The organism is Lewinellaceae bacterium (genome assembly GCA_020636135.1).
Lineage (GTDB): Bacteria > Bacteroidota > Bacteroidia > Chitinophagales > Saprospiraceae > JAGQXC01.
Window position 1 is genome coordinate 2,962,374 of the sequence record JACJYK010000001.1, and the last position, 922,746, is coordinate 3,885,119.

730 protein-coding genes, 9 tRNA genes and 5 pseudogenes (2 of these 744 running past the window's edge) are annotated in these 922,746 nt (G+C 48.5%); 423 read left to right on the top strand and 321 right to left on the bottom strand.

Annotation, left to right across the window (positions count from 1 at the left end):
- The 5 genes from H6570_11320 to H6570_11340 form a co-directional block, all read left to right on the top strand.
- On the top strand, nt 1–1,276 hold the 3' portion of the coding sequence (locus tag H6570_11320; GenBank protein MCB9319866.1) for a flotillin family protein. 176 nt of this gene lie to the left of the window's left edge; 1,276 of the gene's 1,452 nt are visible here — the last part of the coding sequence; its start codon lies off the left edge, out of view; it ends in the stop codon at nt 1,274–1,276.
- Nucleotides 1,277–1,390: 114 nt separating this feature from the next.
- On the top strand, nt 1,391–2,275 hold the full coding sequence (locus H6570_11325) for a DMT family transporter (protein ID MCB9319867.1): 885 nt from the start codon (nt 1,391–1,393) through the stop codon (nt 2,273–2,275).
- Between the two features lie 177 nt (nt 2,276–2,452).
- Entirely contained in the window at nt 2,453–3,325 is an 873-nt protein-coding gene (locus H6570_11330; protein ID MCB9319868.1) for a hypothetical protein, read from the top strand.
- A 297-nt stretch (nt 3,326–3,622) separates the two neighbouring features.
- A complete protein-coding gene (locus H6570_11335; GenBank protein ID MCB9319869.1) occupies nt 3,623–4,396 on the top strand; it encodes a phytanoyl-CoA dioxygenase in 774 nt (257 codons plus the stop codon).
- 152 nt (nt 4,397–4,548) lie between these two features.
- Nucleotides 4,549–6,069, top strand: coding sequence for a glycosyltransferase family 39 protein (locus tag H6570_11340; protein ID MCB9319870.1), 1,521 nt, complete (start codon nt 4,549–4,551; stop codon nt 6,067–6,069).
- Nucleotides 6,070–6,215: 146 nt separating this feature from the next.
- Here H6570_11340 and H6570_11345 read toward each other — a convergent pair whose 3' ends face one another.
- Genes H6570_11345 through rlmB form a run of 3 tightly spaced genes read right to left on the bottom strand, consistent with a single transcriptional unit; the run spans nt 6,216 to nt 8,489 of the window.
- Nucleotides 6,216–6,737, bottom strand: coding sequence for a gamma carbonic anhydrase family protein (locus H6570_11345; protein ID MCB9319871.1), 522 nt, complete (start codon nt 6,735–6,737; stop codon nt 6,216–6,218).
- 2 nt (nt 6,738–6,739) lie between these two features.
- Complete coding sequence (locus H6570_11350) at nt 6,740–7,708, bottom strand: TraB/GumN family protein (GenBank protein ID MCB9319872.1); 969 nt, start codon at nt 7,706–7,708, stop codon at nt 6,740–6,742.
- Between the two features lie 10 nt (nt 7,709–7,718).
- Nucleotides 7,719–8,489 carry a 23S rRNA (guanosine(2251)-2'-O)-methyltransferase RlmB gene (rlmB, locus tag H6570_11355; protein MCB9319873.1) on the bottom strand — a complete coding sequence of 257 codons (771 nt, stop codon included), beginning with the start codon at nt 8,487–8,489 and terminating at the stop codon, nt 7,719–7,721.
- A 126-nt stretch (nt 8,490–8,615) separates the two neighbouring features.
- On the opposite strand from rlmB, the gene H6570_11360 reads away from it, so the two are divergent.
- Complete coding sequence (locus H6570_11360) at nt 8,616–12,098, top strand: M36 family metallopeptidase (GenBank protein MCB9319874.1); 3,483 nt, start codon at nt 8,616–8,618, stop codon at nt 12,096–12,098.
- Between the two features lie 6 nt (nt 12,099–12,104).
- Here H6570_11360 and H6570_11365 read toward each other — a convergent pair whose 3' ends face one another.
- The 4 genes from H6570_11365 to H6570_11380 form a co-directional block, all read right to left on the bottom strand.
- On the bottom strand, nt 12,105–12,776 hold the full coding sequence (locus tag H6570_11365; protein MCB9319875.1) for an acetyltransferase: 672 nt from the start codon (nt 12,774–12,776) through the stop codon (nt 12,105–12,107).
- Nucleotides 12,766–13,626, bottom strand: coding sequence for a 3-keto-5-aminohexanoate cleavage protein (locus tag H6570_11370; GenBank protein ID MCB9319876.1), 861 nt, complete (start codon nt 13,624–13,626; stop codon nt 12,766–12,768). Before H6570_11370 ends, H6570_11365 begins: the two co-directional genes overlap by 11 nt.
- A gap of 157 nt (nt 13,627–13,783) precedes the next feature.
- Nucleotides 13,784–15,289, bottom strand: a complete 1,506-nt coding sequence (locus tag H6570_11375) for a hypothetical protein (protein ID MCB9319877.1) — start codon at nt 15,287–15,289, stop codon at nt 13,784–13,786.
- An 81-nt stretch (nt 15,290–15,370) separates the two neighbouring features.
- Nucleotides 15,371–16,384 (bottom strand): aspartate-semialdehyde dehydrogenase, encoded by a 1,014-nt coding sequence (locus tag H6570_11380; GenBank protein ID MCB9319878.1) that lies wholly within the window; start codon nt 16,382–16,384, stop codon nt 15,371–15,373.
- 74 nt (nt 16,385–16,458) lie between these two features.
- Here H6570_11380 and H6570_11385 point away from each other — a divergent pair, with 74 nt between their 5' ends.
- The 5 genes from H6570_11385 to H6570_11405 all read left to right on the top strand — a co-directional run bounded on the left by H6570_11385 (nt 16,459) and on the right by H6570_11405 (nt 23,098).
- Nucleotides 16,459–19,035 carry a lamin tail domain-containing protein gene (locus H6570_11385; protein ID MCB9319879.1) on the top strand — a complete coding sequence of 859 codons (2,577 nt, stop codon included), beginning with the start codon at nt 16,459–16,461 and terminating at the stop codon, nt 19,033–19,035.
- Entirely contained in the window at nt 19,032–19,985 is a 954-nt protein-coding gene (locus H6570_11390; protein ID MCB9319880.1) for an endonuclease/exonuclease/phosphatase family protein, read from the top strand. The genes H6570_11385 and H6570_11390 overlap by 4 nt, the downstream gene beginning before the upstream one ends.
- Nucleotides 19,985–20,338, top strand: a complete 354-nt coding sequence (locus H6570_11395; protein MCB9319881.1) for a diacylglycerol kinase family protein — start codon at nt 19,985–19,987, stop codon at nt 20,336–20,338. The genes H6570_11390 and H6570_11395 overlap by 1 nt, the downstream gene beginning before the upstream one ends.
- Nucleotides 20,329–22,134, top strand: a complete 1,806-nt coding sequence (locus H6570_11400) for a hypothetical protein (protein ID MCB9319882.1) — start codon at nt 20,329–20,331, stop codon at nt 22,132–22,134. The genes H6570_11395 and H6570_11400 overlap by 10 nt, the downstream gene beginning before the upstream one ends.
- A gap of 97 nt (nt 22,135–22,231) precedes the next feature.
- A complete protein-coding gene (locus H6570_11405) occupies nt 22,232–23,098 on the top strand; it encodes an NAD(P)-dependent oxidoreductase (protein ID MCB9319883.1) in 867 nt (288 codons plus the stop codon).
- Nucleotides 23,099–23,282: 184 nt separating this feature from the next.
- Here H6570_11405 and H6570_11410 read toward each other — a convergent pair whose 3' ends face one another.
- Complete coding sequence (locus H6570_11410; GenBank protein ID MCB9319884.1) at nt 23,283–24,575, bottom strand: beta-lactamase family protein; 1,293 nt, start codon at nt 24,573–24,575, stop codon at nt 23,283–23,285.
- Between the two features lie 164 nt (nt 24,576–24,739).
- On the opposite strand from H6570_11410, the gene H6570_11415 reads away from it, so the two are divergent.
- Complete coding sequence (locus tag H6570_11415) at nt 24,740–25,210, top strand: GNAT family N-acetyltransferase (GenBank protein MCB9319885.1); 471 nt, start codon at nt 24,740–24,742, stop codon at nt 25,208–25,210.
- Here H6570_11415 and H6570_11420 read toward each other — a convergent pair.
- Nucleotides 25,185–26,390 carry a CotH kinase family protein gene (locus H6570_11420; GenBank protein ID MCB9319886.1) on the bottom strand — a complete coding sequence of 402 codons (1,206 nt, stop codon included), beginning with the start codon at nt 26,388–26,390 and terminating at the stop codon, nt 25,185–25,187. The genes H6570_11415 and H6570_11420 overlap by 26 nt on opposite strands.
- A 201-nt stretch (nt 26,391–26,591) precedes the next feature.
- Between H6570_11420 and H6570_11425 the strand changes: the two genes are divergently transcribed.
- Both H6570_11425 and H6570_11430 read left to right on the top strand, forming a co-directional pair.
- Nucleotides 26,592–27,935: a gliding motility-associated C-terminal domain-containing protein gene (locus tag H6570_11425; protein ID MCB9319887.1), complete on the top strand. Its 1,344-nt coding sequence runs from the start codon at nt 26,592–26,594 to the stop codon at nt 27,933–27,935.
- Nucleotides 27,936–28,048: 113 nt separating this feature from the next.
- On the top strand, nt 28,049–29,380 hold the full coding sequence (locus H6570_11430; protein ID MCB9319888.1) for a gliding motility-associated C-terminal domain-containing protein: 1,332 nt from the start codon (nt 28,049–28,051) through the stop codon (nt 29,378–29,380).
- 6 nt (nt 29,381–29,386) lie between these two features.
- On the opposite strand, the gene H6570_11435 is transcribed toward H6570_11430, so the two are convergent.
- The 4 genes from H6570_11435 to H6570_11450 all read right to left on the bottom strand — a co-directional run bounded on the left by H6570_11435 (nt 29,387) and on the right by H6570_11450 (nt 33,728).
- The gene (locus H6570_11435) at nt 29,387–30,691 is read right to left on the bottom strand and encodes a TRAP transporter large permease (GenBank protein MCB9319889.1); all 1,305 of its coding nucleotides are present in this window, start codon (nt 30,689–30,691) and stop codon (nt 29,387–29,389) included.
- A gap of 10 nt (nt 30,692–30,701) precedes the next feature.
- Nucleotides 30,702–31,193 (bottom strand): TRAP transporter small permease, encoded by a 492-nt coding sequence (locus tag H6570_11440; GenBank protein MCB9319890.1) that lies wholly within the window; start codon nt 31,191–31,193, stop codon nt 30,702–30,704.
- 4 nt (nt 31,194–31,197) lie between these two features.
- The gene (locus tag H6570_11445) at nt 31,198–32,211 is read right to left on the bottom strand and encodes a TRAP transporter substrate-binding protein (GenBank protein MCB9319891.1); all 1,014 of its coding nucleotides are present in this window, start codon (nt 32,209–32,211) and stop codon (nt 31,198–31,200) included.
- A 116-nt stretch (nt 32,212–32,327) separates the two neighbouring features.
- Nucleotides 32,328–33,728 (bottom strand): phosphoglucomutase/phosphomannomutase family protein, encoded by a 1,401-nt coding sequence (locus tag H6570_11450; protein MCB9319892.1) that lies wholly within the window; start codon nt 33,726–33,728, stop codon nt 32,328–32,330.
- Nucleotides 33,729–33,803: 75 nt separating this feature from the next.
- Here H6570_11450 and H6570_11455 point away from each other — a divergent pair, with 75 nt between their 5' ends.
- The 6 genes from H6570_11455 (at nt 33,804) to H6570_11480 (ending at nt 42,988) form a co-directional block, all read left to right on the top strand.
- A complete protein-coding gene (locus H6570_11455; protein MCB9319893.1) occupies nt 33,804–34,457 on the top strand; it encodes a protein-L-isoaspartate(D-aspartate) O-methyltransferase in 654 nt (217 codons plus the stop codon).
- Between the two features lie 7 nt (nt 34,458–34,464).
- A complete protein-coding gene (locus H6570_11460) occupies nt 34,465–35,910 on the top strand; it encodes an ATP-binding cassette domain-containing protein (protein ID MCB9319894.1) in 1,446 nt (481 codons plus the stop codon).
- A gap of 245 nt (nt 35,911–36,155) precedes the next feature.
- Complete coding sequence (locus H6570_11465) at nt 36,156–40,481, top strand: response regulator (protein MCB9319895.1); 4,326 nt, start codon at nt 36,156–36,158, stop codon at nt 40,479–40,481.
- A gap of 51 nt (nt 40,482–40,532) precedes the next feature.
- Nucleotides 40,533–40,910 (top strand): response regulator, encoded by a 378-nt coding sequence (locus H6570_11470; protein MCB9319896.1) that lies wholly within the window; start codon nt 40,533–40,535, stop codon nt 40,908–40,910.
- 9 nt (nt 40,911–40,919) lie between these two features.
- Nucleotides 40,920–41,297, top strand: a complete 378-nt coding sequence (locus tag H6570_11475) for a response regulator (GenBank protein ID MCB9319897.1) — start codon at nt 40,920–40,922, stop codon at nt 41,295–41,297.
- 8 nt (nt 41,298–41,305) lie between these two features.
- Nucleotides 41,306–42,988, top strand: a complete 1,683-nt coding sequence (locus H6570_11480) for a GAF domain-containing protein (GenBank protein MCB9319898.1) — start codon at nt 41,306–41,308, stop codon at nt 42,986–42,988.
- 109 nt (nt 42,989–43,097) lie between these two features.
- On the opposite strand, the gene H6570_11485 is transcribed toward H6570_11480, so the two are convergent.
- Complete coding sequence (locus tag H6570_11485; GenBank protein ID MCB9319899.1) at nt 43,098–43,640, bottom strand: hypothetical protein; 543 nt, start codon at nt 43,638–43,640, stop codon at nt 43,098–43,100.
- A 238-nt stretch (nt 43,641–43,878) separates the two neighbouring features.
- Here H6570_11485 and H6570_11490 point away from each other — a divergent pair, with 238 nt between their 5' ends.
- Nucleotides 43,879–44,247 (top strand): DMT family protein, encoded by a 369-nt coding sequence (locus tag H6570_11490; GenBank protein MCB9319900.1) that lies wholly within the window; start codon nt 43,879–43,881, stop codon nt 44,245–44,247.
- 1,755 nt (nt 44,248–46,002) lie between these two features.
- On the opposite strand, the gene H6570_11495 is transcribed toward H6570_11490, so the two are convergent.
- From H6570_11495 to H6570_11505, 3 genes are all read right to left on the bottom strand, one after another.
- Complete coding sequence (locus H6570_11495; protein ID MCB9319901.1) at nt 46,003–46,467, bottom strand: nucleoside deaminase; 465 nt, start codon at nt 46,465–46,467, stop codon at nt 46,003–46,005.
- Between the two features lie 352 nt (nt 46,468–46,819).
- Nucleotides 46,820–47,602, bottom strand: coding sequence for an IS3 family transposase (locus H6570_11500; GenBank protein MCB9319902.1), 783 nt, complete (start codon nt 47,600–47,602; stop codon nt 46,820–46,822).
- 65 nt (nt 47,603–47,667) lie between these two features.
- Nucleotides 47,668–48,063: a transposase gene (locus tag H6570_11505; GenBank protein MCB9319903.1), complete on the bottom strand. Its 396-nt coding sequence runs from the start codon at nt 48,061–48,063 to the stop codon at nt 47,668–47,670.
- 274 nt (nt 48,064–48,337) lie between these two features.
- Between H6570_11505 and guaB the strand changes: the two genes are divergently transcribed.
- The gene (gene guaB / locus H6570_11510; GenBank protein ID MCB9319904.1) at nt 48,338–49,819 is read left to right on the top strand and encodes an IMP dehydrogenase; all 1,482 of its coding nucleotides are present in this window, start codon (nt 48,338–48,340) and stop codon (nt 49,817–49,819) included.
- A complete protein-coding gene (locus tag H6570_11515) occupies nt 49,819–50,424 on the top strand; it encodes a DNA-3-methyladenine glycosylase (protein MCB9319905.1) in 606 nt (201 codons plus the stop codon). Before guaB ends, H6570_11515 begins: the two co-directional genes overlap by 1 nt.
- A 10-nt stretch (nt 50,425–50,434) precedes the next feature.
- Here the strand turns inward: H6570_11515 and H6570_11520 are convergent, their stop codons facing one another.
- Nucleotides 50,435–51,127 (bottom strand): NUDIX hydrolase, encoded by a 693-nt coding sequence (locus tag H6570_11520; GenBank protein ID MCB9319906.1) that lies wholly within the window; start codon nt 51,125–51,127, stop codon nt 50,435–50,437.
- 111 nt (nt 51,128–51,238) lie between these two features.
- On the opposite strand from H6570_11520, the gene H6570_11525 reads away from it, so the two are divergent.
- From H6570_11525 to H6570_11550, 6 genes are all read left to right on the top strand, one after another.
- Nucleotides 51,239–52,870 carry a carboxylesterase family protein gene (locus tag H6570_11525; GenBank protein ID MCB9319907.1) on the top strand — a complete coding sequence of 544 codons (1,632 nt, stop codon included), beginning with the start codon at nt 51,239–51,241 and terminating at the stop codon, nt 52,868–52,870.
- Between the two features lie 102 nt (nt 52,871–52,972).
- On the top strand, nt 52,973–53,683 hold the full coding sequence (locus H6570_11530; GenBank protein MCB9319908.1) for an HAD family hydrolase: 711 nt from the start codon (nt 52,973–52,975) through the stop codon (nt 53,681–53,683).
- Nucleotides 53,667–54,290, top strand: a complete 624-nt coding sequence (locus H6570_11535; protein MCB9319909.1) for a chloramphenicol acetyltransferase — start codon at nt 53,667–53,669, stop codon at nt 54,288–54,290. The genes H6570_11530 and H6570_11535 overlap by 17 nt, the downstream gene beginning before the upstream one ends.
- A gap of 114 nt (nt 54,291–54,404) precedes the next feature.
- Nucleotides 54,405–54,764 (top strand): septal ring lytic transglycosylase RlpA family protein, encoded by a 360-nt coding sequence (locus tag H6570_11540; protein ID MCB9319910.1) that lies wholly within the window; start codon nt 54,405–54,407, stop codon nt 54,762–54,764.
- 138 nt (nt 54,765–54,902) lie between these two features.
- Nucleotides 54,903–57,581, top strand: a complete 2,679-nt coding sequence (locus H6570_11545) for a 4-alpha-glucanotransferase (protein MCB9319911.1) — start codon at nt 54,903–54,905, stop codon at nt 57,579–57,581.
- Nucleotides 57,582–57,702: 121 nt separating this feature from the next.
- Nucleotides 57,703–59,064, top strand: coding sequence for a DUF5103 domain-containing protein (locus H6570_11550; GenBank protein MCB9319912.1), 1,362 nt, complete (start codon nt 57,703–57,705; stop codon nt 59,062–59,064).
- Between the two features lie 27 nt (nt 59,065–59,091).
- Here the strand turns inward: H6570_11550 and H6570_11555 are convergent, their stop codons facing one another.
- From H6570_11555 to H6570_11575, 5 genes are all read right to left on the bottom strand, one after another.
- Entirely contained in the window at nt 59,092–60,510 is a 1,419-nt protein-coding gene (locus H6570_11555) for an efflux RND transporter periplasmic adaptor subunit (GenBank protein ID MCB9319913.1), read from the bottom strand.
- 6 nt (nt 60,511–60,516) lie between these two features.
- On the bottom strand, nt 60,517–61,941 hold the full coding sequence (locus H6570_11560; GenBank protein ID MCB9319914.1) for a TolC family protein: 1,425 nt from the start codon (nt 61,939–61,941) through the stop codon (nt 60,517–60,519).
- A gap of 235 nt (nt 61,942–62,176) precedes the next feature.
- Nucleotides 62,177–63,202 carry a c-type cytochrome gene (locus H6570_11565; protein ID MCB9319915.1) on the bottom strand — a complete coding sequence of 342 codons (1,026 nt, stop codon included), beginning with the start codon at nt 63,200–63,202 and terminating at the stop codon, nt 62,177–62,179.
- 4 nt (nt 63,203–63,206) lie between these two features.
- Nucleotides 63,207–64,058 (bottom strand): hypothetical protein, encoded by an 852-nt coding sequence (locus H6570_11570; protein MCB9319916.1) that lies wholly within the window; start codon nt 64,056–64,058, stop codon nt 63,207–63,209.
- A 1-nt stretch (nt 64,059) separates the two neighbouring features.
- On the bottom strand, nt 64,060–64,452 hold the full coding sequence (locus H6570_11575) for a hypothetical protein (GenBank protein MCB9319917.1): 393 nt from the start codon (nt 64,450–64,452) through the stop codon (nt 64,060–64,062).
- A gap of 110 nt (nt 64,453–64,562) precedes the next feature.
- Between H6570_11575 and H6570_11580 the strand changes: the two genes are divergently transcribed.
- The gene (locus H6570_11580) at nt 64,563–64,976 is read left to right on the top strand and encodes a BrxA/BrxB family bacilliredoxin (protein ID MCB9319918.1); all 414 of its coding nucleotides are present in this window, start codon (nt 64,563–64,565) and stop codon (nt 64,974–64,976) included.
- 77 nt (nt 64,977–65,053) lie between these two features.
- Here the strand turns inward: H6570_11580 and H6570_11585 are convergent, their stop codons facing one another.
- Nucleotides 65,054–66,643 carry an amidohydrolase gene (locus tag H6570_11585; protein MCB9319919.1) on the bottom strand — a complete coding sequence of 530 codons (1,590 nt, stop codon included), beginning with the start codon at nt 66,641–66,643 and terminating at the stop codon, nt 65,054–65,056.
- Between the two features lie 215 nt (nt 66,644–66,858).
- On the opposite strand from H6570_11585, the gene priA reads away from it, so the two are divergent.
- Nucleotides 66,859–69,333, top strand: a complete 2,475-nt coding sequence (gene priA / locus H6570_11590; protein MCB9319920.1) for a primosomal protein N' — start codon at nt 66,859–66,861, stop codon at nt 69,331–69,333.
- Between the two features lie 101 nt (nt 69,334–69,434).
- Here the strand turns inward: priA and H6570_11595 are convergent.
- Both H6570_11595 and H6570_11600 read right to left on the bottom strand, forming a co-directional pair.
- Nucleotides 69,435–69,508: transfer RNA gene (locus H6570_11595), tRNA-Ala, on the bottom strand.
- A 118-nt stretch (nt 69,509–69,626) separates the two neighbouring features.
- Nucleotides 69,627–70,295, bottom strand: a complete 669-nt coding sequence (locus H6570_11600; protein MCB9319921.1) for an OmpA family protein — start codon at nt 70,293–70,295, stop codon at nt 69,627–69,629.
- A gap of 165 nt (nt 70,296–70,460) precedes the next feature.
- Here H6570_11600 and H6570_11605 point away from each other — a divergent pair, with 165 nt between their 5' ends.
- Nucleotides 70,461–70,718, top strand: coding sequence for a hypothetical protein (locus H6570_11605; GenBank protein MCB9319922.1), 258 nt, complete (start codon nt 70,461–70,463; stop codon nt 70,716–70,718).
- 85 nt (nt 70,719–70,803) lie between these two features.
- On the opposite strand, the gene H6570_11610 is transcribed toward H6570_11605, so the two are convergent.
- The 7 genes from H6570_11610 to H6570_11640 form a co-directional block, all read right to left on the bottom strand.
- A complete protein-coding gene (locus tag H6570_11610; protein ID MCB9319923.1) occupies nt 70,804–71,556 on the bottom strand; it encodes an EI24 domain-containing protein in 753 nt (250 codons plus the stop codon).
- A 117-nt stretch (nt 71,557–71,673) separates the two neighbouring features.
- Complete coding sequence (locus H6570_11615; GenBank protein MCB9319924.1) at nt 71,674–73,059, bottom strand: hypothetical protein; 1,386 nt, start codon at nt 73,057–73,059, stop codon at nt 71,674–71,676.
- A gap of 202 nt (nt 73,060–73,261) precedes the next feature.
- A complete protein-coding gene (locus H6570_11620) occupies nt 73,262–73,921 on the bottom strand; it encodes a 30S ribosomal protein S16 (GenBank protein MCB9319925.1) in 660 nt (219 codons plus the stop codon).
- A gap of 218 nt (nt 73,922–74,139) precedes the next feature.
- Nucleotides 74,140–74,865: a membrane or secreted protein gene (locus H6570_11625; GenBank protein ID MCB9319926.1), complete on the bottom strand. Its 726-nt coding sequence runs from the start codon at nt 74,863–74,865 to the stop codon at nt 74,140–74,142.
- Nucleotides 74,866–74,988: 123 nt separating this feature from the next.
- Nucleotides 74,989–77,511, bottom strand: a complete 2,523-nt coding sequence (locus H6570_11630) for a TonB-dependent receptor (protein MCB9319927.1) — start codon at nt 77,509–77,511, stop codon at nt 74,989–74,991.
- Nucleotides 77,495–78,166, bottom strand: coding sequence for a ribulose-phosphate 3-epimerase (locus H6570_11635; GenBank protein ID MCB9319928.1), 672 nt, complete (start codon nt 78,164–78,166; stop codon nt 77,495–77,497). The genes H6570_11630 and H6570_11635 overlap by 17 nt, the downstream gene beginning before the upstream one ends.
- Entirely contained in the window at nt 78,163–78,909 is a 747-nt protein-coding gene (locus H6570_11640; protein MCB9319929.1) for a ribonuclease H-like domain-containing protein, read from the bottom strand. Before H6570_11640 ends, H6570_11635 begins: the two co-directional genes overlap by 4 nt.
- A gap of 102 nt (nt 78,910–79,011) precedes the next feature.
- On the opposite strand from H6570_11640, the gene H6570_11645 reads away from it, so the two are divergent.
- The 3 genes from H6570_11645 (at nt 79,012) to H6570_11655 (ending at nt 85,546) form a co-directional block, all read left to right on the top strand.
- Nucleotides 79,012–79,989, top strand: a complete 978-nt coding sequence (locus tag H6570_11645) for a hypothetical protein (protein ID MCB9319930.1) — start codon at nt 79,012–79,014, stop codon at nt 79,987–79,989.
- A 223-nt stretch (nt 79,990–80,212) separates the two neighbouring features.
- On the top strand, nt 80,213–83,161 hold the full coding sequence (locus tag H6570_11650; GenBank protein MCB9319931.1) for an SNF2 helicase associated domain-containing protein: 2,949 nt from the start codon (nt 80,213–80,215) through the stop codon (nt 83,159–83,161).
- A gap of 864 nt (nt 83,162–84,025) precedes the next feature.
- Nucleotides 84,026–85,546, top strand: coding sequence for an aminotransferase class V-fold PLP-dependent enzyme (locus H6570_11655; GenBank protein MCB9319932.1), 1,521 nt, complete (start codon nt 84,026–84,028; stop codon nt 85,544–85,546).
- 60 nt (nt 85,547–85,606) lie between these two features.
- Here the strand turns inward: H6570_11655 and H6570_11660 are convergent, their stop codons facing one another.
- On the bottom strand, nt 85,607–85,990 hold the full coding sequence (locus H6570_11660) for a hypothetical protein (protein ID MCB9319933.1): 384 nt from the start codon (nt 85,988–85,990) through the stop codon (nt 85,607–85,609).
- Between the two features lie 532 nt (nt 85,991–86,522).
- Here H6570_11660 and H6570_11665 point away from each other — a divergent pair.
- Nucleotides 86,523–87,113 carry a class I SAM-dependent methyltransferase gene (locus H6570_11665; GenBank protein MCB9319934.1) on the top strand — a complete coding sequence of 197 codons (591 nt, stop codon included), beginning with the start codon at nt 86,523–86,525 and terminating at the stop codon, nt 87,111–87,113.
- A gap of 75 nt (nt 87,114–87,188) precedes the next feature.
- On the opposite strand, the gene H6570_11670 is transcribed toward H6570_11665, so the two are convergent.
- Nucleotides 87,189–89,834 carry a peptidase M14 gene (locus H6570_11670; protein MCB9319935.1) on the bottom strand — a complete coding sequence of 882 codons (2,646 nt, stop codon included), beginning with the start codon at nt 89,832–89,834 and terminating at the stop codon, nt 87,189–87,191.
- A 242-nt stretch (nt 89,835–90,076) separates the two neighbouring features.
- On the opposite strand from H6570_11670, the gene H6570_11675 reads away from it, so the two are divergent.
- Entirely contained in the window at nt 90,077–91,030 is a 954-nt protein-coding gene (locus H6570_11675) for a PIG-L family deacetylase (GenBank protein ID MCB9319936.1), read from the top strand.
- A gap of 80 nt (nt 91,031–91,110) precedes the next feature.
- On the opposite strand, the gene H6570_11680 is transcribed toward H6570_11675, so the two are convergent.
- From H6570_11680 to H6570_11705, 6 genes are all read right to left on the bottom strand, one after another.
- The gene (locus H6570_11680; protein ID MCB9319937.1) at nt 91,111–91,917 is read right to left on the bottom strand and encodes an ABC transporter ATP-binding protein; all 807 of its coding nucleotides are present in this window, start codon (nt 91,915–91,917) and stop codon (nt 91,111–91,113) included.
- Between the two features lie 3 nt (nt 91,918–91,920).
- Nucleotides 91,921–93,006 carry an ABC transporter permease subunit gene (locus H6570_11685; protein ID MCB9319938.1) on the bottom strand — a complete coding sequence of 362 codons (1,086 nt, stop codon included), beginning with the start codon at nt 93,004–93,006 and terminating at the stop codon, nt 91,921–91,923.
- Between the two features lie 66 nt (nt 93,007–93,072).
- Nucleotides 93,073–93,708: a carbonic anhydrase gene (locus H6570_11690; GenBank protein MCB9319939.1), complete on the bottom strand. Its 636-nt coding sequence runs from the start codon at nt 93,706–93,708 to the stop codon at nt 93,073–93,075.
- A 186-nt stretch (nt 93,709–93,894) separates the two neighbouring features.
- The gene (locus tag H6570_11695) at nt 93,895–95,499 is read right to left on the bottom strand and encodes an OmpA family protein (protein ID MCB9319940.1); all 1,605 of its coding nucleotides are present in this window, start codon (nt 95,497–95,499) and stop codon (nt 93,895–93,897) included.
- A gap of 24 nt (nt 95,500–95,523) precedes the next feature.
- Nucleotides 95,524–96,543, bottom strand: a complete 1,020-nt coding sequence (locus H6570_11700; protein ID MCB9319941.1) for a hypothetical protein — start codon at nt 96,541–96,543, stop codon at nt 95,524–95,526.
- Nucleotides 96,544–96,588: 45 nt separating this feature from the next.
- A complete protein-coding gene (locus H6570_11705) occupies nt 96,589–97,278 on the bottom strand; it encodes a hypothetical protein (protein MCB9319942.1) in 690 nt (229 codons plus the stop codon).
- Between the two features lie 255 nt (nt 97,279–97,533).
- Between H6570_11705 and H6570_11710 the strand changes: the two genes are divergently transcribed.
- From H6570_11710 to H6570_11720, 3 genes are read left to right on the top strand one after another with little or no spacing between them, the layout of a single operon-like run.
- Nucleotides 97,534–98,793 carry an arginine deiminase gene (locus H6570_11710; GenBank protein MCB9319943.1) on the top strand — a complete coding sequence of 420 codons (1,260 nt, stop codon included), beginning with the start codon at nt 97,534–97,536 and terminating at the stop codon, nt 98,791–98,793.
- A gap of 10 nt (nt 98,794–98,803) precedes the next feature.
- The gene (locus tag H6570_11715; GenBank protein MCB9319944.1) at nt 98,804–99,250 is read left to right on the top strand and encodes an acyl-CoA thioesterase; all 447 of its coding nucleotides are present in this window, start codon (nt 98,804–98,806) and stop codon (nt 99,248–99,250) included.
- Complete coding sequence (locus H6570_11720) at nt 99,231–100,229, top strand: YihY/virulence factor BrkB family protein (GenBank protein ID MCB9319945.1); 999 nt, start codon at nt 99,231–99,233, stop codon at nt 100,227–100,229. The genes H6570_11715 and H6570_11720 overlap by 20 nt, the downstream gene beginning before the upstream one ends.
- Here H6570_11720 and H6570_11725 read toward each other — a convergent pair.
- Nucleotides 100,162–100,737 carry a UbiX family flavin prenyltransferase gene (locus tag H6570_11725; protein MCB9319946.1) on the bottom strand — a complete coding sequence of 192 codons (576 nt, stop codon included), beginning with the start codon at nt 100,735–100,737 and terminating at the stop codon, nt 100,162–100,164. The genes H6570_11720 and H6570_11725 overlap by 68 nt on opposite strands.
- A 191-nt stretch (nt 100,738–100,928) precedes the next feature.
- Between H6570_11725 and H6570_11730 the strand changes: the two genes are divergently transcribed.
- On the top strand, nt 100,929–101,279 hold the full coding sequence (locus H6570_11730; GenBank protein ID MCB9319947.1) for a hypothetical protein: 351 nt from the start codon (nt 100,929–100,931) through the stop codon (nt 101,277–101,279).
- Between the two features lie 47 nt (nt 101,280–101,326).
- On the opposite strand, the gene H6570_11735 is transcribed toward H6570_11730, so the two are convergent.
- The 5 genes from H6570_11735 to H6570_11755 form a co-directional block, all read right to left on the bottom strand.
- Nucleotides 101,327–102,625: a bifunctional folylpolyglutamate synthase/dihydrofolate synthase gene (locus tag H6570_11735; GenBank protein ID MCB9319948.1), complete on the bottom strand. Its 1,299-nt coding sequence runs from the start codon at nt 102,623–102,625 to the stop codon at nt 101,327–101,329.
- A gap of 299 nt (nt 102,626–102,924) precedes the next feature.
- Nucleotides 102,925–104,442 carry an L-arabinose isomerase gene (gene araA, locus H6570_11740; protein ID MCB9319949.1) on the bottom strand — a complete coding sequence of 506 codons (1,518 nt, stop codon included), beginning with the start codon at nt 104,440–104,442 and terminating at the stop codon, nt 102,925–102,927.
- Complete coding sequence (locus H6570_11745; GenBank protein MCB9319950.1) at nt 104,435–106,054, bottom strand: sodium/solute symporter; 1,620 nt, start codon at nt 106,052–106,054, stop codon at nt 104,435–104,437. Before H6570_11745 ends, araA begins: the two co-directional genes overlap by 8 nt.
- 31 nt (nt 106,055–106,085) lie before the next feature.
- Nucleotides 106,086–106,784 carry an L-ribulose-5-phosphate 4-epimerase gene (locus tag H6570_11750; GenBank protein MCB9319951.1) on the bottom strand — a complete coding sequence of 233 codons (699 nt, stop codon included), beginning with the start codon at nt 106,782–106,784 and terminating at the stop codon, nt 106,086–106,088.
- The gene (locus H6570_11755; GenBank protein MCB9319952.1) at nt 106,781–108,484 is read right to left on the bottom strand and encodes a ribulokinase; all 1,704 of its coding nucleotides are present in this window, start codon (nt 108,482–108,484) and stop codon (nt 106,781–106,783) included. The genes H6570_11750 and H6570_11755 overlap by 4 nt, the downstream gene beginning before the upstream one ends.
- Before the next feature lie 301 nt (nt 108,485–108,785).
- Here H6570_11755 and H6570_11760 point away from each other — a divergent pair, with 301 nt between their 5' ends.
- On the top strand, nt 108,786–109,583 hold the full coding sequence (locus H6570_11760; GenBank protein MCB9319953.1) for a hypothetical protein: 798 nt from the start codon (nt 108,786–108,788) through the stop codon (nt 109,581–109,583).
- 166 nt (nt 109,584–109,749) lie between these two features.
- Here H6570_11760 and H6570_11765 read toward each other — a convergent pair whose 3' ends face one another.
- From H6570_11765 to H6570_11775, 3 genes are all read right to left on the bottom strand, one after another.
- Nucleotides 109,750–110,634 carry a hypothetical protein gene (locus tag H6570_11765; GenBank protein MCB9319954.1) on the bottom strand — a complete coding sequence of 295 codons (885 nt, stop codon included), beginning with the start codon at nt 110,632–110,634 and terminating at the stop codon, nt 109,750–109,752.
- A 78-nt stretch (nt 110,635–110,712) separates the two neighbouring features.
- On the bottom strand, nt 110,713–111,111 hold the full coding sequence (locus tag H6570_11770) for a biopolymer transporter ExbD (GenBank protein MCB9319955.1): 399 nt from the start codon (nt 111,109–111,111) through the stop codon (nt 110,713–110,715).
- A 47-nt stretch (nt 111,112–111,158) separates the two neighbouring features.
- The gene (locus H6570_11775; protein ID MCB9319956.1) at nt 111,159–111,836 is read right to left on the bottom strand and encodes a MotA/TolQ/ExbB proton channel family protein; all 678 of its coding nucleotides are present in this window, start codon (nt 111,834–111,836) and stop codon (nt 111,159–111,161) included.
- A 298-nt stretch (nt 111,837–112,134) separates the two neighbouring features.
- On the opposite strand from H6570_11775, the gene H6570_11780 reads away from it, so the two are divergent.
- From H6570_11780 to H6570_11790, 3 genes are all read left to right on the top strand, one after another.
- Entirely contained in the window at nt 112,135–114,519 is a 2,385-nt protein-coding gene (locus tag H6570_11780) for a 3-hydroxyacyl-CoA dehydrogenase/enoyl-CoA hydratase family protein (protein ID MCB9319957.1), read from the top strand.
- A gap of 123 nt (nt 114,520–114,642) precedes the next feature.
- Nucleotides 114,643–115,152, top strand: coding sequence for a four helix bundle protein (locus H6570_11785; GenBank protein MCB9319958.1), 510 nt, complete (start codon nt 114,643–114,645; stop codon nt 115,150–115,152).
- On the top strand, nt 115,050–116,222 hold the full coding sequence (locus H6570_11790) for an acetyl-CoA C-acyltransferase (protein MCB9319959.1): 1,173 nt from the start codon (nt 115,050–115,052) through the stop codon (nt 116,220–116,222). The genes H6570_11785 and H6570_11790 overlap by 103 nt, the downstream gene beginning before the upstream one ends.
- 47 nt (nt 116,223–116,269) lie before the next feature.
- Here the strand turns inward: H6570_11790 and H6570_11795 are convergent, their stop codons facing one another.
- Entirely contained in the window at nt 116,270–117,403 is a 1,134-nt protein-coding gene (locus H6570_11795; GenBank protein ID MCB9319960.1) for a glycoside hydrolase family 43 protein, read from the bottom strand.
- A gap of 445 nt (nt 117,404–117,848) precedes the next feature.
- On the opposite strand from H6570_11795, the gene H6570_11800 reads away from it, so the two are divergent.
- The 5 genes from H6570_11800 to H6570_11820 all read left to right on the top strand — a co-directional run bounded on the left by H6570_11800 (nt 117,849) and on the right by H6570_11820 (nt 120,457).
- A complete protein-coding gene (locus H6570_11800; protein ID MCB9319961.1) occupies nt 117,849–118,634 on the top strand; it encodes a T9SS type A sorting domain-containing protein in 786 nt (261 codons plus the stop codon).
- Entirely contained in the window at nt 118,631–119,032 is a 402-nt protein-coding gene (locus H6570_11805) for a hypothetical protein (protein ID MCB9319962.1), read from the top strand. Before H6570_11800 ends, H6570_11805 begins: the two co-directional genes overlap by 4 nt.
- A 314-nt stretch (nt 119,033–119,346) precedes the next feature.
- Nucleotides 119,347–119,508 (top strand): hypothetical protein, encoded by a 162-nt coding sequence (locus tag H6570_11810; protein ID MCB9319963.1) that lies wholly within the window; start codon nt 119,347–119,349, stop codon nt 119,506–119,508.
- 74 nt (nt 119,509–119,582) lie between these two features.
- A complete protein-coding gene (locus H6570_11815) occupies nt 119,583–119,981 on the top strand; it encodes a hypothetical protein (GenBank protein MCB9319964.1) in 399 nt (132 codons plus the stop codon).
- A gap of 197 nt (nt 119,982–120,178) precedes the next feature.
- A complete protein-coding gene (locus tag H6570_11820) occupies nt 120,179–120,457 on the top strand; it encodes a hypothetical protein (GenBank protein MCB9319965.1) in 279 nt (92 codons plus the stop codon).
- A gap of 622 nt (nt 120,458–121,079) precedes the next feature.
- Here H6570_11820 and H6570_11825 read toward each other — a convergent pair.
- Nucleotides 121,080–123,566: a glycoside hydrolase family 2 protein gene (locus tag H6570_11825; protein ID MCB9319966.1), complete on the bottom strand. Its 2,487-nt coding sequence runs from the start codon at nt 123,564–123,566 to the stop codon at nt 121,080–121,082.
- 203 nt (nt 123,567–123,769) lie between these two features.
- Here H6570_11825 and H6570_11830 point away from each other — a divergent pair, with 203 nt between their 5' ends.
- The 3 genes from H6570_11830 (at nt 123,770) to H6570_11840 (ending at nt 127,112) form a co-directional block, all read left to right on the top strand.
- Complete coding sequence (locus H6570_11830) at nt 123,770–124,162, top strand: CoA-binding protein (protein ID MCB9319967.1); 393 nt, start codon at nt 123,770–123,772, stop codon at nt 124,160–124,162.
- Between the two features lie 102 nt (nt 124,163–124,264).
- A complete protein-coding gene (locus H6570_11835; GenBank protein ID MCB9319968.1) occupies nt 124,265–125,743 on the top strand; it encodes a T9SS type B sorting domain-containing protein in 1,479 nt (492 codons plus the stop codon).
- Between the two features lie 67 nt (nt 125,744–125,810).
- Nucleotides 125,811–127,112 (top strand): dienelactone hydrolase, encoded by a 1,302-nt coding sequence (locus H6570_11840; protein MCB9319969.1) that lies wholly within the window; start codon nt 125,811–125,813, stop codon nt 127,110–127,112.
- Nucleotides 127,113–127,134: 22 nt separating this feature from the next.
- Here H6570_11840 and H6570_11845 read toward each other — a convergent pair whose 3' ends face one another.
- On the bottom strand, nt 127,135–128,511 hold the full coding sequence (locus tag H6570_11845; GenBank protein ID MCB9319970.1) for a right-handed parallel beta-helix repeat-containing protein: 1,377 nt from the start codon (nt 128,509–128,511) through the stop codon (nt 127,135–127,137).
- Nucleotides 128,512–128,528: 17 nt separating this feature from the next.
- Entirely contained in the window at nt 128,529–130,337 is a 1,809-nt protein-coding gene (locus H6570_11850; GenBank protein ID MCB9319971.1) for a hypothetical protein, read from the bottom strand.
- Nucleotides 130,338–130,507: 170 nt separating this feature from the next.
- Between H6570_11850 and H6570_11855 the strand changes: the two genes are divergently transcribed.
- The 5 genes from H6570_11855 to H6570_11875 all read left to right on the top strand — a co-directional run bounded on the left by H6570_11855 (nt 130,508) and on the right by H6570_11875 (nt 138,987).
- Complete coding sequence (locus tag H6570_11855; protein MCB9319972.1) at nt 130,508–133,711, top strand: PD40 domain-containing protein; 3,204 nt, start codon at nt 130,508–130,510, stop codon at nt 133,709–133,711.
- Nucleotides 133,712–134,232: 521 nt separating this feature from the next.
- A complete protein-coding gene (locus H6570_11860; protein ID MCB9319973.1) occupies nt 134,233–134,448 on the top strand; it encodes a hypothetical protein in 216 nt (71 codons plus the stop codon).
- 73 nt (nt 134,449–134,521) lie between these two features.
- A complete protein-coding gene (locus H6570_11865; GenBank protein MCB9319974.1) occupies nt 134,522–136,789 on the top strand; it encodes a TonB-dependent receptor in 2,268 nt (755 codons plus the stop codon).
- Between the two features lie 92 nt (nt 136,790–136,881).
- The gene (locus H6570_11870; GenBank protein MCB9319975.1) at nt 136,882–138,141 is read left to right on the top strand and encodes an aminotransferase class V-fold PLP-dependent enzyme; all 1,260 of its coding nucleotides are present in this window, start codon (nt 136,882–136,884) and stop codon (nt 138,139–138,141) included.
- 369 nt (nt 138,142–138,510) lie between these two features.
- Nucleotides 138,511–138,987: a CBS domain-containing protein gene (locus H6570_11875; protein MCB9319976.1), complete on the top strand. Its 477-nt coding sequence runs from the start codon at nt 138,511–138,513 to the stop codon at nt 138,985–138,987.
- A 34-nt stretch (nt 138,988–139,021) separates the two neighbouring features.
- Here the strand turns inward: H6570_11875 and H6570_11880 are convergent, their stop codons facing one another.
- From H6570_11880 to H6570_11895, 4 genes are all read right to left on the bottom strand, one after another.
- The gene (locus H6570_11880) at nt 139,022–140,137 is read right to left on the bottom strand and encodes a DNA alkylation repair protein (protein MCB9319977.1); all 1,116 of its coding nucleotides are present in this window, start codon (nt 140,135–140,137) and stop codon (nt 139,022–139,024) included.
- Nucleotides 140,138–140,259: 122 nt separating this feature from the next.
- Nucleotides 140,260–141,567 carry a serine hydrolase gene (locus tag H6570_11885; GenBank protein MCB9319978.1) on the bottom strand — a complete coding sequence of 436 codons (1,308 nt, stop codon included), beginning with the start codon at nt 141,565–141,567 and terminating at the stop codon, nt 140,260–140,262.
- A 105-nt stretch (nt 141,568–141,672) separates the two neighbouring features.
- A complete protein-coding gene (locus H6570_11890) occupies nt 141,673–142,857 on the bottom strand; it encodes a proline dehydrogenase family protein (protein MCB9319979.1) in 1,185 nt (394 codons plus the stop codon).
- Nucleotides 142,858–142,875: 18 nt separating this feature from the next.
- A complete protein-coding gene (locus H6570_11895) occupies nt 142,876–143,634 on the bottom strand; it encodes a shikimate dehydrogenase (GenBank protein ID MCB9319980.1) in 759 nt (252 codons plus the stop codon).
- Between the two features lie 95 nt (nt 143,635–143,729).
- On the opposite strand from H6570_11895, the gene miaB reads away from it, so the two are divergent.
- The 18 genes from miaB (at nt 143,730) to H6570_11985 (ending at nt 161,771) form a co-directional block, all read left to right on the top strand.
- Nucleotides 143,730–145,163 carry a tRNA (N6-isopentenyl adenosine(37)-C2)-methylthiotransferase MiaB gene (gene miaB / locus H6570_11900; protein ID MCB9319981.1) on the top strand — a complete coding sequence of 478 codons (1,434 nt, stop codon included), beginning with the start codon at nt 143,730–143,732 and terminating at the stop codon, nt 145,161–145,163.
- A gap of 1 nt (nt 145,164) precedes the next feature.
- Nucleotides 145,165–146,397 carry a sigma-54-dependent Fis family transcriptional regulator gene (locus H6570_11905; protein MCB9319982.1) on the top strand — a complete coding sequence of 411 codons (1,233 nt, stop codon included), beginning with the start codon at nt 145,165–145,167 and terminating at the stop codon, nt 146,395–146,397.
- The gene (locus tag H6570_11910) at nt 146,390–146,917 is read left to right on the top strand and encodes an LptE family protein (GenBank protein MCB9319983.1); all 528 of its coding nucleotides are present in this window, start codon (nt 146,390–146,392) and stop codon (nt 146,915–146,917) included. Before H6570_11905 ends, H6570_11910 begins: the two co-directional genes overlap by 8 nt.
- Nucleotides 146,917–148,053 (top strand): hypothetical protein, encoded by a 1,137-nt coding sequence (locus H6570_11915; GenBank protein ID MCB9319984.1) that lies wholly within the window; start codon nt 146,917–146,919, stop codon nt 148,051–148,053. Before H6570_11910 ends, H6570_11915 begins: the two co-directional genes overlap by 1 nt.
- Before the next feature lie 2 nt (nt 148,054–148,055).
- On the top strand, nt 148,056–148,313 hold the full coding sequence (secG, locus tag H6570_11920) for a preprotein translocase subunit SecG (protein ID MCB9319985.1): 258 nt from the start codon (nt 148,056–148,058) through the stop codon (nt 148,311–148,313).
- 426 nt (nt 148,314–148,739) lie between these two features.
- On the top strand, nt 148,740–149,003 hold the full coding sequence (locus H6570_11925; GenBank protein MCB9319986.1) for a co-chaperone GroES: 264 nt from the start codon (nt 148,740–148,742) through the stop codon (nt 149,001–149,003).
- A gap of 52 nt (nt 149,004–149,055) precedes the next feature.
- Nucleotides 149,056–150,684 carry a chaperonin GroEL gene (groL, locus tag H6570_11930; protein ID MCB9319987.1) on the top strand — a complete coding sequence of 543 codons (1,629 nt, stop codon included), beginning with the start codon at nt 149,056–149,058 and terminating at the stop codon, nt 150,682–150,684.
- Nucleotides 150,685–151,039: 355 nt separating this feature from the next.
- Nucleotides 151,040–151,918, top strand: coding sequence for a polyphosphate kinase 2 family protein (locus H6570_11935; GenBank protein ID MCB9319988.1), 879 nt, complete (start codon nt 151,040–151,042; stop codon nt 151,916–151,918).
- 151 nt (nt 151,919–152,069) lie between these two features.
- Complete coding sequence (locus tag H6570_11940) at nt 152,070–154,994, top strand: hypothetical protein (GenBank protein ID MCB9319989.1); 2,925 nt, start codon at nt 152,070–152,072, stop codon at nt 154,992–154,994.
- Nucleotides 154,995–155,145: 151 nt separating this feature from the next.
- Nucleotides 155,146–156,561: a F0F1 ATP synthase subunit beta gene (locus H6570_11945; GenBank protein ID MCB9319990.1), complete on the top strand. Its 1,416-nt coding sequence runs from the start codon at nt 155,146–155,148 to the stop codon at nt 156,559–156,561.
- 4 nt (nt 156,562–156,565) lie between these two features.
- Complete coding sequence (locus H6570_11950) at nt 156,566–156,958, top strand: F0F1 ATP synthase subunit epsilon (GenBank protein MCB9319991.1); 393 nt, start codon at nt 156,566–156,568, stop codon at nt 156,956–156,958.
- Nucleotides 156,955–157,284 (top strand): AtpZ/AtpI family protein, encoded by a 330-nt coding sequence (locus tag H6570_11955; GenBank protein MCB9319992.1) that lies wholly within the window; start codon nt 156,955–156,957, stop codon nt 157,282–157,284. The genes H6570_11950 and H6570_11955 overlap by 4 nt, the downstream gene beginning before the upstream one ends.
- Nucleotides 157,277–157,588, top strand: coding sequence for a hypothetical protein (locus H6570_11960; GenBank protein ID MCB9319993.1), 312 nt, complete (start codon nt 157,277–157,279; stop codon nt 157,586–157,588). Before H6570_11955 ends, H6570_11960 begins: the two co-directional genes overlap by 8 nt.
- Nucleotides 157,572–158,270, top strand: a complete 699-nt coding sequence (locus H6570_11965) for a F0F1 ATP synthase subunit A (GenBank protein ID MCB9319994.1) — start codon at nt 157,572–157,574, stop codon at nt 158,268–158,270. Before H6570_11960 ends, H6570_11965 begins: the two co-directional genes overlap by 17 nt.
- Nucleotides 158,263–158,532, top strand: a complete 270-nt coding sequence (locus H6570_11970) for a F0F1 ATP synthase subunit C (protein ID MCB9319995.1) — start codon at nt 158,263–158,265, stop codon at nt 158,530–158,532. Before H6570_11965 ends, H6570_11970 begins: the two co-directional genes overlap by 8 nt.
- 11 nt (nt 158,533–158,543) lie before the next feature.
- Nucleotides 158,544–159,365 (top strand): F0F1 ATP synthase subunit B, encoded by an 822-nt coding sequence (locus tag H6570_11975; GenBank protein ID MCB9319996.1) that lies wholly within the window; start codon nt 158,544–158,546, stop codon nt 159,363–159,365.
- Nucleotides 159,346–160,878, top strand: a complete 1,533-nt coding sequence (locus H6570_11980; GenBank protein ID MCB9319997.1) for an alternate F1F0 ATPase, F1 subunit alpha — start codon at nt 159,346–159,348, stop codon at nt 160,876–160,878. Before H6570_11975 ends, H6570_11980 begins: the two co-directional genes overlap by 20 nt.
- Nucleotides 160,875–161,771, top strand: coding sequence for a F0F1 ATP synthase subunit gamma (locus H6570_11985; protein MCB9319998.1), 897 nt, complete (start codon nt 160,875–160,877; stop codon nt 161,769–161,771). The genes H6570_11980 and H6570_11985 overlap by 4 nt, the downstream gene beginning before the upstream one ends.
- On the opposite strand, the gene H6570_11990 is transcribed toward H6570_11985, so the two are convergent.
- The 4 genes from H6570_11990 to H6570_12005 form a co-directional block, all read right to left on the bottom strand.
- Nucleotides 161,757–162,644, bottom strand: a complete 888-nt coding sequence (locus H6570_11990; GenBank protein MCB9319999.1) for a ribose-phosphate diphosphokinase — start codon at nt 162,642–162,644, stop codon at nt 161,757–161,759. The genes H6570_11985 and H6570_11990 overlap by 15 nt on opposite strands.
- Nucleotides 162,645–162,649: 5 nt before the next feature.
- Nucleotides 162,650–164,155, bottom strand: a complete 1,506-nt coding sequence (locus tag H6570_11995) for a thymidine phosphorylase family protein (GenBank protein MCB9320000.1) — start codon at nt 164,153–164,155, stop codon at nt 162,650–162,652.
- A gap of 2 nt (nt 164,156–164,157) precedes the next feature.
- Complete coding sequence (locus H6570_12000) at nt 164,158–165,522, bottom strand: MBL fold metallo-hydrolase (GenBank protein ID MCB9320001.1); 1,365 nt, start codon at nt 165,520–165,522, stop codon at nt 164,158–164,160.
- 140 nt (nt 165,523–165,662) lie between these two features.
- Nucleotides 165,663–166,799 carry a PQQ-dependent sugar dehydrogenase gene (locus tag H6570_12005; protein ID MCB9320002.1) on the bottom strand — a complete coding sequence of 379 codons (1,137 nt, stop codon included), beginning with the start codon at nt 166,797–166,799 and terminating at the stop codon, nt 165,663–165,665.
- A gap of 157 nt (nt 166,800–166,956) precedes the next feature.
- Here H6570_12005 and H6570_12010 point away from each other — a divergent pair, with 157 nt between their 5' ends.
- Together H6570_12010 and H6570_12015 are read left to right on the top strand one after the other, a co-directional pair.
- Complete coding sequence (locus tag H6570_12010; GenBank protein MCB9320003.1) at nt 166,957–167,616, top strand: Crp/Fnr family transcriptional regulator; 660 nt, start codon at nt 166,957–166,959, stop codon at nt 167,614–167,616.
- A 269-nt stretch (nt 167,617–167,885) separates the two neighbouring features.
- Nucleotides 167,886–168,095, top strand: coding sequence for a DUF2892 domain-containing protein (locus H6570_12015; GenBank protein ID MCB9320004.1), 210 nt, complete (start codon nt 167,886–167,888; stop codon nt 168,093–168,095).
- A 60-nt stretch (nt 168,096–168,155) separates the two neighbouring features.
- On the opposite strand, the gene H6570_12020 is transcribed toward H6570_12015, so the two are convergent.
- From H6570_12020 to H6570_12040, 5 genes are all read right to left on the bottom strand, one after another.
- Complete coding sequence (locus H6570_12020) at nt 168,156–168,767, bottom strand: short chain dehydrogenase (protein MCB9320005.1); 612 nt, start codon at nt 168,765–168,767, stop codon at nt 168,156–168,158.
- 2 nt (nt 168,768–168,769) lie between these two features.
- A complete protein-coding gene (locus tag H6570_12025; protein MCB9320006.1) occupies nt 168,770–170,308 on the bottom strand; it encodes an arylsulfatase in 1,539 nt (512 codons plus the stop codon).
- 86 nt (nt 170,309–170,394) lie between these two features.
- Nucleotides 170,395–171,270, bottom strand: a complete 876-nt coding sequence (locus H6570_12030) for an alpha/beta hydrolase (GenBank protein ID MCB9320007.1) — start codon at nt 171,268–171,270, stop codon at nt 170,395–170,397.
- Nucleotides 171,271–171,534: 264 nt separating this feature from the next.
- Nucleotides 171,535–173,943 (bottom strand): TonB-dependent receptor, encoded by a 2,409-nt coding sequence (locus H6570_12035; GenBank protein ID MCB9320008.1) that lies wholly within the window; start codon nt 173,941–173,943, stop codon nt 171,535–171,537.
- Between the two features lie 71 nt (nt 173,944–174,014).
- On the bottom strand, nt 174,015–174,542 hold the full coding sequence (locus H6570_12040; GenBank protein MCB9320009.1) for a hypothetical protein: 528 nt from the start codon (nt 174,540–174,542) through the stop codon (nt 174,015–174,017).
- 245 nt (nt 174,543–174,787) lie between these two features.
- On the opposite strand from H6570_12040, the gene H6570_12045 reads away from it, so the two are divergent.
- Nucleotides 174,788–176,203 carry a peptidase M14 gene (locus tag H6570_12045; protein ID MCB9320010.1) on the top strand — a complete coding sequence of 472 codons (1,416 nt, stop codon included), beginning with the start codon at nt 174,788–174,790 and terminating at the stop codon, nt 176,201–176,203.
- Nucleotides 176,200–178,185, top strand: coding sequence for an acetoacetate--CoA ligase (locus tag H6570_12050; protein MCB9320011.1), 1,986 nt, complete (start codon nt 176,200–176,202; stop codon nt 178,183–178,185). The genes H6570_12045 and H6570_12050 overlap by 4 nt, the downstream gene beginning before the upstream one ends.
- Before the next feature lie 336 nt (nt 178,186–178,521).
- On the opposite strand, the gene tnpA (H6570_12055) is transcribed toward H6570_12050, so the two are convergent.
- The 3 genes from tnpA (H6570_12055) to H6570_12065 form a co-directional block, all read right to left on the bottom strand.
- Nucleotides 178,522–178,974: an IS200/IS605 family transposase gene (gene tnpA / locus H6570_12055; GenBank protein ID MCB9320012.1), complete on the bottom strand. Its 453-nt coding sequence runs from the start codon at nt 178,972–178,974 to the stop codon at nt 178,522–178,524.
- A 706-nt stretch (nt 178,975–179,680) separates the two neighbouring features.
- Nucleotides 179,681–180,658, bottom strand: coding sequence for a glycosylase (locus H6570_12060; GenBank protein ID MCB9320013.1), 978 nt, complete (start codon nt 180,656–180,658; stop codon nt 179,681–179,683).
- 44 nt (nt 180,659–180,702) lie between these two features.
- Entirely contained in the window at nt 180,703–182,169 is a 1,467-nt protein-coding gene (locus H6570_12065; GenBank protein ID MCB9320014.1) for a Gfo/Idh/MocA family oxidoreductase, read from the bottom strand.
- A gap of 276 nt (nt 182,170–182,445) precedes the next feature.
- Here H6570_12065 and H6570_12070 point away from each other — a divergent pair, with 276 nt between their 5' ends.
- The gene (locus H6570_12070) at nt 182,446–184,338 is read left to right on the top strand and encodes an acetylxylan esterase (GenBank protein ID MCB9320015.1); all 1,893 of its coding nucleotides are present in this window, start codon (nt 182,446–182,448) and stop codon (nt 184,336–184,338) included.
- Nucleotides 184,339–184,543: 205 nt separating this feature from the next.
- A complete protein-coding gene (locus tag H6570_12075) occupies nt 184,544–184,978 on the top strand; it encodes a hypothetical protein (protein MCB9320016.1) in 435 nt (144 codons plus the stop codon).
- Nucleotides 184,979–185,042: 64 nt separating this feature from the next.
- On the opposite strand, the gene H6570_12080 is transcribed toward H6570_12075, so the two are convergent.
- From H6570_12080 to H6570_12100, 5 genes are read right to left on the bottom strand one after another with little or no spacing between them, the layout of a single operon-like run.
- Nucleotides 185,043–185,771 carry a carbon-nitrogen hydrolase family protein gene (locus H6570_12080; protein MCB9320017.1) on the bottom strand — a complete coding sequence of 243 codons (729 nt, stop codon included), beginning with the start codon at nt 185,769–185,771 and terminating at the stop codon, nt 185,043–185,045.
- A gap of 34 nt (nt 185,772–185,805) precedes the next feature.
- On the bottom strand, nt 185,806–186,552 hold the full coding sequence (locus tag H6570_12085; protein MCB9320018.1) for a phosphatase PAP2 family protein: 747 nt from the start codon (nt 186,550–186,552) through the stop codon (nt 185,806–185,808).
- Nucleotides 186,553–186,565: 13 nt separating this feature from the next.
- Nucleotides 186,566–187,330, bottom strand: a complete 765-nt coding sequence (locus H6570_12090) for a sulfite exporter TauE/SafE family protein (GenBank protein MCB9320019.1) — start codon at nt 187,328–187,330, stop codon at nt 186,566–186,568.
- A gap of 54 nt (nt 187,331–187,384) precedes the next feature.
- Nucleotides 187,385–187,792 carry a DUF1801 domain-containing protein gene (locus tag H6570_12095; GenBank protein ID MCB9320020.1) on the bottom strand — a complete coding sequence of 136 codons (408 nt, stop codon included), beginning with the start codon at nt 187,790–187,792 and terminating at the stop codon, nt 187,385–187,387.
- A 34-nt stretch (nt 187,793–187,826) separates the two neighbouring features.
- The gene (locus H6570_12100) at nt 187,827–189,008 is read right to left on the bottom strand and encodes a beta-lactamase family protein (protein MCB9320021.1); all 1,182 of its coding nucleotides are present in this window, start codon (nt 189,006–189,008) and stop codon (nt 187,827–187,829) included.
- A 264-nt stretch (nt 189,009–189,272) separates the two neighbouring features.
- Here H6570_12100 and H6570_12105 point away from each other — a divergent pair, with 264 nt between their 5' ends.
- On the top strand, nt 189,273–190,205 hold the full coding sequence (locus tag H6570_12105) for a hypothetical protein (GenBank protein ID MCB9320022.1): 933 nt from the start codon (nt 189,273–189,275) through the stop codon (nt 190,203–190,205).
- A gap of 438 nt (nt 190,206–190,643) precedes the next feature.
- Here the strand turns inward: H6570_12105 and H6570_12110 are convergent, their stop codons facing one another.
- The 3 genes from H6570_12110 to H6570_12120 all read right to left on the bottom strand — a co-directional run bounded on the left by H6570_12110 (nt 190,644) and on the right by H6570_12120 (nt 195,780).
- Entirely contained in the window at nt 190,644–192,806 is a 2,163-nt protein-coding gene (locus H6570_12110) for a carbohydrate binding family 9 domain-containing protein (protein ID MCB9320023.1), read from the bottom strand.
- A 73-nt stretch (nt 192,807–192,879) separates the two neighbouring features.
- Nucleotides 192,880–194,451: a beta-lactamase family protein gene (locus H6570_12115; protein MCB9320024.1), complete on the bottom strand. Its 1,572-nt coding sequence runs from the start codon at nt 194,449–194,451 to the stop codon at nt 192,880–192,882.
- 186 nt (nt 194,452–194,637) lie between these two features.
- Nucleotides 194,638–195,780, bottom strand: coding sequence for a DUF4407 domain-containing protein (locus tag H6570_12120; protein ID MCB9320025.1), 1,143 nt, complete (start codon nt 195,778–195,780; stop codon nt 194,638–194,640).
- Between the two features lie 172 nt (nt 195,781–195,952).
- Between H6570_12120 and H6570_12125 the strand changes: the two genes are divergently transcribed.
- Nucleotides 195,953–196,558, top strand: a complete 606-nt coding sequence (locus H6570_12125; protein MCB9320026.1) for a hypothetical protein — start codon at nt 195,953–195,955, stop codon at nt 196,556–196,558.
- Nucleotides 196,559–196,607: 49 nt separating this feature from the next.
- On the opposite strand, the gene H6570_12130 is transcribed toward H6570_12125, so the two are convergent.
- Entirely contained in the window at nt 196,608–197,744 is a 1,137-nt protein-coding gene (locus tag H6570_12130; GenBank protein ID MCB9320027.1) for an aminotransferase class I/II-fold pyridoxal phosphate-dependent enzyme, read from the bottom strand.
- A 130-nt stretch (nt 197,745–197,874) separates the two neighbouring features.
- On the opposite strand from H6570_12130, the gene H6570_12135 reads away from it, so the two are divergent.
- The 4 genes from H6570_12135 (at nt 197,875) to H6570_12150 (ending at nt 204,141) form a co-directional block, all read left to right on the top strand.
- Entirely contained in the window at nt 197,875–199,437 is a 1,563-nt protein-coding gene (locus tag H6570_12135; protein MCB9320028.1) for a GMC family oxidoreductase, read from the top strand.
- Between the two features lie 92 nt (nt 199,438–199,529).
- Entirely contained in the window at nt 199,530–200,318 is a 789-nt protein-coding gene (locus tag H6570_12140; GenBank protein MCB9320029.1) for a polysaccharide deacetylase family protein, read from the top strand.
- 147 nt (nt 200,319–200,465) lie between these two features.
- Nucleotides 200,466–202,850: a glycoside hydrolase family 92 protein gene (locus H6570_12145; protein ID MCB9320030.1), complete on the top strand. Its 2,385-nt coding sequence runs from the start codon at nt 200,466–200,468 to the stop codon at nt 202,848–202,850.
- A gap of 10 nt (nt 202,851–202,860) precedes the next feature.
- On the top strand, nt 202,861–204,141 hold the full coding sequence (locus H6570_12150) for a hypothetical protein (protein ID MCB9320031.1): 1,281 nt from the start codon (nt 202,861–202,863) through the stop codon (nt 204,139–204,141).
- Between the two features lie 280 nt (nt 204,142–204,421).
- Here H6570_12150 and H6570_12155 read toward each other — a convergent pair whose 3' ends face one another.
- On the bottom strand, nt 204,422–206,689 hold the full coding sequence (locus H6570_12155) for a tail fiber domain-containing protein (protein ID MCB9320032.1): 2,268 nt from the start codon (nt 206,687–206,689) through the stop codon (nt 204,422–204,424).
- Nucleotides 206,690–206,749: 60 nt separating this feature from the next.
- Entirely contained in the window at nt 206,750–207,223 is a 474-nt protein-coding gene (locus tag H6570_12160) for a T9SS type A sorting domain-containing protein (protein ID MCB9320033.1), read from the bottom strand.
- Between the two features lie 339 nt (nt 207,224–207,562).
- Here H6570_12160 and H6570_12165 point away from each other — a divergent pair, with 339 nt between their 5' ends.
- From H6570_12165 to H6570_12180, 4 genes are all read left to right on the top strand, one after another.
- Nucleotides 207,563–210,541, top strand: coding sequence for a histidine kinase (locus H6570_12165; GenBank protein ID MCB9320034.1), 2,979 nt, complete (start codon nt 207,563–207,565; stop codon nt 210,539–210,541).
- A gap of 6 nt (nt 210,542–210,547) precedes the next feature.
- The gene (locus tag H6570_12170; GenBank protein ID MCB9320035.1) at nt 210,548–211,303 is read left to right on the top strand and encodes a response regulator transcription factor; all 756 of its coding nucleotides are present in this window, start codon (nt 210,548–210,550) and stop codon (nt 211,301–211,303) included.
- A 77-nt stretch (nt 211,304–211,380) separates the two neighbouring features.
- On the top strand, nt 211,381–213,960 hold the full coding sequence (locus H6570_12175) for an alkaline phosphatase D family protein (GenBank protein ID MCB9320036.1): 2,580 nt from the start codon (nt 211,381–211,383) through the stop codon (nt 213,958–213,960).
- A 92-nt stretch (nt 213,961–214,052) separates the two neighbouring features.
- Nucleotides 214,053–214,505 carry a doxx family protein gene (locus H6570_12180; GenBank protein MCB9320037.1) on the top strand — a complete coding sequence of 151 codons (453 nt, stop codon included), beginning with the start codon at nt 214,053–214,055 and terminating at the stop codon, nt 214,503–214,505.
- A 4-nt stretch (nt 214,506–214,509) separates the two neighbouring features.
- Here the strand turns inward: H6570_12180 and H6570_12185 are convergent, their stop codons facing one another.
- Nucleotides 214,510–214,926: a hypothetical protein gene (locus H6570_12185; GenBank protein ID MCB9320038.1), complete on the bottom strand. Its 417-nt coding sequence runs from the start codon at nt 214,924–214,926 to the stop codon at nt 214,510–214,512.
- Nucleotides 214,927–215,094: 168 nt separating this feature from the next.
- On the opposite strand from H6570_12185, the gene H6570_12190 reads away from it, so the two are divergent.
- Nucleotides 215,095–215,697 carry an N-acetyltransferase gene (locus H6570_12190; protein ID MCB9320039.1) on the top strand — a complete coding sequence of 201 codons (603 nt, stop codon included), beginning with the start codon at nt 215,095–215,097 and terminating at the stop codon, nt 215,695–215,697.
- 704 nt (nt 215,698–216,401) lie between these two features.
- On the opposite strand, the gene H6570_12195 is transcribed toward H6570_12190, so the two are convergent.
- The 4 genes from H6570_12195 to H6570_12210 all read right to left on the bottom strand — a co-directional run bounded on the left by H6570_12195 (nt 216,402) and on the right by H6570_12210 (nt 219,825).
- Nucleotides 216,402–217,349 carry a hypothetical protein gene (locus H6570_12195; GenBank protein MCB9320040.1) on the bottom strand — a complete coding sequence of 316 codons (948 nt, stop codon included), beginning with the start codon at nt 217,347–217,349 and terminating at the stop codon, nt 216,402–216,404.
- A gap of 140 nt (nt 217,350–217,489) precedes the next feature.
- A complete protein-coding gene (locus tag H6570_12200; protein MCB9320041.1) occupies nt 217,490–218,245 on the bottom strand; it encodes a hypothetical protein in 756 nt (251 codons plus the stop codon).
- A 275-nt stretch (nt 218,246–218,520) separates the two neighbouring features.
- Nucleotides 218,521–219,468 carry a DDE-type integrase/transposase/recombinase gene (locus tag H6570_12205; GenBank protein MCB9320042.1) on the bottom strand — a complete coding sequence of 316 codons (948 nt, stop codon included), beginning with the start codon at nt 219,466–219,468 and terminating at the stop codon, nt 218,521–218,523.
- A gap of 45 nt (nt 219,469–219,513) precedes the next feature.
- Complete coding sequence (locus H6570_12210) at nt 219,514–219,825, bottom strand: transposase (GenBank protein ID MCB9320043.1); 312 nt, start codon at nt 219,823–219,825, stop codon at nt 219,514–219,516.
- Nucleotides 219,826–221,414: 1,589 nt separating this feature from the next.
- Here H6570_12210 and H6570_12215 point away from each other — a divergent pair.
- From H6570_12215 to H6570_12230, 4 genes are read left to right on the top strand one after another with little or no spacing between them, the layout of a single operon-like run.
- Entirely contained in the window at nt 221,415–221,705 is a 291-nt protein-coding gene (locus tag H6570_12215; GenBank protein MCB9320044.1) for a transposase, read from the top strand.
- 30 nt (nt 221,706–221,735) lie between these two features.
- The gene (locus H6570_12220) at nt 221,736–222,014 is read left to right on the top strand and encodes a hypothetical protein (GenBank protein ID MCB9320045.1); all 279 of its coding nucleotides are present in this window, start codon (nt 221,736–221,738) and stop codon (nt 222,012–222,014) included.
- On the top strand, nt 222,011–222,478 hold the full coding sequence (locus H6570_12225) for a transposase family protein (protein MCB9320046.1): 468 nt from the start codon (nt 222,011–222,013) through the stop codon (nt 222,476–222,478). The genes H6570_12220 and H6570_12225 overlap by 4 nt, the downstream gene beginning before the upstream one ends.
- Complete coding sequence (locus H6570_12230; GenBank protein MCB9320047.1) at nt 222,451–222,720, top strand: transposase; 270 nt, start codon at nt 222,451–222,453, stop codon at nt 222,718–222,720. The genes H6570_12225 and H6570_12230 overlap by 28 nt, the downstream gene beginning before the upstream one ends.
- 265 nt (nt 222,721–222,985) lie before the next feature.
- On the opposite strand, the gene H6570_12235 is transcribed toward H6570_12230, so the two are convergent.
- The 5 genes from H6570_12235 to H6570_12255 are packed head-to-tail and all read right to left on the bottom strand — an operon-like array spanning nt 222,986 to nt 226,818.
- On the bottom strand, nt 222,986–223,693 hold the full coding sequence (locus tag H6570_12235; protein MCB9320048.1) for a hypothetical protein: 708 nt from the start codon (nt 223,691–223,693) through the stop codon (nt 222,986–222,988).
- 25 nt (nt 223,694–223,718) lie between these two features.
- On the bottom strand, nt 223,719–224,540 hold the full coding sequence (locus H6570_12240) for a 3'-5' exonuclease (protein MCB9320049.1): 822 nt from the start codon (nt 224,538–224,540) through the stop codon (nt 223,719–223,721).
- Entirely contained in the window at nt 224,537–225,571 is a 1,035-nt protein-coding gene (locus H6570_12245) for an FAD:protein FMN transferase (GenBank protein ID MCB9320050.1), read from the bottom strand. The genes H6570_12240 and H6570_12245 overlap by 4 nt, the downstream gene beginning before the upstream one ends.
- Nucleotides 225,572–225,575: 4 nt before the next feature.
- Nucleotides 225,576–225,989, bottom strand: coding sequence for a DoxX family protein (locus H6570_12250; GenBank protein MCB9320051.1), 414 nt, complete (start codon nt 225,987–225,989; stop codon nt 225,576–225,578).
- Nucleotides 225,979–226,818 carry a TerC family protein gene (locus H6570_12255; GenBank protein MCB9320052.1) on the bottom strand — a complete coding sequence of 280 codons (840 nt, stop codon included), beginning with the start codon at nt 226,816–226,818 and terminating at the stop codon, nt 225,979–225,981. Before H6570_12255 ends, H6570_12250 begins: the two co-directional genes overlap by 11 nt.
- A 288-nt stretch (nt 226,819–227,106) precedes the next feature.
- Between H6570_12255 and H6570_12260 the strand changes: the two genes are divergently transcribed.
- The 3 genes from H6570_12260 (at nt 227,107) to H6570_12270 (ending at nt 229,545) form a co-directional block, all read left to right on the top strand.
- On the top strand, nt 227,107–228,093 hold the full coding sequence (locus H6570_12260; GenBank protein MCB9320053.1) for a T9SS type A sorting domain-containing protein: 987 nt from the start codon (nt 227,107–227,109) through the stop codon (nt 228,091–228,093).
- A 241-nt stretch (nt 228,094–228,334) separates the two neighbouring features.
- Complete coding sequence (locus H6570_12265) at nt 228,335–228,760, top strand: Hsp20/alpha crystallin family protein (GenBank protein MCB9320054.1); 426 nt, start codon at nt 228,335–228,337, stop codon at nt 228,758–228,760.
- 56 nt (nt 228,761–228,816) lie between these two features.
- Nucleotides 228,817–229,545: a TIGR00730 family Rossman fold protein gene (locus H6570_12270; protein ID MCB9320055.1), complete on the top strand. Its 729-nt coding sequence runs from the start codon at nt 228,817–228,819 to the stop codon at nt 229,543–229,545.
- Between the two features lie 351 nt (nt 229,546–229,896).
- Here H6570_12270 and H6570_12275 read toward each other — a convergent pair whose 3' ends face one another.
- Complete coding sequence (locus H6570_12275) at nt 229,897–231,207, bottom strand: aspartate kinase (GenBank protein MCB9320056.1); 1,311 nt, start codon at nt 231,205–231,207, stop codon at nt 229,897–229,899.
- A gap of 113 nt (nt 231,208–231,320) precedes the next feature.
- Between H6570_12275 and H6570_12280 the strand changes: the two genes are divergently transcribed.
- Complete coding sequence (locus H6570_12280; GenBank protein MCB9320057.1) at nt 231,321–231,989, top strand: hypothetical protein; 669 nt, start codon at nt 231,321–231,323, stop codon at nt 231,987–231,989.
- A 52-nt stretch (nt 231,990–232,041) separates the two neighbouring features.
- A tRNA-Pro gene (locus H6570_12285) sits at nt 232,042–232,115 on the top strand.
- Nucleotides 232,116–232,615: 500 nt separating this feature from the next.
- On the opposite strand, the gene H6570_12290 is transcribed toward H6570_12285, so the two are convergent.
- Nucleotides 232,616–234,319 carry an FAD-dependent oxidoreductase gene (locus tag H6570_12290; GenBank protein MCB9320058.1) on the bottom strand — a complete coding sequence of 568 codons (1,704 nt, stop codon included), beginning with the start codon at nt 234,317–234,319 and terminating at the stop codon, nt 232,616–232,618.
- Between the two features lie 661 nt (nt 234,320–234,980).
- On the opposite strand from H6570_12290, the gene H6570_12295 reads away from it, so the two are divergent.
- The 4 genes from H6570_12295 (at nt 234,981) to H6570_12310 (ending at nt 243,909) form a co-directional block, all read left to right on the top strand.
- Nucleotides 234,981–237,341 (top strand): hypothetical protein, encoded by a 2,361-nt coding sequence (locus tag H6570_12295; GenBank protein MCB9320059.1) that lies wholly within the window; start codon nt 234,981–234,983, stop codon nt 237,339–237,341.
- Between the two features lie 1,179 nt (nt 237,342–238,520).
- Entirely contained in the window at nt 238,521–239,954 is a 1,434-nt protein-coding gene (locus tag H6570_12300) for an alpha-L-fucosidase (GenBank protein MCB9320060.1), read from the top strand.
- A 286-nt stretch (nt 239,955–240,240) separates the two neighbouring features.
- Nucleotides 240,241–241,308 (top strand): magnesium/cobalt transporter CorA, encoded by a 1,068-nt coding sequence (gene corA / locus H6570_12305; protein ID MCB9320061.1) that lies wholly within the window; start codon nt 240,241–240,243, stop codon nt 241,306–241,308.
- A gap of 195 nt (nt 241,309–241,503) precedes the next feature.
- On the top strand, nt 241,504–243,909 hold the full coding sequence (locus tag H6570_12310) for a bifunctional YncE family protein/alkaline phosphatase family protein (protein MCB9320062.1): 2,406 nt from the start codon (nt 241,504–241,506) through the stop codon (nt 243,907–243,909).
- Nucleotides 243,910–244,212: 303 nt separating this feature from the next.
- On the opposite strand, the gene H6570_12315 is transcribed toward H6570_12310, so the two are convergent.
- The 3 genes from H6570_12315 to H6570_12325 all read right to left on the bottom strand — a co-directional run bounded on the left by H6570_12315 (nt 244,213) and on the right by H6570_12325 (nt 248,926).
- Entirely contained in the window at nt 244,213–245,595 is a 1,383-nt protein-coding gene (locus tag H6570_12315; GenBank protein ID MCB9320063.1) for an aminopeptidase P family protein, read from the bottom strand.
- 35 nt (nt 245,596–245,630) lie between these two features.
- Complete coding sequence (locus tag H6570_12320; GenBank protein MCB9320064.1) at nt 245,631–248,057, bottom strand: family 78 glycoside hydrolase catalytic domain; 2,427 nt, start codon at nt 248,055–248,057, stop codon at nt 245,631–245,633.
- A 134-nt stretch (nt 248,058–248,191) separates the two neighbouring features.
- On the bottom strand, nt 248,192–248,926 hold the full coding sequence (locus H6570_12325) for a response regulator transcription factor (protein ID MCB9320065.1): 735 nt from the start codon (nt 248,924–248,926) through the stop codon (nt 248,192–248,194).
- 121 nt (nt 248,927–249,047) lie between these two features.
- On the opposite strand from H6570_12325, the gene H6570_12330 reads away from it, so the two are divergent.
- From H6570_12330 to H6570_12375, 10 genes are all read left to right on the top strand, one after another.
- A complete protein-coding gene (locus H6570_12330) occupies nt 249,048–251,717 on the top strand; it encodes a response regulator (GenBank protein MCB9320066.1) in 2,670 nt (889 codons plus the stop codon).
- Nucleotides 251,704–252,090 (top strand): response regulator, encoded by a 387-nt coding sequence (locus H6570_12335; GenBank protein ID MCB9320067.1) that lies wholly within the window; start codon nt 251,704–251,706, stop codon nt 252,088–252,090. Before H6570_12330 ends, H6570_12335 begins: the two co-directional genes overlap by 14 nt.
- Nucleotides 252,087–252,425, top strand: a complete 339-nt coding sequence (locus H6570_12340) for an Hpt domain-containing protein (GenBank protein MCB9320068.1) — start codon at nt 252,087–252,089, stop codon at nt 252,423–252,425. The genes H6570_12335 and H6570_12340 overlap by 4 nt, the downstream gene beginning before the upstream one ends.
- 91 nt (nt 252,426–252,516) lie before the next feature.
- Nucleotides 252,517–252,966, top strand: a complete 450-nt coding sequence (locus tag H6570_12345) for a GNAT family N-acetyltransferase (protein MCB9320069.1) — start codon at nt 252,517–252,519, stop codon at nt 252,964–252,966.
- 4 nt (nt 252,967–252,970) lie between these two features.
- On the top strand, nt 252,971–253,714 hold the full coding sequence (gene arr, locus H6570_12350; GenBank protein MCB9320070.1) for an NAD(+)--rifampin ADP-ribosyltransferase: 744 nt from the start codon (nt 252,971–252,973) through the stop codon (nt 253,712–253,714).
- A 260-nt stretch (nt 253,715–253,974) separates the two neighbouring features.
- Nucleotides 253,975–256,287: a gliding motility-associated C-terminal domain-containing protein gene (locus H6570_12355; GenBank protein MCB9320071.1), complete on the top strand. Its 2,313-nt coding sequence runs from the start codon at nt 253,975–253,977 to the stop codon at nt 256,285–256,287.
- 695 nt (nt 256,288–256,982) lie between these two features.
- Nucleotides 256,983–257,420, top strand: coding sequence for a MarR family transcriptional regulator (locus H6570_12360; protein MCB9320072.1), 438 nt, complete (start codon nt 256,983–256,985; stop codon nt 257,418–257,420).
- Between the two features lie 64 nt (nt 257,421–257,484).
- Nucleotides 257,485–258,825 (top strand): S41 family peptidase, encoded by a 1,341-nt coding sequence (locus H6570_12365; GenBank protein ID MCB9320073.1) that lies wholly within the window; start codon nt 257,485–257,487, stop codon nt 258,823–258,825.
- Nucleotides 258,826–258,980: 155 nt separating this feature from the next.
- Nucleotides 258,981–259,556, top strand: coding sequence for a hypothetical protein (locus H6570_12370; protein ID MCB9320074.1), 576 nt, complete (start codon nt 258,981–258,983; stop codon nt 259,554–259,556).
- A 366-nt stretch (nt 259,557–259,922) separates the two neighbouring features.
- Complete coding sequence (locus H6570_12375; protein MCB9320075.1) at nt 259,923–260,762, top strand: alpha/beta hydrolase; 840 nt, start codon at nt 259,923–259,925, stop codon at nt 260,760–260,762.
- Between the two features lie 161 nt (nt 260,763–260,923).
- On the opposite strand, the gene H6570_12380 is transcribed toward H6570_12375, so the two are convergent.
- From H6570_12380 to H6570_12420, 9 genes are all read right to left on the bottom strand, one after another.
- Nucleotides 260,924–262,048 carry a hypothetical protein gene (locus H6570_12380; GenBank protein ID MCB9320076.1) on the bottom strand — a complete coding sequence of 375 codons (1,125 nt, stop codon included), beginning with the start codon at nt 262,046–262,048 and terminating at the stop codon, nt 260,924–260,926.
- A complete protein-coding gene (locus H6570_12385) occupies nt 262,048–262,932 on the bottom strand; it encodes a phosphatase PAP2 family protein (protein MCB9320077.1) in 885 nt (294 codons plus the stop codon). Before H6570_12385 ends, H6570_12380 begins: the two co-directional genes overlap by 1 nt.
- A 163-nt stretch (nt 262,933–263,095) precedes the next feature.
- Nucleotides 263,096–263,338, bottom strand: a complete 243-nt coding sequence (locus H6570_12390; GenBank protein MCB9320078.1) for a DUF1059 domain-containing protein — start codon at nt 263,336–263,338, stop codon at nt 263,096–263,098.
- Nucleotides 263,339–263,402: 64 nt separating this feature from the next.
- Nucleotides 263,403–264,845, bottom strand: coding sequence for a tagaturonate reductase (locus H6570_12395; protein MCB9320079.1), 1,443 nt, complete (start codon nt 264,843–264,845; stop codon nt 263,403–263,405).
- A gap of 273 nt (nt 264,846–265,118) precedes the next feature.
- Nucleotides 265,119–266,771, bottom strand: a complete 1,653-nt coding sequence (locus tag H6570_12400; protein ID MCB9320080.1) for an altronate dehydratase — start codon at nt 266,769–266,771, stop codon at nt 265,119–265,121.
- A gap of 27 nt (nt 266,772–266,798) precedes the next feature.
- Nucleotides 266,799–267,467, bottom strand: coding sequence for a bifunctional 4-hydroxy-2-oxoglutarate aldolase/2-dehydro-3-deoxy-phosphogluconate aldolase (locus H6570_12405; GenBank protein MCB9320081.1), 669 nt, complete (start codon nt 267,465–267,467; stop codon nt 266,799–266,801).
- 47 nt (nt 267,468–267,514) lie between these two features.
- A complete protein-coding gene (locus H6570_12410; GenBank protein ID MCB9320082.1) occupies nt 267,515–268,549 on the bottom strand; it encodes a sugar kinase in 1,035 nt (344 codons plus the stop codon).
- A gap of 12 nt (nt 268,550–268,561) precedes the next feature.
- A complete protein-coding gene (uxaC, locus tag H6570_12415; GenBank protein ID MCB9320083.1) occupies nt 268,562–269,962 on the bottom strand; it encodes a glucuronate isomerase in 1,401 nt (466 codons plus the stop codon).
- A 42-nt stretch (nt 269,963–270,004) separates the two neighbouring features.
- Nucleotides 270,005–270,769, bottom strand: coding sequence for a rhamnogalacturonan acetylesterase (locus tag H6570_12420; protein MCB9320084.1), 765 nt, complete (start codon nt 270,767–270,769; stop codon nt 270,005–270,007).
- Nucleotides 270,770–270,915: 146 nt separating this feature from the next.
- On the opposite strand from H6570_12420, the gene H6570_12425 reads away from it, so the two are divergent.
- The 6 genes from H6570_12425 to H6570_12450 all read left to right on the top strand — a co-directional run bounded on the left by H6570_12425 (nt 270,916) and on the right by H6570_12450 (nt 277,753).
- Nucleotides 270,916–271,302: an ACT domain-containing protein gene (locus tag H6570_12425; protein MCB9320085.1), complete on the top strand. Its 387-nt coding sequence runs from the start codon at nt 270,916–270,918 to the stop codon at nt 271,300–271,302.
- Nucleotides 271,303–271,353: 51 nt separating this feature from the next.
- Complete coding sequence (locus H6570_12430; protein ID MCB9320086.1) at nt 271,354–271,929, top strand: 5-formyltetrahydrofolate cyclo-ligase; 576 nt, start codon at nt 271,354–271,356, stop codon at nt 271,927–271,929.
- Nucleotides 271,930–272,034: 105 nt separating this feature from the next.
- Complete coding sequence (locus H6570_12435) at nt 272,035–273,525, top strand: right-handed parallel beta-helix repeat-containing protein (GenBank protein MCB9320087.1); 1,491 nt, start codon at nt 272,035–272,037, stop codon at nt 273,523–273,525.
- A 179-nt stretch (nt 273,526–273,704) separates the two neighbouring features.
- Complete coding sequence (locus H6570_12440; protein ID MCB9320088.1) at nt 273,705–275,864, top strand: carbohydrate binding family 9 domain-containing protein; 2,160 nt, start codon at nt 273,705–273,707, stop codon at nt 275,862–275,864.
- A gap of 72 nt (nt 275,865–275,936) precedes the next feature.
- The gene (locus H6570_12445; GenBank protein MCB9320089.1) at nt 275,937–277,007 is read left to right on the top strand and encodes a histidine kinase; all 1,071 of its coding nucleotides are present in this window, start codon (nt 275,937–275,939) and stop codon (nt 277,005–277,007) included.
- The gene (locus H6570_12450) at nt 277,004–277,753 is read left to right on the top strand and encodes a response regulator transcription factor (GenBank protein ID MCB9320090.1); all 750 of its coding nucleotides are present in this window, start codon (nt 277,004–277,006) and stop codon (nt 277,751–277,753) included. The genes H6570_12445 and H6570_12450 overlap by 4 nt, the downstream gene beginning before the upstream one ends.
- Nucleotides 277,754–277,755: 2 nt before the next feature.
- Here H6570_12450 and H6570_12455 read toward each other — a convergent pair whose 3' ends face one another.
- From H6570_12455 to H6570_12490, 8 genes are all read right to left on the bottom strand, one after another.
- Nucleotides 277,756–279,516 (bottom strand): ABC transporter ATP-binding protein, encoded by a 1,761-nt coding sequence (locus H6570_12455; GenBank protein MCB9320091.1) that lies wholly within the window; start codon nt 279,514–279,516, stop codon nt 277,756–277,758.
- On the bottom strand, nt 279,497–281,248 hold the full coding sequence (locus tag H6570_12460) for an ABC transporter ATP-binding protein (GenBank protein MCB9320092.1): 1,752 nt from the start codon (nt 281,246–281,248) through the stop codon (nt 279,497–279,499). The genes H6570_12455 and H6570_12460 overlap by 20 nt, the downstream gene beginning before the upstream one ends.
- Before the next feature lie 286 nt (nt 281,249–281,534).
- Nucleotides 281,535–282,506 carry a T9SS type A sorting domain-containing protein gene (locus H6570_12465; protein ID MCB9320093.1) on the bottom strand — a complete coding sequence of 324 codons (972 nt, stop codon included), beginning with the start codon at nt 282,504–282,506 and terminating at the stop codon, nt 281,535–281,537.
- Nucleotides 282,464–282,652, bottom strand: coding sequence for a hypothetical protein (locus H6570_12470; protein ID MCB9320094.1), 189 nt, complete (start codon nt 282,650–282,652; stop codon nt 282,464–282,466). The genes H6570_12465 and H6570_12470 overlap by 43 nt, the downstream gene beginning before the upstream one ends.
- 317 nt (nt 282,653–282,969) lie before the next feature.
- The gene (locus tag H6570_12475) at nt 282,970–284,502 is read right to left on the bottom strand and encodes a serine hydrolase (protein MCB9320095.1); all 1,533 of its coding nucleotides are present in this window, start codon (nt 284,500–284,502) and stop codon (nt 282,970–282,972) included.
- Between the two features lie 964 nt (nt 284,503–285,466).
- Nucleotides 285,467–285,619 (bottom strand): hypothetical protein, encoded by a 153-nt coding sequence (locus H6570_12480; GenBank protein ID MCB9320096.1) that lies wholly within the window; start codon nt 285,617–285,619, stop codon nt 285,467–285,469.
- A gap of 45 nt (nt 285,620–285,664) precedes the next feature.
- Nucleotides 285,665–288,439 (bottom strand): glycoside hydrolase family 2, encoded by a 2,775-nt coding sequence (locus tag H6570_12485; protein MCB9320097.1) that lies wholly within the window; start codon nt 288,437–288,439, stop codon nt 285,665–285,667.
- On the bottom strand, nt 288,439–288,894 hold the full coding sequence (locus tag H6570_12490) for an MgtC/SapB family protein (protein ID MCB9320098.1): 456 nt from the start codon (nt 288,892–288,894) through the stop codon (nt 288,439–288,441). Before H6570_12490 ends, H6570_12485 begins: the two co-directional genes overlap by 1 nt.
- A 3-nt stretch (nt 288,895–288,897) precedes the next feature.
- On the opposite strand from H6570_12490, the gene H6570_12495 reads away from it, so the two are divergent.
- The 4 genes from H6570_12495 to H6570_12510 all read left to right on the top strand — a co-directional run bounded on the left by H6570_12495 (nt 288,898) and on the right by H6570_12510 (nt 292,500).
- Complete coding sequence (locus tag H6570_12495) at nt 288,898–290,079, top strand: hypothetical protein (protein ID MCB9320099.1); 1,182 nt, start codon at nt 288,898–288,900, stop codon at nt 290,077–290,079.
- Between the two features lie 106 nt (nt 290,080–290,185).
- A complete protein-coding gene (locus H6570_12500; protein MCB9320100.1) occupies nt 290,186–290,722 on the top strand; it encodes a hypothetical protein in 537 nt (178 codons plus the stop codon).
- Between the two features lie 225 nt (nt 290,723–290,947).
- Nucleotides 290,948–291,463 (top strand): DUF2911 domain-containing protein, encoded by a 516-nt coding sequence (locus H6570_12505; GenBank protein ID MCB9320101.1) that lies wholly within the window; start codon nt 290,948–290,950, stop codon nt 291,461–291,463.
- A gap of 71 nt (nt 291,464–291,534) precedes the next feature.
- The gene (locus H6570_12510) at nt 291,535–292,500 is read left to right on the top strand and encodes a D-glycerate dehydrogenase (protein MCB9320102.1); all 966 of its coding nucleotides are present in this window, start codon (nt 291,535–291,537) and stop codon (nt 292,498–292,500) included.
- Between the two features lie 43 nt (nt 292,501–292,543).
- Here the strand turns inward: H6570_12510 and H6570_12515 are convergent, their stop codons facing one another.
- From H6570_12515 to H6570_12525, 3 genes are all read right to left on the bottom strand, one after another.
- Nucleotides 292,544–294,304 (bottom strand): c-type cytochrome, encoded by a 1,761-nt coding sequence (locus H6570_12515; GenBank protein MCB9320103.1) that lies wholly within the window; start codon nt 294,302–294,304, stop codon nt 292,544–292,546.
- A gap of 126 nt (nt 294,305–294,430) precedes the next feature.
- Nucleotides 294,431–295,666, bottom strand: coding sequence for an aminotransferase class V-fold PLP-dependent enzyme (locus H6570_12520; GenBank protein ID MCB9320104.1), 1,236 nt, complete (start codon nt 295,664–295,666; stop codon nt 294,431–294,433).
- Between the two features lie 171 nt (nt 295,667–295,837).
- A complete protein-coding gene (locus tag H6570_12525; GenBank protein MCB9320105.1) occupies nt 295,838–296,839 on the bottom strand; it encodes a hypothetical protein in 1,002 nt (333 codons plus the stop codon).
- A 147-nt stretch (nt 296,840–296,986) separates the two neighbouring features.
- Between H6570_12525 and H6570_12530 the strand changes: the two genes are divergently transcribed.
- Complete coding sequence (locus H6570_12530; GenBank protein ID MCB9320106.1) at nt 296,987–298,033, top strand: membrane dipeptidase; 1,047 nt, start codon at nt 296,987–296,989, stop codon at nt 298,031–298,033.
- A gap of 160 nt (nt 298,034–298,193) precedes the next feature.
- Here the strand turns inward: H6570_12530 and H6570_12535 are convergent, their stop codons facing one another.
- On the bottom strand, nt 298,194–299,099 hold the full coding sequence (locus tag H6570_12535) for a hypothetical protein (GenBank protein ID MCB9320107.1): 906 nt from the start codon (nt 299,097–299,099) through the stop codon (nt 298,194–298,196).
- A 195-nt stretch (nt 299,100–299,294) separates the two neighbouring features.
- Between H6570_12535 and H6570_12540 the strand changes: the two genes are divergently transcribed.
- The gene (locus tag H6570_12540) at nt 299,295–302,003 is read left to right on the top strand and encodes a DUF4832 domain-containing protein (GenBank protein ID MCB9320108.1); all 2,709 of its coding nucleotides are present in this window, start codon (nt 299,295–299,297) and stop codon (nt 302,001–302,003) included.
- Between the two features lie 29 nt (nt 302,004–302,032).
- Here H6570_12540 and H6570_12545 read toward each other — a convergent pair whose 3' ends face one another.
- The gene (locus tag H6570_12545) at nt 302,033–302,890 is read right to left on the bottom strand and encodes a hypothetical protein (protein MCB9320109.1); all 858 of its coding nucleotides are present in this window, start codon (nt 302,888–302,890) and stop codon (nt 302,033–302,035) included.
- A 200-nt stretch (nt 302,891–303,090) separates the two neighbouring features.
- Here H6570_12545 and H6570_12550 point away from each other — a divergent pair, with 200 nt between their 5' ends.
- From H6570_12550 to H6570_12580, 7 genes are all read left to right on the top strand, one after another.
- Nucleotides 303,091–304,494 carry a gliding motility-associated C-terminal domain-containing protein gene (locus H6570_12550; protein ID MCB9320110.1) on the top strand — a complete coding sequence of 468 codons (1,404 nt, stop codon included), beginning with the start codon at nt 303,091–303,093 and terminating at the stop codon, nt 304,492–304,494.
- A gap of 103 nt (nt 304,495–304,597) precedes the next feature.
- A complete protein-coding gene (locus H6570_12555; protein ID MCB9320111.1) occupies nt 304,598–305,443 on the top strand; it encodes a helix-turn-helix transcriptional regulator in 846 nt (281 codons plus the stop codon).
- Nucleotides 305,444–305,627: 184 nt separating this feature from the next.
- Entirely contained in the window at nt 305,628–306,407 is a 780-nt protein-coding gene (locus tag H6570_12560; GenBank protein ID MCB9320112.1) for a hypothetical protein, read from the top strand.
- A 130-nt stretch (nt 306,408–306,537) separates the two neighbouring features.
- Nucleotides 306,538–307,863 (top strand): alpha-L-fucosidase, encoded by a 1,326-nt coding sequence (locus tag H6570_12565; GenBank protein ID MCB9320113.1) that lies wholly within the window; start codon nt 306,538–306,540, stop codon nt 307,861–307,863.
- A 72-nt stretch (nt 307,864–307,935) separates the two neighbouring features.
- A complete protein-coding gene (locus tag H6570_12570) occupies nt 307,936–308,415 on the top strand; it encodes a hypothetical protein (GenBank protein MCB9320114.1) in 480 nt (159 codons plus the stop codon).
- A 47-nt stretch (nt 308,416–308,462) separates the two neighbouring features.
- Nucleotides 308,463–308,912 carry an SRPBCC domain-containing protein gene (locus H6570_12575; protein MCB9320115.1) on the top strand — a complete coding sequence of 150 codons (450 nt, stop codon included), beginning with the start codon at nt 308,463–308,465 and terminating at the stop codon, nt 308,910–308,912.
- Nucleotides 308,913–308,957: 45 nt separating this feature from the next.
- Nucleotides 308,958–310,502: a hypothetical protein gene (locus H6570_12580; protein MCB9320116.1), complete on the top strand. Its 1,545-nt coding sequence runs from the start codon at nt 308,958–308,960 to the stop codon at nt 310,500–310,502.
- A gap of 46 nt (nt 310,503–310,548) precedes the next feature.
- Here the strand turns inward: H6570_12580 and H6570_12585 are convergent, their stop codons facing one another.
- Nucleotides 310,549–314,142 carry a discoidin domain-containing protein gene (locus H6570_12585; GenBank protein ID MCB9320117.1) on the bottom strand — a complete coding sequence of 1,198 codons (3,594 nt, stop codon included), beginning with the start codon at nt 314,140–314,142 and terminating at the stop codon, nt 310,549–310,551.
- Nucleotides 314,143–314,388: 246 nt separating this feature from the next.
- Between H6570_12585 and H6570_12590 the strand changes: the two genes are divergently transcribed.
- The 3 genes from H6570_12590 to H6570_12600 are packed head-to-tail and all read left to right on the top strand — an operon-like array spanning nt 314,389 to nt 316,574.
- Nucleotides 314,389–314,991, top strand: a complete 603-nt coding sequence (locus tag H6570_12590) for a CDP-alcohol phosphatidyltransferase family protein (GenBank protein ID MCB9320118.1) — start codon at nt 314,389–314,391, stop codon at nt 314,989–314,991.
- A gap of 3 nt (nt 314,992–314,994) precedes the next feature.
- The gene (locus H6570_12595) at nt 314,995–316,221 is read left to right on the top strand and encodes a metallophosphoesterase (GenBank protein ID MCB9320119.1); all 1,227 of its coding nucleotides are present in this window, start codon (nt 314,995–314,997) and stop codon (nt 316,219–316,221) included.
- Between the two features lie 53 nt (nt 316,222–316,274).
- Nucleotides 316,275–316,574, top strand: a complete 300-nt coding sequence (locus H6570_12600) for a hypothetical protein (protein MCB9320120.1) — start codon at nt 316,275–316,277, stop codon at nt 316,572–316,574.
- Nucleotides 316,575–316,586: 12 nt separating this feature from the next.
- On the opposite strand, the gene H6570_12605 is transcribed toward H6570_12600, so the two are convergent.
- Nucleotides 316,587–317,078, bottom strand: a complete 492-nt coding sequence (locus tag H6570_12605) for an isoprenylcysteine carboxylmethyltransferase family protein (GenBank protein MCB9320121.1) — start codon at nt 317,076–317,078, stop codon at nt 316,587–316,589.
- A gap of 93 nt (nt 317,079–317,171) precedes the next feature.
- Entirely contained in the window at nt 317,172–317,999 is an 828-nt protein-coding gene (locus H6570_12610) for an AraC family transcriptional regulator (GenBank protein MCB9320122.1), read from the bottom strand.
- 206 nt (nt 318,000–318,205) lie between these two features.
- On the opposite strand from H6570_12610, the gene H6570_12615 reads away from it, so the two are divergent.
- The 17 genes from H6570_12615 to H6570_12695 all read left to right on the top strand — a co-directional run bounded on the left by H6570_12615 (nt 318,206) and on the right by H6570_12695 (nt 338,905).
- Nucleotides 318,206–320,521, top strand: coding sequence for a glycoside hydrolase family 3 C-terminal domain-containing protein (locus tag H6570_12615; GenBank protein ID MCB9320123.1), 2,316 nt, complete (start codon nt 318,206–318,208; stop codon nt 320,519–320,521).
- Between the two features lie 345 nt (nt 320,522–320,866).
- The gene (locus tag H6570_12620; protein MCB9320124.1) at nt 320,867–323,299 is read left to right on the top strand and encodes a TonB-dependent receptor; all 2,433 of its coding nucleotides are present in this window, start codon (nt 320,867–320,869) and stop codon (nt 323,297–323,299) included.
- 47 nt (nt 323,300–323,346) lie between these two features.
- On the top strand, nt 323,347–325,746 hold the full coding sequence (locus tag H6570_12625; GenBank protein MCB9320125.1) for a family 20 glycosylhydrolase: 2,400 nt from the start codon (nt 323,347–323,349) through the stop codon (nt 325,744–325,746).
- An 80-nt stretch (nt 325,747–325,826) separates the two neighbouring features.
- Nucleotides 325,827–326,297 (top strand): EVE domain-containing protein, encoded by a 471-nt coding sequence (locus H6570_12630; protein ID MCB9320126.1) that lies wholly within the window; start codon nt 325,827–325,829, stop codon nt 326,295–326,297.
- Nucleotides 326,269–326,718 (top strand): MarR family transcriptional regulator, encoded by a 450-nt coding sequence (locus tag H6570_12635; GenBank protein MCB9320127.1) that lies wholly within the window; start codon nt 326,269–326,271, stop codon nt 326,716–326,718. The genes H6570_12630 and H6570_12635 overlap by 29 nt, the downstream gene beginning before the upstream one ends.
- Nucleotides 326,719–326,766: 48 nt before the next feature.
- Nucleotides 326,767–327,717, top strand: a complete 951-nt coding sequence (locus tag H6570_12640; protein MCB9320128.1) for a glycoside hydrolase family 43 protein — start codon at nt 326,767–326,769, stop codon at nt 327,715–327,717.
- Nucleotides 327,718–327,723: 6 nt separating this feature from the next.
- Entirely contained in the window at nt 327,724–328,089 is a 366-nt protein-coding gene (locus H6570_12645; protein ID MCB9320129.1) for a VOC family protein, read from the top strand.
- Between the two features lie 410 nt (nt 328,090–328,499).
- Nucleotides 328,500–329,933, top strand: coding sequence for a beta-N-acetylhexosaminidase (locus tag H6570_12650; GenBank protein ID MCB9320130.1), 1,434 nt, complete (start codon nt 328,500–328,502; stop codon nt 329,931–329,933).
- 175 nt (nt 329,934–330,108) lie between these two features.
- Nucleotides 330,109–330,660 (top strand): gluconate 2-dehydrogenase subunit 3 family protein, encoded by a 552-nt coding sequence (locus tag H6570_12655; protein ID MCB9320131.1) that lies wholly within the window; start codon nt 330,109–330,111, stop codon nt 330,658–330,660.
- An 11-nt stretch (nt 330,661–330,671) separates the two neighbouring features.
- Complete coding sequence (locus H6570_12660; protein ID MCB9320132.1) at nt 330,672–332,378, top strand: GMC family oxidoreductase; 1,707 nt, start codon at nt 330,672–330,674, stop codon at nt 332,376–332,378.
- Between the two features lie 62 nt (nt 332,379–332,440).
- Nucleotides 332,441–333,940: a sulfatase gene (locus H6570_12665; GenBank protein ID MCB9320133.1), complete on the top strand. Its 1,500-nt coding sequence runs from the start codon at nt 332,441–332,443 to the stop codon at nt 333,938–333,940.
- 18 nt (nt 333,941–333,958) lie between these two features.
- The gene (locus tag H6570_12670) at nt 333,959–334,318 is read left to right on the top strand and encodes a cupin (GenBank protein ID MCB9320134.1); all 360 of its coding nucleotides are present in this window, start codon (nt 333,959–333,961) and stop codon (nt 334,316–334,318) included.
- 97 nt (nt 334,319–334,415) lie between these two features.
- The gene (locus H6570_12675; protein MCB9320135.1) at nt 334,416–334,907 is read left to right on the top strand and encodes a DinB family protein; all 492 of its coding nucleotides are present in this window, start codon (nt 334,416–334,418) and stop codon (nt 334,905–334,907) included.
- A gap of 97 nt (nt 334,908–335,004) precedes the next feature.
- A complete protein-coding gene (locus tag H6570_12680) occupies nt 335,005–335,427 on the top strand; it encodes an SRPBCC domain-containing protein (protein ID MCB9320136.1) in 423 nt (140 codons plus the stop codon).
- Nucleotides 335,428–335,617: 190 nt separating this feature from the next.
- Nucleotides 335,618–336,616, top strand: coding sequence for a multidrug DMT transporter permease (locus H6570_12685; protein ID MCB9320137.1), 999 nt, complete (start codon nt 335,618–335,620; stop codon nt 336,614–336,616).
- Between the two features lie 10 nt (nt 336,617–336,626).
- Complete coding sequence (rbsK, locus tag H6570_12690) at nt 336,627–337,532, top strand: ribokinase (GenBank protein ID MCB9320138.1); 906 nt, start codon at nt 336,627–336,629, stop codon at nt 337,530–337,532.
- Nucleotides 337,533–337,552: 20 nt separating this feature from the next.
- A complete protein-coding gene (locus tag H6570_12695; protein MCB9320139.1) occupies nt 337,553–338,905 on the top strand; it encodes an ADP-ribosylglycohydrolase family protein in 1,353 nt (450 codons plus the stop codon).
- Nucleotides 338,906–338,938: 33 nt separating this feature from the next.
- On the opposite strand, the gene H6570_12700 is transcribed toward H6570_12695, so the two are convergent.
- Nucleotides 338,939–339,352: a hypothetical protein gene (locus H6570_12700; GenBank protein MCB9320140.1), complete on the bottom strand. Its 414-nt coding sequence runs from the start codon at nt 339,350–339,352 to the stop codon at nt 338,939–338,941.
- A 134-nt stretch (nt 339,353–339,486) separates the two neighbouring features.
- Here H6570_12700 and H6570_12705 point away from each other — a divergent pair, with 134 nt between their 5' ends.
- Nucleotides 339,487–340,386, top strand: a complete 900-nt coding sequence (locus H6570_12705; protein ID MCB9320141.1) for a winged-helix domain-containing protein — start codon at nt 339,487–339,489, stop codon at nt 340,384–340,386.
- Between the two features lie 111 nt (nt 340,387–340,497).
- On the opposite strand, the gene H6570_12710 is transcribed toward H6570_12705, so the two are convergent.
- Nucleotides 340,498–342,732: a carbohydrate-binding domain-containing protein gene (locus tag H6570_12710; protein MCB9320142.1), complete on the bottom strand. Its 2,235-nt coding sequence runs from the start codon at nt 342,730–342,732 to the stop codon at nt 340,498–340,500.
- Complete coding sequence (locus H6570_12715; protein MCB9320143.1) at nt 342,729–343,214, bottom strand: T9SS type A sorting domain-containing protein; 486 nt, start codon at nt 343,212–343,214, stop codon at nt 342,729–342,731. Before H6570_12715 ends, H6570_12710 begins: the two co-directional genes overlap by 4 nt.
- Nucleotides 343,215–343,441: 227 nt before the next feature.
- On the opposite strand from H6570_12715, the gene H6570_12720 reads away from it, so the two are divergent.
- Complete coding sequence (locus H6570_12720) at nt 343,442–344,662, top strand: DUF2961 domain-containing protein (protein ID MCB9320144.1); 1,221 nt, start codon at nt 343,442–343,444, stop codon at nt 344,660–344,662.
- Here H6570_12720 and H6570_12725 read toward each other — a convergent pair whose 3' ends face one another.
- Nucleotides 344,663–346,750 (bottom strand): CocE/NonD family hydrolase, encoded by a 2,088-nt coding sequence (locus tag H6570_12725; GenBank protein ID MCB9320145.1) that lies wholly within the window; start codon nt 346,748–346,750, stop codon nt 344,663–344,665. It abuts the gene before it with no gap.
- A 36-nt stretch (nt 346,751–346,786) separates the two neighbouring features.
- Here H6570_12725 and H6570_12730 point away from each other — a divergent pair, with 36 nt between their 5' ends.
- The gene (locus H6570_12730) at nt 346,787–347,488 is read left to right on the top strand and encodes a hypothetical protein (protein MCB9320146.1); all 702 of its coding nucleotides are present in this window, start codon (nt 346,787–346,789) and stop codon (nt 347,486–347,488) included.
- Here the strand turns inward: H6570_12730 and H6570_12735 are convergent.
- From H6570_12735 to H6570_12750, 4 genes are all read right to left on the bottom strand, one after another.
- Nucleotides 347,466–350,129 carry an ABC transporter permease gene (locus H6570_12735; GenBank protein ID MCB9320147.1) on the bottom strand — a complete coding sequence of 888 codons (2,664 nt, stop codon included), beginning with the start codon at nt 350,127–350,129 and terminating at the stop codon, nt 347,466–347,468. The two genes, H6570_12730 and H6570_12735, sit on opposite strands and share 23 nt — an antisense overlap.
- Before the next feature lie 3 nt (nt 350,130–350,132).
- Nucleotides 350,133–350,462: a helix-turn-helix transcriptional regulator gene (locus tag H6570_12740; GenBank protein MCB9320148.1), complete on the bottom strand. Its 330-nt coding sequence runs from the start codon at nt 350,460–350,462 to the stop codon at nt 350,133–350,135.
- 145 nt (nt 350,463–350,607) lie between these two features.
- On the bottom strand, nt 350,608–352,125 hold the full coding sequence (locus H6570_12745; GenBank protein ID MCB9320149.1) for a DUF1593 domain-containing protein: 1,518 nt from the start codon (nt 352,123–352,125) through the stop codon (nt 350,608–350,610).
- Nucleotides 352,126–352,169: 44 nt separating this feature from the next.
- Nucleotides 352,170–354,752 (bottom strand): lysylphosphatidylglycerol synthetase family protein, encoded by a 2,583-nt coding sequence (locus H6570_12750; GenBank protein ID MCB9320150.1) that lies wholly within the window; start codon nt 354,750–354,752, stop codon nt 352,170–352,172.
- A gap of 91 nt (nt 354,753–354,843) precedes the next feature.
- On the opposite strand from H6570_12750, the gene H6570_12755 reads away from it, so the two are divergent.
- The 3 genes from H6570_12755 to H6570_12765 all read left to right on the top strand — a co-directional run bounded on the left by H6570_12755 (nt 354,844) and on the right by H6570_12765 (nt 358,799).
- A tRNA-Lys gene (locus H6570_12755) sits at nt 354,844–354,917 on the top strand.
- A 133-nt stretch (nt 354,918–355,050) separates the two neighbouring features.
- Entirely contained in the window at nt 355,051–357,993 is a 2,943-nt protein-coding gene (locus H6570_12760) for a T9SS type A sorting domain-containing protein (GenBank protein ID MCB9320151.1), read from the top strand.
- A 113-nt stretch (nt 357,994–358,106) separates the two neighbouring features.
- Nucleotides 358,107–358,799, top strand: coding sequence for a hypothetical protein (locus H6570_12765; GenBank protein ID MCB9320152.1), 693 nt, complete (start codon nt 358,107–358,109; stop codon nt 358,797–358,799).
- A gap of 38 nt (nt 358,800–358,837) precedes the next feature.
- Here the strand turns inward: H6570_12765 and H6570_12770 are convergent, their stop codons facing one another.
- A complete protein-coding gene (locus tag H6570_12770) occupies nt 358,838–360,604 on the bottom strand; it encodes a tetratricopeptide repeat protein (GenBank protein MCB9320153.1) in 1,767 nt (588 codons plus the stop codon).
- A 292-nt stretch (nt 360,605–360,896) separates the two neighbouring features.
- Here H6570_12770 and H6570_12775 point away from each other — a divergent pair, with 292 nt between their 5' ends.
- Nucleotides 360,897–361,784, top strand: coding sequence for a glycoside hydrolase family 16 protein (locus H6570_12775; GenBank protein ID MCB9320154.1), 888 nt, complete (start codon nt 360,897–360,899; stop codon nt 361,782–361,784).
- Nucleotides 361,785–361,803: 19 nt separating this feature from the next.
- On the opposite strand, the gene H6570_12780 is transcribed toward H6570_12775, so the two are convergent.
- The 4 genes from H6570_12780 to H6570_12795 form a co-directional block, all read right to left on the bottom strand.
- A complete protein-coding gene (locus H6570_12780; GenBank protein ID MCB9320155.1) occupies nt 361,804–362,367 on the bottom strand; it encodes a hypothetical protein in 564 nt (187 codons plus the stop codon).
- Nucleotides 362,368–362,892: 525 nt separating this feature from the next.
- A complete protein-coding gene (locus H6570_12785) occupies nt 362,893–365,145 on the bottom strand; it encodes a glycoside hydrolase family 3 C-terminal domain-containing protein (GenBank protein MCB9320156.1) in 2,253 nt (750 codons plus the stop codon).
- A gap of 575 nt (nt 365,146–365,720) precedes the next feature.
- Nucleotides 365,721–365,795, bottom strand: a tRNA-Pro gene (locus H6570_12790).
- Between the two features lie 83 nt (nt 365,796–365,878).
- Nucleotides 365,879–365,953, bottom strand: a tRNA-Val gene (locus tag H6570_12795).
- A gap of 152 nt (nt 365,954–366,105) precedes the next feature.
- Here H6570_12795 and H6570_12800 point away from each other — a divergent pair.
- Nucleotides 366,106–367,506, top strand: a complete 1,401-nt coding sequence (locus tag H6570_12800) for an aminopeptidase P family protein (protein ID MCB9320157.1) — start codon at nt 366,106–366,108, stop codon at nt 367,504–367,506.
- 71 nt (nt 367,507–367,577) lie between these two features.
- Here the strand turns inward: H6570_12800 and H6570_12805 are convergent, their stop codons facing one another.
- From H6570_12805 to H6570_12815, 3 genes are all read right to left on the bottom strand, one after another.
- Nucleotides 367,578–368,387: a hypothetical protein gene (locus H6570_12805; GenBank protein ID MCB9320158.1), complete on the bottom strand. Its 810-nt coding sequence runs from the start codon at nt 368,385–368,387 to the stop codon at nt 367,578–367,580.
- Nucleotides 368,300–368,803, bottom strand: coding sequence for a biopolymer transporter ExbD (locus H6570_12810; GenBank protein ID MCB9320159.1), 504 nt, complete (start codon nt 368,801–368,803; stop codon nt 368,300–368,302). Before H6570_12810 ends, H6570_12805 begins: the two co-directional genes overlap by 88 nt.
- A gap of 144 nt (nt 368,804–368,947) precedes the next feature.
- A complete protein-coding gene (locus H6570_12815) occupies nt 368,948–370,153 on the bottom strand; it encodes an RsmB/NOP family class I SAM-dependent RNA methyltransferase (GenBank protein ID MCB9320160.1) in 1,206 nt (401 codons plus the stop codon).
- A 204-nt stretch (nt 370,154–370,357) separates the two neighbouring features.
- Between H6570_12815 and H6570_12820 the strand changes: the two genes are divergently transcribed.
- Nucleotides 370,358–371,947 carry an amidohydrolase gene (locus H6570_12820; protein ID MCB9320161.1) on the top strand — a complete coding sequence of 530 codons (1,590 nt, stop codon included), beginning with the start codon at nt 370,358–370,360 and terminating at the stop codon, nt 371,945–371,947.
- Between the two features lie 253 nt (nt 371,948–372,200).
- Here H6570_12820 and H6570_12825 read toward each other — a convergent pair whose 3' ends face one another.
- Entirely contained in the window at nt 372,201–372,992 is a 792-nt protein-coding gene (locus H6570_12825; GenBank protein ID MCB9320162.1) for a mechanosensitive ion channel family protein, read from the bottom strand.
- 220 nt (nt 372,993–373,212) lie between these two features.
- On the opposite strand from H6570_12825, the gene H6570_12830 reads away from it, so the two are divergent.
- Nucleotides 373,213–373,614 carry a 2TM domain-containing protein gene (locus H6570_12830; protein ID MCB9320163.1) on the top strand — a complete coding sequence of 134 codons (402 nt, stop codon included), beginning with the start codon at nt 373,213–373,215 and terminating at the stop codon, nt 373,612–373,614.
- Nucleotides 373,615–373,697: 83 nt separating this feature from the next.
- Entirely contained in the window at nt 373,698–375,143 is a 1,446-nt protein-coding gene (locus H6570_12835; protein ID MCB9320164.1) for a hypothetical protein, read from the top strand.
- 135 nt (nt 375,144–375,278) lie between these two features.
- On the opposite strand, the gene H6570_12840 is transcribed toward H6570_12835, so the two are convergent.
- Complete coding sequence (locus H6570_12840) at nt 375,279–376,757, bottom strand: CRTAC1 family protein (protein ID MCB9320165.1); 1,479 nt, start codon at nt 376,755–376,757, stop codon at nt 375,279–375,281.
- A gap of 124 nt (nt 376,758–376,881) precedes the next feature.
- Nucleotides 376,882–378,030: an AraC family transcriptional regulator gene (locus tag H6570_12845; GenBank protein MCB9320166.1), complete on the bottom strand. Its 1,149-nt coding sequence runs from the start codon at nt 378,028–378,030 to the stop codon at nt 376,882–376,884.
- Nucleotides 378,031–378,362: 332 nt separating this feature from the next.
- Here H6570_12845 and H6570_12850 point away from each other — a divergent pair, with 332 nt between their 5' ends.
- Together H6570_12850 and H6570_12855 are read left to right on the top strand one after the other, a co-directional pair.
- A complete protein-coding gene (locus tag H6570_12850) occupies nt 378,363–378,971 on the top strand; it encodes an HAD-IA family hydrolase (GenBank protein MCB9320167.1) in 609 nt (202 codons plus the stop codon).
- An 11-nt stretch (nt 378,972–378,982) separates the two neighbouring features.
- Nucleotides 378,983–379,900 carry a tetratricopeptide repeat protein gene (locus H6570_12855; protein ID MCB9320168.1) on the top strand — a complete coding sequence of 306 codons (918 nt, stop codon included), beginning with the start codon at nt 378,983–378,985 and terminating at the stop codon, nt 379,898–379,900.
- 50 nt (nt 379,901–379,950) lie between these two features.
- On the opposite strand, the gene H6570_12860 is transcribed toward H6570_12855, so the two are convergent.
- Entirely contained in the window at nt 379,951–384,240 is a 4,290-nt protein-coding gene (locus H6570_12860; GenBank protein MCB9320169.1) for a T9SS type A sorting domain-containing protein, read from the bottom strand.
- Nucleotides 384,241–384,633: 393 nt separating this feature from the next.
- Between H6570_12860 and H6570_12865 the strand changes: the two genes are divergently transcribed.
- Nucleotides 384,634–385,365 (top strand): glycoside hydrolase family 13, encoded by a 732-nt coding sequence (locus tag H6570_12865; protein ID MCB9320170.1) that lies wholly within the window; start codon nt 384,634–384,636, stop codon nt 385,363–385,365.
- Between the two features lie 167 nt (nt 385,366–385,532).
- Here the strand turns inward: H6570_12865 and H6570_12870 are convergent.
- The 3 genes from H6570_12870 to H6570_12880 all read right to left on the bottom strand — a co-directional run bounded on the left by H6570_12870 (nt 385,533) and on the right by H6570_12880 (nt 386,777).
- Nucleotides 385,533–385,616 (bottom strand) — tRNA-Leu (locus H6570_12870).
- Between the two features lie 188 nt (nt 385,617–385,804).
- Nucleotides 385,805–386,191 (bottom strand): DUF2541 family protein, encoded by a 387-nt coding sequence (locus tag H6570_12875; GenBank protein ID MCB9320171.1) that lies wholly within the window; start codon nt 386,189–386,191, stop codon nt 385,805–385,807.
- A 136-nt stretch (nt 386,192–386,327) separates the two neighbouring features.
- Nucleotides 386,328–386,777, bottom strand: coding sequence for a hypothetical protein (locus tag H6570_12880; protein MCB9320172.1), 450 nt, complete (start codon nt 386,775–386,777; stop codon nt 386,328–386,330).
- Nucleotides 386,778–386,956: 179 nt separating this feature from the next.
- Between H6570_12880 and H6570_12885 the strand changes: the two genes are divergently transcribed.
- A tRNA-Leu gene (locus H6570_12885) sits at nt 386,957–387,040 on the top strand.
- Nucleotides 387,041–387,783: 743 nt separating this feature from the next.
- On the opposite strand, the gene H6570_12890 is transcribed toward H6570_12885, so the two are convergent.
- On the bottom strand, nt 387,784–388,098 hold the full coding sequence (locus H6570_12890; protein ID MCB9320173.1) for a type II toxin-antitoxin system HicB family antitoxin: 315 nt from the start codon (nt 388,096–388,098) through the stop codon (nt 387,784–387,786).
- A 435-nt stretch (nt 388,099–388,533) separates the two neighbouring features.
- Here H6570_12890 and H6570_12895 point away from each other — a divergent pair, with 435 nt between their 5' ends.
- Nucleotides 388,534–388,830, top strand: a complete 297-nt coding sequence (locus H6570_12895; GenBank protein ID MCB9320174.1) for a hypothetical protein — start codon at nt 388,534–388,536, stop codon at nt 388,828–388,830.
- Between the two features lie 54 nt (nt 388,831–388,884).
- Here H6570_12895 and rseP read toward each other — a convergent pair whose 3' ends face one another.
- Nucleotides 388,885–390,225: an RIP metalloprotease RseP gene (gene rseP / locus H6570_12900; protein ID MCB9320175.1), complete on the bottom strand. Its 1,341-nt coding sequence runs from the start codon at nt 390,223–390,225 to the stop codon at nt 388,885–388,887.
- Nucleotides 390,226–390,361: 136 nt separating this feature from the next.
- Between rseP and H6570_12905 the strand changes: the two genes are divergently transcribed.
- From H6570_12905 to H6570_12935, 7 genes are all read left to right on the top strand, one after another.
- Nucleotides 390,362–391,048 (top strand): 16S rRNA (uracil(1498)-N(3))-methyltransferase, encoded by a 687-nt coding sequence (locus H6570_12905; GenBank protein MCB9320176.1) that lies wholly within the window; start codon nt 390,362–390,364, stop codon nt 391,046–391,048.
- Nucleotides 391,049–391,174: 126 nt separating this feature from the next.
- Nucleotides 391,175–391,840 (top strand): DUF4159 domain-containing protein, encoded by a 666-nt coding sequence (locus H6570_12910; protein MCB9320177.1) that lies wholly within the window; start codon nt 391,175–391,177, stop codon nt 391,838–391,840.
- 114 nt (nt 391,841–391,954) lie between these two features.
- Nucleotides 391,955–393,394, top strand: coding sequence for a pyruvate kinase (locus tag H6570_12915; GenBank protein ID MCB9320178.1), 1,440 nt, complete (start codon nt 391,955–391,957; stop codon nt 393,392–393,394).
- A 148-nt stretch (nt 393,395–393,542) separates the two neighbouring features.
- Nucleotides 393,543–393,881 (top strand): VOC family protein, encoded by a 339-nt coding sequence (locus H6570_12920; GenBank protein ID MCB9320179.1) that lies wholly within the window; start codon nt 393,543–393,545, stop codon nt 393,879–393,881.
- 23 nt (nt 393,882–393,904) lie between these two features.
- Complete coding sequence (locus H6570_12925) at nt 393,905–394,231, top strand: TfoX/Sxy family protein (GenBank protein ID MCB9320180.1); 327 nt, start codon at nt 393,905–393,907, stop codon at nt 394,229–394,231.
- Between the two features lie 60 nt (nt 394,232–394,291).
- Nucleotides 394,292–395,509 (top strand): low temperature requirement protein A, encoded by a 1,218-nt coding sequence (locus H6570_12930; GenBank protein MCB9320181.1) that lies wholly within the window; start codon nt 394,292–394,294, stop codon nt 395,507–395,509.
- A gap of 154 nt (nt 395,510–395,663) precedes the next feature.
- The gene (locus H6570_12935; GenBank protein ID MCB9320182.1) at nt 395,664–396,149 is read left to right on the top strand and encodes a hypothetical protein; all 486 of its coding nucleotides are present in this window, start codon (nt 395,664–395,666) and stop codon (nt 396,147–396,149) included.
- Nucleotides 396,150–396,193: 44 nt separating this feature from the next.
- On the opposite strand, the gene H6570_12940 is transcribed toward H6570_12935, so the two are convergent.
- Nucleotides 396,194–398,563 carry a S9 family peptidase gene (locus tag H6570_12940; protein MCB9320183.1) on the bottom strand — a complete coding sequence of 790 codons (2,370 nt, stop codon included), beginning with the start codon at nt 398,561–398,563 and terminating at the stop codon, nt 396,194–396,196.
- A gap of 414 nt (nt 398,564–398,977) precedes the next feature.
- Between H6570_12940 and H6570_12945 the strand changes: the two genes are divergently transcribed.
- Nucleotides 398,978–399,418: a hypothetical protein gene (locus H6570_12945; protein ID MCB9320184.1), complete on the top strand. Its 441-nt coding sequence runs from the start codon at nt 398,978–398,980 to the stop codon at nt 399,416–399,418.
- Nucleotides 399,419–399,803: 385 nt separating this feature from the next.
- Complete coding sequence (locus tag H6570_12950; protein MCB9320185.1) at nt 399,804–400,169, top strand: DUF559 domain-containing protein; 366 nt, start codon at nt 399,804–399,806, stop codon at nt 400,167–400,169.
- 549 nt (nt 400,170–400,718) lie between these two features.
- Here the strand turns inward: H6570_12950 and H6570_12955 are convergent.
- The 3 genes from H6570_12955 to H6570_12965 form a co-directional block, all read right to left on the bottom strand.
- Nucleotides 400,719–401,516 (bottom strand): universal stress protein, encoded by a 798-nt coding sequence (locus tag H6570_12955; protein MCB9320186.1) that lies wholly within the window; start codon nt 401,514–401,516, stop codon nt 400,719–400,721.
- Nucleotides 401,517–401,643: 127 nt separating this feature from the next.
- Nucleotides 401,644–404,265, bottom strand: a complete 2,622-nt coding sequence (gene clpB / locus H6570_12960; GenBank protein ID MCB9320187.1) for an ATP-dependent chaperone ClpB — start codon at nt 404,263–404,265, stop codon at nt 401,644–401,646.
- Nucleotides 404,266–404,393: 128 nt separating this feature from the next.
- Entirely contained in the window at nt 404,394–404,693 is a 300-nt protein-coding gene (locus H6570_12965) for an HPF/RaiA family ribosome-associated protein (protein ID MCB9320188.1), read from the bottom strand.
- 282 nt (nt 404,694–404,975) lie between these two features.
- Here H6570_12965 and H6570_12970 point away from each other — a divergent pair, with 282 nt between their 5' ends.
- From H6570_12970 to H6570_12990, 5 genes are all read left to right on the top strand, one after another.
- Nucleotides 404,976–405,932 carry a histone deacetylase gene (locus tag H6570_12970; protein MCB9320189.1) on the top strand — a complete coding sequence of 319 codons (957 nt, stop codon included), beginning with the start codon at nt 404,976–404,978 and terminating at the stop codon, nt 405,930–405,932.
- A gap of 10 nt (nt 405,933–405,942) precedes the next feature.
- Nucleotides 405,943–408,621, top strand: a complete 2,679-nt coding sequence (locus H6570_12975) for a bifunctional acetate--CoA ligase family protein/GNAT family N-acetyltransferase (GenBank protein MCB9320190.1) — start codon at nt 405,943–405,945, stop codon at nt 408,619–408,621.
- A gap of 34 nt (nt 408,622–408,655) precedes the next feature.
- A complete protein-coding gene (locus H6570_12980; GenBank protein ID MCB9320191.1) occupies nt 408,656–411,124 on the top strand; it encodes a glycosyl hydrolase in 2,469 nt (822 codons plus the stop codon).
- A gap of 136 nt (nt 411,125–411,260) precedes the next feature.
- The gene (gap, locus tag H6570_12985) at nt 411,261–412,256 is read left to right on the top strand and encodes a type I glyceraldehyde-3-phosphate dehydrogenase (protein MCB9320192.1); all 996 of its coding nucleotides are present in this window, start codon (nt 411,261–411,263) and stop codon (nt 412,254–412,256) included.
- 89 nt (nt 412,257–412,345) lie between these two features.
- Nucleotides 412,346–413,548: a phosphoglycerate kinase gene (locus H6570_12990; GenBank protein MCB9320193.1), complete on the top strand. Its 1,203-nt coding sequence runs from the start codon at nt 412,346–412,348 to the stop codon at nt 413,546–413,548.
- Nucleotides 413,549–413,727: 179 nt separating this feature from the next.
- Here the strand turns inward: H6570_12990 and H6570_12995 are convergent, their stop codons facing one another.
- On the bottom strand, nt 413,728–414,249 hold the full coding sequence (locus H6570_12995; protein ID MCB9320194.1) for an SRPBCC family protein: 522 nt from the start codon (nt 414,247–414,249) through the stop codon (nt 413,728–413,730).
- A gap of 169 nt (nt 414,250–414,418) precedes the next feature.
- Here H6570_12995 and H6570_13000 point away from each other — a divergent pair, with 169 nt between their 5' ends.
- A complete protein-coding gene (locus tag H6570_13000) occupies nt 414,419–414,820 on the top strand; it encodes a lipocalin family protein (protein ID MCB9320195.1) in 402 nt (133 codons plus the stop codon).
- A 197-nt stretch (nt 414,821–415,017) separates the two neighbouring features.
- Entirely contained in the window at nt 415,018–415,416 is a 399-nt protein-coding gene (locus tag H6570_13005; protein MCB9320196.1) for a lipocalin family protein, read from the top strand.
- Between the two features lie 77 nt (nt 415,417–415,493).
- Here the strand turns inward: H6570_13005 and rfbB are convergent, their stop codons facing one another.
- Nucleotides 415,494–416,543, bottom strand: a complete 1,050-nt coding sequence (gene rfbB, locus H6570_13010) for a dTDP-glucose 4,6-dehydratase (GenBank protein ID MCB9320197.1) — start codon at nt 416,541–416,543, stop codon at nt 415,494–415,496.
- 58 nt (nt 416,544–416,601) lie between these two features.
- On the bottom strand, nt 416,602–417,552 hold the full coding sequence (locus H6570_13015) for an SDR family oxidoreductase (GenBank protein MCB9320198.1): 951 nt from the start codon (nt 417,550–417,552) through the stop codon (nt 416,602–416,604).
- A gap of 164 nt (nt 417,553–417,716) precedes the next feature.
- On the opposite strand from H6570_13015, the gene H6570_13020 reads away from it, so the two are divergent.
- Nucleotides 417,717–418,040: a hypothetical protein gene (locus H6570_13020; protein ID MCB9320199.1), complete on the top strand. Its 324-nt coding sequence runs from the start codon at nt 417,717–417,719 to the stop codon at nt 418,038–418,040.
- Between the two features lie 739 nt (nt 418,041–418,779).
- Here the strand turns inward: H6570_13020 and H6570_13025 are convergent.
- Together H6570_13025 and H6570_13030 are read right to left on the bottom strand one after the other, a co-directional pair.
- Entirely contained in the window at nt 418,780–419,562 is a 783-nt protein-coding gene (locus H6570_13025; GenBank protein ID MCB9320200.1) for an IS3 family transposase, read from the bottom strand.
- Between the two features lie 65 nt (nt 419,563–419,627).
- Nucleotides 419,628–420,023 carry a transposase gene (locus tag H6570_13030; GenBank protein MCB9320201.1) on the bottom strand — a complete coding sequence of 132 codons (396 nt, stop codon included), beginning with the start codon at nt 420,021–420,023 and terminating at the stop codon, nt 419,628–419,630.
- A 91-nt stretch (nt 420,024–420,114) separates the two neighbouring features.
- Here H6570_13030 and H6570_13035 point away from each other — a divergent pair, with 91 nt between their 5' ends.
- From H6570_13035 to H6570_13050, 4 genes are all read left to right on the top strand, one after another.
- Nucleotides 420,115–420,861 (top strand): hypothetical protein, encoded by a 747-nt coding sequence (locus H6570_13035; GenBank protein ID MCB9320202.1) that lies wholly within the window; start codon nt 420,115–420,117, stop codon nt 420,859–420,861.
- Entirely contained in the window at nt 420,861–422,099 is a 1,239-nt protein-coding gene (locus tag H6570_13040) for a 3-deoxy-D-manno-octulosonic acid transferase (GenBank protein ID MCB9320203.1), read from the top strand. Before H6570_13035 ends, H6570_13040 begins: the two co-directional genes overlap by 1 nt.
- On the top strand, nt 422,072–423,037 hold the full coding sequence (locus H6570_13045) for a hypothetical protein (protein MCB9320204.1): 966 nt from the start codon (nt 422,072–422,074) through the stop codon (nt 423,035–423,037). Before H6570_13040 ends, H6570_13045 begins: the two co-directional genes overlap by 28 nt.
- A 225-nt stretch (nt 423,038–423,262) precedes the next feature.
- Complete coding sequence (locus tag H6570_13050) at nt 423,263–425,227, top strand: T9SS type A sorting domain-containing protein (protein MCB9320205.1); 1,965 nt, start codon at nt 423,263–423,265, stop codon at nt 425,225–425,227.
- A gap of 300 nt (nt 425,228–425,527) precedes the next feature.
- Here H6570_13050 and H6570_13055 read toward each other — a convergent pair whose 3' ends face one another.
- The 3 genes from H6570_13055 to H6570_13065 form a co-directional block, all read right to left on the bottom strand.
- A complete protein-coding gene (locus H6570_13055; GenBank protein MCB9320206.1) occupies nt 425,528–426,172 on the bottom strand; it encodes a hypothetical protein in 645 nt (214 codons plus the stop codon).
- 96 nt (nt 426,173–426,268) lie between these two features.
- Nucleotides 426,269–427,489 carry a T9SS type A sorting domain-containing protein gene (locus H6570_13060; protein MCB9320207.1) on the bottom strand — a complete coding sequence of 407 codons (1,221 nt, stop codon included), beginning with the start codon at nt 427,487–427,489 and terminating at the stop codon, nt 426,269–426,271.
- On the bottom strand, nt 427,482–428,459 hold the full coding sequence (locus H6570_13065; GenBank protein ID MCB9320208.1) for an OmpA family protein: 978 nt from the start codon (nt 428,457–428,459) through the stop codon (nt 427,482–427,484). Before H6570_13065 ends, H6570_13060 begins: the two co-directional genes overlap by 8 nt.
- 273 nt (nt 428,460–428,732) lie before the next feature.
- Here H6570_13065 and H6570_13070 point away from each other — a divergent pair, with 273 nt between their 5' ends.
- Together H6570_13070 and H6570_13075 are read left to right on the top strand one after the other, a co-directional pair.
- Nucleotides 428,733–429,344 (top strand): hypothetical protein, encoded by a 612-nt coding sequence (locus H6570_13070; GenBank protein ID MCB9320209.1) that lies wholly within the window; start codon nt 428,733–428,735, stop codon nt 429,342–429,344.
- A gap of 2 nt (nt 429,345–429,346) precedes the next feature.
- Nucleotides 429,347–430,573, top strand: coding sequence for an N-acetyltransferase (locus H6570_13075; protein ID MCB9320210.1), 1,227 nt, complete (start codon nt 429,347–429,349; stop codon nt 430,571–430,573).
- 27 nt (nt 430,574–430,600) lie between these two features.
- Here H6570_13075 and H6570_13080 read toward each other — a convergent pair whose 3' ends face one another.
- Nucleotides 430,601–431,302 carry a hypothetical protein gene (locus H6570_13080; GenBank protein ID MCB9320211.1) on the bottom strand — a complete coding sequence of 234 codons (702 nt, stop codon included), beginning with the start codon at nt 431,300–431,302 and terminating at the stop codon, nt 430,601–430,603.
- Between the two features lie 39 nt (nt 431,303–431,341).
- On the bottom strand, nt 431,342–431,893 hold the full coding sequence (locus H6570_13085; protein ID MCB9320212.1) for an RNA polymerase sigma factor: 552 nt from the start codon (nt 431,891–431,893) through the stop codon (nt 431,342–431,344).
- Nucleotides 431,894–432,066: 173 nt separating this feature from the next.
- On the opposite strand from H6570_13085, the gene H6570_13090 reads away from it, so the two are divergent.
- Together H6570_13090 and H6570_13095 are read left to right on the top strand one after the other, a co-directional pair.
- A complete protein-coding gene (locus H6570_13090) occupies nt 432,067–432,672 on the top strand; it encodes a peroxidase-related enzyme (protein ID MCB9320213.1) in 606 nt (201 codons plus the stop codon).
- Between the two features lie 204 nt (nt 432,673–432,876).
- Complete coding sequence (locus tag H6570_13095) at nt 432,877–433,401, top strand: hypothetical protein (GenBank protein ID MCB9320214.1); 525 nt, start codon at nt 432,877–432,879, stop codon at nt 433,399–433,401.
- A gap of 70 nt (nt 433,402–433,471) precedes the next feature.
- On the opposite strand, the gene glk is transcribed toward H6570_13095, so the two are convergent.
- Entirely contained in the window at nt 433,472–434,488 is a 1,017-nt protein-coding gene (gene glk, locus H6570_13100) for a glucokinase (GenBank protein MCB9320215.1), read from the bottom strand.
- A 251-nt stretch (nt 434,489–434,739) separates the two neighbouring features.
- Between glk and H6570_13105 the strand changes: the two are divergent.
- Nucleotides 434,740–436,061 (top strand): annotated as a pseudogene (locus H6570_13105) (lysine 2,3-aminomutase).
- An 8-nt stretch (nt 436,062–436,069) separates the two neighbouring features.
- On the opposite strand, the gene H6570_13110 reads toward H6570_13105, so the two are convergent.
- Both H6570_13110 and H6570_13115 read right to left on the bottom strand, forming a co-directional pair.
- Entirely contained in the window at nt 436,070–436,999 is a 930-nt protein-coding gene (locus tag H6570_13110) for a universal stress protein (GenBank protein MCB9320216.1), read from the bottom strand.
- Nucleotides 437,000–437,109: 110 nt separating this feature from the next.
- Nucleotides 437,110–439,761 carry a cation-transporting P-type ATPase gene (locus H6570_13115; protein MCB9320217.1) on the bottom strand — a complete coding sequence of 884 codons (2,652 nt, stop codon included), beginning with the start codon at nt 439,759–439,761 and terminating at the stop codon, nt 437,110–437,112.
- Between the two features lie 154 nt (nt 439,762–439,915).
- Here H6570_13115 and H6570_13120 point away from each other — a divergent pair, with 154 nt between their 5' ends.
- From H6570_13120 to H6570_13145, 6 genes and pseudogenes are all read left to right on the top strand, one after another.
- A complete protein-coding gene (locus H6570_13120) occupies nt 439,916–441,865 on the top strand; it encodes an ATP-dependent metallopeptidase FtsH/Yme1/Tma family protein (protein MCB9320218.1) in 1,950 nt (649 codons plus the stop codon).
- Nucleotides 441,847–443,616: an HAD family phosphatase gene (locus tag H6570_13125; protein ID MCB9320219.1), complete on the top strand. Its 1,770-nt coding sequence runs from the start codon at nt 441,847–441,849 to the stop codon at nt 443,614–443,616. The genes H6570_13120 and H6570_13125 overlap by 19 nt, the downstream gene beginning before the upstream one ends.
- Nucleotides 443,617–443,841: 225 nt before the next feature.
- Nucleotides 443,842–444,366: a hypothetical protein gene (locus tag H6570_13130; protein ID MCB9320220.1), complete on the top strand. Its 525-nt coding sequence runs from the start codon at nt 443,842–443,844 to the stop codon at nt 444,364–444,366.
- Nucleotides 444,367–444,410: 44 nt separating this feature from the next.
- Nucleotides 444,411–445,682, top strand: coding sequence for a T9SS type A sorting domain-containing protein (locus H6570_13135; GenBank protein MCB9320221.1), 1,272 nt, complete (start codon nt 444,411–444,413; stop codon nt 445,680–445,682).
- A 412-nt stretch (nt 445,683–446,094) separates the two neighbouring features.
- Nucleotides 446,095–447,432 (top strand): annotated as a pseudogene (gene gdhA / locus H6570_13140) (NADP-specific glutamate dehydrogenase).
- Nucleotides 447,433–447,573: 141 nt separating this feature from the next.
- Nucleotides 447,574–448,332, top strand: a complete 759-nt coding sequence (locus tag H6570_13145; GenBank protein MCB9320222.1) for a DUF1080 domain-containing protein — start codon at nt 447,574–447,576, stop codon at nt 448,330–448,332.
- Here H6570_13145 and H6570_13150 read toward each other — a convergent pair.
- Nucleotides 448,329–448,925 (bottom strand): acetate uptake transporter, encoded by a 597-nt coding sequence (locus tag H6570_13150; protein ID MCB9320223.1) that lies wholly within the window; start codon nt 448,923–448,925, stop codon nt 448,329–448,331. The genes H6570_13145 and H6570_13150 overlap by 4 nt on opposite strands.
- Before the next feature lie 262 nt (nt 448,926–449,187).
- Between H6570_13150 and H6570_13155 the strand changes: the two genes are divergently transcribed.
- Nucleotides 449,188–449,592, top strand: coding sequence for an SRPBCC family protein (locus tag H6570_13155; GenBank protein MCB9320224.1), 405 nt, complete (start codon nt 449,188–449,190; stop codon nt 449,590–449,592).
- A 133-nt stretch (nt 449,593–449,725) separates the two neighbouring features.
- Nucleotides 449,726–450,133, top strand: a complete 408-nt coding sequence (locus tag H6570_13160) for a hypothetical protein (protein MCB9320225.1) — start codon at nt 449,726–449,728, stop codon at nt 450,131–450,133.
- A gap of 83 nt (nt 450,134–450,216) precedes the next feature.
- Here H6570_13160 and H6570_13165 read toward each other — a convergent pair whose 3' ends face one another.
- On the bottom strand, nt 450,217–453,075 hold the full coding sequence (locus tag H6570_13165; protein MCB9320226.1) for a hypothetical protein: 2,859 nt from the start codon (nt 453,073–453,075) through the stop codon (nt 450,217–450,219).
- A gap of 229 nt (nt 453,076–453,304) precedes the next feature.
- On the opposite strand from H6570_13165, the gene H6570_13170 reads away from it, so the two are divergent.
- From H6570_13170 to H6570_13195, 6 genes are all read left to right on the top strand, one after another.
- Nucleotides 453,305–453,853 carry an RNA polymerase sigma factor gene (locus tag H6570_13170; GenBank protein ID MCB9320227.1) on the top strand — a complete coding sequence of 183 codons (549 nt, stop codon included), beginning with the start codon at nt 453,305–453,307 and terminating at the stop codon, nt 453,851–453,853.
- A 10-nt stretch (nt 453,854–453,863) separates the two neighbouring features.
- Nucleotides 453,864–454,208: a hypothetical protein gene (locus tag H6570_13175; protein MCB9320228.1), complete on the top strand. Its 345-nt coding sequence runs from the start codon at nt 453,864–453,866 to the stop codon at nt 454,206–454,208.
- 508 nt (nt 454,209–454,716) lie between these two features.
- Nucleotides 454,717–455,058 carry a hypothetical protein gene (locus tag H6570_13180; protein ID MCB9320229.1) on the top strand — a complete coding sequence of 114 codons (342 nt, stop codon included), beginning with the start codon at nt 454,717–454,719 and terminating at the stop codon, nt 455,056–455,058.
- Nucleotides 455,059–455,137: 79 nt separating this feature from the next.
- Nucleotides 455,138–455,557: an Hsp20/alpha crystallin family protein gene (locus H6570_13185; GenBank protein MCB9320230.1), complete on the top strand. Its 420-nt coding sequence runs from the start codon at nt 455,138–455,140 to the stop codon at nt 455,555–455,557.
- Nucleotides 455,558–455,954: 397 nt separating this feature from the next.
- A complete protein-coding gene (locus tag H6570_13190; GenBank protein ID MCB9320231.1) occupies nt 455,955–457,487 on the top strand; it encodes an SDR family oxidoreductase in 1,533 nt (510 codons plus the stop codon).
- 108 nt (nt 457,488–457,595) lie between these two features.
- Nucleotides 457,596–459,509 carry a tetratricopeptide repeat protein gene (locus H6570_13195; GenBank protein ID MCB9320232.1) on the top strand — a complete coding sequence of 638 codons (1,914 nt, stop codon included), beginning with the start codon at nt 457,596–457,598 and terminating at the stop codon, nt 459,507–459,509.
- A gap of 175 nt (nt 459,510–459,684) precedes the next feature.
- On the opposite strand, the gene H6570_13200 is transcribed toward H6570_13195, so the two are convergent.
- On the bottom strand, nt 459,685–461,202 hold the full coding sequence (locus H6570_13200) for an arylsulfatase (GenBank protein MCB9320233.1): 1,518 nt from the start codon (nt 461,200–461,202) through the stop codon (nt 459,685–459,687).
- Nucleotides 461,203–461,302: 100 nt separating this feature from the next.
- Between H6570_13200 and H6570_13205 the strand changes: the two genes are divergently transcribed.
- From H6570_13205 to H6570_13215, 3 genes are all read left to right on the top strand, one after another.
- Nucleotides 461,303–462,832, top strand: a complete 1,530-nt coding sequence (locus H6570_13205; protein MCB9320234.1) for a hypothetical protein — start codon at nt 461,303–461,305, stop codon at nt 462,830–462,832.
- Nucleotides 462,833–462,904: 72 nt separating this feature from the next.
- Entirely contained in the window at nt 462,905–463,444 is a 540-nt protein-coding gene (locus H6570_13210) for a histidine phosphatase family protein (protein MCB9320235.1), read from the top strand.
- Between the two features lie 130 nt (nt 463,445–463,574).
- The gene (locus tag H6570_13215; GenBank protein ID MCB9320236.1) at nt 463,575–466,220 is read left to right on the top strand and encodes a valine--tRNA ligase; all 2,646 of its coding nucleotides are present in this window, start codon (nt 463,575–463,577) and stop codon (nt 466,218–466,220) included.
- A gap of 57 nt (nt 466,221–466,277) precedes the next feature.
- Here the strand turns inward: H6570_13215 and H6570_13220 are convergent, their stop codons facing one another.
- Nucleotides 466,278–466,571: a hypothetical protein gene (locus H6570_13220; GenBank protein MCB9320237.1), complete on the bottom strand. Its 294-nt coding sequence runs from the start codon at nt 466,569–466,571 to the stop codon at nt 466,278–466,280.
- A gap of 14 nt (nt 466,572–466,585) precedes the next feature.
- On the opposite strand from H6570_13220, the gene H6570_13225 reads away from it, so the two are divergent.
- The 16 genes from H6570_13225 (at nt 466,586) to H6570_13300 (ending at nt 485,477) form a co-directional block, all read left to right on the top strand.
- A complete protein-coding gene (locus H6570_13225; protein ID MCB9320238.1) occupies nt 466,586–467,272 on the top strand; it encodes a hypothetical protein in 687 nt (228 codons plus the stop codon).
- A 601-nt stretch (nt 467,273–467,873) separates the two neighbouring features.
- On the top strand, nt 467,874–469,151 hold the full coding sequence (locus H6570_13230) for an aminotransferase class V-fold PLP-dependent enzyme (protein MCB9320239.1): 1,278 nt from the start codon (nt 467,874–467,876) through the stop codon (nt 469,149–469,151).
- Nucleotides 469,152–469,268: 117 nt separating this feature from the next.
- Entirely contained in the window at nt 469,269–469,646 is a 378-nt protein-coding gene (locus tag H6570_13235; protein ID MCB9320240.1) for a VOC family protein, read from the top strand.
- Nucleotides 469,647–470,024: 378 nt separating this feature from the next.
- Complete coding sequence (locus H6570_13240; GenBank protein ID MCB9320241.1) at nt 470,025–471,518, top strand: peptide MFS transporter; 1,494 nt, start codon at nt 470,025–470,027, stop codon at nt 471,516–471,518.
- 134 nt (nt 471,519–471,652) lie between these two features.
- Nucleotides 471,653–473,149: a TolB family protein gene (locus tag H6570_13245; GenBank protein MCB9320242.1), complete on the top strand. Its 1,497-nt coding sequence runs from the start codon at nt 471,653–471,655 to the stop codon at nt 473,147–473,149.
- A gap of 207 nt (nt 473,150–473,356) precedes the next feature.
- Nucleotides 473,357–473,992: a carbohydrate-binding family 9-like protein gene (locus H6570_13250; protein ID MCB9320243.1), complete on the top strand. Its 636-nt coding sequence runs from the start codon at nt 473,357–473,359 to the stop codon at nt 473,990–473,992.
- 248 nt (nt 473,993–474,240) lie between these two features.
- Nucleotides 474,241–475,899, top strand: coding sequence for a trypsin-like peptidase domain-containing protein (locus tag H6570_13255; GenBank protein MCB9320244.1), 1,659 nt, complete (start codon nt 474,241–474,243; stop codon nt 475,897–475,899).
- A gap of 49 nt (nt 475,900–475,948) precedes the next feature.
- Nucleotides 475,949–476,791, top strand: coding sequence for a serine/threonine protein kinase (locus H6570_13260; GenBank protein MCB9320245.1), 843 nt, complete (start codon nt 475,949–475,951; stop codon nt 476,789–476,791).
- Nucleotides 476,792–476,812: 21 nt separating this feature from the next.
- Nucleotides 476,813–477,658, top strand: a complete 846-nt coding sequence (locus tag H6570_13265; GenBank protein MCB9320246.1) for a Stp1/IreP family PP2C-type Ser/Thr phosphatase — start codon at nt 476,813–476,815, stop codon at nt 477,656–477,658.
- Entirely contained in the window at nt 477,655–479,466 is a 1,812-nt protein-coding gene (locus H6570_13270; GenBank protein MCB9320247.1) for a protein kinase, read from the top strand. The genes H6570_13265 and H6570_13270 overlap by 4 nt, the downstream gene beginning before the upstream one ends.
- Before the next feature lie 39 nt (nt 479,467–479,505).
- Complete coding sequence (locus tag H6570_13275; protein MCB9320248.1) at nt 479,506–480,153, top strand: outer membrane beta-barrel protein; 648 nt, start codon at nt 479,506–479,508, stop codon at nt 480,151–480,153.
- A 27-nt stretch (nt 480,154–480,180) separates the two neighbouring features.
- Nucleotides 480,181–481,032 carry a hypothetical protein gene (locus H6570_13280; GenBank protein ID MCB9320249.1) on the top strand — a complete coding sequence of 284 codons (852 nt, stop codon included), beginning with the start codon at nt 480,181–480,183 and terminating at the stop codon, nt 481,030–481,032.
- A gap of 149 nt (nt 481,033–481,181) precedes the next feature.
- The gene (locus tag H6570_13285) at nt 481,182–481,496 is read left to right on the top strand and encodes a hypothetical protein (protein ID MCB9320250.1); all 315 of its coding nucleotides are present in this window, start codon (nt 481,182–481,184) and stop codon (nt 481,494–481,496) included.
- A gap of 44 nt (nt 481,497–481,540) precedes the next feature.
- Nucleotides 481,541–482,695: a GRRM system radical SAM/SPASM domain protein gene (gene grrM / locus H6570_13290; GenBank protein ID MCB9320251.1), complete on the top strand. Its 1,155-nt coding sequence runs from the start codon at nt 481,541–481,543 to the stop codon at nt 482,693–482,695.
- A 303-nt stretch (nt 482,696–482,998) separates the two neighbouring features.
- A complete protein-coding gene (locus H6570_13295) occupies nt 482,999–483,652 on the top strand; it encodes a response regulator transcription factor (GenBank protein ID MCB9320252.1) in 654 nt (217 codons plus the stop codon).
- Entirely contained in the window at nt 483,639–485,477 is a 1,839-nt protein-coding gene (locus tag H6570_13300) for a hypothetical protein (protein MCB9320253.1), read from the top strand. Before H6570_13295 ends, H6570_13300 begins: the two co-directional genes overlap by 14 nt.
- Here H6570_13300 and H6570_13305 read toward each other — a convergent pair.
- Both H6570_13305 and H6570_13310 read right to left on the bottom strand, forming a co-directional pair.
- Entirely contained in the window at nt 485,474–485,746 is a 273-nt protein-coding gene (locus H6570_13305; protein ID MCB9320254.1) for a zinc ribbon domain-containing protein, read from the bottom strand. The genes H6570_13300 and H6570_13305 overlap by 4 nt on opposite strands.
- A gap of 72 nt (nt 485,747–485,818) precedes the next feature.
- Nucleotides 485,819–487,306, bottom strand: coding sequence for a sulfatase (locus H6570_13310; protein ID MCB9320255.1), 1,488 nt, complete (start codon nt 487,304–487,306; stop codon nt 485,819–485,821).
- Between the two features lie 239 nt (nt 487,307–487,545).
- Here H6570_13310 and H6570_13315 point away from each other — a divergent pair, with 239 nt between their 5' ends.
- The 7 genes from H6570_13315 to H6570_13345 all read left to right on the top strand — a co-directional run bounded on the left by H6570_13315 (nt 487,546) and on the right by H6570_13345 (nt 496,442).
- Nucleotides 487,546–489,342: an FAD-dependent oxidoreductase gene (locus tag H6570_13315; protein MCB9320256.1), complete on the top strand. Its 1,797-nt coding sequence runs from the start codon at nt 487,546–487,548 to the stop codon at nt 489,340–489,342.
- Nucleotides 489,318–491,150 (top strand): 2-oxoacid:acceptor oxidoreductase subunit alpha, encoded by a 1,833-nt coding sequence (locus tag H6570_13320; protein MCB9320257.1) that lies wholly within the window; start codon nt 489,318–489,320, stop codon nt 491,148–491,150. Before H6570_13315 ends, H6570_13320 begins: the two co-directional genes overlap by 25 nt.
- Nucleotides 491,147–492,199, top strand: coding sequence for a 2-oxoacid:ferredoxin oxidoreductase subunit beta (locus H6570_13325; GenBank protein ID MCB9320258.1), 1,053 nt, complete (start codon nt 491,147–491,149; stop codon nt 492,197–492,199). Before H6570_13320 ends, H6570_13325 begins: the two co-directional genes overlap by 4 nt.
- 126 nt (nt 492,200–492,325) lie before the next feature.
- Nucleotides 492,326–492,838: a DinB family protein gene (locus H6570_13330; GenBank protein MCB9320259.1), complete on the top strand. Its 513-nt coding sequence runs from the start codon at nt 492,326–492,328 to the stop codon at nt 492,836–492,838.
- A gap of 257 nt (nt 492,839–493,095) precedes the next feature.
- Nucleotides 493,096–493,560 (top strand): T9SS type A sorting domain-containing protein, encoded by a 465-nt coding sequence (locus H6570_13335; protein MCB9320260.1) that lies wholly within the window; start codon nt 493,096–493,098, stop codon nt 493,558–493,560.
- Nucleotides 493,557–495,614, top strand: coding sequence for a hypothetical protein (locus tag H6570_13340; GenBank protein ID MCB9320261.1), 2,058 nt, complete (start codon nt 493,557–493,559; stop codon nt 495,612–495,614). Before H6570_13335 ends, H6570_13340 begins: the two co-directional genes overlap by 4 nt.
- A 69-nt stretch (nt 495,615–495,683) precedes the next feature.
- On the top strand, nt 495,684–496,442 hold the full coding sequence (locus H6570_13345; GenBank protein ID MCB9320262.1) for a DUF481 domain-containing protein: 759 nt from the start codon (nt 495,684–495,686) through the stop codon (nt 496,440–496,442).
- Between the two features lie 35 nt (nt 496,443–496,477).
- Here H6570_13345 and H6570_13350 read toward each other — a convergent pair whose 3' ends face one another.
- On the bottom strand, nt 496,478–499,687 hold the full coding sequence (locus H6570_13350) for a sialidase (GenBank protein ID MCB9320263.1): 3,210 nt from the start codon (nt 499,685–499,687) through the stop codon (nt 496,478–496,480).
- Nucleotides 499,688–499,912: 225 nt separating this feature from the next.
- Here H6570_13350 and H6570_13355 point away from each other — a divergent pair, with 225 nt between their 5' ends.
- Complete coding sequence (locus tag H6570_13355; protein ID MCB9320264.1) at nt 499,913–500,308, top strand: hypothetical protein; 396 nt, start codon at nt 499,913–499,915, stop codon at nt 500,306–500,308.
- A gap of 100 nt (nt 500,309–500,408) precedes the next feature.
- Here H6570_13355 and H6570_13360 read toward each other — a convergent pair whose 3' ends face one another.
- Both H6570_13360 and H6570_13365 read right to left on the bottom strand, forming a co-directional pair.
- On the bottom strand, nt 500,409–500,966 hold the full coding sequence (locus H6570_13360) for a DUF2202 domain-containing protein (protein ID MCB9320265.1): 558 nt from the start codon (nt 500,964–500,966) through the stop codon (nt 500,409–500,411).
- A 460-nt stretch (nt 500,967–501,426) separates the two neighbouring features.
- On the bottom strand, nt 501,427–501,690 hold the full coding sequence (locus H6570_13365) for a hypothetical protein (protein ID MCB9320266.1): 264 nt from the start codon (nt 501,688–501,690) through the stop codon (nt 501,427–501,429).
- Between the two features lie 173 nt (nt 501,691–501,863).
- Here H6570_13365 and tnpA (H6570_13370) point away from each other — a divergent pair, with 173 nt between their 5' ends.
- Nucleotides 501,864–502,325: an IS200/IS605 family transposase gene (gene tnpA, locus H6570_13370; protein ID MCB9320267.1), complete on the top strand. Its 462-nt coding sequence runs from the start codon at nt 501,864–501,866 to the stop codon at nt 502,323–502,325.
- A 60-nt stretch (nt 502,326–502,385) separates the two neighbouring features.
- Here the strand turns inward: tnpA (H6570_13370) and H6570_13375 are convergent, their stop codons facing one another.
- Nucleotides 502,386–503,753 (bottom strand): serine hydrolase, encoded by a 1,368-nt coding sequence (locus tag H6570_13375; GenBank protein MCB9320268.1) that lies wholly within the window; start codon nt 503,751–503,753, stop codon nt 502,386–502,388.
- 93 nt (nt 503,754–503,846) lie between these two features.
- Between H6570_13375 and H6570_13380 the strand changes: the two genes are divergently transcribed.
- The 5 genes from H6570_13380 to H6570_13400 all read left to right on the top strand — a co-directional run bounded on the left by H6570_13380 (nt 503,847) and on the right by H6570_13400 (nt 511,609).
- A complete protein-coding gene (locus H6570_13380) occupies nt 503,847–504,365 on the top strand; it encodes a class I SAM-dependent methyltransferase (GenBank protein MCB9320269.1) in 519 nt (172 codons plus the stop codon).
- 1,068 nt (nt 504,366–505,433) lie between these two features.
- A complete protein-coding gene (locus H6570_13385) occupies nt 505,434–506,045 on the top strand; it encodes a TetR/AcrR family transcriptional regulator (GenBank protein ID MCB9320270.1) in 612 nt (203 codons plus the stop codon).
- A 34-nt stretch (nt 506,046–506,079) separates the two neighbouring features.
- A complete protein-coding gene (locus tag H6570_13390) occupies nt 506,080–507,408 on the top strand; it encodes a TolC family protein (protein MCB9320271.1) in 1,329 nt (442 codons plus the stop codon).
- A gap of 38 nt (nt 507,409–507,446) precedes the next feature.
- Nucleotides 507,447–508,505, top strand: a complete 1,059-nt coding sequence (locus H6570_13395; protein MCB9320272.1) for an efflux RND transporter periplasmic adaptor subunit — start codon at nt 507,447–507,449, stop codon at nt 508,503–508,505.
- Nucleotides 508,506–508,525: 20 nt separating this feature from the next.
- Nucleotides 508,526–511,609 (top strand): efflux RND transporter permease subunit, encoded by a 3,084-nt coding sequence (locus tag H6570_13400; GenBank protein MCB9320273.1) that lies wholly within the window; start codon nt 508,526–508,528, stop codon nt 511,607–511,609.
- A gap of 39 nt (nt 511,610–511,648) precedes the next feature.
- On the opposite strand, the gene H6570_13405 is transcribed toward H6570_13400, so the two are convergent.
- Nucleotides 511,649–513,583 (bottom strand): alpha-L-arabinofuranosidase, encoded by a 1,935-nt coding sequence (locus H6570_13405; GenBank protein ID MCB9320274.1) that lies wholly within the window; start codon nt 513,581–513,583, stop codon nt 511,649–511,651.
- 286 nt (nt 513,584–513,869) lie between these two features.
- Between H6570_13405 and H6570_13410 the strand changes: the two genes are divergently transcribed.
- Nucleotides 513,870–518,330: a helix-turn-helix domain-containing protein gene (locus H6570_13410; GenBank protein MCB9320275.1), complete on the top strand. Its 4,461-nt coding sequence runs from the start codon at nt 513,870–513,872 to the stop codon at nt 518,328–518,330.
- A gap of 519 nt (nt 518,331–518,849) precedes the next feature.
- On the opposite strand, the gene H6570_13415 is transcribed toward H6570_13410, so the two are convergent.
- A complete protein-coding gene (locus H6570_13415; GenBank protein ID MCB9320276.1) occupies nt 518,850–521,225 on the bottom strand; it encodes a glycoside hydrolase family 3 C-terminal domain-containing protein in 2,376 nt (791 codons plus the stop codon).
- A gap of 77 nt (nt 521,226–521,302) precedes the next feature.
- On the opposite strand from H6570_13415, the gene H6570_13420 reads away from it, so the two are divergent.
- Entirely contained in the window at nt 521,303–522,055 is a 753-nt protein-coding gene (locus H6570_13420; protein MCB9320277.1) for an NUDIX hydrolase, read from the top strand.
- A gap of 49 nt (nt 522,056–522,104) precedes the next feature.
- On the opposite strand, the gene H6570_13425 is transcribed toward H6570_13420, so the two are convergent.
- On the bottom strand, nt 522,105–523,232 hold the full coding sequence (locus tag H6570_13425) for an AhpC/TSA family protein (GenBank protein ID MCB9320278.1): 1,128 nt from the start codon (nt 523,230–523,232) through the stop codon (nt 522,105–522,107).
- A gap of 266 nt (nt 523,233–523,498) precedes the next feature.
- Between H6570_13425 and H6570_13430 the strand changes: the two genes are divergently transcribed.
- Together H6570_13430 and H6570_13435 are read left to right on the top strand one after the other, a co-directional pair.
- The gene (locus H6570_13430) at nt 523,499–523,789 is read left to right on the top strand and encodes a hypothetical protein (GenBank protein ID MCB9320279.1); all 291 of its coding nucleotides are present in this window, start codon (nt 523,499–523,501) and stop codon (nt 523,787–523,789) included.
- A gap of 316 nt (nt 523,790–524,105) precedes the next feature.
- On the top strand, nt 524,106–525,365 hold the full coding sequence (locus H6570_13435; protein ID MCB9320280.1) for an IPT/TIG domain-containing protein: 1,260 nt from the start codon (nt 524,106–524,108) through the stop codon (nt 525,363–525,365).
- Nucleotides 525,366–525,423: 58 nt separating this feature from the next.
- Here the strand turns inward: H6570_13435 and H6570_13440 are convergent, their stop codons facing one another.
- Nucleotides 525,424–526,929: a T9SS type A sorting domain-containing protein gene (locus H6570_13440; protein MCB9320281.1), complete on the bottom strand. Its 1,506-nt coding sequence runs from the start codon at nt 526,927–526,929 to the stop codon at nt 525,424–525,426.
- Between the two features lie 217 nt (nt 526,930–527,146).
- Between H6570_13440 and H6570_13445 the strand changes: the two genes are divergently transcribed.
- The 3 genes from H6570_13445 to H6570_13455 all read left to right on the top strand — a co-directional run bounded on the left by H6570_13445 (nt 527,147) and on the right by H6570_13455 (nt 530,009).
- Nucleotides 527,147–527,845: a response regulator transcription factor gene (locus H6570_13445; protein MCB9320282.1), complete on the top strand. Its 699-nt coding sequence runs from the start codon at nt 527,147–527,149 to the stop codon at nt 527,843–527,845.
- Nucleotides 527,846–528,019: 174 nt separating this feature from the next.
- The gene (locus H6570_13450) at nt 528,020–529,204 is read left to right on the top strand and encodes a hypothetical protein (GenBank protein ID MCB9320283.1); all 1,185 of its coding nucleotides are present in this window, start codon (nt 528,020–528,022) and stop codon (nt 529,202–529,204) included.
- A gap of 19 nt (nt 529,205–529,223) precedes the next feature.
- On the top strand, nt 529,224–530,009 hold the full coding sequence (locus tag H6570_13455) for a hypothetical protein (protein ID MCB9320284.1): 786 nt from the start codon (nt 529,224–529,226) through the stop codon (nt 530,007–530,009).
- Between the two features lie 67 nt (nt 530,010–530,076).
- Here H6570_13455 and H6570_13460 read toward each other — a convergent pair whose 3' ends face one another.
- Complete coding sequence (locus H6570_13460) at nt 530,077–532,182, bottom strand: glycoside hydrolase family 127 protein (protein ID MCB9320285.1); 2,106 nt, start codon at nt 532,180–532,182, stop codon at nt 530,077–530,079.
- A 143-nt stretch (nt 532,183–532,325) separates the two neighbouring features.
- Here H6570_13460 and H6570_13465 point away from each other — a divergent pair, with 143 nt between their 5' ends.
- Both H6570_13465 and purL read left to right on the top strand, forming a co-directional pair.
- Entirely contained in the window at nt 532,326–533,240 is a 915-nt protein-coding gene (locus H6570_13465) for an alpha/beta hydrolase (protein MCB9320286.1), read from the top strand.
- A gap of 589 nt (nt 533,241–533,829) precedes the next feature.
- Entirely contained in the window at nt 533,830–537,489 is a 3,660-nt protein-coding gene (purL, locus tag H6570_13470; protein ID MCB9320287.1) for a phosphoribosylformylglycinamidine synthase, read from the top strand.
- Between the two features lie 9 nt (nt 537,490–537,498).
- Here purL and H6570_13475 read toward each other — a convergent pair whose 3' ends face one another.
- The 7 genes from H6570_13475 to H6570_13505 all read right to left on the bottom strand — a co-directional run bounded on the left by H6570_13475 (nt 537,499) and on the right by H6570_13505 (nt 547,400).
- Entirely contained in the window at nt 537,499–538,095 is a 597-nt protein-coding gene (locus H6570_13475) for a hypothetical protein (GenBank protein MCB9320288.1), read from the bottom strand.
- Between the two features lie 92 nt (nt 538,096–538,187).
- Nucleotides 538,188–540,614 carry a glycoside hydrolase family 95 protein gene (locus H6570_13480; protein MCB9320289.1) on the bottom strand — a complete coding sequence of 809 codons (2,427 nt, stop codon included), beginning with the start codon at nt 540,612–540,614 and terminating at the stop codon, nt 538,188–538,190.
- Nucleotides 540,615–540,795: 181 nt separating this feature from the next.
- Nucleotides 540,796–541,926 (bottom strand): alpha/beta hydrolase, encoded by a 1,131-nt coding sequence (locus tag H6570_13485; GenBank protein ID MCB9320290.1) that lies wholly within the window; start codon nt 541,924–541,926, stop codon nt 540,796–540,798.
- A gap of 7 nt (nt 541,927–541,933) precedes the next feature.
- Nucleotides 541,934–542,461 carry a PepSY domain-containing protein gene (locus H6570_13490; protein MCB9320291.1) on the bottom strand — a complete coding sequence of 176 codons (528 nt, stop codon included), beginning with the start codon at nt 542,459–542,461 and terminating at the stop codon, nt 541,934–541,936.
- A 265-nt stretch (nt 542,462–542,726) separates the two neighbouring features.
- Complete coding sequence (locus tag H6570_13495) at nt 542,727–543,098, bottom strand: VOC family protein (GenBank protein MCB9320292.1); 372 nt, start codon at nt 543,096–543,098, stop codon at nt 542,727–542,729.
- A 92-nt stretch (nt 543,099–543,190) separates the two neighbouring features.
- Complete coding sequence (locus tag H6570_13500) at nt 543,191–545,830, bottom strand: hypothetical protein (GenBank protein MCB9320293.1); 2,640 nt, start codon at nt 545,828–545,830, stop codon at nt 543,191–543,193.
- 121 nt (nt 545,831–545,951) lie between these two features.
- Complete coding sequence (locus H6570_13505) at nt 545,952–547,400, bottom strand: glucosylceramidase (protein ID MCB9320294.1); 1,449 nt, start codon at nt 547,398–547,400, stop codon at nt 545,952–545,954.
- 335 nt (nt 547,401–547,735) lie between these two features.
- Here H6570_13505 and H6570_13510 point away from each other — a divergent pair, with 335 nt between their 5' ends.
- The gene (locus H6570_13510; GenBank protein ID MCB9320295.1) at nt 547,736–548,521 is read left to right on the top strand and encodes an SDR family oxidoreductase; all 786 of its coding nucleotides are present in this window, start codon (nt 547,736–547,738) and stop codon (nt 548,519–548,521) included.
- Between the two features lie 185 nt (nt 548,522–548,706).
- Here H6570_13510 and H6570_13515 read toward each other — a convergent pair whose 3' ends face one another.
- Nucleotides 548,707–549,732 (bottom strand): hypothetical protein, encoded by a 1,026-nt coding sequence (locus H6570_13515; protein MCB9320296.1) that lies wholly within the window; start codon nt 549,730–549,732, stop codon nt 548,707–548,709.
- 141 nt (nt 549,733–549,873) lie between these two features.
- Nucleotides 549,874–551,634, bottom strand: a complete 1,761-nt coding sequence (locus H6570_13520) for an amidohydrolase family protein (protein ID MCB9320297.1) — start codon at nt 551,632–551,634, stop codon at nt 549,874–549,876.
- A gap of 73 nt (nt 551,635–551,707) precedes the next feature.
- Between H6570_13520 and H6570_13525 the strand changes: the two genes are divergently transcribed.
- The 5 genes from H6570_13525 to H6570_13545 all read left to right on the top strand — a co-directional run bounded on the left by H6570_13525 (nt 551,708) and on the right by H6570_13545 (nt 556,508).
- A tRNA-Ser gene (locus tag H6570_13525) sits at nt 551,708–551,794 on the top strand.
- A gap of 782 nt (nt 551,795–552,576) precedes the next feature.
- Nucleotides 552,577–552,861 (top strand): GIY-YIG nuclease family protein, encoded by a 285-nt coding sequence (locus H6570_13530; protein ID MCB9320298.1) that lies wholly within the window; start codon nt 552,577–552,579, stop codon nt 552,859–552,861.
- An 88-nt stretch (nt 552,862–552,949) separates the two neighbouring features.
- Nucleotides 552,950–554,137: an aminotransferase class V-fold PLP-dependent enzyme gene (locus H6570_13535; protein MCB9320299.1), complete on the top strand. Its 1,188-nt coding sequence runs from the start codon at nt 552,950–552,952 to the stop codon at nt 554,135–554,137.
- A 154-nt stretch (nt 554,138–554,291) separates the two neighbouring features.
- Complete coding sequence (locus tag H6570_13540; protein ID MCB9320300.1) at nt 554,292–554,690, top strand: heme-binding domain-containing protein; 399 nt, start codon at nt 554,292–554,294, stop codon at nt 554,688–554,690.
- A gap of 132 nt (nt 554,691–554,822) precedes the next feature.
- Nucleotides 554,823–556,508, top strand: a complete 1,686-nt coding sequence (locus H6570_13545; GenBank protein MCB9320301.1) for an aryl-sulfate sulfotransferase — start codon at nt 554,823–554,825, stop codon at nt 556,506–556,508.
- 135 nt (nt 556,509–556,643) lie between these two features.
- Here H6570_13545 and H6570_13550 read toward each other — a convergent pair whose 3' ends face one another.
- Nucleotides 556,644–558,074, bottom strand: coding sequence for an amidohydrolase (locus tag H6570_13550; GenBank protein MCB9320302.1), 1,431 nt, complete (start codon nt 558,072–558,074; stop codon nt 556,644–556,646).
- Between the two features lie 248 nt (nt 558,075–558,322).
- On the opposite strand from H6570_13550, the gene H6570_13555 reads away from it, so the two are divergent.
- Both H6570_13555 and H6570_13560 read left to right on the top strand, forming a co-directional pair.
- On the top strand, nt 558,323–559,486 hold the full coding sequence (locus tag H6570_13555; protein MCB9320303.1) for a hypothetical protein: 1,164 nt from the start codon (nt 558,323–558,325) through the stop codon (nt 559,484–559,486).
- Nucleotides 559,487–559,490: 4 nt separating this feature from the next.
- Nucleotides 559,491–560,375 carry a hypothetical protein gene (locus H6570_13560; GenBank protein MCB9320304.1) on the top strand — a complete coding sequence of 295 codons (885 nt, stop codon included), beginning with the start codon at nt 559,491–559,493 and terminating at the stop codon, nt 560,373–560,375.
- Between the two features lie 77 nt (nt 560,376–560,452).
- Here H6570_13560 and H6570_13565 read toward each other — a convergent pair whose 3' ends face one another.
- Nucleotides 560,453–561,100 carry a DUF4386 domain-containing protein gene (locus H6570_13565; GenBank protein MCB9320305.1) on the bottom strand — a complete coding sequence of 216 codons (648 nt, stop codon included), beginning with the start codon at nt 561,098–561,100 and terminating at the stop codon, nt 560,453–560,455.
- A 330-nt stretch (nt 561,101–561,430) separates the two neighbouring features.
- Between H6570_13565 and H6570_13570 the strand changes: the two genes are divergently transcribed.
- The 3 genes from H6570_13570 to H6570_13580 all read left to right on the top strand — a co-directional run bounded on the left by H6570_13570 (nt 561,431) and on the right by H6570_13580 (nt 565,366).
- Nucleotides 561,431–562,171, top strand: coding sequence for a hypothetical protein (locus tag H6570_13570; GenBank protein ID MCB9320306.1), 741 nt, complete (start codon nt 561,431–561,433; stop codon nt 562,169–562,171).
- A gap of 91 nt (nt 562,172–562,262) precedes the next feature.
- Nucleotides 562,263–562,841 carry a DUF998 domain-containing protein gene (locus H6570_13575; protein ID MCB9320307.1) on the top strand — a complete coding sequence of 193 codons (579 nt, stop codon included), beginning with the start codon at nt 562,263–562,265 and terminating at the stop codon, nt 562,839–562,841.
- A gap of 26 nt (nt 562,842–562,867) precedes the next feature.
- On the top strand, nt 562,868–565,366 hold the full coding sequence (locus H6570_13580; GenBank protein MCB9320308.1) for a hypothetical protein: 2,499 nt from the start codon (nt 562,868–562,870) through the stop codon (nt 565,364–565,366).
- Between the two features lie 97 nt (nt 565,367–565,463).
- Here the strand turns inward: H6570_13580 and H6570_13585 are convergent, their stop codons facing one another.
- The gene (locus tag H6570_13585) at nt 565,464–566,420 is read right to left on the bottom strand and encodes a hypothetical protein (protein MCB9320309.1); all 957 of its coding nucleotides are present in this window, start codon (nt 566,418–566,420) and stop codon (nt 565,464–565,466) included.
- Between the two features lie 30 nt (nt 566,421–566,450).
- Nucleotides 566,451–567,551, bottom strand: coding sequence for a toll/interleukin-1 receptor domain-containing protein (locus H6570_13590; GenBank protein MCB9320310.1), 1,101 nt, complete (start codon nt 567,549–567,551; stop codon nt 566,451–566,453).
- A 208-nt stretch (nt 567,552–567,759) separates the two neighbouring features.
- On the opposite strand from H6570_13590, the gene H6570_13595 reads away from it, so the two are divergent.
- Together H6570_13595 and H6570_13600 are read left to right on the top strand one after the other, a co-directional pair.
- Nucleotides 567,760–569,079 carry an amino acid permease gene (locus H6570_13595; GenBank protein MCB9320311.1) on the top strand — a complete coding sequence of 440 codons (1,320 nt, stop codon included), beginning with the start codon at nt 567,760–567,762 and terminating at the stop codon, nt 569,077–569,079.
- Nucleotides 569,080–569,772: 693 nt separating this feature from the next.
- Nucleotides 569,773–570,282 carry a hypothetical protein gene (locus H6570_13600; protein MCB9320312.1) on the top strand — a complete coding sequence of 170 codons (510 nt, stop codon included), beginning with the start codon at nt 569,773–569,775 and terminating at the stop codon, nt 570,280–570,282.
- A gap of 35 nt (nt 570,283–570,317) precedes the next feature.
- On the opposite strand, the gene H6570_13605 is transcribed toward H6570_13600, so the two are convergent.
- Together H6570_13605 and H6570_13610 are read right to left on the bottom strand one after the other, a co-directional pair.
- On the bottom strand, nt 570,318–570,869 hold the full coding sequence (locus H6570_13605; protein ID MCB9320313.1) for a gluconate 2-dehydrogenase subunit 3 family protein: 552 nt from the start codon (nt 570,867–570,869) through the stop codon (nt 570,318–570,320).
- Nucleotides 570,870–570,993: 124 nt separating this feature from the next.
- Complete coding sequence (locus H6570_13610; GenBank protein MCB9320314.1) at nt 570,994–572,715, bottom strand: GMC family oxidoreductase; 1,722 nt, start codon at nt 572,713–572,715, stop codon at nt 570,994–570,996.
- A gap of 169 nt (nt 572,716–572,884) precedes the next feature.
- Between H6570_13610 and H6570_13615 the strand changes: the two genes are divergently transcribed.
- The 10 genes from H6570_13615 to H6570_13660 all read left to right on the top strand — a co-directional run bounded on the left by H6570_13615 (nt 572,885) and on the right by H6570_13660 (nt 583,607).
- A complete protein-coding gene (locus H6570_13615) occupies nt 572,885–573,916 on the top strand; it encodes a prolyl oligopeptidase family serine peptidase (protein ID MCB9320315.1) in 1,032 nt (343 codons plus the stop codon).
- 208 nt (nt 573,917–574,124) lie between these two features.
- Entirely contained in the window at nt 574,125–576,593 is a 2,469-nt protein-coding gene (locus H6570_13620) for a heavy metal translocating P-type ATPase metal-binding domain-containing protein (GenBank protein ID MCB9320316.1), read from the top strand.
- 55 nt (nt 576,594–576,648) lie between these two features.
- Entirely contained in the window at nt 576,649–576,843 is a 195-nt protein-coding gene (gene ccoS, locus H6570_13625) for a cbb3-type cytochrome oxidase assembly protein CcoS (protein MCB9320317.1), read from the top strand.
- A gap of 3 nt (nt 576,844–576,846) precedes the next feature.
- The gene (gene ccoN / locus H6570_13630; protein ID MCB9320318.1) at nt 576,847–578,985 is read left to right on the top strand and encodes a cytochrome-c oxidase, cbb3-type subunit I; all 2,139 of its coding nucleotides are present in this window, start codon (nt 576,847–576,849) and stop codon (nt 578,983–578,985) included.
- Between the two features lie 22 nt (nt 578,986–579,007).
- The gene (locus tag H6570_13635) at nt 579,008–579,202 is read left to right on the top strand and encodes a hypothetical protein (GenBank protein ID MCB9320319.1); all 195 of its coding nucleotides are present in this window, start codon (nt 579,008–579,010) and stop codon (nt 579,200–579,202) included.
- Between the two features lie 90 nt (nt 579,203–579,292).
- Nucleotides 579,293–580,159: a c-type cytochrome gene (locus tag H6570_13640; GenBank protein MCB9320320.1), complete on the top strand. Its 867-nt coding sequence runs from the start codon at nt 579,293–579,295 to the stop codon at nt 580,157–580,159.
- A 12-nt stretch (nt 580,160–580,171) separates the two neighbouring features.
- The gene (ccoG, locus tag H6570_13645; GenBank protein MCB9320321.1) at nt 580,172–581,608 is read left to right on the top strand and encodes a cytochrome c oxidase accessory protein CcoG; all 1,437 of its coding nucleotides are present in this window, start codon (nt 580,172–580,174) and stop codon (nt 581,606–581,608) included.
- Nucleotides 581,609–581,618: 10 nt separating this feature from the next.
- Nucleotides 581,619–582,053 carry a FixH family protein gene (locus tag H6570_13650; GenBank protein ID MCB9320322.1) on the top strand — a complete coding sequence of 145 codons (435 nt, stop codon included), beginning with the start codon at nt 581,619–581,621 and terminating at the stop codon, nt 582,051–582,053.
- Nucleotides 582,053–582,745 carry a sulfite exporter TauE/SafE family protein gene (locus tag H6570_13655; GenBank protein MCB9320323.1) on the top strand — a complete coding sequence of 231 codons (693 nt, stop codon included), beginning with the start codon at nt 582,053–582,055 and terminating at the stop codon, nt 582,743–582,745. The genes H6570_13650 and H6570_13655 overlap by 1 nt, the downstream gene beginning before the upstream one ends.
- A gap of 70 nt (nt 582,746–582,815) precedes the next feature.
- Nucleotides 582,816–583,607: an NIPSNAP family protein gene (locus H6570_13660; GenBank protein ID MCB9320324.1), complete on the top strand. Its 792-nt coding sequence runs from the start codon at nt 582,816–582,818 to the stop codon at nt 583,605–583,607.
- A gap of 27 nt (nt 583,608–583,634) precedes the next feature.
- On the opposite strand, the gene H6570_13665 is transcribed toward H6570_13660, so the two are convergent.
- From H6570_13665 to ggt, 3 genes are all read right to left on the bottom strand, one after another.
- Nucleotides 583,635–584,546: a hypothetical protein gene (locus H6570_13665; GenBank protein MCB9320325.1), complete on the bottom strand. Its 912-nt coding sequence runs from the start codon at nt 584,544–584,546 to the stop codon at nt 583,635–583,637.
- A 185-nt stretch (nt 584,547–584,731) separates the two neighbouring features.
- Nucleotides 584,732–588,793 carry a response regulator gene (locus H6570_13670; protein MCB9320326.1) on the bottom strand — a complete coding sequence of 1,354 codons (4,062 nt, stop codon included), beginning with the start codon at nt 588,791–588,793 and terminating at the stop codon, nt 584,732–584,734.
- A 436-nt stretch (nt 588,794–589,229) separates the two neighbouring features.
- Entirely contained in the window at nt 589,230–590,942 is a 1,713-nt protein-coding gene (gene ggt / locus H6570_13675) for a gamma-glutamyltransferase (protein MCB9320327.1), read from the bottom strand.
- 233 nt (nt 590,943–591,175) lie between these two features.
- On the opposite strand from ggt, the gene H6570_13680 reads away from it, so the two are divergent.
- The gene (locus H6570_13680; GenBank protein ID MCB9320328.1) at nt 591,176–596,671 is read left to right on the top strand and encodes a hypothetical protein; all 5,496 of its coding nucleotides are present in this window, start codon (nt 591,176–591,178) and stop codon (nt 596,669–596,671) included.
- Between the two features lie 7 nt (nt 596,672–596,678).
- On the opposite strand, the gene topA is transcribed toward H6570_13680, so the two are convergent.
- Nucleotides 596,679–599,177 carry a type I DNA topoisomerase gene (gene topA / locus H6570_13685; GenBank protein MCB9320329.1) on the bottom strand — a complete coding sequence of 833 codons (2,499 nt, stop codon included), beginning with the start codon at nt 599,175–599,177 and terminating at the stop codon, nt 596,679–596,681.
- A 49-nt stretch (nt 599,178–599,226) separates the two neighbouring features.
- Between topA and H6570_13690 the strand changes: the two genes are divergently transcribed.
- Entirely contained in the window at nt 599,227–599,583 is a 357-nt protein-coding gene (locus H6570_13690; protein ID MCB9320330.1) for a hypothetical protein, read from the top strand.
- Here the strand turns inward: H6570_13690 and H6570_13695 are convergent.
- Both H6570_13695 and H6570_13700 read right to left on the bottom strand, forming a co-directional pair.
- Nucleotides 599,580–599,960, bottom strand: coding sequence for a hypothetical protein (locus tag H6570_13695; GenBank protein ID MCB9320331.1), 381 nt, complete (start codon nt 599,958–599,960; stop codon nt 599,580–599,582). The two genes, H6570_13690 and H6570_13695, sit on opposite strands and share 4 nt — an antisense overlap.
- A gap of 46 nt (nt 599,961–600,006) precedes the next feature.
- On the bottom strand, nt 600,007–601,230 hold the full coding sequence (locus H6570_13700; GenBank protein MCB9320332.1) for a metallophosphoesterase: 1,224 nt from the start codon (nt 601,228–601,230) through the stop codon (nt 600,007–600,009).
- A 216-nt stretch (nt 601,231–601,446) separates the two neighbouring features.
- On the opposite strand from H6570_13700, the gene H6570_13705 reads away from it, so the two are divergent.
- On the top strand, nt 601,447–604,500 hold the full coding sequence (locus H6570_13705) for a T9SS type A sorting domain-containing protein (GenBank protein ID MCB9320333.1): 3,054 nt from the start codon (nt 601,447–601,449) through the stop codon (nt 604,498–604,500).
- 157 nt (nt 604,501–604,657) lie between these two features.
- Here the strand turns inward: H6570_13705 and rplS are convergent, their stop codons facing one another.
- Both rplS and H6570_13715 read right to left on the bottom strand, forming a co-directional pair.
- The gene (rplS, locus tag H6570_13710) at nt 604,658–605,023 is read right to left on the bottom strand and encodes a 50S ribosomal protein L19 (protein ID MCB9320334.1); all 366 of its coding nucleotides are present in this window, start codon (nt 605,021–605,023) and stop codon (nt 604,658–604,660) included.
- Nucleotides 605,024–605,094: 71 nt separating this feature from the next.
- On the bottom strand, nt 605,095–607,377 hold the full coding sequence (locus H6570_13715; GenBank protein ID MCB9320335.1) for a PKD domain-containing protein: 2,283 nt from the start codon (nt 607,375–607,377) through the stop codon (nt 605,095–605,097).
- A gap of 111 nt (nt 607,378–607,488) precedes the next feature.
- On the opposite strand from H6570_13715, the gene H6570_13720 reads away from it, so the two are divergent.
- Complete coding sequence (locus H6570_13720) at nt 607,489–608,055, top strand: Sua5/YciO/YrdC/YwlC family protein (GenBank protein MCB9320336.1); 567 nt, start codon at nt 607,489–607,491, stop codon at nt 608,053–608,055.
- Nucleotides 608,056–608,060: 5 nt separating this feature from the next.
- Here H6570_13720 and H6570_13725 read toward each other — a convergent pair whose 3' ends face one another.
- Entirely contained in the window at nt 608,061–609,656 is a 1,596-nt protein-coding gene (locus H6570_13725; GenBank protein MCB9320337.1) for a S41 family peptidase, read from the bottom strand.
- A gap of 158 nt (nt 609,657–609,814) precedes the next feature.
- Between H6570_13725 and H6570_13730 the strand changes: the two genes are divergently transcribed.
- Nucleotides 609,815–610,279, top strand: coding sequence for an Lrp/AsnC ligand binding domain-containing protein (locus H6570_13730; GenBank protein ID MCB9320338.1), 465 nt, complete (start codon nt 609,815–609,817; stop codon nt 610,277–610,279).
- A 272-nt stretch (nt 610,280–610,551) separates the two neighbouring features.
- Here the strand turns inward: H6570_13730 and H6570_13735 are convergent, their stop codons facing one another.
- On the bottom strand, nt 610,552–611,421 hold the full coding sequence (locus H6570_13735; protein MCB9320339.1) for an RNA polymerase sigma factor RpoD/SigA: 870 nt from the start codon (nt 611,419–611,421) through the stop codon (nt 610,552–610,554).
- A gap of 320 nt (nt 611,422–611,741) precedes the next feature.
- Between H6570_13735 and H6570_13740 the strand changes: the two genes are divergently transcribed.
- The gene (locus H6570_13740) at nt 611,742–612,122 is read left to right on the top strand and encodes an activator of HSP90 ATPase 1 family protein (protein MCB9320340.1); all 381 of its coding nucleotides are present in this window, start codon (nt 611,742–611,744) and stop codon (nt 612,120–612,122) included.
- 132 nt (nt 612,123–612,254) lie between these two features.
- Here the strand turns inward: H6570_13740 and H6570_13745 are convergent, their stop codons facing one another.
- The 3 genes and pseudogenes from H6570_13745 to H6570_13755 all read right to left on the bottom strand — a co-directional run bounded on the left by H6570_13745 (nt 612,255) and on the right by H6570_13755 (nt 614,713).
- Complete coding sequence (locus H6570_13745; GenBank protein ID MCB9320341.1) at nt 612,255–613,298, bottom strand: NAD(P)/FAD-dependent oxidoreductase; 1,044 nt, start codon at nt 613,296–613,298, stop codon at nt 612,255–612,257.
- A gap of 84 nt (nt 613,299–613,382) precedes the next feature.
- Nucleotides 613,383–614,188: pseudogene (locus H6570_13750) on the bottom strand (class I SAM-dependent methyltransferase).
- A gap of 36 nt (nt 614,189–614,224) precedes the next feature.
- The gene (locus tag H6570_13755) at nt 614,225–614,713 is read right to left on the bottom strand and encodes an FKBP-type peptidyl-prolyl cis-trans isomerase (protein MCB9320342.1); all 489 of its coding nucleotides are present in this window, start codon (nt 614,711–614,713) and stop codon (nt 614,225–614,227) included.
- Between the two features lie 182 nt (nt 614,714–614,895).
- On the opposite strand from H6570_13755, the gene H6570_13760 reads away from it, so the two are divergent.
- Nucleotides 614,896–615,219 (top strand): transposase, encoded by a 324-nt coding sequence (locus H6570_13760; protein MCB9320343.1) that lies wholly within the window; start codon nt 614,896–614,898, stop codon nt 615,217–615,219.
- Nucleotides 615,219–616,202: a DDE-type integrase/transposase/recombinase gene (locus H6570_13765; GenBank protein MCB9320344.1), complete on the top strand. Its 984-nt coding sequence runs from the start codon at nt 615,219–615,221 to the stop codon at nt 616,200–616,202. The genes H6570_13760 and H6570_13765 overlap by 1 nt, the downstream gene beginning before the upstream one ends.
- Before the next feature lie 197 nt (nt 616,203–616,399).
- On the opposite strand, the gene H6570_13770 is transcribed toward H6570_13765, so the two are convergent.
- Nucleotides 616,400–617,179: an enoyl-CoA hydratase/isomerase family protein gene (locus tag H6570_13770; GenBank protein MCB9320345.1), complete on the bottom strand. Its 780-nt coding sequence runs from the start codon at nt 617,177–617,179 to the stop codon at nt 616,400–616,402.
- A gap of 108 nt (nt 617,180–617,287) precedes the next feature.
- On the opposite strand from H6570_13770, the gene H6570_13775 reads away from it, so the two are divergent.
- The 3 genes from H6570_13775 (at nt 617,288) to H6570_13785 (ending at nt 619,974) form a co-directional block, all read left to right on the top strand.
- Entirely contained in the window at nt 617,288–618,055 is a 768-nt protein-coding gene (locus H6570_13775; protein MCB9320346.1) for a class I SAM-dependent methyltransferase, read from the top strand.
- A 52-nt stretch (nt 618,056–618,107) separates the two neighbouring features.
- A complete protein-coding gene (locus H6570_13780; GenBank protein MCB9320347.1) occupies nt 618,108–619,013 on the top strand; it encodes a glycosyltransferase family 2 protein in 906 nt (301 codons plus the stop codon).
- 325 nt (nt 619,014–619,338) lie between these two features.
- Nucleotides 619,339–619,974, top strand: coding sequence for a PIG-L family deacetylase (locus H6570_13785; protein MCB9320348.1), 636 nt, complete (start codon nt 619,339–619,341; stop codon nt 619,972–619,974).
- Here the strand turns inward: H6570_13785 and H6570_13790 are convergent.
- The gene (locus tag H6570_13790; protein MCB9320349.1) at nt 619,964–621,046 is read right to left on the bottom strand and encodes a hypothetical protein; all 1,083 of its coding nucleotides are present in this window, start codon (nt 621,044–621,046) and stop codon (nt 619,964–619,966) included. The two genes, H6570_13785 and H6570_13790, sit on opposite strands and share 11 nt — an antisense overlap.
- Nucleotides 621,043–622,359, bottom strand: coding sequence for a glycosyltransferase (locus H6570_13795; protein MCB9320350.1), 1,317 nt, complete (start codon nt 622,357–622,359; stop codon nt 621,043–621,045). Before H6570_13795 ends, H6570_13790 begins: the two co-directional genes overlap by 4 nt.
- Nucleotides 622,360–622,621: 262 nt before the next feature.
- On the opposite strand from H6570_13795, the gene H6570_13800 reads away from it, so the two are divergent.
- The 3 genes from H6570_13800 (at nt 622,622) to H6570_13810 (ending at nt 625,329) form a co-directional block, all read left to right on the top strand.
- A complete protein-coding gene (locus H6570_13800) occupies nt 622,622–623,395 on the top strand; it encodes an FkbM family methyltransferase (GenBank protein MCB9320351.1) in 774 nt (257 codons plus the stop codon).
- Between the two features lie 120 nt (nt 623,396–623,515).
- A complete protein-coding gene (locus H6570_13805; protein MCB9320352.1) occupies nt 623,516–624,745 on the top strand; it encodes a glycosyltransferase family 4 protein in 1,230 nt (409 codons plus the stop codon).
- A 56-nt stretch (nt 624,746–624,801) separates the two neighbouring features.
- A complete protein-coding gene (locus tag H6570_13810; protein MCB9320353.1) occupies nt 624,802–625,329 on the top strand; it encodes a methyltransferase in 528 nt (175 codons plus the stop codon).
- A gap of 47 nt (nt 625,330–625,376) precedes the next feature.
- Here the strand turns inward: H6570_13810 and H6570_13815 are convergent, their stop codons facing one another.
- Entirely contained in the window at nt 625,377–627,812 is a 2,436-nt protein-coding gene (locus H6570_13815; protein MCB9320354.1) for a YfhO family protein, read from the bottom strand.
- 452 nt (nt 627,813–628,264) lie between these two features.
- On the opposite strand from H6570_13815, the gene H6570_13820 reads away from it, so the two are divergent.
- The 10 genes from H6570_13820 (at nt 628,265) to H6570_13865 (ending at nt 638,300) form a co-directional block, all read left to right on the top strand.
- A complete protein-coding gene (locus H6570_13820) occupies nt 628,265–629,674 on the top strand; it encodes an anthranilate synthase component I family protein (GenBank protein ID MCB9320355.1) in 1,410 nt (469 codons plus the stop codon).
- Nucleotides 629,671–630,276 carry an aminodeoxychorismate/anthranilate synthase component II gene (locus H6570_13825; GenBank protein MCB9320356.1) on the top strand — a complete coding sequence of 202 codons (606 nt, stop codon included), beginning with the start codon at nt 629,671–629,673 and terminating at the stop codon, nt 630,274–630,276. The genes H6570_13820 and H6570_13825 overlap by 4 nt, the downstream gene beginning before the upstream one ends.
- Before the next feature lie 10 nt (nt 630,277–630,286).
- Nucleotides 630,287–631,285, top strand: coding sequence for an anthranilate phosphoribosyltransferase (trpD, locus tag H6570_13830; GenBank protein MCB9320357.1), 999 nt, complete (start codon nt 630,287–630,289; stop codon nt 631,283–631,285).
- The gene (gene trpC / locus H6570_13835; GenBank protein ID MCB9320358.1) at nt 631,282–632,082 is read left to right on the top strand and encodes an indole-3-glycerol phosphate synthase TrpC; all 801 of its coding nucleotides are present in this window, start codon (nt 631,282–631,284) and stop codon (nt 632,080–632,082) included. Before trpD ends, trpC begins: the two co-directional genes overlap by 4 nt.
- Nucleotides 632,083–632,090: 8 nt before the next feature.
- Complete coding sequence (locus H6570_13840; protein MCB9320359.1) at nt 632,091–632,705, top strand: phosphoribosylanthranilate isomerase; 615 nt, start codon at nt 632,091–632,093, stop codon at nt 632,703–632,705.
- Nucleotides 632,689–633,876, top strand: a complete 1,188-nt coding sequence (gene trpB, locus H6570_13845) for a tryptophan synthase subunit beta (protein MCB9320360.1) — start codon at nt 632,689–632,691, stop codon at nt 633,874–633,876. Before H6570_13840 ends, trpB begins: the two co-directional genes overlap by 17 nt.
- The gene (locus H6570_13850; protein MCB9320361.1) at nt 633,869–634,660 is read left to right on the top strand and encodes a tryptophan synthase subunit alpha; all 792 of its coding nucleotides are present in this window, start codon (nt 633,869–633,871) and stop codon (nt 634,658–634,660) included. The genes trpB and H6570_13850 overlap by 8 nt, the downstream gene beginning before the upstream one ends.
- Nucleotides 634,657–635,667, top strand: coding sequence for a 3-deoxy-7-phosphoheptulonate synthase (gene aroF / locus H6570_13855; GenBank protein MCB9320362.1), 1,011 nt, complete (start codon nt 634,657–634,659; stop codon nt 635,665–635,667). Before H6570_13850 ends, aroF begins: the two co-directional genes overlap by 4 nt.
- A 511-nt stretch (nt 635,668–636,178) precedes the next feature.
- Entirely contained in the window at nt 636,179–636,652 is a 474-nt protein-coding gene (locus H6570_13860; protein MCB9320363.1) for a DoxX family membrane protein, read from the top strand.
- Between the two features lie 31 nt (nt 636,653–636,683).
- Complete coding sequence (locus tag H6570_13865) at nt 636,684–638,300, top strand: Gfo/Idh/MocA family oxidoreductase (GenBank protein ID MCB9320364.1); 1,617 nt, start codon at nt 636,684–636,686, stop codon at nt 638,298–638,300.
- Nucleotides 638,301–638,384: 84 nt separating this feature from the next.
- Here H6570_13865 and H6570_13870 read toward each other — a convergent pair whose 3' ends face one another.
- Nucleotides 638,385–643,367 (bottom strand): gliding motility-associated C-terminal domain-containing protein, encoded by a 4,983-nt coding sequence (locus H6570_13870; protein MCB9320365.1) that lies wholly within the window; start codon nt 643,365–643,367, stop codon nt 638,385–638,387.
- Between the two features lie 237 nt (nt 643,368–643,604).
- On the opposite strand from H6570_13870, the gene H6570_13875 reads away from it, so the two are divergent.
- Nucleotides 643,605–645,035 (top strand): M20/M25/M40 family metallo-hydrolase, encoded by a 1,431-nt coding sequence (locus H6570_13875; GenBank protein MCB9320366.1) that lies wholly within the window; start codon nt 643,605–643,607, stop codon nt 645,033–645,035.
- A 105-nt stretch (nt 645,036–645,140) separates the two neighbouring features.
- On the opposite strand, the gene H6570_13880 is transcribed toward H6570_13875, so the two are convergent.
- Nucleotides 645,141–645,521: a MotA/TolQ/ExbB proton channel family protein gene (locus H6570_13880; protein MCB9320367.1), complete on the bottom strand. Its 381-nt coding sequence runs from the start codon at nt 645,519–645,521 to the stop codon at nt 645,141–645,143.
- A gap of 156 nt (nt 645,522–645,677) precedes the next feature.
- Between H6570_13880 and H6570_13885 the strand changes: the two genes are divergently transcribed.
- Nucleotides 645,678–646,451, top strand: coding sequence for a LytTR family transcriptional regulator DNA-binding domain-containing protein (locus tag H6570_13885; protein MCB9320368.1), 774 nt, complete (start codon nt 645,678–645,680; stop codon nt 646,449–646,451).
- Nucleotide 646,452: 1 nt separating this feature from the next.
- Here the strand turns inward: H6570_13885 and H6570_13890 are convergent, their stop codons facing one another.
- The gene (locus H6570_13890) at nt 646,453–648,165 is read right to left on the bottom strand and encodes a hypothetical protein (protein MCB9320369.1); all 1,713 of its coding nucleotides are present in this window, start codon (nt 648,163–648,165) and stop codon (nt 646,453–646,455) included.
- A 290-nt stretch (nt 648,166–648,455) separates the two neighbouring features.
- A complete protein-coding gene (gene fumC / locus H6570_13895; protein MCB9320370.1) occupies nt 648,456–649,838 on the bottom strand; it encodes a class II fumarate hydratase in 1,383 nt (460 codons plus the stop codon).
- A gap of 286 nt (nt 649,839–650,124) precedes the next feature.
- Between fumC and H6570_13900 the strand changes: the two genes are divergently transcribed.
- From H6570_13900 to nhaA, 6 genes are all read left to right on the top strand, one after another.
- Nucleotides 650,125–650,445 carry a winged helix-turn-helix transcriptional regulator gene (locus H6570_13900; protein ID MCB9320371.1) on the top strand — a complete coding sequence of 107 codons (321 nt, stop codon included), beginning with the start codon at nt 650,125–650,127 and terminating at the stop codon, nt 650,443–650,445.
- Nucleotides 650,445–651,239, top strand: coding sequence for an arsenite methyltransferase (gene arsM, locus H6570_13905; protein MCB9320372.1), 795 nt, complete (start codon nt 650,445–650,447; stop codon nt 651,237–651,239). The genes H6570_13900 and arsM overlap by 1 nt, the downstream gene beginning before the upstream one ends.
- A gap of 192 nt (nt 651,240–651,431) precedes the next feature.
- Complete coding sequence (locus H6570_13910; GenBank protein ID MCB9320373.1) at nt 651,432–652,043, top strand: superoxide dismutase; 612 nt, start codon at nt 651,432–651,434, stop codon at nt 652,041–652,043.
- Nucleotides 652,044–652,155: 112 nt separating this feature from the next.
- Nucleotides 652,156–654,942, top strand: a complete 2,787-nt coding sequence (locus H6570_13915; GenBank protein MCB9320374.1) for a S9 family peptidase — start codon at nt 652,156–652,158, stop codon at nt 654,940–654,942.
- Between the two features lie 17 nt (nt 654,943–654,959).
- A complete protein-coding gene (locus H6570_13920; protein MCB9320375.1) occupies nt 654,960–656,390 on the top strand; it encodes a DUF839 domain-containing protein in 1,431 nt (476 codons plus the stop codon).
- A 160-nt stretch (nt 656,391–656,550) separates the two neighbouring features.
- Complete coding sequence (gene nhaA / locus H6570_13925) at nt 656,551–657,693, top strand: Na+/H+ antiporter NhaA (protein ID MCB9320376.1); 1,143 nt, start codon at nt 656,551–656,553, stop codon at nt 657,691–657,693.
- A 111-nt stretch (nt 657,694–657,804) separates the two neighbouring features.
- Here the strand turns inward: nhaA and H6570_13930 are convergent, their stop codons facing one another.
- Nucleotides 657,805–658,680, bottom strand: a complete 876-nt coding sequence (locus tag H6570_13930; GenBank protein ID MCB9320377.1) for a UDP-2,3-diacylglucosamine diphosphatase — start codon at nt 658,678–658,680, stop codon at nt 657,805–657,807.
- A 408-nt stretch (nt 658,681–659,088) separates the two neighbouring features.
- On the opposite strand from H6570_13930, the gene H6570_13935 reads away from it, so the two are divergent.
- Nucleotides 659,089–663,537: an Ig-like domain-containing protein gene (locus H6570_13935; GenBank protein MCB9320378.1), complete on the top strand. Its 4,449-nt coding sequence runs from the start codon at nt 659,089–659,091 to the stop codon at nt 663,535–663,537.
- 433 nt (nt 663,538–663,970) lie between these two features.
- Here H6570_13935 and H6570_13940 read toward each other — a convergent pair whose 3' ends face one another.
- The 6 genes from H6570_13940 to H6570_13965 form a co-directional block, all read right to left on the bottom strand.
- A complete protein-coding gene (locus H6570_13940; GenBank protein MCB9320379.1) occupies nt 663,971–667,279 on the bottom strand; it encodes a glycosyl hydrolase in 3,309 nt (1,102 codons plus the stop codon).
- Nucleotides 667,280–667,446: 167 nt separating this feature from the next.
- Nucleotides 667,447–667,956 (bottom strand): heme-binding domain-containing protein, encoded by a 510-nt coding sequence (locus H6570_13945; GenBank protein MCB9320380.1) that lies wholly within the window; start codon nt 667,954–667,956, stop codon nt 667,447–667,449.
- A gap of 61 nt (nt 667,957–668,017) precedes the next feature.
- Nucleotides 668,018–668,548 (bottom strand): GNAT family N-acetyltransferase, encoded by a 531-nt coding sequence (locus H6570_13950; protein MCB9320381.1) that lies wholly within the window; start codon nt 668,546–668,548, stop codon nt 668,018–668,020.
- Between the two features lie 47 nt (nt 668,549–668,595).
- Nucleotides 668,596–668,979 carry a VOC family protein gene (locus tag H6570_13955; GenBank protein ID MCB9320382.1) on the bottom strand — a complete coding sequence of 128 codons (384 nt, stop codon included), beginning with the start codon at nt 668,977–668,979 and terminating at the stop codon, nt 668,596–668,598.
- A gap of 9 nt (nt 668,980–668,988) precedes the next feature.
- On the bottom strand, nt 668,989–669,753 hold the full coding sequence (locus H6570_13960) for a hypothetical protein (GenBank protein MCB9320383.1): 765 nt from the start codon (nt 669,751–669,753) through the stop codon (nt 668,989–668,991).
- Between the two features lie 33 nt (nt 669,754–669,786).
- Nucleotides 669,787–670,404 (bottom strand): GyrI-like domain-containing protein, encoded by a 618-nt coding sequence (locus H6570_13965; protein ID MCB9320384.1) that lies wholly within the window; start codon nt 670,402–670,404, stop codon nt 669,787–669,789.
- Between the two features lie 197 nt (nt 670,405–670,601).
- Between H6570_13965 and H6570_13970 the strand changes: the two genes are divergently transcribed.
- From H6570_13970 to H6570_14000, 7 genes are all read left to right on the top strand, one after another.
- Nucleotides 670,602–671,042 carry a VOC family protein gene (locus tag H6570_13970; GenBank protein MCB9320385.1) on the top strand — a complete coding sequence of 147 codons (441 nt, stop codon included), beginning with the start codon at nt 670,602–670,604 and terminating at the stop codon, nt 671,040–671,042.
- Nucleotides 671,043–671,171: 129 nt separating this feature from the next.
- A complete protein-coding gene (locus H6570_13975; GenBank protein MCB9320386.1) occupies nt 671,172–671,726 on the top strand; it encodes a LemA family protein in 555 nt (184 codons plus the stop codon).
- A gap of 69 nt (nt 671,727–671,795) precedes the next feature.
- Nucleotides 671,796–673,529, top strand: a complete 1,734-nt coding sequence (locus H6570_13980; GenBank protein MCB9320387.1) for a DUF2207 domain-containing protein — start codon at nt 671,796–671,798, stop codon at nt 673,527–673,529.
- A gap of 69 nt (nt 673,530–673,598) precedes the next feature.
- Nucleotides 673,599–674,066, top strand: a complete 468-nt coding sequence (locus H6570_13985; protein MCB9320388.1) for a nuclear transport factor 2 family protein — start codon at nt 673,599–673,601, stop codon at nt 674,064–674,066.
- Between the two features lie 14 nt (nt 674,067–674,080).
- On the top strand, nt 674,081–674,563 hold the full coding sequence (locus H6570_13990) for a YdeI/OmpD-associated family protein (protein ID MCB9320389.1): 483 nt from the start codon (nt 674,081–674,083) through the stop codon (nt 674,561–674,563).
- A gap of 155 nt (nt 674,564–674,718) precedes the next feature.
- Nucleotides 674,719–675,684, top strand: a complete 966-nt coding sequence (locus H6570_13995) for a dienelactone hydrolase family protein (GenBank protein MCB9320390.1) — start codon at nt 674,719–674,721, stop codon at nt 675,682–675,684.
- Nucleotides 675,685–675,909: 225 nt separating this feature from the next.
- Entirely contained in the window at nt 675,910–677,862 is a 1,953-nt protein-coding gene (locus H6570_14000) for a tetratricopeptide repeat protein (GenBank protein MCB9320391.1), read from the top strand.
- A gap of 54 nt (nt 677,863–677,916) precedes the next feature.
- On the opposite strand, the gene H6570_14005 is transcribed toward H6570_14000, so the two are convergent.
- Genes H6570_14005 through H6570_14015 form a run of 3 tightly spaced genes read right to left on the bottom strand, consistent with a single transcriptional unit; the run spans nt 677,917 to nt 680,889 of the window.
- Nucleotides 677,917–678,228 carry a hypothetical protein gene (locus tag H6570_14005; protein ID MCB9320392.1) on the bottom strand — a complete coding sequence of 104 codons (312 nt, stop codon included), beginning with the start codon at nt 678,226–678,228 and terminating at the stop codon, nt 677,917–677,919.
- A gap of 2 nt (nt 678,229–678,230) precedes the next feature.
- A complete protein-coding gene (locus H6570_14010; protein MCB9320393.1) occupies nt 678,231–679,577 on the bottom strand; it encodes a DUF1446 domain-containing protein in 1,347 nt (448 codons plus the stop codon).
- 10 nt (nt 679,578–679,587) lie between these two features.
- Nucleotides 679,588–680,889 (bottom strand): citrate transporter, encoded by a 1,302-nt coding sequence (locus H6570_14015; GenBank protein ID MCB9320394.1) that lies wholly within the window; start codon nt 680,887–680,889, stop codon nt 679,588–679,590.
- Between the two features lie 127 nt (nt 680,890–681,016).
- On the opposite strand from H6570_14015, the gene H6570_14020 reads away from it, so the two are divergent.
- The 5 genes from H6570_14020 (at nt 681,017) to H6570_14040 (ending at nt 685,660) form a co-directional block, all read left to right on the top strand.
- Nucleotides 681,017–681,835: a ThuA domain-containing protein gene (locus H6570_14020; protein ID MCB9320395.1), complete on the top strand. Its 819-nt coding sequence runs from the start codon at nt 681,017–681,019 to the stop codon at nt 681,833–681,835.
- Between the two features lie 41 nt (nt 681,836–681,876).
- Nucleotides 681,877–682,224 (top strand): DUF3303 family protein, encoded by a 348-nt coding sequence (locus tag H6570_14025; GenBank protein ID MCB9320396.1) that lies wholly within the window; start codon nt 681,877–681,879, stop codon nt 682,222–682,224.
- Between the two features lie 146 nt (nt 682,225–682,370).
- Nucleotides 682,371–683,432: a metal-dependent transcriptional regulator gene (locus tag H6570_14030; GenBank protein ID MCB9320397.1), complete on the top strand. Its 1,062-nt coding sequence runs from the start codon at nt 682,371–682,373 to the stop codon at nt 683,430–683,432.
- Nucleotides 683,429–684,223, top strand: coding sequence for a 50S ribosome-binding GTPase (locus H6570_14035; protein MCB9320398.1), 795 nt, complete (start codon nt 683,429–683,431; stop codon nt 684,221–684,223). Before H6570_14030 ends, H6570_14035 begins: the two co-directional genes overlap by 4 nt.
- A 3-nt stretch (nt 684,224–684,226) precedes the next feature.
- Nucleotides 684,227–685,660 (top strand): ferrous iron transporter B, encoded by a 1,434-nt coding sequence (locus tag H6570_14040; protein MCB9320399.1) that lies wholly within the window; start codon nt 684,227–684,229, stop codon nt 685,658–685,660.
- A 3-nt stretch (nt 685,661–685,663) separates the two neighbouring features.
- Here the strand turns inward: H6570_14040 and H6570_14045 are convergent, their stop codons facing one another.
- The 3 genes from H6570_14045 to H6570_14055 all read right to left on the bottom strand — a co-directional run bounded on the left by H6570_14045 (nt 685,664) and on the right by H6570_14055 (nt 689,987).
- On the bottom strand, nt 685,664–686,137 hold the full coding sequence (locus H6570_14045) for a hypothetical protein (GenBank protein MCB9320400.1): 474 nt from the start codon (nt 686,135–686,137) through the stop codon (nt 685,664–685,666).
- Between the two features lie 144 nt (nt 686,138–686,281).
- On the bottom strand, nt 686,282–686,554 hold the full coding sequence (locus H6570_14050) for a rhodanese-like domain-containing protein (protein MCB9320401.1): 273 nt from the start codon (nt 686,552–686,554) through the stop codon (nt 686,282–686,284).
- 43 nt (nt 686,555–686,597) lie between these two features.
- Nucleotides 686,598–689,987, bottom strand: a complete 3,390-nt coding sequence (locus H6570_14055) for an AAA family ATPase (GenBank protein MCB9320402.1) — start codon at nt 689,985–689,987, stop codon at nt 686,598–686,600.
- A gap of 341 nt (nt 689,988–690,328) precedes the next feature.
- Here H6570_14055 and H6570_14060 point away from each other — a divergent pair, with 341 nt between their 5' ends.
- Both H6570_14060 and H6570_14065 read left to right on the top strand, forming a co-directional pair.
- Complete coding sequence (locus H6570_14060) at nt 690,329–692,908, top strand: T9SS type A sorting domain-containing protein (GenBank protein MCB9320403.1); 2,580 nt, start codon at nt 690,329–690,331, stop codon at nt 692,906–692,908.
- 3 nt (nt 692,909–692,911) lie between these two features.
- Nucleotides 692,912–693,736, top strand: coding sequence for a GNAT family N-acetyltransferase (locus tag H6570_14065; protein ID MCB9320404.1), 825 nt, complete (start codon nt 692,912–692,914; stop codon nt 693,734–693,736).
- 487 nt (nt 693,737–694,223) lie between these two features.
- Here H6570_14065 and H6570_14070 read toward each other — a convergent pair whose 3' ends face one another.
- From H6570_14070 to H6570_14100, 7 genes are all read right to left on the bottom strand, one after another.
- Entirely contained in the window at nt 694,224–694,964 is a 741-nt protein-coding gene (locus H6570_14070) for a hypothetical protein (protein ID MCB9320405.1), read from the bottom strand.
- Between the two features lie 5 nt (nt 694,965–694,969).
- Nucleotides 694,970–695,722 (bottom strand): hypothetical protein, encoded by a 753-nt coding sequence (locus tag H6570_14075; GenBank protein MCB9320406.1) that lies wholly within the window; start codon nt 695,720–695,722, stop codon nt 694,970–694,972.
- An 89-nt stretch (nt 695,723–695,811) separates the two neighbouring features.
- Nucleotides 695,812–697,122, bottom strand: a complete 1,311-nt coding sequence (locus H6570_14080; protein MCB9320407.1) for a T9SS type A sorting domain-containing protein — start codon at nt 697,120–697,122, stop codon at nt 695,812–695,814.
- 155 nt (nt 697,123–697,277) lie between these two features.
- Nucleotides 697,278–697,925 carry a hypothetical protein gene (locus H6570_14085; protein ID MCB9320408.1) on the bottom strand — a complete coding sequence of 216 codons (648 nt, stop codon included), beginning with the start codon at nt 697,923–697,925 and terminating at the stop codon, nt 697,278–697,280.
- A gap of 319 nt (nt 697,926–698,244) precedes the next feature.
- Nucleotides 698,245–699,702 (bottom strand): tripartite tricarboxylate transporter permease, encoded by a 1,458-nt coding sequence (locus H6570_14090; GenBank protein MCB9320409.1) that lies wholly within the window; start codon nt 699,700–699,702, stop codon nt 698,245–698,247.
- Nucleotides 699,699–700,124 (bottom strand): tripartite tricarboxylate transporter TctB family protein, encoded by a 426-nt coding sequence (locus H6570_14095; GenBank protein ID MCB9320410.1) that lies wholly within the window; start codon nt 700,122–700,124, stop codon nt 699,699–699,701. The genes H6570_14090 and H6570_14095 overlap by 4 nt, the downstream gene beginning before the upstream one ends.
- Nucleotides 700,121–701,125 (bottom strand): tripartite tricarboxylate transporter substrate binding protein, encoded by a 1,005-nt coding sequence (locus tag H6570_14100; protein ID MCB9320411.1) that lies wholly within the window; start codon nt 701,123–701,125, stop codon nt 700,121–700,123. Before H6570_14100 ends, H6570_14095 begins: the two co-directional genes overlap by 4 nt.
- 157 nt (nt 701,126–701,282) lie before the next feature.
- Between H6570_14100 and H6570_14105 the strand changes: the two genes are divergently transcribed.
- Together H6570_14105 and H6570_14110 are read left to right on the top strand one after the other, a co-directional pair.
- Nucleotides 701,283–702,530, top strand: a complete 1,248-nt coding sequence (locus tag H6570_14105) for a flavin-dependent oxidoreductase (GenBank protein ID MCB9320412.1) — start codon at nt 701,283–701,285, stop codon at nt 702,528–702,530.
- Nucleotides 702,531–702,541: 11 nt separating this feature from the next.
- A complete protein-coding gene (locus tag H6570_14110) occupies nt 702,542–703,009 on the top strand; it encodes a DUF3237 domain-containing protein (GenBank protein ID MCB9320413.1) in 468 nt (155 codons plus the stop codon).
- 214 nt (nt 703,010–703,223) lie between these two features.
- Here the strand turns inward: H6570_14110 and H6570_14115 are convergent, their stop codons facing one another.
- From H6570_14115 to H6570_14135, 5 genes are all read right to left on the bottom strand, one after another.
- Entirely contained in the window at nt 703,224–704,027 is an 804-nt protein-coding gene (locus tag H6570_14115; protein MCB9320414.1) for a hypothetical protein, read from the bottom strand.
- Between the two features lie 218 nt (nt 704,028–704,245).
- Complete coding sequence (madM, locus tag H6570_14120) at nt 704,246–705,004, bottom strand: malonate transporter subunit MadM (GenBank protein ID MCB9320415.1); 759 nt, start codon at nt 705,002–705,004, stop codon at nt 704,246–704,248.
- Nucleotides 705,001–705,378, bottom strand: coding sequence for a malonate transporter subunit MadL (gene madL, locus H6570_14125; GenBank protein MCB9320416.1), 378 nt, complete (start codon nt 705,376–705,378; stop codon nt 705,001–705,003). Before madL ends, madM begins: the two co-directional genes overlap by 4 nt.
- Before the next feature lie 141 nt (nt 705,379–705,519).
- Nucleotides 705,520–705,897 carry a GxxExxY protein gene (locus tag H6570_14130; GenBank protein ID MCB9320417.1) on the bottom strand — a complete coding sequence of 126 codons (378 nt, stop codon included), beginning with the start codon at nt 705,895–705,897 and terminating at the stop codon, nt 705,520–705,522.
- 119 nt (nt 705,898–706,016) lie between these two features.
- Complete coding sequence (locus H6570_14135) at nt 706,017–707,495, bottom strand: AMP-binding protein (GenBank protein MCB9320418.1); 1,479 nt, start codon at nt 707,493–707,495, stop codon at nt 706,017–706,019.
- Between the two features lie 105 nt (nt 707,496–707,600).
- Here H6570_14135 and H6570_14140 point away from each other — a divergent pair, with 105 nt between their 5' ends.
- On the top strand, nt 707,601–709,031 hold the full coding sequence (locus tag H6570_14140) for an alpha-L-fucosidase (GenBank protein ID MCB9320419.1): 1,431 nt from the start codon (nt 707,601–707,603) through the stop codon (nt 709,029–709,031).
- 46 nt (nt 709,032–709,077) lie between these two features.
- Here the strand turns inward: H6570_14140 and H6570_14145 are convergent.
- The 8 genes and pseudogenes from H6570_14145 to H6570_14180 all read right to left on the bottom strand — a co-directional run bounded on the left by H6570_14145 (nt 709,078) and on the right by H6570_14180 (nt 720,231).
- Nucleotides 709,078–709,212, bottom strand: a pseudogene (locus tag H6570_14145) (hypothetical protein).
- A gap of 34 nt (nt 709,213–709,246) precedes the next feature.
- Complete coding sequence (locus H6570_14150; protein ID MCB9320420.1) at nt 709,247–711,406, bottom strand: TonB-dependent receptor; 2,160 nt, start codon at nt 711,404–711,406, stop codon at nt 709,247–709,249.
- Between the two features lie 27 nt (nt 711,407–711,433).
- Nucleotides 711,434–711,898, bottom strand: coding sequence for a PepSY-like domain-containing protein (locus H6570_14155; GenBank protein ID MCB9320421.1), 465 nt, complete (start codon nt 711,896–711,898; stop codon nt 711,434–711,436).
- Nucleotides 711,899–711,960: 62 nt separating this feature from the next.
- The gene (locus H6570_14160) at nt 711,961–713,211 is read right to left on the bottom strand and encodes a HAMP domain-containing histidine kinase (protein MCB9320422.1); all 1,251 of its coding nucleotides are present in this window, start codon (nt 713,209–713,211) and stop codon (nt 711,961–711,963) included.
- Nucleotides 713,208–713,885: a response regulator transcription factor gene (locus tag H6570_14165; protein MCB9320423.1), complete on the bottom strand. Its 678-nt coding sequence runs from the start codon at nt 713,883–713,885 to the stop codon at nt 713,208–713,210. Before H6570_14165 ends, H6570_14160 begins: the two co-directional genes overlap by 4 nt.
- A gap of 69 nt (nt 713,886–713,954) precedes the next feature.
- Nucleotides 713,955–716,150 (bottom strand): hypothetical protein, encoded by a 2,196-nt coding sequence (locus H6570_14170; GenBank protein MCB9320424.1) that lies wholly within the window; start codon nt 716,148–716,150, stop codon nt 713,955–713,957.
- Nucleotides 716,151–716,197: 47 nt separating this feature from the next.
- A complete protein-coding gene (locus H6570_14175) occupies nt 716,198–719,101 on the bottom strand; it encodes a glycoside hydrolase family 2 protein (GenBank protein MCB9320425.1) in 2,904 nt (967 codons plus the stop codon).
- A 95-nt stretch (nt 719,102–719,196) separates the two neighbouring features.
- Nucleotides 719,197–720,231, bottom strand: coding sequence for a GntR family transcriptional regulator (locus tag H6570_14180; protein MCB9320426.1), 1,035 nt, complete (start codon nt 720,229–720,231; stop codon nt 719,197–719,199).
- Nucleotides 720,232–720,364: 133 nt separating this feature from the next.
- Between H6570_14180 and H6570_14185 the strand changes: the two genes are divergently transcribed.
- The 9 genes from H6570_14185 (at nt 720,365) to H6570_14225 (ending at nt 729,257) form a co-directional block, all read left to right on the top strand.
- Nucleotides 720,365–722,464, top strand: a complete 2,100-nt coding sequence (locus H6570_14185; GenBank protein ID MCB9320427.1) for a bifunctional aldolase/short-chain dehydrogenase — start codon at nt 720,365–720,367, stop codon at nt 722,462–722,464.
- A gap of 51 nt (nt 722,465–722,515) precedes the next feature.
- A complete protein-coding gene (locus tag H6570_14190) occupies nt 722,516–723,799 on the top strand; it encodes a sugar isomerase (protein MCB9320428.1) in 1,284 nt (427 codons plus the stop codon).
- Between the two features lies 1 nt (nt 723,800).
- Nucleotides 723,801–725,180, top strand: a complete 1,380-nt coding sequence (locus tag H6570_14195; GenBank protein ID MCB9320429.1) for a carbohydrate kinase — start codon at nt 723,801–723,803, stop codon at nt 725,178–725,180.
- A 7-nt stretch (nt 725,181–725,187) separates the two neighbouring features.
- Complete coding sequence (locus tag H6570_14200; GenBank protein ID MCB9320430.1) at nt 725,188–726,585, top strand: hypothetical protein; 1,398 nt, start codon at nt 725,188–725,190, stop codon at nt 726,583–726,585.
- Nucleotides 726,586–726,596: 11 nt separating this feature from the next.
- Complete coding sequence (locus H6570_14205) at nt 726,597–726,773, top strand: hypothetical protein (GenBank protein MCB9320431.1); 177 nt, start codon at nt 726,597–726,599, stop codon at nt 726,771–726,773.
- A gap of 87 nt (nt 726,774–726,860) precedes the next feature.
- Nucleotides 726,861–727,094, top strand: a complete 234-nt coding sequence (locus tag H6570_14210; protein ID MCB9320432.1) for a hypothetical protein — start codon at nt 726,861–726,863, stop codon at nt 727,092–727,094.
- A 50-nt stretch (nt 727,095–727,144) separates the two neighbouring features.
- Nucleotides 727,145–727,747 carry a calcium-binding EGF-like domain-containing protein gene (locus H6570_14215; GenBank protein MCB9320433.1) on the top strand — a complete coding sequence of 201 codons (603 nt, stop codon included), beginning with the start codon at nt 727,145–727,147 and terminating at the stop codon, nt 727,745–727,747.
- Between the two features lie 279 nt (nt 727,748–728,026).
- The gene (locus tag H6570_14220; GenBank protein ID MCB9320434.1) at nt 728,027–728,221 is read left to right on the top strand and encodes a hypothetical protein; all 195 of its coding nucleotides are present in this window, start codon (nt 728,027–728,029) and stop codon (nt 728,219–728,221) included.
- On the top strand, nt 728,214–729,257 hold the full coding sequence (locus H6570_14225; protein ID MCB9320435.1) for a ferric reductase-like transmembrane domain-containing protein: 1,044 nt from the start codon (nt 728,214–728,216) through the stop codon (nt 729,255–729,257). Before H6570_14220 ends, H6570_14225 begins: the two co-directional genes overlap by 8 nt.
- Nucleotides 729,258–729,300: 43 nt before the next feature.
- Here the strand turns inward: H6570_14225 and H6570_14230 are convergent, their stop codons facing one another.
- Both H6570_14230 and H6570_14235 read right to left on the bottom strand, forming a co-directional pair.
- A complete protein-coding gene (locus tag H6570_14230; GenBank protein ID MCB9320436.1) occupies nt 729,301–730,242 on the bottom strand; it encodes a DUF1080 domain-containing protein in 942 nt (313 codons plus the stop codon).
- Nucleotides 730,243–730,289: 47 nt separating this feature from the next.
- Nucleotides 730,290–733,175 carry a family 78 glycoside hydrolase catalytic domain gene (locus H6570_14235; GenBank protein MCB9320437.1) on the bottom strand — a complete coding sequence of 962 codons (2,886 nt, stop codon included), beginning with the start codon at nt 733,173–733,175 and terminating at the stop codon, nt 730,290–730,292.
- 227 nt (nt 733,176–733,402) lie between these two features.
- On the opposite strand from H6570_14235, the gene H6570_14240 reads away from it, so the two are divergent.
- From H6570_14240 to H6570_14250, 3 genes are all read left to right on the top strand, one after another.
- Nucleotides 733,403–734,416 carry a YncE family protein gene (locus H6570_14240; protein ID MCB9320438.1) on the top strand — a complete coding sequence of 338 codons (1,014 nt, stop codon included), beginning with the start codon at nt 733,403–733,405 and terminating at the stop codon, nt 734,414–734,416.
- A 182-nt stretch (nt 734,417–734,598) separates the two neighbouring features.
- Entirely contained in the window at nt 734,599–735,057 is a 459-nt protein-coding gene (locus tag H6570_14245; protein MCB9320439.1) for a PepSY-like domain-containing protein, read from the top strand.
- Nucleotides 735,058–735,123: 66 nt separating this feature from the next.
- Nucleotides 735,124–735,471 carry a hypothetical protein gene (locus H6570_14250; GenBank protein MCB9320440.1) on the top strand — a complete coding sequence of 116 codons (348 nt, stop codon included), beginning with the start codon at nt 735,124–735,126 and terminating at the stop codon, nt 735,469–735,471.
- A gap of 55 nt (nt 735,472–735,526) precedes the next feature.
- Here the strand turns inward: H6570_14250 and H6570_14255 are convergent, their stop codons facing one another.
- The 3 genes from H6570_14255 to H6570_14265 form a co-directional block, all read right to left on the bottom strand.
- Entirely contained in the window at nt 735,527–736,645 is a 1,119-nt protein-coding gene (locus H6570_14255) for a DUF5009 domain-containing protein (protein ID MCB9320441.1), read from the bottom strand.
- Between the two features lie 79 nt (nt 736,646–736,724).
- Nucleotides 736,725–737,492, bottom strand: coding sequence for an SDR family oxidoreductase (locus tag H6570_14260; protein ID MCB9320442.1), 768 nt, complete (start codon nt 737,490–737,492; stop codon nt 736,725–736,727).
- 32 nt (nt 737,493–737,524) lie between these two features.
- On the bottom strand, nt 737,525–738,502 hold the full coding sequence (locus H6570_14265) for an SDR family NAD(P)-dependent oxidoreductase (protein ID MCB9320443.1): 978 nt from the start codon (nt 738,500–738,502) through the stop codon (nt 737,525–737,527).
- A gap of 160 nt (nt 738,503–738,662) precedes the next feature.
- Between H6570_14265 and H6570_14270 the strand changes: the two genes are divergently transcribed.
- From H6570_14270 to H6570_14285, 4 genes are all read left to right on the top strand, one after another.
- A complete protein-coding gene (locus H6570_14270) occupies nt 738,663–739,085 on the top strand; it encodes a hypothetical protein (GenBank protein MCB9320444.1) in 423 nt (140 codons plus the stop codon).
- An 87-nt stretch (nt 739,086–739,172) separates the two neighbouring features.
- On the top strand, nt 739,173–739,613 hold the full coding sequence (locus tag H6570_14275) for a hypothetical protein (GenBank protein ID MCB9320445.1): 441 nt from the start codon (nt 739,173–739,175) through the stop codon (nt 739,611–739,613).
- Between the two features lie 224 nt (nt 739,614–739,837).
- A complete protein-coding gene (locus tag H6570_14280; GenBank protein ID MCB9320446.1) occupies nt 739,838–740,959 on the top strand; it encodes a T9SS type A sorting domain-containing protein in 1,122 nt (373 codons plus the stop codon).
- Nucleotides 740,960–741,068: 109 nt separating this feature from the next.
- Nucleotides 741,069–743,483 (top strand): TonB-dependent receptor, encoded by a 2,415-nt coding sequence (locus H6570_14285; protein ID MCB9320447.1) that lies wholly within the window; start codon nt 741,069–741,071, stop codon nt 743,481–743,483.
- A gap of 327 nt (nt 743,484–743,810) precedes the next feature.
- Here the strand turns inward: H6570_14285 and H6570_14290 are convergent, their stop codons facing one another.
- Complete coding sequence (locus H6570_14290) at nt 743,811–745,472, bottom strand: sulfatase (GenBank protein ID MCB9320448.1); 1,662 nt, start codon at nt 745,470–745,472, stop codon at nt 743,811–743,813.
- Nucleotides 745,473–745,711: 239 nt separating this feature from the next.
- Between H6570_14290 and H6570_14295 the strand changes: the two genes are divergently transcribed.
- On the top strand, nt 745,712–746,932 hold the full coding sequence (locus H6570_14295) for a VCBS repeat-containing protein (protein ID MCB9320449.1): 1,221 nt from the start codon (nt 745,712–745,714) through the stop codon (nt 746,930–746,932).
- 100 nt (nt 746,933–747,032) lie between these two features.
- Here H6570_14295 and msrA (H6570_14300) read toward each other — a convergent pair whose 3' ends face one another.
- Together msrA (H6570_14300) and msrA (H6570_14305) are read right to left on the bottom strand one after the other, a co-directional pair.
- Complete coding sequence (gene msrA, locus H6570_14300; protein ID MCB9320450.1) at nt 747,033–747,572, bottom strand: peptide-methionine (S)-S-oxide reductase MsrA; 540 nt, start codon at nt 747,570–747,572, stop codon at nt 747,033–747,035.
- A 284-nt stretch (nt 747,573–747,856) separates the two neighbouring features.
- Complete coding sequence (gene msrA / locus H6570_14305) at nt 747,857–748,525, bottom strand: peptide-methionine (S)-S-oxide reductase MsrA (GenBank protein MCB9320451.1); 669 nt, start codon at nt 748,523–748,525, stop codon at nt 747,857–747,859.
- A gap of 446 nt (nt 748,526–748,971) precedes the next feature.
- On the opposite strand from msrA (H6570_14305), the gene H6570_14310 reads away from it, so the two are divergent.
- The 4 genes from H6570_14310 (at nt 748,972) to H6570_14325 (ending at nt 752,838) form a co-directional block, all read left to right on the top strand.
- Nucleotides 748,972–749,661 (top strand): DUF1295 domain-containing protein, encoded by a 690-nt coding sequence (locus tag H6570_14310; protein ID MCB9320452.1) that lies wholly within the window; start codon nt 748,972–748,974, stop codon nt 749,659–749,661.
- Between the two features lie 134 nt (nt 749,662–749,795).
- Nucleotides 749,796–750,989, top strand: coding sequence for an alpha/beta hydrolase (locus tag H6570_14315; GenBank protein MCB9320453.1), 1,194 nt, complete (start codon nt 749,796–749,798; stop codon nt 750,987–750,989).
- 92 nt (nt 750,990–751,081) lie between these two features.
- On the top strand, nt 751,082–751,612 hold the full coding sequence (locus tag H6570_14320) for a VanZ family protein (protein ID MCB9320454.1): 531 nt from the start codon (nt 751,082–751,084) through the stop codon (nt 751,610–751,612).
- A gap of 293 nt (nt 751,613–751,905) precedes the next feature.
- Nucleotides 751,906–752,838, top strand: a complete 933-nt coding sequence (locus H6570_14325; protein MCB9320455.1) for an alpha/beta hydrolase — start codon at nt 751,906–751,908, stop codon at nt 752,836–752,838.
- A 105-nt stretch (nt 752,839–752,943) separates the two neighbouring features.
- Here H6570_14325 and H6570_14330 read toward each other — a convergent pair whose 3' ends face one another.
- Nucleotides 752,944–753,366 carry an ester cyclase gene (locus H6570_14330; protein ID MCB9320456.1) on the bottom strand — a complete coding sequence of 141 codons (423 nt, stop codon included), beginning with the start codon at nt 753,364–753,366 and terminating at the stop codon, nt 752,944–752,946.
- Between the two features lie 1,045 nt (nt 753,367–754,411).
- Here H6570_14330 and H6570_14335 point away from each other — a divergent pair.
- The 6 genes from H6570_14335 to H6570_14360 all read left to right on the top strand — a co-directional run bounded on the left by H6570_14335 (nt 754,412) and on the right by H6570_14360 (nt 761,535).
- Complete coding sequence (locus H6570_14335) at nt 754,412–757,462, top strand: EVE domain-containing protein (GenBank protein ID MCB9320457.1); 3,051 nt, start codon at nt 754,412–754,414, stop codon at nt 757,460–757,462.
- Entirely contained in the window at nt 757,455–758,855 is a 1,401-nt protein-coding gene (locus tag H6570_14340) for a hypothetical protein (GenBank protein MCB9320458.1), read from the top strand. Before H6570_14335 ends, H6570_14340 begins: the two co-directional genes overlap by 8 nt.
- Nucleotides 758,856–759,000: 145 nt before the next feature.
- Nucleotides 759,001–759,297, top strand: coding sequence for a hypothetical protein (locus H6570_14345; GenBank protein ID MCB9320459.1), 297 nt, complete (start codon nt 759,001–759,003; stop codon nt 759,295–759,297).
- Between the two features lie 18 nt (nt 759,298–759,315).
- Nucleotides 759,316–759,594 carry a hypothetical protein gene (locus H6570_14350; GenBank protein MCB9320460.1) on the top strand — a complete coding sequence of 93 codons (279 nt, stop codon included), beginning with the start codon at nt 759,316–759,318 and terminating at the stop codon, nt 759,592–759,594.
- A 653-nt stretch (nt 759,595–760,247) separates the two neighbouring features.
- Entirely contained in the window at nt 760,248–760,829 is a 582-nt protein-coding gene (locus H6570_14355; GenBank protein MCB9320461.1) for a hypothetical protein, read from the top strand.
- 244 nt (nt 760,830–761,073) lie between these two features.
- On the top strand, nt 761,074–761,535 hold the full coding sequence (locus H6570_14360; GenBank protein ID MCB9320462.1) for a GNAT family N-acetyltransferase: 462 nt from the start codon (nt 761,074–761,076) through the stop codon (nt 761,533–761,535).
- Between the two features lie 275 nt (nt 761,536–761,810).
- Here H6570_14360 and H6570_14365 read toward each other — a convergent pair whose 3' ends face one another.
- Nucleotides 761,811–763,013 (bottom strand): glycoside hydrolase family 88 protein, encoded by a 1,203-nt coding sequence (locus H6570_14365; GenBank protein MCB9320463.1) that lies wholly within the window; start codon nt 763,011–763,013, stop codon nt 761,811–761,813.
- 243 nt (nt 763,014–763,256) lie between these two features.
- On the opposite strand from H6570_14365, the gene H6570_14370 reads away from it, so the two are divergent.
- From H6570_14370 to H6570_14395, 6 genes are all read left to right on the top strand, one after another.
- Nucleotides 763,257–765,674 carry an ABC transporter permease gene (locus H6570_14370; GenBank protein ID MCB9320464.1) on the top strand — a complete coding sequence of 806 codons (2,418 nt, stop codon included), beginning with the start codon at nt 763,257–763,259 and terminating at the stop codon, nt 765,672–765,674.
- Between the two features lie 165 nt (nt 765,675–765,839).
- Entirely contained in the window at nt 765,840–766,049 is a 210-nt protein-coding gene (locus H6570_14375) for a helix-turn-helix transcriptional regulator (protein MCB9320465.1), read from the top strand.
- On the top strand, nt 766,046–766,381 hold the full coding sequence (locus H6570_14380; protein ID MCB9320466.1) for a HipA N-terminal domain-containing protein: 336 nt from the start codon (nt 766,046–766,048) through the stop codon (nt 766,379–766,381). Before H6570_14375 ends, H6570_14380 begins: the two co-directional genes overlap by 4 nt.
- Nucleotides 766,371–767,315 (top strand): HipA domain-containing protein, encoded by a 945-nt coding sequence (locus H6570_14385; GenBank protein MCB9320467.1) that lies wholly within the window; start codon nt 766,371–766,373, stop codon nt 767,313–767,315. Before H6570_14380 ends, H6570_14385 begins: the two co-directional genes overlap by 11 nt.
- Before the next feature lie 11 nt (nt 767,316–767,326).
- Entirely contained in the window at nt 767,327–768,043 is a 717-nt protein-coding gene (locus H6570_14390) for a DUF2071 domain-containing protein (protein ID MCB9320468.1), read from the top strand.
- A gap of 528 nt (nt 768,044–768,571) precedes the next feature.
- Complete coding sequence (locus tag H6570_14395; protein ID MCB9320469.1) at nt 768,572–768,901, top strand: hypothetical protein; 330 nt, start codon at nt 768,572–768,574, stop codon at nt 768,899–768,901.
- A gap of 240 nt (nt 768,902–769,141) precedes the next feature.
- Here H6570_14395 and H6570_14400 read toward each other — a convergent pair whose 3' ends face one another.
- Nucleotides 769,142–771,250 carry a beta-galactosidase gene (locus tag H6570_14400; GenBank protein ID MCB9320470.1) on the bottom strand — a complete coding sequence of 703 codons (2,109 nt, stop codon included), beginning with the start codon at nt 771,248–771,250 and terminating at the stop codon, nt 769,142–769,144.
- A gap of 225 nt (nt 771,251–771,475) precedes the next feature.
- Here H6570_14400 and H6570_14405 point away from each other — a divergent pair, with 225 nt between their 5' ends.
- Both H6570_14405 and H6570_14410 read left to right on the top strand, forming a co-directional pair.
- Nucleotides 771,476–771,799, top strand: coding sequence for a helix-turn-helix transcriptional regulator (locus H6570_14405; protein ID MCB9320471.1), 324 nt, complete (start codon nt 771,476–771,478; stop codon nt 771,797–771,799).
- A 238-nt stretch (nt 771,800–772,037) separates the two neighbouring features.
- A complete protein-coding gene (locus tag H6570_14410) occupies nt 772,038–773,792 on the top strand; it encodes a carboxypeptidase-like regulatory domain-containing protein (protein ID MCB9320472.1) in 1,755 nt (584 codons plus the stop codon).
- Nucleotides 773,793–773,915: 123 nt separating this feature from the next.
- Here the strand turns inward: H6570_14410 and H6570_14415 are convergent.
- The 11 genes from H6570_14415 to H6570_14465 all read right to left on the bottom strand — a co-directional run bounded on the left by H6570_14415 (nt 773,916) and on the right by H6570_14465 (nt 782,707).
- Nucleotides 773,916–773,989 (bottom strand) — tRNA-Asp (locus H6570_14415).
- Nucleotides 773,990–774,346: 357 nt separating this feature from the next.
- Entirely contained in the window at nt 774,347–774,787 is a 441-nt protein-coding gene (locus tag H6570_14420) for an SRPBCC family protein (GenBank protein MCB9320473.1), read from the bottom strand.
- 211 nt (nt 774,788–774,998) lie between these two features.
- Entirely contained in the window at nt 774,999–775,646 is a 648-nt protein-coding gene (locus H6570_14425; protein ID MCB9320474.1) for a hypothetical protein, read from the bottom strand.
- A 108-nt stretch (nt 775,647–775,754) separates the two neighbouring features.
- Nucleotides 775,755–777,428: a serine hydrolase gene (locus H6570_14430; protein MCB9320475.1), complete on the bottom strand. Its 1,674-nt coding sequence runs from the start codon at nt 777,426–777,428 to the stop codon at nt 775,755–775,757.
- 176 nt (nt 777,429–777,604) lie between these two features.
- On the bottom strand, nt 777,605–778,054 hold the full coding sequence (locus H6570_14435) for an SRPBCC family protein (protein MCB9320476.1): 450 nt from the start codon (nt 778,052–778,054) through the stop codon (nt 777,605–777,607).
- 268 nt (nt 778,055–778,322) lie between these two features.
- A complete protein-coding gene (locus tag H6570_14440) occupies nt 778,323–779,234 on the bottom strand; it encodes a DMT family transporter (GenBank protein MCB9320477.1) in 912 nt (303 codons plus the stop codon).
- A 382-nt stretch (nt 779,235–779,616) separates the two neighbouring features.
- Nucleotides 779,617–780,393 carry a hypothetical protein gene (locus H6570_14445; protein MCB9320478.1) on the bottom strand — a complete coding sequence of 259 codons (777 nt, stop codon included), beginning with the start codon at nt 780,391–780,393 and terminating at the stop codon, nt 779,617–779,619.
- A 126-nt stretch (nt 780,394–780,519) separates the two neighbouring features.
- Nucleotides 780,520–780,972 (bottom strand): lipocalin-like domain-containing protein, encoded by a 453-nt coding sequence (locus tag H6570_14450; protein MCB9320479.1) that lies wholly within the window; start codon nt 780,970–780,972, stop codon nt 780,520–780,522.
- Nucleotides 780,973–781,144: 172 nt separating this feature from the next.
- Nucleotides 781,145–781,861: a hypothetical protein gene (locus tag H6570_14455; GenBank protein ID MCB9320480.1), complete on the bottom strand. Its 717-nt coding sequence runs from the start codon at nt 781,859–781,861 to the stop codon at nt 781,145–781,147.
- A 156-nt stretch (nt 781,862–782,017) separates the two neighbouring features.
- Entirely contained in the window at nt 782,018–782,173 is a 156-nt protein-coding gene (locus H6570_14460; protein MCB9320481.1) for a hypothetical protein, read from the bottom strand.
- Nucleotides 782,174–782,215: 42 nt separating this feature from the next.
- Nucleotides 782,216–782,707 carry a sulfotransferase family protein gene (locus tag H6570_14465; GenBank protein ID MCB9320482.1) on the bottom strand — a complete coding sequence of 164 codons (492 nt, stop codon included), beginning with the start codon at nt 782,705–782,707 and terminating at the stop codon, nt 782,216–782,218.
- A 492-nt stretch (nt 782,708–783,199) separates the two neighbouring features.
- Here H6570_14465 and H6570_14470 point away from each other — a divergent pair, with 492 nt between their 5' ends.
- On the top strand, nt 783,200–784,132 hold the full coding sequence (locus H6570_14470) for an NAD(P)-dependent alcohol dehydrogenase (GenBank protein ID MCB9320483.1): 933 nt from the start codon (nt 783,200–783,202) through the stop codon (nt 784,130–784,132).
- Nucleotides 784,133–784,183: 51 nt separating this feature from the next.
- A complete protein-coding gene (locus H6570_14475; protein ID MCB9320484.1) occupies nt 784,184–784,858 on the top strand; it encodes a DUF4386 domain-containing protein in 675 nt (224 codons plus the stop codon).
- Here H6570_14475 and H6570_14480 read toward each other — a convergent pair.
- From H6570_14480 to H6570_14575, 20 genes and pseudogenes are all read right to left on the bottom strand, one after another.
- Nucleotides 784,855–785,433, bottom strand: a complete 579-nt coding sequence (locus H6570_14480) for a Crp/Fnr family transcriptional regulator (GenBank protein MCB9320485.1) — start codon at nt 785,431–785,433, stop codon at nt 784,855–784,857. The genes H6570_14475 and H6570_14480 overlap by 4 nt on opposite strands.
- 452 nt (nt 785,434–785,885) lie before the next feature.
- Nucleotides 785,886–786,174: pseudogene (locus tag H6570_14485) on the bottom strand (GxxExxY protein).
- A 484-nt stretch (nt 786,175–786,658) separates the two neighbouring features.
- On the bottom strand, nt 786,659–787,612 hold the full coding sequence (locus H6570_14490; protein MCB9320486.1) for an NAD(P)-dependent alcohol dehydrogenase: 954 nt from the start codon (nt 787,610–787,612) through the stop codon (nt 786,659–786,661).
- 142 nt (nt 787,613–787,754) lie between these two features.
- Nucleotides 787,755–788,783, bottom strand: coding sequence for an alpha/beta hydrolase (locus tag H6570_14495; GenBank protein ID MCB9320487.1), 1,029 nt, complete (start codon nt 788,781–788,783; stop codon nt 787,755–787,757).
- Complete coding sequence (locus H6570_14500) at nt 788,780–789,364, bottom strand: hypothetical protein (protein MCB9320488.1); 585 nt, start codon at nt 789,362–789,364, stop codon at nt 788,780–788,782. Before H6570_14500 ends, H6570_14495 begins: the two co-directional genes overlap by 4 nt.
- Nucleotides 789,365–789,480: 116 nt before the next feature.
- A complete protein-coding gene (locus tag H6570_14505; GenBank protein ID MCB9320489.1) occupies nt 789,481–791,292 on the bottom strand; it encodes a helix-turn-helix domain-containing protein in 1,812 nt (603 codons plus the stop codon).
- A 483-nt stretch (nt 791,293–791,775) separates the two neighbouring features.
- Nucleotides 791,776–792,978 carry a hypothetical protein gene (locus H6570_14510; protein ID MCB9320490.1) on the bottom strand — a complete coding sequence of 401 codons (1,203 nt, stop codon included), beginning with the start codon at nt 792,976–792,978 and terminating at the stop codon, nt 791,776–791,778.
- Nucleotides 792,979–793,200: 222 nt separating this feature from the next.
- The gene (locus H6570_14515; GenBank protein ID MCB9320491.1) at nt 793,201–793,380 is read right to left on the bottom strand and encodes a hypothetical protein; all 180 of its coding nucleotides are present in this window, start codon (nt 793,378–793,380) and stop codon (nt 793,201–793,203) included.
- Nucleotides 793,381–793,390: 10 nt separating this feature from the next.
- Nucleotides 793,391–793,969 (bottom strand): electron transport complex subunit RsxA, encoded by a 579-nt coding sequence (locus H6570_14520; protein MCB9320492.1) that lies wholly within the window; start codon nt 793,967–793,969, stop codon nt 793,391–793,393.
- Nucleotides 793,966–794,601 carry an electron transport complex subunit E gene (locus H6570_14525; GenBank protein ID MCB9320493.1) on the bottom strand — a complete coding sequence of 212 codons (636 nt, stop codon included), beginning with the start codon at nt 794,599–794,601 and terminating at the stop codon, nt 793,966–793,968. Before H6570_14525 ends, H6570_14520 begins: the two co-directional genes overlap by 4 nt.
- A complete protein-coding gene (locus tag H6570_14530) occupies nt 794,594–795,268 on the bottom strand; it encodes an FMN-binding protein (protein MCB9320494.1) in 675 nt (224 codons plus the stop codon). Before H6570_14530 ends, H6570_14525 begins: the two co-directional genes overlap by 8 nt.
- Nucleotides 795,265–796,269, bottom strand: coding sequence for an RnfABCDGE type electron transport complex subunit D (locus tag H6570_14535; GenBank protein ID MCB9320495.1), 1,005 nt, complete (start codon nt 796,267–796,269; stop codon nt 795,265–795,267). The genes H6570_14530 and H6570_14535 overlap by 4 nt, the downstream gene beginning before the upstream one ends.
- Nucleotides 796,266–797,621, bottom strand: coding sequence for an electron transport complex subunit RsxC (gene rsxC / locus H6570_14540; protein MCB9320496.1), 1,356 nt, complete (start codon nt 797,619–797,621; stop codon nt 796,266–796,268). The genes H6570_14535 and rsxC overlap by 4 nt, the downstream gene beginning before the upstream one ends.
- 1,138 nt (nt 797,622–798,759) lie before the next feature.
- Complete coding sequence (locus H6570_14545; GenBank protein ID MCB9320497.1) at nt 798,760–802,404, bottom strand: 4Fe-4S binding protein; 3,645 nt, start codon at nt 802,402–802,404, stop codon at nt 798,760–798,762.
- The gene (locus tag H6570_14550; GenBank protein MCB9320498.1) at nt 802,404–803,297 is read right to left on the bottom strand and encodes an RnfABCDGE type electron transport complex subunit B; all 894 of its coding nucleotides are present in this window, start codon (nt 803,295–803,297) and stop codon (nt 802,404–802,406) included. The genes H6570_14545 and H6570_14550 overlap by 1 nt, the downstream gene beginning before the upstream one ends.
- A gap of 2 nt (nt 803,298–803,299) precedes the next feature.
- Nucleotides 803,300–805,798, bottom strand: a complete 2,499-nt coding sequence (locus H6570_14555; GenBank protein MCB9320499.1) for a ferredoxin — start codon at nt 805,796–805,798, stop codon at nt 803,300–803,302.
- Nucleotides 805,799–805,809: 11 nt separating this feature from the next.
- Nucleotides 805,810–806,766, bottom strand: coding sequence for a 2-oxoglutarate oxidoreductase (locus tag H6570_14560; GenBank protein MCB9320500.1), 957 nt, complete (start codon nt 806,764–806,766; stop codon nt 805,810–805,812).
- Nucleotides 806,767–806,806: 40 nt separating this feature from the next.
- Nucleotides 806,807–808,696, bottom strand: coding sequence for a 2-oxoacid:acceptor oxidoreductase subunit alpha (locus H6570_14565; protein ID MCB9320501.1), 1,890 nt, complete (start codon nt 808,694–808,696; stop codon nt 806,807–806,809).
- Between the two features lie 486 nt (nt 808,697–809,182).
- A complete protein-coding gene (locus tag H6570_14570; GenBank protein ID MCB9320502.1) occupies nt 809,183–809,410 on the bottom strand; it encodes a helix-turn-helix transcriptional regulator in 228 nt (75 codons plus the stop codon).
- Between the two features lie 3 nt (nt 809,411–809,413).
- Nucleotides 809,414–809,893, bottom strand: a complete 480-nt coding sequence (locus H6570_14575; GenBank protein MCB9320503.1) for a DUF2975 domain-containing protein — start codon at nt 809,891–809,893, stop codon at nt 809,414–809,416.
- Between the two features lie 315 nt (nt 809,894–810,208).
- Between H6570_14575 and H6570_14580 the strand changes: the two genes are divergently transcribed.
- The gene (locus tag H6570_14580; protein ID MCB9320504.1) at nt 810,209–811,786 is read left to right on the top strand and encodes an amidohydrolase family protein; all 1,578 of its coding nucleotides are present in this window, start codon (nt 810,209–810,211) and stop codon (nt 811,784–811,786) included.
- A gap of 38 nt (nt 811,787–811,824) precedes the next feature.
- On the opposite strand, the gene H6570_14585 is transcribed toward H6570_14580, so the two are convergent.
- Both H6570_14585 and H6570_14590 read right to left on the bottom strand, forming a co-directional pair.
- Complete coding sequence (locus H6570_14585) at nt 811,825–815,508, bottom strand: glycosyl hydrolase family 43 (GenBank protein ID MCB9320505.1); 3,684 nt, start codon at nt 815,506–815,508, stop codon at nt 811,825–811,827.
- A gap of 20 nt (nt 815,509–815,528) precedes the next feature.
- Entirely contained in the window at nt 815,529–816,704 is a 1,176-nt protein-coding gene (locus tag H6570_14590) for a glycosyl hydrolase (GenBank protein ID MCB9320506.1), read from the bottom strand.
- A 791-nt stretch (nt 816,705–817,495) separates the two neighbouring features.
- On the opposite strand from H6570_14590, the gene H6570_14595 reads away from it, so the two are divergent.
- The 11 genes from H6570_14595 (at nt 817,496) to H6570_14645 (ending at nt 826,715) form a co-directional block, all read left to right on the top strand.
- On the top strand, nt 817,496–818,491 hold the full coding sequence (locus tag H6570_14595) for an acetyl-CoA carboxylase carboxyltransferase subunit alpha (protein ID MCB9320507.1): 996 nt from the start codon (nt 817,496–817,498) through the stop codon (nt 818,489–818,491).
- A 1-nt stretch (nt 818,492) separates the two neighbouring features.
- Nucleotides 818,493–819,035, top strand: a complete 543-nt coding sequence (locus H6570_14600) for a hypothetical protein (protein MCB9320508.1) — start codon at nt 818,493–818,495, stop codon at nt 819,033–819,035.
- Complete coding sequence (locus H6570_14605; protein MCB9320509.1) at nt 819,028–819,921, top strand: 4-hydroxy-tetrahydrodipicolinate synthase; 894 nt, start codon at nt 819,028–819,030, stop codon at nt 819,919–819,921. Before H6570_14600 ends, H6570_14605 begins: the two co-directional genes overlap by 8 nt.
- A 155-nt stretch (nt 819,922–820,076) precedes the next feature.
- Complete coding sequence (locus H6570_14610; protein MCB9320510.1) at nt 820,077–821,987, top strand: tetratricopeptide repeat protein; 1,911 nt, start codon at nt 820,077–820,079, stop codon at nt 821,985–821,987.
- 100 nt (nt 821,988–822,087) lie between these two features.
- A complete protein-coding gene (locus H6570_14615) occupies nt 822,088–822,639 on the top strand; it encodes a hypothetical protein (protein MCB9320511.1) in 552 nt (183 codons plus the stop codon).
- 143 nt (nt 822,640–822,782) lie between these two features.
- Nucleotides 822,783–823,346, top strand: a complete 564-nt coding sequence (locus tag H6570_14620) for a hypothetical protein (GenBank protein MCB9320512.1) — start codon at nt 822,783–822,785, stop codon at nt 823,344–823,346.
- A 294-nt stretch (nt 823,347–823,640) separates the two neighbouring features.
- A complete protein-coding gene (locus H6570_14625; GenBank protein MCB9320513.1) occupies nt 823,641–824,444 on the top strand; it encodes a hypothetical protein in 804 nt (267 codons plus the stop codon).
- 261 nt (nt 824,445–824,705) lie between these two features.
- Entirely contained in the window at nt 824,706–825,329 is a 624-nt protein-coding gene (locus H6570_14630; GenBank protein ID MCB9320514.1) for a response regulator transcription factor, read from the top strand.
- A 29-nt stretch (nt 825,330–825,358) separates the two neighbouring features.
- Complete coding sequence (locus H6570_14635) at nt 825,359–825,520, top strand: hypothetical protein (protein ID MCB9320515.1); 162 nt, start codon at nt 825,359–825,361, stop codon at nt 825,518–825,520.
- Nucleotides 825,521–825,585: 65 nt separating this feature from the next.
- A complete protein-coding gene (locus tag H6570_14640; protein ID MCB9320516.1) occupies nt 825,586–825,963 on the top strand; it encodes a hypothetical protein in 378 nt (125 codons plus the stop codon).
- 128 nt (nt 825,964–826,091) lie between these two features.
- Nucleotides 826,092–826,715 (top strand): NAD(P)H-dependent oxidoreductase, encoded by a 624-nt coding sequence (locus tag H6570_14645; protein MCB9320517.1) that lies wholly within the window; start codon nt 826,092–826,094, stop codon nt 826,713–826,715.
- A 77-nt stretch (nt 826,716–826,792) separates the two neighbouring features.
- Here H6570_14645 and H6570_14650 read toward each other — a convergent pair whose 3' ends face one another.
- The 3 genes from H6570_14650 to H6570_14660 are packed head-to-tail and all read right to left on the bottom strand — an operon-like array spanning nt 826,793 to nt 832,442.
- On the bottom strand, nt 826,793–828,481 hold the full coding sequence (locus H6570_14650; GenBank protein MCB9320518.1) for a putative transporter: 1,689 nt from the start codon (nt 828,479–828,481) through the stop codon (nt 826,793–826,795).
- Nucleotides 828,482–828,497: 16 nt separating this feature from the next.
- Nucleotides 828,498–830,372 (bottom strand): CocE/NonD family hydrolase, encoded by a 1,875-nt coding sequence (locus H6570_14655; protein MCB9320519.1) that lies wholly within the window; start codon nt 830,370–830,372, stop codon nt 828,498–828,500.
- Nucleotides 830,373–830,417: 45 nt separating this feature from the next.
- Nucleotides 830,418–832,442 (bottom strand): S9 family peptidase, encoded by a 2,025-nt coding sequence (locus H6570_14660; GenBank protein MCB9320520.1) that lies wholly within the window; start codon nt 832,440–832,442, stop codon nt 830,418–830,420.
- Nucleotides 832,443–832,593: 151 nt separating this feature from the next.
- On the opposite strand from H6570_14660, the gene H6570_14665 reads away from it, so the two are divergent.
- From H6570_14665 to H6570_14705, 9 genes are all read left to right on the top strand, one after another.
- Nucleotides 832,594–833,478 carry a hypothetical protein gene (locus H6570_14665; protein MCB9320521.1) on the top strand — a complete coding sequence of 295 codons (885 nt, stop codon included), beginning with the start codon at nt 832,594–832,596 and terminating at the stop codon, nt 833,476–833,478.
- A 62-nt stretch (nt 833,479–833,540) separates the two neighbouring features.
- Nucleotides 833,541–833,819 (top strand): hypothetical protein, encoded by a 279-nt coding sequence (locus H6570_14670; GenBank protein MCB9320522.1) that lies wholly within the window; start codon nt 833,541–833,543, stop codon nt 833,817–833,819.
- A gap of 222 nt (nt 833,820–834,041) precedes the next feature.
- Nucleotides 834,042–835,007, top strand: a complete 966-nt coding sequence (locus tag H6570_14675; GenBank protein MCB9320523.1) for a glycosyltransferase family 2 protein — start codon at nt 834,042–834,044, stop codon at nt 835,005–835,007.
- Between the two features lie 48 nt (nt 835,008–835,055).
- Nucleotides 835,056–836,141, top strand: coding sequence for an HAD-IIIA family hydrolase (locus H6570_14680; protein MCB9320524.1), 1,086 nt, complete (start codon nt 835,056–835,058; stop codon nt 836,139–836,141).
- Nucleotides 836,142–836,265: 124 nt separating this feature from the next.
- The gene (queE, locus tag H6570_14685; protein MCB9320525.1) at nt 836,266–836,895 is read left to right on the top strand and encodes a 7-carboxy-7-deazaguanine synthase; all 630 of its coding nucleotides are present in this window, start codon (nt 836,266–836,268) and stop codon (nt 836,893–836,895) included.
- A gap of 68 nt (nt 836,896–836,963) precedes the next feature.
- Nucleotides 836,964–838,415 (top strand): T9SS type A sorting domain-containing protein, encoded by a 1,452-nt coding sequence (locus H6570_14690; GenBank protein ID MCB9320526.1) that lies wholly within the window; start codon nt 836,964–836,966, stop codon nt 838,413–838,415.
- A gap of 380 nt (nt 838,416–838,795) precedes the next feature.
- On the top strand, nt 838,796–839,242 hold the full coding sequence (locus H6570_14695) for a hypothetical protein (GenBank protein ID MCB9320527.1): 447 nt from the start codon (nt 838,796–838,798) through the stop codon (nt 839,240–839,242).
- Nucleotides 839,243–839,398: 156 nt separating this feature from the next.
- Nucleotides 839,399–840,967, top strand: a complete 1,569-nt coding sequence (locus H6570_14700; GenBank protein ID MCB9320528.1) for a sulfatase — start codon at nt 839,399–839,401, stop codon at nt 840,965–840,967.
- Between the two features lie 7 nt (nt 840,968–840,974).
- Nucleotides 840,975–841,901, top strand: coding sequence for an alpha/beta hydrolase (locus H6570_14705; protein MCB9320529.1), 927 nt, complete (start codon nt 840,975–840,977; stop codon nt 841,899–841,901).
- Between the two features lie 106 nt (nt 841,902–842,007).
- On the opposite strand, the gene H6570_14710 is transcribed toward H6570_14705, so the two are convergent.
- The 9 genes from H6570_14710 to H6570_14750 all read right to left on the bottom strand — a co-directional run bounded on the left by H6570_14710 (nt 842,008) and on the right by H6570_14750 (nt 848,892).
- Complete coding sequence (locus H6570_14710) at nt 842,008–843,066, bottom strand: alkaline phosphatase family protein (protein ID MCB9320530.1); 1,059 nt, start codon at nt 843,064–843,066, stop codon at nt 842,008–842,010.
- Between the two features lie 87 nt (nt 843,067–843,153).
- A complete protein-coding gene (locus tag H6570_14715) occupies nt 843,154–843,669 on the bottom strand; it encodes a hypothetical protein (protein ID MCB9320531.1) in 516 nt (171 codons plus the stop codon).
- Between the two features lie 114 nt (nt 843,670–843,783).
- A complete protein-coding gene (locus tag H6570_14720; GenBank protein MCB9320532.1) occupies nt 843,784–844,302 on the bottom strand; it encodes a DinB family protein in 519 nt (172 codons plus the stop codon).
- A 55-nt stretch (nt 844,303–844,357) separates the two neighbouring features.
- Nucleotides 844,358–845,323: a YafY family transcriptional regulator gene (locus H6570_14725; GenBank protein MCB9320533.1), complete on the bottom strand. Its 966-nt coding sequence runs from the start codon at nt 845,321–845,323 to the stop codon at nt 844,358–844,360.
- A 92-nt stretch (nt 845,324–845,415) separates the two neighbouring features.
- On the bottom strand, nt 845,416–846,144 hold the full coding sequence (locus tag H6570_14730) for a hypothetical protein (GenBank protein ID MCB9320534.1): 729 nt from the start codon (nt 846,142–846,144) through the stop codon (nt 845,416–845,418).
- A complete protein-coding gene (locus H6570_14735; GenBank protein ID MCB9320535.1) occupies nt 846,128–846,730 on the bottom strand; it encodes an RNA polymerase sigma factor in 603 nt (200 codons plus the stop codon). The genes H6570_14730 and H6570_14735 overlap by 17 nt, the downstream gene beginning before the upstream one ends.
- Before the next feature lie 105 nt (nt 846,731–846,835).
- Entirely contained in the window at nt 846,836–847,678 is an 843-nt protein-coding gene (locus H6570_14740) for a DUF2202 domain-containing protein (GenBank protein ID MCB9320536.1), read from the bottom strand.
- On the bottom strand, nt 847,635–847,829 hold the full coding sequence (locus H6570_14745) for a hypothetical protein (protein ID MCB9320537.1): 195 nt from the start codon (nt 847,827–847,829) through the stop codon (nt 847,635–847,637). The genes H6570_14740 and H6570_14745 overlap by 44 nt, the downstream gene beginning before the upstream one ends.
- Complete coding sequence (locus tag H6570_14750) at nt 847,822–848,892, bottom strand: PrsW family intramembrane metalloprotease (GenBank protein ID MCB9320538.1); 1,071 nt, start codon at nt 848,890–848,892, stop codon at nt 847,822–847,824. Before H6570_14750 ends, H6570_14745 begins: the two co-directional genes overlap by 8 nt.
- 168 nt (nt 848,893–849,060) lie before the next feature.
- On the opposite strand from H6570_14750, the gene H6570_14755 reads away from it, so the two are divergent.
- Nucleotides 849,061–849,978 carry a bile acid:sodium symporter family protein gene (locus H6570_14755; GenBank protein ID MCB9320539.1) on the top strand — a complete coding sequence of 306 codons (918 nt, stop codon included), beginning with the start codon at nt 849,061–849,063 and terminating at the stop codon, nt 849,976–849,978.
- A gap of 161 nt (nt 849,979–850,139) precedes the next feature.
- A complete protein-coding gene (locus H6570_14760; GenBank protein MCB9320540.1) occupies nt 850,140–851,366 on the top strand; it encodes a DUF711 family protein in 1,227 nt (408 codons plus the stop codon).
- A gap of 6 nt (nt 851,367–851,372) precedes the next feature.
- On the opposite strand, the gene H6570_14765 is transcribed toward H6570_14760, so the two are convergent.
- Nucleotides 851,373–852,692, bottom strand: coding sequence for an amino acid permease (locus H6570_14765; GenBank protein MCB9320541.1), 1,320 nt, complete (start codon nt 852,690–852,692; stop codon nt 851,373–851,375).
- Nucleotides 852,693–852,773: 81 nt separating this feature from the next.
- On the opposite strand from H6570_14765, the gene H6570_14770 reads away from it, so the two are divergent.
- The 3 genes from H6570_14770 to rpmA all read left to right on the top strand — a co-directional run bounded on the left by H6570_14770 (nt 852,774) and on the right by rpmA (nt 855,165).
- On the top strand, nt 852,774–854,021 hold the full coding sequence (locus tag H6570_14770; protein MCB9320542.1) for an aspartyl protease family protein: 1,248 nt from the start codon (nt 852,774–852,776) through the stop codon (nt 854,019–854,021).
- 181 nt (nt 854,022–854,202) lie between these two features.
- Nucleotides 854,203–854,511: a 50S ribosomal protein L21 gene (gene rplU, locus H6570_14775; GenBank protein MCB9320543.1), complete on the top strand. Its 309-nt coding sequence runs from the start codon at nt 854,203–854,205 to the stop codon at nt 854,509–854,511.
- 12 nt (nt 854,512–854,523) lie between these two features.
- A complete protein-coding gene (gene rpmA / locus H6570_14780) occupies nt 854,524–855,165 on the top strand; it encodes a 50S ribosomal protein L27 (protein MCB9320544.1) in 642 nt (213 codons plus the stop codon).
- Between the two features lie 53 nt (nt 855,166–855,218).
- Here the strand turns inward: rpmA and H6570_14785 are convergent, their stop codons facing one another.
- Together H6570_14785 and H6570_14790 are read right to left on the bottom strand one after the other, a co-directional pair.
- Nucleotides 855,219–856,340 (bottom strand): glycosyltransferase, encoded by a 1,122-nt coding sequence (locus H6570_14785; GenBank protein MCB9320545.1) that lies wholly within the window; start codon nt 856,338–856,340, stop codon nt 855,219–855,221.
- Nucleotides 856,341–856,346: 6 nt separating this feature from the next.
- Entirely contained in the window at nt 856,347–856,793 is a 447-nt protein-coding gene (locus H6570_14790) for a hypothetical protein (protein MCB9320546.1), read from the bottom strand.
- A gap of 270 nt (nt 856,794–857,063) precedes the next feature.
- On the opposite strand from H6570_14790, the gene H6570_14795 reads away from it, so the two are divergent.
- From H6570_14795 to H6570_14805, 3 genes are all read left to right on the top strand, one after another.
- Nucleotides 857,064–858,218: a beta-propeller fold lactonase family protein gene (locus H6570_14795; protein MCB9320547.1), complete on the top strand. Its 1,155-nt coding sequence runs from the start codon at nt 857,064–857,066 to the stop codon at nt 858,216–858,218.
- 374 nt (nt 858,219–858,592) lie between these two features.
- Nucleotides 858,593–859,414, top strand: a complete 822-nt coding sequence (locus tag H6570_14800; GenBank protein MCB9320548.1) for a transcriptional regulator — start codon at nt 858,593–858,595, stop codon at nt 859,412–859,414.
- Nucleotides 859,411–860,217, top strand: coding sequence for a nucleotidyl transferase AbiEii/AbiGii toxin family protein (locus H6570_14805; GenBank protein ID MCB9320549.1), 807 nt, complete (start codon nt 859,411–859,413; stop codon nt 860,215–860,217). Before H6570_14800 ends, H6570_14805 begins: the two co-directional genes overlap by 4 nt.
- Nucleotides 860,218–860,371: 154 nt before the next feature.
- Here H6570_14805 and lspA read toward each other — a convergent pair whose 3' ends face one another.
- From lspA to H6570_14820, 3 genes are all read right to left on the bottom strand, one after another.
- The gene (gene lspA / locus H6570_14810; GenBank protein ID MCB9320550.1) at nt 860,372–860,869 is read right to left on the bottom strand and encodes a signal peptidase II; all 498 of its coding nucleotides are present in this window, start codon (nt 860,867–860,869) and stop codon (nt 860,372–860,374) included.
- A 268-nt stretch (nt 860,870–861,137) separates the two neighbouring features.
- On the bottom strand, nt 861,138–864,668 hold the full coding sequence (dnaE, locus tag H6570_14815) for a DNA polymerase III subunit alpha (GenBank protein ID MCB9320551.1): 3,531 nt from the start codon (nt 864,666–864,668) through the stop codon (nt 861,138–861,140).
- A gap of 302 nt (nt 864,669–864,970) precedes the next feature.
- Nucleotides 864,971–867,034, bottom strand: a complete 2,064-nt coding sequence (locus H6570_14820; GenBank protein ID MCB9320552.1) for a helix-turn-helix domain-containing protein — start codon at nt 867,032–867,034, stop codon at nt 864,971–864,973.
- 237 nt (nt 867,035–867,271) lie between these two features.
- Here H6570_14820 and H6570_14825 point away from each other — a divergent pair, with 237 nt between their 5' ends.
- From H6570_14825 to H6570_14880, 12 genes are all read left to right on the top strand, one after another.
- Nucleotides 867,272–867,841, top strand: coding sequence for an ankyrin repeat domain-containing protein (locus tag H6570_14825; protein ID MCB9320553.1), 570 nt, complete (start codon nt 867,272–867,274; stop codon nt 867,839–867,841).
- 23 nt (nt 867,842–867,864) lie between these two features.
- Nucleotides 867,865–868,980: an acyltransferase family protein gene (locus tag H6570_14830; GenBank protein MCB9320554.1), complete on the top strand. Its 1,116-nt coding sequence runs from the start codon at nt 867,865–867,867 to the stop codon at nt 868,978–868,980.
- Nucleotides 868,981–869,027: 47 nt separating this feature from the next.
- The gene (locus H6570_14835) at nt 869,028–869,747 is read left to right on the top strand and encodes a pirin family protein (protein MCB9320555.1); all 720 of its coding nucleotides are present in this window, start codon (nt 869,028–869,030) and stop codon (nt 869,745–869,747) included.
- Nucleotides 869,748–869,751: 4 nt separating this feature from the next.
- A complete protein-coding gene (locus H6570_14840; GenBank protein MCB9320556.1) occupies nt 869,752–870,324 on the top strand; it encodes a DUF1211 domain-containing protein in 573 nt (190 codons plus the stop codon).
- A 164-nt stretch (nt 870,325–870,488) separates the two neighbouring features.
- Nucleotides 870,489–871,742, top strand: coding sequence for a 1-acyl-sn-glycerol-3-phosphate acyltransferase (locus H6570_14845; GenBank protein MCB9320557.1), 1,254 nt, complete (start codon nt 870,489–870,491; stop codon nt 871,740–871,742).
- 471 nt (nt 871,743–872,213) lie between these two features.
- Nucleotides 872,214–873,659, top strand: a complete 1,446-nt coding sequence (sufB, locus tag H6570_14850; GenBank protein ID MCB9320558.1) for a Fe-S cluster assembly protein SufB — start codon at nt 872,214–872,216, stop codon at nt 873,657–873,659.
- Between the two features lie 45 nt (nt 873,660–873,704).
- Nucleotides 873,705–874,469 (top strand): Fe-S cluster assembly ATPase SufC, encoded by a 765-nt coding sequence (sufC, locus tag H6570_14855; protein MCB9320559.1) that lies wholly within the window; start codon nt 873,705–873,707, stop codon nt 874,467–874,469.
- A 24-nt stretch (nt 874,470–874,493) separates the two neighbouring features.
- Nucleotides 874,494–875,843, top strand: coding sequence for a Fe-S cluster assembly protein SufD (gene sufD / locus H6570_14860; GenBank protein MCB9320560.1), 1,350 nt, complete (start codon nt 874,494–874,496; stop codon nt 875,841–875,843).
- A 13-nt stretch (nt 875,844–875,856) separates the two neighbouring features.
- A complete protein-coding gene (locus tag H6570_14865; GenBank protein ID MCB9320561.1) occupies nt 875,857–877,098 on the top strand; it encodes a cysteine desulfurase in 1,242 nt (413 codons plus the stop codon).
- An 11-nt stretch (nt 877,099–877,109) separates the two neighbouring features.
- A complete protein-coding gene (locus H6570_14870) occupies nt 877,110–877,535 on the top strand; it encodes a SufE family protein (protein ID MCB9320562.1) in 426 nt (141 codons plus the stop codon).
- Nucleotides 877,535–877,846 (top strand): SUF system Fe-S cluster assembly protein, encoded by a 312-nt coding sequence (locus H6570_14875; GenBank protein ID MCB9320563.1) that lies wholly within the window; start codon nt 877,535–877,537, stop codon nt 877,844–877,846. The genes H6570_14870 and H6570_14875 overlap by 1 nt, the downstream gene beginning before the upstream one ends.
- A 9-nt stretch (nt 877,847–877,855) precedes the next feature.
- Nucleotides 877,856–878,323, top strand: a complete 468-nt coding sequence (locus tag H6570_14880) for an Rrf2 family transcriptional regulator (protein MCB9320564.1) — start codon at nt 877,856–877,858, stop codon at nt 878,321–878,323.
- 12 nt (nt 878,324–878,335) lie between these two features.
- On the opposite strand, the gene H6570_14885 is transcribed toward H6570_14880, so the two are convergent.
- The gene (locus tag H6570_14885) at nt 878,336–879,397 is read right to left on the bottom strand and encodes an MCE family protein (GenBank protein ID MCB9320565.1); all 1,062 of its coding nucleotides are present in this window, start codon (nt 879,395–879,397) and stop codon (nt 878,336–878,338) included.
- Between the two features lie 560 nt (nt 879,398–879,957).
- On the opposite strand from H6570_14885, the gene H6570_14890 reads away from it, so the two are divergent.
- The gene (locus H6570_14890) at nt 879,958–882,534 is read left to right on the top strand and encodes an LPS-assembly protein LptD (protein MCB9320566.1); all 2,577 of its coding nucleotides are present in this window, start codon (nt 879,958–879,960) and stop codon (nt 882,532–882,534) included.
- A 482-nt stretch (nt 882,535–883,016) separates the two neighbouring features.
- On the opposite strand, the gene H6570_14895 is transcribed toward H6570_14890, so the two are convergent.
- A complete protein-coding gene (locus tag H6570_14895) occupies nt 883,017–883,493 on the bottom strand; it encodes a hypothetical protein (GenBank protein ID MCB9320567.1) in 477 nt (158 codons plus the stop codon).
- Between the two features lie 64 nt (nt 883,494–883,557).
- Between H6570_14895 and H6570_14900 the strand changes: the two genes are divergently transcribed.
- Complete coding sequence (locus H6570_14900) at nt 883,558–884,316, top strand: copper homeostasis protein CutC (protein MCB9320568.1); 759 nt, start codon at nt 883,558–883,560, stop codon at nt 884,314–884,316.
- Nucleotides 884,317–884,349: 33 nt separating this feature from the next.
- On the opposite strand, the gene H6570_14905 is transcribed toward H6570_14900, so the two are convergent.
- The 5 genes from H6570_14905 to H6570_14925 all read right to left on the bottom strand — a co-directional run bounded on the left by H6570_14905 (nt 884,350) and on the right by H6570_14925 (nt 890,035).
- A complete protein-coding gene (locus H6570_14905) occupies nt 884,350–884,955 on the bottom strand; it encodes a thioredoxin family protein (protein MCB9320569.1) in 606 nt (201 codons plus the stop codon).
- Between the two features lie 41 nt (nt 884,956–884,996).
- Nucleotides 884,997–885,536, bottom strand: a complete 540-nt coding sequence (locus H6570_14910) for a redoxin domain-containing protein (protein ID MCB9320570.1) — start codon at nt 885,534–885,536, stop codon at nt 884,997–884,999.
- A 109-nt stretch (nt 885,537–885,645) separates the two neighbouring features.
- Nucleotides 885,646–887,187 (bottom strand): alpha-N-arabinofuranosidase, encoded by a 1,542-nt coding sequence (locus tag H6570_14915; protein ID MCB9320571.1) that lies wholly within the window; start codon nt 887,185–887,187, stop codon nt 885,646–885,648.
- Nucleotides 887,188–887,356: 169 nt separating this feature from the next.
- The gene (locus H6570_14920; GenBank protein MCB9320572.1) at nt 887,357–888,187 is read right to left on the bottom strand and encodes a carbohydrate-binding family 9-like protein; all 831 of its coding nucleotides are present in this window, start codon (nt 888,185–888,187) and stop codon (nt 887,357–887,359) included.
- A gap of 60 nt (nt 888,188–888,247) precedes the next feature.
- On the bottom strand, nt 888,248–890,035 hold the full coding sequence (locus H6570_14925) for a PQQ-dependent sugar dehydrogenase (protein MCB9320573.1): 1,788 nt from the start codon (nt 890,033–890,035) through the stop codon (nt 888,248–888,250).
- 345 nt (nt 890,036–890,380) lie between these two features.
- Here H6570_14925 and holA point away from each other — a divergent pair, with 345 nt between their 5' ends.
- The 12 genes from holA (at nt 890,381) to hemL (ending at nt 903,479) form a co-directional block, all read left to right on the top strand.
- Nucleotides 890,381–891,421, top strand: coding sequence for a DNA polymerase III subunit delta (gene holA / locus H6570_14930; GenBank protein MCB9320574.1), 1,041 nt, complete (start codon nt 890,381–890,383; stop codon nt 891,419–891,421).
- Between the two features lie 1,755 nt (nt 891,422–893,176).
- Nucleotides 893,177–895,306 carry a HEPN domain-containing protein gene (locus tag H6570_14935; protein MCB9320575.1) on the top strand — a complete coding sequence of 710 codons (2,130 nt, stop codon included), beginning with the start codon at nt 893,177–893,179 and terminating at the stop codon, nt 895,304–895,306.
- Nucleotides 895,303–896,043: a uroporphyrinogen-III C-methyltransferase gene (gene cobA, locus H6570_14940; protein ID MCB9320576.1), complete on the top strand. Its 741-nt coding sequence runs from the start codon at nt 895,303–895,305 to the stop codon at nt 896,041–896,043. Before H6570_14935 ends, cobA begins: the two co-directional genes overlap by 4 nt.
- The gene (locus H6570_14945; protein ID MCB9320577.1) at nt 896,033–896,614 is read left to right on the top strand and encodes a bifunctional precorrin-2 dehydrogenase/sirohydrochlorin ferrochelatase; all 582 of its coding nucleotides are present in this window, start codon (nt 896,033–896,035) and stop codon (nt 896,612–896,614) included. Before cobA ends, H6570_14945 begins: the two co-directional genes overlap by 11 nt.
- On the top strand, nt 896,611–897,330 hold the full coding sequence (locus tag H6570_14950) for a phosphoadenylyl-sulfate reductase (protein MCB9320578.1): 720 nt from the start codon (nt 896,611–896,613) through the stop codon (nt 897,328–897,330). Before H6570_14945 ends, H6570_14950 begins: the two co-directional genes overlap by 4 nt.
- On the top strand, nt 897,327–898,328 hold the full coding sequence (locus H6570_14955; GenBank protein ID MCB9320579.1) for an NAD(P)/FAD-dependent oxidoreductase: 1,002 nt from the start codon (nt 897,327–897,329) through the stop codon (nt 898,326–898,328). The genes H6570_14950 and H6570_14955 overlap by 4 nt, the downstream gene beginning before the upstream one ends.
- Nucleotides 898,329–898,339: 11 nt before the next feature.
- Complete coding sequence (locus H6570_14960; protein MCB9320580.1) at nt 898,340–898,666, top strand: 2Fe-2S iron-sulfur cluster binding domain-containing protein; 327 nt, start codon at nt 898,340–898,342, stop codon at nt 898,664–898,666.
- Nucleotides 898,663–899,679: a hypothetical protein gene (locus H6570_14965; GenBank protein MCB9320581.1), complete on the top strand. Its 1,017-nt coding sequence runs from the start codon at nt 898,663–898,665 to the stop codon at nt 899,677–899,679. Before H6570_14960 ends, H6570_14965 begins: the two co-directional genes overlap by 4 nt.
- Nucleotides 899,661–900,545, top strand: a complete 885-nt coding sequence (gene hemC / locus H6570_14970) for a hydroxymethylbilane synthase (protein ID MCB9320582.1) — start codon at nt 899,661–899,663, stop codon at nt 900,543–900,545. The genes H6570_14965 and hemC overlap by 19 nt, the downstream gene beginning before the upstream one ends.
- A complete protein-coding gene (locus H6570_14975; GenBank protein MCB9320583.1) occupies nt 900,542–901,225 on the top strand; it encodes a uroporphyrinogen-III synthase in 684 nt (227 codons plus the stop codon). The genes hemC and H6570_14975 overlap by 4 nt, the downstream gene beginning before the upstream one ends.
- Nucleotides 901,222–902,202: a porphobilinogen synthase gene (gene hemB, locus H6570_14980; GenBank protein MCB9320584.1), complete on the top strand. Its 981-nt coding sequence runs from the start codon at nt 901,222–901,224 to the stop codon at nt 902,200–902,202. The genes H6570_14975 and hemB overlap by 4 nt, the downstream gene beginning before the upstream one ends.
- Complete coding sequence (gene hemL / locus H6570_14985; protein ID MCB9320585.1) at nt 902,190–903,479, top strand: glutamate-1-semialdehyde 2,1-aminomutase; 1,290 nt, start codon at nt 902,190–902,192, stop codon at nt 903,477–903,479. The genes hemB and hemL overlap by 13 nt, the downstream gene beginning before the upstream one ends.
- A gap of 22 nt (nt 903,480–903,501) precedes the next feature.
- On the opposite strand, the gene H6570_14990 is transcribed toward hemL, so the two are convergent.
- From H6570_14990 to radC, 4 genes are all read right to left on the bottom strand, one after another.
- A complete protein-coding gene (locus H6570_14990; protein MCB9320586.1) occupies nt 903,502–909,588 on the bottom strand; it encodes a T9SS type A sorting domain-containing protein in 6,087 nt (2,028 codons plus the stop codon).
- Between the two features lie 423 nt (nt 909,589–910,011).
- Nucleotides 910,012–911,265 (bottom strand): kynureninase, encoded by a 1,254-nt coding sequence (gene kynU / locus H6570_14995; protein ID MCB9320587.1) that lies wholly within the window; start codon nt 911,263–911,265, stop codon nt 910,012–910,014.
- A gap of 27 nt (nt 911,266–911,292) precedes the next feature.
- Nucleotides 911,293–913,053 carry an ABC transporter ATP-binding protein gene (locus tag H6570_15000; protein ID MCB9320588.1) on the bottom strand — a complete coding sequence of 587 codons (1,761 nt, stop codon included), beginning with the start codon at nt 913,051–913,053 and terminating at the stop codon, nt 911,293–911,295.
- 47 nt (nt 913,054–913,100) lie between these two features.
- The gene (gene radC, locus H6570_15005) at nt 913,101–913,739 is read right to left on the bottom strand and encodes a DNA repair protein RadC (protein MCB9320589.1); all 639 of its coding nucleotides are present in this window, start codon (nt 913,737–913,739) and stop codon (nt 913,101–913,103) included.
- 208 nt (nt 913,740–913,947) lie between these two features.
- On the opposite strand from radC, the gene H6570_15010 reads away from it, so the two are divergent.
- The 5 genes from H6570_15010 to H6570_15030 all read left to right on the top strand — a co-directional run bounded on the left by H6570_15010 (nt 913,948) and on the right by H6570_15030 (nt 919,906).
- Nucleotides 913,948–915,168, top strand: a complete 1,221-nt coding sequence (locus H6570_15010; GenBank protein MCB9320590.1) for an ATP-grasp domain-containing protein — start codon at nt 913,948–913,950, stop codon at nt 915,166–915,168.
- Between the two features lie 167 nt (nt 915,169–915,335).
- Nucleotides 915,336–915,950, top strand: coding sequence for a TetR/AcrR family transcriptional regulator (locus H6570_15015; GenBank protein MCB9320591.1), 615 nt, complete (start codon nt 915,336–915,338; stop codon nt 915,948–915,950).
- Nucleotides 915,947–916,969 carry an HlyD family secretion protein gene (locus tag H6570_15020; GenBank protein ID MCB9320592.1) on the top strand — a complete coding sequence of 341 codons (1,023 nt, stop codon included), beginning with the start codon at nt 915,947–915,949 and terminating at the stop codon, nt 916,967–916,969. Before H6570_15015 ends, H6570_15020 begins: the two co-directional genes overlap by 4 nt.
- A 5-nt stretch (nt 916,970–916,974) precedes the next feature.
- Nucleotides 916,975–918,549 carry a DHA2 family efflux MFS transporter permease subunit gene (locus H6570_15025; GenBank protein MCB9320593.1) on the top strand — a complete coding sequence of 525 codons (1,575 nt, stop codon included), beginning with the start codon at nt 916,975–916,977 and terminating at the stop codon, nt 918,547–918,549.
- A 10-nt stretch (nt 918,550–918,559) separates the two neighbouring features.
- The gene (locus H6570_15030; GenBank protein ID MCB9320594.1) at nt 918,560–919,906 is read left to right on the top strand and encodes a TolC family protein; all 1,347 of its coding nucleotides are present in this window, start codon (nt 918,560–918,562) and stop codon (nt 919,904–919,906) included.
- A 124-nt stretch (nt 919,907–920,030) separates the two neighbouring features.
- On the opposite strand, the gene H6570_15035 is transcribed toward H6570_15030, so the two are convergent.
- On the bottom strand, nt 920,031–922,746 hold the end of the coding sequence (locus tag H6570_15035) for a PKD domain-containing protein (GenBank protein MCB9320595.1). 3,557 nt of this gene lie beyond the right edge of the window; the window shows 2,716 of its 6,273 coding nt (coding positions 3,558–6,273); its start codon lies off the right edge, out of view; the stop codon is at nt 920,031–920,033.

The following is a 922,746-nucleotide window of genomic DNA, read 5'->3' on the forward strand; positions in this document are numbered from 1 at the left end:
CCAGGGCTATGAATACCTGGACCTGAGTCCCATATCGATAGATGTAGACCTGAAAGGCGCGTTGAGTAAGCAAAATATCCGTGTCAATGTACCCTCACGGTTCACCGTAGCCATATCCAACGAAGAAGGAACCATGTTGAATGCCGCGGAACGTTTGCTTGGGAAAACCACGGAATCCATCCGGGATATCGCGAAGGATATCATCTTCGGACAGCTCCGTCTGGTGGTAGCCACGATGGATATTGAAGAAATCAACTCGGATCGGGATAAATTTTTGTCCAACGTATCGCAAAACGTGGGCGCCGAATTACGCAAGATCGGCTTGACCCTGATCAACGTAAACGTTACCGACATTCAGGATGAATCCGGTTACATTGAAGCTTTGGGTAAAGAAGCGGCCGCCAAAGCCATCAACGACGCCAAACAAAGCGTGGCCCAGAAAAACCGCGACGGTTCCATCGGAGAAGCCATTGCCTTCAAAGACGAACGTATCCAGGTTTCTTCCGCTGAAGCTGACGCCAAAATTGGTGAAGCAAGCGCCTCTGCTAAATCGATCGATGGAGAAAACGATGCAAAAATAAAAATTGCCCAATCCAATGCCGAAAGGCGTCAGAAAGAAGCCGAGTCCCTGCGACTTGCCACTGCTTCGGAGAAGATCCAGGCCGCAAAAGCACTGGAAGAAGCTTACGTAGCGGAAAAAGAAGCGGAGATAGCGCGTGCCGAACGCGAAATGGCAACCAAAAAAGCCGACGAGATCGTCCAGGCCGAGATCGCAAAACAAAAACTTGTGATTGAGGCACAAGCCAAGGCCGAACAGACCATTGCGGTCGCGAAAGGTGATGCTGATGCTATTTTCCTGCGTCAGGAAGCCCAGGCTAAAGGCCTCTATGAAGTTTTGACCAAACAAGCTGAAGGTTTCCAGCGAATCGTGGAAGCCGCCGGAGGGAACAACCGCGATGCCGTATTGATGATGATCGCTGACAAACTTCCAGAGTTGGTACGCACGCAGGTTGATGCAATCAAGAACATGAAGATCGACAAGGTCACGGTTTGGGAAAATGGCAATGGAGGTGACAACACCTCAACGTCCAAGTTCGTGTCGAGCCTGTATAAATCCATTCCTCCGCTGAATGACCTCTTTAACATGGCTGGCATGGACCTGCCTGCCTATCTTGGCAAGGTACAGAGTCAGGAGAATGGAAAAAAGGACGACAAAGATCCGGCCGTCCTCAATGAAGCCTCCGAGGCACCAAAGGACAAACCGGCCAAGAAGTAACCGGTAAATTAGTCCGGTACATTCCTGAAAGTTGATTGGAAATACACCAATCCGCGATCAACACCGGTATGGACTTAAATCGTACCTTCGCCAGCTTATCCGTACTGTATTACGATGAATTGGCGCTCTGTTCTGGTGTTAGTGTTTTTAAGCCTTACCTGGGGTAGTTCATTTATCCTGATCAAGAAGAGCCTGACCGGCTTCAACCCTTATCAGATGGTTGCTATCCGGTTAAGTCTGACCGGTCTGTTGTTTTTACCCTGGACCATCTATCGCTGGCGCAAGATCCAATGGGAACGCTGGCCCGCCCTGCTGGTGGTAGGGTTTGTAGGCAGCCTGATCCCTTTCACGCTCTACGGATGGGGCGAGACGCGGGTATCGTCTTCTGTTGCGGGCATCATCAATGCATTGACACCCATCTTTACCATGATCATCGGCATTCTGCTGTTCAGTCTCCGGTTCAGCAGCCGGCAATTGGGAGGAATCCTCCTGGGATTGGCAGGAGCCTTTGGGCTGATCCTGATGCAAAACCAGTCCGGTTCCGGAAATTCTTTCGGTTACAGCATGCTCATGGTCATCGCCACCATGTGCTACGGCACAAGTGCCAACACCGTTAAGGCAAAGCTTGGCGAAATGCATGCGGTTGACATCACTGCAGTGACGTTCCTGTTGACGGCCATACCCAGTATTTTGTTTCTATTGTTACCAGTCAATTCCAACCATCTGCTCCACAGTGAAGCGGCCCGGGAGGCACTGGTTTATGTCCTGATCCTGGTACTGGCAGGGACTGCGATGGCTACCGTATTGTATTATTATCTCGTCCAGATCACCACTCCGATTTTTGCTTCCATGGTCAGCTACTTTATGCCGATCGTTGCAGTTTTGTGGGGCGCCCTGGATGGAGAGATCATCCGCGGGCAACATTTTCTGGCCATAGGATGCATTCTCGCCGGGGTTTACCTGGTTCAGCGTCGTCCCAAAAAAGCATTGCCTGGTTAGCCCCATAATTTAAAAGGAACAAATATGCAGGCCCGGTAACACAATCTGTGGGTGAATTGAATCGTTATCGTTTAATAGGGTACACCATTTACACGAATAAGGCTTTCTCATTTTTAGTTTGTACGAATCATCAGCGGACCAGGATGTTTATTGATTGTTGAACCCAAAAACAAACACATGAGGACCGCAGTAAATCGTTTTGATCCCATCTATGATGTCCAGTTTATGCCGGACAGGCCTGTTAAGTTACCTTCCAAATCGTACATTCCTGCCCTGCAGCAGTCTCCGCTCTATCAGAAGCTGCTTCGACCATTCCCCTATTCCACAAAAAATCTGATCCTGCGACTGAGCCAGTTTGCCGAGATCAATCATTCTTTTGCGGATCCTCACGTCCGCCGGTTGGTTATGATCATGCTGGAGCAGAACTGGACCCCGCAAGGATTCGCACTCTCGCAGGATGCTGCGGAGATCGATGCCATTTACAATGCGATCCAGACAACTCTGCTGATCCGTTTGGGGCTTCCGGATCATGACCTGCTACGGGTAGGCATTAATTCAATCGTAAATACCCAACCCATGCGGTGCCACGGGACAGAATTGAATGGCGGATCTGTTTCACAGCAGCAAAAAGTGACCTGCATTCACAGCATCACCAAATCGTTGATTGCCCTCTCCGTCTACCAGGATCGCTATCCCGGTAAGTGGACATTCCGCATGCAGGAAAAGCTGGAAGAAGGGCTGGATTACCTGCTTTTCAATAATCTTTTTCTGGACCATCGTCTGGATCTCAACCTGCAGCACCTGGTATTTCCATTCTATCCGCAAACCAGCTGGCTGGAAATGTTACGGCTGATGCGGGACCAGCACCGGCTGAAGCATCCGGGTTGCCGTAAAGCATTGCAGTGGCTGCAAAGCAATCAGCAGGAGGACCATTTTTGGTATACCACCCCCGGACAGCCATTACCGGGCTGGGTCAGCTTCGATGACAATTACGAACCTTCCCTGTGGATCACCCACCTGGCCGATGATATTTTGCTTCAGGCGGCCTGAGTCTTCACATCCCAGGTTAAAGCTTAATGATTTTAGTCCAGCTTCGTAAATGGAGTATGCGATGCAATAGGCATTCTGATTTTGATTGACCATTTGTGGAAACTCCATATTTTGAAGGATAAGTATGTGCATGATATTATCATATTTTAGGAGACTTTGTCCTTAAGCAATGCACTTAAATTGCACTAAGTGCACGCTTCCATTATTCATTTAATTTAATTCCTAAACCATTTCTTCTGGCAAACCAGATTGTATAGCCAGCGGGTGGTTTTATTTTACCATTAGATTATTTGAAGTATGCTAAGTAAACAAGAAATAGAGCATTTTATTCATAAAGGTTTTATTCAACTTGATGATTCATTTTCCAAGGAAATGGCAGATGCTGCATTAGAAATCCTTTGGAATGACCTGCCCTGTGAGAGGTCGGACCCGTCGACCTGGATTGAGCCTGTAATTCGTTTGGGAATGTACACCGATGAACCTTTTATTTATTCTGTGAATACTCCAAAGCTGCATGATGCATTTAATCAATTGATTGGTAAGGACAAATGGATACCTTGCCTTAACGTTGGAACATTTCCTGTCAGATTTCCATCCGGTAAACTACCTGACGATACCGGCAGACATGTGGATGCAAGTTTTCCGGGAAATGACCCGAATAATTTTTTTGAATGGCGGGTTAATATCAAATCAAAAGGTCGGGCATTGTTGATGTTGATTTTATATTCCGATGTCAGCGAAAATGATGCCCCAACCGTCATTTATGAAGGTTCTCATATCGATGTTGCACGGCTATTATCCAGCGAAGGTGATGAAGGTCTTTCTTTTGTGGAGCTGGCAGGGAAATTAGAGGAGTTACCAAATAGAAATGAAGTTTTTGCGACTGGTAATGCTGGAACTGTTTACCTGTGTCATCCCTTTCTGGTTCACGCAGCCCAACAACACAGGGGTAGTACTCCTAAATTTATGGCACAACCACCATTATTGTTACGAGGTGAATTGTCGGTTACAGATTCAGATGTTGCACATTCTCCTGTCGAAAGAGCTATTCGTATGGGAATACTTGAGTGATAATGATGATCTTAATTAAAGTCATAAAGTAAGTTGTGTTTTAACTGCCTCTTTTTTTGTGGAACGTCTGTGGCCAATCCCTGTTATCTTGTGTGCCTGGTCATAATCTAACCAGGTTGTAACATAGCACGGACATCATCCGTATCTAAAGCATGAAGGTTTCGAAGCTAACGATAGGATTAGGCATTTTGGCCATAAGCCATATTGTGTTGCGTCTGGCGATCCCCCATCCGGGATTTATGCGCGATGAATTATTGTACCTCGTACAAGGACGGCACCTTTCCTTTGGCTATGCGTCGGTACCACCATTGACGGCATGGATTGCGAAGATTTTTTCGGTCCTCTTTGGTACAACCATCTGGGCAGCCAAAGTTTATCCGGCACTGCTGAGTGGGGTGATGGTTTTCCTGGTTGCCGGGATCTCCAGGGAGATTGGTGGAGATCGAAAGGGGATGCTTTTAAGCGTAACGGGCTATTCTGTCGGTGCACTTTATTTCCGGTCGTTTTATTTATTCCAACCGGTATGTACAGATATTTTCCTCTGGACCTTGAACTGGTATCTGATCCTGAGGATCATAAATGGACATCCGAGGGCATGGTATGCATTGGGGCTGTGCATTGGGCTGGGATTATTGAATAAATATCTGCTTGGGTTACAAGTTCTGGGACTGCTGATCTTCCTGCCATTCACCCCTTACCGCAACTGGTTCAGACTGCGATCTTTCTGGTACGCCTCCGGTATTGTGGTTATCCTCTTTCTTCCCAATATCATCTGGCAAACAGAACATCACTGGCCATTGATTCGCCATCTGCAGACCCTGCACGATAAACAACTGGTCCATGTAGAGGCATCAGGTTTCCTGTCGGACCAGCTTCTGATGCCCTTTGCCGGCATCTTGCTGACCATTCCGGGCCTGATCGCTTTGTGTTTCTCACCCGGCCTCAAACCCTACCGGTTCCTGAGTTGGGTAATCCTATCGGTATTTTTATTCCTGTTTATGGTAAACGGGAAAAGCTATTATACGGCTGGCCTGTTCATTCCATTGATTGCTGCCGGCGCCTGGTGGTGGTCTTCCCTTTTAAAGAAAGAATGGATGGCATGGGTTATGATTTCGGTTATGGTGATCCTCACGTTGCCGGTTTTGCCCATTGTTCTTCCGGTTTTCAGTGTAGAGCGCCTGGCAGCTTATTATGACCGGCTCGAATCCAAATATGGGGTCAATGTCGGCCGGCGATTTGAAGACGGAACCAATCATGCACTTCCCCAGGATTTTTCCGATATGCTGGGCTGGGATGACATAGCCCGGGCTGCGGAGAAAGCTTATTCGATGGCCGACCCAAAGAGCACTATTATTTATGCTGAGAATTATGGCCAGGCTGGCGCGGTTGCTATCCTGGGTCAAGGATTACCGGAACCTGTGAGTTTTCATGAAAGCTATTTGTACTGGGCACCAAGGAAACTCTCTCCTGACGTCAATACCCTGATCTACATCAATGATGAATTGGGTGAAGATGTGGCATCTTTTTTTGGTCAGGTGGATTCGATCGGCCAGGTCACGAATCCTTTAGCCCGTGAATTCGGAACCAGGGTTTATTTGTGTACGAAGCCCACTGCATCAGTCCAGGACTTGTGGCAAAGTGCTCTCGATCGGGTTGGAGATAATCCTTTTTAAGGATTATAAAAAATGAAAAGCCCTCCAACAGGATCGGAGGGCTTGAACACACTATGAGAACACCCTAATATTCTAACGAAGGTAAGTAAAAAATATCTAAAAGAAAATACTTGTCAAGAACGTTTTTTCCTTCTAAAATTTGTTAATCAACCTGGATTTCGAAACCATTCTGCGTAAGCAACATAATTCGCCGCTGTTCTGGTAATATAAAATTTGGCGGTTTCCGGATCCAGTTCCTTTACTTTTTTAGCCGGAACACCGGCATAAATGAACCCGGATTCCAGGATGGTCTTTTCCAACACGACGGCACCGGCAGCGATCAGACAATTGGACTGTGCCACCACATTATCCATCACGATAGCTCCCATACCTACCAGCACATTGTCTTCCAATGTACAGCCATGGACCAATGCCAGATGGCCAATGCTTACATGGTTACCAATATATGTGCCAGTTTTTTCATACGTACAATGGATCACCGCGCCATCCTGGATGTTGACCTGATTACCAATGCGGATCTCATTTACATCACCGCGGATAACTGCGTTGTACCAGACCGAACACTGATCGCCCAGAATGACATCGCCCAGAACAGTAGCCGTTTCCGCGAGGAAACAATCTTCACCCCATTTCGGTGTAAAACCCCTTATGGTCCTGATCAGCGCCATCGTTACATTTTTTGACTTTGTGGTAAGGGTTTCAACAGTGGTTTCACCGTATAGCCAGCCTGCATCAGTAAGCGCAGCACACCGTGAGGCCCCCCCAGATGACCCGCGCCAACGGCAAAGAAGGTGGGCTTATCCGTCATCATCTTTCTCATTTCGGGTATCCAGTTGCGATTGCGGTTCTCCACGAGCATACGCTCGTATCCGCCTACACCCTGGCCTTCGTCGTTGATCATGGTGTGCATTGATTCGATGTCCTGTTTCAGATACATATCCATCATCTGGTTAAACTGATCACTGCCTTCGTCATTCATCTGAATACTTTCAACCAGCATCTTAGCCTGTTCGGCGTACGGAATGCTGTCAAACAAACTGAGTTGGTAGTCCACGGTTTCCAATCCGCCGATTTCCAGGTTCTTTTCTTTCGCCCGGTCAAAGAGCTCAAATTCGTAACTCTTGATAGACCCATCATCCATACTGCCAGCTTCTACGTCGGGAGAGGCGAACGCAGTGAGGAACATGGGCTTGATGCGCTCCAGCATCATAATGGGTAAACCCTTTTCATTAAAATAGTCCTCCACGACTTTATAATCTTCAGCGGAAAGCAAGTCACTCAACTTCACGCCACCATTCATCATGGCTTTGGTGACCAGAGACATCATCACACTCATATCCGACATATCTTCCATGTTGATCTCGAACGTCATCCGCTGACTCTTATCAATCGCCTGCAGAGCTTGTTCGGGTAAAAAGAACTTGTCCTTGTCGATGATGTGAATGGTACCAAAAAGGTAGGAGGGAGTCGCCAGCGAATTTCCGGAAATTTCCCACAACAAAGAGTTTGCAAGAGGTGTCGTATCCTGAGCTGAAATAGCGGGTGTGCCTGTTGCCGCAATTACCCTCCCGGAGGAACACTGCAAAATGGTTGCAATCCCGGTCAGGAATAATATGGTTGAAAAGAGGTTTCTGATCATCGATGCAGGTTTACCGTAATGAACCCGAATCCGGGCCAAAAGATTTTATGCGGGCCTTAAAAATTTCATAGAAGATAATTCCGGATGCTACCGAAGCATTCAGCGAATCAAAGGATCTGGCCTGTGGAATGATAAATTGCCGGTCAGACCGTTTTGCCAGTGCATTTTGTATCCCCTCCCCTTCTGATCCAATGATCACCATCATCGGCTCCGTCAGATCCAGCTCTTCCAGCGACATTTCAGCCTGGAGATCGCTGGCGTATACCTGACAGCCACTGGCCTGCACATACAGCAGTGTGTTGACCAGGCTTGAAACACGGCAAACCGGTAGTTTCAATAAAGCACCGGCGCTGGCTTTGACGGCAATCTCATTGATCGGGGCATTGTTTTTCATACCTACGATCAGAGCATCCACCCCCAACACCCAGGCTGATCGGGCAATGGCTCCCAGATTTCGGGCATCCTGAATGCCATCCAGCATGACCAGTAAAGGGACTTTTCCTGTCTCAAATAAATCAGGCAACACCTGCTCCAGTATCTGGTATTGGACCGGGGCAATCAGAGCAGCGATCCCCTGGTGAGCGCCGGAGACCATTTTGCGCATTTTATCTTTCGGCACGACAGACAGCGGGATACCCCTGCTTTTACAGGTGTGCCTTAAAAATTTTTCTACTTCTCCGGTTATGCCTTGCTGCAGGAAGACTTTTTCAATCTCGATGCCGCTTTGCAAAGCCTCCTCGACGGGGTTGCGGCCAATGATCCATTGTGACGATGCTGCCATCGTGGAAAAATACAACCCTAATCAGGCATTAGGAAATTTATACCATTCCATATCGTTCATTTCCTGTAAAATGAACCGTTGTAATGCGGTACCATTATCTTTATGCCTTGAGAATACATTACTGGAATGAGAACATTGTTATATACCCTTTTCATCTGGGCTTCCCTGAGTTCTGCTGAGGCTCAATCCGTACCCGGACCCTTCCTCGATAGTCTGTGGAACTCCTCCAATCAACAAATTCTGGACAGGACGGCTTTCAGTTGGCAGTCCATCGGTGAAAATGCTGCAGCCGTACCGGACGCAGTCTATCGATATTATCAGCTGATGTACCGGGATCTCCCCTGCGACGGGATCATTGCAGCTGTATTATGGCGCAACAACCGTCCTTCATTTGGCCAGGTCACCAAGACCGTCGTGCCGGTCAATACTACGGGTGACGAGAAAACAAAACCGGCAGCACAGGTCTTGCAAAAATTCTTTCATCTTGATGCCTCCGCCATCGGAGAACTCGATGTCAGACAAAACGCACCAGCTTCATGGCAGGAATGGACGCTACCCCAGGTGGCCTTTTCGAATCTGGAAACACGGTATGCCTATCATTTGAATGCAGACCAGAATTGGGTATTGATGCTGATGATCCGGTACATTCCCGAGGACCGCAGCACCCTTTGGGAACTCGGACTTGATCCAACGTCAGCACAAATCCTTTATCGTAAAGACCTGGGATCGCATTGTATAGGCGAAGACTTCAATCCCAATACGGTCCGCACCCAGGAAGTTCTTCCGGTTTTGGCATCAAGCCCGGATGCCGGTGAAGGTTCGTACCTGGTCCTACCCTATCCCGCCGAAAGCCCTCTCGTTGAAGGCCAGCAGCTGATCACCAATCCGGCAGATCCTGATGCATCACCGTTCGGGTGGCACGACACCAATGGCATTCCCGGCGCTGACAGCCTGACGACCAGTGGCAACAATGCCCGCGTATTCCTTGATCGCAATGCTGATTTCCAGCCCGACAGCAGTGAGACCACCGGTGGCAGTGACCTGCAATTCCAGTATGCTTTTCAGCTTGACAAGGAACCCGTTTCGTATCATAAGGCCGTCGACGTACAACTGTTTTATCAGCTTAATACCCTGCACGATGTCCTTTTCCATCATGGGTTTGGTGAGGATGCGAACTTTCAGGTCACCAATTATTCCGGCAAGGGTAAAGGAAACGACCCGTTGATCGGGCTAAGTCAGTTTGGCGCTGACCGTGGAAGAGAAAATAATGCCGATTTTGTGCCTTCCACCGATGGCAATACCTCTTATCTGCGTCCCTACCTCTGGGGTTTGCCCGACGATCAGCTGCTTACGGTAAACTCTCCGTCCAATATTACCGGCACGTATAAGACTGCTTCAGCTGCATTTGGTCCTGGGGTCTCGACGGCACCTATAACAGGTCAGGTGGTTTTCGTGAATGACGGCAGCAACACGCCAACTTATAGTTGCAGCACATTGATCAACGGCAATGAAGTGAAAGGAAAGATTGCCATGATTGACCGGGGGAACTGCACATTCCAGGAGAAGGCCCTCTTTGCTGAAAATGCCGGTGCTATCGGCTGCATCGTCTGCAACTACGAAGACAAACCGGTAGAAATGGGCGTGGTCAACGGATTGGCTGAACCGACAATACCAACCGTGTCACTCAGCGTCTCCGATTGTGCCAAGCTACGCAGTTATGCCGGTACTACCCTGAATGTTACCCTGCAATTGCCGTCTTTTACCGGACCGAATTTTGTGGATGCCACGCTGGATAACGGCGTTATTGCCCATGAATACTTCCACGGAGTAAGCCAGCGACTGGTAGGAGGTCCGGCCACGATAGGCTGCCTGAACAATCCCGACTACAATGGTGACGGAACTGAAGATGACGGAGAACAGATGGATGAAGGATGGAGTGACTTCTTTGCCCTGTTTATGACTACATTGCCAGGAGACGTTGGTACCAGGCCCCGCCCGATTGCCAATTATCTTACCCGCAGCCAGGATCCGCTGGATGGGGTACGCGCCTATCCTTACAGTACGGATCTGTCCGTCAGTCCCTACACCTACTTTACAGCATGGAATGCCACCGTACCACATGGTGTGGGAGCTGTCGGCAATGCCATCCTGTGGGACATTTATTGGGCATTGACCGATCGTTACGGATACGACAGCAACCTGACTACCGGAAATGGCGGTAATAACCGGGCACTGAAATTATTGGTAGAGAGTCTTAAAATTTTGCCATGCAGTCCCGGATTTACGGATATGCGGGCTGCCTTGATCGAGACTGACAAACTACTCAATAACGCAGAAAATGAATGTCTGATCTGGGATGCCTTTGCCCGACGGGGTGTCGGTTATTCTGCACGGCAAAACAACCCACTCATCGTGGCGGATGGTGTTACTGCCTTTGATCTTCCACCCAGCTGCTCAAACGCGGTGTTTCTGGCCAAACAAATGACGAAATTGATTCATGCCGGGGATACGGTGTGGACAGAGATCAAAGTTCGTAATGACCGGGGCCAAGCTTTAGAGGAGGGCACACTGACGGATGATCTGGCTGATGGACTTACTTTCCTTGCCCAGACAGCAACTGTGACCGCGAAACAATCGGGTCAAAACATTCGGTTCGAAGGCATCACGCTCCCGGCCGGAGACAGTCTGATCATCCGTTATGCAGCATTATCTGACCCGGGCCGGGCCTCCCGGCAAAACTTTCTTGACGATCTGGAATCGGGTGACGGATTGTGGGATCTGGAAAATTTGTCCGGAACCGGTATCTGGTCATTGGACAAAACGATCGCGCATTCGGGCGAGCATGCCTGGTTTGTTCCCAACACGGCCTCCATCAACGATCAGGTAATCAGCCTGATAGACCCCATAGCAGTCCACGGGTCATTTCCGGTGTTGCGTTTTTACCACCGTTGGGATACCCAGTGGGGCAGTGATGCAGGGGTCATAGAAATCAGTACTGACGGGATCCGCTGGAATCCGGTCGACCCGGACTTCATCCGGACAGGGTATAATGGTCCCGTGAAAGTCACGACCTTTTCTGCTCCGGACCGGTCAGGCTTTTATGGTAACCAGCCGGAATACATTGCTTCCTACCTCGATCTCAGACCATTTACCGGACAGGATATTCGCATCCGGTTTCGTTTTGGAACCGATGATCAGGTGGCCAGGGAAGGATGGTGGGTGGATGATATTGAAGTGATGGATCTGATCCAGTATCAATCGATGACATGTCTCCAGGTTTCCGGTAACGCCGATGTTTGCACAGAAGCTCAGGACGGAGGGACATTTGTTGAGTCCGTACCGGTAAGCACTTCCCGTACTTCGTTAGACCAGATCTCCGGATTAAAGGTATATCCCAATCCTTACCACCAATCCTTTCAGATACAGCTGCCGGAACAATCCGGAGACCTTCAACTGTGGTCACTTACCGGACAGCTCATGAAACAATGGCACATGGAGGGTACGGAAAGAGCAACATTTTCAGCCGGCGATCTACCTGCGGCGTGTTATGTTTTGTTGTTCAGAGGTTCGACAGGATTGACCTACCGACAGAAACTGATCCGGTATTGATCAGAGCTAGTATTTGTCGTTATCGCGCAGGATGCGGGCTGGATTGCCAACCACGATCTTACCGGGAGGCACGTCCTTTAGGACAACTGATCCCGCGCCGACGATGCTACGTGGTCCAATGGTCACCCTATCGGAAATGGTGGCTCCCACTCCAATCAGACACTCACTCCCTATGCTGCAACCTGATGCAATGGTAACACCCGGGTTGATGTTAGTATAAGATTCAATGACGGTATGATGCCCAACGGTAGCTCCCCGCTTTACCCAAACGAAATCATGTAAGCGGGCGAACGAAGATATCACCGACAGCGGTTCTATGACTGTACCATATCCTATGTGAGCGCTTAGTGCGGTGACCGCTGATGGATGGACCAGGCGCAGGAAGCGTTCTGGAGCCATTGGCATTATCGATTGGAAATGCATAAGGATTTTCCTGATGGTTTTGCCGGTCATAGCTCCAATCAGCAGCATGCGTGCCGGTTCATCCTTCCACTGGCTGAGTGGAATTTCCTCAAAGCGATCGCGAGGCATTGCAAAAGGAACATTGGCCATTGGATTGTCTTCAGATTCCAGATTAGCTATGATGCGGATATCCGGTAACTGCCCGTACAGGTCTTTCAGTAGATCAAACTGCACGGCCAGGGCAAAATGATCACGCCCAAGAATGTCAATTTGCATGTTCGTGGCGAATAGATTTAACGCGATGTGTGTTGTAAAACCCTGCTTCTCCAAACGTAACGGAAGTCATCACCGGTCGCTCGGCCATCGCGGCCAATTGGTGGACCCTGCGTAACAGGTCCAGATTGGAAGCCAATTGTTTGCGCCGGACATCAAAATAAAGATTGTCCTCCAGGCCCACGCGGATCCCGGCTCCGGAAGCAATTGCCATCAAATGTACCGGGAGTTGACTGTCGCCGATCCCGGCGAAAGCATACCAGGCGCCCGCCGGCAATTCTTCCACCACTGCTGCCAAATGGCTGAACCGTGGCTGCATGGAAGCGATGTTTCCAAAAAGCAAATTGAAGTACAAGGGTTGTTTCAACCATCCTTTCCGGATCAGGTAATGGGCATAATTCATCATGCCGAGGTCAAAAACTTCCAGCTCCGGTTGCGCTCCGTGCGCATAAATGGCGTGAAGCAGTTCCTGCACCATCTCCGGTGCATTGACACTGGCCTGGCGAGAAAAATTAAGCGAACTCAGGGTGAGGGATGCCAGATCCGGATACAACTGCAAAGGCTCGGACCGCTTCTTGAATTCATTGAAGTTCCGACCGCTCAGTGAAACCCCACAGACCAGGTCGGGACAATGACGACGAACACCTTCCAGGATGGGACCATAAACTTCAAGCCGAAAATCAGGTTCAAAAGTCTGTGGGTGGCGTGCATGCAGATGAACCAGGGTGATCCCGACCTCATAAGCCTGGTGAACATCTTCGATTATCTCCTGCACTGAAAGAGGAACATGTGGATTGTCCGATTTCATCGGTACCATTCCAGTGGGTGTATAGTTGATAATTAATTCTTCCATGGTATTCTCCTCATTCACAACCTACAGCATTACAATACAATGTTGTCCTGCCGGAAGAACAAAAATAATCATTTCAACCTGCAATAATAAAAGGAGAAACGTACCCTGCTTCATAAGGGGAAGTCCCTGCCGGATGATGTATGTTAAACGGCCTAAACTATTCTTCTTCGTCGCGGTCTACGAAGTCGTCAATTGCGTCTTCAATACGCTCGCCCACCACTTTGGCTACCGCTTTAACTGTATCACCCAGATCTTCCAGGGATTCTGTAATCGAGTCTGCAATCGATTCAAAGAAGGATTCCTTAGGAGCTTCTTCCCTGGAAGTCGTTTCCGGAGCGCCTCCGGATGAACCCGACTCATCCGTGGTTACCGTTGATGTTTCAGCCTCATTCTTGGGTTGATCACCACTTTCGGCTGATGGCGTTTTTACCGGCTGCTCTGCAGCTGGTTCCTCCCTGATGTCATCCTCGTGGATCAAAGCTACCGCGTGCTCCAGTTTATCACCAAGTTCTTCCTCCCTTGCCTGGGCAGCTTCCTTGATCTCTTTGGCGATCTTATCCTTGATATCCTGCTTGGCTTTTTCTATTTTTTCTTTTTCAGCCTGATCAGCTAACCGTTCATTTTCTTTAGCCATACGTTGTTCCAGCACTCCACGGGTCTGATGCATTTCCTGTAACTTCTCCCCTTTGGAGCGGATGCGTTCCTCAATCATCTGGATCTTGGCCTGCCGGATCTGGGCTTCCAATTGGCCCTGCGTTTCGGCAATACGCTGGTTTTCAAAATTCAGATCCTTTTTATCACGCTCAATGCTACGGTCCATCTTCTGGATAGCCTGCAACAATCCCTCATAGCGCCGCTGCAAACGCTCAAAAGCATTTTTGCCTTTGACTCCGGCCCCGCTGCCGCCATAACGCTTCTCTTTCACCGTTTTGAACAACGTATCGAGTTTGCCCCACACGCGGGAGCGATCACCCTGTGACAAAGGAGAATCCTTAAACCGGCTTTGTATTTTTTTCAGTTCATCAAAAATGGGCTGTAAACTAAGTCCATCATCCACTTTTTGTTTGATCTCATTCAACTCCTCCTCGAAGCGAGTGGCAAATTCCTTTGATTTTCTTTCAAAGGCATCGTCCATCGCCCGGCGTTTTTTCTTCAGATCATCAAAGAGTTTATTGGTGGTATCCCGTAAATCCTGAACGTGTTCTTTAAAGAGGTTACGCTCTTTGACCTGATCCTGTACTTTGTTCCAGAATGACTTAAGATCTTCCCAGAGCGGGTGATCAAATTCAGAGATGCTTTTGACCCGTTCCTTGAAATCATCGAGTTCCTGGTCAAAAGAATGTTTTAATCGCTGTGATAAGACAATGAATTGCCATTCGGTTTGCGCTCTCTGAACCACATCCTCACGCTCTGCAGTAATTCCTGCAGGCAATAAAGGATCACTCAAAGACAAGTCATTCGTGTACTCGTGAAATCCTTCCGGAAATGCGACTTCTTTGTCATTTCGCCAATCTTTCATCATCGCATTGGTGAACTCCTCCGTAGCCACCTCAAGCGGAAAGGTGTACACTTTTACTTTTACATCGTCAACCAACAATTCCACAGCAATCAGGATCTTCTCCTGTTTTTCGTCATTACCCCAAAGTACAATTTTCGTTCTCATGATACGGTCATATTAAATACGGTACGGGCATATCCTTTAAGATATGCAATACTTACAAAACGACGCAAGGACTCAATAAGTTTACTTCAAAACTTTGCCGGACTGCAAAATTTCCTGGTTGAGCAGGCATTCGGCTATCTGTACGGCATTGGTGGCAGCTCCTTTGCGTAAGTTATCGGCTACAATAAAGAGATTAAACGTGTTGGGATTGGAGGCATCTTCACGGATCCGGCCTACAAAAACTTCATCCCGGTGGTGAGCCAGTAGTGGCATGGGATATTCATTCCGGCCAGGATCATCGAGGAGTACTATCCCGGGTGCATCCTGCAGCAGGCGGCGGATCGCAGTTACCGAAGCCGGTTTTTTCAACTCCACATTCACAGTCTCCGAATGTCCTCCGAAGACCGGCACACGAACTGCCGTGGCGGTAATCCGGATGTCCGGATCGCCAAGGATCTTCCGCGTTTCATTGACAAGCTTCATTTCTTCCTTGGTGTAATCATTCTCCAGGAAGACATCACAATGGGGCAAACAGTTTTGAAAGATCGGGTGGGGATAAGCTGGTGCCATGGGGTCCGTACCGGATAACTCCTCTTCGTATTGTTTCACGGCTTTAGCTCCGGTACCGGTGATCGATTGGTACGTGGAAATGACAAGCCGCTCAATGCCAAATGCATCGAATAATGGTTTCAAGGCAACCACCATCTGAATGGTCGAACAATTTGGATTGGCAATGATGTGTTCTTTACCGGTCAGTACTTCCTGATTGCATTCCGGCACGATCAGTGGAATGTCAGGATCCATCCGCCAGGCACTGGAATTATCGATGACATAGGTACCGACCGCGGCAAATTTAGGTGCCCATTCACGGGATACCGAGGCACCGGCAGAGAATAGCGCCACATCCGGTCTGGCTGCGACAGCTTCTTCCTTGGTCAGCAGTTGGTATTCCTTTCCACGAAACCCGATCGACTGGCCTGCGGAGCGATCACTTGCCACCGGCAAAAAAGAAGTTACCGGGAACTCCCGTTCTTCCAGCACTTCTCGCATCACCCGTCCGACCAATCCGGTTGCACCGACTAAAGCAACTTTCATAACATTTGAACTTAAATCTAAGTTAGGGAGGAACAAAGATACATCCCTCGGCAATATCTTGCTATTTTTAGCATATGAAAGCACCCGCACTGATAGTCAGTCTGCTATTAGCTCATTTCGTGTTTGGACAAGCTGCCTGGGAAGACCATTTCGAAGATGGGGATCTGACTGCATCACCCGCCTGGCAGGGCGATCTGAATGACTTTACAGTCAATGCACAGGGACGGTTGCAATTACAGGCTGCCGAGGCTGGAACCTCCCGGATCTATGGCCACTACCTGGCCCGCGACACCTTTGATGTTGACTTCTTTTTCCAGTTGGGTTTTGAACCTTCCTCTTCCAATCGACTACGGGTTTATCCTGCGCTCAACAACAAGGATCCGGAACAAGGACAAGGCATGGTAATATCCGTAGGCGAAACCGGCAGTAACGACGCCGTCCGGGCTTATGCCTGGGATCAGAACACCGGCACATTGCTGGGCAGTGGTGAAGATGGGACCGTGGCCGGTGCTGGCATCCCAGTTCAGGTGCACCTTGAATACCGGTCCGGATCGTGGCAGTGCGCCCTTGCGTACAATGGATCCGGAACGCTGATCCCCGCCTGGCAAGCTGACTTTCAACTTCCTGCAAGCGATACTTTTTATTTTGTGGTAGAGTGCACCTACACATCCACCCGTCGTGACCTGTTTGAGCTGGATGACATCTATGCCGGACCGCCGGTTGAGGACAAATCGCCTCCTCAGATCGTTCAGGCTGATATGGAGTCCCCTACCCTGACCACCCTGACCTTTAATGAGGCATTGAGCGGCAGCTCCCTTTCCGTGGATAATTTTACATTGCTACCAGGAAACTCCCATCCTCTGACCGTGGAGCCCGATGATGATTTCCACATTCTGTTAACCTGGGCAGTACCTTTCATCAGCGGACAAACTTACACATTGCAGATCATCCATTTGGAAGACCTGGCCGGCAATTTCACCGAAGCAGTCACGGTCCCACTTAGGTACATTGAATACGAAATCCCGGTATACGGTGATGTGGTCTTTAACGAACTGATGGTTGACCCTACACCCAGTCAGGGACTGCCGGAAGCAGAATACATCGAGTTGTACAACGGCTCTTCTAAAACCATTGACCTGGGCAGCCTACGGATCAGGAGAGGTGGTACCAATTACCCGCTACCCAGCCAACCTTTTTCACCCGACACCTATGTACTCCTGACTTCTGCATCCGATGCCGCAGAATTTTATCCCATCAGCGAGGTTACACCAATGGCTTCCTTTCCTACGCTGACCAATTCAGGTGGACGGCTGGAACTGTATTTTGAAGAAGTGCTTTTACACCGTCTGGATTACAACACTTCGTGGTACCGGGATGGAAACAAAGACGATGGAGGGTGGAGCCTGGCGTTGATTGACTACGATCACCGTTGTGGCAGTGCCGGAGAATGGATTGCCAGCACGGCCCAACCGGGCGGAACACCGGGCCAGGCTAACGGCATAGACCACACCCTGCTTGCCGAACAAAAGGGCCGGCTTTACGCCTGGGATGTAGCGGATCCGCAGGAAATCAAACTTACGTTCAGTCAGGCGCTCACAAAGCCCTCTGAAACATTCCGTTATCAACTGAGCCCGGAGATCCGTTTTGATAATTACAGCTGGAATACCGATACCCCTAACGAAATTCAATTTCACCTCGAATCCCCGGTTGCATCGGATCAGCTTTATCAACTCTTGATCAGCCACCTGGCTAATTGCAGCAACCAGGTATTGGCCGACACCAACGTGACGATCGGTGTATCCCGGCCACCGCAAGCCGGGGACCTGTTGTGGAGTGAGTTGCTCTCCGATCCGTTTCCGGGAGGCGCTGACTTCGCTGAGATATACAATACGAGTCAGTCGGTAATCAGTCTGGATTCGGTATTCGTTGCCAAAACGGCCAACACCATTGAGGATGCTGTCGGTCTGAGCGTTTTAGGAAATATCCTGCCCGGGCAGTACCTGGCGTGGAGCCCCAACCGGCCAAGCCTGCAGAAACAGTACCGCTTGCTGGCCCCGGGCAATGTTTTTAACTGGACACTACCCTCGCTACCCAATGACGAAGGTTCCATCATCCTCTTTTATTACGATGCACAGGCAGAGCCCCAGCTTTTGGATGCCATTCATTATTTTTCTTCCTGGCACAATCCATTCCTGCAGGACCCGGAAGGATATTCTCTGGAGCGGATAGATTTCACGAAAGAAACACAAGACCCTTTAAACTGGACGTCCGCTTCTGCCAGTTCGGGAGGCGCTACTCCCGGATACCGTAATTCCACACAATCCGAAGCAGATCTGGTGGCCAATAAATTCATCGTAACACATCCGGTATTCTCTCCGGATGACGACGGGATGGATGATCAGGCTGAAGTAACCTATACCCTCGATGCCCCCGGATACGTACTCAATGCAACCGTTTTTGACATGCAGGGCCGGCCAGTAGCCAATCCCTACAACCAATTTACGCTTTCCCGCGACGGACTCTTGCTCTGGGACGGGCGGGACGTGCACGGAGGTCTTCTGCCAATGGGAAGGTATGTTTGGTATCTCGAAGTATTTAACCTTAAAGGCACCGTAGAACGATTTAAAAAATCAGTAGTTTTAGCCCGATGAGGTTGCAGGATTGGCTGAATAAAGTGTTTCAATCTTTACCCATGCAGGTGTTAACCATCGCAGGGCTGGCAGGTCTTACGCTGGCTGTGATGTTTCCGGGAGAGGTGCTGCTTTTCAAGAAAATTTCGAACTATGCATTCTACCTCGTATTCATAGAGATTGCGATGATCTTTTTCTTCCTCATCATCCAGCAAAATCGGCTGATGTTTGCATCCATCTTCGCGAGTGGGCTATTGTGCTTTTTCCTGAAGCATGCCTCCAACCAAAACCTGATCCTGCCTGCCAAAAACGATCAACGGAAAATCACCGCCGGACTGTTTCACATGTCCGCCCTCCAAAACTACCTGGTTGAAGACATGGCAGCCATCACTAAACTGGCCGGGGATGTCCTCATTTTTACTGAGATAACACCGGAATGGAAACCTTTTCTAAAAGAACAACTGGATAGCTGTTATCCCAATCAGGCATGGCTTACCCGGAGTGACCCCTTTGGTCAGGTCATATTCAGCCGCTATCCGATCCTTTCGGTGGACACCCTGTACTATCAGGATTCCATTTACCAGTTGGGGATCCCATCGCTGCGCTGTATCCTCGAGTGGGAGGAGGACCGTCCCATCCAGTGTATTTCCACCTATGCTCTGCCGCCACTGGATGATGCCGGTTACCGGCGTCTCGGCGGACAACTGACCGATCTGGCTGCACACATTCCCAATGACTCCTATTTCACGCTGTTTTCGGGCTTACTGAATGTGCCAAACTGGACGACCGAAGTGACCTCCTTCAGGCAACAAATGCGGTTACTGGATAGCCGCAGATTTTCCAAATTCTTCAAGTTACCGTTTGACCATTTATTTTATTCCGAACGTTTTGAGTGTACCTCCTTTCAGGAACTACAGGATCCGGTCAATTATTTCGGCATTGTCGGCACCTACCAAATCCGGTTGCCCTGATGCGCTGGTTACGGTCATTCGGGTATGCCTGGTCCGGAATTCTCACGGCAATCCGACAGGAAGCCCATATGCGGTTTCATCTCTTGGCAACGTTGCTGGTGACATCACTTGGTCTTTTTTTTCATGTTTCCCGCATTGACTGGCTGTTTCTCTTACTATTGACAGCGATGGTTTGGATCACTGAGATGATTAATACGGCCCTGGAAATGCTTTGTAATAAAGTGGAGTCCCGGCAGGATCCGTCCATAAAAGCCGTCAAAGACCTGGCGGCAGGTGCAGTTCTGGTTGCAGCATTCCTCGCGGCAATTGGAGGAATCCTCATTTTTGGCCCATATTTGCAGGCATGGATTTAAAACCATTGAACGAGACCACCGCAAACCCGCATACCGAATATAAAAAGCGCCTGGAGGCCAGTGAATCGGAAGCCCGGCAATACAGCCGGCATTCCCGGCAAATATCGTGGGTACGGGTTATCTTATTCCTGGCGCTGATCACCTGTGGTGTATTATGGATCAGATCTTCCTTCACCGGCACCTCCTTTCTGGTAATGATGGCAATCCTTTTAGTGGGATTTATCTATGTCATCCGCCTTTACCAGCGTACCCGTAATAAACTAAAACGCGTCCAGTTACTGGCTCGCATCAACCGTGAAGAACTTTCGTGTCTGGAAGGCGATGCATCAGGATGGGAACCGGGAGCCCGCTTCTCGGGTAGTGACAGCCTCGCCGATGACCTTGATTTATTTGGCCCCCAGGGATTGTATCCGCATTTCAGTCGTGCCGGGACTGCCTACGGCCAGGATCTCGTGGCCTGCTGGATGACGCAACCATTACTGGACCGGGACGCTGTCCTCAACCGGCAGACTGCGGTGAAAGAACTTATTCCCGGCACCGGATTCCGGCAAGAGCTACTCATGCAAGCCCTCTGGGAAGAGCCGAAGGACATACCCTTTCAGTCACTCCAGGAATGGATGCGCGAACCTCCGTTTTTGCCTTCATGGTGGCGTACTGTAGCCAGGTTGTGGCCAATACTTATGGCAGCTGTGATTTTAGTCGCCTATTATTACGGCAATTGGTCGCCTACCATTCTGGCTATCATCACCGCCCTGGTTCTCGTAGGCCGCTATCAAAAGAAGATCATGCCCATGCATGAAGCCATCAGTGGATACAGCCGCCAGTTCAGCAATGCAGCCACCTTACTCCAGATGATCGCTATCCAACAATACGAACATATTTTGCTGCGTGGGTTGACGGTCAAAGCGCAGGGCGGAAGCACGGCTTTGAGGCGCCTGAGCAGGTTGGCCAATGCCCTGGATGGACGGCTGAATGGCATCGCCTTCATACTGACCAATAGTTTGTGGCTTCAGGACCTGCATACCATATTGGAGATTGAAGACTGGAAGAAAGAATACCGGGACCAGTGGCAGGAATGGTTTGATGCTATTGCGAAGCTAGAGGGTCTGCATACGTTAGCGACCTGGGCTTTTAACCATCCGCAAGGTTGCTGGCCGGTTCCCGTCCATGGCGGCGGATGGGAGTTGCAGTCTATGGTTCATCCTCTCTTACCGGAAGCTGTCGGGGTGGCCAATGATCTTTCTCTGGCACCAGATGTGCGCGCCGTGCTCATCACCGGCTCCAATATGGCTGGCAAAAGCACCTTCCTGCGGACGGTAGGTGTTAATGTACTGCTGGCACAGATGGGAACAAAAGTTACCGCCGCGTCCATGCAATGGCAGCCGCGCCGGCTGTTTACATCACTACGGATCAATGACAGCCTGGCGGAAAGCACCTCCTTTTTTATGGCTGAGCTAAAAAAGTTGAAATACATCCTTACCGAACTGGAGGCTGGTATTCCGGCTCTCGTATTGCTGGATGAGGTCCTGAAAGGCACCAATTCAGACGATAAACAATACGGTGCTGAGCAGCTTATTGAACGATTGTTGCTATTACCCGCCATGACTTTTCTGGCTTCCCACATCACCGAAATGGGAGTCCTGGCTGACCGGCATCCTGGAGAGGTCGTCAACTATTGTTTTGAATCCACCATTCAGGACAACCACCTCTATTTTGATTATCAATTAAGGCCGGGTATTGCGAAGAATAAAAATGCCACCTTCCTGATGAAACAAATGGGCATTATCAAGTCCTGAAAGATGCCATTCAAGGAATAATATGCAGGGTCATCCAACAATTTGATTGGAGACCGGTTCTTAATGTACCCGCGTGTTGAAAGCAAATAATAACACCATGAAAATCACATTGATCGGTCTAGGCATTATGGGCAATGGCATGGCCCGCAATCTATTGCAAAAACACGGACCTATCACGGTCTATAACCGGACTTCAGGACCAGCGGAGGTATTGCAATCCATGGGAGCGGTGGTAGCCACTTCGGTGCCGGAGGCCGTGCGTGATGCCGATCTGGTCATTACCATGCTGGCTAACCCTCAGGTCGTTGAACGCCTCATGCTGGGCCAAAAAGGTGGCCTGGTCCACATGAAAAAAGGAGCGATCTGGATGGACAGCACCACGGTAGACCCCATTTTCAGTGGGAAATGCAATGAGGAAGCTACGCAAGCCGGGATCCGGTTTGTCGATGCCCCGGTTACCGGTACCAAGCCGCATGCCCTCGCCGGAGAGCTGTCGTTCTTTGTGGGCGGCTCACCGGAACTAATAGAAGAGCTAACGCCCGTTTTGCACTTCATGGGTCCGCGAGTGCTCCACCTGGGACCTGTAACCAGTGGTGCCTCGTACAAGATCTTGCTGAATCTGATGCTCGCCCAGTCCATGGTTGTCTTTTCAGAAGCCGTACTACTCGGTGAAAAACTGGGATTTGACCGTACCTTCTTACTGGAAAATCTCCCGAAAGCGCCGGTCATTGCACCCTTCACCCAAGCTAAAGCCCAGATGATCGCTGCCGGTGATGAATCCGTCCACTTTCCACTGGAGCTGATGCTCAAGGATGTCCATCTAGCCAACAAGCTTGCTTACGAAAAAGGTCAGCCGATGTACCTGGCCGGTATAACGGAGTCGCTGTATGCCGGGGCAAACCAGGAAGGACTATCCCGGTCTGATTTCTCCTCGATTTTTAAGTGGTTGAGTAAGGAGGAATAATATTCTGGGCTAAAGCCCTTATCATGCAGATCATTTGAAGCTCCGGGCTAAAGCCATGGGGCTGGGTTAAACTTTGCATACTGTCCCTCGCGTCACTCGGTCAGCTCTTCGTCTTTTACCTCTGCTACCTCTTTCACCTCAGCTACCTTTGCTACCTCTTTTACCTCTTTTACCTCTTCTACCTCTAATCATCAATAGCCGCAAATACCATCTGACGGAACCGCCAACCGGAATTGTCGCCATTTGTGCCCTGCGTCTGCTTCATCAGGATGCCGATCACTCCCTCCTTAGGGTCTGCGAAATATTGGGTATTAAAATAACCACCCCAGTCGAAGGTTCCGGCACTCCCTTCACCACCCAGGTCCTGACCTCGCGGGGTTGTGACTCCAAAGGCCAACCCATAATAGCTGGCAGGATTGGAGTTGACCCCGGGAAACTGTTCTCCCATGATGGACTGGACCGTTGTGCGGGAAAGAATCCGTTTGCCATTTAATTCTCCGCCATTCAGATACATCTCTAAAAAAGTGGCATAATCCTTTGCCGTGCTGGAAAGACCGGCACCGCCTGAAAAGAAGGTCCTGGCACCCTTGCGGGGATAATCCGGGTCGTAAAAGGTTACGGGGTAATGTTTCCATTTTGTTCCATCTGGTGTCTGGACCGGAACCAGCCGGTTGGCCCGGTCATCCGGCAGGTAAAACCAGGTGTCCTTCATCCCGAGGGGCTCAAAAAGATGGGTACGGGCAAACTCATCAAAGGGCATTCCCGAAACGATCTCGATCAGATAACCCAGCACATCCAGGCCCTCGCTGTAAACGAAATTGGTTCCCGGTTCATGGTGTAAAGGAAGCTTCGCCAATTTTTTCACGCTTTCACCGATGGTGATTTTTTCAGTCGTAAAAAGGTCCGTCACGCCGGCCTTCTTATAGATCATCTTAAACCGTTCATCACCATCAATGACTCCATAACCTATTCCGGAGGTATGGGTCAACAAATGCCGGATGGTGATCTCATGAGCCGCAGGCACCGTGGTGTACGTGGTATCCGTGTACCGGAAAGACTGCAGGATCTGCGGATTCTTGAATTCAGGAATGTACTTGGAGATCGGGTCGTCCAGTTGGAATTTTCCCTGCTCCCACAACATCATGACACACGTCGAGGTGATGGCTTTACTCTGTGAAGCAATCCGGAAAATGTCATCGTTGGCAAACTTACGTCCGGCAGCCTGATCCGCATCACCAAACGATTTATAATATACGATCTTACCGTGCCTTGCAATAAGCGCAACCATGCCCGGAACCTCATTGTCTTTTACGGTCTGCTGAAGCATGGCGTCTATTCGGTTTATCCGCTCCGGCGACATGCCCACCGATTGAGGAGTAGCATCCGCCAGGAGAGCACTTTTTTGGATGGAATTGGTCTGGGCAGTTAGGAATGTCATCAGGAAAAGCAGCAATAAGCTACATACAGATCGAATCATGATGGTCCAATATTTTCGGGAAATTACAACTTATGGCCAACTTCTCTGGCCATTCTATTGAACGAGAAATGCAAGATCTGCTTAATTTACCAAATCAGGCTTTCTTACGACCTTCTGTGGAAAATTTACAACTTATGTTGAACTTTGACGCTTAACTGGAAGGCATGGAGTTTACGTTTACCTGCAAGCACTTTGACGACTTAACCAATTACGAATTGTATGACCTACTGGCACTCCGGCAGATGGTTTTTGCTGTGGAGCAGCAATGCATCTATCTCGATCCCGATGGGAAGGACCTGAAAGCATACCATGTGTTGGGTTATAGCCGCGAAGGTAAACTCGTCGCTTGCGCACGACTGCTTCATGATCCTAAATGGCCTGGTCATGCTTCTTTTGGCAGGATCATCAGTCACCCGGAAGTACGCGGCCAGGGTGCTGGCAGATTGCTGTTAAATTTTGTCATGGAGCAGATGGCGCGCCTCTTTCCTGGTGAGCCGATCCGCATAGGAGCACAAACCTATTTACTGAATTACTACCAGAATGTTGGATTTCAGCGCATTGGCGAAGAGTACCTCGAAGATGGAATACCACATTGCGATATGATCAAACCTAATTCCTCTCCAACTGGTGTTTGATCTCCTCTGACCGATTGATCAGGAAGGAATACACTTTGACCAGATTGTCTTTCATAGCATGTGGATCCGTTGCTTCACGGTCATGTTCCGAAATTTCATAATTGGCGGGATCTTCATAGAGAGGTTCGAGATCCTGATAAATCCGAGTAAAGATTTCCTGGAGTCGCGCAGGAGAACTCATCTTCGGCAGGATCTCGCGAAAATGATCCAGATAATGTGCATACAACACCGAGTCCTCAGCGATGGTCCGGTCCAGTATGTCTTCTGAAGAATAGATCAATGCGTCTCCGAGCCTTCTATTTCGTAAATCCATACCCTCGTGCGGTTGCTGGGTCAGCAAGTCATCAAAGTCCCAGGGAACAATACCGAACCGGATGCCCGGATGATCCGGCTGAATATAATAACAGACTTCATCGGTGTAGTCGCCATTCTTAGCCCAATAATTAAAAGCCAGCCAACTGAAATAATCCTTTAGGTCCAGGTACCTGTTCAAAGAATCGTACAACGATTGGCCGTGCAAGTCTTTACAGAAATCCGGAATAGCCGCAAATGCCCTTTTTGACTCCTTGGTTAGCGTGGCCGGAACCTTTTTACTGACTTTTTCCTGGTCGATATGCCTGCTTTCCAACCGCCGGATTACTACAGGTGCGTCTTTATCTTTCAGAGCGACATCGTATGGCCTTTCTATCAAAAGGTAAATGCCTTCGGTTTTTCCATTCAATCGCAATTCCGCATACTGAAAATAAAACTTGGCCACTTTCAGATCATGCATCATGGTGAATGCGAAATAATTGCGGAAATAATGGACATCCATCGCCTGAGCCAACAGGTAAAATTTTTTCATTTTCTTTTTACCCTGGCTTCCTTCAAACTCAAAGTCGTCTTCGAGTTGAACATTAAAGCTCTTCCGGTAGAAAAAAGCACTGGATTTCCCTCTGGTTTTGACTTCTTTGACCTTAACTTCACGACCATCGATAAGCATTTTATTTACCGGGATATTTGATCCGCTGCGGAGCGGGTCGTGTATCTGCCGCGCTATCGACTTGGGTATATCAATATCCACCACCGTATAATTACGGTCCGTAGCCGGCTCCAGATGCAGTACCTGCTGACTATAAATACTGCTACTAAAAATGCAAAAGATGAATGCAACCAGCTTACTGTACTTCGGTCCAGACATGGAGGTAATTTGGAAGTCTTCACTAAAATTACAATATTTCTGATGCTTATGTCCATTGAATTACTACTTCAATACCGCAACAGCATATCTCCGGAATTAAATACCTTCGATCAAACCGTAGGGCATCAGATGGTTAATGGTGTGCTTAATACATGCCGGCCTGGTGAGTATTTGCACACCTTATCTGAATGAAACATGATCATGAACGGAATCAAGCTAATCGTAAATGTCTATCTATGCAGTACTCTTATCATTGGTACCGTTTTAAAGCTTGATGGTCAAAACCTGGTCCCCAATCCCGGATTTGAGGTGGTTACATCCTGTCCTGTCGTTTCTGGACAGATTGATCTGGCGGCACCCTGGCAATCCGAAAACCTGACTCCGGATCTTTATCACCGTTGTGCCCAAAATACGGCCATCCAGCCGCCACGCCTTGAGGTTTTTTGCACCTACCTGGAGCCGCATCAGGGCGACGGGTTTGCCGGCATGGTCGTATATGGCCCGGTACGGGAGTACCTTAAAGCACCACTATTGGAATCGCTGAAGAAAGGTCAACAATATTTCATCCGCTTTTGGGTCGCCATCGATGACAACTGCATACAAGGTATACCTAATGTCAATTCCAGTGGCATCGGTTTGGGTTTCGGCAACGAGGCCAGTCTTTATGGTGCCGTGGTAGAAAATAATTCAGGCATTCTGAGAGACACCTCCGGATGGGTGGAGATCACCGGGTGTTATACCGCAGAGGGCAATGAATCGCACGTCTACATAGGAAATTTCAGGTCCAATGGTTCTACCATGATCGAATACGATCAGGAAGGAAGTGTCTATGAGGATTACATGTACGTGGACGACATCGAAGTGATCCCGTTTGACCCGCTACCGGATACCATCTGGCAATGCCAGGATCAAATTATGCTCAATGGCTCCTTTCAGGATTTTCCGGTGCGCTGGCAGGATGGCGGTTATTCATCCACCTTTCAGGTTGATAGTCCCGGGCTGATTCAGGTCACCGCAGAAACAGAACATTGCCTTCTTACGGATGAGAGTCATGTGCTCAACGGAATTCCGGATGCAGTGCCCAGTACTGGTGCAATATGTCCGGGAAATTCCATTACACTGGAGGCACCGGTTGCCGAATCTTACCTTTGGCAGGATGGAAATATCAACAGAATCAGATCTGTAACGAATGCTGGTTTTTATACCGTTTCATTTCAAACCGGATGCGGTACTTTTGATTTAACTTTTGAAATCGAGGAACATACCTGCGACTGCAGTATTTTTATACCCAATGTGTTTTCACCGAACGGAGATGGTCTAAATGACGACCTTAAGGTTTCAATGAATTGCAAGGTATCCTATACCATCGTCTCTTTTTCGGTATTTGACCGGTGGGGTCAGGAGATTTTCCGCACCCAAACGCCGGAAACAACACCATGGAACGGCGCCTCAGCGCCAGGAGTTTACGTTTACCGGTTGGAATATTTGGTGGGGAATCAAAGTCCTCCCCACGTCAAATTTGGAGACATTACCATCGTCAAATAAATTCCGGCGCCATCACCATGTTTAAACCTGTCGACATTTGCCTCAAGCATACACCTCGAAGAATAACAGGCTTTGAATGCAGCTCGACAAAGGTGTTTTTACATTGCTTGCTGATGCTGGTAACCACCACTCCGGTTTCACTTTTTGCTCAGAATCTGGTGCCCAATGCCTCGTTTGATCACGCAACTTCCTGCCCCCGCACGGAAGGGGAAGTCGACCTGGCCATCCCCTGGCTAAACACCCTGCTCACGCCAGACCTCTTCCTGCGCTGTGCCGAAAATGAGAACTTCAAAGTACCCAGACCGCGTAAATGTACCTATCTGGAACCGCACAGCGGGGATGGATACGTAGGACTGGCCACCTATGGCAATACCCGGGAAGTCATCGGTGTTCCATTGGTCCATCCACTGGAAAAAGGCAAGAGTTATTTCCTGCAGTTCTGGGTAGCCATCGACGATGTGTGTGAGCGCTGGGACCGGGGAACCTATACGGACGCCATCGGGCTGGGCTTTGGCGAAGACAATTACGACATCCCGGACTATCCTGCACTGGAACACCGGGGCACGATATTTCGGGACACTTCCGGGTGGACGCCCATATTCGGCTGTTACGTAGCCAATGGTAAGGAGAAATACCTGTTCATCAAGAATTTTCAATCCGATGACCACACCCTGGTAGTAAGTGACGACCCGGCATTGATCCCGGTTTTTGACTATCTGTATATCGACGATGTCGCCGTCATTCCCATGAACCCCTATCCGGATACCCTGCCCTATTGCGGTATGCCGCTACGCCTGGCTGCATCCATTCCGGATGCGACCTACCTCTGGGACAATCACAGCACCGACAGTGTCCGGTGGGTAAACAGTGAGGGCGATTATCGCGTCACAATAAAGCTTGGCAAGTGTGAGAGTGAGCAGGTCATCCATGTGGTGGATGTGGACCATGGGATCCCCGTCGATCCCCACCTGGTGATGTGCGAGGGGAATGCCCTGCGTCTCCAAACCGCCCTGCCTGGGAAGGTCACCTGGGAAAATGGAGCGATCGGCACTTTGCGGACGGTGGATCAACCCGGCATGTACCAGGCACAGATCACCAACGAATGCGGGCAGTTCACCCAGGACTTCAATGTAACCGCCCAGGACTGCGGATGCCAGGTTGATGCTCCCAATGTATTCTCACCCAACGGGGATCAGGTCAATGACAACTGGAAACCCTATCTCGATTGTCCATCCCTGGAACGCGTGGAGTTGCTGCAGATCTATGACCGGTGGGGACAACTGATCTTTTCCAGTTCCGACCCGGACCAACTCCCCTGGGACGGCCGGTTTAATCAAAACCTAGTTCCTCCAGGTATTTATCTGTGGGTATTAACCTTCCGGACCAATAAGGCCGGCAACCGGCAGACTGAATATGCCACTGGTGATGTTACGGTAATCCGCTAGTTACGCTCAATACCCGAATAACCCGGGTAACCACATGCTCAATCCGGAGATGTAAGTGACCAGCATCAGGACCACCACCATGGTTATCAACAGCGGGATTAAAGAACCCATAATGTCGGATACAGAGATTTTAGCCACCCCGCTGCCAACAAATAACAGGGTTCCGACCGGCGGAGTACACAGCCCGATACACAGGTTCAAAACCATAATGATCCCGAAGTGTACCGGATGCATACCCAATTGGGTAACCACCGGAAGAAAGATCGGCGTAAAGATGAGCACTGCCGGAGTCATATCCATAAAGGTCCCAACGATCAGCAGGGTAATGTTGATGATAAAAAGAATGACGACCGGACTGGAAAACTTATCGAGCAGAAAGTCCGTGAGTAGCTGAGGTATACTTTCAAATGAAAACAGCCAGGACATGGCCATCGAAGTACAGATCAGAAACATGACACTGGCCGTCACTTTGGCGCTTTCCAGGAGGATGGGGCCTACATCTTTCAGTTTCAGATCCCCGTAACTGTATCCCAGGATACCGGCATAGACGACGGCAATGGCTGCTGCCTCGGTTGCCGTAAAAATACCGGCGATGATCCCACCCACGATGACAACCAATAACAACAGGCTAAAGAAGGCCCGCCGGAAATCCCGGAATAGCCTGCCAATGCTGACCCGCTCTCCGCGTGGCAGCTTTTTGGAAAATGCAGTATAGGAGATGACGACCATCAGGGCTACTCCTACCAGGATCCCCGGAATGTATCCAGCCAGAAACAAGGCAGCCACGCTGGCTGCACCGCCGCTGGCGAGAGCATAGACAATGAGCGTATTGCTGGGAGGGATCAGTAGACCGGTCGTAGCAGATGTGATGTTAATGGATGCACTGAATGGCCGGCTGTAACCTTCATCCTCCATACGATCTGTCATGATACTTCCAATGCCGGAAGCTGCCGCCATGGCAGAGCCGGATATGGCTCCCATCAGCATGGCTGCAATGACATTGACAAATCCCAGTCCGCCGGGCAGGGAACCAACCAGTGATTTGGCAAAATTAATCAGCCGGTTAGCGATTCCCCCGCGCTTCATAATTTCTCCAGCCAGGATGAAAAAAGGTATGGCCAGCAGGGCAAAACTATCAATTCCGGTTGTCATCCGCTGTGAGACAGTGGTGACACCAGGACCGAAGGCAATATTGACCAGTATGGTCAGAGTCGTCGAGATCCCGATGCTGAAAGCTACCGGGACGCCGTAACCGAGCAGGGCAAAGAAAGAAACAAACAACAGTATTATGGATATCAACTCAATGCTCATGGCCACCGGTTTACATTTCGAGAGGTTGGGTTGGTTCGGGTTCGTTTTGGGTCATATGGTAGATGGAATAAAACACGATCAGCAATCCTGAAAAAGGAACGATGGCATATACGACACCCAATGGCACATTTAAGGCCGCCGAATACTGGCCCAATTGCAGCGTCATCATCACCAGGTTGCCACCGCCTCCGACCATCACCACCAGCGCAAACAGGGCCATGATCACCTCGATGGATCTCTGGCGCTTTTGCCTTTTCTCCGGTGGAAGCTTTCGCACCAGGAAGTCAATGGCCAGGTGCTGCCGTTGCCCGTTCAGGTAGGCTGCTCCCAGGATGGCCAGCCAGATCATTGCAAACCGGGCAAACTCCTCCGTGAATGAACTCGAGTGCCCTACGATGTACCGGGAGACCACCTGCCAGACGACATCCAGGGTCATCAATCCGAAGATGAGGATGAGCATCCGCTCTACTGTATAATTCAGGAAATCATAAATCTTCTTCATCGCATTACATGTTGTTTATCCGGTCCATCAAAGCCTGCATTTGAGGGTTTTTACCAAACTGATCCCTCACCGCTTGAGTACGCTCTGCAAAGGGCTCCTTATCCGGACGGATAATTTCTACATGCGCAGCTTCCAGGGTACGCATGCACTCATCTACGGACTCCTGCCAGAATACTTTTTCTGCCTGAGCCGATTCCTGCGCTGCCTCGTTCAACCAGGCTTGTTCCTGTTCACTCAGCGTGTTCCAGAATTTGGTGCTGATCACCAGCACATCCGGTATGGTAACATGCTCATCGAGGGTATAATACTTACACACTTCGTAGTGATTGCTGGATACAAAGGAAGGTTCATTGTTTTCCGCACCGTCCACGACACCCTGCTGAAGGGCGGTGTACAATTCTCCGTAGGCCATGGGAGTTGCAGCGCCTCCCAGGGCAGCTACCATATCAATGGACATCTTATGATTCATCACCCTGATCTTCAATCCCTTAAGGTCATCAGGAGTCCGGATCGGTTTATCTTTGGTATAGAAGCTGCGGAATCCTGCATCGTAATAACACAATCCTTTCAGCAGGTATTTGGTGCTGCTGGCCAGGATTTCCTGACCGATGTCACTATCCCGTACGCGCCAGGCATGGTCTGCGTCGCGATACAGGTAGGGCACGCTTAATATCTCGTATTCCGGGGCAAAATTGGCCATGACGGCGGCGCTTACCTTAGTCATTGCCACGCTTCCGATCTGTAAAAGTTCAAGGACTTCCCGCTCGGAGCCGAGCTGACCATCGGCGAAGACCTTGACGGTCATCTTCCCTCCCGACTTTTCTTCCAGGACTTTCTTCAGGTACAGCAGTCCTTTATGGATGGGATGGGTGGTTGTATTGGCATGTGCCAGGTACAGGACACGTACTCCGGAAATCTTACCACAGTTCAGGGATGCGAACAACAGAAATACCAGCAGACAGACAGGAATACCTCCACCTCCCTTCCATCCTGTATAGCCCGTTGCTCTCTTATCCATGCGAATTATATTTGAAATTCAGGATCTACGGAAATATTCCAGCCTGCCATAACCTGCTCTTTTCCAGACAGGTATATTGACCTGATTACAGAAATGCTATACCAACTCAGGGATGTCTAATCCTCAAGCAAGACCGCACAAACCTTATCCAGCACATCCTGTACGCCCGCCATGTCCGGTGCCTGGGCATAAACGCGCAGGACAGGCTCGGTACCCGAAGGACGTATCATCACCCACTTATCACCCGCAAAATGGAATTTATACCCGTCCAGGTTTTCTTCTTTGGTGATGTTGAGTGGTCCAAAAGCCTTATAACCGCCTTCGTTCAGATGCTTGAGGATATTTTGTTTCTGCGCTTCGGTCACGTGCAAATCATTCCGGCCAAAATCGAATGCGCCGACAATATCATAAACCTCTGCCAGCAAAGCATCCAGGGTCTTTCCCGTCTTGGCCATAAATTCAAGCAGCGTCAGGCCCATCCAGATACCGTCCCGCTCTGGGATATGGCCTTTGATGGCAATACCGCCAGACTCTTCTCCCGCCACCACCACATCGGTATGCTGCATGATCTCGGTGATGTATTTAAAGCCAATTTTGGTAATGTCGTAATCCAGCCCATAATGTTCGGCCAATGCAGCTACCTTCTCGGTAACGGAGAACGTGATCACCACCTTACCGGTCATTTTTTTATAACCAACCAGATAGTGCAATAACAGGAGCAGGATCCGGTGGGAGTCCACAAATTCTCCGCGACTGTTGTACATTCCGATACGGTCGGCATCGCCATCGGTGGCGAGCCCCATTTCAATGGACGAATCCGAAGCAACCAGCTTAGCCAGCTGCTGCAGGTTTTTATCGATGGGCTCAGGAGCAGTGCCTTCAAAGGAAGGATTAAAATCACAATGCAACAAGGTGGCTTCCGGCAATACTTTGCGGATCACATTCTGGCCGGCGCCAAACATCGCGTCGTAAGCCAGTCCCATGCCGCTCTTCCGGATAGCATCCAGGTCGAAACTCCTTTCGACATGCGCGATGTACATGGCTTCCAGGTCTATCATCTCCAGCAAACCCTGGTCTTTTAGTGTGGAAAGTGCAGGCCATGGTCCGGCAACTTTCTCCGGAATTAAAGCTTCAACGGCAGCTATGTCTCCCGGTATCGTCGGGCCTCCGTAACTGGATTTCAACTTGTATCCGTTGTAACTGGATGGATTATGAGACGCCGTGATTACGATCCCCATATCCGCCTTTACCTGCGTTACGGCATACGAAACCATCGGCGTTGAGGCGAAATGGTCGCCCAGATAGACCTTGATTCCGTGTTTTCCCAGGACCCGCGCAGTAGCTTCTGCAAACATCACCCCACCAAAACGGCAATCGTATCCGATGACCGCGGCTTTCATTCCTTTGGATTGCATCCAGCGGCCGGTTGCATCCGCAACACGCTCAACGTTATCAACCGTATATTCTTTAGCAATGATGGCACGCCATCCGTCGGTACCAAATTTAATTTCCACCATATCTCTTTTAGCTTTAGTGATTTCCGTAAAATTGTGAAAATTAAACGGAAAACCAACACCAAAACCGATTTTACCTTGGCCGATTTATACCGACATCGTGGGCTGCGTAAAGGTTTGGTCGACGCGCTGCGCAAGAAAGGAATTGATGACGAGCGTATCCTGGATGCTATCATGGCCATACCCCGCCATCAGTTCCTGGATAAAGCATTCGCGGACTGGGCTTATAAGGATGTTCCTTTCCCGATCGGCCACGAGCAAACCATCTCACAGCCCTTTACCGTAGCCTTCCAAACCAAATTGCTGGAAGTCAAACCCAAGGATAAGATCCTGGAAATCGGAACCGGTTCCGGCTACCAGGCATGCGTTCTGGTCGAGATGGGTGCCAAAGTCTACACCATCGAGCGCGTCGAAGCCCTCTTTCACAAGACCAACAAGCTGCTGCAGGAGTTAGGCTATGGGATGATCCGCACTTTCCTTAAGGATGGCTTCGAAGGCCTTCCCCGTTTTGCGCCATTTGATAAAATACTGGTCACCTGTGGTGCAACCGATATCCCGCAGACCCTTAAAGATCAGGTCCGCATCGGAGGATACATGGTTATACCCGTCGGATCTGGAGAGGCACAGGAAATGATCCGGCTGACCCGCCTGAGTGAAACAGAATTTCAGAAAGAAACTTTCGGCATGTTTCGCTTCGTGCCATTTTTGAAAGGATTGGAGAAACTGCGCTGACACGCCTGTGAAACCATTGCTGCAAATAACAAATCTTACCGCCGGAATTGGCCCGGTCGACCTCGTGCGGAATATCACCTGGACCATCCGGCCCGGCGAACACTGGGTCGTTCGTGGTAGTACCGGCAGTGGCAAATCCAGTCTATGCAGTGCCATCACCGGAAAGATGCATGTTCGTCAGGGACAGATTCAATATCCTTATCTAGGCGATAACCCCAGCTTTGATCAGCGCCGGTCCGCCGTGCAGATGGTTTCATTTACCGACACATCCCGACTTTTCAATCCGGTCGAGACGACCCATTATTACCAGCAACGCTATCATGCCTTTGATTCGGAAGGTCATCTCACTGTCCGGGAATACCTGCAGTTGCAGGGACTGGACACGGAAAATCCGGAACATCAGAAAATCTTAACCTCTTTGGGGATCGACCGGTTGCTGGACCGTGAGCAGATCAAGCTGTCCAGCGGTCAGACGCGCAAATTATTACTGGTCAAAGCGCTCTTGCACCAGCCGGCGATCCTGATTCTGGACAATGCCTGCCTGGGTCTTGACGTTGGCTCCGTCCGCGTGTTGTATGATCTGCTGGAAGAAGTGATCCGGCATGGATCCATTTCCCTGATCATGACCGAACCCCTGCCCTATGTTCCCGGCTTCATCACCCACGAACTGATCCTCCATGAAGGAACCCGGGTAGATCATTACCCTGACCCGCCCCAGATTCCGGAAGAATCTCAGACTGCCATCAATACACTGATCCGTCATTTTCAATCCACAAAGTTTTCCAAGCAACCGGAATCTATGGTGAGACTGGAGGACATCCACGTCAACTATCTGGATGCCAGTATTTTGAAGCGATTTAACTGGAAGGTATTGCCCGGAGAAAAATGGGCGCTGCAGGGTCCCAACGGAGTTGGCAAATCTACCTTATTGGCATTGATCTACGCCGATCATCCGCAAGTCTATAGCAATAATGTGTATCTGTTTGGCCAGCGCCGGGGAAGAGGAGATACCATCTGGGAAGTCAAAAAACGCATCGGCTTCAGTTCACCGGAATTACATGCCTATTTCCACAGCAAAGCGTCCGCGCTGGACGTCATCCTGACCGGCCTGGAGGACCGCTTCCAACTACTTCATCCACCACCAAAAGAAGCCCGTCAGGTCGCCCTGGTCCTTTTAATTCATGTTGGGAAATCTGAACTTGCCGACCGGCCTTTCCCTACCCTTTCGACCGGAGAACAGCGGCTCGTTTTGTTTCTCCGGGCACTGATCAAAGCCCCAGAAATGTTGCTGCTTGATGAGCCTTACCAGGGCCTGGATGATGTGCTGATCCAGAAGTGTAATCAGTTGATTGAGTCCGTTTTGACGGATCGGCATACATTGATCTTTATCACCCACCGGAAGGAAGAAATACCAGCAAACGTGACCTATCAATTGAATCTCACTGAAACCTGAAATAGGTTTGAAATGAACCTCCAACCCTTTGATTGCAGCCTTTGGCATGGCTATATACCCCATTACAAAGCCTTTGCAAAAATGCGAATCCTTAACCTGCTGCTGATAAACAAGTATTGAAAAATCAGCACATTAGATGAATTAAAATAATAATACCAGTGTATTTGTTATCTTGACCAGCGTACCGGTTACAGAATTCTCCCGGATTCGCAACCAGTGCACAGTAATTAATAACTCCAAAGACGATGACCAATAACATCCTGACTGTCTTACGGCAGCCTGGCCATAGGCTATTTGTTACTCTTTTTTTCTGCTTTTATATTTATTCCCTGCAGGCGCAATCCGAACTGGAGGGCCTTGGCTATCCATTGATCTCCAAGATCGAAATCGAGGGTCTGGATGAGTTGCCTTACTTTTCTTCACTCACCCAGGATGACCGTGGTGTCATGTATTTCGGAACCACCCTGGGTATCCTCGAGTACGATGGGGTGACCTGGCAGAAAATCAAGATTACGGATGGAGACCTTCAGCAGGTGACTGGAATAGCAAGCGACAATCATGGGAGGATCTATTATGCTGGTCGTGGTGTGCTTGGCTATTTATCCCGTGGTGAATCCGGGGTTGCGGAACCCCATTCGCTCCTGGATAAAGTCCCGGTCCGAAACCGGAAGTTTTATATATCCTCTGCGAGCTATCTGAATAACAGCATTTATTTTGTCACAGATTCGTGTTTGTTGCGCTGGAGTGAAGGCCAGGACTCCATGGAAGTATGGCCCGGAGCTAACTTTCGCAGCCCGCTGGAAATCGAAAATCGCTTCATCGTGCGGCAACAGGATGTCGGCCTGCTTGAGATGACCGGCAGCCAACTGAAATTCATGCCTGGCAGTGAACAATTTGGCACTGAACGTACAAACGCAATCCTGCCGTTGGGTAATGGCGAACTTTTGGTTGGTAGTACGGAGAATCGCTTTTATACATACGATGGACGGCAATTTACTCCTTTCCCTACCGAGATTGACGGCATTCTTGCGGAACATGCTATGACCCGTTGTGCCGTTTTACTCAATGGCCACTTTGCCATTGGTACACGAGGAGCCGGGGTGTTTATTATTGATCAGTCCGGGCATCTGCTCTTTCATGTGGATCGTAAAGCGGGCATCGAATCAGACGATATCCGTGGATTGTTTCTGGATAAAAATGGAGCGCTCTGGATCCTGCATCAAAACTCGGTATCGAAAATTGAGACCACTTCTCCTCTTACTTATTACGATGACCGCATGGGCATTGAAGGCGTTGTCTATGATGCGTCTTCGATCGGTGATGAAATGTATGTCGGTGGAATTGTATCCGGATATTTTTTTGATCCGGATAGCAAGCGTTTTGAATCCATTCCCGGTCTGAATAACATGGTTCCGCAAATCCAGACCTTTAATAATCAAGTATTGGTCGGCAGTTCACTTGGACTGTACAAGGCCCAGAACAATAAAGCAATTCCCATTCGCAAGAGCATTGCTGATAATTTTTACGTCCAACAGTTGTTACCCAGCAATTTCGATTCGACCTTATTGTTTGTTGCCCTCGCCGAGAATATTGTCACCATGCGTTTCAAAGCAGATGGAAGCTTGCAGCTTGAAAATTACCTCTTACCGGCAAAAAAGTCCGTCCTCTGTATGGCGGAGGAGAAGCCGGGGACCATCTGGTTCAGCGATGCGGTGACTGGAACCGACCGTCTGGTCTTTCCGGATTGGCCGTCGGTAAAAAATGTTCAGGTAACCCATTACGGACCAGACCAGGGATTTGCCGAGGAAGGCCAGATCATTGAAGTGAACGGCCTCCTCTACGGGCAGTCTCAATCAGCCGGATTTTCCAAATATCATCCGGAGGTGGACCGCTTTCTGCCGGACAGCACATTCGGAGTTAATGCGACTTATCTCTTCGCCGGTAAAAATGGCAACGTCTATGCTGACGTCAAGAACACCCGCGGTATTGCGAAATGCACACCCAATGGTGATGGAACTTATACGATCGACGCAGACCCGTTTGGCCCGATCAACAACGCAGAAGTTTGGAATGTCTACCCCGACCCAAATGGTAAAACCGTCTGGATTTGTACGACAGATGGCTTGATCCGCTACGACCCCACCATTCCGATTCCAGAGCCATCCTTGTTCCAGGTGATCATTCGGAAAGTAGCCTTACCAGGGGATTCATTGCTGACCTTCGGCCAGTCACCCAGCATCGGCTATCAGTCCAATCAATTGTCTTTCGAATACGCGGCTCCTTTTTATGTCCGTCCAAAACGCATAAAATATCAGACATGGCTCGAAGGATTTGAAAAGGAATGGACCGATTGGAATTTGCGGACCGACCGCGAGTTTACCAGCCTGCCTCCCGGTCCCTACACGTTTCATGTCCGGGCGCAGAATATTTACAATCAGGTGACCGAAGAATCTACGTATTCGTTTACCATTTTGTCCCCCTGGTACAGTACCTGGTGGGCTATTGCCCTTTACATTTTGGCAGTTGGTCTGTGTATTTGGGCCTTTCTCAGTTGGCGGACACGCAATCTGCGCTCACAGCGTGAAAAGCTGGAAAATACCGTATCTGAACGCACCAAAGAACTGGAGTTGCGTGTCGAAGAGCTTGCGATCATCAACCAGGTCAGTCAGGCCCTGGCCACCCAGCTGGATTCCGATTCTTTGATTCAGATGGTTGGCAATCAGTTGCAGGACTTATTCCATGCCAACATTGTTTATGTGGCATTGCTCGACAAAAGCACTAATATCATCAATTTCCCCTATGGCTATGGAGACACCTTCCCACCTCTTCCATTGGGCCAGGGACTCACCTCCCAAATCATCATTTCCGGAGATCCCCTCTTACTGAATCAGGATGTGGATAGTAATTACGATGCATTGGGGATTAAGAAAATCGGTAAAATAGCAGCTTCCTATCTGGGCGTCCCCATCCCGGTCGGTAAGGAGATGATCGGTGTTCTCAGTGTACAGAGTACCCAACAAACCAACCGGTTTAACGAATCCGACAAGAATTTGCTCAGCACCATCGCCGCAGGCGTAGGCGTGGCCATTCATAATGCAGCCCTTTACGATGAAGCACAGCAGGCACGTGCTGATGCCGAGCGCGCCAATGAAGCCAAGAGTTCTTTCCTTTCCACCGTCAGCCATGAGCTCAGGACGCCGCTGACATCCGTTCTCGGTTTTGCAAAAATTGTCAAAAAACGGTTGGAAGAGCGCGTTTTTCCGGCCCTGGATCAGACCGATCCTAAAATGTCCCGTGTCGTCGAGCAGGTGGGTAAAAACATGGACGTTATCACCAGCGAGGGGGAACGCCTCACCCAGCTGATCAATGATGTCCTCGACCTCGCCAAAATCGAAGCCGGAAAAATCGAATGGCATATGGAACCCTGCCGCGTGGATTCCATCCTGAACCGCGCGTTGGAAGCCACTCATTCCCTGGTGGAACAAAAAAAGCTTCGTGTCCAGAAAAACATTTCCCAAGAACTGCCTGTGGTAATGGCAGATCACAATAAACTGATCCAGGTCGTAATCAACCTGCTCTCCAATGCGGTCAAATTTACCCCAAAAGGAAGCATTACGCTGAACGCAAAACAGGAAGGGGACCATCTGGTTATCAGTGTGACAGACACCGGAATCGGTATTGCACCCGAAGACCAGCCCAAAGTATTTGAAAAATTCAAACAGGTTGGCGACACCTTAACCGATAAGCCACAGGGCACGGGATTGGGCTTGCCGATTTGCAAAGAAATCATCGAACATCACGGCGGGCGACTGTGGTTGGAAAGTGAAACCGGAAAAGGAAGTACCTTCTACTTCTCCATCCCGGTCACCGAGGAAGCGAAGACCAGTATACCACCTATGGAACTGGAAGCCCTGATGAAGCAACTGAAGGAACGCATCGATCAGTCGGCGCTTAAATCCATGCCCAATGTCAACACCGTTTTGATCGTCGATGACGACCCTTCCATCCGGGGGCTGCTGGTACAGGAACTCGGAGAAGCCGGATACCAGGTGAGGGAAGCCGAAAATGGCAAGGAAGCTCTGGAGAAAATCCGGCAGCAGAAGCCGGACCTGGTATTGCTCGATGTCATGATGCCGGAAATGAATGGCTTTGATGTAGCCGCGATCTTAAAAAACGACCCGGTTACCATGAACATACCGATCATTATCCTCTCCATCGTACAGGACAAAGAGCGCGGAATGCGGATCGGCGTCGATAAATACCTGACCAAACCATTTGAAACCGAACAGCTGATCCACGAGGTCAATGCCCTCCTGGAACAAGGCCATTCACGCAAGAAAATTATGGTGGTGGATGAAAATACCACCACCGTCAAAACCCTATCCGATGTACTGCAGGCCCGTGGCTATCAGGTGGTCGAATCCAATGGATCCGAATTACTAGAGAAAGCCAAATCCATCCTTCCGGATGTGATCATCCTGCGTTCCGCTTCCGGTGAGCAACAGGACATTGTCAAATCCCTGCGCTTTGAAAAAGGGATGGAACACGTCGTCTTCCTGGTCTACCAATAAACCAAAACCATATAACCACAAAACCATAACACCATAAAACCACAAAACCACATGCCACGTAAACTCCTGATTGCCGATGATGAAGTACACATACGAATGTTGCTGGAGCAGACGCTCGAAGACCTCGAGGATGAAGGGATCGAGTTATTGCAGGCACGCAATGGTGAGGAAGCCATAGAGATCATCCAGGCGGAACATCCGCAATTGGTTTTCCTGGATTACAACATGCCTAAGATGACCGGAGTGGACGTCTGCCACCGGATCAAAAAAGAACTGGGGATGACGGATATCTATATCGTACTGCTGACCGGGAAGGGACAGGATACGGATCGCAAGGAAGGCCTGTCAGCCGGGGCAGACCGCTACCTGACCAAACCTTTCGACCCGGGGGCTGTGCTCTCTCTGGCCGGAGAAATATTTGACCTCTAATTGATCGTGATGGAAAAGAAACTATTGATCGTTGATGACGAAGCCCACATCCGGATGTTGCTGGAACAAACGCTGGAAGAACTCGAAGATGAAGGCGTGACCATCCTGCAGGCTACCAACGGCCAGGAAGCCCTGGATATCATCAAAAGTGAAACACCAAATCTGGTCTTCCTGGATGTCATGATGCCACTGATGAATGGCCTGGATGTGTGCCGTAAGGTGAAGAAAGAATTAAACCTCGACCAGGTCTACATTGTCCTGCTGACAGCTAAAGGCCAGGAGATGGACCGGCAGCTAGGGATGGATGTTGGCGCCGACAAATACATGACGAAGCCCTTCGACCCGGATGCGCTATTTGATCTGGCCACCGAGGTATTGAACGTTTAATCCACCGAATGATGGCCGGCATCCAGCTCCGACAATTACTGAATAAACGCAAACAAACCGCCAGGCAACTGGAGCAGTTGATCATCGAATTAAATGTCGATGTGCACATTCGCGACATGCAGGGTGAGTGGGTGTGGGGAAATCCCCAGGCAGATGACGCCCACAATGAAGCTATTATAGCGGGTGGTGAAACCCTGGGCTGGTTATACGGAAATGGACAAACCAGTCTGCTCTCCGGTCTTATTGGCCATCTGGCAGAGAAAGAATCGGAAAAAAAACTGATCGGTGCGGAGGTACTGGACCTCTACCGGGAAATCAATCTGATCTATAATTTTTCGGAAAAGCTGGCAAGCGCACTGGACGCCAGGACGATTGCATCCACCGCACTGGATGAAGTATTGCAACTGATCGAAGCGGACAGTGCCATGGTGATCTTTCTTCCGGAAGGCACCGAAGATCCCGGCATCCTTGCCACGGCAGGAGAAGCGCTGTTCCAGGAAGGTGATACGATCAGACAGGCCGAGGTACTCGAATTCCTAAACAGCGGGCAGGCAAATATCCGCAATCAATTTAAAGGCCCGTTGGGCCAAAGCATTATTCCCGTTGAAGCACTGCTTTATGCCCCGATGAAGGTCAAACACCGGGTCCTCGGCATGATCCTGCTCTCCCACACCCTACCCTTTGAATACAAGGCTTCCCACCTGAAATTACTGACCAATATCGCCCTTCAATCCGCTTCGGCGATCGAGAGTGCCCTATTGTTCCAAAAACGCATCCAGGAGGCTCAGGAACGGGAGGAGGCTATCCGCAAGATCCATGAGGTCACCACCCGCTTTGTTCCCTATGAGTTTATCAGTGCCCTGGGGCGGGAAAACCTGACCGAGGTCGTCCTGGGAGATCAGATCGAGCGGGAAGTCACGGTCTTTTTCAGTGACATCCGGGATTACACCACCCTATCCGAAAGCATGACACCGGAGGAGAATTTCCGGTTTGTCAATGCCTTCAACCGCCGCGTGGGGCCGCGCATTTATCATAACAACGGATTCATCAATCAGTACCTCGGTGATGGCATTATGGCTATTTTCCCGGGCACGCCGGCAGAAGCCCTGGCTGCTTCCGTTGAAATTCAGCAGAACGTCCGCCAGTATAACATCGAGCGGGCAGAAGCCGGACGCAAACCCATTGCCATCGGCATTGGCCTGCATACAGGCCCCTTGATCATGGGCATCACCGGAGATCACCAGCGCATGGAAGCAACCACCATAGCGGATACCGTTAACACGGCTTCCCGCATCGAAAGCCTGACAAAATATTTCGGAGCCAAAATCCTCCTCAGCGGTGAAAGCCTAAACAAAATAAAAGCCGTTCCAAACAGTCCTGATTTCGGATTGCGCTACCTGGGACAGGTACAGGTAAAAGGAAAATACGAACCTGTAGCCATCTTTGAATGTTTTGACGGCGATTCGGATAAGCAGGTTAAATGGAAGTCTGAAACCCAATCCTTATTCGCAGAAGCCATGGACAACTACCTGATCCAGGACTTCAACACCTCCCGGCGGTTATTACAGGAACTGCTGAGTAAAAATCCTCATGACCTCCCGGCTCAACTGCTACTCAAACGGATCCATAACCATCAGCAGAACGGCCTTCCGGAGGACTGGAGTGGTGTGGAGATCATGCAATCCAAATGACCCTTACCGCAGAAACCTGATTCGGTCAGATAATTGAAATAAAAAAAAGCATCAGCCTCAGCGTACTGAAGCTTGATGCTTGTCCATCGTGTAACCTTAAAACAATATTTTATTCTACCGTACGCCCTTTAGCCACGTAGGTTTTGTTTTCGATGCGTCGCAACTCTTTCACATCGAACATAAGCTGAGCCAGCGCACTGGTATTGTCGGTATAAAATTTCTCACCACCATAGGTGATGACACCCTGGTATTTTTTCCAGTCGGAGGCGAGCAATGTATAATGTTCACCGTATTTCGGATTGGGGCCAAACATCAGATAGCGCTCTGAGTCTTTGGCGTCGAAGGAGATCGCAAAACGGTCTTCCTTAGGCATCATAACCAGGACGCCGGGTGTTCCCCGCGGGATGACGATTTCCTCGCGCTTCTTACCGTCAACCACTTTGACCGCTCCTTCTGAGATCTCGACATTGCCGCCTTGTGCGGTCTGGTACAGCACGATGTCGCGCGAATTATAAAACTGGATCTTTTTGAGATCTCCCTCTTTAAAGTCGTAGGTCTGGTAAAAATCCTCTGTGAAAGGACGCAAACTCGGCCCGCAAGCTGCCAATGTCATAGCAACGCCGGCCATTAATATCCATCGTGTACGTGTCATCGTATTTCGCTTTATTTTGTAACTCCTAAACTATAGTATCAGGTTCGTCCTGTAAACCCGGAATCCACTGATTAACCCTACTTTAACCGCGATTCTTAATTGCTTGTTAATGGGTTTCTCCAGCGGTTAATCCGATAACACATGCTCTGAAGCTGGTCACAAAATTTTTCCTGCAATGAATTTAATTCTACCCGGTAATTTCGCGCTGCAAACCTCCAAAATGGCTTTGTGAAAATGTATGAAAGCACTCTCCACGCTGATACTCCTGACCTTCTCCAACACCTTCATGACACTGGCCTGGTACGGGCACCTGAAGTTCCGGGAAATGAAATGGTTTGAGCATGCCGGCATCTGGGTGATCATCCTCGTCAGCTGGGGCATTGCTTTCTTTGAATATTGCCTCCAGGTACCTGCCAACCGCATCGGATATCAGGGCATGGGCGGCCCGTTCACCCTGATCCAATTAAAGGTGATCCAGGAGGTCATCACACTGGTTGTTTTCACCCTGTTCACACTGCTGGTCTTTCGCACCGAGTCGTTTCGCATCAACCACCTTTATGCATTCATCTGCCTGATCCTGGCGGTCTACTTCACCTTTAAGAAGTGATGGTCCTAACGAGCGACGTAATCCGTCCTGCACAACCCGGCAGACAGCATCGGCACTCTGCGAGATGCCTCGCTGTGACAACTGGTGTCCTAGCGAGCGAGGCACGAACGACGCATTCCTTAACACTATTCTCCAGCAAAACTGTCATTCCGAACAGATTTGCATCGCAAATCGTCGTGAGGAATCCCTTATTACCGGCATTGCAGCAGTTGCGATGAGACTCCAGCATCGTTTCTGATGTTCAGGAACTGGGTTTCCATCACCAGATTCCAGGCATACCCGCTTCTCCAGCAAATCTGTCATTGCGAGCAAGGTACGAGCGATGCAATCTGTCCTGCACAACCCCAGCAGACAGCATCAGCACTCTGCGAGATGCCTCGCTGTGACAACTGGTGTCCTAGCGAGTGAGGTACGAACGACGCATTCCTCAACACTATTCTCCAGCAAAACTGTCATTCCGAACAGATTTGAATCGCAAATCGTCGTGAGGAATCCCTTATTACCGGCATAGCAGCATATGCGATGAGACTCCAGCATCGTTTCTGACGTTCAGGAAGCTGGGTTTCCATCACCAGATTCCAGGCATACCCGCTTCTCCAGCAAACCTGTCATTGCGAGCAAGGTACGAGCAATGCAATCCGTCATCCACAACCCCAACGGACAGCGTCGTCGCTCTGCAAGGCTCCTCGCTGTGACAACTAGCGTCATTGCGAGTGAGGTACGAACGACGCATTCCTTAACACTATTCTCCAGCAAAACTGTCATTCCGAACAGATTTGTATCGCAAATCGTCGTGAGGAATCCCTTATTACCGGCATTGCAGCATATGCGATGAGACTCCAGCATCGTTTCTGATGTTCAGGAAGTTGGGTTTCCATCACCAGATTCCAGGCATACCCGCTTCTTCAGCAAATCTGTCATTACGAGCGAGGTACGAGCAATGCAATCCGTCATCCACAACCCCGTCAGACAACGTCGTTGCTCTACGAGATGCCTCGCTGTGACAACCAGTGTCCTAGCGAGTGAGGTACGAACGACGCATTCCTTAACACTATTCTCCAGCAAAACTGTCATTGCGAGCGAGGAACGAGCGACGCAATCCGTCCTGCACAACCCCGGAAGACTGCTTCGTCGCTTTGCGAGATACTTCGCTGTGACAACCAGTGTCCTAGCGAGTGAAGTACGAACGACGCATTCCTTAACACTATTCTCCAGCAAATCTGTCATTCCGAACAGATTTGCATCGCAAATCGTCGTGAGGAATCCCTTATTACCGCCAAAGCAGCATATGCGATGAGACTCCAGCATCGTTTCTGAGGTTCAGGAAGCTGGGTTTCCATCACCAGATTCCAGGCATACCCGCTACACTAGCAAATCAGTGATTAGAGCCGAAACGTGAGCGACGCAATCCGTTATGCACAACCCCGACAGACAGCTTCGGCACTCTGCGTGATGCCTCGTTGTGACAACTTTCGAGCGAGGTACGAGCGATGCATTCCGTTTTACACCACCATCACAATTGAAAACAAAAAAAGGCCACAGAAATTCTGCGGCCCAATCTAAAGTGTTGTTGAAAATGAAAATCTAACTATTCAATACGCTTAATTCTCAACCACTTACGATCATAATTACAGGTTAACATCAGTGCTTTCCAATCCTGGTTCTTTCGATAGAAGGAATGCAACCAAAAACCATGACTTAGTCCCGAAGACAAACCAAGGCCAAGGAGGTCACTATTCAGTGGAACGGTCGTGCTTATTTTAACTTGGAGAGGGCCCGCTTCTCTTTAAAGAAATCCTGCAGCAACGCACGGCACTGCTCTTCCATCAAGCCCATCTCGATCTTGGTCTGCGGGTGCAGCAATTCTTTTCCGTAGCGCATAAATCCCTCTTTATCGTCGCTGGCGCCGAACACCAGCCGGTCCAGCTGAGCCCATTTCAGAGCACCGGCGCACATCACGCAGGGCTCCAGGGTGACATACAGCGTACAATCAGTGAGGTATTTGCTGCCCAGGAATTCTGCGGCTGTGGTCAGGGCCAGGATCTCGGCATGGGCGGTCACATCCTGCAATGCTTCTGTCCGGTTATAGGCCCGGGCAATGATCTGATTTTGGCTGACAACGATGGCTCCTACCGGGATCTCATCCGCTTCGGCAGCCAGCTGTGCCTGCTGCAAAGCCAGCTTCATGAAGTGTTCGTCGGAAAATACGGTGAAGTTCATGCGGCAAAATTACGTAAGATCGGTGGATGAGAAGGGGATTTAGGATTTAAGATTAAATGATTTAAGAATTGAGATTTAGGATTTGAGATTTAGGATTTGAGATTTAGGATTTGAGATTTAGGATTTGAGATTTAGGATTTGAGATTTAGGATTTGAGATTTAGGATTTGAGATTTAGGATTTGAGATTTAGGATTTGAGATTTAGGATTTGAGATTTAGGATTTGAGATTTAGGATTTGAGATTTAGGATTTGAGATTTAAGATTTAAGATTAAATGTCTCGTCCTGGAAATAGTTGACAGATTAAGAGATGATTTAAAAATAATACTATCCATGGTAAGGTTCAATGATATTTATGCAGCATGAACTGATGCTGGAGTTTGGTAATTGAGCCTTAAATGGAATCGTACATAATTGTAGCGGTAAATGGCGTCTTTTACAGCATTTACAGCAACCTTTTTTGATGCGAATTCCTGATCGAGATAGAATTCTTTCTTGAGAATACCATTTACTCTTTCAGCCATTGCGTTTTCATAACAGTTTCCTTTGGCAGCCATACTGATCTGAACGTTGTTACTATTCAACAAGCGGGTATAAGCATGACTACAGTATTGAATGCCCCGGTCCGAGTGGTGAATCAATGGTAACGTTGAAGATCGTTGTGCCAAAGCCATTTTCAAAGCCCGTAAACAGCCGTGTAATTCCAGGCTATCACTGATGTCGTATCCGACGATTTTGCGCGAATATGCATCCGTAATCAGAGCCAGGTACATGAACCCGGCACGTGTACTGATATAGGTAATGTCGCTGACCCACACTTCATTGGATCGTTGTGCTTTTATTTCTTTGATCAGATTACTATAGACGTGAAAACGATGCAACGAATTCGTCGTTCGCACATAGTTCTTGCGCCATTTTACGCCCAGGTCATATTTGCGTAGTAGCTCAAACAACGTATCTCTACCCAGTTTGATGCCTGATTCCATCAGTACAGGTTGGATGCGCTTAAGCATTTTTCGGCCTCCTTCTTCTGTAAGCTTTTGTCGACACTGCACAATTTTATCCACAATCACTTCCTCCTGGATTTGTTTCTTGCCAAGCCGTTGTAGCCCTTGGTAGTAACCTTGCCGGCTCAACCCAAATCGTCTGCTTACTTGTTCTACGGTTGGTTGTTTCCCCGTGCCAAGCGAGTTCCGTAGAACTATTGCTTTTTCGACTCCTTGGCATCTCGCTTTTTTGCCAACTCGTCCGAATTGGCATAGCCTAAGCGCTGTGCAGCATATTCATTTAAGCCTGCATGGTACAAGTAATCAAGCTGGGTCTTTACCAAGGCTTTTTCCAACTCCTTCACTTTGGCTTCTAACTCTTTGATTCGATTGAGATCTTCTGGCATTTCAATACGTATTCGACGGTTTAATAAGTCTGGCTGTTCGTATTTGTTGATCCAATTTAATAACGAACCTGCTGCAATTCCATATTTGTGAACCAGCTCATTTTTATTGTACTTCCCGGTGCGTAGCTCATGCAATACATGTAATTTAAAGCTCTCACTATAACGGCGATATCCTTTTGAATACTTCAATTTGACAACTTCCATCGTTTTTGTTTTGTTGTCAACTTATTTCAGGACTTTACATGGAGATTGGAGGATGTCCTGAAGTTATAACTTGCTACACAACCCACCCCTGTTTGATTTTAGATTCATTGATTTTAGATTTTAGGTTTCAAGTGGTCCGGATGCTTTGGCGTCCTGATGCCCTGACGCACCACATCACCATAAACCACAAAACCATAAAACCACAAAACCATATCATCCCACAAAACCGTCAACAACCTTTTCATCAATCGAATCCAAATTCCTATCTTTGCACATGGAAACAAAAAATAACGGCTTACCGAAGGAAATTGTCGAAGCGCTCACATTTGATGATGTCCTGTTAATTCCCTCTTATTCAGATGTTTTACCGCGTGAAGTGGATATATCCACCCAGCTGACGACCGACATACGGCTCAATGTACCGATCGTATCGGCGGCCATGGATACCGTCACTGAAGAAAAGCTGGCCATCGCAATCGCCCGTGAAGGAGGTATCGGTATCATTCACAAGAATATGTCCATCCAGAAGCACGCCGAGCAAGTCCGCTCTGTCAAACGGTCGGAAAGCGGCATGATCAAGGACCCGGTCACCCTCGATAAGGAGGCCAAACTGGTGGATGCCCTGCAGTTGATGCAGCGGTTCAAAATCGGTGGCATCCCCGTCGTGGACGCAGACAATCACCTGATCGGCATCCTCACCAACCGGGATATTCGCTTCGAGACCGATCTGGGACGGCCCGTATCCGAACTGATGACGATAAACAATCTCGTCACTGCACCAGTGGGCACGGATCTCCAGCAGGCACAAGCCATCCTGCAGCGATACAAGATTGAAAAACTACCGGTAGTCAACGATGAGAACAAGCTCGTAGGGCTCATCACCTATAAAGATATCCTCAAGTTGGAGAGTTATCCCAATTCCTGTAAAGACACCCTTGGCCGCCTCGTCGTAGGAGCTGCATTAGGTGTGGCGAAAGATACCATGGAGCGTCTGGAGGCCCTGATCGAGGTCGACGTGGATGTCATTGTGATCGACACCGCACACGGGCACTCACAGGGCGTACTGAACACCATCAAGGAAGTGCGGAAAAAGTACCCGGACCTGCAGATCATCGGCGGAAACATCGGTACCGGTGAAGGAGCCCTAGCGCTCGTAGATGCCGGAGTAAATGCCGTCAAAGTGGGTATCGGCCCCGGCAGCATATGCACTACCCGGATCGTGACCGGAGTGGGAGTACCACAGCTTTACGCCATCATGTCGGTGGCTCAGGCATTGCAGGGTACGGGCATCCCGGTGATCGGGGATGGAGGTATCCGCTATACCGGCGATATTGCCAAAGCGATTGCCTCCGGTGCTGATACGATCATGGCCGGATCGCTTTTTGCCGGCGTCGAGGAAGCGCCCGGAGAGACCGTCATTTTCGAAGGTCGTAAATTCAAGATCTACCGCGGCATGGGTTCCCTGGGTGCCATGCAGATGGGCTCCAAGGACCGGTACTTTCAGGATGTGGAAGACGACATCAAAAAGCTGGTACCGGAAGGCATCGAAGGCCGCGTACCGTTTAAAGGTACACTCTCGGAAGTCATGGTACAATATACCGGTGGACTGCGGGCAAGCATGGGCTATTGCGGAGCACCCACCATCCCTAAATTGCAGCAGGCACGCCTGGTGAAGATCTCCTCAGCCGGTGTCTCTGAAAGTCATCCGCACAACATTACCATCACCAAAGAGGCTCCCAACTACAGCAGGCGTTGATGACAAGGCTCACTGCATCCTTTTATTTGCGTGATGATGTCGTGGCAATTGCTCAGGAACTGCTGGGAACGATATTGGTCACGGAATGGGAAGGAGTCCGCACCACAGCGCGCATCGTCGAAACAGAAGCCTACCGTGGGCCGGAGGACAAAGCCAGCCATGCCTACAACAACCGCCGCACTGCCAGGACCGAAGTGATGTTCGGGCCGGGAGGTCATGCCTACGTCTACCTCTGCTACGGCATTCACCATCTTTTCAACGTGGTTACCGGACCTGCTGAAATACCTCATGCCGTTCTGGTCCGCGCTGTGGAGCCCCTGGTAGGTATCGATATCATGATGGCCCGCCGCCAGCGTACGCAACCAAAGAAGTTAACATCCGGCCCGGGGCTGGTGGGTCAGGCTCTGGGGCTTTCCACCATCCACTCCGGACTTGCACTGACAACCGGTGACAGCATCTGGATTGAGGCGCAAGGACTGGAAAAAGACGAGGCCATTGTTTCCTCCCCGCGGATTGGGGTCGATTATGCCGGAGAATGCGCTACCTGGCCCTGGCGATTTTACCTGGCTGGCAATCCATGGGTAAGTGGCAAAAAGAACGTCTGAAATCTTTTAATCACAATGGTTTGAAACTGTACAGATAGGGCGCCTTATGGGCTTTGCCGGTAAAGCGCTTCTCATGACGTATCAATCGGTCCGACGCCAATAATTTGCGCTGAAAAGCCGATCGATGCAACTTGGTGCCCAGGATCGCCTCGTAAACATTTTGAAGTTCCTGCATCGTAAAGCGTTCCGGTAACAGGTTACCCCCGATCAGTTTATAGTCGAGGTTCATCCGCAACGTCTCCAGGGCTTTGCTAACGATCGTGCCGTGGTCCAGGATCAACGGGGGAAGCTGGTTGACGGCATACCATTCACAGGAATCCGACAAAACATCGGGCTGCGGCACCACATCATTGTAATTAATCAGTGCGTAATAGGCTACAGAGATAAATCGCTCCAGCAACCATTCCCAACCGGTAGAATCTATTTCATTGGCCTGAATGATGCGGGCCATAACCTCCGGCTGAAAACGGGCCACATCGCCAAAGGTGTAAAACTGTTCCAGGTAGATGTTATCCAGACCCGTGCGTTCATGTAGTCCGCGTTTAACCGCATCATTCAGATTTTCATCAGAGCGAACAAACCCACCGGGCAATGCAAACATGCCGGTATTGTGGTACTCCATGATCAAGATCTTCAGGGTTTCCCCGGAAAAACCAAATACTACTGAGTCGTATGCAATGTGATTTAAGTATTCTGTTGCCATCTGCTGTATCCTCCGGACATCCTCATCATTGAAAATCCAAAGATAGAATAGGAAATACAGAAAAAAGGAATTATTATTGTAACATTATGTGACAATAACCAAAATTGAACTATGCAAAGATGGAATTTTATGGTTGTGCTCCTGTTGGGTGTCCTGACACTGAACGCACAATCCAATGATGCATTTGCAGTACGGGTCACCACCGACAAAGGGGTGATTGAAGGAAATTATGAGGTCAAAACCGGTCTGCAGCAATATTTCGGGATTCCTTACGCCAAACCACCGGTGTACGACCTGCGGTGGAAAGCACCCCAGCCCATGGATCCGTGGGATGGCGTGAAAACAACGAAAAAATTTGGTCCCCGCGCTGTCCAGGCAGCCGTCTTTGGCGACATGGATTTCCGTTCCGATGGCATCAGTGAAGATTGCCTGTACCTCAATGTATGGACCCCGGCCAAGCACAACACCACGGGCCTGCCGGTACTGGTCTACTTCTACGGAGGAGGTAATGTGGCTGGTGACGGCTCCGAACCTCGCTACGATGGAGCCAGCATGGCACAGAAAGGGATGGTCGTAGTTACGGTGAATTACCGGCTGAATATTTTCGGCTTCTATGCACATCCCGGATTGAGTGCTGAAGCGCCTTACCATGCTTCGGGAAATTATGGCTTACTGGACCAGCAAGCCAGCCTGCAGTGGGTTCACGATAACATTGCGGCCTTCGGTGGAGATCCTGGTCATGTCACCATTGCCGGGGAATCAGCCGGATCGATCGGTGTCAGTATGCAGATGGCTTCTCCTTTAACCAAAGGTCTTATTGCCGGCGCCATCGGCGAAAGCGGTGCCGGGATCAATCCTACCATGTCTCCGGTACCATTGTCTGATGCTGAGAAGGCCGGAGAAGAATTTGCCCAGAAAGCAGGCTATACCATCGAACAACTACGGGCCATGAGCACAAGGGAAATTTATGAGATCTACCAGGAATCAAGACGCTTTGGATTTCCTGCCGTGCTGGACGGGTATTTTCTGCCCAAGTCCTTACCGGAGATCTTTAATGCCGGTGAACAGTCGAAAGTGCCGCTTCTGGTAGGCTGGAATTCCTCGGAAATTCCAGGAATGGCCTTCATGCAGGGTCAACCATATACCAAAGAAGCTTACCAGCAAAAGGTCAAAGAAGCGTATCCCAACGATTACGCAGAAGTCCTGAAATTATATCCCGACAAAGATGCCGGCACCATCGAATGGTCGGCAACGGCGCTGGCCAGTGACCGCTTCATCGCCTATTCGACCTGGAAATGGTTTGACCTGGCCCGCAAAAACAGCTCACAACCGGTGTTCCGATATCTCTACAGCAGAAAACGTCCTCCACTGGTCGATCAGAACCTGGCCTCAGGGCTGGCCGGAGGCACTGTAAGACGTGATGCCAATACACCGCCCCCGCCACAGCCGATCGGAGCGCCGCATGCCTGTGAGATCGAATATTGCATGGGTAACCTTCCATTGGTTACGGACTACGCCTGGACCGCAGACGATTATACCGTATCGAAAACCATGCAGCAGTATTTCGCCAATTTCATCATGCACGGTGATCCGAACGGTGAAGGACTGCCGGAATGGCCTGCCGCAGATGCTCAGTCCACCACTCCTCCGGTGATGATCATCGATGTGACCAGCCATGCCGTAAAAGCGGATAACGACGCACGGTATCAGTTTCTTGATAAGCAGTACAAGAACAATAAGTAATTCCATAAACGGGTGATCACCAGGTCATTTTCCTGGCCTGGTGGTCACACCTCCTACCCTATTGCTGCCTGAAGTTTTCTATCTTCCCCAAAAATTTGCTTTATGGACCTGAATAAGGTTCGCATCGTATGTTTTGATGCTGATGACACTCTCTGGGCCAATGAGCCCTATTACCAGGATGTGGAACAAAAATTTTGTGCCATGCTGGAAAACTACCTGCCCCAGCACACCACCGCCCAGGAATTATTCCGTACGGAAATGCAAAATCTCCCACTTTACGGTTATGGCATCAAGGCATTTATGCTGAGCATGATCGAAACCGCCCTGCGCATTACGGAACATCAGGCACCACCTTCGCTGATCGCCAAGATCATCGAGTCTGGTAAGACCATGCTGGACCAGCCCATCGAACTATTTGCCGGGGTAACGCAGGTTTTGGAGACCCTGAGTCCGAAATACCGGCTGGTGATCGCCACCAAGGGTGATCTGCTGGACCAGGAAAGAAAATTAAGAAAATCAGGGATCGCCAGCTACTTTCATCATGTGGAGATCATGAGTGATAAAAAGGAAGCCGATTACCATAAATTGATCCGGCATCTGGACTGCCAGCCCGAAGAGTTCGTCATGGTGGGCAACTCCCTGAAGTCCGATATCCTGCCGGTACTATCGATCGGCGGGCACGGTATTCATATACCTTATCATCTGACCTGGGCGCATGAAGTGATTCAGGACCCGGTGGAACATGAGCGCCTGCTCACCCTGGATTCCATCGAGCAGATCACCCAATATTTCCCCAATGAGAAGCAAGATTGACCTCGAATCCTGGCCACGAAAGGCGCATTTCGATTTTTTCAAATCATTCACCGAACCATTCTTCGGCGTGACCGTCGTCGTGGACTGTACAGAAACATATGAACAAGCGAAGTCAGCAGGACATTCCTTTTACCTTTCCTACCTGCATAAGGCTCTTGTTGCTGCTAACGAGATCGAAGCTTTTCGGCTCCGAATTCATGAAGAATCGGTCTGGCTGTACGACCGCATCCATGCAGCACCGACCGTCGACCGTCCGGATCACACCTTTGGATATGGTTACCTGGATTACCATGCTGACTTTGCTGACTTTGTGAAGGAAGCGCTACCGCGGATCGAGGAAGTCCGACGGTCCACCTCGCTATTGCCTTCTGCATCGGGAGACAATGTGATCCATTTTTCCTCCGTACCCTGGATCCGCTTTACCGGTTTATCCCATGCACGGCCACTTACTTTTCCAGACAGTATCCCCAAGATCACCTTCGGTAAAATGGAAAAAAGAGATGGACGCTATACCATGCCATTGTCGGTTCATGTACACCATGGATTAGCCGATGGCTATCAGGTAGGCCAATATATTGACCGGTATCAAACGTTGCTTTCGACCTAACTGAAAAAAAATTATCGGTTTACATATTAACTTTTTCCTACTTGGCGTTGTTACTACCGGAAATCGTTTTTATCCAAGATGCAGCAATCCCTTCGGACAATCCTATTATTGGCGATGATCTCTTTTGCATTGCCGAAACATGAAGTAAAGGTTGAAATACCTTTCAATTATGAAGAAGCCGGCAAAGCGTCTTACTATGCCGATGCTTTGGAAGGTAACCTGACTGCCAGTGGCCAGGTTTTCTCCCAGAATGAACTTACTGCTGCACACCGTACCTTGCCGCTCGGCACCAAGGTATTGGTCTTCCGGCCAAAAACCGGACAATCGGTATGGGTCACCATCAATGACCGGGGTCCCTATGTCAAGAGTCGCATCATCGATCTCAGCCGGAAAGCAGCAGAAGCTCTGGGCCTGGTCCATAAGGGTGTAGGTCAGGTGGTGATCAAAGCTTACCTGGAACCGGTACAGCCCTGATCGGAACGATATTCTCTTCTACGGTTATATCTCCGGCGAATAATAACCGCACATTCCGGAAATAATCGTCGTGAAGCCTGTAATTTCATGGCAAAGTTGGTTTGGCCATCAGTGCCGGACGTTAAATCTATGCAATCAATGCTGTTACAATTCCACATCCATTATCGCACAGTCTTTGGCGAGCAGATCATCATTCGTTTTCACATCCATGGTGAAGAACAGATCCATTTTTGCCAGACTTATGACGGAGAGAACTGGACCGGCAGCCTGAATATCCAGGACATCCGGTCCCTATCCTATCAATACGGAATCGACCGGCAGGGTAATGTGGAATACGAAGGTGGAACGGCAAGGTTCCTAACCCTCAACCCTGGAATAGAGACCTCATTTGTCCAGGACTATTGGCGCGTTCAGAAAAACCCTCTGGATATCTTTAACGCATCTGCTTTCACCGATATCATCTTTCAACGGCCAGCGAAAAAAAGCAACAAAAAGCTTAATCTTTCGTCTGGGAGCAACTTTGTGCGGTTCCAAATCTATGCACCTGATGTCCCATCATCGGCCGTGATGGGCGTAACTGGAAACATACCGGAATTAGGCTCCTGGAAAGAAATACATCCGATGCAGGATGACCACTATCCCCTGTGGTCAGTAGCGATTCCCCTGTCAAACGCGTCAAACCTGCTGGAATACAAATACATTCTGATCGATGCAGCGAGCAATCAGATCCTTGAATGGGAGGAAGGAGGTAACCGCCAACTACAATTTGCTTTCCCTTCCGGTCAGGGTAACGAAATCGTGCGCAATGACTTACAATTCCGCCGAAATGAACCCTGGTGGCGTGGCGCCGGCCTGGCCATACCCATCTTCTCCCTCCGTAGTGAACTGGGTTTCGGCATCGGTGAATTTCCGGACCTGTTGCCTCTGATAGACTTTACGACAGAGAGCGGTTTGCGCGTGATCCAGACGCTGCCAGTCAACGACACAATTGCCACCCAGGACTGGAAGTCCAGTTATCCTTATGCTGCTATTTCGGTACATGCGCTTCATCCATTGTACATCAATCTGGAAAGCATTGGGTCCTTTAACGACCCGGCGACTCAAAAGGGCTATGAGCAGGACCGTCAACTGCTAAACACTTTGGGTGCTATTGATTTTCCCACGGTCCTTGAAAAAAAGATTTTCTACCTGCGTGAACTCTACAAACAGGAGTTCAAGACTCTGGAAAAAGAAAAAGGTTTCAAAGACTTCATCAAGCGCAATGCTTCCTGGCTGTATCCTTATGCAGCTTTCAGTCATCTGCGCGACCTGTACGGAACCCCGGATTATAACCGGTGGCCTGAACACAGAATCTATTCGGATCTGAAAGTCCGGGAGATTACCAACCCCAAGTCAGCGACATATCCTCAGATTGCCTTCTACCTGTTTGTTCAATATCATGCGGACCGGCAGCTTAAAGCAGCCAAAGAATATGGCAAGTCCCGCGGTGTGGTGCTTAAAGGTGACCTGCCGATCGGGGTGTACCGGCACAGTTGTGATGCCTGGGTGGCGCCGGAGTTGTATAATATGAATGCGCAAGCTGGAGCGCCTCCGGATGACTATGCGGTACTTGGACAGAACTGGGGTTTTCCCACCTACAACTGGGAGGTGATGGCCAAAAATGGCTTTGCATGGTGGCGGGAACGGATGCAAAAGCTAAGTGAATATTTTGACGCACTCCGGATCGACCACATTCTGGGCTTCTTTCGTATCTGGCAGATCCCTCTGAACCAGGTGGAAGGGACCATGGGCTCATTCAATCCTTGCCTGCCCTACACGGAATTCGAACTGCGGAGATTTGGAGTACATGGAGACCTCACTCGTTTTACGGAGCCATACATCCGTGACCATTATCTGCCTGAGCTATTCGGTGAGGATACCAGCCTGGTTAAAGAACACTATCTGACGAATATCTGGGAAGGCGCCTACACCCTCAAGGATCACGTGAATGACCAGCTGAAAATCAAAAATTTCTTTTCAATTCAGGAGAACAAACCCCATGCACACCTTGCTGCCGGACTGAGCCTGCTGGTGAGCGAAATATTGTTAATCCCGGTGCAGGATGGGGATGAGACTCAATACAATCCCCGCATAACATTGCAGACCACCTATTCTTACAAAGCACTCGATCACCGCGACCAGGAGATATTCACCAATATCTATAACGAATATTATTTCCGGCGTCACAACGATTTCTGGAAAGAGCAGGCTTACTGGAAACTCCCTGCCCTGCTGGATGCGACTCGCATGCTGATCTGCGGAGAAGACCTGGGCATGATCCCGGCATCCGTCCCCGGCGTCATGAAAGACCTGAACATCATCTCACTGGAAATCCAACGCATGCCGAAAGGTGCTGCGGAGTTTGGCGATGCGGCACAATATCCCTACTGGTCGGTCTGTTCGCCTTCGTGCCACGATATGTCGACCATCCGCGGATGGTGGGAAGGCAATCCTGCCACCGCCCAGCATTTTTACAGCAATTATCTCCATCAACCGGGAGCGGCGCCCCAGCCTTGTCCAACCGACATTGTGGAAGCCATCGACAGGGATCATCTGCTGTCTCCTTCGCTGCTGGCCATCTTTCCGCTCCAGGACCTCGTTGGCATGGACAAAAATCTGAGACGGAACGATGTACCCGCAGAACAGATCAACGATCCATCCAATCCCAATCAACACTGGAAGTACCGGTTCCACCTTAAAATGGAAGATCTGAAAAAAGAGTCCGGGCTCATCCGGCAATTAAAAAACATGTTGGTCGAAACCGGCAGATTGCATTAATAATTCGTAACAAGCTGTTAAAGTAACTCGTTCTTCCGGTCATCCTTGACCTATTGGAACTTGTCTTTGCTGATAATCCTTTATTTTTATTGCCATTGATCAATCCATGGATCTACGCCGTATGAAATATCTGTTGATTGTCCTCAGTCTTTTCCTACCGGTCAGCATCTTTTCACAGGATCTGCTGGGTGAGGATTGTGAATACGTAGATTACATCAAGACCATTCAGCTTACACCGGATGGATTTCAGCTTTCCCCTCCGATGATCGGTAAAAGCGGCCGGCTGCGGTTGTCATTTGATGACATCGAGGGAGGATCAAAACATTACCGCTACAGCATAGAGTATTGTAACCGGGACTGGACAACATCGGATCTAAAATTCAATGAATACGCCTACGGCCAGGAAGAAAATCCGATCCGGACAAGCGGATTCAGCCAGCAAACGTATCTGAACTATACCAACTATCAGCTATTTATCCCAAACAGTGATATTCAACTGGAGAAGACGGGAAATTACCTCATCCATGTCTTTGATGCGGATCAGGGTTATATTCCGGTGTTTACCAGACGGTTTATGGTCGCATCACTGGATGTGACCCCTCAATTTACCATCAAGACCTCCCTTGATGCGACTCAGTACCGTACGCATCAACGACTTGAATTGCGTATCCCACTTCCCTCATTTTCGTTAAGCGACCCACTCAATGATATCACTTGCGTGATCATGCAGAATGGCTGGTGGGAACAGGCTGTGACCATCCATCCGACCTATGTATCCAATGAATACCTGGAGTTCAATGAATTTGAAAAACTCACCTTTCCCGCCGTGCGGCAATTCCGGCAAATCGACCTGCGGAATATCAAGAGCAGAAGCCGAAATATCCAGGCATTGGAGCTTTACGGCCGCGATGTAGTGGCATTTGTCGATGATGACAAGCCCAGGGATAACCGGGAATTTGAAGGTGTGGATTTTAATGGACGGTTTATCATTGATCGCCGTACCAATCTCTCATCAAGTGAGCTGCAAATAGTCAAAGACTCCGTTGCGGTGTACAATCCCTTAACCAATGAATACGGTAAGGAGGAGGTCGTCATTCATGCCGCCAATCCCAATGCTTCGCGTGAACAGGTGCAGTCCGAATATGTGTTCACCAACTTCATACTCAAAACGAAACCCTATCAACCGGGCACCGAAATTTACTTAATGGGACAGGTTTCGGACTGGAAATGCAACCCGTACTTTCAACTCAAATACAACCCGGATGAAGACGGATATACCGGTGAATTCCCGCTCAAGCAAGGGATTTACAACTACCTGTATGGTTTATCTACCGATGGAGGGAAAACGTACGACTTTGATCAAACGGAAGGAAACCTTTTCGAGACCGAAAATGAATATACCGTATTGGTCTATTACCGGCCTTTTGGTGCCCGCAATGATGAATTGATTGGCTTCAGAACCATGGCTCCTCTCCGCCGGTAAAATCAGATTACTGCCGGATAACTGTGCTTACTTCTTGGTTTCCGGTTTATCCTCTTTTTTCCGTACTTCCATTCCCGATGCCAGTTTCTTCGAGACCGTACGGTAAGGACCGGTAACGACCATATCGCCATCCTGCAAACCGGATTTGATGTAGATGTATTCATCATCCTGCACACCGGTCTCAACTTTTGCTAAAGCCACCGTATCGCCCTTCACCACGAAGACTACCTCATCCAGTTCCACATTATCTTTCTTGGTTTTATCCTCATCGCTCTCGACGACCACTTCCGGTTTCTGGACTTCTTCCTTTCCTTCGCGCGGCTTGGTCATGTCCCGGGTTGTCACGGCCTGGATGGGTATAGACAATGCATTTTCGACGGTGTTGGTGAGAATATCTACTGACGCGGACATCCCGGGCCGGAAGGCATAATCCACTCCTTTGTCCAGCAAATCCTGATAAGAAGCCGGATCGATACGGATCTTGACCACAAAGTTGGTAACCTGCTCCGAGGTAAGGCTGGTGGTCGTTGCAGCATTGGCGGCTGAGTTGGCAATTTCCGAAACCGTGCCATAGAATTTACGGTCCAGGTAGGCATCCACCTCGATTTCTGCCTTATCGCCGAGGGCTACTTTAAGAATGTCATTTTCGGTGACTTCCACCTGGACTTCCATATTGCTGAGGTTGGCTATCCGCATCATCTCCGTACCGGCCATCTGGATGGTACCTACGACACGCTCGCCTTGTTCTACGTTGAGCATGGATACCACACCTTCAACAGGAGCGAAGATGGAAGTACGCTGCAGGCTGGTCCTCAATTCTTTTAAGGAAGCTTCAGCGCTTTTCATACTATACCGAGCCGCTTCGGAGTTCTGTTCGGCGGATTTAAGGCTGGCCTCTACTGCATTGTAATTGGCCTGGGCAACATCCAGGGAAGCTTTGGTGCTCTCAAAATCTGCTTCAGAAATAATGCCTTCGTCTCTGAGCTTGATGTTGCGCTCATGGATGCGGCGTGCATTTTCGAGTTGTGCTTTCATTTGTTCAACCTGGGCCCGGGCATTCTCTTGCTGGGAAAGAGAACCTGCCACCTGAGCTTTAGCGTTATTGACCGATGCCTCACCACGCTCAACCCCTGAAAGGTAGGCATCCGGGTCGATTTTAGCCAGTAACTGTCCGGCCTTGACCGAATCCCCTTCTTCCACCAGCAATTCAACGATCTCCCCGGAAACGTCGGAGCTTATCTTGACCTCCTTTTCAGGGAATATTTTGCCACTGGCAGCCACTTTTTCGGTGATGGTGCGTCGTTGGGCAGCTTCCATTTCAACCTCTTCTCCCTTTGGCTGGCGCTTTTGCCTGATGACGGCAGCAGCTACCAATAAGGCTAATACAGCCAATAAAATCCAGAGAAAAAGTCTGCTCTTTTTTTTCTTTGTTTTTGCTTGTGCCATGATGTATTAATCTAATTTCAGTGGTTTGCCCAAATAATAATCAACCACCTTCAGCTTGAAGAGGTAGTCGAATTTTGCGATGGAAAAATTATTGGTGCCTTGTTCCAGCCGGTTTTTTGACTCCAGCAATTCGTAATTGTTGGCGGCACCCAATTCATAGCGGCGATTGGTATTGTCGTAAGCGACCTGCAATGCATTAAGGGTTTTTTCGGAAGCCTGGTAAGCCTTCTGGGCGGCCTTGGCATCCGCCACCGCATTTTGCACGGTCACTTTCAGGTTGTTGCGATTTTGTTCAATGTTCAGGCGGGTGTTTTCGACCTGCAGTTCTGCTTGGCGGATGTCGGATGTCTTTTGCCCGCGACTGAAGATAGGGATATTGAGCTGAACCCCGGCACCCAAACCCAGGTTCTGATTGAGCTGATTGAAATAGGGTGTTTTCGTAATGTCAACTGCTTCAGCGGACGGAAACTGAACCGTAATGGGCGTATTGTCAATAATAACGGTTTGACTGATGTAGGTGGTTGTAAACCCACCAACTGTTTTGGCCAGGGTAGAATAATTGGAACTCAATCCAACGCCAATGCCGAAGGTTGGCAAATAAGATGCCTTAGCCATATCGATGTTCTTCTCAATACGCTGCAGCATCAAATCATCGGCAGCCACGCTGGGTTGCGTCTCCAGGGACCGGGCATAAACTTCTTCAAACGTATAGGTGGTGGGATCCGCAGCCGGGATGGATATGGTCGGACGAACGATATCAAATGGTTCTGAGGGATCTATTTGCAGCAGGTTTTTCAGATTGATCAGTGCCTGGGCAATGTTATTCTCGCTTGCAATGACATTTTGCTCATTGGTAGCTACCTGGGCATCAAGATCATACCGGTCATTGGGCGCTGCAGTCTCCGCGTCAATCATCTTCAACATCCGGTCAAGGTTTTGCTGGGCCAGGGCCAGTTGTTGACGATTGTTGTTCAGCCGTTCGTTTTCAAAAAGTATGTTCAGGTAAGCGATGACCACATCCAGGGCTACATCATTGGAAGTCTGCTGCTTGCGCACGTTGGCTTCCTGCATGGATAGACGGGCCTGCTCGATGGAAGTCTCAATGCGTCCTCCGGAATAAATAGGCATGTTTGAACTGATATTCCAGGTATTGAAGCCTGCATTGGTCGGCACGAAGTCGTTGGTTGTAGGGTCGATGTTACGACCGAAGTTGTAATTGAATCCCGACGAAGCACTTAAGTTCGGCAACCGGCTCCAGCGCGCTGCTTTAAGATCAACTTCCGCGCTTTCAATATTGATATCGGCTTGTTTGATCACCAGGTTCTTCTCCCGCGCGTAGTTCACGCATTCTTCCAAACCCCATTTTTTCTGGCTGAAGGCCGTGGTAGCCATTAGCAAAGTCGCCCCCAGGATGAAGATCAGGTTTTTCATGTATAATGGTTGTTTTTAGTCAACTGTATCAGGCGGGTCTTCAGTCACCCGGATCCGCAAAAATCCATATTGCTACTGAAGGTCCTACCATGTCCTGTCATGGATTTTAAAACCTCCCAATGATACGGACAGGTGTCTTAATGCAATAATAAAATCTATCAAGCTCGTGGATTTCCGGATGAACCGCTGGTAAACCGGGCAAAGTGTTCATTCCTGCCGATGAAAGGTGATCCCGTCAGCGAGCCTGACTCAGGATATAGGCGCGCAGGTCTTCCAATTGCTGGACGCTCATCTTCTCCGCCGTATATTGAGGCATATAGGCTTTCTTACCGGTTAGCGGAGAGGTACCCCACCGGACAACCTGGTAGATCGAATAGCGGTCGTAAACAAACAAATGTTTTTCCAGGAATCGAAAGGTCATCCGGGTATTGTCCAGCGCAAAGAATGAATAACGCTCATCTTCATGGCAATGGAGGCAGCTCAGTTCGTAGATGTATTTGCCATTCTCCGGATCGCCCTCGATACCGGGGGCACCTGCCTTACGGTCGTCCGGAGGAGCGATAAAGGTAGCCGGAGAAAAATCCAGATATTTTGAATGAATGAGTTCGCGGGCTGCCGTATTGTCCCCTTCACCGCGAAGGGCTTGCTGGATGGTTGCCAGTTCTTTCTCACTCAGATTGAGGTCCTTCATCCGGTAACCTAACGTCCAGAAATAAGCCAGTACTGACTCCATTTCCCAGGGCTCCAGCTCACGCCCCTGCGAACATTCGATGGCGCAGAGGTGGATGGCTTCGCGCAGACTTTTTCGCGCTGGTTCGACCAGATCACCGTATTTCTTGTAATAATCACCATTGTACCAGGACTTCTTGTTGACCGTCCCGTAAAAGGTGGTTCCCTGCAAAAAGTCCAATTCATTGGTACGGGCGTAATCCAGTCGTGCCTGAGGATCGGCAATGGTCAGATCCGGGTCTTCGCGGACCTGATTATGGCAGGAAGTACAGACAAAATGCCTGGATTGCTTGGTGGTGCGCCCTCCATCCGGGCGGGTGGTGATGCCGTACTTTACCAGTTCTTCCCCGCGTTTCGCCGATGCCCCGGTAACGCTCATATCCGGGCGGTTGGGTGATGACGGCTCTCCCAGGAGGCCCAGAATGACGGCCACCTCCGCATCATCGGCAACCACCGGAGTTTCCGGTGCGGATGAGGCGATGATCGCCAGTAACCCAATCAGTACGAATCCTGTGATAATACCGTATCGCATCACTTCACAATATTTTAAACAGGCGTGAAATGGTAAAACCCAGCCGGAACTCGCCCTTTTTCCAGGCTTTGCGGGTATAGGGTATGAAGTCCGTCTCGGCGATTCCGGTTGCATTGGTCAGGTTAATCTGGAAAACATGGCCACCGGTTTCGATCTCCACGCCAACGCCTAATGGCATATAATAATCATTGTCAGGAGTGCGCAGTGAGGATATCGGATAGGCAGCATCGAGTAATACAGCCAGGGACTTACTTACTTTAAGCCGTGATGCAAGCCCAACAGACCAGATATCATTTTCATCTCCGAAAGTGACAATATTGCGGTGAGTCCAACCCGCATTCAGCTGTACTGAAAAGCCAGGTGTGAAGCGTCGCGCTACCAGGACCTCACCATGGTACGAAAGCCGGTGTTTCACGGTCGCAAAATAATTGATGGCTGTCACATCATTGGATCTGGCCATGGTGGTAATGGAAGCCAGTCCATAGGCGGTGATGGATACGGGTACCGCTTCGTTTTGAGTGAGAATCCGGTATTTCACATTTCCGTGCAGCAGCTGGCGCAAAGGTCCGGAACCTTTCGTCCGGCCAATACCGATGGTTGCATTATTGGTGATGCCATAGTCAAATCCAATAAAAATGTCACTGGCGTCCTCCAGCCCGTAAAAGGTATTCCACCCGCCCAAAGGACCGGCTATATCGCCAAACCGGTGGCCTACCCGGAAATCCAACCGGTATTGTGCCACGGTTTCCACACTTTGGGTATTGATAACCCGGGTGTCCTGAAAGGTGCGTTCCTGGGCCAGCACCAGTGTGCTAAACCATCCAAAAAATCCTATGACGATCAACCATTTCCGCATATCATTCAGGATAAGCATTTGATACCCAGCAGGATATCAGGTCCAACTCCTCTAACGTAAGATCCTTTGGCCCCGGATTGTCGACCCAGTTGGGCGGCATGCCCACCTCTGGGTTGTCCTTCAGGTCCAGTACGTAATATTTGAACTCCGTATCTTTCAGGTAAGGTCGTAATGAGGTATAACTCGTGAAATCTCCTGGCGCTTTAGTCCCCGCAACGTGGCATCCGGAGATTGCACAGTTCTTGTCGATGATCGGCTTGATGGTCGTCTGATAGGTCGCCTGAGCGGTATCACAAAATGCGGGAGCTTCCGGTTCTGGCAATATGTCATAGGTGCAGCGGCCCCACATCGACGCCATCACAACTGCGACAATTAAGATCCAAAGGTGTCTCATACAACCTGCTTCGAATTGTAAAATTGGAAAATACGAGACACATAGACAACTATTCTCGTCCGATTAATGTTTAAATTTGCATTCTCGTAAACGATAAAAATTATACTGATATGTATCCGATAGAGTTAGTACGACCAATGTCTGCAGACCTGACCAATTATGGTTTTACCAGTCTCACGACAGCTGATGAGGTCGATGATATTCTGCAAAATGATGAAGGAACTACCCTTCTCGTTGTTAATTCTGTCTGCGGATGTGCTGCAGCCAATGCCCGGCCGGGAGCCAAGCTCGCTTTGCAAAACGGCACCAAACCAGACAAACTTTTTACGGTGTTTGCCGGCGTAGATCGTGAAGCTACCGAAAGGGCACGCGAATACCTCCTGCCCTACCCTCCGTCCAGTCCATCCATCGCTCTGTTTAAAGATGGCAAACTGGTCCACTTTCTGGAAAGACATCATATTGAAGGCCGTTCAGCGGAAATCATTGCCGCTAACCTGAAGATGGCTTTTGATGCTTACTGCTAATTAGGAAGGCTATATATGTTGGTGCATTTATGGGTCGAAACACTGAATTCCATAAATGCATCAACCCTTGTAACCGCTTATTCTTCCGTACTTACCCATTCCCATTTTCCATCCACCATGGTTCGCATGATTCTGGCGTCGCGGATTGACTCCGGAGCAATGTTCAACAGATTGCGGTCAATCAGGACCAGGTCTGCGAGATAACCGGGCTGCAAACTTCCGACGCGGTCTTCCATTTTGCATGCATAGGCGCCTCCGGAAGTGTAAGCCCGCAAGGCCTGTTCGACGGATATCTTTTGCTCCGGCACCCATCCTTCCGGGTTATTACCATCAAGTGTGCGCCGGGTGGCTGCGGCATAGATACCTGCCAGCACATCCGGCGGAGCAACGAACCAGTCGCTTCCGAAGGCCACATGGGCTCCGGCGTCCAGTAACGATCGGAAGGCATAGGTCATTTTGATCCGCTCCGGACCGATGACTTTTTCTGCCCAGCATCCATCATCGATGGCATGGTAAGGCTGCATGCTGGCAACCGTTCCCGTGGAGATAATCTTTTGGATTAGCGAGTCATTCAGATGCTGGGCATGTTCAATACGAAAACGGCGGTCACGCATGCCATTGACCGCATCCAGTTTACCGTAGATACCCAGCAAAATGGCATTCGCCCGGTCACCAATGGCATGGACGATCACATGCAGTCCGGCCTGATCGGCATGGGTTATCCAATCTTCCAGGTCTTCTTCTGTATTCACCAGAAGGCCAGTATCATCCGGTTTATCGGTAAAGGGCTCAAAAAACGCAGCCGTATGGCTACCCAATGAGCCGTCAACAAAACCTTTCAAACCGCCTATCCAGAGATGATCATCGCCGGTGCCATGGGCAACAACGGTATCTCTTAACCGCTCCCAGGCAGCCAGCGGGGTGACGGCATAAATGCGGACGGGCAGGTGTCCGCGGTCCCGATTCCGGCGAAACACCGCATAGTCATCCCAGGTACCCATGTGATGCACCATGGTCACCCCATTGGATAGTACGTATTTACTGGCGGTATCGAGTGCACGGTCCAGGTCTTCCGGGGTGGCGTGAATGTATTGGTCGATCAGGCCCATGGCGTTATCCTTGAAGATACCGGTAGGCTTCCCATCAGCCCCGATAACCACTTCTCCCCCATCAATAACAGGAACCGGTCCATCCAATAATCCGGCTATCTCCAGCGCTTTGGTATTGGCCAATGCCATGTGGCCGTCAAGGCGGTTCATAAATACGGGATTGTCTGCAGTGACGGAATCAATCCAGCTCCGATCCGGTAATGTACCTCCCCATAATTCGTGATTCCAGTCCCCACCTGTAATCCAGGAACCCGGATTTTGCTTTTGGGCAAACTCGGCTACGCGGGCTATGAATTCATCACGCGTACCGGCATCACGCAGCTGCACCGAAAGCAGATTGGCTCCACCCATCAAAAAGTGAACGTGCGCGTCAATAAATCCCGGCGTGACAAATCCGCCTTTACCGTCGAGCACAGCCGTTTCTGCCCCCCGGTAATCGTCGTAGTCCCCTTTTCCTATTGCTTCTATCTTACCTCCCCGGACTGCAATCCAGTCCGCATCCAGGAGTGTACCGGACCAAATTTGTACGTTATGGATTATCGTGTCAGCTGATGCCATGATTTCCTTATTTTGGCATTGTAAACTCAAAAAAGCAAGTGCGAATAAAGCACCTATTTTGCAAATTGTATGAACCGAATGCATCGAACGTAATTAATTCATTTAAGACAAGTGTTGCGCCTTGACCTGCAACCCGATTACAACGTATTCCTATCGCATCCTGTAAATTTGTAGGGACCCGCTGGGAATAATCCATATCAAGGTACAAATTCTGCATGAAGGACTCTCTGGACGCCAATTCTTTATATGTGACCAATCACTTTGCGGAAGTTATCCTGCCGATAGCGATCCCAAAGCCCTACAGCTATTGGATTCCGGAAGAACTGACAGATCAGGTGGTGCCCGGTAAACGGGTTGAGGTCCAGTTCGGCCGACGTAAACTCTATGCGGGAATTGTTGCCCGCGTTGGTCCGGTGGATGAGATCCCTTACCGGGCAAAGCCGATCCTTTCCGTACTGGATGAAGCACCCATAGTCAACGACCTCCATTTGCAGTTCTGGCAGTGGATCGCGGATTACTACTTATGCACCATCGGCGAAGTGATGCATGCAGCATTACCGGCAAGCCTTAAGTTGACCAGTGAAACCACCATCTTGCTGCATCCTGATTTTGAAGACAATTTTGAAGGCCTTGATGACCAGGAATACCTTATTGCTGAAGCCCTTACCATCCGCCATGAGCTGAGTCTGGAAGACGTCCAGGGTATCCTGCAGATAAAAACCATTTATCCCGTCATCAACCGCTTATTGGTGAAAGGGGTTTTACTCATCAAGGAAGAACTACAGGATGGTTACCGGCCTAAAACAGTCGATATCATCCAGCTGGCGGATGCTTATGTGAATGATACCAATGCCGCCTTTGAGCTGACTTCCCGGGCGCCAAAACAAACCGAAACACTCCTGCACTTCTATCAACTTTTCCGGGAGAAAGGCCGGGTCACCCGTGAGGATTTCCACCAGCACCCCGATATGCAGGCCAACCTGATCCCGGCACTGGTCAAGAAAGGCATCCTGGAAATCGTGCCGGAAGAAGTCTCCAGGCTTAGGCGCAATGAAAGCCAGGAATCCGAACTTCCGGCATTGACCTCGCAGCAAATCCTTGCCCTTGATGCCATTCACGAGCATTGGAAGGAGCACTTTCCGATCCTGCTTTATGGAATAACCGGCAGCGGAAAAACCCGGGTCTATATTGAACTGGCCAAAGAAATGCTGGCTATGGGCAAACAGATCCTTTATTTACTTCCTGAGATTGCCCTGACTACCCAGGTCATCGAACGCCTTCGTGTTATTTTTGGCCATCAGATCATTGTTTCCCATTCCAAGTTATCATCGGCTGAACGGGTTGAAGTGTGGAAAGCCGTTCTGAGCGGCCAGGGCATGGTTGTCGGAGCGAGGAGCGCGCTTTTCCTGCCTTTTAACAATTTAGGCCTGATTGTGGTGGACGAAGAACATGATTCTTCCTTCAAACAGGTCGACCCGGCACCGCGTTACAATGCCCGTGATGCCGCTTTGGTTCTGAGCCGCATGCAGCGGGCAAAAATCGTCCTCGGTTCGGCTACGCCCTCCTTTGAAAGTTACTACAATGCCCAGCGGGAAAAGTACAAGCTGGTCCTGATGCCGGAACGGGTAGGCGAAGCTGTACTACCGTTAACTGAGGTTGTAGACCTGAAAGCCTACCAGCGTAAACGGCAGATGAAACATGAATTTTCACCACCATTACTGGCAGGCATTGAATCTACGGTCCAGCAGGGTAAACAGGTCATTTTGTTTCAAAATCGGCGTGGTTTTTCTCCATATCTGCATTGCAAGGTATGCGACTACCATGCTCAGTGTGTACATTGCGATGTCAGCCTGACCTATCACAAATATTTCAACAAGCTGGTATGTCACTATTGCTCATACCAAACCGATATCCCTAAATATTGTCCGGACTGTGGCTCCGACCAGCTGGAACTTAAAGGCTTTGGCACGGAGAAAATCGAAGAAAATCTAAAGCTGCTGATGCCTCAGCTAAGGATAGGAAGGATGGATCTTGACACCGTGAAAACCGTAAAGGCGCAGGAGAAGATCCTTCAGGACCTGGAACACAAACGCCTGGATGTGGTCATCGGCACACAGATGGTTACCAAAGGTTTGGACTTTCCGGGGATTGGACTGGTTTCCATCCTCCAGGTCGATCAAATGTTGCATTATCCTGACTACCGGGCCAATGAGAGAGCCTACCAACTGATCACCCAGGTGAGTGGGCGCGCCGGGCGTAAAGACAACCAGGGCCAGGTCATCCTGCAAACCTATCAGCCTGACCATCCGGTCATTCAGGATGTCCTCAAGAATCACTATCAATCGTTCTATGCCTATGAAATGCTGGAGCGCAAGAAATACGGCTATCCGCCCTACACTCGTCAAGTGCTCCTGATCCTGAAACACAAAACCGCCAGGACGGTCTTTGAGGCCGGTAAATGGCTGACCCGTAGGCTGCGCGAAAAATTGCCCGAAAGGGTCAAAGGGCCCAGTGAACCTACCATCGCCCGCGTCCGTAACCAATATGTTCGGCATATATTGATCACCCTGGACAAACGGTTGGAACATCTCCAACAGGTGAAAGATTTCATCGAAAACAGCATCACGGATATGAAAGCGGAGGAAGGATTCAGTACGGTAAGGGTAAATGTGGATGTTGATCCTTATTAAGGCCGGAAAGACCAGAAGTCAAGAAGTATCTTCTTTCGGTTAACCTCTAAACTTCTGATCTGTTCAAGCCACTTCCGACGGAAGTCAAAAAACCTAAGGAGTGGAGCATACCGGAGTCGAACCGGTGACCTCTTGCATGCCATGCAAGCGCTCTAGCCAGCTGAGCTAATGCCCCAGGTTAAGCGGACAGCAAAGATAGAAATTGATTTCAGATTTTACCGGGAGTTGATCAGTTAATAAGTTGTTTTGTTTATCAGCTTACTGACGACGAACTACCAGCTACTGATGACTGACTAGCCCTCCACCGGAATATCACCGCGCTTCGCTGCGCGTATGATTTTCTTATTGGCAGTAAGGACCACCTCTACCCGACGGTTTTGCTGCCGTCCCGAGGCGTTGTCGTTGGTGGCTACCGGATCGGACTCTCCCATCCCTTCCGTGCCCAGGCGTTTACCGGCGACCTCGTCCTGCCGCAAATATTGGTCCACTGCAGCTGCACGCTGTTTGGAGAGTTCGAGGTTGTAGGCGATGGTACCGGTATTGTCGGTGTGGCCCATGACCAGGATATTTGTACCATCGTATTTATTAAGCGTTTTGGCCAGTTTATCCAGATTATTCCTGGTCTCCGTACGCAGTGCATACGAGTCAAAGCCAAACAGGAGTCCGGAATCAAAGGTGATCAGGATCCCTTCGCCGATACGTTCCACTTTAGCTCCTTCGAGATCTTCGCGGATCTCCGCAGCCTGTTTGTCCATGTAATTACCGATCAGTGCACCGGCGGTACCACCGATAGCGGCACCCACCAGGACTCCTACTGCCCGGTTGTTTTTTGCGATGACGCCACCGACCACTCCTCCGGCTGTGGCACCGATCACAGCACCCTTGACTTTTCGTGAAGCATTGCATTGTTGATTAATCAATGCGATTGACAGCAATAGGGATAGCATGAGCATGTTGCGCATCATAGTTTTCACGTTTTGATTTTAACTATAACGATTTACACATTCAAAATCTTATGATAGCCGGTATTATCGATGAGTTCGGGCAGGACTGACAATGAATGGTCAACTCGGTATGTTGTGATCAACATCACGTTGATTCAGGTCGAATTCGCTTTTCTTTGTTCCATGCAAACACCGTGGTATAATCGCTGGGAAAACATCCTCCCGATGGCCCTATTACTGGGCTTGGCTCCATTTGTTCCTGAACCACACATCCTGGGCAAGATCCGTTGGATCGCAGGCGGTGCCAAAGGTATGGGACTATTGGATTGGTTCGACTTCTTTTGGCATGGTTGGCCGTGGATCCTGGTGATCCGTCTAGGCTACCTGCAATACATCGCCAAGAAATTACCGGCAGAAACGAGTCCGGTAAAGAAAGCCTGATCCAAACTCAGATTGGAATTACCTGCTGGTCCTTGCTGGCTGAATGGCCGGCAGTACCAAAACCAACAGGCATCCCATGTCCAGGCTAGTGTGCCGGCAGACGCTTAACGGCAGACAAGGTGCCAGCTACGGTCGCGAGCGGAGGGGCAATCATCAACCCGATCACCGGGATGAACAGCATCAGCATAAAGGGAATGCCATTACCCAGGGCCAGCCCGCGGTGGTCGAGGATGAATTGCCGGCTTTCCTTCCGTTTCAGGTGACGCTCCATTGTGTAATCCAGGTTACCGAAACCCGCATAGAACGATTGGGTTAAAAAGATCATGACCGGCGAAAGGACATTAACCACCGGTATCAGCCCTACGAAGAGCCATAATAGTGTCCACAACAGCTCCCGGAATAGATTACCTACCGCCAACCTAAGTCCACGGACGAATTCATACACCAATCGTTTACCTGAAAAACTGGTATCCGGGTCACTCCCGGTAAGAATTTGTTCCACCCGTTCCGATAGCGGGCTCATGAAAGGTGACATGACCGCCATCAAAACATTTTTCAGGACGATGACACCCAATAAACCGATGAGTGCGCCACCTACCCAGACAGCATGTTCCGCCAAAAACCGATCCACCGCATCCCACGGAATCCAGGCAAGCCAACCGACCACCAGTGTCCCTACCGGTTTGGACAGGAAATACAACATCAGACCAAACAAAGTGGATAAAATGATCGCGCTCCAGATCGCGGGACCGATGAAGTAGCGCCCCAGGCGATATTCCCGGATAAGCCTGAATGCACGGAAATATGCCGCTAAAGCTCCAAAAAATTCAGTAAGCATAAGCGTATGGAGTATGTTCTCTCCTAAGCTAATGGATCATCAGCTGTGATGCCAATGGAAAAGACAGAAATTTCCATACCATCGACCAATTCACTACGCTAGAATCTAGCCCCGAAGTTATTCGGCTTTTTTCTTGCGCTTGGTCTTGAAGAGCTCAACGACTTCTTTATCTCTGAGAAAGCCCAATTCCACGAAGGTGGAGGACACAAATTTTTTAATGTCCTGATAGTCTTTACCTCGTTTATCCACGTATACTTTCAGTAAGCGCTTGATGTAAGCCAGGCTGAAATTCTTGATCTCCTGATTGAATTCCTGATTGGCAAACATATTCATGTACATCGTGAATACCTTGTTGTACTCGAAGTATTCTGGGTATTCATTGGTCGGCAGGTTGTCCATCAGTTTGCGGAAGTTCATCAATAACGTCTGGCGAACAGCCTCGTTAACGGTCGACAAACCTTCATGACTGTCGTAATATCCACGAATAGCCTGGATCGTATCTTCATGGACATAACCTTTGGAGTAGAGTTCATCCATCAGCTGGTAGAAGCCCAGCATGTCATCTTTGACTTTTTTGTCCAGGAGATCCAGAACGCGCTGCTGGCTTTTACCATCAATGAACACACCATGTTCGATCAGATTGATGATGAACTGGAAGTAGTCTTCATTAAAGGACGGATTTTCTTTGCGGGCACGGTTCAGGTCTTGCTCCAATACTTTTTTGTCCTGGTCATTGAGGTCATAAAAGTTAGCTACGATCGCCAGCACCTGAGTATATTCCTGGGTCCCTTTGATCTTGGGATTCTGGAGCATCTGGATGATCTGATACAGGAAGCTGTTATTATCATCATACCTGCGGATGCGCTCCAGGAGGAAGGTACGTAAGGAAGGATACAATATTTTAAGTTCTTCTACGGTCTCCGGAAACTCAGCCGTCAGGAAGTTAGCATTGACAAACTGACGCTTGAATTTTGCCAGGCCAATGCGACGTTCATCTTTTTCCTGATACTTGGGCATCACCTGGGCATTGAGGAAATGGATCACTCTTTTGTTGGAAATATCGTTCATCAGGTGAGATATCCAGATACGGCTGCTTAAGGCAAAACCAACCTGGATGGCCTGACCGATCCGTTGTTTTAAGATCTCAAAATTGGAAGAATTACAGATGGCCAGCAATACTTCGCGGAAATGGTCCTGGGGCCGGATGTATTTATAGGATTCGTTAACCTCACCACGTAATACCGAATAACCAAGAATGCGGGGCATGTACAATCCTTCAAATGCTTCATCGAGCATCTCTTTTTCCAGTGCAACGATCTGCAGGGGATGATGGGTCGCAACCGATTCATGCAGATCAGCCAGAGCTGGCTCAAAACCATCACGCAATGCCTGATAATCTTCCTCTTCCTCCGATTCAAGATAGGCAGCTAATAATTCACTGGACTGTATTTCCTGGCCGATCAATGCAAGTTGATCTTTATAGGATTTTAGTAGAGCTTCCATACGATAATTTGAGTGATCTTTTAGAACGTGGTTAATACGGATTCTGGCAAGTTTTTGGCTTACCCGCTGATCGAATACCCACTTGTTAGCAACAAAAAATTGGGGAACATCCCATTAAAACAAACCTAGTAAAACCCACCAGAGGCTTTACTAGGCTTGTCAAAGATAATGAATTCGGAAATTTCTCCCGAAGTCTTATTTCTTATTCTTCGTCCTTCTTGGACTCTTCCTCAGCTTCTGTTTCTGGTGCAGCGGTTTCGGAAGTAGCGACTTCCTCGGCCACAGGTGCTGCCTCTTCAGTAGCTTCTACGGTTGCAGCGGCTTCTTCAACTGCTTCAACTACTTCTTCAGCTGCAGCAGCGGTTGCTACCACTTCTTCTGCAGCGGCTTCGGTTGCTTCCGTGGCTTCTTCAGCCTCAACGGCTACTTCGGCAGCCTTTGGCTTGGCGGATTTCACAATACCGAATACTTTTTCGTGGAATGAACGCTGCACTTCCGTCTCTTTTTCAACGTGCTTGGCGATTTGCGATTCTTTTCCACCCAGCCACTTGGTAAACATTTCTTCGGCTTGCTCCTGGGTAAAGGCCCCTTTCTTCACGCCACGAAGTAAATGTTTCTTGTGTAAGACCCCTTTGTAGCGAAGGATCGCTTTTGCGGTGTCGGTAGGTTGTGCACCTTTCATCAACCAATCCAGTGCCTTATCGCGATCAAGATCGATGCTAGCTGGTTTGGTCATGGGGTTGTACGTACCCAGTTTTTCAATAAAGCGACCATCACGTGGTGCCCGTGCATCCGCTACGACGATGTGGTAGAACGGTGCTTTTTTGCGCCCCCGGCGCTGTAATCTGATTTTTACTGACATCAGTTAAAATTTATTTGGTTTAACCATACCCGGCTTGTCCGTTCAACGGACCCGGGCTTTTAACAGGGCTGCAAAGATAATGGAAATCCTGATAAGAATAAATAAATGTTTATTCGCCGTGTTTTAAAATGAACGCTTACCTGAGCAATCAAATTTAGGGTGCCAACCTTATCGGTCAACTGAATGCATCATTCACCATTTAACATTCAACATTTCTATCAGTCTCTCCTCGCCCACACCTCGTGCAGCGGTTCCCCTTTGCTGGACTTGCCACTGTGGTACCAGTCGCTATCCTTAACCTCAAAATCAAATGTCAGCGACGCGCCGACGCGGGATTTATCGCGGGAAAAGAAGCGGATGTTCTCGGTATACTTCCCGCCAACTGCAGTATAATCACCGCCTCCCGTCCCGAAGAATTCTTTCGTTTCGGTATTGTAGGCGATCCATTGGAAATGTGATCCGGTCAGTATTTTCATGGTTTTACGCGGTTGATTGAGATCACGGCGGTTCACCTCTCCCTGATCATCGACTCGACCTGCCATAAGCCAGGCCCCGGTCAATGGTGTAAAGGCCGGGTTATCCGCACGCTTCCAGGTCAGCTTGCTTCCTCCATCACCGGAAATCAATTGTTCTCCGGTGACCGTAAAACCCCAGCTTTCCTGGCTCCCTACCTGATCCGGCTTATCGGTACTAAACTCATAGGTAACTTTCATTTTTCCGCCGTCAGGCATCCAGGTGCCTCCTTTTGTCCAGACGAAATCACCGTCATCGGATTTGTACAAGGTCCAGGACCAGGCTCCCTTGGTCACCAGCAATACCTGGGTTACTGGCCCGGATTTACTTTGGCCTTTGATCTCCCAGGCTCCGGTCAGCAGCATTTGCTGGGGCTGGGCACATAGTAAAAACGCCAGGAGGCTGGCAAAAACGGTCAGAGCTGTGCGCATGTCATACAAGTTTAAGTCCAATACAAAAATGGAATTATTTGCGGAAAGTTGAAATCACTGTTTCATTTTCCTGCTATGGCGGTCAGAAAGCATTGAATGATCGCAAATTGTTGATCTGCAGATTCAAAAATCCATTTTCACCCTTAAGTTTACCCTTCGGCTGGTCAGATAATTGGGGATGGAATATTGCACGTTGTAAATGGATTTGATCCAGGTCTGGGAGGCTACATTTTGCTGGCCCATCAGGTTGAACACCTCAATACTCAGCCAGGTATTATCCGTAAATCGCAGCCAGTGATTTGGTTTGCGTTCCCGCCAGCTGGCATTCCACAATAAAAAGGAAAAACCAATGTCGGCACGCTGATACAACGGAAAGCGATAGGTATTGCGATAAATGCGGTTGTTGTCCTTCAGCCCATAGGGCAAACCGGTACCTACGGTCAGGTTGAGGTGCACCTTGAAATTCTCATTGCGGGGCAGATAATCCTGAAAAAAAATGGAAGCCTGCACCAGCCGGTCGGTTGGGCGGGGAACATCTTTAACCGGTGTACCTTCACTGCTGCCTACCTTGCGTTCCAGATGGGTGATTCCATCGATTTGCTCGCGAGCCCGGAGAAAGGACAGGTTGATCCAGCTCTCTGCACCAGAAACAAATTCTCCGTTAAAGCGCATATCCCAGCCCATCACATATCCTTTGCCCTCATTTTCGCCATAGTATCGTATACGCACGTTGTCGATATCGTAAAAGATCAGGTCCCACAATTTTTTGTAGTAGATCTCACTGATGAAGCGGATCGGTGTGGGGTTTTTCTTGCCAATCTCAAAGTCCCAGGTCCATCCTGCCAGGATGTGGGCAGACTTTTGGGCGCGAATGTCCCGATTCAGGGTGCCATCAGGACGCCGCAGCTCACGATAGAAAGCCGGCTGATCGTAAATACCGGCAGCCAGTCGGAAAGAAATGTTGCGATCCCACTGCAATGGTTTTACCAGCCATTGTAGGCGGGGAGAAAAGAGTAACTCGTTATTCAGGGTCCAGTAACTCAACCGGGCTCCATAAGTCAACTGCGATTCCATCTGTGCACTCTGACGGCTCCAGGTGTTCTGGACAAATGTGGAAAACCGGGAAGACATCAGGCTATTGGTACTTTTAAGATTGTAATCCACCTGCACCGATTCCGGATCGTAGGGCAAGGAAAATCCTGCTGAATCAAGGCGTTCCCATTCGTTGATGCGGTCTGCTATGTCTTCGTATTGGGCCGAGACTCCCCACTGGATAAACTGGGTATTTCCCCCGGTGCCGTATTCGATGCCTCCCTTATGTTGCAACGTGTAGATATCCGATTCAAGATAATCCCGTACGTACTGATGCTGGATTCCTGTACCCAGAGTCAACAGTTCTTTACCGGCATCATCAGCTCCCAGGTCGGTCTCGATCACACTCAGGCGGTAGGCGCCCTCAATATCGATGGTCTCGAGTTCGCGGCTGGACTGGTGCGAGGCCAGAAATTTGAGGAATAAAGGGTTGACATCACGTTCCGGAAGATAGGTAAGGCTCAGGCCATTCATGGTCGTCGTAAACTGGTCGCGCTCCCGTCCCTCAAATACGGCATACAGGCGCAAGGCAAAATCGATCAATCCTGTAGCCGTGCTACGCTCCACGGGACGGAACTGAAATTCGCTGCGGTTGTAGTTCGTCAGGTAACCCAATTGCCATTTGCGATTGAGGTCATACGTGAAGTAGCCCTGGACATCGGCAAAGTTCGGAGTATATTCTCCGGAAAGATCCAGTGAACCAAGAATGTACCGGGTATCCTTATAACGTGCGCCCAATAAATAGCGGAAACGGCGGTAGTTGTCGTCCCCCAGCACTCTGGAGCCTTCGCAATGAAACGAGCCACCCAACAAACTGGCTCCTACAGAATAATGCGTCGAATCAGGACGCTTGTAGCTAATGTCCAATACCGATGACAACTTGTCGCCATACTTGGCTTGAAATCCACCGGAAGAAAATTGCAGGTCCCGGATCAGGTCGATATTGGGAAAACTAAGTCCTTCCTGCTGTCCGGCGCGGATCAATTGGGGCCGGTAGATCTCAAAGTCGTTGACATAGACCAGGTTTTCATCGTAATTTCCTCCCCGGACCGAATATTGTGAGGTAAGCTCTCCCCCACTCCCGGAACTGGTACCCAGGGCGATGTGTGGCAGTACGCTTTCCAGGTTTCCCGTCGTGGTAGGCAACGTTTTTAATACGTCTACCTCCTGACGGACCGTGCCGGCATTCTGGATCTGGTTTGCCTTGACCTCGATTTCAATCTCCTGGTCGGTGGGCGCCAGGGAAGCATCTACGCGTACCCTTCTGCCAGACACAAAAGGCCCGATTTGTCTTTTGCTATCTTCATAACCGAGTCTGGTGAATACCAAAGTAATAATGGTATCCGCAGGTATCTCCAGCGAAAAATTACCGCGTGCGTCCGTCTCCGTAACCTGTTGGGTGCCTTGAATGTAAATGGTAACCAACTCTACCGGACCAGATGTACGCGAATCCTTCACCTGGCCATGAACTGTTGCCTGCTGGGCAATCCCCAGAGAAGCCCAGAGGATGCAGATGAATGCAATGAACCATCTTCGATCAGGCCAGGAGTGCATCACGACCGATGTGCTTAAGTTGAGCAATCATTTTTGTGGGATCCGGTGCTTTGAAGACCGTGCTGCCTGCAACCAGCACGTTGCAACCAGCTTCCAGGATCTTGCCGGCATTGTGCAATCCGACACCTCCATCAATGGAGATCAGCGCTTTGAGATTGCGCTCCAAGAGGCGGTATTTCAGTTGTTCTATTTTCTTCAGGGATTGATAAATGAATTTCTGACCGCCGAATCCCGGATTCACCGACATGATCAGCACCTGGTCCAGGTCTTCCAGGATATCCTCGAGCAAAGCTACCGGGGTATGGGGATTGATCGCTACACCCGCGCTGGCACCGGACTCTTTGATCTGCTGAATGGTACGATGCAGATGCGGACAAGCCTCGTAATGAACGATGATGTGATCTGCCCCGGCTTCCCGAAATGCATCGATGTATTTTTCCGGCTCAACGATCATCAGATGGACATCCAGCGGCTTGGTAGTCAACGGCCGGATGGCTTTGACAATCATCATCCCAAACGAGATATTCGGAACAAACCGGCCATCCATGACATCAACATGCACCCAGTCGGCTTCACTGTTCTGCAACATTTGAATATCCTCACCCAGGCGGGTGAAATCAGCGGCCAGGATCGAGGGCGCTATCAGGTGTGTCATGTAAGCATTTTGATTTGATCATCAGAAAACAAGGGCAAAAATGAAAATTTTCTGAGGATCTGAGCTACGGTCACCACGTCTTTTTGGCAGTATTCCTGAATCCTGGGTAAATCACCTTCGATCCAGAAGACCCTCCCTACCTGGCTGCCGTCGATATCTCCTTTGGGTGTAGGAACGTCAAAACAAGCTGCTAACAAGTCCAGCGACGTGAAGTGTTTGATATCCCCAAACTTCCACAGATCCATCGTGTCTACGAGGTATTTGGTCTCCCAGGGTTTCTTGCCATGCAGGTTCAGCAGATTGGGAAGCGGGATACCCAGGATCATCATTCTGCGGGCCAGATAAGGTACATCAAACTCTTTGATGTTATGACCGCACAGATAGTGATTATCAACGTCATAATAAAACTGGTCCAGCAGGTCTTTGAATTCTCGCAGGACACGCTCCTCATCCGCTCCGGCAAATGACTTGATCCGCAAAACCTCGTGACCTTCCTGGCGGGAGACAAAACCGACTGAAATGCAACATACTTTTCCGAATTCTGCGAATATGGCAGCCCGGTCCTGGTAAGCTCCCTCTACTTCATCTTCCGTCAACGGTTCATCGTATTGACGCAAAACATGCTTGGCTTTGTGCGCCCACAGCTTGCCCATCCGCTCATCAAGATCCTGAAAGACAGCTTTTTGTGAAACAGTTTCAATATCGAAGAACAAGATTTTGGAAAAATCAATGGAAATGGCCATGGAAGGATAATTTTTTCGTGGGAAAATCAGTTATATAGCACAATGGACGGATTTTGCCGTTCGTTAGAATGAAAATAAGACTTAAATTAAAACTGTGAAATTATGTCAGAGGCTAAAAAGCAAAATTTCTCCACCCTGCTATGGATCTTACTGGTGGCTTCATTAGCTGCCAATACGTATCTCCTGATCGACCACTCTCAGAAAAACAAGAAAATTGAACAACAGGTAGCAAGCCTGACCGAAACCGAACAACTCAAGTCAGAACTTGAGAAACAATACTACGAAGCGCTTTCCGATCTGGAAGAAATGCGCGGCAACAACTCCGAACTTAATCAAATGATTGAGTCGCAAAAAGAAGAACTGAAAGTTCAGAAAGATAAGATCGCCGGATTGATTAAAAACGGCTCAGACCTGAAATCAGCTCGCGCTGAACTATCAAAATTGCGTGAGCAGGCAGAACAATACATCGCTCAAATCGAGCAACTCACTCAGGATAATGCTACGTTGACAGCACAGAATGAGAACCTGTCCCGTGAAAATTCCGACCTGAGCACCGCATATGAGAACGAGCGTCTGAACAACGACGAATTGCAGACTGCCAAGGCAGCGCTGATGAGCGAAAAAGAAACCTTGTCAAAAGAAAATGCAGACCTTTCTTCCAAAGTCAATGTTGCATCGGTTATCGATGTTGACAAGATCATGGTAAAAGGCATCATGGTAAAAGAAAGCGGTAAACAGCGTGAAAAAGCTCGTGCCACCAAAGTAAATCAGTTGAGCATCTGCTTTACGGCTGAAGAGAACAAAGTGTCTGAGCCAGGCATCGAGCAATTCTTCATCCGCATCATCAATCCTACCGGTGAAACCATGGCCTTTGAGAACTTCGGTTCAGGAATCATGGTCAATCAGGCCACGGGAGACCAGGTGCCTTACACACACATCAAAGGCCTGCAATACAACAACGAAGAGGCCAATGCTTGCCTGGACTGGGCACCGAACATCGACTTCCAGCCCGGTGATTATAAAATTGAAATCTTTAACAAAGGTTTCCTTGCAGGAAGCTCTGAGTTCACCCTGAAGTAAATCATTCAAACGAACCGTTTGAACCGCAACTGCCCGGTACATTCATACCTGATGTGCCGGGCAGTTTGCATTTATGGAAAACGTGTTTTCGTGTTCGGTATACAAACAACGAACTACCTACAACAAACACCTAACAGCGAACTGCTAATACCAATTAGGAACTGCCTCCTTCAAAACATAAACGCGTACATTAGCCGCCCGATTTGAAAAAGGGTGTGACGAGATGGGACATGTGATCGTATTTAATTTGTATCTGCTTTTCGAAGAAATCTGGGTACCGGAAGCCTGGCTGGCAGAATTGGATCACGAAGGCCAACCAAAGGATCTACTGCGTCGTATCACCAAAGCACAATTGACCGAATGGGAGATCCAGGCCGACGAATACGTGATCCGGCTTCTGGAATGGAGTGAAAAGCTGCAGTACGAGGCGCTGGATGAAAATTTCAGTCGCACCGTAAAACGGAAAAAATTATCGCTTGCAGAGCAATGGGCTGAAAAGGAAGTTCGGCAGGGTATTGAAAAATACATCACCCGGCACCTGGATCAGTTTTATCAACTAGCCCAGAAACATGACGTATGGTTAAGCCGGGATGCTGCTTCTAAACCGGTGCTGGCACATCACCTGCTCTCCTTCGCACCTGCCCCTGCCCAGGGTACCCTGCACCTTTCAAGGCACACTTTCGGATTATCTTATCAGCTTCTGCTGCGCGACGATCAGAACCAATTGCTGGAACACACTGCGATTATCCCTTTGGCTTACTCCACCCCGGCATGGTTCGCACACCAGCGTATCATCTACCGGCTACCAGGCATTAATGGCAAAATGCTACTGCCCTTCCGTCAAAAAGACATTCTTGAGGTCCAGAAACAACATGAACGAACCTGGTACCATCAATTCTTAAAGAAGAATATTGACCGCGATGCCCAGGTTACCACTGAAGGTTTTCGCTGGGAAGAACAGACCCAGTTGAACAGCAGCCAGCTCTCATTCTTCCGGCATTTATTTGATGGACGAATCCTGATGCGTCTGCAATTTGATTACCCGGACGCTCACTTTTTAATGGGAGACAAGCAACAGATCCGGAGTAAGATCATCATTCCGGAATCCATGGATGAGGAAGTCCGCATCGTTAAGATCATCCGGAATACCGGGCAGGAACAAGCCACCATTGATTTTTTACAGTCTTTGGGGCTGGTGATGGAACAACCCCATTTCTATTGGCCTGAATCTGCAGCATTTGTTGATTTGGTGAACTTCCTCCGGGAAAACACCACATCACTGAAAGAACATGGCATCTTTTGTGAATGGACCCATCCTGAAAGCAATACTCCAATAGTCCCTCACCCACCTTCAATTGCCACAACTTCAAAACAGTCCGGTGATTGGTTTGACGTGACCATTAATATCCAGGTAGGGCTCCATCAAATTCCTTTCAGAGCATTTGCAGAGGCTATCCGCCGGCGATTAGAATACTATCAGTTACCTGATGGACCGGCATTTCTGATTCCACCGGCATGGCTGACCCGGTACCGGGAGCTGGCCGAATTTTTATTACACCAGGAAGAAAATTCAGAAGCTTCATCAGGAGACTCGTTACGTATTCATGCCGTGCAAATCCATTTACTGGAATCACTCGATATCATACGTGATTCCGTTAAAACTCCAATTCAGCACTTCAACACTTACCCTGCGTGGCAAGGTGCCGAATGGATAAAAGCAGATCTCCGTTCTTACCAGATGAAAGGTGTACGCTGGATCCTGCATCTGTGGGAACAAAAGCGCGGGGCCTGCCTGGCAGACGATATGGGGTTGGGTAAAACGTTGCAGGCAATTGCAGCACTGGGTCACTACAAACAATTGAAGAAGGCCATGATCCCGGTAGCCGATGAAACACTGAGTTCACCGGCTTGTCAGTTAAGTCTTTTTGATACCAGTTATACCCAAACCATTCTGCCGCTCCAGGCGCTGCTCGTGGTACCCGCTTCACTGGTGCACAACTGGAGAAAAGAGATTGCGAAATTTGCTCCGGGCCTTTTCGTCTATATCCATACCGGACCGAAACGATCCAAAGACTGCCGGGCAATCCTGGCACATGATATTGTACTGACAACCTACCACACCTTACGGGAAGATGCAGACTGGATGGCTCCCCTGAAGTGGGAGTTTGTCATCCTCGATGAAAGCCAGCACATTAAAAATCGCAGTTCTGATATTTCCCGCACAGTACGGAAATTACAAACCGGCCGGAAGCTGGCTTTGAGTGGCACACCCGTTGAGAACAACCTGTCCGAGTTGTGGAGTCTTTTCAATTTTGCCAATGCTCCCTTATTGGGTTCCTATCAGGGGTTCCAGAAACAATATCAAAACCCGATCGAAAAGGAGGGGAATGCCGAGGTCAAAACGCGACTACGTGAACTGATTGCTCCTTATTTTCTCCGGCGCCGGAAAAAAGAAGTAGCCCCGGAACTGCCACCGTTAACGCGTCAGGTGCTCTGGGTTGAAATGGATGACCCTCAAGCGGAGCTCTATGAGAAGACCAAATCGGCGGCACGCAATGAATTACTCGCTATAGAGCCCACCCATGAATACACCTTTCAGGCATTGAGGGTATTGATGAAACTCAGACAAACCGCCTGCCACCCGTCTTTGGTCGGTGCCGATAACATTCCCAGTGCGAAAATGCAGGCTGTCCTGGAAGAATTCCGACAAATCCACGACCAGGGAAGCAAAGTGCTGGTCTTCAGCAGCTTCGAAAAACACCTGATGTTGTACCGCGAATGGCTGGAAACCCAAGATTTTGAGTATGCATGGTTGAGCGGAAGCTCATCGATCGGGGACCGGCAGGCCGCAGTCGAAAGGTTCCAGCAAGATCCGAAAGTAACCATCTTTCTGATTACTCTGAAGGCTGGTGGAACGGGACTGAATCTGACCGCCGCGGATTACGTCTTTTTACTGGATCCCTGGTGGAATCCACATGCTGAAGAGCAGGCCATTGCCCGGGCTCATCGCATTGGCCAGGAAAAGCCGGTACATGTCATCCGGTTCATCACTTCGGAAACCATTGAAGAGAAGATCCTGCATTTGCAGGCAGATAAATGGCAACTAAACAGTGGGCTGATTGACGACGAACTGCCTCCACTTACCCGGGAGGAGATCCGGAGCCTGTTGTGACAGGGACCAATGACTTCTATTGGTTACATTATGTGTAACGGATTACTTCGCTGGCACCTCACTCATTAGGAGTTGTCTCAGCGAGGCATCTCGGAGCGTGCCGACGCTGTCCGTTGAGGTTATGCAAAACGGATTGCGTCGTTCGTTTTTGGGTTCTAATGACAGTTTTGCCGGGAAAGCACGTTAGCACAAAACATATAGATGGAAACCCTGCATCCTGAACCTAAAAAACGAGGATGGAGCCTATAACTTTATGCTGGCATCGACGGTAATAAGCGATTCCTCACAACGATTTGCGTTGCAAATCTGTTCGGAATGACAGTTTTGCCGGGAAAGCACGTTAGCACAAAACCTGCAGATGGAAACCCTGCATCCTGAACCTAAAAAACGAGGATGGAGCCTATAACTTTATGCTGGCATCGACGGTAATAAGCGATTCCTCACAACGATTTGCGTTGCAAATCTGTTCGGAATGACAGTTATGCCGGGGAAGCACGTTAGCACAAAAACTGCAAATGGAAACCCTGCATCCTGAACCTAAAAAACGAGGATGGAGCCTATAACTTTATGCTGGCATCGACGGTAATAAGCGATTCCTCACGACGATTTGCGTTGCAAATCTGTTCGGAATGACAGTTTTGCTAATACCATTCAACCACAAAACCACAAAACCACACATCCAAAATCCTTACATCCTTACATTTAGAAACGAAACATTCAACAACCTTTCACCCAACATCCACAACACCACAATACCATAATACCATAAAACCACACCACAACACCTCATCTCCCTCCCGTGAATCCCATCACAATGCTGCAATGGTTAATTTCGTATTTTAGCAGATAAGAAGTAAACACATCATGTCCGAATCCTTTTTCAAGCCTTATCGTGAACACACCATTGGCTACCATCATCTATTCGAGACCCCTTATGGCTCTAAACCCATCGTCTATGCAGACTGGACGGCTTCCGGGCGCCTGTTTGGACCGATCGAAGACCGGTTGGCGGAGATGTATCCCTATGTGGGAAACACGCATACGGAAACTACCGTTACCGGATCGCTGATGACGCAGGCTTACAAAGCATCCAAGAAAATCATTAAAAAGCATGTTGGTGCCAATGAAGAAGATGTACTCGTTTACTTCGGATCCGGAATGACCGGCGCCATCAATAAATTTCAACGCATCCTGGGCTTCAAAGTCCCTGAGCGCTCACTGGAATACCTTAAACTCAATGAAAATGGCTCCCTGTACCGGAGTCTGAAACCGGCCAACGACCGGCCCATCGTGTTCATTACCCATATGGAACACCATTCGAATCATACTTCGTGGCTGGAGACGGTCTGTGATGTTGAGATCATCCAGGCTACACCGGATGGACTGGTTGACCTGAATCACTTTGCCCAACTGATTGAGAATTACCAGGACCGGCCCATGAAAATTGCTGCCGTGACGGCTTGTTCCAATGTAACCGGCATCATGACACCCTACCATGAGATGGCAAAAATGATCCATCAAGCGGGTGGTTATTGCTTTGTAGATTTTGCCTGTTCCGGACCGTATGTACAGATGAACATGCATCCAAAGGAGCAGGGTGCTCACCTCGATGCGATTTATTTTTCGCCGCATAAATTCCTGGGCGGACCAGGCACCCCAGGTGTTCTGGTATTCAACCAGAAATTATATACCAACCGGATCCCCGATCAGCCTGGCGGGGGAACCGTCCTGTATACGAATCCCTGGAAGTTCCACGAATACCTTGAAGACATTGAAGAAAGGGAAGATGGTGGCACCCCACCCTTCCTGCAGGGCATCAAAGCAGCTATGGCCATTCAGTTAAAAGAAGAAATGGGTGTGGAACGCATGTTGCAACGAGAAGAGGAGTTGTTAAAAATCGTCTTTGACCGGTTAGCCCGCCAACCCAAAATTCATGTCCTGGCTGGAGAACATCAGCATAGGCTCGGTGTCATTGCTTTTTATATTGATGGGGTGCACTACAACCTGGCAGCGCGGATTCTGAATGATCGTTTTGGAATTCAGGTGCGCAGTGGTTGTGCCTGTGCCGGTACCTATGGGCATTACCTGTTGCACATCAATCAGGATGTATCAATGGCCATTTTCCGGGAGATCGCCCGTGGTAATCTGACGCATAAACCAGGCTGGGTGCGCATGTCGATCCATCCTACCATGTCGGACGAAGAAGCAAACTACATCATGGATGCCATTGACGAACTGATGGAACATGCAGCGGAATGGGAAAAAGATTACGATTACGACGCCCAGTCGAACGAGTATATACACAAAACCTTTGAGGATCCTTGCCCTCAGATGATCCAGGAGTGGATGTACTCATCCTTCGAAGAGATGGTTAAAGCTGAATAATCATTCAGCGGACTACAGGCTAATAAGTGAATTAGATTCAGGAATTTTTATTCCTCTGCACTAGTTCATCTGCACTTCAAGCATTTTCAGAATATCCGTAGGCACCTTGACCAGCATAACTTTTCGGCCACGCTGGGCGATTGGCTGACGGATAATCTCAGGATGCTTGCTGATCAGCGTGAGCCAATCTTCCGTATCCAGGTCTACCTCCGGGAATAACTCTTTGTACTCCTGAGACTCCTTACAAACCAATGCTTCCGGATGCATTCCCAACCCATCAAGAATTTCCTCCAATTGTGTAGGCGTCAATGGATCGAGCAATAAATTGACCGTATGCACCGGCACTCTGGATTCCCCAAGGATCGCCAGGGTCTGTTTAGATGTCTCTGAATCAGGAAGATAATAGACATTCAACTGATTCGGGATTTGCGTTAGCTCGGACATGGTTTCAATTTTTTGGTTAACCAAAAAGGCAATCTTCTTTAAGTAGAACACCAAATCAAGCAAGATGGTTATCCAATCCGGTCAAAATCTCAGAATCCCGTCACCACCATCACTGCATTCTGAATCATCCTACCAGCTGACCTCTACATTATTACCGGAAAGTGCTCGATAAAAACCGAGGATTTCAGCACTACCCAAGCACCAGGTCCAGTTCAAGACTGCACTGCAGCTAAATAACTTTTAGAAATATCTTTCTAATTTTGAGCACCGGATTTAGGTTTTGAATTAGGACCAGGTGGTTAAGGGGCTAGTGGCTAGAATGGATTATGCATTTTCCCCAAAACATTTTCTTTATTAAACAATTGCTTAAACAGGAAGCAACTTCTGAACCTATTATTTCTGGCCTTGTTATTTTGGAATAGTAGCCTTACCATGAGCAATAGCAGTTACCAGTCCTCTACCGTTTCAGTGGTCAAGGAATAGTTTCTCGATAGCAGGTGGCTTATAAATTCTGGCTTGGAGGTAGCCATTCATGTTATTTAAACGCATTAAATCGAATAAAGATATATCAGACAATGAATTTGATAAAGTTTATCCGAAAAGTATCCGGAAATTATCCGACCTGCACTTTACATCCGTAAAAGTGGCAAAATTAGCTTCTGATTTCCTCTGTGAGAAAAGTAATCCTATCCTCGATATCGGTGCCGGAGTTGGAAAATTTTGCATGATCGGCTCCTCATGGACAAAAGGAGAATATATAGGCGTGGAACAGAGGGCCAATCTGTGCGAAATAGCCAATCAGGTGATTGAAAGATATGAACTTGATCGCGTAAGCATGGTAAATGCCAATATTTTAGACATACCTTTTTCAGAATTTAAATCATTTTACTTTTTTAATGCTTTCCACGAAAATATTTGCAAGGATGATCCGATTGATCAATCCACCGACCTTGGCCGCCATTTGTACGACGACTATGTGAAATACATGCGGGAAGAATTGGATTCAATGCCTCAAGGGACAAGATTGGTTACCTATTATGGTTTTTTAAAAGAAGTACCAAAATCCTATAAATTAGTCCACGAAGCAGAAGGTGGACCACTGAAATTTTGGGAGAGATCGTAATTTTCTATTTAACCCAAAGGTCGACTAATTCATTCACAGTCATTTTTTCTACCCGGAAATAATAGGTTTAACCCTTTAATACCCAGGCACCACCATCACCGCATTTTGCATCATGCGGCTGGTACCCCGCCAGAACATTCGAAACTGGGTATTATCGGGCAACAAGACGATCTTACCGCGTCCCAGAGGCACTACCGCTGCAAATGCATTCCCTGCCAAAACCTTAAGGTTTGCCGTGTCCGCATACCCGCTGGCGAGGACCTGACTCGAATCCTGCACATAGTAGCCCACAGTCTGCAACTCAGGCGCCGGTTTGATGGCTTCCGGTCCAAAATTCAACGAATAAACTTCCTTTTTAACCCCGAAAGCCAACGGATTGGTGTTATCGACCAGGCCGTTCAGGGCAGAACCCGGGATGCGTTTCTTACCGAAATAATCCTGCCGCTCAGAGTAAGGCAAATACATCAGTGTTTTGGTCGTATCCTTTGGGGACTTGGTCATGGTTACTTTGGGCCAAATAGATTTTTCGTCGTTGTTGGTAAAATAGTTAACCGCACTCTCGGTTGCAATCACGGTTCCTCCGGCCTGGATCCATGCTTTTAACTGGCCTGCATCTTCCTTGGCAAACACTTCATTCAAGCCGTTTCCACCTCCTGCGAGGATCAGCACATTGTAATCATTCAGATCCACATAGCCATAACGCTGACCGAATTTGGGCAACGAGGACTGCATCAGCACACTTCCCCGCACCCGCTGAACCGGCAGTTTGGTCTCCTGGTCAAATAACCAAGATATCTGGCCTACCGTCTGGGAAGAGAAAGGATCATCAACCAGCATAGCCACTTTGGGCTGTTCGATGGGATGACTGTACCGGGAAGCGAGGTCCATTCCTTCGACCATCCTACCGGATCCGATGGCCTTAATTTCCACCTGCGCTTCCATGGCAACAGATTTCATGTCAGCTGCAATGACATCCTCTTTTCCCAGATTACGGCCGGCTAGTATAACCAGCGTTCCCTGCGGATAAGTGGTCGTTCCATCGGAAAAGGGCTCCTGGGAACTACGGACCTGATAACCTTTCTCCCACAGCAAGGCCAGGGCCGTAGGTGCATAGCGCTGATCCCAGTCAATCAGATAAGCATAGGCATTGGCAGCGCCCGTCATGCCACTGGGCAGGGCCGGCAAAGTAGTCACCGGTTCGGATTTCAACGATAACATCTGACGGCAGTTATAAGCATCCAGATTGTAAGCCAGCGGCATCGACCAGGTGGCCATATCGTACATCACCGAGTCTTCGATCTCCATCTGGCGGTCCAGGATGGTGGCGATCATCAGATAACGAGGCTGGTCAGCACGAACAACATAGGTACCGGCATCAAAGACAGCTTTGCTGGCTTTTCCGTCGCGGTAACTGATCGCCGCAGGAACGGTGACCGGTTGAGTCAAACGATCTACGCGTATATTTTGACGCATCAGGATAGCCAGTACATCGTGCAGATATCCCTTGCCCTGGTCGTCGCGCAGGAAATAATATTTCTCCGGGGATTTGTTATTCGCCGGGTCCCAGGCATTCAGGCTATACTGACGCAGGGCGACGCGATTAGCTACCGAACGTCCCATGGTGGCCAGAGCAGTCGTATAATGATCCCAGACCCGCTGTTTGAAGATCAGGACATAATCATCATCCGTGGTGATGGCTATGCCGGCGCCGATGCCTCCCTGCTCGCAAAGCATGCCAATGGATCCCATTACACTTGGATAGCTGGAGCCGTAGCCCGGGTAGAAAAAGTCAAAGGCATCGCGTGTGAAGTAGTTGATTTTATGCGCATCAAACGCCTTCACATTAGCCCTGCCGAAGGTATCGGCCCAGGCTTCGTAGCGATCGGGTAAAAACTTATTCCGTGGCGTAGTGCCCGGCACCGTAAAGTAATTGGAATTATAGCCTTGCTCGTGGTAATCGACGTGGACCTGGCCCATCCAGCGCTGGTATTCCTCTGTCAGTCCGCGGGCTTCCGGATGGACACCCCACACCCAGTCCCGGTTTACATCAAACCAGTAATGATTGGTCCGTCCTCCGGGCCACGGTTCGTAATGTTCCATATCCGCTGGTTCGACCCCGGTGATGTTACGGCGCATGGAATTGTACCAGTACACATAACGGTCCCGGCCATCCGGGTTGATGCAAACAAACAGGTTGTAGATGCCATGATCCAGCAAATCCTTCGTATCCCCATCCTGGGCGGCAGCCAGCCGGTAAGCGATCTGCATCGCCGCCTCGGTTGAAGAAGCTTCATTCCCGTGAATGTTAAACGACATGGTGACGATAACGGGCAGCTGGAGCCATGCTTCTTTCTCTGTCGCAGTAAGCGTCCCTTCAGCCGCCTTGATGTGCAACTGCCGGATCTCCTCCAGACGAGCCATATTGGCTTCCGAGGTGATGATCAGGTTAACCAGAGGACGGTGCTCGTAGGTTTCGCCGTATTCATGATAGATGACTTTGGGAGAAGCATCTCCCAGGGTAGCACAATAATCGACTACCTGATCGTACACCGTAAACCGGGTTCCCGGTTCATAACCCAAAAATTGTGCAGGTGATTTGATTGCAGCATCATAAGTCAGTTGCGGATCAAATGCAAATCGCTTGGGATTAAGATCCACTTGTGCTGTCAGGCAATTGATTATCAAGGCCGTAAACAGGCCAACGGCTAATAGCTTTTTCATAGGAGATTTCGTCTTCTTGGTTTACGAAATGAAGATAAGGGATTTATCCACGTTTAGAAGTGTTCATTAGTACTCGTGTCTGTTTAGCCATGAATTACACGAAGTTCTCAAATTCGATGCGCTGTATTGATTCGTTTCTGATCAGTAACAAAAGCCTTTCACCTTCGTGAACCAGGTGCCTTTGTGGTTAATCGAATTGCCTTTACCGAATCTCAAAAATAGTATCTTGTAAAAAAGAAAACATGGAACGTCGCACCTTCCTGCAGAGCGGGATCGCCCTGCCCTTCTTCCCTCTGCCTTACCAGCAACGAACCTTTGCCGAAGCAGAAGACCTGGTGATTGAGAAATCACAGCCCGGCAAACCGCATGCAGGGAAAGTATTGGCTGCCATCCAACCCCATTCTGACGACATTCCCATTTTCGCCGCTGGCACGGTAGCTAAACTCATTGCGGAAGGATATACCGGCTACCTGATCCAGATGACCAATGACGACCATGCCGGTGCAGGTGCCACGGTCGGCGAGGTGATCTTGAACAATGAGAAGGATACGCAGGGGGTAGCCAAAGCTCTGGGGCTCCAGAAAGTCTACAATTTATACTACCGCAACCATCGCCTGGACAATGTCAGCCCGGTCGAGATCCGCTCCCGGCTGATCTTCCTGATCCGGATGCTCAAGATCGACACCATCGTATGTTATGATCCTTCCGGGCACTATGAAGAGAATCCCGATCATTATGTCACCGCCAAAGCCTGGGAAGCAGCTCGATGGATGTCCGGAGGGAGACTGGATTATCCGGAGCATTTTGATGCCGGGTTACAACCGCATTCGGTTCAGGAAATGTACTATTTCGCACGAGGTCCGCAACTGGTCAACCGCATCGTGGACATCAGCGATCACATCGACACAAAAGTCGCAGCAAACCTGGCCAATACTTCACAGGGGCCAGCCGGCCATAACGGTTCCCGACTGCGTCAGCGTCTGGCATCCGAAGGCAAACAACTGGACCTTCTCGGCAGCTCAGACGACGAAGCAGACCGCAATTACATCAAACACTATGTCCTGGATCGCGACTCAAAGCGGTCACGCGGCATCCCTTCCGACCGTGAGCTGGGTGATAAATTCGGTCTAGGTTGGGCCGAAGCTTTTTATTACCGGGGACCCGCTGAAAATAAGGTTGACGAGTACATTAAGTAGAGGGCTTAATGTGTGTATCAGGTTGCGGTGTCGGGTATTTGGTTTACTTAAACACGTGAATACTTAAACACTTAAACACGTTAATGCATTCCCGCCACCTGCATCATCTTGTCTTCCACTTCAAACACCAGGTCGGTGTACCGCTGTGACCGTTTGATATCGATGCCCCTCTGTAATGGCAGATCGACATGGATGTGCTCGACAAAACGGGAGGGCTGCGCTTTCATGATGTAGATGTCATCTCCCAGGTAAACTGCCTCACGGATGTCATGGGTCACGAATACGATGGTAGGATGGAATTTGTTCCATATCTCCAGAAGCAGATCCTGCATTTGCAAACGAGTGCGGATATCCAGAGCGCCAAAGGGCTCATCCATCAAGAGGATATCCGGATTGGCCAGCAGGCTGCGCGCGATGGCTACCCGTTGTAATTGACCACCCGACAAGGTAGGGTATTGAGCGTATTTCCACTCGTGCCCCTTTAGGCCAACCATTTCGATCAATTCCATGGCCCTTTTATCGCGTTCCACCTTATCAACCCCCTGATAGCGCAACGCCAGTCCGACATTATCGAGTACGGTCATCCATGGCAACGAGGAATATTGCTGGAAAACCATGCTCACACGGCTGGACTGATCCACCGGTTTGCCTTTGATCAAGACCTCCCCTTCCGTCGGCTTTTGCAGACCGGCGATGTATCTCAGGATGGTTGATTTTCCACTGCCCGACATGCCCAGGATAACGACAAATTGTCCCTGGTCCGGCTTGTCCTCAATGATCAGATTCAGGTCCTTAATAATATAAGACCGGCCACCATCGTAACTCTGCTTGATGTTGCGTAGTTCAATGATATTCTCTAATTGCGTATCGTGATTCTCGAATGCCATACATCAAGTGGTTTGAGAAGCTTGCACGTTTGATTTTCTCCGCTCGGCGGCCCATTCCCGGTAGAACTCCAGACCTTTCACCACAATGATCACCCACATAATGAGGTGTACGGCGATGGCTGTGCGGTCAAAAAGGTAGTGGAAGATGCGTATGCCGGAAATAATTCCGGTGAATTCATTAATGAATAGCAAGAGATAGGCGCCAATCAATGTCCAGAACAGGGACTTCCGCAAGTAGGACCAGATCACGGACCATAGCGACTCCTCCTTCATCTGACCTTTCGCCTCACTCTCCGCCTGCTGGTACTTGTGCGGGAAGAGGTGACGGTCCGCAATGGTAAATAGTTTGTCCTGGACGATACCAATGATCATGATCAGGACCAGAAGCGCCCAGATCTTGTCGAAGCGACCCTGGCGCTGCCCGACCCTCCAGATCATAGCACCAATACCACCTTCACTACCCATCATTTCGGCGAAAATGATGTACGTCCAGGAGATGGCCGTCAGGACCCGGATATCATCTGAAAGTCTGGAAATGACCGCCGGAAAATAAACGGTGCGGATGGTCTGCCAGGCATTGGCCCCCAGGGTGTAAACGGTCTTCAGATAGACATCATCCACCTCATCCAAACGCTGGACGACTACCGGTAGCAAATAGATCAAAATACCAAATGCCAAAAAATGAACCTTCATCGGGATTCCGATACCGAACAAGCCGATGAATAAACCGATCACGGCGGTCAGTGGAACATACCGGAGTGCATCCACCGGGCGCTGGAACATACTCCGGGCTACCGGCCAGAGTCCGATGAGAAACCCAAGAGGTATGGATAACAATATTGCTTCCAGGTAACCGGAGAGGTTCATCCCAAGAGAGAGACACGTATTCCGGATGAGTTCATTATCCCGGTACATGTCTCCAAATGCGGTGAACACCCTCCAGGGTGGCGGTAAAATCCCCGAACTCATGATCGGAGTCTCACCATAGGTCAAAAAGATCCAAAGCAACAAGATCAGACCAATGCCCGAGATGACCAGAATGATTTTAGTCGTGGGCGACAAATCATCGCCCAGTTTAAAAAGGTTCAATGCTCCGTCGATTTGCTTTCAAGGTACAATTTCTGAAACAATCTTAGAAGCAAAGAGAATCCGGTATTACACGGTCAGGTTATAGACCTCTTCGATCTGGTGAAGAACCGCTTCGTGATCAACATTCAGGTCGACCAGGTAACCATTGTGCAAATCGAACACCCATCCATGGACATATGGATAACCGGTCTTCTTGTACATCTTCTGTACCGAGGCGATCTTCAGTACGTTGGTACATTGCTCGATAACGTTCAGCTCGATGAGCCGGCGGTAACGGTTTTCTTCGTCTTCGATCTGGTCCAGTTCTTTCTTATGAATGCGATAGACGTCACGAATTTCCCGCAGCCAGCCGTTGAGGATTCCCAGGTCCTGTGGTTGCATGGCGCCTTTCACACCCCCGCAGCCATAATGTCCACACACGATGATGTGTTTTACTTTCAGGTGAACGACTGCGTATTCAATGACTGACTGGGCATTGAGATCGGTGTTAACGACCAGGTTGGCAATGTTGCGGTGGACAAAGATATCTCCCGGAGCAAGCCCCATGATCTCATTTGCCGGCACACGGCTGTCGGCACAGCCGATGTATAGAAAGTTCGGGGTTTGACCTTTGGCCAATTCTTCAAAATAATTTGGATCTGCTTTGAGTTTGGCGGCTACCCACTCCCGGTTGTTGGCAAAAACTTGACGATACTGCTCCATATAAGAATTCGTTTAGGTTAAGGAATGAGACCAAGATAAATTGATTACTACTATTGATTATAGTATTACAATCATTTTAGAGAATTATTAACATTTTACCATTCATTCTTACGTACCACAGTTCCATATACAACAAAGCCGGCCAAAAATCCTTTTGTCCGGCTTTGCTATCGTAAATGCTTTCAATCAATTCGTTGCAATGATCTGGAAGTCGGTACGCCGGTTCTTAGCCTTGCATTCAGGAGTCGCATTGGACTCACAGCCGGCCACCGGTTTATCCGGGCCATTGCCCAGGATAACAAACCGGTTGGGGTCCAGAGCATAGGTCGTCCGCAAATAATCCGCTACAGCCTGGGCCCGTTTTTTCGAGAGCTCGACATTGCTGGCATGTGAGCCCACGTTGTCGGTATTACCCTCGATACGGATCCGTGATTGCGCAAATGTCCGGGCTATCTCGGCAAACTGCAGATCGATGATCGTTTTAGCGTTTTCCGTCAGTGCATATTGTCCGCTCGCAAAATTGATGCTGATCGGCTTGCTGGCTACTGCTTCTACCGTTTCCTCGGCTTTGGTCACCGGTGTAAACTTCGGCGTGTTCTCAGCGGCATGCTGGGGACCAGTGAGTTTATTGCCAGCCGTTTGAATGGCCGTCGTATTGATCACAGAACGCCAGGTAGGGGCCTGACTCTCCAGAACTCCCATTTTTACAAATTCACCGTTCATTTTGTCGTAAATATCGCTACCCTTCTGACCACGGAAGTCCGGATTCAGGCCAAAGAAGTTGACATTATCCCCATGGGTGGCAAATCGAACCAGTGACATCGATCCGGCGGCATCTTCCGTAGAAAAGTTGATCAGTTCTCCCAGCAATTTAGCAGCCTTGTTGTAATTACCTGCATCGGCCTGGACTTCGGCTACTCCGCGCATCCAGCCTTCGTAAAATGCATTGATCTTATCCTGATTGGCCCGGATAAAGTCTTCTTTGGCGAACATGATGTCCCCGATGATATTGGACTGGCTTTGGGTCGTGATCAGCACTTTTGATCCGGGTATCGACCGCAGGACCTCGTCGTAAGGAGCCCACACTACGGCGGCGTCCACGTCCGGTCCTTTGAAGATATCCGCCGACTTGAAGTTATCGGAGGTTTCGATGGTGGTTACATCGGAATATTTTAATCCGGCTGCCTCAAGAGCTGTAAGCAACAAGGTCTGCGCCGGTGATGGAACGGCAACGGCAACCCGCTTGCCCTTCAGGTCATTGATGGAATTAATGCCACGCTTCGCGATGATGGCGTCACCACCCCGGGACCAGTCTACCTGCATAAAGGCCTTGGGCTTGTACTGGGCAATATCGGCCGGTCCGGTATATAACGGGAAAGCGTCAGCTGTCTGGACCAGGACATCGTATTCACCGGCCATCCAGGCATTCAGTGCTGCTCCCAGGTCATCATTGACTTCAAATTTAACCTTCAAGCCGTAATCCTTGTAATAACGTGAGCGCGTGGATGGATTGGAGCCTTCATTAAAATAGACACCGGGAGCATATCCGCCCCAGGTAACCAATTGAACACGTAAAACGTCATTGCCGGTCAATTCAGCGCCACCACCGGATGACGTATTGCCTTTGGACTGGTCACCTGATGAGGTCGACTCGGTATTCGACTGTGCCTGATTGCTTAAGTTCTTACCAAATTCCGTATTGTTCATCAAATAACGGAACAGGAAAAACAAGGCACCCAGGATCAGCAGGGTAATGACCAATTTCGAAAATGTTGTTAGTCTTTGTGCCATAGTTTTGTTGCATTTAGGTTTTGATTACTCAAAAAAAGAGTCATACTGATTTTTGTGACTGGTGGCCCGCACGGCTTGTTTCACCGGGGCATTCAAATCCAGGACATCATTCTCGTCATTTGCCTGCAACAGCAGGGATTCTTTTTCATCGCCCAACAACAGCGAAGCGCCTTCTTTTTCCCACTTCTCAAGCATTTTCATGCCTTCTTCCTCAAAAACACCATTCTGCAGGTCGATGGAACTCATAAACGACTCGGAAACTTCCATAAATCGCTCCATTTCTCCCACTTTCTGACTTACATCATCCGCAATGGCTTCCAGTGCCTGATCAAACATCGCCCGTCGGTCCTTGTCACCCGAGATGATCTGCATGGCGGACTTCATCGCGGAATGGGAAGCACGGATGGCTTTGCGTTCCTGTTCCTTCACCATGACCTGATCCTGGACATCCTCCAGCATAATGGAAGAGCTCTCATACATCTTATTCAGGACACGGTATAGGATCTCCATCTTGCGGTAGAGGTCCTCGAGCTTCATATTGGATTCCTTCAGTCGGCCGGCTTTGCGGGACTTGAGGATCATGATCTGAGTCTTGTCGTTTTGCTTGGCCTGACTGGCCATACTCAGATTGGATTTGATCTCCTTCTGATTGTTCAGGATGATTTCCTTCAGTTTATGCATTTGACCACGCAGCTGCGTAATCTGTTTGTTCATCTTGCTTAAGTTGTCCTTCAGATCATCGATGTAGCTCTTCAGGATCCCGATCGGGTCAATCTGCACAAACAATCCGGTGATCCAGCGCATCACGGATTTGTACATATAACTCACCAGGGCACGCATCTTGGGATCAAGCACCATAAAGATGATCGCACCCAGAGCTAAAAGCAGAACCGACAAATACAGGACATTGCTGAACAGACCCACGATCGCTGCCAGATTTGCAGCGATCAGATAACCTCCTCCTAATACCAACCCGGCCAAAATAATTCCTCCGGTAACTCCTTCCGGTCGTTGCCAAAAAGGTTTTGGCTTAAATTCACTCATGCTTCGATTGTTTATTTATTCGCTTGTGCGCAGAAATGGAACACTTTATTTTAAATATTGATTCATATTTTCGATGTCCTTACGAATATGATCTACCAGGGACTGATAGGTGATGAGGAAATCATTTTTGGTTGAATCCAATTTAAACTGAGCTTCCTGGAGCTCACCCGTCATATTCTCCATATTTTTCCGGATCTGATTGATCTCTTCCGTCAACTTCTGGATCTGGCTTGTCTTATCTGCGATGGACTGGTTAAACGATTTCAGGTTCTGCTCTTTCTCTGTGATCTGCAGATTGCGCTGATTCACCAGTGCTTGTTCGAACTTTTTCTCCTCTTCCGCCAATACCTGCAGGTAATGCTGTGCCGTTTTAACCAGGTTAGAGGCATTGGCTCCCATGGTTTGCGCCATGGCAAAAGCGGACCGGTATTTCGTCGGCTCATCCATGCTGATCTGATCCAGGGATTGGAGAGACTGTTTGTACTCCAGGTAATCAAATCCGTCCAGGTTCTGCTTATCCATGGCCGCCAGGAGGATATTCAGGAACTTATCGGAGACCTTTCCACCGGCAACGGAAGTATCGGCCCTGGGTGAAACATCACTGTCCGGAATAACAGTGCCTGATTTTACTTCCGGCACGATATCTTCCTCTCCGGATTCAACCGGTTTAGCAGCAGATGCACCATGTTCATCTTCAACGACAAAGAGTGATTTTAGCTTTTTCAGCATGGTCATAATTCAGAATTGTGAGGACCATCAAAAATACGAAAAAAACCTATCGTACCGACAGACAAGATGAAGGATACCTGCTATCAGGACCGAGCCATCCAAAAAGGACATCCTCCGATTCACCGATGTGATTCATACAGTCCATTACGTCACCCGGAAAAAATTCAACGCAGGGCATCCCTTTTCCTGGAGTGAATCCTCCTAAGCAGTAACCTTCGAAGCGGTTATTATGGTATTTTTGCACACCAAAATTAAACAAGCATGAATGCTCAGGTTCAGGTCCATTCTGAGATCGATCCATTACGACGGGTTATTATCCATGAGCCGGACTCCGGGATCAGCCGGGTGTCTCCCAAACGATCCAATGAACTACTGTTTGACGACATCGTATACCTCCCGCATATGATCCAGGAACACCGCATCTTCCGCCGGGTGCTGGAACAATTTCTGGGAGAAGATCAGGTTTACGAGACCCAGCAGTTGCTTGCCGAATCCCTGGGCCAGGATGAGGAGACGAGGGAAACCATCATCAAGTGGGTACTGGACTTTGAGGAATTGCCCACTTCCTATTTACAGCAGTTCAATAAATACGATGATGCCAAATTAGCCGAAGTGCTGATCTCCGGCTATGATCTGGAAGAGGACTACATCTATTTTGACCCCATCCCCAATTTTATTTTCACCCGTGATATTGCCGCAGTTATCAACGACCATGTTCTGATCACCAAGGCTGCCAAATCGGCCCGTTACCGTGAAAATTTCCTTACCCGCAGCATTTTCTGGTCCCACCCGCATTTCAAGGGGTTGAAGGAAGAAGGCAAAGTCATCAATCTTAACCATGTGGACCTCTTTCCGCCTTCCCGTCGCGGTGAACCCATTTGCCTGGAGGGTGGCGATGTGATGATCCTCAACCAGGATTACCTACTGATCGGCAGTTCCGAACGTACGAATGAACATACCATCCATGCTTTGAAATCTGTCTTATTTGAACGGAATATCGTCCGCAATGTGGTACAAATAGTAATCCCTCCGGACCGGTCATTCATGCACATTGATACCATATTCACCCAAATCGCAGCAGAACATATTGTCGCCTACAAACCCATCGTCGTGGATGGACTTAGTTCTTATGTCAATGTTTTCAGGAAGGGCGGTGCACAGGCCTTTTATCCGTCGATCGAAGCGTTTTTCCATGCCGAGATCAATTCACAAATTGCATTTATTCATGCCGGTCAGGGCATTTCCCCATACCAGGAACGGGAACAATGGACTGACGGGTGCAACCTCGTGGCCATCAAACCCGGTGTCGCCCTGACCTATGACCGCAATCCATTTACCGAAAAAGCATTGATCGAGCACGGCTACCAGATTATGCATGCCCAGGTATTTCTCAAAAGTTGTGACACCGGTCAGTTAAACCCGGAAACCCTCGAAAATACCATCATAACCCTGCCTTCCAATGAGCTTTCCAGAGCCAGGGGAGGCTCGCATTGCATGACATGTCCTATCTTGCGGGGGTAAATGAACCGATATGCAACACGAGCGCATCCTGATCAAACAATCCCATACTATTACAACCCGGGTTCGCTATAGTGAGACCGACCGCATGGGTGTCGTTTATTATGGAAATTATGCTTCCTTTTACGAAATCGGTCGCGTCGAATTCCTTCGCTCCCTGGGAGTACGCTACCGCGATCTGGAGGATATTCATCAGCTGGCCCTGGCTGTCGTAAGTATGGAAACAAAATATTTACGACCTGCACGTTACGATGACCTGTTGACCATTGAAACCACTTTACAGCATTTGGAGGGAAAATTTGTCGTGTTCTTCTCAGAAATCCGCAACGAAGCCAATCAAATCCTGAACACAGGCCGTATCAAACTTTGTTTTGTTGACAGGACACTATTTAAAAGTGTGCCCGTTCCTGCATTTTTTATCGATATCATTACGAAAGCAATTGACCGGCCGCTGGAATAAATATAAACGATGGTTCACCCATCATCCCAGGGTACTCGGATTCATTCGATGGTCCAAAACCCATAGTTTTCCCGGATTTGTCGGGATACCCATCTATTCCGTATTTCTATTTGTTTGGAATGAGGCGAAAGAAGAGCGCCTGAACCTGAGGGCAAATAGCATCGCCTATAACTTTTTCCTGGCAATCTTTCCATTCACTTTGTTCTTGCTGACGCTTATTTCGTTTCTCCCGCTGCAGGATGTAGAATCTTATATCTTAGCCTGGCATAACTCCATCCGGGGCGTCCTGCCCAAGGATGTGGACTCGTTTTTATTCAGCGATGTCATCCAGGGGATCTTTGACCTCCATCGCGGCGATTTGCTTTCGGTAGGTTTTATTCTGGCCATTTTGTTTGCCTCGGAAGGCATGTTATCCATGTTGCATGGTTTCGAAAAAGACTATACCCATGCTTTCAAAAGCCGGACGATTCTCCATAAGCGTTTGGTGGCTCTCGCTCTCACCGGCAGCTCCGGGATCCTGCTTACACTTTCCTTTATCGTGGTCGGGTTCGGAAATACGGTGGTCACCGAGCTGGTAGAACGGCCGGGTATGCTCTGGCTCACCCGCTGGGGATTGTATGGTATTCACTGGTTTGTCACCCTGCTGATCGTCTGGTTGTTGGTTTCCATCATCTACCGCTATGGAACGCCCACGAGGCAGAAACTGTCCCTTTTTGCACCCGGTACCAATGTGGCGACAGTAACCATCGTGATATTCTCCTTTTTGATTTCCTACTTTTTTAACCGGTTTGGAACCTACAACAAGGTCTATGGATCGATCGGTGCAATCATCGTCACCATGCTCTGGATAAAATATCTGGTGTTGATACTGCTGATCGGCTTCGAACTGAATGCGAGCATTGCTACCCTCGCTACTCCTGCCAGCGGTACGTCGAAACCTGAAAGCCTGACAGATCCAGGACCCGGTCAATCACGGTAAGTAATAATTGGCGGATATCCTGAGGCTTACTGTATAAGGAAGGTACGGCAGGACAGATGATCGCACCGGCCCGTGTCAAACGAAGCATATTCTCCAGATGGATACTATTAAATGGCGTCTCGCGGGGCACGAGGATCAGCTTACGCCTTTCTTTGAGCATGACATCAGCGGCCCTGCTGGTCAGATCGTCAGAATAACCATGCGCAATCCTGCCAAGTAAACCCATGGAACAGGGAATGACGATCATGGTAGCGTACCGCGCCGAGCCGCTTGCAAATGGCGCATGGAAATCCTGTTTGTCGTAGAAGTCAAAAGGATATCGCGTGCGAAAGTCCTCTTCGCCGATCTCAAGCTGCCAGTTGGTCAGTGCATTTTCGGAATAGGTGACGCCAATGCGTTCCCACTGATCCGATAGTTCGAGGAGCCTGTCGAACAATAATTTAGCATACCAGGCACCTGAGGCACCTCCCAAAGCAACCACCAATTTATGTCCGGAAGCTGTTGTCACTGATTCGTATTAGGACCGGAAAGATAGGCCACTGCCAAGAAATTCCGTACTAAAATGAAGCGATTACACATTACAAACAATCATAAATTATAAATTTCACTAAAAAAGTTGTTTACATATTTTGAATAATTGTAATATTTCATAGTTTTGTCAAACAATCATATTACAAGATATTATAATATTTGTACGTTATGAGGCAACATTTCCTGACCGGCGGAGTACTGATTGCACTGGCAGTCGTCTTCATCCAGAGTTATACGCCTTTTATGGGCAGGCAGGCAAAGGGCATCGCTATTCTTGAACAAGGGCCTTTTGTCGTCTATCAGAATACCGGTTCAGACCGGTTGACCATTACCGTGGACAATCCTTTTGACATCATCCAAGTAGGTATGCGGGACCGTCAGGATCAGCCGGTGATGATCGAGCCTCAGCCTTGTTCCTACGGATGGCAGGTAGACCTGAAGAAAATGCCGATAGGGATGTACACTCTGACACTGGACGGTGGCGGCGAACAATTTGCCGTACCCGTAGCACACCGATAGCAGTATTCCTTTTTATAGTTTAAATCACTTTAGGTGATAATAGAACCCTAGAGCACCTCCGCGACCACGAAGGTGCTCCCTCCAACAAAAATGAGATCCTTGGAATTGGCCGTTTGCTTTGCAGCGGCCAATCCTTTATTTACGGAGGAATAGGGTTTTCCTTTCAAGCCAAACTCCCGGGCCTTTCTGGCAACTTCGCCGGAAGGCAAGGCTCGTGGGACTTTTGCCTGGACAAAATAATATTTTCCTGTCGAAGGAAAAAGTCGTATCATTTCATCAATGGCCTTGTCCCTGACAAATCCGAGTACAAAATGAATTTGTGGGTAATGCAAGGCACGCATCGCTTCAAGAATTCCGGACAGCCCCTCTTCATTATGTGCGCTATCGGTCAGCACATCCGGGTTAACCCCGATCCATTGCCACCTGCCCTGGTAATGCGTCAACCCCCGCAATTGTTGCATTCCCTCAATAAATGCAATATCAGGAAGATCAAAATGCGATCTTAAGATCTGCCATCCGGCCAGGGCGATCATGGTATTTTCAGCAATAAACGGGCCCATGGCCTGCACTACTGCCTGGCCATAGTGTTTTCCCTGCACCCACAGGTCCAGGGAGGATCCCTCGCGATCCTGACGGAGAATATCAACGTGTATCAGCTGGTCTGCCTCGATCTGCGGTGCCTGCTGGCTTTCAGCCACCTTTTGAAAGACTTCCTTCACCTCCTCCGGGCAGGGACCGATGACGACCGGTCTTCCGGGCTTAATGATGCCAGCTTTTTCACGCGCAATCTTCGGCAGGGTATCTCCAAGAAAGGCCATATGATCGAAGTGCACTCCGGTAATAACAGACAGAACCGGATCTACCACATTCGTGGAATCCAGCCTGCCACCCAAACCGGTCTCAATCACGGCCACATCAACTCTGGATTCTCTGAAATAATGAAAGGCCATCAGGGTCGAGATCTCAAAAAATGACGGATGGAGATCTTCCACCAGTGGAAAACACTGCTTAATGATTGCCTTGACATCCCGCCTGGGGATGAGCGCTCCGTTCACTTTGATCCGTTCCCGAAAATCCTTGTAATGCGGCGAGGTGTGCAATCCTACTTTTAGGCCCCCGGCTTGCAGTGCCGCCGCAATCAGATGGCTGACAGTCCCCTTACCATTTGTGCCGGCCACATGGATCACCGGATACGCAAACTGTGGATCGTCAAATGCACGGCACAGCGACTTTATATTATCCAGTGAATATTTAAGAGCAGGAGCTCCTATCCGCTGGAACATCGGGAGTTGGCGGTAAAGCCAGTCCAACACATCCCGGTAACGATCTGAGGTAGGGTATTCCATGTCTTTCCATTGTAAGACACAAATGTAAGCTGCTCCCCGACAAGCAGAACAGGTACACCTGAAAATTATTTGGCTGTCACCATCCCGGAGAAGATGGCATAGTTATTGGGTAGAATTCATATAGAGCGTAAATTTCATGCAAAATGTACCTAAGACATCCTATTCTTTGTAACTAACCCGTTTTTGTACCATTTCAGGGTAAGTTTAAAAATCCTTACCCATGCGTAATAATGCCATCCGTACTTAACCCCGGAAACAAAATCAGGCTCCTTCACCGGAGCCTTTTTTATACGATCTCCTCAAGATTGCAAATGATAATACACCTGATTCCAGCGCAATTCATTTTTAAATGTGCGGAGCTGGGTGGAATTATCGATGACAACAAGTTCGATACGTGCGATATCAGCAAAATCTTCCAGGAATTCGAGGGTCAGGGACTGACTGAAACAAGTGTGATGTGCACCGCCTGCCAGGATCCAGGTAGTTGCCGCAGTGGCCAGGCTCGGCTGGGGTTTCCACAAGACGCGGGCGACGGGCAACTTGGGCATCGCTTCTGTAACCTCTACCCCATCGACAAGATTTACCAGTAAACGGAAGCGCGATCCCAGATCGATCAGTGATGCATTTAATCCGGGGCCGCCATCTGCATCAAATACCAATCGTACCGGATCCGCCTTCCCACCGATACCCAGCGGATGGATTGCGCATTTAGGCTTTTGTGATGTGATAGAAGGGCAGATTTCCAGCATGTGAGCGCCCAGGACCATTTCATTCCCTGGCTCAAAATGATATGTATAATCCTCCATGAAGGAATTGCCTCCGGCAAGTCCATAACCCATCACCTTCATAGCCCGCACGAGTGCGGCAGTTTTCCAGTCTCCTTCACCACCAAAACCATAACCATCGGCCATCAGGCGCTGGACAGCGATACCAGGTAGTTGCACCAGACCATGCAGATCTTCAAAGGTATCCGTAAAAGCAGTAAATCCCCCTGCCGTCAGAAAGGAACGCAGGCCTGCTTCGATGCGGGCAGCCTCTTTTAACGAGGATTGTCTGCTACCACCGGGTCCTAATTCAGGCACCATCTCGTACGCCTGGTAATATTGCCCGATGATCGTATCAACCGTTGCATCAGATACCAGATGGATATGCTCTACCAGGTCCCCTACTCCATAGCCATTCACTGCAAAACCGAGTTGCATCTGGGCTCCGACTTTATTGCCTTCGGTCACAGCGACCTGACTCATATTGTCACCAAAGCGGGCCACTTTCATCTCCTGCATCGCACTCCAGGCTGTGGCAACCCGGGACCAGACCGAAATCCGTTCCTGTACCTGCGGGTTTTCCCAGTGACCAACCACCACTTTGCGATTAACATCCATCCGGGCATTGATAAATCCAAACTCCCGGCCGCCATGCGCCGACTGATTCAGATTCATAAAGTCCATGTCGATGCTGGCCCAGGGAATATCCCTATTGAACTGGGTATGCAGGTGCAGGTATGGTTTCTGCAGGATCTTCAGACCCTGTATCCACATCTTGGCCGGTGAAAAGGTATGCATCCAGGCAATCAATCCGACGCATTGTTCCGCAGCATTTGCTTCCAGCATCAGACGGGTAATGGCATCCGGGGTAGTCAGGACGGGTTTGTGGATGATGGTTACCGGGATCCGGCCGGCATGATTGAGGCTCTGGACAATGGTTTTACTGTGATCGTCAACCTGCTTCAGTGGCCCCTCCCCGTAGAGATGCTGACTACCGGTGATAAACCATATTTCCCGCTGAACAAATGGGTTTCCTAATTCCATATCAACCATTGAAAGAACTCATGACAAAGACGACGATACCCACTACCACTACACTGGCAATGACATCACCAAGGTGATAGCTTTTTCGGTTTTCTTCGCGCTGCTCTTTGGTAAGCGTGCCAAAAGTAAGACCGCGTAACTTCTCGTAAGAGGGCACTTCTGATAGCAAACTGACAACAATGGTAATCAGTATGGACACCAGAAAGAACCAGGCGGCGAACGTAAGGAAATTCATATTGCCCAAGGTATGCAGAATACTTCCCGGCTCGAAATGATTCTTGGAAAGCTCCAGGGAAATCCGGATCACTCCTATGATCAGACCGGAAACCAGGGTTGCCATTGCACCGCGCTTGTTGATCCTTTTCCAGAAGATCCCCAGCAAGAATACTGAGGTGATCGGAGGTGCAATGTAAGACTGCACCGATTGAAGGTACTCATAGAGCACACCGGAAATGTTTTGCATGATCGGAATCCACAGGATACCGGCCAATACCACGATAATGGTGGCATACCGTCCTACGTTGACCAGCTTTTTCTGCGGTGCGTTCGGGTTAAGTTTTTGGTAAATGTCCACCGTAAAAAGCGTGGAACATGAGTTAAAAACAGAAGCTAGCGAACTCATCAGGGCCGCTAGCAGACCAGCTGCAACCAAACCCCGCAGTCCCGCTGGCATAATATAGGTCATCAACGAAGGAAAGGCCTGGTCCGGCGATTCCCAGTTTAACACGCCTTGCTGCTTGAGTGCCAGGGCAATAACACCGGGAATAAGAAAAATAAATACCGGCATCAGCTTCAGGAAACCGCCCCAGATGGTACCACGACGGCCTTCCGTGATGTTTTTCGCCGTCAGTGCGCGCTGGACGATGTACTGATCGGTACACCAGTACCAGATCCCGACCACCGAACTGGTTATCACCAAACTGGGCCACGGATAATCCGGGTCGCTGGCAGATCTCCACATATCAAAATACGAGGGGCCCACCTGAGCTTTCAAGGCACCCCAGCCGCCTACAGCCTGCAATCCCAGGATGGTCAGCAAACCCGCACCCAGGATAAGGATGATGGTCTGGACAGCCTCCGTGTACACCACCGCCCGCATACCGCCGAGTACCGTATAGATACCGGTCAGGATCACGGTAGAAAGGGCTCCCGCCCAAAAGTCGATGTGCAACAGGGTGGATATTACAATACCTCCCGCATACACCGTCACCGAGACCTTGGTCAGTACGTAAGCGATCAGTGAGAATATTGAAAGGAACCACCTGGTATTGGGGCTAAACCTTTTTTCAAGAAATTCAGGCATGGTAAAGACACCTGCCCGCTGATAGAATGGTAGAAAAACCCACCCCAGCATCAGGACTACCCAGGCATGCAATTCATAGATAAGCAGTGGCATCTTATTGGAAGCGCCGGTTCCTGCCAATCCGACAACATGTTCAGAGCCGATGTTCGAAGCAAAAATGGACGCCCCAACCACGAACCAACCGATGTTTCTACCGGCAAGAAAATAGTCTTCGGTATCCTTGTTTTTCTGCAGGATTACCCAAATGGCGATCCCAAAGAGAACTGCAAAATACAATCCCAATACTACCCAATCCAGGGTTTCAAAACTTGATTCCATAATGCTGACTGATGAGTGTTATAAATCTGATTTATTCCTGTCCATAATACGCATTTTTACCATGCTTCCGCTCATAATGTTTCTGGATCAGAGCGTCCTTTAACCTGGGTACATCCGGGCGGACACTGTGTGCTATCCAGGCCATCTGGGCGATCTGTTCCAGCACGGCGCTGTTGTATACCGCTTTCGCCACCGTTTTGCCCCAGGTGAAGGGAGCATGGTTGGCAACCAATACCATTTCGACTTCCTCCGGTTGGTAAAGCCTTCGGTCAAAATCATTCAGGATTTGAAATCCTGTCTCGTGTTCGTAGTTGCCCCGGATCATTTCATCATCCATCACCGGAGCACAGGGTATGTCCACAGTAAGATGATCGGCATGGGTTGTGCCGAGTATGGGAATGTCCAGTTGAGTTTGTGCCCAGGCCGTAGCATATGTACTGTGGGTGTGAACAATGCCCCCCAAAGTAGCCCAATGCTTGTAGAGTACGGCATGAGTTTCGGTATCGGAAGAAGGCCGGAGACGACCATCGACGACCTTGCCATCCAAATCTACCAGGACCATATCCTCGGGTCTTAATTCCGCGTAGGGAACACCGCTGGGTTTAATGGCAAAAATTCCGCTCTGGCGATCAATAGCGCTTGCATTCCCAAATGTGAACAATACCAGTCCGAGAGCAGGTAACTGCATATTGGCTTCGTAAGCTTCCGCTTTCAGATCGTCAAATTTCATCCTTTTTCATTTTGATAATAGGACTCCAGTTTGTCGCCGATGAGTATGTAATTCCGGTAGATCTGTTCATATACCGGAACCAGGGCTGGGTCCGGTTGGTAGATGGCATCAAATCCGCTCCCCATTTGCTGCATGGCTTCCGGGATGGAATCAAACAGGCTGGCTGCTGTAGCAGCAAACATGGCAGCACCGAGTGCACAGGTTTGTTCTGACCGGGCAATTTTAATCGGCCGGTTCAGGACATTGGCCATAGTCTGCATGATGAATGGCGCCTTTTTGGCTACTCCTCCCAGGCCGATGACGCCTTCGATGGGTATTCCTTCTTCTATGAAGCGGTCTACGATGCGTTTGGCCCCAAAACAGGTCGCTTCGACCAGAGCCCGGAAGATGCTTCCTGCTCCAGTCCCTAATGATAATCCGATAACTGCGCCTTTCAGCGATTGGTCAGCGTCGGGTGTCCTGCGTCCATTGAGCCAGTCAATGGCTACCGGTGCGGTTGCTTCCGGAGCGATGTTTTCAGCCAACCTGGTCAGTTCCGGAATCATTTCTTCTGACAGTCGATCCAGAATTTGCTGCTTCGATTGTTCGTCAAGGTCGGGCATGGCACGGATGATGGAAGTCACCGGCTGCAGCAAGACCTGCCTAAACCAGGCGTAGACATCGCCAAAGGCTGACTGCCCTGCCTCAAGTCCTGTCATTCCAGGGATCACCGAACCATCCACCTGACCGCAAATGCCGCGGACCAGGTTATCACCGACTTCATGGCTTGGGGCAACCAGCATGTCACAGGTGGATGTACCCATCACCTTGGACAGGTGATAGGGTTCAATCTGACCACCTACTGCTCCCATGTGTGCATCGAAAGCGCCAACACTTATCACGACCTCTGTATTCAGGCCTAATTTAGCGGACCATTGCTGAGACAACTTCCCGGCAGGCACCTCTGAAGTATAGGTATCTTCATAGAGACGTGCCCGCAGACTCTGCAACTTCGTATCAAGCGCCATTAAAAATTCTTCGTCGGGAAGGCCTTGCCAGGAGGGATGCCATAATGCTTTATGACCTGCCGCACAACGGGAACGTTTCAGCATATGAATATCGGTACCTCCTGTTAGCAAAAAAGGGATCCAGTCACAATGTTCCACCCAGGAGTAAGCGGCCTGAGCCACTTGCTGATCTTCCCGAATGATGTGAAGGATTTTGGCCCAAAACCATTCGGACGAATATACGCCGCCTTCAAAACGGGTGTAGTCGATGGACCACTCCTGGCACAAGGTGTTGATCTCCTCGGCTTCATTGATGGCGGTATGATCCTTCCAGAGTACAAACATGGCATTGGGGTTCTCCTGAAACCCATCCAGTAACGACAATGGCACACCCTCCCGGTTGACTGGTACCGGTGTGCTTCCGGTGGTGTCCACGGCAATACCATGGATGTGGTGTCGTTCCTGCTCTGGCAATGTATCCACCACCGCCCGGACGGTAGATTCCAATCCTTCCATGTAATCCAGCGGATGCTGACGAAACTGATTCAATGCGGGGCGGCAGTATAAACCTTGTTTCCAGCGCGGGTAATAAAATACAGAGGTGGCAACTTCTTCTCCATCCTGGATTCGAACCAGCAACGAACGGACGCTGTCGGTGCCAAAATCAACTCCGATCACATAAGATGGCGTGGAATGGCGATCACTTGATGGCATTATTTGAAACGATTACGGATTATTGGATTGGTTTTCGGATGGAATGAATGGACACCTTCACCATGTAATGCCATCATGCTCTCCTCCGGCCAACAATTATAGCGAAAATAGTGCTGGATTCCATCTTTTATTAGTGTAATCGTGACATTTATATTAGCAATTCCACCTTCTCTTGAACAAACTGTACCCGGCAACAAATTTTCTAACACCACAACAGGTATTTGCCAAACATTTCCTTACAATTCATGCATTTGACTGAATTATTTGCTAATTTAATTGCATACCGTAAAATCAAACGTATATGAAAACGAAAAGCTATCAACGCTACTGCAGATTCGTGATTTCAGGATTATTGGTATTCCTCTTTGCTCTTTCGACCTATGCACAGGGGAAGCGCGTGTGGGTGGAGATCAACTACATGAAGAGTAAATCAGGTGATTACGAAACCATTGAGACCGATGTCTGGAAGTCAATTCATCAGGAACGGATACGGCAGGGAGATATGTTTTACTGGTCCCTGTATCATGTGGACTACCCAAGCGGGACAGGTTGTGACTACGATTATGTTACCCTTAATGTTTATGACAACATCAACGACATCGAGGTCGGATTCGATAATTGGGATAACTGGGTTAAAAAATTACCAATATCGCAGGATGTGCTGGAGAAAACCAATGAAAGCCGTGATATCGTATTTACAGAAATATTTGAACTGCTGGCCCAATCCTCCGAAGACGATGGCCGTCCTCCAAAATTCATTGTAGCAAACCGCATGCATACGGATGTCCCGGAAGCATACATCGCTATGGAAAAGGAGATCTATCAGCCGGTTCACCGTAAAGCTGCCGACAGGGATATGCGTAAAAACTGGTGGTTGTTGCAACGGTTTATGCCCGATGGCACCGAATTCGGATACAACTTCATCACTTTTGACTTTTACAACAATATGAATCAGCTCATCATCCCGGAAACCGATGACCTATGGGAGAATGCACATCCCCAGGGTGATCTGTACGCAAAACTGGCTAATTTGCACGTGAGCGATATGCGTACCATCGTCCGCCGGGAACTATGGCGCATGGTGGATGAAGCGAAGTAAGAAAGGAGAGGTAAGCAGAGGTAGAAGAGGTAGCAGAGGTGACAGATGTAAAAGAGGTGACAGAGATAGCAGAGGTAACAGACTTGGACATCAATTGCCGTTTCTACCTATATTACCTTTGATACTTTTTTTACTTCTTTCCCCTTTTTTACTTCTTTTCCCCCTACTACTTCAATTTAAAGTCGATGGTGATGGTTCCGCATTGTTTATCAATACTGGACTTGGTAAAGCGGAATTTCTTGGCAGATTGTATGGCTAGATCACGCAGGGTCGCATCGGTGGTGGTAGACCCTTTTTGTGTGTAGTCGGCGCTTACCACATGTCCATCGGTATCGACGCAGACTTTGACCACTACGCGGCCGGTCTTTTGTGAATTATCGTTGATCACGGGCTCATAGAGGACTCCACGGTCACCTAATCCGCCTCCAACCGTACCGCTACCGGTACTAATGCCTTCCAGGTTTTTGGCATTTGGGTCCCCATTGGGATCGCCCTGGTTTCCGGAGGTATTGGTTTTACCTTTACCACTGCCAAAGAGGTCACCATATTGCTTGGAGGCATCATCGTATTCCTGTTGTTTGCGGTCGGCTTCTTCCTGAGCCTTGCGGGCAGCTTCCGCGTCCGCCTTGCGCTTGGCGTCTTCCTCGGCCTGCTTCTTCCGGGCTTCTTCCTGTTGTTGCTTTTTCTTGGCGTCGGCTTCTTCCTTTTGCTTTTTCTTCAAAGCAATGGACTCCGGATCTTCGCTGGTCAGGATTTTTTCCTGCTTGGCCGGCTCAGGTTTGGATTCCACCGGAGGAGCCGTCTGCTTGGGTGGCTCGGGCTTTGGTGGTTCCTTCTTTTCATTCTGCATATCCGGCTTATCATCGCCCTGTCCTACATTTGGAAGGCCCAGACTCACCAGCAAACCAGGCTGGCCGGGGGGCGGCACCTGGATGGACATCAGGGGGAGAATCAATAGCAATATCAGTATTGCATTGACAATTGTACTGGTTACCAACGCTTTGCGACGGTTCTTTTCTTCATTAGCCAGTATCAGTTCTTCTCCCTGCATGATGCTGTCATTTATCTTAAGAACGCGACCGTACCTGTAAAAGGTACCATTCCGGCCGCGAATTCACACTTTGTTAACCTATTCGGGCCGGGTGGCGGCCACCACTTTGATGTTTAGTTTTAATGCCAGATTATACACCTGGGTTACGTATTTCCATTCTGCTTCCTCATCGGCATAGATAACCAGTGCATAATCGCGTGGATTCGGCGATGCATTGACCTGTGAACGCACGCTTCGCTCCAGTTCAGACAATGTCACCCGTTTCCCATTCCAGTAAAACGCTCCCGAAGGATCAATGGACACATCACCCGATTTGGGAGCTACAACTTTGGACACCGAACTGGGCAACTTCAGGTTGATCGCATTCTGAGTTACCAGCGATGATGTCAGCATGAAGAAGATCAGGAGCAGGAAGATGATATCCGTCAAGGATGACATGCTAAACTCTGCCGATACTTTATTTCTTTTTTTGATCATGTTCTTTCATTCAACATTCAACCTTCAGCATTCAACATTCAATATTGCTAGGCCGGTTCCTGTAGCAGGTCCATAAACTCCACGGTCGTACGTTCCATCTGGAAAATGACTTTTTCCACCAGGGAGACCAACAGGTTGTAACCGATGAATGCGAGAATACCAACAAAGAGGCCGCCAGCCGTGGTCAGCAGGGCCTGATAGATACCGCCGGCAAGTAATTTGGGTGTAATGTCCTCTGCGGTAGACATCTGATAAAACGCCAGGATCATACCGGTTACAGTTCCGAAAAATCCGATCATTGGCGCTGCGCCGGCAATGCTGGCCAAACGGGACAGGTTTTTCTCCAGACGGAAAACTTCCAGGTTACCGACATTCTCGATTGCTGCATCGATATCACCAAGCGGTTTACCAATACGCTGCAATCCTTTCTCGACCATGCGTGCCATCGGCGAATCGGTATTGCGACAGAGAGCCCGTGCACCTTCGATGTTGCCGGACTGTACACTGGCCCGGATATTATTCATGAAATTCTGATCAACCCTTCCAGCCTTGCTGATGGTGAGATATCGTTCCACCAGGATGAATACAGCAAGAAAAAACAATACCAGCAGGATGACCATGATGGCGATACCTACCGTCCCGGATTGCAGGATCACATCCAAAGCACTCTGGGTTTCAACACCTTCTTCAGGTAAAGTTTGCATATCTTGAAACAAAAGCCACATATACGGTTTACTTTAATACGGTTTCCAAATTGTCAGGTGATAAACGATATAGCCGATTTACAACGTATACCGAATAGCAAATTTAGGCATTTTTCAGATTACATTACATATTTTTTTAACTTATTACTTGCACTAAATCAATCTTTCATGTGACTCTAAACTCATATGTTAGCAAAAATTTAAAAGTCTGAATTCGCTGGCCGGCTATGAGTATAACCTGAAATTTTTGGATCGTAAACCATATTTTGTCTAAATTTAACTCAAAGTCAAATTTTTCTACCGAACGCAATTGATGGATATGAGAAGAATCCGTAAAGCAGCTGTACTCGGATCCGGTGTCATGGGATCAGCCATAGCCTGCCACCTGGCTAACGTAGGACTGGAAGTCCTGATGCTGGACATTGTACCGTTTGATCTGACCGAAAAAGAAGCATCCAATCCAATGGCCCGCAATCGCCTGGTCAATGAATCGCTGGCCAAGGCGATCAGCAGCAGGCCGGCGCCCCTCTATCATAAAGATTTTGCCCGGCGCATCCAAACCGGAAACCTCACCGATGACCTGGCGCTAATCAACGACGCCGACTGGATCATCGAGGTCGTCGTAGAACGGCTGGATATCAAAAGACAACTCTTTGCCAAGGTGGATCAATACCGCAGACCGGGTACTCTGGTCAGTTCGAACACGTCAGGCATCCCCATTCATCTCATGCTGGAAGGACGCAGTGACGACTTCCGCCAGCATTTCTGCGGGACCCATTTCTTCAACCCTCCCCGGTATCTGGAATTGCTGGAAGTCATCCCCACACCGGAGACCAGACCGGAAGTCACTGGTTTTTTCATGGACTTTGGATCCCGCGTGCTGGGCAAACAGACGGTCCAGTGCAAGGATACCCCGGCATTCATTGCCAACCGGGTCGGCGTCTATGCCATGGGTAAGGTCTATGAACTCACGCAAGAACTTGGCATCAGCATTGAAGATGCCGATAAACTGACCGGCCCTGCCATTGGCCGCCCCAATACCGGGACCTTCCGGCTGGGTGACCTGGTCGGACTCGATGTTGCCCTCAAGGTCATGGAAGGCATTAAACACAACTGCCCCGATGATGAACAGATGAAGAACATGGTGATACCGGAGTTTCTAAAATTTCTGGTAGAACACAAATATCTGGGTAACAAGACCGGACAGGGATTTTATCAAAAGACCAAAGAAAAAGATGAAAAAGGCCGTTCGGTCGTCCTCGGCCTCGACCTGAATACCCACCAATACCGGCCAGCCCAAAAACAAAACTTCCCCAGCCTTGGAGTCGCCAAACAAATCGATGATGTACGGCGTCGCGTAAAAGCCGTTGCGAACAGCGAAGACCTGGGAGGCCAGCTGGTCCGGAGGTCGCTGGCAGGGTTGTTTGCCTATGTATCCAACCGTATCCCCGAGATCTCCGATCACATTTACAGCATAGACCAGGCCATCAAAGCCGGGTTTGCCTGGGAGCTGGGCCCTTTTGAATATTGGGAAGCCGTGGGCCTGCAAGAAGGAAAAGCATGGGCTGAGGCGGAGGGTTACACCCTTAGTAACTGGGTCGAACAGTACATCGCCGGAGGACACGAAACATTTTACGAAAAGAAAGAAGGAAAACGCTATTGTTTCGATCCGCTCCAGAACAAAATGTTACCAACCGGTGGACTGGAGGGATTGGTATTACTGGACAACGGTAAGGCTCCGGTATATAAGAATGATGAGGTGATCCTACACGACATCGGCGACGGTGTACTCAATCTGGAGTTCACCAGCAAGGCAAATGCCATCGGGGAAGGCATCTTACGCGGGATCAATGAATCGATCGCTCTTGCCGAGGAAGGTAAATGGAATGGCATGGTCATCGGCAATACAGCCAAGAATTTCTCCGTCGGCGCCAATCTGATGCTGATGGGTATGATGGCCTTCCAACAGGAATTCGAAGAATTGAATCTGGCCGTAAAACTCTTCCAGGATACCTCCATGCGTTGCCGCTATTCGGCCATACCGGTGGTAGCCGCCACCCAGGGGTATGTCTTCGGAGGAGGTTGTGAGTTACAGATGCACTGCGATGCCACGATGGCTGCCGCAGAGTCTTATATTGGATTGGTAGAAGCAGGCGTGGGCCTGATCCCGGGCGGTGGAGGCACTAAAGAATTTGCAGTACGAGCATCCGATGCCTACCAGGCTGGCGAGATTGAGATCCCTACCCTGCTGGAGCGATTCAAGACCATTGCGTTGGCGGCAGTTTCTACTTCTGCTTATGAAGCTTTTGATCACAAGTATCTATTGCCGGAGCGCGATGAGGTCGTCGTCCGGGGCCGTGCCAACATCGCCGAAGCAAAAGCAAAAGTACTGGAGCTGGCAAAACATTACATCCAGCCGGTACCACGGGAAGACATCCGGGTTCTCGGCCGTCAGGGGTTGGCAACCCTGTTGATTGGTGCGCACAGTCTGAAGCTGGGTCATTATGCCAGTGAGCACGACATCAAGATCGCCCAGAAGATGGCATATGTGCTCTGTGGCGGTGATCTGTCCAGCCCGCAGAATGTCTCCGAGCAGTACCTCCTTGACATCGAGCGAGAAGCATTCCTGAGCCTCTGTGGCGAACCCAAGACACTGGAACGGATACAATACATGCTGGAGAACAATAAGCCGCTGAGGAATTGAAAGATAGACATGAGATGGGAGATTTGAGATGGGAGATGGGAGATTTGAGATGGGAGATGGGAGATTTGAGATGGGAGATGCGAGATGCGAGATGTGAGATGAACCTATTATAACCACTTATGTATGGCATATCATAATTACAAAGAGCTTATAGCATGGAAAAAGGCTAAGGAACTATGCATTTTCATCTATCATTTTTTCAATGAATGCGAGAATGAAAATTCTGTCTTCTATAAACAGATGATACGTGCAGCATTATCCATTCCTTCGAATATTGCAGAAGGCTGTGGCAGAGGAACCAATAAACAGACCTTACATTTTCTTGATATAGCATATGGTTCTACCTGTGAACTGGAAACACAAATGATTATTTATTCAGAAATTAAATCAGTAAATCAGGAGCATTTGGATATTATTTTCCGTCAAATTATTGAGGTCCAAAAATTAATCTTTGGATTTAAACATAAAATCTCATTGGGGGAAAATTCTCAAATCTCAAATCTCAAATCTCAAATCTCAAATCTAGCTTTATGGAAGCATACATCGTCAAAGCATACCGCTCCGCAGTCGGCAAAGCAAAGAAAGGAGGATTCCGGTTTTACCGGTCCGATGATCTGGCTGTTGAGGTCATAAAACATCTATTAAATGAAACGCCGGAGCTGGACCCCAAACTGGTGGATGATGTCATCGTCGGATGTGCCAATCCGGAAGGTGAGCAGGGATTACAGATCGGCCGGCAAATATCGGTACGCGCGTTGGGCAAGGAAGTGCCCGGTATGACCGTGAATCGCTACTGCGCATCGGGACTGGAAACCATCTCCATCGCGGTTGCCAAGATACGGGCGGGTATGGGCGAATGTTTCATCGCTGGCGGAGCCGAGAGCATGAGTATGCTCCCTATGGAGGGTTACAAACTGGCGCCTTCGTACCAGGTGGCCACCCATACTCCCAACTATGTTGTAGGCATGGGACTCACCGCAGAGGCGGTAGCCAAAAAATACAAGGTGAGCCGTGAAGACCAGGATATCTTCGCCTTACGCTCGCATACGCTGGCAGCAGCGGCAATCCGGGAAGGTAAATTCAAGGATGAGATCGTACCGGTGCCTGTGGAAGAAATCTATGTCGAAGATGGCCAACGCAAAGAACGCTCATGGGTGGTAGACACCGACGAAGGGGTTCGCGGTGACACCAGCCTGGAAGCCCTGGCAAAATTAAAACCGGTCTTCGCCAACGGTGGCTCCGTGACCGCCGGCAACTCTTCGCAGACATCCGACGGGGTCGCTTTCACCCTGGTCATGAGCGAGCAGCTGATGAAGCAACTTAATCTGACCCCGATAGCACGGCTGGTAAGTTGCTCGGTAGCTGGTGTGGAACCACTGTATATGGGTATAGGTCCCTGTGCTGCCATTCCAAAAGCCTTGCTACAAGGCGGGCTGAAGCTGGATGATATTCAACTCATCGAACTCAATGAAGCTTTTGCAGCACAATCTTTGGCCGTCATCCGGGAAGCCCACCTCAATCCGGATATCGTGAATGTAAATGGAGGCGCAATCGCATTAGGTCATCCACTAGGATGTACGGGCGCAAAACTAAGTACGCAGATATTCAATGAACTGCGCCGGCGCAATCAGAAGTACGGAATGGTGACCGCCTGTGTTGGTGGTGGACAGGGAATCGCGGGCATTTATGAGTTACTGAATTAAGGCAATATGTAACGCATATCCTCTAACTTATAACTCATTATACCTTACTACCTGTACGCTGTTATTGGAATAATACTACCATCCGGCCGGTATTTCAGTTCCGTCACTTTGACGCAACGCAGATGTGTTTTACCACCGGAAAGGGTGGAATCGTGGTAGAACAGGTACCATTTCCCTTGATATTCTACAATGGAATGATGGTTTGTCCAGCCGATCACCGGATTCAGTACGACACCCTGGTAGGTGAAAGGCCCGTAAGGGTTATCACTCGTCGCATAAACGATGTAATGCGTATCTCCGGTGGAATACGACAGGTAATATTTGCCCTGGTATTTGTGCATCCAGGGAGCTTCAAAGAAGCGCCGGTCGTGGTCTTTGGTTAATAAAGGCTGTCCTTTTTCATCCAGGATTTTTAACTCCTGCAACGGCTCGGCCAATTCGGTCATGTCATCCGCCAGTTTTGCCATGCGAGGCCCCAGCGCCGGCTCATCGGGATCGGGTTCAGCTCCATCAGGGCTGTATTGACCGGTTCTCCACCGTTGCAATTGCCCGCCCCAGATACCTCCAAAGTACATGTAATAAGCTCCATCATCGTCCTGGTAAACGGCAGGGTCGATGCTGAAGGTGCCAGCCATGGGTTCCGGCATTGCGGTGAACGGACCAGCCGGGTTCGTGCTGGTGGCCACGCCAATATGAAATACATCTTCCTTGTCCTTCGCCGGGAAATACAGATAGTACGTCCCGTTCTTGAAAGCTGCATCAGGTGCCCAAAGTTGCCTGCCAGCCCAGGGAATATTTTTAATGTCCAAAGCAATCCCGTGATCCGTAACCGGGCCACCAACCGTTTCCATGGAAAGGACATGATAATCCACCATCCCAAAATGATCGCCCAGGTCATTCTCCGGTATACCGGCTTCCCAATCGTGGCTCGGATAGATGTACAACTTATGATCAAAAACATGAGCGGATGGGTCTGCGGTATAGATATCAGTCACTAACGGCTCCGAAATCGGCTTCATCTGGGCCTGGTTCTCCATCATTTCTTCCATGGCCTCTTCTTGCTCTTCCTCCCCTTCGTCCTCGTCGCGGTTACCTTCCGAAGAAGAATTACAGGCGAATACCAGCAGAAAAACGGGAATCAGGAAAGGATAGAATTTCAGGTACCACTTTTTGAATGACATGTGTTATTGGCTTTTGACAGTAAAGACCGAAAATAGGAATTGTCTGGTGGATATTTCAATCCTTTTTTAAGCTCTGATTAGGGAAAACATCCTTCCAGCCTACTTTCCCCAGGCGTTTCAGTCTGCGCTAGCAATAGAGAATGATCCTGAATGTGATAAAATCTTGTTTAAAAGCAATGAGTTAGCTTTATCAAGGTTTACAATTGTCTTGAAGCCATACCTATATGAAGCTTCGCGTTACCACAAAATCATGAGATTTACATGCCCTTGCCCCCTTCAAAGGGTTACATCCCCCTTGCCCCCTGCAAAGGGGGAATGGTCCGACATGGGAATATCTTGTTTTAAATCGATGAGACTGTGGTATATATAAAATATGTTAAACTCACCTTTCATCATTGACAACCGGCAAGGAATGGATTAATTTAGAAAAATTACTAACCAATACATGTGTCATACGATTTCCAGCTTTAATTATTCCAACAGCCCCTATTTAGACAGAATCGATATTGATTTGGCCACATTTGCAAGTGCAAGTATCGGTCAAGCTATACTGAATACTTATGATGCAGATGTTGCTGTATTAATAACAGCTCAGAATTATTATCCCTTTGCAGGTGCTGCTTATATCGGAGGTAAATTTGCCATCGTTTCCGCACCATATGCCGGGCCGGGCCGGTGGACCTTTGCGCACGAAGTAGGTCATTTGTTTAAAGCAAGACATCAATTAACCGGGATTGGTCAGGATCCAAATCCCGATTGTGGGCACGGATACTTATTTGCTTCAGGAGATGAAGGAATTACTGTCATGTATAATTCCTCACTAACAGACAATACGGTGCGCGCACCCCGTTTTTCCAATCCGAATATTACTTTTAATGGTTACACCATTGGGACGGGTAATGAAAACAGTGCGACCCGAATTGCCACAGCCATCTGCAATTTAGGTTCGATCACCAGTGATCCGATAATGGAAATCAGAAATAATGATGCCATTCAGGAAGTTTCGATTTCACCCAATCCGGCTGATCAGGAGTTGCTTATTGAATTTCATAAAGGTTTCCAACCGAAATATTTGGTAATTCATGACCTCAATGGCAGGATAATTCACGAACAAACCATTAGCACAGCTAGGAAATTATTGGTCCCGATCCAAAATTGGCCAGGCGGATTATATACTTTGAATTTGGTTGATCAACAACTAAATAAGACCATTAAGATTGTCAAATTATGAAATGGATGAATTTTCTCTTTTGCATAATAGTATTATGTATTGCATGCCACAAAGAAGATATATTGGAAGACAATACTCTTAGCAAGGTAATTATTGGCAAATGGCAAATGATTCAAGTAATGGGTTTCCCTTATAGCCTGACTGAATGGGAAACTTTGCCATATGAAGGACCAATTTATGAATTTTACCATGACGGCACTTACTTTGAATTAGTGAATTCTCTTGATCCCCAGACAGGAACATATAAGGTGAACGATACAACATATACGATCCAGGTTGTAGTTAAAGACTTAAGAGAGGAAGAATCTTCTATTATCATAATAAATCATGATGAAATTATTTTCAGTTCCTCTGGGATTGAAGGACCAATTAAATATAAGTATAAACGGCTGGAGTAAAATTTGCTTTTCGGTGCACGCTTTACGCTGTTCGCTTATTTGGATAAAATGCACATAATTAACCAGCACAATAAATGAAATCCTGGACATTCTTTTCTTTAATAATAATAGTTTTGGCTTGCCAAAAAAAAAACCCACCGGAAGAATTTATACTCAGTGAGGTAATTATTGGCAAGTGGCAAAAAATAGAAGCAATGGGCTTTCCGTATAGTAATACGGAATGGGAAAGACTAACTTCCGAAGGTACAATTTAGGATTTCGAAGTCGATGGCAACTGTTCGATTAAATTTAGTTCTCAAGATTTTCAACCTGGAATGTATACGGTCATTGATTCAACGCTTAAATTGACCATTATCATCAGAGATGGCTTGGAGAAAATGGATTGGGATGTCTCAATCCCCAACAATGATGAAATGATCTGGGGAGCCTGTGGTGATGAAGGCCCGTTCAAACAGAAGTATCAACGGCTGGAGTAAAATTTGCTTTTCGGAGCACGCTTTACGCTGTTCGCTTATTTGGATAAAATGCACATGATTTACCAGCACAATAAATGAAATCCTGGACATTCTTTTCTTTAATAATAATAGTTTTGGCTTGCCAAAAAGAATCTCCACCGGAAGAATTTATACTCAGTGAGGTAATTATTGGCAAGTGGCAACATGTGCAATCAATGGACTTTCCATTCAGTAATACGGAATGGGAAGCCTTATCCTATGAGGGATCAATTTATATTTTTAAGGTATATAACACATTTATGGTAAAAGTCGAATCACAGGATTTTCAGCCAGGTACTTACATTGTCGACGATTCCACCAATACAATTCAGACAATTTTCAGAGGCATTCAAGTGGAGGTAGCAAGCGTCACGATCATTGATAAAGATGAAATCATTTTTAGTACCAGCGGTGATGAAGGAATAATGAAACAAAAATATAAACGGCTGGAGTGAATTTGCTTTTTGGTGCACGCTTTACGCTGTTCGCTTATTTGGATAAAATGCACATGATTAGCTAGAACAGTAAATGAAATCCTGGACATTCTTTTCTTTAATAATAATAGTTTTGGCTTGCCAAAAAGAAAACTCACCGGAAGAACTTTTACTCAGTGAAGTGATTATTGGTAAGTGGTTATAAAGAAACAGAAGCAATGGGCTTTCCATTCAGTAATACGGAATGGGAAACACTTCCATATGAAGGGGCTATTTATGTATTTTATGAAAACGGAGATTTAACGGCAAAATTTCCTTTGTTAGATATTCAATCTGGTACATACACCGCGAATGACTCCACCAGTAATATCGTAACTGTATTTAAAGAAATTCAAGTAGAAGAGTCCGATGTAATTATGATTGATTACGATGAAATCATTTTGGGTTTAAGTGGTGATGAAGGACCGATGAAACACAAATATAAACGTTTGGAGTAAATTTGCGTTTCGGTGCATGCTTTACACTGATCGATTATTTGGATACACTTAGCTTTCCCAATCTGATTTCCTGATTCTTGCAATCGAGCCGTAGTACTGAGGTATCCATAATCAATAAACTAAGGTTCAAGTATTTTACTAATTTCCTTGACGACCTCTTCATTGGTTATCGTCCTACCATGACAAAGGGTTGTGCTGCTGGCAAGCTTGCCCATTATCTACTTTTTGGCTGTTAATAATAAGTACTGCGTGAAAGCTTGGCCATCGGTAGGGCACTGTCTACTTTAAGTCCCATGCCCACAAAGCTCCTGATCACTTGTCATTTTGCTTCCACGCTGAATTCTTTTATTCAAGCAGCTCATTTTGCATTTTAATAGTAATTCCTTCTCCGCAATGATCTCTTTAGTCAATGGGATCTCCTTTCCCATTGCAAAAACTTCCTATATAATAAAATCGAATAGGAGGCATTTGTCCCAGGGAGAATAACAAACACTACGGCATGTAAGGCACCAAGGAGCACTAAGAAAGATCTAGATTTAAGAGTAGCTATTTAGGTTTTTTGATTTTATTGGATCATTTAACCAACAGGTACCGATCAAAGGACATCGGACACCAAATGATCCTACTCCGCAGTCACTTCAATTGCCGCTCCGGTCAGTCCTTCGCTCTTTGCCTGCAAGCTGATCCGACCCTTGACTCCGGTCGACTGCAGTATGGCCAGGCACATGCCATTGAAGGCATCCCGGCTTTCAGCCTTGAAGGGCTCCATGCTGGTCTGCAACCCATTATCGACACCGGCAATAAATGCGGGGCCACTGACTGAAAATTCGACATGGTTGTTGGCATTGGGGACTAAATTCCCTTTTTCATCCACGATCCGGACGGTAACAAAACTCAGATCACTGCCATCGGATTGAATCTTATCCCGATCTACGGATAATTCGATACGCGCCGGAGTTCCAGCTGTCTGGACCAGGGTCTCCAAAACTTGCTGCCCATTCTTCCGGCTCACTGCCCGCAATACGCCTGGCTCAAAGACCGTACGCCACTGGACATGCAGCGAGTCTCCTATTTTCTTTTGAACTCCAAGCGAGCGGTCATTGAGGAAGAGCTCCACCTCGTCGGCCTGACTGTAATAAGCCCATACGTCTACCGTATCGCCAGGGGACCAGTTCCAGTGGGGCAAAAGATGCAAAACCGGTTTGTCGGTCCATACACTCTGATAGAGGTAATAGGCATCTTTCGGGAAGCCGGCAAGGTCTACGATCCCGAAATACGAGCTACGCGCCGGATATCCGTAAGGGGTAGGCTCACCCAGGTAGTCAAAACCGGTCCAGATGAAGGTTCCGGCCATATCATCCAGGCGAAAGAACTCCTGGAGGGACTCTTCGTGCGTCGAAGCCCAGGAAGCACAGAAATTATCATAAGAAGAAGCCACCATATCCTTACCTGTGCTATCGTCTCCCGCAGGGAGAAATCCGGCGCGGGTGATCTGATCGGATGGCATGTGATAATATCCCCTTGTCTCAAATGCCGAGGCAGCCTCCGTAGCCAGAAAAGGTTTATCACCCCACATCTTTTGGGCGGTTGCCCAGTAGGGATGCCGGTAATTGTAGCAGATCAGGTCTTCCTGGTCGGTTCCCAGTAGTGCATTTTGAGGATTTACCTGGTCGATAGCAACGGTTACAGGTCTGGTCTTGTCCAGGTCAAGCACCGTCTTTTTTAGCTCAATAAACGTATAGTACCCGGAGCTGTCTACGGTACCGGTGTTCACCCAGGTTCCATTTTCATTACGCCAGATAGCCACCGACTGCTCCGGAATTTCATTGCCTACGCTCCACATCATAACCGATGGGTGATTCCGATCCCTCAGGATCTGATCCTGCAGGTCCCTGGTGTGCCATTCATCCCAGTAAAGGTGATAGTCATAAGGATTTTTTGGCCTTTTCCACATGTCAAATGCCTCATCCATCACAACAAAACCCATACGATCGCATAAATCCAGCAATTCTGGTGCCGGCGGGTTGTGGGAGGTACGGATGGCATTGACACCCATGCCTTTCAGGATCTCCAACTGGCGTTCGATGGCCCGGGTATTCACGGCAGCCCCCAGGGCACCCAGGTCGTGATGCATACAGACGCCGTACAACCGTAGACGCTGACCGTTAAGGATCAAGCCCTGTTGGGGATCAAAATGAAAATCGCGAATACCGAAGGAGGTGGAATAGCGATCCACGAGCGTCCCGTTGAAATCCCGGATTTCGGTAATGAGGGTATATAAATTCGGGGATTCAACCGACCATAACCGGGGGGCAGTAACCCGCAGTTCATCATCGACATCCAGGATGGCACCGACGTGCGACCGCACTTTTTGATCAGTTACGGTAACTTCCTGACCATCCGGATCCAGGATGCGCTGATAGACCTTCAGATTCTCGGCCTGCGGATAATGCTGGCGTATTTGCGTGTTTACTTTCACCACGGCCACACTATCTCCAACCTCCGGGGTTTCGATATGGGTACCCCACAGATCCACATAGGCCGGCCCGGTGGTTATCAGGCGCACGTGTCGATAGATCCCCGAACCGGAATACCAGCGCGAGTTGGGTTGTTGAGCGTTGTCAACACGTACTGCAATGATGTTATCCTTACCCCATCGAATATAGGGAGTCATATCGTAACGGAAAGAAATGTAACCGTTGGGACGTATCCCAAGGGATTGTCCGTTAATCCACACTTCGGAATTCATGTAAATCCCGTCAAACTCGATAAATAAATGCTTATCGAGGGAGTCTTTCGGAGCATCAAATTGCTTGCGGTACCATCCGATGCCTCCTGGCAATGCGCCGCCGCCGGCACCTGCCGGATTATCTCTGGAAAATTCACCCTCAATACTCCAATCGTGGGGCAGGTTCAGCTGGCGCCAGGAAACATCTGCGAACGATGCTTCCTTCGCTTCCGGCACATCGCCCAGATGGAATCGCCAGTTTTGGTCGACGTTTTCAGTTAACCGTCCTTCTACTGGTGTTTCAGGAGCCTGTTGACAGCCCAACTGAGCAATTATGATCAATGCGATCAGCGGGATGAACCATGATGAAAAGGTTCTCATGACGTACGTGTATTTGCGAAGTTCGAAGGTACGAAGAAACGAGATCAGATTTGAGGAAAAAGGGGTTAAGGGATAAAGGATAAAGGATAAGGGATAAAGGATAAAGGGATGTGGGGTATGGGGTGTGGGGTATGGGGTATGGGGTATGGGGTATGGGGTATGGGGTGGTGAACACGTGAGAGCCATCCGGTGTTACTTGACTGATGAGAAATAAATCTGTTATCGATCCGGCCACCGTTCGGGTGGTGGTACTGGGCGCCTCGCCTAATCCATCGCGCATTTCATACGAAGCAACCCGTCGTTTGGCCCTTGAAGGGTATGATGTTATTCCGATCGGAGTTAAGGATGGCACCATCGAAGGCATTCCTATTCGCACGGACCAACCCAGGATTACGGATGTGCATACCCTGTCGCTGTACATCGGGCCTCAAAATCAGCCTCCGCTATACGATTACATCCTGGCATTACATCCGCAACGGATCATCTTCAACCCGGGTACAGAAAATACAGAATTAAAGTTGCTGGCCGAAGATGCCGGAATCGAAACCGAATATGCATGTAACCTGGTGCTGTTGGCTACCGATCAGTTTGTTTGAAGTCCTCTTTTATCAAGCTAAATCACAAGTCTTTAATCCAGTTCAGAGTTAAGGTGTTTGACACAGAATTTCTGATATTGTGATTGTGCAGCACCAACCAAGATGATTTTTATTCATCGAGATACCAATTTACCCCGGATCCTTTTCACAGGTTTATCCCTGATTCTATTGAGTTTTACTGCTTACCCGCAACGCATCATCCACGCCTGTCCGGGAGGATCGGTTGATCTTTCGACGGATATTCCAGGGATAGGCTACCAATGGTCCCCCGAGCAGGGCATCGCTTTCCCTTCGCTGTCTTCCACGACAGCGAAAGTGAACGCCACATCCATCTATGTATGCACCATCTATCAGGTCTTGGACAACCTCATCGTCAATCCCCATTTCAACCAGGGAAATCAGGGCTTTCTCAGCGACTATGCGTACAATCCTTCCGCTCAGTCCGGACGCTATTATCTGACCGACCAGCGGACTGACTCCTGGTGGAATGGCTTCAGCCCTTGTTTTGACCATACCACCGGGCGGGACAGTATGCTCCTGGTGGACGGGGCTTCTGTGCCGGATGCCCGGGTCTGGTGTCAGAACATCCGGGTGCAACCCAATACGACCTATGCATTCTCCTGCTGGATCCAGAACATCTGCACCTGCGGAGCTCCACCCCGACTCCAGTTTGCGATCAACGGCGTCAAACTTGGATCCGACTTTCTGGTCACGACGACCAATTGTCTGTGGACCCAGTTTTATGAACTTTGGAATTCCGGGAGTGATACCCTGGCTTCCATCTGCATCCTCAACCAAAACCTGAATCCGGATGGAAACGACTTCGCCCTCGATGACATAGGATTCCAGGCCATCCAAATTGCCTACGACACCATCCGGGTGATCACCGACGTTGCACTTCCCGTCGGCCATCAGACAGTCGGATTATGCCCGGGCTCTACCTTTAATTTTAATGGCCATGCCTACGATCAACCCGGATTTTATGCGGACACCCTGCGCGGCCTCCCCTCCTGCGACAGCATCGTGATGACATTGCTTGAGCCGGTCGATTTTGCGATTGATGCCGGCGATCCCCTGGAAATTGAAAATGGAACTTCCATACAGCTGTTGGTCGAGGCGCCTGACCTTTCCAATCTGCAATGGTCGTGGTCCCCTGCCGACCAGCTTTCCTGCGCCGACTGTCCCATCCCTGAAGCATCACCCGCCACCAGCACAACCTATCACGTAACGGTAACCGACCCAGCTACCGGATGCACGGCCATCGATGAAGTGAGGGTACGGGTCGTCCCCTGCCGCAAAATCTATTTCCCCAATGCATTTACTCCGAACGATGATGGAATCAACGACCTGTATGTTCCGATTACGGGAAGCTGTGTCAAGTCCATCAGAGTATTCCGGATCCTGGATCGCTGGGGCAACATCCTTTTTGAACTGGAAAATGTTTCCGGTAATCAGGAAGGATGGGATGGTACCTATCATGGTATGGCATCGCCGTCCGGTGTCTACATCTACCAGGCTTGGATCGAATTTGGCAATGGAACCACCTCCTGGCTGACCGGTGACGTAACGCTGGTGCGATGAAACCAATCGTGCCGGAATGCCCGGTAACGATTATTTTAGCATCACCTTTCTTTCAGATTCATTCGTTATGAAGCCTTTTTACAAAACCCTGCCTTTCCTTTTCCTGATCGTAATTCATCCTGCTTATTGGTTACATGCGCAGAATAGTCCGGCCTTTGCATTCGGAGATCTTTTGCCGGATGCTCCCGAACTGGCCGCACGCGACTCATTTGCGGTGGGGGTTCGCACGTTCACAATAATCCATCAGCAACAACAGGACATCCTGAACCGCAAGGATGGTGTCACACCAGTATACGACCGTCCCCTCGTCCTGGAAGTATGGTATCCCGCAGCTCCCGGCACCGATCCTGAGCAAATAGAGACCTATCAGCAAGTCCTGGGCAATCATGGTGATGAAACCAGGCCATTGATTCCTTTCTCTTTTACAGGACGTTGTGTACGCGATGCCGATCCCGACCGGGAACATGGTCCGTATCCTTTGGTTATTGTGTCTCACGGCTACACCGGTTCCCGTTATCTGATGTCCTACCTGACCGAGAATCTGGCTTCCAAAGGGTACGTGGTCGTCGCCATTGACCACACGGAATCGACCTTTCAGGATGCAGCAGCGTTTACCAGCACGTTATTGAATCGGCCGTTGGACCAACTGTTTACCCTGGATGAAATAGGGCGGCTTGCACAACCTAACAGTGGTCATTTCCTGGCTGGTTTGGTGGATGCGGATCACGCCGGATTGATCGGTTATTCCATGGGGGGCTATGGAGCGCTGAATACGACCGGAGCCGGCTTCAGCAGCCGGGCAGTCGGCTTGTTTAGCGGAATGGCCGCCGGAAGTGATGCCCTGGCCATGCGCGGAGCAGATTCTGAAGCGTACCAGAAATCCCAGGATCCACGCTTCAAAGCGGTCGTAGCCTTTGCACCATGGGGCATGAATGTAGGGGTTTGGGACTCGGCAGGCCTGGCAGGATTGCATCTGCCGACCTTCTTTGTAGCGGGCGACCAGGACGATGTTTCAGGATACGAACAAGGAACTAAAAAGATTTTTGATGGCGCCATCCACGCAGAAAGATACCTCCTCACTTATGTGAATGCCCGCCACAACGTAGCGCCCAATCCACCGCCGGTAGCAAGTATGCAGCCCGGATTGAACATCAACGAATACCTCCGGTATGCCGATTCGGTGTGGGACATGCGACGCATCAACAACATCAATCAGCATTTTGTCACGGCGTTCCTGGGATACTATCTGAAGGGAATACCCTACAAGGAATACCTGGATTTGAGTCCGGATGCCAATCTTGAGGTCTGGAAAGGTTTTAAGCCAAGGACCTCAATCGGATTGCGCTGGGAATATCAGCCAGCCAGGTAGTAACAGGAGGAATGGACTCAAATCAATGGACGACTAGCTCTTTGACGTCCTCCCGGGCAAGCCAGGGCCGGGCATCTTCGTGCTTGGTCGTAAATGTACATTGGTCAAAAGTGATCTGGTCCAGGTGGCGAACATAAAAAGCAAAGGCGGGCGTATTGCCAAATGAACTGCCCTCCGGGTACTTGCCATCGTATTCCTTCACCGGTTCATCCGCCTTCCGGATACCACCTGCCATTTCCAATTGCACCTTTTCAAAAGTGACGTTCTGAATGTTATGGCCTGGGATCCCGGTCAGGATAGATGGGTAAGATTGCGTGAAATCCGAGCCCCGGATGTTGCGGAAGGTTACATTGGATATAGACCCGATACGGGTCTCACGACCTGGAACAGAACGACGCCGGTCTGCCAGGATCATAAAGATCGCTTGACCGCAATGGGTGATTTCACAATCCCGGATCAGAATATCATCAATCAGTGCGCCATCCATACTCTCTATCGCAATAGCAGAATTTTGTAACGCATTTTTCAGAGTCAAATCTGATATTTCAAAATGGGCAAATCTGCCCAGGCCATCCGTACCAAACTTAAAACAATTGCCTGCCCGCACATTGAGCTTATCGATCAAGCAGTCTTTTACGGTGATTTGCTCACACCCGTATTCGCTTCCGCTCTTAAAACAAATGCCGTCATCTTCCGACTGAATGACACAATCTTCGATAAGTACCTGATGGCAATCCACGATATCTATGCCATCCCGATTCGGAGTGAGATTGCCGGTATGCACCGTGATCCCACGGATGGTAATACTATCCGATTCGATATACACCTGGGTCCAGCAAGCGGGATCGATCAGGGTTATGCCTTCTACGGTGATATTTTTACTACCCACAAAAGCCAGTATGGAGGGCCGGTCTTTTTCGGTACCGAGCGACTGTACGTGCATCCAGGGTTCAAAATCACCTTGCCCGTCGATGACGCCTTTACCGGTAATGGTGACATCCTCCACATGATTTCCGAAAAGCAGCCGTCGCTGACAGTCCTCGAGCATGCGATTCGGGTACCTTGTTTCAATTAACGTGTGCGGGTAGTCTGTCTCTTCGTCAGACTGGACACCCAAAATGGTCGCACCGGAGTCGATCTGGATGCGTATGTGGCTCCCCAAAATGAGCTGGCCGGTCAGATAATTACCGGGTGGAAAATGGACGGTTCCACCAGTGCCCCGGCAAGCATCGATGGCACGTTGTATGGCATCATGATCGTTGGTCTTACCATCTCCTGTAGCTCCAAATGCAGTGACGGAATATTCCTGTGGCCTATTTACACCCATCTGGCATTGCAGCATTGTCATCAGGATAAAACAGACCACTGGAAACCACCTCAGCCAGCGGATTATTTGCATGAACTGAATATTTGTAATCATTTGGTCATCAATGCTTTAAAGGAATGTGGTGCCAGATGAATGGTGAAAGCATATTGTTCCGGAGTGATGGTCCTTCCCCAAAATTTAACCTCTGGAATAACTGTCATTTCGATCGCAATCCGGTTGACCACATCAAGTAATTCATTGGGCTTTCGGGTCGTTATCAACCGGACATCCACCGGGTCATCCCGGAATGATTCCACCACCATGGTTTGGTTGTCGTAGGGGAACAAGGCAACCTGGGAAGGCCCCTGCAACCGGAAAGGCAACGCACGTGTCAGTGTTTCCCGGATGGCATTCAAGACCTCATCAGGAAGGTCATACATATCTCGGTAATTATCCGGTATGGTCAGCACATACAGGTTTCCGCCTCCATAGGACCCACGATGTAATAAAGGCCACCCCTGACCATTTCCCATGGCGGATATGACCTCCCAACTGTCATTGGTATAATATTCCAACTGTGGTATCAGTATCTCCTTGCTTCCGGGGATGGTCCTGAATCGCATCAGAAAATCCCGGACCATTGCTTTACGCCCGGTATAGGTAATGTCCACGATCCGGTCAAGGCCCCGGCCCCGGAGTGCATTTACCAATCCGGAAGTAATCACCACGTCTTCCCCGGACTGAAGCCGGCGGTCCATTTTGTCCAGGATATCAGGGTCCTTTGCTGCCTGTTCGGTTAATAAAACAATTCCTTCCGATTCGGGGAATTCCGGAACAATGTCGATTGGTAGACCGATCATTCCCAGATACGACTCAAGGAAGGCCTCACCATCGGCATGAAATGGCCGGTAACTCTTGATACCAATCGGGGTCCCTAATTGTCCAATAAATGGCTTTACGGCATCCAGGGCATGCTGGGCGGCGCTGGCCATCGACCTATCAATGGTTTCAAAGGTGGCATAATCAAAGCTGGTTTCCCGGTTGCTCCAGGGAGCGATCATCGATCGCCGCAAAGGACTTGCCATGGCTGAATATTCGAAAAGTGTCATTTCCGGAGCCTTGGCAAATAAAGTCAGCCACAATTGTTCTGCGTACCGGTCAAAGGTTACGCTACCATAGGTATCCACCCAGCCGCCGCCATTGTGGCCGGGTTTTAAATGTTCAAAATAACGGAATAGCTGGAATCCGAGATAGGGTTGCAAGTGCTGGTTACTGTTGACGGCATCCCGTGTTTCCGTGCCCGTATAAAGTCCGTCAAAAATCGCTGGCTCCGTCTCCAGGTTAAAGCCCAGTTCATGAAAATGCGCATACCAGTTGGGGTATTTCACCACAACCTTCACCTTGGGATTTATCTTTTTGGCTGGTCCAATTATGACGTTTTGGGCTACATCGGTCATCATCTGGAGGCGGTATTCATCCCAGGTCCGCTGTCCTTTTTTGCGGATGCATTCGTTGCATTTACAACTGGTAAAGAAAAAATCGTCCAGTATGATCTCATCGAATAATGACGCGCATCGCTCTATGATATCCTGAGCCATTTTCAGATGTTCCGGCCTGGAATAGCAAAATGTCTCGAAATTATTGCTTTCATCGATCGTGAAGGTGATACCTCCTGCCACTTCAAGGCCTTGATTTTTAAAAAAACTGATCAATTTCCGCATCTGATCCGCCTCAATAAAAAGCATGTCCCGGTGGATCTCCAGGTAAATTTTATCCACATGCATTTGCGACGCAATCGCCGACCAGGTTTGGTGCAGCCATGTGGAATCAGCCATTTTCTGTACCTCTGCGGCTCGCGTGTAAATTGAAACTTTGTAAGGCGTCTGAGTCTGTGCCGAAGTAACGATTAGGGCACACATGACCCAGGCAATATGAAGGTTCTTTTTCACAAATCGATCATTTGGTTCTCCCCTGAAAATACAATTTAACAGGCTATCTCAGAATCTAAATCTTGCAATAGACCCTTTAAATCAGAAGCCATCACGTACAATCCAAAAATCATTATCTTGGAGGAAAGCCTTTCTCGACTATGAAAAAAATATTCCTTCCTTGCTTATTCTGCCTGTATTTCACTTCCATATTTGCTCAAACCAAACTGCTTAGGCAACCTGCCATCAGTGACGACCACATAGCCTTCGTTTACGCCAACGATATCTGGATTGCCAATCGTGACGGCAGTGACCCACAAAGGCTTACCTCTTTCACCGGCCAGGAACTATACCCGCATTTTTCTCCGGATGGTCAGATAGTCGCATTCACCGGCGAATACGACGGTAATAAAGATGTTTACGTGGTGTCCATACATGGCGGTGAACCTATGCGGCTCACCTGGCACCCAGCGAATGACCTGGTACGAGGATGGACCCCGGATGGACAGTCGGTCCTTTTTGCGTCACCACGGGAAGGAGTACCATATCCTATGAACAAGCTGTTCACCATTTCACTGAAAGATCATTTCCCCCGTGCATTGCCCTTGGCCAGGGCGGATGAAGGCAATTATAACGCCGATGGAAATCGACTGGTGTTCCGGAAATTCGAAGGATGGGAAACCGAATTCAGAAATTACAAAGGGGGGCAGAACGTCCCCATCTTCATCGCCAATCTTGCGGAAAAGACAGTCACTACCCTACCCAATGACAATACCACCGACCGGAATCCGGTGTGGATCCAGGAAAATGTTTATTTTCTATCCGACCGTGATCATGCTTCCAACGTCTGGGCTTACAACACCACCAATGGTGATCTCACCCAGCGCACTCACTTTAAGGAGTACGACTGTAAAAACCTCAGTGCCGGCGACGGTATGCTCATCTTTGAGAATGGCGGTGAATTGTATACTTTGAATCCTGCATCCGATCAGGAGCCTGTAAAACTGAATATCACCGTCGATGGTGATTTTCCCTGGGTCAGACCACATTGGGAAGATGTATCCGGCGAAATCCAGAGTGTTTCTTTGTCTGCCACCGGCAAACGGGCATTGTTTGGGGCCCGCGGGGACATTTTTACGGTACCAGCAGAGAATGGACCCATCCGGAACCTGACCAACAGTCCCGGAGCAGCCGACCGCGATCCGGCCTGGTCACCTGATGGCAAATGGATTTCCTGGTTCAGCGATGAGGATGGCGAGTATCAGCTGTACCTGATGGATCAGTTCGGTGGTAATAAACGGAAGATAAAGCTGGAATCGCCGACCTTCTATTATACCCCGGCCTGGTCACCGGATAGTAAGTATATAAGCTTCGCTGACGCTAACCGCACATTGTGGGTCACCGATGTGGCGGCCGGAAAGACAACCCAGATCGACAACGAAGGATTTGCACACCCGGTTCGGACCATCTATCCGGAATGGTCGCCAGACAGCAAATGGATTGCCTACACCAAGCGTCTTACCAGTGAGTACGACGCAATCTTTGTTTATTCCCTGGAGCAGAAAAAATCGTATCCGATTACCGATGGCATGGCGGATTGTACCAGCCCTGCCTGGGATGCCAGCGGAAAATACCTCTATCTGCTGGCCAGCACCAATTATGCGCTTAACGTAGGCTGGCTGGATATGTCATCCGCAGAACGCACCATCCGTAATGGGGTCTATGCAGTCGTACTACGCAAAGATGCATCTTCTCCCATCGCTCCAAAAAGCGATGATGAATCCTCCGGTGATGCAAAAATGAAGGAAGACACCGGTAAGGTGGTTCAAATTGACTTTGAAGATATCGGCAGACGCATTATTGCATTGGACATTCCTGTCCGGGCTTACCAGTCCATCGTGGCAGGGCCAGAGGAGAAGTTTTTCCTGCTCAGACAGAATGATGATGCTCCCGGTTACAGTCTGTTGCAATACGACCTTGAAAAACAGAAGCTGGAGGAATGGCAGGATGGCGTACAGAACATCTACCTGTCAAGTGATCACAAAAAAGTAATGATCCAGTCCAACGCGGGTTATGCATTGGTAGACGCCGGAGCGAAACCGTCACCAGGTAGCGGCGCATTGTCCACGAAAGGTATGCAAATGTATATCGACCCTGTCCGTGAGTGGGAACAGATGTTTCACGAAGCCTGGCGCTTTCAGCGAGACTATTTTTATGTACGGAATGTCCATGGCCTGGATCTGGACTGGGCCTATCGGGCCTACGCGCCACTGGTAAAATATGCGCGGCATCGCAGCGACCTGACGTATCTCCTGGACATCCTCGGAGGTGAGACTTCGGTTGGCCACTCCTTTACCGGAGGCGGAGAATATCCGTCTATTGACCGGGTGCCTGTCGGCATGCTGGGGGCTGATTTCGCCATCGAAAATGGCCGCTACCGCATCAAAAAGATTTACAACGGGGAAAGCTGGAACCCGGGTGTTGCCGCTCCCCTGGCTGGGCCGGGCATCGATGCACATCCGGGAGACTACCTTATTGCTGTCAACGGCCAGGACATAACCAGTGACCGGAACCTGTACAGCTATTTTGATTTTACGGCAGGTAAACAGATCCGGTTGCTGGTCAATGACCGCCCTGTACAGGAAGGAGCCCGTCTGCTGAATATTACCCCGGTGTCCAGTGAATATGCTCTGCGTCAGGTAGACTGGATCGAATCCAACCGGCGGAAGGTGGATGCCTGGAGTGATCACCAATTGGCTTACCTATGGCTGCCCAACACGGCCAATGGGGGTTACAATAATTTTAACCGCTATTATTTCGCCCAGAAAGAAAAGGCGGGAGCCATCATTGACGAGCGATACAATCAGGGAGGTTCTGCGGCCGACTACATTGTTGACCTCCTTGACCGGTCGTTGATGGGTTATTTCAGCAACCCGATCGGAGATAAACAGCCCTTCACCAGTCCCGGTGCAGGCATATGGGGACCAAAGGTCATGATCATCAACGAGTCGGCCGGGTCCGGTGGAGACTACTTACCTTACATGTTCAAAAAAAGGAAGGTAGGTACATTGGTAGGAACACGGACGTGGGGAGGCCTGGTCGGAATATGGGATGTGCCAAATCTGGTTGATGGAGGTTATATGACTGCACCCCGTGGCGGATTCTTTAATACCGATGGTGAATGGGATGTTGAAAATAAAGGTATAACACCTGATGTGGAAGTCGTTGAAGATGCATTTACCGGAGAGGACATCCAATTGAAACGAGCTGTGGAAGTTGGGATGGATAAGTTAAAGACCGAGCGGGTCAAACTGCTCCCACAACCCAAAGATCCGGTGAGAGTTAGCCGTCCAAAATCAAATTAAAGGATTAATTTATCTTTTTATTGAGTTCAATTTTTAACAAAGAGGCATTCCGGGTCCTGTTCCATAACGCCATTCCACATAATACGGCCGTTCTTGAAAGGACAGGAATGTTCATATCATTAACCAGTTGCCTTGATGCCATCCAGTCCTGATTGAGGTTCAGAGGTGTATTATTCTATAATCATTGCTAACAAAAGAGGATTATCAGCACCAGGTTGACTCCTTATCAAGCAAATTCAGTTTTGGTATGTGATCCGGATCACTAACGTCCACCCATTTAAATCATTCCTTGTGTCAATAGATCTGGCAATTTTTACAAAAAAGATATAAATATCTTTTTTTATTGCATGCTGAAACAAATTATAGTCATTGGGTGGATTTTGGTTATTTGCCTGCACACAGGGAAAGAAACCCTGATTTACAGTTGGTATTCCTTTGCCAATCCATCTTTTGAACGGCTGTTTTGCTCCAATTTAGACCGTCCGGAACTGCAATGCCACGGTAAGTGCCATCTGCAAAAAATGGTGCAACCGAACACGGATCCGTCACCTGCACCCATGCCGGCATTTCCCGAATTAAAAGATTTACAGTTTCCTTACGCCTTCTTTTATGGTTCTCCCTGGAGAACTTTCAACCATAACTATAAAAATTTCCAGCCGTATACCGGACCTACCCTACTGGTTGAAAACCTGAACAGTGCCTTGGTCTTCCGACCTCCTGAAAGTCAGGTAGCCTGATTCGGGCGATATCCTGATCTGGGATCATTGCCCGTGGACTTTCACACATTTTCAACCTTTAATTTGAATCGAAATGAAGCGACATCTCATGTTGGCCGTGAGCTTTTTGATGCCCTGGGTTCTGACTGCTCAGTGGCAAATTACCGGCACAATCTATGACCGGGAAACACATACCGGCATTCCTTTTGCGCTGATCGTTGCCTCAGACGCCCTAACCACCTCAGGTACAGAAGGTACATTCAGCCTCACTCTATCTTCACCAGACAGTACCGATCTGATCATCAGTCAGCTCGGCTATGAAACTATTGTGTTTAAAGCCGCACCAGGAGGATTACCTATTGCGATTACCTTACAATCCAAACCTCTGCAAATTGAGGAAATTATTGTCGCCGGAACTCCGCGATACAGCCATCCCCAATCCGATGTAATTTCTGACCCGGGACATCAGACGACCCAACCGCGGGACCTCGGTGACTTGTTCAAAAGTATCCCTGGATTTAGCGTTGTAAAGCGTGGTGGATATGCCCTGGATCCTGTCTTTCGCGGGTTTAAGTACGAACAGCTCAACATCATCTACGACGGTGGCCTGCAAACAACAAATGCATGTCCGGCACGTATGGATCCTGCTACGACGCATGTAAGTCCCAATGAGGTATCCAAGATTGAGGTTTTAAAAGGTCCGTTTAATGTCCGTTACGGAGCAGCGACCGGAGCGACCATCAATATTGTCACTGAAAACTGGGAATCCGGTCACACCGGAATCGGTGGTTATGTTGAAGGTGGTTATGAGACCAATGGCCAGGGCAAGTTCACCCAGTTTCAATTACAGCAAAACAAAACCCTGGATTGGCTGCTCAGCGCCAGCTGGAAGGATTATGGCAATTATCACAGTGGTGACGGAACAGTGGTACCCAGCTCCTTTCACGCACTGGATTACAGCGCCAAATTAGGATATGATCTCACTCCCGATCAGCGTATTCAGGTTAACTGGCGGCAAGCTGCGGCCCGCGACATACTGCATGCCGGCCTCTCTATGGACAGTGATTTGGATGATACGTACATTCTGAGTCTCGACTACCGGTGGAAGAACATAACTCCGCGGGTAACCGCACTTGCCGCCAAAGTGTTCGGCAGCCAGGTAAACCATGTCATGTCCAATACCCGCCGGCCCAACTTCAGGATGATGGAAGCCATCGCCGAAGTAATGGCGTCCAATTACGGGGGGCGACTCGAGGCTACGATCAATCCGGGCAAAAAGACTATGATCAATACCGGCCTGGACTGGCGTGCACTCCACCGTGATGGAGACCGCAACCGGTTGGTAAAGCGAAATATGATGACCGGCGAACTCCTGCCGACCCCGGTATCTTTCACCGATGCAATCTGGCAAGATAGCTATCTCGATAATTATGGAATCTTCGCCGAAAGCCGGCATTACCTTAATACCCGATGGACTGCGACGGCAGGACTACGACTGGATGCCGTTCATTCGGTTGCCCGCGAACCTGCCAGGGAGATCCTGGAGCTGTACGGTGATGGTACCAGATCCAATGAATTGAATATCAGCGGTACCTTGTCCGCACTATACGAGCCAGCCGAAGGTTGGCAATTCCAGCTGGCGGCAGGGCGTGGCGTACGTACCGCCAATCTGATCGAACGTTACATTGACCATTTTACGATCGGTATGGATGCTTATGAATATGTTGGCAACCCCAACCTTAAACCGGAAGCAAACCATCAGATCGAATTGGGCCTGAAGCGGCAAACCAACCGCTTGATGTTCGAAGCAAATATCTTCGGCGCCCTGATCACCAATTACATCTCTGCCGTCGTTGATCCTTCCCTACCCCGAAAGTTTGCCGGATCGTTGCCCTATTCACGACGGTTCGTCAATCTGAAAAAGGTACTTCAATCGGGGTTTGAGTTCCAAACATCCCTGGCGCTTACTCATACGATGTCTCTGATATGGAGTGGTTCCTATACCCGGGCGGAAAACCTGGAGCTGCAGGTGCCTGTAGCAGAGATCCCTCCTCTGGAGTCGACCATCGGTGCCCGCTATGAGGTTCCGGATTGGTGGGCCGAAGGAAGTATCCGGATGGTTGCCGTTCAGAATCGTATTGCCACAGATTTTGATGAAACAGCTACACCCGGGTTTCAGGTTGTGGATCTGCGTGCCGGTTGGAAACCCTTTTCTTCCTTGTCAATAGGGGTCGGCATCCTGAACCTTTTTAATATGCAATACCGGGAACACCTGAACCGGTTGTACCGCAATGCTCCGGAGAGCATTTTCATTTATGAACCGGGAAGAAACGTCACAGCCTTTGTGAAATACCGGTTTTAACCATTAAATCCGTCACCCGGTGAACCAAATGATCACCGGGTGATGTCTTTTGAGGAATGTCCGTATATTAATCCAGTACAAACAACAAATACATGAAAAAGCGGACCTTCCTGAAGAGCCTTGCCGGCAGTACCTTGTTTTCCACTTCACTCTATCGGACACTCGAACCTTATTTACTCGGACTGGAGGGAATGTCTCCTGCTGAAGTTGCGGAACAGGAAGATTTCTGGCTGGCAATACGCAGGTCTTACCGGCTTAAACCGGACTATATCAACCTGGAAAACGGGTATTATTGCCTGATGCCCCAGGACATCGAAACCCGCTATATCGATCACCTGCGCACCATGAACTACCAGGCTTCCTACTACATGCGGACTGTCCAATGGGACAATAAAAAAGCTGTCGCCGATAGGCTGGCTGATTTGATCGGTGCAGACCACGGTGAAGTCATTGTGACCAGGAACACGACGGAGTCCCTGGACACTGTCATAGCCGGCAAACACTGGGAGGCGGGTGATGAAGCCATTATGGCAGAGCAGGACTACGGCGCCATGGTCAATCAGTTCCGGTTGATGGCCGATCGCTATGGCATCGTCAATAAGATCCTCTCGGTGCCCAACCATCCAAAAGATGATGATGAAATCGTCAATTTGTATGCATCGGCGATCACGCCCCGGACTAAGTTATTAATGGTCTGCCATATGGTCAATATCACCGGACAGATCCTTCCGATCCGGAAGATCTGCGATATGGCGCACAGCAAAGGTGTTGAAGTGATGGTTGACGGAGCACATGTGATAGGTCAGTTCCCATTCAATATCAAGGATCTCGATTGTGATTATTACGGGAGTAGTCTCCATAAATGGCTGAGCTGTCCATTAGGCACCGGGTTGTTGTACGTAAAAAAAGAAAAGATAGCCGGCTTGTGGCCTATCTATGGCGATTACGGGCCGGACAAGGACAACATTGCCCGGTTGAATCATACCGGTACCCATCCATGTCACTCCGATCTTGCGATCCAGGACGCCATCGATTATTATGAGATGATCGGCCCCCAGCGTAAAGAGGCCCGGATGCGATACCTCCAAAATTACTGGACCTCACAGGTTAGGGATCTACCCCATGTTGTGGTGAACACCCCGGCGGACCCGGCACGGTCATGCGGTATAGCCAATGTTGGCGTGACCACCATGACACCTCATGAAATGGCCGACACCTTATTAAAAAAATATCGCATCTGGACGGTTGCCATCGATGGGCAAGGTGTACAGGGCTGCCGCATTTGTCCCAATGTTTATACCACCAAAGATGAGCTGGATGTCTTTGTAAGGGCCATTAAGGAGATGGCGTAGGGTCTTGGACACTCTTAAGTCGGTCAGCATGGAGCATGGGGCATGGAGTTTGGGGCATGGAGTAGAAAGCGTAGCGTAAAAAGACGACAACCCATCTCAAAACCCCACGGCTTTAGCCTGGAGACGACCAGGCAAAAAGATCTGGACTCCAGCCCGGCCATGGATTGAGGTGGGGAGAAGGAAACAGAAAAAGCAATAAACAATCAGAACAGCCCGTTATTCAATAGATATAAAATATTATTCTTACTTATCAGGATCATTCAAGATTTTATAAGGAATTTCTATTGTTTATCACAATTATTTAAACTATCTTCCCATACGCTCATTTTCCCGTAATTATTTATTGTTCCAATCTCTAATCTGTTGACTATGAAAAACTTTCTGTCGAAACCTGCGCCTGTTGAAACCATTACCGGTTTGCCGGCCGATTCCGTGACAAAATACATGGCCACCAACCTGATCACCTTTAAACCGGAAACCGATATCATGGAGGCCATCAATACCTTACTGGATAAACGCATCACCGGAGCGCCGGTCCTTAATCAACGGAATGAAGTGGTGGGAATGATCGATGACAAAGACTGTCTGCACATCCTTGTGGATAGCGTATACCACAATCAGCCCGTACACAAACATACCGTTGGCGACTATATGACCGATGTGATGCGGAAAATAACCGACGATGCGGACATAGTCGATGCCGCCAATATCTTTCTGAGCACAAAATTCAAACGACTCATCGTTACCGACAAGGCTGGAAGGCTGAAAGGACAGATCAGTCGCCGCGATATCCTCCGTGCCATCAAGGATCTGGACGGATCCACCTGGTTTGACAAAACGAGGTAATCAAAACTCACGTACTATCGATGTCTGATTGGATTCAGGCCACGACTTCAAAGGCCTGTTTGCCGTACCGCTTTCCATTGACCTGAATTTCGAGAAAGTGGGTGCCGGGATAATGAGTCCTGGTGGTGAAATCGACAAATTGCTTCCGCCGGGTGTATCTTTTTGTTTCAAGCGGTCCAAATTCTTCCTTAGCCAGCCGGAAAACCTTGGTACTGTGTTTTGCATTGGCTTTCAGGTAATGGATCACATATTCGATAACCAGGGAAGCCGGTTCTTTTTCCCGGGAAAAGACTTCCACCTCAAATACAAGATAGTCTCCCTTCCGCACTTCTGTTTTACAGGTAAGAATTCCTGCACCGGCGGAAACATCATGGTCAACCCCAAGTGCTGCCAGGGCAGCCGGGTTGCCCGCTTTGATCAGGCCCCGCAAGGCGTGCGAGCAGAGAGCCCGGGCCGTCTCACCTATTTCATACATCCAGCGATTGCAGACCTCTATAACCCGCTGGGGATGATCCTTTGCGATGTCGTTCAAATTATTGGCTACCGACCGGCGTACATATTCAGAAGGATCCGCTCGCAGCATTTCCAATAACTCGAGTACGGGTTCAGGGTTCTTCTGAAATTCCGGCAGGCGCATAGCCCACGGCAGTCTGGGACGTGTTCCTTCCGAAACCAACCTGCGGACATGTTCGTTTGGATCACTGGCCCACTGAGCCAATAGCTGAAGGGTCCGCTCCGGATAGCTGAGTATAAAGGGCCGGATGGCAAACTCGGACGTAAAGCGCTGGGTGATTTCGTACAATGCCTGCATGGACAGGTCAAAATGATCCATCCCATATCCGGCTACATAAAGACTGTGGGGCATAAAATAAAATCCACTCATCCCGGATTTAGATCCTTCCATATCTGCCTGCTGCAGGGAACGAACCAGTATATCCAGTGCCTTCGGATAGGCCGGTGGCAGACACTGGTATAAATGGCTTGCAATCAATCCCGCCCGCTCTTTAAGCTCCAGATCCGGCAGTGTTTTGGCAATCTGATCTACAAAATCCTTTACTGGAAATGGCTTCCAGACCTTCTGAACGTCGTGAGCTATTCGCTGTACCAGTGGGATATCAAAGAAATCTTTCAGCTTGTAATTTTCTGCCATAATCAGTCCAGCGGATTCCTGTCCGGTATTTTGAAAATCAAGTTCGGTGCAAGGTAGAAAATGCTTGAAATAGTGCGTAACCCATCAGGTTCCCGGCTGGTTAAATCCAGGAGGAATAACGACTAATAAAAGATCAACCTATTGGTAAGCCTGGTTATTCCACCGTCACGTATGCATAAGAAATAGACCCCCGGATGTTGTATCCGGAAATGATATTGGTTTTGCCCGGCAGACACATCTCCGGTCCAGATTATTTTACCGGACAGGTCGGTCAGATTCCCCTGCAACACCGGACCTGGATTGTTGATACTAACCTGCTGTCCCAGCCGGGCAGGATTCGGATAAACCCTGATGTTGCCTGGAATAAAATCTCCTTTGCGTGACGAGGTGCTACCAACGGTAATTGCCTGTAACAGTTGCCATAATTCATTGTCAAAAGGTGACAATGCCAGCAATGCTTCCGGCACCGCTTTATTTCCCTGCCTTACCACCACCAGATCTTCACTGGGCACGACATAGATCTTCTGATCATCCTTACCTAAAGCGGCGTAAAGGTCAGACGGAGCGTCGGGAATGATAGACCCCGGCCAGGAAAAACCAAATCCGGGCAATATATACGAATCGTAACCATTGAGCCACCACAAATAACCGTAGGAAGGATTGAGTGATTGGGAAGAATGCGTCATATCATGGAAGTATTCCGGATCATCCAGGATGGTTTTTCCTGCCCATCGCCCATCGCTCAGGGCAAACAACCCAAACCGCGCCATATCCCTGGCCGTACCCCAACGTACGTAATCCACCCACAAACCTCCCATACCAATCTGGTTCCCCAAAAGGGTATTCGTCACCTGGTTAATATTCATCTTACTGGATTTTGCCAGGACGTCTTCCAACAACCGATAGGGCGCATTGTAGTAGAACCAGCGTGTTCCGGCATCTGCACGGTAGTCCAGACATTCGGGGTCCAGGCAGTTCTGGTCATCGACCAGGTCATCCAGGCCGGTAGTCATAGTCAGTTGATGACGGATGGTGATCAAGTCTTCTTTATCCGGAGGTGTACTGGTCCATCCTTTACCCAGGATGTCGGAGGTTTTTTGGTGGATGTCTAACCACTTCTTTTGCTGGGCTATTCCTATTAGGCTGGCCGTAAGACTTTTCCCTGCCGAAGCCCAGTACCACCATTTTTCAGGGCCAAAATCATCAGCATACCACTCGATCACGATACGTCCCTGGTAGAGCACCATAAAGGATTTGCTGTTGTGCTCATCTAAAAATTGGAACAGGCTGTCATAGAGCGCCGTGTTCCAGCCTAATGAAGCACCGTCCATCGTTTCCCAATCATCTCCGGTAGTGGGCGGATAATAATAATTTTGCGCAAAGGAACTTCCGGATAACAGTAATAACCACAGCCATATTGAACGGAACATGCCAAGCAGATTTTCTTTTAGACTGGAGTATCCAGGTAAGGTTTAATCCCACTCAAACCTATTCGTTACCGGAGACTATGATATTACCGGAATAAGAGGCTGGTTTCAAATCCCGCGCCGGGCTTTTTCTTTTTCCAGCAGGGTGAGTTCCCTGCCAAGGTCACCCGTAACCGAAGTATTCTCTTCCGCCCGGCGAATAAGGTAATGGATCACTTTCTGTACCGGACCATAAACCACATATTTAGCTACATTAAATCCGGCATCCGCCAGGTTAAAGGTGATGTTATCACTCATCCCCTGAAGCTGGCAAAAGTTGAGATTGGGGTGATTGCGGTGAATACCTCGCTCTACGATCAATTGTGCCTGCAGCATGTTGCTGGCCGCATTGTGGGATGCATTGCAGGAGGCCATCGTATCGTAATGGTCTACACAAAACCGTACGGCGTCATCGTATGCTTCATCGGTAGCTTTTTTGTCCGGGTGAATGGGTGATGGATATCCTTTTTCAGCAGCCCTCTCACGCTCTTTATCCATATAAGCGCCACGCACCAACTTTGCTCCCAGCAGGTAGCCCTTGTCCTGGGCGTCGGTATAGGACTTTTTCAGGTAAGCCAGCCGGTCGGTACGGTACATCTGAAAAGTGTTGTACACGACTACTTTCTCGCGATTGTATTTCTCCATCATTTCCTCGACCAGGCGATCGATGGTTTCCTGCATCCAGCTTTCCTCGGCATCCACAAAGATCTTCACATCCAGTTCGGCCGCTTTCCGGGACATCTGGTCCAACCGGTCGTATACCCGGTTATAAGCAGCCTGTTCCGCAGAGGAAAGATCGGTACGCCGACCAACCAACTCAAGCGTGCGGTCATTTGCCAGCGCAGTGACTTTGGTGCTCACCACCGGAATGCTGCTGTTGGAACCTGCAAATTCAATGGCGCGCAGAAACTCGGCACATGCTTTATCCAGATCCGGCTCGTCGGATTGACCTTCTGCACCATAATCCAGTACGGTCAGTACGCGGTGACGCTGGAGGTCATCCACCGTCGACTGTGTTTCACGTAAATTAGTGCCCCCGCAAAATTGCCTGAAGATCGTCTTCTTGATCACCCATTTTGTAAATGGAAAATGGATCCTGAGGGCCAGTAGGCTGGCTGTTGAACCCCACTCCACCAGCCTGGGCTGGTTCATCAATTTGAACAGTAACGTGGTCGCTTTGAGTTCGCCATCCGGTTTGTGGGCAAATGCGATCTGGGTATTATTAAAATCCAAATTTAAGTCGGCTGTTTCCATATTGGTTTTAAACACATACTATCTCAGGGCGCTGAACCTTTCTTCATTCCAGATTTCCCAGGCCTTTTCTGCTTGCAGATGCAGCATTTCCAGGCCATTCACCCCTACTGCTCCCTGAGCTTCTCCAAGCTGCAAAAATAGCGTTTTTTCAGGATTGTAAATCAAATCAACCAGCAAATGTCCTCTGCCGAGCGCATCGTAGGGAATCGGGGGACAGGCGTCGGTATGCGGCGTCATACCCACTGGAGTGGTGTTAATGAGCAGGGTAGCCTGTTGCATTAACTCGACATTGACGTCCGCATAAGCCAATGCGTCCGCCCTGCGCTTTCGTGATACCAGCTGATAGCCGATATTCAACTGCCGTAACACATAGGTCACCGCTCTGGAGGCTCCGCCCGTGCCGAGTACGAGTGCCTGCCGATGTGATGGTCTAAGGTGAGCCAGCAGTGATTCCCGGAAGCCATAAACATCGGAATTGTATCCAACCAACTGGCCTTCTGTCCTACGGATTACATTGACCGCACCTACAGCCGCCGCCTCCGGGGAAAGCATGTCAAGATAGCGGATAACCTGTTGTTTATAAGGAATGGTAACATTGATGCCTTCGAGCTCCGGATATTGAGTCAGCAATTCCGGAAATTGACCAATATCCTCGATTGGGAACAGTTCATAACGGCAACCTGTTAAACCTTCCCGCTCAAACTTAGCCGTGAAGTATTTCCTGGAAAATGAGTGTGAAAGCGGATAGCCAATCAATCCAAACAGGCGTCCGGTCATGAAATCTTGATTTTGGCCGTGAATATACTGTCAAAATGGCACACTTCTGTTTTTATGCTTATCTTTGTCGTCCTTTAAAATTCAGATCGCATTCGATGCAAACGACCATTTCGACAACCAGGGTTCCACTGGAAGAAGACAAACAAGGCGAAGTATTTGCCTCTGGTGATGCCCTCCCGGTAAAGCCTGAAGGTGCCCGTCTCTTTTACATCGAAAGCTACGGCTGCCAGATGAATTTCAACGATAGTGAGATCGTTGCTTCGATCCTGGGAGAAGCAGGGTTTCATTCCACGCGGGATGTCGAGTCGGCTGATCTGATCCTGATCAATACCTGCAGCATCCGGGAAAAGGCCGAAGAAACCGTGCGCAAACGTCTGCGGGTGTTTGATAAAATGAAAACGCAGCGACCTGGCACGATGGTAGGTGTGCTGGGCTGTATGGCTGAACGTCTCAAGACCAAATTGCTGGATGAGGAAAAACTGGTCGATCTGGTCGTCGGGCCGGATGCCTATCGTGATCTTCCTGGCCTGGTTGCCGGGGCAGAAGAAGGGACCCGCGGGGTAAACGTGTTTTTAAGCCGCGAAGAAACCTATGCCGATATCAGCCCCGTCCGTCTGGATTCCAATGGCGTCTCCGCCTTTATCTCTATCATGCGGGGATGTGACAACATGTGTTCTTTTTGTGTCGTACCGTACACACGCGGACGGGAAAGGAGCCGTGATGCATTTTCCATTGTAGCTGAAGCCGTAGCATTGTTTGAACAGGGGTACCGCGAAGTCACCCTGCTGGGGCAAAATGTCGATTCCTATAAATGGGAACATCCGGAAACCGGAGAAATGGTCCGTTTTGCCCGCCTTCTGACGATGGTTGCAGACGTTCACCCTAAACTCCGGGTACGGTTTTCAACATCTCATCCCAAGGATATGACCGATGAAGTGTTGCACGCCATGGCACAATACCACAACATTTGCAACTACATCCATCTACCGGTACAATCTGGCAACAGCCGCATCCTCGATTTGATGAACCGCACCTATGACCGGGAGTGGTACATGGATCGCATCCGGGCCATTCGCAGGATCATCCCCTACTGTGCCATATCTTCTGACATCATTGCAGGGTTCTGCAGCGAGACCGACGAGGAACATCAGGATACCCTTTCCATGATGGAGTGGGCTGGCTACAGCATGTCCTATATGTTTTGTTACTCCGAACGTCCCGGCACTCCGGCAGCACGCAAACTGACGGATGATGTACCTGAAGAAACCAAAAAGAAAAGGCTGGAAGAGATCATCCAATTACAGACCCGCATCTCCCTGGCTAATAATCTGCGCGACATCGGAAGTACGTTTGAAGTACTGATCGAAGGAGACTCCAGACGATCCACAGAAGAATTCAAAGGGAGGAACTCCCAGAATAAAATGATCGTATTTCCCAAGGCTCCCGGACTAAATCCCGGAGATTATGTGGAAGTACGCATCTCGGAAGCGACCAGTGCAACCCTGCGGGGTGAAATCGTAAATCCATAATATGGCGGAAACCAGCCTCCAATCGGTCAAACAACGCTTTGGTATCATCGGGCGTTCTGCTCTCCTGGATCGTGCCCTGAGCACCGCCATCCGTGTGGCCAACACCGACCTCACTGTGCTGATCAATGGAGAAAGCGGAGTCGGCAAGGAAGTATTTTCAAAGATCATTCACGGGTTAAGTAACCGCAAACATGCGCCCTTCATTGCAGTCAACTGCGGAGCTATCCCGGAAGGAACCATCAACTCCGAATTATTCGGCCATGAGAAAGGAGCATTCACCGGCGCTACCGGTGACCGGAAAGGCTATTTTGAAACCGTCCACGGTGGTACCATATTCCTGGATGAGGTCGGAGAAATGCCTTTGGACACCCAGGCCTATCTGTTGCGTATTCTGGAAACCGGGGAATACATCCGGGTGGGAAGTTCCAAAGTACAGAAAACCGATGTAAGGGTGATCGCCGCAACCAACGTCGATCTGTTGGTGCGGATAAAAGAAGGAAAATTCCGTGAAGATCTGTACTACCGGCTGAACACCGTACCCATCTATGTGCCGGCGCTGCGGGAACGGAGAGAAGATATTTATATGCTTTTCAGGAAGTTTGCCCATGATTTCGGAGAAAAGTACCGGACCTCTTCCATTGTGCTGACCGACGATGCCGTACAAATTCTGGAAAATTATTCCTGGCCCGGCAATATCCGGGAGTTGAAGAACCTTGCCGAGCAACTATCCGTGTTAACCGATCAAAACGAGATCGATGCGGAAACACTCGCCCACTTTTTTCCTCAGTTCCTTAAAAGGAATTTACCCGTCCAGCATATCGATGCAAGTAAGGAAAATCTCTCCGAGCGGGAGATTCTTTACAAGTTGCTCTTCGACATGAAAAGTGATCTGACGGATCTGAAGCAGCTTGTATTTGGTCTGATCTCCACCAATAATCTGGACATGCCCGAATACGAAGTAGGGTCGATGTCTCCGCCCCTGATCGAAGCCCAGAAACCGTTCCCCGAAAGCAGGCCCCACGATGATCGCCCGATCATCCTCTCCGACTCGGCCCGGGACACCTATGCCAAAACGGAAGTAGTCGAAGAAAACCTTTCGATCGAAGAAATGGAGAAAGAGTTAATCCTCAAAGCATTGCGCAAGCATCAGGGAAAGCGTAAATATGCAGCACAGGAACTAGGCATTTCCGAACGCACGTTGTATCGTAAAATCAATCAGTATCATCTTGACTAAGTGGAAAACAATTACGCTGCTGACGCTATCCATCGCCTTTTTCTCCGGTTGCTACAGTTTTAAGGGGATCAGCATTCCGGATGAGGCATCAACGTTCAGCGCCATACCATTCGAAGATCAAACACGAGGTGGTAACGCTCCTCCTCCAACCATCTTTAACCAATTTACCGAATCGCTGAAAGACAAGGTCCGAAATGAGACCAAGCTTAACCTGGTCAATGGTGATGCAGACATTGAATTCTCCGGAGGAATCACACGTTTTGACGTATCCTACGAAGCGCCATCGGCCAACGACCAAGCCATCGGAGGCACCTCCGGCGCATTCAACCGGCTCACCATAACCGTGGAGGTCAATTTCACCTATCGGAAGGATGACACGAAAAACTGGAAGCAATCTTTCACCTTTTATGCTGATTTTGAAGCAGATGAAAACCTTTCTGATGTTCAAGATGAAAAGATAAAAACTATATTTGATCAAATCTTGGAACAAATTTTCCAGAAAGCCTTCGGAGACTGGTAGTGGAAAAAAAAGACCTGATATATTATTTAACCGATCTGAGCCGCGTGCAGGATCTGAAGCAGGAAGAGCTGGAAGCCTGGCTGGCGCAATACCCATACAGCCAAAACCTTCATCTCCTGAAAGCCAAAAAACAATACCTGCAGGAAGGAGCCTTTTCAGAAGGTGATGTCATTTACGCCACACAGCGATCCCATTTTTTCCGTCAGGTCGAAGAACAGACCTGGGATACATTTGAGGTTGAAAAGGAGATGCCGGTTCAGGCCCAGCGTTATGCGACCAAAATACCACTAATGACCGGAGAGGAGGATCATGCCATACCGGAAGAAATGGCTGAAGAAACCTCCGATACAACGACCGGTTCACTGGAAAATAACCTGGTGTCTGTCGAAGAATTACCTGCAGAAATACCGGTAGAAGTACCTGAAACAGATACCGCGCCTCAAATGCAGGGCTCCGATCCGACCCTGATTCCGGCCATCATCAAAACCATGCTGTCATCCGGAGAAATACCAGTCGGACCAAAGCCGGAGATAACCCCGGAATCCCCAGTCATACCGGCCGTTCCAGTGGAGGCCAATGCATCAAAGACTCCTGTCTCAGCTGAAAAACCGGTACCGTCCTCAAAAGAAAAACAAGCTTCAAGGACCATTCCTACCGTACCGAATGGGAACGGCATATCCCCATTCACCAAATGGCTGCATGATCTGCGTCGGCCATTCGAAGAGCCATCCATTCCACTGGAAGAAGATGAGGAGATAGACCTGGACATTCCATTGACGGCTCCGCAGCAAGAGACTACGGAGGGGGCCATTTCGACTGGAAACAATCAAATTCCGGTGACTTCAAAATCCGAAGAAAAGGAACCTGCTTTAACGCCCGAAGTGGAACCAAACCTTTCCCCGGAACAAGTCACCTCCGGTTCATCCGAGCAGGACACTAAAAATCCATATGTGGAGCTGGCGAAAAGCAGCAATGAAGTCAAGGACCATATCGGTTCGGAAACCCTGGCCAAGCTATTGTACAATCAGGGATTCCGCGATCTCGCCATCCAGATGTACGAAAGATTAGCCTTGAAAAGTCCGGAAAAAAGTAGTTACTTTGCGGACCAAATTCGAATCATTCGCGAAAATCTATAATCATGTTAGGATTTATCACCGTGTTTACTGCTTTTGTTTGTGTCCTGCTGATGTTAGTGGTTCTCATCCAGAACCCTAAAGGAGGAGGTATTGACTCCACCTTTGGCGGGAGCAGTGCAAATCAAATGTTTGGTGCAGCAAAGTCCACTGATTTCATTGAAAAATTGACCTGGGGACTGGCAGCAGCCCTGTTCATACTCTGCATAATCAGTGCCATCATGGTCGGTGGTGCTACCACACCGGTAACGCCGGCAGGCTAATAAACCACTTGAAAATTATTATCATGGCTGTACGAGGCACTTGCTCCGTACAGCTTTTTATTTTTCAGCAAATCCATTGAAAATGGTCACCTGGACAAACAAGGTATCTTACTTGTGACTACCCTTTCAAATACCTGATCGTCAAGGCAAGATTCCGGGAATGAACAGCAGGCACCAAGCGGGGAAACTTGGACCAATAAAATAGTGTGCAGCAGCCTTTACCTGCAAAGTATGGCAGAAAACATTTCAATCGCTGATAAAATCTGTCATCCTGTCACATCGTCAGGGACCTTGATTCGTCATGAACCTGACAGATTAAGCAAAAATGACAGGAAAAACCAAATGGCATAAGAAATGTTAATGGAAAGGTGTCCAACGGACAAGTAATCGAAGAATTTCTCAAAAGTTTCAAAAAACAAAAACGATATGAGGCCTATCAATGATCGAGTTGTTATTAAACCAGCTCCGGCAGAAGAAAAGACCAAAGGTGGTATTATCATTCCGGACACGGCAAAAGAAAAACCACAGCGTGGTGAAGTCGTCGCCGTTGGTCCTGGTAAAGATGGAAATGCAATGACCGTTAAGAAAGGTGACGTGGTATTGTACGGCAAATACGCCGGCCAGGAATTGAATTATGAAGGTAATGACTACCTCATCATGCGTGAGGATGACATCCTGGTGATCCTGTAAACACAGCGACCACCGAAACCTATTTTAAAACAATCCAAAATTTCAACGACATATGTCAAAACAAATAAGCTTTAACTCAGAAGCAAGAGAGAGACTAAAAAATGGGATTGATGCCCTGGCCAACGCGGTGAAAGTCACCCTGGGCCCTAAAGGCCGTAATGTGGTCTTACAGAAAAGCTTTGGAGCTCCTTCCATAACCAAGGATGGTGTTACCGTAGCTAAAGACATCGAGCTGGAAGACCCGGTAGAAAATATGGGTGCCCAGATGGTGAAAGAAGTCGCTTCCAAGACTGCAGATCAGGCTGGTGACGGAACTACCACCGCTACAGTCCTGGCTCAGGCTATGGTGACCGCCGGTATGAAAAACGTTACTGCCGGTGCTAACCCGATGGACCTGAAGCGCGGTATCGATAAAGCCGTTCGCGCGGTTGTTGAAAATCTGCACAGCAGCTCCGAAACCATCGGTGATGACTTCAAAAAGATCCAGCAAGTGGCTGCGATTTCCGCCAATAACGATGATGAAATCGGTTCCCTGATCGCCGATGCGATGAAAAGAGTTTCCAAAGACGGTGTGATCACCGTAGAGGAAGCCAAAGGTACCGACACCTATGTAGAAGAAGTACTCGGTATGCAGTTCGACCGTGGTTATTTGTCACCATACTTCGTGACCAACACGGAAGAAATGACCTCCGAATATGAAAATCCGCTGATCCTTATCCATGATAAGAAGATCTCCAACATGCAGGATATCGTGCCAATCCTGGAGAAAGCCATCTCCTCCGGCCGTCCCCTGCTGATCATTGCTGAAGACATCGAGTCACAGGCTTTGGGTGTACTGGTGGTTAACCGCCTGCGTGCCAATCTGAAAATCGTTGCCGTAAAGGCCCCTGGCTTCGGTGACCGTCGGAAAGCCATGCTGGAAGACATCGCCATCCTGACCGGTGGCACCGTCATCTCCGAGGAGAAAGGTTATAAACTGGAGAATACCGAACTGGAACACCTGGGTAGCTGCGAAAAGATCACCGTGGATAAAGACAACACCACCATCGTAAATGGACATGGTGATGAGTCTATGATCAAAGCCCGCATCAACCAGATCAAACAGCAAATCGAAACAACCACTTCCGATTACGATCGTGAGAAATTGCAGGAGCGTTTGGCTAAACTGTCCGGCGGGGTTGCCGTACTGTATGTTGGCGCACCTACCGAAGTGGAAATGAAAGAGAAGAAAGACCGCGTGGATGATGCATTGCATGCAACCCGTGCTGCTATCGAAGAAGGTATCGTACCTGGTGGTGGTGTTGCCCTGGTTCGTGCGATCACCGCACTTGATGCCGTGAAAGGCGCCAATGAGGATGAAGCCATCGGTGTTAACATCGTTCGCAAATCCCTCGAGGCTCCACTGCGCATCATCGCTGAAAATGCCGGTGTGGAAGGTTCTGTGATCCTCCAGGAAGTACGTGCTTCAAAAGGAGCCAAAGGCTACAACGCCCGTACCGGAGAATTCGAGGACCTGAAAAAAGCAGGTGTCATCGACCCGACCAAAGTGACCCGCGTTGCTTTGGAGAACGCCGCTTCCATCGCCGGAATGGTCCTGACTACCGAATGTGTCGTCAACGACAAGCCGGAACCGAAAGAGGCTGCTGCACCTCCGCACATGCCGGGTGGTGGAATGATGTAATAAGAACATTCAAACTGAGTAATAAAGGGAATCCGGTATCCGGGTTCCCTTTTTTATTTTCCAACCTTCTGATTAAATAACAAGGCATCAAACCAAAATTGCTGTTTGCAATTGAATCTAAAAAACACCATCCTTCATGTGTACGGCTAATTGAATCCATTGTGAATCAATTGTTATTTTAGAATAATCCAAGCTTAAATGACGGTGACATCAGGTTCTCAAAACAGTCTTTTATTTGAACAAACGATGCCAATCGTAACCGGGACCGGATTTGGTATTAAAGCACATGGAAAGCTATCTTAGTACCAACACCGATCCTTAGATTAAACAACCAGACAACCTAAAGTCAACCACCATGGATACCACTGCTTACATCGCCACCCCGGGAAAAACCATACGATTAGCGGATTATAAAACCAGTGATGATGGAGGATTAACTAAAAAAGAAGCCAAACACCAGTTAAAGAAAGATATCGGGCACATCAGCGATCTGCAATATCGTTTGTACGCTGAAAACCGCAGAGCACTCCTTATTTTATTTCAGGCGATGGACAGCGGAGGCAAGGACAGCGCCATCAAGCACATCATGTCCGGCATCAATCCCCAGGGTTGCGAGGTCACCAGCTTTAAACATCCCAGCACACAGGAACTGGAACACAATTACATCTGGAGGCATTACATTCGCTTGCCGGACCGTGGCCGTATTGGCATTTTTAACCGTTCGGTTTATGAAAATGTGCTGATCACCAAAGTTCACCCGGAGCTGATCCTTTCCGAGAATCTGCCCGGTATCACGGCAGTCAAAGACATCACACCGGCATTCTGGAACCGCAGGTATCGTCAAATCAACCAGTTTGAACGCACGATCTCGGAAAATGGAACGGTCATCCTGAAATTCTTCCTGCATCTCTCGAAAGAAGAACAGCGGCAGCGATTCCTGGAGCGTATACACAATCCTGAAAAAAACTGGAAGTTCTCCTACGACGATATCCGGGAGCGTCATTTCTGGGATAGCTACCAGCAAGCTTATGAACAAGCCATCAATCATACGTCAACAACGTTCGCGCCCTGGTACATCATCCCTGCAGATCATAAACTGTATACCCATGTTATCATGGGAAACATCATTGCCGAAACCCTGGACAGGATGAACATCAAGATGCCCTTGCCTACCGACGAAGAATTGAAACTTCTGCAAAAAGGGAAAGAAGAGTTGTCGGCAGAAAAGCTGTAACTCCTAAGGGAAACTGTTTATTTCCGCAGCATAATTGCTGTTACCAGTTCGGAATTACCTTCGATAACGTTGGGCTTTCCGTATCTTGAACCAGATCATCTGAGGGAAATGAGTCAAACCTTTTTTCCCTATAATTCAAGGTAAAGCAAACATGAAATATCGCATTCAACTGGTAACTCTCCTTCTTCTGATTTCGGGAATGGTCTACAGCCAGCGGCAGGACAATAATGTATCCAGAGATCTCACCTGGCGTAACATTGGCCCTGCAAATATGATGGGCAGGGTTGCCGCCATCGATGCCCTCAATACCGACTACCGGCATGTGGTGGTCGCCTCCGCTTCCGGAGGTGTTTTCCTTTCGACCAATGGCGGATGGACCTGGGATGCCATCTTCGACCGCTATGGCGCCGGATCCATCGGATCGGTCACCCTGTGTCAAGAACATCCGGAGATCATCTGGGTTGGCACAGGTGAATCCGTAAACCGCAATAGCAGCGGCTGGGGTGATGGCATCTATAAATCGCTGGATGGAGGAAAGACCTTTCAACGCATGGGACTTACCACCACCAATCACATCAAAACCATTGTGATTCATCCCAGGGATCCTAATATTGTCTATGCTGCAGCAGAAGGTCACTTATGGGGTTATTCCGGTGATCGCGGGTTATTCAAGACAACCGACGGCGGTAAGTCCTGGACCAAACTAACCAACGGCCTGCCGGATGACGGCAAAACCGGATGCTCGGATATTGTCATGCACCCTGGCAACCCCAATATCCTGTACGCTGCTTTCTACCAGCGATTGCGTGAACCCGACTGGTTTACCAGTGGTGGACCCAATGGTGGTATTTTTATGAGCAAGGACGGTGGAAAATCATGGGTCAAACTGACCAATGGCCTGCCCACTGGTGAAACCGGCAACATTGATCTGTCTATCCAGCGTGCCAATCCAAAGATCCTCGTTGCTGCCGTTGAAGCGGACGAGAACCTGCCTCCCGGCGTTCCGGGCACCGGAGTTTATCGTTCAGATGACGGAGGGAAGAGCTGGCGATATCTACTTAAGCATGCCGTTCGTCCATTTTACCACGGACAAATTGAAATCGACCCCAGCGACGCCAATAATATCTATGTTGTGGGCCGTGATTTCCGTATATCCAACGACGGAGGTAAGACCTTCCATGAGCGTGATTGGAATACCCAGGGAGGAGACGATCACGATCTATGGATTGCCCCAAACGATAACAAAATCATGTATCTGGCCACTGACCAGGGACTACGGCTAACCATCGATGGCGGCAAGTCCTTTCTATCGTTTAATAACATGGCTATTGGCCAATATTATGCGATCGGCGTGGACATGCGCGATCCGTACTGGGTGATCGGCGGATTACAGGACAACGCCCTTTGGATTGGACCTTCCAACAGCCGTGAATACCGTGGCATACTCAATATGCACAATACCTGGCTTGGCGAAGGTGATGGTTTTCATGCCCAGATTGACCCGACCAATTACCGTATTGCCTATATCGTGAATCACGTAGGTTTTGCCGCCAAAGTGAATATCGAGACCCGTGATTACCAATACATCACACCTACCCCGGAAACCGTGGTGAATTTCAAAGATTACTTCGATCCGGATTTCCCGGACGGCCGCATCCGCTATACCATCGACCCGGGTGAGCATTGGTTTTTTTACGAACGAAAGGACCGCCCTACCCTGCCTCCGCAATTCCGGTTCAACTGGAACAGCCCTTTGGTGATGTCGCCCCACAACCCGAACACCCTCTACTTCGGTGGCAATCACCTGTTCAAAACAGTGGATCAGGGGAATTCCTGGCACATCATCAGCCCCGACCTGACATCCAATGATCCGAAGCGGAGGGACCCAACGAACAGCGGTGGGCTGACCCGCAGTGTGACCGGAGGTGAGAATCACTACACCATCATGACGATCGCTGAGTCACCTCTCGATGATCAGGAGATCTGGGTCGGCACCGATGACGGCCATGTACAAGTGACCCGGAATGGGGGAGCAACCTGGTTCGACGCATCTACCACAATTCCAGGTTTGCCCGAACGCTCCTGGATCAGCCGGGTTGAACCTTCCCATCACCAGGCAGGCACCTGCTATGTGACCGTTGACAACCACCGGAACGATGACATGAAGCCTTATGTATACCGGACGCGTGATTTTGGGAAGACATGGGAAAACTTAAGTGCTGGACTGCCGGACAACTATAGCGTGTATTCTCTTTGCGAAGATCCGGTCAATGCCAGTTTACTTTTTGTGGGTACCGAACAAGCCGTCCACGTTTCATTGGATGGAGGCGCCCACTGGCAGGAGCTGATGGCAGGCATGCCCACCGTAGCAATGTATGATCTGTTGATCCATCCCCGTGATGGCGACCTGATTGCCGGCACCCACGGCAGAAGCATCTGGATCCTGGATGATATCAGCCCGCTGCGACAGCTGACCCCGCAGGTTATGCAGGAAGATTTCCACTTGTTCCAATCCCGGCAGGGCACCCTCTGGGACCGGATCAATCTCGGTCGGAAACAGCCTGATTTTGAATTTCGTGGTAAAAACCCGGAGCGCGGGGTCTATATCGATTTCTGGCAAAAAAATGCTTCTCCGGACACGGTAACCATCACCGTGCAGGATGCATTCGGTCCTGGAAAGAAAATCATCAAAAGTCCTGCACACCAGGGCTTGAACCGGGTGATCTGGCATTATCAGACCGATATCCAGCAGGAAGCCATCACAGCTTATAAGTCTGGGTTAACCCAAAACATCCGCGACCTGAAAAAGATGGTAGCTTCCGCTTCATTGCAGGACACCCTTAACCAACTGGCTGGAAAGCTCGCAGAAGCAACCCGGTTGCGGGCTATACATGCTGTACGGCTGGATATGATCCAGCAGTTTAGTGGATATGCCGGAGGCCAGGCCTTCTTTGAACCAAAACTGATGCCTGAGGAGGCAAAGCCGGGCTTCTATAGGATCACCGTCCAATCGGGCAGTCAGGAGCAAAACATAGTGGTGGAGGTACGGGATGACCCGATGAACGGGCAGGAATAGATAAGAAGCCGGTGCAGGATTGACGTTTGACATTACAGGATGCTCATTTGATTTAGGTAGGTTATAACCATTCGCAGATACAGTGATCCATATCATATGATTTGTGACCGCTATAATTTACTTACTCTTATAAGAAAAGCAATCCCAATAAATGGCCGAAGTAGCAGTTCACGAAGGCCGTGTGATGGCAGTCAGAGGCAGCGTAATCGATATTCGATTTACCGAAGGGCTACCTGAGATCTTTACCCTGCTCACCGCTGGTAAAGATCAGCAGATCATCATAGAAGTACAGTCTCTCCTGGATATACAAGTTGTACGAGGGATTGCATTGACGCCTGCCGAAGGATTAGCCCGGGGAAGTATCGTACAAAATACGGGCCATCGGCTGGAAGCACCGACGGGCAATAACGTGCTATCCCGGATGTTCAACGTATTCGGGAAGCCCATTGATCACCTGCCCGATCCGGTAGATATTACCTGGCGATCGGTTCATCAGCAGCCTCCCTCCTTAAGCCGCCGGTCCGCCCAGACCGAGATCTTTGAGACCGGAATTAAAATCATTGACGTGCTGGCTCCACTTGAGCGGGGCGGGAAAGCCGGGTTATTCGGAGGCGCCGGGGTAGGCAAAACGGTATTGCTGACGGAAGTAATCCACAATATCGTAGGGCAGCAGAAGGGCGTAAGCATATTCTGCGGCATCGGAGAACGGTGTCGCGAAGGCGAGGAATTGTACAGTACCATGAAAGAAGCCGGCGTATTGCCCCACATGGCCATGGTATTCGGTCAGATGAATGAGCCTCCCGGCAGCAGGTTCCGTGTTGGTTTTACCGCACTGACACTTGCCGAGTATTTCAGAGATGAAGAAAAAAAGGATGTTTTGCTTCTGATTGACAACATCTTCCGGTTTATCCAGGCAGGTATGGAGGTGTCCGGAATGCTGGGCCAAATGCCATCCAGGCTGGGTTATCAACCCACCATGGCCTCTGACCTGGCGCAATTGGAAGAACGCATTTCCAATACAGAATCGGGTGCCATCACTTCCATCCAGGCTGTCTACGTACCGGCGGATGATCTTACGGATCCGGCGGCAGTCCATACCTTTTCGCATTTATCCGCCTCCATCGTATTATCCCGTAAACGTGCCAGTGAAGGCCTTTATCCCGCTATCGATCCCCTCGAGTCCAATTCAAAAATGGCCACACCGGGTATCGTCGGGGAACGTCATTACCGGATAGCCCAGGCAATCCGGCGTACGCTCGCACAATACGAAGAATTGAAGGACATCATCGCCATGATGGGATTGGAACAGCTGTCCGCCGAAGACCGCAAAGTTGTGACCCGGGCCAGGCAGCTGGAGCGTTTTCTTACACAGCCGTTCTTTACCACCGAGCAGTTCAGCGGCATACCTGGTAAATTTGTGTCCCTGCAGGATGCCCTGACCGGATGTGAGCAAATTCTTAACGATGCATTCGCAGATCAACCGGAACAAGGATTTTATATGATTGGCCCGATTACCGACCTGAAACCGGATTCATCCACGTCTAAACCGGATAACCATGAATCTTGAATGCTTGCATCTTAAAGTGTTGCTTCCGTTTGCCGTGCTGGTCGATGAACCTCAGGTAAAAAGGTTGGTTGTCATGACGACCGGCGGGTCATATGGGATCTGGCCAAACCGGCTGGACTGTGTGGCTTGCCTCGAACCCGGCATTTTGACCTACGAGACCTCCAAAAATGAAGAAAAGTTTGTGGCTGTGGATGAAGGCATCGTGGTGAAAACAGGTGAGGAGGTTATCATCTCCGTTCATAATGCCATCAGTGATGGCGACCTGGGAACCCTGCATCAGGCTGTTGAAAAAGACTTCATGGCGAAAAGGCAAACTCAGAATGAATTGAACACGGCATTGGCTAAGCTGGAACGCAACTTCGTAAGAAATTTCAATGCCCTTAAAAACGAATCATGACCGTACGCAATAGCCCGGAGACCTCTGATTTTACCAAAAAAATTGCTTCGAAGGAGCAATTGAAAATGCGTGCCCGCAAGGAAGGCAAACGGAGCATCTGGATGAATGTCAGCTTGTTTGGTCTGGTAGGCTGGTCAGTGACTATACCTTCACTACTGGGAGCCTTGTTCGGTCATTGGCTTGACGGGAAAATGCATGATCAGGTATCCTGGACATTGACCTTCCTCTTCGCAGGGTTGGCACTTGGATGTTTCAATGCGGGCTACTGGATCAGGAAAGAAAATAATGCAATTCATAACGAATTAAATGACAAGGAAGATGCATGAACTCATCATTTATTCAGCCATCCTGCTCACCGGCGTTGCCGTGGGTTTGTTTTTCTACCAGGGGCTGTGGTGGACCACAAAAAAAGGGTTGACCGCCAAAAGGCCGGCACTCTGGTTTTTAGGCAGCAACATCATCCGCACCGGAACCGTGCTGACGGGCTTCTACCTCGTATCTGCCGGACAGTGGCAAAGGATGGTCATTTGCCTTTTGGGATTTGTACTGGCCCGGCTTATCCTCTTTTGGTTGCAGGCCGGTAAAGCCAATGATAAAATGAAAATGCAGACCGATGCACATCACTCCTGATAATACGATATTCTGGGAACACGGTTTCTTCAAACTCAATGCGACCATTGTCTGGACCTGGGTATTGATGATCGTACTGGTGGTCATCTCCAGGTTGGTCACAAGAAAATTGCGCACCGACGATCATCCGGGTCGCTGGCAGGTAGGGTTGGAAATCATTGTTTTGGGTATTCAGGATCAATTGAAAGAGATTGGCCTGAAGCATCCCAGGACATATATCGGATTTATTGGCTCCCTTTTCCTTTTTGTAGCCTTTGCGGCATTGTGTACCATATTCCCGTTTTATGAACCACCGACCAGCTCCCTGTCCACCACAGCTGCACTGGCCTTCTGTGTTTTCCTGGCCGTCCCCTATTTTGCCATTTCACAACGGGGTTGGCTGAATTACATTAAGACTTATCTAGAGCCGACGCCGGTCATGCTGCCTTTTAATATCATTTCCGAGCTGTCCCGTACCCTGGCGATGGCCATCCGGCTATTTGGCAATATGATGAGTGGTTCGATGATACTGGGAATACTTCTGGCCATCACTCCATTGTTCTTTCCGGTCATCATGAGTCTTCTGGGATTGCTGACCGGGATCGTCCAGGCATATATCATCAGCATTTTAGCCACCGTTTTCATCGCTGCCGCATTAAACAGCGGAGATGATGAACAACCTAAAAACATACAACATGGATAACACAACCTTAGTCGCATTGATCTCCATATCCGTTGCCGGTCTGACCACCGGCTTGGGATGTATCGGCCCGGCGCTTGCGGAGGGCCGTTCGGTAGCCAATGCCATGCAGTCACTGGCGCAGCAGCCAGACGCTGCCTCAACGATAACCAGAACCCTTTTTGTCGGATTAGCGATGATTGAATCCATTGCCATTTACTGTTTTGTGATCTCAATGATCCTCATCTTCGCCAATCCGTTCTGGAACCATTTCATTGCATCTTAAATAGATAAGCTATGTTGATAGATTGGTTCACGGTTGTCGCGCAATTGATCAATTTTCTGATCCTGATCTTTTTGCTTAAACGCTTCCTCTACCGGCCTATCCTCAAGGCGATCGATGCCCGGGAATTGCGGATTGCAAACGAATTGGATGAAGCAAAGAAAAAACAGGACCAGGCTGATCAGGAGCAACAGCAGTACCAACAACTGAACGATCAATTGCTGAAAAACAAGTCCGCACTCCTTACCCAGGCCCAGGATGAGGCAACCAAAGAAAAAGAACGCCTGATGCAGGAAGCAAGGGACACCTATCAGACTCTTCAGGACCGGTACAGGCAGTCCCTAAAAAACGAGGAGAAACAAATGACGGACACTTTAAAAAGGAAGGTGGAAACCGAGGTCATTGACACCCTGCGGAAGACTATGAAGGACCTGGCAGACGAGTCCCTGGAGGAAGGAATAACCAATGTGTTCATCCGGAAGCTCCTGATGCTGGCAAAATCTGATGTGGACACACTTAAATCTGCGGCTTCCGCCCAGGGTTCAGAAGTGGTGATACGGAGCACCTATGCACTTACTACCAGGAAGCAGCAGGAACTGAAAGATGCGGTATCCCAAAAACTAGAGAACCAAATTCCGCTTCGTTTTCAAACCGAACAGGAGGAAATACCTGGTATCGTGCTTTCGGTTGGCGGTTATAAACTGGCCTGGACCGTAGGCGATTACCTGCAGACATTACACGACCAGCTTGAGCAATCGGATCCCAAAGCAGATTCCAATGAACACAGGAAATCGAAGACCAATAAAAAACAGATCGATGTCGAACAGATCCATTGACCGGGTAGTTGATCAGACGCTGACTGATCTGAAAGGACTTCGTGAATCCTTCAACCCAGATCTGAAGCTGCAGGAGACGGGCTGGGTCCATACGGTGGGCAATGGGATAGCCAGCGTGAAAGGTCTGCCGGGAACGGGCTATGAAGAGCTGCTCAGGTTTCCCAAAGGGCTTTATGGGATCGCCTTTAATCTGGAGGAGGATGAAATCGGAGTAGTTCTGTTGGGGGACTATTGGCATCTGCGTGCCGGCGATTCGGTAGAACGTACCGGCCGGGTGATGGAGGCTCCGGTAGGCGACGAATTGCTGGGCAGGGTCATCGACCCGCTGGGCAATCCGCTCGATGATAAAGGCCCCGTCCATTTTACCAAGACAAGGCCCATCGAGGTCATTGCGCCATCCATCATGGACCGCGCCCCGGTCAATTACCCTCTCCAGACCGGCATCAAGGTCATTGACGCAGTCATTCCGATCGGACGGGGACAGCGTGAATTGATCCTCGGCGACCGCCAGACTGGCAAAACCGCCATTGCCATTGATACCATCCTCAATCAACGGGATCAGCAAGTCATTTGCATCTATTGCTCCATTGGACAGCGGGCATCATCGGTGGCCAAGGTCTATGCCAACCTGCAGGACCAGGGTGCCATGGATTATACCATCATCGTGGTATCGGAAGGCAATGCCCCTGCCGGACTCAATTACATCGCCCCCTATGCAGCCACCACCATGGCAGAATATTACATGAACCAGGGGCGGGATGTCCTGATCGTCTATGATGATCTCACCCAGCATGCACGTTCTTACCGCGAACTGTCCCTGTTACTCCGCCGGCCTCCCGGAAGGGAAGCATTCCCCGGTGACATTTTCTATCTGCACTCCAGGCTCCTCGAACGGGCAACCCATCTGCGGGATGAGCTGGGAGGAGGGTCGCTGACTGCTCTCCCCATCGTAGAAACGGAAGCTCAAAATATTGCAGCCTACATTCCGACCAACCTGATTTCCATCACCGACGGACAAATCTATCTCTCACCGGACCTGTTCGAACTGGGCATCCTGCCAGCCATTGACATTGGAAAATCCGTTTCACGGGTAGGTGATAAGGCACAGCTGCCGATCTACCAGGTGGTCACAGCCAGTCTAAAGTTAAACCACTCACAATTCGCAGAGCTGGAGAGTTTCGCACGCTTCGGCACTCGACTGGATGCCAGGACTCAAAAAATCCTGGAACATGGAAAACGGATCAGGGAGATCCTCAAGCAGACAAACCTTAAACCCATGCCGGTTCCTGAACAAGTTCTCATCCTGCTAGCACTGAAGCAAATGCTGCTGGATGATGTGCCACTGGAAAAAATCCAGGATGCGGAACACGCACTTTGTACACAAGCGCAACAATTGTCAAAATCCGAGCTGGAAGCATTACACGCCGGCAAGGCTCCCGATGAAACCATAGTACAGCATCTGATCCACCACTGTGAACTGGCACTTGCTGCTTTCAAACCCACAGGTTCATGAAGGCAACATTAGAAGGATTAGCGCATAAACTGGGCATGGCCCATGAGCTGCATGCCGTCGTACGCACCATGAAAGCACTGTCTGCTTCCAACCTGCAGCAGTACGAGCATGCCGTGAAGGCCATGAACACCTATACGCAGAATATCCGGAAAGGGATGATGGTCTGCCTCCAGTCCTTACCGATCTCAGCAATACAAAATGCTGGTCCGGGTAATACTAATGTAGCCATCGTCTTTGGATCAGGGCAGGGACTGGCCGGTCAGTTTAACGACATCATCTGTCGTGATACTGCTCAATTTCTAAGTACACTGCAGGGTGATAAAGAAGTGTGGACGGTAGGACCTTTTTTACCCTCCCGGTTACAGGATCTTGGCCTGGCTCCTGCCTGGCAATTTGAAGTCCCTCACGCCATTGAATCCATCACCTTTCTAATTCAGCAAATTCTGACTCAGGTAGAGAAAGTCATGGAGGCAAATCCGGGTACCACCTTTTATTTATTCAGCAATCAACCGGTAGAGGGAACCGCCTATCATCCTGTCCATACACGTTTTTTACCATTGGACCGCACCTGGCTGGAGAATATAAAAAGTGAAAACTGGCCAACCCGGCAGCGTCCGGAAGCCCTTCCGGATCCGCTTTCCATGATGCGCTCCCTGATCCGGGAATACCTGTTTGTAACGATATACCGGGCGAGTGCAGAATCACTGGCAAGTGAAAACATCAGCCGCCTGGCCGCGATGGAAAGGGCCGATAAAAATATCGATGAAATCCTGAACAGCCTTACTCAAGAATACCATCAACTGCGTCAAAACAGCATCGACGAAGAAATGTTTGATGTTATAGCGGGAGCACAATCCCTGCCGGATCGAAAAAAGAAATCACCCCCCGGATAGTTGTTGTAATTTCTCAAACAGTAATGCACTGACATCAATGCCATTAGAAGGATGAGGCACTGAATTGGTGGTTATGATCTGTTTCACGCCTTTATTCTGCAGCATTTCCCAGGCATGCCCGGCAAATAACCCATGGACCCCGATACAATACGGTGCAGACCAACCAGCCTTTAATACATGATCAATCGTTACCGCCAGGGTTTCACCCGTTGAAAAGATATCGTCCACGATTACGGGCACGAAATTTTTCGTCAGGTCAGAGGAAGGTTGTTCGATGACTACAGATTTATCACCAAGCCGCTCCTTATGGAGGATCATAAACCCGCATTTTGCCTTTTGTGCGATACGAGAAACCCATTGTTCGCTTTCTGCATCCGGTCCGATGAGGATGGGCCTGCTTATATTCTTTTGGATATAATCTGCTATCAATGCTTCCGCATGAAGGCTGTAGGCAGGAATAGAATACAGCTCAGAAAGATGATGGTGCCGGTGCAGGTGGGGATCAATGGTGATCAGTGCATCAAACCATTGGCTGATGAGCCGTGCAAAATAGTCCGAGGTTACAGCCTCACCCGGATGAAATGCTTTGTCCTGGCGCATGTAGGCCAGATAGGGAGCCAGCAACACGATGCTTGCTGCCCCTTTCTGCTTCAAGAGCCCCGCGAGAAAAAGCAGGGGTAATATGACCTGGTCGGGTTCGTGTAATGTACAAAGAACAACAACTTGCCGGCCTTCAACTTCATCCCGGATCTGAACCAGCCTTTCACCATCCGGAAATTGATGTAAATGCATGGTACCCGTTTCAATACCAGGATGGCTTGCTAGGAGGCTGCCCAATGCTTCATTACCCGGAAAAACATACATTAAATACATCTCATTCATTTGATCAGGACAATATCCCCTTGTGATTTAATGAATCCCTGAACGTATTCCAACTCGCCCTGAGACTCCACATGGATACGGTAGAGCAGGTCTCCTTTCTTAATTTTATCCCCGATCTTGACCGGGCATTCCAGGCCGGCTGTCTTTGCAAGTGGTGCTCCGGCCAATTTTGCCACTTTACTTAACAACCGGCAATTGATCGCGGTCACGACCCCAGCGTGGGTGGCCGTTACCTCAAACTGCATCTGTGAAGTTTGTGGCTCTTTAAATCCGCCCTGTGCATTGCAAATCGCCAGGAATTTCTGATAGGCCACACCCGAGTTCAGGAGTTGCTCTGCCATCGCGATACCATTGCCCTTGGATGCCTTTCCTCCCAGTTCCAGTAATGGCCCGGCTAATTGTAGAGCATGTTTCTTCAGATCCTGCGGTGCATCCGGGTCACAGCGTAAAACCCGCAGTACATCTTTTGCCTCCAGGGCGGGGCCTACCCCTACCCCAACCGGTTGTGTCCCGTCAGAAATGATCACTTCAATGTCAATCCCCAGCGCCATTCCAACCACAGAAAAGTAGTATTTCAGTTTGAGCGCATCCAGATGGGTTCTCACTTTCGCACTGGGGCCCACCGGGATATCGATCACCACCTGTTTACTGCCGGCAGCGGCTTTCTTTGAAAGTACGGAAGCCACCATTTGGCCTTCACTATCCAGATCCATTGCACGTTCCACCTTGATCAGCAGATCGTCTGCCGGGCTCAGCTGAATAGCCCCGCCCCATACGAAGCAGCCTCCTTCCTTCTCGACCACCGCACGGATCTCGGGCACGGTGAGGTCAACTCTGGTCATTACTTCCATGGTATCCGCCGTCCCAGCCGGTGAAGTGATGGCCCGGGATGACGTTTTGGGAATGGTTAGTCCTCCCGCTGCCACAATGGAGACGACGATTGGGGTCGTTCTGTTTCCGGGCAATCCACCTACACAATGCTTGTCAACCACACCATCCTTTCCCCAGTCCATACGCATTCCCGATTCGACCATGACTTCCGTAAGCCAGGTGATCTCTTCCAGATCCAGGCTGTCACCCGCACAGGCCGAAATAAAGGAAGCCAGATGAACCTTCGAATAGTTGCCGGCCAGGATGTCACGGATGATTTGCTGAAACGCTAGTCTGGTAAACCGCTTGCCGTAAAACTTGCCGCGAACAAAGCCAAATGACTCCACCGGAGGTATATGAGACAAGGTCAATGTATCCCCTTCCTGACAATCCAACGCAGCCCACGCACTTTCCGAAAGGCTGGCTTCACCGCGGTGCAGCATCCGGTTGTGGATGGTATTCAGGGTAGCAACGATGGCTTTGCCATCTTTGCGCACCGATACCCGGGTTTGGGACTCAAAACCCTCGGATCGTACTACCTGACAATCGTAACGGACATAGACATAGTACTCCTCCTGGGTGTCAATACCCAATCGCTTGATCGTCAAATGATTATTCCTTACCGTTTCCAAAATCAGCTGATTTGATACGTTTGATGCATATGGGCAACCTCACAATTCCATCCCAGTTCATGATGGATCTTCGTCCGTAAAGCGTCGGAGGAGTGCGGCTCACCGTGATTGATCAATACGTTTTTGGGCGCTTGTTTAAACTGACGCAACCAATCCAAAATATCCCGCTGGTCGGCGTGTCCGGACAGGTAATCCATTTTCTTTATGGCTGCCCGAACGGGATGGTAAGATCCAAAAAACTTCAATTCCTGCGCCCCATTTTCCAGCGTACGCCCCCGGGTACCTTCTGCCTGGTATCCTACCAGCAGGACGGTATTGCGCGGGTCCGACAGGCCTTTGTCCAGGTAATGCAGCACACGGCCACCCGTGATCATGCCGGAACCTGCCAGCACGATCTTGGGACGCGGGTCCGCCACGGCCTCTTTGGAAGCCTTGACATCCACGATCAGATCGGCGACATGATCCATGGCCTGGATTTGGGCATTGGATAGGGTGTGCCATTCACTGGACCTCAGCATCACTGCCGTGGCACTTACACCCATAGGGCTATCCAGATAAATGGGCACGTCCGGCAGTTGTTTTTCAACTTTCAATTCACTGAGCAGAAAAAGCAATTCCTGAGCCCGCTCTACTGCAAAGGTCGGAATGATCAGGTCTCCGTCCTTCTGATACGTTTCCCAGATGATTTTATGCAATGTTGCTTTCGCATCGCCATCCGTATGTTCACGATCTCCGTAGGTGGACTCCACCACCAGCGTATCGACCGCAGCTACCTTCTCCGGCGGAGGCAGCAACAATGGATGCTGGGTGCCCAGGTCGCCGGTAAACAGGATGGAATGCTCTCCCATTTGGATTTCAATCATGGCAGAACCCAGGATATGTCCGGCATTCCGGAACTGGAACCTGAACTGGTCATCAAGATTTTGCCACTGATGAAATTCATGCGGAACCATCAGGGGCAGGCAATGCATGACGTCCTCCAGATCATAAAGCGGACGCGCAGGGTGGTGAATGGTATAACCATAATGATTTGCCCGCTCCGCTTCTTCTTCCTGGATTTTAGCACTGTCTTTCAGAATGATCCCTACCAGGGCTTCGGTCGGCGTCGTGCAATGGATAGGCCCCTTAAATCCCTCCCTCACCAATACCGGCAAATAGCCACAGTGGTCCAGATGCGCATGGGTCAATAATACGGCATTAAGCTGATCCACCGGGATACCAGAAGGCTCCCAGTTTTTGAGACGCAGACGTTTAAGGCCCTGAAACATACCGCAATCCACCAAAATATTCCAGTTTTGGTATTGCAGCAAAGACTTTGATCCGGTAACTGCATCCGCACCTCCGAAAAATGTTAATTGCGCTCCCATAACTCCGGTTTTAAGGTATAAACCAGATTCTACGACTTATTACGGGATGTTAAAATGATATGAATCATATCCCTATGAAATAGGAGCGGTCGTTTTACAGCAGGGCAAATAAATAAGCAATCACCTAGCTATGTTGAGCCTCAGCTCGCATCATAAACCGGTTCAATACGGAATACTTTGCCTTCATCAACGGTAAAATAGATGAAGCCATCCGGGGCCTGTTTAACCTCCCTTACCCGGCCGACATTAGGAAACAGTTCTTCCTGAGCGCCCACTGTATGTCCATTTAGTTCCACGCGTTTCAAATAGCGAAAGCGCAGAGATCCGACGAGTGCATTGCCATTCCACTGCGGGTATTTGGCACTGGTGACAAAGGCCAGTCCGCTGGGAGCGATGCTGGGCCTCCAGAAAAGGATGGGCTGCTCCATTCCGGCCATGACGGTATCCGGGGAGATAACCGTGCTGTCGTAATTGATGCCGTAGGTTATTTTAGGCCAACCGTAATTCTTCCCTTTTTCAATCACATTCATTTCATCCCCACCCATGGGACCGTGTTCATTCTCCCACAACTCTCCGGTGACCGGGTGGAATAGCAGGCCTTGTTCATTGCGGTGGCCATAGGACCAGATGGATCCCTGTGCTCCGGGAGTATTGACGAATGGGTTATCATCGGGTATTCTGCCATCGTCATGCAACCGGTGGATCTTGCCGCTGTGGTTTTCCAGTGTTTGGGCGTTGTCCCAGTTGCCGCGTTCACCCACCGAGAAAAAGAGATAGCCATCCTTGTCAAATTCTATTCTCGATCCGAAGTGATGGCTGGTGGTTGCATGCGGCAATGCCCAAAACAATTCTTCGACCTGGACCAGCTGATCGTTATTGATTTTGGCCCTGGCGATACAGGTATTACTGGAATCGCCGGTCATATCAGCCTTTGAATAAGAAAAATACAACCAGCCGTTATGGGCATAATCAGGGTGCAGCTGCAGGTCAAGTAATCCTCCCTGCCCTTTCGCCCGCACTTCAGGCACACCACCGATCTCGTGAATCGAGGTGCCATCGTAACGCAGTAGCTTGCCATTGCGATCTGCCACCAGCATGTCGCCGTTTGGTAACCATTCCAGGGCCCAGGGCACGCCTTCAAATTCTAGTACCGTATCCAGGGAAAACGAAACGGGAGTTCTTGTCTCTTCCGCCATTCCGGAGTCATTTGAACAGTGGAACATCGTAATGGAAACGAAAAGAAGAGTAACTAATAGTTGCTGGTAATTGCGGTTCATTCTTTGTTTTTAATTGATCCGTAAAGATAGTCCGGTCTCCTAATTTTCCATGAAATGGAGCTACATATTCGGTACAGAAATCCAGCTAAATCAGGTATTGAGCCAGCTTGATGGTGATGGATTATACGAATAGGCATGGAAGTCGTATTTTATACCAATGAATCCACCCGAATCATTCCAATCACTGCATGAGGAAGCCGAGTGGCTGGTCCTGCGGTATTTCCCAAGGCTGGGCCCCGAACTGGTTTCATTATTCCTTAAGGAAGGCAAGCTTCTCACCGTCGAACCACAGAGTACGCTCATACGTGAAGGTCAGTACATTAAGGTTATCCCGGTGGTGCTCAGAGGTCTGGTCAAGGTGTCCATAACTTCCGATGTCAAAGAATTTTTGCTCTATTACATTGAAGCAAAGGAAAGCTGCATCATGTCCTTTGCCGCCGGCTTGCACAATGATCCGTCGCGTGTTACGGCTGTAGCTGAAGAAGAAAGCCTGTTGCTTCTGTTGCCTACCGAACAGGTAAAGCAATGGACGGAGACCTATCCGGCATTCAACAAACTGTTTATGGAACTTTTCGACCAGCGCTATCAGGACCTGCTGCAGAATATTCAGCTGGTGTTATTCCATAACCTTGATGACCGGCTGTTGCATTATCTCCAGGAGCGGGGACAGCATACCCACCGGGCGGTTATTGATTTGTCCCACCGGAGAATTGCCCAGGATATGGGTACGGCAAGGGAGGTGATCACGCGCACACTCCAGCGATTGGAAATGGAAGGTAAGATCCGCCAGAAGAACGACGGTATTGAATTGATTTGATGCGGTTTGAGGTTCGCTATCCGTCTATTGCTTTTACGCTCTTGTGCCAACCCTGTCACCCTGAATCCCTGATACCCTGACACCTGGATACTCCTTCCAGTGACTAAAGTCACCGCTTAGCGCAAAACACCCTTTTTATCTTTGAAATATGGATCTGAAAACAATGAAAACCGGCCCCAAATTGATCTTGATTTGCATCTTGTGCATCAGCATTGTCAGCATCCTGGTTTGGATCATTAGTTTATTTAAAGCATAAAAAATCAATGGATATGAAAAAGAATATGGGTAGTACGGATCGAATTATCCGCGTTATTGTAGCCATCGCATTTGGATTACTGTATTTCACACACACGGTTACCGGCACCTTTGGAGTTGTACTCCTGGTCCTGGGAATCGTTTTCCTGCTGACCAGCATCGTCAGTTTTTGCCCTCTGTATTTTCCATTTGGATTGAGCACCTGTCCCAATAAAAAAGCCTGAATCCTGAATATCAAAACAGACCCGGACTGAGCCTGAAAGCCCTGGTCCGGGTTTGATTTTTCAGGAATAGATCCGGATAATCTCTCCGGTTCGTGCTCCTTCCAGGCTTTTTAGATACCCATACAGTACTTTGTTCATTGGCACTGGATAATGACCTGGGAAAAATGGTCCGTAATTCCCCAAAGAAGGCTCTACCAATCCCGGACAAACCGCATTAATACGGATTCCTGCCGGCATTTCCATCGCTGCAGCCTGAACGAACGCATGCAATGCACCATTAACCATGCTCAGGCCAACTCCATGCCGAATGGGATCATCGGCCAGGATGCCCGTGGTCAGGGTAAACGAACCGCCCGGATTCAGGTATTTACTGCCGATCATCACCGCATTAATTTGACCCATCATTTTACTGCGGATGCCAAGATAGAAGTCTTCCTCCTTCATAGTGGTAAAATCTCCAAAATAGGCATTCCCGGCGGTGACAATCACGGCATCAACCGGACCGACTTCTTCATACATCCTGGTGATGGAATCCGTCGAAGTTATATCGACCTGTACCGGGCTTTTGCTTTTGCTGGCGGCAATGATTTCATGCCGGTCCTTCAGCTGATCGGCCAGATAAGACCCTATCGTGCCGGTGGCTCCGATAAGCAATACACGTTTACGCTCCATAGTTAGTCTTTTTCTTCACCCAAGATTTTATATCTAAACCGCTCGGTAACTGCTGGTACATGAGCGGAATCCATGGCTTCCTGGAGCTTTTTTAGGATGTCCGGGTGATCCCTGCTGACATCGTTTAGCTCCATCGGGTCTGCCTGGAGATCATAAAGTGCAATGTGCAGGCTATCCTGAAACAAATGGTCCCTGATGCCCTTCCATTGCCCCATTCTAACCGCTTGCTGACCGGTATACTCTGCCAGCTCCCAATAAAGATACGGGTGAAATTCCTGCCGGTCATTTTCACCCAAAAGGGTTGGCAAAAAACTGATCCCATCGGTATGCGTTGCCGCCGGAACCCCGGCCAGATCGCATAAGGTTGGTAATACGTCGTAAAATGCAGATGGCAAATCCGAGGATGTTCCAGCTGCAATATGTCCCGGCCACCGGGCAATCATAGGAACCCGGATACCACCTTCGTGCGTAAATCCTTTTCCATAACCATAATCGGTGGCAAAAGGATGGGCGCTGTCAAAATACCGGGTATCTGCCCCACCGGTATACGTCGGGCCATTGTCGCTGGAAAAGATGACGATGGTATTATCGTCCAAGCCCTGGATCTTCAACTCTTTAAGCAGTTCTCCGACCTGTTCGTCCAAATAGCTGATCATTGCTGCATAGGTGGCATGTGGATACCTATTGGGGAAATATCCGTTCCGCCCGGTATAAGGCTTTTCATCGCCAAATTTTTCAATGTAGTGGCGAACCCATTGCTCAGGCGCCTGCAGGGGTAAATGTGGCAGTGGCGATGCATAATACAGAAAGAATGGCTCCGCCTTGTGACTACGGATAAAATGGATTGCTTCTTCATTCATCCTGGTAGGCGCAAAATCGGTCTGTTGATAAAGCGCATAACTGGCGGGATCCAGGGTATCCGCACCGGGCTCCAGCTTTGTCCCGGGAGGAACTACCGGATTGTGCAGCCATTCCTTCACGGTATCCTTCCACAGGAATGGCGGATACAGGTTATGAGCCTGACGCTGGCAATTGTACCCGTAAAAGAAATCAAAACCCTGTTTATTGGGTATGCCATCGGTCAACGGCGCTCCCAGGCCCCATTTCCCGACCATCCCTGTGGCATATCCGGCCGTTTTTAACAACTCGGGAATCAATATCGAATCGGGTGAGAGAGGTCGCTGCCCCTCCAGATTGGGGTCCTTCACGGCTTTGGCATAATCCCAGACCTCCCCTCGTTCCCGCCATTCATCGTTACCGCGGATAAAGGCATGTCCGGCATGTTGACCGGTAAGTAAAACACATCTGGATGGTGCGCATACCGGAGCTCCCGCATAGTGACTGGTAAATAACATACCTTCCCGAGCCATCTGATCCAAATTAGGTGTCTCGATCAATTTTTGACCATAACACCCCAACTCACCATAACCCAGGTCGTCGGCAAGAATGTAAATGATATTGGGTAATTTTTCTTCCGGTGATTTTTGACACCCGGTAAAAACTGCCAGTGTTATGATCAACCCTGCTATGCGTAACTTCATCATCCAGCTAATGGTTTTTTCTTTATGCAGGCTGACAAGATAATAAACTACGTGAGCCTTTAAGCCTTAAAACCAGATTGTTGAAATCAGGAACGCATGGCTTCTTTGACCAATGGAAGGATTTTCTTCCAGGCATCACTCCAAGGGACTATGATCTCAAAATGTCCCGAATCCGGAATAATGATCAATTCTGATTCCTGATTTTTTGCCTTTGACTTTTCGTTATACTGCAACCCGATGAAGGGTGGCACTGCCGCATCAAATACCCCGTTGATGAGGTATTGTTTGCCGTCAAATGGAAGCAGGTGATCCGGTGAGGTATCTTCCAGTGCAGCTTCTTTGCCCCGATTGGACCAGTCAATTAATTCTTCCACCGTATTATCCCCACATGCCGGCGCACCAAAATGGGAGAAGTAAGCCAGGTCTCCAATGCCCGCCAGACTGATGACATTTTTCACCGGCAAAGGATCCTTCCTATAGAGGGGACTGGAGGCAGGTATGTTCTTACGCATGGCCAGCCATAATGCCAGGTGGCCTCCGGCGGAATGCCCCATGGTTACGATCCGGTTCAGGTCAAGCCGGTGTTTTCCGGCAATGGTTTGCAAGTAATCCATCCCACGGGCAACATCCAGAAATGTCCCCGGATAACCACTGCCCGGATAACCTATACGGCGGTATTCCAGATTCCAGACGGCGTAGCCCCGTGACCTCAGGTCATCGGCGATGTAATAAACCAGCTCGGCACCAGGATACTGATCCAGCCAGCACCCACCATGGATCAGGACGATCACCGGATGGCTGGCACCATGCTCAGGCAACCATAGTTCTCCATACTGGAGGCTGTCATCGCTGGCATATGAATAGACAAAATTGGGTTGAGGGCGGTCGTTTTCCAGACGCTTTAAAATGTCCCGCCAGGACAGCCCCTGAGCATCCAGCGTTGATTGTAACAATGGGATCATAACCATGGTTAAGCAAATTATCCGGAATCCAGCCATTGCCTGTTAATCTGATTCAGGCACAATTTACAAAAGGTACCGTCACTTATGAAGGACCGAACTACTGGTCAGGGTTTATTGTCAAAGAAGACTTTTGAGATTCGTCTGGCGCGGCATTTGAAAGGGCAGATCCCGATCCAATTATCCTCATGAAGGGAGGGTCCGGGATTGGGACCTGCCATTAGGTGGTTTCCTCTTCCACCCATCTGGATTAACCAGGGTAAAGTTCTAGAACCTCCATCGAACTGCCAGGATCAGATTGCGTCCTGCTGCACTGATCCCTGAGGAATACGGCCGGTACCGCTTATCCAGTATGTTTTCGAGTCCGGCTTGAAGTACGATCCGGTGAGCGAAGGAATAACTGGCCTTCAGGTTCAGCGTCATCCACCCTGGTGAGTAAGGGTTGCCATCCACGTCGGGTGCATAGAGGTAATCTTTATCCTGCTCAGAAGGTGCCAGGTCCGCATTAGACACCTCACTGTTGAACTCCGTGTACAATTCAGCCCGAAACTGCTTCCGTTCAAAGCGCAGACGCGCCACCCCGAAAAGGGGTGCCGCATGCCGCAAAGGAGCCGTGGATCCGTCATCCAGCTCCTCCTCTCCCTTCTGGTAGTTTACATGACCCAGCAGGGACCATCCGGGTGCCAGGTCTGCTTCAGCGCCAACCTGAATACCAAAGACGGTGGCTTGAGCGGCATTCTGAATGGTCTGGACCTGACTCAGCTCTCCATCATACAGGATGCTGTCCTGACCATTGAACCGGCTGGCGCGGCGTACCATGGCCCCATTCAGGTAGTTGTAATATGCAGTCAGATCCACTTTAAGGAAAGATCCCAAGACAGCTGCCGTTCCAACATCCACGCTGTACAGGTACTCACTCTTCAGGGACGGATTGGGCAAGACTACTGATCCGGGTTCGGAATCAAATACCTTACCGACATCATCTATATTAGGCGCCCGGAATCCGGTTGACAAATTGGAAAAAAGTTGCCAGGTTGGGGTCGGGTTAAACACCACGCCGATACTTCCTGTCAAAGCCCCAGACTGGTTGTGGATATCGGTCACCGGGAACGGATAAAAGCGCGTGTCCAGCATACCTTCAATGCCGTAATCGGAATATCGCAGCCCAGACCGGAGTACCCAGCTCTCCTGCATCTGATACCGGTGAGTCGCATAAAATCCCAAAGATCGCCAGGTAGACCCATCCGGATAGCGGGAAGGACCGGCCTCTTCGGTTTTGTTCAGCACATTCACTTCGCTTCCCAGGCTGGTCACTCCATTCCAGATCCATTCCGCACCATATTGCAGCTGATGCCGTTTTCCAATTGCCTTCGTTGCATCGGCATTAAATGACCAGGCATCCACTTTTTCTTCACGTACATGCCGGATCGGGTCATTGAGGTCACGGTCTTTACGGCTCTCGGCAAAATATTGATAGGCGACACTGAGCTGCAGGTCATCCAACAGAGCATGATCACCCGCATAACGGGCACTGAGATGGTGCATCATCCAGGTCTGAGGGCCATAACTCCATTCTCCGGAGCGCAGGGTGCCACGGCGGTAGCGGATCAGCCGGTCGTAACGACTGTAATCCGACGTCGTCGCATAATGGCCTCCATACTCAAAATCCCAGGAAGCTGACGGCTTGAACCGTATTTTCTGCATCAACTGGATCTGGGAGAACCCGGAAGGAGTCTGTACCAATGGATCGGAGTTCGGCACAACCACATCTTCCTGCCCCTGACGAACGACATATTCCGGTCTCAGATATGCGTCCGGTCCATGACTGCCTTGTCGCAAGTCATCGTAATCATTCCAGGTTGCGCTGGTTACCATACCCCATTTCTTTCCGCCGATCATCAGGTCGGCATGACCTGTTTTTTCGGTATTTGCCGATGAATACCGCACATCAGCATTGCCGGCGATCAGAGGCTTATCACCTGCCGACAACTCGGGCTTCAATGTATAGAAACTCATCACGCCACCTATGGCATCACTGCCAAACAAGACTGAACTCGGTCCGAAACTCACTTCTGCGCCCTGCAGGGCAAAGGGGTCAATATTGATCACATTCTGCAGGTTGCCACTCCGGAATATGGCATTGTTCATCCTTACTCCATCGACACTCAGCACCACCCGGTTGGTTGCAAAACCACGGATCATCGGGCTACCACCACCCAATTGGCTTTTTTGCATAAATACGTCGCCGGACTGGGCCAGTAAATCGGCCGCCGTCTGTGGATTCCCGAATTGAATATCACGGGCAGGGATGGTGGTGATCTTGGTGGGTATCTCCCTTTTCTTCTGCTGCCAACGGCTGACGGATACCACCACTTCGTCCAGCAGCAACCGGTTCTCGTGGAGATAAACCACAAAACCCATTGAATCCAGATGACGGAGATCCAGCGTTTGTTGGTCGAAGCCGACCATTTGAACCAGGATGCTGTCCGATGATATAAAACCGGACAAATCTGCCTGCCCCTGGATATTGGTTTCCACCGTAGTGCCGGATTGGGATCCGTGGATAATCACGCCGGCGATGGGTTCCTGATTGGATTCATCGCGAACTTCGATGGTCTGCGCCCACATTGCCGGAACCATACTGTACATCAGCATGGTTATATACCATTTCTTCATTGAATTGAAAATTAAGATGTTGAACTAAAAATTTGATTTTCTCCTGGCATTGCCAGGCCCTGGATAGGAGATCAACACATCTTATTGGGTGGAGGCACTTCAGGAGAACGTGCTTCCTGGCCGAGGCATTTCCGAACAAAATCGGGCCGGTTTTCAGTCCAGTATAATGATGGAGAATGTATAATATCAATGCCGGGCTCACACCATTGCTGGTTGAGCAGGTCTAATAATCTGCTGGTTAAGGGCCTTTGGCCATCCGGCTGATCCCCTGAACTCATCAAACTTTCCAGCTGTTCTTCAAAAGCTTTTTCGGTGGCATCGGCCAGGCATTCATACCAGATGGTGTCACCTTTTTGGGTAGTGCGGATCACATCATACCATTGACCTTCATAGCGGAATTCCCGGTCTTCGACCCAATGCAAGTCCGGGTCGCCGGCAATTACTCGGATGGTCGTGATCATTTCCTGCGGCAAGGTCTGTACCAGCTTCTGATACACTGCTGCCTTCCATTCCAACCGCTTCGTGGTAAGGAATACCCAGGTACTGACTGAAGGTAACACCAGTATCCCGAATAAAACGATAGCGATCCATCTCCGCATCGCTCAAAGATAGTGGATTTCGCGAAGGGATTAGGGTGCGAAATACAACGCCAATTGTCCCCGCCGCGAGCTTGGAAAACGTATCAGGACAGAAAAAGCCACCGTCATAGAGGAATACCTGCTGAGAATAAAGGAAGCTCTGGATTAAACCTGGGTGCCTAGGCTACTTCTTCCGCGCACACAAATCAGGAAAACACCTCAATACGTCCACACGTTTCGTACCTTGCCGTAAAGGATTAATAACAATGAAGCTAGTCAAAATTGTCATACTGCTCCTAATAGCGAGTACGGCCATACCTGCCCAATCCTGGCACCAGATGCTTAGCGGTGCCTACGATGATTACCGGGAATCGACCATCACCGACCGGAGATTCAAGCACCGGGATATCGAGCCACTCATTGCCAAAACGGCCACACATCCTGAATTTATGGTCAAGACCCTCGGGACTTCGGTGCAGGGAAGACCAATATATCTGGTCCGTGCCGGGCATGGACCACACACGGTGCTGATGTGGTCTCAGATGCATGGGAATGAATCCACCGCGACGATGGCGCTGATGGATCTGTTCAATTTCTTACTGGTTGACGATGCGTTTAACAACATCCGGAAGACGATCTTCGACAACCTTACCATCTACATGATCCCGATGCTCAATCCAGACGGCGCTGAGCAGTTTACCCGTCGCAATGCCTACGACATTGACATCAACCGGGACGCCCTTCGATTGTCCAGTCCTGAAGCCCGCATTCTGAAAGGGGCTCGGGACTCTTTACAGCCGGAATACGGATTTAACCTGCACGATCAAAACCGCTATACCAGTGTAGGAATAAGTGGAAAAACAGCGACCATATCCTTTCTGGCTCCGGCATTTGACTGGGATAAATCTGTCAATGATGTCCGGCGCCGGTCCCTGCAACTCATTGTTACCCTGAACAATATGCTCCAGCAATACCTGCCGGGGCAGGTGGCTAAATACGACGATACATTTGAGCCACGAGCCTTTGGTGACAACATCCAAAAGTGGGGAACCAGTACTATTCTGATCGAATGCGGAGGTCAACCCGGCGACCTCGAAAAACAGTTGATACGCAAGATGAATTTCCTTCTGTTCCTGACCGCCTTTGAATCAATTTCTTCAGGCAATCATCTCAAAAACAACACCGACGATTATTTCCGGAAAATACCTGAAAATGCGCATTACCTACATGAACTGATCATCCGTAATGGCACGTGTGAAACCCCATATGGTCCGGTCATCCTGGATATCGGATTTGCTATGAATGAACGGGATAATGCCGAGGCAACCCGGTTCAGCCAATCTGCATACATCTCGGACCTGGGTGATTTATCAACTTACTCCGCATACGAAGAACTCAATGCCGCCGGCTATACCATTCTGTCAGGTCTGCTGTATATTCCGAATGCTCAGGAGCTCAAAAGTCATCGAATTGACGAAAGGGAGTTATTAAAGCAGGGCTACCTCTGGCTACCGCTTTCCCTGAAAAGTGAATTTCCGGAGGTAAGGACCATGCAATGGACCTCTGCAGATGCTTTCAAGCCAGCCACCATCAGCCTGGGTCAAAATCCGGGGCTGATCCTGATCCATGGCGGGGTTCTGGCTGGAACGGTCATCAACGGAACCTGGGCCAAAATCGAATGATCATGGAACAGACCGTTTCCTGGAAACCAACGGTGGAGTTTGTTCAGAACTCCAACCTTCAGCATTATCTGGATTGGATGGCCGGTAAAAAAGGTCTGACATTTACCGATTACCCGTCATTATGGCAATGGTCCGTCGAAAACATCGAAGCATTCTGGGAATCGCTCTGGGATTATTTTGCAATAAAAGCCCATGCACCATACGAAAGGATCCGTTCCGGGAATCTGATGCCCGACGTGGAATGGTTTCCCGGCGCCACGTTAAATTACGCCGAGCATATCTTTCGGCAATTTTCCAGTGAACGTCCGGCATTGGAATTCGTCCATGAATCCGGAACCCGCCGGATCATCAGTTGGGAGGAGCTTAGGGAGCAGGTAAGCAAAGTGCGTACGTTTCTTATCCGCCAGGGAATCACCAGAGGCGACCGGGTTGCCGGATTTCTACCCAATATCCCCGAGGCTATAGCCATCTTCCTGGCCGTGAATTCACTGGGAGCTATCTGGTCCTGCTGTTCGCCGGACTTTGGCGAGCGGACGGTTATCGACCGGTTTTCGCTTATCGAACCCAAGGTACTCTTTACCGTGGATGGGTATCAGTATGCTGGGAAGCCTTTCCCCCGGTACAAACAAGCATTAAATATCGTCAGTGAGGTACTGTCCATCGACCGGGTCGTCGTCATTCCTTATCTCGATCCAGAATTTACCTGGCCGGGAGAAATGAGTCACCCATGGAGTGCGATCATGGACTTGCCGGCCGGTCAGCCATTAGCGTTTACGCCGGTACCTTTTGATCATCCTATCTGGGTGCTGTATTCGTCCGGGACCACGGGCAAGCCTAAAGCCATCACCCATTCCCACGGAGGCATGCTGCTGGAGCATCTCAAATACCTCTCCCTGCAAAACAATGTCAAACCGGGTGAACGATTCTTTTGGTTTACCACCACCGGGTGGATGATGTGGAATTTTCTGCAAGCATCGATGCTGGTTGGGGCGGTGCCGGTCCTTTATGATGGCAGTCCCGGATTTCCCGACCTCAATGTGTTGTGGAAAACAGCAAGTGAGTTGCCCGTACACCATTTTGGTACCAGCGCACCTTATCTGGTGGCGTGTATGAAAGCGGACCTTGATCCTGGAAGGGCATTTGACTTGTCATCGTTGGTTTCCATCGGATCGACCGGTGCACCGCTGCCTCCTGAAGCCTTTGACTGGGTCTACGGACATGTGTCACGCAAGGTTTGGCTTTGTTCCATGAGCGGTGGTACCGATGTCTGCACGGCATTTGTAGGCAGCAGCCCCTTGCTACCGGTTTACCGGGGATACATCCAATGCCGGGCGCTTGGCTGTGCACTCTATGCGTACGATGATCAGGGACGTCATCTCACCGGCTCATTAGGAGAAATGGTTATCGAAGAGCCGATGCCCAGTATGCCGATTTATTTTTGGAACGACACGGATGGCGAACGTTACCGGTCCAGTTATTTCGACGAATATCCAGGCAAATGGAGACACGGGGACTGGATCCGGATCGAAGAAAACGGATCCCTGCAAATCCTGGGACGGTCGGATGCCACACTGAACCGCAAAGGTGTACGCATCGGCACGGCAGAGATCTACCGGGTGCTGGATGGCTTTTCCGAACTGAAGGATGCCCTGATCCTCAACCTGGAGCTACCGGGTGGCGATGACTTCATGCCTTTGTATGTCGTGCTGGCAGAAAATCAATTCCTGACCGAACATTTAATCAAATCCATCAATCAGTCTCTTAAAACCCAGTGTTCACCGCGCCATGTCCCGGACCATATTATGGATGTCCCGGACATCCCCTATACCCTCAGTGGAAAAAAGATGGAAGTGCCCGTGAAAAAAATTTTAATGGGTATGGATCCTGGCAAAGCCTTAAATAAAGATGCAGCCAGGAATCCGGAGGCGTTGGAGTGGTTTGTGGAGCATAAAAAGCAGATCTTCAGCCGAGGGGAAGGATGATTTGAAGAAATTCCATTGGTTATTTCTGTCGCCCTTCCAGGGCTCGTTTTGATGCGTGATTTAATCATAAATGGGTTTCACCCATTCCTCATCTAATTATGCCCTTTCAGGGCATAGCTCTGAATCCCGTATCAATGCAGATTTAGCATCATATCACAGGACAGGGTCCATACCCTGGCCTACAACGTATCCCATTCCACCCAGCCCTGAAAGGGCGACATACTACAGGACAGGGTTACTAACCCTGTCCTGAAAGGGCGACATATCACAGGACAGGGTCCATACCCTGGCCTAAAACGTATCCCATCCACCCAGCCCTGAAAGGGCGACATAATTTCAATCCCAGACATACCGATCATCATATTCAATATGGAATTCATCCAGGAATTTGATATACTCTTCACGGAATGATAATTTTTTATGATGAGTTTCCTGGTTTGCAATGTATTGAATGACAGGAGTAATATTGGAAGATTGCACTGAAAAGGCGCCATATCCATTCTGCCAGCGAAAATTATTAAGATTAATGTGCTTGGTTTTAATCCATTTCGAGGAATTTGATTTCACCTCCCTCATGAAATTAGCCAGAGCAATATTCTTTGAAAGGGAACAAAGAATATGAACATGGTCCCGATAGCCACCCACTTGAACAGCGGGGGATTCCAGTTGTCGGCAAATCCCTCCCAAATATTGGAATAACTCATCTTTAATATCTGGTATAATCCAGGGAAATCTATTCTTAGTACTGAATACGATATGCAGGTAGTTCTTTACCAGAGACTGGCCCATAGGTACTATTATTTGATTAAGACAACACTCCTAAAATACCTGAATTCTCCGATAATTAATAATTATTTGCTCTATATATGTCGCCCTTCCAGGGCTCGTTTTGATGCTTGATTTAATCCGTAAATGGGTTACACCCATTCCTCATCTAATTATGCTCTTTCAGGGCATAGCTCTGAATCCCGTAGCAATGCCGATTTAGCATCATACTACAGGACAGGGTTCAAACCCTGGCCCACAGCGTATCCCATTCCACCCAGCCCTGAAAGGGCGACATACTACAGGACAGGGTTCATGCCCTGGCCTACAACGTATCCCATGCCACCAAGCCCTGAAAGGGCGACATACTACAGGACAGGGTCCATACCCTGGCCTACAACGTATCCCATGCCACCCAGCCCTGTAAGGGCGACATACCACAGGACAGGGTTCATTCCCTGGCCCACAACGTATCCATGCCACCCAGCCCTGAAAGGGCGACATACTACAGGAAAGTGTTTATACCCTGGCCCACAGCGTATCCATTCCACCCAGCCCTGAAAGGGCGACATACTACAGGAAAGTGTTTACACCCTGGCCCACAGCGTATCCATTCCACCCAGCCCTGAAAGGGCGACATACTACAGGAAAGTGTTTATACCCTGGCCTGAAAGGGCAACAGATTTTCAGCTAGTTCCATCATGGTGATCTGGGACAGCTATTTTTACGGTTATTCCTTTTCATGCATCACCACTTCGGGATGCATAGTATACATCCTGAAGCCTTCTCCGTCCGGCACCAGGATCCCACTTGACTTATTATCTTCAAGGATGGGGTTATTGGGATATTTCGTCCAGTGTATCAGGTCTGTTGATGCGGCAACATTGGTATTCCATAGACTCCAGTCCGGCTCCGGCGTACCGTGATAATAGCCGTAATAGTGGCCTTTGTATTTGACGATCTGGTTCAGCGCTACTCCATATCGATCATACCCTTCCGGTCCCCGGTCAATTACAGGGTCATCCTGTACATTGGTCCAAATGGACAAATCCGGAGAGGTAGCCAACCAAATCGCCGAATCATTGCGCTCATAAAACAGATAATAACGTCCATCCTCCTTCCAGAGTGTGGGTGTCCCATAAGGACCCGGATCGATTTTGCTTCCATCCACCTTGCGGATGTCCAGGTCACCCTTATCTTCCCAATGAATCATATCGGCAGATACCATCCAATGCGCGATATCGTGCCTACCCTCAGCAACCATCACATACTGGTCCCCGTCATGAATAACCATCATATCCTCCGTCCAGTTGCCCGTAAAGATCGGATTGCCCGGATAACGGGTAAAATGAATGCCATCCGGCGACGTGGCGTAACCCAGATGTAATTCCGTGTCCTTCCTGTCCTGATAACCCGTATACCATAAGTGATAAACTCCTTTTTCTACCAGGATGTAACCCCTCTCACGGATGAGCTGATCCCAATCGGCTGAATCGCCGGTCCCGGCGAAGACCGGGTTTTCCCCGCTTGGTTTGAAATGGACTAATTCGGAAGGAAATGCCAGGGACGAGGATTGATCTGTAGAGGCAACCGTGCAGGATTGGTTGAGGATAAAGCCATAAATAAAACAAAGAGGAATGATCCCGATCCACACACTTCGACTCCGCTCAGGATGGCATTCACTTCCAACCGGGGATCTCTGTCCCATTATACATTCAACATTCAGCATACAACATTCAACATACAACCATTTTATATGGTCCACCCTTCCCGGTAGGTCCTGGTAACAAACTGGTTGGCGTCTTCCAGGTTGGTGATGCGCATGTTATTGCCATCCCACAATAATTTCTGGCGGCCATAAAACTGCATGCGACCATTGGCGTCGGCACGGCGTAACATGTAGGACCTGATGGCCAGATTACCCATCAGCACCGTCTCTGTCATCGGTCCGGCATAATCAAAGGATGAAGTCAGTGCTTTGTGTTCCGGACTATTGAAGCCTGCCTTACAGGCTTCAACCCAAAATCGCTGATGGCCGTATTCCGGCGCCATACCCTCTTCGGTTTGCGGGCCAATTTCGACCGTCCCGTCATTCAGGTACAACTTTGGCATCAAAGGCGAACTGTCATTGATATTGGTCGAGATCAATCCTTTCTCCCCAATGATCAGCACCCCGTTTTGACTCCCGGAACCTCCGATCTCATCATCCGCCGGTATGATTTCCGGATGGGAAGGCCGGATACCGCCGTCACTCCAGGTCATCTCGATCGGTGACTGGGTCTTTTCGGTGGAAGGAAAATGCAATGTGATAAATGACGAAGAGGGCGCTCCCTCCGGATGATAGTCCGGTGTCCACATTTGTGAAAACAGGGAGGCAACGCTGCATTCGGCATCCAGAGGGTAATGCAACTTAAGGGTTCGGAATGGAATATCGATGAGGTGACATCCTACATCGCCCAGAGCGCCGGTGCCATAATCCCACCATCCACGCCAGTTGAAGGGAGCAATGTTTGGTGTATAAGGGATCTCGGGGGCAGGCCCCAGCCACAAGTTCCAGTCCAGTGTTTCCGGCTTCATGGTGGGATCAGGCTGTGGGAAGGCGCCACCCTGCGGCCAGACGGGTCGGTTGGTCCAGACTTGCACTTTGTGGATCTTACCAAGTTTTCCGGAATCCACCCATTCCTGAACCAGTTTGAGCAATGGGTTGGAACCACCCTGGTTGCCCATCTGGGTGACTACTTTTTGTTTGCGGGCCAGTTCAGTGAGCATCCTCGCTTCACGAATATTATGGGTCAAAGGTTTCTGCACATAAACATGCTTTCCGCGCTCCATAGCGTACACCGCTGCCGGCCCATGGACATGGTCCGGAGTGGATATGGTTACCGCATCGATGTCCTTTTCTTTATCCAGCATTTCACGGAAGTCTGCATAGCGCTTCGCATTTGGAAATGCTTCAACGGTTTTAGCCGCCGAACCACCAAAATCCACGTCACACAGGGCAACAACCCGTTCCATGCCGTTACCGGCCGCCAGGCGGATATCGCTGGCGCCTTTACCTCCGGACCCAATGGCAGCCAGGTTCAGCTGGTCGCTGGGTGGTGTGAACCCGAGGCCACCCAGCACATGGCGAGGCACAATAAAAAAGGTGGATGCGGCAGCACCGTATTTCAGGAAGTCACGACGTGAAGTTGTGGCACCTGCTTTCTTTGAATCATTCATTTGTTGTGTGTTAATTGAAAGGCTTGGTAAAAATCATTTCCAATGTAAAAAATGATTTTTGAACTCTTGCAATAAACAAGGTTCTGGTCCCCTGAATCACCACGGATCACCCCGGAAAGTATTCAATTTTCTTATCTTAAGGGACAATCCTGATTCATGCGATGGTTATTAATAATCCTGGTGTTTTGCACCCCCCTAGAACGAAGAACACCTCTTCAGGAACCTTGGGATTTTGATACCCAGCTCGGTGACTTTTTCAAGGGCCAGGTCCAAGGAATGGAAAATAATCCCGCCTGGCAATCCTGGAACAACCTGGATGAGCTCAAAGTCGTACAGCAAAATCTGAGGGACCAACTGTGGGAAATGCTTGGATTGGCGCCTGTGCCAGACAGAACCCCGCTCCAGGTCCAGATCACCGGCGTAGTAGAAAAACAGGATTTCGTTGTCGAGAAAATAGTCTTTCAATCACGACCCGGACTTTATGTCACCGGGAATCTCTACCGGCCGAAACAAATCACGAAACCCTTGCCGGCTATCCTCTACGTTTGTGGACATGCCACAGTGAATCAGGACGGTTACGACTATGGGGCGAAAGCCCACTATCAGCATCATCCGGCCTGGTATGCCCGGCATGGATACATTTGTCTGGTCATCGACACCCTGCAACTGGGTGAGATCGAAGGCATCCATCACGGCCTGTACCGTTATGACCGGTGGTGGTGGATATCCCGTGGATATACACCTGCCAGCGTTGAGGCGTGGAATGGAATCCGGGCCATCGACTACCTGGTATCCCGTCCGGATGTGGATCCTGCACGTCTGGGTGTGACCGGCCGCAGTGGCGGTGGGGCTACCAGTTGGTGGCTGGGAGCACTGGATGAACGCATCAAAGTGGTGGTGCCCGTAGCCGGGTTAACAGACCTGGGCAATCATGTGGTGGATGGTTGTGCTGCAGAACACTGTGACTGCATGTACTTCAACAATATATACCATTGGGATTATCCAATGCTGGGTTTGCTGATCGCACCGCGGCCTCTCCTGATAGCCAACGCAGACCGGGATGTCATGTTTCCGGTCAATGGGGTCTACCGTAGCTATAGCCAGATCCGCACTGCCTATGACCGTCTCGGAATGGGTGATGATCTTTCGCTGAATGTGGTAGGAGGTGGTCATCATGATATTCCCGACATTCAGGTACCTGCTTTGCGCTGGTTCAACCACTATTTGCTGGGAATCGACAGTCTGATGGATTGGCGCATGACACCTTATTGTACACCGGAAGAAATGCGGGTACTTCCGCAAAGGCCTGATAATGAAATTAATACACGAATCGATGAATCCTTTGTAAATCAGGCGGCGCCGGTACTGAACCAGATCAAGGCAGACGGATTTAATGCCTGCCAGCAACAATGGCTAATGCAGTTACAAAACAAGACTTTTCAGAATTGGCCGGACGGTTGGACTTCTACCCTGTCCCAGGTAAATGATCTGGAAGCCTTTGGATATCATATCGAATTAAAAGCTTTACAGGCCGATCCGTACACCCGGCTTCCGGTGTGGGAGATCACCAAACCTGGCTTCGAGGACAGTCTGGCAGTCGCCTACATACTGGACAACCATACCTGGCCCCGCTGGAAGGACCTCTTGTACTCCTCAATGATCAACACAGACATCTATTTTGAAGACACTCAAATACCGGAAGAACTGAATTCGAGGGGCCACGTTGTATTGCTTCCCATGCGGGGCTCAGGTCCTGCAAAGTACACCGGCGACGATGAAGTGCAGAAACACATCCGGCGGCGTTACTATCTGCTTGGAACCTCACTGGAAGCCATGCAAACATGGGACCTGCTCCAGGGATTAAGTATGCTTAAGCAATTAAACCCGTCCTGTCCTGTCTATGGTTCCGAGGCCACCGCCACCCAATTATGTTATGCCTCCTTATTCACCAATCAACTCAAATTAAACCTTGTTGGGCCTACGGATAGTCATGTGTCCGGACCCGATTATCCCAATGTCCTGAAATCCATGGATGTCCCGGCCGCCGTAATGATGTCTGCCATGAAGAATAACATCACCTTGATTACTGAAAATACCAACTTGTGGAAACCCTATGCTGATTTTATAAAAAAAGAAGGAGGTACTTTTATGTTAATTAACAATCCCTGAAATAGTCGAAAATAAAACAGTTTATGTCAACTCAAATTCACTGAAAAAGCCAACTGAAAAAGTCTTGAAGTCCGGGTTAATATCCAGATATCTTTTAAACTGGGTTATGTTAAAATATGGCCGAAATGCATCTGGCTACAGCAATTATTTTTAATTTGATATTCGAGCCACTGTTTTATAAAGTAAATTAATAAAAAACTCACTCATGCGAAAGATTACTTACTCCGCCTTTGCAATGCTTTTAATCGTTGCATCCTGCTCCAAACAAACCATTTTACCTTACGAAGATTCACCCCTGGTAGGGCAGTGGGAAGGCGTAAAGCTGGTCCAGCAGGTCAATGCTACGGTGAACTACTGTGACAGTTATTCGATATCTTTTACTTTCAATCCTGATGGCACCGGGACTTATTACAGCCTGGATATTAACTGGCGCCTGGAATTAGCAGATTCAGACCATCCTGACCAGGTGATCATCACCATTAAAAATAATCCCCTTTTCACGGCAACCATTCAAACCAATGAGGCAAACTTACAGGAGTGGTTGATTATGGAGAGCAGTCCGGTTTATGATCTGATCAAGACTTCTTTTCACCTGACAAAAATCGGCACGCCCGTACCAGATGTACCGCATGGGGGATAATTAAGCGGGACCAAATCAATTGTTCAATTATTGCATCACGCAGTAACTGTATTTTAGATCCGTATCAAATCAGATAAGCGTCAACCACCATGGAATTGGTATTTAATAGCAGTATTCCTTCTGTTGTGTTATTCATACTTCCGATTTTGTTCCCTTCCGGATCCCACCAGGCCGATTCGCCTGCTCCGATAAAATCATCACTTGGACCGATGGAGTTCACCATCCCGGCTATCATGCCATAGTACTGGGAGATCCGTGCCAAACGGGGACCCGCCTGAGCCACTCCATTTGCTGACTTGGCCACACTGGCCAGGTAAATGGTCTTTTCGGACTGATGAACCTGTTCGGCGTGCGTGGTCACGGATAGTTCATAGCAGATGGCTAGTCCAATTGAATTAAATGATGGTGGGAGCCGGGGCTGCTGGTATACCCCTTTAAAAAAAGGCTCTTCATCCGGATGCAGAAATTGTTTGGCATACCAGGTGCGCTGATCATCCGGCCCCATCAAAACCATTCCGATGGCAATACCTGTCTCAACCAGAATAGGCATTCCAACACCAACCATCATGTTACCCTTCCGTGCAGCCTGTTGAATGGGGTCGAATATCGGGGAGTCAATGGTTATGGCACTCTCTTTAGCAAGGGAAGGCTCATACCCGGTCAATGACAGTTCAGGAAATACAAGCAGCTCCACTCCGACTGCATTTGCCAATTCAATAAATCGAATGTGATGTTTGGTATTAACTGCTATCTCACCAGCGTGCGATTGAATTTGTGCCAATGCAATTTTCATACCTTGAAAATAGGTTCCGAATTGAAATTACGAATTACATCTTCACCGCGAAATAACCTGAAATAAATCGCTGGTCCAGGCCCACCCTGAATGCGATATTCCGTCTTGAAAGAAATGGATTGAAATTTTTGAATGGTTTTATCCAATAGATAATTTCCGTACTCAATATGCCTACCCCCGCTCCTGCCAGCACATCAGAAAACCAATGTTTATTGTTCAGCATGCGCAGGAAACCGGTCCCGGCAGCAAATAAATAACCACTTCCGGCCAGTACCGGAGCCGTTGAGCGGTATTCTTCCATTAACACCGTAGCATTGGTGAATGCGAAGGTGGTATGTCCGGATGGCCAGGATTCCAGCTCACCATTAGGCCTGATCTTATGCGTCACTATTTTAAGCCCATGGGTGATGGATGAAGACAGTACATTCGCAAAAAAGAGGTATTTCGATTGGTCGAACCAATGACTTCTTGCCGGGACCTTACCGACATCTGCCAGATACATTTCGACAATGGGAGCCCACTGGATGTAATCATCCCACTGGACATTAAAATCCGGACCGGTAAAATTACGCAGATCCGTCTGTATACGTCGTTCGGCCGGGCTGTGATTGAATGCGATCCCGGTACCAAGAAATCCTACTCCGACCAGCTCCGGGATCCATTCCTTCACCGGAACAGAATCCACTGATGATACAGAAGAACCGGACCAGCCGATCTGATAGCCTAACAACAAGATCAATAAAATAAAGATCCAGGTCCTTCGGCAAGTTATTATTTTCAATAGGAACGATTAATCAACGGAATAAAATTAACAACGCACCAAGTGCAGTCAGGATTAAGATCAATTTACGAAATACGGCGTCATTGATCCGGTTCATCAAAAATATACCCAGACCTAATCCGGCCAATATCCCCGGCAACAGGTGCAGGTCAACCTGCAGGCTATCCCAGGTGATGGTGTGCCAGACAAAAATGTGAAAAGGTAATTTGAAGACATTAATGCATAAAAAGAGCCAGGCTCCGGTACCAACGAATGCATTTTTTGGCAATTGCATGGCCAGAAAAAAGACATTGGCGAATGCTCCGGCCAGGTTTCCTACCATGGTGGTAAATCCTGCCATCAACCCAAATGCGCCACCAAAGGACCAGTGCGTCGGCACCTTGGTTATCTTTCGATTACTCATCCAGAATAATAAGCCGACCGTGACCAAAATGATGGTTGCAAGCCCCCACCGGAACACATCTTCCGGCAGGTCTTTCCCAAACCAGACACCCAGTAAAATCCCGGCGATCATCCAGGGTAACAACTGCCAGAAATATTGCCACAAAGCATGCCGGTGATAATACACAACGGCAAATACATCACCTATAACCAATAAAGGAACCAGGATGCCTGTCGATGCCTTGCTGCCAAATACCAATGCCAGAATGGTAACTACGATGGCATCAATGCCTTTGATTCCAGCCTTTCCGACGCCTACGATCAGGGCTGCAAGCAGAGCAGCTGACCACTCAACCCAAGTCAGATCGGGTGTAATGACCAAAAGGGTTGAATGCATGTCCTGGATATTTAGAACAAAATTAAGTTTATACGATAAGTACGCGAAGTTATCCTATTTCGATTTTACCTGTAATTGGTCAATTTGCCAGGCTTCCCAGACATAATAAGTAACCACATCCGGGTCAATCTCGTCGAGGGACTTATAGGTATGGGTGTATACTTGCTTTCGGTTCCCTTTATCCAGGAAATTCAAGTCATCGGCGATCCGATACCCCTCGCTGAATCCCAGCATGACTCCTTCCTGCCGATAGCTGCCCCACTCCACCGAGGGAGGCCAGATAAAACAAATGCGCCGGTGGTTCGAATAATAGGGCACATTGTAAGCTAATTTTTCATGGACCTGAGGTATGGTTCGCAAGATGGTTGTCCGCAACAGATCAACCATCGCTCGCTCATCTTCCGGGAGATAGTCCAGGAATTCATCGATCGAACGGAAGGATACGGTTTGAAATTTATTCATGAAGTCTGATGCACCGAAAATTGTGAGGTATAGGTTAATTACCGGCAAGGTATTTTAAAACCAGTTCACGGATCTGGTAAAGCACATCCCGGCTAAGATCCGAGGTGTTGTCAGCGCCCCAGATTTCTGTGTTCATGTTAAAAAGAGCTGCCTTCTTTTGATCGGGATACAAATACAGAAATGCCTGGAATCCCTTCTGGCTACCGGTATGTCCGTAAAACATTTCCTGCTTCCCATCCATGTTCCGGTTCAATACAAATAAAATGGTACCAATGGATTCACCTTCCTCATCAGTAGGCAGCACCGGGCTGATCATCGTCTCCCAGGCTTCAGTCGACAACAAAGGAGATTCCCCTCCCCCGGCCACATTAAGGAGAAATTGCAAATAGTTTTTCATATCCCGGAATGATGCATTTAATCCTCCGTTTCCTTTGGTAATTCCCGTATCGAATTCCTTGCCGTGTGTGATCAGGCTGCCATCCGGCTCCACGGCATAACTATTGGAGCGGTGACCCTGTAGGTACGGAGGGGTGACGTCAAAATACGTTTTATTCATTTCGAGAGGCATTAATATCCGCTTGCGAACAATGATCTCGATGTCTTCGTCATATAAGGTCTCCAGGATCCGTCCCAGGAAAGTAATGCCGGGGTTGGAATAACTGTATTTGCTACCGGGTTGGAATTGAATCTCCGTGTAGGGCATCATCGCAACCAGTTGGGACCAATCGGTAGGTTCAAAAGGATGCCAGGGCTGGCTGCCGCCCCAGGGCCAGGTGGGATTGCGCAATCCGCTGGAATGGGTCATCAGGTGACGCACAGTAATATCGTCCATTGAACCAAATGGATTGTGGATAACTCTGGTTTCCGGCAGATAATAGGTTATGGGCTTATCCAGCTCCAGCAGGCCTTCCTGCACTGCCTGCATCGCACAGATACCGGTGAAGGTCTTGGTAATGGATGCCCAGTGAAACAACGTCTCCGCATCAACGGCCTGTTTGGTCTCCCGGTCGGCCTGGCCAAAATAGGACTCCAGGGTTGACCCTGGCGAAACGATCATCAATCCCGCACCGACGATATGATTTTTGCCGAGGATCGATTGGATTGAATCATTGAGCTGGTTCCACATTTGCATGTTTTGGGTGATCCCAGTCATGGTACTCAGGAAACTAAACAGCAGCATGTACAACGCCCTGTGGAATGAACTATTAGATGGCATGATTGACTTTTGTTATCCTTTACTGTGAATCAATTTTACTACAACAATTTAGGTCATCCGGCACGTAATGAAGTAAGATTTACCTTCACAATTTTTTTCAAAAAATATATTTGGACTTGAATAATTTTGCACCCGGAACAATCATTTATCACCCCTCTCGACTTGCATTGAGGTTAGTCACCTCTGCTATTGCGCTATACCCCAAGATACCAGAGTCAACTACAATTTTCAATCACGTTATTGAACCAAAAAATTATTCCCCTTATGAAGAAGATGCAACAATTATTCGCCGTTGCGGTGATCCTTGCGATGACAGCTTGCGAAAAATACCCTAATCAGCCAACCCCTGCCAGCCAGTCAAAACTCGAAACGCGTGCCTCTGTCACCCCAATCGTCGTTGGCGATTGGACAGCTATAGGAGATGCAGCGAGTGAATGCCAAAGAGCCGGTGATTGTATGGGCTCCGCCTATAAAATTGATAATTGGCAGTCTGTTGGTATGGATGGCACTCATTCCGATCCCAATGCACAGCCCGGCACTCCTGCCGCCAATGAAATTGTCATTACATCCAGCGACGGTAAAACATTTACCTGGAGCAGTGATTACGAAGTGTGTAAAGTGATCGTAAAAGGAGGCACCTATGCCAATATTTACAGTTATCCGGAAGGTTCCTGCGTGGATGAAGGACTGGTAGCTGCCCTTAATCCAAGATCAGGGCAACTGTTTGATATCAGCCATGTGACATTCTGCTGGAGCAACACCCTGTGTGAAGCGCCTCCTGCACCATGTTACCAGGAAGAAACCGCCTGGGCCGCCGGAACACGCTATGTAAAGAGAGGAAACTGGGCCACTTATACCACGTACGGAGGGGCGGAAATGACGGTTCCGGTTTATGCCGGCCAAACCCTACCAGCCGGAACGGCCATTTTATCGGCACCTTCCGCGGGGATGGTAACCATTACCATCAACCTGAACCCGGGTTTCATTTTTTACTACGATCTGTCTGATCCAAATCAGGACTACAACATCAAGATTCAGGATTATTCCCGTACTCCCCCAGCCAAAAATCCTGCACCGGGCCAATTCGCCTGGAAGTCTACGGCACTTTTCGGCAGCCAGACTGCGACCGTAACGGTACCACAAGCCAAATACTATGGCATCCATCTCGATGTAGCATATGAAACCGACTGCAATTAAAGCATTAGCCGCCCCACTTCATGGCACAAAAAGGCAGGTGATCGATCACCTGCCTTTTTATTTCATTCCCCAGGCTAAAGCCATGGGGCTATGGGGCGTAATACCTCTCTAAATGTTTCTCCAATCCCCAGGCTAAAGCCGTGGGGCTATGGGGCGTAATACTTCTGATAAATGTTCTTTCATTCCCCAGGCTAAAGCCGTGGGGCTAATGGGCGTAATATTTATGATAAATGTTCCTTTAGTCCCCAGGCTAAAGCCGTGGGGCTATGAGGTGTGATACTTCTTTTAAATGTTTCTTCAGTCCCCAGGCTAAAGCCGTGGGGCTAATGAGCGTAATACTTCTTTAAATGTTTCTTCAGTCCCCAGGCTAAAGCCGTGGGGCTAATGGGCGTAATACTTCTGATACTTCTTTTACCTCTGATACCTCTTCTACCTCTTCTACAAATTCCACCAATAATTCACCTTGAGCACCACCGCCCGGTTGCGGATGGAGAAAGGATCCGGCAGATAATTATCGGTAAACACCAGGAAGATATCGGAAGCTGGCTGGTAACGCCACTGCAGACGGGCATTGATATTCAGGTTGTCGGTCTGCTGATTATACTGAACAAACGTAGTAAAGTATAGCTTGTTTGTCAGGGTAACATCCAGCCGTGGACCGACCAGCCAAAATGTGGTATTGTTCCAGGGAGCATCAAGTTGGATGAGGTTGTAGTTGGTATTCAGAGCCAGGCTGACGTAGGGTTGGAAACGGTATCCAATGTCTGTGGTGATGTTTAGCCGTTTACCATGCTGATAATATCCTCCATAACGCGTGGAGAAGCCGTAGGTAAACAGGCTTTGGGGCTTGGAGGTAAAGATGGTACCAAAGGAACGCCAGTTGTGTCGGGAGCCGACTTTGAGTTTCTCCTTGCCGGTATTGGTCGGGTCAAAAGGCTGCAGTAATTCGACATAATCGTAACCTACCCAGGCCGTAAACACACTCTGGCTCCGGAAATTAAGATCATACATCATGTAGGTGGTATTGTCCGTAAAGCGTCCCTGATCGTCGAAATAAATCGATGATCCCAAGGTCGGACCATGACTGAGCACCGAACCTCCCTTGGGGAAAAACAAATGGCCGATGCTGGGAGTCAGATGGATGTATCCCGTGCGGGGAACAAAGCCTACTTCTGCTTTGAAGTCCTTGCCTACAATCTCATGCTGCCAGAGGATTTTCCAATCCCGGCTGGAATATTGCAGGTGGCCGGCATGAATGAAATCTTTACCCTGAGAATCCGGGCTCCATGATTTCAGAAAAAGCGCTTTACCGGTCCACAAGTTGTTTGAAGATGCCAGGTTGTATTCCAGGCCCAGGTTCCGGTTGTAGGCCGAACCCGGATCCGAAGGACTTCTTTCGCCCACCGCAACTTTATTGACGAACATCATCCCGATGTTTGACCGGCTAAACACCTTTCGCTGCAAGGCGAACACGCCAAAGTTCTGGGCGGACAATCCCGTCTCACCCACTTTACGGGTTTGCATGTCCATCACCCCGATACGCCAGTTTTCATTGAGCTTACCACTTAAACGGAGTCCGGCATCGATGGGTGCATCCAGCCCGATACGGCGGGAGAAAAAAGGACGAATTGTAGAATACCCAAAGTTGTTGAATAAGTCCCCATTCTCCAGGAAGAACTGACGACGTTCCGGGAAAAACAGTTCAAACCGGTCCAGATTGGTTTGTTGTTGATCCACCTCCACCTGCGAGAAATCCGGATTGATGGTAAGATCCAGGTTAAGGGACGAGTTGATCGCAATTTTGGCATCACCACCCACGCGGTAATTAAATCCAGCCTTATCATCCTTAGAATAATCCTTGGATACATTGGTCAGCACGTAGGGAATCACCGATATATTAGCCCCTGCCGGTGGTGGCGGCTCATCAAATACGATGGATCCGGTATAAGCAAGCGATGCAGTCGGAAATTGTCGCGGCACAGGCGCCCAGGCACTTTTTTCGGTGCTCTGTACATCCAGGCGACTAAAATTGACACCCCATTCCTTTATTCCCCTCTTATATCGAATGCTCTTAAACGGGATAGCCATTTCGATGATGTATTTATCATCGAAGGCATGCACGGCAGAAGTCCACTTATTGTCCCAGCTGAGATCGACCGACCCTCCCCCATACATGGTCCCATCCCACTGGGCGCCAGCAGCATTGGCACCAAACGAAAACCCATTGGTCAGGTCATTGAAGGGATCCATAAAAAACAGAAAATTGTCATTCTTGCCAAAGGTAAAATCCCTTCGCAGTGATTGAACAATGTAGCGTTGGCCGACTGGATGATTGCATACGGCACTGAGGTACAGATTCTTGTCGTCGTAAGCCATGCGGACCTGCGTGAGGATCCGGGCTTTGCTGGTATCCATGGGTAAGACCATATTAAACTGGTCGGCTACGTCTGCATTCTGCCAGGTTGCCTCATCCAGTAATCCATCGATTTGTAGCGGTTCGGTTGTGTGGAAAACGGAAAGCTGGTATTTGCTGTTGATCTTCTGGGCATGCATCACATTGGTCAATGAAACCACAAAAACAAACCATATTAAATACCTCATAGCTCCCGTTATTTTTGCGAGCCCCAATATAAACTACTTTACAGAAAGAATGCGGATCCAGGTGGAATATCCCCTATTCCGTCCGGACATCCAGATACTGAATCTTGGGTTGTTCCTCCGGACTGCAGGTAAAAAACACCCTGGCTTGCCCGGATTTTCCGTAGAGGGTAAACCGGCCACGCAATTGGTTCAACGGGATCATCGGACCAATCGAATCCACTGGTCCAATCTGGTCATATACTTTATGGATGTCCTGCAGCCGCAGCGCTTTCGATTGATCCAGAAAGAAATTTTCGGCAAACAAGCTGTCCCGCGGCGAATCCGGCCAGGCGGGTAGCAGATCCGCCAGAGCGGACCGCATGGATTCCAGCACAGATGAAGGATGAATTGACCTTTGTTCAAGTCCGGCATCTTGAATGATCAGGTCCAGTGCTTTATTGGTCGGCGTACCCATGCCCGCATACGTACGGTTAGCAAAAGCCATAATCCCAAGGCCTAATTCCGGAATAAAAATGTGGACGCTGCCATACCCGGGTAGTCCCCCGCTATGTGCAATGAACGTGAGTCCATGGCAATTCTGGCTCCATCCCAGACCATAACCATAAAAAGCTGCTGACCCGCAGGGGCCTTCCGGATCATCCGTCTTCTGTCCGATACCTCTTAATGCATATGGTTGTTGCATAGCCCGCACCGAGGATGCTGCTACCGGACCGGGCAATCCTTCACTCCCGGAAGGCCAGGCACTCAGCAGATAGGCCTCATACCGCGCCCAGTCTTCCAGCGTGCTGATAAAACCGCCCATACAGGCATAGGCTCCATCCTTGAGGATGGGCTCCAGCTTCCATTGTTCTTCCTCCCATCGATAACCCAGAGCCAGCGGGGTATCACCGGCGGTCTCATAATCCCAGATACTATGAGTCATCCCGATCGGGCCTAATATGTATTCATTCATGTATTGCTGATAGGGCATACCGCTGGCTTTGATGATCACCTGGCCCAATAGCGCGAAACCCAAATTGCTGTATTCAAATCCGGTGCCCGGCGGGGTCGAAAAAGCAACTCCTTTGCTGACAAAAGCAAGCAGTTCCTCATCCGAGTCCTGCAGCTGGCGGTCAGCCCAGGGGTTATCCTCCGGAAATCCGGCTGTCATTGTAAGTAACTGATGGATGGTGATGGGTTTTGCTTCCCGGGTAGGATATGGCAGGTTTTTTAATTCAGGAATGTATTTCTCTGCCGGATCCTGGACATTCAGCTTTCCCGCTTCCTGTAGCTTTAATATGGCCATGGCCGTCAGGCTCTTCGTCATGGATGCTACCCGGTAGAGTGTCTGGCCATCCGGCTTGGCATGGGTTTCGAGATTAAGTTCACCCCAACCCTGCTGATGGATCATGGCTCCGTCCAGGACAATGCCGTAGACATACGATGGAAAATGTTGTGTTGTAGCGTAGGCTTCAAAAATCGAATCAATCCGGGGGACCAGCGCCAGTACGCGTTGTGTCCGGTCCGTTTGGGTAAATGCTGCCGGCTGAAAATCGCCTGCCACCTTTACCGGACTGATTGCATTGGAGGTGACCGGTTCCTGGCTCTGTTTACATTGCATCGCCAGCATTACGGTAACAAGGAAAAAAAGCTTACGGCCATCCATGATCTTGGTTTTGATCCAAGATACTGCATTATCACCGGGTTTCGGATTTGTGGTGAATTGGTTTTATGGTATTTAGGAATTACAATGTTACGGTGTTTTGGTGTTTTGGTGTTTGGTATTATGGTATTATGGACGTCAAGTCCCATCACCGTCAAAACGTAAACACTTAAACACTTAAACACGTTATCACTGATTCATCATCAGGCCTTTTTTAAGCATCTCCCGCCAGCTTAATGGTGAGCGTTTGATTTTTTCCACTTCCTCATTCAAGGCCTGGTCAATCAATTGTTTTTCGGCACGAATGGCAGCCTGGGTCCGGTACGATCCGGTATTCTGATCAAATTCAAGATCCCGTTGAATTGCATTTTTCAGCAAAGTCGTCTGTCTGGAATGGTGCATCTCAAACTGATGCTCGTGTTCATGCAGGACCAGGTCATAGGGACTACGTGAAGAAATGAGTTTGACAAAGATGGGAGCCGTTTCAATTGCGATAAACAACAACATAATGAAAAGACTGGCAATCCAGATGGCCTGACTCTTTGCACCCAGACGGCTTAGTGCTTCCAGACGGGCAGCGAACCCATTGAACGGGGTATCTTCCAATCCGGTCACATCGGTTTGCTGAGCTGTTTGCATTGCCTGCATTTGGGCTTCTTTATCGCGGATCAAGGGTTCATTGCGGGCCAGGACATCCTGGTATTCCTGCTCGGCACGGTCCGCATCGGCTTTCTTGACCTGATAGATGGGACCCAGGTTGCGTTGCTTGGATCCACCAGTGCCATCCGCTTCCTGTTGAGCTGCCAACGCCAGTTCATCACGGTGTGCCTTCTGGACTTCTTCCTCTGATTTTAAGCTGGCTATCTCGGACTGTAATTTTTCGAAATCTCCGGTATAGCGGGCTTTGACCTTATCCTCCTGATCTTTGCGAACTTCCTGGCGCATACTTACCAACTCAGCCTGGATCTCCCGGTCAAATATCTTTAATTCGAGAGGTTTGGAGATAACCAGGGCTATGAGAACGGCAAACACAATACGGGGAAGTGCAACCAGAAAGTCTTTGAAGCCATTTCCGCGACGCTTCATGCTGGAAACAATGTAGCGGTCCAGATTAAAGATCATCAATCCCCAGACAAGGCCGAAACCCACGGCGGGGATCCAGGACTGGAAAACCGTATAGATGGCATAACCTGCCGCAATAAAGGCAAGCACACCGGTAAAGAAGATCGTCGCTCCAATACCCGTGTATTTGTTGTAATCAGTAGGACATCTTTTCAAAACGGACGGGTGAACTCCGGAGCAGAATAGAAAGAAGCGCTGGATGCTTTCCATAATGTATCAGGTTTAATATAAATGTGTTTGAATGAAATTGTTAACCGGAAATTAGGGCGGTTTCGTATGCTACGACTTGATTTTTCGACGAGTTCTGGCAGTTATACTATCAGTAGCCCCCCTTGATCAACGAGAAATATTTCCGCATCTTTAGCTCAGGAACCACAGAACCATGGCACGTACGACACTCTCCGATGAATTGAAAAAAGCCATATCCCACTTAACATCCAAAGAAAAGGATAAGTATCTGTTCAGGTTGATCGCCAAGGATCCCATTCTGATGGAGCAACTGGAGTTTCAGCTGCTGGAGGACCGGTCTACTGTAGAAGAACGACGGGAGAAACTTCACAACAGCATTCAAAAAAATATCAAACAGGTATCCTCAGGACGCGGACGGATCCGTGCATTAATTTCAGAAGTACGCAGTCAGAGTGCCCACATAACGCGGCATTTGAGGGTTACCGGGGACAAATACGGTGAAATAGAACTAAATCTGCTATTGATCCATGAGGCGCTCCTGGTGGTCAAGGGCCAATACCTTCACAGCAATCCACGGGACCAGATTAAGCTATACGAATACCTCATCAACCGCATATTCAAACTCAGTAATCTGGCGGATAAAATCCATATGGATTATCGTCTTGACTTTGCTGAAAAATTACAGGAACTGGGAGGAATCATCGGTTCAAATGACCTCATGATGCATACCTGCATCATGAACGGACTGGATGTAAATGTGCTGCTGAAAGGAGACTTCCCTCCCCGATTAACCTATTAACACCACGCACCTCATACCGCACACCTCATACCACGCACCTCATACCCCATCAAAACTGCCCCACCATATCCTGCACAGCGCCGACAAAGGATTTCATTTCATCCATGGTTCCGATGGAAACCCGACACCATTTGCCCCCGCCAAAATTATTTGAACGGATGATATAACCCTTTGCCAGCATATCCGGTGCAAAATCACCCGGATATTTGCCCAGATCGAACATAAAGAAATTCGTGGCCGAGTCCAGGGTTGGGCGGCCCATCTGTTGAATGGCATGCATCGCGTAGGAACGTGCATCTTTATTCCATCCGCGTACTTTATTCCGGTATGCTTCGTCTTCCATACTGGCTGCGGCGGCGGCCATGGTCAGGTTGCTCACACACATTTCCGTGCTGTCAAAAAAGTTTTCCCCCAGTGCCTTGATCAGGGAGGCGTGACCAGCGGCAAATCCTACCCGTAAGCCAGCCATCCCATGGATCTTGGAAAATGTACGCAGGATCAAAACGTTCGGATGATCGTGGACCAGGTCCATCATCGACATGGCCTGAGGATCTTCCTGAAAATCCATATAAGCCTCATCGATAAGCACCACGGTATTGCGGGGGATGGAGGTTGTAAAATCACGCAATTTGGCTGCATCGAGGATGGTAGCGGTCGGGTTTGCCGGATTGCAGATATAAACCAGTTTGGTCGAACTGGTGACCTTCCCGGCCATAGCATCCAGATCATGCACACCGGCAGAGGTCACGGGTACTTCGATGACGTCGTTCCCCAGTTTCTTACTTAATTCCGGCAGAATAAAAAAGGTAGGCGTGGCTGTAACCACCGGGCCTCCACTAAAATGCCGGGCGGCCAGGTTCAGGCCTTCACTGGATCCTGCGGTCACCAATACCTGGTCAGACTCCAGGCCGTAATAGTTGGCCAGAGTTTTACGGAAGCCTTGCATGGATGGGATATTAAACTGATAGCGATTGGATAGTCCGGTCATGTCGGCAATGGCCTCTTTCGCTCCCGGAGCGATGCCATAGGGGTTTTCATTGGATCCCAGGTTGATCAGCCCTTCTGCCTTGCCAAAGTTGCGAAGCAATCGTTCTTCATTCCCAAGGGACTTAAGATTCAGGGACAACCCAATTGCGGCCAGCCCGGAATTGCGCAACCACGCGCGACGGTTCATACCTTCCTGCATGCTTTTAGTTTTTTACTAAGTTAAAATAAGTTTGGAATACCTTAAAGCGAAAGGTCTTAACGTGGAATTTTAGAAGGTATGCCCATGAACAACGGGCAGGTTATCCAATTCCACCTAACTTTGGTTCACTATGGAGCTTGATTACGACTACATCATCATCGGAAGCGGATTTGGCGGGTCTGTCAGCGCCTTGCGTCTGAGTGAAAAAGGCTATCGTGTGTTGGTGATCGAAAAGGGCAAATGGTGGAAACCAGATGACTTTGCAAAGAACAACTGGCAGCTCCGGAAATGGTTGTGGGCCCCCAGGTTAGGCATGCGTGGTATTTTCAAAATGACTTTTCTGAACCACATCACAGCTTTGTCCGGAGTTGGTGTCGGTGGTGGATCCCTCACTTACGCCAATACCCTTCCAGTACCTAATGATGACTTTTACAATTCCGGAAGCTGGCAGGAATTAGCAAATTGGAAGGCCGAACTGGCGCCATTCTATGAGCTTGCCTATCGTATGCTTGGCACTACCACCCACCCTTATCAGGGGACTGCAGACCACCATTTGGAAATGCTCACCAGGGATCTTGGGTTAACGCAACATTACGAACCTACCAAAGTAGCCGTTTATTTTGGACAGCCAGGCCAGCAGGTGAAAGACCCCTACTTTTCCGGACAGGGACCTGACCGGACCGGATGTATCCACTGCGGTGCCTGTATGACCGGATGCAGGCATGGCGCAAAAAACACCCTGGATCAGAACTACCTGTACCTGGCTCAGCAACGAGGAGCAAAAATACTGGCGGAATGCCAGGTTACTGACGTATCGCCCCGGGACAGCGGAAACGGAGACATGGGTTATACCATCACTTACCGGCCGCGGCATGGAGGAAGAAAAACGGTAACGTCGACCGGTGTCGTCTTCGCCGGTGGCGTGCTCGGGACGGTCCCATTGCTCCTCAAATTAAAGAAATCTTCCCTGCCCCGTCTGAGTGATCAGGTCGGCCGTCAGATCCGTACCAATAATGAGGCCCTGGTCAACGTAGTCTCCACCGACCAGACACAAGATGACTTTACCAAAGGCATTGCAATCGGGTCGATCGTGCAGACAGACGCCGATAGCCACCTGGAGCCAACCATCTATGGCAAAGGATCCGGTTTTTTTAAGCTGCTGATGGTGCCCTGGATCCCGGAACGGAATGGATTCAGACGGTTCGGATCATTGATCAGTACCCTGATCACCAAACCGGTCAAGTGGTTCAAGGCTTTTTTTATCGGTGATTATGCTTCCCGGTCAACATATCTGCTGTTTATGCAGACCATCGACAGCACATTGCGGCTGCGGCAGGGACGGATAACTCCATTAAGGACCCAGACGGAAACTGGACCTGCACCTTCGGCTTTTATTCCAGCGGTAACACCCCTGGTCCGCAATTACGAAAAACAAGTTAAGGGCATGGCTTTTGTCGGTTTCACCGAGACCCTGTTAGGCATCCCTACTACTGCACATATGCTGGGAGGTGCCGTGATGGGAGCCAGCCCTGAACAGGGTGTGATCGACAAAAACAATCGCATATTCGGGTACCAAAACATGCTGGTCTGCGATGGGTCGATGATCTCTGCCAACCCGGGTGTCAATCCTTCATTGACCATTACGGCTATCAGTGAGCGTGCCATGGCCCGGATACCTGACAAGCAACAGTGACAGTAACCCGGGATGAAAATCTGATTTATTGGGTCTTCAAGTTTATAAGAACAAGAATTTCAAGGCATTGTAAAAAATGCGATATTCAAAGGATGAAACGCAGAGATTTTATCATCCAATCCACCCGGGTGGGTCTGACCCTGCCGCTATTATCCAAATTTGTACCCTCCAAAACGCATTGGATCACGCTCAGTTTCGACGATGGCTTTAAGAAATCCTTCTACCACATCGCCGGGATCCACGAAAATTTTGGTTTAAAAGCCTGCCTCAATGTGATCGCTTCCGGTCACCTCCCTGGTTTTAAAGCCGTAGATCAATGGATATTACCGGAACTGATGGGAAATTTCGACGACTGGAACAAACTCAAGGGCCGGGGACATGAAATCATGCCGCATACCTGGGAACACCTCAACCTGACCAGGATACCAGAGAAACAGGCGAAAGAAAACATGACCAAATGCTTCGATTATTTTGAAAGTCATTTGGATGGGTACGACCCTGCCTATGCAGTTTACAATTTTGCATTTAATGCTTCCACGACCGAACTAGAAGCATTTGCTCTCGAGCGCGTCAGTGCAGTGCGTACTTCAGGAGGGCTCCTCTTAAAAGATCAGCTGGCCAACTCCATACCCTCGACGAATAAGTCTCTGCGGCTGGGATGCTGGAGTCAGGGCCCGGATTACTGCGACACTTTCGTTGAAAAGGAAATCAACGATTTTCTAAAGACGGATGGTGGCTGGCTCATTCTGAACCTCCATGGACTGGATCAGGAAGGCTGGGGACCAATTCATCCGGAATTTTTGGAAAAATTGCTGGAACGGCTGGTGGCTTTACCCCACGTTGCTGTGGAACCGGCAGGTGTATTCATCAGGCATCTTTAAATGCGGATGAATAACTTCAGGCCAACGTTTGCACCTATTCGATTTTAGTGGCTGTTTGCGCCCACAATATCCCCCAACAATGAATAATTTTGGGGATTGCTGTGCAAGTAACGAAGTAAATGTCAATTCATTCCTATGCAATGGTCTATGTCAAAACAATATAACGTCTGCCTGTTAGCCCTGCTGGCAATCACCTTCATGGCTTGTGAGAAAGTATCCACGAATAACTCCAGCCTGGAAAGTTACAATGCCGTTCAATACGTCGATCCGCAATTAGGTGCCGTACACGCCCGGTGGTTTTTTTATACCCCCGCCGCCATGCCCTTCGGGATGGCAAAGCTGGCGCCACATACCAATGCCTATGAGAGTATCGGCTCCTGGATGCCCGGTGGTTATGACGACCGGCAAACTTCAATCGAAGGCTTTGGCCATTTCCACGAATTTCAGATTGGCGGAGTGGTTGACATGCCCTACACTGGCAAGTTAAAAACAGTGCCGGGAACATTGGAAGATCCGGATGCCGGTTACCGTTCCCGCTTCGACAAATCCAGTGAGGTTTCCGAACCCGGTTATTATGCGGTTACCCTTAAGGATTATGGCATTAAAGCCGAACTCACTGCCACCGAACGTGTTGGTTACCACCGCTATACTTTCCCCGCTTCGGATTCATCCGGCATCTTGTTTGATATTGGGCATAAACAGGGTGAGAGCAGTGATGTGATCCGGGCAACGGCCACTTTGGTCAATAGCAACGAGATCGAAGGATCGGTGGAGACCTATCCGGAATACTGCAAGTTTTGTGATCCGGACCGCTATGTGACCATGTATTTTTGCGCCCGCCTGAATAAACAACCAGAACATGTAGGTTCTTTTGTTGACCAGATAACGTATCCTGGCCAAACATCCACGGACACCATTCACAATGGTCTTTACCTGACCTTTCAGACCAAAGAAAATGAGGTGGTAGAAATGCAGGTGGGACTTTCTTACACCAGCATTGAAAATGCCCGGCTTAACCTGGAAACTGAGACGAAGTCGCTGGATTTTGATGCGGTCCGGAGGAACGCCAGCTCCCGCTGGAACGAATGGTTGTCCCGGATCCGGGTAGAAGGCGGACTGGAAAGCGACAAGGTGAAATTTTACACCGGCTTGTACCATGCACTACTGGGACGCGGTATCGCCAGCGATGTCAATGGCCAGTACAAACTGCATGGTCAGGGAGCCGGCCAGATTCCTTTGGATGATCAGGGCATTCCCCGGCACCATCATTTCAATACCGACGGAATGTGGGGCGGCTTCTGGAATCTCAGCCAGCTATGGTCGCTTGCCTACCCCGACTACTACCAGGATTACCTGCAGTCTAACATTGATTTTTACCGCGGGATGGGCTGGCTGCATGACGGTGAAGCCGCCGGAGCATATACCAATGGAGTCCAGACGAACGTCCAGGGGTTATTGATTGCAGCCGCATACAATTGCGGTTTGCGGGATTTCGATTTTGAGACCGGTTATCAGGCTGCGGTAAAAAATGAACTGGAATACCACGGACGCAGCCTCGGCAACGGCAAATACGACCTCCACCGGTTTGTCAACCTGCATTATGTGCCCTTTGAAGACACCACGTTGTCGAATGGCTGGGTATTTAACTTTGGCACATCACATACGCTGGAGTATTCGTTCACCTCGTATGCTGTAGCTCAGATGGCCCGTGCCATGGGGCGCCAGGAAGATTATCAAAAGCTGATCGAACAGTCCGGTTACTGGCAAAACATATTTGATCCCGAGACAAAATTCATCCGCCCGAAATATCCAGACGGTAAATTCCTCGATCCATTCGATCCTATGAAACCGTGGGTCGGTTTTCAGGAAGGCAATGCCTACCAATATACCTGGTATGTGCCACAGGACCCGGCCGCCCTCATACAGGTATTGGGCAATGATTTGTTTAACCAGCGCCTGGAGAACACATTTGAAGAATCACGCAAGAGCGTATTCGGTGGCGGTAAGGAGCTTGACAGTTTTTCCGGATTGGAGAAGTTATACAATCAGGGCAATCAGCCCTGCCTGTTCCATCCCTGGCTATTCAACTATTCCGGTAAACCCTGGCTTACCCAGAAATGGACACACATCATTTGCGATGAATTTTATGGTACGGAACCACTGCATGGTTATGGCTATGGTCAGGATGAGGATCAGGGCCAGCTGGGCGCCTGGTTTGTCATGGCAGCCCTGGGTTTATTTGATGTCCAGGGACACGCTGCGGAAAAGCCGACTTTCCAGTTTGGAAGCCCGTTGTTCCCGAAAGTTACGATTGACATTGGACAGAATCCAGGCAAACAACTGGTTATCGAAACGGAAAATTCCGGCCCCGGTCACTATTACATCCGGGATGCTTCGTTTGCTGGTAAGGCATTGGATAAATGCTGGATTTACCGCCAGGATCTGATTGAGGGCGGCGTCCTGCATTTTGTTATGGATTCCGTACCCAATGAAAATTTTGGTGCCAGCGTACCTCCTCCTTCAACATATTAAACCGTCACTGATGAGAATCTTATCATTTGTCCTGATCCTCACCTGGATCGGCTGTAATCCGGGAAGTGATTCCAGATTGATCGAATCCATTCAAAACGACTCCTTGTTTTCGCTGGTGAAATACAAAGCGCTGCAAACGGTGAAGACCGGATTTAATGCGGGCGATGGCTACGGCGAAGTATGGATCCGCGATTACAATACCTTCATCAGGCTCTCTGCGCAAGCCTTTCCTTCCAACGAGCTAAAACGAAATCTGCTGGTTTTTTTCAAACTCCAGGGACGCGACGGGAACATCATCGATGGATTTGTGCCCAGGGCAAAAGCAGGAGAAGATTACGATGGCATCACCACCGACCTGGAATCCAATTTTGTCGGGCATAAAAATACCGTGGAGACGGATCAGGAGACTTCTCTGGTTCAAGCCGTGTACAAGTTCATAGAGGCAACCGGTGATACCATCATTTTGCGTGAGATGGTGGGACAACAAACCGTAGGTGACCGCATGGAAGATGCGATGCGCTACCTGATGAAAAACCGCTACAACGAAAAGTATGGCCTGATCTATGGCGCCACTACCGCAGACTGGGGTGACGTTCAGCCGGAAGGAGGCTGGGGCGTGGATATCTCCGATTCAACCCATTATGCCATCGACATCTACGACAATGCCATGTTCATCATTGCGTTGGATAACCTGATTGAGCTTATCCCGGAATCTGCCTACCACTGGCAGCCGATCCGCGATGAGGTTGCTGCCAACTGCCGGAAATACCTCTGGGATGCCGAACATCAGAAATTCATTCCTCACCTCTACCTCGACGGCTCTCCTTTCCCAGCAGATTTTGATGAAAATGCCATCTTTTACCACGGTGGAACAGCTGTGGCAATCGAAGCCGGCCTGCTCACCCCGGAAGAAGTTAAAAATTCATTGAACAGGATGATCCAGGATGTTAAAGATGCCCATGCCGCATCCATCGGACTGACCATGTACCCGGTTTATCCGGAAGGTTATTTTAAAAATAAGGTCATGGGTCCCTATAGTTATCAAAATGGAGGGGACTGGACCTGGTTCGGCGGCCGGATGATCCAGCAACTTATCCGTTACGATATGGTTGCCGAGGCATACGAACAAATTCAGCCCATGGTGCAAAGAGTGAAAGCCAATAACGGCTTCTACGAATGGTATACCGTGGATAACCAGCCTAAGGGGTCCGGCACCTTCCGCGGTTCCGCCGGGGTCTTGTACGATGCCATTAAAATGTTCGAAGTGTACGCCCAGGAGAACAATCGTTAATTTATGTTCTGTTGAAGCAGGGAATAGTCAAAATTCTATTCAATAACCTACTTGGAAGTTAATTCATCCAATCCATGAGTGATTCCAATCCGTTTGAATTAAGCGGATAAAAGCACGAATAAGCCTGATGGAATTACCGGGATGATCATCCACATGAATATTGATTTTTGGAAGGCAATATCCTATTGAGCCCTGCTCCAGAATCCTGTTGGCCCTAATCAAATAAGGGACCAGTCTGCCAGTCCCTTATTGGGTTAGGATTGGATCATGGTAATCGAGTTTATTTCTTACCGGTTTCGGTGTCCTTTGCTGCTTCCAGTAGTAAAGCTGCATTTTGGGATTTTAGCAACTTAACCTGCTCAGTAAGCCATTCGATCTGTTTTTGCTGTTCTTTGATGGCATTGATAGCGATATAAGTGAATGCACTTGGATCCACCGTCAGATAGGGATCCTGACCAGGGTCTTGCTTCATGGTTGTATTTTCCTGGACCATAAAGGGTGCTACTTTCTGAAGTTCCTGTGCAATCACCCCGATGTATTCGACGGATGGGTCGTAGCCTGATTTTTCGTTGTAATGGAATTTAACTACATGCACATTTTTCAGAAGGTCCAGGCCACTGTTGAAATCATGAACATCCTTCTTCAACCGACGATCCGAGAAGGATCCCCATGAGCCGCCTCCAGGCTTATTGGCATCTCCATTCACACTCAATGTGGCCGTTGGCGCCTCTGTTTTGATTCCAACCCTGCCATTGCTGCCAAATGGATTCAGGACGACATCCGTATTCGATGTGATAAACAACTTTGCGCCGCTTGCCTGCAGATCCAATGCTGCACCATCAGTCCTCAGCCGGAGGGTTTTACTGCCCGCAGAAAGCCGGATCGCCCCACCTACAACATGCAGTTTATCACCGGGCACATTGGTGCCGATACCCACATTATTGCCACTTGAATTCAGCAGAATATTCCGGTTCGAAGTATTAATATAAAGGTCATTGGAATTAGAATTGATTTCTGGCACACCCTCGTAAGCAATCTTTAAATAACTGTTTGATCCTATTGCCTGAATGTGAGCTACTCCATCCACACGTAAGGCAGCGATTGACCCGTTGGTCGCAAGAACACCATATTGCCCACCGGAACCATATATTCCATAATTGCCGCCTTTGCCGTAAACCCCAGCAACAGATCCTTCTCCATAAATTCCGCTTGAGCCCCCCTTCACGTTAAGTTTTCCAATATTTGAGTTTGAATTGATATTGACTAAAGTGCCATTGTCTTGTATTTGGGAGTTACCCAGCGTGGTGCTATTGGTCCACTTTGGGATAACGTTGCTTGATCCATTACCGCCCACTCCACCTGAGGTACTGCTTATGGTATATCCGGAGTTGGAAGTTCCCGAGATGCTAATTCCACTCCCAGCAGTCAGCGTTGGACCATCCGTAGCCGGCGACCAGGAGCCTCCACTGTATTTGAGCACCTGTCCATTGGTAGCGCCCATACTGCTCAAGTCTTCTGCTTTGATCGTGCCATTGGCAATGTGTGAAGAGGTAATCCCTCCGGTATTTACTTTTAGTTTGTTGGAACCCGTGCCATCTCCGGTAAGGCTGGCATCGCTTTCTACCACTTGTGTACCCCAATTATCTGCTCCCCCATTGCCACTGGGTAATGTCACCGATCCACCGTTATTCGAGAGGCTTAAGGTGGATCCTGCCAGTGAGAGCGTTTGTAACTCATTACTTGGATCGGCATCCGCATCTTCAGGCAACGAGATGGATCCTCCATTATTCGAGAGGCTTAAGGTGGATCCATTAAGTGAGAGCGTTTGTAATTCATTGCTTGGATCGGCATCCGCATCTCCGGGTAAGGTGATGGATCCTCCGTTTTGGGAAAGCACCAGCCTGGACCCATTCAGAGATAAAGTCTGTAGTTCATTGGAGGGATCAGCGTCAGCATCACCACTGTTGGAGATGACATTGCTGCCGGAGATGTTGATTCCTTGACCGGCGGTATAGGTCGATCCGGCGGTGCCCTGGTTATCCGTGGCAGGTACCCAGGCCGTGCCATTCCACTTCAATACCTGACCGTTCATAGGCCCGCTGGCATTCACATCCTCCAGTGCATCCAGTTTCAAACCGGCGACTGACGTAGCCCGGCTGGCCAGAAGGGCAAATGGTACGGACAACAATTGCGAAGTGCCTGAAATGGTATAATTCGCACCCCCATTCAGATCCGTTTCCGTCTTGATGAAATAGGGACCTCCGGACCAGTCAATCTGATTAAAAGTACCGGAAATTGTCGTTCCGGATCCGATCATCAGGGTCACCAGTCCATAAGCATTGGTAGTCGGAAAATGCCGCTCCACATAGGAGGCTTGACTGGTGGCACTTCCCTGCAATATGCTTATCTGGATTCCCACTGCGCCATTGACAACGGCATGATCCGATGCATCACGGATAATGGCCTGATAAGAGAATTGGTTGGGAGCCTGTGCCCGGGCAAGGGTTACCAATAAGAGTCCCAGAATGATTAGGAGCTTTTCCTTCATGATGTAAATTTTTTATAATGATTTGAGGCAGAGCGTGATCTTTTCACATTGGATGGTCCGCTACTTTTTGATCAATTGAAATACTCCAAGCCGTCGATCCATGGTATTTATTTCCAGAAAATAAAGCCCGGCGGAAAGCGACTCGAGATGTAATTCTTGATCATCATGTAGGGATTTGAACAGTACCGAACGACCCAATACATCGTAGATACTGACTTCAAAATGGTATTCCACTTCCGAATGTATTTTGATCCAATCCGAGGCAGGATTGGGATAAATGTGCAATTGGAGCTCCGGAAGATCCGATTCTGATATTGAGGTTATGATCATGGCAGCCGGTTGTTGGATACCTGGCCAAATAGAATGGTTACTACCGAAAATGGGTTCAATAAGGATTTGACCTACGGAATAACTGACCTCTCCCTTGTTGCTTTTCACGACCCCACCGCCGCTAAGTGTGGAGGTCTGGGCCAGCGAATATCCACAGATGCCTATTTGGATTAGTATCAATAAGTAACGATTGATCAAAGCCATGAGTATTTATTGGTCTAATGTATAGGTGGTTCTTGGGAACGTTCAGGGTAAATGATGGAACGGCATATTAGAATATACCAACGTCGAGTACGAAACAAGGAACGGCAATACTATGGCATCCGTCATGCGCAAAAAATGCTGGAAAAGGGTCATTCCAAGGTTAAAACAAGCCACTCGGAAAGCGATCTTGGAGGCACGCCATAATTGAATTAGCTTTACCGGTGTGTCACTCTCAGGCATATGACATGTATACCACCTTATGTTTATTGTATCGGTACCTACCGCTTTTGGATTAGCATCCTTTGCTTTTTCGTTTGGGCCTCTGGACATGCTCAAACTGTGTACTCAATTGAAGATTTTCAAAATTATTCGGTTTATCACGGTCTGTCTGATAACTCGGTCAATGCCCTGACATTTGATTCGCTGGGATATTTATGGGTAGGCACCAAATATGGTCTGAACCGCTTTGATGGAAACTCGTTTGATGTCTTCACCATACCAAGCCATCCGGATGTTTTACCTGGTAATTATATCAGTTCAATGGAGCGCTATGCTCCCAACAAAATGTATCTGTGTACCAGGAATGGGCTGGGCATACTGAACATGCACCGGTTAAAATTACAGAGGTATAAACTGGCAGACACGACGATCATTGGGGAGTACATGCAAAAAGCCTATTCCATGCGTTGGTTGACTTCTGATAAACTCGCCGTTTCCTCCACTACTGGTTTTTATGTCTTTAATGCTGACGGGAGTATTTATTTTGATTATACTATTTTTCAGGCTTCAGATTTTGGACAAAAACGCATCTCTTTTGGGCAAGAGATTTTCCAAATCGGTCCCACGGATTTTCTGGTATATGCCAATAAATCACGCTTATATCTTTATAATGTTATCAGTAATACACTCGACGAATTAAATTCAGATGACTCAAACCAATGGAATGAATTCATGCCAGATAAGAATAACTGGACCATTAAAAAACAATGGGGAGACCGTCAGTATCTGTTACTTGGCTTTACAGATGGCCAATTGAAATACATAGATCTGGATAAAGGCCTGAGCACCAGCATTTCAATTCCAAACGAAATCTTAAATGAACTGTACTGGGCAAGCTACATATTTCCCCTGGACTCCACACACTTCGCCATTAATTATACAAATCATGGATTCATTCTTTTTTCGCTCGATCCAAAAAATGGACTGATTAAAAGGAACCCCACCATACAGCTTCCTGAATACCGTTGTAACACCATTCTTCCGGATGATCTTGGACATTTGTGGATCGGTACCGACCAGGGCATACTGCACGAAACCACAAAGCCTTTTATTAAGTCCAATAAAATAACAATCCCGGATTCAGAGAACGAAAACCAATTCATTTCCGATGTACTTCCCCTTGACCATAAAATAGTTGTTGCAACCTATAACCAGAAACACGCCTTACTGCTGTTGAATGAAAATTTTCAATTGGAGAAAACCATTGATTTTAATTCTTCGCAAAAAATGTGGAATGAAGTTTGGCGTATTCATGCCATCGACAGCAATGTGATCTGGTGTGAGACTACAGCCGGCCCAGTAAGTTATGAACTGAATACGGGTAAGATCCAACCATTAAAAGAGGAGATAGACATTCCGGATGGAACAATTATTCTGCATCCTATTATCAATTCCAGCAGGGTATTAATATATTCCGTTCTCCACAATTACATTAAGATTTTCGATCTTAATACCAAATCCCTGTCAAATGTAGAGGGTCCCATCCGCCATAGCACGCAATTGAAAGCGCAAACTTATCAGGATAATTGGCAAAACATATGGATTTATGGAGATGGCCTGATCAAATGGCATCTGCCAGATAACACCATCCAGACTGATTTTGGCACACCATTACTAAATCAAAGTTCCAATATCTTAAGTATCACCGCAGATAAGGCGCAAACCGTCTACATCACGACCGAATCAAACGGAATGTTTCAGTACGATCAGGTCAGTCAGCATGCCAGTGCACTGAATATGGAAGGCAACAACTTAGCGGGTACCATTACAGCATTATCTCCCGTCATTAACCATAATCTATGGATGTGGCAAAGTGGCCGTCTTGTGAATTACAATACATTAAATAAAACTTTCTGGGCTTTTGGTAATGAAAGCGGTTTGCCGGTTGAAAATACCAGCGCTTCATTTATCAAATATTCAGAACCTGATAACCAGTTTTACTTTTCTACCACTAAACACATTTTAACTTTTGGGTTTCCCAAAGAAAATTCGGACAAAAGTCATCGGATAATCATCAAAGAAATTGCGATCAATAATGGCAGGAAAATAATCCACCCTGGAGACCAGGTCACACTGAGGCCAAAAGAAAATTCATTCACCATCTCCGTTACCAATCTTGATTTCGAACATGAATTTGAAGAAATTCATTATCGCCTGGATGAGTCCGCCTGGGTCCCGATGAATAATGGAAATGCAACCTTTATCAATCTTGATCAGGGAAGTCATCAACTGGTGTTCAAGGCATACGGCAAACAACAACGCACACAAACAGAAATTATGTGGCTGGAGGTATTACCTCCCTATTACCGGACCGGATGGTTTTTTACCCTGGCATTGTTGGCTCTGATTACGATTGGTGGATTCCTGTACCATCGGCAAATTAAAAATCTGGAAGAAAAATCAAACCTGGCCCTGGAACTTTCAGAAGCAGAAATGAAAGCGTTGCATGCCCAGATGAACCCTCACTTTTTATTCAATTGTCTGAACACGATAAAAAGTCTTATTCTGCAGTCAAAAATCACGGAGGCGTCCAGGTACCTAAGTATTTTTTCCGGATTGATCCGCAGCAATCTGGATCACAGCCGGCAGGTATTTATTTCGTTACAGGAACAGATGGATTACATTGAAAAATATCTGCAGATGGAAAAGCTTAGATTTTCCAATTTCACCTTTGAATTACAAGTTGATCCGGTTGTTCCCTTGTATGACCAGGAGATACCTGCAATGATCATCCAACCACTGGTCGAAAATGCCATTTGGCATGGTTTGCAACATTCCCATGAGGACAAATCCATTAAAATCAGTATTTACGAAAATAACGATAGGATCTTCTGTCAAATCGACGACAATGGTATTGGATTGGAAAATGCAAAGAAACTGCCCAGAAAACCCCATGCATCCATATCCCTGGGGAATATCCAAAATCGGATAATCTTGCTCAATCGAAAATATCCTCACGCATACGATTTGAAACTGCAGGACAAAACGTCAATGGGACAAAAAGGAACCATGGTCATTTTTTCATTTAATAAACAATAATCCACCATGAAGGCAATTATCGTAGACGATGAACAACACGGCATCATATCCCTGCGAAAAATATTGGAGCTGTATTGCCCTCAGGTGGATGTAATTGGTGAGGCAGACAATGCGCTTGATGGAGAAAAGTTGGCAAGGTCCCTGAAACCGGAATGCATTTTTCTGGACATTGCCATGCCGGGCAAAAGTGGACTGGATCTCCTCAAGGATCTGTCACCTGCTCCGGGAGGGGTCATATTTGTTACGGCCCATCATGAGTTCATACTTCAGGCTTTACGCCTGAGTGCCATTGATTATTTGTTAAAACCTATAAATGAAGAGGAACTGGTACAGGCCGTAGACCGTTTAGCGCACAATTTGCATATCAATCGCCCCCCTCAACGTTTGGATGCATTCCTGGAAAATATGAGGGCTACAAATTTACAGGACATGAAAATATGCATCCCGGAAATGGATGGTTTTCAAATTCGGAGAGTTGGCAATATCCTGTATTGTGAGGGAGAGAGAAGTTACACAAAAATTGTCCTGGTGGAAGGAGAAGTTATTCTGGTTTCAAAACCTTTGATTACCTATGAATTGCTTCTAAGGGACCTTGGGTTTATCCGTGTTCACAAATCCTTTTTAGTCAATTTAAACCACGTGCATTCATTCCATAAATCGGATGGTGGGTATCTTATCATGGCTAATGGCCATCAAATTAATGTATCAAAGCGAAAAAAAGATCACATCATTGATTCCCTAAAAAATTTATTCCGGAACTAATATGCTTCCTGGTATTTGTGTCAACTCGATTGAATTTTGAAGGTATTGTGTACCTTAAAGCCTAAGAGTAAAATACCATGAGAATTACCTTGCTTCGGTTTGCTATCCTTATTTTCTTTTTGTCCATCGGTTATTTTCATTGCTCGCCCCCTTCAACTTCATTTCAATCAGCATGGTTTACTGAATTAGGCATCGACAGGCCCTGGGCAGGACCGGAATACTGGCTCAATCCGTTACAAGCCTGGCAGCAGAAGGATGGAGAACTGCAGGTCATTGCTTCAGGTGGTGACCGCAACTGTGTATTACTCACCCGGGAGATCAGCAGGGATCCTGGTCAGTTCAGGACCAGAACGACCATCCGGCGTATGACAGGTACAGCCATACAAACAGAAGAAACTAACCCAGAACAAACCGTCACCGAAGGTAATAATGCGGTCAGTGGAGAGCAGGACGGATGGATGGGTTTCCAGATCGGACTGACCGGAGAATTTGGAGATTACCGTGATGATGCCATTCATGGTATCGGATTTTGTGCCGGTATTACCACCGACGGACGACTTTTTATCGGTGCACCCCAGCAAGGTGATCCTTCTTTGGGCGGCTGGGAAGCCGTGGAGATGAGCCTTGAAGCCATCCCGGTTGACTCCATCCATTACGAGGTTCGCCTGGAAGTCCGGGATATGCACCTGAGGACCAGCAGAAACCTTTCCCGTCAGGTACATGGCTCCTGGCTGCCCGGACTTATAGCTTTGACCTGTTCACAGGGATTGCCTGACCTTTTACCCCTGGGTGAGGCAAGACCTGAATTCTCCGCCCTTAAAGAATTGCCCAAGCAGAAAGGAGGAGCCGTCTATGCGGCCTTCAATACCTGGTCGGTGGAAGGTGATAAATTGTCGGTTCACAACGACCGCGCCTTTGGCCCCATATTGTGGACTCAATACACCGTTTCAGATACTATCCTGAAAATGTCGGTTCAAATGGCGCCTTTGGGTAATGATCTGCGAACCTTGTCGCTCAAGGTCGATGGAAAAGCTGTTGGTGATGCATCGGTTGATACGCCGGCTTACAATGCAGTATTCCGTATCACCGGATGGGTTGATTCGGTCGAGCATAACTATGGGGTAGGCTATCGGAATCAGCGGGGACAATCCTTTACCTATGCGGGTGCCATACCTGGTATGCCGCATGGACACTTGATCGTAGCCTCCCTTTCCTGCATGGATGATGTGGGATTCCCACAAAAAGACCTGGTACAACACGTGGAGGAGCATCATCCGGACCTGTATTTATTTCTTGGGGATCAGCTGTATGAGCGGGTGGGTGGTTATGGTGTTGAAAACCGGAACAAACTGGACTACCTGCGCAAATGGTATTTGTTCGGGTGGACCTTCCGGGAGCTGATCCGGAACCGACCTTCCGTTATCATACCGGACGATCACGATGTATTCCATGGTAACTTATGGGGTGCAGGGGGCAAAGCCGCTGATGTCTCCCATGGATATGGTTACGAAGCACAGGATGACGGAGGTTACAAACAGCCCGCGTCCTTTGTCAACATGGTTCACCGAACCCAGACCGCTCACCTTCCAGACCCATACGATCCTACACCGGTTCTCCAGGGCATTTCGGTTTATTATACCAACCTGAATTACGGCGGTGTATCCTTTGCCATCCTCGCCGACCGCCAATGGAAGTCTGCACCGAAAGCATTTTTCCCGGATGCTGAGATTGAAAATGGTTGGCCTCAAAATAAATCCTGGAATGCCAAAACCCAGGCATTTCATCCGGACGCCCAGCTGCTAGGCCCCCGGCAGGAAGCTTTTTTGGAACATTGGGCCGGCGACTGGTCCCCCGGGACCTATCTGAAAGTGGTAGTTTCCCAGTCGCCCTTCTGCAATGTAGCCTCGTTGCCGAAAGACATCTATCACGACAAATACGTACCTACACTGCCCCGCTACCGCGAAGGAGAATATCCGCCGGACGACCGGCCGGTTGCAGATTTTGACTCAAACGGATGGCCCCAGAACAAAAGAAACCTGGCGCTGTCGTCCATGCGTAAAGCATTTGCCATTCATCTGGCAGGCGACCAGCATCTCGGTTCCACCGGCAAATATGGCATTGACCAGTATGACGATGCAGGCTACTGGGTTGCGACTCCTGCCATTTCCAACTTGTGGCCCCGCCGCTGGTTTCCGGCAGCTTACGGAGCAGGTGGCCCATTACCCGGCAAAGACCGGAATATCGGGAAATATGAAGATGGTTTTGGCAACAAGATTGATGTCCTGGCTGTCGCTAATCCCTATGACATCGATCGTGAACCGGGCAAAATATACGATAAGGCCCCGGGATATACGATCCTGGATTTTGACGTAGATGACCAGACCATTACTGCTGCCGTTTGGCCACGCTGGTCAGGCCCGGATGAACCTGAGAGCAATAAGCCATTTCCCGGCTGGCCGATTGTCATGCATCAGGAAGACAATTACGGCCCGAAACCACTGGCCTTTCTGGAAGATGTAGCCGTGAATGGCAAACAGGTGGTCAAGGTGATCGATGCGGATACCAAAACTTTGGTTTATGCCCTCCGGCCGCCGGCTGGCACTTTTCGCCCGTTCGTGTTTGACACCACCAGGACCTACCAGGTAACCGTAGAATAACCGGACTATGCCTCCGTCCGGGATGACTTAAATCATTTTGTCCGCTAAAATGATTTGGTTAAGCTTGTACCCTAACGAAGGAATTAAGCAATATGAAGCAATTTTTTACGCCTAAGCGCCTGTTGGCATTTACCATCGGAATTTGTTATCTCTGGTTTGGCTTTTTGAAATTTTTCCCGGGCCTGAGTCCTGCCGAAGCGCTTGCGGGCGACACGATCAATGTCCTGACCGGCGGTATGATCCATGGCCGGATAGCGATCATTCTTCTGGCGATCTGGGAATTTACAGTGGGTACCGCACTGGTGTTGAACATCGTGAATAAAACGGTACTCTGGCTGGCCTTTGTGCATATGGCATGCACCTTTCTACCCCTCGTCTTTTTTCCGGCATTATCATTCAGCGCAGCCCCCTTTGGTCTGTCCCTGATTGGACAATACATCATCAAGAACCTGGTTTTTATCAGCGCGTTATTGTATCTGTACCAGGAAAGGGATAAAACAGTTGCCGTGCCAAAAGCTCAACCTCTGGAACACACCGTGTCCTGAATCGTTAAGCGGGAGGCGTTTTCCCCCAGCGGGAAGGCTTGGTGACCAGCACCAGAACGGCACCGGCAGCACCCATTTTAAGTATATTGAAGACGAGATTGTTCATCATGACAAAAATATCGATCTGCTCCGTAGCATAACGGGTCAGAATGGTCAGGCTAAAAACGAGAAAGCCAATCAATAAACCATAGATGAATCCCTGACTTAACCGGGACAGATCATCGCTGTATTTCCCTGCGAAATATGTAAAGAACAGCCCGAAGACCAGATATCCGATGGTGAGAAAAATAAAATCCGGCATTTCGCGCAACACGCCCGGATCCAATGACATGAATCCAAAGGTCCCGTAATAGAGGTAATCTATCAGGAACAGAAAAACGGCGGTAGCCAGGGTGCCCGCGAGGAGCGTTTTATTGGACATGACCATGCATTAAAACGTTGTCACCCAAGGTACCTAATTTTCGCTGACAAAAATGAAGATCATGGCCTGATCCTGATTACGGGGGGCATGGACAATTTGTCCATGACAAGTAATAAGATGACCAACAACCATTAATTTGCCGGATAATAATGGAACTATTCAGGTGATATGAACCTATCGTTTTTAATTCGTCCGGCTACGGAGGCTGATTCGGCACCTATGCTGGCTATTTACCGGCCCTATATTGAAGTGGGATATGTTTCCTTTGAAGAGGTGGTTCCTGACCTGGATGAATTTGACCGGCGTCGCATGCATTACCAGGCTTCAGCCCCCTGGCTGGTGGTTACTTTTGAACATAAGGTGATTGGCTATGCCTACGCTGCGGCACACCGGGGCAGACCTGCCTATCGCTGGACCAGGGAATTATCCATCTATCTGGACACGGATCATCATCGCAGGGGAGTGGCCCAGGCTTTATATTTTGCCTTGATACAGGTGCTGCAATGGCAAGGATACGTGAATGTGCTGGCAGGAGTGACCCTTCCAAATCCGGCTAGTGAACGATTTCATGAAAAGCTGGGCATGACTCCGGTGGGTACCTACCACCACATCGGTTATAAATTTGGTACTTATTGTGATGTACGCTGGTACGAGCTATTTATCGGGGAGCTGCACACTCCACCGGCCGAGATAAGGTCACTGGAGGGATTTTGGCAGAGCAGGGAATGGGAAGTGATTTGCAGCGAAGCGCTGGCGAAGGTCGGGTCCTAAAAAACAAGGTGCGCCTGCAACGGTTTGCAAGCGCACATTATAAAACGCCCAAAAAAGAAGATGCAATTAATAACTGACTCTAAAGGAACTTCAGGTTTCACCTTCTGCTAAAGAAAATCGACAGAATGGCTAAACCAGATTAGCTTCCTATGAATCAAGAGGGGGTAAAAATCGGGGGGGGTATGTACTTTCTAGTGCTGGCAGCATTTGATAATAAAAAGTCGCATCCGGCCGAATGCGACTTTTTCAGTAGTTGATAATCCCATGAACTTATCCGAAACTAAAGGCACAAACGAATTTTACGGGAAAACTTTATTATCACGATTATAATAGAAGTCAAATTGAAGTCCCTGGAAACTTTATTAATAGCAGGTTGTCAAAATCGACAACCCACTATTAATAAAAATTATAATCCCATGAACATATCCTTAATCTAAGATTAAAGGAACGCTGATTCTTTAACCAGCGCTGTGAATCATTATTCACACTACAATAATCCGACAATCGGGAGCCCTATACAATGACAAATTTACCACATTGTCGTATTTTATTTTTTATAATATATTATGCTAAACACATCTATATTGCTGATTAAAAGATACTTATAAAATATTCACTCACGAAACTGAAGACGAATTGTCTAATTTAACAAAGACTTGTCGGCAAAATATTGCAGCAGAAAACCTGAAAAAGATGGAAAAAAGTTAATTGAAAGGGCTTTGATAGGCAGGATTGGTCAGAAAATCCGGATCGGTCAGCGTAAGAATAAAGGCCTTAAGGTCGGATCGCTGCTCTTCCGAAAGCTTAAGCGGATAGATCAGGGCGTCTTTGTTCAGCTGGTTATGTCCGCCGCTGATGTAGTGGTCCAGCACCTCATCCAGTGTCTTGAAACGGCCATCATGCATATAAGGGGCGGTATAAGCTAAATTACGCAGGGTGGGAACACGAAACCGCCCATTGTCAATGACCTTGGCGGAAATGGCACCACGACCCATATCTGGAAAATCGTTCAGATCCTGGATGTCTTCTATTCCGTTATTGATGTATTCATTGGTGGTAAACAGGGGCGCATTGTGACAGTGGGCGCATTCCGCATCAGGGAATCCGGATCCGAGATCAAAAAACATAATGTAACCGTTCAGCTCCTCATCGGTGAAGAATTCTTCCTGACGCTGCACCCGGTCATATTTTGAGTTACCGGAGGATATTAAAGTCCGTTCAAACTGAGCGATGGCTTTTGCGGCCAGCTCTTTGGTGATTTGATCTACATGCTCTATGCCAAAAGCTTCCCGGAAGCGGGCCGGGTAGTCGGGATGCCGCTGCAGGTCTTCGACCACTTTGGACCAGGAATGATGCAGTTCTATCTGGTCTTCTACTGGAACCAGTGCCTGTTCTTCCAATGACGCCGACCGGCCATCCCAAAACAATCCCCGGTTGTAATAACCTACATTGAGCAAACTCATAGCGCTGCGCCTTCCGTTAATGCCATCGATACCGGGGCTTACCGGAAGATCATCGGTAAAACTATGTTGCGGAAGATGACAACTGGCGCAAGCCATGGTGCTGTCACCAGACAGTATAGGATCATAAAACAACCTACGCCCCAGCTCGATGCCTTCAACCGTCATCGGATTATCCGCAGGAATTTCCATCTGTGGAAAAGTGGATGGTGCTACAATGCCGTAAGGATGCGGCTGGTAGGTAATAGCAGTTAGGTCACCGGGGTCCGGGCGATCTTTGGTACATTGGGAAAGTAAAAAAATAAACAATATGCCATATGACAAATGCCGGGTCATTGTACTTGCACGGATAATGCAGAAACCAGATTATCAATGATTTGTGTGATCGGACCTAAATTGTTTGGATTGTGGTTAATAGGGCTGGCTGGAATGTCGAGGGAATTTCCAGGTTTGAACAGAATGGTTTCATGGTCAACATTCACTTTGACACTGGTTGTTGCCGTAGCATTGATGTTAATTGGAATATCCACATATGCCTGGCGATAGAGAGCATCCATACCGGTGTGGAAAATAAATCCAAGATCCAGGTTCCCATTGCCCAGGGTGTCAAGAAATCCTTCGGTCTTTGAAAAGATGTAACTGTTCCATGCCGTCCAGTAATGGCTCTCCAGGGAAAGCGGGTTGGAACTGGGGTAATCAGCAGGTTTGGTGGCATTGACCGTTGGATTTAATCCAAGGCCGAAACCAATCCGGGTGTATTTACCCGCATCAATGTCGGAAAAAGTCAGCTTGAAACCTTTGGCTGCATCTTCGGCACTGGTCGAAACTGAGGTCAGATCCACAAATTCAACGGGCGATAGATCCAGGCGATCTCCATTTTCGGCGATCAGGTAAACATCAGACAGGTAAAAATCCGATTTGGAAAACTGGATCTGGTGCCCTTCCGGAGTTAGATAGGAATGCAGTAATACCAATGGCTCATCTCCGTAAGAAGCTGTGAAATCAAGCGTTAAGGTTCCTTTCTCCGGATCTTTATTACACCCCAGCAAAGTGATTCCAATCAACAAAAGAACGGATAAATACCTCATAGTTAATGGTTAAGATATGGTTATAACAACTTGTACAAAAATAACGTTCAGAAAGACATCTAGGATGTAATCCGGGTCACAAAAGTTAGAGTAATTCTTGATTCGCTGGTGCTGGAAGTTATTTGCTGTGGGTTAACCCCCTATAAATGGGAGACGATACACTTATTAAAATTTTATGTTGGTCCACGTTTGGACATTTACTAGTTGGCAGCAATGATTCTTGATCAGCACCTTTGATTGCCAAACCCACCGAACGGAACCTTAAGTGGGCATTGTCAATCAAATGTGCTTCTTAGCGTTCGGTGTCCTACTACATCACAGGACAAGTTTCGGCAACACAAAGCGGTACGCAACAATAAGTTTTTTTCCGGTAAGTCAATCTTCTTTTTCGTCAAATACCGGTACGGTGAAGTGTATCCAATACCAGAATGGATACGCTCATAATTGTAAAACTGGATAAATCGATCATACGTTTGTGAAGCCTGTCCGAGGTCTTCAAAATCATAAGACTGCCAGATCAGTTTTTCTACGATGCTGTGGTACGATTCAATATGAGCATTCTGTTCTGGCGTAGCTGGTTTGATAAATTCTTGACTGACCTGCTGGTTGGCAAAATACTGACGCACTTCTGCGGCTATAAATTGGGATCCATTATCGTTGCGAACATAGATTTTCTTCGGAAGTGAATACAGCGAAAAGATCTGTTCAAACAGTTTAATAATATCTCTCTTCTGAATCGACCAGGCCATATAATGACCCAGCACCCAACGGGATTCTACATCGATCACGGTAACCGTTAATCCATTGCGACGCTGCCCGTGGACATAGCCATATTTGATATCTATTTCCAGATACTCCAGACTGATACGGCATGGTGGTAACAGATCCTTGACCCATTCCCTGTCCCTGGGCCTTGCTTGCCTTTTCTTCTTGTTGACCAATTGATGCTCCTTCATCAAACGGTATACCTTCTTTTCGTTGATCATGTAATGCCTGGACTGTTGCAGCCATCGCGTGACTTTTCGGTATCCATAATCCACAAACTCTTGATCCAGGATCCATTTGATGTCTTCTACGACCTGTTCATTCCAGACCCATTGTCCCGAATAGGTCATCGTGTGTTCCGATGCCCGACATCCACGTTTACCGTTCGTATTTCTACGTGCTTTCCTGCCGTAGTAAGTACTCGATGCAACACCGGTGTACTTCAATACTAGACGCACCGGATGCCCTCTGCTATGAACATTTCTGCGACCATCAATCGTTCTTCAAGCGTATTTGGCTTTTTTTAGCAGCTCTTCTTTGATCCGCAAGGCCAGCTCTTTTTCCGCCAGCATCTCTTTATACGCTTTTAACTCTCGTTTCAACTGCTCATTCTCAACTTCTAAATCGGTCTTTACCACTGGTGATCGATTCTCCAGTCCGATGGAGCCATCCTTTTCATAACGGTCAATCCACCGACGTAACACACTATCCGACAATTCATATTCCCGGCGTGCTCGTGTTACCCCATGTCGCTTGCTAAATTGTATGATTTCTAATTTCTGAGCTACCGTGAAGCTCCTTCTGTGACGAGTCATTTGCACTCTTTTTTATGGTTATAAAATTAAGCGCATTTTCTCCATCTATTTAGGGGGTCAGAGGGGCTGTACGCTGTTCGCTTTTCGCTGTTCGCTTTTCGCTGTTCGCTTTTCGCTGTTCGCGGTACGCCTTTAGCCTTTCACCTTTGGCCTTTCACCTCCCACGTCAACACGTCAACACGTCAACACGAAAACACATTATCAGATATCGCTCCGTGCGCCACTCTCAGTTGGCTAAGTCGAGATGACAAATGGTGGAAAGCTGAATGCTGTTTGCTGTTCGCTGTTCGCTGTACGCCGTACGCTGTTTGCTGTGTGCGTTGATGCATGAAAACTCTAATCATATTCTTAGTGCTTCCTGGTGACCTAAGTGCCTTAGTGGTAAACAGCTATTCGCTTTTCGCCTTTCGCTTTTCGCTGGGGATACGAAAAGAAATCAATAACGAAAACACATCAATACGCTGGAATTAATATTCTTAGTGCTTCCTGGTGACCTAAGTGCCTTGGTGTTTAAATAGCTTTTCGCTATTCGCCATTCGCTTTTCGCTGGGGATACGAAATACCGAAAACACAATACGCTGGAATTAATATTCTTAGTGCTTCTTCGTGACCTAAGTGCCTTAGTGGTAAATAGCTATTCGCTATTCGCCTTTCGCTTTTCGCTGGGGATACGAAAAGAAATCAATACCGAAAACACATCAATACGCTGGAATTAATATTCTTAGTGCTTCTTCGTGACCTAAGTGCCTTAGTGGTAAACAGCTATTCGCTTTTCGCCTTTCGCTTTTCGCTGGGGATACGAAAAGAAATCAATACCGAAAACACATCAACACGTTGGAATTAATATCTTAGTGCTTCTTCGTGACCTAAGTGCCTTAGTGTTAAAATAGCTTTTCGCTGTTCGCCTTTCGCTTTTCGCTGGGGATACGAAAAGAAATCAATACCGAAAACACATCAATACGCTGGAATTAATATTCTTAGTGCTTCTTCGTGACCTAAGTGCCTTAGTGTTTAAATAGCTATTCGCTATTCGCTTTTCGCTATTTGCTGAGGATACGAAAAGAAATCAATACCGAAAACACATCAACACGTTGGAATTAACATTCTTAGTGCTTCTTCGTGACCTAAGTGCCTTAGTGGTAAATAGCTATTCGCCTTTCGCTTTTCGCTGGGGATACGAAAAGAAATCAATACCGAAAACACATCAATACGCTGGAATTAATATTCTTAGTGCTTCTTCGTGACCTAAGTGCCTTAGTGTTTAAATAGCTATTCGCTATTCGCTTTTCGCTATTTGCTGAGGATACGAAAAGAAATCAATACCGAAAACACATCAACACGTTGGAATTAACATTCTTAGTGCTTCTTCGTGACCTAAGTGCCTTAGTGGTAAATAGCTATTCGCCTTTCGCTTTTCGCTGGGGATACGAAAAGAAATCAATAACGAAAACACATCAATACGCTGGAATTAATATTCTTAGTGCTTCTTCGTGACCTAAGTGCCTTAGTGGTAAATAGCACATCCCCTCTGACCCCCTAAATAGATGGAGAAAATGCGCTTAATTTTATAACCATAAAAAAGAGTGCAAATGACTCGTCACAGAAGGAGCTTCACGGTAGCTCAGAAATTAGAAATCATACAATTTAGCAAGCGACATGGGGTAACACGAGCACGCCGGGAATATGAATTGTCGGATAGTGTGTTACGTCGGTGGATTGACCGTTATGAAAAGGATGGCTCCATCGGACTGGAGAATCGATCACCAGTGGTAAAGACCGATTTAGAAGTTGAGAATGAGCAGTTGAAACGAGAGTTAAAAGCGTATAAAGAGATGCTGGCGGAAAAAGAGCTGGCCTTGCGGATCAAGAAGAGCTGCTAAAAAAAGCCAAATACGCTTGAAGAACGATTGATGGTCGCAGAAATGTTCATAGCAGAGGGGCATCCGGTGCGTCTAGTATTGAAGTACACCGGTGTTGCATCGAGTACTTACTACGGCAGGAAAGCACGTAGAAATACGAACGGTAAACGTGGATGTCGGGCATCGGAACACACGATGACCTATTCGGGACAATGGGTCTGGAATGAACAGGTCGTAGAAGACATCAAATGGATCCTGGATCAAGAGTTTGTGGATTATGGATACCGAAAAAAGTCACGCGATGGCTGCAACAGTCCAGGCATTACATGATCAACGAAAAGAAGGTATACCGTTTGATGAAGGAGCATCAATTGGTCAACAAGAAGAAAAGGCAAGCAAGGCCCAGGGACAGGGAATGGGTCAAGGATCTGTTACCACCATGCCGTATCAGTCTGGAGTATCTGGAAATAGATATCAAATATGGCTATGTCCACGGGCAGCGTCGCAATGGATTAACGGTTACCGTGATCGATGTAGAATCCCGTTGGGTGCTGGGTCATTATATGGCCTGGTCGATTCAGAAGAGAGATATTATTAAACTGTTTGAACAGATCTTTTCGCTGTATTCACTTCCGAAGAAAATCTATGTTCGCAACGATAATGGATCCCAATTTATAGCCGCAGAAGTGCGTCAGTATTTTGCCAACCAGCAGGTCAGTCAAGAATTTATCAAACCAGCTACGCCAGAACAGAATGCTCATATTGAATCGTACCACAGCATCGTAGAAAACTGATCTGGCAGTCTTATGATTTTGAAGACCTCGGACAGGCTTCACAAACGTATGATCGATTTATCCAGTTTTACAATTATGAGCGTATCCATTCTGGTATTGGATACACTTCACCGTACCGGTATTTGACGAAAAAGAAGATTGACTTACCGGAAAAAAACTTATTGTTGCGTACCGCTTTGTGTTGCCGAAACTTGTCCTGTGATGTAGTAGGACACCGAACGCTAAGAAGCACATTTGATTGACAATGCCCACTTAAGGTTCCGTTCGGTGGGTTTGGCAATCAAAGGTGCTGATCAAGAATCATTGCTGCCAACTAGTAAATGTCCAAACGTGGACCAACATAAAATTTTAATAAGTGTATCGTCTCCCATTTATAGGGGGTTAACCCACATCAATACGCTGGAATTAATATTCTTAGTGCTTCTTCGTGACCTAAGTGCCTTAGTGGTAAATAGCTATTCGCTTTTCGCTATTCGCTATTCGTGAACACGTGAACACGTGAACACGTTATTCCACCTTCGCACCCAGGGTATCGTGATGGTAGTTGATCAAACTTCGCAGGTAAGGGCCAATGGCAGCCGCAGACTCAAAGCCGGCTTGCTTGGCAGCTGCTTCCTTGTCTGACGTACTCATTTGCGTATCCGCATAATGACTGAAGTCCCGGTAACCACCCAGGGTGAAGATATCCCAGGCAAAGCCATTTTCTTTGGTGAAGATCATATTGTAGATGCCGCCACGGGCCTGGGAGTAGGCATTTTCCATTTCACGTTCGTGATACAGGTCCTGATGCTTTCCTGGCAAAGCGACAAACATTTCAGCATGAAAGTAGGTGTTGTTCTGCCACGTCTCGCGAAACAGGTCAAGGGCAGGACCCCGCACAAAGCCTTCCTCTTGCAGCGCGACATAATTGTAGTATTCGGAACCGTAAGGATGCTCCAGTATCTGCGCCGTCTTACTGGTAAAATAACCGGTATAGCTACCGACAGGCACCATGACCATCAGGTCCCAGCGGTCACCCTGCTGATGACGGAACATATAAGCCGGCTCCTCCCCACTCTGCCGGACCTTATCCAGATCCGCTTTAAGGTAATCGATCAAAGCCATCAGCTGACCGGGAGCAGCCTGTACCGTCGTACATTTGTAAAGGTATCCCTGTGCCGATGCATTTGATTCCCACAGGCCAAATACGAGAAGTAAAACAACAATTGTCCGCATAATCCGAATTTAATAAACCTGATTGTTAATTACGCAAGCTCTTTTTATAGTCTTTCAGCAATTGTTTAACCAACTGCTTGACCTGGGTAGAAAACTCCTTATTCAATATCCAGTTGTAGTACTGTTGATCCTCATAGAGGGTTTGGGCAACCGGTTGGCCCTGGTACTTTCCGAAATTAAAGACCACCACCCCATTATGATCCAGTTTCAACTTCTGCGTGGGGTCGATCATCCGTGCATCGTTCGTAAAATCATGCAGCGCCTGGACATCGGGTACAATGGGATTCTCCACACGCTCTCCGTCTTCGGTGATCAGGTCCTCCCCTTCATAGCGCGCGATTTGCCCTTGTAACACCCCGATGGTCGCACGTACATCAGCCATCGCATCATGGGCATCTTCCAGCTCCTGCTCGCAGTAAAACCGGTACGCCGCTTTCAGTGTACGTGGTTCCATGCGGTAAAAGATCCGCTGCACATCGACGATCCTCCTTTTATCGATGGGGAAGTCGTATCCGGCACGGGCGAACTCTTCCATCAGCATCGGTATATCCATCCGCATCAACCCAAATCCACCCAGATCGGCGTCGCCGATGAATTCATGCAGGGTCTTCGCCACTTGTTGGAAGGTCGGTTTATTGGCCAGGTCTTTGGGCAGGATACCATGCACGGCCATCGCCTCTTCTGAAATCGGCACACCGGGGTTGATCATCAACATCAATTCCTCCGGATCGGATTGTCCGGGTAGGTATTTGATCAGGGCAATTTGAATGATCCGGTCACGAAGTACATGTAATCCGGTGGATTCAATATCAAAAAATACAATAGGTTTTTGCAGAGGCACATTCATTGCATCATGGCTTTAAAGGGTTCGGTGTGGTATAATTGCATGGCCCCGCTTGAATCGCTGAAGATAAGACTTACAGGCCAGTCCGGATGCTGAGCCAGAATTTCCATTCCCTTTTCTCTGCCCATGGACATAAACGCGGTTGCCCACGCATCGGCATGCATGCAATCATCCATGACTACCGTAGCACTGAGCAGATCACTGGGAAAATTCATACCTGTAAGCGGGTTCGTTGTGTGCACAATCCGCTGCCCGTTCAGCTCGTAAAAATTACGGTAGTTCCCCGATGTTGCCACCGCACGATCCTGTAGGACAAACTGAACCACCGTTTCTTCCAGCCCGGCTTTATCATCGGGCACATTGATGCCCAGGACCCAGGGAGCCTGATCTGCTTTTTTCCCGGAAGTGCGGGCTTCGCCACCAATATCGACCAGGTGATTGGAATAATTCATATGTTGCAGATAGGCATGAACCACATCCACACCATAACCTTTGGCTAGAGCGCTGAAATCCAGTTCCAGGCCCGGAGGCTTATGCAAATACTGGCTACCCTCGCGTTCGATCTGGTGGATCTTATCTATGCCTTTGAGCTTTAACAACCGGTGGATCTCATTGGTATCAACTTCGGAAGGATGTTTCCTCCCTCCGCCAAAACCCCAGTAGCGGATCACCGGCATCGCGCTGGGATCGAAATAACCTCCTGACGCCGCAGTCACCGTCTTGGCAGCCTCGAGATTCACCAGAAAATGATGATAGGCAGGTAGATCGATGGAATCTGCTGGCAACAGGAAGAGCGTATCGGCACGATTGAACCGGCTGATGATCGAAGTCTCCATATAGGTGGACATCGAATAGTTCACATCATGAAGGACAGAATCCAGGCCTCTGATCAGTACGGAGTCAGGGCTTGGTCCGTACAGTGTGATTTGATAATACGTCCCCATTGTCTCACCCTGCAGGCGGGTTAAGACATCGGGCATGGTTTGCCGGCACGCGGATGCCGATAACAACAATAACCAGATGAAGTTACGCATGGATTTACCGTTTGGTGGATCGCCAATAATCGAGCGAATACCGGCCAGGCCCGGTCAGAAATAGTGCAACAAAGCCAATTAAATAAAACAAAGCCTTCTCCATCTGACCAAAATCGTCTCCCATATGCCGGGTATAGGCTACAGTCATGGTGATGATCAGCGGTATCAGTGCCCACCGGGTCATTAAGCCCAGGGCTACCAGAATAGCGCATAACGACTCGGCAAATGCTGCCAGTACAAAGGATGCGGTCGGTCCCAATCCGAATGGATCTGCAAACTGTATGGGATCATCGCCAAAAAGTCGAATCACTTTTCCCAATCCATGACCATAAAACATGAAGAGTCCCAAGCCTAAGCGGAGGATCAACAAACCTAAGTCACGGTTTTTTTCGGAAAATAAAGGTCCATCAGGGTTCATTTGTTGGATTTTGGTTGTCAAACAAGCCTTCTTTTTCTGCCTCCTCGCTCATTCCGTGTAACTGGACGGGTTTCTGTCGCTTACGCAATTTGATGTTAAGAAATTCAACAAACAGGGAGAATGCAATCGCAAAGTAAAGATAACCCTTCGGAACCGATCCAATTTCTGAATGGAATATGGATATTTCTGCGAGATGGGCAGCTTCTGCCACCAGCATAAAGCCGATCAGAATAAGAAAGGCCAGCCCCAGCATTTGGATAGAGGGATGATCATTGACAAATTGCCCGACAGGTCCTGCAAACAGCATCATAATCAATATGGACGCCACCACTGCAATGATCATAATGATCACGTAAGGGGTCAGACCAATGGCCGTCAGGATGGAGTCAAATGAAAAGACAATGTTGATCAGGGCGATCTGCAGGATGGCCGCAGTAATGCTGGATTTTCCTTTCTGCACCGTCTTTTCCGGACCCATATCGTCACCTTCCAGCTTATGGTAGATCTCATTGGTTGCCTTGTAGAGCAGAAAGATCCCACCGGCAAACAGGATCACCGCCTGGCCGGTGATGGCGCCGGAAAACCATCCCATATTAACATGCACAAAAGGCTCCTGCATAGCCATGAATACCGATATTCCGAGCAATAACAACACCCGGAAGATCATCGCCAGGATCAGTCCGATATTGCGGGCTTTTGCCTGATCACTCTTGGGCAGACGGTTAGCAGCAATGGTAATGAAGATAATATTGTCTATCCCCAGCACGATCTCCAGAAAGGTCAGGGTCAATAAAGAGACCCATATTTCCGGCTTCGCAAAGTCCGGCATGGCCATTAAAAGTGTCGTCATCATAACCAAATGGTCAGTTTATTAATCTAAACCCCTGGCATTACACACTCCCGGAGATCAAACAGGCATTTAACTGCAATAAACTGATAGTCAGAAATCTATGCAAAATCATTGGCCGGACATCAGCATTAATAACTCCTCAGCGACTTGACTGGAAATGCCCTTGAAATCGAAATGAAGGTTGCTTGCACCACGGATTGCTTGCAATTTTACAAAAAAAGGTCAAACTTTGATGTTACGTCTATTTCCTCATTAAGAGAACACGTTATGAAACACACCATCTTTACCACTCTTTTCTTTTTTACAATTATCGGCAGTAGTTTGCTGGATGCCCAGCGTCCGGTGCTGGTGGAACATTTCACCAATACCTGGTGCCCGATCTGTGCCAGTAGAAACCCATCCTTGTACGAGACCATAGCAAAATATCCGGATAATGTGGTCCATATTGCTTACCACATTCCCGTACCTTATAATCAATGCATCCTTTATCAGGCCAATAAGCCCGACCAGGAAGCGCGGATGAATTATTACAATGTATACGGGTCACCCTCCGCATTCATCAACGGAACCAATGGAAGTGGCAGCAAATTATTGGATGAAACCAAATTGACCAATGCCATCGCCTCAGCGGCTCCCCTGTCGGTTACCGTAACGAAAGCACCATCGGGATCACCGGATGGCCTCAGTACCCTGGTGAATGTGAACATCAAGGCAAATAGCACCGTAGATGCGGGCAACAACGCACGTATTTTTGTTCTGGTAGCTGAACGCACCCTGGACTATACTGGTCCCAATGGAGAATCCACTCATCCCGATGTCTTCCGTAAGTTTTTGACATCCAATGCCGGGGATGTCATCGGTCTCCCGCAGGCAGGGAATACGGTCAGCATGAGTTACTCCTATGATCTTGAATCTGGTTGGATTGCCGACCAGATCTATCCCATTGCCTTCATCCAGAACATCGAGACTAAAACCGTCTATGCTGCCGGTTCCAGCCTGTTAAACAGTACAACTGGTGTACATGAATTTACGCCGGAAGAGTCATTACAGATTTACCCGAATCCGGCGGACAACCAATTAATTCTGCAAACTCCAATGGCAGATCCGCAGTCGGAAGCACGGATATTTGCACTGTCCGGCCAGCTCGTACAGACCACCAAGGTCCACGACCAACGCATCGATGTTTCCAATCTGGCTCCTGGCATGTATGTCCTGCGGATTCAGGATCATATCGGACGTTTTGTCAAACGCTGATAAAAAATAGCTGACCGGTGGCGGGAAGGCATGGACCATGCATTCCTCTGAACGCTTTGAAAGGAAATGACCTGCTACTGGAATTCCTGCACAAATTGCTATCCGTTTTGTTCCATCAATAAGTAAAAACTTATTGTGATATGTGTCATTTGTTGATTTGATGGGGGTCATCGCCTTTTGGGTTAAAACACTTCTTATTTGAATCGACAATTATGATTTGTTCACCTTTAAACTTTGAGCTATGTCAGTAACATTATGGAAACCTCGTCGTTCGATGGTCTCCCTGATGGATGACTTCTTCAGAGATGACTTCTGGCCTACCGTACCGGAACGATTTGAAGTCCCTGCCGTCAACATAGCCGAAACCGAAAAAGCGTACAATATCGAAGTAGCTGCTCCTGGAATGAAAAAGGCAGACTTCCATATTGAAGTTGAGGCAGGAAATCTGGTGGTATCAGCAGAAGTGAAACACGAAGAAGAAAAGAAAGAGGACCACTACACGAGAAAAGAATTCAATTACACTTCCTTCAAGCGGTCTTTCTGGCTTCCTGAAAATGTCAAGGAGGATGCCATTAAAGCCAACTACAAAGAAGGTGTATTGTACGTAACCTTACCAAAATCTGTGAAAACACCGGCCAAGGTTACAAAAACGATTGCAGTTGATTAGTTTGAGGAACGCCACTGCATTAAGTCTTAATGCGGTGGCTTCTTGTTTTTAGGCTTATGCTAACCAAAGAATCACTTAAAGGGGGACGGGATATTTATCTGGACGGCCCCAAGCCAAGACATCGCGAACTCGGGTTCGCGATTCGCGTTTTTATCCAGTTCATCAAAGGATTTCGTGCACTCCACTTTATCGGCCCCTGCATCACTGTCTTCGGATCGGCACGATTCCGGGAAGACCACGCTTATTATGCTCTCGCCCGGGCCATGGGAGCCGCCATCGCACAACAGGGATTTACAACGCTTACCGGTGGAGGCCCCGGGATCATGGAAGCCGCCAACCGGGGCGCGTTTGAAAATGGAGGGCACTCCGTCGGTTGTAATATTGTATTGCCCAAAGAACAGTTCCATAATCCTTACATGCAGAAGTGGGTCACCATCCGTTACTTTTTTGTACGCAAGGTGCTTCTACTCAAATATTCCTACGCTTTTGTAGTGTTCCCCGGCGGATTCGGCACCATGGATGAGCTTTTCGAAACACTGACGCTGGTACAGACGGGCATCATCCAGCGCTTTCCCGTAGTGGTTATGGATAGCAAATTTTACGAACAACTCATGGAATTCCTCAGGTCCATGGTAGCCCAGGGGACCATCTCGGCTCACGATCTCAAGCTGGTACTCCTGACCGGTGACGTTCAGGAAGGCATGGATCACATCATGAAATACATAGACCTGAATTATGTGGTCCGCAAACGCAAGCCAGCCTGGTGGTTATTTGAAAGGGTATGATTAACGTGTTTAAGTATTTAGGTGTTCTCGTGTTTACGTTACCTGCGAACAGCGTACAGCTTATAGCGAACAGCGTATTGTTAACAGCGTATTGCATTTTACATGCATCTCAATAATTCGAGTAATCTGTGTGATTCGTGGCAGTTATTAACGTGTTTAAGTATTTACGTGTTCTCGTATTTCCGTTCCCTGCGAACAGCGTACAGCATAAAGCGAACAGCGTATTGTTACCTGCATATTGCTTTCTAAAAAGCCTCCCGTTAATTCGAGTAATCTGTGTAATTCGTGGCAGTTAATCGGGTTTCCGTTCCCTGCGAACAGCGTACAGCTTATAGCGAACAGCGTACCACATTAAAACAACGTATTCAACTGAATCAAAGCCTCGCGCTTGTAATTTTCCGGAATTAATATGGAAATATTGTGCCGGCTACCGCCATAGGAGATCATGCGGATAGGCATTTTTTCGATGGCGGCAAACACCCGCTGCGCGATACCGGGGCGTTTGATCAGATTGTCGCCCACCACACACAGGATGGTATGCTCTCCCTCCCACTCCACTTCGCCAAACTGTTTAAGCTCGCGGATGATCTCATGCAGGTGATCGGTGAAGTCGATCGTGAGGGAAACCGCCACCTCGGAGGTGGTGATCATATCCAGCGGGGTCCGGTATTTCTCAAAGACCTCAAAGACCCGTCGCAGAAATCCATACGCCATAAACATCCGGTGGGAATAGATCTTGATGACCGTAATGCCATCTTTAGCGGCAACCGCTGTGATCGCCTGTGAGGAAGAACGCAGGCTGATGAGTGTTCCCGGCGCTTCGGGTTGCATGGTGTTTTTTAACCGGATGGGGACCAGGGCCACCTCAGCAGGGATGACGCACGAAGGGTGCAGGATTTTCGCTCCGAAATATGCCAGCTCGGCCGCTTCCCGGTACGACATAAACCGGATGGGATGGGTCTCCGACACCACGCGGGGATCGTTGTTGTGTACGCCGTCGATATCAGTCCAGATCTGGATCTCATCTGCTTTCAGGGCCGCTCCGATCAATGTTGCCGTATAATCACTGCCGCCGCGTTTGAGGTTGTCAATGGATCCCAGATGATTGCGACAGATGTATCCCTGGGTTACGAAAAGCCGCGTTCCCGGATACAAAGCGAGCATCTGACCCAATTTGGCGCTGGTATACTCCAGGTCCGGTTCTCCTTCCGCATTGGTACGCATGAATTCAAGTGCCGGTAACAAAACCGAATCAATGCCAGATTCGTGCAGCAAAACCTGAAACCATTGGGTGGATACCAGTTCCCCCTGAGCCAGGATGATCTTTCGATATTCGGCTACCCAGTCTCCGGACCAGGTCTGCCGGATGGTATGGTTTGATTCATCCAGAATTTGCCGGGCTTTCTGCCGGGCAGTATCATGCCTGAACAAACCGGATAGAAAGGGTTGATACATCCGGTTTAGTATCTCCATTTCCTGCTCGGCCAACTCCTGATTACACTCCTCACTGGCCTCTGCAATACGTACCAACGCATTGGTAACCCCTGCTACGGCGGACAAAACCACGATCTTCGTCTCGCCAGTCCGCGTGATAATATCCTCCACCTCGCGCATCCGTTCCGGACTTCCAACCGAGGTTCCTCCAAATTTGTAGATGATCATGACCGATTTGGTTTTGAGCCGCCAAAGGTAATCAGTGATTCCATTTCAAGTAATACTTCAATAGAAATTGCACATATAACTAACATAATGTTATGTTTATAACAAATAGTGAAATGAAACGGCTTGCTGATGCCATAGAAGAACATTTGCGGCGCATGCCATTTATTGAAGAGGCCATGGCAGAGGGCCTTATCAATCTCGCCGCGCTGGCTCGACGCATCCAGCCCTTCCTCGAGCGACAAACCGGAAAGCCTGCTCGACATGCGGCCATTTTGATGGCTTTGCACCGGCGTAATGCATCCCCCTTGCTGCACATCACCAAATCAATCCGGGAAGCAACCGCAAAGTTGGGTGACATCCTGGTCCGCTCCAACCTCGAAGTATGGTCTTTCGTGCCGTCGGGCAATTTGATGGCCCGGATCCGCCAGACACTGGACTCCGTATTGCAGGTCCAGCCGGCATTCTATGCCTTCAGCCAGGGCATCTACGAAACCTCCATGATCATCAGCGAACACCTTGCTGGCAGCCTGGAATCGTTGATCCCTATTGGTCAGATCCGCAGCCGCCGCACCAATCTGGCCGCAATAACTATCCTGTTACCACCGGGGAATACCGAGATGTATGGCCTCTATTACTTCCTCCTGCGGGCTTTGGCCTGGCAAGGGATCAACGTCGTGGAACTCGTCTCCACCGCCAATGAATTTTCTGTGGTCGTTGACGCTGATGAAGTCGATAAGGTAGTCGGCATCTTTATGCAGGTAAAACGTGGTGAGGACTTATAATCCCTTGCTTGAAGTTCGTTTTTTGTTATTTTTGCGCCACCTTAACCGGTATCGGGATGTAGCGCAGTCCGGTAGCGCACTACGTTCGGGACGTAGGGGTCGCTGGTTCGAATCCAGTCATCCCGACAAAGCTTCAAAAGGCCTTGAGCGATGAGCTCAAGGCTTTTTTCATGCCCGGCAGCGTGGTAAGCTTGCTTACCTAAGCGGACGGGCGTGAAAAAAGTAAGGGCGACAGCCCGCTCCCTTTTGTAGCTTTGATTCACCCCATCCCCTGGATCGCCGAAGGCAATCCACTTGTTAGCGTTAATAAGTTAATGAGTGCATAAGTTTCGTGCCCGGCAGCGTGGTAAGCTTGCTTACCTAAGCGGACGGAATTTAACCACTAAGGCACATAGGGCACATAGTAGAATATTTTTAATTCGTGCCAATCCTTGCAATTCGTGGCAATAAATTGTGTTTACGTATTTACGTGTTCTTGTGTTTCTGTTACCTGCAAACAGCAAACAACAAACAACAAACAGCTTACTTACCCTTTGTCATCTTGACTAAGCCAACTGAAAGTGGCGCACGGAGAGATCTCTGTTTACGTATTTCCATATTCTTATGTTTCCAACGCCCGCATTATTTTAATTCAATACCAGCTTATCCGCCAACAACCTTTCCTTCAACTTACCATAATCCAGTCCATGAACCCCTACCCCACCATCTAATGCCAGGCAAGCTGCGGTAGCGGCACTCTGTCCCAGCACCATAAAGACCGGCTCCATGCGGATGCTGCCAAAAGCGATGTGCGTGGCGCTCAGACAGACCGGCACCAGCAAATTGGTACACTCATCCGGTTTGGGTAAGAGCGACCGGTAGCTGATTGGATATGGAGCACGGACAGGCGCTTCAACATTGCCCTCATTTTTCACAAAACCCTGGGCGTTGATGTAACGCTGGATATGGTGGGAATCCATCCCATAGGCACCCATCCCAACGGGATCCTCCACCACTTCGAGACCCTCGCAATGGTACTGCGTCATCGTCATCACACCATCCATGCGGCGTGCTTCCCGGATATAGAGCTGCTCCTGCCAGCCGTCAGGGCGGGCAAACTCGTCCTTGCAGGTGCCCCAACGCGCCACCTCGTTGCGTATTTGGTCCGGTATGCGCGGGTTATTGGCCAGTGTCCACATCAAGCCCTGCTGGTAACTGCGGTGAGCCTCCCGGATCTGCTCCCGCTCGGCATAGCTGGCTTCCGGATAAGCATAATTCTGGCCGATGAAATCGGTAGAAAAACCGGTGCGGTTGTTGGTATCGGTCTTGCGGTTGGGCATCGACGAGTTGATCCAGGGAAAGCCCGCCTCCCCGGCCTCGTAATTACGCAACAATAACTCATAGTTGATCTCCTGGTAGTCTGCCGGTTTGGCAAACGGGATGCGGTTGTCCTTGTCGTCGGTCAGGCACATGCGGAAACAATAAGCCTGCACTTTATGGTCTCCTGCTCCCGGGACGCCCGGTCCGTCCGAATTGATGTAAGGCAACAATCCGCTGGATGGATCGCCCGCGACCACATATGGATCGACGCCGTCGACAAAGTTGTGGTTGTAGGCATCGTGGGATACACGGCCAGTCATGGTGGTGTCAGTTATTTGCGGATGCACGCCATTCAGCGTCTCATGATACGCGCTGTTTGCTTCCCGGCCTACACGGTAGGACACCCCGGCGGCAGCCATCAGGTCGCCCTCGTAAGTTGCATCAATGAATTCTTTTCCGGTGTAGATCTTGCCACTGAGCATGGTGATGGACCGGATGGCTCCATCTTCCGTTCCGACGCCCGTCTCCCGGTTTAGCTTTTCATTTAAAACTACCTCCACCTTCTCTTCCTTCAGCCAGGCTTCGTAGATGGCCAAAGCTGCCGACGGCTCGAAGGTCCACATTGAGTTTTCGTTTTCAGCCGTACGGGTCTGACCGCCATCCTGGTATTCTTCTTTTTTCTGCCATTTCCAATGTTCCGGCTGATCGTACCAGGTCTTGACCCGCTCGTAGAATTCCCGCGAAATACCTCCGATGGCTACCTTGTTACCGATGTCGGTCTGCCCCAGCCCACCCGTCGTCAAGCCGCCGATGCGAGCTTCCGGCGAGATGAGGATCACGGTATGCTCCATGCGAACTGCCTGGATCGCCGCTGCTATTCCGGCCGAGGTCGCACCGTAAATGACGAGGTCGTAGGTTTTCTGTTCAGATTTTGGTTGGTGGCAACCCATGCTTGCCAGCAATAAAGAAAGAAATATAGCCAGTGTTCTGGTCCTCAGGTTGATGCTCACTAGTGCTTGCCGATTTATCATTCTTTATTTCTTTTCCAGCTTAATCAGTAAATTAAATAATCTATGGTCTTTTAGTGACGATGTACGACAATAATTGTAATCCCCGCCTGAACGGACGGGCAGGCCCGCATGAATGGAGGGGTAGGTCGACCGAGATGGTTGAATAGAGCGAGCGAAGAGATCTATTAAATACTAATCAACGACTAAATTGTATTCGATTGAACATGGATTTCTCCATTTCGGCTCATTCTTCGCCTTCAGTCGAAATGACAACGATGATAAAATGTAAATTCGGAATATATAAATCGTTCTACCAATATGCAATTTCGATTATCAGCCAAACCTGGTTTTAATTGCTCGGCGACCTATCAACCAAAACTTCTAGAAGACCGAAGCAATCCCTACCAAAATTACTAAGTTCATGCGGGAATCGGTTGATTAGCCTGGTCGTTTTGCGAGTTTGCAATTTCAAAGATTTTAATACCCTATTCATCCAAAAAAAGGACTCGTTCGCCTTCTTTACTCGTGACCTGATTGCCAGAAAAGACTCATTATTAACCACAATTGTAAGTCCTTTCACCACTTTTGGTTTGAATTCTATACTTTTATTTATCGAAAGTAATATCCAATTCACAGGACAAATGCCTCTTCTAGGGCAGCAAATCCTACAAACAAACTCATTATGGCAGACAACAAAGTATCCACTCTAGGGAGCGTTCGTTTAGGTACATGCATTAAAAACGGCACCTTTTTACAGGACCCTATTTTTGCCGGCCCGGTCAGTAATTTCATTCACAACCCAACCAATGAAAGCTCAATGACCGGTCAAAGCCGTTATACCCATAACGAAATGATGAACAAAGGATCTTTTGGTGTTCATGGTTCGTATTCGGGGGTGGTGAACCTTAAAACAACCATTTCGGGCTACGTTGGAAATGCAGTAGCTGAAAGCAGCAAAGCAGTAAAAGTCAATTACAGCGCCTTTGTCATCGCCGGACAGGAATACCTGCGCACCAACGACCTTACCATTGCGAATTTCATCAATTCCTTGAAAAGCAATGTCAAAAAGGACATGATGGAAGTCTTGGATAACTACAATACCTTGATGAAGGAAGTCAATACAATCGGAAGCCTCACGATAACCAGTGAGGGATACGACCAAAAAGAAGCCCTGAAATTGGCTTTGGGTAAGTGGCTGCAATCGGTTAACCTCTTTAATGAAACCTATGGCGATGGATTTGTAGCGGGTTTAACCTGGGGAGCCTATGGCATTCTTGAATTTGAAATGATGAGTAAAGACCGGTCAACGAGTTGGAAATATGGAGCTCAGGTTGATTTTTCACTGGCTGGAGCTGCCCGTGCCTTCGCCTTGAAATTAGTCTATGACGGAAGCCAGTCTTCCGAAGAAGCCGAAGTAAATGTATCCGTACAAAAAGTGGCTAAGGGAAACTATATTGTTCCTCTCATTGCTAAATGGGAAGCAGAATTTCAAGGGAAAGCCTTCGCGGAGCTCGCCAACGTGAATGCATTGACCAAACTACCGGAACTAACTATTCCAACCGATCGAATTCCGCAGGCTCCTGAATTGGTAAAGCCGGAAAAAGATACCAGCCTCACAGATAAGCTGGGAAAAATCAACAACCTGAAACAGTTGGAGGTTTTGGCAAAAGTGCAAGCCTATGAAAAAGTTAAAAAAGAACCGGGCAATGAAGCTCTGAGTCTACAGGACTTTTTAAAAGGTGCTCAAGCCAATGCACTGGAGGGACAAGATGAGTTGGATATCGATGCCTTCGTGTTGATCGATCGGGACGATGAAGATGCTGCATTTGACGGTTGGTTAAATGGATTGCTGAATGATATCCAACCTGATGAAATTGAAGCTCAACGCGATGAAGTTCCTGGCAGACAGCAACGAATATTGACCAACGTGGCGGGCGGTACAAAATTGGAAAACGAAGCACCAATGATGCAGGATGAACTCGATAAATCGTTTACACCATTGGGTGCGATTTTATGCAATTGGAGTGACCTTTTCCCCTGGTTGTCCAAGGGCATTGACAACCGGCTCTTAAATATATCCGAGTTGAGAGACACGTTGCGCTGGAGAAACATGATCCAGGATGCTCAATCCTTGAGCATCTTATACTACACAGCTCATGAAGAAGCTATCAAGATTTCCGAGCATACCAGCCCTTTGCAAATCGCGGATGAATTCGCTGGGATGTCCCTCATCTTGCAAAGAGAATTGAAGGAAGATAAATACCGTGATGTCATGCGCAAAGCGATCCGAAAATTAGGGAAGAGTTCTAAAACAATTCTGGATGTGTGGTACAACATCGGCTTCTTAAGGGATGCTGAATTGGGTTTCGGTCTGTTGTGGATGGACGACGAAATTGGCAAAAGCCTGACTTTTGATCGCACCTGGGAACCCTGTGGTTATGATGAACGGGCGAAAAACCATTCCGTATACAGCAGTTTTCAGAAAGTGTTGCCTATCATACGTCCCGATGATGGTAGGGTTTTTCTTTTTGCTAACGGGGGATTTTTAGGTGAAACCGTCCAGCCCCCTCAGTTGGTGGCACCGTATATGTCTAAAACCGATTTCCAGCCAAAGATCCAAATGACTTTTTCATGGCAGGAAGAGATGGTATCTTTGCTGGGTGGTAAGGAAATTGTCACCGTCACGTCTAATTTCAATGCCTTCCCACTTGAAATAGATCCTACCACCCGCTGCCTGTATTTTAAGGCTAAAAAAATGAAGTTTTATCCAATCCCTCTATCTGCAGCAGAAGGCAACAACTGGAAAGGAGGTATGGCCGGCAGCCCCAGTTTAAAATCTTTCAAGGAACTTACCCGTACTCTGGATGACTTACGGAAAGATCTGAAACGCAGTACAAAATGGAATTTTACCCAGCCCAGTTTTGATGGCGTTGAAAACTATGGTCCCGACACTGGTCTGAACAAGTTAAAGGCTAATCAATATTATGTGGGCATTATTCCAAAACCTGACAATTCGGTATTTCCACGGACTACTGTAAAATAGCAAATCTTTGTCCCTCGAAAAGAGCGAAGCTCGCCTCTTTGTGCTCAAAAAAATCTCAATAGCGATGCGAATTCGAATTCAAAAGAAGCATTTTCTATTGTGACAATTAATAAAATTCCGTGGCTCTGTGAAGCTGACTGAGGAACGAGGGTCAGTACTCTGTGTTACTCTGTGGTTAATTAAACCATTAAAATTAAATTACGCCTCGATTAATCCATCGCATCCATGTATTATCAATTAACTAGGCTTTTAATTTTGCTTTCGTTTCTGTTTTTGCTTATCTGTCCTGTCCTGTCACAAAACCGTGACGAACTCTTCATCCGCGACTTCCTCCAACCCATCACCACCGACAACATCTTTTCCGACCCGGATTATTTCAACTGGGGATCTTCCATCATCCGGGATGAGCAGGGCCTGTATCACCTCTTCTATGCGCGCTGGCGGCGCGACCTCACCTTTACCGGCTGGCTGACGCACTCGGAGATCGCCCATGCTGTATCTGAACATGCCTGGGGGCCGTGGAAATACAAGGAGACCGTGTTGAACGGCCGGGGTGGTGACCACTGGGACGCCATCACCGCCCACAACCCCAAGATCAAATATTTCAATGGCAAGTATTACCTCTATTACATCGGCACGCATGCCGGTCCGGAAGGTTTGAGCGAGGCGGAACTCATCGAAACTGCCCGGACAGGCTATTCTCATAAAAACTGGTGGCCTTTACGCGAGAACCAGCGTACCGGCGTCGCCGTGGCGGAGTCTCTGGATGGCCCCTGGATCCGTCAGGATCAGCCCCTCATCGAACCCTCCGGCCCCATCACCACCCTCACCGTCAACCCGGCCATCACCCAAGGGCCCGATAGCAAATATTATCTCATCGTCAAGGGCGACAAACCCAACGAGACGCGCTTCATCCGCGACCAGGCCATCGCGATCAGCGATAATCCAGATGGCCCCTTCGTCATGCAACCCAAACCGGTGATCGACAATCTGGACACCGAAGACATGTCGCTGTGGTACGATGACAAGCAACAGCGGTTTTACGGCATCTTTCACGCCGATTCCTTTATTGGTATGATGGCATCAACCGATGGCATCAACTGGAAAAAAGCCACCGAATACGTCGTCACCCACAAATACCTCCGGCTGGAGAACGGGGACACCATCCGGCCGGACCGCATGGAGCGGCCCTTTATCTATTACGAAGATGGGAAACCGGCCGTGCTGAGTGTAGCCATCAAAAAAGGCAACGAATCCTACTGCGCATTTATCCCTATCCGTTATCCGGAGCATCCGCGTCCCAATCCCCGCCAACTAGCGTGGCAGGAAGCCGAATTGGGAGCGGTCTTCCACTACGACCTGCATGTCTTTGACGGGAAGAAGTATATCCAGGGAGACAACCGCATCACCCCCATCGAAGATTACCAGGTCTTCAACCCCAGCCGCCTGAACATCGACCAGTGGATCCACACCATCAAGGAGGCCGGATTCAAGTTCGCCCTCTTTACGGCCAGCCACGAGACCGGCTTTGCTTTCTACCAGTCGGAGGTCAACCCCTACTCCATGCGGGCGTTGAACTTCCAGAATGGCCAGGGTGATCTGGTGCGCGACTTTGTCGATGCCTGCCGCAGATACGGCATCAAGCCCGGCATCTACCTGGGCATCCGCTGGAATGCCTTCCTGGGAGTGCATGACTTTAAGGTCGATGGCACCGGTGCATTTCAACAGAAACGACAGGAACAATACAACCGCATGGTGGAAGGTATGGTCAAAGAGATCTGCACCAACTATGGCGAGCTATTCGAGATCTGGTTTGACGGTGGTGCGGACGATCCAGCCCACGGCGCTCCGGATGTCTTGCCCATCGTGCAGCAATACCAGCCCAACTGCCTCTTCTACCACAACCTGCAGCTGGCGGAAGCCCGCTGGGGCGGCTCTGAGAGTGGCACGGTGAATTATCCCTGTTGGGCCACCTTTCCTTATGTATCGGTAGGCACCGGCGCCAGTGGTCATCCCGAGATCGTCGCCAATAACTATGAATTGCTAAAGACGGGAGCCCGCGATGGCCAATACTGGATGCCGGCCATGGCCGATGCCCCCCTTCGGGGCTACCAGGGTAGGCACGAATGGTTTTGGGAACCCGGCGATCAGGACCACTTATTTCCTGTCGCCGACCTGATGAATATGTACGAAAAGTCGGTGGGCCGCAATGCCACCCTGATCATGGGCCTCACTCCCGACACCAGTGGCCTGCTGCCGGAGGTGGATGTGCAACGGCTGCAGGAGTGGGGCGCAGCCATCCGTGCTAAATACGGCACTCCCCTCTACGAAACCAGTGGTGAAGGAAATGTCCTGGAAATCACTTTTGACCAGCCCACCACCATCGACCGGGTGGTCATCCAGGAGGACATTACCGCGGGAGAGCGGGTGGAGGAATATAGCCTGGAAGTGCTGCATAACAAAGAATGGGTAGAGGTGGAGCGAGGATTGGGCATTGGGCATAAACGAATAGTGCAATTCGAGTCGTTTCTAGGTAACGGAATCCGCATTACAAGCCATAAATATCCTGGAACACCGAATATAGTTAGGATTGCTGTTTATGAGAAGAAATAGTGTACTCAGTCTAATATAACTTTATGACTAAGGGTGTGTGAAGAGAATTGGTAACGGAGTATTCTGTGCTGAAAGATTTAGACTGTAGACAACAATGAGGTGACGATCATTATGAAACAAACGAAATCTATATTTCTTAGCATCAAAAATTAATCTGGAATTTTAATGCTTTATTAATTCTATTTCAAGACTTGCCATTCAAAATATTGAATACGACAATCGAAATTCAATTAATGCCAGGCTTAAAAAGCATTTTAATAATCAACTCGAACAAAACTATATAATTATGCAACTACTAGTAAAAAAACAAAAGAAAGAAATTGGACTTTCACCAGATGTATTGTATTTCAGGGGCGACAAGAAGATAGATGAGGTATTGCTTAGAATTATTGATTTTGATGCAAATAATTTAGAAGAAAACATTGTACAAAAAGTCGAAGAAGTATTGACGTATAAGGACAAAGAAACTGTAACATGGTTCAATATAGATGGATTGCATAATGAATCTTTAATGGAGGAAATTGCCAAAGGCTTTCAGTTTGACCCTTTAATTTTGGCAAATGTAATGGATACTGAAGCACCCCCAAGAGTACAAGAGTTTGATAATTGCATCTTCATTTCCGCAAAAATGATGAAACAAAATGAATTAAACGTTCAGGAGATTATTGTTGAAAATTTTAGCCTACTATTAACAGATAAGGTATTAATTTCCTTTCAAGAATCGAAAGGAGACGTTTTCGAACCAATTAGGGAACGAATTAGGGCACAAAAGAAAAGAATAAGAAATTCTGGAACCGATTACCTGACGTTCGCTCTGCTCGATACCGTAGTGGATAATTACATTTATATACTTAGCATACTAGGTGAAAAAATTGAAAAAGTAGAAGATAGTCTTTTACATGACCCAAATCAAAGTACGATAAACGAAATCAATAATCTAAAAAGAGAGCTCAACTATATCAGGAAAAGTATACTTCCTGCCAAAGAAATGATACTGAGCCTGTCAAAAATCGAATCGGAATTTATTGACGAAAGTAGCGAAGTTCATTTCAAAGAACTCATTAATAATATCACACATGCTACTGATATCTCAAATAACTATAGGGAAATATTATCCGACCAGCTTAATATTTACCATACTACAATGAGCACCAAACTGAATGATATCATGAAGTTTCTGACTGTCTTCTCGGTCATTTTTATCCCATTGACATTTATCGCCGGAATTTATGGCACAAACTTCGAAGTATTACCAGAGCTTCACTACAAATACAGCTATTTTGTTATGCTGGGAGTAATGATTGCCATTGCCATTACCATGTTAATATATTTCAAGAGGAAACACTGGCTTTAAAACAAAATTTCAAAAAAAACATCAATGCAACGAAAAATTATATGGGACAATTGTAAGTTCAATGATTGTAACACCCTGCCATCATCATCTTATCTTGACAGTGAGAGCTACGAAATCACATTCTACTTCACACAAACTTCACACCTACAATCCCTACAAGATGTTAACTTTACCCATATCAATTGATTCAATATCATGCGTCCGTTTATTTTAGCTTTCATCCTGATTACCTCACTTTCGACGATCCACGCCCAACTACCTGGAACTAAAACACTTCTTTCCAATGGATGGACCCTGACGCCGGCCGGCAGAATGCTGCCGCTGGGTGACTTACCGCTCAACATGGCCGTGAGCCCGGATCAGGCACTCCTGGCGGTGACCAACAACGGTCAGAGCGTGCAAAGCATCCAGTTGATTGATGCGCAGAAAGGTAAGCTGCTGGATCAGATGGTCGTTGGCAAAGCCTTTTACGGATTGAAGTTCGCCGACAACAATACCCTGTATGCCAGCGGTGGCAATGACAACTGGATCTATCAAATGGAGGTCGAGGATCAGAAATTGGTCATTAAAGACACCATCGTGCTGGCCAAGCCCTGGCCGAAGAAACTCTCTCCCACCGGGCTGGACATCGATGTCAAAAAGAAGCGATTATACGTCACGACCAAGGATGACAGTACCCTCTACGTGATCAACACATCTACCAAAAACATTGAAAAGAAAATTCCGCTCGGTACTGAAGCCTATACCTGTCTACTATCCCCCGACAAAAAAAGTCTGTTCGTCTCCCTGTGGGGAGCCCGGAAAATAGCGATCTTCTCCACCGATGATCTGAGGGAACTGGGACAGGTCACCGTCGGAGAAAATCCCAATGAACTATTGCTATCCAAAGACGGTAAAATACTCTATGTGGCCAACGCCGGCACCAACAGCGTATCGGTCATCGATATCTCAACCCGGAAAATCATCGAAACCCTGCAGACCGCCCTGTACCCGGACGCACCGACCGGCTCTTCCACCAATGGCCTGGCCTTATCCAAAGATGGAGAGACCCTGTTTGTCGCCAATGCCAATAACAATTGCCTGGCGGTCTTTGATGTTGAAGAAGCCGGAGAATCCCGGGCCCAGGGCTTCATCCCCGTGGGCTGGTATCCGACCAATGTCAAGGTGGTCGGGAAAAAGATCTATGTGACCAATGGCAAAGGCTTCTCATCCTTCGCCAACCCCAATGGTCCCGATCCCACCAGCGTTGAGCAGATCACAGCACGGCATCGGGGCGATGCAGAAGCGCTGCTCAAAATCGAATACATCGGGGGACTCATGAAAGGCACGATGTCCATCATCGATCTACCGGACGCAGAAGAGCTGGCAGCCTATGCCCGGCAGGTCTATGCCAATACGCCCTACAACAAGAGCAAAGAAACCGTGGCCTCCGGTGAACCCGGTAATCCCATTCCCACCATCGTCGGCCAGTCGTCGCCCATCAAATACGTCTTTTACATCATCAAGGAGAACCGGACCTACGATCAGGTCCTGGGTGACGTAGCTGAGGGTAACGGGGATCCGGATTTGGTCCTGTTCGGAGAAAAATATACCCCCAATCAGCATAAGCTGGTTAACGAATTTGTGTTACTCGACATCTTCTACGTCGATGGGGAAGTGAGCGCGGACGGTCACAGCTGGACGATGTCCGCCCAGGCTAACGACTACCTGGAAAAAACCTGGGTGTCCAGCTACGGTGGGCGCGGTGGCACCTATGACTCGGAAGGAAAGAGAGCCATTGCCAGTCCGGACGATGGATTTTTTTGGGACTATTGCCAGCGGGCCGGCGTCTCGTACCGGTCGTATGGTGAATTTGTCGATGACAAAAAAGCAAATATTCCTACTCTGGAAGGACATTTTTGCCCCGATTATCCCGGTTTCGATATGGGCATCCGGGACACTGTACGCTTCAACTTGTGGAAGAAAGAGTTTGATTCGCTGGTAGCCATCAACCAGGTTCCCCGATTCAATAGCATCCGCTTTGGCAACGACCACACCGAAGGAGCACGCGTCGGGAAGCCTACGGTGTTTGCGCATGTGGCGGACAATGACCTGGCTGTGGGCCTTTTTGTGGAGCACCTGTCCCAATCCAAAATATGGAATGAAAGTGCGGTATTTATTGTGGAAGATGACGCCCAGAATGGCAGCGATCATGTCGATGCACACCGGACGACCGCTTATCTGGCCGGACCATTTGTCAAGCGAGGTTATGCGGATCACACCATGTATTCCACCTCTTCGATGCTACGGACGATGGAGCTCATCCTGGGCCTGCCGCCGATGAGTCAGTACGACGCTGCCGCCGAACCCATGTGGCGGTGTTTTACCGACCAGGCCGATCTTACGCCGTTTACATCCGTAACCAACCAGGTCAACCTGAATGACGTCAACGTAAAAATGTCCTGGGCGGCTAAGCAGAGTGAAAAGATCGATTTGACCAAAGAGGATCGGGTTCCCGATCTCTTGTTCAGTCAAATCATCTGGAAGGCCGTGAAAGGGGAAGACAGTGAGATGCCTGCACCGGTCCGCAGTGCGTTTTTAAATGCAAAAATGGAGGATTGATTAACCACAGAGTTACACAGCGTTTTGCGCAGAGTTAAATAGAGTATATTATATACCTGACTGACAGTTGACGCTAAGCAATATGGGTCGAAGAAAAGACGAATTTTGAGAAAAACAATTCGAGCTTTTGTGGTGAGCTGCAAACTATAATTAAAAAGAAACCTCATTACCGCACCTACTCTGTGTCCCACTGTGATTAATTATGCTGACCGAGGAATGAGCATCAAAACGCTGTGTCTCACTGTGGCAAATAATATTTGCTTTTAGTGGCAGTGGTCTTTTCAGCTAATCCTCAATTTTCAATCACCCCCACACCGCCTCCAACTCATCAATCGTCTTCGGCTTAGCCTTTCCCAACAACCGGGCGCCGTCAGCCGTCATTACAAAATCCTCCTCATTACGTATGCCGCCAAAGTTCCGGAAGGTATAGAGCTTATCCCAATTGATGAATTCGTTGAATTTATTTTCCGATCGCCATAGATCCATCAGTTCCGGGATGAAGTAGATTCCCGGTTCGATGGTCACCACATGGCCGGGTTTCAACGGTTTGGCCAGCCGAAGGGACTTCAAGCCAAACTGGGTGCTTTTGGGTTTACCATCATACCCGATCCAAACTTCACCCAGATCCTCCATATCGTGCACATCCAATCCCATCATATGGCCAGTGCCACAGGGAAAGAACAGGGCATGGGCGCCGGCGGTAACCGCATCTTCCGTATTTCCTTTGGCGATGCCCATAGCCTTCAATCCGTCAAAGATGGTGGAGCAGGCCGCCAGATGTGCATTAAGAAACGGTATGCCTACACCAAGTGCCTGGATGGCTGCTTCATGTGCCTCCAGCGTAAGCTGGTAGATGTCTTTTTGCATGGTGGTAAAATTCCGGCTTACCGGAAAAGTACTCGAAAGGTCGCCGGCATAACCCATTTCATTTTCGTAACCGGCATCGATCAACAATAGATCCCCTTGCTTAAGCGTATTGCCATGATAATGATTGTGCAGGGTCTGACCATTGATGGTAGCAATGATGGGGAAAGAAAGATTACCACCCGCCGCAATGGCCACTTTATGGATCTCGGCAGTCACCTCTGCTTCGGTCATGCCCGGCCGGGCACAGCGCATGGCGGCCACATGCATGTCTACCGTCACGTCGACCGCCCGGCTGATCTGCTCAATTTCTTCCTTCGCCTTGAATTCCCGCTGCTGGATCACCGCATGCACCAGATCGATGGAACATTTAGCGGCAATTTCATCCGGCGCTATTCCGGTTAGAGCTTGTAATTTGATTTTATTCTCCGGCCGGTATAGCGGCAAAAAATGGATGGCTTGCTTGCTATTTTTGGCCCTCGTGAAGCTTGGACCCAGTTCATTTAATGGCTGCACCTGACCTACGCCACAGCTTTCAGCCAGATGCTTCACAGTGGGTTGCGGGCCCATCCAAACCCAATCTTCAACCGTGTAATCATCGCCAAAAAGAATCTCCCGATCGTTGTCAACATCCAGAAGCGCGATCAGACCGGGCCGTTGAATGCCAAAATAATAAAGGAATGTACTGTCTTGCCGGAAATGATAGGTGTTATCGGTATAATTCATCGGAGAGTCCTCGTTGCCGAAGAGTAATATCAGCCCCGTAGCCACCTTTTCTTTTAATGCTTTGCGCCGTTCCCGGTAAGTGTTTGGTGAAAACATGTCCATCTATTAATACCCTATTAATTTTCGACCGATCAGTCATCGGTTGAAATGATCATTAAATAATTCCCTCCGATCAGTTTAACTTGCCCAGCTTCCATGCCTTTCACCGGGTCAAGGTCCTTATTTTTCATTAAATCCCTGATGCGGGTAATTTTTGCATGGCCTTTAGGCAGGATAACCTGAGCGCTGCTTCCTTCCGGTATAGAGACTTCATAGCGGTAATGATCCCCCTCCTCTCTTTGCCATTTGGATGCAATTAGCCCATACGGTGCGTGATAGGTACATGAAACGGAATCCAGTCCTTCCGGCATATAGGGCGCCAACACAAACGACTTGAAACCCGGATGCCCTGGGTCCGCCCGAATACCTCCCAGCCACCGGTAAAACCACTCGGTCACCGACCCAAACATTGGATGGCAGTTGGAATAGGTGTTTTCGCTCTCCTTCCAGGTCTCCCAAACGGTGGTTGCCCCCCGATTGATCATGTAACCCCAGCCCGGATAGGCGGTACTGTTGACGATATCGTAGACTTCCTGGGGAGAACCATAGCGCGAAAGCGCTTCCAGGACATATTTCGTGCCGAAGATACCGGTAATGAAATGTCCGGACGGCGCTTCCTCCAGTGCCTGACGCAACGAGTCGACAGCGGCTGGCACCTGGTCTGCCGGAATCACTTCATGGTAAAGTAATGTTCCAAAAAGCGTTTGACGATTGATTTCACCTGCCGCGGGCTTTTCCCAATATTCTTTCCGGATCATCTCCTGAAGCCGGGCGGCGAGGTTTTCATATTCCTCCTTGTTTCTTTCATCACCCATGAGGTCTGCAAACGATATCATAATCCGGGCACACTGCAAGTAATGGCAGGTCCCGGTCAGTTTGACCGGCACCGGGGCCAGGGATTCATGGTCGCTCAACCCTTCATCCACCCACCCTTCCGGATGGATCCTTGCGACTTTTTGCATCCACTGGATATCTGCTGCATACAGTTCCTTAACCAGATCCAGGTCACCGTAATAGAGATAGAGATAATACTGGGTGATGAGAAAGGCCGATTCCCAACTGAGGCCACAGTAGTTGATTCCCACAAAGGGTGCGGTGTCCACAAAAAGGGTGTCATTCATGGCGTCCATCCAGTCGTAGAGGGTTTTCCGGTAGAAAGCCTGCATGTCAAAATTATAAATGAAGGCTTCACTGGTGGCATTCAGATCGCCGCCATAACCAAATTTCTCCCGGGCCGGGCAATCGGATTGCACACCGACCAGGTTGGCCAGAAAAGTTCTTTCCGTGATCTCCTGGATCGAGTTCAGCAAAGGAGATGCGGTGGAAAAGTGGTTGTCGCTCTTCACATTGGAATGGATAAAAAGCCCCCGGATATCTTCCTGGAGCGGCTGCGAAGCAAGTCCTCTGATCTCCATATACCGGTACGTGTGATAGGTAAACTCCGGTGTAAACCAGGCCTCTCCGGACTCGCCGATGATGTAATCGTCCTCTTGCCAGGCGATGTCTGGAGCGCCCGGACCGCCCATACCTTCTCGCTTGATCTGTCCGGCAACGGTCGTCATCGGATTGAGGGTACCATCCTCATAGATCCGCTCTCCAAATCGCATGGAGATGGTATCCCCTGTCTGGCCGGATATTTTGATCCGGTAGGTGCCGGTAAAATTGACTCCCATATCGACCATCCAAATTCCGGGCACCGGACTGTAAATAGCCTTAGGCGTGATTTCCTGTGTGACCTGAACCGGAGGGAAAAATGCTTTTTGCAATTGCCCTCCCGGGCTGGTGCCCACCTTTACCGGGTCCCACTTCTGGTCATCATAGCCGGGTCGTAGCCAGCCATCTGCTTCCTGGCCCGCATCATAGGTAACCCCGAGGTAGACATCATTTTTCAGCAATGGACCATACGAAAATCTCCACGAAGTGTCGGAGACCATTTCCTGGGCCGAACCATTTTCAAAATTCAGGATCAGTTTAGCAATAAATGCCGGCTTCCCTACTTTATCAAGGTCTGTCCGCAGATTTCGCTGGCCCCATTTACGCAGCGGGAGCGGATTGTAAAATCCATTTCCCAGCGTGACCCCTAAACAATTATTCCCTGCATTAAGGAGAGAAGTCACATCGTATTCGGTGTAATAAATCCGTTTGCCGTAGTCGGTCCAGACTGGATCCAGTACATTTTTTCCGACCACATTCCCGTTAATCCAGGCCTGGTAATATCCAGCGGCGGTAATCAGTAGCTTCGCTTCCTTGATTTTCACCGTGGAATTAAATTCCTTTCTGAAAAGCGGGGCCGGCTGATCCAGGTAGAAGAGAGAATCCTGATCCGGAAGCGGTCGGCTGTCCTGAATCCAGAACGCCCCAGACTCAAGGCTTACTTCGGAATCCTGGCTATCCGCCAGCTTATCGTTACAGCCATAAGCCACCACTACAAGTAGCCAGCCATATTTTATCCAATCCATAATTGGTTCATACGTTAACCGGATGAAAATACCTTTTTACAATTGTTACATGAGTACCAGCAGATCAATTCTTATGAAATATCACGAATTCCATGGTAAGAATGGGTTGAACATATGGAAGTTAGTAAAAGGAATTATGCATTCATCCAATCAAGCACCTGCATTTTTTTACGCCTGGAAACAGGTATTTGGAGACCATTCTTCAATAGAACAAGTCCATGGTTAACGGATTGCACATGAACTTTATTGATGATAAAAGATCTATGGCACCTGAAAAATTGATGATCATCCAGAGCATCTTCAAAATAAGCTAAATTCTTGGATGAAAGCACTTTACCCCCATTTGTCAGATGAATAAAACTATAATTACGCTCTCCTTCCAGGTGCGTTATTTGAAGAAATGAAAAACGTAAGGTACCTGTTTGCGTAGGTAATATCAACTTACCGTCATTGCTAAAATTACGGTCGATATTGGAAATGGCAGCGTTAAATTTATCCGGATTATAGGACGATACCAGGCATCGCTGGATAGCTTCCGAAAGATCGTGCCTTTTAATGGGCTTCACCAAATAATGTAAAGCGTTAATCTGAAAAGCCTCAATGGCATAATGGCTGTAAGACGTTGTGAAAACCGTCTTAAAACGAATATCCGGCAGTCGTCTAAGCAGCTCAAACCCGGTCATATCCTGGAGTTCGACATCCAAAAAAACCACATCGGGTTTAACCTCACGAATTATTTCAATAGCAGTTTCACCGGAGTTTGCCAAACCTGCAAGGCTAACCGACTGACTGAATTGTCTCAGTAAATCCTCCAAAGCCGTAGCCATGAAACCATTATCTTCGACGATTATTGCCTTTAATTTATTCATTGTCAATTGAAAGATACATATTTATCAACAACCGCTTGATAAGTAGAATAACCACTTGATCATTGAGTCAAAGCATCCCGGGGACATAACATGTATCTTCAGTCCATCACTTGGAAAACAGATGAAATCCAAATTTAATCTACTATTTTTTGCTGTCCACTTAGCCATCCCCTTTCAGGCCCTATCCCTGGAAGTAAATAAAGATTCATTATTCCAGGTATGGAATAATCCAGTAAATCCACCCAAAGTTCGGGTCGCCGCATTTTATCAACGATTTTACCCAATCACCGGCCAGGAAGTGCTCGATACCGAAGTCATGCGGTGGGTTCCGGGTATTTCAAAAGTCCAGGAGCTTGCTCTGCAAACCGGGCAGGTTAATTTATTACCTTTTTTCAAAGCATTGGAAGCAGGTGGATTAATGTTAATGCAGAACATACAAGCGGGTTGCGAAGCATCTAAAGAAGCCTTTCATCTTGCACTTGATCAGAATGATCGGGAAAGCCTAACCTGGGCATATCGCTTCCTTACCACCTTCTGCTATCAGACTTACAATATTATTACCAAAAATGATCTCAATGAGCTAGACCAATTGATTTTTAATAAAATACGGAAGACTGATGATGTAAATGAAAAAGTGCCATTACTAAACATCATAGCTCTTCATTTTTATTACGATAACAAATACCCGGAGGCACTATCCTTATACCAAAAAAATATCGAATATGCAGAAGCCAATAATATTGCTGATTCCGACTACGCAGAGGAATTATTAACTGTAGGAGGAATCCACAAACATCTACAAAATTTCCAGGAAGCCAAATCGTATTACCACAAGTCTAAAAAGGTGGCGTTGGAGATCAATAATCCACAACTGGAAATGAACGTTGACATGAATTTGGCAGAACTATTTACACTAATAAATGAAATTGATAGCGCACAACTGTACATAAATAATGTTTTCAAGGAGTATTCAAACATTCCGGAATGCCAACCCTGTATGGGCCGAGCCAAAACAATCAATGCTCAAATTCAGAACCTGAAGGGAAATTACTCCCAGGCTTTGACCAATCTGTTGCAATTAGAGTACCTATTTAATGAAAACAAACAGGACCCTTACGATATCGGTTATTATTATGCCGCTTTGGCCACCGCATATTTGGGGATGAAGCAGCCCAATAAGGCTCTTGAGGCAGCACGTAAAGGAATAGCACTTGTAGGTAAAAACAATGGCATTGCGCTGTTGAACAACACGAAAGTCCTACTAAGGGCTCAAGAAGCACTAGGCCAATACCAAACTGCTTTAACTGGTTACAAAAAATATTATCAACTCCTGGATTCCATATCCCAGATCCGAAACAGTCAGGAAGTTCTGCGCAAGGAATTAGCTTTCCAATTCGTAAAGCAACGACTGGATGACAGTTTACAATATGAACAGATAAGACATCAGAAGGAATTACTTTTTCAGTCCGAATTAAACAAGCAACGGCTAACTAAAAATATCCTCATTGGATTAGGCATTTTGTCTGCAATAATTGCGATAGGCCTCTACTACCGACTACGGTTTATACGAAGGACTCAAAAGGAATTAAAATTAAAAAACGAAATCATCGAGGCTGAAAAACAAAAAGCACAAACCAGTGAGCGAGCCAAACATCAATTTCTGGCCAATATGAGTCATGAGATTCGAACGCCAATGAATGCGATCAAAGGAATGACCGACATATTAATCCGTCGTACCCCGCGTAAGGATCAAAATGAGTATCTGCAAGTCATCAAACAATCTTCTGATTCACTTCTGGTGATCATTAATGACATTCTGGATATATCCAAAATAGAAGCCGGTAAGATCGAACTAAGCAAAGAACCTTTTTCTATTCAGGAGACCATCAATAACGTCCTGACAATCATGCAATTCAAAGCAGAGGAAAAAGGCTTGCAATTAAAAAAGAAATTACCTGAGGAAGCGCTTTTTGTAATGGGCGATGAAACAAAACTGAAGCAAATACTAATTAATCTGATCGGTAATGCCATCAAATTCACAAACACCGGACTGATTACAACCTCGGTTACCGCTCAATCAGAAGATGATATCGTAAAACTGCACTTTACCGTATCGGATACCGGGATTGGCATAGAAGAGGACCGGTTGGATAAAATCTTCAAGACGTTTGAACAAGCATACAGCGACACATCCCGCAAATTCGGTGGTACCGGCTTAGGCTTAAGTATCTCCAAGAAATTAGCTGAACTACACCATGGTTCAATGTGGGTGGAGAGTGAAAAAGACAAGGGAAGTGCATTTCATTTTATCATTCCTTATGAAATTGCGAAAGATCAAGCTTCTGCCCGTCAATCCGATTTCATTGGCTCGGAGTCCTCTGTCCGGGAGGCATTAAGGGACCTCCGTTTGCTACTGGTGGAAGACAATCAGTTTAATGCCATGGTCGCTAAAGAAGAGCTGGAAGATGCCATCGAGAACATTAAAATTGAAGTGGCAGAAAACGGCGCCATTGCCATTGAAAAATTCAAATTATCCAACTATGATATCATTTTAATGGATGTACAGATGCCAAAATTAAATGGCTATGAAGCGACTTCCAGAATCCGTGCATTCAGCAATGGCAAGTCAGCAATACCAATCATTGCAATGACCGCTAATGTGCTTAAGGAAGAAGTAGAACGATGTTACCAGGCCGGGATGGACGATTTCATCGGCAAACCTTTCAACACGGATGAACTCATTCAAAAAATATTTAAACTAACCTATTCCAAAAATCATGAAAAATTATAACCCAACGATATTTATAGTTGATGACGAACCCTTGCTTACCGAATTACTGGCAGATTATATCAAGGATCAAAACCAGGACTTTCACGTATTAACCTTTCCAACAGGAGAAGCATGCCTGACTCAGCTCGACCTAAACCCAAATCTGGTCATACTGGATTATTATTTAAACTCCAAAGAAAAAAATGCCGCCAATGGGATCGATATTTTACGAGAGATAAAACGTCGAAATAAAAATTTACCCGTAATCATGCTTTCCAGTCAAAAAAAATACGGAACCGCTTCCCAGACCATCATGTACGGCGCCGTTCATTACGTGATAAAAGGGCAAGATGCCTTTCAAGAGATCTTTCAACTCATAAAAGCGAATACATGACCATTGATTTAACATTTCTGAAAGACTTCACGAAAGGCGAGCCGGTGAAGATGAAACGATACATCACCTTGTATTTAACTGCCGCCCCGAAGACTTTCGAGGAAATGCAAAAGAGCATTCAGGATCAAGACTGGGAACAACTACGCATCTATGCACACTCCTTAAAACCGCAGGCTGATTTCATGGGTATCAAAACATTAAAAACTGAATTGACTGCTATCGAAGAAGCCGCAAAGGAAGGAGACACCTCCGGAATTTTAGAACATTACAATCTGGCTGAACGTATCCACGTCCTCTCGACGGATACCCTGAACGAAATCTTAAAAGAACTTTGATCCCATTGACTCAAATAAATATTCAAGGAACAAAGCCATGCATTGGCAACAGTTCTTGCATCTTTGCTCAGGTTTAAAGACCTTCAGTGCCATGATCAGACTCTATGCAGCTAAGGACAAGCCTGGAATCATTACCCTCCTCAGGCAGAACACCCCGGCTTATTTTGCCCCTTCCGAAGAAGCCGATTTTAAACATTACCTGGACTATGAACTGGAGGATTATTTTGTCTATGAGGAAGATGGCCGGATCGTCGGAGCCGGAGGGATCAATTATTTCCCGGAAGAAAAGATCGCGCGAATATCATGGGATATGGTCGACCCGGCAATGCAGGGCAAAGGCATCGGAAAAAAGTTAACGCAATTTCGGATAGAGCACATCCTCAAAGACCCCAGGATAGCGATAATCGTAGTGAGAACTTCTCAACTGGCCTACACATTCTATGAAAAAATGGGCTTTGAGGTGGTAAGCATTGAGCAGGATTATTGGGCCAAAAATTATCACCTGTACCAGATGCAAATGCCCATAACACAATCAAAATAAAAGGATGGAATTCAGTCCCAACAATCCGATCGTCAAGCGTTGCTTGCAAGGTATGGCCCAGGAAGACCAGGGTAACCCGGAAGAGGCTATCCGAATATTTCAAGTTGTCTGGAATGAAGCAACCAATGACTTTGAACGATTCCTGGCGGCATATTACATCGCCCGCCAGCAAAAAGATGCAATGCCGCAATTACAATGGCTCGAAACAGCAGTTCACCATGCATTGAAAACCAATAATTTAAGTGCCAACAGTGCATTGCCCAATTTATACCTGAAACTGGCTGCCTGCTGTGAGCATCTGGGCAAATTTGACCAAGCAGAAAATTATACATCCCTGGCTACAGCGGTAGCCGCCAATTTGTCCGATACCGGGCCTTTCTACCACGGAACCCGCGCCGACATGCAGATTGGTGATTTACTCACTGCCGGATACCGGTCTAACTACCAGAGCGACATCATCATGAATCACATTTATTTTACCGCACTGATCAACGGGGCCGGGCTGGCCGCGGCATTGGCAACCGGTGATGGACAGGAAAGAGTTTACATCGTGGAACCCACCGGAAAATTCGAAAACGATCCGAATGTGACCGACAAAAAATTTCCTGGCAACCCTACCCGCTCCTACCGGACCAGCGAACCGCTGAAAATCGTCGGCGAGATCAACGACTGGGTTCGAATTACGCCGGAAGAGCTGAAACACTGGCGCGAAAAACTGGCGAATAACCAGGGGAAAATTATCAATTAAAACAAGCATTTCTTACTGACGCTCGTTTCTCGGTCAGCATTACATAGTATGCTGAGTTTGTTGGAATTATTTTATTCTCCGAAAATTTGCGTTGAATTATTCCAATAAAACGAAAAACGGATCCTTCTTTATCCATCCATTCCTTGCAGATCTTTTGAGTACAAAGCAGGTTCGCCAGGCTTTTTCCAGTATCCATGACCATCGACATGAAGGATATTTTTTCGAAAAGGATACGGATTTTACAGCATCTATTGCCAGGCATGTTGCTCGTTTTGTTTGTCGTAAATGCTTCAGCCCAGCCAGAACCGTGTGATGTAAAAAATCCACAGATGACACCGACCTGCATAGAGGCTTGTATCATATGCAACATTGACGGCTTCACCGGCCGGCATGAAAGTGCGGTCCGGGGCACGCTGCCTGCCAATTTCTGCACCCACATCGTTCACAATGCGCAGTGGATTGCTTTTCAGGCCGCATCCACCAGCCTCAAGATCAAATTGACCGTAGGCAATTGCGTCACCGGCGACGGATTGGAGATGGGTATCTACAAGAGCATTGACTGTCAGTCCTTTAAACTCATCTCCAACTGCGAAGGAGAAGTCCGCGGCGGTCAGTCGGCCATCTTTACCATGACTGAACCGCTGGTAATCGGACAATACTATTACCTGGCGATGGATGGAAATAACGGCGACAACTGCAACTGGACATTTGAGGTTTTGGAAGGTTCCACCGCCGTGGATCCACTGACTGTCACGGCTCCCATCCAGGGTGTCGATCGTACCTGCCCGGATATCGATCAGGTGTTCACAACAGAACCAGAAACGGGCGCGGTGTTGTTCGATTGGACATTGAACGGCCAACCGGTGGGAGACCCTACCCTGCCATCGATCACCCTCAATTTTCCGCAGGAAGGGCTGTATAACCTGTGCGTTACGGCCCGTAATGCCTGCGACGAGGCAACGACTACCTGCAAAGAAATTCAGGTCGGCATTCCCACTCCGGACACCCTGCCCATCCTGTTGTGTACCGATGATTGTTTTGCGATTGGAGACACCCTTTTTTGCGAAGACGGGATACACACCTATTCCTTTCCTGGGGAGAATGGTTGCGATAGCGTGGTTATTGTAAACATCAGCAGAGTAAGACCAGCGGTAAAAGACCTGACGCTCACCATCTGTGAAGGTGATACGGTCTTTTTAGGGAACACACCTTATTACCAGGCTGGTTATTACCAGCAAATGCTCCAGAGTAGCGCCATGTGCGACAGCCTGATCAATCTGGATCTGGAAGTCATCCGCTGCAATATTCAGGTGGAATACAGCGTCGTTGACGTGAGCTGTTTTGGCGACCGGGACGGGGAAATCCGGTTTGAATTGACCAATGGTAACGCGCCTTTCACTTACATCTGGCAGCATTTACGCGAAGGCCTGACCGGGGAGGGTTCGATTAGTGCATTAAATACCGAAGAAATCATTTCGGGCCTTCCCCGGGGGACGGTAGCCATCAAAATAATGGATGCCCAGGGTAATCATCAGGTGCTCCTCATCGACATCGAAACGCCAGATCCTCTCCTGCTTTTTCCTGCTTTTTCGGATCATGATGGCTCGATGTTATCTTGCTATGGAGGTTCTGATGGCGTAATCTCAGTCACCATAGCCGGGGGTGCTTCGCCCTATCAGTATCTTTGGGATACGGGAGAGGAGTCGCCCACTGCGACCAATCTTGCTGCCGGCAATTGCGCGCTTACCGTAACCGATGCACAGGGCTGTCAATTGACCGAATCCTTTGAAGTTACCAGTCCACCTCCACTGGAAGCAACACTAAGTACCTCGGATGCGTCCTGCGATGGATACAATACCGGAAGCATTATCGTGCATAATGTGGAAGGCGGTACAGGGCCTTATCTTTTTTCATTGAATGGATCAGAATTTGCCTCAAAGAGCCGTTTTGATTCTCTTGCCGCCGGTATTTATGCGCTAATCATAAGGGATGACCAGGGCTGCAGCACGCAGACAGAGAGCGAGATCCGGGCGCCTATCATCCCTGAACTGACTGGCTTAACAAACTATGAAGTGCATTTAGGCGATGAGGTACAATTGGAAATTCAGTCCAGTACATCCGATCTGAGCATGATCCGGTGGGAGGGCGTTGATGAACTCAGTTGCAATTCCTGTCTGGAACCAGTGGTCAAACCACTGCAATCCGGCGCCTACCGGATTTGGGTTAGTTCCGCCGATCTCTGCAGGGATTCCCTGTCCCTTTATATTCAGGTTATTAAAAACCGGAATGTGTTTGCGCCGAACGTATTTTCGCCGAATTCTGACTCCAACAATGATTTTTTCACCTTATTCGGAAATAAAGAACTGGACTATTTCAATTTGTCGATTTATAACCGCTGGGGTGATAAACTATTCGGAAAAAACAACCTGGTCATCGGTAATGAACAAGATGGCTGGGATGGCACCCGTGCAGGCTTGCCGGTCGAAGCAGGTGTTTATGTCTGGGTAGCGGAATTGCATTTCATCGATGGAGAAACCGAAATACGCAAAGGAGATGTTTCGGTCGTGAAATAAAGTCTGCGATTGGAATTAATCAGAGCAACTAACTGTCGCAGCGAGGAGCTTGGCAAAGCGACGACGCTGTTCATGAGAGATTTGCAAAAATGGATTGCGTTGCTCGTCCTTAGGATTGAATGACAGCTTTGCTTGAGAAGCAAGTATGCCTGGAACATGGTGTTGGAAACCCTGCTTCCTGAACCTTAGAAACGATGATGGAGTCTTATCGCTTATGCTGCTTTGAAAGTAATAAGGGAACTCACGACGATTTGCGATGCAAATCTGTTCGGAATGACAGTTTTGCTAAGGGACAGGGGTATGGATTGCGTCGCTCGTTCCTCGCTCGCAATAACAATCCCCTGGTTGTCACAGCGAGGCATCTCGCAAAGTGCCGTAGCTGTCCGTGTGGGTTGTATTTAACCACAGTGTTACACAGAGTTTATAGTTACACAGAGTTTACACGAAGAGACGCGGAGTTAAATTTTTGCCCCGTTCAGCGATTGTCGTATAGAAATTAGTAAAAACCGCGCTCCTAGGGCTCTTAGGACACAGAGGCGAGCTGCGCTCTAAGCGGAGGCTTGTCGGTTTGTGCATAATGGATTGCAGCGCTCGTTCCTCGTCGCAATGACAATAGACTCCCTTAACACAATTTATTCCATTACCTCCTCTTGCATATAATTGATATATCAACTATATTTACATCAAATAACTTTATGACGGTCATCAATCCAAGCCAAACCGTATTCTATGCCATCGAGAAAGCCATCAAGGTGTACCGTCAATTTGCTCAAAAACGTATTGTAGCTCAGGGCATTGACATCACTGTAGATCAATTGCTGATCCTTCGCGCCATCCAGGATCACGAGGAGATCACGCAGAAGCAGATTGCCGACATGGTCTTTAAGGATTATGCCTCCGTAACCCGTATCATCGACCTGCTGGTGAAAAAAGAATACCTGGAGCGAAAGATGCACACGGTGGACCGGCGAAGATTTGACCTGACCATTACCGAAGCCGGAAATCAGGTATTAAACCACCTGGATGATACTGTCGACACCTATCGTAAAGACGCTCTAAACGGGATCTCAAAAAACGACGAGGAGTTATTAAAAAAATTATTGCAAAAAATCACCAATAACTGCCAAGGCTAAAAAAACATTCATACTAAACCTTTTTCTGTTCATTCATACTAAACCTTTTTTCGAAACCTCTAAAATGAAAATGATGATAAAACGATTGATTTTTTCTGGAATAGTACTATGCATGTTATTTGTGTCCAGAGCATCCGGACAGGGTAATTTACCGGTAATGGATCATGCTAAAATGCAAGCAGTGGTGGATTCCATTGGCGTCCTGCTGGTGGATAATTATGTGTTTCCCGATAAGGCCAAAGAAATGCAGTCCCTGATCGCCTCCAATCTGAAAGCCGGCAAATACGATAACCTTACGAACCCCAATGATTTTGCGGCAAGTATTACGGATGATCTGCAATCGGTGAATCATGATCTGCACATCCACCTTATGTATAATCCGCGTATGGTAGCAGAACTGAACATGGTCCACTCACCCAATGACTCTGCGCAAATTGTTAAACTCATAGAGCAGCGAGATGCCGACGACAACTACGGATTTGAGGAAGTAAAAATGTTATCCCACGGCGTAGGCTATCTCAAATTCAATGGGTTTTCCGGATCCCCGAATGCAGGAAAAGCAGCAGAGGCTGCCATGAACTTTCTGGGGAATGCCAAAGCGCTGATCATTGATCTCCGGCAAAACGGAGGAGGCAGCCCGAATATGATCCAGATCCTGAGCAGTTACCTGTATAATGGATCCCTGGTCCACCTGAATGACTTTTACTATCGTCCTGAAAACGCCACAGAACAACGCTGGACCCTACCCTATGTTCCGGGCAAACGCCTGGGGGATGCCGATGTTTATATCCTGACGAGCCGTGGCACATTCTCCGCTGCTGAAGAATTCACCTACAATCTTAAGAACCTGAAACGGGCGACCATTGTCGGCGAAACAACCGGAGGTGGTGCTCATCCGGGAGATGTTCTGCCCGCCAGTGATGAATTTGGCATTTTTGTACCCAACGGCCGGGCTATCAATCCAATTACCCACACCAACTGGGAAGGCACCGGCGTAGAACCGGACATCAAGGTGCCAGCGAATGATGCACTGTTGGAAGCACATTACCAGGCCGTGAAAAAATTGGCAGAGAAATATGAGCGCAATCCAGATAATCCCTATGACTGGACCCGGGAGCAATTACAGGTATTAAACCACCCCATTCCAATGAGTGAAACGGACTTAAAGACGTATGCCGGCTCATTTGGACCTCGTTCGATCATTCTGAAAGACAATCAATTGTTTTACCGTCGTGACCAGGGTGTCATCTATCCACTTGTTTACATGGGAAATGACCGCTTTCTTATCGAAGATCTACCCTATTTCAGGATTCATTTTATCCGTGATAATGGGGTCATCGTCGCCCTCGATGGTGAATACGATGATGGCCGTACCGATCGATCCGGCAAGACCATCCAGCCTTAAACGAATATTTCTTGATTAACCTGTTGAGGGGACCTATGTCAGGCATGGGGCCCCTTTTTTCATTGGTCCCTAAAAGCGACGACTGGTCCATCTTTTATGCATTTTGCCGGAGAGTTATTTAAATTGGAGGTTATTCGTTGCATTAATCCTTTGAAATGAAGAAACTATTGCTTGTACTTGCCGTCATTTCCTCATTATCACTTTACGGGCAGGATAAACCTTATTATTATGAAATTCCACCGGTACCCGAGACGTATACGGCGACTACGGCCGTTGCACGCATGGTGGATGGGTTAGGCTTTCGTTATTTCTGGGCAACTGAAGGCCTTCGTGATGAAGATCTGCAATTCAAACCATCTGCCGAAGCACGGACTTCCTTTGAGACCATTCAACACATCTATGGATTAACCTTTGTATTATTGAATACAGCACAGGGTAAGCCAACCGGTCCCAATGATGCCAATTTGACCACCTTTGCCGAATACCGCAACGCCACGCTGGAAAACATCCGGCAGGCCAGTGAAATCCTGAAGCAACCGGAGACCGACCTCGAAGACTTACCCATGGCCTTTCAGCGATCCGGCGGCACGAAAGAATACCCATTCTGGAATCTGATCAACGGTCCTATTTCCGACGCGCTCTGGCATGTCGGCCAGGTTGTGACCTTCCGCCGCTCCTCAGGCAATCCATTACCGGCCGGTGTCAATGTGCTGGAAGGAACGAAGAAGTGAATGGTTGGGCGCAGTTCGCCGAGTGGTATTCGCTTTTCAGTGTACGCTATTCGCTGTACGTAGTTAACTGTTCGTTGTTTGATGTTCGTTGTTTGATGTTTGTTGTTTCGCATTCGGACTATTCCTCTTAGTGCTTCTAAGTGCCCTAAGTGCCTTGGTGGTAAAATAGCTGTTTGCTGTTTGTTGTTTCACATTAGGACAATTCCTCTTTGTGCTCCTATGTGTCCTGTGTGCCTTAGTGGTAAAATAGCCGTTCGTTGTTTGCTGGCAACGGAAACACGTAATTACATAAACACGTCCACACGTTTCTTATCTTCCGGTAAATAATCCGGTATGATGGCACATCGTTCAATTATGTTTTTGTTAATGGTTATGCTGTCCAGTACGGCAAGCAAGGCACAGGATACCCTCTTGTTATACGACAATGTTCCTATGGACCATGGTCCGGCTCCACATCTGATCACCAACCTGGCACCACCGACAACAGCCACCGGCAGTGCGGTGATGATCTGCCCGGGAGGTGGCTATGCTCACCTGGCGATGGACCACGAGGGCAAACAGATCGCGCAATGGTTCAACTCACTGGGCATCCATGCCTTCATCCTGCAATACCGCCTGGGTAAGGACGATGGATCCGGATACAAGCACCCGGATATGCTCAACGACGCCCAGCGGGGAATGCGGATGATCCGTGCCAACGCTGCGGCCTGGGGTGTAGATCCCAACCGGATCGCTGTGATGGGCTTCTCCGCCGGAGGGCACCTGGCATCTACGCTGGGTACGCATTTTGATCGCGGAAACAAAAATGCACGTAACCTGATCGATCAGATGTCCTGCCGTCCGGATCTTATGATCTTATGTTATCCGGTGATCAGCCTGAACCAGCCGTGGACCCACATAGGCTCAAGAAATCACCTCCTGGGACCCAATCCGGACCCTGCTCTGGTGGCATCTCTATCAAATGAAACACAGGTCACAGCAGATACCCCACCGACATTTCTATTTCACACCGACGCCGATACGGGCGTACCCGCCGAAAATAGTGTCTATTTCTATCTGGCATTGCGAAAGGCCGGAGTGCCGGCAGAAATGCACATCTACCAACCCGGAAAACATGGCGTTGGTTTTGCCCCGCAGGATGCAGTCCTCAGTACCTGGAAGGAAAGACTCCGGGATTGGCTGATGGAGAATGGCTTTCTAAAATAATGTTGAAGGATGAATGCTTTATGGTGAATGTCGCTCAATATTCATTATCCCCCTGGCTCCTATCAAAGGGTTACCAAGGGGAATACTAAATATTATCCGATTTAAGATCTTAGATATTTGGCTGGATCCTCCCTAAGCTATGATGTTCTGATCTCCTGACGCTAAATATCTTTTTGGAATATCCGGTAGCGCTTATACACCGTTCCACCCAGCTTTTCATTTTCAGCGCGCATTTTGGTATTCGTCTCCAGTTCGAGATGGCTATCGATCAACTCCATGCCCGCTTTTTGACATTCACGCATGATTTCAATACCGAGAATGGTATTTAATCCGGTATTCCGGTAATCCTGACGGATGGCTCCGAGCAGTAAATCCAGCTGTTTTGTCTTTTTCTGGGCCCGCAGGATCTGGAATATACCAAAGGGTAGCACCCTGCCCCTGCATTTACGAATCCCTTCACTGATATCCGGCATGGCCAGAATAAATCCAACCACCTCCTTTTTCTCTTTTTCAATGACTTTTACAAACCGGGGATCCAGTACCGGCAAATATCGTCCAGCCAATTCATTCATCTCTTCATCTGTCAAAGGCGTGAAGGCATAAATTTCCTGGAAAGTCTCATTGACCAACTGGAATACCGGCTTGATGTAAGGCTTTAACTGAAGTTTATTTTTAAATTTCACCACCCGCAGATGTTGATTATTGCGCATGGCACGGTCGTAAATCCTGGTATAAAATTCCGGAATTTCTTTAGGCACATCCAATTTATAAACCACCAAATCCACCTTCTTACTGAAACCGGCCTTTTCCACAAAATCCACCAGGTATTCAAAATTAAACGTAGTAGCAATAACCGGCGAATATTCAAAACCTTCTACCATTAAGCCCTGTGGATCTTTGTCCGAAAATCCCAGCGGTCCGACGAATTTAGTCATGCCTTTTCCCCTGCCCCAATCCTCTACCGACCGTATCAGCAGTTCAGCGACACGATAATCATCGAAAGTTTCCAGACAAAAGAACCGGACCTCTTTCAGCTCCTCGGCAGCATTGTATTGATGATTGATTATTCCCATAATCCGGCCAACCACGTTATCACCCTGATAGGCAAGCAACAGGATGGTATCCGAGTGTGAAAAAGCTTTATTTTTCTTAGGATTGAAAAACACCCACTCATCCATATAAATAGGAGGCACCCAATTCTGGTGATTCCGGTGAATGATGGCAGGCAGATGAATAAAAGTCCGCAGTTCCTGTTTGTTACGGACTTCAGATATACGGATTTCCATTATTTCGTAAGTTTAAAGTGGTGTCTTGAAAGCAAGTCATATAGCCAGCCTGAAAACCAGTATATAACCGGTGTGAATAAAATACCTCCCAGAACATCTACCACATAATGAGCCCCGATGTAAACGGTCGATAAGATAAGCAACACTGCCGTTGGCACCACCAAATAAATCCATTTCCTGGCATATTTCATACACCCCCAAACCAGCATCAGGCAGATGCTTACATGAGAACTGGGGAACGCCCCGGTAGGACGCTCCGCCATACCCTGGATCAGCCGGATCACAGGCTCAAAAACATATCCCGCCGGCACCTGAATCAAATCATTATTGAAATAAAACTGAGGGCCAGCTACTGGAAAGAGCGAAAAGATGACGTAATAAATCAAAAGCGAATTGACAATAATAAAAGCAAAACGTTCACCAATCTCTTTATTAATGACCCAATAAATGTAGACCGGTAATCCAATGATCAACACATAGTATGAAAAGTAACCGAAAAACATAAGTTCCGAAAACAAGGTAGCACTGAAATGTTTTGAAAACTCAATAGAAGGTTGCCATCCAAAAAGATATTGATCCAATCCTGCAAAATATTGATCCAATAAATCGGAAAATACCAGCTTATGGAATAATGCCGATTCAGCATAAAAATAGGATAAGAAAAAAAATGGGGTGAATATTCTAAAAAATGAAATAAACCTGCTTTGCCTCATCAGGGTGTACCCAATAACCAGAAACAGAGCCAGCGCCCTAACGACAATCTGATCAATCCAGACATCCAGTTGGGTACGAAAGACCAGAATGATCAATGCTGAACCCAGCAGATAAGTCAAAAATACAACTTCGACCGGCTTGAGCGACTGCGTATCCTTAACCATATTCATTTGCACCAAACTATGAAGCAAACAAGTTAACGTCATTCATACAGAATCAATTTAATTGGTCCTGTTTTTCTGGTTTCAGCAACAAGTAACAGCATTAATGCATTTTCAAGCAGATGTTGCAGCACGGGCACAGTTCTAAGAAACAGGATTATGATTCTCGTTTTCAATTGATTATATCTACCAGCGCATCAAACTCATGCTGCTTCGACCGAAACCAATTCTGAAAATCATCTTGGGACTGCATCATCTTCTGCATGGTCTGCATGGCCTGTAAATGAGCCATATCTTGTTTTTGGAACATTTCTTTTCCGTGAGCCTGGCTTTGTTTAGCCATTTCTTCAAAGGTATCGGCAAAAAATTCCTGATCACAGGCGCCACCCAATTGCCGGCAAGTCATTCGTTTCATGTTTAAGGATTTGGAAAGAAATGAAAATGGTGTTTTAAGATCGGACTTTTTGGTTTACGATGGATCAGGGCAGGCATTTTTCTATTCCGGATTTTTCTATGCACATCAGGTGATTGGCGACATTAAATGCAAGTCCATTCACCTTACGCAGGTCCCTGCCCCACCAATTGGATTTCGCCAAAACCTGCTCCGTCAGCAAATGAACATCCTCGGCGCAATCGTCACAATCATCCCACACCAAATGCATAAATTTTAATACTTCATCTCCGTCTACCAATGGAATAGTTCTTCCCTGCCATTTACCCCGGTAAAAACGGATCAGGCATGCGAACGCAAACACCAACCTTTCCGGCAACCGGCCAGTGACCGCATAATAGTCGAGAAGCGAAGGAAGTACGCGAACCTGAAACTTAGAAACCGAGTTGAGAGAAATGCTCAAAAGCCGATGATTGATGGAGGGATTGCGAAATCGATCCAATATCGTGTCTGCATAGCGCTCCAATGGATCCGCAGGGCCACTCATCGAAGGTATGATCTCCTCAAAAAGTGCTTTTTGCACATAAGCACCCAGAACCGGATGCTCAATCGTTTCCCGTACGGTCTCAAGACCTGCCAAAAAGGCTACCGGAACCAGCGTAGTATGCGCCCCGTTCAGAATCCTTATTTTCTGTTTCCGGTAAGGCTGCAAATCATCTGTATAGACCACGTTGAGTCCGGTTTGATCCAGGGGCAATTCCTGGCGAACCCATTCCGGTGCTTCAATGGCCCACAAATGGTAAGGCTCTCCTTCGGTAACCATGACATCTTTATAACCGAGACTTTGCCATACGGAAGGCAGCCGGTCCTTCTGTATTCCCGGCACGATCCGGTCTACGAGGGTATTGCAAAATACATTGGAATCCTTGATCCACCTGATGAAGTTCCGGTCCAACCGCCAGGCGTCAGCCTGATCCAGAACGGCATAACGCAGGGCGTCTCCATTGGCCTCCAATAATTCACAGGGCAGAAAAATGCATCCTGCCGACGCGGCTCCGTTGAAATGCAGATAACGATGATATAGCCACCGGGTCAGTTTTGCCGGAAACTCATGCGGAGGTTGGTCATCAAAACGATCGTCACTGCTTAACCGGATACCACTTTCGGTGGTGTTGGATACAATGTAGCGGATGCCCGGCAATTCGGCTGTTGCCAGAAATTCATCCCAGGCCTGGTACACATGGATGATCCGGGTGACACAATCGATGCGTTCGGTATATTCCACCGGAGCGCCATTTTCAAATCCCCTGATACGCACATGGTAGAGTCCGTCCTGCTCCTGCCATTCCCGGTAATCTCCCCGGTCGGTTGTTTTCACCACTACAACTCCCATCGGCCTGGCCACCTGCAGATTATAGCGCTGCACGATCCAACCAATGAAACAACGCACAAAATTACCACCACCGAACTGCAGGATGCGTTCTGCAGGCACGGGTGCCTGAATGGTGGTCCTGTTCAATTGTTTGAGAATCGAGCTCACGTGTTATGGTGTTTGGTGTTTGATGACAGGTGTTTGGTGTTATGGTGTTATGGTTTTGTGGTTATATGGTTTTGTGTATGATGGTTGTTGTATGATGTTTGGAGTTTGATGTTTGGTGTTATGGTTTTGTGGTTTTGTGGTTGGTGGTTGGTGGTTGGTGTTTGGTGTTTGGTGGTTGATGTTTGGTGTTTGGTGTTTGGTGACTGGTGTTTGGTGTTATGGTTTTGTGGTTTTGTGGTGGAAGGTAAATGACACTGTTTTTCTTTAAAGCGAAACGCCTCGTTTCCAGGGGATGAAATCATCCTGACCCAACCGCTCGGCGTGGGGGATTGCATCTCCACTCGCAACTTTGATGATGTATTCAAGAAGCTCCCTCCCTTTGGATTCAATGGTATCTTCACCGGAAATGATTGTCCCCGCATTCACATCAATAATGTCCGCCATACGGTTAGCCAGGACGGTATTGCTGGCCATCTTTACCGTAGGCGCTATCGGGTTCCCGGTAGGGGTTCCCAGTCCGGTGGTAAAGACGATGATCGTGGCTCCAGATCCCACCATGGCTGTCGTTGATTCAACGTCATTACCCGGCGTACACAACAGGTTCAGGCCGGGTTTATAGATCTGTTCGGTATAATCCAATACATCGGTCACCGGTGATGTGCCTCCCTTCTTGGCTGCTCCGGCAGACTTCATGGCGTCAGTAATCAGACCGTCACGAATATTGCCAGGCGAAGGATTCATATCAAATCCCGAACCCACAGCCTTTGCCCGGCTGGAATAGGCCCGCATAATATCTTCAAATTTATGCGCCGTTCGGTCATCCACACACCGGTTGATCAGTTCCTGCTCTACCCCGTTAAGTTCCGGGAACTCTGACAGAACGGTGGTGGCTCCCAGTGCAACCAACAGGTCCGAAGCGTACCCCAAAGCCGGATTGGCTGAGATGCCGGAAAATCCATCTGACCCACCGCATTCCAGGCCCAGTGTCAATTTCGATAAAGGCGCAGGTTGGCGCTGGCATTTATTCGCTTCCATCAAACCCACAAAGGTGTGTTTAACCGCTTCGGCAATAAAATCACGTTCGGAAAGGCTTTTTTGCTGCTCCAGCATATACACGGGCTTACCTAATTCAGGTGCAAATTCCTGCAGTGCCTGTTCCATGAGCTGGTACTGGGCATTCTGACATCCAAGACTGAGAACGGTAGCACCAGCGACGTTGGCATTTGCCACATAGCCTGCCAGCAATCTCGTCAGTGCTTCTGCATCCTGGCGCGTGCCACCACAGCCTCCTTCATGGATTAGAAACTTGATCCCATCCACTTGTGGAAACAGGCGCTGACGAGCCAGATCTTCGGCTTCCCGGATGACGGGCGTTTGTAAGATGGTATCTGCAGTAGCCCCAGTGCGATAGAGTTGTACCAATGGATTGATGTCCACAGAAAACTCCTTGCCGCTGACATAACCCAGCTGGCTCAGCATCGCCTCACGAATCACCTTGACATTGCGGTTCTCGCAAAAAACCAACGGTATGACCAGCCAGTAATTCCGGGTCCCCACCTTGCCATCCTTTCGGTGGAATCCCTGAAATGTCTTCTCCGCAAAATCGGTGATATCCGGTACTGTCCAGCTCAGTTTTCTTTCCCCAACTGTGTAATCTCCGGAGTCGTGGGAGATATTCTGACGGCTGATGCGCGTTCCCGCCGGAATGCCGGACAGGGCTTTGCCCACCAGTACACCGTACATTATAATGGAGTCACCGGCCGCAAAGGTGCGCTCCGCAAATTTATGCTTTGCAGGGACATCCTCCGTCACCTGAAAAGTATCTCCAAGCAGCGTAACACTATCCCCGGCTTTCAGGTCCTGCAAGGCTACAATCACATTATCCTGGGGGTGCACTTTTAATATCGGACTATTCACTTTGTACTATTTCGGACAGTGACACGATTATTTACGCAACTCATGGATGAGATCCAGAGCTTCACGCACATTTTTTTCCAAACCTGCAAAATCACGATTTTTAATCACATGACCTGAGATCAGCTGGGAGCCCATACCCACGCAGGTTACCCCGGCATCGAACCAGGATTTAAGACTTTCACGGGTTGGTGCTACACCACCGGTAGGCATAACGCTGGTCCATGGTTGCGGGCCGAGAATAGCCTTAACAAATTCAGGTCCATAGGTCCCGCCCGGAAACAATTTGACGATTTCACAGCCCAGCTCTTCTGCCCGGCAAATCTCCGTCAAAGAGCCGCAACCCGGGGACCAGAGAACCTTTTTCCGGTTGCAAACGAGGGCAATATCCTCACGCAATACGGGCGTGACGACAAAATTAGCTCCCAGCTGCAAATACAGGGAAGCGGTGCCTGCATCCGTAACCGAGCCGACACCAAGGATCATTTCCGGTAATTCTTTAGCACAGTATTTATTGAGCTCGCCAAACACCTCATGGGCATAGTCACCGCGATTGGTAAATTCCAGCAGACGTGCACCTCCCTGGTAGCAAGCTTTTAAAATCTCTTTCCCCAATTCCACATCCGCATGGTAATAGAGGGGTACCATGCCATTGGAGGCCATGGTTTGCGCTACTTGTAAACGTGTGAAACGAGCCATGTTTTGAATTACGATTTAGGATTTGGAATACATTCTACATTCAACTTTCATCGCGATACCCGCCCGCTGGCATCCCCTTTCATGAGTTGCTGAACTTCTGCTACCGTAACCAGGTTGGCATCACCGTAGATCGAGTGCTTCAAACAGGAAGCGGCAACTGCAAAATTCAAAGCCTGCTGATCGTCCGGATAGGTTAGTAATCCATAGATCAGCCCCCCCATGAAGCTGTCACCACCGCCTACCCGGTCCACCATATGGGTGATGTTATAACTGGGTGCGGTCACCAGCTCTTTTCCATTGTATAAAACGCCGGTCCAGGTATTGTGCGATGCCGAAATGCTTCCGCGCAAGGTAATGATGGCTTTCTTGCATCTCGGGAACCGGGTCATTAGTTGCTGGCACACCGACTGATACGCCAGCGCATCCATGGAGTCTTCTTTGGTGACATCAACCCCTTCGGGATGGATGCCAAAGTGCTTCTCCGCATCTTCTTCATTTCCCAGGATCACATCACATCCCGCTACCAGCTCCGGCATAACCTCGGATGACTTCTTCCCGTACTTCCATAGGTTTTTCCGGTAATTGAGGTCCGTGGATACCGTCACTCCCAGCCGGTTGGCGGCTTGTATGGCTTCCAGCATTGCTTCCGCGGCGCCCTGTGATATCGCCGGGGTGATCCCGGTCCAGTGGAACCATTGTGCATCCCTGAATACCTCATCCCAGTCCACCATACCTTTGGAAATCGAGGCCATGCCGCTGTGCGCACGATCGTAGACCACCTTGCTTCCACGGGCCATGGCTCCCATTTCCAGGAAATAGATACCCATACGTTCACCACCTCTCAGAATATATTGTGTGCCTACCGAGCGTTTTTTCATTTCCATAATTGCGCACTCCCCGATCTCATTAGACGGAATACGGCTCACAAATTCAACCGGCAGGCCATAGTTGGCAAGGGATACTGCAACATTTGATTCACCGCCGCCATAGACGACATCGAAGGATGCAGCCTGGGAAAAACGCAAAAATCCCGGTGGGGTCAGGCGTAACATGATTTCACCAAAGGTGACGATTTTCTTCATAGAACTTTTGTATTATTCAAACTCAAAATATTGCTTCGCATTGTAATAACAAATATCACGGACCAGACTTCCCAACCATGGGGTGTCATTTGGCAATTCACCATTGTGGACATCGCGGCCGATCAAATTACACAGGATGCGGCGAAAGTATTCATGACGCGGAAAGGACAAAAAGCTGCGACTATCGGTCAGCATGCCGACGAAACAGCTCAATAACCCAATATTGGAAAGGGCATTGATTTGGCGTTCCATACCGTCTTTCTGGTCAAGGTACCACCAGCCGGACCCAAACTGCATTTTGCCCCGTACACTACCATCGTTGAAATTGCCGATCATGCTGGCCATGATTTCATTGTCTGCGGGGTTTAAATTGTACAATATGGTCTTTGCCAGTTTATTTTCATTATCCAGACGATTCAGAAAATGGGCCAGAGATCTTGCCTGCGGATAGTCCCCAATGCTGTCGAAGCCCGTATCGGGCCCCAATTCGCGCAACATGCGACTATTGGCATTGCGCAATGCTCCGAGGTGAAACTGCTGAACCCAGCCCTGGGTGGCATACATCTTGCCCAGTTCGAACAGCACACAGGACTGGTATTTTATGGCCTCCTCCCGGGTTATGAAAACTCCGATCTTTCTCTTTTGAAAAATTTCATTGACTTCCTTTTCCGTATAATCGGCAGCATAGATGTGTTCCAGTCCATGGTCCGAAAGTTTACAACCATTCCGGTTAAAATATTCAACCCGGATTTTCAATACATCCAGCAGATCTTCCAACGTCCCGATGGAACGATCTGCCACCGCCTCCAGTTTTGCGATGTAATCCAAGAATCCTTCCCGCTCGATCAACAGCGCTTTATCGGGACGAAATGCTGGCAGCATCCGGACTGGGCTCCCATCACGGTATACCTTTTGATGAAATGCAAGATCATCGATGGGGTCGTCCGTGGTACAGACCACTTCCACCTTCATTTTTTGCAGGAGAGACCGGGTCGAAAATTCCGGCGTGGCCAATAAGGCGGAGGTGTGATCGTAAATTCCCGGAGCTGAGCCTGAATTCAATAGTTCGTTCACCCCAAAGTATCTTTTGAGCTCCAGGTGGGTCCAGTGAAAAAGGGGATTGCGTGCGGTAAATGGCACGGCTTCAGCCCATTTTTGAAATTTTTCCTGGTCGCTGGCATCTCCGGTAATGAATCGTTCCGGAACACCAAGGGTCCGCATTGCCCGCCATTTGTAATGGTCTCCATAAAGCCAGATGACGGTGATGTTGTCAAAATTCTGATCACCGGCGATGTCACCGGGAGGGAGATGGTTGTGGTAATCAATGATCCCCATTTCCTTTGCATAATCGTGATACAAGACCTTGGCGGTCTGGTTTTCCAGCAGGAAATCCTCATCAAGAAATGGCTTCATTGGTTCTATCGATATTGAAAGGTGATTCCGGACCGGATGTTATCAATCGATTGCGCAATACATCCGTAAAGGTAACTGAAGTGCCCGAATACTTTCAATGACCAGCATGGCAAATTGTCTCGCTCCGGCCGGATTAAGATGTGTATCGTCTTGTTTTCCGTCCGGTAATGCCGGATACTTGCCTGGCGGCACCCAGAGGTACAGCGATTTGGAATCCTCCGGCCCCAACCTGGACACCAACTGCTCCGTCATCCACTGCATATCAATAAATGGTACCTCCAGCTCCGTAGCAACCTGCCGGCAAACCAGTGGATAAGTACCGTGCGTGTCAGTCAGGGTACCCTGCTCGTTGAAATGCCTTCGAACAATGGGTGAAAGCAAAACAGGGTTCGCTCCTTTCATCCGTGTATCGTTGACAAATTTGATCAGATTATAACGAAATCCGGTATTGGGATTGGTATATCGTGATGGATCCTCTTCCTTCTCATCGTTGTGTCCAAACTGGATGAATACATAATCACCCGGCCTTAAATTCCGTACGATCTCATCCCAGCGGCCTTCGTCCAGAAAACTTTTGGAGCTTCTGCCATTAACCGCATGGTTCTCAACCCGGACCCGGTTATCGAAAAAGGTTTTGAAGAGCTGCCCCCATCCCCGCTCAGGATTCTCTTCCGGCGTACCCGGCTTATCTGCCATCGTCGAGTCTCCTACCAGGTATACCGTCAATACCGGATCAACCGCAGCAAATCCACCCAGCAGTATCATCCCGGAAAAAAGAAACAGAATCCGCCACAATCGATTTATCATAAACCCAGTTTAATTTCATTAATTGGACTTGCTGTCCCGGATAAAAAATGTATCCTTTAAATCCGGACACGTCCTAAAATTAGTTATTTCGACCAATTGACCCTTCTCGAAAAAACCAGCATAAGTTTGGGAAAATATATTGCATCATGGATAAAAAGATCAGGCTGCACCAATTGAATTTTCCGATAGGAATTACCCAATTACCCTTAACGGAACCCATACCGCACTGGGTTTTCGACAGTCCATTTTTTCAATTGGTGCGCACTCCTGATGAATGTTCAGTTGTTTGTGCGATGGAATATTTCCCTGATAAACTGATTGTTGAGCCACGCTGGAAAGGGTTCTATGTCGAAGGCCCCCTGGATTTTTCCCTGACCGGCATTCTCCATCAAATAACCTCTCCCCTGGCTAAGGCAGCCATTCCCATCTTCGCCATTTCCACTTTCCTCACGGATTATGTACTGGTCCGGGAAATGGATTGGGGCCGGGCTATTGAAGCGCTCGGACAAGCCGGAATGGAGGTTCTGGATTAATGCGTTGATATCGGAACTAATAAATGCACTAGCTTTACATTTGTGGAAGCAATGGAAGACCAGACCCGATTAAAAAAGTCCATGCGGCGGTATTACAGCCAGCTACGTTCCGCTATGCCTCGGGAGGAAAGAAGTGAGGCTGAAACCACCATTTGCCATCAATTGAAGGAAATGCTGCTCACATGGAAAGCACACCGGATACACACGTACCTGCCAATGGGTGAAGAAGTAAATATCTGGCCGGTCATCCGCTGGGCGATAGGGGCAGGCATGGAGCTCACCGTCCCCAAGACCTTGCCCAAAAGAAGATTGGAACACCTACTATTTCTAGATCCTGAGGACCTGACTTACGGAGTATTCGGCACGCGGCATCCAAGACTGGCTGTTCCAAACCCCGGCCCCTATGATGTCATTCTGGTGCCGGGCCTCGCATTTGATTCGCAGGGCAATCGTCTGGGTTATGGTGCCGGTTATTACGATCATTTCCTGACAGAGCAACCAGCTGCCATCAAAGTAGGCATCTGTTTTTCGGAACAAATTGCACAATCCGTCCCTCACGAAGATCACGACATTCCGATGGATGCCGTCATCACCGAGCATGGTTTGGAATCCGGATCACTCCAATAACATTGAACCGGGTGATGACCATGGTGGAAAAAATACTGTGCGCATTTGCAGTCACATACATATGGTGTGCCTACATTTCTACGTTAAAATTTACAAAACATCCACATGCGGTTACTGTCCCCCTTCCTGGTTATTCTGCTATGGCCTGTAATCCTCTCCGCCCGCCAGATCACCATTGGTCAGGCTGGTGATTATGCCCGGTTAAGTGACCTCAATGAACTGATTACCGCCGGAGACACCCTCCTGCTTTTGGATGCATTGTATCAGGATGGTACTCAGTTTCTGGAAAACTGGCATGGCAGCGCACAGGCTCCTGTCGTTATCCAACCTGCTTCGGGCCATACAGTGATTTTCCGCGGCGGCACGGAAGCCCTGCATCTGGTGAGCTGTTCGTATGTGGTGATCGAAGGACTGATCGTGGAACAGCAAACCGGCAATGGGATCAATATTGACGACGGGGGTAACTACGATGTACCAACCCATCACATTACTTTGCGTAACTGCGTATTCCGGGATATGGCCGCAGATGGCAACAACGACCTGCTTAAGTTGTCCGGCCTGGATGACTTCCTGGTGGAACAATGCACCTTCATCAATGGCGGTGACGGCGGCAGCGGCATCGACATGGTTGGTTGCCATCATGGCACGATCCAGGATAACTATTTTGACCGGGCAGGTGTCAGTGGCATCCAGGCGAAAGGTGGCACGCAATACATCCTTATACAACGCAATATCCTGAAGGATATGGGGCAACGCGCCGTGAATCTGGGCGGCAGTACCGGGCTGGAATATTTCCGTCCCCCACTGAGTAACCCAATCCGGGATGCATTCGAAGCCGCAGATCTGGATGTCTATTCCAATGTATTTGTAGGTACCTGGTCACCAATAGCCTATGTTGGCAGCATCCGGGTGAACGTCATCAACAATACCATCTATCATCCGGAAAACTGGGTATTCCGTATCCTGCAGGAGACCACCGAACCAGGCTTCCTTGCCTGTGCAAATAATGTATTCCAAAACAACCTGATAGTTCTGGAACACGACCTTACGGAGGTAAATGTGGGCCCCAATACCGATCCGGAGTCTTTTACCATCAGCCACAATCTATGGTTCAATGAGTCGACGGACAACTGGAGCCCTACCCTTCCGGTCAATGATCCGGCACAGCTTACCGGGGATCCATTACTGTTTGATCCGGAGAACGGCGACTTTCAGCCAGCTCCTGTAAGTCCGGTCATAGGAAAAGGAAAATCCGGGAATGGCCCTGAAACAGATTTTCTGGGCAAGCCATTTCAGGATCCACCCTCAATAGGCGCCATCGAAGGCAGTATGGCAACTACACTCCGACACAATACCCAGCTACAGGAAGCATTGGAGATATCACCGTCAATCGGTCATGATTATGTTAAAATTCGAATCCCGGTTACGGAGGGGATGCTGCAGATCGTATCCGTGGACGGGCGACTATTGGAAATACATACCGTGCGTAGTCAAGACATCCGGGTGGACATAAGCCAATATCCGGCTGGCATTTATTGGGCTACCTGGTTAGCTCCGCATGGAAAGTCCATCACTGGTAAATTTATCAAAGAGTAGCGCGGCGTTGAAGCAATCCCAGAGCGCTAAGTAGTTTGTATACACCCCGAAAATTCTGGAATAGTCTTCTAAAATCCCACTTACGGATAGCATAATCCTTCTTACGGCATAACCATTTTCTGGGAACATGAAATGATTGAATTTTGATCAGGAATCAAAATAAACTAATCTATTTCGATATGCATTCCCAGATCATTTTCAGTTTTATGGCATTTTTATTGGCCGTGACCTCCTTATCGGCAGCTGACTTTCCCATCCCGTTGAAACAGGCATCCGAGCCCATAACCATCGATGGCCGGCTGGATGACCCAGCCTGGAAACATGCATTTGTCATTCAGGATTTCAAGACCATACAACCCGACTTCGGGTTGCTACCATCAGAACAAACGACCGCATACCTCACGTATGACCAGTCCAATATTTATTTTGCGGCCTACTGCTATGATTCACAACCATCCAGGATAAAAGCCAGTTTGTCCGCCCGGGACCAGGTAGATGGAGATGATTGGGTAGCCTTCTGCCTTGATGCCGATAATGATGAGTTAAGTTCTTATTTCTTTTTATCCAATCCGCTGGGTATCCAGGCCGACGGGACGCTGGATGCTTCGGCATCACCCGATGCCCTGCTGGATATGGTCTGGCAGAGCGCCAGTCAGGAGACTCCCGACGGGTACATCGTTGAGATGGCCATTCCCCTGAATAATTTGCGCTTTTCCAACCGGGACACCCTTACCATGGGATTTAAAATTGCCCGGTACATCAGCCGAAAATCAGAAGAGGATGATTTCCCGGAATACCGGCCGGAACGGGGTGCGGCCCTGACTCAGTTCCAGAAAATAACAGTGACCGGAATTAAAAGCAAAAATATCCTGGAAATTTTGCCCGCGGTCACGTTAGGTCGCCATGATCAATTGCAGGCAGGGAAACTAGAATCAGGGGCCTGGAAAGCAGATGTCGGCGTTACCGCCAAAATAGGCATCACGTCCAGCCTGACCCTTGATGCAACCTATAACCCGGATTTTTCACAGGTAGAATCCGACGCCAGTCAAATTGATGTAAACCTGAGATCGGCCTTGTTTTATCCTGAAAAACGTCCCTTCTTTCAGGAAGGCCAGGATCTGTTTGGATTCAGCGCAAGCCTGGATGGCACCTATCTCCAGCAATTAGTTAATACGAGATCCATCGTGGACCCTCAGGTGGGCCTGAAACTCACCGGCCGGATAAATCAAAAAAATGTCCTTGCAGCATTGTATGCCCTTGACCAGTATCCTGGAACCCTGGGCGATAATCCCACGGGCAAAGATGCCCACTTTTCCGTACTGCGTTATGGCCGTCTGCTTAAGTCTGACAGCTATCTAGGTGGTTTTTTTACCGGCTGGAATTACGATGGTCAATCGAACTATGTCGCTGGTGCGGATGGCCGGCTTCGTACCGGAAACAAAAGTCGGATTGAATTCCACGGATTTAGATCTTTCAGCCGGGGTGAAGAACATCAACAAGGCCACGCGATAGGCACTGCCTGGCGTTACGATGCACGTGACTGGAATTTTCATACCGGGATTTTCGATGTGTCTGAAAACTTCAATACACGGTTAGGCTATGTTACCCGGACTGGAATCACAACCATTCCGATGGTGCTGACACGTAACTTCTATTACGAAAACAAACGCTTGCAACGACTATCACCCTATATCTGGTCCCGCAATAGCTTTGACCATGCAGCAAACCTATGGGAAACACTCAACAGCTTTGGCATCGAGATGGGATTACCTCGACAAAGTGAAATTACGGTTTCTGCTTGGCTGGGTAATGAGGTGTTTGCCGGTCAACAATTTAGCAGGAATGCATTGCGATTTGTGGCAGCCAGCCAGCCTTACAACTGGTTAGGAATCGGCATGGAATGGCGTTATGGCCGAGCCATCTATTACAATTATGACGATCCTTTGGGAGGGAATGAACAACTTCTTGGTGCGTCCATCCGTTTACAGCCGTTCGCAAAACTATCATCCCAAGTAAACGTGCGCTTCGGCAATTTTTATCGCAAAGGGTCCCAGGAAGCGCTCTATTCTGTGACTATCTGGCGAAATAGCACGGTTTGGCAATTCAATAAATATTTATTCTTCCGGGCTATTTCAGAATTTAACGTCTATACGCATAAATTCAGAGAAGATTTATTACTTTCTTTCACCTGGATCCCCGGAACGGTCATTTACCTGGGATACGGATCGCAATTTGAAAAACAGGAATGGAATGGAATGGATTATATTCCGGCTGACCAATTCCTCCAAAGTCAGGGTACGTGGTTTTTTAAAGCTTCTTATCGCTGGCAACGAAAATAAGCAACAGTTATCAAGCTGAACACCAGAAAATCTATGAATAAAGACAATGCAAAGCAATTTGATGATTTAACCATGAATTGGATTAAATATAAATGGCTCTGGATTTTCATCTTCCTTACCCTGTTGGGGCTACTTGACATAGGCGTTCTGGTTACGGACGATATGGCTGACGGCAACCAGGTAGAATGGCTTCGCTATTTTATCAATGAAATATCCGCAGTTTGGCTTTTACTACCATTGATAGCTGTTTTATTCTGGTTTTTCAGGCAATATCCCATTACTAAATCTAACTTCAAAAGCCGGTTACTGCTTCACCTGTTCGTTACAGTATTATTTGGAACCACCCATACACTATTAATGTACACGATTCGAACACCATTGTACCATTGGTTTGGAATTGGCGCATACAATTCATTCTATGGAATCCTCGGGTACAGGATTGTGATGGAATACCTGAAGCAATTTATTTTTTATTGGGTGGTTTACGGGTTATTCACATTATTTAAACAGTTCAGAGAACAACAACTACAACAAATCCGGACGGCGCAACTCGAAGAACAACTTACCAGATCGCGATTACAAACGTTGCAGATGCAACTCAATCCGCATTTTTTATTCAACACTCTTAATGCAATATCGGGCATTATGTACGAAGATTTGGATGCAGCAGACCGGATGATGTCCAATCTCAGTGATATGCTGCGCTCCACATTTCAGATCAAAACATCAGAGCATTCTCTGGATGAAGAAATAAATCTGATCAATCATTATTTAAAAATCATGCAAATCCGGTTTAAAGACAAATTGGATATCCGAATCTCAAGCGAAGATCATGCAGGAGACGCCCTGCTACCGGTATTTCTGCTTCAACCACTATTGGAAAATGCTATTAAACATGGTGTTGAAAGTAAAGGGAAAATTCACATTAATTTAACTTCCAAAATCATTCAGGATAAATTAAACATACTGTTAACCGACGATGGCCCGGGCATCCAACGCAACTTTGGCTCCGGTATCGGATTGAAAAACACCATGGAAAGACTGGAAAATCACTACGGAGATCAATTTAAATTTGAGATGAAAAACCGGGATGAAGGCGGGCTATCCATACTTATTGAAATCCCAATACAAAAAGCTGCATGAATCCCTGGTTGAAAATTCTGATTGCTGATGATGAAGCCCCTGCACGACGTAAATTGCAATCACTATTGAAGGATGAGCCATTGGTGGACCAGGTTTATTTTGCGGAGGATGGGGACATAGCTGTGGAAAAAATTATGCAGTTAAGTCCGGACCTGGTATTACTGGATATTCAAATGCCCGGCAAATCCGGATTTGAAGTAATTGCAGAAGTCGGTGTTGAAAATATGCCACCGGTCATTTTTATTACTGCCTACGATCATTACGCGCTTCGGGCCTTTGAAGTTCATGCTGTTGATTATTTATTAAAACCTTTCGACCGTGAGCGATTTCAAACTGCATTTCACCAGGCGGTGAACCAAATACAACTTAAGAAAAATCAAACTGCTCTTTTTCAGCAATTATTGGCAACTTTTAAAAATCCTCAGCAGTATCTGGACCGGATAATGGTACAGGTAGGTACACGCATTATTCCGCTCTCTATCTCGGACATCCTTTATTTTGAGTCCGACGATAAATATGTAGAAATTCACACCGTAGAGCAAAAGTATTTATTGCGCGAATCCCTCTCCCGGCTGGAGTCTCAACTGGATCCAAAATTATTTGCCCGCGTTCACCGGTCCCATATCGTACAGATCAAAGCCATCCGCCAGCTGACGCCCCGTTCACATGGCGATTACTGGATAGAACTGATTAATGGTAAAAAGCTGATATTAAGCCGCCGGTACCGGGATCAGCTATTTCAATAACATTAGCTTTTGCGCTCATTATGCAGGAGCATATCCACAGCGTGCTCAAACGATCCGGCCCTGACCATCTCTCCCGCATTGACAAAAAAGATCTCATCGGCATTCTGAATGGTGTTCAGCCGGTGGGCAATGATCACCCGGGTGGTATAGTCCGGAAGGTGATTGAGGATATCTTCCAGGACCTGCTCGGTAATGGTATCGATATTGGCCGTCGCTTCGTCCAGGATCAGGATCTCAGGCTTACGTAGAACGGCGCGCATAAATGCAATGAGCTGGCGTTGACCCAAGCTGATGCTTTCACCTCCTGAGCCAATCTCCGTATCCAGACCTTTATCAAAGGTGCTAAGGATGCGCTGGAGGCCGGCTTCACGGATTGTCTCCTCCAATTGGTTACCCTGCGTTTCAAACTGGCTGTTGCCATAGATGATGTTTTCCCGGACCGTACCTGAAAATAGAATTGGCTCCTGCAGGATAAAGCCTATTTTCCGGGCTCTTTCTTCCGGTGAAAAACTGCGGATGTCTTTTCCATCCAGGAGTACTTCTCCCTTCGTGGGGTCATATAGCCTTGCTATCAGGGATGCCGTAGTCGTTTTACCACCGCCGGTCGGGCCTACCAGAGCATAGGTTTTGCCCCGGTGTAATTTGAAGTTGATGTTGTGCAATATTTCGGTGTGTGGATCATAGCCAAAGGAAACTCCTTTAAACTCAATGACCGTTGTGGTGTCCTTCATGTTGTCAGGTGCAGCCACCACCTGCATATTATTTTCCATATTTAGCATGAAGGATATGCGGTCCCAGCTCGCCATAGCCGCCTGAAAATTCGCCCACAAAGCAGCCAGCTGGCGTAATGGATTGTAAAAATTGACCGCATAGGCCAGGTAACTAACCAGCAAACCTATCGTAAATGCCTGGATGCTGATCAAATGAATACCGACTACCAGAACGATAAGCTGTGCCAATGCAGCAAACAATCCGTAAACCGGAATAAAAATATTATTGGCGATGCCTGCTTTTAATGCGGCGGAATAATTCTGGGTATTTGCTTCCTCAAAACGTTCCCGGAAATAATCCCTGCGGTTGAATGCAACAATAACCTTGAAATTCTGCAGACTTTCCTGGATCTCTGCGCTTAAGCCCCCCGTACGCTGCATACTGATGGCATTTTTACTCTTCACCCAGGACGAGCTGAATTTTGTGAATAAAAAAATCAGTACTGCTGGTAATAACGTCGCAATTCCCAACTCAACATTAATCGCCAGTAAAAAAATACCGGCACCGGTCATCGTCACAATGGTGCCAATAAACTGCATCAGGGACTGGGAAAAAAATTGATTGATTTTGTCTGAGTCATTGTTGACTCGGGAAATAAGATCTCCTGCTTTGTTTACTCCAAAAAAGGCAACCGGTAATTCCTGTAGTTTATTAAAGATCGTATTCCGCAACTTAAACAGCATGCGCTGACCGACGCCTCCCATCATGACCGTTTGTAAATAATTAGCCACGAAAGCGATGAGATACATGACGAGCAAGATCCCACCCCAACGCAATACTCCCTGGAAGTCCTTATTCACCACATAGGTATCAATGACATGACCGATAATGAATGGCGCCAGCAGATTTAATCCGGAATTGGTCACAATGGCTATCAAAGCGAGCAACATGGTCTTACGTTCCTCACGGATCAACCGAAGCAATTTCTGCAGTGCCCGCAGACTGGAAGTTTTCTGCTGTTGCTTCGCAACCTCATTGAGATTGTAACTCATAATTGCTGGTGCTTTGTTGAGAATTGTATATCTGAACGTACTCCAGGCTTTGTTTGAGCAAATCCTGGTGAACGCCACGGGCTACTATTTCACCTTCCATCAGTACGATGATCTGATCAAAAAGCTCTGCTGTGGCTATCTTTTGTGTCACGGAGATCAGGGTTATTCCAGGGTAATTTTGACGTAAATTATTCAGGATACGCGCCTCGGTACTGGTATCTACACGGGCAGTAAAATCATCCAGCAGCAATATCCGGGGATTAATGGCGAGTGCCCGGGCCAGCATCAATCGTTGCTTCTGTCCACCGGACAAGGATGTGCCCCGTTCGGAAACGATGGTATCCAATTTATCCGGAAGGGTATTGATAAAGTCTTTCAATTCAGCGGTGGCAATGGCCTTCTCCAGCATTTCATCGTTCACCTCATTGCTGAATGCTATGTTTTCCCGGATGCTCATGTTAAACAGGATGCTATCCTGAAAAACGAAGCCCACCTGACGATAAAAATGCTCTTTCACATAGGATTCCAAATCGTGCCCGTCAAATAAGATCTTACCTGAAGTGGGAGGCAACAAACCAGTTAATAAATAAAGCAGCTGGGTCTTGCCAGCGGCTGTCGGACCGATGACTGCCAGGGAGGTTCCGGGCTCCACCTTGAAGGAGATATTATCCAACGCCATCTTATCTCCGTATTTAAGCGATACCTGCTCCAGTTCAATCCTTCCCTGTAATGGTTCGGTAACTGTTGCCCTGTCTTCCGGTTCCCGGGCATGCAATACGCCGTCGATACGCTGATAACTGGCCGTGGCCTGGGCAATGACATTACTCATGAAACCGATCACTAGAATAGGGAAGATCAGCATGGACAAATAACTGTTGAAAGCTGCAAAGTCACCAATGGTCATGCTTCCCTGGATGACGAAATGGCCTCCAAGAACCAGTATTGATAAGGTAGCAAGATTCGCGGTAAGCACAATTATAGGAATCAGCGTGGCGAATAATTTCAGAATGGTCATTCCATAGTCTTTGGCTTTGGTATTGGCATCCAAAAATTTCACGTACTCCGGTTGCTGGGAGTTGATCACCCGGATAAGTGCAGCTCCCAGAATGCTTTCATTGATGATCTTATTCAACCGGTCAACAACCGCACGACTCTGAATAAAAATCGCCCTTACTTTCTTTAATACCACAGCAAATGCCACTCCGATGATCGGAATGATGGCTACAATAGCGAAGGCCAGCTTCCAATCGATTGAAAATAAAAGAATACTGGCACCGATTATGATGATCAGGGACGAGACGATGGAGACGATGGCCTGCGAAACAAACGATTTTATAGAGTCCACATCCGCGGTCAGGTTTGTCAGTAATTTTGCCGGATTGGATTTCTCAATGAATGCACTGCTTTGCCGGGAAATTTTCTTGGATAGTGAAGTGCGAAGGTCACGGGCCACTTTTTCCGAGGCATATACCTGCACAATTCCCTGCAACCAGGTAAAAACAAAGACAGACACAGCCGCAACCAGGTAACTGGTCAATATGGACTTTAACTGATAGTTATCCGGATAAGAATCGATGGCCGAAGCGATGATCTTTGGTAAGATCAGGTTGATGCTGTTCCCCAAAAGGGCTAAAGCGAGCAACATTACGATGAGCTTGCGATAAGGCTTCAAGAGCCCAAAAATTCCGGCATTTCTGGATGGTTTGCCGGTGCGAGCACTGGTGTTCGACATGGTGCTAAGATTGATTGCCCGAGGAAAAGGCTGCAAATTAACACCCAGCAGGTTGCCAAGCAAACGGCAATTGCCTGTTTAGAGGTTGTTATCCATTTTTTCAATTGAATTCTGACAGTCCAGACCTCTTAAAAACAAAACAGTCACCCTGCTATAGGATGACTGCCTTGTTATATTATTCATTTGGTCGGCTCGACCAGCCTTTATCAATTCACTTTCACCATGCGCTTATTCAATACGCCCATCTCCGTTTCTACTGACGCTCCCGTCGGTCGGTCAGCACCGGTTAATCCACTTTTACCATGCGTCTGTTTAAGACCCCTTTCTCCGTTTCCAGTTGATAGAACAACACGCCCTTCACTTCCGGGATGCTGCCAGATTCCAACGTAAACTGATGGTTACCTGCAGAGTAACTGCCGGTCACCCGGTAGAGCTCCTTACCCGTCACATCCATCACCCGCAGGGTGGCTGTCATGCTTTCCGGCAACCAGAAGCCAATCTTCGTCTCCCCGCTGAATGGGTTCGGCGTGTTCTGATAGAGTTCTGGGGTCCTTATCCCTTCTCCCTTTACCTTTTGTCCCGATGATGCTACTCCGGATCCCGACTCTGTCAACGGACTACTGTCCTGACAGGCATTGCCACTGTTGTCCTGCAGCAACAACGTCGTCGTGCAGAAGTCCTTGTTACCCGCTTCATCGATCACCCAAATCTCAACTTCGATCTCCTGGGAACGTCCATCCGGAATGTCCGCACAGGTGAATGTTATGCTTGGTGTTTCGCCGTCTTCCGTGAAGCTCAGGATCAGGTTATCGGCTGTTGTACAGTTATCGTAGCTGCCCGCATCAAAGTCCGTAGCCCAGATCTCCACTTCGCCCGATGGACTCATCACCACCGTGGCGATGCCATGGTAACAATAAGGCGTTGGGTTCTTGCAATCTCTTATCGTAAAGGTTGTGTAGCAACTGTCCTCGTTCCCACAACGGTCCTTGCCTACCAGCCAGACACCATAGGTGCCGACGGCCAGTTCTGCTGTTAATTCATGGCCTTGTCCGTAAGCTATTGGCGTGGTTTCACCGGCCAATACCGTGTATCGGTACTGGATCTCATCTGCTGCTGCACAGTTGTCTGTGCCTGAAGCCAGCAACTCGTACCGTACCGTCGCTGCATCGCAGTTGTTATCCAGGATGCAGGTCTCTTCCAGCTCATTGCAGACAATCACTGGTGCTTCATCGTCCACCAGTAAGGTACGCCATCGCAATACACCGTCACATCTTCAGGAGCTACCACAACCGGTGGCGTCTTGTCGTCTTTACGCACTTCGATCATGCAGTCGCTGTAGCGAACCGGAGTATAATAAGGTGTGGTCAGATTAAGGCGTTTCGTGATTTCTGCCTCGTTCCGCAAGTTTACAAATTGACAAATTCAACATCGGATGTGCGTCTCCCATCCTGAAATGCACACACTTCAGTTGAAGAAACGTATCCGTAATGTTTTTTTGAGTAATAAATGGAATCGGTAGAAGCGAGCAGGCTGTATATACACTTGATTTCCCGCACAAGGCACTGGAAAAACATTTCCATTGGGCGAATGCTTTGGTTTTCAAGTGTTAAGGTTATGTCAGTCCGTCAAAGGCTGCAATTTAACTCAATAATCTTTATTTGACATAGCGCCGGACAAAATATATTAAAAATTAATATATAAAATCTTCCGTTTAAGGTCTTTCACCGGATCCGGGCTGTCAAATGCAGCGGAGGGTTATTGCCCAGGAAAGAATGGCTGATATCGATCGCTGCTTCATCCCCGTTCAGGGTGATGGTGATAAATGCCGTATGCGGGCTTTCGATGTACCTAAGTAAAATTTTCAGAGTGTGATCATCCTCCCAGGAGTAACTTCCGGCCGTCTGAAATGGTGGAAGGCCCTCGAGATTATTTGTTGCCCGGGCCACCAGGTAAGGTCCTTTCCTAAGGGTATTATCCAGGATCCAGGCACCGTGCCCCATGCGGATCCTGTAAGACTGCCCTGCTTCCTGGAATTGAACAAAGGAATGATCCTTCGTGAAGTTAAAACGCATCGATTCAAAGCTTTCCGGATTGTCTGCGATAACCAAGGTCTTTCCGGTAAGACTTTGCTCCATTTCCGGATTGTTTATGCCGGTTCCCGGCACATAACGCAATTGTGCCAGCCGGTCTGCCAGCTCATCCGAGGTGGAGGATTCAGGCAGCATTTCCTGATCCGAAATCGCCGGGTAGAGGTATTTCCAGATCAGGTTGAATTCTTTTTGCATATCACTGACTTCGGCTGTGGTGATGATCACGGCGTCTTTTTCAGGCAGAACAATGATGTATTGGCCCATGGCTCCATCACCCCGGTAACTGTTGTGCCGGCCCCGCCACATCTGGAAACAATAGCCTTGCAGCCAGTCGCTGGAGTCTTTTTGTGCCTGGGTGGCATCGGGGTTTTGCCAGATTTTACGGCTGCTGGCTTCTTCTACCCATCCGATGGGTAATATTTGTTTACCATCCCATTTTCCATGCTGCAAAAAGAGCTGGCCAAACTTAGCCATGTCTTCGGTTCGCTGCCGAAGGCCCCACCCACCGGTATTAATGCCTCCCGGGCTGGTCTCCCAGTCCAGGCCGTGGATGCCCAGCGGGTCAAAAAGCCGGGGCTGCAGGTAATCAAGGGCCGTCTGACCGGTAACCTTGGTTACGATCGCCGAAAGGATGAAGGTGCCGGCAGAGTTGTATAAAAAATGTGTGCCCGGTTCAAAAGCGACCGGCGATGTGAAGAAGGATTTCACCCAATCATCCGTCAGTACGGCCTGGATCGGTTCTTTGTCGTACCCGCCGCTCATGCTAAGCAGGTCTCTGACTTTCATGGCGGCCAGATTCGGTGAAATGGTATCCGGAAGCTTATCCGGAAAGAACGAAATCACCGGGTCATCCAGGGTCAGCCGGCCTTCTGCCACTGCAAATCCAATGGCCGTTGCCGTATAACTCTTACTCACTGAGTACATGGTATGCTTCAGGTCCGAACGGTAAGGAGACCACCAGCCTTCTGCAACCACCTTGCCATGCCTCAGCAGCATCAAACTGTGAAACTGAATGCCTGAGGATGAGACAGCCTCAGCGGCATCCAGAAAACGAATGATCCCTTCCGAATGAACTCCTTCCTTCTCCGGCGTGCTGCGGGGTAACCGGATATCCTGAGCTAATAAACATGGGGCGAGGAAAAGGAGCAAAATTAATTTTCTCATACCGGAATGATTTGTAACAAGGTAAGGAAGTTAATTGGGAAATAGAGGGGTGTGGTTGTGCGCAGCAAGGAATTGTAATTTAACCACGAAGGCACGAAGGTCACGTAGAGCACTAAGAGGCTTTTCAAGTTGATCCCAGGTGGGAATCAAGTTGTACTATATAAGTATCCAACCAAAACCAGGAAATTGAACTCTTCTACACGATCGGTTCGCTGGAGCCGAAGACGGGCGGAGCAGTCAACTGGTGTACTAAGGGCACTAAGGACATTAATGGCTTGAAAGTGTATCAGTAGTAATGTGTTTTTTGTACGAATGGCGTAAAGCGTATGGCATTTTAACCACTAAGGCACGAAGGTCACGTAGAGCACTAAGAGGCTTTTTGGAGTTGATCTCGGGTATCAATCAGATTGTATTATGAACTCTTCCACACGATCGGTTCGCTGGAGCCGAAGACTGGCGGTGCAGTCAACTGGCTTGCTAAGGGCACAAAGGACATAAAGGGCTCGAAGTGTACCAGTAGTAATGTGTTTTTGTACGAATGGCGAAAAGCGTATGGCGTGAAGCGTATTGTATTTTAACCACTAAGGCACGAAGGTCACGTAGAGCACTAAGAGGAATAGTCCTAACAACGAACAGCAAACAGCTATTTTACCACAAAGGCACATAGGTCACTTAGAAACATTAAGAAGCGGGTTCTAATATACTTTGTTATTGTGGACAGGGTTTTACCTCCCTTCCAATAATTCGAGTAATCTGTGTAATTCGTGGCAGCTAAATGTGTTCATGTATTTCCGTGTTTTCGCCGTCAGCAAACAACGAACAGCAAACAACGAACAGCTATATTATCACTAAGGGCACAAAGGACATAAAGGGCTTGAAGTGGACCAGAAGTAATGTGTTTTTGTACGAATGGCATAAAGCGTATGGCATTTTAACCACTAAGGCACGAAGGTCACGTAGAGCACTAAGCTGTTTTCGCTCCTTGCTCCATGCTCCATGCTCCTTGCTCCATGCTCCATGCTCCTTGCTCCATGCTCCATGCTCCTTGCTCCATGCTCCATGCTCCTTGCTCCATGCTCCATGCTCCTTGCTCCATGCTCCATGCTCCTTGCTCCATGCTCCTTGCTCCATGCTCCATGCTCCTTGCTCTCTGAAACTTCTTCTACTTCTCCTTATACTTCACCACAATCCCGGGATTCAGCATATACCGGCCGAACTCACTTCCGTAAATAGCCAGGCCTGCATTACCAGGCGCTTCAAGCCGCACATCCAGGTAACCGGATTTCATAGCACGGCGTAAGGTGGATTTGCTTACTGGAACACGCAAATAATAGCCATAGGAACCAGCTTCCCGCAATTTTAGATCGCGGAGTTGATGGTGCCAGGAGAGTACCCCGCGATGGTCGGCTGGATCATCGGGTAATTTCATGCTGCCGGCAGCAACACCGTTAATCTTTACCCGCACCTCGCCGGGATACATGGTTTCATCCGTCATCGGATAAGCATTCGCATTTTTACTGTTCTCCACGCGTGCGCCCAGCATGTAGTCCATATCCTTGACCAACGCTTCGTCGCGGTCCTTGGCAAATAATTCCTTAGCACCTACTTCTGCCTGAAAATAAATATCCACCGAACCACCTAATAATAAATCCTTTGGGACCGGAATCCGGTATTCGAAATAGCCACGACCGGCGCCATTTTCTTTCTTACCGTCGAGCACCTCCCATTGCTTTACGGACCAGTCAGCTGCCGAGAAGTCTTTCACCGGGATGTCTACGATACGGGCGGCCTTCTCCTTGCCAAATACGATGAAGTTCAAGAAATTATGATGCAATGAAGCATCATCCCCGGCCTTCAGTTCCCAGGACAGCGTATAGACACCGGGGTATTCGGGCATGGTCACTTTCAGAGGGCCTACCGATTGCTGCATCCACGGCTTGGAAGGTAGTGGCAACGTACCCCTCGAACCAATGACCTGGTCTCCGGTCGTACTGGTTCCGGTGATTTTCCATTCCAGAATCAACCCTTCGGGCACATCTCCGGTCATAAAACTGGCAAATAACGGGACTTCAACAGAACTCCCGGTCATAGCTTCGCGGCAGATGTCAACACCGGTACTGATGTAATACGGGTCGTGCCAGTCCTTTAATGTCATACCGGGGACCATTTCTTCAATGCCGGTAAACTTCTGCGTGCGGTCAAAACGCCAGTAGCCGTTCCACTCGTTGATCACGTCGTGATGCTCCGTGTACAACCAACCCGAATTTTTCGGGAACATCCGGAAGGCGTTCATCATTTTATGGTAATCCCAGCTCCAGTCCACATCACCGGTGCTGCCTTCATAGCCCCAAACATTACCGCATTCCGAGTTGAACAAGGGCTGGGCACCCTGGGTGAAACCATCTTCAAAGAAATAGCCACTCCCCGGATAGGTACTATCCGAAATTTCCTTCAGGGTAGCCTCCCACTGCCATCCCGGCAGATACATGTGCCATGAATTCATATCCGTCTCCGTGTGTCCACGCCCGCAACAGATGGAATTGTCTTCCACCAGCCTGGTCTGATCCAAAGACTTCGCCAGGTAGTACATCGAGGCAACCCAGTCCTGGGTTTCCTTCAGATAACGACGAACTTTTTTACCGTTTTCTTCCACCTCGCTGAAAAGCCCCCAGGTCTCATTGAACACGATCCAGGAAAATATGGCCGGATGATTAAAATCCCGCTTGATCATTTCATGCAGGGTATGGGTGGATTCCGCTTTGGCTTCAGGGGTCGGTTCTCCCCAGAAATTGGGCAGGTCCGACATCACCAGCAATCCCAGTTTATCCGCCCAATACAATTTGCGGGGAATGTCCACTTTAATATGCGTGCGGATCCCGTTAAGCCCAATTGATTTGGATCGTTCGATCTCTTCCCGCATGAACTGATCAGAAGGAAAGGTGTAAAAACCTTCTGGATGATAGGACTGATCCAGGGTAAGCTGAAGATAGACGGGCTGATTATTCAGGGCCACATAGCGGTAATTGGTGCCAGGCATGTTCATGACTGAGATCTTGCGCATACCAAAATAGCTGGTAACCACATCCTCATCCAGGGTTAGTGTAACATCGTACAAATTGGGATGATCAAGGTCCCAACGCTTGGCGCCGGGCATGTCTATCGTAGTGATCAGTTTATTCTTTCCTTCCGGCCAGTCCACCGTTTTATCAAAATTCTGGCCCATACCGGAAACATTTATTTTCAGCGACAGGGTATGATCCGGTGGGACGGTCGTAAATGCAACCACCTGTACATTCTGGCGATCGATATCCGGGTGAAACTGGACTGCTTCCAGGTACGTTTGTCCCCGGGCTTCCAGATAAACCGTTTGCCATAACCCACGCGCATTTCCATAGCCTTGTTTACCATAAAGGGCAAAATCCCGCCGTACATCATCAACGCGGATAACCAATTTTTGGGTTTCGCCGTAGTGCAGGTAAGGAGTAAGTTCAAATTCAAATGGCGTATAACCTCCCTGGTGTGTGCCCAGCAGGTTCCCGTCGAGCCAGACGGTAGTCTCCCAGTCACTGGCGCCGATGACCAGGAAGGTCCTCTTGTTTTTCCACACCGGATCTACCTGAATGGTCCGCTGATACCAGGCGATATCGGCTGAGTCCGGAACCCCGGATAGTGCCGAGCCCCAGGGGAAAGGCACATTGATTGGGAGTACAGGCCCTTGCAAACCCTGATCCCACTGCTTAAAAATACCGGTGTTACCGGGGTCGAAGGCAAAGTCCCAGGTCCCGTTCAAATTAACCCATGATGCCCTTTCCCAATCGGGACGAGGATGTTCCGGCAATGGAATTTCCTGTCCCGAAGCAGCTGTATTTAATCCAAGCACACATCCACTTACCAAGGTCAGGATACGCAACCATTGTCCAATGTTCCGATTAGACATCATATATTTTGTTTGTTTTTAATTTCGCTGTCTGTTCGATTTCTCCGGTCAAAAAACTCCTCGATGAAATGCATCAGGATATTGATCATTACTATGATCAGGGCACTAAGCAATGAAGGCCACACCCAACCGAAACCGACCATACAACCGATGGATGCGGTAACCCACACCGTAGCCGCGGTATTCAGTCCATGGACAGATCCTCCCGCCCGAAGGATAACTCCGGCGCCAAGGAATCCCACCCCAACCACGACCTGCCCCAGCACGCGGGTGACATCATCATGCCCTTCCCGGATCAGGGCATTGCCCAGCATCACGTAAATGGCCGAACCGACCGCCACGAGGGTATTGGTCTTCAAACCGGCCGCCTTATTGCGCCACTCGCGTTCCAGGCCGATGACGACGCCACAGCCGATGGCGAGCAACAATCGATGCAAATATGTTGTTAACTCCATAGCATGAGTTTGCGGGCAGAAGATACTCAAATCAACCAAATGTCTATTCAATTCCGGCGGATAAAGCAGCTGTTGCCGTGGGCAATACTGATTGTCTTTGTGATGTGGCCTGCCCTCTCACCGTCCCAGTCACCACAAGCATGGAATAAACTGGACCGGCAAGCCAAAGCCATCCGCTATATTGGTCAATCCCTGCCCGAACTCACCGGTCAGATCACCCGTGTCGCCAGAACAGACCTGGATAAAGCTCGGGCTCTTTTTACCTGGACCGCAACACATCTGTATTACGACCAATTAAACAGCGATCAGGAGGCCAACTGGGATAACCGGCAGCCCATCGCAATCATTGCCCGTGGCAAGGGTGTTTGCTGGGATTATGCAACTGTTTTCCAGGCATTGTGCCAGCGTGCCGGTATTCTTTGCCTCCGCGTCACCGGTTACGCTCCCGTCCGTATACCGGACTCTCGGATCCCTGAACTACCCAATCATGCCTGGAATGTATTTCGCATTGACAGCACGTGGTACCTTGCCGATGTGACCTGGCAATCAGGGGCACCGGAAGGCAATGACCTATTCCAGATGCAGACAGGGAACGACTACTTTGGAACGCCCCCTGGACTATTCGCCACCAACCATTTGCCGGAGCACCCGATGTATCAATTGCTGGATTGCCCTTTGTCACCCGAGGAATTTGCAATGACGGTACGGATAAATCCTCAAGCATTACGGACACCCTGCCCGGCGCCCTATGTTTACATCGACACACTCAACCAATACCTGGATATGGAAGAAGGAGACAGGGGCTTATGGTACCAACAGGGAGTCTATCGTTTCAGACCAACTACAGCCAACCAGCGGTACCTGGATCAGTCCATAACAGACCATGGTATAGCTTTCCAGGGGCTGGGAGACGAGTGGTACAGTCAGGGCAGCTATGCAAGAGCTGATTCATGCTACACCCAGGCTATTGCTCAATTCGACCAGATAAAAGATACCTCATCGCTGTTCGACTGGCAATTGAAGGCAATCGGACTGACCTGGTTCAACCGGGGAATGACCTGCCTCAAGCTTTCTGGGAGTACCTGCCCTACTTATTTTCAAAAAGCCTGGGAAGTCCTGGAGCCCTACCAGGAAGATGTCTTACTTACCCCGGTGATTAAATATTTGAAGCAACAAAAGCATTAATTCTCCTGACTGAACAATAGTCCAGAAATATTCAACAATAGTGCTACTCTTTTTTTAAGCATACGTCTAGCTTGAACCCATTAAAGTCACCATTAATTCTTTTATTATGAGAAGCGTAATATTCTTACTCTCAACCATTTTATTATTGATTATTTCTTGTAAAGACGATCCGAAAATTCCCGGATGTACTGATCCTGATTCTACCAGTTATAACCCGGCAGCCAACGAAAATGACGGAAGTTGCGCTTATCCCAGGGATGTTTTTATTGGTACCTGGTCGGGGCCCGTGGATTGTAGTAAAGACTTTGATGACGATCCGAACTTTTTCATCCAGATATCTATTGTTGATGAAGCTACAGATGAAGTGAACGTTGATTTCCTCTGTTGTCCTAAATTGATATTTACCGCAAAAGTAGTGGATGAAAATACTTTAATGATCAATTACAAAAGACCTGTTCAGGACTACCCAAATCGTTGCAATACTCCTACCACAATACTCAGACAAGGATTTTTCCAATGGCAAACAACCCTGGTGAGATCAGGGAATACACTAAAAAGCCAATTGTCTACTGAATCATTACTGGATGGCGACGGCAAGGTAATTTGTAGTGAGAATTGCCGCTATGAGTTTACCAAAATCTAATTAGGTGAAGGCCATTGGAACCATTTGGAGGCTATTATTTACCATACATAGGATCCTTGCATAACCTGCTCAATCAAGATTACTTCCACCAATGTTCTACCTCATTGGTCTCCAGGCATGCAAAAGCTACTTTTACGTGAAATTGTTTCAGCGTTTGCCAAAACATTTTGAGTCGCTTTTGCTTTACTATGCAAATGGTTTTTCCAATCATCAAAAAGCATTGTTATGAAATTAACTAACTTCTTTTTTACCACCTTGCTGGCAGGTATGGCCCTTTTGCTTTCGACGGCAGCATGTGGTCAGGATTCCCGTCCCAGCCCGGCAGCTACTGCCAATGGCATGATCGGTGATGCAAAAATCAATATCAATTATAGCAGTCCGGGGGTAAAAGGACGTTCCATCTGGGGCGCTCTCGTACCTTATGATAAAGTATGGCGTGCCGGAGCCAATGAGGCCACGGTTTTCGAAACAAGTAAGGACGTCATGGTAGAAGGTAAAACCCTGAAAGCCGGTCGCTATGCATTCTTTACCATCCCGACGGCTACCACCTGGACCATCATCTTTAACAGCGAACCCGATCAGTGGGGCGCATTCAAATACGATGAGTCGAAAGACGCACTTCGGGTGGTCGTTACACCTAAGGCATCAGCCGAAATGAATGAGCGCCTTAAATACGAAGTTACTCCCACCGGCATCTCCCTATTTTGGGAAAATCTGGAAGTGCCGGTAATGATCAAGTGACAATTCGATGAGAAGTTTAGTAGTTTAGGGTCAGAGGAATAAAACAATTCACCGCCTTAAACTACTAAACTTTGTTTTCCGTATTTATTTCCAAAGACTTCCCACTGAAAGGCTCCCAACTACTTGGAGAAGCAGGCATTCAGGTTACCCAGTGGCCCCATGACCGGCCCATGACCCAGGACGAACTCATTGCTGGTGTACAAGGTCATGAGGGTTTGTTTTGTGCCGGTACTGATCTGATCAATGCCCATTTTCTGCACGCCTGCCCGCATCTAAAGATCATTGCACAATTCGCCGTTGGCTATGACAACATTGATGTAGCCACTGCCAATGCGCTCGGTATCGTGATCACCAACACGCCCGACGCCATGCGCGATGCGACAGCAGACATTGCATTTGGGCTGATGCTGGCCGTTTCCCGCAAGATGTTCTACATGCATAATTCCATCGGTCGTGGTGAGTGGACCTACTTCCGTCCCCGGGCAAACCTGGGGGTGGAGCTTAAAGGCAAGACACTCGGCATCTTCGGGCTGGGAACCATCGGACTGGAGATGGCGAAGCGTTGCCATGCCGCCTACCACATGCCGGTACTTTACACCAACCGGAATGCCAATCCACTTGCAGAAGCAACGGTAGGAGCCCGTCGGGTACCTTTTGATGAGCTGCTAGCCTCCAGTGACGTATTATCCATCCACTGTGCCCTTACACCGGAAACCGCCGGACTGTTTGATCAAAAAGCTTTCTCAAAAATGAAACCGACCAGCATATTCATCAATACTGCACGCGGGGGAATTCACAATGAATCCGACCTGCTGGACGCCCTCCGCGATGGAACCCTCTGGGGAGCCGGTCTGGATGTAACCAACCCGGAACCGATGGCCTCCGACAATCCCCTCCTCGGAATGGAAAATGTAGCCGTATTACCACACATCGGATCAGCCACCATGGAAGCCAGGGATCGCATGGCGGAGATGGTGGCAAAGAACATCATTGCATTCGTACGTGGTGAACCCATCCCCAATCCGGTCACTGCTTGATCCAGTATCACATGTGAAATTGGGTTGATGCACTACATAATTGTTATTGGGCCTGCCGGCGTTCCGCTACTTCTTCGGGAGAAACTTCAGATTCCTGGTTTCCAAAATGTTGACGGATGTAGGTAAGTATGCTGGCAATGTCTGTATCCGATATCATGTCCAGTTTAGGCATTACATTATTGTAGGATTTGCCCTTGACCTGAACTTCACCCCGCATACCATTAAGTACAATGTCGATGAGCGGGCCTTTTTCACCGACCACCCACTCCGATCCATCCAGTGGCGGGAAGCGATCATTGCCCCGGCCATCCCGCTGATGACAAACTGAGCAAAAAGTATTGTATAATTTGGCTCCCTCCGGCAATTGAGAATCATCAACTTCTTCCATTTCAGGCAGCCGGATCTTGTCTTTTACTTCATCGGGCGTCTTGATATTGGTGGCCGATTGTTTTCTTTCGCTCATGGCAGCCAGTTCCTGATCCCCAAATGCGTCCCTGGTGCCATCATACCGGATCCTCCAGATCTTCCCCTTCTCGGAATCCGAGATGTAGAGCGATCCATCCGGCCCTAGGGCCAATCCCATCGGCCGGTAAGCGGCATCGCTGGTATTGACAATGGTATCCACACCAGCAAAACCGTCGGCAAAAGCTTCCCACGGGCCGGAAGCTGTACCATTCTTCATAGGCACAAATCCAATAAAATAGCCGGACTGAGGATAGGGCGAACTACTGGTCGAACCATGAAATGCTATGAAGGCACCATTCCGGTAATGGGCCGGGAACTGGTCGCCGGTGTAAAACAAAATGTCATTGGGAGCAAAGTGCCCGGGAAATCCTACGATGGGCCTGGTCAGATGGCTGGTGTCTCCCTGTTTTACCCCATCACCGCCGTATTCCGGGTTAAGGAAGTATTTGTTTTTGATCTGATCGTAGTAATGATAGGGCCACCCCGCATCACTATCCTTATCCAGTCGGATAAATACCTCTGAAGGCAATACCGCTCCTTCCCAGACCGTAAATGCGTTAGGCCATGTGTTGTGCAAATAATCACGGCCATGGGCAACCGCATACAACCCATTCACCTCATCATTCCACTCCATCCCTACAACGCTGCGCAAGCCGGTGGCAAACTTCTCCCCGTCCTCCTGAAACTGATCTAACTTATTCATATCAAATCGCCAGATCCCACCCCGGGTTTCCAGGAGCGGGCATGGAAATAGTCCTGGAGAAAGTGGTGAGCGGTCATTTTCCTGGCATGCATCTGAGGGAGCGCCGAACACTGTGTAAAAATGACCCTCATGATCAAAGGCTATCGGCTTGGTGTCATGCTGCCGCGGTCGCTGGCGGTCCGTAAGTAGCAATTCCATTTCGGAGGTAGGGATCAGATCACCTGTTAATTTTTGACGGTAGATCCTGGTTACGGAACTAAAATACAAATAGCCATCATGGATACGCATCTCCGTACCATAGCTGCTCCGATCCTGGTAATCGTCAAATGTTTCGATCACATCCGCTCTGCCATCTCCATCGGTATCCCTCAGGGCGGCATTTCCGCCCATGGAATCCGGAAACCGGAGTTTTACATAAATGTCTCCGTTGTCATTGACGGCGAGATGTCTCGCACGGCCTTTCAGACTATCCACCACCACCACTGCAGAAAATCCACCCGGCAGGACCAATCCTCCATTTTGCAGCTGATCAGATGCCGGTGCCTTTCCTGAATTACAACCGATGGCTACCAGGTGAATCACTATGAAAAGAACCCAAAAAAAACCAATGGATTTACCTCCGGGATGCCTTGCCATGATCAGAAATTAATCAAAAGAAAATTCAATATAGGGTTGACCCTTACTTCTGTAAGGCACGCCTCCCTCGGCAATGCTTGGAAGTGAGCCCTAAGAACGATCCTTTAGCTGGATGGACAAATAGACCTAAGATTCTGCTTTTACCAGAATGGATTTTATCCGCTTAGCTACATAATCCACTTGTTCCGGCCGCAATAATACCACGCCCACACTTAATTGAGACTGTCCCCCCTCCATTCGCCGAACATTGGTGACGATGCTGGGGTTTTCTGCCTTTAATGCCTCATACACTTCACGCGGGGTGATTTTGACCTTTTCCTGATCCCAGGATACCAGCAAGCTAGGAAAAGCATTCGCCGGGCCAGGACTGATATGGGTTTCTCCCTGGACACCCGGAATGGTTTCGAGCTGTGTTCTGATCCGGTCAGCCCGGTCCAGCCACTCCTGCCATTCCGCCTCATGATCCAGTTCCAGATAAGCCTTCAACGCGGCATACATACCGAACAGCTCCTCCTTATTGACTTTCATCGGCCGGCCGATAGGAGCTTCATAGGGACTGTGGTTGAGCTTGGCTGCTTCGATCAGATCTTTGCGGCCATACAACAAACCGGCACTCTGCGGTCCACGAATCATTTTACCTCCAGAAAAGGTAATCAGGTCGAAACCGATAGTTTGATATTTAAACAAATTCTCAACAGGAGGTACATCTGCGGCGGCATCAATGAAGGATGGCACCTGGTGCCGCCTAGCTATTTCAACAAATTGTTCGTGGGAGATACTTGATCTACCGGCGGCATTAAAGAAGAGGGCCATCACGGTATTTTCGGTAAATGCCTTATCCATTTCCTCAGGCCCTTCCACTTCCACGATGCGTGCTCCGGTAGTGGTTATCGCCTGGTCGAATACATACCGGTGACTTTTCTGCATGATCACTTCCGGCCGCGGTCCGGGCAAATTAGGTATTAACAACCGCTTCTGTTCATCCGTACCGGTGATCGCAGCTGCAGTTCCCAACACCATGGCGCAGGCTGCACCGGATGTAACCATAGCAGCTTCTACTTTCAGCATCTCGGCAATCTTCTCCCCGACCCTATCCTGTAGTTCGTGCATATTGGCAAAATCATGGGAAGTGGAGTTGATGGCATCCATAACTTCCGGCCGCATCAGAGATCCGGATAGAAATGTCATGGTCACTCCGGCATTAATAACCGGTGTAACTCCAAGTTCTTCAAAGAGGTCTCTCGTTTTTGCCTTTTCTACTGACCGGCCAAAAACCGAAGATGACCAGATGCCGGTCCCAAAAAGGCTACCGATCACCGGAGTGGCTGATAGATGACGCAGCAGTTTTCTTCTCGTGATCATATTTTGCTATTTATTGAGATTTTGCTGAATATAAACCATTTTCAGTCAGAGGTCAGGTAACAAATGGAAAAAAAAACAATTTACCAAAGAAATGATTAGACGAACCCGGCATCGTTCTACCGCAGTGCAATTACCACCTTGCTATCACCACTAGCATAGTCAGATTTTTTACTATTTTTTACTTATTCCCGACGACCAGGATTGGTATTCACGGGATATGTCCTCCGGACTCATATAGCGCTTGTAGACCATCCTGGTTTTAAGTGTATACTCTTTATTCGGTTGTGGATCGGGAATGATCCACTGAAAGTCCCAGGCAGGGTTGGTCAGTTGGTCCGGTTCCGGAATTAATGTAAAATGCAATGATCCACCGGTCGGAGACTGGGAAAACCGTATCTCCTGATTTGCGTCAAATAAAAATGCCAGTACCATGTTGTGAAAACGACCGAAAAAATAGGGTTCGACAAACCGGTAATTGGAATAATGGTTGGCTAAGGTGGCATTGAAGTTTGGCGCGTAATACCAATCCCGGTGATCACTTATCTGACGATGGGTGCTTTCCTTGCCATGCTCTCCGGACCAGGCTCCTATCCAACGCGGCTCCTTATTGTCTTCTTCAGTACCCAGAAAATACATCCTGGGATCGTCGGGTGCATCAATATAGCTGGCCCAGAATAACCCCGCATAGCCGTGTTTGAAGAATTCAGGCTTGTGAAATAAACACTTGACTTCGATATCGATGTAATCGGCCTCCGTTAAGGTAAAAATTGTCAGGATTTCCACACCCGATACTGGTGTGGTACTTTGGTACAATTGCACCTGGTTATCCGCGGTACGGTACAACTGCATAGGATGATCTCGCGGCTCAAACAAAGGTACCAGGCTATCGCCGCCGAAGATATGCTCAAGGTTAAACCCGGCATACTGGGGCACAAAAACACTGGAGTCCTGATCCTTATGCGCCAACGCTGCGATCCCGTTGAAACGGGCAAAATGCGTGGATCCATATGCCTGGTTATCGGTGAATACAACGCGGAGGTCCCCCTTAGCTATCCGGATTGCACTGTCAGCAGGTATACCTTGCGGCTCCAGGTGTTGCAAGCCAGGTGCGCCACATGCGATTAAATGAAACAATGCCACGGCGAGCGCCAATGAATTTCCAAAAGATCTCATTGAGGCAACTTAACCTTTTTTACGCTCATTTTGCGCTTCGTGGCATCTTGTTTGACTTCCCGGAATAAAATTCCGCTGAAATAATTTGAATTGAATATTTTCACCGCAACCGATTTTATTTTGGGTTTCCATTAAGCATATCGATTTATGTTAACACGAAAACAATTCATCAGCAATTCATTGACTGCCCTGGCAGGAGCAGGCGTTTTAGGGCAGTATGCATTTCGTATGCCGGCGGCAAAAAGAATTGCATTTGACCTGCATGCCCATCCGGGACAGCTCTATAAATCAGAGGATGCATCGGAATCAGCAAACCCCAATGCGATGAACACCATTGCCGGCATGGAGCCCGGTCAATTAAGCGGTTTATTCCTTGCCCTGGTAGCCGATTCCAAATTGCTGGTTCTCGGAGACAATGGCGTATCCGTCACCGGAGGATTTAAAGAAGGCGAAGGCTGGGCAGATTACCAGCGGCAACTCAAAATTGTCAAAGATTTCCTGCAGCATTCTACAATGCGATTTGGAACTTCTTCTGAGGACCTTACTCCCGATAAAGTAACTGCTTTTCTGGCTGTCGAGGGAGGTCATTTCCTGGAAGGTGATGCGGGCAGACTGGAGGAAGCTTATGTCGAAGGCGTCCGTTCTGTACAACTGGTTCATTATGCTCCCAATGAATTAGGGGATTTGCAGACCTGGGAAGTGCAATACAAAGGCCTGTCCGCTGCCGGCAAGGAGGTGGTCAAACGGATGAATCGCCTGGGGATGCTGATTGATGTGGCTCATGCCTCTTTTGACACTACCAAACAAGTGGCCATGATCACTAAGAGCCCCATCATGTTATCGCATAGTGTGCTTAAGATGGAAGCCGGCCGGCCGATTGAAAAACGCGCGATCACAAAGGAACATGCTAAAATCGTAGCGGATACCGGCGGTGTCATCGGCATGTGGCCTTCGGGATTCAATCATGACTTCCAGGAATATGTGGAAAATACTTTGCGTATGGTCGATGTGGTGGGTATCGATCATGTAGGAATCGGAACCGACATGGATGCCAACTATAAGCCGGTATTATCCAGCTATTCCCAATATCCGGATCTTTCACAGGCATTGGCTGACAAAGGATTGTCCAACGTGGATGTGGCCAAAATCATGGGAGACAACGCCGTAAGAGTAATTCGCGAGGTGATCGGTTGATCCGGAATGTCAGGTTTCCGCCTGATTATCTTTTCAGTTGATGATGTATGCGTCGGTGTACGCTACGATATTGGATCAGCAGAAAATTTCCATTATCCTATGTTGTTTATGACAATAGCCCGGAAAAGAATAATCCGGATCCGAGCATATTTGTTCCAAATCAAAAAATCGGAAAAGGGCCCTGAAACTCCGTCGATTGAAATGCACGGAAACCGAATTTTTTACCTCCGTCCGTAAAAAATAGCTCACCGGCTGCTTTACCGCCTGTATAATAGATACTGGCCGCATCGATCTCTTCCAAGGGCAAATACGCTGTTTCGGAAATTTTGTAGAACTGGTCCTTCCTGTCTGCAAACTCGCAGGAATTAAGCGGATATTTATTCACGGTAATAGACTGTGCATTGCAGCGTTGTCTATCCGTGTCAAAATAGACATATTCATTACCTTCTGTACTGACCATCCGGATGGCATTTTTGGAATATTCTGAACAATCCGAAATGGCATCGTATTTCCAGGCCGCCCCAATAGCCGCAAACGGGCACTGAATTTCTCTACCCCATTGATCTACCGGATAGCTATTAGACTGGAAAGTAAAAAATGCAGGATTTGTCCATTGCCCTGCGATTTTTTTGGAATTAAAATTTGCCTGGATTAATTGTCCTCCTGAATGGTCGAACAGATAAATGCTTTGAGCGGATATGCTTACCCCAGCGCCAATGCTTGCAATTTCCAATCCATCAAATAATCCTTCCGGATCACTGATATCCCGGACATCCAAAACGGAATCTCCTTCTATCCAGGCGTAGCGATCCCCTGCCTGGTTGAACAGGAGCATCACCTCAGGGTTTAGTGCCACTACTGCTCCAACCCCGTTATTTCCAAATATCCCGGCCAGGTATTTGAATGGGGAGGGTATTTGACTCCGGACGGCATCAAGATTTTCCTTTGAACACGAACCAAAACATAATAAAATCAGGGGTCCCACAAACATTAAGAGGCGCGTGAACCGGTGAACAATAGGAAATAAATGCGTTGGTATATAACCTGATTTAGAATACCGCTTCATAACAACAATGTTTTTTGAGGTTTTTTCAATCTATCACTTTCAAACTTATGCCATCTGGAACAAGATGTCAATTCAGGAAGGTAGACAAAGGGTAGACACCAGGGAATATTGAATGTTGTATGTTGAATGTTGAATGGAATTGGGATATTTTAAAACATTCAATTCACATGACTTCAACAGCTCAACTAATTATCTATGAGAACAATCCTTTTCATCAACTGCATCTTAATACTTTGCTCGTCTCTCCGTGCACAGCATACGGTCACCTATCATGCTTCCACAGAAATATTCCGCAATCCGGAACGGGGATTTTACACCCAATTTACCGGATACTCGAAAAATTCGCAGGGCTTCCCAGAGATGGAACCCGTGGATGGCAATCTGCTCGATTTGTTTGCGGAAGATCATCAATCATTAATACTCCGGTTGTATTATCTGCCGGAATTTGTGGATAAGCCCATCAGCTTCGAATTTCTGGATTACATTCAGTCCGATCTGCAGGTTATCCGTGACCATGGTTTCAAATGCATCCTGCGTTTTGCCTATTCGGTACTGGACTCTGTCCATGCAGACACCGTCGATGCACCATTGGCCATGGTCCGGAACCATATCGGTCAGCTAACCCCGATCCTGCAAAAAAATGCGGATGTTATTGCGGTCATGCAGGCCGGATTTGTGGGGGCCTATGGCGAATGGGCTACCTACAACAACGTGATACCGGACTTTCTGAATAACCAGGGGATCCCGAATCTCAGTGGAAGAAAAGCCGTATTGGATGCTTTGCTGGAAGCATTGCCTCCGGAAAGGATGATCCAGATCCGCACACCTTATTTTAAATATGCCTTCTACGATTGGGACGGGTGGTCAAATGATTACGATGTCTATGCGGATGCCGCATCAATCTGCCCGTTGGCCAATCCATCCGGGCTCGATATAGCGCACGCTTATGATGGTAGCTATGCCTACCGCATCGGCCAGCACAACGACTGTTTCCTGGCCAGCGCCACCGACTACGGCACCTATTGCGACGAATCAATCGCTGAGGCCAGCTTTCTGACCCATGAAACTCAATTAACCGTTATGGGTGGTGAGACCTGCGATCTTAACCCACCGCGATCCAACTGTGCGGATGATGGCGGCGCTGCGGATGATGAACTGGACCGCTTCCATTGGTCCTTTCTCAACTCCGGTTATCATCCGGATGTTTTAGCCGGCTTCAAAGCTCAGGGATGTTACGATGACTTTACCCGCCTACTGGGATATCGCTTTGAACTGGAACAAGGGACCTATCCCGATACAGTGGCACAGGGAAGTGGTTTTGCACTGGCGTTGTCCCTAAAAAATCTGGGTTATGCGGCACCGTTCAATCCACGAAGGGTAGAATTCATTCTACGCAATATCCTAAGCGGTGAAACCTGGGTGGCCGGATCCAGGCAGGATCCCCGCTTTTGGTTTAAAGAGGAAGAAGCCGGCACGATCGCCTTTCAGGAAGACCTGGGGATTCCGGTAACCATGCCTGCCGGTAACTACGAACTGCTGATGCATCTGCCTGACCCGAAATCTACCCTCTACGGCAATCCTGACTTTTCCATCCGTCTGGCCAATGAGGGCGTTTGGGAAGATTCCACCGGGTTCAATCGACTCCTCCACAACCTCACCATCGACGACAAGGTGGCAGGCACTCCCTATTCAGGCAATCAGTGGTTTATCGCTTACGGATGTAATCCAGGGACGGTCAATGTGGAAGTGATCGACTATTGCTGTGCCGACACCGTGCACCTGGAAGTTGAAAACGCATCTCTGCTGGGGGACCATACCATAGCCTGGGCCGTCTCTGATGAACCGATCGAACAATACACCGATCTTGCCAACGCGGATATCCTGCAGACGTATGGTAGCGCTATTGATTATCCTGTGGAGTGCACGGAACATCCGGATGCTTTCTACATCACCCCTTTTCTGGCGGTAGCGGATCAATCGTACATCTATTCTTATCCCAGTGATCTGTTTCAGGAATACTGGGCCAGTTTCCAAATTAAAACGTATGATTTCAGGTCCGAACACATTCCCTATGATCAGGCTGTTGGTGCTAAAATAAAGATCGAGCTGTTTAACCAGGACGATTATTTTTCGAATAACCATGGACTTTCAGACATCTACATCGAGTACGCGGCAACGCAGGAATTTCCATTTACCAATGTGGCAACCAAGCCGGCCGGTGAAGCTACTCTGTCGTTTGAAACCGATGTGGATCCCAATGCCATCTGGCGCATCCGTATCGTCGACCGGACCGATGGTGTCGGTGGTGTTTTCCTGGTGCGGTTTACATTCTTCATCCCCTTCCCTACCATAGATCCTAATTGCAGCGCCTGGGGAAATTCCGTATTGCTCCAGGCAGCCGGATATCCTCCGGTAACCACGCCTCAAAACAAAATGGTGATCTGCCACAATGATGATCCGCTGGTCCTGGAAGCCACTCCGGAGGGAGGTACCTTCAATGGAGAAGGAGTAGCGGAAGGGATCTTTGATCCGGCCAAAGTGGATCCGGGGAGCCATTACCTGACTTATACGGTGTACAATCCGTGTGGCGTTGCTGTCAGCCGTGCATTTGAACTGATTGTAGCCAATACAGAAGACACGCTTTGTGTTACTTCGGGAAGAAATCCCATTGAAATTACAGCTCTGAAATTTTATCCCAATCCGGCCAACAATGAGCTTAACCTGCAAAATGTACCGGAAGGCAGCCGGTTGGAAATTCGGCAGCTGGATGGCAAACTGATCCTCGTCCGGTCTGTCCGAAACACGGAGGCAATCCCAATTGACGAGCTTCCGTCCGGCCTATATATCGTAAATGTAATGAACCGGGATAAGCAGATGCAGGGAAAACTGGCGGTGATAAAATGATCTGGCCCTGTCAGAATTGATTTTGCCTTCTAATACAAATCAAAGGGACCGAGGACCTCGCCGGTTTCAAACTGGTTGTATCCGAATTGTTTCCCTTCAGAAATAAAAAATACTTCACCAACAGGAAGGCTTCCCGTGTCGTAGCAAGTCATCACTGCACGAATGGAGCTGAATGGGATATGGCCCGTACCTGTCTGATGTTTATCCCCGTTTTCACCTGCGCAGGTATAAATCTCATATTGGTTGACGGCATTGACTTCTCCACCGAAACGTTCCTTGGAAAATGCATAAAGCGTAAACAAATTGCCGTCCCCATTGGTCATATAGACCGCATAGTAATCCGGATAGTAATAGGAACAAAACCGGTTAACCTGATATTCCCAAATGGCGCCTATGGTCGTAAAAGGACATTCATCCCTGCCTCCCCAATCGCGTGGGCCATAACTCTTATTGCTAAAACTAAAAAGATCAGGATCATCCCATTTCCCGGCAACATCCTTGAAATCATAGGTTGCCGTCGTGTACCTGCTCCCGGACCGGTCAAAGAAATAGGCCGTTTTTGGAATAGAAAGAAAAGATGGGCCGATACTACCAAGGATCGTCTTTCTGAACGGGCTCAGCGGGTCGTCTACTCTGCGCATCACTTTGATTTCGCCCTTCTCCACCCAAGCATATTGGTCTCCCGCCGTATTAAATAATATGGTGGCATGTCTCAAATCCAAGACAGCCCCAACACCTTCTCCGTCAAAGATGCCGGCAAGGTATTTAAAGTCAGCCGGGATTTTTTCCCGGACTGCATCCAGCGGATCTTTTGAGCAGCTCACCAGAAGTAAGATCAGGGTGAGTGCAGGTAGCAACATTCGGTTAAGCCAATAACATTTTCTCATAGCCAATAATTGATTTTAGCGAATATTCAAAGCTACAGCCGGCTACCACGCCAGTCAAAAAGGATGGGTAGACAAAAGGTAGACCTCAATAAAAATCATGACATCGAAATGGGATTAAAGTTCGGGACCCCTCCTGATTTTGATCCCATTTGTCAAGAAATCCGTGGTGATACCTTGCTAAATCATTACATTCGGTACCTGTGAAAAAGACCCTGACATGCTGGCGATGGATAATTTATGCTGGTCTGCTGTGCAGCTGGTGGACCATTGCCGCACAACTGCCGGATCCATTGTCGCTGAACACTGCAGCCAACGGTACCGGAGGGCGATTTGCTCAAGGGGCTAACGATGCCTACTGGTATGCTGCTGACGGAGATACCATGCATTCGATCACTGCATTTGTACCAGCCAGGGTTGTGGGTCAGTGCGACCCGGCATGGCATACCAGTCCCTATCCAAACAACGACTGGATCGCCTACGACTATGGCAACGGATGCTATCACGCTGCAGAAGGCTGCGTGGATGTTTTTTACCAGCGCATCATCAACCTGCCGGAAACCAATCCCTGTGGTCTCCCCATCAGTGATCATTATGCAGTTGCAATGGATTTCTATGCCGACAACTGCATTTATGAAGTCCGCGTTAATGGCGCCACCAACTACCGGTATACCGGCACCACGGACCCTTACAAATTCCCTGGCCACGACACCGCCATAACGGTTGTTTTAAACAAAGGATGGCATGCGGGAAACAACTATCTGATTGTACAAATCAAGAGTTGCCCGACGGCAGAAGGTTTTCTGGCTCAGGCCAACCTCACCGCAATCGAGCCGGAATATTTCCCGGTAACCGTCCGGAAGAATATCTGCACCGGGGAGCAATTTGCAGGGCATTCCACATCAGGGATGTACCTGGACACCATCACCTCTGCACAAGGTTGCGATTCGATCCGCATGCTCGAATTACAGGTCAATAACAGCTACCAGATCCTGGAATCCCGGACGATATGTAAGGGTGAAGTATATGATTTCCACGGGATGCGGCTGTCAAAAACCGGTCAGTACTCCTTGACCATGCCTACACAATACGGGTGCGACAGTACCATAACCCTTGATCTGGAGGTGACCGGTGACCAGTCCCTGGGCAATGATACCCTAATCTGTGCTGCCAGTGATTACCTCATTCACAGCCCATATTCCCAAACCCACTGGAATGACGGTGATTTCTCCCCCACCAAGCGCATTACGAAAAGTGGAACCTACTGGGCCATCATGACCGATCCTGGAGGTTGCACTTTTTCAGACACCGTCACCGTCACTTTCGCCAGTCAGACCAGTGTGCCCAACGTGTTCAGCCCTAACGATGATGGCATGAATGATTGTCTGCGACCATTTTTCTCCGGTTCGGAGGTATCCGCCTATCAGTTCAATATTTATGACCGTTCCGGCAGTCTGGTCTTCCGTTCATCCAATCCCATGGACTGCTGGGATGGTTCCGTCAATGGTGTACAGGCCAGTTCCGGCGTTTATTTGTACACCCTGGAACTCAATACGGAATATTGCGGGAAAGGCACACTTAGAGGTGATATAACCCTCATCCGCTAAGCCTTCATCTCATAGGCCTTTAGGCTTATTTTGCAAAAATTTATATATTGAATATATTTCTTTTCAATACGGCCTCACCATTGTTGACGATTGTTTGAATAAAATGGAAATTTATACCATACCGGATCAATTTTTAGGCGACCAGATGGCTGATGTAAATATTTTCTTTTACATCCGTGAACGGGGCCCAGACCAGATTAACCTTAAATTGCATTATTCTCAGAATATGCTCTGTTTTATGATCCACGGGGTCAAAAACATCATCGATGAATCCCAAAAGTATACGATGAATAATGAGCAGATCGGATTGGTCACCGCGGGCAATATGCTCATGACGGAGAGGGTTACCCTGAGACAAGAATTTGAAAGCCTGCTTCTGTTCTTTTCCAATGAGTTCCTGTCCAAATTTATTCAGAAATATGATATCAGGCTTGGTGAAAAAAGGAAGGACTCGGTACCACCAGTCATTACTTTTCCTAAAGACGAATATCTTCAGACGTTCCAGAAATCCATGAAAATACTGGAGAAGGACTTTAAAAATACGTTCTTCCGTTTGGCCAAAATTGAAGAGATCCTGCTTTACCTATTAAACAAATATTCGGGTGAAATGGCGGGCTTTATCAACAATGCCATGACCAAATCACAAAATAATGCCATTGCTCATGTGGTCCAAAACCACAAGTTTGGCAACCTCAAATCAGAAGAGCTGGCCTTTCTCTGCAATATGAGCCTCTCGACATTCAAACGGAAATTTTTTGAAGTGTACCAGACTTCTCCCAAAAAGTACATGATTGCTGAAAAGATGAAAAAGGCAAAAATGCTGCTCCTGCATAAGCAAAGGCCTTCCGACATCTATTACGAACTGGGTTATGAAAACTTATCTTCCTTCAGTCTGGAGTTCAAAAAGCACTTCGGTATAGCCCCTTCCCTGTATTCCGTGCAAGCGTGAGCTATTAGCTTAATGATCTGAACTTTCAGCCTAAACGGTTGCCTTTTGTTTAGCCTTTACTTTGTGATGTTGATTCATTTAAGAAACGCAAAAACGTACAATCATGAACTCAAGATCACCATTCAATCCATTTTTTACTCTAATTATTTTAATTGTTATTTCAATCGCATGCAGGAATAGAGAAGTGGCAAAATTTGAAATTGCCCCATCTTCCTATGAAGAAACGGCCGAACAATACCTGCAGCATTTGGCTCACCAGGAATTTGAAGAATCTTTCGCATTTCTGGCAGACAATGTTGAATTTAAACTTCCCGACGGGGATACTGACACACGCACCGTTTACAAAGGCCTGCACGAAGTGAAAAAATTCTGGAATAATTATGTGGAGCAGTCGGGTAATGATCAGGCAGAATTTACGGATTTTGTCCACATACCTGTACAAGTCAACCAATATATAGAGCATGTCAATACGCAAGGCGTCTTTGATATTTGCTATTTCTCAGCAGCTTTGCGTTATGGTGCCGAAGTCGCAAAAGTCAGGATGCACTGGGCTTTTCATTTTAATTCCAGTAAAAAAATCGATGGCATCTTCACCTACTACGACCGGACACCGATCATCAAAGCAGCCAAAAAGAATTTTCTTGCTTCCAATTTGAAACTCAAAACCAATAACGATATGCTTATTCAAACCGTCAAAATCAAATCAAACCTGTCTGAAGAAGTATTGATGAAAACCGCTCATGAACGAGCAGAAAAATTTCGTCAAATCCCCGGGTTAATTCAGAAATATTACACCAAAACGAGCCAACCAGGGGAGTACATCGGTGTATATGTCTGGGATTCAGAAGAATCCATGCAAACTTTCAGAACTTCTGACCTGGCAAAAACAATTCCTCAGGCTTACCAATTAATTGAAACCCCGAAAATCGAGATAACCGATGTTTTGTTTCAGCTAAGAGACTAGATTACAACCTCCTCAAATCCATAGCCACAGCCGGGAAGTACCGGTTGTGGCTTTTCTGTATTTGCCTGAGAATATTCCTTAGACGCATACATCTGCCGTCAATTCCCTATATTCCGAATAAATCCGGATCATGTTCTTTCGTTTCATCCTTTTACTAAGCGTTATTTTGTCTGGCTTGAATACTTCCGGTCAGGAGCCCATTCTTAATCTGAACAATCCTGACCGGGAAGCCTGGTTCACCAGCCTGGGCTTTGGCATGTTTATCCATTGGAGCTTCGATGTTCAGCTTGGGATGGTTATCAGTCATTCCATGGTCGGCGCTTCCGATGAATACCTTGACCGTTATGTCCATCAGCTTCCCCAAACCTTCGATCCCGTCAACTTCAACGCGCATGAGTGGGCTAAGGCCGCTAAGTTAGCCGGAATGAAATACCTGGTTTTTACGACCAAACATCACAACGGGTTTTGCATGTACGATACCAAAACGACGGATTTCAGCATCATGCATACGCCTTATGGCCGGGATCCGACCGCGCAACTTATAGAAGCCTGCCGGCGACACGGGTTGGCGGTGGGTATCTACTATTCACCGGATGATTTCTATTATTTGTACCAGCATAAGATACCCATCTCCCGCGCCCGGCCTGAAGCCATGGCCAGTCATAATGCCGGGCTAAACGAATATGCCAAGTCTCAGATGCGTGAATTAATGACCCGATATGGTCCCATTGACATTGTTTTTCTCGATGGCCTGGAACAATTTGGCAAGACCGAGCTGGCAAAACTATGCTGGGAAATCAATCCCGATGTGGTGGTGACGCGGGGTGCCATGGAAACTCCGGAACAAAATACGCCGGACGCTCCCCTGCCCGCCCCCTGGGAAGCATGCTATACCCTTGGTGAACAATGGCAATTCCGGCCAACCAATGAATCCTACAAATCTGCTCGTGAGGTCATCCTGAAGCTGATCGAGATTCGCTGCAAAGGAGGGAATTTCTTACTGAATTTCGGGCCGGACGCCCTGGGTCAGTTTCCTCCTGAGCAAAAAGCGATATTGAATGAGATCTCGCTGTGGATGTTCATCAACCAGGATGCTTTCACCGATACGGAGCCCCTGGATCTTATTCATGAAGGTTCAAGCTGGTTTTTGAAAGCCAAAGACGGTTCTGCTGTCTATGTATTTCTGACCGACCCCGACTGGCAATTGGGTGAGCGCCGGGAATTTAATCTGACCAGACTCACCGGCACGACTCAATCGAAAATATCGGTGCTGGGGCATGCCGGGCAGGTCCTGGAATACCATCCTGAAGTTGATCCTGCGCCCAGCGTAATACAAACCAGTACGGGACTCCACATCTCGGTGATGCGGGCACAAAGGATCTACAACGACCGCACATGGCCTAACCCCATTGTCGTTAAATTGGAAAATGTGCATATTAATGCACCGGGGAAGTAAAAATGTAAACGATCTTAAATTTGTCCGGTTTTTTTATTTTATTAATTCTATCATCAATAAACTCCAAATAAAATGAGCCACATCATCCAAGCCATCCTGCTTAAAGGTCCATATAATCATGAAGAAGCTGATAAATATGAATTGGCAGGTGTCGATCTGGATTTCGATTTAACCCTGTTTTACATAGACAACGATTTTATTGATTACTGGGAAAAGAAACTGGCATATTCCGGTTATTTAGAGTCGAATTGCCATCTTGTCAATAAACGGGTGATCTATGAATTGATGAAACGTATAAGTTTATCTATTCCAGTAGAGTATGCCATCATCGTCACGGCGTACGTCGGAGGAATGGGAGACCAATTTGCTAATATTTACCGCAATGACCAGAATGTGGACCCTTCGTTCAATACAATCAACGACGTTCTAAATTACCTGGGGGTTGATCAAGGAAATCATCTGGATGAATTTGATGCTGTTGGTCTGGGGAGATATCGTTCCAATCCAGGTTACCTTGATAAATACCAGAAATTACTGGAAGAATTGGAATGAATACCAATTACTACCTAACTTCCCAACCAACACAACAAAAACTTACTATGGAAGTCATTCAGTTTTCAATCCTGATCGATGCTCCCGTAGGTGCAGTCTGGAATACCATGCTTGACCCGGTGACTTACCGGGAATGGACCAAACCTTTTACACCTACTTCCTTCTACGAAGGAACATGGGATGAAGGCGCCGAGATCCGTTTTCTGATGACCAAAGATGATGGCACGACTGCCGGCATGTTTAGCCGGATCGCCAGGCGCATCGATCACCAATTCATCTCGATTGAACACCTGGGAACCATTGATGGTGATAAAATTGATACGAACAGCGAAGAGACGGCCAAATGGGCTCCTGCATTCGAAAACTATTCGTTTGAATCTTTGGGTCATCAAACCAAATTGTCGGTCGAAATGCAGACCGATCCGGAATACAAACCTATGTTTGAATCGATGTGGCCCCAAGCTTTGCTGCTATTAAAATCAATGTGTGAGGAGTAAGGTATTTTTAATAATTTAAGACAAATTATTTTATAAAATGGATTTATGTCAAATAATTCAAAGAGTATTGTAGTATTCTTTTTTCTGATTTTCGCAAATTCGAATATTAGTTTTGGTCAGAAACATACCGGCTATAACGACCTTGGATTTTATCTGTACAACAACTCTGATGCTCACTATCCATTTTCAATAAAAACCTGGTCCATATCGGATTATTCTACAATGTTCAATCTACTTAATGGTATGGGGTACGACAAGGTAATGCTTTGGCCAATGCTGGAAGCGATCCCTGCACCATTGGATCAGGAGGATAGCCTGGCGTTGGAAGAATATCAGTACCTGATAAATCTTGCACATTTGGCTGGAATATCTTGTTGGGTTGTCCAGCATGCCAACCTGACGGCAACTACTAAATTTGATGAGCCTTGGCAAGACCGTATTCCCTACGATTCGTGGAAGCAAGTAAAGTTTGACGAACCTCAGGAGCTTGAACCATATCTAGCCCATCGTCGTAGGGTGATATCCAACATGAACAATGCAGACGCTTATCTCACTATTTATGGTGACCTGGAAGCATCAGATTTGTTAAAAGTTTTCCAATCCGACCGAGCTATGCTTGATTCCGTTGGTGACCAACCTCCACCAGTGCTGATGCCTTGGATCGGTGGCGGTAAGGAAGCTTGGCCAGTTTGGGGAGGCAATCCGGATCTAATAAAACCTTTCAACATGCGGGGTATCGGCCCTTTAATGGGTCATCTTCCCGAACCTTGGGGATTAATGGTGGTGAAATCAAACCATGATGACCTGGCATGGGCTGATTCACTCGGATTGATACCAAAAATTACGATTCTTTGTTACGAAGCCATCGAAAACGAACCCACTCCTCCAGTGAGCCATTTACAATTTGATACCATACGGAAGGTATTGCGCAGAGAATCGAATTATATGAATTCGATGAAAAGTCTGTTTACCTCTGCTCAGTTTCCGGTCATGGAACTTCCAAATATGTATTTCTTCGGCATGGCTGCAAAAGACACTTCCTACTTATCAAAAAAGGATGACGAAATCCTGCATGATTTCGCCTTATTCCTTGGAGGTGATCCCAAACTATTAACTGCAGCCTTGAAAATTGAGGAAACACCTTTGGAAGGAATTCCTCACGGTCTAACCCGAGGCCTGCGTAAGATGTATCTGAAATCCTGGGCCGCGGATAAATTACCAGGAGACCGGCATTTTTATGTAGATATGCTCGCGAGAGAAGTTGAATGCAGGACCCAATTACTACAAGCCACTCAAACGGTACCTGCAAATGATAATCAATCAGTAATACAATTTTCACAAGGTATTTTCGCAATTTTTGATTGGTGGAAGTTCCATGGATATGTGGCTGGGGATTCTGCCGATGAACTGTGTAGTTTGAACTATGTTCCAAAACAACAATTGGACCCCTTACTTTCCTGGCTGAATAAACTACCAGATCCTCAAATGACCATTAAGAAAACCAGCGAAATAATTCGCCACCTCAACCAAAACATGCATGTTCAATTACAGCAATTATTTGATGAGTTAACAGTACGCCTGAACAAATAATTGATTATGCAATAATAGTCCTGACCTTTTTTACTAATATGTAAAATCATCCCACATTAAATCCCGACACTCTAATCACCGGTTTTTCTCCGCGAGTGTCTTCCGTTTTAACACGGATCTGCACCGTCTTTTCTTCACCAGGCATCAGTGAAAAATAATTATCCTCATAAAGCACCGGAAGGATCTGTTCGCCGGATTGCTCTCCGATGACATTTATCCGGATCATCAATGCCGGGCGGTCGCCTGTATTTTTCAGTGTGACCATAAATCCCGTCTCGCCGCCACCAGTTTGCCGGCCACTTTCGGTCGTACTTACCGGTACCTTGGGCAAGTTTCTTAACGCCGAATAATCATTATCGTGAGCATTTCGGAGTAAGAAGTTATCTCCCAGGGCTTCCTCTGTACCCGGACCCCGCCAATAGAAATTTTCCGAAAGGACTTCTTCTCCCTGCATCAATTTCAAACGCAGAAAATAGACGGAAGTCAGGCCATCCGGCTTTGCAGCAACAAAACAATTCTGACGACTGTCAATACGGCTGTCAATGGTCATCCGGTGACTCCATTTTAACGCTCCGGTCAGATCAAACACCTCGGCCTGGGCGATCAGCCCAAGGGCATCGGGGTGACTGTAATTTACAACCTCGATGGAGTCGGTGGCGGCATTCCACTGGATGTGCAGTGGCTCGCAAGCTTTTTTAACGCCAAAATAAGCGGCGGTGGGTTCGAAATAATAATCATACGTCTGCCATACGAAAGAAGGCCAGGCGGAATGGCTCATCCAGATAAGCAGCCCCATCCGGTTACGGCTCTGTGCTTCGTACATAGCCCGGTATCCTTCGTAATTTCGGAACTGGGCCAGGCTGAGCCAGTCATCCAGATTGTCAATCGGGCCAAAATTGATCTCCATCAGTTTTTTGTATGCAGCTCCATTTTGAGCACCACCGTCACAAAAATCGTGGATACCCCACATCCGTCCGACTGGCCATTGGGCATCCGCAGGCATCATCCGGTCCAGGCTCTCTTTACTCACAATATTGGCCATACCCAATTCGCTGTGAGGCTTTTCGGTAGCCCGGTTTTTGAAGTAAAAAGCTGCTGGCATGGCGCCATATGGACCATATCCGCTGACCGCTCCCTCGGCAGAATGCGGGAAATAGATCATGCCGGGGTGGTCAGATCCGACCAGACTTGCCAGATCCTGGTTCAGGGATGGAGGCGGATTGCCTTCGTTGCGGCCACAATACAATGCGATGGACGGATGGTTGCGGATTCGGTGTACAAAATCCCGAGCATTATCCATAAACATGGGTTCGTCATCCGGATCCGGTCCATCCCAGGGATTGGCCAACCAGAAATCCTGCCATACCATGATGCCATAACGGTCGCAGGCATCGAAGAAGGCGTCATTTCCAGTCATACCCACCCAATTGCGGATCATGGTATAATTCATGTCCCGGTGATACCGTACCGCTATGTCAAATTCCCGGGCCCGGTAACGCAACATGGATTCCGAAAATCCCCAGTTGCCTCCTTTGGGAACGAAGCGTATCCCATTAACATAAATGCGCAGGGCTTTTTCCTCACCGGAATAGGTCATTTGACGTAAACCGGTCTTAAAATGACTTTCATCCGAAACTACTCCGGAAGAAAGCACACTGGTTAAGAAGACGTCGGTCAGGTTAGCATCCCCATAGCCATTAGGCCACCACAATTGCGGGTTACTCATATGCAATCCTTTCACCTCCTCCGGGTTAACCTGAAGTAACCGCCTTTCATTGGGCTGCAATAAAAAATCTTTTTCAAAGGATACTGCTCCGAGTTTTCCCTGCAAGGTTCCTGTCTGGGATTGGCCGGTATGATTCACCAGGGTCACAGATATACTTACATCAGCTTCATTAGTTCTGGGCAGCGGCAGCCTGGTATCCACGAATGGATCTTCCAGCGTGACCGGCCCGGTGGAAGTCAGCAAGACATCATCCCAGATTCCCGCATCACGACCGCGGATGGTGGGTATCCAGTCCCAGCCGATGGTGGCGTGGAAGGTCGGATTATCGGCGCCCAGCACGCCGCCGTTCAGATCCGGACTGGCTGCCGTCTGTTCTTTGACGCCGCCCGGATTAGCATTGCACCGGATCCTGACCGCCAGGGCATTGGTGCCGGGATGAATGAAATCCGTTACATCAAATACCTCCCGGGTGAAAGCCCCGGCAATGGTTCCGACCGGATTTCCATTGCAAAAGACTTCTGTCTTCCAGTTAATCCCCTTGAATTGGAGAAATACGCGGTCGCGGATGAAATGCTGAGGTATTTCAAACTCATTGCGATACCAAAAATCACTGTTGAAGTAGGATTCGGAAACCATGAGCTGGTTGTCGCCGTAGTTGGGATCCGGGATGGCCTCTACATTCAGAAAGCTGGACAGCACCGTTCCGGGCACCGTTGCCGTTACCCATTCTCCATCGTCAAAGCCAGACTGACCCAGCCTTCTGCCATCCTCGCGAACCTGAGAGGTCCGCTGCACCTTCCAGGCACCGCCGGACAATAGCATGCGATGATCCCCGGGCGGATCCATTGGTTTCGGTCTCCATTGCTTTCCACCGGTCCCCATCACCTGGAGTTCACTTAATATTGCTGGTGTCGTGTTTTTATGATCGATTAACAGGCGCAGGTAACGCATCCCGACAGGCTCGCTGACGATAAGCATATCCCGGGATCCGTCAGCCGAGGCCGGTATGGCGATCCAGTCTGTCCAACGCTGTCCATCCGGGGAGTGCTGCAAATGGCATCCATCACCTCTGCGGATCCAATCCAGGATCACCTCACGAACCTGCGATGGGCCACCAAGGTCAACGGAAACCCATTCCTGCTCCTGTCCTGTATCCATCCAGGCACTGGTAAAGGTGGAGGAGGTCAGAAAGGTTACTTTATGACCTTCCAGAAAAGTCTCCATGCCCCCGATGTTCCACCAGTTAACCGCCGGCGCCTGAAAGGCAATACGTAAATAATGCAATCCTTCCTGTGGAATGCACTTCATCGGGATCACACGATGATTGCCGGGCAGGAAATATTTATAGGCTGGAGTGATGGTATCACCCGGGATGCCAACACCCGTCACTTTCCGGATAGAGGTCCACCGCGAGCCATCCCTGGAACCGCTTAATTCTATAGACCAGCCCGCCTGGGAAGACTCGTTGCCCTGCACATCAAACCCAAAAAGCAGCGAATCGAATGCCGGGAGAGAGATAGGCCCGGACCACGCGATCTGGATCCATCCTTCCGGACCCTGGATAGGCAGCCGGGTAACCGGATTGTGGTCGATCAGATAAAGTCTTTGATTTTTAGGAAGCTCACCACCCTGACTGGTAGATCCGGAGTAGATGGTGGGCATGTGGGTATCCGTGATGCCATCGGTAACCAATTGAGCGGTCAGGTTGTAATCGTAACTGGATGAATGAAAAGCAGTACGGTGTAAGGCCAGATTGCGGATCTGATCATCCGTGCCGGCGGGCATTGGATTGTAGTTTTCGGCTTCATCACCAGGATATTGTCCGATACCCCGCGTGTACAAAGTATTTTGTGCTTTACCCCTTGCCCCACTTATGAAGCACAGGGCCAGTATCAGGTACAGGGCTGATCTCATATCCGAAAATTTTTTCATCGTATTCCGGGTTTTAAATGATGGCCCGCCTTTCCAGGCTGGAAAATTGGGTTAATGAATGGCAAGAAAAGTCCAAATCACCCATTGGAAGTGGCGATTGATTTAAACATTAAAAGTAGGAATGCTTCCGGGAAGGATCATTGATCAATATCATCTTTTTAGACATTAATGACATTGATTATACCAAAGGACAAACCTATATTTCATTGTTTGGTTAGTTACTTGGGTATGTGGAAGATTAAAGAGTTCAATATTGCCGATTGGTTCTCGTTTTACCGTATCGGAGCATCACCTGTACTGGTCTTTTTATTAGCTCTGGGCTACCGGGAATGGTTCACCTGGCTTCTGCTGATCAGCTATTCGACCGATGCCATCGACGGGTTTGTCGCCCGCCGACTGAATATCTGCAGCGCCCGGGGTTCCCAGCTGGATTCATTAGGTGATCAGATAACCTTCACTTTAGGATTGCTGGGTGTCCTGAGGTTTGAAACGCAGTTCATCCTTGATCAATGGGTATGGATCGTCATTGCCTTTGCGCCTTATTTGATCCAGATGACTCTGGCCTTTTACAAATACGGAAAGACGACTGCATTTCACACCTACCTGGCTAAAAGCTCTGCAATCGCCCAGTCGGCATTTATTCTGTGGATGCTGTTTTTTGGACCGGTTATGTGGCTCTTCTGGCTGATGATCGTTTTGGGATTCATCGAAACACTTGAGGAGATCACACTCATCTTTTTATACGGGAAATGGGTCGCCGGGGTAAGGGGCATCTACTGGGCTCTTAAGGATCCAAGGAGAACGACCAATGATCCGGAAATAGAACCATAAGACATGCGTCGTTTTTCATTCCGTATGATCCTGTTATTGTGCATCTTTCTGGTGGTGGTTGATGCATTTGCGTTTCGTGGTTTATTATCGATCACCGGTAAGGCATTTGCCCATAATGCTGTTCTGCGGATTGGGATCAATGTGCTTTTCTGGACGTTTACTATTGCTTTGGTAACAGCGATACTTACCCTCAAAATACGGTTCGACAAAATGCATCCCCGTCGCCGTCAGTTATGGTTATCATCCCTGTATGGCTTAACCGTCTCTTCGTTTGCACCCAAATTACTATTCGCCATTATATTGACCATTTTGCAATATGCCAACTTTATTTTCCCACCCACTCAATCTTTTCTGATCATAAGTTTGCTTGGCTTGCTGGCCGGGTTCTTACCTTTTTTTGTCATTCTGTACGGGATCTTCCGCACCGTGTACCGATTTAAGGTTTATCGCATAGAAATTCCGCTCAGGAACTTACCAACGGCCTTTGATGGTTTGCGCATCGTCCAGATTTCAGACATGCATTTGGGTAGTTTTAATTACCGGTATTCCATCCTGGAACACGCTGTAAATCTGATCAATCATTTAAAGCCGGATTATGTTTTTTTCACCGGCGACCTGGTAAATAATTACGCCTGGGAATTAAAAGGCTGGAACATCATCTTAAAAAAGATCAAAGCAAATTATGGCAAGTTTGCCGTCCTTGGAAATCACGATTACGGAGATTACAGTACCTGGGCTGAAGAAGGGAAGAAACAGGAAAACTTTAAGGAAATCGTAGATTTTTTTCCTGAGATCAATTTCAATCTGCTGCGCAATGAAGCCATTGTATTGACCAGGGCAGGTGATAAAATCGCCGTAATTGGTGTGGAAAACTGGGGCAAACCTCCATTTAAACAATATGGCGATCTTGCTCTCGCGATGAAAGATGTAGCCTCCATACCCTGTAAAATTCTGTTATCACATGATCCATCCCACTGGTCTGGCGAGGTTATCAATCAAACCGATATTGCCTTGACACTTGCCGGACATACCCACGGAATGCAGGCCGGAATCAAGACCAGAAACAAAGAATGGAGCCTTATCCAATACAAATACAAACACTGGGCTGGGTTGTATGAAGAAGGCGGACAATTCCTCCATGTCAACCGGGGGCTGGGCTGGCTGGGATTTCCCGGGCGGTTGGGCATGGCTCCGGAAATAACCCTGATCACACTGAAAAAGGAAGCCTAATTCATTTGGATGGCACAGCGAATTAGAGTACCTTGATACAAACAAGCCTCATTATGTACAACACCAGCACCAATCCGGATAAACACCTGCATATCTTTCTGACAACAGCATTACTTATTACTTTTTTCCTGTTTTTTATCGATGAAGGAAATTTCAATTTAAGCTGGATGTCCGATGGAGGTAACTGGTTTGTGTTTGCTATTTACATTGGACTTTTATTTGCTGTCCAACTAGGGCTATCCTGGCTGCTCTCACAATTGATCCGGTTTCGCAGTGAACGGATCTACCTACTGGTAAATGGTGGTATCGGTATTCTTCTGGCTATAGTAATTGCGTGCTGGATTTTCCGCTAACCAGGAAAGATTTCACAACCATCTGCGGACGGTATTTTTATAATTCTGATATTCACCGGTAAATGCTCTGGAGAGGTAATGCTCTTCCCGTACTATAACGTATTCCTGGATGACCAGCATAACCAGCGGGCTAAAGATTATTGCCCAATAATTCTGAGTGAAAAAGGCAATACCACCATATAAGAGCAATAATCCAAGGTACATCGGATTTCTGGTCCAGGCGTAAATCCCGTTGGTTTGAAGGGATGATGCAGGCTTAATGGTAATTAAAGTATTATGTGTCCTGAAGAATTTCCATACGCTTGGCAGCATAAAAAGCAGGCCCAGTGCTATGAATAAAATTCCGGTTACCTGACTTACTGTATGCCAGCCATCCAGATTGATAGCCAGAAATTTATTCAATTTCAGCCCGCCAATAAAAAATATAACGTAAATAATCGGAGGCGGTAAAAGTACACCCGGGCTATCACGATTTGTTTTCTTAATTGCAACTGTATTTTCCATAACTTCTTTATTTGACACCAGCGAAACAATTGTTGATGTACTTCAAAGCTATGGTCCTATGCTCTGACGTATTTAGGAAAAAATCGACATCTTTTACCCGGAGGGAAAATCACCGTGACCACTCGTCTGATATTTCGAATGGCTACCCGGAGGGAAATTGGCAAATTGCCGGAATTCGCGTAATAAATGCGAAGAATCGTTGTAATCACATTCGAAAGCAATCTGTGACCAGCTAAAGCCGGGATTTGCTTCTTTGATACGCATGGCTCGCTCGAACCGGACGATCCGGGTGTAGAGCTTGGGTGAGATGCCCACACGATTCCGGAATGAGCGCTCAAATTGCCGAAGGCTCAGACAAGCCATAGCAGCCCATTCTTCCAGGCTTTTCCTGAGCATAGGGTCCAGCATCTGAATGGCAACCTGGTCGATTGGCTCCTCAGGTAGCATATGGTTTTGTATCCGGCCTGTAAGATATTCGGAGATGTACTGCACCATCAAATCGTACGATGATTCCGCCCGCAACTTTTCATACAAAGGATCGAGGTCGTCAAGGTATTCCCGGGCATCCATGCCAATATTGATCAGCGGTTGCATCGGCTTGCCCAACAAACGATATAGGCCGGTGGGATAGAACTGCACCTTGATCATCAGGTAATCCCGGCCAAATTTCAATTTCACCGGCCTGACCTTTGGGCCTGTCACAATGGAAAATGGTACATTTTCAGGGGCTGATACTGGTGTTTGAAACGCCACTATGGACTCATGCGGGTAGAAATATAAGTTTTGTTCTGTATTGGCAAGACAGGTTATTTCGGGAGGAGGCATGGCCACTCCTTCTTCCCAAACCATATGCAGAAGCTCAATTCCTCTGACAATAGTCTGCAACTCTGCAGCAGGTGTATACTTCCGGAAGGTGACCATAAGAAATAACTCATTTTACTAAATCCCGATCCTGCCTATTCCATTCTGCCACGTCCTGGTTTGACTGCAGATTGTCGGCATGATGAAGATACCGGATTCTGTCAGGTTTTTGAATAATTCGTTAGACCAGGCCAGTGAAAAACCTACGGACAGATCGCAAAATTTGTATATTGTGTCTAATTGACACAATGATAATCTATAACGTTATGAACTACAGCAAGCGCGCTATTCAAATCCAACTGGCAGTCAGCCTGGCGATCCTGATTACATCCTGTGCTCCCCAATGGACTGAAGCGGATCACGGAACCTATAAAGTGATCACCAACAACGGTGGGGCTGCCCTGGGATATTCGCCCCAATCCGGTGTATCCATCCTTACCGTAAGCCGGCATGCCTTTAAAGATCTCAACCGCAACGGATCTCTTGACCCGTATGAGGACTGGCGCTTATCTGCCGATCTCCGTGCTGCTGACCTGGCCAAAAAAATGACCGTAGAACAAATCGCCGGGCTTATGCTTTACAGCGCCCATCAAAGAATTCCCGGAGGAGGGTTTCGCGGTGACGGCACCTATCAGGGTAAACCCTATGATCAAAGCGGTTCCAAAGCTTCGGATCTTTCCGACCAGCAAATTGAATTCCTTAAGGAAGACAACCTCAGGCATGTACTGGTCACTACTATCGAATCTCCTGCCGTTGCCGCCGAGTGGAATAATAATGTGCAAGCCCTGGTAGAAGGGTTGGGATTAGGGATACCTGCCAATAACTCTTCTGACCCGCGGCACGGCACGGTAGCCAATGCCGAATACAACCTCGGATCCGGTGGTGCTATATCGATGTGGCCGGGCTCATTGGGCCTTGCTGCCACTTTTGATCCGGCAGTCGTGGAACAATTCGGAACCATAGCTTCGAAAGAATACCGCGCCCTCGGTATCGCGACGGCGCTATCACCACAAATTGACCTGGCTACCGAACCACGCTGGAACCGCGTGAATGGAACCTTTGGTGAACATCCCGGCCTGGCAACGGATATGGCTCGCGCATATGTCGACGGATTTCAGACTTCGGAGAACGGAGGATGGGGATTTCAGAGTGTCAATGCCATGGTCAAGCACTGGCCGAGTGGTGGTCCGGAGGAAGGTGGTCGTGACGGCCATTTCGGTTATGGAAAATTTGCTGTCTATCCGGGAAACAACCTGCAGGATCAACTGAAACCTTTTGTCGACGGCGCCTTTCATTTAAACGGTGGCACCGGAATGGCCGCAGCAGTCATGCCCTATTATACCATCTCCTACCAGCAGGATACGGTCTACGGCGAGAATGTGGGTAACAGCTACAGCAAATACATCATCAACGATCTCCTGCGCGGAGTCTATGGCTACGACGGCGTAGTATGTACCGACTGGATGATCACCGCCGATCCAGGTACACCCGACCAGTTCCTGGGAAAATGCTGGGGCATGGAAACAGCATCCATAGCCGAACGACACTTCAAAGTGATCGAAGCTGGTGTGGATCAGTTTGGCGGCAATAACGACGCTGAGCCGGTCATGGCCGCGTACCAGATGTTGGTTGACAAATATGGCGAACAGCCTGCCCGTGACCGGTTTGAAGCTTCCGCCATCAGGCTGCTGAAAAACATCTTCCGGACCGGTTTGTTCGAAAATCCTTACCTCGATCCGGAAGAATCTGCCAAAACGGTAGGCCAACCCGATTTTATGCTTGCGGGATACGAAGCGCAGCTGAAATCCATCGTCATGGTTAAAAACACGAATCAGGTAATGCCGGTCGCAAAGAAGAAGACCGTCTTCGTCCCTAAACGCCTGTTTCCCTCCACCGTTGGCTGGTTTGGTAATGTAACACCGGAGCGCATCGATTATCCGGTGAATATGGACATTATCCGCAAATACTATGAAGTGACCGAAGACCCAAAACAAGCCGATGTTGCCCTGGTTTTCATCAAAAGTCCGGCTTCCGGAACCGGTTATGATAAAGCTGACCTGTCCAGGGGGGGCAATGGGTACGTGCCCATCAGCCTCCAGTATAGCCCTTATACCGCAGACCTGGCCCGTGATCCGAGCATGGCCGGCGGCGATCCAACAGAATCATTTACCAACCGTTCCTACAAAGGAAAAACGATCCAAACCAGTAACCAGTCTGACCTGCAACTGGTTATGGATACCAAAAAAGCCATGGGTGACAAACCGGTCATCGTCTGTCTGGATGCGTCCAATCCCACCGTTATGGAGTTCGAACCGTATGTCGATGCTGTTTTAGTCAGTTTCAGCGTTCAGGACCAGGCTCTGCTGGATCTGATCAGTGGAGATCACGAACCCGGCGGACTGCTTCCGATACAAATGCCGGCTAACATGCAGACTGTAGAGACCCAAAAGGAGGATGTACCACTGGATATGGAGCCATATAAGGATTCCGCAGGGCACGTTTACAATTTTGGCTATGGCCTGAATTGGCAGGGCGTTATATCCGACCAGCGGACAGCGAAGTACGTGGGCGCAGACCAGTAGATTGATGTGATTTCAGGTTAACTGATTTTAGATTTTAGATTTTAAATGTTGTGGCTTTTTTGAAGCCCGGATACCTTATTGCCCCGATGCTTTGTCGCAACATCCATCCCCCTTCGAAGGAGGTATGCGATCTGCCAGGGAAAAACGAATGCGAAATTAACCTCCTCTCTTTTCATCTAAATCCCAAATCAACAGATTTACAAATAAACAAATAAACAGATATACAGATATACAGATATACAAATTAACACCTCTACAAATAAACACCTCTACATTTTGATGCCCTGATTCTCTTCATAATTACCAATCCATTATTTTAGTAATGGAACAACAGAACTGAAACCGATGAAAATACTATCAATCTTACCTTTCTTGATTACAACCATCACCTGGGCACAGCCGACGCAAACCATCCGGGGTAAAGTTGCAGACAGTGAATCCCATTTTCCGCTGATTGGCGTGCACGTCATTGCCCTGGATGAAGCGAGCAACCAATACGTCGCCACCACGGATCTTGACGGAGATTTCAGGCTGGAGAAAATCCCGGTTGGAAGGGTTTCGATCACTTTTTCCTACCTCGGATATAAAGATTTTAAGATGGCCGATGTCATCGTTACTTCCGGGAAGGAAGTTATCCTGAACATCACCCTGCAGGAATCGGTCACCGATCTGCAGGAAATCGTTGTTGTAGCAAGACAGGCAGGTGAAGCAAGGAATGAAATGGCTACGGTAAGTACCCGGGAGTTTTCGGTTGAAGAGACCAACCGATATGCCGGATCACGGGGTGAGCCCGCGAGGATGGCCAGCAATTTTGCCGGTGTGCAGGGCGCGGATGACTCCAGGAATGATATCATCATCAGAGGTAACAGTCCACAGGGAGTCCTTTGGCGGCTGGAAGGAATAAATATCCCCAATCCCAATCACTTTTCCATACCCGGTACCGGTGGGGGCCCTGTCACAATACTCAATAACAAGTTCCTGGCCAACAGTGATTTTTTTACCGGCGCTTTTCCTGCCGAATACGGGAATGGCCTGGCTGGCGTATTTGACCTGAAAATGCGCAATGGCAATAACGAGAAACTGGAATTCAGCGGTCAACTGGGTTTTTTAGGAACGGAATTAATGGCAGAAGGCCCTATTTCTAAAAAGAGCGGATCATCCTTTCTTGCTACCTACCGGTATTCTACACTGCAATTATTCCAGTTTTTAGGAATTAATGTGGGAACAGATGCTATCCCTCAATATCAGGACGGAGCTTTCAGACTTAATTTCCCCTTAAAATCCGGAGCCAATATTTCCTTCTTTGGCATTGGAGGCACATCTACCATCGATATTATCTTAAGTCAGGATACTGTGCCGGATAATGAAACTCTTATTTATGGATCAAACGACAGGGACCAGTATTTCTCGTCCAGAATGGGTGTCGCAGGCCTCTCATACACCCACCCTGTCAATGAAAGAACATATATCAAGACGACTTTCTCCGCCTCCAACAGCTGGATCAAGGCGCATCACGATTTTTTACCCCGCTATGTCGAGCAGGGAGAATATACTTATGTGGCACCTTACAATAAAGACAACCTACCCAGCATCCTGGATTATGTGTTTCGGGAAAATAAATATTCAGCGTATTTCTTCATAAACCGGAAATTCAACAAACAAGCGAGCATGAAGGCAGGGATCAATGCCGACCTGTTTGACCTCTATTATCAGGATAGCGCCCGGGTGATGAGTTTTGACCTTAACAACGAGCTAACGGTAGAAGATTGGAAAACAAGGTGGAACTCTACGGCGACTCCGCTTCTGTTGCAACCTTATGTGCAAATGAAATACAAATTCAGCGATGACCTCATCGGAACAGCAGGCATAACTTCCGTGTATTATTCGTTGAATACCAATAGCTTTTCACCATTTGAACCCCGGCTGGGGCTGAGTTATTCACTGACAAAAACCCAGAAGCTGTCATTGGGACTGGGATACCATAGTCAGACCCAATCCAACTACCTGTATTTTTACAATCCGGTAAACACCAATGCCGAGCCCTATAATCTCGGTATGGGGTTAAGCAAGAGCAGCCAGATCGTGGCGGGATATGACCTCTCCTTACAAGGCAATATTCGCTTTAAAGCAGAAACCTATTTTCAATACCTCACTAAAATACCGGTAGAGAAAAATTCCAGTTATTTCTCCCTGATCAATGCAGGCAGCGGATTTTCCAGGTTTTTTCCCGATGAATTAAAAAATACCGGTACAGGCAGAAATTACGGACTTGAACTTACCATTGAAAAATACTTCAGCAATCAATATTTTTTCCTGTTCACCGGATCATTGTATGACAGTAAATACAAGGGCAGTAATGGCCAATTGACCAATACGACATTTAATGGTAATTATGCCATGAATGCCTTATTTGCCAAGGAATGGAAATTTGAACGGTCATCCCTAAATGCAGGTGGAAAGGTCACCTTTGCAGGAGGAAGGAGGTATGGAGATGTTGATGAAACGGCCTCCAGGGAAGAAGGAGAGATCATATACCTTAACAACAGCAATTACAATAAATATGCTTTCAGGCCTTATTTCCGGGCGGATGCGAAAGTGAACTACCGTTTTAACCGGAATAAAGTATCCCATGAAATAGCTGTCGACCTGGTCAATGTCTTTAATATTAAGAACATCCTCACTTTAACTTATGATCCGGACAGCCCGGAAACCAATTACACCCGGGAGGAATACCAACTCGGTTTTTTGCCGCTGTTTTATTACCGTATCGATTTTTAAGATATTCCGACTGCTGACTACATGCTCCTGATCCTTATCTTCAGCTGATGAAGAAATTCCTTAAGATCCTGGCATTCGTAGTTGCACTTCTGGTCCTGGCAGCTGGCATTCTATGGTATGTGTATTTTCGTCCGGCGCCACCGGCTATTTCGGATGCCGACCGGGCACGCCTGGAAATCATGCCGTTGCCGGCAAAATTGAAATTAAAGGATGGCGCATTCGTAATCCCGCAGACCTGGTCCATTCAATATACAGCAATCCGGACCGCCCGGATTGAAGGTGCAGCAGATCGTTTCTTTATTCGCTTGACCAGGCAAACCAAGATGAATTTCTCCAGCAAAACCGGACCGCAACTGATCATCGATTGCAGCCGGGAAAGTCCTCGCTATCCAAACCTTCAGGAGGATGAGTCGTATACGCTGATGGTGTCAACCAGTCAAATTGTTCTGAAAGCCGCAGATGAATATGGCATCCTCCGCGGTCTGAACACCCTGGCACAAATGGTGCAGCGACAGGGGGACAACTGGGTGATCCCGGCTGTAGAGCTGGAAGACCAACCTCGCTATACCTGGCGCGGACTGATGATCGATGTATGCCGGCATTGGATTCCCAAGGAAGTTATTTTGCGCAATCTGGATGCTATGGCTGCTGTCAAGTTAAATGTATTGCACCTCCACCTGAGCGATTACCAGGGGTTTCGCGTCGAGTCGCGTCGTTATCCCAGGTTGCAGGAGCAGGGATCCGAGGGGAACTATTATACGCAGGATGATATCCGGGAAATGGTCAATTATGCAGCGGAACGGGGCATACGCATCATTCCGGAATTTGATCTGCCCGGCCACTCTACGTCCTGGCTGGTTGGATATCCTGAACTGGGCAGCGCTCCCGGTCCTTATACCATTGACGGCCTGGCAGGTGTGCTGAATCCGGTATTGGACCCTACCCGTGAAGAGGTGTATCGATTTCTGGATGGTATCATCGGTGAAATGGCCGGATTATTTCCAGATTCGGTATTGCATATTGGCGGTGATGAAGTCAATCCCCATGACTGGAATGAGAATCCATCCATCCAGCAGTTTATCCAGGATCATCAGTTGACTGATAACCACGGCCTCCAAGCTTATTTCAATCAGCGCCTGTTCGCTATTTTGACAGCACATGGTAAGCGGATGATGGGCTGGGATGAGATCCTTCACCCCGATCTACCTCCATCCGGCATCATCATTCAGCCCTGGCGCGACCCAAAAGCCTTGTGGGCTGCTGCCCGCCAGGGTTACGATGGCGTCCTTTCCAATGGCTATTACCTGGACTATAAGCAGCCCGCAGGAAAACATTATCAGGTAGACCCGGAAATCATCCCCGGGGCGGTCACCATTGAGATTGATTCATCCAACTGGCAAAGCTGGAAAACAACGATAACATTTCAGGATAATGTCATGGATGGGGAATTGTACCTGTTTGGTCAAGATGGCGATCTGCGGGGTATCATTCAATCGATGGGCAATACCGCTTCTTTCACAGATCCTGTGTGGGAAAACAACCTACTCACATTCAGTAATGAATCTTCTTTTGGCAGGATAAAATATGAGTTGACTGCCCACGGAGATTCCTTATCCGGCACCATGCGAATAGCCCTGTTTTCACTGGATATTAAAGGCGTAAAGAATGGAGGATCCGATCGCCCCGATGGTGATCCGCTTCCTTTGTTTGAAAAGATCGAGCCACTGACAGGTGAAGAGACCCGTCATATTCTGGGAGGTGAGGCCTGCATGTGGACAGAAATGGTAAGTGCTCAGACACTGGAAGGGAGGGTCTGGCCCAGGATGGCAGCCATTGCAGAAAAATGGTGGTCTCCGCAATCCCTGACCTCCGATGTAAAAGACATGTACCGTCGTCTCTGGATCACCGAAGAGGGTCTGGTCCGGCAAGGACTGCAGAGCCATAGCAATCAATACGATCTGCTCACCGGCATTACCGGCAAATGGTCACCGGCATTACAGGATTTTGCCGATGTATTGCAGGAGGACCTATTTTTCAACAGAATGACAATTTATCCACAGCCTTACAATGTGAAAATGCCTCTGGACCGGATGGTCGATGCAGCCATGCCGGAAAGCAAGGTAGCCTATCGGTTCAATCAATTAGCACAGGAATATGTTTCCAGTCCCAGGGACAGCCTGCGAGCACAAATCATCAGCTGGCTGGATCGCTGGATCGAATCGGCGGCCTATGTGGAAAGCATGCGGTCCGAACATCCAGAACTGGATGAAGTAGCACCCCATGCTGATCACCTGTCGCGGCTTTCCCGTCTGGTTATTGCCAAATTAAACCAGGAGCAGGCTACAGAAGCGGAATCGGAGATTCAGGAACTCCTCCAGGATGCTGGAAAACCCTTTGGTGGTACACTGTTAGTCGTCAACGAAGGGCTGTCCATCCTTTTACAATAACCGTGAAAAAGGGTGAAGTGAAAAAATAATTGCATTTTGTTGTCGTATATATTATATTTGTGGCAACAAAATCATAAATCATGCCCGACACGCCTTCAAGACCCCGTAAATACTGGATTATTGTCGCTTCAAAGGACCATGTCCGGAATGGCATCCGGCAAGGAATCGCCCAGGCCTGCCATGGCAAAGCAAGCCCGCTGAAACGGATGCGACCCGGTGACGGCGTCATCTACTATTCCAGTAAGCTTAAATTCGGGGAGCCTGCACCATGCTGGGAATTTACGGCGATAGGCACCGTCATGGACGGCGATGTCTATTCCATTCAGATGTCGGAGGATTTTTGCCCTTCCCGGCGCGAAATTGAATTTTTTCCTGCCTGGGATGTTTCCATCCTGCCGTTAGTAGATCAGCTATCCTTCATCCAAAACAAAAAAAGCTGGGGTTACCCATTTCGCTTCGGATTCTTTGAAATTCCGGCATCCGATTATAATTTAATAGCATCCAAAATGCTTCAGGAAAGCCATGAGCAAACCCGTAACCTTTCAGTTTGACCGGCCTGAAGACAGCCCCGGCTATGTCCTCTGGCAATTGACGATGGCCTGGCAGCGGCAGATCAAACATGCGCTGGATCCCCTGGACCTCACGCACACCCAATTTGTACTGATGGCCGCATTAGCCTGGTTATCGCGTCAGCAGGAAGCAGTAACACAAATCGATATAGCCAACCATAGCCAGACCGACCGGATGATGGTATCCAAGGTACTTAGGACCCTCGAGGCCAAGGACCTCCTATCCAGAGAGGAACATGCCACCGATACACGGGCTAAGGTAGTGACCCTGACCGCAGCCGGAAAGCAACGCATTCAGGAAGCGGTCAAAGTGGTCGAGGCTACCGATGCCGGGTTCTTTTCAGGTTTGGGTGAACAATTGAGCCCATTCCTTTCCGGAATGTTGCAATTACTGCAGCGATGAGTTCATAAACGCATCATGCCAACTCCAAAATATCGGTATTTTGAGTACATGAAGCGTATCCAACCGATAACAGGATTTCCATTGCTGGCCCTGATGATGATCAACATGATTTCGGCCTGCAAAACCACAGAACCTTCCGGCTATCTATTTGCATATTTCAAAGGCAATGGTGAAGATGGCCTGCATCTGGCCCACAGCGCTGACGGCTTTCACTGGAAAGCATTGCACGGAGATTCATCATTTCTTACACCGGCGGCCGGAGTGGACCATTTGATGCGCGACCCCTGCATCATCCAGGGCGGTGATGGCCAGTATCATATGGTCTGGACTGTAAGCTGGAATGAACGGGGTATCGGTTATGCGAGCAGCCCGGACCTTATCAACTGGTCACCGCAGAAATACATACCGGTCATGGAAGAAGAACCGACCGCCAGAAACTGCTGGGCTCCTGAAATTTACTTTGATTCTCCTTCTGGGACCTATCTCATTTATTGGGCAACGACGATTCCCGGGCGATTTCCGGAAACGGATTCGTTGGGAGACTCCGGATACAACCACCGGATGTACTGCACCACGACGAGGGATTTTGTCTACTTCACCCCTACCCGCCTGTTTTATGATCCCGGCTTTAATGTCATCGATGCGACCATCCGGCATATTGACCATCAATACGTGATGTTTCTGAAGAATGAGACATTGTTGCCCGAGGCGGAGAAGAACATCCGGATGGCAACCAGTGACAGCCTGATGGGCCCTTATTCCCCGGCCTCACCTCCTATTTCCGGACACTGGGTCGAAGGTCCCACTGCAATACACCTCGATACGGGCTGGATCGTTTATTTTGACCGTTACCAGGAGCACCGGATGGGAGCCATTTTATCCCCCGACCTGAAACATTGGGTTGATGTAAGTGACCGTTTGGTATTCCCGGAAGGAACCCGGCATGGTACGGTATTCCGGCCATCTGCAAAAACCTTATCAAAAATTGATCATCAATAATTTACTATGATCATCCGCAGTCTGACACCAATGCTCTGGACCAACGCATTCCAGGATACCATTGATTTCTATACCGGCCGATTAGGCTTTGTGTGTGGAGATCGCAACGACGATTGGGGATGGGCAGGCTTGTACCATGGGGCCATTGATCTGATGGTTGCGCGCCCAAATGCTCACACACCATTTGAAAGGCCTGTTTTCACCGGTTCTTTTTACTTCAAAGTGGATGATCTGGATGCCTGGTGGGAGGTCGTCAAAGATCAGGTTGAAATTGTCTATGCTCCCGAAACATTTGCCTGGAACATGCGCGAATTTGGCATCCATGATAATAATGGCTACATCTTACAATTCGGTCAGGACCTGCTCAAATGATGCAGATTGTCGATTAAGATCCGGATTATCACCCTATTGACATTCAAACCTGTGATGTCCTGCCATGCTCCGGTTTTTCGTCAGGGTTTCCAACCTGAAAGATTCCGAAATCCAGGCCTGGGATTCCTTAATCCGGAACTCAATGAATGACCGTATAGTGCATCCGGATGACGTGTACTCCTGATTTGTCCACAATCATATCAGAACCTGCTGAATGTCTGTTTCAGCAGACCCATCTCTTCCATTGATTCATTACCTTTGCAGGAAAATAAATCATTGTGAAAAAGCCTCTCTTCAAGCCCTTAAAATCCATTTTTGGGATACTACTTAGTGCAATCCTGTTCTTCGCCTGTAACACGGCTCCGGAAGAGCCTACGGATCTCGCCGCTACGCCATTTATTCCCAAGCCCATGTCGATCACAGCCACTTCCATGTCGTTTCATTTGAATGAAAAAACCGGCATTGAAGTTCAGAGTAAAGATCTGGAAAAATTAGGTAATGATCTGGCTGCCAAAGTCAAAGCAGCTACCGGACTCGATCCGGTCGTAAGCGTACAGTCCGGGACGCCTGCCCGCAGAACCATTTACCTTACCCTGAAAGAGGACAGTGACCTGGGTAACGAAGGTTATCAACTGACCATTGAGACCGATGGTATTGTATTGTCCGCCAACAAACCGGTTGGAATCTATTACGGCATGCAGACACTACTGCAGATTTTGCCTCCTCCGGGTGGTCCTGCTCATCCCGGCCCATTCATCGTACCTACCGGAACCATCCGCGATGTTCCCAGATTTGCCTATCGTGGAGTCATGCTGGATGTAGCCCGTCATTTCTTCTCAGTGGATGAAGTGAAAAAATACATCGACTACCTCGCCGAACAGAAGATCAATTACCTGCACCTCCACCTGACCGATGATCAGGGCTGGCGCATCGAGATCAAATCCTGGCCGGAACTGACCAAAATAGGCGGCAGTCTGGAAGTTGGTGGTGGCCCGGGCGGGTTCTATTCCCAGGAAGACTTCAAAGGCCTCATCCGCTATGCCGGTGATCGATACATCACCATAGTACCGGAAGTCGACATGCCCGGCCATATCAATGCTGCGTTAGCCTCCTATGCAGAACTGAATTGTGACGGCAAGGCGCGGGAGTTGTATACCGGCACCGAAGTGGGTTTCAGCTCTCTATGCGTACCTAAAGAGATCACGTACCAATTTGTCGATGATGTTGTGCGGGAGATTGCCGACCTGAAGCCAGGCCCCTATTTCCACCTGGGAGGCGACGAAAGCCATTCGACGGGATTGCCAGACTTCATCAAATTTGTTGAGCGGGTACGAGGTATTGTCCGCAGTCACGGTTTTACCGACATCGGGTGGGATGAAACAGCTCAAACCGAGCTGGATGACAAATCCATCATTCAGCTGTGGAACAGTGCAGAGTTTGCCCGCAAAGCAGTAGAACACGGCACCAAACTGATCATGTCCCCTGCGACCAAGACCTACCTGGATATGCAGTACGATAGTCTGACGCCACTGGGATTGCATTGGGCCGCCTACATTGAGGTAGACCAGGCCTACGAATGGGATCCGACGACTTTATTCCCCGGCATCGGCGCCGACAATATCCTAGGGCTTGAATTCCCATTGTGGACCGAAACCGTCACCGACCTGAAAGATCTGGAATTTATGGTGTATCCCCGTTTGCTGGGATTATCTGAAATCTCCTGGTCACCGAAGGATGAGCGGAATTGGGAAGAATATAAAGACCGGCTTGCCAGCTATATTCCCCGGTTGGATGCCCAGGGTATCAATTATTACAAAAGTCCAAAAGTGGACTGGCCGGAGTAGGCTTCGACTTCGCTCAGCCGGACATTGCTTTGACTTCGCTTGCTTCGACTTCGCTTGCTTCGTCTTCGCTCAGCAGGTTAGTTGATGTCGTGATCCGGTAACTCGTGATCCGATACCTTAATAGTGGTTATCTTATTAACTTATTGACCGATTAACTTATCAACTTTAGAAGGAAATGCATCGCCGTACCGCCATTCAATCGTTGGGTTTGATCACCACCAGTACCTTGTTTTCCGGTGTATTGGCTGGATTTATATCCAGTTGTGCCCAGCCGTCCAGTCCGGATCTTCAAGCAGAATTTTTCTCTGCTGACGAACTCGATCTGGTCCGGCAGTTGGTGGATGTCATTCTACCGGAGACTAAAACCGCCTCAGCATCCATGGTCAATACCCATCTGTTTATTGATCAGGTTTGCGCCAAGGTTATGACATCGGACCAACAACAGGTTTTCCGCGAAGGATTAACAGGCATAAAGGAAACATTCGTTAAAGCGGAGGATAAGACTTCCTATCTGACGACCCTGGATAGGAAAGCCTTTGAGGGAGACGAAGACTCGGCCTGGTTCAGGACGCTGAAGCAACTTGCGCTGATCGGATTTTTCACCTCGCAGGAAGGCACCACCAAGGCAAGTAATTATGTCAAAATTCCCGAAGCATATAAGGGAGAAATTCCCGCTGATGATCGGACATTGAATTACGGCAAGACCAGTTTGCATTTTAACGTTTAACGAGATACAAAATGGCAGATTTCAATATTCTCGGCAAAGGGACTACCGGCAATACCTACGATGCCATCGTCATTGGCTCCGGCATGAGCGGCGGCATTGCAGCCAAAGAACTCACCGAGGCTGGTCTTAAAGTGCTGGTTCTGGAAAGAGGGCGCATGGTTGAGCACAACAAAGACTATCCTACGGCACTTACTGATCCCTGGGACTTGCCACTTCGAAATATGGTCCCCCTGCAGGAGCAGGAAGATTATGCCATCCAGAAAAACTTGTACTTGTTTGGGCAGGATTGCAAGCATTTCCTGGTCAAGGACAGCATGCATCCCTACATCCAGAAGCGTCCGTTCATGTGGTACCGGGGATATCAGATGGGAGGACGCTCACTGCTGTGGGCCAAGCACACCTGGCGACTCAGTGACCTGGATTTCAGCGCCAATGGAAAAGAAGGGATCGGGATTGACTGGCCCCTAAGGTATGCGGATATCGCTCCCTGGTACAGCCACATTGAACGTTACATTGGTGTCAGTGGCAGCCGGGACGGCATCCCCAATCTACCGGATGGTGACTTTCTGCCGCCTTTCGAAATGAATGCCTTTGAGAAGTCCATCCGCAAGCGTTTGGCAGATGCCTATACAGACCGGCAGCTGATCATCGGCCGGATGGCCATCCTGACCCAGGACCACAATGGCCGGCAAAAATGCCACGCCCGCAACCTCTGTCACCGGGGCTGTATTTTCGGGGCGTATTACTCCAGCAATTCGGTTTCCCTGCCTGATGCAGCGAAAACCGGCAATTTGACCATGCGGCCTTTTTCAATCGTTGATCGTCTGATCTATGATCCGGACACGAACAGGGTCAAAGGAGTCAGGGTCATTGACACGGAGACCAGAGAAACGGTGGAGTTTTATTCGAAAATTGTCTTCCTGAATGCTTCCACGCTGGGTAGTACGCAAATCCTGCTCCAGTCTGCATCCGATGCTTTTCCGGATGGTCTGGCCAATTCATCCGGCACTTTGGGCCATTACCTGATGGATCACCATGCATACATCGGAGCAATGGGTGGAATCTCAGGTATGAAGGACACCTTTTATTATGGGCAGCGCCCCGCGAGTGTATACATACCACGCTTCCGCAATGTCCAGCGTAATGACCAGGAATACCTCCGCGGTTTCAGTTTCGAAAATTATACCGGACGGAGCGATTGGGACCGGGGGGCGAGTCAACCGGGACTGGGCGCCGAGTGGAAAGAGTCTCTTACGAAACCAGGAGACTGGTGGGCTTACTTTGAAGCCTATGGAGAAACACTACCCGAGTTTACCAATCAGGTTACATTAAGCAAGACGGAGAAAGATCAGTGGGGTTTACCTGTACTGGAAGTGGATATGGCCTACGGTGACAATGAGATGAAAATGCGTAAAGATATGCAGGCTTCCGCTGTCGAAATGCTGAATAATGCCGGTATGGAATGGGTGATGCCATTTGACTACGGTGCTATTCCCGGCACAGTCATTCATGAGATGGGCACTGCGCGGATGGGCAAGGATCCGAAAACTTCCGTGCTCAACAAGTGGAATCAGGCGCATGATGTCCTAAATCTATTTGTAACTGACGGTTCGTGCATGGCCTCTTCACCGTGCCAGAACCCGTCACTAACCTATATGGCCCTGACCGCACGTGCCTGTGATTATGCAGTGAAACAATTGAAAGCAGGGGAAATTTGAATTTTTCCTCTATCCCTTGAATGCCAATTCGTATTTTCAGTCCGGTGGTAAACCACAAGGCTGTGAAGTGGACTAAATCAAATCCGGAAGTACTATCCTTAACCCTGGCATTCGTATTCATAGCTTGCCAATCCGTGCATAAGCAGCCGGAAGAAACGTCCGCCACTCCCCTGGCCGGGCATCCCAATATGGTGATGATCGTAGTGGATGATCAGCGATGGGACGAGCTTTCCATTGCAGGTCACCCTTTTCTCAAGACGCCAAATATGGATCGATTAGCCCGCGAAGGTATTTTGTTCAGAAATGCGTATCAGGTGGTACCACTTTGCTCCCCAAACCGTGCCAGCATCCTCACTGGTCAATATCCTTCCCGCCATGGCATTGTAGATAATGTTGCACGGGATCGCGCCAGTCATCGACTACAACTTTTCGCACCGTTATTGCAGCAGGCCGGCTATACAACCGCACACATTGGTAAATGGCATATGGGGAATGACCCTACCCCGCGTCCGGGTTACGATTACTGGACTTGTCTTCCCGGTCAGGGCCGGACCATAGATCCCATTCTTTATGAGGATGGTCGCCTGGACACCATCAGTGGTTATGTTACGGACATCCTAACGGACAAAATGATCGAATTTATCCGGAACAATGCCAGCAAGCCATTTTTTGCTTACCTGGGTCATAAGGCTGTGCATCCGGATGCGAAACAACTCAACAATGGAGCTATTGACCTTAAAGCAGGGCATCGCTTCATCCCCGCTCCTCGCCACGAAGGCACGTATCACGATGCATTTTTCCAAAGACGCCCAAATGCACTCACATCCTATGACCAGGTGGACTCGGCATCTGTCATCGGACAAGCTCTGATTGAAAAAAGCCGCCCGACCATCCGAAATGAATTTGGAGACGATTTACTGGATCATTTCACGACCGATAAAACCATCCGTGAACGTTCGGAAATGCTCCTTGCCGTCGACGAAAGCCTGGGGAAGATAATGGCTGCACTGGAAGCTTTAAATATTCTGGATAACACTTGCATCATCTTAACCAGCGACAACGGTTATTTCTACGGCGAACACGGTTTGAGCCTGGAAAGAAGACTCCCTTACGAGGAATCGGTGAGGACACCATTGATAATCCGCTATCCGGGAGCAATCAGTCATCCCGGACAGGATGACCACTTCACCCTCTCCATCGACTATGCACCGACGATCCTGGACCTGGCCGGTATCGCTATTCCCGCGTGGATGCAGGGTCGTTCTCTGGTCCCCTTAATGCAGGGACCGGTCAAGGATTGGCGGCAATCCTTTTTAATGGAATACTACAGCTATGAGAATCCCATGCCCTGGCTGATCGATACCGATTACAAGGCTTTGCGAAAAGGTAATTACAAATACATCAGGTGGTATAAATACCAGGATCGCGATGAACTTTACGATCTGGAATCCGATCCTTATGAAATGCATAATCTTGTGCACGAACCCAATATGAAATCTCTTGCAAGCGAAATGAAAACCGAACTGGCTCAGGCTGCAGCTGAGGCCATGGGTTTAAATTGATAAGATGAACATAAACACATGATCCAACACATCACCTCTCCCACCCTGATTGCCGCCGCCGGCAATAAACCCAAAAAAATAGAAGAGTTTTTCGGCCGGGTCAACAGTGACACCACCGAAGTAAGCATTGCCCGGATGACTTCTCCCGAAGGTTGGGTTGAGCCTGTCCAGACTCCTGAATTCAATGAATACACAGTGGTGCTGGAAGGCTGCCTACAAGTAAAGACTGCAGAAGGTGTCCTGGATGTCCGGGCCGGAGAAGCCATTCTGATCCGCGGAGGGACCTGGGTCCAGTACAGTACACCCTATGCTGGTGGCGCCCAATATATGGCCGTCTGCCTGCCGGCATTTTCCATGGATACCGTACATCGGGAATAGTTATGAAGGTTGAAGGTTGAATGCAATTAAGCCATATGGCTGTATGTCTAATTTCCTTTCTTTTTAACTTCCATATTTATTAACACCTCAACATACCGTGCAATCCATCATCATTTCCCAATACCGGGCAGCCCTGAAAATGCTGGAATCAACGATCCGGAAATGTCCGCTGGCTCAATGGGATGATGGTACCGACGATTCACCATTCTGGCGCGTGGCCTACCATACTTTGTTTTATACGGATCTCTATTTATCCCCGAGTGAAGACACATTTCTAGCTGACCTCATGCATTTGCCAAACTACCAATACCTGGGAAAGACCTCTTTCGACGGACAACAGGTGAACATCAGCAAACGATTTACTGCTGAAGAAATACTCCACTATCTGGATTCGATCCGTGACCGTTTACCACAAGCCATTGCAGAAAAAGATCTGGAAAGCCCAGGTGGATTCAGCTGGCTGCCGATGACCACCGCTGAGCTGCATCTGTACAGCATTCGTCACATTCAGCATCATATTGGCCAATTGATCGAGCGTTTGCATCAGGCGGGGATTCAGGGATTTCCATGGGTCGGTCGTATCAACTGAATATTTCTGAATTGCCCCTATGAACTGGCGCAATCACGCCATCTATGCTGTTATAAAATGAACTAAGTTTGTTGGATCAAATCATTAAATCACTGCAATGACTTCTAAAACTCAAATCTCCATCGAAGCGAGCGTTAACGCTCCCGTTGACAAAGCCTGGGAATGTTACACGCAGGTCGATCATGTCCTGCAATGGAATCACGCCTCCGATGACTGGCACTCCCCCAGCGGCGAGAACGACCTGCGTCCGGGTGGCAAATTCAACTACCGGATGGAAGCCAGGGATGGCAGCTTTGGCTTTGACTTCTGGGGTATTTATGACGAGGTGATCCCTCAGAAAAAAATAGCCTACACCCTGGGTGATGACCGCAAGGCAACGGTCAACTTTTTACCCAATGGCGACCAAACCGATGTATCGGTGGTGTTTGAAGCGGAAGACACCAATCCCATCGAATTGCAGCGCGGAGGCTGGCAGATGATCCTTAACAATTACAAAAAACACACAGAGTCCTGCAAGTAAGAGTCATTTAAATTCTCAATAATTAAACACCAGCAATACGGTCCGTCTATGATGATCGTGGTTGGAATTGCATCCTTAACTGGCTTTCGTAATACTTTCCGATCTGAAATTTGAGTGAACCACAGAATTGACTTAATTTACTGGATATCTCGAACACACCAGCGTACATCCATAAGCATGAAACTTTACTATGTACATTGTTCAATCGTATCCGGTAGCAGTGATCCTGTGTGTGATCACCATGTTGTGTTGGGGTTCCTGGGCCAATACCCAGAAACTCGCAACTAAAAATTGGGCTTTCCCACTCTTCTACTGGGACTATACCTTGGGGGTGTTGCTGTTTTCCCTGCTTTTTGGTCTAACCTTGGGGAGTTCCGGTGATTCGGGGCAGGGCTTCCTGGCCAATCTGGCTGACGCGGATACTGCCGCATTGGGTTCCGCGTTCCTGGGCGGAGTGGTATTCAACTTCGCCAATCTGTTGCTGGTAGCGGCCATAGATCTGGCAGGCATGGCCATCGCATTTCCGATTGGCATTGGATTAGCCCTGGTGCTGGGCGTCCTGGTCAACTACCTGGCAACACCGGTCGGCAACGCGGTATTTCTGTTTACGGGTGTGGCTCTGGTTTCGGTCGCTATCATCCTGGATGCAATCGCTTACAAAAAAATCAGCAAAGGATCGGCTACTTCGCGAGGCATCCTGATCTCCTTGCTGGCAGGCATACTGATGGGTTTCTTTTTCCGCTTTGTCGCGGCATCCATGTCCCCGGATAACCAGGTCATCGCTCCGGGCATGCTCACGCCATATTCCGCATTATTCGTATTCGCCATAGGGGTTTTTCTATCCAGTTTTTTGTTCAATAGTTATTTCATGTATCGCCCCATGAATGGATCCGTAGTGACCTTCCGGGACTATTTCTCTCTGGGAGATCTCCGGCTGCATACTATTGGCATCCTGGGTGGGATCATCTGGTGCATTGGTATGAGTCTCAGTCTGATCGCGAGCGAAAAAGCCGGATATGCCATCTCCTATGGCCTGGGCCAGGGGGCAACTCTGATTGCCGCGATCTGGGGCGTTTTCATCTGGAAGGAGTTTAAGCATGCCCCTCCGGGTACTGACCGGTTGCTTACGCTGATGTTTGTCTGTTTCATCATCGGGCTGACGTGCATCATTTATTCGAGGTACGCATAATCTCTACGTCATGGGCAAAGTGATCGTCATAGGAAGCAGCAATACGGACATGGTATTCCGGACACCACGATTCCCTGCGCCGGGAGAAACCATCCTGGGCAGTGACTTCGCTGTGATACCCGGAGGCAAAGGAGCCAATCAGGCGGTGGCCGCAGCTCGTGCCGGAGCAGAAGTGGTCTTTATTGCCAAAGTAGGAGATGATGACCTGGGACGCCAGGCGTTGACCTGCTATCAGGAGGATGGCATCGAGACCCGCTTTATTCTGGCCGACCACAGTCACCCATCCGGAGTGGCGATGATCCTGGTCGATGAAACCACCGGAATGAACTCCATTGTCGTTGCCCCGGGAGCAAACGCCCATCTGATGCCCGCAGACCTGGACGCCATCGCCTTCGAGATCCAATCGGCAGATGTCCTGCTGATACAATTGGAAATCCCCCTGGAGACAGTATTACGTGCTCTGGAGCTCGCCGCCATCACCGGAGTGACGACCATCCTGAATCCGGCACCGGCGCAAGACTTGCCAAACCATTTATTAGGCCTGGTAGATATCATTACCCCAAATGAAACCGAAGCCTGGCAGTTGACCGGTGTTTCCCCCGATCTGACCGGATTCACCGAACAGGCGGGAAAAAGCCTGCTGCGCCAGGTCAGACAAGCCGCGATCATGACCCTAGGCGAACATGGCGCTTTCTTCATGCATAAATCCGGGCAGGAAGATATCATCCCTGCACTCCGGGTAGATGTGGTAGACAGTACCGCTGCCGGAGATGTTTTTAACGGCTATCTGGCAGCTTCTTTGGCTGATAAAACAGATTTCGTACAATCGATCAAAATAGCGAATACGGCCGCATCCATCTCCGTCACCAGACCAGGAGCACAGCCCTCGATACCCGGTAAAAATGAAGTCATTTAAACAAAAGAAAAAGCCTGAAAATGCATTATAGAATAATCAGATACCCCACATATGCATGGATTGCCCTATTACTATTGGCTTCCTGTCAGATCAATGTCAACAAGGTCTCCCAGGATCCACAGTTGGAATACCTGCCCTATACGACCCACTCCACTGACCGGCAAATTTCCAGGAATGATTATCTGGACCACCTGGAAGGCTTCTGGTTGGCTGAATGCATCGCCAATTGGACCGGGCTGATCACCGAGATGGATAAAATAGGTGGTAACGGACTGGATGGCCGGGGTTCGGGTTTCTATACACGACTCAGCTGGGGTGGACCGGATGGTCCAAGTATCTGGCAGGATGCAGCACCGGAACGAAAGATCGACTTCTACCTGGATCCGCCGGATAGCATCTGGGGCGCTGATGATGATACGGACATCGAATACATCTACCAATCACTTTTATACCAATACAAGACATCCATCCTGACCGGTGAACAAATCCGGGACGGATGGCTGGCGCACATCAAGCCGGAAGAAGAAAACTTCCTATGGGTATCCAACCAGCGGGCATTTGATCTGATGAAAACCGGGATGACCCCACCGGCAACCAGCGATCCCGCGAATAATCCGGATTATGAAATGATCGATGCACAACTCACCACTGAGATCTTTGGTTTATTTGCCCCCGGGAGGCCGGATATCGCTTTAAAAATGGCATACCTGCCTATTCGTGCCACCGCCTCGGGACAGGCTGCCTCTATCGCTGAGTTTTATGTGATCATGCACTCGCTGGCTTCCGTCACCGATCCGGGATGGACGATGAAAGAAAAGATAAACTGGCTGGCCAGAGAGGCACGCAAGCATCTGGACAACAGTGCCTATCCCGCGAAAATGTATGATTTTGTCGAGTCAATGCATCAAACCGGAGCACCGTGGGAAGCGGTACGCGATTCCTTATACGAAAAGTACCAGGTGAGGCAGGAAGATGGTTATGATTGGGCCACCAAGGAACCTGCCTGCCACGGTTGCTTCGCCGCCGGAATCAATTTTGGCGCGAGCATCATCAGCCTGCTTTACGGAGAAGGTGACTTAAAGGAAACTATAAAAATAGGCGCTCTGTGCGGTTGGGACTCCGATAACCCCACCTCCACCTGGGGTGGACTATTGGGATTTTTGGTCGGCAAAACGGGAGTCGAAAAAGCTTTCGGGCGCACTTTCGCCAACCAGTTCAATATTCACCGCACCCGGATTGGTTTTCCACAAAACGGGCTGGATAATTTCCAGGCTATGGCCCAAAAAGGTATATTCATCATCGACCGCGCTGTACAGGAAGAAATGCATGGCGGTGTGGATTTAATCAAAGGCATCTGGTATATACCGGAATAACCGCGTAATTATTGAATTCCAGGAAATTTCCGCCTATTCCTTCACAGCGATCTTGCTATGTGGCAGCGCAAAGTCATCATCCACCGTCATCAGGACGATCTGATCCCCTGCTCGGCATTTACCCAGGATCTCCTGTATGGATATATCTTGATAGGTCTTGTCCGAATACGACCAGATCGTGCCCGTATCGCCGTCCTGGATAGCCAGTCGAAATTTCAATTTGCCGGTCGGCCTATTTTCCTCAGGGGAAAGGTAAACAGTCTGTACGGTTAAGGTCCCGCCGGACAATTTGGAAACCTCGCATATTCCATGATCGGTATATTCGGAGACGATCATATGCTGATCAAGGAATGCCGCAGAGCAGCTGCGAAAGCGTTCTTGAGCATCCAGATCGTTCAAGCCAATGAGGGTGAGCACTGCACCAATGAAAAAAGATCTTACATTCATAACCTTGGAGTTTTAATGAATCATACCATGCAAATGTATTTACCGGCACATTCCCTTGCCGTAAAGGCTCGTAAAACAATGTAAACGAATGCAAAATGTGGGCATTAAGCCGTTCCATCGTGTATTTTTGTAGTATGATGAACACACACTCTGCCAAGAAATTATATTTTATTACGCTTTGGATCTCCCTGACAGGACTTGTCTACGGGCAGGTACAGGATACGCCTTCCGGACCGGCCGTCGTCTCCGACCAGGTCAATATTGCACTCCGTGCTGCCGGGGATCGATTGATGGACATCTCGGGAGATTCGACCTCCACCATCCCTCCTGTTGAATTACTTGGCAACCAAAGCTACCGTCTGGATTTAAACCACCACATCATTTACGACAGCCTAGCCTCCGTACTGGAACAAACCTTTACCAGACATCAGATCAGTGGCCCTTATCAGGTGGCACTGCTGGATTGCAACACGGATGAGGTGTTGTTAGGATACTCTTCGCTGGATCTCAAGGAAGGATTTGCAGCCTGTATGGGGCGTGACCAACCGGACTCCTGCTACCAGCTGATGGTCACCTTCATTCCAGCCCGGCCTGCCACTATGGACAGGTCACTCATGATGGGCTTTTTAGCTTTGCTCGCTGCAGGAATATTCTTGCCGATCCTATATGTACGCCGCAAATCATGGTTTGGAAATAATATTGTTGATACTTCACCGGCAACAGCAGAGGACAGCGACCAGATCAGTTTTGGCACAACGTCTCTGGATGTAGGTCGTCAGACCTTGCACCATGCCGGAAAAGCCCACAAATTGACCTACCGGGAGACAAAATTACTTTCCGTTTTAGCCAATCACCCAAATAAGGTCCTTTCACGAGATCAATTGATGGCTTCCGTTTGGGAGGACGAAGGGATCGTGGTAGGCAGAAGTCTTGACGTATTCATCAGCCGGCTGCGTAAAAAACTGAAGGATGATCCGGCCGTCCAGATCTCCAATGCCCACGGGGTCGGCTACAAACTTGAAGTCAGCGCGTAGTCCATGCATGAAAAAGGCGCCGCGATTCGCGACGCCCATTTCCCGAGTATGTTGAAACTAAAAAGAATCGGTTTTCATCAATCAGGAATTACGGATATCATCCTGTTGTGGTTAGAAACTGACATTGGTCAATTTACTTGTAATCGTAAACGTCTTTTTCAGGCTCCCGCCGGAATAAGTACCTCCCGAGTACAGTCCATGCCATTCCGTGCCGGTAGATGTCCCACCGGTATAAATCGATAAACTGTTGCCGTTTTGAATGGATGGCGCTGAAAAGATCATGGAGTAATAATTGCGCTCCGGTTTAAAGGTGAAAAGTTCGTTGCCACTGGCATCCTGAACATGAAATAGGGTGCCGGCGCTGATGCGGTTGTTCGTGGTTGCCTTCACAGAATACTGGGCGGATGTTGCATCAGGGGCTTCGGTCATATTGGAATTTGTTCCGGACACCACCAATAATCCACCTGAAATAGCAAAGTTGCCATTAAAATCGAGTCCGACTTCAGGTGAGGACTGGGGCCCATGGATGACCACCGTCCCGCCGGTCATTTTGATGTTTCCGTTGCTATCGAATCCGTCGCCATTGGATGCGCTTACAGCTATCTTACCTCCGTTGATCTGGAGCAGGCTACCGTCATTGGCTTCACCCCCATTACCCATCGTCGCATTAAAACCATCATCCGATGAGTTAACCAGGATTTCACCATCGTTGACGGTGATGAATGGGGCTTCAATACCTTCCACCGACCTGCTTATTTCAACGTAGCCGCCATTGATGGTGATGGATGATTCTGCCTTGATCCCGTCGTCATTGGAGGATAAGGTGATGGTGCCATTGTTGATGACTACATCACGGTCTGCCTTAACGGTTTTGGCTTCTGCGTATTCGGCATTCTGCCCTGAACCGGATTCCAGTATCTTACTCCCGGTAGTAGTGACCTGCAGTACGATCTCCGTTATGCCATCCCCTATCACAAGGTCTTCATCTGAAGAAATCCCTTTACCTGCCGAGCCGGAATTGGAAATTTGGATGTTCCCTCCGTAGAGGTAAATGGATCCATCGGTCGTGATACCGGTGCTGCTGTAAGTATCGGTCACGTTGTCTTCATTTTTATAGGTCGCGCCATTCCCGGACAATGAGACGGTCAGTGTTCCGGATAATATTTGCACATCCACATCCGAGGAAACCCCTTTATTCGCCATACCACTTCCCACAATAGTAACATCCGCTCCATCCAGGACGATACCTTCATCCCCTTTCACTCCCGTGCAATAGGAAGGATCATAACCGGAGCCTGACTCTTCCAGGACCACATCCCCCGAGAGCGTAACATCAATGGTTCCACCTAACAGCAGGATCTGATCTTTGGACTTGATGGCTTTGGATTGATTGCCTGCAACCGTCAGATTGATCGTGCCTCCGCTGATGGTTAATGACTCATCACTAGCAATCCCTTTGACATCATCTTTGACGCTGTTGATCGAAATGTTACCGCCCGTAATGGTTAATGATCCGCCGTCTCCATCGATACCGTCGCCGGATGCAGCTACCACGATGGTGCCACCGGTGATGGTGACTCCGTCACTGCCATGGATACCATCTTTTGCGGCACTGGTGACCTGGATGGTTCCGCTTTCAATGTAGAGTTCCGAATCCGTCGCCAGACCATGCTTCTTGGAGCCGGAACCTGAAATTGTCATGCTTCCATCTCCGGAAAACGTAAGTGAGCCCTCGCTAAAGAAGGCAGCATCCTGGTCTTCTTCTTCGCCATCTGTCCCGAGGGGAGGATCGGCATAAGAGGCACCATCGGCAAGCATGTTTTGGGTTCCATCCATCAGGACGATTGCACCTGGCAATTCGGACTGGATGTTGATAGCCGGACCAACTGTATTGGTTAATTCCACCCCGTTCAAGCGCAGGGAATAGGCACTTTCACTATACAGTTTAAACGTACCGTCTGTGGATTCCCCCTGCAGTTGATATTGCACCTCCGGGTCACTGGTGGTGGCATAAACGGTCACCATTGCTCCGGCAACCTGCACATCAACGCCCTCAAAAGCCAATGGATTCACGACCAGCACCGAATTACCTGTATAAGTAATCATCACGGTTTTGCTCTGTACACCGAAGGAAATGCTGTCCAGGTCCGTCAGCGCATAACTGGCTTGCTGGTCTCCCACCCGGATGTATAGGGTGCTTCCTCCGGTATCAAAGTAAATACTATCAGTAGCCGAAACCCAGGCCCCTAAAGAAAGTCCATCTTTTTTGTGGATGAACAGCTTCTCCTGGCTAAATCCGGCAGTGGCAAATAGCATCAGTATTATAGCGTAAAATAGGGTTCTCATAGTTTCACGATTTTGATGGCCTGATCCTTAACTTTCAGCAGATAGAGACCGCCGCTTAATTGCGAGAGATCAAGCTGGGTTTGAATCCCATATACCATCTTTGTCTGGACCAATGATCCATCCATGCGGTAAATGGAGATCTGTGATTCCTGATCAGGTAAGTTTGAGATGTTCATCGCATCCTGGACCGGATTCGGATAGCATACAATGGAAGACTGTGTTGTCACTGCATTAACCGTAGTCGATGCATCAGCGAAATAAATTTTACGAACTTCATTCAGCGGAAATGATTGCTGGGAACCATCGTAAAATGCCAGTTGAACCTGTGATGCTGGCAGGGTAAGATTACGAACAGCATTGATTGGATTAGCTACCTCCGTTCCATCCCAGTTTTGAATGATCACCTGTTGTGCACTGGCGTGATTCCAAAACCCGGGCAGCAAACTCAAGCAGGCAATACCAAGGTAATTTTTGATTAGCATAACCGTCATTTTATGTTATTTAATGAAATCAGATTAGCAGGTAAGGGCATTTACTCCCCATCACTCCTAATCGTTGCTCTCCATTGATATAATACCTCACCAACGATTTTGTACTGCTCTTTCTGAAAAAAATCGTTCCGATAAATCCAGCATTCCAATTCATTTCCCACGTCGCAATAAGTCGTTTACGGCAAAAAGCTTTTTATCTTATGGGAAAATTGACGTCAATGCGATACCTGGGAATATGCTTACTGATCCTCTTGTTGAATGCCTGTGTAAACAACTACCCGGATGCTGCTTTTATGTATCATCCCGGTACACAAACCCGTTGGAGCAGCTTTGAGAACCTGAATGGGGTAAAAGGAGCAGGAGGCCAGGAAAACAACGGCGCCAAAGGGCATGCATACGATCACCTGCCTGCCGGGGAAAGCATCACTGTACTGGATGTCAAGGGACCGGGGATTATCAACCGGATGTGGTTTACCTTATCGGAGCGTACACCCCGGGATCTGCGGGGACTAAGGATCCGGATGACCTGGGACCAGGAGTCGTCTCCCGCAGTGGATGTCCCTTTCGGAGATTTTTATGCCCTTGGGTTAAGCACAGGGCTGGCTTTTGAAAACGCCTTTTTTGCCAGCCCGGAGGGGCGCTCTTTTACATCCTATCTCCCGATGCCATTTAAGGACCATGCGCGCATCGAACTAGTCAATGATCTGGACAAAGCAATCGATCTGGTCTTTTTTGACATCGACTACCAGCTTATTCCAGCCTGGGATGAAAACATGATGTACCTGCACGCTTATTGGCACCGGGATACTGCGACCACACTGGCAGAAGATTTTGAATTATTACCCTCTGTACAGGGTGCAGGGCGTTACCTGGGCACTTCTGTCACCGTCTTCCTGAATCACCGCTATGCCAATGGCTGGTTTGGGGAAGGTGAAGTCAAAGTTTACCTGGATGGTGATGACCACGCTCCTACCCTGGTAGGCACCGGCACGGAAGATTACATCGGTACCGGCTGGGGTCAGGGCCATTATATCGGCCAATATCAGGGTTGTACCGTCGCAGATAAAGAAAAGAAACTATATTCTTTCTACCGCTTTCACCTGCCGGACCCAATCTATTTCCACCAGGGTTGCCGCGTTACCATCCAACAAATGGGTGGTGACAACAAAGCCAATCTGCAGGCTGTTCAGGCTTCCGGGGCGCCGTTGATTCCGGTAGAGATTATTGAAGAGCACGGCGTATTTCATCCCATGTATGAGCCGGGAAAAGTGGTGGACCTCAGTCAGCCTGATCTCCCCGGTACGACGGACTCCTGGGTGAATTATTACCGGTCTGATGATGTAGCCGCGATCAGTTATTTTTACCTGAAGGCGCCGGGGCACGATCTGCCGGAATTGCAGGTGGCTGCAATACGTACTGTAAAGACGGCGGCGGAGTGATCACTGGCGTGGGATCACTTCCTGCCAGTTTTTCTGGTGGATCACCTTACCTCCCTCTTCCAGTCGCCGGGTATAGTCGTAATAATAGGCTTCCGAGTCACCGGAAAAATGAAGTTCACCAATCAGGGTTATTACCCGTCCGTTTGCTTCCACCGTGATGGTATAGATACTGTTCACTTTGGCCCCCTCCGGATGCAGGTCACTGACTTCGTGGGTTATGGATTCCGTATAGGCAATGGTTCCAAAGGGATATTCATCGCGACCCGAGTTGGTCGCCAGTACGGTTGTCGTCTGGGTTCGCTCATTGCGGGTGATGGTGTTTATTTCTGCAAAGCCTGATAACGTTTCGGATTCAATCGAGCGATATCCGGCCAGAACGGGATCCTCTGCAGGTCGCTTGAAGGGCTGCTCCAAAGGGGTGGCATGCCGCGGCGCCTGAGGTAGCGTGACCCCGGAAAGATACCTGCCTCCACCCAGGAGAAGTGTTTGCATGGGAAACGGTGTAGGCCAGAACATGGGCCATTGTGCATTGTTTACTGCTACACGTATCCGGTGGCCGGGCTGAAAGGTCCACGATGTCACATGCAGCTCTATCGACAGGCGATACACACTATCCGGATCCAGAGGCTGTGGAAAAATGTCCGAATAGCGATGAGTACCATTAAATCCGGCGCCAGTGACCTCGGTTACGCTTCCATCGGGAGCCACATCCGACAGCCGCACGACCCAGTTGGCTTCAGGAGCATCCGCAGCCACCCATAATGTCACTTCAGGAAATCCCATTACTCCAACTGCTTCGGCCAATACCGGAGAGTCATACACCAGGCTGTAAGCATCCGCAGGTCGCTGGTCCGGCGCCCAATCGCCCCACCACATCACCGAACCGCTAGCTTCAATACCCACGGTCGGCTTATACCGTAAATGATGACTAAATGTATCGGAGGCAGCTGCTCCAAGGCCGTGGTTTGACGTGAAATACAAAGTGGTGTCCTCGCCGTCCGGCCACCGGTCATCCTGAATCCATTGTCCGGGAATATCCATGAGGTCAAAGCCCGGGGCATGATGATCACGCTGATAATAAATAAATGCCGGTTCCTCCATGATCCCGTTTTCTTCACCCCGTAACCAATGATCAAACCATCGCACGGCAATATCTCTCCACTCGATGGCTGGCTCCGGCTCTGCAGTGTGTGGCCAGGTATGATTCCAGGGCCCCAGTATGGCCTTATAGGGTGCGTCCGTATGCTCCAGGAAACGGGGGATAAAATCCCGGTAACCATCGTACCAGCCACCGATCACGAAAGTGGGGATATCAATGCGGGAATAGTCTTCGTTTAGCGATGCCCGATCCCAAAATGGACCATCGGTCTGATGACGCTTGTACTTTAACAACCAGGGTTCCGTATCGAAGCGATCTGCATACCAGGCACTGTCCGTGATAAAGTCCGGCGGCCCGGGTACTGCATTACCCACATCCATGCCCAGTTCATACGCATCCAGGTGCATGATGCCATCCATAAAATGGACGTCATCCTGATAGATATCATCCGTGGACATCAGGGAGATGATGGTCTTCAGTGCGGGAGGGTGGCGCATGGCCATATGCAGTCCGTTAAATCCACCCCAGGAGATACCCAGCATGCCGATGTTCCCATTGCTGAAGGGTTGTATGGATAGCCAGTTGATGATCACCTCGCCATCAGCCTGCTCCTGTTCGGAGTATTCTCCATCCACCAGATGACCCTCGCTCCGTCCGGTCCCCCGGATATCAACCCGCGCAAATATGTAGCCAGCACGGACAAAATAACTGTAAAACGGATACCGCCTTCCGCGACTTTCGTCTTTGCGGTAAGGCAGATATTCCAGAATGACAGGGTATGGCTGATGTTCTTCAAATCCGGGAGGCAAATACAGATCAGCCGCAAGGTGCACTCCATCGGGCATCGGGATAAATACTTCCCAGATGGTGATGGAATCCGGTGTTAGGATAGGTGGTTGAGGGGTCTGGGCGTGGAGGGGGGTGAAAAGAAGGGACACAAAGAAGATCAGGTAATAAATGTTCACAGCTCCGGGAAAATACATCTTCATTTTAATTATCTTAGCTACACAAGATATCCAATCAATTTGTACCCATTACAAACCTATCACGTTTATAATCATGCTAAAGGATCTGATAATTTATATCGTGAAAAAAAGAACTATACCTATTTCTTAAGCAAGTGGGAAGAGCATATAGATCCAGTGGCAAAAACGATAGCATATTGTCTTATGCCAAACCATTTTCATGCTTTGGTTGAAGTCAGAAACCACGTGTGCATTCTGCTTGAAATGGTCGAACGACAAAAATTCAACATCGGGCATGTCACCTGCCTTCAAGGTTTTATTGATTTGAAATCAATGAATGAGCTTAAACAATATCTGCACAATTTGAAGCAAAATAATCTGACTGGAAACCTTGAAGGCAATTTGGAACTTGAAAAATTACTTTCAAAATACGTTGTCCAGCAATACTCAAACTTATTTAACGGATATACCAAAGCCTTTAATAAAGTCTACAGCAGAAACGGCAGCCTTTTTACATCAAACTTTAAGCGAAATCAGGTAAAAGACTATTTAAATATTCGAAATGTAATCAGGTATGTCCATTTAAACCCTGTTCATCACCACTTTACCAAACATCCGAATGATTGGCCTTTTTCTTCATGGCATGATTACAAGGAAGAAAAAGACTTTGCTTCAAGCAGAATGGCGCAATATTATCAAACATTCGAGGTGTTTTACACATCCAACACCCCCTCCCCGCCTACTCCTCCCGGATCGATTTAATCGGATTTGCACGGATGGTGTTGTAAATCAGCATCCCTACCAGTGTCAGACAAATGGCCATGAGGATGAAGCCAGCCAGGACAAAACTGGTCCAGGTCACAGGTATGTGGTAGGCGAAGTCGGTGAGCCACTGCTGAACAGTGGTCCAGGTGAAGGGCACCGCAATAGCCAGCCCGATCAGGAACAAAAGCAAGTATTGACGGTTGATCAAATAAAGGATGGAACCAAGTGATGCACCCAGCACTTTACGGATGCCGATCTCCTTCCTGCGTTGATCCAGGGTAAATGAAACCAGTCCAATCAGGCCCAGGACCGCAATAAATATAGACAGTAGACACAGGAGTGAAACCAGCGAGCTGAGCTGGTGTTCCCGGTTGTATATACCTGCCAGTTCATCATTGAGAATCACATAGTTAAATGGTGACTCCGGATTAAATCGATCCCATAACCGGTGTGCTTGAGCGATGGTTTCACGTTCCTGGTCCTGGCGGTATTTAATCGCCACCACCCGTCCATCTCCCCAGACCGGAGCATCTGTACGAAAGAAGATGATGGGAGCTATGTCTTCATAGAGCGATTGAAAATTAAAATCCCTGGATACACCAATGACTTCCGGGTTGTCCTCTAATTCCGGATAAATGATATGCTGATGCAAAGCCTCCTCCGGTGACCAACCAAATAATCGAGCTGCCGTCTCACTGATAATGACGTGATTTTGATCTCCCGGATTACTTTGCTCAAAATTCCTTCCAGACAATAATTGTAACCCGAGTGTAGGAAAATAATAAGGATCTATTTTAAGTTGGTTGACGGATAGTTTGATCTCAGAGCCTTCCCTTGAAAAAATATCTTCATAATAAATCTGTCCGGGAACATTCATGGCTACCGAGGCTCCTTTTATTCCCTGCATATTGACCAGCTCGTCCCGGAAAGCATTCAGATGAGTCGTTAATTTTTCAGCATTCCGTACCACCAGAATATTTTCACGGTCAAAGCCCAAATTTTTTTGACTTAAATAATTCAGTTGCCGTGAGATCAGTAAACTACCGCTCAGCAAAGCCAGCGAAATTGCAAATTGCAGGGTGACCAATACATTGCGCATACCAGGAGACCCGGATTTATTGCTTTTATTTCCACCCAGTACGGATATTGGTTTCAGTGACGACAAATAAATGGAAGGATAAATTCCTGCTAAAAATCCAATACCTGCAAGAATTAATACGACCACTAGAAAAGCCAGCAGCCTAAAATAGGCGAAAGAAATAACGATGCCGATTTGTTGTTCGATTAAAGCGGTAAGCGCCAGTATGACCGGGATAGCCAATATACCAGCCATAAAGGTCATTAATACTGATTCAGTTTGAAATTGCTGGGCAAGATTATAGGTAGTGGCCCCAATGGATTTTTTTACACCGATTTCTTTACTCCGTAAATTCGCCCGGGCCGTGCTCAAATTGACAAAATTGATCAGGGCCAATATTAATACCAGCAGCGCCAGGGTTTGCAGTATCCGCACGATCTTAATATCCCCAATGGTTCCCAGACGATTACCTATGCCTGTCGAATGGAGATGTATGGATCGTACCGGCTGCAATTGAAATTTCCAGTCGCCTTTCCCCTGCATAAAGTCATCGTAGTCCATTCCAATGCGATCCAGCGTTGCACGGATCCTGGGGTTAAACAGTTTGGTCATTTGTGCATTAATGGATGGAACCGAAGCACCCGGAGCTACTTTCACGTAAGTAGCCACCTGGGACCAGATCCAGCTCCAGTCAAACTGTTTAACTGCGGGGTTGGTCGGCATCGAAAGCAGGAGATTAAATTTGAAATGCATATTGATCGGAAGATCGGCCGCGACCCCTGATACCACCACCGGGGTCTGATTGTCACCCAGCAATAATATTTTACCCATTGCCTCCTCATCCCCAAAATATTTATGGGCTGTTTCTTCCGTGATGACCACTTTATTTTTTCCGGAAAGGGCATTTTCCGGATCCCCGGCAACCAGCGGGAGGGTAAAAAAATCAAAGAAGTTGGAGTCAGCCGCCAATACATCATTTTCCTGGAATACCAGTGCGCGTAGACCATCCTGATGGTACCTTACCTCAAAACTTCCGGGTGTGTTGATCCTCGTTGCCGCCTCAATCCCGGGGATCTCCTGCAGCATCTGTTCCGCCAAAGGGGGGGCCGTACTGGCGAACCAACCTCCGTCCTGAGACCAGATATTGGTTTGATTGATGCGGTACATTTTATCGATGTCCCGGTGAAAGTCATCGTAGCTCAGTTCCTGGCGTGTATAACTGAAAAGAATGAAGCAGACTGCCAGGCCTACCGCCAAACCACTCAGGTTGATCAAAGAATATCCAAAATGGCGACGGTAGTTGCGCAAGGCAATCTTGATGTGATTACCCATCAATGAACGGTTGAAAAAATGCATGGTCGGATGATTTCGGGAAATAATTCCCCATCTGAAAAATCGGAATACATGATACAGAAACATCAAATTGGCCCTACGCCGGCTATGATGCTTCAAATGCTGTTCGTATTGCTCCATCAAGTCGCCTTCGACACTTTCCACCAGTGCCGGGGGGCAGAATCGACGCAACAGTCGCAAACCCCAGCGGGAAGGTCCCTTGTCCATGGGTTAGCTTGAGAATTTAAGTCCGGGCAACCATTTCCACAATTGCTCGCGGGAGGATTTAAGGCTTTGTAACGTAGCCATGCCGGCATTGGTGATGGTAAATATTCGCTTTCGCCGGCCTCCCCGTAAATTAGTCGCCCCGCCCATCTGTGATTTCACCAGGCCTTTATCCTCCAGCCGGTACAGGGTGACGTGCACCGAACTGAGGTTGACGGCTTTATCCAGCCGGCTCTTGAATTCTTCGACGATGGCATTGCCATAGGCTTCCTCACCCAATATGGCGACCAGCGTCAATACCTGCTCTTCGAAATGGCCAATTTGATCCGGAATCATATCTATTAGATTTGTCAAACAAATGTATTTATTTCTTTAAGATTTGTCAAACAAATATGGATCAACAGCCTGGATCATCGATGAACAGCCTGGAAACATAGGTTAAAATCGGCTCCACTTCGTACAGGTCCGTACTTAATTAGCCCTACTGAACCTCAACGACCAACAGAGCATAACGGGTCATTGGATGGCTGGCGCCATCTTTCACCTCGGCAATGAGGTGTATGCTTCCACGGTCCGCATTGTCGGGTATCCGAAAATGCACTTTATTACCGCGACTGGTCAGATGGACTTCACCGGGATAGGTTCCCGCTTCCCGATATTGCCAATAACGGATTTGGAGCAAATCGCCATCCGGATCTTTGGCTTTGATCCTGGCATGAATCTGATCTCCCGGCGAAGCTGTCCGTACAGCCTTTCCCTTCAACCGTACATCCGGGGCATGATTGGCCTCCCTATATGGCTTTATACACCATTCTGCCCGCGCGGCAAAGTCCTCCTGTATTGCAGGTATCCAGCGGGTTTGCGGGTACGATTTATCTTGTTGCTTGGTATACGGATTCCAGTCGGTCACGAGGTCTCCATCCTCCCATCGCTTCGGTTGAGTCGCAGACGGCACCAGACGGCCTCCCCAGCCACCGTATTCGGGATGCTGCAGATTATCCAGTCCGACATTGATCAAATGCAAATACGAGGGCGAATCCCCTTCCGAGATAAAATCATATTTTCCAAAGCTGCCCCACTGACCGTCTTTCAGATGGGCTGGGTCGCCGTGGATGTGCTCGGGATCACCGGCTTGCTTCTGGCCGTCGCCATAACTGTAATATTGTGTGAGCAATGGACCATGACCATGAATGATTGCATCACCCATAAATTGGCCTTCAAGAAAATGATGCCATGCTTCCGGCACCGTGCGTTTCCAGAAATAAGCAAAACTCCAGAATTGACTGGTGTTGTAATAGATTCGAATATCCGGCCAGTTGGGTGCAATGTATTTGGCATAGGTCGCATCCTGATCCAGGATCATATACAGTATGGTTTTGTCACAAACCTTCCGGTAGACAGCATCCCACCGGGCAGTGTTTCCATATTGCTCCTGGATCGACTTCAGGGCCCGGGCGATGGTATTGGTCCCTCCCCAGACCTGCAGGTAAATGGGTTCCGGATTATCATCCAGCAAACGGTCCTTGATGAATTGTGAACCTTCCGTTTCTTTCTCCATCTCTCCTTCAAAATCGATGTTGCCAACCCGTACCAGGCTACGCAAATAATCGGCCGTCGGATACCCTTCCGCATGCTGGGATAAACTGGGATAGACTTCTGCATAGGCATCGAGAAGCGTGTCCATCCATTGGGTACCCGGCCAGCGCAATTCCATTCGTTCCCCGTAAATTCTCCTGGTCATCTCCAGCTCCGAAACAAATGAGGTTCCCTTGCCATCACCTTTATAGTGCCACTGGGAGCTGCTGTAGATCAGACCTTCCAGGTGAAACTCATTGGAATACAACAACATCCGGATGAAGGAATCCACATCATCAATTTCTCCGTCAGTGGTAACGATGGTATTGGGTTTAGCCACAGTCTGAGCTCCAAGTGGGGCAGTTGCCGGGAGTAATAGGCAAGAAAGTACGATCAGGGTGCAACGGGTGATTGAGTAACACATGCTTTTCTGTTATGGGAACTTAATTTACGCGATATTTCTCAGGATCAGGGCTCCATGACTTTTTCCAATGCTCCGGGTATGTAAATCAGGTCAAATGGCTCATTGTATACCAGATACATCATTTCCCAGCCAGGTTCAAACTTTTCCTTAAAGAAGCGCAGGCTCTTGTAATGTGAAAACTGGCGGATCCGCTCATAGGCCAGTTTAATGATCCGTTCCTGAATGTTCTCCGGGTCGTCGATTCCACTCATTGGAACCATCCCCAGATTACACTGGGTAAAGCCCTGATCCCGTAACCGCTCAAACATCCGGACGAACAAATAATCCATAACCCCATTGGGCGCATCATGGGTCCGGCGCATCAGATCAAAATTAGCCATACCCGGAGTGGTACAGGGTATGATATTTACAAAACCAACGATCTTGCCCTGGGTGTTCTCAATGGTAAATACCTGCTGTTCACGCAGCTCATCCACATCAAATAATCCCTGTGAAAAAACCAATTCACTCCGGTCGGTCTCTTTCAGCCAATCCCCGCTGACTGCCTGTAACTGCTGCAGTAATCGGTCTGTCTGGGGAGGGTCGTAGGTGTGAAATGTGAAGCCTTCTTTTTCCAGCCGGTTCAACACATTGCGTAATGCTTTTTTGCCGGCGCCCTGCAGGTTAAACTGCGTCAGGTCCACATTAGCATCCTCGCCAACCGGCAACGATTTTTTACCCAATTGCTCATAGGTGGCCAAACTGTGCTCAGGGATGCGGTACCATGCCGTCCGCAATCCATTATCCCTGCACCATTGCTCAAATTGCCGGATGACCTCGACCATCGACGCTTCATCTTTACAGACCGGATTTTCAAGAACAATGGCATAGGTACGGCTGGTTTTATAGGCCACCATAGCTTCCCCATCCTCCGAGAACCAAAATGATTTATCATCGTATGACTTGAAATAATCCAGAGGCGAGTTGCCATAGCGGGAAACCAGCACTTTGGCTTTCTCGCGATCTTCGGAGTGGCTCTTGCTGCGGATCACCAGGGGTCGCAGGGATAAAAAAGCCAGGTATGCCAGCGAGGCGCCCCCGAGGAAATGCATCCCGTAGAGAAATTCTTTGGCAAACCGGGTGACCGGAACCAGATCCACATTAAGCAGGAGCAACGAGGTTGCCGACTCTTTCAATGAAGCCAGGAGGGTAAAATCTGCATTAAAATGCCGCACGTTGATAAAATAAAACCCAATGGTTCCAAAGGCCAGAACGCCCACCAAAACGACCAGCCCGGGGAAAAAACTCAGCCTTGCCAGAGCGAGATCGTTGTGGATGAAATAGTGTTTCCGCTCAATCAGCAAACTCACCAAAACGATGAGTGCGACCAAAGCCTCTTCATAATCGATCCCTTTGGTGAGGTGGGTGATCAGGGACAGTGCACTCAGTATCACCGCCATCCACCAGGCATTGCGCAAGCCCCGCAGCAGATAGGCACCTACACCCAGCATCAATACGCCGGAAAACAGGACAAAGTAGGTGGAAGCATTGATCGCAGCCAGCGGCAGATAATCCGCTAAAACATGCATCCTTGCTGGTATTGCCGGCGTGATGGCGCTGAATATATTGACCAGGCCTAAAGCAAAGAGGAGCAAGGCGGGGAAAACACGGACCAACAGCGATCCTCGCTGGAATACCAGCAAAATGGCTCCGATGATCAGCAGGGACCAGAATTCAAAAAAGCGAAACAGCATGGCCACGGATATCGCCTCAATGGTCGTCAGGCCAAACAACGTCAACGCATACGTCAGCGCTACTTCGATAACCCCTACCCCACGCAAAAATGGCGAACTCATCAACAGGACCAATACGATGGCATAACCGATGATCGCAGCACTCCAGGATGCCGGCAAATCCAGCGCTTCCATCGAAATATACAAATGGCTGATACCGATCAATTCGATGACACAGGATAATAACAGCACCTTCCAGAAGGACCGTTGGTCAAATGCGTTCTGGCGCAGATTGCTGAGGATCTCCGACAGGGAAGGCATCTTGCGGTCCAGGTAATGATACCAGGGTCCACCGCTACGGATATCCCGGATGGCATAGATCACTAAGCCCATAAACAGTGCTATCAGGACTATGCCTAAAACCATACCCCCGCTGAGCTTGCTTTTCAGCAGCAACCAGATCAATGCCGGAATGCCAATAATGACCGAGGACAAAATGGAATTGATGCTGAAAATGGAAGAGGCGAAATAGGTATCCGTCTTGGTAACGCCTTCTTTGCGCTCCAGTTCTCCGGTAAAAAAGAACATATTGGTTAATAGTCCCGCCGGCAGAAAGACACTGATCAGATTACGCTTCAGATATAAAGCCATTGCAGTGACCAGACCAATCTTCCGGTCGATGGCTTTAAAGCTGTACACATACATCAGGCCCTGAACGACAATAAAACCGATCAGAAGAGCCACTCCTGCGATCATCCAGGGAATCCGTGCGACCTTCAGCGCGTCGATCACTTTGGGTATCTCGGCTTCTTCGTGCCGGAAAAAATACACCCCTAAGCCAACAAAAAGCAAACTGAGGGCAATTTGTAACAAGATCTTTTGCTTACCGCGGAGAAAGTGAAGTGCCTTATGCATAGCGGCAATTTAGGAAAAATGATTAAAACGAAAATAAGGTGTGACCCGCTATCGGTATACTGTCTTTTGGATGAAATAAGATGGTTACTACTGACCCTTAGCTCAACTGGATAGAGAACCCGGCACTTTACCGGGGAGATGGAGGTTCGAATCCTTCAGGGTCAACAAAAAATCGCCAAAACATGGCAAACCCAAAATTTTACTCCAAAAAGCTGAGTAAAAAGCATAGCCTAACCACCGACTTTAAGCCAAAATGAAAGTTTGCAATAATTAAGTATTTTAGCCAAAACCGCTGGCTATGAAATACGCAGGCATCTGCATTGGGATAATGGTTTACTGTTGTTTTACGGTTGCCAATGGTCAAACCGTTTTAGGTGCTGTACGCCCCAATACCAATCCGGCATTGCCTGAGTCCTATCAATTTTCCGAATATGTATTCCCTGAACCGGATGATCAGGGAACCTGCTTGGGCATAGGAAACGCTTCCGCATCGTTGAAAGGCATTTTTTTTGCCCAAACGCAGCGGTTATCCATTGACCATCCATTTTATTTTTTAATCGGATATCGGCCCGCTTTGTTTCAGGTGGCTGTTACCGGTATAGGGCAGGCACCTGATGTCCAGGTGGAAGGATTTATGAATGGGAATTCACTGGGTGTAAAATGTCTGAAAGGACCTGCGGAATTACCATCATCCATTGACCTGAGCGTACCAAATTTTGACGATTATTTTTCCGTGACACTACCCAAAGATTGGATCCAGTCAGGATTAAGTCTGAAACTGCATATTGACGGGCAAACCAGAATAATTACCCCAGATGAACTTAAAATTGGGCCCTATACGGAGCTCAACCTGGTTCTCTTCGAAATGGACCTGCTGGATTACAATACGGAGCCGCCGCACTTTGCACAAATCCCGAACCTACTTGCTGAAATGGCCTCAGTATTTCCAGCCAGTGTCGTGCGCTTTGGTAAATTTCCACAGCGCCTGGTTATGCCCGAAGTAATTGCCAACAATGACTCCGAGCAACTGGTCCGGTTAAAGTCCCGGGGCGAAATGCAAGCCAATAACATCAACAGCGACGGGTCCATCAATTCCATTGCCACCCTGTTTATGCAGAACCTGCACCGCAGCACGCAGGATTATCTGTCAACTTTCTATTTCGGAAACACACTCAACCTTTCCCCGGGCGGATGGGGAGGTGGCAAGTCCTTTGTAGGTTTTGATTATGACGATGTATTTGTACATGAATTGGGACATGCCTTCAGTCTTCAGCATTGGGGAGATTACTACCACAAAGAAAATCCGTCCGAATGGGAATACGTCTATCCCTACGGGGGTGACACGGGCAATGGTGGGGGCCGGGGCGAGTCCTGGAGCTTTCTGCAGCATTTGTATGAATTCATTGACCCCATCTGCCACTATGATGCACGCGGTCAGGCAGGTCTTGAGGCATCGGATGCCATGCAACGAAATAACCACTGCCTGCAAGCCCGCAGCTATGGCCCGGGACCTTGGGAAGGGTTTGGTGATTTTTCAGAACTGGCTATGCAGCGCTATATGATCGGAAGTATGGAACTATACACGGGTGAAGTTAATTACCGTGGAAGTGCCGAGCCATTTCAGTTCTACAGGCAGCAGGGATTTCCGTTGGCAAAAATCGAAAATGGACAGCGGGTCTATCAGCGGGACCCGGCGCAGCCGCAGGATGCAACGTACGAAGAACAGATGCAGGTGTTGGGTCAGGAAAAGCTGAATACTTCTGTCTACCTGGTTTATGGTACCGCCCATGAGACGCAGCCTCAAGCAAACATTATTTATAAGCCGATCAAATTCACCGGAACTTTGCCGCCAATCATCGATCCTACCGATCCTGCAACTTTTAGCCGGATGCAATCGGAATGGAGGCCATTTTTCGAACAGTCAAAAGACATTACTCTGAAAATGACCTATGCAGACGGCAGCACTTTAATTATGGTCGATCCTTACCAGTCCTACATCAGGACTGCTGATTATAATTGGGGGTATCACATCTGGCGTAATGATTTATGCAACTTTGGATTGGTGGTGCCAGGTGACAAAGAACTGGTCAAAGTTGAACTATACAACCGTCCTTTGGTATCCAGGGATCAAAGTGACCATACCACTGGCAATATCAACGACCTCAGCCAAAACATTACCGCTCAGCATTTTATGGAAGGCGCAACGCTGCAGGCTGTCTATCCAGGCGTGCGGCCCCTTGGCGCCAATGCGATCGGTAACCGCGTTTGGAATGATCTCAACCGCAATGGAGTGGATGATTTTGGGGAGCCAGGGATTCCGGGAGTCAGCTTACTGCTTTGGGCGGACTCGGATGGCGATGATATTCCAGACTCCAATGGGTTCAGAGGAGTCGTAAAAACGGATTCCAGTGGCTTTTATCGCTTCAGTGGTTTAGAGCCAGGTAAATACTTGGTATTTGTATGGTTTCTCGAAAATTGGGACGAAGGCCAGCCGCTTCATGGCATGGTCAGCACCAGTGTCGTTTTGGACCCAAACACAGATATTGATAAAGACAACAATGGCCGTCCGGGCATTCAGTTTGCAGGATTGGGAGAAATGGATTTCGCCTCCGGTATTATTGACTTGTCTGAAGATGGAGAACCTCTGGATGATGATGATGTAGTTTCGGATTGGTTTGACTACAATCCTTCCGGGAATATGTCTGTGGATTTTGGATTTTATATTCCGGGCGGATGTCCGGTTATCAATGCCAATTTATTGGGGCCCGATACCTTGTGTATGGATGACGAAGGCACCTTACAGGCTGAAGCGGCAAGCGGCACAGCTCCTTTCAGCTACTTGTGGGATGACGGATCCACCGGTCTGCAAAGGGCAAATATTGGCCCGGGAACGTATCAGGTAACACTTACCGACGCCAACGGCTGCTCGGGAGTAATCCATAAGGTTGTAGAATCAAAGTCACAGGCAAACTGCCTGACTACCGCTGTCGAAGGTCTTACTTCTCAACCAGTCAAGATCTTTCCGAATCCATTTATGGATCAGGTCCGGATCCTGTCAGAAGCTAGACAACAATCTTTGGTGACCGTATATTCGATTTATGGCGTTAAGGTTCATACTGCGTGGGTCAACGGGACGCATAATACGGTGGACCTAAGTGCTCTTCCAGCCGGGATATATCTAATTCTGGTAAATGATAATGTGGGCGGAGTGCTGGCAAGGGAGAGGATAATCAAGTTGTAGCAACTTTAACAGGCGTACGCTTGTTATGGAATTTATGGTGCATATTTTCGACTAAAATGGAGCACTTAACGTTCATTTTAAGGACAAACAGTGTGTCAAATATCCGGTACTTCATGTTAATACTTCCATACAAATGGGTTCACTTCCTGTGTTTTTTATGGTTAGGAATTATCCCTCCTTCCGTGCTGACGGCACAAGAATTGCAATTGCACTTTACCCCTGCATCCGAAAACCATGATGCCCCATTGGTGTTTTTCTTATCAGGCGACGGCGGATGGGTCCACTTCTGTCAACCTTTTTCAGATAAAATGGCCGAGCTGAAAATGCCTGTGATCGGACTTGACTCCCGGAAATATTTTTGGAATCATGTCCAGCCGGAAAAAGCCGCACAGGATTTGGCGCCTGTCATGCGGGAATATCTGCAAAAGTGGAATCGTAAATCCATCCTTTTCGTTGGATTTTCTTTTGGAGCAGATGTTGTACCGTTTATTTATTCCTATTTGCCCACCGACCTGCGGGAGAAAATAAAATTAGTCGTATTAATGTCTCCTGCAAAAACCACGGATTTTCAGGTACACTACATTGACATGATGGGCATGGGCCCTGACAACTATGCAAACGATGTGGTAAAGGCTATGGATGCCATTCGCAAAGTACCCGTATTATGCATCTACGGTGATGAAGAAAAGCCAATATTTCCTCCGGACTTCATTCATCCGAATATAAAAGTTGAAACCGTAAATGGCTCGCATCATTATAAAGATGGTGATGGCGTATCCCAATTGATCATTGATGCCATGCGATGATGCTGGTTGCCATTTACAAATATCCGGCGAACGACCTTTTAAACCGTAGGCCTGCTGTATTTCCTGATGTCTATGGTTACCTGTGTTCCCTGATTGCCGGAAATGGACATTTTTCCTTTTAATTGCCTGGTAAATATTTTAACCAGCCGGTAGCCGAATGATTGACCGAGGTTTTCCTCACTTCCCGCAGGCATACCCACACCATCATCTTTAATGATCAGAAGAAGTGCATTATCCGCTTCCGTCAGATCAACCCGGATGGTTCCCTTCCGGTGATCCGGAAACGCATATTTCAGACTATTACTGACCAACTCGTTGACGATCAGACCAATAGGCACGACGGTATCCACATCGAGATTAAGTGGATCGATATTCAATTCCAGCTTGACCTGGTCCTTGTGGATATTGTAAGAGTCAAATAAATTACGGATCAGTTTTATAAAATAATCACGGACCGACACGCCGGTCAGATTGTGATCCTGATATAGATTCTGGTGGATCAGCGCCATGGATTGTACGCGGTCCTGCCCTTCCCGCAATGCACTCAGGGCAATATTATCATCGACATGTTCCGACTGGAGTGCCAGTAGTGACGATATAACCTGCAAATTATTTTTTACGCGGTGGTGGATCTCGCGGAGAAGTACTTCCTTTTCATGCAATGCCTTTGAGATCTGCTTGTTTTGCCATTTTGTCTTCTGAAAAAGTCGGTAGACAACTGTCAGTAGTCCTCCCACCAAAATAAATCCGGCAAGCAAGCCAATGGTCCGGTTTTTTGATGCCCGCAGGTTTGCTGCCGTCAACTGATTTTCGGCATTTAATAATTCTATCTGGTTTTCTTTCTTCTCCGTTTCGTATTTGGTATTGATTTCCAATAATTGCTTACTGACTTCGGAACGCTGAAGACTATCGTGTAATTTTAAATGCAATTGAATGGCATCATTCGCCTCTTTTAAACGGTTTTGCTCCAGATAAATGTGAAACAATTGATATTGAATTCTTTCCTGAACCTGGATCAAGCCATCCGCATTTTCGCACATTTTTTGCGCATCCTGCAACCGGCGGGCAGATTCATTCAGGCGGCCCAATTCCCGTAAGCTATTACTGATCCCAATCAACATTGTTGCCTGCTCCTCCGGACCTGTCTTCCCTTTCATCAACTCATACGCCCTTTGGGTATAGTTGAGTGCTTGAGCATGGTCATTTTGCTGGGTATAACAATTTCCCAAATTCCCATAAATGAACGCTAATAAATTATCGGGATTCGAAACATTTTCGGAAAACTCCAGGGCCTTTTGAAATTGATCGATGGCTTCCGGATATTTTTTTTGACGGCTATAGACGTTGGCAATATTGAGCATGCACGTTGCCATGTTTTCATAGTGATTCGACTTGGCATAGGTATCATATGCCTGCTGGTAATAGGTGATAGCCTGGTCATAGAGTCCAATATTTTTATAGATCACTCCTAATGCAATCTGCGTACCAGCCACTGAGTTTTCATCACTTCTGGCCTCATCCAACTGCAAAGATTTCTGGAAAAATTCAATGGCGTTATCCTGGTTACCTTCCAGGCGGGCCATATTGCCCAGTTTAAAATAAGTTGCGGAAACAATCTGGGTATCCGTAATTGTGACCGATTGTGCATCCAATACATTTTGAAAATAAATCCGTGCGGAATCAAAATTTCGCAACCGCTCGAAATAGAATCCTCGCAAAAACTGAATGTGGTTGGACCATTTAGAATCCGATGCAAAAGCTGGAATGGTGGCAGCCTGATCAAGATATTCTAAAAATTTAGGCAAGTCATTTATATGAAGCCGTGTCAATTGCAAGAGTATATCGCCTCTGTTTACAGGATCTGTTTCGGATTCCAAAACAACCAACAAGGAATCAATAGTAGGTGTTTGCGCATATGTGGAGATGCCAAAGAACAACAATAAATAATAAATGATCAAAGGCCTTCCGGTTCGCTTTGTTCGTTTTAGCATACAGTATCATGTTGGTTCTATACTTTAATGATACGATTTATTCCTATTTTAACGAGTATAGGAGGAATTAAGAATTCATCAATATTCTTTTAAAAATGATCCGATCATGCACTACCGGATAAGAATACTGCATCACGCCATACCCCTGCTGACAGGACTATACGCTTGCTTATTTTTTCTTCCAAAGGGTAGCGGCCAACCGACCAGGCTTTCTGAATTACCGCAAGATTTAGATTCTCTTCAGCTGGTCTGGTCGGATGAATTTGAGGGGACCGGTCCACCCGACACCAATTTCTGGAATTTCGAACATGGATTTGTGCGCAATGAAGAAGATCAATGGTACCAGGAAGCGAATGCCTGGATGGAAGACGGACTGCTGATCCTAGAAGCCAGGAGAGAAGATAAAGTCAACCCTTTCTTCCAGGCTTCAGGCAAAGACTGGCGTCAAACCCGGCCCCGCATCGCCTATACTTCTTCCAGTATCAACACCAGAGGGAAACAGGAATGGCGCTACGGGCGATTTGAAATGCGCGCCCGGATCGATATTCGTTCAGGGTTCTGGCCGGCCTGGTGGACGCTGGGAAGCCATGGACGCTGGCCGGCTAATGGAGAAATCGATATCATGGAATTTTACCGTGGTCTCCTGCTAGCCAATGTGGCTTGTCAGGGCGCGAATGGTAAAACGGAATGGCACGACACCCGGCACAACATAGATGATTTCGGAGGAGCGGCGTGGGCTGCACAATTCCATACCTGGACCATGGACTGGAGCGCGACGTTTATCCGGCTGTATGTGGATGATCAGCTTTTAAATGAGGTTCTTCTGGATGACGTAAACAACAAGGACGGCTCGGATAATCCTTTCCGGCAGCCACATTACATGCTACTGGACTTTGCCCTGGGTGGAACAAATGGCGGGGCTATCGATGATGCACTCTTCCCTGCCCGGTTTGTGGTTGATTATGTACGGGTATATCAGGAAAAGGAGAATTAATTCTTACGGGAGACTTTGATCAGTCATCTTCCCGGTTGGCTACACGGGAACTGTAGGCATGGACTGCTGCAGCCAGTTGGTCCATGGTCTTTACTGGCCCGACCGATATGCCCAGATTGATAATCCAGGCAGGAATGCTCCCCCCCGGATCGGTACGCACGCGATAGTCAATGGAAACCCTGCCTGTACCAGCTGGCTTTACGGTCCAGTAGGACTCAAAATTACGTACCCGCACCATCCCTTCTCGGTCAGGTAAATATGCCGGCGCAGCCAGCGAATGCGCACGATAGATACCAGTAGCCGGATCTATCTGATGTCTGGACCGGATGATCAGATCCCGGTCCGAGGCCGGAAAGGGCATGTCGGTCTGTACATAGTAATAAAATTCCTGACCGGAGATGGTCGTAATCCGTTCCGGTTCTTCACATTTGTAAACCCAGTGGCTGTATCCTTCCACATCATCCAGGACCTCCATCACACCGGCAACGGTGCCGGTCATCTCGAAATCAATACGCAGTTCCTTGATAGAAGATGAGGGTGTTAACCGGGTATAAACCATCATATCTTTGTCTGAGGTTACCATGCTCCAACCTTCATCAGATAATAAGTCCTGGGTTACCCCCCGGGACAAAGTGACAACTAATACAATAACCAGGATTAGAAAGCGGCTGGATAAGATTCGATCAATGGAAACGGTCAATGCAATTTTGTTTATAGAGTGTTGTGCTTGTCGAGGATTCAAAATTCATGCTAAAGATATAATCAGGTTTCCGCAAGCGACGCTATTAGAACTGAATATGGTCTCCAGTGTTGCGGCATTGTTGTTAAATTTTCCAATGACTTATGACCCATTGCTTTCCATAATCATTTTTTAACATATATAGTAATTTGATATTAAATCACTCTGCAAGAAAATCGTGGTAATTCCTTCCGATGTTAATTTTTCGGCATACCTGGTGTACTGCATTTCCTGGTACAACTGAAGTGACCTATTACCGGGCCCTTTACCAAACCATACAGAGCATAAGGGCTTGCGTAACCAATATGGATCCTGATATTTCCGGGTGTTTCCAGCCAGCAATCGGACTGCATTGATCTCAACCGGGATTCAACGCAGGGTGACGTCTTTCTTTTCCCGGATATCAGCGGCTGAAGCGCCTACCAGCAATTCGATGTTGCATAAATCGTCTTTCCAGGTGTGGCTTTTTTCATCCCAATAGCGCAGATTTTTTACCGGTACCTGCAATGTAACCGTCTTTTTTTCACCAGCCATTAAGGGAACCCTTGTAAAAGCTTTTAATTCTTTTACGGGCCAGGATACCGAACCGTCCTTGCGATGGACATAGACCTGAACGACTTCATCGGCTGCCATATTACCGGCATTTTGTACATCGAGTGAAAGTGCAATTACATCAGTGCTGCCATAGGTTTCCTTATCGGTTGTCAAGCCGGAATAATTAAATGTCGAATAAGTAAGCCCATGCCCGAAGGGATACATTACCGGCACGTTTTTCGTATCAAACCAGCGGTAACCTACCAGGGACTCCTCCGAATAGTAGGCTGCATTGGGGTCACTCTCTGTTTGTTTCGTTTTTCCAGCAGATTCGGACTCGGATACCAGGTTGGCGAAAACATCACCACCCTTATCCCCCTGAGGGTAGTTACCCAGCGCATATGCCGGAGAATCCTTCAGATTTATGGGTAACGAAAACGGCAGGTGTCCGCTCGGTGATAGGTTGCCAAGCAATACATCTGCCAGCGCATGACCTCCCTCTGAACCATTGAACCAGGAGATCAGGAGCGCTTTCGACAGGGGTTGTACCACCCTGAGGTCATTGGGTGCTCCACTGGCCAGTACGGTCACAATGTTGGGGTTGACTTTAGCGATTTGCTGCATCAGATCGTCCTGTCCCGATGGCAGGGTGATGGTTTCCCGGTCCCGTCCTTCTGTCTCCACGGCGCGATTATCACCACCAATGAACAGCACCAGATCGGCCTGTGAGGCCACCTCGACTGCTTCCTTGGCGAGTTGGATGGACTTGGTCTCGATTTCCTGATTCTCCTTTTCGATTTGCTCCGGAGTCCTTCTGCCCCAGTGGTAGACAACCGGGACATAACCCTGGGCATATTTCAATTCGGCCTGATCGCCGATACGATCTTTCAGTCCGGCCAGCGGGGTGATCTCATACAACGTCTTCACCCCGGCACCTAAACCTCCGGTAGCCATAATCTGGGTAGCGTTCGCACCAATGACTGCTATCACCGGCTTCTTACTAAGGTCAAGGGGAAGGGTGCCATCGTTTTTTAGAAGGACAATGGATTTGCAGGCTACCTCATACGCTATCTTTTGCTGGGCAGGTTGGGATGTCATGATCTGGTTGGCTTCTTCGGCCGGTATCGGTTTGATGGCCAGGCGTACGCGGAGTATCTCCCGCACCCTTTCGTTGATGATGGATTCGGAAACGATACCGGCCTTAACCGAATCGAGCAATGCATCACCCAGAAATTGCTTGGTTGGCATTTCCACATTCAGGCCATGGTTCACCGCATCTACCGTACTGTGGGTACCGCTCCAGTCGGAGATGACCATGCCGGCGAATCCCCATTCTTTCCGCAATATTTTATTGAGTAAAACATCATTTTCAGCGCACCACCAGCCATTGACCTTGTTGTAGGCTGCCATCACCCCGTAAGCGTCCGCTTCGACCACCGCGGATTCAAACGGGGGCAGGTAAATCTCGCGCATGGCCCGCTCACCAATGATCACATTCACTGTGCCGCGATTGTTCTCCTGGTTGTTGAGTGCATAATGTTTGAGGCAAACCGCCACACCATGATCCTGGACGCCCCGGGTATAAGCCACCGACAGACGGGAGCTGAGAAAGGGGTCCTCGCTTAAATACTCGTAGGTGCGACCACCCGTCGGTATACGCTGAATGTTGATTGCAGGGCCGAGCAACATATCCTTGCCTCTGCGCCTGGCTTCATCAGCCATACCGGTACCGTAGGCGTATGCCAGCTCCGGACTCCAGGTTGCGGCCAGTGCGGATCCGGTAGGGAAAAAGGTCGCTTTGTCATTTTCCCACCCCAGTCCGGCCCAGCCGTCCGGTTGCATTTCTTCCCGGATACCGAAGGGGCCGTCCGCATAGATCATATCCGGAATTCCTAACCGGGGTACCCCCGCTGAGGTGAACATGTGTTTGGCATGCAGCATCTCTATCTTCTCTTCCAGCGTCATCTGGCTGATCATGTCATCGATCTGCTTGTCGTATTGAAGCAATGCCGATTGATGCAGCGGCTGGCTGCTCAGGGCATTTAATCCAAAAATCAGTAAGGCAATAGCTGCACCATATTTTCTCATAGCAACTAATAAATCAAGGGTTATATAATACCGGTAACCTCAATAGTGAAGATACCGCGTTTGAATTTAAAAATAACGTTGTATGGGTATGGATTAGATACGAAATCACTCCACGCTTATTCCGTATCTACGTGGCGTCTGTCCCGTCATCTTCAGAAAAGCCGGGAAAAGAAGCTTTAGAGTTAAAGCCGCAATACACTCCTTGCCCGAATTAACATTCGGCTTCAGTCTCACATCTGATATGTCCTGTCTAGCTGAGTTGGATTGCTTGCGGCGATCCTTGGAGGGGGCGTCACAACCTTTTACCAAGGCCTGCACCTATCGGTGCAGCTTTTTTGTCGTTCACTCCTCGCCCGAATTGACATTCGGCTTCAGTCTCACATCTGATATCTCCTGTCTAGCTGAGTTGGATTGCCTGCGGCGATCCTTGGAGGGGGCGTCACAACCCTTTACCAGGGTCTGCACCTATCGGTGCAGCTTTTTTGTTTCTCCCCCTTCGCTTGAATGTCTCCATTCAGCTCGGGAGGTGAAACAAAAAAGGCCACCAGCTGCGCTGGTGACCCTGGTAAAGGTTGTCGGGGTGAGTGGATTCGAACCACCGGCCTCACGCCCCCCAGACGTGTACTCTAACCTGGCTGAGCTACACCCCGTATATGTTAGATTTGAGATTCTTGATTTGAGATCTGAGAATGTCTCCCATCTCATAGCTCACATCCCACATCTAAAACCCGTGTGGGTGATACTGGATTCGAACCAGTGACCTCCGCCCTGTCAAGGCGGCGCTCTAAACCAACTGAGCTAATCACCCAAAATGAAAGAACGTTTCTTAAGGGCCGACAAAAATACAAAAAAATGCATCCGCCAACCAATATCCCCAAGGAATAAAAATCATACCGGCTTCAGGTCACGGTTTTCGGTCCTTCCTTATTATTTTCCTAAATTGACAACAAATCGAGGACCATGACACCGACATTCTCTGCCGCTACCTACATCGAACGCCGCAATACCCTGATCGAACGTGTTCCCGAAGGACTAATCCTTATCCTGGGCAACGATGACAGCCCGATGAACTACACCGATAACACCTACCCCTTCCGGCAGGACAGCTCGTTCCTGTACTATTGCGGCATTGACCGGCAAAATCTGGTATTGGCGCTGGATGCTGACTCGAGTGAAGTTTTCCTCTTTGGCAATGATTTTAACATCGATGACATTGTGTGGATGGGCCCACAGCCACGCATCGCTGATCAGGCCGCCGGGGTAGGAATCCATAAAACAGGCTCACTGAGTGACTTACAAAACCTGATCCAACAAGCTGTCAGTCAACACCGTATCATCCATTACCTGCCACCCTACCGCCAGCTCAACACCCTGAAACTGTCTCAGTGGTTAGGCAGAACACCCGATGAAATTGTTGGTCATCCTTCCAGGAAACTGGTCGAAACAGTGATCAGCCAAAGGGCGGTCAAATCCGAAGAAGAATTGGAAGAGATTACGGTCGCTGTCAACCTGACCCGGGAAATGCACATCAAGATGATGGAAATGGCCCAACCGGGAGTCCATGAACAAGCCATTAATGCCGCAGTAACAGCCATTGCCCTGGCATCAGGTTCGATGCCTGCTTATCCCAATATCATCTCCATCCATGGGGAGACACTGCACAATCATGCCCATGGCAATGTTCTGAAGGCAGGCCAATTCCTTGTTGGCGATTTCGGAGCCGAATCACCCATGCATTATGCCGGCGACATCACCCGTACCTGCCCGGTAGGCGGAGCAATGAATGACATACAACACGCCATTTACAACCTGGTCCTTAAAGCAGAAATGGATTCCATTGACCAGGTAGCTCCCGGAGTCCCGTACCGCGACATTCACCTGAATGCAGCCAAAATCATCGCTTCAGGGTTGAAGGAGCTCGGGCTGATGAAAGGAGACGTGGATGAAGCCGTCGCCGCCGGTGCCCATGCCCTGTTTTTCCCGCACGGATTAGGTCATATGCTCGGGCTGGATGTTCACGACATGGAGGATCTGGACGAAAACCTGGTGGGCTATTTACCAGGTATGGAACGCAGCAAACAGTTTGGACTGAAATCATTGCGCCTCGCCAGGCCGCTCCTGCCAGGATTTGTTTTCACCGTAGAGCCGGGGATCTATTTTATTCCGACACTGATTGACCTTTGGAAAGCAGATAACAAACACCCTGAATTTCTGAATTATGCAGAAATTGAGAAATTCAAAGACTTCGGAGGCATTCGCATTGAAGACAATGTCGTCGTTACAGATACCGGGGTAAACATTTTGGGCCACCCGATCCCCAAGTCTGCAGATGCTGTCTGCGAGATCATCAGGAATGGTTAATTGCCACAGTTATTAACCACATAAATTACATCGGTTATTATCAGGACCGATCCTGCAAATGGATTTTTATATTAATGCTGACAAAACCAATCGTACATTTTTAAATCAAACAATACCGGGATAGCGTAACGACTATTCACATGCTTCCTATTTTCTATCGCGGGTTCCCAATTTGGCATTTGCTCAACCAAACACATCACCTCATTTTCATACCTGCAGTCGCTTAAAGCATGAATATTTCTAAAGACAATTTTTTCAAGATGAGGCTTTCCCGTCCTGTCAATATTTAATTGTGCAACTACTATCGGGATGGCATGGTCAATGGAAGACAATAATTCGGAATTCAGTTGGCAATAAATATATTTCTGTAAATCCGATTCATCCATTCCAAATTTAGCATCCCTATCCCCTATTCCTTTTTCATAAAGACGATTTACTGTGTCCAAGATTTGCCCGAAGATCTGGTCGCCATATCGTTCCTTGATGTGCTTATCCATTATTTCATTGTAACAATGACCTTCTACCGATTCTACACATCCGCCAAGGAATATTTTCAACTGCAATTTGCTGACAATTATGCTCTGCCAGGTATAAAATTCCGGGCTTGGAAGTCCACAAAAGTACAGCCCCAGGTTACCTTTTTTAATATCCGAAAATGCCTGAGCCTGCCCCCTTTCGCAGTTATCCTGATCTTCAACCAAAGAAATTTCATCAAAATCCTCTTGAAGTCCATTAAATGCATACTTCTGTCCCAGACATACGGACCAGTTAAATACCAAATGGCACAGGGTAACTAGTCCAAATACAAATCCTTTTCCGAAATAAGAAAACCATATTTTTCCAGGATGAATTTTTGTTGAACAGTGCTGCATTTTTCCCATATTTTATGATAAATATGCATCGCCCAGCGGTCCCTCCACCGATTCCTTATCCGGTAAAGGATATCATATACACCAACATAGGCGGCATAAGTAGATTGACGGTTTGCCTGCAGTGCAATTAAAGCCTCTTGTCCGGCATGCCATTGGTAAAGCAGATAATCCGAAATTATGGTATCGATCATTTCTGATCTTGCCAGTTGTCCACTCACCATTATTTGATCATCCGCATTTAAAAGCACTTGCAAAGCTTTTCGATTTCCACTCGCCACTGGCGGCGTATCGTTGTACGGTGGTAACTGCACTAAAATACCCTGGTCGGATTCAATTTTAGTAGCGATCATAAAAAAGATCAAAAGTAAAAAGGCAATATCTGCCATTGCTCCGGCAGCTATTTCATGAGACATCCGGTGACGCATAATCAATTAATTGAACGATTAATAAATGCTACCGGTAACAGGCCTGTCCCAGAATATAAACAAGATGATTAATACTAATAATTTGGTGGGTAAAGAAAAACCTTGAATATGTTGGCGTATTTCAGTGCAACTCCATTTGCATGATTATCCTTCTTTCTCCCACTTCACCATAAAAAAGCCATCCCGGTCACCCGCTGCAGGAGAGACAAACTGCTGACCTAGACGATGTAGCTTCACTGGTTGCTTCTCAAACCAGTTCATCTGTTCTTCATTTTCCGCCGGGAAAATGCTGCAGGTCGCATAGACCAAAACCCCTCCGGGCTTGACCATACGCTGATAACTCACGAGCAGTTCACGCTGGGTCTGTTCCAGTTGTTCCAGATCTTCTTCTTCGATGCGGTATTTAGCATCCGGGTTGCGGCGCCAGACACCGCTGCCTGAACATGGGGCATCAACCAGTACGATATCCGCCCAGTCCCGGAGCTTTTTGATCACCTTGGTAGAGTCGATGACCCGCGTCTCTATGTTGTGAATACCAGCCCGGCGTGCCCGTTTGGAAAGTGCATCCAGCTTCGCGGCGTCGGTATCCAGCGCCAGGATCTTTCCTTTGTTTTTCATAGCCACAGCGAGTTGCAGGGTCTTCCCGCCACTGCCGGCACAGGCATCGATCACCCGCATTCCTGGTTCCACACCACAAAATGCGCCCACCTGCTGTGATCCTGCATCCTGCACTTCGAAATTCCCCTGCTTAAAAGCCGGCAGGTCCCACAGGGGTGTCCACTGTCTGACATGCAGGGCTGACTCCACCTGGGCATCACGGTGGGCGGGGATCTCCAGTTTTTTCAGTTGTTGAAAAAGCTCCTCACGGGTGGTCGTCAGGGTATTCACACGTAAAACCTGATGTGGTGCCTGTTGTAACGATGCCAGAATCGATTCCCACGCATCGCCCCATTCGCGATACCCATAAGCGTCCACCCAGTCCGGAATGCTGTAGCGGTAGGCGCGATGTTGCAATAGCATTTGTTTTTGTTCTTCCAGGGTCTTCCAATCCGGTCGCTTCCGCCAGTGATAGCGCTGGTCGTAGTCACCATACCATTTAAAGTAGGCCTGCAACAGGATGTCCTGGTCGTCGGCATCCGGAATTTCTCCTTCCAGGCCCGTCGCAGCCAGGAGCAGACGCTGATGCCGCAAGATACCGTAAACCGATTGGGCAACTATTTCCCGGGCCATCCGTGCCGTTCGGGGATAATCTTTAAGTAAACGCTGCAATACCTTGTCTGCCAGATAACCATCGCGATAGACCGCCATCCAGCCGTCCAGGACATCATGATAAATTTGATCGGTCAACACAGGCCAAGGATTTGATGGTGAAGATAAAGAAGTTGGATGGTAACGCTCATCCCATGGATCGCAAAATGGCTCATATTGTAGCTTGTGGATCGTCTTTATCCCTGAACTTAGCCATCACAGAATGACCGGATCAAATGATCTGCCCCAATTGCCCTGATTTCCTTCAATTTATTATTTTTAGATCGTACGTTAAATAACCAACTTATGAAGAGAATGACTATTGTGATGTGTTTGCTGAGTCTTTACTGGCTGGCGGCTGCACAACCCGCAGATACCGAAGCACAAATTGCAGCCATGAAGGCTGACGTTGTCGCTAAAGTTGAGGCAAAAACAAAAATGGCACAGGTGATGACCGATAAGGTCTTCTCCTTTGCTGAGCTGGGTTTTCAGGAAGTGGAGACCTCTAAGTACCTCACGGACATCCTGAAAGAACACGGGTTTACCATAGAATACGGGATATCCGGAGTGCCTACTGCCTGGGTAGCCAAGTGGGGCACAGGGAAGCCGGTCATAGCGATCGGCAGTGACCTGGACTGCATCCCCAAGGCCAGTCAGAAACCCGGTGTAGCATACCATGATCCCATCATAGACGGAGCTCCGGGACATGGTGAAGGGCATAATTCAGGTAATCCATTAAATATCGTTGCGGCATTATCGGTCAAAGAAGTAATGGAAGAAAACCATCTCTCCGGAACGCTGATGCTGTGGCCTGGCGTAGCGGAAGAGCTGGTGGGAACCAAAGCTTATTTTACGCGTGATGGTTATTTTGATGATGCCGACCTGTGCATTTTCACCCACGTGGGCAACAATATGGGAGTATCCTATGGACAAGCCCCCGGTACCGGCCTGATATCCGTGGAATATACTTTTGAAGGTGAAGCCGCACACGCTGCCGGAGCCCCCTGGCGGGGCCGGAGTGCTGCGGATGCGGTAGAACTGATGAGCATCGGCTGGCAATACCAGCGTGAACACCTGGATCCGCTCCAGCGGTCCCACTCGGTGATCAAGAACGGCGGAGATCAACCCAATGTGGTGCCATCCAAAGCCACCATCTGGTATTATTTCCGTCACGTCACCTATCCAAAAATCATGGAATTGTACGAAAATGCCAACCGCATTGCAGACGGAGCGGCCATGATGACTAAAACAACCGTTTCGCGTAAAATACTGGGTTCCGCCTGGCCCCGGCATTTTAACCAGCCCATCGCCGAAGCCATGTACGAGAACATCAAGGTGATCGGCCTGCCTGAATGGAGTGAAGCTGACCAGACCCTGGCCAGAGCTTTGCAGCAGGATGTCAACTCCAATGATACCAGTGGCCTGGCCATGGAGTTGGATACCCTGGATCGTCCCAATGGCCGTTTCATCAGTGGTGGTTCGGATGACATTGGTGACATCAGCTGGAAATTGCCTACCGTCACGCTGCGATTCCCATCCAATATTCCCGGATTGCAGGGGCACCACTGGTCTAATGCCGTAGCCATGGCCACACCCATCGCACATAAAGGCGTGGTCGCCGGCGCCAAGGTGGAAGCAATGACCCTGATTGACCTGATCACCCGGCCAGAACTGGTAGAAAATGCCTGGAAATATTTCCGTGAAGAACAAGGGATGAAGCAGGAATACATTCCCATGGTAGGACCGGACGACGCTCCGGCAACCTATCTGAACCAGGACATCATGGAAGAATACCGTCCTCAGTTGGAAAAGTATTATTACGACGAGACCAAATACGACAATTACCTCCAGCAATTAGGTATCACCTATCCTACCGTCAAAGGAGTTAAAAAATAAGACTGCCGGATGGCTAACCGGCATCATACCTGACGGCCTCCAATCGGAAAGATAATTCATCGCATAAGGCGGCCTGATCCCAATCATACAGGATCAGGCCGCATTTTTCATAGTTTTGATTGAAGGACATGCGAAGAGGGAAATTAAATTCCCTTTTATCATGAGGACTGAACACTCCGGAGCATATCATGGATGTTAAAACGAAAATTCTGACGCTCCAGAAGCATTTTCAGCCCCCAATACACTCAACCCGCTATGGGATCATCTCGACTTTAGTACGTGGATAAGCCACCGGTATTCCGGCAGCGCCAAATGCCTTCTTGATATTGCTGTATGCATTAAAATACACACCCCAATAATTTTCCGGCGTAGCATACGGCCGTACGGCAAGCAGCACATTGTTGGCATCAAATTTCTCGATCTCGATGGTGGGCTCGTCCGGTAGTAAATCCGGAGTATTGCGGAGGGCTTCCCGGATGATGCCTCTTATTTTTTCAAAATCTTCCTCGTAAGGCATGGCCACATTCAGATCGACACGCAGCTTGCCGTTCGCGGATAAATTGGTCATGATGCCACTGGTGGCAATTCCATTCGGAATGATCACCTTCTTGTTTTCGAGGCTGTTGATGACTGTATTAAATACCTGTATTTCAGATACATGACCTACCACCCCCTGGAGGTCGACCAGATCGCCCACGCGGTAGGGCTTAAAGATGAGGACCATGACACCGGCTGCAAAATGGGATAAGGTACCCTGCAATGCCATCCCTATGGCCAGTCCCGCAGCAGCGATCAGAGCGGCAAAAGCCGTCACTTCAACCCCAACCACACCGGCTGCGCTGATCACAACCAATACTTTAAGTACCACGCTTATCAGGGATTTAAGGAATGGATGCACATCTTTTTCCAGCCCGGCACGACTCATCCAGTTACCGGCCAACCGCACGATCCAGTTGATGATCCAGAAACCGATGATAATTATGAGAAGTGCGGAAACCAATTTCGGTGCCCAGGCAATCATGGTGTCAGCCCATTTGCCTATCATTAAACTAAAATCCTGATTCATGTCTTACGATTATTCGGTTGCTGTTCTTCTGACGGAGACATATGAAAAAGTCACATCGGAATTCAGTTCCCCAGATCGATAAAGTCATTTGGTTAGTGGAGATCAGATACCAATTGATCTTAAAAGGTCGTTAAGCAGTTGCAATTATGTCCGCTACCATCTATTTTTAAGTTGCATTAAAGTGAATAATTGAAAACAGATGTACGATGCAGACCTCCATCGGATAGCCTATAAACGGGTGCGCACCAAAGCCAGATTCCGCAAGCATTTGGGGGTATACCTCGTCATGGGCACATTCTTTTTTATCCTGAATATGCTCACCGACCGGCATGACCTCTGGTTTTACTGGCCAATGTTAGGCTGGGGTCTCGGTTTATCCATGCATTACCTGCGGGCTTATGGACTTCCCGGCTCCGATCCGGATGAATGGGAAGAAAAACAAATGCAAAAAGAACTTGCCCGGCTGGAACGGCACCGCTACCATCAGCCGCCTACCCGCCGAAATGAGACTCGCCGAGATGAAGAGGTGGCCATGGAACTAAAACAACTGGAAAAGGCTTATCAGGCGCAGAAGCCTTATCGCGACGATGAGCTGGTGTGATGTTAAGGTTGGGTTAACCACGGTGATCCGCAATAAGTCCTGCCCGCAGTAACTTATCTTTCAGGTAGATAAATTGGAATTGTATGCCGAGAGGCTTCCTGGTCCTTATATTCATTTCCTTCTTTCAAACGATTCACGCTCAGACCATTGAGGTAAAGCTTAGCCCGGTTATGGGCATGCTCAACCTGCTGGAGACCCTGCAGGGCGCTACCGGCACTTCTCCTACCCTGCGTAAACAAGCCGAGGAACAATTGCCGGCGAATGTCTGGCAAAAGGCCTTGCAGGACTACCAGAATCTACGTACCGAATATCAATTCATTCGTGAAGGTTACCCCTCTTCACGCAAGGTCATCCTTTCCACCCGGAAACTCCTGATGCTGGCAGCCGCTCATGCCACTGACCTGGAGGATTTCCAGACCCGTATTACCGGCATCCTTCCGAACCAGGATATGATCAGGCTAATCGCAATCCTTAAATCCATAGAACCCCATTACCGGAAAACCTTCTGGGAGCCATACCTGACCACACTGGAATCGATGCAGCAGGAAATGATCTCCAGAATACCCCGGCTATTACCTCTGTTCAAACAGGCGAAAGCATTTTATCAGACGGCCTGGCCGGAATCATTGCCATTTATCGTAAACCTGTATCCTATTCCGGCGCTGGAAGGCAATACCGCTGCCACACCTTATGGTAATGTGCTGGTATGTGGATTCCTGACCCGTCATCCGGGTGCGGCTGAACACCGGGAAAGCATCATCGTACACGAAATGTGTCACCTGCTGTTTGAAGAACAGAGTCAGCAAGTGCAAAACAATATCGACACCTGGTTTAATGAAGAGACTTCACCCTACCGTTCCTTCGCCTATAGTTACCTGGATGAAGGACTGGCCACGGCCATCGGCAACGGGTGGGCGGAACAACAATTGCATGGGCAGCTGGATACTGGTCAGTGGTACAATGACCCAACAATCAATGGTTATGCCAAGGCGATCTATCCGCTGATCAAAACTTATTTTACTTCCAAACATTCGCTTGATCAATCGTTTGTGCATCAGGCTGTTGAGGCATTTGCGAAATCCTTTCCCAGGTCTTTGTTTTCTTATGACAACCTGCTCAATGAAGTCAATGTTTACGTGGATGAAGAGGATCCGGTAGGTATCCAGCAAATCATGACCACCATCCGTTCCCATTTTATCATCCGCAATGCCTGGGCTGTCAGCCCCATCACCGCAACGTCAAGTCTGGAGCGTTTAAAGCAGGGAAATTCCACCCACCTGATCATCGTCGACCGCAATCAGCCTGCAGTGCTTACCAGCCTCAACCAGGAAATACCGGCCCTGAGAACTACATTGAATGGATTAAAAATCACCGGCGAGACCATACTGACACATATGGATGAGACTACCGGCAATACGTATATTATCTGCATTTTGCAGCAACCGGATCATCTGGATAAAGCCATGGAAACGCTGGCAGGGCAGAAATACCTGGATGTTGAAAAACCATCATTTCCGGTAGACCGCTGAACACTTCAACCATTGGACCCTAAACAAGAAAGGCAGCCATCCTCATCAGGTTGTGGCTACCTCCTTAAGGTACTACCGGCAAAGTCCCGGTCATCGTTTTGGTATGATGTTGCAATAGTTTCTGAATGGCCCGGTTCATTTCTGGCCTTGTGCCGGATCCGATTCTCTAAGGGAAAGGATCTGATCCATGGGGACATCTTTCCAGACATTATGGATACCTGAAGGCCAGTCGACCACAATGGAATCGAGTCGCGTCGCCTCTCCTAATCCAAAGTGTTGTCTCAATGCATTGTGCCCGTTAAAGGTGTTACATGCAGACACGTCCCTTCGCTGGTGGAGCAATGTGCCATGTAGCCGTGCATAAGTGGACACCTTAGCGCCGATTGCCGCCCGGTTTGAGGCCGTTCCTTCCAGATCAAGCTGGATCCAGTGGTTGCCATTATTGGACACATTCTCATACAAAGCCTTACCTACGCCGCGCGAATGCAGGTAAAGGTCCAGGTCGCCGTCACGGTCGATATCCCCTGCCGTCCCTCCGACTGCCAATGTAGCCAACAGCGGATAACAGCCATCATAACGTGTGAATTTTCCGACACCATCGTTCAGGTAGAGTTCGGTGAGGCCCACTTGCTGAACCAGGATCAGATCCAGGTCAGCATCGTTGTCAAAGTCACCCCATACCGGCGAAAGGAAGGTCCCATGCTTGGATAAAATGGAGGATTCTTCTACAAAGTGTCCATCTTCATTGCGATAAAGGCGGTTGGGGACCGATTGCCAATTGGTCAGAAATAGATCCAAATCCAGATCATTGTCCAGATCGATAAATGAATAGACCTGACCATTTTGCAGTGAATCGGTGAACGGATATCCAGACAGGTGACTGAACAGTACCTCACCATGGGTTTCCTGCCGGCGGTTGATGTAAATGGAATCGTATCCGGAAGGGCCGCCCGGGCCGGTACCGAAAAACAAATCGAAATCTCCGTCCTCATCAAAGTCAATGATGGTTCCTACCGTATAAGGTGCAGCTCCGGTAGTAAATGTATAGTTCCGGTCTTCCCTGAAGATCCCATGATCGTTCAACAACAACCGGTTGCCTTCTGAAGGAGCGCCCTGGACAAAATTGTCCGGATACACCGTCACCAGATCGATCCAGGCATCTCCATTGATATCTCCAAAAACGGCTCCCCAGGCCGGGATGGAATCCGTCGCGAATAATACCTGTTCTACCCGCTCGAAATTTCCATTGCCAAGTCCACGATAGAGTTGTGTCGGGTAGCCGGCAATGCAAACGTCCAGATGACCGTCATTATCAAAGTCCGCCCAGGTGACACCGCAGTTGGTACTTTCCGGATTGCTGGAACCGGGAAAGGCATCCGGTACAAACTGAAAATGGCCTTGCCGGTCATTGATCAACAGATATCCCGGTGCAGCGGACAGGTCCAGATAGCCGTCTTCGTTCACATCCACAAAGGCCGCACCGGCATAAGTGGCTGTCCTGCCCAGCTGAATGGAATCTGTACCATCGGGTTCACGCCCGGATATTCGTTTGAATTCCTGGCCTTTTACGGACCAGAATATAAAGACCAATAGGATGGAGACCGTGATTCGCATGTGAGGATCATTTTATTGCAAAAAGGGCATGATGCAAAGTAGACCGGAAGCCCCGGTACGAAGTTCAATCCCATCAAAATTGACTTATTAGGGAGGAATTTGACTTTTAGGAACAGATCCTGAGTTAGGATTCCGTCCGGGGAGACGGGCCGGAAGTTGATGAATCGTCGGTTCTGTTCCGGTGATCAGCAGGACGGTGAGGCAATGCTTTGAATTCGGTGGGAGTCATGCCGGTTATCCTTTTGAAATGGGCATAAAAGGAGGTTTTATTGGCGTAGCCAACCTTAAAGTAGACTTCCTTGATGGAAAGGTCCGGATGTTCATTCAGTAACCGGATGGATTCATCGATGCGGAGTTTATTGATGTATTCGGTGAATGAAATTCCCTTACCCTGATTAATGACCTGGGAAAGCTGATGCTTGTTGACGTTAATGCGTTTTGCCAATGAATCCAGGCTGATGTTATCCTTGTACCATGCCTTTTCCTGCATTTCCCGGTCCAGCTGGCGAAGGATCGAGTTAACAGCACTGTCAGTGATCGTTGAAGATTCGTATTGTTCACCGATCAGTTTTTTCTTTTGATTCTTTTCATCCAGCAAATGAGGAAAACGATAAGCCATATAGCCGATGCCATACATCCCGACTCCCATCAGTAATCCGATGCAGTAATCCCAGTAAGGAGTAAAAAAGGATTTGCGAACCAGGACATAATATCCATAGTAGGCCAGCACGTACAACCCGTAAAAATGCACGATCTGTTTCAGCCAATTGCTTTTAAACCGGGAGCCGGACTGATCCCGGTACGCAGTGCGGACCATTAAAAACCCATAGAATCCAAGCGAAAGAATACCTGTCATGAAGAAAAACAATACCGCATACCTTCTGGGGAATAGAGGAGCACCTCCCGGGGCTACCGGAAAGAGCACACGGGAATATAAATAATAGGCGATGCCTAAAAGTCCAATTCCCAAATGGATCAGGGCTTCCCTGCTTCGCAATGCAGCCTCGTATTTCAGGGACTTCATGTACAGCCATAACAAAGGTCCGAAGAGCAATTGCAAATACACTCCAAGTGGCGACAGCCAGGGGAATTCAGTATCCAGTTTGCCTTCCCAATACAAAATATAAATCCCCAACTGAACGGAAAATGCCAGGAGGGCCAGCCCCAGGTAGAGATTGGCCTGCCTTGATTTTGCAGTCAGCAAAAACAGGAGGGACATGAAGCATCCCTGAAAGACGATGGCCAGAAAAAGTAAATACCAGAATCCGGGCATTCCGAAACAATTTATCATCCCAGTGTCTAATCCCTATGCCGACCTGTAACTCAGTGAATCCAGCAAGCAGCGCTTTGTGTTTTCAAAGAAACCTGCATGCTGCAATAAATGTCAACCGAAAGTTCATTCTCCGGGAAGAAAGAATAATTGTAATTGACTAAATATCGCCATATCCGTGCTATCCGGCGTTAATACCGATCATTTCTTACTTTTTGTTTTTTGCACGATTGTTGGTTTCTTTTTGGCCGAGCCTGCCATTGATAGAAGGTTATTTTTGTGAGACAGAATGGGTTTCGACACAGGAATGATATTTTTACCGGACAATTTTAACCATGGTTGACTACATCGTATTTGATTTAGGCGGAGTACTGATCGATTGGGATCCTCGCTATCTGTACCGGAAACTTTTTGAAGATCCCAATGAAATCGACTATTTCCTTTCAGAGATCTGTCATGGCAAGTGGAATGAACAAATGGATGGAGGCTATCCATTCGAACAGGCATGCAGTGACCGGATCGCCGTTTTTCCCCAATACCGGGATGCCATTCAGGCTTACTGGAAACGCTGGCCGGAAATGCTGAACGGTGCGCACCAGGGCACCCTCGATCTGCTGGAACAATTGCGTACCAACCAAACCCATCGTTTATTCAGCATCACCAACTGGTCTGCGGAGACTTTTCCCACCGCAAGAAAGTTATTTCCCTTCCTGGATTATTTCGAGGATATCGTTGTTTCCGGTGAGGAGAAGCTGGTTAAACCGAATGCCGGCATTTATCAGATATTGTTTGAGCGAAACCAACTGGATCCCCGTGCCGGCTTGTTCATTGACGATAATGCAAACAATGTAGCTGCAGCCAAGGCAAGTGGTATGGAAGCCATCCAATTTCTGCATCCCGGACAGCTGAAAGCAGATCTTCAATTGTTTGATATTAAATTATAATTCATTTGCTTATGCGATTCATTCCCCTGATTCTATTGCTGACAGGCAGTTATTCCCTCGCTATTTCCCAGCAGCCAGTCCTGGCTTTGGACGGCAATCCGCTTACCCCTCCCCGCGAATCTGCAGAGATTACCCAAAAGAAACAAGCTGAGCTGGAGGCTGCGGAACAGGCTTTCTCCAACGATCCCAATGATGTCGATAACATCATCTGGTTTGGGCGTCGCCTGGCCTACGCCTGGGAATTTGACAAGGCTATTCAGATGTTCACTTATGGCATCAATTTATTTCCCAACAATCCGCATCTCTACCGGCATCGGGGCCACCGATTCATTACGACGAGGCAATTCGACCGTGCCATTTCCGACCTGGAACACGCCACCCGTCTAGCCCAGAATATGCCCCTGGAAGTAGAACCGGACGGCCAGCCAAACAGTAAGAACATCCCCTTATCCAATCTGCATTTTAACATCTACTATCACCTGGGGCTCGCCTATTATCTTACCGCGAATTACGAACAGGCGGCCAAAGCCTATCGTAAATGTCTTCAATACTCCAATAACGATGACTTGTTATGCGCGACCACAGACTGGTTGTACATGACCCTTTGTCGTCAGGGTAAGATGACGGAAGCCAGTCAACTATTGGAACCCATCAAAGAGAAAATGACCATTATTGAGAACGAATCGTACCACCAGCGGCTGTTGATGTACAAGGGCTTGCGTAAACCGGAGGACCTATTTCCCGGAAAATCCGGGAATGAGGATGAAACTTTGAACCTGATCACGCAGGGTTATGGTGTCGCCAATTTCTACTATTGCACAGGTAAGAAGGAGCAGGCTCAGGATATCCTGCAGAAAATCCTGCGACTTGACAACTGGGCTGCGTTCGGATACATTGCTGCTGAAGCCGACCTGAACCGTGGGTTATAAATCCAAAGCAGGACGCACCATCACATCCTCTGATCTGATCTCATGTGAAATTACTGCTTCACCAACCGGGCTATTTGTTTAGGTTCCGGAGAAGACACCATGACGGAATATAAACCGGAAGGTAACGCGGCCAAAGACAATACCACCTGATTGATCCCTTTGACCACCTGAACCTCTTGCGTAACCCATACCTTGCCGTCCAGACCGATGATATGCAGGGTCGTATTTCCTGTCTCAGGTGCTTCAACACGAGCCATTACCTGTGAATAAGCCGGATTCGGCGTCAGGGTAAGCTGCCAGGTTCCGGAAGACCGGTTCAGACCCTGTGCTTCCGGTACATCTCCATGGATGGATTTGCCCAGTTGCACCGGATCATTATAAACCATTAATTCCCGGTTCATGGCGGTTTTCGTCAGGGGTGCTTCGGACTGCGGCGCACAATAAGTGCCAAAATCGAGGACCTTCACCTGTGTCGTACAGGAATCCAGGATTTCTCCCGACACTCCGATGTACCAGATCAGGGCTAGAACGCCATTGTTCAAATTAGACGAGTCCGCACAGGTGATAACCCGGTAAGGCATCAATGTATCCCGCCGGAACGAACGGTACAATTCGCCTCCGCAATCGTCAAAACTACCTGCGTCGACATCATCGAGCAGCACCATGGCTTGTTTATTTTCCGTCATCGCACGCTCCACCGTATCCTGACAAAGAACCACCAGGCCGGAGCAGCTGGAACAACAGTCCTCTATCGTCAACTCAGAGCGGCACATGGCCTGATTGCCTGCAGCATCTTCAACCATCAGTTCAATGGTATAGACGCCGGCCAGTAAGGGGAGGTCAAACAGGTGACCTTCGCGTTCTGCCAGGGTATCGCCTTGTTGAAGTACCCGGTAATGGAAATGCAGATGTTCGGCAACGGTAGTTTCATCCATGCCGAGACCAAGCAGGAAAGAAGTATCTGATAAACATACCAATGGATTGGTGCAGATCCTGAATTCCTGGGAAGCGCAGATCAGCATGGGAGGTATCGAATCCGGACAGGGTGTAAGCGGCCCGCAAGGTTGACAAATTTCTCCTTTATTCTCTATGGAAACCCAAACCCCTGCCGTGTCGGTCACGGCTCCATTTACCAGGGTATAGACAGCCAACAATTGTCCAGCCGGATCACCGCAGGAAAATGCAATGCGTTGCAACAGGGTATCCGTTGAAAAGGACACCTCAGAACTTAAATCACACGCGATTGTCTCACCATTGATCAATGAGTCTATCACCAGTGTGGCGATTCCAAAACTATCCAGGCTGAGTGAAATCGAATCTTTGAAAGAATAGCCTACCGGATCACAGTTGGTTACGATCAATGCAGCAGTACAGGAGGCACTGTTTCCTCCCCCATCGACCACGCTAAGCACCACATGATAAACACCTGCCAACAACGGCAGGTCCAGAGAAGCACCAGCCTGGCGGGATACCATAATGGTGTCTGCCCATACTTCATAATGATATTGCAGGGTGGCTGGCTGATCATCGGTTGCCTCTCCGAGGACTAATGAGGTGTCGGTCAGGCAAAGGATAGGATTCACACACAATTCAAAGGTGTCTGACGCACAGGCGATGACCGGCGCAACAGTATCCTGGCTCCGTAATTCGATCAACTGCAGGTATTCCATGATCCCGTCGCCATTGTCCTTCAGGTTGCGCGGTACCATCCGGTCCGGGCTAGCCAGGATCCGGTCATCAACGATGATGTCTGGCCCGGTAACCGAGGCACCGGAAAAGCGCAGATCCCGTACGATCCATTTACGAACGATGTAGCGGGTACCATTGGCATCGAACAGTTCATCCTGGTGGTCAATGGAAAGAGATTCTTCTTCATCATCAGCGATCTGCACAGTCTCTGAAAGGCTGTCCATGGAGCCAATCAGGGTATCCGCCGGGAAGGTGGCCTCAAAGTCACTCCTGGGTTGAAGGATAACCTTTTGGGTAGCAGTGCGGGTATGGCTGCAGCCGTCTTTGGCTGTCCAGGTTTTCGTATAAACTGTGTTGTTCCCTTCATTACTGGTGGTCGTTTTGGAGGTCAGCTGGATGGAGCTGCAACCATCGGTTACCTGCGGATCAACAAAAAGGCTGGCCGGTTGTACGGTGCGTCCGTTGTAGTAATCCAATGCCAACCAGGAAGGGCAATAGGCAGGCGTCGGGATGTCTGTGGTGTAACCATCGATTTGCCACCCAGAGAAATCTTTGAATTGATTGTAGCCGTAATTGGTGTTAAATGTCGAGGAGGTACCTTCACTGCAATCCAGCGCGTCGGCATTGCCTTCAGCGGTCAGAATGATATGCAGGCCAGCCGTCTCCAGGACACCCTTGCCTGGTGTGCCGTCGGAGAAGACGGTTGCATCCGGTGCTCCCTGCAAGCTCCAGTTGGCCTGGGAAGTGAAAGTCCAGGTGGAAGTACAGGAGCCATAGCCGCCGGTATAGGGTTGCTGAGCACTCACCCATTGCCAGCTTTTCATTTTATCAATGGTTTTGGAATCCACGCCATCCCTTCCAAGCCGGCTATAGATCGAGCTCATGGTCGCATTGCAAAAATCAATATAGGCTTTGGTACTGGCAGATTTATTGCAGACGATACCCGGCCGGGGGTGTCCTTCATCCAGATAATGATCCGCATAATGACAAAAGTAATCCGGATAGGCGGTGATGCAGAACCAGCTGTGGTCGGAACCCGGGTATCCAGCCTGCGCTTTGGTGGTCATTCCACAGGCAGGAAATGCCCGTAACTCAAGTTTGACATTTCCGCAGGACTGCACATCTACATAGTCATCGAATACAAACAGGTTGATCCAGTCCTCCACCAATGCTTCGTAGTCCGATTGTTTTTGTTTGTACAAGCTGCTGCCAAGACAGGACTTTAGGTAATTCGTCCAGTATTCCCGGTAATAGGTGACACTGTCGGACAGGGCGATGGCTACGTGAATCACACTACAACAGTTATCGCTGCTTCCGGCATTCAGGTCTTTGGCCCATATCTTACTGGAACAGCCATCCAGTGATTTCTGCTGACTGGGCTTGCATTTTGCGACTGGTGGGGTAAGATCATACACGTCCAGGAGGAAAGAAGTCTTGGAAACCCGTTTACACTTGTCTTCGAGTACATACCAAACTTCATAATGTCCGGGCTCGACCCAGGCCTGGGCACCTGCCGGTGTCAGATCACCCTGCAATATTTTAGTCGTGGTGTGGTAGTGATCATCATTGACCCGGAGGATCTCGTAATACGATTGTGCAAATGCAGCCGAACCTCCACCGCATGCGGATTTCAGTTCCGGCCATGGGAGGGACACGTTTGCCTTGCAGTCCGAAGTGCCGGTAGCTACGGTAATGTCCTTGGGTTTAACCAGTTGAGGTCCGTAATTGTCTTTGATGTAGATCCATTGGGTACAATGCCTTTCTTCGTGGGTGCACCAATCGTACACGGTCCATTCCCGGCGGATCTTATATCCATAGCCGCAATCGGCAATTACCACATCGCTATAATCCACAGCCAGGTGGCAAGCCCCGTCGGTATCCCACAGATAGGACAACTGTCCCTGTGAATTCCGGATCGCCGGCGGATCCACCAGTCCGGTGCTCTGTCGTGTCTCTTTATTTACGATGGGTTTGGGATGTGCATAACCATCCTTGTCAAATACAACGTAGGCAGGATCCTGCAACAAGTACTTATTGCCCACTTTGAGGTCACAAGCCAGGGTTTTATCACTGGGACAAACCAATGAGGAAAAATCCGGTCGCGTCAGGTAGACCATTTGGGTATCATCCCGGAAGTTGCCCCAGGGATCGGATATCCGCAGATAGCGTGAATACAGGCCTTCATAGGTGCTGCCGCAGGGATAATATTCCAGGTCATAGCCGCGTTGAGTCACAGCCAGAGTAAACCCACAGGCATCGTGCAGGTTGGATAAATTCGGATATGGGTCAAAACAGCTGATGGTCACGTCAGGTACGCGTGTCGTGGGCGGGTATTTATCTTCTATTTTTACTTTACCGGTACAGCGGTTATTGGACGATGTATCAATAACGGCGTAGTTGAGGGTCTTGCCAATATAATCTTTGGTAACCATGTTACCCAGATTGCTCGAACCATACGTAAGCTCTACCGTGTAGAGGTAAAAGCAGGAAGGGTTACCGGTTAATAAATCGGCAGGTACGATGGTACGCTGGCAGGCAGAATCCAGCGAGATATTTACCAGGTCGTGGCAGGACAAGGTGCATCCCTGCGCTTGTGCATTGGTTATGCCGATCAGGCCTGACAAAAAGAAGGCAATGTAGATACGTATCATGGTTATCATTCTATAGGACTCTGACGAAGATAGAGGAAAAAATGCCAGCTACACGAAAGACCAACGTGAGATAACATATTCAATTATTATCTAATCTGTACCTAACTCACCACAAAACCCCTACACAATTAAAAAAAAACAATAGAAAACCATCCAATTTATGCCCAACCCGCACCGTTATTTATTTGGCAGGCGATAATTCACAGATCCTTGGGTTTCGGCTGAGTCAAAAATTGTGCAATATTATTTTGCCATCAATACACAAAACCATTTTGCCCCACCCTAAGGCGCTGGTAAACAAATAGTTACGTCTTGCTTTCTGCGCAAATAAAGTGTACCTTTGCGCGCGAAACGTGAAATCAAATTATTGACCGCTTTAAAATTTTGAAAACTATGTTGAAGAAGCAATATCAAAAAACAAAAAAGGTAGCAAAAGTAACCTTTACGCTGCCGAAAGAAGCTGCTGCCGAAGCTAAAGAAGTTCGGGTAGTAGGTGAATTCAGTGACTGGAAATGGGAAAACAGCCCGTTGATGAAAGTTGCTGGTAAAGAATACCAAACGGTCATCGAACTGGCTCTTGGTCGCAAGTATGAATTCCGTTACATGCTGGATAACCTGAAATGGGAAAATGACTGGGCTGCCGATGACTATGTTCCATCACCTTATGCTGGTGTTTACAACTCGGTCGTAAACCTGGAAGTTGCAGTGGAAGCTGCTCCTGCCAAAGCAACCGTAAAAACTGCCACCAAGGGTAAAGCTACTGCGGCATCAAAAGCCGAAGAAGTAAAACCTAACGCAGCTCCGGCAAAAGCAAAGGCTGCACCGAAAAAAGCTGCTGCACCGAAAGCTGCTGCTAAAACGGTGGCTGTAAAAGAAGACCTGACGAAAATCGAAGGTGTTGGTCCGAAAATTGCAGACTTGTTAAAAGCAGCTGACATTACCTCTTATGCATCATTGGCAAAAGCCGATCTTAAAGTGCTGAAAGGTATTCTGGACAAAGCTGGTTCACGCTATAAAATGCATGATCCCACCACCTGGCCAAAACAAGCCAGCCTGGCTGCTGCCGGAAAATGGGATGAACTGAAAAAATTACAGGATAGTCTGAAAGGCGGTAAGAAAGCCTAAGGAGCTGTCCTCCAAGAACATACCTTAAACAAAAAAGGAGTAGACCCGTTGGTTTACTCCTTTTTTTGTTTACTTGTTTCTTGGGATGACTTATCTCTTAAGCAGCTGATAAATCCTGTGATCTATACTGTCGTTGGGATAAGGCGATCCACATATCTCAGCTAAAATGCCGCAGGTGGGAGTCGAACCCACACATCCTTGCGAATACACGCCCCTGAAACGTGCGCGTCTACCAATTCCGCCACTGCGGCCTAAGATTGGAAAAAAAGAACGATTCGTCTCTGAGACTGATTTATACAAGTGAGAACAAAAATATCAAATTATTCATTCTCTCCCACTCGATGTATAGATTTTTTTCTCAATTGTATGGGTAAAACACCATGGCTACCTGAGGGTTATAACATTTGTGTTAAACCACTGATGTTTTATCTTTTGGCCCTTAATGTTTTCCATAAAGGGTAACGGTGGCTCTTCGTCCATCCGGGTTGGAAGACTTATAATAAAATACTACCCGGCGAATGACCCGGTTTGTCCCTCTTAAGTCCAAAACCCTGGTTTCACCCCCGGCCGGGATATTTTCTCTTACATTCAGCTCTTCCGGACGGCCTTTCCGGTAATGTACCACAATGTGGTCAACTTCAACCGGACCATCTTCAACCATTAGTTTAAGTGATTGGAAGGTACCCTCACGGGCGGTCACTACGATTTCGTCATAATCTTGCTTAAAGGTAACCTTGCGTGTTCCGAGTTTATCCCAGTTTCCTGGCTGTGCATAAGCGATCGAAGCTATTGCCAACAAACTGAAAATCATAGCCAACGTTTTCATGGTATTTCTTTTTTGAATTGATTAATCGTTTCCGCCGGAGGATCTGCCGATACCAGGCCGCGGAATTACATCCAAATAGATACCAAAAATAATCGAAGGTTTAATGTTAACTGAAAAGAATTACCAGGTCGTGGGTTCAGAGCAGTTTGATTTCATTCAGGCTGGTAATGTATACCTGCAGGTATTGTGGCAGTCGCTCCAGGACCGTGTCAATGTACCAATCCCGCGTGGCGCCCTCCCGGTTAAGACGGATAAAATAACCACCCTGGTCGTGGGCATCGGGCATACCTATACGGTCTGATTCGGTGAGCAGCCTGGCTGGGAATTGTTCCCAGATCTGCAAGGCCTTCTGATAGGAAGAATCCGGTAATGGGTTTTCCGAAAATGCCAGGTTCTCTGCATCCAGCCGGCTCATAGCATCGATATACAGCTTACCATCTTCCAGCTTGTAAAGGGTCACACATTCACTGGCACAGAATCCATGGTAAATGCCGAAAATGAAATACTCCCCTTTGCCCAGGGACATTTCATCCTTAGAACAAGCCAATCCGGCCATAAGGAATAGGAAACACAAGATCCGGTTCATAAATGCTATACCTTAATATAAGTGATCGATGATTCTTATAGTATAACGGCATAGTGATACCGGAAGGTTGGTTTGGGGTTTGATTTCTATTCTAAAACGCAAAGAACAAAAGATCACCTTACTGTTACAAATTCAGAAAAAACCCTAAATTTGTCGTCCCTAAACGGGCTCCACCATTTGCCGAAGTGGCGGAACTGGTAGACGCGCTGGACTCAAAATCCAGTGATAGCAATATCGTGTGGGTTCGAGTCCCACCTTCGGTACTTCTTAGCATTAACGTAAGTGATTGATCTTGTGATAGTTGGATAATTATTGTCTTAATTATCAGTCACTTACGTTTGCTTTTTTATGTATACATGCATCAGTTGGTATCGTTTTAAATAGCTAATAATCGGAGTGCTATAGCCCCTCATACGCCCCTCATGGCAATCAGGATAGAATATAGAAAGACAAAAGCAGGCAATATCTCGCCAAGGCTGGTTTTTGAATTAATGAGATTACCAAAACATCGACATACACATCTATCCAGGCTTTGTGAGTAAAAAGTCGAAAATTTCTACTTGCGAACAGATCAAACCTGAAACAAGAGTATCAGAAAATTATGCACCCGGGTTTGATGCTCTACTGCTTCCAAACGTATTACAATTGCATCAAGGCTTGATAAAGCATTGTCTGTGAATAAGAGCCTTAGTCTGATATCTTTCTAAGGTTTAGCGGTAAAGCTTATGTTGATAAGTACAGTGAACAATTGCAAGGTGAAAAGAATCTATTTTAGGAAGTTTGTCAAGTCTTTCATTTCTAATCCCATTGTTCTAAGATTTGTAGAAATGATTTTTACTGGTATATCTTTTGAATGGCAAGAAAACATAACGGGTCGCTTAAATGGACGCTCTAGTCTATTCCATTTCTCATGTCCACCCTTGGTGGATACAAAATCAAGGCCATGAAACTTTAAAAAATCTCTCCACCTCTTCAGAGGTATTGGGCCAATTGACATTTATTAAAATTAGTAGGCGACCGCTAACTGACGGGCTTCAGTCAAGCGTTCAGATTTTGAAACCAATTTGGGTGATGGTCTCCGATTCCTTGGAGCAGCAAGTGTATCACTAAACTTCCAACCTAAATCTGTCATCACTTCTCTGAAAGTCCCTCGTTCGATAATGTCCTCAAAAAACATATCTAAAAGAACTTCAAAATTAGATTTAGCTTGCTCCTTGGTGTCCCCAAAATCTACCAAATCAAGGCTTGGACACTCTGCATAAAACAGATTGTCTTCTTCATCCTGGTAAATGAAAACTTCAAAAGTGGCGGTATAAACCATCTATGCTTACAGCTAGTTAACACTAATATACACCATATAACGTAACCACACAGCAATTTAATTCCCCCCACACTATTTACAACTTCTGCACAAACCACTCTAATTCTTCCACCCGTTCTAATCTCCAGCACAATGTTACGGTCATTACTTCAGGATAATCGGATCGTGCATTAGGCTTCGATATGTCCCCGGAATGTTTGCAGCATCTCATCGCGATGAGAATTATCTCCCCGGCTGTAAGTAGCAATTCCAAGCGCTCAATGTCTAACAGCATTTTTAAGCCCTAACTCAATGGGATCTCGACCACCATAGTCCTGTAGAAGTTTATCCTGAGTGAAGCGAAGGAAGTCCCAACTTCGGTGCCTGAAAAGGCTTTCCAAACAGTACATTCGTAGAGCGTTTTATCACAACTCTATTAATCGTTCAGGAATGAAGATGGATTTGCAGCAATTTCGTAGGTTGCTTCAATCGGACCACCCACCTCAGCGCATGAATCCGCACCTGCTGGCCATGTGGTATGCCGGAAAGCGTGACTGGGGACAGGCACATAACATCGCGCAGGATTTGCATGATATGGGAGGATCCTGGATTCATGCTTACCTCCACCGCTGGGAAGGAGATGAATGGAATGCCGGCTATTGGTATCGGAAGGCAGGAAAGCCCTACCCTGAAATTACATTGGACCAGGAATGGGAAGAAATAGTAACAGAAAGGTTGAAGGTTGAAGGTTGAAATTTGTCCCAAGTACAGCCGGGTGCATGATTTTACCTTAGACCTCTCGATTAATTATTTATGGAACAGCCGTAACAGGTCTAAGCCATTGGCGTACAATACCAATCCGATGATCAGCACAAAGCCGGCAATCGTGGCGTATTCCATGAATTTATCGCTGGGCTTACGGCCGGAAACGACCTCATACAACAGGAATAACACATGACCACCATCCAGGGCAGGGATCGGTAACAGGTTCATAAAGCCCAGGATCAGAGACAATATTGCAGTGACCCGCCAGAACGACTCCCAATGCCACTCGGTCGGAAATAAACTGGCTATAGTACCAAAACCGCCCAGACTTTCCGAAGCTTTGATCTTACCCCGGAACATTTGTCCGAATGCCTTCAACTGATCGGAAAGAAATCCAATCCCGGCGGTAACTCCTTTCGGTAACGCTTCAACCAATGAATACCGGTTGGTCTCCAGGGTGAAAAGTTCACTGGGAGGTGTCGGATATACCCCGATCTTTCCTTCGTCATTGGTTACGAGTGTTACCTGACGGGGTGTCCCCTGACGTTCCAGCCCTATAGTGACTGTCTGGTTAGGTCCCACTTGCTTGATCTTGTCGTAAAACGAATCAAAAAAAGGTGTAGGATCCCCATTCAGGGAAACGATTTTATCCTGGGGTTTAAGGTCTGCTTTTTCAGCCGGATAGCCTTTTTCAATACTGCCAACCAGGTATGGAATGCGCGGTTCAAAAAGAACAGCACCTTTATTTTTATTGCTCGATAATACCGAAACAAACCGAGGATCTATATCGATGGTGACATCCTGACCGTCGCGGTTGACCACCATTTGGCGGGCATTGTCGATGACTATAGCCCGGATCAGGTCACGGTCAGAGAAGCGTTCTACCGGTTCTCCGCTGATGGAGACCAGCTTGTCTCCATTCCGTAAACCCATATCATACGCCAGGGAGTCCACATGGATACCATACTGAACCTGACCATTGGGCAGGTATTTTTCACCCCACACCCAGAAGATCATTCCGAAGATCAGAAACCCGAGGATAAAGTTGACCGTGACTCCGCCCAGCATGATGATCAGACGTTGCCAGGCTGGCTTGGAGCGGAACTCCCAGGGTTGAGCGGGCTGCTTCATCTGCTCGGTATCCATACTTTCGTCGATCATACCGGAGATCTTCACATAACCACCCAGGGGTAACCAGCCGATTCCGTATTCGGTTTCACCCTTCCTTGTCTTCCAAAGTGAAAACCAGGGATCAAAGAACAGATAAAATTTCTCTACGCGTGTCTTAAACCATTTCGCGGGGAAAAAATGCCCCATTTCATGTAAGATGACTAGTATGCTAAGACTGAGAATTAACTGGAGTACAATGATCAATATCCCCATTCGAGTCGTTGTTCTGTTTTAACACTTGGAATAAACGAAGTAAGTAGAACCAAAGTTTTACTTTTAGTCCGCAAAGGTACATTTATTAGGCAAATTTGCGTCTGCCATCTACAAACGGACAAATTCGGCGGCCTGCATGCAACTCTACCATCATCCCGATCTATCGTCATCTCCCTTGCTCTGGGAAGGTCCGGAGTTCCATCATGCAACCCAGGTCATGCGCCAGGGCCATGGATCGATCGTCCATCTTACCGATGGAAAGGGCCATCTGGCAGAAGCCGTTATCCTCAATCCGGATAAAAAAAAGTGTCTGCTGGAAATTGTACGGGTGACGGCCCAGGCACCGGTCTATCCTGCCGTTCATCTCTTTGTTGCACCCACAAAACAGATGGACAGGATGGAATGGCTGATTGAAAAAGCTACCGAAATTGGCGTGCAGGCTTTTCATCCATTCACCAGCTACCACAGCGAACGGCGCATATTAAGGCATGACCGGCTACAACACATCGCATTGTCTGCCATGAAACAATCCAACCGGTGCTATCTGCCGGAAGTTTATCCACTGACCGACTGGAAGTCTGTGCTTAATACCGCCATGGATTTGCCGCATAAGTTCATTGCCCATGCCAGCGGAAATGTTGCGCTCAAAGCACTCCCTGCGCCCAAGGAAAAAGTGGCCTTACTGATCGGGCCGGAGGGGGACTTTTCCGATCAGGAGCTGGAAGAAGCCATCTCCGCCGGCTTCACCCGGGTACACTTAGGCGCCTATCGCCTGCGGACCGAAACGGCCGCTCTCATGGCTGCCGCGGCACTATTGGGCTGAACAAGGATAATACAAGTGGATGGACACCACAAAATCCAATCAGGCAGGACTGATTCGCTGATCCAATTTGGTTAGATTTGTTCCTATTAAGCAAACTTAACCCCGACCAGTGTCGTTCTAGTAGCTATGAAGCAGATAACATCCCTGATAGTCCTTATCCTAAGCGGATTCCTTACAATGCATTTTACGACCGGCCCCACCCTGCAGATGGGATTGCTGAAGTATAATGGAGGTGGCGACTGGTATGCTAACCCGACCTCCCTGCCTAATCTGGCCCGATTCTGCAATCAACAGCTCGGTACACACTTCACCACCGACTACGCCACGGTTGAAGTCGGGAGTCCGGACATCTTCAATTATCCATTCATTCATATGACCGGGCATGGCAATGTGGTCTTCTCCGATGACGAAGCCACCAATTTGCGTAATTATCTGCTTGCCGGTGGTTTCCTGCATATCGACGACAATTATGGGATTGATCCTTATGTCCGGGTGGCGATGAAAAAAGTGTTCCCGGAACTGGAATTCATTGAGCTTCCTTTCGAGCATCCCATCTATCATCAGAAATTCAACTTCCCCAACGGGTTACCCAAGATCCATGAACACGACGGCAAACCCGCCCAGGGATTTGGCCTGTTGTGGGAAGGCAGGCTGGTATGTTTCTATAGCTACGAATGTGATCTGGGGGATGGTTGGGAAGACCCGGAAGTCCACAAAGACCCAGCTGAGAAAAGGCAGAAAGCGCTGGAGATGGGTGCCAACATCGTCTCGTACGTCTTTAAACTGACCTGATCCGGCTGCCTGAGCCACTGATTCAGCCGTTTGAACCAAAGCAGGAACTGCGCTGACCAGGGTCATCCTTTATGAATCCGGATCGTCGTACCTTTTATCCAAAGTTTAAGCCCCATGTTTTCCGACGATCCAACGATCCTCATTAATGAGTTGGAGAAAATTGACCAGGCCATGGATGAGGCGGAATTGAATTTCCAAACCCTCCTTCAGAGGGTACATCCGTCCCAGGCCATCAGTGCAAAAAACCTGCTGCATTACCTGGTCCTGCGTAACCGGGATATTCGCGACCTGCAGGACACCCTCCATGCCCACGGTCTGTCCTCCCTGGCAAGTTCTGAAAGCCATATCCGCAGCCAGGTGCTGGCTATCTTGGGTCACCTGGGAGCAGCAAATGTCAAAACCCCTGAAGAGCTTTGCACGTACGAAATGGGCTTAAAAAGGATCAAAGAAAAAACTACAGCCTTATTTGGCAACAGGCTTCTGGAAGGGATTCCCCATATCATGGTCACATTTGACAGCGCTTTCGGATGCCATTATGCTACCGTAAAGAGCTTACTGCAAAGCGGTATGACCGTAGCACGTATCAATTGCGCTCATGATGATGAGTCCATGTGGCTACAGATGATCCGGAATATCCGCAAAGCACAGGAAAAAACCGGTCTGCCCTGCAAAATCTACATGGACCTGGCCGGTCCCAAGATCCGTACCCGGACACCCCATGACAAGAAAATGAAGATCAAAGCCGGAGGGACGATCCTTCTTTGTGAAGAAGACCGCAGTGAAGAAAAATGCCTCGGTATTTCCTTACCCGGTATCATCAACCAATTAAAACCCGGCGAAAGGGCGTTATTCGATGATGGCGTGATTGAGACTGTTGTGGATCAGGTCAATGATGGGGTTGCCAAACTGATTGTGACCCGTATTTCCAGTAAAAAACCAGTGATCAAACCAGGAAAAGGAATCAACTTTCCGGATTCTACCCTGACCATCTCTTCTCTTACCGATTTCGACCGGGCCAGCCTGCCGTTTATCAAGAAGTACGGAGATATGGTGGGCTACTCGTATTTGCGCAATGCAAAGGATGTCATTGAGCTACAGGAGGCTATACAGGATCAACCCGATCTTTCCATCATTTTAAAGATCGAAACGCCGGACGCCGTGAAGAATCTTCCTGAAATTTTATTCCAGGGCATGAAAAATGAAAATTTCGGTGTCATGATTGCCCGGGGCGACCTGGCCGTAGAGGTGGGATTTGAGCGAATGAGTGAGGTGCAGGAGGAGATCTTATGGATCTGCGAAGCCGGTCATGTACCGGTCATATACGCCACACAGGTACTGGAAAACCTGAATAAAGCCGGATTGGCTACCCGGTCAGAAGTCATTGATGCAGCCCACGCCGCTATGGCGGAATGTGTGATGATCAATAAAGGAACCCACACCATAGAAGTAATCGAAACACTGCGTGATATCCTATTAAGGAGCGGTGGGCATCATCTTAAGAAAAGGTTTACGTTCCGGCCATTACAAATTGCCAGCCGGTTTGTTGGCGGTTAGCCGGATCATTTCAGGATCCAAATCATCCCCATAACCTTTCAGTGCAAAAATTGGCAAGGTTTCTTCAGAACCGTTAACTTCAATAGTACGAAGCGTGGTTACACACGTTGTAAATGATAATTTCTCCTGATCTTCCTAATGTAAATCCATGCTGGAAATTTATGGCATCAATGTTACGCTAATGGTTGCAAACCTGGACCGGGCAATTCTTTTTTACACCGAAATCCTTGGCTTAAAATTAAAAAGCCGGTTTGGGAATCACTGGGCGGAAATCGCAGGCCCAGGGATTACCATTGGTTTACACCCCACACGGGAGCCTGTTGCATCAGGTGATAATATGCAAATAGGTATACGTGTTCCGGATATCCAAAATGCCCGATCAATATTAATTGAAAAAGGAATTGTATTTAAAACAACAGAAGACCAGGTCAGGCTTAGTCATTTTAAAGATCCGGATGATAACATACTTTACCTGGTGCAAACCTAAGATCAATTTAAACACACCTTTTTATGGCTTCCAGTAAAAATTTAATGCAAAAAATAGTTGACGACCTTTCAGGCCAGATCGAACTTTCGTACAAATCCATGTTTGGAGAATACGGCATTTATTATGATGGCAAATTTGTAGCGATCCTAAGTGACAATCAATTTTTTGTTAAGCCTACCGAAGCCGGGCGGAAATTTATTGGAGATCCGATGGAAGCCCCACCCTACCCGGGTGCCAAGAATTATTTCTTTATTGATGAGCCTTTTATGAAAGATACCAAATGGCTTGGTGAATTGATCTCCCATACGGCAGATGAACTACCACTCCCAAAACCAAAAAAGAAAAAATAATTCAGGGAGGATAAAATTTATCCTGCATTTTCTTTTTCACAATTACTAAACATCTGTTTTTTGAAATCCAATAGAACCATTTCCTGGTGGGGTCCACCCCGTAAAATCTCCTCTAAACGGGAAGAGCGCAAAGTGAGCTGGTTGGAACTATTTTATGACCTGGTGTATGTCATTGCCATAGCCAACGCCTGTCATCATCTGGCAGCACACCAGAACCTGCATGGGTTTCTGGATTACGTCTACATGTTTGGCATGATTTACTGGGGATGGCTCAATGGTAGCTTATACCATGATCTGCATGGCACTCCCGGTGTCCGCACCAGTCTGATGACGTTATGGCAGATGGTCATTGTGTCCGGAATGATTGTCACCCTCAATAGTTCAGGGGAAAACATGGTCCATAATGCAACAATTGCAGTCATGATCATGCAGTTGTACATCACGTATATGTGGTGGAGCGTCGGCATTTACGATAAAGTGCACCGGATATTAAACCGGCCATACACCTGGATTTATTTAATTTCATTCGGCACCCTTTTCATTACATTATTTACAGGAGAGCCCTATACCCGAATATTATTTTTTATTTCCCTGCTTCTAAATTTTTTACCTCCGGTGGCAACAATGATCATTCGCTGGACACAATCCAGAGAATTCATTCTATCCGGTAGCATGACGGAGCGAATGGGATTATTTACAATTATTGTTTTCGGCGAAGTGATCGTAGGCGTTGTTAACGGCGTAAGTCATTTAAATGACCTAAGTTTAAAAATGTGGGTACCCTTTTGTCTGTCGATCATCATCGTATTTGCCTTATGGTGGATATTTTTTGGATTAATATCCGATCGTTCCTGTAAAAAAGGCATCCTATTTAGTTTCCTGACCGAATTAACCTATATACCCACATTAATGGGGCTGGGCATGACCGCAGTTGCTTTTGATGGCTTATTTGGGTATTTCCAGCATGAGCATTCCGAGGGGGTTATTTCATTTCCTGTTGGGTTTAATTTTGCCATAAGTCTTTTCTTAACGGGAATATTCATCATGCTTTTCTTTTTAGAATATCCACCGCGCTATCAACAATTAAAGTCAAAAATCCAACTTTTTGTGGGCATTGCAGTTGCCCTTTTATTGACCTGCATTTTGTTCTTGGAAGACTGGACACTCACCACCTTGCTTATCATTGATCTGTTGATTTTATTGCTGTTAATCCTTGCAGCGGCTTTGAGCAGTATTTTCGTATCCACGGATCAGGAGCTTATTCCAAATCAGGATTAAAAAACAAATCGCCGGATATCTGACCTGATGAAAGAAATTGTATTTTAACCCCTATCATGCTGTACACTGTGGTGTAACAACAATCTAGTCCAGTATCCTTTACCAGCAGTGTTTAATGAGTACAAATAGGTTAATCCAGGTAATTTCCGATAATATGGAGCCAATCGAAATTCGTCCCCGGTTTAAGAAAGAAAGCGACCTGCCACCGGCAACAATACTTGCCCGGTTCAAGGAAAATCTTCGGGAGAATTCCGGAGAAATACGCGGGTTTGTAGCCAACAACCACGTTTACATGCGGATACCCTCCGATGAACAACATTTCTGGTCTCCCCAGCTCAATCTGGAAGTGATGGAAAACGACCAGGGCAGTACCATTTACGGTGTTTTTGGCCCCCGCGAGTCGGTCTGGCTGATGTATATCTTTTTTTACACCCTGCTAGGGTTTGCCTCATTGGTAATCATGATCGTCGGCTTTTCTCAGATGCAGCTCGGGCTTTCCGGACGGATATTGTGGACACTACCTGTTCTGGCTTTGATTACTTTTTTCGCCCTGATGACCGCCCGTACTGGCCAGAAGCTGGGCAAGGACCAAATGAACCGGCTGTACCACTACTATAAGAAGGTCTCACCGGCCGGATAAATCACCGATGGTACAACTAAAATGTGGTTTAAATCCCAGTCGCCTCACTTCTTCAGCAGGTCCGTCAGAAAGAGTTTATGGATACGCTTGTATTCATTCGTCCAGCTGCTCGCCTCAATAAACCCGTGATTTTCCTTGGGGAACACGGCCAGTTCCCAGTTATCCTTATTCAATTCGATTAAACGCTGGCTGAGCCGAACGATGTCCTGAAAGTGAACATTGGAATCCACCATCCCATGCAACATCAGCAAGTGGCCCTGCAAGCCCTCCGCATGATAGATGGGCGAACTGCGGTAGTAGGCAATGCTGTCGGTATACGGCAAATTCAATATATTGGAAGTATAGGGATGGTTGTAATGCGCCCAATCCGTCACGGACCGCAGTCCCGCCCCAGACTTAAACACGCCCGGCGTGGTGAACATCGCCATCAGGGTGATGAATCCGCCGTAGGATCCGCCGTAGATGCCGATGCGCTGGGGATCGACCCCGTACTTCTGGGCCAGGAAATGTGCACCATCCACCTGATCGGTCAGGTCCTTACCGCCCATAAAGCGGTAAATGGCGGTACGCCAGTCACGGCCATAGCCGGCGCTGCCGCGATAGTCGATATCCAGAACGGTAAATCCCTCGTCGGCGAGCATATTATGAAACATGTATTCCCGGTAATAACTGCTCCACCACTTATGCACATTCTGCAGGTATCCGGCACCATGTACAAAAATGACCGCTGCTCCGTTGCGCTTTTTGCGGGCTGGTGTATAGATGCGTGCCTTCACGGCCGCCCCGTCCCGGGCGGTGAAGGTGACGATCTCCGGGTCTCTCCAGGGATAGGCTTCAAATGCCTTGGTCGTCGAATGCGTCAGTTGCATAGCGGCAGCTTCCGGATTGTTGTCTTTGACGTAAAGTTCCCAGGGCTTATTGGCGTAGGAATAGAGGTATGCCAGCTTGGTCTCGTCCGGCGACAGGAAAGGCTGATAGCCGCCGACGGCGCCAGTCAATTTCATCATGTCACCGCCATTGACAGGCAGCCTGTAATAGTGCTGTTGCTCAGGTCCTTCCTTATTGGAAAGCACGTAGAAATAACCTTTATCCAGCGAGAGGTCCACACTGAGGATCTCATAGGATCCCTGGGTCAGCGTGGTGGTTTTTTTCGTTGGGAAATGGTAGGTATACAAGTGAGAATAGCCAGTGGCTTCGGACTGAAAATAGAGCGTCTCACCATCTTTCAGAAAACCCAGGGTTCCCGGCCCACCCCATCCGGAGACACCAGGTCCGCCTATCCAGGCTTCGTCATGCTGATGATCGATCACTTCATAAGATCCGGTCACCGGATTCAGGGCAACGATCCAGCGATCCTTGTGGTCTGAAGTTCGGACGACCACGACGGCATGGGTTCCCGACTCATTGTACAATGCCTCCGAATAAGCCACCTCCCGGGGTGCAGAAAAGGTGTCAACATAAGAAGCATCGCCCGAGTAATAGTCTTTCAGATACTCCGGTTTCCTATAGATACCCGGTAGCGCCTTGGTGGATAGGGCATAGACTGTATCCCGCTGGCGGTCCAGGATCATAAACCGGTAGGTCGGTTCCGGACTACCTACTTTGGGGCGCGCATTGTCTTCCTCGACATAGCCGTCTTCGGTCACATAATCGGGCACCTTGGTCCATTTCGGATCTTTCGGCATATCGGTCAGCGTAAAGGTCACAAACCGGTTGTCCGGGCTGGCCACCAGATCTCCGATCCTACTGTCTCCATAATAGTAGGGTTTTGGTCCTTCCTCGCGCAGGTCTTTGCGGATGGAATCCTGGAATTCACGGCGTTCTTTGCGGTCCCGCAATACTTCGAAATATTCCAGCTGATCGCGCTTGAGCCACTCGGCCTGTTCATCCTCCTTGCTGCGGTCTTTGCGCTCATTGCCTGATTTGAGATTGGTCAGTTGGATGAGTGTTTCGTCGGACCAGTTCCAGCGAAACAGGTTGTTATCGGCTTCAAACACGATGCCTTTGCCATCCGCAGCCCAGGTTGCATTGGACTCGCGCTGGCTGGTTTGCATCACCGGATGTGACGTATGGGTCTGATGATCGTAAAGGTAGATGTCTCCGGATGCCAGATAGAGGTCTTTGCTGTGGTCGGCATTGGGCAGGCTGCGCTGCCACAGCCCGCGTTCTTCTTCGGCGCTTACTTTTTGAGGTGTCCGGTCCCCGGTCAGGTCCACTTTGTAAAGGACATCGCCCGGTAGTTGGTCCGGGTTCCAGTAAAAGTAGATGGTATGACTGTCCGGTCCCCAGAATACCCGTGAGGGTGAGGTACCGACGAAGGCATCTCCCTGCATGATGGTTTCGATGGAGAGGGATTGGGCATAAAGTGAGCATAAAAATCCATTCACCAGGACAAGAAGCATCAACCGTTTCATGAAGCATCAAATTTGTGGACAAAATAGGGTTTTATGTTAAAGTTTGGTTGGTGATTGTATACTTGGTGATCTCTTTGATCCTGAATTTGAGCTAATGCGGGATTTATAGAAACAGCCCATTAAGTTAGTTGCCAGAGAATCGTAACGATGATGCTGAATATACAAACCCACCCCTAAATCCCCTCCAGGGAGGGGAATAGTCCAATCCAAAGCAATCCAACAAAAGCACCCTGGAAACGCTGAGCCCCAGTAGCCTGGAGGTCACTAGGTTTGGAAAACGCCGCTCTTCAGAACACAAAATGGAATAATTCAACGTTTTAATAAAATAGACCGCATTTTGGTTTTATGCTCGATTTATAGATTTCTATACTATTCAAGAATTGGTGCGCTAATAATTACCGTACCGGTGAAAAGATGAAAATACCATTTAGAGCTTTCACACTTTTATTAACCTTATTCACTTTAATATTTGGATGCTCCAAGGAGAAACCCAATCCAGATCCAATTACAGAATACACGCCTTGTAAAAGTTATACGATTGATCTTTTAGGAAGCTATGATACACCCTGGACAAAAACCACACTCATCGATTTCATACAGGGAAAATGGATTCTGGATACGGTCGTATTTAATACTCCTGATCCTATACCTGACCCGGATTCAATGTATGTACCGCCAAATTTTTATGTAGAATTCCTTGATACGATTGCCGTAATTTATGATTTGGATGGGCATTTTCAGGCTAAAGCTCCATTGAGAATTACGCAGGGCCAATTTTCAGAAGGATATTATTCAGCACTCCCGATATACGAGTGCGAGATTTTGACCCATGGTATGCCTATTTGCTCCGATTGATAATCCCGTGCAATGACCAACTGGTATTCGCAAGTTCTTATGTGGATGGAGGTGATTTATATTACCGTCCGTATAAAGAATAAGCACAGGAATCCTGATGATATGGCTTCAGACGGTCACGGTTCCAGGTGTGCAAGTTTCAAGTCACCCGGATGTCAATCAAATCTGAAATCAAATAGTCCTAATTATGAAATTTTCAGGGTAACATCCCCCTGACCCCCTTCAAAGGGGGAATAGGTAATGCAGGGTTGATGGTATTACCAAAAAACAATCACAGCAACAATTCCGGTAACAACAAGTCCCCCTTGTGTTAAGCATGTGGGAATGCCGAAGGGGGATTTAGGGGGATGTTTATTAACTTTACATCTATCAATTAAATACATCCATGCATAACAAAATAATACCTTACAATCCCCGGCTTAAATTGCTCGCAAGAAAATTACGAAATCAAAGTACCCTCTCTGAAGTATTGTTATGGAAGCGTATCAAAGGAAAATCACTAGGATATGAGTTTCATCGTCAAGTGCCTATTGATGAGTTCATTGTGGATTTTTATTGTCATGAATTAATGCTCGCTATTGAATTAGATGGCAATAGTCACGATGGAATTGCCGCTATTGAAAAGGACCAGAAAAGACAACAAAAATTAGAATCCTTCGGTGTTACTTTTATTCGTATTTATGATATTGACGTAAAGCAAAACTTAGATGGAGTAGTATTTCAAATTAAATCTTTCATTGACTCCATTTGATGTTAATAACTGCAAAGGGTAACATCCCCCTGACCCCCTTCTAAGGGTAACATCCCCCTGACCTCCTTCAAAGGGTAACATCCCCCTGGCCCCCTTCAAAGGGGGAATAGGTAATGCAGGGTTGATGGTATTACCAAAAAACAATCACAGCAACAATTCCATTAACAACAAGTCCCCCTTGTGTTAAGCATGTGGGAATGCCGAAGGGGACTGTCACCTTGAACACTGTGAAAACCCACCCCTAAATCCCCTCCAGGGAGGGGACTTGCGCCAACCAGAATAATCATTTGAGTAACCCTTGAAACCATATAACCTCAAAACCACGATGCCCTGACACCTGGAGGCCTTGCCAAACCCACCCCTAAATCCCCTCAAGGGAGGGGACTTGCGCCAACCAGAATAATCATTTGAGTAAACCTTGAAACCACGTAACCTCAAAACCACGATGCCCTGACACCTGGAGGCCTTATACAACCCACCCCTAAATCCCCTCCAGGGAGGGGACTTGCCAAAGCATTTTAGGAATCCTCATATCCCCGGACACCCTGGTCACACCGGCAATATCAGCAAAGGTATTTGGGTGATCTTAGCCTGTGCTTTGGTGAAGCTGGGATTAAAGATCCGGGACCAAAACTCGCGGCGGTGATGCAGCATAACCAGCAGATCTGCCTCATGGGTATGCACAAAGCGGTCCAGAGCCTGGTGCGTATCCTCATCGGTTTCCGCAATATGGAAATCAAAGGAGACGCCATTCCAGGTAAAGTGCTTGCGGATATCCAGGTTGGTATCTTTTTCCGAGCGGTGATAGAACAAGTCAATTTTGCTGCCAAAGATCCGGGCGAATTCCATCACCGGCCCGAAGAGGACCGGGTCCTGGACGTGATCGCCATCGGTGGCGATGATCGTGGATTTGAATGCTTTGAACGTCACTCCATTAGGCACGGCGAGAACCGGTGTTTTACTGGTACGAAGCAAACCGGTTGCAACGCTACCCAGGAAAAGTTTCTCCAGTGCGGATTTACCCTGCATACCGATAACCACCAGATCAAAACCCTGCTTCGCCTCCCGGTTGATGACATCGACCGGATAACCCTCCACGTATTTATAGGTCACCTTTAAGTCGCCTCCATACCGTGCATGCAGCGATTGAACCAGGTAAGCATATTCATTCTCCAGGTCCTTCTCAATGATGTCGTTAACTGAAACGAACATCTCGGCAGTTTTAACCACCTGGTAAGCATGAAATAACTCAATCTCTGCGCCTGTGGCAGCAGCTAGTCCTCCGGCAAATTCAATAGCATTTCGGGAAGTATCGGAAAAGTCTGTAGGGACCAATATCTTTTTCATTTCTTTGTTTTTTTTGACAGGACTTATCAGCCTGCTATCCAGCAAAATAAAAGAGCTGACCTCCTCTCCAGGGTGCCAGCTCTCTATTTATTCAGGTGCCTGCAATCATCAGGCTTCATTTATCTATTTACGCAGCCTCTGAAGACTCGTTCGGTAACGGCTTACGGAAGACCAACTGATCGTCAAAGGCATCCAGTACCAACTGGCTTTTAGCTTCGACTTTGCCCATCAGCAACTGCTTGGACAATTCATTCAGCACTTTCTTCTGGATCACTCGCTTCAGCGGGCGAGCACCAAACTGCGGATCAAAACCCATCTTCGCGATCAGGTCGATGGCATCCTCAGTGGCTGTCAGTGTGATTTCCTGCTGTGCAAGTACCGCTTCCAATTGCTTCAGTTGCAGGTCCACGATGGCACGGATGTCTTTTAATCCCAGTGGCTGGAACAGGATCACCTCATCGATCCGGTTCAGAAATTCCGGTCGCAAAGATTGTTTGAGTAACTCCATTACTAACCCGTGCGTCTTCTCAATCACCTCTTCCCGGTTATCATCGTTGAGGTGGGCAAATTCGGACCGGATGATATCGGATCCCAGGTTGCTGGTCATAATGATGATCGTATTTTTGAAGTTGGCGACCCGGCCTTTGTTGTCGGTCAGGCGGCCATCATCCAGGACCTGGAGCAAGATGTTAAATACATCCGGATGGGCTTTTTCGATCTCATCCAGCAATACCACGGAATACGGCTTACGGCGTACCGCTTCGGTCAGTTGCCCTCCTTCGTCGTAACCGACGTACCCGGGAGGCGCACCTACGAGGCGGGATACACTGTGCCGCTCCTGATATTCACTCATATCGATCCGCGTCATCATGTTCTCATCGTCGAAGAGGAACTCGGCCAATGCTTTGGCCAGCTCGGTCTTACCGACCCCGGTAGGTCCGAGGAACAGAAACGAGCCGATGGGCTTTCTGGCATCTGCCAGGCCGGTACGACTGCGACGGATCGCGTCGGATACCGCCTCGATGGCTTCTTCCTGACCGATCACCCGCTTGTGCAGTTCGTCTTCCAGGAAGATCAGTTTTTCTTTTTCCGATTGCATCATTTTGGTCACCGGCACGCCGGTCCATTTGGACACGATCTCGGCGATGTCTTCGGCATCTACTTCTTCTTTCACGAGCTGACTGCCTTTGGATTGGATGGCAGCCAGGTCTTCCTGGTATTTGGCCAGTTTTTGCTGAACCTGTGGGATACGGCCATACTGGATCTCGGCAACATCGGAGAACCGGCCTTCACGCTCCAGCTGTTTGGCCTGTAGTTTCAGCTGTTCGATCTCTTCCTTGGCCTGCTGGATGCCCAGGACCACTTCACGTTCATTTTCCCACTGCGCTTTCAGCCCGTTGCGCTTCTCTTCGAGATTCGACAGTTCTTCGCCGATCCGGTTTAGTTTCGCAGCATCATTTTCGCGCTTGATGGCTTCCCGCTCGATCTCCAGTTGGCGGATCTTGCGTTCCACTTCATCGAGTTCTTCCGGCATGGAGTTCATCTCCAGCCGGAGCCGGGCAGCTGCTTCGTCCATCAGGTCGATGGCTTTGTCGGGCAATTGCCGGTCGGCGATATAGCGACTGGATAAGGTCACCGCAGCAACGATGGCCTCGTCCTTGATGTTGATCTTGTGGTGAGTCTCATAGCGTTCTTTCAGGCCCCGCAGGATCGAGATGGCATCTTCCTCGCTGGGTTCCTGGACCATGACGATCTGAAAACGGCGCTCAAGCGCCTTGTCGGACTCGAAATATTTCTGGTATTCATTGAGGGTGGTCGCCCCGATGGCACGGAGGTCTCCCCGGGCCAGTGCTGGTTTGAGGATGTTTGCAGCATCCATGGCTCCTTGTCCACCACCCGCTCCTACCAGGGTGTGGATCTCATCAATGAACAGGATGATCTCCCCTTCGGCAGATGTCACTTCCTTAACCACGGCCTTCAGTCGCTCTTCAAACTCACCTTTGTATTTGGCGCCGGCGATCAATGCCCCCATATCCAGGGCATACACCTGCTTGTCCAGCAGGTCATCCGGCACATCCCCATTGATGATCCGGTGAGCCAATCCTTCTACGATGGCGGTCTTACCCACACCCGGCTCACCGATCAGGATCGGGTTGTTTTTGGTCCTTCTGGCCAGGATGTGCAACACCCGGCGTATCTCTTCTTCACGGCCGATGACCGGGTCCAGTTTTCCCTGGCGGGCCCGTTCATTAAGGTTTACCGCGTATTTATTCAGAGCGTTGTAGGACTCTTCAGCGCTGTGTGAAGTGACTTTGGAACCTTTACGTAATTCTGCAATGGCTTTCTGCAGGTCTTTTTCATTGATACCCTGGTCGCGCAACAACTGCGATACCGGATCTTTAACCTGGAGGATACCCAGTAACAGATGTTCCAGGGCCATGAATTCATCGCCCATGGATTTCATCTGGGCGGCAGCCTTGGCAAATATCTCATTGGCGGTACGGCTCAGATAGGGCTGCCCGCCGGACACTCTTGGGTATCCGTCTACGATGGCATCGACAGCCTGGCGAATGACCTGATCGTTGATGCCCATTTTTTTAAACAGGAAGGGTAATACATTTTCATCAACCTCAAACAAAGCGGCCATAAGGTGACCGGCTTCAATGGCTTGATTTTCATGTTCCAGGGCAATCTGCTGGGCGCGCTGGATCGTCTCCTGGACCTTTATGGTTAATTTATTCATATCCATGTTTCGGCGTATTTAGTGTTGTGTTATCACCAGAACATCAATTGTTGTTCCAACCGGTAAATGGAGACATTTGGGCACCTTAGACCGAAATCAACTGACATTGCGTCAGATCAAACTTATTTCAACTGTCATAATGTCTTTTTCAGCTGGTCTTTACGGCGTCGCATCTGCCGGCGCAATTTGTCCAGAGCGTCCTTGGCTGCTACTTCGTAATGGCTTTTATGGGATGAGACGAACAAGTCCTGACCGGGTATATTCAGTTTAATTTCCACTTGTTTATTTTCAGGAACGGAACCGGCCATTTCTCGGCAAAAGACCTCAGCGCTGATGACCTGGGGATTCCAGTTCTCAAACTTTTTCAATCCATTTTCCAATAGAGGATAAACGGTTTCGTGGGCTGCATTTCCTTCATGAATGATGATTTGCATAGTATTCGTTTTATCGTTTAGAATATTTCTGATTTGATTGGCTCCTTATAGGTAAGACAATACCACCTCAAAAAGGTTTTGATGTATTCGGGGCGATTTATCATAAAATGAATCTTGTGTCCATACCATTCAACTTCGCACTATTTACCGCATTACTCCATGACCCTTCTCAGCTGAGATTTTGATCTGCATCAAATACCATAAGAACTCCACAGGTTTTACGCAATTACCCCCACAGGAGTTTTAAGTTTGTAAAAGGAAAGAAAAAGTAAAACAAGCGGAATGAAATTCATTTTCCATCATAAATTCCTTCAACACGACACCGGCATGCATCCGGAGAACGCCCGCAGACTGGCAGCATTCCGTGATCTTCCGGACAGCAGTCTTCCTATGGATCTGGACCCCATCCTGGCTGTTCACGATGAGGCTTACGTAGAAAAGATACGCCGCCATGCCGCCCTCTCAGCGCCGCTTGACGGAGATACGCAATTGTGTCCCGCCAGTTTTGATGCTGCTGTTTTGGCAGCCAATGCAACCATAGTAGCCGCTGAGACCGGCGATTTTGCCCTCGTCAGACCTCCCGGACACCATGCCTATGCGACCTATGGCAGTGGATTTTGTTTGTTTAACAACATTGCAATCGCGGCACATCAGCTGGTCAAACAGGGATACCGCGTTGCCATCCTGGATTTTGACGGGCATTTTGGTGATGGTACCGACGCACTTTGCGCCGACGAGCCACGCATCCTGTACTGCTCCCTGCACCAGCATCCGGCATTTCCGCACAAAGGAAGTTACCGGGAGATCGGCACAGGTGCGGCTGCAGGCACCGAAATCAAAATGGGCCTGCCGCCCGGCACCGGCGACGATGTTCTCTTTGTGGCGATGGATTTCATTTACGATGTCATTGATGCCTTTAACCCGGATATTTTGGGTATATCGGCCGGATTTGACGGGCATATCTTCGACCCGCTGCTGGACCTGCGCTTTTCAAATAAGAGCTTTTACGACATCGGGATCCAGCTCCGGGAACGCTATTCACAGACGTTTGCAGTGCTGGAAGGAGGCTACAACCTGGAGGTCCTGCCGCAATGCATCCAGAACTTTAAGGCCGGCATGAATGGAGAAGCCTGCCCCTATCCCAGCGAAAGCACCCATAGTAACATCCAGACCCGGGAAATAGTCGATTTCGAGATGTATGATCTGCGCCGGTTGTTATTGCCTTATTGGAGCCTCTGACCGATAGCTTATGAAGCATATCCTAGATAAACTGTTTCAACCAAAGTCCATCGCGCTGGTAGGCGCTTCCGACAGGGAACACACGGTAGGTTATGCGCTGATGCAGAACCTGATCAAACCCAACTACAAAGGTGTGGTGTACCCGGTCAACATCAAGCACCGGACCATCGCCGGCCACAATGCGTACAAGCGCGTCGATACCATTCCCCACCCCATCGACCTGGTGATCATTGCAACTCCGGCCGTGACTGTGCCTGAGGTACTGGAAGATTGCGGCAAAAAGCAGGTCCTGGCCGTCGTGATCATTTCTGCAGGATTTAAAGAAATCGGGGCAGAGGGTAAAAAACTCCTGCTCCGGATTGAACAGATCCGCCAGCGCTTCGGAATACGCATCATCGGACCGAACTGTTTTGGATTCATCAACACCAGCATCGGACTGAATGCGACTTTTGGCACACAGGATCCCCTGCCTGGCAACATCGCATTCATATCACAGTCCGGAGCACTGGGTGCCACCATTCTGGACTGGTCGGAGCAGCAACAATTTGGTTTCAATCATTTTGTATCGGTTGGTTCTATGATAGACATCGGGTTCCATGACCTCATAGACTATTTTGGCACCCGGGATAACATCCGCTGCATCCTGATCTACATGGAGACCCTGGAGAATCCCAAGGCCTTCATGAGTGCTGCCCGGGCTTATTCGCGGTCGAAACCGATCATCGTACTCAAATCCGGCACCAGTCCGGAAGGAGCCAGTGCCGCCCTCTCACATACGGGATCCCTGGCCGGAGACGATGCCGTTTTTGCAGCGGCTTTTGCCCGTGTAGGCATCCTGCGGGTCGAAACGGTCGCCCAGCTGTTTTACCTGGCCAAGGCATTGGCGATGCAGCCCATACCTGAAAATAACCGGCTGGCCGTGGTCACCAATGCCGGAGGCCCCGCCATTATGGCTACAGACTACCTGATCCGCCATGGCGGACACATGGCACCGCTGCCGAAGAAAATCATCGGTCACCTGAATCAGATCCTTCCCTCTTCCTGGAGCCGGAAGAATCCGGTCGATGTATTGGGTGATGCCTCTGCATTACAATACCGACAGGCCTTGGAAGCATGCCTGGAACAAACCCAGGTCGACGGTGTGCTGGCCATACTCTGCCCCCAGGCGATCACCGATGCGCTGGATGTGGCCAAGGTGGTCACCGAACTCAATGAAAAATATCAAAAACCACTCTTTGCCGCCTGGATGGGACTCACCGATGTCACCGAAGCCATCCAACATCTGGAGGCTCATCAGGTACCGAATTACACTTTCCCCGAAGATGCGGTGGATGTGTTTCTGCGCATGGCCGAATATGCCCGCCACATCCGCCTGTTGTATGAGACCCCTCCCGATGTACCTGCGGATTTTACTCCTCAGAGGAAGTCCATCAAGTCCATCATGGATCACGCCATCGCCGAAGGACACACGACACTATCCGAGACGGAGGCCAAACAAGTGCTTTCCGGCTACGATATACCCAGCGCACCAGGCATGCTCATCCATGATGAGCAGGGACTCGCCCTTGCCATGGAGCAAATTCCCCGCCCATGGGTCATGAAGATAGCCTCGCCGGACATCCTCCACAAGACTGAGGTCAGTGGTGTGCGTCTGAACATAAAGACGAAGAAGGAGGCCCAGCATCAATACCATGATCTGCTGCAATCGGTCCAAAAGCTACGACCTGAAGCCCGGATCGAAGGAGTACGTCTTGAGTCCATGGTCAGCAAGCGCTATGAATTGCTGGTAGGCGCAAAAAAAGACAGCCTCTTTGGGCCGGTCATTGTATTCGGGTCCGGAGGAATTGCCGTTGAGATCTTGCGGGACACCCAGATAGCTCTCCCCCCGCTCAACATGGCATTGGCACAAAACCTGATCGAAGAGACCCGGATCTACCAGATCCTGAAAGGCTTTCGTAATCTGCCGCCGGTGGATCTGGAAGCGCTGAAGTTTCTGCTGTGCCGATTTGCTTATCTCCTGATGGACTTCCCCCAGATCCGGCAGATCGATCTGAATCCACTGGCCATTGATGAAACCGGACAAGTGGTGCTGGACGCCCGGATCATTCTGGATCCAAAGGCTCCTGTATTCCCGCCTTACCAGCACCTGGTCATCACCCCGTATCCGGTTCATCTTACCAAAAAGATCAATCTCAAGGACCTCAAAGTCACCTTACGACCGATACGTCCGGAAGATGAACCTCTGGAAAGGGAGCTATTCGAATACCTTTCCCGTGAGACCATCTACTTTCGGTTTTTTGGTTTTATGGGTAATGTCAGCCACGAACAGTTGTCCCGCTTCACCCACATCGACTACGACCGGGAAATGGCCATCGTGGCTGAAATCAAGGTCAAAGGCCGCAACCAGTTGATCGGTGTTGTGCGACTGGTGGGAGACCCCTGGGGCATTCAGGCTGAATATGCCATCGTCGTCGCCGACCCGTGGCAGGGACGTGGATTGGGCTCGCTTTTAACAGATTACATTATTGAATATGCATTAAACAAAGGTTATCAGCGCATTTTCTGTTATATTTTAAAACGAAATGACGGCATGATACACATCCTTGAGAAAAGAGGCTTTATATTTACCTCACAGGATCAGGACACCTTTTATGCAGCTATCGAACTTAATCAACACCCACCCGGCTAAACCTGCCGTAACCCGGAGAATAACCGGACCGTTCTTGTTAGCTGGACTGTTTTTGCTGGGATGCCATCAATCCGGTATGGAGGATGAAGCCAAAGAACAGGACCAGGCTCCTCAGGAATGGTTTTTTAAACAACGTGCATTCCCCTTTAAAAACTGGGATTTGCCGGCTTATCACCAGGGATTAACCGGCTATCAGGAAGAAAGACGGCAACTGGAGAGCCGTGACAACGCTTATTTCTGGCAATTTGGCGGGCCTACGAATATCGGAGGGCGTATTACCGATATCGAGCTGGATCGCGATGGAGCCGTATATGCGGGTTCCGCCTCGGGAGGATTATTCCGTAGTTACGATGAAGGCATCCATTGGGAATCTCTCCTGGATGAAGAAGGATCGCCTGCCATTGGAGATTTGGCCGTCTGGGGTGACACCCTGTATGTCGGTACCGGAGAAGCCAATGCAGGAGGTGGATCGCTTACTTACGACGGACAAGGTATCCTTAAATCCATCAATGGCGGAAAAACGTGGATCAGGCAGGGACTCGAAGAATCAGGCAGCATCGGCAAAGTTGAAATTCATCCCCGGGATCCGCAGACGGTCTTCGTCGCAGCAATGGGCCAGCTTTTCAACAACAATGCTCAGCGGGGAATCTTCCGTACAAAAGACGGCGGTGAAAACTGGAAACAAGTCCTGGCCCGGTCTGACTCCACCGGAGGAATTGACGTAGTCATCCACCCTACCCATCCGGATACCGTATTTGCTGCCCTGTGGGAACGCAAGCGCACCGTCGATGACCGGCAATATGGTGGTATCACAACGGGTATCTTCCGGTCTGTGGACGGGGGCGACACCTGGGAGGAACTGACATCTGGCCTTCCATCCCAGGCTCAGGATAAAGGAAGGATAGGCCTGGCTATCGCTTTCTCTGCTCCGGATACGATGTACGCCATGTATTGTGATCAAGTGGGCTATCTGCAAGGTTTATACCGCAGTTATGATGCCGGCAGTCATTGGTCTTCCGTCCGTACCGTAGGAATCAATAGCCCATCCTATATGTACTGGTATGGCAAAGTAGCCATCAGCCCGGTCAATCCACAAAACATCTATGTTACCGGATTATCGATGTTTGCTTCTGAAAACGGCGGTGACTCCTGGACCACCATCTTCCGCAACGCCCACGTGGACCAGCACGACCTGGTCATTGATCCGGCGGACCCGAAGCACCTCATCCTGGGCAACGACGGAGGGGTGTTCTCCAGCAAAGACAAGGGAGCCTCGTCCCGGCATTGGCCCAATTTACCGGTAACTCAATTCTACACCATCGAGATTAACCCCCATACCCCCTATCAACTTTACGGCGGCACCCAGGACAATGCCAGCATCCGCACCCTGTCCGGACATCCGGATGATTGGGGCTCGATCTTTGTCGGTGATGGATTCTACACCCTGATCGACCCGGTAGACCCTCTGATCATGTATACGGAATATCAGTACGGAGCGTTCTCCAAATCGGTTGATGGCGGCGAACGATTTCAATTTGCCCGCAATGGCATCAACACTCAGGACCGGACCAACTGGAATACGCCTGCGATCATTGACCCCATAGACCATAATGTACTTTACCTGGGCACGCATCGTGTTTACAAATCCCTCAATCAGGCCAATACCTGGTTTCCCATCAGCGAAGACCTTACCAATGGCCCGGGACCGGGAGAGGTATCCTATGGCACCATCACATCCATCGATGTTTCGCCGGTAGATCACAATATCCTCTGGGTAGGAACCGATGATGGACTGGTGTGGGTAAGCGTCGATCAGGGGGATAGTTGGACCAAGGTAAGCCAAACTTTGCCGCTCCGCTGGGTTACCCGGGTGGTGGCAGATCCGGTCGATGCCAGCACCGGCTATGTGACCCTGTCCGGATTCCGTTACGGCTCGGCATCACATCATATTTATCGCACCCGCGACATGGGTGTCACCTGGGAAGGCGTGGACGGAGACCTACCGGACCTGCCGGTCAATGACCTGATCATTCACCCCGACCGGCCTATGTGGTTTACTGCCACCGATGTAGGTGTTTACTGGAGTTCCGACGAAGGCGTGCATTGGGAGCCATTCGGTAGTGGCATGCCTGCCGCCATCATCACTGATCTGGACTTTGATTACGGCAGTCAGACCCTGGCTGCAGCCACCTATGGCCGATCCTCCTATTATTTGCAACTGGACGCTACCACCGCCACTGAAAACATTCCCGTAAAACCTGGATGGCATGCAGCCTATCTCAGGAATACCGGCATACTCCGGCTCCAAAGCGATGCCTCCCTGGAGGGTCACTGGCAATGCATTGATCTCCGTGGACGCATACAGACGGAGTGGACCATCCATGAACCTGTTCAATGGGCGGAACAGTTGCTGCTGATGCCAAACGCCGGCGTTTATTTCATCCGCCGGATTGCCGGTTCAGACCATCCGGAAGTAGCTCAGAAAGTGATGATCCTACCTTAGTATTTCCAATCAAGTTATTGGCGGTGCCTGTATTAATTCTTAGTAAAGTTGTATATTTGCGATCCGATTTAAGGAGCCTTAGCCTAACTTTGCCTTCCCTTAGAAGCTATTTTATTTCATCTAAATAATTGGAATTATGCCAAAAAGAATTGCAATCAACGGTTTCGGTCGGATTGGCCGGTTAACCTTTCGCAACCTGATAGACAATCCGGAAGTTGAAGTTGTTGCCATCAATGACCTGACGGATAATGAGACACTGGCACATCTATTAAAATACGATACGGCTCATGGTCCTTTCAAAGGTACCGTTTCGGCAACAGATGAACATCTGATCGTTAACGGCAAGAAGATCCTGGCTTCCGCCATCAAGGATCCGGCTACCCTTCCCTGGAAAGAAAACAATATTGATGTAGTCCTGGAGTGCACCGGTATCTTCACATCTGCGGACAAAGTTGCTAAACACCTGGAAGCCGGAGCTAAGAAAGTGGTTATTTCAGCTCCTGGCAAAGGAGCAGGCATTAAAACCATCGTCCTGGGTGTCAATGGTGAAGAAATTGCGGATGATATCACCATCTACTCCAATGCTTCCTGTACGACCAACTGCCTGACACCAGTCGTAAAAGTAGTGATGGATAACTGGGGACTGCAGTTTGGATCCATGTCGACCATCCATGCGTATACCGGAGACCAAAACATCCAGGATGCACCACATCGCGACCTTCGTCGTGCCCGTGCCGCCGCTCAGAATATTGTACCGACTTCCACAGGAGCGGCTAATGCCGTATCGGAAGTTATTCCGGCTGTAAAAGGTAAGTTTTTCGCTATTGCACTGCGTGTTCCTGTAATCACCGGATCGATGATCGAGTGCAACTTCATGCTGGAGAAAAATGTGACCGTGGAAGAGGTCAATGCCGCATTTAAAAAAGCTGCTTCTGAAGGTCCTTTGAAAGGTATTTTGGAATACACCGAGGATCCCATCGTTTCCAGTGACATCATTGGCAACAAACACTCCTCTATTTTTGATGCCGGGTTGACGGATGTAAAAAATGGAAATTTTGTCAAACTAGTCAGCTGGTACGATAATGAATCCGGCTATTCGGCTCGTTTGGCTGACTTGACTGCGAAGGTTTAATCCTTACAGTCTGTAATGATATACTTCTTACCCGTCATGCCGGCCTGTTCCGCATGACGGGTTTTTTCTTCCAAAAAAATTAGACCATCATGATCAAGATCGATGTAAAAGATAAAGATGTCCTGGTACGTGTAGACTTCAATGTACCCATTAAAGAGGGTAAAGTCACCGATGATACCCGCATCCGGGCCGCCATTCCCACCATCAACACCCTGCTGAATCAAGGAGCCCGTAAAATCATCCTGCTTTCCCACCTGGGAAGACCGCTTAAGTCCCTCAATGAGGATGGCAGCCTGAATGTAGCCAAGTTTTCACTGGCTCCTGTAGCACCACATTTGGCGTCCCTTATGGGTAAACCAGTTCTGTTCGTTCCCTTCGTCAGTGGACCTGAAGCAGAAAAAGCAGTTGCAGATGCCCCTGAAGGCTCCGTCTTACTACTCGAAAATACCCGCTTTGAAGCCGGTGAAGAAAAAGGCAAACAAGAACTGGCCGAAAAATGGGCGAAACTGGGTCAGGTATTTATCAATGACGCCTTTGGTACGGCACACCGTGCACATGCCTCCAATGCGATCCTGGCCGGCTTCTTCGATGCAGCGCATAAGTCTTTCGGTTTGCTGATGCAAAAGGAAGTCGAAAGCGCACAAAAAGTATTGAATCATCCGGAGCGTCCCTTTACCGCAATCCTTGGTGGAGCAAAAGTATCCGATAAGATCATGCTGATCGAAAACCTGCTGGATAAAGCCGATAACATCATCATTGGTGGAGGCATGGCATACACCTTTATGAAGGCACAGGGCGGTCAGATCGGATCATCGCTGTGTGAGGAGGACAAGCTGGACCTGGCCAATGAACTCGTCATCAAAGCAAAAGCCAAGGGCGTGCAATTATTGTTGCCGGTCGACAGCATTGCCGCGGATGCCTTTGCAGCAGATGCCAAAACCCAATTGGTAGACAGCAAGCAGATCCCGGATGGCTGGTTAGGGCTCGATATCGGACCCAAGGCGATAGCCGCTTTCAGCGACGCCATCAAGGCTTCTAAAACCATCTGCTGGAATGGCCCCATGGGTGTTTTTGAGATGCCGGCCTTTGCCAATGGTACCAAACAAATTGCCGAAGCCGTAGCTGCTGCCACGAAAACGGGCGCTTTCAGCCTGGTCGGTGGCGGCGACTCCGTGGCTGCTGTTAATCAGATGGGCCTGGACGATGAGGTTAGCTATGTTTCTACCGGTGGGGGTGCCATGCTGACTATGCTGGAAGGAGGTGACATGCCTGGTATTAGCTCGATCGGATAATCACGTGTTTGCGTAGGAGGTGAAAGACGAAAGGTGAAAGGCTAAAGGCGTACCGCGAACAGCGTACAGCGTTAAGCAAACAGCATACATCGAACAGCGTACAGCGTACAGCAAATAACCTACAGCGTACCGCGTACAGCGAACAGCATACAGCGTACAGCGTACAGCGAACACCCGACCTACACTTCCATTTCCTTTTTCAGGTTAGCCATATTCTGATTCATGTCTCTTAGGAGCATGTTTTTCATCAGGACAGACATGAGATTCATGGGAAAGGCTGAATGCGCTGTAAACACATTCGTCACTCTAGTCTGATCATTACCCACAGGCTCGGTGGTTGTATATGCCTGATTGGTCGCTTTAAAAGGTTTTTCAAAGCGCAATTCAACATCATAACGCTGTCCTTCCACAATATTGGTGATCTCCTGGGAACCCACACCAACATTCTTATTCTCACTGGACCAGGAAGAAATGAACCCTACCGTACCATCCTCTCCGGTGTAGGTTAATTTGACATCCGGATCGGCCATGACCCAGACACTGTAATATTTCTGATTCCTGAGATGCTTGACATAATCAAACACTTCCCGCACTGGTCGGTCTATCACCGTACTCACCGTAAGTGTTGAGGTTTTTGGAAGGATAGCAGCAGTCAGCAATAACAAGGCAATTAGTGCCAATACAATGTACAGGACGATCATAAGCTTTAATTAAACATTGGTAAGTTACTGGAATTTGAGTTAATGTGTTCAACGTGTTTATGTATTGACGGATTGACGTGTTTTCGTGGGAAGGGCGTACAGCGGACAGCGAATAGCGAACACCGAACTACTACGAAATGATTACCTTTGTTTCACTTAATGAATCGTTATGTTTCGACATTTGCGTATCCTCATCATCACCGGTTTGACATTGGCATTGGCGCTTCAATTTCAGGGTTGCACCAAAGATCCGATCGAAAGCCTGGTGGGGACCTGGAATTTCAAAAGCATCAAATTCACCTCCATTATTCTGGGAGAGGTCAAACTGGAAGGGAGCGGCACCTTTACCTTCAATGCAGACGGAACAGGAAATGTAGATTATCAGGTTATCGATCAGGGCAATGTGCAGGCGGTAGAAGGCGACATTATGTGGACTGCCACCAAAGACCAGGTAACCATTGCTGAAGAAAACAAACTGGTCATTTATCAGCGTCTTGTCAATCGTTCCAAGAAACAAGTCATCAGCTACTACGAAGGTGCATCCACCGCGGAAATCACACTCACCCGCTGACCCGGCTCATCCCCTACTCCCATTAGCTAAATAACAATGAATTAACCCAAAGGTTAAAGGCTTGTCAATGGCCTTTTTTGGTAAAACATTACCCCCGGTATACTGCGTTTTCCACTCGTCATCAACCGTGTAAACTTGGCAATGAAATCAACATTCATTCGTATGAACCAATTTGTTTACAACCAAAAAACTGTAGTATGAAACGACTTACTTTTGTTCTTGCTTCCGCACTATTGCTTACGATGTTCTCATGCCAAAAAGATTCCATCGACAACCTGATCGGCTTCTGGCGCGTGTCTGAAGTCAACCTGAATACCGGTGTGATCGGCACGCTGAATTTACCGGTGACCGGTAATATGACCTTTAAGGAAGATGGGACGGGCAATGCCGATTATGTGATCACCGCCGAATCCAACAAAGTGTCCCATAAAGGGGATATGACCTGGACTCGAACCGGGAGCACCATCACGGTCTCCGAAGGCAACAACACCACCGTATATACCCGCACACTAAATGAAAAAAACCGGCAGGTCCTCACCTACCAGGAGGGCAGCCAACTGCTTAACGTACAAGCCGAGATTGTATTGGAGCGATAAAGCTCAGGTAAGTCTAAGGTTTCTATCTTCTCAGGAAGCTACAATAAAAGGATCGGATGTGTCATCCGGTCCTTTTTTTAGGCCCCGTAATGTTGTTGATAATACTCCTGATAGGCCCCGCTGGTCACCCGCTCCAGCCAGTCCTGGTTTTCCAGATACCAGGCGGCCGTCCGACGCAGTCCATCCTCCGGGTGTACCCTGGGTTTCCAGCCTAATTCCGTCATTAATTTCAGGGGATCGATGGCATAACGGGCATCATGGCCAGGGCGATCCTTCACATAGGTGATCAATTTAGCCGAAGTGCCCGGCTCGCGGTCCAGCAACTCGTCCATAATCAGGCAGAGCATGCGGACCAGATCAATGTTGCGCATTTCGTGGTGGCCGCCAATGTTATAGGTATCTCCAACCCGTCCCCGGTGGAATATCTCATCGATGGCTTCGACATGATCGCCGACCCACAGCCAGTCCCGCACATTGGTTCCATCGCCATAAACGGGTAGTGGTTTCTCCAGCTGGATGTTACGGATCATGAGCGGTATCAATTTTTCCGGAAACTGGTATGGTCCGTAGTTGTTCGAACAATTGGACACGATTACGGGAAGCCCGTAAGTATGGTGGAAGGCGCGTACAAAATGATCCGAACTGGCCTTGGATGCGGAATACGGTGAGCGCGGATCATAGGGCGTGGTCTCGGTAAAAAATCCCTGTTCACCCAGGCTACCGAATACCTCGTCGGTAGAAATGTGGTAGAAACAATGATCATCAGGAGTTATCCAGGCTTCTTTGGCAACCTGGAGGAGGGTCACCGTGCCCAGTACATTCGTGGTAATGAACTGCAATGGGTCGTGGATCGACCGGTCTACATGGGATTCGGCCGCCAAATGAATCACATGAGTAATGTTTTGATCACGGAAGACCTGCTGAAGGCGCTCCCGGTCCAGGATGTCTCCTTTGACAAAGTGATAGTTGGGTGCAGACTCAACCTCAGATAAATTTTCCAGGTTTCCGGCATAGGTCAGGGCATCGTAATTGATGATCTGATACTGAGGATACGCCCGGACGAAATGATGGACAAGATGACTTCCGATAAATCCTGCACCACCGGTGATCAATATGTTTTTATGCATAATTGTTTATTCTTGGTTAGGCAAGCCATTGCAAAAGTAGGATTGAAGATCAGTCTGGTCAAGCATTCTGCAATTTCTCCCGGAAATAGGCGAAGGTTTTTTGCAGCCCCTCAGCTCTGGATATCTTAGGTGTCCAGGAGAGTATTTCTTTCGCTTTGCTGATATCCGGTTGTCTTACTTTGGGATCATCTTCCGGTAACGGTTTGAAGACAAGATAAGCATCGGGGTTTTGGACCAGAGCCATGATCTCCTCTGCCAGCTGCATAATGGTGATCTCCTCCGGATTACCAATATTGACCGGGAGTGGATAGTCACTCATCAACAGCCGGAAGATGCCTTCCACCATATCGTCGATGTAACAAAATGAACGGGTTTGGTTTCCACTTCCAAATACCGATATGCCTTCTCCCCGGATGGCCTGGGAGAAAAAGGCTGGTAGTGCCCGGCCGTCTTCCACCCGCATGCGTGGTCCGTAGGTATTGAATATCCGGACGATGCGGGTATCCAGATGATGGTAGTTGTGGTAGGCCATGGTAATGGCTTCCTGGAAGCGCTTGGCTTCATCGTATACGCCACGCGGGCCAATCGGATTGACATTACCCCAGTAAGATTCCGGTTGCGGATGCACCAATGGATCGCCATAAACCTCAGAAGTAGAGGCGATCAGAATCCGGGACTTCTTTTCTTTCGCCAAGCCCAATAAATTATGGGTCCCCAGTGATCCGACCTTGAGCGTTTGAATGGGCATTTTCAGATAATCGATGGGCGAAGCCGGGGATGCAAAATGCAGGATGTAATCCAGTTGCCCCGGTACATGGACAAACTTGGTGATGTCATGGAAATAAAATTCAAAATCCGGTCCCGGGAACAAATGTTCAATATTTTTCAAATCGCCGGTGAGCAGATTGTCCATTCCAATGACGTGGAATCCCTCCTTAAGCATTCTATCGCATAAATGGGATCCTATGAAACCTGCCGCTCCGGTGATCAATACCTTTTTCTTCGTCATATCGTGTTGGATGTTTGGTCTGTTAGTAGATCTGGCGTTCAAAGATGATAAAATGATGGCAGTGTTTAGTAGTCAGTAAGCAGTATTTAGTAGTCAGAATTAAATGCAACGTTTCGGTCTGCCAACAAATCACTGACTGATTACTGAATACTCCTGATCTTTAAATGGATCGTGCCTACAGCACTCAACAAAGCTATAGGGATCCTGATCAGCGGATTAAAATCCGCCGCTACAAAATGCACCAAGCCTATGGCTTTATGGCCGGATTGAATTACCAGCCTGGACACTCTAATGACCAGCAGATTAAAATCCGCCTCCCTGACAGATTACTGAATACTCCTGATCTTCAAATGGATCGCGCCTACAGCACTCAACAATGTTATTGGGATCCTGAACAGCGGATTAAAATCCGCCGCTACAAAATGTACCAAGCCTATGGCTTTATGGTCGGATTGAATTGCCAGCCTGGACTCACTAATGACCAGTAGATTAAAATCCGCCTCCCTGACAGATTACTGAATACTCCTTATCTTCAAATGGATCGTGCCTACAGCACTCAACAATGTTATTGGGATCCTGAACAGCGGATTAAAATCCGCCGCTACAAAATGCACCAAGCCTATGGCTTTACGGTCGGATTGAATTTCCGGCCCGGACACGCTAATGACCAGTAGATTAAAATCCGCCTGTTAGTAGATCTGGCGTTCAAAGATGATAAAATGATGGCAGTCTTTAGTAGCCAGTAAGCAGTATTTAGTAGTCAGAATTAAATGCAACGTTTCGGTCTACCTACAAATCACTGACTGATTACTGAATACTTCTGATCTTTAAATGGATCGTGCCTACAGCACTCAACAAAGCTATAGGGATCCTGATCAGCGGATTAAAATCCGCCGCTACAAAATGGGCCAAGCCTATGGCTTTACGGTCGGATTGAATTTCCAGCCTGGACACGCTATGTCCTACTCCTCACTGATTACTGCCTACTGTTTACTGCCTACTGCCTACTGATTACTGCCTACTGTTTACTGCCTACTGCCTACTGCCTACTGCCTACTGCCTACTGCCTACTGCCTACTGCCTACTGACTACTGACTACTGCCTACCGATTACTACCTACTGACTACTGACTACTGACTACTGCCTACTGTGTCTCGTCCTGGAAATAGTTGACAGATTAAGAGATGATTTAAAAATAATACTATCCATGGTAAGGTTCAATGATATTTATGCAGCATGAACTGATGCTGGAGTTTGGTAATTGAGCCTTAAATGGAATCGTACATAATTGTAGCGGTAAATGGCGTCTTTTACAGCATTTACAGCAACCTTTTTTGATGCGAATTCCTGATCGAGATAGAATTCTTTCTTGAGAATACCATTTACTCTTTCAGCCATTGCGTTTTCATAACAGTTTCCTTTGGCAGCCATACTGATCTGAACGTTGTTACTATTCAACAAGCGGGTATAAGCATGACTACAGTATTGAATGCCCCGGTCCGAGTGGTGAATCAATGGTAACGTTGAAGATCGTTGTGCCAAAGCCATTTTCAAAGCCCGTAAACAGCCGTGTAATTCCAGGCTATCACTGATGTCGTATCCGACGATTTTGCGCGAATATGCATCCGTAATCAGAGCCAGGTACATGAACCCGGCACGTGTACTGATATAGGTAATGTCGCTGACCCACACTTCATTGGATCGTTGTGCTTTTATTTCTTTGATCAGATTACTATAGACGTGAAAACGATGCAACGAATTCGTCGTTCGCACATAGTTCTTGCGCCATTTTACGCCCAGGTCATATTTGCGTAGTAGCTCAAACAACGTATCTCTACCCAGTTTGATGCCTGATTCCATCAGTACAGGTTGGATGCGCTTAAGCATTTTTCGGCCTCCTTCTTCTGTAAGCTTTTGTCGACACTGCACAATTTTATCCACAATCACTTCCTCCTGGATTTGTTTCTTGCCAAGCCGTTGTAGCCCTTGGTAGTAACCTTGCCGGCTCAACCCAAATCGTCTGCTTACTTGTTCTACGGTTGGTTGTTTCCCCGTGCCAAGCGAGTTCCGTAGAACTATTGCTTTTTCGACTCCTTGGCATCTCGCTTTTTTGCCAACTCGTCCGAATTGGCATAGCCTAAGCGCTGTGCAGCATATTCATTTAAGCCTGCATGGTACAAGTAATCAAGCTGGGTCTTTACCAAGGCTTTTTCCAACTCCTTCACTTTGGCTTCTAACTCTTTGATTCGATTGAGATCTTCTGGCATTTCAATACGTATTCGACGGTTTAATAAGTCTGGCTGTTCGTATTTGTTGATCCAATTTAATAACGAACCTGCCGCAATTCCATATTTGTGAGCCAGCTCATTTTTATTGTACTTCCCGGTGCGTAGCTCATGCAATACATGCAATTTAAAGCTCTCACTATAACGGCGATAACCTTTTGAATACTTCAATTTGACAACTTCCATCGTTTTTGTTTTGTTGTCAACTTATTTCAGGACTTTACACTGCCTACCGATTACTACCTACTGACTACTCCATACTCCTTATCTTTGTGCCGTGCTTAAGTTTACGTTCCTGTTTATATGCTTGTTCTCGTCCCTTCCGGTATATGGTCAGCGGATGGACACCCTCGCTGACCGGGTCACTACATTTGGTCTTGAATATGGGGTTCAATGGCCGGGAGGAGATCTGGCTGACCGCTTTGGGCAGCATTTCACCTTGGGAACCAGCTTCCAGTTCACTTCATTCGAGCACCCCTATTATCTGGGTGCCTACGGTTATTTCCAGTTTGGAAACCAGGTAAAGGAAGATGTGCTCGCTCCCCACCGCACAGCAGACGGAGGGTTCATCAATGCCGCCCAGGAATTCGTGCAGGTATACCTGCGGCAACGGGGGTTCCAGACCGGCATCGAAGGTGGCTTGAACTTCCGGCACCAGGCAGATCGCGGGCGATGGATCCTGGAGCCAGGCTTACAAGCCGGATGGCTGTCCCACCATATCCGGATCCAGGATGAGTCTGCCAGTCTTCCCTACCTTGACAAGCCATACCGCTTTGCCTACGACCGGCTGAGCAGCGGGCCTGCTCTGGGTGGGATCGTCCATGTATTGTACCTGCAGCATCAAAAACTGGTCAATATCCGTTTGGACCTTTATGCCACCCGTGCTTTCACGCGACTGCGCCGGGACCTGCAATATGACATTCCATCTTTCACCGGCATACGGCGGGACTGGATCTATGGTATCCGGCTGGCCTGGTTGTTACCGATATACGGAGGCATTGCCGTAGAAGACATTTACTACTGATGGCTATTCTTTATACCCTGATCATTCGTATGGCAGGCTGGTTTATCTTGCCGGCTGCGCTGTTTTCCTCCAAAATAAAAGCCTGGCGGGAAGGCAGAAAACAATTCCCAACACCGGTCGGTAATCTGAAAAATCCTGTCTGGATCCATTGTGCCTCTCTGGGTGAATTTGAACAGGCAAGACCGGTTATTGAGGCCATTCGCTCCCAACTGCAATGGCCGGTACTGTTATCTTTTTTCAGCCCTTCCGGCTATCTGGTCAGAAAGGACTACCCTGGTGCGGAACAGGTTATTTATCTGCCTCTGGATACACCGGAAAATGCCCGGAAATTTCTGGCATCATTCCAGCCAAGATTGGCCATCATGGTTAAATACGACCTTTGGTTCAACTATTTAAAGACCTGTGAGGCACGAGATATCCCGCTGATTTTAATCTCCGCACAGTTCCCGGCAACCTATTGGCTTTTCAAACCCTGGGCCAGGTGGTTCCGCGACATTCTCTTCCGGTTTGATGCCATATTTGTTCAGGATTCCGCCTCCCTGCAGGTGCTTGAAGATCAGGGATACCATAAAGTGTACCTGGCCGGAGACACGCGTATCGACCGGGTACTTCATCTTCCGGCGGAGAGCCGCAAATTACCGGCCCTGGAAGAATTCACGGGTGCCCATCCCATCCTGGTAGCCGGAAGCACCTGGCCCAAAGATGAAACTATCCTAGGAAGTATTCTTCCTGAATTGATCCGGGAGGGATGGAAGATCATCCTGGTTCCTCACGATGTCGGAGAGCAGCATCTGACTTCAATCATGGCACTGCTCCCGCGCGTAAATACGAATCGACTGAGCCGTTTTGAACACGGCAAGCCCGCGGATGTACTTGTGGTGGACCAGATCGGATTGCTGTCCTATCTCTACCGCTATGCTACTCTGGTCTACATCGGTGGAGGATTTGGGGCCGGCATCCACAATACGCTGGAGCCCATGGCGTACGGCAAGCCGGTTCTCTTCGGACCAAAATACCGGCGGTTTCCCGAGGCCGTGTTCCTTGCGGAGTCTGGTGCCGGTACTTCAATTACAGGCCCTGAGGACCTGCTCACCGTCATTCACCGCTTTAGCTCTGAATCAGTGCGTCTGGATGCAGGCGCTAAAATTGAACAATACCTACAAAACCACCGGGGGGCGACCCCCACGATCATTGATTATATTCGCAACACATGGAACAAATCGAACTTGACCAGCTGAAGGATAAATTTCACGGGAGATCCATCCTGATCATAGGCGACGTGATGCTTGACCGGTATATCCAGGGTAAAGTCACCCGCATCTCGCCTGAGGCGCCGGTGCCCATCCTGGAATGGCACGCCAGTGAAGATCGTTTGGGAGGTGCCGCCAACGTCGCGGTGAATTGCCTGGCGATGGGAGCAAGGGTAAGTTTGGTAAGCATCATTGGGCAGGATGATGAAGGCATCCGGTTTAAAGAGTGCATCCGGAACACCGGAATGGACGACAGATACATCTATGCAAGTGCTGAGCGCCGTACAACGACCAAGACCCGTGTCATGGCTGCACAACAACACCTGTTACGTCTGGACGCCGAGGATACGGGATACCTTTCTGAAACCGAAGCTGCTCACGTTCTACGTCATTGGCAAGCAGCCTGGGACGAGCAGCTGCCGGATCTGGTCATTATCCAGGATTACGATAAAGGGCTGCTGGACAAGACCTTAATCCATCAGATTACCGGACAATGCAGGCAAGCCCGGATACCGGTCATCGTAGACCCCAAGCGCCGGCAGTTCTGGGACTACCGGGATGTGACCTTGTTCAAACCAAACCTGAAAGAGCTTTCGGACGCTTTAGGCTATCCGGTTGAGCCTCATCCTGGAGCACTTGCCTTGGCTTTGAAAGAGTTACAAGCCCGGCTTAACCCTGCCTATATTCTCGTAACGCTTGGCGGCCATGGTATGTATCTGACCGGCTCTGAATCCCGGCTGCTGGCACCTGTTCCCATAGAGCTGACCGATGTCTGCGGTGCGGGAGATACGGTGATCAGTGTGCTGGCCGTGGCCATGGCTGCAGGACTTCCGGTAGCCGAGGCCGCCGAACTGGCTAACCATGGCGCCGCCTGGGTCTGCACGCAACCCGGCGTGGTACCGGTCCAGTGGGAAGCGTGGAAGTAATTTTAAAGATTTCAGATTTCAGATTTGGGATTTGCTGAATATTAACCGCTGTACAAATACACAAATTCACGGATATATTGATATATTTGATCTCTGCTCTTGAAGTTCGACGGCCACTTACACACCAAGCTCTCTCCCGGTTTAAAAAATGATTAGCGACCCTAATATTTTGTAATTTGAGCCGTTTTTTAAGAAAGATGTATTACTAATTGATAAAAACGTACTATGAAGAAGTCAATACTCCTGACATGTGGAATGGTTTGTCTCCTGATGACAGGTTATAGCCAGAACTACAATTTGATCTGGGGCGGTCCCGGGGACCCGAACAGTGAATTTGACGGTGGCTTAAACGACTGGACAGCCATGGCCGGAACCTCTTCTGTTTATAATGTACCTCCAGATTGCGCCAGTAACCGCACACCAACTTCCACGGAAGCAGATCCTGATGCCGTGTGGGTTTGGGATGCGAATGGAACGGCAGCGTCGGGTGCCTTCTGGGGCACACGCGGCCCGATAGCCTCTACCTCGGTAGCCAATGGAACGGCAGTATTTAATTCCAGCTTTCTGGATAACGGTGGGTCCGACTCCAATTGTGGAGGTGGTTCAGCACCTTCCCCACATACCGGATCACTGGTTTCTCCTTCCTTCAGTTGCGAAGGTCATAGTTCGGTATTTGTCCGCTTCCATCAGTATTTCAGGAACTTCGTTGCAACCACGTCGGTTGACGTGAGCATCGACGGTGGAACGACCTGGACCCGGGACACCATCAATAGTCAGTTGTCCTTTAATGATGAGACCAGCACAGGTGATGTTCAATTAATTGACATTTCAAGCATAGCTGCCAACCAGCCGAATGTGATGATCCGTTTTACTTTCTCAGGTGAGTATTATTTCTGGATCATCGATGATGTTTACGTCATTGAACAGGCAGATCAGGATCTGGCACTGGGCGATTTCTTTATGCCCTTCAACTATGCGACTCCGGCATCTCAGATTACCACCGACACCTCAGTATTCCTGGTGGATGTGATCAACAAAGGGAAATCCACCATCAATGATTACCGGGTTAAAGTTCGTTTGTTCAACCAGGAAACCAATGAGGTCGTTTACCAGGACAGTGTCGTGGGTCCCGCTTCGATTGCTTCAGGCGACACCCTGACGGTTGATCTTCCCGGTACGTATATTCCCGGAGATGTTCCTGCTGGAACCGTATATACGATGGAATACAGTGTAGATGTACTGGATGTCATTGGCCTGAATCCGGGTGGAAACCTGGAAGTGCGAGGTACCCTGGAAGATGCCAACCCGGCTGACAACATCAAAACGCAGGATTACGTCGTCAGCTCCTTTACCTATTCCAAGGAGCCCGGACCGCTGTTTGCCACCAGGCCAAGTGATGACGGGGACTATTCGATGGGTAATGTGTACCGGACTGCATCATTCTGGCCCGACAACACCAGCTTTATGGCTACCGACGCCGTAGTGAGTGTAGCACGTCCCAACCAGCAACCGCTGCAGGGCTTTACCATCAGCGTGTTCCTGTTGGAAGTATCGGACTCCATTGCTGCTGATTTTTCACAGTTGAATACGTTGTCTGACATTGGCCAGGACAACGAGGATCTCAAGATCATTGCTACGGCTAATCATTCGTTTACGAGTGAAGCAAACTTTGATGAAGTAGACATTCAGTTGCTGGACTTTGAGACCTTTGACCCGGGTGTCAAGATTAACCCGGCAAAGACCTATATCGTCCTGGTGCGTTATTTCGATGCATCCAATGTATTGCTGCAATCTTTCAACGACCAGATCCAGTACTTCTATACTTCTACGGTCATCTATCAGGGCCGCTGGTATTCAGGAGGATTTGGCCCGGAAAATGCAGCTGTAATCCGTCTGATCATCGATTTGACGACTTCCACCGACGAGATTGCATTACCGGAATACGCCGTAAAGGTTTATCCAAACCCGACCGCCGATCAAATTCAGGTGGATATGGCGCTGGATGCGGTCAATGACGGCATCGTCGTGCTGGCTGATATGACCGGACGGGTGATCGACATCCGTAGCTTCCAACAGGCGCAAAACCGGAATTTCACGTTCAATGCTGCTAAGCTGGCGAATGGAACGTATATCGTTCGGCTGGCAACGCGTGAAGGCACCAAGACTACCAAAGTGATCGTACAGCACTAAATACGATTCACCTTAAAATTCAAAAAGGCATCCGGGTCATCCGGGTGCCTTTTTTTGTGTGTTCGCCTGAGCTTGTCCGAAAAGTGAAAAATGAACATGCTATGGCGATAACTGCATCCCATCATTTCGAGAAATCCGTGTAATTCGTGGCAGTTGGTGTGCTGACGTATTTATGTATTTACGTGTTTACGTGTTTACGTGTTTTGGTCAAATAAGCGAACAGCGAACAGCATAAAGCGTACAGCGAATAGCATACAGCGTGCAGCGTACAGCGTACAGCGTACAGCAAACGGCGTCCAATCACCTCCGCAACTCCAGCTTGTGGTCATACTCCGCATGGATCACGCGGTCGTCATGACGGATTTGTTGAAGAAAAGTTTCAGGATCTACCGAGTCGGGGGTAAAGGCAAAAAGGTGAAGATTATCCAACGCATTGATGGCTTTGACCACATGCAACCCCTGGGCAGCGTACGTTGCTGTAAATGCTGAAACATCCACCGATGGCTGTAAATGAATAATCAGGTGATCGCTAATCTCCCGGGATGTTGTATCAGGCTGCACCGGTGTCCAACCCTCGGGATTCATGGCCAGATTCTGCAGCATGGCAATCAACTGCGACAGCTCCACGGGATAATCGTAGCGGGCTTTGACGGTTTTCTCCTTGACGAACGGGGGGCGATAGGTAATATAGGTGGCAGGCAGATCAGAAACCGGAGCATCGTAAACCGCCTTCATGTGGGCGAAATCAAGCCGGTCAAATTCTTCGAGGACAAACTGGTATTGACGATCACTTATCGATTTTTTATAATCGCCAATCCGGTCTACATTGTATTCCCCGCTAAATAGCAAGCTCCGGTTACTGAAGAGTTGCATATGATAAACTGGACATTTGCCAAAACAGGACGTCGTACGTACCTCCACAACCGGTTGTTCATCCGAATTCATGCCTTTAGGTATTGAACATTGAAGAATCCCAAAAATCATCAAGCCAAAACAGATCATTTTCATCATTCCAAGTATTTGTCCAGCCAAAACGGCAGGTTAGTAAATCAACACTTTTTGGGTGATTTGATTCCCGGAGGATATGATTTGTACAAAATAAATGCCACTCACCCAGTTGGCTACCGGCACGATCCACGGAGTATACCCGAAGCCCTTCTGGCGGACCACGAGCCTGCCGGCAACGTCCCAGACCCGGATATCGTAAACAGCCTCACCCGGATGTTGCCAGTTGATCTCCAGTTGTCGCCGATCCGGAGCATACATCACGAACGCATGCTGTCCGGTGGATGTCCAGGATGGATCTCCTGTGCATAGTGGGGACTGCAGTAAACCACTCCGGTATTGGGTTAACGTTGAAAGCATCAGTGCCACCTGATCCCGTGTAAAGAGCAGAAGGCATGCATCGTCAGAAAAGTCCATGTAATCCATAAAAAGATCCGATGATCCACAGGAAGACTGCGGGTATTCCGGACAACCCTGATAGGGACCTGACTGCAAGGGCGTGTCCGCCAATCCATCGTCCTCGTTACAATCTCCAACCACCATGCCCCACAAATGGGACAACCCCAGATAATGGCCGGTTTCATGAACAGCTGTTTTCCCCTGGTGAAAAGGATATATCACCGTCCCGGTCGTACCAAACACTTCCGGTGCAACGATAATACCATCTTCTTCCGGAATAAAATCCGTACCGGGCATGGTAGCACGCCCCAACAGACCGCCGAGTTCACCTACCCAGATGTTGAAATAGCGGGCCGGATCCCAGGCGTCAGCGCCTCCCAGGTGATCGTAATGGATGCTGCGCCGCTGTCCTTCTCCGAAAATCAGACCGATGTTTTCCAGGGTCGTTTCGGTCCTGGTGATACCCTCTGAAGCTTGACCATCGGGGTCCCTGCTGGCCAGGCAAAAGCGGATACCCGGTATCGCCTGCCGGTCCGCAAATTCCCGGGGTACGCCAGAAGGAATGTTTGCAGGATTGTCGTAAGCGCGATTTAAGGCATCAATCTGGGATTGTATCTGGGCATCACTGATGTTCTCCTCCGGTGTCCGGTACACCACGTGGACGACAACCGGAATGGTTATTGCCGTCCGCGCGTTGATGCGTTCAACCGTCTGCAATGTCGCGCGCCAAGACCGGTAGGCTGCTGTCTCAGCAGAATCCAGATTTATGGCGCAACGAGTCTGTGCAACAACTGTTATGCTCACCCCACCAAGCAGGGTGAATACAAGGAAGGAATAATTTATCCAGTGGTTATTCACTGCCAATTAACTGCATCAACAGATCAGCTCCCGGACGCATCAGAAATGTTATCCGGCGGTTTTTCAATTTTTCATCAGGAGTTCCGTCCGGGTATTCCGGGTCGTAAAAGCTTCTTCCACTGGCCGTGAGCCTGGCCGGGTCCAACCCGAAGCGTGCCATCTCCTTCACGACTTCCCCTGCCCACTCTGCCGACAGATCCCAGTTGAAATCGGCATTTCCTTCATTGGAAGTATGTCCCACCACCTGGATCATCCAGTCGGGAAAAGCGATACATACCGGCACCAGGGTATGCAGGATGGTCTTTCCTGATTCACTGAGCCCGCCGTTTTCAGGATCAAACAGATGGGACTGTGATAATGATATCTCAACGGATCCATTAACCGAATGGATCATTGCCGAAGGAGCAACCGGTTCCAGCACACGGGTTAGCTGTTGCACGAGCGTATCGGCCACCAAGCGTTGTTCATCCCAGGATACCAGTAAGTTCTTTGCCTGTAATTCCCTGGGATCCATCGCCTCCGCCAGGTGAGCAAGGCGGGTATCCCGGTTTTCCAGTTCCATCTCTTTGTCCCAGATCTCCCGTTGTTTTTGCTCGATCTGGTGATCTTTTTCCTGTATGACTGCTTTCAGTCGATTCATCTCCTCCGAGCTGTTCTGGATCACCTGTTGTTTCTCATCAATGAGATGATCATACTGGTCGAGGAGGCTGTTATAGGTTTCGTTCAGGCGATCGTATTTCGCTACCAGTTCACGCAACGCCTTACCATTATCCTGATAATTCTGATTCACCTGCTGGAAGTCCTTCTGCAATTGCTGATAGGCTTGTTCAAACCGCTGAAGCCTGGATATTTCAGATTCCGACGCCTGCTGAACTGCCTGGAGGGCCTGATATTTCTTGGCAGGAACGCATGCCGTCCAGAGTACGAGGGCAGTACAAACCAGTATTATAAATTGTATCGATCGACTCATAACTGAAACATATTCATAACGACAAAAGTACGATAATCTGGTCCATAGCAACCGGTACGTAAACAGGAACTTGTTTTCCGGTTAACGTGGCTAACCAACACCAATGCCTTATACTCTCCTTACTGGTCGAATTCCAAACCACAAGGCCCAATCCCCAGCATGGCATTCAAATTTCCATTGAATTTCCACTCCGGACCCTACCGATCCATCATTTGGTTTTGAACCTACTCCGCAGAAAGCATTAATTTTATCGCAAGATCTATTTCTATGACCATGCTTAACCGACTGCTGCTTTTACCGGCCTATAGCCTGGCCCTGATTTTTCTGTTTTGTCAATCCTGCAGCAAAACGCCCGTAAATGCACCTGCTCGCGAGATGAGCATCGACTGGCCGGACACCCTATCCGTACCTCCCCTTTCGACCATCATACAACCAGCAGGTGAACTTCCTTATTACCAACTCAATGAATCCGAAACTCAACTGACCCTGGACAGCAGTGGTGCTGCCCGGTTTGACTACCTCCCCTGCCCTGCCAATATCGGCATCCTGCAGCCGGGCACCCGGCAGACGCAAAACCTGCGTTCGTTAATCCTGGCGACCAGGGTTCCGGCAGGAACACAGGTACAAATGCAGATCCTGGGCCTTTGTGTGCTGTCACTGGAAAGTGAGGAGAAAACCTACCTGATTGGCACCCCTGTTGATCCCAAACTGAGGGTCATCCAGGCCGAAAATTACCAGGATCTAAGTACCCGGTACGACCCGGTGCGTACGCTTTTGCAGTCCTACCTGGTGCAGAAGGAAGGATTGGGCAAAGTGGACCGGGTTGTCTGGCAAAGTGAACAATTCGCCAAAAAATATCTTTCTGATATGTATTCAGAACAATGACTATGCTGGCACGCTGCATTCGACCAACCACTAATGGGCTGACCATCCGGGTCGCCAACAGCATTGCTGAAGTTTCGGAAGAATGGATGTCTCTGAGTCCCGCTTCACCATTGATGCACGCACGCTATTACCGGGCACTGGAAGATGCACTACCTGAACAAATGAAGGTGGTCTATGGGCTGGTGTATTTGAAAGACCGTCTGGTCATGGTTATCCCGGCGCAGATCTTGCCATTCAATGCCAAAAAAAGTCTGGCCAACGCCCTGGCCAACCCGGAAAAAGGAACTTTCTGGGACCAACTGAAGACCTTCGTCGCCGGCAGGATCCATTTTTACACGCTGATCGTGGGAAATGTCATGCTTACCGGTGAATATGCTTATGACTCGATCCTGGAAGCCACCTACCAGGGAAATGTGCTGGATTGGGGCATCGAGGAAATAGCCGCCTACCTGGATAGCACCGGACTCAGTACCAGCGTCATTTTAATCAAGGACTTTACACCCGAACACGCACAGCGCCTCAACTGTATGGAGGATCGCTACTTCAAATTCAGGGTACAGCCCAACATGTGCATCAACCTCCGCCCGGACTGGCATCAATTTGACAACTACCTGGATTCGATGACCTCCAAATACCGGATACGAACAAAAAAGGTACTTGAACGTGGGGCTCAGATCGAACGAAAAACGTTGACCCTGGAGGAAATTCAACATTCCGAAAACGACTTATACCGGCTGTACATGGAGGTGGCCGAACAGGCTGATTTCAATTTATTCCTCCTGCAGCCAAACTATTTCACTGCTCTTAAGGAGCATTTCAGGGAAGATTTCCAGCTGGTAACCTACACCTATGAAGGCCAGACAGTTGGTTTTTTCACCTATTTCACCTTTTTAGAACGGATTGAAGCGCATTTCCTGGGCTATTCACTGCAACACAACAAGGATCTATCGCTCTACCACAATATGCTACTGGATTTATTTCGTACCTGTATGAACGGGCAATGTGCCACACTGACCCTTGGCCGGACTGCCCTGGAAATCAAGAGCAGTCTGGGTGCGGAACCACAGGATCTATTTTGTCTGCTGCGACATCGTAAACGCATCCATCAGCATTTCGTGCCTTACCTGTTCGAATACCTGCGGACGGATCTGGACTGGGAACCACGGCATCCATTCCGTGATGATGTAAACACAGACGTTCCATTTTCCAATAAAATCCTCCAACGATAGTCAACGGCAGGATCGGTCTGAATTTGATTACCCCTGCTTATCAAGTTGCATGGGGATCTCATCAAATGACCCGGACCCTTCGTTGTAATGCATGACCGTAAGCTTGTTGCCTCCGGCATACTGGATAAGCAGTAGCGTATCCGGATTGTTTTGCAGGATGTAGTAGGTGGACTGATCCGGAAGTTTAAGAAACTCCCACGATTTGGTGCCTTCTTTACCTTCCCATTGGAATACCCCTACCGGGTTGAATGAGATGGACTTCCAGGGCACCTTTGCTGCATCTGCCGGACGGGACAGGATCCAGGCACCCTGCAAGGGAGCCACCCAGGATTCCTGCACACTGGGCAGATGGTCCATGGCGCTGGCAAATCGCAAATGGCGATCGACATCCTGGGCTGCGGTAAGCTGAACGTGCTCTGCATAATCCGGTGCGCTGTGCTGATAGCGCTGCGGGTCAGGATAACTCGCCTGGGGCAAAGGAGACTGATTGACCTGAATTTCACCGTCCACATTCAGGGAGGGCTGGTGGATCCACCATCGCAGAGCCATAGCAAGCCCCACAAAGAGCAGAACCAGGGCAGCCATGTTCAGGATGCGCAGAACTCTGATCCGGGGCCGGTGCCGGTGATCCAGTCGTTCTCTGATCCGGTACCATGCGGAGGAGCGTGGGTTGAGCTGCATTTCTTCTGCCTGTTGTTTGAACGCGGACCAGGAATTAATTTCTTTCATTTTATTTTAATTTAGAATCGATATGCCCCATCCACTCCTTTAATTTGAGCTGTTCAGGGGAATCTCCGAGTACAATTTATTTTCAATCAATTGTTTCATACGTTGTTTAGCCAGGATCAACTGGGACTTGGAGGTATTGATGCTTATACCAAGCAAATCTGCGATCTCACGGTGTTTATACCCTTCGATGACGTACAGATTAAATACCGTCCGGTACCCGTCAGGTAAAAAATCCAAAAGTTGGATGATCTGCTTGGCCTCAAGTGCAGGAATCACGGTAGCAGGTTCAGCGATCTGCACATTTTCCAACTCCTCCCAGTGTTTGTACCGTTGGTTTTTCCGGAGGTACATCAGCGCTTCGTTGACCACGATGCGTTTCATCCAGCCTTCGAAGGAACCATTGCCACTGTATTGATCCAGGTTGCCGAATATCTTTACAAATGCTTCCACCAACACATCTTCTGCTTCCATCTCATCCTTCACATACCGACGGATCATGGCCAGAAACAAGGGCGCATAGCGTTTGTACAAAGACTCCTGGGCCTTGCGATCATCTTTCTTACAACCTGCTATGACCTTCTCCAGATCCACCCTCCTGGTTTTTATTGGCTAATCGTTCTCATTCAATTAGATGCTAAGATAACAGCGTTTTGGTGGGTAAAGTGCTCCGTAGCATGGTAAACATCCGGGTTACCATCTCCATCAAGTCAACAGAAATTGGTTAATTTTAACCTCTCTATTCAAAATACGGGAAATTCAGTTTCATGAGTTGGATCAAAAGCATTGACTATGCCCAGGCCGATGGCCGGCTCAAACAATTGTATGACCGGGTTAGGCACCCGGATTATGGCATCGATAATATCCTGAAGGTCCACAGCCTGCGACCCCATACGCTTCTGGGACACATGACCCTGTACAAAAATGTACTGCACCACCGAGAAAATGCCTTGCCCAAGTGGTACCTCGAAGCCGTCGGCGTATACGTCAGTATGCTTAACGGATGCCGTTATTGCATCGAACACCACAGCCACGGATTGCAGCGCTTACTGGCTGACGATAGCGCTTACCAGCGGATCCTGGAGGCGCTGTCCCAGGAACATTTCTCGACGGTCTTTACGCCGGCCTTTGTGACCGGCCTGATTTATGCCAAACGGCTGACCATTGCTCCTTCCGAGGATCTGGAGGCATTGATCCAGACACTGCGCACCCAGGGATTTGATGATGGCATGATCCTGGAATTAAATCAGGTGGTCGCTTATTTCAATTATGCCAACCGTACAGCCAATGGGTTGGGGGTAGTCCTTGATGGTGATGAACTGGGGCTCTCACCCGGTGATGAGGAAGATCCGGAAAACTGGAATCACCGGTAACTGAGATGAACCATTCCGAATTTATCCCGCGTTAAATTACCCCGTCATTTTAACCCTGGTTAATAATTCGTTAATTAATACACTTACCTATTTGTTGCAATTCACATCCCGGGTTTTGGGTTCGTTAAATAATCGGTACTTACTTATTGATTAGAAATAAAAAATACTTAACCCCGGTTTTCTTTCACCATTAATTAACTACCAATGAAAAATGCAATCATTTTTTGCACAGTATTTTTTTTGCTATTTACCACTTCACTTACAGCGCAGATAGCCAAAGGTAATTTTCTGATTGGTGGCAATCTGGATCTCCAATATCATTCAGGATTTTCTTCCGGCACACTGACGGGCCAGTTTAATCCCAACATTGGCTATTTTTTTGGAAACAAGCTGGCGTTAGGTTTAAATGGATTTATCAATGGCACGATCAATAACAATCTTAAAAGCAGCAATTACATGCTTTCCCCGTATGCGAGGTATTATTTCGGAGTGAAAGAAAACGCTGCATTATTCACTCAGCTGAATGCAGGCGTTCTGTACAGCAATCGTAAGTACCTGGATTCCCGCACAAAGAGCGTTGATCCTTACCTTGGTTTAGGGGTTGGCCATACGTATTTCATCAATAAACACATCGGCCTGGAAACTCAATTGTATGCGGATAATGCGTTTGGTAAACTTAATCTGGGATTTAAAGTCGGGCTCCAGTTTTATCTCGGAAAAAAGAAATAAAGCAGCTTGCCAATTGAATTTTTGATCGTATGATTAGATCCACGAATTAAATCCGGATTCAAAATATTCATCAGGAATAAGCCGCATAGTAAGCCGCTCCCCACAGTGCTGTTTTATCATTGAGGATGACGTAGACAGGTACTTTTTCCAGGAGTGTTTTCAGCCGGCCGCTATGCAGAAAATGGCTTAAAAATACCCGCTGATCCAACATCGGAAGAATTTTGGGTACGATCCCGCCACCAATGAACAAGCCACCGGTCGATTTGATCTTCAGAGCAAGATTAGCCGATTCTTCAGCAAGGTAGCGAAGGAACAACTGATAGGTCTCCAGGGCGATATGCTCTTCCTTCATGGCTGCTTCGCTGATCACCTGGGCAGGATCCTCCTGAGCCATCTTCCTGGACATCCACAGGGGTTCATCCAGATTGCGGATGTCCCGCAGGAATTTATAAATCGTAAATATTCCGGCGCCCGACAGCAGCCGCTCCCAGCTGATGTGTTCATAGGTGCTGCGCAGGTAGAGGAAAAGCTCCACATCGATCTCCGTACGGGGATAGAAATCACAATGGCCTCCTTCCGTAGCGAAAGGATGAAGCCCTTTACCATCCCAAAACAATCCCGCCTCACCAAGTCCTGTGCCCGGGGAAATAATGGCAGCATTTCCTTTAAGGTCTTTATCTCCATCGTTGAGTACCAGCACTTCGTGTTCCTGCAAGGCCGCCAGTCCATAGGCATTGGCTTCCAGGTCATTGATAATGGATACCTTCCTGATACCCAATTCCTGGGTAACCTTGGTGGAGCTGATACCCCAGGCCAGATTAGTGCCTTCCGCCTCTCCGCGGATCACCGGGCCTGCAAATCCAACACAGATGCGGTCAGGCAATGCCACACCGGCATGAAATACCTTGACGATATCTACAAAAGAGGGATACTGTGACGAACGGTAGGACCCTTCCCGGATAAAACGCATTTCGCCATCTACGACAGTAAAAAGGGACAAGTTCGTCTTCGTACCTCCGACATCTGCCGCTAAAATAGTCTGGCCTTTTGCGGCCATTTTTGACTTTGGAAACGCAATTGATATCATCCTATCCGGAATTTTTTTGTCAACCGCCAATGTTAAGGAATGTAGTGAGATTATGCAAATTATTATCTCACGGAGCAATAACCTTTATCCGGTTTGACGGCTGCCCAATTAGGATGACCCGCCAATTTACCGTATCTTACGATTCCGGCACTACACTCACCACCGGAATTACCTGTTCATGTTATGGCCTGCTACCTTTCCAGCCCGCTGCTGGAAAAACAATTGTTTTACCGTTAAAAAGAGCATTGAATATGCAGCAATCGCCGCCAAAGTACAAGGCCATTACATTGGCTAATTTTCGAAAAAACGCACTGATCGAGCAGAACGTGACTGAGGAGCAGAAGCATCACATCAACGTCGTAGGGCAAGTCCTTCCCTTTAAAGTCAACAATTACGTCCTGGAAGAACTGATCGACTGGTCTAATCTGCCCAATGACCCCATCTTCCAATTGACCTTCCCACAAAAAGACATGCTTGCACCCCATGACTTTCTAGCCGTTGAAGAGGCGCTGGCAGCAAATGTATCCAAAGGAGAATTGAAACTGCTGGTGAATTCCATTCGCCATACCCTCAACCCCCACCCCGCAGGACAACTCGAACACAACGTACCCATGTTCAGGAACAGCCGCCTCGAGGGGATCAACACAAATACCGGGAAACTGTCTTGTTTTTCCCAAGCCAGAGCCAAACGTGCCATGCTTACTGCACTTTTTGTTTCCGCTGGCCGCAGTTTGTAGGCATGGAAGGATTAAAATTTGCCATGCAGGAATCATCCACACTGGCTGATTACGTCAAAGCCAATCCGAAAGTAACCGATGTCCTCTTTACCGGAGGAGACCCGATGATCATGCGTGCAAAACGGATGGAGGCCTACCTTGCACCCCTATTGTCCGAACGAATTCCAAACCTGCGCAACATCCGTATCGGTTCTAAAGTGCTCGGTTACTGGCCCTATAAATTTCTCACCGATCCGGATGCTGATGAGATGCTGCGGCTTTTTGAGCGGGTTGTAAAACACGGTTATCACCTTTCGTTCATGGCACACTTCAACCACGTACGTGAGTTGGAAACACCAGCCGTAGAGAAAGCCATCCGGAGGATCCGGAACACTGGTGCCGTCATTCGCACCCAGTCGCCGATCATGAGGCACATCAACGACCACCCGCACATTTGGCGGGACATGTGGCGTAAACAGGTCAGTCTCGGCTGCATACCCTATTATATGTTCATCGCCCGGGACACAGGCGCTCAATCCTATTTTGCCGTGCCTCTCGAGCGCTGCCACCGTATCTACCGCGAAGCTTATCAGCAGGTAGGTGGATTAGCGCGGACCGGTCGGGGCCCCAGCATGTCCGCAGAGCCCGGCAAGGTACAAATCCTGGGTGTCGTACAGATTGGAGGTCAGAAATACTTCAACTTAAGGTTCATCCAGAGCAGAAACCCTGAATGGGTGGGTAGGCCCTTCTTTGCACCTTACGATCCGGATGCGATCTGGCTGGACGATCTCAAACCGGCATTTAACGAACCACAGTTCTTTTTTGAAGAATCCAACCACTTTTCGAGCATGAATTAACTAAACGCTTAGTCTATGAATGTGCCGGCTTCCTGCCCGACGAGCTTTTGTTCAAGCTCATGATCATGGCCGGCGCGTTCTCCCAACTCTTCCCAATCCTGATCATGAAGTATCAGAACCGGTACACGGGCATGGATGATCATCTCCTTGCTGACGCTGTGGTGAATCAGATTCAGCAGGTAACCCCGTTCCTGACCGATAAGGACCAGTAAATTTGCTTTCTCCGACTCAATAAATTCCTCGAGGCCATCTTCCGCACTTACATGTTGCAGAGTGGTAAAATGCAGTTTTTTGGAGTTGAGAAAATGTTCCACACGTTTCACCACCACCTCATCGACGATGTCATCGAGTTCCCTGGGCGTCACAACCCGTACCATTTCCAGCTCAGGGTTCCAGGCTTCCACCATGTCTTTAACCGGATTAAGAACATGTAATTGATCCGGAGCTAAATGGTTTGCGCCAATGACCACCTTTCGAGGCAAATCCAGCGTTGCACCGGATGGTACGATCAACATTTTGCATTGTGCTTTCCTCATCACCTCCAGGGCGGTGGAGCCCATGATCATGCGGGTGAGTCCGGTGAATCCCTTGGTTCCCATCACCACCAGGTCCGGATGTTCCTGATGGATCGTTGTACAAATGGATTTTGCCGCTTCACCAATGACGAGCAATTCACGGAATTTGAAATGAGGGAATTTGGTGCTAAAATGTGCACATACGGCGTGAAGCTGTTCGGTTTCCTCTTTCAACAGGTCATCGGATGAGACCATGGACGTAAGAAATGGATAGGTCGGTATGGCAGGGACTCCAGGCGCGACATGGACCAGGATAAAATCCAACGGGCCGGAGTTGTAACTGGAACTAAACCATTGCATCGCATATTCGATAGCATGGTCGGCATCCCAGGAAAAATCGGTTAACAATATGATCTTTTTCATGGCTGGTGGTTTACAAACTATCTACTCTTGCTGGTTCAGAATTTCAATGATTTAATTGTAAAAATCAATGACCTGGATCAATCACCACCAGAATCACTCCTATGAGTTGGTCAAAGGATAACCCGGAAAACACGCTTGAACAGCTGAATAATGCCTACCGGAAGGATACTGAAGGACAGTACATACAGCCACCCAACCGGAGACAGGTAATCGAGCGCCAGGACTTCGCGGATTGGGCTTACGATCAAAGCCCCACCGACCAGTAAACTGCACAAAATAAATGCAGCCCAGATAAAAGGATTATGAACGATCGGATTGTTCCAGAAGGAAGCATCGCGTCCCGGTAAATTAAATACATTCCACAGCTGGGCAAAGATCAGGGTGTAAAAGGTGTAGTTGACAATCTTCGCGGTCGTAGCGGAAAGAATGTACAAGCTAAAAACCTCCATGCCGATGACAGAAACGGCGATTGCCAGCGCGTATAAAACGATGGATTGCCAGTCTTGGCGCGTAATAATGGGAACGGCCCGGTTACGCGGGGGTAGGCGCATGATATTTCCCGGCCCTTTATTCATCCCCAGAGCGAGCGCAGGAAATACATCGGTCACTACATTTAAAAATAAGATCTGTAGCGGAAGCAAAGGTAAGGGCATCCCTCCTACAATGGCAATTCCGATGACCAGGAGTTCACTCAGGTTACACGACAAAAGGTAGATGACAAACTGACGGATGTTTTCAAAAATGATCCGACCAGTGCGGATGGCGGCAACGATTGAGGTAAATGCATCATCTTTCAGGATGATATCGGCAGCCTCCCTGGCCGCTTCTGTCCCCCGGATTCCCATGGCGATGCCCACATCCGCTTTTTTCAATGCCAGCGCATCATTGACCCCGTCACCGGTCATGCCCACCACATAGCCATGTTCCTGGAAGATCCTGACCAGTTCAAGTTTCTGCGCCGGATTGATCCGGGCGAAAACCTGGGTGTTCAATAAGGCAGGCTGAACATTACTCACCGCCTCCGGATCCTTCAGGTGACTACCGGTCATCTTGAGGCAAGCTTCACCCGGCGAGACGAGATGAACCTGCTGGGCTATGTGGCCGGCTGTCTCCGGGTGGTCGCCGGTAACCATTACGATGCGAATCCCGGCCTGACGGCATTCCTCGATGGCTTGCCGGATGTCCTTGCGAGCCGGGTCCTGGAAGGCTGCCAAGCCTAAAAATATCAGGTCATCCAGCATTTCGTCCGGCGCGGGTATTTGATGCCGCCAGGAACATGCCAGGGCGATCAGCCGGTACCCTTCCATTGCGAGGTCATCGTGTTCGTTCATCCAGGCCTCACGCTGAAGAAAGGGCTCCATGGTATCCTTTCCACTTCCCAATTGATTGCACCTGGGTAACAGCACATCGGCGGCGCCTTTCACACAAATCAAATAGCCAGGATTGGCCTCGTGTACTGTTGCCATCCATTTTAAATCAGGATCAAAAGGCACCTCCTGTACCCGCGGCAATTCCCGTGACAAAGCTACAGGGTCCAGGCCTTCGGTTATGGCCGCTGAGATCAGCGCGACATCCAGCGGGTCTCCTCCCCACTTCCCATTTTCGAATTTGGCATCATTTCCAAGCAAACCTACCGAGAGAAGCCATGCTATCTGTCGATTCTCTGCTTTTTTTGCCGGTTGAAAACGGATGATCCGCCGCTGTTTTTCTGGTATGACCAGTGTAGTCAGCTGCATTTGATTTTCAGTAAGTGTCCCCGTCTTGTCCGTCAGGATGATACTGGTTTCTCCCAGTGTCTGAACCGCTTCGAGGGACTTCACAATGACATTTTTACGCGCCATCAGGATCATCCCTCTGGCCAGTGTAATGGTAGCGATCACCGGCAAACCCTCCGGAATAGCTGCAATAGCCAGAGCGATTCCCGTCTCCAGCATCATAAGCCAGTCCCTGCCACGGATAACCCCCAGGACAAAAACCAAAATTGCGATGATCAAGGTGATCCAGATCAATTGCCTGGTCAGACTATTCAGGCGCTTCTCGAGCGGAGTGATGCCCTTTTGGGTCACCTGGGCCATGTGGGTTATACCACCGAGTTCTGTGCGACTACCTGTAGCCACCACCAGCGCTTTGCCCTGCCCGCGTACAACCGTTGTCCCGGCAAAAACCATATTTTTCTGATCCGCCAGAGAGCTTATTTTCTCCATGGCTTCCGATTGCTTATAAACCGGATAAGATTCTCCCGTCAACATGGCTTCTTCGATCTGGAGACGGAGTACCTGAACGACCCGCGCGTCAGCCGTCACTAAATCTCCGGCTTCCAGTAACATGATATCTCCCGGTACAAGGTCCATGGAATCAAGCGTGTACAGGCGCCCTTCGCGAAGAACCCGAACCGAAGCACGGCTTAATTTGCGCAGAGCATCCATTGAACGCACTGCCTGCCATTCCATTAAAAAACCAATCACGGTATTGATGACGATGAGCACGGCGACGGCTATTCCCTCCGCCCATTCTTCAAAAACGAACGAAGCCGCTGCGGCCAAAACCAATATCCACACAATAGGGCTGAGAAACTGCTCGGCAAGAATCCTGATCACCGACTTTGAGCTCCCTTTCTTCAGGATATTGGCCCCAAAGGTATGCCGGCGTTTTAAAACTTCTTCTTCACTGAGGCCCTTCAAAAGATCCGTTTCCAGCCATGTAGTTAATTCCTCTACCGACTTCAACGTGAATTCAGTGGTAATGGATTCTTTTCCGGGCATGTGTGGAAATGGTTTCATAACAAGATTACATATCCGGAATGAGAAGGTTCTTACAATCAGGGTAAATGATATAAATCATGGCCGGATTTGACTGGAATGGATACCAAATGTGTCCAGGAAGTTCCATACTGAACGTTCATCAGTCATTCATACAATGAGTGAGAAAATCAACCCGACAGCCGATCCGAGACCAGGTCCAAAGCAGCCCGGAAGGATTTCATTGATTTACATATTCATAACGCTGGCACTACTCCTGTTCTTCTGGTTTCAGAAAGATGGAGCCCCTGAGGAAACGACATGGAACAACTTTGTTGAGACCATGCTGATCCCGCATGACGTGGAAAAACTCGTGGTGGTCAACGGTCAAAAAGTCAATGTCTACATCAAACCCTCCAAGTCTGAAGATCCGAAATACGGGACAGCAGCCAAAAAATTGCCCAAGAACATTGAAGTACCCCTTTACTATTTTACCATTGGCTCCAACGAAGTCTTTTATGACCAGCTTCGTGAAGCGGAACAAGGCATTCCCACAAACGACCGCGTTCCCGTAAGCTACGTTACACAGAGCAACTGGGGATGGAATATCCTGTTATGGATCCTTCCATTTCTGCTGATTGTGATCTTATGGTCGGGATTGCTCCGGGGTGCCACGTCCGGCATGCAAAACATGAATACCAATATTTTCAAATTTGGCCAATCCCAGGCAAGAGTAACCGAAACCGGCACGGAGAGCAAAATTACCTTTGCACAGGTCGCAGGCATGGAAGAGGCCAAAGAGGAGATCTATGAGATCGTGAAATTTTTAAAAAATCCGGCAAGTTATACCCGTTTAGGAGCCAAAATCCCCAAAGGTGTCTTGCTGGTTGGACCTCCGGGGACCGGCAAAACCCTACTGGCGAAAGCGGTTGCCGGAGAGGCCGGTGTACCTTTCTTTTCACTCTCCGGCTCGGAATTCATTGAAATGTTTGTTGGCGTGGGCGCTGCCCGTATGCGGGACTTGTTTGCCAAGGCAAAAGCGAAGGCTCCTTCCATCGTCTTTATTGATGAGATTGATACCATCGGGCGTATGCGGGGCAAGGCCTATTCGCTCCAATCCAATGACGAGCGGGACAGCACGCTGAATCAGCTGCTTGCAGAACTTGATGGCTTTGATACCAGTACCGGCGTCATCGTGCTGGCGGCAACGAACCGTGGCGACATTCTGGACAGTGCATTGCTGCGGCCGGGACGTTTTGACCGTCACATCCAACTAGAATTGCCCAACATCAACGAACGCAAAGCCATCTTTCAGGTCCATGTCAAACCACTGATCACCGCAACGGATGTCGATGTGGATCAGCTCGCCTCACAGACACCTGGCTTTTCCGGTGCTGACATTGCGAATATCTGCAATGAGGCCGCCCTGATTGCAGCGCGGATGGAAAAAGAAGCTGTTGGTCAGCCGGATTTCATACAGGCAATTGACCGGGTGATTGGCGGTCTGGAGAAAAAAAGCAAGGTAATCAGTCCCGCAGAGAAACGGCGTATTGCCTATCATGAAGCCGGCCATGTGATCACCGGGTGGTTTTTACCTCATGCCACCCCTGCACTCAAGGTGTCCATCATTCCGCGGGGTAAGTCGCTGGGTGCTGCCTGGTATCTGCCGGAGGAACATCAGATCGTCACCCAGGAAGAATTTTCGGATACGATCTGTATGGCACTGGGAGGACGGGCCGCCGAAGAATTGGTTTTCGGGGATACCTCCTCCAATGCACTTGATGACCTGGAGAAAGCAACCAAACAAGCCTACAGCATGGTGGTATATTATGGCTTAAGTGAAGCATTGGGTCATGTAAGTTTTTACGATTCCACCGGCCGCACGGAGCAAAGCCTGGTGAAACCGTACAGTGAAAAGACAGCGGAAATCATCGATCGTGAAGTACGGAACCTGATCGGCGATGCCTATGCCAAGGCCAGTGACATCCTGACCATACACCGGCATCAGCTCGATGAACTCGCTGAGATGCTGATCCGGAAGGAAGTTGTTTATCAGGAGGACATCCGCAAAGTGGCGGACCAGTTGCCTGTCATTCAAAACAAAGAATCATGTATCTCAATGTCATAGCGTTTGACCTGGATGGGACCATCGCCCAGGACGACCGGGTAAATCCGCAAACATGGGTTAAACTGGCTGAGGCAAAAGCCAAAGGTTTTAAACTGATGCTGGTGACCGGTCGCTGTTTTGACGACCTAAAAACCATTGGCCCTTTTGAAGAATACTGCAAGGCCATTGTTGCCGAAAACGGCGCTTTGGTCTATTTCCCGGACAATGAAACGCTGGTCATGCCTTTCGGTCAGTTAGCCAAAGAAGTAAAGGACCAGTTGCTCGCCAGCAACATACCATTGGAGATTGGGAAAGCCATCATGGCAACCCGGGTGCCCCACGACAAAACGGTTTTGAAGGTGCTGGGAAGGACCAATTTTGCCGCCATCGCCGAATACAACAAAGGTGCCATCATGGTCTTGCCCCATGGAGCCACCAAGGGTAGCGGGCTGTTGTTTGCACTGAATGAACTGGGGTTATCCGCCCATAATATGATATCGATCGGAGATGCCGAAAACGACCGGAGTATGTTTGAGCAGGCTGAATTGGCTGTTGCGGTACAAAATGCCACTGAAGACATCAAAAAAATGTCGGATATCATCCTGAGTGCTCCCAATGGAACCGGAGTGAATGGGTTTCTGACGCAACTGATGAATCATGAAATTCCAATCTATAACCCCCGGGCCAAACAGCGGATTCAAATCGGGCACCGGCAGGGTCAGGAAGAACTATTTATGAACCCACTTCGATTGTTGAATGGTAACCTGTGTATATCCGGGGACAGCCGGAGTGGGAAATCATGGATTGCCGGCCTGATCATTGAAAAATTGCTGGAGCAGGAATACCAGATATGCGTCATCGATCCGGAAGGCGATTATTATGGGATCAATGCATTCCCGCATGCCATCGTCATGGGAAGAAACGACCCCAAATTGCCGGCAGTAACCGACCTGCTCACGTTGTTCGAATACTCCAGTACCAGTATCGTCCTCGATATGTCCTCCAAGCCACTCAGTTTCCAGATAGAATATGTGGAAGAGCTCCTGCATGGCTTGTTCAGTCTTAAAGAGAGCCGGGGAAAACCCCAGTTGATCATCATGGATGAAGCCCACTATTTCTGTGGCCCGCAAAATGGCACCATAAAGGACCTGATTGTGAAACATATGCACCATGGCGGTATTGCGCTGATCACCTTCAATCCAAACCTCATGGATGCCAAAGTGCTGGAGCAGGTAGATCACTGGTTGCTGACCAAATTGCAGGGCGACTTGCAGTACGATGCCATTAGTCCATACCTGCCAGCTCTGAAAGAAAAAGGCATGCGGGAAAAGTTAGCCAACCTGCCCATGGGTAAAACCTACTTGTATTGCAAACATTCGGACGAGACTTTGCATCATCAATCAGAAATCGTTGATTTTACGCACACGCGCCGTATAGTCCGGCACATCCGTCACCTGAACAAATACCTGCGGGCTCCGGTACAGCAGTCGAAACAGTTTTACTTCCACGTGCCGGAAGGGTATGATGGCGTGAATTCCGCTGCCAACTTATGGGAGTTTAGCCGGAAGTTACGCGAAGTACCCCTGGAGACCATCCATTATCATATAGAAAGACAGGACTTCCGGCGCTGGGTCGCTGATGTCCTCCATGATCATGAATTGGCCAACCGGATACAGAAAATCACCCGGCGCCATCTGGAAGGGGAAGACTTACGGGACGAACTGGCAGCAACAGTAGACCTGCGGTTTGAGGAGTTGCAGAAAATGGTCTGAGGATTTCAATATTTACCACCGACCCAAGATTATGATTTGCATCATTGATATAGGTGACCATAAAGTCTTGACATTACTTATTGACCTTATTAGATTAGGTTCTGGCTTAAAGAATTAGCGTTAAGCACTTGCCTGTTGTTTGTGTTTAATTGCCGATTGGATTATCGACTGACAAGGTAAAAGTGAATGCATTGAATACAGGGATATTGGATTAATACCTTTCATATGAATAAGTCATTTGCATCAATAATAATATTCCTTACTATTATTTTCTGCTTCTCCTGTTACCCATTTGCCATCAACGATAAAAATTGCGATTACGATTGCGATGACTACCCCGCATTCTATTCTGACCAATATATCCACCATTCAGTAATTGTTAAAATTACAGATAGAGAGACTAATAAAGCATTACCCGGAATTCCACTACAGGTTCACAAAGTAAAAACGGATTGGAATGAATGCGGCCAAACCGACGCATCAGGGGCTGGTGATGGAACTTGCCGATATTTTATAACTCAGGAAAAAGACTTTTCGCTTTCAACAGATGCAAGTGGAAATGCATTAATCGAATTTGAAGGAGATTACGACCATGATATGGATCACTATGAAATTACCATACTGGCAAATGATTCAAAAGATCCAAAAACCAATGTCAGCTATTTCCAGGCAGAGGTCAACACCAAACTGGAAGATCGAAAAACGTCTAATCTTATCTCTATTAAGCTCTTAAATAAAACTGCCCTCTGAATTTTCATTTTTCAGTACCGATAGACATTCAGATTATGAGAACCATGATCATCATAAGCTTCCTTCTGTTACCTGCAATCAGTCAGAGCCAACCGTTCAAATATCGAGGTACCTCACCATTTCATCTGGAAGCGCTCAATTCGGAAAGCAGCAGCCCCATCAAAAGGCCAACATTTAAAATCATGTTTTTTGACCTGGATAAAGATGGGGATCTCGATGCCCTCCACCTGTGTATTGAATCAGTTGATGATGTTGAATATACCACTGAGAAGAACATACATTTTATTCTGGAGCGGCAACTCAATGTGGGGAGCCCAACCATCCCAATTTTTGGTGCACGAGAATCATTTCAAAAACCGATCCCTGTACCGGAAAATAGCTATATGCTCGCTGATATCGGTGACCTCAACCTCGATGGAGCTTTTGATATGATCGTCTGTGCACAAGTAGACCTGACTGGAAATCAGGAAATATTATATTACCAAAATACAGGAACATCATTAAACCCAAGTTTTACCATTACCCATGCTTCAACATTAGGTCTTGGAGCCTTTATCCCTGGCAGTTTTTTCATTCCCGATCTAGCAGATTTGGATGGCGATGGCGATCTCGATCTGTTACTCACCGGTCACACCAGAAATATCACCGAAAAATACGACGAGCGCCCTGTATTTAAATATGCTAAAAATACGGGCACGCCTACTAGCCCAAGATTTCTCGGATGGTTTGAAAACCCATATGGATTACACCCCATTTACCCATATGACATGTACCTGGAAAGCGGTGATATCGACCATGATAATGATGTTGATGTGCTTAGCGTATCATTTAAAAATAACTTTCCAATGGATTTTTACGAAAATTCACCAGGGAGTAATAAAAAACCTCAGTTTGTTGAACCTTATTATACACTTCTTGGAATTCCTGAATCGGGTAATAACAACAACCTACTTCTCCCGGCTCTTGTGGATCTGGATGGAGATCATGACCTGGATATTGTCATTCCAAGGACATTTGGTCTGGAGACTTTTCAAATTGAGTATTATGAAAATACTCTAACAGTAACCGAAAGGGAAAGTCTGGAAAATCAATCACTCAAATTATATCCAAACCCATCTCATTCAGAATTATTTATTACAAATAATTCTGACGAAATTGTCATTTCCTGCGAGGTGATCGATTTGCAGGGAAGAACTCTCCTGACTTTACCCGGAAATAACAAATCCGTTCCTCTTAATAAATTAGTTAATGGTACCTATTTCGTAAGATTACGAACATCGAAAGGTATCATGTACAAAAAATTCATTAAAAGCTAAATCTAGAGTTCACTCCAGTAATTTAAGTTTTCATTCACAAACTGACTTTTCGCACTACAGCTTGTTCTCCGGTAGGCATCAAGAAAAGGAGGCGAAGCACGCCGGCAGCAAAAATACCGTTGTATTATAGTTCAAACAGTTGCGGGCTTCACTAACCTACAACTAATTCATAATGAAGTAAGATTTAACCTCCCCCTTAAATTTTATTACCCACACAAATCAACATCGGACCTCTTATTTCTATTCAATTTTGGATGCTTACAGTAATGATAATGAGATCCCGAATCAGCTTAGGTTCCAGGTTTTTACATGATAATAATCTGGATACCAGGCAATCATTATCATTCCTTATTAAACCGCCAAAGTGGTAATTGCCCCCGTATCAGTATTAACAGCACCTAACCTATAAATCATGCAAACAGCTGTAAAACAATTTATCAAAGTTGTACACGCCCGCAATCCTCATGAACCGGAATTCCTTCAGGCAGTCCAGGAAGTAGCCGAAGTGATCCTGCCATACATGAACGACCACCCAGAATACCTGAAAGCCAATCTGTTTGAGCGCATGGTAGAACCTGAGCGCATGGTAGTTTTTCGGGTACCCTGGATGGATGATGCCGGAAACTTCCGGGTCAACCGGGGCTACCGGATACAAATGAACAGCGCCATCGGTCCCTATAAAGGAGGTTTGAGATTTCACCCCTCGGTTAATGCCAGCATCCTCAAGTTTCTGGCATTTGAACAAGTATTGAAAAATTCCCTGACCACTTTGCCTATGGGTGGTGGTAAAGGCGGATCTGATTTTGATCCCAAGGGCAAGAGCGACCAGGAAGTCATGTGATTCTGTCAAAGTTTTATGACCGAATTATACCGTCATATAGGCCCGGAAACCGATGTGCCAGCCGGGGACATTGGCGTAGGGGCACGCGAAGTGGGTTACCTTTTCGGGCAATACAAACGGATCGCCAATCAGTTCAATGGAGTGATCACCGGGAAAGGATATACCTATGGAGGAAGCTTAATCCGGCCGGAGGCCACAGGATATGGCCTATTGTTCTTCGTAGAAGAAATGCTGAAGCAAAGAGGCGACTCGGTGAGAGGTAAAGTCATCACGGTATCCGGATCCGGTAACGTAGCACAGTATGCCATTGAAAAAGCTATCCAGCTTGGTGGGAAACCTGTGACCGCATCCGATTCAAGTGGAATGATCTACGACCCAAATGGAATTGACCTGGAAAAACTGGCTTTCATTAAAGAATTAAAAAATGTACGCCGGGGACGGATATCCGACTATGCAGAAAAATATCAGGTTGAGTACCAGCCTGGCCAACGGCCGTGGCATATCCCCTGCGACATCGCCTTGCCTTGCGCCACCCAGAATGAGCTGGACGATGAAAATGCCCGGAATCTTATCGATAACGGCTGCATCCTCATTGCCGAGGGAGCAAATATGCCCACCACGCCGGAAGCCATACGACGAATCCAAAATCTGCATCTGATGTATGCACCAGGGAAAGCTTCCAATGCGGGCGGCGTTGCCACATCCGGACTGGAAATGACCCAGAATGCTCTTCATGCTTCCTGGACTGCTGAAAAAGTGGAAACAGAGCTGAAACAGATCATGCAGTCGATCCATTCGCAATGCAAGGAACATGGTCAGCAGTACAACTACATCGACTATGTAAAAGGTGCAAACCTGGCAGGATTCATCCGGGTCGCTGAAGCCATGCTGGCGGAAGGTCATGTTTGATCTGCCTTTTCCATGGTATAAGGTCAACTGAAGCAGCAAGGTCCGGGTTCATAAAATCCAGGCTCACGTGCAGACAGGTTAACTAATTCCTAGCAGCACTGTTAGTTGAGTATAGTATCTTGAAACAAATTTATCCGGATCATGAAAAATGGACTTTGCTTCTTCTTTTGCCTCTTCCTGTTTTCAGGCGCTTTTGCTCAAACCGGTGTTGGCGTTAAACCGCCGGTAAAAGCCGATATCCTGTTTGATGGTACGCGCGAAGCTCTCGATGGCAACTGGATCTATTGGGAGGGGCCCAGACTGGGAGAATCATTGCCCATCAAGTGGCAGATCGTTCAGGATCCGGTCGATGCCGGAACCGTGATGAGCAGCAACGATCCTGCTGCTGCAGGCGGTAAATACGGCGCGGCCGATATTGTGACGAAAAAAGAGTACCGGGATTTTCGGTTGCACGTAGAATTTATCATCAACAATCCGGGCGGTAACAGCGGCGTCTATCTCCAGAACCGGTATGAGATCCAGATCCTGGATGGAGATTCCACTGCACACGGGATGGCTGCCGTTATCAACGAAGAAGCTTCACCCTACACTCCTTATAACGGTGTAGGTAAATGGAATTCCTACGATATTCAGTTCAGGGCAGCACGCTTTAAAGATGGCCTCCGTAGTGAGCCAGCCATGGTCACCATGTACTTCAATGGGGTCAAAGTCCATGATAATACTCCAATCCAACAAGTATGGGGCGGGCCTAACTCCGGGATGGATGGAGGTAACAATGGTGGCAAAGGCATCACCGACCGTCCGGGAGGCCTGAAATTGCAGGCTGAAGGCCATGATGTCCGCTATCGGAATATCTGGATCGTCCCACTCAATCTGGATAACCAGGACACCAGGTTCTAGTGACCCGTCTGATCTTCGCCGAGGGGCAGGATGGTCCGGCCATAAACTTCATTCAGCCAAATTCCGAAACCGGTATAACACGACAGCGCTCCCGCCAGCATTCCTATGTATCCTGCCACCGAGATCAGGCTGATGGATTCGGTCCAGTTGCCTATGGCCAACAAAATGAAGAGCAAAGTCAAAGAGCCAAAAACTGCCATATAGCCACGGTGCAGCTTCATGGAGCCGACAAACATGAAAATGGAAAAAATACTCCAGCCAAACAGGTAATACCCCAGTTCGGAATACTCCGGAATACCGGCGATATTGACTTTAAGAAAGATAAGCAGGCCAGCCAGCGTGGTCCAGAATAATGAATAGGCAATGAAGGCGGTGAATCCAAATACGTTTCCCCGGATCCAGGAAAGCAAACCTGCGATGAACTGTGCATAGGCACCCAGGATAAGTCCCATCGCAATGATCATCGAATCCAGCGAAAAGAGCCTGGTGTTGTTCAGGTTCAACAAAATGGTTGTTATTCCCAGCCCCAGCAGTCCCAGCGGTGCAGGATTAGCCAGTGATTTTTGCAGTTGACGAAATTGAATTGCATCCATTATTGTGCGTATTTAATTGATGAAGAAAGTGGCCCGGCTATTTGGTTATTCAGGAAACCCTCCCTTACCGGGTGAGCCTTAAAAAACCGATTATAGCCCGGACTATCCAAAGTACAGCTTTCCATTCCAAACATTTGATGACCATTTTCCCCAAATCCTGCTTACTGAGATGATTTTCATCACCGGGCAATATGTTAGGGTACCTAAAAATCATTTTGTAAATTGTTGATAGACTATTTCAGGTCTCCAAAGAACCTGTGCTATGATAGAGTGTACCAATTCCATTGAGATACGACGTCCCCTTTCGACGGTCGCCTTTTATGCTGCCAATCCGGACCGGGCCACCTCCTGGTATCAGAACATCCAACGTGTCACCTGGCTCACTGCCCGGCCCCTGCAAATAGGGACCCAGGTTGAATTTGAAGCCCGCTTTCTTGGTCGTCAGATGCGGTATACGTATTCGATCATCCACTATGAACCGAAGAAAGAGCTGATCATGGAAGCTGTCACGGGTCCATTCCCGATGCGAACGACCTACTTATGGCAGGCCGTATCACCCGAAGTCACCCGGATGACACTGATCAATGCCGGCGGAAACTTCAGATTTTTCAAACGATGGATGGCCGCCGCCATGAACCGGGCCAACCAAAAGGATCTGAAAAAATAAAAGAAAATTCTGGAAGCACACCTCTCCGCATAGCGTACGACACAGCCCTTCATGATCGTTATCGTTAATAATAATGATGCGGGTTATAGCGCTGGCCTATCATATTCCTTTTATTGGGTGCAAGTTTAACGAAATGTCCAAGATCTCCCAGCCTAGTCATCGACCCGGTATCATCTTTGTCCATACCAATGATGAAAGCCAGTTGTTTCATTTGAGCTTGCAATATCTGGGTAAACTATTACAGGATGATCATCCATCGGGCCATGAGGCGATGATTGGCAAACCATTTCGTATTAAATCAAAAGACAAACCTACCCTGCTACTGGATTTTCTAGCCTTTGCATTGCAGGAATCCATCACGGAAAAAGTGTTATTCAACAAATTGGTCATTGACTACCTGAGTACTCAATTTCTGGATGGCACCCTGTATGGAAAGCCAAGCAATACCCCCCTGACTGCCATAGAATCCATCAATTATCAGGAATCCGACGTGCATCAGAATGCGGATAAATCCTGGGATCTAACCCTGCGGGTAGACTGAACCGATTCAGCATTACTGACCCAGAACCTGACCCCAGGATCAGTCAGATCGATCAGGAGGTGGACTATTGCGGCGATTAATAACTATTCCTGGCCTTTCAACAGCGGATCTGCCCGGATAACCAATGTTTGATTGTAGACCGTATTCCCCACCTGCATGGTTACCACATAGGACCCCGGACCAGCGGTCGTGATCGCATACCGGTCATCGATGGTCATTGGCACGAAGGATTGCTGCAGGTCATGGAGCTGGTGCCGGCGCTGATCATCGTCATTAGCCTGTAGAAACCGCTGGTATTGACGGCGGTTAGCATCCGTCGGGTACTGGCTTAAGTATGATTGCCAGATGGATTCAACTGTTTGCTTTTCTTCCTCGGTATAGGGCGTCGTGTCAAACTCACGGTCCCAACGGTAGCGGTGGATACCCGGAGATGAATCGACTGGTATCTGGTGGCTATGCCCGGAGTGATCACGAATGGTTATCATCACCGAATCTCCGGATGATAGATCGCCAATGAAATAATTGATGACTACGAAACTGGTGAATTCTGCCCTTGGCAGGCTGGATGTATTTTCAATCTCCGGCGGGTTTTTGCCTGCAAAAAGGAAATGCCCGCGCTGACCTCCCCGGCTGGTATTCTCCCATAGCGTTGCCGGAGACTGGCTGAATAAATAGGCTGGTAATGTCCTGACCTCCGGAGTCATTTGCTCCAGGGGCGAGATGTCATCCGCAATCCACAGGCTGCGACCATGGGTGGCAGCGATAAGGTCGTGGTCGCGTTTGTGAATGGCCAGATCGTATACCGAAACGGTCGGGAAATTCTCCATGAATCTTGCCCAGTTCATACCGCGGTCCAGCGAATACCAGATACCGGTCTCGGTACCGATGAACAGCAGGTCCGGATTGCTCAGGTCTTCGCGTACGACCCGGATCACCTCGTCATCCGGCAGTCCGCCCATTAACGGCTTCCAGTTACTGCCATAATCGTCGGTCACAAATATCCATGGCTTAAAAACATCACTCCTGTGGCCATCAAAGGTGACATAGGCACGCGCCGCATTGAAATGGGACGATTCCAGTCTGCTTACCCATAGTTGATCCGGCAGCCCGGGGATCTTCGACCGTACATTATTCCAGTGCTTTCCCCCATCACGGGTAAGTTGTACATTGCCGTCATCGGTCCCGGCCCAGATCACCGTTTCATCGACCGGTGAAACGCTGATGGTACTGATGGCACAGTGCGTCTCAGCTCCGGTGTTGTCGGGAGTAACACCGCCGCTGGCATCTTCTTTGGTCATCTCCGGATCGTTGGTGGACAGATCCGGGCTGATCAGCCGCCAGCTGGCTCCCTGATCCGTGGATTCCAGGAGATGATTGGCACCTGCAAATAACTGTTTTCCGGGATGCGGGCTCATGACCAGGGGAGCAGACCAGTTGAATCGCAGTTGGTCGGTTTTTCCCGTTAAACCATACTCATCTGCATTGATGATGTTGCGGTCGTTGGGTTTAATGTACGTTTGTCGGTGGGTAGGTACGTCATAATGGCTGTATCCACCATTCTCTGCAGAAGTAAAGGCGGTATGCCAGTCGTCCGGATCAACCATTGCATATTGGCCATCTCCCCAGTGTAGTTTCCAGTTGGAATCGTTCAATATTCCGCGGGCATCTCGTGTAAAGCTTGCCGTACCATAAAATCCATTATCCTGCAGTCCCCCATAGACATAATAGGGATCGCGCATGTCGTAGCCGATACGGTAATACTGTGCGATGGGCAAATTGTCAAAAAGCTGGAAATGAACTCCTCCATCGTGGGTCAGTGACACCCCTTTGTCCGCACCAACGTAATACCTCTGTCCTTCCTTTGGGTCCAGCCACATGGCATGAAAATCTCCGTGGATCTCCTGGTCTTCACTACCATTTTTCAGGGTTTTACCGCCATCATCAGAGACCATGAGCCGGGTAGTCAGTAAATAAATCTTTTGCGGATCGACCGGATTGATGCGCACTTGCGAATAATAAAATGGCCGGTTATTGTAGGTGTTCACATATTGCCAGGATTTACCTGCGTCTTCACTGCGGTACAGTCCTGATCCGGGTTTGGAAAGGTCCCTGCTCGCGGTTGCTTCTACCAGAGCCATCAGGATTTTAGGATTGCTGCGGGATATGGCCAGACCGATACGGCCGGTCTCTCCGGACGGTAGCCCATTGGTCAGTTTGGTCCAGGACTGTCCTCCGTCAGCTGACTTGTAAATACCCCCGTTTTCACCACCACTATAAAAAGTCCATGGTTTTCTGATCCGGTGATACATCGCAGCATACAGGATTTTGGGATTCGCGGGATCCCGAACCAGGTCCGTACATCCAGTTTTGCCATCGTCCGGAAGTCCCTTCTTAGGTTTTGACCAGGTTTTGCCCCCATCTTCACTAATAAATAATCCACGATCTCCGGAATACCCCCACAGATGACCGGTAGCACAGGCACAGATCTCTTGCGGCTTGGCCGGATTTAATACCACACGGGAAATATGTCCGGTATTCTCCAGACCGCTCTCCTGAAAGGTCTCCCCTCCATCCCGTGATACGTAGATGCCATGCCCCCAGGAAGTGGAGTTCCGGTTGTTGGCCTCACCGGTACCGACCCAGATCTCCGCCGGATTTGCCTGGCTGATGGCAATATCTCCGATAGAAGCGGTGGCATAATGATCAAAGAGAGGTTCCCATGTAGTACCGGCATTGGCCGAATACCACACTCCTCCGGAGGCTGTTGCGATCCAAACTTTGGTAAAGTCTGACTCCAGGGCTTCCACATCCACAATGCGCCCACCCGGATTAGCCGGGCCAATATTCCGCCACGCGAAAGCAGTGACATCTTCCGGAGTCTGGGCTACCAGATGTCCAAAGGTTAAGCTTGCAAACAGGACAATCAACGTAAACACTTTCATGATTTCTCAGTTATGAGCCATGAAGCTAATGATTTGGGTTGAAAACATGGATCGAATGCGAAGTATGCGCATGCTGTAAAATTGAGCCCAGATGAAATAAGAACGTTGTTATTTATGGCAAATCTTTAAAGTAAATCCGGGGCCTGAACGTCATATACCTATAAGGATGTCCTGAATAAGGCACCTTCCATTATTTTACCTCAAATGAATTAGCTTCGTCCACCGGGACATGATGACCACCGAACGCAGAAATATCACATCCGTCGTCAGGGAATACAGTACCCGACTTTACCGGTTTATACGCGGCCGGGTCTCATCGGATGAAGATGCCGAGGATGTGTTACAGGATGTGTGGTTCCAGCTGAGCAATCTGGGTAACCTGGACGAATTGGAAAGTGCCAGTGCCTGGTTGTACCGGGTAGCCAGAAACCGGGTTACCGATCTCTACCGCAAACGCAAGACAGATTCCCTGGATGGTCTGGCATTGACTGATGACCCGGAAATAGCTCCTGTTACAGACCTGCTCCTGATGGATGACCACGACCCTGAGATCCAGTTCTTCCAGGAAATGTTTTGGGAAGAATTATTCCTGGCACTGGAAGAATTACCTGAAAATCAGCGGGAGGTCTTTATCCTCAATGAGCTGGAAGGAAAAACACTTCAGGAAATTGCGGACATGCGGGGTGAAAAACTGAAGACGATCATCAGTCGCAAAGGGTATGCCATCAATCATTTACGAAAAAAACTATTTAATCTCTACCAGGAGTTAAATTTATAAATCCATAGACATGAAATCTCCTTATCAATCCTATTGGAAACCAAGGCACCGCATGATCCTGGTGCCGGTCATTGCCATTATTCTGGTGGCCAGTGCTCTTGTCCAGTGGCTATGGAACCTTTTGTTACCGCACCTGTTAAATGTTCCACGCATCCGCTATTGGGAGGCTTTGGGCCTCCTGGCACTTTCCCGGATCCTCTTTGGCGGTTTTCATTTCCGCAAACCTTATCCATCATCGCATCGCAGCGCGGTTCGCGAGAAATTCATGCAAATGAGTGAAGAAGAGCGGCAGCAATTCCGCAATCAATGGAAAAACAGATGCCGGCCTAACAGAGAGGAGGAGGAGAAGGGATAATGGGAGAAAGGAGAAGGGGAGAAAGGAGAAGGGGGAAAGGAGAAAGGTATGGGGTATTTGGTATGGGGTCAAAGGAAAAAGGAAAAAGGAGAAAGGGGGAAAGGTGAAAGATATTTTATGTGAACTGGTTGTTCACTCCGGAAAATAAAGTCCACTCCGGTAAAGAGCAATTTCCAAAACATATTGTCATTTCGTACCGACGCTCGTTCCCCGGTGGTCATCCAAGAATTGAAGGTGAAGGATGAGTCCGCCTTAATGTCTTAGCCTGGCAAGCCGAAATGGAGGAATCTCATTCCAATTGTATATTGGATTATCTCAAAAAATGGAAATAGCACGAATACCCTGGGGATTACCCGATACTTCTCATTCTTTCAAAAAAAATAAAAAAAATTTTATCCTCTTAAAGTAATCATGGCAATTATCCGTCTTCCTGAATGAAGACACCGTGAATCAAATAAAATTCAGCGTGTGTCAAAAGGAATTATTCAACAATTAAACTTGGAATAAAATGAGACCTTCCATTTTTCGTGTGTTTCCGGGAGTAGTTATGATGGGATTTGTACTTTTCTTCCTGCCATTTCTACTGCTAAAACTGGCATTTCTCCTCCTGATAGGAAGTATAGCCATGCGTCTGATCTTCAGGAGACCGCGGTATTACCAATACCATGGGTACCATCCGTATCATTCCCGGACTGACACCATCTATGCCATCCCGGAAGAAGAATACGACATGCCTTTTCGCGGACGGATGAATACCAACGGGCATTATGGTTACCGGTCAAGACCTTTCCAACCGGATGAAAGCGTTTACCGGGAACGCGATTTTGTAACACCCATTATTAAAGTGTAACCGGATAATCATCCGATTCATCACGCAGACGACAGCACTGCACCACAGACATTTTTTCTCATTACTAAATTCGAATTAAATGCATCGACACGCACATCACTGGCATGGCCAGTGCGGACCATCCTCTGGATTCCAAAAACATGGCTGGCAAGGCCGGCACCAACGGAGACCGAAATACAACGTCCCCATCAACGTCATCGAAACCGATGAAGCGTTTGAAGTGAACGTATTTGCTCCGGGATTTGATAAATCTCAGATTACCCTCAGTGTAGCGGATGACATTCTCTACATTCTGGGAAGCAAACCACTTGCCGAGGGTGAAGAGCCGGATTTCATTCTCCAGGAATTTCCGATCAAATCATTTGAACGCCGCCTGGCACTCAACGGCAAGGTGGATACGGCTGGAATATCTGCCAAACAGGAAAATCAGGTATTGATCATCCAATTGCCCAAATCCGCCGAAGCGAAACGGGAGGAGATCAAAATTGACGTTATTTAGTGGTTGTATTTCGTTATCGGGGGCTGCATTCCAGCCCCTGATTTATTTTTCTTATACACTCAAATTTTTATTCATGATCATTTCAATATTAGCCCTATACTGGCTGGGGCAGTTTCTGTATGACCGGATTGCACAACTCCAATTGTTTCAGATTAATAATCGGAATTAATAATAACGGACTTTAATTCATCCACGCTATTTTTTGAAATTACCCATCCTTATTAAAGCTAACTATCGAGATCCCATCGCTTCAACAATCGGTAAAAAATACACCGGCGTTCCGATACCTACTGATCCGGATTCGGGAGTAGCACTGCTTGCTCTTTACGCCTCCAATTGAACCATTTCACGAATAACCTCCAAATAGTATCTTTGCCGCCACTCAGGTCGTATTGATATGGAGACCAACAAAAAACAAAATGTGCCGCTTTCCGAAGACGTTATCGGCGAATGCATCCGGATCCTAAAACACCTTTCCGGTCATTATCATGAAGTGGATGCCCTACCGGAAGAAATGCGGATTGAATTACTGAAGGCAGCCGGGATGCTGTCGCGCCCCGATCGCCACGAGTACCGTCTCAGGGACAAACAGGTGAAAAAATCCCGCAAAAACACCATCCGCAAAAACGAAAGGCAAAAAAGTGCGTTGACCGGGATACGGCAAGCCCGCACCTCCGCCGTCTTTGTCGCACCTGCCCTCACCGGGGGTGAATCAGAACCAACAAATACGTACGAAAATCCACGTGATTGTTACATCTGCCGGGCCAAATACACCGAGGTTCACCATTTTTACGATGCCCTTTGCCCTGACTGTGCATCTCTTAATTATGCCAAACGTCATCAGACCTGTGATCTTTCCGGCCAGGTAGCAGTCATCACCGGAGCCCGCGTCAAGATAGGCTTTCAAGCTGCGTTGATCTTGTTGCGTGCCGGAGCTACCGTGGTTGTTACAACCCGATTTCCCCTGGATGCCTCTGCACGCTTTGCCGCCCAGCCGGACTTTGACGGCTGGTCCACACGACTCCACATCTATGGCCTGGACCTGCGTCACACCCCGAGTGTGGATCTATTTGCCGCCTACCTTTCCGAACAGCTTTCCCGTCTGGATATCCTGATCAACAACGCAGCGCAGACCGTACGTCGCCCTCCCGGGTTTTACGCCCATCTGATGGAAGGAGAATCGGTCCGCTGGGAAGATTTAAGCCCTTCGCGCCAGTCGCTGCTAAAACAATACCATCAGCTCGTAAGTACGATTGCACCCACTTCCGAAACGCAGGCCCCTGCAGCGGTCTCCTGGGGTTCTTCGGCACCGGTAGGCATCGGGATCCATGCATCAGCTCAATTGTCCCAAATGCCTTACCGTTTTGACCGGTCACTGGACACCGAACAGGTTTTTCCTACCGGAGAACTGGATGCCGACCTGCAGCAGGTAGATCTGCGGAAGACCAACAGCTGGCGATTGAAACTGGGCGAAATCGAGCCCCTGGAAATGCTGGAAGTACAACTAATCAATGCGGTTGCTCCCTTCGTCCTCAACAACCGGCTGGTCCCGTTGATGAAAAAAGATTATACCGGCCAAAAGCATATCGTCAATGTCACAGCCATGGAAGGAAAGTTCTACCGGTTTACCAAGGAAGAACGTCATCCGCATACCAATATGGCCAAGGCGGCCCTGAATATGCTAACCCACACTTCAGCCGGTGACCTGGCCAAACAGGGCATCTATATGAATGCCGTCGATACGGGATGGGTCACTGATGAAGACCCGGTTGAACTGGCACAACGTAAGATCAAAGATCACGACTTCCAGCCTCCATTGGACATTGTCGATGGTGCCGCCCGCATCTGCGATCCTTTCATTGATGGTATTAATACCGGGCAACACTGGTCGGGTAAATTCCTGAAGGATTATTTCCCGATTGATTGGTGATCCTGAATGCTGTCATTCCGGTTCCGCGTCAAGACCGGCGAATATGTCCGGAAAGTAATTATATTGGGATAATCGTGGGCTCCGGTCCGACAACAGAACTGGATCACAATGAGACGATGTCTGGTCTTTATTACGGCACTAACGCTTTCCCACGCAGTACTCGGGAGCACTGTTCTGGATAGTCTTTGGCGAGCATTGGGATCAGCTAAAGATGATACCTCCCGGATCCTTCTGACTCAACAAATCGCGCGCAAGACTGCTGCTTTTGACCTGGATTCTGCTTTCACCATGGCACACCGTGCGCAGTCTTGGAGTGAACGCATCGGTTATTTGCGCGGACAGGCTGAGGCCTATTACCAGCTAGCGCGCCTATACAACATGAGCAATCAGCTGGATACGTCCATTTTGTATTTCAACAAATCCATCCCGATCTGTTTATCGCAGCAATACACCCGGCTCCTGGCGAACAACTATTGGTTTTTGGGAAATACCATTTCAAACCAGGATGATTACCAGACGGCCGCAGACTATTACCTGAAAGCCATTCCCCTGTTCGATGCGTTGCAGGACGAGAATTCCCTGATGTCCATCTTCATCAATTATGCCTGGGTCCGTTCCGAGACGGGCAAATATCCCGAAGCCAGTGAATACCTCTATAAGGCTATCCGGCTGGCAGAACAAAACAACCAGGAACGTACGGTCTTCAATGCCAACCATGAACTGGCCTATATTCTGGTGTGCATGGAAAATTTCCCAGAAGCGTTCAAGGTATGCAAGGCCAATGAGGCCCGTGCCATTGCTCTCGATGAACAGGATAAAATTTCCATTGCAGCCGGCGATTTCGCCAACTATTACGGCAATTTGGGTAAAATCGATAGTTCGCTGTACTACAACCTGAAAGACCTCGCCATCCAGCAGAAAACTGAAAACAGCAAAGACCTGGCTCTGGTCCTCAATAATGTTGGGAGTGACTATCTGGCTATGAAGGAATACCATAAAGCCATCGAATATTTCCAGGCTTCGCTGGCATCCTCCGGCCAGCATCGCAATACGTACAACCAGATCCTCAGCATGACCCAGATCGGAGAAGCCTACCAGGGGCTGGGGTCTTTTTTGCGGGCGGCTTCCATCCAGAGGGATGCTTTGAATCTTGCTCATTCGATCGGGAATGCACAACTTACCGAGGACATCCTACGGAGTCTGGACAGCCTCTACCGCCAAACCCGTCAATATGAATTGGCTTATACGACGTTGCGTGCTTTGAACAAATTGCAGGACAGCACTGAATCGGTCGAAAAAAACAACCAGATGGCCGAGCTCCGGGCCCAGTACGAATCGGAGAAACAAGCCAAAGAAATTGCAGTACAAAAAACCGAGATCCTTTCATTGGAGGCCCAGAATGATCGCGAACGCAGCCGGAAGGCCATGGCATTTCTGGGCTTGCTGGCTTTGAGCATTTTGTCCCTCTGGATCATCAACCGGCAGCGACTGAAGATCCGCAAAGATGCCGAGATCCGTCAGCAGGAGCAACGTGCTCAAAAAGCAGAGATGGCTGCAGCATCATTGGAAAAAGAACAGCTGGAATCCGAATTGCTGTTCAAACAAAAGGAGCTTACCTCGCACACCTTGCACCTGATCCAAAAAAACGAGTTGCTGGAAGAGTTAAAGGACCGGCTGGAAACCATGAAAAAACATGCCACTTCGCCCACTGTTAAAGAAATAGCCAGGATGGACCATCTGATCGACTTCGACCGCTATCAGGATGAGGACTGGCAAAATTTCAAGTCGTATTTCAATCAGGTCCACCCGAATTTCGAAACCAAACTGAAATCCGATCACCCGGAAATCACGGTTAATGACATCAAACTGGCCGCCCTGATCCGAATGAGTCTCACCACGAAGCAAATTGCCACCATCAATAACGTCTCTATCCTAGCCGTTAAAAAGGCCCGCTACCGCCTGCGCAAAAAATTGAATATTTCCGAAGACGAAAGTCTGGAAGATTTGCTGATGGGGATTTAGAGGAACAGTATTTTCAAGTTAGTAGGCAGTAATTAGAGGGTTAGTATTCAGTAATTAGTAGTCAGTAATTAGTATTCTGTAGTCAGATTACTGTCTACTGTCTACTGTTTACTGTCTACTGCCTACTGCCTACTGCCTACTGCCTACTGTCTACTGTCTACTGCCTACTGCCTACTCAATACTTAAAAATCTCCACCTTCACATCATTCTCCTGTTTCAGACCGGGGGTACTGCGGCCGGTTTTGACGTATTGATTCAGTAATCCCTGGAGCTGGGTGACAATGTTCGTGTATTCCTGCGCCAGATTGTTTTTCTCACCGGGATCCCTGACGAGGTCAAACAATTGTACTCGAGGCAAGCTATCAGCCAGCACCTCTGCAGTGGTCGGGTGACTCCAGCCTCCTGACCCACCACAAAATACCGCTTTCCACCGTCCCTGCCGCAATGCGAAACAACCCTCAATGGAATGGTGGACGGTAGCACCACGCAAATACCCGGCTGAGTCCTGGCGAAACAAAGGCATCAGGCTGTAACTGTCTTCACCGGCATTGGCAGGAAGTGAATCCTGTACGATATCCGCACAGGTGGCCAGCAGGTCGGTGAGGCAGGTGGTCTCCCCGGCGGTACTTCCGGCAGGAATATGTCCAGGCCAGCGCGCTATGAAGGGGATGCGATGTCCTCCTTCGTATATATCGGCCTTGGCACCACGGTAAATGTAACTTGGGTGATGGCCCAGTGAATCCAGTTCCGGAAAATCGGCCATCGGCGAGCAACCATTATCGCTGGTAAACAGGATCAGGGTTCGATCCAGCACTCCCTGGGCTTCCAGAGCCTGCCGGACCTGGCCAACCATATTATCGACCATGAGTACAAAATCACCATACGCATTGGTATGCGATTGACCCTGAAAGTCGGATCCGGGAAGGATCGGAGTATGAGGTGCCGTCATAGGAAAATACAAGAAAAAAGGTACCGAATCATGCCCGTGTTGCTCTATAAATGCCACTGCTTTCCGGGTCAGCGTTGGCAATACCTCTTCGGGCACAAAATCCGCTCCCCGTGGGCCTTGCCGGATAAATGCCTTCCCGGAATGCGCCGCCTGGGTGTCAAGCTGCATTGAGGTAGAACGGTTATTCTCGATGTAGATGTACGGGGGAATATCCAGCGACGCGGAGATGCCATAGAAATAATCAAAACCAAGCTGATTGGGTCCCCCGGTTATCGGTGCGGTCAGTACTTCATGACCTTCACTATCCTTGGACCATCCCAACCCCAAATGCCACTTACCAACACACCCGGTCCGGTAACCTTTTGACTTCAAAAACGAAGCGACCGTCATCCGGGATTCCGGTATCAGCGGTGGATCATAACTCCAGGTGACGCCTTGCTGCAACGAACTACGCCAGGCATACCTCCCGGTCAATATTCCGTATCGTGTGGGAGAACATACAGCGGAACCGCTGTGGGCATCCGTAAAACGCATGCCTTCGCGAGCCAGCTGGTCGATGTTTGGTGTTGCAATTTTGCTTTGGGGATTGAAAGCAGTGACATCGCCATAACCCAGATCATCAGCCAGGATATACACGATATTGGGCAATGCCTCCTTAGCCGGTTGCTGATCCTGATGTTGACAGGAACCCAGCAGGAGCACCAATCCTGCCGCATAAATCGGATACTTAATTCTCACAGTCATCCATTTCTTTCACTTAAATGCTAAAAATAGTGCTTTAAGCCGCTAATTTTAGTGATCAGGTTCCCCTATCTCTTGTAAATTAACTACGAATGTTAAAAATATGAAATACGTTAGTTCCTTTATTATCATCTTTTTGTCCAGCATGTTACCGGTATGGAGTCAAACCTATGCGGTTAGTATTGGGGCAAATGTGACTCCCGCGGTCCGCTCCGGCTTCGATCCCGATGCACGGCTTTTTCTTTTTTTCAGCAAATACGAATTCAGCCCTCCCTACACTCAAATCTGGCCTAACGGTGGCAATGCGATATTTGCAAAGAATCTGCATTGGTCTCCTGACCAGCATCTGGTCATTTCAGACCTGACTGACTGGAGCAAAACACCCACCTGGGATCTGAATGGTGTACCCTCCGGAACTTATTATGTGCAGATCCTCTGGGATCAGGATCAGACCGAATCCCGTATCGATGCACCAGGGAACCTGATCAGTGAGGTTAAAAAAATAGAGCTCAGCTCGGATACACACCTGCAATTTAATCTGCAGGAAATAATCCCCGAACGTACACTGATCGACAATCCTCTGGTCAAATATTTTGAAATAACGAGCGATACCTTAAGCGCCTGGTGGGGCAAGCCGATGAAGATCAAAGCTTCCATATTGCTGCCCAGCGGCTACTATGACCACCCGGACGCAACCTATCCGGTACGGTATCACGTCGCCGGATACGGCGGCCGGTACACGCGGATCAACCGGGTTATGAATCCGGAAAATCCTTTTTCCAGCTGGTGGACTTCCGGGGAGGCCCCTCAGATCATAACCATTTACCTCGACGGAGAAGGGCCGTATGGGGATAGCTACCAACTGGATTCCGACAACAGCGGCCCATATGGCTATGCGTTGACTCATGAGCTGGGTCCAAAAATCGAGACGATGTATCATGGCGCCGGTACACCACAGCTGCGCTTTGTAGATGGTTGCTCGACCGGAGGCTGGGTATCGCTGGCCCTGCAACTTTATTATCCGGACTTTTTCAACGGATGCTGGTCATACAGTCCGGATGCCATCGAGTTCAATAACTATCAGCTGATCAACATTTACAAAGACAAAAACGCTTTCATCAATGAGTATGATCTGGAACGACCGGTCATGCGGGAGACCAGTGGCGAGCCTATGATGCTCATGCGTGAATTTATTACTTATGAGAATGTGCAGGGCAAGACCAATACCTACGTTACTTCGGGTGGCCAGTTCAGTGCCCATACGGCATTGTACAGCCCGAAGGGAAAAGATGGACTGCCGGCCCCATTGTTTGATCCCTTCACCGGAGAAATCGATCATGAAGTGGCTGAATACTGGAAAAAATATGACCTCACAATGTATACTAAGGAAAACTGGCCGGAACTGGGGCCCAGGTTGCAGGGGAAAGTCAATATCTGGATGGGTGACATGGACAATTTCTATCTTAACCTCGGGACGAGGGCATTTGATGAATTCATCCAGTCAACCGAAAATCCGCATTCCGATGCCGTCATTCGCTTTACCCCGATGAAAGGGCATTGTGCCGAGTACGATCAAAGGACCATACTGGAGGAAATGGCACAAAAAATAGAGTCAATGCATCTGAAAGGCTAATCAGAACCTGAGCCGTACTCCGGTTTACCAATTGCTCAAAATTCCAGTTATCTTCATGTACAAATAACCACCATGATGCGTTTAATCACCCTGATTTGCTTACTTGCCTTTGTCAGCGCCTGCCAGATGAATCCTGCCACCTCGGAGGAACAGTCGACTCAATACTTTCTGGTCCGCCATGCAGAGAAAGGACAGGACGATCCGAAAGATCCTTCACTGACAGCCTTTGGTGAAGCACGAGCCCAATTGCTCGCTGATGAACTAAGCAAGGCAGGCATTACGGCCATCTATTCAACTGGTTACAAGCGCACTCAGCAAACAGCCCAGCCCTTGGCCGACCGGCTGGGCGTGCCGGTCCTGACCTACGATGCCAAGCGTGATTTGACCGAATTTTTGCAGGAAGTGCAGATGAATCATGCGGGAGAGAAAGTATTGATCGTGGGCCACAGCAATACGGTTCCCAATATGGCCAATATACTGACCGGCACCGAATCATACCAGCAATTTGATGATGCGGATTACAATCACCTGATCATCGTTACCGGCTCCTTGGGTCACGGTGTGGTGGCTGACCTGTCGATATCGCCCTGTCCGGTAGATACGATGCAATAAGTCCTCATTCAGAAAAGCCTGTGTCGCAATTCCAGTGACCAGTATGGGCTTGATGCCAACATTCAACCTTCAACCTTCAACATTCAACATTCTTAATACTACCTTTGCTGTTTCATTGTAAAATTGACCTATGGAGACCCGGTATAATCCTCAATCCGTCGAGGGAAAATGGTATCAGCATTGGGAAAAATCCGGCTATTTTCATTCCACTCCGGATGAACGGCCGTCATTTACCATTGTCATCCCGCCACCAAATGTGACCGGTGTCTTACACATGGGGCATATCCTCAACAACACCATCCAGGATGTCCTGACCCGGCATGCACGCATGACCGGTTACAATGCCTGCTGGGTGCCGGGGACAGATCATGCCTCCATTGCCACCGAAGCGAAAGTGGTACGTTGGTTAAGGGAGGACATGGGCCTGACCAAAGGGGAAGTAGGCCGGGATAAATTCATCGAATATGCCTGGCAGTGGACGGAGAAATACGGCGGGATCATCCTCACCCAATTGCGCAAATTAGGCTGCTCCTGCGACTGGGAACGTACGGCATTTACCATGGATGACACACGCTACCCCATGGTCATCGACACCTTCATCGATCTGTACCAAAAAGGCAAACTGTACCGTGGAAAACGCATGGTAAACTGGGATCCGGAAGCGAAAACGGTGTTGTCCAACGAAGAAGTCATCTACGGGCAGGAACAATCCAGGCTGCATTACGTTCGCTATCAGGTAGAAGGGTCACCGGATGAATACCTGACCATTGCAACCACCCGGCCGGAGACAATTCTTGGTGACACCGCTCTGGCTGTCCATCCGGATGACGAGCGCTATAAGAACTTGCATGGCAAACGGGTGCTGGTACCGCTCATCGGACGATCCATCCCCATCATTACGGATGCCTATGTGGACCGTGAATTTGGAACCGGAGCCCTGAAGATCACCCCCGCCCACGACCCCAACGACTATGACATCGGATTGCGGCATAACCTGGCAATCGTCGATGTTCTGAACGATGATGGTACCATGAGTGATGCAGCACAGCTCTACATCGGCATGGACCGTTTTGCAGCCCGAAAGGCCATCGTGCCAGCGCTGGAGGAAGCGGGACACATCGTTAAGATCGAAGACTACACCAACAATGTAGGGCGCTCGGAGCGTACCAATGCCATCATCGAGCCCAAGCTGTCCCAGCAATGGTATGTGGACATGCCGGCGCTTGCCAAACCGGCCCTGGAATCGGTGCTGAATGATACCATCCGGTTTTATCCGGAAAACATGAAAAACACCTACCGCCACTGGATGGAAAACATCCGCGATTGGTGTATCTCCCGCCAACTGTGGTGGGGCCACCGAATACCGGCGTATTACCTGGTTAGCCCCAAAGCCGGAGAGGAAGATCTGGTATTCGTCGCGGCCTCCGTCGAATCGGCACTTGACCAGGCGCAAGCCGCTACCGGTCGCACTTTAACTCCGGCGGACCTCCGCCAGGATGAAGATGTGCTGGACACCTGGTTCTCGAGTTGGCTTTGGCCGTTCAGTGTGTTCGGTGGGCCCGAAATGGAGAAAGAACTGGCTTATTATTACCCGACCAGCGTTCTGGTTACCGGTTGGGATATTATCTTTCTGTGGGTGGCCAGGATGATCATGGCGGGTTACGAATACCGGGGTGCTTATCCCTTTAAGGATGTGTATTTCACCGGCATGGTACGCGACAAGCAGCGCCGTAAAATGAGCAAATCGCTTGGCAATTCACCGGATGCATTGAAGCTCATCGAGGACTTCGGAGCCGACGGGGTCCGGTTTGGGATCCTGGCCTCCTCCCCTGCCGGCGGTGACCTGCTCTTTGACGATAAACTGTGTGAACAGGGCCGTAATTTCTGCAACAAGATCTGGAATGCCTGTCGCCTTGTCAAAGGATGGGAAGCCGATGATCATGCAGCAACACCGCTGGCCAATCACTTTGCCATGGACTGGTTTGCCATGCGTACGCAGGAGGTGGTCCGGGATGTAACGGCAAATATTAAACAGTATCGACTGTCGGAGGCATTGATGTCGCTGTATACGTATGTCTGGAATGACTTCTGTTCCTGGTACCTGGAAATGGTCAAACCTATGGGTGGACAGGGCCTGGATGCACAAACCTATGCAACCACCATCCGGAATTTTGAGACCATCCTCACGTTGCTGCATCCATTTATGCCTTTCATCACTGAAGAATTATGGCATCAGCTCGGAGATCGTGCTCCAGGCGGTGAGTGCATGATGCAGGATTATCCCGAACCGCAGGATTTTGACGCAGTCCTGTTAAGGGAAGGTGTTTTCCTGACTGACCTGGTTGGGAAGATCCGCGATGAACGCAATAAAGCATCCATCAAAATGAAAGAGGTGCTTCCCCTGCAGGTAGACAGCAAAGAAGGCGTTGCCGCACACTGGCATCGCACGGGATTCATGCAGTTGCTAAGCAAGATGGCCAATCTTTCCGACGTAGAGCATGTGTCTGAAGCTCCCGGGCAAGGCCTGCAATTCATCCATGGTACCGAGACCTTTTATATTCCGGTGGAAGTCCAGAAAGATACGGCGGAAGAGCGTGCACAGATCGAGAAAGATCTCGCTCATGCGCGGAACTTTGTGAGAGGCATTGAAGCGAAATTGAGCAATGAACGCTTTATGGCCAATGCGCCGGAAGCCGTGGTAGCCAATGAACAGAAGAAACTGGCTGACGGCAAGGCACGGTTGCAGATGCTGGAAGAAGCACTGGGGAAATTGTGATCTAAGGTAGAGCAGATCGTATAAATGTTGGATGTTGAATGTTGGATGATATAAATATTACTTTGGAGTGGAATCGTATCCAATCGACCCAAGAATCTTTGTTTTTACCAGCAGTGCTAAAATTTTTACTTGGTGTTGTTGCGGTTCCCTGAGATTCAAAAATAGTGCAATTCCGTCCAAAGTGTACGGTGGTTTGCGTCGGAACTTGCGGGCATTACCGGCAATTTCGATTGGCATCCTGTCATAATTTTGAGTTGCGGTGTATTCTCCTAAAGGTTTGGAAACCATTGCAATGACAAGTGTTAAACAAGTCCCATCATCCAATATCACCCGTTCAACCCCGTTAAACATCCAAAGGCTTATCCATGGGTATCCGGTGCATCATGTTCGTTCTGCTATCATTCGTCGGTAGCAGATTATCATCACAGGATACCAGTTCCCAAAAGATCCTGAAAGTATTCCTGCCTTTCCAGTACAATGATCGTCTCTATCAGCAGGACCAGATCAATTACAGCCTGGGCGGCTTTCAGGTTGTATTGCCAACCCTGAATTTAGCCTGGACCAAAAAAGGCATTACCCATGAAGCCGGTTTACATCTCCTCAAACTGGACCACCGGTCCTTTTACACCAATCCTCCTAAAGAAATGCCGGACGTCTTCGGAGAAACCCGTGAAGTACAAATCGGTTTACAGGGCTACTACTCATTCAATGTAAATCTTTATCCGGATCCTCACCTGCAGCCTATGATCGGTGTAGCCATCAGTCCGTATTTTCACCATCAGTGGCGGGAACCCATCAATACCTACGGATTGCACGAAGAACAAACCGTCTATGGTAATACCGTATGGCTCCTTCCACGGCTGGACTTCAATTGTGGAAAGCAGGTTTTCTTCGAATTGAGTGTTCCGATTGCCTTACTGGACACCTACTGGATCGAATACTTCAATGCAGCCACCGGAAAAGAGTCCCCTTCCACCTTTTATTCGCTGGCCAGGCCACCCTTATGGCGTGTCCAGCTGGCAGTAGGTTATCATTTGTGGCCGGAAAGGTGAAGAGGGGCATGGGGCATGGAGCATGGAGCATGGAGCATGGAGCATGGGGCATGGAGCGTGGGGCATGGAGCATGGGGCATGGAGCATGGAGCGTGAGGCATGGGGCATGGGGCATGGAGCATAGAGAGTGGAGCATGGGGTACAAAACAAGGGATACTAGCCACAAACGTATTATCAGGATCTTCTCTATCTAAATCACTGAATAATTACACCTTACATAACACAAAAGAAAAATTTATTCCAAATTTTCAAAAAACGAATACTACAGCCATTTCTCCTGCCGTTATAAAAGCATCCTACCAAGATGCACACCCCCCGTAAAGGTGCGGAGTGTGTTTCCATTTTGATTTACGATTTGACTAGAGTTATTAAGGCAAGTTTATCGTGCAGATACTGCTTGCTGAATGTCCATATGCTTATTTCCGGCCAAATGGAGGGCCATTGCCGGTCATTGATATCGGGAGGATGTTAGATCAGTGACCAGGTATTTGGCCCACCTTCGACTTTCCTATTCTTTACCATATAAATGTCTTACTTTTAAGAGATAGTGTATCATCACTATCTCTTAACTTTTTATTTTCAACCGTAAGACCATTGTTCAATGAATAAACGCAGATTTTTCCTCCGTCAGGTAGCCCACACCTCTGCCGGAGTACTGCTGGGAAGTTCTTTTCTCAGTGCCGCAACCCGTAATGCCATAACCGGCATGGCCAGCCTCCCCGATGCTGGCGCCGACGACGATACCTTCTGGGAGCAGGTCAAGCAGGCCTATACTGTCAATGCAAACATGATCAACCTGAACAATGGCGGTGTATCCCCGCAGCCCAGGGCTGTGCAGGAAGCGGTGGAACATTACAACCGCCTGAGCAATGAAACGCCCTCCTACTACATGTGGCGCATTCTGGATCAGGGCCGTGAACCCGTTCGGGATAAACTGGCCGATCTCGCAGGCTGCTCGCCCGAAGAGATCGCCATCAACCGCAACTCTTCCGAAGCACTGGAGACGGTCATCTTTGGCTTGCCGCTGAAGGCAGGAGATGAGGTGGTCCTGACCAAGCAGGACTACCCGAATATGATCAATGCCTGGAAGCAACGCGAACACCGCGACGGCATCGTTCTCAAATGGATCAATCTGGAATTACCCATCGAAGATGAAAAGACCATTGTGGATGCTTTTGCCTCGGCCATTACGCCCCGCACTAAAATTCTGCATGTCACCCACATGATCAACTGGACCGGGCAAATTCTACCGGCAAAAGCCCTCAGCCAACTGGCTTCACAGCATGGCATTGAAGTCCTGCTGGATGCCGCACATACCTTTGCACATTTCCCTTACGACATCAAAGACCTAGGCGTCACCTATATGGGCACCTCCCTGCACAAATGGCTCTGCGCTCCTTTTGGCAGCGGTATGCTGTACATTCAGAAGGATAAAATAGGCAAGATCTATCCGTTGCTGGCCGCACCGGACCCTACCAGCGAGGACATACGCAAATTTGAAAACCTGGGCACCCGTTCCTTTGCCATTGAACAAGGGATCGGCCATGCTGTTGAATTCCATCACATGATCGGTAGTGAGCGCAAGGGAAAACGGCTGCATTACCTGAAAAATTACTGGGTCGAGCAAGCCCAGTCGATCCCTGGCTTCCAACTCCATACTTCCCTTAAACCCGAATGGGGCTGCGCGCTCAGCAACTTCTCCGTGGAAGGAAGGGACATTGGAGATCTGTCCAACTTCCTTTACAATAAATACAAAGTGCATACGGTGCCGATCAACTGGGAAAATATCCACGGCATCCGGGTGACCCCGAATGTCTATACGGCGACGCGGGATCTTGACCGGTTTGTAGAAGGTATATGGGCTTATACGAAGACCTGATTAAAATGGAGCAGGCAGTAGCTTGTAAACAGCAGGCAGACAAGGGCTCACTGAAAATGGTATTTTAGACTTGCTTTCGTATCGTCTTTCAAGCATTTTAAAAGCAATCAACGGGGTATGCATGGTAAATTAGAATGGCTGGACCTGACAGTCCCAAATGCAGAGAAAGTCCTGGCGTTTTACCAGAAAGTTATTGGCTGGGATAATTCGGTTGTCAATATGGGCGATTACGATGATTTTTGCGTGATGCCGCACGGGGAAGAAATGCCTGCAGCAGGAATTTGTCATGCCCGCGGCGATAACGCTGACATCCCACCGGTTTGGATACCCTACTTTACCGTACACGATCTGGACGCCAGCATCAGGGACTGTCAACTTCATGGAGGCACTTGTCTTACACCCATCAAAAAAATGGGTGCCCGTTCCCGCTATATATTTATCAAAGATCCGGCTGGAGCAGTTTGTGCACTGTTTCAGAAGGATCCGGATCAATAAAACTACACACTGTACCAGGTATGGCCGTCAAATAATACCGGCGAAAATCCCACCACCGTTTCCGGCAGATAACCCGGATGAGTTTAACATCTTTGGACAGCAATTATGGTTGCTCAGAGAGGAATTTCAACACGCGGGAACGCATGAATAACACATTGATGCCACACCGCTGTCTTCAGGCACGTATGTCTATGAATTAAGAGTCGGTGATCTGGTTCAGCGAAAAAAACTGCTGGTCATCAAATAGCTGTGATGAAATGGATAGCAAGATTATCGCGCAACCATTTGTTCAACCTGTAGCTATTCGGCTATTCGCCAATTATTGAATAGAACTTTTTTTCTATCTTTCTCTCCTAAGTACCAAAAGCAAAACTGGACATGACGGCAGCAATGGAAAAACAATGGTTTGGGCATCCCCGGGGATTAGCCACCTTATTCTTCACTGAAATGTGGGAACGCTTCAGCTATTACGGGGGGCGGGCCATGCTGATCCTCTACATGACCGCGGCCGTTACCGCTGATAACCCGGGCCTGGGATTGAGCGTGGTCGAAGCGGGCGCCCTGTACGCCCTTTACACTTCCGTCGTCTACATGACAAATTTACCCGGTGGATGGATCGCCGATAAATTCCTTGGTGCGCGGAATGCGGTTTTCTGGGGTGGTGTGTTGATCGCCGCAGGCAACCTCTGTCTGGCGCTTCCCTTTGGGACCGGCACCTTCTTTACCGGACTGGGAATTGTGGCCATTGGGACCGGACTTCTGAAGCCTAACGTAAGCACCATGGTTGGCGCCTTGTACAGCAAAGAGGACAAACGCCGCGATGCCGGTTTTTCCATATTTTATATGGGTATCAACCTGGGGGCATTCCTGGCCCCGATCATTGCCTCTTCCCTCATCGGGCAGCCGATCAATTGGAGGCTAGGGTTCCTGGCCGTTGCCATCGGTATGGTCCTGGGATTGATCCAATACCGGATGGGTGCCAAATACCTGGGAGATATCGGGCTGCATAAACGCAGTGGCACCAACGAGGAACATGCCAAACAGCAGGCACTGCTGAAAAAGGCGATGATGTACCTCGGCATTGCCGTGATCCTGATCCTGATCGGGCATTTCACCGGACTCGCTACCCTGACCATCACCAGGACCTCCAATGCCATCGGAGTCATCCTCCTGCTTATACCTATCGTTTATTTTGGGTTTTTATTCAGCCAGGGTGGATTTTCCAGCGAAGAAAAAAAACGCATTGTCGCCATCATCATTTTCTTTCTGGCAGCAGCATTATTCTGGTCTGCCTTTGAGCAGGCAGGCTCTACCCTGACCCTGTTTGCAGATCGCTTCACCAATAACCAGGTGTTTGGGTTTAGCTTTCCGTCAACCCTGTGGCAGTCGGTCAATTCCGTATGGATCATCCTCCTTTCACCCGTCTTTGCCTGGATCTGGATGTCTCTGAACCGGAATAATAAGGAGCCTTCGACTCCATTAAAATTTTCATTGGGACTCATCTTCGTCGGTTTGGGCTACCTGGTCCTCGTTCCCGCCGCCATGAGACTCGATGCCGGAACAGAAAAAGTAGGTGTTATTTGGCTACTGTCGGTGTATTTTCTTCATACCGTAGGTGAACTTTGCCTCTCTCCGGTCGGACTAAGCGCCATGACTAAACTGGCCCCGGAACGTATCGTAGGGCAAATGATGGGCATTTGGTTCCTGGGAGCCTCGCTGGGAAATTTCATTGGAGGCCGTGTGGGTGGATTGTTTGAGTCATTCGACCTAAAATTCATCTTCCTGGCAGTCTGTGGAACCAGTGTACTGGCTGGACTGATCATGCTGGCTCTGGTGCCCTGGATGAAGCGAATGATGGGGAATGTAAAATAAGTTTGCGCACACCAGAGATCAATTCGGCGTGCGTTTTATCCGGACATTTTCCAAAGGTTCCGTAATTTAAGGCTGTATTAAACAAGGCCCGGCAGATCCCCAGTCTGGGGATGTGGGCAATAGAATAGCCTCTTATGAAAACGTTTATTAGCCTTATCTCCGCTATGTTTGCATTACAGTCCTTTGTCCTGGCCCAGCCCCTGGGTATATTTGACAATCACCTTGATGTAGGTGCCGTTAAGCATCCTGGTAGCGTCGTATTTGATCCCCACGATGAGACCTATCTCCTATCTGGTTCAGGAACCAATATGTGGTTCGGCGAGGATCAGTTTCAATACGTCTGGAAATCCATTCAGGGAGATTTTATTCTGCGCGCAGAAGTCCATTTCATTGGCGATGGCGTTGATCCGCACCGCAAGGTGGGCTGGATGGTGCGCAATAATCTGGAGACCGGTTCACCCCATGTGAATGGTACCGTCCACGGCGACGGGTTGACCAGCCTGCAATACCGCCGGACGACCGGCGGGGATACCGAGGAACTCCGGTCTGATGCCCAGGCGCCGGATGTCCTGCAGCTGGAACGCCGGGGTAGCACCTTCCTGTTCTCTACCGCAAAATTTGGACAGCCCTTTACCACCATCGAGGTAAATGATATCAATCTGCGAACTGAAGTTTTTGCCGGCATCTATGTCTGTTCGCATAATGCGGACGTCACCGAGCGTGCTGTCTACCGCAATGTTCGCATCACCAAACCGGCCTATGAGGGCCTGGTACCCTACCGCAATTACCTGGGCAGCCGGGTGGAATTGCTGGAGGTAAGCACCGGAGAACGACGCGTTCTGTTCACCTCAGCGCATTCGCTGCAGGCACCTAACTGGACACCAGATGGCAAGCGGTTGATCTTTAATTCCAACGGCCTGCTGTACACCTATGAATTTGCCAGTGGAGAGATCCATCCACTCAACACCGGCCCGGTAACCAACAACAACAACGATCACGTACTCTCTTTCGATGGAGAAATGCTGGGCATCAGCAGCCAGAACTCCCAGGATGAAAACAGCTCCACCGTGTACATCTTGCCCGCTGCGGGTTCAGACCACCCGGAACAAATCACCGGCCCGGGAGTAGGTCATTCGTATCTCCATGGCTGGTCACCCGATAAAAAGAAACTCATCTATACCGCTCAGCGCAACGGTCATTTTAATATTTATCAAATTGACATCGCTACCAAAGTGGAAACGCCACTGACTCACACGCCGACCCTGGATGATGGCTCCGAATACAGCCCGGATGGCCAATACATCTATTTTAATTCCAATCGCACCGGCACCATGCAGGTCTGGCGCATGCGTCCCGATGGCAGTGACCAGACCCAACTCACTTTCGATGAGTTGAACGACTGGTTCCCCCACCCTACGCCTGATGGCAAGTCCATGATATTTGTCAGTTTTCTGCCGGAGGTTAATTCCGGGGATCATCCCTTCTACAAACAGGTCTATTTACGCACCATGCCCATCGAAGGAGGCACTCCCCGGGTCGTTGCTTACCTCTATGGTGGGCAGGGCACCATCAATACGCCAAGTTGGTCACCGGATGGAAGGTATGTGGCGTTTGTGAGTAATTCGAATTAGAGGTAGCAGGGGGAAAAAGGAGAAAGGAGAAAGGAGAAAGGAGTGAAGCCGTTTGTGCTGCAGTGGTGTGGAGGATGCGGTATGGGGTGTGTGGTATGTGGTGTGAGGTGTGCGGTATGGGGTGTGAGGTGTGTGGTTTTAATGAAATAGAAATGCAAGATGTATTCAATCCTTTATTCCATTATTTTGACATTGATCCCGGGCAACATGAAAAGTTATGAAGTACCCTATACCCACCATTCACTGACCATAACGGGGATGGGCGTTGACCAGCAATGGACGCAGGCACCCATCCTGCAAGATTTTTCCGCACCATGGAATGAAGGCTCTGTACCACATACCCAATTTCAGGCCCTGTGGGACGAGGTCAATTTCTATTTCCTGTTTCATGCGGAGGATGAAAACATCATCGCCCCCGGCGATCCGGACGATAAACGCGGCGTATTGCCATCGGACCGGGTGGAGATCTTTTTTAAGGCCAATGGAGGCATGGACCCTTACTATTGCCTGGAGATGGATCCCCGGGGAAGGGTGCTGGATTACATTGCCCGTTATTACCGCAAGGTTGATTTCGACTGGGAATGGCCGGAACAGGACCTGGAAGTTAAGGCATCGCATACGGATGATCATTATACGGTGGAAGGGCGGATCAGCCTGCAGGCATTGCGTGAAATGGGCATTCTCCGTGGTGATGAAATGGAAGCAGGCCTGTTTCGTGGGGACTATTACCCTGTAGAAGGTCATGATAATCAGGTGAACTGGATTTCCTGGATCAAGCCGGAATCCGTAAAACCAGATTTCCATATACCCAGTGCTTTTGGGAAAATGTTACTGGTCAGGTGACCCTGGCTTATTTATTGACACCCGCTTATCCCAGGCTTCCGGTTTCCAATCAGCACATAATGGCCCATACATCTGATAAATAGTTGTTTTTCAACTATTTAATACCTTCTCTACATATCTGCTTACAGGTTTACCCATAGATCAATTTCAAGGAATACCCATCCCACAATCCACAATTTCAAGGATATACCCCGCCATGATCCAGGTCGATCTTTGTACTGTACAATAAATCAAAAATCACCTTTATCATGAAAGCACAAAATAAAATCATCATCAAACACCTGAGCGGAAGCAAGGTGAACCAAATCGAAGAATTCAACTTCGACCAAACGGACCAGTTGTCCATTGGGCGTGAAAGCTCGAATGCCATTCAATTCAACCCCGAAAGTGATGCCATGGTCAGTCGCAAACATGCATTGATCACCTGGACCGACTTCGAACACTACCAGATCGAGGACCTCAACTCCACCAACGGAACGTACGTAAATGATGAAAAGATATCCGGTCCTAAAGAACTGCATGCCGGTGATACCATCCGGATGGGTTCCAACGGTCCTTCCTTTGAATTTGACCTGAATCCACGCCCGGCAAGCCATTTGGCTGCTACCCGGATGGTTTCCATCGGTGGTGGCAAAGCTACCGAGGAGCTGATACCGGTAGAATTGCAGGCAAGCGCCACGCCTCCGGTAAAAGATTCCATCGGAAAGCAAACTTTCGAGCGCGCCATCAAAGTGGAACGTTCACGTTCATCCAGGACGCTGGTCGCTTCCATTCTCGGTTTGGTGATCATCATTGCTGCTGGTGGATTTGCCTTTAAGGACAAACTGTTTAAAGATCCCGTCATCGTTGACAATACCACCACCGTCGTTAAAGATTTCTTCAATCCGGCGGAAATCGCTGCCAACAATATGAATAAAGTGGTCTTCATCGAGTTCGGATACAAACTGATCCACACCGAGACCGGTGACGATGTTTACCACCAGTATATGGAGCAGGAGGATAAAAAGACCAAACAGAAATTCCAGCTCCCTCTTTACATCGAATACAACGGTAAGATCGAACCATTGCTCGGTTTGAAGAAAAACACACCGATAGGCAGGCCGATCGCCGTATCACAAGCTACCGGATCAGGATTTGTTGTCGATAAAAACGGATTTATCCTCACCAACCGCCACGTAGCCGCCAACTGGAATACTGCCTATCATTTTCCTCCGGACGCCCAAAAAGGAATCCTGTTACGCTTTGGTGCGAAAGGAGTTGAAATGGCGGGTCAGGTGGATGCACCGTCCGACTGGGTACCTGCTGAATCCAAATTGTTCGGTCAGAAACCCATCTCCGGCAAGATCCTGGAAGGTCAGGTCACCTATATGGATGTCACCTTCGCCAAAAACGACCTGCGCACCCCAGCCAAGATCGTGCGGGTAAGCAATACCCATGACGTAGCCATGATCAAAATCGACCTCCCCGGCGAACTGGAACCGGTCAAACTGCGGGAAAAAGACGATGACATCCAGGCCGGTCAAAAAGTTGTGGTCATGGGTTATCCAGCCATCTCACCCGAAGCCGTCGTGGTCAAGTCCAGTGAAGATGTGTTTAACCGCAGCTCCCAGGTCATCCAGGTTCCGGATCCTACCGTGACAGACTGCAGCATTGGTAAGGTCATCAAAGGCCAGACCCAACTATCCGGTCAGAATACAGAAGGTTACTACAGCTCATTCGGTGACGTCTATCAGCTGACGACCAGCGAGACCGGTTCAGGTAACAGCGGCGGCCCGGTATTCGATAAGGACGGTAATGTGATAGCCATCTTTTCTGCCGGTCGCTGGGACGGCTCTACAGCCATCACCTTTGCCGTACCCATCCGTTACGGGATTGAATTGATGAAAACCCAGCGGGTTATTCAGTAACTCCCCGCTACTTAACAGTACGAATCTGCAAATCTTAGATAACCTTACGATGAACGCACTCAAACATAAACTACGGGATCTGCTGATTATTGAAAGACTAGGATCCGGTGCAATGGGAGATGTTTACCAATGCATTGACCAGAGCACCGGAAAGCCGGTCGCAGTAAAATGGCTCCACCGTTCCGATATGAGTAAGCGTTTCATCGAAGAAGCACGAATCCTGGCCTCCATCCACCACCCTGGTATTGCACAGTTCATCAAATTCGAGCAACATGAAAAAGAGGCCTATCTGGTCATGGAATATGTGGAAGGTCTGACCTTGGAAAAACTAATTCAGCACCATGGAAAATTACCGGAATCGTTCGCTTTAAAAATCACCCTTCAAATAGCTACAGCATTAAAATACCTGCATGACCAACAAATTATTCACCGCGATCTGAAAGCGTCCAACCTCAAGATCACAAAATCCGGGCAGGTTAAACTGCTGGACTTTGGAATAGCCAAAGCGCAATTTTCTGAAAAACTGACAGCTGAAGGATTTGTCATCGGCTCAACGCCCTATCTGGCTCCTGAACAATTTAAGCAGGATTATTCCCATAAAATCGATCTGTGGGCCCTGGGCATTTTACTTTATCAAATGTTGACGGGACATCTTCCTTTTTCAGCTGCCACGGAATTCGAATTGCGTGCTAAAATTCAAAAGGGAGATTATTTACCTCTGGAAATATTTTCTCCCGGGCTTAATAAATCAACCAAAAAGATCATCCGGAAATTATTAGCGGTACGACCTGAAAACCGCTGGAGCGCCAATGAATTGCTCCAGCAAATGGAGGGTAAATCGGCTGGCGCATTCTGGAATAAATGGATCGAAAAATTGAAAACAAACCGATAAAAAGGCCATAAAAATTATCACATGTTCTGGCGTAAAAACAAAAAGTCAACCAAGCCCGAGTCGAAAGAATCTACCGACTATCGCGCCATTGCGCTGACCGATCTGGGCAATATCCGGACCAACAATGAAGATCAGGTCCTCTTCTACCGGCCTACCGATCCGGGCCAGCGCAAAGCAAAAGGTCATCTGGCGATCGTAGCAGATGGCATGGGAGGGCACGCTGCAGGTGAAGTGGCCTCCTCCATGGCAGTAAAACTGATCAAACAAAATTACTACGCAGCAACACTTCCTACTGCGGACGCTTTAGCGAATGCCATGGTCCAGGCTAATCAGGCAATCTTTCAGGAAGCCAGCCGCTCCGAAAAAAGACTGGGTATGGGTACTACCTGTACCGCCGTCGCGATCCTGGATAATGCATTATTCGTAGCACACATCGGTGACAGCCGTGCCTATCTGATGCAGGATAATCACCTCTACCAGCTCACCACCGATCATACTTATGTACAGGACCTCCTGGATGCAGGTAAAATCGACCCGGTTGAAGCTGTTCACCATCCGCAACGCAATGTCCTCACCCGCGCTCTGGGCACCCAGGCTGACCGTAAAGCAGACGTGTTCCGTGCCGAATTTCCGATGACGCCCGGCAGTCAGTTACTGCTTTGTACCGATGGACTGTACGAATATTTTACCAGCGAAGAAATGCTGCAAATCTTGTCAACCTACAAGCTGCACGAAGCAGCCGAACGACTGATACAGGGCGCCAAAGATCGCGGCGGTCACGACAATCTCACGGTCCTGTTGGTCACTACCCTGGAAGAAAATACCGTCTCCGAATATCCTACTCAATTTCTAAACGAAAGATCATGATCGGGCAACGCATAGGCAATCTGCAAATTATTGAACTCGTCGGAGAAGGCGGAATGGGTACCGTCTACCGGGCAAAAGACATCATCCTCGAAAGGGAGGTTGCAGTTAAGGTCCTGCATGAACACCTTAGCCGCGATGAAGTGCTCCTCTCACGCTTTAAAAATGAAGCACTGTTATCCGCACGGATCAATCATCCCAATGTCGCCACACTGTACCAGTTTATGGAAGTGGATGAAAGGGATTACCTGGTGATGGAATACGTCCATGGATACAACCTGGAGAAAATCCTCAAACAGCGGCCGGAACTGCCGGTGAAGGCTATCGCCCAGATCCTGCTGCAACTGGCTGAAGGACTTCAGCATGCCCACACCAAAGGAATAATCCACCGGGACATCAAGCCGGGTAACATCATGATCAACCACGAAGGCTATGTCAAGCTGATGGATTTTGGCATTGCCCGCCTGGAAGCAAGTGCGCGGATGACCAAGATGCATCACGTCATTGGAACCACGCATTATCTGGCACCCGAGCTGCTGCAGGGTGCATCACCCTCCGTGGCATCAGACCTTTATGCCGTCGGTATGGTAGGTTATGAAATGCTGTATGGCCAGCTGCCTTTTAATGGAAAATCCGACGCTACGCTGGTCACCGAAATCCTCCAAAAGACCCCTTCATTCAGCCTGAAATACAATTCAGCCGATGCCCTGAAATTGAACCGGATCATCAAAAACCTGTTGCAGAAAAATCCGGCAAAAAGGTACGCGTCGACGGGCGCACTGATCACTGACCTGGAAGAAATCGCCCGCTACGGCCGCATTCAATGGGAAGAAACCGCAGCCAGGCCGGATACAGGCTTTGCCGGTCAATGGAATACTCCGGAGTGGATAGAAAAAAATATCCGGCAGCCGGCAACCGCTCTGTTGAGGCAATTTCACTGGAGATCCCTGGAAGGGAAAATCATTCTGGCTTCTATGGCCTGTGCGCTCATCCTGTTATTTGTCAGCCTGGTCAGGCCAAAACACGACAACCTGCAGCTGGAAGAGGAACTTACCGGTCATAGCAAGGAGCTGGCTACGGATGACCAGATCTCCCAGGCGATGAATGCGTGGTCTTCCCAGCAAAATGAGACACTCCGGGAGTCGTCTCCCACGGAAATTCCGACCGAAGAAATAAAAGATGAAAACCCATCCAAAAAAGAAGATGAAAAACCCGCAAAAAAGCCACCCCTTAATGCCCGGGAAAACGATCCACCGAGGACCCCAGAGGTTCAGGAGACAAAACCTTCCGACCCCATCAATACTTCCGGAGATAATCCGGTGACGAAAGCCTCCCCTCAACAACCGGAAAAAGAAATCAAGTCTCCGGAAAAAACCACAGCAGTGCCACCGGCAAAGGAAATGGTGGAATCAGTGCCACCGGTCAAAAAATCACGGACTATTTCCGTCCAGATCCCTTCGATGGAAATTGACGGTTCATTTGCCAAATCCGTATCCTCAGATAACAGCCAAAAAAATGAAACCATTTATTTGATCAATCAAACTCCGGTCTATGCCGGTGGCGAGCTGGTCATTGCCAGAGGCGCCCGCATCCGGGGCATTGTCAAGGACGCACGCTCTTCGCGTGACCGGGCTAAAGCATTCCTGGCAGTGCAGTTTATCCAGGTCGAAACCGTCGATGGGCAATGGATCCCCATCCAATATCCCACCTACAGCAACAATGGTTATGAAGAAATCATCTTCCACGAAGGTGCCGTAGTTCAAAAAATGAAAATTAAAGGCCGTACGGCTCAGATAAAAATCACCGAATGAAAATTGTCATTAATCATTAAAAAATAAAAACCAAAAGCGATGAAAATAAAGAATTACTTCCTTGGCCTGACCTTTTTATTATCTGGAATTTCCGGATTAAAAAGTCAGGAATTAAAATCCAGCACTTACGGGTTTTCTATTGGTGTTCTTGGAAAACACACGCAGTGGTCCACCGGAAGCAGTTTTTTCCAGGGCCTCAATGAAGCGGCACCCAGCGCCTGGGGCTTCGGTGCCAGAATTGGCTATGGTTTTACGGAAAAACTGGAAGTTTCACTGGCCTATTCAAAAGCAAACCATTTGAACAGTGATCTCAAAAATGATTGGTCCGCCTATTCGAGCCAGATGGTCCTCCTCAACCTGCGCATCAACTTCGGAGCCACCTTAAAGCCTGTCCGGTTATACCTCGAAGGGGGTGCCGGGCAATCCATGCTAAAAATGGATCCGGTCTATTTACCGGATGATTTCTACACCCAACAATATCTGCTCAAATTATCCGGACTTGCCTTAAATGCAGGCGCAGGACTCCTTTATTATCCCATGCGGAACCTGGCGATCGACCTGGGGTTCTTCGGCCGCTTTGGTCAATACAGTAACATCACCGCCAGCGGCATCGAATACGACCCGGGAGAGAAAACTGACTTTCAATTCTTAACGACCCAACTGGGGATAACCTACTACCTGCAATAATTATCAACAATCAAAAAAACATACGACATGCAACCAGGAATGAAAATATTCAGCTCACTACCCGTGGACGAGCGCATCGAATTAAGCCAGGGCACCAGGCAGGTCCAGGAACTCAATGGACTTCCTGCCGCCGAAAACACCTATGTGCCAGCCCTGCCATGGCGCAAAATGACGAAAACGGAAGCCGGCATCCTGCTCGCGAAATCCGATGAAAACCTCCCCTACCAAAGTATCGGGCTCTGGAAACTCCCCGCCACCCTGATCGAGGCCTGGAAGGCAACCGGGATCCATACAGCAAACAACGAAGCGGAAGTATTGCAGGTCATGCACCATCCGGCCTACGCCACCGCGGTAGCCAAAACCGAATCCTGGGCTCTGGAATTTCAGCGGACTCCGGAGCCCCTGATCACCCACCGGATCGCCTGCATCCCAAAAGGATTGGAAACGGTAACCTATAATCCAAAGGAGAAACGATACCTGGGCTTGCATCTGGACAGCTGGGAGAAACAGCCGCTGGATGAACTGCCAACCACCCGCAATCGCCTCTGCATTAACCTGGGGCAAAGTCCACGTTATTTTCTGTTTATAAACCAGGAGATCCACCAGCTGCAGCAACTTTGCAACCTTCCCCGGGAATCCAGGCCGCGGACACTGATCCAGGCTTTTCTGGAGCGATTCCCGGACTATCCCGTGGTGCGCATAAAGCTACAACCCTTCGAGGCCTATATCGCACCGACCGAGAACATCATCCACGATGGCAGCTCGGTCGGCCAGCAATACCAGGATGTTCAGATCACCCTGCGGTCCTATTTTAACGTAAAACCTGCGCAAAGAATCTCATTATTTCAGCGTGTCAAAAAGCTATTGGTACCAAACTAGATAACACAGGGGATATCCATACAGGTTTACCCTGATACCGGAATCTACGTATCCTCCAGGGGAAATCGGTGGAAGCCGGGATTTAGCCTGAGCCGCAGAACCCGGATCTTTGATTCAACAAATTATTCACCTTTAAAAAACAACATATCATGTCAACCTTGAAAAAAATCTTCGTCGTCGTTTTGGGATTAGTTCCATTCGGTTTGTTTTCAAAACCGGTCCACAACACTCCGGAAACATTCAATGACCGCGTGCTGCGTATCCGCCAGTCCATCCAGGCCGCTGACCGTACTGATCTTGACAAATCCGTTAAAAATTTGGTGTACGCCAGCCAGCAACCCGGTGATGCAGCTTCTTCCTGGGACAACTGGGACAATTGGGGCAACTGGGATAACTGGGGTAACTGGGACAACTGGGCAAATTGGGACAACTGGGGTAACTGGGATAACTGGGGTAACTATTGATCCAATTCGCATCGCTTAACCAAAACTAACGCAAACCATTCGTCATGAAGAGCAATCACACCATCGGACCGGTTGAATTATTGATCCTGCAGGGATCTCCCTTTTGCAACATCAATTGTAAGTATTGCTACTTGCCGGACCGGATGAATAAGCGCCGGATGGCTCGTGAGACGGTCGAGAAAACCATCGACCGGTTGATGGCAGATCACTTATTCGGTACCGAGGTCAGTGTAGTATGGCATGCCGGAGAACCACTGGCTGTTCCACTCGCCTACTACCAGGAATTATTTCCGCTGATCCGTGAAAGGATTCCTGCCGCCGTACGGGTGAATCACCACATCCAAACCAATGCCATGCTTTTAAATGACGAATGGTGTGCGTTCATCAAAGAAAATCAAATCCACGTAGGTATCAGTGTGGATGGACCTCAATTCCTTAATGATATCAACCGGCTGACCCGTTCCGGGAAAAGTACTTTCAGCAAGGTCATGGAAGGTATTGCCTACCTGAACGCCCACGACATCAACTACCACGCCATTGCCGTGATCACCCAGGAAGCCATGCACCACCCGGATGAGATCTATTCCTTCTTTAAAGATCTGGGTGTCACCAAACTGGGTCTGAACATAGAAGAAATAGAAGGCATTCACACCCACTCGTCGCTGTCCATGGATGATACCGCCCTTGAGCTGGTGGCACAGTTCTATAAGAAACTCTATGAGCGGCAACTGGAGGATGACCAGCCCCTGCATATACGTGAACTGGATGACGCAAAACGCAAATTACTGGCTATACCACTGGATTATTTTTCACTGCACGGCACGACCCAGCAGAATAACCCCTGTCAAATCGTCTCAGTGGACATCGACGGGAATTTCTCTACGTTTTCTCCCGAATTGCTGGGACAAAAGGATGACGGCTACCAGAATTTCATTTTAGGCAACGTGCATGAGACTGGCTTCCGTGAGGCACTGAATAGTGCACTTTTTAAAAAATGGTTTGGTGAGATTATGCTCGGCATCCGCAATTGTGAAGAAAAGTGTCCCTATTTTTCTTTCTGCGGCGGTGGTGTACCGGCCAATAAATATTATGAAAATGCTTCCTTCGAGAGTACCGAGACCATCCAATGCAAATACAGCATCCAGACACCGCTGGAAATAATCACCTCCCGCCTGGAAGAAGCGCTTCATCCATCCTGACATCCCGCTTCTCCTACCCTTTGGTCATTTCGTCTCCGGAATCGGCGTTTTCGTCTCTATTCCGAATGGTTCACTTTCAGGGCTAAAAAAAGCAGTGTATTTTGGACATTGATCGCTCAGGATCTACAGACCACTGAAGCAATAAGATCAAAATCCGGAACAACCATTTTCTATAGGTATACCTGTAGATTCTATTTGGAAAAAATGAGGGTATCCTGTTATTGGCGATAATACCTGTTAACCCCAACTTTGTCCTGTTAAGGGTAAAGTATTGTCCTGAAGCAATAAAAACCGGAGAAATCCATGAAAAACAATACCATTCGCATTGCCCTGGTCGATGATCACCAAATCATTTTGGACAGTTTGAGCTTGCTGTTTAATATGATCGAAGGTGTTGAAGTAATAGCAACGTTTAATGATCCGCGACAGGTGGTTGAAGGACTTAAGAAGGAGCAGCCAGATATCCTGATCACTGACTTTTCCATGCCGTATATGAATGGTGTACAACTCACGTTGCAGGTGAAGGATGCCTATCCGGAACTTAAAGTTATTATGCTCACGGTTGCAGACCAGGGCGATGCCGTCCAGGATGCTTACCGCGCCGGAGTCTCCGGCTATGTCATGAAAAAAGCAGACCGCAAGGAACTGGAACTGGCGGTAAAAATGGTTGCCGGTGGCCAGATGTACTTCAATCAGGAAGTCATGAAGTCCCTGCTCACCCAGCCTTCCACCCACCACCAGGATCTGCATGCAGAAGAAAAGCTGAGCCAGCTGACCAAACGGGAACTGGAGATCATACAGCTGATCGCCCAGGAAATGTCCAGTGTAGAGATCGCGGAGAAACTATTCATATCCGTAGGCACCGTCGAGACGCACCGGCACAACATCATGCGAAAACTGGATGTCAAAAACGTCATCGGTGTCATCAAATTTGCCATCAAGTATGGTCTGGTTTAGACATTTGATAACGCGGATCACCCTGGGGTTAATGGTGATCACCTCTGCCCATACTTATGGAACAAGTCAGAGTAACGCCTACCTGGATTCTCTGGCCAGGTTATGTGATACTCAGGCGGATCAATTGGCTAATGGTTTGGATACGACCTACATCTGGAACCTGAATCGTACGGTGGAACAAATGGCTTACAGCCGGGATAACCGGATGAACGATTACATTCAGCGATTTGCCGATTACACCAAACAGTTTACTTCTCCGCTGGCTACCGGTTTATACCTGCGCGCAAGGGCCAGGATTGAAGACCGCTCCGGACTGTTTAACGCCGCACTGGACGACTATACAGTGGCCATAGATAGTTTGAAAATTGCGAAAATAGACCCCGGAGAATTAGCCATGACCTACGTCCACATGGCGTTTCTGATCAGTAATTCGGGCTCGCCGGATCAATGCATCAAAATACTGGAGCAGGCCAGACCGTATGCGGAAGCATCCGACTATGCCCTACCCTTGTACTATATCCTCGATTATTTAGGAGACTATAATTATTACAGTGCTTTTCAGGTTGAAGACTATCCGAAAGCATTGGGCTATTACGAACAAGCCAAAAAGCTGATCGAAAAAGATCGTTTGGAAGGAAAACGTGCGGATAATTATGCCGGCCTGGCCAACGTGTATTACCGACTGAAAAACAATAAGCTTGCCGACCACTACTGGCATCTGGCTGATTCGCTGGCCCAGGCGGAAGGCAATGTCAATTACCGGTATGGACTCTATATTGACAAATCAGAAATTCTGCTGGACCAGGGAAAGGATGATGATGCGATTGATCTGGCACAAAACGCTTATGTATTTGCGAAAGAGACAGGTTGGCCGGAATTAATTGCACGATCAGAAAATCAACTTTATTGGACTTATCGTTCGACAGGAAATTTTGAGAAAGCGCTGGATTATTTCGAAAAATATTCCAACACCCAGGATAGCATGAATAAACAGGAATTATTGAACCGCTATTCGGAACTGGAGGCAAAATACAATAATGAAAAAAATGCGCAGCTGATCACGGAACTCAACAATAAGAACCTTAAACAAACCCGTAATTTTCTGGTAGGCATTCTTATTCTCAGTTTTATCCTGGTGAGTATAGCTTACTGGGCCAATGTCCGGCTGCGGGAGAAAAATAAATTATTATTAGCCAAAAACAAAGAGATCCTGGAGGCCCAGATTAAAGGTCAGACGATGGAAAGACAACGGGTAGCTTCGGAACTTCATGACAACCTGAATACCAAGGTGGCAGCCATCCGGTGGCAATTGCAGGCCTTAGAAGATTCTTCAGATGAAAAAAATCAAAAAATCATCACCAATTCTCTGAAGCTGATCAATGATGTTTACAGCGATATCCGATTTATTTCCCATAATCTGATGCCGGATGAAATCGAGTCCATTGGCATCATCCCTGCCCTATCCAATCTGATCAACCAGCTCAATAGCAGTAACCGGGTAGCATTTAATCTGATCGCCGATATTGATGAATTTAAATTGCCTCAGGGTTATACTTATCCGGTCTACAACATCACCTTTGAGCTGATCAATAATGTGCTGAAACATGCCAACGCCGACCATGCCTGGATCAGCCTGTCGAAAACGGATAAGGAGGTGGTCATTACGGTAAAGGATGACGGTAAAGGATTTCAGATGAACGAAGCGAACGGCGGTGTAGGCTTAAAGAATGTACGATCCAGGGTAGAGCATCTTAATGGTACCATCAACATAACCAGTTCTCCCGGTCAAGGCACCAAATCTACGATACAAATCCCGATATCTTAAGTGTTTCCATTCCACCGTTTGAGACCAGGCAATGTGGTCTGAGCCAATTGTTCTGCTGAATTCCGATCAATACCCATCTTGACGGCAATCGCAACGTTTTTTGCTATTTTCTCCCCGAGGGTAATGCCTGCGTCGGTAAATGCTCCATTCTGGTAACAATAACGGCAGTAATCTGCACTGGCCGTACCATCTGCTTCCTTACCGCGATCTTCTGGTCGATGCAAGGGCATACCACAGGACTGACAAATGCTAGCTGAATCTGTTTTCATAGATAACGTGGTTCTCTTTTATGGAACAATTTCTTTTCGGAATAAGTTGGCCTGCATTTATTTCTTCTCTGTTTACAAATGCGGATAAATATTCCGTCCGTTGTGCTTATCGACCGGCATGGGCGCGCCGACCTGGAGCAAATATTCGTGCAGTGTTTTCATCAGCTGGGTGGTAATCTCCGCCGATGCCATCATGAGGTCATTGGTCTCGCCTACGTCATTCTGCAGGTCAAATACCATGGCCCGCTGACGATCATAATCATAAATCAATTTGTACCGGTGGTAACGGATGGCGCTGAATGGGCCAATGATGCCCGGATACTGATCCCGGATGCTTTTCGATGCCCAGTAATGCGGAAAATGCCAGATCAGAGCCCGGTCCTTTATATTTCCGGTCCGGAAAAAGAGGGGTGTCAGGTCTACCCCATCGATCAGGCGGGGTGTCTGGTCTGCCAAACCCGCCACAGAAAGGAAGGTGGGCATAAAGTCGTCGGTGATCACCGGGACGTCAGATTTTGTCTTGGACTTGATTCTACCCTTCCAGGCAACCAGCATGGGTACGCGAATACCTCCTTCCCGATTGGTTCCTTTACCGTAGGCCAACGGATAATTCGTGGTCGGCGGACCGGCATGCGTCGCCAGGCCTCCGTTATCGCTCATAAATACGATCAGGGTATTATCGAGCTGTCCATCCCGCTCCAGCGCGTCCAGGATCTTACCCAGGCTGGCATCCATGCTTTCGACCATAGTTGCATAAGCTTGTTGCGCCCGGTTGTGGATCGTATCTACATAAGGAGCAAGCCGCGTAGTATCCCCCTGGATCGGCGTATGCAGAGCATAATGGGCCATATTCATAAAAAAGGGTTTGCCGGTAGCGCTGACCGAATCGATCAATTGAACCGCATGAACGGTCAATGCGTCGTTCAGGTACAGCTTCTCAGCAGCTTCCTTGGAAAGGCCCGGCACATGGTGATCGTTATCCGGAGCACCGTAGGGTGGATAATAGCTGGCCGGGTGTCCTGCGTCAGTACCTCCGACGTTGATGTCAAACCCCAGGTTGCGGGGATCTGCCCCCGGTGTGCCTGCGCGGCCAAAGTGTGCCTTACCGATGTGGATATTCACATATCCGGCTTGTTTTAACAGTTTTGGCAGGGTCACATCATTGGGACCGAGGCCGTCAATTTTCCATTCAGGTGGTAACCCCCAACGGGTATGTTCCGTCGAGTCATTATTTTCCCCGGGTATCCAGTTGGTAATGTGGGAGCGGGCCGGATTCATGCCCGTCAGAATGCTGGTCCGCGTTGGAGAGCAAACCGGGCTGGAGCTGTATGCCTGGGTAAACTGCATGCCCATGTCGCGCAGGCGCTGCATATTGGGGGTATGAAAATACCGGTTATTATCAGTGACCAGATCGGCGAAGGGAACACTGGTGTCTGTCCAGCCCATATCATCGACCAGAAACAATAAGATATTCGGCTTCCGGTTATCCTCAGGTTTCGGGTTGCAGTTTATAGTAGTAAATAAGGCAATAAGGAGTATAAGCCAGGAACTGCGCTGCATGCTTCACGATTTGATTCCGGCAGTTAATATAACCCAATTCCGGGAAAGCGATCTGAGGGGCCCGTAATTCATAATACTGGGTACGGATCGCCCCATGGTTTGCTACCAGTTCCAATCGCGGCAAAGTCTGACCCTGAATCATTATGAAATTGTTATATGTTAACAATAAAATACTTTACTTTGCAACAGTCCTAATACGGTATTAACGATTAAATTCTTCATTAAAGTTTTGTAGAACAATGAAGCCTACCAATATCCAGGATCCGGAATATTTCCACAAAGTGGTAGACTGTCAATATGCCTGTCCGGCCCACACTCCCGTTCCGGAATACATCCGTCTGATTGCTGCTGAACGTTATTCGGACGCCTATATGATCAACTGGGAATCCAATGTATTTCCTGGTATTCTGGGGCGCACCTGTGACCGTCCCTGCGAGCCGGCCTGCCGCCGGGGCCGGGTAGAAGACGAGCCGGTAGCCATCTGCCGGCTTAAACGAGTGGCAGCCGATAATAAAGGCGAGGTAAAATCACGGATGCCACAAGCTCCCTCTACTAAAAACGGCAAAAAAATAGCCTTGATCGGTGGTGGACCGGCCTCACTTACCGTTGCCCGCGACCTGGCCCCCTTGGGGTACGAGATTCACCTCTACGATGAGTGGAACAAAGGCGGGGGAATGATGCGGACGCAGATACCTTCTTTCCGCCTGCCGGTAGAAGTGCTGGACGAAGAAGTCAATTACATCCTGGATATGGGCATCCATACCCATTTCAACACCTTTGTTCAATCCATGCGCTCGGTTGTGGAGCAGGATTACGATGCCATTTTTGTAGGCACCGGTGCTCCCAAAGGCCGTGATCTGGAATTACCCGGACGCGCAGAGGCCGGGAAGCGGGTCCATATCGGAATTGAATGGCTGGCAAGTGTAGCTTTTGAACACACCAAATCCATTGGTAAAAAAGTAATCATCCTTGGCGGAGGAAATACAGCCATGGACTGTTGCCGAACTTCCCGTCGTCTGGGAGGCGAAGAGGTCACGGTCGTCGTGCGGAGCCCCTTCAACACGATGAAAGCCTCACCCTGGGAGATCGAAGATGCCCAAAGAGAAGACATCCCGATTTACAATAATATGCCCCCCAAAGAGTTTGTTATCGATAATGGCCAACTGAAAGGAGTCATCTTTGAAAAAGTGGAGGCGGTATTCGATGCCAAGGGAAAACGTTCACTGGTACCTACGGGAGAGCCCGATGTATTCATCGAAGCCGACGACGTGATCATTGCCATTGGCCAGGACAATGCATTTCCCTGGATCGAACGTGATCTGGGTATTGAATTCGGCAGGTGGGATCTGCCCGTTCTGAATAAAACCACCTTTCAGTCCACGCTTCCTAAAGTTTTCTTTGGGGGTGATGCAGCCTTTGGGCCGGAAAACGTGATCACGGCAGTTGCCCATGGACATCAGGCTGCCATATCCATCGATTTATTCTGCCGGGGAAAAGATTTATGGGAAAGGCCTGCCCCCATGACGAACCTGATCAGTCAGAAGATGGGGATCCATGAATGGATGTATGACAGTGCCGTCGTTGCCGACGAGCGCTATGCAGTACCCCATGCCGATAAAAAGAAAACACTTAGCAACCGAAAAGTGGAAGTCGAGCTTGGTTTTGACCAGGTGCTGGGCTTTAAGGAAGCTCAGCGCTGTCTGAACTGCGATGTCCAGACAGTATTCAACACTTCCAGATGCATCGAATGTGATGCCTGCATGGATATCTGTCCTACCTCGTGCATCACATTCACCACCAATGGAAAAGAAGATGACCTGCGTGCCCGGCTGTTAGCACCGGCTGACAACGAATCGCAGGATCTTTATATCTCCGATATCCTGAAGACAGGACGGATCATGGTCAAAGACGAAAATGTATGCCTGCATTGTGGTCTTTGCGCCGAAAGATGTCCCACCGCCGCCTGGGATATGCAAAAATTCTTCTATAACGTAACAAAAGCAAGCTCAGAATGTCTGACGCCAGTTCACGCGTAAATGATTTTGTCATTCGCTTTGCCAACGTAAATGGGACAGGATCAGCCAGCGCAAATGGTCTTTTTGCCAAGGCCATTTACCGCATGGGGATCCCGGTAACACCCAAGAATATCTTCCCGTCCAATATCCAGGGATTGCCCACCTGGTATGAGGTCCGGGTGAGTGAAAAAGGATACCTCGGACGCAGTGGTATCATCGATTTCGTCGTGGCAGTCAACCCGCAAAGCCTGGAAGAAGACATCGCTTCGGTCCGGCCGGGCGGATACATCCTTTACGACAGCTCGAAGCCGCTGCACCGGGAGATGATGCGTGACGATATCCATTTCCTGGGTATTCCGATGATGACCCTGGCGATGAAAAATTTCGCACAGCCACGCGAACAACAATTGCTGAAAAACATCATCTATGTAGGCGCGCTAGCTGCGCTGCTGGACATGGATATGGATGTCCTGCGGGGTATTGTGGCTCAAACCTTCAAGTCCAAAGAAAAATTGATCGGACCAAATAACCTGGCCCTGTCCATCGGATACAACTACTCAAAAGAGAACTTTAAATGCCCTCTGGATATCCGGGTCGAGACCCGTGATCTGATCGGAGATCGTATCCTGATGGAAGGCAATCTGGCCTCTGCTTTGGGAGCGATCTATGGAGGTGCTTCGGTTATGGCCTGGTATCCGATCACACCGTCGACCTCGGTCGCCAGTGCTTTTGAAAAATATTGCAAGCGACTGCGCAAGGATCCGGACACCAATCAAAACCGGTATGCGGTGATCCAGGCCGAAGACGAGCTGGCGGCGATCGGAATGGTGATCGGTGCATCCTGGAATGGTGCACGCGCATTCACGGCTACCAGCGGTCCGGGCGTCTCCCTGATGAGTGAATTCATCGGATTGGCTTATTTCGCTGAGGTTCCGGCTGTTATTGTCAATGTACAGCGCGGAGGGCCATCCACCGGTATGCCTACCCGCACTCAGCAAGCCGATTTGATCAGCTCCGCTTATGCATCCCATGGCGACACCAAACACATTATGCTCATTCCCAGCACCCCGACCGAGTGTTTTGAAATGACGGCCGAAGCATTGGATCTTGCCGATCGCTTCCAGACAGTCATCTTTGTCATGTCTGACCTGGACCTGGGCATGAACGACCACCTGACACCCGACCTTAAATGGGATGATAACCGAAAATACGACCGGGGGAAAGTTCTGAATGCCGAGGACCTGGAAAATATGGAAAAATTTGGCCGCTACCTGGACGTAGACGGTGATGGCATCCCATACCGCACCTTGCCGGGCACCCATCCGACCAAAGGCTCTTTCTTCACCCGTGGAACCTCACGGGACGAATATGCGCGTTACACCGAAAAAGGCGATGCCTATGTGCGTAACGTAGACCGGCTGGTCAAGAAGTGGCAGACGGCCAAGTCCTGGGTACCCAAACCGGAACATTTTGGCAACGAAAATCAACACAACCTGGGTATCATCTTCTTCGGCACGACCTACTACGCTGCCCTGGAAGCCATGGACCTGCTTCAGGAAGAAGAAATTGGTGTCGATGCTTTGCGTTTGAAGTCCTTTCCTTTCCCTGAGGAAGTACAGTCCTTCATCGACAATCATGAAGAAATTTTTGTGATCGAACAGAACCGCGATGCCCAAATGCGGACCTTGCTGATCAATGAACTGAATGTGTCGCCGGCCAAACTGATCCCGATCCTGCATTATGACGGTATGCCTATTCCTGCGACCGACATCTGTGCAAAAATTGTAGCACACTTATCCGTTAATGCCCTTAGAAACGATTCGCTATGAGTTATGTAAAACCTGTATTCAGCCATCCTGAGCTTCCTGCTAACAAAGTTGGTTACCGCAAGCGGGACTATGAGGGTGCTATCTCTACCCTCTGTGCCGGATGTGGGCACGACTCCATCAGTGGAGCTATTGTCCAGGCTTGCTACGAACTGTCGATCGAACCTCATCGCCTGGCTAAATTGTCAGGGATAGGCTGTTCTTCAAAAACGCCAACGTATTTTCTCAGTAACTCGCATGGCTTTAACACAGTGCATGGTCGAATGCCCTCCGTAGCTACCGGTGCCACCATGGCAAACAAAGATTTGCTGTACATGGGCGTGTCCGGTGACGGCGACTCCGCCTCCATTGGTATGGGTCAGTTTGTACATGTGATCCGACGTAACCTCAACATGGTTTACATTGTCATGAACAATGGATGTTACGGCCTCACAAAAGGTCAGGATTCGGCAACGGCAGATTTTGGATCGATCAGTAAAGGAGGATCACAAAATCACTTCCACCCCATCGACCTGGTGGGTATGGCCCTGGAGCTGCGTGCAAGCTTTGTAGCACGGAGTTTTTCCGGTGACAAAAAACAGCTGGTCCCTCTGATCAAGCTGGCGTTAAGTCACCCCGGCTTTGCATTCATAGATGTGCTTTCTCCCTGCGTGACATTCAACAACAATGTTGGCTCGACCAAGTCTTACGAATACATCCGGGATCATATGGAGTACCCTACACCTCCGGATTATGTCCCCAAAGCGAAAGAGATCACAGTGGATTATGAATCAGGCAGCGGGACTGTGGTCACGCTCCATGACGGAAGCACCCTGCGCCTGGATAAACTGGCCGTAGACCACGATCCTACCAACCACCTTGCGGCACTACGTCGACATCAGGAAGCTGTCGCGAATGGTGAGATACTGACGGGATTATTTTATATGAATCAGGAGTCACAGACACTGCATGATCTTTTTAATACGGTTAACGCCCCATTAAACGCCCTGACGGAGCGCGAACTGGTGCCGGGTCAAGCCGCACTCGAGAAGATCAATCAGTCATTCCGGTAGGCAACATTGCTGGTTTTTCATAGTGTTCTCTCTTCAACCTGGCCGGTTGGAAAAATTTATTTGGAATCCAGAGATTGATTAATTTCATAAGGTGATCACATAGCTCACTAACTTAATCCTCGCTTTATGAAAAAACTCATTCTCTTTTGCTGCATGGCGCTCGTGCAATTGGCACAGGCCCAGGAACATACTTTTTACACCGACCTTGCCGGTTTGGTCGGACGCAATCAACAACAATTGGTTGGGCTGGCTCAGGCTTTCTCGGAAGAACAAATGAACTGGCGTCCTGCTGAAGGCGTCCGTTCTACCGGTGAAGCATTGCTGCATGTGGCTGCTTCCAATTACTTTTTCCTGATGACCATGGGCGCAAAAATTCCCGAAGACGTCGATGTCGTAAACATGGAGAAGATTACAGGCAAAGCGAATATCGTCGATGCCGTTGAAAAATCATTTGCATTTCTGAACGATCAGGTTACCATGGGTAAGGAAGCAGACCTGGACGAGGTGATCAAACTGCAGTTTGGCGATTTTACCCGCAGAGCCTTATTAATGCTTATCCTGGAGCATAGCGGCGAGCACAAGGGCCAACTCATCGCTTATGCCCGTTCGAATGGTGTGACACCACCCTGGAGTGAATAAGCAATAACGCCGATTGCGTTTTGTTAAGCCCGTAGCCGGAACCCTGCTACGGGCTTTTTAGTAGCTCCTTATTTACCACCCATATTACTCCGGTAATGAGAGCGCTTGTGACCTTGCCGGAAACACTCATATTGGTTTTTTTTGCTTATATTAAGGTGTGTTCAGCCAAGGGATAATATCGAAACTGAATGCTTACGATTGATTGCACTACCAGTAATTCCTTGGGAATTAATTTGACTAATCGAATTTTACCTGCCATGAGATGGTTTTTACTTTTTCTTTTCATTAGCGTATTCCAGGCTTCATGGGCTCAGCAACTTTCTCCCATGGTTATCTCATCGACCGGAACCACGCTGACCGGAGCCTTTGGTTCACTGGAATTTACCCTGGGAGAACTTGCGGTTCAACCGCTCCAACAGGGAAATCTGCTTACTCAAGGCTTCCATCAGCCCCAGCTGGCCACCAGTACCAGGGTTCAAAACAGTGCCATGGAAGTGACTATCTATCCCAATCCATTTCAATCCACACTGCAAATAGAGCTCGAGAATCCGGAACACCTTTCCTGCAAATTGTATAATTCCCTTGGCGTGCTCGTACGTCAGCAGTCTTTGCCTGGCTCCTCTGCCACGCTGGATGGTTCTGATTTGCCCCCCGGCATGTATTATTTGGAACTCGCTACCTTAAATGGCGAGACCTCAACCATAAAACTCGTTAAGCAATGAAAATAATATCGATTACCACCAGTTCACCCAAGCGATGGTTGCCCATGGTCTTCCTGTTGATCACCGGTGCATTCGCCTTCGGTCAGACACCAATGGCCTTTAACTACCAGGCCGTCGCTCGTAATGCCTCACAGGAGCCATTAACGGATACGGAACTCGGATTGAGGATCTCCATCGTAGAGGCTACCAATCATGCCACCATCCTCTACACAGAAACGCATCACGTCACTACCTCTCCGATAGGCCTGTTTAACATTGCTATTGGGAATGGAGCACCCGTTTCCGGAGACTTTCAGGCCATAGACTGGGGTGCTTCTGTCTTAGAAATGCATGTCGAACTGGACGCTGCCGGAGGAACCTCCTATTCGTCATTAGGGTTCGTGCCCTTGCTATCTGTACCTTATGCCCTGTATGCTGAACGTACTGCGAATACCGATGATGCGGATGCTGACCCAACCAACGAGCTGCAGTCCTTAGCCATTGAGGGGAATGTTCTCTCCCTTTCAAACGGCAACGCAGTCAATTTACCTATTCCGGACTCCGTAGGCACCGTTGATGCGGATGCCGATCCTAACAATGAAATACAGAACCTTACGGTCACTCAAAATGAAACCACCATAAATTTGGGTCTGACGAAAGGAGGCACCGGGGTAACCTTCTCGGTAGCAGACCAGGACAACTCTTCGGATAATGAAATTCAACAATTGAGCCTGGTTGGCCGCGGTTTGTCCCTATCCAAAAATGGAGGGGCAATTGACCTTCCTGTTGATGACGATGCGGACCCGGGTAATGAAATTCAGCACCTGACGCTGGATGGAAATAATTTACACCTGGATAACGGAGGAGGGACGGTAGTTCTGCCTGCCGCTGCTCCCCAGACATTGAATTTGAGTGGCACCAACCTTTCCATCTCCGGCGGCAATCAGGTGGACTTGTCCAGCATTCAGGACGGCGTAGACGATGCCGATAATGACCCTCAAAATGAAATTCAACAACTGACATTGACCACCCTTTTGGATGCAGGCATCGACAATTCAACGCTGTATCAATTGAACTTAACCGGTAATGCAGATCCGGTCACTTTGCCCATCCCCACCTATTGGAATGCTACTTACTTCCTGACGGAGCCTCCTTCCATCGCGAACATATACACCAGCTATCCCGTAGATGTGCAGAATGTGATTACTTCGAATGGCCTTGAAACCCAAAATATTGTGGCGAACGATTTGGTTTTGGGTGATCCCGCCATCCAGGCATTGCATCTCTTCGGTTCTGAAATGCATTTTGATCGCCCCGATGGTAATGATCTGGGTTTCAAATTCACTCCGGATCAAATCACCTATACCGATGCCTTCCCCGAGACCAGAGTCACTCTAAACAAGGAATCACTCCAGTTCGTTAACGGTGCAGGATGGGCGTCCACCAAACTGGGAGGTACTACTACCGGAAAACTGGAGCTATTTCCCGGTGGAGGACTCGGCAGTTATTTAGCAACCAATTATACCTCACAAGGCGGCGGAGAATTGCAGGTCAGTGGCCCTTCCGGCAGAAATGTTTTACTCTCACATCTAACGGATCATGCCGATAATGGATACGTAGCGGTATACAACGGTAGTAACCAAATAAAAGCCGGAATCTACATCAATGCAGCTGGTCAGGGTGTCATTTTTGGGGATATGAAAAACTTCGTGACCGATGATCCTACCGAACCGGATAAGGTCATCAGCTATGTTTCGCTGGAAGGACCGGAAGCGGCGGCATATTGCCGGGGGACCATCAAACTTGAGAATGGCCGTGGAGAAGTAACATTTCCAGATCATTTCCAAAAAATCATCAATGATCAAACCATGACGGTAGTGCTCACTCCATTATCTGCCGACTCAAAGGGTCTGGCGGTCGTCAAGAAGGATGCCACGGGTATAGTGGTTCAGGAATTATGGCAGGGAACGGGTAATTACGAACTGGATTGGGAAGTAAAAGCCGTGCGTAAAGGTTTTGAAAATCACCAGCCAGTTATTCCCCGGGCGTCGATTTTACCTGCAAAACAAAATTAGTAGCAGGTTTCCTCAGGCTTGATTGCCAGGATTGGACAAAATTTGAGCAACGAGTTGTTATCTTCCGGTATGCGGTACATCGTCCTTTCACTTTTTCTGATGATTGGTGGCAGCATCCAGGCCCAACTCGTCAACATCGAAGCCCGGCGGATCCAATCCGATTCGAATAAGGTGGTCTTTAATCTGGGCCTCAACGGCAATTATTCGAACAACGACGGCACCAAACTATTATTGATGTCTACCAACCTGCTTTCCTCATTAAAGACCAAAAATCTGAAGGGGATCTTCCTGTTACTGGGCAACTTTGAATTATCCAAGTCCGGTGAGCAGGAATTTGCAAATAGCTGGTTTGGCCATTTTCGTTACAACCACGAGTTTACACCAGTTGTAAGGGGCGAAGTGTTCGTCCAACTATTGAATAACTCGCTGCTATTTATTGACTTGCGCAACCTGGTGGGTGTGGGTCCCCGCTTCAAGCTAGTCAATTCAAAACCGTTTAACCTGTACCTGGGTACATCCTATATGCATGAGTGGGAACGATCGTCACGCTACGATAGCCGCACGCAGGCGAACCGGTTAAGCTCCTATCTGTCCTTCACACTGAAACCGGGAGAGAGTGGTTTCCAGCTGACGAATACCTCATACTACCAACCCAACCTGGCATATGTTGCCGATTACCGGTTTCTGGACGAAATGCAGTTTGCCCTCGCCATCACCAAACATGTGAGCTTGCTCTATACCATGCGGTATTATTTTGACAGCGCTGCACCGGATGGTGGCTACCAGCGAACTTTAAACCTCACGTTCGGCATCAACTTCAAATGGTAGCCACCAGGAACAAGGCATGATTGCTTACCTAATCATCAATCCCGGGGAAGGGAAATCGGCCCTACTCCCCAATCCTGCAGTTTTTGCAGGAACGGACTGAGTTGATTCGCTTTAAATTGTTCAAAATCCGCTTTCGCTTTTTCCGTCTTTTCATGTAATAACGTCGCCACCAGCTGATGTTGGTCGGTCGGACGAAAATCTACGGAGGATACCCCGGAGATCAGATAATCCAACTGTTCTGCCAGTTCCGCAGGCCAGCGGACAACATCCTGTCCGGTACCTGTGATTTTCAACTGGATCCAATTTCCTTCTAACCCGGTGGCCAGGCTGTCAAGCTGCTGAATGGCTGCAGCAATAGCAGACTTATCCGCGTGTAATCCGGCATATTTCTTCAGGTCATTCAACTGTACCCTGACCAACTCCATTGAATTAACCAGTCCAACGACTTCATTCAGATCGGTACGGATCGTGGTCAAAAGCTGATGCTGGGCCAAAATATCAGCATTGGTCCCTTCGGAATCGGGATCCTTCATCACTTTCAGATTAGAATGGTAGGTGCCGTCCCCCACCATCATGACCACCTGATATTCACCCGGAGGCACTAACAGAGATGCAGGGCCGAGGTGCACTGGCCTGGTGCCATCCTTACCCATCGGCACCCAGTCGGCATATAAGGGTGGTGTCCGCATCATGAGTTTCTTTCCTGGGTCATCCAGTAAATTCCACCATAACCGGTTAAGTCCCGGTTTGGGAGCTGCATGAATGGTCCGTACGGTATCGCCTGCTGCATTGATGATCTTAAAATGGACCGAGTCTTTGACGTCCTGGTTCAGCCAGTAATTCAGACTGACCCCATAGGGGGGATCCTGGCCTTCCGAAGGATCGTCAAATTCCGGCATGATGGCCGTTTTAGGCTGAAAACGGTAGGTATCGTGTACATCAAACAAATGCGATTTGCCTTTCTGGATGGCCGGAGTCAGTTCCTGCAATGCGGAGATATCATCCAGGATCCAGATACCGCGGCCATACGTTCCGATCACCATATCGTTAAATTCTTCCTGGATATCAATCCAATACATCGGCGTGTGCGGCATATTGGTCATCAATTGTTGCCAATGCGCCCCATCATCAAAGGATACATAAAGCATGGATTCGGTACCTAGATACAACAATCCCTGGCGAACAGGGTCTTCCCGCACACACCGGGTATAATTCAGGTTGTCCTGTAGAATGCCATCGGTGATCCGGGTCCATTTCTTGCCAAAATCTTCTGTCTTGTAAACATAGGCTTTGAAATCTCCGACCTGATGGGCTTCAATGGTCAGATAAGCTTTGCCGGCGCTCCATTTGGAAGCGTCGATGTTCCTGACCACCCCGTCACGCGGAATGCCGGGAATGTTGGAAGTGACATCGGTCCAATGCTGTCCTCCGTCCTGACTTACCTGAACGAGACCATCATTCGTGCCAGCCCAGAGTACACCGGCCCTAGCAGGCGACTCATCAAAAGCATAAATGACGTTTCCATATTCGACGTTGATGTTATCCCCCGTCAATCCTCCGGAGAATTTCTGTTTTGCGGGTTCATTTTTGGTCAGATCGGGGCTGATCACGGTCCAGCTTTGACCACCATTGGTCGTCATATGAACCACCTGGCTGGTTACATAAATGGTGTTGTGATCGTGTGGGGAGATCAAAAGGGGGAAGGTCCACTGAAAACGATACTTCACGTCACTGGCTGGATGACCGGTGGTCATTTCAGGCCACACTTCCACATCGCGGTACTGCCGTACTTTTTCATTGTAGCGCACGACGATACCACCCAAAGGTCCGCGGCCGGAAGCACTCGACCAGATGATATCGGGATCAACCGGATCGGGCGTAGCAAAACCACTTTCCCCTCCTCCGATGTCGTGCCACATCCCGCGGGGAATGGAGCTGGGGCCTAACATCCCCTGGGCTTTCGAACGGCTGGGTCCCCGCATGGCCGGTCCATCCTGACGGTTGGTGTAAACATTATAAGGCACATGGGTATCGGTGGTTACGTGGTAAACCTGGGCTACGGCTAATTGCTTTTTAAGCCAGGATTCTCCACGATTCTGGGAAACAGAAATGCCGCCATCGCCGGCGACGATCATCCGGTTGCCATCCAAGGGGTCGATCCACATGTCGTGGTGGTCCCAGTTGGGTTGGTCCTGCGGCGTGATCAGCGTGCGGCCATCATCAATACTTTTTGTCCAGTTGGCTGCGATGAAGTAGACCTCATGGGGATTATCCGGGGAAGCGGCACAGCGGGTATAATAAGCTTGCCGTCCTCCGATATCCCGGTTAGGATTGACCATTTTCCAGCTCTTGCCTTTGTCGTCCGAAATCCATAATTCCCCTGTATCGGTTGGCTTGCCATCCATCGGTACACCATCACCCGTCTCGATCTGGGCATAAACCCGGTCAGGATTAGCTGGTGTCATCGCCAATGCTATTTTACCAAGCGGGCCTTTAGGTAGTCCGTGACCTTCCAGGCGTTGCCAGGTGGTTCCGCCATCGGTCGACTGGAAAACACCACTTCCTGGTCCGCCACTATTGCGCACCCAGGTACGCAGTTCAAATTCCCACATCCCTGCGAACAGGATCCTGGGATTCGAAGGATCCATAACCAGGTCGGAAGCGCCGGTATTGTCATTGACGTGCAGCACAAGTTCCCAGGTTTTGCCTCCATCGGTCGTGCGGTAAATACCTCTTTCCTTTTGCGGAGCATACCCGTGGCCCAAAGCTGCTACATAGACGATGTCAGGGTTAGTGGGATGAATGATAATCCGGCTCACACGACCGGGAAAATCAAGTCCGATATGTTCCCAGGTTTCGCCACCATCCATGGACCGCCACACTCCGTCACCGATCGAAACATTTGACCGGATGAAGGGCTCACCGGTTCCGGCCCAGACAATCTCGTGGTCCGAAGGTGCAACCGCCAATGCTCCAATGGCATGGACCGGTTTGTCATCGAAGACCGGCTTCCAGTGGATACCACCGTCTACCGTCTTCCAGATACCTCCGGTGGCGGCGCCTGCAAAATAGGTCAATGGATCACCCGGAATACCGACTGTACATGAAATACGGTTTCCGAATGGCCCGATATGGCGAAATACCAAGGACTTTAATTCCGTGGAATCGATGGTCTGGCTGTTTGCTGACCAGGCGATCAAACTAAACACCACGGTGCTCAGATAAAGGAGAGTTTTTTTCATCATTATTACCTTCTGTTTAATTTCCTTAACCGGAATGGTTTACTTCCGAGAAAAATACAGATTTTGACTAGCAATTCATTCATTCCGGACAATAACCTAGATCATTGATTGCAGTAAGCCAAATCAATCCGATTGCAACAATCCGGGCTGATATTCGTTGTCTAGTGGATAATTTGCAACACATCGTTGTATTGAGTTCTTTTTTAAATCGCTAAAAAGCAAAATGGCATGAAGTATTTGTTTGGATTAGTAGGCCTCATCGGATTAATGATGATGCCAAATCAGATGCAAGGACAGAGTATTTTTGAACAATGGCCTGCACTGGATGAGTTTCATGGAGTTATGTCCCAGACTTTCCATCCCGCTGAAGAGGGAAACCTGGAGCCCATCAAAACACGTTCTTCAGAAATGATCACGAAAGCGAAAGCCCTGGCGAAATCAACCGTTCCTGCAGCTTTTGCCAGCCCGGCCATTACCATGGCAACGAAGAAACTGGTTAAAGGAAGCAAATCGCTGGACAAATTGGTCAAAAAAGGAAATGATGAAGCTATCACGGCATCTCTGGTCGGATTGCATGATGTATTTCATGAAATCGTAGGTCTGTGCCGGGGTGATGACCATTAAGGATATGCCTAAAGTATTCCCTACCTGCTCCAAACTCCAATTGAAAGCAAAAAAGTAGTCTCCGGACTACTTTTTTGCTTTCTGGAGCTTTGTATTACAATTAATCAATACCCGTCTCCTGTGCGCTGTTAATGATGGCCAGGTATCTTTCTTCAGAGAGAAGTTGCGGCTGATAGGTTACACCTTCCATATCCAGGTTCCGGACAAAAGCACGAAGGTGATTACGCGATCCCTTTTGCAGGTTTTCATAGACCAAAAGAATATCCTGGTTGTCAGCAAGCTCAATCTGCTCATCCAGATCCAGAATATCCAGTTCTTCGATCCAGGCTCCTGTTTCCAGTGCAGCAATTAAGGATAGGCTGCTGGCAATCTTCAGGCTGTCGAAAAGCGATTGAAGGGCCTGATCCGAAAAGACACCGGTTTCATCCGACGTAATGGGATCCGGCAAACTGTATTTCTCCAGCAGATAGCCAATCCCGTCCATGTGGGACTGTTCGCTGGTGGTGATGTGTGCGAATACCTGGCGATTCCAGAGGGTATTCGAGATGGAATAAACATCGCGTGCCAGTTTTTCTTCTTCTCGCATCCAGGACATTCCGTCTATTTCCGCTTGTGACAGCGGTTCTTCGGGCAACTGATAGACCAGGTTTTCCAGCAAACCGCGGTCTTGGCTGATTTGGTTCTGGGGCTCGGTGGTTTCCTTCTGGCATCCGAATGCAAGTAACAGCAGTGCCAGGAGCGGGAAGGCAAGTTTAACGATTGGTGTTTTCATGATATTGTTGTGTTAGATTCAAAGGGTAGTACGCAGCATAGTGGTCGTTTCTTTGTAACCGAGGTCACATAGGAAGTATTTTGTTGTTCGCTTTTCGCTTTTCGCTTTTCGCTTTTCGCCTTTCGCATTTCGCTTTACACTTGCATCGTAAACACGTAAGCACGTAAATACGTAAATACATTACTGCTATTGGCTATTCGCTTTACGCCTTTCGCTTTTCGCTTGCATCGTAAACACCTAAGCACCTAAATACGCAAATACGTCACTGCTATTGGATGTTCGCCTTTCGCTTTTCGCTTGCATCGTAAACACTTAAGCACGTAAATACGTAAATACGTTCCCTGCCTCAGTCCTGGTGCAGATCATCGATGACCTGTTGCTGAATGTCTTCGTCGCCATTGTAGTTGTGCAGTTTAGCCTGACATTTCTGGCAGGTACCCAGGTGGATGAGCGCGCGACGGTAAGCCTCTTCATTTTTACGCAGTTTCCCGTGCATCAATGCCCGGATGGTCTCATCCGTAAGGTGTTCACGCTGAGCGAGCACCTCGACCACGATACGGTAGATCGTGTAAAGCAGAAATGCGGCAAGGACGAGAAAGAGAAGATTCATGGGATGAAGTTAAGGAAGAAAAAGAAATGAAGGATGGTGGTGTAAGGTGGGTGGTCCGGAGGACCGCTAACTAGGGAGTTTGCATAACTTAATCTCCAGGTAGCGGTCCCCCGGACCGCTAATGCTATAGCCAACGAATTTTCTTAAATTTAATAAATCAATAAACTCCCATTATGCCCGACACCTACTCGCAGATCTTCCTGCATTTCATTTTTGCAGTAAAAGACCCGGAAGAACTCATTCGCGAAGATATCCGTGAACGGGTAGAACAATACATGACTCGCCTTATCCAGGGTAAAAAATGCCGGCTTATGGCTATTTACTGCATGCCGGACCATGTGCACCTGCTCATTCAACTTCATCCAACAATAGCGCCGGCCTTACTGGTTCAGGTACTTAAAGTCGAAACCACCAATTTCATCAATGAAAACCGACTGACAGACAATCACTTTTACTGGCAACATGCTTATGGTTGCTTCTCACATTCAAGAGAAGAGCTTAAGCGGATACTCGCCTTCATCCGCGAACAGCCACAGCACCACAGCGCTAAGAATTTCCGGGAAGAATACCTGGAACTGCTGACGTTTTATCACATCGATTACCAGGACGAGTACTTGTTTGCCTTTTTTGAATGAGATCAACGCCGGTCCGGAGGACCGGCAGCTGCAGCTAGCGGTCCTCCGGACCGCCCGTCCCTATTCCCATTTCGCAAACCATAAATTATCCACGCCACCACCGGTCATCCGCATACCGGATAAATTCCCCTTCGCATCGCGCTCGAAAGCGACCGTCCAGCCTCCCACATCAAAAACATCCTCACTCTCCGGCTTCATAACAAATTCACCCCGCCGGAAATGCCACAGGACCAGATGGTCGCCGGCATTACGCACTTCATAATTCGTCTGCAACTCGGGACTGAAATAATTACCCGCATACGCAGCCAACGGTTTCGCAAGCACGAAGGGCGCCTTTGATTCCGGCTCCATGACCGGAATGGGATCCAGCGATATTTTTCCAACCTCTGTAGCTACCACCTCCAGAATATCCCGGATCGGAATCCCCGGCGTGTTGGTTTTCACCATGATGCCCAGATCCTGGTCCGGGAAAAACAGCAGATGTGCGCGGTATCCGGCACTACTACCGGTATGACCAAAGGCATGCTGACCGCGGTAGTTACCCACATCCAGCGCTAAGGCATAATCTATGGTATCACCATTATTCAGGATGGCTGGCACTTTCATTTTTGCAATGAGTCGTGCATCACCGACCACCGGGTCTCGGTAGTTCGCCAGCCACTTCATCATATCATCCAGTGTGGTGTACATGCCACCGGCACCCTGTACAGTGCTGTTATCATAAATCTGGACATACATTCCATCCTCCTTACCATAGGAGGTAGCCGTACCAGGAAACGCTTCACCGCGATGATCCATGATGTAGGTATGGTCCATCTTCAGTGGCTTAAAGATGTTGGATTGCATGTACGATTCAAACGGCATGCCGCTCACCCGCCTAATGATCTCGGCAAGGAGCATGAACGCCGTATTGCAATAGCTGTAGGCATCACCGGGAGCGAAATTCAGCTCGGTAGAATGGGTTACGAGGGTAAGGGCATCCTCCTGCAGGATCCCATCTCCGGGGCGGTAGCCCGCTATTTCCTGGGTGCCGTAGATCTCACGGATCCCATTGGTATGGTGGAGCAGGTCGATGACGTGAATAGGATTTCCGAAGTCGGGTACTTCCGGGAGATACGTCCGGATATCTGCATCCAGTCGTACTTTTCCATCACGCTCAAGCAATAACATCGCCATCGCCGTAAATTGCTTGGCCACCGATCCGATGTCGGATACAGTCTGAGGTGTGAAGGCAATATGGAAATCCAGATTGGCCAAACCATAACCCTTCGAAAAGACAACCTTACCATCATGGAGGACTCCGATGGCGCAACCGGGCCGTTCATTGTCCGTGTATCTGGCCATCAGGGTGTCCAGTCGATAATCCAGATTGGTTTGGCCGAAAGCCATTTGGGCAATTAACAGGAGCAGGAAACTCTTCCAATTCATGATCAATCTTTTATTCCTGTTGAAAATAGCATTTTCGGACACGAATCATCAAACTTTGGCCTAAAGCATTTGTTGGTCGGGGAAAGGTTTAGCGTGACATTTGAACAAGCCTTACAGTTACTGCGGGGATCCTGGTATCCTTCAGATCCTTCCAGATGGATGGACCTGGGGTGTGGTGATGGATTTTTCACGCGGGCACTTGCCAGGCAGCTCGCTGAAGGTAGCTGGATCTATGCCTGGGATCAGGATGCACTTGCCCTGCAACGCATTCCGGAATCTATTGACGGAATTCACATTGATAAACGGGTTTGCAATTTCATCCAGGAACCATTTCCGGTTAAGCCTGTTCATGGAATTATTATGGCTAATGCCCTGCATTACGTACCCGACCAGGTAGATTTTCTGAATCGGTTGCGTCAGACAATCCAGCCGGATGGGGTGTTGCTCACCATCGAATACGACCGGATTCAGGCCAATCCCTGGGTTCCCTACCCTGTTCCTTTTTCAAAATTAATGTCAATAGCCCGGCAGGCTAGCTGGGCCACGGTCCAAAAGAACGGTACGGTCCCATCCCGGTATGGGCCGGAGATATATGCTGCAATCCTGCAATGACCAGGATCCGGAATGCTTGGTTATTGGGTGTTATCGGAACCTTACCGCGTTGTATCCGGCCAACGACAAAATCTATCTTTTATAGTCCGTGCCTACAGCACTCATTGATTATTGTTGGCTATTCAGCGGATTAAAATCCGCCGCTATAAAATGGCCCGAGCCTATGGCTCTGTTCTATTCTATACTTGTTGGATCCTTGACAATTTCCAGCGTCAACGTGTATTAACTACCGATTCCTGCAGACGAGATTGGACCGAATTAAATCACTGGGTTTAGTCCGATGGCGCTTATTCCGGGTAGGACACCTCCCCTTGAAATGATCATTTTAAACCGTGCCTACAGCACTCACTGGTTATTGTTGGCTATTCAGCGGATTAAAATCCGCCGCTATAAAATAGCACGAGCCTATGGCTCTGTTCTATTCTAAACTCGATGGATCCATGACAATTTCCAGCGACAACGTGTATTAACTACCGATTCCTGCAGACGAGATTGAACCGAACTAAATCACTGGGTTGAGTCCGATGGCATTTATTCCGGGTAAGACACCTCCCCTTGAAATGATCATTATATGCCGTGCCTACAGCACTCACTGATTCTCTTGGCTATTCAGCGGATTAAAATCCGCCACTATAAAATGGCCCAAGCCTATGGCTCTGTTCTATTCTAAACTCGATGGATCCTTGACAATTTCCAGCGTCAACGTGTATAAACTATCGATTCCTGCAGACGAGATTGGACCGAACTAAATCACTGGGTTGAGTCCGATGACATTTATTCCGGGTAGGACACCTCCCCCTGAAATGATCATTATATGCCGTGCCTACAGCACTCATTGATTATTGTTGGCTATTCAGCGGATTAAAATCCGCCACTATAAAATGGCCCGAGCCTATGGCTCTGTTCTGTTGAATACGCAACCTGACTTAAGTTTCCTATAAGCAACCAGGTGCAGCATTCTGTGCCACTCATTGGTAACCAATCAAACCAATTTTCAACATTTTTCAGGGAGGTATTGACTTTACTAAACACTGTTCATTATATTTGCAGTGTTAAGTATATTGTGCTATGGGTATTAGTGAACGCAGAGAACGGGAAAAACAAGAACTCCGGGAGAAGATCCTCGAAAAAGCAAGGGAGATCCTGATCAAAGAAGGTCAGGACAACCTCTCCATCCGCAACATCGCCACGGCCATCGAGTACAGCCCGGCAACCATTTATCTCTATTTCCAGGATAAAGACGAAATCGTCTACGAACTGATGGAGATGGGTTTCGAGAGGATGACCTCAGAACTGCAAAGTGCATTTGAACTATCCGATCCAGTAGAGCGGATCCGTCGCATCGGCCAGGGTTACATTGCTTTTGGACTGAAAAATCCTGAATGGTATGACATCATGTTCAATGCCCCGCAACCCATTCAACACCTGACCCGCTGCCAGGAAGAATGGGGATATGGTAAGCAACTTTTCGATTTTTTGATCAGTAGCTGTGAAGCCGCAATGGACCAAAGTCGTACTCGCAGACAGGATCCGCGATTGGTAGCACTGCATCTGTGGAGCACCGTTCACGGCCTGGTTAATCTTTCCCGCTCCCAGCGATTGGAAATGGTCGAGCAGAACAATAACGATAGCCTGATCCAACGCACCATGGAATCCATGCTGCAATGCATCTTCCAATAAAATTTTTTCGATCAAACTGAACACTGTATATTAAATGAACATACGTAATTCACTTCCGGTTCTCCTGATCAGTGTATTGGGCATCACCCAACTTCCTGGCCAGGATTTCAGCGCCCTGATAGCGACCTGCTGGGCCAATAATCAGCAGCTTAAAGCCCACGATTTCCAGTTGCGACAGGCTGAAGCGGCCCTTAAAGAAGCACAAGGACTCTATCTACCCAACCTGTCCTTCGGCACCCAGTACACCCTTGCTGCCGGCGGACGGGCCATCGACTTCCCCGTCGGTGATTTGTTAAACCCGGTATACAGCACCCTCAATCAGATTACCGGAAGTCAGCAATTTCAATCGCTGGAGAATCAGTCCATCCAGTTTCTTCCCAACAACTTTTATGACGCCCGCTTTCGTGTCCAGCAAGTTTTATTTAATCCGGACCTGGCCATCAACCGCGCATTAAAATCCGCACAGATCGACCTAAAACAACTGGAGATCAAGGCCTATAAACGCGAACTGAGTAAGGAGGTCATGAATGCCTATTTCCAGTGGCGCCAGGCCGATCAGGCCATTTCCATCTTTCAGGAAGCGGACACACTACTGGTAGAAGCAGCACGCACCACCCAGAGCATGTTGCGAAACGGAATTGCACTGCCCTCAGCCCTCTCCCGCATCGAATCCGAACAGGCCAGCTTAAAAGCTCAGCAGATTGATGCCGCAGCGAACGAAGAAAATGCCTGGGCTTACTTAACCTACCTCCTGGGTACAAATGAAGAAAGAGTGAATATCATCCTGGATATGCCGGATTTGCCAGACTCAATGTCAAACCCTTCCGGAGCCCGGGAAGAGCTTGCCCAACTGGATCAGGCCATCGCCATGCAGCAGCTGGCCTTTGAAAAAGAAGACCGCTTCTATCAGCCTCGTCTCGGAGCTCAATTAGACATCGGCTCACAGGCATTTGATTTCAACTGGGCTCCCTATGCCCTGCTCGGTGTGAGCCTGACCTGGAACATCTATGATGGCAAGCAACATCGTTATCGTCAGGAGCAGGCCCAGGCGGCGGTAGATGCGCGGATCCAGCAAAAAGCATTTGCCAACGATCAGATCGAATTGCAGAAAAAGGTCGCCGCCAACAATCTCCGTTCCGCCATCCTGCAAGCCAAAACATTTCAACCAAGGATCCGTGCAACCGAAAAAGCCTACCGGGAAGTCTATCGAAAATACCAGGAAGGAACGGCAAACTACCTCGAATTGCTGGACGCGCGAACTCAGATCACCCAGGCCCGCATTGCCAATTCATTGGCCCGGTTCATGGCCTGGTCCAAATGGGCCGATTACATCTATGCTGCTGCCTCTTATCCTATTGATTAATCCTACAGCCAACTCAAACCATGCTAAAGCATCATCCAATGAAAACAAACGTACTATTCCTGTATGCATCTTTGGCATTAGCCATTTCATGCACTTCAAATCAAGAAGAAAAACCTGATGTCACACGTCCGGAGAATCCCGTCGAAACCGGCATTTATGTGAAGACTGAGCCCGTTTCCCAGATAGAAGAAATACCTTCCGTATCTGTCATCGGTATCATCGTCAGTAAGACCGACGCCAAACCCTCCTTTAAAACCGGAGGCGTGATTGATAAAACCCTTGTCCGGGAAGGAGATGCCGTCAAACCAGGCCAACTTTTGGCTACCCTGATCATGACCGAAATTGATGCACAGGTCCGGCAAGCTGAAGAAGGACTGGCCAAAGCTCAGCGGGACTTTGATCGTGTATCCAGTTTATTTGCCGATAGCGTGGCTACACTGGAGCAAAAGCAAAATGCCGGAAGTGCATTAAAAGTAGCAGAAGAAACACTCTCGATCGCCAAATTCAATCAAAGCCACAGTGAAGTACGGTCTCCGATCGCCGGCAGAGTGATTAAGCAGGTGCTACACCAGGGTGAGATAGCCGGTCCCGGAATGCCGGTATATGCCATCATGGGCATTGCCGACAAGGACTGGCGCATCCAGGCCGGACTGACAGATCTAGACTGGGCACGGGTAAAAATTGGTGATAAGGCAACCGTCACCATGGACGCCTACCCCGGAGAGTTGTTCACAGCACGGATCAGCGATAAAGCCAGGCTTACCCAGGATGCCAGCGGCACCCTGAATATCGAGCTGACATTCACGGATCAACCGGCCTCACTGGCAGCAGGTATGACCAGCAAGGTACTGCTTACACCAGCCATACAAAATACCCAGACGACGATCCCGGTTGATGCCCTGGTTGATGCAAATGGCAGTCTAGCCACGGTCTTCTCCATCTCCGGCGGTAAAGCTGTAAAACACCAGGTGACCATCGCCCGCCTGCTGGGGGACCGCGTGGTCGTCTCCAGTGGTCTGGACGGCATAGATGCCGTGGTTACCATCGGCTCAATCTACCTGGAAAATGGCGATGCAGTTATTCTGGCCAATCAATAACTCCCACAAAACGAACACCAATGAATTTCAATAAATTTTTTGTCCAGAACTATCAGTTTACCCTGATCCTGTTCTTAGCTGTCCTGCTACTCGGCATCAATTCATTATTCAACATGCCGCGGAGCGAAGACCCTCCATTTAATGCCCCGATGTTTTCGATCATCAGCATCTATCCCGGCACCTCGCCGGCAGATATGGAAGAGCTGGTCGCCGATCCCATCGAAGAGGAGCTCTATAAGCTGGAAGACATCAAGAAGATCACCACGACGATCAATGACGGATTGCTGGTCATGCTGGTTGAATTCAACTATGGCGTCAATGTGGATACCAAGAACAACGATGTCATCCGGGAAATCAACAAACTACGCAATGACCTTCCCGATGGTATCATCCGCCTGGATGTAAACCGGGCTGCCAGCAGTGATGTAGCCATCCTGCAGACAGCACTCATGTCCGAGACTGCCAGTATGGAGACCCTCAATGATCATGCAGAACAACTTGAGAAGGATCTCGAGCGGATCAAGGACATCAAATACGTCAAAATCCAGGGCGTCCCGGACCGGACCATTAAGATCGAACTGGACCTGGAACGCATGGCCTCGCTGGGTTTGGGCCTTAACCAGGTCATTGGTTTGATCCAGGCCAACAACATCAATATTCCCGGTGGAGACATCGATTTGGGAGACCGCAAATACAACATCAAAACCACAGCGGAGATCAAGGATATCGAGGTATTGAAAAATACGGTCGTACGCACAACACCTACCGGCGCAATAACCCATCTTTCCGACCTGGCTAACATCTATCTCACGGATGAGGATCAGGTTCACATCGCCAGGCTAAACGGTCACCGCGCCATTTGGGTAGTGACTGCCATGAAGGACGAACGGAATATTGTCTCTACGCGAAGCCAGATCCAAACCGTTCTGGACCAATTTTCACAGACTCTGCCCAAAGACATTCACATGGAGCAGGCCTTTGACCAGGAAGCAGGTGTACGGAAGCGTCTGGATGGTTTGGGGCGTGATTTTGCCATTGCTATTTTCCTTGTATTGCTGACCCTTCTACCACTTGGAACCCGTGCTTCCCTGGTGGTGATGATATCCATTCCATTATCCCTGAGCATCGGCCTGTTTTTGCTCGACCTGTTGGGTTATACCCTGAATCAGCTTTCCATTGTGGGCATGGTCATCGCACTGGGATTGCTGGTGGACGACAGCATCGTCGTCGTAGAAAACATTGAACGGTATATGCGGGGAGGTATCTCGGCTAAGGACGCAGCTGTCTCAGCCACCAATCACATCCTGGTGGCTATCCTGGGCTGTACCGCAACCTTGCTACTGGCATTCCTGCCCCTGGCTAATCTGCCGGAAGGGTCCGGGGACTTCATCCGTTCCCTCCCGATGGCGGTGATGCTTACGGTGCTGGCCTCGTTATTTGTTTCATTGACCATCATACCTTTTCTATCCAGTGTCTTCCTCAAAGCCCATGAGCAAACCAGCCATCAGCAGGGAAATATTTGCTTCCGGGGATTTAAAAAATATGTCAATAACCCCTATCAGCGTTTGTTAGGGTGGTGTGTTAAGCACCCGGTCATTGCTCTGCTGGCTGCGGCTGCCATTTTCGCATCCTCATTTTTGATCATCCCTCACCTGGGTTTTAGTTTATTTCCGTCCTCTGAAAAGCCCATCATTATTGTTGACGTGGAGACCGAACCGGGCAGTAATCTGCTGCACACGGACCGGGTGGTCCGTAAGATTGAACAGAAGCTGCTACAGCAGCCGGAAGTGGCAAGACTGGCCTCCAATACCGGAATGGGTAATCCCAGGATCTATTACAATGAATTTCAGAAGCAGTCCTCGGATAATACCGGTCAGCTGATTGTATTTATGGATGACAATACGGAAGTACCGGAGATCGAGCATTTTGCCGATGTGCTGCGCCGGGAATTGACCGGGTATGCCGGTGCAAAGGTTGAGGTGCGCCGTTTCCAGCAAGGCCAACCCATCTCAGCTCCGATTGAAATGCGCATCATCGGGGACAACCTGGATACCCTGGAAGCGTTGAGTGAGCGTGTGGAACAACTGATGCGCCACATGGAGGGAAGCCTCTATGTTAAAAACGACCTGAAATACCAGAAAACCGAATTAAAGGTCAACATTGACCGTGACAAGGCCGGTTTATACGGATTGACCAGCGCGGAGATAGCCAAAACCATCCGGCTGGCTATCGCCGGGCTTGACATCGGTGAGATTCGGACGGCTGAAAGTGATGAATACACCCTGAACGCCTCCATCCGCCAAAACAGCGCCAATGCACTGGAAAACTTCGACCGAATTTACGTCACCTCGCTTGGGGGCAGTCTGGTACCGCTAAAATCCATAGCAAAGATTACCATGGCCCCTTCCCCTCCGGTCATCCGGCATTTTAACAAGGAACGCTACAGCCTGGTGAGCAGTTTCGTCCAAACCGGATACAACACTGATCAGATGACGGACGCCATCATTGCACGTATTCAGTCGGATGTTCCATTCCCGGAAGGTTACCGGCTGGTAGCGGCTGGTGAGCGGGAGTCCCGGGAAGAATCTTTTGGTGGCATCGAAACCATCATTATCTTGACGGTCTTCGGTCTGCTGGCCATCCTCGTGCTGGAATTCCGCACTTTTAAGTCCACATTGATCGTCCTCAGTGTAATTCCGATGGGTTTCATCGGAGCCATCGTAGCCCTGTGGGTGACCGGAGAAACGTTGTCTTTCGTGGCTACCGTGGGTATTATCGCGCTGGCAGGGATCGAGATCAAGAACTCAATCCTGATGGTGGATTACACCAACTCCTTACGGGAGAAAGGCATGAAATTATACGATGCGGTGATGGATGGCGCCGAAACCCGGTTTTTGCCGATCCTGCTGACCTCGATGACGGCCATAGGCGGGATGACTCCGTTGGTGCTGGAACGCAGTCCTCTGATCAGCCCTCTGGCTATCGTCCTGATCGGTGGACTGATCAGTTCGACCTTACTCAGTCGACTGGTAACCCCGGTGCTTTATTATCTGGTGCCACCAAAAGTAGAGGTTAAGAATCCGGATGCCCGGGAAAAGGCATGACCTGCTGGAAGGGTCAATTAACATATGACATCCTAAAACCTAACGATCGGTTTTAATACGGATAATCGTAAGTGACTGCCCAGCCAGCGATATAGTAAAATCATCACCGGCCACCGGGATCATGGATTCTTCCGGTTTGATGTGTTGTGGATCCGACAATGAATTGAAAGCCAACAGATCCGGGTTCTTGAGTTCGGTTCTGGTGCCTTGCTTAGCCAAAGACCGGGCATTTTTAACCTGGATCGGCACCTCCTGCGGATGATCCTGAATATTCACCAGCGTCAAAATCAATTCACTGGTTTTATCATCCCAGGTAGCCGCTCCATAAAGACCATCCTGACCGGTCATGGGGTTGCCATCCATGTTCATTTTCAGCACATGGGTGCCCCGGTTATTGGCATAGAGCTCCTGCACGTAATAATTAGGTGTGCCATAAGAACTGAGGTTGTCAAACCAGATCAGATCCGGCGTCCACTGCCATCCGTCCACATGGGCAAAGAGCGGCGCGTAGGAACACATCTGGACCAGGTCCGCATTACGCAACAATCCCGTCATAAAAGCTGCTTCAGACAGTGCGCTCCGCCAGTCGTTCTTCTTCAGCGGATCGGTAGCCAGTGGATCATGTGCGGCGTATTCTCCGGCAAAGATCTTCGGACCATTGCGATCGTAGGAATCATAACGTCCCGCGTGATCCAGAAACCACTGCGGTGGCTTGTAATAATGTTCATCGACGAAGTCTGCCTTGGATCCCCGCAGCTCTTCCCAGCCGTATTCAAACATTTCTCCTTCGGCAAAAGGGCCGCTGCCGGACACGATCCGAATGTCCGGATAGCGCGATTTGATCGCCGACTCAAATACCCGGTAGCGGTCAAAATAATCGGTCCCCCATTGCTCATTACCAACACCGATCATTTTAAGATGGAAAGGCTCCGGATGGCCCATGTCCGCCCGGACTTTACCCCAGGCTGAGGTGACCGGCCCATTGGCAAACTCGATCAGGTCCAATGCATCCTGTACATAGGGATCCAGCTCATCCATGGGTACCAGCTCGCCGGTGTTGAACTGGCAGGCCATGCCACAACTCAGGATGGGTAAGGCTTCCGCTCCCAGGTCTTCCGCCAACTGGAAATATTCGAAGAATCCCAGCCCAAAGCTCTGGAAATAATCGGGAGTACTGCGATGACTGAATTCCGTATTCCAGCGGTTGATCAGTGTTGTCCGTTCTTCTACCGGCCCTACTGTCTTCTTCCATTGGTAACGCTGCTCCAGAGTCCGGCCTTCGACGATACATCCGCCCGGAAAACGAACAAAACCCGGATGCAGGTCGGCAAGCAACTGAACCAGGTCATTGCGTAATCCATTCCTGCGACCCTTCCAGGTATCCGCCGGGAACATGGAGATCATATCCAGATCCAGCGCGGAAACCCCATTAAAACGGATGCGAAAGAGGCCTTTGGACTCCGTTTTGGATGCTTTGATACTTGCATGATAGGTATTCCAGTCCTTTCCGTTCAATACCAGTTCTTCGGACCCGATCACCGTGCTGTCGGCACTTAAGAGTTCCAGCGTCACCCGGGGGTTTCCTTCTTCTACCCTGCCTTCCAGACTGACACGATATTCCATGCCTTGTTTATATCCGATACCACGATAGCCTTCATTCATCAGGACATAGCCTTCGTCTGCACGTACCTGAACGCGCAAGAAATGCCCATTGGGTTCCTCATCGCCCTTGTTTATCGCAGATGCAAATCCCGAGGATTGATTGTTGGACCAACGGTTACTGGCAGGCTGCGACCACCCCATCAACGGGTCATCAAATTCAAAAGACCGGTTTTTGATCAGCTCGGCATAGATGCCTCCATCTGCAGCAAAATTGATGTCCTCGAAGAAGATCCCAAACATGGTTGGCTGAATCGTTGAGACCGGATTTTGAACATCCACGACCAGCTTCCCTGTCGCCGGGGCTGATATCATCTCTGATGGTGATTTTACTGATCTGCCTGCATCTATTCCTAAAAATGCCAGGACAACCAAAAGTATATTCCAATTTGACTGTAATCGATTCATAGCAATACGAGAAGAATTTTAATTGAACGGATGGAGCTACTAGCCGGGTCCCATTCTATTGTGAATCTCTAATACATGCCTGGGTCCCCTGCAAAGATTGAAAATATAAGAAGTTGTTCGTGCTTTATCTAACATCTGCTCCAGCAATTGCATCGCCCTGGGCATCCGGGGCCAGGGATAATACAGAAGGTGGATGGCCGATTCCAGAAAACTGGTATTTTTACCTGGAATTCTAAAGACCAATTGGAACCAGGCAGATAGCCTTCCAAAGGCCTTGTTGTGCAGAGGTACTTTTTACATGCGGCGGATAAGTATTCATATAGTACAATTTTTCTTTGTTTTATCACTATTCCTCAGTCCCGGTTGTAATCAACAAGACGCTGTCCTGCCCAAACTTGCCCCTGATCCTTCTCCACAAATCATTCACGGATCCCGGGTTCCGGCCGGACAATTTAAAGCTCCGGTTTCAACAGAAATAACGAGTATCAAAAGGATTCCGGCAGGAAAGCCACTACAGATTCCGGCTAAAAAACAGTACCAGGAAATTACATCCAGGGTTGTCCGAAATGGACTGACCATCCCGGAATCAACCACAAACCACCCGGTCGGGCAAATCATGGCGCCGCCAGTTACAAGCGCTGCGATGATCGATACGGTATTAGCCAGGTTGCCTAAAACAGTTCGCATTGAAGGCATGACATCAAACGATATCAACCCGGCATGCATTACCCGGTTTGGCAAACTGCAGGGCCTGGATGCCTACAATGTGATGTCTGCCATTCAGGACCGTCAGGGCAATATCTGGTTAGCCATATGGAATGGCGGTATCACCCGGTATGACGGCCATCATTTTTATACCTATACCAAAACCGAAGGGTTAAAGGATGACAAAGTATTATCCCTGTGCGAGGATTCGCAGGGAAATATCTGGATAGGGTATTTCGATCAGAGACTCACCAAATTTGATGGCTCCCGTTTCATCCATTATTCATCTCAAGACGGATATGCCGAAAACTATGTAAGCAGTATCTGTGAAGACAGTTCGGGAAACTTGTGGCTCGGTTCTTATGAGTATGGGATCACTGAGTTTGATGGCCACCAGTTCAAGCATTTCAGCCGCCCGCAGGGCTTTACAGACCAGCCTGTCACGTCGATTATCCAGGATAAGGCGGGTCTGTGGATCGGCTCAAAAGGGGGTGGATTATACATTTACACCAACAATGGTTTTACACCGGTAACCAGTCCTTTCATCAACGATACCATCTTTACCCTCCATAAACATCAATCGGATTTGTGGATCGGCACGCAACGTGGCCCGGTTAAACTGAGTGGGCATGATATCACCACCTTCCCAGGCACCCTGTTATCCATGTCAGCAGCTCAGTCCATTGAAGAGGATGAACGCGGAAATGTCTGGATCGGGACATTCCAGGATGGTGTTTACCGGTTAACTGGTCATCAGCTCTATCAGTACACGGAGGAGGACGGCCTGGGAGACCGGTCCGTTCATAGTATTATAAAAGACAATTCCGGCAACATATGGTTTGGAACCTCGGCCGGTTTTGAATTATTCAGTGGTGAACTGTTTTCACATTGGACAACCAACGAAGGTCTGCTGCAAAACGATGTGATATCCATTGCACAAGGCAAAACCATGCGTTGGTTTGGATCTGAAGACGGATTTACAGGTTACGATGGCCAATATTTTTACCAATATGGCGCCTCAACAGGCATTCCCAACACCATCATTTTTTCCATCCTGGAAGACCGTAAAGGCCATCTCTGGCTGGGCACCAATACCGGACTGGTTCTTTTCAACGGCACCCAATACCTCACCTTCCCCCAATTGTCAGATGCCCCGGTTCTCAACATCTATGAAGACAAGGGTGGAAATATCTGGGTGTCTGGTAATGGAGCGACCAAAATCACTTACGGCAAGAGCGACAAGAAAGATACCTTCATCTTCTATGGAATGGCGGAGGGATTGTCGAATGACGAGGTAAAATGCGTTGTCGAAGATGCTGCAGGAAATCATTGGATCGGCACCGACCATGGACTTAACCGACTGGCACCTGATACTAGCCCAGACAGTAGTTTGTTGTACCATTATTCCTTTGAACAAGGGATAACCAATGCTTATATCACCTCCCTATATGTTGACCAAAAAGACCAACTCTGGATTGGCACCTTTGGTGGAGGGTTGCTTAAGTACACTCATAATGCCGGCACAGAAACCATCGTCAGTTATCGTGCAGCCAATGGATTGATCAGTGACTGGGTAAGCTCCATAATTGAAGATGATAACCACAATTTATGGGTGGGCGGGCGTCACGGCATTTGTAAAATCAATTATTCTGCGACCACAAACCCCCAACAGGAGAATATCCACTTCAGAAATTATCAGTACATCAACGGGTTCCTGGGCGGGAGCTGTAATATGCGTGCCATCAGCAAGGATCCCTACGGGGACATCTGGATCGGCACCAGAACCATGGCTACCACCATCCATACCACCGGTGAAAAAATTGAAGCCCAGCCTCCAACCATCGAAATAACCAATGTACAGCTGTTCGGCGAGGATGTACACTGGAGGCAGTTATCCACTCATCCTGAACAGCGGATGGTCCTCGCCAATGGAATTCACCTTGACAAAGATTATCTGCGAGGGGTTAAAAAATGGCGCAATGTTCCGGATCAGCTGAGCCTGAAATACAATCACAATGACCTGACCATTGCATTCACCAATATTACCACCCTGCAAAATGACCAAATCCTGTATCAACACAAACTGGCAGGACTGGATCACAACTGGAGCGCTCAGTCACCAAACCAAGAAGTGCACTTTGGGCCGATCCCTCCCGGCAGTTATACCTTCCGTTTAAAAGCTGTCAACTCAGAAGGATTCTGGAGCCCGGAAATCGACTTCCCATTTGTTATCCGTCCACCCTGGTGGAAGACCTGGTGGTCCTATCTGCTTTATTTTTTACTTTTTCTGACCGTTGCAAACGCACTTCGCAAGTACGAATTAAAAAGGCAGCAGTTGCAACATTCTTTGCAATTGGAAGCGCTGAAAGCTCAGACCCTGGAGGAACTGGACTTGTTAAAAACCAAATTGTACACAAACATCACCCATGAATTTCGCACCCCGCTGACTGTTATCCTCGGCATCTCGGACCAGATCCGGAAAAAGCTCACCCCGGGACTGCAGGATAAAATAGAATTGATCCATCGCAATGGCTGGCATTTGCTGAACCTGGTCAATCAAATGCTGGATCTGGCAAAAATAGAATCGCACCAGATGGGTCTTCAAATGATCCAGGGAAACATCATCATTTATCTGAGATATCTGCTCAGGTCTTTTGAGTCACTGGCCAGTTCGAAAGGGATCGAGCTGACTTTTACCGATAGTGCGACAGAGGTGATCATGGATTACGATCCCGGCAAAATGCTCCAGGTCATTTCAAACCTGGTATCCAATGCCATTAAATTCACTCCTCAGGGCGGACAGGTGAATCTTACCGTCAGCAAACACGACGAAAACACCACTGAGGGAGTCCCATATCCTGAGCTGAGGATCGAGGTATCTGACTCAGGCATTGGAATTTCTCCGGATCAATTGCCTTTCATTTTTAACCGATTTTACCAATCCGACAATGCAAAAACGGTCAAGGGCGAAGGCACCGGCATCGGGTTAACGCTCACACGGGAACTGCTTCACCTGATGCGTGGCTCGATTTCCGTCACCAGCGAACCAGATAAAGGCACTCATTTTGTAATTCACCTGCCGATTACCAATACAGCCGCCTTTGAGTCACCGGCTCCTGTGACCGAGGAACTGACCGCCTTCCGCAATGCCTCCCTGCCGGAATTCCAAAAGAACATCGAAAGCAGCAGTATTACCAATTCAGACAAACCCTTACTGCTGATCATTGAGGACAACGAAGATATACGGACCTTTCTGATCAGCTGTTTAATCCAGGATTACACCATAGAAATCGCCACGGATGGGGCCATAGGCATTGAAAAAGCAATGGCATTGATCCCGGATATTATCATTACAGATGTCATGATGCCTGTCAAAGATGGGTTTGAGGTTACTGAAACCCTCAAAACCTCGATGGCTACCAGCCACATTCCTATCATCATCCTGACCGCAAGAACGACAGCAGAGGACCGTATCGCCGGGTTAAAACGCGGTGCAGATATTTACCTGGCAAAACCATTCTATCAGGAAGAACTTTCGTTGCATGCCCGAAATCTTATTAAGCTCAGGGAGAAATTACATGAGCGTTACCTGGCCTTAAAGGAACCTCCAGCCCAACAAAATGCTGAATCCCATTTTGAAGACGAGTTCATCCTGAGGCTGCGTAACATCATCGAGGACAATCTGGATAATCCGGACCTGTCCATAGAAGATATCTGTAAACGGCTGGCCATGAGCCGGATGCAACTCCACCGGAAGATCAAGGCGCTGACCAATCTTTCCACCTCCATTTTCATCCGTAACATCAGGTTGGTCAATGCCCGTAGATTACTTGAATCAACCGGCATGAATGTATCCGAGGTAGCTTATGCAGTTGGTTTTGATGACCCCAGGTATTTCTCTCGCGTCTTCACCGACTATTTTGGTCATGCACCAAGTGATCTCAAATGATTGACTCCTTCAATTTTTCACCGGATTCCTTTGATAGAACACATTGATATTCAAACACTTGAATATCACGTTACAATAATCCACCTTTTGGTTACAATAGTCCACACCGGACTCATCCTTCTGCCGCACATTTAGGAATTACTGAAGGATAGTAGTAAGTAAACGGTGAAAGGCGGAAGCATGGGAGTCTGAACAGGCGGTTTGAGGGAAATTATTATCCTCGTTCAACCAGCTGTTTTTTGACTATATGATCTGCCAGCGATTGAACATTTGGCCGGTACGTACGATGGATTGAAAACTTGGAGGTGACTGGCAACGACACGTTGAGTCCTCATGCGTAATCAAACTAAACTTGGATCATCCTGCATAACCCCGGGAACCAGGTATGGGCGCCACAGTTAAAGCTATTTTCCTGGTGCCTAAATCGAAAAGAATTGCACACCGCATTAAACGCCTTACCGGTTGATCCGGTAAGGCGTTTTTTACATCATCCAGTATGTCTGCACTGAAGGCTTCCTGCTACTTGGGTGGTTTTACCTCATTGATTTTCCTCTCGGGAGCCATCACATCATGGACCTTTTCGACGGTGATTTCTTTGTCAACTGTGAATGATTTAGTGAGGGCGATGGTCTCACACGAGTTCCCGATCAGCACCTCGTATTTGCCTGATTCAGCGACCCATGCTGATTTACCTTCATCAAATGAGGTCAAGTCGCGTGCGTTCAACCTGATTTGAATAACTTCTTGTTCTCCGGGATTCAGCAGTTTTGTTTTGGCAAACCCCTTAAGCTCCTTCTCTGGTTTGTTCATGCTCTTACCCGGCGCTCTGAGGTAGCATTGAACCACCTCCTTGCCCGGTACATCGCCAGTGTTGGAAACCGTTACCGATACGGTCATCTCATCCATCCAGGTGGAGGAACTCAGGTCCATACCTGACAGCTCAAAGGTCGAATAGGAAAGTCCAAAACCGAAAGGATATGCTACTTTCCGATGGAAGGTCTCAAAATACCGGTACCCCACATAAATGCCTTCTTCGTAGACCACTTCTGACGGTTTTCCACCGAGAATCCCACTAATAACGGTTTGGCCTTCCCCGGGCAGTTCCACGCCGGGAAAGTTGGAAGCGCTGGGTACGTCACTGTAATGGATGGGGAATGTAGTAGGCAATTTCCCGGAAGGATTCACCTTGCCCAGGAGCGCGTCGGCCACAATATTGCCGCCTTCCTGACCTCCCTGCCAGGCCAGGAGAATGCCATCCACCTGGTCCCGCCAGCTTGCTGTTTCAATGACATTACCGATATTGAGGATCACGACGACCTTTTTTTCTGCTTCGTGATAGGCCGCGGATACCATTTTGATCATATCCAGCTCGGCAGGTGTAAGGTAAAAATCACCTTCTTCTTTGCGATCCTGACCTTCACCGGAATTCCGGCCTATGGTGATCAGCGCTACGTCGGTAGTTCGCGCCATGCGGCTGGCTATACCGGCATCCATGGGCATTTCAGGCAATGGGGGTAACATTTCAAAGAAGAATTTTTTCTTCGGCTGCTTCGCTTTTTCGGCATCGATGTAGTATTCGTACATGCCCTTCAAAGAGGTCACGACCGGTCTACCCGCCTTCTCCATCCCTTCCACCAGGGAGACGGTATAGGCTTCATTGACATCACCGCTACCGGTACCCCCAGCAACAAAGTCATACGAGCCTATCCCAAATGCAGCGATGCGGGTCTGACCTTCTGGCAAAGGGAGTGCGCCTTCATTTCTTAACAGCACCACTCCTTCACTTCCGGCCCGGCGGGTGAGCTCAGCATGAGCTTTAAGATCCGGGTTGTCTGAATGCGGCGCTTTACTGAAAGAGGAAGAACGCAGGATGAGATTCAATACCCTCTTTACATTCGCATCCAAAACTCCTTCACTGAGTTCACCTTCCTGAATGGCCTTCAGGATGGCATCCTTCTGCTGTGGGCGTCCGGGCATCAGCAGGTCATTACTGGCTTTCATCTGGGCTACTGCATCGTTACCTCCAAACCAGTCGGTCATCACCAATCCTTCGAATCCCCATTCATCGCGTAGTATGGTTTGGAGCAGATCCGGGTTTTGGGAGGTATAGACGCCATTGACTTTATTGTAGGAACTCATGACTGTCCAGGGCTGTGCCTCACGAACGGCAATCTCAAAGCCCCGCAGGTAGATCTCCCGCAGCGCACGCTGGCTGAGGATGGTGTTAACCGTCATGCGGTTGGTCTCCTGATTGTTGGCAACAAAATGTTTGATGGAGGTTCCTACACCCTGCGACTGTACCCCATTAACCATGGCGGCAGCCATTTTACCGGAAAGGAAGGGGTCCTCCGAATAATATTCAAAATTACGTCCATTGAGCGGATTGCGGTGAATGTTCATAGCCGGAGCCAGCAAGACGTCGACCCCATAGTCCCGCATCTCGGCGCCAAATGCTTTCCCCACCTCCTGGACCAGGTCGGTATTCCAGGTAGAGGACAACATGGTTTCTATGGGAAAAGCCGTACAGTAATATCGTTTGGTGCTGGCGGAATCACGAACTGGAAGGATGCGCAAGCCTGCCGGCCCGTCGGATAAAACTACCGGGTCGATGCCCAGAGGGGAAATGGGATAGGTGTTACCGGCTGCTCCCGGCACCTTCTCCGGAGTGGATACATCAAACATTCCCGGTATACGCATGCCGGTTCCGACGACCAGGCTTGCTTTTTGCTCAATGGTAAGGCGGGAAAGCAAATCATTGATGCGGTCCGTCATGGAGGCAGATGGATCCTCATAAACATCCATCCGGCCGTTTTGGTTAGCGTCCCGGTAACTGGCCTGGCTCTGAAGGCCCAGGCAGCCAAACAAGAGGCTAAAAGCAATTATACTTTTTTTCATACCATTTCTTTGTGTCAATATGACACAATAATAAGATTTTTTAATCATATTTAGGCATCCTTATCAGATCTGCAGCCATGGAATTACCTTTTGAACCGTCACAGTGCCATCCGGGCCTATCCGTGGACTGTGTCATCTTTGGGTTTCATGAGAATGAACTTAAAGTATTATTACTCAAACTTTTACATAACAAGGACTGGGCCTTACCGGGTGGATTTGTCCTGGCTGATGAGGACCTGGACCGGGCAGCTGTGAGGGTCCTGAAAGAAAGGACCGGGCTGGACCAAATCTTCCTCCGGCAATTTCACACCTTTGGCGATTTATCACGGAATTTACCGGGTCATGCCGAAAAACTGGTCCATTCTCAGGTCATACATCCTTCCCTGCAATCCTGGTTTGATCAGCGGTTTATCACGGTCGGATACTATGCACTGGTTGAATACTCACAGGTCGAGGAGCCCCGACCGGACTTCTTTTCCGAATCCTGTCACTGGTTCTCGATCCGGGACCTGCCTGAAGTGATGCTGGATCACCACGATATCCTGACCAAAGCCCTGGAGACCCTGCGTGTTCAACTGAAGTATCAACCCATTGGTCTTAATCTGATGCCGGAGAAGTTCACCATGCCGGAATTGCAGGCGCTGTATGAGACTTTACTGGAAAAGAAACTGGACCGCCGGAATTTCCAGCGCAAGATGCTCAGCTATGACATCCTCATCCGCACCGACGAATTCCGCCAGGGAGGTGCCCACAAAGCCCCGGTACTTTATGCCTTTAACGAGGAGAAATACCAGCTGGCATTACAGCATGGACTAAATACGATCTGGTAAAGGAAATAGAGGTTAATAGCCAGGTAAAGCCAGCTTTTTTTCCCCAGGATTAATTCAGGAATTCACCCAGTTTATCCCGCAGATCCTGACCACGCAATCCTTTGGCCACGATTCTCCCTTCTTTGTCCAGCAGGAAGTTCATCGGAATACCACGAACACCATACAATTTGGCTACATCCGATTGCCAGCCTTTCAACTCAGAGACCTGATCCCAATTCAATTCATCCTGGGTTATAGCGCTCATCCATGCTTCACGACCTTGCTGATCATCCAGCGAGACGCCCAGGATGTTGAATCCTTTGTCTTTAAAGTTATCGAAGGTTTTTACCAAATTGGGATTCTCCACCCGGCAAGGTCCACACCAACTGGCCCAGAAGTCAATCAGGAGGTATTTTCCCCGCAAGGAGGATAGTGACACCGGATTACCCTGTACATCGGCAGCTGTAAAATCAGGGGCAACTTCACCAATTGCCGTCCGTTTAGCAGACTCAAGCAATTCTTTGATATCATCACCCAGTGACGAGTTTATGATGCTGGTATCCAGCGTATTGTAGGCAGCCTGGAATTCATTGATATCGGGATTGTACATGAACGCATTCAAAACTTCCGTTCCCGAAACAAAAGAAGCCGGATGCTTAGCCGCAAAATCAATAATGATCTTCCGGCGGCTTGCTTCAATACCTTCATAAACTTTCAAAAGGCTATCCTGAGCCCTGGTATCTTCCGGGGATAAATTCTGATAAGCAGCTATCAGCGTATTGACCTCATCGTTAACACCGGTCATCAGACCTTGTAATTCTTTGTTGTCATCATTTGTTTTGGAGCCGGTTACGGTTGCTTCATGCAGATCGCCATAAGCACCTACCACTTTAATCGTTGCATTCTCCAGATACAACTGAAGGACATCCGCATACATCATATCGTTCATTAACCGTAGCGTTGCCTGCGTGGGCACATCCACCTTTCCGGTAAACACATAATGTCCATCACCCGATTCAAGGGTATCCATTTTCACACTTGACCCTTCAGGATAAGAAAGAATTAATGAATTCGGATCGTCTCCAGTGATGGTGACTTCCAGCTGGTAGCTGTCTTTCTTACCGGTCTGATTTCCATCCGAGGAACAAGCAGAAAAGAATAATAGAAGGGCTGGTAGTGCATACAAAAGGTGCTTCATAATTTTTATTTATTCGATATATGGTAGCTACAACGAAGGAATCCAGTAAATCGTGCCGCTACACCGAAATTTTTAAGCGCACAAAAGTACTACAATTCCATGATGCTGGCATTGGTCACTTTGAAAGAAAAATAATTCCATGTCAATACATGAAGATTGTTTCATTTAATGGCCAAAATCAAAATAGATACAAAATATTAATTACATAAAATGCTTAAATACCGAATAATAAACTAAATTGAACATTAAATCTAAAAATCAAACACATGGGAAATTTATTACCATTGATCATTCAGTTAATAAGTGGTGCACTGGGTGGTAACGTAGCAGGTTCCTTAATGAAGAAACAATCGCTGGGTACCCTGGGAAACTCCATTGCCGGCATTCTCGGCGGAGGACTGGGTGGGCAGCTATTGGGCATGCTGGGTATGGCCACCGGAAGTGGCGGCATGGATATCAGCAGCATCATTAGCAGCATTGCCAGCGGAGGCGTAGGTGGCGGCGTTCTTATGGCCATCATTGGACTGATCCGAAATGCCATGAATAAGAAGGCTTAATCCGGAATCAGAGAGCTATCAGGGGGTGGTCTGACCATCCCCTTTTTTATTTCCCCTATGAACATGAAAAACCCTATCCGTTCCGGGCCATTCCCAGGCTTCCACCAGCACCCCTTAGCAGGATATATGATGGAGAACCAGGCTAAAAAGCCCGGATGAATCTGACCGGCAATATCACTCCACCTGCCAAACTCTAATTTACTGATAAGCAATAGAATAGCCTTATTTGCCGGGTGAAAAAATAATTTACCCTTCGCTAGAAAATCATTGGGATTCCCGTAATTTGACAGGATAAATCACTTCTAGCATGTAGTATATGGAGGCTCCATTCAACTTCCGCAATGCCATACAGGTCATCCTATTGGTCATCCTTTGTTGCGGGAGTAATTCCTGCAGCAAAGAAGCTCAGGAGCCATTCAGAATAACCAGCTTCAACCCAGAAATGGGCCTTGAAGGTACAGAAGTGACCATACTGGGTGAAGGCTTCTCCGTGGACGTCCCCAATGTCGTAAAATTTAATGGCACACTCGCTATCGTAAGTACAGCCAGTGCCGCTCAACTGGCTGTCACGGTACCGGAAGGCGCTTCCACCGGAAAAATAACCGTAGAAAATAACGGGCGCAAAGCCACATCAGCTTCAGATTTTACCGTCCTTATACCCCCTGCTTCCAAAGCCACTGTAACCAAGCTGGCTGCTATTCCTGCCTACCCTACTGCGGGAGCTGAAGGGGTACGGATGGTGTTAACCGATGCTTTGTACATCACCGGGCCTGGACAAAATATTGTCTATCGGCTCGATCTGACTACACTAGGGGTAGCTTCCTTCCTGAATAATATCACCAGGCCAATTTCCATCAGCTCAGATGGAGACCAGATTTACGTCGGAGCAAGGGATTACTTTTATACTTTCCGGTTTGGCAACCTTACTAAGGCTCCCTATACCGGGACGCTCGTCCAAGGAGTCTATTCCCTGAAACTGGCAAGATCGACGGCTGGGTCAACCTACGATTATGTTTGTACCGATTTCTCAAATGAGATTTATGGTATATCCAACGGTACCGCTGGTGGCAATACGGCTTCAAGCTTTACTGCCACCTTAATAAATGCCCAATTAAAAGGGATACCTAATGATGCTTCAGCCATGCTAGCCACGAACAGCAAAACAATCTACGTAAGTGGAAATAATGCCGTCTGGAAGCTGAAATCCGATAATACCCTGGCGCTGGTGGCCGGATCTCCAGGCCAGGCCGGATACGTTGATGGTAAAGCAACCGATGCCCGTTTTACGGATGGGGGTTATGCCAGGGGAAATGCCATCACTGCCGACGAAAGTGACAATGTATACGTCGCAGACTTTGGTTGTGGTTGTATCCGTAAAATAGATGCAACCGGTGATGTAACCACCGTGGCAGGCAATAAAGACGCTAATGACCGCACCGGAAATGGCAATAAGATGCGCTTCTATTTCGATACCTGGGATATCGCCCTGGCGCCGGATGGCTCACTTTACGTCATTGCTACCAATGATATATCGAGTCAAACCCTTCGCCACGCGGTGTACAAAGTGACCTTCTAAGCTGCAACTGTTCTGTCTGATATACGTCCGTCTTATCCATCCAGAGCCGATCAGGACATCATTCTGCCAAAACCCATTTGATCACCATCCGATCCTGGAGTGTAATAATTTCAATGAAATAAACTCCATTGGCTAATCCCGGATCAGGCCTGTACTGGACTTCGTTCAAACCCGCAGATAAGCGATCGTATACCCGTTGGTGAATTCGCTGACCGCCAAGACTTGTAATGCGAATCACCACCGGTTGCGATTCTGTCATTTCCCAGCGAATGTTTGCTACCTGCCGCACCGGATTGGGGTACACACAATAATTCATTGGGATGTAATTCAATTCACCGCTGGTCGTGGTCGATTCATCCCGGGTTAACAAATAATACGCGAAAACAACATCCGTTTCGAATTCCAGCCTATTCGCAGATGCATCGTATTCAACCTCATCAACTTCAAACCACTCCTGCGCATTATCGTCCCAGAAATTAAGCCGGATCCGGTCTTGTTGTTGAATTCCAGCCCGTACTAATTGCATATCTGTATAATGCAATTGAATGTGCAATTGATTGTTCACCTGCATCCGGTATTGATTCTGTCCCATCAGGTTCAGCCGGTTTTGATTGAACAATCCAACGGTGTAAGCAGCAAGTCCGGGTGAATTGCCCTGGCCAAATGCCGGCAAATTTTGAGGATTGATTTGCAATAATTGACAATACATTGATCCCGGCAGACCCTGATGATGCCATCCAGCTCTGAATAGTATCCGGTTTCCTGTATCGAAAGGTGAATAAACAACCTCGGATTCATCCAGTTGACCATTCATCCACCTACCCTGCCCGTAATTCATCAGCCCATTAAGATCGCGCCAAGCCGCGCCATCCAATAAGATAACAACGATTACAGGGTAAACACTAACATGCACAATAATACCAGCGATTTCAACCGCTTGTCCATCTTCCGGATAGGATATGCCGGACTCCGGCACATACCAGGGAGGGCCAAAATTCAATTTGTAATCAGGCAGTCCATCTGCATCAACATCCAGGTAATACTTCAAATCAAGAAACGTACTGTCTGCGAGCACCACACCCGAAACCACTTCCTGATCCAGCGTGTCCAATAAACAGATCCCTGATCCATCCGGGTAAATCAAACTTAACACAGAATAATCTTCATTCAACTGATTCCAGTAAGATTCATAGGGGTCCCGCCAGAATTCGCCATTTATTTCATACACAAAGAGTGATGGCAAAATACCAACGGCATCCGTATTGACTCCACCTGCTATGGTGACTACTTCGCCATCCTGGGGACGCACAGCATCTCCCTCGGACGGTTCATACCATGAAGGGCCAAAATGGACCTTGTAATCCATAAATCCATCTGATCCTTCATCCAGTAAATAACGGATGTAACTACCGGAAGTATCCACGTAAATGGTTCCAGTTACCGTCACATCCTCAAGAGAGTCCGGATTGGCCAGATTCTGTGACTTTCCCGAAATTGATGTACAGAAGCACAACACCAGGATCAGGCACCAATCCGCAAGCTTAATGATTTTTAATGTTTTCATCTTGCTTAATTTTTATGCCAGTAATACCGGCACATCAACAAATGGAATAAGGAAAGCGAGTATTCCGGATGAGAATTCGGACAAAATTCAATGTATTATTCAATTTACTTTTTAAGCTGTGAGAACGGTCATTTCGGCCAATGATTAATATCATTAACTGATCCCGATCATTTGCGGTCCAGACAGAGGGCGTTATGTTGTGGCGATACGGTGATTTATGCGTCATAGTATACTCTTTATTTACCAGAACAGGCTGATTTTTGAAGCACTCTCACTGCTCCTGGCAGACTCCTTAAGCTATCATATTAAAGGACTTCGATTCCGGTCAGATGACAATTTCTGGTCCCAGCCAATTTTGAAAAAATTCGATGTAGTTATTGCAGAATTCAGTGTTATTAATGAGGCATTATTCTTAACCATAAAAAATGGATTGATTTCGATCCACGAACAACAACTGCTGATAATTACCGGGCACCTTGAAAATAAAATGGGCGAACATTTGATCGCATCAGGTGTAGACGGGATCATATTGACCGACTGTTCCAGTGAATATTTTTTACGTGCCGTAGAAAAACTTTGTCTCAATGATCAATATTTCTGCGGACGCATTATGCAGGACATGGTTCAGTCCGGTCTCCATAATAAAATTTTTAAAGGCATTCCACTCACTACCCGTGAAGTAGAGGTTTTAGAACGGATCATTAAGGGCAGGCCAAATAAATTAATAGCCAATGAATTCAATATCAGCGAATCCACCATAAAAACGCATCGCAAAAACATTATGTCCAAATTAAACGCTGATAATTCGATCACCTTGTTATACAATGCATTCGAAGCAAATTTCATTTCCGAAAGTGAAATTCCATTGTGTAAAAAATGCAAGCACCGGAATCCATTTAAGCATTCAAAAAATTAATTTCTCTACCTAAAAAGTTGATCCGCTACCCCAATCGCTCATTCCAATTCAACTTTTGTCCTATTGATAAAATATACCATACGTTACTATTTTAATCACAGGAAATCCAGTTAATGAGGATGAGAATTAATCGGATTTTTGACTGCTTTAGATTAACTACTTAAAAATTTTGTTATGAAACGATTTTCATACACCATAGGAATATTTTTCCTCATGGCGATGGCTATGGTTTTTTGGCAATGCGAAAAGGATAGCCTTTACAGTAATCAAAATACTACTCTTGAAACGCGGGGTAAAGGTGGAACCAAAGGTGGCGGACAGACGGACCTTGCAGGTAATAACCTTTCATACCCAGTATTATGGACAGACGGTTATGCAAAATTACTGAGAGGAAGTGAAGGTACTGTATTACAGGATGGAGAATGGTGGTATGTATGGGGAGAAGATCCTATTGACCCGAATTATCCCATTTTCAGCTGCCAACCTAATCCGGCGGACCCCAGTTTATGCTTATCTGGAACAATCCCCGGAGATGGCATAAGCCCGGTATTTAAAGCTTTCATCCAGAAAGATGCTCTCAATGAATGGCAGGCAGAGAATGTAACCCCAATCGGGGAGACCTATGTGGATCTCATCGACTGGGGAGACAACCTCGAATCGGTAGATTGGTATACCAAGTCGCAGGTAAGAACCGAAGTGGTGCTTTATAAAAATGTTACGGAACCAATGCTCCAATATGAGATGCGTCATGTATCCGGATGGGGAATAGATGAGGCTCATGGGATGAAAGCAGATGTATCATCCGAAGACCCGTATGTTCTTCCATGCTACCAGCCGGTTGTTTATTCTCATTGTGCCCGTCTTTTAATTCAAAAATTGAATGTTCCCAGGGAAGCTGTTCCGATGGGTGCTCTGGTGTGGCAGGAAGGTGAAGGCTGGACGGAAGCCGATGGCATCACGGATAATCTGATCAATCCACCAATTTTTAACGGCCCTGTATATGGAGGGGGTGATGGTCCCGGGTATTATGCTGCGGAGGTCAATGTGAAGGGTAAAATCGTCTATGGCTATACCTGGAATGTAAAAACGCTGAATGAGGGCGCCGGGGACTACCGGATAACCTTCAGTCTGGATAATCTGGGGCCGGTAGCGCTGAATACCCATTTTGGCCCGGGCACTGGTATTCTGATGCCGGTTGAGGAAGTAATCGTTGCCGCTTCTGAGGGCACGGGCGGTGGAGCACAGGCATTTGTTGATGCAGCCAATGACCTGACTTACATGGATGTCCGGATTTTGAACCGTTCGGGAGGAAGTAAAAAACCGAGCAAGCTGCCTACTTTAAGCAACTGGGGATTTTAACAATCAAAACGGACAAATCATGAAAATGACCATCTATGGTATAGCTGCTACCTTGCTTATCCTGCTGTCAGGGTGTCAAAGCGATTATCTTCCGCCTCAGCATACGGACGTATTACTTGATATCCGTGACAATACAAAACCGATGAAAACAACTGGCACCATCGAGGTGCTACTACCTGGTGGACCAGCTAATATGACAGTGAATTCTTCCCAGACAAATGGTCGAAATGGTAAAAAGGCTGTTAAGTCCATAACCGTAACCAAGCGGGCATTTGTCTCTTTTGAGGCATTTGAGGCTACTGAAAAAGCAGAGGCGAAAGGTACATTTACATTTAGCATAATGCAAAACAGTATCCTGGAACGAGCGATTGAGGTTAAAGTTATGGACGTCTTTATTGACCCTATCGAAATGAATGCCTGGATCCTGGGCGTAGGCCTATCCGATACCAAGCCTTGTGGAGAACCCGGAGAACATGGAGATGGCTGCTCCGGTGATCATCCGGAGGGAACCTCATGCGGCGGTACGGAAGATGGTGGTCATGATGAAGCCTGTATGGGTGAAGATCATGGAGGTAGCCCTTCTGGTGGCGGAGTAAATCCTTACGGTAAAAACTGTCGCATTGGTCAGTTTCTTGCCATTAATATTCATGATGGGGGTACCCCTGCCGTCAAAGGAGATGGTATTGCATGGAAGTGGTTTTCGGGTTTAGACACCCATCTGCCGGATATCAATTCTGTGGACACCTGGCCCCATCTATGTGTGAAGGAAATCATTGCTGGAAATCTGGATATTCATGTGAAGTAACTGGTGGATGCTGTGTTCATCCCCAGAAAAACGGAGGCAATTCATTTGCTTCCGTTTTTTAATTCCCCTATTCCAGCCGGCATACCGGAAACTCGGTAATACGCAAGGTGGTACAACCATAGGGTATTAAAGTAATCTCCTCCAGTTGCGGATCCTGCCCCCGATACCTTCCCCACACAGCCGGCAGGGAGGGGATTCCATCCGCCAACTGCCATTCCGGCAACCGGAAGGCATTCATTTTCAGGGAGACCGGCGCATTTTCCAGATTCCAGGGATACCGGCCATCCCAGTCATTTTCAATCACTTCAACCGCATTTCCAGGATCGTTCAGCTTCTTTTCGATCAGGGCATAGTTCCAGGGGGTGGCCGCATGCACCTCTGTAAATGACCGGAAGCGGTCACTGACAAATCCATTCGTTTCCCTACTTTCGATCCTCAAAGCATAAACCAGGGGACCACGCTCAATGGCCCGGGCAAACTGGTACCAGCTGGACGTCTTCAACTCCATGGGCAGCTTAAGTACAACCTGATCCCCCTCCTTCCATCTCCGATCGATCACAACGATGCCATCTTGTACTACACCTTCCCAGGGCTGACCATTGATCAGTACTGCCGGCGCGGTACACCAGGCAGGTACCCGCAGATGGAAGGCAAACCGGTCTTCCCTTTCCGGATGCAGGGTGAAGTGAATGTTCTCCCGAAATGGATATCCCGTCTCTTCCACAATCCTCAGACGGGTGCTATCGCCAACCATCAATTCCACTTCCGATGGAACATATAATAAAGCAGCCACTCCACGATCCGGTGTTGCATAATAAAGGTTCTGCACCAGCTTCGGCCAGGACTGGTGCATATTACAGGTACAGCACGGGTAACCGGTCAGGACACCATAGACGAAATCGGTACCCATGTGATTTTGGCGTTCGAAGGTATGGTCTGCGGCCGGGGTCAGTTCAACCTGATTGGCTGCCTGGAAATACTGGCGGGTCCGGAAATCGTCATCGGCCTGCGTGGGCAAAGCATTAAAGGCGATCCGTTCAATCTGGTCCGCAAAGGCCAGATCACCGGTGATGGTCAGGTTGGTTTCCAGGGAAAACATTTCCTCGGCAATCGAGCAAAACTCGATCCCCTGAACCGGGTTATTGCCATGTAACGGTTCATCGCCGCCGTACATACCCTGTGGTTGACCGTGGTATTTACGGACATCGCGCAGAGCCTTACGGACCGCTTCCACATCCCGGGTATCATGACTTTTTTGGTAGTACACCACTGGCTGTTTGAGGGACTGGGCGAAATTAACCGTATGCATGCCAGCTAATTTCGAAACAGTCAGCGCATTGATCTCGGCGGTGTCAAAAGGATAACGCCTGATCTGGCTGTAATACCAGGGTTGGCCCGGGTCGCGATCGTTCTCCGGATTGGTAAACACTTTCGCCCAGGGAAAGGTCTGCTCATTGATCAGATCTCCTAGCTCGAGTAAAAAAGCATCTCCGGTGATGTTGTATAACCAGTAAACGACCATCAGGTTATCTCCGCCACGACGATTGGCCCAAAGAGTAAGAAAGTCCAAGGGCCGTTCGGGTAGTTCCTGCAATTGATACCGGAAGTAACGCGTCAGACAATCGATAACACGCTCATCGCCAGTTGCCGAATAATATTGCTGGAGGATCTTGAGCATAACCATTTTAGGCCACCAGTCTTCCCGCATTCCCCGCTGCAATCCGGGTTCTGGTGCTGGTTCTTCCGTAAAGGGTACCGGACCAATGTAACCATCTTCACGCTGGTGGCTCAATGTCCATTCCACCCACTTTTGTGCTTTTTGCTTCAATGTTTCATCATTGAGAATATAGGCCAGTGGTAACAATCCGTCGATCCAGTAGGGACCACGTTCCCAGCCGTCCCCGTCACCGCCCAGCCAGCCGTTTCTGGAACCGACCACCTCAGGATAAATGCTGTCCAGGTTTCCCGTCAGTCCGTTGGCCATTCGCACCAGCTGATTATTCAACCAACCGGTCGGCCGGATACTTCCCAATGGCAGCTCCAGGTAGGGTTTTTGTATAAGTGGCTCCCTGTTTTGCAAATACCAGGGCTGTCCGCTAACGGCAGCATCAGGAGTCTCGTTGGTGCATTGTAACAAGGTAAGGACCAGGGTAACGAGAAATACATACTTCATGATAATCAATTGATAAGCTGCAAAATAGAAAACCCACTCTTAACTTGATTTCTTAATGGAGGGAACTTTGTTCCGTCGGTCGAATTTCCTGGCCAGGGGAATAACCATCTTTTCGTTACCTTTCCTTTTTGTAAATCAGGGCGATGAAAAAAACTGCCGTGATCCTGCTCACTTTTTTCGTTATGATCGGGGTCATCTACCTAAAACCGGTCCACCGGGCCACCTTCAGCGATTATTACCCTCAAGCGGATGCCATAGAATCCAGCCTAATGGAATTCCGCAAGCTGCCTTTAAAGTCGTTAAGCTCGGGAGGAGCAACATGGCAATATCTGATCACCGGTCAGGGGGACCGGCAATTACTATTCCTGCATGGCATGGGAGGCGCTTACGACATCTGGTGGCAGCAGATTGAAGAGTTGCAGCCGGATTTTCACATCATCAGCATCACACTACCGGAAGTCCATGATCTGAATACCGCCATGGAAGGCATTCTGGCCATTCTGGATGCCGAAGGGTTTACCAAAACATCCGTGTTGGGCACCTCGATGGGCGGTTACCTGGCGCAATACCTCCTCAGCAAACACCCGGAGCGGATTGACCACCTGATTCTGGGAAACACGTTTGCCCCAAATGACTTTTACCAAAAACAATATGGCGGGTTGCGAAAATGGCTGCCCTGGGTGCCGGCCTGGATGATCATGGACAAATTCCGCAAGAATTTACATGAAGGCGTATTACCCGCAGCACACAACGATCCGGTGGTGGAAGCTTACCTCAAGGAACAGTATTCCGGGCTGATGACGAAAAAGCAATTCATTGGACGGGTGGACCTGGTCCTTGCACATTTCGATCCGGCGTCCACTGACGCCCAGCGCTCCAAACCAATGCTGATCATCGAGGCGGATAATGACCCACTTGTTAATCCGGATCTCCAGGAAGGTTTGCGTCAATGTTACCCGCAGGCCAGTGTGGTGCGGCTCCGAGATGTCGGACATTTCCCCTATCTGAACGAACCGAGACCTTATACCCGCATCATTCGTCAGTTCCTGGAACGATGATGTGATTTCAGGTTAATTTCCGGCTTAAGATTGAATGATTTCAGATTTATGCGTTCTCAACATTTCTTTGAAAAGGAATCATTCCTGCCTGTTGGATTTAACATGTCTCGTTTTCCCAACCACCATAAAACCATATAACCATAAAACCACAACACCTATACAACATACAACTCACAACAAACAACTCACAACAAACATCTGCCCTCAAAACCACAACACCATAATACCACAACACCATAACACCACAACACCTATACAACTCACAACAAACAACATACATCATACAACAAACAACAAACAACAAACATCTGCCCTCAAAACCACAACACCATAATACCACAACACCATAACAACTCACAACAAACAACTACCTCTCAAAACCAAAACACCAAAACACCTTACAACACTACACCTATACAACTCACAACTCACAACAAACAACAAACAACATACAACATACAACTGCCCTCAAAACCACAACACCATAATACCACAACTGCACATATATTCATTTTTTACATAACTTTTTGATCTCCTGGCTTTACGAGTTCATCAGAACAACCGATCTTTGCCTCTTAAGGCAATTACCATGATCCAATTTTTTGGAAGCCCCACGAACCTCCTTTACGCAGTAGAGGTTGATCATGCATTGATTCCAGCAGACCGGGCCAAGTTGTCCTGGCTGTTTGGCAACGTCAATCATCTGGAGGAGAAGCATGTTCAAGGTCATTTCATCGGCCCACGTGCAGCCATGATCACCCCCTGGAGTACCAATGCGGTAGAGATCACCCAAAATATGGGTATCAACGGGATACGCCGTATCGAGAAGTTTATCCCCGACGACCATGGAAAAACCACATTTGATCCGATGCTGTCCCAGAAGTATGCCCAGCTCGATCAACAACTTTACACCATTGATATTGAGCCGGCGCCCATCGAGGAGATCAGAGACATAGCCGCTTACAACGAGTCCGAAGGCCTGGCTCTCAGCACTGAAGAAATCACCTACCTGGAAACCCTGGCTCACCGCTTGGGCCGCCCCCTGACCGACTCGGAAGTGTTCGGGTTTTCACAGGTCAATAGCGAACATTGCCGCCATAAGATCTTCAATGGCACCTTCATCATCGATGGTGAGGAAAAGGCGGCATCCCTGTTTGCGCTCATTAAAAAGACTTCCAAAGCTCATCCGAATTCGATCGTATCCGCCTATAAGGACAACGTGGCATTCCTCAAAGGACCTCGCCTCAATCAGTTTGCACCCAAATCGGCGGATCATCCGGATTATTACGAGAAGAAACCTTTCGACTCCGTCGTTTCCCTGAAAGCAGAGACGCACAATTTTCCGACTACCGTAGAACCTTTCAACGGGGCCGCAACCGGTTCCGGTGGAGAGATCCGGGACCGCATGGCAGGAGGACAGGGCTCATTGCCACTTGCAGGCACAGCCATCTACATGACCGCATACTCCCGGCTGGATGAAAACCGGCCATGGGAAAAAGCCATGTCCGAGAGACCCTGGTTGTATCAAACCCCGATGGATATCCTCATCAAGGCATCCAACGGAGCATCCGACTTTGGCAATAAATTCGGGCAACCACTGATCGCCGGCTCCCTCCTCACCTTTGAACACGAAGAACAGGGCCGCAAACTGGGTTACGACAAAGTGATCATGCTGGCCGGTGGCGTGGGTATGGGCAAGGCCAATCAGGCACAAAAACACACGCCGAAACCAGGCGATAAAATCGTACTGCTGGGCGGCGACAATTACCGGATCGGTATGGGCGGAGCTGCCGTATCGTCTGCCGATACCGGAGAATACCACTCTGGCATTGAACTCAATGCCGTGCAGCGGTCCAACCCCGAAATGCAGAAACGGGTTGCCAATGCAGTCCGCAGCCTGGTAGAAAACGAAGAAAACCCGATTGTTGCCATCCATGACCATGGCGCTGGTGGACACCTGAATTGCTTCTCGGAACTGGTTGAAGCGACCGGTGGCATCATCGATCTGGATCAGCTACCCATCGGCGACCCTACCCTTTCGATGAAAGAAGTCATCGGCAACGAATCCCAGGAGCGTATGGGATTGGTCTTGCCGCAAAAAAGTATAGGTGCCCTGCAACGCATCGCCGATCGGGAACGAGCTCCCATGTACGTAGTGGGTGAGGTTACCGGTGATGGAAGGTTTGTATTTACCTCCTCGGCATCCGGAGCCAAGCCCATGGATCTGGCCTTACTCGACATTTTTGGGAGCTCGCCAAGGACCATCATGACCGACGTCTCAGTCGCATACAGCTATCATCCGGTGACCTATGACGTTGCGGAATTGCACCATTATCTGGAGCAGGTGCTGCGTCTGGAAGCCGTCGCCTGCAAGGACTGGCTGACCAATAAAGTTGACCGGTGTGTAGGAGGACTGGTGGCCAGACAGCAATGTGCCGGCCCCCTTCAACTGCCGCTTAACGACTGCGGTGTAATGGCTCTGGGTTACGACACCCATTTTGGTATCGCGACCGCTATCGGGCATGCTCCGGCGAGCGCCCTGATCAATTCGGCGGCCGGTTCCCGCATTGCCATCACCGAAGCATTGGCCAACATCATCTGGGCTCCCCTCGAGGAAGGGCTGAAGTCCGTATCCCTATCGGCTAACTGGATGTGGGCGTGCCGCAATGCCGGCGAGGATGCGGCATTGTATCAGGCGGTACAGGCTGCGTCCGATTTTTGCATTGATCTCGGCATCAATATTCCAACCGGAAAGGACTCTCTGTCGATGAAACAAAAATACGGCAGTGAAGAAGTAATTGCTCCGGGGACGGTGATCATCTCTGCCGCAGGGGTTTGTGATAACATTCGCGGCATTGTAGAACCGGTCTTCCAACCAGGAAGCGGCTCGATCTACTACATCAATCTTTCCGGAGATGCCTACCATCTGGGAGGCTCATCCTTTGCCCAGGTCCGGAACAGAATTGGAGACCAGACACCCGATGTCCTGGATGCTGCCGGGCTGGCAAAGGCCTTCGATGTTATTCAGGAACTCATCCATGATGGCAAGATCGCGGCTGGGCATGATGTATCCGCTGGTGGCCTGATCACCACCTTACTGGAGATGTGCTTTGCCGACAATAACCTGGGAGCTCAGGTGGACCTCTCCGCACTTGGAGAATCCGATCCGGTCAGGGTATTGTTTGCTGAAAACAGTGGCCTGGTCCTGCAGCTGAAGGATGATTCCGATGGTGCAGCTCTGGAAGACATCCCCTTGCCCTGGCACCGATTAGGGCGGGTGGTAAAAGCAAATGATCTGACCGTCACGATAAGCAATGACTCCTACAAGTTTACCGTGGATCACTACCGGGATGTGTGGTACGAAACTTCACGACTCCTTGATCGCAAACAAACGGCAGGTAACCTGGCCGATGAGCGCTTCAATAATTATAAGCACCAACCACTGACCTATCTATTTCCTGCGGTTAATACCGGCCGGATACAATCACCTGGTACCACCCGGCCCATTGCTGCCGTTTTGCGTGAAAAAGGAAGCAATTCCGAACGGGAGCTGGCACATGCCTTGTTTATGGCCGGATTTGAAGTACGTGATGTACATATGACCGACCTGATGTCGGGAAGGGAAACCCTGGACGATGTGCAATTCCTGGGAGCAGTAGGTGGATTTTCCAATTCCGACGTTCTGGGATCAGCGAAAGGATGGGCGGGAGCCTTTAAATACAACGACAAAGCCCGCATTGCCCTGGAGCATTTCTTCCAGCGTGATGATGTACTTTCCATTGGCATTTGCAATGGCTGCCAGCTCTTCATTGAACTCGGGTTGATCAACCCAGACCACGACCACAAGCCGAAAATGGGCTTCAACGATTCACACAAGCACGAATCTGCGTTCACCTCGGTGACCATCCCTGAAAACAATTCAGTCATGTTATCCAGCCTGGCCGGGACCACTTTAGGGGTATGGATCTCACATGGTGAAGGAAAATTCATTTTCCCAAATCCAGAAGAGGAATACAACATCATTGCGAAATACGGATACGATGCCTATCCGTCCAACCCTAACGGCAGTGATTTCAATACGGCGATGCTGGCCACGAAGGACGGCCGCCATTTGGTAACCATGCCACACATCGAGCGGTCGATGTTTCCGTGGAACTGGGCACATTATCCCAAAGACCGCCAGGATGAAGTTTCACCTTGGCATCTGGCCTTTGTGAATGCAAGGAAGTGGCTGGAAGGCCGCAATTAAAGATCGCTCTTAACCTCTTCTGCGCTCCAGCAGAATCAGCATCATCAAACCAAGCATCACCCGGTCATCGTCGTCGCCATCAAGGGAATCGAGTTGCTCCAGGATGAACTTCCGGCCAAAAAAGGAAGGTAGTTTTTTAAGCCGGACCACCGGGCGACCGTCCATCGCCCTGACCAGATAACTGGGATTGAACACATAGCCGGTAAACAAACCCAGGACCGGGATTTCTCCAAATAATCCATCCATCACCTTAACCCAGCCGTTCTCTTCACGGATGGTGTATTGAGGCATCTGATACTGATCAATGATCTCATAACTCGCCTTCCAGATGGAACGCCATCCCTTCCTCACGATCTTCCCTATGTCCATTCCAGAATCGTCGTAAAAGGTATATGCCGCAGAGAAGTCCAGCCAGCGATCCGCCCGGATGCGGTAATTGATCCGGATTTTCTCCTTACTATCGTAAATGATGATGTCCTCTTTCAACTTGAACATTTTCTGCCGTACATAACCAATGGTGCGGCCGGTTGCGTCAAACGCAGTGAAGTCGTTCGATAGCGTGGATACGTGAAACAGAAAATGGACGGGGTATTGGATATCCTGCATGGTACAAATTTGGGTTCAGAAGAATATTGGTTTTTCCAAGATACAGTATTCACAAGGAAAGTGTAATGGTGCGCATTAGCTCAAATGAACTCCTATTGATCAAATTCCACCACATACGATTCACCCGCGGTGGTCTCAAATACAACAGTATTATCCGCCATTACCGTAAAAACCACGCTGGTTCCACGGTTAAGAACATCTTTGATCCCCTGTGCATTGACCCGACATGGCATACCGGCTTTTGATAAGAGAACAAGTCTTGTCATCCGTTTTTCCTTCCACTGCATATCCAGCTCAAATCCTCCCCGGGCACAAACTCCTTCGAATCGCCCTTCCTTCCATTCTTCTGGTAATGCCGGTAAAAGTTCGATTATGCCTTCCTGGGATTGAATCAGCATCTCGGTAATGCCGGCGGTAACCCCAAGAGAGCCATCTACCTGTAAAGGCGTAACACATTTGGCAAAGAGGGACGGATAACACTGTTCCCGGATATAACCTTTGAATATCGAGTTCGCGCGGTCTCCGTCATTCAGCCTCGCCCATAAAGCCATTTTCCAACCACGGGAAAAGCCGGTACCTCCGTCTCCGCGCTGTTCGAGCACTTTTTTGACCGGTTCAACCAGTTCCGGGGTATTTCGCAGTGAAATGACATTACCCGGATAGAGTCCATACAAATGGGAAAAATGCCGGTGTTTCTCTTCGAGCTGTCCGTAATCCTCGGTCCATTCCTGGAGCATACCATCTCTGCCCACCTGGGAAGGTACCAGGCGGGAACGGGCTGTAGTGACCTGCGTTGTAAACTCCACATCCTTGTGCAGTATGTCCGCGGCTGCTTTAAAATCCAGAAAAAGATCTTTTAGGATTTGCATATCAATGGTGGAACCGGCAACTATCGTAGTAAAATAATACATGCCGGTCACCTCATCGTAAAAGTATTTATAGCCAGGCCCCTTAGGAGGATTCTCCGGAGAATTGGATGGGTTGGTAACCAGCCACCGGCCATTCGGATGTTCGACCAGAAAATCCATGAAGAACTCTACACATCCCTTCATCACCGGGTAGATGTCCGTCAGGAAACCGGTGTCGCGGGTGAACAAAAAATGCTCCCACAAGTGGGTGACCAGCCAGGCGCCACCGACCGTAAACGTTCCCCACGTCGGCCCGTCCATAGGTGCAGCCACCCGCCAGATGTCCGTATTCTGGTGGAACACCCATCCCCGGGCGCCGTAATGTTCCCTAGCCACCTGGGATCCCTGATCGGTCAATTCCTTCACCATGGTGATCAGCGGTTCTGCCAGCTCGGACAGATTGCCGGTCTCCACCGGCCAGTAATTCATTTCCGTATTGATGTTCGTGGTGTATTTGGCATCCCACGGTGGATTCATATTATTGTTCCAGATTCCCTGGAGGTTGGCAGGCTGCGTACCGGGACGGGAAGAAGCAATCAGCAGGTACCGGCCAAAATGATAGCACAGGGCAGCCAGTGCAGGGTCCGGATTTTGATCACTGGCCTGCATTCGTTCATCGGTAGGTAACCAGGAATTAGCCGTTACCGGTAGCAAGAGCCGTACCCGCCGGAAAAAGATCTGATGGTCGGCTACAGCAGCAGATTTGACAACTGCATAGGGAAGACCCTGGATGCTCGCCTGACAGGCTATAACTCGGCCATGCTGATCTGCCGACACATCATGGTAGTTGACGAAGTTGGTAGCAGCTATGAAATAAAGGGTAACCGCGTCCGCATTGGTGATCTGAATTCGTGTACCGTCGACAGATAACGCACCACCTTCCGGTAACACCTTCACCCGGGCTTCATAATGTACCTTGCCTTCGATCCCCAGGTAGTCGGTAGATTTACCGGTCAACCTGAGGACATCGTCCCCTTCGACATCCATCTGAAAATAATCGGTGCCGTAATTGGAATGTGCAGGGTTGCGGATGCCCCGCAATTGAGCTGCCAGGTTCAGACTTCCGGGATGATCGGCCGTGAGCCTGATGGCAATGGTCTGATCCGGCGCCGAAGCAAGAATCTCTCGTTGGTATTTGATGCCTTTATGCTCATAAGTGATGGTCACCACGCCGGTAGAGAGGTCAAGAGAGCGCCGGTAATCGGTAACCGAGTCCTGCCCTTCAAAAAAAAGGTACAGGTTGGCCAGCGCCTGATACTTCTGCTGCTCGACGGGATAACCCATCAGATATCGACCAAATAGCTTGTGCGCCTTGAGGGGTTCTCCATCGAACAGGGCTTGCTGTATTTCCGGCAAAACCTTATACCCTCCCTGGACCACGGAGGAATATGGCCCTCCTGACCAGTAAGTCTCCTCATTAAGCTGGATGATCTCCTCGCTGGTACGACCATAAACCATAGCCCCCAGCCGGCCATTTCCAACCGGCAGGGCCTCCTCCCACTGGGCTGCTGGCTGCCGGTACCACAACCATGTGGACGGATCAATCAGGGAGTCCTGGACAGGGATCGCACGTGACAATTCAGGACTGAATAAGGAGGTAAAAAAGATCATGATCCACCCCCAGCCAAAAAATATGGAGGCGCGACCGTTATGGTGGTAAACGAATAGACCTTGAAAATATCTGACCATCAGCTCAATACTCTTGTATCTCTGAAAGTACAAAATTCACCGGCCAATGGAAGACCTGGGAGACTGGGAATACCTGCATCCCAAAAGCAGCAAGCACCCAGGATTAATCTACATATCCCGGCCTGGCTCTGACTCCACTATGCACCCAGGCCCGGAGCGCATCAAACGCGGTCGCAGTCTGGGCAGGCGTGAAATTACAGTGCCCCTGTCCATTGGTGTATTTTACCACCAGGAATGCATCCTTCCCCTGTTCATGAACCATATTTTCATAGTTCACCACTCCATAGGTTGGTGGGATCAGCTGATCGTACATGGTGTGCATGATAACCACCGGTTTGGAGAGGTTGCCGTTGCGGTCGTATTTGGCGAACAGGGCATCGGGATCTGTGGTGGCCATCATTCGTTCTGCCGTTAGGTTTACCTTGAGGTCATCTGCGAACCCGGAATACAAGGTGTTGGTATTGTCAAAAGGATTACCTCCAAAACGTTTGGCCAGGTCCCTCAGGACCTTTTCATCAAAAAAAAGGATGAAAGGCAGATCTCCGGTTTTTAAGTTGAACTTGCGGGCGAATGCATTCACCGTGGTGGTGTCCTCAGCATTGAGCTGTTCCTGAATAATCTTGGCCCGCTGGACCATGTTGGCACTGGCCTTATCCAGCGAATCCGACTGGAGATCGAAGATCTGTTCCAGTGTGGCTACTATGCCTGGAAACAGTCCATTGAAAGTGGCATACAGGTCAAATTCTTTCCGGGTTTGCACATAAAGCGGACTGGACAGCGGGCACAGTGGCAGTCCTCCATCGTAAGCATCCCCAAAATTTTCAATCAATGAAAGGGTAACGCCACCCCCCATGGAATGACCAACGATATATGTCGTATCCGGCTTGCCATACTGATCAATAAAATAATGCCTTAATTTCTCTGTGTCGTCCACGCCTTGCGCCAGAGCCAGGCCCTGATTGGCATAGTCGGATGCAGCCACTGCAAATCCCCGGTCCAGGAACAATGACATGCTTTGAATCCAGTAGGGGTTTTGGCTTTGCCGGATGGGGGTGCCCACGGCTTCGTAGCCATGCGCGTACATCACCAGTTTGTGCTGCCAGTTATCCGGAAAAACAACACGGTATCCTACCCCGTCGATTGCTCCGGAGTCCACCTTTCCAACGGACTGGGTCTGGGCCGCAAAGCTCAGCAGAACAAATCCAATGAGGGCAAATAGGGATCTCCCGGACATATCGGCTCTATTTTAGGAACAAAAGGATCAGTGTGAGTACGATTCCTCCTATCGTGAAATACATGCCTTTTTTGAATACCGGTGTGGAAGGCATGAACATCCAGAATGCCGAAATGACAAAAAACAACAGGGAAACTCCGAAAAACAGATTCAGGAAAAACAGCGGATCTGCAGAACGTGCCTTGTGCAGTTGCGTCATTTTATTCAATACTTCAGGCAATTCTTTGATGGTGAGCTGTGCCTCCCCGGTAGACCGGTTATAGGTACCATTTCTGAAAAACACCAGGTCACCTTCCGTCTTATCAATATTCAACTGGCGCATGCCCAACAATTGACCCAGTTCCTGATCCGAAGCCCAGGGCTTGATCTGTTTGGTAATGTGTTCTTCTTCCTTCAGGAAATCTGTATCCCGAAAGATCATAATGATCCCGCTCGTGGCATAGACGGCCATGATTCCGACCAGGAAAAATCCCAGGTAGCGGTGGATTACCCGGAAGGTATTACTCGTTTGTCTTTGTTTTGCGGTGTTTGCCATAGTTCGTTCTTTATTTTGCTTCTGATAAAATTCCAAACGGAAGAACATTCCGTCTCATTTTTGTAAATCCAAAGCAGAGAAAACCGGTCCCTGATTGGATCCGACGCCAAAAATAAGCGAATTCCATTTTATTACACTTCTTAAATACGAGTAGCTGAGACTATGTATATTTCCCTGTAGAATTGCCAGGTTAAGACCTTAGCTTATGATAAACCCTTCCTATATCTCGGTCCAGTGCTCCATGCTCCATGAACGATCATTAACCTTACAGTTCAAAACCTACTTCCCAGTGTAAACCAAAGGGGTCTTCCAGACGTCCGAGGCGCCATCCATAATCTTCACGGACTTCATTGATTGCTGTGGCCCCGGCGGCGATGGCGCGGGAGAACACGCTGTCCGGGTCCGGGACGATCAGGATCATGCGTACATTGCCACCACCAAGCGGGCCATCATCCGGATCATTGCTAACCCAGATGCACGCCGGCCCGGATTCCAGGCGAACGACCAACCCACCACCGGGATCTTCCATGCGGTAGGTCTCCTGCATGTTAAATGCCTGCTTGTAGAATGCGATTGCTTTTGCAGCTTCTGCAATAACCAGCCAGGGCTGAAGGTGGGATGCTTTCGGGTTTTTCATTTTGGTATTTTTTCCGTTTCATCAGGCTAAAGCCGTGGGGCTATGGGTACCTCTGTTACCTTTGTCACGTCTGCTACCTCCTATACCTTTTCTTACAACCCAATCCAGTAACTCCACTTCACTGTAAATGCATTCTGGCCTATGGCATCACCCAGGCCACGAAACTGTTCGACCACATGCGGCCTATACAGATCCTCGTAATGGGACCGGCCATGGGTCCAGACAAAATAAGCGGTCGAACCAGCCTTGTATTCCCAGCGCACCACAAAATTGGAGCGGAATTCCTGAAAATTAAAATCCGGATAATTGATTTTCCAGAGGGTTGTGGTCCCATTATTCGTTTCCGCATAATACTGGTACTCCGGATCTTCCGTAAAATAAGTCAACTGTTTGTAGCGGTCCTGCGGGTCAGCTGCATGGGCATCTTTAACCAGGTAGATTTTATCGAAATATCCAATACTGGAATAAGGACTCCCATAATACTGGATAGACAATTCAGGAGTCACAAAATATTCTGCACGCAAGGTGGTATAGACCGTTTGATATTTGATGTTACCTGCAATATTCCGCGTGGGTGATGGCACAAACTGATTGTTTTCCGTCACTTTCTCGAAGAAGGTGTTGGAAGTGATGATGAAGCGGCCATTAAACTTCAGCTGGAAATTGAACAATACATCGTAAGCATGGCTTAATCCATTGTCGGACCAGGTGCGATCCATGCCAACGCCTACCGAATAATTTTTGGCTGTATTGGTAGACCACAGAAATCCGGCTATGGAGTGGGGATCCTTGCGCAATGCCGGTCCTCCCCTTAACTGCCGGATGTCCAGCACATAGAACGCATGAGCCAAATTGGCCTGTAAGGTCCATAAATTGGTAAAGGTTGACTGTCCTTCCAGCTGCAGCAGATCCAGCGTATTCTCCCCGCCAAAGTTCCAGTCGTGTTGCTGTGCGAGCGTCACCTGATACTTCCGCAGGATACCCACCGGTTTATTGACATTATAGGTAAGGGTTGCCTTTTGAGACAGAATATCTGCTTCACGCAGATAACCGACATCATTCAAATCCAATCCGGGTGTCCGCCAGCTCAACCCCGCTGCGGCCCGGAATTTACCGCTTTGTTTCCCACCCTGCACATCGCCGCCCCAGCCGTTAAGCTGCTGTAGTTGCGGATCTACTTCCAGATGTGTTGCATCGACTCGCTGGTATAAATGGATGGGTGACTGCTCGAGCAGGCTGATCGAAGAAGGTGTACCCCGCAGGCTGGAGAAGAATGTTTTAGCATCGATAAAGTATTTGCGGTTCTGCCAGGTATGGAGCAGGTCCAGGCCTCCGGTATAGGCCTGCCCCGGCAGCAGCGACTTCAGGTTCGGGTCCTGAAGGGAACGAAGGACCGAGGTAAACATCCCTCCGAAGGTCGTATTGCCCTGATTGTAATCCTGTTTGGCGCGGGCTACAAAATAATTGGAAAAGGGCTCGACAGCATATTTGGTTTTCTGGCTGCCATCCCGCACTTCGGCAAACTCCTGCTGGGCAATGGAATTGACTACTCCTATGGACAATCCGTTTTTACTTTTTCCGGTAACCTTCAGGGCATTGATGATGTTGGTAGCAGCTGGTGCTATCAATTGCTCATCCCCAAAAACCGGTGGCTGATACGTCGGCGCATGCCCAATACGGCGGCTGTAAAACAACAGGTCATTGCCGATGTCGTATTTCAATATGGCATTTCCTTCGAGGAAAAAGGGTCTCTTTTCCTGGTAAAAAACTTCATAAGAGGTAAGGTTCAGCACCGAAGGGTCTGCCTCTACCTGACCGAAGTCAGGAAACAGCGTATAATCCAGAATGAAATTTGAGGACAATGCCGCTTTACCATCCAGCCCCAGCCCGATGCGGTTCTTCCCTCCGTCATCGGTCCGGTAGCGAAGGGCTGAATAAGGCAACAATTCAAAATGCCGTTTTTGTGGAATGTCTTTGATCCCGTTCAATTCTCCAAAAATGTAAACCATCGCCGGAGCATCGACAGGTATCAGCTTCCACTGGTCTTCTTCACCAAGCCGGGCTATCCAACGCCAGATGTGCATTCCCCACACCTGTTCGGATTCATGGCTGAAACGGATCTGGGAGAAAGGTACCTCCATCTCCGCGGTCCATATAGAATCCCGTACCTGGGCTTTGCCCTCCCAGACCGCATTCCAGTCCGTATCCCACTTAAAAGCTCCCAGGTGCATCAGATCCACCTTCTGGCCTGCAGCTGTGACATTAAACTCAAAGGCGGTGCTGTGATCGTGATAGGTATCCAGTGCTACTCCGGTGATATCCCCGTTGCTAAAGTCGTCACGACGTCCCAGCAGAGCAGTGATGCCATTGGGGGCGTTGTCGTGACATTTGATTGCGATGTACAGATTGTTATCGTCGTAGAGGATCTTGATCTCGGTCTTTTCCGAAGGAGCATGGGCTTGGTTGGGTGCTTGCTGGACGAAATCTCCCGCCCATTCACCGTCCTGCTGCCAGCAGGCATCATCCAGTACACCATCGATGCGGGGACGATGTTGGGTCCGAACGGTGGTATAACTTCGCCGATAACTAGCAAATACATTCACGATGGAGTCGGTGGAAAGTTTATAATCCAAAGGATGCAGGGGGTCGTGGTGACTACCCGGCATTACCGGCCGGTCAATGATTTTCTGACCTTGCAAACTTCCCAGGATCAGGATAACCCAAAATGCCATCCAGGCAATTTTTCTTCCAGCGCTCCGGTTCATTTTGTGAAGGATCTATTTATCGCTAAATGTACAGATTGCCTGAGAAATAACCCCTGATCTATCCATTCCTAAAATGCTGAATATTTAACTAAGGTTTCCAGATACAGGTGATGGCAGCCCTGGCCGGCACCGCCACGGAGAAAGAGCTTTCACCATACTCTATGGCCAGTGAAATGGACTGATCATTCTCATTTAACCCCAATAATACAAGTTCTCCGTCAGGACGACGAAAAGCCACGTGGCTAAGACTTTCTTCTCCGGCGCTAAAAATCCTCACCGATCCGGGAGGAACAAACCGGGCTGCCTGGCCGATGATGTAATAACTCACATTACGGGTAACCAGGTTATCCGCAATGGTCAATGCACCTTTGCATTCGGTACATCCACCGGGGGTGTGCGGCTCAAAATTCGGATCAGATGCCAGGTTCCATTCCAGTACTACCGTGCTCCAGTTCTGCAGTGTACCGATCAAAACATTTTTAATGTGCCACAGAAAATCACCGCCAAAACCACCTTTGGCTCCGGTCCATTGTTCGGTGAAATAAAGCGCTTTATCCGGATAAGCATCATGCACTTGGCCCATCGCTGAGACATCCCCGGCATACAGATGAAATGCTGTTCCGTTTACAAATGGGTAAGCATCCGGATCTCCCAATATCTCCAGCGGATATTCAGGATGATCACAGTTATGATCCCAGATAATGATCCTGGTAGTGATTCCTTCCGCCCGCAGGGTTGGTCCCAGATCGTGCTTTATGAAAGCTGCCTGTTCGGTAGCGGTCATCACCATGCTCGGATTATTCCCTCCATGTTCGGGCTCGTTCTGGATGGTTATCGCATCGATGTTGATGCCCTGGAGTTTCATATCCGTCAGATAGCGCACAAAATACTGGGCATAGGCGGGGTAATATTCCGGCTTGAGACTGCCTCCCTTGCTCTGACCATTGGTCTTCATCCATACCGGAGCGCTCCAGGGTGAGGCCATGATCTTCAAATCAGGACGCATGGCCAGGATTTCATGAAGCAGCGGGATAAGGTCAGAAGTATCCCTTCCTAAAGAAAAATAGGCCATTTCCGGATCCGTATTGCCTGAGGGAAGGTCATTGTAACTAAATACTTCCGCATCCAGGTCTGAAGCTCCGATCGATATCCGCAGGTAACTGATCCCCAATTCATCCGAAGAAAACAACTCCGTCAGCAACTCGCGGCGGCTTTGATCGTCCATCTTCCGGATCAGTTGTGCACTTCCACCGGTCAGGGCAAAACCAAATCCCTGGATGACCTGCATGGTTGTACCAGTATCGATGCGTATGACCGATTGTGACGCTTCAGTGCTGTTTCGCAGATCAGCAACCTGATGATCCAGCAAACGTGAATGATCCGCCGTGGTCGTCCAGGTCTGAACCACTCCATGATCGGCTGTGTCCTGTCCGGACGGATGTGAACGATTACAACCAGCCAGTGATATCGCAAAACCAATCCACACGAAGCTCTTCAACGCGCCTACGGAGATTCCTGATCGTAACGGCTGCTTCATCCTCTTGATTATTTTATTTGTAAAAGTGCTTTCCATCCATGATGTTATTTAAGGCATACCAGGATTCCGGATTTTCTGTTCGTGTCCGCACACAGCACATACAATAAATCCTATCTTTAATATAATCTTACCGTCTCCTGATATTTTTTCCGGGTAAAAGTAAGCTTATCCAAAACACGACCAAAGCTGAGAACTGGAAGACTAATCAGGAATTGAAATAACTCAGGCACAGTGATGGTTTATGGCTGTCCTATGCACCAGTTCACGGAGAATTGCTTCATGAACCCAGGTAGGATACAGAGGATCCATTTTTGCACTCAAAGCATGTCCTAAACATGGATTTTAAAGGGAAAAATATCATTGTAACAGGAGGCGCCGGTGTCGGTGTAGGGGGTGGTGTTTGTGAAGCGCTGAATGTTCTTGGTGCGCAATTACTGATTGTCGACAATAACGGGCAGTCGCTCATACAGGCAGAGAAGAAGTATAAGCAAGCCCGTCTCTACCAGTCGGATATCAGTACGATGAACGGGGTGGATGACCTCTTCGATCGCATATTCAGCGATTTCCCCCAGGTATACGGTTTGGTCAACAATGCCGGGATCGGATTGAGCAAGGAAGCTCATACGGTAGCCGAACCGGAATACGACCGACTCATGGCTGTAGACCTGAAAGCTGTATGGATGTGTTCCCGGCGCTTCGCTCAACAATTGATCAACCAGGGGCATCCGGGAAATATCGTCAATATCGCCTCCGTACATGCCCACTCCACCATGGCCAGATACGCCCTTTACAGTGCAGCAAAAAATGGTATCAGGGGCCTGACCATGGGTATGGCAATTGAATTGGGCAAGCACAATATCCGGGTCAATGCAGTGGGTCCAGGCTACGTACATGCAGAACAAAATATGGACCTGATCCGGACCTGGACCAATGATCCAGAAGCATGGGTAGAAGGTTACCGTAAGAACCAGCAAGCCATAGAGCGATTCGTTGATCCGGTCGATGTCGGCCAGGTCGTTGCCTTTCTTCTCTCGGAACAATCGCGCGCGGTGACCGGGCAGTTGATCTACGTGGACAATGGCGCCACCAGCTTGTTGTATAATCGCGACTTTACCGAATAACTATATAGAACAGCTCCATCGCCTCGCACTATGTCATGGCATCCGGAATTGATTTTCATTTTGTTCATCCAAATGGAAAGGTCTGCAGCATGATTGCAAAAAAATAGAGGCTGCCAATGCTGGCCAGCCTCTGTATTAGCTATGTAAGGTGAAAAACGAAGGTGTTCCCGCAGCGAGACTTTGTTTTAGTTTTTCTTACGTTTGGTCTTCACGGTCTTGGTTGTTTTTCCTGCTTTCACGGTATTCCCACTTTTCTGTACCCCGGTTTTTGTTGATTTACGTCCGGTGGTGACCGTGTTTCCTTCCTTTTTCACGCCGGCAGCATTGGTTCTTTTTTTGACCGTTGTTTGATCACCACTTTTATTTTTCACGGTGGTGGTGCGCTTTACACCTGCTGCTTTAGTTCCGTCGGACGACCGTTTGGTGCCTACTGTTGTTGAGCGTGTTACGGTGGTATTGCCTACCTGGCGGCTGCGATTGACCGTGATATTCCGCTTGACGGTGACGGAAGAGGTGCGGTGTGGTGTGTAAACGCGGTGAGCATGAACCACCCGGTGTGTCGAGACAATGTGATAATGCGGGCGGTATACGACAACCCGGCGATGGTAAATGGACCAGGGTGCCGGATGCCAGGGTCTCCACCAACCCGGGTAGTAGCCCCAGTACCATGGGGATACCCAGGGACGATACAGTGGAGCATAGATAAAACGTACCGGTGTCCAGAGCCAAACATTTACCACCACACGAACCACATCCTCATCAAAGGCTGGGCCGCCTTTCCCTCCATTGCCATCCTCATCAAATGGTTCTGCGTACACATCCGGGCCATACAAGTCTTCGTCACCCACGATCTGTAGAATTGCTTCCTCCTTACCGGTCTTTTCAATTTCGATAACAGCCACATCCTGTGCTTCGTCTTTGGAAATAACAGCCTGCAACACAATGGCATGAGCTTCATCTTCCATATTATCAACCACCCGGATGTAATCCGTCTCCCCATCTTCATTGAGATCCAGGTTATTGATCCCGGAATCCTCTATGTTCAGTTTCTTCTCGAAATCCTCCAGATCTTTGGAATTCTTAAAGAGATCCAGAGCCCCTTCCAATGAAAAGTTATCGCCAGGCAGGCCGGTTGAGTCTTGCATGGCTTCCTGAGCTTGAACACCCCAGGCCAGGATAAGCAGGGCCAGGGCTACGATTGATTTTTTCATGGTAATAAGCGTTTTCATTTTTTGTTTATTTCTCCTTTGATGACGTAATAAAGATAAGGTTTAATCCTCTGACAATTTTTTTTCAGAGACTTAACCTGGCTCACCACGATCCATTTGTCATCGAGGATAGGTTGACTGCAATCATTCCCTGGTCTTTAGGTAGTTCCGGGGATTTTCACGGGCAATCAGGTCAAACAATGCCGGTCCCAGGGCTGCCTGAAGTTCGATGAGAATATTTTTCTCTGATTTATGGTTCCGGACCACGTAAAAATCTGTCCCGAAAAGCACCCGCTGCCTCCACACCGGATGTTGTTCCTGGATGGTTTCAATAAGTAAAGGCTGGATGTCCGGATTGTGTACGATGTAGGAAATATCAGCATAAACATGAGGATATTGCAGCATCATACTACATATCAGCGTGTACCAATCACAGTTTTTCCACAGCTGTTCAATCTTCCCGGGTCGTTCTTCTTCATTTTCGTGATTATCCAGGAATAAAACGCCCGTGCCAGGGTAGGTTACCAGTTGCTGGGCAAAACTATATCGGTCGGATTCCAGAAAGCGGTTCCATTCATCGTCACCACCAAAGTGTCCAAAGCAGATCTTCAGTTGTTTGAGATTGGTTTCAAGGGGTGTATCCGGATCGCGATATCCGAACAATTGCCGGATGCGGTCATCCCCTGCCTGAGCCACCACTTTGCGCAGCAGCCGTTCCTCCAACAAGCACAGATAATTCAACGGATGCGTGAAGTTGATGCTGAAGTCAGTGTTTTTCCGCTCAAAGAGGGCCAGCTTGTCGTATTTACCATTTCCCATGGATTGTTCAAATACAGGATGATAATCCCAAACGCTGTCTTTTTTCCCCCGGTAATAGATGGTCCCGCGGATACAATGCGTCATGATCGGAATCTGGTGATCCGCAGCATATTTCCACAAGGGCAATAGCCTTTCATCGAATGGAAAATAACCCAGCGCCGGATAAATCTTGATACCGCCAAACTGCCAGTCTTCGAAACACTGCCTGACCTTGCAATCCTCCAAGGACACCCGGTGGTTATGAAATGAATACTTGAGAAAACCGGGTTCGTCGGTCATCCTCCGCGGATCGACAAAAACAAAAGGCAATACCTGATCGCCAAAAGCAGTACTCTGCTTTAGTTTTGCCAGTTTCGCCAGCTGATCATGGTAATTTTCTTTGGTCCTACCGGCTTTCATATAAGCCATATCCATAGGTAGGACCACAAACCGGCTCCCGGGAGGATATTGCTTACTCATTTTCTCAAATATTTTGGATTGGTCCTGATAAAAGGCAAAGCGACCGAGCAGAACATAACGTTCAACCATCGCTTTCGTTTCTTCCCCCGGCATGGCACGGAGAAAATCCCAGATACGCCTCAGAATGCCGAACACCAGATTACGGACGGATTTAAACAACCCCAGCAAGAGTACCACCCAGACCATCTGCAACCATACCTGTCCAGGAAACCAGACCAGACGGTGGTCCACCATCCAGGATCTGAACACGTCCAGCCATCCTGCCAACTGCCCAGCAGGTTCCCACCAGGAAGATAGCTTGTCTTCCAGAAGGAATACGGTCATCAGGGCCAGCCAGAATGTCCCCAGCCAATAGATCACCTCCGACAGCCTGCTGATCGTTATTATCCTCCATAGTTTGTACTTAACCCGGAGCCATCGTTTGTACCAGGGTTGAAACTGTTGCTTGTAAGGGCTCCACGGTTTGGAATAATACCAGCGAAAGATCCCGATGATCATCCGTGTAGAAGCGAGGTAATACAAAGGCCAGAAAAGGAATGTCTTAGCCAACCAGGGGGGCACGTGGTCACCGGTGAAAATGTGGGTATGGCAGTTAATAATGGGGGGTTTGTGAGCTGTAGCAGGCATAGCTTTTGGTTTATTCCGGAATTTACAAATTTATCAGGATGGATTAAGTTAACCTTGCTACCTTCGCACCCAGGGAGAAGTGCCAGAGTGGTCGATCGGGCCGCACTCGAAATGCGGTGTACTGGCAACGGTACCGGGGGTTCGAATCCCTCCTTCTCCGCAAAACAAGGATCGCTGTCCGTCTTTTGACGGGCAGCTTTTTTTATGTCTGGAAGTGTCGAATGTGTGCATTCGTAAACGTACAGACATAAAAAATAACCGCGGCGAAGCAAGGTTAGCGATCCCGTGGTTTTGGTACTCCCCTTTTAGGGATCAATGAAATTAATCCCTCCTTCTCCGCAAAACAAGGATCGCTGTCCGTCTTTTGACGGGCAGCTTTTTTTATGTCTGGAAGTGTCGAATGTGTGCATTCGTAAACGTACAGACATAAAAAATAACCGCGGCGAAGCAAGGTTAGCGATCCCGTGGTTTTGGTACTCCCCTTTTAGGGATCAATGAAATTAATCCCTCCTTCTCCGCAAAACAAGGATCGCTGTCCGTCTTTTGACGGGCAGCTTTTTTTATGTCTGGAAGTGTCGAATGTGTGCATTCGTAAACGTACAGACATAAAAAATAACCGCGGCGAAGCAAGGTTAGCGATCCCGTGGTTTTGGTACTCCCCTTTTAGGGATCAATGAAATTAATCCCTCCTTCTCCGCAAAACAAGGATCGCTGTCCGTCTTTTGACGGGCAGCTTTTTTTATGTCTGGAAGTGTCGAATGGGTGCATTCGTAAACGTAAAGACATAAAAAAATAACCGCGGCGAAGCAAGGTTTGCGATCCCGTGGTTTTGGTACTCCCCTTTTAGGGATCAATGAAATTAATCCCTCCTTCTCCGCCTCCGCCCGCCATAGCTTTAGCGAAGGCGGGCTCTTATTTTGAAATACCCAAATGAATAGCATGATGTCGGGCTTCGGCGGACAGTGTCCGCCAGCTATTCAGACCTGGTATGTTTACATTCTCAAATGCAGGGATGGCACCCATTATGTTGGTAAAACCAAAGACATTGTTAAAAGACTAGAGCGACACGAAAAAGGCCAGGTTTCATATACTGCGCCCAGACGGCCAGTTAGCTTGGTTGTTTACATCGCTTTTCCGGATGAATGGAAAGCTGTTGGTTTGGAAAAATACCTTAAATCGGGTGCCGGAAGAGCTTTTGCTAAAAAGCATTTCTATCAAGAAAGTTAATCTGGAAGTGTCGAATGCGTGCATTCGTAACCCTGGAACTTCACGTTCACAGGAATGGATCAATCATCAATTTATGTATCTTGAACCAATGAGAACAAAAGACCAGTCCATCGAAGCGCTCCGTCAGGATACACCGGGAACCGAACACGTCATACACTTCAATAACGCTGGTTGCGCCCTGCCGACCCGGCAAACCCTGGAAGCCATCCGGAACTATCAGGACCGGGAAGCGCTCTATGGTGGGTACGAGGTCATGGCGGAATACGCGGACCAGATAAAACAAACGCACCGGGAAATAGCCACCCTGATCCAGGCCCGGGAAGAGGACATTGCACTGACCGAAAATGCTTCCTCCAGCTTTAACCGGGCTTTGTATGCTTTCGATTGGAAGCCGGGCGAGGTGCTGCTTACTTCTGATATCGAATACGGCAATAACTACCTTAATTATCTTTGGCTGAAAGAAAAATGGGGCATCGAAATTAAGATCATTGAATCCGGCACGGATGGCCGGGTTGATCCCGCTGACTTTGCCCGAAGCATTACCGCAAAAACTCGAATGATCGCAGTCACGCATATGCCCACCAACAGCGGCATTATTTACGATGTGGCCGGCGTGGGTGAGATTGCACGGCAATATGGTATTTCCTATCTCGTTGACGCTTGCCAGACCGCAGGGCAGCTGCCCCTCAATGTATCTGATATCGGCTGTGATTTCCTGTGTGCCACCAGTCGTAAATACCTGCGGGGACCACGTGGATTCGGTTTTCTGTATGTCAACCCGGACATCCTACCGAAAATCAAACCACAATGGCTGGACATGCATGCGGCGACCTGGTCCGGACTGGACTCCTATGAAATGGATCCTTCGGCGAAAATGTTTGAACAATGGGAAGTATCCTATGGCAACATGATGGGATTGAGCGCTGCCGTAGCCTATGCCAATGAGCTGGGTCCGGACTTCATCTGGCAAAGGATACACTATTTAGCTAAAAACCTGCGGCAGGCCCTGACGGACATACCTGGCATCTCGCTCCATGACCGGGGCAGCCATCTGGGCGGAATCGTCAGCTTTACGGTGGCCAATCAGCATCCCAAGGTGGTTAAAGAGACGCTGGGAAGGCAAAACATCAACACCTCTTTAAGTCCTGCAGCCAGCAGTTTTCTTGACATGCAGCGTAAGGGACTCCTTATGGTCAACCGCGCTTCAGTCCATTATTACAATACAGAAGAAGAGATCTCCCAGCTTGCTCAGGCTTTGATGAAATGGACTCTTTGATGGTGTATTGAAGCATTCAATCTCGATTAAGCCACCTGGTATGCCCGCCCGGGAAATTCGAATTGTGCCATGTCAATCGTTTTTTTATATTTAGCAGTGATGAATCGCTGGTTTAGTTTGGCGAAAGTCATTTAATGCACAAAAATTTCAAACCATGAAAAGAAATTTCGCTTTCGCTGTGGTCGCAATCCTCAGCAGTTTTTTGGTTTTTGCTTTCACCTTTGATCACGGCACCTCGTCGACGGAAATGGCTATGGCCAAGTTTAAGATCCCAAAGAAGGTCAATGCCGTCATCCAGGACAAATGTTATGGATGCCATAATCCCAATGCCCGTGGTGACAAATCAAAAGCCAAACTGGATTGGGATGGATTAGCTGGTATGTCCATGTCTGATCAGGCCATGAAAATGAAAGACATCGCCAAGGTGCTCGAAGATGGTTCGATGCCTCCAAAGATGTTCCTGGATCGTAGTCCGGATAAAAAATTAACCGATGCTGAAACGGCGCTGATGTCCAAATGGGCTAATAAAATGGCTAGTAAACTCAGCAAATAACCGTATCTACTTCGCAAGTCTTACAATTACAAAGGTGACCGTATCCCGGTCACCTTTTTTGTTCGTACCCTCTTGGCTGTCCCGAATGGCTATAATTTGTAGATTTGCGGCATAAATGTTTGCAACGGTAGTATGAAAAAACTTTTCCTTGTCTGGACTTTATGCATCTCACTTTTTGGAACCATCTTACAGGCGCAGGACTCTGCTTCTTCCATAGGATTACAGGAGTATCAAAAATCTACAGCTTTTAATGGTTACACCTTATTTGCTCCCTTCTTTTCCAAAACCGTCTACCTGATAGATAATTGCGGGAGCGGCGTCCATCAATGGACCGGCAACTATTTCCCGGCAGCTTCCGTCGAAATGTTATCCAATGGGCACCTCATGCGTACCTCCAATACGGCCGTCAATGGCAACCCCAATTTCGTTTTTGCCGGAGGTGGCGAGCTGATCCAGGAATTGGACTGGGACAGCAATGTGGTCTGGGAATTCAAATATTCTGATAGCCTCCATCGCATGCATCATGACTTCAAACGACTGCCTAACGGCCATGTTATCTTCCCTGCCTGGGAATTGAAGACCAGGGAGGAGGCCATTGCAGCCGGACGGGACAGCACCAAACTTCCCGATGGGGCCCTCTGGTCCGAAACCATCGTAGAAGTGGATCCTGCTAACGACAGCATCGTATGGCAATGGCATCTCTGGGATCACCTCATCCAGGACTTGGACTCGACGAAAGCCAATTACGGTGTGATTGCAGACCATCCGGAATTACTGGATATCAACATCACCGGCGGACAGACCGTAACCGGAGGAGCCAACTGGCTGCACGTCAACACCATCGACTACAACCCTATGATGAACCAGATCCTCTTCAGCTCTCCGTTCATCAATGAATTGTTTATCATCGATCACAGCACGAACACGGCTCAAGCGGCAGGACATGCCGGTGGGAATAGCCTCCTGGGAGGAGACTTCCTCTATCGCTGGGGCAATCCCCAAAATTACGACCACGGCACTTCTGCGGATCAGAAGATGTTTGGTTCACACGCTGTAAAATGGATCCCACAAGGACTGGAAGACGCAGGTAAAATCATGTTTTTCAACAACGGCCCGCATCTTGACGGCCCTTATTCATCGGTGGACATCATCAATCCGCCTATCGATAATTATTCGCTCGGACAGTATGTCTACATCCCCGGCGTGGCTTATGGCCCGGCAGCTGCGGATTGGTCCTACCGAGCAGACCCACCGACCTCCCTGTTCTCGCCAATCCTGTCCAACGGACAACGGCTTCCCAACGGAAATACACTGATCTGCTCCGGTATCAACGGGCGCATCCTGGAGATCGATCCGGAGGGACAGACGGTTTGGGAATACATCAATCCGATCATTCATACCGGAGCCATGGCCCAGAGCGACACCGTGCCAGTAGTCAATGGACTCAACGCCAACCTGATCTTCCGTGCCACCCGTTATGCCACCGATTTTGCAGGCTTTGACGGGCAGGATCTGTCGCCGCAGGGACCGCTGGAAACACAGGATCTGTTCATCGCCGATTGCACCATCACCCGGCGCCAGGAATTTTTGGATGAATGGACTGCGGTTTATCCCAATCCGGCATCGAATATGATTCACATCGAATTTCCGGAAATCGACCGGAAAGAACTCCGGATCATTGACGCCATGGGCCGGGAAGTGCTGAAACACCGCATCCAGAGCAGCTCTACGGAACTGGATGTCTCCCGGCTTACGGCGGGATGGTATTTCATCCAGGTCCCCGGGTATGTACCACAGAAGTTGCTGATCAACCGGTAGGACCTGGTATCATTCTTCCTTGCAGCATACGATCCTGAGGCTGCCGGAATGACCGGTGACTTTTTATTCCAGCGTTCGGTCCCGTTTATTCGAAGGTAAAAGGAGACCAACAGGCTGAAATCCTTATAAGCCAATTTAATTTTTTTCCGGTATAGGAGGAGGTCCCGCCGGCAACATGGCTTCATACGTTTGATCTCCCTTACGCTCCATAAATTCAGCTTTCATTTCCTGTAAGGTCTGCGGCTGCATAAAGAGATCCATCATGGTCAAGCCCAGTGCTTTTGCAGCATACAGCATCCCTTTATGGCCAATGGACATGCCTCCGCAAGCTACCACCGGCCACGCATGCCAGGGGGTAGCGACAGGAGCCGTCGTCACCACCAGGCTGATCTCCGGCACGATCCAGCTGACATCTCCGACGTCCGTGGATCCGCCCGGGGGATCCGGGGCAGTGGGCTCTAATGGCGTGATGGAAGCATCCAACCCCTTCTCCTCAATTCCCGTGGATTTCTGTAATTCCTTGGCGAATGCTATTTCTTCTTCGGTGTATTCAATGGCCCCAAGCATTTCAAGATTGGATTGTAATACAGCAGCACCCCGGCGATTGGGAATTTCATCGTAGATCCCATTTTGAAGGACCACTTCGGACTCGACTCCGGCGATGAGAGCCGCCCCTTTGGCAATATCTTTCATCCGCTCGGAAACAGTCAGCACGCCAGGCATCTTTGAGTCACGGATCCAGATCCAGACCTGGGCCTCATCCGGGACCACATTGGGTACCTGGCCACCCTTAGTAATCACATAATGGATGCGTACCGAAGGATGAACATGCTCCCGCAATAAGTTAATACCGTCCACAAACGACTCAACCCCATCCAGGGCGCTGCGGCCATTCCAGGGATCGAATGCTGCATGGGCAGCCTTGCCATGGAAGTTGACCAGATAGTCGATCACAGCCTGCGAACTCTGGGTTGATGCTTTGGTCTGATAATCCGGATGCCAGTCCAAACAGGCATCCAGATCATTAAATAGTCCGGCCCGGGCCATATAAACCTTGCCTCCCACGGATTCTTCAGCCGGTGTGCCGTAGAAGCGCACCGTTCCTTTCGCTCCTGTTTTCTGCATCCATTCCTTGACCGCGATGGCCGCGCCCAGGCTGGCCGCTCCGAATAGATTATGCCCGCATCCATGTCCCGGTGCACCTTCGACCAGCGGTTGTTTATCCGGTGTGGCCTGCTGCGATAGCCCCGGCAGTGCATCGTATTCTCCCAGGACACCAATGATAGGCTTACCTGAGCCGTAACTGGCCACAAAAGCCGTGGGCATGCCGGCCACACCACGCTCGACCGTAAAACCCTGGGCTTCGGCATAATCGGCCAATACCCTGGAAGACTGGTACTCCTTCAGAGCAGTCTCCGCAAAGGCCCAGATCTGATCACTGAGATGGATTAGATCGGCTGCATGCGCGTCAACAGCCATTTGTACGCTCTGCTTATCCTGCATTGTTTGTCCTTCTGCCAGCGAAAGGCAAAAAAATAACATGAACCCTATGGTTAAATATCTCATCATTGAAACTATTAATATGATTTATCATCTCATTGGAAAACAGGAAGGAACATCCGGTAAAAAATAAGCCATGTACCGGAACTTCAGTCTGCCCGGGATTGAATCCGGCATCTTTCCTTCTGCCTCTTCCTCCAGCCTTCGGACTAAGTTAAGAAATACCATTGACCTGAATGATCGACTTGCAAGGCAGAATTCCATTGACTGATACCAAAATTCGTTGTAACTTTCATTGGACTTAGTTCCCCAATATGGGATTTAATTGGCTTATCGCCTGGCTTAAGACGGTATTACCCATCACACGCTCCAGCATGCTCTGGGTCTTGCTTCTTATTGCCGGGAATGTCATTGCCCAACAAACATCCGGAGTAAGTAAAATCCAGGGCCGGGTGATCGAAAAGATCGGCTCGAAAGTTCAGGGCGTCTCAGATGCCCAGGTCTTGATCGAAGGTCAGGGCCTGGTCTCTGTTGGTCCTGACGGCTATTTTACCGCCACCGTTCCCACTAAAACCAAATTAAAAATAGAAGTCCTTCCAACGACTTATCAGATCCTCCGTCCCCAGGATGGACAGGTGCCGCCCGAGCGGTTGTCGTACACCATTGAGATCTATGTCCTGTCCGGCACGGTGGATTCTAATCTGCAGGTTAACCTCCGCAAACTGGACGAAGAGATCAACCGGATCACCAAGGAGAAAAAACTATCGGACCGCCAGATCGTACGACTGGAAAAATCATTGCTGGACACGGTTTTGTATTATCAGGAACAGCGTAAATCCTGGGATGCCAAGTTGGAGCAGACTCAGCAGATGCTGGAAGCTTCCAATCAGGCCAACCGACGTCTGTCCGACTCGCTGCAGTCCTTCTCCCGGCAGATCAATATCCTGCAGGATACGGTCAGCTCTTTGATGAACCGGCTCGCGGAAGCCCTCGAAGCGAAATACGTACGTCAAAAAGAGATCTACGAAGGCCTTACCCGGGAAATACTGGACTATGAATCCAGGCTCAAGGACCTGCAAAACTGGTTGCCCAAGGTCCAATCCTGTTATAAAAGCAACCAGGCACTGGCCGCCTTCAACAAGGTATGTGTCGCATACAGCAATGCACGCGACGCACTGTATAATGACCAGCAAAACAACCTGCTGGGCCTGCAACATTACTGGGATGATCCCGCCGCTACTGAAAACCTGCAGACATATTATCAACAGGTATTCTCAGGGATCCACGACCCGATCATTCTGGATGAAGTCAACCAGACCGTCATTCGGAACCTTCAGGAATACAGCACCAAAGGCATCCGAAAAGTCTCGGACACCCGACGCGCTGCTGACGATGCTTACGACCAACTGAAATCGCAACTGCCTCAGCTGGAGGCTGCTCAAAACCATCTTTTCGACATTCTGAAACTAGAAATTTAACGCTATGAGAAAGCAAAACTTCAACCTACTGATCGGTATGGCAATGGGAATTTATCTGGTTGGGCTTCTCAGCAGCTGTAACCCACAGTGCGATTCCCCATTTACAGTCGTAGTTAAGAGCCCGGTCAACGCGATGGGCAGTGAGATCCTGCTTCAGGCCAGCAATCCCCTCTTTACAGATCAGTTAAGGTCACGGGCGGTCTATGTGAACAATCAGCCGTTATCCTCGGACCAGGTTCAGTTTGTGGAAGGGCTGGGCCTGATCGTACGAATGCCCGATAATCTGAACGGTAATGTTAACCTGGAAGTAGAAGATTACGATTGCGGACCGTTAGGGGTACAGGTCGCCATGGAGGATCCCAGCTTTTTCATCAACAACCCCAATTACATCCTGCCCTCCCCTCCTGATATTGTCATTCCGGTAACACCACCTTCGTTTCCGCCGGACATCACCAATGCCTGGATCAGCCCACAGAATCCCGACTATTGCCTGTGGTTTGGGCCTTATCAGGAATATCCGCTGATCAAAGGCGGCAAGCTGATCCTGACAGATACCACCCGTCTGGTCGCTTCCGGCAGTTTTGAACTGAGTACCTGTGGCAATACCAGTGCATATTATTTCAACAATCCGTTTTTCGGGATCATTGATACGGTTAATAATTACATTGAGCTGACCATCGACCGGTCAGCAAAGAAGGACCTGACCACGCTCAAAGTAGAACATTTTACCGGCCAATTTATTGATATTGGCGAGACGGCTTATGCCATGGAGCCAACGCCTGAGACCGCCTGCAGCTCCAACCCGAAGCTGGAGAAAAAAGTAAACATGATGTGGCTGCTTTCACGGGAGACCGGAAGGCTGACCGTAATTTTCAAGCTGGCTTTGTAACGAAGTGGTTTTACCGCAACGATCACTTAAATCATATTAACTCCCGAGGCCGGCAGGACCTACCCACGTACCTGAATTTATGCCGGCAAGCGCGCTCCGGCAATGATCAGCCAGAGCAACCACAGAACTTCACCCATGGTCAGCGTTTCTGCTATCGTGCTCAGCCATGGAATTTGGAATCCAAGTGTATCCAGGAAAAAACCCAGGACATAACCAACGCCCCCTGCAATGGCAAACCAGCCGATGATTCTGGGAAAATAACCTGAATGGATGATCAGATAGCCCAGCGGGAATAGCCATAAACCCCAGAACAGCATCACGATCTGCAGACCGTTACCATGCAGGTCCCGCAACAATTGGAGCTGGGTCAAGGTGTCTGTGGAATGGAGCATCGACAGGGAGAACAATTCATTGAGCATAGCCATCGGCACACTTACCAGCGCCAGGATAAGCATGAGCTGGGCTGCCTGTTTGTTCGTATCCCGGAAGAACCGGAACAGATACCAGGCGGTGAGAATAAATATCAACTGGGTGATCAGGCTTCCCAGAATGCCAAGCCGGAAAAAGCTTTCCATGGACTGGATCCTTACTGCCGTTTCTGCAATATCCCCGTTCACAAATACCTGTGAAGGAACATAAATAAGGCTGAACATGCCGACCAGGGCCCAGACCGGGTAAAGGATACGTAATGTTGTAGTCAACGGTCGTAAAGAAGTTGCTTGCATAATGATTGATTAGACTATAAAGCTATAATAGGTCATTCTTAAAGTTCTCTAAATATCTATCCGAATAGCAGGTAGAATTTCATCTCAACTAAAGCACTATAATGTCAAGCCCTGAAGGTATTTTATCCTTCGCGCAGCACCAAATTCAGTTGCCGGAAAGGGATGATACCTAGACCAGGCAATGAATTTCCCCGACATACTAAACTGAGGGAGTCCACCAGAATGCAGTGGATAGGTCATGGCAAATCAATTCGCTGACCGTGAAAATTAATTAAATTGAGACTTCAAGACTTCGGAATGAAAAAAATATTCGGGAGGATACGGTTATCCATGATTAACCAAAGTAAATTCGGTAAATATATTGGCTACGCCTTTGGTGAAATCATTCTGGTAGTCATCGGGATCTTAATCGCGCTTCAAATCAATAATTGGAATGAAAACCGCAAGTCGAAACACGAGCTGGATCGCATTTATCTTTCAATCATTGACGAGATCGACAACGATGTTCAGATCCTGAATGAATATTTGCCCATCTTTGAATGGAAGGTAAATACCCAGACCCGGATTTTAAGTGGAGCCTATTCGGCAGAAGATTGGATAACCAATGATTCCTTGTACCGGTCCTTTTCTTCCTATCCGGATTTTGCCATCAGCCAGGAAAAATCCAATCTCCTAAAAACCAAAGTTGCCCTTGATGATGAGACCAGAGCTCTCAATAACCGGATTGCCGACTTCTATAATAAGTACACCGTTGATATTGACATTAAGACCAGGGAAGCGTTTACCAGCTTTCATCGCAATTATGCTTACTGGGAGGAACATGAGGAATGGTTTTTTGAGGCATTCTGGCAGGAAAAATTTGACAAATTGAGTCTTTATGCCACCCGGAGCCCGATATTTAAAAACAAAATAGGATTTTTCAATGCTTTGCTGCGTCGCCTTTACCTGGCACTGGACAGCTACCGGAAAGATGCCATATCCTTACAAAAAGAGATTGAATCGTATTTAATTATCCACCGGGATATGGAAAACCCGTCAACTTACTACACGAATCAAAATGAAGCTAAATAATAAATGGTTCGCAGGTAGCATGGTATTATTCTGAAAATAGAACCAGTGCACCCACCAACAAACAGATTAATCTATAAAAAACACTCCACCATTGAAAAAATCCAGTACAGGAAAACCGATTTATCTGCTTGCCGCATATCTGATCCTGCTGGCGGGAATCTTCATCCTGCCGGATTACAGTGCGCCTGGATATTCCATAATACGCCATACCACCAGTGAATTAGGTGCACAACAAACGCCGAATGCCTGGGTCATGAATATGACATTCATCCTGCTTGGTTTGGGCAGCCTGATCACCGGATGGGCAGCTCTAAGAAAATTTTGGTTCCACCGGATCGCGCTGTTCCTATTCAGTCTGAGCCTGATCCTCGTAGCCATCTTTCACCATATGCCCATTGATCCGGCGTTAACCTACAGTGTACGGGAAGATGACCTGCATTCCATATTCGCATCGCTTACCGGATTTTCCTTCATTGCACTGGCTTTTTCAACCGGCCTTGTCCTTTCCAAACCAGGTGCCCGCTGGTGGGCGTTCTCCATCGCCATGATGGCCGGTGTATTATCGGCACTGATCTTTTATATGCCTCAATATATGGGCCTCTGGCAACGAATTCTTTTTATCCTTTCGTTTGGCTGGATGGTCGTGGTCTATTGGAAAAGAATTGATTAATCAACAAGGAAATTGAAAATATGAACATGAAAAATAAATGGTTCTGCAGTGGTATGCTCCTGTTGTATTTTTTTCCCCTGAGCAGCGGGAATATTCTGATCGATCATCAAATTGAAACCAAATCAATATCATTCGGAAACTCCACATTACAGCTCACCCTTGAATATGGGCAACAATGCGTTATCTCCCAAATGATCCTGAATGGTCAGCAAGTTCTATCCGGCACCGCAGGCATTTATTCTGAGGTCCGCACGACCACGGACACCTATTCTTCCCGACAACTGGCTCGCGACCCCATCGTAAAATCGGGCGACCATGAAATCATTATTCGCAACATAAATTACGGTCGTGGAAAAGAATTGATTCAGGAAAACTGGCATTTCACTTTATCCGATACGGCCATCCAATTCGAAATTGAACGAAACATTTCGCAGACCATGCAGGTAGAAGAGGCCGCCTTTCCGGCATTTCATTTTGATCGCATCGATACCTGGGACGGAGCCTTCCTCAGCTACGGGGGGCTGGCCTGGTTCTACCTGTTTAATCAAAAATTATGCACCTACGGTGTTCACTCCAACAGTTCCATTTTCTGGAACAGCAAAAGCGGCAACGGGCTGCAGGTTCAGGTGGCCGATCCCGGCAAACAGGTTGCCATGAAATTCAGCCGCTCGGAAACCGATGAACTCGTTTACCACATCACGGTGTCTGATGAAGAAATGGCATCCCGTTATGAAAAAGAAAAAAGGAGCCGCTTTATCCGGGGCAAGACCGATGTCTGGGATAATTTTCAGTTGACGAAAGGCAAATCCCGGGAAACCATCACCCTATCCTACCTGAATTATCATGAAAAATACGATCGCGGCACCCTGGCCGGGCTCGATGGTCTTCAGGTGGGCAACTTGCTCAATACCGTCGCCCGTATCGGTGTCATCGACCGGAAGCTGTTTGGAGGCAACAGCTGGCATACGCCCTACGGACCGATCTGCCTCCACGAGCAATACATCGCCGAGTTTGCGATCGGGATCAACGACGAGTCCTACATTAAGGGCTACCAGGAATGCCTGGATTTCTACCGCGACCATGCCATACAACCGGATGGCCGGGTGATCGCCCGGTGGGCCTACCTGGATGAGGATGCCATCCCCGGCAGCGTGAATCCATGGGGGTTCTACGAAGCACAGTGGGGCTATCTGATGGACTCTAATTCGGACTTTGTTGCCAATGTGGCACAGGTCTATGATCTGACCGGTGACCTGGACTGGGTGGCCAGGCATAAATCCGGCTGTGAAAAAGCGCTGGACTACCTCCTGAACAGGGATAACAACGGCAACCACCTCGTCGAAATGATTACCGACTCCCAGACCGAGCGCCGCGGGAGCGATTGGATCGATATCATCTGGGCTTCGTATGAAAATGCCTTCGTCAATGCCAAGTTGTATTACGCCCTGACCTTATGGAGCAAAATCGAGGAACAGTTGCAGGACCATAGCCAGGCAATGAAATATGGCCGTTATGCTGCTGCGATGAAAAAGAGTTTCAACCTGACCACCGAAGAAGGCGGATTCTGGGATGCTCACAACCGTTGGTATATTCATTGGCGAGAGCCGGATAACAGCATCCACGGTGATAATCTGGTCGTTCCCGTCAACCTGATGGCCATTGCCTACGGCCTTTGCGATGACACCCTGCGCAGCCATGCCATCCTGAATAAGATCGAAGAGCAGACCGCGCACGAAAATTTATTTTTCTGGCCGATATGCATCTTCCCTTATGCCTTTGGCGAAGGCAATGACTGGCAGTTTCCATTTCCCAATTACGAAAATGGTGATCTCTTTTTATCCTGGGGCAGTGTAGGTGTGCAAGCTTACGCCGGGTATCAGCCGGACCTGGCCCTGAAATATGTACAAAACGTACTGGATCGTTACGACCAGGATGGACTGGCCTACCAGCGGTACGGACGCGTACATCAGGATGGATTGGGTGATGATATTCTGGCCGGAAACAGCCTGGCTTTGGTCGGATTGTACAAATCCTTGTACGGCGTCAACCCACGTTACAATCGGCTCTACCTGAACCCGCACCTTCCGGATAAATTGTCCGGGACAACGTTGCGTTACCAATTCCGCGGAGAGCCTCTGGAAATACATTTAAACACAGGCCGGTATTCCGTTTCCAATGAACAATTCAAGGTGACAGCGAACCAGGATTTTGGATTTAATGCTGGTAAAAATGAAATGGTATATTTTACGGGAAATGCTGAGCGACCGTCCATCCGGATAATGACCAGATCCCATCTTGAACTGGAAATTCAGAACTGGAGTGCCGATGAATACAGCTGGCGGCAATCATCGGATGGCAAGAATCCGGTAGACTATTTACTCCGGGTGGAGCAATCCAACACCAATTATGTGATTTCGGTCGGAGATGAAGTTATCCACGTCAAGAGTGATGACCTGAATACCGTGAATTTCTCGACACAACCAGACGGTCCATTTAAAATGATTCGGGTACGCGCAGCGAAATAAACACCAAACTCTAACTGACCGTTAAAAGTCCTTTTCGGAAATCAGTGGATGACATCAACAAAACAGAAGATTAGACCTGATCACTGATACTGTACGGTCACTGATTCAACAACACTCTTAACCCCAGGTTTATACTTGCATAGCTGTTCGGTACCACCTCCACGAATGGGCTACCGATATCGTAGCGAAAAGGATACAGGTACACCAGGGACATGCTATAGGCAAAACGTGGTTGCCACTGCAGGCCTACCCCGCCAAAAATGATCTGGCTGACATTGGAATAATTGCCCCGCTTCTGGCTCTGATTGCTCCAGACATAGCTTACCCCAGGAAACAGATACCAGGATCCACCCAGCCTTTGCACCAGGTAAAAAGATCCTGCGCCCTGATAATTGACCCGCTCGGTCGAATATTGATAGAGGCCCTGGGCCTGGACAAAGTAGTAGGAACCTTCGCCGATCTTCCGGAAAAAAGTTGACAACAGGTCCGCCGTACTCAGGTCACTGCTTAGGAGGCGCTTTACGGAAGGCGCTAGGTTGCCGACCGGAAAAGAATAACCGGCCTGGATGGTCCATTCTGGCAATGAGGCCAACGGTGTCATGCGCACCCGAAACCCCAGCGAAGCCAGACCCCGGTAAGTATACCCCGTCTCCGGGTGACCCTCGCTGAATACCCGTAACGGTGAGCTGCGCGCATCGTCGTCATCGCGGTAATGATTGTACGATGCCTCCACACCGAGATCCCACCGCTGGGAAGCGGAAAAGCCATAGATCGCCCGCAATTTCTGCTGGAAAAAAGTAGTGCGGCGACGGTTGGCGATGCGGCTGTAGTTATCCTGTGTAAATTCGTTGAATGCCAGCCAGTAGGACGTTAATCCGTTGGTAAACTGGACCTCCAACTGGTCCTTAGGCAGGATGTAGGTGGAAGCTCCGCCAATAAACAGCTGAGCTGTGGTATCCAGAAATCCGAGCGACTGCCCGGAAGATGAGGTGCCAATAAATCCGACCACAACCATGGGTAAAATAGTACGAAGGAGATGTAATCGCTTGATCATAGACAGCTGATGTACGTGTAATTTACGCAATTATCGTTTGCCGTTCCAGTAGAATTTTTTCGGGTCGTTGCCGACCGTATAATAACCCTCAAAATGGTCACCTTCCAGCTTCCAGGAGAAGGTGCCTTCCTGGGGGCTCAGCAGTTCGATGGTCTTCCATTTACCCTCCAGACGCTTGCCGTTATTGGAGACGGTCAGGTCAAACAGTTCATTGGAGGAGATGGACTGATCGGCATAAAGGTTGGACACGGTTCCGGTCAGGCGGTTCTTGTCCATGCTCAACTGAATGTCACCCCGGATCGGATCTCCCTCGCTTTGCACTTCCTGGTGCCAGGTTCCCACCCATGCATCGTAGTTTGGCGCATTTGAAGTGATGACCCTGGTCGGCCGGAACAACCATATACTGACCATGAGGATCAATACGACCACCGGTGCTGCGTAGACCCACCATTTGACCTTTCCGGACTTTTTATCACGCCACTCCAGCTGGGTAGCTGTCTCCGGAAGAGGAATCCGTTTCAGGGCATCCTGGATCTGCTTGACCAGGCTTTCAAAGTTTTCTTCGGTGTGCAGCCGAATATTAAGGGTATTGATATCCCGCAGAATGTAAGTCAGCTTGGCGATGTTTTTACGGATATCGCCGTATAAATTGAGGTCATCGGTGATGCCTTCGATGTAGGACAGAGAACGGAGCTCGCGGATCTTTTCTTCCAGCTCGAACGACTGATTTTCCCAATATTTAACCAGTTCGATCCGCTCGGTCGATTTGGCGATGTTCACCTCATCGAGTACCACCGGGAATATGCGGTCCATAAACCGCTCGTTGTTGTAGATCTGCAGCAACTCGAACATACAATACTCGGAATGCAGGTACTTGTTGCTGAGGATGATGATCACGGCCTTGGACTTGCCCAGCTCATCCATAAAAGACCGGATGCTACCCCGGTACTGCAGGTCCTTGTGGTCGTAGACCAGGTTGATCTTTTCATGCTGGAGGCGGTCGACGATCTTCTTGAGGATGACGTCGCTCTCCCCTCCCCAGGCATGCGATATGTATACTTCGGGTGAAGCCATAGGCCAGGCGATCAATTGATTAGGAAAAGGTACGAAAAAGCAGGATAACGTGTTCACGAACGTGTTTAGGTGTTTCCGTGTTTCGTCTCCATAGGAAGTTTAGGAATGCCAGGCATGCAATCCACATCCTACGGGATAATCTGTGTAATTCTGGCCGGGAACTGATTTGCGGATTAAGCTGATTGTTGAGAACACCGAATCGCGAATACCATACCAGCAATTCTGAATTGCCTATCTTCGATCCCCATACCGGAACACTGTAACCATGGCAGAACACACCACTAAGTCGCTGAGTCTGATCGAGGTCGTTTCGATGGCAGTCGGGTCGATGATCGGAGCAAGTATTTTCTCCATCTTTGGGTTAGGAGCTGAGATAGCTAAAAATGACATGCCACTGGCGTTCATTCTGTCCGGACTTTATGCCCTGGCTGTCGCTTATTCCTATGCCATCCTGGGGCGTAAAATCATCTCAAATGCAGGGCCGATCGCATTCATTCTCAAAGGATTGGGTGATGGTATAACCACGGGCGCATTGAGTATCCTGATGTGGTTAAGCTATGTCGTCTCCATATCACTTTTTCTTAAGGGTTTTGCCGGATATCTGCTGCCCTTCATTCATGTGGAACCCACCGCCCTCCATGTCGGAATTGTTGAAGTCCTACTGATCTTGTTCTTCATCGGCTTAAACTTCCTTGGCAGTAAGGCTGTCGGCAAGGCGGAATTCTACATTGTAATGATCAAACTCAGCATCTTGCTCGTCTTCATTTTGGGTGGTTTTTTAACCATAAAATGGAATCTTGCTAAACCAGGTTTTGATACCGTTCATCGGCATGGCACTCTTAATGCTTCCATCTTATTTTTCCTCTCGTACATGGGATTCGGCCTGATCACCAATGCTTCGGAGAATATGACCAATCCGGTCAAAAATGTACCACGGGCCATTTATCTGAGTATTGGTGTCGTCATGGTCTTTTATGTCTCCATAGCACTGGTCACGATAGGCAACTTACCCCTGTCTGAAATTATCAAAGCGCAGGAAAATGCGTTAGCTATTGCTGCAAAACCGTTTTTAGGAAATTTCGGTTTCGTACTGATTACCATCGGAGCTCTGTTTTCCATTTCTTCGGCTCTCAATGCCACTCTGTTTGGCGGTTCGAACATTGCTTATTCGCTGGCGAAGGATGGTGAATTACCTGCCCTTTTCGACCGGAAGATCTGGTTTAAATCGACCGAAGGGCTGTATCTGACAGCAGGGCTTGGCCTGGCATTCGCCTTGTTTTTTAACCTTGAAGCGATTGCATCCATCACCAGCGCTGTGATGACGGTAATTTACATCGCCGTATTATTGTCCCATTTAAACCTGGCCAAACAATACGGTGGTCATAAGTGGCTAATCATCCTGAATCTCCTGGTATTGTTTTTTGTATTTATTTCCCTGCTCCATTATCAATGGAATGCGCAAAGAAGTGCATTTTATGCCTGCGTGATCACTTTTCTGGGCGCGCAGGCTCTTGAGTATTTATACCGTAAATTCGGGCAACGTACAATGAGCTTTGCTTCTTCCATAAAGCACCATCCTGAATAGTTATAACGCTTTAAGTGGTTAACTTTCCAAATCATATTTGGTTCTTAGGTACTATTGTAATTACTCTTTAACAAGTTAGGGAAAGAAATTTTATGTAACTCCAATTGTTCCGAAATGTAATTCTGGTTGCAAGGGTCGCTGCTTGGCGTATTCGTTCATTTTTGTTCCGGCAAAAACGAACCAAAAACCTCGATTCACGCAAAACTCACCTTAGCGTTCAGTGCAACTGTATGGGGTCCTGGATATTAAGTTCTTCGGAGTCACCATTTTAGCGGCATGCGCACGCCTCACCGTCTTTCGACGGCAGCAAAAATGCTGTTTTTGAATTGTTCAAACAGTTGCGTGAACCCTCTGAAGAGACGGTTGTATCTTAAAACAACCACTTCGAATAAAAGAAATGCAAAAAGCGGTAGCTTTAAAAGTTTGGCTCAAAATTGCAACCCCAAAAGGATGACAATTAGTAGAACTTCGAAATATTCTTTGACCTAGGCCTTGAAAGCCTGAGTAGTTTAGTAATAAATTAGCGCTGGCTACAGCATTGGAGGGCTGCTGTAATAGGCAAGATTCTACATAACCAACTGATAATCTATAAATTGCGCAAAATGATTTAATCACGGTTTAACCACTCAACGCGTTAGTAATAATCTACACATTTATTAATCCCTTAGTTTAATAATTTATACTATCTGAATTATGACAAAAGAAATAAATGCCCCAAATTATATTATTTCAATTCTTATTTTATTCGGACTAGCAGCTTGCGCACAGACAAAGAAATATACTCCAAATTATTTCACAATTTTAGATCAAACTGAAGGTAGAACTGTTTTAGACCAATTCTCCAGGACATCTCCCACCAAAGTCGAAAATTTCTTCACACCTACCTCAAATGAAGTTTCTGTATTGGAAAATAACTTCAGAAAACTTCTTAAAACAAAATCCATAGACTGCTGCAATCCAGCCGTTCAAATAAAAAAGCTAAACAGGACTGTATTTCAGTATACCGGATTAATCATTGACCATAAAAAATACATTTATATCAATGCTTTTCAAATCGATTCGCCCGAAGACCTTTATAATTATTACCCGGATTGGCAATCCAAACCAGTGATCATTTGTGATGGAGGTGAGTCGGTTTGGGGAGTGCTGTTCGATCTTACTGAAAAAAAGTTCTTACAACTCTCATTCAATGGTGAAGCTTGATTCAACCTTTTAATTAAATTAATAAATAGCATCCCTCACAATGCCCACGCCTTCTCGCCTTTCGTATAGGGAATACATCCATCATAACGGCCGGGCACCTGGACATATCGCAGTCCCTGGGTAGCTCCAATCTCCGATGTAAAATATCCAAACAGGACGAGCTGCTTGATCATGGTGAAGTAATGAAAACCGCCATCGGCCTGGGCAGCTTTCGCTTCCTGGTCCAGGGAGACGAGGAATTTTTCACGCTCTGCCGGATCCCCGGCCATGAAGGTCTTGCCGGTGGATTTCCGGCATTGCTCTTCCAGGGTAGTCAGGCCCTGGCTAAATGCATTCTGCTGCTTTTCGTTGTAACAATCTTCCACCATCAACGCCATAAACGGACCAACCCCGGCCGCCTTAGCCCCCGGAATATCGGTGTCCGGCAAGATCGTGTCGGCAATTTCATCCATCAATAAGACATCCTGGGATGAAAACAATCCTGTTTTCGCTTGCGGGTTTTTACATCCGCTGATTAACCATTCACCACCCACTACAGTTGCACCGGTGATGATGGCTATCGAGCGTAATAGAGTTCTTCGATCCATAGTTGATTTTTGTATTTTTTTATCTCATCCCCAAAACCCACATCTTATACCTGCTCCTCATACCTCACACCCCGCACCTCACACCCTTTTCCCTTTACCCTTTACCTTTTACCCTTTTCCCCCTCTACAGCTCCCCCTTCCTCAACTGTTCTGCCGCATAGTTAGCCGCCCTGGCCGTCAGGGCCATAAACGTCAGTGAGGGATTCTGGCAGCCGGTGGTCGGCATGCAGGCTCCATCGGTGACAAATACATTGGGACAGTTGTGAAACTGGTTCCATTCATTCAGCAGCGAGGTCTTCGGATCCTTTCCCATCCGTACCCCGCCCATCTCGTGAATATCCAGCCCGGGGGCCTGCTGGGAATTCCAGGAAGATATATTTCTGCAACCCCCAGTCTCCAGCATTTCGGATGCCTGGGTGATAAAGTCTTCGGTCATCATCCGGTCGTTGTCGTCGTAGTCCACATTGGTCACCAGTAAGGGCATACCCCAGGCATCTTTTTGATCAGGGCTGAGGCGTACTTCATTGGTGATCTTGGGAATGGTCTCCCCCTGGATCATCATCGAGACGAACCACGGTCCCGGTTCAGCGATAGCCGCTTTAAATCCGGCGCCGATTCCGGATGTGTCACTCCCATCAGCCTGGCCTCTGCCAGCGCCATAAAAGGACATGTAACCGCGCTGGAAGTCCATCTCCTGCTTATACACATTGCGGAAATTTGGCAGCATCGGCTGGGTAGGCCGGCGGCCATAATAATATTTGTCCTCTGGCCCATCGTAATCCCCATTGACCAGTCCGCGGTAGTTGTGAAACAGGATGTATTTACCCAATAAACCATGATCATTGCCCAGGCCCTGTGGAAAGCGTTGAGAGGTCGAGTTCAGCAATAGCAGGTTGGTATTCAGGGTAGCCGCATTGACGAACAGGACGCGAGCGTAGAATTCAGTCATCTCCCGCGTATGGGCATCGACCACGCGTACACCCGTTGCTCTTCCCAGGTTGTCGTCGTAAATGATGGAATGGACCACGCTATCCGGCCGCAAGGTCAGGTTGCCGGTTCGTTTCGCCCAGGGAATGGTCGTGGAATTGGAGCTAAAATAAGCGCCAAAAGGGCATCCCCGTTCGCACAGTGAGCGGGCATTGCACTTCGTGCGCCCCTGCTGCAGGTGGATCTCCTGAGGTTCGGTGAGATGCGCACACCGGCCCTGAATGACGTGCCGGTCCGCAAACTTGGTCATGATGCGGCTCTGGATCTCTGTCTCCACACAATTCATCTCCCAGGGAGGAAGGAATTCACCATCGGGCAGGGTTTCCAAACCGTCGTAATTACCGCTTATCCCGGCAAATCGCTCCACATGACTGTACCAGGGAGCCAGATCATCGTAACCAATGGGCCATTCGTAAATGCCATCGCGTGCCGGGCCTTCAAATTCAAAGCGGCTCCACCGCTGCGTCTGCCGGGCCCACAACAAGCTCTTACCTCCCACCTGATAGCCCCGGATCCAGTCAAATGGTTTTTCCTGGATGTAAGGGTGTTCCTGATCTTTTACGAAGAAATGCTGTGTGGCATCGTTAAATGCATAGCAGCGGGCGACCACCGGGTTGGCCTCCAGGACCTCCCTTGGCATCCGGAGATGGTGTTTGAATTCCCAGGGTCCCTGCATCGCGGTCGGATAATCTATCAGGTGTTCCACATTGCGCCCCCGCTCGAGTACCAGTGTCTTCAGGCCCTGATCACACAATTCCTTGGCTGCCCAGCCACCGCTGATGCCGGAACCAATAACGATGGCATCGTAGGTGTTGGAGGCAGTTCCTGAAGCATTGACGTTAACCGGAGATTGATCCATGTTGTATGGCTTATTGTCTCCACAAGTTAAAAATATACTCCCGGGTATTAATCACTGACGCTTAGGATTTACTGGTTCGACCATCCTGACCCATTGTCCCAAATCAGTCCATTTTGTTCATTCAAATAAATCCCCGGATGTGTATATTCAGCGATCAAAGTCAGAAACTATGAAAAAATGGCTCGCCAGTACCGGATTGGTCATCCTGTTCACCATTACCGGAATGGCTCAGGACCTGAAAGGTTCGGTTCGAATGGACTCCCTGTATTCGAAAAGTCTGGAGAATACCATGGGAGAACACCCAACCCGGGCGTTAGGTATCTACCTGCCTCCGGGCTACGAGACTTCTATAAATCGTTATCCGGTCATCTATTTTTTACACGGGTTCTTTGGCGATGCAAACATGCTCAAGCCCATCGCCGACATCCTCGATTTTGCCATCGCTACGCAGCGTATCCGCCCATTTATCCTGGTCATACCCGATGAGAAAACAACCTATCAGGGTAGCTTTTACAGCAATTCCGGGGTATACGGCAACTGGGAAGATTTTACGGCCATAGATCTGGTTCAGTATATGGATCAGCATTACCGCACCCTGGCAGATCGCGACAGCCGTGGCATTACGGGCCACAGCATGGGCGGTTACGGTGCCCTGAAGATCGCCATGGACCATCCGGACGTATTCAGCAGTGTCTATGCCTTAAGCCCCGGAGCGCTGACGATCGTGCGCGAGTATGGCCCAAACAGTGACACCTACCGGGAGCTTTCCACCATCCACAGTGTGGAAGATTTGAAAAAATCCTATTTCGGACAGGTTATCGTGGCCCTGGCGAAATCGTGGTCACCTGATGCGGCCAATCCTCCTTTTTATTGTGACATCCCTTTTGAATACCAGGAAGATAGCCTGATCGTCCATCCGGAGGTACTGGAGAAATGGTACGCCAACATGCCCGTCCACATGATCGACAGCCATCTGGAGAATTTGCAAAAACTACGAGCCATTAAACTGGACTGGGGACGCAATTCCGGAGAACGGTTTACGCAGCAGTGCAAGATGTTCAGCGAACGCCTGGAGAATGTAGGAATAACTCATTTCGCAGAAGAATACATTGGTACCCACACCAGCGGCATCTACACCCGGGATGGCCGGATACCTCAGCAAATGCTGCCTTTTTTCAATTATTACCTGAAATTCGATTGAGCGCCTTTAAAATTGGAAATCTTGCGGAACCATGCCAAGTTTGGCTTTGCTCGTATTTTCATCACAGGCAGGGAGGGCATCAGAGCAGGCATTCAAAAATCACGCGATGAATTTATTTACCATACATGGATTACCGGATGATATAAATCATTTTGTAATTTGAGTGCCGTCAAATTTCAATAGACATCTTCGAGAGATTTTTGCAGCCATGAAAGAATCGCCTGTTGAAATCAGCGTTTCAGAGCGAAAACCAACCTGTGTCCACTGTGGAGAACCTTGTGACACCACGCATATCGTCCATAATGATCAGGACTTCTGCTGCGAGGGATGTCAATGGGTCTATCAGATCCTGCACGACAACAATCTCCAGGAATATTATAAGATACAACAAGCTCCCGGCATCAACCAGCGGGTGCGCGAAGCCACGGACTATGCATTCATGGACGAACCGGAGATCCGGGACAAGATCATTGACTTTGCCAGCAGTCACCTGATCAAGGTGACGTTCCATTTGCCAGCCATCCACTGCGCATCCTGCATCTGGCTGCTGGAGCACCTGTACAAACTGGTCCCGGGGGTAAGCCTGTCACAAGTTGATTTCCTGCGTAAAAAAGTGACCATTCATTACGATCCGACCCAGGTCAGTCTTCGACGGGTCGCCGAAATGCTGGAACACATCGGCTATGCTCCTTCACTGAACATGGGACAGCTGGAGGAGAAGAAATTACCCATTGTACCCCGAAAATTATATTATCAGTTGGGCGTGGCCGGGTTCTGCTTCGGCAACATCATGCTGCTCAGCTTTCCCGAATACCTCGGCATTGAAGGAGACCAGGCCAGCCATTGGTTCAATTACCTGAACTGGGCTCTGGGCTTACCCGTTCTGCTGTATGGAGCACAGGATTATCTGAAATCGGCATGGCAAGGGGTGAAAAACGGTGGGTTGAATATGGATGTGCCTATCACACTGGGTATTATAGCCCTCTTCGTTCGCAGCACCATTGATATTTTCGGGCATTTCGGCAGTGGTTATATGGATAGTCTGGCCGGCCTGGTATTTTTCCTCCTGATCGGCAAATGGTTTCAACAGAAGACCTTCCATCATTTATCGTTTGACCGGGATTACAAATCCTACTTTCCCATTGCCATTTCGGTCTGGGAGGATGAACGGTGGATCACCGTTCCACTTTCCAGGGTCGTTCCCGAACAGCGGGTTCAGATCAAGAATAACCAATTGATCCCGGCAGACGGTATCCTGCTCACACCAGCAACACAGATCGATTACAGTTTTGTGACCGGCGAATCCGAACCGGTTTTCAAGCGCGCAGGAGACACCCTGTATGCCGGAGGCAAGCAGATCGGCAGTCCCATTGAAATTCAGGTTACCAAAGCCGTGGGCCAGAGTTATCTGCTGCAACTGTGGGAGGACCGGGCTTTTACCCAAAAGAAAGAAACCCGTGATCACCGGCTGGCGGACCAGATCGGCACCTACTTTACGATGGTGATCCTGGCCATTGCCGCCATCACCTTCATCTACTGGTCAGGCAAGGACCTGAATATGGCTTTGGTAACCGTCACGTCCGTCCTCATCATCGCCTGTCCATGCGCTCTGGCCCTGGCAATCCCGTTTACCTACGGGAATGTCATGCGATTATTGGCCGATAAAAACATGTATTTGCGGAGCACCCGGATCATCGAAGAAATCCAGCGGTTGACGCACATCGTGTTTGACAAGACCGGCACGCTTACAGCCATCAATGATTACCACATCATGTATCAGGGCACGGCCCTGGATCAGGAGGGAGCTTCCCTGGTCCGGTCGGTAGCCCACGCCTCGACCCACCCGTTAAGCCAACAACTGGACCATTACCTTCAGACACATGTCTTGCTGACCATTACGGATTTCCATGAGGAGCCCGGACTGGGTGTACGTGCGATCGTTGATGGCCATGAGGTACGCATCGGGTCAGCTAGCTGGACCGGAGCGTCGCATCAGGTTCATCAGGGAAAACAAATCGTACATGTTGCCATCGATGGATTGTACCAGGGTTATTTTCTGTACGAATCAAGGTACCGGTCCTCCTGGAGAAAGACCATCAAGGCCCTCTCCCGGGATTACCAGTTATCACTCCTCTCCGGGGACGGGGACCGGGAGCTAAAACGGATCCGGTCCGTATTTCCCGCTACCAGCAACATCCTTTTCAACCAAAAACCTAAAGATAAACTGGAATACATCCGGGCATTGCAGAACACCGATCAGCGAGTGATGATGATCGGCGACGGGATCAATGATGCCGGGGCATTACAGGCGAGTGAAGTAGGTATGGTGATCACGGAAGATATCAACAACTTTACACCGGCTTCCGATGCCATCATCCACAATGGCCTTTTCCCTTACCTTCCACAACTCATCCGGTACATCCGGCTAAGTCGGCGGGTGGTTTTTGGTGCTTATTTTCTGGCATTGTTGTATAATGTGGTCGGACTGAGTTTTGCCGTGCAGGGATTGCTGTCACCGCTGGTAGCAGCCGTACTGATGCCGATAAGCAGTGTAACGATGGTACTTTATGGCCTGACTGCCAGTACGTTATTATTCAGGACAATGAAATTAAATGAACTGCCGCAGGCAGATTGGGTCCAAACAAAAGTGGATGATTTATATCAATTTTCGACGTGAGTAACATCACATTTAATAAATATATGCATTCTATCTTGCATCTAAATTTGGCTTCATGGGGGTAATATTTTTGCTTATCGGCATAAGTCTTATCGTAGCAGGTGGCTTTCTTGCCGCTTTCATCTGGGCTGTGCGCAGTGGCCAGTATGATGACGAATACACCCCTAGCGTCCGTATCCTCTGGGACGACAAAAAACCTGAAAATTCATCATCTATCGATAACAATTCTACAACCGTTAACAAATCTTAAGGAATGGGAAAGATCGAACAATTCAACTATGACAACGGCATCGTGCGTAATTTCGCCGTTGCAACAGCCGTCTGGGGATTGGTCGGGATGCTGGTGGGAGTACTCATCGCATTCCAGATATTCACCCCGGGGCTAAATATGGGGCCTGAGCTGACCTTCGGCCGATTGCGTCCCCTGCACACCAACGCTGCCATCTTCGCTTTCGTAGGTAATGGCATTTTCATGGGCGTGTATTACAGCCTGCAGCGCCTGCTGAAAACAAGGATGTTCAGCGACATGCTTTCCAAGATCCACTTCTGGGGATGGCAGCTGATCATTGTATCTGCGGCATTAACCCTGCCATTCGGGATCACCTCTGCCAAAGAATACGCCGAACTGGAATGGCCGATCGATATTGCCATTGCCGTGGTTTGGATCATCTTCGGTTTGAATATGTTTGGCACCATCCTCAAGCGCCGGGAAAACCACCTGTATGTGGCGATCTGGTTTTACATCGCGACGTGGATTACCGTCACCGTGCTGCACGTAGTGAACAACCTGGAGTTTCCCTGGAGCTGGATTAAGTCCTACCCGGTATTCGCAGGTGTCCAGGATGCCCTGGTACAGTGGTGGTACGGACACAATGCGGTAGCCTTCTTCCTTACAACACCTTATCTCGGGTTGATGTACTACTTCCTTCCAAAAGCAGCCAATCGTCCGGTTTATTCGTATAAGCTGTCCATCGTGCACTTTTGGGCATTGATCTTCATCTACATCTGGGCGGGACCACACCACCTGCTGTACACTTCCTTGCCTGACTGGGCACAGTCTCTGGGTACTGTATTTTCCATTATGCTGATCGCTCCATCCTGGGGTGGTATGCTGAATGGTCTGTTGACCCTGCGGGGGGCCTGGGACCGTGTTCGGGACGATCCAATTCTTAAAATGATGGTGGTCGCAGTGGCTGCTTACGGTATGTCCACCTTTGAAGGACCGATGCTCTCCATCAAATCCATCAATGCCATCAGTCACTACACCGACTGGACCATTGGCCACGTACACATCGGCACACTGGGCTGGAATGGCCTGCTGACCTTTGGTATTCTGTACTGGCTGATACCGAGACTTTATAATACCAAACTCTACTCGGTCAGATTAGCCAATGCCCATTTCTGGATTTCCACGCTGGGTATCGTATTCTATGCATTGCCCCTGTACTGGGCCGGATGGACCCAGAGTCTGATGTGGAAACAGTTTACTCCGGAAGGCTTCCTTCAATACGGTAGTTTCCTGGAGACTGTGACCCAGATCATACCGATGTATATGATTCGTGCATTCGGAGGTACCCTGTATTTCAGTGGGGTTATCCTGATGCTGATCAACCTGTGGAAAACTGCCAAGTCCGGCCATTTGACCGCCAATGAAGCAGCTGAAGCCCCGGCCAGAGAAGAATATGTGGCTCATGCCGGCGAATACTGGCACAAATGGATCGAGCGTAAGCCCATACAGATGCTTATCGCCAGTGCAATACTGATCCTGATCGGTGGTATGGTTGAAATCATCCCGATGCTGACCATCGGAAGCAATATTCCAAAGATTGCCTCGGTAAAACCCTATACCCCGCTCGAATTACAGGGCCGTGACATCTATATCCGCGAAGGATGTATGGGATGCCACTCGCAGATGATCCGCCCCTTCCGCTCAGAAACCGAACGTTATGGGGAGTATTCAAAATCCGGTGAGTTCGTGTATGACCACCCATTCCTGTGGGGCTCCAAGCGGACCGGTCCGGATCTTCAGCGCGAAGGTGGAAAATATCCCGACAGCTGGCACTACTACCATATGATGGACCCGGAAAGCATGAGTGCAGGTTCCATCATGCCTCCCTACCCCTGGCTTGCCCGCCGGGACCTGGACCTGACGTACACTGCCGCCAAGATCAAAACACTGCAAAGTTTAGGCGTACCCTATCCAAAAGGTTATGCTGAGAAGGCGAATGATGATCTGGCAAAACAGGCAGAGGAAATTGCCGCTTCCCTCAAGAAAGATGGTATCGAAGCTGAGAATGTGGCAACCAAGGAAATAGTAGCATTGATCGCTTATTTGCAACGGTTGGGAACGGACATCAAGCCGGCCTCCGGTGCAGTACCAACATCCAATTAATTCATTTTCAAAAGCTAACATTATGTTTAAATACATCATCAACAGCTCCGGAAATGTGAATTGGATGGCCATACTGGCACTCCTTACATTCATGTTCATTTTTGTCATGAGTGTGGTCCTCATCTTCCGGAAGGATAAAAAATACCTGGATCACATGGCACATCTGCCTTTGGATGATGACGAAGATTCCTTTTCCTCCACCACCATAAAGCAATAACAAATGAAAGATCAACATACCTTCAAATACATTTTACCGGCTATACTGCTCCTGGCACCGGGCGTTAACCGGGCACAGGACGCCGCCGCCATGGCCAGCGATCCGGGTAAGACCGGAGACGCCTTCCTTTCATTGATCTACGACAACCTGTTCCTGATCCTGGGAATGCTCGTCGTGGGTGTTGCCATCTGGGTCCTTTACCGGACCAATGAAACACTTACCAAGCTGTATACGTACAATTTATTGCAACAACAGGGCATCAGCCCTGTGGCACCGGAAGCAGCCCAGACACTGCAGGAATCCGGCTGGTCACGGCTGATGAAGCGATTGACCAACCGCGTCCCGCAGGCAAGGGAGAAAGACATCCTTTTTGACCACGATTACGATGGCATCTATGAACTGGACAATGTGCTGCCGCCGTGGTGGTTGTGGATGTTTTACTTTTGCATCGCTTTCGCGGTCGTATACCTGGGGTACTATCACTTCTCCGGCAGTGGATGGAGTTCAAAGCAGGAATACGAAATAGCCATGAAGGAGGCCAAGCAACAAGTTGCTGAATATGTTGCTGCCCAGGGAAACCTGGTGGATGAAAATAATGTTACAGCTAGGACGGATGATGCTGCCCTGGCTCAGGGTAAAGACATCTGGACCGCAAACTGTGTAGCCTGTCATGGTGCAAATGGCGAAGGTGGCGTAGGACCTAACATGACCGACAAATACTGGATACATGGTGGAGATATCAAAGATATATTCCACACCATCAAATACGGTGTACCTGAAAAAGGGATGATCTCCTGGCAAACGCAGCTATCGCCTTCAGCTATGGCGGATGTTGCCAGTTATATCTTAACTTTGCAGGGTACCAATCCTCCTAATCCAAAAGCACCTCAAGGAGACCTGTACAATCCGGAAGGCACCGGTGGAGCAACACCGGCTTCCGGGGTAATTCAAAACTAATTCGAGAAGAGGATGTCTGAGAATACACCGCTGCCAATTGTAGAAGAAGATGACTGGTATAGAGATCACCTGGCTACGGTTGACGAACATGGGAAACGGGTATGGATCTACCCGAAAAAACCAAAAGGAAAATTCACAAATTACCGGACCATTGTTTCGGTAATCCTGCTGGTAGTACTTTTTGGTATGCCCTGGATCAGGGTTCATGGCAATCCTCTCTTTATGTTTAATATCCTGGAGCGGAAATTCATCCTGTTTGGATCCTATTTTCCGCCCCAGGATTTCCATTTGTTTGTATTGGCGATGATCATCATGGTGATCTTCATTGCCCTCTTCACGGTCATCTATGGCCGGATATTCTGTGGATGGATTTGTCCTCAGACCATATTTATGGAGAGTGTCTACCGGAAAATCGAATATTGGATCGAAGGTGATGCCAATGCCCAACGGAGGCTGAACAATGCGCCCTGGTCGGCGTCGAAACTGGCTAAAAAGGTGAGCAAGCAGATCATCTTTTTCAGCATTGCTGTCCTGGTGGCCAATACATTTCTTTCCTATATCATTGGCACGGATCAGGTCCTGGCTATTATCAAAGATCCCGTTTCAAAGCACTTGCAGGGATTCATGGCCATGATCGCCTTTTCCTTTGCATTCTATGGTGTCTTTGCCTTCCTGCGTGAACAGGTTTGTACCACCATCTGTCCTTACGGCCGGCTTCAGGGCGTGCTGCTGGACAAGAATTCTGTGGTCATCACCTACGATTACCTTCGTGGCGAACCCCGCGGTAAGATTCACAAGGCTGTGAAAGGAAAAGAGGAAGAAGCTGCTAAAATGAATGCCCTCCTGGGAGACTGCATTGATTGTAAAATGTGCATCCAGGTATGCCCTACCGGTATAGATATCCGGAACGGGACACAGCTTGAATGCGTCAATTGTACAGCATGTATTGACGCCTGTGACGAAGTCATGACCAAGGTGAACCGACCGACGGGACTGATCCGTTACGACAGTGAAGAAGGCGTGCGGACCGGCGCTAAAAAAATCATGACACCACGTGCCATAGCCTATACGAGTGTGCTGGGGGTGCTGGTATTGCTGGAGATCATCCTGTTTGCCACCCGGACACAGGTGGAAGGATTGCTGCTGCGCACACCGGGGATGTTGTACCAAAAGACCGATGATGGTTACATCAGCAACTTGTACAACTATCAGTTTGTCAATAAAACATCGGACACCCTGGCCCTTGAACTTGAGTTGGTGGGGATCGAAGGCCGCATCAAATGGGTTGGCCACGCACCTTTAGCAAAACCAAACGATGTTACAGAAGGAGCGGTATTTTTAGAATTGCCACCATCAGAACTTCAGGCGGGAAAAAATAAGATCAAACTGCGGGTACTTTCCGGCGACCGTACCGTAGATCAGGTGAGTACCTCTTTCTTGGCACCATAATCGATATTTCATGAAATTCAACTGGGGAACAGGCATTGCCATCTTTCTGGTCTTATTTGTATTGTCACTGGTAGCCGTCCTGGTCAAATCCTTCCAGTACGATCACAGCCTGGTGATAGATGATTACTACAAAGAGGATCTGGCTTATCAGCAACACTATGAAAAGATAGCTAACGAGCAACAAAGTCCGCTATCGGTGGAGATTGACCGGAAAGGACACCAGGTAACCATTGATTTTCCGGTTGAAAATAAAGACATCACCGGGACATTGCAGTTTTACAAGCCCGATAACAAATCCCTGGATTTCAGTTTGCCGGTCAAGACGGATGAACAAAACCGTATGATTGTACCTACCCAGGATCTGCTTGGTGGTCTCTGGCGCATAAAAGTGGATTATACGTCCAATAACGAAGCCTTTTATTACGAGCAGAAAATCGTACTCTGATGATTCTTTGGTCAGCCCTGATATTGGGATTGGCCGGCAGTTTACACTGCGTGGGCATGTGTGGTCCTCTGACCCTGGCGCTGCCTTTTGCACAGGGTGACCGTCCCGCATGGCTACAGGGCATCGTGTATCACAGTGGCCGCATCTTCATGTATGTCCTGCTGGGAGCGTTATTTGGGTTGATCGGCCAGGCCATCACATTAGCAGGTTTCCAGAAATATTTCGCCATCATCGGAGGAACAATCATCCTGCTTGGTGTCTTCACTTCGGTCCGCTATCCTGCTTCCTGGCTGGACCGCATCACCGGGCCTGCGCAACGCAAGATCTCCACAGGCATCGGAAATTTAATCCGCCGGGGCGGCCTGCCTTCCTATTTTGGCATTGGAATGCTTAATGGAATCATTCCCTGCGGTATGGTCTATGCCGCTATCGCACTGGCCATTTCCAGCGAACACATCACCTGGGGTATGGGCGTCATGGCGTTGTTTGGATTAGGCACCTTCCCTCTGCTCTTTGCGCTGGTGGCTTTTCAGTCCCGAATGAAACCTGCCTGGCGGCATACCCTGCGTAAGATCTCACCCTGGACCATGGGATTGTTTGGCGCACTCCTGCTCTACCGTGGGTTGTCACTGGTACTTCCACACGAGATCATACTTTGGGACTCCTTTGTCAACGAAGTTTTTTGTCATTAACCGTGATTTCGTAATTAGGCGTTTCAAGTTTAAATTCCAAACCCTAGTTTCGTATTCAGAACCAACCAATATGAAAGCTTACATCGCCATCTTATTCGTGATCACTCTCAGCGCCTGCCAGCAATCCGAAACCATGCCAGGAAACCAGGCAGATTCCCGGCAGTATTATCATTTGCAAGTTTACACCTTTGCCAATGAAGGGCAGGCAGGACAGACCGACCAGTACTTGCAAAATGCATTATTACCTGCTTTAAAACGTCAACATGTCGGTCCGGTAGGCGTATTTAAAAACCGTCTGAACGAAGTTGACACGGTGGCACATACCTATGTATTACTGCCATTGACATCACTGGACCAATTAAACACCATCCAGCAATCGTTAGCCAACGACAGCATCTACCTGGCCAACGGCTCAGGTTATCGGGGTGCCTCTTACGATATGCCGCCCTATCTACGGTTTGAATCCATTCTTTTGCATGCCTTTCCGGACTGGCCAGAAATGAAAATGCCTGATCTTCAGGGCCCTCGTGCTGATCGTATCTACGAATTGCGTAGCTATGAATCTCCTACGGAAGCCTATGGTGAAAATAAGATCGAAATGTTCAATGCCGGTGGTGAAGTCCGGTTATTTGACCGGTTAGGTTGCAATGCCGTATTTTATGGACAGGTGGTTTCCGGCTCTCGCATGCCGAACCTGATGTACATGACCACGTATGCCGATTCGACGAGCCGCAAAGACCACTGGGATGCCTTTTTCGGCTCACCGGAATGGAAGGACCTGATCGCCAATCCGCACTATGAGCATAACGTCAACCACGCCGACATCTGGCTCTTGTACCCTACGGAATACTCAGAATATTGATAAGGGGATAAGAATCCATTTAATACCTTATAGCAAGGTTGATGTAAACAATCTATTAAGGTAAAATGCAATCAACTGGTTTTCTTTCGGAAAAAGGTAAACATCCTTATGGCGAAAGTCTATGGCAACAGTCATTTGCCTCAAAAATTCATATCCAAGTATCCCATCAGAGTTCTTACCAGGGTGCCTGAGATTATAATCATTTAACTGCGAAATTACCGTTTCCATTGGATCAAGGATCCACAATGCAATTGGCAAATTCCGAATAAATGCGTGTTCTTTTATAATACCCCCGGAACCAAATGCAATCAGTCTTATCTTACCACTTTGTACAAGAAAATCTCTTAAATCTTGATTACAATGCTCGTCCAAGACATTAATAGACGCACCACTATCTAAATTCCATCTATAGGATTTCCCATTGAGTGTCGTTACGATATAAGGATTTAAACCATTAAACTGAAATTTCACTGAATATCCATTGGATTTCTGAGAATAAGATTTACCATTGATAAAAATCATATGATTTCGAGAATAATCCAGTATCAGGGTACCATCCTTAAATATTTTAGTGCCAATTAAGCCCAATATTGGCCTCTTTATTTTCTTTTCAATCAAATGCAAATCTGTAATTAAGGCATAAAATGAGGATAGCTCAATAGAGTTAAATGAAAAATCAACGTAACAGAACTCTGATTCTGCTTTAACTCCATTGATTCCTTGAATGTAACTGTTACTCTTTTTACCCTGATAATATTTAGAATTCAAAACGAGATCGCGAATTCCGGTATCTAGAATGAAATTACCATAATTACCATCTACTTTGGCATGAACAACGACTAGTTTACCTACAATTTCATATTTTAAGGTATCTAAGTTTATGGGATACCTTCTTCCTACTGAGGTAAGTAGGAGTAACAAAATAAATGCACACTTCATAATTGAGGATTTTAATATGACTTAAAATATCCTCCGCCAGCGAAGTTGCTAGCAATGTGCTATGATTCGAGTGTTTACAGGTTATTTATTGTTCCAATTTTTTAGGAAAATGAATGAATATGTTCCTTTTTATTAGTAATAGTTACAAAATAGATCTTTTAAACATATCAGTAAATGCGAGTTCATTACTTTTTATAACTGCTAGGTGGTTGACCCATAACCTGGACAAAATCCTGAGAGAAATGGCTACGATTAATGTATCCTACTGCATACCCAACTTCCGTAACATTCATATCCGTGGTTAACAACAATTCCTTTGCCTTTTGCATACGGTAATTCCGGATGAATTGGGATGTGGACGAGTTGGATATCGCCTTTAACTTACGGTGAAGTTGAGTTCTGCTGATACCAAGTGCCTGACACAACTCTGGAACACCAAATGATTCACTATCCAGGTTAGTTTCCAAAACCAAATGAATTTTTCGGATAAACCTTTCTTCCACTTCGTTGATTTGTTGGGGTTTAATTTCTCTCAACTGGTCAATTTGAGCCAAGCTCTTTTGTAATTGTTCTCTAATTTTCAATTGCTGAGAAATGATTATCTCCAACTCCTTGGGATTAAATGGCTTTGTTAAGAATGCGTCAGCTCCTTTTAACAATCCTTCCAGTCTGGATTCCTCATCCGCCTTTGCAGTCAAAAGAATGATCGGAATGTGACTCGTCCTTTCATCTGTTTTCAAGGCATCTACCAACTCATAACCATCTTTCTTGGGCATCATGATATCTGAAATAATGATATCTGGAATATGCTTAAATGCCTTATCAGCGCCAGATTCACCATCCGGTGCAGTTATGACTCGATACTTGGTTTTAAGTAGGCCTGAAATATAGGTTTGCACATCGGGGTTATCCTCTATTATTAATGCCAATGGATAGTCCAGATTGGCTTCACTGCTACTTTCTGCACTCCTTAACTCTAAATGGGGAGCAAGACCGGAAAATCCAGAATTTGCTGTACTCCATTGATTCTCCTTTATTTTGGCGTTATGATGAATTGGAATAATTATAGTAAATTGCGTTCCTTCACCCAACTTGCTATTAACCAAAATATTGCCACCAAGCAATGTCACATATTCCTTTACCAAAGCAAGTCCAATTCCAGTCCCTCCATACTTTCTTGTTGAAGAATCATCGGTTTGATAAAACCGGTTGAAAATTTTCGACAATCCTTCTTCGGCAATACCAATACCCGTGTCCTTCAAATGAATAATGCAATTCTTATCCAATCTACTCTCAGAATCCTGCTCAACTATTAAATACACCTGGCCACCAGGATCGGTAAATTTAATGGCATTATAAACCAGGTTGGTAAGAATGAGTTGGAATTTATCAGGATCAAAATCCATCATTAAACTGGAATTATTGGCAATCAGATGAAATTGAATATCACATTGACTCGCTAATGCTGTATAGGTTTCACTTAAATATTTAATGTATGCAATCAGATCTCCCTGTATCCAGTGAAGGTTTAATTTTCCAGATTCAATCTTGGCCAAATCCATCATCTGATTTACCAAATCCAGTACCTGACCAGTATTTCTTTTAATCATCGCCAATCCATCACGAAACCAAATTTCAGGCTCTTTCAAAATTTGATCTACCATTCCAGAAATAACAGTAAGCGGCGTGCGAAATTCATGGGTAATATTGGTGTACATCCGTGATTGCATCGTATTTATGATGCGCATCTGTTGGGCTTCTGCCCTGGCCAATCGGCGGCCGATGTGATAAGAATAAAAGACAAAAATCAAACTTATCAATATTGATAAATAAAGCAGCTTTGACCACCAACTCCAATACCAGGGAGCTAAAATTTGTATAGGTAGTAAATTTGGTTGGTTACTCCATTGGTTTTCCTGATCGGTTGCCCATACCTTTAATGTAAAATTGCCTGGCGATAAATTAGTGAATACTGCCTGATTATCTCCAGGTTTGAGAAAAACCGTGTCTTTTTGGTACCCAGTGAGTTGGTATTTATATCGGACCTTTCTCGAGATACTATAATCCAGACAAGATAACTCAATGGAAAAATCATTCATATTATGGGGCAAAGTAAGCGATTTCAGATAGAGCATTGATTTGGGTAATGTGAACGACAGCGTATCTGAAGAATTTGCTGCGATTGGGACAGAATGGTTTTTTATCCTCAGATCAGAAAATAATAATTCATACTTATTCGAAATGTGCTTGAAATTCGAAGGATTCACCACATATATTCCACCCGAGGTGCCCAAATATAAATATTCAAGACTATCGGACGAGAAGGAGCCATCCAGTGATGACCGCAATCCTCGAATATTGAATGCCTCCATCATTTCACGATCCGGATCAAGCCTGGTGATTTTATCCGATTCAATGCTCCAATAATTACCGGATAAATCCTGATGAACAGCTCCAACCACGTTTGGAAAACTAGCTTGGAGTATTAAGTTCCCCTGATCATCGACATAATAAAAATTAGTTTGATTCTGGAATGGAATAACCAGTCTGTCTCTATTGTCAATATAAAAGTGCGGAACATGACTGCCCACCAAAATACTATTTCCAAATTCCGGAAACTGTTTTAGGCTCCCATTCAAGGCGTCAAACCAAACGAGACCACTGGAACCTCCGGTAAGGAAAAAATGATCTTCTGAATCGCCAAGCAAGGCCATTGGGATCATTGAAATATGGTTCGCCTCCCATTGTTTGTGTGAAAGCGCCAGATTTATTTGAAAAGGTTGCAGTTTTATTTGGTATAATCCACTCGGCTCAAAAAACCACAATTCCTTACTGTTTTTAACCCACAGGGCTTCCGCACCGACACTATCATTGCTTATGGGTGGATAATCATCAGCAATGAACACCATTTTATTATTATCATCGTCATAATAGAAAACACCTGAACTAGCAACAACCCACATAACACCCCGATCATCCTTCTGCACATTGTATGACAATCCACCGGGCAGGAAGTTCTGATATTGGTCAGTTGTTAAATTATAGGCAAAAGTCCCAGCGCTCTGAGTTGCAGCCCAAAGGTTACCACTATTATCAAATATTAATTTATTAATTCCCCCATCAAAGGAAAGTGTTTTTTGGTCTTCAACGGTTTGATTTAAACTTAAAAAATATATTTGATTATGATACAGAGGAATTCTGGAAATACCAGTTGTGGTCGAAATCCATAAATTACCCTGGTCATCTTCCATGAGTGAAAAGGTCTTGTTATTTTGCAGACTGTGCGGGTTCAGTGGGTCGAATTGGAAGTGACTGAAAGCATTTTTTTTTGGGTTAAAGCAAAACAGTCCAACTCTTGATGCAAACCAAATATTCTGGTTATGATCGATATGAATATCCCAAACCAGAATTGCATTTGATTTGATGATTGGAATATCTAGGCTGTCTACTTTTAACGATACGGGATCGATCCGGTAAATACCTCCCCATGTTGCCATCCAAATATATCCTTTATCATCTTCTGCGAATCCGTTTACAGCTTCACTAAATGAGCCCATAAATGGATAACTGATTTGTTCCGCTGTTCCATCATCCGGGTTTAATAAATAAAGGCCTCCCTTTTCATTCCCTAAGGCACCTATCCAAATTCTTCCATGTGAGTCCTCAAAAAAACCGAACAAAGAAACCGGAACTCCATCCGGGCTTAAATCCACCACATAATGACTTACCGAATCTCGTGGAGGATTAATGCGATACAAACCATCAAATCGGGAACGTACCCATAGGTTATTGTTTTTATCCTCCAGAACTTCAAATATTGTTAACGATGTTCCTTTGGAGGAATCCAAAACAAACGGGCTAAATCGTTCTTCTTCCGGATTAAATCTCCAAACCCCAGCTGAACCTGTGCTTACCCACAATTCACCATTGTGATCTTCTATAACTCCGGACAAAGAGTTAATTCCGGAAGTATTATCACCAGGTACAATTTCGAATAATCGAAAATATTGCCCATCGTATCGAACCAATCCACTTTCCGTAGCCATCCAAATGAGCCCAAGATGATCCTGGATCATTTGCCATGCCTTCTTTTCAGGTAGTCCGTCTGACTGGCTAAAATTTTCAAATACCAGATGGGATTGCAACACCTCTTCCCGAGTTCGAGATATTACTTCTTGTCCATAAATCTGCAATGCTGTTAAACAATAAACAGTAAGTAGAATCCGCCAGCGTAGTAAAATTTTCATGGTTGGTACTTTAGGCATGATACAAGCCTCTAACTCAACCCCTCAATAAGACATAGAAATACCTTGAAAGTAAATAAGTTACAATGAATTTTCATTCCCTGCAAATCAGCTTGTTATCCAACGGATAAAGTAACTGGATCCACACAATATTTTCTTTAGCTATTGTTCCAAAGGTTTATACGATGTTCCAGTCTTGCTTAATGAATTAGAAATGACCTAATTTGGGCATTGTCCACCATCCATTTTAGGTTTCCTATCTGTATTATCACGGATAGCGAAAACAATGAGACAGACACAACCTTCTTTCTCCTGAAAAGGTAGCTAGCTAATAGGTATAATACAGACTTCACACCTCACCTCAAATCCGAAATCTCAAATCCGAAATCTTAAATCCTCAATCTCAAATCCTCAATCTCAAATCCTCAATCTCAAATCCTCAATACCCCTCTGCATGATCATCTCCCCGGGTATCCGCAGCACCTACCAGGGTGCCGTCAGGCTGGCGCATAATCGCATCCACCCGGCCGATATTGCCACGTATGTTCAGTTCGTAACCCATTTCCCGTAGTCCTTTCATGGTAGCTGCGGGCAAGGAGTCGGGCTCCAGGAAGACAAAGTCGGGCTTCCACTGGTGGTGAAAGCGGGTGGACTGGACAGAGGCATCCATGGTCATCCCGAAGTCTACCGCATCAACAATCATCTGGAAGACGGAGGTGATGATGGTGGAGCCTCCCGGCGATCCGACCACCATGAACAGTTTTCCGTCTTTGGCGACGATCGAGGGGGTCATCGAGCTGAGCATGCGTTTGCCGGGACTGATGGCATTTGCCTCCCCACCTACCAGTCCGAACATATTCGGCACACCGGGCTTGGAAGAGAAATCATCCATCTCATTATTGAGCAAAAAGCCGGCTCCGGCCACCACGGTCTTACATCCGTAACCGCCATTGAGGGTGGTGGTCACCGCGACGGCATTGCCGTCTTTATCCACCACTGAAAAATGGGTGGTCTGTTCACTTTCTTTCGGTGCGGGTGTCCCGGCGGATATGGCATCGCTGGGGGTAGCGTGCACCGGGTCAAAGTCTTTCATGCGCGCTTGATTGTATGCCGGATCGATCAGGCCATTGATAGGCACTGGGTAAAAATCCATGTCTCCCAAATGCTCGGCCCGGTCAGCATATACCCTGCGTTCCGCTTCAACCATAACATGAACGGCCTCCGTCGACTGAAAACCATAATCAGCCAGCGGGAAGGTCTCGACCGATTCCAGCAACTGCAACAATGCAATCCCGCCGCTGGAAGAAGGAGGCATCGTGATCACCTGATACCCACGGTAATCGCCAACAAGCGCACTGCGCCATTGTGCATGATAATCCTGCAGATCCTGATGGGAGATGATGCCATGACCGGCTTGCATCTCGGCCACGATAAGGTCCGCTGTTTTACCGGCATAAAAGCCATCGCGTCCCTGGTCTCTTATCCTGATCAGCGTCTGAGCCAGGTCCGGCTGGATTAACAGGTCTCCCTCCTTCCAGGCTGAGTCGCGTACAAATATCGGTTTGGTCGTATTGTATTTGGTAAATGATTCCCTGGCTGAATTAAGATTATTCGCCTGTCTTTCGGTAAGGTGAAATCCTTTTTCTGCCAGGTCGATTGCCGGCTGAATCAGCTTTTTGAAATCTTTCAACTGGGAATACCGTGAAAAAGCTTCCAACATACCATCCACGCTACCCGGAACCCCTGATGCAAGATGGCCATTCAGGCTGAGTCCGGGAATGACTGCCCCCGTACTGTCCAGATACATATCCCGGCCAGCGGCTGCAGGAGCCTTCTCCCGGTAATCCAATGCGTCGGTATGTCCATCTGCCTGACGAATGAGCATAAACCCACCACCACCGATGTTACCCGCAACCGGGTAGACTACCGCCAGGGCAAACTGAACTGCAATCGCTGCATCTACCGCATTACCTCCCGCCTTCAGGATTTCAGTGCCCACCTGGGAAGCAACCGGATGGGCGCTCACGACCATTCCCTGTTTATCCTGAGCTACCTTACTAATCGTATATCCACCCCACACCGGGGATGCCTGGCGGCACCCGGTATTTAACAGGAATAATACCAATCCAAATAGAGAAATAATCCGCTTCATTCCAGCCTGTTTTCTTTGCTTCTCAAGATACATAAATCACCGAAATAGCCCCTTGAATAAAGGCTGCTGACAATTTTAAGGATTGTACACAATACGGATCTACGAAGTATGGTTTCTCAACCGTAGTGATATTTCTTCAACGCTTGGTTTGGATCCATCAGACAACACTTGACTGCAAGGATTTTAAAACCCGCCACTGAAAAAACGCTACTTTTATTAGGTAAATCTAGCTTATGAAATTCTTGGCGCAACCCCTCCTTCTCGGTTTCTTTTTCCTGATATACGCCTGCCAGAAACAATCCAGCCCCACCGGAGTTGAGAGCTCCCATCCACTCATTGTACAATATACCTCCGGGCCAGTTAACCCGGACCAGCCGATCAGGATCCGTTTTAAGCAAGGTTTTCTTGTGGACCAGGTGGCTTCTTCCATTCACCTTACAGGCGGAACCGGATTTCACGCCATAGCTCTGGACAGCCTGGAAATTCAGGTTAGCCCGGATCCGGCGTGGCCGAAAGGCGGGACCATCACCATGCAATTGAATATGCGTCAACTTTTTGGCAATACGTTGACCGGACAGGATCGTACCCAGCTGACATTCGGCGTGAAGGAACAGCATATGTCTGTCATCTCCAATGGATTGACCGTTCCGGATGTCCTGGATGCGGATAATATGGCATTAGGCGGTAGCGTACAACTGGCCATACCGGAATCAGGCACTGCCGTAGAAGAATTGATAACTGCTAGTCAGGGTACCACACCGCTGGCAATCAACTGGCAACATCAGGGGCAGTATCATTCCTTCCTGATCGAAGGAATCAAACGCGAAAATACCGCGAGCGTTGTAACACTTGCCTGGAGCGGTAAGGAGATCCAGTCTCCGGACCAGGGCAAACTCACCATCGATGTACCAGCCAAAGGAGCGTTTATCGTACTGGGAGCCAACGTGGAAGCAGGTAGTCCCCCCTCCGTTAAAATCACTTTTTCCGATCCCCTCAATACAGGTCAGGACTATACAGGTCTGGTGTACCTGCAAGGTCAGGATCTGAACTACCGTTACCAGACCGATGGAAATCAATTGTGGCTCTATCCGGATAAAAACATCAAAGACGTCCAGCAGTTGGTCATTGATGGCAACGTAGAGAATGTCAGCAAAAACCGGTTTGGCACCTCTCAAACCCTTCAGGTGCGCTTTGATGCTGTGGCACCTGCTATTCATCTCCTGAGCAAAGGCGCCATCATACCTCAGACCAATCAGGCCCTCTTCCAGTTTGAAGCGGTCGCCTTGAACAAAATAGATGTGGAAATTTATCAGGTCCACGAATCCAACATTTTACAATTTCTCCAGGTGAATACCTTGTCAGGAAATAATGAACTGGACCGGGTTGCAGACAGGATGCGCACGGTAACACTCGATCTTACCAAGCAAGTGAATACCCCTGAACTGGATACCTGGACGACATATCAGGTTGATCTCACCCCCTATTTCGCCGAACAACCTCATGCATTCTACCAGATCCGGCTGAGTTTCCGGCCGGAATATGCACGGACTGCATGCACCATGGATTGGATTTCTGAAATAGATCCCTCACTGCAAAGTCCCTGGGAATATGGCTATTTTGGTGCCCTGGGTTATTATCCAAATTTCTGGGACGAGCGTGATGACCCTTGTCGGCCGGCCTTCTACAACGATGAGCATTTCCTGCAACAGACTTTACTGGCAACCCAAATAGGATTGTTGGCTAAACGCAGTGACGATGGTGAATTGTTCGTCGTCACCACCGATCTGCCTACTGGAAAACCGCTTCCAAATGTAGATCTGCGGCTATACACTTTTGCCCAGCAGGAAATAACCAGTTTACGTACCGATGCGGATGGCTTTGCGCGCTATACCTCTGATGGGGACCACCTGCCTGTATTTATCACGGCTAAACTTAATCAGGACCAGGCCTACCTCAATTTACTTCCAGGCCAGTCCATTTCCCTTAGTCAATTCGATGTCAGCGGCGTGACCCGGGCTGATGGCTTGCAATGTTTTATCTATGGTGAGCGAGGAGTCTGGCGCCCTGGCGACACTCTCTTCCTGCACGCCATCATGGAAAATGCCTCGACCAGCCTGCCTGAAAATTATCCTCTCCGGGTAAGCTTGATGGATCCCCAGGGTAAACTCGTACAGGAAAAGACGCAACTCGACCACTCGGGTCCGATCTATCCCATACAACTGGTTACCTCACCGGATGCACCTACTGGAAACTGGGAAGTAACCGTTCGTGCGGGAGGAGCAATTTTTGCTAAAACGGTAAAGATCGAAACCATCAAACCGAACCGGATCAAAATGGAGCTTGAAGGTTTGCCGGAAGACATTCTGGCAGCCAATACGCCCATCACGCTAAAGGCGTCATGGCTTTTTGGCTCACCGGCCCGAAATCTTGATGCGAAAGTGGAGCTGTCCACAAGGCCTATGCAAACGGTGATTCCCGGATTTAGTCAGTACAATTTTGATGACCCCGGCAGACGTTCCAACGCCATATCGGATGAAACCGTATTGTTTGACGGCACCTTGAATGACGGAGGTCAGACATCATTCGACGTAAAAACAAACTTTAATCAGGCTGTCGGCGGTATGGTCAAGGCAGAGCTGATCACCCGGGTCTTTGAACAGAGTGGCGATTTCAGCACCCGGTATCTCACCCGCATCATCAGCCCTTATTCCAGTTATGCCGGAATCCTCATTCCGGCAGATGAATATGGTTCCAAACGGTTTGATAAAGGTAAGGAAGCTAAAATATCGGTCATTAACGCGGATGCATCCGGCAAAGCTTTGCCTGGCAGGAAACTGGATGTAGCCATATACCAGGTGGGCTGGTCCTGGTGGTACGAAAGTGACGACGACCGGTTTTATCGCTATTCCAACGGGAACGAAGAAACCGCCATTTTTTCCACCCAGGTGACGACTGATCGCAATGGACAAGCCTCGATCAGCTGGACGCCTGATCAAACGCAGGGATATTTTATCCGGGTCTGTGATAATGCCAGCGGTCATTGTGCAGGTGACGTATTTTATGTGGGTTATCCCTGGGATGATGACGAACACAGCGGCACCTCCTACCTGACCTTACAAACCAATGAAAAACGTTATGAAGTAGACGACCAGATCGAGGTGGAAATTCCGGTCAGCCATCCAGGAAAAGTCCTGATCACGGTAGAGCGCCAGGACAAAGTCCTGAGTGCCCAATGGTTTGATGCTTCTACCGGCAATCAAAAGATCCGGATACCTGCCCTGGCTTCCTATGCGCCTTTTGCTTACATCTCGGTGGTATTGCTGCAAGGCACGGTAAGGGACAATGACCTGCCCATCAGAAGCTTTGGTGTCATTCCGGTGGAGGTCTACTATCCGGAAAGGCGTCTTGATCCGGTCGTTAGCGCCCCCGCATCGGTCCGGCCCGAGGTACCATTCACTATCAAAGTTAACGAAGGTTCCAAACGGGAAATGCAGTACACGGTGGCTATCGTGGATGAAGGATTACTGGATCTGACCTCGTATTCAACTCCGGATCCGTATTTATTTTTCAACCGTAAAGAAGCTTTGGGCGTCCAGACCTGGGATGTTTACGATCAGGTCATCGCATCCTTTTTTCAGGGTGGGCGGCTATTGGCTATAGGAGGTGACGGCGCTGCAACCGTAAACCCGGGAAATCAGGAAATGCGGTTCAAACCTGTTGTCCGCGTGCTGGGCCCCTTTACCTGCGCTCCCGGAAAAACCAATTCCCATGAGGTGACCATCCACAATTATATTGGCTCGGTCCGGATCATGGTGGTTGCCGCTAGTGAAGCACAAGCCTACGGTCACGCAGAGCAGGCAGTTAAGGTCGAACAGCCCCTGATGGTTCTGGCCACCGCACCCCGCAAGTTAAGTCCTGGTGAAGAAGCGTATTTGCCGGTCAATTTATTTGCCAGTGATAAAGCTTTGGGAGCTACGCAGGTCAATGTCAGTGCCTCATCGCCGCTGATTCATTTCACCCGTTCAGATGCATCCATGAACATTTCACAGCCCGGTGATGCCGCAACAGATTTCTCATTTACCGTTGCAGACCAAATAGGGCAAAGCACCCTGACCATCGAAGCGAAACATGGGTCTGAAAAAGCGATTCAAACCCTTACCATTCCGGTCAAGAATCCCAATCCTTATCTGACCAGGCTTTCGGAGGCCATCATTCAGGCCGGAGGAACCCAGCTTCTGCAAACTGAATTGCCAGGGATGAACGGTACCAATACAGCAACATTGGAGCTGTCAACGATGCCGGCGCTTAACCTGCAACGACGGCTGGAGTACCTCATCCACTACCCTTATGGATGCGCGGAACAGACCACTTCAAGTGCATTTCCACAGCTGTATTTATCTGAACTGGCAGACCTTTCCCCGACACAAAAAGCATCGATTACAACCAATGTTCTGGCCACCATTGACCGCCTCAAGCAATTTCAGCATGCAGACGGGGGCTTCACATTCTGGCCCGGGGCCACCTATATGGACGAATACATAACCTCCTATGTAGGTCATTTTTTATTGCTGGCTAAAAGCCTGGGATACCCGGTTCCGTCCAATATGATGGATCGCTGGAAGAAGATCCAACGCCGGTGGAGCAATACCTGGAGTCCATCGCAAGAAAAGACAACAGGTGGTTATGCTTATGGCAGCTCCATACAGATCTACCGTCTATACACACTGGCCCTTGCAGGTGATCCGGACGTCGGGTCCATGAACCGGCTCCGGGAATCCACGGCGATAACTCCACAGGACTTTTACCGGCTGGCTGCAAGCTATGCATTGGCAGGCAGGGTCAGGGAAGCAACCAAAATGCTGACAGGTAAAAAACCGGTTGTTCTGGCCAGCCCAGACTGGAGCAGCACCTATGGCGACGAGCTTCGCGACCAGGCGCTCTTACTGGATGCACTTCGCATCATCGGAATGGAAAACGACGCAGCCGCCATGGCCAAGACCGTGGCCGAAGCATTAAATTCCGCCAAATGGTATTCAACCCAATCCCTGGCTTATGCTTTGCAAGCGGTTACCAGTTATTACCTTGATGACAAATCCAGCAGTGGAGGCATGAATGCAACCGTTCAGTATCAAGGGAAAACAGCACAAAACATCCAGTCTGAGCGGCCACTATTTGTTTATGAATTGTCACCCTCTCAGCTCTCAACTAACCAAATATCCGTACAAAACAACGGGCAAAAGACCCTGTTTGCAAAATGGATCATTACCGGGAAACCGCTTGATGAACCGCAAATGCAACTTGCTCAGAAAGTTAGTTTGAATATCAGTTATCTGGATCTCGACGGCAAACCACTGGATCCGGCACAAATCAAACAAGGAACCGACTTTAAGATCGTAGCGAAAGTAACCCATCAAACCGGGCTTCGCTCAATGATACGGGATCTGGCCCTTACCATCGGTGTTCCGTCCGGCTGGGAAATATTACCGGTAAGATTGAGCGCCATCGATGCAACCACAGAACTGAATTACGATTATCAGGATATCCGTGATGACCGTGTAGATACCTTCTTTGATCTTGATGCCGGGCAGTCCAAAACCTTTACGATACTGGTACATGCCGCGTATGCCGGTCGATTCCGGTTGCCTACTCAGTTGGTAGAAGCCATGTATGACCATTCGATCCAGGCAACGGTACCGGGTGGATGGGTTGAGGTAGCCCGGAAAGAATAGGGCAAGTTTATTTCTGGGCTTCCTTGACGATGGTCAACACTTGCTCAAGTGTAAGTGATTTTGCTTTTTCAGCATCAACCTTTTCACCATCGATCTTGGGGATCTTAATGATCGCACGGCCCTGACGTATAAATGGACCCCACCGGCCATTTTCAATGCTGAGTTTTTGTTCCGGCCATTGCTGGATATACCGATTATTCTCTTTCTCCACCTTTGCCTTGATCAGCTCTATGGCTTCCTTTTCGGTGATGGTGTCCAACGAATATTTCCTGGGCACATTAACGTAGAGGTCTTCCCATTTCACAAAAGGACCGAAACGGCCTTTACCTTTCGTGATCGGTTTACCCTGATAACTGCCAAATGGTGCATCCTGGTTGATACGTTCATGGATGACACGTTCAGCTTCCTCCTGATCCACCTTCAACGGATCGGTACCCCGTGGCAACGAGATGAAGGTCTCACCCCATTTAACATATGGTCCAAAACGACCTACGCCAACGGTAACTTCCTGATCCCGGAAATTGCCCATGGTTTTCGGTAGTTTAAAGAGGTCCAATGCCTCATCCAGTGTCACGGTCTCAATGGACATTCCGGTTCGCAAATTGGCGAACTGCGGCTTGCCCTCTTCACCCACTTCTTCGCGTGAACCGATCTGAATGACCGGTCCAAAACGAGTCACCCGGGCAGATACCGTCAGGCCGCTGGCAGGGTCCGTACCGAGAATACGTTCTCCTGTAGCCCGGTTGGCGTTTTCCAGTGTCTGCTCCACCAGTTCGTGAAATGGGTCGTAAAAATGCTCCAGCATGGAGCGCCATTCGCGCGAGCCGGATGCTATCTGGTCAAATTCTTTTTCAATATCGGCAGTGAAACCATAATCCATGATCTTCTCAAAATGCTCCGAGAGAAAATCACTGACAACCATGCCCATGTCCGTTGGATACAAACGGTCTTTGGTGGCACCGGTAATTTCAGACTTCGATTCACTTTTGATTTGTCCGTTTACCAGTGTGAGGACAGCATAGGGACGTTCCACCCCCGGCCGGCTATCCTTAACCACATATCCCCGGCCTTCTTCCATAATTTTGGTTATGGTTGGAGCATAAGTGGAGGGACGACCAATACCCAATTCTTCCAGTTTTTTTACCAATCCGGCTTCGGTATATCTTGCCGGAGGTTTGGTATAGCGCTGGGTGGCATCGATGAAATTGCAACTGAGGATCTGACCTACCTTCAGGGGAGGCAGCATGCTGCCGTGATCGTCCTCTTCTTCATCATCCTTGGATTCCAGATATACCTTTAAGAATCCATCAAATTTCAATACTTCACCTTCGGCTTCAAAAAATTTTCCGGGAAGATTGGAGATGGCAATATCTACGATGGTTTTCTCCAGCCGGGCGTCGGCCATCTGAGATGCCATTGCCCGCTTACGGATCAAATCGTATAGCCTGACCTGGTCACGATCGCCAGATACGCTTTCATTTTCTACGTAGGTAGGCCGTATTGCTTCGTGGGCCTCCTGAGCCAGTTCCTGTTTGCTGCGGAACTGCCTGGTTTTTACATATTCTTTCCCATACTGGCTTTCGACCAGACCGGCGATCTGACTAAGCGCCAGGTTGCTGAGCGTGGTCGAATCCGTCCGCATATAGGTGATATGTCCCGCTTCATAGAGCCGCTGAGCAGCGATCATGGTTCGGCTTACCGAGAAGCCCAGCTTCCGGCTTGCTTCCTGCTGAAGCGTTGATGTCGTAAACGGAGGTGCCGGCTTGCGATAAGCAGGTTTAACTTCAATGGAATGAATGGTATACTGGCTGGCCTTTAATTTTTCTAGGAAGGCCCTGGCTTCCGGTTCAGAATTAAAATTATCCGTATAGGTCGCTACCAGCTCCACATCCTTTCCCTGACCGTTCTTGACTGTAAAGTGAGCCTTCACTTTAAAGTACGCCGAACTGTCAAACTGGTTTATCTCCCGCTCCCGTTCGACGATCAGTTTTACCGCAACCGATTGTACCCTGCCGGCGGACAATTTGTTCTTGACTTTTCTCCACAGCAATTCGGAAAGTTCAAACCCGACCAGCCGGTCCAGGATCCGGCGTGCCTGCTGAGCATTCACAAGATTGACATCCACATGTCGGGGAGTCTCTATGGCCTGTTGAATGGCAGGTTTGGTGATCTCGCGAAAAACGATCCGTTTGGTCTGCTTTTCATCCAGGTCCAGGACACGGCAGAGGTGCCAGGAGATGGCTTCCCCTTCCCGGTCTTCGTCCGTCGCCAGCCAGACTTCGTCAACCTTTTTCACCCAGTCTTTCAGCTCCTTGACTACCTTTCTCTTTTCTGGAGAAACCGTGTAGGTGGGTTCAAATTTCTTCTCGATGTTGACGCCTTTATCTCCTTTGGCCAGATCACGGATGTGTCCGTAACTGGATTTAACGGTAAAATCCTTACCGAGAAATTTTTCAATGGTTTTGGCTTTTGCTGGAGACTCGACTATCAATAAGTTTTTCGTCATGGCGCTTTTTTAGAACGTCTTGAGGTGCAAATGTAATATTTATCGGAAAATGCGCAGGCCTGTGATTGTACACCGGCAAATGTACTACCTTCAGGCCATAAAGCAGAAACCATTGAATGCATCACATCGTTTGATCCTTCTGGAGGTAGGCATTGCTGAGGCTATTCTGCTCATCGGTCTGTGGTTTCTGAATGAATATGCTGCTTCTTTACTCTCCTGGATCATTCCCGCATTGTGTACCGGTATTCTGGTGATTTCCCTGATCGTTGAATGGGTGGAGCGGTCATCGGTGCCCCGTTGGTACTATTGGCTGATGGCCGTTGTCGGATTGATACCCCTGCTGGTATTCGTATTCTTTTTCTTCCTGCAAGAGGGACGCCTGGAATGGATGCAGAGTCCGTTTTAATTGGCCTCGTGTTCAGAATTGATCTTGCGCATCACAAACCGGAATGGTATGGTCTGGATACTGGTTGCCAGGATCATGGTATCCGGGATCATTTTTTCAACCTTAAAATCTATTTCACTCTGATCGGGCCGGACCTGTTTGATCATCGCATCGTTGACTGAAAAGAGCGATGTCTCGTCTTCACCCAGATAATTTGAAGTCATCGTGCCGTTATCGCCAAATTCAAAATAAGCACCGTTCAACGTTTCCGTTTCTTTCCCGTTACGTTCTGCACTAACTACTTCCCAGGCCCCGACTACCATTGCTGATGAAACATGGGGATCCCGATTACAGGAAACAAGAGTCAGCACAAACAAGCATAAAACAACAATTCTCATAGAAAGTCAATAGCTCTTTAATTTAGTCCGGCATCTGGCCTGGTGCTTAAACCGCCTGTAATTCCAGGCAGGTGATTTCCGGTAAGATACCGACTCTGCCGGGATATGCCAAAAAGCCAAATCCACGGTTTACATACAAATACTGTTCCCCATCCTGATACAGGCCAGCCCACTCCTTGTAAATATATTCAATGGGGCTCCATTTAAAACCGGGAATCTCTATCCCAAATTGTGCACCATGCGTATGTCCTGAAAGGGTCAGTCCGATATCACGGTAATCTTTGGTCACCTCATAGTGCCAGTGACTGGGATCATGGGAAAGCAATAATTTGAAATCCACTTCGGGACAACCCTCATTCGCTACCTTCAAATCACCGTACCGTGCAAACTGAAGTCGGGCCGAATAATTCTCCACACCTACAATACCGATCCGGGCTCCATTGATATCCAGGACCCGGTGTTCGTTGCGCAGCAAATCCCATCCCAGGTCGCTGTGATGGCTGCACAGCCTGGCAAAATTGGCTTGTTTATCGGCCTGGCTCGGCCACCGCACATAATCACCATAATCGTGGTTTCCCAGGATGGAGTAAACCCCGTATTTCGCTTTGACCTTGCTAAAAACTTCCAGATAGGGTTCGATTTCCGTGGCTTCATTATTCACAAGGTCGCCGGTAAAACAAACCAGATCCGGTTCCAGCTCATTGATCATCTGAACAGCTTTTTCGATTGGAGTCTCCCGGTAGAAACTCCCGGAGTGTATGTCACTGATCTGGACGATCCGTAACCCATCAAGCGATTTGGGTAACCCGGCAACCGGAACTTTCTGCCGGAATAACGTATATCGATAGGCATTCCTTACGGCACCATACATCAGTGAGAGGAATGGAATGGCGCCAATCATCAGGGCGAGGTTGGCCATAAATGCCGATCTTGACGGCATATGCCAGGTCTGTTTGGTGGCCAATGTACCAATCCCGGTAAATAACCGGCGCAGGTCATCCAGGAACATAAACACACCCAGGAACAGGCCTCCGATGATGTTGGCCATGACCAGGGTCCGGATAAACATCTCCAGCATCTTGGGTAAGGTGTGGGAACCCACCAAGCTCAACCAGGAAAAGTAAAACACCGTCAGTCCGGCCAGAGCCCAGAATAGGGTATTTAAGAAAATCCGGCCCCAGGAGAGCTGGTATAACCCGGTATGACGAATGGCCTGCCATGCATACCACTCGATGAAACCCAGAAAAACAATGAAAATCAGAAACCGCATAACCAATTAGGAACAGGACGTTAACGTTTAATGTTTAGATGTACAGTAAACGCCCAACCTGCATTTTAGTTGCGTGGTTGGAAGCAGAGATATATTAAAATTGATGTCATGCAAAGGAAGTATTTAGTCAGTACATTAAATATTATGATTTTATTGCATGGTTTTTGTGATATCTAACTCAGCATGCATGTTTACCTTGTCAACACCTCAAAGCGTATGAAGCTAGCCGTACGATCTATAGGAAGTATACTACTGGTCATCTCCACCATCCTGGCATTCCACCAGAATCTAAGTGCCCAGCGATGCTATCAGAGCGACATTATGGTAAAGGGAGGTGGTCAGTATGCCCGTTTTTGCCCTACTGATGGTAACACTGATCTCTTACATCTTACCTCCACCGACTCCTCCGGCCTTTATTATTCGTATATATTGGTGAATCTTCAGGATCAAATCATTTACGCCCGCCGTGATTCCGCATTCGACCTGGACAACCTTGCCAATGGCACCTATCGCTTTTGGGGAGTCTCCCACAGTGACACCCTGGTGTGGACAGCGGGACTTGATGTCATCACAGTTCGGGCAAAGAACGATGGTTGTGCCAACCTTTCGAATTCAGTTGTGACTGTATATAAAGATGAACCTGACGCCGGTACGGTAACCTTATTATCCGGCACAAGAGACACGGTATATTGCAGCTCACTTTCTACCAACGATACCATACGTGTCAAAAGGGCTCTGGCATCCAATCTTTATTACACCTACTTTCTGATCAATGGCAACGGAGTACTGGTCGCCATGAATGATGATGGATTATTTGACTTGCGGGGACAGCCCGACGGCTTTTTTCAGATCATTGGCGTATCCTACTCCGGCATCATCAATGTCATACCGGGAGATATCATCAATGAAAATTCGATCATTGGGTGCTCGGAATACAGCCTCCCGGTCACGGTTACCAAATCCACCCCTACGGCAGGACTGATCCGCTTCACCTCCCTGGATACCGTCGCGACCGTCTGTCCCGGAGATGGCAATACCGACTGGCTGGTCATGCGCAAAACGGCTTACAGTACTGCCTTCAGTTATGGGTATCTGATCACCGACAATGCAGGCAAGCTGATCCGGTTTTCCAGCAAAGACTCGGTCAATTTTGAGCAATCGGCATTGGGCATCAACCGGATCTATGGATTGAGTTACAGCGGCACAGTGACCGTGCAGCCCGGTGATACCATCTGGACCGTTGACAGCCTGACTTCTGGTTGCTGGAATGTGACCGACCGTTATCTTACTGTTCACCTGGTAGAACCAAAGGCTGGAAGGATCCGGGCCTTAAATCAGGATTCCATCCTGTATGCCTGTCCGGGAGACAATCTTCCTGACCGGTTTTTCTTTGACACCGTCGGAGCTACACCGAATGCAGTTCGCTATGTCGTCACCGATGAAAAAAACATTATAACCCGGGTACTTTCAACCAATTTCACCGATTTTGAAGCGACCGGAGTTGGCATTGCCAGGGTATATTCAATCTCATACATCGGCGAATACCTGGCCAAAGTGGGTGACACGCTGTTTGTAACCAACCTGGTTAAAGGATGTTTTGCCATATCAGATAATTATCTGGAAGTCATCAAAAATATCCCGGAAGGAGGACAGGTATCCATGTTGGAGGGAGATACCGTCCTTTATCTGTGTAATAATACCTCAGGGGCAGTGGTTTACCGCTTTAAGAACAACAGTCCACAACCTTTGCGCTACGATTATGTTCTGACCAATGAGGCCAATCAGATCCTGGATATCGCTTCCGGCGACTCCTACGTATTTTCCGATATTCCCCGTGGAGAAATCCGGATCTGGGGTGTTGCTTATTCGGGAAACAGGTTACTGGAAGCTGGAGACCATCTGTTGGTTTCCTCCTATTCGGACGCTTGTTTTGAAGTCTCCACCAACTATATCCACGTCATCAAAGATGTCCCATTCGCCGGACAGATTGCTCTTACCGATGGGTCCCTGGGTAAATTTTTCTGCCTGAACAGTGAAGGCCCGGCCGTAGTGCAGTATACCAACACGGGGTCGGCCAAATCAAAGTATACGTTTGTGGTCACCGATGAAAGTGACAAAATCGTACGTATATCAACCAGCAAATCCTTTGACCTGAAATCAATGCCGGTTGGTGGGTACCGTATTTATGGCGTTTCCTATACCGGCGACATTCTGGTTAAGAATGGCGATTTCCTGCAGAGCAAGGCTTTTTCCAACGATTGCTTCGATGTCAGCGATCAGTTCATACATGTGATCCGTGACAATCCCTATGCTGGCAGGATTCAGGCTCTTGGTGGGACTGCCAGAGTATTTACTTGTCCACTTAATGACAACCTGGATTATGTGCACTTTCAGCATCCGGAGGCGGTTGCCATTAAATATGCCTTTGTGGTCACCGACACCTTTGACAATATCACCCAATTTACATTCCTGGACAGTATCGACTTTGGTTTTTCACAACCTGGTAAGTGCCGTGTCTATGGGGTTGGCTTTGAGGGCGCCTTCGCTGCCCGAGTAGGCAACAACATCCGGTCCATAGCTTTCTCGGACGGGTGCTACGACCTGACCAACAATTATGTGGAAATCATCAAGCGGGATCCGCCAAACACCAACATCAGTTCCCCAGCCGGAGACTCGATTACCATCTGTGTAAATGATGATCAGGAAGATTTGATCACATTTGCCACGGACGACAAGACCGGCATTCCGGTAGGTTATGTCATCACAGATCTGAACAGCAGGATCATTGGCCAGAGCCTGGCCAATCCGGTCCCTTTCAATGATCTGCCTCCCGGCCTTTCCCGGGTATACGCTGTAACCTTTACCGGTCAATGGGTGCCCCGTACCGGATTCTTCCTCCTCGATCGTCCCTTATCCGATGATTGTTACACCATTTCGAACAACTTCATCAAGGTCAATAAAATGAATACCGGTAACCGGTGTGTGACGGTATCCGTCCACGAACCGGAGGTGACCAAAACTTATTTTGCCGTTCAGCCCAATCCTAACCAGGGCCGGCTGGAAGTCAACCTGCTCGAACCTTCACTGCGGTACGATCTGACCCATATCGAGGTATTGGACATCCTGGGTCGCTCTCTGCACCAGTGGACATGGCAGAGTGGTGCAACCAGACAAACGCTGGATCTCAATGAACTATCCAACGGTACCTATTGGCTTCGTTTCCGGACGAATCGCAACGCCTGGGTGACGAAGATCCAGGTGGTTAAATAATAGCGGGAGAATGAGGGAATGGTAGCAGGTTGTGGGGGATGAATGGTTCCGTTTCCATAACTTTTCAACTTATTACCTCATCACCTCAACAAAACAAAAAAGGCCCCATCTTACGATGGCGCCTTCTATATCATTTGTTGATTTCCCGGTCAGGAGATCAAGCCTCAGTCTTCTTGATGAATTTCTTTTCTTTGATCCGGCTCTTCTTACCGGAGAGATTGCGCAGGTAGAACAGACGTGCACGACGTACTTTACCAAATTTTACCACCTCGATCTCGGTGATGTTCGGGGAAGCATACGGGAAAATACGCTCCACACCTACCCCATTGGATACTTTACGTACCGTAAATGTCTTGGTTCCGCCTTCTCCACTGATCTGGATGACATCACCTCTGAATTTCTGGATACGCTCTTTGTCTCCTTCAATGATCTTATAACTGACGATGATGTTATCTCCTGATTTAAAAGCAGGATAGTTCTTCGTCGGGTTCATCTGTTCGTGCACAAATTGTACGTAATCCATGATTCATTCTTTTAAAGAGCGGCAAAGATACAAATACTTCTACTATAAATGCATGCTAATTTTAAATATTTTTATCGCACAACAGTAGCAAATCCCTTGACTTCGTGTGCTTTACCCCGGGGGTCGGTATACCGGACCAGGCAGACATAGACGCCATTGGGTGCGTCATCACCTACATTATTCATCCTTCCATTCCATCCTTCATAAGGATCACCCGTCTCAAATACGCGTTGGCCCCAGCGGTTCCAGATACTGAAGGAATAATTAAACATCCAGTCCGTATTGCCCTGACCAATGTAAACTTCGTTTTTCCCATCCCCATTGGGTGTAAAGGCATTGGGTAAAAAATAACGTACGATCGGCTTGACGTCGATCTCTGCTGTTGCAGTATCCGTGCAGCCCGAAGAATGGATGACGATCTGCCGCACCGTATACGTACCTGTGTCCTGAAAATTATACTGGGGATTAGGCAAGGTAGAGGTTCCTTCGTCACCGAATTGCCAGAACCAGCGGGCAGCGCGCTGGGACTCATCGGTGAAGCTTACGACAGGTTCCAGATTTGAAGGCTCATCGGGACTGTATTTGAAGCCTGCCTGCGGCGATTCCTTCACCACGATCCAATCCTTCCACGATGCCTGGGTTTTACATCCAATGGGAGATATCAGCTGCAGGCTTACGTCAAAGGTCCCCGGCACTTCGTACGTATGGACCGGACTGATGTCATGTCCCACCGTGCCATCACCGAAGTCCCAATCGATCTCATATGTGGAGTCAATCGGCACCGACAGGTTATGAAAGAAAATATTTCCCGGCACACATCCCAGATACGAACTAGGCTCGATCACCAGATAACGCGGTACCGGATAATAAGGCAACTCTTTCGTCAGTGTTTCCCGGCACTGGTTGGCGTCTATAACAGTCAGGGTAACCGGATGAGTCCCCGGCACCGGGTAGGTGTAGCGGGGATTTTTAACGGTGCTGGTGCCTCCCTCACCAAACTGCCAGGACCATCGCTGCAGTCCGCCGGTTGCTCCCGTCGTGGAAAGATCGGTAAAGACCGTCTCTCCCGCGATACAGGTATCGTAGGCATATTTAAAGTCAACTTTCAGGTCCGGATATACATTCACCGTGAGGTTAAGTGAATCCGAACACTTGGATCCCCGGTTAAGGACCATTTTACCATTGTAGTTACCCAGACCAGGGAAAGTAAAAGAGGCGTTACGATCCGAATTATGGACTTTCTGGCCTCCGATGACAAACTCCCAGTCATAACTATTAATATAGGCCTGCTGGTAAGATTGGTTGAGAAAATCCACTGTAAAGCTGCCGCATGAATTGATGACGTAATCCTTTTGTATCACGGTATCCGCCTCTACCTCTGCACGGACCAGATTCTGACATTGCGTCACATTAAACTGAAAATCGCGCTGAACCGACCCGATGCGTATCCCGTTACGGTATTCCGTCACACACACCCCTACTACGAATTGACCAAATACATCGGGTTTGCCCGTAATCAGTCCTGTATTGGGATTGATGGATACCACCGGGTTGCCGGACATCGGCTCGGAGACATTGTACTGTGGATTGTAGATCACATTGGGATACGGCGGAGGACAATTCACCGGACTTGGTTTGACTCCATCGCAATCCGTCTCCATCCCGGGAAATCCAGCTGATCCTCCTCTTCCACCGCCGGCAATAGGTGCGCAAAATTCATAAACCAGTTGATCACCATCACGGTCTGTTGCCGAGTGGTCAAAATCAATGTCATCATTCACACAGATTACAATGGGTGGAAAGTTTTTGAATACCGGACTGTTGTTGCAAAATTGCTGGGCGGGCGCGGTAATCTCTACCATATAGGTAGCGCCATAGGCGCCGGGATTCACAATGTTGGCAATGGTCTCATTCCGGCAACAACGCTGGTGGGTAATAAAATAGCTCCCGTTGATTACCGGAAGGGAAATGCGGAAGGTATAACTTGTTCCTTCCACGCATACATTGGGCGGAATTACGACGCAGGCATCGTCCTCCGGCTGAATAGACCGGATTGCGCCACGGTTCTGGGTAACCAGATCCACAAAATAGTACCGGGTACTGTCCCAGCGGAAAATACCGAATACTGCCTGGTCATCGAAGGGAGCTCCATTCACTGCCCCGCAATCCCGGAATAGATTCATCGTCACCTCGTATTGACGGGTATTTCCGTTTTCCCCGATACAGCGGTAGGTCATTTCCCCACCAATGATGTGTCTTGCCATTCCCGGCATCAGCGCCAGCAAGAGCAATAAAAGGCTCAGAATAAACCGGTTAAACGGATGATGATCTATATTATTAAGAATACGCCGCATGATCTTTAGCTAAGACAAACTAAATGCCGTTTCCAGCACGTTAAGATACCTTGATATAACGAAGAATGCCGATAGATACGTTGGTATGATCCTTGAAAGTTATCCTAAAATATGCTTGATTCTACACATCTTAACGATATCATAACGATTTTAGAACAGGATGGGTTGCTATTGCTCCCATCGGATACCACCTGGGCCGTAGTGGGTGACGCTCTTTCCGGTATCGCACATGTCAGACTTTCCCGGTTGAAGGAGCGCGAGATCAAACGACCGTTCAGCTTGCTGGTGGATTCGATCGACCTGCTTAAACGCTACGTGCCCCATATCCATCCCCGGGTAGAGACCTTATTGTTTTACCACGAACGTCCCCTGACCGTCATTTACGATCGCCCGGCAAACCTGCCGCCCCATTGTGTCTCACCAGAACGAACGGTGGCTATCCGCATTACCATGGATCCCCTGTTAAAACAAATCATCCATACCCTGGACCGGCCATTGCTTACCTCCTCTGCCAATCATACCGGTAAACCTTATCCGGTCTCCTTTAATGACATTCCTCCGGAGATCCTGGATGGCGTAGATCGGGTCATCCGGCCGAGTCATTATAAGCAGCCGGCTGAGCCTTCCGTACTGGTACGCTATTCCAACCGGGGTGAACTGATCTTTTTAAGGGAATAAACGGATTATTTTTCCAGTGCTTTAAGAGCTTTCTCAACACATTCGTCGTGATTTACGCTGAATGTATTCGCGATGTCCGGACCCTGGAAATAATAAAGCATCCGGTCAAGGATCAATCGCTCCACCGTCCGGTCCATACCTGAAGGCCAACGCAACGATTTGCCTCCAAAATTTTGTAATTCGCGCTTCCAGTTATGCGATTTTGTCCAGTTCACATACTGATCTGCTTCCTGATATGTGGACAACTCCGGATATTCACGTGACAGCTGATACATCCAGGAGTACAAATTGCCTTCAATAGCCTGATATTCCGGACTGAGTACGAAACTATCCATGGGTACAAACACATCGGGATAGATACCTCCTTTGGCGTAAAGCACCTTGCCTCTAGGTGTCTTGTAAGGTGTGCTGTCAAGCACCGGTATCTGAGCTGCATCGGTCAGTTCGCCATGCTGGGAGCGATCGTACAGCTCGTGCTGATAGGCGTCACGATCCTGATAGGATTTCTGGATGAGTCGTCCCAGCGGGGTATAATAACGCTCGATGGTCAGCAATAATGCCGATCCGTCACCCAGGGGAAATTCTTTCTGCACCAATCCTTTACCAAAGGTGCGGCGCCCTACCAGGACGCCACGGTCCCAGTCCTGTATAGCGCCAGCCAGGATCTCACTGGCTGATGCGGAACCTTCATCAACCAGGACAGCTATCTTATTAACCGGGAAGAAAGCCTGGCCGGAAGAACGGTACTCCCGCTTTTGACCATTCCGGGTTACCGTATAGACCAACAATTTATCTTTCTCAACAAAGAGCTGGCTCAGGATCTGCACCACCTGTTGCAAATAACCTCCCGGGTTGCCGCGCAGGTCAATGACCAAATCTTTGGCTTTTTTCTGCTGAACTAAGTTTTCAACGGCCACCATAAACTGGCGGTAGGTCTCCATACTGAACTGCCGCACGCGGATATACCCCACCTGATCGGTAAGCATCTGGTAATGATCCACCGAATTGGTAGGCACCAGATCTCTGGTCACCAGGACGGTATCGATGGTGGCTGCATTGCTACGACGTACCGCAATGCGCAAATCCGGCTGGTTGGGCTCTCGGATGAGGTCACTCAGTTTATCAAACTCACTGGCGAAATCCAGTGTGTTGGTGCCATTGATGGCCAGAATGGCATCACCCCGGCCCAGGCCTGCTCTCTCTGCAGGTGAGGCTTCAACTGTTCGCAGGATGATCGGTGTATCCTGAACAAAGAAAAATTCAGCACCTATCCCTGAATAATGTCCTTCGTGATTCTCAGCCTCCAGAGCCACCTCTTTCGCTGTAAGGTAGTTGGAGTGCGGATCCAGCTGATCGATGATCGACCGGATGGTCTCATCCACCAGCTCACCCCGGTGCACGGTATCAATGTATTTCGCATCGATGTACTTGAGCACCTCCTCAATCTTGTCATCCTGATCCAATACCATGACCGTGTCCAGGGTCGGATGATATTGGTTTCCCAGTTTAGGCACCATTTTTACGCCTGCCATCATTCCCAGTGCTACGGTAACACCCAACAAGGCCGGCTGCCAGATACGATACGAAGAAGGAATTTGCATGGAGTCAAAGTTATGGATTCCATTGATTTGAATATCCGATTAACGTGAATATTCATACATCAGTTGCAATGGATGCACCCATTTAGACGAAAAAATTTATAATTAATAAAAAACGTCCTATATTTTCAGCAAAATATTAAAAATCATCCCGATTCTCAATGAGCGAAATTGATACCCTGGACCGCAAGATTCTTTCCATCCTCATGAAAGATGCAAATGTCCCTTATACTGAAATAGCTAAAAAGCTGTTTGTCTCCGGTGGAACGGTCCATGTCCGGATGAAAAAAATGGAACAGATGGGTATCGTGAAAGGTTCCCATCTCGATGTGGATTACGCCATGCTGGGGTATGACATTACTGCATTTCTCGGAGTCTATCTTGAAAAGAGCTCATTGTACGACGATGTTGCGAAGCATCTACTGAAGATCCCGGAAGTTGTTGATGCGCACTATACCACCGGCATTTACAGCGTTTTTGTCAAGATCATCTGCCGTGATACCGACCACTTGCGGGAAATCCTCCACGACAAAATCCAGCAGATTGGGGGCATCCAGCGCACGGAAACCTTCATCTCACTCCAGGAGAGTATTTCGCGGCCACTGATCATGGAACCTGAAGACTAGTATGGGGAAGGTGGAAGGAGAAAGGAAAAAGGAAAAAGGTGAAAGGAGAAAGAATGAAGGTTGCAGGTTCTGACTGTGTAATATTCCATTTATTACGCGTCGAAAGAGAACAGGAGGATGTTCCTTGTTAACCAGGGCCATTCGGAATCAAAGCTTGAAAGTTGTACGAATCCGAATACAATTAGATTTTCAAAAGTCTGTGGACCCCAAATAAAAATCTCGTACCCGGAAAACCAGATACGAGACTTTCTCTATGAATCATTCTATAGCTGCTACGCTCCGAGGTAATGCTTCAGCAATTTACTTCTGGAAGCGCTGCGCAGTTTGTTAATGGCTTTATCCTTGATCTGGCGGACACGCTCGCGCGTCAAACCAAATTTCTCGCCAATGTCTTCGAGGGACATCGGGTGTTCTACGCCAATACCGAAATAAAGCTTAATTACGTCACATTGACGGTCGGTCAGGGTGGACAGGGACCTTTCAATTTCCTGACGAAGTGATTCGTCGTATTCCAGATGCTGGTCAGTGCCTGGCGTATTGTCGTTTTCAAGTACATCCAGTAAAGAGTTATCTTCTCCGTCGACAAATGGTGCATCCATCGATACGTGGCGTGCAGCCACACCCAGTGTTGTTTCAACCTCTTCGGTGGGGATCTCCAGCATGTTAGCCAGTTCTTCAACCGATGGTTCGCGCTCAAACTCCTGCTCCAATTCTGAAAAAGCGCGGTTGATCTTATTCAATGAGCCAACTTTGTTCAGCGGCAGGCGGACAATCCTCGATTGCTCGGCCAATGCCTGGAGAATGGACTGGCGAATCCACCAAACGGCGTAGGAGATAAATTTAAATCCGCGGGTTTCATCAAATCGCTGAGCTGCCTTGATCAGGCCAAGATTGCCTTCATTGATCAGGTCAGACAGGGAAAGTCCCTGATTCTGATATTGCTTGGCTACCGAAACGACGAAACGAAGATTGGCTTTCGTAAGGCGCTCAAGGGCAAGTTGATCACCCTGCTTAATACGCTTAGCCAAATCTACTTCCTCTTCCGGCGTCAGCAGGTCTACCTTACCAATCTCCTGCAAGTACTTTTCCAATGATTGACTCTCGCGATTGGTAATAGACTTTGTAATCTTTAATTGTCTCATGCAATGCCTGTTTTAGGATTTATGTACGATCTCAATATTCGTCCTATACAAAGAAGATAGGGTGATCTTTGGTAAACTGTCTTGTGTTATAAAAAAGTTCTGATTGGAATTCAACGCACAAAGGTAAGACTTTTAACGATACGTAACAAGCTATATAGACGCGACAAACTCCACCCAAGTCACACAAAATCAAGTCTAATAATTCGTTTTTTACCAAAAAAGTTCAAATGCCCCTGAAAAAATCAAATCACGCATTTTCCTTGTGATTTGGCAAAAATATTTATATTCCGCGCCAAACCGCGCATATCCGGTTATATTGAATGAAACGAATCAAATACGAACTTGAGTTTATTTTTCGCGCCTCGCCGGCCATCGTCTATAAGTTCCTGACTGCTCCATCCTGTCTGATCAGGTGGTTTTGTGATGGTGTAGACATCAATGGTGAAATCTATAGCTTTGAGTGGCAGGGCTTTGGAGAGGATGCTTACATGATCGATGACATCGAGGAGGAACGCATTCGCTTCCAATGGATGGAAAGTGACTATCCCGATGAATACTTTGAATTCCGCATGTATAAATCACCCATTACTGAAGAGACCATCCTGGAGATCACCGACTTTTGTGATGAATCCGAACTGGAAGACCAGAAAGCACTCTGGGCCAGTCAGGTCACCAAGCTCCGCAAGGAAACGGGCGGTTAAATGGTTGGTCTGGATTTGAGATGCCGGATTTAAGATTTAAGATTTGAGATTTAAGATTTGAGATTTAAGATTTGAGATTTAAGATTTGAGATTTGAGATTTTGAACTCGTTCCGGTGATTTACTTACTCGGTCTAACTCTGGAATCCTGTAACACCCACCACCGTCGTATACTTAAAGGAGGGCTTCTTGTCCGGATAGACGTGATTGAACGCAAACTGGCACATGATGGCTGCTTCGTGGAAACCACACAGGATCAGTTTCAGCTTTCCGGGATAAGTGTTGATGTCCCCCACCGCATAAATACCCGGCACATTGGTGCTGTAATCCATAGTATTTACTTCAATCGCGTTGCGACTGATGTTTAAGCCCCAATCTGCTATCGGCCCCAGTTCCGGAGAAAGGCCAAACAAAGGAATGAAATAATCGACGGCTAACTGTTCCTCCCCCGTTTCAGTGACGAGCGTAACCTCACTCAGATGACCTTCCCCTTTCAGGGTGGTGATCTGAGCTTGTTTGACCAGCCGGATCTTTCCCTCGGCAGCCAATTGATGGACCTTATCCACCGACTCAAGCGCTCCGCGAAACTCTGTCCGGCGGTGAACCAACGTAACTTCTTTTGCCACATTGGCCAAATAAATAGACCAGTCCAGGGCGGAATCCCCTCCGCCGGCGATAACAACGCGCTTGTCTCTGAATTTTTCCGGATCCTTGATGATGTAGTCCACACCCCGGTCCTCGTACTCCTCCAGGCCTGGCAAGTTGGGCTTGCGCGGCTCGAAACAACCCAATCCACCGGCAATAACCACCACCCTGGCATGAATAATGGTTCCACGATTCGTGGTCAGAGTAAACCCAGTATCCGTTTTAATCAATTTTTCCGCCCGTTCACCAAAAGTGAACCCAGGTTTAAAAGGTTCAATCTGCTTCATCAGATTGTCAACCAGCTCCTGGGCAAGGATTTCCGGATATCCCGGAATGTCGTAAATGGGTTTCTTGGGATAAATTTCTGACAACTGGCCACCAGGTCCGGCCAGGGCATCCACCAGATGGCAATGCATCTTCAGCAGTCCGGCTTCAAAAACCGTAAATAGGCCACAGGGTCCCGCACCTACAATTACAATGTCCGTTTTTATAGAGCCATGATCATCAGAGCTGGCTTGCTGCAGATTGTCCATCTTTCTTCGTTTTTAAATTCGTTCGCAGGTTACGGTATTTGTCCGCAAGATAACCATTCGGTATTTTAGATTATGGGCACTGGATCACCGATCATTCACCCCAACCAAAAAATAAACAGCCGTGGTCAGAAAATTACGCACCCAGGGCATCCTGGTTATCAGGGGAAGCTGAACTCTGGGCTTCAAATTGAATTTGGACTCGTAAACCGGATTGATCAGCCAATATTTTTCAGCCAAAATGGTCATTCCGTTTCCGGCGACGATCCGCTTGAAGCGTTCGATGCTGATCCCGGTATCCCATATCTCCTGTTGACCGATAATCTTCACTTCCCTTTCACCACCCCAGCTTAATACCTTCCGGTACAGCGTCCAGGGCAACAGATGGATGTATGGCATTTTACTCAGCCACTTATTCTCCAGCATTTGCTGATGCCCGCCAAATGGCATTTGCCAGGGTGGAAATCCAAAAAAGATCACGCCTCCCGGTTTCAGAAACTGCTTGAGCCAGGGAATGAATTTTTCCTGATCTGGGATGTGTTCAATGACATCCTTCATGACGATGACATCAAACAGCTCCTCAAAATCCTGATCCGGCCTGATGTCATAGATGTTCTTACTCCAGAAATCCAATTTACCCTTCCGGATCCAGTCATCATGAAATTCTTTTGCCAATGCTACCCGACTGGGGCTCAATTCGATACCCAGGCCATGATGCCCTTTCTCGACAAATGCCTGGATCACCCGCCTTCCCCGCTACCAATTTACAATACGTGGAGGGGAGCTTGCAATGCTTTGATACATTCAATGAATGGAATGACATACTGATCGGTAACCCGGTGGGTCAACGCTACATAGCGCTTTTTGTCTTTATGATATTCGTATTCGTACAAGGTCTTGGATTAAGGAATAAGGATTTCAGGTTCTCCTTATTCGTGTACGTGTCCATGATCGAGTTCGGACTCGGTGGCTTCCCGCACTTCCCGCACATTGACGGTAAAGAATAAATCCTGCCCGGCCATGGGATGATTGAAGTCAACCTGTACTTTATCCAAACCTACCTTTTTAATGACTCCGCGATGGACACCGCCCTGCATATCCTGCATGTTGATCATCTGACCAAGTTTCAGATTGTCGTAATCCACCTTGCCGTCAACCTGAAAGTTTTCAATGGCAATGTCAATCAGAGCCTCATCTTCATACTCGCCATAGGCATCTTCACTATGCACCTGAAAAGCAACTTCATCACCAGTCTTTTTGCCCTCCAGTTCTGCTTCAAATCCCGGTATCATCATACCAATACCAAAAATAAATTTCAAGGGTTCTCCACCGGTGGTCTCCTCTACCAATTCGCCCTGTGCATTATCTTTCTGGAGTTTATAGTCCACCACCACGACTTTGTTTTTTTCTATGATCATGTTTTCGATTGATGTTGGTGCACCCTGATTAGTCTTTCCAGATGCTGGATTTACCAATGGAGGCACATCGATTTCTTAAAAACCACAAAGGTAGGCAAAGGTGATGAGGTGTGCATCCCCTCTGACCCCCTAAATAGATGGAGAAAATGCGCTTAATTTTATAACCATAAAAAAGAGTGCAAATGACTCGTCACAGAAGGAGCTTCACGGTAGCTCAGAAATTAGAAATCATACAATTTAGCAAGCGACATGGGGTAACACGAGCACGCCGGGAATATGAATTGTCGGATAGTGTGTTACGTCGGTGGATTGACCGTTATGAAAAGGATGGCTCCATCGGACTGGAGAATCGATCACCAGTGGTAAAGACCGATTTAGAAGTTGAGAATGAGCAGTTGAAACGAGAGTTAAAAGCGTATAAAGAGATGCTGGCGGAAAAAGAGCTGGCCTTGCGGATCAAAGAAGAGCTGCTAAAAAAAAGCCAAATACGCTTGAAGAACGATTGATGGTCGCAGAAATGTTCATAGCAGAGGGGCATCCGGTGCGTCTAGTATTGAAGTACACCGGTGTTGCATCGAGTACTTACTACGGCAGGAAAGCACGTAGAAATACGAACGGTAAACGTGGATGTCGGGCATCGGAACACACGATGACCTATTCGGGACAATGGGTCTGGAATGAACAGGTCGTAGAAGACATCAAATGGATCCTGGATCAAGAGTTTGTGGATTATGGATACCGAAAAGTCACGCGATGGCTGCAACAGTCCAGGCATTACATGATCAACGAAAAGAAGGTATACCGTTTGATGAAGGAGCATCAATTGGTCAACAAGAAGAAAAGGCAAGCAAGGCCCAGGGACAGGGAATGGGTCAAGGATCTGTTACCACCATGCCGTATCAGTCTGGAGTATCTGGAAATAGATATCAAATATGGCTATGTCCACGGGCAGCGTCGCAATGGATTAACGGTTACCGTGATCGATGTAGAATCCCGTTGGGTGCTGGGTCATTATATGGCCTGGTCGATTCAGAAGAGAGATATTATTAAACTGTTTGAACAGATCTTTTCGCTGTATTCACTTCCGAAGAAAATCTATGTTCGCAACGATAATGGATCCCAATTTATAGCCGCAGAAGTGCGTCAGTATTTTGCCAACCAGCAGGTCAGTCAAGAATTTATCAAACCAGCTACGCCAGAACAGAATGCTCATATTGAATCGTACCACAGCATCGTAGAAAAACTGATCTGGCAGTCTTATGATTTTGAAGACCTCGGACAGGCTTCACAAACGTATGATCGATTTATCCAGTTTTACAATTATGAGCGTATCCATTCTGGTATTGGATACACTTCACCGTACCGGTATTTGACGAAAAAGAAGATTGACTTACCGGAAAAAAACTTATTGTTGCGTACCGCTTTGTGTTGCCGAAACTTGTCCTGTGATGTAGTAGGACACCGAACGCTAAGAAGCACATTTGATTGACAATGCCCACTTAAGGTTCCGTTCGGTGGGTTTGGCAATCAAAGGTGCTGATCAAGAATCATTGCTGCCAACTAGTAAATGTCCAAACGTGGACCAACATAAAATTTTAATAAGTGTATCGTCTCCCATTTATAGGGGGTTAACCCACATCCAATTAAGTCGAATAAGTATTGGGTCTTACTCGTCGGGATCCTGTCTTAACGGCCTGTAAAGCGTGGAGCTCGTTTCTCCAGAAATGCATTGACTCCTTCCTTAAAATCACGGGTCTCGAAGAGCCATCCGAACCGGTCTATCTCCAGGGCAAACCCATCAATGGCCGGGTCATGGTACGCCTGGACGCAGCGTACGATCTCCTGGATGGCCAGAGGACCTTTCGCAGCGATCTTTTTCAATAGTCTGACAGCTTCCGGAAGCAGGCTTTCCAGAGGATATACCCCCGTCACCAAACCAGCCTGTAAAGCCTCCGCAGCATTGATCATTTCTCCCGTAAGCAACCAATGCACTGCCCTGCCGTGTCCTACCAGCCGGATCAGACGCTGCGTGCCGCCATACCCGGGTATGGTACCCAGGTTGACCTCGGGTTGACCAAACCGGGCATTTTCACTGGCCAGGCGGATATGGCAAGCCATAGCCAATTCAAGCCCGCCTCCCAGGGCAAATCCATTGATGGCAGCAATTACCGGAACCGGATACGTTTCGATGGCTTTGAAGATTTCCTGACCATAGGCCGAGAGAGCGGCTGCCTCCTGTTTGGCCAAACCCACAAATTCCTTGATATCAGCTCCGGCGATGAATGCTTTTTCACCCGATCCGGTAAGGATTATTCCACGTACAGCCTTATCCACCTGGTTATCAACAAACAGGGCATGGAGCTCTTCCATGGTTTGGCGATTCAGGGCATTCAGGGCATCAGGCCTGGCTATGGTTACTTTAAGGAATTGCTCCTCAGGCTCGACCAGTACATTTTTCTGTTCCATTTTTCAGGGTTTTCTCTAAAGGTAAATCGAAAGAAAAAAATATTGAACATTGGACGGCAGTTGTCCTGACCATTTGAGTAATTTTCCACCGGGTAATCGATGCAAGCCATGACAAATGAAAATGATCTATTAAGATTTTTCCTGAATCACAAGGAGAATAAAATTCTCAAGTGGAGACATTATTTTGATGTTTACGATCGCTATTTCAGCAAGTACCGGGGTCTTCCTGTCCGGATCCTGGAAATAGGGGTATTTGACGGAGGATCGCTACACATGTGGCGCGATTATTTTGGCACTGATGCACAAATATTTGGCATCGACATCCTTCCGGAGTGCAAAAAGCTTGAAGACGATGGATTCCACATTTCCATTGGGTCTCAGACTGACCGGTCATTCCTGCGAGCTTTCCTGGCCAGCACCGAACCTTTCGACATTATTCTGGATGACGGCGGCCACACTATGCGACAGCAGATCACCACGTTTCAGGAACTCTATAAACATGTGAAGCCGGATGGCTTGTATCTCTGTGAGGACATGCACACATCCTATTGGTCAAAATATGGAGGAGGAATACGACGACCAGGAACCTTTATGGAGTATAGTAAAAAAATGGTGGACCAGCTCAATGCATGGCACAGTGAGCAAAGCAGGTTTCATGTTGATCAAATCACAAAAACAACTTATTCTGTCCATTACTACGACTCAATAGTGGTATTTGAAAAGAGGCTTATGAATCCACCGGAAAAGATGGAGACCGGTGAATACAGTATTGTAGACTATGACCGGATGACCAATAGATCGCTGGGTCAGCGTATCCAGGGCCGCCTGTACATGATGGCCAGTCAAGTCCTCCGGTTACTTCATTTGCCGGGATAATGAAAAACCAACCGGGCTTAATTTACACAGACCCCAAAATCACCAGGACAGTATGAAGATAACAGTCATCCTGACTCTGTACAATTCGGAAAAAATAGTTCTGAAGACCATTCATTCCATCCTGTCTCAGGATGGAATTGGCAAATTGTTTGATCTCGAACTGCTCGTCGTCGACGATTGCTCAAGTGACCGAACCAGGTCCTTGCTAGACCAGGCTAATATCACATATCTTACCACCCCCTTCAATTCAGGTGGACCCAACCGCGGGCGAAATATGGGTCTACGTCTGGCTACCGGTGATTACATTACGATTGTCGATCATGATGATGAGTGGAAACCCTGCCGCATCAAAGCACTTTTACCTTACCTGGATAAAGCACCCATAATCACTTCAGGCTTTGTGACCAAATATTTAGACAATGGTAAAGAATACGAAGTCGTCGCTTCCAAGAACACGGATCATTTAATGTTTCCTGAAAATGCCACCTTTATTCAAAAGCTCACAAAAACAAATAGAGGTCAGAATACTTATCTGGGTAGCATTGTTTTTCACAACTCATTGAAAAACATTTTTTTTGAGGAACATTTTGGAGTGGTTGATTTTGATTGGATCCTCCGGCTTTTTCATAAACAACCATCCCTGGAAATCAGCCAGGTACTCTATACGCGGTATGTTGACAAAATAAATCTGTCCAGAAATGAAAATTACCGGAGGAAAGATTTTTTCTATTCTCTCTATACATTGGATGGCTACAAAAATCAATATCCTAAAGCCCACCGGACAGGATATCGCAGGTTGCACGGGAGCCGGGCTAGGTATTTTTATGTCAATAAGCAGATGGAAGAAGCGCGGTTTTATCTTATGCGCTCTGAGTTTTCATGGAAATCCATCGGTTATTTCCTCACCTCCTTCCTGGGATCATCCTGGATAACCAATAAATACCGGGTGTTTGAATAAATCCAGGTGACTGATGCATTCCGGTGAAGGGCAGGGACCCGGTAGCTTTTAAACCATCATGCCCTTCTGAATGGGATAAAAGCTTCAACCATTCCAGTATGCTAAAGAATTTTCAAAGCTGAAAAGAACAACTTTAAGTGGCGCCGGGCATCCCCAATCAACAGCCTGTTTCAATTGGCTAATTTGCTTATCTTCACCCTCTGTTGAATGATAAAGCAGACCAGACTGGACCATCCGCGGGCAATTAAACCTCTCAAGACCTCTTCATTCCTTAATTGGTTGGTTTATAAGCATTTGGTTGTTTAAGCATTTGAAATGTCCATACATGAATGATTATCAGCGAATCCTCGTATTAGGGCCACATACTGACGATGGTGAATTGGGATGTGGCGGCACTATTGCACGTTTTGTAGAAGAGGGACGGGAGGTATACTACGCTACCTTTTCCGCCTGCGAAGAAAGTGTTCCGGAGGGTTTTCATCAGGAAGTACTTCTGGATGAGTGGAAAGAGGCATCAAGAGTATTGGGAATTCCCGGGGAGAATTTGCATTCCTTCCGCTTTCAGGTGCGGTATTTCCCACGTGACCGCCAACTGATCCTGGAGGACATGGTTCAACTGAATAAACTACTAAATCCGGATGTGGTCATTTTACCCAGGGCACAGGATGTACACCAGGACCATGGAGTAATTCATAAAGAAGGTATCCGGGCATTTAAGAACTCCACACTTTTAGGGTATGAATTACCCTGGAACAGTCTGTTATTCCATTCCAACTTCCACGTAAAATTAATGCGCAAACATATTGAGACTAAAATCAAAGCCATCTCTTGTTACGAATCCCAGGAATTCAGGTCATATATCGATGAAGAATTTATCCTGGGCTTAGCACGTACACGTGGTATCCAAATCAACGAAGAATTTGCAGAAGCATTTACGTTGATCCGCGGTATTATGCGATAGTTGAAAGTATCTTTTTTTGTTCCGGTGTCAACTCGCCGGCCACTAAATCCTGAACAGCATAATCGCAATTAAAAGGGATAATGGATTTGTATTTCCGCGCCAGATCAAGCACCATAAAACTGGTCCGGTTTGAATCAATAACGACAATAAGCTCCCCAATAAAAATGGCATTCTGCAACCATTCCAACTGAGCCATTTCTGCAGGTTTACCGGGAAGATTATGAAATGCATAGACAGAATCATCGCGTATTATGGTTCCTCCTGCCGTATTGACCACAAATTTATGGTCACCGATGATCCTTCCCCCGTGAGGCGATTTGAGTCCGCTGAATAAATTCAGCATGCCATTATCCGATATGCGGATTACTTCCCCTTTGTGGAAGAGCGTGGCTATATAATTTCCCTGGTTACCGGGATCATAATAGACTGAATTGACGAAAGCCGATCGCTGGGAAGTAGGCAGATGATCCGTGGCTGGGTTAGCAATAAAATTAATTTGTTTCCCTTCCACTTCCCATCTGCTTCGCTGCATTTCATTACGGGTAATGTACACCGGATTCCCCGCCTGATCATGACCCTGATCAAAACCATGCTCCCAGGCAAACCACTCCTTGATACACTGATTTTGCGGGTACCGGTATTCGAAAAAACAGTCAAACCCGGATGAAGATACCAGGATGCGGTCCTCCTCAAATGGTGAGAACTCTACCGTATGCACATAACTGAACCATTCGTTATTCAATTGAAAATGCGTTCCGTCAGCATGAACGATGATGATCTGATTCTCCGATGCAAAAGCCAGTCGACCGTTCCGGTACGCAATCCCTCGTGGCTCCCTCACGCGTACCAGCACTTCATCCTGGTCAATACAACCAGCATTCAACCGCATGGAAACCAATCCGCCCTGGGAGGGCTCACGCCGCTCTACACTCCCCACGCGTGCATTTTTTTTACTTTCGAGATAACGTTTGCGGATAGCCTGTAATTCAAAACTTTTTACGGTGATGATTATGTCCAGTGAGCCATAAAAATCATCGTTGGTTTCGAATGTTGTCAAATCGATAAAATTCATTTCGAAGCATTTGTCAACTGATCCAGCAGATCTGCCAGCACTTTGGTCTGGCTGCGCCGGTTGTATTTTTCAGGCCGGGTTCCCATTTTTACCGGCTGCCGGTCGTTATCTAACCAACGATTGAATTGAGTCAGCAGGGTCTGCTTCATACCCTGCAGGTCATTATAGTCCAGCATTGGATCATGGCCAAATTCATTTAAGAGTACCGCAGCTTCACCATCAACTGGTCCGAGGCTGAAAATTTGATTCTGCACAGCCATGTATTCATACAGCTTACCCGTAATGATTTTTTTGTTGTCTTCCACCTCCGGAATGATGAACAGTTGACTGTTAAGTCCCGCCATATAGGCAATCGCTTCGTTATGGCCTACATAACCCACCATACGAGCATACTTGAACAGCCCAAATTCTCCCAATGTCCGGGTGAGGCCCTCCCCGGCTTTCCCCACGAATACCAGGGCGAACGATTTGGCAAAATCTTCATTTTCACGGATTAATGCTGCAATGGCCTTCCACAGGTTTTGGTTATTCTGGCTTGGTTTGAAGCTACCCACATAGCCGAGATGGAAGGTATTTTCTGGCAACACTTTTGGTATGACGTGATTAAAATCCGCAGAATGGTAGCCGTTATAAATAAGGGTGATGTTCTTTGCCCGGTCCGCGAATTCATCGATAAGACCGGTGCTTACCACGGTGACTCCGTCTGCAGTGGTTAAAACCTGATTTTCATAGCGCTGATCCTTTCGTATACTTCTTTCGGACCTTAACAAATACCGGTTATAAAAAATATTTACCCAGGGGTCTCTGAGATCAGCGATCCAGGGCAGATTGAATTTCTTCTTAAGGCTTAACCCGATCAGATGCGTACTCTGTGGCGGGCCTGTCGTAATGACGGCATCCACTGTTCCCTGATGGAAGATCTTTGCTGCTTCCGCCAATGCAAAACGGTTCCAGCCAATCCGCGGATCGGGAATGAAAAAATTGGCCCGGATGTAATTGGACAACCGCTGAAATAAGCTGGCACTATCAATAACATCGGACATGCCTACCGGAGACTCCTTGGTAGCTTTACCGGTTTTCAGCAAGTTGTATAAAGCAAATACCTCCAGCGTGGCGGTAGGGTGGATCTCCAGGGCCGGATTGATCTGTTTCACCAAAGATTCATCCCGGACCGGGTAGGTTCCGTTCTTAGGAGTGATGACAATGGGCTGCCATCCAAATTCGGGAAGGTAGTTGCAAAAATTCAGTATTCGCTGAACACCGGGTCCTCCCGAAGGAGGCCAATAATAGGTCAATACCAATACTTTCTTCATGCCGAGAAACTAAACGCCAAAAGTAGCAAACTTTGACCTATCCTCTAGGCTTGTTCTGGCCATTTTGGTGGCACCAATTCGTGAAAATCAAATCAATTGGGCCAAAAAGCGGGATCTGGGTATGTCAATTCTCCATATCAAATAATAATATATCTATCTTATGCAGATTCACCCTGGATGATTGTGGTTACTATGAATAGATCTTTAAACGTATCATGGAGTTTTTAATATATTTGACTAAATAATTCAAATCTCTAATTAAATGAATGACAACACATTTATCAGGATCTATAACCGTGTAGACGGTTTTCTGAAATTTCCTAATTTAAAAAAAAGTGAAATAGGTATTCAGGTTGGGTTTGATTTAAGCTCTGAAAATTTAACTACTGATGTCATTAAAATGTACACTCGCACAGGCCAAGAAGGCTTAATCATTGCTATTGATCCAGACCCTTTAAATCATGAAAAGCTTAAAGGTCTGATCACATCTAGGAACCTTTCCATAAAAACAGTTCAGAAAGGCACTTATTCCCACCAGACAATTGAAAAATTAATTTTAGGCACCCGTTCTTCCTACAATAAACTTGAAAGCATCAAAGGAGACCCCAGCCCCAGCTATACCGATCAATACCTGGAAGTCGATCTTGACACGCTGGATAACATCATAGCGGAATTAAACATTGATTATTCAAAAATCCGGCATATCAATATTTCCAACAACGGCGCAGAATACCATACGCTGTTGGGCATGGAAGAAATCTTCAGGAAATGCCACAATTTAAACTTAACCGTTATTTCAGGCCGCCCCTTTCAACTTGGCCAAATAAATGATCGACGTGATTATGATGTAGTGATAGACCATTTAACTAACCTAGGATTTACCTGCAAATACATAAATATGAAGAACTCCATCTGGTGGGGCTTTGTCAATAAACTTTTGATTAAAAGAACTTGGATTTACAATAAACCAGTGTTTGGCATTATTATGGCATACCGTGGGGACCGCAAACTAAAATTCTACCAAAGTTTCTCTTAAGGTTTAAGGCTTAATGTAAAAAGCCACAATACATCCTCAAATAACCGAACATATTAGTCAGGGAAACATAAAAATATATTTTAAAATTCAATGTCTTGGCATGTGACCTAAAAAGCGCTAATGATTTATAGTCAAAATAATACAACCAATGGGCGGATTGCATTTATTCTGGACAATGTGTTCCCGCCTGATGCCCGCGTACAAAATGAGGCCATCGCACTCATCCGTGCCCAATATGAGGTTCACCTGTTTTGTCTGGATTATACCGGTATTCAGAAGGATCGTGAAGAATACCTGGGCATAAAGATACACCGGTACCGCGTGCCGTCATTCTATCATAACATTTCGGGCTGGGCTTACTCATTTCCACTTTATCACAGGCTCATGCAGCCCTTGCTTGCCCGATTTCTCAGCGATGTAAACCCTGACTTCATCCACATTCATGATATACAAATTGCCCAGGCTGTTTTTAATATCAATAAAAATAAACTCCCGGTGGTGCTTGATCTGCACGAGAACCGTCCGGAGATCATGAAGTATTACGATCATGTTCAAAAAATACCCGGAAAATGGTTCATAAACCCGGAAAGATGGAAAAAATCTGAGGCCCGGTTTATTCAATTTTCCGATAAAATAATAGTTGTCACCCCCGAAGCGAAAAAATACTATGTAAAAAATTTAAACTTTAATCCAGAAAAAATAACAGTTCTGCCAAATACCGTTTCTGAAAACTTCTATAAAAATGCTCCCTCCTACGATTCAATAGCCCACAAATTCAAAAACAATTTTGTGATCCTCTACGTGGGTCGAACCGGACTAAGGCGAGGATTGGCTGAGGTAATCAATTCCCTGCCCCGGATAAGGAAAGAAATTCCCAATATAAAACTGGTAATTGTTGGCAACAGTAAATCAGATCCTTATTTAATGCAGCTGGCAAAAATCCTGAACCTGGCGGATAACATCAGTTTTGAAGGATATCAAAATGCCGAGCTTTTGCCTTCCTACATCCGGGCCAGCCATATAGGTATCAGCCCGTTACATCGCAATATCCATCACGATACCACCTACGCCAATAAATTATTCCAGTACCTATCCCTGGCCAAACCGGTCATCGTAAGTGATTGTACCTCTCAAAAAAGAATTGTCGAGGAAAATAATTGCGGCCTGGTATTCAAGAGTCAGGATAGCAAGGACTTTGCCCGACAGGTACTGGCACTGTATCATGATCCTGTATTACGCGATACATTCGGCCGCAATGGAAAAAGATTTGTTCGTGAAGACTTCAACTGGAGTACGATATCACGGCCCCTGGTTGAATTGTATGATCAGTTAACCCTAACCATTTCGTAGCATGCACCTATTCTTTCGAATGCTATCATTATCATTATCTACAAAACTCTTTCATTATGAGTAGCTATGCAGAGAACCACCGATTAAGATTCGATAAAACGCTGGCCTTTATGCAAAAATGCCTGCCTCCGCCTGCACACATTCTGGATCTTGGCATTTCCAATCCATTCTCAACCAAAATGAGCTCAGCGGGTTATACCGTTCAAAACACCGGTGGCGAGGACCTGGATATTCACTCCGAGGTGGTGAGGAAGGCCGGTTATGATGCAGTGACCGCCTTTGAGATACTGGAACATATGGTCAATCCGTTTACGATACTTCGAGAAATCAACGCCTCAAAGCTTTTTGTCACCGTACCATTACGATTATGGTTTGCAAAGGCGTATTGGAATGAAAAGGATCCTTTTGACCGCCATTTCCATGAATTTGAACCAAGGCAATTGTTTATGCTACTGGATAAGGCAGGTTGGAATGTCCTGGAAACCGAACAATGGTACCCTTCATTTAAACTGAGCCTGAGTATTCGGTCATTGTTACGCGCGGTTACTCCTCGTCACCTGGCCGTCTACTGCGAGCGCAAGTAAGCCGGACCCAAAATAATCCTGAAAGGAATGCTAGCCTGCAACCAGGCTTATGACTTTGGTTTTCCCAGGCTCAGGAATCCCATCGCATGCAAGATCCACCCCAAAGCAAGCAACAGCAGTAACCCGGAAGAAACGACGGAGATTATTTTACCGATGCGAACCGAATCAGGATCAAAACGCATTTCAATCGTATGCTTTCCGGCCGGAACCCGCATGGCACGGAGCGCATAATTTGCGCGGATCAGCCTGGCTGGTTGATCATCGACGTACACCTTCCAGCCTTTGTCCGGGCCGTACCAGATCTCCGAGAATACAGCCAACTGTTCTGATGGCGCATCGGACTCATAAACCAGTTTATTCGGCGCGAAGGATTTCATTTCGATAGAGCCCCCCTTGATGGGCGTAAAACCTTCCAGATCGCCGGCAAAATCCTTATGGACAATAGCACGGGTCGCCGGGTCCAGCCCATTCAAACCATTGAACTCCTGATCAGCTGACTCTACGATCATATAATCATCTACAAACCAGGCACTACCCAGAGCACGGGTGTTGGGCTGAACGGTTGGCTTTCCCTGGTCGTCGTTGACGATGTAATACTTCGTATTGAGCATATTCAATACGGGCTGATGATTCTTTGAAATGTATCGATCAATCAGGTCCATATAACGCTGCAACTTGGCTGGATGGTAGCCGCCGATGGATTTATGGAAATAGGATACGAAAGAAGAATTAAACGGATCATTGGTAATGTCAAATACCCTGAAATCAGGATCCTTGTCTTTCATGATCAGTTGATCCACCGGACGCGGGGTGTAATAATCATCCATTTGCTTTTTATTCTCAAAGGAGGAAGCATTCAGGAACTGCCGTCCCTCACCCCAGAGGTCAACCAGCATCAGAAAGCCAAGGCCAAATATGACATAAGTAAGATTCCATTTTTGCTTGATGGAATACCATAAAGCCCCCCAGGCCACGCCGGCAAACAAAATCGACCTTCCGATGGATTTCCAGAACAGGCTGGTGCGCTCATCAATGACTGCATTTAATATTCCGGCCTGATCGAATTGGCTGTCCAGGCTCCCTTTGAAATCGAAAAATGCGATTCCGGAAATTAGTACAATCAATAGCAGCGCTCCCATCGTCATGCCAGCCTTCTTGAGGATGAGTAATTTTTCATCTACTTTTTTCTTGGCAAATAATAGCGTATTGAGCCCCAGCGCACCTCCGATAGCAGCGAGAAAGATGGCCACGGTAACGGCGGAGCTCGGTGCCCTGAATTTGTTGTACAGAGGCAGAATATTGTAAAACATCTCGTTGATAAATCCGCCATTCTTACCCAGGGAGATAAATAGTATCAAAGCCATCGAGGAAATCAACCCCCACCGTAACGGTCCTCGCAATCCCCATACACCTATGAAAAAGAGTAACCACAGAATGGCTCCAAAATAGGCAGGTCCACCGGTTGAGTCGAGGCCACCCCAATACAGGTTCACTGTAGGAGCATTGTACCCTCTGCGACGCAATTCACTGGCCAGGGTTCCGGAACTATTGTATTCCACATTCCCCCCACCGACAACATTTGGGACCATGGTAGAGAACAGGTCCCCCACATTATTGCTCCAACGCATGGCATAGGTATAATCCAGGCCCGCTGTCTCACTACTGCTGTTGGCGTCGGTTCCCAGGGTGCCTTTGGATAAAATGGGATTTCCACGCATGGTATCTTTCTGGTACTCATAGGTCGGTAAAAGCCGCGACGCCCCGGCCAGAACGGCAAGAGTAGCCGCAATCGCTGCATAGAGTGCCACCTTCCCCAGATGATTCCACTCACTTGCCCTGATCCATTTGACCAGGTAAGCGATCAGGAAAGGTACTAATGCCAGCGCCAGATAATAAGTCATCTGGATGTGGTTGGCTGCCAATTCCAACCCTGCCCCAATGGCCAAAACCAGGCCTCCCCACAAATACTTTTTCTTCTCCAGTAAGAGATAGATACCGGCCAGGATCAGCCCAAAGTAACTGACGGCATTCAACTTGGTGTTGTGCCCAGCCTCCACGAGGAGTAAAAAATAGATGGAAAATCCGAAGGTCGGCGCCAGGATCAATGCCACCCTCCGGTCTATGCCGAATGCAAGTAAAGAGAGGTAAAGGATTACCATTAAACCCAGAAAGATGCCTATCGGATACCGAATCCATGCCTTGACCAGTTTGTCAACACCATTTAACAGGTTCATAGACTTTGGAAACCAGATCATGTAGGTAGGCATACCACCAAACATGGCATCCGTCCAGTAAGAGACCTCTCCGGTTTCTTCGTAATATTGTTTTACTTCCTGGGACATACCCTGATTGGATATGACATCGCTCTGGCGGAGTACTTTACCTTGCAGCTGAGGGTAGAAGTAAAATACGGTAAGAGCCAGAAACACTGCAAAAGCGCCCAAATGAGGCAGCAAATTCTTAAAATCAAAGCTTTTTGACATGTGGTATTGAATTAAGACCGGGCAAATATAATGTATAGGCGTTGAAGTGTGGAAAGGAATGCTTGGATTCAGGGGATTGGTGTCGGGGCCACTTCTTGCCTCCTTACCCAGCCGAATGAACTTTCAATGGCTGAAATCAGGGGACGCCGTCAAAAATGACATTAAGGTTGGACACATGGACCACATCTGTATACTAAGGAGTGACCATTGAATTCTCCCTTCTCCAAAAATCCTCTTCAAAACTTGCACAATCTTTGCTAATGTATATATATTTGGTCCCGTCAAGAAAATGAACATGACCGTACAAAATACCTATTGGTGGTGGCACAGATCTTACTCCTTCCGGGTGTGAGCTGAGCCGTCCATAGGTATCAAGAAGATATACAACGCGGTTTGTCGGATGCACCCGGCAAGCCGCGTTTTCGTTTTAATACCTTGTGAATGAACGAAATATGAAGAACATTAAAATCAACACCCGCGTTACCAAAGGGCTTGCCGACTTCATCACCCCGGTGACTTCGTACCTGAAACTACGCGACCACTACACCCATCCGGTACTGCTGGAGAGTAATGACTTCTCCAACAAGGAAGAATCGTTCTCCTTCATCGGGCTGGAGACCATCGCCAGTTTCCAGGTGAAGAATAACCAGATCCGGATGACCTGGCCGGATAAATCCGTGGAGCGGCTTGCCGTAAACGGCATCGCCGATGTACCGGCCGCTCTCAATGATTTTATCCACAGCTTCGAAATAGCCTACGATGCCCCCTACCCGCTCGTCAATGGGTTTTTCGGGCACACAAACTTCGAAGGTGTGCGGTACTTCGACACCCTGGAATTCGATGATGAGAAACGGAAACAGGACATACCTGAGATGCATTACGAACTCCATCGCTTCATCCTGGCCTTCAACCACTACAAGGATGAATATTACCTGATCGAAAACCTGGTGGAAGGCTGGTCCAGCCAACTCGAAGACTTGCGCAGGATCCTTTTCTCCCGGAACTTCACCACCTATCCCTTTCATCTGGCCGGTGGTGAAACCAGCAATCTGACGGACCAGGAGTTTATGGATCTGGTAACCAAAGGCAAACACCACTGCCAGATCGGTGACGTCTTCCAAATCGTACTGAGCCGACAGTTCCAGCAGGGATTTACCGGCGATGAATTCAATGTTTATCGCATCCTGCGATCCATCAATCCCTCCCCATACCTCTTCTACTTTGATCTGGGGTCCTACAAGATCTTCGGCTCATCTCCAGAAGCACAGATGGTTATCAAGAATGGGGTGGCCCGGGTGAATCCCATTGCCGGCACTTACCGCCGGACCGGTGATGCCGAGGAAGACCTGCGTAAAGCAGAAGCCCTTACCAAGGACCCGAAAGAAAATGCAGAGCACATCATGCTGGTGGACCTGGCCCGTAACGACCTGGGCAAACACACCCAAAATGTGCAGGTCAAGGACCTGAAGTCCATCCATTTTTATTCGCACGTCATGCACCTGGTCAGTACCGTTGAAGGCGAGTTGTATCCGGAAAGCAATCCGGTACAGATCTTTGCCGATACCTTCCCGGCAGGTACCCTCTCCGGAGCACCTAAATACAAGGCCATCGAGCTGATCCATGGCTACGAAAATGTCCAGCGCAGTTATTACGGCGGTGCCATCGGCTACATCCAGCTGAACGGAGATATGAATCAGGCGATCCTGATACGCTCCTTTCTGAGCAAGGATCACAAACTGACCTATCAGGCCGGTGCGGGCGTGGTGGTTTCCAGTGTGGAAGCCAGTGAACTTCAGGAAGTGAATAATAAATTAGGAGCACTGAAACGCGCTCTGGAACTCGCAGAAAAAATCGAATCATGAGAATACTGGTCCTCGACAACTACGACTCTTTTACCTATAATCTGGTGCAATATTTAAGGACGATAAGCTCCAACCCGGTAGAAGTACGACGCAACGATGCCATCTCCATCGAAGAGGTTGCTGCCTACGACCTCATTGTGCTCAGTCCGGGTCCGGGTGTCCCCTCAGAGGCCGGCAATATGCCTGCCATCATCCAGGCCTATAAAACCGAAAAACCTATTCTGGGGATTTGTCTGGGGCATCAGGCCATCGGTGAAGCTTTCGGCGGCATTCTGGAAAATCTTTCCGATGTCTATCACGGCGTCTCAACACCGATGTATCAGGTGGAAGGAACCGATGACCCAATCTTTAACGGCGTCGACGCCACCTTCGAAGCGGGACGGTATCATTCGTGGGTGATCCGCAAAGACACCCTGCCGGAAGAGTTAATTTGCCTAGCCCGGGATGCCAACGGTGAAATCATGGCTATCCGGCATAAAAAATATCCGATCTGGGGCTTGCAATTCCATCCGGAGTCCGTCCTTACTCCAGTCGGTAAAACCCTGCTAACCAATTTTCTGGCCACCTGTGACGCCATGGTCACAGAAAAAGCCAACGCTTAAAACTCAGATCATGAAAGAAGCACTGGATCATCTTTTCTCCTTTCAATCATTTAGTCGAAGTGAAGCGAAGGAGCTGTTAACCGCCATGTCGCAGGGCCAATTTAATGACGCACAAATGACGGCCTTCATCACCACCTTCCGTATGCGCGATATTCAGGTTGAAGAACTGAAAGGATTTGTCGATGCTCTCCTGGAATTGCGTATTCCCATCGATTTCTCCGCCTACGACACCATCGATGTATGCGGTACCGGCGGTGATAAAAAGAATACCTTTAATATCTCCACACTGACTGCCTTCGTGCTGGCCGGTGCCGGCTATAAAGTGGCCAAACACGGTAATTACGGTGTGAGCAGTGCCTGCGGTTCCTCCAATGTACTGGAACACCTTGGTTATCAGTTCACCAGCGATCTGGGTAAGCTAGAGAAGCAAATCGATGAATCACATATCTGCTTTTTCCATGCTCCGCTTTTCCATCCGGCGATGAAAGCAGTGGGGCCTATCCGGCGCCAATTAGGCATGGTAACTTTTTTTAATATGTTAGGCCCGCTGGTTAATCCGGCGCAACCGCATTATCAGCTGACCGGCGTATTTAACCGGAACTTGGCGCGGTTGTATCATTACCAGTTTCAGAAAACCGACAAACAATATATGATCGTCCACAGCCTGGACGGATACGACGAGGTGTCCCTCACGGGTCCATTCATTGCTAAATCGCCCTGGTACGAACGGGAGATCTATCCCGAAGACCTCGGATTACCGGTATTGCTCCCTGAAACACTGTACGGAGGCGAAACGGTAGAGGAAGCAGCCAAGATCTTTACCAGCGTATTGCAAAACCAGGGAACCGAAGCCCAAAAAGATGCTGTCCTGGCCAACTCGGCACTGGGAATCCAATGTTTTCATCCAGAGTGGTCCCTCACCGATTGTGTCAGCGCTGCCCGCGAGTCCCTGGATAGCGGACGTGCTTATCAATCCTTTACCAAACTGATCCAACTGAGTCAATCATGAGTGATATTTTAGAAAAAATCGTTGCCCAAAAGCGGAAAGAAGTCGAACAAAATAAAGCGCTGTACCCGGTAGCTTTGCTGGAGAAGACGATATATTTTGAAACGCCCACCGTATCGCTGTCCAAATACCTGTTACGCCCTGATAAATCCGGCATCATTGCCGAGTTCAAGCGCAAATCCCCCTCTAAAGGATTTATCAATCCCTATGCCCAGGTGGAGGAGGTGTCCATCGGATACATGCAGTCCGGTGCTTCCGCCCTGTCGGTATTGACGGACCGCGAGTTCTTTGGGGGGAGCAATGCAGATCTGACCACAGCACGTAATTTCAATTTCTGTCCCATATTGCGTAAAGATTTCACAATTGACCCTTACCAGATCATAGAAGCCAAGTCAATCGGTGCCGATGCCATCCTGCTGATCGCCGAAGTTCTGACCGCCGAAGAGGTCAAATCCCTGGCCGGGACTGCCAAAAGCCTCGGGTTAGAAGTATTACTTGAGCTTCATGGCGAAGAACAGCTGGATGCAATCTGCGACGAAATCAATGTAGTCGGAATCAACAACCGCAACCTGAAGACATTTATCACCAGCATCGAAAGCTCGGAACGGTTATATCCCCTTCTGCCAGCTGAGAAAGTTAAAATATCGGAGAGCGGAATCTCCAATCCCGAAACAGTCATCCGCCTGCGGGAAGTGGGTTATCAGGGATTCCTGATCGGAGAGCAGTTCATGAAGCATCCCGAGCCAGCGAAAGCATGTGCCCGCTTCATTCAGCAAATTCTCAAACCAGAACCCGCATGAGCAAACCGTTGTCGATCAAAGTGTGCGGAATGCGGGATGCCGATAACGTCAAGGCATTGACCGGACTGGATGTTCGTTATATCGGGTTTATCTTTTATCCCAAATCACAACGCTATACGGAGATTCCGCCTTCACGCGAAATGACCGGTTCCCTCAAACGGGTCGGCGTTTTCGTCGATGCAGAAATTCGTGATATCATCCGGAAAATTGCCACCCACGACCTGGATGTACTGCAAATCCATGGTCAGGAAAATCCAAAATATTGTTTTGAACTGAAACAGCGGGCGCATGCCAGCGTCTGGAAGGCTTTCCGTATTGACGATGCATTTGATTTCAGTCAGTTGGAGGCCTATGAAGATGTCGTGGATGCATTCCTGTTTGATGCAAAAGGAGCACAGCCGGGAGGGAATGGTATCCGATTTGACTGGAGCCTGCTGGATCAATACCTGGGCACTACTCCCTTTCTGCTCAGTGGCGGGATCGAGCCCGCTTCCGTTGAATCCATTCGCCACCTGGACCATCCCCGGTTGATCGGCATCGATCTGAATAGCCGGTTCGAGTTGGAACCAGGATTAAAAGACATCAATAAACTGCAAATCTTTATCGATGAGTTATACCGTTGACACCCAGGGCTACTATGGTCCTTTCGGGGGAGCATACATCCCGGAGATGTTGTACCACAACATCGAGACCCTGCGCCGGAATTACCTGGATATCATCCAGGAGACGGAATTCCAGCATCAATTCAGGAGCTTACTCAAGGATTATGTAGGGCGGCCTTCTCCCCTATACCTCGCAGAGCGCCTGTCGGCAGAATATGGTTGCCAGATCTACCTGAAGCGTGAAGATCTCAACCATACCGGAGCCCACAAGATCAACAACACTGTGGGTCAGATCTTATTAGCCCAGCGCCTTGGTAAAACAAGGATCATTGCTGAAACCGGCGCCGGACAACATGGTGTTGCCACGGCCACGGTCTGTGCGCTGATGGGCATTGAATGCATCGTATATATGGGAGAGGTGGATATCAAACGACAGGCTCCGAATGTGGCACGGATGAAAATGCTGGGCGCTGAAGTACGCCCGGCCACCAGTGGGAGCAAAACCCTGAAAGATGCTACCAACGAGGCGATCCGCGACTGGATCAACAACCCGGAAGACACCCATTATATCATCGGCTCAGTGGTGGGTCCCCATCCTTACCCTGACATGGTCGCCCGCTTTCAGTCGGTCATCTCCGAAGAAGTGCAGTGGCAGCTAAAAGAAAAGACCGGCCGGGATCATCCGGATATCATCATGGCTTGTGTTGGCGGTGGTTCCAATGCAGCCGGCATCTACTATCACTACCTGGACCGTCCTGAAGTGCGGCTGGTGGCTGTCGAAGCGGCTGGGCTGGGCATCCATTCGGGTGAATCTGCTGCTACCAGCGTGCTGGGTTCGGCAGGAATTATCCATGGTAGCAAGACGCTCCTGATGCAAACAGAAGATGGCCAGATCATTGAGCCTTATTCCATCTCAGCAGGGCTGGATTATCCCGGGATAGGCCCCCTGCATGCGCATCTTATCAAGAGCGGCAGGGCGGAAGCCATCAGCATCACCGACGAAGAGGCCTTAAAAGCAGCATACCACCTTACCCGGATCGAAGGCATCATACCGGCACTGGAATCTGCACACGCTTTTGCGGCACTGGATCAGCTGGCCTACCGTGAAGGAGACGTCATTGTGATCAACCTTTCCGGACGCGGAGACAAAGATTTGGAAACCTACATCAAACACTTACCCGATCATGAATAGACTGGATCGATTATTTCAGGAGAAGAAACAAGATATCCTGAACATCTATTTTACGGCCGGATATCCCGGGCTGGACGATACGGCCATGATCATCCGGCATTTGGCGGATGCGGGTGTAGACCTGGTGGAGATCGGCATACCCTATTCCGATCCCTTAGCCGATGGCCCAACCATACAGGCCAGCAGTGAAAAAGCCCTGGCCAATGGCATGACCCTCGATCTTTTATTCCAACAGGTGAAAGAGGCACGTCAACATACCGATATTCCATTCATCCTGATGGGATATTTTAATCCGGTACTGCAATTTGGCGAAGACCGGTTTTTCCGCGCCTGTTCCCATGCTGGCGTAGACGGATTGATCATTCCTGACATGCCACTCCATGAATACGAGCAGGTGTACCGGGAGAAGCTGAAGCACTACGGCCTGAAGATCAGCTTTCTCATCACGCCACAGACACCGGAGGACCGCATTCGTAAGATTGATGAACTTTCCAACGGGTTCATATACATGGTATCCAGTAGTTCCATTACCGGAGCCAAGGCGGCCATTCAGGTAAGTCAGCTGGAATATTTTCGCCGGGTACAGGCTATGCACCTGAAACATCCCCGGTTGATCGGTTTTGGTATCTCCAATTACGAGACCTTTAATACGGCCTGCCATTACGCAGCCGGAGCAATTGTCGGTAGTGCCTTCATCAAACACCTGGGTAAATCAGAAAATGCACCCCTGGATAAGCGGATCCTTCAATTTGTCCAACACATCAAAACTCCTGTAGAAGCATGATCATCCACCTTGAACCAGACATTCAACCCGGACAGCTGGCGGAAGTCCGGCAAAAGTTAAAATCCCATGGTTTCACGAGCACCGAGGTAAAAACTCAATCGCATCATTACCTGGTTGGCGTTGGCAAAAAACCGATAGATATCCGCCTGATCGGCACTTTGCCCGGCATCCGGGACATTCACCGTGTCAGTGACGGCTATAAACTGGTCTCTAAAAAATGGCGGGTTCAGGATACAGAAATAGACCTCGGTGATGGCATCACGATCGGTATGGGGCACTTTCAAATTATGGCAGGTCCTTGCTCCATCGAATCGGAGGAACAGGTGGAATCCGTCGTAAAACATCTCGTCGCCAATGATGTGAAGATCATGCGCGGCGGTGTCTACAAACCCCGCAGTTCGCCCTATTCATTTCGCGGTTTGGGCCAGGAAGGCCTGCAGATGTTTCATCGCGTCTGCCGGGAACACGGTATACGCATTATCACCGAGGTGATGATGGTGGAGCAGATTGCCGAGATGCACGACTTCATTGATATTTACCAGGTTGGTGCACGCAATGCCCAGAATTTCAACCTGCTGGACGCACTCGGCGAGGTAGATAAGCCGGTACTGCTGAAACGAGGCATGTCAGGGACCATTGAAGAACTGCTGCAAGGGGCTGAATACATCTTCTCCCACGGCAATGAGAAGATCATGCTGTGCGAACGCGGCATCCGCACCTATGAGAATGCATACCGCAACACCATGGATATCAATGCCATCGCGATGCTTAAGAAGATGACCCATCTGCCGGTCATCGCGGACCCCAGTCACGGCATCGGGATCCGCGCATTTGTGGAACCTATTGCGTTGGCCAGTGTGATGGCAGGTGCAGACGGGGTCATCATGGAAGTACACGAGATGCCGGAGAAGGCTGCTAGTGACGGGCAGCAGACGCTGAACTTTGTCGAAGCTACCGAGGCTTACCGCAGGATCAGGGCTACCAGGAAATTGTGGGAAGAATTTTAGGAACAGCCCGGGAAGGGCGGTCCTCCGGACCGCCAGCTATTGGTTTCGCATAAGACCTAGTGCTGACGAGTAACAATTGCCCGGATTAATAAAAATCTGGATTGGGACCGTCCGGCTTAATCCAGGACTGCCAACATAAGTCGTTCACGAGGTGTAGATATACATCCAATCACCGGCAACGGCAGATCAGCTACGTATGGAAAACACCGTGCTGCACTTTCACAATAAGACACCCATCCCTCAGCTTATGTTCATGGGCTGAATTTGACGGTCCATTCCACAGCTGGCGGTCCGCCGGACCGCCCCTCCTCACTACGGATGACCCCAATGACCCTGCAGACCAAGCAGCCTCCTCATCCCGTATGACCTGCATCATTTATATTCCTTATATTTATTAGCTACTTGCCTCGCCAAGTTAACTGGACTCCCTTCGGTTGGCTAAGAAGGTGAATTATATTATTCTGTCGGATGCAGAGAGAATAATTATTAATCCAAATCTAAATCATTCAACATGGCTTACTCCAAAACTCAACTGACTGCACTGGTAGCGCTGCGCATGTTGATCGGTTGGCATTTCCTCTACGAAGGAATGCTCAAACTGTTGACGCCGGAATGGACTTCCATCGGCTATTTGCGCGGTGCCCAAACATTTAAAAGCCTCTTCGGCTGGCTCTCTTCTGAAAGTATGATCAGCATTGTGGACTGGCTGACCATAGCTGTACTTATTGCCGTAGGGATATCGCTGCTACTGGGAATTTTCACCCGCGGCGGCGTAATCCTGGGTATGTTGATCATGGCCCTCTTTTATCTGGCACAGCCTGCCTGGCCGGGCATGGAAGCCGTGGGCCAGGCTGAAGGTAACTACCTGATCGTAACCAAGAACCTGATTGAACTTGCCGCATTGTGGGTAGTATTCCTTTTCCCCACCAGTGCCTATATCGGCCTGGACATGTATCTGACCAAGCGCAATCCAGCTATGGCCTAACCCCTTTCCTAATCATCTAAAGCATTTGAAAATGAATGACGATCAAAACAATCAAGATAATGGCCGCCGGAATGCATTAAAGGGGCTTTTGGGAATTCCATTTGCTGCCGGAGCCGTATGGGGTGCCATCAAGCACACCCAAAAACAACAACTGGAGAAAAAGAACATCCTGAACGTTCTGAACATCGATGCAAAGCGGCCGGATAATACGGCAAACCTCGCCGGCGATCCGGTCAGGATAGGCATCATCGGATTTGGCATCCGCGGGCCGCAGTTATTACAAGCACTGGGTAAGGCTACCACCAGCTGGATTGACAATATGAAGAAGAACAATCCGGAGCGTCTGCAGGCATTCCTGGACCAGGAAGACCTCAATGTCAAAATCACCGGTGTATGTGATCTCTTTGATGTACGCGCCGATGAAGCCGTCGAATCATTCAAGGATGACGGCTGCAAACGCTACCGCCATCACGAAGAGATGCTGGCTAGTCCGGACATTGACGCCGTGATCATCGCTACTCCCGACCACTGGCATGCACCGATAGCCATCAAAGCATTACAGGCCGGCAAACACGTCTATGTTGAAAAGCCCATGACCCACAACATCGCAGAAACCTACGCTCTTCGCGATACTGTTCGCAACAACAAGAATCTGGTCCTGCAGGTGGGCCACCAGCACCGCCAGACACAAAGCTTTATCACGGCCCAGGATATCATCGATAAACGGATCCTTGGACACGTCTCTCTAGTTACGACCAACACCAACCGCAACAGTGACAATGGTGCTTGGCAATACGATATTCACGAGAAAGCCAATCCCCAGACAGTCGATTGGCAGCAGTTCTTAGGTTCTGCACCTCAGATCCCATACAATGCCGAACATTTCTTCCGCTGGAGGAAATGGTGGGCCTATGGCTCCGGCCTGTCGGGAGACCTGATGAGTCACGATTTTGACCGGATCAACTGCGTATTAAAGATGGGAATGCCCAAATCCGTAGTTGCATCTGGTGGTATCTATACCCATCACGATGGCCGGGAAGTACCGGATAATTTCCAGGTATCCATGGAATATCCTGACTTTTCGACCGGCTCCAGCCGGGAAGCCGGACTGGAAAAAGGTATGACCTTTGTCTACAGCGCTACCCTGGGTAATCAGTTCAGCCGTCAGACCCTCCTCATGGGCCATGATGGCACCATGGACTTAGGGAACACTCTGACAGTATGGGCAGACCCCAACAGTACCCGGTTCAAAGACCAGATCAAGAATGGCATCATTGACCCGAATGTGCCGATGTATGCCTACAATCCGGCAGCTGATGAACTCGATGCCGTCACATCTGCGACATCCAAGTATTTTGCGGATAAGGGACTATTGTGGACCTATGTGAACGGCCGTAGGGTTGACTCCACCAACCTGCACCTGAAGGAATGGTTGAATGCGATCCGCAATGGCACACCCGTTAGCTGTGGTATTGACCAGGGCTTTGAAGAAGCCATGTCTTCGCACATGGGAGGCATTTCATGGAAAGCCGGTCGCCGGGTTCAATGGGACCATGCCACCGAATCCATCGTTGCCCTTCCGGGCGAAGATCTGGATGAAGTGCTTTTGAGAACAAATGTGGGCGCGTATGACAAAGTTATTGGTTAGACCATTTTAATACCTGAGGATTTAGGTTTGAGGCGGGTAGAGATCGAAAGATTTTTATCCGCTTTTATTTAGAACTGACCTCACCTACCGCACCAGCAAAACATCACCTCCCTGCTGATAATTGCCAGGGCCATTGTCATCACGGTATTGGATGGAGATACGTGCAATGTAAACGTCAGTTGGAAGGCTCTGGCCATTTTTAGTGCCATCCCAGCCTGCACTGGGGTCGGACGTTTCAAACAACACATCCCCCCACCGGTTATAGATCTGCATCGTAAAGCTGATGATGTTGATATCGTCCGGGAGAAATACCTTATACTCATCGTTGCGTCCATCACCATTGGGTGAGAAGGTGTTGGGCATGAAGGCATCAAAGTAAACACAGTGACGCTCCTGAATCGTGACACTGTCACGGTAAAGGCATTGGCCATCATCCACCAGGACCACGTAGGTACCTGCATCACCGACTTCAAGCAAAGGCTGCGTTGATCCTGTACTCCAGAGATAGGTGGCTCCCGGGGTCGTCGCATTCAGGTCAATGGTCACATCGTCGCAGATGGTCGTATCCGGACCCAGGCCGGCAAAAGCGGATTGGACGGCAGAAAAGGTCGTGCTTTCACTTCGTGTACATCCTGCAATGGACACGGTTGCCGTGTAGGTGCCCGGCTGGGTAACAACGATGTTTTGAGTGGTGTCTCCGGTGTTCCATAAAACGGAAACAGCATCTGTCAGCGCAACGATCTGCAAATTTACTCCGGGACAGATCGGCTGATCGGGTGGTAATTCCAACTCCGGTCGGGGTTGCACCCGGACAAATATCGAGTCCGTGGAAGCACAGGAGCCGAAACTGACCTGTACACCGATGGTGGTTGAGGTTGTCGGACTAATGGGTAACATTGCCGATGTTTCTCCGGTGGACCAGAGATAGGTAGCTGACGGCACGGTAGCATCCAGGGTGACGGCCTCCCCTTCACAGAGCTGCGCTGTATCGGGCAAACTGATGACTGGGGGAGCAATAAAGGCTACAGAAAAGGTGTCTGCAGCTACACAGCCGTCCTTGGTTAGCCGGATCCAGTAGGTACCATCCCGGGTGATGGCCAATTGCGGTTGAGTCGACTGATCGGACCACAAATACGATGCGCCAGGCAGGGTCACATCCAGCTGCAGGGTGTCCCCTTCACATTGCTGGCTTTGCGCCCCGACCATCAGATCGGGCAGAGCGATGACCTGAACTCCAATGGTGTCCCGCGAAACACATCCGGTGAGGGTAGCCGCGAGAATATATTGACCGGAAGTATCGGTCGTTAACATGGGGTCGGTCGAACCATTTTCCCAGGAATAAGTCACTCCGTTTAGTGGAACCGTGCCATCGAGGGTGATGGTCTCTCCCTCACAGATGGTCTGGTCCGCTCCCAGGTCTACCTGGAATTGCTGGGCAGCCAACACCGCAATGGTATCGTACAAAATACAGTTGTTGTCGTATGTGGCCTGTACAAAATATTGTCCGGGGGTTGTCACTTCATAGTAATAATCCGTGCCCGAGTTGTTCCAGAGGTAAGCATTCGCTCCGATGAGATTATCTTCATTCAAAGTAAGGGAGGTGTTGTTACAGAGCACCACATCCTCTCCGAGCAACCCGTAGTCGACAAATCCGGGCTTATCATCAAACTGCCAGCCGGTGTTCGAGTTCCCGACATTATTACTGTTAGCCCCGGCAAAAAACTGGGCTCCACCCTGTGCTTTCTGATCCCGCATCTGGATGAATGCGCCATCTACGATACCAGAAGTCTTTACATTAATGGCCTGCTGTCCAGGTAACGTTGACTCGAGACGGATGCGAGCGCAGTTGTTGCCTCTTATCTGCCAATAGTCATTGATCTTGTGCTGAAGGTTACTCTCCAGAACATATCCGTGCCCGGGAGTGAACAAGAGGGAGTCGGTAGCTGAGGGTCCGTAGATGATTCCATCACCGGCAAAGGATAATTTGTGAAATGACCATTCTGGTTTAGGCTGATTGCTATAATTGTAAAAGGTGTTGGCGATGATCCCGGTCCCATTGGAATTTGTGAAAGACACATTGTAAAATGATAATCCTGTCAGATATCCGGATATGCCCGCATAAGGATTTGTAAGCTCAATCGTACTGGTGCCAGCCTGTAAATCAAATTGCTGGCTGTTAATATTAAACGAACCGTAAACAGTTGTATACTCTCCGTTCACCACCAGATAACAGGAGCCTCCCTGTAATACCGAAGTTTGATTCGCATTGGCTGAATAGCCGTAATAAGAATTTATCTCTCCGTGGGTACCCTGGCCTAAATTTAAAGTCCCGTTCTGATGTCCGATGTAACCGAAGTTAAAATCAGAGAGCATCGTCCATTTTCCGGTGCCCTCAATGATCAGGTTCCAGATAAAATGATTGCGCATATCCAGAACGTTATCCTGCAGGTCTCCTTTCAAATACAGTTCATTCATATAAAGGGTAAGATCCGTACGCAGCTCGAAGGAACCATAGGCATGCATATCGTCCATAGTCATGGTGGTGCTGGCAGGTGGCCCGGACCACAATAAATTTTTAAAATTCACCACATAATTCTGAGGTGCATAGCTCACCTGCTGATTGGGTCCGGTGAAGGATTGATCGTCAAAAAAAACATTGTCAAAAGGGGTCGGTATACATTCTCCTCCCGGCCCTCCGGAGGTAAGTGACCAATGCGCCGGGTCATGCCAGATACCGGTGCCTCCCACCCAATAAAGATCCCTTCCCTTGGTCAATTCCTGAATCGTCCATCCGGGGGTAGCCCCTACTCCTATTGAAAAATCTGCCACATGATCCAGTGGATTCCCCTGAAACTGGATGTTCTGGATGATGGCATACTGGATACGCTGATTATTGGGACTGGAGAACTGCACCGCCCTGCCTTCGACACTCGACTCGATCCGTACCATGGCATCACAACGACCATTGGCAAGCAGGGTGTCCATATAGATTACCTGGCCGGAATTTCCGAATTTGTAGATATAGCCCGCGGATAACTGCAATGTACCAAAGCGATGATTCTGAAAGACATTTCCATCCCCTCCGAAGTAGCAGGACCGGATGTCAATCTCGCTGTTACCCTGATTTCCGGGATACATATCCATGCTTGCGTACACGCCATCATTGACCCTGATCTTATAATAACTCAGCGTTTTCGTCTGTTCGAAATGATGGTAGATGTAAGAATAAAAATTCTTAAAAAAAAGCGTGGATGTCCCGGCGTCCAGGGTAAAATCATCCCCGTACAACCTCCATTCCAGGGCCTGAGCCTGATATATATTTGTCCTCAGGGTAACCAGACTTGAACCCAAATAAAGGGCCCGGGCCGGAGTATATTCAGCATCCAGTGCATTCAGATGCCAATCAAAATTATTTGTCCGCCAGGTACCCGCAACAAAGTGAAACTTCCTGAGTAGGGAGAAAGAATCCTGCATGGTGTATTCTCCCGGGGACGTTTTGAATACGTCTCTCAGAAATTGCTTTCCCGCACTGGTCACCGTTAGGCCGGAAGCTTTCCCTTCCAGATAAAGGTCCCCGGCAAATTCCCAGACCATGTTCTGGTGCAGGGTCATGCTCCCAAAAATATGCAGTCGATTGGATACCAATCCAGCCAGCCGCGGTGTCCGCGTTATATTACGCCAGATCATTTCACCGCAGACCGCACCTTCCAAATCCAGAGTGACCCGGTTATTATTTGTGGAAAATGAGTTCTCATCAAACACAACCACATCACCGGCTGATGGTATACACGAGCCCCCGGCCCCGCCACTGGTTCCCGACCAGTGCATCGGGTCCGACCAGTTACCGGTACCACCAACCCAATACAGTGTTGAGGATGCCAGGTTAGTGAATTGCCAGCCGCTGTTGCTACCGAGATCCGAGCTCATGTCGGCAGTGATGGAGCCACCGGTGACCTGGATACCCTGTACGTTGAGGTAAGACAGTGATTGATTGCTACCGATGCGCCACTGGGCTGGATTATTTGGCGTCGTACTCTGGATGGTGACCGGCTGGGCGCAGGTTGCCATGATATCCAGCATGCCGATGTCGGTCTTTGTCCCGGCTTCAAATCGATAGGCCTTGCCGGCATTCAATCGTAAGGTGCCGAAGCTGTTGCCGTCGAAGCCGATGGCCCCGTTGTTATTGTAACGCAGTACATTCAGATCGAAAGGCCCCAGGCTGGTTGAATAACCATCCCGGCGATAACTTAAATAGCCTGATCCGGAGGTTGACGAGAAAAAAACTTCGTTCAGAAACACCCTGGAAGAAGACGTTGCGATCAAATCGGTATGATCACCTGACAGTTCCAGAACAGATGTACCCGGCTGCGTTGTCAGAAAATCTCCCATGATCTGGGCCGCATAACGATAATAATAATTCTGAAGCAGCCGTCCATTCTGAGTTATCACGATATGCGATGCTCCAAGGGACCAGGTGGACTGCACCAGCGGCATCAATTCGAGGTACCCGGCTTCAATTCCGAAATCCGCCGTATTGAGACTTCCTCCGGTACAGGTTAAAGTACTATCAATAGCAAGTGTGGAAGCCAGCGTCCATGTGCTTAAGCTGCCTCCCTTGAAGTTCAAATTCTTGCGGACCCTGAAGCCCGCCATATTGATGGTCAATCCCCCTTCATTGCCAGTAAATGAGACGTCACCCAGGTGGTTAAACTGCATGTTTATTATCAGGTTAAGCGATCCGGATATGTTGATGGCTTGCAAGGCCGTACCAGAAATGCGCGGATTGCCTGTGGCGCCTGTCCAGTCCATATCCCGGCAATACACATTCGGGGCATCGATGGTTATCGTCTGGCTGGCACCGGTAAAACTGTTGGCATCAAAGAATACATTGTCCGCTCCGGATGGCACGACATTGTGCTGCGTATTGCCGCCGGATGTAGTCCTCCAGTGGGTGATGTCTGACCAGTTACCTGCACCTCCTACCCAGTAATAATCGGCAGCGGAAACCAGTGGCGATTGAATAAAATAAAAGATACCTAGTAATAGTAAAGTCAGGGCATTCCTCATTCGGTTCGGATTTATCTCATAAGCCTGGCCAAACAAATATATACCGAAACCGCCTGATCGTCAAATCATTAACAGGAAGGAAGCCACAGGTCAGTCACTTAAAAAGCTATTTAGGCCCGCAAAAAGGAATACCGGAATGCATACATTATTTGTACTTTGAAGAGAACTTCCTGGAGAAAGCCAATAGCTGTAAGGGTTAAAGTAAAAATTTGTTTCGACTGAAATTTTCAATGGATTATGAAGAAATTGTTTCTGTCCTTATTAGGGATCTTGCTTCTGCTCATTCTATTCATCCTCTTCAAAACGGTAACATTCAAGGCTGATCAATCCGAAATCACCCAGGTAACACCGGCAACAGTCACGGAAGATGCATTGCTTCGGTTACAAAAGGCCATCCAATTCAAAACCATCTCCTATGAATATCCCGGAAAGCCTGATTCCGCGGAGTTTAACGGATTTCACCGGTTTCTTGCATCCGCTTATCCATTGATTGATTCGCTCCTTGACAAACAAATTATCCAGTTCAGTTTATTGTACAAATGGCAGGGAAGTGATCCATCGCTCAAACCCATTGCATTGATGTCTCACATGGATGTCGTACCGGTGGATGAGGGCACCCTGAAAGACTGGGAAGCGCCACCATTCTCCGGAGAAATAAAAAACGGTATGATCTACGGCCGCGGCAGCATGGATGACAAGGTAAGCCTGATGGCCATCATGGAGTCGGTAGAAATGTTGCTTGAATCGGGATTTACACCCAGCCGGACCATCTACCTGGCATTTGGGCATGATGAAGAGATTGGGGGCGAACAGGGCGCGGGATCCATAGCAAAATACCTGGAAGGCCAGGGTGTAAAGCTGGAATGTGTCATCGACGAAGGAGGGTTGGTCATGGAAGGACTGATACCTGGCTCGGACCGGCCCATAGCCATGGTCAATGTGGCAGAGAAAGGTTATGTATCGTATGAGTTGTCACTGACCACCGCAGGAGGACATTCCTCGATGCCTACGCCCGACAATACCATTGGTTCATTAGCCAAAGCCATTACCAAACTGGAAGCCAATCAATTTCCCTATAAATCCATTCCCTTACTCAAGGAGCAAATGGCAAAAATGGGCCCCTATTATCCTTTTTTCCAGAAAATGGCTTTTGCGAATAACTGGCTTTTTGGCAAGCAGATACTCAAGGTTCTGAATGCCCACACCACGACGGCGCCGACGATATTCAAAGGCGGGGTCAAGGACAATATCATTCCGACCAGCGCCAGTGCCGTGGTTAATTTCCGTGTGATGACCGGCGAAACTACCGAAGAAGTCTTCCAACATATTACCTCCACCATCGGCGATGACCGCATCAAGGTCAAGTCGGTGACCAACCGCAACGAGCCGTCACCTGTTTCCGATTATGAATCTGCCAGCTATAAAACGATTGAAAAAACCATCCAGCAACTGTGGCCGGAAATGCCGGTTACTCCGGGCTTGATCAGCGGAGGCACGGATACCAAACATTATCAGCCGATTTCCGAAAATGCCTACCGCTTCTTCCCCATCCGTGTATCGATGTCCAGCATCACGGGATTTCATGGTATCAACGAACACCTTGCGACGGATAATTTCAAGGAGATTGTGCAGTTCTATCATTTGCTCATCCGGAATATGAACGAATGAGCAATGACCTTTCAGGGAAATCAAATGAAAACCAGGGTTGACAACGGCCGATTCAACCATGGGTTAAAAGGTGAACCGGCCAACGCCAGCAAGTTTGGATAAACTTCAGCGGCTGGTCTTGCCTATTAAGACTGAAAGCAGAAACCAGATGAAGAGGGAGATCAGGTAGATGATGATACCATAAATTGTGGTGATCATAGATACCTTCAATCCACCCATCACCAGGGCCGGTGATACATCCCCCGCCCCTTCGATGGCACTGAAGGCCTGATAAAGGCCGATCAATTGGCCCAGGATACCTGTGATCATGGCAAATAAACCCAGGGACCGGCCATTGCTGATCTTTATCAGGGCCTGCTTTTCATCCGGAATGCCGCCGCTCCGGTAGGCCAGGTAAGTCACAACATACCAGGCAAGCATTGCAATAAATAAAATGGTCAGAATGCCCATAAAAAGAGGGCCACCCATGTAAAAGAGATCTTTCATAATTCATCATTTAGTTCATGCGAAAATGCAAGGCTAAATTACCCTGGTCGATCCCGAAGATACAAGGTCATATCCGGTCGCAAACTGGTTGTTCGCCGACATGGTCATATTGGCTGTCAATAATTCCCGACATTGCAGCTAAATCAGCATCGAGAAATGCGCAACCATGCTGCGGACACGGCCTATCACATTGCCTATTGGCTATTTGTCCTGTTGTTCCTGACAGTACTCTTTGGCCGATCGTGGGACAATAATCTGGCAGCATTTTATTTCATCGCCCTGTTAATGCCTATTGTTTTAGGCACTTCCTATTTCTTCAATTATCACCTGGTTCCCAAATTCTACCTGAAGAAAAGATACTTCCGGTTCGGGCTATACACCTTCTATACGCTGGTGGTGTCCCTTTACCTGGAGACCATCGTCCTGATGTTTTCATTTATCTACCTGGGCAATTTCAGTTTTCACAACCTGAATCCCAATGCATCCGACACATTGATCCTGGCGTTTGTCCTGTATTTTTTAGTCTTCCTGGGATCGTTCCTGTTGCTGCTCCGGCAGGTAAGGGATCATAAAGATCAGATCCAGCAATTACTGCACGAAAAGGCAAAACAGATAGAACCATTTCTGGAGGTGATGTCCAACCGCAAAATGGCCAAGATTGCTTTCAGGGACATCTATTTCATCGAAAGCCACTCCGATTATGTTACCATCCATACTTTGGATGAATCCATTCTCACCAAAGAAAAGATCAGCCATCTGGCGGAATCCCTGCCTGCGAGATTCTTACGGATCCACCGTTCCTTCATCGTAAACACCGATAAGATCACCAGCTATTCAAACCAGGAAGTTGTCCTGGGTGAGACACAGCTGAATATCGGCCGCAGTTACAAGAAAGAGGTTCAGGAATCCCTGAAAAGTCAACAGTTTTGAACTAAAAGGAAATTGCCTCAATGTCTATTTCGAACCGGCAGGGGGTTAAGGCGGTCATATAAAGACTATCCGCATCAAGCTTAGGCAGTGCGCCCCGCAACTGTGTCCAGCGATGCTGAATGCTGCCTCCGGTAATGCGTATCACATCATTCCCAGTCAGATATTCGACAGGCGTCCGGTTCCAGAGGTACGATTCGGAGTCATCGGGAAGCATTTCGGCACCTTTCATTTTCCCGCCTTTGCGAAAGCCCAGCTCTAAGGTTGCCGGCACACCTTCTGTGCCGTTCAGATCAAACCTCAATCGAATGCCATTGAGGGTTTCAAGCACCGTACAGGCATAGTGGATGTTCTGGATCTCACTGTGGGACCTTTGTTCCCGCGGCATCGCCTCCCAGTTTCCGTCGGGAGCGATCAATTCATTCGCAATGGGTTGATAATAAGGTGCTGATAAACTTTGGCTCAGCAGGACTTTGTCTTCATCAACGGCCATTTCTGTGGCCTCAAATTGGCCTTTCCCGAAAAATGCCGTAGCCAACCGCACCGCCTGCAATACACACTGGCCATGCTGAAAGGTGATCAGGGCGGCATTTCCACGCAGGATGGTTGCATCCCAATTGCCTCTCCGCAATCGTACCATTCCGGAGGAAGGAAAATAGCGCCGGTACTGGTCAGGCAGATCCAATCTATCAAAGGCCTTGTTCATGGAAGAATCTTCCAGAAGATAAGGCAGATACCCGGAGAGTTCTTTCACCCCATACAAATCCTCCAATTGACGTGCCATTGCGCCATAGGTCATGTCACTGTCCAGGTTGGCCATATAAAGATACGGGTAATAGTAAGGCACCGGAGTCCGGGCCAGGTACTGATCCTGTCTTCTGGAGCACTCGGTGACGATCTCTCCATTCGGATGCAGGAGCTCCAGTGTCATGGACAGATTTCTGCGGACCGGCTCCAGCAATGCAGGCCGATCCAAAATACGTGCTATGGTGATCAGACAGCGATCGGTAAGCGGTGAATAGACCGAGGTGCTGCGTTCGGTAAATTGTCCGTCCGGATCTATGTCAATGTGTTCACCAAGCCACTGATCAATGCGCTCTACATACTTTACATCCGGCATCAGTTCATACAGTCTTGCCAGGGCCATGCTGACCACCCAACGATGGTTTGGTGTATGAATACCACCTACGGTAAGGATATTCCCTGCCTTGCCGAGGAACTGTTTGAGTAGCAGGCCAAGCTTTTGTTCTTCCTCCCCCTGCTGGCGGAGTAAACCCAGGCTGATGGCTAACGGTTCTACGACAAAGGCGGTATCTGGTGGCGAGTGAAAATTAGTGGTTATCAGGTCAATGGAACCATCCTCATGCTGGATACGAAGCAGAAACGCTGCCGCCAGTGACATGCGCTCCACCAACATTGCACTTTTGTAATAATCAGATTCCGGAGAAACGTAGGAAGCTACCAGCCACTGGATGAATCCGGCAGCGGATCCGGCATGATACAAGTCGAATGCATCTGGTATCCCTCCATAATTGATCGACGAAGCGTCCAATCCCTGGCGTTCCAGAACGGCGTCTACCTGACGGTCATTGTCCTTTATCAGCGCTTTCACCCAGGCTTCCCTCTGAACTTCGTTCCGATTAAAACCTGATAGGTGCCATACTGGCAGGCCAATTCCAACTAGAGCAGCCTGGTTCAGGAAGGTCCTGCGTTCCATTTTTTTCTATACGTTGTTGTTGATCTGGAAGGTAATGGAAAATAGGGATTATCTGTGCCTGCAATTTCAGGACCTCCATGCATTTTCAACCTTCATTTCGAAAGGCCTTCATGCCCAGGTGTTTCATCAATTTTACGCAAAGGTGCAAAGACGTAAAGCTCTTATGGGACAGGGATATACCTGGCGCTCTGGTAGTACTCCAAGCCTTCTTGGTTACTCATTCAACCCTCAACCATTAGCCCTTTCTCCTTTCTCCTTTCTCCCTTTTCCTTTCTCCCTTCTCCTTTGTTTTATATCATTTCTTCCGGCCTTACCCAGGCATCAAAATCCTTTTCAGTGACGTAGCCGAGGGTGATGGCCGCTGCTTTGAGTGTCGTGCCTTCCTTGTGTGCTTTCTTGGCTATTTCGGCTGCTTTATCATAACCGATCCTGGTATTCAGGGCAGTCACCAGCATCAGGGAATTATTGAGGTTGTACTGGATACGTTCGAAATTCGGTTCGATACCTACAGCACAATGATCGTTGAAGCTGTGGCAGGCATCGGCGATCAACCGGGCGGAGAACAGGAAGTTGAAAATGATCACCGGTTTGAACACATTAAGTTCGAAATGGCCGTTCATACCGCCGATGTTGATGGCTACATCATTTCCCAGGACCTGTGCCATGGCCATGGTCATCGCTTCCGACTGAGTGGGATTCACTTTACCCGGCATGATGGAAGACCCGGGTTCATTGGATGGGATGATGATCTCACCGATGCCGCAGCGTGGTCCGGATGCCAGGAGGCGAATGTCATTGGCTATTTTAAATAACGATACTGCCACGGTTTTGAGGGCTCCATGCGCTTCAACCACAGCATCGTGTGCCGCCAGGGACTCGAATTTGTTGGGGGCTGTTTTAAAAGGCAGACCTGTTAATTTGGCTATTTTTTCAGCCACCAGCTTGGCATATCCTTTTGGGGTGTTCAGGCCTGTTCCCACCGCCGTGCCGCCCAATGCCAATTCAGCCAGGTGCCGGTAGCTGTTTTTGATTGCTGCAATCCCATGGCTCAGTTGCGCAGCATAGCCGGAAAGCTCTTGCCCGAGCGTCAATGGTGTTGCGTCCATCAAGTGGGTACGTCCGATCTTGACTACCTTTTTAAAGGCCTTTGCTTTGTCATCCAATGTCTTTTGCAGGACTTCCAGGGCTGGCACCGTATGCTCAACCAAATACTGGTAAGCAGCAATGTTCATTGCCGTGGGAAACGTGTCGTTCGAAGATTGGGATTTATTGACGTCATCGTTGGGATGGAGGACCTTGGCGGCATCATCCAGTGCTCCACCCTGCATAACATGTGCCCGGTTGGCAATCACCTCATTGACATTCATGTTGGACTGGGTCCCGGAGCCGGTCTGCCAGACCACCAGGGGGAATTGATCATCCAACTTGCCGGCCAGGATCTCATCACAGACTTGCTGGATAAGTTTTGACTTTTTCTTGGGCAATACACCGAGTTCTTCGTTGGTCTGTGCAGCAGCTTTTTTCAGGATGGCGAAAGCATTGATCACCTCTTTCGGGATATGCTGTCCCCCGATCCGGAAGTTTTCACTGGAGCGCTGTGTCTGGGCTGCCCAATATTTGTCTGCCGGGACTTGTACGTAACCCAGGCTATCTTTTTCCTTACGATATTTCATGTGCTGGTGGCTTTTTTAATGTTCCCGGCAAAGGTACTAAAAGCTGCAGCCACCAGGAAAGATGATCATCATCAAAGACCGGTAACATCCAGCTCATCGAAGTCCAGTGGAACATGGCGCCGTGCAAGGAATGACCAGGTTAAATATTCCATCATACAGATGCTTTTTCATCCCGTGACCAAAGCCGGTTTTTTGACAATTTCTTCATTTTTTCAGATAAAAATTCAATCAGGTCTTGCATGCCGGCATCCTTTAATCGTATATTTACGATATACAATAAAGCAGTATGGCCTTTTCGAAAAATGAAGCATTTACCGATACAGACCAGCAACTGGCGGTGTGGGCCAAAGCGCTTGCGCATCCTGCCCGGGTAGCCATCTTGCGGGAACTCGCCCAGCGCAATGCATGCATCTGCGGTGAATTAGTTGCCAATTTGCCATTGAGCCAGGCTACAGTCAGCCAGCACCTGAAAGTACTTAAGGAAGCCGGGCTCATCGACGGAGAAATTGACGGTCCGCGGATCTGCTATTGCATACACTGGCCCACCATGAAAAAAATGGAAAACGCACTAATCCTATTATTTAACCAAATCAAACCTTGTTGTTAATGGAAAATGAAGCAATTACACAAATGGTGAAAGACAAATACGCCGCCATTGCCAAATCTAAAAGTTCCTGCTGTGATGACTCCTGTTGCGGAGCTGATGATGTCAGCAACCTGATGGGCGATGCCTATGACCAGGTTAAGGGGTATGAAAAAGAAGCGGACCTGGGCCTCGGCTGCGGGCTGCCTACCGAAACGGCCTTCATCCGGCCGGGGGATACCGTAGTCGATCTCGGTAGCGGAGCCGGCAACGACGTCTTTATCGCTGCCCGACTGACCGGCCCCTCCGGTAAGGTAATCGGCGTGGATATGACCGAGGAGATGATCACCCTGGCCAGGGAAAACGCAGCCAAACTGGGTTATACCAACACCTCATTTGAACTGGGATACCTGGAAAAAAATCCGTTGGCGAGTAATATCGCAGACATCGTGGTGAGCAATTGTGTCTTCAACCTGGTGCCTGATAAGGCCGGCGCCTTCCGGGAGACCTTCCGCATCCTGCGCCCCGGAGGCCATTTCTCCATCTCCGATATCGTGATGGAAGGATCCATGCCTGAAAATCTGCTGGCTCATGCCCTGCTCTATTCAGGCTGCGTATCCGGCGCAGTGCCCAGGCATAATTATCTGGCCAACATCCAGGCGGCCGGTTTCGAGCACGTCCAGATCCTGCGGGAAAAGCCAATCGATATCCCCGATCAGTGGCTTAAAGAGCACCTGACCTCTGATGAATACCAGCAATACCGGGATGCCAACTTTTCATTGTATTCTGTCACCGTTTTTGGGAAGAAACCGGCCTAACCGGCAGTACAGTCCTAAAAACCATTGCACCGGACACCCCATTTGCCAGCAACGTCAGACAGGGTGTCCGGCTCTTCATTCCGATCCATCGTGAGCGAAGCTGGGAAATACAAAGCGGTCCTCTAAACACTTCCACCTTCCATATGTTACCTCTTCAATACCGAATTTGTTCATCCTATTAAAAGAAAAGAAATGTCATTCAAATTACCAGATCTACCCTACGCATTTGATGCTCTGGAGCCCAATATTGATGCACGCACCATGGAGATCCACCATGACAAGCACCATGCCGGCTACACCAATAATCTGAATAATGCCATTGCAGGTGGTCCGCTGGAAGGCAAATCCATCGAGGAGATCCTGGCTCATGTTTCCGGTCATTCAGCAGCAGTCCGCAACAACGGCGGTGGTTTTTACAACCACAGTTTGTTCTGGACGGTGATGTCACCCAACGGAGGCGGTGAACCAACCGGAGCATTGGCGGATGCCATCCAAAAACACATCGGTACCTTTGCCGAATTCAAAGATGCTTTTTCACGCGCTGCCGCCACCCAGTTTGGCTCGGGATGGGCCTGGTTGCTGGTTGATAAGGCCGGACACCTTGCCGTTACCAACACCCCGAATCAGGACAATCCCCTGATGGATGTCACCAATGTACAGGGTACACCGATCCTGGGCTTGGACGTATGGGAACATGCCTATTATCTCAATTATCAAAACCGTCGTCCGGACTACATCTCGGCATTCTTTAACGTGATCAACTGGGGTGAAGTCGCCCGGCGATACGACGCAGCGAAGAAATAACTGCCATTCCTTAATAATTCATCCTTCACGATAAGGTGGTTTCCCCGGAAATCACCTTTTTTTATTCCTGCAGGGTTGCTATCTTAAGCCGCTTAAGTAAAGAACTGGAACTATGCGTTTAAGAAGGATTACAACCTACCCCACCCTGATTTCTTTTGTTCTCACTATCATCGGCGCCATGACTACCCTGTCCGCGCAGACAGAAAAAAAAGCCATGGACTGGACCGTATGGGGTACCTGGAACCAAATCGAACAGGTCTCGGTCGGCACCAACGGCGAATGGATGATCTACAAACTGGTGCCTGGACAGGGCAACGCCACCCTGATCGCTTACAATACCAAGGACCAATCCGAATTCCGCTATCCCAGAGTTAAGAAAGTTGCCCTGAGTTACGATGGCAAAACTGCCGCATTTATCCAGACCCAGGACTGGGATGCTCACCGGGATATGGAACGGAAAAAGGTGAAAGATGATGCATTTCCTCCCGACACACTGGTTATCCTGTCGCTGAATTCTCAATTCAAGAAGCGGATCCCAAACGTGAAAAACTTTGAAGCGCCGGATAAATGGGGTGGTTTTATAGCCTACCAACGTTACGACTCCAAGGACCGCAAACGCAAAGACCTGACCCTTTACTTATACGACACAAAGGATGAGTCAACCGACAGCATCGCCAATGTGACCCAGTATACTCTGGCGGAAGAGACCCCGTTCCTGGCAGCCGTCGTCGATGGTCCGGACAGCCTCAATACGGACGGCATCGTGCATTACGATACCGAACTGCACCAGCGTCGCACCATCTTACAGGCTAAAGGAAAATATTCCCAGCTTGTCCTGCACCGGCTGGGCAGGCAGGGCGCGGTCATCCTGGACGCAGATACAACCAAAGCAGCCATACGCCCCTATGAATTGATCTATTGGTCAGGTACACTGGCTAACCCAACCATCGTACATTCCCAAACAGAGGTTCCCGAGCCCACCACACTGCCCCTGATCTCCGCAGATTATAAACCCCGGTTTTCTGATGATGGAACCAAACTCTTCTTTGGCACACGTACAGAACCCATCCTCCAGGACACCGCAATTCTGGATGATGAGGTGGTCAGTGTAGAGGTATGGAGTTATAATGAAGGGAAATTGTACACCCAGCAAGAGGTGGATCTTGAAGACGAGAAAAAGCGCTCCTACCTGGCCATGGTCGATTTGCTATCCGGGAAGGTCATGCAGGTCGCCGATCTGAAAGCGCCGGAAGCACGACTGAATTCTACAGCCAATGCCCGCTACGCCGTCGTGATGGATCCTTCACCCTATGCCGAGCTCGTATCATGGGAAGGCGATGAATACAAGGACATCTATGTCCGTGACCTGTCATCCGGCCTGCTGCAACCGGTTGCTAAAAAGATCGCCGGCTTCCCACAACTCTCTCCGGGAGGTCAATTCATCACCTGGTATAATGATCCTGATTCGGCCTGGTTCTCGTACCACATCACCGCACAAAATCTGGTGGAGATCACCACGAATGATTCCGTACGCTATTACCAGGAAATACACGATGAGCCCAGTCACCCCGGATCATACGGCATCGCCGGATGGGCTAAGGATGATGAAGCACTTTTCCTTTACGATCGTTTTGACCTGTGGCAGATCGACCCACGAGGCAGAGCCAAACCAGTACGGTTGACCAATGGGCGCGAGCAAAAAATGCGCTACCGTTACCTGCGCCTGGATCCGGAGGAGAAATTCCTTCCCACCCTCGGTCCCTGGTGGTTTGAGACGTTCGATGAAACAACCAAGCATGGCGGATATGCACGTCTGGACACCTGGCAACCGCTGTCACCCATGCGATCCATCATCCAGGATTCGTTTGCCTTTGATGGCCTGCGCGTAGCTGAAAAGGCACCGGTCTATTTCTTCACCAAGGAGAATTTCAAAACCTTTCCGGATCTCTGGATGACCACGGACTGGACACATTATCAGCGCATCAGCAATGCCAATCCACAACAATCCATGTACCGGTGGGGCGATATATCCCTGTACCACTGGTATTCCGATGACGGGGAATTACTGGAAGGGATGCTGGTGAAACCGGAAGGATTTGACCCCACCAAACAATATCCGATGATCGTAAACTTTTACGAAAAAAGTTCGGATGGACTGATGCAATACCGGACGATCGACCCCAACCGGTCCCAGATCGTCTATCCGTATTACGCCAGCAAAGGGTATGTCATCTTCAATCCAAATATCCCTTACAAGATCGGTTATCCCGGTGAGTCTGCCTTCAATGCGGTTATGTCGGGTATTACCTCGCTACTCAATACCGGATTCATCGATCCGAACCGCGTAGGTGTACAGGGACACAGCTGGGGAGGCTACCAGATCGCCCAGATGATCACCCGGACCAAACTATTCCGCTGTGCGGAGTCAGGCGCTCCCGTGGTCAATATGTTCAGCGCGTATGGAGGCATCCGCTGGGGCAGCGGCATGAGCCGGGAATTCCAGTACGAGCACACTCAAAGCCGCATCGGTGGTACCATCTGGGACTATCCATTGCGTTTTCTTGAAAATTCACCATTGTTCTTCCTCGACAAGATCGAGACTCCCGTCCTCATATTGCATAACGATAACGACAGTGCCGTGCCGTGGTACCAGGGCATCGAATTTTTTACCGGGTTACGGCGTTTAAATAAACCGGCGTGGTTGTTGAACTACAACGGAGAGCCACACTGGCCTCTCAAATGGCAAAACCGGGTAGATTTTCAACACCGCATGTCACAGTTCTTTGATCATTACCTGCAGGATGGGCCGGTACCGCTGTGGATGCAGCAAGGGGTGCCTGCCATTGAAAAAGGGATCAACCAGCGGTTTGAGACCTCTGCCGGTGATGATAAGCATTAAGAAGAAGCTTTCAGATTATGGCAAATAACAGACGGACATTCATCAAGCAAGCAGCGCAGCTGGCCATTGGTTTTGCCGGCCTGGAAACACTTCTCAACCAATGGATGGACGGCTGCACACAGCTGGAACAGCTCCCAAATTTCATCTACCCGTATGGACCACTCCGCACCGATACCCGTGGTGTCCTCAGTCTGCCAAACGGATTCCGCTATGAGATCATTTCACGCGCCGGGCAACGGATGTCTGATGGATTTTTCACGCCGGACAAAGCTGATGGTATGGCAACATTTCGTGGTCCGGACGGAACAGTGATTGTAATCAGGAACCACGAACTCATGCCCAACGACCAGGGGCCCTATGGTGTTGGAAACCGCCAGTATGACCGGCTGACTCCATCCCAGGTATACGATAGCGGGGCTAGTGGCACCGTCTGTCAGGGAGGCACGACCACCCTGGTCTATGACGAAGAAAAAGAGAAGGTGGTTGAATCCTACCTGAGTCTGGCAGGCACCCTTCGGAATTGTGCAGGAGGACCCACTCCCTGGAATTCCTGGATTACCTGTGAAGAAGTGGTCGTCAACGCGAATGAAAAGCTCATGCAGGACCATGGGTATAATTTTGAGGTGCCCGCTTCCCGTGAAGTACACCTTGCCGAGCCGTTCCCACTCAAAGCGATGGGTCGCTTCAATCATGAAGCCATCTGCGTTGATCCGGATACCGGCATCGTCTACGAGACCGAAGATCGTCACGACGGTTTGATCTACCGGTTTCTTCCCGACGAGCCCGGGAATCTGCGGGCCGGAGGACGTCTGCAAGCTTTAAAATTCAAGGAACATTCATCCTTCGACATCCGCAACTGGGAGGGTGAGCCGATACCGGTGGGTACCACTTTTAGTGTTGAATGGATCGACATGGACGAGGTGGAGTCGCCAAACGATGATCTCCGTGCCCGGGGATCCATGCTGGGAGCCGTAAAATTTGCCCGGGGTGAAGGCATGTGGTTTGGCGCCGATGGCCTGGTGTACTGGGCATGTACCAATGGCGGCAAAGAGCAACTGGGACAGCTGTTTCGTTACCACCCCAGCCCTTACGAAGGCACCAGCCGTGAAGCGGAAGACCCCGGACAACTGGTCCTTATGCTGGAACCCAATGACGCACGGATCCTGAAGAATGCCGACAACCTCACCATGGCACCGTGGGGTGACCTGATCATCTGTGAGGATAATGAAGCGCCCCGCATCGTGGGGGTGACACCGGAAGGCAAGGTTTACCATCTGGCCGAAAACATCGGATATGCCTCCGAATTCGCCGGATGTACCTTCTCACCCAGCGGTAAAACCTTATTCGTAAACATCCAGCATGCCGGACTGACCTTCGCGATCACGGGCCCGTGGGAAAAAGCCCGGCAGGAACAGCCCAACCAGGAACAGCTGTCTGAGTCCAAATAGGATTGAGTTAATCGACAGAGTGATCCTTGTTTCTTCCGGAATTATCCATAGCGCGCAGAGGATGGCAGAACCGTCGAGGGCCTTACATAATTTAGGGAATTAATTGTAACACAAAAAGCCGGGGAGGATATACGGACAGCAAATAGAATTCCAAAAAAAAATGATTGCAACCAAATTATTTAAAGAGTTTTTTGATAGTGAGAAAGCCGGTGGTCTTGTATTAATAGCCTGCACTGCTTTATCATTAATACTTGCCAACTCCAGTCTAAGTGCCGGTTATCAAAATTTTTGGCATACTGAATTTCAGGGACACAGTATTGAGCATTGGATAAATGACGGTCTGATGACCATTTTCTTTTTGCTCATCGGCCTCGAGTTGGAAAGGGAAATATACAAGGGCGAACTTTCCAAGATTAAAGATGCTTTGTTACCAATATTCGGTGCAATAGGTGGATTATTGTTACCGGCAGCAATCTTTATGTTTTTCAATTATGGGACCGATACACAATCAGGTGCAGGAATACCTATGGCAACTGACATTGCTTTTGCTTTAGGGGCATTATCCCTATTGGGCAGCAGAATACCCACCTCTTTAAAAGTATTCCTAACGGCATTAGCTATAATAGATGACCTGGGAGCCATTTTAATCATTGCCATATTTTATACGAAATCCTTACTCTGGTCTAATCTATTAATTACACTGGGAATTTTCGTTTTGCTTCTGGTATTGAACAAATTGAAAATAAAAAGCCTAATTCCCTATTTGTTAGGGGGCGTGGCTATGTGGTACTTTTTACTGAACTCAGGTGTTCATGCAACCATTACCGGCGTGTTGCTTGCATTTACTATCCCATTCGGAGAAGGTGATGAAAAGTCAACATCCTCCATTTTACAGCACTTTTTACACAAACCCGTTGCATTTATTATTCTGCCCATATTTGCTTTGGCCAACACGGCTATTTTATTTAATGGAAACATCATCGAGACATTGACCAATCCCAACAGCCTGGGCATTGCACTGGGGTTAATTGTTGGCAAGCCTGTAGGTATTTTTGTTGCGACATTCCTGGCAGTGCGGTTTGGCTTTAGCAAGCTCCCGACCGATTTAAACTGGAAATCAATTTTAAGCGTTGGATTATTGGCTGGAATTGGATTTACAATGTCAATTTTTATAACCTTACTTGCCTTTGATAACGAGGTAATCATTAACAATTCAAAACTGGTCATATTAATTTCGTCACTGACAGCAGGACTATTAGGTTTGCTTTCCCTGAGGGTAACCTTTAAAAGTAAAACTGAATAGTCAGAATTTTGGGCTGGAATAGCAATAACCACAAAGCAAAAAGGAGCAGAATATATGCTAATGCTTTCTATCTGTTGCTTTATGGCGTCGTATCACCACTGACCTAAACCGTCACGACTCATCCGTCTGGCTCATCAGTCTCCGGATCACCCTTTGGGGAATATTCGTCTGCATGCGTTTTTCCATCTCCTGATATTCCGGCTCTAACACATCTTCGACCGGTTGGTTTTGTTCGATGTAGTCAAAGTCAAGGTCGTCGTATCGATACAGATGCCAGTCGCCGCCATAATATTCCAGGGCAGTGAGGTTTTCCAGCCAGTCGCCGGAATTCAGGTAATTGATCTTACGGCCCTTTACTTCGACTTCCCGCATGGACGGCTGATGGATGTGTCCGCAGATGACAGTGTCAACGCCGCGGTCCGCACCGTAGTTGATGGCCAGCATCTCAAAGTCCTGGATGTATTTGACAGCCTTTTTGACCCGCGCTTTCACCTGATGAGCGAACGAGAGATTCGCCAGACCAAACCGCTGACGGATCCGGTTGATGACCCGGTTAATACGGATCAGGAAGTCATAGCCCTTTCCGCCCAGTTTGGCCAGCCAGGGTGAGTACATAACCGAAGCATCAAAAACGTCGCCGTGGAAAAACAGGTGTTTCTTACCATTGAGGTGTAGTTCCAGCTGATTGCGCAGACTGATGGAGCCTGTGGTAAAATCGGCAAAACGGCGCAGTACATCATCGTGGTTCCCGGTGAGGTAGTAGATCTTGGTACCATTCAGGGCCTTCTTCAGTAGTGTATTGATCACCAGCATGTGCGACTTGGGGAAGTACTTTTTATTGAACTGCCAGATATCAATGATGTCACCATTGAGGATGAGGATACCCGGATCGATGCTCTTCAGGTAGCGGATCAGTTCCGGAGCATGGCTGCCATAGGTACCCAGGTGCACATCGGATATAACCGCAATTTCAAGCTTTCTTTTCATGTATAGATTAATCAAAAAATCAAGTGTAAAATTGCACGATGTATATTAACTCTGTGTTAATTCTGCATTATCAAAAAATGAAAGTTAACCAGTTGATAAAAAATTATTTACAAATTATAACAATATAATATATAAATATTTTGTGCGCATTGACTGGCTGACTATCAGCTCTTTCGGAACCCTTTTACCCGGAATCAGCCTCTTGCGTAATCCAGTAAACATCACGAATCACGACAAATGCTTACCGGCGCCGGAATGCCGGACCCACCGGCCCGATGTTGCCAGGTTACACGACTTTTACCATGTTCAACGCGTCTGTTAATCTTAGTAACATTTAGAAATTTTTTAATACAAAACGAACTGATTTAAAGTATATTTGACGCCATGTGTCGCTAAATTGATACCGAAGTGAGAATCGTTAGGAAACACGGATATTTCGTCAAATCGTTGATTTTTCTTCTTTTCCCTGCCTTTCTCGTGGCCCAGCAGACGGCAGGCACAAGGAAGGCTCCTGAACTCTTGCTGGCCTTAGGCACCGGTCAATCATCAGGACACATCGCCACCCTCTACGTCAAAAATGAAGCCTCAGAACCGGTAGTTCTTCATCCTGCCTCCTATTATGTTCCGGCTCACCACGGGTACCAGAGCTATGTGGGATATCTGCCCGAAGCTCTTACCATTGGTCCTGATACGGTCCAGTCCATCCCGCTCTATGGCTACTGCACAGACGTACACCGGGCACCTGCTCCCGGCGGTCTGGCCATGTCTATCGGAGACTGGATCCTGGTTGCCGCCGATGCCGACAGCACCAATGCGTCCTTTACCCTGCAGCCTGGTCCCCGGGTCAAACCCTTCGGTATCGTGGATCGCAATGCCCTCACCTTTTCAGGAGCACCTAAAAAAGATTCCAGCAGCCTGTATGCCTGCTGGCCGGACAACCACCAGTCGATTCCCGTCACGATCAATCCGGGTGCTGATGCGAAATCCACCGCTGCGCTTATCGTAAAATTAGTCCAGCAGATCGATGCAGAGGTACCCGCCATGCAATCCAGTGCATCGCTAGCCACACCCTATCATGGCAATCCGGAGGCAGAACGTCAGGGTGTCACCCAGCATGCAATCTGGCTGACGATGGGAGTGCTCACTGGCAAGCAGTACACCCAGGAAGATTTTGTCCGTAAAATGACCAAGCTGTGGCGCGAACAGTCCGGAGACCTGCCTGCCGAAGAAAAAACTTCCGGAGACCAGACCCTGGAGGAATCGCTGCCTATGTTGTGGCAACAATTTGTGGCGGCAGCTCAATCAGCCGGGGTTTTAACCCCTGGTCCTGATCCAGTCCGTGCATCCTTTGAAGCAGGAAATACCGTCACCAGCCCCTGGAATCACATCGACCTCACCAGCCCGGCGATGAAACCGGGCAAACTGGCACCCTGGATGATCTGGGCTCCCGCAGGCGCCGTAGTCCTTGGTGGCGCTACTACAGCCTTTCTGTTAAGCCGTGACACTACAAATCCCGGGCCTACACCCAATCCTAAACTGGTCGTACGCAACGATGCTGTGACCATGGCCTGTGATGGGCAGGCAAATGTCAGCCCGTTGGAAAACGACGATGGGGACGGCTTATTCATTAAGTTCATTACGCCCGTCAGTGCTGCCACCGTGGAGATCGATGCCACCGGTCACACCCTCCAGATCAGCAATCTCCGGCAATCGACTGATTTTACGATTTCAATACTGGTTGAAGACCAGTATGGCCAGCAAGCTTCCGGCACCATAAGTGTTACTGTTCAAAAACCAGCTGTCCAGGCCGTTAATGACAATTACAGCACGCCCTTTGGCATACCCGTTGATGGTCAGGTGCTGGACAACGATCAGGGTTCCGACCTAATCGTCATTTCCTATGATCAGCCTGCCGGTGGAACACTCACCATCCAGTCGAATGGGTCCATGAATTTTGTTCCTTCTCCGGGATTTTCAGGCACAACTTCAGCCAAATACACCGTGCAAGGCCCGTGTGATACCCGGTCTGAAGCAACCATCAGCATTGAAGTCGCCGCACCTACCTGCGACACCAAAGCGGAATTTGAAACATCAGCTGCTTCCTGTGGTGGCTTCGACGGAGCGGCAACCGTGCTCATTACGCCAGAGGGTAGTTACTCGTACCTGTGGTCAAACAGCGCCACCGGATCGGGCGTGGATGAGGTAGCGAGTGGCAATTATACGGTTACAGTCACCGATGAAAACGGCTGCGCCCAGGCCTTCTCCGTATCCATCCCGGAAAATAAAGCAGAATATATTCAGGAATACAGTACCAGCCCGGCAAATTGTCTGGGTGCCGGTGGTGATATCTTTTTGCGTATTGATGGCCCCAATAGCTCTCCACTGGCCATCGTAGCTACCGGTCCGGATGGAGAGCATGGCATCGTCCGTCAGCCGGGAGCAATTCATCTGAAGGAACAATTCCCCATCCTGCCGGGAAGCTGGCACATCCGTGTCAACGGACTGGAGGATGCGGCACACTGCGTCGCGGAGCTTGATTTGGAAGTGGAAGATACTTCAGCAGCCATCATTACCACCCGCGATGTGATCACCGTATTTACCGGAAGCACGTACCAGGGCAATGTGCTTAGAAACGACCATGGTCTTGCCTTAAAAGTCATCGACTTCAACCAGCCGGAAGCAGGAATCCTGCTGTTGCAGACCGATGGCAGCTTCAGTTACAGCGCTCCGGCGGAGCGCACCGGCGAATTTGTTTTTACTTACCGGGTCATGGATGCCTGTGGTCACGAAGCCCAGCAGGAAAGTGTGATCCAGGTTATCTCGGATCCCTGCGATTTTGAAGTGGAATTCGATGTACAAGCCAGTATTTGCGGAACAGCCCAGGGAACGATTCAGGCTTCCGTGTACCCGGTGGGTGACTATTCGTTTTTGTGGTCCAATGGAGCCACCACCACAGCCCTTACCGGATTAAAAAGCGGTAATTACGAGGTGATTGTCAATCCGCTGGGAAAGGACTGTCCCCGGAGCATCAAGGTCACCGTACCGGATTCAGCCTTTACCTTTATTACCGACACCATTACATTTCCAGGCACCTGCCAGGATGGAGGCAATATCCGCTTTACCCTTGAATCACCTACGGATGATCCGGTTATATTGCAAATATCAGGACCGTCAGGCGCTTCACAGATCTCCTTAAATCCGGGCACCTACAACCTGGATGCCATCTTTCCGGTACCTTCCGGGGTTTATACCCTGACGGCATTCCAGGCACAATCACCGACCGACTGCGCCCAGACCCTGGAGATCACCGTACCTGATGCAACACCAGCTATGGTATTGGCCCCGGACTCTCTTTCCACTCCGTTCAGGACTCCGGTATCCGGCAATGTGCTTGACAATGACTCCGGTTCCGGACTGAAAGTTATTTCTGCCTTTAACATCGAAGGGGGCACCCTGCGTATCGAAATGGGCGGTGATTTCAGCTTCAATCCTCACGGCAATTTTTCCGGACTGGGCCATTTCTCCTACATCGTGCAGGATGCCTGCGGGAGAAAAGACACCGGCCAGGTGACCATACAGGTCTATTCCGCAACCTGCAGCCTGACGCCTGCATTCGATATCACACCGGCTACGTGTGGCAGCGCAAATGGTTCTATCCATCTGCTTATCGAGAACGAAGGGAACTACACCTTTGACTGGAGTAATGGCGATACGTCAAGCACTGCAAGTCATTTGGCCGCCGGTAGCTACCAGGTGGTGGTTACCAGCAATGTATTGGGCTGCATGCAGAGCTTTGAACAGACGGTACCCAATACCCCGGCACATTTTATCAATGATCTAAAAATCATCCAACCGGATTGTCCGAATCCAGGCGACATCATTCTGGCACTGACTTCTACCGACACCCAGGCGTTGAGGTTGGACGTCAGGTTGGGCACTACGACAAAATCTTTTTTAGTACCGGTCGATACAGTCCGCCTATCCGATTACATGACCGTATTACCCGGCATGTACACCTTGCGGGTACGGATTGCAGAGGGCGACACCACGTGCAGTGAAACCACCACTGCCGAATTAATACCCAGTGTAGGACTGGCGATAGCCACAACCTCCATCATCCCGGCCAGCGGTCCGATGTCCTCGGATGGGAGTATGACCATTCAGGTGACCACCAAAGGTGTACTCCCCTATCAGATCTACATCAACGACAGTTACTACGGATCGATTCCATTCGAAATGTTTTCCATTTTTAACCTGTCAGCCGGTAAATACCGCGTGCGTATCCGGGACGCCATTGGGTGTATTTCCAATTTGCTGGAAGTGCAAATACCTGTCGCTCCTTTAGCTCTGGAAGGATCCTTAGGCCTGACGTTAGCCGAATACCCTGCCACGACCACAGAAAGCATTACACCCGATCATATCGTATTTTCATCCATAACTGGTATCTGGAATCAATCCATCGCCGGAATGACCGGACAACTTGCCGCCTGGCTGGAGCCATTTACCTATTTCGGATCGGATGCAAGCCATCATCTTGGTGGATTCCTCTCGATCAGCGAATCCATGCGGCTCGCTCATGGTCAGCGTGGACCTTTCGGAAGTCAATTAGCCATCGGAGCAGGATCCAGCATTGCGCTGGTTGAGGCCACGAATCCCTGGAGGACATTCCAGCCTTATCTGCATCTGAATGCACAGGGGCAATACCAATTCAAAGGCAAATTAATAGTCCGCCTGCAGGCGAAATTGGACGTCTGGTCAGGATATTGGCATCCGGTCATTCAGGGTGGACTCGTTTTGCCTGTACGGATAAAGACCATGCAGAATAAGTGGAAAAGGGTGATTCCGGAAATGAAATGAGTTCAACGGTGTTATGTCAATGGTTGTACATAAACCGACACTCAAATTACCCAGATAGGAAACTCATAAGCCACCGGCCGGATAAGTCGGCCAGTTACCCAGTTAAGTTCTGACCTCTATATATCAGTACCATCCGGTCTGACGATGGATGCCTCGTGTCAGGTATTGTGGAACACAATCAGGTGCGAAACCGATGCCAGAGAAGCCCAGTCCGGAACAACCAATTATTTTTTTTTGCACTGCCGGCCATTGATACGATCACATGATAGCAGGCCGAAATGAAGGCCTCCCGTTTTCATTCGGGGAGGATTAACCATTATTCACAGCTAAATGGTATATAGGCAGTTGCTGGGGAGGCATATATCACCAGGCATAAAAAAAGGAGGTGCAGGTTTTACTGCATCTCCTTTTCAATGTACGGTCAGAATTCCGTTTATCTGTTCTGAGTCGCTCCTTCAATCATGGGAGCTCCTGCTGCCATCAGTTGTTTTTCCAATGCGTTTTCCTGATTAACGACCTCCTTCAGTTGAGCCTGGAAGGCTGTTAATTTATCCCGGGCTATGCGCATGCTTTGCAGGTGCATTTCGGTAGGACCGTAGGTGGTCATACCTCCCCGGAAGGCGGTAAACATATAATCGCGGATCGTAGGATCCATTTTTTCTCCAATTTCTTCCTGCGGTCCATTTGCATTGAATTTGGTGTCCATGTCCAGGATCTGCTGTTTGAGGTCAAAGATGGACTTATAGATTCCGGGTACCTCTTTCTGGGTACGTCCAGCAGCCGTTTCCATCGCCATGATCCGGTTTTTGGCCTGGTCAAGGTCATTACCCGTGTTGGTGACATCCGCCATCAACTGAGCAATATCGTTTGCAAATTTCTTGATCTCGGCATCCGATTTTCGAGGCAAAGCGCCATCCCAGAGCGCTTTTACTTCAAACGATTCCGGTCCGGCCAGGGTCTTGATTTCGCCATCTTTCTCCATGGCCATGCTGACGGTATAACTTCCAGGAGTAGCCATGATGCCTCCTCCCCTGCGGAAGAATCCACCACCACCAGCTCCACCACGACGCTGTTCAAGCGGGATCGGGTTTTTGGATAACGTACTCAAATCCCAATTGACCCGGTTGATGCCTTTTTTAGGCCTTTCCGAAAAGCGTTGTACGATATTACCCTGGGCATCCTTGATGGTAAACCACAACTGTGCCCCTTCTTCCCTCTTTTCCGCCGTCACCTTATCCCATCCCGGGAAAGCAATGTCCTTATCGGCCTTGGCCAAATCTTTCTCAGCTTTTTGGCGATCTGCTTTCATGGTTGAAGGAACATCTTTCAGGTAATAGGTAAACACCGCACCGAAATCGGGATTTGGTGCTTCATAACGCGTAGCGCCCTGATCGTTGACAACAGAACGCTGACGGAACCATAAGGCTGGACGACCGGTGTACAGCGCTGCATCCTGATCCATGGTGGCCGGAGTCAGGTCACGCAGAAAACCGTAATCATCAAGGATGAAGAAACCGCGGCCAAAGGAAGCAGCCACCAGATCATTTTCTTCCGGCTGAATGGCCAGGTCACGGAATGAGATGGTAGGCAGGCCACCTTTCAGGCTGACCCATTCCTGTCCGCCATTCAGGGAGCAATAAATTCCAAATTCCGTTGCCAGGAACAGCAGGTCTTTTTTTACCGGATCCTGCACCAACCGCCACGTGAGAGTGCGCTCCGGCAGATTGTTTACCAGTGAGCTCCAGGTCTTGCCCATATCCGTACTCTTGGCCACATAGGGATGATAGTCGCCGTATTTGTGATTATCGAGACAAACATAGACGGTATTGGCGTCGAACAAGTCCGCCTTGATGTCATTGACAAATGCTGTTGCCGGAACTCCGGGTAAAGCACTCACGTCAATGCGGGTCCAGGTTTTACCTCCATCCTGAGTCGCCTGGATGATACCATCGTCGGTACCGGCATACAGGATGTTACCATCTACTGCCGATTCTGCAATGGAAGCAATGGTATTGTAATTGGACATCGCGAGGACGTCCCAGGGAGCATCCCAGCTTTGCTTCTTACCCATGATCTCCAGCTCCATGCGGTTTTCATTTTTAGTCAGATCCCCGGAAATCGGGGTCCAGCTGTCTCCGCGATCATTGGAGCGCCACATACGTTGTGATGCAAAATACAACCGTGCCGGGTCGTGGCTGCTCACGACGATGGGTGCATCCCAGTTGAATCGTTCGAAGGGCTCACCTTCGGCTGGCTGGGGCTGGATGTAAACTTGTTCGCCGGTGATGCGATCGATACGGTGCATACCACCTTCCTGTGTTTCGGCGTAACCAATATTAGGATTACCCGGTTCGGTCGCCGACTGATAGCCGTCCGCACCCAGGGTGATGTACCAGTCTGCATTTCGAATTCCCTGCCGGGTGTCGGTACGGGAAGGACCGCCGTGGCTACCATTATCCTGCGTTCCACCGAACACGTGGTAGAATGGCTTCTTATTATCCACCGCTACTTTGTAATACTGGGTGATGGGCAAATTGCCGAAGAACCTCCAGTTGTCCGCCAGGTCGAAGCTTTCCCACAGGCCACCATCACAACCTACCAGCAAGTAGTTGGGATCATCGGCACGGAATGCCATGGCATGGTTATCGGAGTGTTTATCGTTTTCGCTTAACGTACGGAAGGTCTTGCCTCCGTCATCAGAAACCTGAATGCGTACATCCATCAGATATACGCGGTCAAATGCATGCGGGCTGGCATATAGTTCCTGATAATAGTGTGGTCCGGTACCACCCGAGACGGCGTCCGACATTTTTTTCCAGGAAGCGCCCCGGTCATCCGAACGCCAAAATCCGCCGGTACGACGATCAAGTTCGATGTCGGTATACACTACATCCGGGTTTTGGGGAGAAATAGCCAGGCAAATCTTACCCATGTTGCCTTTTGGCAGGCCATTGGTCAATTTACTCCAGGTCTTGCCACCATCCGTACTCAGATGGATGGCCGACTCCGGCCCACCACTCATAAAGGATGCAATGGTGCGCTGATGCTGCCAGGTAGCCGCATACAAACGGTCCGGATCCCGGGGATCCATCACGAGATCAGTAACTCCGGTAAAGGCGTCGTCACCCAGCGTCTTGGTCCAGGTGGTCCCTCCGTCCTCGGATACGTATAATCCCCGCTCGCCTCCTGAACTCCATAACGGACCCTGGGAAGCAACCCAGATCTTATTGGGATTATGTGGATGGACGATGATCTTGGCAATGTGCTCGGAAGCTTTTAATCCCATGTTCTTCCAGGTATTGCCTCCGTCGGTACTCCGGTACACACCGTCACCAAAACCAATGTGACGGCCACCGTCATTTTCGCCGGTGCCTAACCAGATCACATCCGGATTATTCGGATCAAGGGTGATGCAACCGATCGAGTAAGATCCTTCGTGATCGAAGATCGGGGTAAAGGTAACGCCGGCATTCTCGGTCTTCCATACGCCGCCGGAAGCCACTGCTACATACCAGATATTATCATTATTCGGATGGATAGCCAGGTCGACAATCCGGCCTGATGTAAAAGCAGGGCCAATGTTGCGCCATTTTAGTCCTGACAAAGTCTGATCATTGATCGCTGACTGGGCTTTCTTCTCCGTCATCGGAGCTGCCGCCGCATCACGCGATCGTGGTCGTTGCGCCCAAATACTGGTAACCATTAGGGCAACCAGGGGCAGCATAATCCATAGTTTTTTCATTGTGAAGCGTTTTAAATAAACGAATTGGCTAATGACAATAAAAGTACAACAAATAGAATCTTTAGATCACTTCACAGTCGGTCTGCAGTCTTATAGAAATGTTAATACTTTGCCCGGACCGAAAGGCTCGGCATGAAGTATGCTTCGTGGTAGGTAGGAGCCGGCAATTATTGTCCGGGAGGCGGATTCCTCCTGGGCATGACCAGACTGTCCGGCGGATATTGGGCCTTTAGCTGATCCATCTGATCATGAGCCCAGTTGATTAGTGTCTGCCGTTGTGCATCCGATAATTTGGCATCCGGATGCAGCCCCAGATAGGTGTAGGACGGCAGGGGCATTTCCTTCTTTTCGAGCATCTCGGCGGTCTCTTCCAGCTTGTGATTCTGGAAAGCAATGCGACGGTTGGTGAAGCTGGAAAAATTCAAGTGCCGTTTTCCATCATTCACATGGTTAGCCAACCACCAGGCCACCGGTTGGACACTGGCATACCAGGGATACCGGGTGTAATTACTGTGGCAGTCGTTGCAGGCTCCCTTAAGCAAACCTTTGATTTCGGCAGGCACGGTGTATTTTGTTTCCAGTCCGTAGGTTTCATCACCGGACAAATTCCGCTCCGGGCGAAAAAATTGAATGATGACAAAAAGTGCGAGCAGTCCTATCAATATCTTCTTGACCATATGGCTGATTTTTGCTTGTTACGATGCCTTAATTTAAGGCATAATTCTTTTACCTGGGCATTCAGTCTGAAAATGATGCATGATCCACCATGATCTGCCATCCATAACGGTAACAAAATGCAGTGCTGCCATCCCGGTTCGTTAACCAGGTTTCTTCCATTCTTTGACCTCCAATCCGTTCATAAAACCGGATCGCACGTTCATTGGCAGCAAGAACCCATAAATAATATGGCAATCCGGGGTGCCGGTCATTCAGCCTCTTCCGGGCCAGTTCCATCAACTGCTGCCCTACTCCGGCACGCTGGTATTCCGGGGCTACGTGCAAATTGTCGATCAGACTTCCGTAAACCGGATCCGCCTGCTCGTAAAGGCACATCAGGCCAATGATCCGTCCTTCCGATTCTGCGACCAGGCAATACTGGTTGGACGACGGTTCTGACAGGCGTCTCGTCCATTCCTGTCGCCGGTCCTCCAGCACAGGTCCATCCAGATAGGCATCGCTGAAACTGCCCCGGTAGTGCAGCTGCCAGCTCCTGGCATGTAGATTTCCTATTGCGGCGGCATCGCTTTGTACTGCTTCTCTGAAAACCATCAATCGTCCATTATCAGGTCCTGTGCATCCTCAAATAACACACGCTGTTATTTGGGTTGGATCAGATCCCATTTGTTGCCATAAAGATCACGAAAAACAACCACCAATCCATAGGCTTCCTCACGGGGCGTCTCCACAAATTCGACCCCACGCTCAAGCCACTGATGATAATCCCGCAGGAGATCATCGGTGTGCAGGAATAGAAACACCCGGCCTCCGGTCTGGTTGCCGATCGCCTCCTGCTCACGGGCGTTTTTAGCTTTAGCCAGTAATAACCGGCTGGCGCTGCCTTTGGGCGCAACCACCACCCAGCGCTTGCCGCCTCCCATACCGGTATCTTCGATCAGGTCAAAACCAAGGTTACCGGTATAGTACGAAATTGCTTCATCGTAATCCTTTACGACCAGCGTAACCATCATCAATTGCTGCATAACCAGATGTTAAAATTCAATTTTACCGAGGAATGACAAAGCATTGGTTCCGTTATGATAGCCGGCGAAATCATACCGGTTTCCATCGTTTTGCCACCGTAAAGCCAGCGTTTCACCAGCCAGGGTTTCCCGTTGATAATTAATGGAAATGGAGCGGGGATAATGATCCAGCCAAAAATCCAGGGGTAATACATTACACATGAAATCCAGGTACTTGGTTGCGGTGACGTGCTTATTCAGATCGTAATCGGAATAGGCCGTCGAAATTTCCCTGAAATGCACCGGATGCTGTGGTGCTGCCAGCTTATCCGGAGCTTGTCGCAGGGCCGACCGGTCCCGCAATTGCGAAAAATAATTTTCTGACCGCCCGGAGACGGTTGTCGGCCTTTTGCGATCCAGATCGATGGCCAACCAGGCTGAGGTGGCCAGTGCAAAAACATTTCCCTCGTCATCCCGGGCTATAAAATCCCGTAAATAAAGTAATCCCTGGACATCCTTGGGCCACGTCTCAATGGTAATGGTCGATGGCCATTGAGGTGAGGCCTGAATTTCCATGGTTATCCGGCTGAGAACCCAGAAAAGTTTTTGCTGGCGCAGACCGGCGAATCCAAATCCCAGCTGATCCGCAGAACGGATTGCAGCCTGGATGAATAAATTTTCAAGAGCGCCAGGCCTGAGCCGCCCCAGTAGATCAGCATCGGCTGAGGTGATTCCGGCCTCCATATGGAGGATCAATTCTTCCGGTCCAGGGATGTCCCGATTATTCTCAAACATGATCCAAGTTAATGATTGCCTGCCGTTTCGGCACTACGGCTTAATCATTGGCTGGCGGATGATGGTCTTTAATTTTTCCGGTGCACTCCTTCGCGGGTCACCCAGATAAATCTCCCGGTGACGGCTATGCAACCGGAATCCCTGCCGGAAGATAAATTCATGCAAGGCCTGTATCGTCGGGCCTTCATCCGCATAGGGTCCAATGTATAAGGTTTGTGCGGCCAGCCCGTCTTCGATGTGGCCAAAATGTAATTTCGACAAAGCCGGCAGATCTTTCCTCTTTCCTGCTGCTGCTATGGCTTCATCAACCATTTCGGCCGTGATACAGTCAGGTTGAAGGATCATCATCGCCCACTTCCAGTGATCCTTGTTAGCAACGGTAAATTCATTCATGTCATCCATCCACCATTGCCCTTCCAGTGGCATGACACCATAATCGATAGCCAGCGGGCCTTTCTTCACGGCAAACTTCAAGGTGTAGGCAACCGAGTAAAGCGCTTCAATCGCCTGGATGTACTCCGGTGAGGTGTTCGGATTACCCTGGCCATAAACAATAAGGTAAGGCAGATCGGGAACTTCAACGATTTCAAATTTGCCCTTGCCCGGTGCATAGAATTCTGCATACTTTTTCTTGAGATCGACCTTTTCCATGGGTTCCGTAATTTTAATGCCCTAATTCGTACTAAGGTAGCCTGCTAAATGCGGAATTCACAGGTATGGAGGTCATGCTACAGAATGATAAGCACCGATAAATCTTCTGTGTCACACACCTTGACCCCTTATCTCTAAACTTACACCCGGATTGTTTTGGCCATTTCCAGGCCTTTCATTTAATTTTAAGAAAAAACATGGCGCGAGTAAGCACTTATCTCAATTTCCCCAATCAAACCGAAGCAGCATTCTTATTTTATAGATCCGTTTTTAACACCGGTTTTGGTGGACAGGGCATCATGCGCTTTGGCGAAATGCCTGCACCGGAAGGCACACCACCGATGAGTGATGCGGTCAAAAAACTGGTGATACACGTGGAATTGCCCATTCTGGGCGGGCATGTCCTGATGGGAACCGACGCACCACCTGAAATGGGATTCGCACTGACCGCCGGCGACAATGTCCATATCAACCTGGAACCCGATACCCGCGCAGAGACACAACGACTGTTTGATGCACTTGCCGAGGGGGGTAAGGTTTCGCAGCAACTCAGTGAACAGTTCTGGGGTGGATTCTTTGGGAGCCTGCAGGATAAGTTTGGCATCCACTGGATGTTTAACTGTAATGCCAGGGAATAAATAACGGTCACTGCGACCGGACAGGCTCTGTTAATCGATGGTTCACCGCTACTGATCGAACATCCTGACGGTAAGCAAGCGCACAGACAGGAAGATTCGTATTTTAGTGGAAAATCAAAACCACAAACCATGGGAATACTAACAGTCCTCATCATTGTAGCCGTTATCATCGTCTTTTATGCCGTAGGCTTGTACAATAAATTTGTCCGCAAACGCAGCATGATGGAAGAAGGCTGGAGCGGGATCGACGTCCAGTTGAAGAAAAGACATGACCTGATCCCGAATCTGGTTGAAACGGTAAAGGGATATGCCAAGCACGAGCAAGGCACACTTGAAAAAGTCATCCAGGCCCGTAACAGCGCATTAAAAGCAGAAGGCGTCAAAGCACAGACACAGGCGGAAAATCAACTGAATTCTGCATTAGCGAACGTATTCGCACTCAGCGAATCGTACCCGGACCTGAAAGCCAACACCACCTTTATCCAGCTCCAGCAGGAGCTGTCCAATGTGGAAAACGACCTGGAAAAGGCAAGACGTTATTACAATGCCACCGTGCGTGAAAACAACATCATGGTTGAGTCATTTCCCAGCAACCTGATCGCCAATACGTTCAATTTCCGTCAGGGTGAATTCTTCGAGATTGAAGAACCCAGCGAAAGAGCAACACCACAGGTGAAGTTCTAATGATCGCTGCCAGCGTTTGAATACTTATAGGTATTGAGGGACACATAACCCCTCACCAAAACAATTGCAATGGAAGGCTTTCCAATGTCCCGGAGATTATTTTCCCGCCAATGGCCACGGATGGTCACAGCTGTATTATTGGTCCTGTCAGGCTTGTCATCTGTCTTCAGCCAAACGGAAAAAATCTTTAGCTACGATGTTCAGATAGACATTCATACCGACCGGTCTATTGTAGTAACAGAATATATCGATGTCTATGTCAATGGGGATAAGATCCAGCGAGGGATCACAAGAAGTTTGCCGCCCAGGCGTAATCTGAATGGGCATTCCATGCGGATGCACTACAAAATCCTCAAAGTCGAGAAGGATCATCAACCCGAACCTTACCATACCAGTTCCGGAGAGAATGGCCTGATGCTTTACCTCGGTCAGCAGGATGTCTTCCTGGACCCGGGCCGGTACCTCTATATGATCCAGTACGAAGTAGACGATCAGATCGGTTTCTTTGAAGATTACGATGAGCTGTACTGGAATGCCGTGGGTAATGACGTGGAATTCCCGGTGGAACAGGCATCCTGCCGCATCTACTTACCGCAGGGTACCAATATGATCCAGCAAGCAGCCTACACCGGCGGATATGGGATCCAGCAGCAGGATTATACTTTCAACGATGATGGCACTGCATTGGATTTCCGGTTAACCCGCGGTCTAAACCCTACTGAAGGTTTTACCGTTGCCGTTGGGTTTACCAAAGGGATTGTAGATCAACCCGGCATTCTAAACCGGATCGGGACCCTTTTACTGATCATTCTGGGTTCAATTTTCCTGTTACCCTATTATGTGTACACCTGGTGGAAGTACGGGCAAGATCCACCAACGCCGGCTTCCTATCCGCTCTGGGATTCGCCGAATAAGCTGTCAGCTGCATCTGTGGGATACATTCGTAAGGAAAAGCATGACAGCAAGAGCTTCACCGCCTCTGTCATTCATCTTGCTGTGAAAGGGTATCTAAGGATCGAAGAAGTGGAGGAATCGGGATTCTTCTCGAAGTCAAAGCATTTTGACCTGATAAAAATCAAAAATGACGATGGCTCCCTGCCCGGTGAGGAAGCGACCATTTTACGCGATTTATTTGCCTTAGAGGACCGGGTGAGCATCCGGAAAAAATACAACCCCATCGTGGAAGAAACCTTCCAGAGTCACCGGGGATCATTGGTAGCACAACACCGTACATTTATCCGGGAAGGGAACAATCTTAAATTCCTGGCCATCCCAATCCTGTCAACGATTGGTATATTCGGATTGGGCATCATCCTGCTGATTAACAGCGCCTATGCAACACCTGCCAATATCACCGCTCTGGTGGCATTTGGGATCATCTCATTCATCGCGCTTTTAGTCTATGGTTATCTGATCAAGAAGCCAACACCCGCAAAGCTGGATCTTCAGTCCCGTATCGACGGTTTTAAAATGTATCTGGAACTCGCTGAAAAAGACCGGTTGGCTCTCCTCAATCCTCCCGACATGACACCCGACCATTTTGAGGCATGCCTGCCTTATGCTTTTGCACTTGGCGTGGAGCACTCCTGGTCAGAGAAATTTAAGACCATCCTGGAACAGGCGAATTATCATCCGCAATGGAATAACAGTCCCAGCACCATCTATTTTGCCGATCACTTCGGACAGGATTTCTCGCAGAGCGTAGCCAGTGCGGCTACCAAACCTTCCGATTCCGGCAGTGGAAGCGGCGGCGGGGGATTCTCCGGCGGCGGCGGAGGCGGCGGTGGCGTCGGAGGCTGGTAAGCACCACTGGCATCACATCATTCATACGAAACAAGAATTATGAAGTACCTATTGAAGCCTATCTTTTTCATGGCACTGCTATGTCTTATATCTGCTTGTTCTGGAAGTAAAACCATGGCGTATCAGCTGACCAAAAACTATCACCCGGATGACCCGGTACTCTACGATACCATCGTGAAATTAGATAAAGAATTTTTTGACGCCTACAATACCTGTGCAGACAATCTGGATAAATATGCTTCATTCTATGCCGGGAATCTGGAGTTCTACCACGATCAGGGGGGCCTTTCCACCTCCAAAGCGGAGGTCGTTGATGGAACGAAAAGAAATATCTGTGGCAAGGTAACCCGCGAACTGGTACCTGGCAGCATTGAAGTATATCCCATACCCGGATTCGGCGCCATTGAATACGGATTGCACAAATTCCACAACAACCAGAATCCGCCCGGCACCAAATCCCATGCCGGTCGCTTCACGGTCGTCTGGAGACACGATCCCGACGGCTGGAAAATAGCCAGGGTGATCAGCCTGCATTAAATCGATCAATCCGGATGCACACCTTTAAGGCCACTCTCGAAATAATAGGGATCAATCCTTATGTCCATGTTCCTGCCGATGTACTCGAGGCCCTATTTGAGGCCGCAGGAAAAGATCGTGGCCCGATTCCCATCCTGGGAACGGTTAATAACCGACCTTACCGGCAAACACTGGTCAAATACAGCGGCGCCTGGAGGCTTTACATCAATATGACCATGCTACCCAAATCGCCGGAACGTATCGGGGAATCCATTCACCTGACCATCGCATTCGATCCGGCTGACCGGTCCCCAGCCATGCACCCTACCCTCCAGAAAGCACTGGATGGGCACCCGGAAGCGAAGACGGTTTTTGATGCCATGTCCCCTTCCAGACAACAGGAGATCGTTCGCTACATTGCCAATTTGAAATCAGAAACCTCTGTCAGTAAAAATGTCCACAGGGCTTTGGATTTTTTAATGGGAAATGGCCGGTTTGCCGGGAGGGATAAACCCTGACGGGGTCATCCACTACCTCTAAATACTTCAATTTGGTACAACTTCTGCTATTCCTGCGTGAATGCATATCCGGTCAAAAAAATATAAGCTCCGGATTAATCCTTTTACATTTAGAGGTGTCTAACCGCCATCACCAACAAATTAAGATCAGAGCAATGAAGCAACTTTCCGGACATGGTATTTATTTATTGCTGATATGGCTGCTTGGAATAAGCATTCTGACCGGAACCTCCGGATGCCAGCGAAATGAAGTCACACCTGCTGAAATTCAGTATGGCAAGAACCGGTTTACCACGGATGTGGATGGTTATACGCGGGAGTATTACGTCCATGTCCCGGCTGGTTACAACGCCAAAAATGCACTCCCTGTGGTTTTTATGTTGCACGGCACCAGTGGCGACGGCGAAAAATTCTACAATATTTCAGGGTGGAAAGAAGTCGGGGAGCAGGAGGACATCCTGACCGTATTTCCTTCGTCCTGGCATCATTGCATTGTAGAGGATGGAGAGGTATTGAATACTACCAAATGGAATATTTATCCTGGAGCGTTCACCTATTGTCCCGGAGAGCAACCCCTGGATGACATTAAATTTCTGCGCCAGGTGATCTCTGAAATGGAAGACCGCTATACGGTCGATGAAAAACGTATTTACCTGGTAGGATTCTCCAATGGTGGCCAGATGGCATTTCGCTGTGCTGTGGAGATGAGTGATGTCCTGGCGGCGGTTGTGCATTGCTCAGCCGGAATTCCCCGGGACACCGTCTTCGAACCGAAGCGAAATCTGCCGATTTCCTTTCAGCTCGGCAATGAGGATGATCGCTTTTTCACTCAACCGGTGCCTCTGAGTGGCTTTTCTGCAGGTCTGGAAACGATCCCTATCTTCAAAGACATCAAGGCCACCGAAATCGCCACTTTTGGCTACGCCGACACCTATACTCTTTCGGGTGACACGACCAGAGTTGAGGTGGCCACCTTCCCCAGTCTTGAGGCTGGAGGCAACCGGGAATTCAATATGGCTCTAATTGAGGGCCTAGGCCATGCGTACCCTAACGGGACCAATCACTGGTTGCATGGAGCGGAGGTACACTGGCAGTGGCTGCGACAGTATTCCTTGCCCTGAATTCTGCGTCCTTTTTTGCGCTCGGGATTTCTGTCCACAGCTCACTCAGGGATCAGTCCTCTGTGGATTTTTCCTGGCCCAAAAACATTTTTGAAGCTGATTCCTCGCTAAACGGGTAATGACAATAGTCATTGAATATTCTGTATTTAATTACCATTATAGCATCTACGCTACTTAGAGGAAGGTCTCTTGGTTAGCCAATAATGACGTGAAGAGATGCAAGGTATGCACCGGTTAGCTGCAATTATGTTTACCGATATCGTGGGGTATACGGCTACCATGCAGCACGATGAACCTTTGGCTCTTACCCGTGTAGCGAAACATAAGGATGTCCTGGAAGCCATGGTGCCAAAACATGGCGGGGAGATTCTCAATTATTACGGCGACGGCAGTTTAAGTATTTTTCCCAGTGCTATTGAAGCTGTCCAGTGCGGTTTGGATATTCAGGCCGGCCTGGGCACATCCGCAAATCTTCCGCTGCGTATAGGAATCCATTTAGGGGAGATCATTTATGAAAATGGTCAATACCTGGGAGATGGCATCAATATCGCCTCCCGCATTCAGTCGGAAGGTCAGGCCGGATTGATTTGCTTTTCAGAGACCATCCGGGATTTGGTCAGGAATAATTTTGGGACCCGCATCAAATTTATGGGCTTGCGTCAACTGAAAAATGTTGAAAATGCGATGCCCTTGTATGGTATAGATCCGCTGGAGACCGGCACATTGTCCAATCCGAAGCCCAAAAAGCGATTACCGAAACTGAAGCCCGCCGTCTGGGGAATAATAATAGCTGTAATTGCCGTACTTGCTGCCAGACCGTGGCAATGGATTCATGGTGTGCCTGTCAAGCCAGAAAAGCCGTCGATCATGATTCTGCCCTTCAGAAATCTGAATCCGGAGGACGATGAAAGTTATCTGGGAGAAGGAATAGCCGATGAAGTCCGTTCCCAACTCTCCTTTATCCAGGGCCTGGAAGTAAAATCCCGTGCAACATCCCAGCATTACGGAGAGCAAAACTTGCCTGCATCGGATATTGCCAGACAACTGGATATACAATATTTACTCGAGGGAAGTATCCGGCGATCTGATGGCCGGTTTAAACTTGATTTATCCCTGAGCGACGTGCGCAATGACAGGGTCATCGCCCCCATTAAGTACGAGAACCGGGATGAAAAAGACTTAACCAAACTCCAAAACGAGATCGCTCAGATCGTAGTTGCAAAGATCAACCCAACCCTCCGTCCCCAGGAAGATCAGCGATTAAATACATTGCCAACCAGCAGTTTTGCTGCTTACCAGAATTATCTCATGGGTAAGTATTATGCCATCAAGAGCAGCTCCAAAGAAGACCTGGACCAGGCAATCGATTATTTCCGCAAAGCACTTCATGAAGACCCTGACTATGCGCAAGCTTATGCCGGTTTGTCCGAAGTCATTTGCATGTACGCCGGTTGGGCGTTGGTGCCGGTCCACCAGATTATCGATGAAGCAAGTGAACTTGCCCAAACGGCGATTACCCTGGATCCTTACCTGGCGGAAGCCCAGCTGGCAAAAGGCATCGTCGAGATGTATAACCGTGAATTTTCTGCATCAGAAGCATCCATTTTAAAAGCTGTTGAGTATAATCCTTACCTGGATTTAGCCCATTTTAACCTGGCTCATGTCGAGCTGATGTTGGGCAAATACAGGGAAGCCATCGAAAGTGCTGACAAAGCCAAGCAACTTAACCCCTTCTCACCCCTATTATTTATGTCGAAAGCCAGAATTCTCCGGGATGCGAAACATTATGATGAAGCTAAAACCGAGTTTGAAGCATCGCTGACGAGATATCCCGGAGACAACACCATCCTCTGGCAATACGCTGTTTATTATGTGGCGCTGGGCGATCTGAACCAAGCCATCCGGGTGTTACAACAACGAACGGTTGGAAAAACCAATTGGATTTTTGGTTATTGCTATGGTAAATTAGGTCAGGAAGCCAAAGCCCGGGAAATTCTCGATGTGCATCTAAAACTCGCCAAAGAACAATACATTTCACCCTCATTTATCGCCAGTATCTACTGGTCCCTGGGTGAAAAGGAGAAGGCTGCCGAATGGATCGACAAGGAAGAAATGTACTACTTCAGTCTTGTTCCGTTCATTCAGGAGATCGAGCAGTATGCAGAATCCGGATCCTGATTCCCGAGACATGCTTACCGGTCCAAATTCATACAATGAGAGCAGGGAATGTAATCAGGCTTTGTCTTCCAGCTCTAAATTCAGCATGTGGGACGATAAGGTTTTGCCATGCGCATCCAGTGCAAGAGAACGTGTCACACCACCACCGAGTGCATCGTACATCACAAAATTAAAGGCTCCCAACTCCGGTAGTTCAAAGCGGACGACCTCTCCATGCACGATTCCCGCGAAATGTTGCTTCACGCGGTCCGGTGTAAGGACATTCGCCAGCCATTCGAAATCCTCCTGATGGTAAACGATCACCGAAATATTGGAAGTATTTCCTTTATCTCCGGTACGGCTATGGGCTATCTCGTGCAATTTCATCGTCAGATCTTTTCCAGGTGAATTTGTGGTTTAACGAGCTCAGCAGGGATCAGGACCGATTGGACGGCAACGATTTCCCGGACCTGTGACACCGCTCCGCCACCTCCGGCCGGACCATTGGTATACAGGGCTTCTACTTCCCGGCCGATCATGGCCGCAATCACCGGGGACGCGGTGCGCGCGGCTACCCGTAACCGTACTTCCCCAGGAATGGCCTGGGCCGCAGTTGCACCATACAATGCATTTAACCCGATCAAATCGAAGCGCAGATCGTCTTCCGGTATCTCCAATCGCGCCAGCCTTTTCTTCAGGATATCGATGGCCAGTTGTCCACGTGCGACAGCATTAGCTCCACCGTAACTAATCTGCCCTTCGCCCAGAAAACCATCACGATAACCTATGGAAACCTTCAGACGACCGGAAGGATGGCGCCCATAACCACCCTGGACCGAAATCCGGTCAGCTCCATCTTCTGTCAAACGGACCCTGCTAAAGTCCGCCACAACATCCGGCGTCTGGTAGTTCGCCGGATCATGGATCTCGTAAAGGAGCTGTTCCGTGCAGGTGGCTTTATCGATCCTGCCACCGGAGCCGTCCACCTTACTCAGCACAAATGTTCCATCCCGGTGGACTTCTGCAATCGGAAAACCAAGGTGATCCAAACCAGGAACCTCTTTATAACCGGGATCGGCAAAATAGCCTCCTGTGACCTGTCCTGCACATTCCAGTAGGTGCCCCATGACAGTCCCCTGTCCCATTAACCGGTAATCTCTGCGATCCCACTGGAATGAATGAATGGCCGGTGCCAGGAACAGTGCCGGATCAGCAACCCGGCCGGTGATGATCACCTGTGCTCCTTCGTCCAGCGCATCCACAATGGATTTTACGCCCAGATAGGCGTTCGCTGAGATGATCTTATCCCGTATACTATCCAATGGAGCACCGGTTTCCAGCAAAGTGAAATCTCCATCCTGCAGCAGTGCAGAGACCTCATCTCCGCTCACTGCCGCCAGGGTAAGGTTTTTTAATCCCAGGCCTCCGGCAACTGCTTTTGTTTTAGCCAGTGCAGCACGAGGGTTTGCTGCGCCCATGTTGGTGATCATCCGGATGCCCCGGGCTGCGCACCCGGGCAAACAGGCCAGCATTCGTTCTTCCAGGAGCGGATCGTAGCCGGAATCCGGATCCTTGCTTCTCCGCTGTTGTGCCAATGCTATGGTTCGCTCCGCAAGACACTCAAATACCAGAAAATCCAGGTTCCCTTTTTCCACCAGCTCGACCGCCGGATCTATGCGGTCACCCGAATATCCGGCTCCGGAACCAATACGTATCGTTGCAGTTTCTTTCTTCATCAAAACATCATTACAAGCCAAACACTCCGGTCAGAATTGCGACCAGGGACATGACCAGTGTTGTCAGAAAAGCATATTTCATCCCGAAACGCTGATGATCCGCCAGTTCAATTTGAGTCAGACCGATCAGCAGGAAGGTGGTAGGCGTCAACGGACTGAACGGAAATCCGGTGGTCATTTGTCCCAGGATAGCTGCCTGTCCAATGGAAACCGGTGCCACCCCCAGGGATTCCCCCATACCTGCTATCACCGGCAGAACACCAAAGTAATACGAGTCCGGATCAAAAACCAGGCTCATGGGCATGCTTGTCAAAGCAATGGTAAGCGGGAGGTGCCGGCCAAAGGAGGCAGGCAAGATTTGTACAGCCGCCTCAGCCATAGCTGATATCATGCCTGACTCTTTCATGATACCGGTAAACACCCCGGCAGCAAGTAAAATGCTGGCCATTAGCAAAGCCGCTTTTGCATGTGCATCGATCCGTGCTTTCTGATCCCGGATCGAAGGGTAATTTAGTAGCAATGCCAAGATCGCAGATAACATAAAAACCAGTGCAGGAGGGATGACCCCGGAAATCAGGAACCCGATGGTTAGCAAGGTGAGTAAAACATTAAACCAAAAGCGGTTCGGTCGACGGAGGCTCTTTTGCTCCTCGTTCAGTTGCCTGGTGTGATAGGGGCCGGACAGATCCAGTCCCTGCGCCGATAAACGCTGGTATTCGCGGCGGCCAAGACGATAGGAAATCCAGATGACAAAAGCCAGTCCGGCCAGTTGCGGCAGGATAACCGGGTTGTACAGGGCGGTTATGTCCGTATGCAGTGCCGTTGCCGCACGGATGGTGGGCCCTCCCCAGGGAACCATATTCATGGTCCCGGCCCCTAATGCAACGGTGGCAGCCAGGACCCGCTTATCCATTTGCAATTCTTCATACAAGGGCAATAATGCCGGAATGGCAATCAGAAATGTGACTGCTCCCGAACCATCCAGATGCACGATCATCGCTAATATTGCAGATCCGATGGCTATGCGGGACGGATTCCTTCCAACCAGCCTCAGGATGGTGTCAATAACCGGATCAAACATGCCAGCATCGGTGAGTATACCGAAGAACAGGATCGCAAAAATGAACATGGCGGTAACGGGTGCGATGTTCTTGATGCCTGTAATTGCAAAATCGAAAGTCTCAGTCCCGAATCCGGCTATCAAAGCTCCGGCAACCGGCACCAGCACCAATGCCGCCAGGGCTGATAATCGCCTGGTCAGTATCAATGTCAACAACAATATGATTATACCTATTCCTGTGCCGACCAACATGTCTTTATTCCGGATTCATTGAACCTGAAAGATAATAAAGCCACATCAGAACCAATGGCTAACATGAAGGCTCATTTAGCTTTACATTGCAGTTCGGTTTGCCTGGGTAACTGCTATCTTTAAGGTCATGAAACAGGTCTCAATTCTTGTATTTGTATGGTTGTTTACAACCTCGAACGCCATAGGACGGCACGCTGATTTCCGGATCCTGGCTTTCTATACGGCACGAAACGACCAGGCGCATATCAGTTTTGTCCGGGAAGCCAACACCTGGTTTGCTATACAAGGATCCAAGCATCACTTCGCTTACCATAGTACCGATGACTGGAGTCGCCTGAATCCCGATACCTTAAAGCAATATGCGGTTATTCTTTTTCTGGATACGCGCCCTGAGCAACCGGAACAAAGGCAGGCATTTGAGCAATACATGGAACAGGGAGGGGCCTGGATGGGATTTCATTTCGCCGCTTTTGCCCTCACACCCTCAGACTATCCTCAGAACTGGGACTGGTACCATGAGACTTTCCTGGGCTGCGGTCAATACCAAAGCAATACCTGGCGCCCCACCCCCGCAATCCTCAAAGTCGAAAATCGCCGGCATCCTGCAACCAGACATTTGCCTGAAACATTCACTTCAGCACCCAATGAATGGTACCGGTGGCAGACTAACCTGAGAGAAAATGACCAGATTGAGGTGCTGGCTTCCATAGATCCGGGCAGCTTTCCACTGGGTACCGGGCCGAAACCCCATGAGATCTGGCATGAAGGCGACTATCCGGTGGTGTGGACCAACCGGAACTACCGGATGATCTATTTGAATATGGGGCACAACGACATCGATTACGAAGGCCACACCAATGCGACCCTGTCATCCAGTTTTAGCAGCAAATGGCAGGACCGGCTTATTCTCGATGCCCTGGACTGGTTAGGCCATTCAGAGCGCTGATTAACTTTCATTTAAATTCTTATTTTCAATAGGATTTTTCCATGGCACGGACTTGCAGTGCCGGATATTCTTCGCTGGAAGCACGTGGTGTTTCCAATAACAAAGATGATCCCATGACATTTATGATTATCGAACACTTCCATCCTCAACGGGTAAAAGCATTGTACGAACGGCTGGACCGTGAGGGGCGGATTCTGCCACCCGGCATCAACTACCTCAATAGCTGGATTGATGAATCGGTATCTACGTGCTATCAGGTCATGGAGGCCCCCTCCCTGGAGCAGTTATCAGCCTGGACCAAACGATGGGAGGATTATGCTGATTTCGAAATTATTCCTGTCATCGATTCCCAAACGGCCAAAGCGCGTGTTTTGGGTAAATCTTTTTGATCCACTTATGATAATCAGGCCTTTTTGTGAACTATTTTGACTTATCTAAATTTATTTTTAGATTTGTCTAATAATCGCTGGCATCCCTTGGATTTCTTTCCACGAAGGATTACCGGCAAACATTATTTCAATAACATGCCATCCGAATGGTTGCAAACGTCTGCATCATATTAATTGCACGCCCAGCCTTATCCCTTCTGACCGGTTTATTGGCCATGGTCGTTCTGGCTGGTATATTCTGGCCCAGACATGGTTTGGTCGCAATCAGTCGCCGGTCCAAATTGAACCGCCAGCGGGTGTGGCTGGAAGATGCCCTCAAGTACCTGTTTGACTGTGAGTATAAAAAAACGGCCTGCAATCTGAACAGCATAGCTGGCAACCTGCATATTTCTGCAGATAAAACGGCCAGACTGCTCAACCGTCTGCGCTCCATGGGACTGATCACCATGGAAGACGAATCGAATTTACAACTCACCGACGCAGGCCGGTCCTATGCCCTGCGCATCATCCGGGTACACCGTATCTGGGAGCGGTACCTCGCTGATGAAACCGGCATCGACCAGATGGATTGGCACGGCGAGGCCGATTTACAGGAACACCAGCTTTCTGCCTCCGACGCCAATCAGCTGGCTGCCCGTATGGGGAATCCGGTATTTGACCCGCATGGGGATCCGATACCTACCATGGAAGGAGAAATGCCCGTCCACCGCGGACGCCCCCTCAGCAGCCTGGAAGAAGGCATGGTCGCCCAGATCGTCCACCTTGAAGACGAACCGCACACCATCTATGAACAGCTGGTGGCACTGGGACTGTATCCGGGCATGCAGGTATATGTAATGGATAAGACCGATGGTAAGATCACTTTTGCAGCTGATGGTGAAGAATGCATCCTCACCACCCTGTTTGCCGCCAGCATTACGGTTGAAGTATTACAGAACAAAGAGAAAATCCGGGAAAAACACGACTTGTTGTCCTCTCTTGAAATTGGAGAAACGGCCGAAATCGCCGGACTATCACCCAATATGAGGGGTCAGCAACGCAGGAGATTGATGGATCTGGGCTTTGTCCCGGGTACCACCATCCGTGCTGAACTCCACAGTGCCAGCGGCGACCCGGTAGGATATCGGATCCTGGGCACCACAGTCGGGATCCGCAGGCAGCAAGCCGACCTGATCTTTATCAAACGCATTAAGAATAAGGTATCATGAACAATACCCAGGGATGTGAAAATTGTCCGGTTCACCATAAAGAGCATCTGATCCGCATGGGCATAGCCATGGATCGGGTGGATTATGTGATTGCCCTCGCCGGAAACCCCAATACTGGAAAAAGCACTGTCTTCAATAATCTGACCGGGCTGCGGCAACACACTGGCAATTGGCCAGGCAAAACCGTATCACGGGCGGAAGGAGGGTATTCTTTTGCAGAGAAACGCTATAAAGTGGTGGATCTTCCCGGAACCTACTCGTTGTTGTCTACGAGCACGGATGAGGATGTCGCCCGTAATTTTATTCTGTTCGGGCGTCCCGATGTTACCGTGATCGTTGCGGATGCAACCCGTCTCGAACGAAACCTCAATCTGACCTTACAGATCCTGGAAATCACGGACCGGGCTGTATTATGTCTGAACCTGATGGACGAGGCTAAACGAAACCACATCGAGATAGACCAGCGCAATCTTTCCAAAGAATTGGGTATCCCCGTCATTCCGGCTTCCGCACGCCAGAAAGAAGGCATGCCCGAACTGATCCAGGCCATCGAAGAAGTGGCTGCCGGCAAATATGTATGCAAACCCCACCGTGCCAAAAGCAAGTCACCGAAACTGAATCACGCTATTGACACTCTGGTAAAGAAGCTTTCCGAACAATTTCCAGGCATCCCCAATCTCAACTGGGTCGCGCTCCGCCTGCTGGAAGGCGATGAAAGCATCATTGAGGCCATCCGCACCGGTGAACTGGGCACCTTAAGTCCATCTACTTTTCCATCATTAGCATCCTGATCTATGGATACTGGCAATCTGACCAATAAAGAGAACGACATCCTGTCCCTGGCCAACAACCTGCGCTGGGATCTGGGTGTGAATTTTCACGACACCGTGATCGAATCCATCTACGAGGATGCCTCCCGGATTGCACAGCGTACTGTCCGTCAGGAAGGCGATCCGGCCAAACATTTCGACCTGAAGATCGATCGGATCGTGACCAGTCGCTGGCTGGGATTTCCCATCATGTTTTTACTCCTTGCTCTGGTCTTCTGGCTGACCGTTTCCGGCGCTAACTATCCATCGGGATTGCTGGCCGACCTATTCATAGGTAAATTATATCCTGTACTGAAAGAGTTCGCAGCCAATATCGGCACACCCTCCTGGCTTTCCGGTATACTGATCGATGGTGCATACCTCGCTGTTGCCTGGGTAGTTTCAGTCATGTTGCCTCCCATGGCCATCTTTTTCCCACTATTCACCCTGCTGGAGGATTTTGGTTATCTGCCGCGGGTCGCATTTAATATGGACAGTTTATTCCGTAAGGCTGGCGCCCATGGCAAACAGGCACTGACTTTATCCATGGGCTTTGGCTGTAACGCAGCCGGCGTGATCGCCACCCGGGTCATCGACAGCCCGAGAGAGCGGCTTATCGCCATCATTACCAATAACTTTTCATTGTGTAACGGCCGCTGGCCTACCCAGATCCTGATCGCCACCATCTTTATCGGGGGGGCAGTCCCCTCCTACCTCGCAGGGATCGTCTCTGCCGGCGCCGTAGTTGGAATCGCCGTGTTGGGAATTGGGTTTAGTCTGGCTGTCTCCTGGGGATTGAGTAAGTCGATCCTGCGGGGTGAGGCATCGGCCTTCAGCCTGGAATTACCTCCCTACCGTCCTCCACGCATCTGGCAGACCTTGTACACTTCGCTGATCGACCGGACCATATTTGTCCTTTGGCGTGCCATCGTTTTTGCACTACCGGCAGGAATACTAATCTGGCTGGTCGCCAATGTACACATACACGGGATCAGCATTGCCGAACATTTCATAGACTGGTCCAACCCCTTTGCTGTCATATTCGGATTAAACGGAGTCATCCTGCTGGCCTACATCATCGCCATACCGGCGAATGAAATCGTCATTCCTACCGTCCTGATGCTCACGGTATTGCAAACCGGCTTGTCCGGGGTGGGGTCCGGCGCCGGCGTCCTCTTTGACACCTCTTCCATTCAGGGTACAGAAGAAATATTACGGGCTGGCGGGTGGACCTTGCTGACCGGAATTAATCTGATGTTGTTCAGCTTGTTGCACAACCCCTGTTCGACCACCATTTACACCATATTCAAGGAAACGCATAGCTGGAAATGGACACTGGTATCCACCTTTTTACCCATCGTGCTGGGTTTGATCGTCTGTTTCTTTACCACTCAGATCTGGTTGCTGATCACCGGGTAATGGCTAGGTAACCTTACGGGAATAATAGCGTTGAGCGAAATAGGCGATGGGGATACCTATGCACAACACGAGTATCCCTGCTCCGATCAACACGTTGTTTAAGTGAAAGGGACGGTGACCGATACGGGTTAACGGTACCATCACCACATTCATCACGACCCATACCAAAAGGCCATAAATGATACCCGCTATCAACCAGTTTTGAGCGCGGGGGGCAATGCGGGGATAAATCCAGAAATAAAATGCGGTGAAGGACATCGCGATACAATAATGCATCAGCAATCCGATGAAGGGCATCAATGGGTTGCTGGCAGCTACCTCCGATCCAAACAAAGCGCCGGCAATGTAACGCAGAATCAGGACCGGTCCTTTGCCCGTTACAATAAAAAACTGAATGGTGGCAGCAGTGATATCCAGTGTTCCGGCAATCAGACCGGCGAGGAGGATAGCGCGGATCAATGAGGGTTTCGAAGCCATGATGCGAGTTAATTAACTCAATTTCTTCAATTTGGCGATAACTCCCAAAATTGACCAGCAATTAAATTCCGGTTTTAACCCCCCAAAAAAATCCCGGCACCGACCGGGTACCGGGAACTATACGAAATACTTGATCTGACGGATTTAGGCAGCAATACGTTGCTGATACTCTCTCCAGCCGCCACCGTTGTAGATTTCTTTCCAGCCCTGATTTTGAAGGAAAGCTACAGCTTGTCCACTACGGTTACCGGAAGCACAGATGAAGACCAAAGGTTTTTGCATTTGTTTCAGCTCGTCCAGTCTGCCGGTCAAACTTCCCAATGGAATATTGATCGATCCTTTGACATGGCCAAAGAAGAACTCAAATGGTTCTCTCACATCGATTACGGTTGCATTTGATAATTGTTCCTGTTTCATAGATTCTTGCAATGATTTTTATTTTATTCACAACAAAGATAGATCAACCTTTAGCGGACTGTCCGTGATCGACATCACCCAAGTCCAGTTGCAAAGTAAAACAATGTGCCAGTAAAGCCGAATAGACTTCATTTTCCTGAAGAATTTCACGGTTTCCGACCAGAATTATCTGCTCTCTGGCCCGGGTCAGGGCTACATTCAATTTACGGTCGACTCCCTCCTCGGACATAGAAACCAAAGACTCCAGCTGCCTTAATTGATTGGTACACAATGATATAAGAATTATATTCCGTGCCCCTCCCTGATACCGCTCCACAGTATCTATGGTGATAGGAAGCTTTTGCAATCCGGCCCGATCCAATTCCTGTCGAATGACAGCAATTTGAGCCCGGTAAGGCGTGATTACACCCAGAACATCTTCATCATCCCACTGAATAAAATTGTGTTTAAACAGTCTTGTGTAAGCCTGGACACACAAGCGGATGGCTTCGGCTTCGTAACGGTTGGTCTTTTGGTGATCTTCCTGATCGACGGGTGCAGGCAAATAGATCATCCGGTGGTTCGTAAGCGCTTCGGTTAACGGATCTGCCAGCGCAGGCGCCTTCCAGGGTATCGGACCGGTCAGTCTGCTGGTCAGTTCCGGATTTATTTCCAGCAGTTCCAGCGTGTTCTGATAAAAATAGGCACTGGGGAAGGCCATGATATCCCGGTGCATACGACCCTGCTGGCGTAGTTGAGCGTAGGCCCAAGACCACCCGGACCGGGTCGCTTTGCGATAAAGCCGCTCAAAGAGAGAATCCCGGAGATTGCGGACTTCCAATTCCTCCAGGTCCTGGTCCATAACCCGGCTGTCTTTCCCCGGCTGTACGACCACAGCCGGAAGCTGCTGATGGTCGCCGATCAGGATCCATTTTGGCACCCTCGTGACCATCCCCAACAGATAAGGATCCAATATCTGGCTAGCCTCATCCACGATGGCTACCTGAAATTCCACCAGGTCAAATAATTCGCGTTTGCTTTGCAAAGAAGCCACTGTACCCACGATGATACGCTGGCTATGCAGCCAAGTCAGGAGTTGCTGACGGTTGCTGATCTTTTCAATCTTGTGATCCAATAACCAGTCCTGGTAAGCAGGATGGGTCGAATAACGTGAACCGATCCTGAAATACTGGTTCTCTGCATCTTTTGCCAGCGTGTCCAGTGCAGCGCACATCTCATCCACCGCCCGGTTTGTGTACGCCAGTAACAACATCCGGCTGTTTTCCTGCTGCATGTAAGCTTCGCAGACAGCTCGCAGGAGCGTGCTGGTTTTACCGGTCCCTGGCGGTCCCCACACCAGAAAATATTCCCGGGCATCCAGTGCCTGTTGCACCAGGCTTTGCTGCTCCACGGTCAGTCCGGGAGCAGGCGCATTGCCGAAAGGGACCGGAGTTGCCGGAGGGCGACGCCCCAGCCACAACTTGCGGAGATCCACCGGTGAAGCTCCCCAGATGGACAAGCCCTGGTATTGCGTATTGTAACTGCTGTCGATAAGGTCCCGCTCCATATTCCAGAAAGGAAAGGAAGCGAAAAGTCCAAATTCGGTCATCTGGTTGCGCAGCCTTACATGCACCTCATCCTTAGTCAGGCGAACGATAGTTGATTTAAAGATCTGATGGTGCAGCACACTTGGTTCCATTTCACTTTCGGGATATAAAACGCAGATATCGCCCTGCCGAAAGTTAGCCAGAGGATTAGTCCCTTCCGACCGCTTGAAAACAAGGATTGGGGTATCGTCGGTCTGGTGGTGCGCCCGGTTATAGACCAGTTTGCCCAGCAGCGCATACTGGTCTTCCTTCTCTTCTACGGCGTTCAGCCACAGGGAAGCCATACCATTCACCTCCTGGTTTCCCTGCAACCCGGTTTTCGCCAGATGGTGTTCCGTAGCAATGAATCGGATGAAATTTAGAACATAACGTTTTTCAATGGGATCGAGATTCGCATAGAGTTCCTGCAATGAAGCCAGATTGGCGCGTGCAAATCCAAACATGGTATTTAAGTCCCGGCTGATATACCCTCCGAAACTGTGATCTTTTCCGGCAGGATCCAGATGCATCCAGCGCTTTTCCAACACCACCAGTTCGTTACGCACATTCATCGCCTCCAGCTGCATCGACTTTACAACCGGTGCATACTTTAAAGGTTTCTCATCTAATCTGGAATACAAAATGTAATTACTGGCTTGTTTGATGGAATAAACCGACTTGACCAGTAAGTCGTACAACAGTGTCTGTGCATAGTGATTGGAACTCAGTCCGTAGGCGTTGGCCCGGTATGGTGACCCGCTTTTTAATTCAATGATTTCTGTTTTCTGCCCGTCGCGGTAAAACAAGTCCAGACGCCCCTGGATACCATAGCGTACGGAAAAAAAGGTAGGCTCCAGGAGGACCTCCCTGAGAGGAATTCCCAGGGATGGTAAAACATCATTGACCACGGATTTAAGATGACAAAAGTGTTTCTTGGCATCGTTCATCAACTCACGCAAAGTATCATTGTCCATAGCGGCAAAGCCCAGTGGATTAATCCGGAAAACACGTCTGAACAATTCCATAAATGAATTTTCCTGAAATGAGATCAGTTCATCCAGAAAAAAGTTGGCGATATTTCCCATCATCAGGGCTGGCGTACTCTCCATGGGCGTAAACTTCCTGAGCACGTAGGTCATCGCATCGGCTCCTTCCGGCTGAAAGGTCTCGGAGATGGCCGTGATATCCATCAGATAGTCCGGTTCAAAAATAAACTGGGCAGGATGCAGGATCCCTTCCCGGTCTACTTCCACGTCCAGCAGATTCATTGTTACCGGCCAAAGTTGAAATTCTTCAATGGAGTCAATCGGGCCGGAAAACAATTCGTTGCGGCCCGCATCCTGGTAACGAATGAGCCGTTTGACGTCAGGCTGATCTTCCGTATAACCGGTCAACGTGTTCGGCTGTGATCCACGCCCGGTCACCAGCGTGCGAATGGTTCCATAAAATGCTACCGTCTCGTAAGCGGCCTCATCTTCCCACCATCCGGGGTTAGCTTCTATACGGTGTTGCGCAGGCAGGGTAATCTTAAGGACTCCCGAAAGTACTACACCCAGCGCATAAAGCCCCATGGCATAAATGTCCTCCAGCTCCCGGTCTACGGCATCACCGCGAATGACATCCTGGGCATAATGACGGAAACGATGCAGCAGGTATTGTTCACGTTTATCCACCTGCTGCTTCGTCAGCACATAAGCCATCCGCGCGAAAAGGGTGGAAAAAAATAGGCGTTCCTGCTGGGTGGTATGAAAAAAGGTATAGGTAAAAACCTGGTAGGTGATGCGGATACGTTCAGTAACCGGCATATCGGGCTGGGAACGGATCTGTCCCAACTCCTTGATGATCAATTGATGAATGGGAAGTGACATCGGTTTTATTTAGGATAAACAGGTTAAGATAGGAATTAATGAAGCTTATTGGTTAATATGCCAATGGGTTTATGCTAAACTCCAGAGCAACGAGCTGTCCCCATCACCTCACACCCCATCACCACACACCCCGTACCATCACCTAACACCTCATACCCCGTACACCCCATACCCCAATTCCATATTAAACTTTTTTGGCATTTGTTTTGTCATATTCCGGTGAATTACCTGATATTAAAGGAACATCATTAAAAAGATTTCTATTTTTGTCGCGCGTTCAGAAGCCATCCCTGTCAATAGATTGTTTTCACCCTTTACAAAATTGAAATTGTAATCCAAAGATGATGCAGCGTTTGTTGGTAACATTTGTAATGGTTTTAGTGGTATTGGTTGGTTGTTACCGGGAGGATAAGCCTCATCTTCCGCGTCAATCCGGGGCGGCCCGGTCTCTGGACTGGTGGGCACAATCACGCAGCTATCCTTATTCCAAATTTTATGCACGCACCTACATGGATGCCTTTGAAACGCGGAAACATCAGCTTGAAGTCCGCGGACCACAGGAGGTGCATATTGCCGGATGGGAGCCTATGGGCCCCAAGAACATTGGCGGGCGCACTCTGACGATTGCCGTCGACCCGAACAATCCGGATATCTTATATGCGGGATCTGCAGGCGGAGGCTTGTGGAAGTCCACCACGGCCGGAAAGTCCTCCTTAAAAAACAATGGTCAATTTGAATTTGGTTGGCAGCAGGTACCGCTGGGCTTTCCGGTCGTTGCCGTTTCATCCATAGCCATCAACCCGCAAAATTCCAATGAGATCTACATCGGCACCGGAGAGGTGTATAATATGGAGCTGACCATGCCCAGCATCTACGACCGCTTTACCCGGGGAACCTATGGCATTGGAATTCTAAAATCAACCGATGGTGGTAAGAGTTGGCAGAAGAGCCTGGACTGGAGCCAGAAAGAAATGCGTGGCGTCCAGGATATTGTATTTAACCCTCAGAATCCCCGCTCCGTATGGGCAACCACCACTGAAGGCGTCTATGTAAGCCATGATGCAGGTAAGAATTGGAACCGGATCCGGCAGATCTCCATGGCCGTTGACCTGATCATCAATCCCGCCGATACCAATATCATACTGGTATCCCACGGATCCTATCTAAATGCCAACGTCAGCGGCATCTACCGCTCCGTGGATGGCGGTTTAAACTTCACCCATCTAACCACCGGCCTACCTAAAGACTATACGGGTCGTGCCGCGCTGGCACTGGCTCCTTCCGACCCTACCCTCATCTATGCTTACATTTCCAATGCCGAGCAGGGCCTGGGGCTATTCCTGTCCGAAAATACCGGTGATACCTGGAAGAAGGTTTCCGACCGGGACATCCCGCAATGGCAGGGCTGGTATTCCTGTGACCTGGTCGTCGATCCGCGTGACGCTGCCGTCTGTTATATCACCGGCATCGATGTCTATAAATCTGCCAATAAAGGGACCAATGTATCCCACCTTTCCAGCTGGGAAGCCTATCGCAGTGGCAAGGTTGGCATCCTCGAGGAAGAAGGCTCAGTACCGGTATACGTCCACGCGGACATCCATAAAGCTGTCATTGATCCCTCGGACCCAAATCGGGTCTATTTTGCCACCGATGGAGGTATTTTTGTCACTGAAGATGGAGGAACTACATTCGCCGGACTCAATGGCGGTTACCAGACTGCACAATTTTATGCCAATTTCAGCAGCTCTTCCACCGACCCCTATTTTGCGATAGGCGGACTGCAGGATAATGGAAGCGCCATCTACGACGGCACCTTCGAATGGGTCAAGATCCTGGGAGGTGACGGCATGAGTACCGCCATTCATCCATACAACGACAACATCGTTTATGGATCAATCTATTACCTGTATCTCTACCGTTCCAAAGACCGGGGTATGACCTTTAATACGGTTCTTCCGCCCACCGGGCTTGGAGAAGAAACAGCATTCAATGGTCCTTTTGAATTAGCGCCTTCGGATCCGAACATCATCTATGCCGCACGGCAGGGCCTGTACGTGAGTGAGAATGGGGGTGAAAACTGGCAGACCCTGACAAAAAATATTGACGGCAAAAACCTGGTCATTAAAATTGCCATCGGCCCATCAGACCCCTCACTATTGTACGTCTGTACCGCGCCTATCGACGGCGAACCAGCCAAGGTATTGCGGACATCCAATGGCACGTCCTGGCAGATCATGGATGAATTGCCCGACCGGATAGCCATGGATGTGGCCATCCATCCGGTTGATTCGCGCATTGCCTATGTGGTTTTCGCAGGATACAATACCAAACATATCTTCAAAACATCCGATGACGGACAAAACTGGACCTCCATCGATGGAAACTTGCCGGATATTCCGGTAAACACCATATTGATCGACCCGGAACAGCCCGAACATCTTTACATTGGCACCGACATCGGCGTTTATTATTCGCTGGACCAGGGCCAGAACTGGGTGCCCTACAATCAGGGCATGCCGGAAATAGCCATGGCCATGGACCTGAGCATTTCACCTTCCAACCGGAAATTGCGCGTGGCCACCCACGGCAATGGCGTCTACCAGACCGACCTGATCTATCAGACATCCAGTACCCAACCGGAATGGCTGAATGATGCCGCATTAAAAATATATCCGAATCCGGTTCAGCAGGATCTGAATCTTACCCTGGACCTGGATGAGAGCGTGAATGGTCATGTCGTCGTCTACAACCTGGCCGGACAACCGGTCATCACGCCGCTGGCCCAGCAACTGGTGGCTGGCCCGCAAAGCCTGCAGATCCCCATGGCATCATTGCCCGCCGGGATGTACACCTGCGTGCTGGAGGGAAAAACGAATGCAGGCCTGCAGGTGCATATCGCCAGGAAGTTCCTCAAGCAATAACACATGTCTTCACCTGTTTGGCCAGTCACCTCCTTAACCAGACAGGACATACCGTTGCTCCAGGCATTACAGCCGAAAGACTGGCATGACATCCGCTTAGTCTTCAGTCGCCATGTGGGTTTCGACTATTTTTATGCGTTCGTCATCAAGCGCGAAGACGGGCTGCCGGTCGGTGTCGGAGAAGTCATCCTATTTGGCAACACAGCCTGGCTGGGAAATATCATCGTTCATCCGGATTACCAACGTCAAGGCTTGGGCTCCCTCCTGACCAGCCATGGCATTGATTATGCGCGGAGATCACATTTGACCTCCATTTGGCTTCTCGCCACCGAACAAGGTGCGCCGGTATACCAACGTTTAGGCTTTCATTCGCTGGGCCACTATTTATTCTTTAATTCCGATACCGGTCTTACTGCCCCGGATACGGTCCGGTCACGACGATTAACTCCGCGTGATTATTCACAAGTGTACCGTCTGGATCAACAAGCCTCCGGAGAAGACCGGAAACCAATGCTGAAGGTAGCCTTGCAAGATGGCACCTGTACGTTCACTGCCGGCGGGCATCTCACCGGATTTTATTTACCCCACCTGGGGGACGGATTGATCATTGCCAGCAATCCGGAAGATGGTTTGGCTCTGCTGGCCTATCGCCAGACTACCGGAAAATCCTATGTAGTCATTCCGGAAGCGAATACCTGGCTTTGTCACTACCTTTCGCATCGTCACCATACCCTATTCCGCACCGCTCAACTCATGGCATTAGGCTCTGCGAAGAAAGTATGGCATCCAGAGATGGTGTACAGCCGGATTGGTGGATATGCTGGATGAGTTTATATAACACTAAGGTATGAAGGTCACAAAGGACACTAAGAGAATCATTTACGACGATTAAATACTTTGCGACTTGCCATGAATGAATAAACACTAAGAAAAAGAGCGCACGAAGCGCACTAAGGGGTATTGTTTTAAATTTCAACATTGAGGGATAAAAACCTTGCAGAGCATTGAAGGTTCCGTCATAACCTACAAAACATTGTACCTTTTGGTTCGGTGTAGTAAATAAACACTAAGAAAAAGAGGGCACAAAGCCCATTAAGGGGTATTGTTTTAAAATTCAACATTGAGGGATAAAAACCTTGTTGAGCATTGAAGGTCCTTCATAACCTACAACATCATTGCACCCTTTTGGCTCGGCGTGATAAACAAACACTATGAAACAGAGGGCACGTTATTCACTAAAGGAGCCTTCATTGACATTTAAAATGTTGCTCCTTAATTCTATACGAAACAACATTAATTAGACTTTGGAGATTCCTTAATAAAACTCCTGAGCATGATTTATCACCGATTGTAACTCAAAGCTGTTTGATGAAAGATAACTCGGAAGGTATCCTGTTTCGACAAACCTCCACAAATCATCCGATTCATAAACATCGTCTAAAAAAGGCTGGTACTTAAGGTATTTCATCGCTCTAGCACAAACCCATAAATCAAGCGTGATGGTGGAATGTGAGTAATAGTCTAGATGATTCAATTGGGTCTCATATTTAGCATAACCTTCTTTTATCATCTCTTTTAATTGATCTTCTCGCAAATGTATCATCACTGCATAATTACTCAATAAAGCGACCAAAGGTATATGATCTTGTAAGCTGGGTAATTCGTCCAAATCAAATACTTTATAACGTTCCAACAGCTTGCATCCTGAATCCTCACGGCTAACCAGTTCTGATAAGCCATTAAAATGGATGAGAAAATAATCTATGCTTGCCGGAAAACTATAAGCCTGGAGAACCAATGTTTTAAGCGGATAGCGCATCCAGGTTTCGACCAATCCATCGGTAGACATACGTCGTGCTGTACGCTCGGGAACTTGCGTGGCATCCAATTGTTCGGTCAAGGTATCCAACGCGTCCCATGCCGCTGTACCTGGCACAATTGGAAAATTGTAGGCGTCTTTTGGAGATTGATTTATTTCACATGACTGGGGTCCAATGATGGATTTATCACAAGAAGGTAGTATGAGTATCAACATGAGAAAGAATGGGTTTTTCATAAACTTTAGTAATTAATTAATTCTGAAGCACGCCTAATGACCGACTGCACTTCAAAGCTATCATAGGTGAGATATACTTGCATATGACCTGTCTCTACAAACAACCACAAGTCTTCTGACTTTCCAATATCATCTAAAAATGGTTGGTATTTCAAGTATTTCATCACCCGGGCACATACCCAAAGATTAAATTCCATTGTTGCTAATGAATACAATTTTGGATACTCAAACATAACATAATGTTTAGTTAATCCTTCTCGAATTAATGAATATCGCTGATCATCTCGCATCTTGTCAAGCACATTAAAGTCACATGACAATGCCACGATGGCTAATAGGTCACCTGGTCCATTAAACTCACGAATGTCAAATAGTTTGTATCTCTCCAATAATTTACAACCGGCATCCCGGCGAGTGATTAATTCGTGCAAAGGATTAAATCGTTTTTTGAAATACTCCATTGTGCGCGGCCAATCATTCGTTGCTCCAATGTCGCCATTCAATGGATAGGTCATCCAGGTCTGAATCAATCCATCCGTAGACATTTTCTTAGCCTCTTTTACAGGCACCTGAGTTACTGCAAACATTTCATCACCCGATGACAGAGCTATCCATTCTGGGGTTCCAGGTACGATGGGATAATCGTAGGCGTCCTTGGGATGTAAGTTTATCTCACATTCTTTTGGAGGTGGAAATAGTTTTTGACATCCGTATAAACTGAGTATTGCCAACATCCAAATCCTTTTCAAATTATCCATTTTTCTAAATTGATAAATAGATATCTAATACAATTGGCACAACCAAGAAATTCTCCTGATTGTGCCAACAGAACTGAGTGCCTGACTCCCTATTGCTTTACAAATTTTCCGGTATACACTTCCGTCCCATTTCGTACAGATACAAAATAAAACCCGGGTGTGAGATCGGCAACATCTAATTTAATAGCCCCATTGACTACCCTTGACTTCATCGTTTTGATCGTCCGGAATGAGCCATCATAAACCGACAGTTCCGCATCACAATTAGTACATAAGGACGCTCCCATACTGACAGGTAAATTGACCCGCACCTCATATTGTGCCGGATTAGGATAAATATCAACCACATCATTGGCAACCATTGATCCCGTTGTATAAAACGTTACATTACGCGATATGCTGCCACAAGTATTACCTGAGCCATTCATTTGAAAGCTGATGTTAGAACTGGTTGGCATCGTTAACAATAACCGCTTTAAACTGGAGTTATAGCTCCAGGTTCCGGTACCATATAATTTCGTCACAGAAATGGATGAAGTGCTTGGCAAATAGGATAGATCAATCGTTGCTTGAATGTTTGGTGCGATACTCATCGTAGATTGCATTACCTTATTTGGTTGTCCAGACTGGTAGACATCTCCACCAATTATCCCAGTTACAGTGGTATACAGTCGACTTGATTTACCGGAACAACCTGAATAGCTAACATTCACTTGAACCCATCCGGATCCATTGTTTAATTTTGTAAAATAACAATTATTGGTAGTTGAGCTACCCGATAATGCACTGCTGGAGGACCAGCTATAACTAGCTCCCGACAGCGACGAAACTGAATATGCAATGGTAGATCCACAAGTACCTCCTGCAGTGATATTCCAGTTCATTTTCTTATAATAACGTCGATAACTCCCATTGTAGGAAGATGGGACATAGGTTGGATCATGCCTTACAAAAGGCAAATTACCCCATTTTGATTCGTATTTACCTGATACGGAGGACTTCACAGCTGAATGGTCGCCGGAATAGTAATAAATCTTTGGTCCTTCATTCACACTACATACTTCCATATAGCTTCCGTCCGTCCAATAGTTGGCTAAATTGGCAGCTCCACCTGATTTTGTGGCATTTATCCAATAGGTACCTCCTCCTTCACTTTTATTCCAGGCATAGCCATGGCAATTATAAGATTTTGTGGCATCAGACAATATTACTGCATTTGGATAATATGTCTGAATATATTGAGCCCAGTAACTTTTTTCACTAGCCGAAAAATCAGAACCCGTAAGTTGTAAAGCTTCAATACCCGTAGCATTTGGCGTATTGATGGTCACAGTCGAATATTGACCGAATAAAGAAAAAGCATTACAAAGCAGATATATATAAATAATAATCCTTTTCATCGTTGTATTATTTTATTATTTATGAATTCAGGGAACGAGCAGCATTTTAACTTCAGTTCAAAAGTGGCACGAATGCAAATAGTATAATAATTTTGTAATAAACAAACAATATTGCACTAGTCCCAGCAACTTCGAGCCTAAGAAACCAAGGACTTTTATTTTCCGAGGTTTATTATTGCCTGAAGTAATTCTTCACTGCAAAATTGGCCATTTTGCTCAAATATTTCTATGTCTTGCGCTTTTGACAAGCTTACAAGCTCAGGTCCATGTCCTTGTCTATTCAATAATTTCATAAGAATGTAAGCATTATTCTCTACCGAAATCCTCCCATATAGATCGGACCTATTTATTTTTCCGATCAAATTCCTGTAGACAAATCCTTTTAATTTATGAAGAAGAACATCATTCATGTTGTCCAAAATATTGGGATGCGTTAGCAATACTTCAAGATTAAAATCCTTATAGTCAGGCACATCAATACTCTTTTCCCTTAATTTAATCTTACTATATTCTTCAACTAAAATTTCATCAGCATCCTTTTGTGTTACCAATTTTTGGAGACAATTTGAATGTGGAATAAGCAAATCCAATCCTTCATGTACATTATTGGAAGCCATGATACTTCCTAGCAATGGGTAATTAATACAGGTTAAAACCAACGCTTCAACAGTCATGGAATCAAGAATTCCTTGCGGAACTTGACACACTTCTGCCATTTCATCTCCGGACTTCAATTCCTTCCATTCGGGGGTCCCAGGTTTGACGGGAAAATCATAGGGTTCGGTAATTTTTTGTGCAATCAAAAAATTAGTTAACGTAATGCATATTAGTATAACCAGGTTCGCACTCCATTTACATTTGAAGTTCATAATAATTGATTTAATATGTATAATAAAATCACTAGTCGATAACAAAGCGGAGGTTATTACCAAAATGGTAATAATGTCATAGAAACCTACAAAGTCAATTAGAACAGCGGACACATTTAAAGCAGGAGGATTTGCATTAAAGCCGGTAAAATTATTTTATAATAATTAGAGTCTATAAACAGATTTGTCAAGATGCATTTTGTTAAATATTTACATACCTGTTGGTTTTTCGACTAAAAATAATTAACTAAACTCATCGTCTCGTAAACCGCACTCCAACTCCGATGATCACCAATGTCGCTACCATCAACCCCAGCGCCAGCGGCCGCTCAAAAAAGCTGGTAATATCCCATCTGGATTTGATCGCGCTGACCATGAAATTCTGTTCCAGCAATGGTCCCAAGACCATACCCAATACGATCTGGGCAAGAGGAAATCCTCCGCGTTTAAGCGCATAGGCCAATAAGCCCATTCCCGCCATCACCCAGATATCCCGGATCTCGTGGTTGATGGCGTAAGCACCTACGATGCACAGACCGGTGATCACCGAGAGCAATAATGGTTTGGAGACATGCAGTAATCTCCTGGCCAGAAGAGCTGCCAGATATCCGTAAAGCGGTAACAAAACCAGATTACAGACGATAAAGGTGCCATAAAGCCCTTGGATCAGATGCGGTTGCTGATCAAACAACAGCGGTCCAGGGCTGATACCTTTCATCATAAAGATCCCCAGGACAATGGCCGTAATCGTGTCCCCGGGTAATCCCAGGGATAACGCCGGAATCCAGGCACTGGCTACCGCGGCATTATTGGATGAGGTGCCCGCCAGCAGAATGGTGTCATCGCGCTCTTCTTTACCGCTGCGCATTTGACGGATCCGCTCCAGGCTACAGGACACCCACGAACCGATGTCCGCCCCGGCACCCGGCAGGAATCCTACCAATACTCCCAGCAACGAAGAACGAATGACCAATCCCCTCTCCCGCAATATCAGGCCCCATGGCCGGCTGAAGAATGCCCTGGCCGTCTGCCGCGCCATTTTAACCTCTTCCTGTTCTTTATCCGGCTCCCATAACTGCGTAAGCACCTCCGAAAACCCAAACAATCCGATCATGACGACGATGTAATTCAGGCCTCCCAGCAATTGGGCATTCCCAAAATTAAACCGTGCATATCCCAAAGTAGGATCCACCCCCACCAGAGCAAAAAACAATCCGATCAGTAAGGAAGCCAATGCTTTAAGCGTAGATCCGCCAGATGCAAATAAACCGGCTGTCAACCCCAACACCGCAATCCAGAAATACTCGAAAGAACTGAATTGCCGTGCAATTTTAATGATCACAGAGGCTGTAAGTATCAGCAGCAGGGAACCAATCATTCCACCTACTGCCGAGCCGATCGCACTGATACCCAAACTATACAGCGGCCCTTCCCGCCGTGACAAGCGAAACAACGATTCGAAATAAGCGGCACTGGCAGGGGTTCCGGGGATCCTGGCTACGGTCGAGCTCACATCACCGGCAAAGATGGCCACGGTGGATATGGCGATAATTGCCGGTAAAGCGACCGCGGGATCCAGAAAAAAAGCCACCGGGATAAATAAAGCTACGGCCAGGGTTGCCGTCAATCCGGGAATCGCTCCGAAGAGCGCACCATACAAACCTCCCAATAGCAAGGCCAATATTCCTTCCCAGCTCAGTAACGCATTCATAGAGGCACCCGTAGTAAAATGGTAAACAGATAATAAATTATCGCCCCGGTAATGCCACCGGCAAGCAGGGACTTCCACCAGTTCAATCCTGCCAGCAGGGCAACCATCGCAACGACAATGGACAGCGGGATCATAAACCCGGTCAGGGGTAGTATCCATGGTAATGCCAAACATAATCCCAGGAGGATTACCCCCCGGTACCAATAAATGCGAACAGGTGCCTGCAGTGCCTCATTGTGCTGTCTGAGAACCACCAATAACAGACCGGTGATCACAAATCCTGCCCCTACCACCGCCGGGAACAAGGCCGGACCGGGATGATGATCTGCAAGGCGGGGAAACTGGCGGGCTACCAGGAGAATGACTGCACCCCACAAGGTCAAAAACCCACCCCATATCCGTTGGATCTTAATTCCGTTCATTGGTTTGCCCTTAATCCGGCTTTAGCCATGGTCTGTCCGTGTTGCAGGTCGGCCGTCGTGATAAATTGAGTCAGAGCATCTCCCTGTAGCAAGTGGACGTTCGATCCCGCCGACGCCAGAGCCTGGGCAAATTCTACATCAGTCAGAGATGCCTTGATGGCTGTATCCAGTTTTTCTTTGATGTCTGGTGGCAAGCCGGCGGGAGCACTAACTGTCACCCAACCGCTGGATACCCAGTTGATGCCGCTTTCTTTAAGGGTAGGAATGTCCGGAAATGCAGGCAGCCGTGCTTCAGACATGACCACAAGAGGCCGTACCTCCCCTGCTTTGCGCAAGGCGTCAACTTCGGACAGGGATGCTACCACAACCTGGATTCCTCCGGCGATGAGTTCCTGTAATGCCGGTGCCGCTCCCTGGCTGGGAACCCAGGGCATGGCCGTTTCATCCAGCCCGGCTTCCTGCAAGAAACCAATTCGCGCCAGGTCCCAGATGCCACCGCGGGCTGTTCCGGAAGCCTGTAATACGCCGGGATGTTCCCGCAGCGCATTCAGAAGTTCCGCAAAGGTTTGATAGGGAGAATCGGCTTTCACCGTCAGCGCAGCTGCATTGTCAATAACCAGGGACAGCGGCGTAAAATTGCTGGCGGTCAGGTCGGTCATTCCGAGGTAGTGCATCATGGTGATCTCGACGGTCATAGCCCCGATGGTGTATCCATCAGGTGCTGCCTGGCTCAAGGCCAGATGTCCCACCACGCCACCTCCTCCGGTTCGGTTAACCACGTTGACGGCGACTCCCAGGTGTTTCTGCAAGACAGCGGCCAATGCCCGTGAACTGATATCGGTCATACCACCGGGAGACCAGGGTACGATATAGGTTATGGGCCGGTTTGGATATTCAGACACGTCATTTCCCGGTGTACCACAGTGTAGACCGGCAAAAAATAATAGGAGTAAATAAATGGCCTTCCTGGTCCATCGTGTGCATTCCATATCCGTAATCATGGAGAAAAGATAAGGGAATTGATTTAAGAATGGCGATTTGACAATTCAGGATTTTGGGAAATTGTATCCGGTACCAGATAGCTGTCAGGAGCAGATCCGAAGCTCCGCATTTCTAACTACGCCCTAGCCTTTGTATATTTCAGCATACCAAAGGATAATGGTCAATAAGAAGAAAATCCTGATTGCCGGGGGAGGAATCGGCGGATTGACGGCTGCACTGAGGCTGCATCAGGCCGGATTCGAAGTCCAGGTTTTTGAATCGGTAAAAACGATTGAACCCCTGGGCGTTGGCATCAATACACTCCCTCACTGTGTCCGGGTGTTGACCAATCTTGGGCTTCAGGAAAAACTGCAATCCAATGCGGTCGAAACCTCCGATCTGGTCTATTTCAACCGGCTGGGACAGCAATTCTGGAGTGAACCGCGAGGCCGTTTTGCCGGCTATAAGTGGCCCCAATTTTCCATCCACCGGGGCACCTTGCAGATGATCCTTTTTGATGAGGTTATCCGCCGGATCGGGCCAGGAGCCATCCTCAGCAACCATCATCTGGACGATTTCAGTCAGGATCCATCCGGAATCACAGCCCATTTCATTGACAAAGAAACCGGCGAAACGGTGCATACCGAAACAGGCGACCTTCTCATCGGAGCCGATGGTATCAATTCAGTCGTGCGTTCTCTATTGTACCCCGGTAAAGGCATACCGGTTTATTCAGAAAATGTATTGTACCGCGGGACCACCATGATGAAGCCATTTCTCAACGGACAGTCGATGATCATGGTTGGCAGCAACCGCTTGAAAATGGTGGCCTACCCCATATTGCCGGTCAATGACACCGATGGCCGGCAGCTGATCAATTGGGTAGCCAATGTAAAAGAAGGAAAGTCAGCACTGACCGTTCGCGACTGGAACCGGGAATCCGACAAGGGCAGGCTGCTGGATCTCTATGGGAGTTGGCAGTTTGATTGGCTCGATGTGCCTGAAATGATCCGCGGGGCCGGTGCGATCTACGAATTTCCCATGTCTGACCGCGATCCGCTCAGCCGGTGGTCATTCGGGCGAGTAACCTTGCTGGGCGATGCTGCGCATCCCATGTACCCAATCGGTTCGAATGGTGCTTCCCAGGCCATCCTGGATGCCGATTGGCTGAGTCAATGCCTGCTGACCCATGATGATGTAACCCAGGCATTGCTTGCGTATGACACAGAACGGGTACCTGCAACAGGTAAAATCGTCCTGCAGAACCGGGCAAAAGGTCCGGACCAGATCATGGATCTGATGGAAGACCGGTTTCCGCATGGTTTTGAAGCCCATGAGATCCCGCATCAGGAATTGAAAAAAATCATGGACCAATACCGGAAGATTGCCGGTTTTGACCGGGAAAGCTTAAATCAGATGCAATAACACCAACGATTATGACCATACCTCAGCCCCCCGGACTGGAATATTTTTGTACCCTGAAGGTTGAATTGCAACCCCCTTATGTTGTTGGCCACACCCCGCATGGTTTGCGCAGGATTATACCGATCACAGGGGGTTTGGTTGAGGGTCCTACCATCCAAGGTAAAATTCTGCCGGGAGGCGCTGACTGGCAGATCGTACGCCCCGATGGTGTTGCCGAACTGGAGGCTCATTATCAGTTTCAGACGGATGATGGGACGATCATCTACATTAAAAATACGGGCCTCCGTGTAGCCAGCATCGAGGTTGCTGAACGTATAGGCAGAGGTGAAGTAGTCTCACCGGAAGACTATTATTTCCGGGCTGCTCCCCAATTTGAAGCACCTTCCGGACACTACGAGTGGATGAATAACACGCTGTTTATCTGCACCGGGATCAAAAACCCCGATCATGTACTCATACAGGTTTGGAAAGTCCTGTAATCTTCCATGGGCTAAAGCCACTGGGCATTGGGAATTCACCTCTGGTACCTCTTTTACCCTCGTGCTGCTGGCTCCATGTTTTCATCCCCAGGCTAAAGCCGTGGGGTTTTGGGGAGTTATGCATCCTGATACCTCTTTTACCTTTGTCCCCTCTTTTACCTTTATCCCTCTTTTACCTTTGTCCCCTGACCTTTATCCCCTCTACCTCGTCCTTTCAATGACACATCACGATCTGATCACCCCACCAGGGTGCGACACGCTGTACATCATCCCCAAGGCCGGTAAAAAGGACCAGCCAGTCGTCCACCTGTTTGAGCTCACCACAGATGTACAATTGATCTGCCAGATATGGCGTTATGCGGTCGTGCAGGGACTCCCCATTCTGGTCTACGATCAAGACATAGTTGATATTTCCGCGGGCATCCTGCATCCGCAGCACCGGCGGGATACCCCCTGCAATACAGAGACTGGCACAGGAACGGTGGGTTTTCCCGCATCCTGGCTTCATCACCCCAAAGGCACACTTGGGATCCAGAATCTCGCCAGCCAGTTTCTGCCAGCCCAGGTTTCGAAATTCGGCCACATAGGTGGTATCATGCCCCAGCCATCCCTGGAATGAAGCGACACCATTGGTCAATTCGAGCACCTGCTTGCCATCATCCTCTATGAGCGTACCTTCCAGGGCTACCCAGCGGCCATTCAGCGGTTGTTCTAGGATGTCCCACAGCTCTTCGATGGTTGACTCCGCCCCATGTTTTCCGGCACCGACCAGCAAGATGGAGTTCCAGCCGGTTCCATTGGGCACCTTTAGCATGGGGGCTGGCTTCATCACCAGCACTCCCTCGAAAGTCCGCAGTTGGCCATAATAAAAGACTCCGTTGGCAAAAGGTTGCTGACCCATCACCCAGCCCATGGCCACAATAGCTCCGATCAGGCTGAAAACCCATACGGTATTTTTCATAAACCGGCCGGGTTTGATGTCCTGCCAGCCGATGTAAAAGGGATCGCTTTCCTGCATGGAAGCAAGTTAGCAAATAGGATGGGAATCTTGTTACACAGAGAACTGGGGAGTAGACGCGAAGGAAAATGCTGAGTGTTGAATGTTGAACCAAAAAGATACCAGGGAAATACAGGATCTTCATGAAAACGAAGCGTCCTGGCGCCTCCGTAAACTAATAAAGATTGAGTGAAGCTATAGAGCAGGCACTTGAGCCTGGTACTTAAACCAAATACGAATCAAACGATCCATCCGACCAGCAGATACAAAATCGACGGACAAAGCAGGCAACCAAGCCCGGTATAAAACGTTGCTGTCAAAGCGCCGTAGGGAACCAGCTTCGGGTCCGTAGCCGCCAACCCGGCAGCAACGCCGCTGGTGGTACCGATCAGTCCGCCATAGATCATAGCCGTCTTCGAATTATTTAAACCAATGTATTGCGCCACCATGGGCGTGGCGATGGTTACCAGGATAGACTTGACCAACCCTGCTGCGATGCTGATGGTGATAACCTCGGAGGAAGCACCCAGCGCTCCACCGGTGACCGGTCCGATGATGAAGGTGCAGGCGCCGCCGCCAATCGTGGTTATACTGACTGCATCCCGGTAGCCCATGGCGATCGCAACACCGGCGCCAAAGATGAAGGCTACCAAAATGCCCAGCAACAACGCTATGGCTCCAGCCATACCGGCCTGCCTGATCTTGACCAGGCTGGCGCCCATTGCAGTAGCCACGATGGTAAAGTCGCGAAACATAGCGCCTCCCATCAGGCTGAAACCTGAAAGCCCGGGAATGTCAGCAATCCCCTTCTTTCCTCCGGTGATGCGCCCGCCCAGGTAGGCCAGCACGAGGCCACAGAAGATGGCTATGGCAGAACCCGGGATCCGTCCGCCGGTAAAGCGCTTGCCCAGCCAATGGGTTAACAGCATCAGGACCCCTGTAGCCAAAAAAGCAACCACCAATCCGTTCTTCACCAATAAATCCTGAATCCAGCTCATGATGTCGGGGTTTCAGGATGGGCGTGAAATAATTTGGCCAGCAGAGGAATCATCAGGAATGCCGCCGCCGTAGGAATGATCCCGGCCAGAATGGCCACCAATCCACCGGTAAGAGCTCCCTGCACATTTTGAATAGCCGACATGGCCACGATCACGGGAATGTACATTTTACTCCAGAAAAGGGCTCCCTGTTCCATGTCGGTAGTAAATAATTTCCGTTCCTGCATCCAGTGAGAGATCAGGATCAGGAAAAGCATGGCAAAGCCTACCCCACCAACATTGGCATCGATTTGCAGCAACCTGCCCAATATTTCTCCGGTCAATTGCCCCAGCAGGTAACATCCCGCCAGCACCGCTACACCATAAATCAGCATGTTGTATTTGTTTATTTCAATTAAAGCTTTACTTGATCAAATTAGTCCTTTTTGTATTTCACGCGAAGTCGCAAAGCCGCTAAGTTATTGCTTTACAGCTATGTATATCCGATTAGAGTTGGTTAATTGGTTATGACCAACCTATAATTTATTTACAATTCTTGAAATTCCGTCTTTTATTAGGGCATCATTAAAATTTATCAAAAGACCTAGTTTAATTCCAGTAAGTTTTAAATAGGTAAGAACTTGTTTTTGATGGACTGGCGCAATGGCTTCAACGGATTTAATTTCAATTAATACTTTGTTCTCCACAATCAAGTCTGCTCGAAAGCCCAGATCCATTTTAATTTCCTGCCAAATGACTGGAATTCCTTGTTGTCTTGTAATATGCAATCCCTCTTTAATTAATTCATATGCCAGGATTTCTTCATATACTGACTCAAATAAACCGGGTCCCAGCTGGGTATGAATTTGGTAACAAGCGTTGACTATTATTTTTGATAACTCATTTTCAGTCATTCGTTGAGTTTTAATTCCAATCAATTCCATTAAAATTTTTTTGCACTTACAATACTATGCATGACACATTTGCGCCTTTGCGCCTTTGCGCCTTTGCGTGACCCAATAAACCAGCTCCTTTAAAACAACTTCTTCACTTCTTTCTTGGTCACCTTACCCATGGCATTACGGGGCAGGTCTTCCACCACCAGGTATCTGCGGGGTATGCGGTATGCCGGTAAACGCTCCCGAATCCACGGATCCAGTAAATCGGTGTCCAATACTTCCGGACCAGCCGGTATGAGAGCAGCCACCACCAGCTCGCCCCATTCGTCGTCAGGGATCCCCACCACAGCACAATCCCTGATCTGCGGATGCGTACGCAGGACTTCCTCGATCTCCAGTGCCGAGATCTTATACCCGCCGGACTTGATGATGTCCACCGAGCTGCGCCCCAGGATCCGGTAATACCCATCATCAAGAACTGCTATGTCTCCGGTCTTGAACCAGCCGTCTTCCGTGAATGTCTCCCGGGTTGCATTGGGTTTATTCCAATATTCGAGGAATACATTAGCGCCTTTTACCTGGATCTCACCGGCATCACCATCCGGGACCACCAGGTTATTTTCATCCACCAACCGAACGGTCACTCCAGGCAGGGCCTGGCCGATATGGCCCGGGCGACGTTCACCTAGGTAAGGATTGGAAATAGCCATCCCCATTTCGGTCATCCCATACCGTTCCAACAGACGGTGTCCACTCAGGACTTGCCACCGCTCCATGACGGAAACCGGCAGGGCCGCCGATCCGGACACCATCAACCGGAAGGCCTGCATGGAGGAAGTCAGCGATTCCTGTTCTTCCGGAGATAATTGGTCAAAGTAGGCGATAAGCTTATAATAGATGGTGGGGACCGCCATAAATAAGGTCAGGCCGTCCGCTTGGAAGGACCGGAACACAGATTGAGGGTCAAATTTAGGTTGAAAAACTACACTGGCTCCGCTCCACAAAGCGCATCCGATCACATTGACGATGCCGTGTACGTGATGCAGTGGTAAAATGCACAGGATACGGTCATCGGCCGACCATTCCCAGGCATCAACCAGCATGGCAATTTGCGCCTCCAGGTTTCCATGTGTGCTGACGACACCCTTGGGCAAATTAGTAGTGCCGCTGGTATACAGGATCATGGCCCGGCGTCCGGAAGTGATGTCAGGTAATGGCTTCTTCGCAACCGGCATCAAATCTTCGAGGATCAGGAACCGCAACGCGTTTTCACGGGCATAATCCTGCAGTAGATCCGCGTACTGTTTAGTGACTACTATCGTCCTGGCTTCGGTATCTTGCAACACATATACCAGCGAAGGCAACGGATACGTCAGGCACAAAGGGACGGCAACGCCTCCTGCCCGCCAGATGGCCCATTGCACCCGCACATAATCGTATTCCGGCGGGACCATGAAGGCTATCCGCTCTTCTTCCAGGTCTGAAGAATCCCCGAGAAGCAACCAGGCCAAATGACCTGATTCATCCAATAATTTCCGGTAGGTGTGCGTTTTGCCGTGAGCCAGGATTGCGATCCGGTCGGCTTCTTTACTGGCCCTGGTGATTAGCTCCATGCGATCGTTGCTTTGCCGCAATTAACGAAAAATGAGGGAGGACCGGAAATGAACCAAAGGGTGATTTCTTGATATTTGATTAACTTCCCGGCAAGTCTTGATGCCATGAAAAAAACTTTCCGATCAATCCACTTTTTATTGTTTGCGGTTGCATTTATGCAAATGGCTTACACTCAGTCTCTCCTGCCCTACGGTCAGCTACCAACTACCGACCAGCTCAACTGGCAGGAGCTCGAATATTACATGTTCATCCATTTTGGACCCAACACTTTTACCGACAAGGAATGGGGTATGGGTACTGAAGACCCCAAAGTCTTTAATCCCACCAGGCTTAATGCCAACCAGTGGGCCGCCACGGCTAAGAAAGCCGGCATGAAAGGTATCATCATTACGGCCAAGCACCACGACGGGTTCTGCCTGTGGCCCAGCAAATATTCGACACACACCGTCCGTGAAAGCGCCTGGAAAAATGGCAAAGGCGATGTCCTGCGGGAGTTGTCCAAAGCCTGTAAAAAATACGGGCTGCTCTTTGGGGTTTACCTGTCTCCCTGGGACCGCAATCATCCGGCCTATGGCACCCCGGAATACAACCAGATCTACGCCAATACCCTGCGGGAAGTCCATGAAAATTATGGGAATGTCTTTGAACAATGGTTCGATGGAGCAAATGGAGAAGGGCCCAACGGGAAAAAACAGGTCTATGACTGGCCTTTATTCCATGAGACCGTGCTGGACATTCATCCCCATTGCATCATGTTTAGCGACGTCGGACCCGGTTGCCGCTGGGTAGGAAATGAGCGGGGCTATGCCGGGGTCACCAACTGGAGTACCCTTAACATCGACGGATTTACTCCGGGTGCGGGCTCGCCGCCTACCAGTGTTCTTAACAGAGGCGATGAAGACGGTGAAAAATGGGTTCCGGCCGAATGCGATGTATCCATCCGTCCTGGTTGGTTTTACAGTCCATCCACCGACGATCAGGTTAAGTCGCTGAAGGAACTGACAGACATCTATTTCGCTTCCGTGGGCCGCAATGGCAACTTCCTGCTCAATGTACCGGTCGACCGTGAAGGATTGATCCATCCCAATGACTCAACCCGGCTGATGGAATTCCGCCAAATGCTGGATAAGGCTTTTGCACAGAACCTGATCCTGAAGGCCATGGTCCAGGCATCAACGAATCATGCCGATCCCGGTTCACAACCCGACCACCTCACCGATGGCAAGCCAGATACCTATTGGGCCGCCTCGGGCAAAACGGCAGAACTGATCATTCCGGTCAATCCGGCGGACACATTCAATGTTTTATCCCTGGAGGAATATTTACCACTCGGCCAGCGCGTAAAATCTTTTGCCGTAGACATCTGGAAAGATGGCCAATTTCAATTGATTGCCAAACAGACGACGATCGGACACAAACGGCTACTGCGATTCCCGCCTCTGACCACGGAGAAGATCCGGATCCGGATCCTGGACAGCAAGGATGTTCCGGTGTTGCGGGAAGTGTCTTTGTATTATGGCAGGAATTTACCCTGATTGGTCCTTATTCTGACTTTCAGGCTAATTAGGGCACTTGATTGTACAATAGGTAGCCTAAATTCATAGTCATTGACAAAAAATCACCAAATGTTTCTCCGAGTGTGGTTGCAACGATTTTCATCAACCAAAAAAGGAGGGTTATTTCCGCGACTTTATTTCTGAAATCCGGATGACTCATAATCCATCAAATTCTGTTAAAACAATTGACTAACCTACGTCTTGATACGCAGCGCTAAATTGACCACCCGGCCTTCCACCGGCATCCATAGCGAGGTATAGACCGGCATGCCTCCTGTGTTGGTCACAAGAGGTCCATAGTTGGATTGCCGGGCGTCGAACACATTTTCACAATTCAGGACCAGGCTTCCAAAATTGAATTTACGCTCCACCATGGCTGCCCAAAACCAGAAGTTGGGAACACGCTCATTGTTCTCGATGTATTGTCTACCGCTAAAACTGGACTCGATGCCCATACGCCAGTTATCACCCAACTCATAGGCGATGACATCGGAAATTTTAATCTTGGGATTAAAGGCCAGGTTTACTTTTTCGCCGTTATCATCCCGAAATGCGTCGGTGTAGTTAAAGCCAAAGTACAGTTCCAACCCATGGTAATCCATCTGAATGTAGGTGTCCGTGCCGTAACTCTTAACTGCCCCTTCACTGTTCACTATGTGGATGGTCTGGTCGATGGGATTGGTGACCAGTAAATTGGCATTCCGGATATTGGTCAGGTATAAGGCCTGATTCAGCGTAATTCCAAGCGCATCGCCTATCAAAGCAGACCAGTTGGCATCGGCGTTAAATCCACCGGAGCGCTCCGGAAGCAAGGCCCCCGGGACGGGAAGTAAATAAGGCGAAGGTTCGGCAACATCGAACAGTGCAGGCGCTTTATATCCCGTGCCATAGGCCAGCCGGATGGAAACATCCTGGACAGGACGGTAGTAGAAAGCCACCCGGGGAAGTATAAAACTGCCGTAAACATTGTGATGATCCCAGCGCAGGCCGGTCTCCAGTGACAATTTGGGGGTGAACTGCCAGTCATCCTGCGCAAATAAACCAGGTACCACAAAATGATAGTCATCAAACTGCACTTCATCCGATTTACCTAGTTGAAACGACTCCGTGGTCAGGTTACCGCCCAGGACCAGGGAATGCCCCGACCAGGTAATCAGGTCATTGACCTCCGTAAACGAATTGAGCTGTTTTCCCTGAAAATGAAAATCCGGCTGCGTCACGGTACGGTCAAAAATGGTCCCGGCGGACTTGACAGTCCATTGCTGATTGTTATGGGTATGATGCAACTGAAGGTCAACCAGTGTACGCAGCGCTTCTTCAGTTTGTAAGAAAGGGTGCCGCAGGGTGGGTTGAAATTGGATGGCCTGCAGGTCGCCACCCTTCCGGCGGTTGTACGTGCCGGTAAAACCTATATTGAGGTCCGTCTGCTTGTCCAGGTTAATAAAAAAGCGGGGATGCATCGTAAAGCTCGCGTCATAGGGCACTTCCGCAAAGCCGTCACCATTCACGTCGCGGGCGGGTTTCAGGTTCCCGCCGGTAAAGAAGGTATATCCCAGTTTATTCTTCGTTGCACTGGTGAAAAGATTGACATTTCCTTCCCCCAGTGTAGTTCCATTCAGCACCATGGTGGTGGTCGGCTCTTTACCCGGGGTTTTGGAGATAAAATTGATTAATCCGCCTATTGCACCGCCTCCATATAAAGTAGACGCCGATCCTTTAATGATCTCTACTTGTTTGAGATCCAGCGGAGGAATGGACAAAACACCCAGGCTTCCCGAGAAACCACCGTATAAAGGCAATCCATCCCTCAGGATCTGCGTATATCGCGCGTCAAGACCCTGCATGCGGATCACATCGTTGCCATTGACCGCATTGACCCGTTGGACGGTGATGATGGATAAGTCACCCAGAATGCTTCCGATTCCGCCGGGCACCAGGGTCGATTCTTCATCCATTTCCTCCTGGCCCAATACCTCCACCTTGACCGGCAGCTCTTCAATACGTGCATTGGTCCTGGAACTGGATACGACCACTTCATCCAGCGCTTCCGATTCAGCAGCCATTAAAATAGTGTGGGTCAATGCCGGATCGGGCTGCGGAAAGGCAAATGGCATTTCGATGGTCTTGAATCCCAGATAACTAAAGCGTAAGGTAAACGTGCCATTCGGAATATTCGATAATGCAGCTTGGCCATCCAGATCGGTGGCTGTTCCTTTATTGAGCTCGGTGATGTATACATTGACACCAATTAATGGTTCCCCAGTCAGGCTATCCTGAACCACAAAGTTAAAGGTATTTTGAGCCTTAAGAATTTGTGTCAGGAACAATATCAATAGGATGCATCTGTATTTCACGATATTCAATTTACCCACAATGATTAATCAATTTTTACCTTTTTCGCTACTTTCATTTGACGTCGAAAGGACTGTTCCCGTTTCATCAAGTAACACTTCGAAAACCTCTTTTCCACTTTTTATCTCCACTTCGTAAGCCTTGTCGAGTTCCGGGCGTTGTACGATAGCCGCCTCTCTGATGCGTAATTTCTGAAATTGAGTATGTAAAGTGGATAGGATCACCTGTGGCAATTCATTGGCCTCTATTTCCGTTTCGGTTTCCTGCCAATGGCCTTCTGAAGTGTAGGTTGCTGACATTTCCTGGCCGTTTTGTAGAAACTCCGCTTCCCAGTCTTTTCCTTCTTCAAGTTGCCATTTGACCTTCGAGGCACCTTCAAATTGATCATTAAAGGCATGCATTACTGCCTGTGGGACATTTTTGGTTGACTGAGCACAGGATACAGTTAATCCTCCGACAAGGAAAAACAATAGCATTGGATAATAGACTCTCATGACTTTACTTTTGAATTTTAATTCAAAATTGAGATTGAATTCTGGATTAATTCTGAACTCTTTTAAGGCTGAAAAACAATTTTAAATGTATGATACCCATGACCGAAATGATAGGACAAATCCCAGCCATGCAAATCGACAATCTTTTTTACCATTGCCAGACCTAACCCACTGGAATGCTTGCCAGCATTGGAATCACGATAAAATCGATTAAAAAGTTTTTCAGGATGTGCCAGTGGTTGATCACCCTGATTTTTAATTTCCAAAATCGTTGGTTTGAGAATAACCTGGATGGCGCCTTTTGAACTGGTGTATCGAATGGCATTCTCCATTAGGTTTTTAATCAGCACGTCAAGCAATCCGCTATTCACCTCATTTTTGGTGACGGGTTCAATATCCAACTCCCAATGAATGGAAGCCCCCAATCCCATTTCCTGAATCCTAAAAATTTGAGCTCTCAGAAGTTGATCCAGGTGTACTGTCATATCCCTCTTGTACTCCCTGCCTTCAATCCGGGCAAACAGGAGTAACTCCTGGATCGTTTTACTCATGTGAGTCGCCTCCTCATACAATTCAAATAGTAAACTGTTCTGATTATTCGGGTTCCCGTTTAATAATTGTTCCAATTTAGCGCGCATCACACTTAACGGCGTCTGAAGTTCATGACTTACGTCACCGGTAAATTCATTCAAAGTGCTATATTCCAATCTCACTTTTTCCATCAGTGTAGTCAATTCAAAATTCAAATCAATAAACTCATCAATCTCCGTGGCCGGTAAATGGATGGGCTGATCCTGATTGGCGTTAAATGATCTTAATTTTGCCAAAACCTGGTAGAATGGACTCCATAACTTCCTGGTGGCCCTGCGATTCAGCCAATAACTGCTCCCAAATAAAAAAAGCAATAAGAGTGCAGAAAGAGCTGTTATTGTCGCTATCAATTCTTTGGCATCAAGGATAGGGCTCCGGTTGATGATTTCAAAAGTGCGGCCTTTGATCGATTTACGTGAATAAAGTTGACGAAACAAATCGTTCTCCATTTCCAGCGGGTCAAAGATGGTGGTGTCTGTAAAGTTTGTAGCATCAGGCAATAATGGCGATAATACCTGGACCTCAATCAGAGGTGGAATGGAAACCGGCAATTCCCCTTTTTCAAGAATTTGAATAATTCGTTTTTCATTATTGAGTAATTTTTCATCCGCCTCCTCCCGTACAATAGCTTGTACCACCACATAAAAAATGGCTCCCGAAGCAACCAGGATCAAAAGTAGAAAAGGGAAAAAGCGCCGATTATTACTTACCAGTAATTTCATTCCGGTTTCCATTGATAACCCAAACCATAAATCGTTTGGATAGGGTCCTGACCTCCTCGGTCCATGATTTTTTTACGCAAATTTTTGACGTGACTGTACACCAGATCGAAATTATCGGCCAAATCCATGTAATCTCCCCATAAATGCTCGGCTATGGCAGACTTCGTGACTACGCGGTTTTTATTGAGCACTAAATACATCAACAAATCGTATTCTTTCCGGGTCACTTCGACCAGTTCTGCGCCGATACGGATTTGTCTGGCCGACGTATCAATTTCAAGATCCCCGTGAATTTCAATAGTCGTTGATGAATAAACCCTTCGGCGTAGTAATGCTTTTATCCGGGCATTTAATTCAGAAAAATGGAATGGCTTCGTCAGGTAGTCGTCAGCACCTAAATTCAATCCATTAACCTTGTCATCAACAGCCTGACGAGCCGATAAGATAAGAACAGCCATAGGCCGGGTCTTTGATTTAATCTGCTTCAACAAGTCAAACCCAAGTCCGTCGGGCAGCATTAAATCCAAAATTACCAGGTCATATTCATACATATCCAATTTTACGTCGGCTTCTTGCATAGTCCCGGCTACTTCACAGATGTATTGCTCTTGTTGCAGGTATTCGCAGATGCTTTCACGCAATTTCAATTCATCTTCAACTACCAATATTTTCATACTTCACTGGATACCAGGAGTTGGTGAGTTGCAAAGGTACACCTGGAATCTGGAGAAATTCTGAACGGGTCAGGGCATGCATTCCAACTTTTCCCATTGGATGTTCCACATCCCGTTTTTCGGAAAACCGGGTGCGTGGCCCTGCTCACCATCCCATCCGGTGGCCATCATGGCAACCGCCGTCAGCAAGCCACCATTGCCGGGAAGGTACAGTTTCAGGCGCTGATCCTGGTAATTGTGTCCATTATTCAGGTAGGTGTTTTTAGGAGCATCCATCAGGAGCCAGTCGATGGCATCTTCCGGATGACCCAACCGGGCCGCAGCCATGGCCAGCATGGGAAAATCCCATCCCCAGGTGGTCTGCCATTGCCAGTTGTTTTTTATTTCCTGATACGTGTTTTCGGCCAGGTCAGGATCCACTTTTGCCGTTTGTGGCAATACGCCCAGAATGCCTGTTACGATCGGATGGTCACGACGTTTATCCGGATTGAGGTAATCATCGCGACTGGAAGCAGAGGGCAAATATTTACCCTCTACCTGAGGCAAGGGCGCCAGCTGATCCAGCACTTCAGCCCACCGGGGATCCGGCTGCAAATTCAACCGCTGCCTCCAGGTTTGTGCTGTCTTCAATCCCCAGTACCAATAAGCCAGCTCAAAGCCCGGATCACGGGTCTCCTCTACAGGAAAGATTTCCTGGGCCGGGATCAGTGGAGGGCATAAATGGTAAAGTCCGTCGGTGGTGTCCCGTCTTGCAAAAGATGTCATGAATGCTGCGGTTTGGAACACCAGTTCCTGATAGCGTTCCAGGGTCGGGCGGTCCGGATGCCAGCGGTACATCAATTCCGCAAAATAGATGGGATGTGGCTGCTGCCAAACCAGGAATTCGCCGACACTTGAAGGGCTGGAAATCCCCTCCGGTCCCACCATCTTCGGCCAGCGCACGCCGTCATAACCCTGCCGGATCGCGATGGAATGGGCCTGACCAAGAATATGTTCATACCAGGATAGACTTTTCTCCAGATATTCCGGTCTTCCCCATAATGCAAAATGGACGCCGTGCCACCAGTGCATTTCGAGATGCGCTTTGCCATACCAGCTGTTGCCGGTCAACCCGGTTTCCTGTGGTGGCATGGTCCCCGCACATTGTATCCGGGTCAGGTATTGCGACAGGATCACCCTGCGCTCCAGTTCCGGTGCCCGAGGATCGCTGCAGGCAGAAAAATCAATGGCGCCGCCGGACTTCCAGAAGGCGTGCCAGGCAGCTTCTGTTTGCAGCTTCAAACCTGCAAAATCGGCCTCTATCCGATCAGTTTTTTCTTGTCGAAAGCAAATGACAGCTTCCAGGACGCCAGCATCCGGTTTTGGAGCCAGGTCAAATTCATGCGGGCCATGGCGCTCCAACCGGGCATCACGCCAGGCTATTTGGACCATGTAACGGGCACTGTCAAGCACACGGCCAATGTTGACAAAGTTATCCGCCGAGTCCAACATCACGGAAGTATGGGCCTCCGGATGATCCCAATCATAACCAGGGCAAACAGCACACGTTTTTGCATACGGGAATGAGATCCGGGCCTTCAACCTCCCCTGCCGGATCAGATCTGAGGTTATATGAAAAGCAACAGCATCCTGGTCCGGTAGGACCAGGGTCTGAACCTCCACCTGAACGCCTTCAAACTCAAAAGAGCTGGTGATAACGCCGTTCCACAGATCCAAAACCTGGTGGATCTGTTCCAGGTCTGCCATGTTCCCTGCAGATCCATCCCTGCGGGTCAATTGAAGTCCGGTCAATCCCAACTGCAGGCGCTGCGGATTACGCCTAAACCATTCTATGGCTTCTCCGCGCCTTCCACTTCCGGATTGGGTGGCATAGGTAACTGGTCTGTCACCACAGGTCAGCAAGGTATCAAGTGTTTCCTCATACCGGTAGTTGGCGTCATTGGGCATCGAATGCCAGCCCCATTGGGATTGGGTCGAAAGGGGAATGCCATTTGCATAGGCTTCCGGGAAACTCTGCAGTCCGGTCACATCCACTGTGAAGGCAAATTCTCCATTTCCTACGGTCAAAGCACCCAGTGTATCAACATGATCCAGGACGACATTGTGCCGGGTGACCAGCGCTTGCCGGTCAATGGAATGTGATCGCCCGCAATGCCATGATCCGGCTAAACTCAAAATAACGGCTATTATTCCCGTCAGAATGAATTTCTTTCCTGTGAAACCGGGGCTTAAGCTGGCTTTCTGGTGGTAATGACGCCGCTTCACTTTTAATTTTAATGGTGCTTTTAAGCGGTTCAATGAAAAGTGGAAGCTCATTGGGGGTTCATCTTTTGCAGTGGGATTAATTGCACCGGCCCCAGCAATCCGGAAGGCAATGGTTTCCATTTTTCCGCTGTAAATAAGCCGTCAGGACCGCGGTCCGCAGCCCGGTTAGCCGGAAAATTAACATTGTAAAAGCGCTTCCAGAATGTATGTGCCTTATCCATGGCAATGATCCGGTTGGCCATGCGGTTGGTCACCAGGACCTCCAGTTTATTTACCGGTAAAAACTTCTCCGGGGAGACATCGATCGAATAGTTTGGTCCGATAAGCGTCCCCAATTTCTCCCCGTTCAGGATGACCACCGCAGAATTAGCCACCGAGCCGAGGTCCAGACGCCAGGCATCCGGTTTGTGTTCCGGCAAGATCAAATCAATAGCGTAACGGGCAGTGCCTGAAAAGGCGGCATAGCCTTCCCCTTCCAATTCGGTCCAGGACAACAGCTTGGATAACTGCCTGCTCACCGGGAGCTCGGCACCCCCATGTTCAAAGGTCAGCGTCCATTCGCCGTCCACTGCCAGCGGTGCACCTGCAGGTTCGTATACTTCCAGGAACGGACGATGTTGGTCCCGGGGATCGACCTGCAGAATACGGGTACCTCCCTGCGGGATTGCTATCCATATCGCCACCCCTAGTTCCCCATTTTTTCTTAAACGTGCCTGACCTTGCTGATCATTCCAGGGATCCTGTACCATCACCGTTTTACCGGGCGTTGACAACGGCAACCATCCCTGAAAATTTGTATCGGACCAGTTGGTGATGACATACAGCGTCTGATCCCCTGATTGTCGTCTGATCGCCCGCATCCCGGTATCAAACAGTGTTTCCCGCCGGATTTTCAACCGGTTCAACACTTCGATAACGGCACCCGTTACCTGTACATTTTCCAGCTTTTCGGCAGAAAGTTTAAGACTCCGGAAAGTCGACTGCCGTGCTGAAAGATTGGAAAGCCCGGGAACATCCATTGGGAGTCCGTTTTCAATAATGACCGGTATGCCCTGGCGGGCCAGCGACAACAAGTGTTCCAATGTGCTTTCCGGCATGTAGGTGGTTTGCGGGACTACAATGGAACGGTAAACCTGACCATTGGATTTCAATTGATGGTTCCACACCTCCAGGTCAGCAATCTGTACATCTGAGATGATATCAAATGCAAACCCCAGGTTGTATAGCGTATCGGCCAGCTGGCGGAATTCCTTCAGCGATGCGGCTTGAGCGCCACCATCAAAATGCGCCAGGTTTCCTCCTTCCGCATCGGCGAGCCGGTCGAAATATGGAAAATACAGCAATACGTCGTTATCGGGCGATCCGGACTGCAGGGTCGACTGACATCGCTGGACATAAACATTCAAAGCGCCCAGATCTTGCCACCAGGGATTCCTGTCGTTGGCATGAATGGCAGCATAAAACAACCGCCCCGGCCAGGGATCCCCGGCCGGTGAATAGCAGGTCCCGTGATAGCAGACATGGTTGATCCCCGCCTGGAAATACCGGTCGATGTTCTCCTTCAGCTGATCCAGGGTGGTAAGAAAGTGTTCATCCAGCCAGGTGGCGGCCTCCGCTGAAGCCAGTTTTTTCCCGCTTACATGGGCTGCCGAGGAAGCCATTTTCGACCTGATCACATCGGTGCCTTCCGTCTCCGGAATATCACTAGCCGCATACAAATCCAGAATATTGGCTGGTGAGCCATGGGCTTGGTTACGAATAATTTTGTTCTGCCGGTGCGCCCAGTTTTTCCAGTCGGTGGTAAAGGTCCCGAGTAACAATTCTCCGATGGTCTGGCGGTAATCCGAAAGGACTCTTTTGTTTTCTTCTGTTTCATCCAGGCCAAGAAATGCCGGCAAATGCTCTTCCAGCCGGTAACCTCGGGCTGAAGCAAAGGCATTCAAAAAATCAGGCGTCCAGTCAGCCTGACCGCGTGCATCATCCACCTCATAGCTGTCGTTGAAATAGGCGCGCAGTCCATTCAGGCTTTTCCCGGCAAATGCCTGATCAAATCGCTGCAAATAGTCACGAATGGCCTGATGTGAGAAATGATCGATCACATTGCCTTCTCCGCCCGGAGCTGCCCGTTCGACCATCTTGCCATGCCAGCCGCTGAACAATGCATAGAGCGTCCAGGCACCTGCCGGAGCAACCCATTCCAGCCTCCCGGATGAATCTACGCGCTCCGTAAGATCCAGAATAACACCCTCATCCGAATAAGCCATAAGTCTTTCCAGTGGAAGTGGCTTTTTGAAGCGTACCTGATCCAGAGCCAGGCCCTGCAAATCTGCATTCGCAGCCACCGGGTCTTTCAAATCGCTGATCATCAGGGTATGTTGTCCTTTCAATAGCTCCGGATAACTCATCGAGCCAGTCGGTTTCTCTCCTTTCTCTGCCAGTAAACCGTATAACTGATACACCTGATTGGTCACCGAACGCAATATCGGTTCCTGCTCGTACACGATGGGTTGATCAAGATGCTGACCAGGCCTGAGTTTGTAAATCCGGTGTGCAATGTATTTACACGCATCCGTATCATTCACCCACGGACCACCAAATGGCCAGCCGGTCCCCGTGGCCAGGTCCGCCCCCAAATTCATTCGCCTGGCTTCCTGAAGAGTAAACTCCAGGCGCTGTACCCAGACATCTGATAAGTAAGGGATAAAGTTGGCCTCATCCCCGATGACGCCGTAAATGGGAGTGATCTCTACGCCCCCAAATCCAGCATTTTTTAATGCAATCAGTTCTTTTTTGATGCCGGCTTCGGTCACACTACTCCCTTGCCACCACCAGCGGGTCCAGGGTTTGGTCACCGGATCGATAGGATGGTAATCGGCTTCCTGAACCACCTCATTCGCACATTGAAGTAAAAAGAAGACCAGACCGATGAAAAGGTGGCTGATTCGTGGCATGCTCTTGAATTAGTGGTTATAAGGTAAGTTATTTTGTCCATTAACCTTCAGGCTGGAGTGATCAGCATTTGATTTTGGAAATTCCACCGCCTTGTTCATAGCGAATGGCGCACCACCAGCGAAAAAGGATTGATCACATGTTCCTTCTTTCCGTTCAGGATTAAATTGGCGGCAGTCGCTCCCAGTTGATGAAAATCGGTTGACATCACCGTGATGCCATCGAGAAGAATTTCCTTGAGTGGTGTCTCATTGTACGAAAGAATGCCGACGTCGTCTCCCACCTTCCAACCCAGGGATTTGATCTTCTTGATCAATTGCACCAGGTCATCCTCCATCAATGTAATGTAAGCGTCCTTCTGCTCCAGTGTTTCATCGGCAATGGAAGAAACAATCGTTGTTTCGAAACCGTATTTCTGACAGAAGGATCTGAACCCGGTAATGATCTCCTGGGGATGATACCCATCCGGTGGAAAGATGATCTTGAGCTTCCGGTATTTTTTCAGTAGGTGCAAAGCCTGCGTCAATGCCGAGTAAATGTCATTGCGAAAATCCTGGTATACCGCTGCATAGTCTCCGGAAATACCAGGGATCAGCTTATCCAGTACGATCAGTTTTTCGCGGGGAATACCTTCCAGAACTTCCAGCAAATCGTCACCGCCATCCAGAAAATGGGCAATGATTACAAAATGGGTATAGGGCCTGTTCAGGTGCCCACGGATCAACTGTTTAAACAGGCGATAATTGTTGTTATAAATAAAAAAATCAATGGCTGCCTGATCACCCAGCGTTTCTGAAAATGAATCGTAAATGATCTTTTTATGGGCGCTCAATTTATTGAACAATAAAAAGACATTGTGCTGTCGATGCATCTGCACGCTTTTGATGTAATAGCCCTTACCGGGAACAGCATCAATAATTTCCTTTTCCTTCAGATAGTCGTAGGCCTTGACAACGGTATCCCGTGAGATATCGAAGGCAATGAGCAACTGATTGACGGATGGCAACCGGTCATTACGTTGCAATAGTCCCTGCTCGATGCCCCGGATCACCGAATTGATGATTTGCCGGTATTTCGGGGTTTTGGAGTATTCATTGATCTCCAGGAATGTTTCCGGTTGAATTTTGCGCATAGCTCTACTCCCGGGTCACCGAGAATTACACCTTTAAAATGCAAAATATTGCGCGAACCAGAATGGTACGGAACACTATTCTGAAGAGAGTCTGGTAAATTTGGAGATCTGTAACCTGATCAAAATTAATAGCATGGAAGTCAAAGCCTTTAAATACGTATCCTACCTGTGGGATGAAGCAAAAGCTGCCCGTTTAGCCGGCGATGAGGTAGGTTTATTTTTGTACCGGTCCAATGTACTCGGTGCAGACCTGCGCATAACCAATTATGGCGGAGGAAATACCTCCTGTAAAACGATCGAAAAAGATCCCCTCACCGGTGAAGAAGTGGAAGTCATGTGGATCAAAGGCTCCGGAGGGGATATCGGCACCCTGACCCGTAAAGGGATCGCCGGATTGTATACCGGAAGGTTACGGGACCTCAAGAATGTCTACCGCGGCCTGGAGTTTGAAGATGAAATGGTCGCTTTATTCCAGCACTGCCTGTTTGACCTCAACAGCGCTGCGCCATCCATCGATACACCACTCCACGGAATGTTGCCCTTCAAACACATCGACCACCTGCACCCGGATGCTTTGATTGCAATCGCTGCCGCAGCGGATGGTGAAGCCATAACCAGGGAAATATGGGGTGACACGATGGGTTGGGTACCCTGGCAGCGTCCCGGTTTTGACCTGGGATTACAACTGGAACGCTGTCTGGCAGAAAACCCAGGGATCCGGGGCATTGTCCTGGGCAGTCATGGCCTGTTCACCTGGGGTGACACCTCCTACGAATGTTACCTTAACAGCCTGGAAGTCATCGAACAGGCTTCCGAATACATTGCCGCCCGCGAGGGTAAAGAGCGTCCAGTATTCGGTGGATCCATCGTTCAGAGTCTGGCACCAGCTGCCCGCTCCGAGCAGGCATCAATGCTTGCTCCCATTCTGCGCGGACTGTGCTCCGGTGAACAACGGATGGTCGGTCATTTCACCGACGACGTCAAGGTTTTGGAATTTGTTAATTCCAAAGACCTGGCTAAGCTGGCGCCTCTGGGTACCAGCTGTCCCGATCATTTCCTCCGTACTAAAATCAAGCCCCTTGTGCTTGACCTGAAACCAGGAGCCGACCTAAGCGACCCTAATTCGATAAAACAACAGTTGGAGCCCGCGTTCAAACAATACCGGGACGATTATGCCGCCTATTACGCAGGCTGCAAACATCCCGACAGCCCCGCTATGCGAGATCCCAATCCCGTGGTCATCCTCTACCCGGGGGTGGGCATGTTCACCTTTGCTAAGAACAAGCAGACGGCCCGCGTAGCCGCTGAATTTTACATTAATGCCATCAATGTCATGCGCGGCTCCGAGGCCATCTCTACCTATACCGCCCTACCCCGCCAGGAGGCCTTTAATATTGAATACTGGCTCCTCGAGGAAGCGAAACTGCAACGGATGCCCAAAGAAAAACCTTTATCCAGGAAAATAGCCCTGGTATCCGGTGGGGGTGGTGGTATCGGAAAGGCCATCGCAGACAAGCTGGCAGCTGAAGGAGCCTGTATCGTTCTGACCGATATTGTCGAAGAACGTCTGGTGGAGGCCATAGGAACATTCCCACGGGATGTGGCGACCTATGCCGTCTGCGATGTAACAAAATCTGCATCGGTAGAGTCCGCCATAAAAAAAGCTTGTCTTGAATTCGGGGGCGTGGACATCGTGGTTCACTCGGCAGGATTGGCTATTTCCAAGTCATTGCAGGATACCACCGAAGCCGACTGGAACATACTTCAGGAGGTCCTGGTGAAAGGGCAGTTCCTGCTGGCGAAAGCCGGTGCTGCCGTGATGCAGGCACAGGGATTAGGTGGAGATTTTATTTCCATTGCCAGTAAAAACGGACTCGTAGCCGGCCCCAATAATGTAGGTTACGGGACCGCCAAGGCCGCTCAACAACACATGACCCGGTTGCTGGCGGCAGAGCTGGCGGGCGACCACATCCGGGTCAATACCGTCAACCCCGATGGGGTTATTATTGGCAGTAAGATCTGGGAAGGCGCCTGGGCCGAGGGCCGGGCGAAAGCCTACGGTATCAGCGTGGAAGAACTGCCTGCTTACTATGCGAAACGCAACCTGCTGCATGCCATCATCCGGCCGGAAGACATTGCAAATGGTGTCTTCGCTTTTGTGGCCCTCCTGGACAAGAGTACCGGCAACACCCTGAACGTCGACGGTGGCGTAGCACAGGCATTTGTCCGATAATCGGGATAAAGCCGGCGAAGATTTTTATTTTTAGATTCAATCAACCAGGATATGAGAGTCCAGCAGGAAACGATCCACGATTTCAATGAAAAACACCGGCGTTCACATGCCGATGCATTTGCTTTTTTAAAGATGCAACTGGAAGATCAGGGCTTATCCACGGATGACCTGCTCACCCGGCTGATGGACCTGCAGGTAGCCATCCCATCCTGGGCGCTGGGAGCCGGAGGCACCCGTTTTGGGCGGTTTTCGACCGGCGGTGAACCCGGCAATCTGGATCAGAAGATCGAAGACGTCGGTTTATTGCATGCACTCACCCGGTCTGCCGGCGGCATTTCATTACACATCCCCTGGGATATTCCGCAGGACACGGAGGCCACGAAAGAGCTGGCTGCTTCATTCGACCTGATCTTCGATGCCGTCAACTCCAACACCTTCCAGGATCAGAAAGGTCAGGCCCACAGTTATAAATTCGGCTCCTTATGCCACGCCAGCAAAACCGAACGGCAGCAGGCTATTGACCACAATATTGAAGTGATCCAATATGGCAGGGAACTGGGAAGTAAAAGCATCACCGTATGGCTTGCCGACGGATCCTCATTTCCTGGTCAATTGAATTTCAGGCATGCACTGGAACGCACCCGGGAAAGCCTGCAATCTATTTACAATCATCTGCCGGAAGACTGGAAGATGTACATTGAATACAAGCCCTACGAACCCAACTTTTACAGTACGGTCATCCAGGACTGGGGGACCTCCTTCCTGCTGGCCAACGCCTGCGGACCGAAAGCATTTACCCTGGTCGACCTCGGACACCATCTCCCGAATACCAACATCGAGCAAATTGTCTCCACGCTGATGTGGCAGGGCAAACTGGGAGGCTTTCATTTCAACGACAGCAAATTCGGGGATGATGACCTGACCGTAGGAAGCATCAAGCCTTATCAACTCTTTCTGATCTTCAATGAACTGGTTTACGGCATGGAAAACAATCAGGCTGATAATCCGGACCTGGCCTGGATGATCGATGCCAGTCACAACCTGAAGGACCCGCTGGAAGACCTGCTGCAGAGTCTGGAAGCGATCCGGCTGGCATATGCCCAGGCCCTGATCATTGACCGGGGCGCGCTGGAATCAGCGCGGCAAACCAACGATGTTACGATGGCCCAGGAAATCCTCCAGCAAGCCTATCGTACCGATGTCCGCCCCTTACTCCGGGAAGCACGGCTGCGTAGTGGTGCTGCCCTGGATCCAATCCAGCTATACCGTACACTGGAGGTCCGGAAACAACTGATCAGGGACCGTGGTGCCGTCACCGTAGCTACCGGATTATGATATGAAAGGATCCGTCGTATTTGATATCGGAAAGACCAACAAGAAATGCTTTGTCTTTGATGAAGATTATCAGATAGTGCATCAGGAGGTCCTGGAGATTGCAGAGATCTGGGATGAGGACGGAGATCCCGCAGATAATCTGGATGCATTGGTAGACTGGATTCGGGATACCCTGGAACGATTGCGTTCCGCTAAGAAATTCCGCATCGATGCTGTAAATTTTTCAACGTACGGGGCCAGCTTTGTGCACCTGGACCAGCAGGGTGAGCCTGTTGCTCCACTGTACAATTACCTCAAACCCTATCCTGCGGAAATCCTGCAATCCTTTTACGACCACTACGGACCCGCTCATAAGCTCGCAAAAGAGACAGCTTCACCTTCACTGGAAATGCTTAATTCAGGACTCCAGCTGTATTGGCTCCGGCATGTGAAACCGGAAATCTTTGACCGGATCCGCTGGTCTCTGCATCTACCGCAGTACCTGAGTTACTGCCTAACCGGCATCCCGGTCAGTGAGTTTACCAGTGTAGGCTGTCATACGGCGCTGTGGAATTATGCTGAGCAGGACTATCACGACTGGGTGTACGAAGAAGGGTTGGAATGGCAGCTTCCACCGCTGGTGCCAACCAGCCTGTCACTGCAGCTTTTGGGTAAGTCATTTGTGATCGGCCCCGGTATCCATGACAGTTCAGCAGCGCTGATCCCTTACCTCCGGGCAGAAAAAAAACCATTTGTACTACTTTCAACAGGCACCTGGAACATCTGCATGAATCCTTTCGCTGAGCAGGCACTAACCCAGCACGACCTGAATCAGGACTGCCTCCTTTTTATGCAGCCCTCCGGACAACCGGTACGTGCTTCCCGCTTATTCCTGGGACATGAGTTTGCCAGGCAAGTTCAATTACTGGAGCAGCATTTTGACACGGATGGCAAACAGTTCAGGAAGCAACGATTTGCACCGGATATCTATCACCGCATTCTTCAGGAGAATAAGGTTTACTTCAACCTGGAAAACCTTCCGTGGAGACGAAAGCAACCAACCGAAAATCAAATTCACGCATTCAGTGATTATCCCACCGCTTACCATCAACTGATGCTCGAATTCGCCGAAGTGCAGGAGCGCTCGCTGAGACTGGCGATCGGTAAATCATCCATTGAAAAGGTCTATCTGGATGGTGGATTTGCCGAAAATGACGTATTTGTAACCTTGCTGGCCTTACGGCTTCCGGAGTACAAAGTACGTACGACCCGGGCCCCGGTGGGGTCTGCATTAGGAGCGGCCATGGTCCTTTCCGACCAGCCATTGACCAAGAAATTTTTAAAGAAGCGGTACGCCATGCAGAAATACCGCTTACGTGATATCCCAAAACAAAACGAATAACCGAACAATGTTAGCAAAATGGACCAAGCGCCTGGAGGACGTCCAGGAATTTGAAAAAGAACCGGTACCCTCCTCCAAATGGAAATCCTGGGGAAGCTTTTTAGGCATGTATGCCGGTGAGCATACGGCTGGTACTGAATTTGTAATCGGACCACTCTTTGTAGCTCACGGTGTCGGGGCATTAGAGCTGGTACTCGGGTTGTTTTTCGGCAATTTACTGGCTGTATTGAGCTGGGCATTCCTGACGGCGCCCATCGCCACCCGCGAAAGAATCACGCTGTATTACAAACTGGAAAAGATCTGCGGTAGCAACCTGACCACTTTATACAATCTGGTCAATGCCCTGATGTTTTGTTTTCTCGCCGGTTCCATGATAGCTGTTTCGGCGACTGCGGTGGGTATCCCCTTCAACTTGCCCATGGCGGAGCTGAGCGACTGGCTGCCTCACAGTGTTTCCTGGATTGTCATCGTGCTGATTGTCGGAGCCGTGACCACCGTAGTAGCCATGCTGGGCTATGACCAGGTTTCGCGTTTTGCCAATCTGGCGGCTCCCTGGCTCCCCTTGGTCTTCATTGCCGCTGCCATTGCCGTACTACCGGAATTAGGCGTCCATTCGGTCGGCGAATTCTGGTCGGTGGCCAAAGCCAAGATCTGGACCGGAGTACCGCTGGAAAACCAATCCCAGTTCACCTTCTGGCATGTCCTGTTCTTCGCCTGGTTCTGCAATATGGCCATGCACATCGGGATGGCAGACATGTCTGTCTTGCGTTATGCAAAAAAATGGACGGCCGGCTTTGCCTCGGCCGGTGGCATGTATGTCGGCCATTACTTTGCCTGGCTGGCTTCCGGTATTCTCTATGCCGTCTTCCTGCAGGTGTCGAACAACAGCCTGGAATTTGCCCCGGGTCCCATTGCTTATTATGCGGCCGGACTGGCCGGTGCAGTATGTGTGATCATCGCCGGATGGACGACCGCTAATCCGACCATCTACCGGGCGGGGCTTGCGGTACAGGCGGTGTTACCCAAATCCCGCACCTGGAAAGTCACCCTGATCGTCGGAGCAGTAACGACCCTGGCTGCCTGTTTTCCGGCATTGGTCATGCGCCTGCTGGATTTTGTAGCTTTATACGGGTTATTGCTCATGCCCATGGGTGCCATCATATTCATCGACTATTGGATCTTCCCCAAACTTGGACTGCAGTCGAACCTGGCATCCATTCGGAAGATGGGCTGGAATTGGGCTGCCGCGCTAACCTGGTTCCTCACGCTCGGCACCTGCCTGGTCATCAATCAGTTTATGGGTATCGAAATCTTTTTCCTGGGATTACCCGGCTGGTTTATTGCCGTATTCCTGTACATCGTGCTGAGCTTTATTGTCCAACGCAACCGTCCTGCGGTCGCCTAAACGCATCGATTATGAAAAACATCTATGGTTTGATCGCTATCGCCGGCCTGGCCCTGACCCTGATTCCGAGCATCCTGGTATTTACCGGTGCCATGACCAGCGCCACGCACAAGTGGCTGATGACCCTGGGGATGATCCTTTGGTTTGGCGGTGCCCTGGGCTACCGGAGGTCCCTGCGAAGCGCCTGACTGTCTTAACGAGAAGTCCGAAGGACGACGAAGCAACCCAATTGTCATGGCAAGGAGCCTGAAAGGCGACGAAGCAATCCTCCTGCTATGGCGAGAACTCCGAAAGACGAAGAAGCAATCCACCTGCCCCGGCGAGAACCTTTTAAAGCGACCACAACCCAATTGTCATTGCGAGGAGCCCGAAAGGTGACGAAGCAATCCGTCTGCCACTCCTTGACTCTCCTCACGACCTCCGTGGCACTCCTTTCGGCCTCCGCGGCACTCCGTGTAACCTCCGTGGCACTCTGTGTAACTTCCAGACCAAATCACCCGAAAGATTGATGCGCCACCGTGACTATTGCCCTTAATTTCGCAGGAAGAAAAACCGCAATATGGAACAGCGCTTGCGATTCAGCCAATTCATACCACTTTTGATTTTCTCGTTCATCCTTCTGGCTCAAAGCTGTAAGAAAGCCGATCCCTGCGAAGGAGTCACCTGCCAGAATGATGGTGTCTGCGTCGACGGCAGCTGTCAGTGTCCCACCGGATGGGAAGGCGAATTTTGCCAGACCCGGACCTTACCCTCCGCCATTAAAATCACCTCATTGAGCGTGACCAAATTCCCGGAAACCATGACCAACGGAGCGGCATGGGATGCCGATGGCAGTGGCCCGGAGCTGTTACCTTATGTGCTGACCCTGGAATCCGACAATAAAACGCCCAAGGATGTCTATTGGGGCAGTAAGATCAACACCACCAATTCTTCAGGAGGCAGGACCATCAATTTTCCACTCATCAGTCCGGCACTGACCATCGATCCGGTGGACAAATACTACGCCTTCTTTCTCTACGACTACGACGACGGCAGCCTGGATGCCATGGGTGGTATCATTGTCAATTTCGCCGAACACATCGACGACCGTCCGGAGACCTTCTCCATCGACTGCAGCACCTGCATCGTGGGATTTGAAGTAGGGCTGGAATACATTTATTAAGCCGGCACCCTAATCGTATGATATTCTCCGGGATACAAAATGACCAGATTACGTACCTTCATCCATCATGGATGTTTACCACTGGGTTGAAACCGTTATTCTGATTTATCTGGTTTGCGGTTCCCTTTTTGCCATTTGGTTCCTTGTGAGCCTGGTGAACCGGATGGATGACCGCATGCCCGGATCCTCAGTCCTCATGCGATTGATGCTTTTACCGGGCACCGTCCTTTTATGGCCCGGATTATGGATTCATTACCGCAAATCCAAATCCCGAACCGTATGAAACAGGATTTGCAGCGATACCACCGGCGGATCTGGATTGGATTGGTTGTGATACTGCCGGCACTGGTTACGCTGGCCGTCCTGGTAATACCGCGCCCAGTCGTCCAGGACAAATTATTTCAACCACCGGCAAAAGACCACGTCCTGCCTGATCAGAATTCCGAAACACCCCCAAAGATCCAGAATGGCTAACCACTACCTCCCCGTACAATGGAATACCCAGAAAAGGAAGTACGATGCGATCCTCGTATCTTTTATCGTAGGATATCTGAGCCTCTTCCTGGTGGCACAATGGTATTATTTTCCCAATGGCACCCTTGAGACCTGGATTATCCGGGCAACGGGAACGCTGGCATTTCTGATGCTCAACATTGTCCTCTCCATAGGTCCGTTATGCCGGATCAATGCCCGTTTTTTACCGTTGTTGTACAATCGGCGGCATTTGGGTGTCGCTACCTTTGTGATCGGCTTGGTTCATGGTGTGTTTAATCTCATCCAGTTTCACAGTCTTGGGAATGTTGGCATTATCGAGTCTCTATTCACTTCGAATGTATCTTATGGGTCGCTGACCGATTTCCCGTTTCAGGTCCTGGGTTTTGTTGCCCTGGTCATTCTGATGCTGATGGCTGTAACCAGCCATGATTTTTGGTTGGCGAATCTGGAACCAGGCGCCTGGAAGCGTATCCATATGGCGGTGTACATCGCTTACGGTTTACTGGTCATGCATGTGGCTTTAGGCCTGTTACAGAATCATCAAAGCTGGCTCTGGATCGTATTATTGACCATATTAACCTTATCGGTTACCATACTGCATCTGGTCGCGGCCCATAAGAGTCGCCGGGAAATGCAGCTGAATGACCGGAAAATGACGGAATGGGTCCCGGTCGGCCCTGCAACATCCATCCCGGACCTGCGTGCCCGTATCATTCATTGCAATGGAGAATCCATCGCCGTCTTCAGAGACGGGAACCACATTGCTGCCGTGAGCAATGTATGCCGGCATCAGCACGGTCCGCTGGGGGAAGGCAAGATCGTAGACGGGTACATCACCTGCCCCTGGCACGGATATCAATATTATCCACACAATGGTCAATCACCTCCGCCTTATACCGAAAAGATCGAAACGTACCGCGTCAAAATTGAAGATGGAATGGTGTATGTAAATCCCGATGGATTGCCTCCCGGGACAGCATGTGATCCGGTCTCCTTCCAGTCAATTTCAGAATGAATCACTTCCCGGTCGTTTTGACCTTTCACCAGTCATGACTTAGCTATTCCAGCACCTCGGCTGGTATCCGTTCGATTGGCTGGATACGCACATTACGGAAATAGACCTCAGCACCTTCGGACTGCAGTTGGATCTTGCCTCCGGTCAAAGGTGTGAAGGTTCCATCATCGTCCTGCCTGGAATGGTACAGCACCATATTGACCACGTGGTTCACCATATGAACAGCCGTATCCCCATGACAATAGAGATCAATCGTATTCCAGGCACCAATTGAATTTTCCGCATCAGCTCTTTTGATGCAATGTCTGCCAACCGGGGTGCCATTCTGAAATGTCAGCAAATCTGCCGAGGGATCCCAGATATAACTGGAACTATCCACCTGCCTGGCCGGAATGTCCATGACAGCGCCGGCACAGCCCCAATAATCACCTACATCGCCTTCCTGAATCTGGAACTCCTGTGATCTCATCCAGAAGCCATAATCTGCCCCCTGCTCACCGACGGCATGGTATAGCAAGCCGCTGTCACGTTTATCTTTTTCCTTGGGGGGCCATTTTTTACGACCCCATTTGAATTGCAATTGCAGATGGTAGTTACTGAAAGTTTCCTGACTGGTCAGCGCTCCCCAGTCCTGTCCCGAGATACGGATCACCTGCTCGCGGTTTTCATTAACCACCGAGAAAACCCGGTCCGGATCGTTATTCAAACCAATAGGCTCTTTATGCATCGAGCTCACGGAATCACCAATCCGATGCCCCAGGTAAGTATCCCAGCCGGACAAATCCTTCCCATTGAAGAGCTCTCGCCAACCTGTATCGCTGTTTTTCGGATGACAGGAAGCCAGTATCAGTGCGATAGCCGCCAGGTAATACACCAACTTGAAAGAAGGAGTAAACCTGGGGCATGTTCGTGAATCAATTGTTTGAAGATCTAAAATCAAGGCTTTTATATTGTTGCCAGTTGACAATCGGTACTTTTTGCTCATCTTCAATCCATTTAGGATTCAGCATAAAACATAATCCATTCCGCAGGTTATAGCTTGCGGAAGGCTTCCTCAATCATTTTCAATCGTGCTTCGGAAAAAAGATCCGGAGCATATTTACCCAGGTCACCGAGGGAGAGGTCCATCATCTGACCTATCTGCAGGTCGGTAGCACCATTCAGCTCCGGGATATTTTTCAATACCACTGCTTTGGCAGCGTCGTCCTTCCAGATGTCCCGGACTTTGGATTGCAAATCAAATTTACCGGCTTTTACTCCGGCCCACCCTACCCGGTAATGGTAGGTTCCCGACCCCAGGTTTTTCATATCACTTTTGCCGTCCCCATGAGGGATATACAGTGTCGCGGTGGTATTTGCCGGTATCGTAACTTCCAGTTCCAGGGTGTCGCCCATGATCTGCCAGGATGATGCGAGCTTACCATAGAGGGTCTCCAGTTCAGCCTGGGCATAGGTTAGCACTCCATTCGGTTGCGGTCTCAGGATGGTGTGTTTGTAGCCCGGATTGGCCGGATCTTCATTGATGCCGGTAATATTCCGGTACATCCAGTCACCGATCGCTCCATAGGCATAGTGATTGTAAGAGTTCATCGAGGGCACCTGGAAGGTTCCATCGGGTTTGATACCGTCCCAGCGCTCCCAGATCGTGGTTGCTCCCATGGTCACCGGATACAACCAGGAAGGATAGGTCTGCTGCATTAACAGGGCATAGGCCACATCACTGTGCCCGAAGCGCGACAATACATGACACAGGTAAGGGGTACCCAGAAATCCGGTGGTCAGGTGGGTGCTGTAGCTGTTGATGTTTTCGACCAATCGATCCACTGCCTGCTGCCGCATATTTTCCGGCAACATATCAAACTGTAATGCCAGCACGTAGGCGGTCTGGGTGCCCGAGACCAGCCGGCCCGATCCGGTCACGTATTCCTTCATAAATGCTGCTTTAATGCGTTTCAGGAGATCCTGGTAATGAGGAATATCTTCTGTTTTACCCAGGACCTGAGCAGCATTCAGCACCAGCTGCGTGGAATGTGCAAAGAAGCATTGGGCGATCAGATATTTATCGGTTACTGCCGAACGGCCATCGTTATCATCAAATGGCCGGTAAAACAACCAGTCACCAAAGTGAAATCCTTTATTCCACAGATCTTCGGTACTGGCATTCTCCATATAGCCGACCCATGCCTTCATGCTGCCATATTGATTTTCCAGGATCCGGATATCCCGGTAGGCCAGGTACATATTCCAGGGGATGATGGTCGCCACATCGGCCCATCCGGCCGATCCACCTGCATTCTCACCCAGTACATTCGGAACTACGAACGGTACACTACCGCTGGAACTCTGGTCGGCGGTCACATCCTGCAGCCATTTGTAAAAGAAATTATGTACGTCGCGGTTGAAGGCCGCCGTCGCGGAAAAAGCCTGTGCATCCCCGGTCCAGCCCAGTCGCTCATCACGCTGGGGACAGTCGGTGGGCACATCCAGGAAATTACCCTGCTGGCCCCATTGAATATTGTGCTGCAATTGATTGATGAGCGGATCATTGGTTACGAACGTGCCGGTCTTTTCCATATCCGAATACATCGCTATGGCAGTGAAGTTCTCCCGCTTGAGCTCTCCAGGATAACCTTCTACCTTGATGTAACGGAAGCCCTGGAAGGTGAAATGCGGTTCCAGGACCTCTTCTCCCCCACCTTTCAGAATGAACTCGTTCGTTTGTTTGGCAGCCCGCAGGTTGTCCGTATAAAAATTACCTTCTTTATCCAGCACTTCGGCGTGGTAGATACGGATGGTGTCACCAGCCTTGCCATTCACTTTCAACTGGACCCACCCAACCAGGTTCTGGCCAAAATCAATGACATGATCTCCTTCCGGGGTCATCACCACATCCACCGGTTGCAGATGTTCGTGTTTACGGACAGGCTCGTTGTAGGTGGAAATCAGTTGATCATAACTCAGGTCTTTCACCATGGCAGGCAACCATTGCGAAGCATCAAAGCCAACCTTATTCCAGCCCATAGGCTCCTTCCCGGCATCATAAGTTTCTCCATTGTAAATCTCGGCATAAACAATGCCTCCGGTACGACTCGTCCAGGAACCGTCCGACGCAATCGTTGCCTTGCTACCATCACTGTAGGTGACTTCCAGCTGGAAGAGTAAAGCCAGCTCCTTACCATAAAAGCCATCCTGCGAAGCCCATCCGATGATGCCCCGATACCAGCCATTCCCCAGGCGCACACCGATGGCATTGCCTCCTTTCTGAAGCAGGGAGGTTACGTCATAAGCCTGGTATTGCAGGCGTTTGTTGTAACTCGTCCATCCGGGCGTGAGGTAGGCATCACCGACGCGCTGACCGTTGATGAAGGCCTCGTACAATCCATGTGAGGTGATGTAAGCTGTAGCCGAGGTAATGGTTTTATTGGTATTAAACTCTTTACGAAAATAGGGACTGGGCCTTTCTCCGTCTGTCTCGGGGAATCCTTGTCCGATCCATTTGGCCTGCCAGTCCGACTGTTTCAGCATACCCATCTGCCAGCTGTTTACAGGGCTCCATTCGGAAACATTGCCCAGGTTATCCCATACCCGCACCTGCCACAGATAGCGCTGGTTGGTCACCAGTTCCGGCCCCCCATACGTCACGAAAACCGACTGGTCCGAAGTCACTTTTCCACTGGTCCAAAGCAATTTTTTGCCGCGCAATAATTGCTTTTCGTCGGTGGCAACACGGACCTCATAAGCCGTCTGGACCACATCTTTGCTGGTCGTACTCAATTGCCAGCTGAATCGGGGATGCATTTCTCCCATCCCGATGGGATTGATTTTGTCTTCCACTTTTTGCTGGATGACAGAAACCTGGGTAATACCTATAAAGGGCAGCAGAAGTAGCCCTAAAACAAAAAGTTTCAGATGTCGCATAACCGGAATTGTTTAGCCTCGTAAGTTAAGGAAATGACCTGTGAATTACTGGCTTCCAGACCGGTAATCTGACCAGAGGTATAATCTAATCCAAATCCAATGTATTTGGACTCTGCCCTGCCATTCACAAGGAATCACTGAGGACGGGCGAATGACAGGGGCTGGTAAGAAGGTTTTGCTTTGGTGACCCCATGCGCCTCCGGACATCTTTATAGAAATGACTGTATATGTACCATAAATTATTCGTGTTGATCCTGATCTTACAGCAGATCAATTGTAATAATACACCACAAAAAACTACCTCATCCTCATTTCAGGTCACCCGCCGAATAACTTTGGATGGCGATGGATTCTGGGATTACCTGGTCGTCGATGATGCCACAAACCGACTGTATGTCTCACATGGTACCCGGGTTCATGTGGTAGATCTGAATACCGGCAAACAGGCAGGTCTGATCACTCCGGTGCGAGGAGTACATGGAGTCGCTCTGGTTCCGGCTTTGCACAAAGGCTATATTTCCTGTGGCCGAAGCAATTCGGTGGTGATTTTTAACCCGGAAACCTTCGAACTTCTGGACAGCATAATGACCACTGGGGATAACCCGGATGCCATCCTGTACGATGCCTATTCAAAACATATCCTGACGATGAACCACAGCGGTGATAATGCTACCGTCATCGATCCGGTCACCGATGAGGTGGTCGGGACCATCGAATTACCCGGGTCACCGGAGGCTGTGGTAACGGACGGAGCAGGCACCATCTATGTTAATATTGAAGACAAAAGCCTGATTGCTAAAATCGATGTAAAGAAAATGGAGGTGACCGCCACCTGGCCGCTGGAGCCCGGGGAAGAACCAACCGGTCTGGTATTGGATTCTGCAAATCACCGGCTTTTTGCTTCTTGTGATAAGTTGATGGTTGTAGTGGATGCCGGTACCGGACACGTGCTTCAGACGCTGCCTATCGGGGACCACGCGGATGGTGTTGCCTACGACCCGGACCTTCACCTGGCTTTCAGCTCGAACGGTGAAGGTACCCTCACCGTGGTTGATGCCTCCGGTGGTACGTGTCAAGTTCTGCAAAATTTCCCTACCCAGACAGGAGCCCGCACCATTGCCCTGAATAAGCAGACACACAGGCTTTATGTCCCTACGTCAGAACTTGAGGAAACACCAGGGACCAATGGCCGTCGTGCCGCTAAACCGGGGACGTTTGTCGTTCTGGAAATAGCTCTCTGAGGTCCGGTAAGCCTTAATCTACAATCCCAAGTGCTTTGGTTTGATTCCTTGACCAACAAACAGGCGGTCTCTTCCTTTTAGCAATACAAAATGACTTTTGGTGACACCGCTCCAGAATTATTCCAGAATTCAACTTCAATTTTGTTTGTGGATAGGGCATTATTTAACCAAAAACACGAATCATGAAACACTTATTAGTTATCAGCGCAATTTGTTTAGGTATAGGGACAAATTCATTCGGACAAAATTCCAACACACCTATTGCTGTTCAAAATGCAATTAAAACCAAATTTCAGGATGCACGGAAGGTCAAGTGGGAACTGGAAAAAGAAGGAGAATGGGAGGCAAACTTCCATCAAGCCGGACATGAAATGTCTGCATTGTTTAATACATCAGGCACCTGGCTGGAAACTGAAATGGAAATCAGGAAAGATGACCTTCCTATGGCAATAAAAAATGCAATTTCCAATCAATTTAAAGGGTACTCCATAGATGAAGCTGCAAAGATCAACGCCTCGGATGGTACAACCAGCTACGAAGCAGAGCTGGAAAAAGGAGAAAGCAATATCGAGGTTTTGTTTAGTGCCGACGGCCATGTCACCAGCCAAAAAATGATCGACGAGAAAGAAAACAAAAGCTAATTCAAGAGTACGGCTACACCAGTTATCCTTTTGGAGGGCTGGTGTAGCTTTTGTAATTTCATTTTTATGCGCAAAAGTCGTATTGACATAAATATCCGGCAAATTAACCCGTACTCCTATCTTGTTTTTACTTTGCTTTGTTCCTGCAGCGTTCTGCTTCCTGGGCAGAATTTACCCTATTATCTGGATGCTGCTTTACACAGTAATCCAGTGGTTCAACAAAACATTAACCTCTCCTACATAGCCCGCCTGGATGCCGAGAAAGCCCAATCCGTACTTAATAAGCCGGAAATCACAACGACCGGTAATTTATTATTCGCCCCTTTGATTAAAGGCGTCGGATACGATGAAGCAATAACAAACGGCGCACTGTATAGCGCTCAAATCAATGCCAACATTCCACTTTTTTTCTGACATCCTAACTACCTCCGCTGTACCCGCTGGAGGGAGAAAATGACTAAGTAAAAACTTACACCTTTAGAAACCATTGGTGTCTGTACAACACATATAAAAAGCACCACACCAATCCCAGCGCTCCCAGAGATTGCCATACTTCGTGCCATGGCTCGGCGCTGAATTTGTACAATCCTTCAAAGAGCAATCGTGAGGTATATCCAAAATCAATAAACCGGTAGGCCAGGTAAATGGTCAGTGAATTGAGCCCGATCACCCGGAAGAAAAGGGACCATTTCTGGTTGTTCCATACATCGATCACCAGATAAAACAGCGTCAGGGCCAGGAAGCTCATTCCGCCAGTAAGTAAGATGAATGAACTGGACCATAGATGCTTGCTTACCGGGAAATGCAGGCTCCACAACAAGCCGGCAGCAACCAATCCAATTCCTGTCAAGGTCAATCGTCCCATTTTAAAGCCCTGGGTATGATCCGACCGCAGCACATCACCCGCGAAAGCTCCCAACATGGTCAGGCAAAGCGCGGGAAATTGAGTGAGAATACCCAGCTCGTCATAAGTCCCCTGCAACAACCGGCCAGGCAGAAAAGTACGATCGAACCATCCAATCAGGTTACCCTCGAAACTAAGATCACCGGCGCCGTATCCGGGAACAGGGATCAGAAATAATACAGCATAATACATGAGAAGAATACCGGCAATCCACAGGATCCTTCCCCGCTTGCTGAAATTGAGGTACAAAACGGTGGTGATGAACCCGGCAAATCCTATCCTTCCCAATACACTTACAAACCGGATCTGGGAGGGCTCCAGGAATGGCACCGGCGCGTTCTTGTACAGGATTCCCAAGCCGATCAGGATTACCATGCGGATAGCGGCTTTTCGATAAAGCTGTGACTTGGTCTTGGTCCGGCTACTGGTGCTGTTCAGTGAAAAAGCCAGCGAAACACCGGCGACAAACAGGAAGAGGGGGAAAATAAAATCGTAAAATGTGAAGCCAACCCATGCCGGGTGCTCAAATTGTGCAGCCAGACCATTTATCCAGCCGATATCCGTCTTTCCTCCCAGCCGTTCGATAAAACTGCCGGCTCCGGCGATCATCAGCATGTCAAATCCACGCAGGGCATCGATGGAAGCCCGGCGGTTGGAGGAAGGGGTATTTATGTCCATTGGCATCTATTAACGATTTTTCATTTCGCCGGAATCAAATCAACAACCTTCAACATTCAACCTTCAACATTCAACATTTCTATTATCACCTCCCCATCCATCCACCATCCACAGTCACGATCGTACCACTCATATAATCCGAGGCCGCAGAAGCAAGGAAAACTACCGGACCCTTAAAGTCTTCCGGGGTTCCCCAGCGCCCGGCAGGTATCCGGGCCAGAATGGAAGCATTGCGCGTTTCGTCGCGGACGATAGGATCGGTCAGCTCGGTAGCGACATACCCGGGAGCAATTGCATTGACTTGAACACCCTTCCCGGCCCATTCATTGGACAAAGCCATGGTCAACTGGCCGATAGCTCCCTTTGAAGCCGCATATCCCGGTACCAGGATCCCACCCTGAAAGGTCAGCAGGGATGCCGTAAAGATGATCTTGCCATAACCCCGCTGGATCATTTCTTTCCCAAATTCACGGCTGAGGATGAACTGCGCATTGAGATTGACTTCAATGACAGCATCCCAGTACGAATCCGGATGTTCGGCAGCCGGTTTGCGCTGCGTGGTTCCCGCATTATTCACCAATACATCCGGTATCCCATGGTCTGCTTTCACCTGATGGATCAATGCATACAGGGCCTTCCGGTCGCTGATATCGCAGGCATAGGCAAAGAAATTTCTGCCGAGGGCGCTAACCGCCTGCTCTATTCTTGATACCTGCCGTTCCAGGGTTGCTGAAACACCAATGATGTCTGCTCCGGCTTCCGCCAGCGCTTCTGCCATGGCAAAGCCTATCCCCCGCTTGCATCCGGTCACCAGCGCAGTTTTGCCAACGAGTTTAAATTGATCCAATACCATTTTTACCGGCTGATGTGGTGTCGCATGATTTGCTAGATCTCATATGAAACACCGGTTAGTCTTTCACTTATTTCCCACATTCGTTTGGCAGCTTCTTCATCGTAAGCCGTATTCGCAGCTTTTGTTTCTACCGGATATCCTTTCTTGTCCTGATCAGGACCATAATAGCCACCGGATTGCACATTTGGGTCCGTCAGGGCATACAATGGTGATAAGGCACCGATCGACGCCGGCTGACCCAACATTCGCCCAATGAATTTCATGATACCTTCCATGTTCCTGTCCGCCCATCCCGTTTTGCATACCCCCGGATGTGCGGCCAGCGAAATGGCAGAGCTACCGGCTTTATCAAAACGGCGACTCAGCTCAAAGGCAAATAGCAGATTAGCCAGTTTGCTTTGTTTATACGCCGCCCATCGATCGTATTTATGCTGACTCATCAGGTCATCCCAGTTGATCTTTCCGGAAGTATGCATCCGGCTCCCCACGGTCACGACCCGACTATTTGGCGTATGAACCAATACATCCAATAGTCGTCCGGTCAACGCAAAATGCCCCAGGTGATTGATGCCAAACTGAGCTTCAAATCCATCGCTGGTCTCACTGCGTTTAGCCGCAATAAGTCCGCCATTGTTTAACAAGCCATCCAATCTTTGGTGGTTCTTTTTAAATTCGGAAGCAAAGGAGGAAATCGAATTCAGGTCTCCCAAATCCAGAGTGATGCTTTCTACAGATGCATTCGGTGCGGATTGAAGTATCAAATTACGAGCCTGCTGCGCCCGTCCGGCATCCCGGCATGCCAAAACGACCAACGCGCCGTTTTCAGCTAAAGCCAGGGCTGATTCATAGCCGATTCCACTGTTTGCTCCCGTAATAATAAAAGTTTTACCTGCTAAATCAGGTAGTGATGTTTTGGTCCAGTATTCCAATGGCAATTGGTTTTTTAAAGGGTTATAAATATGTATTCTATTCCTGGATATAAGAACGGAAGGCCGGATAGCCCATCGCATTTCTGGACAATCAATGACCAGTTTCCAATCCTTTTCTAAAGGTAGAAAACTCAACCACTTTTCCCCATTCTGAACCAAAATGTGTCACGCATATGATGGAGAACATTGACAGTGGCCCTACCAGCAAGTAATATTGACGGTACCTAAAATTCATGATACCATGACATGGAAATACAACCTCCTTGGCCTGTTGCAACTAGTAGTGGCGCTGGGAGCTATCCCTGCGGGACTGGCCCTGATTATCTACCCGGACGGCGCAGCGGTAGGTATGTCAACGACCTTATTGAGTCAGGCACCTTTTAAGGATTTCCTCATCCCAGGTTTATTCCTGTTAATCGGTAATGGCCTGTCCAATGGCTTCGGAGGCATGCTGGCTTTTCTCCACCGGCCGGTAGCCGGAACCCTGGGCTTGCTGCTGGGCGTCTTTTTAATGGCATGGGTTCTCATTCAGGTTTATTTTATTGGCTACCTGTCCTTCTTGCAGCCCTTGATGTTTGGACTGGGTGTAATCATCAGTGGATTGGGATGGTTAATCGTGCGCAGTAAAGAAGGACAAAAAGCAGCCTCCCATTTGCCAATATAATTCCAAGCCAAGGATTTCAGGAACTGGATCGTTTAGGATTTCATTGCAATTCAGTCTATATTAATTTCAATAAAAAAACGAATTGAAATGAAAATCCTGATCCCATTCCTATGCGGTGGGCTGCTAACTACACCCATCTTTGGTCAAACTACCCCGGAAGATTTGATCAAAAAATTCTTTGCGGAATACGAATCATCCGGAGCCAAACCCGCACTGGATCATTTATACGGAATCAATAAATGGATCGCCCTGAATCAGGATGCTATTGAAAATGTAAAAACCCAATTGGCGGGTATCCATGATATCGTAGGTGACTATTACGGTCATGAATTCATCACGAAACAATCCGCTGGTGAAAGCTTTCATCTTTTTTCCTATCTCGTGAAATACGACCGGCAGCCGGTGCGCTTTACCTTTGAATTTTACAAACCGAAAGATCAGTGGACCCTGTTTAGTTTTTCTTTTGATGAAAGCGTCAATGAAGAACTGGAAGAAGCCGCAAAATTGCAGAATTTACCCAGGCAATAACCCGCAATGACAGCACGAAACCAATCTTCCATGATCGTAAATTCCCTCATTTACATCCGGCAATCCCTGAGAATGGCCAAAATAGGCCGTGAGTGTCACCTCATTTCGCTCCTTGATCCAGAAGCTCCTGATCGATCGACTCCCGGACAGCGAGACGTGAATTTCCGAAACTTCAAAAGGTAAAAAGATTAATTTCAGGGATTCGAAACCTCAAAACCAAATCCATGTCGCGATTAGGAATCTTTTTGCTGGTCATCATTTCATGTTCTGGTCTTAGCGGTCAAATCACCGTAACCCAGGACATTTTTCCTCAGGTTGGCGACACGCTGCATTATGCAGTTGATGACCAGCCAGTGAATATCATCATGACACCTCCGGATTTTGCACCGCAAAACTGGGACTTCAGCGGTTTAAAGCAGGCATCTTCCTTTGATATCATCATGGAAGATGCTCAAACAGGACCGGAGTTTCCAACATTTCCTGGTGCACAATTGGTTTATACCCTGGGGGCAGACCGTACCTACCTGGAAGTTAATGGCCAAAATGTTACCGAATTAGGTTTTGTTGGAGATCCGGCCGGTCTGGGCGTCCGGCTGAATTCTGTCTATTACCCCAGCTATATTCAGATGCGTGCGCCGGTTCAATTCTTCGATTTAGCTGCGACCAGCACGGGTTTCTTAACAGCTTTTCCGACTGGGATTTTACCGGGTGCCAGTCAATTACCTTTTATTGCCGACTCTTTACGCATCCGCATGTCAACATCCCGCCTGGATGCTATCGATGCTTTTGGTAATCTGACCATTCCCGGCGGCACGTTTGAGGTATTACGGGAAAAAAGAACACGCTATAGGGAGCAACGTATCGACGGCAAAATAGCTCCCCTGGGGTGGCTTGATGTAACTGACCTGACGCTCACGTATTACCCTACAGCATACCTGGGCGTTGACACCCTCGTCACCTATTATTTCTGGAGCAATCAGAGCAAAGAACCCATTGCGATCTGTTTCACCGACAATTCCCAGTTGCGGGTGGTCAAGGTGCAATACAAGAACATCCAGGCCTCGACTACGGCCCTGAAAAAGGAAGAATTGGCGATACCGGTATCCGTTTATCCCAATCCTGCCGGAGAGGTACTGCACCTCCGCACCGGTGACCTTGCCCTGGACAATTACCGGTTATCGGTGTACGACCTGCTTGGTCGCGAAATCGTGCATAAGGAATATGATCAGCTCTCCGGGCATGCAGATCTGACCGTCCGGATGGATGCATGGACATCGGGTACTTATTTCTGTACCCTGTCCAATACGCACGGACTCATCGGTCGAACACGATTTATGAAGGAGTGATTTAGTTCATTTCCTGAGAGATCCATAGACCATAATTCCAATCTTTATTGGTTTTCCTATGTTTACCCTCTTATAATTCCATTTTCGGATTAAGTAAATCGTTTATTGGATGTCTTTAAAGAGCACTTATCGCCAAATCATTTATTTGCTGTTCTCTATTCCAGCCGGAGTATTCGCCCAGACAGACCTGGTTGAAATTTCAGGGACCACCAAAAACAAATCGACAAATGCACCTCTTCCTTACGTTTACGTGGTTCTAAAACAGTTGCCGGATTCCACCTTCCTGACCGGAACGGTTTCCGATGAAGATGGCTTCTTTGAGTTAGCTTCCGTAAAACCCGGGGAATATATGCTGGAAACATCATTCCTGGGATTCAGAACCGATCAATCCTACCTTTTTGTCGGTAATAATTCCCCCTATCTGGACCTGGGGGTGCTTTTTCTGGAAGAAACAGCCCAGCAATTGGGTGAAGTGGTCGTAACGGCGCAACAGCGAGCCATTGCTTCCACAATGGATAAAAAAACCTACACCCTCGGGGATAATGTCAGTCAAAGCGGTGGCAGCGTATTGCAGTCACTTAGCAATTTACCGGGCATCACCTCACAGGATGGCCAGGTACAATTACGCGGCAGCAACCAGGTCGTATTGTTGATCGATGGAAAACAATCGGCAATCACCGGTTTTGGCAATCAAAAAGGGTTGGAAAACATTCCGGCCTCTGCCGTTGAAAAAATTGAAATCATCAATAACCCTTCCGCCAAATACGATGCAAACGGCAATGCAGGTATCATTAATATCATCTTAAAGAAAGAGGAGCAATTCGGCTGGAATGGCAACGTGGGTCTTAGCGCCGGCCTGGGCGCCCTCTGGATCCGTAAAGAAAATCTCCCGGGTATTCGCCCTCAATACCAAGCAACGCCAAAAGTTAATCCCAGCATTTCTCTGAACTACCGGAAAAACAAAATCAACTTATTCCTGCAGGCCGATAATTTATACACGCACACCCTGAACAAAAATGAATTTGTCACCCGTACCTATGATGACGGAACCGTCATCAACCAGCAATTAAAACGCAACCGCAATACCAATTTTTTCACTTCGAAAATTGGTTTCGATTGGTTTGCCGATGAACGTAACCGGTTGACCGTTGCCGGACTATTCAGCCAGGAGTCCATCATGGATCGTGGAGATCAGCCATTTTTCAATGCTGCCGGAGAACGCCTCCGATTGTGGCAATTTCTGGAAGATGAAGTGCTGACAGCGGCAGTCGCTTCCTTTTCTTATGAACACCAATTCAACCATCCCGGGCAGAAGCTGAATCTTGGTTTCAACTACACCTTTGACCGGGAAGACGAAAAGTATTTTTTCGATAACACCTTACTCGATGCCATTTATAAAGAGTCTTTTTTCCTGATAGCCGATCAGCAGGTAGCCGATTTCAATCTGGATTTTACCAAACCCCTTCGGCACGGATTACTGGAAACAGGCTTTAAATTTCGGCGCAGGACCATACCCACCAACATGCAGTTTAATCCAAGTGTAAATTCCCCACTCGATCCGGACGCCGATGGTAAAGCGACCTATAAGGAGACCATTCCCGCTATTTATGGTAATTACACTTATCAGGTAAAAAAATTGGAGGCAGAGGTAGGGTTACGCATTGAATACGTTGACCTGTATTATGAAGTGGATCCAAATCACAATACCTACCGGAGCGATGGATACGATTATTTCCAACCATTTCCCAATATCCGCCTGACATATAATTTAAGTGAACGGGATAAACTGTCTGCATTCTATAACCGCCGTGTGGATCGTCCGGATGAAGTGGACATCCGCATTTTTCCCAAGTACGATGACGCAGAGATCATTAAAGTTGGCAACCCAGGCCTGAAGCCACAATTCACCAACAGCCTGGAACTTGGTTATAAAAACATCTGGAATGCCGGCTCCATATACGGAGCTGTTTATCACCGCATGGCTGATGGTACCATTACCCGCATCGCCACCACAGCAGACAATGGCACCCTGATTTACGCCATCACGCAAAATGCCGGTAAGAGTCACCAGACCGGTATCGAATTGGTGGTGACCCGGGAGGTTTCTGACCAGTTGACGATCAATCTGAATGCCAATGGTTACCGGAATCAAATCGATGCATTTACCGTGGTCAACGAATATCCGGTCCCCAATACCTTCAGCGCCAGCGAACAGAAAATCATTTCAGGTAATCTGAAAATGAATGCGACACTTCAATTCGTGAATCTGACCAATCTTCAGATTACTGCTGTTTATCTGGCCCCGGACATCATTCCCCAGGGGAGGATAGCTGCACGTTTCTCTCTGGATATGGGCCTGAAACGTGGTATTCAGAATGGGAAAGGAGCGTTGTTCCTTAATGCCACCGACCTACTGAACACCATGCTCATCTCCAAGGAAATCGATGGTAACACCTTCAACTATATCAGCACGGATTACTACGAGACTCAGGTCATCCGGGTTGGGTACCAGTATAAATTCTGAGCACTTTAGTTATTACCAAATGTGCAAATATTCAAGGGAGGCACGGTATTTTTTCAATTCAACATTCAACATTCAACCTTCAACATTGAGCCTACTCCGGAAAGTCAATTTCAATAAACCTAATGTCATTTCGACTGTAGGCGAAGAATGAGCCGAAACGGAGAAATCTAAAAATTGTGATTATTAGATATTTATATATTTCATGTTCAAATAGATCTCTCCACTCGACGCTTTAAGGCGTCTCGGTCGACCTGCCCGTCTGTTCAGGCGGGGATGACATCGGTTTTTCGCTTTTCCGGAGTGCATTCAACATTCAACACTAAAAATTTATTTCCCCTTCTCCCCTTCCGCCGGCATCTGACTAAATGCCTTCTGCAATTCCGCCGGGGTCAGCTTCCAGTATTCGATAGCTGGGTTCTGTTTAACTTTTTCATTGTATTCATCGATGAAGTGCTGATTCAGAGAATCGCTGTCATGATATTGGGTGCGCAAGTCCTCCAGTTGCTGATGGAGCTCTTTTTTAATCGCATCGTATGCCGGATCGTTGTACACATTATGCATTTCCTCCGGATCCTTCTCCAGGTCGTACAACTCCCATTCGTCGATGTCGTAGTACATGTGGATCAGCTTGTATTTATCCGTGGTGATGCCGTAATGGCGCATCACATTATGCTCGGAAGGGTGTTCGTAATAATGATAATAGTGGCCGGTACGCCAGTCTGCCGGCATCTCGCCTTTTAACACCGGCACCAGGCTCCGGCCTTGCATATCCGATGGAATGGGCGTGCCCGCTATATCCAGAAATGTCTCACCGAAGTCCAGGTTGCTAACCATGGCATCACTGACCGAGCCAGGCTTGGTGACGCCTGGCCAGCTAAACAGTAGCGGCGTGCGCAGGGATTCCTTATACATCCAGCGTTTGTCAAACCAGCCATGCTCACCCAGGTAAAAACCCTGATCCGAGGAATAAACGACAATGGTATTTTTATCCAGTCCGGTCTCTTTCAGGTAGTCCAGCACCCGCCCCACGCTCTTGTCGACGGCAGCTATACAGGCCAGATAATCACGCATGTAGCGCTGATACTTGTAGCGAACCAGGTCATCACCTTTCAAATTCGATTCTTTATAGGCGTCGTAAATCGGCTTATAGATCTTATCCCATGCTGCCCGTTGTGCATCCGTCAACCCGGGCCACGGTTGGTCGGTCAGCTTGAGATCCTGCTCCATCCGCATGGTCTTGTCGATGGTCATGTTATTCAGTGCAGCGGCATGCCGGTCTCCGGAATAATCATCAAACAGTGTTTCAGGTTCAGGGAAGGTGACTCCTTCGTATTTTCCCAGCTCGTCAGGCCCTGGCTGCCAGTTACGATGAGGCGCTTTATGCCACATCATCACCATAAAGGGCTGTGTGGAATCTTTGACACTGCCCAGCCAGTTGATCGTTTTGTCGGTAATGATGTCGGTCGTATAACCTTCCATCTCATATTGACCCTGCTGGTTGATAAACTCAGGATTATAGTACCGGCCCTGACCAGGCAAAATATCGTAATAGTCAAAACCGGTCGGGGTCCCACCCAGGTGAAGCTTGCCGATCACCGCCGTCTTATACCCGGCTTTCTGCAATTCTTTTGCATACGTATTCTGGGAAAAATCGAAATGTGACCCAAAGGTATTATCCACAAACCCATTCATGTGGCTGTATTTCCCGGAGAGAATGGTCGCCCGGGACGGGCCGCACAGTGAATTGGTTACCATACAGCGCTTGAACAGCATGCCCTGCTTGGCAATCCGGTCAATATTTGGTGTTGGCGCCAGATCTGCCAGTGCACCACCATAGGCGCTAATTGCCTGATAAGCATGGTCATCCGCCATGATAAACAGGATGTTGGGACGCTGAGGAGTTTGATCTGCAGCCGGAGAACTGCACTTAATAAACGACAAGGTCAGGATAAATAAAATTCCACCTGACAGAATGTTCTGACGGATCATAAGGTAAATGTTAATTCGCGTAATGATAAGATTGCGGTCTTCATAACCAATGCAGGAAATTACAAATAATTGAATTGTTTTCTGAAAAAGTGGTTCATATCGGTTCTAATGAACAGTTAGATGTTTCCTTGAATAGCCTTGTCACGTTATTTTCCCGCTATGGTAGATGTGTTTAACCGGAAGTTTAATACGGTTCCAGTGTTAATTGGTTAATTTAGGCATCCAAGGTTTGCCAATTCATGAAAAAGGAATTACTGATTTTTCTCACTACCCTGATCCCTGCCATCAGCTCGCTGCAAGCTCAGATCAACCATTGGACACATTTCACCATCGACCGGCCTTTGCCTGGTGACGGATGGGGAACTTCAGGCCCGGGTCTCGGCGATTTTGACCACGACGGGGACCTGGATGTAGCCATAACCCGACGTACCGTTAAAGCCATCTACTGGTACCAATACTTCAACGACTCTACCTGGATTCCGCATATCCTGTCCCTGGTCACCGATGATGTGGTGACTGCTCTTGGTTGCGCTGTCCTGGATGTAGACCACGATGGAGACCCGGATTTTGTCAACAATAAAGTATGGTTTGAAAATCCGGGCGATCTGAATGAAAACCCCGATCACATTTGGGCATTCCATCCGTATGGAGGTGGCGGTCATGACATCGTGGCTGCCGACATCAATGGCGACGGCTGGAGCGACATTGTTGCAGATAATGGCAAATACTGGTACGATACTTCTGACAGTTTACGACCGCATAAGATCTACGATGATCTGGATTTTCACGGTGCCATTGCCCCGCACGGCTTTGCAGACATCGACGGTGACCAGGACCTGGATCTGGTTGTTCCTGGCTACTGGCTGGAGAATACGGGCGATGGAACCGGCCTGTGGAAACGCCATCCCTGGCCCCATCTGGGCGTTGAAAATGCCTCTTACGGGACCAGCATGCGGGTGTGGGTGATCGACCTGGACCGGGATGGAGATCCGGACATCGTCTACAGCGACTGCGATACCGGGTGGTCCCATGTCTACTGGGTCGAAAATCAGGGCCAGGGCAAAAATTGGATTCGCCACCGATTACCGGATCCACCGGTGGCTCCCGGCGATGTGCCCGGCACCGGATCCTTCCACTCACTGGGAGTGGCTGATTTCGACCAGGATGGCGACTGGGATATTTTCGCCGGAGAACAGGAGGACGCGGACGATTACATGGTGAAGGACGGCAAGGTTGCCATGAAACCTCAAGGCCTGAAAGAGCGCGGCGTCATCTGGGAAAACCGGGGAGGTACCGATACACTGGATTTTGAACCCGTAGTGATCCACATCGGTAATCCTGGTTGGCACGATGTAACCCTGGGGGATGTGGACGGAGACGGCGACATCGATATTGTCAGTAAAGTATGGCATGCCGACACCCCTGTCTACCATGCCGATTTTTGGCGCAACGACCATTGATGGACAGATAAACTGATCAAATAAGACCGGCAAAAGATAAATCGATGACCCGATCCAATGATTCGACCCGGCATTGATTCCCTAAACAGCGCATTTAACCTTATGCCTGCTCTTTCAGCCGGTCGGCATACTTATCCCGGAGTTTTTTGATTTTTGGATCGATCACCACCCGGCAGTAGCCCGCATAGGAATTGTTGTTGTAGTAGTTCTGGTGGTATTTTTCAGCGGGATAAAATTGTTCCAGCGGAACCAGCTCTGTTACAATCGGCTGCGGAAACACGGCTTTTAGCTCATTCAGAACATGTTCTGCAGTTGCCTTTTGGACGTCATCGTGATATAAAATGATCGAGCGGTATTGGGTGCCCTGGTCTGCTCCCTGCCGGTTAAGTGTTGTCGGATCATGACTGGTCATGAAGATGGTGATCAGGTCCTGGTAACTGATCTCATCGGTATTAAAGGTCACCTGGATGACTTCAGCGTGTCCGGTAGCTCCCGAGCACACCGAACGATAATCTGGATTGATCATGGTCCCTCCGGCATACCCTGACACGACGGACTCAACGCCTTTCAGGCGCTGGATGACCGCTTCGACACACCAGAAACAACCACCTCCAAAGGTGGCAACCTCTTTATTACTCATGATTTACTATTTGTCTTATAATGAACGACCATGCTGTAATTACGCTGCAATAAACGAAATGGAGCGCTTTCCATGTTGACATCTCCCTAACGATCATCATGCTTCCGCCACTACTTGGATTCCGCCCGACGCTGCGGTCAGCATAAAAGTGTAAAAAAGCAATCGTCACCCCGAGCGGATTCGAGGGGTCTCATTCCGGCCTGCCCGACCACCGGCGGGCTCATCCTTAACCTTCAGCACCTGAAACGCAACCTTCAACCTTCAACATTCAACCTTCAACATTTCTAAGGATGACCCTCTTTGAGCAGCTGCGGGAATTTCTCCTTAAATCGCTCCAGCCTGGGCACCGACACACCCCGCACATAAGGCTGGTTGGGATGTAGTTTCTCGTAGTTCTGGTGATACTCTTCTGCCACCCAGAATTTTTCAAAAGGCTTCACCTCCGCGGCAACTTTTTGGGGTGCCAACTCTTTATTGAGCGCAGCAATTTTATCCTCAATGATCTGCTTTTCTACGGGGTTCTGGTAAAAAATGATGGACCGGTACTGCGAGCCGTGATCGGGTCCCTGCCCATTGGCCTGGGTCACATTTTGCGATCCGAAATACACATCAACGAGTGTTGGGAAGTCAACCACCGTCGAGTCGTAATAAATCATCACCGACTCGGCATGCCCCGTCGTACCGGTGTTGGAATCTTCGTAAGTCGGATATTCTTTATGTCCTCCCGCATACCCGGAAACCGATTCTTCTACGCCTTTGACGCTTTCGTAGACCGCCTCAACACACCAGAAGCAGCCGGAAGCAAAATAAGCGGTTTTCAGCCCGGGCTTGGTAGGCTCGTAGTGATAACTGCTGACAAAGTGCTTTCCTTGTTCCTGTTTTCCCTGCTGACTGAAGCAACCGGTAAAAGGGATCAGGAGGGCTAGTGACAGGATAAAAGAGGATCTAGGCATACTTGCACATTTAGAACGGTTAAAACAATGATTATACAACAATACGTCGAAATAACAAACGAACGCTCAAATTGGTCGACAGGGTCAGGTAATAACTTCAAATTTGTCGTCTGCCAAACCAAAATATACTAAGCCCGGACAACCAGAACAAACTGATAACCGGGCATCAGATGATCGCAATGGAGGTCACCAAATTGCAAAAAAGGTACTCTAAATTCGTCCGCCTACACAGCAGCAGGAGACACTTTAGTTTGATTTTTGGAACCAAATGAACATTTCGCAGTCTTATTGAAAAATTCGTGGGTATCCCTAGACGTCACGAAATACAACCATAAAATTCATGGACAAAATAAACTAACTTGGAACATTCGACTCCTTCGGATAACCGGATTCCGGTCTCTCGTCCCGGTATCCATTAAAGCAGCTGGACAAAAAAAACAACCATCATGGAACTGTATGGGCAAAATAACAGCAGTATCCCGCAAAAAATAACCATTCATATTCTGGAGATCTTCCTCCTCTGGCTATCCTTCTGGATCCTTTTCCAAAGTGGCGGATCCTGGATTGAAAATGCACTGCACATTCACAATTCAACACAGCACAACGAACGGCGAATAATCCTATTTGCCTTTAGCGTAATAACTTTTTTTCGGTTTGCATACATGATGATCAAATTATTAAAACGAGCAATTCCATGGGAAGAAAGCTTCAGTGTTCCATTTGCATTTGCTTTATACTTTGTGGGATTTTCGCTCTTTATCCTGCCAACCTCTATGCCTTTTGATTTTATGGACGGCTTTGGTGTAATCCTGTTTATTTTCGGAGGTGTTCTGAACACCGGTAGTGAAATATTACGTAACAAATGGAAAAAAATCCCGGAGAACAAAGGAAAAATTTATACAGAAGGTCTTTTCAGGTACTCCCGGCACATCAATTATTTCGGTGATTTGCTTTGGGTAAGTGCATATGCCATTATCACCCGGAATTGGTATTCAGTAAGCATTCCCATTTTCCTCTTTTGCCTGTTCGCCTTTTATAACGCACCAATGCTTGATAAGTATCTTAAAGAAAAGTACGGAAAGGACTATGACGCTTACGCGGCTAAAACAAAAATGCTAATACCATTTATTTATTAATAAGGCAAAACCAAACTCATTGAAAGCCGAATGATAGGAGGGTTTATTCAACCAGCTGAATCACAGATCGGCAGAGGAGGAGGGAATGGTAATATTTCACAGGATTTTTCTACCAGGGATAAACGAAAATAGAGATGATAAGAATTGTGGGTTCAGTAGTGCTGCTGATTGTTTTGTTGAGGTGTACAAGTACCCCCTCAGTCAATGTAGCAGTCACCGATAAGGCCACCTTGGTAAATGAATTAAAAATCGGAACCGTATATGTTTTTCATTCCACATCCTTACAGGAAGAACGGCCCATCATCATTGCCTTACCCGATGGTTACGACACCTCCCGGGCCACTTACCCGGTCCTGTACCTGACCGACGGGTTGCAAAATATCTGGCATGTCATGGGCACCATCGAAGTCCTGGCACGCACGGGCAGTATCCCTCCCCTGATCGTGGTGGGCATTCAGAGTACCAATCGTATGCGGGACTTTACCATGACCGGCAGTCCGGATCATCCGGGGAGCGGAGGCGGGCATCAATTCCTGGCATTTATCGAAACGGAATTAATACCATATGTCGATTCCACCTACCGGACCAATCCATTCCAAGTACTGGAAGGCCATTCTCTTGGTGGATTATTTGCCGCTTCTGTATTTATTGAAGACCCCGCGCTTTTTGACGGTATAATCGTCATGAGCCCGTCCATGTGGTGGAATCACGAGGAACTGACCGATAAAGCTGGGCAATTTTTAAATGATCATCCGCATTTAGACAATGTCCTCTTCTTTGGAATCGGCATGGGCGAGTCCGGTTCCGAATTCGGAATGCGCAAAGAGCTTAAAAATTTTGTTGATGTGATAGCTCTCAAGAAACCCGCCGGCTTGCGCTATGAACGAAAAGAAATGGAGGATGAAGGCCATATGTCCTCTACCCTGTTGTCCAATTACTACGGCTTAAAATTTGTTTTCTCCGACATGGCATTCCCCGACTCCCTGCTCTTAAATTATTCGGACGAATCTTTTTTAATTCATGAAAACCGCATCATGTCGAAATATGGTAGTGCGGCGAAGCAATCGGCAGAGTCCTATGTGAGCCTAGCTGTACAACTGAGCGGTCAGGAACGTTATTCGGGAGCGAGCACCGTGTTAAAGCGCAGCGTTGAGGCGTATCCCTACGATGTAGGCCTGATGAACTTACTGGCAAATACCTACGAGTTGGATGGCAGGATTGAGGATGCCATCACCACCTACCAACAAGCTCTCAGCGTATCCAGGAAATACAACTACCTCCGTGAAGAGGAATTTCAGCAACAAATTGATCGACTGAAAAACAGATAGAAGATCCACTAAGCACATAAAATGGTAATTTCCACCGCCAATACATACAACTGGATTTTAGCAGTGCATGATCGGTTCATAATGCAATAGGCATGAGGAATAAAGAACTAAATTCACGGGTGACCACAGCCTTGCTGATAATTTATTTATTGATCACTTTCTGGATCATTGTGCTGAAAATGAATGTACCCATGACTTACAAGGCGGATGCTAAGATCATCAACCTGATACCCTATCAGGCATCGACCATCCTGAATGGATCCGTCTCCTATGCTGAGATCCTGTTAAACGTCTTGATCTTTATCCCCTTTGGATTGTATGCAAATCCCTTATTCCGGTCATCGTCTATTTTCCAAAAAGTCGGTCTGTTTTTTTTCTTGAGTCTCCTTTTCGAATTAACTCAATATTTTCTCGGGATCGGTGCCCTGGACTCCACCGACATCCTCAACAACACCTTTGGCGGCATCATTGGTTTGTGGATCTATCGTGGGATCGAAAAAATCATCCCCGACCAACTGAAAGCACAAAAGCTGGTCAATCTGATCGGAGGGGCAGGTACTGCCATCCTTCTGGCATTTGTGCTCTACCTTAAGATAAATCATCTGTGGATCTTCAGGATGTAGCATTTTCTCCAGCCAGGACTCCACGGCAACCAAGGAATACGACATCCATCAACTGAAGCAGATCTTCTTTGATTTCTCCCTTTTTCCGCTTTTAGAGATGCCACTGGATACTAGCGCTTTTTGTATCTTAATCGAGAACGAACTACAGGACCTGTGTATGTCATTAATCCACAGACCAAAATGCTTCAATCCCCAATGTGGGAACGAGATCTGCAGACGCCAACAATTAACCCGGAAAACAATTGCCGAAGGTATTGACCTGAACATCACTACATATCAATAAAATGGAATCTATGAAATTCATAAAACACCTATTAACAGTCTTCTCTGCAACATTGGTAATGTTCATTAACGCTTATGGTCATGCCCAGACTTTAGATTCCATAAAATACAAATATGGATTTCTCTATTATCATGAGTACGGCAAGAATAACCTTCCACCGGTAATCATTTTGACCGGTGGACCGGGGAATTCATATACCCAACTCGAAGAGATGGCAAAGTCAATGAGCACCAAATTCAGGGGTATTTTAGTTGAGCAACGAGGCACAGGCCGCTCCATTCCGGATCCTTTTAATTCAAAAACAGTCAATGTAAATTCCGTAACCAGCGACATCAAGCTTTTAATGGAAAACCTCCATCTTGACCAGGCGATTATTGTTGGTCATTCCTGGGGAGGAATGCTGGCCATGAATTTCGCGGCTACATTTCCAGATCAGGTGTCGCACCTGGTTCTGCTGGCTCCCGGCCCGCATAAAGATGCAAGAAATGGGTTTTCCGTATTGTTTACGAACCGCACGCATACCAGAAGTGCTGAGGAAGAACAGCGTTTGAGTTATCTGAATGAACGCACCGCTAAAAACAAGGCCGATGATTCAGAAATTTTAGAATCGAAAAAGTTAGCCCGCCGGGCTTACGTTTATGAGAACCCTGTTCCCGATGACTTATTCAAATTGATCAACTCGGAAAGAAATAGCAAAACAGAGCAGCTATTAATTAAAGACATCTACGATAATTTTGACGTATCGGAGACATTAAAGAATTTTAAAGGCCCGATTGATATCATTTCTGGCAGGCAGGATGTTGTCGGATTTTTTTCCTATGAAGTAAAAATTGACTTTCCCCATGCGAATTTGCACTGGATCAACCGATGCGGGCATTTTCCAATGTACGAGCAGGCATCAGAATTTTACACTATTTTATATGAAATTTTAGATTCAAAGTGAAATCTACCCGCGCATAATTACATAACCTTTGCAGATCAGTGGTTGTACTTGTATTATCTATTGGCTCAATACTGCCGCAATGATCATGCAGTGAATCAGGCGAACTCAGGAGACCTTTTCCTTTCTTTCAAACATGCCAATTTGCTGCATGACTGCAAACCGGTCCGGGACACCCCAATGCTCAACAATCAAACCGCCTTCAATCCGGAATACGTCCATAACATCAAGTACGAACGTTTTACCTGTCGGTGGAATACCCATAAATGGCTTGGAATGTACCGCCGTGGCCCGGAAATGAGCCCACACCACATCACCATCCTCAACGCTGCGAACGAGATTATATTTCAAGTCGCTCACTCCGTTATACAGCTGACTGATGAGCTGTTTAAGCCCATCCCTGCCATTCTTAGCTCCAAATTGATGCTCAATAAAGTGCTCACTAACATACCGATCTACGACGGCCAGATTTGCCTGACCAAAACCTTCATCCATCAGTCTTTTTACAATCTCCAAATTTTCACTTTCCATGTTGATAAATGTTTACCCCAGTTTAGTACGGAACTGCTCCGATTGATTCAAATGTAAACCTCCAACGAACGCTTTCTTTAGGAAAAAATCGACATTCTCGACGGGGCAATGACTTCTTTCCCCAAGGAAACTACTTATTCCTGAACCTATCCACCTCCTACAGCGAGGACCGAAATAATCAAATCTATAAGCTTGCGGTCCCTCCGGACCTGATCCTTAAAGGGCCGGATCAGTTCGATTTGCCGGAAGAGGACATCAAGGTTAGAGAAGCATTGAAGTGGCTGAAGAGCCAGGGTCGGTGACCTCTCGCTACACTGCGATAACAGGTTGTCCACCACAGGCTCTGCCAGAACAATTCGGCTAGCTGGATCTATAACCCATTGTACACAAAAGGAGCCTTTTGTAGATACGTCCGGTCCTGCAACGGACCAATTAATAAATCCCACTACCCTGCAGCCCCGAACATAATATCAAAGCCACTTAATAATGGTATTTCTGCCACGAATTACACGAATGGCACGAATTGGGCAACCGGTTGAGAACTGCTGCAAATCTCAGCGTCCCTCTGTATCTTAACAGTGCCCCTCCGTGTAATAAATCCAGTCATTTTTTCTTTTCGCGCAAAGGCGCAAAGAAGCTAAGTATAGTCTTTCCTTTGTGTCCTACGTGTCCTTTGTGCCTTAGTGGTTACCATAAATATTGTAAACGCTGAGACCTTCCGTCCCAGATACCATGCTGACTGAAGAACGAACCTGACCGTCCGTTCAGGCTTCAGTGGAGCGTCCGCACTCAGAGCACCTCCGTGTAACAGCACCTAAACTGACCCAAATCATCAATTTACTCATACTATACATGCCTAAAAGTGTATCTTGTAAACGGCGGAACACTATGCCCACCAGGCACCACTATCCTCCAAGAATGGATCCATTGGAATTGATATAAACCGAACAAAAGTTGCGTGTAACATGCCAAAATCGCATGCTAAACGAACAAAATACGCGCATATAAACAAGTTGGCACCAATATTAAAACGACAGAATAGTAGATGATAAAAGAGGAATTTTCTTGGGTCGAAACCCATAAACAACTAACAGAATTTCTTAGGACAAAGGAAAATTCTCAAAATGAATTAATCCAGATTCTTAAGTCAGTTGGAATTGGCCCACTTAACGACAAAACAGGCGATGGTGAACATGATACAGAATTAAATGAAATAGACCCTTTCACTTTTTTTTGCTACATCTATAAATATGGCACGAAAAGAAGATTGAGTTATTTACAGAAAATTGCCGAAACGCTAAATATAAATAAACCACAAGGTGAAAGCGGAATTCCATCTGCGCAAGCACAAAAGGTATGGTTGTTTCCATATAAATACGAAAGAAAAAATAATGAGGTAAAAAGACTATGGTCGTTTTTTCATAAAGCTATTTCAAATACCATCTCAGAAAATGATTTTCAAGATGTTCTTCAAATAAGAAGCACTGGTAAGACAAAATTAACAGAAGCTTTATTTTATATAAATCCTGGAAAGTATTTGCCAATAAATGGTCCTACGAAACCTTACCTTAAGGAAGTTCTAGGTATTGATCCCAAATTCAACACATACAAAGAGTACACAGATATTTTATCTCGCATCAAAGAAAAAACGGAAATTCCTTTTTACGAATTGTCATATGAGGCTTGGAGATGGAATGATGAGAGAAAAAAGGTTAACTATTGGATTTTTCAAGGTAACCCAAAAGAATTCGATTTTGAAACTGCATTACGTGAAGAAATCCTAACAGATTGGACTGTTAGTGCTCACAAAGACAAAATAAAAGTTGGTGACAAAGTAATATTATGGATCACTGGTGACCAATCTGGATGTTATGCACTTGCCGAAGTAACTTCTGAGCCTCACCAAAAGACAACTTCCCCAGATGACCACTTGTGGAAAGGCGAAGATAAAAGCTCCCTAAAAGCAGATATAAAAGTAACCCACAACCTAGTTGACAACCCAATTCTAAGTGGAGAAATTGCTGGTATAGAAGAACTGAGCAATCTAAAGGTTGGAAACCAAGGAACTAACTTTTCTGCAACTGAGGAAGAATATCAGGCAATATTAGATTTATCCTCAAACAATAACGAAAAACAATATTGGCTTTACGCACCTGGCGAAAATGCTTACTTGTGGGATGAATTTTACCAAGAGGGTATAATGGCGCTGGGTTGGGATGAAATTGGGGATTTATCGCAATTTAAAAGCCGTGATGAGATTAAAAAAGCTCTAGTCAATGCATACGGTGGTACAGGTTCAAAGATAAATGATGTTTCCGCTAATGATGACTTTCTTAATAAAGTCAAAATTGGTGATGTAATCATTGCAAAAAAAGGAAGAGGCGAATTACTTGGATATGGCATAGTTACATCAGACTATATCTTTGATAAAACCAGAAATAATTATCAAAAGACAAGAAAGGTTGACTGGAAAATCAAAGGTAATTGGAAGGTTGATTTCAGCCTTGTTTTAAAGACACTAACGGACATTACGAAATATAAATCTGACCACCCTGATTACAATAAATACTACGAAAGGCTATTGGGTATAATTGGGATTTGGAATTCCCCAAAAGACTATCGTCAAGAGTTTACAAACTGGTTGACAATTAAATATGGAGAGAATTCAGGAACTACCAATTCCTATTTAAAAGCTATCGATATTTTATCTGGAATACTGGATAAAGAGTTATTTAAAGTAACAGATAACAGTTATTTAGATTCCCTTTACAATGATTTAATTAAAGAACAGAAAAATCAAGAGGGTAAGTATTACCATCCAAAATCACCTTCATATGGAAGTAACGGTTTTTACTCGGCTTCTATAAAATCATACCGTGAATTCTTAAAAACCATCAACCAATCGGTTACACTTAATAAGGATTATGACATGAAATTTCCACTAAACACCATTTTGTACGGCCCACCTGGCACTGGGAAAACATACAATACAGTGCTAAGGGCAGCAGAAATTATTGAAAATAGAAAGTTTGATTCTTATAATGAAGCACTAGAGATTTTCAAAGCCAATCTTCACGATCAAATTGAATTTATAACCTTTCATCAAAATTACAGCTATGAAGACTTCATCCAAGGTCTCAGACCTGATACGGAAAACGACAAGCAACTTACATTTGAAAGGAAAGATGGTGTTTTTAAGGTTATATCAGATAGGGCATTAAAAAACATAACAGCTTCGGAACAGCCTCCTGTTGCCAAAAAAACATTCGAAGAGACATTCAACGCATTTGTAAATCCTCTAGTTGAAGGTGAGGTAGAAGAGATTGAAGTAAAAATGAAGAAAGTATCTTACTTCATAACGACAATCACTAACAAATCAATCGAATTTAGGAAAACAAGCGGAGGCACAGAGCATACATTGAGTATATCAACTTTAAGAAAAATGTATGATGCTGAATCTGTCCTAGATATTCAAGGTCTTTCATCATACTATTCTCCACTTTTAGATGAACTTCTTAAGATTGGCAAAGACTCATCTGGCAAAAAGGAAGTTGTTCATAAAAAGAATTATGTCATGATTATTGACGAAATAAACCGTGCAAACATTTCAAGAGTTTTTGGTGAGTTGATTACGCTTATTGAACCTGACAAGCGTTCACATGGCACAATTCCTTTAGAGGCTCGATTACCTTCTGGCGATCCATTTATTGTTCCTTCCAACTTATTCATAATTGGAACTATGAACACGGCCGATAAGTCTATCGCGCTTTTAGATATCGCTCTTAGAAGAAGATTTGAGTTCGAGTCTATGTATCCAAAATATGAAATCGAAGGTCAGGAAATCTATGATGTAGAAATTCTACAAAAGATCAATGAGCAAATCATTAAGACAAAGGGACATGACTTCCAGATAGGTCATGCATATTTTATGGGGGAAAACAATGATTTAGTTCAGCGTATGAATAAAAAAGTAATTCCACTCCTTCTTGAGTATTACATGAATGATGAAAAAGAAGTGAAAGGAATTCTTCAGTCATCCGGATTAGTAATTGAAGAAAACTCTTGGCCATTAAGAATCACGGGGACGAATGATTAATCTTTTTGAATATCAGAATAAAGTAGATATTCAAGATTCATTGGAAGGCTTGGAAGGATTTCTTGATGAAATCTGGAATAGCCGTGAAAAGAATTCTTATTATTCCGAAAACGGCAACGATAAAATAGAATCTCAGAGGTTCCTGCAGTTCATTCACAAATCAAATGAATTAAAGTCCAATAAATATGTTGGAGTAATTCATTATCAAGGTGCAAAAATCAACCTGTTACCTAAGATATTTTTCGATTCAAATAAAAACTATACAGTCGATACTGAAGAGGAAATAAACGAAATAAATCAAATACATAATCACATTCTTTGGTGGTTAAGCTATTGTCGTAAAATTAAATTTCCAAATTATCAGGCTTCGTTGGGTAGTGCAAAAAGTGACTTTTTTGAAGTTTTGATCTATCTCTTTTCAAAGTACACACGTGAACTTTTGAACTCTTCCATTTATCAGCAGTATGAGGAAGTAAATCGTGAATTATCATTTATAAAAGGAAGACTAAACATAAATAAATATTTAAGTGAGAACTTAAGCAAAGGGAAATGGCATAAGCTCAATTGCACATATGATGCTTTCGTTTTTGATAATGAGTTTAATCGCATCATAAAATACGTCACTACTCTTCTTTTTAATGCCACATCAAATCAAGACAATAAAAAGAATTTAAGGGAAATACTTTTCATATTGGATGAAGTTTCAGATGAAAGAGCAACCGCTGAACAATGTTCCAGAATATCATTTAACCCAATGTTTGCCGAGTTTGAAACTGTGCGAGATTACTGCCAATTATTCCTCACTAATTGCGTGTCATTTGACTATAAGAATGACTTAAAACTTTTCGCTTTCCTGCTACCAATGGAATACGTATTTGAAGACTTCATTTTTGGTTTCATTGATAAAGAACTAGAAAATGTAACTGCCAAAGCACAAAGAAGCGATACATACCTAGATGAAGATAAAGCCTTTAACCTAAAACCAGATTTATGGTTAAAAACAGATCAAAAATCTCTGATTGCAGACACTAAATACAAGATTGTATATTCAGATGAGAAAGACCCCAAAAAAGGGATTTCACAAAACGACCTTTATCAAATGCTTGCTTATGCGGTAAGGTTTGAAGTAAATGAAATCATATTATTTTATCCTAACACTATTAAGCAATGGCAAGAAGAAGGAACAGAATTGACAATTAAAGATGCTTTGGCGGATGGTAAAAAAATATTTGTTAAGGCATTTCAGCTGCCAATCATTAATCGTGAATTACTAGAATCGGATATAGAGACCAAAACTGATTTAAGTGAATTGTTTGAATCGACCAAAATTGAATTGAAAAATAAATTAGAAAAAATACTGGTGCCAACATTGTATAAAAGCAATAGCGGGTAAAGTGGTAAAATCAAAATCTGTGCATTTAATAAAATTTTGTGGTAGTGGACAGGTAATAGCCTTTAAATCCGCTAATGCTCTTATACTCGACCGATAGCTGGTATTACAAAAATAAAATCAATTTTAAACCTTAAACATCAAATTAATGGATTATAAAACTAAAATTAGGTATGCTGAAGAAGTGGCAAAACAACTTCAAAAACGAAAAAGTACTGATTTGATAAAATCTGAATTAAAAACAGAGGGACTTTACGAAAATGACATCAGCAATATCATTGTTAGCGCAAGAAATATATTAGGTGAAATATATCAGCCTAAGATAAAGGAATATCTATTGGAAGATAAAAAAATCCACGGTTCTGAAGAATTTGATTTGTTGGATGCAGAAGTTGTTGATACTCTAATTGCTAAAGAGATTGAGAAATTTGCTTTACAGGAATAGAAAAAAATAACTCAATTAGTGAAAGAAGGTCAACCTGTAGAACAAATTTTTGCCCAAGTTGATACAAGATTTCTTTCAGTTGAAAAAGCAACTGAACAAATTTCTCATCTCCAAGGGGTAAAAAGACAGAATAGTGGAAGTGGTAGAATGCTAAATATTTTTGGAGGAATAGGTCTTATTGTTCTAACTGGAGTACTTGCAATTACAATAGATAGACTATTTTATGTATTGCCAATAATTGGGATAATAATGATAGTAAAAGGAGTTACAACCAAGAAGATGGAATACGATGGTTAATATTCATCTGCCGACAATAGTAAAAGAAAACACCAGCTAACATCGCTGAGTGTTGACAAACTCCAGGTTAAAAACTACCTACACATGACGATTTCTTCGTATATTATGATATGCAAGGAGTAAAGAAATATAAGCCAAAGCTCTTCACGAACTTCATCTTACCGGATTTTCCGCCAGTGGTCGGACAGGTATTCCGGATGACAATTTCTACAAGGTCCTGAAGAGCAAAATAGATTTTAACTTCATTTACAAGGAGACAAAAACGATCTATTCACATACAGGCAAGCCTTCTATTGATCCAGTCGTATTCCCTGCCAGTCCGTCAGGCTGGTTTAAATGTCTTTTAGTTGGCTACATTGAAAAACTATGAAGTGATCACCATTGAAAAAATCCCTCATATGCATATTGACATGCTTACATCAAGAAGGAGAAGGGAATGTTTTGTAGCTTAAGGATTCCGTGGAGAAGCTGATTGTAAGCTGTCTCCGTTCTGTTTTCAATTCACCAATGCCAAATATGAAAGAATCACACAAACGAAACGTCCTGCTCGTTTGGGTTCTATGCCGTACAATTGATTCAGAACTATGAATAACGGAAGTATTAAAATATTAAGTGGAAAGTATTTTGAAAACAGGAACCAGAAAACAAAATTTATGAGATTTCTTATTTCCGTGACGGTCTTCTATTCGTTTTGCACTTTCGTTTCGGGGCAGGAGATTGCAATAACCGAATGGTACAGTGAGACCAATACAAATGGCATCGTAATACAAAACAGTTACCCAAAAAGCGGGCCGTACCCCGGAACTCCAAAAAGGCATTTCAATTATAGCCGCTTGGTGTTCTTTACCCGGATAGTCAATGAAACGAAGCATCCGATAGAACTGACCATCCATTTTTCTGCAGATTCCTTCCCCATTCCTGGCTCCCCTAACACCTTTGTAAAACTGTTTCTTCCCTCAGATACCATGACGCATGACAAACAAACTTTATTTAACTATGGCGCAAGAGAGTTGGAATCTTTTGATGAACCGACCAGATTTCAAAAAACGATAAGCCCTGATGATGAGTGCCTTTTTTATGTCGTAGCAATCTTTTATCAGACAAAGGCTACCGCACAAAATCAACAAAGAGGAGGCAACCGAGCAGAATTTGTATTAATGGGACAAGACCTGTTCTATAAAATGCCGCCACAGATCAATTCACTTCACTGCGGACAAATTATTTCAGTGAGATGAACTCCATCACATTCGGCAGATGGTATCGGACAACCTAAAATCATGGGAACGATGACCAACCCCTAACCATAGCTAGATTGCTTCAGCGGGATTTCGGGTTTATTTGTAGCTTAGTTTTCAAAATTCCTTTGGCACGGGCAGGCTGTGACGAACAAGTCGCGCTAAACATGCTCCACTATCCTTTTCAAGCGCTCCTATTCCCGCCACTGCTAATTGCCAGAAGCTAATTGTAACACAAGCAAAAATGGAATTAGTTGCAATCAAAGAGACCATTGAAGAAAACAAGACGTTTCTCAATAATCCTGAAATAAGTGAGAATGTGCTACACACCATTAACTTTTACAAACAAAACGGATTTATCCCTCCCTGGATAGGCTATTGTGCAATAAAAGACAACGTTATTGTTGGCTTGGCTGGTTTTAAGGGGCAGCCCATAAATGGAGAAGTGGAAATAGGCTATGGAACAAATGAAGCGTTTAGAAGACAAGGAATTGGCACTGAGATTTGCAAATTAATGGTGAAGCTGTCGAAGGAAACAAACCCAGAGGTAATCATCACTGCCAGAACACTACCCGAAAAGAATTTCTCAACAAAAATTCTTGAAAAAAATGGCTTTCAATTTCAGGGAGTTGTTCATGACAAGGAAGATGGAGAGGTATGGGAATGGAAACACCTGGATGCTCCATTCGTTAAAATCAGCAAATAAAAAGAGTGCATTAGTTCGTACACTCGAAGGAAGTCATCCATCAAAAGCTGACAAAACCGAATGATTTTGAAAGTTTGAAACACCATGAAGAATTCGGCAATATTCTGGAAATGATCATTTCCTATCGAATGACCGTGCTAAAAGGTATAGAGTGATCATGCAATCCACACATGACATGATATCCTCCATTGAAATAGTGAGTAATTCCGAAAGCTTATAGAACAAGTGAAAAGCCAACATACCCTTCGCTCACCACATAATGCTGCACACTCCTTTCACCACTCCAGCCGGAACAACTCACTTGCTGCCAGCAGGAACATCCCGGATGCATATTCACGGGAGTCGTCCTGTTCGACCTTAAAAGGGGCGCCGGCAGCGGGTTGGCACCACTGTACCTTACCGTCTGGGCTGATCACCGAGACGACGGCAGCCCACGACTTTTCGATGACTGGCAGGAAGTCTTCCCGCGGCAGGATGCCATTATTGATACCCCAGGTGATGCCATAAGTGAAAAAACTGGTTCCACTGCTCTCGGTATAGCCATAGTCGTCCGGGTCGGCCAGATTGGGCCGCCAGAATCCATCGGACTGCTGGCGTGTTTTCAGCTCGTAAGCCATGCGGACGTAGAGGGCCTTATACCGCTCGTAATTGCCGTGATCCGGCGGCAGATATTTCAATATCCGGGTTAGACCGCCAAACGCCCACCCATTACCCCGGGACCAGAGCACCTTCTTGCCGTGTTCGGTCTGCTGATAGATGTACGTGGTCCGCGCCGCTTCACGTGGGATAGAGTCGGGGCGGAAGTAGTGGGGTTCGATGTGCTCCTGCGTCCCGATCCGGTAGCGGGCATCCCGGTAAAACAAGCCCTCATCCTTGTCGTAGAGGACGCCGTAGGTATCCCAGAAACTGGCATCCATCCAATCGAGGTATTTCTCATCCTGCGTGACCTGGTAAAGCATCGCCAGGGCCGGCGGCGACGTGTAAAGCCCGTCGACAAAACGCAAACCGCTATTCTCATAATGCCAGGTGAGTGGCTCGGTCACCGGGTTGCAACGCGCCGGGTCTTCCAGATGGTCGATGGTGGGACGCAGCATGTAATCCTTCTGCTGGTCCAGGTAGCACTCGATCCAGGTCTGTCCGCAGGCCAAAGAGTAAAAGCCACTGCCGTACACATTGGTTTCTTTCTTCGGGATCTGCCAGTGGGTCTTTTCTCCCCAAGCTATGCATTGATCGAGGTAACGCTTATCCCCGGTCGCCTGGTACATGGCCATGACGCCGGTGTAATAAGTTCCGCGGATCCAGTTGTTATTGGAATAGGGCGACGGATGGGTGTACTGGTAGGTATTGACCTTATCTGCGATGGCTGCGATAAAGTCCCTGGCAAATACTCCGTTCTGGGCTGCTCCCATCACTCCGCTGCTCCCAACCATCAGGCCCACTAAAAAGAGGTCTATCATCCATCGTCTGTTCCTGCTCATGATCATCCGTTGTAGAAGGGTTAAGATAGCGGATTACCGGTAATCGATAAAGGAATACCCGGCAAATAGATAGTGTATGAGCCAGGCGAAAGCCTTTGGGTGTCATAGACAGCTTAAAGGGCTTAATCCATTGAATTTAACATGATGTTACACTTATTTACGAATAGCTGACCAGGCTGGAAACATTAGAATCGTAGTTTTAAGCAACTTTTCATCCTTAAGCGCTCCCATTAAAAATTGGTCATGCTCAGAAACTATTTCACCCTTGCCATCCGCAACATTCGAAAGCGAAAGTTTTTTGCCGGCATTAACATCCTGGGTATGACGGCTGGCATCACGGCATGTTTGCTCATTGCCTTGTACGTAATGGATGAACTGAGTTATGATCGTTTCCACATCAATGCCGACCGGATCTACCAGGTAGGCCTGCACAACAAGTATGGAGACCGGGACCTGCGCAGTGTCTCCGTCTGCCCACCCCTGGCCGAGGCGATGCGGGCAGAAATCCCGGAGGTGGAAGCTACCCTCCGGATCAATAGCGCAGGCAAACCCGTCTTTCGTTATGGAGATAAAGTCTTTACCGAGGATCACGTATACAACACCGAAAGCAACTTTTTTGACGTCTTTTCCTTCAGATTGAATGAAGGGGATGCCAAAACCGCTCTGCAAGATCCCAACACCGTCGTGCTTACCGAAACGACCGCGAGAAAATTATTCGGCGATGAAAATCCACTGGGTAAATTGATCACCATCGATGGAGGGTTGGACAAAGTAACCTATAAAGTAACCGGAGTGGCCGCGGATTGCCCATCCAACTCCCATTTCAGATTTAATGCACTCCTTTCCGCATACGGGCCGGATAATTACTTCGACGTGGATGCCTGGCTCAATAGTGGCGTATACACCTATTATTTATTGAGGGAAGGCGCATCCGTTGCAGATGTGGAGAAAAAGCTGGCAGGTTTGGCAACCAAGTACGTAGCCCCTGAGCTGTTGAAATTCCTGGGCAACGATCTGAATCAGTTTCGCCAGGCGGGAGGCGATTATGAATATTACTCCACAAAAATCACCGACATTCATTTAAAATCAACTTCCCAGGATGATATAGAACCGAGTGGAAGTCTGTTGTACCTGCTTGTTTTTGGAGGCATCGGCCTGTTTATATTGGCAATCGCCTGCATCAATTTTATGAATATGTCGACTGCGCAATCGGCCAGCCGGGCCAAGGAAGTCGGTTTGCGCAAAACGCTGGGCTCGCTTCGCCACCAGATGATACTGCAATTTCTGTCCGAATCGATGCTTTACAGTTTGGTAGCGGTTACATTGGCCGTAGTACTTTGCTACTTTTTATTGCCCACGTTCAATTTGCTTTCGGGGAAAATGTTGACTGCGGCCAATTTGCTGGATGCCCGGTTCTTTTTGGGCATTGCGCTGATTTTTTTGATCGTTGGTTTATTGGCCGGAAGCTATCCGGCATTTTACCTCACTTCATTTAGCCCGGTAGAAGTTTTAAAAGGCAAAGTAAGTGCAGGTGTTAAGAGCAAAGGGATCCGCAGCACACTGGTGGTCTTCCAGTTTGCCATTTCCATCTTCCTGATCATCTTCACCTCCGTGGTTTACAAGCAAATCCATTTCATGCTGCAAAAGCCACTGGGCATTGACAAGAACAATGTGCTGGTGATTCAGGATGTACACCGTCTTGGGAAAAGCAGTGAATCTTTTCGGAATGCCCTGGCCCAGCAAACCGGCGTTTCAAAGGTGAGTTTTACGGCCGTAAAATTTCCAGGAACCTATATGTCTACTGTGATGCGTGGCGTGGGTTCTGAGGGAGAATCTGTAGTTGCCAGCTATTATTCCGATTTTGAATCCCAGGATGTCTTGAAATTTGAGATGAAGGACGGCCGTTATTTTTCCAAAGAATTTCCCAGCGACTCCAATGCCGTGGTCATCAACGAAGCAGCCGCCAAAGTGTTTGGGTTTGACCAGGCTGAAGGACACGAGATTTTATACAGCCCTAATGCTTACGTATTCATCCGGCATCATGTCATCGGCATCATGAAAGATTTTAATTTCGATGGCTTTCATGATCACGTGCGTCCGCTGGCCGTTTTTTTAGACCGGGGTCCCTCGGGCATCTTGCTGGTGCGTTACGAAGGGAATGCCAAAACTTTGGTCGATAACACGGCAAAACTTTGGAAGCAGTATGCTGCCTCCGAGCCTTTCACCTATACATTTATGGATGAAAATTTCGACAAGCTGTACCATTCTGAGGAAAAAATTGGTCAATTGTTTAGCCTGTTCTCTGGTTTAGCCATTTTCATTGCATGCCTGGGTCTTTTTGCATTGGCTACTTTCACGGCCGAGCAGCGCACCAAAGAAATCGGCATACGAAAAATATTAGGCGCTTCGGTAAGCTCCGTTTCCATGGCATTGACGAAAGAATTTATTGTGCTGGTCTTCATCGCCTTTGTCCCGGCTGCTGCGATAAGCTGGTGGGCATCCTCCCGGTGGCTGAGTGGATTTGCCTACCGTATAGACTTTGATCCATTTATTCTGGTGGGTGCCGGATTGTCCGCGATGGTTATCGCCTGGTTAACGGTCGGCTTTCAATCGGTCAAAGCAGCACGCGCCAATCCGGTGGATTCATTACGGCACGAGTAACCTGGGCATAAATTTTGCCGGTTCGATCAATGTCCTTTTAGTCTAACACCATAATCCTACCACAATTTATATGCTTACGCATATAAATTGTGCAATATTTTAGTTTTTATATCCAAAAGCATATAATTTAGTATGTTTGTGCGTTATTATATCTAAAAGCATATAATGAAATCATTGGCTGAGTTTGTGAAAGAGCGCAGAAAAGAAGTGCAGCTGACCCAGGAGGAGTTTGCTGACCGGGCAGGTGTGGCTCTCACCGTCGTCAGAAAGATTGAGCAAGGCAAAACCAACCTTAACATGGAAAAGGTTAATCTGGTGCTCCATATGTTCGGACATAAGCTAGCTCCCGTTAAAATCAAAGATCCGGAACAATGAGACAAGGCAAAGTATATTACAAGGACTTACTGGCCGGGATCATTACTGAAACCGATGAAGGAGAATATGTCTTTCAATACAATGACCAATACTTGCAGAATCACCCGAACCAGTTCATCACCTTCACCATGCCGGTGACGCACCAATCCTATTATGACCGACGGCTATTTCCCTTTTTTGATGGCCTGATCCCGGAAGGCTGGCTACTGGATATTGCCTCCGAAAATTGGAAAATTAATAAGAATGACCGCATGGGATTATTACTGGCTTGCTGTCAGAATTGTATTGGTGCAGTAAGTGTAAAGCCCACAACCTTTGAAAATGGTGAATAAGTGTTTGTATTGTTATCAATCTGTCGAGGAAGAAGGTAACTTCCATGGAAAATGCTCCATGCATTTTTTTGGCACCCGCACTCCACCGGACATCGATTATTCAATGGACCAGATGAATGAACTGGCCAAGCAAGTAGTCGAACGAAGCATAGCAGTTCCGGGAGTACAGCCAAAACTATCTATGTCTCTGGTGAATAAAGTAACAAAACAAGCTGGGAAAAGACTGATCGTAGTAGGTGCATTAGGAGGTCAATATATTTTCAAACCACCTTCCGAACACTTTCCGGGAATGCCTCAAAATGAACACGTGACCATGCGGATTGCGGAAAGTTTTGACATCCGGGTAGTACCTTCAACCTTGATCCGCTTGGCTTCCGGAGAGCTTTCCTACCTCACGAAACGAATTGACCGGACAGATGCTGGCGAAAAGATCCATATGATAGACCTGTTTCAAGTCACCGAAGCCTATGATAAATATAAAAGCTCCTACGAAAAAATGGGTAAGGCAATAAGCACTTACTCTGCCAACACCTTACTGGATAAGATATTCTATTTTGAACTGGTCCTGTTCTCGTTTCTCACTGGGAATAACGACATGCATTTGAAAAATTTTTCCATGATTGAAAGCCCTTCCGGGTGGGTACTCGCTCCTGCCTATGACCTGCTGAATGTGGCCATTGTATTACCGGATGATAAAGAAGAGCTTGCCCTTACCTTAACAGGAAAAAAGAAGAATTTGAACCGATTAAATTTTGAACAATTTGGCAGCGGTCTTGGACTTACGGGTAAGCAAATTACCAGAGTATTTAGTCGGATGATTCGCAACAAACCCAGAGCAATGGAATGGATTGACCGGTCCTTTCTTTCTGAAAAAATGAAAAAGGCTTACAAGGAAATTCTGGAGGCAAAGTATATTCAATTAGATTTGATTTGATTGAATTTTCCATGAAAAACCAAGACATCCTTGCCGCCACCGCGCACCGCCCCTGGCCCCTGCCCTCCGGCCCATGGCGTTATTACCAGGAATGGAACCGGGCCTTGTTTCTCCACTGGCCGGTAGATTGCGGTTTACTAAGGACAGTCGTGCCTGCCATGCTGGACATCGACTTACACGAAGGCCAGCCCTGGGTGTCCCTGGTAGCTTTCGACATGGAGAACATCCGACCGCGCATATTGCCTGCTTTTCCACCGATATCGGACTTTCACGAGATCAACATCCGTACTTACGTACGGCACCAGGATAAAACGGGGGTTTATTTTTTAAGCATTGAAGGAGGCAAGCGAATTTCCTGTGGCATCGCCAAAAGCCTTTCCGGCCTGCCTTACAGACACTCGCAGATGAGCCGGCAGGAAAACACCTACCGCTCGACCAATGCATCTTACGGGGATCGCTTTCAGGCGGAATACACCATCGGTGCACCAATAGTCCAAAAGAACGCCCTGGATCGCTTCCTCACCGAACGGTATGCCTTATTTCAGGACCACGCCAAGACCCTGGATTGTTTTGAAATTCACCACTTCGAATGGCCTGTATTCCAACTGGATTTAAAATCGCTAACCGTGCAGTATCCGCGCTTCAGTCACTTGATTCAGGGCTCCCCGGCACGGGTACACTACTCCAGTGGCGTACAGGTTTTGGCCTGGGGAAAAAAGCGTTATTGATGAATTAATCACAGGGTTTCGTAGAGGGCTACACAGACGTTCAAGAGGTTTTTCTCTATTTGATTAAAGACGTTAAAAAAGCCCAGATTTCCATCCTTTAACCACATTCAAAATTCAGCATTGACCTCACTCCGGAAAGTCAATTTCAATAAACCTAATGTCATTTCCGCCGAACCCGTCCGTACCGGCATGGGCGACGACGTCAGTCGGGGATGACACCGGGTTTTTGGCTTTTCCGGAGTGCACTCAGCATTTAACATTCAACAATTCCTTGGTGTCCTTAGTGTCCTCTTTGCCTTAGTGTTTACAATAATTTCCCAAATCATCACCTTCGGATCAGCCAAACGATGGTTCACCCGGATACTTGGTCGTGATCCACTGATCGGACCTTTTGAAAGTTACCTTTTACCAGGATTATGGCATTCTGAGGCATTCATCGGAAATTAAAGTTTTGCTTCTTGGATAAGGAACTTACCTTCGGATTTGTTTGATTTTATTCAGAAATAGCATCAATAGGTGATTAATACCATGAACAGCATTACAATTTATCAATTTGAAAGTGCGGAGATCAAAATATCAATGCAGTTGTATTTCAATGCGAAGAACCAATTAATATTTGAGGGCACTGATATAGGCAAACGGGTTGCTGAACTCACCGGTGATTCGGACTATGAATATTTCTATACCATCGAACCAACTGAAGTGCAAAAATTGGCTGATTTACTGCAAATCAATCCTGGCGACCGGTCGGCTTTACTCCTTGCACTAAAAGAAAAATTTCATGGTAATGATGCTTACTCCAAATTCGGTGAATTTATGAAAAGCCATCAGGTGTTATACAGCCCCTATTCCTGGTAATTGCAGACAGGTTCGTTATCCTGTAAATTGAAGACAAAGGTCATAATTGATCTTCCCGGCAGGGTAATTATTTAATTGCTGTCCATTCCTCCCAGGTATCGAAATAATACACTTGCATGAAGGAGTAGGCACTGCTTGAGTTATCCGAAACAAATCGGGTTCTGCAACGGATAGAAAACGAATTCGGGGAATAGCTATGAGGAATGGCTGGCACTTTCGGAAAATTCCAATTGAAACAACCTATTCTTTCCAGATCATCACCTGAGCCGGCTGCAACGGATTTTCTCCCAGGATGATTTTTCCTTGTTCTGGGATGGGCAAAACGACGGGATCGCCCGAATAATTGACACCAACGTACAAACCGTCACGCCATTCTACAAACACCCCGGCAGGAAGGTCCCCGATCGGCACACCGGCTTGGTTGTATACCTTCCGGACCATCTCCCGTTCCAGTTGACCATCTATCGTATTCACCCCGATGAAGGTGACACTTCCCTCCCCAATGCGCCGATGAACCACTGCGGATTTTCCCCGGTAAAACTGATCGTCATAGGTCGCCCAGGTTTCAGTACCCGTGTAGGGTGTCAGGATTTCCGCCCAACAATTCCAAGGGTATGCTCCATTTTCTGTTTTCACCAGGCCTTCCAGATCCGGCAACAGCATATCCTGGAATTCATGATCGGCGCCGATTAGCGCGCTGATGGGAGCAGCCATCTCGGCTTCGAAGAAATGTCCGTCCTTATCTTTTTGACCGGTCCGGCAGGTCAAGATGAGATGCCCTCCATTTTCCACATAATCCGTCCATTTTTCCACCAGTTTCTCATCAATCAGTTGGTAGGCCGGGGCAATTAAAAAAGGATATTCAGAAAAGTCAGCCCCTTCTCCAATGAAGTCCATAGGGGCTCCGGTAGACTTAACGATCGAAGAATAGCGATTCCGGTTGTCCCAGGTATCCCACAAATCGGTCTGCGGCTGGATATCCAGATCCCATTGGACGTCATGACTCCACAAGAATGCCGTTCTTCTCCCCGACAATTCATCTGGCATAGGAGCACCGACATCAGCAACCTTTCTCAGCGTTTTGATCTCCTCGATGGCCTGGACAAACTCCTCTCCGCCCTGACTGAGGGTCATCCCATCCAATCCTACAATGCCATCGTGATACATCTCACTGTGCTTAATGGGCGACCGGTAGCGGTACGTGCACACAAATGAACTGCCACCTCCGAGGGCCTGCAGGATCCACATATGGATGGCGCCAGGTTGGATCATCGGACTGACCGATGCCCAATTCACCTGACCAGGCTGCAATTCCATGACACCGGTCACGCCGCTGATCGGACGGAAATAATCGTTGGCTTCGTACAGTTTATAGGGATTGCCAATGCGGAAATTTAATCCACCCAGGTGATTGTGTCCGCTGACCAGGTACATGGTGAAACAGGGAAAATCCAATTGCCGTGTGCGGCGCGGATCGGAATCGGCCGTTGCGTTGGTATAATTGGTCGTGATCCACTGATCCGCCCGTTTGTATGGACGGATGATGGCAGCCTGCTCATCCAGGAAGTCCGCGGTGGCGTCGGCAGTAAATCGTTTAAAGTCAAGGAGGGCATGCGGACTGAGTTTATCTTCATTATTCAAGCCCTGATTGGGAATCAATATTTGCTCAAAATTAAAGTATTTGGTACTCCAGAAACTTCCCACCCAGGCTTCGTTCAGTTGGTCGATGGAACTGTATTTTTCCTTTAGCCACCGCTGAAAAGCTACCCGGGCCGAGGGACTGTAATCGGGCATGGCCAAAGGCTCGTTGTCCAGTTGCCACCCCATGATGCGCGGGTCACCACCATAATGTCTGGCCAGTTCTTCCGTGATCCGCTGGACAAATTTACGGTAAACGGGATTGGTGATTGAGGCATAGGCACGGATGCCATGTTCTTTACGCCTGCCATCCTCTCCTACCAGGTAAATCTCCGGGTATTTCTCACCCATCCAGGCCGGCGGACATTCCGATGGGGTGCACATGATCACCTTCAAGCCTGCTTTGTCCGCAAGATCTACCGCATGATCCAGCCAGGAAAAATCAAATTTTCCTTCCTCTGGCTCCAGAAATGCCCAGGCAAACTCGGCAAAATGGGTGAAGTCGAAGCCCAACTTTCCCATGTTATCCAGGTCGCGTTCCCACTGGGAGGAGTCCCATTGTTCCGGATAATAAAAGGCGCCAAATAGCATCAGGTCAGCGGGATTGAAAAATTTTTCGGCAGCGCTATTCTCCGGTAGACGTGCCGGCTGCTGAGCGGATAGCTGGATTGAAGACCATACAGCTACGATTAAAAAGGGAAGAAATCTCATTTTCAAAGCATTAATGCCCTCAAGTTATAAAATGAACCGAGGTGTAGCGTGGTAGCAGACCAGGATTATAAACCTTCTGATGATACAATGAAAGCCTAAACGCCATATTATCACGAAAGCTCCGAATTTTGGCTATGGGATTCTTAAGGCACTGCTCTTATACATTTATATAATGTCTTAATATTAAAACAATAAAATGTATTTTTGTGTTTTTAATGAAACATTATGGCGAACAAAACACCAACATTATTACCTAAAACTCAGCAGATTCTTACAGAATTTGGAGAGAATATAAGGCTGGCTCGTTTAAGACGAAAACTAAGTAGTGAAAAAGTTGCAGAACGTGCAGGTATTGGGCGATCTACGCTTGTGAAAATCGAAAAGGGTCACCCGGGTGTGGGAATTGGCCTTTATCTGAATGTATTGAAAGTACTAGGTCTTGAAAAGGATTTCTTACAATTGGCCAAGGATGATGAATTGGGGCGAAAGCTACAAGATGCCAAGCTGACTATTAAAAAACGGGCTCCTAAACGAATTAATAAGTCATGAGTAAGCAGGAAACAAGGCGGGATGTGTTTGTATTTGCTCATTGGGAGGGAATGGATGATCCTCAGGAGAAGTCTGATTGTGAGTGAACTTACAGGTCGAATTAATAAATTGAATCCCCCCTGCACTGGCTATCGATGCTGGCAGCAACCAAATTCTGTTATCTTGCATAGATTGGGTTAGTCAACAATAGCTGCCGGTTCGGCTTCATTGCTTGCAGGAAAAGCAGCAAACTACGAACATGAATTACAAAGGACTATTAAAGTGTTTGGCTCTCTTCTGCTCACTCCTGCCTGGTTTAGCCAGCGCCCAGCAACAACCTCAGCGTATTACCGGCACGGTAACCGATGCCAATAATGCTCCGCTGCCCAATGTCAACATTCAGATTAAGCATACGGATCATGGAACAAAAAGCGATGAATCCGGCCATTACAACCTGCCGGTAAATCCAGATGATACCCTGGTATTTAGCTATCTGGGAATGCAAACTTTTACCGTATCAGTGTCCGCGATCCAATCCCCTTACCATGTCCGGCTTGAGCCTGCTGATCTGGACCTGGACATCGTGGAAGTCAAGGTTAAAAGAGCACCTAAGAGCCAAAATCAGTTGTTAAAAGAATACGCAACCAATAAGAATTTGATCAAAACTTCCTGGGGCATCCTGGATAAAGATGGCTTTTCCGGCACCTTGACTATCATCGACGGAAATCAGCTCATCAATGCAGGGCCTGACTTTCTAACCTCCCTGCAGGCTTTGGTACCCAATATGCGGGTGGTCCGGGAAGCAGAAGGCATATTTGTTTTTCTCCAGCGATTTGTTAATAATTTCTCCTCTGAAGATGGCGTGCAAATATCCAATCCACCGGCATTATTTGACACCGACGGAACGATTTCCGAGAACCCTCCTACCTATTTGGTGGGCTCTGACATTGAAAGGGTTGCCATACTTGATCGCAACTCGGGAATAGCGAAATATGGTCCCCGGGGTGCCGGAGGAGTGATCATCCTCAATACTAAAGGCCAGGCAAGCCTGGATGAAATGGACGTCGATCGCAGCTTTGACAAAAAAATGCTACTGGATAGTTTGATCGCTTCCGCCGCGAGGCCAGAAAACTATCTGCCTTTTCAGTCAACTTACCTGCAAGGCCTGATACCTGTGCGAAATCGCAAGAAAGCTTGGGCTATCCATGAACAGCAAAAAAAGAATCACGCCAACCATCCATATTATTATCTGGATGTCTGCGATTACTTTTTAACCCGTTGGAACAATACTGCAGAAACCGATCTACTTAAGGAGGAAATTGTTCAACGGTTTTCCGATCGACCTGAGGTAATCAAAGCCCTGGCATATATCCAGGAAAAACACGGCAATTACGATCTTGCTGTGCCGTTATTTGAATCCATCCTAGCTAATAATACCATGCCGGCACAAGCCTATCGGGACTTGGCCAATGCATATGCAGAAGCTGCTGATTATAAAAACGCCATGACTTTTTACACCCATTTTGGAAACGCTTCCGAAGCGTTAACCGGTCAGGAATATGATTCCAGCGGGGAGGATAATCTTATAACCACCGAATTATTGAATCTGCTTCACTTACACGACAGTGAGTTGCTGGAGGAAGCACAACTGGAAGGGAATACCTTATCTGAAGAAGGGACCCGCCTGGTTCTTGAATGGAACGAGCCGGCTGTTGAGTTTGGATTGGATTTCATTAACCCGTACGGAAGTTACGATACCTGGGAAAACGCACCCAGCAAGGACACTGATGTACCCGCCAGGTATTCCAGCGCACAACTATTCCTGGACAATGACCTTCAAGGGAAATGGGTTATAAATTTAAATGAACTCTATGCTGATAATGACCATCCCACCTATTTGAAAATCACCATTTTCTACAATTATGGTCAGCCCAAGCAATCCATGGAAATAAAAGTATTTCGGGTGGAAAACACAGATCGGCCTCTTCAGTTATTTGAATTTATGCAGCGATAATTTTTAAAGGGCAAAAAGGGTTTAATGCAAGTTGGCTCTGCAAACAGTAAAAAACATTATATAGCGACTTGTCTAAAATAAAAAAGCTCGCCATAGTTTCAACAAAACCATGGCGAGCGAAGGCGGTCCGGACGGGACTCGAACCCGCGACCCCGTGCGTGACAGGCACGTATTCTAACCAACTGAACTACCGGACCGTAGTTAAATTCCAGAATTCAGGGACCGAATCAAGATCCCGAGAGTTGAACCCGCGATCCTCCCGCTATACAGCGGGATATTCCAACCAACTGAACTACCGGACTTTCATTCAGTAACCTGGAACGCTTTGTTCCAAGCAGGATGCAAATGTAAAACCTCTGTACCAATTATGCAATAGTCTTACTCCGAAATTCTTAACCCTCCCAACAATCCTCACTCATAACCCTCCAATTCTTCTTGAGACAACCTGATTCAAAATGTACAAAAGTTAGCTATGGTATTGGCAATCAATTAATTAGCCAGAAGTAGCCTCGGATTAAATCGCTTTTGGCATTGTCATTGGATAAGCATATTCGTCACAATGCACTAATATCCATCAACTCTTTTACCCGTTGCAGATCACTCCGGTGTTGTCGCTTGACCAATCCGGCAGAGAGCAATAACAATAACCTGAGAAACCCGTGTACATCCGCCAGGTACCTGATCTTGAATCGTGTGCCACCTTCGGCTCGCTCAAAAATCCGCTCGAATGACAGCGGAAGTGGACCTACTATGGTTTTCCAGGCGACGATTTGGTTTAGCTGGTAACTGGTGGTCTCGTAAACGGTCTCCATCCGCCGGCCAAAGGATTTAGCAAAAAGGCTAAACCGGGTTCCGACACCAATCGGCCCTTCGGTTGTTTTCTGGGCATCCACCCACTCCCGCCGCCATTTCAGATCATTTTCAAGGTCGCTCAAAACAGTAAAAACCTCTTCGATGGGCCGGTTGATAATGATGTTTAATTCGAATTCCAGCATATTGCTTTTTTCATTTTAACCGAGAAAGTTCATGGCTCTGAACTTTAGAGATTGTTAAAGTAATTAAAATACGATCAATCCTAAATCTTAAATCCTAAATCTTAAATCTTACTAAGTGTCTGACTCCCATTCTTGAAAATTTAAATTACCTGATTAGAATTTTAAATCCAAATGCCCAAAAAATTACTTTTTAAGCTTTTAGTGAAGCTTTTCAATTTTTGGCCTCATTGAGTAAAACCTGCAAGGATTTGATCAGATCGAGGACTCTTTGGGAATAGGATAGAGCCGAAGAGGTTCGCTTCGTTTTGTAAAAAAGTAAGCTCCCGAATTCCTGACCGTAGGTCATTTCGATAAAAATCCGATACTGATCCGACTCTGCTTTCAAGTCATCCGAATTAAGCTGCAATAAATCCAGATGCTTAGTCAGGTAGGGTTCAATATAATTGGCGACAAAGGAGCGTTCTCTTTCTTCAATTACGGCCAGGCGGTCTTTTTCCTGCAAATAAGAGGACAGTTGATCCCGGACCTCAGCGGATTCGATCAAATCAAATCGACCAGAAGTTTGCAAGTCCTGCAGGATTGGGTGTGTTGGGGTATAATACCGGTAACTGGCAAGATTTTCAACGATCTGGCGCACGGAATCCAACGGTACCTGGGAATGATTAAGACGGATTTGTTCAATAACCCGTTGCGTGCGAATGTAATGGTTACGGCTTTTCATATCTGCCGTTATTTCTTTTTCAGCAGCAAGAAATTCATGATAGAGTCCATTCAAAATATGCTGTTCTGCAATTCGGTCCTTCCGGTTTTCATTCCAACTGTTGATCTGAAACGCCAGAGTCACCCAGAGGATGACCATTATAACTTCCAGAATTACGGCAAACCAGTTTTGCTCTTTGATTCGTTTTTTAAGGTCCGCAGAATCATTCAGATACCGATTAGTTGGTTTGGTGGTCCATATAGCTCCTCAATTCAGCTTTTCAAATTTCAGGTTTTTCACCCGGCCGGAATCGAGTTCAAAACCGGTAATCTTGCCTCCAGATCGCAGAAACCGCGCCAGACCAAGATACATGCTGATGGCATCGGGACCGGATATACTGCAAGCCGCAGTAGCTTTTTTATCGATTTGCACCACCAGGATGTCGTCTTCCAACCGGAAATGATACGTTACATCCAATTCCTGACTGTAATAATCGCCCGCATAATCCGCGAGATTTACCTGGGACGGATCCATGGTTGGCTTACGGTATAAATGCATTTTGTTACCACTTTGAAGCACTTCCAGTTGCTGACTAAATCCGTCTTCCACCTTGGAAAAAGTGAATAGGATGCCGTCATTATGCGGAATAACAAATGTATTGCCGTCTGTCCGGACGATGTGATAGTCGACCTTATCCCAGCTTTGTTCCACGACCAGTGTGTCATTTTCAATGGTCACTTTCAAAACCATTCCGGCTTGGAGCTCATAATTTCCAGCAAGCTGTTCCAGGTTCAATTTTTCAGGTTGCCGGGCAGGGACCACTCCATCATCCGTCTGTATTTTTTCCTGAGCGGGAATTACATCTTTCAAGACAATATCCGCCACCTTATTGGCGAGACTGGACGGCCGGGCATCGCTCCGGTTGGCCAGTATGGCAATCGTGACGTGCTGCTCCGGAAAGCGCAACATCTCTGCGCGAAATCCAACAAATGCGCCGCCATGCCGGATCATTTTTAAACCTTTGTAATTCCCAATAAATAACCCGCTGGCGTAATCAATCTGTTCACCATTGTTCAGGATCCCCTGTCGAGTCATCATTTCCCAGAATGATTTGCTTAAAACAGTGGAATTGTAAAAAGCGTCATCCCATATTTTAAGGTCTTTAATGGTCGTGAAAATGCCTCCATCCCCTATCATGTCCAGCGTCGTCATACTGATTCTGTATCCATCCCGGGGATCCGGAACATACCCGGAAGCTCTGTACTTCACAATCCGGGTATGATCGTTGTGGAAATGGGTATGCTCCATACCCAATGGTTGAAAGAGCTCCCGGGCAGCAAATTCAGCCAGATTCATACCGGCAACTTCAAGGACGATTTGTCCTAGCAGCCAATAACCGGAGTTGCTGTACAAAAATTCAGCTCCCGGCTCAAAATTAAGGTCCCTCTGATTAACCAGCCAGGCCATGACATCGTCATCTGTGTAAAAATCATCGTCTCCCAAACCCTTTAAAAATGACAATTGCAGGTAATCGCGGATACCACTGGTGTGATTGAGCAGATGCCGGATGGTAATTTTTTTGGCGTAGTCCGGAAAATCCGGAAATATTTCCTGCAATGTTTTATCGAGGGTTAATCGACCTTGCTCGACCAGGCGGATGATGCAGGCCGCTGTGAATTGCTTGGAAGTTGAACCAATCCGGAAAACCGTTGTGTCGGTATTCGGTATGGAGTACTCCAGATTAGCCATGCCATAACCTCTGGAATAAATCAGTTGCCCATCCTTCATGATACCCAGTGCACAACCCGGGGAATGGGCGTTGTTCCAATTGGCGAACAGGCTGTCAATGGTTCTGTTCTCCCACACCTGCGCAGACACTCCTGTGACAAGCAGGGTAAATAAGAAGGCAATTATTCCTTTATACAGCACAGAACATTTCATTGAAAAAAGTTTTGACCCATGAAATCTAAACAATAATTCCATTTATTGCGATGGAGCATGCGAGTTACAATTTGAAAAACAGGCACCTGCATATAGATTTCATGCCTCTGCATATATTATATTAGCGGTCGTGAATTGTTGAAATGCACGTGCTCCGCGTAATCCCTGGCGTTTTTCTAATGATTATTCAACTCCAGAATTTTCTTTGCTTTTTCCAAATTAATTTTATCCTGCTTTTCACCCATTCTGGTAAAAAATCCTTCAGCAAACTGCAAAGCCCGGGCAATTGCAAAGCTGGAACTAAAAGTTGTCAGCGTGCCCTGATCTTTTCGTTCCATTGTAATGATGGTTTCCAGACTTTTGATAGGGAAAAAAGTGGTTACCATTTGATAACCGTACTGGACCGGCCGATCCCAGTGGATGATTTCAAAAAATCCTTCTTTATGACGGCCCAATAATTTTGCGGACACCTGATATTTCGAACCCACCTCCGGTGCATCATCAGAAGTCCACTTAGCGGCTTCAAATGTTGAATTCCATTTTGAAAGGTTTGATGGATCAGTGAGAAAATCGAATACTTTCTCCTGTGGTGAGTTGATGTAAACGCTAAAAGAAAAGATACCCATAGCCAGCTTATTGGTTATCCAAATTAAGAAGAAAATACCAAAGCGAATGGCAAGGTGGACCTCCCTTTTTTTAAAACATGAAGTTATTCATTCTTTCTGTTCAAGACTTGCAATTTAGTTCATGGTTCTGACCACTTCATCGCTTTTAAGCCTTTCCGCCGTTGCCTCAATAAGGTTTCACCTGACTCTTCCTTAGGACGGACAATAGCCAGACACCTGCCTTGCCAGGTTTTCTTTTGAGGTTGCCGGAACAAGTGAATTGGTTGACTTACAAATTCTGAATGGAATCCTCCACCCTGGTCTTCCCAAATACTATGAGCAATAGCCCAACGATGGTAATCAATCCTCCGATCAATGCCATGGTCTGCGGGAATTCACCAAAATACCAATAGGCACCCAGGAGTACAAAGAGGCCTTTCGTGCTGTTAATGATAGCTCGCTGAGACAATGGGATGTACTGCAATGCCAGGTATCCGGCGATAACGGTTAAAAAAGGTCCCAGCAAGGCGCCAATGAAAATATTGGTAAAGGCATTGAAACTAATGGCCAGAGTCTGATGCCCGGCAATCAATGCGATCAAAGAGAACAGTAATAAAAACAAACTCCGGTTAGTCGTCAGGATGACCGGATGGATGTTCCTGATATTTTTTTTGGTGATCACCGAACTTACCGCAGAAAGCAAACTGGAATAAATGACATATTGAGTACCATCGATAAACATGTCACGGATCGATGTACTTCCGCGGTAACTAATAATGAATGCGCCAAGAACAGCAAGCAGCATGCCAGCCAATTCCAGGTAATTAAAACGTTCTTTGAGGAACAAAAAACTCAGGTAAATAACAAAAACTGGTGATACATTGCCTAAAAAGGAAGTAATAGCCGGATTGAAAATGGTATGAATGGCTTTGAAGAAAAAATAGGTTCCAGCAACTTCAATGATACCCAACAGAATCAAAATCCATTTCTTTCTCCTGGTCAATGCAATGATGGTCCGGTATGTGCGTTGCGTACATCCGTAGAGGAATATCCACAATAGCCCCAGCGAAAACCAGTACACACCAAACTGTGGAAAACTGACCTCACCCAGAGCCGCCTTACTGAAAATATAGACATTGGACACGGCAATCACCGATACGAATGCCAGTAGTACACCTTTAAGTTTATCTCGGTGTGTCATGACCTAAATATACCCTTATGACACACCGGAGTCTGTAACCTAAGTTGCATGAATAAAAACTAATCCAACGCAGAAACTGGCTGGGTAAGGTTAACCCTCTTTTTGATATCAAATGAGGATATCAAGATGACTAAAACTTGTTCATGTTATTCAGCTGTGGTCTCTTCCAATATTTTATTGATAAGCAAATCGGTTTCCTCCAGCATCATTTTAATCTATTGATTCATCCACAACATGTTGTCAAGCAGGTTTTCAAATTCTACTTTTTGAAACAGCGGATAGTAATCGGGTTTACCTTTTTGATTTACCCGTCCAGACAAAATTGAAATTATTTTTCGAAACAATTTAATGATAGATTATACCTGCTGCAGTTGAGACCTATTTATTTCACCTTGGATTTCAATTCAATGTGAATGATTTCCAAAATCCTTTCTATTTTTTTCTTCAACCCATTAGCCTGAATGTTTGCATTGCGACAGTAGCTATTGATCGAAATCAGATAACTGGATATAGCTGGATCATTCAAATATTTTTTGTATTCGGATTCGTCATTTACTCCCGGTATCCTGAAAATGTTACTTTTTTTACTATCCGAGAGCAGGAAGACACTCGTTGCTTTATCTTCTGTTTGCTCACCCCCCATTTTCCGTGAATTGAAATGCTGACGCATGTATTCATAATAAAAGTTAACATCCATATTGACCAGTAATTGTTCCTCTTCCAGCATCTTCTGTACCGTATTTTTCCAGTTGGATAACTGGATTCTTAATTCTGAATTATTGATCAAATAGAGCTTTCCAGAATTAAGAAGTTCCGATGTCACACCATCCGGGCCATCAAAAGTGGGTTGCGAATAAGTACGGCGCACGTGCTTCCGGACGGTATCCAGGGGTACGCCAGTTATACCATTATCGATGTAAAAAAACAACTGACTGATGGAGCTCAGGATGGCAGTACGCATGAAGATCTTTTCATCAACTTCTCTTAAATTTTCGCTGTACTCATTTTCAAGCTGCTTCAATAATGCAATTTCTTCTTTAGCGTTATTCCGGCCAATATTCCAATTATTAACCTGCAATGCCAGCAGGATACCAATCACTACAAGGACTATTTCTCCGAAAGCATATTTCAGGTATTTTATGGCTTTGTTCTGATTCATAAAGTCATAACGTAATTTTCGATAGAATTTTACCATTTAATTGAGGCAATTTTAAAACAGGTTTGATCATTGAATTTCCAATCAAAGCTTTGAAGGATCGATATTATCTAACAACAGGAACCGGCATTAGTGTCGGGAAACACGATGAGTGGTCATTCTCTTCCAGATAAGTTTATGTTTCCTTGAACCAATGAAGTCGGTGCTCAGAGTTAGTAAGTCTTCATTGAAATTAAATCTGCGAACCTGATTTTGACCAACCCAGTTTGGAAATGAACTTATTTTAATCTGGTGAATTACGACATTCAGATCACCATTGAGCTCGTAACTTCCACAATAAGCAATAAATCCGTTCCAGGCGGATAGCACTTCTTCCGGACTACCTTCCAACGGATCCGGGCTGCGAAATGGAAGCCGGTCGTTTTTCATAATCAGTACGGACATGATCCCATTGCTTTCGTAGGTAATCTGGCCAGAAACGTGGTCACCAAATGGAGATTCAACTTTTCCATCGCTGGTTTCTATGGTCCAGGACACCAAATCCCATGTTCCAAGAAATTTATCTGCTATTGTTTCCATCATCCACTATCTAAGTTTAAGGAGCTGCCATAAAAAATTCGAGTCACATTGTAATCTGTTGACCATGCCTTTTGATCAAGTCCCGTTCTGCAACCTGTCAGGTTGACCAAGGAATAAAGTTATCATTTCTCATTTAACCAGAACAGGTTAGGAAGAACGTCAGCGCGATCCTGTCTTACATCGCAAGTTGTTTCAACTGATCTACAATAGATTGGTTTATGCGCTCCAGATTACGGTTTAAATCCAATAAATCTGTAAGTATCGTCCACTTGAGGACAACGATATTCCTGAACCGGCGTGTTTTCATCACTTCCAGGATTTTAGTTGTTTCGAAAGATCCAGGCAATGGAAATTCCTTAATGATCAGAGGCCTGACAGCCTGGAAGTCGAGAAATTCAATAATAAAAGGCTGGAAGGATTGGACAAGCTCCGATTCATGCGTTTGCTGCACCAGATTTAAAATATACAGCGATTTATAATAGTTGGCCAGGTTCGTTTTAAGGCTTTCATCATTAATTATCTTTAAATCACCAGAGCCCACCAAATTATTATACGTTCTGTCAGTGCTACTATACGTGGGCATATCATTGACCTTTGAAAAGGCATTATTAATTGAATCAACAGAAATAGTCGGTTTTTCGAGGGCCGACTGTTCCAGCAATCCGATCAACTGGGGAATGTCATCTCCAATTCTTTTAACGATCTCGTTTGATTTCGTAAGGTTTGTTTCAAAATCCTCAAGCAATGCAACCAAGTACTCATGCTCTGTAATGGCATTCTTGCGGGTTTCATTCCAGTTATTAACCCCCAGCGCAATCAGTATACCAATGGCAACAAGGACGATTTCTCCGAAAGCGTATTTCAGGTATTTCAAGGCTTTGTTCTCACTCATATGGTCAAAACGTATTTTCCGAAAGAATTTCAACATAATTGCAAGGCAATCTTTAAACGGGCAACGTCAATTAATTTCACTTCCTATGGCCTGAATGAGCTCATCTAACTTATTTATTGTTTGTAAAACGGAATGGAACGATAAAGATGGCTCGTGTTATTTATTGTTCCTGCCAAATTCTTTAATAAAATTGGAAATTTTAAATCTTTTGTGAAATTGATCGCTGTCGTTTCCTCTCGGATAGGGAACCTGAGGAATTGGTACATTCAGGAATTTACACAAAGGCTCCCATCCTTCTCGTGCTTCAAACACCAGAAGCTTTTCCGGTGGCACGGTCTGCTTGACATCCTCTACCTACTGGTTGTACAAGTTTATCATAAACACGCGGTCATTGTTTTTACCTTCCATGAACTGGTCGTGAATTAAGTTCATCATGATCGCATAAGTACGTGGAAAGTAGCTGATGTTTTTATTAAACAATCCAATAAAACGAGTCACCGGGATCAGAAATGATGGCAGTGACCTGAGGATGGTCTTTGAAGCACTCTCGTACCAACTTGCAGCATCACGGTAAGAAAGTATGACCTTGGCGTCGGGATATTGCTCCATGAACTCTTTGTAATACATCGCTGAAGGAAAATCTACCGCAGACTGATAGCCTTCAAACAGTTTGTCGTACTCGGGCTTTTCACCACGGGCCAATTGCTCCCAATACACGATTCGTTTGCCATCCTTAATCAGTTCGAACGCATGATAGCATTTACCAAATCCGATTAGTTCCAGTGCTTTTTTCAATGATTCGGTGCCAGTTCTTCCCCAACCCGCTCCGATTACTTTAAGTCCCATATTTTTTGGTTTTTTGAGTCAATGTAAAAATAGTCCAGCTGCATGGTTACCAAGGATCCTTCTCGTTGAAGATAATAACATTCTACCAGGTGGTGAAAGATACCAATGGAAGGATTACCCTATTTTCGTTAGCCGGACGCCCTGATGCCCGGACTTATTTAAGAATAGCGATTTGTGATTTAAGATTTCGAGCTCCTAACCACGGACACCCGGATGCCCTGACTATTTAAGTATTTAAGATTAGCGATTTGTGATTTAAGATTTTGAGTCCCTAACCACGGACGCCCGGATGCCCTGACTTATTTAAGAATAGCGATTTGTGATTTTAAATTTCGAGCTCCGAACCACGGACGCCCGGATCCCCTGATCCCCTGACACCCGGAAGCCATCCACTCAAATGGGTTAGATGTCATTTCTTAACCCAAGTCAATGAAATCGAAATGCGATACCGATAGCTTTGTTATCAGAACATATCGCAAAACAATAAAAAAGATGAAAGCAATTGAATGTCAACAGTATGGAAGCTACGAAAACCTGATATTAACAGAAGTTGAAAAGCCAACTCCAAAAGATAATGAGGTACTCATTAAGATCAAGGCGACTTCAGTAACGACCAGTGATGTACTTATTCGAGGATTAAAGGCGTCACCGATTGCCCGATTTATGGTCCAATTGATTTTCGGCTTTGGAAAACCAAGAAACCCAATTTTAGGAATGGTCACCTCCGGGATAATTGCAGGTAAAGGAAATGCTGTTACTGCTTTTAATATTGGTGATGAAGTATTTGCTTATGGCTCAATTTCGCCGACAAAGCGACATTTCGGCTCTTACGCTGAATACATTTGCCTGCCTGAGAATTGGAATCTAGCGCTTAAGCCCGCAAATATAAGTTTTCAGGAAGCTGCCGCTATCCCTTATGGTGGTTTGCTTGCGTCACATTTATTGAAAAAGACCACCATACAGAAGGGTGACAAAGTCTTAATTTATGGAGCATCAGGAAGTATTGGTACCATGGCCATCCAATTGGCAAAGCATGCCGGCGCACACGTCACTGCTGTATGCAGTCGTCGAAACTTCGAATTGGTCAAGTCCTTGGGTAGTGATGAGATGATTGATTACACCACAGGAAATGCCGAATCTCAATTGACAACCTATAAGTACATTATAGACGCAGTTGGAAACTCCAAATCCTCAAAACTTAAAGAAAAGAGTAAAAAAGCATTGAGTCCAAATGGCAAATATATTTCCATTGATCATGGAACTCCTTTGACGCCAAAAGATGCTTTCTTGAATTTAAAATCACTGGTTGAGCAAGAGAAGCTCAAGCCAGTAATTGACCGCGTTTATCCATTGGAGGAAATTCCCCAAGCACATAAATATGTAGAGAAAGGTCACAAAAGAGGAAACGTGGTCATTACCGTATAGTACAGCTGGAGATCCCAATAATTAATCCAATAATGACAAAATTTTAAGAGCATGAAATCTCACAAAACCATTGCCCGTACCTTTGGTATCTTTTTCCTTCTTGCATTTGTTTCCTATGGACTTGGAAGCGGAATTGTTGCTTCAGTAACCAGCGAAACTGATTCACTACGTAATTTAAGCTCCAATCAATCATTACTTGTAATCGGTGTGATCCTCATTGCATTGGTACACACGATTGTAAATATTGGTCTACCGGTTCTTATGGTTCCTATTCTGAAACCCTTCAACAAGGTATTGAGTTACGGCTACCTGAGTGCAGGTATATCGGCTACGGTGATCCTGATCGTCGGATCCATCTTTTTGATGTTGCTCATCCCTCTGAGTACAATGTACCTTAATGCGGATCCCGAAGAATTACAGCATTATGAAACCATAGGAATAATCCTGACAAAAGGGAATTTCTATGCTTATCAGATCGGAATGGCCATATGGGGTTTGGGAGGCCTGATGTTCTGCTATTTACTGAATATTTCGAAGATAGTCCCACGAGGGTTCGCTATCTGGGGTTTCGTGGGTTATTTGGTGTTTATTGCTGGAACAATCTTTGAACTATTCGGACAGAACATTGGGGTTCAGTTGGCGATCCCGGGCGGTTTGTTTGAGGTTTCCCTGAGTATTTGGCTGATCCTAAAAGGCTTCAAAGCTACTGCATTGCGAGGAGCCTAAATATTTTCGGATGCGATCCGCTTTCTGATACGGCTCAGCGATTCTGGTTTTACGCCTATATAACTGGCTATTTGATATTGGGGTATTCGCTGTATTAATCCAGGCCTTGATCTTAAGAGCTTTAGATAGCGTTGTTCAGGAGAGTCGGTATAGTAGGATGCCAGTGCTTCTTTTTGTTCGGCAAAAGCTGCCTCCATAATGGTTCGCGATATAGTTTCAAAGCGCGGAAAGCGCTTAAATAGCTCCTGGGCTTGTTGCTCGTCACCTACGACGACCGTGGTATTCTCCACACAAATCCAGTTGTGTTTTGCAGAAGTTTGCGTAAAACTGTTTAGTGAAATGGCCCATTGCTCCTCAGTAAAGAAATTGGTTGTTTTCTCTTCGCCATCGGTCAAAATATATTCCCTTACACAGCCTTCAAGAACAAAGTACGTACTGACTGCTACTTGTCCTTCTCTCAATAAATGTTCTCCTTTTTTGAATGTCTTTGTGCGCATGCTCTCTGCAATGCCTATTGATTCTTCCTCGGACAGGGGTGATATTTTAGAAAAATAGTCGACAAATTTGTTTCGCATAATAAAAATATTAAATGTTATACCGTGAACAATGGAAACAAAATTACATAATTCCAGTATAATGCCATTTTGTCCGATATATTGGTAAGATGTTAAGTGTTTGTAATTCCATTTCCCGCGAAGTCGCCAAGTCGCAATGCGGAAATTTATTATGTACTCTCTCGCCCTAGCCTTATTCTCTGATAACCTTGCGTCTGTGCAAATACGTGAGTTAATAGAGATGATTTTGTTATTTCATGTCAAGGCACGAGCAGGCAAAGATACCGATATTTTCTTGCCCAACCATTGATCTGTACTTTGAACCCTTGTTGCCCAAATGCCGCGAGACCATTGAATCAATCATTCCCCTCCTTTTAATTCCTTTGCTTATCAGCGAGATATGTCAATCAAATCAAACTACATTGCGACTTTGCTTTTTAGTATCCTAGAATATTATATCACCCAAAGTCATACTACAACCTATTAACCATCCTGGTTATACCATTTCTTATTAGTGCTTCATTAAAATTGATCACCATTCCAAGCTTCAATCCAGTTAGCCTTAGGTAGGTGAGTACTTGCTTGTAGTGAACTTGAGCGATCGATTCCACAGATTTTAGTTCAATCAATACTTTATTTCAGGAAGAAAACCTAAATCCATTTTAACTTCCTTCCAAATTACTGGAATTGATTGCTGACGTGTAATATTTAGCCAACTTTAATAAGTTCATAATGCAGAATTTCTTCATAAACGGATTCCAATCATCCCTGACCAAGTTCTACATGAATCCTAGAACAAGTATCTCAACGATGATCCTAGAAAGTTCATTTTCTCACTATTATCTGCGTTATCCAAAAACCTTCGCGTCACTACGTCTCTGCGAGACACAAAGAAGAGATTTTATTTAATTTATCGCCAAGACGCTAAGAAGAAAGGTATTGGTATTTTCATGCCTGTCATTAAAACATCCTTGACAGCTTTGCGAGATATAAAGAAGTGATTTTATTTAATTTTCCCTCGCCCAGACGCTAAGAGGAAATAATTGATATAACCTTGCCTACACCAATATTATCCAAATATCTTTGCGTCTCTGCAACTTTGCGAGAAAACAATGAGTAGTAATTATATTTCTCGCCAAGCCGCGAAGTCGCAAAGGAGAAAAGGATTGATGTTATTATGCATGTCATAACGACACCCTTTGCGTCTCTGAGCTTTTGCGAGAGTCCCAGAATATCATTCCACCCTTTACGGCAGTAACACCAGGTTTCCCTTCTTGTGGCCCGTTTCTGCATGCCGGTGCGCCTGCTGTATTTCCGACAATCGATAAGTACGATCAATGACCGGAGAAAGGGATCCCTGCTCGGCCAGGTCGATGATGACCCGAAAGTCATCCAGGGTGGGTTTCGATACGGCTGATATCAGCTTATACCGTTTGGTCAATGACGTTAGGATGGATTGGAATATCAAATTCAGATCCATGGCAACCGTAAGATAAATACCCCTGCGCTTTAATGCATTTCGGCTCTTCGTGAACGAAGCCTTGCCTACCGCATCGAAGACGACATCATACGAATCCTTTTGCTTCGTGAAATCTTCCTTTTGGTAATCGATCACCTTACCGGCGCCCAGCGAACGCACCCATTCCACATTCGCACCGCTGCAAACCGCCGTAACTTCTGCACCAAAATGTTTTGCCAATTGGACCGCATAGGTGCCAACGCTTCCTGAGGCTCCGTAGATCAATACCTTTTGGCCTTTCTTGACATCAGCTTGCCGGAGAAAATAAAATGCCGTCAATGCCCCGACGGGTAGCGCCGCGGCTTTTTCGTCAGGTATAGCATCGGGTTTTAGGGCAACAATGCCATCCGCAGGTACGGCAACAAATTCGGCATGAGCCCCAGCTCCCTCACCGGTGGTGCCAAAAACAGGATCCCCTACTTTAAACCGGGTTACCTGTGCACCAACGCGATCTACCACCCCCGAAAACTCATGGCCTAAAATGGTCCTTTTGAGCTTGAATAGTCCATTGTAAATTCGGATGGCAAACGGTACCCCTGCACGCATCCTCCAATCGCCGGAGGTTACGGTGGCGGCATTTACTTTCACCACGACTTCATGGTCCTGTGCAGTGGGCTTGGGCAGATCCCCTAGGTTGACTACTTCCGGCTCTCCGTAAGATGTATAAATTGCTGCTTTCATTTTAATATGATTTTGAGGTGAATGATGGGTGGGAAAAAAGTGGTTCCAAGGAGGGTGCCCCCACGGTATCCTGGCTCAACATTACAGTGAGCAGCTATCTTTTCTTCCGGTGGAAAATTCTTGAAGGAGATCAATCTATTCTTCAAAGGCTATCCACAAAGCCCCGGAAAGAATGGATGAACAAGTCTTGCTCTTCAATATAACCTTCGTGGGCGCTATTTTCAAGAATAACCAGCTCCTTTTCCTGAAAACCCGGACCTCCAATGCTATTATACGCATCATAACCCATCTCAATGGTATTTACGCCATCGTGCCTGCCCCAGATCACCAGGGTCGGTGTCTTGATCCGGGCCATAGCAGGGCTCAGGTTCAAGGCCAGGATATTAAAGCGAGGCCTCAGGTACTTGCCATTAAAAAAAATTGCCAGGGACAGGTATGAATTCATGGTACCCAGCGCACCCACTTCCGGCCCTTCTACCTCCTGGTGAGGATCTTTGCGGTAAGCGTTGGTGTTAGTCAGGTATCCGTCATACTTAAAGTAGTTTTCCTTTTTGGTCATGTCGGGCTGGGTGGCGCACCAATCGCGCGCATCTGTCCAATAGGCCACATCAATTCCCAGATCGATCTGCTGTTGCGCATAATCTTTTACAAACAATACAGATTTAGGAAGTCCTTCCAACAAATTATGACCGCTGTCCATGCAGATGAATCCGTCAATTTTGTCCTGCAGATTGCTGGTACTCAAATAGGCGCTCCCCAGGGCTCCTCCCCAACTGATGCCATAAAACACAATTCGGGGATTTTGGTACCGTCGCTTGATGGTTTCTACCACCAGATCGAGGTCATCGACAAATCGCTCAACCGTAAACGTACCTGGATCCGGATTACCCATCGCCAAGCCAGAACCCCGCTGATCCCAGTACGCAAAGGCATAATCGTGTTCGAGCTCTTTGGAAACCGGCATGAAAGAAGGAAGCGAAGCATTCCCGCCAGGGCCCCCGTGCAGAAATAAAATAAACGTGCCGGATTGGATGTTGCCTTTGACAAAAACCGGCATTTCTGCACCTGCGTTTTTAACGAAGAAATGGTCACCCTGATAAAATCCTTCCTTTTCACAAGCGGACAAGAACATCACCAAGGTCAAGGAAATAAGAATTGCTAAATTTTTCATTGTTTATTGAATTTGTATGTGATCCCCATTTTGACCGCGATATGCGGGAGGAACTGGTGATTAAATGAAGATTGCAGGTAGACTTCCGGCCCGAGGTGAACTGTCCAGGGTCTCCGGCTGCCATCCCAACCGATCAGAATAGACATGTTCGGCATAAAGTGAGGATGTCCCCAATTCGCAGTTTTCTCTACGGCGCCAGCTTCCGTCTGTTGATAGATGTCGCCGTCAGCCCACGCATGCAGGTATCCGATTCCGATGTTCAGGTCGGTGAAAAGTGGGCCCATGGCAAACCGTGAACCGATCGACGTCTTAAGAAAACCCGATTTGTTGTTCCAACGGTGCCAGTATCCTCCCAGATCAACGTCCCAATGGACCGTGATCCAATTATTTTTTATCACAGTGTACTGCAGGCCAACACTCAGTCCCGGATGCAGCACCAACTCTCCAAAGTATTCCAGTTTGAGGGCCAGTCTTTCTTCGAATGGTGCTTTCGGATTTGCATTCCGCTCGAACTGCTCCTGAGCATCAACGGAAAAGGTCTGCAGCAGCAAAAACAAGGTGATTAATCGTATGATCGTCATGGTTACTTATTTTATACTCCAAAGGACAGAAGTCTAGCTGCAGCAATCGTTCGTGATTACACCACACACGTTCGGAATCATGATTCCGAACCATTCAGGATGAGGTGATGTTGGGATTAGTCTTTCAGAAATGTACTTGGAGTAAGGCCGGTATGCTGTTTAAAATAGGTATTGAACACCGTTTTGGAGTTAAAGCCACATTCGAAGGCCAAACCGACAATTGTCAGATGCGAACGGCTGGGGTCTATGGCCAGCTGCTTGAATTCTTCGACACGGTAATGGTTGACGAAGTGGTTGAAATTTTTACCCTGACCTTCATTGATCACCAGCGAAAGTTGATTTGCAGAGAGCCCCAGCTGTTGAGCCAGCTGACGCAGACTCAATCCGGCATCCAGGTAGGGTTTCTCCGTGGCCATGTATTCAAGCAATTGTTTGCTGTACATTTCCAATTGCTTTTTGTCCAGCAATTCTTTCTTTTTGATGCCTTGATCTTCGGATACGCCCTGGTCCGGGCCCTTTCCGGTGGATTTAAAAATGGTATCAAAAAGGCGGTAACGCGGGTCGTCGGTCAGCAACTTAAATGCGGGGTTCTCCCGATAGAAATTCAGGTAATATTTTCCGGCGGTTATGTCCTTTTCGATTTCTTCAAAGGCCAGGTCCGTATTTCCCAGATAGATGTTGATGATTACGGCCGGATTTTCCTCCGCCGCCAGATGCAGATTCTGAGGTTGGGCGCTCCACTTTAACAGGTATTCCGCGGCCATGGCCCGGTTGCCACTGGCGGCATAGACGATGCCGGTTCCCGCATGATAGCTTACAGTCTTTTCAGCAGATACCGGAACGGTCTGGTAATGTTCGATGGCCTCGGCAAATCGTTGCAGCCGGGTTAAAATGGTGCCTTTCAGGCAATATGAATTGGTGTGATGCGGAAGCACCTTTAATAGCTTATTTACTTCCACCAAAGCTTCTTCATAGCGGCCCATGCGCTGCAGCGCTGAAGCATGGTAGTATAGGTGCGAAGGGTTAAGCGGATCCAGTTCGATGGCCTTCCTGACCCGGGACAATGCCCGTTCATGGTGGCCGGCGATCACATCCATCACCGATCCGCCCAGGAGGGCGTTCACATAATTGGGTCGGTATTTCAATGCCAGGTTAAGGTATGATTCTGCAGTGTCCAGGTCTTTCTCGAAAAAATAATGGACCAACCCCATCGAGTAATTGGCCTCAGGATCCCTAGGATCCAACTGAAGTGCCCTGGCAGCGGCTTCTTTAGATAATGTAAATGCTTGTTTGCCGGATATGGCATCCACCAGTCCCAGGTACCCGTAATAAATGGCTTTTGATGCATGATAAAAAGGGCAACCCGGGTCAATGGCGATGGCATTTTCAATTTCTTCAACCGCCCTGAACAGGTCTGCTTTCTGAAATTTGGTAAAGCTGGATTTGCTTTTTAGGTACCACTCGTAAGCGCCAATCTGCGTTGGTCTTGTTTCGGGTGGTTCTTCAATTTCAAAGTGACCGATGTGTTCTCTCAGTTTTTCAGCAATCAACAAGCTGATCTCTTCCTGAACTTCAAAGATGTTGTCCAATGTCCGGTCCCAGGTCTCCGACCAGAAATGAAAGTCTTCCGGGGCATCGATTAACTGAGCCGTGATGCGCAGGTTATTCCCGGCAAGGCGCACGCTTCCTTCCAGCAGCGTAGAAACGCCCAGTGCCTTCCCGATTTCGGGAATGGGAATATTCTTCCCTTTGAAATGGAAGGCAGATGTACGGGAGGTGACTTTCAGTCCGTCGATCTTCGCCAGCGCATTGATGATCTCTTCGGTCATGCCGTCACTGAAATATTCGTTCTCCGCGCTCGCGCTCATATTCACGAACGGGAGTACGGCGATGTTGGTTTTTTCAGCTATGTTGGAAGTTTCAATCAATAAAGTCGCCTTAGTTGGTGTCTGTTAGTTCAAAATGAATTAGGCCCACATGGACTGAGGTCATCTTGTGCATTAGTGATCAGGGCTTGTCAAAGTCCAAAACCGAGGCCAAATCGAATTGCTACGGTTAAAGATAACGACAAAAGCCTAACAAAGAGTAATGGTCACCTGGCACTGAAAACCAATGCATTGGCTGAATTTTGAAAGACTGAAATGTTTCCGATTAATCTTGCAAGTCCCATTAAGGATAGGAACTGGATGATCAGGATGTGGGATTTCTCCAGAGAAGACCGGCATCCACGGGTCGATAGCACCACCACCTACGCCAGGGCATAGATGCCAACTTAACTTTATATCGTTAAGGTAAATTAGAACTTTTTCAATATGCTTTGGCTGTACCAATATCATCTGAACGCTTTGTATAAATGGCGTGGCGACCGGACGGGAGACATGAACATTTTATGCCTTGTTGGTGGTTCGTTTTTACTCTAATAATAAGTATCCATTAATCGATTCTGCATATTTTTTAAGACATTGGCCATCTTTACGAACTTCGATTATACTAAAGAAATCTTCATCGATGTCCTCAACTCCAAATTGAGTTTCCATGAAAATAGAATACTCGTCTGGTTTGAGTTTTCTTTCCAAAATTATTTCATCATTACTATTCTTCAAAAACAAATGGACTTGCTCTTGACTCAAGTTGGCAACTAGAAAACGTTCATTTCTATAATGTTGATCTTTATTTCTTGGGACAACATCCTGACAGTCCATCATTGTAAATGAATTAAGGTTTAAGCTTTTGAATAATTGATTCAGTTGATCTACATCATAATTATGACGAATAATTTTTAGTCTTCCTAGTAATTCCATTGTAGCACTTCGGCTATACATTAAAGTCAAAACCATGAATGATGTTTTCCCCCAATAATTAAGCACCTGCTTTTTGTAATTTTCATCAGTCAAAAAATAATTGTAACGCTTTATAATTGACAAAGAATCGGATTTAACCATCCACAAAGGATGAGACATCTTAAAATCAACATTTTTGTTATAGAAATCTATTACCGGTTTCCCCGAGAGTTCATCGTAAATATTAGCCCTCAATAATTCTTTGGCAGCTTCGATAACTTTCCCATATTTCGAATTAATGTTTTCTTCTGTTTCTATTATCTTCTCAATATTTTCATAAGTAATATTTAGGAACTGAAACCTAAATAAAAGATTCTCTAAATCATTATCCCTATAATAATCTTCGAGCGTTACCTGATTATTAATTACTTTTCTAGTCAACGAATCGTTTACCTGGTAAACATTTATAATGCTGTTAAAATGTTTAATATTTCGAGCCAAGTCTTCTTCTACTTTATCAAGCAGGTTTTCAATTTCATCTTTTCTGATTCTTTCTTGATTCCAGTTGTTTAATTTTACTGCGATAAGGATTCCAATTACCACAAGGATAATTTCTCCAATTGCGTAAATAATATATCTTTTCAAACTTCCTTCATCGAGTAATCTTTGTCTAATCCTTCTAAAGAATTTTATCATTGGCTGTTTCTTTATTTTTCGGCAATAATGACCACCAACTCGTTTATACTGGTACATTTTGTCCTTATTGATAGACCGAATGGCTGGCAACCAGGAACTTATCTCATTTGCTTCACATAACAACTTGTCTACAATCATGGCGGATCTTAATGCCATATGGATACGGCGATCCTCCTAAATGAAGTTACTGACCAAGGTGGAATTCACCTAATACTATTGCTAATTTGTTCGAGTTTGGTATTAGAAATAAAGGGGGCTTGGATGCGTAGATGGGGTGTCTATTAATTTTTTTTGCTTATGGTTGTACGGATATTTTACGCATGCGAATAGGAATGCGTATGGTGATTCCTTAGTTGTTCGTTATTTGGATACCATCCTGTCACATGTCTCCCGATTACTACATGCCCCACAACATCCACCCTCGTGATCGATGTGGTTCTTCACCTCATTCCGTTTCGCCCATAACTGCATGCCCATCCATCCGGCGGACACGATGCCGAGGGCGAGAATAGGGACCAGGTATTGCAGGAGTGTTTCCATAGCAACTCTATTAATGACTGCCAAATAATCCGGCAAAGCCCATGAAAGCCAGGGACAGAATACCGGCGATGATCAGATTCAGGGCGGTGCCCTTGACGACGTTGGGGATGCTGAGCAGACGGGTCTCCTCGCGGATGGAGGCCAGCAAAACCAGGGCGATGGTGATGCCACCGCCGGCACCCAGGGCATAAACCAGACCCTCGACAAAACCGTATCCTTTGTTGGTGCTGAATAAAGCCAGTCCCAGGATGGCGCAGTTGGTCGTTATCAGGGGCAGGAAGATGCCTAATGCCTTGAACAAAGCCGGACTCAGTTTTTTGATGACGATCTCAACAAACTGGACCACACTGGCGATAACAATGATGAAGCTGATCAGCCGCAGGTAAGGGGCATAGATCAGAACCCAGGTGTTCAGGGCGTAAGCAGCGATGGCGGTGATCACCATGACAAAAATATTAGCCAGGCCCAGGCGGAAGGCCGTCTGCATCCGCTGTGTCACCCCCAGGAAAGGACACAATCCCAGGAAAAGTGATAACGTGAAGTTGTTGATCAGCAAGGCGGAGATAAAGATCCAGATCAGTTCGTTCATGCCGGTTGTATTTTATGTTGTTTACGCCGTTGGGCTGACCAGTTGAACAGTAACAATAGAAAGCCCAGCACAAAGAAGCCGCCCGGTGGCAGTATCATCACGATCCAAGGCTCGAAGGCCTTACCGAACAGCGACACGCCAAGGAGGGAGCCATTGCCCAGCACTTCCCGAATCGAACCCAGTGTAAACAATGCAAAGGCGAAACCCAGTCCCATGCCCGATGCATCCAGGAAGGAGCGCCACAATCCGTTCTTGCTGGAGAAGGACTCCTGACGGGCCAGGATCAGACAATTGACTACGATCAGAGAAATGAAGGCGCCCAGCGCCTTGTGGATGTCCGGGAAATAGGCTTGCAGGGTGAAGTCCACGACAGTCACGAAGGTAGCGATGATCACGATGTAAGTGGTGATGCGTACTTGCTTGGGGATGACCTTGCGCAACATCGAGACCAGAAGGCTGGAGCCAATCAGCACAAAGGTAGTTGCCAGCCCCATCGCCAGGCCATTGATGGCGCTGTTGGTCACCGCCAGCGAGGGGCACATGCCCAACACTGCCACAAAGACCGGATTTTCACGCCACAGGCCCTTGAGGAATTCCTGCATATTGTTCGCTCCCTGTACGTCGTTACTCATCGTTCCGCTTTTTTATTTCGGGATGTTCCTGCAGGTAGTTGTTGATGGGCTCTTTCCATTTTGCCATGGCCTCGTTGAGTAATTTTACCACCGTACGCGACGAGATGGTGGCACCGGTAATGCCGTCTACCTCATTGGGCTGTTTGCGGGTGCCGTTCTTCACGAGGATGATCCCGGGATCGACCGTAAGGTGTTTGAAATTGGCCAGGAAACCTTCGTTGCGGATGATCTTATCACCCAGTCCCGGTGTCTCCTTGCAATCCAGGACCTGGTAGCCGATGATCGCTTTTTCCACAGGCTCATAACCACAGATCACAGTGACGATATCTGAAAATCCCGGTTCTTCGCCAGTGATGGCGAAGCCGGTAAACGCCTGGCTGGAATCACGCCCCAGGAATACGACCTCCTGCCCCGGCTCGTCAGATACCACAAGTTGTCCATCCTGCAACGCCAGCGTCTCGTAATCAGCTGTACCCGGCAAGACCTGGAAAATGGCCTGGCGTTGTGCTTCGGCCTTATTGGCGTCGATGGTAGGCTTGGTCCACAAATAGCTTGAAACCAGCACCAGTCCAGATAAAAAACCAGCAACACCCAGGGTAGCTATCAACCGGAATGCACTTGGTTCCGGTTCTGGTACAAAGGTCGTATGTTCTCCGTCGCCGCTCATGGATGTCCGTAGGGTTTGATCTTGGTAAAACGGTTGATTAGCGGGGTGCAAGCGTTCATAAGCAGGATGGCATACATCACCCCTTCAGGCAGCCCACCCCAGGTGCGGATCAGGACCACCAGAAAGCCGATGCCAAGGCCATAGATCCATAGTCCTTTCGGGGTAATCGGGGAGGTGACCAGGTCGGTGGCCATGTACACTGTCCCTAACAGCAATCCGCCGGATAGCAGCATAAACACCGGAGAAGGATAGCGTGACGGATCGACCAGCCAGAAAATGCCTGAGAACACGACCGCCGAAGCTACAATCGATACCACGATGCGCCAGTTGATGATCTTGCGGAGCAACAAGTAGACCCCAGCCAGTATAAAGAGAATGGCGCTGGTTTCTCCCAATGAGCCGTTGGTGTTACCCCACAACAATTGGGTGAGAGGAGCGGCCACATGATCAAACTTCATGGTGGCGAGCGGTGTAGCCCCACTGATGGCATCCAGCGGTTGACCCTGAAAGAAGGGCAGAGCCAGATTCGTGCCCCGCAGGCTTAAATAGCGGCCGTCCGGCAAGGACCAGGTGGTGATGGCGGTTGGAAATGCGGCCTGTAAAAATGCCCGGCCAACCAATGCAGGATTAAATACATTGTTGCCCAGACCTCCCCAGATCATCTTGCCCATTCCAATGGACACAAAGCCACCGACAAAACTCATCCATAAGGGGAATCCCGGGGGCAGGCAGAGCGCCAGCAAAACACCGGTAAGCGCTGCGCTGCCATCTAAAAGAGCTGATTTTCGTTTTAGGGCAGGCAAGAAAAGATATTCCGCAGCCAGTGAACCGGCAATGGTTGTCAAAATCAAAAGAATAGCAGCAAGCCCAAAAAAATAATAGGAAGCGGCAATCACCGGCAATAAGGTCAATGAGACCTCCCACATAATGCGCGGCGTCGTATTCGCGCCATGCAGAAACGGTGATGTGGAGATGGTGACTTTCCCTATAGCCAAACTCATACGGCAATGGATTTTGCTTTTTCACGGGCCTGCTGCTCCCGCAATAATCCTTTGGCAACCCGAAAGCTCTGAACCAGCGGGATACCGGATGGACATACAAAAGAACAGCTGCCGCATTCAAAACAATCGAAGACATAGTTGTCCTGCATTTCCTCCCACAGGCCATTTTTGGCGAGCAATCCCAGGAGTGAAGGATTGAGGTGCATGGGGCAGGCATCAACACATTTACCACAACGGATGCACTCGTATTCCTGCAGCTCTCTGACTTCGCGATCGGTCAGTGCCAGGATGCCTGAAGTTCCTTTAAGTACCGGGCTGTTCAGGGATTTTTGCACCATGCCCATCATAGGCCCTCCCAGCAAAATACGGCTCGCCTCGCTGGTGAGACCTCCACAGTAATTCACGACCTGCTGCATCGAGGTGCCGATGGGGACCCGCAAATTGGAAGGACGCTGAATGGCGGTACCCGTGACGGTGACCACCCGTTCGATCAATGGGATACCCTGACGAAACCAATCACTCAGGGAAGCGATGGAGCTGATGTTGGACACCAGTGTCTCCACATCCAGGGGTAGTTTACCGGATGGCACCTCACGGTTTAAGATGGTGGTGATCAGCATCTTCTCGGCACCCTGAGGGTATTTGACTTGCAGCGGTACAACCTCTGCGGGCAAATTGGAACGGCCAAATTTTTCAGTTAGGATAGCAATGGCGTCAGGTTTATTAGCCTCGATGCCTATGAAGATCTTCTCTGCCCGGATGAAATGCTGCAGGATGGCGGTGCCGTCGACGATGGCGTCCGGGTGCTCGACCATGGTGCGGTGATCGGAGGTGAGGAAAGGCTCACACTCGGCACCGTTGAGCATCAGATAGCGGCAGTGTTTGCCTTCGGGAATGGAAAATTTGACGTGGGCAGGAAAAGCAGCGCCACCGAGGCCTACCAGGCCAGACGTTTGAATGGAACGGATGAACTCCTTCAGTTCCATCTCCTCCGGTGGTTTTGGCGCAGTGAGATACAATTGCTGGGTGGAGAATGGGTCTATATGAAGGATAATGGCTGGTGCCATTTTTCCGGCCGGTGTCTCCACCAGTTCAATTCCTTTTACGGTTCCATCCACCGGTGCATGGAGAGCGACTGAAACGAAACCTCCGGGTTCGGCAATTAACTCACCACGGCGTACTTCCTGGCCTTTGCGGACAATGGCTTTTGCAGGTGCACCGGTATGCTGGTTTAGGGGCAACACATATTCTTCGGCAAAGGGCATCTGTTCGATGGGCTTGGCATCGGTCAGGTGCTTGAAGTACTCGGGGTGTACTCCGTGGCTAAAGGTTAATGTTGCGCTTGTTTTCATTCTTAAAATCAATTAATACCCACCCTTAAATCCCCTCCGGGGAGGGGGCTCTGTAACATTGTTGTGTTCTCTGTCAAATTCTAAAAACATCCCCCTAAATCCCCCTTCAAAGGGTGACTCCCGGAAAACGGGCTCCGGGTTAAAATGTCGGGCCAAAATTTGCATTCAACATTTAGCACTCAACATTCAGCATTTCATGGGGTCTCCATTTTGGGTCACTGAAGTCCTTAAGACCCACCCTTAAATCCCCTCCGGGGAGGGGACTCCGTTCAATGTTGTGTTCTGCTGTCAAATTCTAAAAACATCCCCCTAAATCCCCCTTCAAAGGGGGACTCCCGGCAGACAGGCTTGGGGTTATGTTGGGCCAAAGTTTGCATTCAACATTTAGCACTCAACATTCAGCATTTCATGGGGTCTCCATTTTGGGCTACTAAAGTCCTTAAGACCCACCCCTAAATCCCCTCCAGGGAGGGGACTCCGTTCAATGTTGTGTTCTGCTGTCAAATTCTAAAAACATCCTCCTAAATCCCCCTTCAAAGGGGGACTCCCGGGAAACAGGCTCCGGGTTAAAATGTCGGGCCAAAATTTGCATTCAACATTTAGCACTCAACATTCAGCATTTCTTGGGGTCTCCATTTTGGGTCACTAAAGTCCCTAAGACCCACCCCTAAATCCCATCCAGGGAGGGGACTCCGTTCCATCGTTGCGTTCTGCTGTCAAATTCTAAAAACATCCCCCTAAATCCCCCTTCAAAGGGGGACTCCCGGGAGACAGGCTTGGGGTTATGTTGGGCTAAAGTTTGAATTCAACATTTAGCACTCAACATTCAGCATTTCATGGGGTCTCCATTTTGAGCTACTAAAGTCCTTAAGACCCACCCCTATATCCCCTCCGGGGAGGGGGCTCTGTAACATTGTTGTGTTCTGCTGTCAAATTCTAAAAACATCCCCCTAAATCCCCCTTCAAAGGGGGACTCCCGGGAAACGGGCTCCAGGTTAAAATGTCGGGCCAAAATTTGCATTCAACATTTGGCACTCAACATTCAGCATTTCATGGGGTCTCCATTTTGGGTCACTAAAGTCCTTAAGACCCACCCCTATATCCCCTCCAGGGCGGGGACTCTGTAACATTCAACATTCTACTCTTTCCATCCGGCCATTTGCATCAACCTGGACTTGATCTGCATCCGCATTTTTTCCAGATGAACTGCTTCCAGCTCCTGTATTTGCTTTTCATGCTCTAGGATCAAGGCGGCTTTATCTGCTTCGAATTGTATCTTCAGGTCTGTCTCCACTTTGGTCTGTAACTTTTCCGGGAATTCGGTCAGCTCCCCGGAGATCTCACGTAACAGACGCCATGCCCGGGCTGCAGCCTCACAGGCATCCACCACTACGGCAGGCACCTTATACCTGACCAAGGCGCCCTGATGATCGACTCTAAGGATCACCGGAACCTGATCCGGGCGTTCATCCGGATCCAGTCTCAGGTATTCGGCTACGGGCAATCCATTACCCTTTTCACCCTCGTGCGGGCTAAATCCTTCACGGTAACCAGGCTGTTCAAAATACCAGTCGGCGGGCGTGACTTCGTAATCCAAGGATTGTGCTTTGTCCTCGCTGCCGTATAAAATGGCGCGCCTGGTCCAGTCATTTTCAGATGCCGGATTGTTACGCAGATGCAACCGCGAAATCATCAGATGGCTGTGCCGGTCCGGCAGATAATCCAGATGTATCCAAGCTCTGGCGTCATTTGCCAATTGGTGCATCCGCTGAGGATTCCCGGTGGACAGTTCCGGTGCCAGCAACCTCAGGATGGCTGCTCCAGGTTTACCAAACGCACTGATCAAGCCATTAAACAGGTGTTCTGCATCCGCCAGGGAATGTTGCCCAACCTGTACTGCGCCCAATCCCAGGAAAGGGATCATTGACAAGCTGTTATAACCAAGGTAAGAGGAAGCGGTTTGCGGCTTACCGGTGACATCATCCAGCAGGAATACCTTAACCGGGAGTCCCTGGGCCAGCAATTGGGTCAATGGATTGGTTGATTGCCGGGTTAAAAAGGACTGCCGGGCAATCAATAATAAAGGAGGCGCCATCTTTTTCTCCGCCTCGGTCAAATCCTGCCAGGAGAGTCTTGCAATCTGAGGGTCGTGTATGATGGGATTGTACTGATTCTTTTGCTCCAGTTCTGCCCTGCGGAGAATCTTTATGTTGTCCAGTAAGTGACGTACATGCGCCCGGATCAGTCCAAGAGCCATGGTCGGGGTTGATCCGGAAAATGACATCACCGGCACAGTGAATGAATTTACCGGAAAGGCTGACAATCCCTTGAGGGAATCATCCAGAGCGATGGCATACCGCGAACGTCCGAGTCCTGATGTACCTGAGTCAATCACATCCCGCAGGTCTTCCAATTGACGCAGAAGCGTACTTTTCCGCTGTAAAACGGACTTATCAAGCAGTTGACCAGTCTTCTTCCCAGAATTTTGACCCAATAATTCGTCAAGCGTGAGATGGGCAGTTTGGACCTGTTCCAGGGTTCTGGACAGATTTGCTGCATCCAATTCAGGTAATGCCCGGTTAAGTTCGGATTTCAACTGTGCTTTGACTGCATCCTGAAGTGCGTCCAATTGCCTGATGAAATTCCTGGAATTTTGCTGTCCGGTAGCCTCCGCCACTGCGGCTACCAGGTGGATCATGGTTTTTACCCCGGGGTTTCCGGGGTCACTTGCTCCTGCCAGGGATTCATAGAAATTGCGACTCAGCATCAACGCAGCAAGCGAGGGATGATTTGGATCCTCAATCAAACGCTGGATGGTATCACCGGAAGTGTCCGGCATATGCTCCCACAGAGATATATTTTTCCGGGTAAGATCATGGAGAGCCGGTGTTTCGTAGTGGAGCTGTAAAGCACTTTCCGGACATGCGGCGCTGCAGATGGCACAACCGGTACAAGCTCCAGGATCCACCATCAGGCTGAATAATTCTTTGTTACCTTCATTAAAGAAACGACCGGTAATGACGATTGGTAAATGTCCAACGGTGTCCAGAATGGCCGTAAATTCCTGCCGCAATCCATTTTCCTTTTCCTCTGTATACCTGCCCCGGGTGAGAAATTCTTCAAATGAGGGAGCCAGAACATCTGCGAGGGTCAAGGCAGCGGTTTGTCCATTGATATCCTGGTGATGTTCGCTGAGATAGGTGTTTGTTACCTTTGCCAGGTTTTTAATCAGGGGAAAGAGCTGGTTGATGACCTGGCCTTTGCCTTGAGCTAGCTGGATCCCTGTCTGAAGCAAAGATTCCACACCAGCCACCAGTGATGGCAACGCCGAATGGGGACAATGGATGAGGCATTCGCCACAACCAGTGCACCGGGAAGTATCCAGCCCGGGAAGCTGCTGACGGTCCATTATCTCCTGACCAAATGCAGCAGTAGCCGGTGGCATGACCGGGAAAGCCTGGAAAGGATCGGCTGTCCACTCGTCACTTCCTTCATAGAAAAAGGCAGTCGTATCAAAGAAATGACTTGCTTTGGCAAAAGCCGGGCCCAGATCTCTGGACTTCCGCAAGATCATCGGTACGCGGTCGGGCATCCGGACCTGATCTCCTTTCTTTGAGGGTGCAGGACTCACCAAATGCGGATAAGCACGCCGGACATCCTGCATGAGCACCTGCTTTTTAGGATACCGGGAGTGTTCGATTGAATAAGGGATATCAAGCCAAACCGTTTGTTGATGTACCTGATGTGATTCAACGTTACGCATGAATAGACCCAGTGCTTCCGGCTCCGGGCTATGTGCGAAACAAGCACTGTAAAATGGTACCGGTAAGTGAGCCAAACCAGCTCTGACCATGGTAGCCAATGCGGTGCTCCCACTGGCAAATGGTTCAATGGTTACAACCGCACCTGCCTTTTCTCCAATTCTTTTCAGGATTAATGGGATTGGATGCAATTGATGCAAGTCAACTTGTATGATCCGGGATTTTAATTTTACCGCATCAACTTCGGACCAAACATCCGGTGTATTGCTGACCACCAGAATCCCCTGTCGGTCGGTGTTATTAGCCTTGAGAGGTTGATATTTACGTCCCACCATGGAGGCAAATTCTTCACGCGCTGCATTCAGAAAATCATCAACGGCAGCTGCAAAGTAAGCTTCCCGTGCCGCGGTTTCGTAGGCCAGACCAGCGGTTGACTTGGCAGCACCACTGAGTACTGGTATATCCAGGTGGAACACACGAGGGATACGCCGGCGGTGCTTGCCAAACAACAGCTGCTGCGCTTCGCCGGGAGATGGAATGCGGTCATCGGCTTCACCAAGGAATTGCCTGGCCTGGACCGCATCGGGTATCTGGCAGGACTCCGCTGGGTTGCCTGTAAATAGGATAACCCCCGGAACCAGAGCCTGTTCCGAAACCCGATGAGCGATAAGGGTGTAGTCAATCAGCTCCTGCAAACTGCCGGCCTGCAAGACAAACGCTCCGGACTCCACTAACGGACTGGTGAGCGTAGCATCGGCGACTACCACCATTGGCAACAGTTGTCGCACCGCTTGTTGCAACACGGGCAATGGGTTGTCGTCAGGATCAAGCCAGGCGGCGGCCCGCAGCCCACCGCTGCTGAGACCGAGTACATAAGCCAAATCACCTGAACCGTTTATCTGAACCTGCCGTCCAGAAGGAAGGTAACCGGTGCTAACGAGGCTATCTGAAATGCACAAGCCCTCACTGATGGTCATTTCCAGTTCCAGCCATTTCTGTCGTGCCAAGCTTATATCTTTCATCACTGATAATAGATGTCTTCTTCAAATTCACTTGTATCAACTTTTCCTACTGCCAGGGTGGACGTGGCATGCTCTTCAAACTGCCGGTCATTTTCCAACCAGACTATAGCTCCGGTCGGGCAGCGCGCTGTGGACAATGGCGAGGTCACATCATTCATCCCGTAATGAATGACCGCCAGATTATCAGCCATCTCAATGACACCCGGAATCGAGTCTGCAGCACACCGCCCACAGGCATTGCAAGCCACTGAACAGCGTGCCAGCGCTTCATCGCCAGCAAGCAATGATTTACACTGAACGATTAACTTTTGGGAGATGGGCATCAGCGTAAACAAACCCTTGGGACAAATTTCCACACAATCGTTACAGGCAACGCACAAATCGATGTCAACCACCGGCAATCCATTGGCATTCAGGTGAATGGCATCAAAGTCACATGCATCGACACAATCTCCCAATCCCAGGCAACCCCAGTTGCAGTCTTTGGTTCCTCCGGCTATGGCCGCTTCGCCCCGGCAGGTATTGAGATGACCGGTATAAGCTACCTGACGCGGTGATTCTTTGGATCCGCCGGCACACAAGAGACGGGCAACGATCTTTTCACCTCCACCCGCATCCACGCCTAAAAAAGAAGCTATCTTCTCCACCCCCGCCGGGGAACTCACCGTACACTTGCCAGGACTAACTTCCATAGCTACCAGCTTTTCCGCAAAAGCACGGCAACCCGGCATACCGCAAGCACCGCAATTGGCTCCGGGAAGCATGGTCTCCACCCGGTCAATACGGGGATCCTCAATGACCTTAAATTTCTTGTAAGCAATGGCAAGGATGGTGGCAAACAGCAAACCCAGTCCGGTCAATAACGCGATGGATATGGTCACTTCGCCCCACATGGTCAATTGTATTGCTCAGCCCGTTTAATCAATGCTTCCAGGTTTGGTTCCTCCGCATGCTGGGGAAGGCCGGGATGGATGCATCGTGCCGGGCATTTCTCTGCGGCGGCAACGATTAAAGCATACGTTCCTCCCTGAGGATTGTGGACATAGGCTTGTTTGTCGCCATTGTATTTGAATACACCGGGTACTGCATTGATGCAATCGTTGCAGGTCGTACAGCGAAACGTCTCGATCCAGGCTTCTGCGCTGACTTCCTCTTCCTGCGCAGGGATCTCACTTTGAGCCTCTGTGGGTTCCTCCACCTTCTCGGCAGGTGCCGGGGTTTTGGTATGCACAACAGCTGGCGATGGAGCCGGCACAGCCTGATCCAGATCGAGTAAGACATTGACCAAACGATCCATGGCTTTGCCTCCCTCCTCCTTTCGTACACGTGCGATTTCAGATTCCATCTCCGCCTTCAGCACTTCTATCTCCTTGTCTTTAGCTGTTTCCCATTCGTTGCGGGCCTGTTCGATAGCGCGGTTTACATGGTAACTGTTCACCCCGGCCAATTCCTGAATAAATTGCCAGTTATCCAACCGTTCCTTGCAAGGAGCCAGCCAGGAAAACGGAATTGCGGCTTTATGCAAATGGTCATTATCGTCAAGCATCCACATAAATGGCAGATGATTATCGATGGCAGTGGATGGCAAGGTGAGAAAGTCTTCCAGGGGTATCAGATCATCCGGATAAAGCGAGGGGGGAATGATTTCCAGTTCGCCTGCCCGGGCTGGATCCATGGCATAAAAATCAGCCATGGTCAGGGTAAACTCCTTGATTTCTGTTTGTCCGGCCGATAGAACTTCCAGGCTGGAGCTGGCGAAATGCCGGTCGGCCTGCGGGTTGGCAATAATTGAGAAACGGCTGCCAAATTGTTCACCAGCACGAATATTATACACCATACGCGGAAAAACCCGGCTTTCGCAGGCCGTATGCAGTGACAGGTAATCAAGCATGGGGTCCTCGGATGCCTTATCGGCAAACAATACATTCCACAATACGGGCAACGGGGACTGCAGTCCGGTTTGGAGCGCCTGATGCAATTGGTCAGGCAAGTCACTACTCCCCTGGAAAATGAATGCATTGCGGTGGGATAATGCCAGGGCAGCCAGTTCTTGCCGGAAAAACGACAATTCTCCGTCGTCAACCGGCAGTTCCAAATCACCCAGCCGGTTGATCGCTAAAACTTTAACCGGGGCATTGTCGGTAAGCAGGGCCAGAAAATCTTCCGGCTCCTGTAATAATTGCTGACTTTCCGCAATCACGAGCAAAGCTGGTAAAAGCTGGATATCTTCCTCTCTGAGATTTACAAACCCAAACCGGTCAAAATAGCGATTGTGCAGGTCTTCATCGTATTCATTGGATAATTCGAGTTCCGCCATCCGCATGGCAGCAATGATCCTGACAAGGTCATTCATTTCACTGCGGAAATAAGCTTCCGCTTTCGCACATGGATGGCCTGTTGTGATGCCAAGCGAAGCGTCCGGTAAAATACTATCGAGCGAAAATTCACGGGCCAGATCGGCAGTAACAAAGACCATACTGCGGTGTTCTTTGAAAAACTCCGCAGCATGTTCCAGGGTAGTGAGCGCTTCACTTATCCGTTCGATCCGCTCCGGAGACCATCCGGTACTTGCCTCCGCCGGCATCAGCTGCTCGACGGTGGCGAAGGAAACCATGCTGGATATCAGGTCATCCTGGCCGGCTTCGTTGATTGGTTGTTCGGATTGTTTATTTGTTCGATGCAACTGGAGTAATTCCGTCAGTCCGGAAATCAATTTATGGATCCTGGCAACCAGTTGGCGGGTTGCATTATGGCGGTGCCGGAGTTCAAGATTGAGTAGTTTGAAAGAAATGGTGGATGAAAAATCGATCAATGCGCCCTTACTTTTTAGCAATTCCGCCTCCAACAGATCACATGCCTTCCGGAAATGCGTTCCTTCATCTCCGTGCACTTCCAGATCCTTCAGATGCGTAATGGCTTGCTGAACGACATTTGGGTAGTCTCCGGGATTTTTCCCGCTAAGAATCTGTCGAATATAACCTTCCAGGCGCAATAGATTTGGCTTCAAAATCTTGTCCTCTCCAACATCGGATACGCTTGCATAGGTGTCCTGCAGGAAGTGGCGTAATGCATGAAGACTGTGGTCTTCATGGTTGTAGTACACTGGGTAATCGCTGTCCGGATGCTGGCCATGCAGGAATGGAGACAAAAGTACCGGAGCGACAGGAATGGAGAGCCCCTGATGTGTTTTGGTACCATCCGCAAAGAAGCGCCGTAATGCTTTTTGATATTTACGCAATTCCGCATCATCTGCGCGAGGTCCATCCGGAAATACCAGGCGATGGTCGGATGACTCTTCATTCAGTGCTGTCTCGGCAACCGAACCAGAGACTCCGGCAGCAAATGGATCAACGCTGAAATAATCGCCAAAGGGAGTTTGATTTTCTTTTTCCATGGCTTGGGACTTCAAATGGCGTAGCGATCCAGAAGTGTGTCCAATGCCTTGCTTTTTTCGTCAATGGACATACCCAGGTTGTGCGCACCATAGTCATCGTACCTTATGTTTTCCGTATTTTGGTAGAGCAAGCCCACCGGAATACCATCGTGGATCTCGGCTACTTCCCTGGCGGCACTAAGGTCGGAAGGATCGTGGTCCAGGTTCCGTTTGAATGATTTTGCAACGGCAGGATCCAATTCGATACCATTATCGTGGTTCAATAAAATCAGTGAATTAGGATCGGCAGCCATATCGCCATACAGGTCTTTCATAAACATGGGGCAGCGCTGGACGATCCGGACAAAAGCCAGTCCCGGGTGGTCTGCGGCCTTACGGATGGTCGCCTGCAGATGGGCCGGGTGCCAGTCGGTTGTCTGTGCCACAAAAGAAACATTGGAAAATCCAAGTGTTGTCTGCAAAGGATTGATTGGCGGAACCACTGAACCGTGGGGGTGGGTATTTGAATGGGTACCCAACGCACTGGTAGGTGATGTTTGCTTTTTTGTCAAGCCGTAGATGCCGTTATCGAACAGCAAGACCACCATTTTCATGTTGTACCGGATGGCATGAACCCAATGACCGGCACCGATGGAGCAACAGTCACCGTCACCGGTTATCACGAATAAATGCAGGTCAGGCCGGCGGAATTTGACGCCGCAGGCTACGGGAAATGCCCGGCCATGCAGACCATGAAAACCATAGGTCCCCATGTAGTGCGGAAATCTGCTGCTGCATCCGATGCCAGAAACACACACTGTCTTCTCAGGCGGGTATTGTTTGTCTTTGCATACTTTATGGACGGCAGCTAAAATGGAATGGCCGCCACATCCCGGGCACCAGCGCGCCGTACTTTTTGCGTAATCATCGAGCCCGTAATAGATTTCGGGCATTGGGATGCTGCAGGCATCTGCTTTCAAGCCAAACATGATCTGGAATTTTCTGAAGAATTAATAAGATTACTCGTTCTCAAGCCAATTGCTTTTTAATGATCTCAAGCACCTGTCCGGGTCCCAAAGGCTGTCCGTAGACGTTGCCTGCGCACTCGATGTCCACCAGGGTGCGGGCCCGCAGTTGCCAGGCCAGTTGAGAATACCGTCGATTCTCGGGGGTAATCATCGGGTCACCCAGGGTGTCACTGTAATTGATCTCAATGGTCATTACCTTTTTAAACCGGGCAAAAATTTCTGCCAGGCCCGGTTCAAAAGGAAACAGAAAGCGCAGGTGGATGGAGCTAACCCGGATGCCCTGTTCACGGGCCATTTCAACTGCCTCATCGATAGCACCCAGGGTCGACCCCCACCCTACGATCAGCAGGTCACCTTCCTGATCTCCGTGTATGGTAGGAGGTTTTAAGGTCTTCTGGAAAGCGGCAAATTTCCGGCTGCGGGCTTCTGATGACCGCTGATTGATCTCCGGATCATAGGCTACTTTACTGTTTTCATCATGGGCCAATCCGGTGAGCGTGTACATACCTCCGCGTTGACCTGGAATTGGACGTTTGCTGATGCCCGTTTCCGGGTTCCAGTCAAAGGCACGGATTCCTTCTTTCCAGGGACTCTGGTCGATCGGCAGTGAGTACCAGTCGCGATTGATCTTCGGCCGTTTGAACGGCTGAACGCCAGTGGCCAGGTTGGCATCGCTTAAAAGAAATACCGGGGTCCGGAATGCTTCCGCCAGCTTGCGGGCGAGAATGACGAAATGGAAGCACTCTTCAATGGTGGCCGCTGCAATAACGATTTTGGGAACATCGCCGGTCTGTCCCATAATCGCAGCGGTCAGGTCACTTTGTTCCACCTTGGTCGGCAATCCGGTGGAGGGACCACCGCGCTGTACATCGATGATCACCAATGGCACTTCCGCCATGACAGCAAGTCCGATAAACTCTGTCTTAAGAGCGATACCAGGGCCAGAAGTGATGGTGACTGCTGTCTTTCCTGCGTAGGAAGCCCCGACAGCGAAACCGATGGCAGCAATCTCATCTTCAGCCTGATGTACGACGCCACCTACCTTTTCAAAGTGCTCCGCAAGGTGGTGGGATGCGGAGGTGGCCGGAGTGATCGGATACATGGAACACAACTCGATCCCGGCAGCCATGATCCCAAGGCTTAATGCTTCGTTACCATTCATCACCACCTGGTCATCGGTAACTTTCATCGGCGGGATCTCATAATGAAGGTCCAGATTATCTTCAGCCCACTGATAACCAGCATGGAGCAGATTAATATTGACATCTATCACTTTCTGGGACTTCTTGCGAAATGTAAGATGGATCTGTTTTTCAGCCATTTCCATGTCCCTGTCGTAGATGTAACACAGCAGGCCCAGAACCCACATATTTTTCCCTTTACGGGCATCCATGACCAGTTTAAGGCATTCCGTCTCCATGGGTATTTCGCGGACATCAAATCCTTCCGATTTGAATTCGGTCAATGCCCCGGCATATTGCCGACGGATCTCCGGGTTTTCATCCGTGGCCCATTTATTTTCGATCAAAAGAACGGTACCTTCTTTATAGGCATTTTGGCGCAACCGACCATATAATACCTGTTCGTTGAGTGCGACCACCAATCCGGCATGGTCTCCCATGTTGGTTATTTTTTTCGCACCAATACGAACTCTGATTCCGGAAGCACCTTCGCGTGATCGGGCAGGTGGCTGAATTTCGGCCGGAATGATCTCTACCGTCCAGACGCCATTACCCATTTTTGCAGAAATCTGGCCCAGGCTTTGACCACATTTTTGAGCGCCTTCACCCGAGTCGCTGACTATCTCTACGATGGCCTGGTCAATCCTTTTCCGTTGTTTGGTACCATGACCATCGGAGGAGTCCAGGACATCGAGTGCTTGCTTATCCATTGACTTTTACTTTTCACCGAAATTACGCCAACACCACGCGAAAGGGAAGTTGAAAAAGATGACGGATATCACCTTCCGGGAAGAAGTTTATACTTGCTAAAGAAATTCTTTTTAATACAGAATTTTCAAAAGTCCGTTCGTTTCCTGATCGAATAACTAAAAACGGAATTCGGCGGATGGATAACCTGGCGAAATTATTCGCCGGCAGATTCGATGGCTAAAATGTCTGAATTTTGATGGGCCGTACTAATATCCAGATCACTGCATTACGTTCTCTGCTTGGTGGAGATGGTACCACATTACGTTGTGCATTTCGTATTCGCCATTTAAGTGTCAGGGGTTTGATTACTGGGTAATACGTGCTATTTCTATGGTTTGTAAGGATTTAAAAATTCTATTTTTTTGGGTCTGGAAGATAAAAAAGGCAGCCAGCATGAAAACCCAAACACACTGCTGAGCAAGATCAGCTACTTCAGACGATTCTGATTAAGGTTTTGATGTTGTTTCCAGGTCAGGTACATATTCCAGGATATCGCCCGGTTGACAATCCAGTGCTTTGCAGATGGCCTCCAGGGTGCTAAAACGGATGGCTTTGGCTTTTCCTGTCTTCAGGATTGAAAGATTGGATAAGGTCAGGTCGACTCTTTCAGAAAGCTCATTGAGCGAAATTTTTCGCTTTGCCATCACCACGTCCAGGTTTACGATTATTGCCATAGTTTATATTGTCAGGTCATTTTCAGATTTCATATCGACAGCATTCTGCAATATCTTTTCAAATATTGCCGCAGCAGTTGCGACAACGATGGTCCCAAAAGTTGTCACGATACACATGGCCAGAAAACCAGCCGGATCATCATCTTTACTGTGAAAGAGCTTAATGTAAATTCCCGCCAATACAATTAAAACGCCCAGTGTAATGGCACAATACTTTATGTTTTTTAAGGCTTTAACAGCCCCCGCAGAAAACACCCTGTTTTGTCCAATGTATCCAAGTAATCTGAACGCCTGATATAACCCAATAAAAAAAGCGGTTGACGCTGCATAACCATACAAGATGAACTTGTCCAGGTAAATGCTTACCAGGTCCAGGTTTGTTGCTCTCCCCTCCGTCAGGGGAAACCAAATTAATATGGCAAGGGCCACCAAACCTATCAGGACGACGACCGCCTGAAGAAATACGATTGACATTTTTTTCATACAATTCTGACACGTTTGTTGTGTACGGCAAAGATACGGTATATTTATTGTTTATCAATAATTATTTGTTGTTATTAGCAAATTATTTTTCTCTTATCGGAAATTCATTGGTTTGGCTTTCGCTTCGGAAATGCCAACGCATCCGGGCTTATCCAGGAAATATGCAGATGATACCGGGCCGCTCTCCTCTCCAGACCTCACTGCCTCCTGCTTTCACCAATATTCTTCCTGCTATTTGTCCGGATAAATACACGAAATGGCTACTTTCAATGCATGGAACCAATTGCATTCCCTTGCAGCTAAACGTAATAATCAATGGATCACATCGCCAGCAATAATACCAGGCACCCAGCCATGGCAGGCCTCTGTTGTTTAATGATCTTTTTTCTTTCCGCCTGCGGACCGGCGCAGCAATACGACCTCATCTTTCGTAACGGGACCATCGTCGATGGCACCGGAAAAGTGTCCTACGTTGGTGATGTCGCTCTCAATGGCGACACCATCATGGCTGTCGGCAAATTAAAAAGAGCGATGGGGGCGGAAGAGATCGACATTACCGGACTGGTGATCGCACCGGGCTTCATCAACATCCACAGTCATGCCGAAGAAGATGCTCTACCTACGGCGGTTAACATGCTCAGCCAGGGTGTGACCACCGAGATTATGAACGCCGACGGTCGTAGTCCTATGGATCTGACCCTTCAAATGCACCAGCTGGATTCCGGCGGGCTGGCCCTGAATGTCGGAGGCTGCATTGGATTTAACAGCGTCTGGCAAGCTTCCGTTGGGCTGAACGACGTGCGACCCACTGAAGCCCAGATCCGGGAAATGCAGGAAATGATCCGAAATGGTTTGGAAGCAGGCGCATGGGGCGTATCTGCCGGACTTGATTATGTCCCTGGCCGCTATGCAAAAACAGCAGAGGTCATTGAAGTCCTCAAACCTTTCTCAGACTGGGAGGTGGTCTTTGCCAATCACGACCGGCTCACCCCGGAAAGCCACTACAGCTCGATTGCCGGCATGACCGAGACCATTGACATTGGACTCGCCAGTGGGTTGATCCCGCTGATCACCCACATGAAGGTCCAGGGTTGGGAACAAGGTAAGGTGGATACCATCCTGCGGCGTATGACCGCTGCCAAAACCGGCTTCGAAGGGGGCGCCGTCGCCGACGTGTACCCCTACCTTGCCGGAATGACCGGCCTGGCCAGTCTAATCATTCCAAGCTGGGCCCAGGAAGGTGGATACGCAGCCATGGTTGCCCGGTTTAAAGATCCGGCATTGCGAGCCAGGATCATTCTGGAGGCCGAGGAAGCCATGGATTTGCGTTTCGGGGGGTATGAAGGCATATTTCTTCTGGATTCTCAACGGGAACTGAGCGAGGCAATGAAAGAATACGGCATTGACTCGCCCGGCGAAGCCGTTATCCGGCTGCTGGAAGTAAAGAATCAGGCCATTATTGCCCGTTTTGGCATCGAATCCGATCTGATCGCCATCATGCAGCATCCCACTACCTCCATCGCGTGTGACTGCGGAGCGTCTTTACGCGACCGCCTGCATCCACGGAGCTGGGGCAGTTTCCCAAAGGTGTTAGGCGAATATGTACGTGAAAAAAAGGCCCTTACATTGGAAAATGCAATCTATAAAATGTCCGGTCTCCCGGCAAAAACGATCGGCATGACAGACCGGGGAACACTGGCACCGGGCATGGCGGCAGACATGGTTGTTTTTAATCCAAACACCGTAATCGACAAGGCCACTTACGAAAACCCCACGTTGATGTCCGAAGGCATCGTTCACACCATGGTCAACGGTCAATTCGTCTGGCGGGATGGTGCCGCCACGGGGGTGAAGGCTGGGAAGACGCTGGTGAGGGTCAAGCCGGCAAAGTGATCCTCCAACCAATCAATAACTCACTGGCTTATGGATTCTCAGCTTACTGGCATTTCCAATGCTTCTCTGATCATAACCGGCCCGATCAATCCCGCATCGAGTAACGGTGAATCCCGGTGATGGTGTTTCCAGGTGGTGAAAGTCACCTGGCCGTCAACCGGCTTGGGAGCGCCATCAAGATACCACTGGGGTAATGCCCGGATCGCTCCTTCCGCCAGGGGCCTGAAGGGTGAAGGCTGATCCATGGTGGTGTATTCGTAAAGATCCGGCATCTGGGCATCGCCGATCAGGCGATTGACCCATTGATTGGTAACCCGGACTTCCAGCTGGTTTTCGCCAACCCTGGCTGACTGAGTAATTTCTACCAGGTAGGGACGCGTCCAATAATTACCAAGGCAAGCACCATTTAACCATACTTCTGCGACTACTTCCACCTGACCCAGGTCGAGGAATAATTGCTTATCCGATTGAAAATGATCTGCTTCCAGGATAAATGTCTTACGGTATGATGCTGTTCCCGAGAAATATTTCACCCCTGCTTCCGGATGATCTTTGAGGGAAATCAAATTCTCCAGGATGATGTTGTCCGGAGCTCCGCGATCGGACGGGAAATGCACTTCCCAGGCGCCAGTAAGTGCTGTATCCCGGAGTCCACTGACTTCAAGACTGTGGGATTGTCCTTGCTGATCGAACTGGCTATAGGTTCCGTTGGACCAAAAATACATTGCTGGTGAACCCTGGTTTCCTCCAGGGGTAATATCAGGCATGATGGTGGCATGAGGAGGCACCGCCTGCCGGGCCAGCGATTCAAGTTCTTCAGGGTTCAAAGCCCGGGGCAGTACTTTAACGCCGGCAAGATCGCCATTGTAGAACCTGGAAATCCAGAAAATATTTTCTACGGGATCTCCGGCGGAGGGATGTATTTGGTCGAATTTTTTCTCTCCCTGGCTGGCTTCCCGGCCATTGATGTATATAATAGGAACCCCTTCACGGTAAACAACACCAATGTGGGTCCATCCTGAGATGGGTTGTGCTGCGGCATGGTTAAATTCCGGAAATTCATTGCCGTTTTCCCAGATAGCTACGCCGTTCCGGCCAACCGTTACGCCGCTGCCTGCGTGCCCATCGCCATACAGGGTTTTTCCATCGGAGGGATAAATGGCATAATAATCGGTCCAGGAGTGTGGTACACCTTCGTAGAGGGCAGCAGTCGAGAGCATGATGTTGTTCTCCGGTCTGGCCCAGAAAGACAACGTAAAATTGTTGGCCAGACTGCCATTCGCTTCGAAATGGCCTTCATTTGCAGAAGCAAATTCCTCACTAGAAAGGATTTGGTCTTTTTCTTTGATAATTGTTGCTATCCCCGGTCTTTGAATAGCATCACGAAAAACCACGAATACGGATCCATAAGGCATCAGTGTCAATGCAACCTGAGTGCCGGAGCGGTTTGAGGTAAAGCAACTGGCAGGAACACTTTTACCGGTGACCGCATCCCATAATTCCGGTTGCTTACCCGAAACTCGGAATGTAACGACCAATTCTTCTGTGGTCCGTCTTTGGTTGCTGAGGAAATAAACATCACCTTCACCGGACCGACGGTGGATGTACTGAATAGGTGCATCACCTGACTTCGAGGTAATCCTGCAGTCGGGTGTCAAGTTAATGTCTTCTACTATTTCATTGATTGTTTGTCCCCAGTATAGCTTCCCGTGGCCAATTGTTTTTTCTGTGTTATCTCCTGTACCCCATAGTTCCCGTACCAATGATTCAAACTCCTTCCTGACCTGAGGATCCCGGCCTTTTAATCCAGGACTGGAGACTGGTTTCTGGCCAACCACGATCAGACCATGCTCCACAAATGAACGGATCAACCGCAGGAGGTCCAGACTGATTTGCCTGGTGTCCTGTAATATCAGCACCCGGTAACTCATCCCGTCGGGTAACGCCAGCCGGCCCTGATCAATCCGGGAATGAAGGAGTAGTGTTTCTGCATTGATCAGGTCGTAGTCGAACCCGGCAGGTGGCCCGGGTTTGAGATCCACCGGAAGTACATCCGTATAGACCCCGGGTTCTTCTCCGGTGAAATAGGCCAGATCCGCCACAAACAGTCCATGCTGCAGCAGGCTCTGACAGCGGGTGAGGTATTCCACCCAGCCCTTATTGGCATCCCACAGGCTGTTGGTCCGGTCAAAATGAATGCCCCAGGGCCCCATGGTCATACCGGGCATGGCCGTGGGATGGGGCTGATGGGCATTGCGGTGAACCAGAATACGGTTGATGCCCATGGTGAACATCTTGTCGCAGACGGGTTTCATCGCGAAAGCATATTCCTGCCACCGAGCCGCTTCCGGCTCCGCCGTCAAGCCCTCAACACCGACGATCCGCTGGCCGCTGATGTGCGCTACGGATGACGCCAGCTTACAGGTACGCCGCATGGTCAGATTATTCTGGAAAATGGTTGACAAGCCGTACCAGTATTCACCCATGGAGAGATCCCCACGAGAACCGATCTGGATTTCCTCCATGGGGCCGCGGTCATACGGTTCAAAATAAGCGCGAATGCCATGCCGATGGCATAATTCAGCCATCTTGCCATAATAGTGATCTGCGATCATATCCGCCTGTGTGCGGCGCAAGTCCCATAAGAACCGGTCTGTTTCATCCGCGGAGCCTACCAGCTTCCCCGTCATCGCAGGTAGATAAGCTATCGGTGAATAGCTGTTCCTGGTTTCAAATTCTGTTTCAAATCCCCCAGTCCAGTTTTGCATTCCTACTTCCCAGGAATCAATTTCCAGCGCCATCTTGCCTTGTCTGGCCAACGGCTCCAGAAAGGGAAGCAATGGAGTGATCATCTTGTCGAAATGAAAAGCAACTGCTTCAGGATCAAATTTGTCGCATTCCAGGCCAAGGCCGGTATCCGGTGAAGACCGATTCAGCGTTCCCAGTGAAGTGTATCCAAATCGTTGTAACGTGTACGATTGATTTCCTGAATCACTGGCCTGGGTTTTTAATGCTTTCAGATCGAAATTTCCTTCGGTGTCCATCCATGCGGTTGCCACCACGATGTGGGCAGGGTTAATTGCCGGCAGTGCCGGGTCGATGGGACCCAGGCCCCGGTTGTACTCCTTATTGGTCCTTCTTTCCCAACTTGCAAATGGCGGTGTGTCTGGCGGAAGAGATGGGAATGCCAGCACACAAACATCCTGGTAAAACTCCAGTTTGTGTTCCGGAACTGGCAATGCGATCGAATCTTCCTTGCCGGCGGTATTTATCTGTACCTCGCTCCAGACCAGGGTTTTCATGGACCTGTCCGGTGTAATCCAGGGGCCGCCGCTGGAGGACCATCCCGGGCAATTATGCATACAGAAGTCGATGCCCAGACGATTGCATTCTTTGAGGGCAAACGCTTTGATCGCAAACCATTCCGGGCTGAGGTACTCCAATGGCCCTTTGGGTATGCCGGTGCCGGCATCAAAATTGAATACTGCGCCGACACCAATCCGGTGCATTGCTTCCAGATCCAGCGTTATCCCTTCACGGGTCACATGACCATTCATCCAGAACCACATGTTACCTGGCCGGGCGGAAGGTGGTGGGTTTTGGAACAATTCTTCCAGTGCCAGCAGGGATTTATTATCTCCACTGAGGGCCGGCCAACCAGGATACAACAAGGTCGAAAATCCAGCTAACCCGCTGTATTTGAGAAATTCCCTACGGATCATAAGCGAACTTCCGGAAATATTTACCTAAACAACATCGGAGCAAACTCCGAAAGATAGATCCTCCAGTTGGTCCAGGTGTGACCACCGGTGCTTTCCCGGTAGGTATAGGGAAATCCGGCTTCATCCAGTGCTTTACGCATGGTCACGACGCTTTCATAGAGGAAGTCATCTTTACCGACAGCTATCCAGTAAACCTTGGGATGTGCTGTTTTCAGGGCGGCAATCTGGTTCGCGCGCTGGCTGTCATCGGTCTTGATCCCAAACCGGCTGAGGTCGGCAAATCCCATGCTCATGACTCCGATGTAGTCGAACAATTCCGGATGCGTGAAAGTGGTGTTTTGCGTCTGAAGGCCACCCATGCTCAGTCCCGTCAGGGCACGGTTTGACTTTCCGGCTTTAACCCGGTAATGAGACTCGATGTAGGGGATGACATCTTTTACCAGGCTTTCCTCAAATTTCATATTGGCCATCCCTACACCACCCTGAGATGGATTGGGCAATACCGGGCTGTCGGTAAAAGCAGCGGCCTGATCGGGGTTACCATTGGTCATCACCACGATCATCGGTTTGGCTTTGCCGGCATTGATCAGGTTATCCATAATGGTCGGAGCTGCACCCAGCGAGGTCCAGGCATCTTCATCCCCACCACCACCATGGAGCAGGTACAATACGGGGTAGCTCTCTTTTGAATCTTCATATCCCGGTGGTGTATATACATACATACGACGGGTCAGGTCCAGGGTTGGTGAAGCATACCACACCTTACTCAGAGTACCTTTTGGCCCGGTCTTCGGTTCATAAAGCTCCGCACCGGCGCCCCGAACAAAAAGGATGGATTCCACCCGGAAGGCTCCATCCCGCCAGATGTTCTTGTTGGAAGGATCGAGAGTATTGACACCATCCACCAGGAAGCTATAACCGTAAAGCTCCGGGGCCAGCGGACCAACGGTTACGGTCCACAATCCGGTATCACCCTTCATCATCGGCTCGGATTGCATAAAAGGCATCCAGTTGCCGGTGAGGCGGACTTCATCCGCTTTGGGTGCCAGGATGCGGAAAGTGACTTTGTTGTCCTGACCGATTTCCGGGGAAATGATGGGGTTACGCTGAAATTGTGCAAAGACAAAACCTACGGTTAACGTGAAGGCCAACAGCAGCGTCACCCGCAGGGCTGAAGTATTTCGAACGAGTTTCATTTTTACTTTTTTTGATTATTCAATGGAAAAAAGACGATGTAATCGGCTTTCCAATTTACCCGACAAGTCGGTGTATTCAGGTTAGCCTGACTTCGTCAGATAAATGTATCCAATTTATTGTAACAATTAGAGACAATGGGTTAAGAATTCCTCATTCTATGAAAAGGAACGGTGGCAAAATGGCTCAACTGATGCCCGGGATTTTATGCCAACCAGAAAGCCATTTCAATCTTTGTGCAATCATAGCTGTTACAAGCATTTTCTTTTGCCGGCTGTAAAATGAATTGCAACCATACGATCAGCTAGCCCTGCATGCGGTAATTTGCAAGCGTGGCAAGATTGGTGCGTATGAAGGTCAGGCTGGTTATCAGAAGTATATGAAAAACAGGATATGTGTTCATAAAGCACACCCGGCAATTCTTCCAATAGGACTTGTTACTTTTCGAGCGTAATCAAATGATCCTATGCTGTTCACCCAAGTACTTCATTCAGTTTTTGCTTCCACCCTGGAATCCTACGAAATTCCAAAAAATGTACGAAGCCAGATACTCAACGTGTCAGGAATTTTGAATCCAGGACCTGAACTTCAGGTTGATATATTGATAATACGGCAATAAAATGATTTACACAGACCTGAATGTACAATTCAACCAATTTCGAAAAGCGCAGGGAAATGCCCATTTGGTAACTGTTCCAGAAGAATCAGTACGCAAAGAAATTCAAAAATGACTCAAATTTGAACTTGACGCCACTGCAAATTCTTACCTTTACCCGGACAACCAATTTGGAGAATGGTATTTCTAGATTTTGAAAAGCCCCTGGAAAGCCTCTACGAACAACTTGACAAGATCAAGCAGGTCGCAGAGCAAGGTGATGTGGATGTTTCTGCAACCATCCAGGAGATAGAGAACAAGATCAAGGCAAAGAAAAAGGAAATCTACACCAATCTGACCGGTTGGCAGCGGGTGCAATTATCCAGGCATCCGGAACGGCCCTATACCCTCTATTACATCAGCCAGATCTGCAAAAAATTCATTGAGCTCCACGGTGACCGCAACATTGGCGACGACAAAGCTATAGTTGGCGGTTTGGCCAAGATCAATGGTGACACGTTAATGATCATTGGCCATCAGAAGGGCATCAATACCAAGATGCGCCAGTATCGCAATTTCGGCATGGCCAATCCGGAAGGGTACCGCAAAGCGCTCCGGCTGATGAAAATGGCTGAAAAATTCGGCTTCCCGATCGTTTGTTTTATTGACACCCCCGGAGCTTATCCCGGCATCGAAGCTGAAGAGCGCGGCCAGGCTGAAGCGATCGCGCGCAATCTTTTTGAGATGGTGAAACTGCGGGTCCCGGTGATTTGCTACATCATCGGTGAGGGCGCATCCGGAGGAGCATTGGGTATCGGTGTTGGAGACCGGGTGTTCATGCTGGAGAACTCCTGGTATTCCGTCATTTCGCCGGAAAACTGTTCAACCATCCTCTGGCGGACCTGGGATTATAAGGAACAAGCAGCCGAAGCGCTCAAACTCACGGCCGATCACATGCTGGAATTCGGCCTGATCGATGACATCGTTAAAGAACCGCTGGGCGGTGCCCACACGGATCCCGAGACCATGGCGAAGGCCCTGAAAAAACACATCAAAAAAGAACTGACGGCCTTAAGCGAAATGACTCCGGAAGCGCGGATCACAGCCCGAATCGATAAATATGCCAATATGGGCCATTTTGCCGTACGACCTCCTGAAGCGGAAATTGAGCCTACGGTTCAAGAAGAGTCCTGATATGATGCAATGGGTCCAGCACCTGCGGGAAAAGATCTTCCTGAAGATCCTGCAAAATGTCCACAGACGTCCCGAAGACACCGCATACATGGATCCGAACATGCGGGTTACCAGTATCGGAATTCTCTTTGACGGCACCTATCCGGAAGACCGGCAGGTACTGGATCAGCTGGTTCAGCAATTGCGGCAGTCCAACAACCAGGTTCTCGTACTGGGTTACATCGACAACTATTCCATCGCCTCCACCTACCCTTTTAAGCACTTTTACAAAAAGCATGTGAATTGGCTGTATGTCCCAAAACATCCCGATATCAATCAATTTACCCGCATCCGCTGTGACATCTTACTGAACCTGGGCAGGCCGGACTTATTGCCCCTGCACTACATAGCCAAACAAGCGATGGCATCCTTCAAGGTAGGGCCACACTACCCGGGCATTGAAATTTACGATGTCATGGTCCACGCACCCAATGAACATACCCTGGACGGCTTCATTGCCAATGTAAAACGATTGTTAAAAAACATACAATACCGGAATGACTAGTCAACCGACATTCTGGGGCACCGGAGTTGCCCTCGTCACCCCATTGCATCTGGATGGCACCATCGACTGGGAGCAACTGGCCCGGGTTATCGACCACGTTCTATCAGGAGGTGTAGAGTACATCGTTTCACTGGGCACGACCGGAGAGGCTGTGACATTGACCACGCAGGAGTGCAAACAGATCGTGCGGTTTACCATCGGTGAAGTCAAAGGAAGAGTACCGGTGGTTGTCGGGCTTTTTGGAAGCAACTGGACGGCTAAGTTGGTGCAATATGTCCGTGATTTTGATTTTACCGGCATCGACGGGATCCTTTCCAGTAGCCCGGCTTATACCAAACCTTCGCAGGAAGGCCTGTTTCAACACTACGCGGCCCTGGCAAAGGAGAGTCCGGTCCCCATCATTCTTTATAATGTCCCCGGACGAACCGGCATGAACATCGCCCCGGAGACCATGTTCCGACTGGCTAAAGCCCATGAAAACATCGTTGCGGTGAAAGAAGCTTCCGGTAATCTGGACCAGATCCAGAAATTAACGAAGCATGCCCCGGAAAACTTTACCATCCTTTCAGGGGATGATCCTTCTGTCCTTTCCCATATGGTTCACGGCGTAAAAGGCGCCATTTCGGTGATAGCCAATGCTTACCCACGTACCTTTTCCGATATGATCCGGCTCGGGCTACAGGGGAAATTTGCTGAAGCAGATGTATTGCACAAACAGATGCAGGACGTTCATCCGTGGCTTTATGTGGAGGGCAATCCGGTGGGAATCAAAGCCGCCATGCAACATCTGGGGTTCGGATCACGACAGGTCCGCCTGCCGCTGGTACCTATGTCAGAAGGCAACAGACAAAAGCTGATCGAAGCCATTCAGGCGAGTGGGTTATAGAGGACCCAATTTAGCCCAAAACTATACCCAGGTACAGCATGGAATGTGCCCGGAAACCGGATCTTACCAACTTGTCATTGTGCCTAATCAATTTCTGGTAGCAGTTAAATCATCCTGATACAGTGAATCGTTATTCCTATCCTTTCCATTCAATAATGAAAAGAGCCAAAAGTGGCTGGCTGCCGGGATGGATTCTTATTACACTCTTCGCCTTTCCATTACCTGCGCGATGTCAGGAAATGTCCCGCGACACGCTGATCTGGCATGCCAATGATTATTTCAACAAGAGTTTCAATCAGGCTCGTCGCAACTCTGATCTGGCCCAGATTTATGCCGATTCGTCAAAGATGCTTTATGAAGCAGCTGACGAACCGTATGGTGTGATGCGCTACGATTATCTGATGGGTGTGATTGAACGTTTCAGAGGCAATTTCCCAAAGGCCAAAGAACATTTGAATGAATTTCTGGTGGCTGCCATTGATAAAAAGGATACGCTAAAGATGGCTGACACTCATTTCCAGCTGGGTACGATACTCCAGAATCAGGGACTGCTCGATGAAGCCATCGAACACGGGTATGCATCCATACGACTCTATGAAGCAGCCGGTTATCCACAGTATACAGCTGATAGCTACACCAACCTGGGTATCATTTATCGAAAACTGAAACAATATGATTCTGCCGAACAGCAATATCGCCGTGCCCTGGAAATAGATGAAGAATTAAATGACCTTGATGGTCAGGCCGGCAACAATGCCAATTTGGGTAACCTTTTCGCCGAGCAGAGCCGCTATGAAGAAGCCATCCAGTGCTACCGGAGGGCCATGCGTTTCGACTCCTTAAACCAATCGCTGTGGGGATTGGCATATGACCACGAGGATATCGGCAACATGTACAACCATCAGGGTCATTTCCGGGAAGGGCTTAACCAGCATTTTCGGGCGCTGGGTATCCGGCGGAAGCTGCCCCACAAAAGAGAGATCGCGTTCAGCTACCAAAATATTGGCAACACTTATTTTGAATTGCTACAATATGACCGCGCCATCATCTACCTGGATTCGGCAGCTGCGATAGGACGCGACATTCAAGCATTGGAGTTACTAAGTGAAACAGCCCTGGTCAAATCGAAGATCTATGCCCAATCGGGAAACTACCGCCTGGCTTATGCATTCAACCAGGAATATACCAGCCTCCACGACACCCTCATCAATCAGGGTGTTACCGACAAAATAAACACCCTCAATGCCCAATTTGAGACCGAAATAAAAGAGAATCAGATTGCCCTGTTAAACAGTGAAAACGAATTAAAATCATCTCAATTAACTGCCAAAAAAAGACAATTAGCCGGTCTTATGATTGCGCTAGCCTTATTTGCCTTCCTAACGGCACTGGTTTACCGGCTGTACAGCAGAACAGAGTCGCAGAAAAAACTCATTTCCAAAAACCTGGATGAGAAGGAGATCCTCCTGCGGGAAATTCACCATCGCGTAAAAAACAATCTGCAATTCATATCTTCTCTGCTAAACCTCCAGACAGAACACATTGATGATGAAAAAGCTCTGAGTGCATTGCAGGAGGGCCAGGACCGCGTACAATCCATGGCACTCATCCATCAGAATCTTTACCAGGAGGACAACCTGACCGGTGTCAAAGTAAAAGACTATTTCATCAAACTCATCCGCAACCTTTTTGATTCGTACAACATTCGCAAGAATCAAATTGAATTAGAATTGGAGGTAGAAGACCTGAATCTTGACGTAGACACTGTCATTCCTATCGGGTTAATCATCAATGAACTGGTTAGCAATAGTCTGAAATATGCATTCCCGGGTAAACGACAGGGCAACATCCTGGTTAGACTTGAGGAAAGGGACGACCGACTGGAATTGAAGGTTCGTGACAATGGCAAGGGCATCAGTTCCCAGGAAATGGAACAACTGGGCAGCTCATTTGGGTATCGTCTAATCAAGGTATTCCAAAATCAATTAAATGCCGAATTGACGGTTAAAGACCAGGAAGGAATGCTGGTCGAGATAAAAATCCGGAAATACCAGAAAACCAATTAACCTGGAAGCCACCCTACCCCGAATACTATACCTAAGTCTAGCACCCGCCCTTCTGACTCCAATTAACTTGCAGTCATTCGAGAAACTTAATCCAAAAAGGATGTCGAAAAAATTAATTCTCCGGCAGGGATACACCCTACTATTCATTGGCATGTTATTCGTTTCCAACGGATTTTCCCCCTATGGATCGCCCACCTCACCAATGGTTTCAAAGGTCACCTTTCACGTGTTCTCGCAAAAAGTATATTATCAGTCCAACGCCAAGTTCGTGCTAAAACTCGCGGCCAATATAAAGACCAGTGGCACCGATGGCACCAGTACAACGGAAAGTGTAGAGGCTGTTCCCAATCCGGATATTCCACAGCCAACCGAAAGCAAAATCAATGAAGAGACCAAAAAAAATTTCTTCCAAAAATTAGTCGCCCTTTTCAAAAAAAAGGACAAAGGCGTCTTAGCCGATCCGAATGGCAATGGGGATTACAACCCCGGTGGAATATTTCCTATCACCATTATACTTACCCCCGGCGATCAGGGTCTCCCTCCAAGAAGTTTAAAAACCAGGACTTACAACTATGAAAATGTCCAGGAATTTGACAATCGGTTTTTACTGGAAGTAGAGGCTTATTTAAAAACTACTTATCCAATTGATTAATTCCTGAGTAATTGATAAATATCCATGACATTTTCTGCGTAGCAGGTCCCAAATAATAAGAACTATACTTGAGTCCAGCGGACCATCCACAACGACCTCTTTAATTTGTATTCATAAATTTTACAATTAATAATCAAACGATCATGAAATTTAATTCAAATCAATGGTTTAAGGCAGTAGCGATGATCGCTCTCCTTGTCCAGACAGTCATTCTTTCCGGACAAACAAAGCCTTCAAATTTCACAGATGCACCAACCATTAATTTTGAAGGGACCATCACCTTTAACAGGCCCATCAATAAGTATTCCATTACACTTGAATACAATTTTAATATACGATGCAGTGCGAGTGAAGGGATTACAGAAGGTCCCTCTTTTTCAGATTTTATTTCCTCATCAAATGCCGGTACTCTGGAATCAAACGAGGAAAGCGCCGTGAGCAGTGCCGCAAAATCCATATATAATGCCATTAAAAAAGCATTTTCACGCAAACCGGTTTGTGGCGTCAAAGCCGACCCAAATGGCAATGGAGACTCAAAAGACTGGGGAGATATCAGCACCATTCCAATTATCATTACCATCACGCCCAGAGCTACCGGCATCTCACTAAGTAATACTAAAACCAAAGTGTTCAGCTATAAAAATATCGACCAATTCAACACTCAATTCTTATTGGAAGTTGAAGGATTTATGAGTCAGGCATTATAATCTCAGGAATTCCATAAAGCATCCTGAAACCAACACTTATGCCAATGGCAAGGACGATCACTTCTGTACCTGAGCACAGGTCAAGCCATCCGAAAAAGCCATTTATTTACAACACCATTAATAACATAAAATGCAAAACCACGAATTATGAAATTAATTAAAAGCCTGGAATCCGGTTAATATCAAAACCGGATCATACACTCAAAAATCGCACTAAAAGCGCATTAAAGATCAACATTCAAAAAACAGAATATTCAGACTGTCAATTTCTATCATCAACTAAAATCATCAGCCATGAAAATCGTATTCAAAGCAATTATCCTGACCATCAGCACCCTGGCCTTGTTACCAATAGCCCATGCTCAGGATAAACTATACTATTCTCCGGATATTTACAAACAGATGGTTGCTGCCTATGAAAGCGCCAATCTAAAATTGGGTACAGACAAACTTTCAAAATCGGTGCGCTACGAAGTACTTAAAATGATGGCGCTTACTCCCAGCAGCAAGGCATCTAAAATAAATGCCATCGGTGCATGTGCCCTAAAAAAAGGTTACTTAAAATCATCTGAACTGGGATTGATCAACAACTTTTTAAAAATGGAAGTAGCCGGTGACTTAAGTGGTTCGCTAAAAGCAATCTCAGCTATGCGCAATTGCAAACCCAGTTCGGCCATCATGTCAGAAATTGTCAGGCAACTGAATACGGAATCTTCAGGTTCTACGCCACACACCGCAACAGAAAACGAATCTTCTCCCGCTCCGTCCGGAAATATTGACGGGAGCACGATCGATGACATAGGGGATGCGGTGGAAGATGTAATAGAAGCCGAAGGAGTTGTCTTTGGCGCTATCACAGGCGCTATAGCCGGAGCTGAAGGCGGGCCCGCGGGGGCAATTGCAGGGGCCGGAGTCGGAGCACAGATTGGAAAAGCCGTCGGAGAAGCTGCCGCATCCGTTTGGAGGGTGGTCTACAACTTTCTTTTCAAGAAGAAAGAAGATGGAGTCATTGCCGGGCCAAATGGTGAAGATTGTCAAGAACCTTTTACTCTGCCTTCTACAGAGGGGCTTCCATCACTCCCACCACCACGTAATTGATGGAAAATCCACTAATCTTTTGTCAGCAAGAGTCTGCCCGGATCTGCGGTCAGGCTCTTATGACATTTATTATGAAATCCCAGGCACCCGATTCCGGATCCGTCAGTCAGTCATGAGATGCCTATTATGAAAATTGATTTTGTATTCCCGGTGACTAACGATTTCGTTGTGACATGTCATCCAGGCCGGAAAAGCAGGATAGCCAACCGCTTCAACAATAATATTATACCTTACTTTCGAAAAAATTACAATTTCTGCACTATGACCGATGTATCCATCCTGATCATCGAAGATGAAGGAATCGTTGCCGAAGACATTGCAAGCCGGTTACGGAAATTGGGATATGAAGTAGCCGGAATCAAGAACAGCAGTGAGCAGGCATTGAATTTTTTGGCCATCCATAGTCCTGACCTCATCTTGTGCGATATCATGATCGACGGAGAACTGGATGGCATTCAGGTAGCTGAACAGATCTACAATGCCAAAAAGATACCGCTGATCTTTGTCACCGCGCTGGCAGACCGCAATACCCTGGAGCGGGCTAAAAAAGTACTTCCATACGGCTACATTGTTAAGCCGATTGATAATCACGATTTGCTAACAGCCATCGAACTGGCACTGTACAAACACAGCATGGAGCTGGAAAAACTGGCTATTACAACGGATAAGATCAATAGTATCACCAATGCTCCGGTGACCGAACGGGAATTTGAAATGCTGACCGATATTATGAAAGGTCTGACCAATGCGCAAATCAGCGAATCCAGATTCATCTCTGTCAGCACGGTGAAATTTCACATTGGTAAATTACTGGAGAAAATGGAAGTCACCAACCGGGCAGACGCCCTGCACAAGATCATTTCACTGATTACGGATACGCATTAGATTACAGACACCAAACATTTGGCACGAGCATGGAAGAAGAAAATCAGGAAAAAATTCAAATCAACCAGGCTCATCAGTTTGCAGCCTATTATTCCAAATTCTTTTTAGAACAACTGGATAAAGAACTTGACCAGTATCATCTCGGTGATCCGGAAACTTACCCGGATCCCGACGAACAAAAAGAGGGTTAGGATTGTCATTATAGTAGTAGCGGGTTTAGTTTCCGCTCAAACATGTGTCTAAAACCATGCGCATCATGAAACCCAAATCAAAATCCGACAAAAAGGCGTACCCGCATTATCCGGCCAAAGAAGATATCTATAAGCATGAGGAAAAGGTGCCGCTGGACGTATCTGGAAACCCCTTAAAGCCGTCGGTTAAACGGGCTGCCAAATCGTCGGTATCTGCTCCGGAAAATCAACTTGGAGATTCCGAGGCGGAACAAAAGGAAAACAAGCGCATATTCACCGACGCTGAGGATGATGGCTGGAATGAAGCCAATTTCGATGAGGAGCACACCGGTGACGACCTTGATGTTCCGGGCAGTGAGGAAGATGATGATCAGGAAGATATTGGTGAAGAGGACGAAGAAAACAACTACTACAGCCTGGGTGGCGACCGGCATGATGCATAATCGGGGGCTTCCAAGTATAAAATTCATATAATTTTTTTTGAGGAAAGTAATTATCTTGCTGGCTATGCAGACCATGATTTAAAGTAGGATTGGTACGCATTATAGAAAAACCTCAAAAAAACCAAAAAATGAAACTTTTACATGTCAACGCCTCTCCAAGAGGTGCGCAGTCGCGTACGTTGGAGATTAGTAAAGAATTTACCTCTACCCTAAAAGCCCGTTATCCGGATTTAGAAATCAAAGAACTGGATCTCAACAAGATCGAACTGCCCAAAGTAGTAGGTGGCGCTGTCGATGCCAAATACGCCATCATGCAAGGGGGTGCTCCCAGTGAAGATGCCAGATCTACCTGGGAGGAAATCGTGGCATTAGCCAGCGATTTTGTTAATCACGACATGTACCTGATCTCCTGTCCGATGTGGAACTTCTCCATACCCTACCGGTTGAAGCAATACATAGACATTATCATGCAGGCAGGTATCCTGTTTAACTTCACTGAAAATGGCGTGGAAGGACTCGCCAAGGGTAAAAAAATGTATTGCATTACCACACGGGGAAGCAATTATGCCAAGGGAAGTCCCATGGAGCAATTCGACTTCATTGAGCCTTACCTCCGGTCAATATTTGGTTTTGCGGGCATCTATGATATCACATTCGTAAACGCACAACCACTGGATTATGCACCCGGCATCACCCAATCCAGTATGAACCTGGCGAAACATGAAGCCCAGCAAATGGCAGCGGCCATTTAATTGCCAATAAAAGACATATTATCCCGGTGGGGTTCCGATGTACAGGCTCCACCGGATTTTTTTTACAGGCTCTCTGATCAGGTAAACAATAAGACAAGCAACTGCGCAACAAATATCCGGAAGATGGTAACGAGCGGATAGACCTGAGCATAGGATGCTATGGGTACATCCGAGTTCAAATAAGAAGTACTGAATGACAAAGCTGCCGGATCGGTATAGCCGCCGCTCATTAGCCCGGCTAACTGAAGGAAATTAAGTTTCATAAAAAAACCGCCTACCAGCACCATCAGGATCAGTGGAACAAAGGTGATCACTGAACCGTAGACCAGCCACATCCAGCCGTTGTATTGCACAAAATAGTCGTAAAAGTGTTCACCGGCATGGACACCCACCGCTGCAAAGAACAAACTGATACCCAGATCCTTCATGAAATGAATTGCACCGGTGTTGATGTAGGAGTGGATGAAACTGATGCCTCCATAGCGGCTGACGAATAGCGCCATGATCAGCGGTCCCGCAGCAAAACCCAGCCGGATGGGTACTGGCAAACTCGGGATAAGGATTGGAATCGATCCCAATAATATTCCTAAGAGCAGCCCGCCAAACAATGAAAGAAAATCCGGTTCCAGTAATTTCTTTTCCGAATTCCCGATAATCTTCTCCGCCTCATCAATAGCTTCAGGACTCCCTACCACCCGCAGTTTATCACCAAAGAACAATACCAGTGAAGGCCGTGCCAGCAATTCCCTGCCAGCCCGGTACACCCGTGTTACTTTAAGATCGTAGGTATTGTAAAGATCCAGCTCCGTCAGTTTTTTGTGCATGGCTGACTTACGGGTAACAAAAAGTGTCCTGCTGATCAGCCCAGTGCTGGTCTCGATGAATGAGTCATTGGACTCCCTTCCGACCGCCGCGATGAATTCATCTACATCTTTTTCCAGGCCTACAACCATCATCACATCCCCTTTCTGCAGATGTGTGTCCATGGTTGGGGAGAAAACATCCTTAAAACCACTGTGCTTCATGCGGGAAATAACCACCTCCTTATCCAGGTTCTTAAGCACCTGGTGCAAGGTCTGGCCTTCGATCTCCGGATTGATGATCCGGCACTTCTTATGGATCAATGGCTCCTCACGGTTAATCCGCATCATACGAAACTTCTTCAACTCCTTGTCAGGATCCACCTTTAGCAGGAGTTTGGAACCAATGATCGAAAAGATAATCCCAAAGACACCCAGCGGGTAAGTGATCGCATAGCCTATCGCCGGGTCGTTCAGTACCCGCTCCGGGTACTGTTGTCCGATTTCCGTCAATACACTCTTGGCAGCTCCCAGTCCGGGAGTATTGGTGACAGCTCCGGACATGATGCCCACCACATTTTCGATAGGAAGACCGGTGAAGCGGAATACACCATAAGCCATCAGCCCGCCCATCAGGACCATGCCTACTGCCAATAAATTGAACCGGAGCCCTTCGGCCCGGAACGAAGAAAAAAACGAGGGCCCTACCTGCAATCCAATACCATAAACAAAGAATATAAGCCCCAGGTCACGGATAAAATCAAGGATATCGGTTTCGATCCGGTATCCAAAATGACCCAGCAGCAGTCCGGTAAACATTATGGCTGCAACCCCCAACGAGATTTTGCGCACCCGGATCCGGCCGACAAATACGCCGGTGCCAATAGCCAGCATGATAACGACCAGGGACTGGATGACGCCTGGATTTTCGGACGGATAGAGCAGGTCATGGATCCAGTCAAACATAGGTTTTTTGTTTAATTCACTTCCGGACCGGCAACTTTATCTGTGATGGATATTTACTGGAATGGTGAATGGCATTCTTTGCGATCACGCCTTCCGATTCATCGAAGTTATTGCCGCCCGTATTCAAATTGCGCACAAACCTAGGAAAATTACTGCTGGATATTTCAATCCGGATGCGATGACCTTTGTCAAAATAGTTGCTGGTGGCCATCGGAGAAAGTTCCAGTTTATATACCTGGCCATCGGTCATAAATACCTCTTTGTCGTAACCTTCCCGGTAACGTGCCCGCTGGATGGTTTCATCCAGGTTGTACGCCGTACCGTCGGGATAGACATCGATCAGTTTGATGGTAAAATCACTATCCTTGGCATCGGAAGAGACATAGAGGATGGACTCAATATTTCCAGTCACTTCGACCCCTTCAGCAAGCGGATCCGTTGTGTAAACCAGGACATCCTGACGTGCCTCCACCTCGCGCTGATCCCTGGCTCCGCCCTGGATGGCATTGCCAGTACAGCACACATTGCCTCCATGAGAAGGTACAGGATTCATTGGGTCATAGACATAATGATCTGCCTGATCCTGCGCCGGTACCTGCATGGTCAGTTTGCCATCACCATACATCGTATTGGCATCGCCGCCGCTGGCCAGGTAATAGGTTTGTAGCTTGACATCCTGGGGAGGCCATGTCTCCGCGGATTGCCATTTGTTGCTCCCCATGGTATAATAGCGGACATGAGGCATTGACTTCAGCTGACCTTCATCATCACCTTTCAGCCAGTAATCAAACCAGCCGTAGATCATTCCGGAATAATCCAGACGGGCATCACCTACGGAGCGCTCGCCGACAATCGTATTCTCCGTAGCACGGGTATAACTGCAGTGTAAAGTAGGGGCAATGACCATATACTGGTTATCGCGAACCTGAGGATCCGGGGCTGTTTCGCGGACATGATTGAACAATGCGAGGTTAGGCCCAACCGACACATCATACCAGCAGGCAAACCAGAAGGAGGGTACGCCAATGTCCATATTATCATGGACCAGCCCGCCTTTGTACCAATCCGGATCATTGGGTTTGCGACGGATCATTTTATCGTAGATCTCCCTTTTACCATGAATATTCTGCAGGATATCGGTGACCGGCAGATGCGCCAGGGCCGTGTCCATGCCTACCGGTGGATTTTCCGGTGCCAGATCGTAGAACCGGCTGATCCGGATCAGGTCTTCCTGGGTAGCTCCCTCCGGAATACGCGGCTTGAATTTATCGTGCTCCACACCATAAAGCCAGGCAAAGAACAACATTTGCTCAGCACCACCGCGGTACCAGTTGCCCTGCTCATAAAATTTTCCTACCCGGCCAACACCGGCCCCGTAGGATTGCGGGACCATGGCTGCATGTGCCGGATGATCGAGGGCGGCAACCGCCATCTGCCATTCCGCAGTGGAAGAACAACCCAGTGTTCCAATCTTTCCATTGCACCAGGATTGTTTTTGCAGCCAGTCAAAGGCATCGTAACCATCGGTGAGCGGGACACCCAGGATATCCCATTCCCCCTCCGAGAAATAACGTCCCCGCTCATTCTGGATCACGTAAGCATAACCATGCTCCACGGCTTCCATAGCATTTTGCAGCGTGCGGGTATGCATTTCACCGTCGCCCCACATATTAAAATTGTAAGGCGTACGCACAAAGATCACCGGTACGGGCTGATCTGTTTTTGGTCGGTAAATGTCCGTACACAGCCGTATGCCATCACGCATGGGCATCATCACTTTTTGATCGATGACGGCTATTTCTGCTAATTGCTCATATGTTTTATCCTGAGCTTTTACTGGTAGTACCTGTATGACGCCGAGCAGTAAAAAGAGATAATAGAATCTGGACATCGTGTTTTTTTTATCGGTCTGAAAGAATATTTATACCATGTGTTGCTAGGGATGGCGATCAAACCAAGCCAGGATATGAGCCACCTTACTGACCAGATAACTTGGTCTTCCGGCGATACCATGGCCGGATTCAGGAATGCGCACCATGACTGATTCCACACCCTGCAATTGCAGTGCCCCGTAAAACTGTTCGGTTTCCGCAATGGGAGTACGGTAGTCCACCTCTCCGGTGATCAGCATGGTTGGCGTCCTGACATGACCAACCAGTGAAATCGGGGAACGGGCCATGAAGTGCTCCTGGTTCTCCCAGGGATACCCGGGGAACCAATACTTGTAGTAGTTGGCATAGTTATCAGCATACAGTGAAAAGCTATACCAGTTGATCACCGGCTTGGCCACCACGGCGGCGCGGAACCGGTTGGTCTTGCCAATACTCCAGGCCGTAGGCACTCCCCCTCCGCTGCCTCCGGTGATGTACAGCCGGTCAGGATTAACAAAACCTTTAGCCAGCATGACATCGACACCGGTCATCAGATCGTCATAGTCCTGCCCGGGATAGTTGTGATGGATCTTATTGGCAAATGCATCACCATAACTGGTCGACCCTCTGGGATTGGTGTACAGCACGACATAACCGGCGCTGGCGTAGCACTGGATCTCCATCGAAAATTGGGGACCATAAGATGAGAAAGGCCCTCCATGAATTTCCAGGATCAAAGGATACTTCTTGCTGGCATCAAAATCGGGAGGATAGACGATCCAGCCCTGGATCTGCTGCTGATCGTATGAGGAAGGATATCGGATCATCTCCACCTTTCCCAGGGACCGATAGCTGAAGAGGTCATCGTTTACATGGGTTAAGCGTTTCATGGGTTGACCAGGCTGTTTCACGGCAAGGTCGGCCGGAAATTCCGTGGAGGCCAGGGTATAAGCCACCGTGCCATTATCCGATACGCTGTAAGCGCCACCGGAGTAGGGACGCCCGATGGATAATCCTCCGATGCCGCTGACCAGTCCAGAGCGCTTCCCGTTCATGTCTATTCGCTCAACATAAGTTTCTCCTTCCGAGGTGTAGGAAATGACCAAACCGGAGGCGGTCCAGGCAACAGCTTCCACATCACGGTCAAAATCACAGGTCAGGCATTTGGTGGTAGCGTTACTTAGGGTACGCAGGTAAAGCCGGGTATTGGCATACCCTTTCAGTTCATCATCGAAGCCCAGGTAAGCCAGGAATTTACCATCCGGTGACGGCGTCGGATCGGTATCCGGACCATTACGGTCGGTGAGCATGGTCATTTCTCCGCTGGTCGCATCGATACGGTAAAGTTCAGGATCCCGGGGGTGGTTCTTGACATCGCCATGACGGTTGGAGCTGAAATAGATGGTCTTTGAATCCGGCGACCAGGTCAGAGGTCCCTGGATCTGGAAGTCTCCGGTAGTCATCTGGCGGGGAGTACCTCCGTCGATCGGCAATATAAAAAGCTGACGGTATTCATCACGCAGAAATCCAGCGCCGTCAGCACGGTACATCTGCTTGTCAATGATCTTCGCCGGTTCCGCCCATTTGGCTCCTTCCGGCTTTGGGGGTAGCTTGACATAACTGCGAGGGGTATCGGGTACGGCTATGGTCATGGCGATCCATTGGCCATCCGGTGAAATGCTTATGCTGCCGGGGCTCTTCTGAAGGTTGGTCAGCATGGCTTCGCGGTCATTGCCGAGCCAGTGCATAAACAACTGGGCACCACGTTCCTGGTTAGAAACAAAAATGATGCGGTCGCCATCCGGATGCCACATAGGCTGGCTTACACGCTGCAAGCCTGATGTAATGGGTTGTTCGTTCTGGCCATTGACATCGGTGATCCACAAATTGGCGATACCTCCGTCGGTCATGATGTCATTGCCATTCCTCACAAAGAGGATACGCTGGCCGGCAGGATCAATCGTGGGGCTGGAAATGTTCTCCAACTGAAAAATATCCATGGCTTCCAATGGAGTCTTTGTCTGACTCCAGGCGGCAGATGAAGCCATCAGGCCAGCTGAAAGAACTATAAATTTAAGGTTGAATGGCATGCAATACTGTTTTTGGTAAGACAAAATTTGGGATTGAAAATCCTCACAATCAAAGTTAATAGATCAGGTGGTCTTTACAACTTCTTGCGATACAGAGGCTGAAATATTCAATTGATGATCCTTTACTGTCCTATTGTGTTCTATAGAAGACATGAAAGTAGAATGGGTACGATCTTACCTGGGCCATCAGGCCGCCGTCTATGCCTTGTTGCCTGGCCGGACGGCGGAAGAAGGATTTCTATCCGCCGGAGGAGAAGGCTGGATTGCCCGGTGGCTGGTGGGTAAAGATGATGGACACCTGGTAGGTAAGGCCGATACTTCCCTTTTCGGCCTGGCTCAGATGGATGACCGGCTGGCCGTAGGAGGCCTCGATGCACGACTATACCTGATCGACGAACAAAATAATCAGGTACGGGCTCTCGAAAACCACCGCAAGGGTATTTACCGTTTGTACCGTAATGGTCCTGATCTCATCAGTCTGGGCGCGGACGGAAACCTGACCCGCTGGTCATCCCGGGAATGGTTGCCGGAATTCACCCTGAAAATTTCCCATCATGCGCTGCGCAGTTTCGCCCGGATGGACGAAGACAGTTTATGGGTAGGCTCCAGTGACGGAAATATTTACCTGGTCAACCTGTATAGCGGGCAGGTGTTACAGCAAATCAACGCACACGAACCCAGCGTCTTCAGCTTGGTCTATGATCCGGTACGCGAACTTCTGATCAGCGGTGGCCGCGACGCCCAGATCAAGCAGTGGGACGCCCGGACCGGGAGGCTCATCCAGGTTGTCCCGGCCCATTGGTACACCGTCAATGAATTGCTTTTACACCCGACCCAATCATTACTGGCATCTGCCAGCCGCGACCGCACCATCAAACTGTGGGATCCCGTTTCTCTGGAACTGATCAAGGTGATCGAAACACCGAAGTTTCCCGGGCACATCCGGTCGGTCAATACGCTTGCCTGGCTGGATGAAGAAACACTTTTAAGTGGCGGCGATGACCGGAGTATTATTGAATGGAAGATCAGCTATTGAATGCCCGTTCCCTTTGAATCGCATGACGAATCCTAAATTGCATCGAAATTGAAACAAAAGCCATGACAACCAATACGACCAAAGCCATTTTTCTCGTCAGCCTGCTGAGTACCATCGTTGGAGGATACCTCTATCTGGAGGATGTCCCCGGGAGCCCTACCCTGCTGACCATCGGCGTACTGAGCCAATTGGTTTTCACCATATGGGCGCTGTATGAGATCTGGTCAAAATCCAATCTGGTCCAACTGGACAAAATCGTCTGGACCGCTGCCTTTGTGGTGCTCAACGGCATTGCCGGGATCTTCTTTTATTTCGTGTACCGTGACAAGATGGTTGATTAGACGGGAGATTTGAGACGGGAGATTTGAGATTTCAGATTTGAGATTTCAGATGGTTGGTGTTAGATGTTAGTTGTTTGGGGTTTGGGGTTAGATGATAGCAAATCGACGATATTTCACTCATCACAACGGAAACACGTCAATACTTAAACGACACTGCTGCTACTTATGAAGCCTCTGCTTACTTTTGTCACTTTTCATTACATTTGCCGATAATATGTAATCATGGACCATCCAGCGATTTCCTTAGTGATTCCACTCCTCAATGAAGCCGAGTCCCTGCCGGAACTCGAAGCCTGGATCCGCAAGGTTGCCGAAGCCCACGGATTGACCTATGAGATCATTTTTATCGACGACGGCAGCACCGATGGCTCGTGGGAGGTCATCCAGCAATTGGCCAGGAAAAATGCTGCAGTCCGCGCCATTCGTTTCCGCCGCAATTACGGGAAATCAGCAGCCCTGAACACTGCCTTTCAGGCTACCACCGGAGATGTGGTGATCACCATGGACGCTGACCTGCAGGATAGTCCGGATGAAATACCCGAACTATACCGTATGATCACCGAGGATGGCTGGGATCTTGTATCGGGCTGGAAGAAAAAGCGGTACGATCCCCTTTCCAAAACCATACCGACCAAGATCTACAATGCCGTCGTTCGCAGGATGAGTGGACTCAAACTGCATGACTTCAACTGCGGCCTGAAAGCCTATCGCAGCGAGGTCGTGAAAAGCATTGAAGTGTACGGAGAAATGCACCGCTACATTCCAGTCATGGCTAAATGGGCCGGTTTCAAAAAAATAGGTGAGAAAGTCGTTCAGCATCAGGCCCGGAAATACGGGACAAGCAAGTTTGGTTTGTCGCGATTCATCAATGGTCCTTTGGATCTGATCTCCATCATTTTCGTCAGCCGTTTTGGAAAACGACCGATGCATTTGTTCGGCATGCTGGGATTTTTGTTTTTCATCATCGGTTTCTGCATCCTGCTGTATCTAAGCATATCCAAGATCTTCTGGGACACCACGCACATTGCCGACCGGCCGTTATTTTATCTGGGTATCCTGGTGCTGATCGTCGGCTCCCAGTTATTTCTTACCGGCTTTCTGGCAGAACTGATTACCCGCAATGCATCACAACGCAATGTTTATCTCATCTCCGAGAAACTCCGGGTGACGAACGAAATGAACGCCTGACTTTTGTATCATAATCAATAACTTGCGATCTGGCCAAGTTGAACTGGAATGCATTTGAAGTCATCCCTGCCTGACACACTCTTTTTATGGTTGGAACCCGGAGATAAGCCCATGCTGCCAACTTCCCTGGTCAGTCATTTAAAGACCGTAGTGCTCAACGGACCTGGAGTTGCAAAATACCGATCTTCCCTGCCCCAGCAGTATCCTTCCATCACGTGGAAGGTGCTGGCCACCGACCCGGTCGAAAGAAATTTCACATCCGACACACCCCGTTATATCTGGTGGTACCGGCCACACCTGGCCACGTATCACTGGGATCCCTACATCTTTTACCAATTGACGGACGGTCTGCATGCTGACCTGACCCTCGCTGTCGAAGAGGTTCCTGGTGAAATGCCTCATATCGCACTTAATCCATTTAACCGGTTAGTTCCGGACTCAAGTCATTTTAATGGCTGGCAGATCCTCCGCCTCGGCCTGATCTCGAAAGATCTGGTGAAAAGCCACCAGTCCGTATTGATGAGCCAGGAACTTTCAACTTCATGGCCGGCAACCTGGGATGTCGCCGGATTACCCCAGCGCAGTTTAAATCCCATTTACGATAAAAGTGCTGTATTCATTGACCGCGATGGCGTCCTGAACCACCGGCTGCCCGGTGATTATGTCAAAAAGCCAGAAGAATTTGAATGGTTGCCTAATACCTGGAAAGCGGTCCGACGTTTGAGTACGCGCTTTGATTATTTGTTCATTGTCACGAATCAGCAGGGCGTCGGAAAAGGATTGATGTCCGGAGCCGACCTCGATGTTATCCATATGCAAATGCTGGAGGAATTACAGAATTCCAAGGCAAGGGTTGACGGTATTTATCAATGTATTGGTCTTAGTTTCGAAAATCCACCCTGCCGCAAACCCAATACAGGCATGGCCTGGGAAGCAAAGGAAGCATTCCCGGATTTCAGCTGGTCCAGGTCCTGGATGGCCGGAGATACCCTCTCGGACCTAACTTTCGGCTTACGGTTGGGTATGCGCGTTGGCGCCATCATGGATCATGCCAATAGCGGGGAAGCCTTGCTGGCAGACCGTGTATGCCCGGACCTGTATGCTTTCGCCCGTTCATTTAAGAGCAACGGATAGCTTCCATTTAGGAAACTCAATTTCTTCAGAACCCATGGTCGGGGAATTGGCTGGCAACCCTATTTATGCGAAGCATTCCAATGCTTCGTGACTTCTTGTAAATTTGCCCCCGTCAAACGAGCGCATGACTTATTCGATCAAAGAGATTTATTATACCCTGCAAGGTGAAGGAGCCCAAACCGGCAGGCCGGCAGTATTCTGCCGATTCGCCGGATGCAATCTCTGGAGCGGCCGCCAGGAAGACCGTGAAAAAGCCATATGCCGTTTTTGCGATACCGATTTCTGGGGTACGGATGGGGTGCGGGGTGGCAAGTACAAGGCTCAAAAACTGGCATCGGTCATTGCCGGCCTCTGGCCGGTAGGACAACCCAACCGGTACGTCGTCTGTACCGGTGGCGAACCATTGTTGCAGTTGGATGCCGAGTTAATCGAAGCATTGCATGCTGAACAATTTGAAGTGGCGATTGAAACCAATGGGACCGTCCCGGTTCCGGAAGGGGTCGATTGGGTCTGTGTAAGCCCCAAAGCCGGCAGCGAACTGGTCGTCAGGCAGGGTAACGAACTCAAGCTCGTTTACCCGCAGCCGGGCGCTGAGCCTGAGCGCTTTGCCTATCTTGATTTCGATACCTTTTATCTTCAACCCATGGACAGCGCCCGGCGCGATGCCAATACACAGGCAGCCATTCGATATTGCAGTGAGCATCCCCAGTGGCGATTGAGCATCCAGACGCACAAGTATTTAGGCATAGACTAAATTATTCCCTTATTTTACGAATGGTTGAATTGAGGATTCAACTTTTACACATTATTAAAGAACACAATATGTCTAACACCTTTAAACTTCTTCTCTTCACCCTATTTATAGCCGGCTTACCAAAGGCAGGTCAAAGTCAAAAGCTGATCGAGGCGGTACAATTGCAGCATTCCAGCGCTGCAGAGATCAATATCCTGATCCAGCTTACCGGCGATACCACCAGAGCCTTATACGGTGTTACCTCGTACGCCATACGCTACAGCACCACCAATGCACAGGGTATGCCGGATACTGCCAGCGGGTTTGTAGCATTTCCGGATGCCGGCGAAGTTGCCTATCCCGTTCTTTTTTATCAGCATGGCACTGCGTCCAGCCGGCAGGATGTGCCTTCGCGCAACAGTGGAGAAGCGCTCCTGGCAACCATAGCCTCGTCATTGGGATACATCACCATTGCGGCAGATTATCAGGGACTGGGTGACTCGCGGGGCTTTCACCCCTATCTGCATGCCCGGTCCGAAGCCAGCTATGCCAGGGATTTATTCCTGTCCATCCTGCCCTTCATGGAACAAGAGTCGGTGAAGGCTAATCATCAGGTATTCATTACCGGCTATTCGCAGGGAGGTCATGCTGCCATGGCCTTGCACCGCGACTTACAGGAGGATCCGTTGCCCGAATCCTACGAGGTGATAGCGGCGGCTCCTATGTCCGGGCCCTATTCCGTTTCGGGCGAGATGCTCCGGCGGGTGATGAGCCAGGAACCCTACAATTATCCCGGCTATGCTATCTATACCCTGCTCGGGTACAACGCTGTCTACCACCTGTACGACAGCCTGCCCCAGGTGTTAAAAGCGCCATACATCCCGGCTGCACAGGCATTTGCCCGGGAAGAAATCAACATGAACAATCTGCACCAGCAATTATTGACCATCCTGATGCAGGAAACTGGGTCCACCGTAGCTGCAGACCTGTTTCAAGACTCCATCATCAGTGGTTTGCATGAGCCCGATAATCCGTTCCTCCTTGCCCTGGAAGCCAATGACACGTATGATTGGGCGCCGGATGTACCCACCCGGTTGGTGTATTGCATGAACGACGATCAGGTGATCTATACCAATGCATTGCTGGCTGACTCGGTGATGCAGTCCAATGGAGCCAGTGACGTAGCAGCAATCGATGTCTACCCGGAAGGTGACCATGGCGCCTGCGTATTGCCCGCAGTGAAGTACACGATAGACTTCTTCAATCAGTATCGTGAGACATCTTCACGCTATGAAACATTCTGGGATCAGGGCACCATCTACCCCAATCCGGCTCAAAGAGCTGTTACCCTGACCGGATTGCCGATGGGAAGTGTTTTAACCCTGCACAATGGGTTAGGTCAGGAGATCCTGCACCAGGCAATACCAGGTGATCGCATACAGCTCCAATTGCCGGAATTATCCAATGGGGTTTATTGGATAACCATTGCAGGCCACCAGGGTCAGGCCACTAAAAAGCTCCTGATCATGCAAAATCCATGACCATAAGGATCATGAATTATAGCAATGCCATAATGCAACCTGAAGCCGAATAAAATTCCCGGTTGCCGGAATGAACTCCTGGCAGCAATTCTTAAGATGGAGTGGATATCCCCACGAATTCCGGGGCTAGAATTGCATCCTATTCTTCGTTGAAGGGCTTCTCATTTGACCCACTTGGCTCCTGTTTGAAGAAATTTTCAAGAACTCTGATATCGAAGAAAAACAATCCATTCCGTTCGTCGATTTTCCAATTTTGCAATCTGCAATTTTCTTAAATTTCTTTAGGTATTTCAGAGTATCCCTTCAGGTGATTAAGACTACTGTCAGAACCATCCATAAAGGATATAACCTGACCTAAATGATCACCAAATAAACCAAATATGAATGCAAACCTCTTTGCCGGTCTATCCATCCTCTGTACGGTTATGGTCAATGTGCAACAAATGGATGCACAAGCCGAATCGATCGATTCGATGCTTATCCACCGTGAAATCACGAAATGGGAAGGACTGAAAACCGCCAATTTTGACCTTCACCCGGAATGGTTCATTGCAGAATTGACATCCATTGGTTATTTGCCTGACGGCAGCGTCTACAAATCGGGTGAAGAACAGACTCACGAATCCGGTTCATTACTTGAGCCTGAAAAGTATCCGCCTGCAGACTTCAAACTTTCCAGCTTCAAGGTCATCCATGCCGGCCCGCAAGTCTGTATTGTTACTTACCAGGCAGATGGTCCCCTCCAGCTCTATGCCACCACCGTCTGGCAGCTGATGGATGATGAATGGAAGACCATCTTCTATCAGGCTACCCGGTATAAGATGTAAAAGGTTAGTCAATAACAGGTACTACATCCTGACCAAGGTTTCCTGTGGCAGTGGGGATTGGTATGCGGGTAACAGTCCGGACCGGCGGAAAGGCCGCCAGTCTTTTTAAAATTCATGTTATCTTACTGCTGCCAATCAACTGTTATTAGTCCGTACATGAATCATCGACCGACTCTTGCCTTACCGCTCGTATTTATAGTGGCTGCATCCTGTTTGCTCATCAGTAGCTGTGGAAAACCGGAGAAGAAGAAACCGAATGTGCTATTCATTTCCATCGATGACTTAAGACCGGATATAGGTGTTTACGACAACCCATTGATTCATACTCCCAATCTGGATGCCCTGGCAGCCGATGGCATGGTTTTTCGGCAGGCTTACTGCCAGGCAGCGGTCTGTGCGCCTTCCCGGGCCAGCCTGATGACCGGTTTACGCCCCGACTCCACCCGGGTATGGCACCTGGGTGATAAATTCAGGGAACTCCACCCGGATATCGTTACCATGCCGCAATATTTCCACCAGTTCGGTTACCATACGGTGAACATCGGTAAGATATTCCACAACTACATGCCGGATTCTATTTCCTGGGATGAGCCGGATCTGCGTCCCGCCCAATTTGCCCGACCGGAGTGGCTGAAGCGTGATGGGGAAACGTTTTACGTAAACGAAGAAACGCAACGCAAACAAAAAATCAAGCGGGACTCACTCGTCCAGATACGGCCCAATTATTACGCCGACGGATACAACAACGGCCCTGCCTGGGAAGCCGAGGATGTCGATGACACCCTGTATTACGATGGGGCCCAGGCTGTGCTGGCGATGCGCACCCTGGACCGGCTGGCTAAACAAGACCAGCCTTTTTATCTGGGTATGGGATTCTTCCGGCCGCACCTCCCTTTTGCTGCGCCGAAAAAATACTGGGATTTGTACGATCGCAATGCCATTCCCCTGGCAACCAATCCATTCATCCCCGAGAATGCGCCAGTGATGTCGATGAATTCGATGTACGAGCTGCGGGTATATGACGGTTTCTCTTACCTCATACACCCTTCCGTATCCAATATTTCCGAAGACACCGCCCGCACTTTGAAGCACGGTTACTATGCCAGTGTCAGCTATGTGGATGCCCAGGTGGGTAAACTGATCCAGAAGTTAAAAGACCTGGGTATTTACGACAATACCATCATCATCGTGTGGGGTGATCACGGGTGGAAACTCGGTGAGCATCACTCCTGGTGCAAGCAGACCAATTATGCCGTGGATCTCCAGGTTCCGCTTATCCTGGCGAGCCCGGATCAGCCTAACCGGGGCAAGCAAACCTTTGCCCTTACCGAGCTCGTGGATTTATTTCCTTCGCTTTGTGATCTGGCCGGCATTCCCAAACCTGGCTACCTGGAAGGAACCAGTTTCGTTCCTTTATTGGAGAATCCCGATCAGCCCTGGAAGGACGCCGTTTTCAGCCAGTTCCACCGCCGGCCACGCATATCACCGGACGGAGGGCGCTACATGGGCTATTCCATCAAAACCAAAGACCACCACTACATCGAGTGGTACCAATGGAATGCGGAAACCGGTATGCGGGGTGATTCGGTCACCTGTGAATTGTACGATAGCGTGGAAGATCCGAACGAAAACGTAAACATAGCCATGAAACAACCCGCGCTTGCAGCCCGGATATCCAGAGAATTAAAAGCCGGATGGCATGGATGGAATATCCCTACACAATAAGCTGCCTATGAAATATCATCTTCCTGCCTATGCATTGGCACTCTTCCTTGTATTGGCATGCTTCAATCCGGTTAAGAGTCAGGCTCATTCTGATGGCCAGCTCTATGCAGATATCAATTATGGAGGCGATACCAATGTCTATCACCGTATGGATATTTATGTACCCGACGATGACAAAGCGATCCATCCGGTCATCATTGTCGTGTACGGCAGCGCCTTTTTTGGCAACAACCTGAAAGCCACAGGCTTTGAGACGCTGGGCCAACCATTATTGAATGCCGGTTATGCTGTGGTTGCCGTTAACCACCGGTCCAGTCGCGATGGTTTATTTCCAGCTCAAATTCACGACCTGAAAGGAGCCATCCGCTATTTACGGGCGAATGCAAATAAGTATCATGTTGACCCATCCTTTATAGGCATTACCGGCTACTCTTCCGGAGGGCACCTTTCATCCATAGCCGGCACGACTGGTAACCAGCAGTCATTTGAACTGGATGGTCGGACCATAGATCTGGAAGGTTCGATCGGTGGAAATGCCGGCTATTCCAGCAAGGTCGATGCCGTGGTGGATTGGTTCGGACCCACTGATTTCCTGATCATGGATTCCTGCGGAAGCGAGATGGTCCACAATGCCCCCGACTCACCGGAGTCCCAGCTGGTCGGCGGGGCTATCCAGGACAACCGCTCACGCTGTCAGATGGCAAACCCGGCCACGTATGTTGATAAAACAGATCCTCCTTTTCTGATCCTGCATGGTGACCAGGACCCGTTGGTTCCGTGGTGTGAAAGTGAGATTCTTTATCAGGCTTTGCTGAACGAAAATGTACCGGCAGAATTTATAAAAATTAAGGGCGGAGGTCATGGGCCCGGCGTGATTATCCCAGAGCATTTACAGCGGATGGTTGAGTTCTTCGATGTACAACGTCAGAAATAATAATGCCAACCAAAAGGACTAGTTACAGGATTTGTGATCAACGGGAAATAAGTAATCAAATTCCAAATGGTCCTCCTCCTATAGCTGAGTACTAACCACCGCCTACTTAATTATACCGGATCGTGTCCATATAAAAAGGCTTGATGCTGTCCAGTTCATACAGCGTGACCAGACACTGCGGATCGGCAGCCTGCCAGTCCAATTGCAGCGTAGCCATGTTCTTTTGCCCCAGGACAGGACCTTCCCGGTACTGATTCGGCTCATTGACTTCGGTGTACGAGTGGGTCAGCCCTGAAGCCGTCACTTCGTATAGCGGCCAGGACTGGTGGGGCAAATCTTTGCGGGCAATCTCAGTGATGTGCCGGTCACCCGATAACAGGATTACCGGATGGGAAGCCAGGCTGTCGATGAGATTCAGCAGCCGCTGATGCGCCCGGGGAAAATTAGCCCACTTCTCAAAATACTGTTCCTCCTGCAGAAACTGGTAGCCCCCGCCGATCAATGCCAGCTCCCAGGTGCTATCCTGCAATTGTTGTGCCAGCCATTGCCATTGTTCCTCACCCAGGATATCACCTTCTTCATTGACCTCATAGCGCTGAGGACCTGTCCCGGAAGGCTCGAGTGCATCCCGGAAATAGCGGGTATCCAGCAACAACACCTTCACTGGGTGACCATCGCTGTTCAAGGTATAGTCCTGGTAAATACCGGTGTGATGCCGAACCGGGGCGTCGGCTGGTATATCCAGAAAATCAAGCATCAATTCTTTACTGGTGTCTTTAAATGCAAATTCCTTGCCGCCGTCATTGATCCCAAAATCGTGGTCGTCCCAAATACCGATGATGGGCACTTGCTGCCGGAATACGGCATAATGGGGATTGCTCTTCTGCTTGTTATACATGGCAGCCATCGCAGCACGATCATCGGTATCGGCATAAATATTATCCCCCAACCAAATCCACAGATCCGGATGCAGCGATCCGATCCGGTCCCAATAATCCTGAGCCAGATTCTGCCGGTTACAGGACCCGAACGCGATGAGGTGGACATTGTCTTTTACATCCTGAACACTGGTTTCAACAGCTTCGTTAACCGGTTTGCGGCACGCAGAAGTCCATAATAAAGCAACAAGCAGGAATAGTATGGCAGCATGGACACTTCGCATCATTGGCTGATTTTGCAGCTAAAATACAAGGTGGCAGGTTGTTCGGGCTATTTGGTTGGCCAAAAAGAATTATTCTTAAGACGAATGATCCTATTGTAGCCGGGTAAACCTTGTCAGTTGCTTCATGGCATGCATCAACGTTGTGTAAACGTACCCCGGTTCACGCTGATGCCATTCCACATTGGAATTATTGACAGGGGGCTCTCCGGAGTCACTTTTCTCATAGATCCACCACAAATTTCCCCAGGAATCTTGTATCCGGGCCAGTTTCAGTCCATGGTAAAACGGGCTCACCTCTGTGATCACTTTTGCTCCGCAGGCGACTACTTTCTGCAAGGTCATTGCAGCATCCTGAACATAGACCTGCAGGAATGCCGGTGTGAACGGCCAGTCCTCCTTGGAGTCCGCTATCAGTAACATGGCATTACCTACCTGTATTTCAGCGTGTATAAGGCTTCCATCCCGGTCCAGAGTGCGGTTGGATCTGTTTTCCACGCCTTCAAATACAAAGACCGCAAAATCAATAAATTGATCGGCTCCACCTTTGATGAGAATAAAGGGATTGACTGTATTGTAATGAGGAATTTGCACGGCATCTGATTGCATAATAAATAGATATAATTCAATGCAGGGTAACGGCCTTGAATCGTCTGCCTGGTGCCAGCCGGCCCAAAACCGTTACCTTGGTTTTATTGGTCAGGATATATCCTGAATCACTGTTTACGAAGCGACTGCTGCAGCCCTGGCCCGCATCTCATCACCACTTGGCCCGTAACTTCCCGGGATCGGCACATCGAGGAGCCGAAGGTATACCCCCATCTGTGCCCGGTGATGAACGATCTGGCAAAAGGTGTGGCGGATAAACTCGAGTTTATTGCTGCGTTGCAAGATCACATCTCCCCGCCGCAACGTCCATTCGCCTTCCAGCTCATCCTCCTGAGCTTCCTTGAGTGCGTTCAGGCCGTCCTGTAACTTGGCCTCAAAGAATTCCAGTAAATCGTCGGTATTGTCGTAGGTCGTAGCCTGATAAGGGTTGTTTTCAAAGTCCAGTTCCGGTGTATTCAGGATCATGTCCACCCAACCCGGCAGTTCTGCGATGTGATTGGACAACCGTTCGATGGTCATGCTAAGCTCATGTGGCTGCCAGTCGAATTTGTCGTTGGGTATCCGCGATAGCATTTTACGGGTGGTAACCGCTTCCTGTTCCATTTCTTTTGCAAGGATTTCTAATAGTTTCATTTCTTTTTATTTTAAGTTCACTTGCAAAGAAAGGCGGATGAATGACAGCCCTATGTCAGGAGCTTTTTACTTTTTTTTGCCTGACAATCATTTTTTCTGCCATATCCACCATATGATCGATTAGTTCCGGCGGTTCCATAACCGAAGCAAATGGTGCCATTTGCATCAACCAATGCGCAATGCGGTATATGCCGCTGACCATAAATGTCATCTCAACCAGCTCCCCGGACACATGTTCCAGGATCAGTCCCTGTTTGTATTTCTCTTCCCGGAAATAATGGACAATGGACTTGTCTATCTGGACGACCACCCGGACGAGGCGTTCTTTACGTTGCAACTGTTCGAGGTAGGTCTTTAGCGTGGGGTGGTGGTGCAAATACTTCTTACCGGTATCCCGGATGATCAGGATGCGATCCAGCCGGAAGGTGCGGTAAGCCTGACGCAACTGACAGTAAGCGATCAGATACCAGTATTCATGCGAAAAATAAATGCCTACCGGTTCAATGTCCCGCTCGCTGTATTCCTGTTTTTGGATCGTGCTGTACTGAATGTGGATGACCTGTTCAGCTGCAATGCTGGCCAGGATCTTCTGGAGAATGTTATCCGGTTGATCTTCAACGCTGCCGGACCTTCGGAAACTTCGGATGGCAATGTTATCGTCGATGTTTTCCAGCGTATTCTTTTCAGGAATGCGCAGGACCGACCGGATTTTGATCATGGCGGACTGAATCTGTGCGCTGTTGTGCTGGTCGGTGGACGTTTGTGCCATTTTCTCGGCGACCAGCAGGGCCATGGCTTCTTCCTGGGTAAACATCACAGGGGGCAACCGGTATCCTTCCATAATGGAGTAGCCTACCCCTGCTTCACCATTGATAGGAACACCTGCTTCAATAAGTGCCCGGACGTCCCGGTACACCGTCCGTAAGGAGATGTCAAAACGCCGAGCGATCTCTTCTGCTTTGACCAATCGCCGGGATTGCAGATGGGTTAAGATGGCGGTAAGCCGATCGATGCGGTTCATGTGTCTCTTGTGTGATCTAAAAATACACAATCGGACACAGGATTCAAGTCAACCGAACCCAAACCTGTATCCACTGGCTTTCACCAAAGCTGTTATTGCCGGCCTTTACCCGGGTATCCTGAGCCGGGGTTTCCCGGACCTCCCCAGGGTCGCACTTCTTTGGCACGGAATGTCTCTTCTGCAGTCTGGGATCCGGTCAATTTAACGGTTTCACCTGGCTCCAGGGTGAGGACCGGAGCTATGAAGGCCCCGTCGATATTCACATGCCAGGTGTTACCCCCAAAGTCAGTGAGTGTCATTTCGTCATTGGTAATGCCCTCAATTTTACCCGCCAACATTCCTTCTTCCGGATGGGACCAGATCAATTGTTTTCGCTCCTGGATACTGGTATAATCAAACCCTGTCCGGTTAAAGGCAGATTCCAGCTTATCGCCACCACCTCCAATAAAAAATGCCGTTCCAAGCAATATGCTTAAAGCCAGATTAGTGGTGACCAGTCGCAAAGGTGAGATTTTATAGCCTCGCCAGGTATTTTTCAGACTGACGAGAGCCAGTACCAGCCCTACAATCATCAATACAATCCAAATAAATGGCAGTATGGCCAGCAACAACTCCAACCTGGAATGAGATATGTGTTTGACGAGGTTGAAATCCGCCTGCTGGATGGCATACAGGATGATGGAAAATGCCATTGCACCCAGTATAATGGATATGCCGAACAATGTCCAGATGATCCCTTCCCTCAGGCGGTAATACCACCGGGAAGTTGGTTTGAGTTGTTGCTCTTTGATTGATTGAATCATTTTATCTGCGGGGTCCATCTGTATTGGTTTTGGTCAACGATTTATTACAGAATTTAGCCATCATCTGACGCGCCCGGTTCAGCCGGGTAGCAACTGTTCCTTCCGGGATCTTCAGTACATCAGAGATCTCCTCGTAATTCATTTCCTCAAAATATTTCAACGTAACAACTTCCTGGTATTTGTCCGGTAGTGCTTGCACAGCCCGCCTCAGCCGGCTCATCCGATCCTCATCAGCATCATCATACTCCAGATCTTCAGCCAGGTCCTCCGGTAGCCGATCATCCCACGTAAGGGTATAAGTCATATCCTGACCATGCTGTTTTCTCCAGGTCGAAATGACGTGATTGTGTACGATCCGGTATAACCAGCTGGATAGTTTAAGGGATGGCTGGTACGCATTCAGGTTTTTCCAGATTTTAATGAAAGCCTCCTGAAGCAGGTCTTCGGCCTCTTCCGGAGTATAGGAAGATATCCTCTGGATGTATTGCAAAAGGCGGGGTCCATACCGCAGGTACAGGCAGGAAAAGTAGTCCACTTGTTCCAGCGACTTGCGGATTATTTCCGCATCCGATAATTCGTCACAATGTGCTCCGGAAAGGATCATGATCGAGTTCTTAACTCCTTTTTAAACCAGGGTAATAAAAAAAGAAGAAGGTAATTTGAACCTTTCAAAGTTACCTTCTTCTAAACAATATCTAAAGAACGAACATCAACCATTTCTACCATTGCGAGATCCGGGATTTCCAGCCGGTCCTTTTGGTCCGTTGTTTCCCTGATTGAGTCCTTGTCCTGTTCCGTCACATTCGCCTGTACCGAGGCCCTGGCCATTGCCATTGCCATTGAAACCGGTACCGTCGCAAAGCCCATCACAAAGGGTTCCACCCCGTTCCATGCCGCTTTCCAGAATAGCAAGGTAAGTCTCCTCATCGAGGTATTGTACCGTATAAGATGCGTCATTCCATCCCAGATTCCGTACGAATGCCCGCAGGTGATTACGGGAACCACGCATCAGTTCATTAAACACGGCAATGACATCTTCATTATCCAGGGTGGTTTTTTCCAACCATACCGCGAGGTCATTCAGGTCCAGGTCTTCGATGGTAGCGCCTACCTGCAGTGCGCTGACCAGACCACCGCCACCCTGCTCGAGCAACTGGCTGTACAATGCGGCCAAATCTTCATTTGCAAATTGTCCCGCTTCCATTCCTGCTACCGGGTCGGCCAGTTCATATTTCGTCAGCAAACATCCGATGGCATCCATGTGTTGCTGTTCGGAACGGATAATATTGGTAAATATCCGCTGGTTGTATTGCTCATTCAGGGCCATGTAAACATCACGTGCCAGTTTCTCCTCCTGCCGCATGAAGGTCAAAGCGGCAATCTCGTCTGCGCTTAATGGGTCTTTGGCATAATTTTCAGTGAGGCAGGTACAAAGTGCTTCGGCATCGATCCCTCCGCGTTGTTCCAGGGTGACCTGATCCGTGACCGGATCTGCCAGGGCTTGCTTTTCACATTGGACGAATGTAACGCCCACTGCCGCTAGCAGTATCATTCCTATTGATTTGAATTTGACTATCGATTTCATAACCTGGTGTTTTAACTATTTTCTGATTGTTATCACCAGGTACTACGCAGGCTGCGAAAATTCCTTTCACTTTTTGAAAAAATATTTTCAAATCTTTTTTCTCTGATATTTCATTCATTTACCGGGTCTGCACTTATCGCTTCAGACTCATTGAGACCCTTCTGTACGTACGCATAGAAAAGCACAAAAGAAAAACCGGCAAGGAGTGCAGCAATGGTCGGTTGTAGTCCGGCCAGCCAGTCGTACAGTCCGTGGAGAACGGCTGCGACAAGGAGCCCGGCAAGAAAGAAGGCCACCTTACGGTCTTTATTCACGGTGGATAGTCCGATGAAATAGGTGAAAATCCCCGCCCAGACGGCATGACAAAACACCAGGGATACTGAACGTAGCAATGTAACGACCATCGCGGACTGGACGCCGGATACCAATCCACCAACTCCATATTCCCTGGTGAGGGAATACGTGGAACTGATGGCATTATTACCATAATTCAGATTCTCAAAAGCAGCGAATCCCAGCCCTGAAAACAAACCAATCACCAGCAACGAACGGAGATCAATGGATGGCTTCACCCATCGGAGCACCATGATCACCGGCAGCGCCTTGCACATCTCCTCCCAGATGCCCACCTGGAATACGTACCCGATCAGTGAAACGACGGGGTTCGACTGGTCTGCCATATTCAGGTAAAAATCGGGGACGATGTAATGGTACAGGAAAAGTAAGAGCCAGATCCCAAAGATACCGGTGAAGAATAACGACCCGATTGCCCAGGTCCAGGATCCCTCATCCTGTATGACAAACTTTTTAAAGATAACCCCCCAGACCAATGCAAAAAACAAGGCAAACAGAGTGAGCTGGGCCTCTGACCGGTCGACCGTAACAATAAGCAGGGGAATCATGCCCAGCAGCGTGATGCCCCAAAAAGTAAAACTGCGTGAAAATCGGGTAAAATTAGCCTGATCCAATGGTAGGATCTCTTCCCGGAAGGAAATAGAATGGAGATCCTGGGCCACCTTTTTACCATGCTTTAAAACCTGGTCCCCGAAGTTTCCTTTGGAATTTGCCATTCCCGGGATCGTGAACGACTGCTGGCATTCACTGCATACGACGGTTCTGCTTTCCGAACTGACCTCATAAGACTGCGCATTCTTACAGTGAGGGCATTGGATCTGGAGCATTTTGCGGTGGTTTTGCTACTAATTTAGTCAGAAGAAATCAGACTGCTATCCGGAAACAATGATTTTGAATCAGGATCGACCGGTTGTCTTCCGGGATATTGTGGAGCGGTCGTCCAAAGGTTTAAGATTGCACATTAAATTTTATCTTGTCCAATAAACCGTACCAGGATGATCGACGTGGATTCCATCCGGATCAACTTTAGTCAGGATCAGCTGACCTTAATGAATATCTGCCTCGGGTTTCTCATGTTTGGTGTTGCCCTGGATATGACGATCGATGATTTCAGGCGCGTGGTCAAATTTCCAAAGAGCACCATGGTGGGTCTGATCTCACAACTGATCCTGCTGCCGATACTCACCATCCTCATCATCAAAGCCTGGGGTCCCGTGCCAAGCATAGCGCTCGGGATGTTGCTGGTTGGGGTATGCCCGGGTGGTAACATCTCCAATTTCGCCACCCATCTGGCAAGAGGCAATGCAGCACTGTCCGTGACCTTGACTTCCATCGTGACGCTGGCTGCGATCTTTGTCACTCCTTTCAGTTTCCAGGGATGGGCTCATTTTCTTCCGGAAACCCAACCCCTGCTCCAACAGATCAAGGTCAACGCCTGGGATATGGTCAAGATTATTTTTCAGTTGATCCTGGTTCCCCTCATCATCGGCATGACCATTCATTATTACCTGCCCGGATTTACTGCCCGCATCAGGGCCTGGGTCAAAAGGCTGTCCCTGCTGATCTTTTTTGGATTCATTGTATTTGCATTGTTGGGGAATATCTCGACCATAAAAAATTACCTGTACATCGTGCTGGGTCTGGTCTTCTTCCACAATTCCCTGGCTATGGTACAGGGATATTATTTTGCGAAACTAAACCGCCTGCCTGAGGCGGATGCCCGGGCCATTTCGCTGGAGACCGGTGTTCAGAACAGCGGATTAGGGCTGGTGCTGATATTCAATTTTTTTCCGGAATTAGGTGGTATGATCCTGGTCGCTGCCTGGTGGGGTGTCTATGACCTCATCTCCAGCTTTCTGGTCGCCAACTATTGGGCGCGTAAGAGGGCTCCGGAGGCAGCTTCTGAAGGATAAAAAACAAATCACCATCAGGCGAAAATTGGAATTTCCTGCGTAAAAAGTGCCATCAGGCCGACTTTCAGTTCGAATGGATTGTTCCATTTTCAGGAATAATTCCCCGGTGGATACATCCCGGCTAACCAAATGCTTAACTTTCTGCCCTAATTCGAAACGGCATGAAATTTCATTGGCTCATTATCCTGTTCCTTGGATCCGTGGTTTCACTCCAGGCCCAGCCCCGCAGTTCTTTTGCCATCCGCACCATCACGGCCGGCATTACGCTGCAACGCGCCGATGACACGACTACTTTATGGGATGCCATTCATTTCCTCCAGAAAGCCCGGGAGCAATACCAATCGGCCGGTTATGTCGTCCAGACTGTGCGGATCACAACGCAACATTTATACCTGCTGCGGCAAGGTGAACCGGAGGGGGATTTTATAGAAAAACTCATGGCCCTCGACCGCATTGCCCAAAAACAAAATATTGTCCTGGGCATGGGCTGGCTGCTTCCCGCAAATACCTATGATGCAACAGCTACCAAAATGGCTACCGACATCATTGAGCAAACCCAGACGATCAGTTTTACACTTCCCATATCAAAACGGGGAGCCGGGATCTATCCCAAATCCATCCGCTCTTCAGCAGAAATTATCCGGGCAATCGCTAAAACCTCAGAAGGCGGAGAGGGCAATTTCCGCTTTGCAGCGCTGGCCAACTGCCCGGGTGGCATTCCCTTTTTTCCTGCCGGATTTCATCAGGGAGAACACAGTTTTGCCATAGGCATGGAAACCCCGAACATTATCAGGGAGGTCTTTTCACACTGTACCTGGGAGGACGCCACCGCGGAGCTTACCAAAGCTATGGAATCCAAACTCCAGCCGGTAGAAACCATTGCCCTGGCAATCAGCCGTCAGTATGGCTGGCCTTACGATGGCATCGACACCTCGCCGGCACCCGGACTGGATGCCAGTATCGGAGAAGCCATTGAAGCCCTCACCCACGAACCTTTTGGATCCGCATCCACGCTGAGCGCCTGCAGTATGATCACCACCACCATCAAGCAACTGGATGTACGCAGGATCGGATATTGCGGTCTGATGCTTCCGGTCATTGAAGACCCCGTACTGGCGCAGCGTGCCAGTGAAAACCGGTATACGGTCCAGGATCTGCTCCTTTTCTCAGCCGTGAGTGGTACCGGGCTCGATGTGATCCCTCTGCCGGGAGAGACGACCGCCGATGAGCTGGAACGCCTCCTGCAGGATGTCGCTGCTCTGTCCCTGAAATACGAAAACAAGGCTTTGTCTGCCCGTCTGTTTCTGATCCCGGGCAAGGTAGCCGGTGAGAAAGTCACCTTCGCAAATCCCTGGCTGACCGGAGTCAGGATCATGCCCATCCGTTGATGGCTTTCAGTCTAAATCCGACTTTGCCCGGCGGGTAAACCAGGCAAATAACGGAAGTCCCAGAAGCAACAATGCACCGCCAAATAAGGCCTGAACGGGCTTCTCCACCAGCATATTGGCGACAAACCAGGTTGATATGGCAATAAAAACCAGCGGAGTTACCGGATACCAGGTGGTACGGTAGGGCCTGGGGATATCTGCCATCGTCCGGCGGAAAATGAAGATACTGATGGCGCCGAGGATCATAAAGATCCAATCCATAAAGACGACGTAGGCGATCAGGTTCTCAAAAGTCTGCCAGAATAAAACCAATACGATTGACCAGGATGACTGCAACAGGATGGCGCGCACCGGCGTGCGGTATTTCGGATGTATATAGGCTAATCCAGGAAAAAAAACCTTGCTTTTGGCCATCGCAAAATAGACCCGTGGAGCACTTAGTGTGTAGATGGAAATGGTTCCGAAAATGGACATGACAATGATCAATGCCACCAGGACACCTCCTATCTTCAGGACCGATTCGACTGCATCGGCGGCTATAGCCCCTGAGCTTGCCATGTTGCTTACCGGCAAGAGATACAGGTAAGCCAGATTGGTCAGGACATACATGGCCGTAACGATCAACGCACCGAATACCATAGCGCGGGGCACATTACGCTGTGGATTTTTAGCTTCACCAGCCAGGAAAGAAGCATGATACCATCCACCATAGGACCACAATACCCCGATCAGCGCTCCTCCAAATGCAGTAAAACTGAACTGATCGATGGCTTCATGCACGGTAGATCCGGTAAATGGGTGCTCGGTGCCCAAGGCCAGGGCAATGGCCACGATAATCAGCATCCCTATCAACTTCAGGCTGGTAAAAACATTGGACACCCATTCGCCCATTTTAACCCCCATAATATTGACGACGGTGAGCAGGATCAGAACCACCACTCCTATCCAGGGCCGAAAAGCATCCGGAAATGGCCATAAGAACTGAAGAAACCGCGCAAAGGCAACACTAAGGGCAGCCAGCGCCCCGGAAGTAACCACCGTCAGGATAACCCATCCATAGAGAAACGCGACCAGCCGCCCGTAGGCAGCCTTCAGGTAGATGAATACGCCGCCGGCATCCTGAAATAAGCCTCCCAGCTCCGCAAAGGTGAGTGCCCCGGTCAGTGAGATCACTCCTCCGACCAACCAGACCAACAAGATTAGGTGGCCATTGCCGAGGTATTGAGCTATTTCTGCCGGCGTGATAAAAATTCCGGAGCCGATGCAGGACCCCACTGCAATCATGGTTAAACTAAAAAGCGTCAGTTCTTTTTTTAAATCCGCCATGAATGTCAATCATTAAGCCAGCAAAAACGTTGTAATTTTAATGTAAACCAGGTTAGGAATTCCCGTAACCCTGATCCGTGTATGACTGCAAACTTAATAAAGCGCTTGGTCTTTTTGATTTATGGCTTGATTAGCGCCACGGTCGGTTACGTACAAAACATCAACTTCGATCTGTTGCAGGGGCAATCTACGGTCAAGATCCCTTTTGAACTCAAACACAATTTCATCATTATCGATGTCCGCCTGAATGGTATCCTGCCACTTCATTTCATATTCGATACCGGAGCCCAGTACACGCTGTTGTTCAAGAAAGAATATTCAGACATTTTGCGTATTCCCTACCTCCGCCGAATCCCCATTCTGGGAGCAGACCTCAGCCAGGAGCTCTATGCTCTGGTCGGCCAAAACATCTCGGTGGACATACCAGGGCGCATCAAGGTCCGCAAGGACATCCTGATCTTCGAAGAAGATTATTTCCAGCTGGATGAATTGACCGGAATCTTCATCGACGGTATTCTTGGGGGAGATGTTTTTAAACATTACATCACCAAGATCGATTACCGGAAGCAGATCCTAACCTTAACCCGGCCTGAGCATTTCCCTGAGCCTGGTCCTCATTATCACCGCATCCCCCTGAGACTGAAAGAAGCCAAGCCGCTGCTTGATGCTACCGTGACCCTGGAGAACAATGCCCGGGTGCCCGTATCACTACTCATGGATACGGGTTCTGGTATCCCCTTACTGATCTACGCCAATACCCACCCGAACCTGAGCATACCGGAAAAAACGATCATAGGGCAATTAGGCAAAGGGCTCGGTGGCTATCTCCTGGGGTATATGGGCCGGATCAAACAGCTGGAACTTCCCACTGACCTTCAGTTCAACAATGTCCTGGCCAGTTTCCAGCGTCTGGACTCCACCAGCCAGGCGTTCACGATAAATAACCATCGCAACGGTATCCTGGGCAACCAGGTACTGCGTCGGTTTGAAGTGATCATCGATTATCCCGACTCCATGCTGTACCTGAAGCCCACACGCACCTACAAACAAAAATTCAATTACGACCGAAGCGGCATGCTGATCTATGCCATCGGCCACAACCTGAAGGATTTTTACGTCAACACGATCATCCCCGGTAGTCCTGCAGAAGAGGCCGGCATCCGGGAGGGCGACCTGATCCTGAAAATCCGGGGCCTGCCTGCGTCACTTTTTGACCTGGCCTCCATCAATCGGATGCTGATGAAGCGGACCGGCAAGAAGATAAAGGTAACCATTGAGCGAAACGGAGTTCGAATGGAGAAGTCCTTCCGGCTCAGAGACCTGATCTAGGAACGGACCACAGCCTACTGCTCTTGGGTAGGCGTTACCCTTCCGGCTTCTTGCCTGGTCCCGCGAAACATTCCATCTGCACCTTATTATATACAGTCCTATGTTAATTTTTTCTTTGCTATTCTGTGAAAAGGTTCTATCTTTGCCCTCCGTTTAACTGGATTGTAAAAACCATCAAATTATGTACGCTATTGTGAACATTGCCGGCCAGCAATTCAAAGTTCAGGAAGGGCAGGAAATTTTTGTGCACCACCTGGGCGGAGAAGCCGGTAGTAAAGTACAATTTGACGAGGTCCTGTTGGTAGACCGTGGTGAGAAAGTAGAGGTGGGAGCACCTTTCCTGCAGGCCAAGGTAGATGCCACTGTCATTGACCACGCAAAAGGAGACAAAGTCATTGTCTTTAAAAAGAAACGCCGTAAAGGCTATCGGGTAAAAAATGGTCACCGCCAGCAGTTTACCAAGATCAAGATCAATTCCATCAACGCATAAAAGCAAACAAGCATGGCTCATAAAAAAGGAGTTGGTAGTACGGACAACGGGCGCGACAGTAAAAGCAAACGCCTGGGTGTAAAATTATTCGGCGGCCAGCTGGCCCTCGCCGGAAACATCATCGTACGTCAACGTGGAACCAAATTTCATCCCGGCAATAACGTGGGTATCGGAAGAGATCATACCTTGTTTGCTCTCTCTGATGGCACCGTCGAATTTGTTACCCGTCGTCTTGACCGGACATTTGTTAACATCATTCCTTTCGAGGAAGTAGCTGAGACTGTTGCCCCGGCAGCCAAGGTGGAAACAGCTCCTAAAGCTGAACCCAAAGCTCCCGCAGCTAAACCAGAACCTGTAGCTGCGCCCAAGGCGGAAGCCAAGGAAGAAGAAGCCTTTGACACAGAAGCAGGCAAAGCCTCTCTGTTAGGCGCCATTGGTACGGCAAGCGCCGACGACAAAGATGATCTGAAAAAGATCAAAGGCGTAGGACCGAAACTGGAGGAGATGTTGAATTCCATCGGAATCTACACGTTCGCTCAGGTCAGTAAAATGACGAAAGCAGAATACGATCTGGTTGACAACCTGATCACTGCATTCAAAGGCCGTGCAGAACGCGACGAATGGGCAGCACAAGCCAAAGAATTAATTGGCTGATTCAGCCCGGAAAGCATATCGAAAGCCGTTATCCTCCCGGATGGCGGCTTTTTTTATTGCACCTTACGTCCTTTCCAGGTATACGACCGCCCGAGGATGCTGTAAAAAGCACTGATCAACATAAACAGCGCGTGCATGGGCTGGATCCACAGGCTTTCCATAAACGGAACCGTTCGCCCTATGATACGACCCAGCATCCGCAAAAACCAGGTGTCCCAAAACCACTTTACGGCCAGTACGACGACACCAGCAACCATGAATACCGGTTTCCAGATCAATCCGGCGACCAGGAGTAACCAGGGCATCCATTCCACCAGCAACAAATACACGCCCAGGACCCAAATGCCACTATCCTGCAAAGCACGCAGCTTGGTAGCCCAGCGCTTGCGTTGTGCCAGCAACCCACGCCACGACGAAAGTGCCGGCGTGGATACGAGGGCATCCCGGTTGGCTACAAATCCGCCCCGGAAACCACGTTCTGCCAGCTGCCTGACCATAAACAGATCATCGCCGCTGGCCATGGGCTGCTGATTCCACCCCCCGGCCTGGATGGCGGCCTCTCTGGAAAGCAAAAGTGAAGCACCATTAGCCAGCATCCACCATTGTCTCTCCCATCCAAGCCAGGTGATGGCCATCATCGCGGCCATATCCCAATGTTGCAGGCGTTGAAGCCAGGCATTACCCGTCAGCACGACACCACCGGTCGCAAACTGCCATTTCTGACCAGCAGCGTACGATACCATGAGCCGGATCCATCCCGGGCCAGGTATCGTATCGGCATCGGTGCATAAGATCCATTGGGACTCAGCAGCCGTGAGGCCTGCTTGTAAAGCAGCCTTCTTCCCATCGATTGCTTCCGGTAGATTGATGACCTGGTGGATCAGGTGACCTGACTTTTGTTGCAGGAGTTTCTCTCCACCATCTGTGGAGTGATCATTGATCCACAGGCAAGCTACCTGCCACCCGGACGGAAAATCCTGGTTTTCCAGCGCTTCAACCAATACGGGGATGTGAGCAGCTTCATTGCGAAATGGGATAAGTACTGTGAGGGCAACCTGGCCGGGAGTCTCCGATGGACACCTTTGCCGAAAAGCGGGTATGATACCCATCAGATTTCCGATCAGCCACAGGTAAAGGGCTAGCGCTATCAGGCAAAAAAAGAAAACGAAGGCCAAGCTTGATCAGGATTCATTTTCAAAATAACGATCGTACGGCGAGGACTTTGGTTTCTTTTCCATTTGGGGCAAATCGAATGAATCGTGCTGATCGTCCTCCAGGATCTCATAATCAGCCAACTTCCCTTCCACCGCTTCCCGCTCGGCGCGGGACATCTGATCCACTTTGCGGTCCAGCATGGCCTTGGCAAAAAGAACAAAGGCAACAACCGGAAAGCCTACGACAGTCAGAATAACCGCAATAACCCCGACAATGGGGTTCTGCTTCAACAGGTCCCACAGCATATTGAGGTATCCGACCACCACCTTGTATCGCAGGATCAGTGTCAGGATAAACAGAATAGGTGCCACCCAACTGAGGATGGTAAATATCCCTCTGGCAATAAAAAAGAGTCCGATGACCATGAGAACCATGACAATCATACCGACCCAGAAATTGGAATTGAACTTCATTGTGATCTTTCGTTAAGAAGTGATTCTATTTAGGAGAACCTAAATTGCTTTGCCACAATTCACGATCAAGACCCTAAATTAATGGATTAATCACGGACTTCTAAGCAAAAGGCATCCACATTCCCTGCTTTCTTTTGATACAGAAGCATATTCCTTAAAACACTTTGGTCCGCCACCCGACCAAACCTCCGGTAATTGCCAACCCAGGGCAACACTTACCGGATAATCAAGTTTTCCTAATATTCTTCAAATCAATTTAAACCAATGAAAATGAAAAAGTTATTGTTTTCACCATGGTCTCTATTCACCATGTTACTATTCCTGTTTACTTCCTGTCAGAAAGACGAACTCATACCTACCAGCACTGATGATGCTCCACTGGAAACCCGCAATGGCTATTCCTCAACAAGTACCGGACAGGTATATACCATGTCCAATGATGCTGCCGGTAATGAAGTAATTGTATTCAGTCGCGATGCACGCGGATTTCTGCAGCCCTACCGCACCTACCCTACCGGCGGGAATGGTAATTCAGCAGGTCTTGGATCACAGGGAGCCATCATTGTCCATGGTCATTTCCTGTTTGTAGTTAATGCCGGATCCAATACCATCAGCTCCTTCATCATCAACGGATCCAAACTGCAACTGGTCGGCAATGTGGACTCCCGGGGCACGATGCCCATCAGCGTGACCGCCTATCAGGACATCCTGTATGTCGTCAACGCCGGTGGCGATGGTAACATAGCCGGATTTAACATCAGCCCGCACGGAGAGCTGACCTTCCTGGAAGGCTCTGTCCAGCCATTAAGCTCCGCTGGAGTTGCACCGGGGCAAATCTCGTTCAATCCCTATGGCTCCTATCTAGTCGTTTCAGAAAAGGCGTCGAATATGCTCACCGTCTATCAGGTGAATAGGACAGGAATGGCCTCAGCGCCGGACTCCTATCCTTCCGCCGGCATGACACCTTTTGGATTCGGCTTCACGCAGCAGAACCGGATCATCGTCTCCGAAGCATTTGGTGGCGCTCCCAATGGCAGTGCTATGTCCTCTTATCAGCTGGGTGTTTCCGGCGTCGTAACAACGATAACGGGTCCTGTCTATACCCATCAGACAGCAGCCTGCTGGGTAGCCGTTACCGACAATGGCAAGTACGCCTACACCACTAATTTCGGTTCCAACAACGTAAGCGGTTACCGCATCGATACCGATGGCGCCATCGAGTTGCTTAACGCATCCGGCATCACCGGTTCCACCGGCGCCGGCCCGCTGGACATGGCCATGAGCCGCAATTCCCAATACCTGTATATCCTGAATGCCAGTGATGACAACCTGACCATGTTTAAGGTTAATCATGACGGCAGCCTGACGAATCTGGGTAATATCGGTCATCTGCCCGCATCCGCAGTAGGGTTGGCAGCACGCTAAAGAGAACACACCACCTTCTTTCCAATTTTATCAATTGGTTTGAGACAGGCTAGCTCCAAAAATGGAGCTGGCCTGTTTTAATTTATGAGATGAAAGTAGTTGGTAGCCAGTAGCCAGCCATTCGGACTTGCAGAATTTGTGACTTACTGCCTGACGTCTGTTAATTTATAGCCTACTTATGAATGAATTACAGATTATTGAGCTTACTCCGGAAAATCGAAAACCCGAGTTCATCCCTTCCTAAGCTGACAGACAGAACAGGCCTTTGGTAGGCGGGCCCATTCTCCTGTACAGACAAAATGATAATAGGTTTATTGCAATCATTAAATTATTATTTGTATCATTGAAATGACTTTTGAGGTCATTATCAGGATATGAAAAGTAAGAACATACTAAGTCAATCAGCTGCCGTATTGAACCATTTTAATTCGAAGAGTCAACAGTGTTTTGAGCATATTGAAGTCTTCCAAATTCTCAATTCAAAAGATGAGAATAGTGTGTTAAAGTTATTAAGCAACATGGTAAAAAGAGGGCTTCTGATGAGACTGAAGCAGGGCTTGTACTACATCATACCCTATGAGCAAGAAGCCAGTTCTTTTATGCCTGATTGGCATTTGCTAGCTGAGCACTTAACCAAAGGGACAGATCACTACATCGGATACTACTCCGCAATGCAAATACATAACCTGATTACTCAGCCTTCTTTGAAAGAGCAAATTGTTGTAGCTAAACAACTCAAACCATCAATATTGAAAATTAGAAACGTAAGCTTTCAATTCATTTACCATAATGCCGATCACTTCTTTGGAGCTAAGAAAACCTGGATTAACAGCTTCAACAAAGTCATGTGCTCTGATCTTGAAAAAACGATTATCGACTGTTTATTTAAACCAGACTATGCAGGAGGCATCGTTGAAATAGCACGGGCAATACATACCTCAATAGACAAAATCAAATACGACCAACTGTTTGAATATGTTCAAAGATTCAGATCACAAGCTGTCATTAAGCGATTAGGGTTCCTTCTTGAAACGCTCGAAATAAACTCAGGCATTATCAAACAGCTTCAAAAAATCAAGACGGCATCTTACGTTCTTCTAGATACAGAACTTCCGAAATCTGGTAAAATGATAAGCCGTTGGAGCATCCAGCAAAATCTGGAAACTGAAACCATTAAATCTGCTATCTACACATGATTACACCAGGCGAAATACAGAACAAAGCTCGTATAGTTGGTGTAAGAGATCAGCAGATTGAGAAAGACTACATCCTTTCGTGGATTTTACAAGGTGTTTCTCAACATAAGCAACTTTCCAAAATCATTGTATTTAAAGGCGGTACTGTTCTAAAGAAGGTCTATTTCAAAGACTATCGCTTTTCGGAAGACCTTGATTTCACCTTGTCGGATAATGAGATTTCGAATGATCAAATAATTGGATGGTTTACAGAAGTCTTTGAATACTTGAGCGATGAAGCCAACATCTCACTTAGTATTATTGACAACAACGAATATGAAGATGGAGGTATTAACTTTTACATCAGTTATGTGGGGCCGCTTGGTGGTTTAGGTGCCAATAAAAGGGTCAAAGTCGACATCTCCCGAAGTGAGACGCTGGAATTTGAACCAATCATGCAAAAAGCCTTTGTTGGATACACAGATCAGAAAGACCATGAGCTGCTTTGCTATCCGTTGGAAGAAGTATTGGTAGAAAAAATGAGATCTGTAATGCAGCGCATGCAGGCTCGCGATTTTTACGACATCTGGTACCTTTTGGAAATTCATGGGTTGGTAGTCAATATTTATGTTGCAGAATTTAAAACTAAATGCGAAAGCAAAGGAATTGATCCGACTGAATTTCGCAACAAACTGGAACAGCGACTACCTCAATACAAAGGTCGTTGGCAATCTTCTATGGCAGATCAAATTAAGGATTTACCGGATTTTGGTAAAGTGGAAAGAGAGGTGATGCGACACTTTAATAAAATTGAATTGCAATGACCATCACCTAAATTGAAAATAATCCGCGAAAGTAAATGAACCATTTCAACAATAAATCAATCATTAGTGATCTTGTTTTGGCACCTGGGTTACCAAAATCTTCGATCTCGAGGCTCTTAGGGGCAATTTGAGCTTTTCTAGCCTTTCTGAACCCTCAGCCCCGCACGCGCCCCTGTGCCAGCGTCTGCACCAAAAAGATGCCCAATCCGGTCATGATCGACACATCGGCCAGATTAAAGATGCCGGTCTGGAACAGGCCGAAGTCTATGTGGAGGAAGTCTGTCACCGAACCAAAACGAATGCGGTCATATAGATTGCCGATACCACCACCGAGGATAAAGCCGGTTGCCAACACGGCTAGAAATGGCAGATCGCGGCGGCTGACCAGCCAGCCCAGGCCCCCCAGGAGTACCAGCGTGGGAAAGAGCGTAAGCAGTATAAACCGGTACGGGTCTCCCAATTGATCTCCCATGCTGAGGAAGGCGCCCGAGTTCTCTACCTTGGTCAGTGTCACGTGATTCTGAAATATGGGGATGTATTCCTGGTATTCCACATGATCACGGACCAGATGCTTCGAGACCTGGTCACAACCAATATTGCCCAGGATGATCAACAGGATGATCAGAATATGAATCCGGCGCTCACGTAACATAGATCTGAATTTTTCATTACAACATCCTGCCTGTGTCTGGAATTCCTTCCCTGCACCAATAAAAAAAGGAGGCCGGTGTCAGGACCTCCCTGGGATGTTCACATACACATCTGGCACAACAAAAATAGTCTGAATTCCTAATCCAAAACAGGTATCGTATTAGGTAACGCTGTTCCTTTTATTTGTGGTATGACCTGGCTTGATATTATGATTTTCTTAGGATTATGTTCACCTCCCTAATCTGAAATCACAATCTTCCTTATGAAATCTAACTCAGTGTGTACTCGAGCCCCATCCTATCCAGGTCTGATATGAGTTCATTACTGACATTGATTTTGGTGTCCTTGGATACGAGATCCATAGACTGTTGATTTTGATAATCCAGAATTTTCATTTTCAGCTGATGTTTGCCCTTGTGGCGCTGGCAGATGGCATCCAGTTGTGCAATAAATGCCTCATCTACCAACTGGAGTGGCAACTTGAGGACAATCGAATGCGCCAGTGAGTTGCCCAGGGTATCCAGATGTTTCACCTGGGTGATCTTCATACGAAACTCTTCGGTATCCCGCACACGGAGGTAATCTCCCTGCACGTAAACCGCCTGGCCTGGTTCCAGCCGGGCTTTATAGTCCAGGTAATCATTGCCCATCAACATGATTTCCAACAATCCATTGTAATCCTGTATGGTAAAGATCCCCCATCCGGTGCCGCGCTTACTAATGCGGTGGTCGGCACTGGTCACGAAAGCCGCCAGTTTGACCGTCTGACCTTTAAAATACTCTAGTTTATCCAGTGTACAGGTCGTAAAATTATCGACGACCAGCCGGTAATCATCCAGAGGGTGTCCACTGATAAATATCCCGGTCACCTCCTTTTCTTTGTTCAGTTTTTCCAGCAAACTCCACTCATTAGCCTTGGGAGGCTCGGGGTCCGGCATGCTAAAAACTTCATCATGGCTGAAAAGAGAAGCCTGTGTCATTTCCTGTCCCTGTTGGAAATTGGACCCGAAGCGCAGGATATGCTCCAGGAATGAATCGTATTTATCGCTGGGTGCAAAATATTGTGCCCGGTGTATTCCGGGAAACGAATCAAAGGCACCGCCCAAAACCAAACTTTCAAATGCCTTTTTATTGACAGCCCGCAGATTCAGCCGTTTAACCAGATCGATTACATCCTGGAAAGGACCATTGGCCTTGCGCTCTTCCAGAATTGCTTCTACGGGGCCTTCACCGATGCCCTTGAGGGCGGAAAGACCAAAGCGGATATCTCCTGCTTTGTTGACGATAAAATTGATATCGGATTCGTTGATATCCGGGCTCAATACCTGGATCCCCATGCGTTTGCATTCCCGCAGGAAGAAATTGATCTTGGTGATATCATTTTTGTTATGCGTCAGGACCGATGCCATAAATTCCGCCGGAAAATGCGTCTTAAGCCATGCCGTTTGGTAGGCCAGCACTGAATACGCAGCGGCATGCGAACGATTGAATCCATAGGAGGCAAATTTGGCCATGACCTGGAAGATCTCTCTGGCTTGCTCCTCCGGTACGCCCTTAGCTACTGCTCCTTCGGTAAAAATTTGCTCGTGCATCGCCATTTCCTTGGCCTTCTTCTTACCCATTGCACGTCGCAGCATGTCCGCTTTTCCAAGGCTGTAATCGGCCATGATCTGCGCGGTCTGCATGATCTGCTCCTGGTAAACCATGATGCCATAGGTAGGCTTGAGGATCTCAGCAAGCCATTCGTGGGGATATTCCACCTTCTCACGACCGTGCTTCCGGGAAATGAACGTTGGGATGTAATCCATCGGACCCGGCCGGTAAAGCGCATTCATCGCGATCAGATCCTCGATGGTGGTCGGCTTGAGTTCCTTGAGGTATTTCTGCATGCCGTCCGATTCAAACTGGAAGATGCCGATCATCTCACCCTTTTGAAACAATTCATACGTCTTCGGATCATCCAACGGAATGTCATCCGGGTTGATGCGGGCTTCTTCACCAAACCGGTTGACGATGTTTTCAATCGCATCCTTGATAATAGAAAGCGTCTTTAACCCCAGGAAATCCATCTTGAGCATCCCCGCCGACTCGACGATGCTACCGTCAAACTGGGTTACCAGCAAATCCGATTCCTTCGACGTACAGACCGGAATGTATTTTTTGATGTCATCCGGAGCAATGATGATCCCGGCGGCGTGGATACCGGTATTGCGCACTGATCCTTCCAGCTTCTGTGCCAAACGGATGGTATCGCCTACCAGGCCTTCCTCTGTCTTGAGTTCATTCAGCTTTTTGATGTTGTTGTATTCCACCGCCTGCCAGTCTGACTCCTGCTCTTTAAGCGTTTTCATCAGAATGGTCTTCAGTTTGGTATTTGGTCGCCCGGGAACCAATTTTGCAATAGAGTCCGTCTCTGGCAAGGGCAAAGCCAATACCCTGCCTACATCCCGGATCGAGGACCTGGCAGCCATGGTACCAAAGGTGACGATCTGCGCCACCTGATCCCGGCCGTATTTATTCACCACCCAATCGATGACCTGCTGTCGTCCTTCATCATCAAAGTCTATATCAATATCCGGCATGGATATCCGCTCTGGGTTAAGGAAGCGCTCAAAGAGCAGATTGTATTTGATGGGGTCAATGTTCGTAATGGTCAGGCAATAGGCGACGGCTGAACCGGCCGCCGATCCCCTTCCGGGGCCTACGGACACTCCCATTTCACGTGCGGCACGGATAAAGTCCTGCACGATGAGGAAGTAACCGTCGAAACCCATGTTTTTAATGATATTCAGCTCCAGGTCCAGACGCTCGCGAACCAGTTCACTGATCTCTCCGTAACGGATCCTGGCACCCTCATAGACCAGGTGTCGCAGGTAGCCAGGCTGGTCGGAAAAACCTTTCGGCAACGGGAAGTTGGGAAGGAGAATATCTCTTTCCAGTTGCGGCGCCTCGATCTTGTCAAAGATCTCCATGGTATGATCCAATGCCTGGGGCACATCTTTAAACAGGCGCGACATCTCCTCGCGGGATTTGAAATAGAAGTCGCTGGAAGGAAATTTAAATCGATCTTCCTCATCCATCTTGGCGTTGGTATTGACGCACAGCAGGATGTCGTGTGCCTTCCAGTCGTCTTCTTCGAGGTAGTGTGCATCGTTGGTAGCGATGACCTTGAGGTTGTACTTTTTGGCAAAGCCGAGTAAGACCTGATTGACGTCTTCCTGGCTTACTCCGGTACCATCAATGTCTTCCATGCCACGATGCCGTTGCAGCTCGATGTAGAAGTCTTCGCCCAGCAAGTCTACCCACCAACGCAGCAATTCTTCCGCTTTGTCCAGCTTGCCCTGTACAATGGCCTGAGGTATCTCGGCTCCAATGCAACAACTGGTCGCAATAATTCCTTCGTGGTGTTTGACGATCAGCTCTTTGTCAATGCGCGGGTATTTGCTGTACATTCCTTCGATAAAACCCAGGGAACACAGCTTGGACAGGTTTTCGTAACCGGTCTTGTTCTTGGCCAGCATAAGCTGATGGTAGCGCTCGTCCTTTTCCCCTTTTGACTTTAAAAAAGACTGCTGATGGCGGTCCGGTACCAGATAAAATTCACATCCGACAATTGGTTTGATGTGCCGTTTGTTGGCTTCAGCAACAAATTTAAAAGCTCCAAACATGTTGCCATGATCGGTCAGCGCCACCCCCTTCTGCCCATCTGCATGCGCTTTTTCCATCATCGCGCCGATCTCGGTGGCACCATCGAGGAGTGAAAACTGGGTATGATTGTGCAGGTGTACAAAATCTGGCATAACCGGACGCGGTTTGGGGAGAGCCTGGGGCTCACCGGATGACTATCAAAACAAAATTGCGGAAAGGGAAGGTTCCTTCGACTTTTCGCAGGAAAGATAAGGAAAAAATATATGTGTCCTGAGGTTTGTTGGAGGATCGCTGGTTAATGTTTGCTTGACGCCGTTCGCTATTCACTTTCAGCAAAACGATGCCCTGGAGTCATGACTTCATTTCAGATTATCCGATGAAAGATTTTAGATTTCTGGGCGTGACAGATGGTACCCGGTTGCCCTGAAACCATGATACCCTTATACCCTGATACCTACAACAATCCTCTTTCCTCCAGCGACGCTTGAAGCCGGTCATGATTTTGCCAGAAACGGTCCTTGATATTTTGCATGATGGTCTGAAACTCAGGATGGCTTTTCAACGGCTTAAAAATCGGTTCGCCTTCGATCAACAAAAACCAGTACTGGTAATTGTCGGATTCAGAAAATATCCGCAGCTGTTCAATAGCCGGATCGATCTGGCCCTCATAGGCATATTTGATGGCCATATTAACACTGTGGTAAATCGATTGATCGTTCTCGCAATATTCCGAGAATGCGTGGAACAGATCGGCAGCTTCGGTGGTCAAACCCTTCTTGGCATAAACCAACGCTATTTTGGCATTTTCCTCCTCGTAAATGGCCAGACCATTCCTTTTCCTGGCATCTACAAACCTCCTGAAATAAACATAGGCGCTGTCGTAATCCCCCTCCACATAATACAATTTGGCGATATCCTGCAAAATATCCAGACGGGTGGTATCCTTTTGCCACTCCTTGAGTAATAAACTTCTGGTCCTGTTAAGATCACCATCCCTGGCAAATAAGATAAAAGCCTTCAGATGTGGAGCATAATAATTATCTGAATTGTACTCCAGGGACTTGTTGATGTAATGGTAGGCTTCATCGATGAACCCTGCAGTCATGAGTGCATTGCTCAACTGAAGGTAGAGATAGCTCTGGGTGATAGAATCATTGGAGGCTACATTCAATTGTACACCTTTGAGCGCATACTCCAGGTATTTGTCTGAATCAGGCACCAATCGAAAATAGAAATCTGCAAGCATCTGGACCGCCAGGGATGAGTTCGGATTGTACTCAAGAGCTTTTTCCAGATGCGGCAAAGCAAGCCGGTACTCTTTAATCTGGTTGTAATAAAATGCCTTGGCGATCAGACTCTCAGCCGATTTGGGATCGTACAGTAAAGCCTTGTCCGCATACACGTTGATCTGGTCGGTATACTTCTTGTCAGCCTGGAACATCTCGAGCAGGTAATAGGCCATGGCAACATGTGCATAGGCCAGGGCAAACTCCGGATCGGCATCAATTGCTTTATCAAATAACGCGATGGATTTCAGCAGCCCTTCATTGGTCCTGGAGTAAAATGGATCCAGGGCTTGCAGGTAATAATCATATGCCTCCAGGTTCTCTGTAGGTTTTTTACCAATTTGTTCAAGCTCGGCAGGCGTCACGATCGCTTCAATAGCGCCGGCAATTTTGGTTGCTACTTCATTTTGCAACGCAAAAATATCTCCTATTTTACGATTATACTGCCCGGACCAGAGCTGCCGGTCGCCGGAAACTTCAATCAACTGGATATTGAGCAAAACCTGATCGCCAACTTTCTGCCCGCTACCTTCTATAAAATAATTGACATGTAATTCTTCAGCAATCTCCGGAATGGACATCTCAGTGTTCCGGAATTTTTCCACCGAAGAACGGCTGATCACGCGTAAGTCCTTTATTTTCTGAAGATTGTTAAGCGTCGATTCCATCAGACCATTGACAAAATACAGGTTGGTGGAATCACTACTCTCATTCTTGAAGGGCAAGACGGCGATGGACTTCTCCACAACAATGTTGGATTTATCCGGTGTTGACCAATACCTGCCGTAGCGAAAAAAGGCTGCCACGATTAGCAATGCCAGGGTTGCCAACAGGACCATCCGAACGGGGAATTTTGCAGATGTTTCCCGGCCGGAATGCACTTCCTTTTCAGGCTCCCGTTTACCAACTTCTCCGGGAGGATAACCATACTTCTCCCGGAAACATTTGATGAAATAGGATACACTGCCGAATCCGACTTTGAAGGAAATTTCCGAAACCGTGCCGGATGTTTCTTTCAGCATCTCCATAGCAATCTCCAGCCGGATCTGACGGATGAACTGACTTGCCGACTGATCGGTAGCACACCGGACCTTCCTAAGCAAGGTTGACCGGCTCATATTCAGGGCTTCTGCCAATTCCGATACGCCAAACTTGTCATCAGAAGCATTTTCAACCACGACGGCAGTAACCTGACTTAGAAAATCCTCCTTGTTCGTTGTATCGTCCGACATCGTATTAATCGCCTGATTGAAGTCTGAGTTTTATGCTGTCACCTGGTACAATAAAATCGTTCCGGTACCCGCCACTCCACTGTGTTTTGCGTCATAGTTTACAGGTCTGCGCCATAAGTTTTATGCCAGAATCAAATCTTATGCTTTACGCTGCATTGATTATTGGCACTGCCTTGCGTCCTGCCAGACCTTTGTGAGGAACAAAGTTTAAAAATCAAATTACTAAAAACAAAGATTATGAAAACACTTCAAAACAACGCCCTGAAAGCACTTTTGATCCTTATTACAGTAGCCTTCTTGTTGCCCGCCTGCAGTCAAAGCAATGTCAGCAATCCCCAAAACAGCATCACCGCTCCTGATATGGATATGAATACGGCGGTGTTGTATAACAACCTGGAAGTTATCAGACAGCACATCGAGGCTGGCACCAACATCAATGCGAAAGAGCCCTTCAGTGGTTCCACACCGCTAATCACGGCTGCGACATTCGGCAAGACAGAAATCGCTAAACTGCTGATCGATGCCGGCGCCGATCTCTCCATCACCAATAATGATGGTTCCACACCGCTGCATGCTGCCGCCTTTTTTTGCCGGACAGAAATCGTGCAGATGCTGATCGATGCACATGCTGACCAGACGCTCAGAAATAATTTCGGAGCCACGCCCAGGGAAACCGTCATCGCGGCATTTTCCGAAATCAAACCGGTCTATGAAATGATGCAACAACAGTTGGCGCCCATGGGTCTGCAGTTGGACATGCAGCAACTTGAAAAAGCCCGCCCTGTCATCGCCATGATGTTACAGTAATTCATTTTTAAAAACAACAAATTATGCTAACTGAAAGAAGACATGATATCGACTGGCTGCGTGTTATTGCGATCGGATTGCTGCTCATCTATCACATCGCCATCGTATTCCAGCCGTGGGCAATGTTCATCGGATTTATTCGGAGTAACGAACCACTGAACGGGTTGTGGAAACCCATGTCCATGCTTAATGTCTGGCGTATCCCGCTTCTCTTCTTCGTCTCCGGTATGGGCGTTTATTTTGCCATGAGGAAGCGGAACTGGAAAGAACTGGTCGTGGAACGAAGCCGCCGGATTTTAATCCCTTTCCTTTTTGGAATGGTTGCCATTGTACCTTTGCATTTCCTGATTTTTCAGTCATACTATCATCTTCCTTCGAGTTATTACGCACATCCGGCGCATTTATGGTTCCTGGGAAATATTGCCGCCTATGTTCTAATCCTTTTGCCTCTCTTCTACTACCTGAAGAAAATCGAGGGAAGCCGCTTTAAGCATGGAATAGCCCGTTATATGGGCAATCCTATCGGTCCATTGTCCATTTCGGTTTTCTTCATTCTTGAAATCCTGCTGGTTAAGCCTCAGACCTTTGAGTTGTATGCTCAGACGTGGCATGGGTTTTTCCTGGGAATTCTGGCATTCTTCTTCGGTTTCCTTTTTGTGTACAGTGGCAAGTTTTTCTGGCAAACCATGTTGAAATGGAGATGGCTTTACCTTGGTTTAGCCGCCGCCTTATACATCGTGCGTTTATTGGTATTTGACCTGAAATCACCCGGATACCTTATGTCCATTGAATCCAATGGTTGGATCTTTGCCGTTTTTGGCTTCGGGTACAAATACCTGAACAGGCCCAGCGCTGCTTTGAGTTATCTGAGTCAGGCTGCCTATCCGGTCTACATTATCCACATGTTTGTATTGTATGCCGCAGCCATGTTCATCCTGCCTTTGGAATTACCGGTCATGGTAAAATTCCTTTCGATCATTCTGATCACCTTCGCCGGTTGCTTTATCGTTTATGAATTCATCATCCGGAGGCTAGGCTTATTGAGGCCTTTATTTGGATTGAAATGGAAAAACAAAAATTACGGAGAAGCGGGTATTCGTATAGAAGCTGGAACTTCTTATCCTGGATCAATTCATTAATCATTTTCCTGATATAATTTTGTGCCAATGAATACCAATTTCTGAGGATGAAAACGATATTTCATCAGGCATCCAGCAGAGGCCATGCGAATCACGGCTGGCTGGATACCTATCACACTTTCAGTTTTGCCGATTATTACGATCCCAACCGGATGCATTTCGGTGTCCTGAGAGTGCTCAATGATGATACCGTCAAGGGGGGTATGGGTTTCGGCAGGCACCCGCATAACAATATGGAGATCATCAGCATTCCTCTGAGCGGAGTACTGGCGCATGGTGATAGCATGGGCAATACAGGAATAATCCGCAAGGGTGAAGTGCAGGTTATGAGTGCCGGTACAGGAATATTGCATTCCGAAAAAAATGCCAGCCATACGGAAGAGGTCCAGTTTTTACAGATCTGGATATTCCCGAGGGAACAGAATCTGGAACCGAGATACGACCAGATTTCCCTGGCAGGTCTGGAAAAACCAAATGATTTTCAACAAATCGTATCTCCGGACAAAGAAGATGATGGCGCCTGGATCCATCAGGATGCGTGGTTTTTTATCGCCACAATGGATAGGGAATTATCAAAGACCTATACCCTCAAAAAAGAAGGCAACGGAGTCTATATATTTGTATTGGAAGGTAAAATAATCGTGGGCGATCAAGTACTCGAACGAAGAGATGGTTTGGGATTAACGGATTTAAAATCCTTTGATTTGTCTACACTTACCAAAGCTGAAGTGCTGATTATGGAAGTACCAATGAAATTACCGGGATAAGCCTATGAAAACAGGACGACTTGAGGCATTCAGCGATGGCGTGCTCGCCATTGTGATCACCATTATGGTATTGGAACTTAAAGTACCTGAAGGTTCGGATTTCGCGACCCTTAAGCCGCTCATACCAAAATTTTTATCCTACGTATTAAGCTTCATCTACCTGGGCATTTACTGGAATAATCATCATCATTTATTTCAGGCGATACAGAAAGTAAATGGGCGGGTGTTATGGGCAAATCTTACCTTACTTTTTGCATTATCCATCATACCCTTCACAACGGCCTGGATGGGTGAAAATCATTTTGACAAAAACCCGGTGGCATTGTATGGAATAAACCTTTTATTTTGCGCGATAGCCTTTCTTATCCTCGAAAAATCTGCAATAAAACACGAAGGTGCCGAATCTACCATAGGACAAGCCCTGAAGAATAAATCGAAGGAAATTATTTCAGTTGTAACATATTTGGTCGGTTTGGGTGTCTCCTTTATATATCCAAAGGTCAGCATCATTTGTTACGCTGCAGTTGCCATAATATGGTTGATTCCGGATTCAAGGATCGAAAAGCAATTAAAATAATTAAAGCATTGATGTTGTATTTCCCGATAAATAGACCACCGGTCATTATTGTTCATCAGCCAGCAGTCGAAGAAATATTACTTCGATCCATATTTGAGCCACCTGGTGTCTCCTTTTTGTCCATAACTGCTTGACCGCCTCAGGAATATCCCTATCATTGCAGCATGGGAGCCCGGAAACCATTGTATCCTACCAGCAGGGCAGTAAGACTTCTGGTTTATCTGGTATTTACCGTCTTTGTACGCTTCTACCGGATCCGGAAAGTTATGCCTTTGGAGGTCAGGAATTTAAAGTCTCCATATTTGTTGTTAAGCAATCATGTCGGTCATTGGGACCCTTTTATCATCGGTCATCTGTTGCCCCGGTTTACACATTTTGTTTCCTCGGATGCGGCCTTCAAAACCAGGGTAACCGGATTTTTCCTGCCCAGATTGGGTACCATACCCATCCAAAAAAATGTGCGGGACACCCGGGCTGTACGGGCTATTGCCGGTGTCATCCGTCAGGGTGAAAACGTGGGCTTGTTCCCCGAAGCCGTACGTACCTGGGCTGGCACCACCCTACCCATTGATCCATCCATTGGCAAACTGGTCAAGTTTCTGAATGTGCCGGTGATCGTTTCCGTCAGCCGTGGCATGAACCTGTTTAATCCACGGTGGTCTAAAAAAGTCCGACGGACTCCGGTCGAAATCGAATACCGGCTCCTGTTAGACGGCACCCGGATTGACCAACTGGAACCGGAAGCCATCCATCAGGCCATCGTGGATGCGTTGCAACATGATGAAGTGGATTATCAGCGCAAGCATCGCAACAAAATCCATGACAACCACCGGGCTGAGCACATCAGCCACACCTTGTTTGTGTGTCCTTCGTGCCACGCCATCGACCCATTCATCAGTGAAGGCAATGACTTTCACTGTTCTGGCTGTAACTATGATCTTCACATAAATGAGCTCGGTTTTTTTCAACCCAAAGGGCAAGGTCAAATCCATTTTGACAACATCCGGGACTGGTATGACTGGCAGATCGGTCAGATGGCGGCTTATGTCCGCCGGCATCTGACAAGTCAAAATGAAAATCCACTTTTTGAGGACAAACAGTCTTACATCTATTCCGATGCAACCGGAAAAAGCTTTCAAAGGCTCGGCCAGGGAGACATCCGGTTGTACCTGGACCGTATCGAAATGCATTTGACCGGTCGTGATCAGCCCATCATCTTAAGAATAGAAGAAATTTTAACCATTAATCCCCAGGTCCACGAAAAACTGGAAATCGGTTATACGGGCATCAATTACCGTTGCATCGGTGGAAGACCGGGTGTCTCCGGGCTTAAATGGGAAGTCGCCGTCAATGTCTTGTGGAAGGAGATGGGACAATGGCAAAAGCTGTCACCGTATCTGGAGATAACAGAGCGATAAAAGAAGTAGTACAGGGGACAAAGGCAAAAGAGGGGCATTGGCAAAAGAAGCTAACGACGGAATGTTTATTTGTTAGGTGTTTATTTGTTAGGTGTTTATTTGTTAGGTGTGTATTTGTTAGGTGTTTATGCGTTAGGTTGTTCACGTTGAAGATGCCTTAGTGCTCTCCCTTGCTTAGTATTGACCTCCTTGAACCAGAAGCCTGGATTGTATGACTGTATATTTGTACGGATGGATATCTGGATAGTTGTTTCACATTGAAGATTCCTTGGTGCTCTTCGTGCTCTCCTTTTCTAAGTGTTAATCCCCGGGTATAAGTATTCTAGGTGTTATTGGTGCCTTGGTGGTTAATTCCCTTTGTAAATCAAATTTCACCTCTCCTTCCTAAAATCTAAACCATAATGTATACTCATTTGTATAAATAAACGATATTTGTTGTTTAGAATTAGTCTAAGTACATAAAACTCGAGAATGAGCGACTCCATGCAAACGCTGGAACAGCATACCCAAAGCGACTACAAGTACGGGTTCACCAGCGAAATAGATACCGAAACCTTGCCGAAAGGGCTCAATGAGGAGGTGGTACGCCAGATCTCTGCCAAGAAAAATGAACCGGCATTCCTCACCGAATGGCGTCTGGATGCATTTCGCAAGTGGCAGCAGATGACGGAACCCCACTGGCCCAAAGTCACCTATCCGCCGATCGACTACCAGGACATCATCTACTATGCTGCGCCAAAGAAGAAGCCGGTGCTTAACAGCCTGGACGAAGCGGACCCCGAGCTGGTGCGTACCTTCGAACGACTGGGCATCCCCCTGGAAGAACAAAAGATCCTGGCAGGTGTCGCCGTAGATGCCGTCCTCGATTCGGTATCGGTTAAGACCACCTATAAAGAAAAGCTGGCCGAGCTCGGCATCATATTCAGCTCTTTCAGTGAGGCCGTTCAGGACCACCCGGAGTTGATCAAAAAATACCTGGGGAGCGTAGTATCCAACCAGGACAATTACTTCGCTGCCCTGAATGCCGCCGTATTCAGCGACGGCTCCTTTGTATTCGTTCCCAAAGGCGTCCGTTGCCCGATGGAACTCTCCACCTATTTCCGCATCAATACCGCCAATACCGGACAATTTGAGCGGACCCTGATTGTCGCCGAGGAGGGCAGTTATGTCAGTTACCTGGAAGGGTGTACCGCACCCATGCGTGACGAAAATCAGCTGCACGCCGCAGTGGTCGAATTAATCGCCCTGGACAACGCAGAAATAAAATATTCGACAGTCCAGAACTGGTATCCGGGCGATAAAGAAGGAAAAGGTGGCATCTATAACTTTGTGACCAAACGCGGTCTCTGTGCCGGCGTCCGGTCCAAAATATCCTGGACCCAGGTCGAGACCGGATCATCCATCACCTGGAAGTATCCCAGTTGCATCCTGCGGGGAGACAATTCCATCGGTGAGTTTTATTCGGTGGCGGTGACCAACAATTACCAGCAGGCCGACACCGGGACCAAAATGATCCATATAGGCAAAAACACCCGCAGCACCATCATATCCAAAGGGATATCCGCAGGCCGCAGCAACAACTCGTACCGCGGACTCGTGAAAGTGGGACGCAATGCGGATAATGCCCATAATTTTTCCCAGTGCGACTCGCTCCTCATGGGTGACCGCTGCGGAGCACATACCTTCCCCTACCTGGAGATTGAAAACAACTCGGCCCGGGTGGAACATGAAGCAACCACTTCAAAAATTGGAGAAGATCAGCTCTTCTACCTGCAACAGCGGGGGCTGAGTGAAGAAGACGCCATCAACATGATCGTCAACGGTTACTGTAAAGAGGTATTCAACGAATTGCCCATGGAGTTTGCCGTCGAAGCTCAGAAACTTCTGGCGATCAGTCTGGAAGGAAGCGTAGGATAATAGTTCACAGAATCATATAAGCATTAAATAAACAACATCAAGACCATGCTACATATTAATGACTTAAAGGTATCCATAGAAGATAAAGCGATCCTGAAGGGAATCAATCTGGATATCAAACCGGGGGAGGTACACGCCATCATGGGACCCAATGGAAGTGGCAAAAGTACCCTGGCCAATGTACTGGCCGGGCGGGAAGAATACGAAGTGACCGGTGGAACCGTTGAATTTGAAGGACATGACCTACTGGACATGGAAGTGGACGAACGTGCCCATGCCGGCATATTCCTCGCCTTCCAGTATCCGGTGGAGATCCCTGGTGTAAGCACCATGACTTTTCTGAAGAGCGCCATCAACGCGCAACGTACAGCCCGCGGTGAAGCCGAACTGAGCCCCATGGAAATGCTGAAGTTCCTCCGCGAAAAGACCAAGCTCCTGGGCATGGATGAGTCATTCCTCAAGCGGTCCCTCAATGAAGGATTTTCTGGTGGTGAAAAGAAACGGAATGAGATGCTGCAAATGGCTCTGTTGGAGCCCAAGCTGGCCATCCTGGACGAGACAGACAGCGGACTCGACATCGATGCCCTGAAGATCGTCTCCGATGCGGTCAATCAGCTGCGTTCACCGGATCGTTCTTTCATCATTGTAACCCACTACCAGCGCTTGTTGAATTACATCGTTCCGGATTTTGTACATGTACTCTATCAGGGCCGCATCGTGAAATCAGGCACTAAAGAACTGGCACTCCAACTGGAAGACCAGGGATATGACTGGATCAAAGCCGAAGCTGAAGCTGCATTGGCACAATAACAAATCCGAAAATTGCATCACCATATGTCGACCGTACTGCAAGACAAACAATCTACAACCAAAGAGTGGCTGGAAGAACGATTCCTTGAAACAACAGCAGGTAGCGCCCCCGGCCATCCTTTCGCGCAGTTCCGCCGCGCAGCTTTTGAGCAATTACAAGCCATGGCTTTTCCTACCCGCCGTGATGAAGACTGGAAATACACCAGTGTCAATCGGATACTGATTACACCGTTCAAATACGGCACCCTGGTTCCCATATCCACCGCGGAACTGGCAGGAAGTCAGATTCCCGGATTGGAAACCATACGAGTGGTCTTTGTCAATGGAATCTGGGACCCGTCTCTCTCGGACTTGAACCATCTTCCTGACTCCTGTACCCTGGAGCCGGTCCGACAGGCTATGGAAGACCAAACTAAAAAGGAATGGATCGAGATACAATCCGGATATACGGGCGGCACCGCACAGAATGCCTTCCTGCCGATGAACCTGGCGTTGGGAAATCATGGTATTTATCTCCACATCCCAAAAAACGAGGCTGTAGAACGGCCGATCCATTTTATTTACTTCAACACACCGGATGACCAGCCCCATTTCAGTCATCCCCAGATCTTTCTGCACGCCGAACGCAGCAGTGCAGTGACCATCATCGAAGATCACCGCGCCCTCGCCGGTGCCGGCACTTCCCTGACCAATGCCGGTGTTTGGGTCGATGTGGAAGCCAATGCAAATGTGCATCACTACCGGTTGCAACAGCACAATCCGGAGTCTTATCAGATCCACAATACCCTGGTGCACCAGGACCGCGACAGCGTGTACAATTCGTATGTCGTAGACCTCGGAGGACGCATTATCCGCAACAATCTGAGCACCGAGTTGGACGAAAGCAACACGGAAACCCATTATTATGGGGTGTATCTCGCAGATGGCGAACAACAAATGGATAACCAGACCTTCATCGATCATGCGATGCCTCATTGTCAATCCAATGAGTTGTACAAAGGGATCCTTTCGGACCGGGCCCGCGGCGTATTTAATGGCAAGGTGCTCGTAAGGCAGGACGCCCAGAAAACAAATGCCTTCCAGCAAAACAGCAGCTTGGTACTCTCTGCCGGTGCTGTTATGGACGCCAAGCCCCAATTGGAAATTTATGCAGACGATGTACGCTGCAGTCATGGTGCCACCATCGGCCACCTGGATGAAAGCGCTGTATTTTATCTCCGCAGCAGGGGTATTCCGGAGCCTCAGGCACGATTGTTACTCCAGCAGGCATTTGTCGGAGAGGTAATACACAACATGCATCTGGAATCTATGGTTGAATACGTCGATGAGCTCATCGCTACCAAACTGAATGCTTTGACCCCGGTCGAACAATAATAATTCAAATCCTATGGAAACCACCTCCAAGCCTGTCCATTTTGACGTTGAAAGCATTCGCCATCAGTTTCCCCTGCTTCAGGAGACCATGCATGGCAAGCCGCTGGTCTTCCTGGATAGTGCTGCCTCCAGTCAGAAGCCGGAAGTGGTATTGGAGAAGATCGATCACTATTACCGTCATCAGCATGCCAACGTCCACCGGGGCGTATACCGGTTGAGCCAGGAGGCGACCGATGCCTATGAGCATGGACGGCGGGTAGCACGGCAATTTCTGAATGCCTCCCTCGAAGAAGAGATCATTTTCGTCCGGGGGACTACCGAAGCCATCAACCTGGTTGCTGATACCTATGGCCGCCAACACCTCAAACCAGGTGATGAAGTGATCGTCTCCGGGCTGGAACACCATTCGAATATCGTGCCCTGGCAACTGGCCTGCACCCATTACGGCGCCAAACTGAAGGTTATCCCCGTTCTGGACAATGGTGCCCTGGATATGGAAGCTTTTCGGCAGCTGCTCGGGGACCGCACCAGAATGGTCGCGGTAGCGCATGTTTCCAATTCGCTGGGAACCATCAATCCCATCCGTGAGATCATTCACCTGGCCCATGAACGAAACATACCCGTATTGGTTGACGGTGCTCAGGCGGCGCCCCATCTAACCATTGACGTGCAGGCTCTGGATGCAGACTTTTATGCATTTTCCGGTCATAAAGTATACGGACCAACGGGTATTGGCATCCTCTACGGAAAGAAAAAATGGCTTCAGCAACTGCCTCCTTATCAGGGTGGTGGTGAAATGATCGCCCAGGTTACCTTTGGGCATACCACTTTCGCTGACCTACCTCATAAATTTGAAGCGGGCACGCCGGATATAGCCGGCGCGGTGGGACTCGGTGCAGCTCTGGAGTTCGTGATGCAAACCGGAAGGGAAGCCATCGCCAGCCATGAATCTGCACTGCTTGCCTACGCTACCGAACGCTTGTTAGCCATCCCGGGGCTGCGCATTTATGGGACGGCGCCGGAAAAAGCCAGTGTCATTTCATTCCTGCTGGAAAACGTCCACCCTTACGACACCGGTACGATCCTGGACCAGCTAGGCATCGCCGTACGGACGGGGCATCACTGTACCCAACCCCTGATGGATCGATTTGGCATCCCGGGAACAGTACGGGCCTCCTTTGGAGTTTACAACACCCCTGAAGACATCGACCGCCTGGTGGCCGGCGTCCGGAAAGCAGCCTCCATGCTGCAATAAATGGATAAGTCATGAGCATTGATCAAATTCAAGACGGGATCATCGCCGATTTTGCCTTTTTCTCCGACTGGATGGAGAAATATGAATACATTATCGAGCTGGGTAAAAACCTCCCGGTCATCGATGATCGATATAAAGACGAGGAACATCTGATCAAAGGGTGTCAGTCCCGGGTATGGCTCCACGCTGAGCTGAACGGGAATGTGGTTCGCTTTTCCGCGGACAGTGATGCGATCATCACCCGCGGCATCATTGCATTGCTTATCCAGGTCCTGTCCAATCAGTCTCCGGAGGCAATTGCCAACGCCGACCTCTACTTCATTGAAAAGATAGGCTTGAAGGAACACCTTTCTCCTACCCGGGCCAACGGGCTGCTGAGTATGGTAAAACAGATGAAATTGTATGGTCTGGCATTGACCACAAAGGTGAATGAGTAATGGACAAGGATCAAATACACGAACAAATCATAGCTGCCCTGAAAACGGTACATGACCCGGAGATTCCGGTGGACATCTACGAGCTCGGCCTCATCTACAACGTCGATATTGACGATTCGGGCAAAGTAGCCCTGGAGATGACCCTGACCACGCCGATGTGTCCGGTAGCCGAGTCACTCCCCCTACAGGTACAGGAAAAAGTATTGGAAGTACCCGGTGTTACGGATGTAGACCTCAGGGTCGTCTTTGATCCGCCCTGGGATAAAAGCCGGATGAGCGAAGAAGCTCGTCTGGTCCTGGACATGATTTAACGATCGCATATGAGAATCAACAAACAGGATGAATATGGCTTACGCATTCTGCTCCGCATCGCCCGTGCCGATGAGGTCCAGGGATTGACCATCGTCCAACTGAGTGCTCTGGAGAACATGTCCAAACCCTATGCGGGAAAAATTACCAGGATTTTACGGATTGCCGGATACATCCGCAGCACGCGGGGCCAAAAAGGTGGCTATGTGCTGGCCCGTCCTGCAGACACCATGTTGATCAAAGACGCCCTAATCGCTATGGGGAGTGATCTGTTTGCACCAGAATATTGTCAGGAGCACCGTCGAGGCGACATCAAACTTTGCACGCGGTCGGTTGACTGCTCGATGCGATCACTCTGGAAGATTTTACAAATATCCCTGGATGATGTACTTGACCGGCTCACCCTGGCAGACCTGATCGGGTCCGAAGAAGAAGGTGAAAGTCCGCTTAACCGGATCTTTGCACACCTTGTGGCCTGATTTCCGGTAAGTTTATTTATGGATTGTGTCCTTTTTGAAGGCAGGGTCATTTTCCGGCACTTCGTAGATCTTTTGTTTTTTGCCAAAAACAGATACGTTGACATACCGCTTTGGATTCAGGCGAAAGTCCTGCAACATCAAATCCAGGTTGCGCAAGGTCCGTTGCATTTCTACATAGACCTGGTCATCTTTAGCCAGCAACCCCAGGCTTCCTTCGCCCTTATTGATACCCTGCAGCAATCCATTTGCCGACGCCATGGTCGCCTGGGTAGTCGCTATCATCAGACGCAGGGAATCCAGGGTCAACCCAAGATTACCGGAAAGGCTTTGGATACTGGTACCGATGTCAGCAGACTGAATTTGTTGTGAAATGGTATCCAGGCGGCCCAGCATAGCACCGATGTGAGCATTGTTATCTTTGATATTTCCGGTGATGGAAGCCAGATTGGCAAAGGATGCCTGTAACGATTTTGACGAATTGGCCAGGATGACATTCAGGGAGTTCGTGATTTGATGCAGGTTTGCCATGGAAGCGGTGATGTCTTTCATAGTCTTGGCCAATGGATCATCGCCTCCTTCCAATGCAGAATTCTTCAGGGTATCCACAATGGCGCCGATTCCCATTTTCAACCGCTGCATGTATTCGGACAGATCATCCGGACTGAGGAGTGATTTGACCATCCCATAGGTCTCTCCTTGCAGATAATCGCCACTTTTGGCGCAGCATTCGCCGCCAAACTCCAGCACGATCACCCGTGTACCCAACGGACTCGGGGCCATCAGGCGTGCGATGGTACCCTTTGGCACCGGAATGTCTTTCCGCATATCGATGGTCACGATCACTGTATCCAGGTTATTGGGGTCAATATCCAGGGCTTGTACTGTTCCCACCTGAAATCCGTTTACCTGCACCGGATTAGACTCCCGCAGGCCATCGACATAGTGGTATTTGATGTAAAATACATTGGTACGCTGGAGGACATTCTTACCTAAAAGGAACTTATACCCCCAGATACTGAGTGCAATAGCTATGATGGCTAAGGCCCCAATACGTATCTCTTTCGAAAATTTCATGCGTATGATTAAAATCTAACGATCGTGTGCGGATCGGAAAGGCGAAGTTATGAAATAAATCAGGTAAAAATTCCAATGCATACCGCCATACCGACCAAGTCACGGATCCTTTAGACCATCTGCAACAATTATTCCTTTTTTATCTCTAATTACTTAGGAACAACATTTCCCGGGTTGTGATTCAGCCGAATACAGGACCATTCCTGCTTCGAGCAAAGGTATCACCTGCTCCATTTCATCACTATATGTTACAAATGCAGTTTATACCCATTAAATACAAATTCAATATGCGCGCTTCACCAGACCTGACTTTACTACCCTGTACATCAAACTACTTCGGAACATTGCCAGCAACCATCAGCCCTTTTAACCTCCTTCTTCCGCGGGTACAAAAGTTGCCTTTATGGGTTCTAATGCTGAATATCCGGAGCATCTTCGCATCTTTGCATGCGCAATAATCCATTGAGATGTTGGCCGGGTAAATCGAGTGCGGGTTTAACATCTTGTTAGTATTAAAAAAGTGGTCCGCCAGCGTTGGACAATAAAATCAGCTTCTTGCGGTGAACAAATGGTACTGGATCGGCTTCATGGTAGCATGGATGTATGTCTTGCCGTTGGCAGGACAACGGCCAGTACGTAATCTTAAGCCTACCCTTCCATCCGATACGCTCCAGGTCGACAGCCTCACCCATGACAGTACTAAAATATCTTTTGCACGCTCAAAGGACGCCCTCGATGACGAGGTGATCTATAAATCCGCCGATTCCACTGAGATTGATAATCAAAATAAACTGGCCTATCTGTTTGGTGATGCGGAAGTGAAATTCCAGGACATGACCCTGACCGCAGGACTGATCATTTTTGATATGACCACCAATATAGCGCGGGCCATGGGGCAGGTGGACTCCGCGGGAGCCATTATCGGCAAGCCTCATTTTGAGCAGGGAGGCGAACAGTTTGACGCCGATTCCATCCGGTTTAACTTCAAAACCAAAAAAGGCATCATCTATGCGGTCAGTACCGTATACAACGACATGTATCTGAAGGGCTACCGCACCAAGATCATCGACGCCACCGGAACCATCCCCGGAGACACGTCGGATTATAAGATCATCTACAATGAGAATGCGATCATCACCAGCTGTGATGCTCCTGAACCGCACTTTGGTATACGGTCCCAGAAACAAAAACTGGTCCCCAACAAGCAGGTGATCGTGGGCCCATCTACGTTGGAGATTGAAGGAGTTCCGGTATTCTGGCTTCCATTTGGCTTCTTTCCGATCAAAGAAACACAGAAGGCCGGTCTGATCTTCCCGCGGGATTATGAGTTCAGCCCGCAGTGGGGTTTTGGCCTGCGCAACGTCGGTTATTACACCCCGCTCGGAGAGCATTTCGACCTTAAGTTGACAGGTGATATCTACACGCGGGGCAGCTGGGGACTGTCGGCGGCAACGAATTATGTCAAACGGTACAAATATTCCGGTAACGCCAATGTGGCTTTTTCGAACCGTGAATCGGAACAGAACGACGGCACCTATGCCTCGACAAAGTCATTTGCAGTTACCTGGAGTCACACGCAGGACAGCAGGGCCAATCCCTATCAGCGCCTGAGTGGCAATGTGAACATCCAGACGGGTAGTTACCAGCAACTGAATTACAATGATGCCCAGAGCAAGCTGCAAAACAGCCTGAGTTCAAATGTGAGTTATTTCAAATCTTTTCCGGGCAAACCCTTCACCATGAGTGTCAATGCCGGCCACTCACAAAATTCAAACACCAAACAGATCAGTGTGACACTGCCAACGCTGAACTTCCAGATGAACCGGATCTATCCTTTCAAACGCCAGAAGGTGGGCGGCAAAGAACACTTTTACGAACGCATCTCCTTTAAATACGACGCCAATATGCAGAACCGGGTCGATGCTAGTGATTCGACACTGTTCGAAAGTTCTACCTGGCAGAATGCCCGGCGGGGTATCCGGCATTCCGTTTCATCCGACCTGAACTTCAAACTACTGAAATATTTCACCTTTAATACGGGCTTTAACTACAAGGAGAACTGGAATTTCAGTTACTACGATTATAACTACGACGCATTGAATAATACGGTGACTACGGACACCATCAATCAATTCCGGGCAGTCCGTCTCTACGACTACAATATGACCATGAACACCATACTTTACGGGACCATCGGTACCCGGTGGAAAGGGAAGATCCGCGGGATCCGTCATGTCATGAAGCCCAGTATTTCCTTCAATGCCAGTCCGGATTACATCAAACCGGAACTCGACTACTTCGAATACATCAACGGGACGTATTACAACCGGTTTAAGGATGCAGTCTACGACCGCCCTTCCTCTACCGGCCCCAGTGCCGGAATGGCTATATCGGTTGCCAACTCGTTTGAGGCGAAAGTCTGGTCTGAGCGTGACTCCACAATCCGCAAGGTCAAGTTGCTGGAACAATTGAATGTGAGCACATTTTACAATTTTATCGCAGACTCCCTGAAATGGAGTCCGATCATGGCCTCCAGTGGCGCCCGTATCGGAAAGATCTCATCACTGACCTTTGGCGCCCGCTTTGATCCGTATAAGAAGATTGGCAACCAGCGTGTTAATCAATATGCCGACCGTTTTCTGGGAGTCATCCCACTCCGTATCGAGGACATGCGCTTCAGTTTTACAACCTCCATCCGGGGTAAACAAATCAAAGATTTCTTCTCCAAAGAAAAGGACACCAAGCAATCGAATAACAGCACCACCTCGGCAGAGGATGATTTCTTTGAGCTGTTTAATGATTTTGCCATCCGGCACAACTTCACGTATGCGATCGGTCCGGACAACAATCAGAACATCGTCGGCAAAGTGGTTGCCAATTCGCTCTATATGACGGGTAGCCTCCAGATAGCTCCCCTATGGTCCATCCGGATCGGCAACATCGGGTATGACTTCAATAACAAGCGCATCACCTATCCCGATTTTGGCTTTAACCGTGACCTGCACTGCTGGATGATGAGCTTCAACTGGCAGCCGCAATACGGAACCTACAGCTTCGTGATCCGGGTCAAGGATGACAAGCTGGGATTCATCAAGATCCCGTACAATAAGAACAACTACGACGTGTTTGGTCGATAACGTTCATTTTGGAGTACTGACGCTTCGGTCAGCACAGGCACTGACGCTTCGGTCAGGATGGGGCATGGGGGTACTGACGCTTCGGGCTGCACAGGCACTGACGCTTCGGTCAGCACAGGCAAGGCGCTTCGGTCAGCACAGGCTTGGAGCATGGAGCATGGAAAACTTCCAATATGAGAAAAGATGTTTTAAAACTCCGGTGTTTTAGTCCGGAGTACCTGGACAATCATCTGTAATAGGCTTAGACCCTAACTGATGCAGATTTTCATATTAAAACTGTTAAAAATACGTTAGTTAGGGAGTCAGGTATTGACAAGCGGGGCCGGATGGTTTAATTTGAAGTGAAATTTATAATCCTATGATCATCGCCGCATTCCTAGCAGTGATCCTGTTGGTATTTGGTCACCAAATGATGCAGGGTCTTTTACATCCTTCCAATCAAAAAGTTCCGCAAGGACCTTATCACCACTCCTAGGCGGGTCTTATTGAACCGCTTCGTACATACGTCGAACCTGGTGTTCATTAAACAGGCCCGTTAAGCCCGTTTGGAAATCAAATTCCTTATCTCCCTGAATCTTGAAATACTTGAAGCCGTACACAGTATGTGCTGAATCCAGTTTCATTTCATAGATGTAGCCCTGGTCCTCATCCAGGATCAGTTTGCTGAAGTACGGGTTGGATTTGGTGATTTCCAGGTTCTCTGCCTTCACTTTTCCGGCTTTATTGGTCGAAGCATCCGACATAAAGATCTGGACGTAATAATCCTCCCCTTTTTTGACTGTAAGGTCTTTCTGAACTACCAGGTCCATGGTTTTTATCTCCGGGCTGTCGGGAGCCATTATGGTAATGGGGAATCCATATTCCAGCAGATTCAGCGGAACCAGTTTGGCATCGTGAGCACAGGCTATGGTCATCAGCACCAGCACGACTACCCAGGAGTAGGAATGAAGAATTTTCATAGATAAATGCTATCTTTTCGGCCGCAAGATACATAACCCCCGCACCATTTTCAACAGCGAAACCATGAAGCTCTTACTTGAAATATGCGCACCTTCCCTGCGCTCTGCAATTGCTGCCTCCCGAGGCGGCGCCGACCGTATTGAACTCTGTAGTGCGCTGGAAATGGGTGGATTAACGCCTGGCGCAGCAACGCTGGAAATGGCAGTTATGCAATCGTCCATCCCGGTGGCCGTACTGATACGACCGCGCGGCGGTGATTTTATCTACAACGAAACCGAGAAGGATCTGATCCTGAAGGAGATTGAGTTCGCACGAAGTACCGGTGCTTCCGGAGTTGTCGTAGGGGCGTTACAGCCGGACGGGAGCCTGGACCTGGGATTTGCCCGGGCTATGAAACAGGCTGCCGGCACCATGGAGATCTGTTTTCACCGCGCCTTCGATCAATCCCGTAAACCCGAACAGGTACTGGACGAATTGATTGCCCTCGAATACACCCGTATTCTCACTTCAGGACAGCAGGCTACGGCCTGGGAAGGGCGGACGATGATCAAAAAACTGGTGCAGCGGGCTAAAGGAAGAATTAACCTCATGGCCGGAAGCGGTATCCAACCCGACCTGATAGGACCGCTGATGGCTGAAACAGGAGTGGAACAAATCCATTATTCGGCGAAACAGACCATGCTTCCACCCACGGGCTTCCGCTCCAAACTTTCATTTTCAGCACCCGAAATGCCTCCAAACAGCTATTGGGAAACCGACCAGGTCCTGGTGCAGAAGGCAAGGCAAGCTATAAATTTGCTTATGTCGAAGGATGAATCCTAGACACCCCTACTGGCTATACGATGGGATACCCGTTCACGAGCGATATTTGATGCTGCAACCTATGGATTTGGTAACGGACGGATCTGGCGCCATTCCATCCTTCAGGTGATTTACGGCTTCTTCTATGAAATGCTGACTGGCGTTGTCCGCATTGTATGGGCTGTCGTCAATGGCTCCCATGTACCGGACTTTCTTATCCTTGTCCAGTAGAAATGCCTGAGGAGTATGGGCGGCTCCAAAGGCTTTACCCACCTCCTGTGTGATATCCTGCAGGTAGTCAAAGGGATATGATTTATCAGAAGCACGTCGCTTCATGGCATTGAAATCGTCACCAGCAGACTTGTCCGGATCATTGGTATTGATGGCTACGACCGGAAAACCCTCAGCAGAAGTCTTCTGGTGCAAAGCGATGATACGGTCTTCGTTGCGCTGAGACACCGGACAGGTATTACAGGTGAAAATTACAATCACACCTTCTGCACCCCGTTGAAAATATTCCGACAGGGCATGGGTGGACCCATCTACTCCCTGAAGTTTAAAATCTGCAACTTGATCTCCAATCTGGTATCCGTCTGCCGGCGAGGTGGCATTGTTATCACTATGACGCGACTGGATGAAAATTCCCAGTCCGGTAAGCATAACGATTGCAAAACTAAGCACTTGTTTCATGGCGGTTGAGATTAGATGTATGGTTGAATAAAAGACTTGAGCTCCTCCGGATTGGCAAACATGCCTTCCTTGAATGCCTGTTTGCCTCCCTTCCAGATCAGCGTTGCCGGTATGGAACCCGACCATTCCGTTTCCAGGGCATTAACCCACTGATTCGGATTGGGGTCATCCAGAAACCAGACCTGGTTGTGTACCTGGTGTCTCTGTATGAAGGCGGGCAACTTTTCATCAGCCTGTTCGGGAAAGTCCAGGCTGACCAGGACAATCTTCACCGGTTTGTCCAGCAATTGTGGGTAAAGCGCCTCGAAATAAGGCATTTCTTCAATACAGGGATGGCACCAGGTCGCCCAAAAGTTTAAGATATAGGTCGTATCCTTCCCATGCTCCAACATGGTATTCAGACCGGCAAAATCAGATTTTGGAATATCATCCAGGGTCAGCGCATGCTTGTAAAAAGGTGAGACGGTGTGATGCGGGGAGGTGTACTGACAGGCAGCTAAACTGAATACGGCAACGCCAGTCAGCGCATACGACACCCATTTCAAGAACATCCCAGATGGCTTTTACACTAATAAAAACGGATCCATCCGGGGATTATTCTTTGTTGCTACAAAAAATCAGAATGGCTCCCCCATCTTCCCAAACACTTGCTCTTATTGATTAATGTACCGTCAACACAATTACCGAGAACGGCGGCATCGTCAATGTAATGTGGTCCCCATCCAACTTTGCACCGGTAAATCCCTCAGGATGAACCATATCCGGGTGATCAAATGTATTGTGTGCCTGTAATTTATCCGCTTTGAGGATTTGCCCCGCGATGCTCTTAGCCTGCATGCCACGGACATCGATCGCCACCGGTTGCGCGGACTCGGAATCCACATTGACCAGGCTGATGGTCAGCACGCCATCCTGTTTTTTAGAAGCAGAAACCGACACTGCCGGAATGGATTTCCCATCCATGGTGTAGTCAACCGTGTGGATATTGGCCGGGATCAAAGTGGCATCGTGATGCGCCTTGTACATATCCATCACATGATATGTCGGGGTCAGCAGCATTTTTTCGCCATCCGTTAAAACGACGGCCTGCAGCACATTGACCGTCTGTGCCAGATTCGCCATCCGAACACGATCGGCATGATTGTTAAAGATATTCAGGGTCATGCCAGCGATCATGGCATCACGCATGGTGTTTTGCTGAAAGAGAAATCCTGGATTGGTACCGGGCTCCACATCGTACCAGCCACCCCACTCGTCAACTACCAGTGCCACCTGCTTTTCCGGGTCGTACCGATCCATCACAGCGCTGTGCCCCCGGATGATCCGGTCCATATCGTACGCTTTCTGAATGGTGATGGCATATTCATCCTCAGAAAATTCAGTTGCAGAGCTTTTTTTATTCCAGTTGATGACCGAGTAGTGATGCATTCCAATCCCCTGCATCAGCTGATGGGGGATGTCCCGCATGAGTACCTCTGTCCAGTGGTAATTGTCATCCGAAGGTCCCGAGGCGATCCGGAAGATCCGCTCGTCGCCCCAGCGTGCATTCATAAACGTGGCATATTTGCGATACACGTCCACGTAATGCTCAACACGCATATTACCGCCGCAACCCCACGCCTCATTTCCGACACCCCAAAACTTAACTTTCCAGGGCTCCGTGCGGCCGTTCGTTTTGCGGAGTTCAGACATCGGGCTTTCACCATCGAAATTGATGTATTGCACCCAATCCGACAACTCCTGCACCGTACCGGATCCCACGTTGCCACTGATGAAGGGTTCGGTACCCAGCTGTTCGCACAGGTCCAGAAATTCATGAGTCCCGAAGCTGTTATCTTCGGTCACCCCACCCCACCAGGTATTTACGATCTTAGGCCGGTCGGACTTTGGCCCAATGCCGTCTTTCCAATGGTAGGTATCTGCAAAACAGCCGCCTGGCCAGCGCAGATTGGGTATCTCCAGTTCCTTGAGAGCATTAACTACGTCGGTGCGGATACCCCGTTGGTTGGGTATCATTTTGTTGCCTTCACCGACATAAAATCCACCGTAGATGCAATGCCCCAGGTGTTCCGAAAAATGCCCGTAGATGTGGCGGCTGATGGTGTATTCACCTTCATCGGCATGCAGGGTGATGGTCGTCTGAGCAATGGCCTGCCCGACAAACAGACAGAAGGCAGAGATAATGGAGGTTAGGTACTTCATGGATTTGGATTTGAGCCCAGTAAGATACATAAAGTGTGATAATTACACTTTGTGATCAGGTTTTGAATTGTCACTGTCTGCATTTGTGGTTTCGTGTCCGGTTGGACTCAGTGACCAAGGTTATTGTAAAATAGGAACTGGTTCAGCCTTCCAGCCACTGGTCTTCATTTCATTTGAATTCCAGCCGGCCAAAGTAATTGGGCAGATGAAAATTGGGCCGGGGAAAATCCACATAGGACCAGGTCAGGTAATGCGGATTCGAGTTCTTATTGGCTGTCTTATAAAAATTGGCATTCCAAACCACGCCAGGAGCTGGCCGAACCACCGGGGTGTACTTTTCCAAAAGAGCAAATGGTATTTTATACTCAATGCCCCAGGTGACAGGATCAGTGATCTCCGGCTCGATGACCTCGGGCATGGTATGTGCCAATGGAATGGAGCGTATTTCAGCGCTGTCGAGTTCTACCTTGCTCTTCCAGGGATAGGTCACGCAAAAGAGCAAAGGCGTACCTCCTGCATTCACTTCCATATTAAAGTAGGTATCGGGCTTCGAGGTGTCCGGACAAAAGAAAAACTCGACGCAGGCATCCCCGGATACCGGTCCATTCACATGCTGTACCACGCTGCGTACATAACGGTCTTCCACCCGAAATTGCACGTACAGGAAATCGTCATCGTATAAGACACGTGCCAGGGCATGCGGTACAAAATGAGGTGGCTCGCCCATGGGGAAGGTGATGACCAACGGCGGGATGTGTTCCCAAGCCGGATCCGCCCAATCCGCTTGCAGTGCCGGCAATTGTGTTGCACGATAAACCGGATACACGGCCTTGGTGTGTACCGGTGTTAATACCGGGGCATTTTGTGCCATTCCCGTACCATACATGATGAAGGTCAGAAAGCCCGCTAAGACCGTAGCTATGAACTTTGAACGTACTGCTGAAAGTGAATAACTATTGTCATCCCGGAGCGGAGCCGAGGGGCCTCCATTTCGGCTCATGTTTCGCCTAAAGTTTTTCAGGTGCAGAATCAATTTTGATAGTTCCACCGGTTGTCTACTTTACTGTTTGGTTTCCGAAGATGATGGTTCTTTGACTTCCTCCACTGCCCGGTCTTCCCTGCGGATACGGTTACGGTACCCGCGCGCATCATAGGCCTGGAGGCTGTTGGCTCCATTCCCAAATTCCCTGCGTATGTAGGTGATGATCAGCGCAAGCTCGTCATCGGTAAGAAAGTCGTTGGCTGGCATGGCACCATTAAATCCCTGCCCGTCAACGGTCATCGGCCCTTCCATTCCTTTCAGAATGATGCGCACCAGTTCTTTCATGTCTCCGGAAACATATTCCGAGTTGAGGAGAGGTGGAAACCGGGTACCGTCCCCTTTGCCATCAGCCTGGTGACACGCACCGCAATAAGTCGTATACAACCGCTGGCCAATGCTTGCCCGGAAACGATCCAGGTTGTCTTCGACCGGATCGGGATGTTTGATATTCGGGCGCTGTTTGTGCGCTTCTATGGAAGCCAGTTGTTCCGGACCGAAATGATCACGGTCACCCTGGAAGATCACCCGCCAGATGCGCCCCTCTTCACTCTCACTGATGTACAGCGAACCATCAGGACCTTCAGCCAGTCCCATGGGCCGGAAGCCGGCATCACTGGTATTGATAATCGTATCTACTTTCGAAAAACCATCCGCGAACACCTCCCATGGCCCTGAAGGCTGACCATCTCTGAATGGTACAAAACCGATAAAATAACCAGCCTGCGGATAAGGAGACCGGATGGTGGAACCATGCCAGGCAATAAACGCACCCTGCTTATAATGTTCCGGAAACTGGTCACCCTGATAAAATAGCAGGTCATTGGGTGCCCAGTGCCCGGGAAATCCGATCAAGGGCTGCTCGTACTTTGCGCCATCCCCTTCCAATTTACCATCACCTCCGTATTCCGGATTAAGCAACTTCTTCCCGGTTATCCAATCGTAATAATAGTAGGGCCATCCATGATCGCTTCCTTCATTGACGCGGATAAATTCTTCCGACGGCAGAACGGCACTCTGCCAGGTTGAAAACAATTCAGGCCAGGACCGGTACAGGTCATCGCGACCATGCTGAACACCGTAAAGCTTATGGTCCTGAGGATTCCAGGCCATGGCGACAAAACTTCTGATGCCAGTAGCGTAACGGTAGCCGTCGGATTGTACCTGATTGAGTTTATTTTCATCAAAACGCCAAACACCACCATGCGTTTCCAACTGCGGACAAGGTTCCTGACCCCGAGTACCCGGTTTACGGTTTTCCAATTGACAGATATCTCCCGGCGCTCCGAAAGGCACAAATACATGTCCTTCTTCATCAAAGGCGATGGGCTTGGCGATGTGTTCAAAGCCCTGGAATGCATTCTTGTAGTCATCGATCATGATGGTTTCCACCGGAGTGGTTGGAACCAGGGCATCCGGTGTTAACTTCTGACGATAGAGTTCCCCGGCGGTGGTGAAATAAATGTATCCGTTATGGATCCGCATGGCTGTACCATAATTGCCGGTATCTTCATAGTCGCCGAAAACCGCCATCGAGTCGGCTCTTCCGTCATGGTTAAGATCACGCAATGCGACAATTCCTTTGGGATCGGGTACTCTGAGTTTAATATAGATGTCCCCATGCTCCGTGACGGCCAGATGTCGTGCACGTCCTACCCCCGGATGAACCACCAGAGCCCGGAAGCCGTCCGGCAGGGCCAACCCACCATCATCCGGATCCGGAATTACCTCATGGTCACCCTGACTGCACTGCCAGAAGGCGCTGGCCAGCATCACAAGTCCTGCCAAAAATAATATCCGGTATATCATTGAATGACGGAAACATTGATTGGCATCAGACCAATTCAACATCTGATATTGTCTTCTCATCGTACAGTCTATGCAATTATTTGTTGCCTGACCAATATACAAATTACCTCACTGTTTGCGCACACGAAAATCCCCGCACTCCTGATTATAATAAGCCCAACAGCAATCAAAACTGACCGGATTATCCTGGCAAACCGAATGTGGTGATGGACAGGATTAAATCGTGCCATTCAAATCCATTTAATGTCGTCCGGAGATTCCTTACTTGCCGAACAGTCAACCCAAGGCCGGAACTCCGGCAGAGCCGATAATCCTTGTTATCTTTAGGCCCAACTTAAAATACGAATGGCGTCAACCTATCAATCGATCATGAAGGACCTGCATGCGGGGAAATATGCACCAGTCTATGTATTGCATGGAGAGGAGTCCTATTTCATTGATCAAATTGTCCAGTACATTCAACAACATGCGCTGGAGGAGCACGAGAAGGCCTTCAATGAAACCATCCTTTACGGAAAAGACACCGAAGCCCGTGGTGTCCTGGACAGCGTCAGCCGGGTACCTATGATGGCCCAGCGCCAGGTTGTCATCCTTAAGGAAGCGCAACTGATGAAGTCGCTTGCGGACTTAACCCCGTACATCCAAAAACCTTTTACTTCCAGCGTGCTGGTCATCGCCCACAAACACAAAAAACTGGATGGGCGCTCTGCATTTACCAAAGCCGCTGACAAGCAAGCCGTCTTATTTGAATCCAAACGGCTTTATGACAATCAGATACCAGCCTGGACTGAAGAAATGATCCAAAGCCGCGGGTACCAGATAGCCCCGGATGCACTGCAGGTGCTGGTTGATCATCTGGGTAATGACCTGGGCAAGATCAGCAACGAACTGGAAAAACTGTTCATTGATCTGCAGCCCGGGACACCCATTACTACCAAAGTCATTGAGGACAACATTGGGATCAGCAAGGAATACAATCCTTTTGAACTCCAGCGGACCCTGGGTGACCGCAATTTTCAGGGCACCATGGACATCATTCATTTCTTTACCCAGAATAGCAAAGAAAATCCGCTGGTCATGGTAATTGCCATTCTCGCCTCCTGGTATACCAAATTATACCTCTATGCCGAAAATCAGCGGTTGCCGGAGAAAGAAGTGATGGCCTTACTGGGCATGCGTTCTCCCTTTTTCCTCCGCGATTACCGGACAGCAGCCCGCAACTATACCTTACGTGAAATCGGCCTGGCCATTCAGATCCTCGAGCAGTACGATATGCGTGCCAAGGGCGTGGATAACTTCCATACAACCCAGGAAGAGCTGATGAAGGAAATGGCTTACTTCCTGTTGAATCCATCGGTTTGGAACGCGGTACGGCAGGAGGTGTGAGGGGGCATGGGGCATGGAGCATGGGGCAAGGATTTGCAATTCTACACTCCGTATTTCATACACATTAACTCATCTGCTGATCAACTCATTAACAAGGAAGTGGGGTGCGGGGTGCGAGGTGTGGGGTACGAGGTGTGGGCATGGAGCATGGAGCATGGAGCATAGAGCATGGGGCATGGAGCATGGAGCATGGAGCATAGAGCATGGAGCATAGAGCATGGGGCATGGAGCATGGGGCATGGAGCATGGAGCTTGGGGCATGGGGCATGGAGCATGGAGCATGGAGCATGGGGCATGGGGCATGGATTTGCAATTCTACACTCCGTATTTCATACACATTAACTCATCTGCTGATCAACTCATTAACAAGGAATTGGGGTGCGGGGTACGAGGTGTGGGGATGGAGCATGGAGCATGGAGCTTGGAGCATGGAGCATGGATATTCAATTCTACACTCCGTATATCATAAACATTAACTCATCTGCTGATCAACTCATTAACAGGGAAGTGGGGTGTGGGCTGCGAGGTGTGGGGCATGGAGCATGGATATTCAATTCTACACTCCGTATATCATAAACATTAACTCATCTGCTGATCAACTCATTAACAAGGAAGTGGGGTGTGGGCTGCGAGGTGTGGGCATGGAGCAAGGGGCATGGAGCACGGGGCATGGAGCAAGGGGCATGGATTTGCAATTCTACAATCCGTATTTCATACACATTAACTCATTTGCTGATCAACTCATTAACAAGGAAGTGGGGTGCGGGATAGGCATTCATGCCTGAAATAGGTTGACCGGGATACTCATTAACTATTCAACTCATAAACTCATAAACTGAAAAAAGAAAGCTCCTGCATCAATGACACAGGAGCCCCTGGTATCACAAGCACGCCGGTATTTGCGGAGATCATTTCAATCCACGCCAGGCGGCGATGCAGGGATCTCTTCATCGGTCATCTCTTTTTTCGGAGTTAACCGACTGATTATTTTCGCGAGCTGTCCAATAAACAGGTGCCTTGATACTGCTATTTCATTCACCCCTGGTATTGGAAAGTTACTTTCAAAACGGGCAAAAAGATAAGGATTCTCTGCTATTTCAGAAGAATCAATCCACTGATCCTGCCATACCCGGACTTCTGCCACACTCGGTCACGGATCCCGTACTATTCTGATTCGTCCGCTTTCCATTTTGGAAGCATGAATCAATCCGGACCATTCCCCTCAAAGCATCCTAAAAATTCAAAAAACGATCCAATATATGTCCAAATATTCATGGAATAAATTCAATCAAATCGATGTTTTGGTATCATTTACTTAACAAAATGTAATTTATTTTTATTTCATAAAATATTTTAGCCATTACATTGCCATATTCATAATACGGATATATCTTTGATCCATCATGAATAAACAAATGACATACATCATCCAGATTACCGGTTCCAACGGAATGTGTTGTTGCTGTAGCATGCATCGGCTGCATTCGGCGAGGTACTGATGATATCCTTGATTGGTGTAAATGATAAACCAAAAAGTCCTTCCGAATAATTTCTGAAGGACTTTTTGATTTTTAGCCAAGTATGAACATATGAAAGGTGATCCATATAACTATTCTACATCTGTTTATCAACAAAAGCTACCCGGTTCTCAAACCTCAAACCTGGTTATGAGTACACCCTCTCCTAATTCCTCATTCGAGCCGGATGCCGACCCTGGTCTGCATCCGGTTATTTTAAACCCTTAATCCGAACACTGTGAATACCTCCACAAAAAATCAAGCGCTGCAGGCCGATCTTTCCGATGCCACTGAACTGGCCGAGCGGATAAGTGCCTATCAAAGAGGAACCATTGAAGAAGAGCGATTCAAACATTTCCGGTTGACCCGTGGAGTCTATGGCCAGCGTCAGCAGGGTGTTCATATGTTCCGGACCAAATTACCCCTGGGTCGGATCACCGTCGCGCAACTGAGGATGATGGCCATCCTGTCCAACAACTATGCTACCGGGAACCTGCATCTAACGACCCGTCAAAACATCCAGTTTCACTATGTCAAACTGGAAAATACACCGGCCATCTGGGAAGCGCTGGCCTCTGTTGGCGTCAATGCGCGGGAAGCATGTGGCAATACAGTACGCAACATAACGGCCTCCCCTTTCGCAGGCATCGATCCGGAAGAGCCTTTTGATGTCGGCCCCTACGCCATGGCAACGTACCACCATTTTCTTCGCAACCCAGTCTGCCAGGAGATGGGCCGGAAGGTCAAAATGGCCTTCTCTTCCAGCGTCCGTGACACCGCTTATTCCTATTTCCATGATTTTGGATTTATCCCTTTGATCCGTGATGGAAAGCGGGGTTTCAAAGTAGTCATCGGCGGTGGACTGGGAGCTCAATCCATCGTTGCAGAGACGGCTTTTGATTTTTTACCAGCAGATCAAATCTTAGCATTTACCGAAGCAGCAGTCCGGGTATTTGACCGCCTCGGAGAAAGGGAAAAGCGCTACAAAGCAAGAATGAAATACCTGGTCCAAAAGCTGGGCAAAGATGCATTCCTGGACCTGGTACGCCAGGAAATGATTGCTGTAAGTCCTCAGGTCATTCCTGTTGATTCCGAGAGCTGGACTGCGGCAAAAGGGCCTGCTTGGGAAGAGAATAACCCATCCGGAACCATCGCTGAACCGGATTACAATCTGTGGTTGCGGACCAATGTCTATGATCAAAAAAACAGCGATCGCAAAGCCGTGGGAATCAAGATCCGTCTGGGTGACCTGCCCTCCGGCAAAGCCCTGGCACTGGCTGACCTGATCCCAGATCATGCCGCAGATGACATCCGCATTACCGTGCAGCAGGGATTGTTATTACGGGAAGTACACCCGAACGCACTGCCCCACCTCTACCAGGCGTTAAAGTCTATTGATCTGGCCGATCCCGGATTTAACACCATCCTGGATATAACGGCTTGCCCGGGAACAGACACCTGCAATCTTGGGGTGACCAACAGCACGGCTGTAAGCCATGAGATTGAATCGTATCTGGCCCAAAAGCATCCACAGCTCGCTGAAAACAAAGACATCCAGATCAAGATCAGCGGATGCATGAATTCATGCGGTCAGCATATGGCTGCACAGATCGGCCTCCACGGGAGTTCGATAAAGGTCAATGATCGAATCGTCCCCGCCATGCAATTGGTCTTAGGTGGTGGACTGGATCCCGACGGAGATGCTTTCATCGGTGAGAAGGTCATCAAATTACCCACGAAACGTATCCTCCGGGCATTTGACCTGATACTCGGAGATTATACGAGCCACCGGGAAGAAAAGGAATCCTTCAATCATTATTATTACCGCACCGGAAAGAAACATTTTTATCACCTGCTCAAGGAACTTGCCGATACGGACGATCTCTCCGAAGAGGAATTTCGCGATTGGGGGCAACCTGCCGAATACGTGCAGGCCATTGGTGTCGGAGAATGTGCGGGGGCGGCTCTGGATGTGATCGGCTCCATCTTCGGAGACGCGGAGCAACGACTGCTTAAAGCTTCCGAAGCACTGGAAGAAGAATATTGGGCCGGAGCCATCTACTACTCCTACAACGCGCTGGTCATCACGGCGAAAGCCCTGCTACTCGCCAAAGATATCCATTGCAACACCCATGCCGGTATCATTGAGGACTTCCAGACCCATTATGGTTCCGAATCACCCTTCGCCGAATACGGAAATTTTACGGACCTGGCAGGTGCTATCTCCAATGAAGAGCCCTCGGAAACTTTTGCTATTCGCCAATATGAGACAGCCAGAGCATTTCTCCACGACGCCTGCACGCTCCGGCAGAAACAATTGAAGGGTAACAAAGACCATCTGGTCATTACCGAACACTATAAAGCATGAGCGCCTCACGATTTACTTTAGTCGGAGCCGGTCCCGGAGACCCGGGCCTGATTACCCTCAAAGGCTATCAAGCCATAGCGGAAGCGGATGTCATCCTGTATGATGCATTGGTGGATCCGGTAACCCTGAAACACGCACGTCCCCAGGCATTGCTGGAGTGCGTCGGCAAACGCGCCGGGCAACCCTCCTGGACACAAGAGGCTATTCATGCCCGGATTGTGGAACTGGCACCTGATCATAACCATATTGTTCGACTGAAAGGCGGTGATCCTTTTGTTTTCGGACGGGGATACGAAGAAATCGAATTTGCCCGGACACTGGGATTGACGGTCACCGTAATTCCAGGTGTTACCAGCGCAACGAGCGTTCCGGCCCTGGCAGGCATACCCATAACGCACCGGGAGGTCAGCCGCAGTTTCCAGGTCATCACCGCATCGACCAATAACGGCCTGCTGAGTGAAGATCTCCGGAAGTCCACTGCACTGCCAGGCACGAAAATAATTCTGATGGGATTGGGCAAGCTAAAAGAGATTGTAGAGATCTACCGGCAGCATTTCTCCGGGTCACTGAGTATCGCCATTCTTGAAAAAGGATCAAGCAGCGATCAACGGACCATTGCCGGTACCCTCGACAACATTGTACAGCTTGCCCATTCCGCACGGGCAAAGGCGCCAGCCATTATCATCATCGGGGACGTAGTTCAACTATTACAAAACCAAACGGTCTATGGAAGCTAATACCTTATTTCCCATTTTCCTGAAAGCGGAAGAACTCCAGATCCTGATCGTTGGAGGCGGAGGAGTCGGGACTGAAAAACTGCATTTCCTGCTTAAAAGTAGTCCACAGGCCCTGGTTACCATTCTCAGCGAGACTTTTTCCGATGAGATCGATGACCTGATCCGGGAAGCAGGAGCACTGTATGTCCGGAGGATCCGGAAATCTTTCGAACCAACCGATGTCCAGGGATTCCACCTGGTAATAGCAGCTACCAGCGATGAAACAACCAATGGGGAAATCATGGAAGCCTGTCATGCCCACCGGGTATTGGTCAATGTAGCAGACGACCCCGGGAAATGTGATTTCTACCTGGGATCTATTGTCACGCGAGGCAATCTTAAAGTGGGTATTTCAACCAATGGCAAATCCCCTACCCTGGCCAAGCGGATGCGTGAATACCTCGAGGATCTCCTGCCGGAGGAAATAGATGAACTCACATTGCACCTCCACCATTATCGCAACTCACTGACGTGTGACTTTCATGAAAAAGTCCACAACCTCAATCAATTAACCAAAGCATTACTAAGATGAAGTCATCGGCACAAAGCATCAACGGAAATCCCCCATTGACTGTGGATGGATTGAATCAATCCTTCGATGGGCTGGAACCGGTGCTCGGACTGCAGCGCCTGTTCAAAACCTATGCTGCAGAAGACATCCTGATCACCACCTCATTCGGCACCAAATCCATTTACCTCCTTTATCTGCTGAATCAGGTTGCTCCGGGTCATCCGGTGTATTTCATCGATACGGGATTCCATTTTACCGAAACAATTTCATACCGGGACAGCCTGATCCGGAGACTGGGCTTAAATATCGTGACGATCGATCCGCATCCGGAAGAACATGCCCTGACGAAAGAAGAGTCCTGGTGGATCGAGCATCCCAAGATGTGCTGCACCATCAATAAAATAGCCCCACTCCAGCCTTACATCGAGCGGCATAAAGTATGGGTCAGCAGCCTGATGGCCTACCAAAATGAATACCGTGCCAATCTGAGGCTCTTTGAACAACAGGGCGATATCCTCAAATACCACCCACTGCTCCATGTATCTGAGACCACTTTTAATACCACACTTGATGACCTGGATCTGCCCATCCACCCCTTGTTCTATCTTGGCTATGAATCCATCGGGTGTATGCATTGTACGAAACCCGGAAAAGGCAGGGAAGGTCGCTGGTCAGGGAAAACCAAAACCGAATGCGGGTTGCACCTGAAATATTTCACCAAACACGAACAAGCATGATAGAGACCGACATCCTGATCATTGGTGCCGGCCCCTGTGGATTGTTTATTGTCTTCGAAGCAGGGTTGCTGAAGTTAAGGTGCCATCTGGTCGATGTATTGCCCGCACCTGGTGGCCAGTGTACGGAGATATATCCCAAAAAGCCGATATACGATATTCCAGGCTACCCCAGCATCCTTGCCGGTGAGCTGATTGACAATCTTCTCGAACAGATAGCGCCTTTCAAACCAGGCTTCACCCTGGGTGAACGTGCCGAAACACTGGAAGACTCCCAGGATCATTTTATCCTTACGACCAATAAGGGTACCCGGATCAAGGCCCCGGTGGTAGCGATCGCCGGCGGTCTCGGCAGCTTCGAGCCACGTAAACCACCACTGGACCGGCTTGAACACTTTGAAGATCATGGTGTCGACTACATCATCCGCGATCCGGAAAAATTTCGTGATAAACGGGTTGTGCTAGCCGGTGGTGGTGATTCTGCCCTGGACTGGACCATTCACCTGGCGGGCATCGCCCGCGAAGTCACCCTGGTACATCGTCGTTCCGGATTCCGGGGTGCCCCGGATTCTGTCGAAAAAATCAATACGCTCTCCACAAAGGGACAGGTAAACCTCATTACTAATGCCGAGATCACCGAATTGTCTGGCAATGGCAAATTGCAGGGTGTCATCATCGACCAGGAAGGACAACCGCTCAGGATGCTCGAGGTGGATTATTTCCTGCCCTTGTTCGGGTTGTCACCGAAACTTGGTCCGATCGGAGACTGGGGATTGCAGATTGACAAGAATGCTATTGAGGTAAATACGCTGGACTATTCAACCAATGTACCGGGTATTTATGCCATTGGCGACATCAATACATACCCCGGAAAACTCAAGTTGATCTTGTGCGGCTTTCACGAGGCAACACTGATGGTTCAATCCGCCTTTAAGCGCATCCATCCGGACCGCAAACTCCAGTTTAAATACACCACCGTCAACGGAATCGAAGCCTTATAACAAAAGAACACATGAACACTGCAATACGCATCACGATCATTGACCGGGAGGAGCGCTCCCATATCCTGGAGGCGCCCACCGATATCGGCATGAACCTCATGGAGTTGTGCAAAGCATTTGAGTTACCCGTAGCCGGCACCTGTGGAGGCATGGCCCTTTGTGCCAGCTGCCATGGCTATGTATTGTCTGACCATGACCTGGGTAATCCGGGGGAAGCGGAAGAAGATATGCTGGACCAGGCATTTCTGGTTCAGTCCAACAGCAGGCTGTGTTGTCAACTTGCTATCCGGGATCACATGGACGGGTTGATTTTTAAACTAGCTGAAAGTGGACTATGAACATCATACAAGACTATCAGATGATCGGCTTAAACCACCACCGGTCCGACTTCCGGGTACGTGGTGCCGTAAGCCTGCATGGAGAACAGCGTAAAACTTTCTACCGGCAGGCCCAAAAATCAGGATTCACCGGTTTTGTACTGAGCACCTGCAATCGCACGGAGATCTACTTCAGTGCTACAACCTATGACGAGGTACTCAGGATATGGAAGAAATGTTGTCCTGAAGCCAAATTCTCCCGGAACTGCCTGATCCACCTCTCCGGCCCGGACATGCTGAATCATCTGTATGAAGTAGCCTGCGGCCTGGATGCCAGAGTGCCCGGAGATAATGAAATCCTGGGCCAGCTGAAGGAAGCCGTAAGTGAAGCCCGGGAGGCAAAATTACTACCCGGAATATGGCAAAAGATCACCAATAGTGCCATTTCCTGCAGCCGGAAGATCCGTAATTCAACCCATTTCAACAGCGGTACTACTTCCATTCCGTATACCATCAGCAAGCGGATCCGTATCTGTGCTGGTAAATCTCCAAAGATCCTGGTCCTCGGTACCGGAGCAATGGCCACGCTATGCATAAAGTACATCAACAATCACCTGCCGGACCGTGAACTGGCAATTGCCTCCAGGTGTCCGGAGAAAGCACGCCGGATGGCTTCGGAGTGCGGAGGAGATGCAGTTTTACTCCCTGCTGACAACGCTGACTTTGCAAGGTATGATGCCGTAATTTCCGCTTTACAACTGGACCGTCCTCAGTATGAAATACCGCACGGCAAGTCATTGATCTTTGATCTGGGGATCCCGGCCAATTTCAAAACTGAGGTACATTCGGATCGTTATCAACATCTGGACTGGCTGGCAGCAGGTGTTAAGATCACCCTGGGTTGCCGTTCCGGTGAAGTGCTTAAGGTGCGGCGTATCATCCAGGAATATCTGCAAGCCTGGGATGAGTGGGAAGAGCAAAGAAAGCGCGTCACCGGGCAACTAAATTTGATGGCATGCAGCCGCTCCGCATAGGCACCCGTGGAAGTCACCTGGCCTTGTGGCAAGCCAGCCAGGTGGAAAATGCGCTGCAACAGCAAGGTTTCGAGACTTTAACTGAGACCATAAGAACGCAGGGCGATCAGGATCAGCTGACTCCTCTGGATCGTTTTCCGGAGCGGGGTGTTTTCACCAAAGCCATCGACCAGGCTGTTCTGGACGGGCATATGGATCTTGCCGTTCACTCGCTTAAAGACTTGCCCGTGATTTTACCTGAAGGTATAATCCTGGCCGCTGTCTTACCACGCGATCACTGGGCGGATGTTTTGATCACAAAATCCTCCTTTCATCCCGGACACACGAATTGCATCGCAACAAGTAGTTCGCGACGTAAAGCACAGTGGAAAGCTCGTTATCCTCTAAGCCGTTTTGTGGATATCCGGGGAAACATGGAGGTTCGCCTGCAAAAGTTTGCTGCCAACGCATGGGATGGCCTGATCCTCTCCAAAGCCGGCCTGGACCGCATCGGCCTGTTGCCCAAGGGCGCAATTGACCTGGAATGGATGGTCCCTGCTCCCGGTCAGGGAGTCATTGGGGTAACGTGCCGTGAAGATGATGTCGAATCTTACCGGAAAGTACAAGGTATCAATGACCCGGAGACCTGGATCTGCATCGGTATGGAGCGACATTTCATGCAGCAAATTGAAATGGCTTGTCAGGCTCCCGTTGGCGCTTTGGCTCTCATAAGTGACGGACTATTAACATTTACCGGCAGTATCCACTCTCCGGAAGGCCTGAAGATCTGGCAGCGAAGTGTTACCTGTCCGGTGTCTGAAGCAGGCCACCACCTTCCCGATCTGTGCCTGGAGGCAAAACATCATGTCCTAAAATCCGGGCTATGAATGCTTTATTACTGAAGGCGGCTACTGAAGAAGATATCCTGGTGATCAGGCAGTTTGGGATTCCGGCCATCTTTTCACCGGTTTTCGAATATTTTCCCTGTGTACATCCGGAGATGGTGACAAATCTATTAGCTCTGGAAAATACCGGGTGGATCTTTACCAGTAAGCGGGCAGTAACCGCAGTAATGAAATACCTACCCTCTGCGTCAAGCGATCACCCGATACTTAGCGTCGGTCATGGTTGTGCACACCTCCTATCTGAAAACGGATTTCGAGTCAATGAGACTTTTGACTGTGCTACTGCTCTGGCTTCCTCGCTATATGGATATAAAGCCAAATCCTGGATCTATTTCTGCGGAGCGGTCCGCCGTCCCGAGATCCGCAATTATTGTTTGCAATACCGAATTCATCTTCAGGAAGAAGTCGTCTATGAACATCGTCAGCTGGCTCTGGATCTAACCACCAGCACCTTTACAAGCATCTGGGCATTCAGCAGTGCGACATTAAAAGCGTTTACAGACCAAACCCAGAACCGGTATTCAGACCTGCCACTCTTTTGCATAGGACCAACGACTGCGGACACAGGCAGATCCCTTGGCTTCCGAAAGATCTTTACGAGTATCATTCCTGATCTGCCAGCCATGGCCAGGCTTTATCAACAAAGCAACTTCATTTTATGACATCATTTCCACAGATACGGCACCGGCGTCTGCGTACCAGCGCCAATCTGAGAGATCTGGTCGCCGAAACACACCTGCACCGGCAGGATTTGGTGGTCCCGCTCTTCGTAACCGGACACGGCGCGGCCCAACAGGATATCCCTTCGATGCCCGGCTATTTCCGGTATACTCCGCCTGCCTTACTAAAGCGAATTGAGACATGTATGGCACAGGGATTATCGCGATTTATCCTTTTTGCCAAAATTGAAGAACAACACAAAGACAACACCGGAGCAAGTGCCATTGACGCCGACGGACTCTTTCCAGCTACAATAGCCAAGATCAAAACGGCATTTCCGGAATGTACTTTATTTACCGATGTGGCTCTGGATCCCTATTCCAGTTTCGGCCACGACGGCCTGGTCAATGGTCTGGAGATCGTCAATGATCCAACCGTGGAAATACTTGCCCAAATGGCCGTGATCCATGCGCAGGCGGGTGCTGACTTTATCGCACCCTCGGACATGATGGACGGCAGGGTACAAGCCATCCGAACGGCACTGGATAAAGCAGGACAGCACCATACAGGCATTCTGGCCTATTCGGCCAAATACGCATCGGCTTTTTACGGGCCATTTCGCGATGCCCTGCACTCCGCTCCTGGCTTCGGGGATAAATCCTCTTATCAGATGGACTATCGCAATGCACGTGAAGCCGTGAAAGAGACGCTGGCAGACATAGCCGAAGGAGCTGATATGGTGATGATCAAACCGGCCCTGGCCTATCTTGACATCATCTGCCGGGTGCGGGAGATCACCAACCTTCCGGTAGCGGCCTATCAGGTATCCGGAGAATACAGCATGATCAAGGCGGCAGCAGAAAAGGGATGGTTGAATGAAACATTAGCCATCAGGGAGACCCTTACCGCAATAAAGCGGTCCGGAGCGGACATCATCATTTCCTATTTCGCCGAACAAGCGCTGCCATGGCTGATCTGATCCAATCCAACCGTGCCCGGTATTTTCAGGAAGCCGGCAGGTACATACCCGGGGGTGTTAATTCACCCGTGCGGGCTTTTCATGGCGTGGGAGGTGATCCCATCGTCATCCGGCATGCGGAAGGAGCCTGGTTGTATGATACGGAAGGCCGCCGGTACCTGGACATGATCAATTCCTGGGGCCCCATGATCCTTGGCCATGCCTATCCTGCAGTGGTCGAGGCTGTCCGCGTTCAGGCAGGTCTTTCTTTCAGCTACGGCACACCAACCGAACTGGAGCTGGAGATGGCCAGGTTACTCGTCGAAGGCATTCCATGGATAGACCGTATCCGCATGGTCAATTCAGGTACCGAAGCGTGCATGTCCGCTATCCGTCTGGCACGGGCATACACCAGCCGCAATTTCTTCATTAAATGCCGGGGTTGCTATCACGGCCACGCAGACCCATTTCTGGTCGAAGCCGGCAGTGGCGCCCTTACCCAGGGGCAACCATCGAGTCCGGGTATTCCGGATGCCACAACCAGGTATACCCTGGTAGCAGAATACAACGATATAGAAGGAATGCGGCAGCTGTTCACCCAGTATCCGGAATCCATTGCAGGCGTCATTCTTGAACCGGTGGCAGGCAATATGGGCTGTATCCCTCCGGAGGCCGGGTATTTGCAAAACGTCCAGGACCTATGCCGGGAAAACGGAGCATTATTTATTGTGGATGAAGTGATGACGGGTTTCAGACTTGGTTGGGAAGGGGCATGCGGTCTTTATCACCTGGATCCGGACCTGGTTTGTTACGGGAAAATAATCGGCGGCGGCCTTCCCGTGGGTGCTTTTGCCGGCAAATCACCCATCATGGACCTGTTGGCACCAGCCGGCCCTGTTTATCAGGCCGGAACCCTTTCCGGCAACCCACTAGCCATGACGGCAGGACTTGCAACACTGCATCACCTCAAAAGCAATCCCCAGCTGTACACCAGACTTGAACACCTGGGAAGGCAGCTTGAGCAAGGCCTAATTGGTATTTTTTCCAGACATTCCATTCCGGTTCAGGTCAATAGGGTTGGATCGATGATCAGTCTGTTTTTTACCGATAGTAAAGTCACCAACCTGACATCTGCTTTATCAAGCGACCTCCCGACTTTCCGGCGGTTCTTTCATCACCTTCTGGAAGCTGGTGTCCACCTGCCACCAAGCGCCTATGAATCGTGGTTTATCAGTCAGGCACTGGCTCAAGACCACATGGCCTACCTGCTGGATGCCTGCGAAACATTTAACCCCTGAAGGTCTGGATCTCCAATCTGAATTATTGAACCCGGACCATCCGCTTATTTATCACTCCCAACTCTGTCTCCAGCTGGTAATACAATACACCATTGATGGCCGGCAAATCGTGTTCTTCAATAAACAACTCATTTAATCCCCCGACAAATTTACGGGACACCTTATAGACCTCTTTACCTGCCAGGTCCAATATCCGGATAGTCGCATTCATCGTGCCGGGCAGGATAAATGCGATCCTGGTGGTATTGGAAAATGGGTTGGGGTTGTTTTGCAAGAGGACAGGATTATTTTCCAATATCTGACCTTCGTTTTGCCCCAGATACTGACGGGGAAGCGATTCATTGGAAGTCCGTTCATGCGGAACCCGAGATTTGCTCTCATCATCCATCGGTGCAACGAGTGGGGCATTGTCCGGACAATAGTCTCCTGCTCCATCTTCCAGATGCAGAACAGGCGTACACTGACTCACATTGCCAGATTTATCCAGTACATAAACCGGCAACATGGTGTCCCGGACTATACCGTTGGGGATATCCGCGCAGGTAAATGTCTTGTCTGGTGTCAGGCCATCCGGTGTAAAACTGAACAAGAGATCATCAACCGACGTACAATTATCGAAGCTGTTGGCATCAAAGCTGGATGCGTCCACATTCAGTTGTCCATCCGGCCCCATCAAAACTGTAATTGCATCGTTGCAAAATACCGTTGGAGCTTTGCAGTCCCGGACGGTGATTGTCGTTTCACACGAATCGCTGTTCCCGCAGATATCTATCGCGATGAGGTGAAAACGATATGGTACATCAAGCACCATTTCTCCTTCAAATTCATTTCCGGTACCACTCAGTACCGGGCCAGCAGAACCGGCCGTATCGGCATGGTACTGATAGCGGATTTTATCCTTGTCTGTGCAATTATCAGCTGCTCCACCAAGCAACACCCTTACCAGTGCTACAACACACTGATCGTCTTCGATGCAAACGACCGATGGACTGACACACTCTACAACCGGAGGTGTCGTATCTGTAATGTGGATGATCTGTACATATTCCATGCTCCCATCGCCATTGTCCTTCAGGTAGCGGGGCACACAACTCCTATCCGGACCAGCAAGATAGCGATCGTCAACGATCACATCGGGATTCCGGTCCATTGGATCCACCGTCTGGTCATAGGTACACCAATCAATCACTTTCCAGTGACGGATGATGCTGAAACAGCCCTGGGTGGAGTCACCCAACACTTCATCGATCCGGGTGACACCCAATAATTCGCATTCATCATCGCTTAAAACCGGATTGCCGCTTGTTTCAGGATCCAGATCTGCATGGCTGTAGCTTCCACAATAATAGGTTGTATCCTTAGGGAACAACACCTCAAAATCACTGCGTGCCAGCACCGTCAGGGTTTGTGTACACTGGGTAGAATTGCCGCAGCGGTCTGCGACGGTCCAGGTACGTGAAACGGAGCCTGTACCACACTCATCCAATCGACCGGAATCCCGGGAAGAAATGATCAGCTCGTTTGCCGGGGTACAATTGTCATGCACATCGGGAACGACCACCAACAGGTCCAGTGGCTTACTGGTGGTGTCATAGCGATCCAACCATAACCACATCTGGCAATAGATCGGCGTCTTCGGTGATGTACTCATACAGTCATCGCCATCCAGGATGCCCTGGTAATAACCATAGGTACCACCATCCCAGGGATAAGCTGCAGGAGGAGCACAGGAAATAGCCGACGTATTTTCAGGCATTGAAAAGACTCGTGAAGCGCCGTCCTGGTCGAAAGACCCGGACCAAGGCGTCTGGTCGCAATACACGGTAATATTCTGTGGGGGTACACAAACCGGTGCCTGTTTATCATCCTTAAACACATTGACCATACAGACATTGGCAGAAACCGGAATCAGTACCCGGTCCTCAAAGTCCTGCTGCAAGCCCGGATATTGACTGGCGATGGCCTCCCACCGCATTTCTTCTCCTGTTGTGTATTCACACAGACCATGATGATTTTCCAGGTCCCAGGTGTGGCACAAGTCCGGGTGAGGCCGCTCACCATTCAGAAATGCCGGATAATTCAATTTATAGAAACAGGCATAGTCATCGTAGACATTCCAGCAATACCACTGGTGGCGATCACCGGCGAAAGCATGTGGATCGTAATTGGGCAAACCGCATGCCTGGTAGACTTTCATGACCACCATCTCTTCCCCACAATCCGTCAGGTCCACGTATTCTGCATACACATAACAATCCAGCCACTGACTGATAGCAGCCTGAATCTGCTGATACTGAGTATTATACGTTGTAGTTCCCAGACAGGACTTAAGTTGACTGTTCCAATAATCTGTCCAGTAATTCAGATCTTCCATCCGGGCCACAGCAAAATGCAGTGTTCCGCAACAATTATCGAAACTACCGTCATCCAGTGAAACGGCATTCAATCGATGGCTGCAGGTGTTGGCATCCATGGTCACCCGGGAATTTGCACCGCATACCGGTACCGGACCCGATTCATCTACCACAGACAGAGCCTGGTCAACATCCGTCTTGTTATTGCAGGCATCCCGCAGATGATAGGTAATGGTATAGTATCCAGCCGGTAATGACCTGACCGCAACTTCATCCGGAGCTATCTGACCGTAGGCAACCAAGCCTCCATCCTGATTGATTTCAAAATAAACCTTGAGTTGTGCTGCGATCTGCGCCTGGTTGGCAAAATCCGGATACCCACATTCCTTTACAACTACCGGGCGACGGATGAACACATCAGCTGAACAGTCGTGCGGATTCGCCAGAACAGTCAGCGGGGTTAGGGAAGCCGGATTGACTTGCGGCCCCAGGGTATCAATAATTTCGATCCACTGGACTACCGTGGTGTCCCTGCCTGCACACCAGTCGGCGACAAGCCATTCTCTCCTGATCTTAAAGCTGTTGCCACAGGTCGGGATGATGCGATCGGTATAATCTGTGAATACCCGGCACGTACCACCGGATTCTTTCGTAAGGTAGACGGTGTCCGGTCCATCGATCGCATAAGGAGGCATCACCACTCCGGTAAGTCGTCCATACCCATCTGTTTTGGGCAAAGGATGGGGATAACCCTGTGGGTCTATCTCACTGTAGCGCGAATCCCAAATCGAAGAAACCAGCTGATGGGTAAGTGGATCTGTCCGCTCGGAGCAGCACTCGATCAGGGTATCTGCTGGAAAGATAATAGCTGAAAGTCCCACTTTTCGCAGATTGATTTGCTGGGTTCGAACAGCAGAACGCCCCCAGGCATCTTCAATTCGTATTCTTCGTGTAATGAATCCGATCAATTCCGGATCCTCATCACAGTCATAGGAGGTATACTCTTCGGAAAGGATGGTTACCTGTGGCTGAACGCTACAATTGAGTCCGATAGCCGGCAGTGCTGGCAACGGGGCCGTGCAACTGATGGTCGTATCCGGAAAAAGGTATTCCGGCAAATTGGGGTTGAGCTCGACACGGAGTTCGCCCCAGCACTTGTTTTTAGTGAGGGTATTGGTTACCTGGTAATACAGCTTTTGATTGAGCAACTCTTCCGTCAGGACATTGCCCAGGTTCTGATGCCACTGGTTGAACACTTCACCCAGCAATACCTGCCGGCATTCGGGGGCATAACCACGTGCAAACAATTCGATCGGGAAGGTCGTTTCGCATTCCGGCCCGATACCTACCGTAACTTTATCGAAACAAACGAGTGGTTGGTATGGGTTGCAGGGGCAGTTGAGGCGCAGGATAGTGGTACATGTATCGCGAAATCCAGCCTGATCTACCACGATCAGATCCACCTGATCATAAACAGTGGTATCAAACACATTCCCGCAATCAAACGTGTACCTGCTCAGGTACATCGTGTCGATGCCACAATCGTCGTAACTTCCGTTATCAACCGTATCAACGGTAAGGATGACCGGTCCAAATAAAGGCACTTCAAAGGTGAGCGTGTCGTGACATACTGCCACCGGTGGCTCCGTTTGCAACCGCATTCCAAGTAGCACACAGGAATCCGTCAGACCACATGCATCACTGATGTAATACGTCTGGATCACGTCATTGCCATTAATTTCCAGGCGTCCGTGAAAACTCGTTGAGTCAATATGACAATTATCGCTGATGACTCCTCCGGCATGCAGGAATGAATCCAGATCCATCAGGTCTGCCTCGACCATTTCACAAGCCTCAAAGGTCAGGTCAGGACATTGGATTACCGGAGGAACCGTATCGATCCGGGTAATCACCTGTAAAGCGCTGTCCGCATTTTGACAACGGTCTTCAGCTCTCCACCAGCGGTAAATAGTATCGATGGCCGGACAAACTCCGGGCACCACTTCATCGCGGTACGACAATTGAATTCCGCTGCTGCACAGATCCGCCGTGTCGGTAACCATCCCGGTCCTGGATGGCAGTGAATCCAGCTCGCAACGGATCACAGTATCGCGTGGCGCGGTGAAGGTAGGTGGAAGATTATCCGCCACCGTGATGACCTGCGTGCAGGTATCGGTATTGATACCATCATTGAAGATAAAATGGCGCTGAATGATCAAAGGATCTGAAGCACAACCCGATCCTCCATTGTTCTCTTCCACTACCATCGTGTCAATCATGCCACAAGTCACAACACCAATACCCGTATAGGAAGTATCGGGGATATCACCCATGCACTGCACTGAAACCGGCATCAGATCGCAGACGACCTGCATTTCAAAATAAGCGCTATCGCTGGCGGTTGCCATGAAACAGGGATCTACTACATCCGTAAACTGAGACCGTACCACCGTTACAGAATAGTCACTTCGGTCGGCCAATACGCGGATGCTCCCGGTGGTATCCCCATTGGACCACAGGTATTTATAATCGCAACCGATGGCCACGCTATTCACTACCGCATTTAACTGAACCGAGTCGGCATCGATGCAATTTTTTGATATGGATACATCGTAGATTGGAAATACAACAACATAGGCTGTATCGTAGATGATCGTATCCGGGGCCAGGCAAACCATATCCAAGGGAGAGGCAGCTGCAATATACATGAATGTGTCACCGGCACAGGACATTACATTTCCAAAAACACCGGCGTTGTACAAAAACGAGCAGGTGAGACTGTCCACGGAGCAATTCCATAAATTATCCAAATTCGGATCATCCGGGCTACTCCAGCTGACCATATCGGCACCACTGACCACCAGCAGTGAGTCACATGGCTGCTCCAATATCAGGTTATGCGCATTGACACTGGGTATATCCATCAGACTAATAGAGGTCGCATTTTGCCCCTGTTTACAGGACAACATATACACCACCGGATTGTCATAGGTACAAACAACCGAATTATTCATGCCTCCCGGGTTGCTTTCCCGTAAAGAGTCACAGGTGTTTTCATCAAAATTAAACGCCCAGTAAAGTTCGCCGGCGGTGGCTCCGGGGCCTACATCCTTAACCTGTACACCAATGTTTTCCATTCCGACTTCGATCTTGAACTCAAAGCAGCGCTTATTGGTCGTATTTCCCATCCCGCCGGTACAATTGCCACATCCCAGACCGCGTTCCCGGGCAATGATCAGACAACTGTCGAGATGACTATGGGTAAAAATGATGTGGTAATAAGGCACCGCCGTACTGTCCGGGTTCTCGCAACCGGTAAAACGTTGCCCTTCACAGGTATAGGTACCAAAGTCAACCGGAATGGTATCACACATGTTGCTGGTCTCGATCACTACGATGTCGAAGATGCTCCCATTTTCGAAAGGCCCGAAGTACCAGTATTCATTAGGTTCGCTGACGGTGAGCTGAACGGGCATGATGGAATAACTGGCCGGTTCAGTCTCTGTGGATATGTCACTGACCCGTATACCCTGATTGTCCGGCACATTCCCATAGCGGTCTATCACATTGTAGGTGCCAGGGTCTCCCTTGATGTGAAATCCAACAAAAAATGAGTCGGGATTTTCCGGACGACAGTAATACAATACGCCATCGACTTCCGTTTCACATTGAGCCAGCAGTTGGCTTCCGCTCACCAGCGAGGTGATGAATACCGTGAAGAAAGATAGTGTTTTCAGAACCTTGGCAGATTTCATAATGGTTACATTTGGATGTTATCCGGAAAAAGCACCGGAGGGTAAACCGTTACTGTGAATGGGAGATCTTACATAGTCAGCATAAAGCTGACATTCTAAAAAATGAAAAGCTAAAGTGATCTCGGGACAGAGATCCGGAAGGTTCTAAAATATTCCCAGCGAATAGTATAACCAATAGGTTATCAAGACAAAACTAATTATCAAAATATGTAATATGTAAATTTTGAGGTGGTAAAAATCACACATTAATTAATATTATAATTAATCTTAATATGTGTAAGCAGTATCCTCACTCATTCAGTCGCGAATGCTGTAATATTCATTCCGCTAAATGAAATGACCTCCTTTCTGTCAGGATTTCCATGCAATACCCTGATCGAGGAATATTTACATATCTGGATCGGATATATAAATGAAGTCTGATTACTGCAGATGCGTGGACAACAATTGTACAAATCGCCACACGTCGAGGTAGGAATTATAGAGCGGCACCGGCGCTACCCGAAGCACATCCGGCTTTCGAAAATCAAGGATCACACCGGAATCCAGTAGTTTCCGGTAAACTTCAGCGGCTATTCCAGGCATGTACAGGGATAGCTGGCAGCCCCGCTCCTCCGGCTGAGCAGGCGTAAGCACTTCCAGCATAGGAGCGTCCAATTGTTGCAACAGATATTCCAGATATCCGGTCAGATGCAAGGACTTAGTACGTAACCGCTGCATGCCTGCCTCCTGAAACAATCCAAGTGATGCAGTAAGGGGAGCCATCGATAGGATAGGCTGGTTGCTGATCTGCCATCCTTCCGCTCCCGGCTCGGGCATAAAAGGCGTGCGCATATCAAATCGTGTTGTGCGTTGTTGTCCCCACCAACCTGCCAATCGCGGAAAATGAAGATTACGCTCATGGACGTAAAATCCGGCAATGCTACCGGGGCCTCCGTTCAAATATTTGTAAGTACACCAGGTCGCAAAATCAACATCATCATCATGCAAGGTCATGGGAATGTTGCCCGCCGCATGGGCGAGGTCAAATCCGGCCAGCGCGCCCACGGAATGCGCCCAGGAGGTAATGGCCCCCATCGGCAAATATTGCCCGGTGTAATAATTTACATTACCCAACCAGACCAAAGCCAGCCGATCTCCGGCGGCCAAAATCGTATCCCGGATCTGCTCAGGTGCCAGATAACCCCGTTCGTTGGTATAAAGCCGGATCACGTCCTGCTCAGGGTCCAATCCGAATAACCGGATCCAGGACTCGACGGCATACCGGTCTGATGGAAATGCATCAGCTTCCATCAACACCTTCGTTCGTTTCCCCGAAGGCCGGTAAAAGCTGCCAAACGCCATATGGATATTCGTGGTCAGCGTATTCATGATGGTGACCTCAGAAATCCGTGCACCTACGATGGGGGCCATCAGCACAGTCAGGTCGCGATGGTATTGCATCCAGGGGCGATCGCCGGCGAAATGGCCATCCACCGCCAACCGGTGCCAGGCATCCATCACCTCGTCAACCGCCGCCTGAGCTTCAACAGGCTGTAATCCCAGTGAATTGCCACAAAAATAGATCCTGGGAGATCCATCTTCATTGACGGGAAACCGGAACCGGCTACGGAAAGATCGCAACGCATCTACCTCATCCATCCGGACGGCAAATGACTGGTCAGACCGGTAGCTGATGGTATGTTGTTTCATGAATAAATTTGGTTATAATACAGGTTGCAGGTCGGCAAACTGCATATCGTACAGTTTCTTATAGAATCCATTCTCGATACGCAGTAGCTCATCGTGGGTGCCCATCTCTTTGATCTGACCTTTATCCATGACCATAATCTGATCGGCATGCCGTATCGTGGAGAGCCGGTGGGCAATGATGATCGAAGTACGCTTGGAAATAAGGGTTTCGATGGCGTACTGGATCACTGCTTCTGTTTCAGTATCGATCGAAGAAGTAGCCTCATCCAATATGAGGATGTTGGGATTAAAAACCAACGCCCGCACAAACGAGATGAGCTGCCGCTGGCCCATAGACAGGTTATTCCCGCGTTCCATCACCACAAAGTCATAACCACCAGGTAACTTCTCAATGAAATCGTGGGCACCGATCAGCTGGGAAGATTCGATGACCTCTTCCCGGGTGATGTGTTCATTGCGCAGGGTAATGTTATCAAATACCGACCCGGTGAACAAAAAAACATCCTGCAGGACAAGTGCCATACGTTGGCGCAGACTGCGCATATCGTAGGTCTCCAGCGGAATCGCGTCAACACGGATTTCGCCATTTTTTAAAGGATAGAACCGGTTCAGCAAATTGATCAATGTGGACTTACCGGAGCCCGTATGACCTACTACAGCCAACGTCTGCCCGGGTTGAACTTCAAAGGATATATCTTTCAATACATCCACCTGCCCGTCGTAACTGAAAGTGACATGGTCAAATTCTATGAGTCCCTTCACTTGCTCGACAACCAGGCTCCCGTTGTCCTTAAGTCCGTGTTCCTTATCCAGGATATTAAAAACCCGTTCTGCTGCCACCAACCCCATTTGGAGGGTATTAAACCGATCCGCCAGCATACGCACCGGTCTGAGCAACATGGTCAGGTAAATGGGGAAAGCTATCAGTTCGCCGATGGTCACCTGTCCTGTCAGGGCTCCACGGGCGCCCCACCAGACCATCAGGGCCAGGGTGAACGCAGCGATCAACTCCACCACCGGGAAAAATACAGCATAATAAAAATTGGTGTCCAGGTTCGCCTGGGTATAATCGCGGTTGATAAGCCGAAATTTACGAGCCTCCTGGGTCTCGGCATTAAAAATCTGTACGATCCGCATGCCGGTGATCCGCTCATTTAAAAATGCATTCATCTGGGCGATCTTGGTACGGACGATCTGAAAGGATGATTTTGCCTTTTCCTTAAAGATATACCCAGCCCAGATCAGGAACGGCAGCGCAATCAGGCAGATCAGTGTCAACTTGACGGACGTGATGAACATAATGACCAGTACTGCTACCATCCCAAGCAGATCGGCAACGATCGTCACGGTACCCTGGGTAAAGATGCTGTTGATTGTTTCAATATCGTTGATGGTCCGGGTCGTGGATTGGCCCACCGCCGTTTTATCAAAATAGGGCAATCCAAGATGGATGATGTGATTAAAAACGCTTACACGCAAATCCCTGATCACCAGCTGACCCAACCAATTACTGAGGTAGTTGAAAGCATATCTGGCCAATGCGGTGATCACCAGCAGTACTACAAGGATGATCGACATGCGAATGAGGCCCTGGATATTTCCGACGACGATGTATTTGTCGACCATGATGTTGATCAGGTAAGGCCGGGCGGTGCCTAATGGTGCCAGAATAATGGCTAAAAATCCGGTCCAGAAAAATACGGTACGGTGAGGTTTGGTCAATTGCATGACCCTCCCTAGTAGGCCAAAATCTATTTTGTTTTTACCTGCCATAAATGAAGACAATGCAATAATAACAAAATGATGCCAGAACGGTTATGTTAAGATTGCAGCAATCCTTCATCGGCAAAGCTAAAATAGCCGCGACCGGTGACGATCAAATGATCCCGCACCGGGATGGATAAAACCTTGCCGGCCTCTACCAGCTGGCGGGTAATACGCCGGTCTTCCTGGCTGGGCTGGAGGTTACCCGATGGATGGTTGTGAGCTACGATCATGGACGTCGCACGATGGTCCAGAGCTTTCTTAAATACAATGCGCACATCCACAACTGTACTGGCCAATCCTCCGATAAAGACGGTATCGACGGTGATCACCTGTGCTGCGGTGTTCAGATACATGACCATCAATCGCTCATGATCAAGATCCTGAAAATAGGAAAGAATGCACTGGTAGGCGTCCTGACTATTGTGAATGGCCGTTCGCTGGGTGGGTTCCTCACGTTGGCGGCGGCGGCCTAATTCCAGGGCTGCCGCAATGGTAATGGCCTTAGCCTCACCGATCCCTTTGTATTGCATTAGTTCCTGGAGCGTTGCTTTACCCAGAGCTTCCAGCCGGTTATGGTGATCGCCCAGCAATTGTTTTGCCAGATCTACGGCCGTAATGCCTTGCAGTCCCGAGCCAAGTAAAATGGCAATTAACTCCGCATTGGATAGTGCGGCAGCTCCCTTTTGGATCATTTTCTCACGTGGGCGGTCATCCAGGGACCAGGATTTAATATTGAGTCCGGGTTTCAAGGCAGTAATTCATACTAAGGTAAAACAACATTAAATATAGCAAGAAAAGCCTTAAAACGGCATTGCAATGCTTCCTTCCGGCACGAAAATCGTGCCCTGTGAATGGTACTTGGTGATGAATTCTGTACTTTTAATCGATAACCCGGCGGATATGAAACACGTGATATTTGTTACCCCATTTTTCACCGAAAATGCCAAACAATTCCTGAAAGGATTGGTCTCGATGCCTATCCGTCTATCTGTCATCAGTCAGGATGTCGAAGAAAATTTACCAGACCCTACACATGCCGGAGTGACCCGCTTCTGGAAGGTTGACGATATATTCAATTATCAGGAAATGCTGGAGGCCTGCCGAAATATGCGTGACGAAGGCGGACCTATCAACCGCTGTCTGGTCGTCAATGAACAGGTGCAGGAATTGATCGCCTCTATCCGGGAAGCGTTGGATATACCTGGCATGCGGCCGGCGACCGCCAAAAACTACCGAATCAAACAACGCATGAAAGAGGTATTGGAGAAAGCCCGCATCCCGGTCGCTCAATATCTCAAGATAGAAAGCGAAGAGGAGGCTCAGAAAGCATTAAAAAAGCTGGGGCTTCCAATGGTGGCTAAACCTCCCGCCGGGGCTGCTGCTCAACAAACCTTCCGGATCAATAATGACGCAGAATGGGAAAAATTCATTGCAGAAAAGGTCCGTGACCAGGAGACCCCCTGGTTGCTCGAACAACTCCTGGTAGGACAGGAGGGAAGTTGTGATACCTTCTGCCTGCGGGGTAAAATGGTTTTCCGTACCTACACGCAATATTTGCCATCGCCATTAGAAGTGATGGAAAACGACTGGATCCAATGGCAGGTACTCTTACCAAATCCGGCAGGCGGCCCGGATTACGAAGACATCCGGAAACTTGCGGATAAAACATTACAAGCCCTGGGGCCCGAGGATGGCTGGAGTCATATGGAGTGGTTCCGGCTGGCCGATGGCACGATCCGTATCTCCGAAGTAGCCATGCGCCCCCCCGGCGCTCAGTTTACCACGCTGATCTCCCGTGCCGCTGATTTCGACAGCATCGAAGCCTGGGCCAAACTTATGATCGAAGGTGAATTCAGTGCTCCCAAACAAAAATATGCGGTCGGAGCCGCCTATTTACGCGGCATGGGAACGGGCAAAGTAAGTACTATCAATGGCTGGGAAGCCATCCAGCAACAATACGCCGGATTGATCTGTGACCATCGAATACCTCAAATCGGAGCACCCAAAGGTCAGACCTACGAGGGAGAAGGTTACGTAATCGTACGTCATCCCGATACTGAGGTCGTGCGTTCCGTGCTACTGGACATCGTCTCAACCGTACGCGTCTTCCTGTCGAATTAATGCGGAAGCACCATTTTATGCCTTAATTCCCTGATGCGGTGGTTTCCTGGCTTCTGCCCTGTCCTGCTGCTTACCACGCAACAGCCTTCCTGCAACTTCTAAATAAATAAATTCTGATTCGTAATCAATCTTTGCACTATCTTTGACTTTTTATCCGAAATAGTCAAATGGTCAATAACGAAAAGACTGAAATCGTGGAATCCATCCTGACAGCGGCAAAAGCCCGCCTGGTGGCCTATGGCCTGGACAAAACGACGATGAATGAAATAGCCGACGATATCGGAATGTCCAAAGCCTCCCTGTATTATTACTTCGCCAACAAAGACGATCTTTTCCGGGCTGTTATACAGAGCGAGCACAAGCAATTCATCGAAAAACAAAATGCACATCTGAGCACCGGATTGAGTGCCCATCAGCTTTTGGAAGACTATGCAGACCAGCGGCTCAAATTTTTTCAAGACCTATTGAATATCAATAAACTTAGTTTGAATTTGATCCACAAATCCAAACCTGTTTTCACCCCATTATTTGAGTTATTCCGCCAAAAAGAAATATTACTGGCCAAACAAATTCTTGAAAAAGGGATCCAGAATGGAGAATTCCAGTCCCTGGATGTGGCTCAATATGCAGAATTATTCATCGATTTGATCCAGGGCTTACGTCGCAATTTCACATTAAAAAAAGATTTAATCAACATTTCCACGGAGGACTATCAATTGTTGTATCAGCAATATCAAATGCTGGTTGAAATCTTCTGTAAGGGAATAAAATGTCAATCATGAAAGGAAGAAAAATCATTTTGTACCTCCTGCTGCTCATTGCAGTGTGTTTCGGTGGTTATAAAGGATACCAGGTCTATCAGCACCATCAGGCCTACGAGATCACCGATGATGCAGCTATTGATGGACACATCGTACCGGTCACCTCACGAATCGGCGGATATATCCAGGTGGTCAATGTTTCTGAGAATCAGGAAACACATTCCGGCAATTTGCTCGTAGCCATTGATAGTCTGGATCTGGTCACCCGTACGCATCAGGCCGAGGCTGCACTGGAGGGAGCGAAGGCGCAGCTGGCTGTAACCAAAGCAAACCTGAATGCAGCAATTCAGGCCAGGAAAAGCGCTGAAGTAGCTTTAGAGTTACCGCGAACCAATATCTGGAAAGCCGAGAGCGATTTCAACCGGTACAACGAATTGTATGCACAAAACCTGGCCACCCCACAACAAATTGATCAATACAAAGCCGGCCTGGAAACCGCCAAGTCCCAGCTGTCCATTGCCCAGCAGGCCGTCGCCTCAGCCAATGAGCAAGTTCAGACCGCCCAGGCGCAGATCAAAGTTGCTGAAGCCAATATTTTACTTCGGGAAAAAGACATTGAGAGTGCCAAACTGCAACTGACCTATACGCGGATCTATGCACCGGTTGATGGTATCGTATCCAAGGACAATATCCAGCCGGGACAATTCATCCAGCCGGGACAACCGCTCATGTCGCTGGTTGAACATCAGAATGTATGGATCACAGCCAACTTTAAAGAAACCCAGCTGCCAGGTATTGAAATCGGGAATGAAGTCAACATCGAAGTGGATGCTTTTCCAGAGCTCAAAGTGACGGGTGAAGTAGAGTCCATCGGTGCCGCCACCGGATCCAAGTTTTCATTGATACCTCCGGATAATGCAACGGGCAATTTTGTCAAGATGGTACAGCGGGTCCCGGTCCGCATTGCCATTCACCACAATGAAGAGACACTGAGCAAGCTCAAACCAGGTATGAGTGTCAATGTGGAGGTGAAAAGATAAGCAGCATGCAGGAAAAGACTCCAAATAAATGGATCGTGGTGGTCACGGTCATTTCAGCGGCGTTATTGCAACTGATTGACTCGTCCATCGTTAACGTCACGCTACCCCAGATGATGGGCAATCTTGGTGCAACCCTGGGTGATATCTCATGGGTGGTCACCGCTTACACCGGTGCCAATGTCATCATGATCACCTTGTCCGGTTGGTTGAGTTCAAAACTGGGCCGGAAAAATTATTTCACAGCATCCATCATCTTATTCACCATCGCTTCGGTGTTTTGCGGCAACGCCACCACAGTCGCTCAACTGATCGTTTTCCGGATCATACAAGGCATCGGTGGCGGCGGGCTGCTGGCTACTGCCCAGGCCATTCTGGTTGACACATTCCCCCGTGAGGAGCTGGGCAAAGCGAACGCCATATTCGGGATGGGGGTGATCATAGGACCTTCTATAGGCCCTACCCTGGGTGGTTACATCACCGACCAACTATCGTGGAACTGGGTATTCTACATCAATATTCCGGTAGGCATCATAGCGGCAATCCTCTCATTCCTCTACATCCGCGAATCCGAACACCGGCTACAAACAGGAAGAATGGACTGGCTGGCGATCGCGTTGCTGATAGTAACCATTGGTTCATTGCAGGTGGTGCTGGAAAAGGGAGAATCGGAGGATTGGTTTGAGACCCGCTACATCACGTACCTGTCCATTGCTGCGGTGTTAGCCGGCATCATATTCATTTGGCGACAGCTGACAGTAAAGGACCCGATCCTGAATCTGCGACTGATGAAAAACCGGCAATATGCCATTGGCTGTGTTTTTTCACTGGTACAGGGAGTGGGGCTTTACGCCTCTGTGTTCGTCATCCCTGTATTCCTGCAGACCATGCTGGGGTATTCGGCGGTTGAAACCGGTTTGATCCTGCTACCCGGTAGTCTGGCCGCAGGACTGATGATGCCGGTCGTTGCTACCGTTATGCGCAAAAACTGGTTGTCACCGGTTGTCCTGGCCGGTATTGGATTCAGTTTATTCGTCTATTTCGTATGGCGACTTTCAAGCATGAATCTCAACACGGGTGCATCCGACTTTTTCTGGCCTTTGATCCTGCGTGGGATCGGGCTGGGGATGTTGTTTATCCCTTTGCTGACGCTGACCATTTTTCCGCTCCACAACCGTGATGTACCGCAGGGTACCGCATTGATGACAACCCTGAGGCAGCTTGGAGGTGCATTTGGTATTGCGGGAGCCACCACCTTTATAGGAACACGCAGCCTGGAACATTTCAATCGATTAAGTGAGCATCTTTCCATTTACGATCAGACCACTTATGACCGCCTGCGGGCCATGATCGGATTATTTGTTTCCAAAGGTGCAGATCCATCCACCGCTCAGGCTCAATCCTTACTGGCACTGAAAGGCAGCCTATTTCAACAGGCCATGATCCTGACCTACAATGATGTTTTTTTGATCGTGGGTGTATTCTTTGCCCTGTGTATTCCTCTTTTGGTGCTGTTTAAGACTAAAAAATCAGACAAATCTTCAACCGCTAAAGGTCCTGAACTGGAATTAGCGCTTGAGTAAAAATTCGATTATGAAAAAATTCATTCTATTTCCCATAATCCTGATTCCCTTTATCATCGGCGCTCAAAACGGGGCCTACGATCTAAAGTCGTGCATTGACCAGGCTTTGAATAATAGTCCGTTGTTGAAAAATGCCCAGCTGGACCTGGCCATTCATGAAAACGACCGGGCCACCCTGCGCACGAAGTTATTACCACACATTGATGGTGAAATGGATTTTATCCATAATTACAACATCCAGCGTATTATCCTGGAAAATGGAGCGATTCCTGCATTTACCAACCCTTCCCAACCGGATGGAGAAGTGATTGCATTTCAGTTGCAATTACGTAATACCCTTTCGCCCAGCATTCACTTAAATCAACTGCTTTACGATAAATCCCTTTTTGAAACCCTGAAATCCGATACGATCCAAAATACGTTGCTCAAACAAAAAACGGAGAAAAGCAAAACAGATATCGCGGTAGCGGTAACCAAGGCTTATTATTCCATTTTAATCAGTCAAGAGCAACTGGATTATCTGCAAAATAATTTAGAGCGGGTGCAAACCATGCGATCGAATACGGAGTCCCGTGTTAAATCCGGAATCGCCCGCCCCATTGATGTTCAGCGCATTCAGGTTGCCGTAAATAATATGCAAGCAGAAATTGAACGGGCACAACAAAATGTCGCATTAAGCAAATCCATGCTGGCCCAGCTCATGCATTTAAGTCCGGATACGAATATCGAGCTGGCCGACCAACTGGACGAGTCACAACTGATCGAAATATTGCCCCAGAGCGATGCCATTCAATACGGGAAGCGGGCAGAATATTCGATGTTGCAAACACAGAAACGATTGATAGAAAGTGGATTGACCATTGAAAAAGCAGGATATTATCCACGTATTTATGGTTATGCTGTGACCGGATACAACCCGTCGGCAACGGATTTTTACAATTTATTTCAAGCATCAAGATTTTACAATTATACCATGATCGGCGTTCACATGAGCGTACCCATCTACCATGGAGATGAAAAAAGGTATAAACTGAATAAATATTTACTGCAGGAGCAAAAAATAGAAAATAGTCTGACCGAAATAAAAGAGTTGATCGATTATCAAACCGAACAAGCCCGGATAAAATACGATCACAGTTTAGTTGCCATTAAAATCCAAAAAGAAAATTTAACGCTCGCCGAAGAAAATACAGCAGCAATAAAAGTTGAAAACGAAAAAGGGATCTCCGCTACCATCGACGTATTAAATTCAGAAACCGACTTACGCCTGGCTCAAACCAATTATTATAACGCGTTGTTTCAGGCAATCATGGCAAAAGTAGACTACGACCAGGCGGTAGGAAATATCAATTACTGACGATTGCTTTCGCAATGTCAGCATTGCCTTCGCGCTTCCTCCTACTGACGAACACTATCGTGTTGTCAGCATAACCTTGCGCTTCCTGCCCTTCACTGACGAATTAACGAGTTGTCGGAATTTATTAATTCACCTTCACCATGCGTTTATTCAATACGCCTTGCTCCGTTTCCAGTTGATAGAACAGTACTCCCCTCACTTCCGGGATGCTACCAGCTTCCAGTGTAATCAGATGATTTCCTCCTGAATAACTACCGGTCACCCGGTAGAGCTCCTTACCTGTCACATCCATGATCTTCAGCGTGGCTGTCATGCTTTCCGGCAACCAGAAGCCGATCTTCGTCTCCCCACTGAACGGGTTCGGCGTATTCTGATACAGTTCAGGCGTCTTTATCCCTTCACCCTTTACCTTTTGCCCCGGAGATGCTACTCCGGATCCCGACTCTGTCAATGGACTGCTGTCCTGGCAGGCATTACCGGTGTTGTCCTGCAGCAACAACGTCGTTGTGCAGAAGTCCTTGTTACCCGCTTCGTCGATCACCCAGATCTCCACTTCGATCTCCTGGGAACGTCCGTCTGGGATGTCCGCACAGGTGAAGGTTATGCTTGGTGTCTCTCCGTCTTCCGTGAAGCTCAGGATCAGGTTATCGGCTGTCGTACAGTTGTCGTAGCTGCCCGCATCAAAGTCCGTAGCCCATACCTCGACCTCGCCCGAAGGACTCATCACCACTGTAGCGATGCCATGGTAGCAATAAGGAGTTGGGTTCTTGCAGTCTCTGATCGTGAAGGTTGTATAACAGCTGTCCTCGTTTCCGCAGCGGTCCTTACCTACCAGCCAGACACCATAGGTGCCTACCGCCAGTTCTGCTGTTAATTCATGGCCTTGTCCGTAAGCTACCGGAGTGGTCTCATCGGCCAATACCGTGTAGCGGTACTGGATCTCATCTTCAGCCGCACAATTATCCGTGCCCGAAGCCAGTAATTCGTACCGTACCGTCGCTGCATCGCAGTTGTTGTCCAGGATGCAGGTCTCAGCCAGCTCATTGCATACAATCACCGGCGCTTCGTCGTCGATCACCTTGATCACCTGCAGGTACGTCATGTAACCATCGCCGTCATCCTTCAGGTTGCGGTGGATGCAGCATCTGCTCTCACTCGCTACCAACCGGTCGTCGACGATCACATCCGGATAGCGGCTGTGCAGGTCCGGTGAATAAACACACCAGTCGATCAGCTTCCATGTCCTTAAGATCTTATAGCAGCCTTCCGTCACATCGTAGCGCTCATCCGAGTACGTCACCCCGATCAGCTCACAGTCGTCGTCGCTGATCTCCGGATAACCCGCTCCCGTGCGGTCTGCTGCCAGATTGGCCTGGTCGGTGCAGTTCACCACTACATCTGCCGGGAAGATCACTTCAAAGTCGGAACGTGGTTTGACATACAGCGTCTGCGTGTCGTACGCTGTGTTGCCACATTTGTCGGTAGCCGTCACCATCTTGGTCAGCGTCCCTACCCCACATTCGTTCAGGCTGCCACTGTATTCCACTTCCGTTTCCGGCGCCCAGCAGTTGTCCGTGATCACCCAGTCTTCCGCCGTCTCATCAAAGTAGCTTTGTGGATCCGGGTGTCCACCGTCCGGGTTGTCGTATTTATCCAGCATCAGCCACAGCCGGCAGTAGATCGGCTGCCAGTTGTGATCGTGATACCAGTAACTGTATTCATCGCAGTTGACGCCGCCGGCATAACTGTATTCCCCGCAGACCGAGCCACCGTAGTAGCCGAAGTCCCCGCCATCCCACGGGATCTCAACGCAGCAGGCTGTGGTATTGTTGTCAACTTCTGCGCTTGGCAACGCCGGTTTAGGATCGGAAACAAAGGGATCGGTACAATAGCTGGTGAGCACATCCTCATTCCAGCACACATCATGGGTAAACTGTGCCCCGTAGCCCTGGATGATGTTTGTTTTGGATCCGCCTGCATAGCTCTTTGTGAGTTCCCAATAATATGGAACACCATCGCAATAAACGGTTACATCCTCAGGCGCTACTACCACTGGCGGAGTCTTGTCGTCCTTGCGCACTTCAATCATGCAGTCGCTGTATTTCACGGGCGTGTAATAGAGCGATTTTAAATTCAAATTCTTGGTAATCTCCGCTTCCGTCCGGTAAGGTTCAAATACCCTTTTCCTCCAATCATTGATGGCATCATTGGTCGTTAGCACCCAATCGCAAAGGTTCCAGGATGCGGGAACAAGTATTTCAGTTAAAAATGGCGCTATGTATTCAAATCGTGAGCCACTTGACGTAAATAAATTACAAGCGGAATAACCTCCCTCAGTAAGTTCAGGATTGCTATCGATGTGTTCAAAGATATGGGTCCTCGGATTAACCGGAATATCAAATCCGAAATTTCCATCATCGCAAACAAATCGATATCGAGGGTTGCCATAATGGATGTATTCATCCAATTTCCACAAATAGTTAATCAGAAATAATGGGGAATGATTAAACCAATACCATTGATGTTCCCCTCCGAAAAAGGTATGCGGGTCATAGGCAGGAAGGCCACAAGCTTCATACACCCGCAGGACCAACTGCTCACTGCCACATTCTGTCACATCAATGTAATCGTCGAAAACGTAAGAATTGATCCAATCTTCAATGAAGGCATCATATCCCTCTTTGTTGGCATTATAGTCGCTTTCACCAAAACAATTAAGGAAGTATTCGTGCCAGTAGTTGTCCCAGTAGGTCACGCTGTCCATATTGGCCACCGCAAAATGCAATTGATCACAACAGTTGTCGTGGCTGCCATCGTCCAGGTCTTTTGCATAAACCCGG

What these genes read in the sequence shown, in the direction of transcription:
- H6570_13770 (MCB9320345.1), bottom strand. Translation starts at nt 617,179, where the DNA reads ATGGAACAGAAAAATGTACTGGTCGAGCCTGAGGAGCAATTCCTTAAA.
- H6570_11945 (MCB9319990.1), top strand. Translation starts at nt 155,146, where the DNA reads ATGGCCGAAGTAGCAGTTCACGAAGGCCGTGTGATGGCAGTCAGAGGC.
- H6570_12015 (MCB9320004.1), top strand. Translation starts at nt 167,886, where the DNA reads ATGAAAAAGAATATGGGTAGTACGGATCGAATTATCCGCGTTATTGTA.
- H6570_12095 (MCB9320020.1), bottom strand. Translation starts at nt 187,792, where the DNA reads ATGAATAAATTTCAAACCGTATCCTTCCGTTCGATCGATGAATTCCTG.
- H6570_13110 (MCB9320216.1), bottom strand. Translation starts at nt 436,999, where the DNA reads ATGAAAAAGATCATATTGTTAACCGATTTTTCCTGGGATGCCGACCAT.
- H6570_14480 (MCB9320485.1), bottom strand. Translation starts at nt 785,433, where the DNA reads ATGCGAAACAAATTTGTCGACTATTTTTCTAAAATATCACCCCTGTCC.
- H6570_14640 (MCB9320516.1), top strand. Translation starts at nt 825,586, where the DNA reads ATGAAACCCAAATCAAAATCCGACAAAAAGGCGTACCCGCATTATCCG.
- H6570_11585 (MCB9319919.1), bottom strand. Translation starts at nt 66,643, where the DNA reads ATGGCATCAGCTGACACGATAATCCATAACGTACAAATTTGGTCCGGT.
- H6570_13460 (MCB9320285.1), bottom strand. Translation starts at nt 532,182, where the DNA reads ATGAAGTATGTATTTCTCGTTACCCTGGTCCTTACCTTGTTACAATGC.
- H6570_14755 (MCB9320539.1), top strand. Translation starts at nt 849,061, where the DNA reads ATGATCGACGTGGATTCCATCCGGATCAACTTTAGTCAGGATCAGCTG.
- H6570_13080 (MCB9320211.1), bottom strand. Translation starts at nt 431,302, where the DNA reads ATGAAAGAAATTAATTCCTGGTCCGCGTTCAAACAACAGGCAGAAGAA.
- H6570_12925 (MCB9320180.1), top strand. Translation starts at nt 393,905, where the DNA reads ATGGCTTCCAGTAAAAATTTAATGCAAAAAATAGTTGACGACCTTTCA.
- H6570_12505 (MCB9320101.1), top strand. Translation starts at nt 290,948, where the DNA reads ATGAAATTAACTAACTTCTTTTTTACCACCTTGCTGGCAGGTATGGCC.
- H6570_13695 (MCB9320331.1), bottom strand. Translation starts at nt 599,960, where the DNA reads ATGAGAATTGTTGTTTTATGCTTGTTTGTGCTGACTCTTGTTTCCTGT.
- H6570_13810 (MCB9320353.1), top strand. Translation starts at nt 624,802, where the DNA reads ATGAGTAGCTATGCAGAGAACCACCGATTAAGATTCGATAAAACGCTG.
- H6570_13015 (MCB9320198.1), bottom strand. Translation starts at nt 417,552, where the DNA reads ATGACGAAGAAAAAGGTATTGATCACCGGAGCGGCAGGTTTCATAGGA.
- H6570_13530 (MCB9320298.1), top strand. Translation starts at nt 552,577, where the DNA reads ATGTCGGGCTTCGGCGGACAGTGTCCGCCAGCTATTCAGACCTGGTAT.
- H6570_11960 (MCB9319993.1), top strand. Translation starts at nt 157,277, where the DNA reads ATGCATGAACTCATCATTTATTCAGCCATCCTGCTCACCGGCGTTGCC.
- H6570_12020 (MCB9320005.1), bottom strand. Translation starts at nt 168,767, where the DNA reads ATGGAGCGTAAACGTGTATTGCTTATCGGAGCCACCGGCACGATAGGG.
- H6570_13920 (MCB9320375.1), top strand. Translation starts at nt 654,960, where the DNA reads ATGGCAAATAACAGACGGACATTCATCAAGCAAGCAGCGCAGCTGGCC.
- H6570_12580 (MCB9320116.1), top strand. Translation starts at nt 308,958, where the DNA reads ATGTCAAATAATTCAAAGAGTATTGTAGTATTCTTTTTTCTGATTTTC.
- H6570_11715 (MCB9319944.1), top strand. Translation starts at nt 98,804, where the DNA reads ATGCAACACGAGCGCATCCTGATCAAACAATCCCATACTATTACAACC.
- H6570_14670 (MCB9320522.1), top strand. Translation starts at nt 833,541, where the DNA reads ATGACAACCAATACGACCAAAGCCATTTTTCTCGTCAGCCTGCTGAGT.
- H6570_12500 (MCB9320100.1), top strand. Translation starts at nt 290,186, where the DNA reads ATGAGAAGCGTAATATTCTTACTCTCAACCATTTTATTATTGATTATT.
- H6570_13760 (MCB9320343.1), top strand. Translation starts at nt 614,896, where the DNA reads ATGACTCGTCACAGAAGGAGCTTCACGGTAGCTCAGAAATTAGAAATC.
- H6570_13440 (MCB9320281.1), bottom strand. Translation starts at nt 526,929, where the DNA reads ATGAAAACATTAAAAATCATTAAGCTTGCGGATTGGTGCCTGATCCTG.
- sufB (MCB9320558.1), top strand. Translation starts at nt 872,214, where the DNA reads ATGAGCGACTCCATGCAAACGCTGGAACAGCATACCCAAAGCGACTAC.
- H6570_11415 (MCB9319885.1), top strand. Translation starts at nt 24,740, where the DNA reads ATGGAGTTTACGTTTACCTGCAAGCACTTTGACGACTTAACCAATTAC.
- H6570_11620 (MCB9319925.1), bottom strand. Translation starts at nt 73,921, where the DNA reads ATGTCAGTAAAAATCAGATTACAGCGCCGGGGGCGCAAAAAAGCACCG.
- H6570_14425 (MCB9320474.1), bottom strand. Translation starts at nt 775,646, where the DNA reads ATGGTCATCCTCTGGGTGACTCTGGCGTTTCAGATCAACAGTTGGAAT.
- H6570_11535 (MCB9319909.1), top strand. Translation starts at nt 53,667, where the DNA reads ATGAGAAGCAAGATTGACCTCGAATCCTGGCCACGAAAGGCGCATTTC.
- H6570_12740 (MCB9320148.1), bottom strand. Translation starts at nt 350,462, where the DNA reads ATGATTCCGGATCAAATTGGCCATTTCGAAGAGCAGGTATTGACGCTG.
- H6570_13055 (MCB9320206.1), bottom strand. Translation starts at nt 426,172, where the DNA reads ATGAATTCGGATGAACAACCGGTTGTGGAGGTACGTACGACGTCCTGT.
- nhaA (MCB9320376.1), top strand. Translation starts at nt 656,551, where the DNA reads ATGATTGCAACCAAATTATTTAAAGAGTTTTTTGATAGTGAGAAAGCC.
- arr (MCB9320070.1), top strand. Translation starts at nt 252,971, where the DNA reads ATGGAATTCAGTCCCAACAATCCGATCGTCAAGCGTTGCTTGCAAGGT.
- H6570_12365 (MCB9320073.1), top strand. Translation starts at nt 257,485, where the DNA reads ATGAAAATGATGATAAAACGATTGATTTTTTCTGGAATAGTACTATGC.
- H6570_13970 (MCB9320385.1), top strand. Translation starts at nt 670,602, where the DNA reads ATGGCGCGAGTAAGCACTTATCTCAATTTCCCCAATCAAACCGAAGCA.
- H6570_12145 (MCB9320030.1), top strand. Translation starts at nt 200,466, where the DNA reads ATGTCAAAACAATATAACGTCTGCCTGTTAGCCCTGCTGGCAATCACC.
- H6570_13595 (MCB9320311.1), top strand. Translation starts at nt 567,760, where the DNA reads ATGGCAGAACACACCACTAAGTCGCTGAGTCTGATCGAGGTCGTTTCG.
- H6570_12605 (MCB9320121.1), bottom strand. Translation starts at nt 317,078, where the DNA reads ATGGAAAATACAGTTGCAATTAAGAAAACAAATCGTGATAGCCCGGGT.
- H6570_12380 (MCB9320076.1), bottom strand. Translation starts at nt 262,048, where the DNA reads ATGGAAATCCGTATATCTGAAGTCCGTAACAAACAGGAACTGCGGACT.
- H6570_11935 (MCB9319988.1), top strand. Translation starts at nt 151,040, where the DNA reads ATGGATACCACTGCTTACATCGCCACCCCGGGAAAAACCATACGATTA.
- H6570_13170 (MCB9320227.1), top strand. Translation starts at nt 453,305, where the DNA reads ATGATGACCACCGAACGCAGAAATATCACATCCGTCGTCAGGGAATAC.
- H6570_12555 (MCB9320111.1), top strand. Translation starts at nt 304,598, where the DNA reads ATGGAAATTTATACCATACCGGATCAATTTTTAGGCGACCAGATGGCT.
- H6570_14250 (MCB9320440.1), top strand. Translation starts at nt 735,124, where the DNA reads ATGCGCAAAAGTCGTATTGACATAAATATCCGGCAAATTAACCCGTAC.
- H6570_12750 (MCB9320150.1), bottom strand. Translation starts at nt 354,752, where the DNA reads ATGCATAAGGCACTTCACTTTCTCCGCGGTAAGCAAAAGATCTTGTTA.
- H6570_13495 (MCB9320292.1), bottom strand. Translation starts at nt 543,098, where the DNA reads ATGAAAAACCCGAAAGCATCCCACCTTCAGCCCTGGCTGGTTATTGCA.
- H6570_12940 (MCB9320183.1), bottom strand. Translation starts at nt 398,563, where the DNA reads ATGAAACGGTTGATGCTTCTTGTCCTGGTGAATGGATTTTTATGCTCA.
- H6570_12180 (MCB9320037.1), top strand. Translation starts at nt 214,053, where the DNA reads ATGAAGCAATTTTTTACGCCTAAGCGCCTGTTGGCATTTACCATCGGA.
- H6570_11325 (MCB9319867.1), top strand. Translation starts at nt 1,391, where the DNA reads ATGAATTGGCGCTCTGTTCTGGTGTTAGTGTTTTTAAGCCTTACCTGG.
- H6570_12765 (MCB9320152.1), top strand. Translation starts at nt 358,107, where the DNA reads ATGTTAATACTTCCATACAAATGGGTTCACTTCCTGTGTTTTTTATGG.
- H6570_14295 (MCB9320449.1), top strand. Translation starts at nt 745,712, where the DNA reads ATGAAAAAGGAATTACTGATTTTTCTCACTACCCTGATCCCTGCCATC.
- H6570_12315 (MCB9320063.1), bottom strand. Translation starts at nt 245,595, where the DNA reads ATGTTTTCACCAAACACTTACCGGGAACGGCGCAAAGCATTAAAAGAA.
- H6570_14215 (MCB9320433.1), top strand. Translation starts at nt 727,145, where the DNA reads ATGGAACAGCGCTTGCGATTCAGCCAATTCATACCACTTTTGATTTTC.
- rsxC (MCB9320496.1), bottom strand. Translation starts at nt 797,621, where the DNA reads ATGAAAACAAGCGCAACATTAACCTTTAGCCACGGAGTACACCCCGAG.
- H6570_11665 (MCB9319934.1), top strand. Translation starts at nt 86,523, where the DNA reads ATGTTATTTAAACGCATTAAATCGAATAAAGATATATCAGACAATGAA.
- H6570_12635 (MCB9320127.1), top strand. Translation starts at nt 326,269, where the DNA reads ATGAGCAAACCCGTAACCTTTCAGTTTGACCGGCCTGAAGACAGCCCC.
- H6570_14355 (MCB9320461.1), top strand. Translation starts at nt 760,248, where the DNA reads ATGAGATTTCTTATTTCCGTGACGGTCTTCTATTCGTTTTGCACTTTC.
- H6570_13570 (MCB9320306.1), top strand. Translation starts at nt 561,431, where the DNA reads ATGATTAACCAAAGTAAATTCGGTAAATATATTGGCTACGCCTTTGGT.
- H6570_12660 (MCB9320132.1), top strand. Translation starts at nt 330,672, where the DNA reads ATGGCAGATTTCAATATTCTCGGCAAAGGGACTACCGGCAATACCTAC.
- H6570_11795 (MCB9319960.1), bottom strand. Translation starts at nt 117,403, where the DNA reads ATGTCATTCAAAAAGTGGTACCTGAAATTCTATCCTTTCCTGATTCCC.
- H6570_14205 (MCB9320431.1), top strand. Translation starts at nt 726,597, where the DNA reads ATGAAAAACATCTATGGTTTGATCGCTATCGCCGGCCTGGCCCTGACC.
- H6570_13160 (MCB9320225.1), top strand. Translation starts at nt 449,726, where the DNA reads ATGTCCAAGATCTCCCAGCCTAGTCATCGACCCGGTATCATCTTTGTC.
- H6570_13995 (MCB9320390.1), top strand. Translation starts at nt 674,719, where the DNA reads ATGAAGCAACTTTCCGGACATGGTATTTATTTATTGCTGATATGGCTG.
- H6570_12745 (MCB9320149.1), bottom strand. Translation starts at nt 352,125, where the DNA reads ATGTGTTACTCAATCACCCGTTGCACCCTGATCGTACTTTCTTGCCTA.
- sufD (MCB9320560.1), top strand. Translation starts at nt 874,494, where the DNA reads ATGTCGACCGTACTGCAAGACAAACAATCTACAACCAAAGAGTGGCTG.
- H6570_14365 (MCB9320463.1), bottom strand. Translation starts at nt 763,013, where the DNA reads ATGAGCAGGAACAGACGATGGATGATAGACCTCTTTTTAGTGGGCCTG.
- H6570_13665 (MCB9320325.1), bottom strand. Translation starts at nt 584,546, where the DNA reads ATGAAGTGTGCATTTATTTTGTTACTCCTACTTACCTCAGTAGGAAGA.
- H6570_13635 (MCB9320319.1), top strand. Translation starts at nt 579,008, where the DNA reads ATGTTTAAATACATCATCAACAGCTCCGGAAATGTGAATTGGATGGCC.
- H6570_11445 (MCB9319891.1), bottom strand. Translation starts at nt 32,211, where the DNA reads ATGGATAAGAGAGCAACGGGCTATACAGGATGGAAGGGAGGTGGAGGT.
- hemL (MCB9320585.1), top strand. Translation starts at nt 902,190, where the DNA reads ATGGCTGATCTGATCCAATCCAACCGTGCCCGGTATTTTCAGGAAGCC.
- H6570_11540 (MCB9319910.1), top strand. Translation starts at nt 54,405, where the DNA reads ATGATCTCTTTTGCATTGCCGAAACATGAAGTAAAGGTTGAAATACCT.
- H6570_12530 (MCB9320106.1), top strand. Translation starts at nt 296,987, where the DNA reads ATGTTAACACGAAAACAATTCATCAGCAATTCATTGACTGCCCTGGCA.
- H6570_11505 (MCB9319903.1), bottom strand. Translation starts at nt 48,063, where the DNA reads ATGGAAGTTGTCAAATTGAAGTATTCAAAAGGATATCGCCGTTATAGT.
- H6570_13115 (MCB9320217.1), bottom strand. Translation starts at nt 439,761, where the DNA reads ATGCCCGGAAAAGAATCCATTACCACTGAATTCACGTTGAAGTCGGTA.
- H6570_12475 (MCB9320095.1), bottom strand. Translation starts at nt 284,502, where the DNA reads ATGAGAAAATTAATTTTGCTCCTTTTCCTCGCCCCATGTTTATTAGCT.
- H6570_14745 (MCB9320537.1), bottom strand. Translation starts at nt 847,829, where the DNA reads ATGAATGAAATATCAGAGAAAAAAGATTTGAAAATATTTTTTCAAAAA.
- H6570_14565 (MCB9320501.1), bottom strand. Translation starts at nt 808,696, where the DNA reads ATGGATAAGCAAGCACTCGATGTCCTGGACTCCTCCGATGGTCATGGT.
- H6570_14380 (MCB9320466.1), top strand. Translation starts at nt 766,046, where the DNA reads ATGAGACAAGGCAAAGTATATTACAAGGACTTACTGGCCGGGATCATT.
- H6570_12260 (MCB9320053.1), top strand. Translation starts at nt 227,107, where the DNA reads ATGAAACACACCATCTTTACCACTCTTTTCTTTTTTACAATTATCGGC.
- H6570_12335 (MCB9320067.1), top strand. Translation starts at nt 251,704, where the DNA reads ATGAAAAATTATAACCCAACGATATTTATAGTTGATGACGAACCCTTG.
- H6570_14660 (MCB9320520.1), bottom strand. Translation starts at nt 832,442, where the DNA reads ATGCCATTCAACCTTAAATTTATAGTTCTTTCAGCTGGCCTGATGGCT.
- H6570_14575 (MCB9320503.1), bottom strand. Translation starts at nt 809,893, where the DNA reads ATGAAAAAAATGTCAATCGTATTTCTTCAGGCGGTCGTCGTCCTGATA.
- ccoS (MCB9320317.1), top strand. Translation starts at nt 576,649, where the DNA reads ATGGGGGTAATATTTTTGCTTATCGGCATAAGTCTTATCGTAGCAGGT.
- H6570_12130 (MCB9320027.1), bottom strand. Translation starts at nt 197,744, where the DNA reads ATGCAGGAAGGTATGAACCGTCGCGCGTGGTTGCGCAATTCCGGGCTG.
- H6570_13225 (MCB9320238.1), top strand. Translation starts at nt 466,586, where the DNA reads ATGGGTATCCGGTGCATCATGTTCGTTCTGCTATCATTCGTCGGTAGC.
- H6570_13185 (MCB9320230.1), top strand. Translation starts at nt 455,138, where the DNA reads ATGCATCGACACGCACATCACTGGCATGGCCAGTGCGGACCATCCTCT.
- H6570_12070 (MCB9320015.1), top strand. Translation starts at nt 182,446, where the DNA reads ATGGAAAATAATCCCGCCTGGCAATCCTGGAACAACCTGGATGAGCTC.
- H6570_15000 (MCB9320588.1), bottom strand. Translation starts at nt 913,053, where the DNA reads ATGGCAGGTAAAAACAAAATAGATTTTGGCCTACTAGGGAGGGTCATG.
- H6570_13860 (MCB9320363.1), top strand. Translation starts at nt 636,179, where the DNA reads ATGGCTTACTCCAAAACTCAACTGACTGCACTGGTAGCGCTGCGCATG.
- H6570_11785 (MCB9319958.1), top strand. Translation starts at nt 114,643, where the DNA reads ATGGCATATCATAATTACAAAGAGCTTATAGCATGGAAAAAGGCTAAG.
- H6570_14965 (MCB9320581.1), top strand. Translation starts at nt 898,663, where the DNA reads ATGAACATCATACAAGACTATCAGATGATCGGCTTAAACCACCACCGG.
- H6570_13585 (MCB9320309.1), bottom strand. Translation starts at nt 566,420, where the DNA reads ATGATCAAGCGATTACATCTCCTTCGTACTATTTTACCCATGGTTGTG.
- H6570_12735 (MCB9320147.1), bottom strand. Translation starts at nt 350,129, where the DNA reads ATGGACAAGGGACCTTCCCGCTGGGGTTTGCGACTGTTGCGTCGATTC.
- H6570_11390 (MCB9319880.1), top strand. Translation starts at nt 19,032, where the DNA reads ATGAGGTTGCAGGATTGGCTGAATAAAGTGTTTCAATCTTTACCCATG.
- H6570_13245 (MCB9320242.1), top strand. Translation starts at nt 471,653, where the DNA reads ATGAAAACGTTTATTAGCCTTATCTCCGCTATGTTTGCATTACAGTCC.
- H6570_12650 (MCB9320130.1), top strand. Translation starts at nt 328,500, where the DNA reads ATGTCGATCACAGCCACTTCCATGTCGTTTCATTTGAATGAAAAAACC.
- H6570_14610 (MCB9320510.1), top strand. Translation starts at nt 820,077, where the DNA reads ATGAAAAGAGCCAAAAGTGGCTGGCTGCCGGGATGGATTCTTATTACA.
- H6570_12850 (MCB9320167.1), top strand. Translation starts at nt 378,363, where the DNA reads ATGGTTGACTACATCGTATTTGATTTAGGCGGAGTACTGATCGATTGG.
- H6570_13075 (MCB9320210.1), top strand. Translation starts at nt 429,347, where the DNA reads ATGCTGGCACGCTGCATTCGACCAACCACTAATGGGCTGACCATCCGG.
- rlmB (MCB9319873.1), bottom strand. Translation starts at nt 8,489, where the DNA reads ATGGCAGCATCGTCACAATGGATCATTGGCCGCAACCCCGTCGAGGAG.
- H6570_13200 (MCB9320233.1), bottom strand. Translation starts at nt 461,202, where the DNA reads ATGACTGTGAGAATTAAGTATCCGATTTATGCGGCAGGATTGGTGCTC.
- H6570_13875 (MCB9320366.1), top strand. Translation starts at nt 643,605, where the DNA reads ATGAAGAAATTGTTTCTGTCCTTATTAGGGATCTTGCTTCTGCTCATT.
- H6570_14455 (MCB9320480.1), bottom strand. Translation starts at nt 781,861, where the DNA reads ATGAGTGAGAACAAAGCCTTGAAATACCTGAAATACGCTTTCGGAGAA.
- H6570_11350 (MCB9319872.1), bottom strand. Translation starts at nt 7,708, where the DNA reads ATGATCAGAAACCTCTTTTCAACCATATTATTCCTGACCGGGATTGCA.
- H6570_12110 (MCB9320023.1), bottom strand. Translation starts at nt 192,806, where the DNA reads ATGAGGTATTTAATATGGTTTGTTTTTGTGGTTTCATTGACCAATGTG.
- miaB (MCB9319981.1), top strand. Translation starts at nt 143,730, where the DNA reads ATGCAAACGACCATTTCGACAACCAGGGTTCCACTGGAAGAAGACAAA.
- H6570_11825 (MCB9319966.1), bottom strand. Translation starts at nt 123,566, where the DNA reads ATGAGAACCTTTTCATCATGGTTCATCCCGCTGATCGCATTGATCATA.
- H6570_12270 (MCB9320055.1), top strand. Translation starts at nt 228,817, where the DNA reads ATGCTAACCAAAGAATCACTTAAAGGGGGACGGGATATTTATCTGGAC.
- H6570_14220 (MCB9320434.1), top strand. Translation starts at nt 728,027, where the DNA reads ATGAAACAGGATTTGCAGCGATACCACCGGCGGATCTGGATTGGATTG.
- H6570_14880 (MCB9320564.1), top strand. Translation starts at nt 877,856, where the DNA reads ATGAGAATCAACAAACAGGATGAATATGGCTTACGCATTCTGCTCCGC.
- H6570_14450 (MCB9320479.1), bottom strand. Translation starts at nt 780,972, where the DNA reads ATGATGGAAACAATAGCAGATAAATTTCTTGGAACATGGGATTTGGTG.
- H6570_14430 (MCB9320475.1), bottom strand. Translation starts at nt 777,428, where the DNA reads ATGAAATGTTCTGTGCTGTATAAAGGAATAATTGCCTTCTTATTTACC.
- H6570_12820 (MCB9320161.1), top strand. Translation starts at nt 370,358, where the DNA reads ATGAAGAGAATGACTATTGTGATGTGTTTGCTGAGTCTTTACTGGCTG.
- H6570_13175 (MCB9320228.1), top strand. Translation starts at nt 453,864, where the DNA reads ATGAAATCTCCTTATCAATCCTATTGGAAACCAAGGCACCGCATGATC.
- H6570_13090 (MCB9320213.1), top strand. Translation starts at nt 432,067, where the DNA reads ATGAGTTGGATCAAAAGCATTGACTATGCCCAGGCCGATGGCCGGCTC.
- H6570_11695 (MCB9319940.1), bottom strand. Translation starts at nt 95,499, where the DNA reads ATGGCACAAAGACTAACAACATTTTCGAAATTGGTCATTACCCTGCTG.
- H6570_13145 (MCB9320222.1), top strand. Translation starts at nt 447,574, where the DNA reads ATGAAAAATGGACTTTGCTTCTTCTTTTGCCTCTTCCTGTTTTCAGGC.
- H6570_13220 (MCB9320237.1), bottom strand. Translation starts at nt 466,571, where the DNA reads ATGTTTAACGGGGTTGAACGGGTGATATTGGATGATGGGACTTGTTTA.
- H6570_14770 (MCB9320542.1), top strand. Translation starts at nt 852,774, where the DNA reads ATGACTGCAAACTTAATAAAGCGCTTGGTCTTTTTGATTTATGGCTTG.
- H6570_12600 (MCB9320120.1), top strand. Translation starts at nt 316,275, where the DNA reads ATGTACAACACCAGCACCAATCCGGATAAACACCTGCATATCTTTCTG.
- ggt (MCB9320327.1), bottom strand. Translation starts at nt 590,942, where the DNA reads ATGAAGCGGATTATTTCTCTATTTGGATTGGTATTATTCCTGTTAAAT.
- H6570_14500 (MCB9320488.1), bottom strand. Translation starts at nt 789,364, where the DNA reads ATGACGATCATACGATTAATCACCTTGTTTTTGCTGCTGCAGACCTTT.
- H6570_14060 (MCB9320403.1), top strand. Translation starts at nt 690,329, where the DNA reads ATGATGCAGCGTTTGTTGGTAACATTTGTAATGGTTTTAGTGGTATTG.
- H6570_14265 (MCB9320443.1), bottom strand. Translation starts at nt 738,502, where the DNA reads ATGCGATGGGCTATCCGGCCTTCCGTTCTTATATCCAGGAATAGAATA.
- H6570_13820 (MCB9320355.1), top strand. Translation starts at nt 628,265, where the DNA reads ATGAAGAACATTAAAATCAACACCCGCGTTACCAAAGGGCTTGCCGAC.
- H6570_11775 (MCB9319956.1), bottom strand. Translation starts at nt 111,836, where the DNA reads ATGTGGCTTTTGTTTCAAGATATGCAAACTTTACCTGAAGAAGGTGTT.
- H6570_13125 (MCB9320219.1), top strand. Translation starts at nt 441,847, where the DNA reads ATGTATCTCAATGTCATAGCGTTTGACCTGGATGGGACCATCGCCCAG.
- H6570_14870 (MCB9320562.1), top strand. Translation starts at nt 877,110, where the DNA reads ATGAGCATTGATCAAATTCAAGACGGGATCATCGCCGATTTTGCCTTT.
- H6570_13335 (MCB9320260.1), top strand. Translation starts at nt 493,096, where the DNA reads ATGAGATGGTTTTTACTTTTTCTTTTCATTAGCGTATTCCAGGCTTCA.
- H6570_12895 (MCB9320174.1), top strand. Translation starts at nt 388,534, where the DNA reads ATGGATTTGCAGCAATTTCGTAGGTTGCTTCAATCGGACCACCCACCT.
- arsM (MCB9320372.1), top strand. Translation starts at nt 650,445, where the DNA reads ATGGAAAATGAAGCAATTACACAAATGGTGAAAGACAAATACGCCGCC.
- H6570_14620 (MCB9320512.1), top strand. Translation starts at nt 822,783, where the DNA reads ATGAAATTTAATTCAAATCAATGGTTTAAGGCAGTAGCGATGATCGCT.
- H6570_12140 (MCB9320029.1), top strand. Translation starts at nt 199,530, where the DNA reads ATGAAACGCAGAGATTTTATCATCCAATCCACCCGGGTGGGTCTGACC.
- H6570_11835 (MCB9319968.1), top strand. Translation starts at nt 124,265, where the DNA reads ATGATTTTTATTCATCGAGATACCAATTTACCCCGGATCCTTTTCACA.
- H6570_11395 (MCB9319881.1), top strand. Translation starts at nt 19,985, where the DNA reads ATGCGCTGGTTACGGTCATTCGGGTATGCCTGGTCCGGAATTCTCACG.
- H6570_13940 (MCB9320379.1), bottom strand. Translation starts at nt 667,279, where the DNA reads ATGAAAAAACTATGGATTATGCTGCCCCTGGTTGCCCTAATGGTTACC.
- H6570_13560 (MCB9320304.1), top strand. Translation starts at nt 559,491, where the DNA reads ATGAGAAAGCAAAACTTCAACCTACTGATCGGTATGGCAATGGGAATT.
- H6570_12405 (MCB9320081.1), bottom strand. Translation starts at nt 267,467, where the DNA reads ATGGCTCGTTTCACACGTTTACAAGTAGCGCAAACCATGGCCTCCAAT.
- H6570_12545 (MCB9320109.1), bottom strand. Translation starts at nt 302,890, where the DNA reads ATGAGAAAATGTTATTGGCTTAACCGAATGTTGCTACCTGCACTCACC.
- H6570_13040 (MCB9320203.1), top strand. Translation starts at nt 420,861, where the DNA reads ATGGCTATTCTTTATACCCTGATCATTCGTATGGCAGGCTGGTTTATC.
- trpD (MCB9320357.1), top strand. Translation starts at nt 630,287, where the DNA reads ATGAAAGAAGCACTGGATCATCTTTTCTCCTTTCAATCATTTAGTCGA.
- H6570_14230 (MCB9320436.1), bottom strand. Translation starts at nt 730,242, where the DNA reads ATGAGCAAAAAGTACCGATTGTCAACTGGCAACAATATAAAAGCCTTG.
- H6570_11970 (MCB9319995.1), top strand. Translation starts at nt 158,263, where the DNA reads ATGGATAACACAACCTTAGTCGCATTGATCTCCATATCCGTTGCCGGT.
- H6570_14900 (MCB9320568.1), top strand. Translation starts at nt 883,558, where the DNA reads ATGAAGCTCTTACTTGAAATATGCGCACCTTCCCTGCGCTCTGCAATT.
- H6570_12330 (MCB9320066.1), top strand. Translation starts at nt 249,048, where the DNA reads ATGAAATCCAAATTTAATCTACTATTTTTTGCTGTCCACTTAGCCATC.
- H6570_11850 (MCB9319971.1), bottom strand. Translation starts at nt 130,337, where the DNA reads ATGTGTGCCCTAATCGTTACTTCGGCACAGACTCAGACGCCTTACAAA.
- H6570_13795 (MCB9320350.1), bottom strand. Translation starts at nt 622,359, where the DNA reads ATGAAGAAAGTATTGGTATTGACCTATTATTGGCCTCCTTCGGGAGGA.
- H6570_12080 (MCB9320017.1), bottom strand. Translation starts at nt 185,771, where the DNA reads ATGAAAATTGCATTGGCACAAATTCAATCGCACGCTGGTGAGATAGCA.
- H6570_13070 (MCB9320209.1), top strand. Translation starts at nt 428,733, where the DNA reads ATGCTTAACCGACTGCTGCTTTTACCGGCCTATAGCCTGGCCCTGATT.
- H6570_13415 (MCB9320276.1), bottom strand. Translation starts at nt 521,225, where the DNA reads ATGAAAAAAAGTATAATTGCTTTTAGCCTCTTGTTTGGCTGCCTGGGC.
- H6570_11985 (MCB9319998.1), top strand. Translation starts at nt 160,875, where the DNA reads ATGAAGGCAACATTAGAAGGATTAGCGCATAAACTGGGCATGGCCCAT.
- H6570_11730 (MCB9319947.1), top strand. Translation starts at nt 100,929, where the DNA reads ATGAGGCAACATTTCCTGACCGGCGGAGTACTGATTGCACTGGCAGTC.
- H6570_12175 (MCB9320036.1), top strand. Translation starts at nt 211,381, where the DNA reads ATGAGAATTACCTTGCTTCGGTTTGCTATCCTTATTTTCTTTTTGTCC.
- H6570_13535 (MCB9320299.1), top strand. Translation starts at nt 552,950, where the DNA reads ATGAGAACAAAAGACCAGTCCATCGAAGCGCTCCGTCAGGATACACCG.
- H6570_13230 (MCB9320239.1), top strand. Translation starts at nt 467,874, where the DNA reads ATGAATAAACGCAGATTTTTCCTCCGTCAGGTAGCCCACACCTCTGCC.
- rpmA (MCB9320544.1), top strand. Translation starts at nt 854,524, where the DNA reads ATGGCTCATAAAAAAGGAGTTGGTAGTACGGACAACGGGCGCGACAGT.
- H6570_12785 (MCB9320156.1), bottom strand. Translation starts at nt 365,145, where the DNA reads ATGAGAAAATATGGTGCAGCTATTGCCTTACTGATTTTTGGATTAAAT.
- H6570_15025 (MCB9320593.1), top strand. Translation starts at nt 916,975, where the DNA reads ATGCAGGAAAAGACTCCAAATAAATGGATCGTGGTGGTCACGGTCATT.
- uxaC (MCB9320083.1), bottom strand. Translation starts at nt 269,962, where the DNA reads ATGAAGCCATTTCTTGATGAGGATTTCCTGCTGGAAAACCAGACCGCC.
- H6570_13210 (MCB9320235.1), top strand. Translation starts at nt 462,905, where the DNA reads ATGATGCGTTTAATCACCCTGATTTGCTTACTTGCCTTTGTCAGCGCC.
- H6570_11365 (MCB9319875.1), bottom strand. Translation starts at nt 12,776, where the DNA reads ATGCAAATTGACATTCTTGGGCGTGATCATTTTGCCCTGGCCGTGCAG.
- H6570_12920 (MCB9320179.1), top strand. Translation starts at nt 393,543, where the DNA reads ATGCTGGAAATTTATGGCATCAATGTTACGCTAATGGTTGCAAACCTG.
- H6570_11420 (MCB9319886.1), bottom strand. Translation starts at nt 26,390, where the DNA reads ATGTCTGGACCGAAGTACAGTAAGCTGGTTGCATTCATCTTTTGCATT.
- H6570_11925 (MCB9319986.1), top strand. Translation starts at nt 148,740, where the DNA reads ATGAGGCCTATCAATGATCGAGTTGTTATTAAACCAGCTCCGGCAGAA.
- araA (MCB9319949.1), bottom strand. Translation starts at nt 104,442, where the DNA reads ATGGTTGATATGGAATTAGGAAACCCATTTGTTCAGCGGGAAATATGG.
- H6570_14110 (MCB9320413.1), top strand. Translation starts at nt 702,542, where the DNA reads ATGACCATACCTCAGCCCCCCGGACTGGAATATTTTTGTACCCTGAAG.
- H6570_12455 (MCB9320091.1), bottom strand. Translation starts at nt 279,516, where the DNA reads ATGAGTTACAATCTCAATGAGGTTGCGAAGCAACAGCAGAAAACTTCC.
- H6570_11820 (MCB9319965.1), top strand. Translation starts at nt 120,179, where the DNA reads ATGGGCTTTCCATTCAGTAATACGGAATGGGAAACACTTCCATATGAA.
- rplU (MCB9320543.1), top strand. Translation starts at nt 854,203, where the DNA reads ATGTACGCTATTGTGAACATTGCCGGCCAGCAATTCAAAGTTCAGGAA.
- H6570_14845 (MCB9320557.1), top strand. Translation starts at nt 870,489, where the DNA reads ATGGGAGCCCGGAAACCATTGTATCCTACCAGCAGGGCAGTAAGACTT.
- H6570_14195 (MCB9320429.1), top strand. Translation starts at nt 723,801, where the DNA reads ATGAAAGGATCCGTCGTATTTGATATCGGAAAGACCAACAAGAAATGC.
- groL (MCB9319987.1), top strand. Translation starts at nt 149,056, where the DNA reads ATGTCAAAACAAATAAGCTTTAACTCAGAAGCAAGAGAGAGACTAAAA.
- H6570_13190 (MCB9320231.1), top strand. Translation starts at nt 455,955, where the DNA reads ATGGAGACCAACAAAAAACAAAATGTGCCGCTTTCCGAAGACGTTATC.
- H6570_14865 (MCB9320561.1), top strand. Translation starts at nt 875,857, where the DNA reads ATGGAAACCACCTCCAAGCCTGTCCATTTTGACGTTGAAAGCATTCGC.
- H6570_13385 (MCB9320270.1), top strand. Translation starts at nt 505,434, where the DNA reads ATGGGTATTAGTGAACGCAGAGAACGGGAAAAACAAGAACTCCGGGAG.
- H6570_12220 (MCB9320045.1), top strand. Translation starts at nt 221,736, where the DNA reads ATGGTCGCAGAAATGTTCATAGCAGAGGGGCATCCGGTGCGTCTAGTA.
- H6570_13800 (MCB9320351.1), top strand. Translation starts at nt 622,622, where the DNA reads ATGAATGACAACACATTTATCAGGATCTATAACCGTGTAGACGGTTTT.
- H6570_12075 (MCB9320016.1), top strand. Translation starts at nt 184,544, where the DNA reads ATGCGAAAGATTACTTACTCCGCCTTTGCAATGCTTTTAATCGTTGCA.
- H6570_11895 (MCB9319980.1), bottom strand. Translation starts at nt 143,634, where the DNA reads ATGACCGGACGCCTGTTTGGATTGATTGGCTATCCGCTTTCACACTCA.
- H6570_12425 (MCB9320085.1), top strand. Translation starts at nt 270,916, where the DNA reads ATGGATAAAAAGATCAGGCTGCACCAATTGAATTTTCCGATAGGAATT.
- H6570_11605 (MCB9319922.1), top strand. Translation starts at nt 70,461, where the DNA reads ATGCAAACACCGTGGTATAATCGCTGGGAAAACATCCTCCCGATGGCC.
- H6570_12640 (MCB9320128.1), top strand. Translation starts at nt 326,767, where the DNA reads ATGAAGCGTATCCAACCGATAACAGGATTTCCATTGCTGGCCCTGATG.
- H6570_13765 (MCB9320344.1), top strand. Translation starts at nt 615,219, where the DNA reads ATGGTCGCAGAAATGTTCATAGCAGAGGGGCATCCGGTGCGTCTAGTA.
- rfbB (MCB9320197.1), bottom strand. Translation starts at nt 416,543, where the DNA reads ATGCATAAAAACATATTGATCACCGGTGGTGCAGGATTTATCGGAAGT.
- H6570_12225 (MCB9320046.1), top strand. Translation starts at nt 222,011, where the DNA reads ATGATCAACGAAAAGAAGGTATACCGTTTGATGAAGGAGCATCAATTG.
- H6570_14090 (MCB9320409.1), bottom strand. Translation starts at nt 699,702, where the DNA reads ATGAATGCGTTACTGAGCTGGGAAGGAATATTGGCCTTGCTATTGGGA.
- H6570_11625 (MCB9319926.1), bottom strand. Translation starts at nt 74,865, where the DNA reads ATGCGCACAGCTCTGACCGTTTTTGCCAGCCTCCTGGCGTTTTTACTA.
- H6570_11405 (MCB9319883.1), top strand. Translation starts at nt 22,232, where the DNA reads ATGAAAATCACATTGATCGGTCTAGGCATTATGGGCAATGGCATGGCC.
- H6570_11515 (MCB9319905.1), top strand. Translation starts at nt 49,819, where the DNA reads ATGACAAGGCTCACTGCATCCTTTTATTTGCGTGATGATGTCGTGGCA.
- H6570_13620 (MCB9320316.1), top strand. Translation starts at nt 574,125, where the DNA reads ATGAAAGAATCGCCTGTTGAAATCAGCGTTTCAGAGCGAAAACCAACC.
- H6570_14645 (MCB9320517.1), top strand. Translation starts at nt 826,092, where the DNA reads ATGAAACTTTTACATGTCAACGCCTCTCCAAGAGGTGCGCAGTCGCGT.
- H6570_13955 (MCB9320382.1), bottom strand. Translation starts at nt 668,979, where the DNA reads ATGCAGCAATTGATGATGGTTACGCTGGTCGTAAAGGATTACGATGAA.
- H6570_13825 (MCB9320356.1), top strand. Translation starts at nt 629,671, where the DNA reads ATGAGAATACTGGTCCTCGACAACTACGACTCTTTTACCTATAATCTG.
- H6570_13285 (MCB9320250.1), top strand. Translation starts at nt 481,182, where the DNA reads ATGTCAACCTTGAAAAAAATCTTCGTCGTCGTTTTGGGATTAGTTCCA.
- H6570_13260 (MCB9320245.1), top strand. Translation starts at nt 475,949, where the DNA reads ATGAACGCACTCAAACATAAACTACGGGATCTGCTGATTATTGAAAGA.
- H6570_13400 (MCB9320273.1), top strand. Translation starts at nt 508,526, where the DNA reads ATGAATTTCAATAAATTTTTTGTCCAGAACTATCAGTTTACCCTGATC.
- H6570_11765 (MCB9319954.1), bottom strand. Translation starts at nt 110,634, where the DNA reads ATGCAGGGAGAAGAACTGATACTGGCTAATGAAGAAAAGAACCGTCGC.
- H6570_13930 (MCB9320377.1), bottom strand. Translation starts at nt 658,680, where the DNA reads ATGAAAAGAAAGCTTGAAATTGCGGTTATATCCGATGTGCACCTGGGT.
- H6570_14695 (MCB9320527.1), top strand. Translation starts at nt 838,796, where the DNA reads ATGAATGCAAACCTCTTTGCCGGTCTATCCATCCTCTGTACGGTTATG.
- H6570_12825 (MCB9320162.1), bottom strand. Translation starts at nt 372,992, where the DNA reads ATGATAGGCAAATGGGCTGACACCATGATTGCCTGGGCACCGAAATTG.
- H6570_14945 (MCB9320577.1), top strand. Translation starts at nt 896,033, where the DNA reads ATGGAAGCTAATACCTTATTTCCCATTTTCCTGAAAGCGGAAGAACTC.
- H6570_14055 (MCB9320402.1), bottom strand. Translation starts at nt 689,987, where the DNA reads ATGTCACTTCCCATTCATCAATTGATCATCAAGGAGTTGGGACAGATC.
- H6570_12720 (MCB9320144.1), top strand. Translation starts at nt 343,442, where the DNA reads ATGCGATACCTGGGAATATGCTTACTGATCCTCTTGTTGAATGCCTGT.
- H6570_13155 (MCB9320224.1), top strand. Translation starts at nt 449,188, where the DNA reads ATGATAGAGTGTACCAATTCCATTGAGATACGACGTCCCCTTTCGACG.
- H6570_11700 (MCB9319941.1), bottom strand. Translation starts at nt 96,543, where the DNA reads ATGAGTGAATTTAAGCCAAAACCTTTTTGGCAACGACCGGAAGGAGTT.
- H6570_13280 (MCB9320249.1), top strand. Translation starts at nt 480,181, where the DNA reads ATGCAACCAGGAATGAAAATATTCAGCTCACTACCCGTGGACGAGCGC.
- H6570_12995 (MCB9320194.1), bottom strand. Translation starts at nt 414,249, where the DNA reads ATGATCGTCCTGTACATTGTATTGGCACTAATTGCCTTGTTATTGCTG.
- H6570_13240 (MCB9320241.1), top strand. Translation starts at nt 470,025, where the DNA reads ATGACGGCAGCAATGGAAAAACAATGGTTTGGGCATCCCCGGGGATTA.
- H6570_14405 (MCB9320471.1), top strand. Translation starts at nt 771,476, where the DNA reads ATGGCGAACAAAACACCAACATTATTACCTAAAACTCAGCAGATTCTT.
- secG (MCB9319985.1), top strand. Translation starts at nt 148,056, where the DNA reads ATGTTAGGATTTATCACCGTGTTTACTGCTTTTGTTTGTGTCCTGCTG.
- H6570_14370 (MCB9320464.1), top strand. Translation starts at nt 763,257, where the DNA reads ATGCTCAGAAACTATTTCACCCTTGCCATCCGCAACATTCGAAAGCGA.
- lspA (MCB9320550.1), bottom strand. Translation starts at nt 860,869, where the DNA reads ATGTTACGTGAGCGCCGGATTCATATTCTGATCATCCTGTTGATCATC.
- H6570_14160 (MCB9320422.1), bottom strand. Translation starts at nt 713,211, where the DNA reads ATGAAATTACTGGTAAGTAATAATCGGCGCTTTTTCCCTTTTCTACTT.
- H6570_13805 (MCB9320352.1), top strand. Translation starts at nt 623,516, where the DNA reads ATGATTTATAGTCAAAATAATACAACCAATGGGCGGATTGCATTTATT.
- H6570_14495 (MCB9320487.1), bottom strand. Translation starts at nt 788,783, where the DNA reads ATGAAAAATTTAGCAATTCTTATTTCCTTGACCTTGGTGATGTTCTTG.
- H6570_13785 (MCB9320348.1), top strand. Translation starts at nt 619,339, where the DNA reads ATGAATGATTATCAGCGAATCCTCGTATTAGGGCCACATACTGACGAT.
- H6570_15015 (MCB9320591.1), top strand. Translation starts at nt 915,336, where the DNA reads ATGGTCAATAACGAAAAGACTGAAATCGTGGAATCCATCCTGACAGCG.
- trpB (MCB9320360.1), top strand. Translation starts at nt 632,689, where the DNA reads ATGAGTTATACCGTTGACACCCAGGGCTACTATGGTCCTTTCGGGGGA.
- H6570_13565 (MCB9320305.1), bottom strand. Translation starts at nt 561,100, where the DNA reads ATGCAAGCAACTTCTTTACGACCGTTGACTACAACATTACGTATCCTT.
- tnpA (MCB9320012.1), bottom strand. Translation starts at nt 178,974, where the DNA reads ATGGGCCAGTCTCTGGTAAAGAACTACCTGCATATCGTATTCAGTACT.
- H6570_13740 (MCB9320340.1), top strand. Translation starts at nt 611,742, where the DNA reads ATGAAACGAATCAAATACGAACTTGAGTTTATTTTTCGCGCCTCGCCG.
- H6570_13715 (MCB9320335.1), bottom strand. Translation starts at nt 607,377, where the DNA reads ATGCGGCGTATTCTTAATAATATAGATCATCATCCGTTTAACCGGTTT.
- H6570_11940 (MCB9319989.1), top strand. Translation starts at nt 152,070, where the DNA reads ATGAAATATCGCATTCAACTGGTAACTCTCCTTCTTCTGATTTCGGGA.
- H6570_11470 (MCB9319896.1), top strand. Translation starts at nt 40,533, where the DNA reads ATGCCACGTAAACTCCTGATTGCCGATGATGAAGTACACATACGAATG.
- H6570_11380 (MCB9319878.1), bottom strand. Translation starts at nt 16,384, where the DNA reads ATGAAAGTTGCTTTAGTCGGTGCAACCGGATTGGTCGGACGGGTGATG.
- H6570_12355 (MCB9320071.1), top strand. Translation starts at nt 253,975, where the DNA reads ATGTTGCTCGTTTTGTTTGTCGTAAATGCTTCAGCCCAGCCAGAACCG.
- H6570_12375 (MCB9320075.1), top strand. Translation starts at nt 259,923, where the DNA reads ATGGTTATGCTGTCCAGTACGGCAAGCAAGGCACAGGATACCCTCTTG.
- H6570_13330 (MCB9320259.1), top strand. Translation starts at nt 492,326, where the DNA reads ATGAAAAAACTCATTCTCTTTTGCTGCATGGCGCTCGTGCAATTGGCA.
- H6570_14715 (MCB9320531.1), bottom strand. Translation starts at nt 843,669, where the DNA reads ATGCAATCAGATGCCGTGCAAATTCCTCATTACAATACAGTCAATCCC.
- H6570_13915 (MCB9320374.1), top strand. Translation starts at nt 652,156, where the DNA reads ATGCGTTTAAGAAGGATTACAACCTACCCCACCCTGATTTCTTTTGTT.
- H6570_14015 (MCB9320394.1), bottom strand. Translation starts at nt 680,889, where the DNA reads ATGTTGGTCGGCACAGGAATAGGTATAATCATATTGTTGTTGACATTG.
- H6570_11675 (MCB9319936.1), top strand. Translation starts at nt 90,077, where the DNA reads ATGGAACGTCGCACCTTCCTGCAGAGCGGGATCGCCCTGCCCTTCTTC.
- H6570_14595 (MCB9320507.1), top strand. Translation starts at nt 817,496, where the DNA reads ATGGTATTTCTAGATTTTGAAAAGCCCCTGGAAAGCCTCTACGAACAA.
- H6570_14875 (MCB9320563.1), top strand. Translation starts at nt 877,535, where the DNA reads ATGGACAAGGATCAAATACACGAACAAATCATAGCTGCCCTGAAAACG.
- H6570_11880 (MCB9319977.1), bottom strand. Translation starts at nt 140,137, where the DNA reads ATGGCAGAAAATTACAAGCTGAAAGATTTCTTTGATATCCCACTGGTA.
- H6570_14035 (MCB9320398.1), top strand. Translation starts at nt 683,429, where the DNA reads ATGAACAATACCCAGGGATGTGAAAATTGTCCGGTTCACCATAAAGAG.
- H6570_13300 (MCB9320253.1), top strand. Translation starts at nt 483,639, where the DNA reads ATGGTCTGGTTTAGACATTTGATAACGCGGATCACCCTGGGGTTAATG.
- rplS (MCB9320334.1), bottom strand. Translation starts at nt 605,023, where the DNA reads ATGGATTACGTACAATTTGTGCACGAACAGATGAACCCGACGAAGAAC.
- H6570_14105 (MCB9320412.1), top strand. Translation starts at nt 701,283, where the DNA reads ATGGTCAATAAGAAGAAAATCCTGATTGCCGGGGGAGGAATCGGCGGA.
- H6570_12945 (MCB9320184.1), top strand. Translation starts at nt 398,978, where the DNA reads ATGAAAATACCATTTAGAGCTTTCACACTTTTATTAACCTTATTCACT.
- H6570_11485 (MCB9319899.1), bottom strand. Translation starts at nt 43,640, where the DNA reads ATGACACGTACACGATGGATATTAATGGCCGGCGTTGCTATGACATTG.
- H6570_14885 (MCB9320565.1), bottom strand. Translation starts at nt 879,397, where the DNA reads ATGAAATTTTCGAAAGAGATACGTATTGGGGCCTTAGCCATCATAGCT.
- H6570_11570 (MCB9319916.1), bottom strand. Translation starts at nt 64,058, where the DNA reads ATGCGGAAATGGTTGATCGTCATAGGATTTTTTGGATGGTTTAGCACA.
- H6570_11575 (MCB9319917.1), bottom strand. Translation starts at nt 64,452, where the DNA reads ATGAGACACCTTTGGATCTTAATTGTCGCAGTTGTGATGGCGTCGATG.
- H6570_12710 (MCB9320142.1), bottom strand. Translation starts at nt 342,732, where the DNA reads ATGAGAACCCTATTTTACGCTATAATACTGATGCTATTTGCCACTGCC.
- H6570_14155 (MCB9320421.1), bottom strand. Translation starts at nt 711,898, where the DNA reads ATGAGAGTCTATTATCCAATGCTATTGTTTTTCCTTGTCGGAGGATTA.
- H6570_13295 (MCB9320252.1), top strand. Translation starts at nt 482,999, where the DNA reads ATGAAAAACAATACCATTCGCATTGCCCTGGTCGATGATCACCAAATC.
- H6570_14920 (MCB9320572.1), bottom strand. Translation starts at nt 888,187, where the DNA reads ATGAGCCGAAATGGAGGCCCCTCGGCTCCGCTCCGGGATGACAATAGT.
- H6570_11370 (MCB9319876.1), bottom strand. Translation starts at nt 13,626, where the DNA reads ATGGAAGAATTAATTATCAACTATACACCCACTGGAATGGTACCGATG.
- H6570_13980 (MCB9320387.1), top strand. Translation starts at nt 671,796, where the DNA reads ATGGAAGGCTTTCCAATGTCCCGGAGATTATTTTCCCGCCAATGGCCA.
- H6570_13580 (MCB9320308.1), top strand. Translation starts at nt 562,868, where the DNA reads ATGAAAAATAAATGGTTCTGCAGTGGTATGCTCCTGTTGTATTTTTTT.
- H6570_11875 (MCB9319976.1), top strand. Translation starts at nt 138,511, where the DNA reads ATGAAAAACTTTCTGTCGAAACCTGCGCCTGTTGAAACCATTACCGGT.
- H6570_12575 (MCB9320115.1), top strand. Translation starts at nt 308,463, where the DNA reads ATGGAAGTCATTCAGTTTTCAATCCTGATCGATGCTCCCGTAGGTGCA.
- H6570_14635 (MCB9320515.1), top strand. Translation starts at nt 825,359, where the DNA reads ATGGAAGAAGAAAATCAGGAAAAAATTCAAATCAACCAGGCTCATCAG.
- dnaE (MCB9320551.1), bottom strand. Translation starts at nt 864,668, where the DNA reads ATGCCAGATTTTGTACACCTGCACAATCATACCCAGTTTTCACTCCTC.
- H6570_11340 (MCB9319870.1), top strand. Translation starts at nt 4,549, where the DNA reads ATGAAGGTTTCGAAGCTAACGATAGGATTAGGCATTTTGGCCATAAGC.
- H6570_14650 (MCB9320518.1), bottom strand. Translation starts at nt 828,481, where the DNA reads ATGTTTGACTGGATCCATGACCTGCTCTATCCGTCCGAAAATCCAGGC.
- H6570_12290 (MCB9320058.1), bottom strand. Translation starts at nt 234,319, where the DNA reads ATGATAAATCGGCAAGCACTAGTGAGCATCAACCTGAGGACCAGAACA.
- glk (MCB9320215.1), bottom strand. Translation starts at nt 434,488, where the DNA reads ATGATATCAATTGCGTTTCCAAAGTCAAAAATGGCCGCAAAAGGCCAG.
- H6570_12655 (MCB9320131.1), top strand. Translation starts at nt 330,109, where the DNA reads ATGCATCGCCGTACCGCCATTCAATCGTTGGGTTTGATCACCACCAGT.
- H6570_13365 (MCB9320266.1), bottom strand. Translation starts at nt 501,690, where the DNA reads ATGAATCTTCTCTTTCTCGTCCTTGCCGCATTTCTGCTTTACACGATC.
- H6570_12905 (MCB9320176.1), top strand. Translation starts at nt 390,362, where the DNA reads ATGCAACTCTACCATCATCCCGATCTATCGTCATCTCCCTTGCTCTGG.
- H6570_13255 (MCB9320244.1), top strand. Translation starts at nt 474,241, where the DNA reads ATGAAAGCACAAAATAAAATCATCATCAAACACCTGAGCGGAAGCAAG.
- H6570_14080 (MCB9320407.1), bottom strand. Translation starts at nt 697,122, where the DNA reads ATGAAAAGGATTATTATTTATATATATCTGCTTTGTAATGCTTTTTCT.
- H6570_12215 (MCB9320044.1), top strand. Translation starts at nt 221,415, where the DNA reads ATGACTCGTCACAGAAGGAGCTTCACGGTAGCTCAGAAATTAGAAATC.
- H6570_14200 (MCB9320430.1), top strand. Translation starts at nt 725,188, where the DNA reads ATGTTAGCAAAATGGACCAAGCGCCTGGAGGACGTCCAGGAATTTGAA.
- H6570_12595 (MCB9320119.1), top strand. Translation starts at nt 314,995, where the DNA reads ATGCGTCGTTTTTCATTCCGTATGATCCTGTTATTGTGCATCTTTCTG.
- H6570_13865 (MCB9320364.1), top strand. Translation starts at nt 636,684, where the DNA reads ATGAATGACGATCAAAACAATCAAGATAATGGCCGCCGGAATGCATTA.
- H6570_11745 (MCB9319950.1), bottom strand. Translation starts at nt 106,054, where the DNA reads ATGGAATCAAGTTTTGAAACCCTGGATTGGGTAGTATTGGGATTGTAT.
- H6570_11860 (MCB9319973.1), top strand. Translation starts at nt 134,233, where the DNA reads ATGGTGCAACCGAACACGGATCCGTCACCTGCACCCATGCCGGCATTT.
- H6570_11975 (MCB9319996.1), top strand. Translation starts at nt 158,544, where the DNA reads ATGTTGATAGATTGGTTCACGGTTGTCGCGCAATTGATCAATTTTCTG.
- H6570_12115 (MCB9320024.1), bottom strand. Translation starts at nt 194,451, where the DNA reads ATGGATGGCCGTAAGCTTTTTTTCCTTGTTACCGTAATGCTGGCGATG.
- H6570_13885 (MCB9320368.1), top strand. Translation starts at nt 645,678, where the DNA reads ATGCGCAACCATGCTGCGGACACGGCCTATCACATTGCCTATTGGCTA.
- H6570_13500 (MCB9320293.1), bottom strand. Translation starts at nt 545,830, where the DNA reads ATGGCATTTTGGGTTATCCTGATCCTGGGAAGTTTGCAAGGTCAGAAA.
- H6570_11425 (MCB9319887.1), top strand. Translation starts at nt 26,592, where the DNA reads ATGAACGGAATCAAGCTAATCGTAAATGTCTATCTATGCAGTACTCTT.
- H6570_13520 (MCB9320297.1), bottom strand. Translation starts at nt 551,634, where the DNA reads ATGCCTGCTACAGCTCACAAACCCCCCATTATTAACTGCCATACCCAC.
- H6570_13135 (MCB9320221.1), top strand. Translation starts at nt 444,411, where the DNA reads ATGATCATCATAAGCTTCCTTCTGTTACCTGCAATCAGTCAGAGCCAA.
- H6570_13465 (MCB9320286.1), top strand. Translation starts at nt 532,326, where the DNA reads ATGAAAAAAACTGCCGTGATCCTGCTCACTTTTTTCGTTATGATCGGG.
- H6570_13265 (MCB9320246.1), top strand. Translation starts at nt 476,813, where the DNA reads ATGTTCTGGCGTAAAAACAAAAAGTCAACCAAGCCCGAGTCGAAAGAA.
- H6570_14135 (MCB9320418.1), bottom strand. Translation starts at nt 707,495, where the DNA reads ATGGAGCTAATCACCAGGGCCAGTAAAGAAGCCGACCGGATCGCAATC.
- H6570_13355 (MCB9320264.1), top strand. Translation starts at nt 499,913, where the DNA reads ATGAAGTATTTGTTTGGATTAGTAGGCCTCATCGGATTAATGATGATG.
- H6570_11735 (MCB9319948.1), bottom strand. Translation starts at nt 102,625, where the DNA reads ATGGAATACCCTACCTCAGATCGTTACCGGGATGTGTTGGACTGGCTT.
- H6570_14115 (MCB9320414.1), bottom strand. Translation starts at nt 704,027, where the DNA reads ATGCAGGAAAGCGATCCCTTTTACATCGGCTGGCAGGACATCAAACCC.
- H6570_12135 (MCB9320028.1), top strand. Translation starts at nt 197,875, where the DNA reads ATGGAGCTTGATTACGACTACATCATCATCGGAAGCGGATTTGGCGGG.
- H6570_15020 (MCB9320592.1), top strand. Translation starts at nt 915,947, where the DNA reads ATGAAAGGAAGAAAAATCATTTTGTACCTCCTGCTGCTCATTGCAGTG.
- H6570_11965 (MCB9319994.1), top strand. Translation starts at nt 157,572, where the DNA reads ATGCACATCACTCCTGATAATACGATATTCTGGGAACACGGTTTCTTC.
- H6570_14165 (MCB9320423.1), bottom strand. Translation starts at nt 713,885, where the DNA reads ATGAAAATATTGGTAGTTGAAGATGAATTGAAATTGCGTGAAAGCATC.
- H6570_14570 (MCB9320502.1), bottom strand. Translation starts at nt 809,410, where the DNA reads ATGGCAATAATCGTAAACCTGGACGTGGTGATGGCAAAGCGAAAAATT.
- priA (MCB9319920.1), top strand. Translation starts at nt 66,859, where the DNA reads ATGAAGGACTCTCTGGACGCCAATTCTTTATATGTGACCAATCACTTT.
- H6570_11615 (MCB9319924.1), bottom strand. Translation starts at nt 73,059, where the DNA reads ATGGAAGCTCTACTAAAATCCTATAAAGATCAACTTGCATTGATCGGC.
- H6570_12105 (MCB9320022.1), top strand. Translation starts at nt 189,273, where the DNA reads ATGAAGAAGATGCAACAATTATTCGCCGTTGCGGTGATCCTTGCGATG.
- H6570_14100 (MCB9320411.1), bottom strand. Translation starts at nt 701,125, where the DNA reads ATGATTACGGATATGGAATGCACACGATGGACCAGGAAGGCCATTTAT.
- H6570_14960 (MCB9320580.1), top strand. Translation starts at nt 898,340, where the DNA reads ATGAACACTGCAATACGCATCACGATCATTGACCGGGAGGAGCGCTCC.
- H6570_11330 (MCB9319868.1), top strand. Translation starts at nt 2,453, where the DNA reads ATGAGGACCGCAGTAAATCGTTTTGATCCCATCTATGATGTCCAGTTT.
- H6570_11560 (MCB9319914.1), bottom strand. Translation starts at nt 61,941, where the DNA reads ATGAAAAACCTGATCTTCATCCTGGGGGCGACTTTGCTAATGGCTACC.
- H6570_12345 (MCB9320069.1), top strand. Translation starts at nt 252,517, where the DNA reads ATGATCAGACTCTATGCAGCTAAGGACAAGCCTGGAATCATTACCCTC.
- H6570_14675 (MCB9320523.1), top strand. Translation starts at nt 834,042, where the DNA reads ATGGACCATCCAGCGATTTCCTTAGTGATTCCACTCCTCAATGAAGCC.
- H6570_14245 (MCB9320439.1), top strand. Translation starts at nt 734,599, where the DNA reads ATGAAACACTTATTAGTTATCAGCGCAATTTGTTTAGGTATAGGGACA.
- H6570_12360 (MCB9320072.1), top strand. Translation starts at nt 256,983, where the DNA reads ATGACGGTCATCAATCCAAGCCAAACCGTATTCTATGCCATCGAGAAA.
- H6570_12040 (MCB9320009.1), bottom strand. Translation starts at nt 174,542, where the DNA reads ATGCGGAGATGGATCGCTATCGTTTTATTCGGGATACTGGTGTTACCT.
- H6570_14750 (MCB9320538.1), bottom strand. Translation starts at nt 848,892, where the DNA reads ATGCTCCAGATCCAATGCCCTCACTGTAAGAATGCGCAGTCTTATGAG.
- H6570_13410 (MCB9320275.1), top strand. Translation starts at nt 513,870, where the DNA reads ATGGCCGATTCCAGAAAACTGGTATTTTTACCTGGAATTCTAAAGACC.
- H6570_14530 (MCB9320494.1), bottom strand. Translation starts at nt 795,268, where the DNA reads ATGAGCGGCGACGGAGAACATACGACCTTTGTACCAGAACCGGAACCA.
- guaB (MCB9319904.1), top strand. Translation starts at nt 48,338, where the DNA reads ATGGAAACAAAAAATAACGGCTTACCGAAGGAAATTGTCGAAGCGCTC.
- msrA (MCB9320450.1), bottom strand. Translation starts at nt 747,572, where the DNA reads ATGAGTAATAAAGAGGTTGCCACCTTTGGAGGTGGTTGTTTCTGGTGT.
- H6570_14520 (MCB9320492.1), bottom strand. Translation starts at nt 793,969, where the DNA reads ATGAACGAACTGATCTGGATCTTTATCTCCGCCTTGCTGATCAACAAC.
- H6570_13340 (MCB9320261.1), top strand. Translation starts at nt 493,557, where the DNA reads ATGAAAATAATATCGATTACCACCAGTTCACCCAAGCGATGGTTGCCC.
- H6570_11375 (MCB9319877.1), bottom strand. Translation starts at nt 15,289, where the DNA reads ATGAGAACGAAAATTGTACTTTGGGGTAATGACGAAAAACAGGAGAAG.
- H6570_12880 (MCB9320172.1), bottom strand. Translation starts at nt 386,777, where the DNA reads ATGAACCGGATCTTGTGTTTCCTATTCCTTATGGCCGGATTGGCTTGT.
- H6570_11335 (MCB9319869.1), top strand. Translation starts at nt 3,623, where the DNA reads ATGCTAAGTAAACAAGAAATAGAGCATTTTATTCATAAAGGTTTTATT.
- H6570_12185 (MCB9320038.1), bottom strand. Translation starts at nt 214,926, where the DNA reads ATGTCCAATAAAACGCTCCTCGCGGGCACCCTGGCTACCGCCGTTTTT.
- H6570_12190 (MCB9320039.1), top strand. Translation starts at nt 215,095, where the DNA reads ATGAACCTATCGTTTTTAATTCGTCCGGCTACGGAGGCTGATTCGGCA.
- H6570_14975 (MCB9320583.1), top strand. Translation starts at nt 900,542, where the DNA reads ATGAATGCTTTATTACTGAAGGCGGCTACTGAAGAAGATATCCTGGTG.
- H6570_14290 (MCB9320448.1), bottom strand. Translation starts at nt 745,472, where the DNA reads ATGATCCGTCAGAACATTCTGTCAGGTGGAATTTTATTTATCCTGACC.
- H6570_14180 (MCB9320426.1), bottom strand. Translation starts at nt 720,231, where the DNA reads ATGCGCAAAATTCAACCGGAAACATTCCTGGAGATCAATGAATACTCC.
- H6570_13450 (MCB9320283.1), top strand. Translation starts at nt 528,020, where the DNA reads ATGAAACGATTTTCATACACCATAGGAATATTTTTCCTCATGGCGATG.
- H6570_14320 (MCB9320454.1), top strand. Translation starts at nt 751,082, where the DNA reads ATGAGGAATAAAGAACTAAATTCACGGGTGACCACAGCCTTGCTGATA.
- H6570_14190 (MCB9320428.1), top strand. Translation starts at nt 722,516, where the DNA reads ATGAGAGTCCAGCAGGAAACGATCCACGATTTCAATGAAAAACACCGG.
- H6570_14800 (MCB9320548.1), top strand. Translation starts at nt 858,593, where the DNA reads ATGAAAAGTAAGAACATACTAAGTCAATCAGCTGCCGTATTGAACCAT.
- H6570_14235 (MCB9320437.1), bottom strand. Translation starts at nt 733,175, where the DNA reads ATGCGACATCTGAAACTTTTTGTTTTAGGGCTACTTCTGCTGCCCTTT.
- H6570_13910 (MCB9320373.1), top strand. Translation starts at nt 651,432, where the DNA reads ATGTCATTCAAATTACCAGATCTACCCTACGCATTTGATGCTCTGGAG.
- H6570_14490 (MCB9320486.1), bottom strand. Translation starts at nt 787,612, where the DNA reads ATGAAAGCAGCAATTTATACATCTTACGGAGAGCCGGAAGTAGTCAAC.
- H6570_13555 (MCB9320303.1), top strand. Translation starts at nt 558,323, where the DNA reads ATGGGATTTAATTGGCTTATCGCCTGGCTTAAGACGGTATTACCCATC.
- H6570_14925 (MCB9320573.1), bottom strand. Translation starts at nt 890,035, where the DNA reads ATGATATACCGGATATTATTTTTGGCAGGACTTGTGATGCTGGCCAGC.
- fumC (MCB9320370.1), bottom strand. Translation starts at nt 649,838, where the DNA reads ATGAAATATCGTAAGGAAAAAGATAGCCTGGGTTACGTACAAGTCCCG.
- H6570_14030 (MCB9320397.1), top strand. Translation starts at nt 682,371, where the DNA reads ATGGTTGCAAACGTCTGCATCATATTAATTGCACGCCCAGCCTTATCC.
- H6570_11465 (MCB9319895.1), top strand. Translation starts at nt 36,156, where the DNA reads ATGACCAATAACATCCTGACTGTCTTACGGCAGCCTGGCCATAGGCTA.
- H6570_11990 (MCB9319999.1), bottom strand. Translation starts at nt 162,644, where the DNA reads ATGTATTTAATGTATGTTTTTCCGGGTAATGAAGCATTGGGCAGCCTC.
- H6570_12975 (MCB9320190.1), top strand. Translation starts at nt 405,943, where the DNA reads ATGAAGCATATCCTAGATAAACTGTTTCAACCAAAGTCCATCGCGCTG.
- H6570_14010 (MCB9320393.1), bottom strand. Translation starts at nt 679,577, where the DNA reads ATGAAGAAAGAAACTGCAACGATACGTATTGGTTCCGGAGCCGGATAT.
- H6570_11475 (MCB9319897.1), top strand. Translation starts at nt 40,920, where the DNA reads ATGGAAAAGAAACTATTGATCGTTGATGACGAAGCCCACATCCGGATG.
- H6570_11710 (MCB9319943.1), top strand. Translation starts at nt 97,534, where the DNA reads ATGAATGCTCAGGTTCAGGTCCATTCTGAGATCGATCCATTACGACGG.
- H6570_14705 (MCB9320529.1), top strand. Translation starts at nt 840,975, where the DNA reads ATGAAATATCATCTTCCTGCCTATGCATTGGCACTCTTCCTTGTATTG.
- H6570_14720 (MCB9320532.1), bottom strand. Translation starts at nt 844,302, where the DNA reads ATGAAACTATTAGAAATCCTTGCAAAAGAAATGGAACAGGAAGCGGTT.
- H6570_14910 (MCB9320570.1), bottom strand. Translation starts at nt 885,536, where the DNA reads ATGTTCTTGAAATGGGTGTCGTATGCGCTGACTGGCGTTGCCGTATTC.
- H6570_12160 (MCB9320033.1), bottom strand. Translation starts at nt 207,223, where the DNA reads ATGGCTTTGATCAATCGTTACTTATTGATACTAATCCAAATAGGCATC.
- H6570_13540 (MCB9320300.1), top strand. Translation starts at nt 554,292, where the DNA reads ATGAAAAGAAATTTCGCTTTCGCTGTGGTCGCAATCCTCAGCAGTTTT.
- H6570_14545 (MCB9320497.1), bottom strand. Translation starts at nt 802,404, where the DNA reads ATGAAAGATATAAGCTTGGCACGACAGAAATGGCTGGAACTGGAAATG.
- H6570_14680 (MCB9320524.1), top strand. Translation starts at nt 835,056, where the DNA reads ATGCATTTGAAGTCATCCCTGCCTGACACACTCTTTTTATGGTTGGAA.
- H6570_13490 (MCB9320291.1), bottom strand. Translation starts at nt 542,461, where the DNA reads ATGGCAAACACCGCAAAACAAAGACAAACGAGTAATACCTTCCGGGTA.
- H6570_12585 (MCB9320117.1), bottom strand. Translation starts at nt 314,142, where the DNA reads ATGAGATCAGCCCTGTACCTGATACTGGCCCTGTGCTTCATAAGTGGG.
- H6570_11480 (MCB9319898.1), top strand. Translation starts at nt 41,306, where the DNA reads ATGATGGCCGGCATCCAGCTCCGACAATTACTGAATAAACGCAAACAA.
- H6570_12515 (MCB9320103.1), bottom strand. Translation starts at nt 294,304, where the DNA reads ATGGCAAGGCATCCCGGAGGTAAATCCATTGGTTTTTTTTGGGTTCTT.
- H6570_13455 (MCB9320284.1), top strand. Translation starts at nt 529,224, where the DNA reads ATGAAAATGACCATCTATGGTATAGCTGCTACCTTGCTTATCCTGCTG.
- H6570_12010 (MCB9320003.1), top strand. Translation starts at nt 166,957, where the DNA reads ATGAATCCACCCGAATCATTCCAATCACTGCATGAGGAAGCCGAGTGG.
- H6570_14795 (MCB9320547.1), top strand. Translation starts at nt 857,064, where the DNA reads ATGAAAAAGTTATTGTTTTCACCATGGTCTCTATTCACCATGTTACTA.
- H6570_14725 (MCB9320533.1), bottom strand. Translation starts at nt 845,323, where the DNA reads ATGAACCGCATCGATCGGCTTACCGCCATCTTAACCCATCTGCAATCC.
- H6570_12915 (MCB9320178.1), top strand. Translation starts at nt 391,955, where the DNA reads ATGTTTTCCGACGATCCAACGATCCTCATTAATGAGTTGGAGAAAATT.
- sufC (MCB9320559.1), top strand. Translation starts at nt 873,705, where the DNA reads ATGCTACATATTAATGACTTAAAGGTATCCATAGAAGATAAAGCGATC.
- H6570_12630 (MCB9320126.1), top strand. Translation starts at nt 325,827, where the DNA reads ATGCCCGACACGCCTTCAAGACCCCGTAAATACTGGATTATTGTCGCT.
- H6570_12725 (MCB9320145.1), bottom strand. Translation starts at nt 346,750, where the DNA reads ATGAAGATGTATTTTCCCGGAGCTGTGAACATTTATTACCTGATCTTC.
- H6570_13900 (MCB9320371.1), top strand. Translation starts at nt 650,125, where the DNA reads ATGGCCTTTTCGAAAAATGAAGCATTTACCGATACAGACCAGCAACTG.
- H6570_13180 (MCB9320229.1), top strand. Translation starts at nt 454,717, where the DNA reads ATGAGACCTTCCATTTTTCGTGTGTTTCCGGGAGTAGTTATGATGGGA.
- gap (MCB9320192.1), top strand. Translation starts at nt 411,261, where the DNA reads ATGCCAAAAAGAATTGCAATCAACGGTTTCGGTCGGATTGGCCGGTTA.
- H6570_15010 (MCB9320590.1), top strand. Translation starts at nt 913,948, where the DNA reads ATGAAACACGTGATATTTGTTACCCCATTTTTCACCGAAAATGCCAAA.
- H6570_14475 (MCB9320484.1), top strand. Translation starts at nt 784,184, where the DNA reads ATGAAATCTCACAAAACCATTGCCCGTACCTTTGGTATCTTTTTCCTT.
- H6570_11635 (MCB9319928.1), bottom strand. Translation starts at nt 78,166, where the DNA reads ATGACACACCTGATAGCGCCCTCGATCCTGGCCGCTGATTTCACCCGC.
- H6570_12590 (MCB9320118.1), top strand. Translation starts at nt 314,389, where the DNA reads ATGTGGAAGATTAAAGAGTTCAATATTGCCGATTGGTTCTCGTTTTAC.
- H6570_14075 (MCB9320406.1), bottom strand. Translation starts at nt 695,722, where the DNA reads ATGGATAATTTGAAAAGGATTTGGATGTTGGCAATACTCAGTTTATAC.
- H6570_14095 (MCB9320410.1), bottom strand. Translation starts at nt 700,124, where the DNA reads ATGAACGGAATTAAGATCCAACGGATATGGGGTGGGTTTTTGACCTTG.
- H6570_12620 (MCB9320124.1), top strand. Translation starts at nt 320,867, where the DNA reads ATGAAAATACTATCAATCTTACCTTTCTTGATTACAACCATCACCTGG.
- H6570_14130 (MCB9320417.1), bottom strand. Translation starts at nt 705,897, where the DNA reads ATGACTGAAAATGAGTTATCAAAAATAATAGTCAACGCTTGTTACCAA.
- H6570_13350 (MCB9320263.1), bottom strand. Translation starts at nt 499,687, where the DNA reads ATGATGAAAAAAACTCTCCTTTATCTGAGCACCGTGGTGTTTAGTTTG.
- H6570_11870 (MCB9319975.1), top strand. Translation starts at nt 136,882, where the DNA reads ATGAAAAAGCGGACCTTCCTGAAGAGCCTTGCCGGCAGTACCTTGTTT.
- H6570_12025 (MCB9320006.1), bottom strand. Translation starts at nt 170,308, where the DNA reads ATGAAGTTACGCATAGCAGGGTTGATCATAACACTGGCAGTTTTTACC.
- H6570_12045 (MCB9320010.1), top strand. Translation starts at nt 174,788, where the DNA reads ATGAAGCTAGTCAAAATTGTCATACTGCTCCTAATAGCGAGTACGGCC.
- H6570_14510 (MCB9320490.1), bottom strand. Translation starts at nt 792,978, where the DNA reads ATGATTGTAGACAAGTTGTTATGTGAAGCAAATGAGATAAGTTCCTGG.
- H6570_14600 (MCB9320508.1), top strand. Translation starts at nt 818,493, where the DNA reads ATGATGCAATGGGTCCAGCACCTGCGGGAAAAGATCTTCCTGAAGATC.
- H6570_13605 (MCB9320313.1), bottom strand. Translation starts at nt 570,869, where the DNA reads ATGGATCGAAGAACTCTATTACGCTCGATAGCCATCATCACCGGTGCA.
- H6570_12845 (MCB9320166.1), bottom strand. Translation starts at nt 378,030, where the DNA reads ATGCCCGGATTCTGGTATTTACTTTTTCTGGCCATCGTCTTTCAGGGA.
- H6570_12445 (MCB9320089.1), top strand. Translation starts at nt 275,937, where the DNA reads ATGAATTGGATTAAATATAAATGGCTCTGGATTTTCATCTTCCTTACC.
- H6570_13550 (MCB9320302.1), bottom strand. Translation starts at nt 558,074, where the DNA reads ATGAGATATTTAACCATAGGGTTCATGTTATTTTTTTGCCTTTCGCTG.
- H6570_12875 (MCB9320171.1), bottom strand. Translation starts at nt 386,191, where the DNA reads ATGAAAACGTTGGCTATGATTTTCAGTTTGTTGGCAATAGCTTCGATC.
- H6570_13030 (MCB9320201.1), bottom strand. Translation starts at nt 420,023, where the DNA reads ATGGAAGTTGTCAAATTGAAGTATTCAAAAGGTTATCGCCGTTATAGT.
- H6570_13045 (MCB9320204.1), top strand. Translation starts at nt 422,072, where the DNA reads ATGGAACAAATCGAACTTGACCAGCTGAAGGATAAATTTCACGGGAGA.
- H6570_13945 (MCB9320380.1), bottom strand. Translation starts at nt 667,956, where the DNA reads ATGGTCAAGAAGATATTGATAGGACTGCTCGCACTTTTTGTCATCATT.
- H6570_13670 (MCB9320326.1), bottom strand. Translation starts at nt 588,793, where the DNA reads ATGAAAATTTTACTACGCTGGCGGATTCTACTTACTGTTTATTGTTTA.
- H6570_13700 (MCB9320332.1), bottom strand. Translation starts at nt 601,230, where the DNA reads ATGCGGTTTCTGATTTTCATTGTTTTTCTGGGTTTCATCGAGTGGTAT.
- H6570_12965 (MCB9320188.1), bottom strand. Translation starts at nt 404,693, where the DNA reads ATGCAAATCATCATTCATGAAGGAAATGCAGCCCACGAAACCGTTTAT.
- H6570_14630 (MCB9320514.1), top strand. Translation starts at nt 824,706, where the DNA reads ATGACCGATGTATCCATCCTGATCATCGAAGATGAAGGAATCGTTGCC.
- hemB (MCB9320584.1), top strand. Translation starts at nt 901,222, where the DNA reads ATGACATCATTTCCACAGATACGGCACCGGCGTCTGCGTACCAGCGCC.
- H6570_13345 (MCB9320262.1), top strand. Translation starts at nt 495,684, where the DNA reads ATGCGGTACATCGTCCTTTCACTTTTTCTGATGATTGGTGGCAGCATC.
- H6570_14790 (MCB9320546.1), bottom strand. Translation starts at nt 856,793, where the DNA reads ATGAAGTTCAATTCCAATTTCTGGGTCGGTATGATTGTCATGGTTCTC.
- H6570_11680 (MCB9319937.1), bottom strand. Translation starts at nt 91,917, where the DNA reads ATGGCATTCGAGAATCACGATACGCAATTAGAGAATATCATTGAACTA.
- H6570_13215 (MCB9320236.1), top strand. Translation starts at nt 463,575, where the DNA reads ATGGAGACCCGGTATAATCCTCAATCCGTCGAGGGAAAATGGTATCAG.
- madL (MCB9320416.1), bottom strand. Translation starts at nt 705,378, where the DNA reads ATGCTGATTTATGGTGTAGCGGTGCTGGCGGGATGTTACCTGCTGGGG.
- H6570_12035 (MCB9320008.1), bottom strand. Translation starts at nt 173,943, where the DNA reads ATGAAGAAATGGTATATAACCATGCTGATGTACAGTATGGTTCCGGCA.
- H6570_14005 (MCB9320392.1), bottom strand. Translation starts at nt 678,228, where the DNA reads ATGAAATTGCACGAGATAGCCCATAGCCGTACCGGAGATAAAGGAAAT.
- H6570_14255 (MCB9320441.1), bottom strand. Translation starts at nt 736,645, where the DNA reads ATGCCAATGGACATAAATACCCCTTCCTCCAACCGCCGGGCTTCCATC.
- H6570_14820 (MCB9320552.1), bottom strand. Translation starts at nt 867,034, where the DNA reads ATGTCGGACGATACAACGAACAAGGAGGATTTTCTAAGTCAGGTTACT.
- H6570_13690 (MCB9320330.1), top strand. Translation starts at nt 599,227, where the DNA reads ATGCGCAGGCCTGTGATTGTACACCGGCAAATGTACTACCTTCAGGCC.
- H6570_14740 (MCB9320536.1), bottom strand. Translation starts at nt 847,678, where the DNA reads ATGATACTGCTAGCGGCAGTGGGCGTTACATTCGTCCAATGTGAAAAG.
- H6570_12000 (MCB9320001.1), bottom strand. Translation starts at nt 165,522, where the DNA reads ATGGGAGCGCAATTAACATTTTTCGGAGGTGCGGATGCAGTTACCGGA.
- tnpA (MCB9320267.1), top strand. Translation starts at nt 501,864, where the DNA reads ATGCCCGACACCTACTCGCAGATCTTCCTGCATTTCATTTTTGCAGTA.
- H6570_12810 (MCB9320159.1), bottom strand. Translation starts at nt 368,803, where the DNA reads ATGCGTCACCGGATGTCTCATGAAATAGCTGCCGGAGCAATGGCAGAT.
- H6570_13235 (MCB9320240.1), top strand. Translation starts at nt 469,269, where the DNA reads ATGCATGGTAAATTAGAATGGCTGGACCTGACAGTCCCAAATGCAGAG.
- H6570_12200 (MCB9320041.1), bottom strand. Translation starts at nt 218,245, where the DNA reads ATGAGGTATTTATCCGTTCTTTTGTTGATTGGAATCACTTTGCTGGGG.
- H6570_12435 (MCB9320087.1), top strand. Translation starts at nt 272,035, where the DNA reads ATGCGGTTACTGTCCCCCTTCCTGGTTATTCTGCTATGGCCTGTAATC.
- H6570_13205 (MCB9320234.1), top strand. Translation starts at nt 461,303, where the DNA reads ATGAAATACGTTAGTTCCTTTATTATCATCTTTTTGTCCAGCATGTTA.
- H6570_12295 (MCB9320059.1), top strand. Translation starts at nt 234,981, where the DNA reads ATGGCAGACAACAAAGTATCCACTCTAGGGAGCGTTCGTTTAGGTACA.
- H6570_14625 (MCB9320513.1), top strand. Translation starts at nt 823,641, where the DNA reads ATGAAAATCGTATTCAAAGCAATTATCCTGACCATCAGCACCCTGGCC.
- queE (MCB9320525.1), top strand. Translation starts at nt 836,266, where the DNA reads ATGACTTATTCGATCAAAGAGATTTATTATACCCTGCAAGGTGAAGGA.
- H6570_11440 (MCB9319890.1), bottom strand. Translation starts at nt 31,193, where the DNA reads ATGAAGAAGATTTATGATTTCCTGAATTATACAGTAGAGCGGATGCTC.
- H6570_12390 (MCB9320078.1), bottom strand. Translation starts at nt 263,338, where the DNA reads ATGAAACGAATGACTTGCCGGCAATTGGGTGGCGCCTGTGATCAGGAA.
- H6570_12760 (MCB9320151.1), top strand. Translation starts at nt 355,051, where the DNA reads ATGAAATACGCAGGCATCTGCATTGGGATAATGGTTTACTGTTGTTTT.
- H6570_13610 (MCB9320314.1), bottom strand. Translation starts at nt 572,715, where the DNA reads ATGGATCAATCTCCGGTTAACGTCAATGCTTCAGGAACTGCCTCCAAC.
- H6570_11530 (MCB9319908.1), top strand. Translation starts at nt 52,973, where the DNA reads ATGGACCTGAATAAGGTTCGCATCGTATGTTTTGATGCTGATGACACT.
- H6570_12325 (MCB9320065.1), bottom strand. Translation starts at nt 248,926, where the DNA reads ATGAATAAATTAAAGGCAATAATCGTCGAAGATAATGGTTTCATGGCT.
- H6570_11385 (MCB9319879.1), top strand. Translation starts at nt 16,459, where the DNA reads ATGAAAGCACCCGCACTGATAGTCAGTCTGCTATTAGCTCATTTCGTG.
- H6570_14225 (MCB9320435.1), top strand. Translation starts at nt 728,214, where the DNA reads ATGGCTAACCACTACCTCCCCGTACAATGGAATACCCAGAAAAGGAAG.
- H6570_13870 (MCB9320365.1), bottom strand. Translation starts at nt 643,367, where the DNA reads ATGAGGAATGCCCTGACTTTACTATTACTAGGTATCTTTTATTTTATT.
- H6570_13725 (MCB9320337.1), bottom strand. Translation starts at nt 609,656, where the DNA reads ATGCAAATTCCTTCTTCGTATCGTATCTGGCAGCCGGCCTTGTTGGGT.
- H6570_13730 (MCB9320338.1), top strand. Translation starts at nt 609,815, where the DNA reads ATGAGCGAAATTGATACCCTGGACCGCAAGATTCTTTCCATCCTCATG.
- H6570_14310 (MCB9320452.1), top strand. Translation starts at nt 748,972, where the DNA reads ATGGAACTGTATGGGCAAAATAACAGCAGTATCCCGCAAAAAATAACC.
- H6570_12385 (MCB9320077.1), bottom strand. Translation starts at nt 262,932, where the DNA reads ATGAATATGGTTAAGGATACGCAGTCGCTCAAGCCGGTCGAAGTTGTA.
- H6570_12235 (MCB9320048.1), bottom strand. Translation starts at nt 223,693, where the DNA reads ATGCGGACAATTGTTGTTTTACTTCTCGTATTTGGCCTGTGGGAATCA.
- H6570_13485 (MCB9320290.1), bottom strand. Translation starts at nt 541,926, where the DNA reads ATGTCCGGGAGATCCCTATTTGCCCTCATTGGATTTGTTCTGCTGAGC.
- H6570_12910 (MCB9320177.1), top strand. Translation starts at nt 391,175, where the DNA reads ATGAAGCAGATAACATCCCTGATAGTCCTTATCCTAAGCGGATTCCTT.
- H6570_12255 (MCB9320052.1), bottom strand. Translation starts at nt 226,818, where the DNA reads ATGCCGGACTTTGCGAAGCCGGAAATATGGGTCTCTTTATTGACCCTG.
- H6570_14275 (MCB9320445.1), top strand. Translation starts at nt 739,173, where the DNA reads ATGAAAATCCTGATCCCATTCCTATGCGGTGGGCTGCTAACTACACCC.
- H6570_12855 (MCB9320168.1), top strand. Translation starts at nt 378,983, where the DNA reads ATGCGATTCATTCCCCTGATTCTATTGCTGACAGGCAGTTATTCCCTC.
- H6570_14585 (MCB9320505.1), bottom strand. Translation starts at nt 815,508, where the DNA reads ATGATCCGTAGGGAATTTCTCAAATACAGCGGGTTAGCTGGATTTTCG.
- H6570_13890 (MCB9320369.1), bottom strand. Translation starts at nt 648,165, where the DNA reads ATGGAACGCAGGACCTTCCTGAACCAGGCTGCTCTAGTTGGAATTGGC.
- madM (MCB9320415.1), bottom strand. Translation starts at nt 705,004, where the DNA reads ATGAGCTGGATTCAGGATTTATTGGTGAAGAACGGATTGGTGGTTGCT.
- H6570_11645 (MCB9319930.1), top strand. Translation starts at nt 79,012, where the DNA reads ATGTCAGAGGCTAAAAAGCAAAATTTCTCCACCCTGCTATGGATCTTA.
- H6570_13390 (MCB9320271.1), top strand. Translation starts at nt 506,080, where the DNA reads ATGAACATACGTAATTCACTTCCGGTTCTCCTGATCAGTGTATTGGGC.
- H6570_14345 (MCB9320459.1), top strand. Translation starts at nt 759,001, where the DNA reads ATGGATTATAAAACTAAAATTAGGTATGCTGAAGAAGTGGCAAAACAA.
- H6570_11845 (MCB9319970.1), bottom strand. Translation starts at nt 128,511, where the DNA reads ATGCAAATAATCCGCTGGCTGAGGTGGTTTCCAGTGGTCTGTTTTATC.
- H6570_11610 (MCB9319923.1), bottom strand. Translation starts at nt 71,556, where the DNA reads ATGCTTACTGAATTTTTTGGAGCTTTAGCGGCATATTTCCGTGCATTC.
- H6570_11830 (MCB9319967.1), top strand. Translation starts at nt 123,770, where the DNA reads ATGAGAAATAAATCTGTTATCGATCCGGCCACCGTTCGGGTGGTGGTA.
- H6570_12090 (MCB9320019.1), bottom strand. Translation starts at nt 187,330, where the DNA reads ATGCATTCAACCCTTTTGGTCATTACACCCGATCTGACTTGGGTTGAG.
- H6570_12805 (MCB9320158.1), bottom strand. Translation starts at nt 368,387, where the DNA reads ATGGGAAAAATGCAGCACTGTTCAACAAAAATTCATCCTGGAAAAATA.
- trpC (MCB9320358.1), top strand. Translation starts at nt 631,282, where the DNA reads ATGAGTGATATTTTAGAAAAAATCGTTGCCCAAAAGCGGAAAGAAGTC.
- H6570_13850 (MCB9320361.1), top strand. Translation starts at nt 633,869, where the DNA reads ATGAATAGACTGGATCGATTATTTCAGGAGAAGAAACAAGATATCCTG.
- H6570_12565 (MCB9320113.1), top strand. Translation starts at nt 306,538, where the DNA reads ATGTTCTTTCGTTTCATCCTTTTACTAAGCGTTATTTTGTCTGGCTTG.
- H6570_12100 (MCB9320021.1), bottom strand. Translation starts at nt 189,008, where the DNA reads ATGCCATCTAATAGTTCATTCCACAGGGCGTTGTACATGCTGCTGTTT.
- H6570_11580 (MCB9319918.1), top strand. Translation starts at nt 64,563, where the DNA reads ATGTATCCGATAGAGTTAGTACGACCAATGTCTGCAGACCTGACCAAT.
- H6570_13395 (MCB9320272.1), top strand. Translation starts at nt 507,447, where the DNA reads ATGAAAACAAACGTACTATTCCTGTATGCATCTTTGGCATTAGCCATT.
- hemC (MCB9320582.1), top strand. Translation starts at nt 899,661, where the DNA reads ATGCAGCCGCTCCGCATAGGCACCCGTGGAAGTCACCTGGCCTTGTGG.
- H6570_12370 (MCB9320074.1), top strand. Translation starts at nt 258,981, where the DNA reads ATGAAGAAACTATTGCTTGTACTTGCCGTCATTTCCTCATTATCACTT.
- H6570_12005 (MCB9320002.1), bottom strand. Translation starts at nt 166,799, where the DNA reads ATGAACCGCAATTACCAGCAACTATTAGTTACTCTTCTTTTCGTTTCC.
- H6570_14580 (MCB9320504.1), top strand. Translation starts at nt 810,209, where the DNA reads ATGGATCACATCGCCAGCAATAATACCAGGCACCCAGCCATGGCAGGC.
- H6570_12860 (MCB9320169.1), bottom strand. Translation starts at nt 384,240, where the DNA reads ATGATACGTATCTACATTGCCTTCTTTTTGTCAGGCCTGATCGGCATA.
- H6570_12670 (MCB9320134.1), top strand. Translation starts at nt 333,959, where the DNA reads ATGATCCAACACATCACCTCTCCCACCCTGATTGCCGCCGCCGGCAAT.
- H6570_13275 (MCB9320248.1), top strand. Translation starts at nt 479,506, where the DNA reads ATGAAAATAAAGAATTACTTCCTTGGCCTGACCTTTTTATTATCTGGA.
- H6570_14615 (MCB9320511.1), top strand. Translation starts at nt 822,088, where the DNA reads ATGTCGAAAAAATTAATTCTCCGGCAGGGATACACCCTACTATTCATT.
- H6570_12310 (MCB9320062.1), top strand. Translation starts at nt 241,504, where the DNA reads ATGCGTCCGTTTATTTTAGCTTTCATCCTGATTACCTCACTTTCGACG.
- H6570_12535 (MCB9320107.1), bottom strand. Translation starts at nt 299,099, where the DNA reads ATGAAGCGGTATTCTAAATCAGGTTATATACCAACGCATTTATTTCCT.
- H6570_12150 (MCB9320031.1), top strand. Translation starts at nt 202,861, where the DNA reads ATGAGAATCTTATCATTTGTCCTGATCCTCACCTGGATCGGCTGTAAT.
- H6570_14830 (MCB9320554.1), top strand. Translation starts at nt 867,865, where the DNA reads ATGCTAACTGAAAGAAGACATGATATCGACTGGCTGCGTGTTATTGCG.
- H6570_14280 (MCB9320446.1), top strand. Translation starts at nt 739,838, where the DNA reads ATGTCGCGATTAGGAATCTTTTTGCTGGTCATCATTTCATGTTCTGGT.
- H6570_14400 (MCB9320470.1), bottom strand. Translation starts at nt 771,250, where the DNA reads ATGAGATTTCTTCCCTTTTTAATCGTAGCTGTATGGTCTTCAATCCAG.
- H6570_12610 (MCB9320122.1), bottom strand. Translation starts at nt 317,999, where the DNA reads ATGGTCACCTTCCGGAAGTATACACCTGCTGCAGAGTTGCAGACTATT.
- H6570_14050 (MCB9320401.1), bottom strand. Translation starts at nt 686,554, where the DNA reads ATGAAACAGGAACAATTATCAAATGCAACCGTAATCGATGTGAGAGAA.
- H6570_14375 (MCB9320465.1), top strand. Translation starts at nt 765,840, where the DNA reads ATGAAATCATTGGCTGAGTTTGTGAAAGAGCGCAGAAAAGAAGTGCAG.
- H6570_13660 (MCB9320324.1), top strand. Translation starts at nt 582,816, where the DNA reads ATGAAAGCTTACATCGCCATCTTATTCGTGATCACTCTCAGCGCCTGC.
- H6570_12685 (MCB9320137.1), top strand. Translation starts at nt 335,618, where the DNA reads ATGTACATTGTTCAATCGTATCCGGTAGCAGTGATCCTGTGTGTGATC.
- H6570_11435 (MCB9319889.1), bottom strand. Translation starts at nt 30,691, where the DNA reads ATGAGCATTGAGTTGATATCCATAATACTGTTGTTTGTTTCTTTCTTT.
- H6570_14285 (MCB9320447.1), top strand. Translation starts at nt 741,069, where the DNA reads ATGTCTTTAAAGAGCACTTATCGCCAAATCATTTATTTGCTGTTCTCT.
- H6570_12525 (MCB9320105.1), bottom strand. Translation starts at nt 296,839, where the DNA reads ATGAGATCTTTTGGAAATTCATTGGCGCTCGCCGTGGCATTGTTTCAT.
- H6570_12460 (MCB9320092.1), bottom strand. Translation starts at nt 281,248, where the DNA reads ATGTCGAACACCAGTGCTCGCACCGGCAAACCATCCAGAAATGCCGGA.
- H6570_14360 (MCB9320462.1), top strand. Translation starts at nt 761,074, where the DNA reads ATGGAATTAGTTGCAATCAAAGAGACCATTGAAGAAAACAAGACGTTT.
- H6570_11520 (MCB9319906.1), bottom strand. Translation starts at nt 51,127, where the DNA reads ATGGCAACAGAATACTTAAATCACATTGCATACGACTCAGTAGTATTT.
- H6570_11650 (MCB9319931.1), top strand. Translation starts at nt 80,213, where the DNA reads ATGGGACATGTGATCGTATTTAATTTGTATCTGCTTTTCGAAGAAATC.
- H6570_13020 (MCB9320199.1), top strand. Translation starts at nt 417,717, where the DNA reads ATGGATCGTGCCTACAGCACTCAACAAAGCTATAGGGATCCTGATCAG.
- H6570_13655 (MCB9320323.1), top strand. Translation starts at nt 582,053, where the DNA reads ATGATTCTTTGGTCAGCCCTGATATTGGGATTGGCCGGCAGTTTACAC.
- H6570_14805 (MCB9320549.1), top strand. Translation starts at nt 859,411, where the DNA reads ATGATTACACCAGGCGAAATACAGAACAAAGCTCGTATAGTTGGTGTA.
- H6570_14840 (MCB9320556.1), top strand. Translation starts at nt 869,752, where the DNA reads ATGAAAACAGGACGACTTGAGGCATTCAGCGATGGCGTGCTCGCCATT.
- H6570_14240 (MCB9320438.1), top strand. Translation starts at nt 733,403, where the DNA reads ATGTACCATAAATTATTCGTGTTGATCCTGATCTTACAGCAGATCAAT.
- H6570_11805 (MCB9319962.1), top strand. Translation starts at nt 118,631, where the DNA reads ATGAAATGGATGAATTTTCTCTTTTGCATAATAGTATTATGTATTGCA.
- H6570_14735 (MCB9320535.1), bottom strand. Translation starts at nt 846,730, where the DNA reads ATGATCCTTTCCGGAGCACATTGTGACGAATTATCGGATGCGGAAATA.
- H6570_12430 (MCB9320086.1), top strand. Translation starts at nt 271,354, where the DNA reads ATGGAAGACCAGACCCGATTAAAAAAGTCCATGCGGCGGTATTACAGC.
- H6570_14065 (MCB9320404.1), top strand. Translation starts at nt 692,912, where the DNA reads ATGTCTTCACCTGTTTGGCCAGTCACCTCCTTAACCAGACAGGACATA.
- H6570_13445 (MCB9320282.1), top strand. Translation starts at nt 527,147, where the DNA reads ATGCGTCATAGTATACTCTTTATTTACCAGAACAGGCTGATTTTTGAA.
- H6570_12050 (MCB9320011.1), top strand. Translation starts at nt 176,200, where the DNA reads ATGATCATGGAACAGACCGTTTCCTGGAAACCAACGGTGGAGTTTGTT.
- H6570_12065 (MCB9320014.1), bottom strand. Translation starts at nt 182,169, where the DNA reads ATGAATGATTCAAAGAAAGCAGGTGCCACAACTTCACGTCGTGACTTC.
- H6570_11770 (MCB9319955.1), bottom strand. Translation starts at nt 111,111, where the DNA reads ATGATCAAAAAAAGAAATAAAGTATCGGCAGAGTTTAGCATGTCATCC.
- H6570_14020 (MCB9320395.1), top strand. Translation starts at nt 681,017, where the DNA reads ATGAAACAGGTCTCAATTCTTGTATTTGTATGGTTGTTTACAACCTCG.
- H6570_13615 (MCB9320315.1), top strand. Translation starts at nt 572,885, where the DNA reads ATGAAAAAATGGCTCGCCAGTACCGGATTGGTCATCCTGTTCACCATT.
- H6570_14420 (MCB9320473.1), bottom strand. Translation starts at nt 774,787, where the DNA reads ATGCTGGAATTCGAATTAAACATCATTATCAACCGGCCCATCGAAGAG.
- H6570_11345 (MCB9319871.1), bottom strand. Translation starts at nt 6,737, where the DNA reads ATGGCGCTGATCAGGACCATAAGGGGTTTTACACCGAAATGGGGTGAA.
- H6570_13515 (MCB9320296.1), bottom strand. Translation starts at nt 549,732, where the DNA reads ATGAAAAAATCAATCGTAGCCCTGGCCCTGCTTATCCTGGCCTGGGGT.
- H6570_14385 (MCB9320467.1), top strand. Translation starts at nt 766,371, where the DNA reads ATGGTGAATAAGTGTTTGTATTGTTATCAATCTGTCGAGGAAGAAGGT.
- H6570_11690 (MCB9319939.1), bottom strand. Translation starts at nt 93,708, where the DNA reads ATGGAGCAGTATCGTCAAGTTTTTGCCAACAACCGGGAGTGGGTAGCC.
- H6570_13600 (MCB9320312.1), top strand. Translation starts at nt 569,773, where the DNA reads ATGACAAAAGAAATAAATGCCCCAAATTATATTATTTCAATTCTTATT.
- H6570_14535 (MCB9320495.1), bottom strand. Translation starts at nt 796,269, where the DNA reads ATGAGTTTGGCTATAGGGAAAGTCACCATCTCCACATCACCGTTTCTG.
- holA (MCB9320574.1), top strand. Translation starts at nt 890,381, where the DNA reads ATGGCGTCAACCTATCAATCGATCATGAAGGACCTGCATGCGGGGAAA.
- H6570_11810 (MCB9319963.1), top strand. Translation starts at nt 119,347, where the DNA reads ATGTATACGGTCATTGATTCAACGCTTAAATTGACCATTATCATCAGA.
- H6570_13005 (MCB9320196.1), top strand. Translation starts at nt 415,018, where the DNA reads ATGAAACGACTTACTTTTGTTCTTGCTTCCGCACTATTGCTTACGATG.
- H6570_14440 (MCB9320477.1), bottom strand. Translation starts at nt 779,234, where the DNA reads ATGACACACCGAGATAAACTTAAAGGTGTACTACTGGCATTCGTATCG.
- H6570_11750 (MCB9319951.1), bottom strand. Translation starts at nt 106,784, where the DNA reads ATGAAATTTGACGATCTGAAAGCGGAAGCTTACGAAGCCAATATGCAG.
- H6570_13130 (MCB9320220.1), top strand. Translation starts at nt 443,842, where the DNA reads ATGAATAAGTCATTTGCATCAATAATAATATTCCTTACTATTATTTTC.
- H6570_14700 (MCB9320528.1), top strand. Translation starts at nt 839,399, where the DNA reads ATGAATCATCGACCGACTCTTGCCTTACCGCTCGTATTTATAGTGGCT.
- H6570_12835 (MCB9320164.1), top strand. Translation starts at nt 373,698, where the DNA reads ATGCCGAGAGGCTTCCTGGTCCTTATATTCATTTCCTTCTTTCAAACG.
- H6570_13960 (MCB9320383.1), bottom strand. Translation starts at nt 669,753, where the DNA reads ATGTTTGAGAATAATCGGGACATCCCTGGACCGGAAGAATTGATCCTC.
- H6570_13775 (MCB9320346.1), top strand. Translation starts at nt 617,288, where the DNA reads ATGACAAATGAAAATGATCTATTAAGATTTTTCCTGAATCACAAGGAG.
- H6570_12210 (MCB9320043.1), bottom strand. Translation starts at nt 219,825, where the DNA reads ATGACTCGTCACAGAAGGAGCTTCACGGTAGCTCAGAAATTAGAAATC.
- H6570_11495 (MCB9319901.1), bottom strand. Translation starts at nt 46,467, where the DNA reads ATGAACTTCACCGTATTTTCCGACGAACACTTCATGAAGCTGGCTTTG.
- H6570_11360 (MCB9319874.1), top strand. Translation starts at nt 8,616, where the DNA reads ATGAGAACATTGTTATATACCCTTTTCATCTGGGCTTCCCTGAGTTCT.
- H6570_14335 (MCB9320457.1), top strand. Translation starts at nt 754,412, where the DNA reads ATGATAAAAGAGGAATTTTCTTGGGTCGAAACCCATAAACAACTAACA.
- corA (MCB9320061.1), top strand. Translation starts at nt 240,241, where the DNA reads ATGCAACTACTAGTAAAAAAACAAAAGAAAGAAATTGGACTTTCACCA.
- H6570_11755 (MCB9319952.1), bottom strand. Translation starts at nt 108,484, where the DNA reads ATGCCATCAAGTGATCGCCATTCCACGCCATCTTATGTGATCGGAGTT.
- H6570_12715 (MCB9320143.1), bottom strand. Translation starts at nt 343,214, where the DNA reads ATGCTAATCAAAAATTACCTTGGTATTGCCTGCTTGAGTTTGCTGCCC.
- H6570_11550 (MCB9319912.1), top strand. Translation starts at nt 57,703, where the DNA reads ATGAAATATCTGTTGATTGTCCTCAGTCTTTTCCTACCGGTCAGCATC.
- H6570_11905 (MCB9319982.1), top strand. Translation starts at nt 145,165, where the DNA reads ATGGCGGAAACCAGCCTCCAATCGGTCAAACAACGCTTTGGTATCATC.
- clpB (MCB9320187.1), bottom strand. Translation starts at nt 404,265, where the DNA reads ATGGATATGAATAAATTAACCATAAAGGTCCAGGAGACGATCCAGCGC.
- H6570_11705 (MCB9319942.1), bottom strand. Translation starts at nt 97,278, where the DNA reads ATGACCATGCTGAAAAAGCTAAAATCACTCTTTGTCGTTGAAGATGAA.
- H6570_12265 (MCB9320054.1), top strand. Translation starts at nt 228,335, where the DNA reads ATGTCAGTAACATTATGGAAACCTCGTCGTTCGATGGTCTCCCTGATG.
- H6570_12955 (MCB9320186.1), bottom strand. Translation starts at nt 401,516, where the DNA reads ATGAAAAAGATATTGGTCCCTACAGACTTTTCCGATACTTCCCGAAAT.
- H6570_11855 (MCB9319972.1), top strand. Translation starts at nt 130,508, where the DNA reads ATGAAAAAAATATTCCTTCCTTGCTTATTCTGCCTGTATTTCACTTCC.
- H6570_13325 (MCB9320258.1), top strand. Translation starts at nt 491,147, where the DNA reads ATGAGTTATGTAAAACCTGTATTCAGCCATCCTGAGCTTCCTGCTAAC.
- H6570_12865 (MCB9320170.1), top strand. Translation starts at nt 384,634, where the DNA reads ATGTTGAAGAAGCAATATCAAAAAACAAAAAAGGTAGCAAAAGTAACC.
- H6570_14590 (MCB9320506.1), bottom strand. Translation starts at nt 816,704, where the DNA reads ATGAAACTCGTTCGAAATACTTCAGCCCTGCGGGTGACGCTGCTGTTG.
- H6570_13000 (MCB9320195.1), top strand. Translation starts at nt 414,419, where the DNA reads ATGTTTCGACATTTGCGTATCCTCATCATCACCGGTTTGACATTGGCA.
- H6570_12245 (MCB9320050.1), bottom strand. Translation starts at nt 225,571, where the DNA reads ATGCGTAACTTCATCTGGTTATTGTTGTTATCGGCATCCGCGTGCCGG.
- H6570_14905 (MCB9320569.1), bottom strand. Translation starts at nt 884,955, where the DNA reads ATGCTTACCGGACTGGGAATTTTCATCCAGTCGCGTCATAGTGATAAC.
- H6570_11670 (MCB9319935.1), bottom strand. Translation starts at nt 89,834, where the DNA reads ATGAAAAAGCTATTAGCCGTTGGCCTGTTTACGGCCTTGATAATCAAT.
- H6570_12275 (MCB9320056.1), bottom strand. Translation starts at nt 231,207, where the DNA reads ATGATCATCTACAAATTTGGAGGAACCTCGGTTGGAAGTCCGGAACGG.
- H6570_14330 (MCB9320456.1), bottom strand. Translation starts at nt 753,366, where the DNA reads ATGGAAAGTGAAAATTTGGAGATTGTAAAAAGACTGATGGATGAAGGT.
- H6570_14955 (MCB9320579.1), top strand. Translation starts at nt 897,327, where the DNA reads ATGATAGAGACCGACATCCTGATCATTGGTGCCGGCCCCTGTGGATTG.
- H6570_14665 (MCB9320521.1), top strand. Translation starts at nt 832,594, where the DNA reads ATGAAAGTAGAATGGGTACGATCTTACCTGGGCCATCAGGCCGCCGTC.
- H6570_13880 (MCB9320367.1), bottom strand. Translation starts at nt 645,521, where the DNA reads ATGAAAGATCTCTTTTACATGGGTGGCCCTCTTTTTATGGGCATTCTG.
- H6570_14825 (MCB9320553.1), top strand. Translation starts at nt 867,272, where the DNA reads ATGAAAACACTTCAAAACAACGCCCTGAAAGCACTTTTGATCCTTATT.
- H6570_13705 (MCB9320333.1), top strand. Translation starts at nt 601,447, where the DNA reads ATGAAGCTAGCCGTACGATCTATAGGAAGTATACTACTGGTCATCTCC.
- H6570_12440 (MCB9320088.1), top strand. Translation starts at nt 273,705, where the DNA reads ATGCATTCCCAGATCATTTTCAGTTTTATGGCATTTTTATTGGCCGTG.
- H6570_15030 (MCB9320594.1), top strand. Translation starts at nt 918,560, where the DNA reads ATGAAAAAATTCATTCTATTTCCCATAATCCTGATTCCCTTTATCATC.
- H6570_13950 (MCB9320381.1), bottom strand. Translation starts at nt 668,548, where the DNA reads ATGGTTTTCAGAGAAGCAGTACAAAGCGATGCCGCCGCAATAGGAAAT.
- H6570_11545 (MCB9319911.1), top strand. Translation starts at nt 54,903, where the DNA reads ATGCTGTTACAATTCCACATCCATTATCGCACAGTCTTTGGCGAGCAG.
- H6570_13435 (MCB9320280.1), top strand. Translation starts at nt 524,106, where the DNA reads ATGGAGGCTCCATTCAACTTCCGCAATGCCATACAGGTCATCCTATTG.
- H6570_13120 (MCB9320218.1), top strand. Translation starts at nt 439,916, where the DNA reads ATGAGTGAGAAAATCAACCCGACAGCCGATCCGAGACCAGGTCCAAAG.
- H6570_14990 (MCB9320586.1), bottom strand. Translation starts at nt 909,588, where the DNA reads ATGAAATCTGCCAAGGTTCTGAAAACACTATCTTTCTTCACGGTATTC.
- H6570_12250 (MCB9320051.1), bottom strand. Translation starts at nt 225,989, where the DNA reads ATGAACCCTGATGGACCTTTATTTTCCGAAAAAAACCGTGACTTAGGT.
- radC (MCB9320589.1), bottom strand. Translation starts at nt 913,739, where the DNA reads ATGATCCAAAAGGGAGCTGCCGCACTATCCAATGCGGAGTTAATTGCC.
- H6570_12680 (MCB9320136.1), top strand. Translation starts at nt 335,005, where the DNA reads ATGACTTCTAAAACTCAAATCTCCATCGAAGCGAGCGTTAACGCTCCC.
- H6570_14270 (MCB9320444.1), top strand. Translation starts at nt 738,663, where the DNA reads ATGACATGGAAATACAACCTCCTTGGCCTGTTGCAACTAGTAGTGGCG.
- H6570_11430 (MCB9319888.1), top strand. Translation starts at nt 28,049, where the DNA reads ATGCTGGTAACCACCACTCCGGTTTCACTTTTTGCTCAGAATCTGGTG.
- H6570_13720 (MCB9320336.1), top strand. Translation starts at nt 607,489, where the DNA reads ATGCTTGATTCTACACATCTTAACGATATCATAACGATTTTAGAACAG.
- H6570_13475 (MCB9320288.1), bottom strand. Translation starts at nt 538,095, where the DNA reads ATGCAGGATATCCAATACCCCGTCCATTTTCTGTTTCACGTATCCACG.
- H6570_12170 (MCB9320035.1), top strand. Translation starts at nt 210,548, where the DNA reads ATGAAGGCAATTATCGTAGACGATGAACAACACGGCATCATATCCCTG.
- H6570_11410 (MCB9319884.1), bottom strand. Translation starts at nt 24,575, where the DNA reads ATGATTCGATCTGTATGTAGCTTATTGCTGCTTTTCCTGATGACATTC.
- grrM (MCB9320251.1), top strand. Translation starts at nt 481,541, where the DNA reads ATGAAGAGCAATCACACCATCGGACCGGTTGAATTATTGATCCTGCAG.
- H6570_13545 (MCB9320301.1), top strand. Translation starts at nt 554,823, where the DNA reads ATGAAAAAACTTTTCCTTGTCTGGACTTTATGCATCTCACTTTTTGGA.
- H6570_11640 (MCB9319929.1), bottom strand. Translation starts at nt 78,909, where the DNA reads ATGGCCATTTCCATTGATTTTTCCAAAATCTTGTTCTTCGATATTGAA.
- H6570_14950 (MCB9320578.1), top strand. Translation starts at nt 896,611, where the DNA reads ATGAAGTCATCGGCACAAAGCATCAACGGAAATCCCCCATTGACTGTG.
- H6570_12520 (MCB9320104.1), bottom strand. Translation starts at nt 295,666, where the DNA reads ATGATCACGAGAAGAAAACTGCTGCGTCATCTATCAGCCACTCCGGTG.
- H6570_13310 (MCB9320255.1), bottom strand. Translation starts at nt 487,306, where the DNA reads ATGCAGCGCAGTTCCTGGCTTATACTCCTTATTGCCTTATTTACTACT.
- H6570_12775 (MCB9320154.1), top strand. Translation starts at nt 360,897, where the DNA reads ATGCACTACCGGATAAGAATACTGCATCACGCCATACCCCTGCTGACA.
- msrA (MCB9320451.1), bottom strand. Translation starts at nt 748,525, where the DNA reads ATGCCTAGATCCTCTTTTATCCTGTCACTAGCCCTCCTGATCCCTTTT.
- H6570_14550 (MCB9320498.1), bottom strand. Translation starts at nt 803,297, where the DNA reads ATGTGGGGCGAAGTGACCATATCCATCGCGTTATTGACCGGACTGGGT.
- H6570_14410 (MCB9320472.1), top strand. Translation starts at nt 772,038, where the DNA reads ATGAATTACAAAGGACTATTAAAGTGTTTGGCTCTCTTCTGCTCACTC.
- cobA (MCB9320576.1), top strand. Translation starts at nt 895,303, where the DNA reads ATGAGCGCCTCACGATTTACTTTAGTCGGAGCCGGTCCCGGAGACCCG.
- purL (MCB9320287.1), top strand. Translation starts at nt 533,830, where the DNA reads ATGATCCAATTTTTTGGAAGCCCCACGAACCTCCTTTACGCAGTAGAG.
- H6570_12540 (MCB9320108.1), top strand. Translation starts at nt 299,295, where the DNA reads ATGAGAACAATCCTTTTCATCAACTGCATCTTAATACTTTGCTCGTCT.
- H6570_11980 (MCB9319997.1), top strand. Translation starts at nt 159,346, where the DNA reads ATGTCGAACAGATCCATTGACCGGGTAGTTGATCAGACGCTGACTGAT.
- H6570_12950 (MCB9320185.1), top strand. Translation starts at nt 399,804, where the DNA reads ATGCATAACAAAATAATACCTTACAATCCCCGGCTTAAATTGCTCGCA.
- H6570_14445 (MCB9320478.1), bottom strand. Translation starts at nt 780,393, where the DNA reads ATGAATCAGAACAAAGCCATAAAATACCTGAAATATGCTTTCGGAGAA.
- H6570_12125 (MCB9320026.1), top strand. Translation starts at nt 195,953, where the DNA reads ATGGCACGTACGACACTCTCCGATGAATTGAAAAAAGCCATATCCCAC.
- H6570_13195 (MCB9320232.1), top strand. Translation starts at nt 457,596, where the DNA reads ATGAGACGATGTCTGGTCTTTATTACGGCACTAACGCTTTCCCACGCA.
- H6570_11800 (MCB9319961.1), top strand. Translation starts at nt 117,849, where the DNA reads ATGTGTCATACGATTTCCAGCTTTAATTATTCCAACAGCCCCTATTTA.
- H6570_11885 (MCB9319978.1), bottom strand. Translation starts at nt 141,567, where the DNA reads ATGTTCCGTTCAATATGGCTGTGGTTATTACTGTTATCCGGAAGTTCC.
- ccoN (MCB9320318.1), top strand. Translation starts at nt 576,847, where the DNA reads ATGGGAAAGATCGAACAATTCAACTATGACAACGGCATCGTGCGTAAT.
- H6570_13735 (MCB9320339.1), bottom strand. Translation starts at nt 611,421, where the DNA reads ATGAGACAATTAAAGATTACAAAGTCTATTACCAATCGCGAGAGTCAA.
- H6570_14555 (MCB9320499.1), bottom strand. Translation starts at nt 805,798, where the DNA reads ATGGAAAAAGAAAATCAAACTCCCTTTGGCGATTATTTCAGCGTTGAT.
- H6570_11840 (MCB9319969.1), top strand. Translation starts at nt 125,811, where the DNA reads ATGAAGCCTTTTTACAAAACCCTGCCTTTCCTTTTCCTGATCGTAATT.
- H6570_14690 (MCB9320526.1), top strand. Translation starts at nt 836,964, where the DNA reads ATGTCTAACACCTTTAAACTTCTTCTCTTCACCCTATTTATAGCCGGC.
- ccoG (MCB9320321.1), top strand. Translation starts at nt 580,172, where the DNA reads ATGTCTGAGAATACACCGCTGCCAATTGTAGAAGAAGATGACTGGTAT.
- H6570_14470 (MCB9320483.1), top strand. Translation starts at nt 783,200, where the DNA reads ATGAAAGCAATTGAATGTCAACAGTATGGAAGCTACGAAAACCTGATA.
- H6570_12695 (MCB9320139.1), top strand. Translation starts at nt 337,553, where the DNA reads ATGCATTATAGAATAATCAGATACCCCACATATGCATGGATTGCCCTA.
- H6570_13510 (MCB9320295.1), top strand. Translation starts at nt 547,736, where the DNA reads ATGGATTTTAAAGGGAAAAATATCATTGTAACAGGAGGCGCCGGTGTC.
- rseP (MCB9320175.1), bottom strand. Translation starts at nt 390,225, where the DNA reads ATGGGGATATTGATCATTGTACTCCAGTTAATTCTCAGTCTTAGCATA.
- H6570_12490 (MCB9320098.1), bottom strand. Translation starts at nt 288,894, where the DNA reads ATGGAGTTAACAACATATTTGCATCGATTGTTGCTCGCCATCGGCTGT.
- H6570_14560 (MCB9320500.1), bottom strand. Translation starts at nt 806,766, where the DNA reads ATGTTTGGCTTGAAAGCAGATGCCTGCAGCATCCCAATGCCCGAAATC.
- H6570_14045 (MCB9320400.1), bottom strand. Translation starts at nt 686,137, where the DNA reads ATGGCTTCGAAACCCTCATTGATCCGCGCTATCCTCCTCGCCGGTCTG.
- H6570_14315 (MCB9320453.1), top strand. Translation starts at nt 749,796, where the DNA reads ATGATAAGAATTGTGGGTTCAGTAGTGCTGCTGATTGTTTTGTTGAGG.
- H6570_11450 (MCB9319892.1), bottom strand. Translation starts at nt 33,728, where the DNA reads ATGGTGGAAATTAAATTTGGTACCGACGGATGGCGTGCCATCATTGCT.
- H6570_13650 (MCB9320322.1), top strand. Translation starts at nt 581,619, where the DNA reads ATGAAATTCAACTGGGGAACAGGCATTGCCATCTTTCTGGTCTTATTT.
- H6570_13965 (MCB9320384.1), bottom strand. Translation starts at nt 670,404, where the DNA reads ATGGAAAAGGTCGATCTCAAGAAAAAGTATGCAGAATTCTATGCACCG.
- H6570_12800 (MCB9320157.1), top strand. Translation starts at nt 366,106, where the DNA reads ATGACACCGACATTCTCTGCCGCTACCTACATCGAACGCCGCAATACC.
- H6570_13425 (MCB9320278.1), bottom strand. Translation starts at nt 523,232, where the DNA reads ATGAAGCACCTTTTGTATGCACTACCAGCCCTTCTATTATTCTTTTCT.
- H6570_12990 (MCB9320193.1), top strand. Translation starts at nt 412,346, where the DNA reads ATGATCAAGATCGATGTAAAAGATAAAGATGTCCTGGTACGTGTAGAC.
- H6570_12030 (MCB9320007.1), bottom strand. Translation starts at nt 171,270, where the DNA reads ATGATCCCATTGTTACAATCAACGCTGGATGCTCAGGGGCTGTCCTGG.
- H6570_14895 (MCB9320567.1), bottom strand. Translation starts at nt 883,493, where the DNA reads ATGAAAATTCTTCATTCCTACTCCTGGGTAGTCGTGCTGGTGCTGATG.
- H6570_12780 (MCB9320155.1), bottom strand. Translation starts at nt 362,367, where the DNA reads ATGGTAACCTCAGACAAAGATATGATGGTTTATACCCGGTTAACACCC.
- H6570_12450 (MCB9320090.1), top strand. Translation starts at nt 277,004, where the DNA reads ATGAATCCCTGGTTGAAAATTCTGATTGCTGATGATGAAGCCCCTGCA.
- H6570_11630 (MCB9319927.1), bottom strand. Translation starts at nt 77,511, where the DNA reads ATGCACTCCTGGCCTGATCGAAGATGGTTCATTGCATTCATCTGCATC.
- H6570_11865 (MCB9319974.1), top strand. Translation starts at nt 134,522, where the DNA reads ATGAAGCGACATCTCATGTTGGCCGTGAGCTTTTTGATGCCCTGGGTT.
- H6570_13095 (MCB9320214.1), top strand. Translation starts at nt 432,877, where the DNA reads ATGAAAAATGCAATCATTTTTTGCACAGTATTTTTTTTGCTATTTACC.
- H6570_12340 (MCB9320068.1), top strand. Translation starts at nt 252,087, where the DNA reads ATGACCATTGATTTAACATTTCTGAAAGACTTCACGAAAGGCGAGCCG.
- H6570_12120 (MCB9320025.1), bottom strand. Translation starts at nt 195,780, where the DNA reads ATGGAAAGCATCCAGCGCTTCTTTCTATTCTGCTCCGGAGTTCACCCG.
- H6570_12240 (MCB9320049.1), bottom strand. Translation starts at nt 224,540, where the DNA reads ATGAATGTGCCTCTGCAAAAACCTATTGTATTTTTTGATATTGAATCC.
- H6570_13790 (MCB9320349.1), bottom strand. Translation starts at nt 621,046, where the DNA reads ATGAATTTTATCGATTTGACAACATTCGAAACCAACGATGATTTTTAT.
- topA (MCB9320329.1), bottom strand. Translation starts at nt 599,177, where the DNA reads ATGACGAAAAACTTATTGATAGTCGAGTCTCCAGCAAAAGCCAAAACC.
- H6570_13745 (MCB9320341.1), bottom strand. Translation starts at nt 613,298, where the DNA reads ATGGACAATCTGCAGCAAGCCAGCTCTGATGATCATGGCTCTATAAAA.
- H6570_12280 (MCB9320057.1), top strand. Translation starts at nt 231,321, where the DNA reads ATGAAACGGCTTGCTGATGCCATAGAAGAACATTTGCGGCGCATGCCA.
- H6570_13375 (MCB9320268.1), bottom strand. Translation starts at nt 503,753, where the DNA reads ATGAATTGGAAGAGTTTCCTGCTCCTGTTAATTGCCCAAATGGCTTTC.
- H6570_12830 (MCB9320163.1), top strand. Translation starts at nt 373,213, where the DNA reads ATGTACGATGCAGACCTCCATCGGATAGCCTATAAACGGGTGCGCACC.
- H6570_11490 (MCB9319900.1), top strand. Translation starts at nt 43,879, where the DNA reads ATGAAAGCACTCTCCACGCTGATACTCCTGACCTTCTCCAACACCTTC.
- H6570_14730 (MCB9320534.1), bottom strand. Translation starts at nt 846,144, where the DNA reads ATGGACCCCGCAGATAAAATGATTCAATCAATCAAAGAGCAACAACTC.
- H6570_11790 (MCB9319959.1), top strand. Translation starts at nt 115,050, where the DNA reads ATGGAAGCATACATCGTCAAAGCATACCGCTCCGCAGTCGGCAAAGCA.
- H6570_12485 (MCB9320097.1), bottom strand. Translation starts at nt 288,439, where the DNA reads ATGTCTAATCGGAACATTGGACAATGGTTGCGTATCCTGACCTTGGTA.
- H6570_13815 (MCB9320354.1), bottom strand. Translation starts at nt 627,812, where the DNA reads ATGTCAAAAAGCTTTGATTTTAAGAATTTGCTGCCTCATTTGGGCGCT.
- H6570_12060 (MCB9320013.1), bottom strand. Translation starts at nt 180,658, where the DNA reads ATGGGACAGAGATCCCCGGTTGGAAGTGAATGCCATCCTGAGCGGAGT.
- H6570_13320 (MCB9320257.1), top strand. Translation starts at nt 489,318, where the DNA reads ATGTCTGACGCCAGTTCACGCGTAAATGATTTTGTCATTCGCTTTGCC.
- H6570_11760 (MCB9319953.1), top strand. Translation starts at nt 108,786, where the DNA reads ATGAAAACGAAAAGCTATCAACGCTACTGCAGATTCGTGATTTCAGGA.
- H6570_12570 (MCB9320114.1), top strand. Translation starts at nt 307,936, where the DNA reads ATGAGCCACATCATCCAAGCCATCCTGCTTAAAGGTCCATATAATCAT.
- H6570_12700 (MCB9320140.1), bottom strand. Translation starts at nt 339,352, where the DNA reads ATGAATGTAAGATCTTTTTTCATTGGTGCAGTGCTCACCCTCATTGGC.
- H6570_13680 (MCB9320328.1), top strand. Translation starts at nt 591,176, where the DNA reads ATGAAATTCTTGGCGCAACCCCTCCTTCTCGGTTTCTTTTTCCTGATA.
- H6570_13405 (MCB9320274.1), bottom strand. Translation starts at nt 513,583, where the DNA reads ATGATATCAGCCCCGGCGACAGGGAAGCTGGTCGTGGATGTTCAAAAT.
- H6570_14000 (MCB9320391.1), top strand. Translation starts at nt 675,910, where the DNA reads ATGCACCGGTTAGCTGCAATTATGTTTACCGATATCGTGGGGTATACG.
- H6570_11780 (MCB9319957.1), top strand. Translation starts at nt 112,135, where the DNA reads ATGAGAAGAATCCGTAAAGCAGCTGTACTCGGATCCGGTGTCATGGGA.
- H6570_13975 (MCB9320386.1), top strand. Translation starts at nt 671,172, where the DNA reads ATGGGAATACTAACAGTCCTCATCATTGTAGCCGTTATCATCGTCTTT.
- H6570_13250 (MCB9320243.1), top strand. Translation starts at nt 473,357, where the DNA reads ATGAAAAGTTATGAAGTACCCTATACCCACCATTCACTGACCATAACG.
- H6570_12480 (MCB9320096.1), bottom strand. Translation starts at nt 285,619, where the DNA reads ATGGAGCAAGGAGCATGGAGCATGGAGCAAGGAGCATGGAGCATGGAG.
- H6570_14765 (MCB9320541.1), bottom strand. Translation starts at nt 852,692, where the DNA reads ATGGCGGATTTAAAAAAAGAACTGACGCTTTTTAGTTTAACCATGATT.
- H6570_12320 (MCB9320064.1), bottom strand. Translation starts at nt 248,057, where the DNA reads ATGGATTGGATAAAATATGGCTGGCTACTTGTAGTGGTGGCTTATGGC.
- H6570_14605 (MCB9320509.1), top strand. Translation starts at nt 819,028, where the DNA reads ATGACTAGTCAACCGACATTCTGGGGCACCGGAGTTGCCCTCGTCACC.
- H6570_11660 (MCB9319933.1), bottom strand. Translation starts at nt 85,990, where the DNA reads ATGTCCGAGCTAACGCAAATCCCGAATCAGTTGAATGTCTATTATCTT.
- H6570_12890 (MCB9320173.1), bottom strand. Translation starts at nt 388,098, where the DNA reads ATGGTTTATACCGCCACTTTTGAAGTTTTCATTTACCAGGATGAAGAA.
- H6570_14325 (MCB9320455.1), top strand. Translation starts at nt 751,906, where the DNA reads ATGAAATTCATAAAACACCTATTAACAGTCTTCTCTGCAACATTGGTA.
- H6570_11565 (MCB9319915.1), bottom strand. Translation starts at nt 63,202, where the DNA reads ATGCGATACGGTATTATCACAGGATTCGTACTGATTGGGTTACTGGCG.
- H6570_14140 (MCB9320419.1), top strand. Translation starts at nt 707,601, where the DNA reads ATGAAAAAAACTTTCCGATCAATCCACTTTTTATTGTTTGCGGTTGCA.
- H6570_14515 (MCB9320491.1), bottom strand. Translation starts at nt 793,380, where the DNA reads ATGGAAACACTCCTGCAATACCTGGTCCCTATTCTCGCCCTCGGCATC.
- H6570_14525 (MCB9320493.1), bottom strand. Translation starts at nt 794,601, where the DNA reads ATGAGTAACGACGTACAGGGAGCGAACAATATGCAGGAATTCCTCAAG.
- H6570_13315 (MCB9320256.1), top strand. Translation starts at nt 487,546, where the DNA reads ATGAAGCCTACCAATATCCAGGATCCGGAATATTTCCACAAAGTGGTA.
- H6570_11525 (MCB9319907.1), top strand. Translation starts at nt 51,239, where the DNA reads ATGCAAAGATGGAATTTTATGGTTGTGCTCCTGTTGGGTGTCCTGACA.
- H6570_11600 (MCB9319921.1), bottom strand. Translation starts at nt 70,295, where the DNA reads ATGCGCAACATGCTCATGCTATCCCTATTGCTGTCAATCGCATTGATT.
- H6570_13150 (MCB9320223.1), bottom strand. Translation starts at nt 448,925, where the DNA reads ATGGATGCAATTCAATTTCGTCAACTGCAAAAATCACTGGCTAATCCT.
- H6570_12615 (MCB9320123.1), top strand. Translation starts at nt 318,206, where the DNA reads ATGAACTACAGCAAGCGCGCTATTCAAATCCAACTGGCAGTCAGCCTG.
- H6570_13420 (MCB9320277.1), top strand. Translation starts at nt 521,303, where the DNA reads ATGGAATTACCTTTTGAACCGTCACAGTGCCATCCGGGCCTATCCGTG.
- H6570_13755 (MCB9320342.1), bottom strand. Translation starts at nt 614,713, where the DNA reads ATGATCATAGAAAAAAACAAAGTCGTGGTGGTGGACTATAAACTCCAG.
- H6570_14435 (MCB9320476.1), bottom strand. Translation starts at nt 778,054, where the DNA reads ATGGGTATCTTTTCTTTTAGCGTTTACATCAACTCACCACAGGAGAAA.
- H6570_13480 (MCB9320289.1), bottom strand. Translation starts at nt 540,614, where the DNA reads ATGATCTTTTTTACCTCCTTATTCAGTCCTGAATTGTCACGTGCGATC.
- H6570_12625 (MCB9320125.1), top strand. Translation starts at nt 323,347, where the DNA reads ATGAAGAAATTCCTTAAGATCCTGGCATTCGTAGTTGCACTTCTGGTC.
- H6570_14210 (MCB9320432.1), top strand. Translation starts at nt 726,861, where the DNA reads ATGGCGAGAACTCCGAAAGACGAAGAAGCAATCCACCTGCCCCGGCGA.
- H6570_11955 (MCB9319992.1), top strand. Translation starts at nt 156,955, where the DNA reads ATGACCGTACGCAATAGCCCGGAGACCTCTGATTTTACCAAAAAAATT.
- H6570_12155 (MCB9320032.1), bottom strand. Translation starts at nt 206,689, where the DNA reads ATGAAGGAAAAGCTCCTAATCATTCTGGGACTCTTATTGGTAACCCTT.
- H6570_11890 (MCB9319979.1), bottom strand. Translation starts at nt 142,857, where the DNA reads ATGGAAACAGCCGACTTAAATTTGGATTTTAATAATACCCAGATCGCA.
- H6570_12840 (MCB9320165.1), bottom strand. Translation starts at nt 376,757, where the DNA reads ATGCGAATCACGGTCTCCATCCTATTGGTCTTTATATTCTGGTCCGTA.
- H6570_14915 (MCB9320571.1), bottom strand. Translation starts at nt 887,187, where the DNA reads ATGAAGTACCTAACCTCCATTATCTCTGCCTTCTGTCTGTTTGTCGGG.
- H6570_12705 (MCB9320141.1), top strand. Translation starts at nt 339,487, where the DNA reads ATGATGAACACACACTCTGCCAAGAAATTATATTTTATTACGCTTTGG.
- H6570_14070 (MCB9320405.1), bottom strand. Translation starts at nt 694,964, where the DNA reads ATGAAAAACCCATTCTTTCTCATGTTGATACTCATACTACCTTCTTGT.
- H6570_13305 (MCB9320254.1), bottom strand. Translation starts at nt 485,746, where the DNA reads ATGAAAACAGATTCAGCTAGCATTTGTCAGTCCTGTGGTATGCCCTTG.
- H6570_12935 (MCB9320182.1), top strand. Translation starts at nt 395,664, where the DNA reads ATGGAGCCAATCGAAATTCGTCCCCGGTTTAAGAAAGAAAGCGACCTG.
- H6570_14390 (MCB9320468.1), top strand. Translation starts at nt 767,327, where the DNA reads ATGAAAAACCAAGACATCCTTGCCGCCACCGCGCACCGCCCCTGGCCC.
- H6570_12300 (MCB9320060.1), top strand. Translation starts at nt 238,521, where the DNA reads ATGGAGCGGCCCTTTATCTATTACGAAGATGGGAAACCGGCCGTGCTG.
- H6570_13640 (MCB9320320.1), top strand. Translation starts at nt 579,293, where the DNA reads ATGGCCAGCGATCCGGGTAAGACCGGAGACGCCTTCCTTTCATTGATC.
- H6570_14175 (MCB9320425.1), bottom strand. Translation starts at nt 719,101, where the DNA reads ATGCCACGAATCAGCCACCTTTTCATCGGTCTGGTCTTCTTTTTACTT.
- H6570_13270 (MCB9320247.1), top strand. Translation starts at nt 477,655, where the DNA reads ATGATCGGGCAACGCATAGGCAATCTGCAAATTATTGAACTCGTCGGA.
- H6570_13985 (MCB9320388.1), top strand. Translation starts at nt 673,599, where the DNA reads ATGGCACTGCTATGTCTTATATCTGCTTGTTCTGGAAGTAAAACCATG.
- H6570_11815 (MCB9319964.1), top strand. Translation starts at nt 119,583, where the DNA reads ATGAAATCCTGGACATTCTTTTCTTTAATAATAATAGTTTTGGCTTGC.
- H6570_14760 (MCB9320540.1), top strand. Translation starts at nt 850,140, where the DNA reads ATGAAATTTCATTGGCTCATTATCCTGTTCCTTGGATCCGTGGTTTCA.
- aroF (MCB9320362.1), top strand. Translation starts at nt 634,657, where the DNA reads ATGATCATCCACCTTGAACCAGACATTCAACCCGGACAGCTGGCGGAA.
- H6570_14260 (MCB9320442.1), bottom strand. Translation starts at nt 737,492, where the DNA reads ATGGTATTGGATCAATTTAAACTCGTTGGCAAAACTGCGCTGGTGACC.
- H6570_13505 (MCB9320294.1), bottom strand. Translation starts at nt 547,400, where the DNA reads ATGAAGCAGCCGTTACGATCAGGAATCTCCGTAGGCGCGTTGAAGAGC.
- H6570_12645 (MCB9320129.1), top strand. Translation starts at nt 327,724, where the DNA reads ATGATCATCCGCAGTCTGACACCAATGCTCTGGACCAACGCATTCCAG.
- H6570_14185 (MCB9320427.1), top strand. Translation starts at nt 720,365, where the DNA reads ATGGAAGTCAAAGCCTTTAAATACGTATCCTACCTGTGGGATGAAGCA.
- H6570_14655 (MCB9320519.1), bottom strand. Translation starts at nt 830,372, where the DNA reads ATGTCCAGATTCTATTATCTCTTTTTACTGCTCGGCGTCATACAGGTA.
- H6570_12195 (MCB9320040.1), bottom strand. Translation starts at nt 217,349, where the DNA reads ATGGAAATTCCTGCGGATAATCCGATGACGGTTGAAGGCATCGAGCTG.
- H6570_11655 (MCB9319932.1), top strand. Translation starts at nt 84,026, where the DNA reads ATGTCCGAATCCTTTTTCAAGCCTTATCGTGAACACACCATTGGCTAC.
- H6570_14340 (MCB9320458.1), top strand. Translation starts at nt 757,455, where the DNA reads ATGATTAATCTTTTTGAATATCAGAATAAAGTAGATATTCAAGATTCA.
- H6570_14465 (MCB9320482.1), bottom strand. Translation starts at nt 782,707, where the DNA reads ATGGGACTTAAAGTAATCGGAGCGGGTTGGGGAAGAACTGGCACCGAA.
- H6570_14040 (MCB9320399.1), top strand. Translation starts at nt 684,227, where the DNA reads ATGGATACTGGCAATCTGACCAATAAAGAGAACGACATCCTGTCCCTG.
- H6570_13065 (MCB9320208.1), bottom strand. Translation starts at nt 428,459, where the DNA reads ATGAGTCGATCGATACAATTTATAATACTGGTTTGTACTGCCCTCGTA.
- H6570_11555 (MCB9319913.1), bottom strand. Translation starts at nt 60,510, where the DNA reads ATGGCACAAGCAAAAACAAAGAAAAAAAAGAGCAGACTTTTTCTCTGG.
- H6570_14395 (MCB9320469.1), top strand. Translation starts at nt 768,572, where the DNA reads ATGAACAGCATTACAATTTATCAATTTGAAAGTGCGGAGATCAAAATA.
- H6570_13165 (MCB9320226.1), bottom strand. Translation starts at nt 453,075, where the DNA reads ATGAAAGTGTTTACGTTGATTGTCCTGTTTGCAAGCTTAACCTTTGGA.
- H6570_12495 (MCB9320099.1), top strand. Translation starts at nt 288,898, where the DNA reads ATGAGTTTGCGGGCAGAAGATACTCAAATCAACCAAATGTCTATTCAA.
- H6570_14710 (MCB9320530.1), bottom strand. Translation starts at nt 843,066, where the DNA reads ATGATGCGAAGTGTCCATGCTGCCATACTATTCCTGCTTGTTGCTTTA.
- H6570_13990 (MCB9320389.1), top strand. Translation starts at nt 674,081, where the DNA reads ATGCACACCTTTAAGGCCACTCTCGAAATAATAGGGATCAATCCTTAT.
- H6570_13430 (MCB9320279.1), top strand. Translation starts at nt 523,499, where the DNA reads ATGGGAAATTTATTACCATTGATCATTCAGTTAATAAGTGGTGCACTG.
- H6570_13050 (MCB9320205.1), top strand. Translation starts at nt 423,263, where the DNA reads ATGAAGAAGTCAATACTCCTGACATGTGGAATGGTTTGTCTCCTGATG.
- H6570_12970 (MCB9320189.1), top strand. Translation starts at nt 404,976, where the DNA reads ATGAAATTCATTTTCCATCATAAATTCCTTCAACACGACACCGGCATG.
- H6570_11400 (MCB9319882.1), top strand. Translation starts at nt 20,329, where the DNA reads ATGGATTTAAAACCATTGAACGAGACCACCGCAAACCCGCATACCGAA.
- H6570_12410 (MCB9320082.1), bottom strand. Translation starts at nt 268,549, where the DNA reads ATGAAGAAAATCGTCACCTTTGGTGAAATCATGTTACGCCTGACCCCA.
- rbsK (MCB9320138.1), top strand. Translation starts at nt 336,627, where the DNA reads ATGGGCAAAGTGATCGTCATAGGAAGCAGCAATACGGACATGGTATTC.
- H6570_13780 (MCB9320347.1), top strand. Translation starts at nt 618,108, where the DNA reads ATGAAGATAACAGTCATCCTGACTCTGTACAATTCGGAAAAAATAGTT.
- H6570_12420 (MCB9320084.1), bottom strand. Translation starts at nt 270,769, where the DNA reads ATGATAAATCGATTGTGGCGGATTCTGTTTCTTTTTTCCGGGATGATA.
- H6570_14835 (MCB9320555.1), top strand. Translation starts at nt 869,028, where the DNA reads ATGAAAACGATATTTCATCAGGCATCCAGCAGAGGCCATGCGAATCAC.
- H6570_14025 (MCB9320396.1), top strand. Translation starts at nt 681,877, where the DNA reads ATGGCACGGACTTGCAGTGCCGGATATTCTTCGCTGGAAGCACGTGGT.